This window comes from Mycobacterium appelbergii, from assembly GCF_032883035.1.
Taxonomy (GTDB): domain Bacteria; phylum Actinomycetota; class Actinomycetes; order Mycobacteriales; family Mycobacteriaceae; genus Mycobacterium; species Mycobacterium appelbergii.
This window is the reverse complement of record NZ_JAMQTH010000001.1, coordinates 172895-893888: the sequence shown is the minus strand read 5'-3', so window position 1 is coordinate 893888 and position 720994 is coordinate 172895. Positions and strand designations below refer to the sequence as shown.

Here is a 720994-nt window from a genome sequence, read left to right as displayed (position 1 = left end):
GCCTGCAGCATCAACTGAATCTGGATCAAACAAACCCGACTCCAAAACCGGGTGGACTCAGCAACGGGGTCTCGCCAAGACAACAAGCTGATCGAGCCGCGCGTGCAGAGAATTCTTCAAAGACAGTCACCTCTTATCTCCGAGCCAGATCACAGACAACGACTGGAGCATCTACGACAGCCAGCTGACCGTTTACCTGGCGACATCACCACGTATCAACGATGCAATCCGACAGTTCGGCCGCGCCTACGATGTCATTGCTTCGGGGCAGTGAATGATTGCTCCGCGCTGCGCCCGAAAGCTCATCGGATACGTGCCAAGCTGACTGGCATGACAGACGCGCGCGAACAGGGTCTTCAGGTCTTTCGTGAATTGCTCCCGGGCGTCGAGCCCGCACTGGGTGGTGATGGTGGGTTCGGCGGTGAACTGTTGGAAATCGGTATTGACAATGTCTTCGGCCGCCTGTGGGGCCGTGACGGCCTGAGCCGCCGTGACCGCAGTCTGGTCACGATGGGCATCCTGATTGCCATGCGCGCCACCGACGAGTTCGAGTCACACGTCAACATTGCCCGCAATAACGGCCTCACCGAGGACGAGATCGCCGAGGTGATCTACCACTCCAGCGGTTACGCCGGCTTCCCCAACGCCAACGCGGCGATGAAAGTGGCCAAACGGGTACTCGAAGAACCGTGACACCTGTAACCCACCACCGGATCACCGTCGACGGCGTCGATACCTTCTACCGCGCGGCGGGGCCCATCGACGGTCCCATCCTGCTACTCCCCCATGGCTATCCCGCCTCGTCGTACGTTTACCGCAACCTGATGACGCAGCTCGGACATTGTTGGCGGCTCGTCGCGCCCGACCTTCCCGGGTTCGGTTACAGCGCAACACCTTCCCCCGATGCCTTCGACTACACGTTCGCCGCGTACAGCCGGTTCCTCCAGTCATTCGTCGACACCCTCGCCCTCGAGCGCTACGTGATCTGGCTGCACGACTACGGCTCCCAAATCGGCTTCCAACTCGCCATCGCCGAACCCGAACGTGTCGCGGGCCTCGTCATCCAGAACGGCGACATTTACGAAGACGCCTTCGGACCGAAATACGACTTCCTCAAGGAATTGTGGAACAACCCCGGCCCGACGGCCCGCCGTCGGATCGCCGAGCACGTCACGCTGCGCGGCTTCGAGACCGAGTTCCGCGGCGAACTGCCCGACCACATCGCCGACCGCATCAGTCCCGACCTGTGGACCCTGCACTGGTCGCTGATGTCGACGCCCACACGCATCGCGAATCTCGTCCGGCTCTTGGAGGATCAACCCAACACTCTGAGATGGTTCTCCGCCGAGCAGGCTTATCTGCGCGAGCACCGGCCACCGACGCTGATCGTCTGGGGCCCGCACGACGGCTACATGCCGGAGAAATCTGCGCGAGCCTATGAGCGTGACCTACCCGGCGTTCCGATCCACCTGCTCGGTGGGGGCCACTGGCTGCTCGAAACGCACCTCGACGAGGTCGTTCCACTGGTCGACGATTTTCTGACAAACGCCTACGCAAAGTAATGGAGCCACCTAGGAGAATCGAACTCCTGACCTATTCATTACGAGTGAATCGCTCTACCGACTGAGCTAAGGTGGCGCGCCCGGCGAACCGGGCGGCACGAGTCTACGGCAGCGCCCACGCCGAACCAAAGTCGATCCCCGAGTCGCTGCGCTCCAGCCCGCCGGACGTCAGTCTCGCAGCGCCTGCCCGACCGTGGCCACCATGGCGTCGACGGCGAACTTCGGTTTGACGTTGACGGCCAGGGCTTCGCGGCACTCGAGCACCGCCTCGATGCAGCGCAGCAGTCGGTCCGGTGGCGCATGTGCTGCCATGGCAGCGACCTTCTCGGCCATGTCGGGATGGTTGGCCGTCACCGCACCCGCCCCAGACGACACCAGCAGGGCATCGCGGAAGTAGGTCGCCAGGTCGATCAGCGCCCGGTCCAGCGCATCGCGCGACGCCCGGGTGTGCCGGGATTTCTGCCGCTTCTCCAGCTCCTTGAGCGCACCGGTGGCGCCACGCATCGTGCCCGCGGTGCCTTTACCGGTGCCGCCCGCACCCAGCGCGGTACGCAGTTCCTCGGTCTCGGTCTCGTTGCGGCCGACGGTGAGGGCCAAGGCCTCGGCCTCGGCCACCGCCACCATCTCCTCGGCCGCCGCATAGGCCCGTGTCGGCGTCGCGGCGTCGCGGGCCAGTCCCAGCGCCCGTTTCCGGCGTTCGCGCGCCTCCGGGTCGACGGCGAGCCGGCGCGCACGCCCGACGTGGCCGCCGCTGACCGAGGCCGCCCACCGGGCGTCCGCCTCGGGCAGCCCGTCACCGGTGATCAGCACGTCGGCGATGGCCTCCACCGACGGCGTCGTCAACGCCACGTGCCGGCACCGCGACCGCAGGGTGATCGCGATGTCCTCGGGATCCACCGACGGCGCGCACAGCAGGAAGACGGTCGACGGTGGCGGCTCCTCCACCACCTTGAGCAAGGCATTGGCGGCGCCCTCGGTGAGCCGGTCGGCGTCCTCGATCACCACGACCTGCCAGCGTCCCGTCCCCGGCCGTCGCGACGCGATCTGGACGATCTCCCGCATTTCCTTGACCGCGATGGACAGTCCCTCGGGAATGATGCGACGCACATCGGCGTGCGTACCCGCCATCGTGGTGGTGCAGGCCCGGCATTGCCCGCACCCCGGCGCCCCCTCTGACGTGCACTGCAGCGCCGCGGCGAAACACAGCGCCGCCACCGACCGTCCCGATCCGGGCGGGCCGGTGATCAGCCACGCGTGTGTCATGGAACCGGTCGTGACACCGTTGTGCGCGGAATCACCCCGCGCCGCCGCAGCGGCGGCCACCAACTCCTGTTCCACCACGTGCTGGCCCACCAGCCGCGAAAACACACCGCTCATCACCACTAACAGTAGTGGTCAGGCCGACACAACCTGCCCACAGCAGCGGTGAACGTCCCCGCGGCCCGATACGGTTAACGCGTGAGCACGGACGCAATACCGATCGGGCGAATCAGCGCATTCGTCCGATGGGTGGCACGTACCCCGTGGCCGGTGTTCACCCTCGGGATGCTGCAGGCCGACATCATCGGCGCGCTGTTCGTCCTCGGCTTCCTGCGTTTCGGGCTGCCCCCCGAAGACCGGATCCAGCTGCAGGATCTGCCTGCGTTCAACCTGGCGATCTTCCTGGGCTACCTCTTCGTGTCCTTCATCATCGGCTCCTACCTGAGCTTGCGGCTGCTGATCCCGGTGATCCGCTGGCAGCGCCGCGACTCGCTGCTGTCCCGGAGCGATCCGGGTATCACCGAACTCGCCCGCGCCCGTGCGCTGAAGATGCCGTTCTACCGAACCCTGATCAGCGTCACGAACTGGTGCATGGGGTCGATCGTGTTCATCGTGGCCAGCTGGCCGGTCGCCAGCCAGTCCGCACCGGTGGTCGCGGTGGCCACAGCGCTGGGCGCCACCGCGACCGCGATCATCGGCTACCTGCAGTCCGAGCGGGTGCTGCGCCCGGTTGCCGTCGCCGCACTGCGCGGTGGGGTGCCCGAGAACTTCCGGGCTCCCGGCGTCATCCTGCGCCAGGTGCTGACGTGGGTGCTCTCCACCGGCGTGCCCATCCTGGCCATCGTGCTGGCCCTGGTGGCCAGCAAGTTCGCCATCCTCACCGCCCCGGCGGACCGGCTGACCACACCGATCCTGTTGCTTGCCGTGGCTGCCCTGGTGATCGGCCTGTCCGGCACGGTGCTGGTGGCCATGTCGATCGCCGACCCGCTACGCCAGTTGCGTTGGGCGCTGGGTGAAGTGCAGCGCGGCAACTACAACGCGCACATGCAGATCTACGACGCCAGTGAGTTGGGCCTGCTGCAGGCCGGATTCAACGACATGGTGCGTGACCTCGCCGAGCGACAACGACTGCGCGATCTGTTCGGCCGCTACGTCGGCGAAGACGTGGCACGCCGCGCCCTGGAACGCGGCACCGAACTGGGTGGCCAGGAACGCGATGTGGCCGTGCTCTTCGTGGACCTCGTGGGCTCCACGCACCTGGCTTCGACGATTCCCGCCGGCGAAGTGGTCAACCTGCTCAATGAGTTCTTCCGCGTCATCGTCGACACCGTCAACCGGCACGGCGGTTTCGTCAACAAGTTCCAGGGCGACGCGGCACTGGCCATCTTCGGCGCCCCCATCGAGCATCCCGACGCCTCCGGTGCCGCGCTCGCCGCATCCCGCGAGCTGCACGACGAACTGCTCAGCGTGCTGGGCACCGACACCGATTTCGGCATCGGTGTCTCGGCGGGCCGCGCGATCGCCGGCCACATCGGCGCTCAGGCCCGATTCGAGTACACCGTCATCGGGGACCCGGTCAACGAGGCCGCGCGGCTCACCGAGTTGGCCAAGCTGGAGGAAGGCCACGTGCTGGCCTCGGCAATGGCGGTCAGCGGAGCCCTCGACGCCGAAGCCCTGTGCTGGGACGTCGGCGAGGTGGTGGAGCTGCGCGGCCGCACCGCGCCCACCCAGCTGGCCCGTCCGGTCAATCTGATGTCGCCGCACGATATTGACGACGCCAACCGGGACGAAGCCCACAGCGACGTGACGAGTTAAGCCTTCTTGGCAGCTTTCGTGGCCGCGGTCTTCTTGGCGGGCGCCTTCTTGGCGGCTTTCTTGGCCGGGGCTTTCTTGGCGGCCTTCTTCACCGGCCCCCTCGCCCGACGGTCCGCCAAGAGTTCGGACGCCCGCTCGTCGGTGATCGACAGCACGTCGTCGCCCTTACGCAGGCTGGCGTTGGTCTCGCCGTCGGTGACGTAGGGGCCGAATCGGCCGTCCTTGATCACCATCGGCTTGCCCGACGCCTCATCGGTGCCCAGTTCACGCAACGGTGGGGCCGACGCGGCCTGGCGGCCACGGCGTTTCGGCTCGGCGTAGATCTTGAGCGCCTCGTCGAGGGTGATGGTGAACATCTGCTCTTCGGTGGCCAGTGAGCGGGAATCGGTGCCGCGCTTGAGATATGGCCCGTATCGGCCGTTCTGCGCGGTGATCTCCTCATTGTTGGACGGATCGACACCCACCACCCGAGGCAGCGACAACAGCTTCAACGCGTCGTCGAGGGTCACCGTCTCCAGATCCATCGTGCGCAACAGCGAACCCGTGCGCGGTTTGGGGCCGGTCGGCTTCTTGCCCTTCTTCGCCGGGGTACCCGCGTCGGGATCCTCCGGCGGCTCGGGAAGCACCTCGGTGACGTAGGGACCGAATCTGCCGTCCTTGGCGAGGATCTCATGCCCGGACACCGGATCGATGCCGAGCGAACGGCCCTCCTGCGGTGTGGCGAAGAGCTTTTCGGCGAGTTCGAGGGTCAGCTCGTCCGGAGTCAGCTCGTCCTTGAGGTTGGCGCGCTGCGGCTTGAGTTCACCGGGATTGTCCGGATCGGCAACCATCCGCTCCAGGTACGGCCCGTTGCGGCCCACCCGGACATTGACGGCGCGCCCTTCGGAGTCGTCAAAGAGCTTGATGGAGTTGACAACACGGGCATCGATTTCTTCGAGGTTGCCGCCGACGAGCTTCTTGAGCCCACCTGCACGTGCGATCGACCCCTCGACCCCGTGGTCACCACCGAAGTAGAAGTTGTTGAGCCAGTTGGTGCGCTGCTCCTGGCCGTTGGCGATCTCGTCGAGCTCATCCTCCATGGCGGCGGTGAAGTCGTAGTCCACCAGTCGGCCGAAGTGCTGCTCCAGCAGACCGACGACGGCGAATGCCACCCAGGACGGCACCAGCGCGCTGCCCTTCTTCTGCACGTAGCCGCGATCCTGGATGGTCTTGATGATCGAGGAGTACGTCGACGGCCGGCCGATGCCGAGCTCTTCGAGTGCCTTGATCAACGAGGCCTCGGTGTAGCGGGCCGGCGGGCTGGTGGTGTGACCGTCGGCGGTCAGATCGGCCGCATCGACACGCTGCCCCTGGGTGAGGTTGGGCAGACGGCTCTCGGCGTCGTCGGACTCACCGCCGGCCAGTTCGTCGATGCTCTCGACGTAGGCCTTCAGGAAGCCGGCGAACGTGATGGTCCGACCGGACGCGTTGAACACGACCTGCTCGCCCGAGCGAGCAGTGCCTGCGATCCGCAACGACAGCGTGGTGCCGCGCGCGTCGGCCATCTGCGAGGCCACGGTGCGCTGCCAGATCAGCTCGTACAGCCGGAACTCGTCGGTGTCGAGTTGGGCGTGCAGCTGCCCCGGAGTCTGGAACACCTCGCCGGCGGGCCGGATGGCCTCGTGGGCTTCCTGGGCGTTCTTGACCTTGCGGGTGTACTGCCGCGGTGTCGGGTGCACGTACTCCTCGCCGTAGAGCTGGCGGGCCTGGTTGCGTGCGGCGTCGATGGCCGACTGCGACAGCGTGGTCGAGTCGGTACGCATATACGTGATGTAGCCGTTCTCATACAGCCGCTGCGCGATGCTCATGGTGCGTTCCGAGGAGAACCGCAGCTTGCGGCCGGCCTCCTGCTGCAACGTGGAGGTCATGAACGGCGCGTAGGGCCGACGGGTGTACGGCTTCTGCTCCACGGAGCTGACAGACAGCTGTGCGCCGCGTAGACCGGCTGCCAGCGTGCCCGCACCGGACTCGTCGAGCACCAGCACCTCGTCGGGCTTCTTCAGCTGGCCCAGCGAGTCGAAGTCGCGTCCGGTCGCCACCCGGCGGCCGTCGACGGTGTTGAGCTTGGCGGTGAACCGCGGCGGCGTCGCCTGCGGATCGGAGACGCTGGCGTCCAGCTCGGCGGTGACGTCCCAGTACCCGGCGCTGCGGAACGCCATCCGCTCGCGTTCACGCGACACGATGATGCGGGTGGCCACCGACTGCACGCGGCCGGCCGACAACTTCGGCGCCACCTTTTTCCACAGGACCGGGCTGACCTCGTAGCCGTACAGCCGGTCCAGGATGCGGCGGGTTTCCTGCGCGTCGACCAGGTCGATGTCCAGGTCACGGGGATCTTCGGCGGCCGCCCGGATCGCGGATTCGGTGATCTCGTGGAAGACCATCCGTTTGACCGGGATGCGCGGCTTGAGCGTCTCCAGCAGGTGCCAGGCGATGGCCTCGCCCTCGCGGTCACCGTCCGTCGCCAGATAGAGCTCGTCGACGTCCTTGAGCAGGCCCTTGAGCTCGGTGACCGTGCTCTTTTTGTCCGGGCTGACGATGTAGAGCGGTTCAAAACCCGCGTCGACGTTGACCCCGAGGCGGGCCCACGGTTCGGATTTGTACTTCGCCGGGACGTCGGCGGCGGCCCGCGGCAGGTCACGGATGTGCCCACGGGAGGACTCGACGATGTAGTTGGAGCCCAGGTAGCCGGCTATTTTGCGCGCTTTTGTGGGCGACTCGACTATGACGAGTCGCCGAACATTTCCACTCCTACCGCTGCCGCGGTCGTCGCCAGCCAACTGTGCCTACACTCCACTTCCGTAGTTGCCCCGGCGTGCGGGGCAACTGTCAATTTCGCATTACGTGCGAGCCTACGCAAACCGGCTCTCCGGTTCGTGACCATCAAATACGTGGCCAGTGCGCTAACGCCGCAGCGTCGCCCGGCGGTTCCCCCACGTTTTCTACCAGGCGCGACAGCCGCCGCCGACCACTTATCCGCAACGCCGGATGGGCACTTCTGGTGCCGATCAACGTCGGGGCGATGCCCACCCTCATCATCGCTGCCGCCAGCGATGCGTAGGTATCGGGTGCGTGCGGGTCCAGTTCGAGCAGGTAACGATCCTGCGCCTCGGGGGTGCCCGCTGCCAGCGCCCATGCCCGCAACTCCCGGGATCCCGGCAGCCACTGCACCGGCACCGTCTTGACCGCACCCCGCGTCCATTCGCGCGCAATCGGCACCAACTGTGGGTCCACCGCGGTGCGCACCAGCGGAGTGTTCTCGTCGGTTTTGGCGATTTCCGGCGTCAGCCCGGCCTCACCGATCATTTCCGCGATCGCCTGCGCGCGCCACGGCGCGTCGACGACCGCCGAGATCCGCGCGCCTTGCTGACTCCCACTGCCCAGCAAGACAATCTGCCCGGGCCCGGCGAGCAGCCCGGTGAGGTCGGCGACCGCGGGCGGCACCGACTCAGCCGAGAAGAAGGACAGCTGACTCACGAATTGACAGTAGGCCAGACTGCCCCCAAATCGAGAACACCCCCGCGGTGTCCGTAGGACTTTGCGGGGGTGCTTTCTCGTGGCTTGGGCTAGCTCAGACGGCCCGTACGCCAGTGGCCTGCGGCCCCTTGGGGCTCTGGCCGACCTCGAACTCGACCTTCTGATTCTCTTCCAGGGTGCGGAAGCCGCTACCCTGAATTTCCGTGTAGTGGACAAACACGTCGGCGGAGCCGTCCTCCGGGGCGATGAAGCCGAAGCCCTTCTCCGCGTTGAACCACTTCACAGTTCCCTGTGGCATTTCTCGATCTTTCCTTCTCTTCTTACCGGGTACGGTTCACCGACTTCCGGTGTACCGGGCCCGTTCCGACCGCCATACCTTCGTGGAGTCGCCGGAACTAGACCCGACCTACAACCCTCGCAGGAACCGCGATCGCAACGATGATCCTGCGAGTGCGAGTAACAAACACAGAAGCTGCGACCGTGCTCAGTCAATCATGTTCGGGGCTGCTGCGACAGTCTCGGCGCGGTTCACGTGGTGAACAATTCGTTTACGAACCCGGGCGTGCCGCCCCGGGGTAAGTCCCAGGAGGTCAGAACGTGTCGGATCGGGGGTTGAATTTCGGCCGTGAGCTGCTGGTCTGCGCGGTCGACGGCACCCCGGGCGACGAACATCCGCTACGCCACGTCGCGGATTTGGAATCTCGTCAGGGCAAACCCGGCGCGTGGCCGGAATGGGCCCAACCGGAACTCGTGCAGTTACTGAAAGACCGCGGTATCGCCGCGCCCTGGTCCCACCAACTGAGCGCGGCCCAGTTGGCCCACGACGGCCGCCATGTCGTGGTCTCCACCGGAACCGCCTCGGGCAAGTCACTGGCCTACCAGCTTCCGGTCCTCTCGGCACTGGCCGCCGACCCTCGCGCCCGGGTGCTCTACCTTTCTCCGACAAAGGCGCTCGGTCACGACCAGCTGCGCACCGCGCAGACGCTGACCGAATCCGTCACCGCACTGCGAGATGTCGCCCCGAGTTCCTACGACGGCGACAGCGCGACCGAAGTCCGTCGTTTCGCCCGCGAACGGTCCCGATGGATCTTCTCCAATCCCGACATGATCCATCTGTCGCTACTGCGCAACCATGCGCGCTGGGCGGTGTTCCTGCGGAACCTGAAGTTCATCATTGTCGACGAATGCCACTACTACCGCGGCATATTCGGCTCCAACGTGGCGATGGTGCTGCGGCGGCTGCTCCGCTTGTGCGAACGCTATTCGGGCACCGGCGCCAACTCCTCGGGACCGACGGTCATCTTCGCGAGCGCAACCACCGCCGCCCCCGCAGAAACCGCCACCGAGCTGATCGGACAGACCGTGGTGGAGGTGACCGAAGACGGTTCGCCGCAGGGCGCCCGCACCATCGCGCTGTGGGAGCCGGCGCTGCTACCCGACCTCGCGGGCGAGAACGGTGCGCCGGTGCGGCGTTCGGCCGGCGCCGAGGCCTCACGGGTGATGGCCGATCTCATCTCCGAGGGGGCCCGCACCCTGACGTTCGTGCGGTCGCGCCGCGGCGCCGAGCTCACCGCGCTGGGCGCCAGGGCCCGGTTGGAGGACACGGCACCCGAACTTGCCGAGCGGGTGGCCTCCTACCGGGCCGGTTACCTCGCCGAGGACCGGCGCGAGCTGGAACACGCGCTGACCGATGGACGGCTGCGCGGGCTGGCCACCACCAACGCGCTCGAACTCGGAATCGACATCGCCGGGCTGGATGCGGTGGTGATGGCCGGCTTCCCCGGGACGGTCACCTCGTTCTGGCAGCAGGCAGGCCGGTCCGGGCGGCGCGGTCAGGGTGCGTTGATCGTGCTGATCGCGCGCGACGACCCACTGGACACCTACCTGGTGCATCATCCGGCCGCGCTGCTCGACAAATCGATCGAACGCGTCGTCATCGACCCCACCAATCCACATGTGCTCGGCCCCCAACTGCTCTGCGCCGCGGCCGAACTCCCGCTCACCCATGCCGAGGTGCGGATGTGGAACGCCGAGTCCGTCGCGGAGGCGCTGGTCGATGACGGCCTGCTTCGCCGGCGCCCCAGCGGCTACTTCCCCACCCCGAGCGTCGACCCGCATCCCGCGGTCGACATCCGCGGCTCGACGGGCGGCCAGATCGCCATCCTGGAAGCCGACACCGGCCGGATGCTGGGCAGCGCCGGCGCCGGCCAGGCTGCCGCGTCGGTTCATCCCGGAGCGGTCTACCTGCACCAGGGCGAGAGTTATCTCGTCGACTCGCTGGATTTCGAAGACGGCATCGCGTTCGTCCACGCCGCCGATCCGGGCTACACCACCTTCGCCAGGGAACTCACCGACATCGTCGTCACCGGACCGGGAGAACGCACCGCATTCGGCGACGTGACGGTGGGCCTGGTTCCGGTATCGGTGACCAACACCGTGGTCGGTTACCTGCGTCGGCGGATGGACGGCGAGGTGATCGACTTCGTCGAACTCGATATGCCCACCCGCACCCTGGACACCATGGCGGTGATGTGCGCCATCACCCCGGAGGCATTGCAGCGCAGCGGCATTGACCCACTCAATGTTCCAGGCTCGTTACATGCCGCCGAACATGCCGCGATCGGCCTGCTGCCACTGGTGGCCAGCTGTGACCGTGGCGACATCGGTGGGGTGTCGACGGCGGTGGGGCCCGGACCGGGTGAGCTGGCGGGACTACCGACGATCTTCGTCTACGACGGCTATCCCGGCGGGGCCGGCTTCGCTGACCGCGGTTTCCGCCGACTCAGCACCTGGTGGGGCGCGACGGCCGCGGCGATCGAAGCGTGCGAATGCCCACATGGCTGCCCGTCATGTGTGCAATCACCGAAGTGCGGCAACGGCAACGACCCTCTCGACAAATCGGGGGCGCTCCGGATACTGCGCCTGGTGCTCGGCGAGGTGGACAAACGTTTCGGCTGACATGACCGTAAAGACGACCGACCCCTCGACGGTCGACTCCACGGATCACGCAAAAAATAGCCACGGCCGGGCACGCCGAACACACAGACGTTGCGATGAACGGTCAGACAACGCGATCCGTTCCCAATCCCGAAAGCCGGGCGCAGTGGCAAATTACGTGAAAACACTCATGTTTGCAACTCGGCACCACCGCATCACAACCGCCCGAGTGGCACAGTCGAAGGAGTAACGTGCGAATTTCGTTGTCTCAGCCGTGGCTCGAACCCCGGTAAAATACCGATATGAGCCACGACTGGCTGCTCGTGGAGACATTGGGCAGCGAGCCCGCTGTGGTCGCCCGCGGTCCGCAAACAAAGAAACTCGTACCTATCAGCGCATTTTTGCGCCGCAACCCCCATCTCACGGCGATCCAGAGCGCCATCGGTGAGACCGTACGAGCAGGTCAGGGGCTGAGCAGCATCACCCCGAAGAACGACCGCGTAATCCGCACCGAAGTGGTGCAGATGTCGGACGGGCGCATCCATGGCGTGCACGTCTGGATCGGGCCACCCAACGTCGAGCCGCCCGCACGCTGCATTCCGGGTCCGTTGAAATGGGACCTGTCGACCGGTATCGCCACCGATACTGCGGAATCCATCACCAACAGTGGAATGGACCCGAAAACCGAGGCCACGCACGGCCGTGCGTTCGCCGACGATCTGCCGACCCGCGATCTGAACGCCAGCGAGGCGAAGGTGCTGTCAATGGCGATCAAACCCGTGCCGGGCAACACCTTGTGCACCACCTGGGATGTGACCGATTTCCGCGGCGATTCGATCACTGTGGGCTTCGTCGGACGGGTGACTCTCGAAGCCTCCGACGACGGCACCGAGCGGCTGATCTGCCGTGCCATGAACTGGCGCAGCGAACGGGATACCACCACGGTGCCTGCTGATTACCTCGCGCAGCGGATCCTCGAAGGGCTTGCCCAGCCGAACGTGCACCGCGCACTGATCGATCTCAACAACTGGAAGTTGTTGAAATGGCTCGATACGCCCGCACCGTTCTTCGACTGGCGCAGCAGTGAGGGCGGACCGGCGCGCATACACCCGGCCGACCTCCGGCACATGGACACGATGACAACGGAATTCAGCACCGGGATGACCAGTGCGGTGCTGCGGATGCGGACCACCGACGGCGGTTGGCAGCCGGTACACATGACGATCAACCGGATCGAACTCGACGCGGACACGTACGCCGGGCTCGTGGCACTGCGACTGCCTGCCGACCACGAGATCGCCGAGGCCGACCTGGACGACATCGACTAACCACGCTGCACCGGGCCGGCCCTGGCGACCGCACGTGCCGGGCCGACGCCGAAGCGGCCGAGGTTCGCGACCGCGTCCATGTCGACCACCACGTCCAGCCCCTCCACCCGGCAGGCAGCGACGGCGACACGCATCGCCGTCGCGATCATGGTGGCGCGCGCACACGCCGCCTCCGCGCCGGCCCCGACCATGCCCGCCGCCGCCAACGCCGCCAGATCCGCTGCGGCCTGGGCCCGATGGCGTGCGACCACCGCTGCACCGAGGTAGCCGCCAGCCACGGTCGAGACCACCAGAACCGCAACCATGGCTGCCGCGAGCACACTCGCCGAGCCCCGCTCACCGCGCACCGGGTTCGATGGCTGCCGCCGCGTCGGCCGAGACGGTGACCCCCGGCAGTGCGGCACGAGCACTGACCCGCACCAGCACCAGCATCCCGTCACGGCGGACCTGTACCGCCGCGCCGTCAGGCGCAATGCGGCGCGCCACATCGGTGGCGGACCCGTCGCCGCGGGCCGCGAGCCGGGCGGCTTCACGGGCCGCGTCGACACAACGGACCTGCATCGACATCGCGCCCAGCCCACCGACACAGAGCACCAGAACGACCACCAACGCCGCGATGGCGAAGGCCGCCTCCACAGTGACGGCACCGCGCTCACCTACACGTTGGTGTTCAGCGCGCGGCTGATGATGTTGGTCAGTGCCGTGACGATGGAGTCCCCGGTGACCACCGTGTACAAGATCGCCCCGAAGGCCGCAGCGGCGACGGTTCCGATGGCGTATTCCACCGTGGACATTCCGGACTCGTCGACCACCAGCAGCGTCATTCTCGCCTCGGCCCGTCGAATCATGTTCACTGTCATCTCTTTTCCTTCCCCATCGCGCTATCGATCTCACAACAAACCCGAACCCAGCACGTCGCCGGCGAGTCCGGCGACCACAGGAACGATCCCGAGGCACAGGAACGCAGGCAGATAACAGAGCCCGAGCGGTCCGGCGATGAGCACCGAGGCCCGTTCGGCGGCCGCGTCCGCCGCCGCTGCCGCCTCGTGGCGCGACTGAGTCGCCAGCTCCGCGACCCCGTGCGCGAGCGCTGTCCCCGACGACGCCGACCGTCGAGCCAGCCGCAGCAAGGCCTCAGCGTTGTTGTCCTGGGGCAGCGAATCATTCGACCATGCGGTGCTCGGGTCCGCGCCCAGCGCCAACAGATCCGCAGCGCGGACCAGCAGCCGCGCGAGCGGCACCGGCGCGGACGCCGCGGTGGCCCTGGCCGCACTCGACACAGCCATGCCTGCCGACAGACACGCGGCGAAGAGGTCGAAGGTGGAGGCCGCCGCGAGCGGGTCCCCGGCACGTATCCGGGTCGCCGCACCGGCCGTGACCGCCGCGGGCACGGCACGTATCCGAGCTCCGGCGGGACTGCTGCCCATCACCAGCGCAGCCGCCAGAAGCAGGGCCGCCCAGGTCATCTCAGCGCTCCAGCGGTGATCCGGTCCGACCACAGCAGGCCGGCGCAGGCCAACAACACCCCGACGACCAGCAACCAGCCGCCGACCCCGGGAGCCAGCAGAAACGCGACCGGTTCGGCCCCGATGAGCTGGCCGAGCGCGATGCCCACCACGGGCAGCCCGGCCAGCACCGCGGCGGTGGTGCGGGCTCCGGCCATCGCGGCGCCGACCCGGGCCGAGAAGCGTTCACGCTCAACGATGTCCTGCTGTGCGGTACGCACCAGCGTGGCAATCGCGAGCCCGTGCACCTGGGCCAGCCGCCAGCACACCGCGAGCCGTTCCCAGTGCATCGGAAGGCCGGACTGCGCCGCGGCGTCGTCGAGACCGGCGGCGACATCGGCACCCAGGCGGGCACGTGCCGCGACGGCACGCATACCGTCGGCCACCGGGCCGGAAACTTCGCCCGCGGCAGTGTTGAATGCGCTCACCGGATGTGCACCGATCCGCAACTCTGAAACCAGCACCTCCAGCGCGGCCTGCAGGGCCACCGCTTCCTCCCGGCGGCGCAGACGTGTCGCACGGCGACGGTGCCGTAACCCGAGAGTGCCCGCCACCGCTGCCGCCGCCAGTATCGCCGGCACGGGAACCGCCCCGGCCAGCACGGCGGCGGCCACTGCGGCCACGGGCAGCAGCAGGCGACGACGGCGTTGCGGTGATCGCCGTGCCGAGAACCGGCGGGGCGCCGATGGCCAGACCAGCAGCGCCGCGGCCAATGCCAGCGCCGCCGCACTCACGAGCCGCTCCGTTGCGCCATCAGGGCAGCGAGATGGTCAGCACCACAACCGAATCCGGAGTCGACGTGCCAGGCGGTGAGCACGCCGACGCCATCGGCGCCCTCCCGCCGCAGCACCGCGATCTCCGCGAGACGACGCCGACCCTCGACATCCCTGCTGACGTGCAGCAGCACCTGCACCGCAGCCGCCAACTGGCTGCACAGCGCACGGCGATCAAGCCCACCGAGGGCGCCAAGGGCTTCCAGCCGCGCGGGCACTTCGGCGGGGCTGTTGGCATGCACCGTGCCCGCACCGCCGTCGTGGCCGGTGTTGAGCGCGCCCAATAGATCGACGACCTCCGCGCCGCGGACCTCCCCGATGACGATCCGGTCCGGCCGCATCCGCAGCGCCTGCCTGACCAGATCCCGCACCGAAACCTCCCCTACCCCTTCGACGTTGGCCCCGCGGGCGACCAACTTCACCAGGTGCGGGTGTGGCGGGGCGAGTTCGGCCGCATCCTCCACACAGACGATTCGTTCCTGCGGCGCCACCGCACCGAGCGCCGCGGCCAGCAGCGTCGTCTTACCGCATCCGGTACCACCGGAAATCAGGAAGGCCAGCCTGGCGCGGATGATGCCGCGCAACAGGTCAGCGGCCGCCGGTGCGATCGCCCCGGATCCGATGAGCGTGTCGAGGTCCTGGGTCGCCGGTCGCAGCACCCGCAGCGACAGGCATGTGCCGTCGACCGCCACCGGCGGCAGCACCGCGTGCAGTCGCACGGTGAATGGCCCGATCCCGCTGAGCTGGCCGTCCACCCACGGCTGCGCCTCGTCGAGGCGGCGCCCGGCCAGTAGTGCCAACCGCTGTGCCAGGCGGCGCACCGCGGCCTCGTCACGGAACCGGATCTCACTGCGCCGCAATCCGTTGCCGTCATCCACCCACACCGCGTCAGGAGCGGTTACCAGCACGTCGGTGGCGCCGTCGGCGCACAGCAGCGGTTCGAGGATGCCTGCCCCGGCGAGTTCGGTCTGCAGTACCCGCAGATTTGTCAGCACCTCGGTGTCGCCGAGCAGTCCGCCCGATTCGGCGCGGATCGCCGCGGCCACCACACCCGGGCTCAGCGGTGACGCCTCGGCCACCAGCCGTTCCCGCACCCGGTCGATCAGCGAGGTGCTCATGCCGCCTCCGTCTCCGGATGCCCGGCCAGTACGGTCAGCACCCGACGCGCTGCGGCGGCGAGCGGTGATCGCCGTTTCAGCCGGAGCCCGCCCCGCTCAAGGACTTCGGTGACGCCTGGCTGCGGACGCATGGCGGCGAGCAGGGGCAGTTCGACGATGCGGGCGACCTCGGCCGCCCGCAGCCCGCCGGGCGCGGGTCCCCGCACCACCACGCCTGCGTTGGGGTTGCACGCCAGCACCCAGGGGCGGGCGGCCGCGGCGGCCGCACACGAGCGCACATCGGCAGGCGTGACGAGGACGACGAGGTCGGCCGAGTCCAACGCGGTCTCCACCGCGGCCGTGCACCGGCGCGGTACGTCGCAGACGACGGTGATCCCGCCACGGCACCCCGCGTCGATCACCGCACCGAGTGGTCCCGCCTCGATATCGATGCCGGTACGCCCACTGGACAACACGCTGACCCGGTTGCGGCGCGGCAAGGCGTCCCGCAGGGCGGGGTAGCCGAGCCGCCCTCCTTGCAACGCCAGGTCGGGCCAACGCAGGCCCGGCTCGTCTTCGCTTCCCATGACCAGGTCGATGCCGCCGCTCCACGGATCGGCATCGACGAGCAGGGCCTCGGTCGCCGATTGCGCGAGGGCGGCCGCAAACACCGACGCACCGGCACCGCCGCGCGCCCCCACCACGGCCACCAGCGGTCCCCGCCGGCCCTGGTCGCGTGACGCGGCATCGGACAGCGTGGCCACCAGTGCGGCGTCCTGAGCGGGCAGGGTGACCACCTGTTGCGCGCCGATGGATATGGCTGCCTGCCAATCGGCGGGCAGCGGATCGGCATGCCCGACGAGCACCACCCGGTCGCGTCGTGGCAGTTCGCGGCCGGCGCAGCGGCGTGCCGCGTCGATGTCGAGCACCACTGCGGCTGCCGCCGCCCACACCTTGCGACTGGACGGATCCTCGGCGTGCACCACAGCCACGCCCGCGGCGGCGGCTACTCGCGCAACGTCGTCGCGCAGCACCGGATCGCCCACTAACGCAAGCACGGCATTCGTCAGACCGTTGGATGTGGCCATGGACCAACCCTGCGGCCACGGACCGACAGGGCACCATCACCAAATCGAGAATTGGGGATGAAGTAGCGATTGGGGATAAGTCGCTGACGCGTGTTGAATCAACGCTCCGCAACTACCGGGGAAACCTCCCCCGAAAAGAAGACGACCCCCGCCAGGGGGGGAGGAGGCGGAGGTCGTCGTGTATCAGCCCCGGGGGGTCGGGCTGATGCACCCTCGGCATAAGCCGAGTAATGCTCACTATACACACGGAACTGCAAAAACACGCAAGAGACGCACCTGCGAGTTACCACCGCGGAGGTTGCCCGCCCGCCTCCGCCGGATAGCCTCGTGAACTGCCGATTTGACCTCTCGGTCCGATGTCGCGCGGCATCGGCCTCTATGCTGGCGCTGTGACCGCATCCGATCGGACTGCCGGGGAGGCGATCGCACCGCACGCCGGGATCCCGGCCGACAAACCGGTTCGCACCGCGGCATTCTTCGACCTCGACAAAACGGTGATCGCCAAGTCGAGCACGCTGGCCTTCAGCAAACCCTTCTTCGACCAGGGACTGCTCAACCGCCGGGCCGTCCTCAAGTCCACCTACGCGCAGTTCCTGTTCCTGATGTCCGGGGCCGACCACGAGCAGATGGACCGGATGCGCACCTACATCGCCAACATGTGCACCGGTTGGGACGTCGAACAGGTCAAGTCGATCGTCGGCGAGACGCTGCACGACATCGTCGACCCACTGGTATTCGCCGAAGCGGCCGAACTGATCGCCGATCACAGGTTGTGCGGCCGCGACATCGTCGTGGTGTCGGCGTCGGGTGAGGAGATCGTCGCGCCGATCGCCAGGGCGCTGGGCGCGACCCACGCGATGGCCACGCGGATGGTGGTCGAGGATGGGCGGTACACCGGCGAGATCGCGTTCTACTGCTACGGCGAGGGCAAGGTGGAAGCCATCCGGGCCCTGGCCGCCCGCGAGGGCTACGCCCTTGACCACTGCTACGCCTACTCCGATTCGATCACCGATATCCCGATGCTGGAGTCAGTGGGCCACCCGACGGTGGTCAATCCCGATCGCGCGCTACGCAAAGAGGCCGCCGCGCGCGGCTGGCCCCTGCTGAGTTTCACCAAACCGGTGTCGCTGCGGGACCGTATTCCGGCTCCGTCAGGGGCCGCCGTCGCCACCACCGCCGCGGTCGGGATGAGCGCACTGGCGGCCGGCGCGCTGACGTATTCACTGCTGCGACGCTTCGCATTGTGACCTACCGCGTGTAGTAGCTGAGGCTCCCACGTAACGATCCGGCCGCGGGCCGCATTTTGGGCCTTGAAGTGACCGTGGTCACAGGGTACAAATGAAGCACGGAAGCTTGGTGAGGCCAAGGTATAGCCGGAAGAGAAGGTTATATCTCCCGAACCGAGCTCCTAGCACGGGTTCCAGCACCCACGCGGAGCACATGCCGCGGAATAGGCAAAAGTGTTGCGGGCCTGCGTAGTTGCGAAGAGCGGACGGCACGACGGCTCCTTGGGTGGGGTTGCAGCCGAAGCGCGTCGCAAGGACGCCGAGGCCACCCACGCAACCCACATCGCACGCTTGGTAACCGGGATCCGTGCTAGCGGGCGGCGAGCCGAACTCAGTTTCGGAGCGCCGCCCGCTTTGCGTTGCTGGGGCCCGGATGGACAGGCTCAGGACTGCGGCGCGTCCCGGTACCCCATGGCCGACGAGATGCGGTTGGCGGCACGTCGGACAACCGGTACCAGGCCACGCATGCGCGCGGCAGGCATGTAGGGCCGGGTCGCCGAAACGCTGATAGCCCCCACGATGGCCTTGGATGCGTCACGCACCGGCGCGGCGACGCATCGGATGCCGGGTTCGTTGTCCTCCAAATCCATCGCGGCGCCCATCTTCGCGTAGGTGTGCATCCGCGTACAGAAGTCGACGTCGGTGCGTCTGCCGGTGACCGGTACCTCGACCCGGCCGGTGTCGGCGGTGTACAGCGACTCCCAGCGCTCCGGCGAATCCAACAGCATGGCCATCCCGACGCCGGTCCGCGTCAGCGGCATCCGATGCCCGACCCGGGAGCGCATCTCGGCGCCGCGCGATCCCGGCAGCTTTTCCAGATACAACACCGAGTCGCCGTCGATCACGCCGAGATGGACGGTGTCGTGCACCTGCTCCGACAGCTCCTCAAGAATGGGCCGCGCGACCACCGGCAGCGGATTACCGTGTAGCGCTTTGAATCCGAGTTCGATCAACGCCGGCCCCAGGGTATAGCCGCCGTCGACGTGCCGCAGGAACTCCTCCCGCACCAGCAACTGCACCAGGCGGTGCGTCGTGCTCCGGCCGAGCCCGCTGCGTTCGACCAGCGTGCGCAGGTCACGCGCCCCGTCCGCGACGATCCTGATCACCGCCAGCCCGCGGGCCAGGGTCTGCGTGCCGGGCGGAATGTCCGTGGATACAGCCATACCTTTCAGCGTCCCACATATAGGGACAGTGTTGGATATTTTGGGATTAAGTCCGCATATTGCTGGTTGTGATGCATACCACGTCCACCGCGGACGCGCCCCGGCTCATTGCCCTGGACTGGGGCACCTCCGCCTTGCGGGCGTGGCTGTTGGGCGACGATGCGCGCATCATTGCCGCTCGTCAACGTGACAGTGGGCTGCTCAGTGTCACCACCGGTGCCGATGCCGAGACCCGCGCCCGCGACTATGCGCGCGCCTTCGCCGACGTGTGCGCCGACTGGCTCGAGGCACATCCGGGTCTGCCTGTGATCGCGTGCGGCATGGTGGGAAGCGCGCAGGGTTGGCGGGAAACCGGATACCTGACCGTGCCGACCCCACTGGCCATCGGTGCCGAGACGTTGACGCCAGTCCCCCACGATCACGGGATCTTGCGTCTGATTCCCGGCCTGCGTGTCGAGCACGGCGGCGGCGCCGGTGCGGGAGATGTCATGCGCGGCGAGGAAACCCAGCTCATCGGCATCATGCGCCTACTTGAGGAACCGGCAGGCGAGCTACTCGTCGTGCTGCCCGGAACGCATACGAAGTGGGTCAACATCCGTGCACACCAAGTGCTCTCATTCACCACGGCGATGACCGGTGAGCTCTACGGGCTGCTGACCCGACACGGGATCCTGGCCCGCACAGCCGCCGCGACGGCGGGCGCTACAGCCGTCGACGAGGCCGCGTTCGCCCGCGGCCTGGACGCCGACACCTCACGCGGCGTGGCCGCCGCTCTGTTCGGCGCCCGCGCGCTCGTGCTCGACAACCTGCTCGAGCCGGGCTCACTGCCCGACTATGTCTCCGGTCTGCTGATCGCCGACGAAGTGCGGCACCTGCTGCCCGGACATCGAACTGATCAGCCAATCATATTGTGCGGCAACACCGATCTGTGCCGTCGGTACGCGGCCGCACTCGAGCGGCACGACGTGCGCCCCGCGGCCTCGTTCACCGAGGAAGCCGCGGCGCTCGGCCTGTGGACCGTGGCCGTCAACGCCGGGTTGATCGGCCCCACCCAACGCATTGAGGAGATTTCATGAATCAGCCGACCGGCCTGGTGGCGATTCTGCGCGGCGTGCGTCCGGACGAAATCCTGGCCATCGGCAGTGCCCTGATCGAAGCCGGCTTCCCCGCCATCGAAATACCACTCAACTCCCCACAGCCCTTTGACTCCATCGAACGACTGGCGGCGGCGAGCCCGAGCACATGCGTCGTCGGCGCGGGAACGGTTCTCACCGTCGACGACGTCGTCCGCGCGGAATCCGCGGGTGCACGAATCATCGTCGCGCCCAACGCCGATCAGGACGTGATCGCCGCGGCGGTCACCCGCGGCCTGCGGCCCTATCCCGGGGTGGCCACACCGACCGAGGCATTCCGCGCCGTCGCCGCGGGCGCCATCAGTCTCAAGTTGTTCCCCTCGAACGCGGTCGGGATCTCGGGGATGTCGGCCTGGCGTTCGGTTCTTCCCACGAATGTCGAGATGCTGCCGGTGGGTGGCGTCGACGAGCACAACCTGGCCGAATGGGCCGCCGCCGGTGCCGGCGGTGCGGGCATCGGATCGAGCCTGTACCGCCCCGGCGACGAAGCCGACGTCGTCGGCCGACGTGCGCGCGCCCTCACCCACATCTGGTCCGAGGCAGAGAGGAACGCCTGATGAAGATCAAGTCGATCACAACCTACACCGTGCCGCCGAGGTGGCTGTTCCTGCGCATCGAAACCGACGACGGCCTGGTCGGTTGGGGTGAACCGGTCCTGGAAGGCCGAGCCGCCACCGTTGCGGCTGCCGTCGAAGAGCTGTCCGACTACCTGATCGGCCAGGACCCCGCGCAGATCGAGGACCTGTGGACGGTGCTGTACCGCGGCGGCTTCTACCGCGGGGGCGGTGTCCACATGAGCGCGCTGGCCGGCATCGATCAGGCCCTGTGGGATCTCAAGGGCAAGGCGTTCGGCGTCCCGGCGTACGAACTGCTCGGCGGCCGCGTCCGCGACCAGATCAAGGTCTATTCCTGGATCGGTGGTGACCGGCCGTCTGAAACAGCCAGGGCTGCCCGGGAAGTGGTCGATCTGGGCTTCAGCGCGGTCAAGATGAACGGCACCGAAGAACTGCAGTACCTCGACTCCTGGGACAAGGTGGACCGTGCGGTCGCCAACGTCGCCGCGGTGCGCGACGCGGTGGGGCCGAACATCGGGATCGGCGTGGACTTCCACGGTCGCGTGCACAAGCCGATGGCCAAAGTCCTACTGCGCGAACTCGAGCCGTACCGGTTGATGTTCGTCGAAGAGCCCGTGCTGTCCGAACACATCGACGGGTTCGTCGATGTGTTGCGACAGTCGCCCATCCCCATCGCCCTGGGCGAACGGCTGTTCTCCCGGTGGGACTTCAAGGCTGTCCTGGCCTCGGGCGCGGTCGACATCATCCAGCCGGATCCTTCGCACTGCGGCGGTATCACCGAGGCCCGCAAGATCGCGCACATGGCGGAGGCATACGATGTGGCGCTCGCGCTGCACTGTCCGCTCGGACCGATCGCGTTGGCCGCCTGCCTGCAGATCGATGCCGGCTGTTACAACGCCACGATCCAGGAGCAGAGCCTGGGCATCCACTACAACACGACCAACGACCTGCTCGACTATCTCGTCGACCCGGCCGTGTTCACCTACGCCGACGGTCAGGTGCGGATCCCGTCCGGACCCGGTCTCGGTATCGAGATCAACGAAGAGTTGGTGGCCGAACGGGCCGCCGAAGGTCATCGGTGGCGCAACCCGGTGTGGCGTCACACCGACGGATCCTTCGCGGAGTGGTGAGGCAGATGATGCAGAACAAAACCGCAGTCGCCCCGAACCGCGCCGCCCAGGCGTCGCGGGCACGTGTGCTCATCGCCGTCCTGCTGTTCGTCACCGTGGTGATCAACTACATGGACCGGGCCAACCTGTCGATCGCGATGCCCGCGATCGCCGACGAGATGGATCTGTCCAAGGCTCAGCAGGGTCTGCTGCTGTCCGCGTTCGGATGGACCTATGCGGCACTGCAGATTCCGGGCGGCTGGCTCGTCGACCGCGTGCGGCCCCGCGTGCTCTACCCGGTGTGCCTTGCCCTGTGGTCGTTGGCCACCCTGTTCATGGGCGTCATCGGCGGATTCGTGGCGCTCATCGCGCTGCGCCTGCTCGTCGGGATCTTCGAGGCACCGGCGTATCCGATCAACAACCGCATCGCCACGGCGTGGTTCCCCGAGCGGGAACGGGCCTCGGTGATCGGCTTCTACACCTCCGGCCAGTTCATCGGCCTGGCATTGCTGACGCCGATCCTGGCCTGGCTGCAATCGGTGCTGAGCTGGCACTGGGTCTTCATCGTGACCGGTGCCATCGGGGTGCTCTGGGCCGCGATCTGGTACCTGAGCTACCGCGAGCCGCGTGAGTCCCGCGCCAACGAGGCGGAGATCGCTCTCATCGAAAGTGGCGGCGGGCTCGTCGATGTCGTCGATGAACAGCCCGAGCGGGCGGCGATCACCCGCGCCGACGTCGCGACAGTGCTCGGACGGCGCAAGTTGTGGGGCATCTACCTGGGCCAGTTCTGCCTGACCTCGACGCTGTGGTTCTTCCTGACGTGGTTCCCGACGTATCTGGTCGAGTACCGCGACATGGACTACATCAAGACGGGTTTCCTGGCGTCGCTGCCGTTCATCGCAGCCCTGATCGGCGTGCTGATCTCGGGGGTGTTCTCCGATTTCCTGCTGCGGCAGGGTGTTTCGCTCGGCGCGGCGCGAAAGGGCCCGATCATCACGGGGCTGCTGCTGACGACCGCGATGATCGGCGCGAACTTCACCGATTCCACGGCCATGGTGGTGCTGTTCCTGTCGATCGCGTTCTTCGGCAACGGCCTGGCGTCGATCACCTGGTCACTGGTCTCGGCGCTGGCGCCCAAGCGGCTGCTGGGCCTCACCGGCGGCATGTTCAACTTCATCGGCAATCTGTCGTCGATCGCCACGCCGATCATCATCGGCCTGTTGGTCACCGACCAGAGTTTCGCGCCCGGCTTCGTCTACATGACGGTGGTCACCGCGATCGGGATCGCGGCTTATGTGTTCCTGGTCGGCCGGGTCGAGCGGGTGTCCGGCTAACCCGCCGCCGCCTGGGCGATCTGCAACGCCTCCCGCGCACCGGCGTGCAGCGCTTGGGAACTCAGCAGCAGCCACGCGGTCAACCCGTCAGGTGTGCCCGACGCGAACCCACGCGCCGCGGCCCGGTAGTCCCCCGATCGGCGCATCCAGTGCACCTCGGGGACTCCCAGCCCGTGCGGGTCCAGCCCGCTGGCGATGGTCACCAACCGCGACACCGCACGGGCCACCACGCCGTCGGCGGTGCCGAACGGCTCCAGAGTGAGCAGTTCGCCGTGCGCAACGGCGGCCAGGACCGGCGCGGGCACCCGCGAGCCACCGGTCATGAGTTCGGCCAGGAGCTCAAGACGGCGCCCCACATCGAGGTCGGTGCGCGGGCGGCCGAGATGATCGTCGTCGGCGAGGTCGGCGGCGGCCAGCGAATGCAACCGCGCCAAAGCCTGCAGCGGGGCCCGCTGCCACACCGAGACCAGGGTGGTGGCGCCGCCTTCCAGGGCTTCGGCAACCCGGAGCGCGCCGGCCATCACCGGATCCGGCTCGCCGTCGACAGGCCGCAGGGAACCACCGTCGAGCACCGCAGAGGCCCGGGCCGCCCGCGACGCCGCCTCGGCGGCCGACTGCGGCCAGCCCCGAAGATTCACCCGATGACGATGCGCACGTCCCAGCGCGTCCCGCGCCTCGTCACTCGCCGCGGCCACGCCCGGTAGATCAGCCAGGGGTGCGAGTGGATCGGTCATAGCTGCTCACGCTAGTCGACCGCTCACCGCGCCAACTCCGACCGTTCACCGCATCGGGGCAGCCGCCCATCAGCCATCCGGTGAGGGTCCAACGCTGCTGCAACCTTCGGTGACTAGGCTCACATCCATGACAAACCCGTCAGTGACGCACACCGATGTTCCGTCAGCCTATCCGCCGCCCGCGGATTTCGCGGCCAATGCCAACGCGACGGACCAGCTGTATGTCGAGGCCGCGCAGGACCGGCTGGCGTTCTGGGCGTCCCAGGCCAACCGGCTGAGCTGGCAGACCCCGTTCACCGAAGTACTGGACTGGTCGCAGGCACCGTTTGCGAAGTGGTTCGGCGACGGAAAGCTCAACGTCGCCTACAACTGCGTGGACCGCCACGTCGAGGCCGGTAACGGCGACCGGGTGGCCATCCACTGGGAGGGCGAACCGGTCGGAGACGCGCGTGACATCACCTACGCCCAACTCAAAGACGAGGTCAGCAAGGCCGCCAACGCGCTGACCGAGCTGGGTCTGACCGCCGGGGATCGGGTCGCGATCTACATGCCGATGGTGCCCGAGGCCATCGTGGCGATGCTGGCGTGCGCACGCCTGGGCGTCATGCACAGCGTGGTGTTCGCAGGGTTTTCTGCGGCGGCCCTCAAGGCACGCATCGAGGACGCCGAGGCCAAGCTCGTCATCACCACCGACGGGCAGTACCGCCGCGGCCAGGCTGCCTCGTTGAAGACGGCCGTCGACGAGGCCGTGCAGGGCCAGCCGTCGGTCCAGCACGTGCTGGTGGTCCGGCGCACCGGTATCGACGTGAACTGGACCGAAGGCCGCGATCTGTGGTGGCACGAGACGGTCGACCCGGCGTCGGCCGAGCACATTCCACAAGCATTCGAGTCCGAGCAGCCGCTGTTCCTGCTGTACACCTCGGGCACCACGGGCAAGCCCAAGGGCATCGTCCACACCTCGGGCGGTTACCTGACCCAGGCGGCCTACACCCACTCATGCGTTTTCGACCTCAAGCCCGAGACCGATGTGTACTGGTGCACCGCCGACATCGGCTGGGTCACCGGGCACACCTACATCGTCTACGGACCGCTGGCCAACGGCGCGACGCAGGTCGTTTACGAGGGCACGCCGACCTCACCGACCGAGCACCGGCACTTCGAGATCATCGAAAAATACGGCGTCACAATCTATTACACCGCCCCCACGCTGATCCGCACGTTCATGAAGCTCGGTCGCCAGATTCCAGGGGCCCACGACCTGACCAGCCTGCGCCTGCTCGGGTCGGTCGGCGAGCCGATCAACCCCGAGGCCTGGCGTTGGTACCGGGATGTGGTCGGCGCCAACAAGACTCCCGTCGTGGACACCTGGTGGCAGACCGAGACCGGCGCCATCATGATCTCGCCGCTACCCGGGGTGACCGCGGCCAAGCCCGGCTCGGCGATGACCCCGCTGCCCGGCATCTCGGCGAAGATCGTCGATGACGACGGCAACGAACTGGTCCCCGGCGCCGACGAAGCCGAGCACGTCACCGGCTACCTGGTGCTCGACGAGCCGTGGCCGGCGATGCTGCGGGGCATCTGGGGCGATCCGCAACGGTTCAAAGACACCTACTGGTCCCGGTTCGCCCAGCAGGGCTGGTATTTCGCCGGTGACGGCGCCCGCTACGACGCCGACGGCAACATCTGGGTGCTGGGCCGCATCGACGACGTCATGAACATCTCCGGGCACCGCATCTCCACCGCCGAGGTGGAATCGGCACTCGTCGGGCACTCCGGGGTGGCCGAGGCCGCTGTCGTCGGGGCCAGCGACGACACCACCGGCCAGGCCATCTGCGCGTTCGTCATCCTCAAGGCCAGCGCGCAGGGCGGTGCGGAGAACATGGTCGACGAGCTGCGTAAGCAGGTCTCCCAGGAGATCTCACCGATCGCCCGGCCCCGCGAGATCCATGTGGTGCCCGAGCTGCCCAAGACCCGCAGCGGCAAGATCATGCGCCGGTTGTTGCGCGACGTCGCAGAAGGTCGCGAACTCGGAGACACCTCGACCCTGGTCGACCCCAGCGTCTTCGAAGCCATCCGGGCCAGCAAGTAGCCCGCCTCCCCCGCGGAACTGCATTCCGAGTCGGTAAACGCGTGGTTTAGCGACCCGGAATGCAGTTCCGCGGGATGCAAGCACGGGAGGGACGTCAACCGATCGGGACGTAACCCGTTCCCGGTCGGTTCTTGGCGGTGATGTCGGCCAGCTGGGTGTTGAACGACATCGTGACGGCCGGGGTGTGCAGCGGCACGAATTTGACCACACAGGTCGGCAGGTCCTCGGTGTAAGCGCCGTGGATCATGCCGACCAGCTTGTTGTTGACGGTCACCGGCGCGCCGGAATCGCCGGGCTGGCCGCACACCTGATTGACGATCGTGCCCGGCTCCTGCCCGGGGCCCCAGGTCACCCCGCACGAGTAGCCGGTGGTCCGGCCGAGCTTGCAGGCGATCTCGCCGAACACCGGGTCCGGGCCGAGACCGTCGATCAGGAAACCGTTGACGGTGTTGGTCGGGGTGACCTTCTGCGGATCGAACTCGATCACCGCATAGTCGAGCAGATCGTTGCCTGCCACCATCTTGCCCACCACTCCGGCGTCGTTCGCGCCCTCGGCCGAGACCACGGCGCCGGGACCACCGCAGTGCGCCGAGGTGAAGCCGATCAGGCGGCCCTGGTTGTCGTGGCCGATCGTGGTCAACGTGCAGAATGCTTCGCCGTTGACGACGATGCCCGATCCGCCGCCGAGCGCGACCGGACCGGCCGCATGAGCGGCGGCGGGCGCCAGCAACGCGACCAGTGCGACGATCGGTGCCCAGATGAAAAGCTGCCAGCGGTGCCTGGTCGCCAAGTTTCCCCCAATCGACGCGCCCGACCCGCGCAACCCAATGAATACGGGTGGAGTCTACTGACCAGATGTCGGCCGGGATCGTTTACCGCGCCAGCACATGGCAACATGAACGCCAAACACGCATCCGATGCGGGGAGGAAGCTGCTGTGAGCAATGGTGACCGCAGGAACGGAGTTCCGGCCACGGTGACCTCGATTCCACTGGTGGATCCACACGCGCCGAAGCCGGACCCGTCGATCGGGGAGCTGGTCAAAGACGCCACGGCGCAGGTGTCCACACTCGTGCGCGCCGAGGTGGAACTCGCCAAGGCCGAGATCACGCGCGACGTCAAAAAAGGCCTGACGGGCAGCGTGTTCTTCATCGCGGCGCTCGTGGTGCTGTTCTATTCGACGTTCTTTTTCTTCTTCTTCGTCGCCGAACTGTTGGACACCTGGCTATGGCGCTGGGTGGCGTTCCTCATCGTGTTCGGGGTCATGGTGCTGGTCACCGCGGGGCTGGCGCTGCTGGGCTACCTCAAGGTGCGCCGTATCCGTGGACCGCGACAGACCATCGAGTCGGTGAAGGAAACCCGTGAGGCGCTCACGCCAGGTCATGACAAGAGCGCCGCGCTGACGGCCGCACCGACCAAGCAGGCCACCGCAGACCCGTCAGGCTGGTAGTGCCCCCACCTGATCCGTCGGTCACCCGGATCGACGGACCATGGCGACATCTGCAGGTGCACGCCAACGGTATTCGCTTCCAGGTCGTCGAGGCCGAATCCATCGGGACGACTCCGGTCGCCGATCGGCCGCTGGTGATCCTGCTGCACGGATTCGGCAGCTTCTGGTGGTCATGGCGCCACCAGCTCGCAGGACTGCAGGGGGCCCGCGTCGTCGCCGTTGATCTGCGCGGGTACGGCGGTAGCGACAAACCACCCCGTGGCTATGACGGCTGGACGCTGGCCGGTGACACCGCAGGACTGGTTCGGGCACTGGGCCACAAGACCGCAACGCTGGTCGGCCATGCCGACGGCGGCCTGGTGTGCTGGGCCACCGCGGTGCTGCACCCCCGGGCGGTGCGGGCGATCGCGGTGGTCAGCTCACCGCATCCGGTCGCGTTGCGTACCTCCACGCTCACCCGCCGCGACCAGGGCCGGGCCTTGTTGCCGTGGATGCTGCGGTACCAGGTGCCGTTGTGGCCCGAGCGGACCCTGACCCGCCATCACGCCGACGAGCTCGAGCTCCTGGTCCGCAGCCGCGCGGGCGCCGCATGGCAAGGCACGGCGGACTTCTCCGAAACCATGCACCACCTGCGCCAAGCCATCCAGATTCCCGGCGCCGCCCATTCGGCACTGGAGTACCAGCGGTGGGCGGTCCGCAGTCAACTACGCAGTGAGGGCAGGCGATTCATGCGGTCGATGAAGCGCCCCATCAGCGTGCCGGTGCTGCACCTGCGCGGCGACGCCGATCCGTACGTGCTGGCCGATCCGGTGTACCGCACCCAGCGCTATGCCCCGCATGGCAGATACGTATCCATCGCCGACGCAGGGCATTTCGGCCACGAAGAAGCGCCCGACGAGGTCAACGAGCAGCTGCGGCGATACCTGGCGCAGCTCTACCCGTAGCGGTCCTAGGAAATGCAGGTGCCGGTGGCGACCCGCTGGGTGTTGCCGATCTTGGCGAGCTGACGCTCCACTTCCTTGGCGGTCAGCACGAATCCGGTGTCGACGTCGTCGACCGCGGCACCGAACACCACGCCCAGCACCTTGCCGCTGCGGTTGATCATCGGTCCGCCCGAATTGCCTTGCCGCACTGTGCCCCGAACCGTGTACACCTCACGGGTGACGGTCGTGGTCCGGTAGATGTCCGGGCCGTTGAGTTCGATGATCTCGCGCACCCGCGCGGGCGTGGCCAGGAAGTCGCCACCGCCCGGATAGCCCATCACCACCGCATCGGTGCCCTGGGGCGCCGGCGCGTCGGCAAATGACAGCGGGGCCGACGGCAGATCCGGCACATCGAGGATGGAGATGTCGGCATTGGGATCGTAGGACACCACGCTGGCGTCGTAGGTGGTCCCGTCCACCTCGATCGTGACACTGTCTGCCCCGGCGACCACGTGAGCGTTGGACATCACCCGATTGGGTGCGACCACGAACCCGCTCCCCTCCAACACTTTCTGGCAGCTCGGCGCGATGCCGCGGATCTTGACCACACTCGGTTTCGTGGCGGCCACCACCGCGTCGTTGGCCAGTGCGGCGTCGGGGGCGTCGACGTTGACGATGGGGGTGCGGCCGAACGGCTCCAGCACGTCGGGTAGCCCCGAGTTGTCAAGCAGGCTCGACAACCGCTTCGGCACCGACTTCAGCCAACTCGGCGCGAGGTTGTCCACCTCGGAGAGCACCCGTGAGCCCTTCACCGCCGCAGCGAGGTTGGGTTGGTCCGAGGAAGTCAGCGGCGTGGCCAACAACCACGCTGCAACCAGAATCGCGACCAACTGCAGTGCAACGCCGATCACCGAGTCGATCAGACGCAGGCCACGGTTGCGGATCGCGCCGCGTACCGCCCGGCCCAGCACGACGCCGGCGATCTCACCGATCACCACCAATGCCAGGATCAGGAACAGGGCGGCGAACAGCTTGGTGCGGGGGCCGCTGATGTAGCCGACGACGTGCGGCGACAGCAGCACGCCCGCCACCGCGCCGAGCACCACGCCGATGAACGACATCAGCGAGCCGAGCGCTCCCGACCGCCAACCCGAAATGGCGGCGACGAATGCGATGGCGATGACCGCCAGATCAAGCCAGAGCGAAAGTGTCATTTATTTCCAGTCCAACGGTGGGCTTCACCGTAGCCGTTCTCATGCCCGACTAGCGTCATTGCCTCGTCGAGTTCTCGGACGTCGTCGGTGTTCCATGGCTTGGTCCACCCCGCGACATCGAGCATCGCGGCGATGACCTGGCCGGTGAAGCCCCACACCAGCATTTGGTTAAGTAAGAACGCCGGACCGGCAAAACGGCTGGTATTCGCCTCGCGGTAGACCATGAGGCGGTTTTCCGGATTGGTGAAGGCACGCACCGGCACCCGCGCCACGATCGCCGTTTCGGACTCGTCGACCACCGCCACCGGGCCCGGATCGGGCGAGTAGGCGAGCACCGGCACCACGTGGAACCCCGACGGCGGGATGAACATCCGCTCGAGGGTGGCCAGCGGGTACAGGCGCGTGGTGTCGATCCCGGTCTCCTCGGTCGCTTCCCGGAACGCCGTGGACACCGGGCCGTCGTCGCCGGGATCGGTGGCGCCGCCGGGAAATGCGGCCTGACCGGCGTGGTGGCGCAGCGTCGACGCCCGAACGGTGACGAGCAGATCCGCGTCGTCGGGCAGTGCGCCTGCCGGAGCATCAGGCGGTCCGGAGAACAGGACCAGCACCGCGGCATCGCGTCGCGCGCCTGCCTGCACGGCTTGGTTGTTCGCCTCGACGATCGAGGCCAGCACCTCCGGTGGCACCCGGCGCCGATACGCATGCGGCACGCCGGCGAGGTTGTCCACCAGTGGTTTGAGCCAGGCCGGGGCAACGTCGGGAGTAAGCCCGTCGTGCTTCGAACTCACCCCCGGTACTCCTATCTGGTCGGGCGGATCAACGGGTCGACCGCCGCGGCGATCTCGTCCGCGTCGGCGAAGGATCGGGGCAGGATTTCGGCAACGGTACCGTCCGCACGCAGCACCACTGTCGCAGGCATCACATTCGGCACGCGCAGCGCGGCTGCGATGAGCCGTCGACCATCCTGCAGCGTCGGCAGCCGAACCCCGAGATCGGCGAGCCGCAGCAATCCGGCGGCCTCGTTCTCGTCCTGGTGCACGGTCACCACGAGCGCATCGGACCCGACCCGCCGTTGATACTCGGCCATCGCGGGCAGTTCATCGGCGCAGGGCCCGCACCAGTATGCCCACAGATTGAGCACCACCGGACGTCCGGCCAGTGCGGCGGCCACCTCCACCGGCTCGCCGTCACCGGCGCATTCGACCGTGATGCCGCGCAGTGCCTCCGGACCGGCGCCGGACCCGGGGCCCGGACACGGCGACAGGTGGGCGCGGGCACGGGGACCGGCGAGCGCCTCAGAGGTGTCGGCGTCGCGGTGGTCGCGTGCGGTGGCGGACGGGGTCTGCCCCGCCGGGGCGGCGTCGTCGCGCAGCTCCAGCCAGAACGCCGTGCCCAGTGCCACCAGCACGACGAGCACCACAATCGTCCACCGGGTACCCCAATTCATCGGCTCAGAGTCCGGCCAGCGCCAGCAGATGCTCCGTCTCGGGTCCTTTGACCAGCGCTGCAGCGGTCGGCGGATCAGTGGGTCCGAGGCCGAACGACGGGCAGTCCTTGGCCAGCACACACACCCCGCACGCAGGTTTGCGGGCATGGCAGACGCGTCTGCCGTGGAAGATCACCCGGTGGCTCAGCAGCGTCCACTCACTGCGCTCGATGAGCTCGCCGACGACATGCTCGACTTTCACCGGATCTTCCTCGGCCGTCCAGCGCCACCGGCGGACCAACCGTCCGAAGTGGGTGTCGACGGTGATACCCGGGATGTCGAAGGCATTGCCGAGGATGACGTTGGCGGTCTTGCGGCCGACGCCGGGCAACGTCACGAGATCCGCCATGGTGTCGGGCACCCGTCCGTCGAACCGCTCCACCAACTCCTGCCCCAACCGGATCAGCGAGGTGGTCTTGTTCCGGTAGAAGCCCGTCGGACGAATCAATTCTTCGAGCTCGGTGCGATCGGCCTGCGCGTAATCCAAGGCGGTCCGGTACTTCTTGAACAGGGCGGGCGTGGTCAGGTTGACGCGCTTGTCGGTGCTCTGCGCGGACAAGATGGTGGCCACCGCCAGCTCGAGGGGGTTGGTGAAGTCCAGCTCGCAGTACACGTGTGGAAATGCCTGGGCCAGCGTCCGATTCATCCGCCGGGCCCGACGGACCAGGCCGATGTGCGTTTCCGCGTCCCACTTCTTGGGCCGCGCTGTTTTCCCTGTTCGGGCGACACCCGCGCTCACGCCTGTCAGCGTACTGACACCGGCCGACACGACAGGGAGCGGACCGGTGACAATTCGTGATCCTGCTGAGACCTACGGCGTGTTTACTTCAGCCTTGTGTCTTGGTTGCTGGTGGCGCTCATCCCCGGGTTGCTGATGCTGGCGACCGTCGGGCTCGGGCGGCTCGAAAGGTGGCTCGCCGACGAGCCCGCCCCGTCCGCCGCCACGTCCACCACCGCAGACCGTCCGCAGCGACGCGCCAACACGCGGCCACTGATGATCGAGACACTGACCGGCGACCTCGAAAGTGAGCGTTTGCCAACGCGGCTGTGCACGCAGACCGGCACAAATCCTGAATTTCAGGCGACTCGCCAGGCCAATCGTGTGTAGCGTGGGCTAGTCGCGAACCGCGTACCTCTAGACTGGTCACGGTTATCAGTAAGAGGTCACACCACCAAATAGCTTAAGAGGGGCAACGTGGACGAGATCCTGGCCAGGGCCGGAATCTTCCAGGGAGTCGAACCCACCGCCGTATCGGCGCTGACCAAGCAGTTGCAGCCCGTCGACTTCCCGCGCGGACACACCGTGTTCGCCGAGGGTGAGCCGGGCGATCGGCTTTACATCATCATCTCCGGGAAGGTGAAGATCGGCCGTCGGTCGCCGGACGGCAGGGAGAACCTGCTGACCATCATGGGCCCGTCGGACATGTTCGGTGAGCTGTCGATCTTCGACCCGGGCCCGCGGACGTCGAGCGCCACCACCATCACCGAGGTGCGCGCGGTGTCGATGGATCGCGACGCGCTGCGGGCGTGGATCGCCGACCGCCCCGAGATCGCCGAGCAGCTGCTGCGGGTGCTGGCCCGACGGCTGCGCCGCACGAACAACAACCTGGCCGACCTCATCTTCACCGACGTGCCCGGCCGTGTCGCCAAGCAGCTGCTGCAGCTGGCCCAGCGGTTCGGCACGCAGGAGGGCGGGGCGCTCCGCGTCACCCACGACCTCACGCAGGAGGAGATCGCCCAGCTGGTCGGCGCCTCGCGCGAGACCGTGAACAAGGCACTGGCCGATTTCGCGCATCGCGGCTGGATCCGCCTGGAGGGCAAGAGTGTGCTGATCTCCGACAGCGAGCGTCTCGCAAGGCGCGCCCGCTAGCTCTCGCGAACCCCCCGAACCCCGCGAAACGGCATTCCAGCAGCGAAAGTGCGAGTAGTCACCTGCTGGAATGCGGTTTCGGCGAGGTGTCAAGCCCGTAGGTAGTCGAGCTGAGCTTGGACGCTCCATTCGGCGGCATCCCACAACGACTCGTCGACGTCGGTGTAGACGTGTTCGACGATCTGCCGTGCGGTGGCGTCCTCGCCGAGCGCCCGCAACGCATCCCGTACCTGGTTGAGCCGCTCCTCGCGGTGTGCGAGGTACATCGTGGTGACGTCTTCGAGGCTGCCGAGGTCCGGCCCGTGCCCGGGCAGCACCGTGCGGGGCCCGAGACCCTGCAGCCGGCGCAGTGAGTCCAGATAGTCGCGCAGGCTGCCGTCCTCGGTGTCGATGACGGTGGTGCCACGCCCCAGCACGGTGTCGGCGGTCAGCACGGCATCGTCGAGCACGAACGCCAGCGAGTCCACAGTGTGGCCCGGGGTGGCCATCACGGTGATCCGCAGGCCCGCCGCGTCGATCACCTCACCGTCGGTCAGCGGGCCGCCGAGGCCCCGCAGGAACCCGCTCCCGACCGCCCGCACGACCGCCCCGGTGGCATCGACCAATTTGTCGATGCCCCCGGTGTGGTCTTCGTGCTTGTGGCTGATCAACACCAGCGCCACGCGGCCGAGTTCGGCGATACGGCCGATGTGATCGTCGTCGTCCGGGCCGGGATCGACGATCACCACCTCGTCGCTGCCCTGGCCGCGCAGCACCCAGGTGTTGGTGCCCTCCAGGGTCATCAGCCCGGGGTTGTCGCAGAGGAGCACCGAAGCCGACGGGGTGACCGGCCTCAGCAGCCCGTAGGCCGGGTGCTCCAACGTCACGCGACCTCGACGATGATCTCCACCTCGACGGGCGTGTTGCGCGGCAGCTCGAAAACGCCTACCGCGGAGCGGGCATGGGCACCGGCGTCACCGAATACCTCACCCAGGAATTCGGAGGCACCGTTGATGACGCCGGGCTGGCCGCTGAAACCAGGTGCGGAGGCCACGAATCCGACCACCTTGACCACCTTGACCACGGCGTCGATGCCCACCAGTGCATGCACGGCGGCCAACGCATTGAGTGCGCAGATCCGGGCCAGTGCCTTGGCTTCCTCCGGGCTCACCTCGGCGCCGACCTTGCCCGTCTGGGCCAGCTCGCCGGCCTCGATGGGCAACTGGCCCGAGGTGTAGACCATGTTGCCGCTCTGCACGGCGGGCACGTAGGCGGCCAGCGGCGCGACCACCGCGGGCAGTTCGATACCGAGTTCGGCGAGCCTGGCCGAGGCGGGGGCGGTCACTTCGGCCGCTTCAGGTAGGCGACGTGCTGTTCACCGGTCGGGCCGGGGAGCACGGACACGAGCTCCCAGCCGTCGTGGCCCCACTGGTCAAGGATCTGTTTTGTGGCGTGCGTCAGCAACGGCACCGTCGCGTACTCCCACCGGGTCGGTTCGGTCATGTGCTGAGCCTATCGGTAGGGCGACCGCCCTTGGTTAGCATGCACTGGTGGCAACCACAGAAAGCGGCGTCAAACCGGTCGGTTGGCCGTCGCGCCTCACAAAAGCGCGACTGCACTTCGTCACCGGCAAGGGTGGCACCGGCAAATCGACCATCGCCGCGGCGCTGGCCCTGGCGTTGGCCGCGGGGGGCCGCAGGGTGCTGTTGGTCGAAGTCGAGGAACGTCAAGGCATCGCGCAGCTGTTCGACGTTCCACCGCTGCCGTACGAGGAGGTCAAGGTTGCCACCGCCGACGGCGGCGGGCAGGTCAACGCGCTGGCCATCGACATCGAGGCCGCGTTCCTGGAATACCTGGACATGTTCTACAACCTCGGCCTGGCCGGCCGGGCGATGCGACGCATCGGCGCCATCGAGTTCGCCACGACCATCGCTCCCGGCCTGCGCGATGTGCTGCTGACGGGCAAGATCAAAGAGATCGTGGTGCGCGGCACGAAGGAAGGCAAGCGGGACAAGCGCACCGCGTACGACGCGGTGGTGGTCGATTCCCCGCCCACCGGGCGCATCCCCCGGTTCCTCGACGTCACCAAGGCGGTATCGGATCTGGCCAAGGGCGGCCCGGTGCATTCGCAGGCCGATGGGGTGGTCAAGCTGCTGCATTCCGAGCAGACCGCCATCCACCTGGTGACGCTGCTGGAGGCGCTGCCGATCCAGGAAACCCTCGAGGCCATCGACGAGCTGACCGCGATGGGACTGCCGATCGGCAGCGTCATCGTCAACCGCAACATCCCGGCGTATCTGTCCCCGGACGAGCTGGCCAAGGCCACCGACGGCGCCATCGACGCCGACCAGGTTCGCGCCGACCTGGCCAAAACCGGAATCACGTTGCCCGACAGCGATTTCGCCGGACTTCTCACCGAGACCATCCAACACGCCACCCGGATCGCGGCCCGCGCCGAAAGCGCCGAGATGCTCGATGCTCTCGACGTGCCCCGCCTGGAACTGCCCGCACTGACCGACGGTGTGGATCTCGGCAGCCTCTATGAACTTGCCGAAGCACTCGCCCAACAGGGAGTCAGATGAGCACCACACCGCCCGCCCTTGACATGCACACGATCCTGTCCGACACCAGCAACCGCGTCGTAGTGTGCTGTGGTGCAGGCGGTGTCGGCAAGACCACCACCGCCGCCGCGATGGCGCTGCGCGCCGCCGAGTACGGGCGCACGGTCGTGGTCCTCACCATCGATCCAGCCAAGCGGCTGGCCCAGGCGCTCGGTATCAAAGATCTGGGCAACACCCCGCAGCGGGTCCCGCTGGCACCCGAGGTGAGCGGTGAACTGCACGCCATGATGTTGGACATGCGCCGCACGTTCGACGAGATGGTGCTCCAGTACTCCGGGCCGGACCGCGCGGATTCGATTCTGGAGAACCAGTTTTACCAAACTGTGGCCACCTCACTGGCCGGCACACAGGAGTACATGGCGATGGAGAAACTCGGTCAGCTGCTGGCCGAGGACAAATGGGATCTGGTGGTGGTGGACACGCCGCCGTCCCGCAACGCGCTGGACTTCCTCGATGCGCCCAAGCGGTTGGGCAGCTTCATGGACAGCAGGCTGTGGCGGATGCTGCTGGCACCGGGGCGCGGTATCGGGCGCCTGGTGACCGGCGCAGTGGGCCTGGCCATGAAGGCGCTGTCCACCGTGCTGGGTTCGCAGATGCTTTCTGATGCAGCAGGTTTCGTCCAATCACTGGACGCCACCTTCGGCGGATTCCGGGAGAAGGCCGACCGCACCTACGAGCTGCTGAAGCGGCGCGGCACCCAGTTCGTGGTGGTGTCTGCGGCCGAGCCGGACGCACTGCGCGAGGCATCGTTCTTCGTCGACCGGCTTTCACGCGAGCGGATGCCGTTGGCGGGGCTCATCCTGAACCGCACGCATCCGACGCTGTGCGAACTGCATGCCGAAAAAACCGAGGAAGCCGCCGACACGTTGGCCGCAGACGATCCGGAATCGTTGACCGCGGCGGTCCTGCGGATCCATGCCGAACGCGCACAGACCGCGAAACGTGAAGTGCGCCTGCTGTCCCGGTTCACCGGGGCCAATCCGCACGTCGCGATAGTCGGAGTGCCGTCGTTGCCGTTCGACGTATCAGATCTGGAAGCGCTGCGGGCGATCGCCGATCAGATCACCGGCGTCGCCGAACCCGTCTGAGCGCCGTCCTCGAGGTACCGACGGACCTGCAGGCCGATGCGCTGCATGGCCGCCAGCACGGGGTCACGATGGTCCTGTCCCCACGGCCAGTTGACCAGGACGGCGTAAGCGATCCTGCGGCCGCTGACAGTACTTCCCACGCAGCCGATGTCGATCCTGGCATCGGATATGGTTCCGGTCTTGTTCCACAGCTCGAAGCCGTGGTCGGCGCCGGTGTGAGCCAAGGGGTCGAGGCCGAAAGACTGTGCCACCATTGACAAGTCGGCGTTGACACCGAGCCAGCGCCGCACCCGCTGCGAGACGGCACCGCTGTGGATGTCGCCGGCGTCGAGACGGGCGATGAATGCGCACAGTTCCGCGGCATTACCCACCGACAGGGTCAGCGGATCATCTTCGGGACGGTTCAGCCGGACCATGTCGCGAAGTCCGCTCTCGGTGAACCCGAGGTCACTGGTCGCGCGTTGCACGACATCGAGCCCGAGCCGGCGAAGGAGCACGTTGGTCGCCATGTTGTCGCTGACCGCCCCGATCAGCAGGCAGAGGTCTTCGACGCGCTGGTCCTGCCGGCGCAGCAGGTAGAGGATCCCCGAGTCGGCCACCCGGTCTTCGGGGACGGCGGTGATGACCTCGTCCGGATCCAATGTCCCGTCCTCGAATCGCCGCGCCACCTCGGCCAGCAGGAAGACCTTGCCCACGCTCGCGGTCTTGAGCACCCGCGACGAATCATGTTCCCAGACAATCTCGCCGGTGGTCAGGTCCGTGACACGGGCCGACATCGTGGCCGCGTCGGGGAGCCACGACGGTGCCTGGGCGAAAGGATTCACGAGTCGAGTGCTCTGTCAGCCACGGTGTTGACCTCGGTGTCGACTTCTGTGTCGACCGGCACCTTCCCGTACCGCTTACGCAGCACGTAGGCGATGAGGACAACGATCAGGCTCATCACGCTCGCGATCAACTGCACCCGCTGATCGGCACTGAAGACCATGGCTATCAGCACAATCGCGAACGCCGCGATGACCGCCACGGTCAGATACGGGAAGAACCACATCCGCAGGGTCAACCGGGACGGGTCTTCGCGTTCGATCGCGCGGCGCACCCGCAACTCCGAGACGGCGATCATCACATACATGAAGATCGCCACCACGCCAGAGGAATTCACCAGGAACAGGAACAGGGAATCGGGGGCGATGTAGGCGAGCCCCACCGAGATCCAACCGACCGCCGTGCTGGCGAGGACCGCCCGTGCGGGTACCCCGCGGCTATCGGTCCGCACGAGCCAATCGGGTGCGTCACCGTGCGATGCGAGGACCCGCAGGATGCGTGAGGACGTGTAGATGGAGGAGTTCAGCACCGAAAGAACAGCGGTGAGGATGACGAAGTTCATGATCATGCCGGCCCCGGGGATTCCCAGGTTGTCCAGGGCCGCAACGTAAGGGCTGGACAGCACCGACCCGTCACTCCACGGCAGGATGCACACGACGAGGAAGATCGAGCCGACGTAGAAGAGGATGATCCGCCAGATGACCCCGGTGGTGGCCTTGGCCACCGACTTGGCGGGCTCGGCGCTCTCCGCCGCGGCGATCGTGACGATCTCGGCTCCACCGAACGCGAAGATCACCACCACGACGGCGCTCAGGATCGACCCGAATCCGTTGGGGGCGAAGCCACCATGGGCCACGAGATTGCCCAGGCCGCCGGTGTCGCCGGGCCACACCCCGGCGACCCAGAGCACGCCGAGGATGATGAATGCGACGATGGCCGCGACCTTGATGCTCGCGAACCAGAACTCGAACTCTCCGAACCACTTCACGGAGATGAGGTTGACGACGGTCATCACGGCCATCAGCAGCATGGCCATCACCCACAGCGGCAACCCGACCCACACGTGCAGGATCTGCGCACCGGCCACCGCTTCGACCGCGATGATGATCACGTAGTAGTACCAGTACAACCAGCCGATGGTGAACCCCGCCCAGGGGCCGATGCCGATCCGGGCGTAGTCGGCGAACGACCCCGCCTTGGGCTTGGCGACCACCATCTCGCCGAGCATCCGCAGCGTGCACAGCACCAGGGCGCCGGCCAGGCAGTACGAGATTATGGCTGCGGGGCCTGCCGTCTGGATGACCGCGCCGCTGCCGACGAAGAGCCCGGCACCGATGGCGCCACCGATGGCGATCATGGTCATGTGCCGCGTCTTGAGCGACCTGGCCAGACCGGAGCGCGGTTCAGTGGATGACGACATGTCAGACCTCGATCCGATGAATGATTGGCGGGGACAGTAGATTCAAGCGGGCAGGGGCACGAGAGACCGTTCGCCTGCCTCGGCGAGGATCTGGTCGAGTGATTGTGCCCGACGGGCCAGCGACCACCTCCGGTCACCGACGGAATCGGTTTCGATGGTGTACACGGCGGGCCGCCCGAGCGCGTTGTACGAGAAGTGGCTGGAGAAGTAGTAGCCGCCGGTCTCCGGTATCGCTACCAGATCGCCGGGGTGAATGCGTGGCAGTTCGCGACCGACGGCCAGCATGTCACCCGTGAAGCAGGCGGGGCCTGCCACGTCCTGAATGCGCCGCTCGTCCTGCCTGCGCGCTCCGGCGCGGTCGTACACGTCGACCCGCAACGGCCAGGCGTCCGGCGCGAAGACCGTGCGGGTGGCGACCTGCACCCCCGCGTGGGTGACGGCGATCGGCCGGCCACCGGTGACCTTCGTGTATTCGACCCGGGCCACTATGGTGCCGGCCTTTGCCGTCAACGCCCGGCCGAACTCCGTCACCAGAACATATGTCCCGTCAAATAATTCGGGCACCATGGCTTCCAGGACAGCACGGTGATCGGCGAAGGTCGGGGTGATGTCGTCCGAGTCGAAGTTGACCGGGAGCCCGCCGCCGATGTCGATTCGCCGCAGTTGCGTACGGCCGGTCCGGACGGTGATCTCCCGGGCCAGCTCCACGACCTGGCGAACTCCCTCGGCGGCATGGTTCAAGCTCAGCCCCTGGGAGCCACTGTGCACATGCAGCTGGGTCAGCCACGGCCGGGAGACGAACGCGTCGATGAGCTGTCCACGCTGATCAGCCAGCCCGACACCGAATTTGGACGTGGTGGTCGCGGTGCTCATGGCACCGATGGCACCCGCCCCGGTCTGCGGGTTGACCCGCACGCCGACGATCGACCGGTGGTCCCCCACCCGCGCGATCGCTTCGTCGACCCGCACGAGTTCCTCAAGGTTGTCGATGTTGAACGAGATGCCCAGCTCGAGCGCTCTGCGGATCTCCGTCGCGGTCTTGGCCGGGGAATCGAAAACGATGCGGTCCGCGGGAAAGCCCGCGGCCAGAGCCAGTTCCAGCTCGCCCGGGCTGGCCACCTCGCAGCCGAATCCCGCCTGCGCGAACCGTTTCAGGACCGGGGGCAGAGTGATCGCCTTCGCCGCAATGGTGTGCAGCGCAGGCAGGTCCGGCGGGTACGCGTCGATCAATGCACGCATCAACTCATCGAGCGTGTCCAGGTCGATGATGCCGCACAACGGATGGAGGTCGTCGATGAACCCTTGTCGGGCGACACCGGCGACGACCTCTCCACGGCGGCGCAGCAGCGTGTCGGCGCTGGGCAGGACCTGTCGAGTGCACGTTGTTCCACCAGTCACAGAGATGAACCCTAGGGAGCCGGACCACTCGGTGAGAATCACCGCTGCTGAGGAATTGACCGGCGATCTTCTGCTGATTCGGAGAGCCACCTCAGCAGATCCGCGAGGTATCTACGAATTGCACTAGAGATGGCCACGATTCTCGTCGGATTCGACGGTGGGTTCGGTCGTTCGGCCCCGCCGGCGCTCCCACATCAGCAGACCGAGCGCCAGCCGCAGCCGGGACGGCGTCGACTGCAGGTCGATTCCGGAGACCGCGCCGATCCGCTCCAGCCGGTACCTCAGTGAGTTGGCGTGGATCCCCAGCCGGCGTGCCGCGGCGACCAGACTGCCCGGGTGTGCGAGAACTGCCGCGACGGTGTCGACGAACGAGGTCCCGTGATCGGTGTCGTGCCGACGCAGGACCTCCAGTGGTTCGGTGATGGTGTGCGCCATCGGGGCCAGGAGGTCGGCAGCCAGGATCAGGGTCAACGCATCCGGCACATCGTCGGCCGTGAGGACCGTGAGCCCGCGCTGCGGTGCCGCATCGTCAGGTGCCGCATCGTCCAGCGAAGCGGCGTCGAGGATCTGCCCCGCGACCTGTGCGGAATGCCGCAGGCCCGAAAGGGAATGGACGACAGGACCGACCGCCACCAGGCCAGGGCGGTCACCGGATACCCGGGCCAGGTCGGCCCTCAGCGGGCCTGCCACATCCGCCTCGTCGGTCTCGTCGTCGCGCAGTGGTACGACAGCGAGCAGGTCGGTGCCCACCTGCGCGGTCCGCGCCCCGGTGCGCAGCGCCTGGACATGGAACATCAGGGCGCGCGACGACGGCGTATCCGTTCCCAGCGCGACCACGGTGTGTCTGGCATCGCGTTGCAGTCCGAGCAGCGACGCAGGCACCCCTGGATCAACTCCACGCGAGAGCAGGTCGACCAGCGCGGACTCCTGAAGTCGCCGTTCGTACTGGTCACGGTGGACCTCGCGGAGCATCATGGCGGCGGCGGTCTGGCGCACCTGGAGGAGCAGCGCCCGCAGTTCCTCGCGGTCGGTGTCGTCGTCGAACGCCGCCCAGATCGTGCCGAGGGTCTCGGTGCCGGATTTCAGCGCCACCACCATGCGTGCGGGGTCGTCACCTTCGGCGTTGCGCACCACGACGTCGTCAGACCGCCAGATCGCGGGCAGAAATCCCGTCGCCATCAGCCGCTCGACGCGCCACGCGGGCACCGCACCGCGCAGAATGGTCTGGTTCCGGATGGCGTCGACGTCCTGCCCGACGACCGCGTACGCCAGCACCCGCGAATCCAGGTCCTCGATCGTCACCGGCGCCCCGCTCCTGGCGCTGATCCAGCGGGCCAGCGCCTGCAGGTTGTCGACCTGCGGGGCCGGCATGACGATGCGACCGGCGCCGAGCAGCCGGGTCAGCACCCCGAAGAGCTCGGTCCATCCCACCCATGGCGAACGTCGAAACAGGTGGGTCTGGTGCTCACCCAACAGCGATACGTCGCGCGTCGCGTCCGGGGGAAGAACCAGGGCCGCGGCCGTCCCCGCCTCCTCCAGCAACGATCCGAGGGCGAACCGATCCGCGATGCGGGTGTTCACCAACACGATCGTGCCGCTGTAGTCGGCGGGCGTGCCGGGTTCGTGGAGGGCGACGTCGCGCACCGTCGGATCGCCCTCGGGTTCGGTGCCCGCCAGGAACGGCACCAGCATGCCCGCGGCCCCGGATACGAGCGCAGACAGCGGTAGCACAGAGTTGGGGGCGCTCACGGTTGCCGATAGTCAAGTGCCACAACCGAATACCCTACAACGCGCGACGGCGGTGCGCCCGCGCCGACAGCGGCTCTAGACAGCGCTGCGATGTTTGCGCTGGGCGGCGAAGAACTCCGCCCAGGAGATCACTTCTGGATGTTGCTTGAGCAGTGCCCGGCGCTGACGCTCGGTCATTCCGCCCCACACGCCGAACTCGACACGGTTGTCGAGAGCATCGGCCCCACACTCGAGGATCACCGGGCAGTGCCGGCAGATCACCGCGGCTTTGCGCTGCGCGGCGCCTCGCACGAACAGTTCGTCGGGATCAGCTTGCCTGCATCGGGCCTGCGATACCCATGCGATCCGCGCTTCTGCCTCAACACCGTGTGCCGGGGTGTGGGCTGAGGCGGTTGTTGCCGTGCTGTGTGCGGCCGATCGTGTATCCAACACCAGCGATCCCTTCGTTCCAGCCGACAACCATTAAGGTGTGCGGCGAGCCCTCCGGTGTAGAACGCCGATGCGATCTACGCCACATTGCGTGAGCCAGTGTTACCTGGATCGCACTGTGTGTCCAAGCTAGGTGGTCAGAGGGTATTTACGCAACAGTTTGCAAGCCACTTTTTTGGGACGGTCGTGCCGTCTGACCCCGGTAACGCCCGTCCGCGCTGTTTCCGCAGAGAGATTGCGATGTCGCGATCCCGGCGCTCGTGGGGAAACCCCAGCCCAGCCGTCGTTACTCTGTACGCATGCCGGAGCAGCCGCCACGACCGCCCGCGCAGCCACCACGGGCGGTCACTGTCATCAAGCTCGCCTGGTGCTGCCTGTTGGCCAGCGTGCTCGCGGCCGCGTTGATGTTCCCGGTCGTCGGTGGATTCGGTCTGATCTCCAACCGGGCCTCCGATGTGGTTGCCAACGGCTCCACCGCACTGGTGGAAGGCGAGGCGCCGCAGGTGTCGACCATGGTCGACGCCAAAGGCAACACGATCGCGTGGTTGTATTCGCAGCGCCGGTTCGAGGTGCCCAGCGAGCAGATCGCCAACACCATGAAACTCGCGATCGTGTCGATCGAGGACAAACGGTTTGCCGAGCACAACGGTGTGGACTGGCAGGGCACGCTGACCGGCCTGGCCGGATACATGCGCGGGGATCTCGACACCCGCGGCGGTTCGACCCTCGAACAGCAGTATGTGAAGAACTATCAGCTGCTGGTGATCGCGCAGACCGACGCCGAGCGGCGCGCCGCGATCGAGACCACCCCGGCCCGCAAACTCCGTGAGATCCGCATGGCGCTCACGTTGGACAAGACGTTCACCAAGCCAGAGATCCTGACCCGGTACCTGAACCTGGTGTCGTTCGGCAACGGCGCCTACGGCGTCCAGGACGCCGCGCAGACCTACTTCGGCATCAACGCCTCCGAACTGAACTGGCAGCAGGCCGCATTGTTGGCCGGCATGGTGCAGTCGACGAGCGCCCTGAACCCGTACACCAACCCTGACGGCGCCCTGGCCCGCCGGAATCTCGTGTTGGACACCATGATCGACAACATCCCGCAGGAGGCCGAGGCACTGCAGGCCGCCAAGCAGCAACCGCTGGGCATCCTGCCGCAGCCCAACGAACTTCCGCGGGGCTGCATCGCCGCAGGCGACCGGGCATTTTTCTGCGACTACGCACTCGAATATCTGGCGCGGGCGGGCCTCAGCAAGGATCAGGTCGCCAAGGGCGGCTACCTGATCAAGACGACGCTGGACCCCGACGTGCAGAGCACGGTCAAATCATCGATCGACGGCATCGCCCGCCCGGACACCCCTGGCATCGCGAGCGTGATGAGTGTGGTCAGACCGGGCAAGGATTCCCACCCGGTGCTCGCGATGGCCAGCAACCGCACCTACGGGTTGAACACCGATGCCGGCGAGACGATGCAGCCGCAACCGTTCTCGCTCGTCGGTGACGGCGCCGGGTCGATTTTCAAGATCTTCACGGTGGCGGCGGCCATGGACATGGGCATGGGCATCAACACCCAGCTGTCGGTGCCCAACCGGTTCGAAGCCAAGGGTCTGGGCAGCGGCGGCGCCAAGGGATGTCCCAAGGACACCTGGTGTGTGCAGAACGCCGGCGGCTACCGCGGCTCGCTGAGCGTCACCGACGCGCTGGCCACCTCGCCGAACACCGCGTTCGCCAAACTCATCTCGCAGATCGGTGTGCAGCGCACGGTGGACATGGCGGTGCGTCTGGGCCTGCGGTCCTACGCGCTGCCGGGCACCGCGCGCGACTACGACCCGGAGAGCAACGAGAGCCTGGCCGACTTCGTCAAGCGGCAGAACATCGGTTCGTTCACGCTGGGACCCATCGAGGTCAACCCGTTGGAACTGTCCAACGTGGCGGCCACCCTCGCCTCCGGCGGCACCTGGTGCCCGCCCAACCCGATCGCGCAGGTCCTCGACCGTGACGGCCAGGAGGTGTCGGTGACCACCGAGACCTGCGAACAGGCCGTGCCCGAAGGCCTGGCGAACACCCTGGCCAACGCGATGAGCAAGGACGATCAGGCCTCGGGCACCGCAGCCGGCTCGGCAGGATCGGTGGGCTGGGATCTGCCGATGTCGGGCAAGACCGGCACCACCGAGGCGCACCGCTCGTCGGGGTTCCTCGGCTTCACCAATCAGTACGCCGCCGCCAACTACATCTACGACGACTCGTCGAGCCCCGGTGAGCTGTGCTCGTTCCCGCTGCGCCAGTGCGGGGACGGCGACCTGTTCGGCGGCAATGAGCCCGCGCGCACCTGGTTCACCGCGATGAAGCCGATGGCCACCAACTTCGGTCCGGTGGCCCTGCCGCCCACCGATCCCCGCTATGTCGACGGCGGACCGGGTTCACACGTGCCCACCGTCTCCGGTCTGGACGAGACTGCCGCCCGGCAACGGCTGCGCGAGTCCGGCTTCCAGGTCGCCGATCAGTCCAACTCGGTCAACAGCACATCCAGGTACGGCACCGTCGTGGGCACCTCACCCAGCGGTCAGACCATTCCCGGCTCGATCATCACGATCCAGATCAGCAACGGCATCGCTCCCCCGCCGCCGCCCCCGCCCGTGGCGTTTCCGCTGCCGGGCGGTCCGCCGCCCGAAATCGGCCAGACGGTCGTCGAGATCCCCGGGTTGCCGCCGATCACGGTGCCCGTGCTGGGTCCGCCGCCACCGCCGCCACCGCCGCCGTGATCGGCGCGTGGCAGTAGGCTGCACACATGTCTGCCGTCTCGTTCGCCAAGACCGCCGGGGTAGCCAAGAAAGCAGCCGCGGTCACCGCAGGCTCCGTGGTGGCCGGGGTCGGTTACGCGTCCCTGATCGAACGAAACGCGTTCGTGCTGCGGGAAACGACCATGCCGGTGCTGGCACCGGGCTCCTCGCCGTTGCGGGTACTGCATCTGAGCGACCTGCACATGCGGCCCAACCAGCGCCGCAAGCAGGCCTGGCTGCGGGATCTGGCCCGGCTCGAACCCGACCTGGTGGTCAACACCGGTGACAACCTGGCCCATCCGAAAGCAGTGCCCGCCGTCGTGCAGTCCCTCACCGATCTGCTCGCGGTGCCGGGGTTGTTCGTCTTCGGCAGCAATGACTACTTCGCGCCGCAACTGAAGAACCCGGTGAACTACCTCACCAAGCCGCAGCACCGCAAGCACGGCGCACCGCTGCCCTGGCAGGACCTGCGGGCCGCGTTCACCGAGCGGGGCTGGCTGGATCTCACCCACACCCACCGCGACCTGGAGGTCGCCGGGCTGCACATCTCGGCCGCCGGGGTCGATGATCCGCACCTCAAGCGGGACCGCTACGACACCATCGCGGGCCCGGCCAACGCCGCGGCCAACCTGACGCTGGGGCTGACCCATTCACCCGAGCCGCGCGTGCTCGACCGGTTCGCCGCCGACCGCTACCAACTGGTGCTGGCCGGGCACACCCACGGCGGGCAGCTGTGCCTGCCGTTCTACGGCGCGATCGTGACCAACTGCGAGCTGGACCGGTCGCGGGCCAAGGGCGCGTCGCGCTGGGGAGCCGGCATGGCACTGCATGTGTCGGCAGGTATCGGCACCTCCCCGTTCGCCCCGGTGCGGTTCTGCTGCCGTCCGGAAGCCACGCTGCTCACTTTGGTGGCCGCGCCCACCGGCGGCGGCCATGCCGGCACCAGGGCCGGTCAGTCCTCCCCGGCCGTATCGGCGCATTGATCGCCGGTCACCGATGACCGATACGGCATCGACCGCGTCCCGTACCCAGCCGCGCCAGTGGGTCGACAACGCGGTCCGACTGATCGAGGCCGACGCCAAACGCAGCGCCGACACACATCTGCTGCGATACCCGCTGCCCACGGAGTGGAGCGACCGGTTCGACGTGGCGCTGTACCTCAAAGACGAATCCACCCACATCACCGGCAGCCTCAAGCACCGGTTGGCCCGGTCGTTGTTCCTGTACGGGCTGTGCAACGGGTGGATCGGTGAGAACACCACCGTGATCGAGGCGTCCTCGGGCTCGACGGCGGTGTCCGAGGCGTATTTCGCGGCGCTGCTCGGTCTGCCGTTCATCGCGGTGATGCCGTCGTCGACCAGCGCCTCGAAGATCGCGCTCATCGAATCACAGGGTGGCCGTTGCCATTTCGTCGCGGAATCATCCCAGGTGTATGCGGAGGCCCAGCGGCTGGCCGAGGCGACCGGTGGTCATTACCTGGACCAGTTCACCAATGCCGAACGCGCCACCGACTGGCGCGGCAACAACAACATCGCCGAGTCGATCTTCGAGCAGATGCGCATGGAGCCCCACCCGGTACCGGAATGGATCGTGGTGGGTGCGGGCACCGGCGGCACCAGTGCCACCATCGGCCGGTTCATCCGCTACCGGCGCCACGCCACCCAGCTGTGTGTCGTCGACCCGGAGAACTCGGCGTTCTTCCCGTCGTACGCCCAGGGTCGCGACGACATCGTCACGGGGGCATCGTCACGCATCGAGGGCATCGGGCGCCCGCGGGTGGAGCCGTCGTTTCTGCCCGGCGTGGTCGACCGCATGGTGGTGGTTCCCGACGCCGCCTCCGTCGCCGCCTCGCGCCACGTCAGCGGCGTGCTGGGCCGTCGGGTCGGCCCCTCGACGGGGACCAATCTGTGGGGTGCGTTCGGGCTACTTGCCGAGATGATCGAGCGGGGACGCAGCGGTGCGGTGGTGACGTTGCTGGCCGACAGCGGCGACCGCTACGAGGACACTTACTTCGACGACGGCTGGCTGACCAGCCAGGGGCTGGACCCCTCCGGCCCGGCCGAGGTGCTGTCCGGGTTCGAGCGCTCCGGCTGCTGGTCCTGATCGTCGGCGCCGTCGGCCGTCATGAAGAGCCACAACGCCGCCAGGGCGAAGAAGCCCAGATAGATCGTGGCGCCCAAGGCGGTCATGTCGTACTCCAGTCGTCGGATGCTTGTCAGTGTGTACAACGTCCCGACATACCGAATCCATCCCCGGTCGGATCGTGATGTACGCCGCTACGCGGATGCCGGGGTGATGCGGACGGGACTAGGTTGCGGGTATGGACCTGCGCCGCCCGGTGGTGTGGCTGGTGCCGCTGGTGGTCGCGGCCATCCAGGTGTTCGGCAGCACGGGCATGCGCCACCGCGTTCCCGACCCACACTGGGTGCCGCTGAACTGGTTCGGCTATGCGCTGTTGATCGCCGGGCCGGTGGCGCTGTTGGCACGCATCCGCTATCCGTACCCGGTGCTGCTGGTGGTTCTGGTCGTCACGGTCAGCTTTCAGTTGGCCGGGTTCGGGCCTGGCCCGGTGTTCCTGTCGCTGGTGGTGGCGTTCCTGCGCGCCGCCACTGTCGGTCCCCGCTGGTGGACCTACCCGTTACCGCTCATCGGCTGGTCGGCGGTGGCATGGCTGCTGCCGTGGCTGCGCGGGGTGCCTGGGCCGCCGCTGGCAGTGATCGCCGGCCTCGGTTCGTGGTTGTTGGTGTTGATCGCCATCGCCGAGGGGCTGCGGCAGCGCCACTCGGTGGTGGAGGCGCGCCGCCAGCGTCGCGACGCGATGGCCCTGCAGGCGCGCTCCGAGCAGCAGCGCCAGGCGACGGCGGCGCGGCTGGCCATCGCCCGTGAACTACATGATGTGCTCGCCCACAGCCTGTCGATGATCAATGTGCAGTCGGCGGTGGCGCTGGAACTGCTCGACGAGCAGCCGCAGCGGGCAGGTCCGGCGCTGGCAGCCATCAAAGATGCCAGCCGCCAGGCGATCACCGATGTGCACTCCCTGGTGGCCGCGTTGCGCACCGAAGGCGGCGAACCCACGGCGCCCACACCGGGCATCGCCGACCTGGATGCCCTGCTCGCCCCGGCGCGCGCGACCGGGCTGATCGTGACCACCGCGGTGCACGGGGATGCGCGACCGCTGCCCGCGGTGATCGACGTCGCGGCCGCGCGCATCGTGCAGGAATCGCTGACCAATGTGGTGCGCCATTCCACCGCGGGCACTGCGGCGGTGGAATTGAGCTACGGTCCCGGTGAACTGGCCGTCGGAGTCGACAACGACGGCCGGCCGCTTCCCCCGTCGCTCCGCTCGCCCCGTCCGTTGAACGACAGCCCGTCCGCGGGCGGCAGCGGCCTCACCGGCATGCGTGAACGCACCCGCGCCCTGGGCGGGTCGTTCACCGCCAGACGGGTGCCCGGCGGCGGTTTCAGTGTCCGGGCGACGTTCCCCGTGGACGAAAGTGACGACCGCCCATGACGATTCGAGTGGTGATCGCCGACGATCAAGCGCTGGTGCGGGCAGGCTTCGCCGCATTGCTCGACGCGCAGGACGGGATCGAGGTGGTCGCGCAGGCCGACACCGGCACCCGCGCGCTCGACGCCGCCCGGCAGTTGCGGCCCGATGTGGTGCTGATGGACATCCGGATGCCCGAGATGGACGGGCTGGCCGCGACCGGCGCGATCGCCGCCGACCCGTCATTGTCCGAGATGCGGGTGGTGGTGCTGACCACATTCGAACTCGACGAGTACGTGTTCGAGGCGATGCGCGCCGGGGCCAGCGGATTCCTGGTCAAGCACACCGAGCCTGCCGAGTTGGTGCGCGCGGTGCGGGTGGTGGCCGCAGGCGACGCGCTGCTGTCACCGTCGGTGACGCGCCGGCTGGTCGCCGAGTTCGCCGCCAGGGCCAAGGTGCCCACCACGCCCGCACTCGACGAGCTGACCGCGCGGGAACAGGAGGTGATGACGCTGGTGGCCGAGGGGCTGACCAATGCCGAGATCGGCGAACGGCTGTTCATGAGCCCGGCCACCGCCCGCACCCATGTCAGCCGAATCCTGACCAAGCTGAATGCCCGCGACCGCACACAGTTGGTGGTGCTGGCCTACGAGAGCGGGTTGGTACGTCCGGGATGGCAGGGCTGAGGCCACCGCTACGCCACGTGACGTAGCGCGATCACCGCCCGCGGGCCGATGCTTCCGGCGCCCCCGCGGCAGCAGGCTTGAGATCATGAACATCTACGAGATCACCCCCACCGCAACCACTTTCCTGGCCGAGCACGGCGGACGCTTCGCCGACCACGGCTGGAATCCCTGGTTCGTACTCATCCCGATCACGTTCTGGACGCTGGTGATCGTCGGCGTGGTGTACCTGGTCCGCCGGTTCCGCGGGCGCCAGGGCGAACGCACGCTGCGCGACGCCTACGCCAAGGGCGAGGTCAACGAGGCCGAGTACCGGGCCCGGCTGGCAGTGCTGCGCGAGACCCGTCGCTGAGCCGGCTTTTTCCTCGATGTTCGCCGAGATCAACACCAGGGTCGCGATTGCCCGCGATCAACGACCCTGGTGTCGATCTCGGCGCGGGTAACCGTTTGGCTTTCGACCACCGCGGTGCGATACGCTGTCGTGGCTTCACGCGGGGTGTGGCGCAGCTTGGTAGCGTGCTTCGTTCGGGACGAAGAGGTCGTGGGTTCGAATCCCGCCACCCCGACTCGCGTAGTCGCAGATAGAAGGCTCTGACTGGTGATCCAGGTCGGGGCCTTCTTGCGTTTCCCGATATGACTGTCAATGCAGTGCACTCGCAGTGCGCTATATTGCACCCATGGATCAGGCCGCCGCACACCTCGCCTCGGCGATCGGCGCCCGGGTCAAACAGGAGCGCCAGGCGCGAGGCTGGACGCTGGACCGACTGGCCGAGACCGCCGGGGTCAGCCGCCGGATGGTGGTCAGCGTCGAGCAGGGCGCGGTCAATCCCAGCGTGGGCACCCTGCTGCGGCTCAGCGATGCGCTCGGGGTCGGGCTGCCTGCGTTGGTCGAACCGCCGGAAGCCAAGTCGGTCAAGGTCACTCGCCGCGGCGACGGCGCCACGCTGTGGCGCGGCGAGGCCGGAGGACACGGGGTCCTGGTGGCAGGCACCACGCCCCCGGATGTGGTCGAGCTGTGGGACTGGACCCTGGGTCCGGGCGACCGGCACACCAGCGAGGCCCACGCCGCGGGCACCGCAGAGCTCATCCACGTCCAGGAGGGCTCGCTCACCGTCGAGGTGGCCGATCAATCGGTCAGCCTCGAGGCCGGTGATGCGGTGGCATTTCCCGGGGACACCGCCCATTCCTACGCCAATCCACACGACCGACCGGCGCGGTTCTCCCTGACCGTCTTCGAACCGGGCGTCGGAGTTCGTCAGAAAGGAGACTGAGATGCTCATCCACCCATGGGATGCCGCACTCGACACCGAAGAGTGGCAGGCCTGGCTGGCCTCGACCGACCGGTTCGGGATGCTCGCGGTGAACAACATCGAGCCGGCCCAAGCCCCGCTCGTGGTGCCCACGCATTTCACCGTCGCCGGCAGCGATCTGCTGATCCACCTGGCCCGGCCCAATCCCGTGTGGGCGCACCTGGAGGCGGCGACCGAGGTACGCCTCGCGGTGATCGGCGACTACGCCTACATACCGACCTACTGGCGCGCCAAGGCTGGCGGACCCGACGAAGACGGGGTGCCGACCAGCTACTACTCGGCGGTCCAGTTCGTATGTCGCCCAACTGTTGTCGACGATCCCGAAGGTAAGGTGCGGATTCTCACCGCACAGCTCGACGATTTCCAGCCCGAGGGTCGCCACGCCACGGTCGCCGTCGGCGCGGACCCCTACGGACGGATGCTCGCCGGTATCCGCGGCGTGCGACTGGAAGTGCTGCGCGTCGAGGCCAAGTTCAAGTACGACGACGCGAATCCCGTCGAACACCGCGAACGCGTCATCGACAATCTCGAGAAAAGAGACCATGGGCTCGACGCGCGCGCCGCCGCCCAGCAGCGGCGACGCCTCGCCGCGATCGGCGACTGGCGTACCCACCGCGACAAGGACTAGTCACCTCAGTCGTGCGGCTTGCCCTTTTTGTTGGGGTGTTCTTTCTGCTTGCCATGGCCCTTGCCGTGGCCCGGCCCGGTCTCGTCCTGCACCGGTGCCATCGAGGTCGGCGGCGCAACGGTCGTCACGGGCGTCGAAGTCGCGGTGACGGGGGCAACCTGTCTCGGCGCGACATCGGGCGAACTGCTGAGTACCAGCAGCAGCGCACCCACGACGAGAGTGGCCAGCACCGCGGCGATTCCGAGCACCAACCGGGTGTGCGAACGCCGCGCGGGACCGAACGCCGCGGGCGGTGGCGCCGGGAGTGGCGGCAGGGGCGCGGTCAGCACTTTCGTGGCCGGGCGGGCCGCGGCGAATCGCGTCGTGGGTGGCGCCTGACCGCTGAGGGCAGCCCACATCGCGGTGGCCTCGGGGAAGCGTTGGGCGGGTTCGCGAGCCATCGCCATCTCGAGCGCCGCGGCCACAGCCGGGTCGACGTCGGGGCGCGCCACCGCGATCGGCACGGGGGTCTGGCCGAGGATGGCGTGCACCATGGCGGCCGGGTTGTCGTGCTCGAACGGACGGCGCCCCGTCAGCGCCTCATAGCCCAGCACCCCGACCGCGTAGAGGTCGTCGCTGACGCCTGCCGGCCGGCCTGCCAGACGCTGCGGGCTCAGGTACGCCATGGTGCCCAGCACCTGCCCGGTGCGGGTGTGCACCGCCCCATCGGATTTCGCGATGCCGAAATCGGCGAGCTTGGCGTGGCCGGAGGCGCCGATCAGGATGTTGCCCGGCTTGATATCGCGGTGCAGGATGCCGACCGCGTGGGCGGCCGCCAGTGCGGACAGGATCTCCCCCAGCAGCGCCACCACCCTGGCCTGTGGCATCGGACCAACGGCGATGTCGTCGGCGAGCGTACGCCCGGGCAGCCGTTCCATCACGATGAACGGCGTGCCGTGGTGTTCGCCACTGTCATGGACGGCGACGACGTTCGGATGGTTCAACGCCGCGGCGGCACGCGCCTCCTCCTCGAATCGCTTCCGCAGGTCGGCGTCGGCACTCCAGCCGGGATAGAGCAGCTTGACCGCGACCGGACGTGACAACCGGACATCCCAGCCGTCTCGCACTTCGGCCATCCCGCCGCGCCCCAAGACACCGCGCAATTCGTAGCGGTTTCCGAGGAGTTGATCTGCGCTCCCCATGCATCGGACTATATCCACAACGATCGGGATTGAACGCTTGACCAATCTACTGGTCATTTGTTTAACTTCCTGATCATGCGTCCAATCGAGGATGTGACCACTAGGGCCCGGATCCGCGACACCGCGATGCGACTGTTCGCCGAGCATGGGGTCAGGGAGACGACGATCCGCACGATCGCCACCGAGGCGAACGTGGCACCCGGGCTGGTCTCGCACCATTTCGGCAGCAAGCAGGGATTGCGTGATGCGTGCGATGACCACGTCATGGACTACCTGCGCCGGGTGATCACCGAAGGCGTGGACGGCCAGGCCATCGCCGACCCGGGCTATGTCGGTGACGTGTACCGGAGCGCACCGGTGGTGCTGCGCTATGTGTCCCGTGCCATGGTCGACGAATCACCCGGAGCGGCAAAGCTGTTCGACGATCTTGTGCAGCTGACGGAACGCTATCTGGAGACCCATCCGCCGCAGGGCCGCGCCGCCCACACCGACCTGCGGACGCTGGCAGCGGTCCACGTCGCGATGCGGCTCGGCGTGTGGGTGCTGCACCCGCACCTGGTCCGTGTGCTCGGGGGCGACGCACTCACTCCCACGCTGCTGGCGCGAATCAGCGGGGCGGTACTCGATGCGATCTCACCGGATCTGGCGGGCGCCGACCTGATGTCGTTGGCGCGCACCGGCTTGACACGTTATCAACAGGAGCAGGAGCAGTGACCGAAGAACAGGCCGGGAAAGTCACCCTCTCCGGTGCGCAGGAAACCACCCTCGCCACGCTCTACGGCAAGGCGATGGAGAGCCGGCGCGCGGATTCGATCTTGCAGGACACCGACGCGGACAAGGCCCTGCACCGTATCGACTACGACTTCGGCAAGCTCCGGATACGCCGCAGTGATCACGTGTCGCTGGCCGTGCGGGCCAAGGCGTACGACATCTGGGCCCGACAGTTCATCGATGCCCACCCGCGCTGCACCGTGCTGCATCTGGGCTGTGGCCTCGACACCCGCGCCTACCGTGTCGCCCCGCCCACGTCGGTCACCTGGTATGACGTCGACCATCCTGACGTAATCGCTTTGCGACGCAAGCTGTTTGCGGACCGGGACGGCGTAGGGATGATCGCAGGCTCGATCACCGACCCGACGCTGCTCGACGAGGTGGCAGGCGGGGCACCGGTGCTCGTGATCGCCGAGGGCGTCACCCCCTACCTGCCTGCCGGGGACGGCATCGCGATGCTGCGTCGCATCGTCGGGCATTTCCCGTCCGGCGAATTGCTGTTCGACGGCTACAACCGAGGTGGCCTGTGGTTCCTGCAGCGCTACGGCTGTGTGAAGGCCTCCGGCGCACGCCTCGGCTGGAGCATCGGGGACCCCCACAGCATCGAACGCGCCGTGCCCGGCCTGCGTCTGGATGCCGAACTCTGGTACTCCGATGCACCCGGCATGGGGGCGCGGCTGTCCTGGCTGAACCGGAAACTGCTCCGTGGGGCCTATCGCATCCCTGCGATCCGTCGACTCGGCCGTCCATTGCGGTATACCTTCGGCTGACCGGGTGGCATGCTCACCGCATGGCTCGGTTCACCCTCGAAGCCGCCGATGCCGACTTCTTCAGCACGGCGCCGCACATCTTCACCTACCGCAAGCGTTTCGCCGCCACACCGGAGCGGGTCTGGGAGTCGCTGACCTCCGACGAGTCCCTGGCCGCCTGGGGCGCGTCGGTCAAGGATGTCCACTGGTTGTCCCAGCGTCCGTTCGGCGTCGGCACCAGCCGCGAAGTGGTGCTGGCGCCCGGGTTGGTCCGGGTCCACGAGACCTTCTTCCGGTGGGAGGACGGCCGCCGGTACTCGTTCACCGTCGACCACGCCAGCATTCCGTCGCTGAGGCGCTTCGCCGAGGACTATCTGATCGAACCCGCAGGTGACGGGCACACCGACTTCACCTGGATCGTCGCGATCGAGCCGAAATCCGCCTTCGCGCTACCGTTCAAAGTCCTGGCCCCCGTCCTCAAGGCCGCATTCGGCCGAACGGCTTCCGACGGCCAGGGCTACTTCGCCGGCCGGGTGTGACGACGGCCTCAACCAAGTGGTCGGTAGCGTCAGCGCGATGACCACCTCCACGAAGAGCTGGATCAACCGGCTGACGCAGTTCGACCGGGACGGTGACACGTTCCGGATTCGCGAACCGCGCCGCGGCGCTGTCGACCGGCTCTTCGGCGGGCTCATCGCCGCGCAGTCGCTGGCCGCCGCAGGCGCCACCGTTGACGCCGGAAAATTGCCGCAGTCACTGCACACCTACTTCGTCCGCGGCGGCAGGTACGACGCCGACGTCGACTTCCACGTCGAACGCACCCGTGACGGGCGCTCGTTCGCCACCCGCCGGGTCACCGCCATTCAGGACGATGCGGTGATCCTGGAGATGATCGTCTCGTTCCACCAGCCAGAACCCGGCGTCGACTGGTCGCCCGACGTCACCCCGGCTCTCGAATTCGACGCTGCGGCAGGGAAAGACTCGATTCTGGACTTCGGCGAATGGTTCGAACTGCGCACCCTGCCCGGAGATCGATCGGAGTTCGCGGTCCCGCCGTTCTGGATCCGGACCCGCGTCGCGATCGAGGACGACCCGCTGATCCGCGCCTGCACGCTCACCTTCATGTCCGACCTGGGGCCGGTGCCCGCGGCGCTACCTCCGCAGGTTGAACTACGGGCGGAGCTCGGATTCGCGGCCAGCCTTGACCATTCGATCTGGTTTCACCGCCCGTTCGCCCCTGACCAGTGGCACCGGTATGAGGTGCGGCCGGTCAATCACAACGATTCCAGGGGGCTCGCGGTCGGATCGCTGTACGCGGCCAACGGGGCCCTCGTTGCCAGTGTCACCCAGGAAGCACTCTGGCGGATCGCCTAATCGGGCGGTTCCTGCGCGCCGCCGTCAGCGTCCACGTCGGGTGTGGCCTCACGGATCTCTTTGTCGCTCTTGCGATCCGGATGGGATTTGTCGACGGCGCCCCCGCGCCGGTCGGCGCGGCGTTCGTCGGCGTGCTGTTCGTCGTAGATGCCTTCTCCGCGTGGCATGGCATTGGAACTACCCGTTCGGCAGGATTTCAAACGTGCGCCCTACAGGCGTGACTTCACCGCAGCCGACAGCCGTGCCCCGTCGGCCTTGCCCGCGGCGATCGCCGTGGCGGCCTTCATGACCTGGCCCATCTGGCGCATGCCCGGGCGTTCACCGATCTCCTCGGACACCTGCGCGATCGCGGTGTCGGCGACATCGGCCAACTCCGCGTCGGTCAACGGCGTCGGCAGGTACTCGTCGATGACGCGCGCCTCGGCGTGCTCGGTTGCGGCGAGCTCGCCGCGGCCGTTCTGGGTGTAGATCTCGGCCGATTCACCGCGCTTCTTGGATTCGCGGGCCAGCACCTTGATGACCTCGTCGTCCGACAGCTCACGGGGCTGCTTGCCCGAGACTTCCTCGGTCTGGATCGCCGCCAACAGCATGCGCAACGTGGCGGTGCGCAATTTGTCCTGCGACTTCATCGCTCCGGTCAGATCGGCGCGCAGCCTGTCCTTGAGTTCGGCCATATGGCAAACCTACGCCGCGCCCGCGTCGCCACCCGCGAGGAATCGCGCATCGACCGACACCGACACCTCGATGTCCGCCGGGACGAGTTCCACCTCGCGGGCCGAGCCCATCGGCACCGCTGCCATCGCCCGCAGTTGGGGCACATCCGCAGGCGACGAATGACCGAGCATGCCGGCATCGGCGATCGCCACCGGCCGGATCGGGCCGAGGCCCAGCGCATCGGCATAGCGCTGGGCGCGGACCACCGCGTCGCGCACCGCGCCGGTGTGTACCTCCACAACCAGCTCCTCGCGGTGCACGGCCGTCAACGCCCACTCGATGCGCGACAACGCAAACCCCGCGGTGCCGGTGATGTGCTCACCGACCCAGCGCGAGAGTGCGGTGAAGTCACTGAACTTCACCTCGAGGCCCACACTGGCGTGGTGCACCAACGGCAACTGCTTGCCCTCGTTGTTCCAGGGCCGGTTCGCCCAGGTATGTAGCTGCGCAGTGGACCACCAGGTAACGGGGCCGTCGTCGGGATTGTGTAACGGCCCGATCGACGCCTTCACCGCGTCGAGGTCACGGGCGACGCGCTCGTACACCGGCTCGATCGCGGGACCCTCGAACGAGACCGTGGCGTGCACCGTTGCACGTTCGGGAGGCTGGAACGCAGAGCAGGATCCGCGGACGATGATCTCGGTCGGCATACGCCTCACCGTAGTTGGCCCGTTACCTGTTATGACTGTTACTGATGAGGGATGGGGCACGTTGTCAATTTCGCGGGCCATGGACAGGATGGAGAACATGAGCAACGACGCCGACGGGTTCTTTCCACCCCACCCGCCGCCGCCGGGCCCACCGCCTCCGGGTTACCACCCGTCCGCCGGCTACCACCCTCCCCCCGGTTATGGACCACCGCCAGGATTCGCGCCTCCGCCGGGGTACGGGCCGCCACCCGGGTATGGCCCACCGCCTGGCTACGGACCACCGGGCTACGGGCCGCCGGGCTACGGGCCGCCGGGCTACGGGCCGCCGGGCTACGGGCCACCGCCCGGCTATCCGGCTGCGCTCAAACCAGGCGTCATTCCGCTGCGCCCACTGACCTTGTCCGACATCTTCAACGGCGCGGTGGCCTACATCCGGAAGAACCCGAAGGCCACGCTCGGTTTGACCACGATTGTCGTGATCGTGTCCCAGATCATCGTGCTCCTGGTGCAGATCGGTCCGCTGGCCACACTCGGCGCGTCCGAGTCCACCCTGCAGGGCGAAATGCCCTCGACGGGAACACTCGTGCTGTTCTCGAGCGGGGCGATCGCAGGCATCATCGTCACCGTGCTGGCCTCGGTGCTGCTCAGCGGTTTGCTCACGGTCGTCATCGGGCGTTCGGTGTTCGGCGGATCGATCACCATCGGAGAAGCCTGGCAGCGGTTGCGCAGCCGGTTTCCGGCACTGATCGGGCTGACCGCGCTGGAAGCCTTGGCGGTGATCGTGATCGGCGGGCTCATCGTGGTCATCATCGTCGCCGCGGGCAGCGTGGGCGGCGGGCTGGCAGGCTTCCTGATCGGGGCGCCGCTGGTGCTGGTGACATTCGTCGCCCTGCTGTACGCGGCCACCGTGCTGCTGTTCGCGCCGCCGTTGATCGTGCTGGAGCAACTCGGCATCTTCGCGGCCATCGGACGCTCGTTCGCACTGGTGAAGAAGGACTTCTGGCGGGTCTTCGGCATCTGGCTGCTGGCCACCATCGTGGCATCGGTGATCTCCGGTGCGGTCGCCGTGCCGTTCAGCGTCGCCGGTCAGGTCCTGTCGATCGGCGCCGAGAGCCTGTCGGTCGCCGGGTTGGTGTTGAACGCGATCGGCAGCGCCTTCGGGCAGATCATCACGGCGCCGTTCAGCGCCGGTGTGGTGGTGCTGCTGTACACCGATCGCCGGATCCGTGCCGAGGCGTTCGACCTGGTCCTGCAGACCGGTGCGGCCGGGCCCGCTGAGTCCACCGATCAACTCTGGCTGACCCGGCGCTTCTGGTGAGCATCGAAATCGACCGTGACGCTGCGCATGACACTGCGCAGAATGAGTTGAGCAAACCGATCTATCCCAGATCTTCACCGACCGAACAACTCGGCGACTGGCTCAACGAGCTCCTGTACCGGATCGCGTCGAAAGGCTCGACGGTTCCCGGCGGTTGGTTCACCATCGCGGTGCTGGCCATCCTGGCCGTGGTGGCCGTGGTGGTGGCGGTGCGCATCGCCCGGCGCACCATGCGCAGCAGCAGCGGCGTGGACTACAGCCTCTTCGGCGACAGAGAATTGAGCGCCGCTGAGCACCGTGCCACCGCCGAACAATATGCGGCGAGCGGCAATTGGGCATCAGCGATCCGTCATCGACTGCGCGCCGTCGCGCGGCACCTGGAGGAAGCCGGGGTACTCGACCCAGTGCCGGGGCGCACGGCAACCGAGCTCGGCCGCGACGCCGGCGCCGCACTTCCCGACTTATCTACCGAATTATCAACTGCCGCAACTACATTCAACGATGTAACCTACGGTGAACAACCGGGCACCGAGGGTGCATACCGAATGATCGCCGACCTCGACGGCAGGCTACGGGACCGCGGTCCCGTAGCAGTCAACCCCGCAGCAACACCCGCCGCCACCCTGGGCTGGACGCCGGTGCGATGACACAGAAGACCCTTCCTCGCGCCGGCGGTCGCTGGCGCACCGGCCGCTGGGTGGTACTGGCACTCGTGGTCATCATCGCCGTGGCCGCGGTGAGTACCTACCTGACGGCACCTCGCGCCGGCGGCCGGATGGATCCCCAGGCGACCTCGCCTGAAGGAGCCCGCGCCCTGGTCACCCTGCTGCGCGAGCACGGCGTGGACGTGATCACCGCAGGAACCATCGATGACGTCGAACGCGCCGCACGGCCCGGCACCCTGCTGGTGGCGGCACAGACGATGTACCTCTCGGGAGATGAGCAGTTGCAGCGCCTGGCCAAGGCCCCCGGCGATCTGCTGGTGATCGAACCGGTGGGCAAAACCAGGGAGGCACTGGCCCCGGCACTCAAATTGGGCGACGCCGATGCCTTCGGCGGTGGCGAACCCGATTGCGAACTGGCCGAAGCCGTCCGTGCCGGCGAAACCCAACTGGGGGCGACGAACACCTTCGAAGCCGCCGGGGATACGCCCGTGACACGCTGCTATCGCGGCGCGGTGGCCCGGTACCACGACGGCGGGCGAACCGTAACCGTCGTCGGCACTGCCACGTTCATGTCGAACTCGGGCCTGCTCAAGCAGGGCAATGCCGCGCTCGCGATGAATCTGGCCGGCGCCCAGCCCAGGATGATCTGGTATGCGCCACAACGCTTCGAGGGCGAATCTGGCGGCGACGCATCGTTGTTCAGCCTGCTGCCCAAACAGATCTCCTGGGTCGTCCTGCAACTGTTCCTGGTGGTGGCGCTGCTGGCGGTGTGGCGGGCCCGACGCCTGGGGCCGCTGGTGGCCGAGTCCATGCCCGTCGTGGTCCGCGCCTCCGAAACCGTCGAGGGACGCGGTCGGTTGTACCGGTCCCGGCGGGCCCGCGACCGGGCCGCCGACGCATTGCGCACGGCCACTCTGCAGCGGCTGCTCCCCCGGCTCGGCCTGACCGCAGAGGCGCGGCCGGCGGCGGTGGCCGCGGCGGTCACCGCCCGCTGCGGTGGCGACGCCGCAGGCCACGCTCACACACTGTTCGGGCCGCCCCCGGCCACCGATTCTGATCTGGTCCACCTCGCCAACCAACTCGACGACATCGAAAGGCAGGTCGCGCAGTCGTGACTCAGCCAGCCCCCACCATTGACTCTGATACGGCACGAACTGCGTTGCTGGCCTTACGTAATGAGATCGCCAAGTCGGTCGTCGGCCAGGATGCGGTGGTCAGCGGCCTGGTGATCGCGCTGCTCTGCCGAGGCCACGTGCTGCTCGAGGGGGTGCCCGGTGTCGCCAAGACGCTGTTGGTGCGCACGCTGGCGGCGACGCTGCAGCTGGACTTCAAACGGGTGCAGTTCACCCCGGACCTGATGCCGGGCGACGTCACCGGGTCACTGGTCTACGACGCGCGCACAGCCGAGTTCGAATTCCGTGCCGGCCCGGTGTTCACCAACCTGTTGCTGGCTGACGAGATCAACCGGACGCCGCCGAAGACGCAGGCTGCACTGCTGGAGGCGATGGAGGAACGTCAGGTCACCGTCGACGGTCAACCCCGTTCGCTCCCTGACCCGTTCATCGTTGCGGCCACCCAGAATCCGATCGAGTACGAGGGCACCTACCAGTTGCCCGAAGCCCAGCTGGACCGGTTCCTGCTGAAGTTGAATGTGCCGCTGCCGCCGCGGGATCAGGAGATTGCGATCCTTAGCCGCCACGCGCACGGCTTCGACCCGCGGGACCTGTCCGCGTTGCGGCCGGTGGCCGGTGCGGCCGAGCTCGCCGCTGGACGCGAGGCAGTCAAGCAGGTCCTAGTGGGTGACGAGGTGCTCGGCTACATCGTCGACATCGTCGGCGCCACCCGGCATTCCCCGGCTCTGCAACTGGGCGTGTCTCCCCGCGGCGGCACCGCACTGCTGGCCACCGCCCGCTCCTGGGCCTGGCTGTCCGGGCGCAACTACGTGACGCCCGACGACGTCAAGGCGATGGCGCGGTCCACGCTGCGCCACCGGATCGCCCTGCGGCCGGAGGCCGAGCTGGAAGGCGCCACCCCCGACGGTGTGCTCGACGGGATTCTGGCGTCAGTCCCGGTACCGCGCTGATGGTTCTCACCGGCCGCGCCGGCCTGGTCGCCCTGATCTGCGTCCTGCCGATCGGGTTGGCACCAAGGCCTGCAACGGCTTTCCTGGCGCTGGTGCTGTTACTGGCCGTCGCGGTCGTCGCCGATGTGACGCTCGCCGGGGGCGTGCGTGACCTGCAATTGCAGCGTGGCGGGGACTCCACGGCACGGCTCGGACAACCGGTCGAGGCGATATTGACCGTGCAGAACTCGGGTAGGCGGCGGTTACGGGGGCGGATCCGCGACGCCTGGGCACCGAGCGCGTCAGCCACCCCACGCGCACATGAGGTGAACATCGCTGCCGGGCAACAGGTTCGCATCGTCACCAGGCTGCGGCCGGTGCGCCGCGGGGATCAGCAGTCGGCGCAGGTCACGGTGCGGTCGATCGGCCCGCTCGGCCTGGCCGGGCGGCAGGGCTCACACCGGGCCACCGGTCAGGTGCGCATCCTGCCGCCGTTCCTGTCGCGCAAGCACCTGCCGTCCCGGCTGGCCAGGCTGCGCGAACTCGACGGCGCGATCCCGGTGCTGATCCGCGGGCAGGGCACCGAATTCGATTCTCTGCGTGAGTATGTCGTGGGTGACGACGTCCGCTCGATCGACTGGCGCGCGACCGCTCGGCGGGCCGACGTGGTGGTACGCACCTGGCGTCCGGAACGGGACCGTCGGGTGGTGATCGTGCTCGACACCAGCCGCACCTCGGCGGGCCGGGTCGGCGTCGATCCCACCGCGAGCGATCCCGGCGGCTGGCCGCGGCTGGACTGGTCGATGGATGCCGCCCTGCTGTTGGCGGCACTGGCCTCCCGAGCCGGGGACCATGTCGATTTTCTGGCCATCGACCGGGTGACCCGCGCCGGGGTGTTCAACGCGTCGCGCACCGAGCTGCTGGCTGCGCTGGTGGAGGCGATGGCGCCGCTGCAGCCCGCCCTCGTCGAATCCGACGCCACGGCTTTGGTTTCCGCGGTGCGGCGCCGCGTGCGTGGGCGCGCGCTGGTGGTGCTGTTGACCGACCTGAATGCCTCGGCGCTCGACGAGGGTTTGATGGCGGTGCTGCCGCAGTTGTCGGCACGTCACCGGGTGCTGTTGGCTGCGGTCGCCGACCCGCGGGTGGATCAGCTGGCCGCCGGTCGTGCCGATGCGGCGCAGGTGTACGACGCGGCAGCTGCCGAGCGCGCCCGCAATGATCGCCGTGCCATCGCTTCCCGGCTGCGGGGCCACGGAGTGGATGTGGTCGACGCCCCGCCGGAGGAGCTGGCGCCGGCATTGGCCGACCACTACCTGGCGATGAAAGCGGGTGGAAAGCTCTGATATCGCTCTAGTTCCCTCGCCTCCCTAGCGCGAGCAGGCACTTATGTCCCCAAAATGGGCGCGTTACGGGTACCTAAGTGTCTTCTCGCCAGAAAAGGTGACCGGAAAGGTGACCGGAAAAGCGACCGGGGACGCCTAACCCGTCGGGACAACGTCGGGGGCATCCTCGACATCGCCGGTCTCCCCCGCCCGGACCGCCTTGCGGCCGAAGTGGAAAACGTAGGCTAGGAATGCGATCTCGACGGCCACGCCGATGGCGATCCGCACAAAGGTGGGCAACGACGACGGTGTCACGAATGCCTCGACGGCACCGGATATCAACAGCACCACCGCCAGTCCGATCGCGGCGGCCACCACCGCCCTGCCCTGCTCGGCGAGCACCTGGCCCCTCGGCCGGTTGCCCGGCGAGATCACCGACCAGCCCAGCTGCATGCCCACCGCACCGGCCAGGAACACCGCCGTGAGTTCCAGCAGACCGTGCGGGGTCAGCAGACCGAGGAACAGGTCGCCTTTGCCTGCATGGAACATCAGCCCGGCGATCACCCCCAGGTTCGCCGCATTCTGGAACAGCACATACGGAATAGGAAGCCCGAGCAGGATCGCGAACCCGATGCATTGCGCGGCCACCCACGCGTTGTTCACCCACACCTGCAGTCCGAAGGATCCCGCCGGGTGTTCGCTATAGTACGACGCGAAATCGTGGTTGACCAATTCCTGGATCTCGCTTGGGGTTCCGATCGCCGTGTGCACCTCGGGGTTGCCGGACACCCAGACCGCCAGCGCGATCGTCACGATGAAGAAACCCACCGCCGTACCGAGCCACCACCGCCACGACCGGTAGGCCACCACCGGGAACGACACCGTCCAGAACCGCACGAATTCCCGCGACAACGGGGCGTGTGCCCCTGTCACGGCCGCGCGCGCCCGGGCCACCAGTCCCGACAACCGGCCGACGAGCACCGAGTCGCTCGACGCCGACCGCACCATCGACAGGTGGGTGGACACCCGCTGGTACAGGTCGACCAGCTCGTCCACTTCGGCGCCGGTCAACCGCCTGCGGCGTTTCACCAGCTGTTCCAACCGGTCCCAGGTGGCGCGATGGGCCATTACGAACGCATCGACATCCACTCGGCAAAGCTTAATCGGTAGCGTGTGGCGGTATGGTTTCCCAGCCTGAGCCCGTGGTCACCGGGGATGCCGTGGTTCTCGACGTTCAGATCGCGCAGCTGCCGGTACGCGCACTGGCGGTGATGATCGACGTCTTCGTGGTCTTCATCGGCTACATCCTCGGCGTGCTGTTGTGGGCGATCACCTTGAGCCAGCTCGACGACGCGCTGTCGGCGGCCATTCTGATCATCTTCACGGTGCTGGCGCTGGTCGGATACCCGGTGATCATGGAGACCGCCACCCGGGGTCGCTCGCTGGGCAAGATGGCGCTGGGACTGCGGGTGGTCTCCGAAGACGGCAGCCCGGAACGTTTCCGCCAGGCCTTGTTTCGTGCCCTGGCCGGTTTCGTCGAGATCTGGATGTTCACGGGTGGGCCCGCGGTGATCTGCAGCCTGCTCTCAGCGCGGGGCAAGCGGATCGGGGACATTTTCGCCGGCACCGTGGTGATCAGCGAGCGCGGCCCCAAGCTGACACCGCCACCGGCCATGCCGCCGGCCCTGGCCTGGTGGGCGGCTTCGCTGCAGTTGTCCGGGCTCGGCCCCGAACAGGCCGAGTTGGCCCGGCAGTTTCTCTCCAGGGCATCACAGTTGGATCCGCGGGTACGCGACGACATGGCCCACCGGATCCTCGGTGAGGTCGCCGCGCGGATTTCACCCCCGCCGCCACCCGGGGCGCCGCCCCAGTACGTGCTGGCCGCGGTCCTCGCCGAACGGCACCGCCGCGAGCTGGCCCGCCGGATGCCCGTGCCTGCGCCCACCGCCATGGCGCCACCACCGTTCGCACCGCCACCGCAGCCCCCGGCGCCTACCGGTGGCTTCACCCCGCCGAGCTGAGCGGAGAGGCAACCAGTGACACATGATTTCGACACCCTGGTGGCCGAGGCCGACGACGCACCGGTTGACGGCTGGGACTTCTCCTGGCTGGACGGCCGGGCCACCGAGGAGCGTCCCTCGTGGGGCTATCAACGGTTGATGGGCCAACGGTTGACGACGTCCTCGGCGGCCCTGGACATCCAGACCGGGGGCGGCGAGGTGCTGGCCGGTGCGACGCGATTCCCGCCGACCATGGCCGCCACCGAATCGTGGCCGCCCAATCTCGCCAAGGCGACCCGGCTGCTCGGGCCCCGTGGCGTGGTGGTGGTGGCTGCCGCCGACGAGCCGCCGCTGCCGTTCGCCGACGACGCATTCGACCTGGTGCTCAGCCGACACCCCGCCACCGTGTGGTGGGCGGAGATTGCCCGTGTGCTCACCCCCGGCGGGACCTACTTCGCCCAGCACGTCGGCCCAGCAACCGTGTTCGAGCTCGTGGAATTCTTTCTCGGACCACAGCCCCGGAACGCGCGTCGCCCGGAAGACGAGAGCGCGGCAGCCCGCGCCGTGGGACTTGAGGTGGTCGATCTGCGCTCCGAACGGCTGCGGATGGAGTTCTTCGATATCGGTGCGGTGGTGTATTTCCTGCGCAAGGTGATCTGGACCGTGCCGGGCTTCACGGTCGAGAAGTACCGCGACCGGCTACAGCGACTTCACCGGCAGATCGAGGCCGAAGGACCCTTTGTCGCGCACTCCTCACGGCACCTGTTCGAGGCACAAAAACGGGGCCGATGAGTTCTTGACCACACCAATGGGACATCACTGTCTCATTTTGGCCCTGGACTGTTATATTTTCATCCATGACCAGCCAGGTGTCGATGGAGAGTGGGGCGCGTGAGCGCACCCGCAAGGCGATCCTCGACGCCGCGATGACGGTGCTGGCCGATCACCCCACCGCAGCGCTGAGCGATATCGCTGCCGCCGCAGGTGTCGGACGCAGCACGGTGCACCGGTACTACCCGGAACGAAGCGATCTTCTTCGAGCGCTCGCCCTGCACGTCCATGAACTCAGCAATGCCGCGATCGAACTCGCCGACCCGGCCGACGGTCCCGCCGAGGCCGCGCTGCGCCGGGTGGTGGACAGCCAGCTCGATCTCGGCCCCATCGTGCTCTTCATCTACAACGAGCCGACGATCCTGGCTGACGCCGAACTGGCCGCCTACCTGGACACGGGCGATGAGGCAATCGTGGAGGTGCTCAACCGCGCTTCGGTGGAACGACCCGAATACCCCCCAGGATGGGCACGACGCGTGTTCTGGGCACTGCTGCTGGCCGGCTACGAAGCCGCCAAACAGGACGGCACTGCGCGCCACCAGATCGTCGACGCGATCATGACCAGTCTCACCGCAGGCACCATCCATCTGCCGCGCGCCTAGCCGTTGAATCGGCGTAAGCCGCACCCTATTTCGCTGCACCACAGGAGCTCGCCCCATGTCCGCCTTCATCGATGGCGCACCATCGACAACCACACCGACCCCGAAGCGGGCCTGGGTTGCGCTGGCCGTACTGACACTGCCGGTGTTGTTGATCGCCATCGACAACACCGTGCTGGCCTTCGCCCTGCCGCTGATCGCCGAAGACTTCCGTCCCGCGGCCTCCACCCAACTCTGGATCGTCGACGTCTACTCGCTGGTGCTGGCCGCGCTGCTCGTCGCCATGGGAAGCCTCGGTGACCGACTCGGCCGGCGAAGGCTCCTACTCATCGGCGCGTCCGGCTTCGCGGTGGTCTCGGCCGCCGCCGCGTTCGCCCCGAGCGCCCAGTACCTGGTCGCGGCTCGCGCCGTGCTCGGCGTGTTCGGCGCGATGCTCATGCCCTCGACGCTGTCGCTGATCCGCAACATCTTCACCGACGCCTCGTCGCGTCGGCTCGCGATCGCGATCTGGGCCTCGTGCTTCACGGCCGGCTCCACCCTCGGGCCCATCGTGGGCGGCGCACTGCTGCAACATTTCCACTGGGGCTCGGTGTTTCTGGTGGCGGTGCCGATTCTGCTGCCACTACTGGTGCTGGGGCCACGGCTGGTGCCGGAGTCGCGTGACCCGAATCCGGGTCCGCTGGATCTGACCAGCGTCGTGTTGTCGTTCACCGCCATGCTGCCGTTCGTGTGGGCGATCAAAACCACCGCCCACGACGGCCTGTCGGGGCTCGTCGGGCTCGCCTTCGTGGTCGGAATCGCCTCCGGCGCGCTGTTCGTGCGCAGGCAGAGACGCAGCGCCACGCCGATGCTCGACATCGACCTGTTCTCCTACGCCCCGTTCAGTTCGTCGATCCTGGCGAACTTCCTGTCCATCGTCGGACTCATCGGGTTCATCTTCTTCATCTCTCAGCATCTGCAACTGGTGCTGGGCCTGTCACCGCTGACCGCCGGTCTGGTCACGCTGCCCGGCGCAGTGGTGTCGATGATCGCGGGCCTGGCGGTGGTCAAGGCCGCCAAGCGCTTTTCGCCACAGTCGCTGATGGTTTTCGGTCTGGTGTTCGTCGCGATGGGCTTCCTGCTGATCCTGGTGTTCCGTCACGACCTGAGCGTTGTCGCAGTGATCGCGTCCTTCGTGGTTCTCGAGCTCGGCGTCGGCGTCTCCCAGACAGTCTCCAACGACACCATCGTCTCGTCGGTTCCTCCGGCGAAAGCAGGTGCGGCTTCGGCTGTCTCGGAGACGGCATACGAGCTCGGCGCCGTGGTCGGCACCGCGACACTAGGCACCATTTTCAGCGCGTTCTACCGGAACAACGTTCAGGTTCCTCCGGGGTTGACGCCCCAGCAGGCCGGTGACGCCGGCGAGAGTATCGGTGGCGCGGTCTCGGTCGCCGCCGACGTGCCTGCCGGCACCGCTGAGCGGTTGCTCGAATCGGCGCGCACCGCATTCGATTCGGGAATCGCACCGACGGCCATCATCGCGGCCATCCTGGCGTTGGCCGCTGCGGGGGTCGTTGCGGCCACGTTCCGCCGCGACGACACCCGGGTCTAGGGCGTGCAGCCGCCTGCGTTGACCCACCGGCCGTTGTAACCCACGCACGCGTTGACGTTCGGTGGCGGCGGTGGATCCTCGGGCAGCGGCGCGTAATAGGCGGGCGGCGGCACATACGGGGCGACGGCGTCAGCGATGTTGACGCAGCCCCCGACCGATATCCGTCGACCGGCGCTGGCGCATACGTCGGCCAGCGCGGTACCGGCCGGGGCGATGAGAACAATGGCACCGGGTATCGCCGCGAACGCAATGGCACTCGCGGCGACTGCGCGTACTGATCGCATGACGTCTCCTGACCGCATCACTCGTGGTCGGCGACACCGCAACGGGCGCGGAAGTCGACGAGAGGTTGACGGATGCCACGCAGGTCGGCGTGTTCCTGCGGATGGGAGTCGAAGAAGGTGCGGACCGCGTCGGGAACCTCGTCGTGCGGGCGTCCTTGCAGGCCGGTGAAGAAGTCGTTGACCTCGGGGTGCGTGAACAGATACCCGGAGGTGGACGTGGCGACACCCGAGGCGACACCGGCCAGGTCGGCGGCAGTGCAGTTGGGCGGAGGTGGGGGTGGCGGCGGAGGCGGCTCGGCGGAGCCGAGGGCGGCGCCGAGGAAGGGCGACGCAATGATGAGAAACGCACTGGCGCCGATCAATCGGCCTACGGTGCGACTCCGGTTCGATGTTGGGAATGCCATGGTTGAGCTCCCTTCGTGGCGCTGAAGAGTAGCAGGATCGGCCACCTGAAATGGCCCGATTGAGCTGCTCGTTACCAAAGACGGCCTACCCGTCCTAGCCGGTCACCCAGTTGCCGTGGAATCCGTACGGGACACGTTGCGGCAGCGCGATGGTCGCGACCGGCTTACCGGAGAAGTCCGACGCGTCCAGGATCACCAGATCGCTGCCGTCGCGGTCGGGGTTGTAGACGTATCCCAGATACCAGCCGTTGCTTTCGTCCCTATCCCCCGGCATCGGAACGAACACCGCCTCGCCGGGTCCGTGGGTGCCCAGCTCATGGCGCACCGCGTCACCGGTGGTCAGGTCGTAGCGGACCCAGCAGTTGTCCCCCACCACCACGGAGTAGCGCGCGTTCAGCCCGGCGAGCCGGTCGTCGATGCGCGGAAACTCCACGCCGAGATCGTCGAGTTGACGTTCGGTAACCGTGCCTGCCGCCAGGTCGATCGTCCAGTCCCACAACACGGCCGCGACGTCGAAGTCACCGCCGCGGCGCCAGAGCTCGGGGTACCGGACCGCCTGCAGCACAATCGAATTACCGACATCGTAGGCATTCGCGACATGGAAGACGTAGCACGGATCGATGTCGAACCAGCGGATCTCACCGAACGGATCTTCGCGGTGCAGCACGCCTAGGCGGGCGCCATAGGAATCGCTCCAGCGGTACGGCATGTCGCCCTCACCCTTGATGGCGACGTCCAGGTCGAACACGACGGGCAGATCCATGAAGATCACATGCTTCGCGGTCATCGCGAAGTCGTGCATCATGGTCTGCGCCTTGACGTCCACCGGACGGCTGAGGGTGAGCTCGCCGTTCACGTCGGCACGGTGATAGGTCACGTACGGCTCGAAAATGCTTCCGTAACCAAAGAAATGCAGCTCGCCCGTGGTCGGGCAGATCTTGGGATGTGCGGTCATCGAGTCGACGAGCTTGCCGCCGAAGTCGTAGGCGCCCAATGTTTCCAGATCATTGGTGATCTCGTAGGGCAGTGACGACTCCACCAGCGCGAGGGTCTTCCCGGCGTGGCTCACGACATGGGTGTTGGCCAAACTGGACCGCAGATTGCGGGTGCCGTCGGCGTTGTAGAGCGGGAAATCCTCGATGAAGCTGTCGGTACGCACCCACCGGTTGCGGTACCACTTGGCGGCGCCGCCCTCGAGGCGGACACCGTGGATCATGCCGTCGCCGGTGAACCAGTGGGCGGTGGCCTGTCGCGGGTTCGGGCCGTTGCGCAGATACCACCCGTCGAGCTCGGGCGGAATGGCTCCATCGACGGACAGGTCGTAGGAGGTGAGTTCGTCGGCGACAGGTGCGTAGTTGCCGCGGCGGAAGAACTCACCGGTGCTGGGCAGGCCGTTGTTGACTTCAGTCATGCCCATACCGTGACACTCCAGAACTGACATGTCAATAGTGGACGGTAAGCTGCAGTCATGAGTCTGCGCATGGCGGCACTGGGACTGCTGGCCCAACACCCGGGCAGCGGTTACGACCTGCTCAAACGCTTCGAGAAGTCGATGGCCAACGTCTGGCCGGCAACCCAGAGTCAGCTCTACGGCGAGCTGAACAAGCTTGCCGCGGCCGGCCTGATCGAGGTGTCCGACATCGGGCCCCGCGGCCGCAAGGAGTATCGGGCCACCGCCGCCGGCCGCGCCGAACTGATGCGCTGGATCACCCACGCGCAGGACGATCCGCCGGAACGAAGCGCCGAGTTGCTGCGGATGTTCCTGCTCAGCGAACTGCCACCAGCCGAGGCGCGCAGCCATCTGGTCGCTGCTGCAGACCACTCGGACTCCGAGGTGAAGCGCTACAGGGAGCTTGAGGCAACCCAATCCTGGTCTGAGAGCGCCGCCGATTTCTACGCGCACGCCGCCCTGGTCTACGGCATCCGGGCGCACCTCGCGCAGGCCGAATGGGCCCGCTGGCTCATCGGACGCCTCGACGATCGCGACTAAATTTATCGTTGCATCGCGATAGTCTTCGATATATCGTTAACGTATCGGAGACGCATTCGGCGTCCCGTGAAACAAAGGACATGCCACTATGAGCACCCCATTCACACCACCAGGCGGCTTCGGTTTCGGTTTCGGCCCCGGAGACCGTCGCGCCTTTCATCACCAGCAGCGCGCCGCGCGTCGCGAATTCCGCGAGCAGCTGCGGGCACAGATCCACGAGGCCCGCGAACGCACCGTCGATCCCGACTGCCAGGCCGGTTTCGGGCCAGGCTTCGGACCCGGCCGCGGCTTTGAATTCGGCTTCGACCCGCGCCGCGGTTTCGGCTTCGGTCCAGGCTCAAGGGGCGGTCGTCGCGGTCCCGGCCATAGCCGTCGCGGTCGACGCGGGGATGTCCGCGCCGCCATCCTGACGTTGCTGGCCGAACGCCCCATGCACGGCTACGAGATGATCCAGGAGATTGCCGAACGCAGTCAGGACCTGTGGCGTCCCAGCCCCGGATCGGTCTACCCGACGCTGCAACTGCTCGTCGATGAAGGACTGATCGTCGCCGCCGAGGCCGAAGGCAGCAGAAAGCTGTTCGAGCTGACCGAAGAGGGCCGCGGCGCCGCGGAAAAGGTCGAGACCCCGCCCTGGGAGCAGTTCACCCAGGACGTCGATCCCGCCGAGGTCAACCTCCGCGGGGCCATCGGTCAACTGATGGGCGCCGTCGCCCAGTCGTCTTACTCGGCCGATGAGGACCAGCAGCAGCGCATCCTCGACATCGTCAACAACGCCCGCCGCGAGATCTACCAGGTCCTCGGCGAGGAGTGAGCGGCCCGTAGGCTGCGCACGTGGACAGCCTCGTCACTATCGCCGTACCGGCCCTCGTCGCAGTCTTGACTGCCGCCGGCGCCGTCATCGGAGTCCAGTTCCGTGATGTCGATGCCTATGAGCGCAGGCGCGGTGTCTGGCAGTGGTTGCTGGTGTTGCTCGCCACGGTGGCCACGGCCGGCGCCACCAACTCCGCATCCGGAGTCGGGCAGCCGTTGGCCGCCGCGCTCATGGCAGTGTTCGCGGTGGCCGCCGCGATTGTCGCCCACGTGATGTGGCGCAGGTTGGTTCCCGATGCCGAACCCCGTACCCGAGCGCAGGCGACGGCGGCCGCAGCCGCTGCTGCGGTCGTCGTCGTCGCCGCGGTGGGTTTCACCTACATGTCGGGTACGGGCTGCAGGCAGGCCGATCCACTGGTGCAGTCCAGTCGCGCGAGTTCCGGCCTGATCCTGCCGGTGTTCGCGGCAGGCCAGGGCCCGACGGTCGGCGACTTCGACACCTGGGCCAAGGTGATCCACGAGCAGGCCGGGCAGGTGACCGAAGGCGATGTCGCGCAGCACGCCAAACGGCTGGGCGAGCTGTCCGGGCAGATCACCGACGCCGTGCGGGCAAACGACAGGGTCCAACACGCCCTTCTCGGCGCGCAGTTCTACGACGAGCTCAAGCCGATCATGATCAAGTGCTACCCGCAGCAGTGATCAGTTGACGTCGACCCAATCCAGCGTGCGCCCAACGGCTTTCTGCCAGCCCGCGTAACCCGATGCCCGCGCCTGCTCGTCCCACTGTGGCGTCCAGCGCTTGCCTTCCTGCCAGTTGGCCCGCAGATCGTCGGCGTTCTCCCAGAACCCGACCGCCAACCCGGCCGCATACGCCGCACCGAGCGCAGTGGTCTCGGCGACCACCGGCTTGACCACGTCCACGCCGAGCACATCGGCCTGGATCTGCATACACAGATCGTTGGCCGTGATACCGCCGTCGGCCTTCAGCACCTCAAGGTGCACCCCCGAATCGGCCTCCATGGCGTCGACGACATCGCGACTCTGATAGCAGATCGCCTCCAGCGTCGCCCGGGCCAGATGCGCGTTGGTGTTGAACCGGGACAACCCGACGATCGCACCGCGGGCATCCGAACGCCAATACGGCGCGAACAGCCCGGAGAACGCCGGGACGAAGTACACCCCGCCGTTGTCGGCAACCTGACGGGCCAACGACTCGCTCTGCGCGGCACCGCTGATGATGCCGAGCTGATCACGCAACCACTGCACCGCCGAACCGGTAACCGCGATCGACCCTTCCAGTGCGTAAACAGGTTTGGCGTCCCCGAACTGATAACACACCGTAGTGAGCAGGCCGTTTTCGGAACGGACCATTTTCTCTCCGGTGTTGAGCAGCAGGAAGTTGCCGGTGCCGTAGGTGTTCTTGGCCTCGCCGGCCTCCAGGCACACCTGACCCACCATTGCGGCCTGCTGGTCACCGAGAATCCCGGTCAGCGGTACCTGGCCGGCCAACGGTCCGTCGTCGCGGGTGATCCCGTAGGAGGCGGGATAGGAAGACGGTTTGATCTCGGGCAACATCTGACGCGGAATCGAGAAGAACGACAACAGTTCGTCGTCCCAGTCGAGAGTCTCCAGGTTCATCAGCATGGTGCGGCTGGCATTGGTGACGTCGGTGACGTGCACACCACCGCGCGCCCCACCGGTCAGATTCCACATCACCCAGCTGTCCGCGGTGCCGAAGATCGCGTCGCCGTTCTCCGCGTCGCGCCGGACACCGTCGACATTCTCCAGGATCCACTGCACCTTGCCCGCCGAGAAATACGTCGCCGGGGGCAGTCCTGCCTTGCGTCGGATCACGTCGCCGCGGCCGTCACGGTCCAGCGCCGCGGCGATGCGGTCGGTCCGCGTGTCCTGCCAGACGATCGCGTTGTGATACGGCCGGCCGGTGCGCCGGTTCCACACCAGTGAGGTTTCCCGCTGGTTGGTGATGCCGAGCGCGGCGAGGTCGGTCGCGGCCAGATTCGTCTTGTTCAGCGCGGTCATTACCACCGCGGCGGTACGTTCCCAGATCTCGACCGGATTGTGCTCCACCCAGCCGGCCTTCGGCATGATCTGCTCGTGTTCGAGCTGGTGGCGACCCACTTCGAGACCACCGTGGTCGAAGATCATGCATCGGGTGCTGGTGGTGCCCTGATCGATCGCTGCGACGTACTCGGCCACTGTGTTCCTTCCCCGGTCCCTGCGCTCCGCCCGCCGGAACGTCCATCATGGCCTACATGGGTGATGACATCGAAGATATCGATCGGATGCCGAGGGGTGGGTTCGACGCGTCATGTCTGGATCGACTGCTCGAGACCGACCGGCTGGAATACCTCGACCGCGACGATGTGGACGACTCGGTCAAGCGCCAGGTCATCGGAGCGCTGGACTGGACCGGCCGCGTCTTCAAGAACCATCAGCAGTTCGCCGGCATCGCGCTCGACCTCGTCGCCGAGGTCGCCGACCCACGGATCCTGGAACTCGGCGCCGGGCACGGTGCGGTGTCGAGTCAACTGCTGCGGGACCACCCCACCGCGCACGTGACCGTCACCGATCTGAACCCGGAGTCGGTCGCCGCGATCGCCGCGGGCGATCTGGGTTCGGATCCCCGTGCCCTGGTGCGGGAGATGGACGCGACGGCAATCGATGCCGCGGACGGGAGTTTCGACCTGGCGATGTTCGCGATGTCGTTTCACCATCTGCCGCCGGCTCAAGCCGCGCAGGTCTTCGCCGAGGCCACCCGGGTGGCGCGCACCCTGTTGATCATCGACCTGCCGCGGCCCCCGTCTCCGTTGCACCTGTTGCGGCTGGCGACGATGCTGCCTGCCGCACCGCTGATTCCGTTCGTCCACGACGGCTTCATCAGCTCGCTGCGCAGCTACAGCCCGTCGGCACTGCGGACGCTTGCCGCACACGCAGACCCGGCCATCGAGCTCGAGCTGCGCGGCGGACTCATGAGCCCACAGATTGTGCTGGCGAGCCGGGCGATGCGGTAGAGAAGACGTCGGTGACGGTCGAGGCCAGCTGCAGGAAGGACTGCCGGGTGTGCCGACTGAGCAGTCCGAGGTCGATCTCGGCGCCCTCCGCGAGATGGTCGTCGAACGGAATCACATGCAACGCACGCACTCTGGGCAGGAAGTGATTGGCGAGCTGCCCCATGTCCAGACCGAGCGCGCCCGGCCGCGAGGCGCTGACCACCACCACCGACAGCGGCACCAGTCGCGAATAGCCGTTGTGCTCAAGCCAATCGAGCGTGGCGAGGGCGCTGCGCGCCGAGTCGATGGCCGGGGACGCGACGATCACGATCACGTCGGCCTCATCCAGCACACCGGCCATCGCCGAGTGCACCAGCCCGGTGCCGCAATCGGTCAGGATGATGTTGTAGAAGCGCTGCAACACGCCCAGCACGCCACGGTAGTCGGACTCGGAAAATGCCTCCGAGGTTGCCGGGTCACGCTCAGAGGCCAATATCTCCAGCCGGCTTGAGCTTTGCGAGGTGTGGCGACGCATGTCGGAGTATCGAGCGATGCCTTCGTCGAGCAGGACGTCGCGGACCGTGGAATCGCATTCGTTCGGTCCACGTTGGGCCAGCGTGCCGAAGTCGGGGTTTGCGTCCACCGCGATGACCCGGTCACCACGGGTCGCCGCCAACGTGGCACCGAGACCGACGGTGGTGGTGGTCTTGCCGACCCCACCTTTCTGCGACAACAGCGCGATGTTGAACGGTCCCCCGGACACCGGCTGGTTGACCTGGTCGACGAGTGCGTCGTGGGCGGCATCCTGAGTCGAGATTCCCGGGTTCAGCCCGGTGGCCCGGTACACGGCCTTGCGCCAACCTGATCGAGGCTTGGGCGCACCGCGGACCAGGCCGAGATCACGGTTGGTCGGCACCACCGGCGGCCGCCGGCTCGGCGCGGCCGCGATGAACGGGGTCGATCCGTCATCGTCGCTGTAGGTCATGGCTGTTTCTCACCCCTGTCATGTCGACGTCTCAATTCGGCGCCAGCATGCCGAGCACCTGTTTGAGCGCGGCCTGCATATCCGGGAGTTCGATGCGCATCAGCTGAGCTTCGTCCAGATCTGACAAGTTCCCCCCGTGGTTTTCACTGAGCCGGTACTCCCGTTCCTCCTCGGCCGCCTCGATCACATTGCGCACGAACCGACCGTTGCCTGCCAGGTCGATGCCCGGGCGCAGTTGACCCGACGAGTCGATCGCCTCGGTCTGGCACATCGTGATACACGTCGCGACCAGTTCCTCGTAGGCCCCCTCCGAGAGCTCGGAATCCCTGGTTCGCGCGATCAGCCGACCGATGTCCCCCAGCTCCTGGGGGGCATACGAGCCGAACCGGACCCGCTTGGTGAACCGGGACGCCAGACCTTCGTTGGACGCCAGGAAGCGATCGATCTCGGCGTCGTATCCGGCGATGATCACGACCAGACGGTCCCGGTCGTTCTCCATCCGCGCCAGCAGGGTGTCGACGGCTTCCCGGCCGAACGCATCGCCGCCGGACAGCCCCGTCTGGATCAATGTGTAGGCCTCGTCGATGAACAGCACGCCGTCCATCGCCGAATCGATCAGTGCGGTCGTCTTGATCGCGGTACTGCCGAGGTGCTGCCCGACGAAGTCGTGGCGTTTGGCCTCAACGATATTCGGTGTCCGTAACAACCCCAGGCCGCAATAAGTTTGTGCCACCACACGTGCGATCGTGGTCTTACCCGTTCCGGGCGGACCGGTGAACGCCAGGTGCAGACTGCGCGCCGCCGAGTTGAGTCCCTTGTCTCCGCGCACCTTTGCCAGCATCGCCGTCGACTTGAGCTTGGCCACTTGGAGTTTGACGTCCGCCAAGCCGATCTGTCGATCCAGCTCCTGTTGCGCGGCCCGCAGGTACTCGTTGCCCCGCTCGGACAGATCGTCGGCGATCAGGTCTTCCCCGGTGGGCGCGCTGGCCGGATCCCACTTGTCGGTGCGGGATTCGATGATGTCCTTGGAGGTGATGACCAGACGGTATTTCGGATCCGCCAATGCCGCGGCGTTTGCCTCGAATCCCGGGTCCTCGCTGTAGATCCGCTCGAAGATCACCCGGGCCTCCTGCTCTTCGCCCATCTCCCGCAACGTCAGTCCCTTGCAGAACTCCGCGGCGCGCCGTGCCCCCGGCACCGGCCCTTCGATGGCCCGGTCGAGCCGGCGGATTCCCTCCCCGAACAGGCCCATCTGCGCGCAGGCCGACCCGACCATGAGATCGGCGCCGGCAGCGACGTAGGTGTCGGTGAACGACCCGGACCGGCTCAACGCGGACAGCACGTCGTGCCAGCGCTGTGTGGTGAAGTGCAGCACCCCGCGGATATAGGCGCAGATCTCGGCGGATCCCGCGTCACCATCCCCCGCCGCGGCGCGGACCCGGTCGAGCTCGTCGAGCACCTGCTCGGCTTCGTTGAAGTCCCGGCCGCCAATCATGCTGGCCGCGTAGGCCAGCCACATCTCGGTCCTGGTGCTCAATGGGTAGTCGAGGTACAGCCCGGTCTGGAAACGCCCGCTCAACGCCCGCTGCGGTAAGCCGAGCCGACGCTGTTCACGAAACAAGGTCAGCGTGCTGGTCCGGTACAGGTGATAGATGACTTCCGGACTGACGTCGCCGGTCGCCGCGCGACCCAACCAGGCATCGCACATATCCGGGTCGTATTCGGTGGCCCGCCGAAACGCGAGCGCCGCGTACTGCAGGTCGCGCTCGGTCTCCAGCCCGTCGATCGGAATGCCAAGCGATAGCACTCCGGCGTCGAATACCCGCTGCGCGTCGGTGAATCCACTCATCGGAGCTGACCCGTCTCCTCACTGCACGGTGATCGCAAGAGATCGCACATCATTGCGTCCCGGAGAGCACCGAACGGACGCCCGCGATTGTACTAAGTTTGACAATCGGAACATGCCGCTCCGCTGCGAGGGAGACCTGAATGCCACAGCCCGTGCAGTCACCGGGGGGAACGATTTCGGTACTCACCACCGAGCGCGGCCTTCCTGTCGCACTACGCCTCGACGCCGTCGAGTTGAAGAAGCCGCCTGCACAGCTGGCCAATGACATCATGACACTGTGCCGGTTGTCGGCGGCGCGCGCTCAAGTGGAGCGTAGGCGCAACCTGACCGAAAAGGGTTTCAGCGCATCGGTCATCCGGCCGTTGGGGCTGGCGACCGAGGAGGATCTGAGCCGCGCCGAAGAAGAAGCCCTTGGCGACGAGGACGACCTGCCACCCACCTGGAGGAGGTCGGTATGACCGGACTCGCCGACTCGCTCGTCGCCCGCATCCGCAAGCAGCGTGACCTGGTACAGGCCATGGATGAGCACTGCCAATCCATCTCGGCACGCGTCACCAGCCGCGACGAGAACGTCAGTGTGGAAGTCGACGGATTGGGCGAGATGACCGGTCTGTGGATGGGGCCCGCCGCACACAAGTTGGGTGCTGAAGCGCTCGCCAAACTGATCGTCGAGACCGCGCAGGCCGCCGCGCAGGTGGCCGCCGCCCGCCAGCAGTATCTGACCGAGGAGTTCGCATGTCGTCTGGAGGAACTGAAGCAGGCGCCGCTGACCCGCTGGGACGGAACCACATTCGAACCCGACGGCTGAAACTTCGCTGCACTGCCAGCGATTGATTCGCCAGAACCTTCCGCAGTCGACCTCTTCCCAGTTGGGGCATACCTTCCGGTTTTGCGACGGACAGGACTGACGGTTAGCCAGCGGGCCTGGAATCGATTGTGGCGATTGGGTTTACCCAATCGCCACGCGACACACCCGAGTTCAGACCGGAAGGCGCCGAGCCGGCAAACCACGACTGCGGCCCTTCGCCGACCAACCGGTTGGCCCTGAAGTGCGGCGCAGATCTCCATGCGGACACACCCGCGGACGGCCCGCGGGCTCCCAGCAATCTTTCAGGAACACAATTGACCCCGGTGCAAAATTCGGGCTCATTGTTCGCGAAAAATTCAGTTAGCTGGAGGCCGTTCCCGCGGTTATAGTTCATTAGACTTACGCCTGCAAAACGCCCATATCCAGCAGGAAAGGTAATCGCACGATGAGCGACGCATTCGCCGCGCAACCCGCAGGGATGGCTGCCTTTTCCGCCGCGAACGAGGCCGCCGGATCCGCGATAACCACCGCTGGATCGGCCGACTCGGCAGCGATGATGATGGCCGCCGCAACTGCCCTCGGCCCCATTGGCGCGGTCTATCTGAGCGCTTTCGGTCCAGCTCAGGCCAGCAATCTGGCCGGCACCCTGCTGGTGGGCGGAGTACACGCCGCCACCGGAGCCACGACTGGCATGGCTCAATCTGCCATCGTTTCGGCCGACGACGCCTAGACCGAGCTGATATGCCGTCGCTTTTGCCTTCCCCTCCGCCCACCCCGGTAGGTCAGCTAGCTCAGCAGATTCCCGGCTACGACGCAGCGCCGGTTATTGCAGCTCAAGAACAAACTCTGCAAGATTTTCTGAATTTGCCAGTCCGGGAAATTCTCGACCGTCTGGGTTTGCCACCAATTGCAGATTCCAAGCCCGGGCAAGAGCCGCCGCCGGAGGAGCAGCCGCCGCCCGACAGCCCGATGGATCCCAGCGCGCTGATCTCGCCGGTCACCGAGGCACTCAGCACGTTGGGCAGTGGCCTGTTCGAAGGTGTCGACCCGACCGAGATGCTCAAAGGCATCAGCCAGACGTTCGGATCCACCGGCGGCCCGTTGCAGCAGTCCGTCAATTCGGTGGGCGACGCATGGCAGGGCGAGTCGGGCACTGCCGCAGCCGCCAAGGCAACCACCGCGATTGCCAACGGGAACGAGGTCAGCGCCCAATCCGAAGCGCTGCGCGACAGTTTGGCGTCAGCGGCTGCGAATGTCGGTCAGGCCCGCGCGCGACTTATCGCGATCATCACCGAATACGCAGCGACAATGGCGGCCATCGGACCGAGCATCGTCTTCCCCTGGGGGTGGGCAGCGGCCATCGCGGCTGCCAACAAGGCGATCGCCAGCACGGCCGAAGTGATGACGGAACTACAGGCCACGTTGGGCACTCAGGCCGCCCAGGTGACCGCTGCCGGTGCGCCGGTGAGTGTGACCGCCGCGCCCGAGGCAGCCACCTCGTCGCTGGGAGGCTTGGCGTCACCGCTGATGTCCATGGCCACCAAGGGCGCCCAGGCCGGAATCCAGGCGGGCACCGGCGCAGCTTCCGCGGCGAGCAAGGCCGCCGCGGAACCCGCCATCGACCCCATCGATCCGGCCGGTTCCGGGACGGGCGGCGCAGCAGTGGGCGGTGGCGCCGCACCGGGTCGCGCAAGCGGTGGATCGGGCGGCGGGACCGGCGGGACGCTCGCCGCACGCTCACTGCCGTCTTCGCCGTTGCTACAGGCGGAAAGTGCAACCGCCCCAACACAATCAGCCGCACCTCGGGTGGGCGGCGCCGGCGCGCCGGGCATGATGGGGGGCGCACCAGTGGGGGCGATGGGCGCCGGACAGGGCGCGAACGCCTCATCGAGCAACAGTCACACCTCGGCAGCGTTCCTGCACACCACCGACCAAGGTGGCGAGATCGTCGGAGACCTCGGCACCGCGGCACCCCCGGTCCTGGGGGAGGCCGACCCCTATGAACCTCCGGATATCGAGCTCCGGATCTAGTTATCCCCAACCAAGGAGAACTGTTATGGCCGACAGCGCCGGCATGTCGATTCAGCCCGCCGAGGTCCAGGAGGTGACCCGGCAGCTCGACGAACTCGCCAACCGCGTACAGCGGGTCATGGCCGACGAGGCGACCAATCTCACGGTGACCGCGTCCGGGCGAGACGAGGTGTCCCAACGCGTTGCGGGCACGCTCAACGAGGTTCACACCTCGTTCGGCACCACCGCCGATCAGGGACTGAACGAGATTCGCGAAGTCGCAGCCACATTGCGCGGCCATTCCAACAACATCGCCGCCTCCGAGGACCTCCTCGGCTAGTCACAGCACAGTCATCCGGTTCGGTCGACGAGGGGAAGTCTCGGCGTGGGGTTCACCAATGTTGCGTGGGAATCGCGCAGTACCGAGCAGCTGGCTCGTGACCTCACCGAGGGCCCCGGCCCGGCATCAGTGGGGGGCGCAGGCGCGGCCTGGGTCCGGATCGCCAACGAATTGGCGAGTGTGTCAGGGGATTTCGACAAGCTGCTGGCGCGGCTTCGCACGGCATGGGACAGTCAGACTTCCAGCGCAGCGGCCCAACGCCTGGAAGAATTCGGCAGATGGCTGCAGGCGATCAGCCTCAGCGCAGCTGCCAACGGCCAGCGCGCCGAGGAGGCGGCGGTCGCCAACACCGTGGCAGTGCTGGCCATGCCCAGTGTGTCGGAAGCAATCGAGGCGAAGACGTCGCAGGACATGATGGCATCGCTGGCCGCATACAACGGGGCGATTCTGACCGGGACGTTCGCGGAATTCGACGAAGCGGCCACCGCCGATCAGGCCAATGCTGCGGCCGTCATGCAGCAGTATGAGGAGGCCGTCGCGGGCTTGGCCCAGCCGTGGGAACAGCCGGTGCCGCCACAGGTGTCGGCGGGAAATGCGCTCAAGGCAGAACAATCCGGTGCAGGCGAGGCTGGTGAAGGCGGCGGCGGCGCCGCGGGCGCGACACCCGCAGCCATGCCGCTCAGCCCGATGTTCGCGCAGAATGTGAAATCCACCGGTGACCCGAAGACGTTGCAGAAGACGGGCTTCGCTGCCCACGGAGGTGCGGGCGGTGGCGGGATGGGTGGCACCCCGTTTGCGCCCATGGGCGCGATGGGCGCCCGGGGCGACCAGAGCCGCGATTACGAATCTGTCCAACCCGCGGCAGCCCTGGACGGGGCAGGCGAACAGGGTGCGGGCGCCTCGGACCCTGGACAGTCCTGGTTGCCTGCCACAGCACAGAATGACGCCCCGTTCACCGTGTCCAGCGTCAGTTGGGGCCCCGACACCGCGGTCTTCGATGAACTCGCCGCACCCGAGGGCCCCACGGTTGAAGGCTTCGCCGACGAGCCTGAACGCACCTTGGAACAGGTTGACAGCAGCTGGGTATCTCCCCCGGTGATCGGGGTCGACCGGGGACTGAGCCTGTGACCGCCGCGCTCACATCGAATTTCGCGGTCACCGATGACGAGATGACCGTTCTCGCGGCACGGCTCGGGGTGCAGGCACTGCCGGTGGTGCTGGATCTGCGAGGACGCCATCACACCCAGACCGCGCTCGCCGAAGCGGTCGAGATGGCCACCCGCTCGCTTCACGGCCGCGGTCTGATCCGCGACGGGGAGGTCGTCGCCGAACTCGGAGGACTGGTGCAGTCCCTGCAGCGCCCCGACCGCGAGCTGGCGATGCGGTTCGTCACCCCTGACGGTTTGTGCCGGGTGAGCGTGGTACGCAAAGGCGCACAGTGCGTCTGCGCCCGTCGTATCGGTACCGACATCACGCTCACCCGCCTCGAAGGTTCGGCGGGCATTGCCGACATCGCCGCCGCGGCAAAGGTATTGCTGGGCCAACTACCTGATTCCACACCCGCCGACATCGGTGCCGTCGGCGCGCCACTCGATCAGGCGAGTCAGGCACTGTCCGGTGGCGCCGACGCGGTGCAGCTGGCCGACAGCATCCGCGCACTGGGCGCCGAGCCGCGCACGGCGATGCTGCTGGGATCGGCATTGTCAGCTCGTCAGGCGTTTGCCGAGATCGTCTACTACGCACTGGATCCGGACGAGGACCGGGTGTTGCGCAAGCCGGCCGCGGTCGGCGTGTTCTATACCAAACGGGGGCGTATCGTCGCCGCACCCAGTTCCTCGCCCTCAGGCCAGCTGTGGACCACGCTCAAGGCCGGGTCCGACCACGCGATCAAGCAGGCCATCGGCCAGCTTGCCGAGCTTTCCGGCTACAGATGGGGGGACTGCTAGATCGAATACGGTCCTTGTAACAGAGAGCAATTCGACTACTGAGGAGCAAATATGGCTACTGCCCTAACCCCGCAAGAAGCAGAGATCAAGATCGGACAGGTCGACGAGGCGATGATCAACGCCAGGACGCTGGCCAACAGCATCCTGGATCGCACGCAAACCATGACCGCAAGCTCCTGGCTGGGCGGTAAAGCGCAGAAGTTCGCGGGCCTGATGACCCAGCACCACGATGACTTCACCGCTGTCATCAACCAACTGACGCAAGTGGCCGAGACGGGCAAGAGCAACATGCGCACGCTGGCCAACAACGACTCTGAGTGACATCAGCACAAGGAAGGTTTGACCCATGGTGGATACGATTCGATACGACTACGGTGCCAATCACGATGCACTGGAGGCAATTCAGGGGGTCCTCAATGATGCGCAGGCATTACGCGAGGAAGTGAACAAAGTCTTCAACGTGCTGCTCACGGTGTACGAGGGCGACGCCGCCACGGCACTGCACCAGAAGCACCTGCAGATCTCGAACGTGATGGACGGCATCATCCAGGACATCGCGGCGACACGCTCGCAGGGCACCGAGCAACAGCATTCGACCGCAGCCCTCGATTCACATCTGGCCGGCAACTTCTAGGACTCCCGGGCGGGCCCGGTTGGTGTCATCGGAACCGGGCCCGTCGTTTGGAGAGAGAGGCGGTCCGGGTGATCACTGATGACGTGGCCCCGCTGCGCCATGGGGTCGAGCCGTGGTTCATGAGCGGCTTCGCGTTCAGATGCGCGTGGGAAGCGCTCGGCCTCGACCAGTTGCCGTCCCCGCTTGCATACCGCCACCGCGGGCCGAAGTACATGTCGGAGGTGGCGGCGGATCGCAAGGAGGCGCTGGCCCAGCTGCGTGCCAGCCTGACACCGAACCGGGTGCGCATTCTTGAGGCCCTGAGGTTTCCGGCGTTCATCCTGCAGGGTTTCGGGCGGATCGAATCGGGAGCGGGCCGGCAGGTGTACCGCCTGTTCGCCGTGATCGGCACCACGGGATACTGCGCCGTCATCACCCAGGACCCGAGTGATCAGCTCATCTTCGGCGAGGACATCCAGATCATCGGCTGCGTGAACGTCGACTTCCCGCAGGTCGTCCTGGAAGCCCTGCCGGGCTACCAGTCCGGCACCAGGCCCCGCAAGGACGAGTTGCTCGAGGACCAGACACCGGCGTCGGCTCTGCGCGACGCGAAGATCACGGCGTCGGTTCTGCTCAGCGGTTCGGCCGAATTCACCTTGGACTATGAATTGCTGAACGCAAACCATCTGACCGTGATCAACGTCGCCGACGACGGGGCGTACCTGGTGAACGAAAGTGCCCAGTCCTTTCAGATCATCCCCGCCACCGTTCCCAATCTGCTTGAGGTCTTCAAGAAGGTCGAGCGGCGCCAGGCCGAGGCGGCGAACGAGCGGGCCGCCGCGGCCCGAGCGGACCGGGAGTTCGATGCCCTTCCTTAGCGCGGTTTCGACCTACATACCGGGCGGGCAGGATTCCGCCGGACGCCCGATGCACCTTTCGAGTGCGGCCGCTGAGATGGCGTCGGTGCACGAGATGGTCGAATTGGCGGCGGACCACATCGATCCGGCTCTGCTGTCGGAGGCCTCGGCAGGCCTGGCCGCCTCGTTTCACTGCGGTTCGATGTACCAGGGTGAACATTTCTGGCCCGTCCAGAATTCGGTGCAGCAATCCGTGCTCGGCCGGAATTCGGCCGGTGCCGCCACCGAGATCCGCCAGTTCTGTTCCGGCGGGCTGTATGGCGTGATGCTCGCCGACGCCGTCCTGCAGGCGGGCTGGGCCGGTGACTACGCACTGGTGACGGGCGGCGACAGCAATTTCTTCTTCGACCGCCACGACTACGCGTCCAATCCGGTGACCGAAGGCTCGCTGATGGGCGACAGCGCCTTCTGCACGGTGCTGAACCGCCATGACGGCTTCGCGCGGATCCTGTCGGTGGCCGCGAACTCCTACAATCCCGCGGCGGACATGATGCGCAGCCGGGCAGACCGCGGGATCGACGATCCGTCGTTTCCCGGGCTGGCGGAATGGACGGCCAGGTTCGAAGCCTACGACCGCGCCCACCCCGGCGCTGCGGCCGATATCGGCATGGCCAGCTTCCAGACCGCAGTCCGGACCGTGACCGAATGCTACCGGCGCGTGGACCTCGAGCCGGACGAGATCGACTGGTTTGCACCGTCGTTCATCGAACCTGCACGTGTCACCGACACACTCGCCAAGCACGCACTGCTACGGCCCACTCCTGGCCTGCACGAGTTCGCCGCGACATTCGGTCATCTGACCGTGTCGGATTTCGGTGTGAACCTCGCCTATCTGATGAACAACGGAATCGCCGAGGTGGGCGACCTCGTCATGCTGTTCACCGCCGGGAACTTCGTCAATTCCGCCGCGGTCCTGATCCGTATCGAGAAGGCGGTGACACTGCCATTGACCATGTCAGCCTGACCGCCGAATCATCGAGTAGTCAACTCGGAGGAGAACAATGACAAACCCAAACGGAAACCCATGGGCCGGTCTGGACGCCGACACCGGGAACGGCAAGCTCTACCTTGACGAGAGCGCGATTTCGGGGGTGAACACCGCCTGGGCGGATTACGAGAAGAGCCTGGAGACCCTCATCAACGATTCGCTCGACGAGACCACCGGATACTTCGGGACATCGACCAATCCCCTCGCAGGCATGCTGGAGAAGGCGTTCAACGCCCGCGGCAAGGACCTGACCGACTATTTGAAGGAACAGCTTTCGCAGTCACAGGCTTTCGTCAAGACCGCCCAGGACGCGGCGACGGCATTGAAGAACGACGACGACTAGTCGACCCGGCGCGGCGCGGGCAGCGCGGATAGGACGCAGTAGATCATGGGCAGCTTCGGCAATTATGTCGGTGCGACGATGGGCACCAGCACGAACGAGAACGGCGACAGCGGCGCCGTATACGACAACTCGTGGGTGACCAATTCGAACTATCCGAAGCGCGCCGCCCTGGTCGGCGACAACGGCGAGTTTGTCCATGAGAAGTACGGCGACGAGGACTACGCCCCACAGATCGAGGGATACACACCCGACAGCAAGTTGCTGGGCGAGGTGCCGGGTCTGCTCTCCGACAACAGCACTTACCAGGACATGCAGGACGAGCTCAAAGGACCGTCGGGAGAGACGGGCGGCACGAACTGGGAGACCCACACCTTCGTCAACATGCGTGCAGAGCAGGAGGCCTTGAAGAAGAGCAAGATCGACGATCTGGCCACTGCCTGGACAAAGGACGGGGACGACCTCAAGACCAATTCTGAGACTTTCAAGAAGGCGGTCAAGAACCATCTGCTCGGGCATTGGTCGGGAGAGAGCGCCGCTGCCGCGGAATCGGCTTCTCAGCAGGTCACCAAGACATCGATCTACGACTTCACGCCGTCATCCGAGGCGATTTCGAACCGCCTCAAGGTGCTCAAAGGCGCATTCGACAGCATCGTGGAACAGTTCCCCAAAGACGCGAACGACCAACTGATCGACAACGGCGAGTTCGACAAGAAGAAACTCGAAGAGCACATCGAGAGTTTCAACAACAGATACCACCTCGACGACAGCGGCCGCCTGCGCAACAACAGCGACGGGTATGTGACCGCGGCCGATGCGCTCAAAGAGTTGGAAGAAATCAAGACGTCGATCAAGGATTACCGCAAAGCGGTGGAACTGTTCGAGAACATCTACAACCCGACCGCCGTCGCCGCGGTGGAGAACTTCCCCGCGCTCCCGCCACCACCGAACATGAAGTACGGCGATGCCACCGGCCCTGGCACCGGACCCGGCACCGGCCCTGGCACCGGTCCCGGCGGCGGGCCAGGCACAGGTCCCGGCGGCGGCCCTGGAGGCACCCCGCCCATCGGCACACCGAATTTCGGCAAGCCTGCCATCGACAAGCCCGGGGGCATCGAGCCGATCAAGCCTGGAAACACGAATATCCCGGATCCCACCAAGCCGACGGTCCCGACCGGTCAGAACGGGTTGACCGATCCCATCAAGTCCGCGATGGACGCTGCGACGAATGCCGCCAAAGATGCCATGGGGCAGGCAATGGACGCCGCGAAGAACGCGGCCCAAGGCGGACAGAACCCGTTGGGGGGCGGGCCTCAGGGGCCGCCCGAGGGCGTCCTCGGGCTCGGCCCGCAGGGGCTAGGCGGCGCCGGAAAGGGCGCGGGTGCCGGAGGTGGCGGTGGAGCGCCCTTGCGCGGCCTGGGGAACAGCCTTCCCACGGGCGCGCCCGCAACCGCAGCCGCAAAGGCGCCCGCCGCAGCGACCGGGGCCGGGTCCGGGGCGGGCCTGGGTAGTGGCGCGGGCTCGCCGGGCGCAGGCGCTCCCGCCGCTGGGCAGCGTGGCGATCAGAACGGCAAGGGCCATCAAGTCAACAAGGCGCTGCGGCGCAAGAAGAACGGCAAAGAGGTCATCGGTGACGCCGATGCCGTCGTCGCCGTGGTCGGCGCGAATGACGAGGAGGACCAGGCCGAGGCGGCGACAGTCGATCAGCCGGAACACCGTCGCCGGATTCCGCAGCGAGGCGCGGTCTGGCAGCCCGACTCGGCGCTACAGACCGGTCCCCGGCGTTCGTCGCCGGCGCCGCACCCTGGCTCGGTCACTTCCGATTGACTGCGACCTCAGGGCGAATCGTGTTGCTCCAGAGCATCAGCCGTGACCTTGAGGCCGTGCGCGTAGAAGTCGAGCAGATCGGTCTTGGCGGTGATCGAACCGTCGACCCAATCCAGTTGCGAGCTAAATCCCTGCGCCCCGTCGGCGAACTGCTTGCCGATCTTGTCGTGCCCCCACGCCTCGCCTTCACCGCCGAGCATGTCGAGCAGTGCTGATTGCACATCCTTCATCTTGCCGCTGACGTCGGCGAGGTGGCGCGAGGTTGTCCGCAACTCATGAGGGGTGATGCCGAGGGGTACGGTCATCGCCAACTCCTCACCGTGGGGTAGTCCGAGTCCGATGCGGCCTGCGCGTCCGAATAGGCACCGCCATGGGCACTCTCACCGGCCGGTGACACCAGATCCCTGATGTCGGGTGCGCCCTGGACGATCTCGGACAGCGCGGGTACCTGCGCGCGGCGCTCGGCCAACGGGGCAAGTAGCTCCGCGGCCTGCCTTTCGACGTCACATACGGCCGCCTGGGCCGCGGCGGTGAGGTGGCCTCCGAGATCGGCCAAGTCGTATTCGTCCAAATAGGACTCGCTGACAGCCGTCTCGGTGAGGAGGCCATCGACGTTCACGGTCACCACGACCGTCCCATCGGCGCTTGTGGCTGTCGCCGACAACGCGGCGCGTTTCTCCTCGAAATCGGCGAGCTCGGTCATTTGTTCCTGGACCAGGGCCAGCACCTCCAGGAGGTCATGGCGCGCCGCATCGTTGTCCACTGTTCTCATCCCCCTGATGGTTCGGCTAGTCATCCCCCGCCGCTGCGGCTCCGCCTCCGTCGGCCGTCGAAGGGGTTGTGCTGCGCGCCGCGGCCCTACCGCGCACTGCGCCGGTCGCCGCCGTGCTGGCGGAACCAAGGACCGAGACGATGTCGACAGGTTGACCGGTGGCCAGCGAACCCGCCACATCCTTGGACATGCCCGCGGCATATCCGACAACCGCACCCTTCAGCGTCGAATTACCCAGCAGGCGTTGCCCGGAGATACTGACGGTGCCCTGTGCCGCACCGCCGGCCGCGTTCGCCAGTGCCACGACTCCCACCTTGTCCCAGTCGTAGGTGTGCTGGTGTCCATTGGCCTGCTGGATGCGTTGAATGACAAGTTCCTGACCGACGGCCTCGGTTGCCTCCACGCCGGATTTCTTGATGATCCGGTGGACGGTGGTCTTCGTCATGGCCTTGCCCAGATCGGTCATGATGTCTTTGAGCAGCATCGACACGGTCTGGCGAATCGCCATCGACGTCGCCCCCTCAACCACCGGGATTGCTGCGGCGGAAGCACCAAAGGTCACCGACGTCTGAGCCAGTGCCCACGAGATCTCGAACGCCGCGATGGCCAGGGAAGTCAGGATCTGCAGCTTGGTGTACTCGATGTTCTTCCCGGTTGCCTCGGCAAGCCCGCCCAGCGCCGCCATCGCCTCGGCGAGTTTGTCGACAGAGGCATCGCCGTCGAAAAGCAGTTTGAACTGCTCGTCCGCGGCCCCGGCAGTGACGCCCTGCAGCACCGAACTGGTGCGCGAACGCATCTGGTTCAGTTCGGGTATCAGACCCTCCAACTGCCCGGCGCGAGTCGTCCATTCCTCGCCGATGCGGAACATGGCGTCCTCGTCGCCCTTGGGCCATTGCGACCCGACCAGATAGGACACCCACTGCAGGTAGCCGGGTATCTGGATGGTCACGCGATCCCCCGGCAGCGAAAAGTTCCATGCAGCATCGCAATTCACGCTATGGCGGCACGGGAAAATTCGCTATCCGGCGCCGGGCTTGTTCGTCAAGAGTTCAACTGCCGGTCAACCCCGGGTCTCAGGTGGCCAGCAGGCCCGCCAAACTGAGTTGGTCTGCCGCGACATCCGCATCGGCGGCGGGCTGATCGGCGAACAATGCCTCGACATCGTCGACGGTGGCGCTGTGCTCGGCCGCCTTCGCCAGCAGGACACGGCATTGATCCGTTGCGCCCGAACCGGTCCGGGTCGCCATCGCGGCGACAGTCGTATCGGCCGTCCAGATGGCCGGAAGTGCCACATCGAGCTCCCCGGCCGTGTCGGCCACGCCCCGATACCACTGCCCCTCCACCCACCAGAAACAGAACGTCAGCAGCCCATTGCGGTTTCGGGTGTTCAACACGGTGTCGTTCACCCACGCCGGCGCCCCCGTGTACAGGTCGGGCAGCGGTCCACCGCCGTTGTAGGCGGCATCCAGCAGCTCGGAGTTCCACTTGCCGCCGGAGAGCACCGCGCGATCACCGGGCAACAGGTACAACGTCGATCCGCTGCGCCGATCACTCTCGAACCAGCCGTAACCGGGATAGATACGCGGTCCCCAGCCCGATCCGCTGCCGGTATAGGTCGCCGACAACACTGCCCAGCGCGCCAACAGGTCGGGCAGCGGCGGGATCTGATCGGTGGCGACGGCGGTGCGGCCGGCAGCCTTGTCGGCGGCCGCCGCGGCAGCGGCACGGGCGACGTCGCGTCCCTGCGCGTCCGGCCCAGCGGTATAGCCCGCGAGCCACACCGGTACCTGTGCGCGCGGATAGGTGTCGAGATCGTTGCGATAGTGCTCGGCCGCCACGAGCTGGTCGTCCGGGAACGGCTCGTCACCGTAGTCGTAGTCGACGGTCGTCTCACCCTGGTTGGTGACGGTCAACAGCAGCCGCCACCACGGCCCGGCACTCATGCGCGCCGCCACCTCGCGTTGTTGGCGCACCAGGTCCGCAATCGCCTGCGGCACCGGGACCAGCCCGGTGCGGTCCTGCGCCCAGAACTGCACCTGGGCGATCTGGGAGGTGACGGTGAAGGCGAACACCGCGGAGAACTCGTCCCAGCCTTCCGGGCCGAGCCGTGCCAGCTCCTGCACGATCGAGTCGATGAGCCGCGACGCCTCCTCGGCTGTCGCGACGTCTTCGCCTGCAGGCTCATCCGATGCAGGTGGCTCATCGACGAGGGTGAAGTCGGCGATCGCGCCCGGCTCGTCCGATGCGGCCAGGCGGAACTGCTTTTCGAACTCGGCCATGAATGCCGACGCCTCGGAGGCCGCATTGCCGGACCGGGCGGAGCCATTGGGCTGGGTGGCACGATTGGGTCGCGCCGCGGCTTCCTGTGCGGCGAACTGGTCACGCGCCTGCTGCGGCGGGATCGACGACGACACCTCTTCGATGCGCCCGGAATCGCCCACCAGGAATATCGACCGTCCGACCGGGATGTCGAGGAACGCCATCGGGTCACTGTCGTCGACGTCCACCGGCGCGTACACACTCCACCCGGCATCGAATCGATCAGCCGCCAAACCCTCGGTCGGGTAGTCGAGCCCCCTGGACCTGATCCAGTCGGTGACCAACGAGATTGCCTGCGTCGCTTCCATTGCGTCTACCTGCCCGTCGTCATCTGTTCGGCTTCGATCTGGTCGGCGAGTGCGGAGCGTTCGGCTTGGTGGCGTGCCAGCAACTCCCCGCTGAATGCAGTCCAGGCGGCGTCCTGCTCAGGCTTCAGCTGTGCGCCGTTCACCTCGGACTCGACATCCGGATGCATCTCCAGGAACTGGTTGAACAGCGCACCCATCTCCCGGCTGTGCTTGCGGTTGAGCTCAATCCGTCGTGGGTCCATGACTACTCCTCGTCCTCCTCGTACAGCGCCAGCTGGTCGAAAACCACCAACGCCATCCGCTCGGGGTCATCGGTCGGGTGCACCCGCAGCGTGTGGTGCGGGTTCGGGGTGTCATCCACGATGACAACGGTTTTGATGCCCGCAGGCAGGTTCGCCGGCCAGTCGATCTCGTCAGTGGGCTCCTCGACGAGCACATGCGCACGCTGACCGCGCAGGCCGGTCTGGTCGTGCCGCAGCGGCGTGGGCTTCTGGCTGGTCATGTGGTGTCCTCCTGCTGATCCTGCAGACCGTCGTCGGGCCCTCTCATCGGCGGCAGATCGGGCGGATTGTCCGGATCGATTCCCAGATCTGCGTTCACACTGCCACGGCTGCGAGTGGAGCTGGCAACGATGGCCTCATAGATCTCGTCGCCGACGCGTCCCTTGGCGCGGTTTCGTTCCACCAGCTCGTCGAAGGTGGGATTCGGTTCATTGGCGTTCAGCCATTCAGCCATCTGCCGGTCTGCCATCAGTGACCGGGTCCAGGTGCGGATGGTCGCTCTCATCCCGTACATCGTCCTGGCCCGTTCCTCGGCACTGACACCGTCGCGCAGGAGTTGGTCCCGAAGCTCCCGCATCCGCAGCTCGTAGTTGGTGTAGACCGTGCGGGTCTCCTCGTCGGACAGGGTCCCCGCCGCGTAGTGGCTGTGGGTGGCACCGTCGATGATGGCCTGGTAGACGTCGTCACCGGTGAGTCCTTTGGCCTCGTACCGGGCAACCAGGTCCTCGAACGTCGGGGCACTCTCGTTCGCCGACAGCCAGTCCGCTGCCGGGCGGTTCTCCATCAGTTCCCGCGTCCAGGCCCGCAGCGAGCTACGCAGGCCTGCCAGGGTTCGGGCCCGGTCCTCGGCACTGAGGCCGTCGTGGATCATCTGCTCGTTGAGTGCCCGCAGTCCGAGTTCGAACTGCGAATACACCGCACCGGTTTCGATGTCGGTCAGGCTGCCCGGAGCCAGGCGGCTGTTGACGGAGGTGTCGACGATCGCCTCATAGATTGCGTCTCCGGTCAGTCCGCGCTCCATGTTGCGCGCGACAAGGTCCTCGAACGTCGGGTTGATTGTGGTGTGTGACAGGAACTCCGCGGCGTCCTGGTTGCTCATCAGCTGGTAGGTCCAGGTGCGCAACGAGTTCCGCAGGTCCGATAACTGCCTGGCACGTTCTTCGGCGCTGACGCCGGCCTGCACGAGCCGGTCATTGAGCTCACGCATCCGGAGTTCGCCGGCGCTGAACACCCCGATCGCCTGCCGTTCGGACAGGGTGCCCGGTGTGTGGTCGGGCAGGCCGAGTACGCGGGCCGGATCCGGTCCGGGATGGCCCCTGACGTCGCCAACCGAATCGGCGGCGTGCATGCCGAGCTGCAGCGGCACATCGTGCAGCGGTCGTAGCGCCTCACCGTTGTGGTCGAGGTAGCCGACAGCGGTGCGGTCCACTGCACTCTCGCCCCAGTACGGCGGCCATGGCGAGTACTGCCTGGTCCGCGGGTCGTAGAGCTGCACCCGCTCCCCGTCGGTGACGGCGAGGTAGGCGTGTCCACCCTGACGGCCTCCATCGGCTGCCCAGCGCGACACCACAATCGCCGACGAGCGGGCGGGCCTGCCCAACAGTTCTGCCTCGATCTCGGCATAGGTCGCGAACTGCGAGCGGGACTGCGCGGCCTCGAACAGGGCCCAGGCAGGCACGCCGGTGTTCGAGGGCGCGAAGGAAAGGTCGAAGGGCCTGCGGTACAGCGTCGACAATTCACCGGCCGCCCCGTAGGCGCAGTTGTCGGCGGTCGGGCGCGAAGCGGAGTCACGCCCGAACAGGTTCTGCAGCCACCCCTTCAGACCGGTCCTGGCCGGAGCAGCCGATGCCGCGTCCAGGTACTTGACGTAATGCACGCCGTTGCGACCGTGTACGGCCCCGGTGCCGTCGAGCAGGCGTTGGCCGAGATTCGGTTCTGCGGTGGTGGCCAGGTTCGCCAGGTCGATGGGTTCCGGCAGTCGCGGATTGCTCGGATCCAGCTGTTGCACAACCTGGTCCAGGAGAGCTCTGGCTTCGTCGCTGACCGTCTCGCGTAGCTGACGGGCCGACATCTTGACGCGGTCGAGCGATTCCTGCAGCTGGCGAGATCCGGGATCCCACGTGTAACCCCTTCGGGCCCAGGCGTAGCCGCCCTTGTCGTGGGTGGTGAGCTCGATGCGGTCGACACCCGAATGCACGTAGAAGCGTTCCAGCTCGGAGGTCAGGGCCTTCGAGAACCCTTTGCCCCGCAATTGCTCGTCATCGATGACCAAGCCGGTGTGAGCGGCGACCAGGTTGCCTTCACCATCCCTCTCGAACTGCCGCTGAATGGTGCCGATCTTGGTGTCGCCGTCGAAGATGCTCCCGGTGAGGAGAACGACGTCGGTCAAGTTCTCGTCGACACTCAGCTCAACGCGGTAGGGGCCGTAGCGGCCGGACAGGTCCTCGGCGAGCCTGCGGCCCCGGGCGTGGTCGGAGGCGTTGTCGACCACGTCACCCAGCGGCTCTGCGTACCGGGTGTCCACCAGGCGGGTGGCGGAGTCCTGCGCCCGGTACTCGGCCTGGCGCGCAAGGAAATCCGGATCTATCAGCGGGCCTTGGACATTGCCGACCATATCGGCGGCGTCGAGCTGTAACGGCACATCGGCGGTCATCGGCCCGACCGCAACGCCGTTGGTGCGCAGGTAACCGACAGCGGTCCGGGTCACCGCGTGCCGACCCCAGTGCGGTGGCCAGGGCGAATACCTCCGGGTGTGCGGATCGTAGAGCTGGACCTCGCCGTCGACCTTGACGGCCAGGTAGGCGTGACCGCCGTGGCGCCCACCGGCCCATTGCGATGTCAACACGGCCACCCGCAGCGACGGATCACCCAGCAACGTCGCCTCGACCTCGTCGTACGTCCCGAACCGCACGTCGGAGCCGACCGCCTGGAACAAGGCCCGGGCGGGCACACCGCGCCGCGACGGCCTGGCGTCCAGCCCGAACTTCCGGCCGAACAACGAGGTCAATTCTTCGGTGACCGTGACGGCACAGTTGGGCGGCCGACGCCATAGCGAGTTCCAGAATCGCCTGTCCCCCACCCTGTCCCCGGCAGGCTCGACCGTGCGCAGCAGCGGCGCCCGGCCGCTCCGGCCCAACTCGGTGCGGTGCTGCTCGAGCGCGACCAGCTCCTGATGCCCCGCAGCGATGCGACCGAAATTGGTCGACGCTTCCGGACTCAGGAAATATCCGCGCCGGGTCCCGCCGGTAGGCAGCCGGTTCGTCGCAGGAGGCGGTTCCGCGGTGACCCGCACCGCGCCGAAGGTATCCATCGCCGGGTCGGTGCCGAGACCGATGCCGAGGATCCGGCCATCGGAACCGGATGTGCGGCCGCCCAGTGCCGTGACCACGTCTCGAGCCGACGCCGCGACGAACACGTTGTCGGCACCGATGCCGAAGTCCCCGGCGTGGCGTACCGGGCCCGCCCCGGGTGACCCGACGAGCGATACGGTTCGGACCTGCCCGGCCAGTCGTCCGTCCTGCCCGGCGTAACCCGTGGTGGTCGATCCGTAGGAGTAGCCGAAGACATGGTTGCCGCTGAAATGGCTGCCGTCGCCGGCGAGGGTGTCGCGGGCCGCGTTGAAGGCCCGGATGTCGCTGTAGAGAACGTCTCCGCCGGCGCGGGCCATCCCGTGGCCGGCGGCCCGCACAATGTTCCAGCCGCTCGGCGCGTCGTATCCGATCCAGGCGATCGAGGCCGCCGACAAGCCCGGGTTCTCCTGCTGCACGGCCTGCAGATGCCGTAGCGCCGATGTGGTGTTGAAGCCCAGCAGTGAGTCCACCGAACTGGTCGCGCCCGGCACATGCCAGGACACCGAGTCCGCGGTGTACGGGTCGGCGCCGTAGCTCAGCACGGCGCGTCCGTCGCCGGACGGGTCGAAAGCCAGCAGCAGCGGCCCTTCTGTCCCGGCCTGCGCGGCGTCGACGCCTGCCTTACCCAGCGCGAGGTCGAGTCTGTCCATCCGGCGCAGGAGCTTCCGCTCGGCACGGCTCGGCCGTTCCCCGCGGTCAACCTTCGACCGGACTTGGTCGGCCTGCTCCCGCAACTGTTGCAGGACATTGCGGTTCGCGCGGTCACGGTCGGCCGCGGCGATGCCTTCGGCGTTGCCGATGTGCTGCGGGTACGTCTCGATGAGGGCGCTGCGCTGCTCGTCGGTCAGTCCGGACCACCATCGGGCGTTGTTGGCCGCCCGTGCTGAGGCTTCCTCGGCCGGCCCCAGCGGGTTGCGCAGTTCGTCGGGCCGCACCGGGGGTATCCGCCGCGCCAGCGCGTCGTCCGCCACCCGCTGCACCGCCTCGTTGCTCGCGGGTTCTGTTGGGGTGACAGCACTTCCGGGTTCGTCCCGACCGGCCTGCTCCCCCACCAGGGTCCCGGTCCGGCCCGGGTGGTCGGTGGCGACCCAGTCCACACCGAGATCCCTGGCGAACTGCACGTCGGCTTCGTCGTTGACCGTCCAGCAATAGGTGGCCAGTCCGCGCGCCGCTGCCGCGCCCACGAGTTCGGGAGTGTTGCGCAGGGTTTCGATCGATGGGCCGATCGCGGTAGCGCCGACCAGCCCGGCCAGATAGCGGGCCGACGGACCCAACAGCACCGTGGGGAGGTTCGGTGCGGCGCTGCGGACCCGCAACAGCGCATCGGGGTAGAACGAGATCACCGCCGCCGAAACCAGTTGGTCCGGGCCGGGATCGGCCAGCCCGTGACGTTCCAGCACCGCGACGACCTCGCGCTCGACCTTCCAGCCTCGTTGCGCAGGGTGTTTGGTCTCGATGAACAGTGTCACCGGACGTTCGGCATCCTGTGCCAGTTGCACGAACTCGTCCAGGGTCAGAATGCCGTGGCCGTTGTAGTCGAGCGCCTGCAACTCGGCCAGTGTCATGTCGCCGACCCGACCGGTGCCGTTCGATGTGCGGTCCACGGTCTTGTCGTGGATGAGCACCAACTCACCGTCTTTCGTGAGCCGGACATCGCATTCGAGGGCATCCGCGCCTTGCCGCAGCGCCTCCGCGTAGGCAGCCCGGGTCTGCTCCGGAAAGTCATGGGAAGCGCCCCGGTGGGCCACCACCTGCGTTCCGGAACGCTCGGCACGGTCGGATGGCGAGGCCTGTGTCACCACGTGGTTGCCGGTGAACGGCCCTGGCTCTCCCAGAGATTCGCGGGCGGCGTGGAAGGCGGACAACTCCTGGTGCAGCACACCCGTATCAGCGCCGATCCAGGCGATCGCCGCCGAGTCCTGCGCCCCGGTGGCCTGCAGCCCGTCGAGGGCACGGGCGGTCACAGTGCCCAGCTGGTCGATCGAGCCCCGGGCAGTCTGCCAGGTGACGTTGGCGGCGTGGTACGGGTCGGCGCCGAAGCTGATGACGGCGTGGCCGCCACCGTCGAACGCCGAGGTGTCCAATGCGAGCAGCAGTGGCGCGTCGAGGCCGGCCCGCGCCGCGTCGGCATCGGCTTTTCGCACCGCGAGGTCGAGCCGGTCGACGCGCTCCAGGAAGGTACGTTCTTCCCGGGTGGTCCGCCCGAACTGGTCGAGCTTCGTGCGGATGTGGTCGGCGCGGTCTCGATAGTGCTGCAGCGCATCGCGGTTCGCGGTGTCGCGATCGGCGGCCGGTCGGCGGTCGGTGTCGCCGTGCGCCAGAGGCTCGGGCAGTCCCTGCACCCTACCGATGGCGGATGCGGCGAACTGGTTGTGCCACCGTCCGCGGTGCACGGGATCGCCGTTGCGGTGGAGGTATCCGACTGCGGTCCGGGCCACCGCGTCCTGCCCCCAGTGCGGGGGCCACCCGGAATACTGCCGGGTGTGCGGGTCGTACAGATGCACCCTGCCGTCGATGTTGACCGCCAGGTACGCGTGGCCGACTGGCTGTCCCCCGCTCCAGCGAGAGGCCATCACCGCCATCGACCCCGAGGGCCGGCCCAGCAGCGTCTCCTCGATCTCCGCGTACGTCGCGAATTGGGCGCTGGACCCGAACGCTTTGAACATCGCCCGCGCGGGCGTCCCACGGCGTGACGGCGCCATGTCCAGCCGGATGTCCCGCCCGGTCCGTGCCGATACTTCCTGTGCCAGGTCCTGGGCACAGTCACTCCCCGGAGCCCACCGTGGGACGGCGTTCCGATTATGTGTGTCGGTCGGGTGCGCGGCGCCCGGATCGTCGTCGAGGCGCAGGAATGGTCGGCTCGCCGCGGGTTCGGTGGTGCGGGAATGGTTTCCGTCGACGGTACGGTGCGGCTCGCGGTGCACACCTTCGAAGTCCCCGGAGGCGATGCGGCCGATGTTGGTCAGCGATTCGGTGCGCACCGCATGCGACGGGGTGACCAGCCATTGCCGGGTGCCCGGCCCGTCGGTTTCCAGGTAGTCGAAGTACGCATTGTGGGTAGTCAGGGTGTCCTTGCGATCCATCGACGCGGGGAACTCCGCGCTGATGCGTTGCCCACCGAACGTATCCATCGCCGGGTCGGTTCCGAGTCCGATACCGAACCGGCCCCGCGAGTCCGACGTCCGCCCACCGAGTCCGGTGACGAAGTCCCGCGACGACGACGCGACGAACACCCGGTCGGTACTGATGCCGAAATCGCCTGCATGCTGCAGCGGACCCGCGCCCGGTGAGCCGATCAGTGTCACCGTGGTGATGTGGGGTGCCAGGCGGCCGCCTGCACCGGCGTAGCCCGTGGTGGTCGACCCGTACGAATGGCCGAACACATGGTGGCCGGTGAAGTGGCTACCGTCGCCGGCGACCGTGTCGCGCACCGCGTTGAAGGTACTGATGTCGGTGTAGAGCATCTCGCCACCGGCGCGGGCCAGACCGGGGCGTGCCACCCGGGCCGATGCGGAATCGTTCGGTGCGTCATATCCCAGCCAGGCGATCGAGGCCGCCGACAACGAGGGATTCTCGGTGCGCGTGGACTGCTGGATGTTCAACGCGCAGTGCATGATGTAGTCGAGCTTGTCCAGCTGTGAACCCAGGCCGGGCACGTACCACGACACCGAATCCGCCGTGTACGGGTCCGCCCCGAAGCTCACCAGCGCGCGACCGTCGCCACCGAATGCCCCCGGGTCCAACGCCAACAACAGCGGGTGGCCTTCCCCGGCTTGCGCAGACGCCACTTCGGCGCGCTGCATGGCGTTTCCGAGTCGATTGACCCTGCGCACGAAGTCCAGCTCGCGAGCGCTGAGTTTCTCACCGGCGTCGAACCTGGCCTGAACCGCCGCGGCCTGCTCGCCGTAGCGCCGCAGCATCTCCCGGTTGGCGGTGTCACGAACAGCGGCGGGAATGCCTTCGGCGTTGCCGATCTGATGGGGGTACGCCTGGACGAGGGCATGACGTTGTTGTTCGGTCAGCCCAGACCACCAGGCGGCGTTGGTGCGTGCCCGGGCCACTGCCCGCGGTTGCGAACCCGTCGGGTGGGTCAGATCGTCGATGGCCAGCGGTGGAATTCGTTGCGCCAGCGCCTCATCAGCCATCGCACGCGCTACGGGCGGCTCGATCTCACCCGCACGCCACCGCGGATTCCACGGCCTTCGCGGACCGTCGTGCTCTACCCGGGTATCGCCGTCCAGTCGCAGCGGCCGTCCGGCTGCCGGGTCGACCGTGCGCCCGTCGACAACACTGCGATGCTCCTCGAGGTCGAGCCTGTCGGTGCGGTCTGCGGCGATCCGGCCGGAGTTGGCCAGGGATTCGGCGCGCACCGGTGGACCGTCGCGCTGCGCCACATGGTGGTGATAACTCTTGTGCGTTCCGAATGTACTGGCGGTGTTCATCGACGCCGGGAACTCGGACGTGACCCGAACCGCCCCGAATTCATCCATCGCCGGGTCCATGCCCAGCCCACGCCCGGCGAAGCGGCCGTTCTGTTCGGCTCTGCGCCCGCCGAATCCGGTGACCGGGTCCCGCGAGGAGGATGCGACGAACACGTTGCCGTCGTCGAGCCCGAATTGACTGGCATGGTGCAGCGGGCCTGCGCCAGGAGATCCCAGCAAGGTCACGGTGCGGATCTGTGTCGCCAGGCGCGCACCCCGACCTGCGTAACTCACGGTGGTCGAACCGTAGGAGTGACCGAAGATGTGATTGCCGTTGAATCGACTGCCGTCACCGGCCACGGTGTCGCGCGCGACGTTGAAGGCCCGGATGTCGCTGCAGAGGATCTCGGCGCCGGCCCGCGCCAGTGCCGGGCTCAGTACCCGGCCGCTGGCCGCACCGTTCGGAGCGTCATAACCGATCCAGGCGATGGATGTCGCGGCCAGCGTGGGATTTTCGCGCATTGTCGACTGCACGTGGTTCAACGCATTGCGCATGTTCCCTTCGAGCTTGTCGACCGTGGTCGCAAACCCGGGCACCAGCCACGACACCGAATCCGCCTGGTACGGGTCCACACCGAAACTCACCACTGCCCGGCCGTCACCGCCGAACTCGAACGGGTCCAGCGCGAGCACCATCGGGCCGCCCACCCCGGCCTGCGCCGCATTGGCTGCCGCCGTCTGTAACGCGGCATCCAGCCGGTTCACCCGCAACAGATTGGCGAGTTCGTTCTTGCCCGGTCGCACCCCGCGGTCGATCATCGACTGCACGTGGTCCTGGAATCGCTTGATGGCAAGCCGGTTCGCGGCATCGCGGGCCGACGGCGCAATGCCCTCGGCATTGCCGATCCGCGCCGGATACGTTTCTATCAATGCTCGGCGTTGCGCGTCGGTCAGGCCCGACCACCACAGCGAATTGGCTTCGGCCCGCGCCGTCGCATCCCCGGCCACACCCAACGGGTTGACCAGATCGCCCGCCCCGACCGGCGGAACCCGCTGCGCCAGTGCCGCGTCCGCCACCGCACGGGCGGCAGGGGGCGGTGTCCGGCCACCGGACCAGTCGGGTTCGGTGACCACGTGCTGCGGGTCGACGTCGATGTCGGCATCACGCCACCGCGGATTCCACCAGTTGCGTCCCTGGCCGTCGTTGCGGGCCGCTGCGGGTTCGACGGTTTCCCTGCGGGTTCCGAAGAATTGCCCGGGCCGTTCCGCCATGGTGCGCGGTGATTCTGCGTCGAGGCGTTCGGTGTGCCCGGAGGCGATGCGACCCAGGTTCGCCAGTGATTCGGATGGAACCGCGTCAGCTGGAGTGACCAGCCATTGCCGGGTGCCCGGACCGTCGGTCTCCTGGAAGTCGAAATACGCGTTGTGGGTGGCGGTGGTGTCCTTGCGGTCCATCGATGCCGGGAACTCCGCGCGCATCCGCTGCGCACCGAAGGTGTCCATCGCCGGATCGGTGCCAAGGCCCCTCCCCAACCGGCCGGTTGAATCCGAGGTCCGCCCACCGAGGCCGGTGACGAAATCCCGCGAAGACGAGGCGACGAACACGTTGCCGTCCTCGAGCCCGAAATCACCGGCATGCTGCAGCGGCCCCGCACCGGGTGAGCCGAGCAGCGTGATCGTGCTGACATGCTGCGCCAGCCGGCCGCCGCGCCCCGCGTAACTGGTGGTCGTCGATCCGTAGGAATGCCCGAAGATGTGGTTGCCGCGGAACTGGCCACCATCCCCGCCGAATGCGTCCCGCGCGGCGTTGAACGCGCTGATGTCGGCGTGCAGGATGTCGCCGCCTGCCTCGGCCAAAGCCGGACTGCCGACCCGCACCGTCGCCGAGTTGTTCGGTGCGTCATAGCCCAGCCAGGCGATCGATGCCGCCGACAACGATGGATTTTCGGCCCGGGTCGACTGCAGGATGTTCAGCGCGCAGTGCATGAGGTAATCGAGCTTGTTGATCTGCGCCCCCATGCCCGGCACGTACCACGACACCGAGTCCGCGACGTACGGGTCGGCGCCGAAGCTCACCAGCACCCGGCCGTCGCCACCGAACGCGGGCGGATCGAATGCCAGGATCAACGGCTCCCCGACGCCGGCCTGCGCGGCCGCCACCGCCGCCCGCTGCAGCGCACTCTCGAGCCGTTTCACGCGCAGCAGGAAGTCGAGCTGGGTGTCCGTGGGCCGGGTGCCGGCGTCGATCTGCGCCTGAATATCGGCGGCACGGTCCAGATACTGTTGCACCACACGCCGGTTGGCGGTGTTCCGATCGGTGGCCGGAATGCCTTCGGCGTTGCCGATCTGATAGGGGTAAGCCTCGAGCAGAGCAGCGCGCTGCTCGTCGGTCAACCCCGACCACCAGGCCACATTGTCGCGGGCCCGTGCCGCCGCCTGCGGTTCATCTCCCAACGGGGTGACCAGATCGTTGATGCCGACCGCCGGGATCCGTTGTCCCAGCGCCTGGTCCGCCGCCACCTGCGCGGCCGACGGCTCGACCTCGCCCGGATGCCACCGCGGGTTCCAGCGCCGCCGCTGCGCCGGCTGATCGGTCTCGGTGTCACCGTCGAGCCGTAACGCGCGACCGTGGGCCGGGTCGACGGTCCGTCCGTCGACGACCGTCCGGCGCCTTTCGCCGTGCAGCCTCTCGGTGTGCCCGGCGGCTATCCGGCCGAAGTTGGCCAACGATTCCGTGCGCACCCGTGGATCGGCGTCGCCGTCCATGTACCGGTAGTAGCTTCGGTGCGTGCCGACGCTGTCGGCATTGTTCATCGAATCCGGGAACTGCGCAGTGATCCGAACCGCGTCAAAGTCTTTCATCGCCGGATCCATGCCCAGGCCGCGCCCCGCGAATCGACCGTCCTGGCCGGGCACGCGCCCGCCCAGGCCGGTGACCGGATCCAGCGAGGAGGATGCGACGAACACGTTGCCGGGGTCCAGCCCGAACTCGGCGGCATTGCGCATCGGGCCCGCCCCCGGCGAACCCAGCAGCGTCACCGTCCGGATGTCGTCGGCGAGCCGGCCATCCCGCCCGGCATAGCTCGCCGTGGTCGAGCCGTACGAGTGGGCGAAGATGTGGTTTCCGCGGAAACTGCTGCCGTCGCCTGCCACGGTGTCGCGCGCCGCGTTGAACGCCCGGATATCGCTGTACAGAATCTCGGCGCCCCGGCGGGCGAGTTCAGGACTGACAACCCGCCCGGTAGCCGCACCGTTCGGCGCGTCATAACCGATCCACGCGATCGACGTCGCCGCGAGCCCCGGGTTCTCCTGCAGCGTCGACTGAAGGTGGTTCAGCGCATTGCGCATGTTCCCTTCGAGTTTGTCGATCGTCGTGGCAAACCCAGGTACCAACCAGGACACCGAATCCGCCTGATACGGATCCGCACCGAAGCTCACGACCGCCCGGCCATCGCCACCGAACGCCGGCGGATCGAACGCGAGGACGAGCGGCGCGTCCATGCCGGCCTCTGCCGCTTCACGTCCCATCGTCTGCAACGCAGCGTCCAGGCGGTTCATGCGCAACAGGAACTTCTGTTCCGGCTTGGTCAGCTTCTCACCGCGGTCAAGCTTTTGTCGTACGTGGTCTCTGGCGCGCTGCAAGGCAGTACGGTTCGCCAGATCGCGGGCGGCAGGCGGGATGCCCTCGGAGTTGCCGATCCGCGCCGGATACGTCTCGGTCAGCGCGTGCCGCTGTTCCTCCGACAGGCCCGCCCACCACCGCGCGTTGTCCTTGGCGCGGGTCCGGGCATCCTCCGCCACACCCAGCGGGTTGACCACATCGGCAGCCCCGGCCGGCGGAATCCGGTGCGCCAACGCCTCATCCGCGATCGAACGGATGCTCTGGACGGGACTCGGGGGTGACGGCGGCGGATCGACATGAGCCTCGGCGGGAGTCTCAGTTCCCCGATTCGCGCCGAAAGCCTCCGCCCATGGGTTGGCACCGAGGCTCACATCGACGATCGGAGTCCGCCCGGCCGCGGGCAGGTCGCGCGAAGACGATGCGACGTGGACGTTGTCGGCCCCGATCCCGAAATCGGCGGCACGGCTCACCGGTCCGGTTCCCGGCGAGTCGCTCAGGGTGACGCTGCGGATATCGTTGGCCAGACGGCCATCTCGACCGGCATAGCCAAGGGCGGTGGTGCCGTATCCGTGTGCATGGATACGGTTTCCGGTGAAGTGGCTGCCGTCGCCGGCCCAGGTGTCGCGGGCCGCGTTGAACCCTCGGATGTCGCTGTAGAGGATCGCGCCGCCCTCCCGCGCGGACCGGTGTCCTGCTGCCCGCCAACCGCTCCATCCACTCGGGGCGTCATAGCCGAGCCACGCAATCGAGGCGGTCGACTGCCCCGGATTCGCCCGGAGCGTGGTCTGCAGGTGGTTGAGTGCGGCGTCCATGCAGGTGCCGATCCGGTCGATCGTGGTGCCCTGCCCGGGCACGTGCCACGTCACCGAATCCGCCTGATACGGATCGGCCCCGAAGCTGACGACCGCCCGGCCGTCACCGCCGAATTCCGATGCGTCGAAAGCCAACAGCATCGGCGCGTCGACGCCGGCCTGCTCCGCGCGGGTTTGGGCGTCGGTGAACGCGCCCTGGATCCGGTCCAGCCGGGCCAGCATCCGGCTCTGACTGCGGGTCAACCGCTGGCCGCTGTCCCGCCAGGACTGCAACTGCCGGCGTTGCTCGTCCAGTACCCGGGTATTCGCCTCATGCCGGGCGGCCGGTGGGATGCCCTCCGCGTTTCCGATGTGCTGCGGGTGCACGTCGATAAGGGCCCGCTGCTCGGCCCCGGTCAGCCCGGCCCACCAGGTCGCGTTGGCGCGCGCCCTGGCGTCGGCCGACTCCATCAGTCCCAGCGGGTTCCGCAGGTCCCCGGCGTCGACCGGAGGCACGCGTTTTGCGAGCGCGTCATCGGCGACCTGGCTCTGTGGTGTGACGTCGCGCCACTGTTCGCCCGGCGTCTGGTCACCAGCGCCCTGCACGTCGCCGACCGCAATTGCGGCGGCGAGATCGTCGGGGCGACGCCCCAACTCATGCACCGGATTACCTTGTTGGTCAAGGTAACCGACGGCGGTTACCGATACGGCGCTCTCACCCCACGACGGCGGCCAGCCCTGACGCTCGCCGCGGTGGAGCAGGTACACGTCTTTACCGTCGAATATCGCCACATACGCATGCCCGCCCTGGCGTGCTCCATCGCCTGCCCACGCCGACGTGATGACCGCGGCCGAACCGGGTTCCATGCCCCGCAGCGTGGCCTCGATCTCGCCGTAGGTGGCGAAGTCTGCTCTGGAGTTGGTGGCCTCATACAACGCCCGCGCGGGCATTCCCGTGGCCGACGGTTCCCCGGTGACCGGGTAATCCCGGCCGAAGTGCGCCGACAGATCATCGGTTGCATCGAGGACGCAATTCTGATCGCCAGGCGTGGAAGTACCGGTTTCGGTCAACTCCGGCGCCACGTCTGCGGGCGTGACGTCATTGCCTGTGTCCTGGGCAGAGTCCTGGACGCGAGCGGCAGGCACCCCCGCAACCTCCGCCGCAGCCGGCCGTGCGCCCGGAGGTGTGTCGCCGGTCGTCGGCGGCTTCGAATCAGGTTGTTTTTCAGTTGATTTGGCAGTTTGTTCGGGCGCGAGGGAAGGCGTGGTGTGGACCGGCCTGGGTGCCGCGGCGGGCGATACCGTATTCGTCAACGGTGGGGCACCACTGACTGCGGGGGTCTGCGGCGTGGGAGTTTCCGGTGTGGACACCTGCTGCACCGGATCAGCGGGCGCGTCCACGACATCTGCATGCTGTGCGGCTTCGACATCGCCGGCGACGTCGGCCTGCCCGGGATCGGCTGACGCCGGTTCTGCCGACGCGGGCTCGGCAGCTACCTCTGCCTGCGGTATATCCGTCGCCGAAACGTCTGGTGTCGGGCTGACGACATCTGGGTCCGGGCTGAGGGTTGCGGTGTGGTCAGGGCCGCCGTCGGGAGTTTCTGCCGAACCACTGTTGTGGTGATCACTGTTGTCGTGCTGCGGTTCTGACGTGTGCTGTTCGTCAGCCGAGTCGGCCGGCGCAGCCGGGGTTTCAGTATCGGACGGGGTGTCGGATGTGGTATCCGCCTTGTCCGGTGTCTCCGCGGATTCGTGATCCGTGGTCTCGTCCACACCACGGTGTTGTTCACCGTTTCGGGACGCAGACTTCGATTCAGCCTGCGGTGCAACGTTATTCGTCTGGCTGCCACCACCGCGTCCGAGCCCCGCCTTGGGCGGGACGGCCGACTGCCCGGCGGGATCATTCTGCGAGGTGCGGCTGGTGTCGGTCTCGCTGTCGTCGTCGCCGTCACGACGGCCGGTGTCGAGTTCTCCCTCCGGGTTCTCGCCCCGTAGACCGAGATTCGGCGCATCGGGCCGCACCGGGCCTGCCGGATTCGTCTGGTTGGTCTGCGTCGACGCATGGCCTCCGCCGATGCCGTTGAGGCCACCGATGCTCGTGCTGGTCGAACTGGCGATGATCGACAAGGTGTCGAACTCGCCTCCGACCGACAAAGTGCCCGCCACGTTGCCCGCCACCCCTGCGGTGAACATCGTGGTTGCGCCCTTGGCCGCAGCGGTGATCCGGTTGCGGGCGGGCCCGAGTCCGTGCGCAACCGGCACAGCGCTGGCCCCGCCCGCTCCACCACCGACCGTCGAGGCGATCGCGGTCTGCTTGAACCGGTCCCACCGGTAGCCGGCATGCCCTTTCTGGGCTTGGTAGCCCTGGACGATCCCTTCTTGAAGCAGTCCCTGGCCGAGTTCCTGGAAAGATTCCTTCACGGCTTCGTGCGCAAGCTGCTTGACCATCGTCCGGGTCAGCAGCTCGGCCATCTTCTGCCCGACACGCCGCACGGCCCACGCGACGATCGCGCGTATCCACGCGGTGATCGTTGTCTCGATGACGGGGATCGCCGCCGTCGACGCCCCGAACGTTGCGCTGGACATGGCCAGGCTGTAGGAGATTTCAGCGGCGGCGAGCGCCAGTCCGACAATGATCGACAGCTTGCTGTATTCGATCTCGGAGCTGAAATTGGTTGCGCCCTCGCCCATTGCCGATACACCCTGGGCAAGCTTGTCCACGGTGTAGTCGCCGTCGAACAGCATGTTGAACTGGCGCTGCGCAGCCTCGGCGGTGTCGCCGGACAGTACCGACATCGTCTCTCCGCGGACCCTGCTCAGGTCCGGGATGAGGTCCTGCAGTGCTTCGGCCGCAGCTTGATAGTGCTCACCGATCAGGCGCGTGCGGGTTTCGCTGCCTTGCGGCCACTCACCACCCGCGAGGTATGACACCCACTGGTACTCGGGCGGGATCTGGATGTCCATGAGCGAATAGGCATGGCGGGAGGCCTATCTGGCACTCCGACCGTCGGTACCGGCGCTACGCCTGGTCGTCTTGCTCGAAGGAGTCCGCAGAGCCCTTCAAACCGTCCGCATAATAATCGAGCAGATCGGTCTTGACCACCACGGAGCCGTCGACCCAATCACGTTGCGCCAGATGCCCTTGCTCACCTTTCGCAAACCCGTTACCCATCTTGTCGTCACCCCACGCGGCACCCTCGGCCGCCAGATTGGCCTGCAGGGACGACAGCACGCCCTTCATCCTGATGCTGACATCGTTCAGATGTTTCGACGTCGCTCGCAGGTCGGATGGTGCGACTCCAAACTCGTCAGGCATCAGTTCAACTCCTCACGGTGGGAAATGCGGATTCGTCGCGACCATCGTCCTCTGGCCCGGGCGGCACCCCGAGCGCGTCATCGTTGCCGAATACGGATCTGGTCAGGTCGCGCAGATCGGGCGCGCCGTCCACGATGTCCGACAGCGGGGGCATCATCCTGCGTCGTTCGTCGATCGGGACCATCAGGGCAGCCGCCCGCTGCGCTACGAGTTGCGCAGCGGACTGAGCAGCCGAGGTGACATGGCCGCCGAGTTCTTCGAGTTCATATTCCTCGAGATACGACTCGTCGACCACGGTTTCGATGACATGGCCTCGCGCGTCGACCGTCACCGCGACCAGACCGTCGGCCGCCTCCGCGCTGGCGGTGAGCTGGGCCTGCTCCCGCTGCACCGCTGCAATGTCGGCCATCTGTTCGGAGACCAGTGCAAGCACTTCGGTCATTTGATGCCTCAGGGCATCGTTGCTCATCTGCCTCACCTCGCTGGAATCGGATCAGTCTTCCAGATCCGAAATAGCGTCGCCAAGGAGTTACCCGAATTCGATTTGCATTTCCCAGCTTTGGGAGAATCCAGGCAAGGTGCCATGAAATAGCCATTGCTGCAGCACCGCTCGCCGAGCGATTTGCCGTCACCGGCCGAAGACTCGGATTTCCTGGAGCGGGTTCACCGCGCACCGATAGCTCGCGGCCTCACGAGCATCGGACGGATACTTTGCCCCGGGGAGGATCCGATCAGCGTTGGTGGCGCCCGCCGCCCAGTCGGGGGAACTTCTCCGCCACGGCTCCGGCCAGATCCAGATACGCCTCGAAGGTGGCCGGGTTCAGCAGGTCGAAGTCGACGTCGGCGCCCTCGGCCAGATGCGGGTCGAACGGGATCATGTGCACCGAGCGGCAACGCGCCTCGAAGTGCTCGTAGACCTTCTCCAGCTTCAGCTTCACCGACCCCGGGCGGGATGCGCTTAGCACCACATGCGCATCACGGACCAGCGCCGAGTGACCGTGCTGCATCAGCCAATCCAATGTCGCCGACGCACTGCGCGCCGCGTCGATGGCCGGTGAGGAGACCAGCACGATGGTGTGCGCCAGATCCAGCACTCCGGCCATCGCGGAATGCATGATCCCGGTGCCACAGTCGGTGAGAATGATGTTGTAGTAGTGCCGCAGGATGTCGACGGTATGTCGGTAGTCGGATTCGCCGAACACCTCCGATACCGCAGGCTCCTGCTCGCTGGCCAGCACTTCCAGCCGACTGCCCGCCAACCGGGTGTGTCGGCGCACGTGGGAGTACCGGTCGATGTCGGGATCCGAGAGCAGATCGCGCACCGTGGACTGACTTGACCCGTCCCGGACCCGTTCGGCCAGCGTGCCCCGATCCGGATTGGCGTCGACCGCGATGACGCGGTCGTTCCGCATCATCGCCAGGGCCGACCCCAGCCCCAGAGTGGTGGTGGTCTTGCCGACACCGCCCTTGATCGACAGGACGGCGATGCGGAAGTCCCCCGCGATGGGCGCACGGATCTGGTCGAGCAGTTCTTCTCGCCTGCGCTCCTTGCGCGACTCGCCCGGGTTGACGCGGCCCGCACTCGCACGATGGACGGCACGGCGCCATCCGTTCTGGGGCGCCGAGCGCGCCCGGTTCAAGATGCCCGCATCGTCCAGCGACGGCGGCGGCGCCGAGAACTGCGCAGGTCGCGGTGGTGCTTCCCAGCCCGCCGGTGGCGGCGGCGGTACGAAGCCGGGAGGAGGCGGCAGCCAGCCCGGCGGCGGCATGGGTGGTGGGGGCATCGGGGGCGGTGGTGGCGCCGGATGCAGCATCGGCGGTGGCGCGGGGGCCGGATCTTCCGGCTCGGGTACCGAAGCCGGAGCCGACTCCTCGACCTCGAACCGCTCGGCGAACTCCCGTGACCCGATCGAGCTGTGCAGTTGCCAGGGCGGCGGGGCGAGGCGGCGCACGGGTTGCTGTGGCCGTGGCTCAACGGGGTGTACCACCGGCAGGGTGTCCGTCACGTCATCGACGTGCGGCGGCACCGGGTCTTCCTCTGCCGGCGGCACCGGGTCTTCCTCTGCCGGCGGCACCGGGTCTTCCTCTGCCGGCGGCGCCGGGTCCTCGGCGGGCGGCGCAGCGTCTTCTGGCTGCGCGGCGCCGTTCTGCTGGGCCGACCGGTGCGCCGCGATCTGTTCGAGCAGAGCCGCCGCGCGGGCCTCCACCTCGTCGAGTTGACCCGGCGCCAGGTCGTCGAGTGACGCGGGCTCGTCAATCGGCCGCATCTCGTCCGGCATCATTCCCCTCGCGATCGGCGCTGGAGTTCGCCCCCGATCGTACGGATCACTCACCTGGTCCGCCGCCGGGCCGCAGCGACCGCCACTGCCGCCACCATCACCAGGAGCGCGCAGGCGGTGACGCCGAAGACGATCTGGCGTGCCCGCGCGTTACCTGGGTCCGGTGCCGGTGGACCGCTGATCGGCGTCCCGGCAACCGCCTGCCGGTCCCGGGCATCCGGCGGGAGCTGATGGGTCAACGCGGCGACCGGGTCCACCACCCCGTATCCGGTGGCCTGGTTGGGCCCCGTCCCGGGGGTGCGGGCCGTCCGCTCGACCAACTCCATGACCTGACCGGCGCTCAAGTTGGGGAACCTCGACCGGATGAGCGCGACCACGCCCGATACGAACGGCGCCGCGAAGCTGGTTCCGTTCAACGGCGCCAGCCCGTCTTGACCGAGCTGTCCGTTGCTCAGACCAGGTCCGTCGACATCCAGGGAGGTGATCCGTTCCCCCGGGGCCGCGACCGACAGCCACGGACCGTGCAGGCTGAAATCGGCCGGCGTGGCCGATGTGGTCACCGCGCCGACCGTCAGGACGTAGTCGTCGAACCAGGCCGGGCTGGCAATGGTCGTGACACTGCTCCAGCCGCTGTCCAGCGGCTGGTTCGGGTCGGCCATGGTGTTCTGCGCTTTGCACAAACCCTGCGCATTGAAGTTTCCGGCCGCGGCCACCACAACGACGTTCCGCTCGAATGCGTCGCGGACCGCACGGCCCAACGCCCGGTCATCCAAACCCCCGGCCACTGGAGCGCAGGCCACCTCAGACAAGTTGATCACGGTCGCACCGAGATCCACCGCCCGCGTGATGGCGAGTGCCAGGGTCTGGGTGTTGCCGTAGCCGATCGACGTCGCGTTGGGATCCTCGTTCTGGCCGCTGCTGGTGCCTGCCACGCTGTAGGCGCCGCTGTTCTGGCGGATCGACACGATCGTGGCGTCGGGGGCGACCCCGACGAAGCTGTCGCCGTCGGAAGGCGCCGCAGCGATGATCCCGGCCACCAGGGTGCCGTGCGCATCGCAGTCGACCAGTCCGTCGGTGTTCGACACGTAGTCGCCGCCTGCCTCCAACGCGGGCAGTCGCGGGTGCGGATTCACGCCGGTGTCGATCACCGCTACCTTCTGCCCCGCGCCGCGCGAAAACCGCCATGCCCGGCGGTATTCCAGCATCGCGTCGGCACTGGTCTGCTTCGCGAAATCGGTGCCGGGCAGCACTCCGGTGGGGATGCCGCAGATCGCCTTCAGCTCGGTCGGCTGCGCCGGACCCACCGGGCCGACCGGCGGCGGGCCCGGTTCCACGACGGGCGGTGCGACCGCACCGGCCGGCGGTGCGCCAAAACCGGCCACGGTCAGCGTCAGCACCACTGCTGCCAGCGCGCCGCAACGCCGAGCACTCACGACAAGCCCAGGCGTTCGTAGATTCCGAACGGCCACAGTGCCAGCGGTATGACCGCCGCCACGGCCACATACTCCAGATGCACCGCGGCGGACCGCGCCAGGGTGAACCGGCGACTGCCCGTGGCGGCGACGCCCACCACCGCCCCGGCGACCGCCAGTGCCCCGACCACCCCGAGCGCGGCGAACTGCAACGGCCGGGAACCCGATTGCGCCTGCACGCATGTGATCAGCACCAGTGCGAGGGCAGGCACTGCGAGCGCAACCCGTTCGGGCCAGGTTGCCGGCCGACGGCTGCGCAGTGCGAGCACCGCGGCGCAGACCAACGCGAAAGCGAAAGCCGCCCAATCTGGATCGACCCGCATCAACATCGTGGCGCCGACCAGGACCACACCGGCCAGACCGGCCAACAGACCGGACCGGGTCAACACGGCGGAGCGGACCCTGGCCCAGACCTCTTCGGCGCTGGGCATCGGGGTCGGCGGTTCGATTTCGGCCGCGGTGAACGGGTCCTGCCTGCGCGCAGCATCGGAAGGTTGTGTCGGCACCGGGATCTGGCCCCACCGTGCGGTGAGGACGGGTACGGCCAGACAACCCAACACCGCGACCGCGGCCGCCGCCGTGGCCAGTACGTCGACGCGGACGCCCACCGCCCGACCCGCAAATACCAGCAATGCGAACACCAATGGCACCGATATGCAGACGTAGGCCCAATGGCCCGCGCGGATCACCCGGTAGTAGGCCGCGATCAACGCCAGCACCACCGCGCAGGCCGCCGCGAGGCCGATATCGCCGTAGTGCGCCGCCAAAACCCAACCGACGGTGGCGCTCAGCGTGATGACCGGCGCGGCCGTCGCACTGGCGATATCGGTCCGGCCCAACAGTCGGCACACGAGTGCGGCACCGGCGCCCAACCCGACCGTGGTCAGCGCCGCACCGGCCACGACCATCGGGCGATGTCCGGACATCTCGGGGGCCAACAGGAGCAGGACCCAGACCGCGGTGCACAACCACAAGCCGGCGAAAGCCATCATCCGTGCCGACGCGGCATCCCATGCGGCATATGCCGCCCTGTTCAGACGTGCAGCCGCGTCGACGACGTCATCGTAGAGAGTCGGCGGCGACAACGCGCGGTGAGCGGAGAGCCGCAGCAGCTCACCGTTTTCCACGCCCGCCTCGCGCAGCGTCCGATCGGGATCCAGGACGGCGGGCCCGGTCCCAGCCCGGTCGGCACGGCTGAGTATCCAGAATGTCCGTCGATCGTCACGATCGAGGGTGTCACCGCCACGCCCGGTGTCGCGGGACCTGATCAACCGCGCCAATTCGGCAAGGAACGCCGCGACCGGCACGTCCGCCGGCAGCGCGACGTCGAGTTGGGTGCGACCACCGACCACCGAGACGCGGATCGCCTGCGGCGCCGCCGACACCACCCGTAGCTCACGAAGCTCGCCGATCCCTGTCACAGGTCAGCCATCCTGGACAACTGGACGATGCCACTGCGGGTGCTGCGCGAGATCAGCATGCCGCGACCGGGAGGCATCGCGGTGGCCTTGTACCCGCCGAACAGGCCGCCTTCTTCCTTGCTGCCGCTCATCACCAGACCATTGCAGGACAGGTCTTTCAGACGGCCGACGATCGGATCCATCATCGCCCGCCCGGCGCCGCCGCTGCGGCGCGTGACCACGACGCGCAAACCGATGTCGCGGGCCTGCGGCAGATACTCCACCAGCGGGCCGAGCGGGTGGCTCAGCGATCCACCCGGGATCAGGTCGTAGTCGTCGATCATCACGAACAGGTCCGGCCCGGACCACCAGGACCGCTCCTTGAGCTGCTGCTGCGTGATGTCGTTGGGCGGCATGCGTTCTTTCAACGCCCCTGCCAGCGCCGTCATCAAGTCCGTACACGACTGCGGGGCAGTCGCGTAGCCGCCGAGGTACTCCTCGGGCACCACGCCCAGCATGGAGCGGCGGAAGTCGACGAGGATGATCTTGGCCTCGACGGGAGTGGCGTTCTCCATCACCCCGGCCGCGATATTGCGCAGCAGGCCGGTCTTGCCGCATTCGGTGTCGGCGAACGCGACCAGATGTGGTTGTGCATCGAAATCCAGTACCACGGGCGCGAGTTCGTCCTCGTTGATCCCGATCGCGATGCGGGATTTGCTCAGCGCTCCGGCGTCGCGGGCGACGCGCACCACTTCGGTGCGGTCCACATCGTGGGGCAGCATCCGGACCCTGGGCGCTTCCCGTCCGTCGTAATGGGCGCACACGGCCTCGACGGCGCTCGCCACCCCTGCAGGCAGGTCTTCCACCGTCGATTGGGAGTCGAGTCGCGGTAGACCGATCAGGATGTGCAGCCGTTCGGAATTGATACCGCGGCCGGGACGGCCGATCGGCACCAGTTCGGCGGCGCGGCGCGCCACTTCGCTGTCGATCGGGTCGCCGAGGCGGAGCTCGATACGGGTACCAAGCATGTCCTTGACGGCCGGGCGGATCTCCATCCACCGCGAAGCGGAAATTGCCAGGTGAACGCCGTAGGACAGCCCTTGAATGGCCAGCGATTGCAGGACCGGGTCGAGTGACTCGAAGTCACTCTTGATCGAGGCCCAGCCGTCGACGACCAACACCACATCGCCGAACTTGTCCTGGCTCAATGGGTCTCGGGCAGCTTCGGCCGGCGCCAGGGTGGCCAACTGCGCCTTGCGCTGCCGGAAGTCGCGCATGGATTCGATACCGAGGTCACGGAACAGTTGCTCACGGGAGCGCAGTACCCCGGCCACCTCGGCGACTGTGCGCCGGATGGCATCGGCATCCATCCGGCCCGCCACTCCGCCGACGTGCGGGAGTTTCGCCAGGCTTGTCAGGGTGCCACCGCCGAAGTCGAGGCAGTAGAACTGCAGTTGCTCGGGAGTGTGCGTGGCCGCGGCACCCATCACCAGCGTGCGCAGCGTCGTCGACTTGCCCGACTGCGGCCCGCCGACCACCGCCACGTTGCCCTGGGCACCGGCCAGATCGACCATGAGCACGTCGCGGCGTTGATCGTAGGGTCGGTCCACCACACCCATGGGCATCCACAACTGCCCGTTGATGTTCTGCGGCGAACTCCAATCCGATTCCGGCAGGAGCTCGTTGACGGCGGGGCTGTCATCCAGCGGGGGCAGCCAGACTTCGTGCGCGGGTCTGCCGTGCCCGCGCAACCGACTCACCACCATCCCGAGCAGCGTGGTCTTGCTCGGCCCCGACGCGGCGGGCTCGGGTTCCACGTCGGGGGCTGCCGGCCGGGGGGCGGCAGCGGTGGGCACCGGATCTTTCTTGACCGGAGTCGCCGTGAACAGCTTGGGCGCCAATGCGCCCAGTTGGGTGATTCGCCCGGCCCGCGCCAACACCCGTGGCCTGACGTACTCCCCCGAGACATAGCTGGCGTTGAACCGGATCGGTTCCGAGGCATCGCATTTGAGGAACGCCGAACCTGGCACGCTGGGCAGGTGGTAGGCGTCCGGCACGCCCAGCACGCTGCGCGATTCACCGGCCGAGAACGTCTTGAGGCCGATCCGGTAGGACAGGTGCGAGTCCAGGCCCCGCAACTTGCCTTCCTCCAGCCGCTGCGAGGCCAACAGCAGATGCATGTGCAGCGAGCGGCCCAGCCGGCCGATCATCACGAACAACTCCGCGAAATCAGGCTTCTGGGAGAGCAACTCGGAGAACTCGTCGACCACGATGAACAAGGCAGGCAGCGGCTCGAGATCGGCGCCACCGGCACGCGCGCGTTCGTACTCGGTGACGTTCGGGAAGTTGCCTGCGGACCGCAGCAGCTCCTGCCGCCGGTTCATCTCACCGGCGAGCGCGTCGCGCATCCGGTCCACCATGGTCAATTCATCTTCGAGGTTGGTGATGATCGCGGCGATGTGCGCGATGCCGTCCAGGCCGAGGAAGGTGGCTCCGCCCTTGAAGTCCACCAACACCAGATTGAGCGCTTCGGGCGAGTGCGAGGTGATCATCGACAACACCAGCGTGCGAAGGAACTCCGACTTCCCCGAGCCGGTGGCGCCGATACACAGCCCATGCGGCCCCATCCCGAATTCGGCTGACTCCTTGATGTCGAGTTCGATGGGCTGACCGTTCGGGGTGATGCCGATCGGCACCCGGAGCCGTTCCCGCGCCGAACGCTGCCGCCACACCTGCTCGGGCACGATTCCCGCGGCGTCGGGGATTTTCAGCAGCGCCATCAAGCCGGGGTCGGCGGCTCTGGAATCCGCTTCCAGGCTGACGATGTGAGCGGCATTCGCCGGCCGGAAGCGTCCGATACGCCGTGCGGTGGTCTCGGCCTCGGCGATCGTGATCGTGTCCGGCGTGGCGAACCGTTCGACACCGGCTGCGGTCCTGGCGGCCACGTCGTCGTCTTCCACCACCAGCTGCAGGCTGCGTCGCGCTGTCGCGCCGTCGCGCGGGCCGTTCAGGTCGAGCAGCGTCACGCTGTCCATGCCTGCATCGGTGATCAGCTGCTCATCACCGGTGACGAAGCCGTCGTCGAGCACCACGACAAGTTGCTTGAGTCCCTGGGTGGGCTGTGCGTTGCGGGTGAACCGGCCCCGTTCGGCAAGTTCGCCCGCAAGTGCGGTTTCCAGCAGTTCCAGCGTCGGGAACAGCAGGCGCATCGAACCCATCCCGTCGCGGGTTACGGAGTGCTGGGCGTGTGGCAGCCACTTGACCCAGCTCCAGTTCTCACCGTCGGGATTGGCCGTGACGATCGCGACCTGCACATGATCTGGGCCGTGAAAAGTGCAGAGTTCCAACACCATCGAGCGCACCAGTTGCTGTGCGAGCTTGCGTTGCCCCTCGAAGGTGATGGTCGGGAACGCGCGCAGCGACACCGCGGTGGGCAGCGCGTGCACCACCGAATGGGTCTTGACGAACCTGCGCAGCGCCACCGTCGACACGGGTTCGAGATCCTCCGGCGGACCGGTCTCGGGCGCCAGCAACCGGGTCGCGAGGCGGTGTGTCCCGATTCCCACCCGGACGTGGCAGTAGTCGGCGTCGGTCGGGCGGCGCTCCCACATGCGGCGGGTGCCGACCACATCGGCCAGCGCGCGTGGGTCAGGATGGCTCCACTCCAGCGCCGTCCGTTGTTCCTCGCCGGTGACATCGGCTTCCTCGCGAAGGTTCGCTAAGTAACTGAAATAGTCCTTGCGTTCCTCGTTGAGTTCGGCGGCGGCTTTGCCCGTCCGAGCGCCGCCGCCCATGAACATGCCGACCATCGACATGACCATCATCATCGGAAAGATCAGAAACATCGGGCTTCTGGCCATGTCCCGGCCGCCGACCGTGATCATCAACGCGATCATCCCGATCACCGCGACCAGCATGACGAACGGCATCAGCCGCAGCAGCAGGTTGCCGGGGATCGCCCGGGGCACCTCAGGTGGCGGGGCCAGGTTGACCTCACCGCCGGGCATGCGCGGCGGCGCCACCCGTAAGCGGCGGACGAAACCCTGCGTACTCAACCTTCCCTCCCCGGAAGTTGCGCAGACGAACGGCTGGGTATTGTCGGTGCGGAGCAATCCCATTGCGCAGGAGGCCGACCGGATTGTGACTTTACCGTCCTCGTTGTCAAAACTTGAGTCGGAGCTGGATCCGGACGCCGAATCCGAACCCGAACTGAGCCGGCTGACCCTGGTGGTCGGTGGGCTGAACATCGACGTCGGCCTGCCCGCCCACGTCAGCATCGCCCAATACATCGTCGACGTCATCGATATCGCGAACGAGCAACTGGCGGCGCAACCGCCCGACGACGGCGCCGCGGACTTCACCTCGATCGAATTCGACACCACCGACGGGCAGTGGACGCTGGCCCCGTTGGGCGGTGATCCGATCGATCCGGGCCTTACGCTGGCCGAGTCCGGGGTCTACGACGGCGACTTGTTGATGATCCGTGCCGTGGATCAACCGGTCAGCCCGTTGCTGTTCGACGACGTCGACGACACAAGTGCCACCGAGATGCCACTGCGCAATGTGCGAGTGTGGTTCGCCGACAACGCGAACACCGTGGCCTGCTTCAGTGTGGCCCTGGCCGCCACCACCACGCTGGCCGGGATGTCGGCACGGTGGGCCGCCGAACCCGCGGTGCCCGCTGCGGTGCTCGCCCTCGGTGCCCTGGGTGTGCTCCTGGCCTGCGTGATCGCACACAAGCCTGCGGCCGCGGCATCGGCCTGGATCGCCGCGGTGTCGATGCCACTGGTGTTCACCGGCTCGCTCTACCTGGTGCCCGGCGGGCACGGCACGACATCGCTGCCCATGGCATTCGCACTGACCGCGCTCAGTTCGCTGTTGGTACTCCTGATTTCGGGTACCGGTTCGGCCGTGCACACCGCGATCATCACCGCGTGCGGGTTCGGTGGGATCAGCACGATGGCGATGTTGCTGTGGCAGCCACCGGTGCGAACCGTCGGCGCTTTGCTCGCGACGGTGGCCGTCATCGTGGTCTACCTCGCGCCGCGCGTGACGATCCTGCTGTCCAAGCTGCCGATCCCGCGCGTGCCGACCGCGGGCGAACCGCTCGACGACATCGAGACCCAGGGTGGCACCACAGTCGAAGGCGTCAATGCGATCGGCAAACAGATCATCCCCACCGAGGAGGATCTGATCAGCCGGGTTCGACGGGCCAACCAGCATCTCACCGGGATTCTGGTCGCCGCCGCGCTCGCCGCGGCTGCCGGAACCTATCTGGCCGTCGATGTCAGCAATGGCTTCTACTGGCAGGGAACGGTTTTCGCGATCATGGTGGCCACGGTGCTGTGTCTGCGCGGACGCGGCCACCACGATTTTGTGCAGTCGGCGACACTCATCGGCAGTGGGCTGATCATCGCGGTCGCCGTCCTCGTGAAGACTGCGCTGAATATCGAGCCCTGGCAGGTCCGGACCGTGGCCGCACTGCTCGCGCTGATGGCGCTCGTGCTGGCCTGCGGGTTGGTGGCGCCGGTCCGCGAGTTCTCACCGGTGGCCCGGCGCCGGGTCGAGATCCTCGAATACCTCGCCGTCGGGTCGTTGTTCCCGCTGTGCTTCTGGATCGCCCGGACCTACGCCTTCGTCCGCGAGTTGAGCATCTGAACCCGGCGAAAGCTAACCCGCGGACACCGGCGTGCTGTCGGGGTCGGCGGCCATGCCGTCGTGGGCGACCAGTGCCGCCTCCTGTGACAGGTCAGGCCCGGACGGCAGCAGCGACAGCACCGGCCACGGCGCCCATTGTGGAGCCTTGCCTGAGCCGTCGGCGGCTTCGGCACCGGTCAGGCCGAGCGCCTCGGCGGTCGGCAGATCCTTGATGTGGTAACGCACTCCGGTGTCGGATACGTAGAACAGCTGACCGGTCGACCGGCTGCCCGGATCACCGCCGGTGGCCTGCACGTACTCGCCGGCCCCCGGTGTGAGGTACACGAGGTCCAGGCCAGGCCCGCTTCCGTCGGCGCCGGCCAGCCGAACCATCTGAGCTCCGGCAGCGGTCGGCAACCGGTGGCCCACGAGTAACCGGGTGTCGGCCTGCGCGTCGGTGTTCGACCGCTGCCAACCCATACACACCACATTGTCGGGGTCCGGCGAGATGATGCGCGGCGACGCCGACGGGTAATGATCGACCGGCAACCGGTGCACGGTCGGCACCTGGGCCAGCACCGCCGGTGCGATGTCGCTCGCCTGCCCGCTTGATCCGACATCCGGTTCGCTGTACCGGATGATGTCGGCGGTCGCGGCCGAGATGGGTTGCAGCCCTTCGCGCAGCACCACGTAGAGCTGTTCGCCCCGGGAGTCGACCGAGGTGACGATGGAGCCGACCGGATGGCCGGGCCCCAGCACGCCGCTGGGCTCTCCCGCCCCTTCGATCAGCACCGGCGTGATCGGATCCACCATCGGAAACGCATTGAGCAACGCCAGGGACACCGGACGGACCTGCGCACCCTGCAGGTGAAGCCCGTTGACCAGGACGGGATCTGACACGTCGATCGGGGCGCGCACGCCGTGGTAGATCAGATAGGTGATCCCGCCGGCCTCGGTGAGGAACGCCTCGGCAGGATCGACGGGGCGGATTCCGCTCCCCAGTGTCGGGTCGTTGGCCAACACGGTGGTCTGCAGGCTCGCTGCACCGGTGGTTTCGGTGACCCCGGGGGTGCGCAGGGTGTCGCAGACCGTCCAGGACGACGTCGCCATATCGTCCCCGCCGTGGATGCTCGTGGGCGCGCCGACGATGCCGACCATCGGCCCGCGCGGCAACGCGTCGAGGAATTTGTCGTCGACCTGCTTGGGACTTTCGTTCTTACCGATGATCAACCGTGCCGAGGCCAGATTGAGCACCGGGTGCACCCGGTCACCGATCCGCACGAACGGCGCACCGCTGGACTTGCTCTGCACGATCTGCGCGTCACCCATGTTGGGGGTGGGCTTGAAAAACGCCATCACACCGGCGGCGCCGGTGATCAACACGGCGATCACCGCACCCACGATCAAGGCTCGGGTCTGCCCCCGCATCGGGTCGTGGATCATCCGCGAGTCGCCGCGAATGAGGGCGTGTTCCAGACGCCTGAGCAGAAAGCGGTAGCCGTTCACCTGCGCGCGGGTGGTAACTTGCGCTGGCATCACCGTAGGGTATAGCACGTCAACGCCACGACAACAGCGCGTCCGGAAAAGCGGCTACTGAAATGCGGTGTGCCCATTGCCTTTCGCACCAAATAACACAGCGAACAAGCCCCACCTGAGCACCGCGGGCGATGTCGGCGCTGCGCGGTTCATCCCGCTCGTCGACGTGATCGTGCTGGAGGTGCTGGTCGGGGCCGGAATCGTGGTCGCGTGGTGGCTGGAGCGGCCCGCCTGGCACGGCGCGGCGGTCGCACTGGCGGTGGCACTTGTGCTGGTGACGCCGGTGGCCGGCGGTCGGACGGTGCCGCGGGCGCTTGCGTTGCGCTGCGGGTTCGCGCGGGATCGGCGACGACGGGCGACCCGGGCACTGCCTGCCGATCCGTTCGACGTGCCGAGCCCCGACGGGTTGCAGATCGGATTCCGTTGGGATGGCTCAACGTTGCTGTCATTGCTCAAGATCGACGAAAATCCGCGGGCGCTGACGGTGCTCGAGCCGGGTATGACGGTCTCGGGCGAGACAGTGCCGGTGGGTGCTCTGCTGGAATGCCTCCGCCAGTTCGACATCACGCTGGAATCCATCGACGTCATCAGCCAGGGCGCCCGGTCTGCGGGTCACACCGACGTCGCCGCCGTCTACGACTCCGTGCTGGGGCCGTTGCCTGCGATCGCCCAACGCACAGTCTGGATCGCGGTCCGTTTCAACCCGTCGCGCTGCGCAGAGGCGGTCCGGCGTCGTGGCGGCGGCCGCGACGGCATTCTGCGGACCGCCACCACTGCCACCCGGCGGGTGGCCAATCGACTGGCCGAGGCGGGCCTGCAGCCGCAGGTACTCACCGCCAGCGGCATCGCGGCGGCCACCAACCAGCTCAGCGACGGGGTCAACCTCAGCACAGTCGAAGAAACCTGGGAGGACTGCCGGGAGGGCCGATTCCGGCTGTCCACATTCGCCGTGCAGCCGGACATGCTGACCACCGCGGGCCTCGGCCTGTTGTGGACGGTGCCCAGTTACTCCACCACGGTGTGCCTGTCGTTGCGCGAGGGCGCCGACGACGATCTGATCCAGGTGCGCGGTCTGGTCCGCTTCGACAGTGACGTGCGGGTCCCCGCACGGCTGCGCGGCCTCGCCCAACTACACGGGCAGCAGTTCTCCGCCCTGGCATGCACGCTGCCGATTCCCACCGTTGCGGGGCTCACCCGACAGGTCGAGCACTGGGCGTCCGGCCGACGCGACCGCGCGCTCGGCGAGCTGGCGGTGCCTGCGTCCGGATGCGGTCAGGTGATCGGCGCCGACCAGCAGGGCCGCGCCGTGGCGCTCCCGCTGTTCGGCCCCCAGATCGGCCGGGTGGAAATCGCGGGCACGCTGCACCTGGCCCAGCAGGTGGTGTTGCGATCGTTGGCGCTCGGCGCCCGGGTGCTGGTGCACAGCCGACGTCCGGCGTTGTGGCGCGCCATGGTCGAAGCGGTCGGCCGCCACGACCTGCTGTGGGTTGCCGACTTCAACCGGCGTGCCATCCAGGCAGGCGCGGAGCGCAATTACACCGTCGAGATGTTCGACGGTGTCGCGGAGCAAGCGGTTCGGGTCGGGGTGACCACCATGATCGTCGCTGCTCCGAACACACCCACATCAGCGCAGGCCGACGTCGTCCTCGATCTCGTTTCGCTGGAGCACGACACGGTCAGGGTCAGCACCCAGGCCGGCTCGGCGATCGTCACAATGGTGGCCACCGACGACGAGATGCGTTATCTGAGAGCCTCTGCGAACAGCACGGACTGATATGAGGAGTGATCGTGGTCTATTCGCCCGGCAATTCTGAGCAACGGGATACCGGAAATCGCCTACCGGGGAGCCTGTGCGCCGCGGTGGCGGTGCTGGGGCTGGCCGTGTACGTCGTCAGCTTCTCCTCGGCCACCGACGCGATCGGCTGGCAGGTCAGGTTCGCCGCGTTGGCCGCTCTGGCTGCTGCGCTCGGCCTGCTGTCGAGACAGAAGCCCGTCCCGCTGATGATCGCCGTCCTGGCCGCCATGGGCTTTCTCGACGGTCTGGCAAGTGTCGTGTCGGCACCGGCGAACTGGGCCTCGACGGTGATCGTGGTGCTCGGCGGCGTGCAGGCCGTGGTGGCGATCGTGGCGCTGAGGCTCGCACCGAAGGCGGTCGACGGCAGTGCCGCGGGCGGCTATGAGACCTACCTGGACTCCTACAATCAAGCTGTTCAGCAGTACTACCGTCAGCAGCACGCCGCAGTGCCGAATGCCTCGCAGCACAGCGGTTACGGGCAGGCCCGGGGCGAGGCGTATGGGCAGGCTTACGGCCAGGCCCGGTACGGGGCGCAGGCGCCGCCCCAGGCCGCGCAGGCCGCGCCGCGCCAGGCCCAACAGGCTCCCCAGTACGGCGATTACGCCGAACTGCTTTCCCCACAACAGGATTACGGCCGCAACGTGGTGAGCCCACCCCCCGATCCCGGTGCCGCCGTGCCCCCGCCGGGACGGGCCGGAGCCGGCCCGGCACAGCCGGGAGGCACCCATGTCCCGCGGTCCACAGACGAGTCAGCGCGGCCGGGTTAGTCGGTGTAGCAGCCAGGCCGGCGGCACCGTGACCGCCAGCGTGAGCGCGAACAGTGTTGCCGCCGAACCCGTGTAGACGGGCAACCGCAACACCAGTTCCATGACGAGATCCATCACCACCACGTGGAGCAGGAAAATCTCGTAGGAGATCTCCCCCAGCCACACCATCGGCCTGCTGCCCATGAGCCGCGCATACCAGCCGCGGCCGTCCCCCAGCGTCAGCGGCGCCACCACCAGCGTGGCGATCACCGCGTAGAAGAGGGTCTTGGCCAGATCCGCCGACAGGTCCAACGCCACCGCTGTGGTTTCCCCGGCGATCGGAGTGGACACCACCAGATAACAGGCCAACGCCAGCGGCAGGGCGGCCAGTGCATAGCACCGCACCCCCATGGCACCGAGCACCGCCAGCATCATCCCGCCGACGAACCACGCCAGGTAGTGGGGCAGCCACGAACCCGCACCCACCGGAAGCCAGTCCGTGGTGTGCAGCACGACAAGCCACAGCGGGCTCACCGCGGCCAGCAACCCGAGACCGGCCAACAGCAGGGTGGGCCGAAAACGTCTGCGGCACAACACCACCAGAAGTAGATAGGCCAGCACAGGCAGAACGGCATAGAACGCCACCTCCACCGCAAGGCTCCACATCTGGGACAGGCCCTGATGCAGATAGCTGATGAAGTAGTCGTTGCTGTAGATCTGCGTGAGAGTGAGGTTGCGCCACAGGCCTGTCCAGGTGTGGCCGGGATTGGGTTCGACAGGCCGCAGTTCGTACACGCCGAATACGAGCAGGACCGTCACCGCATAGGCCGGGACGATCCGGCGGAACCTGCTGCGCGCATAACGACGCACTCGAGGCGGGGCCGCCCCCCTGGCCGCCGCCGACACCCACGGCCGGAACAGCAACAAACCCGAAAGCACAAAGAAGATCGCCACCCCGATCTCGAGGCGGGCACCCAACAGCCCCAGGTAGCCGCGCGAGAGCAGACCGGTGCCGTACGCGGCATGCGTGCCCATCACCGTCAGGGTTGCGACGGCACGAATGCCGGTCAACCCGGCGATACGGTCGACCGTCGAGACCTGTTCCAGCCCGCCCTGATCTGCCTCCGTCGGTGAGGTCATCGCGGCCAAAGCCTACCGGCACCGGCGTTCCGGTACCCCGTAGCTGCGGTAGTCAAACGTGATGAACATTTATGTCCATTCCGTTGCGGACAGACCACTCGACGTTGTTGCATCGCGGTGTGGGCGAAGAGGTGAAGAAGACCGAATACACCGGTGCGCATCGTCAGGAGTACCGGCGCAAGGTACAACTGTGCCTCGATGTGTTCGAAACCATGCTCGCGAAGTCCAGTTTCGAGTTCGAACGGCCACTGACCGGCATGGAGATCGAGTGCAACCTCGTCGACAGCCGGTACCAGCCGGCGATGGCCAACCGGGAGGTACTCGATTCCATTGCCGACCCGGCGTTTCAAACCGAATTGGGCGCGTACAACATCGAATTCAACGTGCCGCCCCGGCCGCTGCCAGGGCGGTCCCCGTTCGAATTGGAGAGCGATGTACGCGCCAGCCTGAACGCCGCCGAGGCCAAGGCGAGCGAGCACGGTGCGCACATCGTGATGGTCGGCATCCTCCCGACGCTTATGCCCGAACACCTTTCGGGTAGCTGGATGAGCGAATCGACGCGATACCGGGCGCTCAACGACTCGATTTTCACCGCCCGCGGCGAAGACATGGAGATCGACATCGCCGGCCCGGAGCGGCTGAGTCTGCAGGCCGCGTCGATCGCACCGGAATCGGCGTGCACCAGCATGCAACTACACCTGCAGGTCTCCCCCGCCCAGTTCGCGCAGAATTGGAACGCCGCCCAGGTGCTGGCAGGCCCCCAGATAGCGGTTGGCGCCAACTCGCCGTACTTCTTCGGCCACGAGCTGTGGGCCGAGACCCGCATCGAACTGTTCACCCAGGCCACCGACACCCGCCCCGACGAGCTCAAGACCCAGGGCGTGCGGCCGCGGGTGTGGTTCGGCGAACGGTGGATCACCTCGATCTTCGACCTGTTCGAGGAGAACGTGCGGTACTTCCCGTCGCTGCTTCCCGAGTTGTCCGATGAGGACCCCGCCGCCGAGCTCGCCGCGGGCCGCGCGCCGCACCTGTCCGAACTGCGGCTGCACAACGGCACGATTTACCGGTGGAACCGTCCGGTGTATGACGTGGTCAATGGCATGCCGCACCTGCGCGTCGAGAATCGGGTACTTCCGGCCGGCCCGACGGTGGTGGACATGATGGCCAACTCTGCGTTCTACTACGGCCTGCTGCGCACGTTGTCCGAAGAGGACCGGCCACTCTGGACGAAGATGAGTTTTGCTGCCGCCCAACACAATTTCGTCGCATCGGCACAGTTCGGCCTGGACGCGCGACTGTACTGGCCCGGCCTGGGTGAGGTCACGCCCGACGAACTGGTGCTGCGTCAGCTGCTGCCGATGGCCCACGACGGGCTGCGCCGCTGGGGGGTCGCTGCCGAGGTGTGCGACCGCTACCTCGGTGTCATCGAAGGCCGCGCCAAAACCGGCCGCACCGGCGCCTCCTGGCAGGTGTCGACCGTGCAGGAATTCCAGCAACGTGGGCGGACCCGGCCGGAGGCGCTGGCCGAAATGCTGGGGCTCTACATCCAACGGATGCACAGCAACGAGCCCGTCCACACGTGGGACTGACACGCGTACTTTGGGTGGCATGGCATCTGAAGACGTCTTGGACTGGGATGGCGCGTACCGCGGGGACGCAGGATTTGAAGGACCGCCGCCGTGGAATATCGGTGAGCCCCAACCTGAGCTGGCCGCGATGCACAAGGCCGGAAAGTTCCGCAGCGATGTGCTCGACGCAGGTTGCGGGCACGCCGAACTGTCACTGGTGCTGGCCGCTGACGGCTACACCGTCGTCGGCATGGATCTGAGTCCCACCGCGGTGGCCGTGGCGAACCGGGCCGCCCAGGAACGCAACCTCAGCACCGCGAGCTTCGTGCAGGGCGATATCACCTCGTTCACCGGGTACGACGGGCGTTTCAGCACGGTGGTCGATTCGACGCTGTTCCATTCACTGCCTGTCGAGGGCCGCGACGGCTACCTGCGATCGATCCACCGGGCCTCGGCACCTGGCGCCAGCTATTACGTGTTGGTCTTCGCCAAAGGCGCGTTTCCCGCCGAAATGGAACCCAAGCCCAACGAGGTCGACGAGGACGAGTTGCGGGCAGCCGTATCGAAGCACTGGGAAGTCGACGACATCCGGCCGGCGTTCATCCACGCGAGCGCCGTTGCCATACCCGCCGATCTTCCCTTCGAACTGCCTGCGCACGACCACGATGAGAAGGGCCGTATCAAGTTCCCGGCGTTCCTGCTCACCGCACACAAGGCCGGCTGAGGCGCTAAATCGATCCCGGCATACCTGACATGCCGCCACCTATCGGCGCCGACTCGATCGGTGCCGCCGGCGGCAGCACCATGGGCGGCGGCGACGGGATCGCGTAGGGGCCGCCCGCGCACACCGGGTCGGTAGGCATGCTGATGCATGCGGTGTCCGACGGACCGGTGGGAGCGCCTGGCGTGGCATTTGCCGCAACGCAGGTACCCGTCGCGGCCGCGCCCACCAGCGCGACGACCACAACGGTTCTCGTCATCACCCCACGAACCGCAATCGTCCAATTCATCGACCGCTCCTTATGCGAGGGACCCGAACGAGCCGCACTGACGTTTGCTGCCGTGAAGGCGGCACCGCTCATGGTTGCATGCTCGTTTGCGGCCCGAAGGGCAAATCGAGTATCACGCCGTTCTTGACGGCAACGATATTTTTGTTGCCCCGACAGCCATTCAATGACCCGGCATCGGTCGCGGGCGGATCGGCCGATGGAAGCGAATGCCGCTGGTGCGCGTTGGTAGTCGAGGTGGACACAAGGACGCAGCCGACGCGGTCGAATAGTCGATGAAGCTGACAAATAACCGTTAGTAAGTGCCGCTTTTTCTGATGAGTTGTCGCCACTAGCGTGACCTCAGTCATTTACGGTTCGGAGGAAATATGCGCAGCCGCGAAACCTTTGGCGCGTACCGCGAGGTGTTACGAACTCCGGCTGTGCGATCGACAGACGAGAGCGACGTCGTCGCGATCACGTCCGATCTGATCCGAATCGACACCACCAATCGCGGGGGCGGAGATGCTGTCGGTGAGGGGATCGCGGCCGATTACCTTGCCTCCCTCCTCGCTGAGGTGGGCATCGAGTCGCAACGCTATGAGAAGGCTCCGGGGCGCACCAACCTCATCGCCCGATGGCGGGGGTCGGATCCAGATCTGCCTGCGCTTCTCCTGCACGGCCATCTGGACGTGGTGCCCGCCGATGCTGCCGATTGGACGGTTGATCCGTTCGGGGGCGTGGTCATGGACGGCAAGCTGTGGGGACGCGGAGCCGTCGACATGAAGAACATGGTGGCGATGATCGTCGCCTCCGTTCGGACTCTGATCGCCGAAGGCTTTGTGCCCCAACGCGACATCATCCTGGCATTCCTCGCCGATGAGGAGGACAACTCTCACTTCGGAGCTCGCTGGCTCGTCGCGGAACATCCCGAGGTGTTCCGGGGCGCCGATGTCGCGATCAGTGAGGTTGGTGGATTCTCTGCCGACATCGGCGGCCGACCTGTCTTTTTCGTACAGACGGGCGAAAAGGGCATCCTGTGGCTGCGACTCCGCAGCCGGGGACGCGCCTCCCACGCCTCCCAACTCAACAACGACAACGCGATCATCGAGCTTGCGCGCGCGCTGATTCGCATCGACGAAGAACCGTGGCCGGTGGCTTTGACCTCGACAACCGCACGCCTGCTTGAGGAGCTTCGGGCGATCACCGGTGCACCGGCGCACGCTGACGCACGGGATGTGCTCGCAGCGGTTGGCCCCTGCGCCCCATTCGTGGTCCCTGGACTGTCCAACGTGAGCAATGCGACGGTGTTCGATGCCGGTTACAAGACCAATATCGTGCCGGCCGAGGCGACTGCATCGATCGACGTGCGTGTCCTGCCCGGGCAACGCGACAAGGTCCTGCAGCGGGTGCGTGATCTCGCCGGACCCGCGGTCGAAGTCACCGTGGAGGACGACGTAGCGGCTGTCGAGACAACTTTCGACGGCCCGCTCGTCGACGCGATGCGATCCAGTATCGAACACTTCAGGCCGGACGCTCGTGTCGTGCCGTATCTGCTGCCCGCGGGGACCGACAACGCGATGCTCGCAGGCCTGGGCATCCGGGGATTCGGTTTCGCGCCCCTGCTGCTACCGGCCGGGTACGACTTTCCCGCGATGTTCCACGGCGCCGACGAGCACGTTCCAGTCGACGCGTTGCTCTTCGGTCGAGGTGTCCTCACCGAACTGATCCGTAGGTACTGACAGCCCCGCTGTCGAGCACCCCGCAAAAAAGCCCTACTGGCACGCTTGTCGTAAGAATAGAGTTGATCGCCTTGCCATTTGACAGCAGCGAATATCGTCAGCGGAGAGAAAAAGCCGCACGACTGGCCCGCGAAGCAGGCTTTGCAGCGCTCCTCATCACAGATCCGTCAAATCTTTATTATCTGACCGGCTACAACGCGTGGTCGTTCTATATGCCTCAGTTTCTCCTGCTCTCGGCACATGATGCAGGCGTACTGTTCGTGGCGCGGGAAATGGATGCACGCGGGGCGCATCGCACGGCCTACCTGTCGACCGAAGAGATTCTCGGTTACCCCGAATCGACGGTGCACCGCCGTGAATTACATCCTTTCGACTGGGTCGCGAAAGAATTGCACAATTGCGGATGGGTCCAGCGTTTGTCCGGCGGCCAGGTAGCCATCGAAGGCGACGGGCATTACTTCTCCGTCCGCTCATACCTTGCTTTACGGGACGGCATACCCGAGTGGGAGTTCGCCGACGGTCGCGGAATCGTCAACTGGTTACGCCTGGTCAAGTCGGATGCCGAGATCGAACTCATGCGTAATGCGGGCCGCGTCGTCACCAACGCGATGGCCGTCGCTGTAGATGCCATCGCCGCCGGCGTCCCGCAGCACCGGGTTGCCGCGGCGATCGCCCACGCGCAGGTCGCGGGAATCGACGAAATCGACGGGGACTATCCAGCGATCGTCCCGATGCTTCCGACCGGCGAAGCGGCCGATACCCCCCATCTGACCTGGACAGCACGAAAGTTCGGCGACAGCGAGACCGTCGCGATCGAGATTGCCGGTGCGCATTGCCGCTATCACACCCCGCTTGCCCGCACGGTCGCCATCGGCAGCGTGCCACGCGAACTGGACCGGCTTGCCGGGTTGACCGTCGAGGGGTTGACCCTCGCGATCGATGCCATCCGGCCAGGCCTTACCGCCGGGGAGATCGCCGACGTCTACTGGCGCTTTCTCGAAAAACACAGTTTGGTGAAGAACTCGCGCCTGGGCTATTCCATCGGAATCGGCTATCCGCCGGATTGGGGTGAAGGAACGGTCAGCATTCGTCGTGAGGACACGACCGTACTGGAGCCGAATATGACCTTCCATTTCATCGCCGGAATGTGGCTGCAAGGCCACAGCTGCGAATTCAGCGAGTCCCTCCGGGTGACGGAGCGTGGCACAGAGGTGTTCACCCAGGCGCCGAGGCGATTGATCCGCAGAAGCTGACACAGAAAGACTACCGATGGACACCACTCCGGCGCGGTTTCACGACAGCCTGCCCGCAGAAAGCCTTCCGCACCGCACGTCCGAGACCGACATGTCGCCACAAGAGCGTCGTCAGGTGCGAAGAGTCGTGGCTGGATCAGCGGCCGGCAACGCGCTGGAATGGTTTGACTATGGCGTCTATGGCTACCTGACGATATACATCGGATACCATTTTTTCTCCCCTTTCTCGGACGACCCCGGCACCCAGCGCCTTTTCGCACTCTTCGGTTTTGCCATCTCGTTTCTGCTCCGCCCCATCGGGGGCATCGTCCTCGGCCCGCTCGGCGACCGTATCGGCCGCAAAAAGGTTCTGGTCGCCACCATTGCCATCATTTCCATCTCTACGACCCTGATCGGTTTGCTGCCGACCGCGGATGAACTCGGACTCCTTGCGCCCATACTGCTGTTCACCCTTCGCAGCGTGCAGGGCTTTTCCGCCGGTGGCGAATACGCAGGCGCCGCTGTCTTCATGTCCGAGCACGCACCCGACAACCGTCGGGGTTTCTACGGATCCTTCCTCGAATTCGGGACCCTCGCCGGTTTCTCCGCGGCCGCAATCCTCTGCACCACGCTGACGGTGGTGGTCGGTGAGGACGCGATGCAGGAATTCTGGTGGCGGATCCCTTTCCTCGTCTGCCTGCCGCTCGGCCTCCTGGCCATCTGGATGCGCAGATCCCTCACCGAATCCGAGACCTTCAGCGAACTCGACCAGGCCGGTAGAACGGAGTCGCCGCTGCGGGCACTCGTCGACCTCACCCGCAACTATCCAGGGCAGTTGGTGAAGCTCACCGGTTTCGTCATGATGCTCAACGTCGCGTTCTACCTGGTGCTCACCTATATGCCGACTTACCTGTCCGGGTCTCTGGGCCAGAGCGAGACAGCATCGGGCATGATGCTCGTCGCCATTCAGATCGTGATGATGGCGGTCATCGTCCCGTTCGGCGCCCTGACAGACCGTGTCGGCAGGCGACCGGTACTGCTGTGCGCCGCAATCGGACTCTCGGTGCTCTCGGTCCCGGCGGTCATGCTCATGGATCGTGGAAGCATCTTCCTCGAGCTGGTCGGAATCGCGGTCCTCGGGCTGTTGCTCGTGGCGTTGCTGTCGAACATTTCGGCCACGCTTCCGGCGCTGTTCCCCACCAGCGTCCGCTACTCGGGCTTCGCCTTGGGCTACAACGTGGCGACGGCGGCATTCGGTGGAACCGCAGGGCTGGTCGTTCAATGGCTCATTCAGCGGACCGGCATCACCATCATGCCCGGGATCTACCTCGCGGGGGCGGGCGCCATCGGCTTTGCCGCAGTACTGTTCTTCGACGAAACCGCGGGTCGTTCCCTACGCGGGACACAGATTCCCGGCAGCGACGACGAGACCAGGATCGCAGCCGGCGAGACACTGATCGGTCGTGTCAATCGAAAACGATGATCTGGCCGCGCAATTGCGTCATTGCTCAGGTGGACAGCGAAGGTGTTCCACAAACGCGTCGCGGCACGCGATGATCGAAGGGCGACGCTCTGCGCCTGCCCGACAGATCAGCGAGATATCGCGAAGCTGATCCGTGTCGAGCAGCGCGGTCGGGGCCGCCTCCACGTCGGCGTCGCGCACGAATGAGTCAGGAAGAAACGCCGCAGCCAGGCCCGCCTGGACCAGGCGCAGGTGGAACAGCAGATCGGCGGACTCGTACGCGATGTCAGGTTCGAATCCGTGCCGCTGACATACCGCCCGCGTCCAGGCATGGGCCTCCGACCCACTCGGTTCGAATACCCAGCGGAGTCGACGCAGCCCGTCGAGGGCGGCGACATCAACTCCCGCAGGCAGATAGACGCGGATCGGATCTCTGGTCAGCAGATCGACATTCAGGTCCGCAGGCACGGAAACCGACATGCCCGGATAGCTGTCGGCGATCAGTACATCAATACGACGCGACGACAGCAGCAACAGCCCTGTCTCGGGCTCGACTTGCCGATACCGGATATCCAGCTCTGGATACTGTCGCTCCAGGGTGCAGATGACGCGAGGAACGACCGTGCGGCTGATCGTGGTGAACGCGCCCAGCCGTAGTACACCGCGCACCGTCGTATCCCTGGCGGCCAGATCACTTTCGGCGCGTTCCAGAATGGCCATGATGTCTTCGGCGTGACGCGCCAGATCCTCTCCAGCCTGGGTGAGGCGGACACCTCGTCCCACCTTCTCCAGAAGCGGCACACCCGCTTCCTTCTCCAGCAGGCCCAACTGTTGCGAAACCGCCGAGTGCGAGTACGAAAGCGCCTGTGCCGCAGCAGTTATGGTGCCGCGCAACTGAACCTCACGCAACAGCACCAGGCGATGCACATCCAACATGTCAGCGCCCTCCCGACTCGATCACGTAATTGATTGTTACATGTTTACGTCACAAAACGTCGCTTTTTTTCACATATCCGCGGACGTAGCGTCAAGGCAGTGACAGCCAGCAGGTACACGGAGGACACCCCATGAGCGACGGCCAGCTCCCACTCGCGCACCGGACATCAGACCTGATCGGATCCGTCATCGACTCGTCGACGTCAGTGCTCGCACGCCAGACCCACGACATCGTCCGCTTCGCCATGGGCGCCCCCAGCGACGACCTCATCCCAGTGGACCTCCTCGACGAGTACTCCGCGCGCACCGTACCGGGCAAGTACAGCTACGGGCGCAGCGAAGGTGAACCCGCGCTCGTCGAGCAGATCGTGAAATTGCAGGCAGAGCACGGCATTACGACGGCCGAGGAACGGATCACCGTCACCACGGGCGGCATGCAGGGCCTCGATCTGGCCTTCAAGCTGTTCGTCGACCCTGGTGACCTCGTCATCGTCGAGGGGCCGACTTACACCAACGGCAACGCGACCGCGCTGTCCTACGGCGCAGACGTGCTGGAGGCGCCACTCGACGCCGACGGGCTGGTGGTCGACGCCCTGCCCGCTCTCGTGGCGAAGGCAGGACGCGCCCCTAAAGCGATCTACACGATCCCCAACTTCCAGAATCCGTCCGGCGTGACCCAGTCATTGCGACGGCGCGAACAACTGCTCGAACTCGCGGCCAGATGGGGATCGATCATCGTCGATGACGACCCGTACGGCCTGTTGCGGTTCAACGACAACACCATCCCCGGATACAGCCAGATCGATCCCGGCAATCCGCAGGTCTTTTCAGTGCGCACGTTCTCCAAGATCCTCGCCCCCGGGCTGCGGATCGGTTGGGTCGACAGCGACCCGCGGCTGCAGCAGTTGCTCATCAACGCCAAGCAGGCGATGGACACCTGCACCAGCATCCCCGCACAACTCACCGTCACAGACTTCCTTGCCGACGGCCACCTGCAGCCTCATCTCGAGCGGGTCCTCGGCCTGTACCGCGAACGCAAGGACGCGATGCGCGCCGCCCTGCACCGTGCCTTCGGTGATGCGGTGCACGCGACCGATCCCGATGGAGGATTCTTCCTGTGGGTCACCTTCACTGACTCGCAGGTCGACACGCAGGCGTTGTTCGAAACCGCGCTCGCCGCGGGCGTCGCGTACATCCCCGGGACGGCGTTCTCGGTGAACGGCAACTTCGGTGAGTCACTGCGCCTGTGCTTTGCCACGTCGACACCCGAGCGCATCGACGAGGGCGTCGCTCGTCTCAAACGCGCCATCGACACCGCGGAGACGACGAAATGACCCGCCGCACCGCGATTGTCACCGGATCGACATCCGGGATCGGCCACGACATCGCCCGACGACTACACGCCGACGGGTTGAACGTGATCATCACCGGCCGCGACGAACGACGCGGGCTGCAGGTGCGGGAGGAGTTGGGCGACCGAGCCGCATTCCTCGCCCTCGATCTCACCGCCGAAGGCGCACCGGCCGCGCTGGCCTCGGCCGCCATCGACACGTACGGCCGACTTGACGTGGTGGTCAACAACGCCGCGCAGGACCACACCGGTGATCTTCTGGACGTGCCGCTCAAGGAGATCCGACACGTCTTCGAGGTCAACACCATCGCGCCGATCGCCGTGCTGCAGGAAACAGCCAAACGGATGGACCGCGGGGGCGCCATCATCAACGTCAGCTCCCGGCTCGCGTCGATCGGCGTGCCGACCATGAGCATCTACAGCGCCAGCAAGGGCGCGATCAACGCGCTCACCACGGCGGCCGCCGTCGAGCTCGCCGACCGCAACATCCGCGTCAACGCCGTCGCGCCGGGAATGACCCGCACCCCTCTCTACGACACCTGGGTCAGCGAACAGGCCGACCCCGGCCAGGCGGAGCGCGACGTCGTCGCCGACATCCCACTGAAGCGGTTAGCCGCGCCTGCGGACGTGGCCGCCACGGTCAGCTTCCTCGCCTCTCTGGAAGCCGGATACCTGACCGGCGTCTGCATCCCGATCGACGGCGGTTACACCGCCCGCTGACCTGTCCGACCACCACCCTGAAAGGCCCCCATGTCGTCCCATCCGAATGTCCTTGAAGGACCCGCATTGTGGTCCGCCCAAGCCCACATCCCTTCAGTCCTGGGACGGCAACTCGTCATCGACCGCGGCGAGGGCTGCTACATCTACACCACCGATGGGCGGCGTCTCTTCGACGGCACCGCCGGCCTGTGGCACGCCAACATCGGACACTCACATCCGGCGCTGGCCGAGGCAGCGCACGCCCAGATGCTCAAGCTGGAGACCTACCACATCTTCGGCAGATTCGTGAACGACCAGGCGCTCGCCCTGGCATCGCGGCTGGCCGGCCTGTCCCCCATCGACAATGCCAAGGTCATCCTGAACTCCGGCGGCTCCGACGCCATCGACGTCGCCTGCAAGCTCGCAAGAAGGCACTGGCAGCAGGCCGGGCGTACCGGCAAGACCACCATCCTCAGCCGCGAGCACGCCTATCACGGCCTGCACGCCTACGGCACCAGCATCGCGGGCCTCGACTTCAATCGCGAAGGCTACGGGACAGATTCACTGGTTCCGGAGACTCACCGCGTGCCCGTCCACGACATCGACGCGCTCAAGGGTGCCATCGCCGATCTGGGTGCAGAGAACATCGCCGCGATCGTCACCGAACCCATCCAGGGCACCGGCGGTGTCAACCCGCCGGTCCCCGGCTATCTCGAAACACTGCAGCAGCTGTGCCATGAGAACGACATCCTCGTCATCCTCGACGAAGTCATCACCGGGTTCGGTCGCACCGGCACGATGTTCGCCGCCCAGCGGTTCGGCCTGCAGCCCGATCTCATCACCTTCGCCAAGGGAGTGACCTCCGGGTATGCCCCGCTGGGCGGTGTCCTGGTGTCAGCCAAAATCTGGCAGCCGTTCTTCGCAGACGACACGACCACCCCGATCTTCCGGCACGGCGCCACGTACGCCGGCCACGCCACGGCGTGCGCAGTTGCGATGGCCAACCTCGATGTTCTCGAACGCGACAATCTGGTGCCGCGCGCAGCTGCGCTGGAGCAACTGCTGCGCGTCCAGCTTGAGGAGCTGGCCCGGCAACGACCCAGCGTCAGCGAAGTCCGCGTGGCCGGGTTCCTCGGCGGCATCTCCGTCCGCGAAGACATCGCGGCCGAAGCGGTTGCCGACAAACTGATCGACATCGGATTCATCTCACGCCCGCTGCGCGGCAACACGCTTCAGGTCAGTCCGCCTTTCACCACCACCGACGCCGAGCTCATCCAGTTCGTCGCCGCCATCTCCCACGTTCTCTCCGAAGAGGAAGCCAAATGAGCACCGACCTCGCGAACACAGCTGCCGCTGACCTGCTCGATGCCGATCCGCAGCGAGTAGCCGACACCAATGCCGTCGTCCGGGCGCTGGCACTGCCGGATGGTGCCCGCAGCCTCGAGGTGTTCAACCCCGCCACCGGTGACACCATTGCCGCGGTCCCGGACGCAGACCCCGGGCAGGCGCTGCGGGCGGTGGCAGCGGCCGAGGCCGCAGGGCGCGAGTGGGCGGCACGCACCCCCCGCCAGCGCGCCGACATTCTGCGCCGCTGGTATGACCTGATCAACGAGCACGCGGAAAAGATCAGCCTGCTCATCACCAGCGAGATGGGCAAACCGCTGGTCGAGTCGCGCGCCGAGGTCACCTATGGCGGTGACTTCGTCCGCTGGTACGCCGAAGAAGCGGTCCGGCCGGGCGGCAACGTCCGCGACGTGCCCACGGGCGGCGCCACGCTGTTGACGCGGCGGGCACCGGTTGGGCTTTCTGTCCTCATCACTCCATGGAACTTCCCGCTGGCAATGGCGACTCGCAAGATCGCGCCCGCCTTGGCAGCGGGATGCCCGGTGGTGATCAAACCGGCCACGCTGACTCCGCTGACCACTTTCTACGTCGTCGATCTCGCCTACCGGGCCGGCGTGCCCGTCGATCTCGTCCAGGTTGTCACCACCGGCGACGCGTCGGCGTTCAGCGAGGCGGTTCTCACCGACGCCCGGGTCCGCAAGGTTTCGTTCACCGGATCCACCGGTGTCGGCAAGATACTGCTGAAGTTGGCCGCTGACAACGTATTACGGTCCTCCATGGAACTCGGCGGCGATGCTCCACTGATCGTTTTCGACGACGCCGACCTCGAACGCGCGGTCAACGGCGCCTACGCCGCCAAGATGCGCAATGGTGGCCAGTCGTGCATCGCCGCCAATCGCATCTACGTCCAGGACGGGATTGCCGACGCCTTCGTCGAGGGACTGGTCGAGAAGATGGCCGCAGCACGTGTCGGGAACGGGCTCGCCGACGACGTCGCCCTGGGGCCGTTGATCGACGACCGCGCCGTGTCCAGCATGCAGAAGCTCGTCGACGACGCGGTCGCGGCCGGGGCCGACGTGCGTTCCGGTGGCCACGCCATCGCCGGGCCGGGTAGCTTCTTCGAGCCGACCGTACTCGATCACGTCGCGACCACCGCCGAGGCGGCCCGCACCGAGATCTTCGGCCCGATCGCCGCAATCCAACGCTTCCGTACCGAAGCAGAGGTGGTACACCGCGCCAACTCAACCGAATACGGTCTTGCCGGTTATGTGTTCACGGAAAACCTCGATCGCGCCCTCAATGTCGCCGATGCGCTTCAAACCGGCCTGGTGGGGATCAACCAAGGTGTCCCGTCCAACGCCGCGGCGCCCTTCGGAGGGATCAAACAGTCAGGCCTCGGCCGCGAAGGTAGCGCCGAGGGACTCGACGAATACCAGGAAATCCGCTTCTACAACATCGCCCGACGCACCACCGGCAGCGACGTAGTCGGCTCAGGCTGACGAGACCTCGCGTAACGCCGCGGCAAACTGCTGCAGGTCCTCGGCGGTGGTATCGACGTGCGGTGAGATCCGCAGGACAGGTTTGATCATCTCGAACGGCGCCCGTGCCACCTCGCAGGCGGTGGTGACGATGCCGCGTTCGGCGATCAGCCGGGCCCGCACGACGGCCGGATCGGCGCCGTCGGTCGGTTCCAGCGTGGTGATGGCAGTGGGCTCATCGATCGGTTCCACCACCTTCCAACCGGTCACCTCCGCCAGCACCTGTCGGGCCGTGTGTCCGAGTTCGGCCAATCGTGCGCGCACCAGTTCCGGCCCGGCAGCCAGGTGTTCCCCGATCGCGACGGAGAACCCGATCCGCGCCGCAGCGTTGTGCTCGCCGTGCCCGAGTTTCTCCAGCGCGCTCATCGCGATATCCCAGTCGGCGGGCGGCACCCGGGGTTGCAGCCGGGCGGCCAGTTCCGGCCGGACGCCGAGCACACCGACACCACGCGGCCCCGCCAGCCACTTGCGTGAGGACGAGTACACCGCGTCAATACCGGCGGTGCAGTCCAGGTGCCCCAGCGCCTGGGCGGCGTCCACCACCACCGGGATGCCCTCGGCGTGACAGGCCGCGACGACATCGGCGACCGGCTGAGCCAACCCGCGATGGCTCGCGAGCGCCGTGAGGTGCACGAGTGCGGGCGGATCGGCCGCAAGTTGACGTGCGGCGGCGCCGACGTCCAGCCGGCCGTCGCCGTCGACCGGTAGGGCGCGTACCTGAAACCCGTTGGCCGCCATGATCGCCAGGTTCGGCCCGTACTCGCCGGGCAGGCAGGCCACGGTGTGCTCTTCGGGCCAACTGCTGAGCAACAGGTCCAGGGCGTGACCGGATCCGCTGGCGTAGATCACGTCATTCGCGGTCAAACCGGTCATGGCCGCGACGGCGATACGCCCTGCCTCGAGCACCGGAGCGGCGGCCTCAACGGCGACGTAACCGCCCACCTCGGCTTCGTGCCGGGCATGGGTGGTGGTCGCGTCGATCACCGCCACGCTCTGCCGCGAGCAGGCGCCGCTGTCCAGATGCAGCCCGGCGGCCTTGGGTCTGGCGTCCCGCCACTGCTGCGCCAGGGTCATTTCGCCGCCAGTGACAGGCCGAAGTCCCCGGCCGCATCCGTCCACCAGTGCGTTTGTCTCAGACCGGCTTTCGCCAACTCGGCGGTGACGCCCGCAGGCCGGAACTTGCAGGACACCTCGGTCAGCATCTCCTCGCCTGCGGCGTAGGAGACGTCCAGACCCAGTGCCGCCACCCGTACCTGTTGCGGTGTGCGGGCGCGTAGCCACATCTCGATGCGTTCCTCGTCGTCGTTCCATTTCGCGACATGCTCGAAGGCATCGAGATCGAAATCGGCGGCGAGTTCGCGGTTCACCACCGCCAACACGTTGCGGTTGAACTCCGCAGTGACGCCGGCACTGTCATCGTAGGCGCGGACCAGGCGCCCGGCATCCTTCACCAGATCCGTGCCGAGCAGCAGGCTGTCACCAGGTTGCAAGGTCGCGGCGAGTGCGGTGAGGAAATCCGCGCGCGGTCCGGTCGTCAAGTTGCCGATCGTCGAGCCCAGGAACACCACCAGCCTCTTACCCACCCGTGGAATCTCACCGAGATGCTCCTCGAAATCACCGCACACCGCCTCGATCTCGACACCCGGGTACTCCCGTCCGATCGCGTCACCGGCCGCACGCAACACCCCCGCGTCCACATCGAAGGGGATGAACCGGCGCAGCAAGCCACCGTCACGCATCGCGTCGAGCAGCATCCTGGTCTTCTCCGAGGTACCGCTGCCCAACTCCACGAGGGTGTCTGCGCCCGCGGCCGCGACGATGTCCGCGGCCCGCTGGGAGAGAATCTGCGCTTCGGTGCGCGTCGGGTAATACTCGGGAAGCCGGGTGATCTGGTCGAACAGATCACTACCCACCCCGTCGTAGAACCACTTGGGGGGCAACATTTTCGGTACCTGCGTCAGACCGTCACGGACATCGCGGCGCAGTGCCGCCGCCGCGGAATCGGCGGCCAGGTAGTTCGACAGCGAAAGCGTCATGCTGTTCCTTTCAGGGGTGTCAGCTCGACGTGAGAATCGTCAACGACCACCAGGTGGCGGTCCGGTATGTCCTGCCAACCGGGGTCGTCGTCATAGGGCTCACTGGCGAGTACCACGCCGTCGGAGCGACGCAACATCGACAGCGTGTCCCCCCACGTGGTGGCAAGCATACGAGAACCGTTGGCGGCCAGGATGTTCAGCCGGGAGTTCGGATCACGCTCCCCGACCTCGGCAACGGTATCACCGAGCGCGTCCAGCCCACGCTCGAAGATCAGCGCCGCGAGCACCGCGCTGTCCACCGTGGACTCGGCGTTCGCGGCAAGCGGCAGCACCGCGCGGTCCACCAGGCCGTTGTGCGACAGCAGCCAGTGTCCGTCGGTGAACGGCGCCGACGCCGACGGTTCGATCGGCATACCGATGGTCGCCGAGCGAACCGCGGCCACCACGCATCCACTGTGCAGCGCCGGGGCCACCGAGGCGAACGAAGCGTCGCCCCACAGCGGTTTGTCGCTGCGCCAGCGCCGCGCCACGCCATCGTCGAAAAACCCTGCGCCCCAACCGTCGGCATTCATCAGGCCGTTCTTCTGCCGTCGCGGCGCATACGACTGCACCAGCAGAGCCTGCGGCGGGTCGAGCACGAGCGACGCGACGGACCGGGGCGCGCCGAGCCAACCCAGATGCCTACACATCCCAGGCCAACCGCACACCCGCGAAGATCTGGCGCCGCATCGGGTGATCCCAGTTGCGGAAGCTGGGCCGCAGAATGCCCGCGGCGACAGCCCATGAACCGCCGCGCAGCACGCGATAGTCGCCGTCGAAGAACGGCTCGGTGTAACGCTCGTAGACCATCGGCGTGAAACCGGGCCAGGGTCGCAACGGCGAGCTGGTCCACTCCCACACATCGCCCAACATCTGCTCCACGCCGTAGGCCGAGGCCCCCGCCCGGTAGGCACCCACCGGCGCGGGGCGTAGCGCGTCGCCACCGAGGTTCGCCAGCACATCGGTGGGTTCCGAAGCGCCCCAGGGGAACCGGCGGCGCACACCGGACACCGGGTCCCAGGCACAGGCCTTCTCCCATTCGATCTCGGTCGGCAACCGCGCACCCGCCCAGGCCGCGTACGCCTCCGCTTCGAAATACGTGATGTGCTGGACGGGTTCGTCGCCGGGGATCGCCTCGACGTGTCCGAAACGCGTCCGGGTGCCGTCGGGGTGCCAGAACTGCGGCGCGGTCAGACCCGCCTCCTGCCGGTAACCCCAGCCCCGGTGCGACCACCACTGCGGCCGGTCGTATCCGCCGTCCTCGATGAACGCGCGCCACTCGGCGTTGGTCACCGGAACCCTGCCGATCCGGAACGACGGCACCTCGACGACATGCGCGGGCCGCTCGTTGTCCAACGAGTGTGGTTCGGTCAGCTCATCGACCCCCACCAGGAACGGTCCGCCCGGAATGAGCACCGACGTCCCCGCCACCTCCGGCCGGCCGACGGGCAACGCCGCGCCCTCGCCCAACAGTGCCGGGCCGGCCCGCAGGTTCAGCGCCTGCAGCATGGTCTCGTCGTGCTGGTTCTCATGGCTGATCACCAGACCGAAGTTGAACGCCGGATCGTCCTCATCGAGGGTGTCGAGGGCGTCGAGAGCTTTGGACCGCACCGCCTGGCAGTAGGCGCGGGCCTCCGCGGGCGGCAGCAGGGGCAGGCTGACCCGGCTGGCGCGGGTATGCACGAACGCGTCGTACAGCCGGTCGACCGCCGGGTCCAGCATCCCGGGCCGGTCGGGATTGCCGTCGCGCAGCAACCACAACTCCTCCTGCTGCCCGATATGCGCCAGATCCCAGATCAACGGGCTCATCAGCGGGTCGTACTGGCGATGCAACTCGGCATCGTCGAAATCGACCAGGCGCAGGGTCCGCTCCCGCGCCCTGGTCAGCTCCTGCGCCAGCGTCTCGCGTGTGGTCAAAGCTCACCTTTCGCCAGTTGGCTCACCGCCGGAGCGATCCCGTGGCGCACCACCCGGTCGGCGAAGTCGTCGGCCGGGCTGCGGCCCTGTTCGACCGAACGCACCAGTTGCCGCATCGATTCCGCGAGCTCGGCCGGTGCCCGCTCGGCGGCGGCGTGAACGCACCGCACGGCGGCGGTGTGCAGGTGCCGGTCGGACAACCCGGCACGGGCGGCCAGGTCCCAGGCGGTGGCCACCGATTCGGTGGCCTCGGCGGCAACAGCGGCCGCTGCCGGATCGTCCAACAGCGTGACGAGGGTGAACACCGCGGCGGGCCAGACCGCATCCGGCAGGCTGTCCAGGTAGCGGATCTCCAGCCAGCGCCGCGGCCGCACCGGCGGGAACAGCGTGGTCAGGTGGTAGTCGAGGTCGACTTCGGTGGGCCGTCTGCCGCCCAGCACCGCCCGGCCGTCGGCCCAGTCGGCGAACGGCACCCAGTTCGTCACGGGTACGGCATCAGGCGGGTCGATCAGCATCACCGGGGCCTTGAGCGCATACCCGGCCCAGTCACTGGCCGGGTCGTCCCCGTCAGCTCCCAGCACCGGCCCGCATCGAGCGGAATCAAGCTGCCCCCACACCCGCTGACGGGTCGAGCACCAGCCGGTGAACTGCCCGCCGAACATCGGCGAATTGGCGGTGATCGCGATCATGGTCGGGCCCAGCGCGTGCGCCAGCCGGACCCGGTCCGCCCAACCGGCGCGAGGACCTGCGTCGAGATTCACCTGCACAGAGGCCGTCGCCGTCATCATCGCGGCGCCGGCCTGCGCCGTTCCGCTGGCGGCGAAGAACTCCTCCATCGCCTGATAACGCCCGCCCGGATTGACCCGGCGGGTGGGGCGCAGCGGATCGGTGCCCAGCAGCACCAGCCCCAGCCCCCGGCGGGCGAACGCCGCCCGCAGCACCGCGCGGTCGGCCAGCAGCGCCGTGACCGCGGCCAGCGGGCCGTCCTCCGGCGGTCCGGACAGCTCGACCGCACCGCCGGGTTCCACGGTGATGCGGCTGCCGCCGGGCAGCTCCGGCACCTCGGCGATCGCCGCCGACAGCTCGTCCCAGTCCGGACGCCGCGTCGGATCTTCCAGGTCGTAACAGTGCGCCTCGATCTCGAGGCCCACCCGACCCGCACCGCCGTCTTCCAGGCAGCGCTCACCGATATGCGCAGCGGCCTGTTCGGCGCTGGTGAACTCGACCGGTGGAATCGAGCCTGGTTCGGCCCACATCGGCACAGCCATGACAACCACCCTCCCGGTCGGTCGTCTTCTATTTTCCAGATGGCACCGACAATGTCGCGCGTTCAGCGGTTACGCATCGGTGACGCGCGCCCGAATTTGCGACGCTTTACTGTCCCAGGGAGTTCTGCATGGCCCCGGCCAGGACGTTGACCGCGGGGCCACCGTTACCCGACTGACACACCTTGGCCTGCAGTAATACGTTCTCCCGAAGTCGGGTGGTGGTGAAGCAGCGGCGATCGGTGCCCGCTTCCTGTTTCACCCAGTCCGCGTCGGTGGCCCCGGCAGGACCACCGGTGAAAGTCCACACCTGTGTGACGAAGTTGTCCAGATGCATCGCGGTGGTCTGCCCCGAACAGCCCACCGTCCGGTCGACGACACGATGGAATGCACGGTTGGCGGCGTCGGGATTGGCGAACACCCCGACCGACTGCTTGACGAAGTGGGCCTGATCATTGGCCGCCGTCTGCGTCGTCTCACCGTTGAACGAGGCGAGGTCCGGATCGTTGTACACCTCGGGTAATCCGACATCAGCCCAGTTGTTGCACACGGGGTTGTCCACCGAGAAGCCCTGGAACGGATCGGTGAACTCGGCCGCCCACGTCATCGGGGCGCCGACGATATTGCCCACCGAACCTTTCGGCAACACGGCGTAGGACACCACTCCGGGATCTGAGGGACGGGCACCGGCGGGTGCCGCCAAGGCCAGCGCCACACCGGCCACCCCGAGGCTGACAGTCAGGGCACGCATGGGCTCGATGATGCCATTCAGTGGACCGTCCGGGTGCAGTAGGTCCGTGCGGGTGCGGGATAGGGCCACGCGAAATGCCCGGTGGCCGAAGGGCAGGCGGCCTTGTCGCGCACGTCCAGACGCTGTGTCACCTGGACCAGCACCCCCTGGCCGCGGTCGGCACAGTCGGCCAGTTCCATCACACCGGCGGGCAGTCCCAGTTCGTAACAGTGCTCGGCGACCAGGTTGGGCACCAGGCACAGCCGGGCCGTCGACGGGTCGGCGAACTCCGCGGGCAGGTGCTGATACTCGGTGCTCGGGCAGTCACCACTGCCGTCGGCGACCGCGCCGACGGTGTAGCTCGGGTCGGCGTTGCAGTCCACCTTGCCCGCCCGGACCACCTGGGGGACCGAGGGTGTTCCCGCCGGGACACTGAGGCAGTCGCCGACGGCGAAGGACATCGCCGCGCCGCGTTCCGGATCCTCACCGTGCAGGCCGCACCCGGCCGCCAGCAGCGACACCGCGACCACCGCGGCGACCCGGGCCCGAATGCGCGTCACATCAGCGAGAATCTCACGATTGCGGCCGGCGCGCCCGGTGTTCGCCGGAGCCGATGGTGGACGCCCCGGCCACCTCACGGTGACCGGGGCGTTCTCTTGGGCTGCAGAGTGGTCTGATCAACCGCCGTTGCCGTTGAGTTCGGCGCGCACGCCTTCCTCGACCCGTTTACCGAGATCGGGGTCGACGTTGCGCCAGTACTCGAACACCCGGGACAGCACCGGCTCCTTCACACCGTCGGCGACATGTCCGATGATGTTGTGGGCCAAGCGTTCCCGCCCCGCATCGTCGAGAACGTCGCGGACCATGGTGCCGGCCTGACCCCAGTCGTCGTCGTCGGGCCGCAGCGTGTACGCGGCGCGGACCATCTCGCCGTCGGCGTACCACTTCACCTCGGCGGCACGTGCCTCGTCGGCGACCGGCCCGCCATAGGAGTTCGGCGCGTACACCGGATCGGATACGTTCTGCGTCCGCATCGCACCGTCCTTGGAGTAGCTGTTGATCTCCACCTTCGGCATGTTCACCGGGATCTGCCTGAAGTTGGTGCCCAGCCGGGCGCGGTGCGCATCGGAGTAGGAGAAGCCGCGCGCCAGCAGCATCTTGTCCGGGCTCAGGCCGGTGCCGGGCACGATGTTGTTCGGCTCGAACGCCGCCTGCTCCATCTCGGTGTGGTAGTCGGTGACGTTGCGATCCAGCGTCAGCTTGCCGACGTCGATCAGCGGATAGTCGGCGTGCGGCCATACCTTGGTCAGGTCGAAGGGGTTGAACCGGTAGGTCTTCGCGTCCTCGAACGGCATGATCTGCACCTTCAGCGACCAACTCGGGTAATCGCCCTTTTCGATCGAGTCGTACAGGTCCCGCTGGTGGTAATCGCCGTCCTCGCCTGCGAGCCGGTCGGCATCCTCCTGGAGGAGAAACTCGACACCCTGATCGGTCTTGAAGTGGTACTTGACCCAGAAGATCTCACCGTCGGCGTTGATCCAGCTGTAGGTGTGACTGGAGTAGCCGTTCATGTGACGCCAGGTCTTCGGGATGCCCCGATCGCCCATCAGCCAGGTGACCTGGTGGGCCGACTCCGGGGAGAGGCTCCAGAAATCCCACTGCATGTTGTGGTCACGCAGGTTGGTGGCGGCCATCCGCTTCTGGCTGCGGATGAAGTGCTGGAACTTCAACGGGTCCCGCATGAAGAAGACCGGGGTGTTGTTGCCGACCATGTCGAAGTTGCCGTCGGGCGTATAGAACTTCGTCGCGAATCCGCGCGGATCCCGCCAGGTGTCTGGGCTGCCGCGCTCGCCGGCCACAGTCGAAAAGCGGGTCAGCGTCTCGGTTTTGGCGCCGGGCGCGAATACCGCCGCCCGCGTGTACCTGGTGACGTCGCCCGTCACCTCGAAATGACCGAACGCGCCACCGCCCTTGGCATGTGGCTGGCGCTCCGGGATGCGCTCCCGATTGAACATGGCCATCTGCTCGATCAGGTAATGATCCTGCAGAAGGATCGGGCCGTCCGGCCCGAGCGTCAGTGAATGATCGTCGCTCGGCGCGGGATTGCCCGCGTCAGTGGTTGTGAATTTCTCGCTCATCGTTCTCTGAACTCCTCGTTTCGTGGGCTGAGTCCGAGGATTCGACACGACAGTCGGCACACGTACCCCAGAACACGACTTCGGCTTCTTCGACAGCGAAACCGTCGAGGTCAGAGGGTTCGAGGCAGGGTGCCTGGCCGACAGCGCAGTCAACATCGGCCACCCTGCCGCAGACCCGGCACACCAGGTGGTGATGGTTGTCACCGGTGCGGGTTTCGTAGCGCGCCGAGGAGCCGGCCGGCTCGATGCGGCGTACCAGACCGGCTTTGACGCACGCATGGAGCACGTCGTAGACGGCCTGAGTGGACACCGACCCCAACACTTGACGTACCAGGTTGGCGACGTCGTCTGCGGTGGAGTGCGGTGCTGCGACCAGGGCGTTCAACACCGCGACCCGTGGCGCAGTAACCCGTAACCCGGCGGCCCGCAGAAGGGCCCGGGGTTCGTGGTCATGCGCCAGGGTCACGGTTCCAGTATGCGCTCTTTCTGGAATGAGTCAAAAGATTCCGCGGAATCAGGGGCGCGCAGGTGCCATCGTCGGCGGAGTCTCCTGGCGCTCCGAACCGCCGGGGCCGCCCTGGCCGAACGGGCCGCCGGGGCCGAACTGGCCGGGTGGCGGGAACATCCGCTGGCCCGGTCCCATCGGAGGCGGACCACCCCGGTGGAACATCATCATGCCGTGGCGGTCGTGTCCGCCGCCGCCGTGATGGTGGCCGCCGGAATGGGCACCCAACATGAAGCCGGTTCCAAACACCACGGCGACGATGAAGACGATTCCGGCGACGATGCCCACCAACGCGGCGGCCTGGGTGAGACGGCTCTGCCGCCGTTCCGGGGCCGGCGCGGGTTCAACCGGCCGATCCACCGGGGCGCTGGTCGCGACAGGTGCGGTCGCGGGTTCGGATGATGCAGGTGTTTCTGTCATGCCACGAGCATGCGAGCCGTATTCAGGTGACGATCAAGAATCCGCTATGAATCCGCTGTGAAAGCCGGTCACCACGGCTTGATCGGGTTCACCGCGTATTGGATGACTCGGTAGGGCGTCCCGCCGCGGGGTGCGGTGTTCCACTGGCTGATGAAGACCCGGACCTCCTCGAGCGTGGACCCGGGTGAGATATAGCCGCCGTAGGGTTGCGCCAGCCTGTTGACCTCCGGCGGGGGCAACGACTCCGCCGGATCGGGCCAGTCACCGGCGAACACCACCGTCGTCACCGGTGCGGCCCCCAGCCCGGTCGGGTCGAGGGCGACCCGCATCTCCATGTTCCCGGTGCTCGCATTGAAGTAGGACAGCACGGCTTTGCCGTCGATCTGCCGGATCGACATCTCCCCTACCCGGTCGGGCCACAGCTGGGTCGGCGGCTTGCCCCAGCCACCGTCGGGCCCTGCCGCCCACCCCTGCCAGCCGGCCCGGTCGGTGAATTTCTGCGGGGTGGACCGGTACAGGAACACCGGGCCGCTGCGATCGAAGTTGTTGGCCACGATGTACACCCAGCCGCTGGGAGATTCCGCCGTCGGGATGGGGTCGTAATAGCCGCTGATCTGCGACTGCCCACCACCCTGATAGGACGCCTTACGCACCGAACCCGGAATCGTCGGCCAATTACCCTGCGCGGCATCCGCTTTCACCAGCCGCGAACTCTGCGGGACGAGGTCTTCGGTGGTGGTCACCAGCATGTAGTTCTGCCGGTTGATGGACACCACCCCGGCAGGCAGCTGAGAACCGCCCGGTGGCGTGGCATCGGCGAGCAGAGGTTTGTCGACCCCGCTCACGCCGGTGTAGCGGACCCCGGCGGGATCGTCGACGGAATCAGGTGCCACATGCAGGGCGATCGGCGAATACCAGCCGCCGAACCCCACCGCCTGACCGGCAAAGCTGTCGCCACACACCTGCAGCACCCGGCTGGGGAATTCCATGAACTCACACAGATCAGTGGCGCCGATACCGTAATCGCCGGTGGGAGTGCCGGTTCCGGCTGTCGGCCCGATCCGCAGCACCTGCCCGGGCGCCAGTTGAGGCAACACCGGCTCGGGCCACGGCGCCGGCGGGTCCGCCCGCGCCCCCGACATCGCCGAAATGGCATTCCAGCAGAGAAAGATCGAGAGAACGCCTGCTGGAATGCGGTTTCGGCGCAAGGGGGGTCAGAGCTCGGCGGCCAGCAGCTCGGCGATCTGGATGGTGTTCAGCGCCGCGCCTTTGCGCAGGTTGTCACCAGATACGAACAATGCGAGACCACGTCCTTCGGGCACACCCTCGTCCCAGCGGATGCGGCCGACCAGCGAGTCGTCGGCTCCGGCAGCGGCCAGCGGCGTCGGCACGTCGACCAGCTTGACGCCCGGCGCACCAGCCAGCAGCTCCCGCGCCCGCTCAACCGAAAGCGGTTGGGAGAACTCGGCGTTGATCGACAACGAGTGTCCGGTGAACACCGGAACGCGCACGCAGGTACCACTCACCGCAAGTTGGGGTATGCCCAGGATCTTGCGGCTCTCATTGCGCAGCTTCTGGTCCTCGTCGGTCTCACCGGAACCGTCGTCGACGAGCGAACCGGCCAACGGCACCACATTGAAGGCGATCGGCGCGACGTATTTGACGGGAGCCGGGAAGTCCACTGCCGAGCCGTCGTGCACCAGAGCCTCGACGCCGTCGATCACCGCCCGCGACTGGCCGGCCAGTTCCTCTACACCGGCCAGACCGCTACCCGACACGGCCTGGTAGCTCGACACGATCAGCCGGGTCAGGCCTGCCTCGTCGTGCAGTGGCTTGAGCACCGGCATCGCGGCCATGGTCGTGCAGTTCGGGTTGGCGATGATGCCTTTGGGAAGAGACCGAGCGCGGTTGGCGACATCCCTGGCGAAGTTCACCTCGGAGACGATCAGCGGCACATCGGGATCCTTGCGCCAGGCCGACGAGTTGTCGACGACGATGGCGCCCGCGGCCGCGAACCGCGGCGCCTGCACGCGTGACATCGTCGCGCCTGCGGAGAACAGGGCGATGTCCAGCCCCGACGGGTCGGCGGTCTCGCTGTTCTCGACCTCGATCTCCTGACCCCGGAAGGTCAGCTTCTTACCCTCGGAGCGGGCCGAGGCGAAGAACCGCACGGAGGTGGCGGGGAAGCCCCGTTCCTCCAGCAGTGCCCTCATCACCTGGCCGACCTGGCCGGTAGCTCCGACCACACCGATATTCACCATGTCACTTACCCCGTCGCTTCGCTCGCCCCACCACGCTATTTACCCCGTCGCTTCGCTCGCCCCACCACTAGATCCCGGTCCCCGCATAAACAACCGCCTCTTCTTCGCCACCGAGGTTGAATGCCTCGTGGAGCGCAGCGACCGCGGTATCCAGATCGGTGTCCTTCACCAGCACCGAGATGCGGATCTCGGAGGTGGAGATCAGATCGATGTTGACGCCCACCTCGGCGAGCGCCTCGCAGAACTTCGCGGTCACGCCGGGATGGCTGCGCATGCCCGCACCCACCAGCGACACCTTGCCGATGTGATCGTCGTACAGCACCTGGCTGAACCCGATCTCACCCTGCAGTGAGGTCAGCTTCTGCACCGCACCCGGCCCGTTGTCCATGGGGCAGGTGAAGGTGATGTCCGTCTTGCCGTCCTCCACCTTGGAGATGTTCTGCAGCACCATGTCAATGTTGACGTCGGCGTCGGCGACCGCGCGGAAAACCCTGGCGGCATAACCGGGTACGTCCGGCACTCCGACCACGGTGACCTTGGCCTCCCCTCGGTCGTGGGCTACTCCGGTCAGCAGGGCGTCTTCCATGGCGATGTCCTCGATCGATCCTTTGACGATGGTGCCCGGCTTGTCGGAGTACGACGAGCGGACGTGTATCGGCACGTTGTAACGGCGGGCATATTCGACGCAGCGCAGCATCAGCACCTTGGCGCCGCACGCCGCCATCTCCAGCATCTCTTCGAACGACACGGTGTCGAGATGCCGGGCGTTGGGCACGATGCGCGGATCGGCGGTGAAGATGCCGTCGACGTCGGTGTAGATCTCACAGACGTCGGCCTTCAGCGCCGCGGCCAGTGCGACCGCGGTGGTGTCGGAACCACCGCGACCCAGTGTGGTGACGTCCTTGCTGTCCTGGCTGACGCCCTGGAAACCGGCGACCAGCACGATCAGCCCCTCATCCAGGGCGCTGCGCAGCCGACCCGGGGTGACGTCGATGATCTTGGCGTTCCCGTGCGTGCCGGTGGTGATGACGCCGGCCTGCGACCCGGTGAACGAGCGCGCCTGCGCACCCAGGGACTCGATGGCCATCGCAACCAGCGCGTTGGAGATCCGCTCCCCGGCGGTGAGCAGCATGTCCATCTCGCGGGCGGGTGGCGCCGGAGACACCTGGCGGGCCAGGTCCAGCAGGTCATCGGTGGTGTCGCCCATCGCAGAGACCACTACGACGACGTCGTTACCGGCCTTCTTGGTCTCGACGATCCGCTCGGCGACACGACGGATCCGGTCGGCGTCCGACACCGAGGATCCGCCGTACTTCTGTACGACGACCGCCACTATCTGTCCTTCTAAAGGCTCGGGAATGATTCCCACCAAGGATAAGGGAGGCGTGCACGCGATTTTGTCCGCCGGTGGTTTGGCCTGGGTATCCCCCGCTCCGCAGGTGAATCAGAGGGTCCACCAGTTCGTGCCGTCGGAGATCACCTCGACGGCCGCAGACCGACCCAGACGCACATGTCGCCCACCGTCGATCTCCTGCCCGGTCGGCGCGTGCAACCGGGTCGCCCCCACCGCGATGTTCCGCACGGTGTAGCGGTTCGTGTTGCCCGCCGCATCGGGGAGCGTCGCCTCGGCGCCGCGGTCCAGCAGACACACGTAGTCGGTGCCCGGCGCGGCGCCGAGTACCACGTCCTCGGTAACGGTCGTGATCGCACGCGCGGGCAGGTTGCCGGAGGTGTTGCCGGCAATTCCGACGTTGCGCCCACTCGCACGCACAGGTGCGACGCTGAAGCCGTTGTTGTCCCACTGGTTTCCGGAGACAGCGAGATCGTCGACGTATTCGGCGTCGACCGCGTACGACCAGCCGGCGCCCTCGTCCTCGTTGGCGATGAAATTTCCGGTGACGTTGAAGCCCTTGGTGCGATGCGCCTCGTCGCGGGAGTAGATCCCGATGGCCGGATACTCGCCGGGGGCGCCCTTGCCGCCGTTGGTGATGTTGTTGGCGACGATCTGCACCTGTGGGCTGTCGGTATACAGGAACGACGGCATCGTGTAGACGATTGCCTCCCGCCGTGCGCCTTCACAGATGTTGCCGACGATTGTCAGCGACTTGTTGCCTCGCAACTCAATGTTGTTCTGCGGCGCCCCATTCAGATGATTGGCCAGGATGCGTACCGGGCCGCTCTCCACCGACAGATTCGGCCCCGTTGATCCGACGTTGTTGTTGACGATCCACGAGTCGTAGAACAAATAGGTGGTGTAGATGCCGTAACCGGTGCACTGCTCGACGAAGTTGTCGTCGATCCAGTTGAGCAGGCCCTCGGTGGTGGCGTTCAGCCGGATACCGTGGTCAGTCCATCCACGCACCCGACAGTGCCGGACATAGCTCTTGTCCAGATCGACATCGAGGCCCGCACCGCCGTGAGAACCCGCGTCGATCACCAGGTTCTCGATGCGGCTTTCGGTCCAGCGGCCGCTGATGGGCGCGAACTTTCCGGTGGCGAGCAGGCGCGCGGCGCGTTCACCGTCTCCGAGCAGCCATACCTTGGCGAATCCGGCGTCGTCCCCCAGCGTCCCGGACAGGGCGTAGTCCCCCGCGGGGAAGAACACCGTGCCACCGCCCGCGTCGGCGACGGTCCGGACCGCGGCCAGCACGGCCGCCCGGTCGTCGGTTGTGCCATCTCCTGTCGCCCCGTGCGAGCGGACGTCGACCACTGCCATCGGTTCAACGCTAGTGCCAGCGGCAGCGCGAAGCCCAGGTCCGAAGGGGTTACCGGTTCTGCAGGACCGCGATCCGCAGTGGGCCGTGGTGGTTGTGCCAGCCGGGCATGATCGTGGGGGCCGGGGTGGCGTAGGTGTCCGGGCTGTACACATTGCCCGAACCGACGGGCCCCTGTGCGGCCGCGGTACCGGCCAGGCCGAGGGCGGCACCGCCGATGACACCGGCGGACAGGATCGGCAGTGCTGCGAACCGGACGATGCGATTGGTGGCGTTCATGATATCAATCCCTTTGTGCGAGTGTGGCTTTCAAAGTGCCAGGCGGCCTGTCGAGCCGATGGGACAAGAATGCCGGGATACGCTCCCGCCGTCTGTCGGACGACCCGCGGATGAGCCGCCTGAATGTGACTTCCCCCGATCAGGGGAAGGACGTTTGGGCACAACGATGACGCGGAGTACAGTGGCACCCGATGTTCATTGCGCAGCGGGTGCTCCTTCTCGGACGCCGCGACGGGGTCTGATCCAGACTGGCCTCCCGTCGCGGGTTTTCGCGATGCGCCGGTCTGAATCCAACAGGGTTATTCCCAAGACTCCGGAGCAAATATCATGACCACCCCTGACATCTCTGTCGACGCTTTCAACTCGGTGAGCACCATCAACACTCCTGCGGGCGCACCGCACCCCAACCAACCGGCCTGGAACACCCAGCGCGCATCATCGATGCCGGTCACCCGGTACCGCAGCTTCGCCGAAGAGGTTCCCGGCGGGAGCCCCGCATTGGGCGCCGTGCCGGTTCCGTTCGACCGCACGTGGCCGGACAAGGTGGTGGAGACCGCTCCGATGTGGTGCGCGGTCGACCTGCGCGACGGCAACCAGGCGCTGATCGACCCGATGAGCCCGGTCCGCAAACGGCGGATGTTCGATCTGCTGGTGCGGATGGGTTACAAGGAGATCGAGGTCGGCTTCCCGTCGGCGAGCCAGACCGACTATGACTTCGTCCGCGAGATCATCGAGCAGGGCGCGATCCCCGACGACGTGACGATCCAGGTGCTGACACAGTGCCGTCCAGAGCTGATCGAAAAGACCTTCGAAGCGTGCGCGGGCGCCCCGCAGGCGATCGTGCACTTCTACAACTCGACTTCGATCCTGCAGCGCCGCGTGGTGTTCCGCGCCGACCGGGAAGCGGTCAAGAAGATCGCCACCGACGGCGCCCGCATGTGCGTCGAGGAAGCCGAGAAGTACCCGCAGACGCGCTGGCGCTTCGAGTACTCGCCGGAGTCCTACACCGGTACCGAGCTGGAGTACGCCGTCGAGGTGTGCAACGCGGTAGCCGAGGTGGTCAAGCCCACGCCGGAGTGGCCGCTGATCGTGAACCTGCCTGCCACCGTCGAGATGGCAACCCCGAACGTCTACGCCGATTCGATCGAGTGGATGAGCAGGCATCTGATCCCGCGCGACTCGATCATCCTGAGCCTGCACCCGCACAACGATCGCGGAACCGGCGTTGCCGCAGCAGAATTGGGCTACCAGGCCGGTGCGGACCGCATCGAGGGCTGCCTGTTCGGGAACGGTGAGCGCACCGGCAATGTGTGTCTGGTGACGCTGGGGCTGAACCTGTTCAGCCGTGGCGTCGACCCGCAGATCGACTTCTCGAACATCGACGAGATCCGCCGCACCGTCGAATACTGCAACCAGCTCCCCGTTCATGAGCGCCACCCGTACGGGGGCGATCTGGTCTACACCGCGTTCTCCGGCAGCCACCAGGATGCGATCAACAAGGGCCTGGACGCCATGAAAGTGGCCGCCGACGATGCCGACAAGGACGTGGACGACATCCTGTGGCAGGTGCCGTATCTGCCGATCGACCCCAAGGACGTCGGGCGCACGTACGAAGCCGTCATCCGGGTCAACTCGCAGTCCGGCAAGGGCGGCGTGGCCTACATCATGAAAGCCGACCACGGGCTGGTGCTGCCGCGCCGGCTGCAGATGGAATTCAGCCAGGCGATCCAGAAGATCACCGACGGTGAGGGCGGCGAGGTGTCACCCAAAGAGATGTGGGACGCCTTCTCCGAGGAGTATCTGGCGCCGATCACGCCGTTGGAGCGGATGCGCCAGAAGGTGGTTGCCGCCGAAGTCGACGGCGGCACGGACACCATCACCGCAATCGTCAAGATCAACGGCGAAGAGCGTGAGATCGTCGGCGCGGGTAACGGGCCGCTGGCGGCGTTCGTCGACGCACTGGGCGCCGTCGGGTTCCAGGTGAATGTGCTGGACTACTCCGAGCACGCCATGTCCTCCGGCGAGGAAGCGCAGGCAGCGGCCTACGTCGAGGCCTCCATCGACGGCAGGACGGTGTGGGGTGTCGGGATGGCGCCGTCGATCACAACTGCATCACTTCGTGCCGTTGTTTCGGCGGTGAACCGCGCCTCCCGTGATTAACTGACGGACGCGCAGATAGCTGCGCATCCGTCAACTCAAAGGAGCGAACCGTGGACTGGGGTTCGACATGGGATTTCCTCTGGCACTTCTTGATCATCTTCGCCTGGATCGCATACCTACTGGTCCTGTTCCAAATTCTCGGGGACCTGTTCTGGCGTGACCACACCACGTCCGGCTTTGCCAAAGCCCTGTGGGTGGTTTTCCTGATCCTGTTCCCGTGGCTGGCGGCGCTGGTCTATCTGATAGCCCGCGGGAAGGGCATGGCCGAGCGTGCACGGGCGGCGGCGGAAGCCGCCAAACAGGAGACAGACTCCTACATCCGTGAGGCGGCGGGCCGGTCACCGGCGCAGGAGATCGCCGATGCCAAGGCTCTACTCGACACCGGAGCTATCACGCAGGCCGAGTTCGACGCGTTGAAGGCGAAGGCACTCGCCTAGTCAGAAGAGCGTGTACTGGTCGCCGGTGTCGGTGGTGTCGGTGAACTCTTCGATGTCTGCACCGCCGATGACGTCGTCGAGACCGGCCAGGAAATCGGCATCGGTGACCAGCGGCACCCCCAGCTCGGCGGCTTGATACCCCTTGCCGTGCGCGGGGGCGGACTCGTTGCACACCACCAGCGACGTTTCCAGGTCGACTGCGTCGGTGTAGGACAGCCCGGCGTGCAGGATGCGCTCGATGAGCTCCTCGTGGGTGCGCGCCACCTCGGCGGACAACGCCACCCGCATGCCCTGCACCAGGGGCCGCCCCGGCACATGCGGGCCCGGATTGGCGTACGCGCACGGCAGCCGTGAGGCCAGCAGCTTCAGCGGGCGAAGCTCGTCGTGGGTGGTGTGGCCGTTGGGCCAGCGCCGCCGCCCGATCTGGCGCAGCGGTAGCCACACTTTGCGGTCCCTGGCCCGGGCCAGCGTCGGCTTGAGAATCTGGGCGAGCACCTGCGCATCGTCGAGCGCATCGTGCGGTTTCATCTGGGTGACGCCCCAATGGGAGGCCAACGTCTCCAGCCGCAGATTCTCGGTCCCGAGCGCCAGTCGGCGAGCCAACTCCACGGTGCACATGACGCTGTCGATCGGCAATTCCGCATCGACCAGCTCGGCCTCGGCGGCCAGAAAGCTGTAGTCGAAGCCCACGTTGTGGGCGACCAGGGTGCGCCCGCGCAGCACGTCCACCAACTCGTCGACGAAGTCTCCGAAGCAGGGCTGGCCTTCGAGCATCTCGGCAGTCAGGCCGTGCACATGGGTGGGGCCGGGATCCACGCCAGGGTTGAGCAGGGTCGCGATGCTGCGCTCGACATTGCCGTCGTCGGCCACCGCGAGCGCGGCGATGCTGACGATGCGCGCCTGCCCGGGCCGGAAGCCGGAGGTTTCCACGTCGACGACCGCCCACCCGGTGCCCGCTTCCCCGGCCGGTCGGCCCCAACAGTGGCTCATAACCGCCAGGATGGCACGGTCCTCCGACAACCTTGGATCGCGGCACCGCGTGTCGGGGACCTAAAATCCCGGAATGCTGACCATCCGTGGACGCGCCGCACTCGCGGCCGGAGCAACCGCACGCTGGGCGTCGCGGATCACCGGCCGTGGCGCGGGCGCCATGATCGGCGGCCTGGTGGCGATGACGCTGGACCGCTCGATACTGCGGCAGCTGGGCCAGGACCGTCGTGCCGTCGTGGTGACCGGCACCAATGGAAAGTCCACCACCACCAGGATGACCGCGGCGGCACTGGCCACGCTCGGACCCGTCGCCAGTAACTCCGAGGGCGCCAACATGGACGCCGGTCTGGTGGCGGCACTGGCCGCCGAGCGCGATGCGACGCTGGCCGCCCTGGAAGTCGACGAGATGCACGTGCCGCACGTCAGTGATCTCGTCGAGCCTGCGGTGGTCGTTCTACTGAATCTGTCCCGCGATCAGCTGGACCGGGTGGGTGAGATCAACCACATCGAACGGACCCTGCGGGCCGGGCTGGCGCGTCATCCGAATGCCGTGGTGGTGGCCAACTGCGATGACGTCCTGATGGCGTCGGCGGCCTATGACAGCCCCGATGTGGTCTGGGTTGCTGCCGGCGGAGGCTGGTCCGGCGACTCGGTCAGTTGCCCGCGCAGCGGCGAGATCATCGTCCGCGACGGCAACCACTGGTACTCGACCGGTACCGACTTCAAACGGCCCAGCCCGCAATGGTGGTTCGACGACACCCACATCCACGGCCCGGACGGGTTGGTGCTGCCCATGACGCTGGCCCTGCCCGGCACGGTGAACCGCGGCAACGCCACCCAGGCCGTCGCCGCAGCCGTCGCGCTCGGGGCCTCGCCACAAGCCGCGGTAGCCGCCGTATCGCGCGTCGACGAGGTCGCCGGCCGGTACCGCACCGTGCAGGTCGGCGCACATACCGCCCGGGTGCTGCTGGCCAAGAACCCGGCCGGCTGGCAGGAGGCCCTGTCGATGGTGGACAAGCACAGCGCCGGGGTGGTGATCGCGGTCAACGGGCAGGTGCCCGACGGCGAGGACCTGTCCTGGCTGTGGGATGTGCGCTTCGAGCACTTTGACGACACGCAGGTGGTGGCCGCCGGCGAGCGGGGCACCGACCTGGCGGTGCGGCTCGGATACGCCGGCGTCGAGCACACGCTGGTGCATGACACCCTCGCGGCCATCGGCTCGTGCCCACCCGGTCACGTCGAGGTGATCGCAAACTACACCGCCTTCCTCCAACTGAACAGGCGGATTTCATGACCCTGCAGATCGGTCTGGTGCTGCCGGATGTGATGGGCACTTACGGCGACAGCGGCAATGCGGTGGTGCTGCGGCAGCGGCTGCGGCTGCGCGGGATCGATGCCGAGATCGTGGAGATCACCCTGGGCGATCCGGTGCCGGACTCCCTCGATCTGTACACGTTGGGCGGTGCCGAGGATTACGCGCAACGCCTGGCCACGCGGCATCTCATCCGGCACCCCGGGCTGCAGCGGGCCGCTTCGCGCGGCGCTCCCGTGCTGGCGATCTGCGCAGCCATCCAGGTACTCGGGCACTGGTATGAGACCTCGGCCGGAGAGCGCGTCGAAGGGGTGGGCCTGCTCGATGTGACCACCTCGCCGCAGGAGTCGCGCACGATCGGCGAGGTGGCTTCCACGCCGCTGCTCGACGGGTTGACCCAACCGCTCACCGGGTTCGAAAACCACCGGGGTGGAACGGTTCTGGGTTCCGATGCACGTCCACTGGCGGCCGTGACCAAGGGCGCGGGCAACCGGGCCGGCGACGGTTATGACGGCGCGGTGCAGGGCAGCGTGATCGCGACCTATTTGCACGGACCGTGTCTGGCCCGCAATCCGGAGTTGGCCGATCACCTGCTGTCGAAGGTGGTCGGCGAGCTGCCGCCACTTGAGCTGGAAGAGGTCGAGCTGCTGCGCCGCGAGCGGCTCGCGGCCCCGCGCCGGGTCTAGGTCCCGCGTTTCCCGCGTTTCCCCGCGTTCCCCGCCGAAATGGCATTCCAGCAGGCCGCCACTCGCACTTTCGCTGCTGGAATGACGTTTCGGCGGGAAGTCAGCTCGAGAACGGGTCACTCGCATTCTCGATCCGCGCGGCGGCATCGGTCAGCACCGCCTCGCCGTGCCCGAACCCCGCGATCTGTGCACCCGTCGCGGCAAGCTTGCCGAGCGATTCACGGGCGGCGCGGCGGTCGGTGTTGAACACCCCGAGGATCACCTGCCCGTTGAATTCGGCGACCGCGTCACCGGTCAGCAGCGCGTCGGCCTCCGGCAGGTACACGGCGATACTGCCCGGGGTGTGGCCCGGCACGCTCAGGACCAGGGCCCCACCCGCGAAGTCCAGTACCTCGCCATCGGTGACCGCACGGTCGACGCGGCACGGCGGTCCGTGCGAAGACTTGTCGAAGTCGTCGTGCAGCGTCCGCTCACCCGCCGTCAGTACCGGTATCGGGCCTGGCAACGCACCGCGCACATACGACGCGTCGCGCGCCCCTGCGATCACCTCGACGTCCGCCCATTCGGCGATCTCGGCCGCGGACCCGCAGTGGTCCTCGTGGAAGTGGGTGAGCACAATCCGCTTCACGTGTAGGCGCCGCATGCCGAGTACCGCCAGCGCGTCCACGATCAACTCGGCACTGTCAGGCCAGCCGGTGTCGATCAGCGTCACGCCGTCCGGATCCAGCCACAGGTAGCTGTTCAGCAGGTAGGCCTCGTCGCCGGGGATACGCAGCCGGTACAACGACGGCGCCATCTGTAGGAGGTCGGGGTCGTGCATAACCCGACCGTAGTCACTCTCGCCGAAACCGCATTCCAGCAGGCCTTTACCCGGACTTTTGCTGCCGGAATGACGTTTCGCGCAGTGTGCCGCCCCAGCCACGTGCCTTCAAAGCGCGATGGGCACGCTGGATCACGTCGACCTCACGGTCCTCTTTGATCACCCGCATGACGTCCCAGCCGAGGCGACCGAGCTCGGGAAGCACCCGCAGATCCTTGACGTACTGGGCCCGGTCGGTTTGGTGCTGCCCACCGTCATACTCGGAGGCCACCTTGAACTCCTCCCAGCCCATGTCGACCGTGCGAACCAGCCGTCCCCATTCGTCGACGATCGTGATCTGGGTGGTCGGCCGCGGCAGCCCCGCATCGATGTACACGAGCCGCAGCCAGGTTTCCCGCGGAGATGCCGCACCGCCGTCGACCAGCGGCAGCACCGCCTTGAGTTTGGCCACTCCCCGCGCGCCCCGGTACCGCTTGGCCAGCATCAACACGTCCTCCGTGGAGAACGGCTGTGCCCGCATCAACGCGTCAAGCCGGGCAATCGCCTGCTTACGCGGCAGGAACCGGCCGAGGTCGAACGCCGTGCGCGCCGGTGTGGTGACGGGTAATCCAGCGACACAGGTGATTTCGTCGTCGGCTATGCGTTCGTGCCGGACGACGAGACCGCGCGGCGACCGGATGTAATCCCAGATCAGCTCGATCTTCACATCGGTGTCGACCCATTCCGCCCCGTGCAGCGCCGAGGCCGCCACGCCCGTCACGATGCCGCCGCGACGCGTCCACAGCCAAGCACCGACCGTCCGGTCCCGTAACGACAACTCGTGATTCTTCGGAGCGTGGACGTTCCGGAAGACCGGCCGGTACCAGCGCTGCAATTCGTGTCTCGTGACGACGCCGCCGGCGACCGCCTCGGTGCCGATGAGTAGCTCCCCCATGGGCAAATACTTGCCGCGCGGTCCGACAACCCCGCCGAAACGGCATTCCAGCAGGAGAAGTGCGAGTGAGGGCCTGCTGGAATGCCATTTCGGCGGAAAGCTGGCGAAAAACTAGACCATCGCGCGGCGGCCGGCCAGGGCCCGGCCGAGCGTCAGCTCGTCGGCGAACTCAAGATCGCCGCCCATCGGCAGCCCCGACGCGATACGGGTGACCGTCAGCCCGGGAATGTCGCGCAGCATCCGCACCAGATAGGTGGCGGTGGCCTCGCCCTCGGTGTTGGGATCGGTGGCGATGATCACCTCGGCGACGTCGACGCCGTCGACACGTTCGCCGATCCGGTTCAACAGTTCACGGATGCGCAGTTGATCGGGCCCGACACCGGACAACGGATCCAGGGCCCCGCCGAGCACGTGATAGCGGCCGCGGAATTCCCGGGTGCGCTCGACGGCCTGCACATCCTTGGGTTCCTCGACGACGCACACCAGCGACGCGTCGCGGCGCGGATCGCCGCAGATCCGGCAGCGCTCGTCGTCGGAGACATTGCCGCACACCGCACAGAACGTGACACCGTCGCGGATGCGGCCGAGCACCGCGGTCAACCGGTCGATGTCAGGCGGCTCGACGCTCAGTAGGTGGAACGCGATCCGCTGCGCGCTCTTCGGCCCGATCCCGGGCAACTTGCCGAGCTCGTCGATCAGATCCTGGACCGGGCCTTCGAACAAGTCAGACTCCCGGAATACCGAAGCCGCTCATCCCGCCTGCCAGCGGGCCGAGTCGACTCTGAGCGAGGATGGTCACCTGTTTGGAGGCGTCGGCCAGGGCACCGACGATGAGGTCCTGCAGAGTTTCCGGATCGGCCGGATCGATCACCGTCGGATCGATCGACACGCCGACCACCTCGCCGCTGCCCTTCACCGTCACCTGCACCAGGCCGCCGCCGGCCTGACCGTGCACCTCGGAATTGGCCAGCGACTCCTGCGCCTCCATGAGCTGCTGCTGCACCTGCTGTGCCTGCGCCAGCAGGGCCGACATATCTGGCGTGCCTCCAGGTTGCATCAGTATCCCCTTGCGGTGTCGGTTGCGTCTTCTTGATCGCGCGTAGGTCTCGACTTGGTTGCTCTCACGCGAACGCGGCGGTTTGGTCTTTCAGCCTAGTCGGCGCGCGGGCTAGCGTGACGCCCGTGCGAGTCCCAGCCTGCCTGCGTGTCGGCGTCACTGTTGCCTGCAGCGTGCTCATCGCCGCTTCGGTAACCGTCAGCCCCCACGCCAACGCCGCCCCTGCCAACATCGCCGGCATGATCGTGTTCCTCGATCCCGGCCACAACGGCGCCAACGACGCGTCGATCAGCAAGCAGGTGCCCACGGGCCGCGGCGGCACCAAGAATTGCCAGGAAAGCGGCACCTCGACCGAGGACGGGTACGCCGAGCACACCTTCACCTGGGACACCACGCTGCGCGTCCGCGCCGCGTTGAACGCACTCGGCGTGCGCACCGCGATGTCACGCGGCAACGACAACGCGTTGGGCCCGTGCGTGGATGAGCGCGCCGCGATGGCCAACGCGCTGCGCCCCAACGCGATCGTGTCCATCCACGGCGACGGCGGACCTGCCAACGGCCGCGGATTTCACGTGCTGTACTCGTCCCCGCCGCTGAACAACGCCCAGGCCGGCCCGTCGGTCCAGTTCGCGAAGGTCATGCGGGATCAGCTGTCCGGGTCGGGAATTCCGCCCGCCACCTATATCGGGTCCGGCGGTCTGGACGCACGATCCGATATCGCCGGGCTCAACCTCGCGCAGTACCCGTCGATTCTGGTGGAGTGCGGCAACATGAAGAACCCGGCCGATTCCGCGTTGATGAAATCCCCGGAGGGACGGCAGAAGTACGCCGAGGCCATCGTGCGTGGAATCGCCGGATTCCTTGGCTCCCAGGGCAGCCAACAGGCGCAGACGGCAGCCCGTTAGGCCCCTTCGACCTGCTTCTTGAGGTTCGCCAGCACCTCGTCCTGGATCTTGCGCAGACCCAGCGGGGCGAACGTCTTCTCGAAGAAGCCCTTGACACCGCCCGCGCCCGTCCATGACGTCTTGAGGTTGACCGTCGAGCCGGTGCCTGCCGGGGCGACCGTCCAGTTCGTCACCAATGTCGAGTTCGCGTCCTTCTCGATCACGGTGTGGCCGGCCACGTCAACGGTCGCCTTGACCTCGCGGACGCGGGATTTCGTCGCCTGCAGCTTCCACGTCACGACCGTGCCTGCGCCCTGACCGCCCTCGAGAACCTGATACCCGCTGTAGTGCGAAGAGAGAATCTTCGGGCGCACGTCCCGATAGTCTGCGATCGCGGCGAGCACGGCGGCTGGTTCGGCGTTGATCAGGACTGTGCTGACCGCGCTGACCTGTCCCATTGGTGAAACTCCTTGCTTTACTGGTCACTAAGGTCGCATCGGGTGCCACCGCCGACTAGCGTATATGTGTGTCTGTTGTTCCGAACGGCGCACAGGCTGTCCACGCTGCAGGCGTAGCACGGCTACTCGATAGTTACCGCGCCATACCGCCTGCCGCGACGGTTCGTCTTGCGAAGCCGACATCGAATCTGTTCCGAGCCCGGGCCCGAACCGGCGGCAAGGGTCTCGACACATCGGGTCTGACCAATGTCATCTCGGTCGACCCGCAGGCTGCGACCGCCGATGTGGCGGGTATGTGCACCTATGAGGATCTGGTGGCGGCGACGCTGCCCTACGGGTTGGCCCCACTGGTGGTGCCGCAGCTCAAGACGATCACCCTCGGCGGTGCGGTGACCGGCCTTGGCATCGAGTCGACGTCGTTCCGCAACGGTCTGCCCCACGAGTCGGTGTTGGAGATGGATATATTGACCGGGGCGGGCGAGATCATCACCGCTTCCCCCGATCACCATGCCGACCTGTTTCGGGCATTCCCCAATTCCTATGGCACCCTTGGCTACGCCACCCGGCTGAAGATCGAGCTGGAACCCGTCGCGCCCTTTGTGGAGCTGCGGCATCTGCGTTTTCACTCGCTGCCCGACCTGTTCGCCGCCATGGAGCGGATCATCGAGACCGGCGGATTGGCCGGAGCGCGGGTCGACTATCTCGACGGCGTGGTGTTCAGCGCCGACGAAAGCTACCTGTGTGTCGGTTTCAAGACCAAAACTCCTGGACCGGTGAGCGATTACACCGGCCAACAGATCTATTACCGGTCGATCCAGCACTCCGGCGGGGAGAAACACGACCGCCTCACCATTCATGACTATCTGTGGCGGTGGGATACCGATTGGTTCTGGTGCTCACGGGCATTCGGCGCACAACATCCGGTCATCCGCAGGCTCTGGCCCCGTCGTTACCGGCGCAGCAGCTTCTACTGGAAGCTGATCGGCTACGACCAGCGGTTTGACATCGCCGACCGCATAGAGAAGCGCAACGGTCGGCCACCCAGGGAGCGCGTGGTTCAGGACATCGAGGTGCCGCTGGAGCGCTGCACCGAGTTCATGGACTGGTTTCTGGAGAATGTGCCGATCGAGCCGATCTGGCTGTGCCCGCTGCGGTTACGGGAGCGCACGAGTGCGCCCACCAGTTGGCCGCTATATCCGATCCGCGCTCACCGCACCTATGTCAACGTCGGTTTCTGGTCCTCAGTGCCGGTCGGACCCGAGGAGGGGCACACCAACAAGCTCATCGAACGCAAGGTAAGCGAACTCGAAGGGCATAAATCGTTGTACTCCGATGCTTTCTATTCCCGTGATGACTTCGACGATCTGTACGGCGGCGAGGCCTACAAGACCGCGAAGAAGACCTACGACCCCGATTCACGTCTCCTCGACCTGTATTCGAAGGCGGTGCAAAGACAATGACAACCTTCAAGGACCATTCGACGCATGCCCCCGTGAACAAGCTCAGCCTCGCTCAGATCCTGGAAATCATCGCCGCAGGTCAACTGCCGCTGAAATTCACCGCGTACGACGGCAGTTCGGCCGGACCCGAGGATGCCCAGCTGGGCCTCGACCTGTTGACGCCGCGCGGCACCACGTACCTCGCCACCGCACCCGGTGACCTGGGGCTGGCCCGCGCCTACATCTCGGGTGACCTGGAGACCCACGGCGTTCACCCCGGCGATCCCTACCCGCTGTTGTGCGCGCTCTCGGACAAGATGGACTTCAAGCGGCCCCCGGCGCGGGTGCTGGCGCAGATCGTGCGTTCCATCGGCATCGAACACCTCAAGCCGATCGCCCCGCCGCCTCAGGAGGTGCTGCCGCGGTGGCGACGCATCGCCGAAGGGCTGCGGCACAGCAAAACACGTGACGCCGAGGCCATCCACCACCACTACGACGTGTCGAACACGTTCTACGAGTGGGTATTGGGACCGTCGATGACCTATACCTGTGCGTGCTACCCCGATGCGGATGCCGGTCTGGAGGAAGCACAGGACAACAAGTACCGGTTGATCTTCGAAAAGCTGCGGCTGCAGCCTGGGGACCGACTGCTCGACGTCGGCTGCGGCTGGGGCGGAATGGTGCGTTACGCGGCGCGCCATGGCGTCAAGGCCATCGGCGTGACGCTCTCGCGGGAGCAGGCGATCTGGGCTCAGAAAGCCATCGCCACCGAGGGGCTGGCCGAATTGGCCGAGGTGCGTCACGGTGACTACCGCGACGTCGTCGAATCCGGGTTCGACGCGGTGTCCTCGATCGGGTTGACCGAACATATCGGCGTGCACAACTATCCGTCGTATTTCAGTTTCCTGCAGTCGAAGATGCGCACCGGCGCACTACTGCTCAACCATTGCATCACCCGTCCGGACAACCGGACCGGGCCGTCCGCCGGCGGATTCATCGACCGCTATGTGTTCCCCGACGGGGAGCTGACCGGATCCGGGCGCATCATCTCCGAGGCGCAGGACGTGGGTCTGGAAGTGGTGCACGAAGAGAACCTGCGCAACCACTATGCGATGACGCTGCGTGACTGGTGCGCCAACCTGGTCGAGCACTGGGACGAGGCGGTGGAAGAGGTCGGCCTGCCCACCGCGAAGGTGTGGGGCCTCTACATGGCCGGTTCCCGGCTGGGCTTCGAGACGAATGTGGTGCAGCTGCATCAGGTTCTGGCGGTCAAGCTGGACGCGCGCGGCAAAAACGGCGGGCTGCCGCTGCGGCCGTGGTGGGCGGCATAGCGTCTGCTGCAGCGCGCTAGCTGTCGATCTTTCGCGCGCCGAGTTCATTCTGCAGCAGTTCCAGCGCCACTTCCTCGGGATCGCGGCGTGGCCCGGCCTCGCTCTGCCCGGCCTCGGCGAGCATCTCTTCTTCGTCGTCCTCGTGGGACTCCGGTTCCGGAGGCGGCGTCGGGTCCGGTTCGGGGATGGCACGTCCCGGGCGGGTGGGCACCCGCGGTGCGGGCTTGCTGGCTCGCTGGGGTGGCGGTGCAGCGGCCGCCTCCACCGCACCGACCTCGCACCGAATCTGCCAGTCCACGCCGAGTGCGTCCTTCAAGGCATCCCGGATCACGTCGGCGTTCCGCGACTCGGTCAGCCGTTTCGCCAGCGGTGGTGATTCATGGGACAGCACAAGGGTTTTGTCCTCGACTGCCCGCACGATCGCGCCCGACAGCATGACCTCGGTGGTACGGCTGCGCTGACGCACCTTCTCGCGCACCGTCGTCCACATGCTGCGCACCGCGGCGGCGTTCGGCTCACCGCCCGCGACGACCGGTTCGGGCTCAGGCTCGGGCGGGGCCTCCAGAGCTGGCTCGCGCGCCGGCTCAGGCTCCGGTGCCGGTTCGGGCTCGGGTGGCGGTGGCGGTGGCGGCTCAGGGGCCGCAGGCTGGGCCACCGGCTCCGGGGCGGGCTCGGGAGCTGGGGCAGACACAGGCACCGGATCGGGCACAGGCGCGGGCTCGGGTGCCGGTTCGGATTCCCGCACCGGCTCTGGTGCGGGGGCCGGGGCGGCCTGGCTGCGGCGGACGAAGGTCTTGGCCGGCTCGGCCGATCCGGAGGTCGACGACGCCTGGGCCTCGCCGGCCGGGATCGACATGTCCAGCCTGGTCTCGATGCGTTCGATGCGTTGCAGCAGCGCCGATTCGGTGTCGTGCGCCGACGGCAGCAGCAGCCGCGCACACACCACTTCGAGCAACAGCCGCGGCGCGGTGGCGCCCCGCATCTCTCCCAGGCCCGCGTGCACCACCTCGGCGTAGCGGGTCAGCGTCGCCGCGCCCAACCGCGTGGCCTGGTCACGCATGCGCTCAAGGACATCGGCCGGAGCGTCGACCACACCGCGGGTCGCCGCATCGGGAACTGCCTGCAGCACGATCAGATCGCGGAACCGTTCCAGCAGGTCTGTGCCGAACCGGCGGGGGTCGTGGCCCGCGTCGATCACCGCCTCGACCGCGCCGAACAGGGCGGCGGCATCGCCCGCGGCCAGCGCCTCGACCGCATCGTCGATGAGCGCCATATCGGTGGCCCCGAGCAGCGCCAGCGCGCGCTGGTAGGTGATGCGGCTGCCGCCCTCGGCCTGCTCGGACCCGGCCAGCAGCTGGTCCAGCACCGAGAGGGTGTCGCGGGGAGAACCTCCGCCGGCGCGAATGACCAGCGGATACACCGCGTCGTCGACGGTCACCTGCTCATCGGCGCAGATACGTTCGAGCAGCGGCCGCATGGTGCGCGGCGCCAGCAGCCGGAACGGGTAGTGGTGGGTGCGCGACCGGATCGTCGGCAGCACCTTCTCGGGCTCGGTCGTGGCGAATACGAAGATCAGATGGTCCGGTGGTTCCTCGACGATCTTGAGCAGCGCATTGAAACCGGCCGTGGTGACCATGTGCGCTTCGTCGACGATGAAGATGCGGTACCGCGACTGTGCCGGCGCGTAGAACGCCCGGTCCCGCAGCTCACGAGTGTCATCCACGCCACCGTGACTGGCCGCGTCGAGTTCGACGACATCGACGTTGCCAGGACCGTTGGGCGCCAGCGCCACACACGAGTCACACACCCCGCACGGCGTGGGCGTGGGGCCCTCCACGCAGTTCAGGGAGCGGGCCAGGATGCGCGCCGAGGAAGTCTTACCGCAGCCGCGCGGCCCGGAGAACAGATAGGCGTGATTGATCCGGCCTGCGGTCAGCGCGGTGGACAGCGGCTCGGTGACATGTTCCTGTCCGACCACCTCGGCGAACGTCGCCGGCCGGTACTTGCGGTAGAGAGCCACGTGAGAAGGCTACCGATCCGGTCCGACTAGTCGGCGAGCAGTGACTCGGTGGCCGCCAGCAACGCGCACGTCGCCAGGCCGTCGATCGCCTCCCGCACGTCGGAAAGCGACGGGAATGTCGGTGCGATACGAATGTTCTTGTCCTCCGGGTCTTTCCGGTACGGGAACGCCGAGCCTGCCTCGGTCACGGCGATGCCCGCGTCCTTGGCCAGGGCCACGGTGCGTCTGGCGGTGCCCGGCCAGACGTCGAGGCTGACGAAATAGCCGCCCGACGGGTCGGTCCACGACGCGATCTTCGACTCACTGAGACGGTCGTCGAGAATCTCGCCGACCAGCGCGAACTTCGGGGCCACCAACTGCTGGTGGCGCTGCATCTGCAGGCGCACCCCGTCGGCATCCCCGAAGAACCGCAGGTGACGCAGTTGATTGACCTTGTCGGGCCCGATCGATTTCTTGCCCGCATGCTGCAGATACCAGGCGATGTTGCCCAGGGATCCGCCGAGGAAACTCACGCCGGCACCGGCAAAGGTGATCTTGGAGGTCGAGGCGAACACCAACGGCCGGTTCGGATTGCCCGCCGCGGCGGCGAGCCCCAACACGTCGACCTGCCGGACGAACTCGTGGGTCAGCGTGTGCACCGCATAGGCGTTATCCCACATCAGCCGGAAATCCGGTGCAGCCGTGTGCATTTGCACCAGTCGCCGGACGACTTCCCAGGCGTAGGTGACCCCCGTCGGGTTGGAGTACACCGGCACGCACCACATGCCCTTGATCGTCGGGTCGGCGGCCACCAGCTCCTCGATCAGATCGACGTCGGGGCCGTCCTCGCGCATCGGCACACTGATCATCTCGATGCCGAACGATTCGGTGATCGCGAAGTGCCGGTCGTAGCCGGGTGACGGGCAGAGGAACTTGACCTTCTCTTCCCGGGCCCACGGCCGAACCGAGTCCACCCCGCCGTGCAGCAGCGAGAAGACCACCACGTCGTGCATCATTTCCAGGCTCGCGTTGTTGCCCGCGATGAGGTTGGGCACGCCGATACCGAGCAGCTCGCCGAAGATGGCCCGCAGCTCGGGTAGGCCGTGCAGGCCGCCGTAGTTGCGGGTGTCGGTCCCCTCGCCGTCGCGATAGGCGTCGGGGCCCGCTCCCGGCAGCTCGAGCAGCCGGTTGGACAGATCCAGCTGTGCCGGCGACGGCTTACCCCTGGTCAGATCCAGGCTCAGCTTCTTGGCCTGCAGCTCGGCGTAGTTGCGTTGCTGGAGTTCGTGTTGCGCGAGCAGTTCGTCGCGGCCGAGGGACTGGAACGACACCGCGCGCCTTTCACCGTTCTCGATGGCAGGACCCCGCAAGGTGCGGGGCAATGGAGCAATAAGGGGACCCCGCGCACCCGCCAGAGCCCATTGACCCTTGCTGCCTTCCGGCCCTGGGGGAGTTCACAGGATGGACGCCGCGCGGGGTCCATGGAGAGTGTAATACCCCCCGCGTTCCGGGCTGCTGCTGCACAGCGCGACGGACCGTGTGCCACGGTCCGCTACCATGGCCGACGGAGGATTCGCCTAGTGGCCTATGGCGCTCGCCTGGAACGCGGGTTGGGTTAATAGCCCTCAGGGGTTCAAATCCCCTATCCTCCGCACTCGGGTTCGGGGTGCGGCCTGCTGATTTGTCAGCGTGGCCGCCCCCGGCCCCATCAACATCGAGGAGGGGTATGGGCCGCACCGCCGCGGTGATCTGGCACGCGTTATCTGCGATCCTCGCTGCCGGGCTCTACTTCTTCTTCGTCCTCCCACGCTGGCCCGAGCTGATGGGACAGACGTCCACCACGCTCGGCCTCGTGTTGCGGATCGTCACGGGGGTGCTGGTCGGCCTGACCGCCCTGCCGGTGGTCTTCACCCTGTTGCGCACCAAGCGCCCCGAGTTCGGCACGCCGCAGCTGGCGTTGCGGTTGCGGACCAGTTCGATCGCCCTGCACGTGGTGGCCGGGGTCCTCATCGTCGGCGCCGCGATCGCCGAGATCTGGATTTCGCTGGACAGCGCGGGCCAATGGCTGTTCGGCATCTACGGTGCGGCCGCCGCGATCGCGCTGCTCGGCTTCTTCGGCTTCTACCTGGCGTTCATCGCCGAACTGCCGCCGCCACCGCCCAAACCGCTCAAGGTTCGCGAGGCGAAGCGGCGCGGCCGGGGCAAGAAGGCCGAAGCCGACGAACCTGCCGAAGCCGCCGACGCTGAGACCGGCGCGGACGACGCCGAGACCACCGAGACCACCGACGAAGAGTCCCCCGCTGAGGTCATCGCGGCAGAGCCCGAGGCTGCAGCCGAGGACTCCGCCGAGGTCTCAGCTGAAACCTCCGATGAGGACTCGAACGAGGATTCACCGGCTGACGAAGCTGACGAGAATGCCGACGAAAAAGACGACAACGCGGGCGGCAAACTGCGTAACCGGAGGCCGTCCAACAAGGGCGGCACGTCGCGACTGCGGCGGCGCTCCCGTGGTGGTGTGGCGGTCGAGGACTGACCCGCCACATCGACAGCAGCCGTTCTCCCCGCCAAGATGAACACATGGGCAAACTGCGCTCACGTCCCGTCACCTCGGTCCTCCTGACCGCACTTGCCACCGCTGCGGCTCTGGTGGTGCCGCTGGCCCCGGCTGGCGCTGCCCCCAGCGACCCGGCCGCGGCCGCGGCCACCGTGGAACCTTCGGTGGTCCGCCTCGACACCGTCGTGGACTATCAGAACGCCTACGGCATCGGCACCGGCATCGTGCTGTCCCCCGGCGGGGAAGTGCTGACCAACTACCACGTCATCCAGGGCGCGAACACGATCAATGCCAGCGTCGCAGGCCAATCCTTCATGGCAGAGCTGATCGGTTACGACCGCGGCCATGACATCGCGGTCCTGCAGCTGCGGGGCGCAGGCGGCCTGTCCCCCGCGCCGATCGGCGACTCGGGCGCGCTTGCCGAGGGTGATCCCGTGGTCGCGCTCGGAAATGCGCAGGGCAGTGACGCGCCGCTGACCCGTGAGGTCGGGACCGTCACAGCCTTCAACCGGACCGTCAACGCGGAGGACGAGCTGACCGGCAGTTCCGACGAGATCAACGGGCTGATCGAGTTCGCCGCACCCGTGCGCGCCGGTGACTCCGGCGGACCGGTGGTCAACGGCGCAGGCCAGGTGGTCGGGTTGACGACGGCGGCGTCGGTGAACTTCCGGATGGGTCCCGGCGGCAAGGGTTTCGCGATTCCGATCAACGACGCCATGGCCATTGCCGGGCAGATCCGGTCCAGGACACCGTCCCCGCTCGTCCACATCGGGCCGCCGACCATGCTGGGCGTCGGTGTCCGCAGTGCGCCCAGTCAGGGCCCCGGCGTGGTCGTCCAGGAAGTGGTGCGCGGCGGCCCCGCCGAAGCGGCCGGTCTCGTCGACGGCGACGTGCTGACCGTGCTCGACGGCACCACGCTGGATTCGGCGCGCACGCTGACGCTGGTGCTGGACCGGCACTATCCCGGTGATGTCATCGATCTCACCTGGCTGGATCGGTCCGGTCAGCAGCGCACCGGAAAGGCCACGCTGGCCGCCGGCCCGTAAGCGGTGCGCTTAGCCCGATTTCGGCCAGCGCAGCCGGCCCGGATCCATATGCTGAGCGAGTGCCAAACACTTCCCCTTATCGGGTCGTCCAGTGGACGACCGGCAATGTCGGCAAAAGCTCGGTCGCGGCGATCACCGCAAATCCCAACTACGAACTGATCGGCTGTTACGCCTGGTCACCGGACAAGGCCGGCCGTGATGTCGGTGAGTTGGCCGGCATCGCACCGCTCGGCGTCGCCGCCACCAACGACGTCGACGCGCTGCTGGCGCTCAAGCCCGACGTCGTCGTCTACAACCCCATGTGGATCGACGTGGACGAGCTGGTCCGCATCCTCGACGCCGGGGTCAACGTCGTCGCCACCGCGTCGTTCATCACCGGTCACAATCAGGGCGCGGGCCGCGACAAGATCGCGCAGGCGTGCCGCCGGGGCGGATCGACCATGTTCGGATCGGGGATCAGCCCCGGTTACGTCAATCAACTGGCCATCGTGGCGGCGGGAATCTGCGACCGCGTCGACAAGATCACCGTCAACGAAGCCGCCGACACCACCTTCTACGACTCTCCCGAAACCGAGAAGCCGGTCGGCTTCGGCCTGCCCATCGACCACCCTGACCTGCAGGCGATGACCGCGCACGGCACCGGTGTGTTCGGCGAGGCGGTCCGGATGATCGGCGATGCGCTCGGCATCGAACTCGACGAGGTGCGCTGCGACGCCGAGTACGCCCAGACCACTGAGGATCTCGACCTCGGCTCGTGGACCATCCCGGCGGGCGGTGTCGCAGGCGTGTTCGTCAGCTGGAAGGGAATCGTCGCAGGGGTGACGCGCGTCGCGCTCACCCTGCGGTGGCGTAAGGGACAGACGCTGGAGCCGGACTGGAAGATCGACCAGGACGGCTGGGTGATCGAGGTGGCCGGACGGCCGACGGTGACCATGAAGGTCGGCTTCCTGCCACCGCCAGATTTCGAGGCCACCACGCTGGAGGAGTTCATGGTGCTGGGCCACATCATGACCGCCACGCCGCCGCTGAACGCCATTCCCGCCGTGGTCGCCGCCCCACCGGGCATCGTGACCTACAACGACCTGCCGCTGATCCTGCCGCGGGGAGTGGTGCCGACCGGGTAACGCCCGACCGCACTGGCCTACGCTCGATCCGTGGTCACACTGGACCGGCTGATCAATGTGCTGGGTGGCTACGGCGTCCATGTGCGCTACTGCTCCACCGCACGGTCGGTCGAGTTGCGCAGTGTGGTGATGCACGAGCCCGGTCAGGTGATCGGCGATGTGCTGCTGGCCGTCGGGGCACGTTCGGTCGCCGAGGCGATCGAGTGGGCCGCGGCCGCGCACGCCGTGGTGGTGCTGATCCGCAGCATCGACGATCCTGACGAACCGGTCACCGGTGAGCCCGAGCGCATCGCGGTGATGACCGTGGACACCGATGTGGCCTGGAGCGATCTGGCCGCGGTGGTGTACGGCCTGGTGCTCGAGGGCCGTGAAACCGAATCTGGGCGTGGCCCAACGGATTTGTTCGCGCTGGCCGACAGCCTGGCCGACGCGGTCGGTGGCGCGGTGACCATCGAGGACCGGCGCTCCCGGGTGCTGGCGTACTCGCGGCTGCAGCAGCATGCCGACCCGGCGCGTGCCGAAACGATCCTGAGCCGGCAGGCGCCGGCCCGGCTGCGGGCGGTATTCGAGGCCCGCGGGGTGATCCGGCATCTGGCCGAATCCGACGAACCCATGTACGTCGAGGGCGATGCGGACCAGGGGCTGACCGGGCGCATGGTGGTCGCCGCCCGCGCCGGCCGGGAACTGTTGGGGTCGGTGTGGGTGGCCTGCGTCGAGCCGTTGCCGGACGCCCAGCACACCGCGCTGGCCGACGGGGCCCGGATGGTTGCGCTGCATCTGCTGCGGTCCCGCGCGAGCGCCGATCTGGAACGTCAGGTCGAATCCGAACTGGTGATCCGCCTGCTCGAGGGCGCGGCCGACGCCGCGACGGTGGCGAGCAGGCTGGCGTTGCCGCAGACCCCGCTGCGGGTCATCGCCTTGCGCGCGCACACCGCCGACGAGCGTCATGCTGCGCTGCTGCTGGCATTCGAGCGGGCCACGACCGGATTCGGCTGGTCCCGTCCGGGCCGCAGCGCGCTGGCAGGCAACACCGTCTACACCGTGCTGCCCGGCGCGCCTGCCGACCCCGCCCAGCGCTGGGTGTCCGGGCTGAGTGCCGCGCTGCCTGCGCCGGTGAATGTGCTGGGCGGTATCAGTGGTCCCGCGACGGTCACCGAGCTGGTGCTGGCCCGCCGGGAGGCCGACGAATGCCTGGCCCTGCACGAGGTCAGGCAGGGTGGGCCCGCGCCGGTGTACGACGAATCCTGGGACGACATCCTGCTGCAGCGGTTACGCATCGCCGCACAGTCCGGCCGGGCGCCCGAGCGTGGGCCCGTCGCCGAGTTGCGCAGGCACGACCGCACCCACGCCACCCAGTACGCGCCGACACTGCAGGCCTGGCTGGAGGCCCAGGGCGACCTCAGCCAAGCCGGCCAGCAGCTGGGCGTGCACGAGAACACCGTGCGCTACCGGCTCCGCAAGATGGCCGAGGTCACTACCCTCGACCTGGCCGATGCGCGCAAGCGACTGGCGATGATGATCGAACTCGCCGCGACCACCGAAGATCCTGCATTGTCGGATCCCGACAATTTGCGCTAGCCGTATTGTCGCGCCCGCCCAATCCGCCCGACCCTGATCCACCGCACCATGGAGTTGGACTGAACTTTAGGTGGAGGTGGCGTCATGGCCGACGTCGAGCGATTCGACGGCGGCCCGCGGTCGGCGATCGTCGTCGGCGCGGGCATCGTCGGCTTGTCGACCGCCTGGTTCCTGCAGGAGCGTGGTGTCGACGTCACGGTGGTGGACCGCACCGGGGTGGCCGCAGGCGCATCGTGGGGCAATGCCGGTTGGGTGTCGCCCGCGCTGACGATCCCGCTCAACGACCCGTCGGTGCTGCGCTACGGACTGCGCTCACTGGCCAGCCCGAGCGCCCCGCTGCACATCCCGCTGAAAGCCGACATCGGCCTGTGGTCGTTCCTGGCCCGGTTCGCCGCGAACTGCAGGCTCTCGTCCTGGAACCGGGCCGCGCAGGCGAACCTGCCGCTCAACGAAGAGTGCCTCGAGGCCTACAGCGTGCTGACCTCCAACGGCGTGGACGTGCCGACCACCGACGGTCCGATCACCGCGCTGTTCGAAACCGCCCGTCAGGCTGAACATCTGATGGCCGAACTGCGCCGGATGGCCGCGGCCGGGCAGACGGTGACGACGAGTCGCCTGGCTGGCGACGCCCTGCGTGAGCAGGTGCCACTGGCCTCATCGGCGATCACCATCGGCATCAACGTCGAGGGGCAGCGCTATCTCGATCCCGGCCGGTTCGTCCACGGCCTGGCCGAGTCCTTCACCGCCAGGGGCGGAACGATCCGCATCGGGGAGATCTCTGATGTCCGGCAGTCCGGTCCCGGTGTGGCGGCATACCTGGGCGGGGAGCGACTGACGGCAGACGCAGCGGTGATCGCCACCGGTGCCTGGCTGTCGCGACTGGCCGGTCGATGGGTCCGCACACCGGTGCGGGCCGGGCGCGGCTATTCGTTCACCGTGCCGGTGGACCGTCCGGTGCCGAGCCCCATCTACCTACCCGATGCGCGGATCGCGTGCACGCCGTACCGGGGCGGGCTACGGGTCGCCGGGACCATGGAATTCCGGTCCCCCGACGACCCGCCGCAGCGGGCCCGGGTCGACGCCATCGTGGCGTCGGCCGGTCCACTCCTCGACGGGGTGCGCTGGGATGAGCGCTCCGACGTGTGGGTGGGGCCCCGCCCGGTCACCCCCGACGGCCGTCCGCTGATCGGGGAGGTGGCCCGCGACATCTATGTCGCAGGCGGACACGGCATGTGGGGGCTGGCGCACGGCCCGGCGACCGGGCGGCTGCTGGCCGAGCACGTCACCACCGGCAAGCAACCCGACGCGCTGCGCGAGTTCAGCCCGCTCCGTTGAGATTTCATGCGTAATACCAGGAGGAACCGATATGACGGCAAGTCGAAGTGTTTGGATGTCGCCCAAGGCCCATGAGCGGCTGCAGGATGAGCTGACGACCCTGCGCACCCTGATAGCCAACGAGGCAGCCGAGGACTCCGACGAGAACCAGGTCGCCATCCAGCGGGCACGGCAGGCACGCATCCAGCACATCCACGATCTGCTGCTCAACGCCGTGGTCGGCGAGGATCCGCCGGACGACGGCGTGGCCGAGCCGGGCATGGTGCTCACCGTGCGTTTCGAGGAGTTCGGTGACGTCGAGACGTTCCTGCTCGGAGTGCGCGGTGCCGAGTACGGCGATATGGAGGTGTACTCCGTGCAGTCACCGCTCGGCGCGGCGATCGTCGGGGCCCGCCCCGGGGAGCGGCGCGAATATCAGGCGCCCAGCGGTGAATCGATTCCGGTCACGTTGATCTCGGCGGTCCCGTTCGGCCTGCACGAGCCCGCGCAGCTCACCGGCTGAGACCGGCGCGCACCTCACCGGCACACCTTGCGGACAAACCGGCGGACCGGGGACCGGCGCCCCTTAATGTGATCACCATGGCAGCCGAACGCAAGGCCTCACCGGGCACCCTGACGGCCCAGGATTGGCTGCAGGCCGGCTACGAGTTGTTGGCTACGGACGGCATGCGGGCGCTGAAGATCGAGCGGCTCTGCGCGCAGGTCGGCGCCACCAGAGGCAGCTTCTACTGGCACTTCACCGATATGAACGGGTACCGGTCAGCGCTGGTGGCGTCGTGGAACAACTTCCTGGACAGTGATCGTCGCTCGCTGGCCGAGATGGAGGACCTGCCGCCGCGCGAACGGTTGTCGAAGATGATGGAGGCGCTGGTCAGCCCCCGGCACTGGACGCTGGAACGGGCCATGCGGGAATGGGCCCGCTCCGACGACGTGGCCGCCGCCAACGTCAGGGCCGCCGATCACCGGGTGCTGGTCGCGGTGGGAAAGGCCTTCCTGGACTACGGATTCGATCCCGAGGAAGCGCGGCTACGGGCCGAATCCACGTTCGCCGCGGGCATCGGGATGCTGCACCTGATCGATTCGCCGGCCCAGTTGTCCTCGTCGGACCGGCACGAACGTTTCCTCGATCTGATGCTGGCGCGGTAGCGGTCCGCTTCCCTACCCGCCGGCCCCGTGGGCCAGAGCGATCGCGTACTGGTTCATGAAGCGGCCCGCCTGGGGATGCCCGTTGCAGGCCCCGTCGGATTCGCCGGGACGCTTGACCCACAGGTAGGCATCGACGTTCGGGCTCGCCGTGGCCGTGGTGGGCGCGGCGCCCAGTGCGCGACCGTCGGGGTTGCACCAGTACATCTCGCCCTCGGCAGGCCCGGCACCGTTGCGCGACGTGTCGATGACGTATGGCTTGCCACCCGTCATGCCCGAAATAGCGTCGCCGTAACCGATTTCCTCTTCGGTGGTGAAGAAGTTGGCGGTGTTGAGACTGAAACCGCGTGCCTTGGCCACGCCGACCCGGTTGAGCCTGTTGGCCATCTCGTCGGCAGCCACCCACCGGGAGTGCCCGCCGTCGACGTACACCGCGGTGCCCGGATTGCGGGTCAGCGTGTCGACGGCGTAGCTGATCAGGTTGTAGCGCTCCTCGCGCTGATCTGCCGACAGGCAGTCGGCCATCGCGAGCGCGTCGGGTTCGAGAATGATCGCGGCCGGTCCGCCGCCGATGGCGCCCGCGACGCCGTCGATCCACCCCTTGTAGGCGTCGGCCGACCCGAAACCGCCCGCGGCATAGCTGCCGCAGTCGCGATGCGGGATGCCGTAGAGCGCCAGGATCGGCATGGTGCCTGCGGCCTGTGCCGTGGCGATGTACTTCGCGTCCACCGCAGGCGTCGATCGCTGGTCCATCCAATACGCCTGCGGTGTATTGGCGATGGCGGTCAACTCGGGGCTCGGCGGATCGGCGCTCTGCGCGGCGCGCATGGCCGCCGAGTCCGGATTGACGTAGAAGGTCTGCCCGACCAACGGGTTGCCGTCACTGGCCAGGCGCACCGTCGGGGTCAGGACCGGAGGACCGACCAGACCCACGGCGGCAACGGCCGCGATTGTCAGAAAGGGGGCGATACAACGGGCGACTGCGCCAAGAGCGAAGGACGTCACCCCGAAAAACTAGTGCGACAAGGCCATGGGCGCCAATTCGGACGCCGCGCGATCTCCGCGTGGCGCAACCCTCGGCCGACGGCCACTTGTGTTCGCCGACACAGCCGCGTTAGTTTAATTAAATGTTTGATACAACTTCCCGGGGCGGCCCGCCTCCGCTCGAGGGCGTGCGTGTGGTCGACGCCGCGACCATCTACGCAGGTCCGATGATCGCGACACTCCTCGGCGATTTCGGCGCCGATGTGATCAAGGTCGAGCACCCGCGCGGCGACGGTCTGCGGCAATGGGAGTGGCGCAAGGACGACGAGTCGTTGTGGTGGGCGCTGACCGGCAGGAACAAGCGCGACATCAGCCTGGCGCTGTCCGACCCACGGGGGGCAGACGTCATGCGCCGGCTGCTGGCCGACGCGGACGTGTTCATCGAGAACTTCCGGCCCGGCACGTTGGAGAAGTGGGGGTTGGATCCGCAGGATCTGTTGGCGGCCAATCCGAAACTGGTGGTGGTCCGCGTCTCCGGTTTCGGGCAGACCGGTCCCTACAGCTCACGGCCCGGCTTCGGCACCATCGCCGAGGCGATGTCCGGGTTCGCCGACACCAACGGCGCCGCCGACGGTCCGCCGGTGCTTCCGCAGTGGCCGCTGGCTGATGGGGTCGCCGCCCTGGCCGGTGCTTTCGCGACGATGGTCGCGCTGCGCCACGCGGAGGCCTCCGGCCAGGGGCAGATTGTCGATTTGTCCATCTATGAACCGTTGTTCTGGATCCTCGGAGCCCAGACCTCGGCCTACGACCAGCTCGGCACGCTCCCGACCCGGCAAGGCAGCCGGACCGGCTTCAACGTCCCCCGTGAATGTTTCCGGACCCGCGACGGCCGGTGGATCGCACTCTCGGGTGCGACCACCGCCACTGCCCAGCGGATCATGCAGGCCGTCGAGCGCCCGGATCTGGCCGCGGCCGACTGGTTCACCGACATCTCCGGGCGACTCGCACACCGGGACGAGATCGACGAGGCGATCGCCACCTGGGTCGGGCAGCGCGACAACGCCGACGTGCTGGCGGTGTTCGATGCGGTCGGGGTGACTGCAGGCCCGGTGTACAGCGCGGCCGACATCGCCACCGACCCCCATTTCGCCGAACGCGGCAGCGTCATCACCGTCGAACATCCCACGCTCGGGGCATTGCGCATGCAGGGCCTGATCGCCCGGTTGTCGCGAACACCCGGTCACGTCAACAGCCCGGGACCGGCGGTCGGGGAACACAACGACGACATCTTGCGAGGCGAATTGGCTTACCCCGAGGACGTATTGGACGAACTGACCGAGGCCGGCGTCATCGGCCCCACCCGCAGGCCCATCTCATCGGAACGAGGAATTTCATGATCGCCAACCCAGCGCAGGCTGCGCCCGATGAACGATTGGTCAGGCGCGTGGCGCTCGCCAGCGGCATCGGCTCGATGCTCGAGTTCTACGACTTCTATCTCTACGGGGCCCTCTCGGCCACGATCTTCGGCACGCTGTTCTTCCACAGTGCGGACCCGGCTGTCGGCACCCTGCTCGCGTTGGCCACGTTCGGCGTGGGCTTTGTGGCCCGCCCGATCGGCGGCATCATCGCCGGACACTTCGGAGACAAGCTGGGCCGCAAGAGCGTACTGATCGCCACCCTGACGCTGATGGGCGTGTCCACCGTCGGCATCGGGGTGCTTCCGACCTACGACACGATCGGCGTCGCGGCGCCCATCCTGCTGGTCACGCTGCGCATCCTGCAGGGCCTGGCACACGGTGGTGAGTGGGGCGGTGCGTCGGTCATGACGATCGAGCATGCGCCCGAGGGGCGCCGCGGCTTCTACGGCAGCTGCCCGCAGATGGGCATCTATGCCGGGCTGGTGCTGGCCAGTCTGGTGCTGGGCGCGTTCATGCTGCTGCCCGATGAGCAGTTCCTGAGCTGGGGCTGGCGGATACCGTTCATTCTCGGCGCCGGACTGATGCTGCTCGGGTTGTGGTTGCGGCGGGCGATCACCGAGTCACCGGAGTTCGCCGCCGTGCTGGCCGCGCGTGCTCTCGAATCCGAGCAGGAGAAGAAGAGCATTCCGCTGGTGGAGGCGCTACGTACCGGGCGGCGCGGAATCATCGTCACCTTCTGCGCCAAAGCCGCGGAGACCTGCACCTTCTACCTGATCACCGTGTTCGCGCTGACGCTGGCCAAGAACGGCGCCGGGGAGTCGTCGGCACGTTCGGCCATCCTGGTGGGGGCCGCCGTCGCCATCTTCACGATCGGCTTGTTCGGTCTGTTGGCCGACAAGGTCGGCACGCGGACCGTGTACATGGCCGGTGCGGGTTTCATGGTGCTGTTTGCGTTCCCGTTCTTCTGGCTGGCGGGCGCCAACTCCTGGTGGACGCTGTGGACGGCGATGATCATCGGCCTGGCAGTGGCACATTCGCTCATGTACGCGGCGCAGGCCAGTTACTTCTCGGCGCTGTTCGACACCCGTATCCGGTTCACCGGCGCCTCGCTCGGCTACCAGCTCGGCGCGGCCCTGGTCGGCGGGTTCACCCCACTCATCGCCGCTTCGCTGCTGCTGCACAGCGACGGCGCGACGTGGCCGATCGCGACGTACATTGCAGGGGTCTGCCTGCTGAGCTGCCTCGTCATGGCGATCTGGGGCAAAGTCCGTCCCGAGGAGGCGGTACTCGTCGTCCCCAACATTCCAGCGGAGGTGCAGCGATGAAAGCGACAACAGTGCCCGAGTACACCCGGGCGGCCGTCGTGCGCGAATTCGGTCAGTCGATCAAGCTCGAAGATGTCGCCGTCCCGCAGACCGTGGAACCAGGTGGCCTGCTGGTCGAGATCGTGGCGTGCTCGCTGTGCGGCACCGATGTGCACTGCTGGGAGGGCACTCTGGCCATCCCGGTCGAACTGCCGCTGATCCTCGGCCACGAGATGGTCGGCCGGATCATCGCGATCGGCGACGGCGCCGAAGTCGACTCGGCAGGACAATCCCTGCAGATCGGTGACCGCATCCTGTGGACGCACGCCGTATGCGGCCACTGCGTCATGTGCGCCAGGAAGCGGCCGACGCTGTGCCGCAACAAGGTTCCGTACGGCCAGGCCACCATGAACCAGTGGCCCACTCTGCTGGGCGGGCTGGCCCAACACTCGTACGTACTGCCCGGGTCGGGCCGACTCCGGGTGCCCGACGGGGTTGCCGACGACCTCGCCAGCATGGCGAGCTGCGCGCTGCGTTCGGTCGTCAATGCGATCGAACAAGCGGGCCGGGTAGGTCCCGAACACACCGTCGTCGTCCAGGGTGCAGGGCCACTGGGGATTTTGGCCACCGGGCTGTTCGCCCAAGCGGGTGCCGGCCGGGTCATCACCGTGGGTGCGCCGGACGCACGCCTGGAAATCGCATCGGAATTCGGCGCACATGAGGTCATCTCCCTTGCCGCACATCCGGACCCCGACGATCGCCTCGCGATGATCAGGGACGCCACCGGCGGCCTCGGTGCCGACCTGGTCGCCGAATTCTCCGGCCACCCGGCCGCCTTCGCCGAGGGTGTGGAGATGGCCGGGCCCGACGGCCGCTACCTGGTGGTCGGTCAACTCGGCGCAGGCACCACGGCCGTCGCGCCGGGCACCATCACGAAGAAGAACCTCAACGTCATCGGATCCTTCTCCGGTGACCTCTCGCACTACCGCACAGCGCTCACCATCCTCGAACGCTTCGCCGACCGGCTGCCGTTCGACCGCCTGATCAGTGGTCACTACCCGCTCGGTGACATCGATTCCGTGGTGGCCCGGATGCAGAGCTTTCAGGAAATCAAGCCCGTTCTACTGCCGCAGGAGGCCTCATGACAGCCACCACCGACCGCCCGTCCGACATCACCGCACTCGCGGACCCCGATTCCGGCTCCGAGGTCGCCGACCTGTCGATGTTCGTCGACGGAACGCAAACATCGGCGAGCGACGGCGCCACCTTCGATTCCTACGAGCCGCGCTCTGGCCGGGTGTGGGCGAAGCTTCCCCGTTCCGGCGCAAAGGAAGTCGACGAAGCCGTGCGGGCGGCCCGCGCCGCGTTCGAGGGCCCCTGGGCGGCCGTCTCCGCCGCCGACCGCGGCCGCTTCCTGATGAAGATCGCCGCGGTCGTCGATCGGCACCGCGACGAGCTCACCGTCATCGAGTCCCGCGACAACGGCAAGCCGGTTCGAGAGGTCCGCGCCGAAATCGATGCCGTGGTGCGGTATTTCGAATACTTCGCCGGAGTGTGCCAGACCACCCTCGGCGAGACCCACCCGCAGGCGGCCACCGCGTTCAGCTACACGCGCCGTGAGCCGGTCGGCGTGGTCGGGGCGATCGTGCCGTGGAACTCGCCGCTGCTGATGCTGGCATGGAAGCTGTCCCCGGCCCTGGCCGGCGGCAATACCATCGTCCTCAAACCCGCTGAGGAGACCTCGGTGTCGGCCGTCGTCTTCGCCCGGCTCATCGCCGAGGTGGGACTGCCCGACGGCGTGTTCAACGTGGTCACCGGAGTCGGCGAGGAAGCAGGCGCCGCACTGGTGGCGCACCCCGACGTCGACAAGATCGCCTTCACGGGCTCAACCGAAGTGGGCAGGCAGATCGCCGCAACGGCGGCCACCGACCTCAAGCTCGTGACCTTCGAACTGGGCGGCAAATCCCCCACCGTGATCTTCGCCGACGCCGACCTCGACGCGGCCGTGCACCGGACCGCCTACGGCATCTTCTCCGCCGCCGGGCAGTCCTGCCAGGCCGCATCGCGGATCTTCGTCCAGGACCGCATCCACGACGAGTTCCTGGACCGGTTCGCGTCGTTGGCCCGCCGGATCCGCGTCGGCGACCCGCTGTCGGAGCGCACCCAGATGGGCGCACAGATCTCCGCCCAGCACCGCGAGCGGATCGCCGGGTACGTCGCCAGCGGCACACAGGAAGGCGCACAGCTCATCTGCGGCGGGACCCGCCCCACGGAGCCGCCCCTGGCCGACGGCTACTTCTACTCACCGACCATCCTCGACGGCGTGCACCGCGACATGAAAATGATCCGCGAGGAAATCTTCGGACCGGTGACCGGCGTCATGACCTTCACCGACGAAGCCGACGCCCTCGCCAAGGCCAACGACACCGAATACGGCCTGGCCGGATCGGTGTGGACCCGCGACGTCGCCCGTGCCCATCGCGTCGCCGCCGGCATCGCCGCCGGACTGATCTGGGTCAACACCACCCGCACGATCAACCACCTCATCCCCTTCGGCGGATACAAGCAATCCGGATACGGACGCGAAGGCGGGCAAGCGGTGATGGAGCACTACACCCGGACGAAATCGGTCTGGGTGGACCTTCAGGACGACCTGCCGAACTGGTACGCCGACTGATGCGCCAGGATCTGCCGCCGCTCCGCACCTTGCTGTTCGTGCCGGGCGATCGCCCCGACCGGATCGCGAAGGCCCTCGCCAGCGGGGCCGACGGCGTCGCAGTCGATCTCGAGGACGCGGTGGCCGCATCGCAGAAAGCCACGGCCCGTGCGGCCGCCGCGACCACGCTGTCGGCGCTGCCCGGCGGCCAGGGCCCGGTGATCTGCGTGCGGGTCAATGCCATGGACAGCGGGCTGGCCGAAGACGACCTGACCGCGTTGGCACCCGCGCTGCACCGCATCGATCTGATCGTGGTGCCGATGAGTTCCGAACCGGACGGCATTCGGCGCGCGGCCGAGCTGGTGACGCTGGCGGAGCGGGCCGCGGGAACCGAGATCGGCCGGATCGGCATCATCCCGCTGGTCGAAACGGCGGTGGGCGTTCTCGACGCGCGCGCGATCGCCGCCGCAGACGCCCGGGTGCACACGCTGGCGTTCGGTCCCGCGGATCTGTCCCGAGAACTGGGCATCACCCCGACCGCTGACGGTGATGAATTCCTTTTCGCACGTTCCCAATTGGTGCTCGCGGCGGCAGCCGCCGGCTGCCCGCCGCCGGTGGACGGACCGCACCTCGACCTCAATGACGACGACGGCCTCATCCGGTCGGCCAGGCAGGCCCGCAGGCTCGGCTTCAGCGGCAAGCAGGTCATCCACCCGGCCCAGATCCGCGGCGTTGCCGCTGCGTTCGCCGCCAGCCCAGCCGAAATCGAATGGGCGCGGACGGTCGACATCGCTTTCACCGCCGCCGAAGCTGATGGCACCTCATCCATCAGGCTGCCGGACGGGACGTTCGTCGATTACCCGATCGCCCGACGCGCCCGCGCAATTCTGGCGGGTGTGCGGTGAGGACACCGACACCCCCGCCCGAGCTCGGCGAACGGTGGGTATCCCCGGTCGCGGTACCGTCTGGATGACACAATCGGTGCCAGATCGAGAGGACGTGATGGCAACCCCACCCGAGCCGCTCCCGACGACGAAGGCGGAAGAGGCGTTCATCGAAATCCGCCGTCTCATCGAACGCGGCCGGTTACCGGGGGGCGCCAAGCTGACACTGTCCAGCCTGTCCGACGAGTTGCAGATGAGTCTGACCCCGATCCGGGAAGCGCTGCGCATGCTGCAGGCCAACGGGCTCGTCGAATACAAGCGCCACCACGGCCATGTCGTGACGCAGTACTCCATTCGGCGCGCCGAGGAGACCTACCTGCTGCGCCAGACCCTGGAACCGCTGGCCACCAGGCTGGCGGCGGTCAACGCGACCGCGGACGAACTGAAGAACATCCACGAGCTCCAGGAGGAGTTCCGGCTCGTCGTGGACGGAGACCCGCCGCGTTTCGCCGACGTGGTCGACCTCAACGCACGGTGGCACCGAATGGTGTACGCGTCGGCACATTCGACACTGCTGGACGAATTCATCGACCGGCTCTGGACAGGCGTGCCCTACCAGGCGATCTGGTTCGTCCAACGTCGGCACCGATCCGTTGCCGACCACGATGCCGTCACGGTCGCCCTCGAGAAGAGGCAGGCCGAGGTGGCCGAGCAGGCCATGCTGGACCACATCGGGCGGGGCCGCGCCGCCACGGTGGAGCACCTGCAGGCCATCGGAGCACCCGAGGAATGACCGCCGTGCCACCTAGCCCGCGATCAGGTGACGCAGCACATACGGCATGACCCCACCGTGACGGATGTAATCGGCTTCGCGTGGCGTGTCCAGCCGGGGCACCGCGGCGAAGCGGGCGTGCCCGTTGTCGACGACGACCCGCGCGGGCACCGCACCGGTGTTGAGCGCTTCGAGTCCGGTGATGCTGATGCGCTCTGTGCCCGTCGGCGCGACGTCGTCGGGCTCCGCGTCGACGAGTTCGATCGGAACGACGCCCATCGCGATGAGGTTGGAGCGGTGGATGCGCTCGAAGGATCGGGCCACCACGGCGCGGACCCCAAGTAGGGCCGGACCTTTGGCGGCCCAGTCCCGCGATGATCCGCCCCCGTAGTCCCGGCCGGCCACCACGACCATCGGAACGCCCGCGGCCCGGTACGCCGCGGCAGCGTCGAAAATCGTCGTCTCACTGCCCCCGGCGAGAAAGTTCAGGGTGCGGCCACCACGCGTGCCCGGTGCGACGCCGTTCTGCAACCGCACGTTGGCAAAGGCCCCGCGCATCATCACCTCGTGGTTACCCCGGCGGGATGCGTAGGTGTTGACATCGCGGCGGCTCACACCGCGCGCGGCGAGGTACTCCCATGCCGGGGTTCCCGACGTGATCGCCCCGGCGGGCGAGATGTGGTCGGTGGTGACCATATCCCCGAGTTTGACGAGCACCCGGGCGTCGCGAATATCGTTGACCGGCTGCGGTTCCCGGCTCACACCGTCGAGATAGGGGGGCCGACGGACGTAGGTCGACGAGGGGTCCCACGGGAACAACTCACTGTTGGCGACCTCGATCCGCCGCCACCGGTCGTCGCCGGCGAAGACATCGTGGTAGGCGGTGGTGAACAGGTCAGCAGTCACGTTGGCGGAGATGATGTCGTGCACTTCTGTTGACTGCGGCCACAATTCGGCGAGGTACACCGGACGGCCGTCGGCTCGGTGACCCAGGGGATCGGTGGCGAGATCGATGTCCATCGTGCCTGCCAGGGCGTACGCGACGACCAGCGGCGGGGAGGCGAGATAGTTCATTGCCACTTCGGGCTGGATGCGGCCCTCGAAGTTGCGGTTACCGGAGAGGACCGATACCACCACCACGCCTTCGCGGACCGCGCGCGACATCTCGTCGATCAACGGACCCGAAGCCCCGATGCAGGTCATGCAACCGTAGCCGGTGAGGAAGAAGCCCAAACTCTCAAGGTCCTCGACCAATCCGGCGCGGGCGTAATAGTCCATCACCACCCGGGATCCCGGACTCAGCGTGGTCTTGACCCACGGCTTGCTGCGCAGGCCGGCACGCACGGCGTTGCGGGCCAGCAGACCGGCGGTGACCATCACCTCCGGGTTGGAGGTGTTGGTGCACGAGGTGATCGCGGCGATGGCCACCGCGCCGTCGCGGATCTCGTGGTCGTGTCCGCCGAGTCGGACGGTCGCGGTGGCCGGGCCGTCGCCCTTGACATTCTGTATCGCGACGGAGAAACGCTGCCTGGCCTCGTGCAGTGGGACCCGGTCCTCGGGACGTGACGGACCGGCCAGCGCGGGCACCACGGCGCCGAGGTTGAGCTCGACGGTCGCATCGAAGCGCAGCTCGCGGTCGGGGTCGTGCCAAAGCCCCTGTGCCTTCGCGTATTTCTCCACCAACTCGATCTGAGTCTCGGCGCGCCCGCTCAGTCGCAGATAGTGCAGCGTTGCGGTGTCGATCGGGAAAAATGCACAGGTGGAACCGAATTCCGGGCTCATGTTGGCGATCGTGGCCCGGTCGGTCACGGGGAGGTTGGCCACCCCGGGTCCGAAGAACTCGACGAACTTGCCGATGACACCGTGGCTGCGGAGCAGTTCGGTGATGGTCAGGACCAGGTCGGTCGCTGTCGACCCGGTCGGCAGCACGCCGTGCAGGGCCACCCCGACAACCTCGGGCACATTGATCGAGACCGACTGCCCCAGCAGGGCCGCTTCTGCTTCGATCCCCCCGACGCCCCAGCCGAGCACACCGAGCCCGTTGACCATCGTGGTGTGGGAGTCGGTTCCCAGACACACGTCGGGTACCGCCCAACCGGATTCCGCGATCACCACGCGGGCAAGGCGTTCGAGATTGACCTGGTGCATGATGCCGGTTCCGGGGGGCACCACCGCGAAGTCCTTCAGCGACTCCTGACCCCACCGCAGGAAACGGTACCGCTCTTCGTTGCGCGTGTATTCGAGATCCACGTTGCGTTGCCGGGCGTCGGGCGTACCGAACGTGTCGGCGATGACGGAATGATCGACCACCAGCTCGCCCGGGATCATCGGGTTGACCCGTGCCGGGTCCCCGCCCCACGCGGCCATCGCATCCCGCAGGGCCGCCAGATCCACCAGTGCCGGAACGCCGTTGGTGTCGTGGAGGAATACCCGGGACGGGTACAGGTCCACCGGCGGGCCGCCACCGTCGATGACGGCCCTGACCTGATCGTCGCCGCGGGACGTGCCGTCGTGGAAGCGCAGGGTGTTCTCCAGCAGGATCCGACGCGTGACGGGCATGGTGTTAGGCGCGAGGGCGGTGACGCTGTGATAGCGCAGGTGCTCACCCTGCACGACGAGATCACGTTGAGTTCCCAAGGTGTCCCGCTGGGTTCCGGTCAGGGCGGCCGCGGAGCTCACGGTTGTTTGATGGTGGCCGCGACCGCTTCACTGAACTCGCGACATCCGGCATTGCCGCCCATGTCGCCGGTGCAGATCCCCTGGGCCACCGTGTCCTCGACGCTTCGCTCGATCAGCGCCGCAGCCCCGGCGAGCCCGCTGTCGTCGTGCCGTGCGCCCAGCCAGTCGAACAGCATTGCGGTGGAAAGGATCATTGCGATCGGGTTGGCGCGGTCCTGGCCGGCAATGTCGGGTGCCGAACCGTGCGCCGCCTGTGCCATGGCCCGGTCGTGAGAAGCGTTCAGCGAGGGGGCGATGCCCAGTGATCCGGCCAGCTCCCCGGTGAGATCGGACAGGATGTCGCCGAACATGTTCTCGGTGACCAGAACATCGAATTCGTTGGCGCGGCGCACGAGGTGCACGGTCATGGCGTCGATGTGGTAATCGTCCACCTCGATCTCGGGATAGCTTTGAGCGACCTCCCGGCAGACGTCGCGGAACAGTCCTGTGGTCAGCTTCAGCACATTGGCCTTGTGCACGATGGTGACGCGCTTGCGGCGCCGCGACGCCAACTCGAACGCCGCGTGGGCAATTCGTTCACAGCCACGGCGGGTGATGATGCCCATGGCGATCGCGACGTCGGCCGTGGGCATGAACTCTCCCGTACCGGCGTAGGTGTTGCGGTCGGCGTAGAAGCCCTCGGTGTTCTCCCGCACGATCACGAGGTCGGTGTCGGCGACCACGGCATTCCCGCCGTGAAACGATTTGGCAGGGCGAACGTTCGAATAGAGGTCGAAGTGCTTGCGGATCGTTCCGCTGGGGTTGAGCTGCGAACGGAACGGCTCCGGATAGCCCGCGCTGTCGTGTGGCCCGAGCAACCAGCCGTCGGTCTCTGCGAGCGCGTCCAGTGTGCTTGTCGGTGTTGCTTCGTTGAACTCCTCGATAGCCTTGAATCCCAGTGGCAGTTCGCGCCATCGGATGGCGGGAATGCCGATCGCCGCGGCGGCCGCATCGGCGACCAGGACCGCCGCAGGCACGATCTCCGGGCCGATTCCGTCGCCGTGCAGAACGCCGAGGGCGTAGGTGCGTGAAGCGGGTGTTGTCACAGAAGTTGTCCTTTTTCGTTGTCAGGGTGCGACGGTCAGCAGTTCTTGGACGTCGGTCGACAGGCCGTGGGCTTCGAGATACACCAGGCAGTCCTGCGGCTCGACACTGAGGCGGACGGGACCCTTGAGCCCGCCGCGGTCGCACACGACCTGAACCACGTGGTCACCCAGCTTCACGTCGTATTCGTAGCGGGAGCCCAGATAGGACACGGTGAGCACCTCGGTGTCCAGAACGTTCTCACCCGGCTTGGCGGGCGTGTCCGGCGGGATCAGCCGCAGGCGCTCCGGCCGGATGGCGACCGTCACCAGCTGTCCCACCGGAATGGACTGGTCTGTCACGACTTTGAGTGGCTGCCCGTTGGCGGCCAACCTGACCACCGCGTCACTGCTGCTCGACTCGGTGACTTCGGCCTGCAGGAAGTTGCATCGGCCCACGAAGGCCGCGACCTCGGCGGTGGCCGGCCTCTCGTAGATGTCTGTGGGGCCGGCGACCTGCAGCATGCGGCCGGCGGACATGACCGCGATCCGGTCGGACAAAGCCAGCGCCTCGTCCTGATCGTGGGTGACGTAGACGGTGGTGATGCCGAGATCTTCCTGCAGTCGCTTGAGCCAGGCGCGCGCTTGTTCACGCAGTTTGGCGTCGAGGTTGGACAGTGGTTCGTCGAGCAGCAGGACCGTGGGTGAATACACCAGTGCCCTGGCGAGCGCGACGCGCTGCTGCTGGCCGCCGGACAGCTGGTGGGGGTAGCGGTCGCGGAGGTGCAGCAGCCCCACCTTGTCCAGTGCGTCGTCGATGAGTCGGCGTTGCTCGTCCCTGCCAACCTTGCGGATCTGCAACGGCATCGCGAGATTGTCGTTGATCGTCTTGTGCGGCCATAACGCGTAGGACTGGAACACCATGCCGAGGTTTCGGCCCTCCGGCGGGATGAACACCTTCTGTGCGGTGTCGACGAAGGTGTGCTCGCCCACCGCGATTGTCCCGCTATCGGGCTGCTCGAGGCCGGCGATGCAGTTGAGCGTGGTGGACTTGCCGCAGCCGCTCGGTCCCAGGAGCGTGAAGAACTCACCGTCGCGGATGGTGAAGTCGATGTCGTCGAGAACGATGTTGTCCCCGAAGTGCTTCTGGAGGTGACTGACCGTGACGTCAGGCATCGGCTTTCCGTCCTTTCAGGAGGAGCCCGGCGAGCGCGACGAACGCTGCGGTGATGGCGATTTGGATGGTGGCCAACGCGGCGACCGAACCGGTGTTGCCCTGGACCCAGAGCTCGAGCATGGTCGTGCCGATGATGTTGGTGTTAGCGGACCCGAGGAACACCGCGGGCGAATACTCCTTGAGCAGGGTGACGAAGGTGAGGATGAGCGCTCCCGCGAAGGCCGGAGTGAGCAGCCGCACCAGGATGCGGAAGAATGTTTTCACCCAGTCGGCTCCGGCAACGCGGGCCGCGTTGTCGAGCTCCTGGCCGATCTGCATGAGCGACGGCGCCAGGGATCCGAAACCGCTTGGCAGCGCACGCAACCCGAAACCGATGATCAGGGCCCACAGCGTGCCCTGCACGAGCTGGCCGGACCCGAACGGTGCGTAGGCGAAGGCCCAGAAGAAGCCGATGCCGACGATGAGGCCCGGCATGGCCTGCGGCGCAAGGGCCAGGTACTCCACGGCACGGCGGAACCGGAACGTGGACCGCCTGGCGACCATGACGGCCAGCAGGGCGACGAACGTGACCAGCACCGCGCCGAGCGCCGCGACGATCAGGCTGTTCTTGATCGACTGGATGTAGGCGGCATAGGTGAAGATCCGGTCGTAGTTGTTCATCGTCAACGACTTCAACGGTGACTGCAACGGGCTGAACACCAGCGTGAACGATCGGAAGATCAGCCCACCGATGGGTATCAGCGCACCCATGACGACATAGAAGACGATGACACACAGGCTGATCCACTTCAGCCAACCCAGGTCCAGCAGCCGGGGGCGGGTGGCTTTGCCCCGCACCGAGACGAACCGCTGAGCGTCCTTGAGGAGCTTGGCCTGCAACGCCACCAGGCCCACTGTGACCACCAGGATGATGGCCGAGGCCGCGCCGAGCACGCCATAGTCCGGGTTGATCGACTGCAGCCCGTTCTTGAACAGGAACGTCGAGAACACTTCGATGTTGACCGGCTGGCCGTACAGCAGGGGCACGCTCAAGGTCTCCACCGACATGGAGATGACGAGGATGGAGCTGTAGACGATCGGCGGGCGCAGCATCGGAAGGATGACCTGGAAGATGATCCGCAGCGGCCCCGCACCGCAGACCTGTGCGGCAGCCTCCAGCGATGCATCGCTCTGCCGTAGGGCGTTGGCGCAGAACGTGTATGCGATGGGTGCCAACGCCACGGCTTCGGTCAGCGCCATACCAGGAATCGAGTAGAGGTTCCACGGCAGGTGACCGAGGACCTGTTGAACTTTGATGCTGACAAAGCCCGACGGGCCGTACATCATGATCCAGCCGAACCCCAGGATCAGGGAGGAGATGAAGAACGGCCACTGCATGGCGGCGGCGAGGACGCCGCCGCCCGGCAGCTTGGTCCGCACCACCACGATGGACATCGGCACCGCCAGTACAAGCGTCAGAACCGTGGTGAGGCCCGCGAAGTAGACCGTGTTGAGCGCGACCTTGCCGAATCCCGCCTCGGAGAAGAGCCGGACGTAGTTGTCGAGGCTGAGCACGCCGCCGGCCTCGTAGAGCGGCCGATCCAGAAACGACTGATACAACGTCGGCACGACGGGAGCCAGCACCAGCAGCGCGAGGAGGATGAGTACTGCGTATTGCAGCCACAGTTCGCGCCCCAGTCCGAGGAATTTCCGGTAACGGGGGGCCGGGCGGACCCCCTCGTCGGAGCCCCGGACCGTCGGCGGCGGAGCGGTCGTCGTCGTCATGACAGTTGCATTCCTTCGTTTCGGTAGGTCATCGACCGAGCAGGCCGTCCCAGCGCGTGGTGAATGCCTTGACCTGGTCCTGCGGAACCATCACGTAGGGCACGTCGATCACGTTGGCTTCGCCGACGGCCTGCACCAGTTCCTGGTAGGTATGCCTGCCGTCGGTGGCCTCGATTCCGTCGCGGTAGGACGTCAGACCGCCCTCGGCGACCGCGCGCTGGCCTTCCTCCGACAGGACGAAGTCGGTGAGGAGCTTGGCCGTGGCGGGGTGCGGGGCACCGGCCGGGATGGCAATGCCGCGCGGCAGCACGACGGTTCCGTCGTCGAAGAATGTCTGTCCCAGCAGGCCGCCGCTGTCGGCAACCTTGGGATATGCGGGGGCGGCACTGATGAAGATCCCTGCCAGGTACTCACCGGAGGTGATCTTCTCGAGCTGTGTGCCGGAAGACGTCTCGGCCTTGGCCATGGGCAGCAACGTCTCCAAGGTGGACCAGGCATCGGGCCGCGCCTCGGTGAAAGCGTGTGACACGGTGAAGCCGAAGGAGCCGTTGACGTCCCGGCTGGTGACCTTGCCCTGGTACTTGCCCGGGTCCTTGGCGACGATGTCGGTCAAGCTCTTCAGTCCGGTGGGCTTGTCTGTCATCAACGACGTGTTGTAGATGATCGAAAGTGGGTCAAGGGACATCGAGTAGACGTTCGGCATCAGCGTCGCCTGTTTGGGCAGTTTGGCGACCTCCGGCGACTTGTACTCCAACAGTGTTCCCGGCCGTGCGGCGAAATCTGCCCAGGCCTGTGCGGCGTTGGAGACCACGATGTCGGCTGCCGAGCCGCCCGTGGCCTGCTCGCTGAGGACCCGCTGAAAAACCTCGTCGCTGTCCAGATTGTTCGCCGCGATCTCGGTGACCCACGGGTATTTCTTCTTGAAGTCCCGGAAGATCGGGGCCCAGTTCTCCTGGTCGGTGTTGGAGTAGATCGTGATGGTTCCGCCTTCGTTCTTCGACGCGGCGATGACGTCCTGGTACCCGGCCGGGTAATAGTCGGGAGCCTCACCCGTCTTCACGGTGTTGTCGGCGCCGGGTTCGGTGGACCCACCGGATCCGCAGGCGGTGAGAGCCATCGCGATGGCTACGCCGAACACCCCGGCGAAGCGGAGGGCGCGGCCGCCCGCATGGAGCCTTGAAGGCACTGGTTTCATGCTCTTTCCTCCTTGAAGATGAGATCCCGGACTCAGACACGGGCTGCTGTGCGCCAGCTCACGGTAAACGGTTATAACCTATGACGTCAACCAATAGTCGCGGATACGCAGCCAACAGGCCCACAGGTATCGGCCAAGCAGCTAGCGGATCGCCACGATGTTGCGGTACGTTATAACCACCCGGAAGAGAGGTGGCCGATGTCGCAGCCCGCCGAGCTGTTCGAGACCAAGAGCGACTTCGCGTACCGACAGGTGCGCGATCGGATCTTGTCAGGGGAACTGCAGCCGGGCGCCGTCATCCAGCAGCGAGAGCTCGCGGGCCACATCGGCATCAGCACCACCCCGCTGCGTGAGGCATTGAGGCGGCTCAAAAGCGAGGGCCTGGTCGAACTCGACGCGCACCGGGACGCCCGCATCTCGCCGCTGCGGGCAGAGGAGGCCAGAGATCTGTTGGAGTTGCGGAAATCGCTGGATCCGTTGGCTGCGGGCCTGGCGGCACAACGTCGCACCAATGCCGACATCCAGGCCATGCGGGCGGCCCTTGCCCTCATCGAGCCGCTGCCGACCCGACCGGCGGTCAGTCAACTCGTTGCGCACCGCAATTTTCACGCCACGGTGTACCGGGCCAGCCACAACGATCTGCTGATCGATTCGCTGGAAGGCCTGTGGGACAAGGCCGACAGGTATCGTCGCATGGCGTTGCAGACGGAACGCACCCAGGCGGCCCGCGACCAGAAGGCACACGAGCATCAGTTGCTGATCGACTTGATCGCCGCAGGCGACACCGACCGAGCGGCCGCGCTGATGCGCGACCACATCGACACGAGCCTGGGAGCCACCGCGGTGTGGCGGCTCGGGCATGAGACCACGGGAGAATAGCGACGCAGTGAGAGACCGTCCGTTGATCGCCGCCGTACACAACACCACCGCCTCGATCGCGCCACTCCGCGGGGCACTGGCTCACGAGCTTCCTGGGGCGGTGTTGTGGAATTTGATGGACGACCGGCTGGGCGCGGACGCCGACGATGCGGGCGGGCTCGATCCCCGTCTGCGCAACCGCATGCTGGATCTGATCCGCCACGGCGTCAACGGTGGGGCCGACGCCGTGCTGATCGCCTGCTCGATGTACGGCGAGGTGCGTGCGATCGCCGAAAAGCTCCTCACCACTCCAGTTTTCGCCTCTGACTCCGACATGATCTCCGAGATTGCGGCCTCGGCACCGCGACGTGTGGCAGTGCTGGCCTCGCTGCAAGGGTCCGCCGCCGACTCCACGGCACGGATCACCGCGGCGCTGGCCGACACGAGCTCGACATCCGCGGAGGTGCTACCGGTGTTCTGCCGAGGCGCCGCCGACGCGGCTGAGCGCGCCGACATATCGGCACTCGTCGAAGCGTTCGCCACCGAACTGGACCACACCGGAGGCGAATTCGATCTGGTCTGCATCGCCCAGTACTCGCTGAGCCCGGCCGCCGCGGCACTGGCCGACAAGATCGGCGTGCCGGTCATCAGCCCACCCCGATCCGCAGCCCGCGCGATCGCGCACCGGTTGACGCAATCGTGAGCCGCGGACCGAAGATCGGCTGCATCGCCGACGATTACACCGGGGGCACCGACGTCGCGGCCGCACTGCGCCGCCAGGGTCTGCGCACCGTGCTGCTGTTCGGCGCACCGGGTGAGGGCGCACTCACCGACGAGTGCGACGCCGTCGTGGTGGCGCTGAAGTCCCGGGCACTCGACGCGGAAGCAGCCGTCGCGATGTCCCTTGCGGCACAACACTGGTTGACCGCGGTGGCCGGCGTGCCCACCGTCTACTTCAAGTACTGCTCGACCTTCGACTCCACCGCCGCGGGCAACATCGGCCCGGTGACAGATGCGCTGCTCGCCGCTGCCCGGGCGCCACTGTCCGTGGTCTGCCCCGCCACGCCCGAGCACGGCCGCACCGTCTACCAAGGCCACCTGTTCGTCGCTGATCAGCTGCTCTCGGAATCGTCGATGCGCCACCATCCGCTGACCCCGATGACGGACTCCTACCTGCCTCGGTTGATGGCCGCCCAGAGCCCGCACCCGGTGAAACTGATTGGCTGGCAGGATGTTCGCCGTGGCGGCGCGGCCATTGCCGATGCACTGCGCCGGGCCGCAGGCGAGGGCGTCCGCCATGTGGTGTTGGACGCGCTCGACGATGACGACCTGCTCACCATCGCCGGAGCCGTCGCCGGCATGCCGGTGATCACCGGCGCCGCGGGCCTGGCCGGTGCGGTCGGGCATGTCATCGCCGACCACGATCAGACCGAGCCCGCACCCCCACCCCTGCCCGCACCGGCCGGGGCCAGCGTCGTGTTCGCCGGCAGCTGCTCGAAAACCACGCTGGAACAGGTCGCCCACGCCCGCGGGCGCTTCGCGTCGCTGCGGTTGGACCCGCGCACCGCGGCCACCCCCGCCGATCTCCTCGGGCCGGCCCGGGCGTGGCTGCTCGAGCATCTCGGCGACGAACCGGTGATGATCTACTCTTCGGCGCCCGCCGACGAACGCGGCCCCGCCGACCCGGACGTCGCCAATCAGCTCGAAGCCACGATGGGCGCCCTGGCCAAGGCCGCTGTCGCCGCGGGGGCACGCCGCGTCGTGGTCGCAGGAGGAGAGACCTCGGGCGCCGTCGTCGATGCGCTGGAGGTCAAGTCCGTCGTCGTCGATGCGGAAGCCGACCGGGGAGTGCCCTGGTGCAGCACCTCGGATCCCCGCATTTCGCTGCTGTTGAAATCCGGTAACTTCGGCCGACCCGATCTACTCGTCCGCGCCGCCACCAGCCGGACGTTGTCATGACCGTCGCCAACGACATCGCCGAGCTCGGTGCGTCCTTCTTCCGCCGGGGGCTGACCTTCGGACGAACCGGCAACCTCAGCGCGGTCGATGAGGACGGGACCATCCTCATGACCCCCACCGGGGTCAGCCTGGATCGCCTCCGCGCCACCGCGCTGTCCCGGGTCACCCCCGACGGCGAGCACATCGGCGGGGAACCGCCGACCAAGGAGGCGTTCCTGCACCTGGCGTTCTACCGCGCCCGCCCGGACGCCCGGGCCGTCGTACACACCCACAGCACCCACTCGGTCGCGGTCTCCTGTCTACGAGACATCAACCGCGACAACGCATTGCCGGCCCTCACCGCCTACTACGCGATGCGGGTCGGCACGCTGCCCATCCTGGCCTACCACGCCCCAGGCGATCCCTCACTCGGTCCTCTCGCCCAAGAGACAGCTACCGAGCATCATGCCCTGCTGTTGGCCAACCACGGGCCCATCGTGGCCGGAGCCGACCTGGCCGCCGCGGCCGACGCCCTGGAAGAGATCGAGGAGACCGCCAAGCTTTTCCTCCTGTTGCAGGGACACGACGTCCGACTGGTGACCGATCAGGAAGTCCGGCGACTGAGCGGACCGCACCGATGAGCGCCTCGCCGTCCCGAGCGACGGACGTCGAATACAGTTTCGCCGCACAGCATCTCATCGAGATGGGTACCCACATCCTCGTCCATAAGGGCGTCCCCGAGCCGGATGCACGCCTGGTGGCCGAATCACTGGTGACCGCGGACATGTGGGGGCACCCGTCCCATGGCATGCTCCGGCTGCCGTGGTACACCGCGCGTATCGACAGCGGGGCCACGCGCGCGGTGACCCGCGTCGACACGATCAGTGCGGACGCCGCGGTCTCGGTGCTCGACGGAGGCGACGGAATCGGCCAGGTCGTCACCCAACACGCGATCACCGCAGCAGGCGATGCGGCCACCGGCTACGGGGTCGGTGTGGTCGCCGTCCGAAACAGCAACCACTTCGGCACCGCGGCCTACTGGACCCGGATCCTCGCCGACCGGAATTGCGTCGGCATCCTGACCACCAACGGCAGCCCCGCGATGGCGCCGTGGGGTGGGGTCGAGAAGTTGATCGGCGCGAACCCCTGGTCGATCGCGGTCCCGGGCGGCCGCCACGGCGCGGTCGTCCTCGACATCGCCAACATCGGGGTCGCCCGCGGCAAGGTGTACGCCGCACGACAGCGCGGCGAACCACTGCCGCAGGGCTGGGCGATCGACGCCGGTGGGCTGCCGACCACCGATCCGCAGGCTGCCCTCGACGGACTTCTCCTACCCATGGCCGGTCACAAGGGCTATGCGGTGTCGTTCATGATGGACGTGCTCTCCGGCGTGCTGACCGGAAGCGCGTTCGGCCGCGACGTCGTCGGCCCGTACGTGCCCGATCAGCGCAGCGGCTGTGGCCATCTCGTCATCGCCATCGACATCGCGGCCATCATGGAACCCGAGCAGTTCCAGCACCGCATGGACGAATTCATCACCTCGGTCAAGACATCTCGCACCGCGCCGGGCCAGGAGATCCTCGTACCGGGCGAGTTGGAGAACCGCGCCGTCGCCGAGGCCGACGGTGCGGTGACCCTGCCCGCCAAAACCGTCGACGAGCTCAACGCGCTGGCCGTTTCCTGCGGTGTCGACCTGCCGGCGCCGTTGCGATGACGTACACGGTCTTTGTCACTCTTGACGTTCACACCGACAAGATCGACGACTTCCTTGACGCAATCCACGCCAACGCCACTGCGTCACTGCGTGACGAACCGGGATGTCTGGTGTTCGACGTCCACGAAAACATCGACGTGCCCGGGCGCTTCCACCTGTACGAGATCTACGTTGACGAAGACGCTTTCCGGATCGCCCACCGCAGCGCGCCCCACTACGCCCGATGGCAGCGGGCGGCCCAAACCTGCGTCGTGACCGGCAGCCACAAGAACGTGTTTGCCCGTCTCATCGAACCGATGCGATAAAGCCGGTCGGGCCGCCCGCTAATCCTGGCGACGGTTGCCCTTCTCATCCCAGTGCTCGGCGACCTTCTTGCTGGGCTGCACGCGCGGGGGTTCGCCCGGCATCTTCGGATAGCTCGGTGGATACGGCAGGTCGCCGAGGCCGCGTTCCTCGTCGGCAGCAACCAGCTCCAGCAGTGGCTTGAGCGATTGTTTCTTCGAATCGATGTCCGCCCACGGATCTTCGCGTCCGGCAAGGAAATCCGGCACCGTGGCGATCGTGTAGTCGTCCGGGTCGGCGTCGCGCAGCTCGTCCCAACTCAGCGGCGTCGAGACTGTCGCGATCGCGGTCTTGCGGGCCGAATAGGCCGACGCGAAGGTGCGATCGCGCGCGTTCTGGTTGTAGTCGATGAACAGCCGCTCGCCGCGTTCTTCCTTCCACCACGACGTCGTCACCGCATCCGGCGCTCGCCGTTCCATCTCACGGGCCAACGCGATCCCGGCCCGGCGCACTTCGATGAAATCCCAGTCGGGCTTGATCCGCAGGAACACGTGCACCCCACGGCCTCCGGAGGTTTTCGGGTAACCCACCAGTCCGAGCTCGTCGAGCAGCGGCTTGAGCACATCACAGGCCACCGCACTGGCTTCACGAAACCCGGTGCCCGGCTGCGGGTCGAGGTCGATGCGCAGTTCGTCGGGATGTTCGGTGTCCGGGCACCGCACCTGCCACGGGTGCAGCGTGATCGTGCCCATTTGAGCGGCCCACGCGATGGCCGCCGGGTGGGTGACCTTCAGCGCGTCGGCCGTGCGGCCGGACGGGAAGGTGACGACGCAGGTCTCCAGGTAGTCAGGGTGCTTCTGCGGCACCCGCTTCTGGTAGATCTCCTCACCCTCGATGCCGTCGGGAAACCGCTGCAGGTGGGTGGGACGGTCTTTCAGCAGGCTGACCATGCGCGGGGCGACCGACAGGTAGTACTCCATCAACGTGCCCTTGGTGCCCTTTTTGCCCAGCTTCGGGTAATACACCTTGTCCGGGCTGGTGAACCGGACCTTGATTCCGTCGACATCGAGTTCGGTTGCCGGAGTTGCCATCAGCGGGTCTCCAAAACGTCGTAGAGGTCGTAGTTGAGCGGTGTGTCGAGCTGGTGGAACGTGCAGCTGGACGGCTCCCGGTCCGGCCGCCAGCGCAGGAACTTCACCGCGTGGCGGAATCGGCTGCCCTCCATCTGGTCATAGGCCACCTCGCACACCTTTTCCGGCCGCACCGGGATCCAGCGTTTGTCGGCTGCCGAGTTCCACCGGCTCGGGTCGCCTTCGCGCACCTCATCGCCTTCCCGCAGCGGCTCCAGATCGGCCAGCAGTTTCAACCGGTCCTTGATGCTGAATGACGCTGCCCCACCGACCATCTGCAGTTCACCGTCATCGCGGTAGAGGCCCAGCAGGATCGATCCGACGCCTTCGCCGCTCTTGTGGATGCGGTAACCCATGGCCACGCAGTCCGCGTCGCGATGGTGCTTGACCTTGACCATTTCCCGCTTGCCCGGCAGGTACGGCCCGTCGAGCCGTTTGGCGATCACCCCGTCAAGCCCCGCGCCCTCGAATGTCTTGAGCCAGGTCGCACCCAGTTCCGGATCCTCAGTGATGCGGGTGACATGACACCACCGCTTCTGCTGCACGGCCTCGGTCAGCGCCTGGCGCCGCACCCGGAACGGCTCCCGCAGTAGCGACTGGTCCCCGGTGGCCAGCGCATCGAATCCGATGAAATGCGCGGGCGTCTGCTCGGAGAGCATCTTGACGCGGCTGGCCGCCGGATGGACACGTTGGGACAGCGACTCCCAGTCCAGCCGGATACGGCCGTCCATTTCGCGTGGGACCACCACCTCACCGTCCAGCACGCACCTGTCGGCCAGCTCATCGCGCAACGCGACCAGCAGTTCCGGGAAGTACCGACCGAGTTCCTTGCCGCTGCGCGACTGCAGCACCACCTCGTCGCCGTCGCGGAACGCCAGCGCCCGGAACCCGTCCCACTTGGGTTCGTAGGACCACACCCCCGCCTCATCAGGCACCTTCACCTGCGCCTTGGCGAGCATCGGTTCAATCGGGGGCTGCACGGGCAAGTCCACGGGTTCCATCCTGCATCTCTCGGTCGACAGGTATCTAGACCGGCGCGCCGTCGGGAAATCATCGGCCGCCGGGCAGATTGCGCAATTCGTGCCCCTCCGGCATCCGCCGAGGTCTGATGGAGATATGACGTTTCAAGGCGACGGTGCGCCGGTCGCACCGGCAATCCTCACGCCCGAGACTCAGCAGGCGGTGTGGTTTCTGGGTGCCCTGGTCCGGATCCGCGCCAGCGGGGACAGCACGTCCGGACACCTCGACCTCCTGGAACACCACGGGGAACGCGGCTATGGCAGCCCGCTGCACCGGCACCTGGCCGAGGAGGAGACCTTCTTTGTGCTCGACGGCGAATTACGCGTCGAAGTGGGCGGTGAGGCGCATTCCGCGGGACCGGGAGCGGTCGCCTTCCTGCCTCGGCAGCTCCCCCACGCGTTCGTCGTGACGAGCCCGTACGCACGGTTCCTCACCCTGCACACCCCGGGCGGCTTCGACAGGTTCACCGTCACCGTCGGAACGCCGGCGGAAGACACCCCGACGATGCCACCCGACGACGTACCCACCGACCCGGCGGCCCTTGCGGCGATCGCGAGTTCATACGGCATCGAGATCCTGGGACCGCCTCCGATGCCATGACCGCGGCGAATGGAGACAATGGGTCCATGGACCTGCCCGTGATGTCACCGGTATCGCCGATGCTGTCGAAACCGGTGACCTCGATCCCGGCGGGGATGTCCTATGAGCCGAAGTGGGATGGCTTCCGCACGATCTGTTTCCGTGACGGCGATGACGTCGAGTTCGGCAGCCGCAACGAACGCCCCATGACACGGTATTTCCCCGAATTGGTCGAGGCGGCCAGGGCGGAGCTGCCTGACCGCTGTGTGGTCGACGGTGAGATCGTCATCGCGGGCAGTGCCGGGCTCGACTTCGAGGCGCTGCAACTGCGTCTGCATCCGGCCGCCAGCCGGGTGAACATGCTGGCCGAACAGACACCGGCTGCCTTCATCGCCTTCGACCTGCTGGCGCTTGGCGACGAGGACTACACGACACGGCCGTTCGCCGAGCGCCGCGCCGCGCTGGCCGAGGCGCTCGCCGATGCGGACCACCCGATCCACCTCACCCCGGCAACCACCGACCTGCCCACCGCGCAGCGCTGGTTCGACGAGTTCGAGGGCGCGGGTCTCGACGGCGTGGTCGCCAAGCCGCTGACGCTGACCTACCAGCCGGACAAGCGGGTGATGCTCAAGATCAAGCACCAGCGGACCGCCGACTGCGTGGTCGCCGGCTACCGCGTGCACAAGTCCGGGGCCGACGCGATCGGCTCGCTGCTGCTCGGGCTCTACACCGACGACGGCGAATTGGCGTCCGTCGGCGTCATCGGCGCGTTCCCGATGGCCACACGAAGGCAACTGTTCAGCGAGTTACAGCCGCTGGTCACCCACTTCGACGATCACCCGTGGAACTGGGCCGCCCAGGTGGCGGCCGACCCGGAACTGGCGCACAGGTACGGCGGCGGGTCACGCTGGAACGCAGGCAAGGACCTCTCGTTCGTGCCGCTGCGGCCCGAGCGGGTGGTCGAGGTGCGTTACGACCACATGGAGGGCCGTCCAGGGGCGAGCGCAGCGACGGGGGGAAGACCCCGGTTCCGCCACACCGCCCAGTTCAACCGCTGGCGCCCCGACCGGGATCCCCGATCCTGCACCTACGCTCAACTCGATCAGCCACTGACGTTCAGCCTCGACGACGTCGTCCCGGGTTTAACCGAACCGCATCGACGCCGCGGGTAGCGATTCGACCCCGCGGTGGGCGAATTGCGTCCAGCGCACGCGCATCTCACGGGCGAGTTGCGCATCGATCGCGCGGTCCGGCCCCAGCATCGGGGCATCCGACCAGGCCTCGGACGACTCGAACAGCAACGGCAACTCCATGCAGTGGCAGGCACCCAGCGGCGCCTGCTCGGGCTTCCAGTCGAATCGGTATGCCCCCACCGCGCCGCCGTGCTTCCGCCAGACTTTGGCCAGCCGCTCGGCGGGGCCGCCGAATATCCGTCTGGTCAGCGCCGGGGCGGCCGCTCTGGTCACCAGCCGGGCCACCGCGGGCACCCGATCGAGCACGGCCACCCGCCGATCCATCGCCGCAAACGGCGCGCCGTCATCTCGGGTGTAGCCGATGAGGAGTTCGATGCGACCGGCCGCCTCGGCGATCCGATCCGGGAGATCGCCCACCGCGGGCAACGGGCCACGACCCAACTGCGGTGCGAACGCCAACGCGCCGAGCAGGCCGAATCCCTGAGCGGCCTGGATCGCGGCGAGTTGTGCGTCGAGGAGTTGCGCGTGGGTCGCCTCGTCGGGTTCCACCGACGCCAGCGCGGTGCCCATGGCCGCCCGCATGGCTTGTGCCATCCGGTCCCGTCCCTCGTTCAGCTCCAACGGCGCACTTTGCAGGATCGCGCGGTGAAACAGTCCTGCCGCCTCCTCGCACAACATCAGCTTCATCACGGAGTCGCCGCCGGCGGACTGACCGAAGGCGGTCACGTTGGCGGGATCGCCGCCGAACGCGGCGATGTTGTCCCGCACCCAGCGCAGCGCCAGGATCTGGTCCCGCAGGCCCAGATTGTCCTCACCACCGGGTGTCACATAGCCGAAGACGCCGAGCCGGTAGCTGACGCTGACCACCACCACATCGCCCTCGCGGACAAGCGCAGCGGCGTCGTACTTGGGCGACTCGCCGCTGCCCGAGACATACGCGCCGCCGTGAAACCACACCATGACCGGCAACCGGCCGGCCTGCGCCGGGGCCGTGACGGTCAGCACCAGGCAGTCCTCACTCGTCGACAGGCCCGCGACCACTGTGCCGGTCACGAAACCCAGCCGTGACGGCCGCTGCGGGCACGCCGCGCCGGGTTGCGTCGCGTCCCGCACGCCCGGCCACGGTCGCGCCGGTTGCGGCGACTCGAACCGCGCCGCCATGCCATACGACACGCCCCGGGCGCGCATCAGCCCATCGCGCTCGTCGACCTGGATCGTGCCGCCGCTGAGGTGTCGCTGTATCACCTCTCGAACGCTAATCGGCGGTTTGGCACCGGCCCGGACAGGGCACGCCGACTACATGTCTGTAACAGCGTTCCCGGATGGTGACCGCGACGGTGCCCTGGGAACGCGATTAGTTAGATTGCGAGCGTGAGCCTCGCCCCTGCCGGACGGTTCGCGCCGAGCCCCTCAGCCGATCTGCACATCGGCAATCTGCGCACCGCGGTGCTCGCGTGGCTGTTCGCCCGGTCCACCGGGCGCCGGTTTCTGCTGCGCGTGGAGGACCTCGATGACCGCACTTTTGCCGACGTCGGCGCGCGTCAGGTCGAGGACTTGTCCGCGATCGGGCTGACCTGGGACGGCCAGGTCGAATGGCAGACCACCCACCGTGTGCGTTACGACGCGATCATCGACCAGTTGGCGGCCGACGGGCGGTTGTATGAATGCTACTGCAGCAGAAAAGACATCGCCGCGGCGCCGCGGGCACCGCACGCCCCGCAGGGGGCCTACCCGGGCACCTGCCGCGAGCTGACCGACGCCGAACGCGATGAACGTCGCGCCGAGACCGGCAGGCCACCGGCGTTGCGGCTGCGCACCGACACGTTCGTCGGCACCGTCACCGACCTGTTGCACGGCAGCTACACCGGAATCGTCGACGACTTCGTCGTCCGCCGCGGCGACGGGGTTGCGGCATACAACCTCGCCGTGGTGGTCGACGACGCCGACGCAGGCATCGATCAGGTGGTGCGTGGCGACGACCTGCTGAGTTCGTCTCCGCGCCAGGCATATCTGGCCCGCTTGCTGGGCTATCCGGTGCCGACCTATGCGCACGTGCCGCTCGTCCTCAACGCCGACGGCGCGCGGCTGGCCAAACGTGACGGCGCGGTCACGCTCGCCGAAATCGGTGTCGATCGTGCCCTGCACCAGATCAGTGCGTCGTTGGGTTGGCCGGCACTGGATCTGGACGGCATGCTGCGCCGCTTCGACCCGGTCGATCTGCCGCGGAATCCGTGGATATACCAGCCGGTCTGAGCAGAAAGCTTCAATTCGGTCGGTCGGACTGCTAGCTTCCCGCAGTGAGCTCCCTACGAACCCGCTTACTCGGGCTGCTACTCATCGCCACGTTTGTGTTGTCGGCCTGCGGCGCGCCGGCCCAGAACACCGAGGAGCCGCTGAAATCCGCGGGTGTGCTGCGGATCGGCACGGAGGGCGTCTACGCGCCGTTCAGCTACCACGATCCGGCGACCGGTGAGCTCGCCGGCTACGACGTGGATGTCGCCCGTGCGGTCGCCGAGAAGATCGGTGTGCGCATCGAATTCGTCGAGACACCGTGGGATTCGATCTTTGCCGCACTCGAGGCCAACCGGTTCGACGTGGTGGCCAATGAAGTCACCATCACTCCCGAGCGTCAGGCCAAATACGACCTTTCCGAGCCGTATTCAGTCGGCGAGGGCGTCATCGTCACACGCACGGACGACAATTCCATCACCTCGCTGGACGACCTGAAAGGCAAGGTCGCCGCGGAGAATGCGACCAGCAACTGGTCGGAGATTGCCCGCAAGGCCGGCGCACGGGTCGAGGCTGTCGAAGGATTCACCCAAGCCATCACCCTGCTCAATCAGGGCCGCGTCGATGTCGTGGTCAACGACAGCATCGCGGTGTATGCATATCTGGCCGAGACCAACGACAAGTCGGTGAAGATCGCGGGCACGGTCGGCGAGAAGAGTGAGCAGGGGTTCGCAGCACGCAAGGACAGCGGCCTACTGCCCGAACTCAACGAAGCACTCGACGAACTGCGCGCAAACGGCACGCTGGCCACGATTTCGCAGAAATACCTCAAGGCCAACGCCACGGGCACGTCCGACACCGACCAACCTGCGCCGCGCTCGACGTGGCAGTTGATCGGTGACAACCTGTTGCCGCTGGCGAAAGCCGCGATCACGATGACGATTCCGCTGACTGTTATCAGCTTCATCATCGGTTTGGTGATCGCGCTGGCCGTTGCGTTGGCACGGCTCTCCTCGACGGTGGTGCTCAGCAACATCGCCCGGTTCTACATCTCGATCATCCGCGGCACCCCGTTGCTGGTGCAGTTGTTCATCGTGTTCTTCGCACTGCCGGAATTCGGGGTGCGCATCGACCCGTTCCCGGCCGCGGTGATCGCCTTCAGCCTCAATGTCGGCGGCTACGCGGCCGAGATCATCCGTTCGGCGATTCTGAGTATTCCCAAGGGTCAGTGGGAGGCGGCCGAAACCATCGGCCTGAGCTACGTGGGCGCGCTGCGGCGGATCATCCTGCCGCAGGCCGCCCGGGTTGCCGTGCCGCCACTGTCGAATACGTTGATCTCACTGGTCAAGGACACGTCGCTCGCTTCAACGATTCTGGTCACCGAGCTGTTGCGGACCGCGCAGATCGCTGCCGCGCCGACGTTTGAATTCTTCGCCCTCTACGGCACGGCAGCCGTGTACTACTGGGTGATCTGCCTGGTGCTGTCGTTCGGCCAGAGTCGTATTGAACGCCGATTGGAAAGGTACGTGGCAAGATGACCGACGACCGTGTGGTGGCCACCGAGGTACACAAGGCATTCGGTGAAAACCAAGTCCTCAAGGGTGTTTCGTTCACAGTGCCCACTGGCTCGGTGACCGCGATCATCGGCCCATCGGGGTCGGGGAAGACGACGCTGCTGCGGGCGCTGAACGCACTGGACCTGCCGGACTCGGGAGTCATCAAGGTGGGCGATGTCGAATTGGACTTCGCGAAGCAGGTGCCCAAAGACCAGTTGCGCCGATACCGGGCGCAGAGCGGGTTCGTGTTCCAGAGCCACAACCTGTTCGCCCACAAGACCGTGCTGGAGAACGTCACCGAAGGGCCCCTGATCGCGCAGAAACGTCCGCGCGACGAGGTGGAGTCCGAAGCCACCGAGCTGCTCGAGCAGGTGGGTCTGGCCGACAAGCGCGATCAGTATCCTTATCAGCTGTCGGGCGGCCAGCAGCAGCGCGTCGGCATCGCCCGTGCCCTGGCGCTGCGGCCCAAGGTGGTACTCTTCGACGAGCCGACCTCGGCGCTGGACCCGGAACTCGTCGGTGAGGTGCTGTCGGTGATCAGAGATCTGGCCGTGGAAGGCTGGACTCTGGTGATCGTGACGCACGAAATCCAGTTCGCCAAGCAGGTTTCCGAACAAGTGCTGTTCACCGATCAGGGCGTGATCCTGGAGCAGGGTCCGCCCGCCGCGGTGATCGGTGACCCGAAGGAGGACCGCACCCGCCAGTTCCTGCAGCGGATCCTCAACCCGCTCTAGTTTCCCCGCACGTTTTCCCCGCGAGCAGACAGTTCGGTACCCAATTTCGCGCCGGTACGGGTACCGGACTGTCTGCTCGCCGGGGAATCCAGTCCACAATCCACTGCATCGTCGGATTTCCGCCAGCACCGGCGGGGTGCGGGCCCATAGCGTCGCGGTCATGTACAGACCCACCGTGTGGTTCATGGCGCTTGCTGCCGCGCTCGGCACCGCCAGCATCTATCCCTTGCAACCGGCCATCGCCGATGTCGCAGGCACGCTCGATATTTCGGTGGCCCACGCCGGTGTCGCGCTGGCGTGCGGGCCGGTGGGTTATCTGCTGGGCCTGGCGGTGCTGGTACCGCTCGTGGACCGGTTCCGGCCCAAGCATGTGCTGGCGGCGCAGTTCTGCGTCCTGGCCATCGCGCTGGTGGGCAACGCCGCGGCGAGCACACCATGGCTGCTGGGCCTGGCCGTCGGCGTGATCGGCGCCGGGTCCACCGTCGGCGCACAATTGAGTTCGGTGGCAGCCCGCTTCGCCGACACCCGCCGTCGGGCTACTGAACTGGGCATCGTGACCGCGGGCATTTCGGCAGGCATCATCGGCGGCCGGGTTCTCGGCGGCTGGCTGACTGATGTGTTCGGTTGGCGGGAAACCCTTCTCGTCTTTGCCCTCGCCTGCCTCGTCGTCGCGCTCATCGCTCTGCGCGTACTGCCTGCCGCGCCGGGCACAGTCACCACGAGCTATCTGGCGACGCTACGCGGATTGCCGGGGCTGATCGTCGAGTCCCCGATGCTGCGCCTGGCCGCAAGTCGAGGTGCGTTGTGGTTCTTTGCATTCTGTGCAGTTTGGTCGGGTCTGGCGGTGGCGTTGTCCCAGCCTCCGTTCTCCTATTCGCCCGAACAGATCGGGCTGTTCGCGATCGCGGGCCTGCTCGGTATCGTCGCCACCCGCGTCGCCGGTGCCTGGACGGACCGCGTCGGCGCCCGCAGCGTGATTCTCGTCGGACTCGCCGTCGCAGCCGTGGCGGCGGCGGCACTCGGGGTGTTCCTGTCCAGCACCGTGGCCACACTCGTCTGCCTCGCGCTGTTCGACGCCGGCCTGTTCGCCGCCCAAGTCGCCAATCAGAGCACGGTTTTGGCGATCGACCCGGCCGCGCCGGCGCGGTTCAACAGCGCCTACATGGTCGTGTACTTCATCGGCGGAACCGCGGGCACCGCGTTCGGCGCCGTGGCCGTCGGATGGTTCGGCTGGCCGGCCACCGCCGCCGTCATCGCCCTGGCGATCGTGTTCGCGATTGCCCTCACCGCGGCGAACCGCCCCTCAGAGCTCCTTGATTCCCCACGGTGAGCCGTAATCCTTCAGCAGGTCCAGAAACGGCACCGAGTCGAACGCCTCGGGCCCGAGCACGCCGCTGCCGCTCCACGCCCCACTACCCAGCAGCTCCAGTGCCACAACAGGATTGATCGCGGTCTGCCACACCACGCACTGGTGCCCGTACTCGGCCATCGACCATTGGTTGTCGACGACGTGGTAGAGGTAGGTCGACCGCGGTGCGCCGTCTTTGCCCTTGCCGGTCACCCACACCCCGGCACAGGTCTTGCCGTGCATCCGCGGGCCCAGCGTCGCCGGGTCGGGCAGGCACGCGGCCACCACATCGCGCGGGCTCACCTGTACTCCCCCGACTGCGACCTTGTCTGTACGGTCGAGCCCCAGTTTGTGCAGCGTCCTGAGCACATCGATGAACTCGCTGCCCAGACCGTACTTGAAAGTCGCACGCTCGCAGTCCACCCAGCGTGGCATCAACAGCACCTCTTCGTGCTCGACGTTGACACACTCGACCGGGCCGATACCCTCGGGAAAGTCGAAAACCTCAGGCTCACTGAAGGGTTCGGTAACATACCAGCCGCGGCCCGCCTCCCACACCACCGGCGGGTTCAGGCATTCCTCGATCGTGGTCCAGATGGAGAACGACGGCGCGAACTCGTAGCCGTCGACGACCAGGTTGGACCCGTCGCGGGTGCCGAGCTCGTCGATTTCAGAGAACAGGTGATCGGCGGCATAGCGCGCGAACACGTCGGACAACCCGGGTTCGACACCCATGCCGACCAGTGCCAGCCGACCCGCGGCAGCCCAGTCATCGGCGACCGCGAACTGCTCATCGCCGAGCTTGACGCCGGTGAGCTCGTAGGGCTGCTCGGCGTGCCGTTGCGACAGGCTCATCGCCATGTCGAGATAGTCGGCGCCACCGGCCAGTGCGCCGTTGAATATCGGCATCACGAACCGCGGGTCGACGGCATTCATCACATGCGTGATGCCGTGGTGGCGCACCAGCTCCGCGATGGCCTCGGAGGACGTCGCATCGACGCGCGCCGCGGTGAACCGGGAATCACCGGCGCGCTGGGCGGCCGCCTCGGCGCGGGCCACGTCGTAGTCGCACACCACGATGTGTTCGAAGAAGTCACGCCGCGTCGCGATGGCGCAGAAGGCCGAACCGACACCGCCGGCGCCCACCAGGAGGATTCGCATGCGCAAGACCGTACCCGGCCACAAGGCGGCGGGGCCGACTAGTCGATGTTCTTGTGCGCGGTCTCCTCCATCAGGAGGAAACACACGATGGCCACGACCGCCATTAGCGCGGGATAGATCCAAATCAGGTGAAGCAGCCCGTTCTCCTTCATCGAGGTCAGGATGTAGGGCGCGGTGCCACCGAAGACGCCAACCGAAATCGCGTACGGCAGACCGATCCCCGTGGTCCTGACCTCGGGCGGCAACTTCTCGGCCATGGTTGCGGCCAGGCTCGCCAGATAGGGAGCCAGAAACAAGACCGCGAGCAACTGGAAACCGACCAGTTGCATGAAGCCGTTCCCAACGAACAAAAACGCGGGATAAGAGATCACCAAGTTGCCAGCACATGCGGCTATCAACATCGGTTTGCGTCCGAACCGGTCCGACAGTACCCCGAACCACGGCAAGATAACCAACAGGAATATCAGCGAAATCGACTGCGCGATAAGGGTCTGGCTCAACGGGAGTTGCAGTGACGCGTTGGCGAACGCCGGCATGTACACCACCCAGATGTAGTGGAACAGCGACACCGGAGCGGCGATGATAAACACCCACAGCGCGGGCTTCTTGTAGTCCCGCAGCAAGGTGACAACCGGCGCCTTCGCGATGCGGGAATGGTCCTTCATCGACTCGAACGTGTCGGAGTCACCGACCTTGGTTCGGTACCACAGGACCAGCAGGCCCAGGACGGCCGCGGTCGCGAAGCCGATCCGCCAGCCCCACGTGGAGACGAACTCGTCGTCGAAGGCGTTGGTGACCACGTAACTCAATGCGCTGGCTGCCAGGACCCCGGCAGTTATCGAGACCTGCTGGAACGAGCCTGCAAATCCGCGCCGGCCGCTCGCTGCCGCTTCGACGAGATACGCCGAGGATGTGCCGTATTCGCCACCAGCAGCGAAACCCTGGAGCAGGCGAGCAATGAGAAGGATGATCGGCGCGAAGATCCCGATCTGCTCGTATGTCGGCGAGCAGGCTATGAGAAAGCCGCCCGTGGACATCAACAGGATGGACAGCGCCAATCCGGATTTCCGGCCTCTGCGGTCGGCGAACATGCCGATCACGGCACCGCCCACCGGTCGCATGACGAACCCGACGGCGAAGATGATGAGGGCGCCCAGTATCGCCGCCGCACCACTTTCCTCGGGAAAGAAGTGCCCGGAGAACACCGGGACCAGCGAGGCATAGATCGCCCAGTCGATGTATTCAACGGCGTTGCCGAGCGATCCGGCGAGTACCTTTCGCCGCTGCTCCCGCGTCATGCGGCGGGAAGCCTTGGTTTCGGGTGAGACGGAGTCAATAGCGGACACGATGACCTACTTGTGCTCGTTCATGCTTCGGATCATGGGGGTGGCGCCTGCCCGCTGGCACGACCGCGGACAGGGCCGACATTCGACTTCGAAAAGCTCAGGCGTCTTTGGTGATCAGAAGACTTCCCGACGGGTCGGTCGCCGCCGTCCATCCCCGCTGGATCACCGTGGTCGTATCTTCTTGCAGAATGATCGCGGGCCCCGCGAGTGTGCCCACGAACGCTCCACGATGCACGACGGTGGCCGGGACGAACGAGGTCGTGGTCGGGTCGTACATCGACCAGTCCAGCCGATCGGTCTCCTGCACCCGCGGCGGTTGCGGCTCCGGCGCGGTCCGCTGCGACACCGCAGTAACCTTGATCCCGGTGATCTCGAGTCGGCCGCTCGGATCGATCTGCCCGTACATCGTATGGTGTTGGCGTTCAAAGCCTGTCCGGATATCTGCCACAAGTTCTTCGTCTGACTTGGCCGTGTCGACCGTGACGGTGAGTTCATGCGACTGTCCGACATAGCGCACATCGACCCCGGTCCGGACCCCGACGGAATCCGGGTCCAGGCCCGCGCGGACCAGTCGTTCGGTGACCTGGCAGCCAGACGCGTCGAGTTCCCGGCGGACCTGCCGTAGGCCCTCCAGCGTCATCGGCGCCCGGACGGTTTTCCACTGCGGCGCTTCGGCATCGGCGGCCAGAAGCCCGTACGCTGCAAGGACACCCGGGTACGGCGGGATGAGGATCTCGACGATGCCGAGGTCGTCTGCAACACCGCAGGCGTGCACCGGGCCCGCTCCGCCACATGCCAACAACGCGAAGCCGCGGATGTCGTGGCCACGGCTGATCGACACCACTCTGGCCGCTGCAGCCATCCCGGCGACGGCGATGCGGTGAATGCCCCAGGCGGCTTCTTCCACCGACGTCCGCAACGGTTCAGCGACATGCTCGGTGACCGCCCGCAGCGCCAATTGCCGTTCCAGGCGCAGACTTCCACCCGCCAGGACGCCCGCCCCGAGATAACCGAGCACGACGTTGGCATCGGTAACGGTGGCGGCGGTGCCGCCATGGGCGTATGCAGCGGGGCCGGGTGCTGCACCGGCGCTCTGCGGTCCGACACGTAGGGTTCGCGACGAATCGACGACGGCGATACTGCCCCCGCCTGCGCCGATGGTGTGCACGTCGACCATGGGTACGCGGATCGCGTGGTGGCCGATCTTGCCTTCGTCACTGATGAGTGGTTTGCCGGCCTGGATCAGAGATACGTCAGTGCTGGTGCCCCCCATGTCGAAGGCGAGTACCGCCGGCCGGCTCGCCGCGCGGCCCACCGCCCCGGCTCCGATCGCACCTCCGGCCAGTCCGGACAGGAGTGTTCCGACCGAACGCTCCTGGATACTCTGCGCGTCGATGATGCCGCCGTGGGATTCCATGATCTGCAGTTGGGCGGTGAAGCCGAGCTCGAGCAGCTTCTTCTCGAGGGTGCCGATGTAACCGGCCATCTTCGGCCGCAGATAGGCATCCATGGCGGTCACCACCATGCGTTCGTACTCACGTGCGCGCGGGTCGACGCTCGACGACATGCTGACGAACAACGCCGGATACGCCTCCCTGGCGATCTGAGCGATCTGTTGCTCTTGGCGCGACGAAGTGAACGAGAACAGCAGGCTGATGGCCAGCGACTCGATCTTCTCGTCCTCGACCAGCTCACGCAACGCCTGGCGAACAGCGTCCGGATCGACGGCCGCCACCTCATCGCCGTCGCGCGACAGTCTGGCCGAGACACCGCGCACCCGACTGCGCGGACAAAGGAAACCCGGTGTCTCCGGCCCAATCATGAGGTTGTACATCTCGGTCCGCTTGGCGCGTCCGATGTACAGGGTGTCCTCGAAACCTTGCGTGGTGATGATGCCGATCCGGGCACCGGCCCGCTCGAGCACCGCGTTGGTTCCGACCGTACTGCCGTGTACGAGCGTAGTTACCTCAGAGACAGAAGAATTGGCGCGTTTGAGGCCCAGCAGCAGTCCCTCGACGAAGCCGACGCTCGGGTCTTCGGGAGTGCTCGGTACCTTGGCGGCAACCGCATTACGCCCATCATCGGTGTAGACGACGATGTCGGTGAAGGTTCCTCCAACATCGATGCCGACCCACGTTCCCATCAGTAGTCCCCTTCTATCTCGATGTCGGTGCGCAATCTGTTGCGAAGTTCGATAGTCCTGTCGAGTTCGACGACACCGTCGATGATCACTACGCCGTATTCACTGCTCGCCGCGTTGAGGCTCACCCGTTGGTCCTCCACGTCGCGCAACACGCTGTGCGGATCGCGCAGCAGCGGTGAGCCGTAGCCCCCGCCGCCGGAGAGCTCGACGGTCAGTTGATCACCCGCGCCGAGCGACACCATGGTCTTGGACGGCAGGTTCTCCCGGTCACCGTTGTGGCGGACAACCTGCGCCCAGGTGCGGCTGGCCTCGGCGCCGCCGTCGACACCCCATGGCGCAGAACGGTGCCGCTCACCCCGGTAGTTGGCGGTCGCGGTTCCGTCCATGAGCTGGAAGGTCTTCCGTGTTCCGCAACCGCCCCGCCAAGTGCCCGCGCCGCCGCTGTCGGGGGTGATTTCCCACGACAGCACCCGGACCGGAGACTCCAATTCAATCGTCTCGGCGGGCACATTCATGCAGTTGGTGGCATCGGTCTCGATCGCGTCGACACCGTCGAGTCCGGAACGGCCACCCATTCCGCCGACCCCCAACTCGCTGGTCACATAGAACTCTCCGGTCGCCGGGTCGGTTCCGCCGAAGTTCATCACGAGAAGCTGCCCGCAGGATGCGGCCGGAACGAGTTTCGGAACGATCTGTTGGAAGCAGCCCAGCAGGGTGTCGCAGATCCGGCGGACCGTGGCGGTGCGCGAGTTCACCGGCGCGGGCCGCCGGGGATTCACCAACGATCCTTCGGGCAGCACGATGTTCACACTGCGATAGCAGCCACTGTTGTTTGGGATGTCGTTGCCTGTAACCGCACGCAGCACGTAGTACACCGCCGAAATAGATGATGCCGGCACACAGTTGAACGGGCCCCGCACCTGATCCTGGGTGCCGGTGAAGTCGACCGTCAGCTCGGACCCGGCGACGGTCACCGTGGCTTTGATGCGCACGGCCTCGTCGACATTCACACCGTCGTCATCCATGTAGTCGGTGAACTCGTAGACACCGTCGGGCATCGCCGCGATGCGTTCCCGAGTCAGTGTGTCCGACTGTGCAAGAAGAGATTCCAAGATCTCGGCAACCAGATCAGAGCCCAGTTCCTCGCAGAGGTCGGAGACCCGGTCACCTGCCAGCTTGCACGCCGCGAGTTGGGCTCGCAGATCGCCCATCACCACGTGCGGAGTTCGGACATTGCGCTCCAGGATGTCGAAAACCTGCTGCACCGGGGCGCCCGCGTCGACGAGCTTCATCGGCGGGATTTGCAGTCCCTCCTGGAACAGGTCGGTGGCGTTGGGCGGCAAGCTGCCCGCCACCATGCCGCCGATTTCCTGGTGATGTGACATCGTTGCCGCAAGCGCAACCACCCGCCCCTGGTGAAACAGCGGCTTGATGATTGAGATATCCGGCAGGTGCGTGCCCCCGTTGTAGGGATCGTTGAGCACGTAGACATCGCCCTCCTGCATTGTGTCGCAGGGGAACAGGCGGATCACGGTTTCGACGGACGGGATCATGCAGCCGATGTGAATCGGGATCGCCGCCGCCTGGGCGATGTTGTTGCCGAATCTGTCGAAGATCGCCGCCGACGCGTCGAGACCTTCCTTGACGATCGACGAGTACGCGGCCCGTAAAAGCGTCATCTCCATTTCGTCGGCTATCGCACCGAGTCTGTGTCGAACGACTTCTTGGGTAATGGGATCGACCACGATCGCTCCGTTCGTTCCAGTCCGCAATCAGCTGCGTGTTTCGTGATTGCCATCACGATTGCAGACCGGTCGATACCGGCTCAATGCCGAAGGTGAGAGGTATGCGGGGCTGTCCCGACACAGAGTGTGTAGTTGGAGCTCGCCACCTTCCCGCCCCGATGACAGCGGTCTTACGCAGGTAACGGCCGTGTTGCCGAATCGACCAGATCGGCTATTGTCCGTCGAAGGTTCGTTGCTGCCGGTAGGTCAACCCACGCAACGCGATCCGCAAGGTCAATTGTTTGTCCGGATCGTCGATGTCAGTGCCGAGCAGCTCTTGCAGCCGCTCGAGGCGGTGATATAGCGTGCGCCGTTCGATGCACAGCGCGCGTGCGACATCGGCTTTGCTCTCGGTGCCCTGCGACAAATAGGCTTCGAGCGTTTCCAGCAGCGGCGACCGGGCAGCCGCGTCGTGGTCCAGCAGCGGCCCCAGTTCGCTGTCGATCAATTCGACGAGCATCGAGTCCTCGTCCAGTTTCAGCAGTATCCGTTCCAGCACCAGGCGCTCGGCGAAGTAGAGACCGGGGCGTCCGCCACTTTCCGTCGCGAAGCGTAGGGCTTGGCGGGCATCACGGGCGGCGCGCACGAGCGAGGTGACGGTGGTCACGGCGCTGAGCCCGACGACCACCGAAACTCCTTCATCGCAGGTGATCTCGCCGAGCTCGTCCAACGACGCCTCGGCCGCGACGATCCCACCGATTCCGGTGCCGAAGTAGCCGACGAGCACATGCTTGCCGAGCACCCGGCGGGCGGAGGTTAGCAGCGCACTGACGATGGTCCGGTGCCGTTGGTCATCGTCGCCGGGCGGCGGTCCCTGGCTGACCGAGTAATGCGGCTGCAGGACAAATGCTCGCAACCCACCTCCGAGGTCGGCGCCGAGAACGTGGGCCCGCTTTGCGGCGTCGTCCATATCCACCGACGACGAGCCGAGCAGATCCTGAACCAGCTTGCTCCGCATATCCGATCGGTGCGTACGCGGGGCATCAGCCACTGCGTAAGCCAGCCCGATCGATGTGGTGGCACTTTCCATCGCCTTGACCGCGGCCCCGTCGGATGAGTCCCGGTCCAACAGGACGTGCAGGCAGCCCCACATATCCCCCTGGTAGATGATCGGCTGGTACAGGCAGGGATCGGTATCGGTCGCCAGCATCGGTCCGTTCGAACCGGCCCGGTAGTCGTGGCCGGTCTTGGTGTGCAGACGCCAGTTTTTCATCAGACTCAACGTTTGCTCGGTGCGCGGCGAATACGCCTCGACGAGATGTGCGCGGTCGGTGAGCACTACCGGATAGCTCATGGCGCTGGCCATCTCGTCGAGCGTGGTTTGCAGGCTGGCACCCGACATCACCAGCCGGGTCAGCCGCTTGGCCAGTTGTTCGGCGTGCAACAACTCGCCGTACTCGGAGTTGACGATGTCGGAATGCACCGCCCGGGTGATGTCCATGAAGTAGGCGGGGTTCTGGATCGCGATCAGCGGCAGCTCCCGGCAGCGCGCCCGCTCCACCACCGCGTCGGGAATCGCCGGCCAGCGCACGCCGACCTCGACGGCCACGCCGGCGACCTGCGCATCTGCCAGCGAGTCGACCCACCGCACCTGGTCCTCACGCATCTGGCCGATGCCGAACCCCTGGGTGAGCAGCAATTCGCCGCCCTGGAACAGATGTCCCAGGCGCTTCATCTCACTGATGTGCACCCAACTGACCGCGACGCCCAGCTTGTCGGCGCCCGCGTGCACTACCGGATTCGCCACTGCGAGCGGTTCGAGCTCGAGGATTTCCCGGAGAGTCAGTCTTTCGCGAGTCATCAGCCATTTCGAGATGTCGTGTGCGCGGTATGCGCAGCTGGGTCGCCACATCGCCGTGGCCGGTCATGATCTGCCGAGTACCCCATGAGCGCGGCTAGAGTATCGCATCCGGCGCGGCGAAGTCTCCGCTGGTGAACCGACTGAAGCGCATCAGGCTGAGGTCGCAGATCGGAGGTTTCTCCTCGACGATCGAAGCGACCACGTGACCGACGGCGGGTGTGAGCCCGTAACCGTGCCCACTGAATCCGGTGGCCAGGATCAGGCCCCCGACCCCGACGTCGCCGTCGATGACGGGCAGGGCGTCAGGTGTGGAGTCGATGACGCCCGCCCACGATTCCTCGACCACCGCCGCCTCCAGTCCGGCGATCGTCTGCTGCAATCGCTGCAGCGCCCGGCCCGGCTGGGCGCGATCCACCCGGGCGTTCGGGGGGCCCACTTCTCTGGCCTTGCCGCCTCGGACCATCGCCTTGAGTTCGGCCGGTATCTGACGGCCGGGGCGCAGGGAGAACCGTTTTCGGTTCTTGCGGAATGCGCCGAAGAACTTCGGAACCTGCGCGACGGTGTCCACGCCGACGCTCACCCGCCCGCCGCCGCCGAGCGCGCAGACGAACCGGCCGTCGGCGCGCTGACGGAAGGAGAACCCGGGTCCCCACACCGTCGCCGCGGTGACGGGCGGCAGCGCCGAGGTCAACGACACCGTGCCGACGACGTAGTTCTGGGGAAACTCGATACCCGCCGTCGCCAGCAGTTTCCTCGACCAGGCACCGGCGGCGACCACGACGTGGTCGGCGGTGAAGAGCTGATCGGCGGTCCGGGCGCCGATCAGCCGATCCCCTCGGCGGACCAGGTTGGTCACCGATGCGCGGGCAACAAGCTGCACCCCGGCGTGCTCACACGCCGCGATGTAAGCGCGGACGACTTTCTGCGGGTCGGCATGTCCGTCGGATGCGGCATAGAGTCCGCCCCGGATCGGTCGACGCCACGCAGGAATCAACTGCCGGACGTCGTCGAGTGTGACGAAAGTGCTGTCGACTCCCTGCGCCCGGCCGTGTTCCAGCCACGCCCGGTAGCTCTCCTCCTCCTGCGCGGTGTCGTAGACAGCGAGGTTCCCGCCCTCTACCCAGCCAACATCGGCACCGAGATCGTCGGACAACCTACGCCACATCCGGTTGGCAATCTTCATCATGGGCAACTCGACCGGCCCACGGCCCTGTTGCCGGGCGAAGCCCCAATTCTGCATGGACTGATGAACACCGAACTGGTGTTGATCGAGGCAGGTCACCTTGGCTCCCGCACTCGCACACTGGAACGCCGCGGAGAGTCCGACTAGACCTCCTCCGACGATGACAACGTCCGATGAGGTCTGTTGCGTACTCATGGGCCGCCTTCCGGTTGGCTGAGTGGTCTCGACCAGCTTGGCGTGATCATGGGATGCGAACAATGCAAGGACTGCGAGATTTCGAGTGCCGAACAGTCTCAGACTGTGTCATCACGACCGGAGAACCTGGTAGGCAGGACATTCCACGTGCCCCACATCAACCTGGCTGCGGATGACTACTGGCGCGGAGTATCAGATATCGACGAAAAACGTCGACATCCCGCGCAAAGTCACGTTCCTCTTGTACTCGGGTTCACCGGCCAGCATGGCCTGTGGAAACCGGCTCGTGACCGCCGACAGCGCCACCGCCCCCTCCAACCGGGCCAGCGGCGCACCCAGACAGAAGTGCGGCCCCTTCCCGAACCCGAGGTGCCGGATCGCCGCTCGGTCCGGGTCGAACTCGTCGGGCCGTTCGACGACACCGGGATCGCGGTGTGCGGCGGCCAGCAGCAACATCATGGTGTCACCCGCAGGGATGGCGGTATCGCCAATCATCATGTCCGCACCGGCAATTCGAGAGGCCAGCTGCACCGGAGGGTCGTAGCGCATGGTCTCCTCGACCACCGCCGCCGCGCGGGTGTCGTCCGCGCCGAGCGCCGCCCACTGGGACGGGTGACGCAACATCGCCAGGATCGCGTTGGCGATCAGATTCACCGTGGTCTCATGCCCGGCGATGAGCAGCAGGTTGCAGGTGGCGATGATCTCGTCCTCGGTGAGCTGGTCCCCGGACTCCTCCACCTGGATCAGGCCGGACATCAGATCGTCACCGGGCGCCCGCCGGCGGTCTTCGATGAGCTCACGAAGATAGCCGCGCAGCCACAGCCCGGCTTTCATCTGCTCGTCGAACTGGTCCGACATCTCGCCGGTCAACGGCAGGAACGGATCCAGTGCCGCGGCCAGCAGGCCCGAGGCGTGGCTGAACTTCGGTTCGTCCTCGATCGGCACCCCGAGTAGCCGGCAGATCACTGCCACCGGAAGCGGATAGGCAAGATCGTTGATCACGTCAAAGCTGCCCCGCTGCTCGACCGTGTCGAGCAGCCCGCCCACCAGCTCGACGATGTCCGGTTCGAGTGCCTTGATGACCCTCGGCACGAACGCCTTGCTGACCAGACCGCGGAGGCGGGTGTGATCGGGCGCGTCCAGGAACAGGAAGCTGGAGGTGCCTTGCGGGCGCGGTTCGGACTCTTCCGCCAAATGGCGCTGGGCGATGGTCGATTTCGCCCGGTCGCTGCAGGACGACGGGTGCCGCAGCACCTCGTCGCAGTCGGAGTACGACGAGAACACCGTCAGGTTGGTCTCCGGCAGCTGCAGCGGTCCGCGGCTGCGGATCTCGCGGTACGCCGGGTACGGGTCGGCCCGGGTGGCCGGATCCAGCAGCTGCAGCAACAGGGACTGCGGATCCGTCGCGGTGGTCATGTAGTTATTGTGCATACGCCGACGAAGCCGCAGCTCAGCTCACAGGCGCCCCGTAGTAGCGGCCCAGCACGTGCGCCCGCAGTTCATCGAATTCGCCCGCGACGATCGCGGCCCGGATCTGGTCGACGAGCCGGATCACGAACCGCTCGTTGTGGATCGTGCACAACGTCGCCGACAGCATCTCCTTGGCCTTGAACAGATGGCGAATGTAGGCGCGGGAGTAATTCGCGCAGGTATAGCAGTCACATTCGGCGTCGATCGGCGTGAAATCGCGTTTGTACCTGGCCCCGGTGATATTGAACCGCCCGGTCGCCGAATAGACCGCGGCATTGCGGGCGACGCGCGACGGCGACACACAGTCGAAGGTGTCCGCGCCTGCGGCCACCGCGGCGAACAGGTCGTCGGGTTCGCTGATCCCCAACAGGTGCCGCGGCTTGTCGGCGGGTAACTCGCTACTGACCCAGCCGACGATGGTGGCCAGATTCTGCTTCTCCAGCGCACCGCCGATGCCGTAGCCGTCGAAGCCGTGCCCGTCCGGACCGACGATGGATTCCAGGCCACTGGCCGCCTGCCGGCGCAGATCCTCATACTGCGCGCCCTGCACCACCCCGAACAGCGCCTGGCGGGGCCGTTCGGGCGACTCCGCCTGCAGCCGCTGATGCTCGGCGACGCACCGCACCGCCCACTCGTGGGTGCGCTGCACCGAGCGCTCCTGATAGCCGCGGGTGTTGACGAGCGTGGTGAGCTCGTCGAACGCAAAGATGATGTCGGCGCCCAGCTGATGCTGGATACCGATCGACACTTCCGGGGTGAAGCGGTGGATGGACCCGTTGAGGTGCGATCGGAATGTCACGCCGTCGTCGTCGACGACCGCGAGTCGTTCCTTGCCCTTGGCGATGATGTCATCGGTCTGGAGCCGCTCGGTGTCCATCGCGAGCACCTTCTTGAACCCGACACCCAGCGACATCACCTGGAATCCGCCGCTGTCGGTGAACGTCGGGCCCGGCCAGTTCATGAACGCACCGAGCCCGCCCGCCTCTGCCACGATCTCCGGGCCCGGCTGCAGGTAGAGGTGGTAGGCGTTGGCCAGGACGGCCTGGGCACCAAGCTCTTTCATGGTCTCCGGCAATACCGATTTGACCGTGGCCGCGGTGCCGACCGCGATGAACGCCGGCGTCCGGATGTCACCGTGCGGAGTGTGGATCACCCCGACCCGACCGAGGCGCCCGGGCAGCTGCGCTTCCACAGTGAAGTACGGCTCGCCCACACCATGTATTCAACCGGATGGGCGGCGGATTTCCGTCAGGGGGTCGAACGCGGCCATACTGCTGCTCGTGAAGCTCCGAATCGTCGCCGTCGCCGGGTGCGCGGCAATGCTGGCCGGAATTGTCGGATGTTCGTCGCAGAACTCGGAGTCGCCGGAGGCCGCGCAGGCCGGCGGGGGCAAGGTGACGTTCGGCAGCAACGATGCCGGGCCCGTCAAATCGGTCGCCTGCGAGACAAAGGACGGGTTCACCACGATCAACATCGAGGGCAGCCTGCACACCACGCTGGTCGTCACCGACGGCGAATCGCCAACGGTGGATTCGGTGAACATCGGTGACGTCGGATCGGGCAATCCGGCCCTCGCCTACATCGAGGGGTTGTCCAGCCAACCCGTCGTCGCCACGCGCGACGCCAAGAACTACACCGTCACCGGCACCGGTATGGGCACCGACGAAGCGAACCCCGGCACGCCGGTGGACATGCCGTTCGACATCGCTGTCACCTGTCCCTGAGGAACGCGACGATCGCCTCGGCGAGCTCTTCGCCGGCATCCTCCTGCAGGAAATGACCGGCGTTGCCGATCACCGGATGCTCGACACCCTGCGCGCCGCGCATCTCGCGCCGGAAAATGCTCGCCATCCCACCGGTGATGGGGTCACCGTCACTGAATGCGACAAGCATCGGGGTTTCACTGGCCGACAACGTATTCCAGGCTGACCGGTTCGCGGCTGAGGCGGGATCGTCGGGCGCCGTCGGCACCAGCGCAGGCATCGCACGCGGCCCCGCACAGTAGGAATCGTCGGGGAACGGCGCATCGTAGGCCGCCCGGACGGCATCACTGACCGGGCGGCGACACCCGCCCGCGACGAACCGGCCCACGTCGACGGTGGGCACGCTCTGGATGGCCTTGCGGAACTGCCACCAGATCTCGGGCATCGGGATGTCACCAGTGGGCAGACCCGTGTTGGCGACGACGATATTGGCGAACCGGTCGGGATGTTCGGCCGCCAGTCGCAGCCCGATCAGCCCGCCCCAGTCCTGACCGACCAGCGTCACCCGACGTAGATCGAGCACGTCGAAGGCCAGCGCCCGCATCCACTCGACGTGCCTGGCGTAGCTGTGGTCGGCGATCCGGGTGGGTTTGTCCGACCGGCCGAACCCGACCAGGTCGGGACAGACGACGCGGTGTCCCGCGGCAACGAGGATCGGCACCATCCTGCGGTACAGGAAAGACCACGATGGTTCCCCATGCAACAACAGCACCGGGTCGCCGTCGTCGGGTCCTGCCTGTACCCAGGCCACCCGCAACTGCCCGCCTTCGCCGTCGTCAACCTCGCAATAGTCTGCGGCATAAGGGAATTCGGGTAGGTCGGCGAAGCGCTCATCAGGCGTGCGAAGTGTCTGCATACTGTCGAACCTACGACCATCCACACGCAGGTCCGGCCATTTTCACCCAATCGCGTAACGAAAACCCGAGCTCACAGCATACTTTTCCCGACGGTCCGCCAATGTTGACGGGCCGCATAACCGTAGGGAGAACACTGGTGAAGCGTGGGTTCGTGGTCGCCATCGGCGGCACAGCGATCGTCATCGCCGGCCTGTCCGGTTGTTCGTCGGACAACAAAGACACGTCGAGTGAAGCACCATCACCAACCGCAGCCGTCTCGCCGTCGGCCTCGGCCTCGGCCTCGGTGGAAGCGGGCGACACCACTGCGACCACCGGCGCCGGAACCGCCAAGGTCACCGTCGACGGCAAGGAGCACCAGGTTCAGGGCACCGTCGTCTGCGCCACGGTGGCGGGCAACGTCACGCTGACCGTCGGCCAGGGCACCTCCGGAGTGTCGGCGACACTGAGCCAGGGCGACCAGCCGTCGGTCACCGCCCTCGCCCTCGGCAATATCGACGGGGTCAGCCTCGGCTACACCCCGGGCGTTCCCGGCGGCAACGCCGAGGCCACCAAGGACGGCAACACCTACACGGTCAAGGGCAATGCGACCGGTGCGGACATGGCCAATCCGATGGCCGGCGCGGTGACCAAGCCTTTCGAGCTCCAGGTGACCTGCCCGTAGTAGGTTCAGTCAGCTATTCAGATTGTGGGCCCGGGATGACCCGGGCCCACACTCATCCGCGATACAGGAGAACAGTGGCAAAACATCGCACGCGTCGTCGTCAGGGAGCCGTCATGATGGCCGGTGCGGCGGCCACCGTCACCACCGCGCTGGCCTTCGGGCAGACCGCCCACGCCCTCATCCTCCCCGACCACGAGGTGTTGATCGGTATCGGTGGGGCGAGCAACCCGACCAGCGACCGGATCAAGGACAAGTTCCAGGGTCTGCTGGACGAACCCGGATTCGTGCCGGTGAACTACCCCGCCGAACTGCCGGTCGACCCGAGTGTGGAAGCCGGCCAGGCGCCGCTGCGTGCGGCCGTCGCGGACGCCGGCGGCAAGACCGTGCTGATCGTCGGCTACTCCGAGGGGTCGCTGGTCGCCGAGAAGTACAAGCGCAGTCTCGCCGCGGCAGGCAACCCCGGCACCGACACGCTCCAGTTCTTGTTCCTGGCTTCGCCGTTCGTCCCGAACGGCGGTATCTACGCCCGGTTCCCGAATATGCGCATCCCCGGATTCGTCAGTACCGGAGCGGCCGCGCCCTCGCCCTATGACGAGATATTCGTGACGCTCGAGTACGACCCGATCGGTGATTTCCCGGCGTACGCCAATCCGCTGTCGCTGGTCAACGCGGCGGCAGGCATGTACTACGTCCACGGCGATCAAGGGCCGGACAACGTCGACCTGGAGCACGACGGGCAATCGGTGCTGGTGGTGTCCACCACGGAAACCGGCACCGACACCTACGTCCTGATCCACGCCGAGCACCTGCCGATGCTGCAGCCGGTACGCGACATCTCGGCCGCCCTGCAGGCGACGGCCCTGACCGCACCGGTGCTCGGGGCGGTCGAGCCGACCCTGCGACTCCTGGTCGACATGGGCTATACCGACCGCGATTACCAGGACGCCGACAAGGCGACCCGCTTTTCCCTGTTCACCCCACACGATCGGATCGCCGAAACCGTCAAGGCCCTACCGGATGCGATCGATGAGGGTGTGCAGAACTTCCGGGACGAGTTGCCCTCTGCGCCTTCGCCATCCGTCGACAAGCCTGCGCCCGAACCGGTGCAGCAGCCTGAGACGAAGAAGAAGGAATCCGCGCCGGAGAAAGTCGAGGCCGAGCCGGACAGCGACAAGCAGCAGGCACCGCCGGAGATCAAGAAGCGCAAGCCCGTGGAGCGGCGGGGTCCGGTGGCCAGGGCGGTGTCGCGCGCGCTCGATCACCTCAAGCCCAAGAAGGACAAGGCTGAGGCGAAGCCCGCGGCCGACGAGCCGAAACCCGAGCCGAAACCCAAGCCCAAGAACGACAAGCCCACCCAAAAACAGGCGGACCGCGACGCGGCATGATGAGCTTGGCGCATGCCTGCCAAACGAATTCTGTGTTTCGGTGACTCACTGACCTGGGGCTGGGTGCCCGTCGCGGACGGCGCTCCGACGGACCGGTTTCCGGCCGACGTGCGCTGGACCGGGGTGCTGGCCGAACAACTCGGCGCCGATTTCGAGGTCATCGAGGAGGGGCTCAGCGCCCGCACCACCAACATCGACGACCCGACCGATCCACGCCTCAACGGCGCCGGTCACCTCCCGTCGTGCCTGGCCAGTCACCTGCCGCTCGACGTGGTGATCCTCATGCTCGGCACCAACGACACCAAGGCCTATTTCCGGCGCGAACCGCTCGACATCGCGCTGGGCATGTCGGTTCTGGTGACCCAGGTGCTGACCAGTGCCGGGGGCGTCGGCACCGGCTACCCCGCTCCGCAGGTGCTCGTGGTTTCACCGCCGCCGCTGGCGCCGATGCCGCATCCGTGGTTCCAGCTGATCTTCGAGGGTGGCCAACAGAAGACCGAGGAACTGGCAGCCGCTTACAGCGCGCTCGCCTCGTTCGTGAAAGTCCCGTTCTTCGACGCCGGATCGGTGGTGTCCACTGATGGCGTCGACGGAATCCATTTCACCGGGGCCAACAACCGCGATCTGGGCGTGGCCCTGGCGGGGCAGGTACGGGCATTGCTGTAATGCTGTGGGTATGCCTCGCCCCGCCCTGACCTGGCTCCTGCTGCTCGCCCTGTTCCTTCCGGTGGTCGGCTGCTCCTCATCACCAGACCCCGGCGACCGCTTCTCCGCATTTGCCGACGCGGTGCAGCGCAAGGACGCCCACGCCGCGGCGGAGCAGACCAGTGATCCCGCGGCCGCCGAGCCGGTGATCGCCTCGATGTTCGACGGCATGGGTGAGGCGGCCGCGGTCAAGGTCAGCGCGGCTCCCGTCGAGGGCGAGGACGCCGACTTCACCCTCAACTATCAGTGGTCCTGGGGTGAAGGACACGACTTCGGCTACGACACCACCGGCACCGCCGCGAAATCCGGTGACGACTGGCGCATCGACTGGTCGCCGACACTGCTGCACGCCGACCTCCAACCCGGCCTGAAATTTCAGTACAGCCAGGACAGCGAGTTGCAGACGCCGGTGCTCGACCGGACCGGCCAGCCGCTGATGACTTGGCAGACCGTCGGGGTGATCACCCTCGACCGTGCCCAGCAGGGCTCGGCGGCGCCGCTGGCCGCAGTGCTGTCGCGCTTCGATCCGAGCACCACGACGGATTCGATCGGGGCACAGTTCGGTTCAACCTCCGACGACCGGGTGACCGTGATGAAGCTGCGTGAGGACGACCTCGCCCAGGTGCGGGACCAGCTCACCCAGATCGCCGGGGTGAGCATCGCCGAACAGGGTGAGCTGCTCACCGCGGACCGGGAGCTCTCCTCACCGGCGATCAGCGGCCTGGCGCAACTGTGGCATGACCGGATCACCGCGTCGGCGGGCTGGTCGGTGTATCTGGTGGACGGCGACGGTGCAGCCTCCGAGCGGCTCATCTCGACACCGCCCGCACAGACCGAACCCCTGCGCACCACTCTCGATATGCGGCTGCAACTGCTCGCGCAGCGTGCCGTCGCTCAGGAAGCCAGACCGGCCGTCATCGTCGCCATCTCCGGATCCACCGGCGGTATCCTGGCGGCCGCGCAGAACCCGGCCGCCGATCCCCAAGGGGCCATCGCCTTTTCGGGTCTCTATCCGCCGGGTTCGACGTTCAAGACCATCACCACGGCGGCGGCCCTGGAAGCCAAGCTGGCGACTCCGGACACCCCGGTGGCCTGCCCCGGTCAGTTGACCATCGAAAACCGCACCATTCCCAACGACGACAATTTCGACCTGGGTACCGTGCCGCTCACCTCAGCGTTCTCGCATTCCTGCAATACCAGCATGGCGGCGCTGGCCGAGCGGCTTCCCGCCGACGCGTTGACGAACACCGCGCGCGACTTCGGCATCGGCGTGGACTTCACCGTTCCCGGCCTGACCACGGTGACCGGCCGGGTTCCCAACGCCGACACCGCCGCTCAGCGGGTGGAGAACGGGATCGGGCAGGGCACCGTCACGGTGAGCCCGTTCGGTCTGGCGGTCGCCGAGGCCAGCCTCGCGCACGGCTCGACGATCATGCCGAGTCTGGTCGACGGGGAGAAGACGACGGCCGACAAGCCTTCGGTACCGTTGCCGCCCAACGTCACCGATGCCTTGCGCGCGATGATGCGGCTGACGGTCACCGAAGGCACCGCCTCCGAACTGAGCGACATCGCCGGCCTGGGCGGCAAGACCGGAACCGCCGAGTTCGGCGACAACACCCATTCCCACGGGTGGTTCGCCGGGATCGCGGGTGACATGGCGTTCGCCACCCTCGTCGTCGGCGGTGACTCCTCAGCTCCGGCGGTGAAGATCTCCGGTGACTTCCTACGTCCCGCGACGGCCGGCTGAGGCGGCATAGAGATGCACCAGGCCTGAGGCGACCGCGAACCGGGGTCCGTGAATCCCGTCGATGTTGGCCCGGCCCACCACGACACCGACCGTGCGCAGGGATTCCCCGACGGTGCGCAACAACTCATCGTCGAGGGCTCCGCCGCCGGCCAACACCAGTGCGGTGGGCGGTTTCTCGAACACCTTCAGGCACCGGACGATGTTGGCGGCGACGGTCTCCTGTTTGATCGCCAACCGCAGGCTGCGCCACTCCTCGGCGGCCAGCTTGTTGGAGAACGGGACGAGCCCGGCACTGCCCCGGGCACACAGCCGCCCGATGGCCTCGGCGGGTGCGGGGGCGTCGAGGAACAGCCGCCGGCCGTCCTCCTCGTGGGCGACGTGGGGGCCTTCCACCCGCAACGCCGGCGTGCGCTTGACCCGCTCGGCCAGTGCCCGCGGGATGTTGAGCATCCGGGCCACTGCGACGGTGATCGTCTCCCCCGCCCCGGCTGCGGTCACGGTACGGTCGGGCCCGACGAGATCGATGGTGCCGCCGCCGATGTCGCACACCACGGCATCGGGCGGCAGGCCGGGCGTGGTGTGGGCGCCGCACGCCGCCGCCTCGGGTTCTCCTGCGATGGTGTGTGCCCGGCGCCCGGTCAGCTCCCGCAGGGTCGCCGCGGCGTCCGCCACATGGTCGGCGGCCAGTAACGCCACGACGGTGCCGCGCGCGTCGGCCACGCCGCGACGCAGCCAGATACCGTTGTCGAGTGCCGACAGGTCGGTGAAAAAGGCGTCGTCGACCGCGGTTTCATGGTCGGCGGTAGGAATGGACCGCAACCGGATCCGCACCAGGTTTCCCGGGGGTTCGCGGCGCAGGATGCTGTGGGCCTGGGCGGGTGAGTACCGGACCACCTCGCCCTGCACCAGGAACTCGACATAATCTTCGTCCACTGCCGGTGGATCCGGTGGGCCCGTGCGTGGTGTGACCGCGATCGCCGGGGAGTCGGCGAGTTCGCGCGTGAACTCGGCGACGTCACGGATCTGCTCATGGCCGAGTTCCAGTGCGGCGCAGAGTGCGATCGGGTCGGCCAGGGCCCGGTAGGCGCGTCCCTGGACCACCACCTCGAGCGCGACCAGCACGCCGGGGGCCAACCCGTCCAGGTCGGCCTCGTCGACCACCGGCACCTCGATAGGGATCCGGTTGCGGATCAGCACGGCGTCGTCCTGGGCGGCGAGGACCCCGACGATGTGCCAACCCCGGTCGACGGCGTCACCGATCGCTGCGGCGGCCACCTCGAAATCGGTGTCGGCATCCACCGAGACGATGACCGCCGCGTCCGGGGGTGCTCCGGCCAGCTCTGCCAGCGGCACGTGCCGGCCCACCGCGAATCCGACGCCTGCCGGGGTGCTGGCATCGGGCCTGCGCAGGCTCCGCACCGGCGCCTGCGGGGACGCTGCCGGTGCCAGCGGCGCGGTTTCGGTGTCCACGGGCCGGATGGCCGAGAGCGCCAACTCGTCGGCCCGCACGCCCGCGTCGACCTCGATCCGGTGCAACAGCGCTGCCGCGCCCTCCAGGGATTCCCGAGAACCCTTGCGGCCCCGCGTCGGTGCCTGCCCGTGGCTCACGGGCTGCACGGCTCCGTCACCGATGCGCGCCAGGACGATCTCGGTGGTGTGGTTGCCGACATCGATACCCGCGACAACCCTCACCGCAACAGACCTCGCCGGGCATAGACAGCGGCGGCCTGGCGCACCAACTCGGCACACCGGGCCGCGCCGCGGTTCTCCAGCGACACCTGTAGCGCCGCGAGTTCCTCAGCGGTGGACCGGTGTGGGCGCAGGGCCTCGTACAGCCCCATCACGTCTTCGTCATCGATGATCGCCAATTCGGCGGCACGCAGGAAGTTTTCGGCGAGTTGCGGGTTGCCGTGCTCTTCGGCGATGACGGCCTGGTGCGCCAGCGCGGCGGGATCCATCCGCAGATGGGACAGGTCCAGCTTGCCGTCGACCGCCGCTGCGACGGTGAATTTCTCCTCGCTCATGCCCGGACCACCTTCACTGTCACCGGGGCCTGCCCCGGTGCACTGGCCTCGCGCTCCAAGGCCACCAACGCCACCGCCCGCGCGTGGTAGCGCGCGGAGATCGATTCGTCGGTGCCGCCGGTGAGAATCGGCACCGGCGCCATGCCCTTGGCGTGTCTGGCGGCGTTGCGGCCCAGCTCGCGGTAGTTCCTCGCGGTCAGCAGGGGGGCGACGCTGAACAGTTCGAGGTTGGCCAGCGGTGCCAGGTCACGACGGTGGATCAGCGCGGTGCCCTTGCCCTGCAATCCGATTCCGATGCCGGATCCGGACAGCTTGGCCGCGGTCAGCCCGATCAGCCCGACGTCGATGGTGGACCGGATCTGCACGAACCTCGGCACGCAACCTTCCTCCTCGAGCCCGGCGGACAGCTGCCGGATCACCTCGCCCACCGTCAGCCCGCACAGCGTCAACCACACACTGTGGCCGAGCGCCGGGGAGAGCCCGATGCACACCTCACGCGGATCGCTGCCCTGGCGCGCGGGTTCGACCTCGGTGACGGTGATGTGCCCGGCGTACTCGGCCTGATCGGCGGTCAATTCGGCGGAACTTCGCTGCTGACGGATGTTGTCGATCTCGGCGCGCCGCTGTTCGGTCAGCGTGTAACCGGTGCCGGGGCCCGCGTAATCGTTCGGATCGGTGATCTTGGAGAGCACCCGGAACTGCTCGTCGAAGATGGCCGAGGTCTGCAGTTGGTCGCCTTTGAGCCGTTCGCGCGTCAGCCGCATGATCGCGTCGGCCTCCTCGTCGTACCCGGTGCGTTTGAGCGAGGCGACCACGTCGAACACCGTGAGTTGTTTGGCCTCAATGGCATTGGCCGCCTCGGCGACCGCCTTGGGGTCACCGGGCGGCAGGTCCCGTGAACCGTTGGCCGCGACCACCTCGTCGATGTGAGCGTCGGCGTAGTCGGCCAGCCCGAGATCGCGGTACACCGCCTGCACCGCGGTGGCGGCACGGCGCCGGACCGCGGCCAGGTGCTCGGCCGAGACGGTGCGCAGCCCGCCGTCGGCGCCCCAGTCGCGCTGCAGGACCAGGAAGTCGTCCATATCGTCGGAGTTGAAGTTGGACAGCGCAAAGGCGTTGTCGTAGCGCGGGATCGAGCCGAATCCGGAGAAGATGAAGTCGGCGCCGGCCAACAGCACCGGCAGGGTGTGCGCGCTGCGGCGGATGTCGGATTCGGAGATCAGGTTGTCGTTGCCCGCGCAGGATTCCAGGTCGCGCATCATCACCATGAGGTTCTCGGCGAGCAGTTCCTTCATGCCGTCGGGCACCGAAGCCACCACGCCCACCCCGTCGATGCCGCCGTTCTGCACGCCCTGGGACCCCAGCGCCCTGGCCAGCGAGACGCAGCGGGATTCCAGGTAGAGGATCGAGCACTTCTCTGCAGCCCCCATGAGCACCTCGGCCCCGCCACCACTGGTGACCCGCATCTTCAGGCCACGTGAGGCGTAGGCGCTCGTCAGGATCGCCTTGGAGAACGGGGTGTCGTCGCCGTCGACGAACACCTGCTCGGTGCCGTAGATGGAGATGGTCTCGGCGTAACTGGTCAGCCCGCGCATGCCGAGGCGCAGCTCGAGGGCCTCCTCGATCGCGCACTGCGCCATCGCGCCGGGGACCCCGACCTGCGAACCGATCAGCAGTGCAACGGCATTCGACGGCGCATCGCCCAGCACCGGCACGGTCGTCTCGACCTCACGGAATCCGTAGGCCACCGCGCTGGCCGCGTCGGCGGCGATCAGTAGCGGGTCGTCGAGCTGGTTGGTCACGTGTGCCTGGTTGCTCGGGGTGCGGCGGACCCGCATCTTGGCCATGGCCATCTGCATCTCCACCGGGGTGAGCACCGCGATGACCTTGGCCATTTTGGCCGGGGTGATGCCGCCGATGAGTCGCACGACCTCGGCGCGCGGCACATTGAGATCGACGGCCTTGCGGGCGAGTTCCGCGTCGGGCAGCGCCATCGCCTCGGCGGCTACGTCCAGGTCGAGGCCGTAGTGGGCGATGAACTCGTCGATCACGTCGAAGTCGGCGGCAGCCTTGCCGTCCATCTCGACGACCGACCCGGCATCGATGACCAGCGAGGGCTCCGGATCATTCGGGCTGCTCATCGCCGCCAGGCCGAGGTCCGGGTTCTCCACACTGAAACCGTCGAGGTTCACCGCTTTTGCGTCGAGAACCCGCATCCGCCCCAGGGTCGCGCCATCACTGTCCGTCACGCCAACCATTTTGCGGGAGTTCCCGTATTTGGTCCAGCCATTACAGTTTTTGGTGTCAGACCCCGGCGGCGACCTCCAGACTCTTCAGTGAGTCCTCCAGATGACTGAGCATCCGCTGCAGATGGGGAACGCTACGACGGCAGCCCACCAACCCGAAGTCCAGATTGTCGGCGTTGTTGGCCAGCGTGATGTTCATGGCCTGCCCGTCCAGAGCGATGGACAGCGGATAGTTGCCGTCCAGGCGGGCGCCCTTCCAGTACAACGGTTGTCGCGGTCCCGGCACGTTGGAGATGACGAGGTTGAAGGGCGGCGCCGTCGCCCCGACGAAGCCGGGCACCGCGGCCAGGCCCAGCGGCGCGATCATCATCGCCGACAGTGCCAGGGCCTGGATCCGGGGCAGTTCGGCGAAGACCTGTTTGTTGCCGCGCATCGATTCACTGATCACCGTGAGCCGGTCCATGGGATCCTCGCGGTCGGTGCCCAGGTTGCACAGGATCGAGCCGACCAGGTTGCCGCCCGCGTCGGCCTCCTGCTCGGATCGCAGGCTCACCGGAACCATCGCGATCAGCGGGCGGTCCGGCAGGGCGTCCTGCTCCATCAGGTAGGCGCGCAGGGCCCCGGCGCAGGTGCCGAGGACGACGTCGTTGATGGTGACGCCGGACGCGTCCTTGATGCGCTTGAACCGCTCCAGTGGCCAGGACTGTGCGGCCACCCGGCGGGCACCACCGATCTTGACGTTGAACATGGTCTTGGGTGCGCCGAAGGGCAGGGTGAGTTGCTGCTCCAGCAGGGCCGCGCGGGCCAGCTTGACCGTGGAGGGCGCGATGCCTGCGATCGACGCGGCGGTGTCGGCGGCCGTGCGCAGCAGCGACGGGCGCTGGTGCGCGCGCTTGTGCCGGGGCAGGGTCCAGGGCACCCTGACCTCGGTGTCGTCGGGGTCCTCCGACAGCGTGCGCATGACGAGTTTGAGCGCCGAGACGCCGTCGATCAGCGAGTGGTGGAGCTTGGTGTACACCGCGAACCGGCCGTCGGACAGGCCCTCGATCAGGTGGGCCTCCCACAGCGGGCGGTGCCGGTCGAGCAGGCTGCCGTGCAACCGCGAGGTCAGTTCCAGCAGTTCACGCACCCGCCCCGGGGTCGGCAGCGCCGAGCGCCGCAGGTGATAGTCCAGATCGACATCGTTGTCGAAGGCCCAGCCGAGGGTCGCGATGCCGCCGAGGATCGTTCCCGGGTGTTTACGGAACACCGGCTGAAAGTCCGTGTGTACGACCATCTCCTCGTACAGCTCCCGCACGAAGCCCCGACCTGCGCCCTGCGGGGGTTTGTACAGCGCCAACCCACCGACGTGCATCGGGTGCTCACGCGTCTCGGCGAGGAGGAACATCGAATCGGTCGGCGACATGAGTTCCATCTGCCCATTCAACGCGTCACACGGGGTCGCGATGGGGCGTTCCGATGGATCCGAGCCCTGGCCCGGGCTGCCGAAATTTATGGCGGTGGCGGAGGGATTTGAACCCTCGGACGGGGGTTACCCGTCACACGCTTTCGAGGCGTGCTCCTTAGGCCGCTCGGACACGCCACCGCGTGGCAGCTTACCGAACCGAGGGCCGCAGCCCTAATCGCCCAGCTCCCCCGCCGAACGTGAACCTGCTGCGAAAAATCCGCGGAAAAGTAGCAGAGGCTGCACGGTCGGGAAAGCAGCCCGCGCGCTCACCGCTGGCCGGCGAAGAAGGCCTCCAACGGTGCGGCACATTCTGCTGCCAGCACGCCGCCGGTGACTTCGGGCCGATGGTTGAGCCGACGATCCCGCACCACGTCCCACAGTGATCCGACGGCACCGGTCTTGGGCTCCCACGCCCCGAACACCACCCGCGCCACCCTGGCCAGCACCAGTGCCCCGGCGCACATCGTGCAGGGCTCGACGGTCACCGCCAGCGTGGTTCCTGCCAGCCGCCAGCCGTCGCCGAGTACCCGCGCGGCCGCACGCATCGCCACGATCTCGGCATGGCCCGTCGGGTCGCCGGTGGCTTCGCGGGTGTTGGCGGCACGGGCCAGCTCGGTGCCGTCGGCGGCGAACACCACCGCGCCGATCGGCACGTCGCGGGGTCCGGCCAGGCCTGCGGCCTCCAACGCTGCGCGGATCAGCGCCTCGTCGGGGGAACTCACCGATCGAGACGGTCGAGGACGGCCGACAGCTCCTCGGCGAAGCCCATCTCGCGGGCGATGCGCCCGATCTGCTCGTCTGCGTACAGGTCGGTTTCCGACAGGATCACACCCAGCACATCCTCGTGCAGGCCGATATCGGACAACACCGACAGATCGCCCTCCTCGAACGGATCCGAGTCCTCGAGGTCTTCCTGTTCGATGTCGGCGTCCAGGTTCTCCAGCGCCTCGGCGGCGATGTCGTAGTCCAACGCGGCGGTGGCATCCGACAGCAACAGGCGGGTACCGCCGGGCGCCGGCCGGAGGATGACGAAGAACTCGTCGTCGACGTCGAGCAATCCGAACACCGCGCCTGCGCTGCGCAGCTCACGCAATTCGGTCTCCGCTGCGATCAGACTGTTCAACGATGCTGAACGCATAGCGGTGCACCGCCACTTGCCGTCCTCCCGGACTACGGCCACGCCGAAGCCGTCAGGTAGGTCCACCGGCGCACGCTGTGCTCCCATGAGCGCTTACGGTAGTCGTCGACCAGCGATTTTCCCAGGGATCGCGTTCGGCCCCGGCAGGGGCATGTGTCACGCTTTAACGGTGACGAACACTCCCGTGTGCGTGCTGGGACTTGGTCTGATCGGCGGGTCGGTGCTGCGCGCCGCCTCAGCCGCCGGGCGGAAGGTGTTCGGCTACAACCGGTCGATGGAGGCCGTGCAGGGCGCCACATTCGACGGCTTCGACGCCAGCGAGAACCTGGACGCGACGCTGCAGCGGGCCGCTGCGGACAAGGCGCTGATCGTGCTCGCGGTGCCGATGCCCGCGTTGCCGACCATGCTCGGCCACATCCGCGGTGCCGCCGGTGAATGCCCGCTGACCGACGTGACCAGCGTCAAAGGCGCAGTGCTGCAGCAGGTCACGGAGTTCGGCCTGCTGGACCGGTTCGTCGGGGGGCATCCGATGGCAGGCACCGCGCACTCCGGCTGGGCGGCGGGCAACCCCGGCCTGTTCATCGGCGCACCATGGGTGGTCAGCGTCGACGACCACGTCGATGCGCAGGTGTGGACGCAGGTGACGCAGTTGGCGTTGGACTGTCACGCAGTGGTGGTCCCTGCCCGCTCCGATGAGCACGATGCGGCCGCCGCCGCCATATCGCATCTGCCCCACCTGTTCGCCGAGGCGCTGGCGGTGACCGCAAGCGAAGTACCGCTGGCGTTCGCCCTGGCTGCCGGGTCGTTCCGGGACGGCACCCGGGTCGCCGCCACCGCACCCGACCTGGTGCGGGCCATGTGCGAGGCGAACGACAGCCAGCTGCTGCCTGCTCTGGAACGCGGCATCGACCTGCTCACCCGGGCCAGGGACGCCCTGGCCGCCCATGGTTCGGTCGCCGACCTGGTCGAGGCGGGGCATGCCGCGCGCATGCGTTACGACAGCTTCAGCCGGCCGGAGATCATCACCACCGTCGTCGGCGCCGAGAATTGGCGGGCCGAACTTGCCGCGGCAGGCCGCGCCGGCGGTGTGATCAGATCCGCTCTGCCAGTCCTGGGTAGTCGAGGATGAACCCGTCGGCATCCACGGTGACCGTGGTGTCGGCGACCGGCGAGTGCAGTTTGATGCCGGCTCCGAGCTCCGGGGCCTGGCTGCTGTAGCTGATGCTGGACGCCTCGACGGAAAGATCCGGCAGCCGCACGTAGACCACCGGCAGGGTGACCGATTCGGCGTGCTGATGCAGGCCCGCACGCCGGATCGGCAGCGCGTTGAAGAACGGGCTGAAGATCACGTCGACGTCGAGTGCACCGTCATACTCGGAGCGCCTGGTCTGGGCGTGATCCTGCACCAGCCACATGTTCTCCTCGTCGCGGGCGATCGACAGCTGGCGTTCGCCACGTTCGGCGAGGGTGACCGACAGCGAGAGCCGCTTCGTCCCGCCGGCCTCATCGGTGACCAGATCGTAGGACGCCGAGAACGCCGGATGGGATGTGGTGGCGGCGGCCACGATCCGGCCGTACGCCCGGATGCGGTTACCCGACAATTGCACGCGTACCGATTCCATCCGCGGTACGTCATGCGCCCGCCAGGTCAGCACCGCCGGCCAGGCTGCCCCCTCCTCGACGGACTGCTCGTCTGTGTGCGCCTCTTCACTCACCCTCATACCGTATGCGACGGACTGCTGCCTTCGTAGCCGACTCCGGAAGTCCCCCGCGACGCCCGCGATGAGCCCACTTCCAGTGCCACCTCATCGCCGAGCAGCGGCTGAGGCAACCGTCGCCACCGCCCCAACCGCCCGCTTCCCGGCACCGACAACCACACAGCGAACGCCAACGCGGCGTCAAGGATCAATGCCAGCGCGGTCACCATGAGCGCGCCCACGAGTGCGATGTGGAACTGGCGGATCTTGATCCCGTCGATGAGATAGCGGCCCAGGCCACCCAGGCTGGCGTAGGCGGCCACCGTCGCGGTCGCCACGACCTGCAGCGTCGCGGTGCGCAGCCCACCGAGAATCAACGGCAGCGCATTGGGCACCTCGACCCGCAGCAGCACCCGACTCTCGGTCATGCCCATCGACCGCGCCGCGTCCACCACGGCCCGGTCCACATTGGCGATCCCGGCATAGGTACCGGCCAGCAGTGGCGGAATACCCAGCAACATGAGCGCCACCGTCGGCGGAACCAGACCAAGACCCCACAGCAGCACGCCGAGCAGCAGCACGCCCAGGGTTGGCAGCGCCCGCAGGGCGTTGACCCCGGTCACCACCAGGAAGGTGCCGCGACCGGTATGGCCGATGAGCATGCCGACCGGCACCGCGATCAGCACCGAGGCCGCCACCGCGACGACGGTGTACTCCATGTGCTCGCCGATGCGGACGGCGATCCCGGCCGGTCCGGTCCAGTTGGCCCCGGTGAAGATGAACGAGAGTGCCTGCTGCAGGAAGTTCATGCGGCCGCCTTGGCGTGGGTGGTGCGAGGAGTGCGATGCTCGCGGGTCCACGGGGTGATGGCCTTGCCGATCAGCATGATGAGCGTGTCGATCAGGATCGCCAGCACGAAGATCGCGATGATGCCTGCGATGATCTGATCGCTCTTGTTGGACTGGTAGCCCTCGGTGAACCAGGTCCCCAGGCCACCGATCCCGATCACCGAACCCACCGACACCATCGAGATGTTGGTGACCGCGACCACCCGCAAGCCCGCGATCAACACCGGAATGGCCAGTGGAAGTTCTACTTTCAGCATCCGTAACAGTGGCCGGTAGCCCACCGCCGTGGCCGCGTCACGGACCTGTTCCGGTACGGCGTCCAACGCTTCCGGCACTGCCCGCACGAGCAGTGCGGTGGTGTAAAGAGTCAGCGCCACAATGACGTTGGCCTCGTCGAGGATGCGGGTCGGGATGATCAGCGGCAGCACCACGAACAGCGCGAGCGACGGAATGGTGAAGATGATGCTGGCGGTGACGGTGGTCAACCGGCGCAGCGCCGTGGTGCGCTGCACCACGGCCCCCAGCGGCACCGCGATCAGCAACCCCAACACGATCGGCACCAACGACAGCCGCAGGTGCACGATCGTGAGGACCCACAGGTCGTCGAGGTGGGTGAGCAGATACCGCACCGTTCAGGCCTCCCCGAACTCGGGAATCTGGCGTTGTTCGTCCAGCACAGCGAGGACATCGGAGGCCTTCACCCCACCGATCAGCTGTGTGTCCTCATCGACCGCGACGCCCAGCCCCGACGGTGCGGACAATGCCGCGTCGAGGGCCTGGCGCAGTGTGCCCTCCGGCCGGAACAGCGACCCGCCGGCGATCGAGCTGTCATACAGCGATCCGCCTCTGCGGTGCACCTCGACGCCCTCGGCGTTGATCCAGGCGTACGGTGTGCCGTCCGGTTTGGTGACCAGAACCCATTCACCCGGTCCGAGGTCCAGCCCGTCGATCTCGGGTTCCCCGACGTGGCGGATCTCGTGCAACGGCAACCCCGTTGCGTGGACGAACTGCAGCCCGCGATAGCCGCGGTCGGCGCCGACGAAACCTGCAACCAGGTCGTTGGCGGGGTTGGACAGCAGACGTGCCGGCGCATCGTACTGCTGCAGCACACCGCCGCTGCCGAACACCGCGACCTTCTCGCCGAGCTTGATCGCCTCGTCGATGTCGTGGGTGACGAACACGATCGTCTTGCGTAATTCGCTTTGCAGCCGCAGGATCTCGGTTTGCAGCTCCTCCCGCACCACCGGATCGACGGCGCTGAAAGGTTCGTCCATCAGCAGGATCGGTGGATCGGCCGCCAGCGCGCGGGCCACCCCCACCCGCTGCTGCTGCCCACCGGACAGTTGCGCCGGATAACGGTCGGCCAGGCTCGGGTCCAGGCCCACCCGTTCCATCACCCCCATCGCCGCTTTACGCGCGCTGCGCCGGGATTCGCCGCGCAACACCGGCACCGTCGCAACGTTGTCGACCACCCGCAGGTGTGGCATGAGGCCGGCACTCTGAATGACGTACCCGATTCCCAGCCGCAGCTTCACCGGGTCGACCTTGGTGACGTCCTCGCCGTTGACCGTGAGCGTGCCCGAGGTGGGATCGATCATCCGGTTGATCATCCGCATCGACGTGGTCTTGCCGCAGCCCGACGGTCCGACGAACACTGCCAGCGTGCCCTGGGGCACTTCGATGTTGAGATTGTCGACCGCGACGGTGCCGTCCGGATAGCGCTTGGTGACGTCGGTGAAGGTGATCATCTAGCTCCCGCTCATCCGGTTATCGGCTTGTCGAATCCGTTGTCCTGCACCCATTTCCGGGCTGCTTCGTCGGGGTCGACGCCCCGGTTGCCCTCCACCGAGGTGTTGAGTTCGATCAGTGCCTCCGTGGTCAGCTTCGCACTCACCGCGTCGAGCACTGTTTTCAGCTCGTTGGACATCTTCTGGGATGCCACCAGCGGAACGACATTGGCAGCGAGGAAGGCGTTCTCCGGATCCTCAAGGACCACCAGATTGTGTTCCTCGATCGCGGGCGAGGTACTGAAGATGTTCGCGGCCGTGACGGCGCCGCTGTTCAGCGCCTGCACGGTGGCCGGACCTCCGCCGTCGCTGATCGCCACGAAATTGACGGGCGCGATGTCAAGACCATAGCGAGTCTTGAGGCCGACCAGACCCGTCTCACGGGTCTGAAACTCCGAAGGCGCGCCGACTTTCACCTCGGCCGAGTGCTTCGCAAGGTCGGCGATGGTCTTCAGATTCCAGCGCTGCGCGGTCGCCTCGGTGACGGCGATCGTGTCCTTGTCCTCGGCGGGCGACGGGTACAGGATCGACAAATCGCCGGGCAGCGCCTTGAACAACGCGATCAGGACCGCGTCAGGCGTTGTCGCGGTGGTCTCTTTGTCGAAGTACTGCAGCAGGTTGCCCGTGTATTCGGGGATGAGATCGATCGAGTGGTCCTGCACCGCGGGCACGTACGTTTCACGGCTGCCGATGCCGAACTGCCTGCTGATCTGAAAGCCGTTGGCCTCCAGCGCCTGGGCGTAGACCTCGGCGAGGATCTTGGACTCCGGGAAATCGGCCGACCCCACCACGATCGATTTCAGGTCACCGGAAATCGGCCCGCCACCCAGCGGATTGGCACTCCCGCACGCGGTGAAAAGAGGTACCAGCAGCGCAAGCAGAGCCGCGAGTAGTGCCAGGGTTCGGTGCTGCATACGAGCGTTCCTTCCGGCGTCACCAACGTGTACAGACCCTAACGGCAGGGCCGACATGCCGCCGCGCTTTACCTCTCGGTGGTTTGCTTTGCGGCCGTAACGGGCAAAGATGTCAGAATGACCAGCGATCAGCCAGTATCGCCCGATCTGCCGGAACCGACACCGGGCGGAACTCCCCTGGAACCGGGCGGGCCACCCATGGACCCCGCCAAACCGGACAAGCCCGCTGCCCCCGTCGAGCAGCCGAAATTCACCCGTGCGGCAGCGCTGTGGTCAGCGCTGATCATGGGTTTTCTGGTGCTGATCGTGCTGCTCATCTTCATCGCGCAGAACACCATGTCGGCCGAATTCGCGTTCCTCGGCTGGCACTGGTCGCTGCCGCTGGGGGTGGCGATCCTCGGCGCCGCGGTGGCGGGCGGACTGTTGACGGTGGCTGCGGGTACCGCGCGGATCTACCAGTTGCGACGCGCAGCGAAAAAAACTTTGAAGGCGGCGCGGCGCAGCTGACGGTCTAGGCCAGGTCTAGTCCAACGCCCGCAGGCCCGCCGCGATCAGCGGTGCCACCGCCTCGCCGACCTGGTCCGGACCGTCGGCTCCCTCACGGCGGCGGAAATCGATACCGGCCGCGATGATCGCCAGCTTGAAATAGGCCAGGGCCATATAGAAGTCCCAATGCGCCAGGTCCTGACCGGACCGCACCGCATAGAGCTGCGCCATATCCTCAGCCGAGGGCAGCAGCGGCGAGGTCCAGGCGGCGTCGGCGTGGACGAAATCGAACATGGGGCTGCGGTAGACACACATCAGCGCGGCGTCGCTGAGCGGATCGCCCAGGGTGGACATCTCCCAATCCAGCACGGCCCGCACCACGGTGGCGTCTTCGTCGTCCAGGATGGTGTTGTCGATGCGGTAGTCGCCGTGCACGATCGCCGAGCGGCTCTGATTCGGCACGGCCCCACTGAGCGCCGCGTGCAGCCGCCGCACATCGTCATCGCGCGAGTCGTCGGGCAGGCGCACCAGATCCCACTGCGAACCCCACCGCCGGACCTGCCGTTCGAGATAACCGTCGGGCTTGCCGAAATCGGCGAGGCCCACTGCGGCGGGGTCGACGGCATGCAGATCGACGAGCACCCGGATCAAGGTGTCGACGCAGGCGCCGACGGTGTCCTTGTCGCCCAGCGCGTTCAGCTCGCCCTGGGTGCGTACCACCCGTCCGGGCACGTGCTCGACCATCTGGAACGGCGCACCCAGCACCGAGTCGTCGTTTCGCATCGTGACCGCACGCGCCACCGGCACCGGGGTGTCGGCCAACGCGGCGACGACACGGTATTCGCGGGCCATATCGTGCGCCGACGGGGTCAGGCCGTGCAGCGGTGGCCGGCGCAGCACCCACTTCGACGCATCGTCGAAGACCAGGAAGGTCAGGTTGGAACGCCCGCCTGCGATCAGGTCCGCGTGCAGATCACCCGTGCGGGCGATGCCTTCGGCGCGCAGGTGGCGATCCAGGGCAGCGAGGTCGAGACCTTCCGGAGATGTCACGAGAACTGTCTACCACTGTGCTTGTTGCTCTTCGCGCGTGCGCTCATCGGACGATTCCGGGGCAGCAGATCCCATACATGTTCGGTGCCGTTGACCGACGCCACCGCCAACCTTCCCGAACGGGAGGACAGCACGCGGGTCACCGATGCGTAATCGACGTGGAAGGACAGCAACCGCTCGGTTTTCAGGACCTGATGTAGCAGCACATTGATCACCCCGCCGTGGCTGAACACCGCGACCGTGTCATCGTGCTCGGCCGCGGCCACCAGATCCGCGACCGCGGCGCTGATCCGGGCGGTGAACACCGCCGCGTCCACCCCACTGGGCAGATGCCCGGCCGCAAGACGGGCCAGCTCCTCGGGGTTCTCTTTCGCGATGTCCTCGATGGGCACGTAGTGCGACATGTCACGGTCGTACTCGGCCAGCCGGTCATCGATCTCCACCGGCAGGCCGAGCGCCGCAGCAACCGGGTCGGCCGTCTGCACGGCGCGTCGCTGCGGGCTGCTCACCACCCGTGAGATCGGAAATCGTGCGAGTGCCGCGGGCAGGCGGTCGGACTGCTCGATGCCGATTTCGGACAGCACCGGATCGGATCCTTGTCCCGGCTCGCTGCGTAATGGCAGCGCATGTCGGACGAAAAGCAATTGCACCGTGACACCATACTGACGTGGGATACGCCGACGAGCTGTTCGACCTGACCGGCAAGGTGGTGCTGGTGACAGGCGGCAGCCGCGGCCTGGGCCGGGAGATGGCGATCGCGGCCGCCCACTGCGGCGCCGACGTGATCATCGCCAGCCGCGACATGGAGTCCTGCATCGTCACGGCCGAGGAGATCGCGGCGGCAACCGGGCGCACCGCCTTCCCCTATCAGGTGCATGTCGGGCGCTGGGATCAACTCGACGGTCTGGTCGAGGCCGCCTACGGCCGGTTCGGCAAGGTCGATGTGCTGGTGAACAACGCGGGCATGTCACCATTGTATGAATCACTGTCAGCGGTCCCGGAAAAACTGTTCGACGCCGTGTTCAATCTGAACGTCAAGGGCCCATTTCGCCTGTCGGCGTTGATCGGTGAGCGAATGGTGGCCGCCGGTGCCGGAGTCATCATCAATGTCAGCTCGTCGGGGTCGTTACGGCCGGACGAACACATGCTGCCGTACGCGGCGGCCAAGTCCGGGCTGAACACCCTCACCGAGGGGCTGGCCAAGGCGTACGGTCCGACGGTTCGGGTCAACACGTTGATGGCGGGCCCGTTCCTCACCGATGTCAGCAAGGCGTGGGACATGGCCGGTGAGCCGTTCGGCCACCTCGCGCTACAGCGGGCGGGCGACCCGTCCGAGATCGTCGGTGCGGCACTGTTTCTCATGTCCGATGCGTCAAGCTTCACCACCGGATCGATCCTGCGGGTGGATGGCGGGCTGCCCTAGGGGGTAACGATGTCGAAGTTCGGATCAGGTCGGTCCAGTACCGCGATGAACGACGCCAGCGCATCGGAATCCCCGGTGATCTCCAGTCCCGGTGCATCATTGTCTCCGGCGGCGAGCGCCAACAGCCGCAGCTTGTTCGCCAGGACGACGGCGGCGTGCGCGGTCGCCGGTTCGGCGGCGATCTTTCGATAAACCAGGACTCCGTTGCGCAGGGCCAGTCGGTAGTTGTCGCCGGTGTCGCCGAAGGTGACATCGAAGGCGATATCGAGATCCCATGCTCGCGGTCCGTTCACGTTGATCGCGAAGGTATCGAAAATCTGCTCGGGTGTGAGCTGGCCGAGCAGCGACGGCGATGCGGGCGTGGTCGGGGTGCCGAAGGTCCCGTCTCGCAGTTCGGTGGCCCCGCTCAGGAAGAAATTGCGCCATACGGCGTTCTCCGCGCCGTATGCGAGCTGTTCGAGGGTGTCGGCGTACAGCGCGCGGGCCAGGCCGTGTTTCTGGTCGGTGAAGATCGCATGGTCCAACAGAGTTGCCGCCCAGCGGAGGTCGCCGTTGTCGAAGGCCTGTTGCGCAAGCTCCACGACACGGTCGATACCGCCCATGGCCTCGACATACCGCGGTCCGAGCGCTTCGGGCGGGTGCGGCCACAGCCGCGCGGGATTGCCGTCGAACCACCCCATGTAGCGCTGGTAGACGGCCTTGACGTTGTGGCTCACCGAGCCGTAGTAGCCGTGCGTGTGCCAGGCCGCCTCCAGCGCGGGCGGCAGCTGGAACTGCTCGGCGATCTCGATGCCGGTGTACCCCTGGTTGAGCAGCCGAAGCGTCTGGTCGTGCAGATAGGAATACAGATCCCGTTGCAGGGACAGGAATTCGACGATGTTCTCCCGCCCCCACGTGGGCCAGTGATGAGAGGCGAACACCACGTCCGCCCGGTCGGCGAACGTGTCGATCGCCTCGGTCAGATACCCCGCCCAGCCGTGCGGGTCGCGCACCAGGGCACCCCGCAGTGTCAGTAGATTGTGCAAATTGTGCGTGGCATTCTCGGCCATGCACAACGCCCTGAACTTGGGGAAGTAGAAGTGCATCTCGGCAGGCGCCTCGGTGCCCGGCGCCATCTGGAAGTCGATCTCGACACCGTCGATGGTGTGGGTTTCACCGGTCTCGCAGATGTCGACGGTAGGCACGATGAGGGCGACCTCACCGGTCGAGGGCACCTGACCGAGGCCGCAGCCGATCTGCCCCCGCGGTCCACGGGCCAGCGCCGCTCCGTACATGTAGGCCGCGCGCCGGGCCATCGCGGTACCGGCGTAAACATTCTCCTGCACTGCGTGGTCGGTGAAATGCTCGGGCGCCAGGATCACGACCTTGCCTGCGTCGACATCGGCCTGCGAGGTGACGCCGAGCACCCCACCGAAATGGTCGACATGACTGTGCGTGTAGATGACCGCTCGAACAGCGCGGTCCCCGCGGTGTGCCCGGTACAGCGCCAGCGCAGCGGCGGCGGTCTCGGTGGAGACCAGCGGGTCGATGACGATGACACCGGTGTCGCCCTCCACGAAGCTGATGTTCGACAGGTCCAACCCACGCACCTGATAGATGCCCTCGACGACTTCGTACAGCCCTTGATTGGCGCACAGTTGCGACTGACGCCACAGGCTCGGATGAACGCTTCTAGGCGCATCCCCCGCCAGAAAACCGTACGAGTCGTTGTCCCACACCACCCGTCCGTCCGCGGCCTTGACGACACACGGCTCCATGGCCCCGATGAAGCCCCGATCGGCGTCGGCGAAATCGTTCGTGTCACGGAACGGCAGCCTCTTCAGGTGATCGCGATGTGCTGATTCGATCGTTGCGGTAGGCGCCTTCTGATCCATACTTACGAGACTGCCACCGGCAGGTAGCCCCGGGCATGCGAACTATCCGATTGCTGCACGCCGCGTCGATGTAGCTCCGGAACGCGGTTGTGCTCATGCCACACGCGCCTTCCTGATGCCCTCGATCACGCGGGCGAATCCGTCATTGCCGTGCCCGGCGTCGATCTGCCGGTGGATGAGTCGTTGCACCACGTCGACGACTTCGGTGCTGATGCCCTGATCCCGGCTGGCATCGACGATGTCGCTGATGTCGGAGAAGTACAGGCTCTGCTGGCCCGGCACACGGTAGTCACCGCCGTCGATGACCTCCGCGTACGCCGCGAGCGAGGGCATGAGCGCAGGCAACCAGGCCGCGGCGCGGGCCGCGAAATCCTTGGCGGGCACACCGGCCGCGCCCACCATCGCCGCACCGTGGAAGAACCCGGCGAACATCACGTACATCGCCGACAGCAAGGCCAGGTCGTAGAGCGAGGCCATGCCCGCGTCGTCGCCGAAATACTCAGCGTCGCCCCATAGTTCGATGAGGTCTCGATACTCGGCGAACAGCTCCGATGACCCGCTGTAGAGCACGCTGGACTTCCGCGTGCCGATCATCGCCGGCGTGGCCATGATGCCGCCGTCGAGGTAGGCCGCGCCGGCCGCCGCGGCCCACCGGCCCAGTTCCCGCGCGCCGTCGGGTGATGTCGTGGTCACGTTGACCAACCGGCGTCCGGCCAGCTGGTCCACCACGGGGTCGAGTACCGCGTGCACCGAGTCCCGGTCGAACAGGCACACCACGATCACATCGGCATCCAAGGCCGCAGCCACCGTCGACACCGGTATCGCACCCTCGGCGCGCAAAGCGGAGGCTTTCCCGAAGCTGCGATTCCAGACCACGGTGCGGTGACCGGCCTCCAAGACGGCCCGGGCGAGTGCCGAACCCATCTCACCCACACCGAGAAAACTCACTGTCAGTTGTGCGGTCGTCATGCGACCATCGTTGGTGCGACGCGGAGTTTCGGGCAAGTACCCACTTTAAAGTGCCATACTTACTAATACGTAACTATTGGCGTTGAACTGCGAGGATCCTCTGATGAGTCAGCTTGGCAAGTACACCTGCGGGCTGGATGCCGCGTTTGCGGTGGTCGATGGCAAATGGAAGCCGCTGATCCTGTGGGAATTGCAGGGCGGTCCCAAACGATTCAATGCACTGCACCGCAGCCTGCCCGGGGTGTCGCAGAAGATGCTCACCCAGCACCTCAAAGAGCTACAGCGACACGGGGTGGTGCACCGGGAGAGCTACCACGAGGTGCCGCCGCGGGTCGAGTACTCGATGACCCCGGCCGGGGTGCAGTTGCTCGATGCCCTGGAGCCACTGGGCGATTGGGCCACCGAGCACATCGAGCTGATCTGCGCGGCCGAGGCCGGATGAGTCAGCTGCGGCGCTCCAGCGTGTGCAGGGTGACGCCGCTGAGCACGGAGCCCGACACATTCGCGGTCATGTAGGTGCAGAACGGCTGGCGGCGCCGGTCGGTGGGTGAACCCGGATTCAGCAGGCGCAGCCCCGTTTTCGCGGTGGTGTCCCAGGGGATGTGGCTGTGCCCGAACACCAGCACATCGGTATCCGGATAGGCCCCGGCCATCCGTGCCTCCCTGCCGGTCGCCGCGCCGGTCTCGTGGACGATGGTGAACCGCAGGCCTTCCAACGTGACGTCGGCCCGCTCCGGCAGCCGGCGTCTCAACTCGGCCCCGTCGTTGTTGCCCCAACATGCGACCAACCGTCTGGCGCGCCCGCTCAGCACATCGAACAGCGATGGTTCCACCCAGTCACCGGCGTGCAGAACGACGTCGGCGTGATCCACTGCATCCCACACTGCCTCGGGCAGATCCCGCGCACGCTTGGGCACATGGGTATCGGCGATGAGCAGAAGCCGCACGAACCCGACCGTACGTTATGGCACCGCGAACCGCAGAAAGCCACGCGACTGTAACTCTTCGCTTATTCTCAGCGAATCCCTGGAATAGGACCCGTGAATCGCCTGATCCCCGGGTGACCGTCGGACGACAGGATGAACATGAAGGCAATCAGTCGGGTGGCTGTGGCGGTGGTGTTGGCGGCAGCGGCTCTGTTTACGAGCACGGGCACTTCTCACGCGGGTCTGGACAATGAGATGAGCCTGGTCGATGGCCAGGATCGCACCTTGACCGTTCAGCAGTGGGACACCTTCCTCAACGGGGTGTTCCCCCTGGACCGCAACCGGCTGACCCGTGAGTGGTTCCACTCCGGTCGCGCCAAGTACATCGTCGCCGGACCGGGATCTGAGGAGTTCGAAGGCACTCTCGAACTCGGCTACCAGATCGGCTTCCCCTGGTCACTGGGCGTGGGAATCAACTTCTCCTACACCACCCCGAACATCCTGCTCGACGATGCGAACATCAACCCGCTCTCGGCCGGCTTCAACCCGCTGGGCTCGGTCATCACCCCGAACCTGTTCCCCGGCGTGTCGATCTCGGCTGACCTGGGCAACGGCCCCGGCATCCAGGAAGTCGCCACCTTCTCGGTCGACGTCAAGGGCCCAGGCGGCGGTGTCGCGGTCTCTAACGCCCACGGCACTGTGACCGGCGCGGCCGGCGGCGTGCTGCTGCGTCCCTTCGCCCGCCTGATCGCCTCCACCGGCGACAGCGTCACCACCTACGGCGAACCCTGGAACATGAACTGACATCAGGTTTACCCTGATCAGGGTCGGCGCGTCTCACTCCTCCCCTAGCTGGAGCGTGGCGCGTCGACCTTATCTATGCCCCTTTGGACCGGGCCGGCCACAGCCGCAGTCTGCGTTTCCCGGCGCGGAACTGCGGCGCGGTCAGTCGGCCGTGCTCATAGTCGGCCAGCAGGGTCGACACGGTCTCCTCGGCGCAGGTGCGGTTGGTCCCGATCCCGCCATTCGGCCCCCGTTTCACCCAACCCGTCGCGTAAACGCCCTCGGTCACCCGGCCCTTCACCGTCGGGATGGTCGCGGTCGCGGAATCGAACGGGACACCGTTGATCACCCGGCCACCGAATCCGATCGACCGCAGCACCAGTCCCGTCGGTAGGTACTCGCCCGTGCTCAGCCGGATGCCGGTCACCGTGTCCTGCCCGTCGATCTCCACCGGCACGGTGTTGAAGCGCAGAGCGATCCGTTTGTGCCCTGGCGTCGTCGGGCGGCCGGCAAGCTCGCGCAGGAGCTGATGCTTGTGGCCCGCACCGGCGGGCACGTCGGCCGGATCGACGACGATATCGAGTCCGGGAATCCTGCTGAGCGCGTAGAGCTCCGGTGTGGTGAACGCGGCATGCTCGGCGCCACGGCGACCGAGGATGACGACGTCCTCGATGGTGCTGCGCCGCAGCGATGCCAATGCCCCGGTGGCGATGTCGGTGTCCGCCAATGCGTCCGGGTCGGCGGTCAAGATTCGCGCCAGGTCCAGTGCGACGTTCCCGTTGCCGATGACCACCGCCCGGCGCCCGGTGAGGGCGGGGCTGAGCCCGGCGTGATCGGGATGCCCGTTGTACCAGCCCACGAATGACATGGCCCCGATGACGCCGGGCAGGTGCTCTCCGGGAATGTCGAGCAGGCGTTCGTCGCTCGCACCGTTCGCGTAGACGACGGCGTGGTGGTCGGCCAGCAGCTCGTCGTGGCTGACGTCAACCCCGACCTCGACGTTCAGATGCAGGGTGAAGCGCTTCTGCTCACCCGGCGTCAATCGGAACTGGTCCGCGAGCGCCTTGGTGCCCGGGTGATCGGGAGCCACGCCGTAACGGATGAGTCCGTGTGGCGCGGAAAGCCGCTCATACATGGTCACCCGTACGCCGGGATGACGCAGCAGTGCCTTCGCCGCGTAGAAACCAGCGGCGCCTGAGCCCACAATCGCCACCCACAGTCCGCCTGCGCCGATCCGCACCATGGGCAGCGGGGCACGGCGCTGCCAATCGGGTGTGATCGGATTATGTTGGTAGTAATCGGCATTGAACTTCGCATACCACTGATCGTCTGATGACAACTTGCGCTCCGGCAGGATCGCGTCGACCGGGCAGGCATCCGCACATGCGCCGCAGTCGATACAGGTGTCCGGGTCGATGTGGAGCAGTTCGGCGGTGCCGAACCCGGGCTCATCCGGTGTGGGATGGATACAGCCGACGGGACAGACCGCGATGCAGGACGCGTCATTACAGCAGTTCTGGGTGATCACATAGGTCATGAAGCGTCCTGACCGAACTGGGCGAGCGCGGCGAGCAACGGAAGCGGGTACGGCGAATCCCCGACACCCGCGATGTGCGAGCCGCCCCACGGGTCCTGGTCGACGAGCATCGCTTCCACCGGATGGTGATCGCCGATGCGAATCACCACCGGCTGGTTGAGACCGCGATGCAGACCGGACAATTCGGCAGACGGATAAACCCGACCCGACCACCGCACCGCGTTGTCGACGGGTTGGAACAGCGCGAGCAGGTGCACCTCTACCTCGATCTCGGTGCCGTCGTCGTCGATGAGCACGGCCGGCCCGCGGTAATCCTCGTCGTCCTCCTCGCGGTCGGCAGCCCTGGTGAACTCGTAGTCCGCCAGATCCGGCTTGCGACGGGCGTTGCGGCGCAACCGGACCATGCCCTCGTCAAGGTTGCGGCTGTACTGCGCCTGCACATGCGGTTTGACCTCGATCCGGGTGCAGCCCCGGTGGGCCAGTGCCCTCAGGCATGCGGAGACGTAGGCGGCAGCATCGGGATCGGCCACGGTGAAGCGGTTGGGGTGGCCGCGCCTGGCCATCCCGAGATATGCGTGTGGACTGGATGGGATGGGTACGGTGTCGATCAATACCCGCGCGCTGACCTCCCCGATCAGCCAGCGGTCCTGCTCAGGGTCGAATACCGCCGGGGCGCTCGCGTCGAGAATCAGCACGTCGCCACCACCGCGCAACGCCTCCACCAGAACCGGTGGGGCAGCACCTGATACGGCAACGTCGACGGATGTGCTCACTCCAGAAACCCGTAGTGGCGCCACATCCGGCGAGAGAACGCGCTCATCATGCCGTTCTCCTCGCAGAACTGGTAGAGCCCGCGGAACGATTCCTGCCGCAGGGCATTGACCTGGCGGTTGGCCTTGGCCTGGCGCATCGCCTCACGGACATCGAGGCCGCAGCGCCGGTAGACCTCTTTGTCGTACATGAGGCGACGGATGACGAATCCGGCAATCCCGTTGAGGTCCTTGGCAAGCCGACGTTCCAGCCACGTCGAGTGCTGCAGGCGCCGCTGCACACCTTCGCGCGCATACCGGATATGGCGAGCCTCCTCGGCGGTGTGAATGCGGAAGACCTGCGCCATGATCGGCTGCAACTGCGGGTGATGGGCGTACCGGCGCTGCAGATCGTCGAGCAGCTCCTCGCCGCACAATGCCGCGCCCCACAGCAGCAGACCCTTGTAGAGCGCCGGGAGCCGCTGCACCGTCCACGCTTCGAGCTTCGAGAGCCGGTAAGGCCTAGCCCCGATGGCGCTGACAGTGCGACCGAACATGATCATGTGCCGCGTCTCGTCACCGATCTCGGTCAGCGCGTAATGCACGTTCCGCGACGTCGGGTCCTGGTAGAGCATGGCGCGCAGCAGGCCCTGATTGAGCGTGTTCTCGAACCACACGCCGCGGCTGAGCATGTTGGCGGCCTCTTGCCGCGACAGTTCCACCCGCTGGGCGTGCGTCATCTGGTCCCACAGCGGGGTTCCGTACAGCGACAACCCTTCCGGGGGCAGATAGAACAGGTTCGGATCCTGCGGAGCGTCCCAGTCGATATCGATCACGGAGTTGTAGGACCGGCGCATCGAACCACCGATCAACCGGTCAGCCATCTCCTGTCGGTGGGCCTCATGTGCGGACATCACTGTCATGAATGGAAGGTTAGACAGTTTTCGTCTTAGTGTCTATGCATAGAATTGGTGCGTGAAACGACGGCCCGCAACCAGCGCCGATGCGGGCGACACCCGAGCCAGAATCCTCGATGGCGCGCTCCAACTGGCCGCCATCACGGGGCTGCGCAAGTTCTCGATGGAGGAGATCGCCCGGCAGGCCAAGATCGGCCGGGCCACCCTGTACCTCTACTTCAAGGGACGTGACGCGCTGATCAGCGCGGTGGTGCAGAGCGAGCTCGCCCGCTACTTCGACGGCATCCAGGTGGTCGTCGACCAGTACGACGACACCGAGGATCGGCTGGTCCACGGTTTCGGTGAGGCTTACCGGTTACTGCGGCATCACCCCGCCCTCTCGACGATCCTGCGCGTCAACCCGGAACTACTCCGGCCCTATCTGATCGCCGAGAACAGCGAGGCGCTCAACCTGGCCCGCGGCTTTGTGGACTCGACGATCGTCGAGGACGAGATCCCCGAATCGGCCCGAGCACCGTTCGCCGAACATCTCTCCCGTGCGATCCACTCGCTCATCCTGATCCCCGGCGGGGTGCTGAACATCGATTCGCCCAACGGCCCCGAGGACTACGCGCGCCGTTTCCTCCTGCCGGTGCTGCGTGCGATGCGAACGGAACTCGCCACTGCCCGACCGGATGCGTCGCCATAGCCTTAGACTCCGGCCATGGATCTACTACGCAATGTAGTTGTTTATCTTCACCTGATCGGATTCGCCGTGACTTTCGGTGCCTGGGTCGCCGAGGCGGTGGCCCGGCGCTTCCTGGTGACCAAGGTCATGGACTACGGCATCACGTTGTCCCTGGTGACCGGGTTGGCCCTGGCCGCACCATGGCCGTCGGGAATCGAACTGAATTACCCGAAGCTCGGCGTCAAGCTCGTCATTCTGCTGGCGCTCGGGGCGGTACTGGGTATCGCGAGCGTCCGTCAGCGCCGGACCGGACAACCGGTGCCGGCGTTGTTCGCTGCCGCCGGTGTGCTGCCACTGCTCGCCGCCGGAGTGGCGGTGTTGTGGAGCTGACCTCACGTTTGCGATTGCAATGACGTAATGTCGCCCGTACAACGGTATTTGTCGAGGCAGGTACGGGTTGATGGGTCACAGACACGCCATGGCGACCGCAAAGGTCATGCGGACTGCTGCATTCACGGGATGCGGCACACCGCACGCAGCGGTTTGCGCTGCCCGGGCGAGACCACGCGCCGGGCGCCTCTCGCGGCAGTTTCACCACGACGCCGACGACATCCCAGGACGCCGATACGCGGGTCATATGCGGACCGCGGCGACGATGGTGAAGGGTCGCTCGCCGTGGATGAACGACCGCGTCGCCACGCTGTGCCGGCTCCTTGACGACCACCATGGTTTTCGCGTGCCCAAAGAATTGGCCCGCGCCGCGGTCGCCGATCATCTCGACCTGCTGGCGTCCATCTTTCGGATCCCCCGCCAAGGCGCCTACCGCTACGTGACCGACGAGGTACTCCGCGACATGGCCAGAGAGATGGCCGCCGAACTCCACGGCCGCTCAGGCCGCGACTGAAAGCTGCCGGGGCGGCAGCAGGTGTGGTGCGCCCGAAGGGATTCGAACCCCTAACCTTCTGATCCGTAGTCAGATGCTCTATCCGTTGAGCTACGGGCGCGTGGTTATTCAGTTGTGTGGTTGACAAGTCAACCGTGGCGGAGGCGAGAGGATTTGAACCTCCGGTCCCCGGTAAGGGGGACAACTCATTAGCAGTGAGTCCCATTCGGCCGCTCTGGCACGCCTCCTTGAGCTTCTGTGAGGGTACCGGACGCCGTCCTGGTGCCCGAAACCGCCGAGGGCACAGATTACACAGGCTCCCTTATGCTGACCAAATGGCTATCCGGTTGCGCCCAGAAATTGCCGATCTCCCGGCCTATGCGCCGGGCAAGACGGTGCCCGGCGCGATCAAGATTGCGAGCAACGAAACAGTCCACGGACCGCTGCCGAGCGTGCGGGCCGCGATCGAGAAAGCCACCGACAATCTCAACCGTTACCCCGACAACGGGTACCGCGACCTGCGGGAACAGCTGGCCAAGCACGTCAACTTCGCGCCGGAGAACATTGCGGTGGGCTGTGGTTCGGTGAGTTTGTGCCAGCAGCTGATCCAGATCACCAGCAGCGTCGGTGACGAGGTGCTGTACGCCTGGCGCAGTTTCGAGATCTATCCGCTGCAGGTCCGCACCGCGGGCGCCACCAGCGTCCAGGTGGCGTTGCGTGATCACACTCACGATCTCGACGCGATGCTGGCGGCCATCACCGACCGCACCCGGCTGATCTTCGTCTGCAATCCGAACAACCCGACGAGCACGGTCGTCGACCCTGAGGCACTGGCCCGGTTCGTGGCGGCGGTGCCGCCCCACATCCTGATCGTCCTGGACGAGGCCTACGTGGAGTACATCCGCGACGGGTTGCTGCCCGACAGCTTCGGGCTGGTCCGCGCCCACCGCAATGTGGTTGTGCTGAGGACGTTCTCGAAGGCCTACGGCTTGGCCGGGCTACGGGTCGGCTACGCGGTGGCCGATCCTGACATCGTCACCGCCCTGGGCAAGGTCTACGTGCCGTTCAGCGCCACCAGCCTGTCTCAGGCGGCGGCCATCGCCTGCCTGGACGCCGCGGACGAGCTGCTGGCCCGCACCGATGCCGTCGTCGCCGAACGCACCCGGGTGATGACCGCGCTACGCGGGTCCGGATACACGGTGGCGCCCTCGCAGGCCAACTTCGTCTGGCTGCCGCTGGCCCCCGACCGCACCCCGGATTTCGTGGCGAAGGCCGCCGACAACCGGATCATCGTGCGCCCGTACGGTACGGACGGTGTCCGGGTCACCGTCGCGGCACCGCACGAGAACGACGCCTTCCTGGAATTCGCCGAGCGCTGGATCGCGGCCTGCGGCGCCGGGCAGACCACAGGAGATCAGTGATGACTGACGTACGCGGTACTTTCGACGAGTTCAAGAACCGCGAAGGGCAGATCCCCGACGCCGAACTCGACGCGTTCTGGGCCCTCCTCGATCCCGCAGGCATCGACTTCATGATCGGTGAGTGGCAGGGCGGCGAATTTCAGACCGGGCACAAGGCCAACGGATTCATGAAGCGTCTCAACTGGTTCGGCAAGACCTTCAACTCGGCCACCGACGCCAAGCCGCTGGTGTGTCTCGACGCCGAGGGCAACAAGTTCTCCAACACCGAGGCCATGAACGGCGAAGCCAGCCTGTGGCTCGAGGAGTTCCGCGGCCAGGTGACAGCCTCGATGGTCTACGACGGTCGCCCTGTCCACGATCACTTCAAGGTGGTCGACAAGGACACCGTCATGGGCATCATGAACGGCAAGGGCGCGGTGGTCGACGGCCGCCACCTGTATTTCTTCCTGCAGCGCGTCTAGCCCGTCGGCCGCCGGCCGGTGAAGGCCAGCAGGCGGTCCAGCGCAGGCGCGTCGTCAGGCAGTTCGATGGGGTCGTCGAATCCCGCACGCTCCCGTCCGGCAGGCGTGATGATCGATCGGACCCAACCGAGGACGATTTCCGGTTGCTGATCGGGCACGTCGACCGTCTGTCCCGTCGCCGCTGCGTAATCCCAGGCGTGCACCAGGAATTCCAGCGACAGGATGCGCGCCATCATCGCCGCCGGCGCCTCTCCCGGTCCGAACGGGACCGTGCCGTCCAGCCCCCGGCGCTGCCACGCGGCCACGGCAGGTGCGGCCGCGGCGGCCACCTGTTCCGCCACCGGCGCGTCGCGGTCGCGCTCGGGGATCTCACCACCTGCGGCCGTGCCGATCAGCGTGATCGAGTTCATCAGGTGATCGGTGAGCCCGGCGACGTCGAATTCCCGGCACGGTGTCTGTTTGGCCAGGTCGTCCACATCGATGTCCTGTAGTACCTGCTGCAGCACACCCAGCGTCGCCTCGGCGCATTCGAGTTCATTCATGCAAGTAGTGTCGCCTGCATGGCTGACACATACGAGTCTGTTTCGGTCGAGACCAAAGATCGCGTCGCGCAGGTGACGCTGATCGGCCCCGGCAAGGGCAACGCGATGGGACCGGCGTTCTGGGTGGAGCTGCCCGAGGTATTTGGCACGCTCGACGCCGATCCCGAGGTGCGGGCCATCGTGCTGACCGGTTCGGGTAAGAATTTCAGTTACGGACTGGACCTGCCCGCGATGGGCGCCACGATGCCCGGGCTGGATGCGGGGGCCAAGGCCCGCGCCGAATTCCATACGCGCCTGCTGAAGATGCAGGGCGCGATCACCGCGGTCGCCGACTGCCGCACACCCACGGTCGCTTCGATCCACGGCTGGTGCATCGGTGGCGGAGTGGACCTGATCAGCGCGGTGGACATCCGCTACGCCGGCGCCGACGCCAAATTCTCGGTGCGGGAAACGAAACTAGCCATCGTCGCCGACGTCGGCAGCCTGGCCCGGTTGCCCCTCATCCTGAACGACGGGCACCTGCGCGAACTTGTGCTGACCGGCAAGGACATCGACGCTGCGCGCGCCGAGAAGATCGGACTGGTCAACGACGTCTACCCCGACGCCGACGCGTCACTGGCAGCCGCACACGCCACCGCCACCGAGATCGCCGCCAACCCGCCGCTGACCGTGGCGGGCGTCAAGGACGTGCTCGATCAGCAGCGCGTCGCCCGGGTGTCGGAAAGCCTGCGGTACGTGGCCGCGTGGAACGCTGCGTTCATGCCCTCGAAGGACCTGGCGGAGGCGGTCACCGCAATGTTCCAGAAGCGGCCGCCGCAGTTCACCGGGGAATAGGCGTCCAGCCGAGGTCGGCCTTGGCTTTCGCGTTGGACAGCGGTAACCAGGTCCGCCCGAACGCTGTGGCCGGATAGGGCGCGACGAGGTTGACCAGGCGGTGGGAGATGGGCCATGGCCGCGGCCTGCCCAGCTTCGCGTTGAGCTCACGCACATAGTCGCCGAAGGACTGTGGCCGGTCGTCGACGATGTTGTAGATCTCGCCGCCGCGCCCCCGCTCCAGCGCGTCGGCAGTCGCCCGCGCGACATCGTCGATGTGTATCCAGGACAGCATCCCGTTGCCCGTGATCGCCGGCACCGCCCACCACTTCGCCAGGCGGTGGAACAGGTCATCGTGGGTGACGCCGGGTCCGTAGAAGACGCCGTAGCGCAACACGATTCCCTCGGTAGGACTGTGGTCGCCCGAAGTCAGGACATTGCGCTCCATGCCACGCAGAGCGGCGAGCATCTCCGCGCCGCCGCGCGGCGGTGGGCCCGGGTACGGGTCGGTCTCATCCATGACGGCCCGGCCCGTCGGGGCGTAGCCGTAGGCGAAGATCACCGATTCGGCGACCACCCGACGCACGCCGGCCCGTTGCGCGGCGGCGACGAGATTGGCGGCCCCTCGGCTCCACAGTTCTTTGGCTGGGTCGAAATCCTTGATCCGGATAGGGCCCAACTTGGGCAGCGTGGTCAGCAGGCTGACCACCACCTCGGGGGCGAATTCAGCCATCGCAGAGTCGATCTGAGCAGCGTCCAGGACGTCGGCCACCACGGGCTCGGCGCCCGCCGCGGAGATCTGTGCGATTTTGCCCGGCGACCGGGTCACGCCGATCACCTCGTGGCCGCGGGCAGTGAGCTCCCGCAACACGGGAATGCCGGGGACACTCGTCGCACCGGCTACCAGAACACGCATTTATCTCACCTCCTTCTCGTCGGAGATACTGGCGCGCAATGCAATCGCCAACAGAACCGTGGTGAACACCAGCCCGCCGGCTTCCAGCCATCCCACCCAGCTGCCCGCGGCATGGCCGGTGTCGATTAGGTGACTCAGCGCGTGCAGCGCCCAGTGTGCGGTGGCGAACGCCAGCGCGGGCACGCGCCACCGCGACCACCGCAGTGCGCCGAGCATCAACAAGCCCAACGGTAGCTCGAAGGATCCGTTGTCGAAGATGTAATGGTCGTTGCGCACCCCGAACGCGCCGAGGGTCTCGAAGAACGGCCCTGGCGCCAGGAGCATGAACAACCCCAGGGCCACCGAGTAGATCCCGAACACTCCCAGCACCACATCGGCATAGCGCGAAGATGAGCGCGTCACTGCGCTTGCCGCCTCATCGAACTGGCTCGGACCTGCAGTGTGCTGGGCACGTACACGGGGCCTCCGGATTCGCGGCCGTCCAGCCGGTCGATCAGCATTTCCACGGCCGCCTCGGCCTGCCGGTCGGGGTGTAGATCGACCGCGGTGACGGCGGGATCGCTTTCGCGCGCCTCGCGCCCGTCGATCCCGCCGACCACCAGAACGTCCTGCGGGATGCGCAGCCCGCGGTCCCGGCAGGCCGTGACCACACCGTTGGTGTAGCCCTCGGCGGGCGCATAGATTGCGTCGGGAGGCGTTGCGCTGTCGAGCAATTGGCATGCTGCCTGGTACGGCGCGCGATGGTCGAACTGCACCGGTACCCGAACCCGCAGATCCGGGTATCCCGTCTCCCTGCTCCAGGCCAGGTAGGCGTCGTCGATGTCGATCGACCAGGCCCGGGTCCAGGCGGTGGTGAGTAGCGCGATGCGCCGGGCGCCTTGCGCGCGAAGGTGATCCAGCACCTGCCGGGTGTTGGCGGCATTGTCACCGGAGACGTAGTGGAATCGATCAGGTCGGCCCGCGTCGCGCTCAATCGATACGACGGGAATTCCGATGCCCTCCAGAAGGTCGATCTGCGGATCGGAGGCGATCGGATCGCACAGCAGGACGCCGTCGGGATTGATGGACTCCCAGTCTGCGGCCGTGCTGAGCTCGGGCGGTAGCACCAACGCCCGGTTGTGTTCGAACGCGGCAGAGGCCGCGGTGACCGCGATCGTCATGTAGTAATCGAGCGCCACGATCTGGCGGGCGACCTCGCGCCCGTGCTCACGAGGCAGGATCAGCACCAGGGAGCCCGTCCGTCCGCGCCGCAGCGCCTGGGCCGTCACGTTGGGCCGGTAACCGAGCCGGTGTGCGGCAGCGCGCACGCGTTCGACCGTGGCCGGGCTGACCTCACCTTTGCCATTGAGTGCGTGCGACACCGTGGTAGCCGAGACGCCTACGGCCTCGGCTACGTCGCGGATCGTCACTCGGGCCACTCGCTGACGATACCTCGCCGAAATCGATATAGGACTTGACCTAAATCGATTTGGGTATAGCCTTTGTCGCCATGGACTCTGTGCTGCCGATCACATCGGGGCTCATCGTGAACGCCGACATCTGCACCCTCGATGACACGCTGCCCCGAGCCGAAGCGATCAGTTGGGCCGACGGCAGGATCACCGCCGTCGGCAGCACCGCCGAAGTCCTGGCTGTCGCACCCCGGGGAGCCGACCCCATCGATCTGCGCGGCGCTACCGTGACTCCCGGGCTCATCGACTCCCACTTCCACCCGGCCTGGGGCGCGGAACTCTCGCGGGGCGCCGACCTCGCCGGGCACACCTCGATTGAGGAGCTGTGCGCCGCGCTGCGGGCCGAGGCTGCGCGCACGCCGGAAGGCCGGTGGGTGCGAGCCTGGAATCTCGATTACGCGGCATTCGCGCCGACGGGCATCCGCGCCGGACTCGTCGACGAAGCCGTAGGTGGCCGTCCCTTCATCGGGGTCTTCTACGACCTGCACACCGCGCTTGTCTCGTCCGCGGCGATCCGCGAGAGCAACCTGACCGGGCGTGAGACGTTTCCCGACGCCGCCGCCGTCGTGGTCGACGAGTCGGGCCGTCCGACCGGCGAATTGAAGGAGCCGTCCGCGTACCTTCCGCTGACCACGGCCCAGGCCGAGACCGCTGCCGATGCGGTCCTGGACCGGCTGGCCGGTGTGCTGAGCGGGCTGAACCGGTGCGGCGTGACCGGTGGTGTGGTCATGGACGCCGACGGTGACGCGCTCGACACCTACGCTGCGCTGGACGACGCAGGGCGGCTGTCCGTGCGCCTCGTCGCCGCGCTGTGGCATCACCCCGACCGTGACGATGCGGGGATCGCCGAGTTCGTCAAGCTCGCCGCACGCAGCGGTCGGCGCTGGCGCAGCGGACTGGTCAAGATCTTCAGCGACGGCGTGATCGACACGGGGACCGCGTGGCTACGCGAGCCGGACACCTGTGGCTGTGGGTCGCACCCGTTCTGGCCGGATCCGCAGCGATTGCGGGACGTCATCGCGCAATACACCGCTGCGGGAACACAACTCGCAATTCACGCAGTCGGCGATCAGGCCGTCTCGTTCGTCTTGGACGGCTATCGCGACGCGGGCGGGGCCGTGCGGCACCGACTGGAACATCTGGAGCTGCTCGAAGACGTCGACGTCGAGCGGCTGGCCGAGCTGCAGATCACCGCGTCGATGCAACCGCTGCACATGCAGTGGCGTCAAGCCGATCACAGCGACTCCTTTGCGCGCAGGCTCGGACGGCGCCGCGCGGCGAAAGCCTTCCGGGTCGCCGACGTCATCGCCGCGGGCGCCCCGGTGTGTCTCGGCTCGGACTGGCCGGTGGCCGACCCGGACCCGCGATACGGGATGGCCTGGGCGCGCCTTCGTCGCCGTCCCGGCGATCGAGGCGGACACGTCTTCGAACCGGACCAACGCCTCACCGGCGAGCAGGCGCTGCTCGGCTACACCGCCTGGGCGGCAGAGGCTCTCGGCGATACCGACCGCGGCCGGATCCGGGTCGGCGCTCGTGCCGACCTGACTGCATTCGCCGACGATCCGGTGCGGGTGGATGCCGATGACCTGATCGATCTACCGATACCGCTCACCGTCGTCGACGGCGAGATCGTTCACCGAGAGGACGCCTGATGACCGACCGCACCACCGGCCGCCGATCAATCGGAGTATGGGACCTGGTGTTCTTCGTCGTCGCCGCTGCCGCGCCGCTCGCGGTGATGTCGGGGGTGGCACCACTGGCCGTGATGTTCGGCGGCGTCGGCGCCCCTGGCGGCTATCTGCTGGGCGGCATCGTCATGGCGGTGTTCGCAGTCGGGTTCACTGCGATGAGCCGCCATGTCGACAACCCGGGGGCGTTCTACGCGTACATCTCCCGCGGGCTGGGCCGCACAACGGGATTGGGCGCAGCGTTCGTCGCGGTCTTGTCGTATGTGCTCATCGCCATCAGCTTCGTCCCGGCGATCGGCGTCTTCGCCCATGACACCGCCCTGTCACTGACCGGATTGGACATTCCGTGGCAGCTCTGGGCGGCCGCAGGCTGGCTGATCGTCGGCGCCCTCGGCTACATGAACATCACCCTGAGCGCGAAAGTCCTCGGCGTGCTGCTGGGCCTGGAGGTACTGGTGCTTGTGCTGTTCGCCGTGCCGATTCTCGTCCAGGGCGGGGCAGAAGGTTTGAGCTTCGACAGCTTCAACCCGGCCAACGTCTTCGGTCCCGGGGTGGGCGCACTGTTCGTGCTGGCCTTCGGCGCTTTCCTCGGGTTCGAATCCACCGCGATCTACAGCGAGGAAGCCAGAAACCCCAAACGGACTGTGCCGCAGGCGACGTACATCGCCGTCGGATTTCTGGCGCTGTTCTATACCGTCGTGCTGTGGGCGGCGATCATGGCGTACGGACCGACCACGGCCGTCGAGGTGGCGACCGAGGATCCCACCGGGATGTTCTTCACCGCCACCGAAAAATGGGCGGGCACACCGGTTGCCAACGCCATGCACGTGCTGATCGTGACCAGCGCGCTGGCCGCCGCGTTGGCATTCCACAACGCCAGTGCGCGTTACCTGTCCGCCCTGGCGGGCGAGCAGGCCCTGCCGTCCTGGCTCGGCCGCCGCACGCCCACCGGCTCCCCCGGCGCCGCCAGCATCGCGGTCTCGGTGGCCGCCGCCGTCATCGTCATCGTCTTCACCCTCGCCGGTGCCGATCCCTACACCCATACCTTCATCTGGCTCAACGCAATCGGCATTCCCGGCATCATCGGGCTGCAGGCGCTGTGCTCAGCGGCGGTGGTGGCGTTCTTCCGCCGCGACCCCCACGGTCACGGCATCTTCACCCGGCTCGTGGCACCGGCGGTCGCCGCCGTGGCGTTGACCGGCACGGTGATCCTCATCGCCGTCAACTACGACCTGCTCACCGGGGCCGGCGCAGCCGTCAATACCGTTCTGCTGCTGGTGCTTCCCGTAACGTTCGTTGCGGGGCTCGTCGTCGCGCGCATCATGCGGTCCCGTCGTCCCGAGGTCTACCGGCAACTCGCCACCGTGCGCCCTGACGAGCCGACGAGCGTGGGCGGATGAGCGCGCTCGTCACCGCAGGCGTACTCGAGCTCACGGCCGGCGTGCTGAGCGGCTGGCTGATGGTGGCGGCCGGGTCCGACCAGTGGCGAACCCGGCTGCGCATGGCCGACACCCGCCGCATCCGACAAGGTCACCTCGACCTGCTGATCATGGGCGCCATCCTCGTCGCGCTCGGTGCTGCCGACCTGCACCTGCCGGATGTGGCGACGGTCCTGATCATCGTCGGGTCCTGGATCGCGCCGCTGTTGTTCTTCCCGCTGGCCTGGAAACCCGCACTGGGCGAATGCAAGCCGCTGGCCTGGCTGGACCGTGCCGGATTCGTCATGCTGACCGTGGGCTACCTGACCGCCGCCGTCACCGTGCTCATCCACCGCAGTTGAATTCCGGCTCCCCACAGGCCGCAGCACCGCACGCGCCACAGGAATCGGCCTTGGCCTCCGAGCCACCCACCCCGAACCGCTGGGCGAACCGCGGGTCCAGCAGCCACAGCGCAGCCCCGCCGAACAGCGCCACCGACAGCGCTGCGGCATCGGGGCCGTAGGTGGTGAAGGCGGGCCGCCGGGACGGTTTGAGACAGTCCCATCGCCGCCTCGCAACCGCCAGCACCGCGTCACCGGCAGGAGTCGCGCGCGGTACCTGCAGCGCGCAGATACACACCACGATCAATACCACGAACTCCGCGATGAACCATCCGAATCCGGCCCCGGAGCGGGTGACCACCTGGACCGGGAGCCCGCCCACCACCGCCAGCACCGGCGGGGTCGCCACGAGAAAGAGCAGGAACCGGTGCAGCCGGGGGGTGTGCACGCCCCGCGCGATCAGCTCGTCTTCCACGGCACGCAGCAGTCCCTTCATCTGGCCCGCGATGCCGACCACCCCCTGCTCGCCGTCGGCCTCGGCCAGGCGGAGAACCTCGCGGTGAAATGGGTCCAGCTCGGCCGTCGCGGCGGAATCGGTTGCGGCCGAAGGCAGGTGGTCCGGGTCCGGTTCATCCCGCCCGGTCTCGGCGCACACCAGACCCTGCATCCGCAGGCTCGCGAGCGCCGCCGCCACCGCCGGCCCCGATCCGGTGCGCAAGTACCCCAGCTGCACCGGTGTCAGTTCCGCTGCCACCTGTTTCACCGCGATCGCAGCGGGGCTCGTCTCGCAGGACCGCAGCGGCCGCTGCACGACGACTGCCATGGCGACCAGCGCCAGACTCACCGCAGCCCACCACAGCATGCCCACCACGATCGGTCCCGAGCCGAAGGCCGTCACGTTCACCTCCCCTGTGTTCGGTCGGACCATCGTGCCGCGGGTCCGCCGGCTACCGATCACAAGTTCGGGCGACGTCGGCGTGCCCATCGCTGGATAGGGTGGGTGACAAAGAGACACGAGCGTGGGGAGGGGCATCGTGGACATGGGTGAGCGATCCGACCTCGCGACGCCGTCGGGCCGTGCCTATCGCTGGTGGGGCGTCGGCGCGATCGCCTGCCTCGTCCTGGCGGGGATCGGGGTGCTCGGCGCGGTCCCCCTGATGGTTCTTGGCTCCGGCGATCTCGGTGGGCTGCCAGGGCTGGGCGCGGCGGCGGTCTTCGTGCTGCTCCCCGCGGGCATCATCGGTGCCATCTACTGCGGTCACAAGCGGTACCGCGCGTCGTTCGCGAACGCGCATGTCTCCGAGGGGGCGATCGCGGAGGTCTCCGAAGTGCGCAACTCCGAGGACAACTCGTATTACTTCATGCTCACCGTGTCCGCCGCAACGGAAGACGGCCCGATCATCCGCAGGCACTGCACGATGGGCGGGAAACACCCTCGCCCGGAGATCGGACAGACACTGCGGTTCCGGCACACCACGCTCGACCCGGACAACCTGGAGGACGCGCTCTTCGACAGCATCCTCGAACACCGGTGAGGAGCCGATGAGTCCGACCGAACTACGACACTGGCCCGCCGATCCCGCGTCCGCGTGGGCGCAGGCAGTCACTTCGCCAATGCCGATCGCACGGCCCGGTGAGCCGCCGCAGATCAAACCGCTGGAGGAGATCGCGGCGAAGGCGAGACAGCAGCGCGTGTTCGTGCCGACCGTGGCCCTGGTCTTCACCGTGGTCGGGGCCGTAGTGGTCGTCGGGCTGCTCGCCGGGGTGTTCCCGCTCAGCGGGCGAAACACCTCCGCTGATGTGCAGTGGGTCGCCGGCCCTCTACTCCTGATCGCTGGACCGGTGCTGTGGATCGCGCACCGCAGCTGGAGAACTCGCGAGGAACGCCGAGGTTTCCCACCGGCCCGGGGTGTGCTGTGCGAGGTCTATCCGACGAAGTTCCACGTCCACGACGGCGATGGGTACTGCCTCACGTCCGTCGCGATCGATGCGCGGACCTCCGACGGGCAAGCGACGAAAATCTCGGCGGCCTTCTCGATCTGGCTGGCTCGGCTCGACTCCGACGAGCAGGCAGGCAGCGAGGCGAGAGACGCATGGCAGGCAGGGGGCGGTAAGGGGATCGCGAACGTCTACGGCTCGGAGGAGTTCTTCGGACCGGAAGCCGCGGGTGGGTACCTCGTCCGGGGAACTGTGCGCCGCTCCCCGTGGGCGCTGCTGCTCGACTGGCGGGTACCCGGGGATCCCGCGCACCCACTGCGGTGCGCGCTCGTACTCGCCGTCGACGGCAAGGGCTGCACGCCATGATCTTCGTGAACCTGCCCGCCACCGACGACGCCACCGAGGAGCTGGATGCGGCGGTGAGGTGACCGAGGCCCGCATCGCGGCGGACGCACATCCGGGTCACTGTCCTGTGGAAACATTCGTCCATGAGCACGCGGGACACAGAACAGGGCGCACCCCGGCCGAACCACCGTCTGAAGTATGCCGTCGTCGTGGCGGTCGTCGTGGCCGTCACCGCGGTGCTCGTGGTCGTCGGCGATGTGCCCGGCCGGATCATTCACGCTCTGGGCATTGCGCGTGAGGACCTGTTCTCGTCGCAGCGGCTGGACTCGGAACTGGACGTGGTACGCGCGCGGCTCGGCGACCTGCCGCTACGGCGGGTGAAGGTGATGTCCAATTTGATCTCGGTGGAGGCCGTCGCCCACGACAGTCGTCTGCACCTCTACTGGGTGCGCGACGGCGAGGTGGAGGGCATGGACTCGATGTCCGACGTGCACGCGGGCGAGGCAACGTTCACCGCCGCGGATCTGTCGGGGCAGCGGGTACGGGCAGCGGTGTCAGATGTTCGCAACCTCGGGAAACCCGGCGAGATCCAGCTGGTCTCCTACGAGATCGAGCAGGGACGTCCGCTGTCCGTGGCCGTATGGATCAGACACGACCCTATGAGCTCGGTGCTGCATCTCGATCCGCAGGGCGGTACCACCGTGGTGCGCGAAGAGTCGATCGAGACCGACCAGCACACCTCGGCGTTCGGCGGCTGCTGGTGTTGATGAGGCCGCACACCAGCGAACAGCGGTGGCGGAGGGATTTGAACCCCCGGTCGGGTTTAGCCGACTCTCGCTTTCAAGGCGAGTGCATTAGGCCGCTCTGCCACGCCACCGCCGATAAGAGTACGGGTTCATACCCGGCCGATCTTCGCGGGCGGTGCTCCGGTCTTCAACGCGACGCTGATCCGGCGACAGTTCTCGCCCATGGCCGCGATCTGGGGCCGGGACAATCTGCCGAGGAAATGCGTACGCACCCCCTGGCTGTAAGTGCACATCGCTTTGTCCACCGACGCCCTGCCTTCGTCGGTGATGGTGGCCATCACCCCACGGCCGTCGTCCGGGCTGGCGCAGCGGGTTACCAACCCCTGCACCTCCAGGCGGCGGATCTGCCGGGTCACCCGACTCGGCAATGACATCAACCGGTCCGCAAGATCCCCCATGCGCGCCGACCCCGTCGAAGATTTGTCCAACATATCGAGCAGCCGCACATCATTGAGGGTCAAATGGTGTGCATCTACGAGCGACCGATTCAAAGTCGCATACATCCGTAATGCCGAGTCGAGGTAGTTCTGCCACGACCTTTCCTCGGCTATATCCAGGCCCGGCATCTCGCCCGCCGTGCGCCCAGCAATCATGCCTGTCATTGCGCAAGCGTAAGGGAAGTCGTTATCGCTGCAAAGGAAAATTGACGGGCTGTACCGTTGATCAAATGCATGCAATTGTCGCCTCCGGCAACGACCCGCTGAGCTGGGAAAACGTTGCTGAAATTCATCCTGGAAGTGGACAGATTCTGGTGCGGATCAGTGCTGCGGGCGTCAACCGCGCAGATTTGCTCCAAGCGGCCGGTAAATATCCCCCACCGCCCGGTGCCAGCGACGTGATCGGACTCGAGATTTCCGGCACCATCGCCGCCCTCGGTGAGGGCGTCACGGGGTGGTCGGTCGGAGCACCGGTGTGCGCGCTACTGGCCGGCGGCGGTTACGCCGAATACGTTGCCGTTCCCGCCGCCCAGGTGATGCCGATCCCCGATGGGGTCAGCCTCCATCACGCTGCCGGGCTTCCCGAGGTGGCCTGCACGGTGTGGTCGAACCTCGTGTCCACCGCCGGACTGACGGCCGGCCATCTGGTACTGCTGCACGGCGGCTCCAGCGGCATCGGCACCCATGCCATCCAGGTGGCCCGCGCACTCGGCGCCCGGGTCGCGGTCACCGCCGGCTCGGCCGACAAACTCGCGCTGTGCCGCGAACTCGGCGCCGACATCACCATCAATTACCGCGACGAGGATTTCGTCGAGCGGGTGCGGGCCGAGACCGGCGGTTCAGGCGCCGACGTGATCCTCGACCTCATGGGCGCGGCGTACCTCGATCGCAACATCGACGCCCTGGCCACGGGTGGACGCCTCGTCATCATCGGCATGCAGGGTGGCGTGAAAGCCGAACTCAACATCGGCAAGCTCATGGCCAAACGGGCCGGGGTGCTCGGAACGACGCTGCGCTCCAGGCCGGTCGACGGTCCGGGCGGCAAGGCCGAGATCGTCGCGGACGTGATGGCCAACGTGTGGCCGATGATCGCCGACGGCCGGGTCAAGCCGATCATCGGCGCCGAATTCCCCATTCAGCAGGCGCAGGCCGCGCACGAACTGCTGACCTCGGGGGAGGTCACCGGAAAGATCCTGCTGACGGTCTAGCCCACCGCGCACGTGAAGATCAGATCAGCCCAGCGAGGCGAGCGCACGCACCAACTGGTCGACCTCGGCGGTCGTCGAGTAGTGCGCAAGCCCGACGGTCACCGCGCCGCCGATGTCGTTGACGCCGATCACGTCGAGCACGCGGGAGCTGGCATTCGAGACAGCGAGGATGCCGTTGTCCGCCAACCGCTGCACCACCCGCTCGGCCGGCACGTCGCGCACCGCGAAGCTGAGCACCGGGATGTGGGTCTCGGGCCTGCCGATCACCATCACCAGCGGGAGCGACCGCAGCGAGGTCAACAGGTAGTCAAACAGGCGGCTCATGTATGACGCCGCGGATTCCATTGAGACAGAGAGTCTTTCGCGCCTCGTACCGCTGGCAGATTCGTCGAGGGTGGACAGATATTCGATGCTGGCCACCACCCCGGCCAACAATCCGAACTGATGCACACCCACCTCGAGGCGCGCCGGGCCGGTGGCATACGGATTGAGCGAGACCGAGCCGAACGAATTGATCATCGACGGATCCCGGAACACCAGCGCCCCGATCGGCGGGCCACCCCAGGCCACGGCGTTGAGTGCCACCACGTCGGCTTCGATCTCGTTGAGGTCGAACAGCCGGTACGGCGCCGCCGCCGAATGGTCGACCACCACCAGCCCGCCGACCTCATGGGTCAGTTTGGTGACCGGCCGCAGGTCGGTGACCGTGCCCAGTGTCGATGAGGCCGATGCGATCGCCACCAGCCGGGTCGGCTTGTCGATCAGCCCTTCCCACTGCCAGGACGGCAGCTCCCCGTTCTCGATATCGACCTCGGCCCACTTCACCTTGGCGCCGTACCGGTTCGCAGCGCGCAGCCACGGGGCGATGTTGGCCTCATCGTCGAGTCGGGTGACCACGACCTCGTATCCGAGCCCCACCCGCGTCGAGGAGGCTTCGGCGAGCGAGGTCAGCAGATGGGCCCGGTCCGGCCCGAGGACCACGCCGCCAGGGTCGGCGTTGACCAGATCTGCGACCGCCTGGCGGGCCGCAGTCAGCACTGCGGCGCTGCGGCGCGCCGATGGATGGGGCCCGACCGCGGTGGACACCGAGCCGCGGAAGGCCGTAGACACCGTCGTCGCGACAGAATCGGGCACCAACATCCCGTTCTGTGCATCGAAATGCACCCACCCATCGCCCAACGACGGGTGCAAGCCACGCACCCGGGCGACGTCGTATGCCATGCCAGCCACCTTAGAGCGTCCGCGAGTATCACAAACCGACACGAATTGGTGAGCGCCCGACCTTGCGTTTCCGCTACCGAGGCCGTGCTCGGACCGGGTCGCCCTGGGCAGCCATACTAGTCCAGTGGGCTTCGGGTTCGGAGTGCTAATTGCACTGTTGTTGCTGGTGATCCCCGGGGCCCTGATCGCAAGGGCCGGCGGGCTGACGCTGCCGACAGCCGTGGCGGTCGCCCCTGCCTTGACCTACGGCATCGTCGCGTTCGCCATCGTTCCGTTCGGTGCGTTGGGCGTGCCGTGGAACTTGTGGTCCGCATTGTTTGCTGTGGCCCTGATCGCCGCCGTTGCGGCGGGAATACGCAAGTTCTTTGCCCGCTACCGTGACCACGACGACGAGACATCGGCGGCCACGCGAGGACCGATCCTGGTGGTATGCGCAGGTGTGCTGCTCGGCGCGCTGCTGATCGGCCTGGCCGCCGCCGCGCACCCAGCACACTGGCAGCTGATTCCCAGCAACTGGGATTCGGTATGGCACGCCAACGCCGTCCGGTTCATCGTCGAAACCGGCCAGGCCTCCCCCACCCACATGGGTGAGCTGCGCAACGTCGAAACTCACGAAGCCCTCTACTATCCGTCGGCGTTCCATGCCCTGGCAGCGGTGTTCGGCCAGCTCACCGGCTCGGCACCGGCCATGGCGTACACCGTCAACTCCGCGGCCGCGGCCATCTGGTTGTTTCCGACCAGTGCCGCGGTGCTCGCCTGGAAGATCCTGCGTCCGCACACCACGGAACGCCGGACCGCAGCGGCCGCGGCCACCGCGGCCGCGCTGTCCGCGTCGTTCACCGCGGTCCCCTACGTCGAGTTCGACGTGGCCGCGATGCCCAACCTGGTGGCTTACGGCATCGCGGTGCCTGCCTTCGCGCTGATCACCTCGACGCTGCGGTACCGCGACCGGATCCCGTTGGCGGCGCTGGCCCTGCTCGGCGTCTTCTCGGTGCACATCACCGGCGGCGTGGTGACGGTGCTGTTGGTGATGGCCTGGTGGCTGTTCGAAGCCTTGTGGCGCCCGGTACGCGGCCGCCTGCCCGATTTTGTGACGTTGGCCATGGTCGCGGTGCCGACGGTGCTGATCCTGCTGCCCCAGTTCCTCGGCGTGCTACAACAGGCCGACATCATCGTCGGGCATGCCTTCATCAACCACCTGGGCAAGAAGTACTCGCTTTTCGCGGCCGTCGTACAACACACCCGCCACCTCAACGACTTCCCGATCCAATACGCGCTGATCGTCCTGGCCGGGATCGGCGGGCTGATCCTGTTGATCAGGAAGATCTGGTGGCCACTGGCGGTGTGGCTGCTGCTCATCATGTCGATCGTGCATTCGGGGGCACCGTTCGGCGGGCCGCTTGGTGTGATCACCGGGAAGTTCAGCGATCTGTTCTACAGCGACCCGCGCCGGCTGTCGGCCGTCGTCACCATGCTGTACGCCCCGATGGCCGCCGTCGGGTTACTCGGCCTGGTCCTGCTGGCCGCCGCCGCAGCCAGACGCGTCGGCGCCCCACCGGTATGGATCCGCGCCACGGCAGCCGTCGCCCTTGCCGTCACCACGGTGGGTCTGGCCTGGCACTACTTTCCCCGCCACAAGTTTCTGCTCGGCGAGAAATACGACGCGGTCATGGTCGACGCCGAGGACCTCGAGGCGTTTGCGTTCCTGGCCGGTCTCCCGGATGCGCGCACCACCACGATCGGCAACGCGAACACCGACGGCACCGCCTGGATGTACGCGGTCGCCGGGCTGCATCCGCTGTGGACGCATTACGACTACCCGGTTCAACAGGGTCCGGGGTATCACCGGTTCATTTTCTGGGCATACGCAGATGATGCGGACACCGATCCACGGGTGGCCGAGGCCGTCGAAGCGCTCAACATCCGCTACGTGATGACCAGCACTCCGGTGGTCCGCGGGTTCGCCATGCCCGACGGGCTAGTGTCGCTAGACAAGTCACGGTCGTGGGAGAAGATCTACGACAACGGTGAAGACAGAATTTACCGCTGGCGCGGTGACAAAGAGCAGATGAAACAACACACGACGGGAAGGCCATGACGATCAACCCCGACGACGACAACATCGAGATCATCGGTGGTGACGCAATCGCCGCAGACGACATGGAGGGTGACAGCAAGCCGCTGACCGACCTTGTCGAGCAGCCGGCAAAGGTGATGCGCATCGGCACGATGATCAAGCAGCTGCTGGAGGAGGTGCGGGCCGCCCCGCTCGACGACGCCAGCCGCAACCGGCTGCGCGACATTCACCGGACCAGCATCCGCGAGCTCGAAGACGGGTTGGCGCCGGAGCTGCGTGAAGAGCTGGAGCGACTGACGCTGCCGTTCACCGAGGACAGTTCGCCCTCGGATGCCGAACTGCGCATCGCCCAGGCCCAGCTGGTCGGCTGGCTGGAAGGACTGTTCCACGGCATCCAGACGGCCCTGTTCGCACAGCAGATATCTGCCCGCGCGCAGCTCGAGCAGATGCGTCAGGGTGCACTGCCACCGGGGATCGCGGGTGCGGGGCCGGGTGGCCAGCGTGGCGGCCCGTCTCACCCCGGCACCGGGCAGTACCTGTAGGACGCCGGTGACATCCCTTTCTGAGCCACATATCGAGACGCGCGACGCCTGGGTCGAATTTCCCATCTTCGATGCCAAGTCGCGTTCGCTGAAGAAAGCGTTTCTCGGCAAGGCCGGCGGTGCCATCGGCCGCAACGACTCCAACGTCGTCGTCATCGAAGCGTTGCGCGACATCACGATGTCCTTGGAGATGGGCGATCGGGTGGGTCTGGTCGGCCACAACGGCGCGGGTAAGTCCACGCTGCTGCGGCTGCTGTCGGGTATCTACGAACCGACGCGCGGCTCGGCCACCGTGCGCGGCCGCGTGGCGCCGGTGTTCGACCTCGGTGTCGGTATGGACCCGGAGATCTCCGGGTTCGAGAACATCATCATCCGCGGCTTGTTCCTCGGCCAGACGCGTAAACAGATGCTGGCCAAGGTCGACGAGATCGCCGACTTCACCGAGCTGGGCGAATACCTGTCGATGCCGCTGCGCACGTATTCCACCGGTATGCGGGTGCGGCTCGCGATGGGTGTGGTCACCAGCATCGACCCGGAGATCCTGCTGCTGGACGAGGGTATCGGCGCGGTCGACGCGGACTTCCTCAAGAAGGCGCAGACGCGGCTGCAGAGTCTGGTCGAGCGCTCCGGAATCCTGGTGTTCGCGAGCCACTCCAACGAGTTTCTGGCCCGGCTGTGCACAACCGCGATGTGGATCGACCACGGCACCATCAAGCTGACCGGCGGCATCGAAGAGGTCGTGCGCGCCTACGAAGGCGACGACGCCGCCCGCACGGTGCGTGAGGTGCTTGAGGAAACCGCGCGTGGAGCCTGATTTCGTTTGCGCGGTGGTCGTCACCCATCGCCGTCGCGAATTGCTGGCCACGTCGCTGGACGCGGTGGTGACCCAGGAGCGCAGGCCCGACCATCTGGTCGTCGTCGACAACGACAACGACCCCGCGGTCGGCGAGCTGGTGACCAGCCAGCCGATCCCGTCGACCTACCTGGGATCGCGTCGAAACCTCGGTGGCGCAGGCGGTTTCGCGCTCGGCATGCTGCACGCACTGGCGCTTGGAGCGGACTGGATCTGGCTGGCCGACGACGATGGCAGGCCTGCCGACGCCACCGTGCTGTCGACGCTGCTGGCGTGCGCAGAGCAGTACAGCCTGGCCGAGGTGTCGCCGATGGTGTGCAACATGGACGAGCCGCAGCGGCTGGCGTTCCCGCTGCGTCGCGGCCTGGTGTGGCGCCGGCTCGTCTCGGAATTGCGGACCGATGGTGACGGGGACCTGTTGCCCGGCATCGCATCGCTGTTCAACGGGGCGCTGTTCCGGGCCGCCACTGTGGATGCCGTCGGCGTGCCGGACCTGCGGCTGTTTGTACGCGGCGACGAGGTGGAGCTACACCGGCGGCTGGTCCGGTCCGGGCTGCCGTTCGGAACCTGTTTGAGCGCAAGCTATCTGCATCCGTGCGGCACCGACGAATTCAAACCCATCCTCGGTGGCCGGATGCACACGCAGTATCCCGATGACGAGACCAAGCGCTATTTCACCTACCGCAACCGCGGCTATCTGCAGTCCCAGCCCGGACTGCGCAAGCTTGTGCCCCAGGAGTGGCTGCGGTTCGGCTGGTACTTTCTGGTGTCACGCCGCGATCCCGCGGGGCTGCGCGAATGGATTCGCCTGCGGCGGTTGGGCAGACGCGAAAGGTTCCAGCAATGAGTTTCACCGACGCTGCCAGCCAGTCGAAGACTTTTGCGCGGGCGTGGCGGGATCTGGTCGAAGGATTCGGCAAGCGCGAACTGTGGCTGCACCTGGGCTGGCAGGACATCAAGCAGCGGTACCGGCGCAGCGTGCTCGGCCCGTTCTGGATCACCATCGCCACCGGCGCCACCGCGGTGGCGATGGGCGTGCTGTATTCGAAGCTGTTCAAACTGGAGCTGTCCGAACACCTCCCGTACGTGACGCTCGGACTGATCGTCTGGAATCTGATCAACGCGTCCATTCTCGAGGGCGCCGATGTGTTCATCGCGAACGAGGGCCTGATCAAACAGCTGCCGACGCCGCTGTCGGTACACGTCTACCGGCTGGTGTGGCGGCAGATAATCCTGTTCGGCCACAACATCATCATTTTCGTGATCATCGCGATCATCTATCCCAAGCATTGGACCTGGCCTGATCTGGCGGTGATCCCGGCGCTGGCCCTGATCGCGCTGAACTGTGTGTGGGTGGCGCTGTGTTTCGGCATCCTGGCGACGCGCTACCGCGATATCGGCCCACTGTTGGCCTCGCTGGTACAGCTGCTGTTCTTCATGACGCCGATCATCTGGAACGAGTCGACGCTGCAGCAGCAGGGTGCCGGGTCCTGGGCCAAGATCGTCGAGCTCAACCCGTTGCTGCACTATCTCGATATCGTGCGGGCCCCGCTGCTGGGCGCCGATCAGGAGCCTCACCACTGGGTGGTGGTGCTGGTGCTCACCGTGATCGGTTGGACACTGGCCGCATTCGCGATGCGGCAGTACCGTGCCCGGGTGCCGTACTGGGTCTGACCCGTCAGTCCGGCGGCGAACCCGCCCTAAGCCGCGTGGGGTAGGGCGAATTCGGTGGCCAGTCGTAGTTCGGTCTGGCTGTGGTACATGTCCACGGTGCCCGGTGGTGGTGGTGCGGTGGATCGGTACACCACCCCGGTGGGGGTGACGAACAGGGCGGTGTGGGTGCCGTTGTCGTCGAAGGTGTGTACCCGCCAGCCCGGTGCTTCTTTGGTGTAGTTGCACTGTGCACACAATCCCAACCCGTTGAGCGCACTGGTCGCCCCGCCCCGGGCAGCGGGTCGGGCGTGATCGGTGTGCCGGATCGGGGCATCACAGTAGGGGGTGCGACAGGTCTGATCGCGCAACCGGATGAACATGGCCAGCGCCGTGGGAAACCTCCGGGCCCGCGACTGCATCGCCACCAACGCCCCCGACCCCGGATGACGATAAAGCCGGCGCAGGGTGGCCCGCGAGCGCGCATCGGTGACCGCGTCGCTGACCAACTCGCGGGCCACCTGCGCCGGGACCGGACCGTAGCCGTCGACCACGGCCGGGCTGTCGTCGCCGCCGAGCAGGGTCTGATCCGAGATCACCAGGTTCACCGCGACCGGCACCGGCACCGGCGCGGGCGCGGGCCGGCCGGTGACCCGTTCGAAGATGGTGTCGGTCATCACCTGCCCCCGCGACCGGCCGTCGCCGCAGCGGTTGGCTTCCTGGTGTGCGGCGGCATAGACCGCCACCCCCTGGGCCATGGGCAACAACACCGTCACCCGGGCCATGCAATCGGGCACCGGGCGGATCGTCACCCGGCTGTCCTGCACGGCGTTGGCGGCCCGCGCCACCACCGCGTGTGGATCCAGCCGATAGGCGATGGTCTTGGCCTTGGCCACCAGCCGCTGATCGCCCATGCCGGCCAGGGCGGTGAGCTCGGCGCACATCTCGGCATCGAGGATGCGGCGGTCCTCGACGTCCAGACACGCCGACTCCCGCACCAGCAGGGTGGCCCGCCATTCCGAGAGCACCCCGGCTTCCAGCGCGGCCAGGGTGTGGGGCATTTCCAGGATCAACGCCTTGGCCAACCCCAGGTGCTGACCGCCGCGGTTGGGCGAATCCTGCCGGGCCAGGGCCACCTCACCGGCCAGCCCGCGGCCGCGTTTGGCTGCCGGTACCCCGGCGGCGGCCTCCCGGGCCCGGCGGGTGGCATCCAGCCGGGCCGCCGCGCGGGCCTGCCCCGCGGCGGCCGCGGACTTCACCTGCTCCAACTGGGCGATCCGCAGCAGCAACGCCGACTCGTCGGCATCGGGGTCGACCTGCACCAACCCACTCGGATCGAACATGTGTTCGAGTATGCCACACCCCACCGACGTTTGTGTGATGTCTCAGGACATCGGTGACAACCACAGGCACTTCACAGCAGGTTCGGTCGTTATGGCGATATGAGCATCCCGCCATATGAGCCCCCGAAGCCTCCGCCGTCATCCAACGTCGGCAATACGCTGCTGTGCCCGAAGTGCGCCGGCGTCATGAAGACCTACGAGCGCAACGGCGTCCATCTGGAGCAGTGCGATACCTGTCGCGGCATCTTCCTCGACTTCGGCGAGTTGGAATCGCTCACCCAGATGGAGAACCGATTCGTCCAGGCGCCACCACAGCCGCCGCCGGTGCAGCACGGGTATCCGCCGCAGCACGGGTATTCGGACTACGGCCCCGGCTGGGGACACCGCGGCAACAAGCACTACCGCAAGCAGGGCTTCGGACGGCTGTTCTTCTCCAGCTGAGGCATCCGCGCACATGCGGCCACCAGCAGGTCGTCGTCGGGGGTGTTGGCCGCGGCCTGAATGACGGCCGCGCGGGCGAACGGTTCGAGCACCGGCCACGGATCCGGGAGCGGTAGCGCCGGGCCGCCTGCGGCGCGGTAGGCGTCGAGGAAGAGTTCCCAGTCCTCGTCGGGTATCAGACCGGCGGCCCAGAACCCGGCGGGGCGCGCCAGGTCCCAGGCCGGGTCACCGACCCCCAGATCGTCGATGTCGATGAGCGCCCACGGCCCGGCCGGATCACGCCTGCCGAGCTGGCCCAAATGGAAATCGCCATGCACGAGAGTGCGCGGGCGGTCCGCGGAGCCTGCCCGCCATGCCTGCGCGGGCAAGGCGGCGGCCGCGCGGCGGATCACTTCGCCGCCCGGACGCCGGGTCCGGGGAATGGCACGCCGCAACCGGGCCGGCCATCCGTGCGCGGGCAGACGCTCGGGAAGTGCGCTGGTGTGCAGCCGGGCCAGCACCTGCGCGATGTCCGCCCACGGCACGGATTCAGGTTGCGCAGCAAGGGTTTCCACTTCCGGCCAACGGCTACGCCAACGGTCGCCCACCGGCTCCGGCCTCTCGGACAGCGGGGTGAGCACAACCTCGAGGCGCCTCGCCGCGCGCAGCCGGGCACTCAGCGCGTGCGGATCGGTGCCCGGCCGGTGCAGCTTGTGCACGACGTCGCCGTACACCGTGATCTCTGCACCTGACCGCGTCTGCACACCTCTCAGTGTCCCGTGCCCTCAGCGCCGCGGGGGCGGCATCTTCACCGTGACGTTGATGCGGTTCCACGCATTGATCATCACCGCCATCGAGATGACCTGTCCGAGCTCGCGTTCGGTGAACGCCGCCGCCGCGCGGGCATACACCGCGTCGGGTACCCCGCCGTGGCTCAGCTCCGTGATTGCCTCCGTCAGCGCGAGCGCGGCCTGCTCACGCTCGGTGAACACCTCACCCGCCTCCTCCCAGGCCGCGATCAGGGCCAGCCGCTGCTCGGACTCGCCCATCTTGCGGGCATCGGCGGTATGCATATCGAGGCAGAACGCGCAGTGGTTGATCTGGGAAGCGCGGATTTTGACCAGTTCGCCGATCGTCGGATCGACGTCCTTGGCGGCCGCAGTCGACAGGGTCATCATCGCGTCGTACAGCTCCGGGGAGGCCTTGTAGATCTTCAGCCGCGCGGCGGTCGGGGTGGGTTCGAGTGTCTGTGTCATGACTCCAACGCTAGCGACAAAAGAACCGCCCAGATGGTTCAATTTACGAGTGACTTCACGGGCCAATTCGGGCGGTCGAGACCTGCACCTGGACCTGCGGGCGGTCATCGAACCCGGTAGCCGCACCGCCCGCGAGCAGCTCATCACCGCGTTGCGCGACGGGATCCGGTCGGGGCGTCTGACCACGGACACCGTGCTGCCGCCTTCTCGCGCACTGGCCGTGGATCTGGGGCTGGCACGCAACACCGTGGCCGAGGCGTATGCCGAACTGGTCGCCGAAGGCTGGTTGGCTGCACGACAGGGCGCAGGTACCTGGGTCGCCCGAACCGCCACCGCCCGCCCCACACCGCGACCGCGACGGACACCCGGCGTCCCGAAACACAATCTGATGCCGGGCTCCCCCGACGTGTCGGAGTTCCCGCGCGCCGCCTGGCTGTCCTCGGCCCGGCGGGCACTGTCCGACGCACCGGTTTCGGCACTGCGAGTGGGCGATCCGAGGGGACCCCTCGAATTGCGTGCGGCACTTGCCGAATACCTCGGGCGGGTCAGGGGCGTACGCACCACACCGGAGTCGATCGTCATCTGCGCCGGAGTGCGCGACGGCGTCGAAGTGCTGGGCCGGGTCTTCGGGGGCAGTCGACCCGTGGCGGTGGAAGCCTACGGACTCTTCATCTTTCGCGACACCCTCGCCTCTGTCGGCGTTCCGACCGTGCCCATCAGGCTCGACGACGCCGGGGCGGTGGTCGGCGACCTCGACGGTCTGGACACGTCCGCGGCGCTGCTCACCCCAGCGCACAACAGTCCGTACGGGATGGCGCTGCATCCCGAGCGGCGCACCGCCGTCGTCGAATGGGCACAGCGCACGGATGCGTACGTGATCGACGACGATTACGACGGCGAATTCCGTTACGACCGGCAACCTGTCGGTGCGCTGCAATCGCTGGACCCGGAGCGGGTGGCCTACCTCGGCTCGGTGAGCAAGAGCCTGGCCCAGACCCTTCGGGTGGGCTGGATGGTGCTGCCCGAATCGTTGATCGACCCGGCCATCGACGCAGCAGGCGGGCAGCAGTACCACGTCGACGCCATCACGGCACTCACACTCGCCGACTTCATCAGCACGGGCGGCTACGACCGCCACATCCGGCGCATGCGCAACAGGTACCGGCGCAGGCGCGACACGCTGGTGGCGGCCCTGGAGGGATTCGACGTCGGGATCCGTGGTCTCGCTGCGGGCGTCAACATGCTCCTCACGCTTCCGGACGGAGCCGAACCAGAGGTGTTGCGGCGAGCCGGTGAGGCCGGGATCGCGCTGAACGGCCTCTCACTGATGCGCCATCCCTTGGCCGGACCCGAGATTCCGGACCCTGACGGGGTGATCATCGGCTTCGGCGGACCTGCCGAGCACGCGTTCGCCCCTGCCGTCGAAGCCCTGTGCGGCGTGCTGGAGGCCGTGGTCGCTCGCTAAGCTGCGTGGGTGGCCGAGCCCGTGATGTCGCCGACCCTGGACCTCAAGACCCAGGCGTTCCGGTTCGTCGTCACCGGCGGATTGTCGGCGATCGTGGACTTCGGCCTGTATGTGTTGCTCTACAAGTCCGTCGGACTTCAGGTCGACCTCGCGAAGACGATCGGCTTCATCGCCGGGACGACGACGGCGTACCTGATCAACCGGCGCTGGACGTTCCAGGCCCCGCCGAGCACAGCCCGTTTCATCGCGGTGTGGGTGCTCTACCTGCTCACTTTCGCTGTCCAGGTGGGCCTGAACCACCTGGTGCTCCACCTGGCCCACTACCAGGCGTGGGCTGTGCCGGTGGCATTCGTGATCGCCCAGGGCACCGCGACGGTGATCAACTTCGTGGTGCAGCGCGCGGTCATCTTCCGGTTGCACTGAGCGGTTACCGGCGTACCCCGCGGTAATCTCTCCAACGATGTCAACGACCGAGCTTCCGACCACCGCCAAGCGCCTGACGGGCTGGGCCCGCACCGCGCCCACCGTCGCGCAGGTGCTCTCGACGCCAGACCCCGAGGTCATCGCCAAGGCAGTCGCGCGGGCTGCGCAGACGGGCGGCCGCGGCGTGATCGCCCGCGGTCTCGGCCGCTCCTACGGCGACAACGCGCAGAACGGCGGCGGTCTGGTCATCGACATGCCCGCGCTGAACAAAATCCACACGATGGACAGCGACACCCATCTTGTCGACGTCGACGCCGGCGTGAACCTCGACCAGTTGATGCGGGCGTCGCTGCCCCTCGGACTGTGGGTGCCGGTGCTCCCTGGCACCCGCCAGGTGACCGTCGGCGGGGCGATCGCGTGCGACATCCACGGCAAAAACCACCACAGCGCAGGCAGCTTCGGCAATCACGTCCGCTCGATCGACCTGCTCACCGCCAACGGTGAGATACGCCAGCTGACACCGGACGGCCCCGAATCCGAGTTGTTCTGGGCAACGGTGGGCGGCAACGGATTGACCGGCATCATCCTGCGGGCCACCATCGAGATGACTCCGACCGAGACGGCGTATTTCATCGCCGACGGCGACGTCACCCACAGCCTCGACGAAACCATCGACTTCCACAGCGACGGCAGCGAATCCAACTACACCTACTCCAGCGCGTGGTTCGACGCGATCAGTGCGCCACCGAAGCTGGGACGCGCGGTGATCTCGCGCGGCTCGCTGGCCACCGTCGACCAGCTGCCGAAGAAACTTCAGGCCGACCCGCTGAAATTCGATGCCCCGCAGTACTTCACCACACCCGATGTCTTTCCGAACGGTCTGGGCAACAAGTACACCTTCGGGCCGATGACCGAGCTGTGGTACCGCATGGGCAAGACCTATCGCGGCAAGGCTCAGAATCTCACGCAGTTCTATCACCCGCTCGACATGGTCGGGGAGTGGAATCGCGCTTACGGCACAGTGGGTTTCGCGCAGTACCAGTTTGTGGTGCCCGTCGAGGCTGTCGACGAGTTCAAACGCATCATGTACGACATCCAGCGCTCGGGACACTACTCGTTCCTCAACGTGTTCAAACTCTTCGGCGAAGGCAATCAGGCGCCGCTGAGCTTCCCCATCCCGGGCTGGAACGTCTGTGTCGACTTCCAGATCAAGGCCGGCCTCAGCGAATTCCTCACCGACCTGGACCGCAGGGTCCTCGAGTTCGGCGGGCGGCTCTACACCGCCAAGGATTCCCGCACCACGGCCGCCACGTTCCACGCCATGTACCCGCGCATCGACGAGTGGATCGCGGTGCGCCGCAAGGTCGACCCCGACGCGGTGTTCGCCTCGGACATGGCTCGCCGGCTGGAGTTGCTGTAGTCCTTCCCGCTGAATCAGCCGGAATTTGATTCTTGACTAATTCCAGATAACAGGCCAGACTCTGGTCCTGTGACGACTATCACGGACTTCCGACAGATGCTGCGGCAGTCCGATCTGCGCGTCACGCGTCCACGGCTCGCAGTGCTCGGCGCCGTGTACGCACATCCGCACGCCGACACGGATTCGATCATCCGTGCGGTGCGCAACGAACTTCCCGACGTATCCCACCAGGCCGTGTACGACTCGCTGCACGCCTTGACCGCAGCACGGCTGGTACGACGCATCCAGCCATCCGGCTCGGTGGCCCGCTACGAATCACGCGTCGGCGACAACCACCACCACGTCGTGTGCCGGGCGTGTGGGGCCATCGCCGACGTCGACTGCGCGGCCGGCGCAGCGCCTTGCCTGACCGCGTCAGAGGACCACGGTTTCCAGATTGACGAAGCCGAGGTCATCTACTGGGGCCGGTGCCCCGAATGTTCCACTGCTCCAACCAGATAAACCCCTTAACCCGCCAGCCCCGGAAAGGATTTTTTTATGGCCGAAACACACCCCCCCATCGGTGAAGCTCAGACCGAACCCGCCGAAAGTGGTTGTCCGATGCGGATCAAGCCGCCCGTCGAGGGCGGCAGCAACCGCGACTGGTGGCCCAATGCGGTGAATCTCAAGGTCCTGCAGAAGAATCCCGAAGCCATCAACCCGATGGACGAGGGCTTCAACTACCGCGAGGCCGTCCAGACCATCGACGTCGATGAGCTCGCGCGCGACTTCGACGCGCTGCTGACCAATTCGCAGGACTGGTGGCCCGCCGACTTCGGACACTACGGTCCGCTGTTCGTCCGGATGTCGTGGCACGCCGCAGGCACCTACCGGGTTGAGGACGGCCGCGGTGGCGGCGGGCGCGGTATGCAGCGCTTCGCCCCGCTGAACAGCTGGCCCGACAACGTCAGCCTCGACAAGGCCCGCCGCCTGCTGTGGCCGATCAAGAAGAAGTACGGCAAGAAGCTGTCGTGGTCGGACCTGATCGTCTACGCGGGCAACCGGGCCATGGAGCACATGGGCTTCAAGACCGCAGGCTTCGCCTTCGGTCGCGAGGACTACTGGGAGCCCGAGGAGGACATCTACTGGGGCGCCGAAGCCGAATGGCTGGGTTCGCAGGATCGGTACGCCGCTTCGGGCGGGGACCGGACCAAGCTGGAGAACCCGCTGGGCGCCAGCCACATGGGCTTGATCTACGTCAACCCTGAAGGCCCCGAAGGCAATCCGGATTACCTCGCTGCAGCCATCGACATCCGGGAGACCTTCGGTCGGATGGCGATGAACGACATCGAGACCGCTGCGCTGATCGTCGGTGGCCACACCTTCGGCAAGACCCACGGCGCCACAGACATCGAGAACGGCGTGGAGCCCGAGGCCGCACCGCTCGAGCAGATGGGCTTGGGCTGGGCCAATCCGGGCCTCGGCAACGACACCGTCAGCAGCGGCATCGAGGTGACCTGGACGCACACCCCCACCAAGTGGGACAACAGCTTCCTGGAGATCCTCTACAGCAACGAGTGGGAGCTGTTCAAGAGCCCCGCGGGCGCCAACCAGTGGCGACCCAAGGACAACGGCTGGGCCAACTCGGTGCCGATGGCACAGGGCAACGGCAAGACCCACCCGGCGATGCTGACCACCGACCTGTCGATGCGGTTCGACCCCATCTACGGCGAGATCACGCGGCGCTGGCTGGATCACCCCGAGGAGCTGGCGGAGGAGTACGCCAAGGCCTGGTTCAAGCTGATCCACCGTGACATGGGTCCGGTGACGCGTTACCTCGGACCGCTGGTGCCCAAGCAGACGTGGGTGTGGCAGGACATCGTGCCTGCCGGCAAGGACCTGTCCGATGCGGATGTCGCCACGCTCAAGGCGGCCATCGCCGAGTCGGGTCTGACCACCCAGCAGCTGGTGGACACCGCGTGGAAGGCTGCGGCGTCGTTCCGTTCCAGCGACATGCGCGGCGGCGCCAACGGCGGCAGGATCCGGCTGCAGCCGCAGCTCGGCTGGGAGGTCAACGAGCCCGACGAGCTGGCTCAGGTCATCAGCAAGCTGGAGGAGATCCAGCAGGCCTCCAAGAATGGAGGCACGGAGGTGTCCTTCGCCGACCTGGTGGTGCTCGGCGGTGTGGTCGGCCTCGAGAAGGCGATCAAGGACGCCGGCTTCGATGTCGCGGTGCCGTTCACCCCGGGTCGCGGTGACGCCACCCAGGAGCAGACCGACGTCGAATCGTTCGCCTACCTGGAGCCTAAGGGCGACGGTTTCCGCAACTACGCGAACAAGGGCGACAGCCTGCCTGCCGAGTACCGACTGATCGACCGGGCGAACCTGCTGGGCCTGTCGGCTCCTGAGATGACGGTGCTCGTCGGCGGCCTGCGGGTCCTCGGCGCCAACCACGGTGGTTCCGATCTCGGTGTGCTGACCGCCAACAAGGGGCAGCTGACGAACGACTACTTCGTCAATCTGACCGACATGGGCATCAAGTGGGCCCCGGCTCCGGCCGATGACGGCACCTACGTCGGCACCGACCGGGCCACCGGTACGCCGAAGTTCACCGCCAGCCGGGTCGACCTGCTGTTCGGCTCGAACTCGCAGTTGCGGGCGCTGGCCGAGGTGTACGCCGAGGACGATTCCAAGGAGAAGTTCGTCAGGGACTTCGTCGCGGCATGGACCAAGGTGATGGACGCCGACCGCTTCGACGTCTCCTAACCACTGCTACCTGGGCGCCCGGGTCGGCCATTGGCCGTCCCGGGCGTTCGGCCTCGAGGGCAGGCCCGCACGGTACCCTCGTCACGATGTCCCCGAGGCTTGGAGCTGCACTAGATGGTGTTCGACGCCGTAGGTAATCCCCAGACGATTCTGCTGCTCGGCGGCACCTCCGAAATCGGACTGGCGATCTGTGAGCGCTATCTGCGCGACGCCCCCGCCCGGATCGTGCTCGCCGCGCTACCCGACGATCCGGGTCGTGACGACGCCGTGGCCGCGCTGCAGAAGGCGGGTGCCGGCTCGGTCGAGGTGATCGACTTCGACGCCGTCGACACCGCAAGCCACCCCGCGGTGATCGAAAAAGCTTTCGCCGGCGGCGATGTAGATGTGGCGATCGTCGCGTTCGGCCTGCTCGGCGATGCCGAGGAATTGTGGCAGAACCAGCGCAAGGCCGTACAGATCGCCGAGATCAACTACACCGCAGCCGTTTCGGTCGGTGTACTGCTCGGCGAGAAAATGCGCGCACAAGGCTATGGCCGCATCATCGCCATGAGTTCGGCCGCAGGCGAACGGGTCCGCAGGTCCAACTTCGTCTACGGCTCCACCAAGGCGGGTCTGGACGGGTTCTATCTCGGTCTCGGTGAGGCGCTGGCCGAATTCGGCGTCCGCGTGCTGGTGATCCGGCCCGGGCAGGTCCGCACCCGCATGAGCGCCCACGTCAAGGAGGCGCCGCTGACTGTGGACAAGGAGTATGTCGCCAACCTGGCGGTCACCTCATCGGCCAAGGGCAAGGATCTGGTTTGGGCGCCCGGAGCGTTCCGCTACGTGATGATGGTGTTGCGGCATATCCCGCGGCCCATCTTCCGCAAGCTTCCCATCTGATGCGCGCCGCGGCCAGGGTCATCGGCCAGATGCTGATCGCCGTTCTGATCTCCTCGGCCGTGGCCGGGGTGGCGATTGCCGCCATCGCCCGCGTCGAATGGCCCGCTTACAACACGTCCAACCAGCTGCACGCGCTCACCACTGTGGGCCAGTTCGGTTGTCTGGCAGGGCTGTTGGCCGCCGGCTGGATCTGGAGACGAGGCAGACGCACGCTGGCCCGGCTGGCCGCGCTGACATTCCTTTCCGCGTTCTCGGTGGTCACCCTCGCAATGCCGCTGGGCGCCACCAAGCTGTACCTGTTCGGCGTCTCGGTCGACCAGCAGTTCCGCACCGAGTACCTCACCCGGCTGACCGACACCCCGGGCCTGCACGACATGACCTACATCGGGCTGCCGCCGTACTACCCGGCCGGCTGGTTCTGGATGGGCGGGCGCATCGCCGCCGCCACCGGCACCCCGGCCTGGGAAATGTACAAGCCGTGGTCCATCGTCTCAATAACCATCGCTGCCGCCCTCGCATTCGTGTTGTGGACAACCATGATTCGCTTCGAGTACGCCCTGATCGCGACGACGGCAGGCACCGCGGCCATGCTCGCCTACTCACCGGCGGAGCCGTATGCGGCGATCATCACCATCCTGCTGCCGCCCGTGTTCGTGTTGGCCTGGTCCGGGTTTGCCGCGCACGCGAGGAGCACAACGGACGGGGGCAGGACAAGAAACGGCGGCTGGGCGGCTGTCATCGGCGTCGGGATCTTCCTCGGGGTGACCGCACTGCTCTACACCCTGCTGTTCCTCTATTGCGCATTCACGCTCGCCATCATGGGGCTGGCGCTGGCCGTGGCCCGCAGGCAATTCGATCCGCTGCTGAGAGGCATCGTGATCGCCGGAATCGCCGGCGGGATCGCCCTGCTCACGTGGGCCCCCTATCTGCTGGCCGCACTGCGCGGTCAGCCTGCCGCCTCCGGTACCGCCCAGCACTACCTGCCCGAGGCCGGCGCCCAGCTGACCTTCCCGATGCTGAGCTTCACCCTGCTCGGTGCCCTGTGCATGGTCGGCACGCTGTGGTTGGTGGTGCGCGCGCGTAGTTCGACGAGAGATGGCGATCAGCGCTCGCGCGAAGAGCAGATAGCCGCAGCCCTGGCCATCGCGGTACTCGCGGTCTACGCCTGGTCACTGCTGTCGATGCTGACCACGCTGGCGGGCACCACATTGTTGTCGTTCCGGCTGCAACCGACACTGACCGTGCTGTTGACCACCGCGGGTGCGTTCGGGTTCGTCGAGGCGGCGCAGGCGATCGCCCGCCGCTACCGGCCTGAAACCGGCCGCCGGGTGATCGCCGCGGCCGCCACCGTGGGCGCCATCGGCGCGGTCACGTTCAGCCAGGACATTCCCGACGTGCTGCGTCCCGACATCGCCGTCGCCTACACCGACACCGACGGGAGCGGCCAACGTGCGGACCGCCGTCCCCCTGGCGCCGAGCGCTACTACGCCGAGATCGATGCCCGGGTCCTGGCGGCCACCGGGGCGCCACGCAACCAGACCGTGGTGCTCACCGCGGACTACAGCTTCCTGTCGTACTACCCGTACTACGGCTTCCAAGGGCTGACCTCGCATTACGCAAACCCCCTTGCACAGTTCGACAAACGTGCCGAGGCCATCGAGGGCTGGGCGACGATGACCAGCGCCGACGAGTTCGTCGCTGCCTTGGACGAGATGCCGTGGCCACCACCGACGGTGTTCCTGATGCGGCACGGCGCCAACGACACCTACACCCTGCGTCTGGCCTCCGACGTCTACCCGAACCAGCCCAACGTGCGCCGCTACCACGTGGAGTTGGATTCGGCGCTGTTCGACGATCCGCGGTTCGAGGTGTCTGATGTCGGGCCGTTCGTGCTGGCGATCCGCAAGCCCGATGGGAAGTCCACAGCTGATGGCGACTGACACCCCGATAACATCGAAACCCGTGATCGCAGCGGGCAGCAACCACCGGACCGTGCGGCTCATCGCGATCATCGCGGGCCTTCTCGGTGCGCTGATGGCGATAGCGACGCCGCTGCTCCCGGTGAAACAGACCACCGCTGAACTCAACTGGCCGCAGAACGGGGTCTGGCAGAGCGTCAATGCCCCGCTGATCGGCTACGTCGCGACCGACCTGAACATCTCGGTGCCGTGCAGCGCGGCGGCCGGTCTCACCGGCGCCGACAACGTGTTGCTGTCGACGGTCCCCAAGCAGGCGTCCAAGGCGATCGACCGTGGCCTGCTCATCGAACGGGTCAACGATGACCTGCTGGTCATCGTGCGGAACACCCCGGTGGTCAGCGCGCCGCTCGATCAGGTGCTGAGCCCGGCGTGCCAGAACCTGACGTTCACCGCGCACGCCGACAAGGTCACCGGGGAGTTCGTCGGGCTCACCCAGGGCCCCGACGACGCAGACCCCGGTGCTCCGCTGCGAGGCGAACGCAGCGGCTACGACTTCCGCCCGCAGATCGTCGGGGTGTTCACCGACCTTTCCGGACCCGCACCGGACTCGCTGAAGCTCTCGGCCACCATCGACACCCGCTTCAGCAGTGCCCCAACGCTGCTCAAGACACTGGCCATGGTCATCGGGGTGGCGATGACCATCATCGCCCTCGGCGCGTTGCACGTGCTGGACACCGCCGACGGCCGCGGCATCAAACGCTTCCTACCGGCGCGGTGGTGGTCGATCACCCCGTTGGACGGACTGGTCACCGCGGTGCTGGTGTGGTGGCATTTCGTCGGCGCCAACACCGCCGACGACGGCTACATCCTGACCATGGCCAGAGTGTCCGAACACGCCGGGTACATGGCCAATTACTACCGCTGGTTCGGCACCCCGGAAGCCCCCTTCGGCTGGTATTACGACCTGCTGGCGCTGTGGGCGCACGTCTCCACCACCAGCGTGTGGATGCGGCTGCCGACGCTGGTGATGGCGCTGGCCTGCTGGTGGGTCATCAGCCGTGAGGTCATCCCCCGGTTGGGCCACGCGGTGAAAACCAGCAGGGCCGCGGCCTGGACCGCGGCCGGCATGTTCCTGGCGTTCTGGCTGCCGCTGAACAACGGGCTGCGCCCCGAGCCGATCATCGCGCTCGGCATCCTGCTGACCTGGTGTTCGGTGGAGCGCGGGGTGGCCACCAGCCGACTGCTGCCGGTGGCGATCGCGATCATCATCGGCGCCCTGACACTGTTCTCCGGACCCACCGGTATCGCCGCGGTCGGTGCGCTGCTCGTCGCGGTCGGTCCGCTGAAAACCATTGTGGCCGCCCATACCTCGCGGTTCGGCTACTGGGCGCTGCTGGCGCCGATCCTGGCCGCGGGCACCGTCACCATCTTCCTGATCTTCCGTGACCAGACGCTCGCAGCCGAGTTGCAGGCCAGCACGTTCAAGTCCTCGGTGGGCCCCAGTCTGGGCTGGTTCGACGAACACATCCGCTATTCGCGGCTGTTCACCACCAGCCCCGACGGCTCGGTCGCGCGACGCTTCGCGGTCCTTACCCTGCTGCTCGCGCTGGCGGTGTCGGTGGCGATGTCGTTGCGCAAGGGCCGTATCCCCGGCACCGCCGCGGGCCCGAGCCGCCGGATCGTCGGCATCACGATCATCTCGTTCCTCGCGCTCATGTTCACCCCCACGAAGTGGACACACCACTTCGGCGTGTTCGCCGGCCTGGCGGGGTCCCTTGGCGCGCTTGCCGCGGTCGCGGTGACGGCGGCCGCGATGCGGTCCCGGCGCAACCGGGCCATGTTCGCCGCCGCGGTGCTGTTCGTGATGGCGCTGTCGTTCGCCACAGTCAACGGCTGGTGGTACGTGTCCAACTTCGGCGTGCCGTGGTCGAACTCCTTCCCGGAGTGGAAGTTCGGGTTCACCACGATTCTGCTGGGGTTCTCGGTGCTGGCGCTGCTGCTGGCGGCGTGGTTCCACTTCAGCGGACGCGACAAGTCTCCCGACGGGCCACCGCGTAGCTGGCAACGCTTCGTGGGCTCGCCGTTGGCGGTGGCCGCGTGGGTGGTGGTGATGTTCGAGGTGGTGTCGCTGACACTGGGAATGACCGATCAGTACCCGGCCTGGTCCGTCGGCCGCTCGAACCTGGAGGCGCTGACCGGCAAGACGTGCGGGCTCGCCGACGATGTGATGGTCGAGCAGAACCCGAACGCAGGCATGCTGGTACCCGTCGGTGAGCCGGCCGGCCAAGCCCTCGGTGCGGCGACCTCGCAGGGTTTCGGCCCCAACGGCATTCCTTCCGACGTCTCTGCCGACGCGGTGATGGAACAACCCGGATCCGGCAACTTCGCCGATTCCGATTCCGGCACGGTCACCGGCAGCGAGGTCGGCACCGAAGGCGGCACCACCGCGGCGGCCGGTGTCAACGGCTCCCGCGCCCGGTTGCCGTACAACCTCAACCCGGCGACCACCCCGGTACTGGGCAGCTGGCGCTCCGGCATCCAGTCGCCCGCATCGCTGCGCTCCGCCTGGTACCGGCTGCCCGACCGTGATCAGGCCGGTCCACTGCTGGTGGTCTCGGCCGCCGGTCGCTTCGATCCGGGCGAGGTCATGGTCCAGTGGGCCACCGACGAAGGTGCCGCGAAGAACGAGAGCGGCGGTGCCATCACGTTCGCCGATGTCGGCGCCGCCCCGGCGTGGCGCAACCTGCGGGCTCCGCTGTCGGCGATCCCACGCGAGGCCACCCAGATCAGGCTGGTGGCCAGCGACGACGACCTGGCTCCGCAGCACTGGATCGCCCTGACCCCGCCGCGCATCCCCGAACTGCGCACGTTGCAGGATGTCGTCGGCTCCTCCGACCCGGTACTGCTGGATTGGCTGGTCGGCCTGGCCTTCCCGTGTCAGCGGCCGTTCGGGCATCAATACGGCGTGACCGAGGTGCCCAAGTGGCGGATCCTGCCCGACCGGTTCGGCGCGGAGGCCAACTCACCGGTGATGGACTACCTCGGCGGCGGGCCGTTGGGGATCTCGGAACTGCTGTTGCGTCCGTCGAGCGTGCCGACGTACCTCGAGAAGGACTGGTTCCGCGACTGGGGATCGCTGCAACGGTTGACTCCGTGGTATCCGGACGCCGAAACGGCCCGGCTGGATCTCGGGACGGCCACCCGCAGCGGATGGTGGAGCCCGGCGCCGCTGCGATTGAGTTGAGGTAGGTCGGCACGGGGAAAGGGCGCTCACATCCGGGTCGCATACCATCGAGCCTCGTGCCGGAGGGACAACTGAGTGAGCGAACAGTAGACAGCGCAGTGGGCGGTTCCCCAGGGATCGCACGTCTGATCGCCCTTGTCGCCGGCATCGCCGGTGTGGTGCTGTGTGCCCTCGTCCCCCTGTTGCCGGTCAACCAGTCCACCGCGACCATCCTGTGGCCCCAGGGCACCGACGCCGACGGCAACATCACCGATGTGACGGCCCCGCTGGTGGCAGGCGCGCCCAGGTCGCTCGACGTCACGATCCCCTGCCGCACCGTCGCCACGCTGCCGCCCGATGGTGGCGTGGTGTTCTCCACGAACCCGGCGGGCGGTATCGAAGCGGGCCGCAACGGCATGTTCGTCCGCGCCAACGCCGACGTCGTCTACGTCGCGTTCCGCGACACCGTCGCCGCCGTCGCGCCGAGGGCCGCAGTGGACTCCGGGGCCTGCACCACGATCCACGTCTGGTCCAACGTCGGTGCCGTCGGCGCCGACTTCGTGGGGATACCCGGCGCCACCGGGACCCTGTCCGTCGACAAACGCCCCCAGGTCTCGGGGGCGTTCAGCGATCTGAAGGTGGCCGCCCAACCCGACCTGGGCGCCCGCATCGACGTCGACACCCGCTTCATCACCTCACCGACCGCGCTCAAGCTGCTCGTGATGGTGCTCGGCGTCGGATGTGTGATCGCGTCGATCGTGGCGCTGATGCTGCTCGACCGTGTCTCGGGCAGGCGCGCACCGCGCAGCCGGCGCCGCGTCGGGCTGTGGACCTGGCTGACCGATGCCGGCGTGATCGGCGGCCTGCTCGTCTGGCACGTCGTCGGCGCACTGTCTTCCGACGACGGCTACAACCTCACCATCGCCCGCGTCTCCGCGGAGGCCGGGTACTCGGCCAACTACTACCGCTACTTCGGCGCCAGCGAAGCGCCGTTCGACTGGTATCAGAGCGTGCTGGCACATCTGGCCGCGATCAGCACCGACAGCGTCTGGATGCGGCTGCCCGCCACGGCCGCCGCAATCGCGACGTGGCTCATCATCAGCCGCGCCATCCTGCCAAGGATCGGCAGGCGCGTGGCGGCCAACCGGGTGGCGGTGTTGACCGCGGGCGCGACGTTCCTGGCCGCGTGGCTGCCGTTCAACAACGGGTTGAGGCCCGAACCGCTCATCGCGTTCGCCGTGGTCGCGGTGTGGATCCTCGTGGAGAAGGCCATCGGAACCCGCCGATTGGCGCCCGCCGCCATCGCCATCGTCATCGCGATGTTCTCGGTCACGCTCGCCCCGCAGGGGCTGATCGCGTTGGCACCGCTGTTGGTCGGCGCACGCGCCATCGGACGCATCGTGGTCGCGCGCCGCCGCAGCGAGGGCATCCTGGCGCCGCTCGCGGCGCTGGCCTCGTCGGTGGCGCTGGTCTCCGTCATCGTGTTCCGCGACCAGACGCTGGCCACCGTCGCCGAATCGGTGCGCATCAAATACGTTGTCGGACCGACCATCCCCTGGTATCAGGAGTTCCTGCGGTACTACTTCCTCACGGTCGAGGACAGTGTGGACGGTTCACTGACCCGCCGGTTCGCGGTGCTGGTCATGCTGCTGTGCGTGTTCGGGCTGATCATGGTGCTGCTGCGCCGCGGCGGGGTGCCTGGCGCCGTCAGCGGACCGGTATGGCGGCTGACCGGCTCGACGGCCATCGGGCTGCTGCTGCTGATGCTCACGCCCACCAAGTGGGCCATCCAGTTCGGGGCGTTCGCCGGCCTGGCGGGAGCCCTCGGCGGTGTCACGGCGTTCGCCTTCGCCCGCGTCGGGCTGCACAGCCGCCGCAACCTGGCGCTGTACGTGACGGCGCTCCTGTTCATCCTGGCCTGGGCGACGTCGGGCCTCAACGGCTGGTTCTACGTCGGCAACTACGGCGTGCCCTGGTTCGACAAGCAACCGGTCATCGTGGGGTTCCCGGTCACCACGATCTTCCTGGTCCTGGCCATCGCGGGCGGTCTGCTCGCCGGCTGGCTGCACTTCCGGATCGACTACTCCGGGCATACCCAGGTCGCCGATACCGGCCGCAACCGTGCGCTGGCGTCGACCCCACTGCTCATCGTCGCCACCATCATGGTGGTGCTGGAGTTGGGCTCGATGCTCAAGGCGACCGCCGTCCGCTACCCCGCCTACACCACGGGCGCGGCCAACCTGGCCACGCTGCGGTCCGGATTCGCCGCGGACAGTTGCGCCATGGCCGATTCCGTTCTCGTCGAAGCCGACCCCAACGCGGGCATGCTGCAACCGGTGCCCGGTCAGCGCTTCGGCCAGTACGGTCCGCTCGGCGGTGAGGATCCCATCGGATTCACGCCGAACGGCGTCAGCGACACCCTTGAGCCCGCCGAACCCGTCGCGGCCAACCCCGGCACCGTCAACTCCGACGGTCCCGTCGACAAGCCCAACATCGGAGTCGGGTACACCGCAGGCACCGGCGGCGGCTACGGCCCCGAGGGCATCAACGGATCCCGGGTGTTCCTGCCCTTCGGCCTCGATCCGAAGCGCACCCCGGTGATGGGCAGTTACGACGAGAACACCCTGGCCGCCAAGGCCACGTCGTCCTGGTATCAACTGCCGCCACGCACGCCGGACCGGCCGCTGGTGAGCGTCGCCGCCGCAGGCGCCATCTGGTACTACGAGGAAGACGGGTCGTTCAACTACGGCCAGTCCCTCAAACTGCAGTGGGGTGTGGCCCGGCCCGACGGCTCGTATCAGGCATTCAACGAAGTGCAGCCGATCGACATCTTCCAGCAGAAGGCGTGGCGAAACCTGCGGTTCCCGCTGACCACCGCGCCACCGGAGGCCAATGTCGCCCGCATCGTGGCCGACGACCCGAACCTGTCCGAGGATCAGTGGTTCGCCTTCACGCCGCCGCGCGTGCCGGTGCTGCAGACCGCACAGCAATTCCTCGGCAGCCAGACCCCGGTGATGATGGACATCGCCACCGCGGCGAACTTCCCGTGCCAGCGGCCGTTCGCGGAACGTCTCGGCGTCGCCGAACTGCCCGAGTACCGGATCATCCCGAACTTCAAGCAGATGGTGGCCTCGTCGAACCAGTGGCAGTCCGCCGCCGACGGTGGGCCGTTCCTGTTCATCCAGGCGCTGCTCCGGACCGAGGCGATCCCGACCTACCTGCGGGACGACTGGTACCGGGACTGGGGCTCGCTCGAACGCTACATCCGGGTGGTACCGCAAGATCAGGCGCCGAGCGCCGTCATCGAGGAAGGATCGACGCGAGTGTTCGGTTGGAGTCGCGGCGGACCGATCAGGGCGCTGCCATGAGCGAAGCTCGCGAGCGAATCATGAATCAGCGCGACGTGAAAATTGCGCGCTGGATCGCCACGATCGCCGGCCTGCTCGGGTTCGTGCTCGCCGTGGCCACCCCGCTGCTGCCCGTCACGCAGACCACGGCGACGCTGAACTGGCCGCAGCAGGGCCAGCTGACCAACGTCACCGCACCGCTGATCACGCAGGCCCCGGTCAACCTCACCGCGACGGTGCCGTGTGCCGTCGTGCGCGATATGCCTGCCGACGGCGGCCTGTTGTTCGGCACGGCTCCCGCCGAAGGTCGCGACGCCGCCCTCAACGCGATGCTCGTCAGTGTCACCGAGTCGCGCGTCGACGTGATCGTGCGCAACGTCGTCGTCGCCAGCGTGAACCGGGACCGGGTCGCCGCACCAGAGTGTCAGCGCATCGAGATCACGTCGTCGACCGACGGCACCTTCGCCGATTTCGTCGGACTCACTCAGGTTTCGGGATCCGACGCCGGTAAACCGCAACGCACCGGCTACGCCGACCCGAACCTGCGGCCCGCCATCGTCGGCGTGTTCACCGACCTCACCGGTCCTGCGCCGCAGGGACTGTCGATGTCGGCAACCATCGACACGCGCTTCACCACCCATCCGACCGCGCTGAAGCTCGCGGCGATGCTGCTGGCGATCGTCTCGACCGTGATCGCGCTGCTCGCCCTGTGGCGCCTGGACCGGCTCGACGGGCGGCGCATGCACCGCCTGATCCCGACCCGCTGGCGCACGTTCACCGCGGTCGACGGCGTCGTTGTCGGAGGGTTCGCACTCTGGTACGTCATCGGCGCCAACTCGTCGGATGACGGCTACATCCTTCAGATGGCACGCGTGGCCGACCACGGCGGCTACATGGCCAACTACTTCCGCTGGTTCGGCAGTCCGGAGGATCCGTTCGGCTGGTACTACAACCTGCTGGCACTGATGACCAAGGTCAGCGATGCCAGCATCTGGATCCGGCTGCCGGACCTGATCTGTGCACTCCTGTGCTGGCTGTTGCTGTCACGCGAGGTGCTGCCCCGGCTCGGGCCCGCCGTCTCAGCCAGTCGACCGGCACTGTGGGCCGCAGGGCTGGTGCTGCTGGGCGCGTGGATGCCGTTCAACAACGGGCTGCGGCCTGAGGGCCAGATCGCCACCGGCGCGCTGATCACCTACGTGCTGATCGAGCGAGCGGTCACGTCGGGCCGGCTGACCCCGGCCGCACTGGCCATCACCACGGCCGCGTTCACCCTCGGGATCCAGCCGACGGGCCTGATCGCCGTCGCCGCCCTGCTCGCCGGTGGCCGACCGATCCTGCGCATCGTGATGCGTCGCCGCCAGGTCGTCGGGACGTGGCCACTGGTGGCGCCGCTGCTGGCCGCGGGCACCGTGATCCTGGCCGTGGTGTTCGCCGACCAGACACTGGCAACAGTGCTGGAAGCCACCAGGATTCGCACGGCGATCGGCCCCAGTCAGGAGTGGTGGACCGAGAATCTGCGCTACTACTACCTGATCCTGCCCACCACCGACGGGGCGATCTCGCGGCGGGTGGCATTCGTGTTCACCGCGATGTGCCTCTTCCCCTCGCTGTTCATGATGTTGCGACGGAAGCGGGTCGCGGGCGTGGCACGGGGCCCGGCCTGGCGGCTGATGGGCATCATCTTCGCCACCATCTTCTTCCTGATGTTCACCCCCACCAAGTGGATTCACCACTTCGGGCTGTTCGCCGCCGTGGGCGGTGCGATGGCTGCGCTCGCGACGGTGCTGGTATCGCCGGCCGTGCTGCGGTCGGCCCGCAATCGGATGGCATTCCTGTCTCTGGTGTTGTTCGTGCTGGCGTTCTGTTTCGCCTCCACGAACGGCTGGTGGTATGTCTCGAACTTCGGTGCGCCGTTCAACAATTCGGTTCCCGAGTTCGGTGGCGTCACAGTCAGCGCCGTGTTCTTCGCACTGTCGGCGATCGCGGCGCTGTGGGCGTTCTGGCTACACCTGTCGGGTCGGGGCGAGTCCAAGGCCGTCGACCGGCTGACCGCGGCGCCCGTCCCGATCGCAGCCGGTTTCATGGTCGTCGTCTTCGTCGCGTCCATGGTGATCGGCGTAGTACGCCAGTACCCGACCTATTCCAACGGGTGGGCCAATATCCGCGCGTTCGCCGGAGGCTGCGGCCTGGCCGACGACGTCCTGGTCGAACCCGATTCCAACGCCGGTTTCCTGCAGGCGTTGCCTGCGAGCCCCGGCCAGTCCTGGGGTCCGCTCGGGCCGCTCGGAGGCGAGCACCCGACAGGCTTCTCCCCCAACGGCGTTCCCGACCGCATCATCGCCGAGGCCATCAGGCTCAACAATCCGCAGCCCGGCACCGATTACGACTGGACCCAGCCCGTCAAGCGGTCCACGCCGGGGATAAACGGCTCCACGGTGCCGCTGCCCTACGGCCTGGACCCGGCACGCGTCCCCGTCGCGGGCACGTATTCCCTTGACGCACAGCAGGAGAGCAAGCTGGCGTCGGCGTGGTACGAGCTACCCGCCGCAGACAACGCACATCCTCTGGTGACCATCACGGCCGCAGGCACGATCACGGGAACCAGCATCGCCGAGGGCCTCACGACCGGCCAGACCGTCGAACTCGAGTACGCCCGCCGCGGACCCGACGGGGCGCCCGTGCCCGCAGGCCGGGTCGAGCCGTACGACGTCGGACCCACGCCGTCGTGGCGCAACCTCCGCTACCCACGCTCGGAGATCCCCGCGGACGCGGTGGCGGTACGGGTGATCGCCGAGGATCTCTCGCTGAGCCAGGGCGACTGGATCGCCGTGACCCCGCCGCGCGTGCCCGAGGTCCGGTCGGTGCAGGAGTACGTCGGCTCGCAGCAGCCCGTGCTGATCGACTGGGCCGTCGGGCTGGCCTTCCCCTGCCAGCAGCCGATGCTGCACGCCAACGGCGTCACCGAAATACCCAAGTTCAGGATCTCGCCGGACTACTACGCCAAGCTGCAGAGCACCGACACCTGGCAGGACGGCATCAACGGCGGTCTGCTCGGGATCACCGACCTGTTGCTGCGGGCCTCGGTGATGTCGACGTACCTGTCGAAGGACTGGGGCCAGGACTGGGGCTCGCTGCGCAAGTTCGACACCATTGTCGATGCCACACCGGCGCAGATCGACCTCGGCACTGAAACCCACAGCGGTCTGTACAAGCCGGGCCCGATCCGGATCGGGCCCTAGCTCGCGCAGTCTCAGTGCGGCGTGCCGAGGTACGGAAATTCGTCGAGGGTGTCGGTGTGTGGGCTCAACCCGGTCGGCGGGCAGTCGCCGTTGGTCAGCGAGGCCAGCCGGTAGTTGATGACGTCGTCGGCGAACACCCGGCCGTTCGGATACTTCGCAGGTTTTGACGGGTTGAACGTCAGCATGTCGGGCAGGATGCCTTCGTTGTCGATGACCGCGATCGCCTCGTCATGCGAGTAGCCACCGGTGTGTCCCAACAGGTGGATGAACTGGCCGATCCACCGCTCCCGATCGTGGATCGGCACGCTCGCGTTGTACTCCTCCTTGGTGTCGTCGGTGTTGAAGAAACTGCTCACCGACGGATGCCCGGCGCGGTCCACATGCAGCAGCTCACCATCGCGACGCACACTGCAACGGCCCCAGATGCGAATGTCGGGATCGGCGCCCAACTGGACCGTCGGAAGCTCGATGGCCATGCAGAACACGTTTGCCGCCGCGTTCGAATCCTTACCGGTCCATGGGGATTCGCCGCCCAGATGCGGCGCGGTGAAGTTACGGCCGCCGCTGGTGTCGAACAGGTTGTTGATGCCGTCGTAGTCGAAGAAGAACGCGTCGCTGCGGGCGCCGGCAAAGAACCGGTATCCGTTCGACTCCGCGATCACCGGCGTCTTGCCGAAGGACACCTCGACACCGGTGAAGATCCGCTCCCCCACCGCTTCCGGTGATTCCGCGTCATCGTCGGCAGCCAGGAACACGTCGACGGTCTGGCGACCACCCTCCGGTTCGGAGAACACATAGCTGAAGGCGATGTCGTCGCGCAGATCGCCGTCGTTGTCGATCGCCAATCGGTAGATGGCGTCGGGGTGCAACGCATCTGCGTTCGGGTTGGCGTTGAGGATGAGCACGGTACGCGTCGGATCGGCGGGCGACTGGAACGCATACAGGTCACACAGGTCGAGGCGTTGGTCTCCCAGCGGCGGCCCCAGGCTGAGCCCGGTGAAATGGTTCGACATGGGTTTATACAACCCCAACCCGAGGTGCTCAGAGGTAGGTTTGGGTGAGGTGGCGGAAGACGCCTAGGCCCTCGGCAGTCGAAGCGACAGCGAAACCGTCACCTCATCGGCGACTTTCATGGCACCGAGCATCATCGAGTACGGCTTGATCCCGTAATCGGATTGCCGGACCTCGGTTTCACCGGTGATCAGCCACTGCCCGCTCTCCTCGGCCACGGTCACCTCGAGCGGGTGGCTGCGGGTCTTGCCGTGGATCTGCAGGGCGCCGTCCAACCGGTACCCGCGCTCGGTGGGCTCTACGCGCTCAGCGGTGTAGCTGATCTGCGTAAACCGTTTGGCATCAAAGGTTTTCAGCGCATTGGACCGGACCAGCACCTTCTCCGGGTCGGTCAGCGGAGTCACCCCGCCTTCACCACCGAGCACCTGCAGCGAGCCCACATCCACGGTCATCGTGACCGCCTCGGGACAGCCGCCGGCCACGCGCACTTCGGCACGCCAGGAGGCCATCGCAATGGTCAACCGGTGACCCATCTTCGCGGCCGGCCCGGTCACCCCGGTGCGGACCTGCAGATCGCCGTCGGACTGGTCGGCGGTGATGGTCTGGGCGGGCACCGGACTAGATCGGCGTCAGGCCGTGCTTGCGCTGCACCCGCGCGTGATTCTGTTTGTCCCGCAGCAGCTTCAGTGACTTACGCAGCAGCAACCGGGTCTCGTGGGGCTGGATGACCGCGTCGATGAACCCGCGCTCGGCGGCGATCCACGGCGTGGCCATGTTGAGGTTGTAGCCCTCGATGAAGTCGGCGCGGATCTTCTGCACCTCCGGCGCGGTGGGATCCGGGAACCGTTTCACCAGCAACTGGGCCGCACCCTCGGCACCGATCACCGCGATGCGGGCCGTCGGCCACGCGAAGTTCAGGTCGGCGGAGAGCTGCTTGGAACCCATCACCGCATACGCGCCGCCGTAGGACTTGCGGATGGTGATGGTCACCTTCGGGATGTCGGCCTCGACGACGGCGTTGAGGAACCGGCCGCCGCGTTTGATGATGCCGCCCTTCTCCTGCTCGACACCGGGCAGGAAGCCGGGGGTGTCGACCACGAAAACCAAAGGCAGATTGTAGGAATCGCAGAACCGGACGAATCCGGCGGCTTTGTCCGACGCCTCGTTGTCGATCGCGCCGGACATGTACATCGGCTGGTTGGCGATCACGCCGACCGGATGCCCGTCGACCCGGGCGAACGCGGTGATCATCGCCTGACCGCGCTGGGCAGCCACATCGAACACGTCGCCGTCGTCGAAGATCCGCAGCAGAATCTCGTGCATGTCGTAAGCCGTGTTGTCCGCGTCGGGCACGATCGTATCGAGCTCGAGGTCGTGCGGCGTGACCTCAGGCTCCAGGCCCGGGTTCACGATCGGCGGATCGTCGAAGGTGTTGGCGGGCAGGAAGCTGAGGTAATCGCGCGCGTACTGGAACGCCGCGGCCTCGTCCTCGACGACCTGGTGGATGTTGCCGTAACGGGCCTGGGCGTCGGCGCCGCCGAGTTCGTCGAGGCTGACGTCCTCACCGGTGACGTCCTTGATGACGTCGGGACCGGTGACGAACATGTAGCCCTGGTCGCGAACCGCGATCACCAGGTCGGTCTGGATCGGCGAATACACCGCTCCGCCTGCGCATTTGCCGAGGATGATGGAGATCTCCGGAACCGTGCCACGCAGCAGCTCATGACGCCGGCCCAGCTCGGCGTACCAGGCCAGCGAGGTCACCGCGTCCTGGATGCGGGCGCCGCCGGAATCGTTGATGCCGATGATCGGGCAGCCGACCATGGCCACCCACTCCATCAGCTTGGCGACCTTGCGGCCGAACATCTCGCCGACCGTGCCCTGGAACACCGTCTGGTCGTGGCTGAACACGCCGACCGGACGGCCGTTGATGGTGCCGTGGCCGGTGACGACGCCGTCACCGAACAGCGCGTTGGGATCACCCGGCGTCTTGCACAGCGCGCCGATCTCCAGAAAGCTGCCCGGATCGAGCAGTGCGTGGATCCGCGCGCGGGCACTGGGAATGCCCTTCTTCTCGCGCTTGGCGATGGCCTTCTCGCCACCGGGTTCCTTGGCGAGCTCCAGCTTTTCTCGAAGCTCGGCAAGCAGTTCGGCGCTCGTCTTGGGGGCGTGGGTGGGCGTTGCCTCAGTCGTCACTTCGTCTCACTCTCAGCTTCGATACGGTTGAGCGCCTCACTCATATGCGCACCAACCTTCGCAATGTACGGCTCATCGATCGCCTGGATGTGCTCACCCCCGATGTGCACCACCTCGAGGTCAGAGGCGAATTCGCCCCATCCGCCATCAGGTTGCCGCGTGGCGTAGGCAGGCTCGAAAACAATCGCGTCGTCGTGGTAGCGGTCCGCCATGTAAAGGGTGACGTGTCCGTCGTACGGCTGGATGTCGATCGTGTCGAGCGCCCGATTGTCCAGGTAGGACGTGCGCTGATGCTCGATGATGCCACCGGGAATCTGCACCCCGCTCTCCTTGACCACATCCAGCACGAAACGCACCTGGCCGTCGTCGTCGAGCTTCTCCAGTTCCTCGTAAGGAATCTCGGGGACCTCCACATTGAAGGTGCGCTCGGCGAACCGCGCATAGCGGTCCCAGCGTTTGCGCATCTCCTCCTTGGTCTGCGGAATCGGCTGACCGGGACGCACGGCGTCGATCAGGCCGACGAACCGCACATCGGCGCCGGCCTGATCGAGCCCGATCGCACACGCGTAAGCCAGTGCGCCGCCCAATGACCAGCCCGCCAACACGAACGGACCGCTGTGCATCGCCAGGAGCTTGGGCACGTATTCGGCCGCCCGCTCCTCGATCGAACCCTCGACCCGCTCGATGCCGTACACCGGAGTGTCCGCCGGGAGGCGCTTCAACAGCGGTTCGTAGACCACTGTCGAACCACCGGCCGGGTGGAACACGAACAGCGGGACGCTCGACGAACCCTCTTTCGCCGGCCGCAGCGTGCGGACGAATCCGTCGACCACGCCTTCTTCCAACTGATCGCGGACCACGGTGGCCAATTCCTCGATGGTCTTGGCCGCCTTGATGTTCTCGACCGTCACGGTGCCCTCGGCACGCTCGGACAGCCGGTCGGCCAGCTTGGTCGCCGTCTCGTCATCCACCGAAGGCAACTCGCTGAAGATGCCACCAGGGGACTTGCCCGTGACGATCGCCCAGGTCGCGAACGTGACGCGTTCGGCGGCATCACGTGGAGGCACGTCGGCGCCGAGCGCCTCGGTGACGGCCTCCTGGGTGAGCACCTTCGCTGCTGCCGCGGCCGCGGTGGCCTTGCCCGGACCGGTCGGCCCGGACGGGTCCGTCGGCGGCGGGACGGTCGGGCCGCTGGGGTCCGTCGGCGGCGGGGGGATCTCGCTCGCGCCGGCTTCCGTCCCCGTCGCTGCGCTCGCCTCGGCCAACTTGGCTTCGAGCTCGGCGACCGTGGTGGCCCCACCCATGAGTTCGGCCTGGGCGGCGGCGATCTCCTCGGCGGTCTGCCCCTTCTGGGCGTCGGCGAGCTCACCCACCTCGTCGCGATGCTCGATCGCGTACTGGATCAGCTTCTCGACCGCGTACAGGTTCGCGTCGCGCACCGCGGTCAGCTGGATCGGAGGCAGGTCGAAGTCGTATTCCACCCGGTTCTTGATGCGGACCGCCATCAGCGAGTCGAGACCGAGCTCGATCAGCGGCACCTCCCACGGCAGGTCCTCAGGCTCATAGCCCATGGCGCCACCGACGATCGTGCCCAACCGCTGCGCCACGGTCTCCCCGGAATCCGGTGACCACTTCGCAAAGCCCGCACCGAGATTCGCGCCCTGGGTGAGGTTGTCGGAAAGGATCTGCGCGTCGTCGGGCTCGGCGGGGGCTGTCGTCGGGGCGGCCTCCACGGCGGGGGCCGCGGCCACTCCGGCACCCACTGCGGTCGGCAGTGCGGCCGCAGCGCCACCGCGGCTCACGATCGCGTCGTAGACCAGCGTGAACGATTCGTCGATCCTGGCGTGCACCTGCACCGACGCACCACCGGGGTGACGGGTCAGTGTAGTGACCAGCCGGGCACCATCAGCGGGCACCGCGCGCTGCTCGGAAGCGGTCAGCTTGGCATCCGGAAGCACCTGGGCGGCAGCAGCTTTGACAAGTGCAGCCAGATCTGCGGCACCCTTGCCTGCGTACTCCCAGACGTGGCGACCGTCCGGCGTCGCGACATGGTTGCCCGGCATCACCGCGGAACTGTCGCCGGTGAAGTGCGCGTCCAGCCAGTGCTGCTTGCGCTTGAACCGGGTCGGCGGCACGTTCGCGTAATCGGTGGCCGGGTCGGACGCCTTGGTGAAAAGCGTGCGGAAGTCCAGGTCATGCCCGTGCACGAACAACTGCGCCATGGCCGAGGTCATCGAGTCGACCTCATCCTGCTTGCGGGCCAGCGTGGCCACCAGCTGCGCATCGTGGAGGCCGGCCGCAGCGGTGGTCAACCCGACCTGCATGAGCGCCACCGGGTTCGGTGCCAGCTCAAGGAACGTGGTGTGGCCGTTGTCGACGGCGTTGCGGATGCCGTGGGTGAAGTAGACGCTGTGCCGCAGCCCCTTCTTCCAGTAGTCGACATCGTGGATCGGATCCGAGCCCGCCCGGATCAGGCTGCCCTCGTGCACTGTCGAGTAGTACGCCGTGGTCAGCGGATGAGGTTGGATGCCCTGCAGTTCCGCAGCGAGCTCACCGAGCAGCGGATCCATCTGCTGGGTGTGGCTGGCGCCCTTGGTCTGGAACTTGCGGGCGAATTTGCCCTCGGCTTCGGCGCGGGCGATGATCGCGTCGACCTGTTCGGGCGGCCCGCCGATCACGGTCTGGGTCGGCGCGGCGTACACGCACACCTCCAGATCCGGGTAGTCCGAGAACACGGTCTTGATCTCGTCGGCGGAGTACTCCACCAGTGCCATCAACCGGATGTACTCGCCGAACAGCATCGCCTCGCCCTCACCCATCAGGTGCGAACGCGAGCAGATGGTGCGGGTGGCATCGGCCAGCGACAACCCGCCGGCGAAGTAGGCCGCGGCCGCCTCGCCGAGCGACTGGCCCACCAGCGCACCGGGTTTGGCGCCGTGTGCCTTGAGCAGTTCACCGAGGGCGACCTGGATCGCGAAGATGGTGACCTGAGTGGTCTCGATGCCGTAGTCCTGTGAATCGTCGAGAATCAATTCGACGACGGAGTAACCCAACTCGTCCTGGACGTAGGAATCCACGGTGTTGATCCACTGGGCGAAGATCTCGTTACGCAGATACAGGCTCTTGCCCATCTTGCGGTGCTGGGCACCGAATCCGGCGAGCACCCACACGGGACCGTTGGTCACCGGGCCATCGGAGGCGATCACACTCGGATGCTGCTTGCCTTCGGCCAGGGCGCGCAGACCCTTGATCGCCTCGTCGTGATCGTGGGCCAGCACCACCGCGCGGGAACGGCCGTGGTTACGCCGTGACAGCGAGCGGCCGATCGCCTCCAGCGTGGACGCCCGGCCCTCCGCACTGTCGATCCAGTCGGCGAGTTCGGCAGCTGCGGCCTTCTTGCGCGAGCTCAGGAATGCCGAAACTGCCAGCGGTACAACGGGTGCGGTCTGTTCAGCCGAATCCAGTTCTTCACGGGCGATCTCCAGCAGGCGTTTGGCCTCATCGGTCAGGCCCGGCAGTTCGTGCGTGCCCTCGTCGTAAGCGGGGTATTCAGCCAGCTCCCCCGGCTTTTCGTCTTCTTCGTCGTGAACGAACTCGCCGTACTCGTCCATCCGCACGCCGCCGACGTAGACCGCATCGGCTTCTGAAGCCTGCGGCTTGTCCTCGACCGGCTCGGGTTCGGGCTCCGGCTCGACAAGATCGGTCGGCAGGACCTCGCGCAACACCAGGTGCGCGTTGGCACCGCCGAAGCCGAAACCGGACACCCCGGCGATGGCATGGCCGCTGTAGCGCGGCCATTCCGCGACGGTGTCGTTGACCTTGAGGTGTTCCCGGTCGAAGTCGATGTAGGGGTTGGGGCCGGCATAGTTGATCGACGGCGGCAATTTATCGTGATGCAGCGCCAGCGTCACCTTGGCCAGGCTCGCCGCGCCCGCTGCCGATTCCAGGTGCCCCACATTGGATTTCACCGCACCCAGCAGAGCAGGCCGGTCGGCTGAGCGGCCCTGGCCGACCACCCGACCCAACGCATCGGCTTCGATCGGGTCACCCAGGATGGTCCCGGTGCCGTGGGCTTCGATGTAGTCGACCTCGCGCGGGTTGATCCCGGCGTTCTTGTAGGCCTTGCGCAGCACCTCGGCCTGGGCGTCGGGGTTGGGCGCCAGCAGACCGTTGGACCGACCGTCGTGGTTGATCGCACTGCCTGCAATCACCGCGAGAATCTCGTCACCGTCCCGGCGCGCATCGGACACCCGCTTGAGCACCAGCATGCCGCCGCCCTCGGAGCGGGCATAGCCGTCGGCGTCGGCCGAGAACGACTTGATCCGGCCGTCCGGGGCGAGCACACCACCGACCTCGTCGAAACCGACTGTCACCATCGGGGTGATCAACGCGTTGACGCCACCGACGATCGCCACGTCGGCCTCACCGGTGCGCAGCGCCTGCACACCCTGGTGAGCGGCCACCAATGAGCTCGAGCACGCGGTGTCCACCGCGACCGACGGGCCACGGAAGTCGAAGAAATAGGAAACCCGGTTGGCGATGATCGAACTCGCAGTTCCGGTGATCGCGTAGGGGTGCGCGACCGACGGATCGCTCATCGCCAGGAAGCTGTAGTCGTTGACCGAGTTGCCCACGTACACACCAACACTGGTGCCGCGCAGACTCGACGCCGGGATGCGGGCGTGCTCGAGTGCCTCCCAGGTGAGTTCGAGTGCCATCCGCTGCTGCGGGTCGATGTTGTCGGCTTCCATCTTCGACAACGCGAAGAATTCGGAGTCGAAGCCCTTGATATCGGACAGATAGCCGCCCCGGGTACGGGCCTTACCCACACGTTCGGCGATCCGGGGCTCGGAGAGAAACTCCTCCCACCGGCCCTCGGGCAGATCGGTGATGGCGTCGCGGCCCTCGAGCAGGGCGGTCCACATCTCGCCAGGGGTGTCCATGTCCCCCGGGAAGCGGGTTGCCACACCGACAATGGCGATGTCCTCGATGTCGCCGGTGCGCGTCCAGTCCTCGTCGTCGGTGATCTCGGGTTCCGGCTCACCCTCGATGATGACGGTCGCCAACGACTCGATCGTCGGGTTGCGGAACACCACGGTGGCCGTCAGCGTCACCCCGGTCAGGTCCTCGATGTCGCTGGCCATCGCGACCGCATCACGCGACGACAGGCCCAGCTCGACCATCGGGGCGGACTCGTCGATGCCGTCGGCGGACTGCCCGGTCGCATTCGCGATCCACTTACGCAGCCACTCGCGCATCTCCGTGACGCTCATGTCGGGGCGGGATGCCGCCGCGCCGGTGGTCTCGGTGTCCTGGTCGCTCCCGTGCGGAGCGATTTGCTCTGGAAGATTCGAATCGTTCTGTGCTTCATCCATTTTCAGGTCACCTTCGCCATGACCGGGTGCCTTCGGCGCCTCGGGTCGGTGGATTGGAGTCGCGTCAGTGCGCTCGGTTCTTCGCGCGGCCGTTCATCAGTCCGTCTCATCGGGGAACGCGTTGGCCACCTTGCCGGTGCGCAGACTGCCGTCGAGATAGGCTGCGCGGCAGGCACGCCGGCCGATCTTGCCGCTGGAGGTACGCGGAATCGCGCCGGCCGGGGTCAGCAGCACGTCGCGCACGGTGACACCATGGCGGACCGCGATCGCGGCGCGGATGTCGTCGGCGATCGGGGCCACGTCGAGCTTGTGGGTGCCGGGCGCGCGTTCTCCGACGATCACGAGCTGTTCGGAGATGTCGTCGGAGTCGTACTTGAGACCGGAATGGGTGTTCTCGAACACCTCGGCGGGCAGCTGGTTGGCCGGAACCGAGAACGCGGCGACATAGCCGACGCGCAGCGCCTTGCTCGCCTCCTGCGCCGAGTACTCCAGATCCTGCGGATAGTGGTTGCGCCCGTCGATGATCACCAGGTCCTTGACCCGGCCGGTGATGTAGAGGTCACCGTCATAGAACGCGCCGTAGTCGCCGGTGCGCACCCAGGTGGCGTCGTCTGCGGCGCCTTCGGCGTGCGACGGGTTGGTGCGCGACTTGAGGATGTTCTGGAAAATTTCGACAGTCTCTTCGGGCTTGCCCCAGTACCCGGTGCCCATGTTCTGGCCACTGATCCAGATCTCACCGATCTGGCCGTCGGACAGTTCGGTGGCCGACTCGTGGTCGACGATGGCGGCCCATTCCGCGAGACCGACCTTGCCTGCTGAGGCCTGCGCCACCGCCTTCGGTGAGTCGATGTCCACCTCGACGAACTTGTGCGCGTTCAGCTCATCACGGTCCACGTAGACGATCTTGGGCGCCTCGGCGGCCGGGATGGTCGACACGAACAGCGTTGCCTCCGCCAGACCGTAGGACGGCTTGATGGCCTTGGGCTGGAAGCCGTACGGGGCGAAGGCCTCGTTGAACCGGCGCACGGTCGCTGCCGAGATCGGCTCGCTGCCGTTGAGGACGGCCTTGACGTTGGACAGGTCCAACGGCGGCTCGCCGTCCTTGGGTATCCCGCGGGCCGCCGCGTGGTCGAACGCGAAGTTCGGGGCCACCGAGATGACTCCGCCGGTGTCGCTTTCTTTGCGGGCCATCTCGCGGATCCAGCGGCCGGGGCGACGTACGAATGCGGCCGGCGTCATGAACACGCAGTAATGGCCGATCATCGGCGCCACCAGCGCGGTGACCAGGCCCATGTCATGGAAGAACGGCAGCCAGGACACCCCGCGGTCGCCTTCGTCGCCTTCGAGCGCCTCGACGACCTGGACGATGTTGGTGGCCAGGTTCAGATGCGTGATCTGCACACCGGTGGGGATGCGGGTCGAACCGGAGGTGTACTGCAGGTAGGCGATCGTGTCGGGGGTGACATCGATCGGTTCCCAGGTGGCGCCGACCTCGTCGGGGACCGCATCGACTGCGATGACGCGGGGGCGGTCCTTGGCCGGACGGCTGCGGAAGAACTTCCGAACGCCCTCGGCCGCTTCGGTGGTGGTCAGGATGGCTGTCGGATGGCAATTGTCGAGCACGGCGTGCAGGCGGCCGACGTGGCCGGGCTCGGACGGATCGAACAGCGGCACGGCGATGCGGCCGGCGTAGATGGCGCCGAAGAAAGCGATGAGGTACTGCAGGTTCTGCGGGCACAGGATCGCCACGCGGTCCCCAGGCTGGGTGACCTGCTGCAACCGGGCGGCGACGGCGCGGTTACGGACGCTGAACTCGCCCCAGTTCAGGTCGAGTTCCACTCCTTCGCGCTCCGTGGAGAAGTCCAGGAAGCGGTAGGCCAGCTTGTTGCCGCGGACTTTCGCCCAACGTTCCACGTGCTGGACCAAACTCCCGTTGTCGGGGAACTTGATCTGACCGCCCTTGATGAACGGATTATGGAACGGCATATCTATCTCCTGTCAGAGCCGCACTGTCGCGAAGCCTGTTGTCGCACGTCATGCACGGTGCGCCCGCAGCCATCCGACCGACCGTGCGAACCCAAACCCCGTGCATCCTACCGGGGCCGGCGGCCAAATCTCGGGGCCGGCGGAACGCACCACCGTAGCGCCCCTACGTGCGCATGCTCTTAGTTTTCTCTTAATGTTAAGGGAACTTTGCAGTTCCAGCCAAATCCGGCGCGCGGTTATCCGTGTTTGGGATGCGGGGCGTTCTCCACGAGGTCTTTGGCCCAGTTCAGCGCCCATTGCGTGGCGGTCTGCCCGTTCTCGACCCAGAACTGCGGCGTGTTGTACAACGCATGCACCGGCCCCGCCGCGCTACCCGACAACGTCTCCAGAGTCTTGGGCAGATTGAAGATCGAGAACGCTTCCTCCGGCGCCGAACAGATCAGATCGCCGGTCCCACAGATTTCGAACGTGCGGTTGTTGAGCGCGCCGAACCCGCCCGGGCGCGGGCCCGTCATCGACAATCCCATCGCCGACAGCGTCGGCACCTCGTGCAGCGTGATCTCGGCGCCCTGGCCGACCGGATTCGGGCCCACTTCCTGACCCACACCCATCTGCCTGCGGCCGTCGGCGATCAGCGTCACCCCGAGCACCAGATCCTGATCCACCGGGCCACGGCCGTTGCCGATGTCACTGGCGACATCGCCGCCGATCACCGCACCCTGGGAGAACCCGGCGATCACATAGCTGGTCAGCGGGCACCGGTCGTTCATCTCCGCCATGGCTTTGACGGTCGCCCTGGTGCCCTCGGCGCGGCTGTCGTTGTAGGACATCTGCTTGTCGGCCGACAGCGGGTTATGGAACTGAGCGGTGTAGGGCACCGTGTACACCTGCAGGCGCTCCGACCCGAACTGCTCGACCATCGGCCTGCTGACGTTCGACATCAACGACAACGGAAACTGCGTCGGATTGAACGGATCGTCGGTCGGCGAGGACTCCCAGGTGCCGGGGATCGAGACCATCATCACGTCCGGACAACTGGCGTCCTGAAACTCCGGGCGCGGCTTACTCGGGCTCGGTCCTCCGGGCACCCCGACCGGCGGCTGGGCGCTCGGCGGGGCCGACGGGGTCTCCGGGCGGCGCATCACCACCACGACGATGGCCACCACGAGCACCACGACGAGCGCCATCGCCCCCGCGGCGATCAGGGCCAGGATGCGATGGCGCTTACGCCGCGTCTTTTTTGGCATAGATGTCTGGTGCTCCTCGGATGCGCGTGCTAGCAGAGTCGTTCGGTGGCGATGCGGATGTAGTCGGCGGTGGCGGTGTTGACCTTGTCAGTCAACGGGGCGGTGTCTCCCGACTGGGAGTCCCGCACATCGCTGCGCACCAGCGGCAGTACAAAATCCCACACCGCCTGATCATTCTGCTTGGCCGCCCGGGATTGGCAAACATAGGAGCCGATCGACAGCGCCAGCAGATCACTGGACGGCGTGATGCCTGCGGCTTTGAGCGCGTCGAGGTATGTGCGCTGTCGGCCGGTAATGACCAACTGCCCGTTGCGTCCCGACTTCGGCACCGCGACCGCCGACGCCAGATCGCCGGCCTGCGCATCCGCGTCGTTGATCTGCGAGGCCGGTAACCCGAGGGGGGCCATCATGTCGTCGCCCGCGCCGCAACCGGTGAGCAGCGACGCAGCGGACACCGCGATGACCATGGTGGCCGAGGAGACCGTGTGCTGCACGCCTCCACGGTACCGGCAACCGAAATGTGTCCAGATGCAGCAGCTTCGGGAAACTTTCCGGATGCCTACTTGATGGTGGCGACAAGCTCGCCCGACATCAGCGCGAGCTGCGGCGCCCAGCTGCCCCAGTCGTGCTGACCGGTGGTCGGGAAGTCGAAGTGTCCGTTGCGTCCGCCGACGGAACGGTAATGCGCGTAGAACGAGCGGTTACTGCCCTGGGCCTGATCGCAATAACCGATCATCGCGGCCGGGTCACTGCACGTCAGGGTGCCGGGGCTGAACACCCACAGCCGAGTGTTGTTGTCGGCCAGCAGCTGCACATGCACATCCGGGTCATGCCACTTCCAGCGACCGAACTGTGGCGGACCCCACATCTTGTTGGCGTCGGCGTTACCGTACTGCGCCAGCCCAGCGGTGATCGCGCCGTTCATCGTGGTGGCCGACGGTGTCAGGAATCCCGAGAGCGACCCGGCGAAGCGGAACCGGTCCGGGTGGAACGCGGCGAGCGTCAACGCCCCCGTGCCGCCCTGAGCCGCGCCGACGATGCCGTGCCCGCCGGGTGCCAACCCCTTGTTCGCGGCCAGCCAGTCCGGCAGCTCCGAGGACAAGAAGGTCTCCCACTGCTTGCTGCCGTCCTCTTCCCAGTTCGTGTAGAGGCTCCACGCACCGCTGGCCGGGGCGGCCACAGAGATGCCGCGGCCCGCCAGCGTGCTCATCGCGCTGCCCGCGTTGACCCAGTTACTGACGTCGGGCGCGGCGTTGAACGCGTCGAGCAGGAACACCGCGTGCGGTCCACCGGCCTGGAAGGCGACCGGGATGTCGCGGCCCATGGCCGCCGACGGCACCATCAGCTGTTCGACGCCCTCGGCGCGCGCGGGCGCGTCCGTCGTGGCCGAAACGGCCCACAGACCCGCAGCCAACACCGCCGACAGCAGCATGGCTCGCATCAGATTCAACGCACGCATCCTCGTCACCCTCTCCAGCACGCCGGAATGTGCCCCCGCACACGGAACCCGCGTTGTAGTGAACCACATCGCCACTCGGACCGGCCTCGAAAATGACTGACGGCGACGATCCGCAAGGGATCGCCGCCGTCAGCTCTACTCGATTCTGTTCGCTACCGCGCCGCTCAGGCCGTCGGGGTAGCACCCAGCACGCGCTGCAGGTCAGGCTTCATCGCCTGCAGCTGCTGGCCCCAGTAGGCCCAGTTGTGCGTGCCGCTCTGCGGGAAGTTGAACACCGCGTTCCTGCCGCCGGCCTCGATGTACTTCTCCTGGAAGGTCGAGTTCGTCCGGCACACGAAGCCCTCGAGGAACTTCGCAGGCATGTCGGCGCCACCCAGCTCGCCAGGCTTGCCGTTACCGCAGTACACCCAGAGGCGGATGCCGCTGTTCGCCAACGCGGCGACGTTCACCGTCGGGTCATTGGCCTTCCACGCCGGGTCATCCGACTTGCCCCACATGTCTTCGGCCTTGTAGCCGCCGGCGTCACCCATCGAGACACCGATCAGCGTCGGCCACCAACCCTCGGACGGGTTCAGCGTGCCCGACAGGGAACCGGCGTAGATGAACTGGTTCGGGTGGCGTAGCGCCAGCATCATCGCCGACGAACCGGCCATCGACAGACCGACGACGGCACTGCCGGTCGGCTTGACGTCGCGGTTGGCCGCCAGCCACGCGGGCAGCTCCTGGGTCAGGAAGGTCTCCCACTTGTAGGTCTTGCAGCCGCCGTCCTTGCTGCCACACGCCGGCTTGTACCAGTCGGCGTAGAAGCTGGACTGACCACCGACGGGCATTACGACCGAGAGGCCGGAATCCAGGAACCACTCGAACGTGGGGAGCTCGATGTCCCACCCGCTCTGATCCTCGCGTGCGCGCATACCGTCAAGCAGGTACAGCGCGGGAGAACCCGGCCCACCGCTCTGGAACTGCACCCGAATATCCCGTCCCATTCCCGCTGACGGAACTTCGAGGTACTCGACCGGCAAGCCGGGCCGAGAGTAGGCCCCAGCGGTCGCCGAGCCGCCTACGACGCCTACCAGGCCGGGTAGCAGGGCCGCGACCGCGACCGCAACCGTCAGCCGGCGCGACAGGGCTGTCGCAGCGCCGCGCATCTTCCCAACGAACTTCATACCGCTCCCTATCTCACTCTCATGTGTCGTATGCCACACGTCGACTCGGCCGACGTAAGCGGCTCACGTGCCCGTGTAGTCAACCACACGTCCGCGTGATTCTTATTTCCAGCAGTTGTCCTCCCTGGTCGCCTCTCAGCAGTCGAGTGTGGCGATCAGATCAGGTTTGGGGGCCGGCGACAGCCGGCCTGAACAGGGGCACGCATATTGGCTGCCGGTGGATACCGAAACCTCGCGTCACTGCCATCAGTTCCGGCGTAGACGTCCTGAAAGTCCTTGTCGCTCTTGGCGACCAGAGTCGCCGGCTGACGGACGCCCGACGCCGGGACCCGGGTCGGCAATGTCGGCTTCACGAAATTAGACGTCAGGTGCACGTTGAGGAGAACGTCCGAGCGCGGGGTCGCCACCGTCAGCATGGGCAACGTCACAGTCACCGTGGTCAACATCGGCTGCTCGTACCGTCCATTCGTTTGTCCATCACACCTGCTTCGTCTGGGTATCGACCGAACCCGTCCGGGCGTTACGCAACTACGGTCCGGTCGCAGGAAGCCCCGTGTAAGGGGGCTCCTTCGGAGGCGGAACCTCCAGCCCACACCGGTCCAATTCGTAGCGCGGCACCCGGTTGATCCGGTATTTGGTGAACTCGTAGGAGTGCACCAGGTTCGACAGGAACCGCCGCGGCCCCATCGGACCTCGCACCGAGTTGAGCAGCGCATCGGTCGCGGGGCACTTCAGCGCCGCCTCGGCTTGAGCAATCCAGTCCTCATCCAGATACGGAGGAATGAACTCCCGGGTCTTGAGGAATGGTCCCTCCGCCACCGCCCAGTCCGGGAACAGGTTCTTGTCGTGACCGATGCGGCCGTCGGTCAACCGTTCGGTGTGGGCGGCCAGCGGATTCGCCAATCCGATCTGATCGATGACCCGCACATCCAGCCCGACATTCATCCCCAGCATGCCCATGTTGGTGAAAAACACGGTGTGCGGGGGATTCCAGTTCCTCTTCTCTTCCGGTGAGAGATCCGGAGGAGGCGGGATGGCGGGCACCACTTCCCAGCGATCGTAATTGCCCGCCGGCAGCAGCAACGCGCCGTCGGGGGTGTTGTTGAGTGCGGTCAGCACCGCGCGCATACGCGGATAGTCCAGGTAGTCCGCCGCGGTGAGCGGATGTGCGTGACCGGTGGCCTGTGAGTAGAAGCGACGTTCGTCGACGATCCCGGAGTAGGTGACCCGGGTGGCGTCATAACCCAGTCCCGGCGAATTCGCCGCCCAGATCGACCAACCCACCACCGCGGCCCACAGCACGCTGGTGGCCGCGGCCAGCAGATACCCCGTCTCCCTGGTGAACTTGGTCCCGTCCGGCAACACCACCGGAATCACCGCGACCGGCGCCAACATGCAGAATATCGGTGTCAACAGCACGCGGCCGTGCATGAAGTCCCCGCCCTGGCGGATCCAGTACACCGCCTGCACCAGACCGCTGAGGACCATGAAAACCGCTACGGCAGTGGGGCTCTGAACGGTCCGCGCCAACCAGCCGTATCCGCGCGGCACCTGTCGCCTGATCCACCATGGCCGGGTCCTGGTGGCCATCAACACCACACCGAGGGCCACCAGCAGCAGCGCAGGCACCCACAACAGGTAGGGCCCGTTGAAGTTCGTCAGGTAGACGAAACCCTGCGCCCACTTCGACCCCGAAGCGTCCTTGGCCACCGCCGTGCCCGGCACGATCAAGCCGTAGTAACCCATCCGGAAGATCTCGTAGCCGACGGGCAGCAGGCCACCGGCGACCACGATCAGCGTCCGGCGCCGCCAACCCCGCGCCGCCACCAGCATCATGATCAGCGCGCCCCCGCCGATCAGTGCCAGTTCCGGCCGGACGAGCACGCTCAGGCCGGCCACAGCCGCCAGCACCGCCTCGAAGAACCGGCCGGGAATGTTGTGCGCCGGTTGAGCGGGCGCGGCACCCCGCGGGTGCGCGGGATATGCCCGCAGCGCCTGCGACCAGCACACCAGCATCCACCACAGCAGGCCGAGATAGGCCAGCACCAAACCGTTTTCAAGACCGGAGGTGGCGAAGTCCCGCGCCGGGGGCAACGCGATGTACACCAGCGCCCCGGCGGGTAGCAGCAGCGCGCGACGGCCCTGCAGGCTCGGCGCGTACAACCGTCCGGCACCCAGCATCACCAGCACCACACCGAGCAGGCTCAGCGCAAGCGCCAACACCAGCACCACGTACTCCAACCGGACCGAGCCACCGATCCAGGCTCCGAACGTCACCAGATACGTCCACACCGTCGAGGTGTTGGCCTCCACCCGTTCGCCGGCGTTGAAGACCGGCCCGTTGCCCGCCAACAGATTCCGCACCGTGCGCAGCACGATCAGGCCGTCGTCGGCGATCCAGCGGCGCTGCCAGGCACCCCAGCTGAACAACCCGGTGACCACCAGCACGCTGACCCACAGGCTGATTCGTACCGAGATGTCGTAAGGGAACGCCGGCCACCGGGCCAGGCGTTCGGTCATGCCACGAATACCTACCCGGTCAACTGAAAGCGATGGCCACACCGATGGTTCCGATCCACGCCACGAACAGAACCTGCAGAACCCGGTCTTTCAGCGCAATCTCCTCAGGCTCGCCGGCGATGCCGCCGTCGATGTCGACTGCGTACCGCAGGATGGCGATGGTGAACGGAACCATCGTGATGGCGTACCACGACGCATCCTGGCCGTCGAGGCCCATGGGATCGCCTGCACGGTCGCGCCCGAAGGCCCACAATCCGTAGCAGACCACCATGGTGGTGGCCGAGAGTGTCCAGACGAACCGCAGGTAGCTGCTGGTGTAGCGCTCCAACGACTTGCGGATCTTGGCCCCGGTGCGTTCGGCCAACTGCAGTTCCGCGTAGCGCTTGCCCGCCGCCATGAACAGCGATCCGAATGCCATCACCAGCAGGAACCACTGCGACAGCGGGATCTCGGCGGCCACACCGCCTGCGATCGCGCGAAGCAGAAAGCCCGATGACACGATGCAGATGTCGAGCACCGCTTGATGTTTGAGGCCGAAGCAGTAGGCCAGCTGGATGACCAGGTAGACCGCCATCACGAACGCCAGGTTGGGCGTCAGCAGCCACGAGATGATCAGCGAGGCCGCACCGAGGACCACGGCCAGCACGTAGGCCAGCCATTCGGGCACCACACCGGCGGCGATCGGGCGGAACCGTTTGGTCGGATGGGCGCGGTCGGCCTCGACATCGCGGGCGTCGTTGATGAGATAGATCGACGATGCGGCCAGGCAGAACACCACGAACGCGATCGAGACCTTGTAAACGAGATCGGCATAGTCGTACTGGATGCCGCCGCCGAGGGCGGCCAGCGGCGCGGCCAGCACCAGCAGGTTCTTCACCCATTGCCGCGGGCGTATCGCCTTGATGAGTCCGGTCGCCAGATTCTTCGGCGGACCGGCCGTCGGCTGCGCCGCCTCACTCATGTGGGTTGTGCTCATCGTTCTTCCGCTCCGTCGCAACCCGCTCACCGATGCTCATCAGTCTCCTTCGGCCCGGCACCCACAGAATCCGAGATCCTACCGACCACGTTTCCCACCAGGGCCCCGACAACCACTCCGGTGAGCACGTCACTGGGATAGTGCACACCGAGCACCAGGCGGGACAACACCATCGGCGGTACCAGCAGCGCGGGCAGCGGCTGCCCGGTGGCCTTGGCCAGCAGCACGGCGGCGGCGGTCGTCGAGGTGGCGTGCGCGGAGGGGAAGCTGAGCCGGCTGGGCGTCCCGACATTGACGGCGATGTCGGGGTGATGCGGCCGCTTCCGGCGCACCACCCGCTTGATCACCACCGCGGCAGCATGTGCCACGAAGGCACCGACGCCGACCGCGATCCAGGACCTGCGGCGGGCCGGGGAAACCAGCGCGCCTGCCGCGGCCACGCCGACCCAGCCCAAACTGTGCTCGCCGAAGTGCGACAGGGCACGTGCGCCGTCCAGGACACCAGGCCGTCCGGCCAGCGCCGCCTGCACGGCAACCAACACGGCGTCCTCGCCGCGTGGGGCATCGGTCATGGCCGGACTTTCTCCCCAGCCTCGACGGGCAGCACCGTCTCCCACTTCTGGGTGCTGGTCAGGGTGGGTAACGCCTGGCGGTAGACCTTGCGCATGCGCTTGAAACGACGGGTTACCTGTATCTGCCTACGAGTCGAAGCCCAAAGCAAGCCAAACATTTTGGCGCGGTCACGCTGGCGGTAGACCACACCCCGGCCATCGGCGGTGGTGACGGTGACACCGTCGACCATGCACAGTGAGAACCACCGGGCATCCTGGGTGGCCACGTTGATCTGTGGCCGTACGTGGGTCGACGGGTCCTCCTTCTTCAGCTGGTGAACAACTCCCCGGCTGAGCCGGAACGCGATGGCAGGCAACGACGTCGGGATCTTCACCTTTTTGCGTCGCTTGTCCGACGCTGCAGGTAGCGCGGTGGCCCCGGCAAGGACCACGGCATCGGGGAACTCCCCGCGCAGTTTGCGCACCTCCGGCAGGGCGGACTCGAGGATCGAGAAGATGTGTTCGGGCCCGGCCAGGAAGTCATCGATCGCCTTGTTCTGGATGGCGACTGTCGAATACTCCAGGCAGAGCAGGTGTTTCAGGGTCGCCTTCATATGGCTGGCGACCAGGCCGCTGATCGCGCCGTCCCAGTGCAAGGCCGCGACCACCAACCGGTTGCGCAGGTGGAAGTACGCCTGCCAGTCGATCGCGTCGTCCTTGTCGCTCCAGGCCATATGCCAGATCGCGGTCCCCGGCAGGGTCACCGTGCCGTAACCGTGCTCCCCGGCGCGCAGCCCGTACTCAGAGTCGTCCCACTTGATGAACAGCGGCAGCGGCTGACCGAGTTCCTCGGCGACCTGGCGCGGGATCATGCATGTCCACCAGCCGTTGAAGTCGACGTCGATGCGGCGGTGCAGCATCTTGCTGCGCTCGTTGTCGTCGTTCAGCGGGAACTTGGCGAAGTCGTGGTCGTATTCGGTGTTCGGCGCGCCCGTCCACATGAAGTTCTGCCGGTCCACGACCTCACCCATGACGTGCAGGTGCGACGGCTCCTGCAGGTTGAGCATCTGGCCGCCGACCAGGATCGGCTCCTTGGCGAACCGGTTCATCGCCAGCGCCCGCAGGATCGAATCCTGTTCGATGCGGATGTCGTCGTCCATGAACAGGATCTGCTCACAGTCGGTGTTCTTCAGAGCCTCGTACATGACCCGGCTGTATCCACCCGAGCCACCCAGGTTCGGCTGGTCGTGCACCGAGAGACGGTCGCCGAGTGCGGCGGCTGCCGCCGCGAATCCGGGATGGTCCTTGACCTTCTTGGTGCCCTGATCCGGCACGATGACAGCGCTGATCACCTCGTCCACCAGGGGATCGGCGGTGAGCGCAGCCAGCGCGTTGACGCAGTCCGCGGGCCGGTTGAAGGTCGGGATTCCGATGGCGACGTTGGCCCGGCCCGGCGCGGGCGTCGGGGCGTACCAGCCGGCGCTGTGCACCCGCACCGCGGTATCGGTGGTGATGTCGAACCAGATCCAGCCGCCGTCCTCGAACGGGGTCAGGTCGATCTCGAATTCCACCGCGGCGCGAGGGCTGCCATCAGGCCCTGTGGCAGTTTCGCCGGTCTCGCTGGAGACCGGGGCGCCGCCGACGGTGATGCGGGCGCCGGTGGCCTTGGTGCGATAGACATCCACGCGTGCGGTGCCGGTCAGCTCCACCCGGAGCACGACCGTCTCCAGGGTCGACCAGCGTCGCCAGTAGCTGGCCGGGAAGGCGTTGAAGTAGGTGGCGAATGACACCCCCGACTCGGCCCCGATCTCGAGTGTGGTCCGACTCGGTGCGTGCGCCCGCCGGGAATTCGTGCTCGATTCCTCGAGATAGAGCTTGCGCACGTCGTACGGCTCACCCGGTCGCGGCAGGATGACCCTGGCCAGCAGGCTGACCGCCCTGGATTCTCCGGTGTCCAGCGCGCCGGACGGGATGTCGCTCATGCTTTGCTGCTTTCGTCATCGGTCACCAACGGCGCACCCGCGCTCAGGTGCGGTACCAGCGTGTTGTCATACATGTTCAATGCGCTGGCGATGGCCATGTGCATGTCGAGGTATTGATAGGTGCCCAGCCGGCCACCGAAAAGCACCTTTGCCGAGGCGGTTTCGGCCTTGGCTCGCGCACGGTAGGCCGCGAGCAGGCCGCGATCGGCCTCGGTGTTGATCGGGTAGTACGGCTCGTCGGAGTCCTCTGCGAAGCGCGAATACTCGCGCATGATCACGGTCTTGTCGTTCGGGTATTCCCGCTCTGGGTGGAAGTGCCGGAACTCGTGGATGCGGGTGTACGGCACGTCCGCGTCGTTGTAGTTCATCACCGGTGTGCCCTGAAAATCTCCGGTGTCGAGCACCTCCAGCTCGAAATCCAGTGTGCGCCAGCCGAGCCGGCCCTCCGAATAGTCGAAGTAGCGGTCCAGCGGACCGGTGTACACGACTGGGGCGTCGGGACTCCCGGCGCGCAACTCGTCGCGGACGTCGAACCAGTCGGTGTCCAGCCGCACCTCGATGCGGTCGTCGGCGGCCATGTTCTGCAGCCACGCCGTGTACCCGTCGACGGGCAGACCCTCGTAGGTGTCGTTGAAGTAGCGGTTGTCGAACGTGTAGCGCACCGGCAGGCGGGTGATGTTGGATGCAGGCAGCTCTTTGGGATCGGTCTGCCACTGCTTGGCGGTGTAGTGCTTCATGAACGCTTCGTAGAGCGGCCTGCCGATCAGCGAGATCGCCTTCTCTTCGAAGTTCTGCGCGTCGGCGCTTTTGATCTCGGCTGCCTGCTCCTTGATCAGCGCGCGCGCCTCATCGGGACTGAAGTACCTGCCGAAGAACTGCGACACCAGGCCCAGGCCCATCGGGAACTGATAGGCCTGCCCGTCGTGCAGCGCAAAGACCCGGTGCTGATAGCCGGTGAACTCGGTGAACTGACGCACGTAGTCCCACACCCGCTTGTTCGAGGTGTGGAACAGGTGTGCGCCGTACTTGTGCACTTCGATACCTGTGTGCGGTTCGGCTTCGGAGTACGCGTTGCCGCCGATGTGCGGGCGGCGGTCGACAACGAGTACGCGCTTGTCGAGCTGCGTCGCCACACGCTCGGCGATCGTCAGACCGAAGAATCCGGAGCCAACAACAAGGAGGTCATAACGAGCGGTCATCGGCAGCCAGGGTATCCGACCATCCCGCAGTCCCCCGAATGCGATAGCGCCCGCAGGTCGCAATTCGCTCACGATTCAATATCGTCACTCTAGACCCACTAGTCACAGCAGTACCATCGATCACGTTGGCATTCATGGGCTACACACGATCCCGCCAGGGTCGGCGACCGCCGCATAGCCACCCAGACGCACAACCCAAAGCAGTTCATACGCAGTCCATATATTGAGGAGACTTCCGTGCCGAACCGACGTCGACGCAAGTGCTCGACAGCCATGCGCACAGTCGCCGCAGTGGCAGTCGCAAGTCCAGTCGCATTAGTGGCAGTAACCCAGCTTTCACCCGCGCCCCAGGAACGTGAATTCACCCAGGCAGCACTGGTCACCGATCTGCCGGGGGAACTGATGTCCGCGCTCTCCCAGGGGCTGTCCCAGTTCGGCATCAACCTGCCGCCGATGCCCACCGGCCTGCTCACGGGTTCGGGCACAACGCCATCGCTGGCCTCGCCGAGCCTGACCTCGCCGGGTCTCGGCTCACCGGGATTGACTTCGCCAGGCCTGACGTCCCCTGGATTGACCTCGCCCGGCCTCACCGCGCCCGGCTTGACCGACCCCGGGCTCACCAACCCGGCGCTGACCAGCCCCGAGGGCCTCACCTCCCCGGGTCTGACCTCGCCGGGCCTGACTGCGCCGGGCGGTGCCCCCGGTGCCGCGACGCCGTCGCTCACGGATCCGGGCCTGACCAACCCGTCGCTCACCAACCCGTCGCTGACCAACCCGGCAGGCGCCGCTCCCGGCGGCCTTACCGCTCCGGGCACGACCCCTGACCTCGGGGCCACCGGGTTGACCACGCCGGGTCTGACGACGCCGTCCATCGGGGGAGATCCGTCACTGACACAGATCTCCAACACGACCGGCCTTCCCGCTCCGGGCGAGGTGCCGATCTCGGCTCCACTCGGCGCCGATCCCAGCCTGGGCACCTACCCCATCCTGGGCGACCCGTCGCTCGGCGCGATGCCTGCTGCGACCGGCGGCGGCGGTGGCGGCGGCGGGCTGTTCGGCGATCTGTCCAGCGCCGCCCAGCAGCTCGGTGCCGGACAGGCCATCGATCTGCTCAAGGGCATGGTCATGCCGGCGATCACCGGAGCCATGCAACAGGGCGTACCGGCAGCGGCTCCGCCCGTGCCGGCACCGGCCCCGTAGTCCAACCGCGAAACGGCACCGCAGAAGCAATCCGTGCTCTGCGGTGCCGTTGCGGTTTTTCGGCTTGTCACAACAGCGCGTGTCGAATCATTGGTAACAACAGACTCATACGTAACATCAGTCCGTGCTGTCCCGCCGCCCCGCGCCGTCAATTCTGTTCACCGCGCTCGCGGCGACGGTGGTCATCCTGCCGTGGGCCATCGGCGGCGTCCCCGGCAGCGAAGACACAGACCACCCCGGAGCTGCGCCGGCGCTGACCCAGCAACCGTTGAACAATCTCGCCGGCGGCGAGAACATTCGCGAGGTCCACCAGGACACCCCGTTTTCGATGGTCGCACTGACGTCGCAAGACCTCGATGGCACGACAGCCCGGGTGCGTGCCCGCAAGTCCGACGGTTCGTGGGGCCCCTGGTACGAGGCGGAAAAACTCGACGGCGTCGGCGCCGATACAGCCGGCCCGAGCGGCACCGAGCCGATATTCGTCGGGCGTACCAATACCGTGCAGATCGCCGTGTCCCGCCCGGCCGACGCGACCCCCACCGGCGCAGGCGCACCGGCGCCTGCCGCCAAACCAGCGCTCGGCTATCAGCCGGCCAGCGTCGAGGCACCCTTCGCCCAGAACATCAACGCGGTGCTGATCAGCCCGCCACAGGCGCCGGCCGACATCGGACCGCTGCCCACCGCGGTCACCGCCCCCGGCGTCCCGCCCCACATCATCTCCCGCGCCCAGTGGGGCGCCGACGAGTCGATGCGGTGTGGAAACACGGTGTACGACAAGGGCATACGTGCCGGCATCGTGCACCATACGGCCGGCAGCAACGACTACGCGCCCGAGGATTCCGCCGGGATCATCCGGTCGATCTACGAGTACCACACCAGAACCCTCGGCTGGTGCGACATCGCCTACAACGCCATGGTCGACAAGTACGGCCAGGTATTCGAGGGCCGGGCGGGCGGCGTCGACAAGCCGGTGGAGGGATCCCACACCGGCGGGTTCAATCACGACACCTGGGGTGTGGCGATGCTGGGCGACTTCGACGTCGTGCCGCCGACCCCGATCCAGCTGCGCACCACCGCCCGCCTGCTGGGCTGGAGACTCGGACTCGACCACATCGACCCGCACGGGACCACGGTGCTCACCTCTGCCGGGGGCTCTTTCACGCACTTCCCGCGCGGCGCCACCCCGACCCTGCCGACCATCTTCACCCACCGCGATGTCGGCATCACCGACTGCCCGGGCAACGCGGCCTACGCCGAGATGGGCCGCATCCGCGACATCGCCGCGCGCTTCAACATGCCGCCCGGCCCGGAGGAGCTCGCCGAGCAGATGCGCGGTGGCGCGATCTACAACCGCTGGCAGGCGATGGGCGCCGAAAAGGGTCCCCTGGGCAACCCGACGTCCCCCGAGGCCGCCGCCCAGGGCGGAGCCCGGTACGCGACGTTCGAAAGGGGCGCGCTCTACTGGTCACCGGCCAGCGGTGCCGAGCCCGTCACGGGCGCGATCTATGAGGCCTGGGGCAGCCTGGGCTTCGAACGCGGCGTGCTCGGCCTGCCGACCAGCGGCGAGATTCAAGAGCCACTGTGGATTGTGCAGAACTTCCAGCACGGCACGTTGAACTTCGACCGGGAGAAGGGCACGGTGACCCGGGTCATCGACGGTGTCCCGTTGGAGTTGCCGCCGCCCTCACCGGACGACCAGCCGGTTCAGCTGGAGCGCTTCACGCCGATCGGCGCCTGAGACGCTCAGGACCACCAGCGCTCCAGTACCCGTGCCACGCCGTCGTCGGCGTTGGTGACCGTGACCTCGTCGGCAGCATCCATCGCGTACTGATGCGCATTGCCCATCGCCACACCGCGCCCGGCCCAACTCAGCATCGGCACGTCGTTGGGCATGTCACCGAACGTGACGACGTCGGCGGCCGACAGCCCCAGCGGTCGGGCCAGTTCCTCCACCCCGGTGGCCTTGCTGATGCCCAACGGCACCACCTCGATCAGGCCGTTGTTCGTCGAGAACGTGATATCGCCCTGCAGCCCGATGTGTTTGATCAGCTCGGCAGCCATATCCGAGCTGCGGGCGCCTGCCTTGCGGATCAGCAGTTTCACCGCGGGCGCACTGAGCAGGTCCTCGACCGACACCTCGGTGTTGTCCGGATTGAGCCACGCGTGCTCGTAACCCGGTGAGCTGACGAACTGCGGGGTGGCCGCGTCATGCGCGGAGTTGCCGACCCGCTCCACCGCCAGGCCCGCACCCGGGATCACCCGGGTGGCGATCTCGGCCAGCTCACCGAGGTCGTCTACCGAGAGCGTGTGGGCCGAGACGACCCGGTCGGTTTCCGGGTCATAGATGACTGCGCCGTTGGCGCACACCGCCATCGGCGCGAAGCCGAGACCGTCGACCACGGGTTGTATCCATCGCGGGGGTCGGCCGGTGGCCAGGACGAACGTCGTGCCCGCCGCCACCGCCGCCGCCACCGCGGCACGGGTGCGCGGCGTCACCAGCTCGTTCTCGTCGAGCAGGGTGCCGTCGACATCGGTGGCGATCAGCCCCGGCCGGGTCTGCGCGCTCACCGGCGGTGATTCGCTTGGCGCTCGGCACGCTTGCGGGCCCGCTCGGCCAATTCCGCTTCGTCCAGTTTCCTGGCCTCGGCCGGCGTGGGCGCGCTGCCCCCGAGCCGCCGGGGCACCCAGTACTGCCCGGGCGGAGCCGGGTAATCGGACTGCGCCTCATCCAGCAGGGCCGACATCGAATCACGCAGGACCCCGTCGAGTTCGGTGAACGAACCGGACGGCCTGATCGGTGTACCCACCACGACATTTATCGGAATCTTATTACGCCCCAATGCTTTCGGATGATCCTTGGTCCAAATACGATGTGCGCCCCAGACAATCAGCGGGATGATCGGGACATCTGCGGCAAGCGCCATCCGGGCCGCACCGGTCTTGAACTCCTTCAGTTCGAAACTGCGACTGATGGTGGCTTCGGGATAGACACCGACCAGCTCACCTGCCCGCAGCGCCGCGACGGCCTCCGAATACGCGCCGGCACCGGCTCCCCGGTCCACCGGAATCGTCCCGGTGTGTTTGATGAGAAAGCCGACGACGGACACCTGCTCCATCTCGGCCTTGATCATGAACCGCATCCGCCGATGACGTGCGGTGGCGGCCAGCCCGGCAGGCAGGAAGTCGACGTAGCTGGTGTGGTTGATCGCGACGACCGCGCCACCCGTTGCCGGGATGTTGTCCAAGCCGCTGAACGTGATCCGGGTTCCGGTCGCCCGGACCCCGAGGCGGGAGGCAATCTCCAGACTGCGGAAAACCGGTTCCATCTGTCGGCTACCCCGGGGCCTCAGTCGTCCCGGCCGCACGTTTGGCCGCCTTTGCGGCGGCCTCCTCGGCGTCCATCCGGTTGGCCTCGGCCAGCGACGGCGCCCCGCCGCCGAGCCGGTGCGGCACCCAGAACTCACCCGCCGGGTACGGCCCGTAGGCATCCTGCACCTGCTCGAGCAGGTGCTGCATACGCGAGTGCAGCAGCGCCGTCAGTTCGACCGCGGGCAGCGTCGGTGCGATCGGCTCACCGACGGCCACCGTGATCGGGACCTTGGGCCGGTACAGATTCTTCGGGTGTCCCTTGGTCCAGATCCGCTGTGCTCCCCACACGATGTGCGGGACGATCGGCACGCCCGCAGCGATCGCCATCCGTGCGGCACCGGACTTGAACTCCTTGATCTCGAAGCTGCGGCTGATGGTGGCCTCCGGGTAGACACCGACCAGCTCACCGGCCCTGAGGTAGTCGCAGGCCTGGTCGTAGGAGGCCGCGCCACTGTCGCGGTCCACCTCGATGTGCCGAAGACTGCGCATGACGGGTCCGGTGATCTTGTGGTCGAAGACCTCTCGCTTCGCCATGAACCGCACTTTGCGACCGTGCTTCTGCCGGTAGGCGGGCAGCCCGGCGAAGGTGAAGTCGAAGTAGCTGGTGTGGTTGATGGCAACCACCGCGCCACCCGTGACGGGAAGGTTCTCCACACCGGTCACGGTGAACTTCAAACCCTGCAGCCGCCAGGCGAGTCGGGCCAGCTGAATGACAGTCCCATACACCGGTTCCACAGCCGCCAGCGTAGTGCGCGCGGGGACCGTTCCGTACCCACCTCACTGCAGCCGGGGCCCTGACGTGGCGCGCTTCGGCGTTGCGGGCAACTCCCGCTAGGCTGATCGGGCGTCAATTGTTCCAAGCGAAAGGCTGTTTGTGCAGGTCACCAGTGTCGGACACGCGGGCTTCCGGATCGATACCAGGGCCGGAAGCATCCTGTGCGACCCCTGGGTCAACCCGGCGTACTTTGCTTCCTGGTTCCCGTTCCCGGACAACAGCGCCCTCGACTGGGACACGCTCGGAAACGTCGATTACCTCTATGTCTCCCATCTGCACAAGGACCACTTCGACCCGGAGAACCTGCGCCGCCACGTCAACAAGGACGCGACGGTGCTGCTTCCGGACTTCCCCGTCCCGGACCTGCGGCGTGAACTCGAGCGGCTGGGTTTTCACCGATTCTTCGAGACCACCGACTCGGTGAAGCACACCGTCAGCGGGCCCAAGGGCGACCTGGACGTGATGATCATCGCGCTGCGGGCGCCTGCCGACGGCCCGATCGGTGACTCCGGCCTGGTGGTTTCGGACAGCGTCACCACCGTTTTCAATATGAACGACGCGCGTCCGGTCGATCTTGATGTGCTGCACGCCGACTTCGGTCAGGTGGACGTGCACATGCTCCAGTACTCCGGAGCGATCTGGTACCCGATGGTCTACGACATGCCTGTGCGGGCCAAGGAAGCATTCGGCACCCAGAAGCGGCAGCGGCAGATGGACCGGTGCCGGCAGTACATCTCGCAGGTCGCGGCGACCTGGGTGGTGCCGTCGGCGGGCCCGCCGTGCTTCCTGGACCCGGAGTTGCGCGATCTCAACGACGATCACGGCGACCCGGCCAACATCTTTCCCGACCAGGCGGTGTTCCTGGAGCAGATGCGCACGCACGGCCACCACGGCGGCCTGCTGATGGTGCCCGGCACCACCGCGGATTTCACCGGCTCACAACTGAACTCGCTGACCCATCCGATCGACGACCCCGAGGCGGTGTTCACCACCGGCAAGGCCGCCTACATCGAGGACTACGCCCAGCGGATGGCCCCGGTACTGGCCGCGGAGAAGGCGCGCTGGGCCCCGGCGGCCGGTGAACCGCTGTTGGAGCCACTGCGCGCGCTGTTCGAGCCGATCATGCTGGCCAGCGACCAGATCTGCGACGGCATCGGCTACCCCGTGGAATTGCGCCTCGGGCCGGAAACAGTGGTGCTGGACTTCCCGAAACGGACTGTGCGGGAAGCCATCGCCGACGAGAAGTTCCGGTACGGCTTCGAAATCGCACCCGAGCTGGTGCGCACCGTGGTGCGCGACAACGAGCCGGACTGGGTCAACACCATCTTCCTGTCCACCCGGTTCCGGGCGTGGCGCGTCGGCGGCTACAACGAGTATCTGTACACCTTCTTCAAGTGCCTGACCGACGAGCGAATCGCCTACGCCGACGGCTGGTTCGCCGAAGCGCACGACGACACCGCGTCGATCACGCTGGACGGCTGGGAGATTCAGCGACGTTGCCCGCACCTCAAAGCCGATCTGTCGAAGTTCGGCGTGGTGGACGGGAACACGCTGACCTGCAACCTGCACGGCTGGCAGTGGAACCTGGAGAACGGGCGGTGCCTGACCAGCAAGGGGCACGAGCTACGGAGCGCGCGGTCTGCGGACGCGAGGAGCACAGAGAGCAGATGAGTGCACCACACCAGCACTACGACGACGGACTGATCCAGCTGGATCAGCACGCGATCACCTTGCGCCGCTATCACTTTCCGTCCGGCACCTCGAAGGTCATCCCGCTGCGCGACGTCCGCGGGTATACCGCGACATCGCTGAACCTCCTGCACCGGTTCCGGATCTGGGGCAGCTCGGACCTGCGCCGCTGGCTGCCACTCGACGTCAGCCGACCGTTCCGGTCGACACTGGTGACCCTCGATGTGGCGGGCACCCGCTGGCGGCCGGCTTTCACCCCGGTCCGCCCGGACGAGTTCGTCACCCAGCTCGACGCGCTGCTGGAGCGCTAACGGGTCGAAACCACCTGTCGCAGTTCAGAAGCCGAGCTCTCCGCACTGTCATAGACGCGGACGATGGCTTCGTCGCCCGGTTTGAGATAGGTCGATTCCCCCAGTGGGGTGTACCGCGTGGCGCCGATACCGATCAACACGTTCTCCGGGTGCCCGCTGGCCACCATCAAGGCGCCGACGTCCTCCAGCGGGGTGTCCTGCGCACCCTTCTGATTGGCCAGCCGCTCGACGATCCAGTCCAGCAGCACCTCGCCGTAGTAGGAGTAACCCACCAGCGGGGAGTCCACCCCGTACGCGTGCTGCTCCCCGTCACCGTCGCGCAGGTAGCACACCAACCGCATGGTCGCGGTGGGGCCGTCCGGGGTCAGATCACTGATTTCGAAGAACTGCGGTGCCACCCCCTTCGAGGCCGGCCCCCAGTTCTTCTTGTGACTGATCTTGGGTGCGCCCGGCCGACGGATCGAGCAGTCGTTGAAGGCGCCGAGCGCGAAGGGCTCAAGGCTGGCCACGGTGTCTCCGCGCCACGTCACGCGACAGGCGATCCCCACCTCGGGCTCGATCTGCAGGTTCAGCGGGCCGTCGTCTTCGGCAGGTAGCACGACGCTGTCGTGGGACAGCGGGAATTCGCCGAGGAAGTCGTCGCGCCCGGGCGCGTACCACGGGAAGATTCCCTTGGGCGCATAGCCTTCCGTCACCACCTTGACGAAATCGCCTGCCTCGCCTGCCTGTTCAAGATGGCCAGCGAAGTTTCCCGCCACTCCGAACCCGAACCAGTTCTGCAGCTCCGCAAGGTCGATATCGATCATGGCTCAAGCACTTCCGTTCTGACGAAGGGAACCAGCGCTGCGGGGACCCGCACGCTGCCGTCGGGTTGCTGATGGTTTTCCAGAATCGCCACCAACCAACGCGTGGTGGCCAGCGTCCCGTTCAACGTCGCCGCAATCTGCGGCTTACCGTTCTCGTCGCGGTAGCGCGTCGCCAACCGCCGGGCCTGGAACGTCGTGCAATTCGAGGTCGAGGTGAGTTCACGGTAGGTCTGCTGCGTCGGAACCCAGGCCTCGCAGTCGAATTTGCGTGCCGCCGAGGAGCCCAGATCGCCTGCGGCGACGTCGATCACCCGGTAGGGAACCTCGATGGCGGCGAGCATCTCCTGCTGCCAGTCCAGCAACCGCCGGTGCTCCGCCTCGGCTTCTTCGGGCTTGCAGTAGACGAACCCTTCGACTTTGTCGAACTGGTGCACCCGGATGATGCCGCGGGTGTCCTTGCCGTAGCTGCCCGCCTCCCGGCGAAAGCACGACGACCAGCCGGCATAACGTCGTGGACCGGCGGACAGATCGATGATTTCGTCAGCGTGATACCCGGCCATCGGCACTTCCGAGGTGCCGACCAGATAGAGATCGTCGGCTTCCAGCCGGTACACCTCATCGGCGTGGGCACCGAGAAATCCGGTGCCCGCCATGACTTCCGGACGCACCAGCACCGGCGGGATCATCATGGTGAAGCCGTTCTGCACGGCAAGCTGGGTGGCCAACTGCAGCAACCCCAGTTGCAGCAACGCACCGTTGCCGGTCAGGAAGTAGAAGCGTGAGCCGGAGACCTTGGCTCCGCGCTCCATGTCGATCAGCCCGAGCGCCTCGCCCAGCTCGAGGTGATCCTTGGGATTCTCGATGGCCCTCGGCTCGCCCACGGTGTCGAGCAGGACGAAGTCGTCCTCACCACCTGAAGGCACCCCGTCGATGATCACATTGCCGATGGCCAGGTGCGCGGCGGTGAAGGCCTTGCCCGCCTCGACCTGTGCGACTTCGGCGGCCTTGACCTGTTCGGCCAGATCCTTGGCCTGTTGCAGCAGCGCGGGTCGCTCGTCCGGGGAGGCCTGACCCACCCGCTTGCTCGCCGACTTCTGCTCAGCCCGCAGATTGTCGGCCGCGGACACCGCCGCGCGCCGGGCCACATCGGCTTGCAGCAGCGCGTCGACCAGAGCCGGGTCCTCACCGCGGGCTCGTTGCGACGCACGCACGGTATCGGGATTCTCGCGCAACAGCCTGAGGTCGATCACGGCCGCAACCCTACTTTTGGGAGTGTCGCGCCGTACATTCGAGGTCGCCAACACACATTCGTCGGCCGCCGACAAGCACAACCACATAACGTTACAACTGCATCACTTGTCACAGCACCTGACACGCCTGTCACAATGGAGCGGATGTTCGAGGCACCTGAGCACGACGACCTGCTCCCCTACCGCGCTGACGGCGACGCTCCCGGTGAAGGGAAGTGGTGGCACAGTCTGCATGCCGCGTCGACGCGACGTGCGCTACTGCTGACGGCTCTCGGCGGACTGCTCATCGCCGGTCTGATCACGGCACTGCCTCGCAGCGAGGGCGCCAACACCGCCCTCAACTCCGGCGCCATCGCGTTGGGGCCCCGCGGTAACGACACCTTCGATCACGTGAAGAGCGGCGACTGCCTGACCTGGCCGGGACGCAATCCCGACGCCGCGCACATCGTCGACTGCAAGGACAACCACCGCTTCGAGGTAGCCGAGGCCGTCGACATGCGGACCTTCCCTGGCAGCGAGTACGGACCGCAGGCCCCGCCGCCCTCGGTCGAGCGCATCAAGCAGATCAGCCAGGAACAATGCGGGCCTGCGCTGCGCGGCTACCTCGGCCCCAAATTCGACCCGAACGGGAAATTCACCATCGGACTGCTGTGGTCCGGCGAGAAGGCCTGGAAGCAGGCCGGCGAGCGCCGCATGCTGTGCGGGCTGCAACTGCTCGGGCCCGGCGACAGCCAGATCGAGTTCCAGGGCAAGGTCGCCGACATCGACCAATCGAAGGTCTGGGCTGCAGGCACCTGCCTCGGCATCGACGCTGCCACCAACCAGCCCACCGACGTTCCCGTCGATTGTGCGGCACCGCATGCCATGGAGGTCACCGGAGCGGTGAACCTCGCCGAGAAGTTCCCGGGTGGGCTGCCGCCCGAACCCGAACAGGACAGCTACATCAAGGACACCTGCACCAAGCTGACCGACGACTACCTGGCTCCGGTGGAGCTGCGCAGTACGACGCTGGCACTGAGCTACAGCACGATCTCGCTGCCCAGCTGGTCGGCGGGTAGCCACCAGGTGTCGTGCAGCATCGGCGCGACCCTCGGCAACGGCGGCTGGTCCACGCTGGTGCAGAGCGCCAAGGGCCCGTTGGTGATCAACGGGCAGCCGCCGGTCGCACCGCCCGACATTCCCGAGGAACGCCTCAATCTGCCCCCCGTGCCGATGCCCGACACGGTGGACACGTCATCGGGGTCGTCCTCATCATCGGGCTCGTCCTCGGGCTCGTCGTCATCCTCGGGCTCCTCCGATTCGGGTTCGTCGTCCGATTCCTCCTCGTCGAGCAGCCAGAACCAGCAGAGCCAGCACATGCCGCAGCAGCCGGCTGCCACCACGACCGCCGCCCCGGCCCCACCCGAGCAGTCCAATACGGTCAACCCGCCGCCGCCCGGCGCCCCACCGCCTCCACCGGCCCCCGAACAGGTCCCACCGCCGCCGCCGGCCCCGGAACAGGCCCCGCCTCCCCCTGCGCCCGCGCCGGAACAGGCCCCACCCCCGGCAGTGCCGCCGCCCGGCGAGCCGCTCCCGCCGCCACCGGTGCCCTAGCTCATGGCCGTGCGGATGAGTTCGCAACGGTTTGAGGAGCTGGTGTCCGACGCGCTCGATCGGGTACCACCCGAGCTGGCGGCAGCGATCGACAACGTCGTGGTGCTGGTGGAAGGGCGCAACTCCGACGAACCCGACATCCTGGGCCTGTACCAGGGCGTCGCACTGACCGAACGGGATTCCTGGTATGCCGGCTCACTGCCGGACACCATCACGATCTACCGCGATGCGCTGTTGGACATGTGTGAGGACGAGGACCACGTCGTCGAAGAGGTGGCGATCACCGTGATCCACGAGATCGCACATCATTTCGGGATTGACGACGAACGGCTCCACGAGCTGGGCTGGGCGTAATTCGCCGAACCGCATCCGCGCGGCATCCACGGTTTGTCCGTCGGCAGTGCTATGAACGGGCCATGAGTATCCAGTGCCGGGATTGTCTGGCCGGTCTGGAGCACTGCCACGGCACCGTGATCCATCACGTGCGGTACCGCGCGGAGTGCACCGACGACGGCTGCACCACCCCCGAGGCAGCACACACCTTCAGCATGGACTGTGCGGCGGTCGGGTGCCCCTGCGGTCGGGACGTCGCGCTCGCGGTTTAACCCATCGGGTCGCTGGACCGCAGCGCGTCCTCGACCGGATGCACATCCGGCTCGGGGTAGAACGGCGGGGTCAGCGATGCCCATTGCACGCAGCTCCACCGCCCGTCGGTGATGGGCGCCAGGATCACCGCCTCGGTATTGGCCAGGTGATGGTCCAGCGCGAAGCTGCCGTCGACGCCTGCCAGGACCGCCGCCACCAACCTGATCGCCGCGCCATGGCTGACCAGCACGATGTCGCCGTCGAACGCGTGGTCGTCGAGGTAGCGCATCCGCAGCTGGGTGAGCGTCGGCACGTAGCGCGTGAGCACCTGCTCGGCGGACTCACCCCCTGGCATCGGCACATCCAGCTCGCCCTGATGCCACCGTTGGTAGATCGCCTCGAACTGGGCGATCGCGGCGTCGTCGTTGCGGTTCTCCAGTTCGCCGACCTGGACCTCGTGGACGCCCTCGAACTCATGGGTCTTCAAGCCGGACTCGCTCGCGATGCCCGCTGCGGTCTGAGCGGCCCGGCGGGCCACGGAGTGCGCGACCATCGAAGGGCGGTGCGGCAGCACGCCGGCGAACCGCCTGGCCTGGTCGTGGCCGAGGTCCGTCAGCTCCGCGCCCGGCGGGAGCGTGTCGAGACGCCGGTCGACGTTTCCGAAGGACTGCCCGTGCCGGACGAGCACCAGCCGGCCGCTCATGAGTCGACCGATCCGTTGCGGATGCGCGTCAGCCATTGCGACGCCTGGTCAAGTTGCGGCGGCGATGCGCCTGCGGCCGACCTGGTTGGCCAGGAACCCAGATATCTCACATCTGCACAACGTCGGTGGAGCGCTTTAAGTGCCTCGGCCACCGGGCCGTCGTCAATGTGGCCCACCCAGTCGAGGAAGAACATGTAGGTGCCCAACTCGGTTCTGGTGGGCCGGGATTCGATGCGCGTCAGGTCGATGTCGCGAATCGAGAGCTCGGTCATCGCCGAGACCAGCGCACCCGGCACGTTGTCCAGGCGCAACACCACCGACGTGCGGTCGGTGCCGGTGGCCGCAGGCGGCGGCCCTGGTGGTCCGACCAGGACGAAGCGGGTACGGGCGTTGGCCTCGTCGACGACGTCTACGGCCAGCGTGTCGAGGCCCCAGCGCTCGGCGGCACGACGGGTGCTCACCCCGGCGTCGGCCCGGCCCTCGGCCACGTCCTGGGCGGCGGCCGCGTTCGAGATGGCAGGCACCAACGTCGCATCGGGCAGGTTGGCGTCCAGCCACCGGCGCACCTGCGCGGCCGCGACCGGGAATGCGGCGACCGTGCCGACGGTGTCGCGGTGGCCTGGGCGGACCACGATGGCGAACGACACGTCGAGCGTCAGTTCCGCGTAGATCTGCAGCGGCGGGCCCGTGGCGAGGCTGTCGAGCGTCGGCAGCACCGAACCTTCGATGGAGTTCTCGATGGGCACGCAGGCGTAGTCGGCCCGCCCATCGCGCACCGCGGCCAGCGCGGCGGGGGTGCTGTCAGTGGACACCGGGGTGACATCGGCGCCGGTCACAGCGCTGGGAGGCACCATGCGCTGGGCCACCATCTGCAGCAATGCCGCTTCCGTGAAGGTTCCCTCGGGTCCCAGGTAGGCGATGCGCGGCACCCCGTCCACATTAGCCGCCGGCCCCGGCATTCGACGTAGCCGGACCCTGTCGGCGCCGGTAAGTCTTGCGCGCCGCTTCACCGTCCAGTTAAGTTAGGCTTACCTCACCAAAGAAAGGCGGCGAGATGCCAGTAGCGGCACCGACGACAGCTGAGCGAATCCGCAGCGCGTGCGCACGAGGTGGTGGCGCCATGCTCGCCGTCGAGGGCATCGAGCCCTTCGCGTCTCCCGTGCACCACCTTCTCGACGACGGCTCGTTCGCGATCACCATCCCCGAATCCGGCCCACTGGCCGCCATGGTGGCCGGCTCCGGCTCCGCCGGAGTCCAGGCGGTCCTGGAGATGACCGACTACGCTCCGCTGCCGCTGCGCGAGCCGGTGCGGTCCCTGGTGTGGATTCGCGGCCGGCTCCAGCATGTGCCCTCCGAGGGAATCGCCACGCTGCTGGACCTGGTGGCCGCCGAGGACCCGAACCCCGCACTGCTCCAGGTGAATTCCACCGGAGACCAGCAGGACGACAGCTACGCGCTGGTGCGCCTCGAGATCGAGTCGGTCGTGGTGGCCGATTCCACCGGAGCCGAGTCGGTGGGCCTGGGGGCGCTGCTGCAGGCCCGCCCCGATCCGTTCTGTGCGATGGAGTCGTGCTGGCTGCAGCACCTGGATTCGGCGCACCGCGACGTGGTGGACCGGCTGGCCACGCGGCTGCCGATGACACTGCGCCAGGGTCGCGTGCGTCCACTGGGCCTCGATCGCTACGGCGTGCAGTTGCGGGTGGAGAACGAGAACGGCGACCACGACGTGCGACTGCCGTTCGCCAAGCCCGTCGACGACGTGACGGGGCTGAGCCAGGCGATCCGGGTGCTGATGGGCTGTCCGTTCCTCAACGGGCTGCGCGCGCGCCGGATCTGACGGGTGCGCGGTCGCTGCCGCTACCGTAGCTCCGGTGACCGGGCCCTCTGCTGACGAGCCGCTGCTCGAATCGCAGCGCCGGGTACTGAAGATCGAGATCGCCGTCGTACTGGCGGTGACGTTCGGGCTCAGTGCCTACACAGCGCTCCTGAAGCTGACCGAATCGGTGCTGCTCGGACTGTCCGGGCAGACGGTCGCGCTCAATCCCCGCCGCAGTCCGTTCGACCCCATCGACTTCGGCCTGCACCTGGCCGGTGTTCTGCAACTGCTGGCCTGGGGAGCGCTGGCCGTATACCTGTTGTGGCGCAGTGGTTTCGGACCGGCTGCCATCGGACTGTCCCGCCCGCAATGGCGCGCCGACGGGCTGGGTGGCCTGGCCTTGGCGGCCCTGATCGGGCTGCCCGGTCTGGGGTTCTACGTCATCGCACGATTACTGGGTCTCAGTGCGACGGTGGAGCCGGCGGAGCTCTACGACACCTGGTGGCGGATACCGATGCTGCTCGGCGCCGCATTCGCCAACGGCTGGGCCGAAGAGATCATCGTGGTCGCTTTCGTGCTGACCCGGCTCCGTCAACTGAGCGTCAGCCCGGTCACCGCCCTGGTGATCTCCAGCCTGCTGCGCGGCGCTTACCACCTCTATCAGGGCTACAGCGCGGGCGTCGGCAACATCGTGATGGGGCTGGTGTTCGGCTACGTCTGGCAGCGCACCGGGAGGCTCTGGCCGCTGATCATCGCGCACACCCTGATCGATGCGGTCGCATTCGTCGGTTATGCGCTGGTGGCCAACCATCTCGGCTGGTTGCAGTAGCACGGCCGTTCCGACACGTACATTTTTGCTGTGGACCACAACCGGCACCCCGACCCGCGCCAGCGGCGTCCAGTGGTTCGCCGGCCGTCCCACGAGCCCCCACAGGTCATCCGGCGCGATCCCAACTACCGGCCGCCGCATCCCCCGGCCCCGCCACCACCACCCAGGCAGGCACCATATCGACAGCCCCCGCCGCCCAGGCAACCCCCGCCACCGCCCCGGCAACCGTCGAGACCGCCACCGCCGCGGCAACAGGCACCCCGGCAGCCAGCCCGACAGCCAGTCCGACAGCCACTGCCGCCGCCGCGCCCGCCGGCCCCGGCACGTAAAACCCGGCGGCGCCGCCATTGGGGCCGGCTCGTGCTGGCACTGCTCCTGGTGGGCGTGCTGTCGGTGATCGCAGGCGGTGCCTGGATCGATTCGTCGTTGCAGCGCATCCCGGCACTGGCCGATTACCCGGAACGGCCCGCCGCAGGCCGCGGGACCACCTGGCTGCTCGTCGGCTCGGACAGTCGCCAGCACCTCACCGCGGATCAGCAGGCCGAACTCGCCACCGGCGGCGATATCGGCGATGGCCGCACCGACACCATCCTGCTGGTGCACATCCCCGGGATCGGTTCGAGCGCCCCGCCCACCATGGTGTCCATCCCACGCGACTCCTACGTGCCGATCCCGGGCTACGGCGAGGACAAGATCAACGCCGCGTTCTCACTCGGCGGCGCACCGTTGCTCGCGCAGACCGTCGAGTTGGCGACCGGATTGCACCTCGACCACTACGGGGAGATCGGGTTCGACGGCTTCGCCGCACTCGTCGACGCGGTCGGCGGAGTGACCATGTGCCCCACCGAGCCGATCAGCGACCCGCTGGCGGGCATCGATCTGCCCGCCGGTTGCCAACTGCTCGACGGCCGCAATGCGCTGGGGTTCGTCCGCACCAGGGCCACACCGCGTGCCGACCTCGACCGGATGCTCAATCAACAGCAGTTCATGTCCGCGCTGCTGCATCGCGCCGTCAGTCCGGCCGTGCTGCTCAATCCCCTGCGCTGGTATCCCATGGCTCGCGCCGCCGCAGGCACCGTCACGGTCGACCAGGACGCCCACGTATGGGATCTGGCTCGGCTGGCGTGGGCCTTGCACGGCGACGACCTGGTCACCACCACGGTGCCCATCGGAGAATTCACCGGAAGCGATTCCGGTTCGGTGGTGGTGTGGGACAGCGATGCGGCCGGCCGCCTGTTCACCGCACTGACCTCCGACGCCCCGCTGCCCTCCGACGTCATCAACGCCCCATAACCCTGATCCGAGCAAAGTCAAATCGGGCTCAACATTTGCGCGATGCAATTGGTAATGGCCGTCACACGCCTTAGGTAAAGCTAAACTCAATGAGGTTGACCTTTGCTGACAATGCCCTCTGACCTGCTCTATCCTCGACCACATGACGACGTTCGGCGCACTCGATACGAAATTCCACGCCCTACTGCACGACCAAATTCGTAATGAATTCACCGCATCGCAGCAATACATCGCGATAGCGGTTTATTTCGACGGCGCCGATCTTCCGCAGCTCGCCAAACACTTCTACGGTCAGGCCGTCGAGGAACGCAACCACGCCATGATGCTGGTGCAGTACCTGCTCGACCGGGACATCGAAGTCGAGATCCCCGGCGTGGACGCGGTGTGCAACCGGTTCGACGTTCCGCGCGACGCACTCGCACTGGCGCTCGACCAGGAACGCACGGTGACCGAGCAGATCAGCCGGTTGGCCAGCGTGGCCCGCGAAGAGGGGGATTACCTCGGCGAGCAGTTCATGCAGTGGTTCCTCAAGGAGCAGGTCGAGGAGGTGGCGGCGATGCAGACGCTGGTCCGGATCGCCGATCGTGCAGGCGCCAATCTGTTCCACGTCGAAGACTTCGTCGCCCGCGAGCTCGCCCGCGCGACCGCCGATGCCACCGCACCCAAGGCCGCCGGCGGCACGCTCTAAGACCCGCTAATCCAGGCCCGCACCGGTCAGTCCGTTCTGCAGCCAGTCCTTGGTGCGGCCTGGATGGTTGGTGGCCACCCAGGCCACACCCAGGTCGCGGCAGAACCGGACATCCTCGTAGTGGTCGACGGTCCAGCAGTACAGGGCCCGGCCTTGCGCCGCCGCCCTGTCCACCAACTCCGGATGTTCGCGCAGCGTCGCGATGGACGGCCCGACCGCGGTGGCGCCGACGGTGGTCGCGGCGCTGCCACCGAGATACCGCGAAGTCTCCCCCAGCAGCACTGTCGGCAGCATCGGTGCGGCGCGGCGGATGCGCCACACCGCGGCCGCCGAGAACGACATCACCACCGCGCGGGACAGATCGGCCGACGCGGGCGCCGCAATCCCGTACCGGTGCAACAGCGCCAACACCTTGCTCTCCACCAGGGCGCCGTAGCGCACCGGATGCTTGGTCTCGATGAACAGCTTGACCGGGCGGTTCCAGTCCAGCACCAGAGCCACGAGCGCTTCGAGGGTGAGCAGCCCGGTATCGCCCTGATCGCCGTCGGCGCTCCGGCTCGCGTGCCACGCGCCGTAATCCAGTGTCCGTAGTTCGGCCAGGGTCATCTCGCTGACCAGGCCGGTGCCCGTCGACGTCCGGTCCACCTTGCGGTCGTGCACACATACCAGGTGCCCGTCCTTGGTCAGCCGGACATCGCATTCCACCCCGTCCGCGCCTTCGCGCAACGCGAGATCGTAGGCGGCAAGCGTGTGTTCGGGCAGATCCGCGGACGCACCGCGATGCGCGACGACGAACGGATGGCCCGGGCCGGATATCGCCGGCCCCGCGGCACCGGCATCGCCCGCATTCATATCGCTATGCTGCCGGGTTCCGGCCTTCAGTCTCAACTGGAACCGCCGATTCCGGTTGATCATCCGATTCGGTGTGCTGATCCTGGCCCGTCGGTGCGGCTCCCACCACCACCCAGCGCCTGGCGCTGTGCGCCACCGGGGCCTGCTCGAACCCGGAGAACACCCGGGCTGCCAGTAGCAGTGCCGACAAGGCGAGCAGATAGCCGATTGCGGTGGTCACGGTGTTGTCGGCGATATTCTGCGGGGTGCTGGAGAAGAACGTCACCATCACGGTGGTCACCACCGACCACACCGCCACCACGGCGCTCAGTACCCAGACGATCCACCACACCACAATCGGACGGCGCAACTGGGTCAGCCGGCCTTCCAACGTCGCCAATTCGAGCACGAACACCGGCGCCACGAACAGATTGACTCCCGGGAACAGACAACAGATCCACAGCTCGGCAGGGGAACGGGGGTCGACCTGCCCGCGGTAGGCGAAGGCCGCGGCGCGGCGGGCGATCAACCAGTTCACCAGCAGCACCGCCGTGATGACGACGATGCCGAGGGCCACCACACTGGCCAGCAGGCCGAACAGCACCCCGGCGCCCGCGATCAGCGGATGCAGCAGCATCGAGCGGTTCACCAGCAACAGCGCATAACGGACCACGTGCGCGAAGGCCGCAATCCCCAACGCCGCCACGGCGATGACCAGCATCACCCGCACAAGCTCGGGTGCCGGCCCGCGACGTTCGCGGTCCTGGTCCGGCTCGTCGACGTCGAAGTGCTGGTACAGCCCCCAACTCGGCATGGTCCGGTACCGGGGCGTGGGTCCGGGCTCCCGATTCTTGCGCCGGTTGAACGGCGGGGGGCCGGGACGAACGGCGATCCATCGGTAGCCCGGGGCCAGCCGTGGTGGGGTGCGCGCTGCGGCCGGTGCGGTGGGGGTGGCGGGTGCGGCCGGTGCCGATGCCCATTGCATCTGGGGCTGCTGGGGCGCTGATGGCGCAAGCAGTGTGCCACCGCAGCGCGGGCACCACGACCGCTGCCGCTCACGCACGTTCCAGCGCGTCCCGCACTGAGAACACACCTGGATCATCCGACCAGCCTAGCGACGATCAACCGGGCGACGATCAGATGCTGCCGGGGCTGCCGTCGTCGGTGATGACCGGACGCCCGGCACCCACCCAGGCCAGCATTCCCCCGTCGACGTTTACCGGCGTGTAGCCGTTGCGGGCGAGGTACTGCGAAACGCGCAGCGACCGCCCACCCACGTGGCACATCACAAACAGTTTTGCGTTTGTGTCGATCTCACTCATGCGGGCCGGGATGTCGCCCATCGGGATGTGCTGAGCGCCCGCGACGTGACCGCGTTGCCATTCATCGTCCTCACGGACATCGAGCAACACCGTCGCCTCGTCGAACGCCGTGGGAACCGTGGCGATATCCGCCTGCTCGACGTCCACATCGTCCATGCCGTCCATGCTCGCACGCGGAGCGTGACGGGGCACCCACGAGGGGTCACTTGGGCAGCGTCAGCAATGTGCGCCTATCCACAGTTTCCACAGGTTAATCCACAGGCTGACACCTGCGACAATACCGTCCTGAGCGGTTTATCTGTGCACTTTCTGAGCAAGTCTGTGGATAACTCTGTACGCCGACCGGCGCCCATCAACAGCCGTTTGCGGCGTGAGCGAAATTGCTTGGCCGGCTAAATAATCCGGACGGGGCCCAATTTCGTGTGACCACCCGGAGGGGTTATGATCGGCGTCACACCAGCTGTTGTGACAGAACTCACTGGGGGGCAAACATTGATCGTGCAGGTCAGGAGTTTCTGATGGCGTCGCATCCGATGGGGCCGGGTTCGGCCTTACCGCATTCTGAGTGGACGTCCTCTGGACATCTGCACACTCGTAATCAGCTGATGGCCTTCCTGCGCGCCAGTGTGATCGCCGTGTTGCTGCTCGGCATCCTCGCGCTGATCGTCTTGTTCTGACCACAACGGCTTCGGGTATAGGTGGGTGGTGACGCGCATCCTTGCGGAGCGCGAGGGGATGGAGCAATGTTGACGGCGATTTTGAGCGTCTAGCTCCATCGATAAATGAAGAGGAAGGAATCTCGTGGCTGAATACACCTTGCCAGACCTGGATTACGACTACGGAGCACTGGAACCCCACATCTCCGGACAGATCAACGAGCTTCACCACAGCAAACATCACGCGGCTTACGTCAAGGGAGTCAACGACGCAGTCGCGAAACTCGATGAGTCGCGCGCAAACGGCGATCACGCGGCCATCTTCCTCAATGAGAAGAACCTGGCCTTCCACCTCGGCGGCCACATCAACCACTCGATCTGGTGGAAAAACCTGTCTCCCAACGGTGGCGACAAGCCGACGGGCGACCTGGCTGCCGCGATCGACGACCAGTTCGGTTCGTTCGACAAGTTCCAGGCCCAGTTCACCGCGGCCGCCAACGGTCTGCAGGGCTCGGGTTGGGCGGTGCTGGGCTACGACAGCCTGGGCGATCGCCTGCTGACCTTCCAGCTCTATGACCAGCAGGCCAACGTGCCGCTCGGGATCATCCCGCTGCTGCAGGTCGACATGTGGGAGCACGCGTTCTACCTGCAGTACAAGAACGTCAAGGCCGATTACGTCAAGGCGTTCTGGAATGTCGTCAACTGGGAAGACGTGCAGAACCGCTACGCGGCTGCCACCTCCAAGACCAGTGGCCTGATCTTCGGCTAAGAGCCCGACCCGGGGGTCGGTTCTGATCTCTACAGAAGGGGCGTCGCGCGAATTGCGCGACGCCCCGCCCTCGTTTTGGCAGCAATGCCCGTGTCGCCTTGCACGGTCCGCCCGCCTGCCGCATGCTGATCTGATCGACTCACAATCGTGTCGGGCAGGCCCAACACCGATGTCCCGGAGGCGAAATGGATGGCGGGTCCGGTCGGGCGATCGAAATCGCCCCGTTCCATTCCGGTGGCACGCTCAAAGGGTTCGTGGTCTCCGGCCGTTGGCCGGATTCGACCAAGGAATGGGCACAGCTGCTGATTGTCACCGTGCGGATCGCGTCGCTGCCTGGGTTACTGTCGACCACAACGATTTTCGGTGTTCGCGAGGAACTTCCTGACCAGCCCCAACCCGGCACGGTCGGGCTGGTCATCGCCGAAGGCCCGGTGGTGGGTGAGTCTGCGATCCCGCCGGGACATTTTGCCGACCACCAGCCCCCGGCACTGTTGTTGCTGCACCCGCCTTCGGAGACCACACCGTCGTTACCGGAATGCAGCGGCGCGGCGTCGGGCTGTGTGCTGCTGCCGGGATTGCCCCACCTCGGTCTGGAGCACCGCGCCGCCTGGGTGGAGGCCGAATCCGATGGCACGGTCACCTCAATGGTGAGCCGGGTCGGCATCGACCCGATCAGTCATCCCGATACCGCCATTCTGGCGATGCTGCTGGCGGCATGACGGCTATCGACGCGCCGCCCTTCATTCTCCGAATTGCAGAACCCCACTCCTGAAATTGGATAGGACTGCTATCGTCCATGGGGTTTTCCGTCGTCCGGCCACAACTCGGCCCACCGGCAGTCAGCCACCACCATTGGAATCCGCACCAGAATCGACCTGAAACCGCCGTGGCAATCATCCGCGCGCCCGTCCTGGCGCTTTCGTTCACTGCGCTCGTCGAGCGCGTGGCACACGTGCCAACTAGAGTGTCCAGGGCGTTACAACGCGGGCGGCATCTGCTCTAGCAAATATAACAATCCGGTGATGCCGCGTCGCGTCCGGTTGCCCGCCGCGGAGGTTAAACCGCCTGCTTAAAGCCTTGAGGGCAGCTCATCGCGGGCAATACAACGCAACCGTTACTATTTGCCTTGTCACACGGTGCAATCCCGCCGTCACCCCACGGCGAAGGCTGCGGTTTTCGCCGCGACGGTGACCAAATCGGGTAGCGAGGTTAACTTTTACGCGGTTTGCACTTGGTTGTTGCGGCATCTCTCGCTACGATGGTCAGCAAATACGCCGCCTATTCGTACCGCTTGTGATCCATGTGGAGGTCAAATCGATGAGCAAGACGTTCGCCGCCCGTCTAAACCGCCTGTTCGACACGGTTTACCCTCCTGGGCGCGGACCCCATACCTCGGCTGAGGTGATCGCCGCGCTCAAGTCCGAAGGCATCACCATGTCGGCCCCTTACCTGTCGCAACTTCGTTCGGGCAATCGAACGAACCCCTCGGTGACCACGATGGCCGCCCTGGCCAACTTCTTCCGGATCAAGCCGGCCTACTTCACCGATGACGAGTACTACGAGAAGCTCGACAAAGAACTGACCTGGCTCGCGAGCATGCGGGACGACGGTGTCCGACGCATCGCCGCGCGCACGGTCGGGCTGTCGCCGGAGGCTCAGCACGACATCGTCCAGAAGGTCGATGAACTGCGCCGTCGCGAACAACTCGACGACTAGTCCGTAGGCATTCGCCTGTAGGTAGGCAGGGTCGGCATTTTGCCCCCTGCCTACTTTGCTTTTCTGGAACCTTTGCGGGCGAGGTCGCGGTACTGCTGCGCGATCGCGAGGATCCATTCGCGGTCGGCGAACACCGTCGGCTGCCGCAGCCAGTTCAACCCGGGGAATGACTGAGGTTCCTCCTGCGGTTCGTCGCCGCGCGTGTCATAGATCCACTGCGCGACCGCACGCGCCTGCTCCTGCGGTGACACTTGGGGCGCCTGCGGCTCCGAATCCTGTCCGCTCGTAGATCCCTTGGCACCCACCGATTTTCGCTTCCGCGACTGGGCCGCCGTCCCCTCCAGGTACAGCGAGTCGGAGATCAGCGACATCTGCTCGGCCACCCGGAATGCCAGCGGGCCGCGGGGACGCACCCCGATTCCGACATCGGGTTGCCTGCGGCCCAGTTCGGACAACAGCGGGGCAAGGCTCTTCAGCTCCTGCCGCGAACCGAACCAGTCCTCGACACTGGGCAGCAGCGACCCGGATGCGACGACCACCATCGCGCAGCCCAGCATGGTGGCGGCGGCGCCCACACCGACCAACTGCATGTCCGCAACTGCTCGCAGCAGGAAGAACGCGCTCGCCGCGACGATGAGCACGATGCCGATCGAGAAGACGAACAACGCACGGCCGCGACGGCTCCGGTTCGAGTAACGCAGACCCGCCCACGCCACCAACGTGAGCGCAAGCAACACATACAGCAACGGCAGTAACCACGAAGTCCCGTCGGAGCCGAGGCCACGATTCAGGTATTCCTCGGGCGACATCTCGGGTTGTTTCCCGGACAGGAAGAACGTCGCCAAACTGACTGCGGCGACAATAGTTGCTACCGCATACTGGCCCACGGCTATGCGCCTGGTGATTGCCGGCGCACGCTCCGAGGAGGCGGTGGTAATCATCACGCAGCTGCCCGCCGCACACGCGATCAAGGCCACCTGACTGAGCCCCATCGCAATGTTGGGCCAGTGCAGCACGGTGTCGATCAGCAATGCCAGCGGCTGCCAGTTAAGCGCCGCAACAATTCCCAGACTGCCCAGCGCGACGATCATGGCCGAGCTCACCAGGGATTGCTTGTTGACCAGAGCCCAGCCGATACGAAGGCCGGTGGCCAGGCCGAGCAGCCCGGCGATCACCCAAATGATCAACCAAATGCCTCTCCAAGGCGGACCTGGACGATCGACGACCGGTCTGACGGGAGCCGGCCCAGCCGGAAGAGCAGCAACGCCGCGAAGTCTTCAGCGTCCTGCTCGATGTCCTCCCCATTGGGACCCATGCATCCGGTTCTCTGATTGAGCATGTAACTGATCAGGTCGGAGTCGGCGAGCTCGACGGCTTCCTCGGCTGCCTGCACGATGGAGATGCCCTCATGCCCGAGCACCAGATGACCCAGCTCGTGCGCGAGCGTGCGGTCCCAGGCCGGCAGGCCCTGCTGGATGAGGAACACGTCGCGGTCGGAGTATTGGCGCCACTGACCGCAGACACCCTGCGGAAGCTCGGCCATGGTGAGTTCGATCGGCCGGCCCCGATCCTCGCTGACCGCGTCGACCAAGCGGATCAACGTCACTTCCCCCCGTCGCGGAGCAAGGTCAAGCACTGCGTTCACGGCACGCCTTACGGCACGGCTGGCTGACATGTCTCCCCCTTTCTCCCCGTTCGTTTCCTCAGATCAGACTTACTCGTCAACCGATGAACCGGGCAGTGCCGGTCCTGACCGCAAGTCCCGCTTTGGCCTGCCGGTACCCGAAGAAACCGCCGGCCCCGGTCAGCGCCATGATGCCGACCACGCCGGGCGCGGCCGCGGCCGCGATCTCCAACGTTCCGGCCGTGCGCAGATAGTCGACGTAGCCGATGCGGAACGATTCCGGCGGAGCCGCGACATCGAACCGCCCTGACAGGGGCTGCCCCGTCGCAGTCCGCTGATTTTTGAACGTGGGCTCCGGTCGCTGCGGCTGGGGGCCACGGTCGCTTCCGTCCGAATCGTTCGGGGCGGCCGCGACCAACGGTGGCACGACGACCGGCGGCACGATCACCGGAAGCAGGACCGGCGGCGGTACCGCCGCGACTGCGGCGGCCAACCCGGGTGAGGCGCCCGCGGGGTTGACGGGCTCGGGCGGCAGTTGTATCGCCGGGGGCTCGGGACGGTTGATCGGTGCGGCGATCTCGCCTCCACCGCCACCGCCACCGCCGCCGCCTGGGGCCCCGCCGATGATGGTCGTGGACGGCGTCGTCTTGGTGGTGGTCGTGGTTCTGGTGGTCGTGGTGGTCTCGCTTGTGGTTGTCGTCGCCGATGTGGTCGTCGCGGTGGTCGAAGTTGGGGTCGCGGTCGTTTCCGTCGACGTCGGCGGCGTCGTCGGGGTCGGGCTCGCACTCGAGCTCGAGCTTTCCGAAGGACTTGTTTGCGACGGACTCGAAGACGGCTCCGGAGTCTCGGATGGCTCGCTCGGCTCGCCGGTTTCAGTTGGCTTGTCAGTGGGCTTGGTGGGCTTGGTGGGCCGTGTCGGCTTGGTAGGTTTCGTCGGCCTCGTCGGATGGTGGTGCCACGGCCCCCTGGTGGGGCCGGCGTCGTCACCGTCGTCGCCGTCGTCACCCGGACCGTCGTGATTCCCGCCGCTGCCCTGGTGACCACCGTGACCACCACCCTGGTGACCACCGCCGTGGTGACCACCACCCTGATGACCACCGTGACCGCCGCGACCGCCACCGGGGCGATTACCTGCACCCCCGCCGTCCGACGACGACTGATTGGAGTCACCTGAGCCGCGACCTGGTTGAGCAAAGGCCAGCGCGCCGCCGATACCGGCGATGAACAGGCCGGAAAGCACTACGCACGTGGAGGCGGCGACGCGTATACGCGAACGCACTTCGTCACCCCCCTTCAGCGCACCGCCCGTCGGCATACTGACGTCCGGATAATTGTCGCACAATGTCGTTGCGGGATTTGCTAGCTCTTATGAATGGCCGCACCGCATATGGGGCGTGGCAGCGGAGCAAATCCACCGGACGATACTGTGGGTCTTCAGCAGTGCAGCGGTGACCGCCAATATTCGACGAGATGACCGAGAGGCAGCCGAAATGGGCCTGTTCAAGCGACGGAAAAGCCGTGCTACCCGTCGAGCCGAAGCCCGCGCTATCAAGGCCAAGGCCAAGCTGGAGGCCAGGCTTACCGCAAAGAACGAGGCCCGCCGCATGAAGGCCGATCACAAGGGTGAGCGCAATGCACTCAAAGCACAGCTCAAAGCGCAGCGGGACAGCGACCGCTCGGCGCTCAAGGTGGCGGAGACCCAACTGAAGGCAGCGCGCGAAGGCAAGCTACTTTCGCCCACTCGCATTCGCCGGATGCTGACGGTCACACGTTTGCTGGCGCCAGTGTTGGTGCCATTGGTTTACCGCGCTGCGATCGCTGCGCGCGGCGCCATTGACGAACGCCGGGCCGACAAACTCGGCGTCCCGCTCAGCCAACTCGGCCAGTTCTCCGGTCATGGGGCACAGCTGTCCGCCCGGATCGCAGGCGCCGAGCAGACTCTGGGGTCGGTCGTCGAGAAGAAGCCGAAGGACGCCGAGACCAAGCAGTTCGCCGAGGCGATGACCGAACGGCTGCGGGATCTGGCGGCTGCGGTGACCGCGGCGGAGAACATGCCGACACCGCGCCGCCGCGGCGCGCACGCGGCGATCGCCGCGCAACTCGATGGCATCGACGCCGATCTCATGGCCCGCTTGGGCCTGGTCTGATTCAGCACCCACCATGACCGCGGCCCGTCTCGACCCCGCAGCCCCGCTGCGGGGCACGGCCGTCGGGCTGCTCACCACGGCGCTGGCCATAGCGGCCCACGGTGCGGCCGGGGGCGCCCTGCCTGCCGGCGCCGTGACGGCACAGCTTGCGGTACTGGCGGTGACGCTCGGCGCGGTGGCAGCCACCACTGCCGGCGCGAACCGCGCCGTCGTCCTCTGCGGTCTTCTCGGTACCGGTCAGGTGCTGGCACACGGCCTGTTGGCGGCGGGCGGGCACACGCACGGTGCGGATCCGCTGCGGCCGTCGGCAGCGATGCTCGCCGCACACCTTGCGGCGGTGACGATCGGCGCGCTCCTCATCGCCGGTGGTGCCCGGCTGTGCACCGCGGTGTCACGAACTGTCCGTGCGGTGGCCACCACCCGGTCGCCGCTGCCGGTGGCGACGTCTCAGGTCCGGGTCCGCAGTGCCGATCAGCCGCTGCATTCGTTCCTGCTGCTGGCCGCTTCGGTGTCGCATCGAGGTCCGCCGGTCGGCGTCATCGCCTGACCTGTACGGACTTCCATTCCCTGACGAAAGACACCGAACCATCATGAAACCCCTCCCCGGGGCGCGTCGGCGTGCCCTGATCAGCAGCGCCGCGGCGGCCACCGCCGTCGGCCTTCTCACCGCGGCGCCTGCCTCGGCGCACGTCCATGTCGACGCCGAGAATCCGGCCCCGGCAAGCACTTCGGTACTCACCTTCCAGGTCCCCGGCGAATCCGAGACCGGCGCACTCACCACACAATTGAGCGTCACGCTGCCTGACGTCGCGTCGGCGCGGACCGAGGTGCAGCCCGGCTGGACCGCGCGGCTCGACCGTGACACCGCCGCGGGCACCGTCCGGTCGGTCACCTGGACGGCCGCACCCGGTGTGGGCATCTCCACCGATCAGTTCGCGTTGTTCCGCATCTCGGTGAAACTGCCCGACACCGAGACGGTCAGTTTCCCCACCACCCAGACCTATTCCGACGGGACCGTGGTGCGCTGGGATCAGGCCCCGTCAGCCGACGGCAGCGAGCCCGAGTACCCCGCCCCACAGCTCACTCTGTCCGGCACTGCGGCCGAAAGTCCTGCCACACCGGAAACAAGCGCAGCCGACAACTCGGCGCGCTGGCTGGCCGGCGGTGCCCTGGTGCTGGCCGCCGTGGCCGTGGTGACCGCCCTGGCGGGTCGGCGGCGGTCATGAGGAGGTTCATCGGGACCGTGCTGATCGGTATCGCCTTGGCGGCGTCCGCCCTTGCCGGAGCGGGTACTGCGTCAGCACATGCCACCCGGATTTCGACCGATCCTGCCGACAAGGCCGCACTCACCGAGTCCCCACAGCGCGTGAGCGCGACGTTCAACGAGGCTTTGCAGCAGGCGTTCGCCGCGATGACCGTGGTCGGGCCCGACGGCAACCTGTGGTCCACGGGCGATCCGGAAGTTCAGGGTGCGGTGGTCAGCGTCCCGGTCGGGCAGCTCGGGCCTGCAGGCACCTACACCGTCAACTACCGGGTGACCTCGGCTGACGGACACGTGGTGTCAGGGTCGTGGTCGTTCGAGCTCACGGTGGCCGGGACCGGTACCGCGGGACCGTCGGCCAGTGACGCAGGCACCTCCGACGACAGCTTTCCGGTGTGGCCCTTCATCCTGGGTGCCGCGGTGATCGTCGGCGCAGGCGGCTGGTGGGCGATACGTCGGCAGTCATGAACCGGCGGGCGGTGGCGGGCGGCGCCCTGATCATCGCCGCGTCGTCGGTCGCGGCCTGGGCGGTGGCGTATCCGCAGAGCCCGATCTCCGGTGCGCTGGTGCGGGCGCTGGCCGATTGTGCCGCCGTCGTCACCGTGGGGCTGGCCGCGGTTCCGATGCTCGACACCGCGCGCCACCGGGCGGAGCTGACCCGCACCGCCGCCCGGCCGCTTGCGGTCAGCGGTGCGGTCTGGCTGTTCGCCGAGGTGGTGCGGATGGTCGTGGTGGCCGCCCAGGCAGCCGCGGTGCAGGTATTCGGGGTCGGAGTGCGGACAGTTGCCGAGTTCGCCCTGCACACGACGGTCGGCCGGTCCGGGCTGGTGAGCATCCTGGCGGCGCTGGTCGTATGTGCGGTCGCCGTGGCCGCGCCACGTACCGCCTCGACGGCGGTCGCGACCGTCGGTGTCGCCGCGGCGGGTCTGGCCGGCCGGACCCTGGCCGGTCACCTCGCGGAGAGCCCTGTCGGTGGGTTGGCCGTCGCCGTGCACGCCATGGCCGCAGCGCTGTGGTGCGGGGTGCTGGCCGCGCTTGTCCTCACCGTGACGCATCGGGGACAGTGGGCGCGGGTGCTGCCGCGGTTCTCACAGTTGGCACTGGCCTGCGTCGGGGTACTGCTGCTCGCCGGGGTCCTCGGCGCCGTGATCCGGCTCGACTCCCCCGCCGAATTGTGGGTCACCGGTTATGGCCGGCTGCTGTCGGTGAAGATCATCGTGACCGTGGTTCTGCTGGTCCTGGCCTGGCGAAATCGCGCCGGTTGGCTGCCCGCGGCGCGCGCGCATCGGGCCACCGCGGCCCTGTCGCGGTCCCGGTCACTCACGGAGTTGGCCATCATGGTGGTGACGATCACGTTCGCCGCCGCACTGGCCGTGGCGGGCTGAGTGCCGTCGCCGCCTGGCATGATGGGAAACACTGGCGGCCGCGAAGACACCCGCACTGGCGCGGAGCACCGGACATTGCAAAGGAGCAGCCAGATGGCAGAACAGCAGGATCAACCCGACGAGAAGCCGGACACCGCACCCGGCTCCGCGGCGGCATCTCCACCGGATGCCGGTTCCGATCCCGCTCCGCCCGCTCCTGCGCCGCAGCCCGCGAAGAAGACGCCCGCCAAGAAGGCTCCCGCGAAAAAGGCCCCGGCCAAGAAAGCCGCGGCCAAGGCTGTCAAGAAGGCCCCGGCCAAGAAAGCGCCGGCGAAAAAAGCGCCCGCCAAGAAGGCTCCTGCACCGCAGCCACCTCCTGCCGAGGCAGCGGCGCCCACCGCTGACGGGCTGTCAACGGCAGCCGAAGAAGCTGCCGCGCAAGCCAAGTCGACCATTGCCACGGCCGCCAACCCGGTCTCCGGCCCCGCGCCCGCGCCTCTGGCAGGCCCGGAGCAGTCCCGGGTGCCGTTGGCCGCGGCAGTCGCGGTCGGGCTGCTTGCCGTGTTGTTGGTACTCATCGCACGCCGTCGCTCCGACGAGGACTGAGGCGTCCGAACTTGACCCTCACGCGACGTCAGGGTCGATAGTTGGGCTCATGCCCGCCAGCACGGAATTCCGCACAGTCGGGGCCGCATCGGCCCTGACCGGCGTCTCCGTGCGCACCCTGCACCATTACGACCACATCGGTCTGGTGGTGCCGAGTGTGCGCACCGCTGCGGGTTATCGCGGGTACACCGACGCCGATGTCGAACGTCTGCATCTGGTGCTGGTCTACCGGTCTGTCGGGTTGTCACTCGACGAAATCAAAAAGCTGCTCGATGACGACCGGGCCGACGTGCTGACGCAATTGCAGCGTCAGCATCAACTGCTGTGCGAGCAGTCCGAGCAGCTGCAACAGCGGATCAAGGCAGTGGAGGAACTCATGAGCGCACACGACAACGGAATCCAGCTCACCGCCGAGGAGCAGGTCGAGATCTTCGGCAGCGCGGTGTTCGACGAGCACGCCGAGGAGGCCGCACAGCGGTGGAGCGGTACCGAGGAATGGCGGCAGTCGCAGGTACGTACCGCGGCGATGACCAAGCAGGACTGGATCGAGTTCAAGGCTGAGAACGACGCTCTGCTGCAGGCTCTGGCCGACGGCAAGCGCGCCGGTGTCGAGCCCGGTTCGGCGCAGGCCAACGCCCTGGCCGTCCGGCATCGCGCGAACATCTCGCGGTTCTACGACTGCAGCGACGAGATGCACGGCTGCCTGGCCCAGCTGTACGTGGACGATGAACGGTTCACCGCCTACTACGACGATGCGGAGCCCGGTCTGGCCCAATTCGTGCACGACATCATCGTGGCTAACATCGACGCGTGAGTATCGAGCCCCGCGCCACCGCCGATCTTGTCGACGAGATCTATCCCGATGTCCGCAGCTGCGATCTGCAGTTGCAGAACTACGGCGGCAAGACCATGTTCGCCGGTCGGATCACCACCGTGCGTTGTTTCCAGGACAACGCGTTGTTGAAATCGATCCTGTCCACGCCCGGCGACGGCGGGGTGCTGGTGGTCGACGGAAGCGGATCGCTGCACACCGCGCTGGTCGGCGACCTCATCGCCGGCCTGGCCGCCGACAACGGCTGGTCAGGGGTGGTGGTGCACGGCGCTGTGCGCGACGCGTCGGCCCTGCGCACCGTCGACGTCGGCATCAAGGCGCTCGGCACCAACCCGCGCAAGAGCTCCAAGTCCGGCGAGGGTGAGCGTGATGTCGAGGTGTCGTTCGGCGGTGTCACGTTCGTGCCAGGCGAGACCGCCTACTGCGATGAGGACGGCATCGTGGTAGTCACCCACAGCGGGTGACCACCACCAGGCCCGCGAAACTAAACCGTCACCGGGGCACGGTGTTTGGTGAAGTGCAGTGACTCCTCGTCGACCTTGCCGTACCGGATCAGCCGCAGGTCGAACAGGTAGTTCTGCTTGAGCCGCCACGGTGCTTCCGAGCCCGACTTCGGCAGGGTGTCCATGGCCCGCCGGAAGTAGCCCGGGGTGAAGTCCATGAATGGCAGCTCGTCGACAGTGTCACCGGGATGCTGCGGCTCGACGCGGTCAAAACCGTTGGCGTCCATATAGTTCAGCATCCGGCAGATGAACTCGGAGACCAGGTCCGCCTTCAGCGTCCAGGACGCGTTGGTGTAGCCGAACGTGATGGCCATATTCGGCACCCCGGACAGCATCAGGCCCTTGTAGGTCATCGATTCGGTGAGATCGATCGCCTCCCCGTTGCGGGTGACCGCCGCGCCGCCGAAGAGCTGCATGTTCAAACCCGTTGCGGTGATGATGATGTCGGCCTGCAACTCGGCTCCGGAGGCCAGCTTGATCCCGGTTTCGGTGAAGCGGTCGATGGTGTCGGTGACCACGTCGGCCTTACCGGCCCTGATGGTCTTGAAGAAATCCCCGTTGGGCGCCAGGCACACGCGCTCATCCCATGGCTTGTAATGGGGGCTGAAATGCTTGTCGTAGTCAAAGCCCTCGGGCAGCCGGCGGGTCGCCATTTTCCGCAGCACCCTCTTGAAGACGCTCGGGAAATGCCGCGCGACCTGGTACTGGCCGGTGGCGTAGCCGATGGCCTTCCACCGGTTGGCGACGTGCGCCAACCGCTCCGGCAGGTACTTGTTGGCCTTCACCGCGAAGGGATCGACCAGGGGCAGCGAACCGATGTAGGTCGGCGAGCGCTGCAGCATCGTGACGTGTCCGGAGCCGTCTTTCGCCAGCGACGGGATCAGTGTGATGGCCGTGGCCCCAGAGCCGATCACGACGATTTTCTTGCCTGCGTAGTCGAGATCCTCGGGCCAGTGCTGCGGGTGGATGATCTGACCGGCGAAGTCGGCCGCCCCGGGGAATTCCGGCGAGTAGCCCTCGTCATAGTTGTAGTAGCCGCTGCATACCGACAGAAATGAGCAGGTGAGCTGCTTCTGTTCGCCCGCGTGGTCGACGGTCAGCGTCCAACGGTTGTCAGCGTCGGACCAGTCCGCCGAGACCACCCGGTGGCTGGTGCGGATGTGCCGGTCGATGCCGTTCTCGGCGGCGGCCTCGTTGATGTAGTTCCAGATGGACGGGCCATCGGCAATCGAACGGGCCGAAGTCCACGGCTTGAACCGGAATCCGAGGGTGAACATGTCGGAGTCCGAGCGGATGCCGGGGTATTTGAACAGGTCCCAGGTGCCGCCGATGTTCTCGCGGCGCTCCAGGATGGCGTAACTCTTGGTCGGGCAGCGGTCCTGCAGGTGCCAGGCCGTGCTGATGCCGGAGATGCCGGCGCCGACGATCACAACGTCGAGGTGTTCGATCATGGGACCGACGGTATCAACATGGTGTTGAGCTGGTCAACAGTATGTTGAGAAAATCAACATACTGTTAGGCTTCATGCTGTGAGTACCGCCGGCCAGACCCGCGCACCCCGCGGTCGACGCTCGACGCGGCCCTCCGGCGATGACCGGGAGGCGGCAATCCTGGCGACCGCGACACAGCTGCTCCACGAGCGGCCGTTTTCCGATATTTCGGTCGATGACCTCGCCAAAGGCGCCGGGATCTCCCGGCCCACGTTCTACTTCTACTTCCCGTCGAAGGAAGCCGTACTGCTCTCGTTGCTCGACCCGCTGATCAAGCGGGCGGACACCGGATTCGACAGCGCTCTGGAGGCCATGCCCGCCGATCCGCGCCGGGCCATCCGTCGCGGCATCGAGATCTTCTTCAACTCGTTCGGGTCGCATCCGGCCACTGCACGCGCGGGCACCGAGGCCGTGAACACCAGTCCCGAGTTCCGCGCCTTCTGGGCCGGTTTGATGCAGAAGTGGATCAACCTGACGGCGGCGCTGATCACTGCCGAGCGGCAGCGCGGCGCGGCCCCGGACACCATTCCGGCCCTTGACCTGGCGACGTCACTGAACCTGATGAACGAGCGGATGATGATGGCATCGCTTGCGGCCGAGCAGCCCTCGGTCGAGCACGACAAAGTCGTCGACACCCTGGCCCACGTCTGGCAGACCAGCATCTACGGGGACGCCGCCTGAGCCGGCGCCGCTGAGCCCGCTACGGATCGATGACTGCCATGAGCGCCGCGACAAACGGCGCCGGGTCGAGGTCGCCACGTACGGCGAGTTGTTGGCTGTAACCGACACAGACGGCCACGAACGCCTCGGCGATGCGATCGGCTTCCGCTTGCTGCCGTCCGGGCAGGAGCGCGGCCACGCTGTCACGCAGCGCAGTGAGCTGCGACTGGACGAGGGTCGCGAGCCGGGGCGAGATGGCGGCCTCGGCGTAGATCTGGGCCACCAGCCGGGCGTGGCCCTCCTCCCGCGCCAAAACACGGGTGCGCTCGAGAAACTCGTGGATGGCCGTGGCGGTCAGCTCATCGGGAAATGCTTGGCCGGCCTGATCGCAAATCGCGGTGACGATCTCGTCCTTACTGGTGAAGTACCGGTATATCGCACCGTTGGAGAGCCCCGACTCGGTCACGATGTCGGCCAGGGAGGTCCCGGCGAACCCTTGGCCGGCGAATCGGGTCCGAGCGGCGTCCACGATCTGCTGCCGGCGCGCGTCGAGATAGGACTGATCGACCTTGGGCATAAAAAGAGTGACCCCTCGCTTTCTGTTACCGTCGACAGCCTACCGCGCACCCGACTGCCTAGGAGCCTTCATGCGCTATCAGACCTTGGGACGACACACCGGACTGCGAGTCTCGGAGTGCGCGCTGGGCACGGGAAGCTTCGGCACCTCCGATCCCAGTGCCGGACTGGATGCCTCCCGCGCGATGTTCGAAACGTTCGTCGCAGCAGGCGGCACCACGTTCGACACATCCAACATCTACCAGGACGGCCAGTCCGAAACCGTGCTCGGTGAACTGCTCGGTCGCGACCGGGACGACTTCGTGGTGATCACCAAGTACAGCGGGACGAGGCGGGAGGAACCCCGCCCTGGGACGACGGGCAACAGCCGCAAGACCATGATTCGTTCCCTTGAGGCAAGTCTGGGCCGTCTCAAGACCGATTACGTGGACGTTTTCATGCCACATTTCCCCGACGGGGTCACTCCCACCGAGGAAATCATCGCAGGGCTCGACGATTTGGTCCGGTCCGGCAAGATCCGGCATGGCGGGTTGTCCAACTTCCCGGCCTGGCGAGTCGCGGGCGCCGCGGTACGCGCGGACCTGTGTCGGCAGGCGCCGCCGATCACCATCGAGACCGAGTACAGCCTGGCCGAACGCTCCGCCGACCGCGAACTGCTACCGATGGCGCAAGCCCACGGCCTCGGCGCACTGCTGTACTCCCCACTGGCCGGCGGCCTGCTCACCGGCAAGTACCGGCGTGGCGAGACAGGACGATTGAGTGCTGACGGCCGGACCGTCGAGGACACCGCCCAACAGTCTGCGGTCGTGGACGAGGTGCTCGCGATCGCCCACGAAACAGGCAGTAGCGCGGTCCAGGTGTCCGTGGCCTGGCTGCGTCACCGTGCCGCCCTGGCCACGACCGCGTTGGTCCCCATCTTCGGACCGCGAACCGTGACGCACCTGGAGGAATACCTGCGGTCTTTCGAGCTGGAACTCGACCCACAGCACTACCGTCGCCTGGACGAGATCAGCGCGGTTCATCTGGGCGCTCCACACGACGACGTCGTGGCCGCCCTGCGCAACGGCTATGACGGTGACCGCACACTCCTGCGCTCCACGTACGCAGCAGTGACCTGAGCCGGCTCACCAGACTCACTCTTCGGTTACTCAGGCTCCGACAGCCGTCAACCATTCGCTGTAGAAGAGCGCGATCCCGAGGCCGCAGGCGATGGCGGTGATCAGCCAGAACCTCACGGCCAGTGTGTTTTCCGGCCACCCCACCAGCTCGAAGTGGTGGTGGATCGGAGTCAGGCGAAAGACTCGTCGGCCGGTGGTGCGGAACGCCGCGACCTGAATGACGACCGAGGTCACCTCGGCGACGAACAGTGCGCCAAGGATGATGGCCAGGATTTCGGTGCGGCTGGTGACCGACAGCCCCGCGATGATGCCCCCCAGCGCCAGGGAACCCGTGTCACCCATGATGATTCTGGCGGGTGCCGCGTTCCACCACAGGAATCCGATGCAGGCGCCGGCCGTCGCGGCGGCGACGAGCGCCAGGTCGAGAGGATCCCGCACGTCGTAGCACCCGGGTCCCTGGGTCACGGCACAGGCGTTTCGGAACTGCCAGAAGGTGATGAGCACGTATGCGGCGGCCACCATAGCCATCGCCCCGGCGGCGAGCCCGTCCAGGCCGTCGGTGAGGTTGACGGCATTCGACCAGGCGGAGACGACGACGATGCAGAACAGCACGAACACCACGGGCGGCAGTGTGATGGTGGCGATTTCGCGGACATAGGACAGTTCGACACTGCCTGGGGTCAGACCGTCGGAATTGCGGAACTGGAGCACGAGGATGCCGAAGAGGACAGCTGCGACGAGTTGGCCCGCACTCTTGGCCCTCTTGTTCAGGCCGAGATTGCGTACGCGCCGCAACTTGACGTAGTCGTCGACGAAACCGACAGCACCCAGCGCGGTGGCCAGTCCGAGGACGAGCAGCCCCGATGCCGAGGGGCCCTCGCCACCGAGCGCGAGCCCGACGAGGTTCGTGCCCAGGTAGCCCGCCCAGATCGCGGTGAGGATCGCGAGCCCGCCCATCGTCGGTGTGCCACGCTTGCGCTGGTGGCTCTTCGGGGCGTCGTCGCGGATCTCCTGGCCGAATCCCAGCCGCCTGAACACCCGGATCAATACGGGGGTCAGCAGCAATGCGATCACCAGGGCCAGGCCCGTGGCGATGAGTACCTGCTTCATCGACCGATCTCCGACGCACAGTTCAGTCGACGGCAGCCACGCCGCAGCAGACCCCAACCCCCCATCGACCCAGTATGTCGGAGCCGCTGCGACGCCTCCGGCAGCGACGCCGGCCGTGTTGTCGGTCGGCAGTGGGACAGTTTGTGGAGGGACGAAACCAAAGATCGAGGAAACAGATGTCCGTGTCCGCCGAGGCAAGCATTCTGCACGCCGATCTCGATTCGTTCTATGCGTCGGTCGAGCAGCGCGACGATCCGACGCTGCGCGGGCGGCCGGTGATCGTCGGCGGCGGGGTCGTGTTGGCCGCCAGCTACGAAGCCAAGGCGTTCGGCGTGCGCACCGCGATGGGTGGGCGCCAGGCCCGCGCGCTGTGCCCACAGGCCATCGTGGTGTCGCCGCGGATGTCCGCGTACTCACAGGCCAGCAGGGACGTCTTCGCGGTGTTCGCCGACACCACCCCGCTCGTGGAGCCGTTGTCGGTCGATGAGGCGTTTCTCGACGTATCGGGTCTGGGCCGGCTGTCGGGTACTCCGGTGGAGATCGCAGGCCGACTCCGGGAACAGGTCAAGGACAGGGTCGGCCTGCCCATCACGGTCGGCATCGCGCGGACCAAGTTCCTGGCCAAGGTCGCCAGCCAGGTCGCCAAGCCCGACGGTCTGCTGCTGGTCCCGCCGGATCGTGAGCTGGCGTTCCTGCACCCTCTCCCGGTGCGGAGGTTGTGGGGTGTCGGCGCCAAGACTGCCGAGAAACTGCACGCCTACGGCATCGAGACGGTGGCCGACGTGGCCGAACTGTCCGAGTCGGCACTGGGCACCATGGTCGGCGGCGCGATGGGCCGGCAGCTGTTCGCGTTGTCGCGCAACATCGATCGCCGCCGCGTCACTACGGGGGTACGGCGCAGCTCGGTGGGCGCCCAGCGGGCGCTGGGTCGGCGCGGCAACTCCATGTCCGCGGCCGAGGTGGACGCGGTGGTGATCAACCTCGTCGACCGGATCACGAGGCGGATGCGGACGGCCGGACGGACCGGGCGCACCGTGGTGCTGCGGCTGCGCTTCGACGATTTCGGGCGTGCCACACGTTCACACACCCTGCCGCGGGCAACGGCGTCGACCGACGCCATCCTGGACGCCGCCCGCGGGCTGGTGGCCGCGGCCGCACCGGTGATTGCCGAGCGGGGGCTGACCCTGATCGGATTCGCGGTCTCCAACATCGACCGCGAGGGCAGCCAGCAGCTCGAGTTGCCGTTCGCCGATCAACCGGATCCGGTGGCGATCGATGGCGCGATCGATGACGTGCGCCGACGGTTCGGCACGGCACTGTTGACCCGCGGCGTGTTGGTCGGCCGCGATCCCGGTTTGGAGATGCCGATGCTGCCTGATTAAAACAATTGCGCGGCAACGAAACCGGCGAGTAGGACCGCGAATCCGCCGATTTCGCCGACGATGAGCGCGACCATGCCCGCATGCAGTCCCGGACCGGGCTTCTCGAACTGATTGGTGGTGTCCTGCTTGGCACCGTGCTCGATGTAGGCGGCGATGGCGACGACGAAGAAGAACACCAGCACCATCGCGGCCGTCAGGTTGACCCAGGTGGGCCAGGCGCTGAGTTCGACGAAGACCGCCACCAGCAGCGTCGCGAACGAGTAGAGCAACGCGGCCCGGTGCGCGATGTCCACATACGGATGGGCGAGGTGATTCTCGTTGGTGGCCATCTGCCGGTACTTCCACACGCCGAGTATCAGCGCCAGCAGGAAGATCAGCCCCGCCGCCAGCAGGGTCACGATGGTGTCGACACCAAGTTCCGCACGCATCGCGTGAGTTTACGAGCAGGCCTTATCCCGGCAGTGACCCGCAGCGCGGTGTTGCGCGCAACCACACCGGCCGCGGTGGCCGGGACGATCACCCGGGAGCCCGGGTCCATCCAGCGTTGTCGCGGCATCACCAGGCGCCGGTGCCGGCGTTCATACTCGCCCAGCGCTGACGCCGGATCATCTCGACCGACCGCGATGCACTCGGAAAGGGTTGCCGCACCGGCGATTGCGAGGCTGGACCCGTCGCCGAGCAGTGATACGCACGATGCGGCATCACCGAGCAGAACGATCCGCCCGCGCGCCCAGGTGTCCAACCGGACCCGGCTGACCGAATCGAAGTAGATGTCGCCTGCCGTCCGCATGCGGTCCAGCAGCTCGGGCACCCGCCAGCCCATGCCCGCGTAGGCCGCGGCGACGACCTCGATGTGGCGCGCGGTGTCGCGGTGGTCGTAGCGGGCCCCGTCGCGGAAGATGAACGCGGCGATGCCACGGCCGGTGGCCGGATGCACCGCGGCCATCCGCCCGGGTGCGTTGTGCATCAGCACCGTGTCGCCGTCGGCGTCCCCGGTGAGGTCGACGGTGGCGACGTACATCCCGAGGTGTTCGATGAATCCGGTCCCGAACGCGAGCTCCCGCACCTGCGAGTGCAGACCGTCGGCGCCCACCACCAGATCGAACCGTTGCGGCTCGGCGCGTTCGAAGGTGACCTCCACGCCCGCGGCATCCTGGCGCAGTGTGCGGACCGTGTCGCCGTAGCGGTACTCGGCCGCGTCACGTTCGGCGTCGGCCAGGATCGCGGCCAGGTCACTGCGGGGAATCTCGATTCCCCTGCCCACTTGGATTGGCGCCCAACCGATTCGCCGGCCGTTTCGGTCGACGGCGCTGATGCCGGTGGCCCTGGTGGCCGCGCTCCGCAGCCGGGGCAGCACCCCCATCCGCGCGGCGACGTCGTATGCGGGGCCGCGCACATCGACCGGGCTGCCGCTGGATCGGTCGCCTGCCGCCCGTTCGACGACAGTGACGGACATCCCCTGGCGGGCCAGCCAGTAGGCCGCGGTGGAACCGGCCACGCCCGCCCCCACGATGAGCACCGTCCGCATGGCCACACCTTTCTGCAGTCACTGCAATTTTGCACTAACTGCAGTTATACACTCGGTGGGTGCCGACCGAAACCAGCGCGGGAACGCTGCGGGAGCGCAAGCGTGCGCGGACCCGGGCTGCCATCGTCGACGCCGCGCTGCGGCTCTTTGCGGCCAACGGCTATGACGGGACCACGGTTGCCGACATCGCCGCGGCCGCCGATATCGCGCCACGGACTTTCTTCAGCTATTTCCCCAGCAAGGACGACGTTTTGTTGCCGGGGGCGGACGCCCGCATCGCCGCCGCCATCGAGGCTATCGCGGAGCGCGGACCGCAGGACCGCCCGGCCGATGTGCTGTTACGCGCGCTCGACTCGGTCATCGACGGCGGCCATGACTTCGCCGACGAAGAAGGCGCACTACGGTTCCGGCTCATGCAGACCGTCCCGGCAATTCGGGGGCGGGCGCTCCAGGTCCAGCTCGATGCCCAGCGGCAGATCGCCCGCCGGCTGCAGGCCGCGTACGCCGACGAACTCGACGACATCGCCGCCGGAGCCATCGTCGGCGCCTTCGTCGGGGCCGTCACCGGCGCGGTGCAGGCGATGGTCGACACCGGCATACCCGAGAGTCACGCCGCGCGGGCGCGGGCGCTGCGCCGAGCCACCGAGATCGCCCTGCGACCGTGGCAGCAGGACCAACGCTGAATCTGAGTAGTCTCACCCATCCGCAGGCCCCGCCGTTGCGACAGGCTTCATGTCATGAACGCACTCAACGACACGGGCAAGAGCACCGCGGCATTCTTCGTCCAGGCCGCCATCGGATTCGGCGCGAGCTTTCTCGGCCTCCTTGGCGGGATCCTGTTCCTGCCGCTCGACCCGTGGCAGCGGTTGTTCCTCGGCATGACCGCCCTGTTCCTGGTCACCAGTTCATTCACCCTGGCCAAGGTGATCCGCGACCAGCAGGAGGCCAGCACCGTGCGGGTCCGGCTCGATGAGGCCCGCATGGAAAAGCTGATCGCCGAACACAATCCGTTCACCTCAGCTGCGTGAAGTCCACTCCAGCAGCCGCTCGGCGGGCCAGGTGTTGACGATGCGATCCACCGGCACCCCGGCGTCGAGCGCGCGCTGGGCGCCGTAGCCGAGGAATTCGAGTTGGCCGGGGGCGTGTGAGTCGGTGTCGATGCTGAACAGGCAGCCGATCTCCAGCGCGAGGTTCAGCAGCCGGGTCGGCGGATCACGCCGCTCCGGCCGGGAGTTGATCTCGACGGCGGTGCCGCTGTCGCGGCAGGCGGTGAACACCTTCTCTGCGTCGAACTTCGATTCCGGCCGCGTCCCACGGCCCCCGGTGACCAGGCGCCCGGTGCAATGCCCGAGCACGTCGGTGTGCGGGTTGGTCACGGCCTTGATCATCCGCCGGGTCATGGACGACGCATCCATCGCGAGCTTCGAATGGACGCTGGCCACCACCACATCGAGGCGCTCGAGCAATTCCGGTTCCTGATCCAATGCGCCGTCCTCGAGGATGTCGACCTCGATGCCGGTCAGAATTCGCATCGGCGCCACGAGTTCCCGCACGTCGTCGATCACGTCGAGTTGCTCACGCAGGCGTTCCGGGGACAAGCCGTTGGCGATTCTGAGCCGCGGTGAGTGATCGGTCAGCGCGCAGTACTCATGGCCCAAATCCTTTGCCGCCAGCATCATTTCTTCGATCGGCGCAGACCCGTCGGACCAGTTGGAGTGCACGTGCAGGTCACCCCGTAACGCCGACCTGATCTCCCCACCACCGAGATCCTCGGCAGCCGAGCGCAATTCGGCCAGTGCATCCGGCTCGCGTCCGGCCCAGGCCTGCGCGATGACCTTGGCGGTCTTGGGGCCGACCCCGGGCAGCGACTGCCAGCCGTTCGCCGCACCCAGCCGTTCCCGTTGCGCATCGGAGAGCGCCTCGACGACATCGGCGGCATTGCGGTAGGCCATCACCCGTCGCGGGTCCTCCCGGGCCCGATCCTTGTAATAGGCGATCTGGCGCAGTGCGCTCACCGGATCCATGGATTCCAGTGTGCCTGCCTGCCGCCGACAAAGTCGACGTCACACCGCCGCTGTTTGCGTCACGGCGAGCGCTCCCCGTACGATGGATTGAGATTTCCTTCAATCCATCAATTCTTCAGGTCGCCTCATGCCCCACAGCTTCCTCGGCAGTCCGGAACAGCCGCTCTACGAGATCAAGGCCAATCTGTTCAAGGCCCTCGCGCATCCGGCGCGCATCAGGATCCTCGAAATTCTCTCCGCCAATGACCAGAGCACCCCGGTCAGCGCGATCCTTGCCGAAACGGAGATCGAGCCGACCCTGCTGTCCCAGCACCTGGCGGTGCTGAAACGCCACCACGTGGTCCGCGGTCAGCGCGTCGGCAATGCGGTGTTCTACGAACTCGCTCACCCGAAGATCTCAGAACTGCTGATGATCGCCCGCACCTTCCTGGCCGATACCCTCGGCGCGCAGCGCGATCAATTGGCCGCACTGCAATCGCTGCCCCCGATCGGGCACCCGTGATCGGCACCGCGGTCGGCAATCTCGGACGCCTGCTGCCCCACCGCCGCGACTACGCCGAACTGCCACGAACCTGGCGCCGCGACATTCTCGCCGGGATGACCGTCGGCGTCGTCGCCCTGCCGTTGGCGTTGGCATTCGGGATCAGCTCCGGTGTCGGAGCGGCCGCCGGCCTCATCACCGCGGTGATCGCGGGGCTGGTCGCCGCGGTGTTCGGCGGCTCGCATGTGCAGGTGTCGGGGCCGACGGGCGCGATGGCGGTGGTGCTGGCGCCCATCGTCGCGGACCACGGCCTGGGCAGCATCGCATTGGTGACCGTCGGGGCCGGACTGCTGGTGCTGGCGGGCGGCGTGACCGGGCTGGGCCGGGCGGTGACATTCATTCCCTGGCCGGTGATCGAGGGGTTCACCTTGGGAATCGCGGCCATCATCTTCCTGCAGCAGGTGCCTGCCGCCTTCGCCCAGCCCGCCCCGGCCGGTGAACGCACACTGCTGGCAGCGATCACAGCGGTCGCGCACGCAGACTGGGCCGCAGCCGCGAAAACCCTTGGCGTGGTGGCCTTTGTCGCGCTGCTGATGGCCGCGCTCCCCCGGCTTCACCGCGCTGTCCCCGAATCGCTGACGGCGGTGATCGCCGCCACCGTCCTCGTCGCGGCGCTGGATATCCCGGTGGCCGCGATCGGCGAGCTGCCATCGCATCTGCCCGCGCCGGTGCTGCCACACGCTGATGCCGGAGCGCTCAGCACGCTACTCGGCGCCGCGTTGGCGATCGCCGCGCTGGCAGCCATCGAATCGCTGCTGTCGGCCCGGGTCGCGGCGACCATGTCGCCGACCGGTCCGTATGACCCCGATCGCGAACTCGTGGGACAGGGCCTCGCGTCGGTGGCCTCGGGGGTGTTCGGCGGAATGCCCGCGACCGGCGCGATCGCGCGGACCGCGGTGAACATCCGCGCCGGCGCCGGGACCCGGGTGGCCGCGATCGTGCACTCGCTGGTCCTGCTCGGTGTGGTCTACCTGGCCACCGGTCCGGTTTCGTCAATTCCGTTGGCAGCGCTGTCCGGTGTGTTGATGGTGACGTCATTCCGGATGATCTCGCGGTCGACGGTCCGCAAGATCATGCGCTCGACCCGATCCGATGCCCTGACATTCGTTCTCACCGCCATCGTCACCATCTGCTTCGACCTGATCGAAGCCGTTGAGATCGGGATCGTGGTGGCCGCGTTCTTCGCGCTGCGCTCGGTGGCGCGACGCAGCAGCGTGACACGGGAAGACCTGCCAGGGCCCCAGCAGCCCGGCGACGAGCAGATTGCACTACTGAGGCTCGACGGTGCGATGTTCTTCGGAGCGGCAGAACGCATTTCGAATGCGATCGTGGGCGCCGGACATCCACAGCCCTCCGTCGTCATCATCCGGATGTCTCAACTGGGCATGCTCGACGCCACCGGGGCCCATACGCTCGCCGAGATCTCCACCGAATTGGAGTCCCGCGGTATCACGGTGATCATCAAGGGCGTGCAGCCCGAGCACATGGAGTTACTCGCCAACGTCGGGGTTTTCGAATCGCTCCGGCACGAAAACCACCTGCTCGACTCACTCGACGACGCCGTCGAGCATGCCCGCACCCACGTCACACACCAACCGCACTGACTCCTCAACAGTCTCCCGGCTTCGCCGTGCAGTGGGGCGTCGTACCGGGGAAGCGGTACCGGTGCGTGGCGACCCAGCGGTAGATCGCATCCTGGAGTTGCCGGACACCCGGCATCCGGTACAGGCGCAACGGAATGCGGGTTCCGAAGCTCACCCCGAGGGCCGCGTTGATCGCCTCGGCACCGCCATACACCGCGCCCGACGGGTCATGCCACCATGCCGCCTCGTACATCCGGTCGGTCCTCAGCCCGAGCCGCTCAGCGACACCGGCCCCCTGAAACGGCGCGGTGCGCAGCTCACCGGTTCGCTGGATCCGCACCAACGAGTTGACGCTGCGCGTGCACATGCCGCAGTTACCGTCGAAGTACAGGACGCCGTTCATAGTTCCATTATTATTTCCCCGCCCCCAGGAATTAATCAGCCGTGGGGCCTAGTTTGGAAAACTGTGCGATTCGCCTTCAAAACATCCCCGCAGAACACCACATGGGCCGACATGCTCGCCATCTGGCGGACGGCCGACACCATCGACGTCTTCGAGTCCGGCTGGACCTTCGACCACTTCTATCCGATCTTCTCCGACCCGACCGGACCCTGCCTGGAGGGCTGGACCACGCTGACCGCGCTGGCACAGGCCACCGAGCGACTCCGGGTGGGAGTGCTGGTGACCGGTATCCACTACCGGCATCCGGCCGTGCTGGCCAACATGGCCTCCGCGCTGGACATCATTTCCGATGGCCGCCTTGAGCTGGGTATCGGCGCCGGCTGGAACGAGGAGGAGTCGGGTGCCTACGGCATCGAGCTGGGCTCCATCAAGGAGCGCTTCGACCGGTTCGAGGAGGCCTGCGAGATTCTCAAGGGCCTGCTGAGCCAGGAGTCGACGACGTTCGACGGCACGTACTACCAGCTCAAGGACGCGCGCAACGAGCCGAAGGGCCCGCAGCAGCCGCACCCGCCGTTCTGCATCGGTGGCAGTGGGGAGAAGCGCACCCTGCGCATCACCGCCAAGTACGCCGACCACTGGAACTTCGTCGGCGGCACCCCTGAGGAGTTTGCCCGCAAGCGCGACGTCCTTGCCTCGCATTGCGCCGACATCGGCCGCGACCCCAAGGAGATCACGCTATCCGCACATGTGCGGCTCGGTGAGGACCGCGACTACACCAAGGTGCTCGCCGAGGCGGCCGCGCTCGGTGCCGAAGGGCTCGATCTGGCCATCATCTACCTGCCACCGCCTTACGACGTGGGCGTGCTGGAGCCGCTGGCCGAGACGATCAGGGACTCGGGGCTGCTCACCGGCTAGTCAGGAAACGCCCACCTCGACCACATGGACGCGGACGCCTGCCGCCGAGATGTGCTCGAGCTGGTCGGCATCGGCGGTCGAATCGGTCACCAGATGATGAATCTGGTTCAGCGCCACCATCTTCGCGAAGGTGACCTTGCCGATCTTGGAGCCGTCGACGGCCACCACGACCTGCTGGGCGTTGGCGGCCATGGCGATCGCGGTGCGCGCCTCGGCTTCGTCGTAGGTCGTCGTGCCGATCTCGGCGGACATCCCGTCGGCACCAAGGATGGCGGTGCCGACGGTGATCACCTGGAACGCGTGTTCGGACATCGGGCCCACGGCCTCAAGGGAATTGGCGCGGACGAGCCCGCCCGTCATGATCACCTTCATATGCGCGTCGACCGCGCAGTCGGCGGCGATCGTGAGCGAATTCGTCACGATCGTCATGCCGGGTCGGCCTTTTAGCGATCTGGCCACCTCGCCGGTGGTCACGCCCCCCGTGAGTGCGACCGCCTGCGGGCCTGCGGGCACCAGGGCCGCGGCGTGCCGGGCGATCCGACGCTTGATTGCGGTCATCCGGTGGTCACGCAACCGCACCGGGATCTCGCTGCCGCTCGGGTCAAGCGCCCGGGCGCCCCCGTGGGTCCGCACCAGCAGACCTTGCTCTTCCAGTTCGCCGAGATCGCGCCGCAGCGTTGCTGCCGAGACCCGCAATTCGGTACGGAGTACGCGGGAATCGACTTCTCCGCGGTCCCGCAAGAGCGAGAGCACCTCGCGCATACGATCCGTGCGCTTGATCGACATTGCTCACAACTCCTGGGACGACGGCCAAAACAATCAGTTTTACTGATCGCTTCCGGGTTTAGCATTGCGCGCTTTGAGCGATCTTCCCATCATCGACGAATGCTTCACATGCCCCCACCGGAACAGCGGGTTTCACCGTGACCTTGGCCGCCACCGCCGATCTCGTCACGTCCGCCGTTTCGGCGGGTACCGCGGTACTCGCGTTCAACGTGGTCACCATCGAGCACGCCGAAGCCATCGCCGACGGTGCCGAACGCGCCGGGATCTCCGCACTTTTGCAGATCAGCGAGAACACCGTCGGATTCCACGGCAGCCGCATCGCTCCGCTGGCGAAAGCCTGCGCGCAGATAGCCACTCATTCGACGGCCCCGTTGGCGGTGCACCTCGACCACTTCCAGGACATCGCCCTGATCGCCGAGGCCATCGAGATGGCCGCCGACCTCGGCGTCAGCTCGATCATGATCGACGCGGCCGCGCTGGCATATCAGGACAACCTCGACCGGACCCGCGCCTTCACCGACGACGCCCACGCGGCCGGACTGTGGGTGGAGGCGGAGTTGGGCGAGGTCGGCGGCAAGGCCGGCGACACCCGCGGCGCGCATGCGCCCGGCGTCCGCACCGATCCGCAGGAAGCGGCGGCCTTCGCCGAATCGACCGGAGTGGACGCCCTGGCCGTCGCGGTCGGGAGTACACATGCGATGACCACGCGTGACGCGGACCTCGATCACGCGCTCATCGCCAAGCTCGCCGCAGCCGTGTCGATCCCCCTGGTGCTGCACGGCTCTTCGGGTGTCCCGGCCGATGCGCTGCGCCGCGCGGTCGACACGGGGATCCGAAAGGTCAACATCGGAACGGCACTCAACCTCGCCTATACCTCGGCGGTCCGGGAAAGCCTCACCGCCGACCCGGCGGCGACCGACCCACGCACATACCTGGCCGCCGCGCGAAAGGCGGTCGCAGACACCGTCGTCGACGTCGGCCGCGCCATCGCCGCACCCGAACCGATCAGAGCCGACGCAGGAATGAGTGAATCACGATGACCCCGGCCCGCCAACATCTGCAGGGCACCGATCTTTCTGCCCCATCGACCAATCCGCTGTCGGAGACCATCAGCAGGCACAAGGCCGGTGAGCCCGTGGGCATCTACTCGGTGTGCTCGGCCCAGCTCACCGTGGTCGAGGCCGCGATGGCCCAGGCCGCCGAGGACAACAGCTACGTGTTGATCGAAGCCACGTCCAACCAGGTCGACCAGTTCGGCGGCTACACCGGTCTGCGTCCGGCACAGTTCCGCGACCTGGTCTGGCGTATCGCCGAGGAAACCGGGTTCGAGCGTGATCGCGTCGTCCTCGGCGGTGACCATCTCGGCCCCAACCGCTGGCAGCGCCAACCCGCCGACGAGGCGATGGCGCATGCCGAGGTGCTGATCTCGAGCTATGTGGAAGCCGGGTACTCCAAGATCCACCTCGATTGCAGCATGTCGTGCGCTGACGATCCGGCCGTCCTTCCCGATGAGGTCGTCGCAGGCCGCACCGCCCGGCTGCTGCGCATCGCCGAAGAGACCGCGGGCCGCCACCACATCGACGGTCCGGTGTACGTCATCGGCACCGAGGTCCCGGTGCCCGGCGGTGCCCACGAGACGCTGAGTCAGCTCACACCGACGCCGGCCGACCGGGCCCGACGCACCATCGACGCCCACCGCAGCGCATTCGCAGGGCTCAGCCTGGACGATGTGTGGCCGCGGGTGGTCGCACTGGTGGTGCAGCCCGGCGTCGAATTCGATCATCTCAACGTCATCGACTACCGGCGCAACGCCACCGCCGAGTTGCGCCACGTCCTCGACACCGAAGACAACCTGGTCTTCGAGGCGCACTCGACCGACTATCAGCGACCGGCGCAATTGCGCGAACTCGTCGAGGATCACTGGGCCATCCTGAAAGTCGGTCCCGGACTGACATTTGCGATGCGTGAGGCGCTGTTCGCGCTCGCCCGGATCGAGGCCGAACTCGTCGCGGCGCCGTCGCGGTCGAACCTGATCGAGGTCATCGAACGCCGGATGCTCGCCGATCCGACACACTGGACGGGCTACTACGAGGGCGATCCGGTCACCCAGCGCACCGCACGGCGCTACAGCTACAGCGACCGGCTGCGCTACTACTGGGCCGACGATCAGATCGACGCGGCACGGCGGGCGCTACTGACCAATCTCGACCGCGTGGGCATCCCGCTGCCGTTGATCAGCCAATTTCTTCCCGGCCAGTACGACCGGATCCGCACCGGTCGCCTCGAGAACCGGGCGCAGGCCCTGGTCATCGACCGGGTACGCGACGCCTTGCGCCCCTACGCCCGTGCCTGTATGGCCACTGCCGACGAATACGCGACCCTGACTACTGGAGCAACCGATGCCTAATTCTTCCCCGTCCGCCCTGACCGCCGTGCCCGCCCAAACCGACGGTGGCGCAACCATTGTCGAGATCGGTCAGCAACCCGATGCGTGGCGGGAGGTCGCCGGTGCGATCGGTGGCGACAGCGCCGGGTTCCTGGGCGAGATCACCGCGCGCAGCGACCTTCGAGTGATCCTGACGGGCGCGGGCAGCTCGGCGTTCGTCGGTGAGATCGCCGCCCCGGCGCTGCGGCGTCATCTCAACCGCCGCGTCGAGGCCGTACCGACCACCAGCATCGTCGCCAATCCGCAGGATCATCTGGAACGCGACACCCCGACATTGCTGGTATCGTTCGGCCGGTCGGGCAACAGCCCCGAGAGTCTGGCGACCACTGCACTGGCCGACGAATTCGTCGACAATATCTGGCATCTCGTCTTCACCTGCCACCGCGACGGACAGCTGGGCCGCGCACATGCCGACCGGCCCAACTCGCTGGTGGTCTTCATGCCCGAGCGCACCAATGACACCGGTTTCGCGATGACGTCCAGCCTCACCTCGATGTTGTTGGCCTGCATGCTGATGCTCGGTACAGCCGAACAAGCCGATGCCGAAGCGCTGGCCGGGGCTGCCCAGCACATCGCAGGCCTGCAGCCCGACATCCGCGCGTTGGCCCAGGCGAAAAAGCAACGATTCGTCTATCTCGGCAGCGGTCCGTTGGAAGGACTCGCCCGGGAGTCTGCGCTCAAGCTGCTCGAGCTGACCGCGGGCGAGGCGGTCACCTACTGCGACTCACCGCTGGGATTCCGCCATGGCCCCAAGGCAGTGCTCGACGGCGACACCCTGGTCGTGGTGTACGTGTCCACCGATCCCTACACCCGCCGCTACGATCTCGACATCGTCGCCGAGATCAGCGCCCAACTCGGCCCGGACAACGTCGTGGTGATCAGCACCGAACCGCTTGCGACAGTGACCGGACCGGCTTTCGTGGTGCCCGGCCTCGATGGTCTCGACGACTCGTCGGTGGCCCCGGCATATCTGGTGTTCGCCCAGTACCTCGCATTGTTCACCGCGCTGGAGTACGGCAAGACCCCGGATAACCCCTTCCCCGCCGGGGAAGTCAGCCGCGTTGTTCAGGGTGTGACCATCTACCCGATGGGGTCGCGATGAGCACGCGCTACCTCGGAGTCGACGGCGGCGGGTCGAAGACGGCGTTCGCGCTCATCGACGATACGGGCCGGATTCTGGCCAGGGCCACCGCCGCGACCTCCTACTACTTCAATGAAGGTTTCGACGTTGTCGAACGCGTTCTGGCCCAGGGTGTTGCCGATATCTGCGGGCAGGCCGGTATCGATCCGGCCGGCATCGAGCGGGCTTTCTTCGGAATTCCCGGCTACGGCGAGGCCAGCGCTGACATCGAGCAGCTCGATGCCGTCGGCCGCCATGTCCTCGGCCACGACCGCTACAGCTGCAACAACGACATGGTCTGTGGGTGGGCGGGATCGCTGGCCGGCGAGGACGGGATCAACGTCATCAGCGGCACCGGATCGATGACTTATGGAGAACGCGACGGCACGGGGCACCGTGTCGGCGGATGGGGTGAACTGTTCGGCGATGAGGGCTCCGCGTATTGGGTTGCGACCCAGGGCCTGAACGCCTTCACCCGGATGAGCGACGGCAGGCTTGCCCGCGGACCGCTCTACACTCATTTCAAGGAGCGCCTGCAGATCTCCAGCGATCTCGACGTCGTCAGTCTGGTCATCGAGAAGTGGGGCGGCAGCCGGGGTTCGATCGCCGCACTGGCCACCACGGTCTGCGAGGCGGCCCGCGAGGGTGACGAATTCGCTCGGCGAATTCTGGCCGACGCCGCAACCGAACTGGCGACGTTGGTCGAAACCACCCGGGTGCTGACCGGATTCACCGAGACCGAACCCGTAACGGTGTCGTATTCGGGCGGAATGTTCTCCGACGAGGGATTTCTGCCGCTGTTCCACGGTGCCCTGGAACGGTTGCCTGCCAAATACGACCTCCGGCGCCCACTGCTCGACCCGGCTCTGGGCGCGGCCCTCTACGCCGCCAAACAGAGCGGCCATCCGCTGAGCCCCCATGCTGTGCACCAGCTTGCAACGCCCCGAACATAATCCGAAGAGGTGAAGGCACTATGACCGATACACCGACCACCCGCAGCTGGATCTTCTACGCCACACTGCTCATCCTGTTCTGGGGCGTCTGGGGCGCCTTCTCCGCGCTACCCGCAACGTGGTACGGCTACCCCGACGAGATGATCTACAGCATCTGGGCCCTGACGATGATCATTCCGGCGGTCTTCGCACTACGGGGACAACGCTTCGACCGGCGTCCCCGCGCCGCGGTCTACGGCCTGCTCATCGGATTGACCGGTGCCGGTGGCCAACTCCTGTTGTTTCAGGCACTGACCATCGGTCCGGCCTACCTGATCTTCCCGATCGTCTCGATCTCGCCGGCGATCACCGTGGTGATGGCCATGGTGCTGCTGCGGGAACGCATCTCCGGGCTGGCCATAGTGGGGCTGCTGGCGGCACTGGCGGCGATCGTGCTGTTCAGCATCACCGGGAGCGATTCCGATGGTTCATCGGGGCCGTGGTTGCCGCTGGCGATCGTGGTCTGTGTGGCCTGGGGCGTGCAGGCCTACTTCATGCGCAAGACCGCGACGATCGGCGTCAACGAGGCCACCACCTTCGGTTGGATGGCGATCAGCGCGCTGGCCCTGATTCCCGTCGCCCTGTTCTCGATGGGCGGCATCCCCACCGGATTCGGCTGGAAGGCACCGGTTCTGACGGCAGGGACGCAACTGCTCAACGCTGTCGGAGCCTTGTTCCTGGTGATGGCGCTCAGCCGCGGCAAGGCCACCATCGTCGCACCGACCACCAATGCGCTGGCACCGGCCCTGACGATCGTCGTCTCCCTCGTGGCGTACCAGACGTTGCCCACCCCGTACGGCGCGATCGGCATCGTGCTGGCACTGGTGGGGTCGACATTGATGGTCTACAGCGACGAGAGGCGCGGTGAAGCCCTCACCGACGCCGTGCTCGACCAGTTGCCCGAGGGCGGGACCAAGACCGCAGCACCCAGGAGTAGGACATGAAACCCACGATTGTCATCATCGGCGCGGGCAGCGTCGAATTCACCCGGGAACTGCTCGGAGACATCTTCTCCTTCTCCGACCTCGGCCCGGTCCGGATTGTGCTGCACGACATCGACACCGAACGTCTGGAGACCGCGGAGGCCATCGCGCGGGCTACCGCCCGCACCGCGGGCGCACAGCCCGAGTTGGTTTCCAGTACCGACCGGCGCCGCGCGCTCGAGGGTGCGGATTACGTCATCAACGTCATCCAGGTCGGGATGCACGAGGCCACGGTGCGTGACTTCGACATCCCCGCGTCCTACGGGCTGAATCAGACCATCGGCGACACGATCGGGATCGGCGGCATCTTCCGCGGGCTGCGCACCTTCCCCGTGCTGGCCGCGATCGCCCGCGACATGGAACAGATCTGCCCGGACGCCTGGTTGCTGAACTACACCAACCCGATGGCCATGAACGTCACGTTCCTGCGGCACGTGGCCCCACGCCTGAAAGTCCTCGGGCTGTGCCATTCCGTGTACTGGACGATGGTCGGCTTGTGCGAGCTCATCGACGTGCCGTTCGACGAAGTGTCGTACTGGTCGGCCGGCGTCAATCATCAGGCCTGGGTGCTGCGCTGGGAGCGCGACGGCCAGAACCTGTATCCGCTGCTGGATCAGCGCATTTCGGCCGATCCGGAACTGCGCCGTCGGGTGCGGGTCGACATGTACCGTCGGCTGGGCTACTACCCGACCGAGACGAGCGAGCACTCCAGTGAGTACGTTCCGTGGTATCTTCGCCACCCCGACGAAGTCTCCCGGCTGCGGCTCGACGTCGGCGAGTATGTCTCGATCAGCGCGGCCAACCTGGCCGAATATGCGCGCGTCCGTGCCGAACTGGCCGGCACCGAGTCACTCGGAATCGACACCGGCTCCACAGAATACGCGCCACAGGTGATCCACTCGCTGGAGACCGGGACCGTGCGGGTCATCGCAGCCAACGTCGTCAATGACGGCCTGATCACCAACCTGCCCGACGGTGTCGCCGTCGAGGTGCCGACGGTGCTCGACACGCTGGGCGCGCACCCGATGAAGGTCGGTGATCTGCCGCCGCAATGCGCCGCACTCAACCGTTCGTTCCTCGGGCCGGTGGACCTGGCGGTGCGGGCCGCGGTCGACGGGGACCCCCGCCTGGTGCGGGCGGCGGCCATGGTCGATCCCAACACCGCCGCATCCTTGACCGTCGATCAGATCTGGGACCTGTGCGACGAACTGACCGCCGCACACGGGGATCTGTTACCCGAAGCCCTCCGCACGCCGATGAAGGAGTACCTATCGTGATTCGCCGAAAAGTCTGCATGGCATTGGCTTCCGTCCTCGTCCTCGCCCTGTCCGCCTGCGGAGGTGGCGACTCGTCGTCGTCCGGGCCCACCAAGATCGCGGTGTGGCACGGCTACCAGGACGTCGAAGGTGAGGCGTTCACGGCGCTGATCGACCAGTACAACAAGGAACATCCGGACGTCGAGGTCACCGACCTGTACTCCAGCAATGATCTGGTGCTGCAGAAGGTTTTGACGGCCGTGCGTGGGGACAGCGCCCCCGATGTCGCGTACATGTTCGGGTCCTGGTCCCCGAAGATCGCCCAGATCCCCCGGGTCGTCAACATGGCCGACGAAGTGTCGGCGCCGGAATGGAATTGGGATGACTTCTATCCGGCCGAACGGGACGCAGCGACGGTCGGGGACAAGATCGTAGGCGTACCTGCCCTGGTGGACAACCTCGCGATCGTCTACAACAAGAAGCTGTTCGCCGATGCCGGGGTCGCACCGCCGAGCCCGGACTGGACGTGGGACGACTTCCGCGCGGCGGCAGCCAAGCTGACCGACCCCACCAAGGGCCAGTACGGCTGGTTGATTCCCGCCGATGGAAGCGAAGACACTGTCTGGCACTACGTTCCGATGCTGTGGGAAGCCGGCGGCGACATCTTGACGCCGGACAACAAGCATGCGGCGTTCAATTCTGAAGCGGGCGTCAAGGCGCTGACCGTGTTGCAGCAGATGGCCGTCACCGACAAGTCGCTGTACCTGGACACCACCAACGAGAACGGTCCCAAGCTGATGAACAGCGGTAAGGTCGCGATGCTGGTCACCGGCCCCTGGGATCTGAGCTCGCTGTCCGACATCGACTACGGTGTGCAGACCATGCCCACCTTCGCGGGTTCCAGCGGCTCCCATCAGACAATCTCGGGACCCGACAACTGGGTGGTGTTCAACAACGGCGACCGCAAGAAGCAGGCGGCGGTCGACTTCGTCAAATGGCTGACCGCCGCCCCGCAGGTCAAGACTTTCTCGTTGGCGACCGGTGACCTGCCGACCCGGGTCTCGGTGGGCCAGGATCAGGCGGTGCTCACCCAACTCGACGAGAACCTGCCCGGCAGCGCGACATTCGTGGAGAATCTGAACAACGTGAAGAAGACCAGGCCCACGGTGGATCAGTATCCGGCGATATCGGAGGCGATGGGTCAGGCGATCGTGTCCGTCATGCTCGGCAAGGACCAGCCCGCAGACGCGCTGAACTCCGCAGCGCAGGCCACCGACGCCGCATTGGCCGGAGAATAGCCGTGCCCGCGGCGGTCCTGCGGCGCATCGGCCGCTCGGAGAGTGTGAACGGGTGGGCGTTGGTGAGCCCCGGCGTGGTGCTCATCGGCATCTTCGGGCTGCTCCCGGTACTGATGTCGCTGCAACTGTCGTTCCAGCAATCGGATCTGCTGTCACCGGAGACACCCTGGGTCGGCCTGGAGAACTACCGGAAGTTGGCCGAAGATCCGGTATTCGTCGAGGCCACGAAACACACCATCGTCTACACGGGCCTGTTCGTTCCCGGCACGATGCTGGTCGGGCTGTTCGTCGCTGCGGCGATGAACCGGTCGCTGCGCTTCATCTCGGTGTACCGGACGGCCGCCTACGTGACGATGGCGGTGTCCACGATCTCGCAGGGCATCATCTTCCTGTGGTTGACCGACCGCGACTACGGTCTGGTCAACGCGGCCCTCAACGCGGTGGGCGTGCCGTCCCAGCCGTTCCTGGCCTCGCCGTCCCAGGCCCTCTTCGTGATCGTGGCCATGACGATCTGGGGCTGGACGGGATTCTCGGTCATCGTCTATCTCGCTGCACTGCAAGGGGTGCCCGCCGAATTGCACGAGGCCGCTGCGATCGACGGTGCCAGCCCGTTCACCCGTTTCCGCACCATCACCGTGCCATTGCTCGGGCCGGCGAACCTGTTCCTACTCGTCTGGCTGACGATCAACGCGCTCCAGCTGTTCGACGAGGTCTACGCCACCACCCGCGGCGGTCCGCTACGGGCCACCACCGTGATCGTCTACTACCTCTGGGACCGCGCGTTCGTGCAGTTCGACGCCGGCTACGCCGCGGCGATGGCCTACGCACTGTTCGTCGTCATCCTGGTGATCACCGCCGTGCAATTCCGTCTCGCCCGGAGGTACGTGCACTACTCATGACCGCCACCCAGCTGCCTCCTGCCGAAACCACTGCGCCGCTGCCGCAGTCACCGACCCGACGCGTGCGGCTGCGGCTGCCGTTCAGCCCGTGGCATCTCGTCCTGATCCCGCTGACGTTCCTGTTGATCGTTCCCCTGCTGTGGATGCTCATCACCTCACTGGAGACCGAAGGCGAAGCCAATCATTTCCCGCCGGTCCTTTTTCCGGCAGACCCACAGTTCGGAAACTATTCCGAAGCCTGGCAGGCCGCGCCGTTCGGGCACTTCTTTCTCAACAGCGCGCTGGTCACCCTCGTGGTGCTGGCCAGCAACCTGTTCATCTGCAGCCTGGCCGGTTACGCGTTCGCCCGCATCAAATTCCTCGGTCGCGGTGTGCTGTTCGTGACGCTCATGGCCACCCTCATGGTGCCGTTCCAGGTGACGATGATTCCGGTGTTCCTGATCGTGAAGTGGTTCGGAGACAACGTCGCCGAGGTGCTGGGCATCGACCATATCGGTGCCCTGATGTTGCCCAACCTCGCCACCGCATTCGGCATCTTCTTCCTGCGCCAGTTCTTCCTGACCGTCCCGGTGGAGCTCGAAGAAGCCGCACGCGTCGACGGAACCTCACGGCTCGGTGTGCTGTTCAGGATCATCCTCCCGCTGTCACTGCCCGCACTGTCCACGCTCGCCGCCCTCACCGTGCTGACCTCGTGGAACGACTTCCTGTGGCCGTTGATCGTGATCACCTCCCAGGATCAGATGACGATCCCGTTGGGGCTCAGCTACTTCCAGGGTGCGCATCGGGTCAAATGGCCACTGCTGATGGCGGCGAACGTGATGAGCCTGCTGCCCATGCTGCTGGTGTTCATCGGCGCGCAGCGGTATTTCGTCCAATCAGTGGCCAGTACCGGCTTGAAGGGCTGACCGTGAAACTGCTTCGAAGGGAACAACATTGGCCGAGGTAGAGTTCTGCGACGTCACGCGTCGGTATGCGGGCGGGGTGGTTGCCCTCAACGGCCTCAACCTCTCGATGAGCGACGGGGAATTCCTCATCCTGGTCGGCCCGTCAGGCTGCGGGAAGAGCACCGCGCTGCGCCTGCTCGCCGGGCTGGACAAGCCGACCTCGGGTGAGATCAAAATCGGTGGCACCACGGTGAACGCGCTCGGGCCCGGGGAACGCGACATCGCGATGGTGTTCCAGAACTACGCGCTGTACCCGCACATGAGCGTGTACGCGAACCTCGCGTACGGGCTCCGCCAGCGCAGAACGCCGCGCCGCGAGATCGAACAGCGGGTGCGGGAGACCGCGACTCTGCTGGAAATCGACGGGCTGCTCAACCGTAAGCCGGGTCAGCTCTCCGGCGGCCAGCGCCAGCGGGTTGCGATGGGCCGGGCGCTCGTCCGCAAGCCGCAGGCATTCCTGCTCGACGAGCCGTTGTCCAACCTCGACGCGAAGCTGCGCACCCAGGTCCGCGGTGACCTCAAACGCTTGCACCGCGAAGTCCCGGTGACCTCGATCTACGTGACGCATGACCAGGTCGAGGCGATGACGCTGGGCGACCGGTTGTGTGTGATGTCCAAGGGCGAAGTGCAGCAGATCGGCACCACCGACGACATCTACAACCGTCCCGCGAACACCTTCGTCGCATCGTTCATGGGCAGCCCGCCGATGAACCTGATGCCCGCAGTGGTGCGCGGGGGCATCGTGCACATCTCTGGCGCGGCCGTCATGACCGCCCACGTGCCGGATGGTCCCGTCACCGTCGGGGTCCGGCCCGAACATGCCCAGGTCCGCACGTCGCGCACCGATGATCTGGTGCCGGCCCGCGTCGATTTCGTCGAGCCACTCGGCAGCCACGTGCTGATCACGGTGATCATCGACGGGGACGGGGCTGACAGCGGCCGGATCGGTGCGGCGCCCGGCGAGACCCGGGTGATCGTCCAGGGGCCTGCGGGCCTGGAACTGGACCCCGGCAGCCCGGTCGGTCTCGCAGTGACCCCGGAGCGCACCTATTTCTTCGATGCCGAGACGGGTGTCGCCGACGTCCGCCGAGAGCGGATATCCCTGTAACCGACCACAGTCTGGCGCGGGATAACGGTTTGATAACGTCGAGCAAATGGCCGCCGCGTGATGCGGCGAGCCGGAACTCGGGGTGGACTGCGGTCGCTAGACTCCGAAGCGAAGTAGCTCGTCGGTGGTGACCAGCCGCTCGTTCTTGGCCGGGAATTCCCGGCTCTTCATGGGATGGCGTAACAAGGACCAGGCAATTCGGCTCATCCGTGACCGACTCAGCGGTTTGATGTACACGGTGATCACTCCTGCGACTCGCTGATTGCTGTACTTGAGGCCCCACGTTACCGCAGCGCTCTCACCAAGTCATTAGATACCGGACAGTCGGCAAACAGTGTGAGCCACGCCGCACAAAGATCTGATGTTTTTGGTGAGGCTGGTGTGACTAGTGGGGCAGCACCTCGAGGCGTTTTCCACCCTTTGTCATGCCAGAGTGGCGCTCACTGGTCGGGAGCCACTCTGGCATGACAAAGCTGTGGCAAAGATCTAGCGGTGGCAAAGACCCTATCGCTGCGGGGCGGCGGTGGGCTTGATGGGCGCAGGCAACGCCGTGCGGCCCATCAGGTAGCGGTCCGCACCGGCGGCCGCAGCACGGCCCTCGGCGATGGCCCAGACGATCAACGACTGACCGCGACCCATATCGCCCGCCACGAACACCCCGGGCACCGAGCTCTGGAAATTGTCGTCACGGGCGACGTTGCCACGGTCGGTCAGCTCGACACCCAGATCAGTCAGCAGGCCGGGCTTCTCGGGACCCACGAAGCCCATGGCCAGCAGCACCAGATCGGCCTTGAGCTCGAAGTCGCTGCCCTCGACCTTCTCGAACTTGCCCGCGTTCATCTTGACCTCGTGCGCCCGCAGGGCGGTGACGTGGCCGTCGGCCCCGGTGAATTCCTCGGTGTTGACCGAGAACACGCGTTCGCCACCTTCTTCGTGTGCGGAGGACACCCGGAACATCAGCGGGTACGTCGGCCACGGCGTCGAATCAGCACGCTCCTCCGGAGGCCGCGGCATGATCTCGAACTGGTGCACGCTGGCCGCGCCCTGGCGGTGTGAGGTGCCCAGGCAGTCCGCGCCGGTGTCGCCGCCGCCGATGATGATGACGTGCTTGTCCTTGGCGGTGATGGGCGGCTGGCCGTTCTCGTCGAGAACCGGATCGCCGTTCTGCACGCGGTTGGCCCACGGCAGGAATTCCATCGCCTGATGGATGCCGTCGAGTTCGCGGCCGGGGATCGGCAGATCGCGCCATGCGGTCGCGCCGCCGGCCAGGACGACGGCGTCGTAGTTCAGCCGCAGTTGCGCGACGGTGATGTCGACGCCGACGTTGACGCCGGGCCGGAACTGGGTGCCTTCGGCCGCCATCTGTTCCAGGCGCCGTTCGATGTGGCGCTTCTCCATCTTGAATTCCGGAATGCCGTAGCGCAGCAGCCCGCCGATGCGATCCGCGCGCTCGAACACCGTCACGGTGTGGCCTGCCCGGGTGAGCTGCTGGGCGGCGGCCAACCCGGCCGGGCCGGAGCCGACGACTGCGACCTTCTTGCCGGTCTGCACGTCGGGCAGCATGGGGACGACCCACCCTGAATCAAACGCGTTGTCGATGATCTCGACCTCGACCTGTTTGATGGTCACCGCGTCCTGGTTGATGCCTAGGACACAGGACGACTCACATGGCGCCGGGCACAGCCGCCCGGTGAACTCCGGGAAGTTGTTGGTGGCGTGCAGCCGCTCGATGGCTTCCCGCCACCGGTCCTTGTACACCAGGTCGTTCCACTCGGGGATCAGGTTCCCCAGTGGGCAACCGTTGTGGCAGAACGGGATACCGCAGTCCATGCACCGTGATGCCTGGCCCCGCAGGACGTCGTGGGAGAAGTCCTCATAGACCTCTTTCCAGTCCTTCAGGCGCAGCGGCACTGGCCGACGCTTGGGCAGCTCGCGAGAAGTGTTCTTGAGGAAACCGCGCGGATCAGCCACTGGCGGCCGCCATGATCGCCTCGTCGACATTCTTGCCTGCCCGCTTGGCCTCACCGATCGCGGTCAGCACCCGCCGGTAATCGCGTGGCATGACCTTCACGAAATGCTTCAACTCGTTGTCCCAATCAGACAGAATACGTTGTCCCACCGCTGAATCCGTGGCATCGACGTGGGATGCCAGGATCCCGCGCAACCACTCGGTGTCGTCGGCGTCGAGCGCTTCCAGCTCAACCATCTCGGTGTTCAGGTTCTCCGAGAGCCGGCCGTGCCGGTCGTACACGTAGGCCATGCCGCCCGACATGCCTGCCGCGAAGTTGCGGCCGGTGGGACCGAGGATCACCACCTTGCCGCCGGTCATGTATTCGCAGCCATGATCGCCGACACCCTCGACCACGGCGTGGGCGCCGGAGTTGCGGACCGCGAATCGCTCGCCCACCTGGCCGCGCAGGAAGGCCTCGCCGCTGGTGGCACCGAACAGGATCACGTTGCCTGCGATGATGTTGTCCTCGGCGGCAAAGCCGGCCGGTGCCTCGTCGGCCGGGCGCACCACGATCCGTCCACCCGAGAGCCCCTTGCCCACATAGTCGTTGGCGTCGCCGTACACCCGCAGCGTGATGCCCTTGGGCACGAACGCGCCGAAGCTGTTGCCTGCCGACCCGTCGAAGGTGATGTCGATGGTGCCGTCGGCGAGCCCCTGGCCGCCGTAGACCTTGGTGACCTCATGGCCGAGCATGGTGCCCACCGTGCGGTTGACATTGGTGATTTTTGTCGCAAAACGGACGGGTGAAGCGGCATCTAATGCCTCGCGGCTCTGCACGATCAGGTGCTGATCCAGCGCCTTGTCGAGGCCGTGGTCCTGGCGCGAGCTGCAGTACAGGTCCTGGTTCATGAACGCCGATTCCGGCTCGTGCAACACCGGCGACAGGTCGAGCTTGTGGGCCTTCCAATGTTCGGCCGCCTGTGTGGTGTCCAGCATGCCGACCTGGCCGACCATCTCGTTGACGGTACGGAAGCCCAACTGCGCCATGTGCTCACGGACTTCTTCTGCGATGAACATGAAGAAGTTCTCGACGAACTCGGGCTTGCCGTTGAACCGCTCGCGCAGCAGCGGGTTCTGGGTGGCCACGCCTACCGGGCAGGTGTCGAGGTGGCAGACCCGCATCATGATGCAGCCCGACACCACCAGCGGCGCGGTGGCGAACCCGAACTCCTCGCCACCGAGCAGCGCGGCGACGACCACATCACGGCCGGTCTTGAGCTGACCGTCGACCTGGACCACGATGCGGTCACGCAAACCGTTGAGCAGCAACGTCTGCTGGGTCTCGGCCAGGCCGAGCTCCCACGGTGCACCCGCGTGCTTCATCGACGTCAGCGGGGTGGCGCCGGTGCCACCGTCATGCCCGGAGATGAGGACGACGTCGGCGTGGGCCTTGGAGACTCCCGCCGCGACGGTCCCGACGCCGTTCTCCGAAACGAGCTTGACGTGAACCCGCGCAGACGGATTGGCGTTCTTTAGGTCGTGGATGAGCTGCGCGAGATCCTCGATCGAGTAGATGTCGTGGTGCGGCGGCGGCGAGATCAGGCCGACACCCGGCGTCGAGTGCCGCACCTCGGCCACCCACGGGTACACCTTGTGCCCTGGAAGCTGACCGCCCTCACCGGGTTTCGCACCCTGGGCCATCTTGATCTGGATATCGGTGCAGTTCGTCAGGTAGTGCGACGTGACACCGAAGCGTCCCGAGGCCACCTGTTTGATCGCACTGCGGCGCCAGTCACCGTTCTCGTCGGGCTCGAAGCGGCTGACGCTCTCGCCGCCCTCACCCGAGTTCGACCGCCCGCCAAGGCGGTTCATGGCGATGGCCAGGGTCTCGTGAGCTTCTGCCGAGATCGAGCCGTAACTCATGGCACCGGTGGAGAACCGCTTGACGATCTCCGATGCCGGCTCGACCTCGTCGAGCGGAACCGGGGGACGCACACCGTCGCGGAACTTCAGCAGCCCGCGCAGCGAGGCCATCCGCTCACTCTGGTCGTCGACCAGCGCGGTGTACTCCTTGAAGATCGAGTACTGGCCGGTGCGCGTGGAGTGTTGCAGCTTGAACACCGTGTCCGGATTGAACAGGTGGTATTCGCCCTCACGGCGCCACTGATATTCACCGCCCACTTCGAGTTCGCGGTGGGCCCGCTCGTCGGGCCGGTCCAGGAACGCCAGCGCGTGACGGGCGGCGACATCGGCGGCGATGTCGTCGAGATCGATCCCGCCGACGGGGCAGTGCAGTCCGGTGAAGTATTCGTCGAGCACCTGCTGGGAGATGCCGATCGCCTGGAACAACTGCGCGCCGGTGTAGGAGGCCAGGGTGGAGATGCCCATCTTGGACATCACCTTCAGCACGCCTTTGCCCGCGGCCTTCACGTAGTTGGCCTTGGCGGCATCACTGGTCATCCCGGTGATCGCACCGCGGTCGACCATGTCTTCGATGGACTCGAACGCCATGTACGGATTGATGGCGGCACAGCCGAATCCGACCAGCATGGCCATGTGGTGCACCTCGCGGGCGTCACCGGCCTCGACCACCAGGCCGACCTTGGTGCGGGTGCGTTCCCGGACCAGGTGGTGGTGCACTGCCGAGACACTCAGCAGCGACGGGATGGGCGCCATCGTCTCGTTGGATTCCCGGTCGGACAGCACGATGATGCGTGCGCCTTCCCGGATCGCCTCGGACACCTTGGCCCGCACGGTGTCGAGCGCCTCCCGCAGGCCCTGGCCGCCCCGGTTGACCGGGTACAGGCAGCGGATCACCGCGGCACGCATGCCGTGCTTGTGTCCGCGGACCTCGTGGTCGGGGTCGACGCAGATGAGCTTGGACAGTTCGGCATTACGCAGGATCGGCTGTGACAGCACGATCTGACGGCACGAATCGGGTCCCGGATTGAGCAGATCCCCTTCGGGGCCGATCACGCCCTGCAGGCTGGTCACCACCTCTTCGCGGATCGCGTCCAGCGGGGGGTTGGTGACCTGGGCGAACAGCTGCTGGAAGTAGTCGAACAGCATCCGCGGGCGCTGCGAGAGCACGGCGACCGGCGTATCAGTGCCCATCGACCCGAGTGCCTCGGCCCCGCTGCGCGCCATCGGCGCCACGAGCAGGTTCAGTTCCTCGTAGGTATAGCCGAAGATCTGCTGACGCAGCACCACCCGGTGGTGCGGCATCCGGACGTAATCGCCCGGCGGCAGTTCGTCGAGGGGGAACAGGCCGGCGTCGAGCCACTCCTGGTACGGGTATTCGGCGGCGAGTTCGGCCTTGATCTCCTCGTCGGAGACGATGCGGCCCTGGGCGGTGTCGACCAGGAACATGCGGCCGGGACGCAGCCGCATCTTCTGCACGACGGTGGCCGGGTCCAGGTTGAGCACCCCGGCCTCCGACGCCATCACGACGAGGCCGTCATCGGTCACCCAGATCCGCGACGGGCGCAGGCCGTTGCGGTCGAGCACGGCGCCGATCACGGTGCCGTCGGTGAAGCACACCGAGGCCGGACCGTCCCAGGGCTCCATCAGCGAGTCGTGGAACTCGTAGAACGCCCTGCGACGCGGATCCATCTGTTCGTGGCGTTCCCACGCCTCGGGGATCATCATCAGCACCGCGTGGGGCAGGCTGCGGCCGCCGAGGTGCAGCAGCTCGAGTACCTCGTCGAAGCGTGCGGTGTCCGATGCGCCGGGGGTACAGACCGGAACGATCTTGTCGAGGCCCTGGGCCCCGAACACGTCGGTGCGGATCAGTGCCTCGCGTGCCCGCATCCAGTTCTCATTGCCGGTGACCGTGTTGATCTCACCGTTGTGGGCGATGCGGCGGAACGGATGCGCCAGCGGCCATGACGGGAAGGTGTTGGTGGAGAACCGTGAGTGCACGATCCCCAGGGCACTGGTCAGCCGGTCGTCCTGCAGGTCCAGGTAGAAGGCCTTGAGCTGCGGCGTGGTCAGCATGCCCTTGTAGACGAAGGTCTGCCCGGAAAGGCTTGGAAAGTAGACCGTTTCACGCCCGGGGCCGTCCTGCCCGGGGCCCTTGGTGCCGAGTTCGTGTTCGGCGCGCTTGCGCAGGACGAAGGCGCGGCGCTCCAGGTCCATGCCGCGGACGCGAGGAGCATCAGGGCCTTCGGAGGCGCCGGCGATGAACAGCTGACGGAACGTCGGCATGGCATCGCGGGCCAGCGCGCCCAGCGAGGAATCGTCGGTGGGCACCTCGCGCCAGCCGAGGACCTCAAGTCCCTCGGCTTCGGCGATCTTCTCGACCGATTCGCAGGCCGCCGCGGCATCGCGGGACGACTGCGGCAGGAATGCGATTCCCGTGGCGTAGCTGCCCGGTTCCGGCAGCTCGAACTCCACCACCTCACGCAGGAACGCGTCGGGCACCTGCAGCAGGATGCCCGCACCGTCCCCGGTGTTCGGCTCGGCGCCCTGGGCACCGCGATGCTCCAGGTTGACCAGTGCCGTGATGGCCTTGTCGACGATGTCCCGGCTACGACGACCGTGGATATCGGCGACCATTGCGACGCCACACGCATCGTGTTCGTACGCGGGGTTGTAGAGCCCGACCTTGCTGGGCGTCATTCGCACCTAGCCCTTCGCGCGATATGCAGCTTCGCCGTCAGGGGCCACACCGTTGACAGCCCCCGACTGGCGTTAGCCAGTTCGGCGAGGGAATGCATTCGTGCAGCATTGAACGACAGCTACATCCCACTCGCCATACAAGTGTGGAAAACGATAAGGCAAAAACCCTGCAACATGCCAACTTAGCCAAGCCTAACCAGGTGGGCGACGTGACTGCCGCCTCACACCGGGCTCCCGCGGCGGTCCGCCGATTACGTTGCGTCCCTTATATTTTCAAATGCGCCCGATTCCCACTCCACCGTGGCCCATGCGCGCTGACGCCCCCGTAATCACACATGCGGTTTGCTAGCAGGGCCGACATCCTCCCGTTATCGAGCCGTTATAGGAACATTCTGTGTTTGCGAGAAACGTTAGCCAGATTCTTAGAGTTAGCCAGGATCACCCTCTGGCGTCCTGTAGGTCACTCTTGAGGCCGGCCCGCGGCCGTAGATCGAGCCGTCGCAGCAACTGCGCGTTGAGCGCCACCACCACCGTGGAGGCCGACATCAGCAGGGCACCCACCGACATCGGCATCACAAAGCCCACCGGCGCCAGCACGCCGGCGGCCAGCGGCACCGAGATCAGGTTGTAACCCGCTGCCCACCAAAGGTTTTGCTTCATCTTGCGATAGGACTGCCGGGACAGCTCGATCACGGACAGCACCGAACGCGGGTCGGAACTCGCGAGGATGACACCGGCCGACGCGATGGCGACGTCGGTGCCTGCACCGATCGCGATCCCGATGTCGGCCTTGGCCAGCGCCGGCGCGTCGTTCACGCCGTCACCGACCATTGCCACCGACAGGCCCTCACGCTGGAGTTCGGCCACCTTGGCCGCCTTGTCCTCGGGACGCACCCCCGCATACACCCGGTCGATGTCGAGCTCAGCGGCGACCGCGGCGGCGACCGGTTCGGCGTCCCCGGTGATCATCACCACTTTCACCCCGAGGTCGTGCAATGCGTCGACAGCCTGCCTGGACTCGGGTCGCACCTCGTCCGCCAGGGCCAGCGCACCGGCGATCGTCCCGTCGACCAGGACATGCAGCACGGTGGCTCCGTGCCAGTGTGCTGTCTGTGGAAGGTCGGCCACACCGCTGCGCTCCAACAGCCCTGGACCGCCGACCTGAACCCGGTGGCCCTCGATGAGGGCACTGACACCGACCGCCGGTGAAGAACTGAAATCGGAGGCGGCAGGCAGCGACAGATCGCGGCTCTGCGCGGCCGCCACGATGGCCCTGGCCAGGGGGTGCTCGGATGCGGCTTCAGCGGCAGCGGCGATCCTCAGCATCTCGTCGTCAGTCCGCCCGGTGGCATACACGGCGGTCACCGCGGGCTCCCCCTTGGTCAGCGTGCCGGTCTTGTCGAACAACACCGCCCCGACCGTGCGCATGGTCTCCAGCGCCAGCCGGTCCTTGATCAGCACGCCGCCGCGGGCCGCACGCTCGGTGGCGATCGAGACCACCAACGGAATGGCCAGTCCCAGTGCATGCGGGCAGGCGATGACCAGCACCGTGATGGTCCGGACCACAGCCTGGTCCGGCTCACCCAGGTACGTCCACACCAGCGCCGTCACGATCGCCGCCCCGAGGGCGAACCAGAACAGCCAGCCCGCCGCCCGGTCGGCGAGGCGCTGCGCGCGCGACGAGGAATTCATGGCATCGCTGACCAACCGCTGGATGCCGGCCAGGGCGGTGTCGTCGCCGACCGCGGTGACGGTGAGCCGCAGCCCTGAATCGGTGGCCACGGTGCCCGCGATGACGTCGTCGCCCACGCCGCGGCGCACCGGACGCGACTCACCGGTGACCATCGACTCGTCGATGTCTGCCGACCCGTCGACAATCCGGCCGTCGACGGGGATGCCTGCACCGGGCCGGACCACAACCACATCTCCGACTTGCAGCTGCGACGGCGCCACCGTCACGATCCGCTCGGTTCCGCCGTCGTCGTCGACGCGTTCGGCCTCATCGGGCAGCAGCGCGGCCAGCGAGTCCAGCGCCGAGGTCGTCTGCGCCAGCGACCGCATCTCTATCCAGTGCCCCAGCAGCATGATCACGACGAGCAGGGCCAGCTCCCACCAGAAGTCCAGCTGATGGTGCAACAGACCGAGGCTGGCCCCCAGGGACGAGATGAACGCAACGGTGATGGCCAGGCCGATCAGCAACATCATCCCCGGTGCCCGCGAGCGTATTTCGCCGACGGCGCCGGACAGGAAGGGCCGTCCACCCCATGCGTACATCACGGTTCCCAGCACCGGCGACACCCAGCGCGCGCCGGCGAACTCCGGAATCGAGTAGCCCAGCAGCGTCGCGAACATCGGCGAGAAGGCGACCGTCGGGACTGCCAGCACCACCATGACGAGGAAGAGCCTGCGGAACTGGGCGGCGTGATCCCCGTGATGCGCGGAGTGGCCGGTGTGCTCGTGCTGTGCGTGTTCAGTCATGGCCATGCGCTCATCATATACCCCTAGGGGGTATACAACCACCGCGTCGGCCTCACTGTTGACAGTGATGCGATACCCGTTGAACACTCCGTTGGGCCGCCTCGGCGTGGAAACCCTGGAAGGGGGTCCCGCCTATCGCTGAACCCGCGACCGCGCATCGCGCGCGTTGCGATCAGCAAACAATTTGGCAACAACGACCTTGCCATCCAGCTATGGCGTGCAGGCTACCGAACACACCACTTCCACGACGGAGGAGTTCGGATGAATGCACCAACGATGACGCATCGACTGGCTGCCGAGTTCATCGGCACGTTCTGGCTGGTGCTCGGCGGCTGCGGTAGCGCAGTGTTCGCCGCCAAATTCCTGGCCGATGACGGACTTTCGCTCGGGATCGGGTTCCTCGGCGTTGCGCTGGCCTTCGGGTTGACGGTCCTGACCGGGGTCTACGCCTTCGGCACCATCTCCGGGGGCCACTTCAATCCCGCTGTCACCCTGGGCGCCGCCCTGGCAAAACGCGTGGAATGGGCTGCGCTGGTGCCCTATTGGATCGCCCAGCTCGTCGGCGGGCTGGTGGCCGGCGTGGTGATCTACGTGGTGGCCAAGGGCAAAGAGAGCTGGACGGCAACCGGCAACATGGCCGCCAACGGCTTCGGGGACCACTCCCCCGGCGGCTATTCGCTGGTGGCGGTGTTGATCGCCGAGGTCGTGCTGACCTTCATCTTTCTGCTCGTAATCCTCGGCTCGACGGACGATCGGGCCCGGAAGGGATTCGCGGGGCTGTCGATCGGCCTGACGCTGACGCTGATCCACCTGATCTCGATCCCGATATCCAACACCTCGGTCAACCCGGCCAGGTCCACCGCGGTGGCGTTCTTCAACGGCGATGGCGCTCCGGCACAGCTGTGGGCGTTCTGGGTGGCGCCGCTGATCGGCGCCGCGATCGCCGGTGTCGCGTATCCGTTCCTGTTCGGTGTGCATGAGGAACTCGCCGAGCGGCCGATGCGCGACGACGCCCTGGAGAACCGCGACTAGGTGAGGTGGTCGAATTCACCGCTGACCCAACGGATATGGCTCTCCGCTGACCGGTGCACCACACCCTTGGCGTCGCGATCGATCTCGTCGCCGCCAAGGGTGTAGAGCCGGTCGTAGTCGTACGCGTCGAGCCGGTCCACGATGCGCCGCACCACCGCCGCGGACAGCGGCACATGCCTGGGATAGTTGCGCTGGAACGACACCCAGTTCCTGGCCAGTCCACCGGTGATGGTGTCGCCGACCAGCAGAGTGCCGTCAGCGGTCAAGGCGACCGAACTGCCCCGCATGTGCCCGCCGACGTGAAGCAACCGCACGCCGCGCACCGGCTCGATCTCGCCGGCCCAGAGCTCGATCAACGGATCGCGGTGCGGGATCCATTCCTGATCAAGGGCATTGACGTAGACCGGCACCCCGCCGAACTCTCTGCTCCAGCTCAGCTGCGCACCGAACATGTGTGGGTGGCTGGCAGCCACCGCCGCCACCCCGCCCAGATTGCGGACCAGATCGAGGATCTCGTCGTCGAGGTAGCTCGGCGAATCCCACAGGAGGTTCCCCCGTGCGGTCTGCACCAGAAATGACCGGTGCCCGATCGCAAAGCGCGGCGCCCGCCGCAGACCGTGAACACCGCGGCCGTGATCGGTGTGTTCCGTGTGGTGCTGTTGGGCGGCAAGCTCATCCAGCGTGGTCCAGGTGCCGTGCGGGGGCAGATCACCACGCTCCTCGATGGCAACCTCCTCCGACGTCAGCACGCAGCTGTCCTCCGGTGGTCTGCTGTCGGATTCCGCGTGCTCAATCCCGCATCCGGTGCAAATCCAGGTAGGCATACGCCCAGGCTGACACCTCAATCGAGGTTGAGGTCAAGCCTCAGGCGGATTTGCGGCGCGCCTTGCCTGCGGCGCCCCGTTCTGTCGGCGCACCCTCATGCGCCAACTGGCCGCCCGCGCTCTCCAGGTGGGCCCGCACGAACCACTGGAACTTCTCCAGCTCGGCGGCATGGTCGATCAGGACATCCTGAGATACCAGATCGAGCTTCTCAAGCCGGTCGATGGCCTTACGGGTGTCTTCGATGACGCCGTTGTACACGAGATCCAGTGCGGCCAGATGCGCCTGCACGTTGTCCCGGCCGACGGAATAGTCGTCCCAGGCGCGATCCGCGACGATCGCGCCCGGCGTGCCTTTGGGTGACTTGCCCAGTGCCGCAATGCGCTCGGCGACCTCATCCGCATAGCCGCGCACCAGCGCGACCTGTGGGTCGATCATCTCGTGAACGCCGATGAAGTTCGGTCCGACGACGTTCCAGTGGATGTGCTTGAGCGTCAGGTGCAGGTCGTTGTAGGTGCTGAGCTGCTTCTGCAGCAAACCGGCCACCTCGGCGCCTTGCTTGTCAGAAAGGCCCGGAATGGTGAATGTGGTCATGGTTACTCCTTTCGCACGACCGAGGGTCTCGTGCCGCGCGCCTCGGGTACCCCGGTATCGCCGTCGGTAATCACCGGCGCGCCTACAGGGCGCGCAGATTGGGAATCGCCTGGCGCGCACTGCGACGCGGAACGGCCGCCAGCCCACTGGCTTCCAACAACCGCACCGCACGGTGCCGGTGCGGGCGCAGGGGCTCGAGCAGTTCGACCATCGCGGTGTCATCGATCGGCCTGCCGAGCAGACTCAGACCTACCACCTTGGCCAGGTGGTAATCGCCGACCGACAGTGCATCGGCATCGCCGAATGCACGTTGCACGGTCTCGGCCGCGGTCCATATCCCGACCCCCGGCAGTGATTGCAGGCCCGTGACGGCGCGCTCGGCGGTGAGCCGCTCCAACGCGTCGGCCCGCTGCGCACACCCGACGATGGTGCGCGCCCGGCCCGGATCCACATTCGCGCGGTGAAACTCCCAGGACGGTATGCGCCGCCAGACCTCGGCCGTCGGTGGCACCCGCATCCCCCCAGGCGCGGGCCCGGGCGCAGGCGCGCCGAACCTGTTGACCAGTGCACGCCACGCCCGCCATGCGTCCATGCCGTACACCCGCTGCTCGATGACCGCCGGGATCAACGCTTCGAGCACCCGGCCGGTGCGTCCCAGCCGCAGATGGGGAACCCGTCGGTGCGCTTCGGCGATGGTCGGCTCGACCGGATCGAATCCGGTCGCGTCGTCGGCGGCGCCGAGGAACCCGGGTAGGCCGTCCAGGAATTCGGCGGCACCGTCACCCCACGCCTCGCAGTCGACGGTGTCCGGCGCCGATTTGGCGATACAGGCGGTCACCGGGCCGCTGCGCAACAGGCTGGTCCGCCAGATCGTGCCGTCGGCGGTCACTCGCGTACAGGGATCACCGGCGCTGCGACGTAACGGAGCCAGCGTCAGGCCGGGGCTGGCCGGTCCGCTGAACACCACACTGGCGGTGGACACCGCACCAGGTTATGCCAGCACGACCTCGGCCTTGTCGGCGTAGAAGGCCACCCGGCCCGCGATGTCAGCCACGGCGGGGTACGGCTGCTCGTAGGTCCAGATCGCATCCTCGACGGCGCCGACGTTGTAGTAGTTGGCCTCGCCCTTGTACGGGCAGTACGTGGTGGTGTCGCTGCGCGTGAGCACGGCGGGCACCACGTCGGCGAGCGGGATGTACTGCACCGCGGGATACGTCGACTCCTGCAGAGTGAGGGCATCGTCGGTCTCGGCGACCACCTCGCCGTTCACGGTGACGGTGACGTGCCTACCGGTGGGTGTGACAGTGATGGGATGTTGGGCAGTGGGCTCCAGAACGGGACGCTCGGTCATGACAGTCACAACGTGACCGGGCACACCATTCTTCCGGCCGGGACCATACGATCTCTGCCATGACCGCTCCCGCCAAGCCCGCTCCCGTCAAAGACTCCGTCTTCATCGCCGCCGACCCCGCCACGGTGTACGCCCTCATCACCGATCTGCCCACGCTGGCGACGCTGGCCGAGGAAGCCCAGGCGATGCAGTGGCAGAAGGGCAACGCGGCCGCTGCGGGCGCGGTGTTCAAGGGGCACAACCGCAGCGGCTCAAAGAGTTGGACCACCACCTGCACGGTGACCGACGCCGAGCCGGGCCGGGCATTTGCGTTCGACGTCAAGTCGCTGGTGTTCCCGGTGGCGCATTGGCGCTACGACATCGCCGAGACCGACGGCGGCTGCACCGTGACCGAGTCGACCTGGGACCGCCGCGCCGGTTGGTTCAAGGCGATCGCGGGCCGGGCCACCGGGGTGTGCGACCGCGACGGCGCCAATGCCGAGCACATCAAGCTCACGCTGCAGCGGCTGAAGGAGCGCGCCGAGCGTTAGTGGGAGATTGCCCAGCACTCGCTGGGACGCCCGTCACATAGTGTTTTCTGCCATCCGTCGATCAATTTCTGCCACCGGAATTAACCCTCTGACCAGTCTGTTTAGACAGACATAGCGCCACAAAGCGAGAGTCAGAGGAGAGAGAAATGAAGAAGTTCGGAATTGCTGCAATAGCCGCCAGCGGACTGAGCGCCGCGATCCTGGGACTGGCCGGATCGGCTCAGGCCGCCACCCCCGTCCAGGCTGCGGTTCCCAGCGCCACCACCATCACCGCCGGTGTCGACCACCTGGGCTGGTTGGATCAGATCCAGCCGAAGGCCAACGCCCCCAAGGTGGACAACACGGTGCGGCACAGTGGCCGGTGAGGCCGGCTGCCGAGGGCAGCGGAGCAGAGAAGGGCACCTGGAGCAGGTGCCCTTCTTCTTTGCGTTCAGAACGCGTAACGGTGGTACTGCGCCATGTAGCGCAGCGCCGGTACGGTGCCCATGACGTATGTCATGAGGCGGTAGTACCACGCCAATGTGTTGAACGAACCGTTGTCGAACGGCGAGGCCCAGGCCAGCAGCCGGGTGCCGGGCACCGCATCGAGGATGTCCTCGGGTTTGTTGATCGCCCAGTACAACGTCGATCCGGACCGTCGCACCACCGCGTTCATCCATTGCGACCGGATGCCCAGCTTGTTGAACGCGTCGAATTGCAGTTCGCCGGATGTGAACCGGTCGACTATCCGGCGCAGCAGCGCGACCCCGTCTTGCTCGGTGAGGTACATGGTGAGACCTTCGCCGATCATCAGCGTCGGGCGGTCGGTGGGAATGTCGGGCAGCCACCCGGGGTCGGTCACCGACGCTGCCAGCACGTGATAGTGCTCGGCGCCGGGATAAAGCTGCTCGCGCAGATGGGCCACGTCGGGATAGTCGATGTCGTACCACTCGACTCCGGGTCCGGGTGCGAGCCGATAGAACCGGCTGTCCAGCCCGCACCCGAGGTGCAGCACGACCGCGTTCGGATGGACGGCCAGGAACTGACGCGCCCAGTTGTCGAAGTGCGCGCTGCGGGTGGTCACCGACGGTGAGTTCGCCGCCGTGATGCTGGTCCTGCTCCAGTCGTAGTCGATGCGCTCGACGATCTCCTTGGCATAGGAGTCATGCAGAATGGAGTTCGGCAGGTCGGCGTCGAGCGCCTTCGCGTAAAACGTCGCCAGCATGGTCTGCGGCGCCCCACTGAGGTCGACCTTGAGTTTGTCGGTCATCATCCGAGGCTATCCCCGAATCGCTTTGCGCGACAGAGCCTTAACACTTACCGGCGTGGTGTTCAGCCGGCCTTTTTCGAGCGTCTCGCCGCACGCAGCCCGACCCAGAACTTCGCCGCCTCGGCGATGGACTCCTCCACCGGCCTTGGCTGCCAACCAAGTTCACGCACGGCCTTGCTGTGATCGACCTCGGCTTCGGCCCGCATCAACCGCAGGGATTCCAGCGACATCCGCTCATCGGTGCCGCGCAGCTTGCCCTTGACGCTGCCGACCGCGGCCATCAGATACGACACCGGCAGCGGTATCGAGCGGGCCGGCGCAGGCACTCCGGCGGCCTCGGCGGCGAGCCTCGCCACCGTCGCATTGCTGATCATCTTCTCCGAGATCAGGTAGCGCTCGGCGGCGCGGCCCCGTTCGGCCGCAAGGATCAGCGCCGCGGCGGCATCGTCGACACCGACGGCTTCCAGGTCGATGCCACTCATCACGAACGGCAGTTTGCCGAATGCGGCGCCTGCGATGATCGCGCCGTGCGGGGTCCGGCCCCAGTCGCCGCTGCCGTAGGTCGTCGACACGCACATCGCGACGGCGGGCAGGCCGCGCTCCTGCGCGTACCGCAGCACGAGTTCCTCGGCCTCGACCCGGGAGCGCACGTACGGGGTGACGCCCCGCAGGTCGATCACATCCTCCTCGGTGGCGCGGTGACCGCGTCTGCGCCCGACGGTGACATAGCTGCTGGTGTAGACGAATCTGCCCAAGGTGGCGGCGATCTCGGGCTCGACGGCCACGTCGAGCACACTGCGGGTGCCCTCGACGTTGGTCCGGAACAGCGGGGCCGGGTCACGCAGCCAGCCCCTGGCGTCGACGACGCAGTAGTAGACGACGTCGCAGCCGGTCATCGCCTCCCGTAACACCTCGGCGTCGAAGATGTCGCCGACGAATCGCTTGACGGGCAGATCGTCGATGCCCACCGTCGCGGCGTTCGGCCGCACCATGGCTCGGATTTCGCGCCCCTCCCCGGCCTCGACCAACTGGCGCATGACGTGCGAACCGAGGAATCCGTTGGCCCCGATGACCAGCTGGGTGCTCATCTGGCACCGCCGAACTGCTTCATCCAGGCGGCGGCCTCGTCCGGTAGCGTGCCGAGCTCGCCGGCTTTGCGGCACCACTTCATCCCCGCGGCGACGAATCGCAACGGGTTGTAGACGTCCTCCTGTCGCGACCACAGCCCGTCACCGGCGTAGGTGATGATCGAGATGTTGGTGGCGCTGATGATCGTGCCGTCACCCGGATCGACCATCGGATTGTCCAGTTCGCAGATGATGCGTCCGGTGGGTTCGTCGATCACCGTCCACAGCGACGGGAACGCGGTCATGTAGCTGCCGGGGAAGTTCGTCATCGTCTTCCAGATCCAGCTGCGTACCTCTTCGCGGCCCTTCATGGTGCCCGCGGCGTGCTCGACATAGTCGACGTCGGGCGTGTAGTGCTCCACCCAGACGTCCCAGTCCTTGGTGCGGGCAGCCCGGTCCACGGTCTCTTCGAACGTCTCGAATGCGGCAGCCAGTTCCTTGCGGCTGAACGTGCTCATCCCAGAACTAGAACACGTTCTAGCGGCCTTGTCGAGGGCCGTCACGCCTGGACGAGAACGGTCCGGTCCCCCGGCGGCGCCTGCAACGGCACGTCGACCGTCCCGGCCACCGCCAGCGCGATGCACATCCGCCCGACCGCCTCCGGCGGCGTCCCGCCACGCAGTTCCACCGTGACGGACTGCGGGGTCTCGGTCGCGGTGACGTGCACGCCGAAGCAGTCCGGGGTGCCTGCGGTGAAGTTCACCCACAATTTGTCCGGGCCCCGGACGACGGATTCGATCCGCGTCGCGTGCGGATCGACGATCGCCGGGTTGTCGATGAATACCGTTCGCGCCGGGTCCCAGGCCACCTCCGGCGGCTCGACCGGGTCAGCCGAGGCGATCGGCGCGCTCGCCAGGAGTAAACCTGCAAGTGCCATGGTTACAGCTACACGCATGCACTCCACGCTAGCGCCGCGCACAATGGGTGATGACGGAAGGAAATACAGCGCTATGAGCACGTACTCCACGGCCATCCTCGCGGGCGGCTGCTTCTGGGGAATGCAGGATCTGGTGCGTAAGCAGCCCGGCGTGGTGTCCACCCGGGTGGGCTACACCGGTGGCCGCAACGATCACCCCACCTACCGCAACCATCCCGGGCATGCCGAGGCACTCGAGATCACCTATGACCCGGCCCGGACCGACTACCGCGCACTGCTGGAGTTCTTCTTCCAGATCCACGATCCCACCACCAAAGACCGGCAGGGCAACGATGTCGGCACCAGCTACCGCTCGGCGATCTTCTACCTCGACGACGACCAGAAGCGCGTGGCACTGGACACCATTGCCGACGTCGACGCCTCAGGGCTGTGGCCGGGCAAGGTGGTCACCGAGGTGACGCCCGCGGCCGACTTCTGGGAGGCCGAGCCCGAACATCAGGATTACCTGCAGCACTACCCGAACGGCTACACCTGCCACTTCCCGCGGCCGGGCTGGAAACTTCCCAAGCGCCAGACAGCGAACCAGTAGGCGCTAGCCGCCCAAAGGAGTCGCGCGGCGGTGCACCACGATGCGCCCGCCCGCCTTCGGGGTGTAGGCCACCCCGCGCGAATGCACCTTTTCGCCGGGGGCGGTGGTGGTGTCGATGGTGAAGTGCCGCAACACCGTTCGCAGCACCACATCCATTTCGACGTTGGCGAAGGCGGCGCCCACGCAGCGCCGGGTGCCGCCGCCGAAGGGGATCCAGCCGAGGCCGGGCCTGCTGCCCATGAAGCGGTGCGGGTCGAAGCGTCCGGGTTCGGGAAAATCCTCGGCCCGTTCCTGGATGTGCGCGATGGCGACGATGACCGAATACCCCTGCGGTATCACCCAGTCGCCGAGTTGGAAGGTGGGTGCATAGACGTGGCGGCCGGCGAAGTCGATCACGGTGCGGGCGCGCTGCACCTCCAGGATGGTCGCCTGCCGATACTCGTTGCCGTCGGTATCGGCTTCGGTGACCAGTTCGGCCAGGACCGCCGGATGCCTGCTGATCCGTTCGAAGGCCCAGCCGAGCGTCGAGGCCGTCGTCTCGTGCCCGGCCGCCAGCAGGGTGAGCAGTTCGTCGCCGATATCCTTGCGCGACATGCTCGTACCGTCCTCGTAGGTACTGCGCAGCAGTAGCGCCAGGACGTCGTCCCGGCCGTCGAGGTCGGGGTCGGCCTGGATCTGGTCGATCAGCCGGTCGATGACGGCGTCGTACTGCCTACGGTATTCGGCCAGTCGACCCCACGGGCTGAACCGTCCGTAGCTCCGCGTCGGGGTGGGCAGCACGGCCAGGCGCGACCCCAGTGTCACCCACGGTGGGATGATGCGCCGGAGCTCGTCGAGTTGGGCACCGTCGGCGCCGAAGACCGCACGCAAGATCGCGTTGAGCGTGATCCGCATCATCGGTTCGAGCGTCTCGAACGGTTGCCCTTCGGGCCAGCCGGCCGATTCCCGCAGGGTTTCCTCCTCGAAGATCCTCTCGTAGTTCTTGATGCTCTTGCCGTGGAACGGCGGGGTGAGCAGCTTGCGGCGGCGCCGGTGCTCGGTGCCGTCGAGGGCGAACACCGATCCGGAGCCGAGGATGCGGCTCAGGTTGGGCTGGATGTTGCCGACGTCGTCGGTGTTGGCCAGGAACAGCTGCTTGGCCAGCTGCGGGTCCGCGACGATCACGGCACGTCCGAAGAGCGGGATGTTGAGCGAGAAGACTTCTCCGTAACGACGCGCGGCCTGCTCGACCACCCAGCGCCTCGCGGTCGCGTATCCGATGCCTTGGAGCAGCCTGGGAAGTCGCGATCCCGGCGGAATCCGCACAGTGTCAGGTTGTACGGCGGTCACTGTTTCAGTCATGCCATCTCCAGACGATGCCTTGGTACTCCGATGTACCACGCGCGATGTGTTGTACGGTACTCGCAAGTACCAAACGACGCAAGGGGGTTGCATGCAGGCGGTATCCCCCGGTGCGCAGCCCGTCGTCGACGGCTTCCGGCCCCGTCTGCTCGACGGCCTGGCCGCCGCGATCGAGGCCAAGGGGTACCGGGACACCACCGTCGCCGACATCGTGCGGTACGCCCGGACGTCCAAGCGCACGTTCTACGATCAGTTCGGCAGCAAAGAGGACTGTTTCATCGAACTGCTGCGGGCCAACAACGCCGCGTTGGTCACCCGGATCCGCGACGCCGTCGACCCCGAGGCGTCCTGGCGGGACCAGATCGACCATGCCGTCGGCGCCTACGTCGATCACATCCGGGCCGCGCCGGCAATCACGCTGAGTTGGATCCGCGAACTGCCCGCACTGGGCAGCGCCGCACGGCCCCTTCAACGGGCAGCGCTGCGTGAACTCACCGATCTGCTCATCGATCTCAGCGACAGCGCGGGTTTCCACCGGGCCGGCCTACCGCAGCTCACCCGGCCGATGGCCATCATCCTGCTTGGCGGTTTACGGGAACTGACGGCGCTCATCGTCGAGGACGGCCGCGATATCCGGGAGATCTACGAACCCGCACTGGCCGCGTCCGAGGCGATCCTCGGCGGCGGATTCAGCTGAGAACCAGCCGCGCCGATTTCTCCAGTCGACGCGCGATATCGGGATAGGTCTCGTACCCCATTCCTGCCCATACGAGGGTGCCTGCATAGAGCAGCTCGAGGGCCTCGATCACGTCGGGATCGACGTCCGGTCCGAGTGCGGCCACGAGTCGTAGCCGGATGTCGGCGCCGATGCGCTGACGCAACGCGTCTACATCGGGATCCTTGCCCAGTAGCGCATTGGTCACCGCGCCTGCGAATGCCGGCTCGTCGGCCACCAGCGACGTGATGTGCTGGAGTACCTCGACCACCCGCGTCGCGGGGTCGGCGGATTCGTGCACTGCAGGCGGTGAGGCGGAAAGCCGACGCCAGAAGACCTCTGCCACAAGGTGTTCCTTGGACGAGAAATAGGTATAGGCGGTGGCTGATCCCACCCCGGCCTCGGTAGCCACCCGTCGCACGGTCAGCCCCGCGAACCCCTCGCGGCTGATCAGCGCCACCGCCGCCCGACCGAGCCGCTCGACCGTATCGGCCTGTTTCGCGGTCAGCCGCCGGCGAGTCGACTCCAACGCCGGATCGGACACGTGTCCGGACGCTACTACAACAACGCATCACCAGCAACGGTAGGTTGAGGAATATGAGCCCTGCCGACGCCGGACTGTCGCACCGCGACGAGACCGCCCTGCCGCCCCGCGCCGAAAGTCTGTTCGCTCTCGCCGAGCGGATCACCGGCTTCATGCCTGCCGATGAGGGCCGCGCGCTGTACGACACCGCCGTGGCCTACCTGTCCGGCGGCGTGGGCGTCGAGATCGGTACGTACTGCGGCAAATCCACGGTGCTGCTTGGCGCCGCGGCGCAGGAGGCCGACGCGGTGGTGTACACGGTCGATCACCACCACGGCTCCGAGGAACATCAGGTCGGCTGGGAGTACCACGACAGCACCATGGTCGATCCGGTGACCGGACTGTTCGACACCCTGCCCACCATGCGTCACACCCTGGACGCGGCGGGGCTGGATGACCATGTGGTCGCCGTCGTCGGCAGGTCGCCCGTGGTGGCCCGGGGCTGGCGAACACCATTGCGGCTGTTGTTCATCGACGGTGGGCACACCGAGGAGGCCGCCCAGCGCGATTTCGACGGCTGGGCCCGGTGGGTCGAGGTCGGCGGCGCACTGGTCATCCACGATGTGTTCCCGAATCCCGACGACGGCGGCCAGGCACCGTTCCACATCTATCAGCGGGCGTTGAAGACAGGCGCGTTCCGAGAGGTTCGCGCGTTGGGTTCGATGCGGGTGCTGGAGCGGATCAGCGGTCAGTGACGACGCACTCGCAGTCGAACTCGCCTTCCAGGCCGCGCGGGAGACCGACGCCGCGGAAGATGCCGCTGGCCGGGGTGGACGAGGACAGCGCGTCGGCCGCCAGGATCATCGCTGCGCCGGTCCAGGTGGTGCGCTCCTCCGGCCAGCGCTTGCCGTCGGCGAAAACCAGCCCGGTCCAATAGGATCCGTCGGTTTCCCGCAGATGGTGCATGGCCGCGAACTGCTCATGTGCCCGGCGGGTATCGCCGATCGCGTCCAGGGCCATCACCAGTTCGCAGGTCTCGGCGCCGGTCACCCACGGCCGGTGGTCGACGCACCGGATACCCAGGCCTGGCACCACGAAGTCGTGCCACCGGTCCTCGATCCGCGCCACGGCAGCATCCCCACGCAATGCCCCGCCCAGCACCGGGTAGTACCACTCCATCGCGTGAGTGTCCTTGGCCGAGAACGCCTCCGGGTGGGCGGCGATGACGTGGCCGAGACGCCCGACCGCCACTTCCCACTCGGGTTGCGCATCGTCGAGGTAATCGGCCAGGGCCAGCCCGCACCGGATACTGTGGTAGACGCTGGCGCAGCCGGTCAGCAACGCCTCGGCAACAGGTCCGGAGTCGGTACGGGCCCAGTAGATTTCGCCACGAGTTGCCTGTAGCCCCAGCACGAAGTCGATCGCCCGGGCCACCACGGGCCACATTGTCTCGGCGAACCGCCGGTCGCCCGTGATCAGTACGTGATGCCACACCCCGGTGGCCACATACGCGCAGAAGTTACTGTCGCTGTTGGCGTCTTCGACCACGCCGTTGCGCAACTGGATCGGCCAGGAACCGTCGGGGCGTTGCATCGTGCGGCACCAGTCATAGCCCGCCCGGGCCGGCTCGAGCAGCCCGGCGACGGTCAGCGCCATGGCGTTCTCGACGTGATCCCACGGGTCGGTGTGGCCGCCCTCGAACCACGGTAGGGCGCCTGATGATTCCTGGGTCGCCGCGATCGACCGGGCGGTCTGGCGGCATTGGCCCGGGCTCAGCACCCCCGGCACCCCGGGAACATCAGGAAGTCGCAACGCTCACCGCCCGCTCGGGGAGAGTGGCTTGTGAAAGTAGAGCGCCACACTCTTGCCGATCACCGGATTGAGCAGTGATTCGGCGGTGCGGGTGAGCCAGGGCCGGCCCATCATGTCCCACACCAACAGCTGGTGGTAGGCCTTGACCGCGGGATGGTTCGTCTTTTCCGTACCTACCAGGCATTTCAGCCACCAGTACGGCGCATGCAGTGCGTGCTCATGATGGGTGTGGGTCAGCTGCAGACCGTGCGCCAGAACCTTGTCGCGCAACTCGTCGGCCTTGTAAATCCTGATGTGGCCGCCCTCGTTGGCGTGATATTCGTCGGACAGCAGCCAGCAGACCTTCTCCGGCAACCAGCGCGGAACCGTGATCGCCAGGGAGCCACCGGGTTTGAGCACCCGCACCAGCTCTGCGATGGCGCGTTCATCCTCCGGCACGTGCTCGAGGATCTCCGAGGCGACGACACAGTCGAAGCTGTTGTCCCCGTACGGCAGTGCCAGCGCATCACCCTTGACGGCTTCGGCTTTGGCCGACAGCGGCACTTCACCCTGCTCACGCATGGCCTGCAGGATCGCGTCGACGTCGTTGAGATCCGAGACACTCTGGTCGAAACCGACGACCTCGGCACCACGACGGTAGGCCTCGAAGGTATGCCGGCCCGCGCCGCAGCCGACATCGATCACCGAGGTGCCCGGCCCCACACCGAGCCGGTCGAAGTCGACGGTCAGCATGCCTTCACCACCCGATTCTGCGCCATCTCGTATACCGATACCGTCTGCGCGGCAACTGATTCCCAGCTGAACACGTCGAGCGCCCGCTGACGGCCCGCGGTTCCGAGCCTGCGGCGCTCCAACGGCGAATCGAGCAGTTCACCGAGTACCGAGGTGAGCTCGTCGACATCGGCAGGCCGGACCAGCCGTGCGCAGTGTCCGTCGTTGCCGACCACCTCGGGCAACGCCCCGGCGCGGCTGGCCACAATCGGGGTACCGCTGGCCATCGCCTCGACCGCGGGCAGCGAAAAGCCTTCGTACAGCGACGGAATGCAGGCGACCTCGGCCGAGGCCAACAGCGCCGCGAGATCCTCATCAGTAAGGCCACTGGAGCTGTGCACGATATCGGAGATGCCCAGTTCCGCGATCAGCTTCTCGGTGGGCCCGTTGGGTTCGAGCTTGGATACCAACTGCACGTCCAGGTTGCGTTCCACCCGCAGCCTGGCGACCGCGTGCAGCAGATGACTGACACCCTTGAGCGGCACGTCGGCGCTGGCGATCGCGATGATCCGTCCGCTCACCCGGTGTTCGGCGGGCTTGAACAGCTCGGTGTTCACCCCGAGCGGCACGATGTGCAGCTGGCTCGGGGAAACCCCGAAGTCCTCTGCGATGTCGGCCGCCGAGGAGGACGATACGGTCAGCAGCTCAGGGATCTGCCTGGCCACCTTCTTCTGCATTTCGGCGAAGCCATACCACCTGCGCACCAACGGTTTACGCCACCATTTCGCGGCCGCGACGTCGACCACGCGGTCGCGGGTGATCGGATGGTGCACCGTGGCCACCACGGGCAGGCCCAGGTCCGCGACCTTCAGCAGCGCCGCGCCCAGGCTCTGGTTGTCGTGGACGACGTCGAAGTCGTCCCGGCGTTGGGCCAGCAGTCGCGCCACCCGCATGGTGAATGTGCGCGGCTCCGGGAAGCCGGCCGTCCACATCGTCGCCAGTTCCAGGGCGTCGATTCGGTCCCTGATCTCGCTGGGCCGCGGAACCCGGAACGGGTCCGGCTCGCGGTAGAGGTCGAGGCTGGGCACCTTGGTGAGCCGGACGCGCGGGTCCAGACCTTCCGGGTACGGCTGGCCGGAGAACACTTCGACGTCATGCCCGAGTTCAGCCAGTCCGCGGCTCAGGTGGCGCACGTAGACACCCTGGCCGCCGCAATGGGTCTTACTCCGATAGGACAGCAGCGCGATACGCATCGGCGAACTCACTCGACGGTCGGAATCACGCTGAAATGGGAAAACACACTCACGCGTAGACTCCGAACCCTCTGGACATGTGTCCAGACTATAGTTTGACGTACTAGCGGACGCAACGCGTCCCCACCGTGGCCCCCGTTGGTGGGGCAGCTACGCAGGCGGGAAGCCGCCGGTGGCGATCGGCCCCCAGCGCCGCGGGGTGACCCGAATGAGGCACTTGCCCTGCGCCACCATCGCCTGCCGATACTCGGCCCAATCCGAATGCTCGCCTGCGACCGCGCGGAAATAGTCGACGAGTGGCTCCACCGCGTCCGGCAACTCGATCACCTCGCCGTCCCCGTCGACCTGGACGTAGGGTCCGTTGAACTCGTCGGAGAGCACCACGACGCTTGCCCTGGGCGTCCGCCGAACGTTCACCGACTTGGCCCGCTGCGGATAACTTGCGATGACGATGCCGCCCTGCTCATCCACCCCACCCGTCACCGGTGAACTCTGCAGCGACCCGTCGGAACGGAACGTGGTGAGCACCATTCGATGCCGCGGACGAATGAATTCGATGAGCTCGTCACTACCGACGACGTCTGCGGTTGCATACTTTCCGGCCATGCCATTCTCCTTGCCGAGCTTGGGGACAGTTCAGGTTTCGCGTGTTTGATTCGTGACAATCACCGGCGTCACCGCACCCCGGATGATCCGCAGGTCGTTCGTCGCGATTGAGAAACCCCGACGGGCAGCCTGCGCAACGATCATTCGATCGAAGGGATCCTTGTGCTCCCAATTGAGCTGACCCGCCATCGCCGCGTCAGCCGAGTCGACCACCAGATCAACGGCATCCATGCCCGCCAAGACTTCGCTCCAGGCCGATAGGAGCGGCGCACCATCCAATCGACCAATCCGTGTTTTGACGGCCACCTCCCACGCTGATGCAGCGGACACAAACAGCTCATTAGCCTGGTCTTCGAGCACTTCACGGGCAGACTCAGCGATCCGACCTGGCTCCGAGGTCAGCCAAAGAAGCGCGTTGGTGTCCAGCAGGATCGACGTCACAACGCAGACTCCCAGGCGGCGAGTTCGTCGACGGGAAGCGGTTCGTCGAAGTTTTCCGGCACAACGAGGTTGGGGAGTTGACCGAACGTGCGCGGTCGCGCGACCGCCGGCGACAACACGGCGACGGGGCGACCGTGATTGGTGATCGTGACAGACACTCCGGTCTGCTCCACCTCGGCCAAGATGGCATTCAACCGCGTCTTGGCCTCGGTGCTCGTGATCGTCTTTCCCATTCAGCCAAAATACACCATTTAGACTAGTCGCACTAGTCCGAATGGTTGGTAATGACTCTGTTGGCCGAAACTGCCTGTCTCTCAGGCAATTAGTCGGCTGGCAGGACGAACGCGAATGGGCGGGGAAACCCGAGGCCCGCGAGGCGGGCGTTGCGCAGTGCGGTGACGCCGACGGGAATGACCCGTCCGGAAGACGGCTCGTAGCACTGCAGTACGTCGTCAACCGCATCGACGACCAACACCCAGTGCCGCGGCAGGCCCCGGCCGCCGATCAGCATCGCGACCGGCCACCCCGCGGTCACCGCGCGCAGCACATCGGTCATCGCATCGCGCCGTCCCCGGAAAATCCGCCAGCGGTAGGAAACGCCACGGTTTGCGCTGTGGCCGCTCAGTGCCCGGGCCAGGCCCGCCGGGGTGGTGCCAAGGCGCCGCGGCCAGATCCTGTTGACATCGGCGTGAATCCGGCCCTGCTCGCAGGCGAACCACGCTTCACCACCTGGGCCGAGCAATCGGGCCCGGTACGCCGGATCCATCAGGATGCCCGCGACCACGACGACGGTCGGGCCACACGTGACACCGTCGCGTTGCCGCAGTCCCAACGCCGCCAGCTTCACTGCCCGATTTCTGCCACTGGTCAACAAATTTCTGCCATCGGAATTAAAACCTCTGACCTGCTGGTTCAACCCAACATATCGCAGCGTAGCGATAAGAGGGAAAAGAGGAGAACGAGAGAGAAGTGCGGAACACAATGCAGCAGTATGGAATCGCTACCGTCGTCGCGAGCGGACTGGCCGCCGCCGTCATCGGCCTGGCCGCTCCGGCTCAGGCAGCACCAAGTGGGCCGAGCAACGCCCAGCAGACGATCAGTGACCTGCAGGCGCAGGGGTACAAGGTCGTCGTCAACCGAGTGGGTTCGACACCGCTCGACAAGGCCACCGTCGTCGCCGTCCGCCCCGGTCAGACCTTCGTCCGGACCGACTCGGGTGTGCCCGGCGACAGCCTGACCACCACGGTCACGCAGCGCACGGTCTACGTCGACGTCAAGTAGAACCCGACCGCCGACAGGAGCCCCCGCTACGGCGGGGGCTCCTCCTCGTTACGCCGGCGACGTACGATCCCCCACGTGACCAGCCCCGCAGCGGACCAGCGGCTGCGCGACCTCACGCTGCTGCGTCGAGTCCGCGACAGGATGGACCGGGAGTATGCGCAACCGCTGAATGTCGAAGCTCTCGCCCGCGGGGTCAACATGTCCGCCGGTCACCTGTCGCGGCAGTTCAAGCTCGCCTACGGAGAATCGCCGTACTCCTACCTGATGACGCGACGCATCGAACGCGCGATGGCGCTGCTGCGCCGCGGCGACCTCAGCGTGACCGAGGTGTGTATCGCGGTGGGTTGCGCATCGCTTGGCACCTTCAGCACCCGGTTCACCGAACTGGTCGGCATGCCGCCCAGCACTTACCGCGAACAGATGTCCCGCGTCACCGAGGGTCTGCCGTCGTGCATGGAAAAGCAGGTGAGCAGACCGGTCAGGAATCGAGAAGCGCCGGGCACCGTCCCCCACTTAGCGTGAATGCCATGGATCTCACCATTCACAACACCTTCCTCCCGCACAACGACCCGGAGGAATCCCTGGCCTTCTATCGCGACGTCCTTGGCTTCGAAGTCCGCCTCGACGTCGGCGGTGGCACGATGCGGTGGATCACCGTCGGGCCCGTCGATCAACCCGGTACCTCTATCGTCCTGCATCCGCCCACCGCGGACCCCGGCATCACCGACGAGGAGCGCCGGCTCATCGCGGAGATGATGGCCAAAGGCACCTACGCCATCATCGTGCTGGCCACCAAGGATCTCGACGCGACCTTCGAACGGCTGCAGGCCACCGACGCCGACATCGTCCAAGAGCCGACCGAGCAGCCCTACGGGGTGCGCGACTGTGCGGTCCGCGATCCTGCAGGCACCATGATCCGGATTCAGGAACGGCACTGACCCGAGGGGACCGCACGCAAGCATGGCCACACCAGCACTGCCCGACAGCCACGATCTGATCCGGGTCCACGGTGCCCGTGAGAACAACCTCAAAGACGTCAACATCGAGCTTCCGAAGCGTCGGCTGACGGTGTTCACCGGCGTCTCGGGTTCAGGGAAGAGTTCGTTGGTGTTCAACACGATCGCCGCGGAATCCCAGCGACTGATCAACGAGACCTACAGCGCCTTCGTGCAGGGTTTCATGCCGACGCAGGCACGTCCCGAGGTCGATGTACTGGAAGGGTTGACCACCGCGATCATCGTCGATCAGCAGCGGATGGGCGCGGACCCGCGCTCGACGGTCGGCACCGCCACCGATGCCTACGCCATGCTGCGAATCCTGTTCAGCCGCCTCGGGAAACCACACATCGGATCACCCCAGGCGTTCTCGTTCAATGTCGCCTCGATCAGTGGGGCAGGCGCGGTCACGATCGAGCGTGGCGGCAGGTCGGTGAAGGAGCGCCGCAGCTTCAGCATCACGGGTGGCATGTGTCCGCGATGTGAGGGCCGCGGCTCGGTCAGCGACATCGACCTCACCGCGCTCTACGACGACAGCTTGTCGCTCAATGAGAACGCACTGACCATTCCCGGCTACAGCATGGACGGCTGGTACGGCCGAATCTACCGTGGCTGCGGGTTTTTCAACCCGGACAAGCCGATCCGCAAGTTCACCAAGAAGGAACGCGACGCGCTGCTGTACATGGAGCCGACGAGGATCAAGGTCGACGGCGTCAACCTGACGTACGCCGGGTTGATCCCGCAGATCCAAAAGTCGTTCCTGTCCAAAGACGTTGACGCGATGCAGCCGCACATCCGCGCGTTCGTGGAGCGCGCGGTCACGTTCGCCACCTGCCCCGAGTGTGACGGCACCCGGCTCTCGGAGACCGCACGATCCTCGAAGATCCAGGGCGTCAACATCGCCGACGTATGCGCGATGCAGATCAGCGACCTCGCGGACTGGGCGCGTGGGGTCGAGGACAAGTCCGTGTCGCCGCTGCTGACGGCGTTGCGGCACACCCTCGACTCGTTCGTGGAGATCGGGCTGGGCTACCTGTCGCTCGACCGGCCATCAGGCACGCTGTCCGGCGGGGAAGCCCAGCGCACCAGGATGATTCGTCACCTCGGCTCATCACTGACCGACGTCACCTACGTCTTCGACGAGCCCAGCATCGGGCTGCACCCCCACGATATCGCGCGGATGAATGAGCTGCTGTTGCAGTTGCGGGACAAGGGCAACACCGTGCTGGTCGTCGAACACAAGCCCGAGATGATCGCGATCGCCGACCATGTCGTCGACCTCGGTCCCGGCGCGGGCGCCGCGGGCGGTGAGGTGGTGTTCGAAGGCACCCTCGACGGGCTGCGCGGCAGTGACACGCTGACCGGCCGCCATCTCGATGACCGCGCCGCGCTGAAGGAGACGGTGCGCACCCGCACCGGCGTGCTCGAGGTGCGTGGTGCCGACACCCACAACCTGGCCGACGTCGACGTGGACATCCCCCTCGGTGTGCTGGTGGCGGTCACGGGTGTGGCGGGCTCGGGCAAGAGCTCACTGATCGGCGGATCGGTGTCGGACCGTGACGGCGTGGTCACCGTCGACCAGTCGGCGATCAAGGGCTCCCGGCGCAGCAACCCGGCCACCTACACCGGCCTGCTGGACCCGATCCGGAAAGCCTTCGCCAAGGCCAACGGGGTGAAACCGGCACTGTTCAGCGCCAATTCCGAAGGCGCCTGCCCCAACTGCAACGGCGCTGGCGTCATCTACACCGACCTGGCGATGATGGCGGGGATCGCCACCACCTGTGAAGTGTGCGAAGGCAAGCGGTTCGACGCGTCGGTCCTCGAATACACGTTCGGCGGCCGTGACATCAGCGAGGTGCTGGCGATGTCGGCGGCCGACGCCGAGGAGTTCTTCGGAACCGGTGAGGCCCGCACGCCTGCCGCGCACAAGATCCTGCAACGGCTTATCGACGTCGGACTCGGCTACCTCACCCTCGGCCAGCCGCTCACCACGCTGTCAGGTGGCGAGCGGCAGCGGCTCAAGCTGGCCGCGCGCCTCGGCGACACGTCCGGAGACCATCCGACCGTGTACGTGCTCGACGAACCGACCACCGGCCTGCACCTCGCCGATGTCGAACAGTTGCTCGGACTGCTCGACCGGCTGGTGGATTCGGGCAAGTCGGTGATCGTGATCGAGCACCACCAGGCCGTCATGGCGCACGCCGACTGGATCATCGATCTCGGGCCCGGCGCGGGACATGACGGTGGCCGGATCGTGTTCGAGGGCACACCAGCCGATCTGGTTGCCGACCGATCCACCCTCACCGGCAAGCACCTCGCGGATTACGTGGGCAGATGAGCCCCGGGCGGTCGATAATGCTGAGATGGCCGCCAAGTTGTCCGATCTACTGGCCGACTCTCTCGACACGCTTCGATACCAGCCGACCGCGAAACGCATACGCGTATGCCTCGGCGGTGAGCCGGTCGTCGACACCTGCGATGCAGTCCTGGTGTGGGAGCCACGTCGGGTGGTGCCCACGTATGCCGTGCCCAGGGCGGCACTGGAGGCGCAGTTGGTGCCGGCGGGCGCCGACTCGGGAGATGACGCGATCCCCGGATTCCTCGACCCGTCGGTCCCCTTCACGACCCACACGTGCCCGGGCACGGACTACGACGTCATCGCCGGCGAGGAGACCGGATGCTCCGCGGCCTACGAACCTGACGACGCGGACCTGGCCGGTTACCTGATACTGGATTTCGCCACCTTCGAGTGGCGCGAAGAGGACGAGCACATCGTCGGCCATCCGCACGACCCGTTCCATCGCATCGACGTCCTTGCCAGCAGCCGTCACGTCCGGATCGAGCTCGACGGCACCGTACTCGCCGAATCCTCGCGCGCCATGCTGTTATTCGAGACGATGCTGCCGACACGCTTCTACCTGCCGAGAGAAGATGTCCGCGCGGGACTGGTGCTCAGTGACACCATCAGTTACTGCGCCTACAAGGGCCGCGCGAGTTACTACTCGCTGCCCGGCGGGCCCGCGGACCTGGCCTGGACGTACCACGAACCACGCCACGAGGCCGCCCCCGTGCGCGACCGGATCTGCTTTTTCGACGAACGCGTCGACGTCGTGGTCGACGGACGGCGAGCGGCCCGGCCGGTGACGCCGTGGAGCGCACGGTAACTCTGGTTTGGATTCCGCGGTTCTGGCAACATCATCCATCAAGTCGCTCGGACATGGTCAACGGGTGGGGAGCATCATGGATCCTTCGGACGTTTCGCTCACCGCCGCAACCGGTACCGAAGGGGGCGGCGCCGCCCTCGACCAGGTGATCGGCATGTCGGTCGTTGCGCTGGTGGTCACCGTGGCGTTGTTGTGGATCGGCTATCTGCATCGGTTGCGCCGCATCACCTGGCTGAACAACTTCGCCGAGCGGCTGGGCCGCAAATTTCATCGCCCGCCCTGGGTCGCCTTACAGGTCTTCCTGTTCACCTCGACGATCATCTGCGCGCTGTTCGGGTTCATCTGGGATGTCAGCCTGCACATCGGCAAAGGCCGGGATGCCGGGCCGCTGGCCAACCCGGCGCACTACTTCATCCTGATCGGGTTGTTCCTGCTGTTCATCTCGGGCGCAATGGCCATGGTGCTGCCCTACGACAAACCCGGCCCGGCGGCGATCCGGATCACCCGCACCTGGTACGCGCCGGTGGGCGGCGTGCTGATCGCCCTGTGCGGCCTGTACGCACTGATCGGGTTTCCGCTCGACGATATCTGGCATCGTATCTTCGGCCAGGATGTCACGCTCTGGGGCCCAACACATTTGATGTTGATCGGAGGTGCCGGGCTGTCGCTGATCGCGGTGCTTCTGCTCGAACACGAGGGACGGCTGGCGATGGGACCTGACGTGCCTACCAACAGCAGGTTCGACAAGTTCCTCTATTACCTGTCCTTCGGCGGGCTGTTCATCGGGCTGTCGGTTTTCCAGATCGAGTACGACTTCGGCGTCGAGCAGTTCCGCCTCGTACTGCAACCGATGATGATGGCCGGCGCCGCGGCACTGGCAGCCGTCGCGGCCCGGCTGGTGCTCGGCCCCGGCGCGGCGCTCATCGCAGCTGCGTTCGCCGTCGCGCTGCGCGGCGCTGTGGCCGTGGTCGTCGGTCCGGTGCTCGGCGCACCGACCAGCTGGTTCGCGCTGTACCTGGGCCCGGCCCTGGTGGTCGAGCTGCTGGCACTGACACCGCTTGTGAAGCGGCCCATCATCTTCGGCGCAGTAGCCGGGCTCGGGGTGGCGACCGCCGGACTGTGGCTCGAATCGCTGTGGATCGGCGCGGTCTACCGGTTCGGATGGCCCAGCAGCATGTGGCCCGAAGCCCTGACGATGGCCATTCCCGTCGCGGTCGCGATGGGTGTGTGCGGCGCGCTGCTTGCCCTGGTGCTGACCGGCCAACAGTTGCCCAGGCCTGCGATCGGCATCTCGGTGATCGTGGTGACGGTGCTGGTGATCGGCGGCGCGCTGGCCAACGGACTGCGTACCGACGTGCCTGAAAATGCCAGCGCCACAGTCACCTTGACCGATATACCGAACGACACTGGTCAGCGTCTGGTCTCAGCCGATGTGCTGGTCAACCCGCCCGGATTGATCAGCGACAATCCCGAATGGGTGTCGATCCTGGCCTGGCAGGGCGGCCTGGACAAGGAGCGCGGCCTGGTGGTGGACCGGTTGGAGCGGGTCGGCCCCGGCCATTACCGCTCCACTGCGCCCATTCCGGTGTCCGGTTCCTGGAAGACCGTGCTGCGGGTACAGGACGGCAACATCATGGCGGGCGTGCCGGTGTACCTCCCGGCCGATCCCGGCATCGGTGCGCAGGAGACCGCTGCGCAGGCCTCGAGCACTCGGGATTTCGTGCAGGAGATCACGCTGCTGCAGCGCGAGCGCAACCTCGACCACCCGTCGTGGTTGTTCAACGCGGCGTCCCTGGTGGTCCTGTTGTGCACCCTGATTCTGATTGCCGCGCTGACCTGGGGCGCCGGACGGATCAATGCCAGAGAGCTTGGTGCGGGCGCCAAAGCCGCCGAACCGCGCCCGGTGCAACCCCAGACGTGATGATCTATCAGGCCGATCACACGTTGCTGCTGGCGTTGCCTGCATTCGCTCCGGCGGTGGTGGTGGTCGGCGTGGTGGTGTACATCGCGATGCGGGACCGACGCACGCCGGATGCGGCTCAAGATGAAGGTGGCGACAAAGCAGGCCAAGATGGTCCCCGTGATCAACCGTAGAAGCAGATTCACCGTCTTTTTCGCCGGCCTCGCTGCCGCGTCGGTTCTGGTGACGGCCGGTTGCGGCGGCTCCGATGGCGACGCCGACAGCACCGCAAGCGCCTCCACCACACCGTCGGCCTCGACGGTCAGCCCGTCGGACATGACCGATCAGCAGCAGCCGACGGCCCGGCTCCTCATCGACGTGACCATCAAGGAAGGGCAGGTGACGCCCACCAATGAGGCCTTGCAGGGCAAGGTCGGCCAACCGATCGTGGTCCGGGTGAACAGCGACGCCGCCGACGAACTGCATGTGCATTCGGTGCCCGAGCACACCTTCGGCATCGAGCCGAAGAGCGGTCAGCAGTTCCAGTTCACCGTCGACGTGCCGGGAACGGTCGACATCGAACTGCACACGCTGAACCGCACCATCGCGAGCATCCAAGTGCAGCAGTGACTTCGGATCGGACCGCGCTGCTGGCCCATGGCCTGGGCGGTTCGACCGATCTTCCCATCCCGTACACGTACGCGCTGATCGGTGCGGCGTGGACTTTGACATTCACCTTCGCAGTGGTGGCGCTGGCGTGGCGGAAGCCGCGCTTCGATCCAGCAAATCCGGGGCGGGCCCTGCCGGCCTGGGTGAGTTCGGTCGTCGACTCGCCTCTCACCCGGTGGACCGTCGGCATGCTGGCGCTGGCGTTCACCGGGTGGGTCGCGATCGTGGCGTTCACCGGTCCGCAGGATGCGAGAAACCCGTTGCCCGGAGTGTTCTACGTTGTGCTGTGGGTCGGCCTGGTCGCGGTGTCATCGGCGTTCGGTCCGGTGTGGCGGGTGATCTCCCCCGTCCGTTCGGTGTACCGCCTTCTCCCACGTCGTGATCGCCACTACCCCGAGCGCCTCGGTTACTGGCCCGCTGCGTCAGGCCTGTTCGCGTTCGTCTGGCTGGAGCTGGCCAGCCCGGACCCGGGTTCTGTTGCCGCAATACGAAACTGGTTACTGATCTATCTGGCGGTGACCTTTGCCGGGGCGGTTCTCTGCGGTGAGCGCTGGTTGTCCCGCGCCGACCCGTTCGACGTGTACAGCATGGTGGCGTCGCGACTGTCTCCGCTGCGCCGGTCAGCCGGCCGCATCGTGGTGGGCAATCCTTTCGACCATCTACCCTCACTGCCGGTGCGGCCCGGGATGGTTGCCGTGTTGGCGGTGCTGCTGGGCTCCACGGCGTTCGACAGCTTCTCGGCGATGCCGCAGTGGCGCAACTTCGTCGACGCACATTCGGGGTCACCGGTGAGCGCCACCCTGATCCGTACCGCTGCCCTGGTGATCTTCGCCGCCACGGTGGCCGCGACCTTCTCGGCGGCGGCAGCCACCACCGGCGGTGTCGACCGGCAGCGCCGTCGCGAGTTGCCCGGCCTGATGGCGCACTCGCTGATCCCGATCGTGCTCGGCTATGTATTCGCCCACTACCTGTCGTATCTGGTCGAGCGCGGGCAGCAGACGATCATCCTGCTGTTCGGGCTGGACCACGCCGAGGTCAACTACATTCTGTCGCTTCACCCTTCGGTGCTGGCCACCCTCAAGGTCGGATTCGTGCTGGCCGGTCACGTGGCCGGGGTGATCGCCGCGCATGACCGGGCCCTGCGACTCCTGCCCAGACCCCATCAGTTGACCGGGCAGCTCGCGATGATGCTGGTCATGGTGGGTTACACCTTCACCGGGTTATATCTGCTGTTTGGCGGGTAGTTTTATTGATCATGCGGGCACTCATCGTCGTCGACGTTCAAAACGATTTTTGTGAGGGTGGCTCGCTGGCGGTGGCCGGCGGCTCTGCGGTGGCACGCGGCATCACCGAGCTGCTCGCCGGCGAGCACAGCTACGACCATGTGGTGGCGACCCAGGATTTTCACATCGATCCTGGCGATCATTTCTCGGACAATCCCGACTTTCAGGTGTCCTGGCCACGACACTGCGTGGCGGATACACCCGGTGCCGCCTTCCACGCCGATTTCGACGCAAGCGCCGTGGAAGCGGTGTTCAAGAAGGGGCATTACTCGGCCGCCTACAGCGGGTTCGAAGGCACCGATGCTGCCGGTACGACGTTGGCAGACTGGTTGCGTGACCGCGATGTGGACGCCGTGGATGTGGTGGGCATCGCCACCGACTACTGCGTGGCGGCGACGGCGGCCGACGCGGCGCGCGCCGGCTTCGCCACCCGGGTGCGCACCGGCCTCACGGCGGGTGTGGCGCCGGAGTCCAGCACCAGGGCCCTGACCGAATTGCGCGACGCGGGAGTAGGAATCGACCGATGACCGAAGACCGAAACCCGGAGGCCGAACTGGAGATCTGGCGGGGCAAGGCCTACCCGCTCGGCGCCACCTACGACGGGTCGGGCACCAACTTTGCGCTGTTCAGTGAGGCCGCCGAACGTGTCGAGTTGTGCCTCTTCGACGACGACGGCGACGGGAACCTGCGGGAGACCCGCGTCTCGCTGCCGGAGGTGGACGGATTCGTCTGGCACGGCTTCATGCCCGGCGTCGAGCCGGGCCGGCGCTACGGCTACCGCGTGCACGGGACCTACGATCCGGCCGCCGGGCAGCGGTGCAACCCGAACAAGCTCGTGCTCGACCCGTATGCCAAGGCCATCGACGGCGCCTTCACCTGGGGCCAACCGCTGTTCGCCTACAACTTCGGCGACCCGGACAGCCGCAACGACGACGACTCGGCGGCGAACATGCCGAAGGCGGTGGTGACCAACCCGTTCTTCGACTGGGGCGTGGACCACCCTCCCGGACACGAGTACGCCGATACCCTGATCTACGAGGCACATGTCAAGGGTTTGACACAGACTCACCCGGACATCCCCGAACAGCTGCGCGGAACCTACGCCGGCGTGGCGCATCCCGTCATCATCGACCATCTGAAGTCGTTGGGCGTCAATGCGATCGAGTTGATGCCCGTGCACCATTTCGTGGACGATTCCACGCTCGTGGAGAAGGGCCTGTCGAACTACTGGGGTTACAACACGATCGGTTTCCTTGCACCCGATCCCCGGTACAGTTCGAGCACCACACCGGGTGGCCACGTGCAGGAATTCAAGGCCATGGTGCGTGAGCTGCACGCCGCCGATATCGAGGTCATTCTCGACGTCGTCTACAACCACACCGCCGAAGGCAACCACCTGGGGCCCACCCTGTCGATGCGCGGCATCGACAATGCCGCGTACTACCGGCTGGTCGACGACGACAAGCGTTACTACATGGATTACACCGGTACCGGCAACAGCCTCAATGTCGGCCACCCGCATTCGTTGCAACTGATCATGGACTCCCTGCGGTACTGGGTGCTCGAGATGCACGTCGACGGCTTCCGCTTCGATCTGGCGGCGACGCTGGCGCGCGAGTTCTACGATGTGGACCGCCTGAGCGCGTTCTTCGAACTGGTGCAACAGGATCCGATCGTGAGCCAGGTCAAGCTGATCGCCGAGCCGTGGGACGTCGGGCCCGGCGGTTATCAGGTGGGCAACTTCCCGCCGCTGTGGACCGAGTGGAACGGCAAGTACCGCGACACCGTACGCGACTACTGGCGCGGCGAACCGGCCACGCTCGATGAGTTCGCGTCACGGCTGACCGGTTCGGCCGATCTGTACGAGCAGACCGGACGCCGACCGTTCGCCTCGATCAACTTCGTCATCGCCCACGACGGCTTCACCTTACGGGACCTGGTGTCCTACAACGAGAAGCACAACGACGCCAACGGCGAGGACAACCAGGACGGCGAAAGCAACAACAAGTCGTGGAACTGCGGCGCCGAGGGGCCGACCGACGATCCGGCCGTCAACGCGCTGCGGGCCCGTCAACAACGGAATTTCCTCACCACTTTACTGCTGTCCCAGGGTGTTCCGATGATCGCGCACGGCGACGAGCTGGGCCGCACCCAGGGCGGGAACAACAACGTGTACTGCCAGGACAGCGAGATCTCGTGGATCGACTGGGAGAACGCCGATACCGAGCTCATCGAGTTCACGCAGTCGGTGGCCGCACTTCGCGCCGCACATCCCGTGTTTCGGCGGCGACGTTTCTTCGACGGGCGTCGAGTCCGTGAGCCCGGCGCCCCGGAGCGCCCCGACATCGCCTGGTTCGCGCCCGACGGCTCCGACATGACCGACGAGGACTGGGAGACCGGCTATGCCAAGTCCGTCGCGGTGTACCTGAACGGGCACGGGATCCCCGATCTGGACATGCGCGGGCAACGGGTCATCGACGATTCCTTCCTACTGTGCTTCAACGCGCATTACGAGCCCATCGAATTCTCGTTACCCCCGGCAGATTTCGGGGCGCAATGGACGCCGGTGATCAGCACCGCCGCAAACCCCGATTCCGACCCGGTTCCGGCAGGCGCTGCGGTCAGTGTCGAGGCGCGCGCGGTACTGGTGCTGCGGTCCGAACAGAAATGACGCACAGGTAAGGGTTGCTCAGTGGCTCAAAATCCCGGCCCGTACCAGGAAGCATGGTACGTTTTGGAAGTAGCAGCCGTGGCCGCCTCGTAGGCATCGAGCTACTGGTTCTGTGCCACCGGCCGGGCGGGCCGGGGGTAGAAGCCGAAGAGCGGCGGCAACTACCCAGCGGCCACGGCTGCGGCATATCAGGGTGTTTGCCCACTGTTCATTCGGAATCCTCCAGCCGGCATCACCGTGCAGCAATACCTCTGTGACAGAGGTATTGTGTCGGCATGGAGACCCAGCGGGATCTGGCGAGCGAGCTGTTCGGTGTCGTCGGCCGCTTCCGGCGGCAGTTGCGTCGTTCCACCGGAGGCGGTTTCGATGCCGGAGCCGCCACGGCGGCGACATCGGGGTCCGCCGGGCTGACGCAGTCTCAAGGTGAACTGTTGCGCCTGGTGGGCCGCCGTCCCGATATCTCAGTGCGGGAATCGGCCGCCGAGTTGGGCCTGGTTCCCAATACCGCCTCCACGCTGGTATCACGGCTGGTCGCAGCGGGTCTCGTGGTGCGCACCGCCGATGACACAGACCGACGGGTGGGCCGGCTGCGGCTCACAGCCCAGGCGCAGCGCATCGCAGACGAGTCGCGGGCCGCCCGGCGGAAAGCGCTCTCCGACGTGCTGGCCCGACTCGACCAATCTCAGATCGACGACCTGGCACGCGGATTGGACGTGGTGGCCGAGCTGACCCGACTGTTGCACGAGAGGGACACATGACGCGCACACACGGAACACCACCCAGCCCTCCGGCCGTGGACTGCCGCGGGCTGACGCATCGCTACGGGCAGTTCACCGCGGTCGAAGATTTCACCCTGCAGGTACATGCAGGGGAAACCCTCGGCCTTCTCGGTCCGAACGGCGCAGGCAAAACCACCGTCGTGCGCGTGCTCACCACCCTGACGCCCGTTCAGCACGGCGAGGTCCGGATCTTCGGATATGACACGCGTCGGCACACCATGGACATCCGCCACAACCTGGGCTATGTACCGCAGCAGCTTTCGATCGAATCCGCACTGACCGGCAGGCAGAACGTCGAACTGTTCGCCCGGCTCTACGACGTGCCCCGTGCTCAGCGCGCCGAACGCGTCACCACGGCGCTGGAGGCCATGCAACTACTCGATGTCGCCGATGACCCGGCCGGTACCTACTCCGGCGGCATGGTCCGGCGCCTGGAGTTGGCCCAGGCCCTCGTCAACCGCCCACTGCTGCTGATTCTCGACGAACCGACCGTGGGCCTGGATCCCATCGCCCGTGACAGTGTCTGGACGCAGGTGCAGCACATGCAGGCCGAGTTCGGCATGACCGTGCTGTTGACCACGCACTACATGGCCGAAGCCGACGCGCTGTGTGACCGGGTGGCGCTGATGCACCACGGCCGTCTGCAGGCCGTCGGCACGCCGACAGAACTGAAGGCGACCGTATCGGACCAGACCAGCACCGAGGCCACCCTGGAAGACGTCTTCCGCCGCTACGCGGGTTCGGATCTGGGCACCGACACCCGAAGGTCGGGTATCCGTGAGGTCCGCTCCACCAGAAGGACGGCTCGCCGTGTCAGTTGATTCGACCCCCGCCACCACGCTCGTCCTCGCCCCGCGCGGGCTGCGCCGCATCCGCGGCATCGCCGTGCGTGTCGGCGCCTTCGCCCTCGTCGAACTGCAGAAGTTGCGGCACGACCGGACGGAGCTGTTCACCCGGTTGGTCCAACCGGCGCTGTGGCTGTTGATCTTCGGGCAGACGTTCAGCCGGCTGCATGTCGTCGACACCGGTGGCGTGCCCTACCTGGCTTTCCTGGCGCCGGGCATCATCGCGCAATCGGCACTGTTCATCTCGATCTTCTACGGCATCCAGATCATCTGGGACCGCGACGCCGGCATCCTGGCCAAATTGATGGTCACCCCGGCACCCGCGTCGGCGCTGGTGACGGGCAAGGCATTCGCCGCGGGTGTCCGTTCGGTGGTGCAGGTCCTGGCCGTGGTGGCGCTGGCCTATCTGATGGGTATCGCCATGACCACCAACCCCCTGCGGGTCCTGGCGGCCATGGGGGTGGTGGTGCTGGGTGCGGCGTTCTTCGCGTGTCTGTCGATGACGCTGGCCGGCCTGGTCCGCAAGCGGGACCGCCTGATGGGTATCGGGCAGGCCATCACCATGCCGCTGTTCTTCGCGTCCAATGCCCTCTACCCCGTCGACATCATGCCGGGCTGGCTGCGCTGGCTCAGCACCGTCAACCCGCTCAGTTACGAGGTCAATGCGCTGCGCGGCCTGCTGATCGGCACCCCGACGAACTGGCTGCTCGACATCACGGTCCTGGTGCTGGCCGCCGTGGTGGGCATCGCCGCGGCATCGACACTGCTGCGTCGGCTGGTGGCCTGACCCCCGGCCGACGGCGGTCACTAGACTCGGACGCTGAGCAGTGAAGCGAACGGAGGCCCAAGCCGTGAACGAGCCGCGTTACGAGTTCGTTGCGCGTGCGCTGCGGCTGCAGATCCTGCACCACGAGTACGCCGTCGGCGACTCACTGCCCAGTGAGAGCGCGCTGTGCGCACAGTTCGGAGTGTCGCGGGGACCGGTCCGGCAGGCGCTGGCCATGCTGAAGAACGAGGGCCTGGTGTCGGTGTCGCGGGGAAAGCCCGCCGTGGTGCGCAGCTTCGACGTCACGCAGACCCTCGACGCCTTCACCCCGTTCACCCAGTGGGCCCGGCTGACCGGGCGCACCGCAGGTAGTCGCACTGTGGAGGTCGCCCGCCGGAGGGTCACCGAACCTGCCCGCGCCGCACTGGGACTCGCCGAGGACGCCTTCGTCGTCGAACTTCTGCGGCTGCGTCTGCTCGACGGTGAACCGACGATGCTGGAGCGGGCCACCTACACCGACGAAGTCGGCTCGTTGTTGTTCGATTTCGACACCGACTCGGGCTCCATCACTGACTACCTCACCTCGCAAGGCGTGCGATTTGAATCGATGCGGCACGTGCTCGACGCGGTCGCGGCCGACGCCGTCGATGCCGAGACCCTCGATATCGATTCGGGCGCACCGCTTTTACGGGAACGGCGCTGTTCGTGGAACGCCGCGGGCGAAGCATTCGAGTACGCCGATGACCGCTACCGTCCCGATCGGGTGGCGTTCAGCATCGTCAACTCACGCACCATCGACCCGCGCGACGCGATGGACGCGCGGGTCGATGGTTCACGCTCACTCGGCAGCAGGCATCCGGCGCCAGTGCGGAAGAAGCAGGCACATCGAGATGAAGGCCGCGACGGCGAAGCTGTAGAAGAGCTGCTCGGTCCCGAGATAACCGGGGAGTAGCCCGCCGAGTATCGCGCCCACCGAACCGCAACCGTTGATCACGCCCGATGCCGCGCCGGCATGCTTGGACGTGCCGAAATCCACTGCTGCCAGACCGTACATCGCGTCCGCGCCGTACACGGTCAGGCCGATGATGCTCAGCAGTAACACCATCAGCCACGCATTGGCCGTCGCGGTCAGTGGACCGAACAGTGCGAGCGCCACCGTCAGCGCGCCGAGGCTGACCGCACAGGCCGGTACCCGCCTCGCCTTGAACACCGTGTCCGATATCCAGCCGATCAACACCGGCGCGACAACCCCGGCGACGCCGAAGGCGACCGGGATGGTGATCGCTTCGAAGTACCCCGCATCGGGCAGTCGCTCGACCACAATCACCGGCCCCCACAACAGGATCGCGTAGCGAGCGGGCTTGAGCAGGAAATACGACACACCGAAGGTCATCACCATGCGGTCCTTGATGACGGTCAGGAAGATCTCCCGCATCGACTTCGACGGTTCGGCGACAGCTGCTGCGGCATCGTCGACGGGCGGCAACTGCTCATCCGAGTGGTAGTCCTCGATGGGCTCGAGTCCCACGTCGCTCGGCGAGTTACGTTGGAACAGCAGGACAACGACGAACACGCCGACGACGACGAGCGCTCCGGCGAAGAACGCGACGCGCCAGCTGTCGAACAGGCCGTATGCGGCCCAACCCAGGAACGGCGCCGCTACCAGACCGCCGAATGCATAGTTCGTGCTCCACCAACCCAGCACGCGCCCACGCTCACGGATCGAGAAGAACTGCGCGATGTTCTTCAGAGTGCCTGACCAGCCGGTCGATTGGGCCATCCCCTGGACAATCATCAGTGGCACCAGGAACACCAGTGCGGGTAGCAGACCCATGAACATCGTCGCGATCGCCGACATCGCCAGACCGCCGAGCAGGACGATCCGCGGCCCGTACCGGTCCGACACCGACCCCCATACGAACTGCCCGACGGCATAGGCGGTGAGGTACACCGCATCGAGATTGGCCAGCGTGCTCTTGGTCAACGTGTCGTGTAGGAGCGGGTCTTCGAGGATGCCGAGTTTGGCTACCGAGAAGGTCTGACGGGTGAAGTAGAAACCGGCGTAGGCAAGCCAGGTGACGGCGAAGATCTGGCGCCGCCACCGTTCGTACCGGGGCTTGGTCTGGCGTGCGGCAAGAGCGTTGGACATGGTGGACTCCTCGCTGCAGATCAGGTCAGGGTGTCGAGCAAGGCGGGCAGATCGGCAACACTGTCGATGACATGGGTGGCGCCCGCGGCGCGCAACTGAGCGTCGTCGTGCGCTCCCGTGCGCACCCCGACCACGGCCAGCGCCCCGGCGCGTACCCCACTGCGGACGTCTGACGCCGTATCGCCGACCACGACCATCCGATCCACCGACTCGGTTCCGGTACGCATCAGTGCGGCCAGCGGCATGTCGGGGAACGGCCGGCCCCGGATCCCCTCACCTGGGCACAGCACGATGTCGGCGAGATCACTCCAGCCCAACGCGTCGATGATTGCCTGCTGGGTGTCATGGGCGAAACCTGTTGTGAGAGCCGTCTTTATGCCGGCCCCCCGTAGTGCGCCGATGACCTCGGCCGCGCGCGGGATCTGAGCGCACTGACCTTCGGTGACCAGCTGCGCATAGCAGCGTTCGAACGCCTTGTTGGCATCCTGGGCCTGCTCTTCATCGCTACCGCTGAGGTGTCGGAAGACCTCGATCTTGGATTGGCCCATGGTGTCGATGACGTAGCTCAGCATGTCCTGCCGCTCGGCAGGCGTACGGGACAGGCCGGCGTGCTCATCGGCGGCGAGGAAAGCCTGCTGCACGAGGCCGCTGTCCTCGACTGTGGTGCCGGCCATGTCGAACACGACCAGTTGGACAGACATCAGTTGTCTCCTTGAGTGGTTGATGTACAGGTGATTTCACGCAGTGGCGGGGACGGCATCGTTGCTCAGCGCCTGCTGGACGCGTTCTGCTGCCAGCCCCATCGACGTGGTCATGCCGATACCGGTGGTCACCGTGACGACATGCACCCCCGGCATCGGTTCCTCGACGAGGAACTCTTTTTCCGGAGCCGCCGAGTACACGCCCTGCCAGCGCTCACTGACGGTCACCGGGACACCGAACAGTGCCTCGGCTTCGGCGATGAGCGCGCTGAAGCCGCGTTCGGACTGGAATGGTGACACCGAGATGTCCTTGGCATGGGTATCACCGACAAGGACGGTTCCGTCGGGCTGCGGGGTGTACATCTGATGTAGGTCGAGCGCGGCATATTCGGGGTACTGATCGTGCAGTCGTTGCCGCACAGCCGGTTTGGCCGCCAGCCCGTCGAACGCCGAGTACCGCACGAGCGACCAGCCGGTGAACAGGGGCGCGGGCAGTCCGAACCGCATGGGCAGGCTGGCGCGCAACATGTGCAGTCGGCACCGTTGCAGCCGGTCCCGATCGGCATACGCCGGGAACAACCGGTCCACATCGTGGTTCACCGTCACGAAAATGTGCTCGCCGGCCACGTCACCACGGGAGGTGTGCACGACCCCGCGGTCGAAACCTGCCGCGGCCGTGCGCCAATGGAAGTCGACACCGACGCCGGCGAGCCATGTCGCGATCGACGGCGCGGCGGTTCGTGGGTCGACCTGGATGTCGTTGCGCAGGTGCATGCCGCCGGTGACGCCCTCGGCCCGGATCGGCAACTGCTCCAGGATCCGGTGCCGATCAAGTAGTTCGACCTCGTCCGGGCCGCGCAACGTCGCGAACTCCTCGACCAGGGCCTGTTCGTCGTCGTGCCGCGCGACGCACAGCGTGCCTGATTCCGCGGCCCAGAATCCGGCGGCGCGGGCAAGGTCAAGCCAGTGCGCCCGACCGGCGCGGGCATATCGCAGCGCGGGACCCGACTGAGCGGTGATGCACGCGTGTCCGAAGTTCTGCACCGATGCGCCCGCGATGCGGTCCGCCTGTTCGATGACCGCTACGGAGAGCCCCTGATTCACCGCGTGGTAGGCGTGGGCCAGCCCGATGATCCCCGCTCCGACAATGACGACGTCATAGGTCCTGTGATTTTGCATGCCGCCCAGCGTGAACTCCATCACACCTACTTGTCAATACATGTCACGAATTATGCAGACAAATATTTACAAGTTGTCATCTCCTGGTTGTCTCCGTACCCCTCAGGCACCAACCAACCGGGTGGTTTAGTCTGCAGTCATGCAACTGGCGCTCACACCGGAGGAAGCAGCGTTCCGAGACGAGCTGCGCACCTTCTACACCACAGCGATCCCCGCCGAGATCCGCGAACGCACCCGGCTGGGATTGCCCATCGGCAAGGACCAGATCGTCACGGCGCACAAGATCCTGCACGAGCACGGTCTTGCGGTGCCGAACTGGCCGGTGGAATGGGGCGGCAAGGACTGGACCCCCAACCAGCACCAGCTCTGGCTGGACGAGATGCAGCTGGCCAGCGTCCCGGAACCGCTCACCTTCAACGCCAGGATGGTCGGCCCGGTGATCGCCGAGTTCGGCTCGCAGGAGACCAAGGAGCGGTTCCTGCCGCCGACCGCGAGTCTCGACATCTGGTGGTGCCAGGGCTTTTCCGAACCCGAGGCCGGGTCCGATCTCGCTTCGCTGCGCACCACCGCGATCCGCGACGGGGACACCTATGTGGTCAACGGCCAGAAGACCTGGACCACGCTGGGCCAGCACGCAGACTGGATCTTCTGCCTGGTGCGCACCGACCCACAGGCACCGAAGAAGCAGGCCGGGATTTCGTTCCTGTTGATGGATCTGAACACTCCCGGCATCACGATGCGCCCGATCAAGCTGATCGACGGCAGCTACGAGGTCAATGAGGTCTTCTTCGAGGACGTGCGGGTTCCTGCCGATCAACTCGTCGGCGAAGAGAACCAGGGCTGGACGTACGCGAAGTTCCTGCTGGGCAACGAGCGCACCGGTATCGCGCAGGTGGCGCGGACGAAGGTCCGGCTCGCCGATGTGAAGGTCAGGGCAAGGGAATCCGGCCTCCTGTCGGACCCGTTGTTTGCCGCCAGGCTCGCCGAAGCAGAGAATGACGTCCTCGCACTCGAACTCACCCAGATGCGGGTGACGTCGGACTCTGCCGACGGCAAGCCCAGCCCGGCGTCGTCGGTGCTGAAGCTGCGTGGCAGCCAGCTGCAGCAGACCGCCACCGAACTGCTGGTCGAGGTGGCGGGTCCGGATGCCTTGCCGTTCGAGGCGGGCGATCAGATCGCCTCACCTGACTGGGCGCAGCACGCCGCACCGCACTACCTCAATTACCGCAAGACCTCGATCTACGGCGGCAGCAACGAGGTACAGCGCACCATCATCGCCTCCACCATTCTCGGATTGTGAGTTGAGCCATGGATTTTCAGCTGAGCGACGAACAGAACCTGCTCGCCGACACCACCCGTGATCTGCTGGCAGGCAGCTACGACACCGAGCGTCGCAACAAGATCATCGAATCCGATCCCGGCTACAGCCCCGAGGTCTGGAGCCAGCTCGCCGAGATCGGGGTGCTGGGGCTCGGTTTCGAAGAAGACTCCGGCGGCCAGCTCGAGATCATGGTGGTGCTCAACGAGATCGGGCGGCGGATCGCACCCGAGCCGGTACTTCACGGCGCGCTCGTACCCGGTTCGATCATTGCCGAACAGGGCACCGACGCACAGCGGGCGCTCCTGGACGAGGTGGCCTCCGGGCAGCGGATACTGGCCTTCGCCCATGCCGAGCCCGGCGCCCGCGGCGGCACTTCCGTCGCCACCACGGCTGCCCAACAGGGTGATTCGTGGACACTGAGCGGCACCAAGAATCCGGTGCTGGCCGGTGATGCCGCCGACACCCTGATCGTCAGCGCCAAGCTGCCCGACGACGGTTCAGCGGCAGGCACCGGGCTGTTTCTGGTCGACGCCGCCAACTGTGTCCGCACCGGGTACCGCACCTTCGATGGTCAGCGGGGAGCACAGATCGCCTTCGACGCGACCCCGGCCGAGCCGCTCGGCACGGCGGCCGACGCCGGCGAGGCGATCGTGCGGGCCCTGGTCCGCACCTCGGCGGGCCTGTGCGCGGAAGCGGTCGGCGCAATGGAGGAATCGCTGCGGCTGACCACGGACTACCTCAAGAGCCGCAAGCAGTTCGGGGTCACGCTGAGCAAATTCCAGACCCTCACCCAGCGCGCGGCCGATATGTACATGTCGCTGGAGCTGGCCCGGAGCATGGGTCTGTATGCGTCCATGTCCATCACCGACGGTCAGCTCGATCCGGCGATCGCGGCGCGGGCGAAACTGCAGATCGGCCGCTCCGGCAGGCACATCGCGCAGGAATCCATCCAGCTGCACGGTGGTATCGGGGTCACCGCGGAGTATCCGGTCGGCCACTATGCCGCCCGGCTGACCGCGATCGAGCACACCCTCGGATCATCGCAGGACCAACTGCGCATGCTGGCAGGCCGGTTGGGCAGCTACGAGATCGTCACCCTCTGACACCTCCGCCGACCCAACGGGCGCGGTTGGTATCCGGCCTCGTTCGGGCCGGTGGCGGTCCCGAATGCGGCCTCGACACGTCGGGGCGGTGCGGGTGGCCCCGGTGTCCGACCGGTCGGAGCCGGTGCAGCGCCACGGTGTCGAGTTCGGACATCGCGGGCGTTGGATCATGCCGGCGCGCAACGCTGTCGGTGAACCGGCCCAGATAGCCGATCAGCGCGGTGATGTCGGCCTCGTCCCAGTCGGCCACCGCTCGCTGTAGCCCCTCCACCTTGGTGGTGCGCTGACGGTTCAGCTGGTCGTGTCCCCGCGGGGTGAGCGAGAAGCGGGAGGGCGCCGCCGGATTGCCCGGGCCTTCGGCGCGCACCAGTCCTTCGCGGACCAGGCCGGCCAGTCGGGTACTCAACCGCGTGGGTTCGACGTTGAGCGCGTGGGCCAGTTCCGTGAGCGGTACCGCCGCACCTGCCGTCTGGATCCGACTCAGCACCAGGTAGGCCGACCGATCCAACCAGCGTGCCCCGGCGATCACCCCACCGTCCACATGCGGTCCGAGCGCCGAATGCAGGCCCAGCGCGGCCAGCACAGCCTCCAGATCACGCACCTGCGTGCGCGTCGCCGGGACCGGGCCGGACCGTGGCGCCACCGGATCTGCCACACCGACCGGGATGGAGATATCGCGGGGCCGCGCTGCGGCGGGAATCGCCAGCGCAATCAGCGCCGCACCGGCCGCCGCGAGCGCGGCGATCAGCAGTGCGGTGCGGAAACCGTTCAGCGACGGCAGAATATGGCCGGCCACGTTGACGGTCATCCCGGCCAGGACCGCACTCATCACCGCGCTCGATGTCGAGGTCCCCAGGGACCGGGCGAGGGTGTTGATTCCGTTGGCGGATCCGGTTTCCGACACCGGCACGGCGGAGTTGATCAGTGCGGGCAGGGACGCGAACGCGAAACCCACACCGGTGCTGACGATCACGCTGAAGACCAGTACGCCTGCCGCGCTGCCCAGCAGCTGCGTGCCCAGCAGATAGCCCGCGGCGATGATCGTGCTGCCGGTCACCAGGGTGAACTTCGGCCCCCGTGCACTGATGACGCGCGCAGCCATCGGCGCGGCGAGCATCATCGCCAAACCGCCGGGCGCCATCCACAGTCCGGCCGCAACCATGCTCTGCCCCAGGCCATATCCGGTTCCAGACGGCATCTGCAGCAACTGAGGAGCCACCAGGCTCATCGCGAACATGCCGAAGCCGACCGCGATGGAGGACAGGTTGGTCAGCAGCACCGGTCGCTTCAGGGTGGTGCGGACGTCCACAATGGGGGACGGTGCGCGCAGCTGCCACCAGCCGAACACGGTGAACGTGACGGCCGCGGCGGCGAGCATGCCGAGCGTGGTCGGATTCGCCCAACCCCAGGTCGATCCCTTGGAGATCGGCAGCAGGAGCAGCACCAGACCGGCAGCCAGGCCGAGGGTGCCGAGCGGGTCGAAGCGATCCGACGAGACGGGCGCGATCGCAGGCACCAGGGCGGCGAACAGGATGCCGGAGACCGTTCCGAGGGCCGCAGCACACCAGAACAGCGCGTGCCAGCTGAAGTGCTCGGCGATCACCGCGGACAGCGGCAAGCCCAGGGCCCCGCCGACGCCGAGCGATGCACTCATCAGGCCCATTGCGCTGCCCACCCGTTCGGCGGGAAGTGCCGCACGCAGAACGCTGATTCCCAGCGGGATCACCGGTGCACCGAACCCCTGCAGACCGCGTCCGATGATCAGCGGTATCAGCGAACTGGTCAGCGCCGCGATCACCGAGCCGGCGACGAGCAGACCGGCACACAGGCACAAAATGTGCTTCGGGCCGTACATGTCGCCGAGCCGGCCGAGCACGGGCGTGGCGATGGCACCCGTCAGCAAGGTGGCGGTGATGGCCCACGAGGCATTGGCCGGGCTGGTGTCGAGCAGCGTGGGCAGTTGGGGGATCAGCGGAATCACCAATGTCTGCATCAGCGAGACGCTGATGCCTCCCGCGGCGAGCACGGCCACCAGTAGATGGCCGCCGGCCGTAGGCGCGTTGTTATTAGACACGCTAATGAACACTAACTGTTTAGGATCACTATGTAAAGCCGGGCCCGCGCAGCACCCATTCAGCCGAGGAGTCGGGCGATCGAACCCAACGGAATGGGCAGCCAACTCGGCCGGTGCCGGGCCTCGTATGCGGCCTCGTAGACCGCCTTGTCCAGCTCGTAGGCGGTCAACAACTCGGCCCGCTCCCGCGGGTCAAGCCCCGACGACGCGGCGTACCCGTCGCAGAAAGACGCGCTGTTGCGGTCCACCCACTCCCTGGCGCGCGCCGCCAGTTGCCGGGCGCGGTCCTCATCGTCGGCCTGTTCCACCAACCGATGATGGGCGGCGTATTCGAAAGACCGCAGCATCCCTGCGACATCACGAGCCGGCGAATCAGGCCGGCGCCGCTGCTGCAACGGTTGCCCGGGCTCGCCCTCGAAATCGATCAGCAGCCACCGCTCCGGGGTCCGCAACACCTGGCCGAGGTGCAGATCGCCGTGCACGCGCTGCACAGCGATCCGCTCGTCGGCGAGCTTGTGGTAGCGCTCTTCGATCACCGCAACGTAGCTGCCCAGGTCGGGCACCGCCTCCACTGCCGCCGCCAGCCGGGCGCGCATCACCTCGACCGGAAACGCGGTGTCTTCCACGCCCAGTTCGGCGGCCAGGCACAGGTGCACCGAGGCAACCGCCTCGCCCAGCCGGTAGGACTCCGCCGCGAAATCTCCGCCGACCTCGTCGGCGTACAAATCACCTTCGGCGAACAGATCCCGGGTGCTCGCCGTGGCCATGTCCCAACCCTCGGCCGAGTTGTCCGCGAACTCTGTCACCATGCCCAACGCGAACGGTTCACCGTTCCACGATGTTTCGATCGCCCCGAGCAACCGCGCAACATGCGGGTTGCCCGCCCTGGCCAGCACCCTGTTGATCTCGATGTCCGGATGGATGCCCGCGGTGACACGCCGGAACATCTTCAGTACGGCTTCTTCGCCGAACACCACACTGGTGTTGCTCTGCTCGGCGCTCGAAATCCGTGGCGCGGCGCTCAGCGGCAGCACGGCCTCGGGTTCCTTGGTGAAACTCACCCCACCGACCGTCGCGGAATCATCGATCAGCGCAAGCAGATGGTGCGCAGCCTCCGGGTCATACAGTGCGTCGTAGGCGATTCGGTCGTCGTCGGAGCCGATGGTGGCCACCGAGCTGTACTCGTCGATGGGACAACTGCCCCATTTGACGATCACCTGATAGCGCTCGGCAGTTCCGTCCGTATACGACACGTCGAGCAGCACCAGGTCCAGACCGGTACCGACCGACACCACCATCCCCGGTGCAGCCGAGGCTATTTCACGGCCACGGCCGGCATACCACCGCTGCTGGGGTAACCACTCGTCAAAAGGGAGGTTCATTGCTGCACTCCTGGTTCTGGCTGCGGCTCGCGGAGCTCGAACCAATAGAACCCGTGGCCCGGCAGCGTGAGTAGGTACGGGAGCTGACCGATACTGGGAAACTCGACGTACCCGGACATCTCGACGGGGGTGTACCCGTTCCACTGCTGCAAGTTCAGTTCGATGGGCTGCGGGAATCGCGACAAGTTGTTGACGCACACCACCGCGTCATTCACGTCGTCACCGACGACCTCCCGCACATAGGCCAGGACCGACGGGTTCGACCCGCCGAGCTCCCGGAAAGTGCCCATGGCGAACGCATCATGGCGGCGGCGCACCGCCAGCATGGTGCGGGTCCAATTCAGCAGGGAGTTCGAGCTGTCCCGCTGCGCTTCGACGTTCACCGACTGATAGCCGTAGATCGCGTCCTGGTTCGGCGGCAGGTACAGCCGTCCGGGGTTCGCCTTGGAGAATCCGGCGTTGCGGTCCGGCGTCCACTGCATCGGGGTGCGCACGCTGTCGCGGTCACCGAGCCAGATGATGTCGCCCATGCCGATCTCGTCGCCGTAGTACAGGACCGGCGAACCGGGCAGCGACAACAGCAGCGCAATGAACAGTTCGATCTGGTTGCGATCGTTCTCCAGGAGTGGGGCCAGCCTCCGGCGGATGCCGACGTTGGCCTTCATCCGCGGATCTTTGGCGTATTCGGCGTACATGTAGTCACGCTCTTCGTCGGTGACCATTTCCAGCGTCAGCTCGTCGTGGTTGCGCAGGAAGATGCCCCACTGCGCCATATCGGGGATCGGTGGCGTATTCGCCAGGATCTCCGAGATCGGGAACCGCGACTCGCGCCGCACCGCCATGAAGATCCGTGGCATCAGCGGGAAATGGAATGCCATGTGGCACTCGTCGCCGCCGGTGGCGGGATCCCCGAAATACTCGACGACGTCGGCAGGCCACTGGTTGGCCTCTGCCAGCAGCACCCGGCCCGGATACTCGTCGTCGATCACCTTGCGGCAGTGCTTGAGAAAGGCGTGGGTCTCGGGCAGGTTCTCGCAGTTGGTGCCTTCCCGTTCGAACAGGTACGGCACCGCGTCGAGCCGGAAACCGTCGATGCCCAGGTCCAGCCAGAACCGCAGCGCGTCGATCATCGCTTCCTGCACGGCGGGATTGTCGTAGTTGAGGTCCGGCTGATGGGAGAAGAAGCGGTGCCAGTAGAACTGGCGGCGCACCGGGTCGAACGTCCAGTTGGACTCCTCGGTGTCGACGAAGATGATCCGCGCGTCGGCGTACCTGTCGCTGGTATCACTCCACACGTAGAAATCGCCGTACGGCCCGTCAGGGTTCCGGCGCGATTCCTGGAACCACTCGTGGGAGTCGGAGGTGTGGTTCATCACCAGATCGGTGATGACACGTATCCCCCTGCGGTGCGCCGCGTCGAGCAACTCGACGAAGTCCTCCACCGTCCCGAATTCCGGTAGCACCTTGTAGAAGTCACGGATGTCGTAGCCACCGTCACGAAGCGGGGAGTCATAGAACGGCGGCAACCACAGGCAGTCGACACCCAGCCATTTCACGTAGTCGAGCTGTTCGGTCAGCCCACGCAGATCGCCCACGCCGTCGGCGTTGGTGTCATAGAACGCCCGCACCAGCACCTCGTAGAAGACCGCCCGTTTGAACCAGTCACGGTCGGTCGGCAAAATCCTCGCGTGGCTGAAGTCGTCGGCGGTGGGGTGTTCCACCACGCCGTCCTCGACATGGCTGCCCTGGGATCCTCCGTCGTCATCCATACGGTCTTCAACGTACCCACTTCCCCGGCATCGGACACCCGCTGGCCGAAACCATCCGGCAGCAACGCGATTCACCGTGCCCGCCGGGTTTGCGGAAAAACTAACGGTTGAATAAGAGCCGACAACGGGTTAGGTTTTCCCCGATTTGATCTTGCCGCCGGGGCTGAACCGGCGATAAACGCACATTCGACTGAGGGATGACCTGTGGGCGAGTCGGCACCTAATGACGGTGAAGCACCAGTAATCGTTGGTCTGTCCGATGCGGCGATGCATATGTACACGGCCGCCATCGACGCGCTGCCCGGTGTCGGCGACCCGGAGTTCGCCGATCGGGCCGCGGTGGTGCTCAGCGGCCTGCGCAAGCTGCAGGCCTCGCTGGGCGAGGCGGCCGGTCGCAGCCGCGTCACGCCGTCGGTGATCGTCGCGCTCAGCGGCGTGCGAACCCGCTACGACGAGCTCATGACGACCGCGGCCGAAGGTCCCGGCGCAACGCTGGGCCAGCGGCTCTACGTTGCGCGCGGACGAGCCAAGCTCTCGGCCGCCGAGGCCGCCAACGGCATCGGTGTCCGCCAGGACCTGATCGAAGCCGTCGAAGCCGAGGAGCAGGCGACCGAGGCCGAGACCGGGCAGATCAAGGACCTCATCGCCGCACTGGGTGGTTGAGGCGCTCCGGTGGCATAGGGTTCGGGCGTGGCCCGAGACTCAAGTGGAACTCGTCGCTCCCGAGACCATGGAGACCCCGGGGACGCCCCGTCGACACCTCCCCCACTGACCCCGGTGGCGGGCGCCGTCCGACCGTCAGCGGCCGAAGAGGCCCGCACCATCGCCGCCTCCACCAACACCGGCACGCTGGCGACACTGACCGGCGACGGCGATCCCTGGGCGTCGTTCGTCACCTACGGGCTGCTGGGCGGCCAGCCCGTGTTGTGCGTGTCCGACATGGCCGAGCACGGCCGCAACCTTGCGGGTGATCCGCGGGCCAGCATCGCGATCGTGGCGCCGGGAACCGAAGGGGACCCACTCGCCAGCGGCCGCGTCACTCTCGCCGGTGTCGCAGCGCGGCCGACGGGCGACGAATTGGCCGCTGCCGCCGACGCACACTTGGCGGCCGTCGCGGCCGCCAAGTACTACATCGACTTCAGCGATTTCTCGGTGTGGGTCCTGCACGTACAGCGTGTCCGTTGGGTCGGCGGCTACGGGCGGATGGATTCCGCCACCGGCACCGATTACGCCGCCGCCGAACCCGATCCGGTCACCGGCCACGCCGCGGGCGCGATCGAGCACCTCAACTCCGACCATGCCGAGTCACTCGCCGCGATGGCCCGCACCCTCGGCGGCTATCCCGACGCCACCGCCGCACTGTGCACCGGTGTGGACCGTTACGGCCTCGATCTGCGGGTGACCACCGAGCGCGGGGTGGCCTACACCAGGGTGGGCTACGCCAAGCCGATCGGTGCGGTCTCCGAGTTGCGGGCGGCCGCAGTCGAGTTGGCGCAGCGATCCCGCCGGGACTGAGCGTCCGGACCGATCACCTGGTGCAATACGATCGCGGGTATGCCCGCTGAGACCGCGCACCCGGAAACCTGGCAAGCCGCCTTCGAGCTCATCCGCACCCGCGGCTACGAGCATCGCGAGGAGCCGTTCCGTCTGGTCAGTGGCCAACTCAGCCATGACTACATCGACGGCAAGTATGCGATCGACACCGGGGAGCGCATGACGATCGTCAGCCGGGCGGTCGCCGACCTGGCTGCCGCGCGCGGCATCGAGTTCGACGCGGTGGGCGGTCTGACCATGGGCGCCGATCCGCTGGCCCACGGTGTCGCGATGGTGACCGGGAAGGCGTGGTTCTCGGTCCGCAAGGAACAGAAGTCGCGGGGCCGGGAACAGTGGATCGAAGGCACGCGGCTCGAATCCGGCACGCGCGTGCTCCTGGTGGACGACGTGATCAGCACCGGCGGGTCCACCGAGATCGCCTTCGAACGCGTCACCGCCGTGGGCGCGGTCGTCACCGGGGTCATTCCGATGGTCGACCGCGGTGATGCGGCGGCAGGGCGATTCGCCCGGCGCGGAGTGCCGTTCGCGGCCCTGGTCACCTATCGCGATCTGGGCATCGAGCCGGTCAAGGACGTTTAGCCGCGACCACCAGCACCGGCGCGGGCTCCAGCCCGACTCTGACCGCGTCGCCCGCCGTGAATTTCCTGGCCGCGGCACTGGAGAGCTGCGCGTGAATCACCGACCCGTCCGGCAGCGTCACGTACACCCGTGAGATGGGTCCGAGGAACGCCGAGGACGCCACCGTCGCGGTACCGGCTGGGTCCGGGCGCAGCGTGACCGATTCGGGTCGCACCATCGCCGTGCCTGCGCCGGAACCGACCGAGCCGGGCAAAGTCGGGACCTCGGTGCCCAGCAGTTGTGCGTGACCGTGGGACACCTGCGCCGGGATGTTGTTGTGCAGCCCGACGAACTCGGCGACGAACGGAGTCGACGGATTCGCGTACAACTCCGCGGGCGCCGCGAGCTGCTCGAGTTTGCCCTGACTCATGACGCCGACGCGATCGGCAACCGCGAGCGCCTCCTCCTGATCGTGTGTCACGAACAACGTCGTGGTGCCGACCTCCAGTTGCACGCGCCGAATTTCGTCACGCAACTGGCTGCGCACCTTGGCGTCCAACGCCGACAGCGGCTCATCCAACAGCAGTACCCGCGGCTGGATCGCCAGCGCCCTGGCCAGTGCCACGCGCTGCTGCTGACCGCCCGAAAGCTCGCCGGCGTACTTGTTGCTGTGTGCGGCCAGCCCGACCAGGTCCAGCATCTCTGCAGCCCGGGACAGCCTCTGTCGCTTCGCTTTTCCTCGCATCTTCAACCCGAAGGCGATGTTGTCCAGCACGGTCAGGTGCGGGAACAGGCTGTAGGCCTGAAACACCATGCCCATATCGCGCTTGTTCGCCGGCATCGAGCTCACGTCACGGCCGTCGACCAGCACCGTGCCCGACGTCGCCTCGTCCAGCCCGGCCAGGATCCGCATCGCGGTGGTCTTGCCACAACCCGACGGTCCGAGCAGCGCCACCAGCTCCCCCGGTTCGATCTGCAGGCGCAGCCCGTCCAGTGCCTTGACGTTGCCGTACGTGCGGGTGAGGTCACAAAGTTCGACCCTCACGCTCATGGCTGGGCTCCTACTCTCCATGGCATCATCAGCCTCATTGCTCCTCACGTGCGCGGCCGCGGGTCACGACCGCCAGGATCAGCAACAGTACGAATCCGAACACCAGCGTCGCGAGCGAGGCGGCCACCGAGGTCGGGCCGTCACTCTTACCGATCAACACGATCTGCACCTGCAGCGTCTCGTACCCGCTGAGTGAGGCGATGGTGTACTCGCCGAGCACCACCGCGATGGAGATGAAGGCCGCGGAGAGGATTCCGGACCAGATGTTGGGCACCACCACCCTGGTGATCGTGGTGGCCCAACCCGCTCCCAGCGAGCGGGCCGCCTCCGACAGCGTCTGTAGGTCGATGGCCGACAGCGCCGCATCGATGGACCGGTAGGCGAACGGCAGCACCAACACGACGTAGACGAACGTCAACGTCAGCGCGGACTCGCCGAAAAAGTAGGTGACCCACAGGTATACGTTGCGCAGGCCCACCACGATGACCAGTGCGGGAATGGTCAGTGGCAGTAGGCACAGAAACGCCACGATGCCCTTGGCCCACGGCGCCCGCAACCGCACCCAGATCATCGTGGGAACCAAGAGCACGAGCATTGCGACCACGGTGAACACCGCGAGCAGCAGTGAGATCACGATCGCCTGATACAGCGCGTCGTCGGTCACCAGGTTGCGCCACGCCGCCAGGGTGCGGCCGTCTGCGAGCAGATTCCGGGTGGAGAAGTCCGCCATCGCGTAGAGCGGAAACAGGAAGAACAGGCCGAAGATCACCCAGAGTGCGGCCCGGGCCGACGTTGCCATCCGAGGGCGCCTCATGTGAGCCACCTCGCGGTCCGCCGCACCAGGATGTTGTAGGCGACCATCACCACGGCGACCACGACGATCATCTGCAGTGCCAGCGCGTAGGCGAACCCGGACTGCCCAAGCACCACCTCGCTCGTCAGCGCGGCGCGGATGAGCAGCGGCACGATCGGGCTGCCCTGGCTGACCAGTGCCGCGGCGGTGGCGTAGGCGGCAAAGGCGTTGGCGAACAACAACAGTGCCGATCCCAGGAAGGCCGGTGTCAGCAGCGGCACCACGACCTCACGCCAGTACTGCCAGCTCGAGGCGCCCAGGCTGAAGGCGGCCTCACGCCACTGCGCGCGCAGCCCCTCCAGTGCCGGGATGAACACGATGACCATCAGCGGGATCTGAAAGTAGCTGTATACCAGGATCAGTCCGGTCAGGCTGTACAGCCAGCCGGATCCGGCCAGGTTCCATCCGAGGAGCTGCTGTACCCACAGGGTCAGCACGCCGTTGAGGCCGACGGTGGCCAGGAACGCGAATGCCAGTGCCACACCGCCGAACTGGGCCAGCACACTACACAGTGCGAGCACCGAGCGGCGCAGCATCGAGGTAGGCGGGCTGTTGACGATGAGCCACGCCAGCGCGGCACCGCACACCGCGCCGATCGCCGCGGTACTGGCAGAGAGCAGCACGCTCTTACCCAGCGCCGACATCGCGGTCGGTGAGAACAGCGCCGCGATCCGGTCCAATGAGAACGACCCGTCGGCGACGAAGGCCATCACGATCACCGTCACCGTCGGCACGATCAGGAACACCGTGACCACGGTCAGAAACGGCAGCAGCGGCAGCCCTTCACGAATTCTTCGAACGAGCACACCCGGCATCGGTGATTCAGCCGATCGCCTTGGCCCAGTTGTCCGCCAGATACTTGGTGGCCGCGTCGGTCTGGGCCGGGGTCGGGACGGTGACCGGACCGTCGATGGTGGGCAGCTGCGCGGCGATGATCTTGTCGAGAGTGCCCGACGCAATCATGTTGTCCGCCCGCACAGGTCGCACACCGCCTGCGGCGTACAGGTTCTGCCCTTCGTCACTGAACAGGAATTCCTGCCACAGCCGGGCGGCGGCCGGATGCGGAGCATCCTTGTTGACGGCCTGGTAGTAGTACCCGGCCACGGCACCGTCATGCGGCACGATCACCTGCCAGGCGGGCAGCTTCTTGGTCTCGGTCGCATTCAGGTAATTCCAGTCGATGACCACCGGGGTCTGTCCGGACTGGATCGTCGCCGGTGTGGGATCGACCGGAAGGAAGTTCCCCGCCTCGGTGAGCTTGCGGAAGAACTCGACCGCCGGGGCGATGTCGTCGGCGGAGCCGCCCTGCGACAGGGCCACCATCAGCACCCCGGAGAACCCGGCACCGGCCTGGGTGGGATCGCCGTTGAGCGCGACCTTGCCGTGGTACTCGGGTTTGAGCAGATCATCGACGCTGGTGACGGGAGGCACCTTGGACGAATCGAAGCCGATCGACATGTAGCCGCCATAGTCGTTGACCCAGGCGCCGTTCGGGTCGCTGAACGCTGCCGGGATGTCCTCGAACGTGGCCACCTTGTACGGGGCGAACATCGCGGTGTTCGCCAGCGCCACAGATTGTCCGAGGTCGAAGACGTCGGGCGCGCTGCTCTTCCCCTTCTGCTGGTTGGCGGCGTTGATCTCGTCCTGGCTGGAGGCGTCGGGCTGTGCCGAATTGACCTTGATCCCGTACTTGTCCGAGAACGCCTTGATGAGCGCGCCGTAGTTTGCCCAATCCGGCGGCAGCGCAATCACGTTGAGCTCGCCTTCGGATTTCGCCGCCTCGATCAGCTTGTCCATGCCGCCGAAATCGGCAGCCGACTGCGCTTCGGCGACCTTGACGCCGGAATCGGTCTCCCCGCCACCGGCGTCCTTCTGCGGCGGTGCGCAGGCTGCCAGTCCACCGACGATCAACGTGGACGCGAGGACCGCTGCCGCAGTCGGGAAGAACCGTGATTTGTTCATTGCCAAACCTTCCGGTGGTCACAAAGCGTCGCAGTGGCGCAGCGGTTACAGAAGCTGGTCGTCAGCTGGTCGCCTGGGTGAACGGATTCACAAAGGGCACATCGAGGGAGCACAAGGGCCGAGACGCACCCTATCCCGGCCCGGCCCTGGATGTGGCCGGTTGACCGCCCACACCGGCCGATTCCGGGTTGGCCGCACATATCCCCAGGTCGTAGCGATAGCATCAAGAGGTGGCGGAACGTGAAACCGCGGGCGCCTTCGACTACCTGTGGGAGGACCCCGCTGCAGGTGCTGATGCGGAACCCGACGGTTTCGATGCGTTCGACCTCAACACCTGGAATTTCAAGCCCGCACCGGTGCCGTGGTACCGCACCAGGGGCGCGATCGCGGCGCTGATCGCGGCTGCCGTGGCCGCGTCGGCAATAGTGGTTTCGGCGGTGCTGCTGCTGCTGTGGGACAACGGGCCGGCCACCGAAAGCCACCCCACCTCGGTGGCCCCGTCCACCTCCATGACCACTCCGACGCCATCGCCGTCACTGCGGGTCGGCCTGGCGCCCGCACCACCGCCCCCGCCGCCACCACCGACCGAGGACGCGCCGCGCGCGCCCGTGTATCGGCCCACCCAGCAGCGCCCGACCAAGAAGCCCGAGATCGGGGTGACCCGCACGCCGGTCACCCGCTCGCCGATCAGCGTCGCACCCCAGCCGCGGCATCCGCGCAACTGAGCATCGGCATCGTTAGTCTCATGTGATGGCCGAGTTCGACGCTGTGACGATGTTCGCGAATGCGCCCACGGCAGTGCTGGCGACCCTTGGCCCTGACGGTGGCCCGCACCTGGTGCCGGTCGTCTTCGCCGTGCACCGCGGCGCCGAGCACCACACCATCTACACCGCGGTGGATGCCAAACGGAAGTCCACCCACAGGTTGCGCCGGCTGGCCAATATCGAGGGCGACCCCAGGGTGAGCCTGCTCGTCGACCACTACACCGATGACTGGGCGCAGTTGTGGTGGGTCCGGGCGGACGGGCAGGCCGCCACGCACTACAGCGGTGAGGAAATGGCCACGGGCTATGCCCTGCTGCGCGCGAAATACGCTCAGTACGAACGGGTTGCGCTCGACGGGCCGGTGGTCACCATCGAGGTGGCGCGCTGGTCATCCTGGCAGGCCTGAGCGGAGCTGACCACTTCTGACATACCCGCGCGGCGCGATACCGCCTTTCCATCTCTTGAAGGCCGCGGTGAAGCTCGGGGTGTCCGCATAACCAAGCCGCCTGCCGATTTCGGCGACGCTGAGTGCGCCGAGAGCCAGGAGTTCTTCGGCGAGTTGCTCACGCACTTCGTCGACGAGCGCGCGGTAGGAGGTCCCCTCCCGGGTGAGGTGGCGTCGCAACGTGCGCGAACTGATGTGCAGTTCGGACGCGAGCGTCTCGATGTCGGGCATCCGGCCGGGGCGGACGGTGAGCCGGTCGCGGACCTTTCCCGCGTAGCCGGATCGAGCGCGGTGTCGGGCCAGCAGCTGCCGGCACTGCTCCTGGGTGACCGCGGCCGCGTACGGGTCTGCCTGCGGGATGGGCAGTTCGAGCCGGTCGCGGTGCAACTCGATGAAGTTGGCGTCCGCATCGAACACCGGCAATGGCTCGAATGTTCGGTATACCTCGAGTGACCGTGGTGCCGGGTGGGCGAAGTGGACACGGCCGAGTGGCACCTGGTTGGACGTGACCTGGCGCCCCAGATTGATGATCGAGGCCGCCTCACGTTCGACGAAGAACTGACGTACGTCGGCAGGTAGCTGCGAGGGATCGATCATCAGTCGAACGTGTTCGCCCGCGGCGACCAGCGACATCGTGGTGAACGCGAATGTCAGGTCCACGTAGCGCAGCCCGACCTCGATCGCCGCGCCGACGGTCGGACAACTCGACAGCGCGAACCCCCAGATGCCGTGCGTGGTCAGGTGATACCTAAGGCCGGCTTCGATTCCAAGACCGGCCGGGTCATCCACCGCGGCGATCAGATTCCGGACGATGCGCATCTCCTCGCGCCCGGACACGGCTGTCTGTGGTTCGCTCAACGCCTCGGGTAGCAGCCCGGTGCCCTGCAGGACGACGTCCGCGGGGATCCCGTGCTCCAACCCCAGGTTGGTCAGCAGCAGCGCGCTCGCGGGCGGGCGGGGCAGTTCAAGGTCGGGCATCAGGACTCCATCGTGTCCGGAAATCCTATATTCAGGGCCATTCATCAACTCCCGGTCCAGCATTTCCGCACGTAGATTCCGTGTGAACGACACCTAGGAGCGACGATGCCCAACACGAACCCGCCGGCCAGGTGAGCCGGGCCATCACAGGCCGCGTCATCGCGGTGACCGGCGGGGCGGCCGGGATCGGCCGCGCGATCGCCGAACAGTTGGCCGCGGCAGGCGCGCGGGTCGCGATAGGGGACCGCGACGGTGCCGGTGCCCGCCGGGCCGCGGTGGCCATCACCGGCGAGGCGGCCGGATTCGACCTCGACGTGGCCGACACCGAATCGTTCCGCACCTTTCTCGCTGCCGTGCAAGCGCACTGGGGGCCGATCGACGTCCTGGTCAACAACGCGGGCGTGATGTGGGTCGGCAGCTTCGACGAGGAACCCGAGGACGCCACCCGGCGCCAGCTCGAGGTCAACCTGCACGGCGTCATCCGCGGGGTGAAAGCCGCCGTCCCCGCGATGCGGGCCCGCGGCACCGGGCACATCGTCACAATCGCCTCGGCAGCCTCGAAGGTGGCGCCGCCCGGTGAAGCCACCTACGCCGCCACCAAGCACGGGGTACTCGGCTACCTGCGTGCCGTACGCGCCGAACTTCGCGGCAGCGGAGTGCAGTTGTCGGTCATCATGCCGGGGGTGGTCGACACCGAACTCGCTCGCGGCACCGCAACCGGAGCGGCCCGGCTGCTGCGGCCCGACGAGGTGGCGCGGGCAGTGGTCGGGGTGATCGAGCACCCGCGATTCGAGGTCACCGTCCCGCGTTTCATTCGCTTCGCCGCCCCCCTCATCGAACTCCTTCCCCAGGCGGCACGCGATGTTGTGCTCGCCCGGTTGGTGCCCAACCAGATCACGAGCACCGACAAGGAATCCCGACGGAAATACGAAGACGGTTCCCTGCGATGACGCCCCGGCCCGTGCTGCCCGGCGAGGATCCGTTCTACGAGCCGCCACCGGGATTCGAATCGCAGCCTGCCGGCGCCATTCTGCGCGCCCGGCAGGTCGAGCTGGCGCTGTTCGGCATTGTCCGCCAAGCAGTTTCGGCATGGCAGCTGCTCTACCGCAGCTGTGATCTGAATCGGCAACCCCAGGTCGCGGTCACCACGGTGCTGTTGCCCTCGGGAGCGGACCCGGGGCAGCACCGCCCACTACTGGCCTACCAGTGCGCAATCGACGCGGTTGCCGACGCCGGCTTCCCGTCCTATGCCCTGCGCCACGGCGCACGCTCACGGGGCTGTGTGCCCCAGTTCGAGTTCCTCGTCATCGCCAACGCGTTGGACCGCGGCTGGGCGGTGTCGATCGCCGATCACGAAGGCCGCGGCGGGTTCTTCGGCGCCCCACGCGAACCGGGATATCGGGTGCTCGACGGCATCCGCGCGGCAATGTCGTTCGAGCCGCTCGGCCTGGCCCCGGAAGTACCCGTCGCGGTGTGGGGCTACTCCGGTGGCGGCATGGCCAGTTCCTGGGTGATCGAGATGGCGCCCGAGTACGCGCCCGAGATCGCAATCGTCGGCGCAGTGCTCGGGGCGCCGGTCGGCGATCCGGGCCAGACGCTGCTCAAACTCAACGGCACCTGGCTGGCCGGTTTACCCACCATGGTCATCGCCGCGCTCCGGCACCTCTACCCCGATCTGAACCGGCTGCTGCGCACGCACGTCAACCCTGAGGGGCTGCACCGGCTGGACGCGATCGAGAAGCTCGGCACCGTCGCGGCGATCCGGCATTTCCGGAACGACGATCTCGACAACTACACCGATCAGCCGCTGGCCGACCTGCTGGCCACACCCGAGATCGTCCTTCTCATCGATGACCTGCGGCTGGGCCTGCACCGGCCGGCGTGCCCGGTGATGGTGCTGCAACCCGTGCACGACCAGTTCATCGATGTGCGCGCCGTCGACGGGCAGGTGCAGCGCTATCTCGACGCCGGCGCTCATGTCGAATACCTGCGCGACCGGCTCAGTGAGCACCTCACCTTGATGCCACTGTCGGCTCCCGCGGCGCTGGATTGGCTCACCGACCGGATCGCCGGGCGGCCGCTCGGGCAGCCGGGCATCACGACGGTGCTCTCGCTCGCGTGTTCGCGACAGGGAATCGGCGGGCTGCTCAGGATGGCGCAGGTGGCGGGGCGAGTCTTCCTGGGCCTGCCGTTGCGGGCGCGCGATCCGCAGCAGGCGCCCGCCGCCGAGCGTGATGGTCTGCCCGCAGCCTGACGACCAGGCCGCCCCAGATGCCCACAATTGACCTACGACCTTGTGCTGTAGGTCACATCCAGGAATGGTGGATGGGCAGGAGGTAATGCCATGGCGGACAAGACGAATTCATCGGCAGGCAACAGCACCGCCCCGACCGCGGACAATCCGGCGGCGATTCGTAACGTGGCTCTGGTGGGCCCGTCGGGCGCCGGAAAGACCACCCTCGTCGAGGCACTGCTGCTGGCCGCCGGTGTGCTGCCCCGGACGGGCTCGGTGGTCGACGGGTCAACGGTATGCGATTTCGACGAAGCCGAAATCTCCCAGCAACGCTCGGTCGGGTTGGCGCTGGCCCCGTTGCAGCACAACGGAATCAAGGTAAATCTGATCGACACACCGGGGTACGCCGATTTCGTGGGTGAGCTGCGCGCCGGGCTCCGGGCCGCCGACTGCGCCCTGTTCGTCATCGCCGCGAACGAGAGCATCGACGAACCGACCAAGGCGCTGTGGCTGGAATGCAGCCAGGTGGGCATGCCGCGCGCCGTGGTGATCACCAAGCTCGACCATGCCAGGGCCAACTACGCCAACACGCTGGCCGCGGCGCAGCAGGCGTTCGGTGAGAAGGTGCTGCCGCTGTACTTTCCTGCCGGGGAGGGCGTCATCGGGCTGCTGACCCAGACGCACTACGAATACGCCGACGGTAAGCACACCACGCACACCCCCGCGGACTCCTACGCCGACGAGATCGCCGAACTCCGCGGCACCCTGATCGAGGGGATCATCGAGGAGTCCGAGGACGAGAGCCTGATGGAGCGCTACCTCGGCGGCGAGGAGATCGACCAGGATGTCCTCGTCGAGGATCTGGAGAAGGCCGTGGCCCGGGGCTCCTTCTTCCCGGTGCTTCCGGTGTGCAGCGGAACCGGCGTCGGCACCCTCGAACTGCTCGACGGCGCCACGCGCGGGTTCCCGTCACCGCCCGAGCACCGGCTGCCCGAGGTGTTCACCCCACAGGGCGCGCCCCGCAAACCGTTGACGTGCGATCCCGACGGACCCCTGCTGGCCGAGGTGGTGAAGACGACGTCGGATCCCTATGTCGGCAGGGTGAGCCTGGTCCGGGTTTTCTCCGGCACCATCAGGCCCGACGCCACCGTGCACGTGTCGGGCCATTTTTCTGCCTTCGCCGAGACCGGCGGCCACGCCGACTCCAGCCTGACCGGCGGCCACGCCGACTCCAGCCTCACCGGCGGCCACGCCGACCACGACGAGGACGAACGCATCGGCACCCTCTCGTTCCCGCTGGGCAAGCAGCAGCGCCCGGCGCCGTCCGTCGTCGCAGGCGACATCTGCGCAATCGGCCGGCTCAGCCGCGCCGAGACCGGTGACACCCTCAGCGACAAGGCCGACCCGCTGGTGCTGCGGCCATGGACGATGCCCGATCCATTGCTGCCCGTGGCCGTGCAACCGCACGCCAAGACCGACGAGGACAAGCTCTCGGTCGGTCTGGGTCGGCTGGCCGCCGAAGATCCGACGTTGCGCATCGAGCAGAACCCCGAGACCCACCAGATCGTGTTGTGGTGCATGGGTGAGGCGCACGCGGCCGTCGTACTCGACGCGCTGTCCCGGCGCTACGGGGTGTCGGTGGACACCGTCGAGTTGCGGGTTCCGCTGCGGGAGACATTCGTCGGCAGGGCAAAAGGCCACGGCCGTCATGTCAAGCAGTCCGGCGGTCACGGCCAGTACGCGGTCTGCGACATCGAGGTGGAGCCGTTACCGGAAGGATCGGGTTTCGAGTTCGTCGACAAGGTGGTGGGCGGCTCGGTGCCACGGCAGTTCATCGGCAGCGTCGAAAAGGGCGTGCGCGCCCAGATGGAGAAGGGCCTGGGAGCCGAAGCGGCCTATCCCGTCGTCGACATCCGGGTCACATTGGTCGACGGCAAGGCACACAGCGTGGACTCCTCGGATTTTGCGTTCCAGATGGCCGGTGGGCTGGCGCTGCGAGAAGCGGCCGCCGCGGCCAGGGTCAGCCTGCTCGAGCCGGTCGACGACGTGACCGTGGTGATTCCCGACGATCTGGTCGGCACGGTGATGGGTGACCTGTCGAGCCGTCGCGGCCGGGTGGTGGGCACCGACAAGGCCGGTGAGGATCGCACCATGGTGAAAGCCGAGATCCCCGAGGCGGAGTTGGTGCGCTACGCCATCGACCTGCGCTCGCTGTCGCACGGGGCAGGTTCGTTCACCCGGTCGTTCGCGCGTTATGAACCCATGCCGGAATCGGCGGCAGCGCGGATGCGCCGCGCGGTCTAGCCTTCGCCTAACTCGCGAGATCAACGCAATGGTCGATCCGCCCAGCGCGGTTTCACCATTTCGCTGATCTCAGGCGGGGTTCGTCGCGTAGAACTCGTCGGTGCCCGCACCCTCTTCGAGCTCGACATCGAAGGTGTTCAACGCCAGGGCGAGCGTGCCGTAACCACCGACGGTGAACATCAGGTCCATCCGCTGCTTGTCGTCGAGGCACGCGCCGAGGCGGGCCCAGGTCGATGGTGAGATCCGCGAGCCCGAATGCAGTTCGTCCACCGCGTTGAGCACGGTCTGGTCGAATTCGTCTGAGGCAACACCGGTTCGGGCCGCATCGACATCGTCCTCGGTCAACCCCGACCGGCGCCCCATGGCGCTGTGGTGTCCCCACTCGTAACCGCAGCCGTGGTGATGCGCGGTACGCAGGATCACCAGTTCCCTGATCCGCTCCGGCAGCGTGGACGACGCCTGGAGGTAGGTGTTGAACGGCAGGAATGCGCCCGCCAGCACGGGGTGACGGACCAGGGTCGCCAGCGCATTGCCCGCGTCGTCGGGGTTGCGCCGTTCCGGTGGCACGGTGGCGGCCAATGCATCGCGCGCGTGATCGTCCCAGTCTTCGGCCGGTAGCGGCGTGAGCATCTCCCATATCCTCTCTGCGCGTCGACCACCTTTACGATCGACTAGTAATCTACTTTACGATCGTAAAGTAGATTGGTCGGCAACGCACACGAGGGAGACCCGGATGGACAGTGTTGCCGGCGTCGTCGACACGCGTCTGCGTCTGGTCGAGGTCGCCGTCGAACTGTTCACCCGGCACGGCTACGCCGGGACGTCCCTGCAGATGATCGCGGATGAGCTTGGCTTCACCAAGGCCGCCATCTACTACCACTTCCGCACCCGCGAACAGCTGCTGACCGCCGTCGTCGAACCGCTCCTGGCACAGCTGCAACGCACCGTCGAGGAGGCGGAGACCCGCCGCGGCGCGTCCGGCCGGGCCGATCACATGGTGCGTGGATACGCCGAACTCGCGGTGCGCAACCGCGCGCTCGTCTCGGTCCTGGCCAGTGATCCGAGCGTGAACGAAGCACTGCGCAGCCGCCCCGACTGGGACAGCGTGATCAACCGGCAACTGGCCCTGCTGGCCGATATCGACCCCGGCCCGGCCGGGATGGTCAAGGCGGCGATGGTGTTCTCCGGGATCGCCGGCGGCGCCGGGGCCGCCGGCGACGGCATATCCGATGAGGAGCTGTACACCCACCTGGTCGACGCGGCCCGCCGCACGCTCGGGTTACGGGCGTCCCGGCGCTGACCAGAACTTCGACGAATACCGAAAGGGACACGATGACAACCGCCCCCAGGACCGCGCTGGTCACCGGAGGAGCCTCCGGAATCGGCAAGGCCGTCGCCACACGGCTCGCGGCCGACGGCCATCAGGTGGCCATCCTCGACCTCACGGCCACCGGCGATTTCGGCTACGCGGCCGACGTCACCGACCGGGCGCAGGTCGACGCCGCATTCAAGGCGGTCCGCGAACAGCTCGGCCCCGTCACGGTGCTGGTCAACGCAGCCGGCCTCAGCGATTTCACGCCGTTCACCGACATCACGTTCGAGCGTTGGCAGCGCGTCGTCGACGTCAACCTCAACGGCGTCTTTCACGTGGTGCAGGCCGGACTGCCCGACATGATCGCCGCCGGATGGGGCCGGATCGTCAACATCTCCTCGTCGAGCACCCATTCCGGTGTGCCCTACATGAGCGACTATGTGGCCGCCAAGTCTGCGGTCAACGGGCTGACCAAGTCGTTGGCACTGGAATTCGGGCCTGCAGGCATCACCGTCAACGCCGTGCCGCCGGGCTTCATCGACACCCCGATGCTGCGGGCCGCCGAAAGCCGTGGTGAGCTCGGCGACATCCAGCACACCATCGACGCCACCCCGGTCCGGCGGATGGGCAAGCCCGAGGACATCGCCGCCACCTGTTCCTTTCTGGTCTCCGAAGAGGCCGGCTACATCACGGGGCAGATCATCGGCGTCAATGGCGGCCGCAATACCTGATTGCGTCGCGCTGTGACCCGGATCTCGCAGTGGCAATAGTTTGACGTCCGCCGCAATCGACGTTTGATAGTTGCTTTTGTCTCGTATTGTTTGGGACAGTTTGCTGAGCTTCTTTTTGGCTGCGTCAATAATGCTGCGTCGAGTACTCGGGGGGTGCGCGTGGCCACGTCCTCACCAGCGTTGCGGGACCGCCTGGAACAGCGGTTCAAACATTGGCGGTACGACCCGCCATACAAGTCCGCTTGTGCGGCAATGGTGCTCGTAACGGTGGTGGTACTGGTCCTGACGTGGATGCAGTTCCGCGGCGCCTTCGAAGAGAAGACCCAGTTGACCGTGATGTCGGGCCGGTCCGGATTGTCGATGGACCCGGGCTCGAAGGTGACGTTCAACGGCGTGCCGATCGGCAGGCTGACAGCGGTCGACGTGGTGAATGTGGGAAATAATCCCGAAGCCAGGCTGACGTTGGATGTCAAACCGAAATATTTGGAGCTAATTCCGGCGAACGCGGACGTCCAGTTGCGCGCCACCACGGTATTCGGCAACAAGTACGTGTCATTTCTCGCCCCCGAACATCCGTCGGCGGAACGGGTGTCGGCCTCGACGAAGATTCAGACCAGCGGGGTGACGACGGAGTTCAACACCCTGTTCGAGACCATCACCGCAATCTCCGAACAGATCGACCCGATCAAACTCAACGAGACGCTGACTGCCACCGCTCAGGCCCTCGACGGGTTGGGCGACAAGTTCGGTCAGTCGCTGGTCAACGGCAACGACATCCTGGCCGACCTCAATCCGCGGATGCCACAGATTCGGCGGGACATCACGGGCCTGGCCGATCTGAGCGAGATCTACGCCGATGCCTCCCCCGACCTGTGGGACGGCCTGACCAATGCGGTGACCACCGCCCGTACGCTCAACGATCAACGCGGCAACCTGGATCAGGCATTGGTGGCCGCGGTGGGCTTCGGCAACACCGGCGGCGACATCCTGGAACGCGGCGGCCCGTACCTGGTGCGCGGGGCGCAAGATCTGCTGCCGGTGGCCGAGATGTTCGATCGCAACAGCCCGGCGCTGTACTGCATGATCCACAACTACTACAACGCCGCACCGGCCTTCGCCGCTCAGACCAACAATGGCTACTCGTTCCAGTTGCACGACTTCCTGATCGGTGCGGGCAATCCGTGGGTTTATCCCGACAACCTGCCGCGGGTCAACGCCACGGGCGGACCAGAGGGCCGGCCGGGCTGCTGGCAGCCGATCACGCGCGACCTGTGGCCTGCGCCGTATCAGGTGTTCGACACCGGTGCCTCCATCGCGCCCTACAACCACCTCGAACTCGGCCAGCCGCTCATGACCGAATACGTGTGGGGCCGACAGATCGGCGCGCTCACCATCAATCCGTGATGCCTGGGGTCAACTAGACCCGGTCGGCGGCCTTCGCTTCGAGTTCCGCCTCGAGCTGTTCCTCGTAGGCGCCCTCGTCACGGCCCAGTGCGATGGTCGCGGCAGCCATCGCGCCGATCGCGAAGGACAGGGCGACCGGTTCGATACCCGTGATGGCCGGGTGCTCACCGAGCACTATCGAGCCGAGCGCCACCGCGACCACCGGCTCCAGCACCAGCATCGTCGGCACCGACGTCTGCAGCGAACCCGCATGGAATGCCGACTGCTGTAACAGGGTGGCCACCACCCCGAGGAGCACCACCAGGTACAGGGCGGGAGTGGTCAGGGCCGTCAGCACGCTGCCCTCGGCGACCAGGTGCATCACGATCTTGGTGAGCACCGCAACGACGCCGAACATCACGCCGACCGCGACGGCCAACAGCACCGCCCGACGCCAGTTGGTGCTCCGGGTGGCGGCCAGCACGCAGACCGTGACCGCCGCGGCGCACACCACCGCGACCACCACGGTGGTGGAGGACGAGACCGAATAGCTTCCGGTGCTCGCCCGCGCGAGCACGACGAACACGGTGAGCGCCGCGGTCAGCACCAACGCCCACAGCCATTCGGTACGGCTGACCCGACGATGTGCCAGGCGCGCACTGAGCGGCAGTGCGAACAGCAGCGCGGACACCAGGACGGGTTGCACCAGCAGCAACGATCCGAAGCCCAGCGCTACCGCCTGAAATCCGTAGCCCGCGACTGCCGACGCGGTACCCAGCCACCAGATCTTGCGGCGCAGCAAGGTGCGCAGCATGACGGTGCTGACGCCTTTTTCGGCAGGGACGTCGATGGTGGCGCGTTGCCGGACCACGATGCCGATCGCCGCAAATACCGCCGCCAACAGAGCGAACAGCACCGCAAGTCCGTTGCCGAGCAAGCCTCGTCAACCCCTTCCGGGCCGATTCGGCCCATGAACGCCAGTCACCCCCAACCGTAGAGCGCCGGAGGCTCCCGCGCTGACCGGGGTTAGACGACCTCGAGGCGCTGCTCGGGTTCCTCGGGCGCAGTGTCCGGTGCGATCCGGTCGTTCACCGTGGCCACGGCCGAATCGACCCGATTCACCGCGGTGTCGCATAGATTCCGCACCCGGCCGCTGGCGGTTTCGACGTCGTCGGCGGCGCTACGCAGGTAGGCCCTGACGTTGATCCGGAGCCGCTCGCCGGCGTTGCGCGCACGGCGGCGCAACCGCTCGTCGACCTCGACGGTCACGTACGGCAACAGCCGAAATCTCATCTGCCCCGCTCCCATCCGTTGCGATGCCATGGCTCACAGTAGCCCGGCGTACGCGAGGTGAGGAGGCAGACGTGATCGGCGCCGCACCGATGGGCGCGGTGGTGTTCGCATCACACTGCGGCTGCGGCATCCCAGTCGACGAGGGTCCATCCGTCGGTGGGGTTGCCGGTGACGACAACCCGGCCGGTGTTGTCGAGCGGTTCGGTGAGCAGCCGCGCCGGGTCCGGATTCTTCACGTTCATCGTCACCCACATCATGATCGCGCCACCGTGCGAGTAGGCGATCGGATTGTCGTCACCGGTGTCGTAGATGCGTTGGACCGCATCGTCGAAGCGGGCGTCGAACTCGTTGCCGTCGACCGACCCCGGTATCCGGGCGGAACGGTCGCCGCGCAGCCACTGCTCGGGTGCGGCGAAATAGGTGTTCACCGCGTCCGCCTCGGGCCGGCCCTCATAGATTCCGGCCTCGATCTCGCGCAGCCCGGGCAACACCGTGACGGGCTCGTGCAGCGCGTCGGCCATGGGTCGGGCCGTCTGCTGGGTCCGGACCATCGTCGAGGCGAAGATCCCGTCGTAGTGATGTCCGGCGAGTTCCCGCGCGCTGGCGACGGCCTGGCGGCGACCCAGTTCGGTGATCGACGGACCCGGGGTCGAGCTGTCGATCAGACCCGATGCGTTGCCCGCGGATTGCGCGTGCCGGACGAAGGTCAGGGTTATGGTCCGATAGCCGCCTGCCGAGGCCGCCGGCGCCAGCAGTGTCGCAACGGCCAATATGACCGTCGCGCACAGCGACAACATCCGCACAGGCTGTCGTACCTGACTCATCGCTGTCCCATCGGCGTACTTTCGTTAGCGTGACTACGCTCAACAATGACAGAGTCGCGGGCACCTTGGCTCGCATGTACGCCGCGTCGGCCGAACAATTCGAGAAGTTGCGCCAAGATGCGCCACAACGGTTCGCCGACTTGTCGGGCGCCAGTGCGCAAGAACGCGCCGATGCGCTCAGCGACATCTACATGCCGGTCACCCCGGAGGCGGGCCGGCTGCTGTACTCCCTGGTGCGTGCCACCAAACCGCAGATCGTCGTCGAGTTCGGCATGTCCTTCGGGTTGTCCGCACTGCACCTGGCCGCCGCGGTGCGCGACAACGGCTCCGGCCGGGTGTTCACCACCGAACTCAGCGCCGCCAAGATCGCCGCCGCCAAGCAGACATTCGTCGACACCGGTTTGGACGATGTGATCACCGTGTTGGAGGGCGATGCGTGCGAGACGCTCAAGAGCGTCGAAGGCGCGATCGGCCTCGTCCTGCTCGACGGCTGGAAAGAACTGTACCTTCCGGTGGTGAAACTCCTTGAACCACAATTGGTCCCGGGAGCTCTGCTGATCGCCGACAACACTTCCATGGCCGATACCCAGCCGTACCTGGACTACGTGCGCGACAGCGGCAACGGCTATGTGAGTGTGAACTTCCTGGCCCGCGACAGCGACAGCATGGAAATCAGCTGCCGGTCCTAGCCCGCGCGCGATATGCCGACGGGGTCTCGCCACAGAACTGGGCGAAGCACCGGGTGAACGAGCTCAGGCTCTCGAATCCGACGGCGGTCGCGGTGGCCTGCACCGACTGCTCCGGGCCGGCCAGCAGGGCCATCGCCCGCAGCATCCGCGCGTGCAGAAGATAGGTGCGCCAAGACATTCCGATCGTCTCGGAGAACAGCCGGCGCAACGTCCGTTCCGACACGGCCACCGTGCGGCTGACGTCTTCGACGGTGACCGAGTCGAGGTGTTCCTTTGTGTAGGTCAACGCGGCCGCCACGACGGGGTGCTCTGAGGTGGGCAGGCTCAACGGCGCTTCGTGATCGAGCGCCTCGACCACCAGATCCGCCAAGGTCCGGAAGAATCCGTCAGAGGCTCTGTCATCCTCTGGGGTGCCCGCACGGCGTTCGATCGACCAGCGCAGGGCGTAGACCATCATCTCCCGGATCAACGGTGACACCGCGATGATGCGGGCGCGGTCACCGGCGTCTCCGATGAGACCGGGGTCGAACATCACCGCAATCGTCTTGACGTCGGGGTTCATCACCGCCTGGTGTTCGAGGCCGGCGGGAATCCAGGCCGCCTGTTGCGGTGGCAGCAGATAGTGCGCGGCGGCGGTTTCCACCTCGACCACACCGTGCAGCGCGTACTCAATCTGGTGTACGTCATGCGAATGCCAGCCGGTGATCAGCCCCTCACCCTGGTACAGATAGCTCCCGGCCGGCGCCGTCCCGCCGCGGCGAAGGTCGATATGTCGAGCCTTGGCCGCTTTGGACAAATCTCTGTCCGAAGCCGCAGAGACGGTCATGTCGTTCGAGGGTACTACTGGGGTTATGGAGACCCAAGACCTGATTCTCGTGAGCATCGACGACCACGTCGTCGAACCACCTGACATGTTCCTCAATCACGTGCCCGAGAAGTACAAGGCCGAGGCGCCGATCGTGGTGACCGACGAAAAAGGCGTCGATCAGTGGATGTATCAGGGTCGGCCCCAGGGCGTGAGTGGGCTGAATGCCGTGGTCTCCTGGCCCCCCGAGGAATGGGGCCGTGACCCTGCAGGCTTCGCCGAAATGCGTCCCGGCGTCTACGACGTCCACGAACGCGTCCGCGACATGAACCGCAACGGCATCCTGGCCTCGATGTGCTTCCCGACCTTCACGGGCTTCTCGGCGCGGCACCTCAACATGCACCGCGAAGAAGTGACGCTGGTGATGGTGTCGGCCTACAACGACTGGCACATCGACGAGTGGGCAGGCTCCTACCCGGACCGGTTCATTCCCATCGCGGTGCTGCCCACCTGGAATCCGGAAGCGATGTGCAAGGAGATCCGGCGCGTCGCCGCCAAGGGTTGCCGCGCGGTCACCATGCCGGAACTGCCGCATCTGGAAGGACTTCCGAGCTATCACGACGACGAGTACTGGGGTCCCGTCTTCCGCACGCTCTCCGAGGAGAACGTGGTGATGTGCCTGCACATCGGCACCGGCTTCGGCGCGATCAGCATGGCGCCCAACGCCCCGATCGACAATCTGATCATCCTCGCCACGCAGGTGTCGGCGATGTGTGCCCAGGATCTGTTGTGGGGCCCGGCCATGCGCAACTACCCGGATCTGAAGTTCGCGTTCTCCGAGGGCGGCATCGGCTGGATCCCGTTCTACCTGGACCGCAGCGACCGGCACTACACCAACCAGAAGTGGCTGCGCCGCGACTTCGGCGACAAGCTGCCGTCCGACGTGTTCCGCGACCACTCCCTGGCCTGCTACGTCACCGACAAGACCTCACTGAAGCTGCGCCACGAGATCGGCATCGACATCATCGCCTGGGAGTGCGACTACCCGCACTCGGACTGCTTCTGGCCCGACGCTCCCGAACAGGTGCTGGCCGAACTGAACGCCGCGGGCGCCGACGACTCCGACATCAACAAGATCACCTGGGAGAACTCCTGCCGGTTCTTCGGCTGGGATCCGTTCGCCCGCACACCACGCGAGCAGGCGACAGTGAAAGCATTGCGCGCCAAGGGTGCCGACGTCGACGTGTCCATCCGGCCCCGCGCCGAGTGGGCCCGTATCTACGAGCAGAAGCAGCTCGCGAAGGCGTGACCCTTTTCCGGCGAGCAGACGCGCCGGTACCCATTTTCGACGGCTTCCGGGTACCGGAGTGTCTTCTCGCCGGGGAAATCGGGGGCTCCTTCAGCGCAGTACCCGCACCGGCACGTGGGACCAGCCTGCGACGTTCTGCATGCTGACGCGTTCGCATCGGTCCCAGCGCACTTCGTAGCGGGGCATGAAATCGAGCAATTTGTCCAGTGCGATCGTGCATTCCAGACGCGCCAACGCCGCCCCGAGACAGCTGTGGATGCCGTATCCGAAACCGAGATTCTGGGCTTCGGTGCGGTTGCGGTCGATGTCGAAGACGTCAGGATCGGTCCACGCCTCGGGGTCGCGATTCGCCGAACCGCCCACCAGGAACACCGGCTTCCCTTCCGGGATCGTCATGCCGTGCAGCTGGATCTCCCGCTGTGAGCGGCGCACGTTGTACTGCGCCGGGGCCTCATAGCGGAGCAGTTCCTCGATCGCGGCCGGAATCCTGCTGCGGTCCTCGCGCAACAGCTGCCACTGTTCAGGGTGGCGGGCGAATACCACGGCCGCGTTGCCGACAAGCTTGGTCACGGTCTCCGCGCCTGCGCCCCCGAGAAGCGTGGCGAATCCGGCGATTTCGGAGTTCCGCAAACCTGTCGCCTGGCCGCCCTCACGCTCGATCTCGGCGGTTACCAGTCGGCTGATCATGTCGTCCCCGGGCTCGCGGCGGCGCACCTTGATCAGGTCGTAGTACATCAGCCAGGTCTGCGCCATCGCCTCGATGCCGGCCTCGGACATCTCGATCTGTCCCGGCTCGCGGTGCAGCGACGCGTCGATCCACAGCCGCACCTGCTGACGGAATTCCGCAGGGACACCGAGCATCCGGGTGATGACCTCGACGGGGAAGAACGCCGAGACGTCGGACACCACGTCGAAGCCGTCCGGGTCGACGGCATGCAGGTAGCGCTCGATCTGTTCATCGACCATGTCCTGCATCGCGGTGATGGCCCGCGGAGTGAACACCTTGTTGACCAGGCTGCGCATGTGCCGATGGTCAGGCGGATCCATGGAGATGATCATCTTCGCCGGGACCTTCTGGCCGGTCCGGACCATCGCGAGGTCCACCCCGTACGCCGAGGAGTATGTCTCGAAGTCCCGGAACGCCGCGGCCACGTCGGCGTGTCTGGTCAGCGCATAAAAATCGTATTCGGCGCTGTAGTAGACCGGCGCCTCCTCCCGCATGCGCCGATATGTCTCGTACGGGCCGTTGAAGAAGTCCGCCGAGAACGGATCGAACACCAGCTGCGACGTCGTCACGATGACCTCAACCTCCCATCGACGCCATTCCAGGACGCCTAACTGTAATAGATACAGTAGCGGAGGTTCGAGGTCCGTATCAGTGCGTGATCTGCCAGTCCGCGGCTTCGTGCTGCTGGCGCCAGAATTCGTCGAAGCGGCCACCGGCGGCAAGCAGCGCGTCGATGCTGCCATCCTCGACGATCCGGCCATCGTCCAGGAACAACACGCGGTCGGCGTGGCGGATACTGGCCAGCCGGTGCGCCACGATCACCCGTGTCCGCGATTGCAGATCCGCGGTGAGCGCATCGACCACCGCGACCTCGTTCTCGGTGTCCAGCGCGCTGGTGGCCTCGTCGACCAGCAGCACCGGTGCGGGTTTGACCAGTGCCCGGGCGATGCTGACGCGTTGGCGCTCACCGCCGGACAGCGCCGCGCCCGCCTCGCCGACCTTGCCTGCGTCGCCGTCGGGCAACCGCCCGGTCAGCTCGTCCACCCGGGCCAGCCGCATCGCACCGGAGAGCCGGTCAGCGTCGGCACCGGGGTCACCGACCAGAATGTTGTCGCGGATCGTCCCGTCGAACAGGTAGGGATGCTGGAACACCACACTGGTTGCGGCGCGGCGGTTTTCGGGGTCGAGGGTGGCGACGTCCACCCCGTCGATCAGGACGCAGCCCGCCGTCGGCTGATGCAGCCCTGCGATCAGCGCCAAGATGGTGCTCTTGCCCGAGCCGGACGGTCCGACGATCGCGGTGGTACCGCCCGGCTCCAGCACGAAGCTGACGTTCTCCAACACCGGGACATCCCCGTAACCGAAACTCACGTCGTCGAACTCGATGCGCGGCGCGCGGTGCGCGTCGCCGAGCTCGGCGGTGCCCGCCGACAGTGCCGGCGCATCGAGCACGGCGCGGATGCGGCCGAGCGTGGCCCTGGTGGATTCGATCGCCGGGGCCAGCTCGCTGAGCGCCGTGAACGGTTCCAGGTAGCGGGCGACGACGACGATCAGCGCGATCGCTTCCGGCACTGACAGCGCGCCGCGCACAGTCAGCACCGTTGCCATTCCGGCCAACAGGATCAGGGCCAGCTGGCTGGCCAGGCTGAACAGCAGCTGCCCCGGAATCTGCATGGCCAGCAGTCGCACGCTGGCGCCGTGCTGAGCGGCCAGGGCGCCGCCGACCATGCTGCGCGCCGGTTCCACCCGGCGGGCCGCCCGCAACGCCTGTTGGGTGCGGGCGAATTCGATGATGCGCTCGGTGAAGGCGCTGTTGGTTTCGTCGGCGACGGTGTCGGCCTTGCGGCTCAACCTGCCCGACGCCCACAACGCTCCCAGCAGCACGGCGACGCCGGCCAGCGCTGCCAGCCCGAGCGGCAGCGATACCACCAGCAGTGCCAGTGCGATCGCGGCAGGCAATAGGATCGCCCCGATCAGCGGGCTGAGCAGATTGACCACGAGGCCGACCAGTTCGGGTCCCGTCGACGCGATCGCCTGCCGTGCCGTGGCGGTGTTCTCACCGGTCAGCCAGTCGAGGCGGATGTTCGGGAGCCGGTCGGCGACATCGTGCTGGGTGTTGTCGAGGACCGCAAAACCCAGGTCGAAGCCGAGCCGCGAGGTCGTGGTGTCGACGATCCAGCCGAGGACGGTCGCCGCGGTCAGCCAGCCGAGCCACACCCAGGCGTCCGAGGGCGTGTCGCTGAACAATGCGGCCACCAGCGGTACCAGCAGCACCGTGCCCGCGGCCCGGATCAACACGGAGGCCAGCGTCAGGATCGAGTAGACACCCAGTTTGGGCCGCATCGCGGTTGGCACGAGGGCGATCAGGGTCCGGATCATCGGGCGGCCTCCCCTGCGGTGACGGTGTCTCGGCGGCCGGTCTCCCACAGTTGGTGGTAGCGACCGGCGACTGCCAGAAGTTCCTCGTGGGTGCCTGTTTCGACGATGCGGCCACCGTCGAGCACCACGATCTGGTCGGCGTGGGTGATGGTGTGCAACCGGTGTGCGATCACCAGCACGGTGCGGTCTCTGGTCAGCCGGTTGAGAGCCTGTTGCACAAGGTATTCGGACTCGGGGTCGGCGAAGGCAGTGGCCTCGTCGAGGATCAGCACCGGCGTGTCGGCCAGGATCGCCCTGGCGATCGTGAGCCGTTGCCGCTCACCGCCGGACAGGCTCGCCGCCGCGCCGAGTTCGGTGTCATACCCGTCGGGCAACCGCAGCACCCGCTCATGGATCTGGGCGTCGCGGGCGGCCTCCTGCACCCGGTCGAGGCCGGCGTCCGGTTCGGCCAGTGCGACGTTCTCCGCGACGCTTCCGGCCACCAGCTGGGTCTCCTGCAGGACGAAGCCGACCCGGCGGTACAGTTCGTCGGCACTGAGTGAACGGATATCGTTGCCGCCCAGCTTGATCGCGCCGTCGCCGACGTCATAGAAGCGGGCCAGCAGCGCTGCCAGGGTGGACTTGCCCGATCCCGACGGGCCGACCAGCGCGGTGACGGTACCCGGCCGCAAGGTCAGCGAAACCTCCTGGATCACCGGCACACCGGGCCGGTACGCGAACGTCACGCGGTCGAACACCACCGCGCCCTCGTCCCCGGCGGTCGCTTCGTCCTCGGACACGGCGAGCTCGGACTCGTCGAGCGCGGTCTGGATTCTCCGGGCCGCCAGCATGCCACCGCGGATCCCGCCCAGCCCGTAGCCGATGCCCAGCAGACGGACCCCGAACGTGGTGCCCAGCAACAGGAACGGCAGCAGGTCCACCGGGTCCATCGCACCGGTGACGATCATCGGGGTGCCGACGACGGCGATCAGCCACACGAAGGTACCGGGCCGCGTGACCAGGTCCATCAAGGATTTCTTGCCGGTGAACGGCCGCTGCCAGGCCACCAGGAAGCCGATGTACTCGTCGAGCCGGCGACGGAAGCTCGACGACGCCGCGCCACCGAACACCCGCACCACCGGCTGGCCTTCGAGATAGGCGCCTGCCTCGCCACTCATGCGGTCGGCCCACCGCTGCGCCTGTGCAATGCGAGGCCCGGATTGAAGGGTCATCACCGACATCAGCACGAGGTAGGTGAGCACCGGGATGAACAACACCAGCGCCAGCCGCCAGTCCACCGTGAACAGATAGACCAGGACGGCCACCGGGGCGATCACCGCCGCTACGGCATCTCCGATGGCATGGGTGACCAGGTAGTGCAGGGACAGCGTGTCGTCCTGCACGAGCTGCTTGATCGAACCCGATCCGCGTGCGGTGAACCAGCCCAACGGCAGCCGGGACATCTTGGTCAGCAACCGGGTACGCAGATCACGTGCGAAGCGCGCGTCGATCCAGTGCAGCCACAAGGTCAGTGCGGCGGCCAGGAAGGTGCCGGTGCCGAGCAGCCCGACGGCTGCGAGGCCGAGCGTCCACAGCCGGTCGGACGGAGCCCCCGCCAGCAGCAGCCGCGCCAGTTCGACGAGCAGTACGAACGGCGCCAGCTGCACCAACGTGATCACGGCCTGCAGCACACCGGAGATGATCAGTTGGTTCTTCAACGGGGCCAGCAGCCGGCCCGCGGCCTGCGAACGCCAGTTGCCGCGTGCGGGCGCGGCGGCCGCGGGTTGCGGTTCCGGCTTTGCCACAGCAGGTTTGGCTGTCTCGGGTGCGGCCTCGGGCGTTTCGTCATCGCGTTTGGTACCCATCGCGCGACCCTGGGTCCAATAGGCCTGGGGGTGCAGTTCGGATTTGGGGAATCCGAACTCGCCTTTCAGCCGGGCGCGCAGGTGCTTGAGGGAGCCGGCCTCCGGTGTGACCCAGCAGTACCAGTCCGACCAGTCTCTGGCCTCGATCGCGGCGGCCAGTGATGTGGTGTCCTCGCGCACCACCCAGTGCAGACGCATTCTGGGGTGCTCGGCGATGGGGATGAGCAGATCGCTGTCATCGTGTTGTTCGAGGTACACCTCGATCGGAATATCATGGGGAACAACGCTGATGATGCCGTTGATGGCCGGGGTGGCAGCCGCGTCGCCGATCAGCAGGTAACCTGCCGGCGGGTCCTCGGGAACACTGAATCCCGGTGACCCCAGCGACATCACCGGTACGGTGTCGCCCGGACGGGCGGACCTGGCCCATTTCGACGCCGGGCCGGAGGGCTCGTGCAGCACCACGTCGATCGTGAAATGCCCCGTGTCGGGTTCCATTTCGATCATGGTGTAGGCGCGCTGGAACTCGGTCTTGGTTCCGTCGGGATCCGGTACCCAGAATCGGAGGTATGAGGTCGGCTCGGCCACCGCGTCTTCGAACAGCGTGGGTGAGACCATCCGGATCCGGAGCAGCTTCGGTGTCACATGCTCGGTGCTGACCACCGTTGCCTGGTGATCACGCGCGCCGAAGCCACGCATCATCACTCCCTGGATGCCGCGTGCCATCAGCGGTCCTCTCCTGCGGCGGTCAGATCCGCCACGATGTCGTCTATCGGTCGGCTTGGTCGCACCGCGGTCAGAAGGCCCCGGATCAAGCCGTTGAGCAGTAATCCCACGTATTGCTTTGAGGTCAGGTGCATTCCGGCGGTGTGCACCGGCGCCAGGGCAGCGTCGGCGGCAAGGCGCTGCGCAGCCGCGTCGCGCTCGAGGGCGAATCCGTCGTCCCCCGCGCCGGCTTCTGCCTTGATCTCATGTTGGGCAGCAAGGCCGATCGCCAGCACCGCCACCGAGCTGCTGAGCAGCGCCGCGGCCTCTGCGGTGTAGCCACGACTGCCGAGAATGGTCACCTCTTCGGCGAGCAGCCGCGCACCGGCCTCGCCCCGGGGGAAGAGCAGTTGAAGGTAGGCCGCGAGACCCGGATGGTCGAGGGCATAGCGGTGCAGTTGCAGCCCGAAGGACCGCAGGTGTTCTTCGACGGTCAGCCCGGGGTCGTCGTCGAGGATCAGTTCGGCCAGCAGGCTTTCGCCCACCAGGCGCTCCAGTTCCCACCGGCCGCTGATGTGCCGGTACAGCGCCGTCGCCGAAACCCCGAGCCTGGCTGCGACGGCGTTGACACTCAGTTCGCGCATGCCCAGCGCGCGCCCGGCGGCGACGATGTCGGGCACCGCGATGAGCGGTCGGCGGCCACCGACGCGCGTGGCGACGTCCGGTACGGCCACGATCACCCCCTGAGGAAAGTTACCCCCACAAACTAAGGGTGGCCTAACCGTTCGTCAACAGCTACGTCGACATAACAGAGCAAACGCTCTGTTATGGTTGCGTCATGCCCCGCCCGCGCGTGTACGACTCGGACGACGTTCTCGACGCCGTCGAGTCGATCGTGGCCGCCTCCGGCCCACCCGCCGTGACGGTACGGGCGGTCAGTGCCACGGTGGGGTTGTCCAACGGCGCGATCTACCACACATTCGGCTCGAGGGCCGGCCTGCTGGGCCGCGCCTGGCTCCGGGCCGGCCGCCGATTCCTGGCGCTGCAGCGGGATCTGGTGGCGGCCACCGAGGGAGGCACCGACGCGATCGTGGCCGCAGCGCAGGCGCCGGTGGCCTTCACTGAGCGTCACCCGGACTCCGCCCGTCTCGTCCTCCAGGTCCGGCGCGAAGAGCTGCTGGACGCCGACCTGCCAGGTGACCTCGCAGCCGAGGTGCAGGCGCTGGAAAAGCAGTTGGTGGACACGATGATCGCACTGGCGATGAGCGCGTGGGACCGCCGCGACCGTGCGGCCGTGGACACCGTCACCACCTGCATCGTCGATCTGCCGACGGCTATTCTGCTGCACCGCAACCGGGTAGCCGATCCAACTGCGCGCCGATATCTGCAGGCGGCGGTGCAGGCCGTACTGGCCGTCGGGCCACCATCACAGAAGGGAAACCATGACAACGTCACTGGACTATGACGGCGACATCGCGATACTCAACCTCGGGGGCGACGAGAACCGCTTCTCCCCCGAGTTTCTCGACGCCGTCGATTCTCACCTGGACGCGATCCACGCGCGAGGCGCCCACGGACTGGTCACCACCGCCGACAACAAGTTCTATTCGAATGGTCTGGATCTGGATTGGCTTGGCGCCCACAGTGATCAGGGACCGTGGTACGTCAACCGGGTACAGGGATTGTTGGCCCGCTTTCTCACCCTTCCCATCCCGACCGCCGCCGCGGTGGTCGGACACGCCTTCGGCGCAGGGGCGATGCTGGCAATCGCGCACGACTTCCGCGTGATGCGCGCCGACCGCGGCTACTTCTGCTTTCCCGAGGTCGACATCCACATTCCCTTCACCGACGGCATGGCCGCGCTGATCCAGGCGAAACTGACGCCGCAGGCCGCGGTCGCCTCGATGACCACCGGCCGCCGGTTCGGTGGGGCTGACGCCGTGGCCGTCGGACTCGTCGAGGCCACCGCGGACGAGGGCGCTGTCACCGCCGCTGCCACCGACCTGCTGCGTCCGTTGGGCGGCAAGGACTCCGGCACTCTCGGAGCGATCAAGCAGACCATGTTCGGCACCGCCGCGGCCGCGCTGCGCAGCACCTAGACCGCGAGCGCAGTGCCGGTCTCGTGCTCGGCGAATTCCACCACCCGGGCGGCGGCCGCGTAGTCGCACGCGAGCGCCGAGCGGCCGATCAAGACCGGGCCGCCACGCAGTCCGAACTTCCCGTCGACGCCGACATAGCTGCCGGGCGGGATCGGCTCGCTGATGCAGTACAGCGTCGGAGCCGCGCCCGCATCGACGTCGTTGGCGAAGACGTCGGCCACGGCCTTGATCCCGTGTTGCACGGCCGACATCAACGGCTTCTCCGACACGTTCTGCAGATTCGAGGCGACCCACCCGGGATGGGTGAGCTGGGCGGTGATCGGCGACTTCGCGTCCCGCAACCGCCGATCCAACTCAAGGCCCCAGAGCATCACCGTCAGCTTCGACCGGGCGTAGGAACCCAGTGCCGTCCACTTGTGGGTGCGCAGGTGCATATCGTCGAGCCGCAGCGTTGCCGACCGGTGCGCGTCGGAGCCGACATTGATGATCTGCGACCGCACCCGGCCCAGCAACAGGTTGGTGAGCGCGAACGGGCCCAACAGGTTGGTGGCGAGCGTCATCTCGAAGCCGTCGACGGTATCGGTGCGGTGCTGAGTGAGGGCGCCCGCATTGTTGATCAGGATGTCCACATCGCCGTCGAGCAGGTCCGGAAATGCGCGCACCGACGACAGTTCGGCCAGATCCAGCCTCAGCACCACGATGTCGCCGCCGATCTCGGCGGCGCGCTGCGCGCCCAGATCGGTGTTGCGGACCGCCATGATGACCTGCGCGCCCGCTCGTGCCAGCGCACGTGCGGTTCCCAGGCCGACGCCGTTCGTCGCGCCGGTCACCATGATCCGCTTGCCGGTGAGATTGCCGAGACGGCTCGGCGACCATGCACTAGTCACCGGCTGAGGGTAGCGCCGGGTCAGTTACCCCAACCGCGTTGGCCGTCCCAGCCACCGCAGATGCCGTTGATGCAGCCGTGGCCGAAGCCGCCCTGTACCGGGTTCCAGCCGCCGCAGCCTTGCCAGCCGGGTCCGCTGTCGCAGCCGCTGCCGCCGCCCGCGTCGCCACCGCCGGTCGGTGACGCCAGCACGACCTGGTTCGTGCCGCTCAGATCGGTGATCGACGCCGGAGAATCGGCAAGCAGCATGGCTGTCGGCGCGGCTGCGATCGCCGCTGCGGCTCCCGCTACGAACACTGACCCCATGAGTTTCCGTATGGTTAGCATGACTCCATAATCCCCTCCTGTGAGGCTGCTGCCAAGCAATTTGTGAGCGCCGACACCAGTTTTCAATGAATGCAGTGGTCAGGCGGCCTTGACCATCCCGGTGGAGAACCGCGGCCCTCAACTCATTTCATCCGTGTCCTAACGGGACTGCGGGTCGGTGACGATCTCGACGAGCGCAGGCCCGGGATGGTCGAGGGCTTCGGTGATCGCCGCCGCGAGGTCGGCGGGGTCAGTCACACGGACGCCGTGGGCGCCGCAGTTACGGGCGAAGGCCGCGAAATCAGGGTTGTGCAGCGAGGTCTGCCACACGGCGTATTCGGCGGCGCGCTGTTCGTCACTGATTTTCGCGAGCTCACCGTTGTTGAGCAGGACGTGGGTGATGTTCATACCGTATTTGACCGCCGTGGTGATTTCGGCCAGATACTGGCCGAATCCCCCGTCACCGGTGACCGCGACGACGGGTCGGTCCGGGGCGGCGGCCCAGGCACCCATGGCGGCGGGGAACCCGAATCCGATCGATCCGAGGTAGCCCGACATCAGGACCTCTTGCTCCTTCGTCTCGAAATAGCGCCCGAACGAGTAGGCATGATCCCCGACGTCGACGGTGAGCACCGCGTTGGCCGGAACGAGGCGGTTGAGTGCCTCGATGATTGTCGCTGCGGGTACACCACGGTTGCTGCGCGCCGCCGCGCGGCGTGCTTTCTCGGTCCGCCAGACGCGCCATCGCGCCGCCACCTCCTGGCGTTGGTCGACCAACTCCGGATGGGGACGCAGCTGTTCGCGCAGCGCGGCGCAGCTCACCCCGACGTCACCGAGGAGCGGCACTGTCACCGGTTTGAATCGGCCGAGGGCCAACGGGTCGGTGTCGACCTGGATGGTCGGCTTGTACGGCGAAATGCCGGTGTGGTTGGAGAACGACGCGCCGAACACCAGCAGCAGGTCGGCCTTGTTCATCATCCAGGAGGCCACCGGTGTGCCCGAGCGGCCCAGCACACCGCAGGCCAGGGGATGCTCGTCGGAGATCTGGCCCTTGGCTTTGAACGTGGTCAGCACGGGAGCGTGCAGGGTCTCGGCGAGTGCGATCACGGCGACCATATCGTGTTTTGCGCCGGCGCCGACAACCACCACCGGGCGGGTCGCGGCGGCGATCTGTGCCACGGCCTGCTGCAACGGTTCGGCCGCGGGCCCGATCCGCAGATCCGGCATCCGGCCCTGCGGCCCGGACGCCGGCTGTTCGGGTGCGCCCAGCACCTGAACCTCATCGGGTACGACGAGGTGGCCGACGCCGCGTTCGAGGATCGCGTGCTTGAGCGCCAGCGTCATCAGTTCGGCGTGTTCCGATCCGGCCCGCACCATTTGGGAGTAGACAGCCACGTCGGCGAAGGCCGCGAGCAGGTCGATGTCCTGGAATGCACCTTTACCCGCCACCGAAGAGTCGACGTTTCCCGATATCGCCAGCACCGGGGCGCGATCAGATTTGGCGTCGTACAGCCCGGTCAGCAGGTTCGTCGAACCTGGCCCGGCGATCCCGAAGCACGCGGCGGGCCTGCCGGTGAGTTTTCCGTAGGCTGCGGCAGCGAAGGCCGCGGCTCCCTCGTGGCGGATGCCGAAATACTTTAATTTCCCCGCGGTTTCGGCGCGATGAAGCGCTTCTGCGACGCCCAGGTTGGAGTGGCCGACCATGCCGAACACGGTGTCCACCCCCCAGTTGACCATGGTCTCGACGAGGACATCACTGACCGTCCGGGTGTGGGGGGCCGGCGGTGGTCCGGCGACGTAGATGCCGTCCTCACGGGCCTCGACGGGATAGGTAGGGACGTCGAAATCGGGTCCGCCGGCGGCCTGTCCGGTGAACGGGTCGAAATCGAACCCGTGCCAGGGGCAGCGGATCTTGTCGTTCTCCACGGTGCCTTGGCCCAGCGGTCCGCCCTGGTGCGGGCAGCGGTTGTCGATGGCGCCGTAGCGGCCATGCAGTTTGGTCACCGCGACGGTTTTCAGTCCGACCGGACAGGTCATCACCTGGCCCTCGTCGACTTCGTCGGCATCGGCCACTTTGTGCCAAACCAGGTCATGGTTGTCGAGTCGGTCACTGGTCACAGTGGTGTCGCTCCTGCATAGGGGATTCCACTCAAGTACGCGAAGTCCCGGTCGAATGTTGCGAGATCATCAAGTTCGAAGTCGCCCAGACGGCGGTGTCCGCACGCGCGGGCCAGCACCACCATCAGCTCCACGACCGAGCGCAGGTAGCGATTCAGTCGTTGGGCGGCCGCCGGTACCGGTAACCGCGCGCGCAGCTGCGGGTCTTGAGTGGCGATGCCCGCAGGGCACGCATTGGTATGACAGGCGCGCATACCCACACACCCGATCGCCTGCAGTGCAGCGTTGGACAGTGCGATGGCGTCGGCGCCCAGCGCCAGGGCCTTGACCATGTCCGCCGGGGTGCGGATTCCGCCGGTGATCACCAACGTGACCCGACCTGCGCCGGACCGGTCGAGGTGTCGCCGTGCCCGTGCCAGCGCCGGAATGGTGGGGACAGAGATGTTGTCGCGGAAGATCGTTGGCGCGGCACCGGTCCCGCCACCACGGCCGTCAAGGATCAGGTAGTCCACGCCGATCTCCAGCGCCGCGTCGATGTCCTGTTCAATGTGCTGCGCGCTCATTTTGTATCCGACCGGAATTCCACTGGACGCCTCGCGCACCTGTGCGGCAAAGTCTTTGAACTGCGTCAGCGAGTCCCACTCGGGGAACCGTGCCGGCGAAATCGCAGGCGTCCCAGGGGGCAGCTCCCGGACCTCGGCGATTCGTTCCACCACCTTGGATCCGGGCAGGTGTCCGCCGGTGCCGGTCTTGGCGCCCTGGCCGCCTTTGAAGTGAAATGCCTGCACCTTGCGCAGGTGCTCGAAGCTCCATCCGAACCGGCCGGAGGCCAGTTCGTAGAAGTACCTCGAGTTCTGCTGTTGTTCTTCGGGAAGCATTCCTCCCTCACCCGAGCAGATTCCGGTGCCGGCGAGTTCTGCTCCCGCGGCAAGGGCGATCTTCGCTTCTTGGGACAGCGCACCGAAGCTCATATCGCTGACGAACAAAGGGATATCGAGAACCAGCGGACGGGCGGCGCCTGGGCCGATCACGGTTTCGGTGCTGACCGGTTCGTCCTCCAGCAGCGGCAGCCGACGCAGTTGCGCGGGCAACAACTGGATCGATTCCCAGGACGGGAGCTGATTGCGCGAAACCCCCATAGCCGCCACCGGGCCGTCGGGCCCCACCCGGGTCAATCCATGCGCGGCGAACTCGTGAATCTGGGTGACGAAGGGCTCGTCGGACGTGTCGGTCGGCTTGATCCAGGCACCCTGGTAGCCGTCATCGCCGGACGACTGCGGGTTGGCCTCCGCGAATGCGGTGACTGCGGATTCGTCGACGTAAACTTCGCCGTCGGTTACCCAGGCGGGAAACTTCGCCAGCGCGACAGCCGGATTGACCGGCGCGACACCGGTTTTGGTGTCATAGCGCCACCCGTGCAGATTGCATACCAGAGCATTGCCCTCGATATGGCCGTCTGCCAACCGAACGCCGCGATGCGCGCAGCGACCGTGCAGCGCCGAGATATCGCTGCCGACGCGGACCAGGACCAGGTCCACTCCCGCGATCTCCACACCGTATGGCGCGCCTTCGGGTATGCCCGCCAGCCCGGCCACATGTAGAGCATTGCCCGCCGCAGTGGTCACCTGTCCGTCCTCCTTTTTGTCACGTCGATGTCGTCGCCCGTGCCTCGGCGCTACGCGATCTGCTTCATCAATGCGTTCGTGTCGACCAGATCCCAGACCTCCGCGAATTTGCCATCGTGGAGGCGATAAAGAGTGAACTGCGAGACCGTCACCGCTCGACCGGTTGCCTCGATCCCTTCGAAGCGGCCCCGATGGGTGCCGGTAACCGTGAAGTGCACCGCGATATCGTCGCCGTCGATGACGATGTGCTCCATATCCCAATGCCAGTCAGGGAAACCGGCGATCGTCGGTTCGAACTGTGCTGTCACGGCTTTTGGTTCCATCGGGACGCCGTTGACTTTCATGGTCGGCTCATAGAACGACGCCATACCTTCCAGGTCGTGGTCGTTACAGCACTTGAGATAGGACAGGTACAGGGATCGGTATTCATCGTGCCGAGTCACTGATTGTTCCCCTTAATACACTGGTGAATCATCCTGCAGGGCGATTCAGCTTGATTGCTTGTCACTTCGATGCCGTAGATCTGTGGTCACGACGCTGCTTGTTGCCGACGGCGCAGGTATCCGCGGTCAGCGGCGAGGTCGGCCAGCAGGACTCGCAGCTGGGATCGGCCGCGATGAATTCGTGACACGACGGTGCCTGCCGGCGTGCCCATGATGTCGCGGATCTCGTTGTAGGTGAGTCCTTCGACGTCGGCGTAGTACACCGCCATCCGAAACGCCTCAGGCAGTGCGTCCAAAGCCTTTCTGATGTCGTTGTCGGGCAATGACTCCAAGACCTCTAATTCCGCTGAGCGCAACGTTCTCGGTGAACGTTCGGCGTTGGCGGCCAACTGCCAGTCGTGGATCGTGTCGGTGATCGTCTCCAAGGGCCGGCGCATCCGCTTGCGGCAACTGCTGATGTGCGCATTGGTCTGGATGCGAAAGAGCCACCCGGTGAGATTTGTTCCCTGCTGGAAGCTCCGAAATCCGGCATACGCTCTGACCAGGGTCTCTTGCACCAGGTCTTCGGCGTCGGTGCGCTGCAGGGTCATTCGCATGGCCCCGGCAAAGAGGGTGTCCAGAAGCGGGATCACGTCACGCTCGAACCGAGCGGCCAGTTCGTCGTCGGTCTCGCCGCATTCATCAGCCACGCTCATGTCAAAGGTCTCCTAGACATCGGGTTCGTCTGGGATGGCAACGAATTCGGCCGGCGGTCCGGATCTGTCTCGAGCGCTGCGCGGTCCCATCCGGCCAGATCGGCTGCCGCGCCGTAGGTGAACTCGAGGAAGTCCAGTACGCACTGATCCGGATCCCGAGCTGCGCGCGCAACCTCATACGGCAACAGGTATTGCCGTAGTCCGTCGTCATAGAAGACGCCGTCAGGTCGGTCGGCGAAGTCTGCATAGCCGTCCGGTTCGGGGTAGGAGTAGGAGTAGAACGCCCCTTCGTCTCCGCCACCGGGCCAGAATCCGCAACTGCTCAGTTCGTGTGAATAGCCCTCCACCATCACCCAGTCAGCACAGTTCGGCGCACCCCCGGGATGAGGGGGTGCGAGACGACCGGAGAATCGGCTACACGCCAAGTCGAACGATCCCCAGAAGAAATGAACCGGGCTGACCTTGCCTGCGAACCGGGAACGGAACTGATTGATCACCCGATCGGCCTGCACCAGCTGCCGCCAGAATGCGCCTGCCGCGGAGGGGTCGTAACCTGCCCGCTGATCCTCGGCGAACGGAATGGCGGGATCCACTTCGTTCGGTCGCGTCGAGATCCGCGTCGCGACGCCGAGTTGCCCCAGCATTGCCAGCGTTTCGTCGTAGAACTGGGCCACGGATTTGTCCCGCAAATCCATGGAGTCAGCGCCACCGTCGCTCACCCGCACCGAAAGGGTGTGGTCGACGAAGTCAAACTCGATGTCGAAAACGCGGGTGTCCACCGGCATCGACGATGTCGAGAGACCTCGCGGTGATACGTAGAGCGGCACCTGCCACCAATGGTTGAGCAGAGGAGCGTGAGCCAACCGCACCTTCCCGACGATCTGGGTCCACATGTGCAACACGTGGCGGGTCGGCTCCCAATCGTCGACACGCAAGGACGGCCATTCGTTGCCCGTCAGGAAACTAGTCATCTCAGCCTTTCGAGTGCGCCGGTCTTGGTCATGCGAGCTCTCCATCGAGTCAGAAACACCAGGTAACGAGGGGAAAACAATCGCGAATGAGGCCGATATGGAGTCGTTCCGAGGCCGCAAAAATGACGGTACGGAACGGCTCGTCTCGTGTCAAGACGATCCGTCTCGTATTGTTTGGAGCGGTACATCTCGCTATGGTTCCCGGCATGCCACCGAGCCCTCCCGACCCCAGCCGGCGCAACGAGCAGTCGCGGCGGGCCATCCTCGACGCGGCCATCTCCCTGGTCGGTGAGCTCGGCTACGACCACGTTTCGATCGAGGCAATCGCCAGGCGGGCAGGCTGCGGCAAGCAGACGATCTACCGCTGGTGGCCGTCGAAGGGTGCGGTGGTGCTCGAAGCCGCGACCCAGTCCCTCGATCCCGTGGTCGTCTTCCCCGACACCGGTGACATCGTCGCCGACCTACGGGGCCAGCTGATCGGGATCCTGGAGCTGATCACGACCACGGGTTTCGGAGCGGCATATCGGGGTGTGATCGCGGCCGGCCAATCCGACCCTGACCTCTTGGACGCCGTACACGAGCAGATCATCAAACCCAACATCAAAGGATTCAGCGCGCGGGCTGCCCTTGCTCAGGAGCGCGGCGAGATCCGCGCCGACGCCGACGTGCAGACGCTGCGCGATGTGCTCTACGGGGTCATCGAATACCGGATGTTTCATGCGATGCCGCTCGAACCCCAACACATCGACGCCATACTGAAAATCACGTTTCAGGGAGTGCGCTGAAGATCAGGCCGGCGGTTCCACGCCCGGCGCGCGCACCACCATGGGGACCGCCGGGAAGTACGACGCCATCTCCGAGCGGCATTTGCGCAGCGCCGCAGTCCCGTAGCCACGCTTACGGAAGTCCGGGTGGATCCAGATCCGGACGTTCACCTCGCCGCCGGTCAGTTCGCCGAACACCATCCCGACCTTCTCGTCGCCCTCGAGCGCGACGAACCACGCCGCCTCCTCGGCACGCACCCGGTTCAGCGCCGCACGAATCTCGTCGTCCACATCGGCGGCGGGTTTACCCGAACCGTCACCGGAGGCGCCCACGTCAACGGTGCGGGCCACAAAGAGATCCCGGTCTGTTCCCTCGGAGAACGGCCGCAAGTCGAGCGTCTCGCCCGAACTGGCCGGACGTTCCGACGCGGTGAAGCTGAGCTGGCTGTTCAGGTCATCGAGCTCGGCGGCGATGTTGCGCCGCGATTCCTTGGTGATCTGTTCGAACGAGAGCCCGACCACGGCGTCGGCCGCGGTGTGCGAGGTGTTCAGCATCCCCGCCACCGCGTCGACGGCCGCAGCGCGGTCCTCGGCCTCCACGATCAGGTCGAGCAACTCGTGCCGCCGGTTGAGGGCATTGAGCAGAGCGTCGGCAATCTCGCGCCGCGCTGCGGCCTTGTCGTGATCGGTCATGCCACCGAGAGTAGGCGGCCGGGCCACCCGTCCGCCATCGTTCGTCAGCCGTTCAGCAACTCCTCTCCCAGGTATCCGTCGGGCGAATCGACGCCGGGCAGCACGACGAACACCGCCGAACCGATGGCGGTGGTCCACTGGTTGAGCGCGTCGAACTTCGCCAGCCGCTGCTGCACCGGGAGGAACTGCCTGTCGATGTCACGCTGGTAGGTCACGAAGATCAGCCCGGTGTTCGAGCTCTGCCCGGCTTCGGGCGGATCGTCGAAGTTGTACGGCCTGCGCAGAAACCGCTCCCGGCCACCGCGATGATGGGCCAGCGCAACGTGGGAGTTCTCCGGTATCACCGGGATCCCGTTGCGACGCAAGGCGAAATCAGGCTCGTCGGTTTCCCGTTGACCCGTCAACGGTGCGCCGGTGTCGAGTGTGCGCCCGAGAGTGAACTCCTTGCTCTGCCGGTCCAGCTCATCCCAGGTGTCCAACTGCATCTCGATGCGGCGGATCACCATCAATGTTCCACCGGCCAGCCCTGGATGGACCTCGTCACCGCTGAAGACCAGATCGTCGAACTCGCCGGCCTCGAGAGTGGAGGTGCCGTCAATCTGGCCCATGAGGTTGCGCATCGTCGTGCCGTGGCGGTCCGCCCCCCGGGCATTGCGGAAGCCACCCTGGCGCCAGCGTTGCACGGTCATCGAGCGCACGTTCTTCACCAACACCCGGGTGGCATGTGCCAGCACGATCGGATCGTCGGCACAGATCTGCAGCAGCAGATCGCCACCGGACCACCGGTCTTCGAGCTTGTCGGTGCCGAACACCGGTAGCTCGCGGGCCGATGGCGGCCGGGCGTACCTCAGGCCGATCCGATCCAGCAGCGCGCCGCCGAGGCCGACCGTGACGGTCAGTCGCGCCGGACGCATGGCAAGTTCGGGCTCGGTATCCGCGAGCGCGGGAACACCGCTGGTCAGTCGGGCGGCATCGGCGGTCCACAGCCGCAGGATCGCAGCGACGGTTTCGCGGTCGCTGCGTCCGGTGCCGGACAGTACGTCGAACGCGAGAAACAACGCGTGGGACTGTGGGGCGGTGACTATCCCGGCCTGATGAGGACCGTGGAACGGTTCGATGTCGCTGCCGAACCCGTGCTGGTTGGTGGCTGACTGCGCGGTGCCGCATTGGGTCAGTGCGGCACCGGTGGCCAGCGCGGCGGCGCCTCCGGTGAGGAGGCGCCGCCGGCTGACACTCAGCCGGGACGGCTCAGCCATGATCCTGTGGTGCGTCGGGCTGATAGTTCTCGTTGCCGCCGGCGAAGTCCCGCACCTGCGCGGTCACCGGCAGGGTCGAGCCGTCTTCGAACACCACGGTCACCTCGACGTCAGCTCCGGGACGCAACGGCGCGTTGAGGTCCATCAACATCAGGTGATCTCCGCCCGGCACCAGGTCGTGGGAGGCTCCGGCGGGAATGACGAACCCACCCTCCTTGGGACGCATGGTCTTTGATCCGGTGGCATCACCGACCACCTCATGCATCTCGACACTGCCCGCGACCGGCGATGTCGCCGAGACGATCCGCGCATCGTGATGGCCGGAGTTCGCGAAGGTGCCGAAAACCGACGTCATACCGCCGGACGCGGCACTGGCCCACTGGTCACTGAGCGAGACCGTTGCGCCCATCTGTTCTTCGTGATGCCCCTGGGCGCATCCAGCCAATGCAATCGCCACCGCGCTGAGAACTGCTGCCGCCCTACGCATGTGCGGACCTCTTCTTGAGAGCGATGGCTGCGTCCACGACCACAAACGCCAGCAGGCTCAGCCCGAACAACGGCAGGCACCAACCGATGGCAGCCGCCAGGAGAACCACGGCGGCGATCCCCAGCGGTGGGAGGCGGCGCAACGCTCCGCGCAGTGGTGGACGTCCCACTGCCCATGCCGATCCTCGGGTCGGGCGTCGTTGCCACCACATGCGATAACCGCGCACGATGATCGCGATGAGTCCGATCACGGTGAGGGCCAACACAATTTGATTGGGAATGCCGAACAGCAGGCCCATATGGGCCTCGATGGTCCATTCGGTGAGCTTGGCCAACACCGGCCATTGCGCGAAGTCGACCCGGTCGGTGATGGCCCCGGACTGCGGATCGACCGCCACCGTGTCGTAGCGGGTCGGCCAGGTGCGTTGCCGTTCGGCGACCTGCCAGGCTTGCTCAGGTTCCGAGGGCGGCGTCATCCACATCGGCCCTTGCAAACCGGCCTGTTCTGCGGCCCGCAACACGGTGTCGGCACCGTGCAGGGTGGTCTCGCCGCCGCCGTGTCCGTGGTGGGCCGCGGCGGGACCGGCTCCGCCTCCGAGCGCGGTTTGCAGGGTCGGTGCCGTCGTGTTGAGCTGTGCCTGAATGCCGTTGACCGTCTCACCGGCGAAGCGCGACCACGTGATACCGGAGACCGACAGGCCGAGCAGCACGACGATGATCCACACTCCGACCGCGCCGTGCCAGCTCAGGGTGCGGCGCCTACCCTTGGCCGCCCGGTCGGGCAGGGCGATGCTGCGCACGGTGCGTGCGTCGCGACGTTGAGAGATCCACAGCGCGAGCCCGGCAAGCACGATCACCCACATCCAACTGGCGGCGAGCTCGCTGTAGTTGCGGCCCACTGCGCCGAGGTGCAGGTTGCGGTGTAGTTCGTCGAACCAGGCCCGCACCGGCATCCACATCCCGTATGTCGTCAGGGCGCCACGGATCTCGCCGGTGTAGGGATCGACGAACACCGTGCGGGAGTAGTCCGGAGGGACATCATCGACGGCCAGCTGGATCTGGGTGGTGTCGTTCGGTTCGACCGGCGGCTTGATGCTCGCGACGGTGCCTTCGGGGTGTGCGGCGCGCGCCGCGCTGAGTTGCTCGGCCAGCGGCAGTCGCTGCCCGCCAACCTGGTCGACCGTCAGTTCGTGGCGGTACACCATGGTGTCGATCTGCGGGATCAGCGAATACAGCAGGCCGGTGACGGCGGCGATCAGGATGAACGGGCCGACGAATACGCCCGCGTAGAAGTGCAGCCGGACCAGCAGCGGGCGTAGGGCACTGCCGGTCGCGGGTTTGGTGGGAGGTGGTTCCGTGCGTAATTGATTGTCAGGGGTGGTGGTCATGAAGAAATGCCTTCGCTCAAGGGAATGTGCGGCACTCGGCGCGCAACGGGTAACAGCCCGCCGGCGATCCGACGGGCTCACATGAAGCGATTGCGGGTGCTAGAAGCCCGCAGGGCACACCGCTGGCGGCGCCCGCATTCCCAACCCTGTGCGCAGCAGAACCGGCCGCGCCACAACGACGTTCGAAGGCCACCACACCGCGCGGGCCTGGGGCCGGATGCGGCACGCGGCGAAGATCCTGAGCCAGGACAGCACCGATGCGGAGACGACGTAGAGGTACTCGACCGCGCCGATCAACAACCCCAGCCCGATCGCCGCGGCCACGTGCAAGCCCAGCATGGGCACGGTCAGCAGTGCCGTGGAATGGTGATGACCGCCCGCCATGCTGAGCGCCACGTGTCCGAGCATCTGGCCGGCAGCCAGCGCCGCAATCAACAGGACTGTCCGAGCGGATCGCGTTTCCGGGGTGAAACCGCCCGCCGCGGCGCCGAGAGCCGCGCACACCATCACCAGCAGCACCAACGGGCTGCTGGCGGGCGGGGCGCCGCCGGCGACGGTATGCGCCACCGTCGCGGTGAGCGCCGAGCACGCACCGACCAAGCCGCCGCGCAGGTACGCGGCATGGTTGGCGGGCGTGCTCACCTGCCGAACCTTACCGCCCGGCCTGCGTGACGCCGCTTACGGTTGTCCTGTGTACGACCAATACGAACTGATTGCCACGCAGTATGCGGAAACATTCGCCGGTGAGTTCGACGTAAGGCCGTTCGACCGGGCGATTATCAGGTCCTTCGCCGAACTCGTCACCCGTTCCGGGGGCGATCACGCGCTCGACGTGGGCTGTGGGCCCGGCCAGGCGGCCTGCGAACTCGCCGACTGTGGATTGCGGGTCGAAGGTATCGACGGCTCCCCCGCCATGGTTGCCATCGCACAACAGCGGTGCCCGCAGGTGCCGTTCCAGGTGGCCGACATGATCGAGCTGCCCTACGACGATGGCAGCTTTGCCGCCGTGTGCGCCTGGTACTCGATCATCCACACGCCCGCCGATTCATTGCCCGAGCTGTTCCGCGAATTCCGCCGGGTGCTCAGCGACACCGGATGGCTACTGCTGGGATTCCAGACCGACGCCGCCCCTTTGACGTTCGATCACGCGTTCGGCCACGACGTTGCCATGACGTTCCTGCGCCACGACGTATCCACTGTGCGCGGCGCACTCGAATCGGCGGGATTCATGCACTACGCGACCGCCCGCCGGGACCGGCAGGAGAGCTTGAGCGAGACAGCGGACCAAGCATTCGTCATCGCCCAATGTCGGTCAGATCATGCTGGCTGACAGTCTGTTTCGTCGTTGTTGGTGTCGGTGAGGTAGGTCGGTGGCCCGCTGATTTCGGTCGGGTGTCGGCGGCGTGGTACCCGGGTATGGGTGGATCAGGCTCGGCGGGGTGGCACAAGCCCCGAGGCGTGTATCGTCAGGATCGGTCCGAGGACCGCGTGGGGGTCGGGGGCAAGCCCGGGGCTTGCATAGATCTCAGGGTCCGCGTGCTTGGTTGCTGGTGTGGGCGTAGGTGGTGCTGGTGGTTTGCCGGGGGTCGGGGTAGGCGCCGGTGTCGGGGTTGGTTTCGATCGCCGTGGGGTCGTCGTCGAGCCAGTCGAGGGGAATCGGCTGGTTGAGCGGGGCCGGGTCGTGGAGGTCATCGGTACTCGGTGGGGTCGGGGTGGGCTGGTCATGCATGTTGGCCCATTCGCGGTCCCATTCCAGGATTGCTTCGAGGTCGCACACGGGGATTGACTGGGGGTGCCAGTCGAGGTCTGCGATTGTGTCCCAGTGTGGTTCGCGTTGCGCGTTCCACTGTGGTTCGCCCTGCGGTTCGTGCTCTGCGTCCCTCCCCGGTTCGGGTTCTGCTTGCCGTTCCGGTTCGGGTTCTGGCTCGGGTTCTGCTTCCCAGTCTGGTTCGCGCTCCGCTTCGCGGTCTGCTTCCGGCGCCGGTTCACGTGTCGCGTCCATGCCTGGTTCGCACTTCGGTTCGGGTTCTGCCTCCGGGCCTGGCTCGGATGTCGGTTCGCGTTTCGGTTCGTTCGGGTGGGGTGGGTTTTGGGGTGGGGTGAGCAGGAGTTCGGGGCGGTGGTGGTAGTTGATGCGGGCTTGGCCGTGATCCAGGGCTGGTGGGGGGTGCCAGGCGACTTCGCCGGTGTCGGTGATGGTGGTGGTGTAGCCGCCGTCGGAGTGGACCAGACGGTTGTCGGGCCCACACGCGAGGGCCATGTCATCGACATTGGTGTAGCCGCCATCGGCCCAATCGGTGACGGCGTGGTGGACTTGGCTGCCGTAGGCACCCACGGTGCAACACGGTTTGGTGCAGCCACCGTCGCGGGCGATCAGCATGATCCGTTGGGCCGGGGAGGCGATGCGTCGGGCCCGGAAATAGTTCAACGCGGATCCGGTGGCCCGGTCGAACACCGCCAGGTGATGGTTGGCGTGGGCTGCCATCCGAATGACATCGTTGATGGGCAGCGTGGTCCCACCACCGGTGTGGCCGATCCCGGCGCGGGATTCCAAATCGTGCAGGGTGGTGCGGATGATGATCGACACGGGTAGCCCGTTGAGTTGGCCGAGGTCGCCGCTCATCAGCGCGATGCGTCCGATGACGATCAGTGCGTCGTGTTGGCGTTGGGCCAGGCTGCGGTGATCGTTGTCGATCTGGGCTTGGGTGGGGGTCCCGGTGGTACAGGGTTCCTCGTCGTCGGGGTTGCACATGCCGGGGGCGGCGAGCTTGGCGAACAGCACTTCCATGACTGCAGCCAGTTCGGGGCTCAGTCGGGCGGTCAGATCGGTCAGCGTGTCGCGGCCCTGTGTGGCCATCGTGACCCCGCGTTTGCGTTCGCGTTCGGCGTCCTCGGGTTCGGGGCCGTCCTGGTCGAGCAGAAACAATCGCAGTTCGGCGGTGTCTTTGAGTTCTTTGGGTCCGACCCCGACGGCGACGCGGACCAGGTCGGCTTCAAACTGCTCACAGGTGGTGGGGTCGATGAACCCGGGCAGCCGACCGATCACCTCGCGCAGGACTTTGACGTGATCGGCGTTGATCAGCCCGGCCTGCACCGCGGCGGCGACCGCCGCCAACAGTGGGGGTAACGGTTCACCGGTCAGGGTGCGCCGCGGCCCCAACTCGGCCGCCTCGGCCAGGCGGCGGCCGGCCTCAGCGGTGGACAGTCGCCACCGGATGCGAAGGACTTCGTTCCAGGATTTGGCGCCCAATTCCCGCGGTGAACATTCGGTTTGCAGTTGGGCCAGCAGTCGATGCGACGGCGAGAGTAGCTGGCAGCGCAGCGTCTCGTATTCATCGAGCACGGCGAACACTTCAGCGCGGGTCAGCGATTCGACCTCACAGGCCGCGAACGCGTCGAACGCCGCCCGCAACCCGGCAATCGCCGCGACCACACCACCCTCCATACATCGAACATACATTCGACCACCGACAAAACCCGTCCGCCTCAGCTCCAAATGTGACCACAGGGGCCAACGAGGCCACATTGACCAAAGATGTTTGCGGTTGAAGCCAAGCAGACGGCCGGCCGTACCCTGACGTTGTGGTTGACCTCCATCCCGCCCTCGCCGTCCTGGCTCCCCTGTTGGGCACCTGGGCCGGTCCCGGCGCAGGCGAGTACCCCACGATCGAGTCGTTCGGATACGCCGAGGAGGTCACGTTCGGCCACGTCGGCAAGCCGTTCCTGAGTTACGCCCAACGGACCAGGGCGCAGGAGGACGGCAGGCCACTGCACGCCGAGACGGGCTACGTACGGGTACCGTCCGCCGGCCGCGTGGAATGGGTGCTGGCGCATCCGACCGGTATTACCGAAATCCAGGAGGGCACGCTGACAATCGACGGGGACATCATCGAGATGCAGCTGAGCGCCACCACGATCGGCCTCACTGCGTCAGCCAAAAAGGTCGCGGCACTCACCCGTTCGATTCGGGTTGCCGGTGATGAGCTGACCTACACGGTTCAGATGGGCGCGATGGGACAACCGTTGCAGCACCACCTGGCCGCGACGTTGCAGAGGCAGCACCCATGAACGTCGACGGCAGGATCATGCTCCCCGACGATCTCGACGCCATCACGGCCATCGGCGACGAAGACCACTCTGGCATCGACCCGAAAGCGGTCGACGGCATCTGGCAATCGGTGCGGGACTGGTACGAGGCCGGGATGCACCCCGCGATTCAAGTCTGCCTGCGGCACAACGGCAATGTCGTCCTCAATCGCGCCATCGGACACGCGTGGGGTAATGGCCCGGACGATCCGCCGGACGCCGAGAAGATTCCCGTCACCACTTCAACCCCGTTCTGCGTGTACTCGGCAGCCAAGGCCATCAGCACCACGGTCGTACACATGCTGGTGGAGCGCGGGCATTTCTCCCTCGACGACCGGGTCTGTGATTACCTGCCCGAGTACACCAGTCACGGCAAGGACCGCACCACGATCCGGCATGTGGTGACACACAGCGCCGGCGTACCCATCCACACGGGACCGAGGCCCGACGTCACGCGCGTCGATGACAGCGCGTACACCCGCGAGCAGCTGGCCCAGTTGAAACCCGTGTACCGGCCCGGGCTGGTCCACATCTATCACGGGCTGACCTGGGGCCCACTGATCCGCGAGATCGTCTCCGCGGCGACCGGTCGCAGTATCCGGGACATCCTGGCCGAGGAGATCCTGGAGCCACTGGGATTCCGTTGGACGAATTATGGTGTTGCGCCCGAGGATGTTCCGCTGGTCGCGCCCAGTCACGTGACCGGAAAACCACTTCCGGCACCGATCGCGGCGGCGTTCCGAGCCGCTGTCGGCGGCACCCCCGACCGGATCATTCCGTTCAGCAACACCCCCTTGTTCCTCACCAGCGTGGTGCCGTCTTCGAGCACCGTCTCGACCGCCGACGAGCTGTCACGGTTCGCCGAAATGCTGCGCCGGGGAGGGGAGCTCGACGGCGTCCGGATCATGAAGCCGGAGACGCTGAACGCGGCGACGGCGCCGTGCCGCCGGATGCGGCCCGATGTCGCCACCGGGCTCAAACCGATGCGCTGGGGCACCGGTTACATGCTGGGCGGCAAGCGGTTCGGGCCGTTTGGTCGCAACACGGCCTCGGCGTTCGGACATACCGGGCTGGTCGACATCGCGGTCTGGGCGGACCCGGCACGTGAGCTGTCGGCCGCCATCGTCAGCAGCGGCAAGCCCGGCGCCCACCGGGAAGCCAACCGCTACCCCGCCGTTTTGGACCGTATCGCCGCCGAGATCCCGGTCAGCGGCCTTCGGTAGCCGCTTTGAGATGAGCCGCCGAGGCGATCCTGAGATGGGTGAGATCTGAAGCGACAGAGGCGAAAGTGAATCCTTCTGACAGGCGTCGGGCGGCCGCCGCACCATCAGCGGTGTGGATTCCGGCGGCAATACCGGCATTCGCGGCGGCTTCCCGGACCCGCAGCAGCGCCGCCTCGAACTCATCCTCCACGGCGGGGTCCTGCGAGTGGGCTCCACCGACTGCAAGGCGTAGATCCGAGGGACCCACATAGACCCCGTCCAGTCCGGGCACGGCGCAGATCTCGGCAACGTTGGCCAGCCCCTGCGGCGTTTCGATCATCGCCAGGACCACGGTGTCACGGTCGGCTTCGGCAGGCACCGGTCCGATCCGCAACTGTGCGCGCATCGGGCCATACGACCGGATGCCGTTGGGCGGATAGGTCGCTGAAGTCACCGCCGCGGCGGCCTCCGCGGCGCTGTTGACCAGGGGCACGATTACCCCTGCTGCCCCGGCGTCGAGGGCACGGCCGATCGGGGTCGGGTCGTTTGACTCGACCCGGACCAGCCCGACCGGACCGCCTGCGGCGTCGATCGCGGTCAGACCGGCGACCATCCCGGAGTAACCGATCAAGCCATGCTGGAGATCCAATGCGAGGTAATCCCAACCGACGTGGGCGACCCACTCGTGGGCCACCGGGCAATCCAGCACCGACCAGTAGCCCAGGATCTTTTCCCGGCGCCGCAGTCGGGCAGCGAACTCATGTGCACTCATCAGTCGGCCTTCCGGTCAGCGATTGTAATTCGGCATCGGTCCACGCAGCGCCGCACCGACGGCGTCGCAGGCTTCGATGATGTCGGGCTCCAGCGGTCCCTGTTCGAGGGCATCGATGTTCGCTTGCAAGTGAGCGACTTTGGACCCGCCCAACAGGATCGGTCCGGTCGCGGGTTTGGAGATCAGCCAGCGCAGCGCCAGTTCGGTCAGTCCCAGGCCGGCCTTGTCCGCGACGACGGCGAGTTGCTCGACCGCCTCGAAGATGGCGGTGTTCCAGTACCGCTGCTTGTACATCTGCGCCACCCGCGATGTGGCGAACCGCCCTTCCGCCGGAGCCTCGTCGTAGGAATGCCGCCCGGTCAGCAGGCCGCCACCCAACGGGTTGTACACCATCGTGATCAGACCCGTGACGGCGGCGAATTCGACGTACTCATCTTCGATCCGCCGCGCCAGCAGGTTGTAGAGCTGTTGGGCGACAATCGGCCGTGGGGCGCCGACCTGTTCGGCGAGGTCGTTGATCTCGCCGATCTGCCAGGCCGCGTAGTTGGACACACCGAGTGCGCCGATCTTGCCCTCGCCAACCAGTTCGGCTACCCCGGCGAGGGTTTCGGTCAAGGGCGCCGATCGATCGGGCTGGTGCAGATAGAACAGCTCGACGTGGTCGGTGCCCAATCGGCGGAGGCTGCCTTCCACGCTGGCGCGCACTCCTGCTGCTGACAGCGGTGAATGCTCGCCGGCATCGGGGTGCGGGATGCCCGCCTTGGTCGCGATCGTGACGGTGTCGCGGCGGCCTTTGAGCAACGTGGCGAGCATCCGTTCGGAATCGCCGCCCGCATATCCGTTGGCGGTGTCGATGTGGGTGATTCCGGCTGCCAACGCCGTGTCCAGCATCGCCGACGCGCCTGCGAGATCGACGGTGTCACCAAAGGTCATGGTGCCCAGAACAAGTGGCGTCCGGTTCAGATCAAGCACTATGCAACTCCTTGCGATGGGGTCGGCTTTCGGGCGGCGGCGCGGATCTGCGATACCACGCTGCGCGGTTTGACTCCGACCATGGTGGTGGGGTCGAGTGCGGCCGCGCGAAGTGCGCGGGTGTAGGGATCTTTGGGCGCGGTGAGCACATCGGCGCTGGCTCCGTGTTCCAGGATCTGTCCGCCGCGCATCACGATGATGGTGTCGCTGATCTCGCGCACCACGCCCAGGTTGTGGGAGATGAACACGTAGGTCAGCCCGGTGTCGCGTTTGATCTCGCGCAACAGGTCGAGCACCTGCGCCTGAACCGATACGTCCAGCGCGCTGGTCGCCTCGTCGCACACCAGCAGATCCGGCCCGCTCGCCAGTGCGCGGGCGATGCCGATGCGCTGCCGCTGGCCACCGGAGAATTCGGCGGGGCGACGTTGTAGTGCACTCGCGGAGAGCCCCACCCGATCGATCAATTCGGCTGCCTTGGCGTCTCGGGCACTGCGTTTACGCACACCCTGCAACCGTAGTGGCTCGCCCACGATGTCCACGGCGCTCAGGTGTGGATCCAGCGATCCGTACGGATCCTGGAACACCATCTGGATGCGCGACCGGAATGGACGCAACGACCGTTCCGACATGCGGGCCAGGTCTGACCCGTCGAACATGATGCGGCCAGAGGTCGGGGTGAGCAACCGGACGATCGCTTTCGCCAACGTGGATTTGCCACAGCCCGACTCCCCGACCACGGCCAGCGTCGATCCTTTTCCGACGGTGAAACTGATCGAATCCAGTGCACGGAACATCCCATTGGCGGTGGGGTATTCGACGACGAGGTCGTCCACTACAAGCAGCGGGTCGGTCATGCGGGCACTCCGATCCTGGTGGGGCCGTCGATCCGCGGCACCGCGTCGAGCAGGCGTTTGGTGTAGTCGCTCTGCGGCGTGCGCAGTAGATCCTCGGCGCCACCGCTTTCGACGAACCGTCCGCTGCGCATCACGTAGATGTGGTCGGACATCAGCCGCGCCACCCCGAGATCGTGGGTGATCAGCAGTATTCCGACCCCGGTGCGCTCCTGCAGCTCCAGGAGCAGATCCAGAATGCTGGCCTGCACGGTGACGTCCAGCGCGCTGGTCGGTTCGTCGGCGACGATCAGCTCGGGGCCCGCGGCGAGCGCGGCCGCGATCAGAATCCTCTGCAGCTGCCCACCGGAGAGCTGGTGCGGATACTTCGCCAGTTGCTCCGACGGCCGCGAAATCTTCACCTGCTCAAGCAGTTCCATGGCCCGTGTGTGCCGGTTGGCCCGCCCCGTCACACCACTGTGCCGAATTGCGTCGCGCAGCTGTGATCCGACCGTGTGGACAGGACTCAGCGCGGTCATCGGATCCTGTGGGATGAGCGCGATGTGCCGTCCGCGCACTTCCCGCAGGGCCTTGGTGTTCCCGAGGATGTCGCGGTCACCGAAGTGTGCGGATCCGGAAAGCACCGCGAGATCAGCCGGCAGCAGACCGAGAAGCCCCATCGCGGTAGTCGATTTCCCGGAGCCGGATTCGCCGATGATCGTGACGGTTTCGCCGGCGTTGATGCGGAAGGAGACCCCGTCGACCGCACGGATGACGCCACCCGCGGTGATCAGCTCGATCTGCAGATCCTCGACACGCAGGAGATTGCCCACCTCAGTTCACCTTCTTCCGTAGCAAGATTCTGCTCAGCCAGCCGGTTCCGGTTCGACCGGTGCGATCCCGCAATCCATCACCGAGCAGGTTCACCCCGACCACCAGCAGCGCGATCACCAGTCCCGGCAGGGTGACCAGCCACCACGAGGTGGTGACGTAGTCCTGGCCGTCGGAGATGATCCGGCCCCACGTGGCGAACGGCCTCTGCGGGCCTGCACCCAGATAGCTCAATGCGCTCTCCAGCAGCACCGCCTGGGCGAGCAGCAACAGGACGACCAGCGAGACCTGTTTGATGATGTTGGGCACGATGTGGCGCAACAGGATTGCGGTGCGGCCCAGCCCGAGCACCTGGGCGGCGGCGACGTACGGTTTCTCGCGTTCCACCAGGGTCAACGAACGGGTGAGCCGGGCGATCTCGGGCCACTGCGCGATCGCGATGACAAAGGTGATGACGGGAATCGACGGACCGAACAGCGCCACCACCAACAACAGCATCATCAGCAACGGCAGGGAGAGCTGTGCCTCCAGCAGCCTGCTGACGATGGCGTCGGCCCAACCGCCCCGGTATCCGGCGATTGCTCCGAGGGTGAGCCCGATCAGGCCGGACACCACGACCGCGAGCACCCCGATAGCCAGCGAAACCTGTCCCCCGAACAGCACCCGCGCCAACAAATCCCGGCCCAGTTGATCGGTGCCGAACAGGTGACCGTCGGACAGCGGCGGCAGCCGGCGGGCCGCGAGGTTGGTGGCATCCGGCGACGGCAGGGGCAGCACCCGGGCCAGCGCCACCGGCACGAACACGATCAGCGCGGCGATGCTGCCGACCCAGATCTTGACCCGGCTGTCGCGGGCCCGCCGGGTGGCGCCGGCCTGTGCGATGTCGCGTGGCGTGACCGCCGAGGGACGCGGTTGCTCAGGTGCATCGATAAGGGTCGTCATTTTCGTGCTCCTCGCGTGCGCGAATTCATCGGGAGCTTCCCTTCCCAAGCCGCACCCGCGGGTCCAGCACCGGATAACAGAGGTCGACAAGCAGCTGGACCAGCACCGCCAGCACAGAAGTCACCAGCACAGTCGCCTGGATCAGCGGGTAGTCGCGGGTTTCGAGCGCGCGGACCACCAGGGACCCGACACCCGGCCATGCGAACACGACCTCCACGACGACGACACCGTTGAGCAGTGAGGCGAAGCGCGTCCCCAGTGCAGTCAGTACCGGAATGGCCGAATTGCGCATCGAATACCGCCAGATGAGCTCACGCTCGGAGACACCCCGGGACCGGCCCACCGTGATGTACGGCGACGTGAACGCGCCCACCATCTCGCGGCGCACCATCCGTGAGATGAGCGCGATCTGCAGCACCGCGATGGTGACGGTCGGTAGCACGAGGCTCGACCAGGTGGTGAAACCGGCGGGCGGAAATACCGGGATCAGCACGGCGAACAACGTGATCAGCATCAGGCCGGTCCAGAAGTCCGGCATCGACTGCCCGGTGATGGTGACCGCGTTGGCGGCGAGTTCCCTTCGCGTGTCGGCCCGACGGGCCATCCACACACCGAGTGGGACAGCGACGACCGTAGTCAGCAGGATCGCCGCCACCGACAACGTGATCGTGTAGGGCAGCCGGTCCAGCACCACACCGAATGCGGGTGCCTGGAACGAATACGACGTGCCGAGGTCCAGGTGCAACAGCCCCTGCAGATAGCGCAGATACTGGACGAAGACCGACTGATCCAGCCCCATGTCGGTGCGTATGCGGGCCAGATCCTCGGTGGTCGCCAGCGGACCCGCCATCGCGAATGCGGGATCACCCGGTGCCAACCGGATGAGCACGAACACCGTGGTCAAGGTCAGGAACACGGTGAGCAGGCTCTGGCCCAACCGCCGGGCGATGTAACGCGGCATCGCGCCGGACAGAAGTTGCGAGAACCCGGACCGCGCAGGACTACTGGTCTTCGACGGTTGCTGCGGCGCTGGGGCGACGAGCTGTTCAGTCATCGATGACCTTTCGGTAACCCGTGGCGCGCGGACGCTCGGGTAACGGCCCTGGTCGAATGGGACCAGACTTGTAACTCAGCTCACAATGGCACGGTTGCGTGTTTCACGCAAGTATCGATTGGATTGTTGCGCGTTATGCGCAATAGCGCGTAGAGTTCGTACGTGTCAGCGGTCACAGCAGTAATCTGCCCGGAAGGTCGACGATGACCAAACCTTCTCTGCACCAGCAGTTCTCACGACGCACACTGCTGCGATCGAGTCTGTTGGTCGGCGCCGGGCTGGCTGTGGGTTCGGCTGCCGCGGGCTGCGCGACCCCCACCGGGCGGCCGGGCCCCACCACGGTGAGCCTGGCGATGAACCGCTCGATGACCACGCTCGACAACAAACTGCTGCAATACGACGCGGCGCTGACGGTGCAGCGGGCGGTACGCCAGGCGCTGACCGAGATCGACGATCAGCTGCGGCCCCAGTTGGTGCTTGCCGACCAGTTCCGGCTGACCTCTCCGACCCAGTGGTACGTGCGGTTCCGTCCGGGCATCCGGTACTCGGACGGTTCGCCGGTGCAGGTCAATGATGTGGCGACCGCGCTGAAGATGTACAGCCAGGTCCACGGTGGCTTTGTCGGTGGCTTCTTTCCGGAATGGCCGACGGTCCAGAAGATCGACGACACCAGCTTCACCCTGAACACCGAACGTCCCGTCCCGGTGCTCGACTACCTGATGTCGAACATCCTCATCACGCCTGCGGCGGCGAACCGGCCCGAGGACCTGCATTCCGGCGTCGGTTCCGGGCCCTACATCGTGACCCAGTCCGACCGCGGATCGGGCACCTACACATTGCAGCGCAACACCGGCTACTGGGGGCCTGCGCCGTCCGTCGAATCTGTGCGGGTGCGGTTCATACCCGACGAGTCGAGCCGTGTGGTCGCGCTGCGCAGCGGTGAGGTCGACGTCATCGACTCGATCACCCCAGACTCGATCGACCAGATCGACGGATTGTCCGGAGTCAGCGTCGATCACGCCGACGGTGTACGTCTCAACCAGCTGTTCTTCAACTTCCGCAAGCCAGCCAACAGTCCGTTCGCCGACGCGCGGGTCCGCCGCGCCCTCACCTACGCGATCAACGGCAAGGCATTGATCGACAACGTCTTGCAGGGTTCCGCGACAGCTTCGCGCGGCGTCATACCGCTCAGCCTCGACGGCGCGATCGAGACCGGCGAGTACGTCTACGATCCGCCGCGCGCGAAAGCCGAACTCGATGCGCTCGGACTTCGCGATCTCAAACTCAAGATCATCTGGGAGAGTGGTGAGTTCGCCGCGGACACCGACATCATGGAGTCGGTGGTGCAGATGCTGTCCGCGGTCGGTGTGCAGGCCACTCTGCGTCAGTTCGAACCCGGCGGGGACATCGCGCAGTGGCGCCAGGGTCGAGCCGGCGATTGGGATGTGCTGGGCAACGGCTTCCCCAGTCCGACCGGGCTGGCGCTGACCATCATGCAGGGGATGTACGCCGGGACCGCCGAGAAGGAAGCCACCCGGGACACCTACCACGGCTACCTGTTCCCGGACATCACCGCGCAGATCACCCACGCATCCGAGGAAGCCGACCCCAAGCAGCGCGCCCAGCTGCTGGCCGAGGCGCAACGTCAGATCTGGCAGACCTGCCCGTGCCTGTGGTCGTTCGTGCCCAAGGCCGTGTTGGGCAGGCGCAGCCGGATCGATGGAATCACGCTGCGGCCCACCAATTCCTATGACCTGGCCACCGTATCCCTGAAGGGCAGTTGACCCCGTGACCCGTGCCCCTGAGATCGACACCGCCGATGGCGTGGTCCGGCCCGTCACCGAGCCGGGCCGACGCGATGCGCTGTTGCCGCCACCGCACGTGCAGAACCACGCCGCCAACCTGGCAGTGCTGCCCGACGGGGAGTTGGCCTGTGTCTGGTTCGCCGGCACCCAGGAGGGCGTGCCCGATATCAGCGTGTGGTTCTCCCGGCTGCGCGCCGGGGTGTGGTCGCGGCCCGTGCAACTATCCGATGACCCGACCCGTTCCGAGCAGAATCCGATTCTGCACGTGGCCGATTCAGGCGAACTGTGGCTGCTGTGGACGTCTCAGCATGCCGGGAACCAGGACACCGCCCGGGTGCTGCGACGGATCTCCACCGACGGCGGACACACCTGGGGGCCGCCGCACGTCCTCCTTCCGGAGACCGCAGAGGGCGGGCTGTTCGTCCGTCAACCTCCGGTCGTGCTGCCGGGCGGCAGGCTGCTGCTGCCCATCTTCCATTGCGTACGGGTGCCGGGACGGCGCTGGGTGGGCGACCGCGACTACAGCGGCGTGATGCTCTCCGACGACGCAGGCAAGACGTGGCGGGAAGTGGTGGTGCCCGAAAGCACCGGATGCGTGCACATGAACATCGGTCGGCGCTCAGACGGCACCCTGGTGGCGCTGTACCGCAGTCGCTGGGCTGACTGGATCTATCGCAGCACATCGGTCGACGACGGCGAGACCTGGTCGCCGCCGGTACCGACCGAATTGCCGAACAACAACTCGTCCATTCAGTTTGTGATGCTGCCCGACGATCGAATGGCGTTGGTGTTCAATGATTCCAGTTCCGCCGATGCCATCGCCCGCCGCACCTCGCTGTACGACGAGATCGATGATGATGGTCTCGTTGACGGGCCGGTCGCCCAATCCGCACCGCCGTCCGGTGACACCCGAACCGCGTTCTGGGGTGCACCGCGCGCCCCGATGACCCTGGCGCTGTCCAGCGACGCGGGGCTGACCTGGCCGGTGCGCCGCAACATCGAGACCGGCGACGGATACTGCCTGTCGAACAACTCACGCGACGGCATCAACCGCGAGTTCTCCTACCCGACGATCGTCGCGACCGGGCACGCGTTGCACATCGCGTTCACCCGGTTCCGGCAGGCCATCGAGTACGTCGAAGTGACCGCGGAATGGACCGGGACATGAAAACCGCGGTGGTGACCGGCGCCAGTTCGGGCATCGGTGCGGCCGTGGTGCGCCGACTGCTCGCCGACGGCTGGCGCGTCATCGGGCTCAGTCGGCGTACGCCGGACCTCGGTTCAGCCGCCAACGCTGACCACTTCTCCTCGGTCGCCATCGATCTGGGCGACTTCGACGCGCTGCGCAACTGGGCCACCGGAGTCGAAGCGGTCGACGCAGTCGTGCACGCGGCCGGTGTGCAGTATTCGGCGCCGCTCGGTCAGTTGGACACGGACCACGGGGCCCAGATGTGGCGCATTCACGTCGGCGCCGCCGAGGTACTTGTCGATGCCCTCGTGGGAAACCTCACCGACGCTGGCCGGGTGGTGCTGGTCGGTAGTCGCACCATGGCCGGCAACGCGGGAAAAAGCCAGTACGCCGCAACGAAATCGGCGCTCGTCGGGCTGGCACGGTCGTGGGCGGCCGAACTCGCCGACCGCGCGATCACGGTCAACGTGGTGGCACCGGGACCGACCGATACGCCGATGCTGGCTGATCCTGCCCGTGCGCACACCCCGCCCAAATTGCCGCCACTGGGGCGCTTCATCGCACCCGAGGAGGTCGCCGGGCTGATTGCATTCCTGCTCGGTCCCGAGGGTGGCAGCATCACCGGCCAGGCCATCGTGCAGTGCGCAGGAGCATCGCTGTGACCGACCCCGCAGTCACCGTGCTGGCCGACGATCTGTCCGGGGCAGCGGAAACGGCAGGCAAGTTCCTCGGCGAGCGGGTTCCGGTGACACTTTGCCTCGACCCGACGACAACGCAGGCCGACACCGGCATCACGGTCTTCGATCTCGATACCCGTGCGATGACCGTGCCGGAAGCGCAACGGACCCTACGCGCCGCCGTCGCGGCACTCGGCCCAGAGGTGGTGGTGCTCAAGAAGATCGACTCGCTGCTGCGCGGCCACATCGGCCCCGAGGTCGACTGCCTACGCGAACGCGGACCCGTGATCGTGGCTGCTGCACTACCCGCACTCAACCGAACGGTCGAGGGCGGGGTGCTCCATCTCGACGGTGTTGCGCTGCACCGCACTGCGGCATGGGCAGTCGAGGACGCCGCGCCGCCCCGCAGCGTCGACGAGTTGTTCGGCACAGCGCATTCCGAATCGGTTCCGGCGGGCGGTGATCCGCGGCCGGCACTCTCCGCAGGCCGGATCGCGATCTGCGACGCCGCCTCGGATTCCGATCTCGACGAGATCGTCCGTGCGAGCCGAGGCATTCCCGGCATCCAGCTGGTCGGCACCGCCGCGTTGGCGGCCGCCGTCGCCCGCATCCTGCGACCCGCCACGCCCTGCGCTGTGCACCGCCGCCGGAACCTGAGCCTGCTGACCGTCGTCGGCACCGCCGCTGCACAAGCGGCCGAACAGGTCAGCCGCCTCGTCGCGCACGGCAGCCGCCTACTGACAGTGGACGCAGAAACACTGCGCCGTGGCACCGCCGACCCCACCGACATCGCCCGGGCGCTCGACCACGGGTCGGTCGTGCTCACGCTCGCCGGCGATATCCCACCCGGGAACAGCCGCCCGGTCTGCGCCGCGCTCGGTCAGCTGGTCGCCGCGGGCCAGGCCCACCATCGACCAGACCTGATCCTGACCGGCGGAGAGACCGCCCGCGCCGTGGTCGATGCCATCGGTCTCACCACCCTGCGGCCCATTCACGAAGTGCACCACGGTGCCGTCGTGTCGGTCGCGTCCGACGGGCGCAGCGTCGCGACCCGCCCAGGCAGCTTCGGTGATCGCACGAGCCTCACCGCGATCGCCGAGTACCTGGCCAGCCGCACACACGTCCACCCCCAACCGAAGGACAAGTCATGACACCCACCACTGCGATGCCTGTCGTCGCTGTCACGATGGGCGACGGCGCGGGCATCGGTCCGGAGGTCATCGTCGGAGCATTGCTCGACGAAGCCACCCGGGGCTTCTGCAACCCTGTCGTCATCGGCGACGCGAAACGACTGACCCAAGCTGCCGAGATCCTTGGGGTCCACGCCGAAATCGTCAGCATCGCATCGGTATCCGACGCCGAACAGGTATCCGGCCGGGTCAACGTCATCGACCTCGACCTGCTTCCTTCCGACCTTCGGTGGGGCGAACTGTCCGCGACTGCAGGCCATGCCGCCTACGAATACATCAGAGTGGCAAGCGAGTTAGCGTCACAGGGCGAGGTGCAGGCAATCTGCACGGCGCCGTTGAACAAGGAGGCGCTGCACGCCGCGGGCCACATCTACCCCGGACACACCGAGCTGTTGGCCGATCTCACCGGAACCGAGGAGGTGTCGATGATGCTGTCCACCCCCAAGCTCAAGGTCATCCACGTCACCACCCACATCGGTCTGCTCGATGCGGTCAACCGGATCGAACCCGGCCTCGTCGAACGCACCATCCGCCGAGGTCACGAGGCGCTGGTCCGTGCCGGCAACAGCGCGCCGAAGATCGGTGTGTGCGGTATCAATCCGCACGCCGGTGAGAACGGCCTCTTCGGCTACGGCGAGGAGGAGAAGAAGATCATTCCCGCGATCGAGAAGCTGACCGCTGACGGTATCGACGTACACGGTCCACTGCCCGCCGACACGGCATTTTTCCTGGCCGGCCGGGGTGACTACGACCTGATCGTGGCGATGTACCACGATCAGGGCCATGGGCCGGTGAAGGTGCTCGGCATCGAGGCCGGGGTCAACATCACCGTCGGGTTGCCGGTGATCAGGACCTCGGTCGACCATGGCACGGCTTTCGACATTGCCGGCAAAGGTATCGCCGAGGCCGGTAGTATGGTCGAAGCGCTTCGCCAAGCCGCGGAATTAGCAAGCAGCACAACAATTATCAAAGGATGACGCAATGCCGGTGCGTGGGTCGCAGGCCCGTCGGGCCGAGATCGTCCGGCTCGCCCGCTCGAGCGGTCTGGCCAGCGTCGACGAATTGTCGACAGAGTTCGGCGTCACCGCCTCGACCATCCGCCGCGACCTGGGGCAGCTGACCGAGCAGGGACTGATCGCCCGCACCTACGGCGGTGCGATCGCCCTCGGCCGACAACCGGAATCGTCATTCCGGCAGCGCGCGCTGGAAGGTTACGAAGCCAAACGCGCCATCGCGCGGTGGGCTGCCGAGCAGGTCCAGCCCGGTGAGACGATCCTGCTCGACGCAGGCACCACCGTCGGCGCGATGGGCGAGTTCCTCTGTGACATAACTGGATTGACTGTGGTAACCGCTGGACTCAAGGCACTTGAGGAGTTGGCCGATGCCGACGACGTGCGGGTCGAGTGCATCGGCGGCACACTGCGCCATCTCAGCCAGGGGTTCGTCGGCCCGCTGGCCGAGGCCACGCTGGGACGGCTGACATTCGACCGGGCCTTCCTCGGCGCTGACGCCGTCAATGCCGAACTGGGCATCTGCGAAGCAGAATTGGAGCAGACCAGGCTCAAAGAGCTCATGATCGAACGGGCGGACACCGTGTATGTCCTCGCCCATGCCGCCAAACTCGGCCAGCGCCCGTTCCACGCGTGGGCCCCGATTCCGCCGGGCACGACACTGGTCACCGACGAATCAGCGAGCGACGAGGCGGTCAAACTCTTCCGCTCGGCCGGTCTGAACACGGTGCGGGTGCCGTGACCGACTGGCCATCAGAGCTCCAGATACATCACGTGTAAGCCCACCAATCCGTGCCTGCGGGACCGGTAGGCCCGAGGGACGGTGCCGATGATGGTGAACCCCAGCGACTTCCACAACGCCACGGCTCGCGCATTGGTCTCCACCACTGCATTGAATTGTATTGCTGCATAGCTGTTTTTCCGGTGCCAGTCGATTACCCAGTGCGCCATCGTCCGGCCTACACCGCGGACCGGCGATGTCGCGTCGACCATGAAACTCGCGGTGCCGACGTGATCACCCCTGCCGGTCTTGTTGGGCCCCATCCTGGCGGTTCCGACGATGACGCCGTCGGCCACCGCGACGATGGTGTGGCCCGGAGCCGGAGCAGGCCACAGCTGCCGGATCTCTTCGTCGGTCAGGCCGTCGGGATAGGTGTAGCTCTCCCCGTCGGCCACGATGGCGCGGAAGAACGGTGCGATCGCTGCGATGTCGGAAGGCTGGGCGGCGCGAATTTCCACAGCCCGACGATACGACCCGTTGACTACTACGTCACGTAGTAATAGTGTCCGGGAATGAGGCACTGGAGCTGTGCACAATGGGGGCTGCTGGTCATATCGCTGTTCCATGTAGCCCAGGCCGTCATCGGGTTCATCGCCGAGCCCAGCTTCGCGACCGGCCCGGATGCGCCGACCGCTCAGATTCTCGGCATGGACTACAACGGTTGGCACGCGGTAGCCGGTCTCGCACTCTTCGGTCCCGGCCTGGTGCTGTGCCGGCGAAAATCCTGGTCGGTGCTGTACCTGTTGCTGGCCGCGGTAGCGGGGGCGTTGCCCGGGATCTGGGCGTTCTTCTCGAACCAGGTCGCCTACATCTTCGCCTTCCCCAACAACATGACCGACGCGGTGGTCCACCTGGTTACCGCCGCAGTGATGCTGACGGTGGCAGCCGTGCAGGTCCGCCTCGATGGCGGCCTGCGGAATTCATTAGCTGAGCTACGCCCCAAACGCTGACCACAGACAGTTAGCTGGCCGGTTCGGAAGATAACAATTCGGTCACCGCGCAGATCACGATCAGTTAAGAACCGCACCCGGAGTCTGAGAGTATTCAAGATCAAACCCCTCAGGCGCGCGAGATTGAGGCGCAATTCACTCCGTCGGGGTGTAACGCTTCCACGCTGGTCGAGGGCCCGCCCGCGCCATGCGTTTTGCTCCGCCGCGAGGCGGTTACGTTCGAATTCGGGCGGGGAATCAGCGTCTATTCGCAACCCGAAAAGGAAATGATCATGAAATTCACTGGCATCACTGCGCGCCGCGGTTTCGCCGGCATCTGCGCGACCGGGCTGCTCGGGGGCGTGGCAGCAGCAACGATCGCTGCACCGACCGCCGCGGCCGCTCCTGACTGCAGCGCCAGCGGGCTGGCGAACACCGTCAGCACCACGACAGGCGCCGCGCGCGCATATCTCGACAGTCATCAAGGTGCCAACCAGGCCGTCACCACGGCGATGTCCCAGTCGCGTCCGGAAGCGGCCGCGACGCTGCGGGGCTACTTCACCGCCAATCCGCAGGAGTACAACGATCTGCGCGGGATCCTCACGCCGATCGGTGACTCGCAGCGTGCGTGCAATGTGACGGCACTGTCTCCGGAGCTCGCCTCGGCATACAGCGAGTTCATGGCCGGCTGATCCGAGGGTTCCCCTCCGGGCTCCGATGAGGGCGGCCCGCCGGTGCGGTCAATACCGCAGCGGCGGGCCGTTGCCGTTGACATCAGGGCGATGCCGGCGCTCCGCAGCGTTGACGGAAGTCCGCCGACGGCTGGCGAATCCGCTGAAGATCGTCTCGGACCGTCGGATTGGCGTTGAGGTACTTCTCAACCTGATCCTTGATCTGATCCTTGGGTTGGCCCTTCAGGCTCGTGAAGAAGTCGTTGACTTCAGGGTGGCCGATGAGGTAGTTCGACGTGTCGAACGTGACACCTGACACCACCCGGGCCAGTTCCGCTGCCGTGCAGGGCGGTGGGCTCGGTGGCGGCTCGGCAGATGCGACGGCAGTCGCGCCGAAAAGCATTGCGCCGGTGAGGGCGCCGGTCCGGATCACTCGCGCGAACGCGCGCTGTGCAGGGCGTGCTGCTGACGACATGCTGGCTCCTTCATCGGGTGATTGACAAGTCATGGGCACATTGGTCAACGGGGTCTGATGCCACCGCCTCCGTCTGGACGACCTCCGCCACCGGGTCGGCCCGGGTCCCACCCGATGTCCAGATCCCACTCTGTCCCGCAGTACCAGTCGTATTCGCACGGATACGGCATGACGGGCGTCGCGGCTCGTGGCACCCCGTCTGCGCCCCGGACCTCGCCCTGCGCACATACCGTGGAGCCACCGCTGTATGTGCAATCGGCGCCCGCCGGGGGCGCACTGAGAACAATCGCAATCGGGGTGACCGCAACGGCCAATCCCAGTGTCAGGTAGCGCTGCCTTGATCGCACGACTGCCTCCCGCGGTTCATTCAGGTACGACTAATCGTCCGCACTGCCGGGAGCATAAATCTCCAGACTGGCTTCGGCGCCGAAATCGCACTTTTGATTGGCGTGAATGATAATTTCTTACCGACGGCCGAAGCGGAAGTATTTGACTATTTGAATAACCGGCAAACAACTTAGCTACGCAAGACAGTACGCACCCCCAGGAGTGCCCTTGCCTGGGCATTACGCGTCGAGAGTCGACAGCGCCGAATAGCCATGTACGGCGGTGACGCCGGTGTAGCGTCCGCTCCATCAGGACCACAAAGTGGAGGCGAAATGTCCACAAATACGCCCGACTGGACGAAACCGGCGGCGGTAGCCATCCCTCCAGAAGGCTATTTCGAATTGGAGCGTGGGCGGTACGGGCCGGTATACCCCCGAACTCCCGCGTGCTACGGATTTTCGATCATCGCCAAAGTGAAGGATGGTCGCGAAGAGGCCGTCCGCGCGCACGGGAAGAAGATCGAAGAAGCGATTGCCGCCAGCCCGGAGGTGCTGGCACCGCTACGCCTGCACTATCTGCGTTGGCTGCTGTTCGACGTAGGTTACGGGCTGCACTTCCAGTATCAGGGCATCTTCGACACCGACTTCGACAAGTACACCGAGGACGCGGTGCAGTTGTTCAGCGCGACCGGTATCACCACCGTGTTCACCAATCTCGAAGGCTTTCCAGAAGATTGGAAAGAGAACCCGGATGCGTTCGTGAAGTTCGTCCGCGAACACCAGTGCCCCAGCTTCCTCGAGTACGGCGAGTACCCGTATGTCACCGCCGACGAGATCAAGAAGGCACTGCGGTTGAAAGCGGCGTTCTCCGACATGCTCGATCAGATGCAGTGAACAACGCACGGTCGATGATCGATGCTTGAATCACACGATATTCAGCACCTCCTGCTGACCCGCACTCCCGCGATCACAGGCCGCTACGAGTTCCTCACGTTCGACACACCTGCGGGCGGGCGGTCCTGGCTCGCCGAGCTGCTCGACAAAGTCCAATCGGCTGCCGATGTGCAGGCCACCATGGACAGCTCGGATCGCTGGGTGAGCTTGGCGTTCACCTGGAATGGCCTTCGCGCGCTCGGTATCTCCGAGCGATCCCTCGCGACGTTTCCCGCCGAGTTTCGCGAGGGGATGGCAGCGCGCGCGGACATCCTCGGCGACATTGGCACGAACTCTCCTGAACACTGGGTCGGCGGCCTGGCCGGCGCGGACCTGCACGCCATTGCGATCCTGTTCGCGCGTACAGACGAGCAGTGCAGACGTTCCATCGCGGAACACGACAAGCTCCTGGCGCGGACCGACGGCGTCCGGAGCCTGTCCTACTTGGACCTCAACGCGTCGCCACCATTCAACTACGCCCACGACCACTTCGGCTTCCGCGACCGGCTCTCGCAACCTGCGATAAAGGGCTCCGGTGAGGATCCGACTCCGGGATCCGGGGCGGCCCTGGAACCAGGAGAGTTCATCCTCGGCTATCCCGACGAGGACGGTCCGGTCGCCAATCTTCCACAGCCAGAGCTGCTGTCGCGCAACGGCAGCTACCTCGCGTATCGGCGGCTGCAGGAACATGTCGGAGCTTTCCGCGACTATCTGCGGGCACAGGCCGACACTCCCGCCGGCGAGGAACTGCTGGCCGCCAAGTTCATGGGGCGCTGGCGCAGCGGTGCCCCACTGGTGCTGGCCCCTGACACAGACGATCCCGAATTGGGCGCCGATCCCCTCCGCAACAACGACTTCAACTACAAGGAGATGGATCCGTTCGGCTACGCGTGTCCGCTGGGATCGCACGCCCGTCGCCTCAATCCGCGCGACACCGCTCACTACATGAACCGCCGTCGCATGATTCGGCGCGGGGCCACCTACGGACCCGCGCTGCCCGACAACGCTCCGGATGACGGCGTGGACCGCGGCATCGCGGCGTTCATCATCTGCGCCGATCTGGTCCGTCAATTCGAGTTCGCGCAGAACGTCTGGATCAACGACACGAATTTCCATGAACTCGGCAACGAGCACGACCCGATCTGCGGGACCCAGGACGGCACACTGGATTTCACCGTCCCGAAGCGACCTATCCGCAAGGTGCACAAGGGGATACCAGCCTTTACGACGCTGCGGGGCGGAGCTTACTTCTTCCTGCCCGGGATCAACGCATTGCGCCATCTCGCGGCACCCGCCGACTGAAGGATCACCATGCGCGCCCGCACCTACAACCAAAGCCACACTCAGAGACCGCATACCGGTGCCCGGCGAATCAGCATCTACTGGACCTGGAGTTATCCCTGGGAGGCGCAGCGCGACCCCGCCGCGATGGAGAACCGCTTCTCCACGTTGACCGAGGTGCGCAATGTCTTGTGGCCCGCCTACGAAACACCGGAGTACAGCGCCGCGAACTTCCTGCAGGGCATCGCAGGCACGCTGGAACTCTTCCACCGGTCGGCCCTGGCCTTCCAGGAACTGGCCGAAGAGGCCACCGGCCATCCGGTAGCCGTCTTTCAGCGGACTGACCAGGCCGGCTACCAGCTGCCGATCGACGAACGGATCCTCGCCGACACCGACACCCTCATGGTGTTCGGCCTTGACCATCTGATCTCCGAACAGGAAGCCGCCCCCGAGGAGATAGCCGCACTCACCGAGTGGCTGCGCAGAGAAGGCACCTGTCTGCTCCTTGCTCCGCACCACGACGTCGGCTTCAGCGACGACTACGCCCAGCGGCAAGTCGAGTACGAACACCACGGCGACCGCCTTGTACCCCGCCAGCAACGCTTCGGGCAGTACACCCGTTCGTTGATGCGGGCGCTCGACGTGCCCGTTCACAACATCTGGGGATTGCGGCCTGCCGTCGTCGACGGGACCACAGAAATCGCGCCCCTCAACGCGATCCGGGATCTCGACACTCCCGGGTTGCTCGACAATGTCACCACCTTCAACTTCCACCCGCACCTGCCCCATTACGCACTCACGACGCCGGAGAGCGACAAACTACGGGTCCTCGGGCGTCAGCGGGTTGACCCGAACAGGCCGCATCCGTTCTCCGCCGCAGGCAACACGGAGTTCAACGCCCTGATCTGGATGCCACCGGACCGCGAGCGCGCCGGCGACATCGTGCTCATCGATTCCACCCACTTCACCACGCTGTTCGGCGGCACCGAGAGCCTGCGGAACCTCTGGCACAACCTGGCCATCATGAAGTGACACTCGCCTGACGCCTACGGTCTACTTTGGCGGCAAACTCCCAAGGAGACGCGATGGCGAAGAGGTTGCAGGCGGTGCGCGAGCGAGCGATGGCCGGCTGGGCGGCGGCGCGGACCCGCAAGACCAGCCCGTCGCCGCTGTTACCGGAGTGGACGCCGGGACCGGCGCGCTACGGGGTCGGCGTGCACCACAACGTTGCGGTGCGCACGAGCGACGGCACCGTGCTGCGCGCCGATATCCATTATCCGACCGTTCCGGAGACCGGTGCGCCTGCGGCCGGCCCGTTCCCCGTGCTGCTGTCCATCACGCCGTACGGGAAGAAGGCGCCGCCACCGGCCGCGCAGATCGGCGGCGGCGCCACCCGGTTTCTGATCCGCCGCGGCTATATCGAGGTGATGGCCGATGTGCGTGGCACGGGCGCTTCCGGCGGATCCTTCGAGATGCTCGGGGTCGAGCAGGTCCAGGACGGTGTGGACCTGGTCAACTGGGCCGCGAAGCTGCCGAATTCAAATGGCCGCGTGGGCATGTTCGGCATCTCCTACCTGGCGATCAACCAGTTGCTCACCGCAGCGGCGGTCGGTCCCGATTCCCCGCTGAAGGCGGTGTTCCCGGTGATGGCGGCCAACGACTTCTACCGCGACGTGGTCACCATGGGCGGGGTGCCGCACATGCGCACGGTCCGGGCGTACGGCGCGGTCTACTCCCTGCTCAACGTGGTCAACCCGGCGCTGGAGTTTGTCAGGCGCGGCAGCCATGAGCGCCCGCGCGCCGGGGGTGTCGCCGCGGTACGCCAGCGCGGGCGCGACCAGCGCACCTACTTCCGCACCATGACCAACGATGCCGCGGCAGGCGGGGACACCGCGTTCGACGGCCCGTTCTGGGACACCATGCGGGCCAACGATGTACTGCCGAAGATCGCGCAGAACCAGGTTGCGGTCTTTCTGGTCGGCGGCTGGCACGACGCATTCCAGCGCGGTGCGCCGCTCAACTACACAGTGCTGCAGAATGCGGCGGCGGGCAGGCCCGTCAACTCCCCCATGGAGCCGGGCCAGCCGGTTTCCGAACGATTCCAGCTCATGATGGGCCCCTGGTATCACGTGTCGGACCTCGACGGGATGCATCTCAACGCGCTGCAACTGCGGTGGTTCGACCGCTGGCTCAAGGATTCGGCCGACGCCGCGGTGACCGGTCCGCCTGCGCGGTTCCAGGCCATCGGCAGCCGCAGCTGGTTCCACACCAGGGAGTATCCGTTCCCCGAGGCCAAGCCCACCCGGCTGTATCTGGGTCACGGCGGCGACCTGACCGACGAACCGGCGGCCGATATGACGGAGGCGCCGCTGCGGTATACCGCGCGTGGACCGATCTCGGGTCGCAGCCTTGAACAGTGGAGCCTGGGGATGGGCAGCTTCATGGTGTCCCGGACCGGGCGGCAGATCCGATACGACCTTGACAACAGCCGGCTGCAGCGCGAGGCGCTGACCTACACCACCGGGGCGTTCACCTCGGCGCAGCTGGTCGCCGGACCGGTCACCCTGACCCTGCACGCGAGCGCCAACACGTCGGAGACGCTGTGGGTTGCCTACCTCGACGACGTGTCGCCCGACGGCGTGAGCCGTCCGCTGACGCAGGGCGCGTTGCTCGGATCCCACCGCAGGTTGGACGCCGACGCCACGTGGTACCTGCCCGACGGGACGGTGTGGCGACCGCAGCACCTCAGCACCCGGGCCGCGGTACAACCGGTGGTGCCCGGCGAGCTGACCCGATACGACGTCGAAGTCTTCCCCACCGCGGCCCTGATCGAACCCGGGCATCGCCTGCGATTGACCCTGACCACCTACGACTTCCCGCATCTGGTGCCCACCAAGCCGGCCCGCGCAGTGCTGGCCGGTGGCGTGTATCAGGTTCGGGAAGGCGGTGATTCGCCGTCGAGCCTGCTGGTCCCGTTGGCTGACCCGGCCGCGTTCAACTGAACTCAGAATCGAATCACCTTGATAACGGACGGGTTACGTCAGGCGTGGCCGGGACGGTCGGCGCGGGAGCATTGTTAGCTTTCCGGTGTGAAGCGGACGTTCTTGGGCAGCCTTTCCCGTCGCGTGTCAGCTGCAGCGGCCGCGCTACTACTGCCGGCGTCGCTGGTCGTCGGGCCGGCACCGACGGCCGCGGCCTACTCCCGTGACGGCCTGCCCGTCGAGAATCTTCAGGTGCCCTCGGCCGCGATGGGCCGCGACATCAAGGTGCAATTCCAGCCCGCGAGCGGCCCGACACCCAGCACCGGCGGTGCCCACGCGCTGTATCTGCTCGACGGACTACGCGCCCAGGAAGACGCAAGCGGTTGGGACGTCAACACCGCAGCATTCGAGTGGTACAACGACTCCGGTATCGCAGTGGTGATGCCGGTCGGCGGCCAGTCCAGCTTCTACTCCGATTGGTACCGCCCGGCCGTCGGCAGCGCGGGCACCACCACCTACAAGTGGGAAACCTTTCTCACCCAGGAACTTCCGGCCTGGCTCGCCACCAACCGCAACATCGCACCGACCGGCAACGCCGTCGTCGGGCTGTCGATGTCCGGCGGTGCGGCGCTGACCCTGGCGACCTGGCATCCGACCCAGTTCATTTTCGCCGGGGCCCTGTCAGGTTTCCTCAACCCGTCAAACGGACTGTGGCCCACCATGATCGGCTTCGCAATGAAGGATGCGGGCGGCTACAACGCCTCCGACATGTGGGGCACCGCCAACGATCCGGCGTGGCGTCGCAACGATCCGATGGTCAACATCGGCCGACTTGTGGCCAACAACACCGCCATCTGGGTGTACTGCGGCAACGGTGCGCCTTCGGACCTCGACGCGCCGGGCGGCAACTTCGGCACGATGTACAGCGCGCAGTTCCTGGAGAACATCACCGTCGACACCAACAAGGAGTTCCAGAAGAAGTATGTGGCCGCGGGTGGTCGCAACGCGAAGTTCAACTTCCCGTCCAACGGGACACACAGCTGGGGCTACTGGGGATCCCAGCTGCAGGAGATGAAGCCCGACCTACTGCGGGTGCTCGGCGTCGGCCAACCCGCCCCGGTACCCGCGCCGGCAGCCCCACCCGTGGCGCCGCTACCGGGTGCGCCGGCTGCAGGGGTCCCGGTACCGGGTGCGCCGGTCGCTACGGTGCCAGGCGCCCAGGTCGCGGGTGCGCCAGTCGCAGGTCTGCCCGTGGCGGCAGCCCCGGTGGCGGCAGCGCCGCCTCCGGCCACGCCCGGCTTGGCCCTGGTGCCCGTGGTCCCTGGCATGCCTCGCTGACACGCGCGGACGTTCAACCGTCGTTGCCGCCGCGCCAGTAACGTGGTGGCGGAAATTTGCCTGATTTTCCGCCACCGCGTTACTGGCGCGACCTTACGCCCGTCGGGTCATCGTCAGTAGAGATGGTCCTCATCGAAATTCATCGTTGGACTTGATGATCTCGTGGCGGTGTGATGAATCCATGTCCACAGCATCCGTCAAACTTTCCACCGCAGCGCTGCTCATCGCCACTGCCGCGCTGACGACGCCCGTCGCACACGCCGACGACCCGACCGCCGGAGTGTCACGCACCGAGTTGCAGCGACTGCCCGCTCCGACGCCGGGGTTTGAAATCGTGCAGACCCGGTTCGAGATCCCGGTTGGCAAGGAATCGGGCAGGCACAACCATCCAGGACCCGAGATCGGTTACATCGTCCAGGGCGATGTCGACATCATCTTCGATGACCAGCCCACCGAGCATCTGCACTCCGGTGACCCGTTCCTGATCCCCACCGGCGCTGTTCACAACGCCAGAAACGTCGGAACGGTCCGAACCCTCATGTTGTCCACCTACGTGGTGCCCGTCGACCAACCCTTGGTGACCAAGCACTAACTGCGGACACCCCGGTACAGTCCGCGCCGGACGACCAACGGCTGCAACACCCGGTCGACGGACCAGGCCGGGAACCGGAACGGAAAGCCGTTGGGTGCGAACACTTCCAATCCGTCCGATTGAGCACCCAGCACCGACCCCCACCGGTTCGCCGGCGGGCGATAGGTGCGCATCCGGGCACCGCTGAAGTGGGCGGCGACGTTGCGGGCGAGCAAGCCGTCAGCCCGGTTGCGCGCCGAGGAGCGCAGCGCGTCGGTGGCGGCGACGTCGCCAACCGCGAACACGCCGGGCCGGCCCGGCACCTGCAAAGCCGGTGTGACCCGCACGAATCCGTGTTTGTCGACCATGTCGGCGGGAAGCCAGTCCGTATTCGGCCGCACCCGCCCGGTCGCCCACAGCACCGCATCGGCACGCACCGCGGCCTGCCCCGTACTCCAGTGGACCGGGTCACCGGTGATCGAATCGCAGGCGAAATCGTCGGGCACCACCGCACGGTGTCGGCGATGCAGCGTCACGCCAACCTCCTTCAGCCGGCCTTCGACTCGCCTGCGTGTCCGCCAATGATGGTGGGGCAGTACGTTCTCACCGGGAAAGTAGAGTCCGACGCGGCTACCGGGCCATCGCCTGGCGAGATTGGCGGCACTACTCACGGCCGCGGCACCACCACCGATCACCGCCACCGAACTGGACGCGGCCAGCCGGTCGTGCGCGGCGCGGAGGCCGGCGCGCACCTCGAGTGCCGACTGCAGAATCGGCCTGCGCCAAAACCCGTTGCTGACTCCGGTGGCGATGACGAGCGCGTCATAGGGCTCGTGCACGGTGCTGCCATCGACCTGACGCACGCTGACCGTGCGGGCATCCGGGTCGGCGGCGGTCACCGTGCCGTGCACGGTGCGCACACGGTCCAGGCCACGGAACCGGTCGAAACCAATCCAGTAGTCACGTGCCCAGTCCTCAGGCCGGGCCAGGCGCACACCGAGTTCCTGACCGCTGACCAGGCCCGGTTTGACCGAGATGCCGACGACGTCGAAACGAGACGCAAGCCGGATCGCGGTCAGCACGCCGGTATCACCCAGCCCGGCGATCACGACACGCTTGCGGCCCACGCTCGCTGACGCTACCTCCGCGCTGACCCCGGAGAGCCGTTACCTATCGTGACTGGATGAGCAGCGTCGCTGATGCGGACCGGGTCGCCGACCTCGCCCGCGAGGTCGTGGCAGAGCACGACCCGAAGAAAGTTCCCATTCCCCGGTATCTGACGGCCTGCTACGACGCCGGCCTGTCCTGGGTGCATTTCCCCGAGGGGCTCGGCGGTCTCGGGGTGTCCCGCGGTCTGCAGGGCGTGGCCGACCGGATCCTGCAGGGGGCAGGCGGGCCCATCCCGCTCGGACTGAACCCGATGGGTTATGGCATGGCCGCCCCGACGATCCGCGAACATGCGCAGTCCGACGAGCTCAAGAAGTCCTGGCTGCGGCCGTTGGCGAGCACCGAGGACATCTGGTGCCAGCTGTTCTCCGAGCCGGGCGCAGGTTCAGACCTCGCCGGTCTGGCCACCTCCGCCGTGCGCGACGGTGACGACTGGATTCTCAACGGGCAGAAGGTGTGGACCAGTCTCGCGCACCGGGCCCGCTGGGGGTTGTTGCTCGCTCGCAGCAACCCGGATGTGCCCAAGCACAAGGGGTTGACGTACTTCGTCCTCGACATGCACGCGCCAGGGGTCGAGACCCGGCCGCTGCGTCAGATGACGGGTCAAGCCGAGTTCAACGAGGTGTACATCGCCGATGCCCGCATCCCGGACGCGCATCGGCTCGGCGAGGTCGGCAACGGCTGGAATGTCGCCATGACCACGCTGATGAACGAGCGCAGCGCGCTCGGCGGCAGCGGTAGCCGGCGCGGCGCCGGTGCCATTTCCGACGCGGTGACGCTGTGGGCGTCGCGACCCGACCTGCAGACCCCGGTGCTGCGGGACCGGCTCACCCAACTGTGGCTGCGTTCCGAGGCGCAGCGCCTGACCGCCGAACGGTCACGCGCGGCGGCGACCGTGGGCGGCCCCGGACCGGAAGGCTCGATCGGCAAGCTGGTCGGCGCGGAACTCAACCAGCACATCTACCAGTGGTGCATGGACCTACTCGGACCGGAAGGCCTGCTGTATCACGGCTACGGCATGGACGAGGCCGATGACCAGGACGGCGCGGATTGGCGCGGCCCCATCCAGCAGCGGTTCCTGCGCAGCAAGGCCAACACCATCGAGGGCGGTACGTCCGAGGTGATGCGCAACATCCTCGGCGAACGAATCCTCGGGCTGCCAGGCGATCTGCGTGCCGATGCGGGCATGCCGTGGAAGGAGATTCCCCGTGGTTGAGAAGCTTGCGGATCAACCCGACGGCTCAGTTGAGAAGCTTGCGGATCAACCCGACGGCTCAGTTGAGAAGCTTGCGGAATTCGCGTTTTCGCCCGAGCAGGTACAGCTGCGGGAAGCGGTGCGCAAGTTCAGTGCCGAGAACTTCGGCGAGCAACGGGCGCGCGTTCTCATGGAGACAGACCCGCGCTTCGACCCGAAAGTATGGCGGCGCCTGGGTTCTGAGCTCGGCGTGCTCGGGCTTTCGGTACCCGAGTCCGACGGCGGCGCCGGCGGCACTCTGGTCGATCAGGCGATCGCCGTCGAGGAACTCGGCGCCGCGCTGGCGTGCGGTCCGGTGTTCGGCACTGTCCTGCTGGCGATTCCGGCCCTGGTGGCCTCCCCGCCCGGGACGGTTCGTGACGAGTTGCTGGCCGCGCTGGTGGAGGGAACCCGCACCGCGGCCTTCGCGGTATCCGATGTGGCAGGGTCCTTCGACCCGGCCCGGGTTACGGTGACCGGTACCGGCACGCTGACCGGCACTGTCGAGCGTGTCGTCGACGGCGCGGCGGATGTCCTGTTGGTTGCGGCGACCGACGCCGATGGCGTCGCCCTGTACGCGGTCGACGCGTCCGGCCCCGGCGTGCAGCGCACCGACTTGGTCACTCTCGACCTGACCCGGCCACAGGCCACCATCGAGCTGTCGGAGGCGCAGGGACAACTGGTGGCAGGCCCGGAAGAGGCCGAACGGGTCATCAACCACGCGCTGCAGGTGGGCTCGGCGCTGCTGGCCGCCGAACAGGTCGGCGCCGCACAGCATCTGCTCGACCTGTCGGTCGAATATGCGAAATCGCGCCTGCAGTTCGGCCGCCCGATCGGTTCCTTTCAGGCGGTCAAGCACCGGCTGGCCGAAGGTCTCGTCGACCTGGAGCATGCCCGGTCCGCGGCGTATCACGCGGCGTGGGCACTCGCCGACGGCTCCGACGATCCGGCGTTGGCGGCCAGCATCGCCCAAGCCACCGCCTCGGCCGCATTCACCCGGATCGCCACCGACACCATTCAGGTGCACGGTGGCATCGGATTCACCTGGGAACATCAGGCCCACCTGTACTTCAAGCGGGCAACGACCGATGCGGCACTGCTGGGCAGCGCCGAGGCACACCGGTCCCGGGTGGCCGAACTGGTGCTCGACGAGGCGGTCGCCGACCGGGCTCCGCGGGTCGCGGCCGGGACACGCTGACTCGGGCACCGTCTCCGGTAGGTGGCCGTAGTATCCGCTGATGGACAGTCCTACCGAATACCGCACGCTGGCCGTGGATGGCGTCCGCTCGCCGGTGCTGCTGGCCGGCCCCGTCACGGATACGGGCGAAACCGTGGTGTTCGTACACGGCAACAATGCGGGCGGAAGCTGGGACCCGCTGCCGGAGTCGGTGTCCTCCTTCGCCCGCGTCATCGCTCCGGAGATGCCCGGGTTCGGCACGGCCGACAAGCCGGCCGAATGGCCATACACGGTGGCCGCCTATGCCGCTCACCTCGACGGCCTGTTGCGTCAACTCGACGCGCGGCGGGTGCACCTGGTCGCCCACGACTTCGGTGGACCGTGGGCGCTGGCGTGGGCTGCCGGTCATCTCGACGCGGTTGCCAGTATCACGCTCATCGATACGCCGGTGGTCATCAACCACTTCGCTGCCAAGGTCTGGCGCACACCGGTGCTCGCCGAGGCGCTGTTCCGCATCGCGCATCCGGCACTCCTGAGGCGGATGCTTGCAGCACGCGATCCGGGCCTGCCCACAGAAGCCGTGGAAGCCATCACCCGGCACATGCTGGTTCCGGAGACCGCTCGAGCCGTCCTCAAGCTGTACCGCTCGACCGGCCCCAATGCCATTGCCCCGTATGCAGACCAACTCTCGGCGTTCCGCGGTGACGTGCTGATCGTGTGGGGCACCGACGACCGTTACGTTCCGCTGGCCCAGGCCGATGACTTCAGCCGGATCTTCACCCACACCGTGGTGCACCCGGTCCGCGGGGCCGGACACTGGCCGTGGTTGGAGCAACCGGACCAGGTGGCCGGTCATCTCACCGATTTCCTCCGACGTCAGTGGGGACAGCGGCCATGAAACCGCCTGAAGCAGACCTCCGCCCGCTCGGCGGCCGGGTGTTCGACGACGCCTGGGCGAGCCGGTGGCTAGCGGGTGACGGCGTCGATCGCCTTGTAGATGCGTTGCTCACTGACCGGCCGGGGCGTACCCAGTTGTTGCGCCCACAGGCTGACCCGCAACTCCTCGATCTGCCAGGCGATATCGCGGACGGCGGGCGCCGCGCCGCGCGCCGGTGACAGCGCCGCGATCAGATCGTCGTAGGCATCCTCGACAGCGTGCACCCGCGACATCCGTTCGCGATCGGCGGCGAGCCCTTGCGGTAACCGCTCGAGACGACGACCGATCGCGGTGACATACCGGGCGAGGTCGGCGAGCCGTCCGGCCCCGGCGGCGGTGACAAAGCCTTTGGGCAGCAACCGGTCCAGCTGGTTACGGATGTCCGCGATCGCCTCGGCCTGGGCGGCCTGCGGTTGATCCGGGAGCGCCAGGCTCACCTCGTGGGCGGCTGCCAGTACTTTCTCGACGCGGTTCACGACCGCGTGGGTCGTCGGGCCCAGTTCTTTCGCCGCACGTTCGGCCAGTGCGGTGAACTCGGCCCGGTTCCAGACCGGGGATTTCAGCACCGCATCGGCCGCGGCATCGGCGCAGTCGTCGAGCAGCGCCGCGAGCGTGCCGTCCGGATTGGCGTTGAGCGACAACCTTGCCCGGGGGCTCAAACCGCGTTCGATCGCCTTGACCGGCGACGGCACAGTCAGCCGCAGCAGCCTCCGTAGGCCGGGTCCCATGGCCGCATCCTGCTCGGCCTGGGTGGAAAACACCCGAAGGTCCACGGCTTGCCCGGTGTCGACGAGAGCCGGGTAGCCACGGACGGTGTGACCGCCTGCCACGTTTTCCACCGTGCGGGGCACCTCGTCGAGATCGTCGGGCCAGGCCCGCAGTCCGGTGCGTTCCAGATCACCGGCAACCGCGGCTGCGACCGCCTGCGCTACCGGAACCGCCAACTCCTCACGCAGCGCCTCGATGTCCTTGCCTCGGGCCACCTCGGTGCCGTCGGTGGATTCGACCGCGAAGGTGACCCGCAGATGCTTGGGCAACTTGTCCAGATCGAAGGCATCGATCGGCACCAGAATGCCGCTGCGCCGGCGTAATTCGCGTTGCACGGCATCCAGTAGGGAGCCCGCACCGGGATCCAGGTCGGCGAGGATGGCGCGCGCGGTGTCCGGTGCAGGCACGAAGTTGCGCCGCAGGTCCTTCGGCAGCGACTTGATCAGCGCGGTGACCAACTCTTCCCGCAACGCGGGCACCTGCCAGGCGAATCCTTCACCACCGAGCCGGGTCAGCACGCCGACCGGGACGTGCACCGTGACGCCGTCGTCCGCGGCACCCGGCTCGAAGCGGTATGTCAGCGGCAGTTCCAGGTCGCCGGTGCGCCAGGTGTCGGGGTGGTCCGCTGCGTCGTCGGTGTGCAGCAGGTCCTCGCGGGTGAACGTGAGCAGGTCGGGTGTCTTGTGCCGCTGCTTCTTCCACCACGCGTCGAAGTGTCGCGCCGAGACGATGTGGGCGGGAATGCGGGCGTCGTAGAGCGCGTACACATCGTCGTCGCCGACCACCAGGTCGCGGCGCCGGGCCCGCTCCTCGATCTCTTCGAGTTCGGCACGCAGCCTGGCGTTGTCCCGGAAGAAGTGGTGCCGGGTCTGCCAGTCACCCTCGACCAGGGCGTGGCGGATGAACAACTCCCGGCACAGCTCTGGATCGATCTCGGCGTAGCCGACGCGCCGGCGCGGCACCAGCGGCAGCCCGTAGAGCGTGACCCGCTCGAAAGCCATCACCGCGCCGCGTTTGGCCTCCCAGTGCGGCTCGCTGTAGTTGCGCTGAACCAGATGGCCGGCCACCCGCTCGACGCTTTCGGGTTCGATGCGAGCGGCGATGCGACCGAACAGCCTGCTGGTCTCCACCAGGTCGGCGACAACGATCCAGCGGGGCGGCTTGCGGGTCAGCACAGACCCCGGCGCGAGCACGAACTTGGTGTTGCGCGCGCCCATGTAATCCCTGGACTCTCCTTCGCGCAGGCCGATATGCGAGAGCAGACCCGCGGTGAGTGCGGCGTGGATACCTGCCGGGTCCGCAGGCTCATCGCTCTCATGGATTCCGATGTCGCGGGCGATACTACGGAGCTGTCCGACCAGATCCTGCCATTCCCGGATCCGCAGGTAATGCAGAAATTCTTCGCGACACATTCGCCGGAAGGCACTGCCGGACCGGTCTTTACGCTGCTCGGCCAAATATCGCCACAAATTGAGATAGGACACGAAGTCGGAGTGCTCATCGGCGAACCTGGCGTGCTTCTGCCGCGCCGCCTCTTCCCGATCGGCAGGCCGCTCCCGTGGATCGGGGATCGACAGCGCGGCGGCGAGCACCAGCATCTCGCGCACGCAGCCCTGCGCGTCCGCGGCCAGGATCATCCGGCCGATGCGCGGGTCGAGCGGCAGCCGGGCCAGGCGACGCCCGACGTCGGTCAGTGCACCCGCGGCGTCGAACGCGCCGAGTTCCTGCAGCAACTGCACACCGTCACGGATGCTGCGGGCTTCCGGCGGGTCCAGGAAAGGGAATTCCGCGACGTCTCCCAGCTGCAGCGCCGCCATCTGCAGGATGACCGCGGCCAGGTTGGTCCGCAGGATCTCCGGATCGGTGTAACGCGGCCGGGATTCGAAGTCGGCTTCCGAGTACAACCGGATGCAGACGCCGGGGGCGGTGCGTCCGGAGCGGCCGGCCCGCTGAGCCGCCGAGGCCTGGGAGATCGGTTCGATCGGCAACCGCTGCACTTTGGTGCGGCGGCTGTAACGGGAGATCCGCGCAGTGCCGGGGTCGACGACGTAGCGGATGCCCGGAACTGTCAGCGACGTCTCGGCGACGTTGGTGGACAGGATGATCCGGCGTCCGGTTCGACTGGGCTGGAACACCTTCTGCTGGTCGGCCGTCGGAAGCCGGGCATACAGCGGCAGCACCTCGGTGTTGCGCAGATCTTTTAAAGCTTCTGCAGTGTCACGGATTTCCCGCTCACCCGACAGGAACACCAACACGTCGCCCGGAGGTTCGGCTTCCAGTTCGCGGACGGCGTCGACGATCGCCTCCGTCGGGTCACGCATTTCGGATGAGCCGCTTGCGCGGCGACCGGCGACCGCGGTGCGGACGATCTCGTGGTCCGGGTCGTCCGGATCGTCAGTGCTGTCGGACACGACAGGCACTTCCAGTGGGCGGTAGCGGATCTCGACCGGGTAGGTCCGGCCTGACACTTCGACGATCGGTGCGCCGTTGAAGTGGTCGGCGAACCGCTGGGGCTCGATGGTCGCCGAGGTGACGATCACCTTGAGGTCGGGACGGCGCGGGAGCAGCTCACGCAGATAGCCGAGCAGGAAGTCGATGTTGAGGCTGCGCTCGTGCGCCTCGTCGAGGATCAGGGTGTCGTAGCGCAGCAGGCGGCGGTCACGTTGCATATCAGCGAGCAGGATGCCGTCGGTCATCAGTTTCACCAGGGTGGCGTCGCTGGCCTGATCAGTGAACCGCACGGTGTACCCGACGGCCCCGCCAAGTGGGGTGCCCAACTCGTCGGCGATACGTTGCGCGACGGTGCGGGCCGCCAACCGCCGGGGCTGGGTGTGGCCGATGGTGCCGCGGATCCCCCGCCCCAACTCCAGGCAGATCTTCGGCAGCTGGGTGGTCTTGCCGGATCCGGTCTCGCCGGCGACGACCACCACCTGGTTCTCGTTGATGGCGCGGGCGATCTCGTCGCGTCGCTCACTGACCGGCAGATCCGGATAGGTGATCGTCGGGACGGCCAGCTGCCGGGTGAGCACGAGGGCCTCGGCCGCAGTGACCTGTTGAGCGAGCTTTGCCGGGTCGGCGCCGCGGAGGTTCTTGAGGCGGCGACCGAGCCTGGCAGCGTCGCGAATCGTCAATCCGTCGAGTCGTGCGCGCAGCTCGCGCAGTTCTTGACGGTCGGACACTGGAACGAGGATATGCGAACACGTCGAGCAAGATGTTCCCCATGACCCAGTACGTCATCCCCCCACCACCGCAGGCTTCACTACCGGTCAGCACCGGAGCCGGGCGCTTCCCGATCCGCCGGGTGTTCTGCGTCGGCCGTAACTACGCCGCGCACGCCCGGGAAATGGGTAAGGATCCCGACCGCGAGCCGCCGTTCTTCTTCATGAAGCCCGCCGATGCCGTGGTCGACGCCGCGGGCACGATCCCCTATCCGTCGCTGACCTCGGCGTTTCACCACGAGATCGAGCTGGTGGTGGCGTTGAGTGCCGGCGGCGGCAACGTCACGCCCGCGGACGCATTGAACCTGGTCTGGGGCTACGGCGTCGGTGTGGACCTGACGCGGCGCGACATCCAGGATGAGGCCAAGGCACTCAGCAGGCCGTGGGACTGGGCCAAGGGCTTCGACGCGTCCGCCCCCTGCAGTCCGCTCTATCCCGTCGACGCCGTCGGCCATCCCGACCAGGGTGAGATCTGGCTGAGCGTGAACGGTGTCCGTAAACAGCAGGGCGATCTACGGGATCTGATCTGGTCGGTGCCGGAGGTCATCAGCGCGATCTCGCGTGCGGTCGACCTTGCACCCGGCGATCTGATCTTCAGCGGGACGCCCGCGGGAGTGGGACCGATGGAGCCCGGCGATGTGGTGACCGGCGGGGTCGAGGGCGTCGCGGAGTTCAGCTTCACGGTCGGCCGAGTGCACCCGACCGGTCAGGCTCGATCAGGCGACCAGTAGGCCAGCATCTCGGCGAACGTCTCGAACGCCGGCTTCGACACCCCGTAGGCCGCCTCGAAGTGGATACTGAGCGGGAAGCCGAGGTCGGCCACGCCGTCGATCACCCGTTTGTAGAGGTCGACCATCTGCCGTCGCTTCTCAGCGGGTTCCTGACCGGCCAGTCCGCTGACGAACTCCTGCTCGGCCGCCACCGCGGCGTTGCCCGGGTCCTGGATCAGCCAGTTGATCAGCCCGACCTTCGACTCCATCTTGGGTACGAAACCGAACGACAGCAGGATTTCGGGTCGGTGTTCGGTGGCCTTGGCGAAGTCGGTCAGGAAGCCGACGATGGCGTCGGAGTACAGCAGCTGGGTCATTCCGTAGGTCGCGCCCTGCTTGCATTTGAACTCGAATCGGCCCTGCTCACCGTCACGGGTCGGGATGAGGATGGCACCTCGTTGGGGGATCAGCTGCTCATAGATCGCCAGGGCGTCGGTCGGCGCGACACCCCCGCCCTCGCCGTCGTTCATGGTCCGGGGCACGCCGACGAAGGCAATGCCGTCGAATCCGGCCCCGCTCAGCTCGGTCAGCCGATCCTGCAGGGCGGACTCGTCCAAGAACGAGGTGACCTGGGTACACAACCCGCGCAGCCCGGGCAGCTCAGGCTTGATGATCGACCAGTACTCCAGGACATCCATCTTCGGCTTCATCTCGATGGGACGGTCGTCGTCCTCATCGATCATGCCGGGGATCATGATGTGGCGGATCCGGCCGTCGATGCCCGCTTCCGCGGACAACGCCAGCACCTTGCGGGCCTCGTCGATCGCGTACTCAGCGCCTCGCTCGATGTTCGGCGGCACGAGTTCCAGTGCGATGGTGTTCAGGGGCACCTGAACACCTTACGGACCCGAGCTGTGGCCGGTGTCAGCCACCTTCAGGTCTTTATCGCGTGGTAGACCTCCACTCATGGCCGAACGCGTCACCTTTCGCAGTTCAACCGGGCCCATGCTGGCCGGAACCATCGAGTTGCCCGAGGATCCGGTCCGCGGCTGGGGCGTCTTCTCCCACGGATTCACCCTGGGCAAGGACTCGCCGGCCTGCGCGCGGATCTGCAAGCAGTTGGCCCGCGACGGGATCGGGATGCTGCGGTTCGACGCACTCGGGCTGGGTGGATCCGAGGGTGACTGGGGTGACGGTTCGTTCACCGTGAAAACCCACGACGTCATTGAAGCGTGCCGGTTCATGGCCGACCGCGGCACACCGCCCGACATTCTCATCGGGCACTCCTTCGGCGGCGCGGCGGTTCTTGCCGCGGCCCGCGAGTGTCCCGGCGTGCGGGCCGTGGTCACCGTCGGGGCGCCCATCGATCCGGTGCACGTCGAGCATCAGTACGACGCCTGCCTGGAGCAGGTGTTCGCCGAGGGCAGCGGCGAGTGGATGGTCGGCGGGCGCACACTCACCCTCAAGCGGGCATTCGTCGAGGATGTCCGGGCCGCGCACCTGCACGACAAGATCAAGGGGCTGCGGTTGCCGCTGCTGATCCTGCACTCCCCCACCGACAACACCGTCGGCATCAAAAATGCCAGCGAGATCTTCCTCACCGCACGGCACCCGCGCAGCTTCGTGTCGCTGGAAGGTTCCGAGCACCTGCTGACCGGGCCTGGGCAGGCTCACCGCGCCGGTCGCATCATCGGCGCCTGGGCCGATGCGTACCTGGGCGAACGGTGAGTGGGGTTTTGCTCGTCGAGATCTACACCAGGGCCGTAAAGACGCCCACGTCACAGCCCTGACGTCAATCTCGGCGTCGGAGATATCCGCCCGGTGCGATAACTTCGCTACATGACTGACGCAGCCACTCAGATCGCGTTCGTGCAGGCCACCTGGCACCGCAACATCGTCGACCGTGCGCGCGAAGGTTTCACCGAGCAGATCCGCACCCACGGTTTCGCCGATGAGCACCTCGAATTCTTCGAGGTGCCAGGGGCTTTCGAAATCCCACTGACCGCGAAGCGCCTCGCAGCGACCGGGCGTTACCGCGCGGTCGTCGCCTCAGCCCTGGTGGTCGACGGCGGGATCTACCGGCACGAGTTCGTGGCCACCGCGGTGATCGACGGTCTCATGCGGGTTCAGCTCGACAGCGACGTACCGGTGTTCTCGGTGGTGCTCACGCCGCACAACTTCCACGAGCACGACGAACACACCCGGTACTTCACCGAGCACTTCGTGAAGAAGGGCGCCGAGGCGGCCAACGCGGTGGCGGCCACTCTCACGCTGCACGCGTCGTTGGGTTAGCCGCTGACCGCTCGGTAGACGTGCTTGGCCATCAGCTCGTACATGTGCCGCGTGACGTCTGCGTCGTCGCTCATGATGTTGTAGCCGTGATCGACACCGCGCACTTCGCGGTACTCGACCAGCGATCCGACAGCCTCGAGCTTCTGGGCGTACCGCCACGCCTCGTCACGTAACCGGTCGTATTCCGCGGTGACGACGAGCGCAGGCGCGATGCCTGCGATGTCGTCGGCGTTGGATCCCCAGACCGGTGACGCGAGCCGATCACGGCGCTGCGCGGGATCGGGAATGTAGGCGGTATCGAAAATGTCACCCATCCACGGTTTGAGTACGGCTTTCGCCCCGCGGGGCGACGGCTTCTTCCTCGTCGCGGTCACCAGATCCAGCGGCGGGTAATGCAGAAGTTGGAGTTTGATGTCGGGCCCACCATTTTCCAGTGCCAACCGCGCCGCTCCGGCGGACAGGCTGCCGCCCGCGCTCTGGCCGCCGACGCACAGCCGACCGCCGTCCCAGTCGCGGTCCGGCGACGACGCCCACTGCAGCACGTCGTAGATCTGCTCGACGGGGGTGGGGAACCGACGGTAGGGGGCGAGCAGGTAATCGGTGTTGATCACGACGACATCCGCGTGGGCCGCGAGGTAGCGGCACCACGGGTCGTCCTGCTCACGGTGGCCGACGACGAAGCCTCCGCCGTGAACATTGACATAGACCGCCGGTGGCTGATCCGTGCGCTTCCGTTCGGGCGGTGCGTAGAGAGTGGCGACAACGTCACCATGACGCGTCGGGATGACGGCCGGTGTTGTGCTGCCGGGGATTTCAGGGAATCGCACGCCCTTCTGCGGCTCGGAGTGCACCGCGGCGGCGAACATCCGCGCCAATGCGTCGGCCACGAACTGCGTCGACAGTACGGACACGGCACCTACCCGAAATAGCGTTGTGATCAGTCAAGCAATCGCAACGCTACGCGCCTTGGGTTTCCCTCTGGCGAACTACCGCCTTCATCGCATCGCCGAGCGTCCAGAATGACAGCCCGAGCAGAGGGATGTCCTTGAGCAGGAACTCACCCGTCAACGACAGAGCGGGAAACCCGCCGCCGGCCGGCTCGCCCACCCCGGGAGTGCTGAACAGAAAACTGATGGTGGCGCAGAACAGCAGAATTGCCAGCAGGCTACCGATGATCGACAACCGCGGGGCCAGAGGCTTGATCGCCAAGAGGATTGCGGCACCGACCTCGAACACACCGAGAAGTGCCGAAAAGGTGTACTCCGGCAGGAAGTTGTAGAGCCAGCCCATGAAGGGGCTGTGCGCGACGAGCGGCGCGATCTGGTGGGCCTCGTAGTCAGCGAACTTCAGCGCACCGATCCATCCGATGACGATGACCAGCCCGTAGCGGCCGAGCACCGCGGCGATGTTGTCGATTGTCGTGACGCTCACGATGCGGTCGATCTGGGCAGTGCTGGGCTTGGTCATCATTTCTCCATCCGGCATGACGGGACGTCTGTCACCGGACAGTCCGAAATGCCTGTCCGGCTTGCCGTTCCGATATCCGTGTCAGTTTGGGTTAGTCGACCCAATATGTCATTGGCGAATGACTCCCGTCAAGCCCGCCGTCGAATGTCCGCATCGGAGAGGCCGACATCGGCGCTGGCACAGTCGACCGCTTCACCCCTCCGTCATTCGCGGAGAGCTAGGCTGGACGTGTGTCGTCGTGCTGGATTTGCAACAGTGCACCTTCGCTCAGCACGCGGGAGTGCGGTAGCCGAGGTCACTGATGGCTGCCACGGAATCTCCCCAAAGTTTGAATTTCACCGCGAAGGGGTTGGCGACCCGCGAGCGCATCTTGCAGGCTGCGGCCCAGGTCGTCCTCTCGGAGGGATTGACCGGCTTCAGTCATGATCTGGTCCGGCGGCAGGCAGGGATCAGCGGCTCCCAGATCAGCCACTATTTCGTCGACAAGCCGGCACTGATCCGCGCTGTGCTGGAGCGTCAGATCGAAGTGGTGCTGAACTTCCACCGCCAGGCCCAACTGGGCGGCCTGGACACGTTCGACGACTGGGAGCGCTGGGCCCAGCTCAATCTGCGATACCTGCGCACAATCGGCTACGACGGCACGCCGACCTATCACACCCTGGCCGGGCAGCTCGCCAAATCCGATGCGGCGACCCGTGACACCCTGGCTGACGGCTATTGGCGTTGGGTCGATCTGCTTGAAGAGTCCTTTCAGCGGATGAAGGACCGCGGGGTCCTGGTCGCCGCCGCCGAGCCGCGGGAGCTGGCGATGGTCGTGGTGGCAGGCCATCAAGGCCTGGGAACATTGACCTTTGCCTTCCGTCAGGAGTGGCCACTGTCTGACGGAACCCGGTTTGTGGTCAACCATCTGCGCCTGTACGCCGCCGACCCCGCCGAAAAGAGTCCGCGCCCGCCGCGCCGGCCCCGCACCGGTTGGACGCGTCACGCACAGGACGCGCGGGACGGCGGTCCGAATGGGTTTTCGCGAAAAGGGTTGGCAACACGGGCACGCATCGTCGAAGGCGCCGCAGAGCTGATCTTCGAGCAGGGGCTGCACAGTACGAGCCTCAAAGATGTGCGTGGCAAGGTCGGGGTCAGCGGATCCCAGCTGTCCCACTATTTCGCCGACAAAAGGGATTTGACCCGCGAAGTCATCGCCGCGCGCACCGCCGACGTGCTGGATTTCCACACGCAACCAGCGTTGGGTGAGCTCTCCAGCCTCAAGGACCTCCAGGCCTGGGCCGACGCATGCGTCAAGCAGGTGGACGCGGTATACGTGCGCGGCGGCTGCATCTACGGTTCGTTGGCCGGCGAACTACTCGAGGCCGACGAGGCTGTGCTCGATGACCTGGCCGCTGGTTACGCGCGCTGGATCGGATTGTTCCGCAAGGGATTGACCACCATGCGTGAGCGCGGCGAACTCGTCGCCGACGCCGATCCACGTCACCTTGCCGTCGCGCTCCTCATCGCACACCAGGGCGGCACCATGCTTTCCCACGCCACCGGCAATGCGGACTGGTTCCGGATCACCGTGGGTGCGGCACTCGACTACGTGTTCTCTTTCCGCGCACCCACCAAAAGAGCTGCCAGACGGGCGGGTTCGCGTACGGATCGGTGATGCCGGTCGCCGCGGCAGTACGAGCAAACATAAATGTGATTCATGTTCATATCCGCATCTGTGGGACGATACGTGGGTGGCCAGCCACAGTGCACTACGCCGTCGTGAACCCGTCCAGCAGCGCAGCAAGCGACGGGTGGAACGGATCCTGGCTGCGGCATTGCAGCTGTTGGAGTCCGAAGGCGTCGAAGCGGTGACCACGCGGGCGATCGCCCAGCGCGCCGAAGTCCCGGTGGCGACGGTGTACCAGTTCTTCCCCAACCGGGACGCGATCCTGCAGGAGATTGTGCTGGACCATCTGGATCGGCGTGATGCCGACGGCGCAGCTGCCCTTGCCGCGATGTCACCGGACAGCTTGGCCGACGTGGCTCACGCGATCTTCGAGTTCCATTACGCCCATCTGCGCACCCATCCGCATTTGGTGCGGCTGCATTACTCCAGCGTCGCGCGGGGCCTGCTGTCCGATCCCCGGCTGCGCCGCGCGCAATTCGCCGACGCCCTGCATGCTGCGCTGGTCGACTGGCGACTGCTGGATCCCGATACCGACCCCATGGTCACCACCGTCGCGGTCGAGATGGGCGACCGGATCCTCGAACTCGCCCATTACGCAGGTCCGAGCAAGGATCGTGCCGTGCTCGCCGAAGGTGAGCGGGCGTTGATCGCGTACCTGCAGACCTACGCCGAACCCAACCACTGAAATATCGCGACGGAAGGTCACGAGTTCGTGCTGCGTAGGTTACATCCGGTTGGGCTGGCGCTCGCCCTGCTGTTCTTCGCCTGGTCGATGAGCCCGTCGCTGCTGCCGCGGGCCTGGTATCTGCAGGCCGTGGCGACCGGTATCAGCGTCGCGATCGGATATGGATTGGGTTGTGCCATCGCCTGGGTGGTGCGGCGCTGCGGTGTGCACCCGCAGTGGTCGCACCGCGTCCGCTCAATCGGCTGGGGTGCATTGATTCTGACGGCCCTGGTGGTCGTGCCGACGTTTCTGGTGCTGGGGTCGTGGTGGCAGCAGATCATTCGCGACCTGGTCGGTCTGCCCCGGGCACAGCGGTCCTTCTACCTCCTGGTGTTGCTGATCACCGTGCTGATCGCGCTTGCCCTGCTGGCATCGGCGCGCGGCGTCCGATGGGCCGTCGACCGGCTGGCCCATCAGGCCGGCCGGTTCGTGCCCGGCCCGGTCGCACGGTTGGCCGCTGTGGTGGCCGTCGTGGTGCTCGCGGTGGTGGCGGTCGACGGCGCACTGCACCGCGGCCTGTTGGGGGTGGCCGAACGTTCGGCGAAGGCCGCAGATCACAGCACCGCCGACGGCGTCAGTGAACCGACGGCCCCGGAGCGCTCCGGATCCGCCGCATCGGCTGAGTCGTGGGAGTCCTTGGGCCGCGAGGGCCGCACGTTCGTGGCCGATGGCCCGACGGCCGGCGAAATCACCGAAGCGACTGGCGCGCCCGCACTTACCCCCATCCGCGTGTATGCCGGCCGGGAATCCGCGGACACCGTCGGCGGGATCGCCGAACGGGTGGTCGGCGAGTTGCAACGTACGCATGCCTTCGACCGCAAGGTGCTGGCAGTGGTGACCACGACGGGGCGGGGCTGGGTGAACCCGAACGTCGCAGCGGCCCTCGAGTACGTCAACGGCGGCGACACCGCCATCGCGTCCATGCAGTACTCGTTCCTGCCCAGCGCGCTGTCATTCATTGCGGACCGCGAGACGCCTCAGCTGGCGGGGCAGGCACTCTTCGAGGCAGTGCACCGAGCCTGGGCGGCCCACCCTGTCGGCCACCGTCCCAAACTGGTGGTGTTCGGCGAGAGCCTCGGCTCATTCGGCGGGCAGTCCGCATTCGCCTCGGGCGCCGACATCGTGAGCCGTACCGACGGCGCACTACTGGTCGGCACACCGAACTTCGCGCAACCGTGGGAGCAGATCACCACCGACCGGGATCCGGGATCGCTGGAGCGGTTGCCGATCGTGGACGGCGGCCGTCATATCCGGTTTGCCTCCCGGCCCGAGGACGCCGACCTGCCCGGCCGCTGGGAGGCCCCGCGAGTTGTGTTCTGGCAGCACGCAAGTGACCCGATCACCTGGTGGTCGTTCGACCTCCTGCTGCACCGTCCCGATTGGCTCCACGAACCGCTCGGCCCCGATGTGGACCCCGGGATGCGGTGGCTACCGTTCGTGACGTTCTGGCAGGTGACGCTGGACATGATCTTCTCCGCGGACGTGCCCTACGGCTATGGACACGCATTCGGCCCCGACGCCGCCGAACTGTGGGTGGACATCCTGGATTCGCCGGACCGGGATCCCGCTACCACCAGACGGATCCACGATGCTCTCGCCAAGTGAGCCTGTCAGGCTCCGCCACCACCCACTTCGGCGGCCAACGGCGGCGGTAACGGCTTCGACGGAGTGGGCGACGGCGATGCTTTCGGGGCGTCGGGCCCGTGGAAGTCAAGCATCGGTTCCTCGCGAAGCACCCGTTCACCCACACTGAGAACCAGCGACTTCGCGGTCAGGAGATATTCGACCCCGTCGTTCTTGGCGACAAAGGCACCGTCGTCGGATCGGGTGGCGGGAACGACGAGTTTCGCACCATCACGTAACCGGACCCCGCGGTACTCGTACTTGCCGCCGGACAATCCGCAGATCGCCACCCGGGAGGTTGCCGTACTGCCGAACACCACGGTGTCATCGGCCGACGCACACCGGGCGGTGGAATCGAGGTAACCCCGGGCATCGTTGGACGGCGCGGCATTCGCCCCCGGCGTGCCCAGGGTCAACAGCGCGAACCCCGCCGCCGAGGCGGCGGTCAGACGGTGGGTGAGAGGCCACTTCGACAACATCCTCTATACGACACCACGTCTTTGCCGGCAGAGTGGGCGTCGTCGCCGAGTCTGCGCTGAATCGTTAGGACTCCGATACCGGTGATTCCATGCTGCGCAGCGTCCGGTGGACGTAGTCATCGAGCAGGCCGTCGCGGTCCGGCCAGTCGTGCGTGGTGATCAACAACGCGTACAGACCGAGCAGGAAGAACACCGCGCTGTTGATCGGGTTGACGTCGGCGGTTACCACGCCTTCTGCCTGCGCGAACTCGATCTCGCGGGCCATCCCGACGATCACCGGGTGATCCTGGCCGACCTCGGCCGGTGGGCGCGTTTGAGAAAAGTGCAGTGCGAGAAAGTCTTTGAACAGCCGGTCGCCAAGCCGACGTTCAAGGCCCCTGACCAGACGTACAGACTCCTGCAGCGCGGCGGCCAGATCGTGCGGCTTCTTGAGGAACTGGGCGAACTGTTTGGCGATCCGCTCTTCTTCGCGCTGTTCCAGTTCCAGCAGCACGTGTTCCTTGGTGGGGAAGTGGAAGAAGAAGGTGCCGTGTGCGACTCCTGCCGCGGCGACGATGGCACCGACATCAGCTTCAGCCATGCCGGATCGCTTGAATTCCGCGATGGCCGCGCCCATCAACCGTTCACGCGTCTGCAGGCGTTTGGCCTCGCGTGTCGAGCGTCCGTCCGCCACCGCCATATGCCATCCTCATCGTCAACCACACGTCATTGACCCGCAGCGCCGGCCCAATGTCCTGCCGACACGACACTATCGGCTGCGCAGCGGATACTCACGGGCTGCAGCCAGGTCGCAATGTTGCGGACATAGTCCCGGTAAACCGCGAGCCGCGCCGGATCTGCCTTGATCTCGATTCCCGGCACGTCGGTGACGAATGACGGCGCGCCGCAGTCAAGATCCCAGTTGTAATCCGCGAAGTGGTGGAAGGTCGACTCCGCGACAGCGCGGCCCATCAGGCGGCCGTCGGACGCGAGTTCCCCGTCGAGTAGCACAGCGAGGTTGAAGTGACGCCCTGACGCAGTGCTGCGGCCCTGGGCCAGGACGGTCGCGAAGGGCACCTCCGCCGACACCGCCCCTTCGTGCGGATGTGCGGGGAACCACTCGATCCGACCACTTGCCGTCGCTGTGGTGCGCAACAACTCGTGGGCGGGCTCTTGGACAAGCACCGGCTGATAGTCGCCGTTGGCGCCTGAGTGGTAGTTGGGCCACGAGATGTCCGGGTTGTCCTGGTCGTCGCACAGCGCGGTGGAATCCACGCTCGGATCGTGGAACTGGTTGACCACCCCGAGCGAGCCCAGCCCCAGCAGGCAGCTGCCGAGCTGCTGGTGGTCACGCGCGGTGAGCACCCCGCCACCGCTTTCCCGGAACCTACCGATGGCCGCGCATTCGCGGGTGCTCAGCCCGTCACCGACATCGACGGCCATCAACCACAGCTGGTCATAGTCGCTCGTGTCCAGCCCAGTCAGGACCGGGTCGTCTGCGGCGCAGGCCCGGTTACGGGCAGTGACCTCGTGACCGGCAGCCCGTAGTTCGTCAGCCAGCATCGAGAATCGCGTGACATCCCAGTCGTCGGGGTGCTCCATGATCGTCGTCTGCAGCAGGATCTTGGACATCGAAACTCCTTCGCTGGTACCTCGCCATCGGTCTCAGCCTGGCGCGGGCCGGCCCATCGCGGACCCTTGGAAATGCGTGGTCGTACCCGTAGTGAGGGGTCGTCCCGCACCACGGGGCCGAATGCCTTGCTCCGGTCAGGGTGCCGCGTTCCGCAGAATCTCCTGCAGCCGGTCGAACGGATCTCCCGCGCCGGGATTGAGCCGCAAGGGCGCATCCGGGTCGGCGGGCACCGTGGCCGCTCCCTGTGGAGGCGGTGGTGGAGCCGCGACCGCCGGTGGTGGGGGAGGTGGTGGCGGTACCGCCCGCGCAGCGGTGATCTTGCTGTCGAGCCGCGCTGCGGTCTCGCTACGGATAGCGCGGCGGTCCGGATCGGGATCGGTGTTTCCGGCGAAGCAGTCTGCGGGTGCCTGCGCCACCAATTCACGCGCGCTGAGGTATCGGGTCAGCGCCCCGAGGCCATCGAAGGTCGCGGCGGCCCGGTCGCCCTGGGTCTCCCGGACGAGCTCGAGGTTGACGCGCGCCGGGCAGGGGTCAGCAGACTTGCCGCGCGCCATACTGACCGAGAACTCGCGGTCAGCGTCATCCAGCCGATTCTCGCTCACCGCGACTGTCCCTGCCGTGAAGGCGGTTTCAGCGGCGTTGCCGGCCACCACCAGAGCGACACACCTGGCGATCGCGATGATCACGGCCAGCGCGACTGGCGCGGAGTACACGAGCAGCCTGCGACGAAGCGGGGTCATGACAGCACTCCCGTCGGCCTGATCCGGCGGAAGTCGCGAAGCACCAGGTACAGCTCGATCAGGATGAGCACCCCCGCGCCGAGCGCGAAAACCCAGTACAGCTCGGTGCGTTCGGTGTCCACGGCCACCACGGGTGCCTGCAATCCGGTCGCGTCGGTGGGCAGCGCATCATCCAGGCGTGCATCGCTGCCGGTGCGGGGCACATACGGCACACCGATCTGATCGGCAACACCGCGCAACGCCGCACTGTCGCCGTCACCGTAGCCGAGTACCGCACCGCCGTCGACGGCACGCTCCGGTAACTCGAACTGTCGTTGCGGCACCTCGGATTCAGGGGCACCGGCACCGAGGTAGAACACCAGGTTCTGCGCCCGTGGGTACTGCTGGACCGCACTGATGAGTTGATAGCGCAAGATGGTGCTCGCCGCGCCGACGTCGGTGGTTTCCGGTGCCGACGTGGATGGGGTCACGGTCGCGAGCAACGGCTTCAGGCTCCAGGTGTCCTGCGACAGCGGCCAGTCGAGCGTTGCGCGGGCAGCGAAGGTGACGACGGCGAACCGCGCGTTCGGGTAGCGGTCCAGCAGAGCTGCTATATCACTGCGCACCTGGTCAATTCCGGGCTGCATGCCGGCGGACCGGTCGACCACCAGGAAGATGCTGGGTTCCGAGTCGCCTGCGACCCGCGTGGGCGCATCGGCGTCCGCGCCGAGCACCGGCCGCGCGGCGGCGACCAACAGCAACACCGCCCCGGCGGTGACGCCGATCCAGCGCCACACGGCCGCGCGCCCGGTCTTCGTCTGGAAGGCCATGGCACAGGCCACGACGATCACCACGGCCAGAAGTCCCAGGATCAGCGGTGGGAGGACGGGATTGAAGGTCATCGCCGTACCACCAACGGCCACAACACCATCGCGGCGATCGCGACCAGCGCCAGCACCAAGGGAACATCAGGAGTTTCCGGAGACCTCGTCTCGGCCGCGGCGTCGTCGGACGTGGTGAGGGCGGGCGGATGGCTGCGGATTCCATCGAGGCCGGCGGTCACGTCGGCATCCGCCGAGTACGACCGACCGCCGGTCTCGCGCGCCAGTTCGCTCAATCCGTCTCCGCCCGTGGTGAGAACGTTGACCTGAACCCCGGCGCCGAGTGCCAGACCCCTGACACCGTCGGCGGTGAACAGCGACGGCGTTGGGTCGTCAGGGGCACGTAACGCATCCGGCCCGACATAGATCAGTGAACGCCGCTGTGCGGCCTTCTGATCGAACGGCGGGAAGCCGGTCAGGCACATGGCCAGCACGTCCTCCACGCTCTCGGTGTAGTCGACATAGGTCACGGGCGACACGAGCGGCACCGCATCGGCGAATCGACCTGCCGCATAGCGGTAGTCACGGGTCAGCGGCACCACGCGACGGTTGGCCGAGGTCAATCCGATGCGCTGGGTGCTGAAGGCCTCGATCCGGTCGGCGAAGTACCGCAGCGAGGCGGTCGCAGCGGGATCGGTTGGAGCACCGCCGATGCACACCATGATGTCTTCGGGCTGCGCGGCCGCGGCATTCCGCGGGGACGACGGCAGCCCGGTCGGGCGCGCGGCGACCAGAACCGCTGCGGCGAAGATCAGCACGAGCAGCGCGATCGTCACGCACGCGGAGATCGCGCGCAACCGCACGGCGCGGATGTATTCCGGCAGCCCGGTCAGTCGCCCGGTGTTGGCCAGCGGCCGGGGCGCCTGCAATCGCGGGCGCGGCCACAACAGCGCCACAGCCACGCAGCCGGCCAACGCGACACAGCCGACGATCGCGACAATCCACCAGATCAGGTCCATCCGCGGATCAACTCCTCGGCGCAGTCACCGGCCGCCGCGACATCAATGGTCGACTGGTCGTTGAACTGTGCGTCGGTCAGATCGGCCAATACGGGGGCGGCGGGCGCGAGCGCACCGGTGGCGATGTCGTCCACCTGCATGTATTGCGCCCGGACACCGGTTGCGGCCTGCAGAAAGGCCCGCACTTCGCGGCTCATCGCCGCGCCTGCGGCCGGTGCCGTCAAATCCCCTGCACGGTAACGGTTTGCGATAGCCCGTACGGCGCGGGCAAAACGGTGCTTGATCATCTCATCGCGGGCGGCTCCGATGAGCGGGAGGTCACGTAGCCGCCGCCCTGGTGCCGTCAGCACGAAAACCGCCGCGTACCAGGCGATGAGAGCCAGTGCCAGCGCCACCGCGATCCACAACCAGCCCGATGAATAGGACGGCGGTCCCATCAGATGCCGTAGCAGGTCATCCGGCACGGGCGTACACCCCGGTCATCGCGGTCAGCCCGGCCCTGATGCGCGCGCTACCGGTCACGGCCGCGTGTGGCACCCGATAGGCGGTGAGGAACTCGGAAACGCGTTCGCGCCGTCGTTGCTCAGATCGCCAGTACGCCTCCACGACATGGGGATCCAGCTCATCGGCGGGCAGGATGAATCGGCCGTCGGCGACGTCATAGGCCTCACCGCGATCCTCATGCGAACGGACCGCGGGCATGTCCGCCGTCATCGCCCACAGCACGTCATGGCGCGCGGTCAGCGATCCGAGCACGCTGCCCAACCGATCGGACACCTCGGGTTCGTCGGCGACCACGAAGATCAGCAGCCGATGCCGGTAGTGTCGGGCCACCCATTCCAGTTGGGCCTGGATGTCGCTGGCGGCGGGGCGCGTGGTGGCCTGATGGTGATACCGGTGCAACATGCTCTCGATGTGAGTTTCCCCGCGCCGCAAGCGGATGTCGACACAGCCGCGCGAGTCGCCCGACACCATGCCGATTTCGTCGGACCGCGGCAGGGTCATCAAACCGATTGCACCGATGACGTTCGCGGCGACCTCGCGTTTGAGCTCTCCCGAGGGCGCCAATGCCGAGGTGTTACGGCCCGCGTCCGCCACCACCAGGATCTTGTGGTGCTTCTCGGAGACGAACCGCTTAATCAGGGTGTGGCCGGAGCGCGCCGTCGCCTTCCAGTCGATATCGCGAACGTCATCTCCCGGCACATACGGGCGCAACTCGTCGAATTCGAGACTCCTGGTGTGCACCAGGGCGTAGCGGCCGCCTTCGAGGAGCCCGCCGGCATCGCGGCCGAAGTGCGCCTTGGCAGAGTCGAGATGCTTTCCCATGAGGCCTCACGGCACCTGCACCGCTTGCAACACGGCTTCGACCACAACGTCGGCCGTGACCCGGGCACTGGCCGCCTCGAACCCGAGGATCAGGCGGTGGCGCAGCACCCGATGCGCGAGTCGCGCCACATCGTCGGGAACTACGTGGCCGCGGCCACGCAGAATCGCCAGCGCGCGTGCGGTTCTGCAGAACGCGATCGTGGCCCGCGGGCTGGCCCCGTACTCGATGAGCCTGGCCAGATTCGTCGGCAGGTACTTCTCGGGTTCCCGGGTGACCCCGACCAGACGACTCGCGTATTCGATCAGCGCGCGGTCCATGTGCACGGCCCGGGCGATGCCCTGGAGGCGACGGATGTCGTCCACGCTGACCACGGGGGCGCTGTAGTGGTTCCGGTCATACAACCCGGCGTCCATCCGTTCGATGATCTCGATTTCGTCTTCGGTGGACGGGTATCGCACGAGTTCTTTCAGCATGAACCGGTCGGTCTGTGCCTCCGACAGCGGATAGGTGCCCTCTTGATCCACCGGATTCTGCGTCGCGACGACCAGAAACGGTTCAGGGATCGGATAATTGACGCCGGCGATCGTCGTTTGGCGTTCCTCCATCGCCTCGAGCATGGCGCTCTGTGTCTTGGCGCTGGAGCGGTTGATCTCATCGAGCAACACGATGTTGGCGTGCACCGGGCCGAGTTGGGTGGTGAACGTGTTGGTGGCCGACTCGTACACCTGGGTGCCGATGATGTCGCTGGGCAACAGGTCGGGTGTGCACTGGATGCGTCGAAAGCTGCCGTCGATGGATTCGGCGACGACGCGCGCGGCGGTGGTTTTCGCCAGTCCCGGAACACTCTCGATGAGCAGGTGTCCACCGGCGAGCAGTGCGATGAGCATCGACTCCCGCAGGTGGTTCTGGCCCACCACCTTCGCCGAGAACGCCGACGCCACCGCACCCACGATTCGCTGGGCTTCGGCCATGTCGCGTTGATCAAGCTGCGTTCGCGCTGTGGTCATGAATCCTTCCGATAAGGCCCGTCCCTCGCCATTTGTACCCGGAATCCGGCTATCTCAAGCCCTGGCTGTTGAGCAGTCGTCGCGGCGAGGCGATCAGCAGCGCCGGCACACACAGTAGGTACGCCGCGGCGGCGCATACCCACAGCCAACCATCCCACTGCCGCCCGGTCGCCACGTAGATGCCGGCGAACAGGAGCGGCCCGATGATCCCGGTGAGGCTGGTCAGACTTGCCATGACGCCTTGCAGCCGCCCCTGATGACGATCATCGACATGGCATGTCAACAACGTCTGCAACCCCGGCATCGCAACCCCGCCCAGCGCCAGGAACAGCGAGATCGGCAGCACCATCCAACCTTGCCCCGCTGCCGACAGGGCCAGCAGACCGATCGCGTCGGCGCAGATTCCCATGACGACCGCCCGGTTGTTACCGAACCTGGCCGCGAGCGGGCCGGTGAGCAGCGCCTGCGCAAGTGCGTGGATCGCACCGAACGCTGTCAACGACAGCCCGACCTGGGTGGGATCCCAATCGAATCGGTGCTCGGTGAACACCGCCCACATCGACGCGGGAGCCTGCCCGACGAGCTGGATCACGAAATACGTGAACAACAATGCACTCAGGATCGATCCACCGGACATCCACAGGCCCCGCCAACCCGGCGCCCCACCCGGTGTGCCCGAATCCACAGCCACGGTTCGGGTTTCGCGGAGAACCAAGGCGGCCACGGCAAAGCCGACGGTATTGAGCACGGCCGCCATCAGGAAAGGAAGATGCGGGGACAGCGAACCGAGGACGCCACCGATCATCGGCCCGGCGATCATCCCGCCCCCGTAGCAGGCGCCCACCTGGCCATAGCGGCGTGCCCGCTGGTCACCGCGCGAGACATCCGCCACCACCGATCCGACGACGGCCGTGGTCGCCCCGGTCAGGCCGGCGACCGCACGTCCGACGTAGAGCACCCACAGCGCGGGGTTCGTGCCCATCACGAGGTAGTCCACAGCCGCTCCTGCCAGCGAGGTCAACAGCACCGGTCGTCGGCCGAGCCGATCCGACAACCCGCCGAGTACCGGTGCGAATATGAGCTGCATTGCGGCGTAGAGCGCGACGAGGACGCCGATCTGAAGTGCAACGGCCGACGGTTCGACGTGTGTGCGCAACAGTGCGGGCAGCACCGGCATCACGAGCCCCAAGCCCATCGCGTCCAGCACAGCGACTGCCATGACACAGACCAACGTGGGGTTTTGGTTCACCGGAGCCTTCACTTTATCGACGATAAATTTATCGCTGATAAAGTGTCAATCGACTTTTGTGGAGGAGGTCGCTGTGCGCCTGGATCGACAACGGATCATCGGAGCCGCGCTGACGCTGATCGACGAGGCCGGACTCGACGGCCTGAGTACGCATCGGCTCGCCGCCGCGCTCGCGGTCAAGCAGCCCGCGCTGTATTGGCACTTCCCCACCAAGACAGCCCTACTGGAAGCACTCGCCCAGGAAATGCTGGATCGCTATCACACGCGTCCGCTACCGGAACCCGGCGAGGGCTGGCGCGAGTTCCTGTTCAGCAATGCGCGCAGCTTTCGCCGCGCCTTGCTCAGCGTCCGTGACGGTGCGCGACTGCATTCCGGCACTCATCCCGACATCCGCTCAACCGACATCCCGGAGCGTCAGATCCGCTTCCTCATCGAGGCGGGCTTCTCCCCCGAAGCCGCGGCCTACTCGCTCATCGCGATAAGCCGCTACACCGTCGGCGCGGTCCTCGAGCAGCAAGCCGACGCCGGCGAATCGGAGCAGTCCGACCCGGAATCCGAGGGGCTGCCGGGATTGTTGGGCCGGTTGGCAGCCGCCGGCCCGGAACCCGAGTTCGAGTTCGGGCTGGCCGCACTGGTCGGCGGCATCGAAAGCCGGCTCGCCACAACACCGTCGGGGAGCAAATGATGCCGCGCGACCTGAGGCTGCTGCCCAAGGCGCATCTGCACATCCATCTTGACGGCGCCCTTCGCGCCTCGACGCTCGCCGAGTTGTCGAGCCGGTCGGGGTTTCGAGCACCCACGCCGTCGAGCTTCGGGTCCTTCAGCGCCTTCACCGATACCATCACCGCCGCGGCGAAGTGCCTGCAGACCGCCGACGATGTTCACCGAGTACTCGGCGAAATCTGCGAGGATGCCGCCTCTTCCGGAGCGGTGTGGATGGAAATATCGTTCTGGCCAGGTCTGTTCGACGGCAGGCTCGGCACCGATTTCGACGCCGTCGACATGGTGGCGGAATCAGCTCGCCGCGCGAGCCACGACCACGATGTCGGTATCGGCTTGATCGTCGCAGCCAACCGCGACCACGGTCCCGAAGAAGCGTTGCGGATCGCCAAGCTCGCGGCGACCCATTCCGCCGGTGAGATCACCGGTTTCGGGTTGGACGGCGACGAGAGCAGGCATCCACCGGGTCCTTTCGCCGATTCATTCGCGGTCGCCCGGGCCGCCGGATTGAAGGCCGTGCCGCACGCCGGCGAACTGCTCGGCCCACAGAGCGTGGCGGTCGCCGTGGACGTTCTGGGCGCCGACAGAATCATGCACGGAGTCCGGTGCGTCGAAGATCCCGCGCTGGTCGCCCGCTTGGCCGCATCGAACGTTGTGCTCGACATCTGCCCGACGAGCAATGTCCTGCTGTCGGTAGCCCCGTCCTTGGAGCAGCATCCGCTGCCCGCACTGCTCGAAGCGGGGGTGGCATGCAGCTCAGCGATGTTCAGATCGCCGGCATCGCTTCGGCGTCGATCACCGCCTCGGCGGCGCCGGATTTACTCAGGTCGGCAGCACTCAAAGACATCCAAGGGTGGCTGAAATCAACCGAGGAACCAGGACGATGAAGATTCTTGTGACCGGCAGCGCAGGCCACCTGGGCGAGGCCCTGATGCTTCACCTGCGGGGGTCAGGCCACGAAGCCGTGGGTTTCGACACCACGGAATCGGACTTCACCCACCACCGCGGATCCGTCACCGATCCGGCGGCCGTCGCCGACGCGATGCAAAATGTGGATGTCGTCATCCACACCGCGGCCTTGCACAAACCTCACGTCGGAACGCACCCTCGGCAGGAGTTCGTCGACACCAACATCACCGGCACACTCACCCTGCTTGAGGAGTCGGTTTCCGCGGGGGTGACCCGATTCGTCTACACGAGCACGACCAGCGCTTTCGGCGACGCCCTGCGGCCCGCCCCGCACGAACCCGCGGCCTGGATCACCGAGGATGTCACGGACAGGCCCAAGAACATCTACGGCGTCACCAAGGCCACCGCCGAAGATCTGTGCGAGCTGTTCGCACGCGGCCGGGGCCTACCCTGCATCGTGTTGCGGACATCGCGGTTCTTCCCCGAGGAGGACGACAGCAAGGATATTCGCGACGGTTACGCCGACGCGAACGCCAAGGTCAACGAATTCCTCTACCGCCGAGTCGATCTCGAAGATGTCGTCGATGCGCACCTGCGTGCGGCCGAACGGGCGTCCGACGTCGGGTTCGGCCGCTACATCATCAGTGCGACCTCGCCCTTCACCCGGTCGGATCTGTCCGCGCTCCGGCGTGACGCAGCGGCGGTCGTCGAACGCCACGTGCCTCGGTATGTGAGGGAATACCAACGGCGTGGCTGGACCATGTTTCCCACGATCGACCGGGTCTATGTGAACGACCGTGCCAGGGAAGCACTGGGCTGGCAGCCGCGTCACACGTTCGCGGCGCTGATCGACCGACTCGAACAAGGCGACGAATACCGCAGTCCACTAACGCAATCCGTGGGCTCGAAAGGATACCACCCGGTGAGCTTCGCCGACGGCCCGTATCCTGTCGAATAGCGCTCGCACGCGGCGGAACACCACGGCCCGGCGCCACGTTGGAGTCCCTGTCGGCAGTGCCGGCACGGGCGGCCGGGACCGGGCGGCTCAACATGATCAGCAACAGTGAGGGCATGTGACCAAGCAGGACTACGACGGCGAATTGCGCTCCGAGCAGAGCTACGTCGCTCGGCTCTACACGCGGCTCGATGCCGAGCGGGCGAGGGTGAAGGATCGGTACCACGCCGCGTTGCGGGCGCCCATCGACGCCCAGGACGGTGGGACACTCGTAGACCGCGACGCCGAGGTGAATGCCACGGCGGAAGAGATGAAGCGGCTCGACGTGGCCGACAGCGGGCTGTGTTTCGGTCGGTTGGACACCATCGACGACGACCGGTTGTACATCGGCCGGATCGGCATTCTCGACCGCGAGAACGACTATGAGTCGTTGTTGCTCGATTGGCGGGCGCCGTTGGCTCGGGCGTTCTACACCGCGACGGGCGCAAACCCGGAGAACATGCGTCGGCGCCGCCAGTTCCACACCCGTGGACGGCGGGTGACCGATTTCACGGACGAGGTCCTCGGCAGGCCCAGCGATGGTGATCGAGGCGACGCAGCCCTGCTCGCGGCGGTCAACGCACCCCGTGGCGAGGGGATGCGGGACATCGTCGCGACGATCCAGGCCGAACAGGACCAGATCATCCGGCTCGAACACCCCGGGGTGTTGGTGATCGAGGGTGGGCCCGGCACCGGCAAGACCGTGGTCGCGCTGCACCGGGTCGCCTACCTGCTCTACACCCAACGCAAACGCATCGAACGCCATGGCGTGCTTGTCGTCGGGCCAAGCCCCGCGTTCCTCAGCCATGTCGCTCGAGTGCTGCCGTCGTTGGGGGAATCCGACGTGGTGTTCATGACCGTGGGCGACCTGGTGCCCGGTCTACACGTCACCGCCGAGGACACACCGGAGGCCGTGCGGATCAAGGGTTCTCTGAAGATGTTGGACGTGCTCGCCGCAGCGATCGCGGATCGGCAACGGGTGCCCGAGGATCCGCTGCTGATCAAGCTCGCTGACGTCACGTTGAAGATCGACGCCGAGATCGCGCAGTGGGCGCGCGAAGAGGCCCGGGCCAGCGGACTGCCGCACAACAAGGCCCGCGCGGTATTCACCGATGTCCTCACCTGGGCGCTCACCGAACGGGCGATCGCCCGCATCGGCCGGGGATGGCTGACCCGCGAAGACCGGAATGCCTGGGAGCACCTGCGGGCCGAGTTGCTCGACGAACTCGACGACCATGAAGGGTTCGCCGCCGCGGTCGACGGGCTGTGGCCGATCCTGACACCGGAAACCCTGCTCGCCCAGCTGTACACCTCTACCGAACGGCTCACCGCAGCGGGCGTCGACAACGATCTGTGGCGGGCCGACGGGGATGCCTGGACAGTGTCGGACGTGCCGTTGCTCGATGAGCTGGTCGACTTGCTCGGCGCTGACGATTCCGGGGAAAAGGCAGCCGAACAGGCACGGAAAGAAGAAGCGGCGTACGCCGCGGGTGTACTGGACCTCATGGTGGCCCGCGAAGATCTGATGGACGACGAGGACCGCCTGCTCGCCCAGGACATGATCGACGCCGAGGACCTGGCCGAGCGGTTTCACGAACGTGATCACCGGGATCTCGCCGAACGCGCTGCCGCGGAACGGGATTGGACCTACCGGCATGTCGTCGTCGACGAGGCGCAGGAACTCTCGGAGATGGACTGGCGGGTGTTGATGCGGCGCTGCCCGATCCGGTCGTTCACGGTGGTCGGTGACCTCGCCCAACGCCGCTCCCCTGCCGGGGCGACATCGTGGGATGCGATGCTCAAGCCGTATGTGCCCAACCGGTGGGTGTACCGGCCGCTGTCGGTGAACTACCGCACCCCGGCGGAGATCATGACCGTGGCCGCCGCGCTGCTCGCCGAGTTCACACCCGGGGTCCAGCCACCGGAATCAGTGCGCGTGTGCGGTGTCCAGCCATGGTCGCGGCGGGTCACCGAGGACGAGTTGCCAGCTGCCATCGAGGAATTCGTGCAGGATGAGGCGGATCGCGAAGGCACCAGCGTGGTGATAGGGCCGGCAGGCATGCCTGGCACCGTGCCCGCATCCGGGACCAAGGGGCTCGAGTTCGACGCCGTCCTGGTGGTGGAACCACAGCGGATCATGGCCGAGGGCCCGCGCGGGGCCGCCGAACTCTACGTCGCCCTCACCCGCGCCACCCAACGCCTCGGCGTCCTGCATCTGGGCCCACTGCCGCCTGCCCTGTCCGGCCTCTCACCGCGGGTGTGACGGGTACTGGCCGACGCACCGGTCAGAGCGTGGCGACGTGGCTACCGAGAACCGCCCGTATCGTCGCCGCGTCGCGTCGTCCATGTGGTGTCACGGCATCCAGCGACAACCCGGAGATCAACGCCGCCAGCCGAACCGCCTCCTGCGACGGGCAGGGCACGCCGACCGCACTGACTGCCGCCACCAGAACGGTGTGCAGATCTTCTGCCATCTGTTCGACCACCGCACTGAACGCCGGATTCGTGCGCGAGGCCGCAATCACCTCCATCAGCACGATCGCCTCATCCCGGCTGTCGGCGTCGAGGGGAACCACGGCCTCGAGTACCGCGAGCAGGTGCGCTCTGGCTGCGTCGGGATCGGAACCGCCCGGCGCCGGATCACGAGTCAGCCTGCGGCCCATCCGATCCCCTGCCTCAGTCACCGCGGCGACCACCAGCGACTCGTGGTCGGCAAAATAGTGGCGGACCGATCCGATGTTCAAGGCTGCCTCGGCCGCGACCTTGCGGAACGTCACCGCCGCCAGGCCTTCGGCAACGACCAGACGCAGCGCTGCCTCGACGATGTGGCCACGACGCTCCTCCGCATCAACCTGTTTGGGCACGTCATCTTTTTATCACCTGTGTGATACAAAGGTGCGGTAGGGACACGAAAGGAACAGATCATGCACGAGGCAGAGGCGCTGGCCGCCAATCGGTCGAACTGGGACGACCGCGCCGACGTGCACGCGCGATCCGAAATGTATGACGTGCCGGGCTTTCTGGCCGATCCGTCCGACATCTCCCAAGTTGTCGAGAATGATCTCTCGGTACTCGCACCGCATCTACCCGAAGCCGGGGTGAAAGACCGTTCACTGCTGCACCTTCAATGCCACATCGGCACCGACACGATCTCATGGGCACGACTCGGTGCGGCCGATGTTCACGGCCTGGACCTCTCGCCGAACTCCCTGCGCCACGCGGCACGCATTGCCGAGGCCGACGGCCGCGCCATCACCTGGGTAGAGGGCGACGCCCGGTTCGCCTCGACCCTCATCCGTCGGCGCTTCGAGATCATCGTCACCAGCGCAGGCACCATCGTGTGGCTGCCCGAACTGGTCAACTGGGCACAGTCGATTCACGACCTGCTCGAGCCGGGCGGGGTTTTCCTTCTTCGTGACGACCATCCGATCCTCGGGGCGATGGGGTTCGAACCCTGGGACGTCAGCGACGACTACCTCAGTGGCGGCGGCACCCGAAGCTACGCGGATTCAGGCAGCTACACCCCGGGCTCAGATGGGCAGATATCCCACGTCCACCACCATGAGTGGCGACACGACCTGGCCGAGATCGTCACCGCACTCCTGCGCGCGGGACTGCGCATCGAAGCGCTCGCCGAACTCCCCTACATGGACTGGCCGGCGTTCTCCGACCTCGTCGCCTGCGCGCAGGGGTGGACTCTGCCGCCCGGAGCTCCTCGGATACCGCTGAACGTCGCTATCGTCGCGAGGCGCCGATAGTCACTCGGGTTGACACCTCGAACCCGTTTGAACGCCGCGCTGAAACCGAAGGGGTCTGAATAGCCCACAGCGCGAGCAGCTTCCGCGACAGTCGCAGCATCCTGCTCGACAAGCAGATCCGCCGCAAGAGTCATCCGCCAGCGGGTGAGATACGTCAGCGGCGGTTCACCGACCAGGCCGGCGAACCGCTTGGCCAGCGTTGACCGCGACACCCCCACCCGGTCCGCCAGTGACGAGACCGTCCACGGCGCGGCCGGATCGGCATGCATCAGGCGCAGCGCGTCACCGACCACCGGATCGCGCTGGGCGGCCCACCATGCCGGCGGCTCACCGTCGGGCCGGTCGAACCACTCACGCAGCGTGCACACCAGCATCCAGTCCAACAGCCGGTCGAGCACGATCTGCTGACCCGGAACGTCGACGGCGACCTCGGCGGCCAGATGGTCCACGACGGCGTCGCCGGTGCCCCCGGCGCCCACCCGCAACACGACAGGTAGCGCGTCGAGCAACCGGCGGCTGATCTCGCCGCGCACCGGATAGGCGCCGACGATCAGGGTGGTTGCCCCGTCGCTGTTGTCGCCGCAATCGTTCCACCCGAGCCGATACCGGGTTCCGCCCTGCTCGGGGGTCGCGCAGAATTCACCGCAGGCAATCGGCTCCGCCGCGGTGTCGACGTCGTCGACGAACGTGAAAGTGGCGGGCCCCCGCACCACGACCGTCTCGTAAGCCCGGAGCGGCTCAGGCTCACAGCCGTCGGCCACGATCCAGCCCGCGCCGGTCAGCACGGTGCACAGGGTCAGCGGGGCGCCGTCCACGAAGTGCAGCGACCAGGGCGCGGTAAGGGTGGTACTGCCGAACAACGAGCCGTGGGCCCGGACCCCACGGAACAGGTCGCCAAACACATCCATCCCACCGAGGTTAGACGAATAGACAGGCATTCTGGGCTCTCACCTATGGAACTGTCCGATCCGGCCCGGTTCAATCGGTGTCATGAGCAACGAACCCACCCTTGTCCTCGGCGCAACCGGAAAGACCGGCCGGCGGGTCGCCGCGCGACTGCGCCTGCACGGGACGCCCGTACGTACGGCCTCCAGATCGAGCCCGACTCCATTCGACTGGTCCGATCCCGCGAATTGGGACGGCGCCCTGAAGGGAATCGCCACCGCCTACATCGTGGCACCGCCCACCCCGGGCCCCGCGCACGAGTTCGTGGCCCGCGCAGAGGCCGCCGGCGTGCGGCGTCTGGTCCTGCTCTCCGGACGCGGCGCCGACACCTGGGGCGATTCCACGTTCGGACTCGACATGCGGGATGCCGAGGAGGCTGTGCGCGGCTCGGCACTGGAGTGGACCATTCTGCGGCCGAACAACTTTGACCAGAACTTCGACGAGGACCTGTTCCGCGCTCCGCTCGCGGACGGCCTGCTGGCGCTGCCTGCAGGCGAGGTCCCCGAGCCGTTCATCGACATCGAGGACGTGGCCGACGTGGCTGCCGCGGTGTTGACCGAGCCCGGCCGGCATATCGAACAGATTTACGAGCTGACCGGGCCGCGCGCGATCACATTCGGCGAGGCCGTTGAGCTTATCTCCCGGGCATCGGGACTGCCGATTTCCTACAAGCAGATCTCTCCCGCCGAGTACACCGCGGCGCTGGTCGAGGACGGCGTGGGCGAGGACGCCGCCGACCACCTCGCCGCGATGTTCGTGCTGATGGAACGCGGCCTGCTCACGGCGACCACCGACGGAGTCACCACCGTGCTGGAGAGAGCGCCCCGAACCTTCGAGGACTACGTCGTGCGCGCCGCGGCGGCCGGAGCCTGGCAGCGATGAGCACCGACGCCGCTTTGCAGGCTGCCCAGGATTCTCCGCTGGGTTCGCTCGCCCACGAAGACCTCGAATTCCTCCGACGACCCCTGCACGGATTTCTCACTGTGGCCGGAGGGCCGCTGCCGCCCCAACCCCGGCCGGTGTGGTTCGAGCTCACTGCCGAAGGCACGATCCAATTGTTCACGGGCCCGGACACTGTGCGGGTACGGCGGTTACGTCACGACCCACGGGCCTCGATCGTGGTCGCCGCTCCGGTGGGTGAACGTGAGCGCTGGGTCGCGGTCGCCGGCCGCGCCGCTGTGGAGCCCGACGGAGGGCACGAGTTGGCGGCCCGCCTCGCTGCTCGCTATTGGGACCTCGACAATTCAGCCCGAGCCGACGCCCTCGCCGAGATCCTGACCGAGGATTGGGTCCGCGTCGTCATTCACCCGGAAACGGTGCACCGCTACGTGAGTTGACCGGCTCCCGCCGGTCCGGATCGGTCTGACGTCCCGGGCGGGATGGTCGTGCCGCGCAGTTGTCGCCGTGAGGCGATACCCAACTTGGCGAAGACTTTTCGAAGATGCCAGTCGACCGTGTGGGTGCTGATGAACAGCTGCGCGGCGATCTCCGCATTCGTCAGTCCCTCGCCGGCGAGCCGGGCGATCTGCGCCTCTTGGACCGTCAGCCGGACGTCGGAGGCTGCGGTGCGTTTGCGCACCTTCTCACCGGCCGAGGCGAGCTCGCGGCGGGCGCGCTCAGCGAAGGCCCGCGCTCCCAGCTGCACAAAGGACTCATACGCGGTGTGCAGTTGGGCGCGGGCATCGGTGCGACGGCCGCAGTGGCGCAACCACTCCCCGTACAGCAGGCATGCGCGGGCGTGATGCACGGCTATCCGGGTACCTCCCAGTCTGTCGATCGCTTCCCGGTACAGTTCCTCGGCCACCTCGTCCTCGGCGAGCAGGGCTCGTGAGCGCGCCACCATCCCGCGCGCCCAATCTGTTTCACTCGGTGTGGTCCGCTCTTCGAGTAGGGCAAGCGCCTTCAGCGCGGTGGCCGTCTCACCGCAGCGCACCGCCGCCTCGATGTACTCGACCAGGCACCAACCGAACAGGCCCAGATCCTCGTGGCTGCACGCCTGTTCCGCTGCCGTCAACGCCAGGTCGTGGCGGCCCAGCCCGTTGTTGAGTAGCGCACTCGCGTAGCTGGTCAAGCTGAGTAACCGACCGTCGCCGCGAGCGGTTGCGTCGGCAGCCGCGGCGTCGATCAATCTCGTCGCCTCGGACTTGTCGCCGCGCCATGCGGCCAGCGCCAGCGCGTGATAGTTGCCCGGGGCCTGACCGGTCGCAGCGGCGATGGCATCGGCCTCCTCGATCAACTCGCCTGCCGCGGCCAGCTCGCCGGCCTGTACGTGCACACCCGCGCGGTAGACCAGCGCGACAGGAAGGATCGCCAACGCTCCTGCGTCGCGGGCCAGTCGCACCGCATGGGTGGCGAGTTGATGCCACATTTCGTCGTCCCACAACTCGTGGACGGCCGATTCCTGCGCCACCGGGAACGCCAGCCACAGCCACCGCATGACATCGGCCCCGCCCTGCTCGAGCTCGCTGCGGGTCAGCGCCAGCGCCCGGCGCAGCGTCGCCTGGCTTGCCGCTGCACCGGTGGTGACCCGCATCGACAGGCCATCGAGTAGAAGGTCGATCGGTCGCGCCGGTTGCGGTCCCGGCGGTGCCATGCGGGCGGGCCTGGCCACCTCGACCGCGCCGCCCAACGGACACAGCCGACCACCGTGCATGGCCGCGCCCATTGCTTCGAGATAGGTTTCGCGCGCCAACTCATCGTCGAGCGTCTCCAATCCCTTGGCGGCGCGGAGAAGCCCGGCGGCAGTTTCGGACACGGTCATCGACACGTCACCGCCGCCGTGACTCCTGGCGAACACGATCTGGGCACGCAACCGCGCCAGTCGTGCCCGTTGCAGGTCGTCCAGGGGCGCAGTCTCGGCGATCTCGAGCAGGTCGTACGCGCCGTCGAGAGCCGCCGCCTCGCGCTTGGCTTGTGCGGCGGCCAGCGCGCGGGCACCGCGGCGGACCGGATCCGACGTCAGCTCCGTTGCGCGTTGCAGAAAGGCTGCAGCAGCGGCGATTCCGCCTCTGGCCTGAGCTCTGCCGGCCGAGCGCTCAAGTTCGGCGGCAACGACTTCATCTGGTCCGGCGGCGGCATTGGCGCGATGCCACGCCCGGCGGTCCGGATCGGTGTCGGGATCGGTGACCGCGGCCAATGCGTCATGAACCTCCCTGCGCTGCACCAGATCAGCGGCGCGGTAGGCCGCTGATCGCACGAGCGGGTGACGGAACCGCACCCGGGCGCCGACGTCGATCAGCCCCTCCGCTTCAGCCGGCGTGATCGCGTCGTCCGGGATTCCAAGCCGTTCTGTGGCACGCATCAACAGCGACGTATCACCGACCGTCTCGGCCGCCGCCGCGAACAGCAAGCGCTGAGTCTGCATCGGAAGGGCCTTGACGCGCCGCAGAAAAGACTCCTCGATCTGTCCGTCCAACGGGCGCGCGTCAGGGAGTCCATATCCACCTGCCAGCTCCGCCGCCGTCAGATCCTTGGGAAGTTCGAGCAACGCCAACGGATTGCCACGGGTCTCGGCCACGATGCGATCACGAACCCGCTCGTCGAGCAGGCCCGGGATCACCGAATCGAGCAGTGCGCGCGCAGCCCCCCGCCGCAATCCCGCCACCGGCAGCTCGCTCAGCCCGTCCAATTCCTGGTTGCCGCCGTCACGGACGGCGAAGATCACGGCCACCGACTCGGCCAGCAGCCGGCGGGCGACGAACGCGAGGGTCTGCGCCGAGACACGGTCCAGCCATTGCACGTCGTCGATCAGGCACAACAGTGGTTGCTCCCGGGCAGCGGCAGCCATCAGGTTCAACACCGCCAACCCGACCACGAAGCGATCCGGAGCACTCCCGGCACACAGGCCGAACGCAACATTCAGCGCATCGCGTTGCGGATGGGGCAGCGCGTCACGGCCGTCCAGCAGCGGCGCGCAGAGCTGGTGCAGCCCGGCGAACGCAAGCTCCATCTCGGATTCGACGCCTACCGCCCGCACGACACGGAAACCGGGCGCACTCTGTGCGACGTACAGCAGCAGGGCAGTCTTGCCGACACCGGCTTCACCGCGCAGGACCAGCACCTGGCTTCGGCCCGACCGAACCGTGGCGACCAGGCGGTCCAGGGCCGCGCATTCTTCGCTCCGGCCCCGCAAACGCCGTAGCGCGTCGTCATTCGCCACGCGGACCCACCACACCTCACCTGTTCGGCGTGAGTTTATGGCCTGCACGGGCAGCACTGCCACCAATCGTCGAACTTTTCGCGTTCATCATGGCGGCAGCTCAGTACGAGGAAGGAGTAACTCATGACGATCACACCTGGCGCCGTGGTGACGGTGGTGCATCCGGGAGAGGGCGACAGCGTCGCCATGGCCGGGTTCGGAGCGGTCTTCAAACTCACCAGCCGCACCACCGGCGGCCTGGTCGCCATCGTCGAGCATCCCTTCGAAGTCGGGCTGATCACGGCGGCGCACCGACATACCCGCGAGGACGAACATTCGATCGTGCTCGCCGGTGAGATCGGTTTCCGATCCGACGACAGCGAGGTCGTCCTGGGCCCCGGCGGCTACATCACCAAACCGCGCGGCCAGATGCATGCCATGTGGAATGCGGGCAGCGAACCGGGACGCATCGTCGAAGTGATCACTCCGGGAGGCGGATTCGAGAACTATTTCCACGAGTTGAGCGAGTTGCTCACGTCGATGGCCGACGGTCAGCCAACCGGCCCACCGCTGCACGAATCCCCCGAGTTCACCGAGCTCGCGGACAAGTACGGCCTCACTTACGGCAACCCGGATTGGCTCGACGACATTGTGTCGCGGTATGGGTTGACCCCACCGTCACATTGACAGCGACGCCTTCGCTGCGCTGCGCGCTCCCCGTCGGTATAACGTCGTCGTGTGTCGGCACCGCTGGGAAGGCGCACTGCGCCCAAACTCACCGGCCGGCACGCGGAGCGGGACCTACTCGACCGGTTGGTGAGCGCACTGCGCGCAGGTCAGAGTCGCGCCCTGGTAATCCATGGCGAGGCCGGGGTCGGCAAGACGGCATTGCTCGATTACCTGGCCGCGCAAGCGGCTGACCTCAGAATCGCCTACGCCGCCGGGGTGCAGTCGGAGATGGAGTTGCCGTTCGCCGGGCTACACCAGTTGTGCGGGTCGATGTTGGGCCGGCTCGGGCGGCTTCCCCAGCCACAGCGCGAGGCGCTGGAGACCGTGTTCGGCGTGAGTTCGGGGCCCGTGCCCGATCAATTTCTGCTCGGTCTGTCGATCCTGGGTCTGTTGTCGGACGCCGCTGAACAACGTCCGCTGCTCTGTGTGATCGATGACCACCAATGGCTGGATCATCCGTCGGCACAGATTCTCGCCTTCGTCGGCCGCCGGCTCGGTGAGGAATCGGTCGGCATGGTGTTCGGAAGCCGAACTCCCGGTATCGAACTGGCCGGCCTTCCGGAAGTGGAGATCAAGGAACTGCCGGAGGCGGACGCCCGGGCACTTCTGGAATCGGTACTGCCGGGTCCACTGGACACCCGGGTACGCGATCAGATCGTCGCCGAGACGCGCGGAAACCCGTTGGCGTTGTTGGAACTGTCGCACGGTCTGGCAACCTCCGCGCAGGCCGGCGGCTTCGGTCCGCCGGGCGCCGCCCCGCTGACCGGTGCCCTCGAGGAGAGCTTCCGGCGTCGCGACGCCGCGCTGCCGGAACAGACCCGACGGCTACTGCTCATCGCAGCGGCCGACCCGACCGGAGATGCGGCACTGGTCTGGCGCGCCGCCGATCGGCTCGGAATCCAGCGGGCGGCTGCGGTCGATGCCACCGATGCGGGGCTCGCGGAGATCGGCACCCAGGTGCGGTTCCGTCATCCACTGGTTCGTTCAGCGACCTACTGGTCGGCGTCGGCGGCACAGCGCCAGGCCGCTCACCTGGCACTGGCGGAGGCCACCGACCCGATACTCGATCCTGACCGTCGTGTCTGGCATCGGGCCGAGGCTGCTCCCGGCCCGGACGACGACATCGCCGGGCAGTTGGAGAACGCTGCAGAACACGCGATGACCAGGGGCGGGCTGGCGGCCGCAGCGGCATTCCTAGACCGCGCCGCGATGCTGACGCTGGATCCGGCCGGGCGCGCCCGACGTGCGTTGTCTGCCGCACACGCCAAGTTCGAGGCGGGTGCTTTCGACGCGGCGGAAAGCCTGCTGGCCGTGGCCGGGACGGGACCGAAGGACGAACTCCAGTACGCCCGCATCGACCTGCTGCGCGCCCAGCTGGCTTTCGCCACGAACAGGGGCGGCGACGCTCCGCTGCTGCTGGTGACGGCCGCGCGGCGATTCGAGCCGATCGACGTCACCCTCGCCAGGGAGACCTACCTGAACGCCATCTCTGCCGCGGCGTTCGCCGGCAGGCTGGCCAGCCCCGGAGGCGGCGTACTCGAGGTGGCCCGGGCAGCATCCAGCGCTCCGCCGCCGCAGCAGGCACCACGGGCGCCGGATCTGCTCCTCGACGGCCTGGTCGAGAACTTCGTCTCTGGATATGGCGCGGCGGTTCCCCACCTGCGGGCCGCACTGACCGACTTCGGCCGTGACATGTCGGCGCCGGAACAGCTGCGCTGGATGTGGCTCATCAACGAAGCCGCCCTGCACCTTTGGGACGACGAGCACTGGGACGCGCTGTCGAGCCGCTACCTCACGCTCACACGCAAGGTAGGGGCACTGAGCGAGCTGCCTCTCGCGTTGAGCACGCGCGCCATGATGCTGCTCTTCGCCGGCGACCTCACCACCGCGGCCACCCTGATCGATGAACAATCGGCTGTCACGGAAGCGACCGGAAGCAACCTCGCGCCTTACGCCGCCATGCACCTCGCCGCGATACGCGGCCGGCTCGCCGAAACGACCGCGCTCATCGAGGCCACCACCCGGGAGGTACCACAACGCGGGGAAGGCATCGGGCTCGCGGTCGCCGAGTGGACCAGGGCCGTCCTGCACAACGGGCTCGGCAATTACCCCGAAGCGATGGCCGCAGCCAGGGAGGCGCTCGACCTCCAGCAGTATCCCGACGTCCGCTATCCGGGGGTCGCGAACTGGGCCGCCGCAGAACTCATCGAGGCGGCCGCCCGCAGCGAGATGACCGATACGGCAGCCGCGGCCACCGAGTGGATCACGGAGATGACGTCGGCCAGCGCGACCGACTGGGCGCTCGGGATCGAAGCGCGCTCCCAAGCGCTGTCGGCCCGGGGCGCAGCGGCGGAGAGCCGATACCAAGAGGCGATCAGCCGAGTGACGGACAGCCGCATGAAGACCGAACTCGCCCGCGCGCACCTCGTTTACGGCGAGTGGCTACGCCGCGAACGCCGTCGCGCCGACGCGCGCGAGCAGTTGCGCACGGCCCACCAGATGCTGGAGTCCATGGGAATGACCGCGTTTGCGGACCGGGCGCGACGCGAGCTGCTCGCCACGGGCGAGACGGCGCGCAAGCGGTCAGTGCCGACGAGTATCAAAGAGTTGACCGCGCAGGAAACCCAGATCGCCCGGCTGGCCCGCGATGGACTGTCGAACCCCGAGATCGGGACCCGCCTGTTCATCAGCACCAAGACCGTCCAGTACCACCTGCGCAAGATCTTCAACAAACTCGACATCACCTCCCGCAACCAGCTCGAGTACGTCCTGCCCTGACCGGGGCTGGGCAGGATGACTAGGCACTGGCTGATGCGAATGCCGTTCGGTCCGACGGATCCTGAGAGCCATGACTGCTCCCTCACCCGACATCGTCGCAGATATACCCCTCCCTGACAGCCCACTCGTGCGTGACATCACCGAATTCGCGCGGGACGCGTTGGACGAGTTGTTGTTCGACCATTCCCGGCGCGTCTTCTACTTCGGCGCCTTGCAGGGCAGACGGCGCGGGCTCACCCCGGATCCCGAGTTGCTGTACGCCGCAGCCATGTTTCACGATCTCGGCCTGACGTCGCGCTACAGCAGGTCGTCGACACTGCGCTTCGAGGTCGACGGCGCCAATGCCGCACGCGATTTCCTGCGGCAACACGGCATCGACGAAGCCCGGGTCCGCCAGGTGTGGCTCGGTATCGCCCTGCACACGACACCGGGCGTGCCGGAGTTCCTCGAGCCCGAAATCGCACTCGTCACCGCAGGCGTGGAAACAGACGTCCTGGGAATCGACCGCGATGCCCTTGCGCCAGAAGCGATCGCAGCCGTGACGGCAGCGCACCCACGCCCCGACTTCAAGCGCCGCATTCTGCAGGCATTCGCCGACGGTATGAGGAACCGACCCGACACGACCTTCGGCACCATGAACGCCGACGTGCTCGCACACTACGACGAGTCCTTCGTCCGCGGCGACTTCGTCGAGATCATCCTGAACAACGGCTGGCCCGAATAGCGAAAGCCGCCATCCCGACATGTTGCGCTACCGCGCCCGTACCCAGATGGGCCCGCGAGGCCCAGCCTCCAAGACCGAACTCGCCGAGCGGTTCGCTCGGGAGGCGGCTCCCCTGATCGACCGACTGTCCGGGGTGGCGATGCGACTCACGGGCAACAAGCAGGATGCCGAGGACCTGGTGCAGGAAACCCTGCTGCGCGCGTACGCCGGCTTCGAGTCCTTCCGCGAGGGGACAAACCTCAATGCCTGGATGTACCGAATCATGCACAACACCTGGATCACTTTGCACCGCAGGAAACAACGCCGTCCCGCCGAGGTCCTGGTGGGCGACTTCGGCGAAGAGAAAGTGGCTGCACACGCACGGCACAGCCTCCGGTCAGCGGAAGTGACTGCGCTGGAGACCTTTCCCGAGGAGGCCATCAAATGCGCTCTGTTGACATTGCGTGAAGAGTGCCGCACGGCCGTCTACTATGCCGACGTGGAGGGCCTCTCCTACAAGGAGATCGCGGACCTCACGGACAGCTCTCTGAGTGCGGTGATGTCACGACTGCACCGGGGACGACGGCGGCTGCGGACCGCCCTTGCCGCGGTCGCCTGCGAAAGAGGTCTGACACCGCCACCGACGGAGCTCGCGAAGGAGCCCGCGTGAGGGAGTTTTCCCTCGAACCTGCCGCCCAGGAATTCGCCGATGCGGCGGCCCGCCCGCCGTTCGTCTACGAGATGAGCCCGAGCCGGGCCCGCACGATGCTCGAAGCCATTCAGGGCGGCCCGGTCACGAAACCCGCAGTGGACAGCACGTGGGTCGCCGTGGTGATGGACGGGGTCACGGTCCGCACCCGCATCGTCAAGCCCGTTGGCTGGACACGCCTTCTGCCGGTGGTGTTGTATCTGCACGGCGGAGGGTGGGTGCTCGGCAATGCCGGGACGCACGACCGGCTGGTGCGTGAACTCGCCGTCGGGGTGCCCGCGGCGATTGCGTTCGTCGATTATGACCGTGCGCCCGAGGCCCGCTACCCCGTGGCGCTCGAACAGGCATACGCGACCGCGCGGTGGCTTCTGCGCAACGGTGGCGCATGGTCACTGGACCCGACTCGACTTGCGGTAGCGGGTGATTCGGCCGGCGGCAACATGGCGGCAGTTCTCGCATTGCTCGCGAAGCGGCGTGGCGACGTCAGCTTCATCCATCAGTCGTTGTATTATCCGGTCACCGATGCCGCGCAGAACACCGGCAGCTATTTCGAGTTCGCCGACGGCCCGCACCTGACCGCGAGGGCCATGGCCTGGTTCTGGGACTGCTATCTGCCCGACATCGATATGCGTCGCGACATCACCGCATCACCGCTGCGCGCCACCTACGACCAACTCACGGGCCTGCCCGAAGCTCTTGTCATCGTCGACGAATACGACGTCCTGCGCGACGAGGGTGAGGAATACGCCCGCAGGCTCGTCACCGCCGGTGTGCGTTGTACCTGTGTCCGCTACGCCAGCACGTTCCACGACTTCATGCTGCTCAACCCACTGCGTCGGACTGCGGCGGCGACAGCCGCGATCAGCCAGGCAATCCAGGAGCTCCGTCGCGCGTTCTATGAATGAGAACCGAAGAAAGGCAACGAAATGGCACCACCACACGACATCAGCAGCGTGATCACGGCGCTGGCGGTGAACACCGGCCTGGAAGCACTCGAGGTGCTCGGGCCCCACGTCGAGTTCCTGACGTTCGCCGAAGACGAGCTCAATCAGATCTGCGTGATGCGCGCGGTCATCCCACCCGGCGTGACCGTGCCGTTGCACAGCCACGATGACTTCGAGGATTTCTATATCGTCTCGGGCGGTCATCAGGTTCTTCTCAGCGGTCCGGACGGCTTGCAATGGCAGGACGCCAGCCCGGGCGACTACGTCCGGGTGCCCGGCGATGTCCCCCACGCCCATCGCAACATCTCTGATGAGCCGGCCGTGGACCTGGTCATCACCACGGCGCGAATGGGTCGGTTCTTCCGTGAAGTGGGTCGGCCCGTCACAGCGCCGCCCCGCACCCCGGAAGAGGTCGCCCACTTCGTCGAGACCGCGCACCGGTACGGCTACCGGCTGGGCACGCCCGAAGAGAACGCCGCTGCGGGGATCATGCTCCCGACCTTCACGGAATGACCGCAGGGCTTTCTCCCAGCTGGGAGGATTTGCCTTCCAAGTCGTCGGGACTCATCTCGGGTGTGGGCGGTGTTGTGGTGTTCATCCAATCGACAGGAGCGCTCCGATGACGCAGAACATGACCGCACTGGTAACCGGCGCCAACCGTGGACTCGGCCGCACGATCGCCGCCGAACTCCTCGCCCGTGGTGCGAAGGTCTACGCAGCCGCGAGACGTCCAGAAACAGTCGATCTGCCAGGGGCGGTGCCCATCCAACTCGACATCACCGATCCTGAATCGGTGCGCCGCGCCGCGGCTGTCGCCAGTGATGTCACGGTGTTGGTGAACAACGCCGGCATCTCGACCCGGGCGGGGTTGTTGACCGGACCGATCGAGGACATCCGCCTGGAAATGGAAACGCACTACTTCGGCACCTTGAACGTCACCCGCGAGTTCGTCCCGATCATCGAAAACAACGGCGGCGGAGCCATACTCAACGTCCTCTCGGTGCTGTCCTGGCAACACGTCCCCACCTCCGGCGCCTACTCCGCGGCCAAGGCGGCGGCATGGGCGCTCACCGACGCCCTCCGGACGGAACTTGCCCCGCGCGGAATTCACGTCGCTGCCCTGCATGTCGGGTACATGGACACCGATATGGTCAGCTACATCCCTGCCGACCAGAAGACCGATCCCGCCGCGGTGGCGGCACAGGCCGTCACCGGCCTGCTCGGCGGCCAGGCGGAAATTCTCGCCGATGAGCTCTCACGAAAGGTAAAGGCACAGCTTTCCACTGCGAACACCACCAACACTGCGAAAGACGCTGTGCCACAGACGTAACGTGGTGGCGGGGATTCTCGATATCCCCGCCACCACGTTACGCACGCGGGCCGCTATCGACGGACGCGGCCGGCCGGCGATGACGAAGAAGCCCGGCGCGCGATCAGGTAGATCACGGCTGCGACGATGGCAGACACGAAGTAGCTGAGGTCGGCACCCGCGAGGTCCGCGCCAATCGGACCGGTGTAGAAGTCGTTGGCCATGAACGGTACCGAGACGATGACGCCCACGATCAGCGCCGCGAGCCCGGCCGTATTGAACCGCCCGAAGGCACCTGTCCGGGTGTAGAAGTTCTCCACCGCAAGCGTATTGCGCCCGGCGCGTTGCACCACGTAGTAGTCGACCAGCAGGACCGCAACCCACGGAGTGATGTAGTAGGACAACACGTGCAGGAAGAGCAGAAAGTTCGACTGGAACTGGTCCCCGCCGAACACGAGCGCAACAACCATCCCGATGACACCGGCAATCGTGACGGTCACCCACTGCGGCAACTTGACGTCACAGGTCAGTGTGTTCATCGCGCCGCTGTAGAGGTTCACCGAGTTGTGCGGGATGGCCGACAGACCCAGCGTCAGGAGTACGACGTAGCGCAGCCAGTCCGGCAACGCTATGCCGAACGTGTCCAGCACGTCGCCGTCGGGCATGAGGGTGATCAGCCCGGCACCGAGGCACATCATCCAGGTGGTCGACGCGAACAAGCCGGCCGTGGCTGCCGTGAAGATCGATGAGGGCTTGCTGTCCTGGGGCAGGTACCGCGAATAGTCCGACGCGTACGGCGCCCAACTGGCCGTGTAGCCGAACACGGCGGTGAACAGCACCGACCATGCCAGCCAGTAGTTGGCGCCGGAGACCGTGGCTTCAGTGCCCGGCCCGCCACCGTGGACGATGAGGACGACCGAGACGACGGTGAGCACGACGATGCTCAGATTGGTGATGATCTTGCCCATGGTGTGCAGGATCTTGTAACCGAATATCCCGATGAGGATGCTCACTGCCGCGACCACTACGACGGTCGGCGCGTATGGGGCGTTGAGGAGATCGGCGAGCGACTTGGCCCCGAGCACCGTGCCGACGCTGTAGTAGCCGATGCACATCAGCAGCGTGAGGAACGCGGGCAGGAAGTTCCCGACGTAGCCGAACGCCGCCCGCCCCATCGGCAGCTGTGGCATGCCCAGTCGCGGGCCCATCACCGCGCACAAACCGGTGACGATCGAGCCGAGGATGTTGGCCAGAACGATCGCGGTGACGCTGCCGGTGAAGCCGAGGCCGAGCGGTCCGCCGCTGGCCCCCAGGTAGATGCCGGCGAGATAGATCACCGGGGCGAACCGCACGGTGAACTGGTTTCGCGGGTTGCCGTAGCGCTGATTCGTCGGAACGTGGGCGATACCACGCCGTTCCAGCGCCAACGTGCTGCCTGCACCTCCCGCGGAGGGTGGCTCCCCGAACGCCGTGGTCTTCTGCGCGGTGCTGTCGCTCATCGGGGTTCCTCTTTTTCTGGGCGGGAGGAGACTGTGACGCCAATCACGCTAGGTTTGGCGCCCTCGCTTGCACACATGATGAGGAGCCAATCTTGGCGGGAGTTCTTTAGCAGGAGATGCCAACCGCCAACAGCCACTCGATCTGCCAGCGTCGCCGGGATGTCGATCTTCGGCAACAACCTTGACTGTGATCGCCGTCTCATCCTACGATCGATAATCGATAATCGACTGCAATCCTGAGAGGCGGCTTTCAATGGTCAACGTGCGGAATGTCAGGGGCGGCGCAGGCCTCGATCCCATCAGCGGTGAAGTCGATGAGATTCTCGATTCGATCTTCGCCACCGCGAAGCGCACCAGCGAAGAGTTCTTCGACTCGTTCGCCGCGAATCCACAGCCCATCATCCTCGCTGAATGGCTGGCCACGCGCGCTTGGCGCGAGATCGACTACGTGTTCCTGCTGAATGAGGAGATCCACCGATACGGGTTGGGCTTCGAGCGCAAGCACATCACCCTGTTGGCGAAGCAGGCCTTCCAAGAAGCCGAGCACTATGAGGCGGTCAGCAATGCCGTCGAGTCGCTGGGGGGTACCGCGCCGACGACCGTCCCTGCGGATTCGCAGGTATGGAGCGAGTTTCTCTGGGAATGTCTCGACCGCCACCCCCTCGCAGCGGTCGCCGCGTGGAACGCGTCGGAAACCTCCGCAACCGGAAGCCTCGAGCCGACCTTCCTCGCCGGCGAGCGTTACGGCTTCGATGAGGTTGTCCGGGTACACCGGAAAATCGAGATCGACGAGAAGTTCCATGTCGGGCTCGGGCGACAGATTCTCGCCCGCTACGCGGAGACCGACGACGACCGGAACGAGATCCTGCGGGCAATGCGCGGCATGCATGACATCGCCGCGAACATGTTCTCGCCCGAATCGGCGACCCGCCTACTGACGACGTAACGGCAACCGATGACATCGCCGCTACAGATCTCCGCCCTGCACCGTCAAGCCGAGGGTGTTCTGAGCCTGGAACTACGCACGGTAGACGGCTCACCGTTGCCGCAATGGACACCGGGAGCGCACATCGAGGTTGAACTGGCGGGGGGAATTGTTCGGCACTACTCCTTGTGCGGCAGCCCGGGTGACAACGACGTCTGGCGGATCGCCGTGCTGCGTGAGCCTGCAGGCAGGGGTGGTTCGAAGCTGATCCATGACACCGTCCGACCCGGTCACGTCATCGCTGTCAGAGGGCCCCGCAACAATTTCGCGTTGGTCGACGCGGGGAGCTATCTCTTTGTCGCAGGCGGAATCGGTATCACTCCCATCCTGCCGATGATCCGCGAAGTCACCGGCCGCGGTAAGCGGTGGACGCTCGTATACGGAGGACGAACACTGCAGTCGATGGCATTCGTCGACGAGTTGAGCGAGCTGCCCGGCGGCGAGTTGCACATCATGCCGCAGGATGAGTACGGCCTCCTGGATCTCGACCATTTCCTTGGCTCGCCCAGTGCGGACACAGTCGTCTATTGCTGTGGGCCGGGGCCACTCATCGACGCCGTCCAACAACGGTGCAACAACTGGCCGAGAGGTGCGCTGCATGTGGAGCGCTTCACGCCGAGCGCGCCGTCGACGGGTACTTCCGACGGCGCGTTCGAGGTGCAGCTTGCCCAGTCGGGTAAATGCCTACGTGTGCCGGCCGACAGGACGCTGCTGGAAGTGCTCGAAGAAGCCGGTTACCAGATCGACAACTCGTGCCGTGCCGGGATTTGCGGCACGTGCGAGCTGGCTGTCGCCGACGGCATCCCAGAACACAACGATGACGTCCTCAGCGACGACGAGCGGGAATCGAACGAGGTCATATTGCCGTGCGTCTCCCGGTCCAAGACTGCGGTCCTGGTCGTCGACCTGTAGTCGTCGCGCTTACCCCGCCGTGCCCCGATAAGTCCGTATCTTCAGATGATGCCCGCGCACCACCAAACCGAACTGCACCAGACGCTCAGCCACCGGATCCGGGACACTCTCGTGCGCCAGATCGTCACCGGTGAGCTGGAGCCTGGCGAGCGACTGGTGGAGACCCGCGTGGCTGCCACGTTCGGTACCAGCCAAGCCCCGGTCCGGGAAGCACTGCGGGAACTGGAGACCTTCGGACTTGTCGAGATCAAGCCGCGGCGCGGCACATTCGTGCGGTCATTCATACGAGAGACGTTGCGCGAAAGCTATGTCTTTCGGGCGGCGTTGGAAGAGACCGCGACCCGGCTGGTGCTGTTGGCCGAAAACGTTCCGTTCGACCAACTGAGGGAAGACGTCAAACGGATGCAGGCGGCCGCGCAGGAAAATGACACTGAGGCGGTCGGCATGGAAAGCGTGATGTTCCACCGACACATCATCGAAGCGGCCGGGAACGACCTCATCAAACGCTCTTGGGAGAATCTCCATATCGAGGCTAGGACCTCGGTGACCATCATGGCGCGCACACCGGATCTGCGGGCAATAGCGAACGATCACCAAGCCTTGCTGGATTCCCTCGCCGAGGGAAACGTCGACGCGGCCTGCGCCCTGGCACGGCAGCATCAGTGGAACTACGCCCAACTCCCGGATGACGCGTCTTCGGATTGAGGTGCTCGGCTCGGCTACGACTGCGCAGAGGTCAGCCGGCTCGGCTCACCCCGCCGCAACCCGAGACCGAATTGCCCGGCCGCCTCGGCGGTGTCACCGACGTAGGCGAACACGTGGCTCATGCACATCAGGGCCGCTTCTTGCCGCTGCGGACTCGTGGCGTCGACAGCATCGCGCAGCACATAACACCGGTAGTCCATATTTCGGGCGGTCAGCACCGACGACAGCACGCAGATGTCGGTGCAGACACCCGAGAAGATGAGGTTGTCGATGCGGAGGCCACGTAGGAGCACCTCCAGTTCCGTTCCGAAGAACGCGTCATAGCGGCGCTTGGCCGAGATGACGAAGTCGCCGGCTTGCGGTTCCAAGCCGGCGACAATGTCAGGACCGTCAGTCCCTTCGAGGCAGTGGGGCGGCTCGAAACACCCTTCGATGCCGAAGTCTTCGAGCCCGGGCCGGTGCATCTCGCGGGTATAGATGACGGGGAAACCGCGCTCTCGGCATGCATGGGCGAAGCCGGCGATCGTCGGGATGAGATCCATGGCTCTCGGCGTGGACAACTCGGCGTCTGGCAGGACGAAGTCGTTCTGCATGTCGATGATGAGCAATGCCGTCCGGCCAGGGTCGACGATGACCTGTCTCGCACTGACTGTGTTCACGCCGTCCATAAGCTGCTCGACTCCGTTCGTGCCGCGTCCGGCCACCGATTCGAATTGTCCAGACACCCGTGAGCGTCAGCTTAGGAGCGGCTCGCGCTCGGCGTCATTGTCAGCTGCCGCCAGTGCGACCCGTGAAGTTTTGGCACCGCTGAGGTGCGTCACCTGGATGCCGGCATGACTCTTGTTACGCATGTTGATACCGATCAGAACCGGGGTGAGCCCTTCGAGCAGACGGCTCATCTCGAGTGGTCCAGCATCCACCACCCGCAGGCCCTCGATACGTTCGAGGGCCTCGGTGACCAGGTGCTTGGCGGTCCGATCCCCGCAGACCAGCGTGTCCTGATCGAGTGGCCGGTGGAGGTCGCGCAGCGCGGCCGCGCTGATGGTGTGCAGGCCCGAGGCCAGGGCGACCTCGCCGCTGATCGCCGCGCGCGCCTGTTGAGCTGCCGACCCGTGCCAGGGTTCGACCAGTTGGGTCGCGCGGCCGCCCACCGCAGTAGCGAGCGGCACCGTCGCGTCCAGCAGCACCTGACCCGGGCGCCACTGGTCCGCAACACTTTTCAGTGTTGAGCTGTGGCTGACGAACGGCACCGTGATCACCACGAGTCGATCTGCTTGGGCGACCGCTTCGTCGTTGCGGCAACCGAGGAACGTCCCGCCGCCGATCAGGTCCCGCGCCTGCGCGGCGGCGCTGCGTGCCCGCTCCCGGTCACGAGATCCGAGGCACACGGAGTATCCGGCGAGGCCCAGTCGAACCGCCAGACCAAAGCCCAGGTTGCCCGTTCCGCCCAGAATCGACATTGTCTCGGTCATGCGTTGACCATATGGACACGCCGGCTTGCCACCCATGGCTACATCTACGAAAAGATCCCCAAATCCTTGTCATCCAGCGCTAAGCTGCCGATCCATGGACGAGACCGACGGCGGGGCCACAACCTCGGGACAGACCCTCACCCTCGCCGAGTTGCTTGCCGATGAGGTGATGGCAGGCGCCGAGTTGATCGCTGGTCGCGCCGGTGTCGGGCGGCCCATCAGCGCGCTGAACGTGATGACCGTTCCCGACATCGGTAGGTGGGTCAGGCAAGACGAGTTTCTGCTTGCGACGGGCTATCCCCTGCCACGTGATGACGAGGATCAGGGCCGACTGCTGACCGATCTACACCAGCTCGGCGTGGCCGGAATCGGCATCAAACTCGACCGCTACCTTCCCGAACTCGGCGACAAAGTCATCGATGTCGCCGAACAGCTCGGCCTGCCGCTGGTGGTCATCCCGGAACGCATCCGGTTCGACGACATCCTGAGCAGAGCATTCGCCACGATCGTCAATCGGCAGGCCTCGGCATTGGCGACAGCTCAAGAGATCCATCACTCCTTCCTGGAGATAACCCTGTCCGGCGGCGGGCTTTCCCAGTTGGCGCACAAGCTGTCTGAACTGCTCGGTGAGGCAAGTGTCGCGATCACCGACCCCCAGGGTTCTGTGATCACCCTCGCCGGAGACGACGCGGTGTTGGCCCAGCTCAATTTGCTGTCCTCGGATGCCGTCGAGGTACTGCGACTGGGTCTGGCCGGCCTCCAAACCGACAAGGAGACGGGAAAACGCTGGGCCTCAAGGCAGATTCGAGCCGGCCGGCTCCACCACGGATTCGTCGTCGCGGTCGAAGCGGACAGGCCCTTCGGTCAGTTCAGCATGGTGGCAGTCGAGCAGGCCGCCATCGTGGCCGCCCTCGAAGTGACGCGTGATCTCGCGGTGGGCGCGGTCGAGCGCCGGTTCTCCTCCAACGCGCTCTTCGAACTCATCACCGGCAGCGAGTTCGAGCCAAGGGAGTACAGCACTTTGGGTTCAGGCTTCGGATGGGATCTGGAGCGCAACATCGTCGTACTCGTGGCCCGGCGGGAAGGGACTGCCGAGTCCCGATTGAGTAAACGTCAATCCCGGCTGGCCGACGATCGGGCCATCGAATTCTGGGCGTCGGCGGTGCGCAGCAGGGACCGGGCGGCTGCGGCCGCCGGTCTGGGCTCCGAGCTGGTCGCGGTCCTGGGCGGAGACCAGGACACCCTCGCGATCGCGCGCGCCGTGCAAGGCGAAGTCGCCCAGTTCGCGCACGGCGAGTACGCAATCGGCGTCAGCCGCAGCTATCCGGGGCCGAGCGGAATCTCGGTCGCGTATCAAGAGGCGCGCACCGCCCTGCGGCTCGGGCACCGGGTATCGGGAACCAGCGCAGTGACCGCCTACGGTGAACTCGGACTGTTCCGGCTCCTGGCTCAGGTCGGCGACGAAGAACTCCACACGTTCGTCGAGGAGACTCTCGGGCCACTCCTGCGCTTGAACGAACCCGAGCGCTCAGAAATGTTCAACACGCTGGAGACGCTCATCGAGCACAACATGAACATGGCCGAGTCGGCCCGTCACCTGCACTACCACTACAACACGCTCCGCTACCGGCTGGCCAAACTGGAGCGCCTGCTCGGTCCGTTCAGCACGAGCACGCCGGTGGCCATGCAGGTGTGTATCGCGTTGCAGATCACCGAGATGCAGCGCAATCTAGCACATCGCGCAAAATGACTGTCTCTGGCGGACTTTCGTGGATGCGTCCGGCGGTATCGCTGAGGTGGCGTCCGGTGCCACCCCAGCGCCCGGCGATGATCTCAGCGGCGATGGAGATGGCCGTCTCCTCCGGGGTACGCGCACCGAGGTCGAGGCCGATCGGGCTCCAAAGGCGGCCCAGTTCGTCCTTGGTCAGCCCGCTCTCCCGCAGCCTCGCCATCCGGTCCTCGTGCGTACGCCGCGATCCCATCGCCCCCACATAGGCGATCTCCGGTATCCGGAGCGCCACTTCGAGCAGCGGCACGTCGAACTTCGGGTCGTGCGTCAACACCGTGACCACGGTGCGTGAATCAATTCTGCCGCAGTCGTTCTCGGCCGTCAGATAGCGGTGCGGCCAGTCCACGATCACCTCGTCGGCATCAGGGAAGCGGCTGTGGGTGGCGAACACCGGCCTGGCGTCGCACACGGTCACGCGGTAGCCCAGGAACGTCCCCACCCTGGCCACCGCGGCGGCGAAGTCGATCGCGCCGAAGACCAGCAGTCGCGGCTTGGGCGCGAATGCTGCGACGAAGACCCGCATGCCCTCGCCGCGGCGTTCGCCGTCGGTGCCGTAGGTCAACGTCGCACTCGTTCCTGCGGCCAGCAGGCCCAACGCATCGTCACGCACGGCGTCGTCGGCCCGCGACGAGCCCAATGTGCCTGCTGGCCTGGCTCGGTCGGGTCGGACCACAAGCCGCCGGCCCTGCCACGACGGGTCCTGATGCTCGACCACGGTGGCGATCGCGACGGGTCGGCCCGCCTCGATGTCCTCGGCGATCGCGCCCAACTCCGGGAAGGTCTGCCGGTTCACCTTCTCGACGTACACGTCGATGATTCCGCCACAGGTCAACCCGACAGCGAACGCGTCATCGTCGGATACCCCGAAGCGTTGCAGCGTCGATTCGCCCGACTCGACCACGGCGTGCGCGAGGTCGTAGACGGCGCCCTCGACGCAGCCACCGGACACCGAGCCGACCGCAGAGTCATCGGGACAGACCAGCATCGAGGCGCCGGGCGGGCGGGGCGCGGACCGGAACGTTGCCACCACTGTGCCGATACCGATGGTTTCGCCGCTCTCCCACCACTTCATGAGCTCGGGCAGCACTTCACGCATAGGCAGTCCCTTCAGCGAGTTTCCACACCCGACTTCCGCCACGATGCCCACGGGTAGTAGATGACGAACGCGACCAGGGCGCCGACGAAAAGGCTGAGGTCTGCTCCCCCAACGTACTTCGTCATCAGCGGCGAAGCGAAGATCGGTGTGTTGGTGAATGCTATGGAGGTCGCGAGACCCACCACCCAGGCGACGATCCCTGGCATGAAGTAGGCCTGTGCGACGCCGTTTCGGGTGAACAGATCGATATCGCTGTAGCGGCCGCGGTGAATGATGAAGTAGTCGGTCATGGTGATCACCAACCACGGGGTCAGCCATAGCACCAAGGTCAACATCCAAGCCTTGAAAGTGGACCCGAACTCGGGTTGAAAGATGCCCATGACGGCGATGGGTATCCCGACCAGCGCGGTGGCCAGCACACCCTGGAGGCGACTCAGCCGCAGGCCCACCGTCTGGAGGACTGCCGGACCCACGAAAAGGTTGACCAGGTTCGCCGGCAGCAGCCCCAGCGTCATCACCAGCAGGACCGGCCAGGCAAGCGCACCGGGCAGAGCCGCCTCGACTGTCTTGCCCACGTCCAGACTCGATGTCGCGCCGGTCGCGATGATGGCCGACAGCGAGAACGTGCAGAAGGTACCGAGGTACATCCCGGCAGTGGCCAGAAGAAAGACCTTGCGCTGCGACGCATCTCGGCGCACATACCGACCGAAGTCGTGCGCAAACGGAGTCCAGGAGACTCCCCATCCGACGCCCAGGGCGGTCACCAGTACTGCGATGGCGCCAAGGCGCTCGCCACCGTGGACCGATGCCGGATGGCCCCAATCGACGCCACCCGCCAGGGCGCCGACAGCGACAATAACCAGCGATATCCCCATACCGATGACGGCGACGCGCTCGTACTTCGTGATCAGCCGATAACCGTAGACCGCCACGAGCACCAACAGCAGCGTCAACACCGCCAACAGCAGCACGTCGGTCACGTGACCGCCGGGCACCCCGAACTGCCCGGCGATGCTTCTTGCGGCCGTCACACCGAAGTAGCTGTTGACGCCGAACCACCCTGCGGTGGTGAAGAACAGCAGGACTGCCAGTATCCGGGCGCCCTGGAATCCGAAGGCCGGTCGCGCGTTCACCATCACCGACGCGCCCGTCCGCTGGCCTTGCAGCACACACAAACCCACACAGGCCGACCCCACGATGGCCCCGAGGAAGTAGACCAGCAGAACGTCCGTGAGCGCCAGGCCCAAGACGATGCCCAGCGCCCCGACGGCGAGGTTGGTCACGGCGACGTTCACGCCGGCGAACACGAAGAAGATCTCTCGCGGGATGCCTTGCCGGTCGGCCTCCGGAGTGCAGTCCAGCTCCCCGGTTTTCGGCTCCGCGCGCATGTCGTCCGGTTGACTCATGGTGTTCCTCGCGCATTCAGATGTTGCGATCTTGAAAACCGTGCACAGCCCCGCCAAGTGAGCTGAGCTGCAAGAGTTGTGGCCGGCGCCAGGCGTCGACGGACTTCCTACGCGACTGTGAGCGTCACCATCAGTGCGGTCGTACGCGCGCGCTCAGCCGCTCCAGGAAATCAGCGAAACGTTCTCTGGTGATGGTCATTACGAGCTGGAAAACCTTGATCTCACTCGAGGCCCCAGCCGCGGGGCGCTCAGTCGGCACCGCGCGCACTACGGTGGGCGCGGCACTGGGCGTTGCGCTGGACGTTGCGGCAGGCCCGGTGGCTGCCGGTATGGATCCGGCGGCATCGGGCGCCTCGATGCGCGCACTGAGCTCGTCGGCGAACGCGACGAACATCGTGTTGGAAACATCGCGGATGCCCCGTCCCAGCGAGGCGATCCGGCCGGTGAGGTCGATGTCGGACACCACGTCGATCCGGCTGCCCGCGTCATCGGGTGCCACCTGGAGCTGTACGTGGGCCTGTACCGTGCCCGAACCGCGTTTGTCACGACCGGATGCGTTGAGCACCATGCGATGTGTCTCGGCGTTGCGCTCCACGATGGCGGCATTTCCCGCGTAGTTCATCTTGAGCGGTCCGATGGCGACCCGCAGCACGCCCTCGTATTTGTCGTCGCCCAGTTCGTCGACCAGCTCGGCGCCCGGCATGCACTGAACCACAGCCCTGGTGTCCTGCAGGAACTTCCATACCTCTTCGGGTGAGGCGCCGACCGCCGTCTGATGTTGAAGCTTCACGAACGCTCTCCTATCTCGGTCCCCTGCGGGGAATGCTGTTCGAGCAGTGCCAGTACCCGCTCAGCGGTGATGGGCAGTTCGGTGGGCCGGACACCGATCGCGGCCTCCACGGCGCTGGCGAGCGTGGCGGCCGGTGGTCCGATCGGCGGTTCGCCGACGCCACGGGCGTTGAGCGGGCCACGGCCCTCACCACTTTCGACGATCGCCACACCGATGTCCGGCAGATCCATCGCCGTCGGCATCAGGTAGTCGGCGAACAACGAGGACAGCGGGTGCCCCTGATCGGTGACGCAGTCCTCCATCAGCGCATAGCCGATGCCTTGCGCTGCCCCGCCGATGATCTGGCCCCGCACCCGCATCGGGTTGATGGCCCGGCCGACGTCGTGACACGCGGCGTACTTGAGCAGCCGCACCTCGCCGGTCTCCAGATCCACCTCGACCTCGGCGGCGTGCGTGCCGAAGGTGTAGTCCGGGTACGTGTGGCCCTGTCCCTTCTCCGGATCGAATCCGCCCGAACGGGCACGCCAAGTGTTGAGCACCGATGTATCGACCCGTGCTTCATCGGCGGCGCGGACCAACTCGGGCAGGCTCAGGCCGGTGTCTCCGAGTTCGGTACGCACCATCCCGTCGCGCCAGACCAGGCTGTCTTCGGGCACGCCGAGTTCCTTAGCCGCGACCGGGGTCAGCTGGTCACGCAGCTTGCGCGCGGCCCGCAGGATCGAGTTCCCCGACATGTAGAGCTGGCGGGTCGCGAAAGTCCCACCCGCAGGCGGGTTCAACGCTGTGTCCCCGATGTACACACTGATGTCGGCCAGCGGAACTCCGAGGATCTCTGAGGCGATCTGACACAGGCTCGCGGCCTGGCCGGCGCCGAGATCGGTGACGCCGCTGCGGATCAGCAGGGTGCCGTCGGCCTGGAGCGTGACCCATGCCGAGGCGTGGTCGCGGAACCAGATGCTGCGACCGTAGGGCTGCATGCTGCTACCGAAGCCCCGGCCGACGACTTTGTGCCGCCCACTGGGTTGGCTTGGCTCACCGAGCATTTCGAGCACCTTTTGTCGGGTCTCTGTCACCGCGACCGCGGTGGTGACCGGTTCACCGGCAGAAGTGAGGTCGCCTTTCTTGATGTGGTTGAGGTCGCGCACCGCCTCACGGCTCAGACCGACCTCGGTGGCCAGCGCGTCCATCTGGGACTCGTAGCCGAAGACCACCTGCATCGCGCCGAAGCCCCGGAATGCACTGGTGGGCACGTTGTTGGTGAACACCGCACGTGACCGGACGCGCACCACCGGCACCTCGTACGGGCCGGTCGACAGTGCGGCTCCGGCGAACAGCACGCGGGCACTCAGGCATGGATAGGCGCCGGCATCGCCGAGGATGTCGGCATCGACCGCAAGGATCTTGCCTTCCTTGGTGGCCGCCGTGCGGTAGTGCATGGTGAACGGGTGCCGCTTGGTGCTGGCCAGGATCGACTCCTGTCGCGACCAGACCATCCGCACCGGGCGGCGGGTCCGCCACACCAACAGCGCGATGTAGGGCTCGACGGTCATGTCCTCTTTGCCGCCGAAGCCGCCGCCCATGTAGGAGGCGATCACGCGTACCTGGCTCTGAGGCAATCCGAGGATCGTCGCGATTTCGACCGCATGCTCGATCACCTGGGTCGAAATGCGTAGCGTGACAACGTCATTCTCCAGCCAACCGACGCCGGCCTCGGTTTCGAGGTAGGCGTGTTCGACATGCTGGCTGCGGTAGGTGTTGTCGACGACGACGTCTGCCTGCTCGAACGCCGCATCGAGATCCCCGCGTTCCAGGTGCCAGTTGACCAGCACGTTGCCCTCGTCGTGCACAAGTGGCGCACCGTCGGCCAACGCGTCCTCCGGGCTGTAGACCCCGGGTAGCGGCTCGTAGACGACCTCGATCAGGTCGGCCGCCTCCGCGGCGGTCTCGGGGTCGGTGGCGGCGATGACCGCGACCGGTTCCCCGACGTACCGGACCACGTCACCGGCGAGCACGGGTTGCTCGACGGTGAGTTCACCGAGCCCTCCGCTGGCATGCTCGACGACCGCGTTGTGCGGGACGTCGGCGGCGGTGAGCACGGCCACCACACCCTCGAGCCGCTCGGCGGCCGAGGTGTCGATGCGCACGATCTTGGCGGGCGCCACGTCGGAGCGGACCAGTTTTCCGTGGACCATGCCGGGCAGGCTCCAGTCGGCGGCGTACAACAGTGTCCCGCGGACTTTGTTGATGAAGTCATGGTGTGCCGGCGACTGACCGACGATGCGGAAATTCCGCTCGCGTTCCAGCGGCCCGGAATCGGCGTCCGGGTCGAATTCCGCTGGGGCGCTGGGTGGTTCGGTGGTGTCCGGGGTGGTTCCTGGCTGGACGGTCGTCACTGCGCACCTCCCGTCCCGACGGCGGGCTCGTGCAGATAGTCCTCGACCGCGTCGACGATGGCCTGGTAGCCGGTGCAGCGGCACAGGTTGCCGACCAGTTCGTGCCGGATCTCCTCCCGGGTCGCATCCGGTTTGCGTTCGGCCATCGTGGCTGCCGTCAGCAACATGCCTGCCGTGCAGAAGCCGCATTGCGAGGCGCCGTGCTCCAGGAATCGCTTCTGCAGCGGGTGCGGCTCATCCTGGGGATCGGACCAGCCGCGCAGCGTGACCACCTCGTGGCCCTCGGCCTGCACGGCGTAGACGGTGCAGGCACTGACGGGGTCACCGTCCATGAGTACCGTGCACGTGCCGCAGACGCCCTCGGCGCAGCCGTAACGAACGTCTGGCATCCCCAGATCGTCGTGCAGGACGTCGAGCAGGGTGCGGTCGTTGCGCACCCAGACCTCGTGGTCCTGACTGTTGACGCGGAGCGTGAGCTGGGTCCGGATCATGCTGCTCCTCCCTCGTCGCCGAGCACCTGCTCCAGCAGGCGCCGGGTGTGAATCGCGACCAGCCGCCGGCGGTAGTCGGCGGTCGCGTGCAGATCGGTGTCAGGGTCCAGGGATTCGGCGATCGCCGTGGCGCTCTCGCGGGCACGGTCGGGGTCGCCCGGATCGGACAGCGCCGGCGCCAGCAGCTCCTGGTCGACGACGACAGGGCGGTCGGCGACGCCGCCGAGCACCACCCGTAGCCGCGGCGATCCTCCGGCGGCGCCCGGTCGGGCGAGCACGCTGACGCTCACGGTGGCGAAGTCCGAATAGCGGCGGACCACCTCGTGAAATCCCCAGCGGGCATCCTCGGCGACTGGTAGCCGCACGCCCGTCACCACCTCGTCTGGCCCGACGGCGGTGGTGAGGTAGGTGACGAAGAAGTCGTCGGCAGCCACGGTCCGCTCGCCGGCCGGGCCGAGGACCACGATCTCGCCGCCCATCGCGAGCGTGATCGCCGCGAGTTCGGCGGTCGGGTCCGCATGCGCGAGTGAGCCGCCGAACGTGCCGCGGTTGCGGACCCGCACGTTGCCCACGAACTGCACCGCGTGCGCCAGCAGTGGTGCGTGGGTACGGACCGCGTCGGAGGTGGTGAGCACGCGGTGGCGGGTGTTGGCGTCGATGACGAGCCGGCCGTTCTCGACCCGCGGGTCGGCCGCCGCGATCGGGTTGACGTCGATGAGGGCGCCGGGGAAGGCCAGCCGCAGGTTCAGCATCGGGATGAGGCTCTGGCCGCCGGCGAGAATCTTCGCCTCGCCGTCCCACAGTCCGAGCAGTTCGACGGCGTCTGCCCACGTTTCTGCGCGCTGGTATTCGAAACAGCTCGCCGGGGTGCGGTCTGTGGGCGTCGTCATCGTCTCCTGAACAGTCATCGGGGCGTGTCCTCTCCGCCGACGAGGTCGCGTAGGACCGTGAGCTCGGCGTCTTCGACGGGCGGCAGCTGGTCGAGTTGGTCGTGTACGAGCAACTCGAAACCGGTGGCCGCCTGGACCTGTTCGAGTGTCACGCCCGTCTGCAGCGCACACACTCTCATGCGATGCGAGTCGGGGGCGAAGTCGAGCAGGGCAAGATCGGTCACCACCCAGCGTGGCCCACCGTGCACGAGCCCGCTGTCGGACCGGCTGGTGCCGCCGGTCAGGAACCCGGGGCTGGTGACGAAGTCGACCTGCTCGACGAAACGGCGAGGCTCATGCGCGGTGACGACCACGACCTGGTTGCACATCGATGCTATGTCGTTCGCTCCACCGGGGCCCGGTAGCCGCACCTTCGGCTTCGCCGGGTCCCCGACGATGCTGGTGTTGACGTTGCCGTACTGGTCGATCTGGGCCCCACCGATGAAGCCGTAATCGAAGAAACCACGCTGGGCCATCAGAAAGATGTCGGTTGCGCCGGTGAGCATCTGGGCGCCGATCGCGGCACGAACCTCGTTGGTCGACGCAGGCAACTCGCCCGGAGTCAGCTCGATGCCGATCATTCCGCCTTCGAGCAGCACGGTGAGGTTCGGCGCCTGGCGCCGCTTGGCGATCGCCGCAGCCACGAGCGGCTGACCGATTCCGGCGAAGAGCACCTTGCCGTCCTCGAGCAGCCTGCTGGCGGCGATGGTCATGATCTCGTCCGGACGGGCGTCCGCATGCTGTGGCGCGAGGGTCAGCACTGGTTCGGTCATCGTGGCAACATCTCCTCGGCGGTTCGGCGTGCGGTCTCCAGGCGCGCTGGATCGATCGAGGCGAGGTAGGCGTCGTGGTCGGCGTGGGCGGCCAGCGCCGCGGCGAACGTGCGTGCCCCGTCGATACCGCCGGCTTTGACGGCCTGCATGTAGGCGGTGAACTCGTCGAGGTCGGCCTCGTAGTGGCCGTAGCACTCGTGCGGGTAGGCGCCCATGGGTTGGTGGACGACCGCGTCGACCGCGAATCCGGGGATGACGGTGCGCGCGGGGTCGCGGCGAAACTCATCGGAGGTGACGATCTCCTCGGCGGTGATGATGACGCGCCGGGCGGCGAGCACCAGATCGGCGTCCATCAACTGATAGCCGTCGATCTGGGCGTTGCCGAGGGGGTCTGCGCGCTGCACATGCACCAGCGCGACGTCGGGATTGAGGCTGGGCACCGCGTTGAGCAGTTGGCCGGTGTAGGGGCAGGTGACCTTCGCCAGGTCCAGCTGCCGGTCGATGTCGGAACCGAGCATGCTGACCGTCGGCAGAAACGGAATACCCATGGCCCCGGCCTTGTAGCGCAGGCCGATGCCGAGGTGGCTCCACTCCTCGAAGGTCGCCAGGCCGTTCTCCACCAGGTGCCGCAGCACCGGTGCCAGTCCCCAGCCGTGGCCGATACCGACCCAGCTGGTCATCACACGGTCGGCCATCCCGGTGGCCAGCATCAACTCGGCTTCGAAGCAGGACAGCGGGCGGGCCATCGTCAGTCCGGTGCGACCCTGGCGCAGCACTTCGATCAGCAGCGCCATGGGGGTGCGGGCGTGGTTGGTGCCGCCCACCCCAATGACTGCGTCATTGGGCACCAGCCTGCGCACCGCCTCGGCCGCGGTGGTCACCTTGTCCCCCGAGGCCCGGTCGAGTCCCTCAAGTTCGGTGCGTGCGGAGTCGACGCCGGCGGTGGCCAGTCGCGTGCTCATCTGGTCCCCACCAGGCTGCCCAGCAGCGGCAGCACCTCTGCCGCAATCTGTTCGGTCTGCTCGGAGTCGTACTCGTGCGGGATCAGACAGATCTCCTTGACGCCTGCATCCAGGTGCGCCGAGATCTGCTCGGCGCAGTCCTCCGGGGTGCCGCAGATGGCGCTGTCGGGCGTGGCGCTGCTCCATTCCGGAGTGTCGAAGTACGACGCGAGCCACGGTCCCGAGCGGGCCTGGGCCTCTTCCTTCGAGGAGGCGATGCAGATCGGCAGCTGGTTGAGGGAGTGCAGTTCGTCGGGGTCGCGACCGGCTTCTTCGGCGAACCGCGCGATCTTGTTCCAGGACTCGGTGAAGGCCTCGGCTGTGTAGAAGTAGGTCAACCAGCCATCGCCGAGTGTGGCGGCCCGCTTGAGCACCCGGTCGACGTAGCCCCCGATGAGGATCTGGGGCCGCGGCTGGGGCAACGGCAGCATCTTGACCCGGCGGAACGACAGGTCGTCCCAGGTGCCGGTGACTTCCTCCTTGGTCCACAGGTCCATGCAGATCTCCAGGTTGCGTTCGAAGATCCGTCCGCGCCCCTTGAACGGTGTGCCGGTGGCGTCGAACTCCCGCTCGTACCAGCCGGCGGCGACCCCGAGCCGCAGCCGTCCTTGCGAAATCGCCTGGATCGTGGCTGCGGTCTTGGCCAGTAGCGCCGGATCGCGGATCGGCAGAACCAGGATTCCGGTGCCGAGCTCGATGGTCGAGGTGTGGGCCGCCAGCACCGCGAGCGTCGTCAGTGCCTCCAGCTGGGGGAAGGGCTGTCGGCTACCGAGAAACAGGTGGTCCCACGCCCAGAGCGAGGTGAAACCGAGTTGCTCGGCCCGGCGGGCCGTGGTGACCAACTCGTCGATCTGGGGTGTTTTCTGGGCCGAGGTGAAGTTCTCCACGGCAAGCCCGAACGTCGCTGGCATGTCGTCCTCTCTGGCGATGACGGCTGTGATGCGCCCCACGTTATGCGGAACGCTTGCGGGTTCCTATGGCACCGGTAGACAGCTCAGGTCCGTCCATTTGTTAATGAGTGACAGGCTCAGCCGACACGAAAAGGCTTGAACCGGACCCGCATACCCGGCACCGCCTGGGCAGCCCGGTCCACACCGGACTTCGGCACCACACCGATGACGGGATACCCGCCGGTCACCGGTCGGTCCGCCAGGAACAACGTCGGCCGCCCCCGGGTGGGGACCTGCAGGGCGCCGAGCACCACGCCCTCGCTGGCGAGTTCCCCGCAGCGCAGTCGCGGCAGCTGTGGACCGTCCAGCCGCATGCCGACCCGATCGGTATCGGGGGTGACGGTGAAGTCGTGGCCGGCCAGCAGGTCGAGCGCCGCGTCGGTGAACCAGTCGTCGCGCGGCCCGAGCAACAGCGGAAGCTGGAGTGACCCGGCATCCATCGCCGCCACGGGCGCAAGATCGGTGGCCGGCCAGTCGGCCGCGGCATCGGCGACCGGCAGCATGGCACCGGCGCGTAGGGGTGGGGTCCCGAGGTGGGCCATGGTGTCCCACGACGCCGAGCCGAGCACCTCTTCCCCGCGGATGCCGCCGCGCACCGCGACATAGGTGCGCAGGCCGACGGTGGGCGGGCTGAGCGTGACGGTATCCCCGGCCCGTGCCGTGAACGAGGTGTTGACGGCCTGGGCGCGCGTGCCGCAGCGGATCGTGACCGGGGCGCCGGTGACCGCGATCAACACCGTCGCGTCGACCCGGAAGGTGAGCCGACCCAGGGTGGCCTCGATGCACGCGGCGCCGGGCCGGTTGCCCACCAACCGGTTCGCCAGATCGTAGGAAGCCCGGTCGGCGGCGCCGGACCGTCCGACACCGAGGTGGGCGAATCCGTTGCGGCCGCGGTCCTGCAGGAGGGCGAGCACGCCCACGGACTCCACGGTCAGTGTGCTCACCGGCCCGCCTCCCGGAACTGGACGACCGCGCCGGGCGCGAGCACCGCAGGCGGATCCGCCGCCGCATCCCAGAGCACCGCGTCGGTGTGACCGAGCAGCTGCCAGCCGCCCGGCGAGCCACGCGGATAGATCGACGAGAATTCGCCTGCGATCGCGACGGCTCCGGCCGGTACCCGCACGCGGGACTCGTCGCGCCGCGGTACCCGCAGCCGCGGATCACCGCCCACCAGATAAGAGAACCCGGGGGCGAAGCCACAGAACGCGACCCGCCACGGCGTGCCGGTGTGCGCGGCAATCACTTCCGCGACGGTGAGCCCGGTGATGCGGGCGACATCATCGAGATCCTCACCGTCATAACGTACTTCGATGACGTGATGCTCGTTGTTGGCGGCTGCCTCCGGCGTCGGCGCCAGTTCGCTCAGCGCGGCGCGCACCGCGTCGGCGGTCGTGGTGTCCGGATCGAGGGTGACTAGAAGAGTCGCCAGGCCAGGAACCACTTCGACGATCCCCGGCAGCCCGGCGGTCCGGACGGCGGCCGCCCAGCGGTGAACCAGCCGGTTGTCGTCGAAGTCGAGTAGCCACGCCTCCTCACCGCAGGGACGCAGGACCGGCGTGCTCACCGCATCGGGATGAGCTCGACCCCCGCGGCCTCGAGTGCAGCGCGGGTCTTGCGGGCGATGTCGACCGCGCCCGGGGTGTCGCAATGCACCAGCAATGCGTGTGCGGTGATGGCGATTTCGCTTCCGTCGTTCGCGGTGATGCGGCCTTCGGTGACCATCCGGACGGCTCGTGCGGCGGCCTCGTCCGCATCGGTCAGCAGTGCGTTCGGCTGGGTGCGAGGCTGCAACAGGCCTTCCGGTGTGTAGGCACGGTCGACGAAAGCCTCGGGGATCAGCCGCAGACCGGCCTCTTGACCGAGCCGCCAGGCCTCGGTGCCGACCTGGCACAGCAGCGGCAGGTCCTTGTTGAATTCGACCGTCGCGTCGACGAGGGCCTGGGCATGCTCGGTGTCCTTGGCCGTGACGTTGTAGAGCGCCCCGTGCGCCCGGATGTAGTCCACCTTGCCCCCGGCCAGTCGGGCGAACACTTCCAGTGCCCCCATCTGATAGAGCAGGTCGTCGCGCAACTCGGCGCCCGGGATCGCGATGTACCGGCGGCCGAAGCCGTGCAGGTCGCGGTAACTCACCTGGGCCCCGATCGCGACGTTGTTCTTCACGGAGATCGCGCAGGTGCGGCGCATGATGCCCGGGTCACCACCGTGGAATCCGCAGGCGATGTTGGCGCTGGTGACGATTTCGAGCAGGGCATCGTCGTCCCCCAGACTCCAGCGACCCAGTCCCTCACCGATGTCGGTTGTCAGCGCTACTCGTGTCGCCATGCGTCCTCCTGCGTCGTACGTCCTTATGGTCCGAGTATCACCGTCTCGGCGGTGCGGGAACAGCCCCGGTCACTGACTCCCATCCGTCACTGCGACTGCCGATTCAAGAATTGTCCGCGCAGCGCTTCCCGCACCGCCCGCACCGAGGGGTCGTTGTGCCTGGCCCGACGGACCAGCGAGACCAGCGTGCGGGACCACCCGGTCTCCAGCCGCGTGAGCAGCGCGGTCTCCCGTTGCGGGGGCAGCACGAGCCTGGGCAGGATGCTGGCCGCGGCGCCCTGGTGGACCACCAGCAGCAGCAGGTCGAGATCGCAGGACTCGAACTGGACCGTTGGGGTGAAGCCCAATCCGAGGCAGTGCTGGACCGCCCACGCACGGGAAGCGGCACCCGCAGGCTCCAGCGCCCACGGCAGGTTGCCGCCGGTATTGGCCAGGTCGCGACCCCTCAGCAGGGACGGGGCGACCACGATTTCGAGCGGGTCGGTGCCCAGCACCTCGCGGTGCACGTGACGCGGGGTCGGCGCGCTGTTGCCCGGGTACTCCTCGCTGACGACCAGGTCGAACTCGCCGCTGAGCATGGCAGGCACCGCGACCTCCGGCTCGGATTCCACCAGCTCGACCCGTAGCCCGGGGTGTCGCTGCTGGCATTCCAGCAGTGAGGGCACCAGGGCGCGGGCGGCGCTCCCGAAGGCGGCGACCCGGCAGGTGCCGGTCGGCTGCTGCACGCCGGAGCGCAGTTCGGTGTGGGCCAGTTCCAGTGCGGCCAGGATGTCGGCGCCGTGCTCGGCAAGCCGCCGGCCCGCCTCGGTGAGCCGGACGCCGCGGCCCACGCGTTCCAACAACGCCGCCCCGGCCTCGCGCTCGAGCAGGGCCAGTTGCTGCGAGATACCCGATGGGCTCATGTGCAGCGCTTCGGCCACCGCCGCGATGGTCCCCCGGCGGCTGAGCTCGACCAGAAATCGGAGCCGACGTACGTCCAGCACCTCGCGAGGATATAGGAAACATCACCATCGCTGCCGGGTCGACGGCAGCAATCGGTGATGTTGCGGGGGCTCGGAGGTGCTTAGGGTGCGGTCAGGAGGTATGCCGTGCAAACAACCGAGCTGTTCCTGCCCAACCCCCGCTGGTCTGCCGGGGGCACCGCCGAATCCCGCGAGACCGAGGAGGTCCGTCGATTCCACCAGAGCCTGCCCGATTACGCCGTCACCCCGTTGATTCCGCTGCCCGCCGTCGCGTCCGCCCTCGACCTCGGCACGGTGCTGGTCAAGGACGAGTCGCTGCGTCTCGGACTGCCGGCGTTCAAGATGCTGGGTGCCTCGTGGGCCGTGCACCGCGCGGTCGGATCCGGTGGCCGCGACGGCACCCGGCTGATTACCGCCACCGACGGCAACCACGGCCGCGCCGTCGCCCGGATGGCTGCGCTGCTCGGCCTGCCCGCCACGATCGTGGTGCCCCAAGGTGTCTCCGAAAGGGCGATCGCGCTGATTCGTGAGGAGGGCGCCGAGGTACGGGTGCTCGACGCGCCATATGACGAAGCGGTACGCCAGGCGGCCAAACTGGCTGATGTCGACCCGAATGCGGTTCTCGTGCAGGACACTTCGTGGCCCGGCTACGAGGATGTGCCGCAGTGGATCGTCGACGGCTACGCGACCCTGTTCGACGAGGCCGTCGAACAGGCGACGGCGCTCGGCGCAGGCATCGATCTCGTCGTGGTCCCGGCCGGGGTCGGTTCGCTCGCCCACGCCGCGGTGCTTTTCGGCCGATCGCATCCGGACTGCCGCATCGTCGCGGTCGAACCCGAGGTCGCCGACTGCCTGCGGGCCAGCCTGGCGGCCGGCGCCGCGACCTCGGTGCCGACCGGCGAGACGAGTATGGCCGGGCTGAACTGCGGTACGCCGTCCTACCTCGCCTGGCCGGACCTCCAGCGGGGACTGGCCGGTGCGGTCGTGGTCGATGACGCAGCCGCCGCGGACGCCGCCTCCTACCTCAAGAGCGCCGGTGTCGACAGTGGCCCGTGCGGGGCGGCGAGCCTGGCCGCGTTACGCGTCCTTGCCGCCGAGCCGGCGCGGTCACAGCTTGGGCTGCAACAGGATTCATCGGTCATCCTGCTCAACACCGAGGGTTCCGGGGCGTCCGGCTAGCAGTCGAACGTCACGCTGGAGTATCGAGGCGAATCAGAGTCCGGCGAGCACGTCGAGGGTGCGGGTGATGGTGGCCGGATCACCCATCGGGATCGCGGAGAACTCGGTGGCCCCCGCGTCGGCGAATCGACCGAGTTGCTCGGCGACCTCGGTCTCGTTGCCGAACACGCAGATGTCCCCGACGCTGTCCACACCCTCCACGTCGAAAATTGCCCGGTACGCGGGGAAGTCCGTCGGGTTGAAACTGGCGGCGATCTGCTCGCGCGCGGCATCGGCATCGTCAGTCACGCTGACAGGAAGGCCGACGACGACCTGCGGTGCCGGCCGCCCAGCGTCGGCCGCCGCTCGCGTGATGCGCGGGACGATGTGTCCTTCAACGGCTTTCAGACCAGCCCAGGTGGTGACCGTTCCTTCGGTGAGCTCGCCTGCCAGCTGCAGCATCCGTGGACCCAGCGCCGAGATGACGACCGGCGGAGCCTCCGCTCCGGGAAGGACGAGCTGACCGACCGCAGTGATCCGCTTGCCGTGGTGGTCGACGGGCTCCCCGGCCAGGGCGGGGATTAGCACTTCGAGATACTCGCGCAGATAGGCCGCAGGTGCCTCGTAGGACAACCCGAACATGTCGCTGATCACGGCTTCGTGGCTGACTCCGATTCCGAGGATCAGACGTCCCACGCTCGCCGCGGACGCGGTGAGCGCTTGGCGGGCCAGCACGAACGGATGCTGCGTCTGGGCGACCGTTACGGCGGTGCCGAGTTCGATTCCGGGAGTGCGGGCACCGGCAAGAGCGAGTGTGGTCAGCACGTCCAACGCCGGGAACTGCGCCGTCGGCGGCAACTGCGGGAGCCAGATCCGCGAGAATCCAGCGTCGGCCGCGTGCTGGACTGCAGACAGGGTCCCGGGCAGGCCGCCGGGGTCGGGCAGTGCGCCGAGGGTGATCTTCATTGGCTGTTCCCTTGCTAGAATCCGGAGGTGGTCTCCGCTAACTATATGGAGACAGTCTCCGTTTGTCGATTGGGGGTCCTATGTCAGCTGTCCGGCCGATGCGAGCCGATGCGGCGCGCAACCGGCGACTCCTGCTCGACGCTGCGCATGAGGCGTTCGCCCGCAGCGGGGTGACGGCGTCGCTGGACGATGTGGCCAAGGCCGCCGGAGTCGGACCCGGCACCTTGTACCGGCACTTCCCCAACCGTGATGCGCTGGTGCTCGCGGTCATCGACGAAGGCCTGATCGAGTTGCACCGGCTGGGAACGGCACTGCTGGACACGTCGAATCCACTTGACGCCCTACGGGAATGGCTGGAGGCCTACATCGCCCAGGCGGGCATGTTCGACGGACTCGCGAAGACGCTGGCCGCCACACCCACCGACTCCAGCGAGGCCTGCCGACTGTCCCGCGACGCCGGCGCGGCGCTGGTGTCCCGCGCAGCGGAGCAGGGCGCCATCCGCCCCGGTGTCGACATCGTTGACGTCCTGGATCTGGCCGCGGCCATCACGTGGATCGGTGAGCAACCCGAGCGCAGCGAAGCCCAACGCGACCGGCTCCTACAGATCGTGCTCGACGGGATCCGAACGCCCTGACTGTATTACCTCGATGCCCTGGCTATTCGGGGCGGCCGCCGTTGTAGCTCCACTCCGGTTTCCCGCCGGCGGCGTTGGAGGTGACACTTGTTCCGACAATGAGGAATCTCGCCTCCTCGTCCGCGACCGGGCAGTGCTCGACGCCGCGCGGGATGACGAAAAGATCGCCCGGTCCGAGGATCACGTCCCGGTCGCGAAGCTGGACGGTGAGCGTGCCGCTGACGAGCAGGAATGTCTCGTCTTGGTCATCGTGCGCGTGCCATGTGGTGGAGCCGATCCCCTTGGCGACCTTGAACGAGCTGCCGTTGGCTTCTGCGATCGTTCGCTGGGCCCAGAACTCGGTCAGTTCGTCGAGCGCATCGGCCAGCGTCACCTTGTCGTCCATACGTTCAAAACTATGTTCGGCCAACACGCCGCAACAGCGGTAGGAATGTCACATGGCGCAAGAATCCTCCCGAATCTCACCGGAACCCAAGCGGGTGGCGCTGGTCGTCGACCAAGGTTCGAACCCGTTCGAGATGGGTTGTGCATGTGAGGTCTTCGGCGCCAGACGGCGGCCCGAGATCGGTTTCGAGTTATACGACCTCACTGTCGTTTCTCCTACACGAGTCACAACAATGCGCGATGGGTTGTTCCGGCTTTCGGCCGATGCGGGGCTGGAGGCCCTGGCTGAAGCCGACATCGTGATCGTGCCTAACCGGCCGGATGTGCTGGAGCCGTCACGACCCGCGCTGCTGGCACAAATTCGCGACGCCCACGTCCGCGGAGCGCGCTTGGTCGGCTTGTGTACCGGCGCATTCACTCTGGCTGAAGCGGGCATCCTCGACGGGCGCCGCGTCACAGTGCATTGGCAGTTGATCGACGAGTTCGTGCAGCGCTTCCCGAATATCCAAGTTCAGCCCGATGTCTTGTTTGTCGACGACGGCGATGTGCTGACCTCCGCCGGCAGCGCGGCCGCGCTGGATCTGGCCTTGCACATCGTCCGCGCAGACTACGGAGCCGAGGTCGCCAACTACGTAAGCCGGCGATTGGTGTTCAGTGCCTTCAGGGAAGGCGGGCAGCGACAATTCGTCGACCGGGCCGTGCCCGCCGCCACGGATTCCTCGCTCGCATCGACCCTCGCGTGGGCCGGGGAGCGCCTGGAGAAGTCATTGACCGTCCGGGACCTGGCTCGCCATGCGCATACCAGCGTTACTTCCTTTCATCGACGCTTCCAAGCCGAGACCGGCACGACTCCGCTCGCGTGGCTGACGACCCAGCGGCTGCAGTTCGCGCAACGGCTTCTGGAACGCACCGAATTTCCACTGGATGCGGTCGCCCGACAGGCAGGGCTCGGCACAGCGGCCAACCTGCGTGCGCTGATGCGTCGCCATGTCGGGGTGACGCCTTCCTCTTATCGGCGGCAGTTCAGCAGCGGGCAATGACAGGGCGCCAGTCTTCGGTCCCGCTAATCTACGTCTAGTAGATTAAAATCTGCACTGTGTCGATTTTGATGTTATGTTCGTCGATGTCGCAGCTCGAGGTTCCCAGTCGCACGAGGAGATTCCGGTGAAAACGTTTTTGATTACAGGGGTGAGCAGCGGCCTGGGGCGCGCGTTCGCCGAAGGTGCGCTGGAAGCCGGGCACACCGTGGTGGGCACCGTCCGACGGCAGGCAGACCTCGAGGCGTTCGACGCGCTGGGTGCAGGAGCCCACGGACGGCTGCTGGACGTGACCGATGACGATGCGGTGTTCGCCACGGTCGCCGACGTCGAGTCGACCGTCGGACCGATCGATGTGGTGATCGCCAACGCCGGCTACGGGCTCGAGGGCATCTTCGAGGAGACCTCGCTGAGCGAGTTGCGGGCTCAGTTCGAGACCAACGTATTCGGGGTGGCGGCCACCCTTCAGGCTGTCCTGCCTCACATGCGTGCACGCCGCGCCGGTCACCTCATGGCAGTGACATCGATGGGCGGTTTGATGGCACCGGCGGGCCTGACCGCCTACTGCGGCAGCAAGTTCGCGTTGGAGGGGCTGCTGGAGAGCTTGGGCAAAGAGGTCGCGGGATTCGGCATCCACGTCACCGCGATCGAGCCGGGTTCTTTCCGCACCGACTGGGCCGGACGGTCCATGAGACGCGCCGATCGATCCATCGCCGACTACGACGAGGTGTTCACACCCATCCGGGAAGCGCGACTGCAGGCAAGCGGCAACCAACTCGGTGATCCCGCGAAGGCAGCGGCCGCAGTGCTGCAGATCCTTGACTTGACCGATCCGCCACGGCATCTGGTGCTGGGATCGGACGCTTTGCGGCTCGTCGGAGCGGCCCGTCAAGCTGTCGACCAGGAGATCGAGACGTGGGAATCGCTCTCTCGGACCACGGATTTCCCTGACGGCCATCAGATCTCGGCCAGTTAGCGATGCCGGCGCAGCCCAAACCCACCCGACGGCACGCGGCAACGCCCCGAAAAGGGGATATGCGGGAACAGGCCATCCTCGACACCGCCGAACGACTGCTGGGCGAGCAAGGCTACGAAGCAATGACGATCGCCGACATCGCCCGGGGTGCGGGGATCACCCGCGGTGCCCTGTACTTCTATTTCGGGTCCAAACAGGACGTCATCACTGCGTTGGTCGCACGCACCGTGGAAGCGCTGCACGAGAAATCACGCGCAGCCGCGCACGACGCCGCTCAAGGCGAACACGCCATCGAGGCGGCGATGGTCAGAACCGAGGCGCTGTGGCGCCAACACGGCGTCGTGATGCGCGCGGCGATCGACCTGGCATCGTCGGTACCCGAAATCGACACACTCTGGAGCGACACCGCCGATATCTTCATCGACGCCATCGCCGAGATACTGCGGCACATGAACTCGACAGCGCCCGAGCCGATCCGCGATACCGCCGACATGGCGCGGGCACTGTGCTGGATGATCGAACGCAGCTTCTACCAGGGCTCCCGGATTTCGAATGCCGAGCTGACCAAGGCCAGGACGGCCTGCACCGAGATCTGGCGGCGAACCGCCCGCTGAGGCTGACGCTGTCGCCCGGATACCTCGCCGTACGGAATGCACGGACGCCACAACGAGTTTGCATCAGAGGTGAAGGCAATTGGCGTATCGACGTTCGGCGGTCCCGAAGCGTTACAGGTCCTGGACCTGCCCGAGCCTCAGGCGGGCCCCGGCGAAGTCCGCATCCGCGTACATGCGGCCGCGGTGAGCCCGACCGATGTCCTGCTCCGGACCGGTGGCCACGCCGTCCGCATGCCTGACAGCAAGCCCCCGTTCGTGCCCGGCATGGACGCCGCCGGTGTCATCGACCAACTCGGCCCAGGCACCGGAGACCGGTTGGTCATAGGCCAACGGGTGATCGCCATGCCACTGTTCACCAGCCCGAATGGCGGGGCCTATGCCGAGCAGGTCGTCGTGGCTGCGGCATCGGTCGTGCCGGCCCCGGCCGGTGTCGATTTCTTCGCGGCATCCTCCCTGCTCATGAACGCCATGACCGCGCGCCTCGCGTTGGACACGCTGGCCGTACCGCAGGGCGGCACGGTCGCAGTCACTGGTGCCGCTGGCGCCGTTGGCGGGTACGCCGTCGAATTGGCCAAGGCCGACAGGCTGACCGTCATCGCAGACGCGTCCCCCGGTGACATCGAGCTGATCCGCGGTTTCGGGGCCGACCACATCGTCGAACGCGGCGCCGATGTCGCCGCCCGAATCCAAGCGCTGGTTCCCGACGGCGTCCCCGGGCTGGTGGACGGCTCGATGCAGACGGCGGAGGTGATCCCCGCGATCGCCGACGGCGGGACGCTCGCCGAACTTCGAGGTTGGTCCGGCCCCGCCGAGCGCCGTATCCGGGTGTGCCCGGTGATGGTGTCGGATCGGATCACCGACACCGACGGGCTGAACACTCTCAGTAGGCAGGCCGAGGACGGCACCTTGAGCCTGCGTGTCGCCGAGGTGCTGCCCGCCGACCAGGCAGCCAAAGCCCATCGCATGCTGGAGGCCGGCGGCTTGCGCGGTCGCATCGTGCTGGACTTCTCCTAAGGCGTCGTCCGTTCAGTGGTATCCGCGTTCCTGCAGCACCCATGAGTTCCCGTCGGGATCGCCGAAATCGGCGAAACTCGCATAGTCGCCATGCTCGGGATCCACGCCCTCGCCGAACCTGCCGTGCCAACCCCCGCCTGCGTTGTCCTTGTGCCGGATCTGGGTGACGTCGACACCCCGGTCGACCAGTTCGGAGCGGTAAGACTCGATGTCGGTCACCACCAGGTACAGCCCGCGCACCGAACCTGCCGGAGCGTCGGTCAATCCGTGGCCGAACTGGATTGAGCACGCCGAACCGGCGGGGGTCAGCTGCACAACACGAAATTCGGGGCCGGGCGAGTAGTCGACATCGAGGACGAATCCGACCTGATCGCGATAGAACCGCAATGCCTTGTCGGGATCCGACACCGGCAGGATGACGACTTCGAGCAGTGCTTGCACTGTGCGCCTCTTAAACCGGTGCCTTGCGCAAGATCTCGTCCACATCGAGGCCGCGGTCCACGCCGTGGGGAACGACGCTCTGGCCCGGCTCGAGGTGCATCTGCCGGTCATCGAGGTAGACGTCGATCTTGTCGGGTTCGAATGAAACCCAGTTGCTGACCTGCCCGACTTCCGGCCAGGCGTCGAGATAGGACCAGGCGGTCTTCTTGCGATCGCCGACGTTGTAGTAACTCGCGATCCCCTTGTAGGGGCAGAATGTCTGTGTTTCAACATGTTCCAATGCCGACGCCTCGACGTCGCCGCGCGGCACGTACCACCTGGGCGCGAACCCCGACTCGTAGAGCACTACCGGCCGGTGGGTGTCAGCGACGGTACGGTCGCCGTCGCGCACGACAAGGTGGCGCGATGTCGTGCGGATGTCGATGCGGTGGTACATGTCCGCGGCATGGCCCACGATGCGGTCGTCCTCTTCGTAGAACGCGTCCATCGCCCGCCACGCGAACGCCACCCTGTCGGCAAGCACCGCCGCATGTTTCGGCAACGCGGTGTGCTGCCACGCAGCGTGATTCGTCGACCGGTCACCCGCCGTCACGGTGTACCACCGCACGGCACCGAGATCGGGATGCTCGGTGACACGGTCCTCTTCGGTCAGCACCGCCTGTTCGATGTCGGCGAGCGGAAAGTATGCCACCGGGTAGCGGCCGGGCTCGTGCAGCAGCACGACATCTTCGCTGTCGACGACCCAGTGGTCCGCGAACCGGACGCGCATGCGGCGACGCAACGGCTCGGCGAACATCAGCCTCGGCGGCAGCGGCTCAGCGGTGAGAAAGTGACCCGTTGACCCGACGGCGAGCGGGCCCTGCTGCCATGCCAATCCCATGTGCTCGTCCTCTCCTGGTGGTTACGCCGCGTTGCTCGCGCGGTCGCGGTAGGCCTCCAGCAGGCGCAGCCACACCTCGCTGATGGTGGGGAAGCATGGAACGGCATGCCAGAGCCGGTCGACGGGAACTCGAGCGGCGACGGCGATCGTCGCCGAGTGCAATAGTTCGGAAATGCCGGGCCCGACAAAGGTGGCGCCAACAAGATAGTCATGGTCCAGGTCGACGACGATGCGGGCCTGGCCGGCGTATCCGTCGGCGTACAGATAGGCCCCCGGCACGCTTTCGCCCATGTCCACATCGACCGCTACCACGCGGTGACCAGCCTGTTCGGCCTGCCGGACGGTGAGTCCGACTGACGCCGCCTCCGGTTCGGTGAAGAAGACCTGCGGTACGGCGGCCGAATCCGCCGTCGCGACGTGGGCGGACCACGGCGTGGTGTCCAGCGGCTTCCCGGCAGCGGAAGCGGTGATCGCCGCGCCGACGACGCGTGCCTGGTACTTGCCCTGATGTGTCAGCAACGCGCGCCGGTTGACGTCGCCGAGTGCGTACAGCCAGTTGTCCTCGACGCCGGTCACCCGGCAGCTGTCGTCGACATCCAGCCAAGCTCCGGGGTCCAGTCCGACGGTTTCCATCCCGATGTCGCCGGTGTTGGGTGTGCGGCCGGTCGCGAAGAGCACCTCGTCCACTTCGAGTTCACTGCCGTCATCGAGTACCACGGTGACGGGTGCCTGCGGGCCGGGACGGCGCAGCTCTTTGACGCTGACACCGGTGCGGACAGTCAGCCCAGCCTCGGTGAGACCGCGGCTGACCCGTTCCCCCACAAACGATTCCATGCGCGGCAACAGCTGGGCACCGCGGGCCAGCAGGGTAACCGACGAGCCGAGCCCCTGCCAGGCGGTGGCCATTTCGACACCCACGCCGCCGGCGCCGACGACAGCCAACCGGGCAGGCACCTGGCTGGAGTCAGTTGCTCTGCGGTTCGTCCACGGGCGGGCCTCGGCAATGCCGGGGATGTCGGGCAGCGCGGCCGTGCTCCCGGTGCAGACCGCCACGGCGTGACGCGCCGACAGTTCGATCGAATCACCGTCAGAGGTGGTGACCACCACGCGGCGGGGGCCGTCCAGGCGGGCATGTCCGCGGATCAGTTCGGCCCCGAATTCCTTGACCGCGCGGGCCTGTCCATCGTCGTCCCAATGCGTGACGTAGTTGTCACGACGTCCGAATACCCCTGCGGCAGAGATGGTTCCGCTGACCGCTTCGCGTGCGCCGTCGACGCTTCTGGCATCGGCCACCGCGATCACCGGTCGCAGCAATGCCTTGCTCGGCACGCAGCCCCAATAGGAGCATTCACCGCCCACGAGTTCCCGTTCCACCACCGCGACCGTGAGCCCACCCGCGCGGACACGCGCGGCGACATTCTGACCGACGGGCCCGGCGCCCAGCACGACGACGTCGTACACCTCTCCAACTGCTGATGTCGACATGTTTATGACCGGCCCTTTCCGGTGGATTCAAACCTGGGTGGGTTGTATAACCCAATATTCTGGGCCACGGGACCTAATTTTGTCCAGACCGCACGCAGTTTCCGGACATGGTGTGAAGATCAAGGAATGGCGGCCAGGCTCACCTCAGTCAACGTCGGCATGCCGAAGGACGTGGCATGGCGCGGCAAGACAGTCCACACCGGAATCTGGAAAACGCCGGTCGACGGCCCCGTCATGGTGCGCAGGCTCAACATCGACGGGGACGGCCAGGGCGATCTCGCCGGCCACGGCGGTGAGCAACGCGCCGTCATGGTCTATCAGACCGAGTCATACGACTATTGGGCAAAACAGCTCGGGCGCGCTGACCTGGTTCCCGGCCAATTCGGAGAGAACTTCACCATCAGCGGGCTCAGCGACCGGGAGGTGTGCATCGGCGACCGCTACCGCATCGGTGATGCGGAGTTCGAAGTCACCCAGCCACGTGTCACCTGCTTCCGCGTGGGCATGCGGCTCGGCGAACCCGATATGCCCAACCTGCTTGTCGCCCATCACCGTCCCGGCTTCTACTTTCGCGTGATCACCGAAGGCCGGGTACAGCGCGGTGACCCGATAATTCGGACACGCCGGGGCCGCCACGCAGTGAGCGTCGCCGATGCCGACGCGCTGCTCTACCTGCCCGACCGCGACATCGGTCGACTCCGCGAGATCGTCGATGTCCCGGCCCTGAGCCCGGGCTGGCAACAATCCTTTCGCGACATGCTCACAGCCGATCATGAGGCCGGCACTCCACCGGCATCCCGCCGCACACCCGGGTGGGCAGGCTTCCGGCAGCTGCGCATCGCGGCGATCCACCGGGAAAGTCCAACGGTACGGTCGATTGAATTCGAGGCGCCCGATCAGAGCCCGCTGCCCACACCGCTTGCCGGGCAGTTCCTCACCATCCGGATCCCCGGCGACCCGGCGCCACTGCGCAGCTATTCACTCTCCGGTGCCCCTGCTGCCGGGCGCTACCGGATCAGCGTCAAACGCGAGGACGCCGGCCAGGTCAGCCCCTGGCTGCACGCGCACGCCGAAGCCGGTTCGGTGCTTGACGCCGCTGCCCCGCGGGGCGACTTCTACCTCGCCGACGACGACGGCCCGGTCGTCCTGCTGTCGGCGGGCATCGGGGCCACCCCGGTGCTGGCAATGTTGCACGCGCTGGCGGCGGCCAGGAGCGAACGCGACATCTGGTGGGTCCACACGACGCGCGATCCGGAGAGCCTGGCATTCGGTGACGAGGTCGCGGCGTTGATCGGCTCGCTGCCACACGCGCGGCAACTCATCGTCTACACCAAGACCAGTGGACGGCTTGACCAGCAAGCCATCACCGCGCTGGGACTGCCGACCGACTCGGCTGTATACCTTTGCGGACCAACCCTGTTCATGGACGACATGCGTCAAGCGCTGACCGCGGCGGGTATCGAGTCCAAGCAAATTCACAGCGAACTGTTCGGCACACTGCCCCCGATCACGCCCGGTATCGCGACCACGGTGCACAAACACCCGCACCCGCCAGAGGGAGAGGCGGGCACCGGCCCGCGCGTGACCTTCGCCCGTAGCGGGCTCACCGCGAACTGGTCAGCCGGGTACGGCACGATTCTCGACTTCGCGGAGGCGTGTGACGTGCCCACGCGATTCTCCTGCCGCAGCGGCGTCTGCCATACGTGCCTCACCCCGGTCCTCGACGGCACCACGACCTACAGCCAGCAGCCACTGGAGGAGCCGACGGGTGAAGCCGTCCTGATCTGCTGTGCCATACCCCGAAGTGATCTGGTCCTCGATCTTTGAGGCGGCTCAGATCAAGGCACTCCCGCTCGGTGTGCCTGCCACAATGACGGTGTGAGTGATCGCAGGAGCATTCTCGTTCTCGGCGCGGGATTCGCGGGCCTGTGGACTGCGCTCGGGGCCGCCCGGCGACTCGACGAGCTCGGCGCCGAAGAGGGCGCAGTGACTGTCACGGTGATCAGTTCACATCCGTTCCACGACATCCGGGTCCGCAACTACGAGCCTGACTTGAGTGCGTGCCGAATTCCGCTGAGCGGGCTGCTCGATCCGGTTGGCGTCGACCATGTCTGTGCCGACGTTTCGGGAATCGACACCGCGGCGCGCCGCGTCACCGTGTCGGGCGGCGACACGTACTGCTACGACCGCCTCGTCGTGGCGTTGGGCAGTCAAGTGGCGAAGCCCGACATTCCCGGGTTGGGAGAGTTCGGGTTCGACGTCGACACCTACGACGCCGCGATGAAGCTCCACCGCCACCTGGCGCAGGTGTGTGACGGTCGAGCTGACCCGGAGGCTGCGACGGCGGTCGTGGTCGGCGCAGGGCTTACAGGCATCGAAACGGCATCCGAGTTGCCCGGAATGCTCGCCAAGGCGTTCGCCGGTTCCGGTATCGAGCCCAGGGTGGTGTTGATTGATCACAACCCCCGCGTCGGGTCGGACATGGGGGCATCGGCGCGACCGGTGATAGAAGCGGCTCTCGCCGAGAACGGCGTTGAGACCATGACCGGTGTCGGGGTCACCAATGTCGACCGGCACGGTGTCACACTGTCATCCGGAGAGAAGCTGGCCGCAGGCACCGTGGTCTGGTGTGCGGGCATGCGGGCGAATCCGCTGACCGCACAACTCGGTACCGACCGCGACCGGTTGGGGCGCCTGCCGGTCGACGACTACCTGCGGGTGATCGGCTCGCCCGGAGTGTTCGCCGCAGGCGATGTGGCCGCAGCGCGAATGGACGACGAGCACCTGTCGGTGATGTCGTGTCAGCACGGGCGCCCGATGGGCCGCTATGCCGGCTACAACGTCGTTGGTGATCTGCTCGGGGAACCGCTTCTGTCGCTGCGGATACCCTGGTATGCAACGGTTCTCGACCTCGGGCCGGCCGGCGCGGTGTACACCGAGGGGTGGGACCGCCAAGTGATATCCCGCGGAACGACAGCCAAGGCCACCAAGGCCACGATCAATACCGAACGTATCTATCCCCCGCTGAACCGGGACCGTGAGGCGCTGCTCGCCGCTGCCGCCCCAGCGCTACAGGCACGACCCGATCCCGGTCGATAGCTACCGGTTGCGCTGTTCGTTGTCCGCCAGCTCATCCAGCTTCGCGGCCCGATCGCGCTTCTGGGCCGCTGCGCGGCTGGTGGTTTGCGCTTCACCGAGCTTGGCCTCGGCCGCCACGGTCGCGTTCTGTTCGGCGGCCCGGATCTCGGCCTGCTCCTCGCGCCGTGCCTCTTCGGCCGAGTTCTTCCGGTGGGCAGCGAGTTCGTCGGCTTTCCTGGTCTCGGCCGCTGTGCGCTTCTGGACTCGTTGGGCAGCAGCGTCCTTACGCTTCTGGGCAGCGTCCCGCGCCTCACTGATGTTGCGATGTGCAGCGTCTCGCGCGTCTTCCACGTCGGCGACCGCCTCCTCGCGCACCGACTGAAGGTTGGCGTCGGCCCGCTTGACTTCCTGATCAGCCATCGCGTCGAGCTGGGCTGCCCGCGCACGGGCGTCACTGCGCTCGCGCAGCGCGATGCCACGTTCCTGGACTTCCGAATCCCCCAGCGCTCCACCGATGGTCGCGTCGAGGGCGCCGAAGGTGCGCTCGTAGAGCAGGCGTCCCGGTGCCTCCTCGTCCAGTCGGGATATCACCCGGTCGTCCACCAGTTGGAGGGGGAACCGGGCAATCCGGTACTGCGCCCGCATCACTGCTAGGGGAATCTCGTTGACTCTCATGGCGACTCCTGTGTCTGGTCTGCGCGTTGCCTGAGCCGGTCGGCCTCGGCTTTGGCCTCGGTGGCGTCCTGCACCGCGTGCCGGCGCTCGTTGACCGCATCGGCGACATCGGCGGCAGCGGCACCGACTTCAGCGCGCTCCTCGGCCCTGGCCGCTTCCACTTCCTGCTGCGCATCGATTTCAGCCCGGGTCTGTGCGGCCGCTGCGATCCGTCGGCCGGTGTGTTCGGCCGACTGCTTCTGTGCGGCCTGCTGGGCACTGACCGCGTTCTCGACGGCATCGGTGCGCGCTTGCACCGCCCCTCGGGCGTGCGCACCTTCCAGCCTGGCTGCCGTGGCGTCGGCACGGGCCTCTGCGGCCTCGGCATCAGCGACAGCTTCCGCGCTGTTGGCTGCTCGGCGTTCTTTGGCCGCGGCCTGTTGGAGTTGCCCCTCGGCCGTCAGTGAATCGTTGTTGGTGACGGCGCCGGCGATCTCTTTCGCCTTCCCTTTGACAGAGTCGGCCACGCCTTGGCGCGCTTCTTCGGCCTTGCTGTGTTTGGCCATGTCAGCCCCCTTCGGTGAAGTAGCCCTCGACCTTTTGCCTACCTGTTGACGGCTTGCGTGAAACCCGATGTGGTCAGCGCCACAAACTGGCCGCAAGTATTAGTCGCAAACCTGCCCTGCAGACGGCGGCAACCGTCGTATAACGGTGCTGGTGAAGCAACGCTGCCCGTACTGCAACTCCGACGTCGAGGACGCCGGCCGTTGCGACTGCCTCGGCAGCGTGCAGGCGTCCATGGCGGCTACGGGATGGCGGCCCGACCCCACCGCGCGATACGAGGGCCGTTATTACGCCGCTGGTCATCCGACGAATCGGGTGCGCAACGGCAGGAAGGAATCGACGGATCCCAGGGGCGGTCACATGCTCACCAATTACGTCGAGTTGCCCACGGCCCGGGCAAGCATCCGCTCGACGTGGCTGGGAACCGGCGCTGCCACCGCGATCATCGTGATGGTGGCCGCAGTGGTGTGGATTCTGCTGGTGGACAGCCGGCGGACACCTCCCCCACCGGAAGCCGGCTACCTCGAAGCGTTGAAAAGTGCCGGGTTGACCGATCAGTTCAACTCCGACGCCAATGCCGTGGCCCATGGCAAAAAGGTGTGTCGGGACCTGGAGGACGGCGGGCCGCAACAGGGTCTGGCCGCCGACAAGTTCGCCGTCGACGCGTTCTGCCCCCATTTCAACCAGGGCTTTCGGGTCCTCGAAACCGCGACGGTGCCAGGGGTATTCATTCTCCATGACAGCATCGGCTCGGACGCGATCACGTCCGACGGCACATCGTGCACGGGTGCGTCCGGATACTCCGACATCGGCCCCGACACCCTCGTCACCGTCAAGAACGACAAGGGCGAGGTCCTTGCCACCGCCCCACTCGGCGAGGGCAAAGGCGACGCCGCCACCTGCACATTCTCCTTCAGTTTCTCGATCACCGAAGGTCAGGACCGCTATGTCGTTTCCATCGGCCACCGGGGCGAGTTCATGTACCACTTCGAACAACTCCAGGCCCAAGGCGTTCAGGCTCACCTCGGTCAGTGAGGAGTTCGTGCGACCCCGTAATGCTTACCGTGAGCACCTCCGGTATACCGTCCTCCTATGACTTCGGTGTCGTTGATCACGGGTGGCGCAGGCGGCATGGGAGTGGCCACGGCCAGAATCGTCGGGAAGGATCACGCGCTGGTTCTCTGTGATGTCCGGCAGGACCGACTGCACGACGCGGTGTCCACGCTCGATGAACTCGGAATCTCGGCCACCGCTGTCCACTGCGACGTGACCGACCGGCGGGCGGTGGCCCGGCTGTTCAAGAAGGCAGGCGGCCTCGGGACAGTGACGTCGGTGATCCACGCCGCGGGCGTGAGCCCCAGCATGGGCGACGCCGGGTACGTGATGCGGACCAATGCGCTCGGCACGGTCAACGTCAACGAAGCCTTCTACGGGACCGGCGGTGAGGGGTCCGCGATCGTCAACGTGGCATCGATGGCCGCGCACCTGTTGCCGGAGGAAGTCGTTCCGACACAGCTCTTCCCACTGGCACTGGAAGACGCCGACGCCTTCTCGAATGAGATGTTGGCGGCGTGCGCCTTCGCGCCCGAAGAGGCGCGCCCAGGCTACGCCTACGCGCTGAGCAAGAACTTCGTCAAGTGGTACAGCAGCTCACAAGCCGAGCGGTTCAACGCTCGCGGGCTCCGCATCGTGTCGGTGTCCCCCGGATCCGTGGACACCGAAATGGGTCGGCTGGAGGAGCAGGCCGGGGCCGGGGCGATGGTCTCCGATGCCGCGGTGCCGCGCTGGGGCAGGCCCGAAGAAATGGCCGAGCTGTTCGCCTACTGCGTCAGCGACAAAGCCGGCTATCTGACCGGCACCGACATCCTCAACGACGGCGGCGTGGTCGCCTCGATGAGGGAACGCGCCAGGGTCGCCGCGGCGAGAGATGTCGATTAACGGCTGGCGATCGCATTCCCGCCGCCTTGGCCGGCCGCCGCGCGTCCGTAGCCCGTGGCGATCTCGCCGAAGTCTTGCACCACGACCGTCCAGCCGAGTCCTTCCAGCATGCCCTGGCCATCAGAACCAAAACCGTGTTCGCCGTCATGCGGAGCGGGTCCCCGATAGAGCTCCTTCGCGCCGGGTACGGTGCCTGCAGTCCGCGTGATCGCGTCGGCGGTCATGACAGGGAAGCTGTACCGGCTTCCAGGGCAAGACAGTTCGGTTACGGTCTGAGCGATCCGGTGAGCCTGCCGTCGTGGCAGGCTCACCGCGACGTGGTCGATCCAGCAGGTCGGCACCGCCGGGTCGAATCCGGCTGCGAGCAATTCCTGGGACCAGTTCTCGGCAAGATCGATCGACACGACGTGGCGCGTGCAGTTCCGGTGCGGGCGGACGCCCGCGAGGACCTCTTCTTTGAAGCCGACAGTCTCCGGCAGGTCCACCTCGAACAGTTCGACGGGTTGCGGCCAGTCCAGCCGGAAGGCGTGCGTGTCCAATCCGGCGCCCAGTTGAACAATCTGAGAGCATCCGTCGTTCACCGCGTCGAGAAGCGTGTCATCGACGACGCGGACTCCGACGGTGCGACTGTCGTACATCACGTCGGCGAGTTGACGTACGCGCTCCCAGATTTGGCGGTCATCGGCCGAGGCGCTCTGATAGCTGAGGGAAGCAGCGTCGACGAAGGCTTGGGCCCAGGGATCGGCGTAGAGCCGATCGGTTCGTTCCGTTTCGCGGGCTCTGATCATCGCCACCCCGACGGCGGTGAGCGCGGGCCCCGGCAGCAGGTCTGCGGGCATGTCGGCCCTCCTCGTTCCATCGCATTACTTGACGGCCGGTAAGTATTCGGACTGTGCTGATGAGGCTAGGCTGATACCTGACCGGTCGTCAAGTAATGAAAGCGGGCAGGGCGTGGCTGGACGGCGCACTGACACACGCGACAAAATCCGCTCTGTCGCAATGGAGTTGTTCTCCGAGCAAGGCTACGAGCAGACTTCGATACGGCAGATAGCCGAACGGCTGGGGATCACCAAAGCGGCCGTCTACTACCACTTCAGGTCCAAAGAAGACATCGTCACAAGCCTGTCCGATGACCTTCGCAAGGGGGTCGACGACATCCTTGCCTGGGCGGCCACCCAGCCCGAAGGAAAACGTCGCGGCCGTGAGATCCTGCGCCGCTACAGCGCGGTACTGCATGACACCGGCCGTGAGATGACCCGATTCATGCACGACGACGCCGCGACCTTTCGCCGGCTGGGAGTCGGAGTTGACCTGCGGTACCAGTTTCAGGCCGTCTCGCGCGCCATGACCGCCCCTGCGCACCAACCCATGTCGGTGTTTCACGCTCGTCAGGCGCTGCTCGCCGTTGGTTGGAGCGTCGCGATGATGGGCGATATCGACCTCACCGATCAGGAATGCAGCGAAGCCGCGATCGCGCTCGCACTCAACATCTACAAAAACGGCTAGACAGCTCTTAAGACCGGCACGACACGAACTGCGCGGCCATGATCCGACCGGTGAGTCGAAATTGTTCGCATTGGGTCGGTAATCAGTCCCATGAGTCGGCTACCATGCTCGAGTTGGCTGCCAGGCCCCGGTCGGGCCTGCGCTCGACGAGTGGAAGCGACGAACCGTGACCGAGCCCCAGGCCATTGCCGGGCCATCCCCCGAACCTGCCACCTCTACCCGCGTGTCGCGCCGCCGAGACCGTCGAAAAGCGGAGATCGTCAGGACGGCGACCAAGCTGCTCTCCGAGCACGGCTACCAGGGTATGAACCTCGAAGACGTGGCCGAACAGACCGATATCGCGAAAGCCACGCTCTATCACTATTTTTCGAGTAAAGACGAACTGGTCGCGGTGATCATCGAGACGCTGACCGTCGGGATCAACGAGCGTCTGGAAATACAACTCGACACCGTCCGCGACCACGGATTCTCTGATCAGCTTCGCGCGTTGATCCGCGAGCAGGTCCTCATCCTCACAGTCGAGCGACCGGAAGTCGCGATGGTGTTCTCCTGGCCCAGAACCTGGCCTGCCGCGTTCGAAGAGGTGATCAAACAGAGCAGGCGTCGCCATGACGCGATATTTCGCGGAGTCGTCGAGGCCGGTGTCACCGCGGGCGAATTTGATTGCCCCAACATCGATGTCGCCCTGCAATGCCTGCACGGTGTGCTCAATCAGTCGTCGCTGTGGATCCGCCCGAGCCTGCCGGCAGACAGAAGCGCCGAGCTACGCGAGCTGGTGGTCGAGACCGCACTGCGAATGTTCACCTCGTAGCGGATGTGGGCGACGCCTCCTGGTCAGCCGGCCATCGTCAGGCCACCGCTGACGCTGAGTACCTGCCCGGTCACAAAATCGGAGTAGCTGGAGGCGAAGAACAGCACGGCATCGGCGACTTCCCCTGGAGTTCCCAACCGGCGGAACGGGATAGCCCGGATGAGACCGGTTTGCACCTTCTCGGGTAATGATGCGAACAACGGGGTGTCGGTCGGGCCGGGGCATACACAGTTCACGTTGATCTGATACCGGGCCATCTCACGCGCCAACGACTTCGTGAAGGCGATCAACCCACCCTTGGTCCCCGAATAGACGGTTTCGCCCAGGCTTCCCACGCGTCCGGCGTCGCTAGCGATGTTGACGATCTTTACCGTTTTCCCGGCGCCGACGACGGCTTCGAGAAACGCCCGGGTCAACCTGATCGGCCCGAGGAAATTCACTGACACCAGCGATTCCCACAGTGCGTCGTCATTGTCCAGAAACGGCTCGACGCGGTCGAAACCCGCGGCGTTGACGATGACCTGCGGCAACCCGTGAGCCGCGATAACGTCATCTCGCAGCTGGAGGATGGCATCCCGATCCGAGAGGTCGGTTTCGTAGGCGGTGCCGCCGACCGTGGTCACCAGTTCGGCAAGTCCCTCGCCGTTGAGATCGACCGCCGCAACCACCGCGCCCGCGTTCACGAACTTTTCCGCGATCGCCCGGCCGATACCCGAAGCGGCGCCGGTCACCACCGCGACCTTGTCATCCAGTTTCACTGTGCGTCCTCACGCCGTGACGTCCCGAACCGGACTTTACCGACCGTATACTCGTTTTTTCAACCCTTCAGTTGAGAAACCGTTGATCTGGTCGGATATCGACCGCTATGTTGAGCAGGCAGTCACATGGCGCGGGCCGCACACAGTCCCGCAACGGCGCGGAGGGACTCTGCATGAACTTCGACGACTACCGGCAACTGACGTTTGACCGCTGCGACCACGGTGTCCTGTTGATCACGATCAACAGGCCCGAGAAGTACAACGCCGCAGACGAAGAGCTGCACGGCGAACTTGCGCGGGTGTGGGTGGAGGTCTCCGCCGATCCGGACGTGCGGGTCGCGGTGATCACCGGCGCAGGCAAGGCCTTCTCCGCCGGTGGCGACCTGGCCATGGTGGAGCGGATGGCCGGCGACTACGAGCGGGTGTCGCACATGCTCAACGAAATGAGCGCGCTCGTCTACAACATCATCAATTGCGAGAAGCCGATCGTGTCAGCCATCAACGGCGTCGCGGTCGGTGCGGGAACGGTTGCGGCACTGCTGGCTGACGTCGCCATCGCGGCCGAAGATGCCAGGATCGGCGACGGTCACGTCAAACTCGGGGTAGCCGCGGGCGACCACGCCGCGATCATCTGGCCGCTGCTCGCCGGGATGGCGAAGGCCCGCTACTACCTTTTGACGGGCGAGATGCTCACCGGCGCAGAAGCCGAACGCGTCGGCATGGTCGCCAAGGCACTACCCCGCGATCAGGTCCTCGATGAGGCGCTTCGCGTCGCCGACGTCCTCGCGACCGGTTCGCAGCAGGCGATCCGATTGACCAAGCGGGCATTGAACAACTGGTTGCGCTCTGCGGGACCGACTTTCGAACAATCCGCGGCCTACGAAATGCTGACCTTTCTCGGGCCGGACGTCGTCGAGGGTTACACCGCGATCCGTGAGAAGCGGGAACCGAAGTTTCCTTCGGCACTGTGAAGTACTAGATGGGCGCGAGGCGATCGGCCCACGGCAACGCCTGCTCGAGTTGGGCAGCCAGGCTGATCAGTTGCGACTCGCCCGCCAAGGGCGCGACGAACTGGACACCCAGCGGCAAGCCTTCGGCCGTCCAGTGCAATGGCAGCGAGATGGCAGGCCGCCCAGTGAGATTCGCCAATTGCGTATAGGGCACCCAGCCGAGGTTCTGGTCCACCATGTCGTCGACGATCTTGGTGTAGCGCAGCAGCCGGGCGGTGCGCGTCCTGATCAGCGCGTCAGCGGCATGCTGCAGCGCGGCCGGCAGCTCGAACTCGCCGATCTTGGGTGGCGGCGTTGCGAGAGTGGGTGTCAGCAGGAGGTCATAGGACTCGAAGAACGTCGTCAACCGACGCGTATGTTCGTGGCGGCGTGATACGGCGGCCACGTAGTCGACGCTGCTCGTCGCACGACCGAGTGCTGCCATGATCAGCGTGTCCCGCTCGAATGAGTTGTCGCCCGCACCCGTTCGCCGCTTGGCCTCGGTGAGCTCCCAGGCGGTGTAGACGAACCACGTGAGCAGGAAGTCGCGGGCCAGCGCGGCATCATCGAAGGGCGCGCGCGGGAGTTCCTCGACATGGTGACCGAGCTCGGTCAGCACGCCCACGGCTGCCTCGACCGCTCTGGCGGCTTCCGGGTGGGGCGCGGGGTTGATCGCCGAGGGCACCCGCACCCCGATGCGCAGCTTTCCCGGATCCGACCCGATACACGACACGAACGACGAGCCCGGCAGCCCCGGCACGTACGGACCCCAGGGTTCACCACCGCTGATGACATCGAGCATCGCCGCCGTGTCGCGTACCGTCCGCGACACCACACCTTGGACGGCGGCACCGTGCATCGATTCTCCGGTCGCCGGTCCCGATGGCGTCAGTCCCCGGCCGACCTTCAGGCCGACAAGCCCACAACACGCCGCCGGGATACGTATCGATCCGCCCCCGTCGTTGGCGCCCGCGCAAGGCACGATCCCCGCTGCCACCGCGGCTGCAGCCCCGCCCGAGGAACCACCCGGCGTCCGCGTCAGGTCCCACGGATTGCGGGCCGGTCCCCAGGCCTCCGGCTCGGTGATGCCCTTCGCACCGAACTCCGGCGTGTTCGTCTTGCCGAAGATGACCAGCCCCGCGTCGATCCAGCGCTGGACGACCGTGGCATGCTCGGCGACCGGCAGAGTCATCTGCGAACGCGAACCGGCCGACGTGGGCAGCCCGGCGTAGTCCTGGGCAAGGTCCTTGATCAAGAACGGGACGCCCGTGAACGGTCCACTGACGGCGTCCGAAGACGCGGCGGGAACATCCCGCACGATCGCGTTGATCCGCGGATTCACCGCCGCTGCGCGTTCCCGCGCCGCGGTAAGCAGCTCGTCGGCCGAAACCTGCCCTTCGGCAATCAGTTTGGCCAGACCGGTGGCGTCGTAGGTGCGGTATTCGTCGTAGTTCACCGCACGAACGTATACCGCGCGCACATCCGATGGTGGCTCATCTTGGCGCCGTGAGGTGGTTGAGTCCGTGCCCATCTGGGTACCCGGCGGGGGTGACTGCACCCATCCTGATGGAGCCCAAGCTGCCGGACCCTCGCGGTCCGCTTTCGATGGCTGTCGTCGGCCTGCTCGCCGAGCGGGCACCCAACAACCACCTGTTACGCGTCGAGGCCTCGTTGTGCGACTCGGATCCGTACGGCATCGACCTGCAGTTGGCGCTCTACGTCTGCTATGAACTCCACTACCGCGGCTTCTCCGGCGTCGACCCCGGTTGGGAATGGAACGCCGGACTGCTGCACCTGCGGGGAAAGCTGGAGAACGCGTTCCTGACCGCGGTGCGCCGCGACGTCGGGAAGATCGGTTCCGACGACACCGCGACCACGGAGATGGAGCGGCTGTCGGTCGAACCGGTCGACGGAGAAGGCCTGTCCCATCACCTCCGCGACAAGGGCACCTGGCAACAGATGCGCGAGTATTTCGTGCATCGCTCGCTGTATCACCTCAAAGAGGGCGATCCGCACGCGTGGGCCATCCCGCGTCTGACCGGTCAGGCGAAGGCCTCCTTCGTCGCGGTCGAATTCGACGAGTTCGGCGCCGGCCGCGGGGCGCGCCTGCACCAGCAGCTGTTCGCCGATCTGATGGACGCCGCAGGCCTGGACTCCAGGTACCTCGGTTACCTCGACAACGTGCCCGCCGCATCGCTGGCCGCGGTGAATCTCATGTCGCTGTTCGGCCTGCATCGTAGGCTGCGCGGTGCGGCGATCGGCCACTTCGCGTCGACCGAGATCACTTCCCCGCCCGGCTCTCGACGACTGGTCCAGGCGCTGGAGCGCCTTGGTGCGCCGCAGCCGTGCATCGGTTTCTACGCCGAGCATGTCGAGGCCGACGCCGTGCATGAGCAGGTGGTGCGCGCCGACGTGGTCGGCGATCTGGTGGCGCGCGAACCGCACCTCGAGCGGGATGTGGTGTTCGGGATCCGGGCGCACGCCGTGGTCGAGGATCGGTTGGCCGACCACATGATGCGGTGCTGGGAGGCGAACCGGACGTCGCTACGCCGGCCGCTGCGCTGAGCCGCGCACGGTCCGACTCAGGGCTTGTCCGCCCGGATCACCAACAGCTCCTCTTCACGCCGTCCGGGCTCCAGCCGCCCGGTCTCTTCCAGCCATTCCGCTCGCGAGGACAGCACCGGGCCGAACGGAATCCATTGCCAGGCGACGATACTGGCGTCCAGCCCAGCTGAAGACAATGCCGCCAGCGTCATGCGCGGATCGGCGAATTCCGACTGCACCAGCAACAGGCTGCCGCCATCGGCGAGCAACCCGGGAACGGCCGCACACAGCGGGTCGAGGACCAGGCGCCCGTCATAGCCTGCGTCCCAGGCGCGGGCCGGGCCGACGGCCGCAGGCAACGGTTCGCCTTCGGGGTCGCGCGGAACGTACGGCGGATTGCACACCACCAGGTCGAACGGGCCGAACTCGCCCGCGCGGGCCCATGAACCCAGATGGACATCCACGGCAGCGCTGCCGGCCAGCGCGTTGGTCCTGGCGCAGCGTACGGCACGGGGGCAGATGTCGAACGCCGTCACACTGGCGGCGCCCAGTTCGGCGGCCTTGACGGCCACCACGCCGCTGCCGGTGCAGAGGTCCACCACCCGGCGGCCCACCGCCAGGCCGGTCTTCTCCATGACGTCGGCCAACAGCTGCGAATCTTCCTGTGGGGCATAGACGCCGTCGACCACGACCACGTTTTCTCGTGGATCACGGTCCTGGCTGCATGCGATTGTCACGTCGGCCTCTCGGTCAAGGGGTCAGCACTGAGGTGACTAATGCCCGGTATCGCAGCCGTTGAAACCGGCGTTCGAGCGCACGTTTTCTGGCCGGTGCGTTTGCTGAGCCCGGCCGGGTCCAGCTGTCAGATGGGGTGCACCGGCCGTTGAGCCAGACCGGGTCCGGCGGCGCTGTCTCGTACTACGTGATTCGACACGGACTCGGTTCGATCAAGATCTCATCGCGCCACCACAGCGGTGAAGTTGTCGAGTTCGAGCGGTGTTGAGCTGCTGAAATACGGTGTGGCACTGCACCGGACGTGGAAGTTGGCAACGGCACGGTCACGGCCGCGGCTCTTTACAGTGTCAACCCGGCAACCAATTGAGAACTTATGTCGACATCGCTTCCTGGGTGCTTTACCGTTCAGCTGCATTAATTATCGCAGTTGTAATTTCACTGCGGTAATTCGGAGCACAGTCGAGGGAGCCGCCGTGATGATCACCTTTGATCGAATCGCCTTCACAGTCGTTGCGGGTGCAGGGTTGTGTGCAGCCGCACTGCTGTTGAGTCCGCACGCGGCGGCTGTCCCGTGGAAGACCGGCGGATACAAGTGCATGGATCAGGCCGCGGCCGCAGCTCCCGCCGCCGCTGCGCCTTGTGCCGCTGCGGCCGTCGAAGCCGCGGGCGTGGTTGCTCCACTGGCGCCGCCGGTGCCGGTCGTACCGCCCGCGGGTGTCCCCCCGGTGCCGCCCCTCGCACCCCCGGTTCCACCGGTACCTCTCGCACCGCCCGTGCCGGTTGCAGGCCCAGTCGCAGCACCAGCGGCGGGCGCGCCGATCACGACGATGGACGGCGTCGCATCCGGAAAAGGCGTGCCGACCACAGGTCCCGGCGGCGGACCGGCCGCAGGTGTGCCGACTCCCGCCGGGCCCCACGACTGAACCATCGGCAGGTTTCCACGTTCAGAGCCAGACGAACGTCAATAAGGGGTCGGATTGATGCGGGCGGTTGTCCAGGGTGCTCTCGCGTTGGCCATGGTGGCCATGGCCGTTGCCGGCGGCACGGCCGCTATCGACAATGCGGCGGTCAGCCTGCCGATGGCCTCGGCCATCGAGTCGATTGCGCCCACCCGGGGCGGCGTCGTGGGTGTGGCGCACCCTGTGGTCGTCACATTCAAGGCGCCGATCAGCGATCGGCCTGCTGTCGAACGCGCCATGACGATCAAATCGACACCTGCGCGGGCCGGCAGGTTCGAGTGGCTCGAAAGCAATGTGGTGCAATGGGTTCCCGACCAGTACTGGCCGGCGCACAGTACGGTGAGTCTGTCGGTCGGCGGCAAGCTGGCGCAGTTCCAGACCGGTCCCAAGGTTGTCGGCGTGGCCGATATCTCGGACCACACCTTCACCGTCTCCATCGACGGGGTCGGGGAAGATCCGCCGATACCACTACCCGCGCCGCACCATCTCCCCCGGTTGGGTGAGGACGGGGTCCTGTTGGCCTCCATGGGCAGGCCGGAGTACGCGACCCCGGTCGGTAGCTACACGGTGTTGGAGAAAAACCGCACTGTGACAATGGATTCCAGTAGCGTGGGCATACCCGTCGCCGCCGATGACGGCTACCGCCTTGAGGTGGACTATGCCGTTCGCATCACCCGCCGCGGCATCTATGTGCATTCGGCTCCGTGGGCTGTCCCGTCAATGGGACTGGAGAACGTCAGCCACGGTTGCATCAGTCTGATTCCCGCAGCCGCAGAGTGGTACTTCAACACGGTCAATATCGGCGACCCGGTGATCGTGCAGGAGTAGGGCTCACTCGAACCGGAGACGAACCTGCGCGACGGCATCCACCAACCGCAGCACGCGATCACTGCCGTCCGGCGTTCCGTCGGCGTCGACACCGCAGATGGTCACCCGCGTGACACCGACGCTCACGTACGGACGCACCGCCTTCTCGATGTCGTCTGCCCGTGCGTCGACCGGCACCATCACGTTCGTGGAGACCTCGAACGGCGTGTCGATCCCCCGCGCCCGACGCGCCTCGATCGCAACGCGCATGCTCTCACGCACTTCGTCGGGCGTCGCCTCTCCGCCCGCCAGGAGGACACCGTCGCCCAGTTCGCCCGCGATGGCGAGAGTCTTGGGCTTGGTCGCACCGATCAGGAGCGGCGGCACCGACGCGGGCGGATACGCGAGACGGACATCATCGAGTCGCACATAATCGCCGCTTGTCGTGACCGTCTGCCCCTCAAGCAGCGAGCGGAGCGCCGTGCTGTATTCGCGCAGCAGTGTTGTCGGCGATTGGGCGCGCACGCCGGCCTGCCCCATCCAGTCCAGCACGCCGTGCCCTAGCCCCGGTCGGAGCCGACCCGGGAAGAGCCGGGCGAGAGTAGCGATCTCCATGGCGCACAGGGCGACATTGCGCAGCGGGACCGGCAGGAGCCCGATACCGACGCCGATGCGGTCCGTCCAGGCGAGCACAGCGGCCGCCGGGGCCAGGCCCGACTCGGCAAAGCAATCCTCCCAGAGCCAAAGTTCTTCGAGCTCTGCGGCTTCCGTGGCCAGCGCGATGGCGCGCAGGCGCTCAGGCGGCTGGGTGGGGGCGAAGACGATGCCGATGGTGGTCATCGCACCAGCCTATGCGGAGGCACCGACGGACGGTGCCGGCTGGGTCACGTCGATTCGACGATGCGCTGTGCGACTGTCCTGACGAGGGTGTTGCTGTCCTGCGACAGTTTCACCAGGAGGCCGAATGCCTCCACGGCGTCGACTTTGAAGCGCTCCATCAGTATTCCTTTGGCCTGCCCCAGAACATCTCGGCTGGCCAAGGCTGATTCGAACTGCGTCTGCCGGTCTGCGGCGATCAGCGCGCTGGCCGCGTGGGTGGCCAGCATCGCACCGACCGCTTGATCCTCAAGGCTGAAATCAGATCTGGTGCGGCTCAACATGTTCAGCGCTGCCGTGCCACCGACACCGTTGCGCTGTTTGGCATAGGAGTAGAGCCGGAACGACATCATGCTGCTGACACCCTCCTCGACGGCGGCCGCAGCGAAGTTCGGCCATCGCAGATCTGAGGTGAGGTCGGGACTGAGAATCACAGGATTCTCGGCCGCAGCGTCAAGGCAGGGCCCCTCGTGCAACTCGATCTGGAGTTTGTCGAGTCTTGTGGCGATCTCATCGGTGGCCGCCATCGACCGGTACCGTTGCCCATCGATGAGCAGGACATCGGCGACGTCAACGCCTCCGATCAATTCGACCGCATGCGAGGTCACCGATTCAAGGATGGAGTCGATGTCGGTACTGCCGACAAAGTTTTCCGCCAGCTCAGCCATGGCCGACCGGATCGCATCCTGGTCCGCATGCTGATTCGCCATCATTCCGTCCTTCACCGGCCAAACGGTGTTCGCACCAACGACATTACTGACCCTCAGGTCAACTCGGGGAATAACCGCAGCGGCGATCGCGATGGGCGACTCCAGATCAGGTGTCGATGTGAGGCGGTGGGCGCAAGACCGCGGGTGGGCTCAACAGACGGCTGTGACGGATCCGACGGGGATCCTCGTCGTAGGCGGCGAGGACAGCCGCGGCATGGACAGTGACAGTGACACCATGGGCGCGGGCCAGCCGGTGCAGCCGGTGCCGGGCGTCGGCCACCGAGCTTTCGGTGAGTTCGGCGATGAGGCCGGTGGCAGTCGCGATCTGGACCGTGCCCTGCAGCAGCGCGGCGATGGTGTCGCTGGTATCGGTGCGGCGCTGCCCGGCACGGGGCCTGATCGACAGGGCGATCGCCGTCAGATTGGCCAGTATCTGACCGAGATCGTTGGAACGCGCGGTGCCCCAAGGATTGTCGGTGTGAATGACCAACGCACCGAGCGGTGCGCCGAGCACAGTCACCGGAAAGGCGCGCATGCCACGCATGCCGGCTTCCAGCGCCGCGCGCCGGTAGTCCGGCCAGCGGGTGTCGTGCGCGTCGGTCAGATCGGCAATCATGGTGACCGCGCCGTCGCGAGCGCTGTCCAAACCCGGACCGGTGGTCAGAAAGCCCAGATCGGCATGGGTCGGTTCGCGCAATGCCTCGGCGACAACCTGGATGCCGGTGTCATCGGTTTGGTGCCGGGTATCGAGAACGACGACGACTGCCGAGATCGCCGCGTACCGATCGCGGGCACCCAACGCCACCGAATCGAGCATGCTGGACACGTCAAAATCCGTGGTCAGCGCGTGCGTCAACTCGGCGATCACCAACCGGTCACGCGCAACAATCATCGCCGGCCTCTCCAGTTCATCAATGTCGGTTTCACCGGTCGCCGCCTTCGGGTTCATCGAGGCCGCGAAACGACAACCGACGCGCCACCACATCCGCGGCGACCGCCATGATCGAGCGCTTGTGCGCGAAAGAATAGGCGCGCAGTCGATCCAGGCCGTCCTGGGTCGATATCGTCAGCTGCACCGCCACCATCCCGGCCGCGACATAGACCTGCGACCGGGTGAACGAATCCGGCGGCGGCACCACCGCACCGCTGAGCACCACCGATTCGATCGCCGCTTCCTCACTGACGTTCTGCGACACATGGGTCCGCCAGTTCGACTCCAACGTATCGCGCAACGCCACCGCGCACACTTGCGCGGAATGCTGCTCGAGCCGGTCGAGTTCTCCGGCCGTCCGCCGATACAACTCCAGTACGCCGAACGGGTGGTTGCGGCCGGGCACCGGGTAGGCGAACACCGCTGCTACGCCCAGATCTGTCAGCTCGGCAGTGAACGCCGGCCACCGCGCTTCGAACATCTCGTCGTCGAGTTGTGCGCACAGTTGGGCCCGATCGTGGTCGTACGCGTCCAGGCACGGCCCTTCGCCCAGCACGAATTGCAACTCATCGATCTGCTGGGCGAGCGCGTCGGTCGCGTATACGAGCTCCCGTACTGCCCGGGTCCTCGTCAGGACCGCGACCGCAGCGCCATCGGCACCGGTCAGCCGGGTCGCGGTGTCACAGATTGCCTCGACCCCGACAAACAGTCCATCGGTACCCGCGTGCCACAGGTCGGCCTGCCCAGACTCTGGACGGGGACCATCTGATGCATCACGTGGCGAATCGCCCATCACGAGCCTTGCTGTCTTTTGCCGAAGCGTTTGAATCTTCGTTCTGCTCCCACGGTAGTCCGCCCTGCACCCAGCGGCGCGAACCACGTGATTTCAGGGGCTCGCCGTGCGTACCGGCCGTGTCATCCTCGACGTGATCGAGCGCCGACCTGCGGCAGGCCGGGTCCATGCGGAACGGGGAAGGGACGGCACATGAAAGACATCTTTGCGTTCGGCGGTGGATTCGCAGGCGGGTGGGCGTCAGGCAGCGCTGTCGGGTTCAGCGCTGTCCCGAGTGTCGGCAATGTCGCGCATCTGGTCGAGCAAACGGGCCGAGACCTGAGCCGCGAGCCACAGCGCCATCTGCTCGTCCGGCGGCAACTGCGCCAACAGGTCGGCGATGCGCTCCTTGCGGACATCGGCGCGAGCATCCCACAACCGTCGCCCCGCGTCGCCCACCATAACCAGGCAAGCTCGCCGATCGTCGGGGTCGCTCCTACGCTCCAGCAGACCCTGACGTTCCATTCGCTGCACAAGCTGCGTCATTCCCGACTGGCTCGCGCCTTCTGCCTCGGCGAGCGCGGTGATCCGCATCGGCCCCTCCCGGTCGAGCCGGTTGAGCACGAGCGTTGCGCTCGCACTCAGATCGTCGCGGGTGACGAGGTGGCGCCACAACAGATCTGCGCTCGAAACGATCATCGCCGAGATGGCGTCAACGTTGCTGCCGGGCGTGCTCACACCTCACTTATATCATTCATGGGATATACCGTCCTCCCGCGCGCCCCTCTGGGCGTCGAACATGTGGGCGGCGGGACCTGTCGGGCGACCGTCGGCGGACGGTCTCGTGTTACCGCTAAACCATTTGTGGTTCTTGAGCATTATTCGCCTCGAGATTGGCAGATAATTCACAGCAAGGTAAGGGAATATCCCTGCACCATGACGCAACCACGGAAAGCTGCCGTGGAGAACTTGATAGATAGTTCCTATATGCGATATATATTTCCCTCATGATCCCGGAGCAGGCTGCGAGCGAGCGCAGCGATCGGGCACCCCGACAGCCACGAAGCCGGGCCCTCCTGGCGAAGGGGTGGCTCCCGCTGGTCACCGTCATCGCACTCGGCGTCGGGTCAGTGTGTCTTTGGAAGGTCCACCAGATGTCCGAGCCGGGGCCAGTCCCCACCGTCCTGGCAGCACAAGCACCCGAGCAGTTCACCCCCAAACGCCTCACCTATGAGTTGTTCGGCTCGATCGGTAACGGCGGGATACTGAGCTACGTCGACACCAATGGTCATCCGCACCGGGTCGACATCACCGAGTTGCCGTGGACGTATACCGAGACGACCACGCTCACGGTCGTGTCCGGCAGTATCTCCGCACAGGTCGACGGCGGCGAGGTGGGCTGCCGGATGTTGGTGAACGATGTTGTGCGCGATGAACAGTCGTCCACCCACGACGATGCAGACGTGACCTGTCGGGTGAAGTCGGCGTGAGCGCACACCGGGCAACCCGGCCTTTCGCCGCACGCACTGTGCGCGCCCTTGCGGTACCGATCATCGTGTTCTGGGCGCTGCTGGCGGTCAGCACCAACACCTTCATTCCTCAGGTCGAACGGGTCGCCGAGCAACTCGCGGGCTCGATGATCCCCAGTTACGCGCCGTCGCAGGTCGCGATGCTGCAGATCGGCGAGAAATTTCAGGAATCCACGTCGACCAGCCTAACCATGCTGGTGCTGGAGGCCGACCGTCCGCTCGACGATGGCGACCACCGGTACTACGACGACCTGATGAACCGCCTCAAGCAGGACCCCGAGCACGTGCAGTACGTGATGGACCTGTGGGGCAAGCCGATCACCGCGGCCGGTGCCCAAAGTGTCGACGGCAAAGCGTCATTCGTGCTGCTGCGGCTGGCAGGCAATATCGGCCAACTGCAGGCGAACGACTCGGTGAACGCCGTGCGCGACATGGTCGCGGACTCCACACCCCCGCCGGGGCTCAAGGTTTATGTCAGCGGGGCCGCACCACTGGCGGCGGACACGCTGTCGATTGCCAATTCGAGCCTCAACAACATCACGATCCTGACGATCATCCTCATCGTGGTGATGCTGTTGGTGGTCTACCGCTCGGTGTCCACGCTGCTGGTCCCGCTCGTCAGCGTCTTGATCGAGATGCTGGTCGCCAAAGGCGTCATCGCCACCCTCGGGCATTTCGGCATCATCCCGCTGTCGTCGTTCGCGGTGAACATCGTCGTGGCCCTGACGTTGGGCGCCGGAACCGACTACGGAATCTTCCTGCTGGGCCGCTATCAGGAGGCCAGACAGGACGGCGAGAGCCGGGAAGCGGCCTTCTACACCGCCTATCGCAGCGTCGCACCCATCATCATCGGTTCCGGGCTGACCATCGCCGGCGCCTGCTACTGCCTGAGCCTGGCCCGTCTCGACTACTTCCACACCATGGGACCGGCCGTCGCCATCAGCATGCTGTTCACCATCGCCGCCGCCCTGACGTTGGCCCCGGCGCTGCTCACGCTGGGCAGCCTCTTCGGCCTGTTCGACCCGAAACGCATGGCCAAGGCGCACCTGTATCGGCGGATCGGGACCAGCGTCGTGCGCTGGCCCAAACCCGTATTCGTCGCCAGTTGCGCCGTCGTACTGATCGGAGCGGTGTTCGTCCCCACCTATCGGGTCAGCTACGACGACCGCGCCTACCAACCTGCCGGCGGCTCAGCCAATCTGGGCTTCGAGGCCGCGGACAGGCACTTCTCGCAGAGCAAGTTGTTCAGCGAGATGCTGATGATCGAGAGCGATCACGACATGCGCAACTCGGCCGACTTCATCTCGCTGGACCGCGCCGCCAGGAGCCTCATCCGACTTCCCGGTGTCGCGATGGTGCAGAGCATCACCAGGCCGTTGGGCCGGCCGCTGGAGCACGCCACCATTCCGTATCTGTTCACCACCCAGGGCAGCGGAAGCGGCCAGCAGTTGCCGTTCAACGAGCAGCAGAACGAGAACACCGACAAACAAGCCGAGATTCAGGCGCGTTCGGTCCAGGTGCTGCAGCAGGTGATCGGGCTGACCCAGCAGATGGCCGACGAACTCCATTCGACAGTGCTCACGTTGGAGAACCTCAAACAGGTCACCGACGAGATGAACGAGGGCATCTCCAACCTCGACGACTTTCTGCGACCGTTGAAGAGCTACTTCTACTGGGAGCCACACTGCTTCGACATCCCGGCGTGTTGGGCGATGCGATCGCTGTTCGACTCACTCGACGGCATCGACAGCCTCGACGCGGAGATCACGAACGCTGTGACCTCATTCGAGGCCATCGATAGGCTGCTGCCGCAGATGATCTCGCAGTTGGAGCGGATGATGGAGGACACCCGCGCACTGCTTGGCGTCATCACCAACAATTATGGTCCGGCACATCTGCAGTCCACCCAGACCGACCAGACCTTCGACGACCTGATCAACGTGGGCAACGACTTCGACCAGGCCCGCAGTGACGACTTCTTCTACATCCCCAGGGAGGCGTTCGACAACGAGGACGTCAAGACCGGTATGCAGTTGCTGATGTCGCCCGACGGCCAGGCCGCCCGGCTCATCGTCACCCACGAGGGCAACGCGATGGGGCCGGAAGGCATCGACCACGTCGAGCAGTTCCCGGCGGCGATCAAGGCAGCACTCAAGGAAACGTCCCTGGCCGGCGCCAAGATCTACATCGGCGGCGCCGGATCGAACAACAAGGACATCAAGGCCTACGCGGCCTCGGATCTGCTCATCGTGGCGATCGCCGCGTTCGTGTTGATCTTTTTGATCATGCTCTACCTGACGCGAAGTCTGGTTGCGGCCTTGGTGATTCCCGGCACGGTGGCCTTTTCCTACGCCGGCGCGTTCGGCCTGTCCATACTGGTGTGGCAACACCTGATCGGCCTGCACCTGCACTGGCTTGTGTTACCGCTGACCTTCATCATCCTCGTCGCGGTCGGCTCGGACTACAACCTGCTACTGATCTCCCGCGTCAAGGAGGAGACGGGCGCCGGGTTGAACACCGGGCTGATCCGCGCACTCGGGAGCACCGGCGGCGTGGTGACATCGGCGGGCCTGGTGTTCGCCTTCACCATGCTTTCCATGCTCATCAGCGACCTGCGCACCATCGGTCAACTGGGCTCGACGGTGTGCATCGGTCTGCTGCTCGACACGCTGATCGTCCGATCGTTCATCGTGCCGTGCATCTTGCGCTTCCTCGGCCCGTGGTTCTGGTGGCCGACACTCATCCGGCAGCGACCACTACGGCAGCGATGAGAGGTGTGACATGACGACTTCCAGTCTCTTCGGCATCCTGTCGATCATCTCGTTCGCATTGATATGGGTGTTCGCCGCCATCGCCTTCGTGTTCACCAGGCGGTTGATGGGCCACTCTCACGTCACCTCGAAGCTCGAGATCGGCACCCTGCCCGCCATTTTGCGCAAGGTCCGCAGACGCGAGTCGCTCACCGACGACGAACTGCACCTGGCGCGCCAGGTGCTCTCCGACCGCGGGAGCGTGATGGCAATCGCCATCCCCGCCGCCCTGTTCTCCATCGGCTGCTTCTATGTGTTCGGTAGCCTCGAACAGCTCCATGGCCACACCCCTTCGGAGCGAACGTTTCTCGGCGTCTTCCCGATGCTCACCTCCACCAATCTGACGATCCAGATACTGCGGAGCGCACGGCTGAAGCGGAGGCTTCCGAACCCCGCTCCCAATCGCACCGAGTGATATCTATGCGAGAGATTTCTGGCGCCCTACAAGGTCAAGCGCAGCATCAACGATCATGTCCTCCTGACCGCCGATGAGTTCGCGCCTCCCGACTTCGAGGATGATCTCGCGAACATCGATACCGAATTCATTCGCCACACGCTCGGCGTGCCGCAGAAAACTCGAATACACGCCTGCGTACCCGAGTGTCAGCGTCTGCCGGTCGACCCGGACCGGACGGTCCTGCAGGGGCCGGACGAGATCCTCGGCGGCATCCTGGAGCTTGAACAGCTCACAGCCGTGCTCCCAGCCGTACTTGTTTGCGACCGCGATGAACGCCTCGATTGGGCAGTTGCCGGCACCCGCTCCCATGCCCGCCAGTGCCGCATCCACGCGGCGCGCCCCGTGCTCGACGGCAACTACGGTATTCGCCACCGAAAGCGACAGGTTTTCGTGCGCGTGGATGGCGCGTTGTGTGGCGCCGTCGAGCGCGGCATCGAGGGCCTGGAATCGCGCCGTGGTGCCGGCGGGTGTGAGGTTCCCGGCGGAATCGGCAAGGTACACGCATTGGGCGCCGTAGCTTTCCATCTTGGCCGCCTGCACACCGATGTTCTCCGGGGTGGTAGCCGAGGACATCATGAGGAAGCCCGAGACATGGAAACCCAGTTCCACGGCGGCGGCGATGTGCTGGGCGGACACATCGGCCTCCGTGCAATGCGTGGCGATGCGGACCAGTTCGATTCCCGAGTCACGGGCGCGTTTCAGGTCCTCGATCGTGCCGATGCCCGGCAACAGAACGCATGCGAGCTTCGCTCTTTTCGTCACGCTTGCGGCTTCGCGAATATACGAAAGATCGGAATGCCGACTGAACCCGTATGCAAGGCTGGAACCGTTGAGCCCGTCGCCGTGCCCGACTTCGATCGCGTCCACGCCGGCCTCGTCCAGCGCCGCGGCGATGTCCCTGACCTGGCCGCGATCGTATCGGTGGCCGATAGCGTGCATGCCATCGCGCAACGTGACATCGGTGATGAAGAGCCTCGTCATGGTCACTTCCCCCGAATCGCGTCAAGTTCGGTCATACGTTCCGCGGTCCGTAATGCTGCGGAAGTCATGATGTCGAGATTTCCCGCATAGGCGGGAAGGTAATGGGCAGCCCCTTCGACCTCCAGGAAAACCGAAACTTGGAGCCCGGTGAAATCAGCCTCGGGTTCCGGTAGCCGGAGTGGGGAATTCCGGGTATACCGCTGGAACCGTACTTTCTGCTTGAGCCGGTAGCCAGGGACGAACTCTGCCACCGAAGCGACCATCCGCTCGATCGCGGCCTCGATTTCCGTCTCGTCTGCGTCGTCACAAAGGCAGAGCACCGTGTCGCGCATGATAAGCGGTGGTTCCGCCGGGTTCAGTATGATGATCGCCTTTCCTTGAGCCGCCCCGCCGACACTCTCCAGCGCCAGCGCGGTCGTCTCGGTGAACTCGTCGATGTTCGCCCTGGTGCCGGGGCCCGCCGACCGCGAAGCGATCGACGCGACGATCTCGGCGTAGTGCACGGGCGTCACACCGGAAATCGCGGCGACGATCGGCACGGTCGCCTGCCCGCCACAGGTCACCATGTTCACGTTGGGCTCTCCTGCGACGCGGTCCAGATTGACCGTCGGCACCACATATGGCCCCACAGCGGCGGGCGTGAGATCGACCACCTGCTTGTTCAGCTGCGCCAGGATGGTCGCGTGCCGCTCGTGTGCGGCGGCAGAGGTTGCGTCGAAGACCACCGCCACATCCTCGAATTCGGGCATCGTGACGAAGTGATCCAAGCCGCCGGAGGTGGTGGCGATTCCGAGTCGCTCCGCTCTGGCCAGGCCATCTGACCGCGGATCGACCCCCACGAGCACCGCCATGTCGAGCGAAGGAGAACACAGGGTCTTCATCATCAGGTCGGTACCGATGTTGCCGGATCCGATGATCGCGACCTTCACCTTGTCCATGGTCTCTCCCGCCTGTTCTCCGGATTCGGCGCATTTCAGTATGTTGGCCGGCGCAGCGCCCGTCCATCTGCGAATCACTTACAGCCACTTTGGATTTTACGAATGGACACCCGAAATTGATCGCCATAGCCTCGCCATGAAACCAGTGCTGCAACAACAAGAACCGGAGTTCCATCGTGACGTTGGATGAACCGACCAGGACGTTTCTCGAACGCGCCACCGCGACGCCTCCACTGCCCCCGGGAAGTCTTCCGCTGCAAGAGTTCCGGGCCGCGGTGGAGTCGTTGCGGCCCTCGACCTTCGACCGGATTGAACTGGCCGAGGTCCGTGATCTGACGTGCCCCGGACCCGACGGAACCACGGTCTCCGCGCGGTTCTACCGTCCGGAGACCGGCGCTTCGGCACCGCTCGTCATCTGGGCACACGGCGGCCAGTGGGTACGGACGACCGTCGATCTGCTCGACACCTTCTTCCGGTACGCCGCTCACCGGAGCGGCTGCGCGGTGCTCGCCATCGACTACGAGCACGCCCCGGAATCGCGGTTCCCGGCCCAGATCGAGCAGATCTACGCTGCGGCGCTCTGGGCGCAGGAGCAGAGTGGGCAGTTAGACTGCGACACGGGCAGGCTCGCCATCGCCGGAGACAGCAGTGGCGGGAATCTCGCCGCGGCGGTAGCGCTGCTGGCCCGCGACCGTGGCCAGGTCCGGTTCCAACACCAACTACTGCTGGTACCACTGCTGGACACGCTGTTCGATTCCGCATCGTGGCGAGAGCTGGGCCAGGACTATCTGCTCAGCGTCGAGCAGTTGACCTGGGCGCTGAGCAAATACGCACCAGGCGTCGACCGCAGGCATCCGCTGCTGTCGCCGCTGCACGCGGAGGACCTGTCCGCCCTCCCGCCGACCACGATCGTCGTCGGTGAGTTCGACCCCCTGCGCGACGACGGGCTTGCTTACGCGCGACGGCTCGAGGCCGACGGGGTTCCGGTCAAGACGATCGATGTCGAGAGCCTGCTCCACCACGCGATGGTCATACCCAAGGCGCTGCCCCGAGGACGCGTCGCGGTGGAGGCGGCCGCGGACGCCCTGGCCACCTGCTGGTGACCTGGATCAGCCCAGGCCGGTGAGCAAGCGAGCCCGGCGTGCCTGTGCACGCCGGGCTTGAATTCATTGCGACGCCTATGCTGCTCGTCGTGCAGGCACCCGGCAATCCAACGAATTCGACCAGCTCAGGGAGCGGACGAAAGCTCCGTGGCGTCGTGCGTGACGTCCGCAGGCTCCGCCTTGCCGGGAAAGCGTGGCGCGGTGAAAAGCAGGGCCGCCGCCACCAGCATCAGTGCCACCGACACCAGAATGGGTAGCGTGTAACTGCTCGTCAGGCTGTGCAACCAGGCCACCAGCAACGGGCTCGAGCCGAAGCCCAGGAAGAACGTCGCATAGAAGATGCCGAAGATCCGGCCGTAACTTTCGATGGCGTAGTACCTCGACGTGAGGTTGCCGATGACGTCGACCTCCGCGCCGGACGCGAGGCCCACGCCGATCCCCGCAAACGCGGCGAATGCGGGACCACCGGCGAGCAGCGCTATATAACCGGCTGCGCTGACCACGAGCACCAGGGCGGCCACGCGAGGCGCGAAGAACCGGTCGACGAGAAAACCCACCACGATTCGCGCGACGATGACGGCGACACCGACCAGGCTGACCGTGCGCGCCGCGGCCGCCGCAGAAACTCCTGCGTCCCGCAACATCGGGAACAGATGCTGCAGCATTCCGCCGACAGCGAGGGACAACGTCAGGAATGCGACGGCCAATCGCCAGAACTGCGGTTGCCGAATGAGCTCGAGAACGAGCCTGCGGCCGCCGGGGTCGCGGGGGCGTGCCGCTACGGTCCTCGCCTGCCGGCGGGGCATCAAGGCGGCGACCACGACGGCGCACACCAGGATGACGACAGCGAGGATCCGATAACCCGTACGCCAGTTGTCGGCGATGACCGGTCCGACGACGCCTGGTACAAGGAAGCCAACCACGCCGGCTCCACTCAGTGCGATCCCGAGGGCGAGCCCCCGGGCCCCGTCGTAGCGTTCGTTGATCGTTCTGGTGAAGGCCACCGCGGTCGAGGCTGCCGCCAGCAAGTACATCAGGACGAACACCAGCAGGTACCGGCCGAAGCTCGAGTTGCTGTACGCCAGTAGGAAATACCCCGCGGCGAGCGCGACGAGCGAGCTCACCGCCGGGATCCGGACTCCGAATCGGTCGACGACGACACCGACCACCGGCGCGGTCGCGATGATGATCAGGGATCCCATCAACGGGAGCGTCGACAGAGCAGTCCGACTCCAGCCGAACTCCGCCTCCAGTTCGGGGATGACCAGACCGTTGACATAGGTCGGAAGAACACCGACCCCGATCGCGATGCCAACGGTGACTGCGGTCAACGCTGCCCAGCTCCGGCGGAACTCACCGATCGCACCAGGCGGGGTCATGACATCGTGCGACGCTGCACTCATGGGGCCTTTCTAATGTTCGGTAACGCTGACTGAACAACTCACGGCAGGGCACGGTTCACGGTACGAGAACCGTGGATCCCGTCAGCTTGCGTGCTTCCAGATCGGCATGGGCACAGGCCGCTTCGGTCAGGGGGTAGCTGTTCGCGATGTCCACTTTGATGTATCCATCGAGGACGAGCTCGAACAGCGCCTGCGCACTCGACCGCAATTCGCCGGTCGTGGCGACGTACGGTCCGATCATCGGGCGGGTCACGTACAGCGAACCCTTCGGCCCGAGGGTCTGGACGTCGAGTGGCGGAATGGGGCCGGACGCCGCCCCGAACGCGACCAACGTGCCGAGCGGTGCGAGACAGTCCAGCGACTTGGCGAAACTATCGCCACCGACGCCGTCATACACCACCGGGACACCATGTCCCGCGGTGATGTCGCGAACCGCGGCGACGAGATCGTCCTCGTCGTTGACGATCACGTGCTCGCATCCCGCGTTTACCGCGATGCGCCGCTTCGCGGCGCTCCCGACCGTTCCGATGACCCTCGCCCCGAGATACCTGGCCCACTGGCAGAGGATCTGGCCGACACCGCCCGCGGCCGCGTGGACCAGGATCGTCTGTCCCCTTCGGACCGGGTAGGTCCGGCGCACCAGATATTCCGACGTCATGCCTTTCATCAACATCCCCGCGGCCAGACGCGTACTGATACCAGGCGGAAGCGGGATGAGACGGTCTACCGGGCGGACGACCAGGTCCGCATAGGCGCCCATGGGATCGATGTAGCCCACGCGATCACCGACGCCGATATCCGTCACTCCGGCGCCGACTCGTTCCACGACGCCGGCGCCCTCGTGTCCCGGGACGAACGGCGTCGCGGCAGCGTAGCGCCCGGAGCGCAGATACGTGTCCAGGAAGTTCAGGCCAACCGCGTCGTTACGAACAAGCACCTGACCGGGACCCGGCTCGGTGACGTCGATTTCCTCGTATTCGAGCACATCTGGTCCGCCGCATTCGTGGACCTTTATCGCGTGGGCCGTCACCATCGTTGCGCTCCTATCCGGGCCTTCAATTGCACTAGGACGACGCTATGATCTGCCTGGTGCCGTGTCCATCTGCGTTCCGGCAACGCCTGTTTCACGGTTCACGAACGCCGATGGCCCCTTCCTGGCCAAGGCCGCTACGCCGGCCGGACGCACTCCAGGCCTAGCCGCCACCGATTTCGCGAATCTCGTCGAGCAACGTCTGTACCGACGGTTACCCGTTCACGAAAAGCGAACCCACCCTTTGCCAAAACGCAGATGGACATATCTGTCGTTACGCCCATAACTTGGGCCCGTAGGCAAATAGAGAGACCACATCCGGTCTCGTCCGTCGTGAAAGGAACGTGTAATGACTGGTGTGCAGATAAGCGAAAGTGAAATGGCGAAGTACGTCGCGCGATACGGTGAGATGACGTCGAGCGACAAGGCCTACGTGGACACTTTGCTCCCCGACCACGAGCGCGAGATCTTCAACGTCATCGGCCCCGGCCCCACCGAGAACCCGGGCGACGTCAACCTCGAGCCTGCCCTGCCGGCCGTGGAGGGCTTCCATCTCGGCTACATCCGTAGCCAGCCCGGAAAGCGGGGTGCGCTGCACGCGCACGACACGGTCGAGATCTTCATCCCGATGAAAGGGAAATGGATAATCATCTGGGGCGACGAAGGCGAGCACCAACTGCCGTTGAACACGTTCGACGTCATAACGATTCCGGCCGGCGTCTTCCGCTGCTTCAAGAACGTGGGTGACGAAGAAGGGCTGATGATCGGTATGGTCAGCAGCACTTCGGAGAAGCCGGCCGGCCGAGTCATCTGGCCGGAGCAGGTTTTTCGGCAGGTGCGAGAACTCGGTGACGAATACGGCATCACCGTGAACGAGAAAGGCGACCTGGTTCGCCTCGTGACCAATTGATCCTGATGCCTCCCGGGGCGAGTGCTCACCCCGGGAGGCTTCCGCTAGGAGCACGGCACGAGGTGCGCGCGTCGATCACCCGGTGCCCGTGTACTCAGTCGCGTGACCGAGAGGTATTCGAGCAATGTGGACAGAGTGGCGTTGCGGCGTCGTTCCGGTCGCACCGCGACGAGAATCCCGAGTTCGGCCCAGCTTTCCGGCAGCGGTCGCATGACCAGGCCGGGGCGGTTCTTCACCCGTTCCGCGACCTGGAGGGGCAGGACTCCGACGCCGAGGCCCTCCTGTACCAGCCGGCAGAGCCCCTCGAAACCGCGGACTTGCACCGTCGGCCGCACTGCGCGGCCGACCATCGAGGCCTGCTCCGAAAGCAAGCGCATGATGGACGAACCGTTCTCCAGGCTGATCAGCCGGTGGTCCAGTAATCCCTCGAACGAGAGTTCCGCCATCGCCGCGACCGCATGCCGGGACGGCGCCAGCACGGCGAGCCGGTCCCGTTCGTAGGCGAACGTTTCCAGTCCTTCCGCCGGTGTCCCATCGACGATGAGGCCGAGATCGGCCTCGCACTCCACGAGCGCGCGGACGATGTCTGCACCTCCGCGCTCTTGCACGGTCAACTCGACATCGGTGTTCGCGTGAGAAAATGCGGCGAGGTCGGTCGGGAACGACCCGAGGATGGCCGATGAACTGACCAGAATGCGCAGCGCGCGGTGGCTGTCCGCACCGAAACCCTTCATCAACAGCTGCATCTCGTTCACTTGTGCGAGTATGGTTTTGGCCCGCACATGCAACTCCTTGCCGGCCGGGGTGAGCTTCATGCCGCGCGGCGTCCGATCGAAAAGGGTCGTCTTGAGGCGCGTCTCCAGCAGCATGATCCGGCGGCTCGCGCCCGCTACTCCGATGTTGCAGGCCGCGGCTGCCTTGGTCAGGCTGCGCTGCTCGGCCGCCTGCACGAACAGCGCCAGCGAATCGATATCTGGAAGCACTTCATCGTCCTTTCCGGGAATATCAGTCCAGTGACTACGCCGGTCAACCTGGCACGCCGGCCACGAGCACCAGGCCTGTCTTCGCAGCGCCCTGCCGTACCTCCCGAGCGGGTGCGTATTCGACCGATTCGAGCCACGCCCTTGCTGCGTTCACGTCCGGGAACTCGAGAATGGCAAGGCGTTGCGGCACCCAGTCGCCTTCGAGGATCTCCAGATCACCGCCGCGCGCCAGGAAACGACCGCCGTACTTGGCTACCGAAGGCGGCGAGAGCGTCTTGTACTCCTCGAACGCGGCCGGATCGACGATCTCGATATCACTGATCACGTATGCGGACATGGTCGCTGCCTCTCTGCCTGACGCCAAAAGTGTACTCAAGTTCAGGTTCGTCCCGGATCGATGGTAGGCGTGATGGGACTCACGAAGCAAGACTCGGGTTCAACTTTGTGGCCGGACGTGGTCTACTGGGCGCGATGAAGATCGACGCCACCGACATCGATCCCGCCCTCACCCTGCGTGCCCGCAAGCGCAACGCGCGGCGCGACCGCGTGTTCGAGGCCGCGATCGCGTTGTTCGTCGAGAAGGGGTTCGAGGAGACCTCGATGGACGACATCGCCGAGCGTTCCGGGCTTTCCCGGACCACGGTGTTCAATCACTTCCCGCGCAAGGTGCACTTCCTCGAGGAATGGACGCTGCGTCGCAGGCTTCGCGCCAGTCAGTCCTTCGAACCGGCCAGCCTCGCCGGGCAACCTGTCGACGAGGTGCTTCGGAGGTACATGATCGCACTCTCCGAGATCAGCCTCGAGACACCCGCCGAGACGCGTGCACTCCAGCCGGCGACACTGAAGTACTCGGCACTTCTGTTCGACCATCCCCTGGCCCGCGATCTGGCCGACGTGGTGGCCGTGACCAGGGCGACGCTGCGCCCCACCGCTAGCCCGGACCAGGTCGGCCGGCTCCTGGCACTGGGTTACTTCGCCGCGGTCCTGCGCTGGGTCGAGCACGATCCTCAGCGGTTCGACCTCAAGGATGAGCTCATCGCGCTGGCACACACCGTCCTCAACGGAGCGCTCGTAGGTGCAGATACCCCATGAGTACACCTGCCGCGGTGCAGTCGCGACCAGTTCCGGGCACACCTTGGCGGGGTGTCGCGCCAGCCGGCGACGTTCCTTGACCTGCTCGGCGGTGAGCGTGCGGATCTTTTCGCTGGGCTGTTTGCCCGCTAGAGCTAGTGCTCGTCGAGAAGCTCGTCGGCCTTGACGCGGAACCTGCGGGTGTAGAGCATCATCGCGGCGGCGACGAGCGGCAGCACGCCCAGTGCGTAGATACCGGCCGAACCCGCAGCGTCGTTGACGATCTCGTTGACCTTGGTACGCAGAATGGGTGCCACGAACCCGCCGAGGTTACCCAGGGAGTTGATCAAGCCGATGCCCGCCGCGGCTGCGGCTCCGGTCAGAAATGCCGCGGGATAAGACCAGACGATGGGGCCGACGGCAAGGAAGCTGCAGACCGCCAGGGTGATGAAGATCAGTCCCAGCACCGGTTGGTGGTAGGTGCCCGCCCAGGCAGACCCGAAGATGCACACACCGGTCGACACGAACAGCAGGGCGGCCCAGATGCGCCGTCGCGCAATGGTGGTCGCGGCGCGTCCGATGAAATAGCACGCAAAGATACCGAAGAACCACGGCACCCCGACCAGCAACCCGACTGTCAGTCCCACCTTGGTGCCGGTGAGTTCGGACACCTGTGCGGGCAGGTAGAAGGTCACGCCGTAAACAGCTATCTGCAGGCAGAAGTAGATGGTGGTGAAGTACCAGACCTTGCCGTTCTTCATCGCATTCAACACCCCGCTGGGGCCCGTCTCCTCCTTGACGGTGTCCTCCTGTGCCATAACCTCCTTCAAGGCACTCCGCTCCTGCGGAGTGAGGAACTTTGCCTGTTCCGGCCCGTTGATGAGGAAGATGAGGGCGGCGACTCCGGCAACGACTGCCAGCAGTCCTTCGACGGCGAACATGACCTGCCAGCCGTGCACTCCGGGCATCCGGTCACCGATGTTGATCAGCCAGCCGGACAACGGTGCACCGAACATCTGTGAGACGGGCTGCGCCAGGTAGAAGATGGCAAACATTTTGACCCGCACCGTGTTCGGGAACCAGGCCGCCAGGAACATGATCACGCCGGGGAACAGGCCGGCCTCGGTCACACCGAGCAGGAACCGCAGCGCGATGAACGAGTTCGGGCCTTGCACAAACGCGAAGCACGCCGAGACGATTCCCCACGTGATGGCGATCCGGGCCAGCCAGTACTTCGCTCCGACCCGGTTCAACATCAGGTTGCTGGGGATCTCGAACAGTGCATAGCCGATGAAGAAGATGCCTGCACCAAGGGCATAGGCACCTGCAGATACCCCGCGGTCGACTTCCAGCGCCTCCGCCGCGAAGCCGACGTTCGTACGGTCGAGAAACGCGATGATGTACAGGATGACCAGCATCGGCATCAATCGGCGCGAAGCCTTGGAGACCGCCGATGCGAGGACCGGGTCGCGCAGCAATTCCTTACTCGCGGTCAAATCTATCGTTGACATCACTTCCCCTGTCGAATGGAGTTGAAGCACAGTTGGTTTAGCGGAGGACACACTCAGGTGAAGATCAGAACCACTCCGACGGCACAGATGATCACGCCGACGGCCAGGTACAGCAGTCGCTCGCGGGTCCATCCGGCTGGGCCTTCAGTACGCATGCACGGTGCTCCTCATTCTGTTCGGCCGGCCGCTATTTGAGCGGAGCCGGTCCAAGCTCGTCGAGCAGTTTCTGCATCAGCACGTAGGCCTTGTTGCGGTACGCGATGAGCTCGGGGATGCGCTCGGCGGGGACATCCAGGAACCCTGCGCCGGTTTTGGTTCCGAGCTTGCCCGCCTCGACAAGCTCGGTGAGCACCGATGGTGTCGCGAAACGTTCGGGGAACCCGGTTTGCAATGACTTGTAGCAGAAGTCGTAGACGTCCAACCCGGCCATGTCGGCGATCGCGAAGGGGCCGAAGAAGGGCAGCCGGAAACCGAAGGTGGTCCGCACCAGGGTGTCGATGTCCTCTGCAGTGGCTGTGCCGTCTTCCACGAGTTGGGTAGCTTCGTGAAAGAGGGCGTACTGCAACCGGTTCAACACGAATCCGGTGACGTCCTTCACCTGGGCGGTCGATTTTCCGGCGTCATGGACGATTTGACGTGCCCGGGTGACGACGTCCGGGTCCGTACCGGCGTGCGGGATGATCTCCACCCCGGGGATGAACGGTGACGGGTTGCTGAAATGAATGCCGAGGAATCGCCCGGGATTGGAGACGGCATCGGCCATGTCGCCAATGGAAATAGTCGAGGTGTTGGAGCCGATGATGGCGTCCGGCTTGGCTGCGGCGCTGATCTGGCGCAGCGTGTCGTTCTTGATAGCCAGGACTTCGGGAACCGCTTCTTCGATGAAATCGGCGTCTGCGACCGCCTCTGCCAATGACGCAGCGGGCCACAGGTTTGCCTCGATCGTGGCGGTGGCACCTTCGGGAAACAGGCCGTCGGCGACGAACTCTTTCGATTCGGCGATCAACCGGGCGTAGTTCTTTTCAGCGACCTCCGCGCTGACGTCGGCGAGAGCGACACGGGCGCCGGCAAGACCGAAAATCTGCGCGATGCCTCCGCCCATGTATCCCGAGCCGATTACTGCAATTTGTAACGTCATCGTTGTACTGCTCACTCTCGCTGGCGTGCGTCGACGGATTTAGGAGGAGGTGGAATGTGACATTTCGGCGATGCCCTGGACGATGGCGGCGAACGACACCGCACCGGGGTCAGGATGTCCCAGGCTCTTCTCGGCCAGTGGGCGGGCCCGGCCCAACCTCGGCCGAAGCTCTGCGGTGGTGTCGGCGGCGCGTTTCGCCGCGGCGGCAGCCTTCGTCAGCGTCTGGCCGAGAGGTGCACCGCAATTGAGTTCTTCGGTGAACACATCGGCAAACGGGACGATGGCGTCCACCATGGTCTTGTCACCCACCTGGGCTCCGCCCAGCTCCACCACGGCCGATGCGAAGGCCCGAACCGCCGCGGCAGCGTCGGCCGCCGAGTAACTGGCTTTGTTTCCCAAGGCGTTTCCGGCCTGGATCATCCCGGTGCCCCAGAGCGCACCAGATGTGCCACCGGCCTTCTCGCTCCAGGCTTCACCGGCACAGCTGAGGACGTTGCGCACGCCGGTACCCGCGGCGGCGTGCGCGGCCGCCAGGGCGGCGTCCGCCCCGCGGCGCATGCCCATTCCGTGATCGCCGTCGCCGGCGACGGAATCGAGCTTGCCCCAAGCCTCTTCGTTCGCAACGACGACCGTGCTGATCGTGGTGAGCGCATCGATGACCCGGTGGCCGAGCCGGATTGCCTCGTCGGTTCCCGGTTCGACGACGGCGGCGGCGTGATGGCGGTGGGAGATGTCGTCGCGGGCCTGTTGGTCGGCCCTGCTCTTGCGGTAGGCGGGTGTGTCAGCCGGGGCAGACCAGTACTCGGCGAGTTCGTCGTCGAGCCAGAACAAGGTGAGAGACAGCCCCGGCATGTCCAGACTGGTTACCAATTCACCGCACTCCGGTTCGACGATGCGCAGTCCCTCTGCGGCCAAGAGCTTCTCGACCTTGCCGTACAGCAGGAACAACTCGTCGTACTTCACCGTGCCCAGTCCATTGAGGATGGGCACCACGCTGGTGCCCGCGCCCTCTGGGCGCTCGGACAGTAGCCGGCTGACCAGGAGTGCAGCCAGATCAGACGCGGTGGGCATATCCAGGTCGAAAATGCCGGGTTCGCCGTGGATTCCCAACCCCACGGACATCGTTGCCGCCGGGACTTCGAAGAGCGGCGAAGATTGGCCCGGCAGCGTGCAACCCCCGAACGCCACGCCCAGAGAACGCGTGCGGTCGTTGGCCTTCCGGGCCAGCCGCTCGACCTCGTCGATGTCCTTGCCCGCCTCCGCCGCCGCGCCCGCGACCTTGAACACGGTCAGGTCGCCCGCCACGCCTCTGCGCTTGTGTCGTTGATCGGCCGGCGCACTGGCGATGTCGTCGGTGACCAGCACCGTGCGGACGTCGAGTCCTTCACCCCTGAGCCGAACTTCGGCCTGACCGAAGTTCAGGACGTCGCCCGCATAGTTGCCATAGCTGAAGAGCACGCCACCGCCCATGTCCGCCGCCTTCGCCACCCGGTAGATCTGACCGGCCGATGGTGAGGCGAACGTGTTCCCACAAGCGGATGCGGCGGCCAGGCCCGCTCCGACCAGTCCGGCGAAGGCGGGATAGTGGCCCGATCCTCCGCCGATGACGAGAGCGACCTGACCGGGAGACATGTGGGTAGAGCGGATGACGCCGCCATCGAGTCGGTCCACGTATTTACGGTTGGCGGCAACGAAGCCATCGAGCGACTCGTCCGCGAACGCGGCGGGGTCGTCGTAGATTGAAGTCACGGGTCCTCTTCAGGAGATCGTTCTGGTGCGCACGCAGCGAGACCGTTGAGGCAGGCGTCTCACCCGGGCGGTGATGAGACGTGGGTCACGTCATTTCCTATAGGATCGAGGATCTAGGATCAGACTTCGCCTGTCAAGAGATTCCTATAGGATCTTTTTTGTGGTCCCCGAAACCGTTGCTTCCCGACCTGTTCGACAGGTTCTGACCGACCATGTTCACGACAAGCTGCTCGAACTGTTGATGGACGGCCGGTACGAACCGAACGAGGCCCTGAGCATCGACGGCATCGCCCGCGAGCTCGACGTTTCGGCGACCCCGGTACGCGAGGCTCTGGCCCGTCTCGAAGTGACCGGCCTGGTGATACGGGTCGCACTCCGCGGTTACCGGGTTGCGCCGCTGCTCAGCACCGCAGAACTCGCCGAGCTGATGGACGCCCGGCTGACCATCGAGCCAGTCAACGCACTGCGTGCCTGCGAGCGTGCCACCCCCGAGCTGATCGAGGCGCTTGACCATTCGATCGCCGAATTGCGCGCCGCGCCAAGGGGTCCCGAGTTCGCAACGTACCGGGATTACTGGCAGGCAGACATGCGATTCCATGAACTCATCGCCGAAGGCGCCGGCAACCGCTTCCTGCTGATGGCACACAACTGCCTCGGCGGCTCGGTACAACGGTTCCGGCTCTTCACCGGGTTGGGGGTCACCGACGCCGAGTACGCCATCGCTGAGCACACCACGATCCTGGCTGCGTTCCGCGCTCAGTCGCCGGAGCAGGCGCGCCAAGCCATGATCAACCACCTGCACGGCGTCAAGAACCGCGGTGCCAAGGATGTCGTCGACCACGGTTGAGGTCCAACGACTTACACCTCTTTGACGCCCCCGTTGTCGACCAGCCACGACCGGTCCAGGCGGACGTTCTGCAACATCCGGCGGTCATGAGTCACCAGCAGCAGCGCCCCGTCATAGGTCTGCAGCGCCTGCTCGAGCTGTTCGATGGCGGCGAGGTCGAGATGGTTTGTCGGCTCATCGAGGACCAGCACATTCGTACCCCGTGCCTGTAGCAATGCCAGGCCTGCGCGGGTCCGTTCACCGGGTGAGAGTTCGTCAACCGTGCGTTCCACGTGATCGGCACGCAGGCCGAACTTCGCGAGCAGGGTTCGCACATCGGCGGTGGACCAGGACGGAACCCGCCCTTCGAAGCGGTCGACGAGTCGCTCCCCGCCGGTGAAATCCGCCCGCGCCTGGTCGATCTCACCAATGGACACGTTGGCACCCAGACTTGCGCGGCCCTCGTCAGGCCGCTGTCTCCCCAGCAGTAGCCGCAGCAGTGTCGACTTGCCCGCGCCGTTGGGACCGGTGATACCGATCCGCTCGCCGGCGTCGACTTGGACCGACACTGGCCCCAGGACGAAATCACCTTGTCGCACAACGGCGTTGTCGAGTGTCGCGACCACCGAACTCGATCGCGGTGCCGCCCCGATGCTGAACTCGAGCACCCATTCCTTGCGCGGTTCGACAACTTCTTCCAGTCGCGCGATGCGACTTTCCATCTGACGAACTTTCTGCGCCTGCTTCTCGCTGGACTCCGTGGCCGCCCGGCGACGGTTCTTGTCGTTGTCGGGCGCCTTGCGCATCGCGTTGCGGACACCCTGGCTCGACCACTCCCGCTGGGTGCGTGCGCGTGCGACGAGATCGGCCTTCTTCTCGGCGAACTCGTCGTACTGCTCACGCCGGTGCCGGCGATTGACCGCACGCTCTTCGAGGTAGCTCTCGTACCCGCCGCCGAAGACGGTGGTGGTGTTCTGCGCCAGATCCAGCTCGAGGATGCGGGTCACGCAGCGGGCCAGGAACTCGCGGTCGTGACTGACCAGGACCACGCCGCCACGAAGCTCGCGGACCAGTTGTTCGAGCCGGGCGAGTCCGTCGAGGTCCAGATCGTTCGTCGGCTCATCGAGCAACACCACGTCGAACCGCGACAACATCAGTGCCGCAAGACCCACCCGCGCCGCCTGCCCACCCGAGAGCGCGGTCATCAGCGTCGACTCGGGCCGCACCGCATCGGCGTCGAGCCCGAGATCGGCCAGGACTGCGGGCAGCCGCTCCTCGAGGTCGGCCGCTCCCGTGGCGAGCCAGTGATCCAAGGCAGCGGAGTAGGCGGCGGCCGGATCGACACCGGCGGGACTCGCGTCGGGGTCCGCCAGGGCCGCAGCCGTCGCATCCATTACCTGCGTTGCCGCGGTACAGCCCGTCCGGCGCGCGATGTAGGCCGCGACCGTCTCCCCCGGCACCCGTTCGTGCTCCTGGGGCAGCCACCCGACAAACGCGTCGGCCGGCGCGATGCTGACCACGCCGTCCAGCGGTTCCAGATCGCCGGCCAGGATGCGCAGCAGTGTGCTCTTCCCGGCGCCGTTGGCGCCGACGACACCGATCACGTCGCCCGGTGCCACGGTGACGTCCAACCCCTCGAAAAGGGTGCGGTGGGCGAACCCGCCTGCCACATCCTTGGCGACGAGCGTTGCGGTCATGGGTTCATGGTCGCACCAGCGCACCTTGAGGTAGTACGCGGCGGTGGTCGGCAAGTGTCTTGCCAGGGTGCCGGCGCGTTAGTGTGCTCAGGTCGGCCTCCGCGAACAAGCCGATAGAAAAGTTGAGCAAATTAATGACCGCAGCAGCAGAACCGTCGACACTCGAATCGCGGGTCGGCCACTACTACCAGGTGGAGGACCCCTACCTGGTCGGACGCGAGAAAGTGCGTGAGTACGCCCGGGCAGTGCAGGACTATCATCCCGCACACTGGGACGTGGCCGCCGCTGCTGAGTTGGGCTACCCGGGACTGGTGGCACCGGTGACGTTCACCTCTACCCCGGCCATGGCCTGCAATCGGCGCATGTTCGAACAGGTGGTCGTTGGTTACGACACCTATATGCAGACCGAAGAGGTCTTCGAGCAGCATCGGCCGATCGTGGCCGGCGACGAACTGCACATCGACGTCGAACTCACCTCGGTGCGCAAGATCGCAGGCAGGGACCTGATCACCGTCACCAACACCTTCACCGATGCGGCAGGCGAGCGGGTACACACCCTGCACACCACCGTCGTCGGCGTGACCGCCGAGGATGTCGATCCGGCCATCAAGTCGGCCGTACAGAACACGATGATGCACGACGTGGACCTCTTCGGCGTCGGCGAAACCGAGTACCACAAGACCCTCCGGCCCGAAGGCGACGTCCGGATCGCCACCGGTCTCACCCGCACGCCGGGGACACCGTCCTTCGACGACGTGAAGGTCGGGGACGAGGTACCGACCCGTCACACCCGACTGTCCCGTGGTGACCTGGTGAACTATGCCGGCGTGGCCGGCGATGCCAACCCGATTCACTGGGACGAGGACATCGCCAAACTCGCCGGGCTCCCCGACGTGATCGCGCACGGCATGCTCACGATGGGCCTGGGTGCCGGATTCGCCTCCGCGTGGTCGGGCGATCCCGGAGCCGTCACCCGCTACGCAGTGCGACTGTCTGCGCCCGCGATCGTGTCGGCCACCGAAGGCTGCGACATCGAGTACAGCGGCCGGATCAAATCACTGGATCCGGAAACCCGCACCGGTGTCATCATTGTCGGCGCGAAGTCCGCCGGCCGGAAGATCTTCGGTCTGGCGACGATGAACGTCCGCTTCAGCTGACGCGACCGGGCGCCGGACGCGCTCAACTCTGTCAGCCGGCGGTGTGCACGATCAGGATGTCGATCTTGGCCTTGCGCGCAATGTCGGCAGGCACCGAGCCCAACAGTCGGCCTGCCACCGAGTCCAGTCCCACGTCGCCGACGACGAGCAGATCCGCCTTGACGTCCTTCGCCAGCGTTATCAACGCATCGACGGGTGGACCTACAACTGCCCGTTCTTCGATGTCGCGGGCGCCCGCGGCCCAGGCGCAGTCACGGGCCTCTCGCAGGATTTCGTAAACTCCGGCGTCGCCGTGCATCCGGTAACCCTCGCGCCCGAGGGCATCCTCGGCGCGGCGGTCACTCACTTGGTCGGGCGAAGGCGGCCTTGACCAGCCGCCCTTTTCGGCATGATGGAAGTGAGCACTCGCGACGATCAGCTTCGCGTTCTCCTGTGCGGCGACCGCGCCGGCGCGCCCGACCGCCTGCATCGACGAGGCTGAGCCGTCGGTTCCCACAATTACCGTTCGATAACGACTCATCGCGGCCTCCTTGCCGTCATGCCGACGCCAAGACATTAGCGCCAGCCGGGCGGTTGACGCTGGGCTTCGACGTCCTCGCCTGCGTGAAGATTCGCAATGGTGTCGCCGTCATCGGGTACTTGTGAGATCAACCCTGACATCCTGGCCTTGAATAGACGGACGACTGTGAGTGGGGAAGTCGATGGCTGAAGACCACCAGACCGATCACCATCTTGATCATCGCGTCGATGAAGCGTTGCGGGTAGCGCAGCGTTACTACCTACACGGCGTGACGATGGACGTCATCGCCCGTCAGATGGGTACGTCCCGCTCTACCGTCTCGCGGCTGCTGCAGTACGCCCGCGATTCCGGGCTGGTGGAGATTCGGGTCCTGCCGCCGGACTCGCGGGCCCATCCACTCGAGCAGTCGCTCGCCGAGTCTTTCGGTGTACGCGCGCATGTCGCGCATGTGCCATCGACGGCGACCACGGTCGAGCGGCTCGAACGTACCGCCGTCGAGGCCGCACGGCTGCTCCATTCGATTTTCGAGTCCGACATGATCATCGCGATCTCCTGGGGAACGATGGTGAACGCAATAAGCGAATGCCTGATCTCCAAGATGACGACCAACTGCCAGTTCGTCCAACTGAACGGAATGGGCTTCTCCCGCACCACCGGTGGACACTATGCGAATTCGATCATGGCGCGGTTCGGTGAGGCGTTCTCCGGTTATGTGCGGCAGTTCCCGGTGCCGGTGTTCTTCGATCGGGCGGAGACCAAGGTGGCTCTGCTCGAAGAGCGAAGCATCAAGAGCATCATCTCCTTACAACACAGCGCAGACGTCGTCCTGTTCAATGTCGGCACCGTGACCGATGGGATACCCAGCAGCCCTTACCTGAACGGCTACTTCCTCGACGATGCGGACTTCGCTGAGCTCGCCGCCGACGGCGCCATCGGCGACATCTCCACCAGCTATATCCGGCACGACGGCAGCCACTCGGGAATCGGCCTCAACGTCCGTACGTCCGGCCCGGACCTGGACAAGCTCCGGACCGTGAAGCACAGGATCTGCGCGGTGTCGGGAGACCATAAAATCGACGCCTTGGATGCTGCGCTCGCCGGCGGATACATCACCGAGCTGGTGATCGACGAGTTGACTGCAGGACTTCTTCTGGAGCGGCATCGAGGTGCGGCGGCGCATCATCGATGAACGAGATGCCACGCCGGTCCTTCGTCTGCGACGCGCCGACGATGGCGATGACACACATGACCACCATCAGTGAGGAGATAGCCCAGGTGCCGTCGGTGCGCGATGTCAGCAGGGCTGCTATGAACGGCAAGGTGCCGCCGGCCAGGGCCGCGGAAAGCTCACGGCAGAAAGCGATTCCGGTGTAACGGACCTTGGTGTCGAACTGCTCGGCCAGCATGGCCGCCTGGGATCCCAGCATCAGATCGTTAGCGATGGTGAGCACCACGACCATCGCGAACCAGACCGCCAGGGCATTGCCCGTGTCCATCAGCCAGAACATCGGAAAGGCGGCGAGCGCACACAAAACCGCACCACTGATAAAGATCTGTTTGCGACCGAAGCGATCGGACAGCCAGCCGGACAACGGCAGGGTGCCCAGCTTGATCGTATTGGCGATCATCAGCCCGATCGTTCCGACGGCAGCTGCCATCCCGACGTTGTCGGTGATGTAGGTCAGTGCGTAGACGCTCGGGATATACGTGGCGACATTAGGTCCGACGCTGAGCAAGAAGCCGAAGAGCAGGGATTTGGGCGCAGTCTTGACCACGGTGATCAACGGGGCGATCTGCTGCTTGCCGAGCTCGGCCACGTTCTTCTCGAACGCCGGTGTCTCATCGACTCGGAATCGGATGTAGAGGCCGACCGGCAGAATCAAAATGCTGACCAGGAAGGGAATCCGCCACCCCCAGGAGAGGAAAGCATCCTCAGGAAGCCAGGTGAACGGGGTAAAGACCAACGCGGCCAAGATAACGCCGAGCGCATTGCCGGTCGGCGGAATGGCGGCAAAGAAGCCGCGTCGTCCCGGCGGCGCATGTTCGGCGGCCATCAGCGAACCACCGGCGTATTCAGCGCCGGCGCCGAGCCCTTGGAAGATCCGCAGCAGAACCAATAGCGCGGGCGCTGCGATACCGATCGAGGCGTGGGTGGGGATCAATCCGATCAACGTTGACGAGACTGCCATCACGATCAGCGTGACCATCAGAACCAGCCGGCGACCGTACCGATCACCGAAGTGGCCGAACAGCAGACCGCCGACCGGCCGGGCGAAGAAACCGACCGCGAAGGTGCCGAGCGACGCAAGCGTTCCGACCGTCGGGTCGCTGTCCGGGAAGAAGACCCGGCCGAACACCAACGCTGACGCGGTGCCGTACAGCATGAAGTCGTACCACTCCAGCGCCGTGCCGACGGTGCTGGCCGAGACAACCCGGCGGATCAATGTACGGCCTCGGTTTCGAAGGCGGGGCCGAGATAGGCACCTTGGGCAACAAGTTGGTCCTGCAGCTTGGTCACGTCGACGGCACGTGGCTGGACGCTACTCGCCACCGCCTGGGCGGCGGCGGTACCGGCGGCCTCTCCCATGGCGAAGGACGGTGGCATGACTCGTACGGCAGCCAGTGCCTCGTGGGTGGCAGAGACGCAGCGACCCGACATCAGCACGCCGTCAAGGGATTCCGGTACCAGACTGCGATAGGGGATCTCGTAGATGTTCGCGGTGGCGGGAATCTCATCGTCGAAGGGACCTGCCGTGCTGACCGGATTGTGGATGTCGACCGGGTAACCCGCAACCGCAATGACGTCGGGGAAATGGTGGCCCTCGACCAACTCGTCGAGAGTCAGGACGTGCTCGCCCACGATGCGCCGGCTCTCCCGAACGCCGATCGTTGCGGCGGTGTCCAGGAGCGTACAGTTCTGCAGCCCGGGTAGCTCGGCATGGAAGAAGCGCATCAGCTCCAGAACTTGGTCACGAGCAGCCAACTCCGCCCGTGTCAGGTCGTTGACGTTGGTGCCGTCGACACCGAGCACTCGAGTGGTGTTGATCCGCCAGACCCCTGGGTCCAAGGTCTTGAAGAGCTGAACACCTCGGCGCGGCAGGTCATAGTTTCCGTCCCGCTGCGCCTGTTCGACGATGCCTTGGTAAGGAAAGTAGTCCTCGGGATGCTCGCGTCGGTAGCGCTCGACGGCCGCGTCGTCTACGCCCGTGACCCGGAAGAATAGGGTCATCGGCTGAACCTCGCCGTCCTGGGGCCGACCGTACTCGAATTTGGCGTCGCCTCGGGCTGCCACATCGCCGTCGCCAGAGCAGTCGATGATCACCGATGCGGGAATCAGGCTGAGCCCGCTCTTGCTGGCGGTGATCACCCCGGTCGCGGCGCCGTTCTCGACCCGGGTGTCGACAACGAAGCTGTGCAGTACGAGGTCGACGCCTGCCTCGCGGCACATTTGCATCGCCACCACCTTGGCAACTTCCGGGTCGAAGGGAGTGACTGCCTCATGGCCGAACACCATGAAGCCCGAATACTGGCTGCCGGATTTGGTTTTCGAGGGATGCAGCGCACCCCCCTGAATTTCCATCCGGCAGACGAATTCGTCGAAGATGCCACGCACCAGTTGAGTCTTGCCGTCGAGCGAGAACGACGTCATACACGGGCCGACCAGGCCCGCGGTCAGATTGCCGCCCAGGAACCCGAACCGCTCGATCATCCGAACCGACACACCGTTACGCGCTGCCGCTATGGCCGCTCCCAAACCGGACGGGCCGCTGCCGACGACCAGCACGTCCGTCGGTGGTGCGATCGGGACATCGCATGAGTAGTGAGTTGATGGCAACGCCAACTCCTTCGTTGTCGGTCTCAAATCTGAGGTGGACCAACTAAAACGAAGGCCTGCACACCCGGTCAATGGATTTGCACATATGTGCACAATGCGCATAGAACCACGCTCATCCTCCGACGTTGAGCGTCCGACTCCGCTGACACGGCGCGGCCAGGTCAGCGCTATCCGGGATCGATGGCAACCGGAGCACCGCCCGACGTGAGCGCGGCGCGGCGGTGTGTATTCGGGCTGACACCGTAGGCCCGCTTGAACGCGCTGCTCAACGCGAAGGGCGTGCTGTAGCCAACCTGCCGGGCGACCGACGCGATCGTCGCCCGGCTGGACCGCAGCAGGTCGGCGGCCAGCGCCAGCCGCCAGCCGGTGAGGAACGCGATCGGCGGCTCGCCGACCTGTTCGGTGAACCGGCGCGCGAATGTCGCACGCGAACAGGAAACTGCCGCAGCGAGATTCGCCACCGTCCACGGATAGGCCGGATTGTTGTAGATCAGCCGGAGCGCCGGGCCGACAACACGGTCCTGCTCGGCATGCCACCAGGTCGGCGCGTTCGCGTCGCGACCGAACCAGGTACGCAGCACGGCGATCAACAGCACGTCGAGCAGCCGGTCCAGGTAAGCCTCCTGACCGGCGCCGTCGCGGCCGGCCTCGTCGGCGAGCAGTCCGACCAGCGGGGTATTCCACTCGTCGACGCGCAACACAGCCACGGCCGGCAGCGCATCGAGCAGCCGCCCACTGACCTGGCTGTGCCCTTCGTAGGCGCAAACGACAGACCGGCTGGACCCGCTGTCGCTGTTACCCCAGGTCCGCACGCCCAGCGACATCTCGAAATGCAGATCCTCGCCCGACAACGTCGTGCAGCGTTGGCCCGGGTGGATGACGACCATCGGCGCGGTGGCCGGGTCATCGGCGAAGAGATAGTGCTGGGTGCCACGGGTCAGCGCGACATCACCGGGTCCGATCGAGACCGTGCCGCTCGTTTCACCGACGATCACCGAGGAGCCGTGGGTCTGGCAGATCAAGGTGAGAGGCGCATCGTCGCGGATGCTCATCGACCACGGCGGATCCATCATCATCCGCAACACGAACGCGCCCCGCGCCCGCACACCATCGAGCAGCCCGACTACGGCGTCCACGGCCGCCTATCGTAACCCCGCTCAGACGCACGCGTATGGGGCACGGACGGAGAACGATGGATCGTCTCGTGGACGGCCGGTTGACTGTCGGACATGCAGATGAGTCCCTATGTCATCCTGACCGGCATCGCCGCGATCGCCAGCGCCGCCGCGGCCGGAATGATGTACGTGTTCTCCACCTTCGTGATGCGCGGCCTGAACCGCACCGCGCCGGTCGAGGCGATCACCGCGATGCGCGGTATCAACGCCGAGGCGAACTCGAATCCCGCCTTCCTGCTGGCATATCTGGGCGCGGCGGTGCTGGCCCTCGTGGTGGGCGTCATTGCGGTGGTTCAACTGAGGCAACCCGGCAGTTGGTGGGTGATGATCGGCGCCGTGTTCGGGATTCTTGCGGCGATCATCACGATGGTCTTCAACGTGCCGCTGAACAATCATCTGGACGGCGTTGATCCGCTGGGCATTTCGGCCGCGGACGCCGCCCGCGAATGGCAGGCATACTTCACCACGTGGACGGCGTGGAACCACGTCCGCACCTTCACCTCATTTGTAGCCACCACGCTGATGGTGATCGGCCTGCGCTATCTCTGACCGCCGGGGAAGCGCGGCGGCCTCGGGCCTCCGGGTGGGTTGCGACGCACCGGGTTGACCGGCCGCAGTCGTGTGGTGGGAGGTTCGCCCCGTTGCGGTTCGGGTGCCCGCATTCCTTGCCGGGGTGCGGGTGGTGGCGGTGCCGACCGCGGCGGTACCGGGACAGCCTGACGAGGAGTCGGGGGCACGGGAGCCCGCCGGGGCTGATGAGGTGCCCTGCCCGGTGGGTGCATCCGCATCGCGTGAGTGGCGTCGTCAGTCCAATCCCGTTGAACAAGAACGTTTTGTGCGATGCGCTCCAACGCGTCCTGCACTTCGTGACGTTCCGGGCGCGTCTGCAGACCGGAGGACTGCTCGAGCTGATGGGTCAGCCACTCGGTCATTCCCGCGCGGAAGATGTCCACCTGACGCGCTCCGGCCGGGGTCAGCCAGAAGGCATCGCCGCTGCGCTCGGCGTAGCCGGTGGCGACGAGTCGGTCGAATGCCGGCCCGAGGATCTCACTCGGCACCCGCACGTGGTCGGCGATGTCGCCGAGCCGGGCCTGCCCCGCGGCCTGCCCGAAGCGGTATACCTGAAGCAGCGCCCATAACCGCGCCACATCGAGGCGACTGCCCGGACGATTCGCCAGGACCCGCAGATGCATGCCGGAGCCCTGACGTATCAACCGGCCGACCGCGTTCTCCAGCAGCTGGTTCGGCGAGTCCGTCGTCGGCATCGCGAACCCTTCACCCATGTCGGCCGCGGTACTGACGACGTTGTCGCGCAACGGAACCTGCTTGAGCATCAGGGCCAGCACGAAACCGACCGCTGCCACCGGCGCGGCCCAGAAGAACACCTGATCGAGTGCGTCGGCATAAGCCGCCGCGATCGGTGCGGCCATCTCCGGGGACAGTTGGTGCAGGGCATCTGGCGACTGTGCTGCCGCGGGCGGTGCGCCGCTCTGCGCCAAAGCCTCCCCGAGCCGGCCTTCCAAGAAGTTGTTGAACAGCGATCCGAACACCGCCGCGCCGAACGAACTACCGATGGTTCGGAAGAATGTGACACCGGACGTCGCCACGCCCAGATCGCTGAAATCGACCGTGTTCTGCACGATCAGCACCAGAACCTGCATGCACATGCCGATCCCGGCGCCCAGGACCACGAGATACAACGACTGGACGAGCACCGAAGTGTCCGGGCCCATCCGCGACAGCAGGATGAATCCAACCGTCATCACCGCCGTTCCGGCCACGGGGAAGAGCTTGTAGCGCCCGGTGCGGCCGACGATCACGCCGCTGCTGATCGACATGGTCAGCAGACCGACCACCATCGGCAGGGTGTGCAGCCCCGACGTGGTCGCAGAGACCCCGTCGACGAACTGCATGAAGGTCGGCAGGAAGGTCAACGCGCCGAGCATCGCGAACCCCACGACGAACGACAGCACGCAGCACACCGCGAAGACCGGTTCGCGGAACAGCCGCATCGGCAGGATCGGTTCCGCGGCGCGCGATTCGACGGCCACGAACGCCCCCAGCGCCACGAGAGATCCGAGGAACAACCCGATGATCATCGCCGAACCCCACGCATAGGTACTGCCACCCCAGCTGGTGGCCAGCGTCAGGCCGGTCGCGCCCAACCCGACCAGAACGATTCCGGCGTAGTCGATGATCGGCCGTGCGGTCCGCCCCAGATTGGGGATCGCCGCGATGGCGACCACGATCACCACGACAGCCACCGGGACGTTTATCCAGAACGCCCAGCGCCAGCTCAAGTGGTCGGTGAAGAAGCCGCCGAGCAGCGGCCCCACCACCGTGGTGACACCGAATACGGCGCCGAGGGCGCCCTGGTAACGACCGCGTTCACGCAGCGGGATGACCTCGCCGATCACCGCCGTCGCGGTCACCATGATCGCCCCGCCGCCGATGCCCTGCAGGGCGCGCGACGCCACCAGCATCGACATCGAGCCGGCGATCCCGCACAACACCGAACCGGTCATGAAGAAGATCACGGCAGTCAGGAACACCGTTTTCCGGCCGATGAGATCACCGAGCTTGCCGACGATCGCGGTCACCACCGTCGAGGCCAGTAAATAGCTGGTCACCACCCACGACTGGTGGCCGGCGCCACCCAGATCGGCCACCACGGTGGGCAACGCCGTCGCGACGATCGTCTGGTCCAGGGCAGCCAGCAACATCCCCAGCAGGACCGCGATGAAGATCAGGTTGCGCTTCGGCGCGGCCACCGCGACCTCGCCCGTAGATGCCGGTCGCTGCGGACCGGTAGTCGTTGCCGTCATACCCTCGCCCTCGCTCGGCTGCTCCATCCGTATAGCCATTGTGTGCACGAGATACGCCTGGAATAGGACCGCGGGCAGCCGTGTTGGCTCCGACAATGAGAGCCTTCACGGACCAGGAGCGGCAGAACTTCCTCGCAGACATCCACGTCGGTGTGTTGTCGGTGGCAGCAGAGCAGGGCCGCCCGCCTGCCAGCGTCCCGATCTGGTACGACTACACGCCTGGTGGAAACATCCTGATCAACACCGGCGCGGCCTCGCGCAAGGCGCGGCTGATCAAGGAGGCGGGCGCCGTGACGCTGGTGGTGCAGCGTGACGAGCCGCCCTACCAATATGTGGTCGTGGAGGGCACCGTCGTGGACACGACGAATGACGGGGTACCCACCGAGGTGCGCGAAGCGATCGCCATCCGGTATCTCGGCGAAGACGCGGGACGTGCGTTCGCCGAAGGTATGCGCGACGTACCGAGCGTGCTGTTCACCGTCCGCCCGGACCGCTGGATCACCGCGAACTACGACGAGTAGGTCGGCAGCGCCTCATACCTGTCAGGTTCCTGTGAGAACCGTCAAAAGTACTTAGGTCAGGTAGCGTTTTAAGGGTGAATCTCGGTCCATGGGGCGATCTCACGATCCTGGCTGCAGTGTTGGAAATAGTCTTCGCCACATGCGTATTCGCCTACATCAGTCGGCTGGAGAAGCGGACCTCCCATCCGTTGGGCGAAAAGGTCGGCGCTCACAAGGCGGTGCTGGCCAAACTCCGCAAGCGTGAACCGATGTCGCAGGACGAAGTGGACTATGCGGGTGAGCTGATCGCCGATGCCCGATCACCGCTCGCTTACGCGATTCCTGCCGCGTTGTTCACCATGGGGTTCTTCTACGTGGTCGGCTGCCTTTTCGTGCTCCATCTGGAAGGTGGCCATCCCTCGTTCCGGACGTTCATCGGCGGCATCCCCATGTTGACCTCCATGAACATGGCGGCACAGTTGGGCAAGGTCGCACGCCTGAAAGGACGACTACCGGTTCCCGAGCCTCACGATTCTGAGCGTCGTGATGTACCGGCAACGGGATCTCCGTCTTCCCACAGCAGCAGTTGACGAACCGACTGGCGTGATCCGTAGGGCTGGAGCATCTGGCTGGCGGGCCGCGGACGCACCTTAAGCGGCCACCAGAACCAGCGGCCGATCAGCGCTGCGACCGCAGGCGTCATGAACGAACGCACGATCAGCGTGTCGAACAGCAGACCGAGCGCAATCGTGGTCCCGATCTGACCGAGAATCCGCAAGTCCGCGAATACAAACGAGGCCATCGTGGCCGCGAACACCAGACCGGCCGCCGTCACCACCGAGCCCGATCCGGCCATCGCCCGGATGATCCCGGTGTTCAAGCCGGCGCCGATCTCCTCTTTGAACCGGGAGATCAGCAGCAGGTTGTAGTCCGATCCCACCGCCAGCAGCAGGATCACGGCCAGCGCCAACACAATCCAGTACAGCTGGATCCCCAGGATCTCCTGCCAGATGAGCACGGACAACCCGAACGAGGCGCCCAGCGACAATGCCACGGTACCGACGATGACGACTGCCGCGATGATGCTGCGGGTGATGAACATCATCACGAGCAGGATCAGGCAGAGCGCAGCGATCCCCGCGATCATCAGGTCGTATTTGGCGCCGTCCTGAATATCCTTGTACGTGGCCGCCGTTCCGGCGATGAAGATCTTGGACCCGGCCAGTGGCGTGCCCTTGACCGCCCCCTGCGCGGCATGCCTGATTGCCTCGATGTGTGAAATGCCCTCAGGGGTGGCGGGATCGCCTTCGTGGGTGATGATCATGCGGGCGGCCTTGCCGTCCGGCGACAGGAACAGCTTGAGCCCGCGCTGGAACTCGGGGTTGGTGAACGCCTCCGGAGGTAGATAGAACGAGTCGTCGGTTTTCGATGCGTCGTAGGCCTGGCCCAGGGCGGTCGCGTTCTGCAGAGCCGCCTCGGCCTGATCGTTGATACCCGAGGTGGTGGCGTAGTTGGTCATCGTCAGGTCACGGTTGGCCTGCTGACTGGCGATCTGCGGCGGAATCAGCGCGAGCAGCTTGGGCTGCAACGCATCCAGCTTGTCAATGCTGCCCGACACACTGGCCAACTGATCGGTCAGTGCATCGATACCGTCGAGCGCGTCGAAGACCGATCGCAGCGCCGCACACATCGGAATGTCGAAACAGTGTGGCTCCCAGTAGAAGTAGTTGCGCAGCGGACGGAACTGGTCGTCGAAGTCGGCGATCTTGTCGCGCAGGTCCTGAGCCGTGGCCACAGTCTGCTGGAACGCCTTGGCCTGCTCGTCGGTGACCGCGGCAGACTGCTGTTGCAGCGCATACTGTTGCCGCAGCACATCGATCGAGTTGTTTATCACGTCAACCTGTTTGAGCAGATCGGCACCCCGGGCCTGTTGAAACGGCAGGTTGTTGATCTGGGAGGCGCTACTCGCGCTGATCTGGAACGGTATCGAGGTGTGGTCCAGGGGCGTGCCGAGCGGCCGGGTGATCGACTGGACCTGCGCGATGCCGTCGGTGTGGAAGACCGCCTTGGCGACGCGCTCCAGCAGGATCATGTCGGTCGAATTACGGAGATCATGGTCGGCTTCGACCATCAACAGTTCGGGATTCAACCGAGCCTGCGAAAAGTGGCGTTCCGCGGCGGTGTAGCCGACGTTGGCCGGGGCGCTGGCGGGCATGTACGGCCGGGCGTCGTAGCTCGTCGTATATCGGGGCAGGGCAAGCAGTCCGACAAGGGCGACGGCGACCGTCGCCATCAGGATCGGCCCGGGCCAGCGCACGATGGCGGTGCCGATGCGCCGCCAACCCTGGGTGCGCATGGGCCGGCTGGGTTCGAACAGGCCGAAGTGGCGACCGATGATCAGCATCGCAGGCGCCAGGGTCAACGCCGCCACCACTGCGACGAGGACCCCGATCCCGGCGGGGACGCCGAGGCTCTGGAAATACGGGAGCCGGGTGAACGTCAGGCAGAGCACCGCGCCGGCGATCGTCAGGCCCGAGCCGAGGATGATGTGCGCGGTTCCGTGATACATCGTGTTGAACGCCGAGACCCGGTCCTGCCCGTCGTAACGCGCTTCGTGAAAGCGCCCGAGAATGAAGATCGCATAGTCGGTCCCTGCGGCGATGACCAATAGCGTCAGCAGGTTGGTCGAATATGTCGACAGCTCGATGATTCCGGCCTTCGCGAGCACGGCAACCACGCCGCGGGAGGCGGTCAACTCGATCATCACGGTGAAAAGCACGAAGAACACCGTGGTGAGACGACGGTAGAGCCAGAACAACATCACCGCGATCACGCCCAGGGTGATGAGAGTGGTTTTCAGCGTGCCGTGGCGACCCACCTCGAACTGATCGGTGACCAGGGGCGCGGCGCCCGTGACATAGGCCCTGATGCCCGGGGGCGGCGGTGTGCTGTCGACGATGCTGCGCACCGAATCGACGGACTCGTTGGCCAACGACTCGCCCTGATTGCCTGCCAGATAGAGCTGGACCAAGGCGGCTTTGCCATCGGAACTCTGCGAGCCCGCCGCGGTGAGCGGATCACCCCAGAAATTCTGGATGTGCTCAACGTGTTTGGTGTCCTGCGAAAGCTTGTCGATCAGGCCGTCGTAGTAGTGGTGGGCCTCGGCCCCGAGCGGCTGATCACCCTCCAGGACGATCATCGCCGAGCTGTCGGAATCGAACTCACCGAACACCTTGCCGATACGTTTACTGGCCTGCAACGACGGCGCGTCCTGCGGGCTCAGCGACACGTTGTGCGATTCGGCAACCGTCTCCAGCTGTGGCACGAAGACATTCGTCAAGACCGCCAGGCTCAGCCAGAACAGCGCGATGAGCACCGAATACCGCCGGATGAGGTCCGGAACCCGCTGGGCGCTCATCCTGACTTGTCCAGACAGAAGATGAAGGCGTTCAAGGTGTTCACCGATCTCTCGTCCTTGACCACGTCATCGATCTTGATCCGGCAACCGATCGAGTCGCTGTTCCCCTGGGCCGCGACGTTGACGAAGACCGCCGGCTGAGTGGTGGTCGTGTCGTAGGCCCAGGGCAGCGCGACGGCGTCGGCACGTTGAGGTTGGGCATTCACGTCCAGATAGGTGATCGTGGCGACCGTGCCCGGAGGGCCGAAGACCTCCAGGACCACGTGCTTGGGATTGAACGGAACAATGTCATTGTCGGAGCCGCTGGGCGTCGACGTGACGTCCGCAGAGGCAAAGACGCCGTGCAACCGATACACCGCGAATCCCGCCACTGCGACCACAACCACCGCCACCAGCAGCATCCAGCGCTGGCCGAGTCGCCGGCTGATCGAAATCCGCTGCATCCGTGACCTTTCATGAGCAGCGACACGTGCGGACGGTTGACGATTTCCTATAGCAGGGCTAATCAACGAGGTTGACGGTACGACACGGGCCCGGACTCCACAACACCGCGCTCCCCAGGCCAGCACTGACCACTCAGCCGGATGTCAGGCGAACCTTCTTAATTCACAGCAACTTCGGAGCTCAACCCTCTGGCGTGCCATAGCGGCCCTTGATATCGGGCCATTGGTCCAGAGTCAATCAGGTTGTGCAACGGTTTGTCGGCGAGCGCTGTCCTGACCAATCGGCGGTTCGAACAGTTTGGCGCCCGCGGCCTCCTGCAGCGCCTTGCCCTTGGTTTCTGGCGCCCAGGCGATACACACGATCAGCCCGGCGACGGTGATGCCTGCGCCCATGAGCATCGTCGGCCCCACTCCCAAGTGGTGTAGGCACATCGGAAGCAGGTAGGTGCCGACGGCCGCGCCGATTCGGCTGACGGACGTCGCCAGACCTACTGCAGTGCCACGAATCTCGGTGGGGAACAGCTCGGTCGGGTAGGCCCACTCCAGGATGCTGGGGCCTCCTGAAAACAGCGCATAGGCACAGAAACACACGATGACGATTGCCGCCGGAGCGTGCGGGAACACTCCAAGGACACCCAGCGGAATGACCATCAGCGCGAACGATCCAATGATCAACGGCCGACGCCCGATTCGGTCTATCAACTTGATTGCGGGCAACACACCGATCAGGAAGACCAAGCTGATGAGCACCGACCCCAGGACAGAGTCTTCGGACATGCCGAAGGCGGACAGGATCGTGGGACCGAACGTGTACAAACCGAACAGCGGAATGATCTGGAAGGTCCAGAACAGTGAGACGAACAGGGTCCGCTTACCGTAGGGCTGCTTGAACGCGTGCCAGAACCCCATGCCGGTCAGGGTCTCCTGATGGGCGAGCACGTCGAGTTCCACCTCGGAGACCGGACGGCCCAATGCCGCGGTGATGTTTTCCCGCGCCTTGTCACGCTGGCCATGGCTGATCAGCCACCGTGGCGACTCGGGTGTACCGTGCCGGGCGATCATGATCAGCGCTGCCGGGATTGCCGCGCTGGCAAGCACCCATCGCCAGGAATCGTCTCCGAGCCACTCGACGAAGAGGAAGCCGACAGCGTAGGCCAACGTCGCGCCGACGAACCACCACGCCATCAGGATGCCCATGCAGCGCCCGCGCTGACGTCGCGGCAGCCACTCCGAGAGCATCGCGGTGGCGATCGGATAGTCGGCGCCGATCGCCACGCCCAGGAGTAATCGGAGGGCGATGAGCTGCCAGCCTTCCTGAACGAACAGGCACAGCACTGAACCGAGCAGCAACAGGCTCAGATCCACGGTATACATCAGCTTGCGGCCGATGACGTCGGTGAGGCGTCCGAACGCGAGATCGCCGATGAAGAGCCCGACAAGGGCGGCGGCCCCCACCAAACCCAATTCTATTGCGGTGAGCCGGAGTTCAGTTTCGATGCCGACGATGACCACACCGACGTTGGCGAGGATGTACCCGTCCAGGAACGGGCCGCCGGCAGACAGCAACACGAGTTTGCGGTGGAACCGACCATAAGGCGCTTCGTCGATGACCGAATCGCCTGCGGCATTCTGCGACATAGTCCTTCTCTCGTAGTTTGGGTCAACCTGCGTCAGCGGCGGCGAACGCCGCGTCGACGGCGTCGGCGAAGGCGCCCACCGTCGGAAACTCGAGGTTGTAGCTCCACTCACCGGAGGGGGCCGGGGTGGCTCCGCGGCCCTGACGGTCGTGACGGCGGTTTATCCAAACCGACGGCAGACCCTCTCGTTTTGCCGGAACGTGGTCGTGGAACAGGCTTTGCGCCACGTGCAACAGTTCGCTGCGCTCGAGGCCCAGTGTCGGCAACGCCGCGTCGAGGGCTCGGAAATGGTTGGCGGCCGGCTTGTAGGCGCCGACATCCTCGGCGGTGATCACGGCGGCGTAGTCACCGCCGAGCCGCTGGTTGCTGCCCGCAAATCCCTCCCTGTGCACGTTGGAGAGGATGATCAGTTGATAGTGCTCGGCCAGGCGCGCCAGGCCGTCAGCCGAGTCGGCGAAGGCAGGCCAGTCTGGGACCGAGTCGCCGAGTCGCCGTGCCCACTCGTCGCTGACCGCGCGGCCCACTGTCGCACCGGTGCGACGAAAGGCGTCGGCCAGAATATCCGGGTAAAGCGCTGCGGGGGTGTCGCGTTGAGCGGCGGCCTCGTTGTCGGAGTAAGCCAGCAGCAGCTCGTCTTCGCTGAGATCGAGTTGCTGTTCAACTGCCCACGGCGCAAGGACATCGACGATGCCGGCTTCCCAGTCGATGAGCGTGCCGTAGCAGTCGAAGCTCAGCACCTTGAACGTGGTCAGGTCGAGATCTGTGGTGGTCATACATGTCTCCAATCGCTGGTTGTGGGACGTTCGGCCGTCATGGAGTCGCGGCCTCGGCGGCGACGACGGCTGACTTTCGAGCGGCGTCAGCAAGGGCCTGGTCCTCCATCGCCCGTAGCTGTTCGTTTTTCACCGAAGCGGCCAGTAGCACTACGGCGGCAAGCATCAGGGCGGCGATGACGTAGAAGCCTGCGTACTGATCTCCAGTCCAGTCGCTCATCACGCCGATGAGGAAGGGACTGACAAAACCTGCGAGGTTACCGAACGAGTTGATCATCGCGATCCCGACGACCGCGGTGGCGCCGGTGAGGAAATAGCTCTGCAGGGACCAGAACGGGCCAAGCAGCGCGTACACGCTGGCGATGATGACCGCCAGGAAGACAACGGCGACGAAGGAGTCTGCGAAGTATCCGATTGTGACCAACGCTGCCGCGCACAGAACGGCGGGACCGATGGTGTGCCAGCGTCTCTCACGGTGACGGTCCGAGCTCCGACTCCACAAGACCATGGCCACCGCGCCCAGTACGTACGTTCCTGCGGTGAGCAGGCCGACGTCGGTGGCGCTCCGGCCGTCACCGATCCGTTGAATGATGAGCGGAGTCCAGAACCCGAGACCGTATTCGCCCATTTCGATGGCGAAGTAGATGACGATGAGGGTCCAGATCTTGGGGTTCAGGATGGTGTTTCGGGATAGGTACTTCTCACTCTTGGCCGGTTTCAACGCCGCTTCGGCTGCAAGCGCTGTTTCCAGCCATTCCTTCTGGGGGTCGTTCAACCACTTGACGTCTCGGATTCGGTCGGGCAGAACGAAGAAGCACACCAGCCCCCCGATCACGCTGGGGATGCCCTCGAGGATGAAGATCCACCGCCAGCTCGGCATGCCGAGCCAGGAGGCATTGTCAATGATCCAGCCCGAGATCGGTGCACCGATCATGTACGAGATCGGGATGGCGAGCATGAACATCGCGGCGGCCTTGGCGGCGTCGCGACCCAGATACCACCGCGACAGATACAGGATCACGCCGGGAAAGAATCCGGCTTCGGCGATCCCGAGCAGGAACCGGGCGACGTAGAGCTGCTCGATGTTCTGCACGAAGCCCGTGCAGACGATCACGATGCCCCAGGTCACCAGGATGCGCGCAATCCACTTCCGCGCACCGAACCGGTCGAGCAGAATATTGGACGGTACTTCGAAGAAGAAGTAAGCGACGAAAAAGATTCCGGCAACCAGCCCGAACGCGGCATCGGAGACGCCGAGGTCGGCGTTCATCGTCAGGGCCGCGTAACCGAGGTTGGACCGGCCGAGGTAGGCCAGGACGTAGAAGACGATGAGGAGCGGCATGAGGTGACGGGTCACACTCCTGTGAGTGCTGTCGCCCAATGCCCCCCGCCAACTAGTATCATTGACGGTCGAACTTGTTGCAGCCATTGCGGTTTGCCTTCCTTGGCGAAGCGCATCGGAGCTCGTGTCAGGCGAAGCTCCGGATGTCGGTGATGCGACGAGAAGCGTTGACACACGGTTCGACGGATGCACGCACGGCATGCTTCCGCCCACGATGCGGATGTGAAGACCTGGATTTGGCCTTTGTAGTTACCGGGTCGCGCTAAGCCGGCTTGCGGTCGTCATCTCCGGCTGTCATGAATCGGTTCCCATCCCGATCGAGGACCGATTCTCATCGATGTGACCGATGATCGCCGCGCCGAGCAGTTCTGCATCGCGCTGTTCGAGCGCCGCGACGATGGGCTCGTGCGACACTGCGACCGAACCGGACTGCGCCCACGTGGTGTCGCCGATCGCCAGGTACATGCGGATCTGGCCGGCGATCCCCCGCCAGGTTCGCCCGACGACGGCAGAGGGCGCGATCTCCAGGTACCGTTCGTGGAACTGGTAATCGAGTTCCACGACTTCGACGATGTTTTCAGCGCGCTCGGCCTCGCCCATCTGGGTCATCAGCATCCGCAGTTCGGCGAGATCATCGCGCGATACAGCCTGAACGATGTCCTTGAGATTGAGCGTCTCCAGTGTCTCGCGAATCGCCAACGCGTTATGCGCTTCGCGGGCAGACAGACGGTGTACGCGGACGCCCTTCTGCGGCTCGCTGGAGACCAGGCCTTCCTGCTCAAGCTGCCGCAGCGCCTCGCGCACCGGCCCACGGGACAGGTTGAGATCGCGCGCCAGCTTTACCTCGTTGAGCCGGATGCCCGGCTCATAGACGCGGCCGAGAATGGCGCGCCTGATCTCCTGTGCAGCAGACTCATACAACAACCGTGGTTTGACCTGGCGAACGTTGGATGCCGAAGTATCCATGACATCACCCGACCTCTTGTTGTGGAGCGAGGACCGCGCCGTAGCAGGCCTCGCTGGCCTGCCGCGCGTACCGGGCGAGAATACCGCGACCGGATTCGGCCTGCGTCGCGCGTACGGGGACCTGGCGTTGCGCCAGTTCTTCCTCGGAGAGTTCGACATCGAGCCGTCCTGCGGTGAGGTCCATGGAGATGACGTCACCGTCCCGTAGCCGGGAGATGGGACCACCAGAGGCTGCCTCCGGGCACACATAGCCGATCGCTGCGCCGTGGGATGCCCCCGAGAATCGGCCGTCGGTGACCAGAGCCACCGTGTCAGCCAGGCCCATGCCCACCACCGCGGCTGTGGCACCCAACATCTCACGGAATCCAGGGCCGCCGCGCGGCCCTTCGTTGCGGATCACGACGACATCTCCGGGGCTGATTTGGCCGCCGTGAATGGCGACGATGGCCTTTTCCTCGTCCTCGAAAACCCGTGCCGGCCCGCGATGCTGGTGCAACGCTTTCGGTACGCCGCCGACCTTGACGATCGACCCGAGCGGAGCCAGGCTGCCGAACAGCACGCGCAGCCCCCCGGTCGCAGACACCGGATCAGCGACGGGCGCGATGACGCCGTCGAGAGGTTGGGGAATGGGCACCTCGATCGGGGCGATTCGCGGATTGTCTTCGAGATGGTCGTGAAGTTCCTCCAGAACGGCCTGGACTCCCCCGCCCCGATGGAACTCCGGCAGCGAGATCTCTCCTGACGGCCGCAGCGGGACGAGTGTCGGAGTGGCCAGGGCCAGTTCGTCGAATTCCTTCCAGCTGAAGGCGACACCTGCCTCATGGGCGATCGCGGGAAGATGCAGTGAGATGTTGGTCGAGCCACACACGGCCAAGGCGACCCGAGCGGCATTGCGGATGGCACAGTCGGTGACGATGCGCTTGATCGTCAGATTCTGTTCGATGAGCCCGGTGATCGCGACACCGCTGTCGTAGGCGAGTCGGAGTTGTTCGGCCGAACCTGCCACCACGGTCGACACCCCCGGCAACGAAAGGCCCATCGCCTCCGCGCACATGGCCATCGTGTTGCCCGTGTACGCGCTCGCGCCGCCGCCCGCGCCGGGCATCTGCGCGAACTCGAGCTGGCTCAGCTCCTCCTCGGTGATCTTTCCGCTGTGATACTCACCGATGGCCTCGAACACGGTCTCCCACGACAGCTCGCGTTCCCCGATCCTGCCCGTTTCGGTCGTGCCCGTGTAGACGTACACCGTCGGAAGGTCCACACGCAGACTGCCCATGATCATGGCCGGGGTGATCTTGTCGCCGCCGGCGATCAGCACGGCTGCGTCGAACGCGTGGGCCTGAAGCATGATCTCCACGGAGTCAGCGACGGTTTCCCGCGACGGCAGCACATACCGCATGCCGTCGGACGCTTCAGTCAAGACGTCGGTTGCGTGAATGACGTTGAACTCCATCGGTGTAGCGCCGCCCGCGATGACGCCGTCCTTGACGCGCTTGGACACCTTGTCCAGATACACGTTCTCGTCGGCGATCTCGTTCCAGGCGTTTACCACCGCGACCAACGGCCGACGGAGCTCTGCAGACGTACGGCCGGTTCCGTACCACCAAGATCGGGCGAATGCGCGGTCAGGACCTTGGTAGCGAAGTTCACTTCGGCGAGGCGATGTCATGTGACGCACGCTACAATCCGCGGATGTTAAATGTCAACATTTTTCATTTCGGCCTCTGCGCTGTCCCGCCGCTCGACCAGCCGCAGGCATATTCCGTTTCGGTATGACGGTGTGCCGAACTGGTCTTGGACAGCCGATGCGGACCGCCAAAGACTCGTAGGCAGCAGTTGTGACGAGAGACGGGACGACGATGGGCAGATACGACGGCAAGAACGTGGTGGTGACCGGTCTGAAGGCAGAGTTCACCGCCGTCAACCCTATGCAGCGCTTCGGCCATCCCGACGAATTCGCCCCGGCCGTGGCATTTTTGGCCTTCGACGCGACGTTCGTTGCCGGCATGGAACTGGTGGTCGACGGCGGCCACTCGCAACTCTGATGGGACTCCGCTGCGAAAACGCCGCCGAGACAGCACGAAAGGAATTTTTGTGAATAGCTATGCAGGCAAGCGGGTGGTCATCACCGGCGGCACGAGCGGCATCGGGCTGGCTACCGCCAAGGCGCTCGTCGACGGTGGGGCCCGCGTTCTGGTCACCGGCCGGACGCCCGCATCACTGGACGCCGCGCGAGTCGAACTCGGTGCCGGCGCGATCGTCGAGCCCAGTGACGCGATCTCCGGCATCGACACGCTCGCCGAACGCGTAGCCGATGAGCTGGGCGGCGTCGACCTGCTGGTGCTCAACGCAGGCGCTTCACTCCTGGCAACAGTGGAGGAAACCAGCGAGGCCGCATACGACCAGATCTTCGACCTCAACACCAAGGCGCCCTTCTTTGCGGTACAGAAATTCGTTCCGCTGATGCCTGCCGGCAGCGCCGTCGTGCTCACCACCTCGGTCAGCAACACCAAGGGCATCGCCGCGACCAGCGTCTACTCCGCGACCAAGGCGGCGCTGCGATCCTTGACCCGCACATTCGCCCGTGAACTGATCGGCCGGGGCATCCGCGTCAACGCCGTATCCCCCGGGCCCATCGATACCGGCATCCTCGAAAGAAATCTGCCTCCGGAGGTGGCCCAGCAGTTCCTCACGGAGATGAAGGCCACCAACCCGATGCAGCGGCTGGGCAACCCCGAAGAAGTGGCAAAGGCAGTCATCTTCCTCGCCTTCGACGCTACCTACACCACCGGCACGGAACTGCTCGTCGACGGCGGCGCCTCCGACCTGTGACCGATCATCGGGGGAAGTCCCATTGGCCGAAACCTGCTGCGAGAACGCCGTTCACGTCGACGTGCACACCGTCGATCACGAAGCCCGGGTCGGACGCGGTGACGACTTCCCGTTGGAACAGCACGGCCGCCGGCTCGAACAGCGTGGCGTACCTGAGGACTTCGCGCCGTGATGCGGATTGCGTCACGAACCGAAGGGTACCGTCGAGCGGGTGACGGTGTCAGGATCGCGCGTCGCTCAGGTTTACGCGGTGGCAATGGTCTTGCTCATCCTGGCCGCCACGTCTGCCTGCGGACATGCTGCGCGGCCACCGGTGGCACCCACCATGCCGGCACCTACCGCCACGCCGCGTCCGGCAGTGCCCGACGTGGTCCCCGCACCTGGTTTGGCCCCGGTCGGAGAGCTCATCGACGAGGCGATCGCGGCACATCGGCTGCCGGGGGCGGTGGTTCAGATCGGGCATGCCGGCAAGATCGTCTTCCGCCAGGCCTTCGGCGCGCGCAAGCTCCCCGGCGAACCTGGCCTGGACGGTGCTCCCGCACCTGCGGAGCCGATGACCGAGGACACGATCTTCGACCTGGCGTCGTTGACGAAGAGCGTCGCGACGACCACGGCTTTCATGCAACTGTACGAACAGGGCCGGGTTCAGATCGACGAACCCGTGCAGACCTATCTGCCCGACTTCAACCCGGCCGACGACCCGCGCCGCGCGCAGGTGACACTGCGCATGTTGCTCACACATACCTCGGGCATCGCGGGAGATCTGAGCCTGGACGGGCCGTGGGGGTTGGACAAGGCCGACAAGGCCGAAGGAATTCATCGAGCGCTCGGCGCATGGGTGGTGTTCAGTCCGGGAGAACGGTTCCACTACTCCGACATCAACTTCATTCTTGTTGGCGCGATCATCGAGAAGATCACGGACGAGCCGTTGGACATTTACGTTCAGCACAACGTCTTTGAGCCACTCGGTATGGACGACACCCACTACCTGCCCCCGGCCAAGGCGTGCGGCCCGCACCAGATCAGGGGAACTGCGATCGCGTTCGATCACAACGCCCCCGCAGCGGAACAGTGCCCGCCGGGGACCTGGAACACCGGACTCCTGGACCGCATCGCACCCACAGCACACGACGGGGACACCCCGGGCCTGAACCCCGACTACGGCCACCTGCTGCGCGGCACCGTCCATGACCCGACGGCGCGCCGCATGGGAGGCGTGGCCGGCAGTGCCGGGGTGTTCACGACGGTCAACGACATCGGCCGGTTCGCCCAGGCTCTTCTCGATCGCCGGGCCGGGCGCCCGAGCACCTTTCCCCTGACGCAGGCGACCGTCGAGCTGATGACGACGCCCCAGCAGCCCGGGCACACGCCGGAACAGCTCGACGCCGCGAACAACGCTGAGCGCGAAGGCAACTATCCGGCGGTAGCGGGACAAGACCTGCGCGGCCTCGGCTGGGACATCGACACGGCCCATTCCAGGCCGCGCGGGATGATTTTCCCAGTCGGCAGCTTCGGTCACACCGGCTTCACCGGAACCACGCTGTGGATGGACCCCGGGTCAGACACCTACATCGTGGTCCTCGCCAACGTGATCCACCAACCGGGCGGTCCCCCGATCGCGAAGCTCAGCGGTGAAATCGCCACCGCAACAGCCCGGGCCCTACATCTGTACGGAAGCTAGGTCAGCGGCCGGGCCAGTTGATGCCGGAGTCCCACGGGCGCCGAATCTCACACTGTGACCCGCATTTCGACGCCTGGGTGCGAACTGACCGTGACGACGACCGTGCCGCCACCCGTTTCGAACATGGTGTTGGCGTAACCGACGAAACCGTAGTGCCCGTCGATCGTCGATACCGCGGTGATGTCACCGCTTCCCGAGGCTCCGGTGTCGAGATTTCTCCAGGCGGCGGCCACGGTCAGCGCACAGGAACCGTCGTAGGTACCGGCGTCGTAGTGGATCACCACACGCACACCGTTCTCGAGACGACCGTCGATCTGCACCGGCGCCACCTGGGCTTCGGCGCTGACGCTGCCGGCACACGTCGGCGACGCCACCACCGGGACCCGATCGAGTTGCGCGAAGCCCTCAGCGTGGGCCGGTGCCAGCCACAACCACGGCGCGGTCAGCGCAACAGCGAACGCACCGGCAACACGGAATCTGGTCATGCCTCTGTTATCGACGGCCATCAGCGTGACGTTAGCGTCACGCCTGCGATCAGGCCTGCTCGGCGCCCGGATGAAACCGCTTGACGCGGTGCAGGGTGTTCTCGTCGGTGTGGTGCATCTCCGAACCGGTGGCGGCCAGACGCAGCAGCAGATCGGACGTGTAGCTCAGAGTGCCATCGTCATTCAGCGTGAAGCTGCTGCTGAAGCGCTTGATCTCGGCGCGGTCGAGCAGATACCGGTTTTGCAGGATGCCGTAGCAGGGATCGCCGGGCGTCGCATTGAAGTGCAGGGTGCGGTCGCCGATGGCGGCGTCGCCGCCGGCGAGGATCGCGATGCCCCGACCGAAGACCACGTTGCGAATCACCTGACCGTTGGCCTTGTCCCAGAGCAGGAAGCCGATCTCGTCGTGGAAGGGGTCCATTGCCTCCTCCCCGTGCCGCCAGGCGGTCATCGAGTAGTTGAGGCCCCAGAGCACCTGTTGACCGTTCTCCTGGATCGGGATCGGCTTGAAGGCAGCCGTCTCGAAATAGGTTGTCTGACCGGTCACGTCATCGTTGTTGTGGTAGCTCAAGTCGACGCCGAGGTCACCCTCCCACTCACCCACCAACGGGGTCAGTGGCCCGAGCTTCTGCGGGCCCAGGACGGCGGTGCGGTCGAGAGTTTGCATGTCGGTCATCTGTCGATCCTCGCGCTCTTTGTGGCGGTCCTCGATTTTGGAGTTACTCCAGATTATCTCAATCACTTGTCTTGCGCAATGCAAGTCTTGCGTTAAACAACATTTTGGGAATGACGGGGTTGCCAAACGTCAGTACGGAATCCGCGGATCCTCCGGCGCTTCCAGCACCTCGTGCAGCCGCTCCAACGCGGCGATGCACTGCGATCTCTCGTCGGGACCGAGTCGGTCCAGGGCATTACCCAACTCGCGCCGGCGACGGGCTTCCACCTTCTTCACCAACCGTCGGCCTTCATCGGTGAGGGCGAGCACGACGGCGCTCCGGTTGGCGGCGTCCGGACGACGAACCAGGTGGCCTGACGCATCGAGCCGGTCCACCAAGCGCGTCACTGACGAACCCGCGACGCCGAGCACCTGGGCACACCTCGTCGCGCCGGTCTCACCCAATTCGTCGAGCACACGCAGCAGCCGAAACTGCGGCAGCGAGACTTCGAGGTCCTCCACGCTGCGCAGCGCCACCCCGACCAGGTCACTGGTGGCGAGCTGAATGGCCACCAACTCCTGGGCCGTTGACTCCGTCGGCTTCTTCCTCACCACGCCGCGAGTATTCCACGCACCGATCTGGCCAGTGCGCGTTGAGGCGCGCGGCCACTCCGGTGATGACAATTGACATGGTTGTGCCTTTTCGGTGAGGGGTCAGTTGGTTCGGGTGCGCAGGCGGATGACGGGCAGTTCACGGTCGGTCTTCTGCTCATATTTCGCGAAACGTCCTGCCGTGCTGGTGATATGGCGCCAGGCCTGCTGACGGGCGTTGCCGTGCAGCTGTTCTGCACCGACCGCGATCGTGCGACCGGCGATCTGGATCTGCACCGCGTCGGGATGTGCGGCGAGGTTGTAGTACCACGCGGGGTTCTTGGGTGCACCGTTCGCGGACGCGACGATCAGCCAGCTGTCGGTGCCGTCGGGGAAGTAGGCGACCGGGGTGTGGCGGGTGGTGCCGCTCTTGGCGCCGACAGTGGTCAGGACCAGCGCCCGCATACCCATCACCTTCTCGGCGTTGCCGCGGATCCGGTTCATGTTCCAGCGGTTCATCCAGCCCATCAGCTTTCCGCCGGGTTGGCGGGCACCGCGGGTGCCGTGGGGTGTGTCAAAGCTCATCGGATGTCTCCTTCGAATTGGCCGATCCTCTCCAGCCGGTGCCCCCAGAGTCGAAGCAACGTCAGGATCGCTGACAACAATAGTCAGTATTATTGACTACACCAAAGCCGCGCCTACGGCTTATTCTCGTGAAAGACGGCCATCTCACGGTTGTCAGCCGTACCGTCCACAGCTATATTGGTCAATAATACTGACTATCTGAGGAGCGCCATGACATCGACACCAACACTGACGGGCAAGCGAGCGCTGGTCACCGGAGGTAGCCGGGGCATCGGCGCCGCAATAGTCCGGCGCCTGGCAGCCCAGGGCGCCGCCGTCGCGGTCAACTATCGATCTGATCGAGCCGGCGCCGACGCACTCGTCGGCGAACTGACCGAACAGGGGTGGACGGCGTCGACCTTCCCCGGCGACGTCAGCGACGCGGCGCGGAGCCACGACTTGGTCGACGCGGTGGTCTCCGAGTTCGGCGGCCTTGACCTGTTGGTCAGCAACGCCGGCGTCGAGCACTTCGGAGCGCTGGAAACCATCACACAGGCCGACTTCGATCTGCTCTTTCAGACCAACGTGGCCGGACAACTGTTCGTCACCCAGGCCGCGGTGGCCGCGATGACCGGCGGCGGCCGGATCGTGCTCAGCTCCTCTGTCAGTGTGCGCTTGGCGGTCCATCAGCACGCTCTCTACGCGGCCAGCAAGGCCGCCATCTCGGCCATGGTGCGCAACCTGGCTCCCGAACTCGCCGAGCGAAACATCGCCATCAACGCGATCGCCCCCGGTGCCACCGCCACCCGGATGGCCACCCGCTACGCCGCGAACTACACCCACCCGGCACTGACCGACGTCCCGTTCGACTCGCTCATCCGCTCCATGAGCGCCCTCGGCCGGTTGGGCCAACCAGACGAAATCGCCGCCGTGGTCGCCTTTCTGCTCTCACCGGATGCGTCGTATGTCACCGGCACCACTTTCGAAGCCGACGGCGGCTGGAAGTAGCGTTTTGAGGTGCTTGTGGCGCTACCGGCCGATCTCGTCCAGCTCCGCCAGATCCTCGTCGGACAGCGCCAGACCAGCGCCGGCGACGTTCTCCCGCAAGTGCTCCACAGACGAGGTGCCGGGAATCAGCAGGATGTTCGGCGACCGCTGGAGCAGCCAGGAAAGGGCGACCGCCATCGGCGTCGCGCCCAATCGAGCGGCCACGGCCGCTAGCGCCGAGGACTGCAGCGGGCTGAAGCCGCCGAGCGGGAAGAACGGCACGTACGCGACGCCCTCGTCGGCGAGCGTGTCGATCAGCTCGTCGTCATGACGGTAGGCGAGGTTGTACATGTTCTGTACGCACACGATCGGTGCAATCGACCGTGCCTCGGCCACCTGTTCCTCCGTCGCATTGCTCACGCCGAGATGCCTGATCAGGCCCTGCTGCTGGAGTTCGACAAGCGTCTCGAACGGTCCGGCGAGCGAGCCGGGTTGGGGTCCCTCGGCGTTACCGAGCCGCAGGTTGACCAGGTCGAGCACCTCGAGGCCGAGGGCGCCGAGGTTCTCGTGGACGGCTCGGCGCACGTCTTCGGGCTGTCGGGCTGGGGGCCAGCCGCCGTGCTGGTCCCGGTTCGCGCCGACTTTGGTCACGATGTGCAGCGATTCGGGGTATGGGTGCAACGCTTCACGGATCAGCTCGTTGGTGACGCGGGGTCCGTAGGCGTCGGCGGTGTCGATGTGGGTGATGCCGAGGGCGACGGCCTCGCGGAGGACGGCGAGTGCGCCGTCGCGGTCGGCGGGCGGCCCCATGACCCCGGGGCCGGCGAGTTGCATTGCGCCGTAGCCGAAACGGGAGACCGTCAGGTCACCCAACGTCCATGTCCCGCCGGGAAGCGAAGTGGAGAGCAAACCCATACCTGTGCCTTTCACGTTGAACTGGATAGTGGTGCCTATTGGTTTCCTGCATCAGTATGGATAGGTAACTTCCTGACCGGAAGTAGGCACCTCGGAGTGCGTAACGCACCCATGGGTTCAGAGGAGTGGTTTGGATGCCAACGAAGACGGCGGCCCAGAAGAGAGCGCAAACCAAGGCGGAGTATGACGCTTTCGTGGCGGCATGTCCGAGCCGCAAGCTGCTCGACCGGCTCTCTGACAAATGGGTCACGCTGATCCTGGCCGCGCTGGGCGGCGGTGGTTCGCATCGGTTCGGCGCCGACTGCACCGGTGAGCCCCGGTCGATGCGCTACTCGGAGCTGTCCCGCCTGCTGGCCGGTGTCAGCCAGAAGATGCTCACTCAGACACTGCGCTCCTTGGAACGTGACGGTCTGGTCACCCGCACCGTGGTGCCGACCGTGCCTGTCACGGTGTCCTACGAGCTGACCGACCTCGGTCTCTCACTGCACCAGATGATGCGCGGCCTCAAGACCTGGGCCGAAATGCACATGGACGATGTGCTCGCCAACCGCGCGACGTACGACACCCGCGTCACCTGAACACGCGAGGCGCAACTGCCAGTGCCACAGTGATTTCAAGAACAGATCCCGGATCGGTGAGCCGGTCGCCATAGAGCTCGCGTAGCTGTGTCATGCGGTACCGGACCGTCTGCGGGTGTACGAAGAGATCAGCGGCCACCGCGTCGCGCTGCCCCTGGTGCAGAAGCCACGACCGGAGGGTTTCGGCCAATCGCTCTGCAGTGTTGGGCCGCAGCTGCGCCAGCGGCGCCAGAGCCTGGCGACGCAGATCGTCGGCGGCCTCGCGGTCAGCGGTCAGGACCAGTTCGACGAGGTGCTCGTCGGTGTCGATGACATCGGCGGTATCGGCGACGCTCAGGTCCCGACCGCGCAGCGCACGTCGATACGAGGACTGAACCAGCATCCACGGACGTGCCGGACCCACCAACGCCCGTCGACCCTGCAGCGTCGACCGCAGCTGGCCGCGGTCACGACCGTCCAGATCAGGAACGAGCAGTACGGCCAACGACTCCGAGGGTTCGACTCCCGGCAACTCCTCACTCAGCTGCAGGGTCGCCTGGCCGAATCGTGCCGCCAGTCCGCGGGTCTGTGTTTCGGCCAGCACGACTGCGGTCAGCGTGGTCGGTGGCTGCCAGCCGGCTTGTTCGGCGCTGGCCCGCAAGGTCTCGACCGGTTCGCCGTCGAGCAGCTGCTTGGCCAGCCGTTCGAGGTAGCGCTGCCGGACCCGGCCTGTGGTGGCCAGTTCGTCGGCATGCCCGGCGACGCTGGACGCCGACAGCTCGTCGATGAATGCGAAGACCATCTCGGCGAATCGAGCCACGGTCTGGGCGGACAGGCCGGCGGAGACGGCGGTGGTCGACAATTCGCGCCAGGCGACCCGGGCACCGACGCGATATGCCGACAGCAGCGCGTCCATGGGACGGCCGTTGCGTGCCTCGCCGCGACCCAGTTCATAGGCCCCGTCGAGGGCAGGCGACAACGACGTGGCCGGGTCGGAATCGCCCGCACGCAAGGCGAGCTGCAGGAAGGCGCCGAGCGCCATTTGAACGGCGTTCTCGATGTTCTGACCCATCCGGCCGCTGAACGCATCGGCGTAGCTGGGGACCTCCGCCGTCACGGCGGTCACAGTGCGTTCGGCCATCCCCGGCAGCACAGCCTGCAACTCGGCGACGACGTCTTCCGACAGTTCGAGACCGGTGAAGCGGAGCGCGGGTTCAGACAATTTATCCTTTACGAACAAATAGTGGCTGAGGATTCACTTCTGTCAGCCAAGATTTTATACCTCTCCGTCAGCCAGAGTGGTCACATGACAACCACAGCACCCCGCCCGACGGCTGTCGGCGCGTTACGGGAGCGCGTCATCAAACTCGCCGAACGGGTGACCACCCCGCTGGTCCCCGCCGATTACCTCGACATCATCGACCCGGTTCGCTTCGGCACCGGTCTCCGTGGCCGCATCGTCGCGATCCACCCGGAGACCCGCGACGCCGCCACCGTGCTGATCAAGCCAGGACGCCGCTGGCCCGGACACACCCCCGGCCAGTATGTGCGTATCGGCGTCGACGTCGACGGTGTCCGTCAGTGGCGCGCCTACTCGCTCACCTCGGAGACCTCGCGGAAAGACGGCTGCATCGCGATCACCGTGAAGGCGATCCCGGACGGCAAGGTCAGCAATCACCTGGTCCGGCGCGCCACCGTGGGCACCGTCGTCCAACTCGACCAGGCCGCAGGAGAATTCACCCTCGGCGACCAGGGGGCCTCGAAGATCCTGTTCCTCACCGCGGGCAGCGGCGTCACCCCGGTCATGGGGATGCTGCGAAACATGGTCGACCATGACGCAGACGTGGTCGTTCTGCACTCCGCGCCAACGCCGGACGACGTCATCTTCGGCGGCGAGTTGCGCGAGCTGGCCCGCGATGGCCGAATCCGGCTGGTGGAAAAGCACACCGCCACCGACGGCATGCTCGACATCGCCCGGCTCGACGACATCGTCGACGACATCGCCGAGCGGCAAACCTGGGCGTGTGGCCCCGCGGGCATGCTCGACGCGATCGAAAGCCGCTGGGCGGCAGATGGCATCGCCGACCGACTGCACACTGAACGCTTTCGCCCGGCCATCATCGCTGCGGGCGATGGCGGCATCGTGACGTTCGCCAAGTCCAGCACCGTCGTCGAGACCGACGGAACCCGGACACTGCTCGACGCCGGCGAAGCCGCCGGGGTCCTGATGCCCTCGGGCTGCCGGATGGGCATCTGCTTCGGCTGTGTCGCCCCGCTGCGCCAAGGCGCCGTCCGCGACCTTCGCACCGGCGACGTCACCACCGCCGCCCCCGGCGACAACATCCAGATCCAAACCTGCATCTCCGCCGCCGCGGGCCCTTGCGACATCGACCTGTGAGTTGAGGAAATACGACATGACCACCGCACAAGCGACGAAGAACGACCCAACCACCCACCTCACCGCCGACGACATCGAAAACCTCGGCCGTGAACTCGACGCGATCCGCGACGGGGTCATCGCCAGCCGCGGCGAGCGTGATGCGGCCTACATCCGCAAGGTCATCGCCGGCCAACGCAAGCTCGAACTCACCAGCCGGACAGTGCTGCTGTTCTCCCTGTTCCCGCCGGCCTGGATCGCAGGCACCATGGGGTTGTCGATCTCGAAAATCATCGAGAACATGGAGATCGGGCACAACGTCATGCACGGCCAGTGGGACTGGATGCGTGACAACAAGATCCACTCCACCACGTGGGAATGGGACAACGCCTCCCCCGCCGAGATGTGGAAGCACTCGCACAACGAGGTACACCACACCTACACCAACGTCCGCGGCAAGGACCACGACCTCGGCTACGGCATCATGCGCGTCGACGAGAACCAGAAGTGGATGCCCTTCTATCTCGCGCAGCCGCTGTGGAACTTCATCAACGCCTGCATGTTCCAGTACGGCATCGCGGCCTACGACCTGGAGATCGGCAAATATCTCAAGGGCCGCACGGACAAGGACGAATTCCGCCGTAACGGCAAGAAGGTGCTGGCGAAGGTCCGGCGACACATCACGCGGGACTACCTTCTGCACCCATTGCTGTCGGGGCCGTCCTTCGTCAGCACACTGACCGCGAATCTGGCCGCCAACCTGGTGCGCAACCTGTGGACGCACTCGGTCATCATGTGCGGGCATTTCCCTGAGGGCGTGCAGACGTTCGAGAAGTCCTCGATCGACGGCGAGACCCGCGGCGAGTGGTACCTGCGGCAGATGCTCGGCTCGGCAAACATCTCAGGAAGTCCGGTCATGCACTTCATGACTGGCAACCTGTCATTCCAGATCGAGCACCACTTGTTCCCCGATCTGCCGAGCAACCGGTACCAGGAGATCGCACCGAAGGTGCGGGAGTTGTTCGAGCGCTACGGCCTGACCTACACCACCGGATCGCTGCCCAGACAGCTGGCGTCGGCGTGGAAGAAGGTCTTCAAACTCTCACTGCCCAATGACTTCGGGAAGTCGGCACCGGCCGAGGTCGATGTGGCGGCTGAGTCGAATCCATTGCTGCCCAGAACCAGTTGTCGCGGCGGCGTCTGAGCCATGGCCGCGATCACCGCACGGGGATCACTTCCTGAATCGGCTCGCCCTCGAAGCCGGCGTAGGCCCCGTGCGAAACGCCCCCGGTTCGACCGCCATGACGTGAATGCCCTGCGCCGCAACCTCGCCGCGCAGCGCTTCGGTAACGGCCTCGACGGCGAACTTGGTCGCGCTGTAGTAACCGAATCCCGTCGTCGCCGCAGTCAACCCCGCCACCGACGACATGTTGATCACCCAACCGCTGCCGCGGCTGCGCATACCCGGGAGCACCGCCCGTGTCACCGACAGCACGGCGAAGAAGTTCAGTTCGAACATCGCGCGCATCGACTCCTCGTTCATGCCCTCGATGGACCCGTAGTGGCCTCGACCTGCGTTGTTGACCAGTACATCGATGCCGCCATAACACTGTTCGGCTGAGCGCACCGCGTCCCGTACCTCGCCCGGATCGGTGACATCCAGTTTCACGACGTGGACCCGCTCGCCGTATTCGCCTGCCCACGTGGTCAATTCCTCGGGCCGACGGGCGGTGAGCACTACCCGATCGCCCGCATCGAGCGCAGCCTCCGCGAAGGCCATCCCGAATCCGCCCGGGGTGCCACCGGTGATGAACCATCGTCTCGTCATGGTTCGATCACCAGTCTGCTGATCAGCGCGCCGTCAGGACATCGACATGGTCCGCGTCCAGCGTCGTCGCACCCACGAATTCGGTGGTGTAGGTGAACTCGCCGGCCGGCCCGTTCAGCCAGGCCTCGATCTGCTCGCGGCCCACATGGTCGTGGCCTTCGTCGGTCACGACCGCGTCGGCGGTGAAGGTGGAGAGCACTGTGGCGTTCTCACGGTTGTCGTGCGCCGTGAGGTACGTCGTGACCGTGTCAGGGAGCGCATCCCAGGTGGTCGGTGCGTCCTTGCTGTGGTGAAGTGTCATGCCCTCACCGTGGGGTCTCCCGCGGCGGGAGAGTCAAGCGACCTGGCGTCAGGACGGAATAGGTGCGGGGTGTCACACGTTGGCGCAACGTATGAAGATCGGAATCATCGGTGCGGGCCTGATCGGCGGGACGCTGACGCGTCGCCTGCGTGAACTCGGGCACGAAGTGAACGTGTCCAATTCGAGGGCACCCGAAACGCTGGCAGACCTCGCGAACGAGACCGGAGCGACGGCGGTGTGGGCGAAGGACGCCGCAGCCGACGCCGATGTGGTGATCGTGAGTATCCCGCAGAAGAACGTGCCCGATCTCGCCGACGGAATCGTCGATGCGCGCAAGCCGGGCGCCCCGGTGATCGAGACCAACAACTATTACCCGCAGCAACGTGACGGTGAGATCGCGGGCATCGAGGATGGTCAGGTGGAGAGTGCCTGGGTCGCCGAGCAGATCGGCGCACCGGTGTACAAGATCTTCAACGGGATCTTCTGGAAGCATCTCCTCAGCAAGGGAACACCCAGTGGCGCTCCCAACCGCATCGCGCTGCCGATCGCGGGCGAGGACGGAAGTGGTCGTGAGCTCGTACACGGCATTGTCGATCAACTCGGATTCGAGCCCGTCGATGCCGGTCCGATTTCTGAGTCGTGGCGACAGCAGCCCGGAACACCCGTGTACGGCAAGGATTTCGACGCAATCGACACCGTCACGGCGCTCGCCGAGGCGTCGCCCGACCGAACGCCGGAATGGAGCGCACGCACGGCATAAGGACGTCCGGCAGTGCGGCTTTAGTCGGGCACGGGAGCTCTGGTAGCCGTCGGCGCGTCCACACTGTTCACAGCTGCCACTCTGTTAACATCGCGCCATGCAGGACTCGCCGTGGACTGCCGGCCTGCGGCGATCTCACCCGGTGTCACGACGTGACGCGCTGCGCTATGCCGCCGCGGTGTCGGCAATGGCCGGACTGGGCGCGGCAGCATCAGGGGTCAGTGCGCCCACGGCATCGGCCGCCGCTCCCACGCTGATCGATTTCGCCATGCGGCAGATTCCGGCCCAGGATATCCGGGCCGCCGGCCATGCCGGCGTGATCAACTACGTCTCGACGTCGCGCCCCGGCTCGTCCTTCGGTGCCAAGCCGATCACCCTGCCCTACGCCCGAGAACTCACCGCTGCCGGACTGATAATCGTCAGCAACTATCAGTACGGCAAACCGGGCGGGACAGCGCCGTCGGATTTCACGCGCGGGTACGCCGGCGGCGTCGCCGATGCGCGCACCGCCTGGAGTCTGCACACCGCAGCGGGCGGCGGAAAGAGCGCGCCCATCTTCTTCAGCGTCGACGATGACATCGACCACAACACCTGGAACAACGTCGCACTGCCGTGGTTTCGCGGAATCAACTCGGTGATCGGGGTGCTGCGCACCGGCATCTACGCGGGTATCAGGCCCTGCCAATGGGCCATCGCCGATGGTGTCATCGGGAGATCGAGCACACCCGGCCGCGCGTGGGCATGGCAGACCCGGTCATGGTCCGGCGGTCAGATCCATCCAGCCGCAGTTCTCTACCAGCGCATAGTGAGCACCGCGTCGAATCCGGGCCCGGTCGTTGGCGGCCTCGAAGTCGACGTCAACGACGTATTGGCCCAGGATTGCGGGCAGTGGAACAAGCATCCGTGATTACGTGCAGCCGCATGAATTGCGATGGTGAAAGCTCGTCGGGACGCGAATCTGTTGCGGCGCACCATCCTCTCCCCGAATACGACGCAGAAGCAGTCGGACCGCGGTGGCGCCGATCGTCTCGACGTCCTGGGCCGCCGCGGTGAGTCGGGGTTCGAAGAGGTCCGACCATTCGAAGTCGTCGTAGCAGACGAATGCGACGTCACCGGGAATCGACAAGCCCAGACCGCGCACGGCTTTGAGCGTTCCGATGGTCATGGAGTTGTTCATGGACACCAGCGCAGTGGGGCGGTCCGCACCCGACATCAGCGCGTGGACTTCGCGTTCCGCCACCTCCGTGTTCGAGTCGCCGTCGAGCACAAGGGCGGCGTCGACCGCGACACCGCGAGCCTCTAGCGCCGCGCAGTAACCATCGAAACGCTCCGTGGTGGAGGAAATCCCGGCCAGGCCGCGCACGACGGCGATACGACGATGCCCGAGATCGAGCAGGTGCTCGGTCAACGATCGTGCCGAACTGAAGTTCTCCGGGCCGACCTGATCGCTCCCGATGTCGACACCGCGGTCGATCAGCACCAGAGGAGTTCCCGTGCGGGTGATATCGGGCAGGGTCACCCGCTCCGACCCCGCCGCCGGGGCCACGATCATCCCGTCGACCTGCCGACCCAACAGCGAGTCGGTGACGCGCTTCTCCGACTCCACGTCGTCATGGGAATCTCCGACGATCAGCACATACCCGGCGTCCGACAGCGCTCGTTCCACCGCGTGCACCAGGCTCCCGAAGTACGGATTCGTCAACGCCGAGATCGAGAGCCCGACCGTGTGCGTGCGCCCGGCCGCGAGCGACCGGGCGACGACGTTACGCCGGTAGCCGGTCTCCTCGATCGCCGCTTCGACGCGCAGACGCGTGGCCGTGTCGACCTTGCGCGTGCCGTTGAGCACGTGCGAGACCGTGGACGCGGAGACACCGGCGATGCGGGCGACGTCGCCCATCGTGGTCATCGGAGACGCACGATGCGGTCCGCGCGACCTGCCGTCGACTCGATCAGCTCGGCATTGCGCTCATCGGATCCGAGGGCCCAGAACACCGCATCCTCCGGGGACTTTCCGTGCGCCTCATGCCGGCGTATCAGTCGGGCGTGGCGAACGTCGGTGTCGGGGGCCAAGAACCAGACCTCGTCGATGCAGGATCGCGCCGCAGGCCAGGCATCAGATTCCAACAGCAGGTAATTGCCCTCGGTGACGACCAGGGGCACCGTGGCCGGGACGGGAATGGACGATCCGATCGACTCTTCGATCTCCCGCCGGAACCGGGGCGCGTACACGACCGGGTCACCTGGGCGCTGTGTCCGAAGGGTCGCGATCAACCGTGCATATCCGCCGTCGTCGAACGTGTCGTGTGCACCCTTGCGGTCCAGCCGCCCCAAGTCGATCAAGACCTCATTGGCCAGATGAAATCCGTCCATGGGAACAAGCACCGCTGTATCCGGCCCCAGCTTGGTAACGAGTTGCTCTGCGACGGTGGACTTCCCGGCCCCCGGAGCGCCGGTGAGACCGAGGATGCGGCGCTCGCCGGGAACGACGAGCGCCGTGGCCCACTCGGCCAACGCGGCCAGTGTGGCGTCCTGCACGTCCTGCTCGATGCTCACCGTTCCTGCTTTCGCGTCTGTTCGACAGGGAGTTCGGCCAGCCATGCCCGCGGCCCGACCACCGAACACCGAAGTGCCGCCACCCGAGCGGAGCGATCGATGCGCCAGGCAACCCTGCTCTCCGTCTGGGTCGCGAAATACGAATACGCTCCGTGGAAGGCATCGCCTGCACCCAGCGTGTCGACCACCACCACCGGTTGCACCGGCACGGACCCGGACTCGCCGTCCGACCACCACTCGACCGGATCGCCGCCGTGCGTGACGACGACCGTGGGAACGCCGCCGTCAATCAGCGCGGCGGCGGTGGACGCTGAGCTGTCCGTTCCGGGGACTCGGAAGTCATTGGAGCACACCATATCCGTCGCGTAGGCAACAATGTCGCTCATCACCGGTTTCCATCGACCGGCGTCGACGACGATTGTGGTTGACCGTGTGGCCGCATATCGCACGGCCGCACGGCCGATCAGGGGGTGATGCCCGTCGACGAGCACGACGTCGGCTTCCGCCACGAGGTCACCGAGGTCCGCAGGCGGCGATGCGTCGGAGTTCACAGCGTCGAGCGAGACGACCGAACGGTCACCGGTGGACTCGACGACCGACACCGCGGAGACCGGCACGGCTCGGGTGGTGCCTGCCGCCGCGTCGACGACTTCGACGCCGTACGCGGCGAGGTCGGCCCGGATCAGTTCGGCGATCGGATCGTCGCCGAGCGCGGTCACGAGGATCGCGCCGCCACCCAGCCCTGCGAAGGCGACGGCCGCATTGGCGGCGGGTCCGCCCGCGGCGACGAACTGGGCGGTCGAGGTGATCTTCTCGTTCGCCGCAGGGGCTTTCGTGACGCGGTGAATCACGTCGAGGGTCGCCAATCCGACGAAGACCCCGACCGGAGCTTTCTCAGCGACCGGCGCGTTCGTCATCGGTGGGCTCCTCTGCGCCGGTCATGAGCGCAACGACCTCGGACATCGAGCGCTTCTTCGGATCGACGACGCCGGCACGTTGCCCGAGCCGGTGGATGTGAATCCGGTCGGACACCTCGAATACGTGTGGCATGTCGTGGCTGATGAGTACCACGGGTATGCCGCGGTCGCGGATCGACTTGATCAGATCGATGACCTGTCCCGACTCCCGCACACCGAGAGCAGCAGTCGGCTCGTCCATGATGATCACGCCGCGGCCGAACGCGGCGGCCCGCGCCACCGCGACACCCTGACGCTGCCCACCGGACAATGTCTCCACGGGCTGATTCACAGATTCGATGCCGATCTTAAGGTCCGCGAGGTGCTGCGACGACTCCCCGCGCATTCGCGGCATGTCGAGTCTGCGGAAGAGGCTGCCCGCGATGCCTTTTCGTCGTACCTCGCGCCCGAGGTACAGATTCGACGCGATGTCGAGCGCAGGCACCACTGCGAGATCCTGGTACACCGTTTCGATTCCCGCTGCTCTGGCGTCGCGGGTGTTCCTGAACGACACGGGCGTTCCGTTCATCAGGATCTCCCCTGAATCCGGGATCACCGCCCCCGCCAAAGCCTTGATCAGGCTGGATTTTCCGGCACCGTTGTCCCCGATGACCGCGAGAACCTCGCCCGCGCGGAGTTCGAAGTCGGCCCCGTTGATCGCTGTCACGTTGCCGTACTTCTTGACAAGCCCGCGCGCTTCGAGGACGGGTGCGCCGCTGTTGCCGGTCGTCACTGGGATCTCCTGCGGGCGAACTGGTCCACTGCCACCGCGACGATGACGAGAATTCCGGTCGCGACGTTCTGGTAGAGGCTGTCGACGCCGGCCTGCGTGAGACCGTTGCGGAGTACGCCGACGATCAACGTGCCCACCAGTGTTCCGCCGACGCCGCCACGCCCGCCGAACAGACTCGTACCGCCGATGACGACCGCGGTGATCGTCTCGAGATTGGCATTCTGATAGGCGTTCGGGTCGGCATTGGGGATCCGGCCCAGGGCGGCCCACGCGGCGATGGCCGCGATCACACCCGTGGTGATGTAGACCGAAAGGAGCACCCGTCCGGACTTGATGCCCGACAGGTTCGACGCCTGCGGGTTACCTCCTACAGCGTAAACATGCTTACCCCAAGAGGTTTGGGACAGTGCGTACCACATTACGAGGTAGACCAGCAGCATGGCGACCACACCGAAGGTGGTCGAGAACGAGCCGATGCGAAAGGACGTGCCCAGGAAGGTGAGCGGTCCCGGCTCCACACGGTAGGTCTCGGAGCCCGCGAGCAGGCGGGTGCCCGCCAGTATCGCGGTGAACGTGCCGAGCGTGACGATGAACGGCGGCAACCGCAGGACCGTGACGAGCCCGCCGTTGATCGCACCGAACGCCACACACACCAGGAGCGTCAATACGAGCGCCACGACCGGCCCGTTGGCGCCCGCACTCTGCGCCATCACGATGGTGCCGAAGACGGCGACCGCGCCGATCGACAGATCAATGCCTGCGGTGAGGATGATCAGTGTCTGGCCGACCGCGAGAATGCCGACGACCACGGACTGTTGCAGGATCAGCGACACGTTCTGCGGGTTGAGGAACGAATTCGAGATCGCGCTGAAGATGATGATGGCGATGACGAGTGCCACCAGCGGACCGAGCAACGGTTCACGCAGGAGGTTCCCCACGTTGAAGCGGCTCGCTACCGATGGCCTCGCTGCCGCGGGAGCGCCAGTGGACATGTCTGAGCTCAGCCCCAGCAGTTCTGCTCGCCCCAGGCGGTGTCCTTCGACTCGAGGCCGGCAACGGGCTTATCCGTGACGAGCTGCGAACCGGTGTCGTTGAATCCGCTGGGTTTGGTCCCGTCCTTGGCGAACTTGACCACAGCCTGCACACCTTGCTCGGCCATCTTCGCCGGGAACTGCAACACCGTGGCGCCGATCTTTCCTGATTTGACGTCCGCGATGCCCGTGCAGCTTCCGTCGATCGACCCGATGGTGATCTGGTTTTCGCGGTGGGCGGACTGAATTGCCTGGTAGGCACCCGCGGCCGCAGGCTCGTTGATGGTGTAGAGCGCGTTGATACCCGGCGCGCGCTGGAGAATGTTCTCCATGGCGGTCTGTGCCTTGGTCTGGTCGCCGTTGGTGTTCTCCTGGCCGACGATCTCCGGAGAGCCGTTCGTGATACCGAAGCCCTCCAGGAACCCGTCATGCCGGAACGTGTCGACGGTTCCACCCGGCGTGCCGTCCAGCATCACGACCTGGGGGGCGGCCGTGCCGAGCGCTGCTCTGACCCATTTACCCTGACTGACGCCGGCGGCCTTGTTGTCGGTGGCGTAGGTGGCGTCGACGGCGTCTTCAGGGTCGGTCGCGGTGTCCAACGCGATGACGACGACGCCGGCGTCGCGCGCCTTCTTGATCGAGTCGAGCACTCCGGTGGAGGAGTTCGGGGTGATCAGGATTCCCTTCACGCCCTGGCCGACCATGTTTTCGATGGCCGCGACCTGGCCCTCGTTGTCACCGTCGAACGCACCGGCCAGCGCGATCAGCTCGGCGCCGTCCTTGTCGGCTTGTGCCTGGGCGGCCTCACGCAGCTTCACGAAGTACGGGTTCGAATCGGTCTTGGTGATCAGACCGACCTTGACACTGTCCGAATCCGATCCGCCGCAGGCCGTCATCCCGAGAACCAGCGATCCTGCCAGGAGAACCGACCCGACGGCTCGGGTGCCGGTGATGCGCTTTCCGAACATATGCACTCCCTTGTGCGCGATGCGACGCCAATCGCGCCGCGGGGCTTTCCAGGAGCCTAGGGGGCAGGCAAGCGCTTGCGCATGCGCTTTCGCGAAATAGTTTCCGACAAATTCGGTGCCGGTGGTTTACAACCGACGCGGGCGCCGTCAGCTGACATCCACCCAGTCCAGGGTTCGCTCGACGGCCTTGCGCCATTGCGCGTGGCCCGACTCGCGCTGTTCCTCGGACCAACTCGGCCGCCACCGCTTGTCTTCGAGCCAGTTCTTGCGCAATTCGTCGGTGTCTTTCCAGAAGCCGACCGCCAAACCGGCCGCATACGCCGCACCGAGCGCAGTCGTCTCGGCGACCACCGGCTTGACCACGTCCACGCCGAGCACGTCGGCCTGGATCTGCATACACAGATCGTTGGCCGTGATACCGCCGTCGACCTTCAGCACCTCAAGGTGCACCCCGGAATCGGCCTCCATGGCGTCGACGACATCGCGACTCTGATAGCAGATCGCCTCCAGCGTCGCCCGGGCCAGATGCGCATTGGTATTGAACCGGGACAACCCGACGATCGCACCGCGGGCATCCGAACGCCAGTACGGCGCGAACAGCCCGGAGAACGCCGGGACGAAGTACACCCCGCCGTTGTCGGCGACCTGACGGGCCAACGACTCGCTCTGCGCGGCACCGCTGATGATGCCAAGCTGATCACGCAACCACTGCACCGCCGAACCGGTAACCGCGATCGAACCTTCCAGCGCGTAAACCGCGTCGGCATTGCCGAATTTGTAGGCGACGGTGGTGAGCAAACCCGCCTTGGAGCGCACGATGTCGGTGCCGGTGTTGAGCAACATGAAATTGCCTGTGCCGTAAGTGTTCTTGGCTTCGCCGGGCGCGAAACACACTTGGCCGACGGTGGCCGCCTGCTGGTCGCCGAGCGCACCGGTGAGTGGCACTTCACCGCCGAGTGGCCCGCCGGCGAGGGTGAGGCCGTACGCTTCGGGCGACGACGAGGGCACGATCTCGGGCAGCATCTGCCGGGGAATCCCGAACAGCGCCAACAGTTCGTCGTCCCAGTCCAGGGTCTCCAGGTTCATCAGCATGGTGCGGCTGGCGTTGGTCACGTCGGTGACGTGCACTCCCCCGTTGATCCCGCCGGTCAGGTGCCACAGCAGCCAGCTGTCGGTGTTGCCGAATATCGCCTCACCACGTTCGGCGGCCGCACGCACGCCGTCGACATTGTCGAGAATCCACTGGATCTTGCCACCGGAGAAGTAGGTCGCCGGTGGCAGACCAGCCTTGTGCCTGATGGTCTGGCCGTGCCCATCGGCTTCGAGCGTGCTCGCGATCCGGTCCGTTCGGGTGTCCTGCCAGACGATGGCGTTGTAGTAGGGCCTGCCGGTGCGTCGGTTCCACACCACCGTCGTCTCGCGCTGGTTGGTGATGCCGAGCGCGGCCAGATCACTACTCACCAGCCCCTGCTTGCCCAGCGCGGTCTGGATCACCGATGAGGTGCGTTCCCAGATCTCGACGGGGTTGTGCTCGACCCATCCCGCCCTTGGCAGGATCTGTTCGTGTTCGAGTTGGTGCTGGGCGATGACGTTGCCTCCGTGGTCGAAGACCATGAAGCGGGTGCTGGTGGTTCCTTGGTCGACAGAACCGACGAAATCGGGCATGGGTGAAGGTCTCCTGTGGTGTGGCGGTGGGTCTGCGGTCAGCTGTCGGCGAGCTCGGTGGCTTCGGAAACACCGATTTCGTGCGGGCGTTCCACAGCGGCGGGCAGGTAGCGTTCGATTCCGAAGACGAACAGCGCACCACCGACGAGGCCCCCGACAAGCGGAGCGATGATCGGCAGCCAGAAGTACAGTTCAGGGCCGTTGGCGGAGTACATCGCGTCGCCGTATCCGGTGAGCCACGATGCCAGTCGCGGCCCGAAGTCGCGCGCCGGGTTGATCGCGTACCCGGCGTTGGTGCCCCATGCCATGCCGATCCCGACCACGAGAAACCCGATGATCAGCGGGGCCATGTTGGCGAGCGGTGGGTTGTTCACGGCGTTGGTCACCGCGAAGATGACGATGACGAGGATCGCGGTGCCGACGACCTGGTCGGCGAACGCGGTCATGATGGACACGCCTGCTCCGGGCGATGTCGAGAAGATGCCCTGGGTGGCGCGGGTGAAGTCGGGGTCGACGGCGGCGATCTGGTCGGCGTAGACAAACCTGACGATCAACGCCGCGACAAATGCGCCGGCGAATTGAGCGCCGAAGTACGGGAACACCTTGCGCCGATCGAACCCTTTGAACACCGCCAGCGCCACGGTCACCGCAGGATTTAGGTGGGCGCCGCTGAGCCGTCCCGCGACGAAGACGCCCATCGTGACGCCCAGCCCCCACCCCCAGGCGATCGAGTTGTGGTCACCGCCGCTCACCGAATCCGGGAATCCACCGGCCACGACCTGAGCGACGACGCCACAACCGAACAGGATCAATATCGCCGTTCCGAGGAATTCGGCGGACAGTTCGCCGACCAGTGGGTACTTCGTCCGCGGCGGTGAGGTCATCGTTCACTTCCTTGTCTGGATACAGGTTTTCGTGCCCCGGGGTACGGGTGGCGCGGGACGGCTCGGAGACCGGGTTGCGCTGTGGAATGTTGCGAAGCTATGCGGGAATGTGACGCACATCAATCGGCGTTGTTTGACAATGCCGAACGCCACGCGGAATGCGCCGGTGGCATACATCCCGTAGCGTGGCCGACTGTTGAGGAGCACGCCGATGCCAGGATCCATCCAATCGATCGAACGCGCCGCTGCTGTATTGGATTTGGTTGAGCAAAGCGATCGGCCACTGCCACTGCGCGTCATCGCGCAAGATCTGCAACTGTCCAAGGGCACGGTTCACGGCATTGTGCGCACACTGGTCGACTTGGAGTATCTGGAGCAGGATCCCGACACCGGAAGCTATGCCGCCGGGCCACGGGCATCTTCGCACGAGACGGTGGAGTTGGACGGAAATGATCTGCGCTCGGCCTCGATGGCCTGGGCTGACACCCTCGCCGCCGCTACCGGTTTCGCGGTGTTGATGACGTTGCTGCACGATCAGGAGGCCGAGGTCGTACACCACGTGTTCCGGCCCGACGACAGCCCGCAAGTATTACGCGTCGGGGAACGGCTGCCCTTGCATGCCACCGGTTGCGGCAAACTTGTGTTGGCGTATTCACCACGCCGGGAACGGATTCTGCGCAATGTTCGGCTGGAACGCTTCACCCGCCGGACGTCGTTGAGTCGCGCCCGGCTGGCCGACGAGATCGAACGGGTCAGGCGCGCCGGTGTGGCGGTCGCCGACGGCGAGTTCGACCCGGATCTGGCCGATGTGGCCGTGCCGATCCATGGCCGCAGCCGTTCCAGCGTTGCCGCCATGGCGGTGCTCGGACCACCGGAATCCCTGCTCGCCCGCGACGGCTCGCCCAACCCCGACCTCCTTACCGAGCTCCGGCACGCGGCCGCGGCGGTGATCCGCGTGCTGGAGCCCGGCCGGTGACCGAACAGCGGGTGGTCGCAGCGATCGATCTGGGCACCACATCGGCGCGCTGCATGCTGTTCGACCATCGCGGCCGCATGGTCGCCATCGCTCAGCGGGAACAGCGGCAGTCCTTCCCGCGGCCAGGCTGGGCTGAGCAGGACGCACTGGAGCTGTGGCGCAACGTGCGCCGGATCGTGCCCGAAGCGCTGCGGCTGGCCGGGCTGGACGAGTCCAACGTGGCCGCAGTCGGGATCGCCAACCAGCGGGAGACAACGGTGGTTTGGGACCGCCGCACCGGCCAACCGCTGGCGCCGGCGATCACCTGGCAGGACACCAGGACAGGTCCGGTGGTGGACCAGATCGCTCCGGAGGCCGAGGCGGTCCGGCGCATCGCCGGATTCAAACCGGCCTCCTATTTCGCCGCACCGCGGTTACGCTGGCTGCTCGACAACGTCCGAGGACTCGAGTCTCGGGCCCGCAGCGGCGAGGCCTTGTTCGGGACCCTCGAGTCGTGGTTGATCTGGAACCTCACCGGTGGTCCCAAACACGGAATTCACGTCACCGACGTGACCAACGCCAGCAGAACCATGCTCATGGACCTGCGCTCGTTGCAGTGGAGCTCGAAACTGCTCGGCCTGCTGGACATTCCCGACGCGATGCTGCCGCGAATCGTCTCGAACAGCGAGGTTTACGCGCAGTGCACGACTGTGCTGCCTGGAGTTCCCATTGCGGCGGCCATCGGGGATCAGCAGGCTGCGCTCTTCGGTCAGCTGTGTTTTGAACCCGGTGATGCCAAATGCACCTATGGCACCGGCGCATTCCTGCTGATGAATGTCGGCACGTCGATCGTCGATTCCACCCACGGGTTGTTGCCGACCGTTGGTTTCGCGGCACCTGGCAGCGACCCGATGTACGCCCTGGAGGGGCCGATCGCGGTCGCCGGTTCACTGGTCCGGTGGTTTCGGGACTCTTTGGGCGTCATCGCCACCGCCCCACAGATCGAAACCCTGGCCCGCACCGTCGAGGACAACGGCGGTTGCTACATCGTCCCGGCATTCTCTGGGCTGCTTGCGCCACATTGGGATTCGGAGGCCCGCGGCATTTTCGTCGGGCTGACGTCCTATATCACCAAGGGCCACCTGGCGCGGGCTGTGCTGGAAGCCACCGCTTGGCAGACCTGGGAGGTGGTCAACGCGATGACCAACGACTCTGGAGTAGCACCTACCCGGCTGGCCGTCGACGGCGGCATGACCTCCAATCATCTACTGATGCAGTTCAATGCGGACGTCCTCAACGTCCCGGTGGTGCGGCCCTTCGTCTCGGAGACGGTGTCGCTGGGCGCCGCGTACGCGGCCGGCCTCGCGGTCGGATACTGGCCTGATACCGCGGCGCTGCGGGCCAACCGCCACGTGGCCGCGGCGTGGTACCCGAGCATGGACGACCGCATCCGCAGACGCGAGGCCGCGGGTTGGACCGCAGCGGTCGCCCGCGCGCTCACTCCTACCGAGGCCGCTACCCATTACAGCTGGGAACCGCAGCGGTAACCCGGCAGGCCCCTCTCAGGCCAGGCCCGCCGCCGATCGGCGTCGTCGGGAGATCGCGTCCACACTCGCCGCGAGCAGCAAAACCCCGCCGGTGACAAGGAAGTTGATGTAGGACGACTGGTTCAACAGGCCGAGCCCGTTGGCAATCGTGGCCACCACCACCCCGCCGATGACCGCGTCGACGGCCCGGCCCTTGCCCCCGAACAAGCTGGTACCGCCGATCACCGCCGCGCCGACGGCGTACAACAACACGTTTCCGCCACCCGAGGACGCGGAAACCTTGCCGCCGTACGACGCGGCGATCATGCCACTGAGCGCCGCCAGCGACGAGCACACCACGAACACCGAGATTCTGATGCGGTTGACATCGATACCCGCCCGACGCGCGGCCTCGGCATTACCGCCCACCGCATAGATGTGGCGGCCGTAAGACGTGCGGTTGAGGACCACACTCAATGCGATCAACAGCACCCCCACAAGCGGCAGAACATATGGGATACCGCGAATTTCGATGTTCGCATTGACGCTGCGGTTGAGATTCAGCACGTAGGTCACTCCGAGCGCCACCGCCGCCACACCGACGATTCGCGCGATCACCACACCGAACGGCGGATGCACCAGACCCAGGCCGATCTTGGTGCGGTGCCGATACAACTCCAGGCCCGTGAACCCGGCCACGATCAGCAGCGCGAACAGCCAGCCTGCGGTGACCGACATGTTGTCGATCGTGATGCCGCGGATCACCGGATCGTCCACCCGGATGGATCCGCCTTCCCCGATGAGCTTCAGCGTCACGCCCTGCAGGCCGAGGAAGAAGGCCAACGTCACGACGAACGACGGAATCCCAAGCCTGGCACGCAGCAGGCCGATCGCCAGGCCTATCACCGCGCCGGACAGGATGCCCGCGATCACCCCGAGCCACCAGGGCCAGCCGCGATTGGCGACGGTCAGGCCCATGGCGCATGCCGACACCCCTCCGGCCACGCCCGCGGACAGGTCGATGTCGCCCAGCAGCAGCACGAATACCAGTCCCATGGCCAGGACGCAGATCGATCCGGCCTGGGTGACCAGGTTGGCCAGATTGAGCGCCGAGGTGAAGCGCTCGTTGGCAATTCCGAACACGATGAACAGCACGATGAGCCCGAGGACGGCCGGCATCGAACCCATGTCGCCGCCGCGGACCCGCCGCAGATAGCTGCGCACCGCGTCCGAGAATGTTTCGTCGGCCCTGGTGTCGGCCGCGAAGTCCGCATCCGCGAGTTTTCGGTTGAGCGTTGTCATTTGGCGGTCCTCACATCGGCTGCGCCGTGTCGGCCGGCGCCAGACCGAGACTTCCGGAGCGTCCCGCCGTGATGAGTTCCACCACCTGGCTGTGGCTGACTTCGGCGGCCTGCACTTCCGCGGCCACCCTGCCGAGGTACAGCGCACATATCCGGTCGGCCACCTCGAACACGTCGTTCATGTTGTGCGAGATGAACACCACGCCGACGCCCTGATCGGCCAGTCTTCGCACCAGGTCGAGAACCTGCCGGGTCTGCGCCACGCCGAGCGCCGCGGTGGGCTCGTCGAGCAATACCACCTTCGCGTTCCACAGCACCGATTTCGCGATGGCCACCGTCTGGCGCTGGCCCCCGGACAAGCTGGACACCGGTTGGCGGACAGACTTCACGGTCCGCACGGACAGCGACGAAAGAGCCTCGCGAGCCAGCGATTCCATCTTGGCCTCGTCGAGGGCACCGCGTCGCTTGAGCTCGCGTCCCAGGAACATGTTGGACACGATGTCGAGGTTGTCGCACAACGCCAGGTCCTGGTAGACGACCTCGACGCCGAGCATCGACACGTCGTTGGGTCCGTGCACCGTCACCGGGTTGCCCTCGAACAGGTACGTCCCGGAGTCGAACGGGTAGATCCCGGCGATCGCCTTGATCAGAGTCGACTTGCCTGCGCCGTTATCTCCGACCAGTGCGGTGACCTCGCCGGGATACACCTGGAAATCGACCTCGTGCAACACCTGCACCACGCCGAAACTCTTGTTCAGGCCGCGCAGTTCGAGAATGGGGACGGTTGCTGCCGACACCATTGCGCTATAGCCCCGCGGCGCTGCACGCCGCCGCGAACTGTCCGGTGCAGACATCCGCTCTGGCTTGGCCACCGTCGTCGAACACCACATCGATGGTGTCTTTGGTGATGGACTTCGGCGTCAACAGCACCGACGGCACATCGCGGTTGCCCTGGTCGTCGCGAGATGTGCTGGTGGTCTTCGGCTCTTCACCTTTCGCCAGGGCGATCGCGGTCTGTGCGAGCGCACCGGCCTCTTCCTTCGCCGACTTGTAGACCGTCATACACTGGGTGCCCGCGAGGATGTTCTGCAGCCCCTCGACCGTGGCATCTTGACCGGTGACAGGCACCTGCCCGGCCCGTCCGTTCTTCTCCAGGATCGAGATCACCGATCCCGCGAGCCCATCGTTGGCCGCGTACACACCGTCGACCTTGCCGTCTGCTGCGGTGTACATCTGCTCAAATATGGTGACCGCCTTGTCGTTGTCCCAATCCGGCACGGCTTGTTCGGCCACCACCTTGACCGTCGGCGTTTTGTCCACAACAGAGTGCGCGCCGTCGGTGAACAACGTTGCATTGTTGTCGGTGGGAGATCCGTTGAGGAACAGCACGTTCGACTGTTTGCCTGCAAGGCAGTCGACCAGGCCCTGGCCCTGGAGTTCGCCCACCGTGGTGTTGTCGAATGAGACGTATACGTCGGCAGAGCCGCCCAGGGTCAACCGGTCGTAGTCGATCGTCTTGACACCCTGGCTCGCGGCCTTCTGCTGGATGGACGCTCCGCTGTCCGAGTCGAGGTTGACCAGTGCGAGCACTGTTACGCCGTCGGCGATCATGCCGTCGGCGATGGTGGCCATGTTGTCGGCGGATCCCTCGGCGTTCTGGATCGTGTACTGCATACCTGCTGCCTTGAAGGCAGCCTCCAGTTCCGGGCGATCCTTGGACTCCCACCGGACCGACGACTTGGTGTCGGGCAGGATCACGCCGATCTTCTGCCCCGTGGCATCGGCTGCCCCGCCACCACCGCCGTTGTCACCGCACGCGGTCAGTGCCAGGCCCGCGCCGACGACGACAGCGAGCATCAGACCACTGATTCGCTTCATGGGACCGCCCTTCATCGCATGGCCTTTTGTTGCCCTCGACAACATATAGCGTGATGTGGATCACGTCCAGGTCTTGGCACCGTGACCGTCACCGCGCGCCCATCAGATGCTCCATCGCCAACTGGTTCAACCGCACGAAGCCGAAACCCATGCCGCCGAAGTAGGAATCAGCGTCAAACTCTTCGTACGCCGAGCCGTCGGCCAGCAACTCGCGATACGTCTCGCCGGGGTCCAGCGTGGCCAGGCGCAACTCGTCGACCCTGGCGGCCCGGCGGGCCTCGATGACTTCGGGATCCGCGCGGAAGGCCGCGGCGCGCTGCTTCAGCAGCAGATACATCCGCATGTTCGCGGCGGCCGAGGCCCATACCCCGCTGCTGTCCTCGGTGCGGCTGGGCTTGTAGTCGAAGTGTCGCGGGCCCCGGTAGCTCGGCCCGCCGTTCACGCCGCCGTTTTCCAACAGGTCGACGAGGGCGAACGCGTTGGCCAGATCCCCGTGGCCGAACACCAGATCCTGGTCGAACTTGATCCCGCGCTGGCCATTGAGATCGATATGAAACAGCTTGCCGGAGTACAGCGCCTGACTGATGCCGTGCATGAAGTTCAGTCCGGACATCTGCTCATGTCCGGTCTCCGGGTTGACACCGACCAGTTCCGGGTGGGCCAGCGTCTCGATGAATGCCAGCGCATGCCCGACGGTCGGCAGCAGGATGTCGCCACGGGGTTCATTGGGCTTCGGCTCGATTGCGAAGCGCAGGGGGTACTTCTGGTCGATGACGTAGTCGCACAACAGATCGAGCGCTTCGCGGTAGCGTTCGAACGCGGCACGTACGTCCTTCGCGCTGTCGTACTCACTACCTTCTCGGCCGCCCCACATCACGAACGTTTCCGCACCGAGCTCCGCCGCGAGGTCGATGTTGCGCAGAACCTTGCGCAACGCGAAGCGCCGAACACCTCGATCGTTACTGGTGAGCCCACCGTCCTTGAACACCGGATGGCTGAACAGATTGGTGGTGACCATGGGCACGACCAGGCCGTTGGCCTGCAACGCGGACGTCAGCCGCGCAATGGCACGTCGGCGTTCGTCGTCACTGCTGCCGAACGGGAAGAGATCATCGTCGTGCAGGGTGAGGCCATAAGCGCCCAGTTCGGCGAGCCGCTCCACGGCCTCGACCGCGTCGAGCGCAGGCCGGGTAGGCCCGCCGAACGGATCGTTGGCGATCCAGCCGACGGTCCAGAGGCCGAACGAAAACTTGTCGGATGGCTTCGGCGCCGGTTCGTCGGTTGCAGCAATAGTGGATTCAAGCGTGGACATCGCGTGCTCCTGCAGCTGGATTTGTTGTCGCGCCGAACATAAGATGTGTCGCAGGCCACTGTCAAGGGAGGATTTCGGATGAGGATCGGGACCAACACCGACGATGTCCGGCGCCGCAACCTGTCTGCGGTCCTGACCTTGGTTCATCGCGGCCGCTCGCTGACCAGGTCCGAGTTGACGCGCAGGACAGGATTGTCCCGCTCAACGGTGAAGGACCTCGTGGAGGAACTCGTCGAAAGCGGCCTGGTAGAAGAGACGCAGCCGGCGCCGGCCAGTCAGGTCGGCAGGCCCAGCCCCATCGTGCGACCGCAGACCCGCATGCTTGCGATCGCCGTGAACCCTGAAATCGACGCCATCACAATCGGTTTGGTGGCATTGGGTGGCACGGTGCTGGATGTCTCCAGGTACCCGACGAACGGTGTCCCCAGCGTTGAGGAAACCGTGTCCATCACCACCAAGGCTATCGCGGGGATCCGGCGCAAACTGAACCGGGGCCAACGCGTCACCGCAATCGGTGTGGCCGTTCCCGGCCTCGTCCACGCCGCGGGATCCGTCGTGCGGCTGGCGCCGCACCTTGATTGGCATGACGAGGCACTGGGCCAGACACTCAGCGCGGCTATGGGATTGCCGGTGTTCGCCGCAAACGACGCCAATCTCGGTGCACGCGCCGAACACATCTTCGGCGGGCATGCCGGTGCCGATCACATGATCTATGTCAACGGAGGCGCAGGCGGAATCGGCGCAGGCTTTATCGTGGCGGGCGAGCTTCTCGAAGGCGCGGCCGGCTACGCCGGCGAGCTGGGCCACACCTACGTCGGCGGCGCCGGCCCGTGCCATTGCGGACGCATCGGGTGCCTCGAGACCGAAGTCAGTGAGACGGCGACGAAAAGTTTGGCGCACCAGGCGCAGTACCTCGGCATCGCGCTCGGTAATGCCATCAACCTACTGAACCCCAACCTCGTTGTCCTCGGCGGATTCCTGCGCACCTTCCCGGAACAGGCCGGCGCGGCCCTCGACACCGCGGTGGCCGGCCACTCCATGCGCGTACCCCACGAGCAGGTGCGCATCGTGTCGGCCACGCTGGGCTCGGCAATACTGATGATCGGGGCCGCGGAAATGGCGTTCGCGTCGTTACTCGCCGATCCCGCCGCGCACTATCGTCAGGCGATCGACGACGCCATCGGCTGAGGCTGCCGCCCGCGCGAACATCACTCAAGCGGTCAAGACGATGTTCCCGGGCGGCAAGATTCAATCGCAGAGCGCGACCTAGTCTTTGGACAGTCGCAGCACGACTTTGCCCGAAATGGCCGGCTCTGCTGACACGTCCATCGCCGCTACGGCATCGATGAGATCGAAGCTGTGGGTGATGACCGGATCCAGAACAGCCGAACCGGCGAGCAGCGCGATCGCTTCGTCGAATTCGGTATCGAAGCGGAAGGCACCGCGGTAGTCGATTTCCTTGGCCACCAGGGCGGACAGCTCAGCAGGTCGAGGTCCGGGTGCAAACATGCCCAGCTGCACCATGATTCCGCGGCGCCGGACCGCAGCGAGGGTGGCACCGACGGCCACGGAGGCCCCCGATGCCTCGATAGCCACGTCGAAGTATTGATCAGGGAGGGTGTCGGAGCCGATCCGGACTGTGCGGTCAACGCCGACGTCGCGGGCGATCTGCAAAGGGTGATCGAGGATGTCGGTGGTCCAGACTTCCGCGGCGCCGGCCGCTTTGGCTGCGCCGGCGGCGAGGATACCGATCGGTCCGGACCCACCGACGAGTACCTTGGCGCCGGCGACCCCGCCGGCCCGGTTCAGCGCGTGCAGGCCAACGGCCAGCGGTTCGGCCAGCACAGCCCTGGACAGCGGGAGTGTGTCCGGCAGCACCCGGATCTGGTCCTGCCGCACGATCATGTATTCGCAGAAGCCGCCCTGGGTGTGAGGCAAGCTGGCCGCGGACCCGAAGTAGCGGGCGTTGCGGCACACGTTGCGGACGCCGGCAAGACATTCCGGACAGTTTCCGCAGGAAGTTGCCGGGTGAATGGCCACCGGAGTTCCGGTGGTCAGAGCGCCGGACGGGTCGTTCTCGATCCGTCCGACAACCTCGTGACCGAGCACCAACGGTTCCCGCAGGCTGAACGCACCTACGGCGCCGTGCTTGTAGTAATGGAGATCCGATCCGCAGATGCCGCCGTGGGTGTTGCGCACGAGGACCTGCCCGAGTTCGGGTGCCGGGTCGGGTAGATCGTCGAACCGCAGATCGCCGGCCCCGTGAACGACGAGCGCCTTCATATGTGCGTGCCCTCCCCGAAATAGCTGACGAGACCGAGACCGACGTGGCTGTGACAGCGATGGCTGCGCATCCTCAGACCACCGCCGTCATGCCGCCGTCAACGAACAGGACCTGTCCGTTCACGAAGTTCGACGCCGGTGAGGCCAGGAACACCAGAGCCCCTACGAGGTCTTCGACCTTGCCCCAGCGGCCTGCGGGGGTACGGGTGGTTACCCACTGGGTGAAATGTTCGTCCTCGACGAGCGCACGTGTGAGTTCGGTTTCGAAGTAGCCGGGGGCCAGAGCGTTGGCCTGGATCCCGTGCGGACCGAGGTCGGCGCACAGCCCTTTGGTCAGCATGACGATCCCGCCTTTGGTCGCGCTGTAGGGGGCGATGCCAGGTCGGGCCAGCTGGCTCTGCACCGATCCGATGTTGATGATCTTGCCGCTGCCCTGTTGGACCATGCCGCGGGCCACACGCTGGCTGACCAGGAACGCGCCGGTCAGGTTCGTGGCGATGAGGTCATTCCAGTCCTGCAGCGTGAACTCGGGGAACGGTGCGCGGCGCTGAATGCCTGCGTTGTTGACCAGGATGTCAAGCGCTCCCCACTCCTGCTCGATGTCGGCGATTCCGCGGTCGACGGCGTCCTGATCGGTGACATCGAACGTGCTGACCCTGGTCTCACCGCCGGTCTCCTCGGCCAGATCAAGCGCAGCTGTCTTGACCTGACTGATATTGCGGCCGTGGATGGTGACCCGGCTGCCCGCTTGGAGCAGGCCCTTGGCGAGGGCCAGCCCGATACCCCGGCTCGACCCACTGACCAGTGCCGTGGTGCCGGTCAGGTCGAAGGGGTTCATCGTGCGGCCACCCCTCCTGCGTTCAGCTCATCGAGGGCATCCACGACGGGGATCAGGTCGCGACCACGGGTCTCCGGCGTGATGAACGTTGTCGCAAGGGTGATGGCCGCCAGGACGAAGGTATAGATACCGAGCGGCACCCACGAGCCGTCGAACATTTTGATCAGTCCAGCGCCCAGCACGCCGGCCAGACCACCAGCGATCACTGCGCTGAACTCGCGCGAGACTGCGACGCCGAGGTAGCGGTGCTTGTTACCGAACATCTCGGGCAGCATCGCGCACTGCGGTCCGAGCATCGTGTTCACGCCGAAACCAATGGCCACGGCGATCACCACGATGACAAGCCAGGCCTGGCCCAACGAGATCAGGTACCAACCGGGAAAAGCGAGTAGCAGTAGCACGACGGCGCCGAAGCGGTAGACCGGGAGCCGGCCGACACGATCCGAGATGTGCCCGGCCAACGGCACCGAAACCATCCCGATCAGCGAGCCGGTCGCAACGGCGATCGGACCGATCGACCGGTCGACCATAACGGTGCCCGTCGCATATGCGACGGCGAGGGAGTTGAAGAGGTACGAGCCACCGTTCTCGGCCATCCGCAACCCGATACCGCGAAGCACACTGGGCAGTGAGTGCCCGAAGATCTCACGCAGCGGGTGATCGGCAATCTGCTCGTGCTTCTCCAAGACGATGAATGTCGGACTCTCCCGCAGCCTCATCCGGATGAACAACGCGACCAGGATCAACAGGATCGACGCCAGGAACGGGATCCGCCAGACCCAGCCGAGCAGAATGTCCTCGGGGATCGTGCCGAGATACGCAAACACCAAGGCGGCCAACAACGTACCGGCCTGGATACCGATGAACGGCAACGCCGCGAAGAACCCGCGCCGTTCGACCGGCGCATACTCGGCCATCAGCACCGTTGATCCGGCCTGCTCAGCGCCCGCTCCGAAGCCCTGGCACAACCGGAGGAAGACCAGCAGGATGGGCGCCCAGATGCCGATGCTGTCGAAGGTGGGCAGCGCGCCGACCAGGGTAGAGGAGCCGCCCATCAACAAGATCGTGGCAATGAGTACCCACTTGCGACCGAGTCTGTCGCCGATCGTGCCGAAGAACAGGCCGCCGAGTGGGCGAGCCACGAACCCGACCCCGAACGTGGCAAAGCTGGCGACCAGAGCGATGCCCGGGTCCAGGTTATTGAAGAACAACTTCGAGAAGATCAGCGCCGAGGCCAGCCCGTAGAGCGCGAAGTCGTAATATTCGAGGGCGCTGCCGACCGTGCTGGCCAAAGTCGCCCGACGAAGATTGGCCGCGTATTCAGGATCGTCTGCCTCGCGGACCGGCGGTGTGTACGGAGCTTCACGCATGCCTAGACGCTATCGGCGAATCGCACGGCGAGTCACGGGTTGGCTGAAAGACTCGGATCCGCGGGTGGCTCAGTAGAAGTCAACGGTGTCTACCGCGTTCATCAGTTCGGCTCCATCAAGCAGGCGGGTCGCATTGGCAGCGAACAGTTCTGCGATGAGCCGGTCTTCGGCCGAGTTGAGGGCGGCGGTGTGGGGACTGACGAGAACATTCGGCTCGGTCCACAGTGGACTGCTCTCGGGCAGAGGTTCGGTCGCGAATACGTCTAAGGCCGCGAACCCGATGCGGCCGTCGCGTAGCGCAGGCAATAGAGCGTCCTCGTCGATGACCGTGCCTCTTCCGACGTTGACCAGGATCGTCCCCGGCTTGACCGCCGCGAAGACGTCGGCCCCGATCAGCTTCTCCGTAGCCGCCGTCCCGGGCAGCGTCAGCACGATGGCATCCACCTCGGGGACCGTCGACACGATGTCCTCCACCTGGATCAGCCGGTCCACGCGATCGACCGGTGCGCCGTGACGGCTCGTGCCGATGACGGTCGCGCCGAGCCCGGCCAGTTTCTTGACCACCTCTCGACCAATTCCGCCGAGGCCAACGACCAGGACGGTCATCTCCGAAACCTGGCCCATCTCCCAGCGGCCCGTCCAGCGTCGATCGTGTTGCTGGGCGATCAAGCGTCCCAGGTCCTTTGCGCCGGACAACAGGCCGAAGACGGCGAACTCGGCCAGCGGTCCGCCGTGGACGCCGGCCGAGGTAGTGAAGACTATTCGGCTCAGCTGGTCCTGACTGAGTCCGGCGGCCTTCACCTGGCTGCCGCCGCCGGCCGCCATCGTGTGAACCCAGCGGAGTGCCGGATTCACATTCGCCGTGCGCTGCAGGGCGTTGGGATCGACATCGGGAATGCCGTAGAGCGCCTCGGCCGAGTCGATCATGTCCTCGAACTCCTGTTGCTGCCTTGGAGTTCGGCGAAAGGACGGATCCCCGGCGAAATCAGCCGGATGGCGCATCGGGGGATAGAGCGACTGGTCACGGATCACGTCGAGGCGAGGCTCCAGACGCTCGATCATCTCGCAGTGCTCCTCGGCCAGCGGTGTCGCGACGACCACGCGTAGACGCTTGGAACTGTGTGCCATATCGACATTGCCTTTCCTCGGCGGCTCCTCAGTTTAGGGTCATATATATGTCGAACAACTCAGCCGACGGGGACGTCCACGTGGGCGTGATCGGTCTCGGCATGATGGGTCGCCCGATGGCGGTCAATATCCTCAACAGCGGCGCCGGACCTCTTCACATCACCGGGCGAAACCGGGACCGCTACTCCGATCTCGTCGCAGCGGGCGCGCGGTGGCATGCCACTCCTCGATCACTCGCCGGCGCGGCGCGGGTCATCCTTCTGATGCTTCCTGACCTACCACAAGTCGAAGAGGTTTTGGCCGGCCCGGACGGGATCCTGGCCGGCGAGCCCGACGACCTGCTGCTGATCATCGCTTCATCGTCGTCTCCCGTCGGTGTCCGGGAACTTGGTACTCGGTTGGCCCAGACCACGGCCGACGCCGTGCGGGTCGTCGACGCGCCGGTGTCAGGCGGTGTCGAAGGCGCCGAGGCCGGCACGCTGTCGATCATGGTCGGTGGTGAAGAACGCGATGTCGCGGACGCGTGGGCGGTGCTCTCCGCGTGCGGCAATCCGGTTCGTCTAGGTCCCTTGGGTTCGGGCCAGGTGGCGAAGGCGTGCAACCAGATGATCGTCGCATCGACCGTCCTGGCGCTCGGGGAGGCCGCCGTACTCGCCGAACGGAGCGGTCTCGATCTCGCCCAACTGTTCCGCCTGCTTGCGGGTGGATACGCCGGGAGCCGCATCCTGGAAAGCCGCGGCGACCGGATCATCGAGCAGGACTACAGTCCGTCGGGAGTAGCGAAGTACATGGTCAAGGACCTCGACTTCGCGTCGGCCGTGGCGGCAGCGACCGGCACGCATCCCGTCTTGCTGCCAGCGGTGAAGGCTGCGTTCGAGGAACTCACGGCGCGAGGGCACGGTGACGACGACATCGCCGTCACGAGACGCTATGTCGAAGAGCGCTGAGCACTGCCCTGGCGGCTGCCGAAGCAATGCTCACAACTACCACTGCCAGGTCAGCACGCCTTCGTCCAGTACGCACCATCCGGGAGCGTGATGGCGTCGGAGGCACTATTGATGATCACCAGGAATTGCCGGGCAGGCGGGGAAGGTGAGCAATAGCCGGTGCCCTTGCGGTAGAACGCAATAGAAGTGGTCGCCCGCGATCGCTTCGAATGCCTGCAGCCTCGATCCCACCGGACCTCTTGATTACGGACGCGGGGTCGAACCGGCGAACGTCGGTACCGGTACCTGCGAATTATCCTGTCCCGCAGGTGGGACACCGCCGCCCTCATCAGTCACCTGCTCGCTGAGGTCGTCGAGCGGCGGAAGGTCGTTACTCGCAAAAACTTTCCGTACCCGGTCGACGTCGAGTTCGCCATTCCACCTGGCGACGAACAGCGTGGCCACTGCATTGCCGATGAAGTTGACCAGCGCCCGGCATTCGGACATGAACTTGTCGATGCCGAACACCAGCATGATGCCGATGGCCGGAATGTGACCCATCGTGCTCAACGTTGCAGTGAGCGCGATGAAGCCGCCACCGGCGACCCCCGCTGCGCCTTTGGACGTCAGCAGCATCACCGCGAGCAGCCCGATCTGCTGACCGACCGACAAGGGCGTGTTGGTGGCCTGGGCGATGTACAACGAGGCGAGGGAGAGATAGATCGCAGCGCCGTCGAGGTTGAAGCTGTACCCGGTGGGAACCACCAGCCCGACCGTCGGCTTGTAGACCCCGGCGTATTCAAGCTTGCGCATCAGTCCGGGCAGCGCCGGCTCGGCGGTGGAGGTGCCGAGGATCAACAGCAGTTCCTCCCGCAGGTAGCGGAGCATGTGGAGAATGTTGAGCCGCAGGTAGGCCATCACCGAGCCGAGCACCACGAACACGAACAGAGCGGATGTGACGTAGAACAGCAAGATGAGGCTGCCAAGACTCGCCAGGGTCGACACGCCGTACTTGCCGATCGCGTATGCCATCGCCCCGAACGCGCCCAGCGGGGCGAGCTTCATGATGTAGGACAGCACCTTGAAGACGATCTTGGTGAGCCGGTTGACGGCGTCCAGTACCGGGCCACCGATCTGACCGACGGCGTTGAGCGCCACACCGAAAATGACGGCCACGAAGATGATTTGGAGGATGTCGCCCTCGACGAACGGGCCGAACACGCTGTCGGGCACGATGTGGGTGATGAACTCCCACCAGTGCTGATTCTCGCCTGCGCTGATCAGCTTCTGCGCTGACTCGCTGGCTTCGATATCGCCCGGTATGGCGTTCACTCCGTCGCCGAGCCGGAACAGATTGATGGCCACCAGACCAAGAACCATCGCGAGGATGGTTCCGACCTGGAAGTAGGTCAGCGCCTTGATTCCGGTCAGCCCAACTTTTTTCAGATCAGCGACGCTGGCGATCCCACCGACGATCGTCAGGAACACGATCGGGCCGATCAGCATCTTCATCGCGGTGACGAAGGTGGTGCCGATCGGCTCCATCGCTTCACCGGCTGCCGGCGCGAGCCAGCCCAGCAGGATGCCGACCACGATGGCCAACAGCACCCAGAAGTAGAGCTGCCGGTACCACCGCCCCCTTGGGGTCTGTGTAGTCATTACGTAACCTCTTGTGTCCGTCGCGGTGTGGGTCAGGCCGGCGTCAGGGCCGGGGTCAATGCGGCGATCACCGCTTCAGTCATTTCCGTTGTGCCCGCCGAGCCGCCGATATCGTGGGTCAGCACACCGCTGCCGGTGGCAGCCTCGATCGCGGCCTCGACGCGACGAGCCTCGTCGTGCAGGCCGAAGTGCTCCAGCATCAATGCCGCACTGGCGATAGCACCGATGGGATTGCTCACACCCTGTCCCGCGATATCCGGCGCGGAGCCGTGCACCGGTTCGAACATGCTGGGAAAGCGTTTCTCCGGGTTGAGGTTTGCACTCGCCGCCACCCCCAGGCTGCCGGCCAGCGCTGAACCGAGATCGGACAGGATGTCAGCGTTGAGGTTGGACGCCACGACCACCGACAAGTCCTCGGGACGCAGGATGAACTTCGCGCTCATGGCATCGACCAGAACGCTCTCGTTCTCCACGTCCGGGTAATCGACAGCGACACGTTTGAAGACCTCGTCCCACAGCACCATGCCGTACTGCTGGGCATTGGACTTAGTCACGCTGGAGACCTTCTTGACCCGACGGGTCCGGGCCAGATCGAACGCATAGCGAATGATTCGCTCGCAACCCTTTTCGGTGAATAATGCCGTCTGCAGTGCGACCTCGTTGCCGGGCCCGCGGCCCGACAGATTGCGCCCACCAAACCCGGCGTACTCGCCCTCGCTGTTTTCCCGCACCACAAGCCAGTCGAGATCGTGGTCGTCGGCCTTGCGCAGCGGCGAGACGACACCGGGCAGGAACTTCACCGGGCGGATGTTGGCCCACTGGTCGAAGTTCTGGGTGATGTTCAGGCGCAGACCCCACAGGCTGACATGGTCCGGCACGTTCTCCCAGCCCACCGCGCCGAAGTAGATCGCGTCGAAGGCCTGCAACGTCTCCAGCCCGTCGGCGGCCATCATCTGGCCGGTCTGCTCGTAGTACTCGCAGCCCCACGGGAAGTCTGTCCACTCGAAGGAGAACCTGTCCTGAGACAGGGCGGCCAGGGTGTCGAGGACCTGACGCCCGGCGACAACAACCTCCTTGCCGACCCCGTCGGCCGGAATCACTGCGATCTTGAAAACTTGCTGAGCCACGGAAATCCCCTCGGTCTGACTGTTGTACAAATCACAGAAGCGCGGATTCCATTAGGAAGCCATAGATCCGCCACGTCTAAGACCTACATCCGATGCGGGGTATAGGTTCGACCTATCAATTCAGATCAAAGGGGTGCCAGTGGAGGTTCGGCAGCTGAAATTCTTCCTCGCGGTGGTCGATCACGGCGGGTTCAGCAAGGCCGCGGAGCAGTTGATGGTGGCGCAGCCGTCGCTGTCACAGGCAATCGCCGGTTTCGAACGCGAGCTCGGGATGCCGCTGTTTCACCGGGTCGGGCGCGGCGTAGTGCTCAGCGGCGCGGGCAAGACGCTGGTCGGGCTGGCCCGCGTGGTGCTGCGCGACGTCGACGAAGCTGCGGCCGCAATGCGCGAGCTGAAGGGCCTGCGCGGCGGCCGGGTCGATGTGATCACCATGCCCTCACCTGGCATGGAGCCGCTGACCACGATCCTGGCCGCGTTCGCGCGCCAGCACCCCGACGTGATTGTCAACGCGGAGGCCGGTTTCACCCCGCAGGAGGTGCTGGACAGTGTTCGCAGCGGCGCCTGTGAGATCGGGGTGCTCGGATCGGCTGAAGCCACCCGCGCACCGGACTTGGACGTCGTAGAGCTAGAAAGTCAAGCACTCGTGCTGATTTCGGGGCCGGACGACGAATGCCGGGAGGAGCCGACCGTGCGGCGAGAGGATCTGAGTGGTTGCCGGTTGATCGTGTCTCAGCGCGGGTCACTGATGCGGGCACTCGTCGACGATGTTCTCGCACACGGCATACACATCACCATCGTCGCCGAAGTAGCACACCGCACCTCGATTTTGCCGATGGTCCTCAAAGGATTGGGCCGGGCGGTAATGCCGTCATCGTGGACGCAGACCGCCCGACAGGCAGGAGCAACGGTGCAGCGGATCGTGCCCGAATCATACCTGCACGTGGCCGCCGTCAGTCGGCGAAACCATTTGACGGTGCCTGCCAAAGCGCTGATGGCCGAGGCCCGCCGCTACTGTACGCACCTCGACGGATAGCCATCCTGGTTTGTTGACTCACGCACAGTGTGCTGATATATCCGAGTTCTCCGAAACCGCCAGTCAGTCGATTGGTTCGGCAGCAATCACATATCACGATGCTTCTCGCCTTGATCCGGATTACGCCTGAATTCGTTGTCTGACAGCAGGTTTACACTGCTACTGCACCAATCACGGCCGACGCCTTCGGCCACACGAGACTCGGAGCGACGATGCTGCTCTTCTGGGGGTCGGTGTGCATTTGGGTGTCCTCCGTCGTCGGCGGTGCGACGGGCTTCGGCGCGGCATTGGTCGCCGCGCCGTTCATGCTGCTGGCCGGGTTCAGCGTCGAGGATGTGGTGATCATCAACCTCGTTGCTGGCATCGTCACCAGAATCGGCGTCTCGCTGAGGTTATGGAGTCACATCTCTTGGCGTCGTGTCGCTTTGCTGGTTGCTGGCAGCCTCCCAGGCGCGTGGCTCGGTGCGCTGCTCGCGCTCGCGTTTCCCGAACACGAATTGAAACGGGCGGTGGGAATCGTCGTTGTCGTCTGCGGGGTCGGCATGGCTGTTATGCGGTTGCAAAAGCCCTACGTGCCGTCGACCAGGGCGCAGGTCGCGGCGGGCTTCGTCAGCGGCTATCTGAGCACCACAACATCGCTGAATGGTCCCCCGATCGTCTTGCTGCTGGCCCGCGCCGGTCTGCCCCCGTTGTTGTTCATCGCCGACCTGGCCGCCTATTTCACGGTCACCAATGCATTGTCCCTGCTGATCCTTCTGGGCCGTGGTCCGGTGCCTGCGGATATCTTCTGGCCGGATCTGCCTGTGCTGGTGGCCGTCGCCATGGTCGGGAATTTTCTCGGTTTGCGCATCGTCCGCAAACTCCCGGCGCACGGTTTCCGGACGGCCGTCATCGGGCTGGTCATCTTCGTCGGGATGCTGACCGTGATCGTAGCCTGAATATGGGTTGCAGTAGACGTTCGTCCCGTGCCATCGATAACGTTGACGTTCAACGCATCTCCCTATAGAGAGCAACAAGCGCCACAGAGGTGTGCGCGCCTTGATATCTGCACCTATCGGCTTACGCACGATGCACGTGTCCCGAAAATGTTCTAGCGCTGATGCGCGCCGAGTTCGGTGAAGCAGAACTTGCCGCCGACGAACCGCTCGTGAGCTCCCGGGGCTGACTCGTCGACCCCGGCGAGGATCTCCTGCGCGAACACCTCAGAATCGTCCTGTGGGTGGTAGCCGATCTGCTCACCGGCCTTCAGTGACCACCACCGTCGGGTGTTGCGGGAGATACCCCACACGGTCCGGAATCCCGGCTCGGGCGTGGCGAGGCATGCCTCCAACAGCCGAGCCCCGTCATCCGGCGACATCCAGGTCCACAGCGACCTCGAATCCCACGGCTTCTCGAAGCAGGAGCCGATCCGCAGGCAGGTCACGTCCATCCCGTAGCGGGAGTGGAAGAGTGCGCCCAGGGCTTCCTGCGCCGCCTTGCTGAACCCGTAGTAGGTGTCGGGGCGGGGCGGTATGTCGGCGGGCAGGCCGTCCGGGCCCGCGTCGTCCCGGCCGTAGAAGCCCACGGCGTGGTTGCTCGAGGCAAGCACGACCCGCGCCACGCCGGCCGCCCGCGCCTCCTCGAGCATCACCCGGGTGCCATCGATGTTGTTGGTGAGGATGTCCTGCCAGGGCGCCTCGACGCTGATCCCCCCGAGGTGGATCACGGCGTCGACGCCGGTGCAGGCATCACGCATCGCCTTGGCGTCGGTCACCGACCCCACGAGAACCTCCACGGCCTCGCCATCGCCAGGCGCCTCGGGCGCCACCAGGTCCAGCAGTCGCAGCGTTCGTCCGGGGCGCGCCAACCGGGGGCGCATCAGCCGTCCCAGGCCACCGTTCGCACCGGTGATCAGTACCGTCTGGGTCATCGCGATCCTTCCTCTGAATGTCAATGCTGACTCGACGGCCGCAACGCGTCGATCCGGTCGAGGTATTCGGCGTACTGCTCGCCGTATTTGTCGATGACCGACTGTGTGGCCGCGCGCCAGGGGGTGATGTCGCCGACCCGGGTGATCGTGACCCCGGCGTCGCGAAGCTTCTGCATGTCGGCGTCGACCTGTGCGTTCCACTTCTCCTTCTGGAACGGCACCGCGTCGGCGGCCGCCTGCTGGAGGAGGTCCTGGTCCTCTGCGGGCAGATCCTCCCACACGCTTCTGTTGACGATCAGGATCTCGGCCACCCGCATGTGCTCGTCGAGCGTGTAGTTGGGCGCGATCTCATAGTGCGAAGCCGAGTAGTAGCTCGGCGGGTTGTTCTCCGCGCCGTCGAGGAGACCGCTCTGCAGCGAGCTGTAGACCTCGCCATAGCCCATCGGTGTCGGCGAGCCGCCGAGTGCCTCGATGAAGTCCATGATCACCGCCGTCTCCTGCACCCGGAACTTCAGCCCCCTGACGTCCTCGGGCGATGTGATCACTTTGTCCGTCGTGTAGAAGCTCCGCGCGCCCGGGTCGAAGTAGCAGAGTCCCTTGAACCCGGCAGTCTCCATCTCGCCCAGCAGCTTCTGGCCTCCATCGTCGGCGTCGAGGAACCGCCACATGTGGTCGGCGTCGTCGAAGATATAGGGAAGGCCGAAAAGCCCCATAGGCGTGGCGAACTCGGCCATCGGCGCGGAGCTCACCCGGGTCATTTCGATGACACCCAACTGGACCTGCTCGATGATGTCGGCCTCCTCACCCAGGCGCCCTCCGGCGAAGACCTGGATCTGGATCCGGCCACTGCTGCGCTCCCGCACCAACTCCGCGAACCGCTTGTCACCAAGCGTGGTCGGGTAGTCCTCGGGATGGGTCTCGGCCAACCGGAAGTAGTGCTCCGCGTTGCCCCCAGGTCCACAAGCGGCCAGTGGGAGGGTCGCCAGCGCTGCGGCGCCCATGGCACCGGCCCTGAGTATGGTGCGTCGACTCAGCGACGTGGGGCGCCCGATCCGGTTGGCCATGATTCCCACTTTCTATAGACCGAGTAGGCCCGGTAGTGCCAAAGACAACTTCGGCAGGAACGTGATGAGCAGGAGCACCAGGAGCAGCGGCACGAGGAAGATCGGCAGTGCCCGCGACACTTTCTCGATCGAGATCCGGCCGATCGCCGCCCCGACGAACAGGACGTTGCCGACCGGAGGAGTGATGAGGCCGATCGCGAGGTTGAGCAACAGCATGATGCCGAACTGGACCGGATCCATCCCGAGGCTGGTGGCCACCGGCAGCAGGATCGGCGTCATGATCAGGATCAGAGGCGCCATGTCCATCACCGCGCCGAGCACGAGCAGCAGGATATTGATCAGCAACAGGATGACGATCTTGTTGTCCGAGAGGCCGATCAGCCCTTCGGTGACCGCCTCGGGGATCCGGAGGAAGGCCAGGAAGTAACCGAACGCCCCGGCCGCCGCGATGATGAAAAGCACCACCCCGAGCGTCCGTGCGGTGCGCTGCAGGATACCGACGATGCCCGAGATCGGAATGTCGCGGTACACGACGAACGTCAGGATGAAGGCGTAGACGCAGCCGATAGCCGCCGACTCCGTCGCGGTGAATATGCCGCTGAGGATTCCGCCGAGAATGATCACCGGCATAAGGAGACTCAGCAGCCCTTCCCACACGATGCGTGGGATCTCCGCGATCGGAACGAGTGTCTCTCTGGGGTAGCCGCGCCGGACCGCGAGGATGTAGACGAGTACCAGCAGCGACAAACCGATCAGCAGGCCCGGGACGATACCGGCGACGAACAGGGCACCGACCGACACTCCACCCGCGGCCATCGAGTAGAGGACCAAGTTGTGGCTGGGCGGGATCATCACGGCCTGGGCGGCGCCGGAGATGGTCACGCAGACCGCGTAATCGGCGTCGTACCCCTTCTTTTTCATCATCGGGATCGTCACCGAACCGATCGCCGAGACGTCGGCCACCGACGAACCCGACAGCGCGCCGAAGAAGGTGCTGGCACCGATGTTGATCATCGCCAGGCCACCGCGGAGCCAGCCGACCAGCAGACTGGCCAAGGAGATCAGTCGCTGGGAGATCCCGCCTGCGCCCATGATCTCGCCGCCGAGGATGAAGAACGGGATGGCCAGCAGCGCGAAGATGTCGAGCCCGGCGACCATCCGCTGTCCGACGATCGGCAGCGGGAGGCCGAGATAGAAGGCCTCGAAAACCGCCGCGAGGCCCAGCGCCAGCGCGATCGGCACGCGGAGCAGGATGAGTACGGCGAAGCCTCCCAGGAGGATCGCCACGGCAATGGGGTCGATGGGCACGCGAGCTCCAGCTCAGTCGATGTGAACGTCGTCGGTCGGTGTGTCGAGGTATCGCTGGGTGCTCACTCCGAAGACCTGCAGGATGGTGTAGAGGCAGATCATCAACCCGGCGACCGGCAGCACCACGTACAGGACGCTGCGCGGCAGCCCGGTGCCGGGCAGTGTGGCGAATCGCGTTGCGGCGGCGAACTGGACGCCCTGGTAGACGAGGTAGATCCCGAACAGCAGGGCCAGCAGAGGGCCCAGCCACAGCACAATCCGCCGCAACGCCGGCGGGAACCGGTCGACGACGAACGTCAGCGCGATGTGTGCACCCTCACGGAAACCGATGGCGGTCATCAGGAATCCGATCCAAACCATGAGGAGCCGCGCGGTCTCCTCGCTCCAGCCGGGCGTGCTTCCGAGGACCTCCCTGGCGAATACCTGCCAGAGGACCACGAGGAGAACCGCGGTGAGGCACAGCAGGACCAGGGCCTCGAACGCGGTGTCCAACCCGCGCCAGACGCGTTTCAGGATTGTCATGGTTCCCTCAACTCGTGGATCTCGTCAGCGCAGATCGGGCCGCCTCGGCGAGTAGGTGCCGCCGATCCGGGCCGGCGAGTCCGAGGTGGTAGAGATGCAACTCGCGCGCCCCTGCGTCCAGAAGTGCCGCCACGTGCGGGCCGAAAGACTCTTCGGTCGTCGGCGGGAGCACGGTGATGTACGACGCAGGCGCCGCACGCCCGTCGAGGGTCTTCACCAGGTCGTGAACCGTCTCAACCGACTGCTCGCCGGTCGCCCAGCACTGCGATACGACCACATCGACGTCATCGGCAGCCGTCGGCGTCAGGCCGGGTAGCGCTCCGGTCGCCCAGGGGTTCGGCTGACCGTGCAAGGCGATCTCGAGCCGCCCGGGTGCTGCGGCTCGCACGGCCTCGATCACCGTGCGTCGCAGCACATCCGTAGCGTCATGGCGGATCTCGAGCAGCGTGTCCAGAACCGTCGGGTCCGGCGCTCCGGCGCGCAGGCCCGCCACCACTTGGCCCGGATCCAGACCTTCTGCGCGCCAGGCGTCTTGGCACGCGGTACAGCAGCAGATCGACAGCAGCCGCTGGGTCTCCGTGTCGTAGGCGCCCTCGGTCTTCTCGTGGTGCCCACCGTGCACGATCCCGAGCTGGCCACAGGCCTCGAGGACAACCCCTGAGCAGGGCACGTCACGCACGGCCTCGGCGGCCAGGGTGGCGGAGTACTCGCGCACCAGAGGCGACTGCGGGCACAGGGCGTACGGATACGCCTCACCGAAGCAGTTCACCACGGCCAGATCGCGATTCGCCTCACCGACCCGGGTGGAGTGCGTCAGCACAATCCACGCCGCGACCTCGATCCCGGCGTCGACCAGGTCGGCAGCTGCGTGGCCGAACGGGTCGACGTCGCCGACCCACTCCGCCGGCGCGGGCACCAACCGACGGCCCGCCCAGGCATCAGAGCGCACGGGCCGGTACAACGCGGCGCTGCGCGCGGTGACCAGCCGGGTCCGCGGGTGGAGCGGAGTCGCAGCCCGGGTGGTGTGGTACGCAGCGGCGAGCGCGATCCGCGAGATTCCGAGCGCCAGGGCCCGGTCGACGAATCCCGGGTCTCCGATCACGTCCCACGGGTAGGCGTAGCCGACGACGGGCGCCGGTTTCCCGGGCGCGCGATCGGTGGAAGTCATCGTGCTCCTGAATGTCGGGAGACTCTCCAGGAGCCTTCTATGACGTCGGCCACATCGCACTGGAATTTGTGCCCAAGTCACATTGGCAGTTGTCGCAAATCCGTGTCCAAGCCAGAATTCGCATCGATCGATACTTTGACTGCATAAAAGCGCGGTGGTCGGCGGGGCGCTCCGCATTGAAATCCGGCGGTTGGCTGCGTGAATCTATTTGCTGAGCCGTGACGGTAAAACGTTGGTGGGCTGGCAGGTGCTCAGGTTCACCTGGCTGGATCTGTCTGAGTATCCCGACCCGGCTCATCGCCATTGTGCGACGCGCGATTTCGGCGTGATTGGTTCCGCTGAGCGCAACCGATCACGCCGAAATCACCCCAATTAACGGCGTGGCGTCGTGGTGATGTGCACGTGGTCGTAGTGGCCGTAACCCGATGCCTGCGGACCGGCCGGCGTGTAGTAGGTACCTCGCCAGATCACGTCCTGTAGCCCGAAGCGGGCCGCATTACTCATCGCGAACGCGAGAATCTGGTCTCCGAGCGCGATGCCCTCGGGACTGTCCGGGTTGGGAATCATGATGTCGATCGCCAGACCGCTCGGATGCCATGGCTTAGAGTCCGGCCGGACCCCGTCGATGTCGGCGATCTGAGGAAATCTCGCGCTGACGGCCCGGGCGGCCACGATGGTGTTGGGCTGCAACCCCGCCTCGGACGCGACGCCGACGGGCAACGCCTCGGGGATATCCACGACGGCAGCCGCCAGGGATGGTCCAGCATCGGCGGGAGGCTGGCCGGGCACCGCGTTGTCGATCACCGCTTGCTGTTGCGGGGTCAACGCCCCGTACTGAGCCTCCGCGGCGGCGATCTGGCGCAGCAGTTCACCCCACTTGGCCTGCAGGTCCGCGCGCTTCGCGGAGGCCTGCTCAGCCGTGGCACGGGCGTCGGCGGCCGATTTCTCTGAGGCCTGAGCGGCGGTGGCCGCGCGTTCACGGGTTGATCGAAAGGCCTTCAACTCGTCGGCGAGCTGAGCCGCTACTGTCCGCTGCAGCGACAGCTGGTCGATCAGCTGTTGTGGGGAGGCTGCGGTCAGCACCGCCGCCATCTCACCGGTGTGTCCACTCATGTAGGTCATCGCCGCCGCCCGGTCGACCGCGGACTGATAGGGCTGGAGCTGGAGGTTTGCGACCGCGAGGGCCTCCAGATCGGCGCGGTGGCGGTCCTCGGCCGCGCTCTGGTCGGCCAGTCTGGCGTCGACATCGCGTTGGGCGGTTGTGACGGCCTCGCGACTCTGCACCGCCTGGCGGGACAACTCGTCGAGCTTCGACAGCGCGTCCGCCGCAGGGTCCGCATGCACGCCGCCCATGGACGTGGCCAGCATGATGACCGCCACCGCCGAACCGCACATCGTTCGCCGAAGTGACTGGCGCACCCCGGTCATTCGGATTGTCACGGTCCTTCGCTGCAAGGACCGACAACGGCCCGGCTGTGTATGTCTCGGACAGGCTACGAACTGGCCCAGACGATGTCCACTCCTCCTCGGCCGACTCCGGCTGCGTCTGCCGTTTAGGCTGGACAACCGATGGGCGCCTCGCTCCCTGGTTTCAGGATCTATTCGAAGGAGACTCATGCGTCGGCGGCTGCTGAATCGGGCGGTGACGGGGATGGCCATCATCTGTGTGGGGCTGCTCGCAAGCGGGTGTACGGCTCAGGCCTGGAGTGCGCCGCCGGCGGCGCCATTCGACGGACTCGACGCCCGCGCCCGTCAAGCCATCGCTGATGCGGCCGAGTCTGGTGCTGACATCCAGACCGTCGTGCTGGACCGCACCACCGGCCAGATCGTCTCCAACGGCGCCGACACGGCCTTCCCCGTCGCGTCGGTGGTGAAGCTGTTCATCGCTGATGACCTGCTGCTGCAGGAATCGGAGGGCAAGACGAAACTTTCTGCCGCCGACCGCAGTTCGATCGACCTCATGCTGCGGTCCTCCGATGACAGCGCGGCGCAGAACTTCTGGGACCGCAGCGGCGGGAATGCCATCATCGCCCGTGTGAAGGCGCGATACGGCCTGGCCGGCACAACGGCGCCCTCCAACGGGCACTGGGACGTGACGACAAGCACTGCAAGCGATCTCGTCCGCTACTACCGCATGCTGCTGGACGGCAGCGGTGGGCTCCCACCCGCACAGGCCAACATCATCGTCGGCAACCTCGCGAGATCCACCCCGACAGGAACCGATGGGTATCCGCAACGATTCGGAATCCCCGAGGGGCTCTATGGCGAGCCGGTTGCGGTCAAACAAGGCTGGTTCTGCTGCTGGAACGGCGGCAACCAGTTGCACGTATCCACCGGCATCATCGGACCCGAACGCCGCTACGTGATGGCGATCAGCTCCCTGGACCCCACCGATGCCGCCACCGCCCGCGCGAACATCACTCAGGCCGTCAAGACGATGTTCCCGGGCGGCAAGATCTGACCGCGGTCGCGGATGATCTGTGCGGCGCCGATGACCGCGAAGACGCCGGCGCGCAGCGTCGCCCCAAGAGCGGTGCTGCGCGGGATCTGGCCCCGCGCCAGGTCACCGATTCCCGCTGCGGTGTCGGAGATGTCGCAGAGAAGGGCGAGCTGCTGCCAGCGACGGCGGGCGTCGCCGGTGGTCGAGAGATAGCCGAGGCCTAAGGCAACGGCTCGGATTCCGCACACGCGGACGACGTAGTCGAACTCCGGGGACCGCTCCGCGGTCGCGCCGAAGAACCGTGCTGTGCCGCTCGGGGTGATGCGGCTCGCCGCGCCACCGGCGAAGCGTGCGACGGCCATGGCGAGCAGGCCGGCTTGGATCGCGTCGGTCATGTCTACTCCTTGAACAGCCTGGCTGTGAACGTGTCTTCTCTCTGTGGGGCTCGAGCACAAGACACCGCATCGAAGAACATCCTGACGACATGTGTCGCACATCACTACGCCAGCCGGTCTGCAACCCGACAGGAATAGCGTGACATGTCACCTAGTTGTAGGGGGCGGAACGCGGCGGGCGTTCCCCCGACAACAGGAGGGCACGATGCCTCAACTCGAAGGAAAGACAGCACTGGTCACCGGTGGAACGTCCGGCATCGGCTACGCGACGGCCCGGGCGTTCGCCGACGCAGGCGCGAAAGTGTTCATCACCGGCCGCACCCAACGGCGCGTCGAGGAGGCCGCATCGTCTCTCGGCGCCGGCGTGGTGGGCGTCGCCGGCGACGTCTCCAGCGCTGAGGACCTGGATCGATTGGTTGACGTCATACGCGCCGCAGGTGCCGGACTCGACGTCGTCTTCGCCAACGCGGGCAGCGGTGAGTTCGTGACCCTGGAGCAGGAAACCCCCGAACACCTCGCCGACACCTTCAACCGGAACGTCGGCGGGACGGTGTTCACCGTGCAGAAGACCCTGCCTCTGCTCAACTCCGGCGCCTCGATTGTGCTGGCCGGCTCGACGGCGGCCACCCGGGGGACCCCGGCGTTCGGGGCTTACGCCGCAGCTAAGGCTGCCATCCGGTCCTTCGGGCGCACCTGGGCCACCGAGTTGGCCGACCGCGGATTCCGGGTCAACACCATCGTGCCCGGCCCGATCAACACACCAGGCGCGCAGGAACTGCTGCCTGAGGGCGACGAGCGGCAGAACTTCCTCGACAGCCTGGCATCGAATCCGATGGGGCGGATCGGCAATCCCGAAGAGTTGGCTGCCGCCGTGGTGTTCCTCGCCTCAGATGCGAGCAGCTTCATGACGGGCTCGGAGGTCGTCGTCGACGGCGGCATCAATCAGGTCTAGATGTCCGGATGCGGCAGGGTGCCCTCCCGCAACAGGCTCTCGTGAACCGTGGCGAGGATGTCGGCGAGGGCATCCTCGCGATCGGGATCGAGGTCGGCGAAGAAGACCCTACGAACCCACTCTGCGTGCACCGGAACGGCTCTCGCGAGCAGGTTCTCACCCTCGGCCGAAAGGATGACGACCGTCCCGCGGCCGTCGGTCGCCGACGCCGCGCGTTCGATGAGGCCGCGGCGCGTCATCCGCAAGAGGTGATGCGACAGCCTGCTGCGCTCCCACCCGATCACTGTTGCCAGCGAGGTCACCTGCAGGCGGCGATCCGGCGCGCGCGACAATGTGCTGAGCACTGTGTAGTCGTAGAGCGAGAGACCGCATTCGGTCCGCAGGTGATGATTCATCTCGTACTCGAGACGGTGATACACGCGCATGTAGTTCAGCCACGCGCGCTGCTGAGTCGGTGTCAGCGGATACTCGCCGGAATCGGTCATCGGCGCGCCACCGTCATGGAGCCATCGTAAATCGGCTGTCAGCGGGCGCGCCCCATCTCCCGATCGGTGGCATCGCCGTCGAGCATCAGTGTCACTTCGTCGACAAAGCTGAAGCGGCCGTCGGCCGCGCGGGTGCCGAACAGGTAAACCTCTTGGGTCACCGTTGCGCCGTCACGCTTGAGCACGCGCACGAGATGGCGATCGGCGTATCGAGAGCCGTCCTCGAACTCGTCGTTGACCGTGATATCGACGTGCTCGACGATGGATCGCAGATGGGCGATGTGCTCGACGAAGCCAGTCCGGTCGGACAATTCGCCGTCCGTGCGCTGTTGGTAGTCGTCCGTGAAATGTCGGGCAACCGCCGTTTCGAGCGGAATATCGCGCTCGTTGAGCAGGTCATGCAGGGCGGCGGCGATCGTTGTCACGGTGTTCTCCTCATATGTGTGCTTTACGCACATACATTAGCGAGAAGTGTGCCTTTTGCACAAGTATCATGAAGGCATGACCCCCGAGCGGACGATCGCTGATGCTCTCGGTGTGCTCGTTGGGCGAGCATTTCGAGTCAATCTCTACGACGAGCTCACCGCCGATGTGGCGCCGGCTTTGACTCCGGCGACGTATCCGGTGATCAGCGCGATCTCGCGCTTTGGACCCAGCACCGCCAGCTCACTGGCCGACGAGCTCGGATTGGACCGTTCCGTGGTGAGCAGAAGGGCGATGACGCTGGTTCAGGCGGGCCTGCTGCACACCACGAGCCGACCTGACGACAAGCGGCAGGTCCTCTTCGAGCTCACCGATACCGGCACTGAATGCGTACACACGATGCGGCTGCGGTTGGATGCCGCAGTCGCGCGGCACATCTCGCAGTGGACATCACCAGAGCGCGCCGACTTCGCCTCTCTGCTCGCACGTTTCGTGGAGGCAGGGGCTCTGGGCGCGGATCCGGGAGAGGGTCAGACCTCGTCGAAGCGTTCCCACCCGGCGATTTCGTAGCCCCGGCCGCTCGGCGCGATGGTGGCTGCACCGTGGCCGGCGAAGTGAGCAGGGAACACCCCGGCACCAACGCGGGCGGCCCTGGCGAGCACAGCACCCCGGCTGGTGCGGGCCTGGGCCGCATCCAGATCGAAGGCGCAGCAGTCGTCGGGCCGGCTGATCTGCAACGGTGTATGCATCACATCTCCGACAAAGACTGCGCCAGAACCTGTTTCAAGCCACACGACCGATGACCCCGGCGTGTGACCGGGCGCGGGTTCGAGTAGAAGATTCTCGTCGACGCGGTGCTGCCCGTGCCAGGTCTGTAATTGTCCGGCGTTGGCGATCGGGGCGATGCTGTCAGCGAAGACCAACCGGATCCCCTCAAAGCGCGCCTTTTCGTCGTCGGTGCGGGCAGCACGCATCCGATCGGCGTTCTCGGGGCGGAAGTAGTCGTAATCCGCTTGCGGCACCAGGTAGGTCGCGTTGGGGAACGCCGGCACCCACGCCCCGTTGTCGAGCGTGGTGTTCCATCCGACGTGGTCGTAGTGGATGTGGGTGTTGATCACGATGTCCACATCGGCGGCCTGGACGCCGATTTCAGCGAGCCTCAGCAGGAAATCCGTGCGTAGGTGATCGAGTGGGGGCGCCTGCGGTCGGTCTCGATCGTTACCGACGCCGGTGTCGATCAGGATGATGCGCCCGGCCGATCGCACCACCCACGTCTGGATCGCCGCGCGGTAGGCCCGCGTCGATGGCGTCCAGTAGTGCGGAGCCAGGTCGTCGGTCCACAGGTCGGCAGGGGTGTCCGGGAACATGTCGTCGACGGTCTTGATCGGCCCGACCCATTCCAGCACCCGGTCCACCTCGGCAGATCCGATCCGAATGGTCATTGTTGTCCTCCCTTGGATGTGAGATCGAGCAGCGCGAGGGGCCGTACGGGAGCGCCGGTGGCGCCGAGGATGTTCAACGGTGCACAGACGAATGCGAATTCGGTCTGGCCGCGGACCGGTTCGAGGTTCATCACTTCGATCAGGTTGATGCCGTGTTCAGCCAACAGGATGCGATGCACGGGTAGCCTGCTGTGCCCGACAGCGACTGAAATCTTCTCCACCGCAAGAGTGTCGGCGCCAACGATCGCTACCTGACGGTCGGCCAGCCAGGCCGCACCGGAGGGATCGAGGCCCGGCACTCCGGTTTCCCGGCCGAGGTAGGCATTGCTGTCGGGCCACAGCTGGGCCCATCCGGTCCGCACCAGGACCGCGTCACCCGGTCCGATCGGGACGCCGACCATGTCGAGATCGTCGGCAGTGACAGGTTCGGCCGGTGCCAGTCGGCCGACGCCGCGTAGTGCAGGCACATCGACGAGGACGGCGCGGCGCACGGCAAGCGGGAACTCATCTATCCCCCCGGCGGCGTAGTGGCCGTCGACGACTTCGGCTGGACGCCCACCGAAGATCCTGCCGTCGACAGCGACGTGACACAGGGCGTCGACATGCGTCCCGACATGACCGCCGGAGGTGAACAGCTCGTGTGCACCGGTCATGCCGTCCTCCCGCACGGCATCGCCGTGACGCAGCGTCAGCGCCGACCGGAAGCCGGGGTGCGATGGGGACGACGGCGCACCGTTGAACAGGGGTTGGCTCAGGTCGACGATCCGGATCGGGTGCTCGGCAAGGTGGTCGAGAAGTCGCATGTCAGCCAGCCTCGTCCAAGCGGCTACCACGCGTCTCGGGAAGGGTGAGCACAGTGGCCGCAGTGATCAGCAGGACGATCACCACATACCCGTCGAAGGCGGTCCGGCCGAGGTGTGCGCTGGCCCAGCTCTGCAGGTAGGGCGCTGTTCCACCGAACAGCGCAACGGTGAGCGAGTACGGGATGGCCATTCCGCTGGAACGGATTCCGGTGGGGAACAGTTCGGCATAGACCGCGGGCAGGATCGAGATACCCGCGGCCAGCGGGACCATCGCGATCAGCAACGCGAAGAACAGCTGCCACGCCGTGTCGTGCAGTAACCACTGCAGCGGTAACTGGACGGTGGCGCTGCCCAGCACGCTGATCAGGAGTATCGGTTTGCGGCCGATCCGATCCGACAGCGCCCCCCAGAGCGGCATCGCCGCCATGAACACCAGGGCTGCACCGATCGCCGCGGTGAGGGCTTGCGTCGAGCCGATGTGCAGTGTCGTGATGGCGTAAGAGGGCGCCGCGATGACCCACGCGTAGTAGACAACGGTGAACCCGATGCTCAGTCCGACGACCTGGATCACCTGTCGACGGTGACCGTAGATCGTCGAGAAAATGCCATGGCCACCAACACTTTCGCTGTCAGCGCGAAAAACGTCGGGTTCATCCATGACCCGCCGCATATACGCGGTGATCAGGCCGAAAAGTCCACCGAGCAGGAACGGTACCCGCCATCCCCACTCGTGCATCGCGGCGGTGGACAGTTGTGAAGTCAGCACGAGGCCCAACGTGATGCCGGTGGTGTTCCCGAGCACGCTGGAGATGTAGATCAAACTTGACCAGCGGCCGCGCTTGGCCGGTGGCGCGATCTCCGCGAGGTAGGTCTGCGCCGCGGGAAGCTCACCGCCGCATGCCATTCCCTGGACGAGACGGGTCACGAGCAGCATGATCGGCGCCCACAAACCGATCACGTGGTAGGACGGCGTCAGACCGAGGATGAAGCTCGCCGCTGCCATGCAGCCGACGGCCAGCATCATCGCGAAGCGCCGGCCGCGACGGTCGGCGAGGAGACCGAACAGAATGCCACCCAGCGGTCGGGCACCGAAACCGACGGCAAATATCGCCAGGCTGGCCAACACCGCCGTCGCTGGGTCGGCGACGTCGAAGAACTGATCGGAGAAGAACGGCGCAAACACCGCATAGACGCCCCAGTCGTACCACTCGATGGCATGGCCGAGCCCGATCGCCACGAGGTGACGTGTCGGGGTCACGCGGGCGGTGACCTGCTGCCCGTCCCGGGTGTTGGTGGCGGTCATGAGGCTTCTCCCTTCGATACCGGCAGGCAGTTTTGTAACCGGCGAATGGCGATCGCCGCGAGCAGCTTCGCACCGTCGATGAGCACGCCGTCGTCGAACAGTGCGTGGGGGCTGTGGTTGTAGGCAGCGGTACCGGCGTCCATGCCGGCGGGCATGGCACCGAGGCTGATGAAGCAGCCCGGTACGTGGGCCAGCACACGGGAGAAGTCTTCGGAACCGTTCTCGGGTCCGACGGACCGGGTCACGCGATGAATGCCGAACACGTCGGTGGCGACGTCTACCGCGAGGTCGGTTTCGGTCTCATCGTTGATCGTCGCGGGACGAAGCGGGGAGAACGTGGCCTCGACGCGTACACCGTGCGCGGCGGCGATGCCGTTCAGCACGCGCTCTGCGAGGTGCTCGACGCGCTGTTGCGCTGCGGCGGAAAAGGTCCGGATGTTGGCGACGAACCGCGCCGATTCGGGGATGACGTTGGGCCGCTCGCCCGCCTCGACCACCCCGACCGTCACGACGGCCGGATCCTGGGCGTCGATGTCGCGTCCCGCCGCGCGTTGCAGCGCGAGGATCATCTCCGCAGCTGCGGGCACGGGATCGTGGGCCAGGTGTGGCGCCGAGGCATGACCGCCGGTTCCGACCACCCGAACGTCGAGCTCGGCCGACGCCGCCAACACGGCGCCGGAACGGGTGCGGACAGCTCCCGCAGGCTGATTGGAGAAGACGTGCAACGCATACGCCGCGGCGATCGGTTTACCCGCCGCATCGAGGACGCCTTCATCCAGCATCGCCTGCGCGCCTTCCCATCCCTCTTCTCCCGGCTGAAACATCAACACGACGTCGCCATAAAGTGCGTCGCGGCGCGCGCAGAGGAGTTCGGCTGCCCCGACCAGCATCGCCGTGTGCAGATCGTGGCCGCAACCGTGCATTGCGTTGCGCACCTGCGATGCGTACGGCAGATCGGTCGCCTCGTCGACCGGCAGCGCGTCCATGTCGGCGCGCAACAACACGGCGTGCGGGGCCGGCCTGCCGCGAATGACCGCGGTGATCGACGTCAGAGAGGTGCCGGTGGTGATCTCCAGCGGCAGGTGGCCGATCGCGGCGAGCACCTGGGCTTGCGTCTCTGGCAGCGCCAGACCGAGCTCCGGTCGGCAGTGCAGCCGTCGGCGTAGCGCGATCAGACGCCCGGCGAGTCCATTCGCATCTGATGTGGCACCCATGAAACTCAGGCTGGCAACGCGAACTGTCAGCGGCTTCAAAGTCATGGTTTTGTGATTTTAAGGATGCCGATATCGTGGAAACGTGCATACGGATCCGTTGGACGAGCTGGACCTCCGGTTGGTCAACGCGCTGCAGATAGCGCCGCGGGTCAGCTGGTCGGAAGCGGGGCGAATCCTCGAGGTAGGGGCACAGGTCCTCGCGGCGCGGTGGGAGCGATTGCGCGCCGGCGGTGCTGCCTGGGTGGCCGTCCATCCCGGCGGCACCTATCGCCATCAGGTCACCGCATTGGTCGAAGTCGATTGCCAAGCCGGCGCACAAAGCGCTGTCGTGGCCGAGTTGTGCGCAGATCCGCGCGTGGTGACCGTAGAAGAGTCCACGCAGGGTTATGACCTCTTGCTGACGGTGATGACGGCGGACATGACCCAGATGAGCAAGTTCGTCATCAACGAGCTGGGCACGATGGCCGGGGTTGCGGGCAGGCGTACTTACCTGGCGACCGCAGTCCACCGCGACGGCAGCAGCTGGCGGCTCGATGCCCTCAACAGATCCCAGGTGCGCGCATTGGAGAACGTCGCACGACGATCTCGCATCGCATCCGCCGCCGCGCCTCCGCCCAACGCGTGGCCCATCATTCAGGCACTCAGCAGCGACGGACGGCAGACCGCCGCCGGCATCGCCGCCCACATCGGGCGCAACCCGGCGACCGTGCGCCGGCAGTTACCCCGCCTACTGGCCTCGGGGATACTCTCCATCCGCTGTGAGGTCGCACAGAACGCCGCGCGTCGCCCGATCAGCTGCACGTGGCGAGCCCGGCTGCGACCCGTCGATCAGACGCGGACCATAGCGACCCTGCACACACTGCCCAACCTCCGACTCTGCATGTCCACAACGGGCGAGGCCAACCTACTCATCACGGCATGGACCGTCGACCTGGCGCGCATCCTGGAAATCGAACAGGACTTGGGAGCCAAGATGCCATGGCTGGAACTCCGCGACAGCGGAATCAATCTTCGAACCGCCAAACGCGTGGGTTGGATACTCGATCAACATGGCTGTGCCACAGGAGAAGTAATCACCCCCGTCGCACTACAGCCTACCGGGGGAATCGCACCGTGACGCACAGCCCGCCTGCGGGGCGGGCGGTCAGGGCGAGGGTTCCGTCGTGAGCCCGGGCGATGCTGTTGACGATTGCCAGGCCGAGTCCGACTCCGGAGTCGTGCGTCCGTACGCGCGTGGCACCGCGATGAAACGGCTCGACAAGCGTGGAAACCATTTGCGGCGTGAGCTTTTCGCCGGTGTTTTCGACGGCGAGCATCACGCCGTCGGGATGAACGCTGGTGCTGATCCACACGGCGCCTTCGTTGGGAAGGTTGTGGACGATCGCGTTGTGGACGAGGTTGGTCGTCATCTGCTGCAGGAGGGCGGAGGAACCCGTGGTGGGCGCCACCTCGCCGGAAACCTCCAGGGTGATGCCACGTTCTTCTGCCAGCGGGAGAAGCGTTTCGGTGGCTTCCTCGGCGACAAGGGACAGATCGACATGTTCTCGGGGAAAGGACCGTTGATCGGCGCGGCTGAGCAGCAACAGTGCTTCGGTGACGTCGATCGCGCGGGTGTTCACGACGCGGAGGCGCTCGATCAGTTCGCCGGTGTCGCGCTCGGGATTGCCTGCCGCGACGTCGAGAAGTGTTCGCGTGGTTGCCAGTGGGGTGCGCAACTCATGGGAAGCGTTGGCGGCAAACCGCTGCTGTTGGGCGACGTGCGCCTCAAGCCGGGCGAGCATGGTGTCGAAGGCGTCAGCGAGTTCACGGAACTCATCTCTGCGGCCCCGCAACCGAATTCGATGCGACAGTGAGCCGACGCTGGCCCTGCGGGTCGCGTCGGTGATACGCGTCAGGGGCGCGAGCATCCGGCCGGCGAGAACCCACCCACCCACCAGGCCGAACACCAGCAGCAGCGCCAGTACCGCGGCAGCTCCCGGAGCGAATGCGCGCAGGAGCCTGGACCGAATCGGAAAGACATCATTCGGGAACGGGATGTCGGTGCTGCCCGGGATGATCATCATCCGGTCGGGGACGTAACGCAGCAGGAACAGCCACACGGCGGCGAGCAGCAGGGCGCCGGCGAGCATCAGGAAGCCTGCGTAGCTGAGGGTGAGCTTGAGTCGGACACTCAACCCGGGTGCCCTTTCCATGGCGAGCTCCTTCACGTCCCTGGTGCGGTGTCGATGCGGTATCCGACGCCGGCCACCGTAGCGATGATCCATGGTTCACCGAGGCGCTTGCGCAACGTCGACACCGTGATGCGTACGGCATTGGTAAAGGGGTCGGCGTTCTCGTCCCAGGCCCTTTCCAGTAACTCTTCGGCACTGACCACGCCCCCTTCGGCAGCGACGAGGACCTCCAGAACCGCGAACTGCTTCCGGGTGAGCGCGACGTAACGGCCGTCGCGGTAGACCTCGCGCCGGAACGGATCCAGCCGCAAACCCGCGATCTCTCGCACGGGTGGTCTGGGATTGGCGCGCCTGCGGTCGAGAGCCCTGAGCCGCAGGACGAGTTCCCGTAGTGCAAAAGGCTTGGTGAGGTAATCGTCGGCCCCGAGTTCGAACCCGGAGGCCTTGTCGTCGAGCCGGTCAGCGGCGGTGAGCATGAGGATCGGCATGCCGCTCCCGGAGGCGACGACGCGTTCGGCGATCTCGTCACCGGAGGGTCCGGGGATATCGCGATCCAGGACGGCGGCGTCATAGGCGTTGAGGCTCAACAACTCCAGTGCGGTGTCACCATCACCTGCAATGTCGGCGGCGATCGCCTCCAGCCGCAGTCCATCACGGATGGCCGTTGCCAGCAGGGGTTCGTCCTCGACGATCAACACACGCACAGTTACTCGATGCTACGAGCCGGCACATATCGCCGGCATATCGAAATTCGCTTACGCGCTGACAACACCGCACGGCCTTCACTAAGGGCATGACCTACAACGAACGAGCACACACCCGCCGAAACACACGACCGCTGACCATCCTTGCCATGGCCGCCCTGATCGGCTCGGGCTGTTTCACCCTAGCTGCCGAAGCCGGTGCCACCCCCAACGGAGGTGAGCAGGCGGCGAAGTATTCCCAGTGTATGCGGGCGAACGGCGTCGCAGACTTCCCCGACCCGGGTGCCGACGGCCAGATTGCCTACGGGGGAATCTCGGTCCCGAAGCCCGTATGGGAGAGGGCCATCGGTACGTGTGAGAGCTTGGCGCCGGAGGAATGGTCCACCGACGCGGGGCGGACGCCCGAGCAACAGCACGCCGCGCTCGACTTCGCCCGGTGCATGCGTGACAACGGGGTGCCGGACTTCCCCGACCCCGCCACCGCACGCGATCCCCTCATCGACACGTCGAAGATGCGCGGCGGCGTCAGCGCTCGAGAGATCCCGGAGCTCAAAGGCGCACAGGATGCGTGCGACGATTCCTTCCAGGCCGCGCTCCCGGGTCTCGGTACGGGTCACCCCGGCTGATTCACACGCACTCACGCCCGCCGCCGCGCCCCGCCCAGGACCGGTAATGCAGAAGGAAGAAGGACGGAGACCGGGTCGGGTTGCGACTCGGTGACCATACATTCGTCACCGAGGGCGAGGCGTGCAGGTCGAAGGACCGAGAATTTCGCACCGAACGCAATCCCGTCAGGGGTCCGACGGTAGGTGGCCAGGCTGCGCAATGGTTCGGTTCCGGCCCTGGCTCCGGCGAATTGGTCGACCATGGTGGTGACGCATCGGATGGATGGTTTGGCGAATCCGAGTTCGGCGCCGGCTATCACGATCCCGCGGGCCAGGTCCTCGCGATGCGGCCCTGGCCAACCGTCGACGACAATGTTGGGCCGGAACCGGTTCATCGGCAGTGCGACTCCACCCTTGTCGGCGATCACGGCATTGAGCTGCGCCAGCGATTCCGATGAGATCAGATGTACGGGCGAACTGTCCGCGAAGCCGGAGATGCCAGGGGTGAGTCCGCCGGTGACCCGGTGGTGCTCCGGAGGAACACGCACCAGTCGGCTGTCGGCGCCGAGGATGTGCGAAATCCATTGGGCCACCTCGTCTCCTTGGTCAATTCCGTAGTAAGTGGTGCCAAAGAGGACGACTGGCCTGCGTGGGCCCTCGACGTCGACTTCGATATCGATCGGATCCGTTCCATCGGCCCGCAGTCCGAGCCGGCGGCCCGCCGTGTCGATGACGGGTCTGATCAACGCCAACCGGGGGTCTCGGCGTTGAGACCGAAACGTCCCATCTGGCCCAACGACCATGAACGTGCGGTCATGGTCGAGACCGGCCTCGGTGAGCTGTGTAGCCGAGACGTTCATGCCTGCACAACTTTTGACGGGATAGCTGATCAATGCGGTGACGGCCGCCAGACATCTCATCGTTAGCCGGCTTCCGGTGCAGGAAGAGGGAACAGCCTCCGAAACCGCTCCACCACCTCGGAATCCCCACTGACGCGAAACTTCCCGCCATCTTGCATACCCGTGAGGGGCGTATCGGTGCGCAGCAGCGTCAGAAGGCCGCGTTGGTCGGTCTCCAACGTAGCGTCAGCATTGTCGGTGTCCCCTCGGCTGACCGATATTTCACCGTGCGCAACGCGTACTTGGAACGGTTCCCCGTCGACGTGGACCGCGATCGCGAAGTCGAGGTCCGCTGCGGCGGCGGGATCGAAAAGTGCTCCGAAAGAGAGCATCACCGAATCGGTGCCCATCGGGGCGTCATAGGGCATCGAAGGCGAGCGGCTGGCCCATTGCGCCAATCCCGTCACGATTGGTCCCAGCTGTTGACCCCACGGGGTGAGCTCATACACCCACGAGGCCGCGGGCGCCCTCAGGCGGCGGCGCAACAGCACACCTGCCTCCGTGAGTTCTTTGAGGCGCTGCGTCAGTACACCCGGACTGGCCCCAGGCAAGCCTGCCGCGAGATCGGAAAAGCGTTTAGGGCCAAGCAGCAAATCTCGGACGATCAGCAACGCCCATCGCTCGCCAACGAGGTCCAGGCTGTGCGCGACCGCACAACCCTGACCGTACTTCCGTTCACCCGCCACCTCGCCAAGTTTACCAGCGGAAAGTGGAAAAACGATGTTGATACTTGTTTTATCGTAGTATTTACTTCTATATTCGTAGTGTCCAACCGAACCGACCCAGGAGATGAAACTGATGCCCGTGTTCACCATCGACGCACCCACCGGTGTCGCCCGAGATGCCAAGCAGAAAATGATGAAGGAGGTCACCGACGCGCTCCACGAGGCGTGGCCGATACCCGACACGCGGGGTTGGCTGCGCGAGTACCCGGCCGAGAACATCTCCCAGGACGGGAGAATCGGCGTAGAGCGCGTGCGGCCCGTGTGCCTCCTGGAGGCTCCGGAACTGACGAAACTCGACGTGAAACGCAAGCTGGTGCAGAAGGTCGAAGCAGCGATCGCCACCGCCTACGACGGCGTCGCCAACACCGACGAGACCTTGGTTCTGATCAACCACTACCCGCTCAGCGACGTCGGCTGGCAAGGGAGCCTGCAATCAGACAGGCCGGAGATCGTCGCCGCCATCGCTCAGATAAATCAATAGGCCCGCCGGAGAGGGGAGCGGGCGGCTCGATCAACGACGCCTACCCCGCCGGGCTGAGCGCCGCGCTGCGGATCTATCACGAGGCACTCGGCCTGGCCAATAAGCAACCTCTGCACGGCCGTGCCGGTGTACTTGCGTGCCAACGATTCTGCGGAGTCGCACCCGGCGTTCTCACTGTCGGCTTGGCGCTCCGGTCAGCTTCTGCCAGCGCACGGCCAAGGCCAGCTCCACGGCGTCCGACAGCCGGGTCAGGTCCATACCGGTGATCTCGCGGATTCGCTTGACCCGGTGGTTGACCGTGTTGACGTGGACGAACAACTCCCTGGCCACGCGCGACTGAGACAGGTCGTGGGCGAGCAGCGTTTCTATCGTCTCCACCAGGTGGGGGTAGCCCGCCAAGGGCCGCAACCGGGTCTCGACAAGAGTGTCCGCTACCGCCGGGCGGCTGCTGAGCAGAATCTCAATCAGCGCCTCGTGGTAGCTGAGCATGGTGGCACCGGTGTTCGACGTGCCGGCCGCCGCGGCCCGTGCAGCCTCCGTGGATTGCCGGCACGATTCACCGGCGCTTAGCAGGCCGTCACTGAATTGCCCTATGCCACAGTAGATCGCGGTCTCGGCGGCAATCGCGGACAACGCCTGCCCAAGCACGCGACGCGGATCGGCGTCGGGCGAGCGCAGCGCGGTGATCGCCACGGTAGCCTGGCCGACGTCGCCGAACAGAATCTGGCCGGCGTGCGGCTGCAGTTGGACGGCCAGGCGGCGGCGCAACCGATGGAGGTCTAGCGGGTCGGCATGGGAGTCCCCGAGCAGTGCGAAGGCGAACCACCGGCCGTCGGAATCGATCTGAAGGGTGTCGGTCCACTGCTGGAACTCCGCCGTCGTCACGGGATGGCCGCTGGTGAGCGCGTTGACCAGTTCGTTCTCGGTGCGGCGCCGCGTCGCCTCGATCGCCGAGGAGGTCTCGCGATAGGCGTTGATCATCTCGTCGGTCATCAGGTCGAAGGTGGTGATGACCAGATCTGCTCGGCGGTTGGCCTGTTGCTCGGGCCACTTCCGCGAGTCGGCGAACAGGTCCAGCAGGATGACGCGTTCCGTCGACCGGTAGGCCTGGATGACTGATTCCAGCGGTACCGACTGGCTGGCTCGTCGCGACCCCAAAGTTCGCGCTGCCGCCATCTCCTGGACGGTCGGTCCGCGGTCGCGGTGCAACACCTCTACGGCCAGCTCCAGGTTCGCCCGCACCGACGGAAGCAGCTCACTGAGGTCGAAGCGATCCTGTGAATAGCCGGGGTAGATGTTCCACATAAGCGTGGCTGCCCGCTTTGCCAGCGCATCCAGATCTGGCGCGTAGTGCGCCACGGGTTGTGAAACCATCACAACACCCTACGGGCAACGTTGGGGATCCGCGGATCGACTTAGATGATCACACATACCAATGTGATGGGGAGCACGACGAGACAAAGCGCAGGAGGCGTGATGAGCATGACCGTGATCGACGAGATCGAACGCGATCTCACCACCCCCACCCCCGAGCTGATCGACGAGATCGCCCACCTTGACGGTGACATCGTGGTTCTGGGAGTGGGCGGCAAAGTTGGGCCCAGCGTGGCCATCATGGCCCAGCGCGCCGTCGAGCAGGCCGGTGTGGATAAGACCGTGTTCGGCGTCGCCCGGTTCTCCGACCCCGCCGCCCGGGCGTCTCTGGAGCGGGCCGGCGTCACGTCGGTCCAGGCCGACCTCACCGACGACCTGGAGCTGGCGGCGGTGCCGGATGCGGCCAATGTGATCTTCATGGCCGGCAACAAGTTTGGCACCGTCGGCAACGAGCACTTCACCTGGATGATGAACTCCTACCTGCCGGGCCGCGTCGCGCAGCGATTCCGCGACTCGCGAATCGTGGTGTTCTCGACGCTGGTCACCTATCCCTTGGCCGACGTCGCCACCGGCGGTTCGCGTGAGTCCGACCCGCCGGGGCCGATCGGCGAGTACGCGGCCTCGTGCGTGGGGCGCGAGCGCATCTTCGAGCACTTCTCTCACAAGTTCGGCACGCCCGTGCTGCTGTTCCGCCTCGGCTATTCGATCGAGACCCGGTACGGCGTCCTTCAGGAGATCGCGCAGGCAGTGCACGACGGCACGCCCATCCCACTCGACATGGGACACGCGAGTGTCATCTGGCAGCGCGACGTGGCCGAGTACGCCATCCGGTCGCTTCGCCTGGCCAGCAATCCGCCGCGTGCACTCAACATCACCGGCCCCGAGATCGTGTCGGTCCGCTGGCTGGCCGAGCGCTTCGCCGAGAAGTTCGACCGTCGCCCCGTCTTCGAGGGTGTCGAGAGCGGAACCGCCTACGTTATGGACGGCACGCAATTGCAGTCTGAGTTCGGCTACCCTCGCACCAATTTGCCGCAGATGATCGACACCATTGCCGAATGGGTGGGCGCGGCCAAACCCTTGATCGGCAAGCCGACGAAGTTCCAGCAGCGCAACGGCGCCTTCTGATGACGATGATCCGCAACGTGTTCGAATCGGTGACAGGCGCCGGCGCGATGATCAACTGGATCAGCGTGGCCCGCGAGGACCTGCCGATCTACGAAGACTGGTACAACTTCCAGCACCTGCCGGAACGAGTGTCCACTCCCGGGTTCCTGCGTGCTCGTCGGTTCGTCGCCGCCGACCAGGCCCAGCTTGGCGAGGCCGCCATGGTCGACTACCTGACCCTGTACGAAACCGTCGACGTGCACGTACTCGCCTCACCGGAGTACCTGCGGCGCCTCGACAACCCGACCGACCTCACCCTGGAGGTCGTCCCGTTGTTCACCGAGTTTCGACGTGCAGCCTGCCACATCACCGTGGCACGCGGCGACGGCTCGTCCGGTCGCGTCGTAGTAGTCGAGGCGCAGTCCGGCAATGATCTCGAAACGTTGCGAGACGCGCTGGCGGGCAGCGTGTTCCAGGAATTGATCAACGAGCACCGGGTGGTCGCCGCGTCGCTGTACGAACCGGATATCACGGTGAGCGATGCCAAGAATTCGACCGCCGAGGGGCGTTCGTCGGACCAGCAGCAGGCTTTGTCAGCGGTGGTTCTGATCGAACTGCACAGCGGGGTGGACGCCGATGCCCTGATTGCGGACCTTGCGCACAGAGCTACCCGTGCAGGAGCACGTTTCGATCAGTCGCGCCCCGCCCGGATTTTCGAGCTGATCTACGAATTGCGTTCAGCTACCACTTCATACCCTTCTGCGGAGGCACCGTGCGAATAGCCAATCTGAACGACCGACTCGTGCTGCTGCGCGATGGCGGCGCAGTCGACGTGCACACTGCCAGCGCAGGTCGATTCGGCCCAGACGCGCAATCGGCCTTCGAGGACTGGTCGGGCTTCTGCGAGTGGGCACCGACGGCGAACGGTCCCGCACAGGCTTACGCCACCACCGAACTGGGTGCCCCGGTCCCACGGCCGACGCAGATCTTCGCCATCGGTCTCAACTACGTCAGGCACGCCAAGGAGTCCGGGCTGCCGCTGCCCGAACAACCCATGGTGTTCACCAAATACCAGAGCGCACTCACCGGGCCCATCGGCCGTATCGCGCTTTCGGGTGACACCGTTGACTGGGAGGTCGAGCTGGTCGCGGTGATCGGTACCCCGGCCCACCGTGTCGACGTCGCTTCTGCATGGGATTACGTGGCGGGACTCACTGTAGGACAGGACCTCTCAGACAGGACGGTGCAGCAGGCCGGCAACCCCGCGCAGTTCAGCCTGGGCAAGTCGTTCCCCGGCTTCGCGCCGATCGGACCGGAACTCGTCACCATCGACGAATTCGACAACCCCGACGATCTGCGGGTCATGACCGAGCTCAACGGCACCGTGGTGCAGGACTCCCGGACGTCGGACCTGGTGTTCAGCGTGCCCGAGCTGATCGCCTACCTGTCCGGCATCGTCACGCTGCTGCCCGGCGACCTCATCTTCACCGGCACACCCGAAGGTGTCGGGCTGGGACGTACGCCTCCGAGCTACCTCACTGACGGCGACACCGTCGTCACCACCATCGAACGGATCGGCTCGATGCGGCACGACATGTACACGCCGGAAGCGCTTCTCAACTCATCCTCATTGATCGGCAGGGGGGCGTCATGACCAGATCCGTTGATTCCGCTGACGCAGCGCCCAGCCCCGACATACTCACCGCCGCCACTGCCTATACACCCCGTGAACGCCGGTTCGTGTTGATCTTCGCCATCGTGGGCGCGCTCATCGAGAGCATGGAACTCAACCTGCTCAGCTTCCCGATGTCCGATCTGGCCGCCTCGTTCGGCGTCACCAATCACGACGTAGTCGCTGCGATCACCGCGCAGAGCCTGGCATCGATCGTCGGTGGCTTCCTGTTCGGTTGGATCGCCGACAAGTACGGACGCAAACCGTCTTACATCCTCTTCACCGGCGCCTACTCGATCGCCGCGATCGTCGGCAGCACTCTGAGCGACTTCGACATGTTCTTGGTGACCCGTGTGATCGCCGGTGTCGCCATGGGCGGTGCCTTCGGCGTGCTGTTCGCAATGTTCGCCGAGAGCTGGAAGTCCCGCAAGCGCGGGTTCATGGGCTCGGTGCTACAGGCCATGTTCATCGCGGGCCAATTACTCACGCAGCTCGTCCTTTTCCTGACACTGTCGGTGTGGGGTTCGGACGCAGGGTGGCGGATCGGCTTCGCCGTGATCGGTGTCGGCTGTCTGGGCATCGCCGTGGCTGCGTACTTCTGGCTTCCGGAATCCATTCTCTGGCAGGCCAGTCGGCAGATCCGCCGCGATAGGACGCCGCAACCCGTCACCGATGGTGACGACCTACGAGGCAAGCGGCTAGCGCGTGGTGCGGTGTTCCTGACCATCTGCACCACAGGTGTTTTCGCCGCCAGCTACTCCTACATCACCTTCGCGCCTACCTTCCTGCGCACCACGCTGGGGATATCCCTCGGGATGTCGACCCTGATCCTCACGGTCGGCACTTTGGTCGCGATCGCCAGCTACATCGTCTTCGGGGCCCTGTCGGACCGAGTCGGCCGGCGCCGATCCACCATGTACGCATGCCTCGTCGGCGTGGCCGGCTTCGCGGGATTCGCCCTGTGGAGTACCGGCTCTCCCGCCGTGGGGGTGGCCGCGCTGGTGGGCACTGCGATCGGGTACGCCGGCTTCGGTGTCCTCGGGACGTGGATCTCGGAGTTCTATCCGACGCGATTCCGAGCACTCGGGTCGAATGCCACCTACTACGTCGCCAGGGGTCTGGGTTCCGGCCTTTACCCCCTGTTCGCCCTCACCCTGGCGGGCGGCGACCTTCGGCTCGCATTGGCGCTCGGAGGCATCGGCGCGGCGCTGGGCCTGCTCGGATGCCTCTTCGTGCCCGACACCGCAGGCCGCACCATCACCGCCGAATGACTCCATCTGAAAGGTGGCTGCCGCCATCTGCTTAACAGACGGCACCATCAGGCATCACGGCGGCTGAGATGCGGAAAACGACGACGTCTCGGTGAGGCCGCACCCTAGGGGTGACTCAGGCGGTGCCCGCCCGGTGGCCGAAGCACGGCGAGGTGAGTACCGCCGAGGCGTCGGCCGCTGCCGACCGCACCAGCGCGCGCACCCGGTCGAGCGCCTGATCGGCCAGCGTGAAGTCCGTGCCGGCCACCCCTAGTGCGCCGAGCACCTCGCCGCGCCGGTGGAACACCGGGGCGGCCACCCAGCGCAGATGCGTCGCCGGCTCCTGGGACACCACGGCGTCCGAGGACGCGGCGAGAATCGCCTGCCCGAGCGCCGTCTGCTCGATCGCACTCGTCAGCCCGGGCCGGACCGGGATGGCGAACGGATCCAGCGACTCGACCGCGTCGACGATCACGAGATTGCCGCTGTACTGCTGGGCGAAGTGCGCACTGAGCCCCGTCGCCGTCCGCAGCGACTCGAGCGCGGCCGCGACGGTCCTGCGCCACGGCGCATCAGAGAGTGCCGCGGCCGCGATCCCGAGGAAACGCGGGCCGATCCGGTAGGTGCTGTCCGGTTCGGCCACCACAAATCCCTGTGAGACGAGGTGCTGCAGCAGCCGATAGACAGTGGCCTTGGGCAGTTCGGTGCGGGCCGCGAGGTCCACGATGCGGTGGCACCCCCCACGTTCGGACAGCGCAGCCAGCACGTCCAGCACCTTCACCGCCGCCGCCCGCGGTGAATTCTCTGCTCCACTATCGCTCGTCGTCATCACCAGTTATGGTAGACCATCGTTTCGTCAGATGAAACTGACGTTTCATATTTGAAGGACTGCGCCAGTGAACCTCCACGCACCGCTGACCCGCCGACGGCTGCTGACCGCGGGCGCCGCTGCCGTCCCACTGCTCGGCATGCCCGCGCTGCTCGCTGGCTGCGCCACCGGCAGCCCGGCCGCCTCGGGGAGCCGGATCCGGGTGTCGCAGGCCGTCGACCCGACCACGCTCGACCCGCAGAAGCAGGGGTCGATGACGACGATGAACGTGCTGATCAACATGTTCGACACGCTCACCGCCCGCGACGTGCACAACCAGCTGGTGCCCCGACTGGCCACGCGCTGGACCGCGATCGACGACCACCATTGGCGGTTCGTGCTGCGCCGCGGGGTGACCTTCCACAACGGCGAGCGGTTCGACGCCCAGACGGTCAAATACAGCATCGAACGGCTGCTCGACCCGAAAACGCAGTCGCCGATCGTGGAGCTGCGCTACGTGACCGGCGTCCGGGTGATCGACCAATACACCGTCGACGTCGAGCTCAGCAGCCCAGACCCCGTGATCCCGGCCAAGCTCTCGCTGTTCGGCGGCGTGATGGTGCCGCCGAAGTACCTGGCCGACGTCGGCGACGAGAAGTTCGCCCTCGCGCCCGTCGGCACCGGCCCGTTCCGGTTCGACAGCTGGAAGCGCGGCGTCGGCATCAAAATGCGGGCCTACGACAACCACTGGGCGAGCAGGCCGAGCTACGACGAGTTGGAGATCCGGACCATCCAGAACCCAGCCTCGGCCCTGGCCGCGCTGCAGAGCGACGAAGTGGACCTGGTCACCGGTCTGGTGCCCGACGCCGCGCTGCAACTCGAGGGCTACAAGGGCGTGCAGGTCAGTTCCTACCCCGGGCTGCGGATGAGCTACCTGTCGCTGGACACCACCGATCCGGTCTTCGCCGACGTCCGGGTTCGCCGGGCCCTCAATCACGCAATGGACGTGCCGCTACTGGTCAAGGCCACGCTCAACGGGCATGGCCGCGAGGTGCCGACGATGATCCCGCGAGAATCCTTCGGGTTCGATCCCGCGATCGCGCCGTATCGGCGGGACCGCGACCTGGCCCGGCGGCTCCTCGCCGAGGCCGGGCATCCGCAGGGGCTGTCCACCACGCTCACCGCGTCCAGTACCGACGCGATGACCGCGCAGGCCATCGCCGGCCTGCTGACCAAGGCCGGCGTCGACACCAAGGTGTCGCTGCTCGACGCGTCGACGTACTCACAGCGGCTGACCAGCGACAACCGCAAGGCGCTCGGCCCGATGTACCTGGCCGCCAGCACCGGCTGGACGCTCGACGGCTCCAGCCCGATCCAGTCCAACGTGCGCACCGGCCGCCGGCAGAGCCGCTGGTCGAACCCGCAGGCCGATCAGCTGATCGACGCCGAGGAGAACTCGATCCTCCCGGCCGACCGGCAGAAGGCGTTCAGCGCCCTGCAGCACTTGTTCAACAAGGAGGCCCCCTTCGTGTTCCTCTATCAAGCCGACACCATCGTCATCTCCAACGACAAGGTCCGCTGGACGCCCAATGTGATCGGCGACCTGGATCTGCAGAACGCGTCGCGCGATGACTGACCTGATGGCAGGCCCGGCCCCGATCCGCGCCGCCGCGCAGCGGCAGTCCGGCGGCACCCGCGCCCTGAACGTCGGCCGCGTCGTCCTCGGCAAGATCACCTCCGCCGTGATCGTGCTGTTCGTCGTCGCGACCGTCGCGTTCCTGCTGGTCCGGATCTCCGGTGATCCGCTGGCGCTACTGCTGCCCCCGGACGCGACCCAGCAACAGGCCGATCAGCTGGCCGCCGAACTAGGCCTGAACCAGCCGCTGCTGGTCCAGTACCTCCACTACCTCGGCGGCCTGCTGCACGGCGACCTCGGCCGGTCGATCTTCTTCGACCAGCCCGTCGTGTCGCTGATCGGTGAACGGCTGCCGGCCACCGCGCTGCTCGCCGTCGCGGCGCTCGCCCTCTCCCTGATGATCTCCCTACCCGCCGGCATCCTGGCCAGCGTCCACCGGGGTCGGATTACCGACACGGTGATCAGCGGCATCGTGTTGATCGGACAGTCCACGCCGGCGTTCTGGATCGGCATCGTGTTCATCCTGCTGTTCGCCGTCCGGCTGCACGTGCTGCCCGCGGCAGGCTACGGCGGGGCCGCGCATCTGGTGCTGCCCGCCGTCACGCTGGCCATCTACTCGATCGCCGTGGTGGCCCGCGTGCTGCGCACCTCGCTGGCCGAGGAGCTTTCGGCCGACTACATCCGCACCGCGACGGCCAAGGGTCTCAGCCGCAGCCAGGTTGTCCTTGGCCACGGGCTGCGCAACGCGTCCCTGCCGGTGGTCACCGTCGTCGGTCTGGAGCTCGGCTCGCTGCTCGGCGGCGCGATCCTCACCGAGCAGGTGTTCTCCTGGCCGGGGATCGGCCGGCTCACCGTCGAAGCGATCTCCAATCGCGACTTCGCGCTGGTCCAGGGCGCGGTGCTGTTCTTCGCGCTGGTGTTCGTCGTGGTCAACCTGCTGGTCGACCTGTCCTACACGCTGCTCGACCCGAGAGTGAGGCTCGGCCGATGATGCATCGCGTCCTGAAGGCCCGGATGGCGCTGCCCGCGCTGATCGTGCTCGCCCTGGTGGTGCTGTGCGCGGTGCTCGCGTCGGTGCTGTCGCCGTTCGACCCCAACGCGCAAGATCTGCTGACCCGGCTCAGTCCGCCGCAGTGGACCGGCGGTCACCTGCTCGGCACCGACAACCTCGGCCGCGACGTGCTCAGCCGGCTGATCTACGGGGCCCGCATCTCGCTGTTCGTCGGCCTGGCGGTCGCGCTGATCTCCGGCACCATCGGTGCCCTGGTCGGCATCGTCGCGGGATACCGCGGCGGCTGGGCCGACCGGGTGCTGATGCGGTTGGCCGATGTGCAGCTCGCGTTCCCGGCGATCCTGCTGGCGCTGGCCGTGGTGGCGTTCCTCGGCAACGGCCTGTGGGTGGTGATCATCGTGCTCGGCGTCACCAACTGGGTGTCCTACGCCCGGGTGGCGCGCTCCAGCGTGCTGTCGCTGCGCGAGCGTGACTATGTACTGGAGGCCCGGGCGATCGGGGTCGGCCCGGCCACGATCATGCGCAGGCACCTCCTGCCCAACGTGCTCGCGTCGCTGATCACCATCGCCGCGCTGAACGTCGCCTCGGCGATCGTCGTCGAGTCCGCGCTCAGCTTCCTCGGCCTCGGCGTCCCGGCCGACATCCCGACCTGGGGCTCGATGCTGGCCGACGGGCAGCTCTACCTCGGGACGTCGTGGTGGATCGCGGTGTTCCCCGGGTTGGCGCTGACGCTGACCGCGCTGTCCATCAACATCACGGGCGACGCGATCCGCGACGCCGTCGACCCGAGGACGTACCGCTGATGAGCGCACCGATCCTGACCGTGGACGACCTTCGCGTCGACTTCGAGTTGCCCGGCCGGACCGTGCACGCCGTCCGCGGCGTGTCGTTCGAGGTGCGGGCCGGCCGCACGCTGGCGATCGTCGGCGAATCCGGCAGCGGCAAGTCCGCCACCGCGAGCAGCGTGCTGCGATTGAACCCCGAACCGCCCGCCCGCTATCCGTCCGGCCTCATCACCTATGAAGGCCGCGACGTGCTGCGGCTCTCCGAAAAGGAGCTGCGCGGCATCCGCGGTGCTGAGATCGCGATGGTCTTCCAGGACCCGATGTCCAGCCTGAACCCGGTGCGCCGGATCGGCGCCCAGATCGCCGAGGTGTTGTGCCGGCACCGCGGCGGCCGCGCGGCCCGCTACCACGACGACGTGCTGGCCGCGCTGGAGGCGGCCGGGATCGACGACCCGCAGCGCCGCGCGGCGCAGTACCCGCACGAACTTTCCGGGGGCCTGCGGCAGCGGGCCATGATCGCGATGGCCCTGGTCGCCGGTCCGCGGCTGCTTATCGCCGACGAGCCTACGACGGCGCTGGACGTCACCGTGCAGGCCCAGATCCTCGACGTGCTGGCCGGCCTGCAGCAGGAGCGGCAGATGGCGCTGCTGCTGATCACCCACGACCTCGGCGTGGTCGCCAACATGGCCGACGACGTCCTGGTGATGCGGGCCGGTGAGGTGGTCGAGCACGGCGACGTGCTGTCGATCCTGACCGACCCCAAGCACCCGTACACCCGGCAGCTGCTGGCCGCCACCCCCCGACTGCGTGAGGAGAGCCCGGCATGAGCGAATCACGAGTGCTGCTGCGCACCGTCGAACTGCGCAAGGAGTTCCCGATCCGCGGCCGCGCGCCGATGGTCGCCGTCGACGACGTCTCGGTGCAGCTGCGGGCCGGTGAGACGTTGGCGGTGGTCGGCGAATCGGGCTCCGGCAAGACCACCTTGGCCCGGATGATGCTCGGGTTGCTGGAGCCGACGTCCGGACGGGTCGAGGTGAACGGCCGCGACCTGACCACGCTGCCCGCCTCCGAGCTGCGGGCCCTGCGCCGCGACCTGCAGGTGGTACTGCAGGACCCGTTCTCGAGCATGAATCCCCGGATGCGCGTCGTCGACATCGTCGCCGAGCCGCTGGTCACCCACGAGCCAACGCTTCGGGGACGACGCGGACGAGCCGATCGGGAGCAGCAGGTCGCCGAGCTGCTCACCGCCGTCGGCCTGGACGCCGACATCGCCTCCCGCTACCCGCACGAATTCTCCGGGGGTCAGCGGCAACGCATCTCGATCGCGCGGGCGCTGGCGCTGCGGCCGGAGGTGATCGTGCTCGACGAGCCGACCAGCGCGCTGGACGTCTCCGTGCAGGCGCAGGTGCTCGACCTGCTGTCCGCCCTGCAAGCCGAGTTCCACCTCAGCTACGTGTTCGTCTCCCACAACCTGGCCGTGGTGCGCAAGCTCGCCGACCGGGTGGCGGTCATGCGGTACGGCGCGGTGGTCGAGTCCGGCCCGGTCGCAACGGTTTTCGAGCATCCGTCCGACCCGTATACGCGGGCGCTGCTGGACGCCGTACTGGAACCCGATCCGCGTCGCGCGCACCGCCGCCGCACCGTGGACGTGGCGTGACGGCCGCCCTACTGGCCGGACAGCCGGGACAGCACCAGGCCGGCGCCGCCCAGCAGCGCGACGTCGTCGGCCGCGGTGTCGGCGGCAACCACGCGGGGTCGTTCGGCGAAGTCGGCCCAGTCGCTGACCGCCCGCAGGCGTTCCTCGATGCGGCCCAGGAACGCGCCGCCGCCGACGGCCGCGTCACCGTGCACGATGTAGAGCCCCGGCGCGAGCAGGTGCTGCACCGAGGACAGACCGACCGCGAGGTTGTCGGCGTAGTCGGCCATCAGCCGTCGCGCGCCGGTGTCTCCGCGGGCCGCGGCGATCAGGTCACCGACCCCGTCGATCGGCTCCAAGCCGCGCGCGGCCGACTCCTGCCGCAGCCACGTCGACGTCGCGATTGTCTTCCAGCAGCCGAGGTTCCCGCACGAACAGCGGCGACCACCGAGCGCGACGGTGATGTGCGCGCCGCTGCGCCCGCCGAGCGGCGCGATCACCTTGCCCTCGTACAGCAGACCCAGGCCGAGCGTGTCCCCGGTGGCGACCGAGGCGAACGACGCCCGGCCGGCGCCATGCCCGAACCAGCGGTCGCCCAACACCTGCAGCCGGGCCCGATGGTCGACGAACACCGGGCAGCCCAGCAGCCGGGTCAGCGACGCCGCGATCGGGTAGCCGCTGAACCCGGGCTGGTCGTCGATGCGGCGCAGCACCCCGGTGGTGTGGTCGACCAGACCGGCACTCGCGACGCCGACCCCGCACAGCGGGCTGCCCTCGAGACAACCGGTCACGGTGTCCTGCACGGTCTGCTGCAGCACCGCCGCGTCGTCGGTGGCAGGGAAGTCCGCCTCGGCGCGCCGCACGATCTGACCGGCGGGGCTCACCAGCGCCACCCGCACCGACCCGGCGAGCAGTTCGATACCGCCGATCAGTGCCTCGGGCCGGACCGCCTGCAGGTGCCGCCCGGCGTGGGCGCCCACGATGTCCGTCACCGTTCCATCCTGCCTGATGGGAGACCCCCCGAATGACCGTGCGCCACCTTGCAACTCTGACCCGCGGGGCCGTCCGCACGCTTGCCGCCGACGGCGCCGTGGCCGTTCTGCCGATCGGCGCGGTGGAGCAGCACGGCGACCACCTGCCACTGGGCACCGACTTCCTACTGGTGGAGGCCGTCTGCGATCGCGCGTTGCAGCACCTGGAGGACGACGGCACGACCTGGGTGCCGATGCCCACGATGACGTTCGGGCACAGCCCGCACCACCTGTTCGCGGCCGCCGTGAGTCTGCGGCCCGGCACCCTGTCCGACGTGCTGGCCGACGTGCTCGACTCACTGGCCCAGACCGGGTTCCGCCGGATCGTCATCGTCAACGGGCACGGCGGCAACGACGAGCTCATCCGGCTGGCGGTGAAGGCACACTCCCTGCGCGCCGAGGGCACCGCGGCGGCCTGCTCCTACTGGACGCTGAGCGCCGAGACCACCGCCGAGGCGGCCGCTGCCGAGCGGCCCGACCGCACCCCCGGGCACGCGGGCTGGTTCGAGACCTCGCTGATGCTGGCCGTGCACCCGGAACTCGTCGCCGACGACCGGCCGTTCACACCGTCCGACCCACCGCCGCTGTTCAACCGCAGCCTGGCCCCCGGACTCACCGTCGAGCGGCACGGCGAGTGGCCGCGCGTCGGCGGCACCACCGATGACGCGCGCGAGGCGAGTGCGGAGACCGGCCGGCTGCTGCTCGGTCGCCGCGTCGCCGGCCTCGTCGCCGCACTGCGGGACCTCAACCAGGCCACCGCGACACCCCCTGCTGATTCCGTCCCGTCCACCGACCGCGAAAGAGGTCCCCAGGCATGATCATCACCGGCATCGACGTACAGGTCGTCAACCTGCCGCTGACCAGCCCGTTCCGCAGCTCCTTCGAGACCAAGACCGGCGAGACCCGCACCGTCGTCCGCGTCACCACCGACGACGGTCACGTCGGCTGGGGCGAGACCATGTGGGGCGCCCCGGTGGCCCGGCTCACCGAACAGCTCTCCGCCTCCCTGATCGGCAAGAGCCCGTTCGCGCTCGAGGAGTTCCACGCCACCCACACGATGGTGCCGTTCTTCTACGGCTACATCGGGTACGCCGCGCTCGCCGGTCTCGACGTCGCCTGCTGGGACCTGATGGGCAAGATCACCGGCCGCCCGCTGACCGACTTGATCGGTGGCCGCGTCCGCGACACCGTGCCTATCACCGCGCTGATCACCCGCGCCGACGCACCGGCCGCCACGGCCGCCGACCTGCCTGCCGCGCTGGCCGAGCACGCCGAGAAGGTGGTCGCCGTCGGCGGCTTCACCGCGGTCAAGCTCAAGGGCACCAAGGACGTCGACGGCGACGTGGAGATCATGCGGGCACTGCGGGCAGCGCTGCCGGACGTGGAGCTGCGGGTCGACCCCAACGCCGCGTGGAGTGTGCCCGAGTCGATCCGGGCCGGGCTGCGCATGGAGGAGCTCGACCTGGAGTACCTCGAGGACCCGTGCTGGGGGATCGATGGGATGGCCCGGGTCCGGGAGAAGGTCCGGATCCCGTTGTGCACCAACATGTGTGTGGTCGCGTTCGAGGACTTCGCGCCGGCGATGCGGCTCGGTGCGGTCGACATCATCCACGGCGACGTCTACAAGTGGGGCGGCATCAAGGCCACCAAGGACCTGGCCGCGCACTGCTCGACGTTCGGGCTCGGCATGAACCTGCACAGCGGCGGCGAGCTCGGCATCGCCACCGCCGCGCACCTGGCCGTGGTCGCCTCCACACCGGTGCTGAACCGGGCCATCGACAGCATGTACTACCTGCACGACGACGACATCATCGATCCGATTCCGCTGCACGACGGGCGGCTCTCGGTGCCCGACGGCCCCGGGCTCGGCGTCATTGTGGACGAGGACAAGCTGGCCCACTACGCCGCGCTGAACGCACGGGAAGGCGACCTGGTCAAGTGATTTCGGCGATCGAGGAGCTGCTCACCGCAGCCCGTCGACGCCGCGTCTTCTCGGCCGCCGGCTGGTCGGTCGGCACTGCCACCACGACCCTGTGCCGTGGCCTGCTCGGCACGACATCGTGGGATTCGCCGGCCTGGGATCCACCGGCCACCGACGTGACCGAGGACAGCCGGTGGGACCTCGCCTCGGTGACCAAGCCGATCGTCGCGATCGCGGTGATGTCGCTGGTCGAGGGCGGCGTGCTGACGCTCGACGACACCATCGCCGAGCACCTGCCGGACTACGCGGACACCGACAAGGCCCGCATCCGGGTCAGGGATCTGCTCGCCCACACCTCCGGCATCCCCGGTCAGCAGCCGCTCTACCGGTGGAACCGGACCCGCGACGAGCTGCTCACCGCGATCCGCGGGCTACCGCTGCTGGGCCCGCCGGGAGCGCAGGTCGCCTACAGCTCACCGGGCTTCATCCTGCTCGGGTTGATTGCGGAATCCGCCGCCGGGATGCCACTCGACCTGCTGGTGACCGAACGGATCACCCGGCCGGCGGGAATGGCAGACGCCGGATTCGCCGCGCCACCAACCGAACTCGCCGTCGCGACCGAAGACGATCCGTGGCGCGGCCACCTGGTCCGCGGCCAGGTGCACGACGAGAACGCCGTGGTGCTCGGTGCGCCGGCCGGCCACGCCGGCATGTTCGCGACGTTGGCGGACGTGGAGGCACTCGGCCGGACGCTGTGCGCGCACGGACACGGCGCCAACGGCCGGGTGCTGACGCCGGCCGGGTACGCCGCGATGATCGCGCCGCGCACCGACCACCTGCCGCTGCGGCGGACGCTGGGCTGGCAGGGTGTCGATCTCGTCGACTCCGTCGCCGGTGACCTCATCGGTCCGCGCGGCTACGGCCACACCGGGTTCACCGGGACGTCACTCTGGGTCGACCCGGACCGCGGCAGCTACGTCGTGCTGCTCACCAACCGGGTCCACCCCAGCCGGCAGAGTGAGGCGATCGGTCGAGTCCGGCGGGCGGTGAACAACGCCGGCTTCGCGCTCGCGAGCCGCTGACGTCAGCCGGTGGCTACGTAGAGCCGGTGGCTGCCACTACGAAGTACGTCTTGCTAATCTTCGGGACTCGACCGCTACCTACAACCGCAACGCCTCGGCGATCAGGGCAGCTTGGGCGATCACCGCATCCTGCCAGGGCTGCAAGATGTGCGCGGGCGAGGCATCGAAGCTCTGCGCAAAAGGATCGGGCACGCCGGTCTCGTGTCCGGTGAGCGCTTCCAGCACGGCCAGGCCGCAGAACGGCACGTGCACCGGTGAGTAGCCACCTTCGTGAGAGAAGACGATCTTTCCGCCACAGACGTTGTCCGCCAACCCAACCAGAAGAGCAGCCATGTCTTTGAAGCCACCCGAAGTGACCGTCATGCAGCCCAGCGGATCGACCGGGCTGGGGTCGAATCCGCTGGAGACGAAGATGATGTCGGGCCGGAACGCGGTGACGGCGGGGACGGCGACGCGCTCGATCGCCGCCAGGTAGGCACCGTTACCGGAGCCTGCCGGCAACGGGACATTGATGTTGGCGCCGTCGGCGCCACCGGTGTCTGCGACGCCGCCGGTGTCCTGCGGGAAGAGCCGGTCCTGGTGCAGTGAGATCGTCAGCACGTTCGGATCGTCCCAGTAGATGGACTCGGCGCCGTTGCCGTGGTGGACGTCGTAGTCGACGATCGCGACCCGCTGCACGCCAAGCGTCGCGCGTACGTATTCGATTGCGACGCAGACGTTGGAGAACAGGCAGTAGCCCATGCCCATGTCGCGGCGGGCGTGATGGCCGGGGGGACGCACCAACGCATAGGCGTTGTCCACGTCCCCGGTGAGCACGGCTTCGGCGGCGGCCATGGTGCCGCCTGCGGCCAGCCGGGCGATGTCATAAGACCCGCGCCCGAACGGGGTGTAGCCATCTCCCCCGTCACCACCGCGGTCGGCGCTCTCGCGTTCGATGCGATGCACATGCTCGGCGTCGTGCACTCGGAGCAGATCTTCCCTGGACGCCAGCCGCGGTGTGACCCGGACCAGCTCGTCGATCATCCCTGAGACTTCCACCAGGCCGGCCATCCGCGATTTGGACTCGCCGCTCTCAAAGGTGATGTGCGGCTGGTTGAAGCCACCGGCCGGGAAGATGCCCACGTGAGTGCCGGTGTCGTGCCAGGCGTAACGCTCGTGCCAGATGTAGCCGGTGCGCCGGTGTGCGGTCATCGTGTTTGCCCTACCTTGTCGGGTGCGTGTAGAGAGTCGAAAAGCTCGTCCACCCTTCGCTGTTCGTCGGCGCTGGCCGGCTTGGCGCAGGCCACAACGATGTAGACGACGACGTTGACCACCAGGGCGGCCACCCCGGAGGTCAGTCCACCGAGCACCGGGATTGCGATCGGGTACATCATCTGCAGCACGCAGGCGGTGGCGAAGCCGAACACCATGGCCGCACACGCGGCGGCGGCATTGCCGCGGCGCCAGAAGATCCCGAGGAACACCGTCGGAGCCAGCTGCACGATGCCCTGATAGGAAACCTGCGCCAACGCCACCATGCCCGAAGAGAGCACATTCGTCGTCGCTACCGCGACCGCGCCGGCCAGCAGAGTCAACACCCCGACCGACATCTTGCCCCACCGTGGGTCCTCGACCCGGGTGCCGCGAGCGACTCCCACAACGTCATTGGCGATTTGGGCGCCCAGGGCTTGCAGATTCGCCCCGACGTTGCCCATGGTGGCTGCCAGCACGCACAGTCCGGCCAGCGTCAGCACGATCGGCCCGCCCACTGACGCGGTGAGGAACCACACCTCGTCGGGTGCGTCAGCCACGCCGGGCAGGGTCGAGGCCGCCATCGCCAGCAGGCACAGCGAGGAGCCGAAGATCAGCAGCAACGGTGAGGCCATCACCGCGGCGCGCTTGATGGTGTGGGTGCTGTTGGAGGCGAACAGCCGCACGAAGATGTCCGGCCAGCACCACCCACCGAGCGCACCCGTGGCCACCAACGAGAACAGGTAGAACGGCCCTTCCACGCTGCCCGGCCCGGGCAGGGTGAAGAACGCTGGTTCGATCTCGCCGAAGCCGTGTCCGTTGGTCAGCAGCCAGGTCAGCAGTCCGAGGATCAGGACGGTGCCGAAGAGGTAGGCGACGATGCCTTGCACGAAGTCGCTGATCACCAGGCCGCGGGCGCCGAGTCGTACCGTCCACCACTGCCGCACGACCAGGACACCGATGCCGATCAGGGCGGCCCCGGCTGCCGGGACCGTACCGAACGACAGGTACTCGAACACCAGCGTCAGGGACTGCATCCCGAGCACGATCCATGGGAACGAGGCGATCACCCCGATGATTGCGGCAATCACCCGCACCTGGGTAGATCCGTACCGCAGTCCCAGCAGATCAGCCTGGGTGCGCAGATCGAACCGCCTCCCCGACTCGTGCACGGGTTTGGCCAGCAGGAACATCAGCACGACGGCGAGGATCGAGTAGGCAACGAAGTAGAACCCGATGGCGCCTGCGCTGGCGGCGTAGCCGGCGAACGCGATGAAGATGGTGCCAGGAAGCCAGGTGTTGACGAATGCCATGGCCGAGAACATCGGCCCGAATGATCGCCCGGCAGTGGCATATTCGCTGAAGTCAGCGCTGCCTCTGGTGCGCTGCAGCACGACGAACAGCACGATCAGGAAGACGGCGACGCCGCCGTAACCGATGAGGATCTCCATGTCAGTCCTCCCCGGCCGAACTGTCGACGCGGTACATGACCATCAGCGAGAGCACCCCGATGACGCCGGTGATCAGGAAGAACCAGACCCCGCCCTGCCCCAGATACCACGTCAGCGGCGGGAACAGCAGGATTACGAAGTTCAGGATCGCGAGCGCGACGACCATCGTCGTATTTCGGCGTTTAGGTGGGCGTGGGGCCTCAGCAGCCATCATCGCGTCTCCTTCATGCCGGAACGTTCCGGCATATTTGAGACTCGCGCCACAGAGAGCTGTTGTCAAGGGGTGAGTCTCGATTCGCAGCGTGGCTACGATGGCCGGATGGCACCGCGACGTGTGACGATCGTGGAGATCGCCGAGCATGTGGGGCTGTCGAAGACCACGGTGTCCGACGCGCTGCACGGCGGCGGCCGCGTCTCCCCTTCCACTGCCGCGAAAGTGGCGGCAGCCGCCCGCGAACTCGGCTACGTGACCAATCGTGCCGCCCGCCAGCTGCGCGGCCGCAGCGTCGGCGCCTTCGGGATCTACATCCCGCCTATTGCCAGGAACTTCAACTTCTACATGGAGTTCGCGTTCGGCGCAGCCCACGGCTCGGCCGAGCACGATGCTGATCTCACGTTGTTCGCCCGCGATGCCGAGGTGGGGCCGCGCCACTTCCAGGTCGACGGCGTAATTGCGGTGGATCCCCTGCCGGGCGATCCGATGCTGGAGCGCCTGGTCGACGCCGACATCCCCATCGTGACCGCAGGCCGGCCACCTGCCGCGCTCGCCGATGCCGTCGCGGCCGTCATCGAGGCACCACATAGCGAACTGGCGCGGACCGTGCTCGACTACCTGCACGAAAGCGGTTTCCGGCGACCGGCTTTCGTCGGATCGGACCGGCAATTCTTCTCCTCATGGGCCGACGATGTGCGGCAGAGCTATTTGGACTGGTGCGCTGCGCATGACGTCGAGCCTTCTGCTTTCGACTGCCCGCTGGGTGCGACGCTTGACGAACTGGGCGCGGCAGTGCGCTCGGCGGTCAAACCGTCGGATGTCGACGCTCTGGTGTGCGCGCCGCAGGGCTTCGCCGGGAGGTCGATGGGCATCCTCGAATCCATGGGGAGGCACGTGGGACCGGAGTTCGGCCTGGCAGCGTTGAGTAGCGATCCCACAACGGAATTGGGAAACACACGAATGACGGCGGTCGACCTCGCGCCGTGGACATTCGGCCGGGAGGCGGTTGGCCTGCTGGCCGCCGTGATGGCCGGCGAACCCCGACCGTACCTCAACCGGTTCGAGAAGGTCAGTGTCCGCAAGGCCGGCGAAGAGATCGGAGCCCGAAGTCAAGCCTCTCGGCCAGCGGATCGGCGGACATGACAACCACTAGTGGACTCGCATGAGCCCGCCTATGCGAAGCGGCCAGCTTCATCGAAGGTCAACCTCGGGTTGCGGGGGAACAGTGCGGCCAGTTCCCCGTACCCGATGCCGCAGATGAAGTTCGACGCGATCCGAACCCCGACATCGGTCCGCAATCCAAACTGAGAGCGCGGGCGACGATGACAAGGTAGTCCACTTCAGTGTCGCCAGCGATGGTCAGATTCGGTCGGTTGCGGACCGCGTCGGTCAGGTTCATGATTCCGGTGTTCATGCGGCGGCCGTCGATGACGTTCAATGGGTATGGCGAAACACCCTCGTTTGCTTCGCTTCATCTACACGCGATGCTGGCCTGGCCTTCTGGCAACTGTCTCAGACGGTTGCACCGCCGTTCATCTCGCGGAAGGCATCCTTTCCTACAATCTTGGCCGACGAAACCCTATGGGACGATGACAACCTTGCCGATGTTGCGTCGATCGGTCAGCATCTGATGCGCCGTGGCCACATCATCGAAAGCGACCACCGCCGAGACCACTGGTGCGACAGCCTTGCTCGCCATCAACGGCTCCAAGGGCGAGAGCCAAGGCTGAAGCGTTCCACGGTCGTCCCACAGCACCCGAAGATCCAGCCCTATCAACGTTCTGGAGTCGACGATCAGATTCGCCGCACTCAGACCCGTGATCACCCGAAAGTCGTCGGGCTGACCCTCGGTGACCTCGCGGACTCCACCGCTGAAAGCGGACACCGCTCCGTAGGCGATGAGCCTGCCACCCGGTCGGAGAAGGTTGTAACTGCGGTGGAATGAGTCGCCTCCGATGGCGTCCATGATCACGTCGAAAGACGGAAGGTCGTTGTCCCAGCCCGGCTGCGTGTAGTCGAGCGTAGTGTCCACACCGATCGCCCGGATCGCCTCATGCTTACCGGGCGACGCCGCGCCCCAGACTTCGGCGCCTACGTTCTTCGCCAGTTGCACTGCTGCGACCCCGACGGCGCCGGCGGCCGCTTTGATCAGGACACGTTCTCCCTGCCTCAAACTGCCGTATCCGATCATGCCGGCCCACGAGGTGGCATACGCGACAGGCACCGCTGCTCCCTCGATGAAGCTCATCGAGTCTGGTATCACGATGACATCGCGGTGATCGATACAGACCTGCTCGGCGAACCCACCGCTGTGCATCATGCCGGCAACCCTGTCCCCCACGGCGATTCGACCAACTCCGGGTGCGACCTCCGTAACAACACCGCATACCTCGGTTCCGCCGATGTAGGGCAGTGTCGCAGCATGGGCGTAGTGACCGAGCCGAGTCATGATGTCCGCGAAGTTCAGACCGCTCGCTTTCACGTCGACACGCACATGATTGGGCGCGAGCGTGGGCGCTGGAACCTCCTTGACCTTCAGTACGTCAGTTGAGCCGAATTCTTCTACGACAATGGCGCGCACAACAGTCTCCTTCTGGGGTATTGGTTCGGGGCTTCAGGTTTTCCGAAAGACGGCTACAGTGCGTCGTAGATTGCGGTGACATAGGCGGCCGAGCGGTCCGAGCCGAGGATGTCTGAACCCATTCGGTTCATCACGTAGGTGATGGTCATTCCGCGCTCGACGTCCATGATGGCCATGGAGCCCCCCATGCCGCCCCAGAATGCGATGCGCCCCTCAGGGATCCATGGCACCGCGGGGCTCGGCAACGCGAAGCCTGTGCCCCAACGGAGATCGAGGCCATTGACGATATCGACGCCGTTGGTCTGCTCGTCGAAAACGAGATCGACCGTGCTTTTGCCGAGAACCCGGCCGTTGGGGCCAGCGCCTGAACGCGAGATGGTCGAGAGCACCTGTCCCACCCCACGGGCGTTACTGTGCCCGTTCGCCGATCCGATCTCGCCAGCACGCCATTCCTTTGAGTTCACCTGCGAGACATCTAATGCCGGACCCGTCAGTGTGCGATAGGCAACAGACCCCGGATCGAGTGCGGACAGATCCAAGGTCCCGGACGGAGGTTCGATGTCGGCGACGCGATGCGCCTCGGTGGCGGGCACGCCGATGTGAAAGTCGGCCCCAAGCGGGCCGGCGATGCGCTCGTCGACGAACTGGCACAACGTCAGGCCGGTAATACGCCGCACCAGCTCGCCGAGAAGATAGCCGTAGGTGAGTAGGTGGTATCCGGAGGTGGTGCCGGGTTCCCACCATGGGGCCTGAGCCGCCAGGCGACCGCTTATGACCTTGGAGTCGTAGAGGTCGTGAAGCCCCACCGGTGCATCTAGACCAGACAGGCCCGAGGAGTGCGAAAGAATGTGTCGCGCAGTCATATTCTCTTTGCCGCCAGCGGCAAACTCTGGCCAGTACTGCGCCACCGGAGCGTCGATGTCGAGCTCGCCAGCGTCGACAAGCATCAACGTCGCGAGGCTCGTCACGGTCTTGGTGATGGAGAAGACATTGGTGATGGTGTCGCGCTCCCACGCCAGGTCCGTTTGAGTGTCTTTGGCTCCGCCCCACACGTCGACGACAGGTTCTCCGTCGATGTCGACGAACAGGGAGAGTCCGAGCTCCTCACCGGCATCGAGTCGCTGCTGGATCTCGGTGAGCAGAAGTCCGAACGCGGGGCTGCTACTGCCGGATATGTCTGTCATGTCACCAGCGTGCAACCTTGACACTGATGTCAAGGTCAAGCGGCTACGCTCGGTAGATGAAAATTGGTGAGCTCGCCGCTCGAACGGGAACCACTCCGCGCCAATTGCGGTTCTACGAAGAACGTGGCCTGTTCCACTCCACACGCGGCGACAACAACTATCGGGACTATGACGAGCTGGTGGTGGAGCGCGTCCGACAGATCCGCGAGATGCTGAGCTGCGGGTTGTCCACTCGACTGATCCAGGCGATCCTTCCGTGCCTGGCCGAACCCGACAGTCCCATCCGCTTCGCGGGAGCCACCGACGAGACCGTTGCGATGCTCGAGCTCGAATGTGCGCGGTTGACCGAACGCATCGAGGTCATTACGCACAGCCGCGATGCCGTCGCTACCTATCTCGCAGATCTGCGGGACATCCGATACCCCGCGACTCGCGCAAGCTAGCCAACACCGGTGCCAGCGATTTACCGCGGCAATAGCGGTGAGCTCAGGGTCTGGGGTGTCGAGTCCTGAAGTCTGACAGATTGAGGTGTTGCGACGGTATCTCGGAGTCGACGGTAGGCGTCCGAATCGTAACCAGGATCGCGCGCTTCGGTCACCACTTGGTCGAGTCCGTCGAGCGCTTCGTCCAGCGCGGCGGCCAGGATCGCTTCCTTGCCATCGAAGTGGTGGAAGATCGCCGACTTGCTGACGCCCAGGTCCTTGGCCAGGTCGCTGATCGAGGTGGTGTCGTAGCCCTGGCGGATGAACAGGTCGGTCGCCCGACGCAGGACGTCGTCGTGGCTTCGCGTGTCTCGGCGGGCCGGGGCTCAGGCGTTGATCTCCTCGTAGAACTCGATCCTGAGCGGTGCGGCGAGAAGCTCACCGAATCGCACCATGACATCGGCACCGGTCTCGGTTCGCCACGCAGCATATGCCTCCTGATCTGCCCTATCGTCCCATTGCTCGATCAGTGCGAATTCGGTGTCATCCTCCGCGCTGCGGACAACCCGTACTCCGATGCAGCCGGGCCGTGAGCGGGTGGCGGCGAGGGTCTCGCGGTAGAAGTCGACGACATCGTGACTGCGCCCAGCCTTGGCTTTGGCATGCAGGAGGACGGTAAAGGCCATGGGAAACTCCGAATCTCGATGAGCTGGAAGGGATGATCGGGAGGCTCAATGTCGGGCCCCCCGCCTCAGCTCGGGCCGGCGGGTACTGGGTGCTGTCCAGCCTGACGGCAGAGCTTGGGATTGTGAATCATCACAACCCCGCAATCCATTCGCCAGAGTCCTAACTTGGTGTGCATGGACCTCATCTCCGATCTTCTCCAGATTTCGCGCGCGCGATGCGTGCTGTCCGGCGGTATCTCCGGAACAGGTGCATGGGCAGCCCGGTCCCCGGCCCCGGGCCGGATCAAAATCATGGGAGTCGTCAAGGGGGCCTTTTGGTTTCGACTCGCGACCGAGCCCGCGGACGTGCAGGTCGCCGCAGGCGAGGTCCTGGTGGTCGACGGACGCACGTCTTTCGACCTGGGAAGCAATCTCGACGAACCACCGATGCAGCTCCGAGCGACCGATCCAGTCCCTCCGATCAATCGAGACGCTGACCACGTATGCGTCACCGCGCACATCGAGTTGTTCGAAGCCGGCGATGACTTCCTTCGAGACGCCATCCCACCCGTCCTGCACCTGCGTGGTGAAGCGCGGGAGGCCTCGGCCGCGCGCTGGCTCCTCGAGGAGCTTTTCGAGGAGTTCACCCACGAACGTGCTGGACGCACCGCTGCCTCAGCTCACCTGACGCAGCTGCTGTTCATGCAGGTCCTCCGGGCTTGGGCGATGGCAGGGGATGACCTGCCCTCGGGATGGGTCCGTGCCGCCGCCGACGACCGGTTGAGCCCGGCGTTGCAGCTCATGCATGCCGACCTCGGCAAAGACTGGCATATCTCAGAACTCGCCGCGGCGTGCGCAATGTCGCGGAGCAGCTTTTCCGACCGGTTCACCAAGGTCGCCGGCGTTCCCCCTGTCACCTATCTGTTCAGATGGAGAATGCGCCAAGCCGAACGAGCATTGACCGCCGGATCGGCATCGATCACCGAACTTGCAACGTCGCTCGGTTACCGGTCCGAGAGCGCATTCAGCGTTGCTTTCAAGCGCTGGTCCGGGATCGCGCCGAGTCGATTCCGTCAGCGAGACCCGTAACGGGAGCGGTGCGGACGCCCTTATCGAGCACACCCGGCACATCAGACGCAAGGCAAAGGCGGCTGGCTTTGGGCGGAATCTCACGAGTGATGGCGGATCCGCCAAGTTCATGAGACCGCGGGTTCGCCACGGTTCGTGAGAATCTACAAAACCGTAGGCCGACAAGTTGTCCACGACGACGTGCACGCCCAAACCACGGGAACGCTGGCGTCACCTGCATTACACGCCGACCTCGAGTTCCTGGCTGAACTTGATCGAACGCTGGTTCAAGGAACTCGCCGACAAGCGCCTGCGCGCGGCGCGTCCACCAGCGTCGGCGACCTCACCGCCGCGATCACCACCTGGGCCCAACACTGGAACGCCGACCCCGAACCATTCATCTGGACAGCCACCGCCGACGACATCATCGCCAAAGTCCAACGCGGCCGCACCACCCTCCACCAGATCAATACGCAGACGGACCACTAGGGGCAGGCTGCATTCCGTGCTGGCATCGTCATACGGGAGTTCCGATGGACGTAGTCCTACCCGTGTGCCAAGGGCCAACACCGGAGACACGCGTGACCTCGACCGTGATGAGGAGTTGGCCGCCGTCATCTGCCTCGGTGTTGGGCCCGCCGGAGTACTTGTAGAAGAGTTGGTCCAAGAAGTCTCGGCCATGCTGGGGATCATCATCGATCGACGCGACGCCTTCGATGAGAAGGTGCCGCAGTAAGCCGTTGCTGTTCTTCTGGCTATCTTGAATCGACAATAGGCACTCCGGATTGTTCGCAAGATTCTTGCCTTTGATCCGCCACGGTGGTGTTGCAAAGTGGATCTGGCCCTCGTCGGTCACATCGATCCAGATGAAGGACACGTGCGGACGACCATTCGGCCGCATAGTGACCAGATGAGCCGTGGGCCGCGACTCGATGAGCGCGCGAGCCTCTGGGTGAAGGTTGTAAGTCATGGATTCGCCTTTCGTATGTGGTTTGAGCTGTCCGCACGCATCTTCGCCGAGCCGGAGGCGCGCTGGCCGCGACGGCTCGGTCGGCATCCCTCTCCTGCAAGGCAGTTGAGCCAACGGCATCCCTGGACCGTCGGCCGGTGTTGCACAACCGACGGCGCTGGCGCCCAAGGCTGGAGGATGCGGACCGGGGCGCCGGGCGTGCCTGGCGCTCAGCTCAATTCGGTGAGAGTTAGAGCCGGCACGCCCACCGCCGGTGCGAGGCGGTTCTGGACGGCGACGATGGCCGGCAGCGGTCGCCACTGGACCGTCATGGCGTCGATCTTGCCTTCAGCATTGACGTGCACGATGTCGACCCCTTCGACCTCGGTGTCCCCGACCCGAAGTTTGAGTGTTACGGCAAACGTCTCGGACCCGCCGAGGACGCCGGTCGACTCGAACTCGTCGACGGCGTTCACCAAGTGGCCTATGAGCGCAGTGGCGTTGCCGCGTCCGGTAAAGGGTTCGGCGAAGATTGGGCTCTTGAGCACGATGTCGTCGGTGAGATATTCACCGGCGCGGTCAGCGTCGTGGTCGCGCATTGCGGCCAGCAGAGCCGTCAAACTGGTAGGTACTGCGCTGTTGGCCAATTCGTTCTCCTTCATAGTCCGGCTGTACGCCGGTAGGTGTTGGTTCCTAGTGCGGGACCGGCTCTGCCAGGATGGCAGTGGAGGTCCCCCATTTCTCTCGGGACTCCCGACTAGTCCATATTCGTCAGACTGACGGTATGATCAATGTATCGCCAGGCTGTTTCATTCCCCCGCGGCGTGCCTCCCGCTGCTTGCCACGCGACGTCGCATTTCAAAACCCCGGCCCGGACGACAACGCATCGCAGCCTTGCGAGTCACGGACTACGACACGACCCGCCCGCCACCCTTGCCGAACAGTGGCACCTCGTTAGCGATAATTGAGTCCTCTAGCTGAGAGGTCCCATGAAATCTGCACCGGCGAGAAGGCAGCCCTATCGGTCCGAACTGCGCGCCCAGCAAGCGGCCGCGACTCGTCAACTGGTGCTCGATGCCGCGACGACTCTGTTCCTCGAGCGCGGATATGCGGCCACGTCGATCGACCTCATCGCCGACACCGCCGGCGTCGGCCGCTCGACGGTCTTCTCCGCCGCTGGCGGCAAACCGTGGCTGCTCAAGACTGCTTACGACAGGGCGATCGTCGGTGACGATGAACAGGTCCCACTGGCGCGGCGCCCTCAGATTCAAAGACTGTTCGCACTGACCGATGCCGCACAGATCGTCGAGGGATACGTCGCGGTCCTCAGCCACGCCGTGCAGCGCGTGTCGCGCATGTACGAAGTGGTGCGCTCGGCCGCCGGACTGGACAGCGAAGTGCAGCAGCTGTGGACCGACATCTCCGATCAACGCCTCGAAGGGGCGAACATCATCGCCACCCTGTTGAAGAAGAAGCACGGCCTACGTGAGGGCCTCACCCCGGCCGCCGCCCGCGACCTCCTCTGGATCTACAACGACCCCGGCATGCATTACGCGCTCGTCGAGGTACGCGGCTGGAGTCAGCGACGTTTCCACGCGTGGCTCCTGGACACGTTCAATCATCAGCTGCTGGGCCTGAGCTGACGATGCTGCAGCTCGGTACGCCACACGGAATTAGGCCTGCACGCTAGAAGCCGGGACCACCGGATCGACTGCCCCGCAGTCGAACAGCGACCGTTTGGATGGCCCGCCTGCCCCGTGGGAGCGATTTGGGCCTCCCCGATTCGATGGACGTCGTCGACAGGCGACGCGCGTGTCCGCTCTGAGCGTTGAAGAGAATCGCGTCTAGTTCGACGATCGGAAAGTTTCCCGTACCGGGAATTTATGGGACTTTGTCTACATTGACCATACTGGCAGTCTGACGAACGTGCTCATCGCCTTCGTCGCCAAACTCGTCTCCGCCCAAGTGAAAGGACACCTGCCTATGCGCATCGGCGTAGTGAATGCAGGCAACATCGGCCGAACGCTGTCACAAGCCTGGCTCGAAGCCGGCCATGAACTGTTCCTCGCCAAGGACGGACGGCAGGACAAACTCGACACCTTCGTCGAGGCTCACCCTCAGGTCCAGCGCGGAACACCGGCCGAGGCCGCGCAATTCGGCGAAGTCGTCCTGTTCTCGGTGTACTGGCCTCGCCTCGACGCGGTCCTGGAAGCGGTCGGGCCGCTCTCGGGCAAGGTGGTCATCGAGACCATGAATCCCCTGCAGGTCAGTGCCGAGTTCGAGCACAGTCACGACAAGGCCTTCATGGCGCGATCGTCGACGACGGAGGAATTGCAGCTGCGGCTCCCGGACGCTCGTGTGGTCAAGGCGTTCAACACGATGCCCGCCGACCTCCTCGACAAGAAGCGGTGGGCCGATTCCCCGACAACGCCGCCGATCCTCCTGGCCGGCACTGACGACGCGGCGAAGAAGACGGTGGCCCAGCTGGCCGAGGACGCCGGATTCCCGGCCGTCGACGCCGGACCCTTGATCGCCGCGCGCAGCATCGAGCAGCTCGGTGTCCTGATGCATTACGTCGGGGACAACCACTTCGGCGGGGACATCGGCCGGCTAGCGCCCGCCATCCTGACGGTGCCAGATAGCAGCGCGCAGGCCTAGCTTTCATCCAGCAATGGCCGTCACTCCAACGGCCCGCCGGCCGGGCCGAACGAACACACATGGAAGAGAAACGCATGAAGATTGGAATCATCGGGGCGGCCAGATTGGCGGCACCCTGGCGCGTCGGCTACGCGAACGCACCGCTGGTTGGCACTCGAAACCCTAAACGAACCATCGAGTTGTCACGGTACGCAGCGGACCGCCGCACCCGCTGCGCCCCGTCTTTGATCTCGGCCAACAACGACGACCGGCTGCTAACCAGTCGTGATCCCCACCCGCAGAAAGATTACTGAAATGTCACCCTCACTTGCCGGAAAGGCCGCACTGGTTACCGGAGGTTCGCGAGGCATCGGTCGCGCAATCGCAGAACGACTTGCACAGGACGGCGCGACTGTCGCACTCACCTACAACCAGAGCAAGGGCGGCGCCGACGAAGCAGTCGCGTCGATCGAGAAGTCCGGTGGCAGTGCCTTCGCGCTCCACGCCGACCTCGAGGACGCACAGTCCATTCCCAATCTGTTCGAGCAGCTCGACGGTGAACTCACTCACCGCAACGGAAGCAACGTCCTCGATCTGCTGATCAATAATGCCGGAAACTCGGGGTGGGGCGGACTCATCGACAGCACGCCGGACAGCTGGGACACGATGTTCGCGGTCCACGTCCGCGCGCCCTTCTTCGTCGTGCAATCGGCGCTGACCCGCGTCGCCGACGGCGGACGAATCATCAACGTTTCCTCCGCCGCAGCCACGCGACCGATGCAGGCGGTCCCCGTCTACTCCATGGCCAAGGCAGCCATCAACAACCTGACCCACTCGCTCGCAATGGAACTCGGGCCACGCCGCATCACCGTGAACGCGGTAGCCCCCGGCTGGACCCGGACCGACATGAACGTCGCCGTTCGCGAGAACGCCCACATGGTGACCGCGATCGAGTTGGACACGGCACTGGGGCGCTTCGGCGAGGCCTACGAAATCGCGTCACTGGTCGCGTTCCTGGCCTCCGAGGAAGCCCAGTTCGTGACAGCGCAGGTGATCGAGGCCAGCGGCGGCTACAAGCTCTAACCGTCCCCCTGCCATCAGGAAACCCGACTGCGTGCGATGCGTGTGAACCCAGCGTGAACCCAACGGCGGATCTGCCGCCGCTTCCCCCCGAGCGCCAGCCGGGCGGTCGCCCACTTGAAAGAGAGATCTGAACAATGCCACAGACAATCGGAATCATTGGCTCCGGCCTGGTCGGCGGTGCGGTCGCCCGCCTGGCCGTCGACGCTGGCTACAGCGTCGTGCTCAGTAACTCGCGTGGCCCGGAAACGATCGCGGACCTGATCCGAGAACTCGGCTCCCTGGCTCGTGCCGGAACCGTGGAAGAGGCGATCGTGGCTGCCGACATCGTCGCAATTCCGGTACCTCTCGCAAGCTTCGAGACGCTCCCGGCCGAGAAGCTCGCCGGAAAGGTGGTCATCGACCAGACGAATTACTACCCCGAGTTCTGGCGCAATACCGAACTGGACAACGGAGAACGTACCTCAAGCGAACTCGTCCAGCGGCACCTCAAGGACGCCCTGGTCGTCAAGGCGCTACACAACCTCGACTGGAACCACATGTACTCCAACGCCCGCCCACAGGGCGATCCCAATAGGACGACCATGCCGATCGCCGGCGACGACCCTGACGCCAAAGCGATCGTGACAGAGTTCTTGCAGACCGTCGGCTACGACGTGATCGACGCTGGCTCCCTCGCAGAGAGCTGGCGCATCGAGCCCAACTCCCCGATCTACTTCTGGCCGTACGCCCCGTCCATCCCTGACGGGCTCACCGAGGACGAGCAGAAGCGCTACTACCTGGAACACCCCGTCCCGCCGATCTCAGCTCATACCGCCCGAAAGATGATCGACAACGCCGAGCGCCTATCTCCAGTCGGAGGGACGCTCGCGGCCATGCCCCCAGCCCACGTTGCCATCTTCATGGACCTTGCCAGCGACAACACCGTTCAGAAGTAGCGCCGCATGCCCTGGGTGCGTAACGCTTCAAACTTGAAGGCCGCTTGAAGTCGGCCGTGAGATTTTGAAGCGCGGCGCGGGAACCTACAGCCGTAAGCCGCTACCGCGCCATATTCGCAAACCGCGACAGGTGGAGCTGGTGCGCCACGGTGATCGTCGCGGTCGGGCCGTTGCGGTGCTTACCGAGGATGATGTCGGCTTCGCCGCCGCGGGGGTCGTCGCGATCGAAAGCGTCAGGCCGATGCAGCAACATAACCATGTCGGCATCTTGCTCTAACGAATTGTGGACTGAAATCCCTTGTGCCACAAAGTTGCTCGGGCCAGGTACCGTACCATCGTAAACGTCATGCTCACCGGTGCTGGTGATCTCCACGACCTTGTCCCAGAACACATCATTCGTCGCGAGGTCGTGCAACTCGCGATCCTCGAGCACCGAGGCTACTCGATGCAGCCGATCACGCCCTGGCGGATCGTTGCGCAATGCCGACGAGCACAACGCCATACCAGATGCCATTGCGAACTCGCGCTGAGTCATTCCCGCTTTGGACACAAGGTTTTTGACGCGCTCCCAAACTTCGACCGGTACAGTATCTCGACCCGGGCGGCGTGATGACCCGGTCAAGTTCTGCCGGACCTCTTCGGCTTTGCGACCTCGCTCACCATGCACACCGATCTTCGTAAGAAACGCCATCTGGTTACTTGGCCACTCGATGTACAGGAACCAGCAGTCTCGGTATCCCGCCTTGCGGGTTCTGGCGATCCTGCTCTGCACATCAAGCCGCAAAAGCAACTGCTGGACACCGTCGACCAGCTGACGGCTTGTCGACGCGTAATAGATGCGTCCATTGCGCTGCTTCGCATCCCACCGCACCGATCCATCTGTGGCCCACAGGTGCCGCAGGAACAGTGCCACCTGATCGTTGGGCAGCGCGAAAACCTCTTTGGGAACGAACTTCTCGTAGCTGCGCTTGCCGAACAGGCCCAGTCCGTCCAACCAGGCAGCGATCGGATTCCGCTTGCCATGGGTTAGCCGGTAGGGCGCAGGCAGGCGCATCGTCGTGACGCGCGCGGCCGGGTAGTCGTCGCGTATCGGCGTGACCCCGAAGTAGGCGGCAGAGATCTCCACGGCGGTCAGGTTGTGCTCGTCGACCGAGGCATACCGGATCGGTTGGCGCTTCACGCAGGACCCGTCACCGATCAAATGGGCCAGCATGACGACCTCGGAGTCATGCATACGCTCGGTCTGCACGGGCTCAGGCACACGCCTCGGCGTTGCCAGTCGGTCACCAGGCTTCAACTCCCCCAACGGCACCCAGCCATCAACGGTCAGGAACGGGTGGTTGGCCGTGGCCTCGACCTCGCGTCCGGAGGCCAGCCTGAGCTTGAACACCTCTTTGTGCCCGCTGTAGAAGACGTTGGTCATGGGCCGGGCGACCATCCGCTTACGCTCATCGAGCGACCACACCAGCGGCCGTTCTCCGGTCGCCATCAATTCACCGAAGGTGACCTCGGCGCCGTTGTCGGCCCGCAGGATTCGCGTATTGGCGGTCAGGCAACCCGATTCACGAAGGTCCGACACCTGGGGCCGCTTGTCGGTGCGTTGTTCGGGACCACGGTTGAGCTGGCTGATCGCGACCACGGGGACGTCGAGTTCCTTCGCCATCAGCTTGAGGCTTCGCGAGAAGTCCGACACTTCCTGCTGGCGTGACTCGTACTTCTTGCCCGAGCTCATCAGCTGCATGTAGTCGACCACGACAAGCCGCAGATCGGCTTTCTGGGCCAGCCGTCGCCCTTTGGCCCGGATCTCCATCATGGTCAGGTTCGGCGAATCGTCGATGTAGAGCGGCGCCTCACTGATCTCGCTCATGCGGCGGGCAAGGCGCGTCCAGTCGTCGTCATTCATCTTGCCCGAACGCATATCGCCCAGTTTGATTTTCGCCTCGGCCGACAGCAACCGCATGACGATCTCGGACTTGCTCATTTCCAGCGAGAAGATGACGCTGGCCATCTGGTGCTTGATCGAGCACGACCGCATGAAGTCCAGCCCCAGGGTCGAATTGTGCGTCGGCACCATGCCAGGGCCGGCCAGATACAGGTGCGCCGGGTTGTCCACCTCGACGCACCGCACCGGCACGCTGGGCAACCTACGCACCGCGGCGATCTGCACGACGGGCGCCAGCAGCGCCGTGCGGCCGTGCCCGGACTGTGCAGCGCCACCCACGGTGTGCAAACCCGCCCGCAACGCCACCGTCGTGCGGATGCCTTCGTTGGTCGGCCACTGATGCTGTGCGTCAGCGACAATCACCGTGCCGTCGGAGAATTCGACCTCATAACACGGCCGGCCGACCATGACCTCGGTGGCGGCCACCACGGTCGTCGGCTCGCCATCGGCCCCGATCAGTTTGTCGCCCACCGCGACCTCACCCATCGTGGTCCAGCCGTTGGGCGTGGGCAGTGGGGTGTCGAGTGCGAGTGCCTTCCCCACACCCGGCCGCGCCGCGATGATCACCATCTGACCGGCGTGCAGGCCGTTGGTGACCTCGTCGAGTTCAGTGAACCCGGTCGGCACACCGCGGGAGATACCGCCCGCCGAGGCGATCGCGTCGATCTCGTCCATCGTCGGCTGCAGCAGGTCTTCCAACGGGACGAAGTCCTCTGAGGCGCGCCGTTCGGTCACGTCGTAGATCTCGGCCTGCGCACGGTCCACCACGTCGGCCACATCGGCGCCGTCGGCCCCGGCGTAGCCGTATTGCACCACCCGGGTGCCGGCCTCCACGAGCCGGCGCAGCAGTGCCTTCTCGGCGACGATGCCCGCATAGAAACCGGCGTTGGCCGCAGTCGGCACCGTGGAGATCAGGGTGTGCAGATAGGGCGCACCGCCGATACGGCGCAACAGGCTGCGGCGGTCGAGCTCGGCAGCCACGGTCACCGCGTCGGCGGGCTCACCGCGCCCGTAGAGGTCCAGGATCGCGTCGTAGACGTTCTGGTGCGCCGGGCGGTAGAAGTCGCCGGGCCGCAACCGCTCAAGGACGTCGGCGATGGCGTCCTTGCTCAGCAGCATGCCGCCCAGCACCGCCTGCTCGGCGGCCATGTCCTGCGGGGGTTGACGTCCGAAATCACCGCCCTGCGGCGGGCCGTCCATGTCTGAGTGCCCATCCGAATGCCCCAGGTCGTCCACCACGGCCACGGACTCCCCACCCCCTCCGAGACATCGCTCGAACACTTATTCGAATCGGTACTGCAACTGTAAAACAGGCCTCCGACAAACCGTCCGGACAGACCTGCGACGCACCACGCTAGACGTTGCTGGGGCTAGTGCAAGTCCACCCTGTTGATCAACCTGTGGATGGCATGTGGATATCTCCGCGTAGTGATGTTGACGCGTTGGGGAGAACCTGTGGATGGGCAGCCAATTTCGCAGCATATCTGCAGGTCAGAGTGACACAACCCCAGTGCATAACTGTGGATGGGAAGTTCCTCGGCGTGTCGTTGCGGGTTGCCGTCTCGGGCGTGTTGTGTTTCACCTGAGCGCCGGGCAGGTTAACGCCCGGTTAGGTTCGCTGTCCAGACTTAACCGCATCGTGTTCGCCAGAAACACAGCAACGCCCGGGTGGAACCCTTGACGGGTCCCCACCCGGGCGTATCGACGCTGTTGAACTACTCAGCCACGACGTTCAGCGACACCTTGGCTTCCACCCCGGTGTGCAGCCGCACCGTGACCGGATGCGTCCCCACGGACTTGATGTGCGCCTTGGGCAGCTGGACGGTGCGCTTGTCCAGATTGGGCCCACCGGCCTTCTTGATCACGCTCACGACGTCGGCCGCGGTGACCGAACCGAACAGCTTGCCGGTGTCGGCGGAAGCATGCACGGGCAGTGACACCTCGCCCAGACCTTCCAGCGCGATCTTGAGCTCGTTGGCGTGCTCGAGACCCCGCACGGCCTTGGTATCGCGGGCCCGACGGATCTCCTCGGCCTGGCGCTCGGCACCACGGGAGGCCACGATGGCCAGCCCGCGCGGGAGCAGGTAATTGCGGCCGTAGCCGTCCTTGACCTCGACGGCATCGCCGGCGACGCCCAGGTGTTCCACCTCAGCGGTGAGAATCAGCTTCATGGTTATCCCCTACCGCGTCGACGAGCCGAACGGCAGCAGAGCTACCTCGCGGGCATTCTTGACGGCGACGGCGACATCGCGCTGATGCTGGACACAGTTACCCGTCACGCGGCGGGCACGGATCTTGCCGCGCTCGCTGATGTAGGTGCGCAGCAGCGCGGTGTCCTTGTAATCGATGATCTGGTTCTTGCCCTTCTTGGAGCAGAACACGCATTTGCGAGTCTTGACCGGCTTTTCCGGTGCCGGCCGTCGCTTGTTGGACTTGGCCATTGGTTATCTCTTCCTTGCGAAAATTTTGATGTTGATCAGAAGGGCGGTTCGTCGTCGGCACCACTGAACGAGCCCGACGCCGGCGCACTACCCCACGGATCGTCCTTGGGCTCGGACTGCCGCGGCGCGCTCGAGGCGCCACCGCCACCACCGCCGAAGCCGCCGCCACCACCGCCGCCGCCACTGCGGCTGGCCTTGTTGACCTTGGCCGTCGCGTAGCGCAGGGACGGACCGATCTCGTCGACCTCGACCTCGAACACCGTGCGCTTCTCACCCTCGCGGGTTTCGAACGACCGCTGCTTGAGCCGGCCGGTGACGATCACCCGTGAACCGCGGGTGAGGCTTTCGGCCACGTTCTCGGCCGCCTCCCGCCAGATGTTGCACCGAAGGAACAACGCCTCGCCGTCTTTCCACTCACCGCTCTGGCGGTCGTAGATGCGCGGTGTCGACGCAACGGTGAAGTTCGCGACGGCCGCACCGGACGGGGTGAAACGCAGTTCCGGGTCAGCGGTCAGGTTTCCGACAACAGTGATGGTGGTGTCACCAGCCACAAGATCCTCCTGGGATAGGCATGTCCGTTTGCGCGAAGCCTACGTAGCCGCGCCGACGACTTACAGCCTTTAGTGCTTGTCGGTCCGCATCACCTTGGTCCGCAGCACCGACTCGTTCAGGTTGAGCTGACGGTCGAGCTCGGACACGGTGGCCGGTTCCGCCTTGACGTCGACGACGGCGTAGATGCCCTCGGCGTGCTTGGCGATCTCGTAGGCCAGCCGGCGGCGGCCCCAGATGTCAACCTTGTCGACAGTGCCGCCGTCCTTGCGGATGACGTTGAGGAACGTCTCCAGCGAGGGAGATACGGTGCGCTCGTCAAGAGTGGGGTCGAGAATGACCATGATTTCGTATGGACGCATGAGTAACCCATCACCTCCTATGGTCGTTGCGGCCACGGCGTGTTCCGTGGCAGGAGGGTCGCCTGCGTCGGCAACCGGGCCAGGTTACAGGAAAGCGACCTGAGCTGCGAAATCCATATATAAGGTGAGCCGGTCAATCTTCGATGATCGGGGGATCTGTGAGCTATCCCAATGGGCCCTACGGTCAGGGGTTTCCCGGTCAGCAGCCTGGTTATCCGCAACAACCCGGTTATCCGCAGGGCTACCCCCAGCAACCCGGGTATCCGGGCGGCTATCAATTTCAACCGATGCCCGCACCGGTCAGCGGGACCACCGGCATCTTCGCCGGCGTCCTGGCCGGTCTCGGCGCAGTGGCCAACCTGGGCGGCGGGCTGCTCGGTTTTATCGGGCTCGCCGCTGCGGGCTTTGATACCGACACTCCGGGCATCTCCGGCGGAGTGTATGCATTGGCCATCCTCGGGCTGCTGCTGAGCGTCGTCTGCGGACTAGTGCTCCTGGCTGGGACAGTAACGTTGTTGCAACGCAAGATGATCGGCCGCTGGCTTGTTGTCGGAGGATGCGCCCTGAGCATCGTGGGCGGCCTGATCAGCCTCGGCTTGGCTGCCGCGCTCTCCAGCTATGCCGGCTTCGGCGGAAACTTCAGCGGCGCCGCGCCCACCGTGGTCGGCCTCATTTTCCCGGTCGTGACGATCGTGCTGACCTTGCTGCCGTCGACGACCGCGTGGATCCAGGCGAAACAGCGCCCGCTCACCGCTCCGTACTATCCGCCGTATCACGGCTGAGCTCAAGCGACGGTTCAGGTTCCGGCTCGGGACCGATCCGCACCCGGTCGGCTGACGGACGTAACCAGTCCGGCAGCCAGCGCGGTGGCGCGTCCGGCGCATTGTCGAACACTCCGCCGGTCGGGTCGTCGATGCGTCCCCGCCACCGCACCAGGTCCAGCTCCGGTCGGTAGATCTGACGAATCACCAACGCGCACAGGCCGATCACGGCGATATCGCGCAGCAGCACGGTGGTGGTGAACCACTCCTCGGGCAGCCCCTTGTTCTGCTCCCCGTACAGGTAGAGCATCCGCGGCACCCACACCAATGCGTCAATCGTCATCCACGCCAACAGAATCCGTCGGTGAGGCAATGCCAGCACCGCCAGGGGCACCAGCCACAGCGAGAACTGCGGGCTCCAGACCTTGTTGGTCAGCAGGAACGCCGCCACCACCAGGAACGCCAACTGCGCCACCCGCGGCCGTTTGGCCGCTGTCAGTGCGATGTAGCCGATGACGATGCAACACGCGACGAACAACGCTGCCGTCACCGAGTTCAACACCGTCGGCGGCTGCCAGAAACCCAGGTCCGGATCGAATCCACGCCACCCGGTGAACGACTTCACCACGTTGTACAGCGAATCCATGTCATCGCCGCGACGGGTGTTGAGCCGGAAGAACTCTGACCAGCCGCGGGGAAACAGCACCATGATCGGCAGGTTCACCACCACCCACGTCAGCACAGCGGCCACCACGGTTCTACCGACCTCACGCAGCCGGCCGGTACGCACCGCGAGTAACACCAGCGGCACGAGCAACAGCAGCGGATACAGCTTGATCGCCACCCCGACGCCGATCAGCGCCCCGGCGAGCGCCGGTTTTCGTTTCGCCCAGGCCAGCATGGCGCCAGCGGCCGCCGCGGTGGCCAGCGCGTCGAAGTTCGTGAACACCTGGAAGATCACCAGCGGCGAGGCCGCCACCAGTGCGGCGTCCCAGATCCGCCGCCCGGCCAGCCGGGCCGTCGCCCACAGCGTGGTCAGCCACGCGAGGGCCAGACCGAACGCCGAGATGTTGAAGAACATCACCACCTCGGCGATGACGGGTACCGACACCAGCTTGGTGATCGCGGTGTAGGTCTTGGCCAGCGACATCGACACGTACTGGTAGAGGCCGGTGAGCACCGGATACTCCATGTAGCGGATCGCCGGGCTGCCGTCGTACTGCATCCGGGGCTTGCCTGTGGCGTCGTTCTCGACCCAGCTGGACTTGTACGGAAACTTCCCGAGGTTCAACAACTCTGCGGTGTAGAGCGGGACGGTGTCGGAGTAGCACAGCTCGTAGTAGGCGCGGTTGTTCTGCCAGTTGGCGACCTGTTGACCGGCGTGGCCGGTGCCGGTGCTCTGCAGGCACGCGGCCTTCGTCGTGTAACCCAGCGCGAGGAACACCACCGCGATGATGAGCATGGCCCGCAGCGGGGTCATGAACCGTGCCCGCCCGATCAACGCGTGGCGTCCGACCGGGCCGCCGATCACCTGTGACAGCGCTGACCCCATCGGGTCGGTGCGGCTCGGTAGGTCGCGGTCGTCGGCGCTCCGTCGATCCGCAACGAGCGCCTCCGGCGATACGCGTTCTGTCACGGGGGCGGCGGTGGCCCCGGCACCTCCGGAACCAGGGGAGCTCCCGGTTCAGCCGGTGGCGGCGGTCCGATCGGCACCGTCGTCGGTGGGCCAAGCGGGATCGTGATGCCCGGCGCCACCTCCAGTGTCGGTTGGATGACTGTCTGCGAAGGCATACCCGGAGTGGTCGGTGCCCCGGGAACCGACGAGCCCTGAGACGGCGGCGGCGGAGCCTGCGGAACACCCGCGTAGCCGCCGATCTCGGTCGGTTTCGGGAAGGATTCGTTGTCGGTGCCCTTGAGCGCACCGTCCATCGTGGCTTTCCAGATGTCCGACGGCAGGCCGGAACCGTAGACCGGCGAACCCCATTGATTCACCAGGGGTTTGGTGCCGTCGGTGGTGCCCACCCACACCGCCGTCGACAACGACGGGGTGTAGCCGACCATCCAGGCATCCCGGTTGGCACCGGTGTCCCCGAGCTGGTTGGTGCCGGTCTTGGCTGCCGAGGGTCGGCCACCGGCCAGGTTGTGCCCGCGCGAGTATCCCGCGATGGGCTGCATGGCGGAGGTCACGTTGTCCGCGACCGCCTTGTCGATGCGCTGCTCGCCGTTGTCCTGCTGCGAGGCGTCGAACAGGACCTGGCCCGAGGAGTTGACGACCTTCTGCACGAAGTGCGGCTTGTGGTAGACCCCGGATGCCGCCAGGGTGGCGTATGCCGAGGCCATGTCGATCACCCTGCTCTGGTACTGACCGAGCACGACCCCGTTGTTGGGTGGGCCGCCCTTACCGTCCTCGGACAGCGTGTGCTCGACGCCGGGGAAACTCTCGGCGATACCGGCGTCGTGCGCGGCCTTCGCCACATCCTCCGGCCCGTTCTTCAGCTTGAGCATGAGCCGGTAGTAGCTGGTGTTCAGAGAGCGTTTGAGCGCCTCGGCGACCGAGCAGGTGCCGCAGCCTTCACCCTCGACGTTGCTGATGTCGATGCCGTTGACGGTCAGCGGCGAGCTGTCCACCTGATAGCCCAGCCCGATGCCCTGCTGCAGGGCCGCCACCAACGCGAACACCTTGAACGACGAGCCCGTGGGCAGGCCGGCCTGGGCGAAATCGAAACCGTTGGCGTCCGATCCGCCGTAATAGGCCTTGACCGCACCGTCGCGCGGATCGATGGACACCGCGGCCGCACGCATGTCCGGGTTCTGGCCGTCCATGTACTCCTCGACGGCATCTTCGGCGGCCTGCTGCGCGGTGGGGTCGATCGTGGTGGTGATCTGCAGGCCCTCGGTGTTCAGTGTCTGCTCACTGATGTCGAACAGGTCAAGGAGTTCCTTGGTGACCTGGCGCTCGATGAGGCCGTCGGGTCCGGTGGTCTGGTTCTCCTGGCTGGCCTGGTCGGGTGGCACCGTGGCGGGGAACACCTGCGCGGCCCGGTCACTGGGACTCAGCGCGCCGATGTCGACCATGCCGTCGAGCACCCAGTTCCATCGCTCGGCAGCGCCTTCGGGATCCACCGCGGGATCCAGCGTGGACGGCCGCTGGATGAGCGCCGCCATCAGCGCCCCCTCCGCCACGGTGAGCTGCTCGACGGGTTTGTCGAAGTAGGCCTGGGATGCCGCCGCGATGCCGTACGAGCCGCGACCGAAGTAGATGATGTTCAGATACGCCTGCATCACAGCGTCTTTGGACCACTCACCGGCCATCTTCGTCGAGATGACCAGCTCCTTGGCTTTTCGGATCAATCCGCCGACACCGGACCGCTCGTCACCCACCAACGCGTTCTTGACGTACTGCTGGGTGATGGTCGACCCGCCCTGCAGGTCACCGCCGACCAGGTTGTTCTTGATGGCCCGCAGGAATCCGGTGAACGAGAAGCCGGGATTGGTGTAGAAGTCGCGGTCCTCGGCTGCCATCACCGCGTCCCGGACATGCACCGGGATCTGGTCGATCTTGACGTCGATCCGGTTGCCTTCCGGCGGCACGATCCGCGCGATCTCGCTGCCGTCGCCGGCCAGAATGGTCGAGACCTGCGCGGTGCGGATGTCACCGGGCTCGGGGACATCGACGATCATGTACGCCATACCGAAGGTGATCAGTGGCAACAGGAGCATCGCCACGACCGCGGCGATCGACCCGCGCCGCACCCACTTCCAGTTGATCCGGAACTGACGCGACGACCCCGACGACCCGGACGGACCGGATGGTCCCGAGGGTCCTCCGCCACCCGGTGGCGGCGGGGGCGGCGGCTTGGGCGGAGGGGTGCCGTCCAGCGCGGCCTTGACGACGTCGATCGGCGCGCGCCCGCCATCACGAACGGGTGGCAGCACCGCAGTCAGACGGTCGTCCGGCGGCGTTCCCGGACGCGGCCGGGCGGGCGGCCGATTGGTGGACTGATTGGGGGGCTGTGGGCTGCGCGCGCCAAGACGACCAGCCGCGTCACGGACGTCGTCGGCCGACCGGCTATGGCGCCCTTCGTTATTCACTGGCCGTACGCGCGGACTTGCGCGTGGTCGGGGCCCGTCTCGGCTTGCGCGCTTGCGGCGGCCGAGGTGCGCCGAGCACATATGACTTGACCAGATGGTTCCAACTGCAAGTCCGGCATACCTCCACCACATGTACTGCGAATTCGTCGAAGCGGGTCGCCAACATGACCAGCTCTTCTGCGGTGCGCGCCGAACCCGACACCGGACCGAGGTGTTCTCCGAACACCCAGGACACCAGCGTCAGCTGCTCTTTGCGGCAGATCGGGCACATCACGGTGCTGGCCTTGCCATGGAACTTCGCGGCCCGCAGCAGGTACGGATTGGCATCGCAGACCTCCGAGACGCCGGTGCGCCCCGAATAGACCTCAGCCAGCAGGGACCGGCGCCGAAGCGCGTAGTCCACTACTTGTCTCTGCAATCGCACGTTGACCAGAGTACGTCGGCCCAGAAGTCACCGAGGCGCGACCGCACCGCAGCTCTTACGATCAGCGCGTGGCAGACCGGCAGATATCGCCCCAGAGAGCTACGACGCGGGCCAGGGACAGTGACCGCAATGACACCTGCAAAGTTCTCGACAGTGCGTTGAGCGAGGGTCAGCTGACCATGGAGGAGCACCGGCAGCGCGTCAGTTCCGCCACCAACGCCGCCACCCTGGGCGAGTTGGCGGGCTTGGTCGAGGACCTGCAGAACTCGAATGCCCCGGTTCAGCTGCCCTCTCTCAAGCAGGCGAAGCCGCTTCGCTCGCCGGGCACGGGCTGGGGTCTGCGGCTGGCGGCCGCGGCGGTGCTGGTCCTGCTCGGCATCGGCATCGGCTGGGGGCTCTACGGCACCACGAGCTCACCGTTGAGCCGTGCGACCGATCCGGGTGCACAGCCCGACGGCATTGCGCCCAAGGTGCTGACGCCGCCGCGGCAGCTGCAGTCGCTCGCCGGGTTCACCGGGCTGTTCGAGCAGATGCGCCAGAAGTTCGGCAGCACCATGGGCTACGAACTCGACATCCACGCCGATACCGCCTACCTGGATCGCCCCGACCCGCAGGACAACCGGCGCATGTTGGACTACGACTACCGCGGCGGCTGGGGCGATCCCGGGCATTCGACGACCACGGTCGACGCCGATGACCGGCTGGTCGACCTGTCGAAGTTCGACTACGAGAAGACGCTGGGGACCATGCGGGGCGCACCGGAAACCCTCGGGATGAAGCGGGCGGACGTCACCGACACCTGGCTGCGCCTCGGGGCCGGCGAGGATCCGGCCAACCCTGAGGCCCTCAACGTCGAGATCGTGCTCAACAGCGACTTCGGCGTCGGCCGCATCGAGCTGTATCCGGACGGCAGCACCAAGGCGATCTGGCCCGTCAATCCCTGACCCGAACCCGGGGTGACAAATGACGCACTTTGGCAACCCGCTTGTCGCTCAATATATCGGCGCGATACAGTTGCTCGACGTGTTGATCCGTCGTAGCGATCAATCAATAACCGGTCGAGGGGGTGCTATCGATGTTGGAGCTCGCCATCCTGGGTCTTCTGCTCGAAGCTCCCATGCACGGCTACGAGCTGCGTAAACGACTGACCGGTCTGTTGGGCGCGTTCCGGGCTTTCTCGTACGGGTCCCTGTATCCGGCACTGCGCCGCATGCAGATGGACGGACTCATCGTCGAGGACGCGGCTCCGGAGGGGTCGTCCAAGGTGCGCCGCGCCCGCCGGGTGTACCAACTCACCGATGCCGGCAAGCAGCGGTTCAGCGAATTGGTCGCCGACACCGGGCCGCAGAACTACTCCGACGACGGCTTCGGTGTTCACCTCGCCTTCTTCAACCGCACCCCGGCCGAGGCCAGGATGCGGATTTTGGAAGGCCGCCGCCGCCAGGTGGAAGAACGGCGGGAAGGTCTGCGCGAGGCAGTGGCGCGGGCCAGCAGTTCGTTCGACCGCTACACCCGTCAGCTTCATCAGCTGGGTTTGGAGTCCAGCGAACGCGAAGTGAAGTGGCTCAACGAATTGATCGCGGCAGAACGCACGGCGCAGGGCCGTGCCGAGCAGCCCTGACAACAACCGGGCCGTAGGCCTAGCAGTAACCGAACTGAGTAAGGAGACCTTCCATGTCTGAGCACGCAGGAGAAATCCGGGTCGCCATTGTCGGCGTCGGTAACTGCGCGTCCTCCCTGGTGCAGGGCGTGCAGTACTACCAGAACGCCGATGAGAACACCACCGTGCCGGGTCTGATGCATGTGAAGTTCGGCCCGTACCACGTGCGCGATGTGAAATTCGTCGCCGCGTTCGACGTGGACGCCAAGAAGGTCGGCTTCGACCTGTCCGAGGCCATCTTCGCCTCGGAGAACAACACCATCAAGATCGCCGACGTGCCGCCCACCAACGTGACAGTGCAGCGCGGCCCGACCCTCGACGGCATCGGCAAGTACTACGCAGACACCATCGAGGTGTGCGACAGCGAGCCGGTCGACGTGGTCAAGGCGCTCAAGGATGCGAACGTCGACGTGCTGGTGTCCTACCTGCCGGTGGGCTCCGAAGAGGCCGACAAGTTCTACGCCCAGTGCGCCATCGACGCCAAGGTCGCGTTCGTCAATGCGCTGCCGGTCTTCATCGCCTCGGACCCGGTGTGGGCCAAGAAGTTCGAAGACGCCGGTGTGCCGATCGTCGGCGACGACATCAAGAGCCAGGTCGGCGCGACGATCACCCACCGCGTGATGGCCAAGCTGTTCGAGGACCGCGGCGTGCAGCTCGACCGCACCATGCAGCTCAACGTCGGCGGCAACATGGACTTCCTGAACATGCTGGAGCGCTCGCGGCTCGAGTCGAAGAAGATCTCCAAGACCCAGGCCGTCACCTCCAACCTGCAGCGTGAGTTCAACACCAAGGACGTGCACATCGGCCCGTCCGATCACGTCGGCTGGCTCGATGACCGCAAGTGGGCCTATGTGCGCCTGGAGGGCCGCGCCTTCGGTGACGTGCCACTGAACCTGGAGTACAAGCTCGAGGTGTGGGATTCGCCGAACTCCGCAGGCGTCATCATCGACGCCGTCCGCGCCGCCAAGATCGCCAAGGATCGCGGCGTCGGTGGCCCGGTCGAGGCCGCCTCGGCCTACCTGATGAAGAGCCCGCCCAAGCAGCTGCCGGACGATGTCGCCCGCACGCAGCTGGAGACCTTCATCGACAGCTAGTTCTTTCCGGCGACTTGTGGAGTCTTGGCCGTCACGATGACGGCTAAGACTCCACAAGTCGCTTTGGGTAAGGTCCGGTTCGTGGTCCACGACGATGAATTGCCGGGTCTTGACGAATTCGCCCTGCTGCCGGAGAACGCCGAGCAGATCGGCCTCCCCGCCGGGCGTCCGCTACCCCCGGTCAGCCGCATCACCGCAGGTGCCGTGAGCGCGATCAAGTGGGGCGACACCGATCCCGAGATCGTGTTCCTGCACGGCGGCGGCCAGAACGCCCACACCTGGGACACGGTGATCCTCGGGCTCGGCGCGCCGGCGCTGGCGATCGATCTGCCCGGGCACGGTCGCTCACAGTGGCGCGAGGACGGCGATTACGGCCCCAAACTCAACGCCGAGACCCTGCGACCGCTGCTGCACAAGTGGGCGCCTGCTCCGCGGCTGATGGTCGGGATGTCTCTGGGTGGGCTGACCGCGCTACGGATCGCGGCCACCGACCCGGCGCTGGTACCCGAGTTGGTCCTGGTCGACGTGACGCCCTCGGCGCCGGAACGCCACGAGGAGATGACCAAGGCACAACTGGGCGCCGTCGCGCTGGTGCAGGGTGACCGCACCTTCCCGTCGTTCGAGGCGATGCTGGACGCGACCGTCGCCGCCTCACCGCACCGGGACCGGAACTCGTTACGACGCGGCGTGTTCCACAACTCCAAGCAACTCGACGACGGCACCTGGACCTGGCGTTACGACTCGTTCCGCAAGGGCGACGGCTTTGCGGGCCTGTGGGACGACGTGCCGGCGATCACCATGCCGACCACGCTTGTGCGCGGGGCCAACTCGTTCTTCGTCAACGACGAGGATGCCGACGCGTTTGCCAAGGGCGCGCCGGGGTTCCGGCAGACCCACGTGGTGCCCGACGCGGGCCACTCGGTCCAGGGCGACCAGCCCCTGGCGCTGGTCGAGATCCTGCGCGGCGTACTCGGTTACTGACGCCGCAGCGCCTGAACCAACGCTGACCGCAATCGCCGCGGCCGGCCCTCGAGGTCGGTCATCTCGCGCGGTACGTCGTCGTCGACGGTCACCAGATCCCACTGGTCGTCGAGCACCGCCAGCAGATCGGCGGTCGTGAAGAACACCGCGCCGGGCATGGTGACGCCGAGGACATCCGCATTCGACGGGTGATGGCCGACGATCAGCAACGTGCCACCCGGACGGACCGCCGCCGCGAGGCGGCGAAACAGGTTGGCGCGGTCGGTGATTCCGTGCAGATAGTGTGCGGAGACCAGATCGAAGGCGGCTGCCGGTGGCGTCCACACGCTGAGATCAGCCTGCCGCCAGTCGATTCGACCTACGAGATCGCCGCCGCGCTCATCGGCGCGGGCACGCCCGCGGGTCAACGCGCTCTCGACGAAATCGACCGCGGTGACGTCCCATCCGCGATCGGCCAGCCACAGCGCGTCGGTGCCCTCGCCGCAGCCCGCGTCCAGGGCCCGTCCTGCCTGCAGTTGCGTCGCGACGCCGGTCAAGGTGCGGTTCGGCGTCATAGCCATGCCGACGGAATGCACAGTGTCCCAACGCTGTTCCCAAAATTCCTGGTCGAAGGCCGGTGTCGGCAGGCCGTGTCTGCGGTGCTCATCGGTGACGTGGGCACTGACGCGTGCCTCCATCTCCGCCGAGAATGCTCGGCGGTGTTGCTCGGTCATGGTGATACCTCCTTGCCACAAGAGTGCGGACGGGTGCCAGCACTTGGCAAGCATTCTTGCCATTCCGGCAAATGGCGACGGCACCCAGCGTTGGCTTTCCATTCACCTGCTGGTGGCCGACTGCTCGTCCAGCTGCCGTAGGTTTCGGCCGGACCGACCGTCCAGCCCACGGCCGGTAACTACCGGAAGGATCCGCGCAGCTATGGCGCTTGTGCCGTTGAATCTGTTTGTCAGCCATCGTGGAACATCGTCTCGTCAGCACGTGACCTGTCGGTACCGCTGTGGTGACGCATGTTCCAAACCCGCTCCCAACACCAGTGACAACGAGTACTTCGGTGACATCGTGGCGCGGATGTCGCGTCGCTCGATGCTGCAGGCCGCCGGAGTCACCGTGCTTGCCGTCGGGGCCGGATCGGCCCTGGCAGCATGTGGAACGGGTGAGGAGCCTGCGGCGGCGCCGACCAGCTCAGACCTGCCCGCGCAGACGCCGCCGGGAATGAAGTTCGCGGCGGTGGCTCCGAATACCGAAGACGCCGTGGTGATCCCGGACGGCTACCGCCAGCAGGTGGTGATCGCCTGGGGTGATCCGGTCCTGCCCGATGCACCGGCTTTCGATGTGACCAAGCAGACCGCCGACGCCCAGCGCAAGCAGTTCGGATTCAACAACGACTTTGCTGCGCTGATGCCGATCACCGGTCAGGACAACCGGTTCCTGCTGGTGACCAACTTCGAGTACGTCACCCCGCAGTTCATGTTCCCCGGCTACGACGAGCAGGCACCCACCCGTGAACAGTTCGACATCGAGATCGCGGCCATGGGCATGGGCGTGGTCGAGGTCGAACGCGGCCGCGACGGCGCGCTGAAGCCGGTGATGGGTCGTCACAACCGCCGGATCACCGCCGACACGCCGTTCACGCTGACCG

At 66.4% G+C, this 720994-nt stretch carries 690 protein-coding genes, 7 tRNA genes, 1 other RNA gene and 10 pseudogenes (1 of these 708 only partly in view); 343 read left to right on the top strand and 365 right to left on the bottom strand.

What is annotated here, in order from left to right; all coding sequences use genetic code 11:
- Window positions 1-330: 330 nt before the first annotated feature.
- Window positions 331-693, top strand: coding sequence for a carboxymuconolactone decarboxylase family protein (locus M1247_RS04240; protein ID WP_317154983.1), 363 nt, complete (start codon window positions 331-333; stop codon window positions 691-693).
- Entirely contained in the window at window positions 690-1562 is an 873-nt protein-coding gene (locus tag M1247_RS04235) for an alpha/beta fold hydrolase (protein ID WP_317154982.1), read from the top strand. The genes M1247_RS04240 and M1247_RS04235 overlap by 4 nt, the downstream gene beginning before the upstream one ends.
- Here M1247_RS04235 and M1247_RS04230 read toward each other — a convergent pair.
- Together M1247_RS04230 and M1247_RS04225 are read right to left on the bottom strand one after the other, a co-directional pair.
- Window positions 1563-1638, bottom strand: a tRNA-Thr gene (locus M1247_RS04230). It abuts the gene before it with no gap.
- A 92-nt stretch (window positions 1639-1730) separates the two neighbouring features.
- The gene (locus M1247_RS04225) at window positions 1731-2939 is read right to left on the bottom strand and encodes a DNA polymerase III subunit delta' (protein WP_317154981.1); all 1209 of its coding nucleotides are present in this window, start codon (window positions 2937-2939) and stop codon (window positions 1731-1733) included.
- Window positions 2940-3020: 81 nt separating this feature from the next.
- Here M1247_RS04225 and M1247_RS04220 point away from each other — a divergent pair, with 81 nt between their 5' ends.
- Window positions 3021-4637, top strand: coding sequence for an adenylate/guanylate cyclase domain-containing protein (locus M1247_RS04220; RefSeq protein ID WP_317154980.1), 1617 nt, complete (start codon window positions 3021-3023; stop codon window positions 4635-4637).
- Here the strand turns inward: M1247_RS04220 and topA are convergent.
- The 3 genes from topA to M1247_RS04205 all read right to left on the bottom strand — a co-directional run bounded on the left by topA (window position 4634) and on the right by M1247_RS04205 (window position 8451).
- The gene (gene topA / locus M1247_RS04215; protein WP_317154979.1) at window positions 4634-7456 is read right to left on the bottom strand and encodes a type I DNA topoisomerase; all 2823 of its coding nucleotides are present in this window, start codon (window positions 7454-7456) and stop codon (window positions 4634-4636) included. The genes M1247_RS04220 and topA overlap by 4 nt on opposite strands.
- 103 nt (window positions 7457-7559) lie before the next feature.
- Complete coding sequence (locus M1247_RS04210; protein WP_317154978.1) at window positions 7560-8153, bottom strand: hypothetical protein; 594 nt, start codon at window positions 8151-8153, stop codon at window positions 7560-7562.
- Between the two features lie 94 nt (window positions 8154-8247).
- Window positions 8248-8451, bottom strand: a complete 204-nt coding sequence (locus M1247_RS04205; protein ID WP_006243848.1) for a cold-shock protein — start codon at window positions 8449-8451, stop codon at window positions 8248-8250.
- Between the two features lie 299 nt (window positions 8452-8750).
- Here M1247_RS04205 and M1247_RS04200 point away from each other — a divergent pair, with 299 nt between their 5' ends.
- On the top strand, window positions 8751-11111 hold the full coding sequence (locus tag M1247_RS04200) for a DNA 3'-5' helicase SftH (protein ID WP_317154977.1): 2361 nt from the start codon (window positions 8751-8753) through the stop codon (window positions 11109-11111).
- Window positions 11112-11392: 281 nt separating this feature from the next.
- Entirely contained in the window at window positions 11393-12418 is a 1026-nt protein-coding gene (locus tag M1247_RS04195; RefSeq protein WP_317154976.1) for a PAS domain-containing protein, read from the top strand.
- Here the strand turns inward: M1247_RS04195 and M1247_RS04190 are convergent.
- The 7 genes from M1247_RS04190 to ssd are packed head-to-tail and all read right to left on the bottom strand — an operon-like array spanning window position 12415 to window position 16881.
- Complete coding sequence (locus M1247_RS04190) at window positions 12415-12765, bottom strand: Rv3654c family TadE-like protein (RefSeq protein ID WP_317154975.1); 351 nt, start codon at window positions 12763-12765, stop codon at window positions 12415-12417. The two genes, M1247_RS04195 and M1247_RS04190, sit on opposite strands and share 4 nt — an antisense overlap.
- On the bottom strand, window positions 12755-13054 hold the full coding sequence (locus M1247_RS04185) for a TadE family type IV pilus minor pilin (protein WP_317154974.1): 300 nt from the start codon (window positions 13052-13054) through the stop codon (window positions 12755-12757). Before M1247_RS04185 ends, M1247_RS04190 begins: the two co-directional genes overlap by 11 nt.
- A 20-nt stretch (window positions 13055-13074) precedes the next feature.
- Complete coding sequence (locus tag M1247_RS04180) at window positions 13075-13278, bottom strand: DUF4244 domain-containing protein (protein ID WP_317154973.1); 204 nt, start codon at window positions 13276-13278, stop codon at window positions 13075-13077.
- A gap of 30 nt (window positions 13279-13308) precedes the next feature.
- A complete protein-coding gene (locus tag M1247_RS04175) occupies window positions 13309-13884 on the bottom strand; it encodes a type II secretion system F family protein (protein WP_317154972.1) in 576 nt (191 codons plus the stop codon).
- On the bottom strand, window positions 13881-14657 hold the full coding sequence (locus tag M1247_RS04170; protein WP_317154971.1) for a type II secretion system F family protein: 777 nt from the start codon (window positions 14655-14657) through the stop codon (window positions 13881-13883). The genes M1247_RS04175 and M1247_RS04170 overlap by 4 nt, the downstream gene beginning before the upstream one ends.
- Window positions 14654-15814: a TadA family conjugal transfer-associated ATPase gene (locus tag M1247_RS04165; protein WP_317154970.1), complete on the bottom strand. Its 1161-nt coding sequence runs from the start codon at window positions 15812-15814 to the stop codon at window positions 14654-14656. The genes M1247_RS04170 and M1247_RS04165 overlap by 4 nt, the downstream gene beginning before the upstream one ends.
- Entirely contained in the window at window positions 15811-16881 is a 1071-nt protein-coding gene (gene ssd / locus M1247_RS04160) for a septum site-determining protein Ssd (RefSeq protein ID WP_317154969.1), read from the bottom strand. The genes M1247_RS04165 and ssd overlap by 4 nt, the downstream gene beginning before the upstream one ends.
- A 356-nt stretch (window positions 16882-17237) precedes the next feature.
- Here ssd and M1247_RS04155 point away from each other — a divergent pair, with 356 nt between their 5' ends.
- Window positions 17238-18128 carry an HAD-IB family hydrolase gene (locus M1247_RS04155; RefSeq protein ID WP_317154968.1) on the top strand — a complete coding sequence of 297 codons (891 nt, stop codon included), beginning with the start codon at window positions 17238-17240 and terminating at the stop codon, window positions 18126-18128.
- Between the two features lie 422 nt (window positions 18129-18550).
- Here the strand turns inward: M1247_RS04155 and M1247_RS04150 are convergent, their stop codons facing one another.
- Entirely contained in the window at window positions 18551-19330 is a 780-nt protein-coding gene (locus tag M1247_RS04150) for an IclR family transcriptional regulator (RefSeq protein WP_317154967.1), read from the bottom strand.
- A gap of 71 nt (window positions 19331-19401) precedes the next feature.
- Here M1247_RS04150 and M1247_RS04145 point away from each other — a divergent pair, with 71 nt between their 5' ends.
- From M1247_RS04145 to M1247_RS04130, 4 genes are read left to right on the top strand one after another with little or no spacing between them, the layout of a single operon-like run.
- Entirely contained in the window at window positions 19402-20406 is a 1005-nt protein-coding gene (locus M1247_RS04145) for a 2-dehydro-3-deoxygalactonokinase (RefSeq protein ID WP_317155030.1), read from the top strand.
- Window positions 20403-21020 carry a 2-dehydro-3-deoxy-6-phosphogalactonate aldolase gene (locus tag M1247_RS04140; RefSeq protein ID WP_317154966.1) on the top strand — a complete coding sequence of 206 codons (618 nt, stop codon included), beginning with the start codon at window positions 20403-20405 and terminating at the stop codon, window positions 21018-21020. The genes M1247_RS04145 and M1247_RS04140 overlap by 4 nt, the downstream gene beginning before the upstream one ends.
- Window positions 21020-22168, top strand: coding sequence for a galactonate dehydratase (gene dgoD, locus M1247_RS04135; RefSeq protein ID WP_317154965.1), 1149 nt, complete (start codon window positions 21020-21022; stop codon window positions 22166-22168). Before M1247_RS04140 ends, dgoD begins: the two co-directional genes overlap by 1 nt.
- 5 nt (window positions 22169-22173) lie before the next feature.
- Window positions 22174-23481 carry an MFS transporter gene (locus M1247_RS04130; RefSeq protein WP_317154964.1) on the top strand — a complete coding sequence of 436 codons (1308 nt, stop codon included), beginning with the start codon at window positions 22174-22176 and terminating at the stop codon, window positions 23479-23481.
- Here the strand turns inward: M1247_RS04130 and M1247_RS04125 are convergent.
- Window positions 23478-24215: a Fic family protein gene (locus M1247_RS04125; RefSeq protein ID WP_317154963.1), complete on the bottom strand. Its 738-nt coding sequence runs from the start codon at window positions 24213-24215 to the stop codon at window positions 23478-23480. The genes M1247_RS04130 and M1247_RS04125 overlap by 4 nt on opposite strands.
- Window positions 24216-24342: 127 nt before the next feature.
- Here M1247_RS04125 and acs point away from each other — a divergent pair, with 127 nt between their 5' ends.
- Window positions 24343-26304: an acetate--CoA ligase gene (acs, locus tag M1247_RS04120; protein WP_317154962.1), complete on the top strand. Its 1962-nt coding sequence runs from the start codon at window positions 24343-24345 to the stop codon at window positions 26302-26304.
- 94 nt (window positions 26305-26398) lie between these two features.
- Here the strand turns inward: acs and M1247_RS04115 are convergent, their stop codons facing one another.
- Complete coding sequence (locus tag M1247_RS04115; RefSeq protein ID WP_317154961.1) at window positions 26399-27094, bottom strand: S1 family peptidase; 696 nt, start codon at window positions 27092-27094, stop codon at window positions 26399-26401.
- Window positions 27095-27240: 146 nt separating this feature from the next.
- On the opposite strand from M1247_RS04115, the gene M1247_RS04110 reads away from it, so the two are divergent.
- Window positions 27241-27753, top strand: a complete 513-nt coding sequence (locus M1247_RS04110) for a phage holin family protein (RefSeq protein WP_317154960.1) — start codon at window positions 27241-27243, stop codon at window positions 27751-27753.
- A complete protein-coding gene (locus M1247_RS04105) occupies window positions 27753-28697 on the top strand; it encodes an alpha/beta fold hydrolase (RefSeq protein WP_317154959.1) in 945 nt (314 codons plus the stop codon). Before M1247_RS04110 ends, M1247_RS04105 begins: the two co-directional genes overlap by 1 nt.
- Before the next feature lie 5 nt (window positions 28698-28702).
- On the opposite strand, the gene marP is transcribed toward M1247_RS04105, so the two are convergent.
- From marP to nth, 4 genes are read right to left on the bottom strand one after another with little or no spacing between them, the layout of a single operon-like run.
- Window positions 28703-29890, bottom strand: a complete 1188-nt coding sequence (marP, locus tag M1247_RS04100) for an acid resistance serine protease MarP (protein ID WP_317154958.1) — start codon at window positions 29888-29890, stop codon at window positions 28703-28705.
- On the bottom strand, window positions 29887-30678 hold the full coding sequence (locus tag M1247_RS04095) for an NUDIX hydrolase (RefSeq protein ID WP_317154957.1): 792 nt from the start codon (window positions 30676-30678) through the stop codon (window positions 29887-29889). The genes marP and M1247_RS04095 overlap by 4 nt, the downstream gene beginning before the upstream one ends.
- A gap of 11 nt (window positions 30679-30689) precedes the next feature.
- Window positions 30690-31337, bottom strand: a complete 648-nt coding sequence (locus M1247_RS04090) for a TlpA family protein disulfide reductase (RefSeq protein WP_317154956.1) — start codon at window positions 31335-31337, stop codon at window positions 30690-30692.
- A 4-nt stretch (window positions 31338-31341) separates the two neighbouring features.
- Window positions 31342-32115, bottom strand: coding sequence for an endonuclease III (nth, locus tag M1247_RS04085; protein ID WP_458695187.1), 774 nt, complete (start codon window positions 32113-32115; stop codon window positions 31342-31344).
- A gap of 111 nt (window positions 32116-32226) precedes the next feature.
- Here nth and M1247_RS36520 point away from each other — a divergent pair, with 111 nt between their 5' ends.
- Both M1247_RS36520 and crp read left to right on the top strand, forming a co-directional pair.
- Window positions 32227-32484, top strand: coding sequence for a hypothetical protein (locus tag M1247_RS36520; RefSeq protein ID WP_317155028.1), 258 nt, complete (start codon window positions 32227-32229; stop codon window positions 32482-32484).
- 87 nt (window positions 32485-32571) lie between these two features.
- Complete coding sequence (gene crp, locus M1247_RS04075; RefSeq protein WP_003883807.1) at window positions 32572-33246, top strand: cAMP-activated global transcriptional regulator CRP; 675 nt, start codon at window positions 32572-32574, stop codon at window positions 33244-33246.
- Between the two features lie 89 nt (window positions 33247-33335).
- On the opposite strand, the gene M1247_RS04070 is transcribed toward crp, so the two are convergent.
- The 3 genes from M1247_RS04070 to M1247_RS04060 are packed head-to-tail and all read right to left on the bottom strand — an operon-like array spanning window position 33336 to window position 34728.
- Window positions 33336-34112, bottom strand: a complete 777-nt coding sequence (locus M1247_RS04070) for an MBL fold metallo-hydrolase (protein WP_317154955.1) — start codon at window positions 34110-34112, stop codon at window positions 33336-33338.
- On the bottom strand, window positions 34109-34570 hold the full coding sequence (locus tag M1247_RS04065) for a RidA family protein (RefSeq protein WP_317154954.1): 462 nt from the start codon (window positions 34568-34570) through the stop codon (window positions 34109-34111). Before M1247_RS04065 ends, M1247_RS04070 begins: the two co-directional genes overlap by 4 nt.
- Window positions 34567-34728, bottom strand: coding sequence for a Sp36 family protein (locus M1247_RS04060; protein WP_317154953.1), 162 nt, complete (start codon window positions 34726-34728; stop codon window positions 34567-34569). The genes M1247_RS04065 and M1247_RS04060 overlap by 4 nt, the downstream gene beginning before the upstream one ends.
- A 44-nt stretch (window positions 34729-34772) precedes the next feature.
- Between M1247_RS04060 and M1247_RS04055 the strand changes: the two genes are divergently transcribed.
- Both M1247_RS04055 and M1247_RS04050 read left to right on the top strand, forming a co-directional pair.
- Window positions 34773-35807 (top strand): ATPase BagA, encoded by a 1035-nt coding sequence (locus M1247_RS04055; RefSeq protein ID WP_317155027.1) that lies wholly within the window; start codon window positions 34773-34775, stop codon window positions 35805-35807.
- Window positions 35804-36934, top strand: a complete 1131-nt coding sequence (locus M1247_RS04050) for an ATPase BagB (protein ID WP_317154952.1) — start codon at window positions 35804-35806, stop codon at window positions 36932-36934. Before M1247_RS04055 ends, M1247_RS04050 begins: the two co-directional genes overlap by 4 nt.
- Here M1247_RS04050 and M1247_RS04045 read toward each other — a convergent pair.
- The 5 genes from M1247_RS04045 to M1247_RS04025 all read right to left on the bottom strand — a co-directional run bounded on the left by M1247_RS04045 (window position 36904) and on the right by M1247_RS04025 (window position 42752).
- Window positions 36904-37758, bottom strand: coding sequence for a serine hydrolase (locus M1247_RS04045; protein ID WP_317154951.1), 855 nt, complete (start codon window positions 37756-37758; stop codon window positions 36904-36906). The genes M1247_RS04050 and M1247_RS04045 overlap by 31 nt on opposite strands.
- On the bottom strand, window positions 37755-39176 hold the full coding sequence (locus M1247_RS04040; RefSeq protein ID WP_317154950.1) for an amino acid permease: 1422 nt from the start codon (window positions 39174-39176) through the stop codon (window positions 37755-37757). The genes M1247_RS04045 and M1247_RS04040 overlap by 4 nt, the downstream gene beginning before the upstream one ends.
- 42 nt (window positions 39177-39218) lie before the next feature.
- Window positions 39219-40574, bottom strand: coding sequence for a type III PLP-dependent enzyme domain-containing protein (locus M1247_RS04035; RefSeq protein WP_317154949.1), 1356 nt, complete (start codon window positions 40572-40574; stop codon window positions 39219-39221).
- A gap of 123 nt (window positions 40575-40697) precedes the next feature.
- Complete coding sequence (locus M1247_RS04030; protein WP_317154948.1) at window positions 40698-42323, bottom strand: PucR family transcriptional regulator; 1626 nt, start codon at window positions 42321-42323, stop codon at window positions 40698-40700.
- A gap of 75 nt (window positions 42324-42398) precedes the next feature.
- Window positions 42399-42752 (bottom strand): WhiB family transcriptional regulator, encoded by a 354-nt coding sequence (locus M1247_RS04025; protein WP_410506806.1) that lies wholly within the window; start codon window positions 42750-42752, stop codon window positions 42399-42401.
- A gap of 299 nt (window positions 42753-43051) precedes the next feature.
- Here M1247_RS04025 and ponA2 point away from each other — a divergent pair, with 299 nt between their 5' ends.
- The 9 genes from ponA2 (at window position 43052) to M1247_RS03980 (ending at window position 51640) form a co-directional block, all read left to right on the top strand.
- A complete protein-coding gene (gene ponA2 / locus M1247_RS04020) occupies window positions 43052-45514 on the top strand; it encodes a transglycosylase/D,D-transpeptidase PonA2 (RefSeq protein WP_317154947.1) in 2463 nt (820 codons plus the stop codon).
- 26 nt (window positions 45515-45540) lie between these two features.
- Window positions 45541-46515, top strand: a complete 975-nt coding sequence (locus M1247_RS04015) for a metallophosphoesterase (RefSeq protein ID WP_317154946.1) — start codon at window positions 45541-45543, stop codon at window positions 46513-46515.
- Between the two features lie 13 nt (window positions 46516-46528).
- Window positions 46529-47635 (top strand): L-cysteine desulfhydrase Cds1, encoded by a 1107-nt coding sequence (gene cds1, locus M1247_RS04010; RefSeq protein WP_317154945.1) that lies wholly within the window; start codon window positions 46529-46531, stop codon window positions 47633-47635.
- Window positions 47636-47852: 217 nt separating this feature from the next.
- Window positions 47853-49043 carry a sensor histidine kinase gene (locus tag M1247_RS04005; RefSeq protein ID WP_317154944.1) on the top strand — a complete coding sequence of 397 codons (1191 nt, stop codon included), beginning with the start codon at window positions 47853-47855 and terminating at the stop codon, window positions 49041-49043.
- On the top strand, window positions 49040-49705 hold the full coding sequence (locus M1247_RS04000) for a response regulator transcription factor (RefSeq protein WP_317154943.1): 666 nt from the start codon (window positions 49040-49042) through the stop codon (window positions 49703-49705). Before M1247_RS04005 ends, M1247_RS04000 begins: the two co-directional genes overlap by 4 nt.
- Before the next feature lie 85 nt (window positions 49706-49790).
- Window positions 49791-50054 carry an SHOCT domain-containing protein gene (locus tag M1247_RS03995; RefSeq protein WP_317154942.1) on the top strand — a complete coding sequence of 88 codons (264 nt, stop codon included), beginning with the start codon at window positions 49791-49793 and terminating at the stop codon, window positions 50052-50054.
- A 140-nt stretch (window positions 50055-50194) separates the two neighbouring features.
- Window positions 50195-50268 (top strand) — tRNA-Pro (locus tag M1247_RS03990).
- 111 nt (window positions 50269-50379) lie between these two features.
- A complete protein-coding gene (locus M1247_RS03985) occupies window positions 50380-50973 on the top strand; it encodes a helix-turn-helix domain-containing protein (protein ID WP_317154941.1) in 594 nt (197 codons plus the stop codon).
- 1 nt (window position 50974) lies between these two features.
- Window positions 50975-51640, top strand: a complete 666-nt coding sequence (locus M1247_RS03980) for an FMN-binding negative transcriptional regulator (protein WP_317154940.1) — start codon at window positions 50975-50977, stop codon at window positions 51638-51640.
- A gap of 5 nt (window positions 51641-51645) precedes the next feature.
- Here M1247_RS03980 and M1247_RS03975 read toward each other — a convergent pair whose 3' ends face one another.
- A complete protein-coding gene (locus tag M1247_RS03975) occupies window positions 51646-52821 on the bottom strand; it encodes a serine/threonine-protein kinase (RefSeq protein ID WP_317154939.1) in 1176 nt (391 codons plus the stop codon).
- 75 nt (window positions 52822-52896) lie between these two features.
- Here M1247_RS03975 and M1247_RS03970 point away from each other — a divergent pair, with 75 nt between their 5' ends.
- The 4 genes from M1247_RS03970 to M1247_RS03955 are packed head-to-tail and all read left to right on the top strand — an operon-like array spanning window position 52897 to window position 55715.
- Window positions 52897-53535 (top strand): TetR/AcrR family transcriptional regulator, encoded by a 639-nt coding sequence (locus M1247_RS03970; protein ID WP_317154938.1) that lies wholly within the window; start codon window positions 52897-52899, stop codon window positions 53533-53535.
- Complete coding sequence (locus tag M1247_RS03965) at window positions 53532-54362, top strand: class I SAM-dependent methyltransferase (protein WP_317154937.1); 831 nt, start codon at window positions 53532-53534, stop codon at window positions 54360-54362. The genes M1247_RS03970 and M1247_RS03965 overlap by 4 nt, the downstream gene beginning before the upstream one ends.
- Window positions 54363-54382: 20 nt before the next feature.
- Complete coding sequence (locus M1247_RS03960) at window positions 54383-54880, top strand: SRPBCC family protein (protein WP_317154936.1); 498 nt, start codon at window positions 54383-54385, stop codon at window positions 54878-54880.
- Window positions 54881-54917: 37 nt separating this feature from the next.
- Window positions 54918-55715: an acyl-CoA thioesterase gene (locus M1247_RS03955; RefSeq protein WP_317154935.1), complete on the top strand. Its 798-nt coding sequence runs from the start codon at window positions 54918-54920 to the stop codon at window positions 55713-55715.
- Here M1247_RS03955 and M1247_RS03950 read toward each other — a convergent pair.
- The 3 genes from M1247_RS03950 to M1247_RS03940 are packed head-to-tail and all read right to left on the bottom strand — an operon-like array spanning window position 55712 to window position 57079.
- The gene (locus M1247_RS03950; RefSeq protein WP_317154934.1) at window positions 55712-55882 is read right to left on the bottom strand and encodes a hypothetical protein; all 171 of its coding nucleotides are present in this window, start codon (window positions 55880-55882) and stop codon (window positions 55712-55714) included. The genes M1247_RS03955 and M1247_RS03950 overlap by 4 nt on opposite strands.
- Window positions 55883-55924: 42 nt before the next feature.
- Window positions 55925-56389 (bottom strand): GatB/YqeY domain-containing protein, encoded by a 465-nt coding sequence (locus M1247_RS03945; protein WP_317154933.1) that lies wholly within the window; start codon window positions 56387-56389, stop codon window positions 55925-55927.
- 9 nt (window positions 56390-56398) lie between these two features.
- Window positions 56399-57079 (bottom strand): SIMPL domain-containing protein, encoded by a 681-nt coding sequence (locus M1247_RS03940; RefSeq protein ID WP_317154932.1) that lies wholly within the window; start codon window positions 57077-57079, stop codon window positions 56399-56401.
- Window positions 57080-57167: 88 nt separating this feature from the next.
- Between M1247_RS03940 and M1247_RS03935 the strand changes: the two genes are divergently transcribed.
- From M1247_RS03935 to M1247_RS03915, 5 genes are read left to right on the top strand one after another with little or no spacing between them, the layout of a single operon-like run.
- The gene (locus M1247_RS03935; RefSeq protein ID WP_317155025.1) at window positions 57168-58397 is read left to right on the top strand and encodes a glycerophosphoryl diester phosphodiesterase membrane domain-containing protein; all 1230 of its coding nucleotides are present in this window, start codon (window positions 57168-57170) and stop codon (window positions 58395-58397) included.
- The gene (locus M1247_RS03930) at window positions 58391-59044 is read left to right on the top strand and encodes a DUF4129 domain-containing protein (RefSeq protein WP_317155024.1); all 654 of its coding nucleotides are present in this window, start codon (window positions 58391-58393) and stop codon (window positions 59042-59044) included. Before M1247_RS03935 ends, M1247_RS03930 begins: the two co-directional genes overlap by 7 nt.
- A complete protein-coding gene (locus M1247_RS03925; RefSeq protein WP_317154931.1) occupies window positions 59041-60177 on the top strand; it encodes a DUF4350 domain-containing protein in 1137 nt (378 codons plus the stop codon). The genes M1247_RS03930 and M1247_RS03925 overlap by 4 nt, the downstream gene beginning before the upstream one ends.
- Window positions 60174-61145, top strand: a complete 972-nt coding sequence (locus tag M1247_RS03920; protein WP_317154930.1) for an AAA family ATPase — start codon at window positions 60174-60176, stop codon at window positions 61143-61145. Before M1247_RS03925 ends, M1247_RS03920 begins: the two co-directional genes overlap by 4 nt.
- Complete coding sequence (locus tag M1247_RS03915; protein ID WP_317154929.1) at window positions 61145-62467, top strand: DUF58 domain-containing protein; 1323 nt, start codon at window positions 61145-61147, stop codon at window positions 62465-62467. Before M1247_RS03920 ends, M1247_RS03915 begins: the two co-directional genes overlap by 1 nt.
- A gap of 135 nt (window positions 62468-62602) precedes the next feature.
- Here the strand turns inward: M1247_RS03915 and M1247_RS03910 are convergent, their stop codons facing one another.
- Window positions 62603-63595: a stage II sporulation protein M gene (locus M1247_RS03910; protein WP_317154928.1), complete on the bottom strand. Its 993-nt coding sequence runs from the start codon at window positions 63593-63595 to the stop codon at window positions 62603-62605.
- A gap of 32 nt (window positions 63596-63627) precedes the next feature.
- Here M1247_RS03910 and M1247_RS03905 point away from each other — a divergent pair, with 32 nt between their 5' ends.
- The 4 genes from M1247_RS03905 (at window position 63628) to lfrA (ending at window position 67467) form a co-directional block, all read left to right on the top strand.
- Window positions 63628-64467, top strand: coding sequence for an RDD family protein (locus M1247_RS03905; protein ID WP_317154927.1), 840 nt, complete (start codon window positions 63628-63630; stop codon window positions 64465-64467).
- A gap of 15 nt (window positions 64468-64482) precedes the next feature.
- Window positions 64483-65238 carry a class I SAM-dependent methyltransferase gene (locus M1247_RS03900; protein ID WP_317154926.1) on the top strand — a complete coding sequence of 252 codons (756 nt, stop codon included), beginning with the start codon at window positions 64483-64485 and terminating at the stop codon, window positions 65236-65238.
- Window positions 65239-65303: 65 nt separating this feature from the next.
- Window positions 65304-65879 (top strand): TetR/AcrR family transcriptional regulator, encoded by a 576-nt coding sequence (locus M1247_RS03895; RefSeq protein ID WP_317154925.1) that lies wholly within the window; start codon window positions 65304-65306, stop codon window positions 65877-65879.
- 55 nt (window positions 65880-65934) lie between these two features.
- Window positions 65935-67467, top strand: coding sequence for an efflux MFS transporter LfrA (gene lfrA, locus M1247_RS03890; protein WP_317154924.1), 1533 nt, complete (start codon window positions 65935-65937; stop codon window positions 67465-67467).
- Here lfrA and M1247_RS03885 read toward each other — a convergent pair.
- From M1247_RS03885 to M1247_RS03875, 3 genes are all read right to left on the bottom strand, one after another.
- Window positions 67464-67751, bottom strand: coding sequence for a hypothetical protein (locus M1247_RS03885; RefSeq protein WP_317154923.1), 288 nt, complete (start codon window positions 67749-67751; stop codon window positions 67464-67466). The genes lfrA and M1247_RS03885 overlap by 4 nt on opposite strands.
- 17 nt (window positions 67752-67768) lie before the next feature.
- Complete coding sequence (locus M1247_RS03880) at window positions 67769-68155, bottom strand: heme-binding protein (RefSeq protein WP_317154922.1); 387 nt, start codon at window positions 68153-68155, stop codon at window positions 67769-67771.
- A 94-nt stretch (window positions 68156-68249) separates the two neighbouring features.
- Entirely contained in the window at window positions 68250-69566 is a 1317-nt protein-coding gene (locus M1247_RS03875; RefSeq protein ID WP_410506798.1) for a carotenoid oxygenase family protein, read from the bottom strand.
- A gap of 57 nt (window positions 69567-69623) precedes the next feature.
- On the opposite strand from M1247_RS03875, the gene M1247_RS03870 reads away from it, so the two are divergent.
- From M1247_RS03870 to M1247_RS03860, 3 genes are all read left to right on the top strand, one after another.
- On the top strand, window positions 69624-70145 hold the full coding sequence (locus tag M1247_RS03870; RefSeq protein ID WP_317154920.1) for a PadR family transcriptional regulator: 522 nt from the start codon (window positions 69624-69626) through the stop codon (window positions 70143-70145).
- An 88-nt stretch (window positions 70146-70233) separates the two neighbouring features.
- Window positions 70234-70956, top strand: a complete 723-nt coding sequence (locus M1247_RS03865; RefSeq protein WP_317154919.1) for a PadR family transcriptional regulator — start codon at window positions 70234-70236, stop codon at window positions 70954-70956.
- Between the two features lie 20 nt (window positions 70957-70976).
- The gene (locus M1247_RS03860) at window positions 70977-71654 is read left to right on the top strand and encodes a hypothetical protein (RefSeq protein WP_317154918.1); all 678 of its coding nucleotides are present in this window, start codon (window positions 70977-70979) and stop codon (window positions 71652-71654) included.
- On the opposite strand, the gene glpK (M1247_RS03855) is transcribed toward M1247_RS03860, so the two are convergent.
- Window positions 71655-73172, bottom strand: a complete 1518-nt coding sequence (gene glpK / locus M1247_RS03855) for a glycerol kinase GlpK (protein WP_458695186.1) — start codon at window positions 73170-73172, stop codon at window positions 71655-71657.
- 47 nt (window positions 73173-73219) lie between these two features.
- Here glpK (M1247_RS03855) and M1247_RS03850 point away from each other — a divergent pair, with 47 nt between their 5' ends.
- Window positions 73220-73987 carry a class I SAM-dependent methyltransferase gene (locus tag M1247_RS03850; RefSeq protein WP_317154917.1) on the top strand — a complete coding sequence of 256 codons (768 nt, stop codon included), beginning with the start codon at window positions 73220-73222 and terminating at the stop codon, window positions 73985-73987.
- Here the strand turns inward: M1247_RS03850 and M1247_RS03845 are convergent.
- Both M1247_RS03845 and eccA read right to left on the bottom strand, forming a co-directional pair.
- Window positions 73944-74930 (bottom strand): annotated as a pseudogene (locus M1247_RS03845) (MinD/ParA family ATP-binding protein); the annotation flags it as partial. The gene M1247_RS03850 and the pseudogene M1247_RS03845 overlap by 44 nt on opposite strands.
- Window positions 74931-74982: 52 nt before the next feature.
- On the bottom strand, window positions 74983-76800 hold the full coding sequence (eccA, locus tag M1247_RS03840; protein ID WP_317154916.1) for a type VII secretion AAA-ATPase EccA: 1818 nt from the start codon (window positions 76798-76800) through the stop codon (window positions 74983-74985).
- Between the two features lie 140 nt (window positions 76801-76940).
- Between eccA and M1247_RS03835 the strand changes: the two genes are divergently transcribed.
- The 13 genes from M1247_RS03835 to M1247_RS03775 all read left to right on the top strand — a co-directional run bounded on the left by M1247_RS03835 (window position 76941) and on the right by M1247_RS03775 (window position 86589).
- Complete coding sequence (locus M1247_RS03835) at window positions 76941-77258, top strand: hypothetical protein (RefSeq protein ID WP_317154915.1); 318 nt, start codon at window positions 76941-76943, stop codon at window positions 77256-77258.
- Window positions 77255-77608: a YbaB/EbfC family nucleoid-associated protein gene (locus tag M1247_RS03830; protein WP_317154914.1), complete on the top strand. Its 354-nt coding sequence runs from the start codon at window positions 77255-77257 to the stop codon at window positions 77606-77608. Before M1247_RS03835 ends, M1247_RS03830 begins: the two co-directional genes overlap by 4 nt.
- Before the next feature lie 445 nt (window positions 77609-78053).
- Window positions 78054-78338, top strand: a complete 285-nt coding sequence (locus M1247_RS03825) for a hypothetical protein (RefSeq protein WP_317154913.1) — start codon at window positions 78054-78056, stop codon at window positions 78336-78338.
- 167 nt (window positions 78339-78505) lie between these two features.
- Window positions 78506-79639, top strand: a complete 1134-nt coding sequence (locus M1247_RS03820) for a hypothetical protein (RefSeq protein WP_317154912.1) — start codon at window positions 78506-78508, stop codon at window positions 79637-79639.
- 25 nt (window positions 79640-79664) lie between these two features.
- The gene (locus M1247_RS03815) at window positions 79665-79958 is read left to right on the top strand and encodes a PE domain-containing protein (RefSeq protein WP_317154911.1); all 294 of its coding nucleotides are present in this window, start codon (window positions 79665-79667) and stop codon (window positions 79956-79958) included.
- 45 nt (window positions 79959-80003) lie between these two features.
- A complete protein-coding gene (locus M1247_RS03810; RefSeq protein WP_317154910.1) occupies window positions 80004-81086 on the top strand; it encodes a PPE domain-containing protein in 1083 nt (360 codons plus the stop codon).
- Window positions 81083-81904 (top strand): ESX secretion-associated protein EspG, encoded by an 822-nt coding sequence (locus M1247_RS03805; protein WP_317154909.1) that lies wholly within the window; start codon window positions 81083-81085, stop codon window positions 81902-81904. Before M1247_RS03810 ends, M1247_RS03805 begins: the two co-directional genes overlap by 4 nt.
- 51 nt (window positions 81905-81955) lie before the next feature.
- On the top strand, window positions 81956-82225 hold the full coding sequence (locus M1247_RS03800; protein ID WP_317154908.1) for a hypothetical protein: 270 nt from the start codon (window positions 81956-81958) through the stop codon (window positions 82223-82225).
- Between the two features lie 25 nt (window positions 82226-82250).
- Entirely contained in the window at window positions 82251-82538 is a 288-nt protein-coding gene (locus M1247_RS03795) for a hypothetical protein (RefSeq protein WP_317154907.1), read from the top strand.
- A 68-nt stretch (window positions 82539-82606) separates the two neighbouring features.
- Window positions 82607-83395 (top strand): ESX secretion-associated protein EspG, encoded by a 789-nt coding sequence (locus M1247_RS03790; protein ID WP_317154906.1) that lies wholly within the window; start codon window positions 82607-82609, stop codon window positions 83393-83395.
- A complete protein-coding gene (locus tag M1247_RS03785; RefSeq protein ID WP_317154905.1) occupies window positions 83382-84398 on the top strand; it encodes a beta-ketoacyl-[acyl-carrier-protein] synthase family protein in 1017 nt (338 codons plus the stop codon). Before M1247_RS03790 ends, M1247_RS03785 begins: the two co-directional genes overlap by 14 nt.
- 37 nt (window positions 84399-84435) lie before the next feature.
- On the top strand, window positions 84436-84765 hold the full coding sequence (locus tag M1247_RS03780; RefSeq protein ID WP_317154904.1) for a hypothetical protein: 330 nt from the start codon (window positions 84436-84438) through the stop codon (window positions 84763-84765).
- 45 nt (window positions 84766-84810) lie between these two features.
- Entirely contained in the window at window positions 84811-86589 is a 1779-nt protein-coding gene (locus tag M1247_RS03775; RefSeq protein WP_317154903.1) for a hypothetical protein, read from the top strand.
- Between the two features lie 8 nt (window positions 86590-86597).
- On the opposite strand, the gene M1247_RS03770 is transcribed toward M1247_RS03775, so the two are convergent.
- From M1247_RS03770 to eccCa, 15 genes and pseudogenes are all read right to left on the bottom strand, one after another.
- Window positions 86598-86894 carry a hypothetical protein gene (locus M1247_RS03770; protein ID WP_317154902.1) on the bottom strand — a complete coding sequence of 99 codons (297 nt, stop codon included), beginning with the start codon at window positions 86892-86894 and terminating at the stop codon, window positions 86598-86600.
- The gene (locus M1247_RS03765) at window positions 86891-87361 is read right to left on the bottom strand and encodes a YbaB/EbfC family nucleoid-associated protein (protein ID WP_317154901.1); all 471 of its coding nucleotides are present in this window, start codon (window positions 87359-87361) and stop codon (window positions 86891-86893) included. The genes M1247_RS03770 and M1247_RS03765 overlap by 4 nt, the downstream gene beginning before the upstream one ends.
- A gap of 16 nt (window positions 87362-87377) precedes the next feature.
- Window positions 87378-88310: a WXG100-like domain-containing protein gene (locus M1247_RS03760; protein WP_317154900.1), complete on the bottom strand. Its 933-nt coding sequence runs from the start codon at window positions 88308-88310 to the stop codon at window positions 87378-87380.
- A 124-nt stretch (window positions 88311-88434) separates the two neighbouring features.
- Window positions 88435-89988: a hypothetical protein gene (locus tag M1247_RS03755; RefSeq protein ID WP_317154899.1), complete on the bottom strand. Its 1554-nt coding sequence runs from the start codon at window positions 89986-89988 to the stop codon at window positions 88435-88437.
- A gap of 5 nt (window positions 89989-89993) precedes the next feature.
- The gene (locus M1247_RS03750) at window positions 89994-90230 is read right to left on the bottom strand and encodes a hypothetical protein (protein WP_317154898.1); all 237 of its coding nucleotides are present in this window, start codon (window positions 90228-90230) and stop codon (window positions 89994-89996) included.
- 2 nt (window positions 90231-90232) lie between these two features.
- Window positions 90233-90490 carry a DUF7161 family protein gene (locus M1247_RS03745; protein ID WP_317154897.1) on the bottom strand — a complete coding sequence of 86 codons (258 nt, stop codon included), beginning with the start codon at window positions 90488-90490 and terminating at the stop codon, window positions 90233-90235.
- Window positions 90487-94173, bottom strand: a pseudogene (locus M1247_RS03740) (alpha/beta hydrolase); the annotation flags it as partial. The gene M1247_RS03745 and the pseudogene M1247_RS03740, both read right to left, overlap by 4 nt.
- A gap of 507 nt (window positions 94174-94680) precedes the next feature.
- Window positions 94681-95421: pseudogene (locus tag M1247_RS03735) on the bottom strand (glycerophosphodiester phosphodiesterase); the annotation flags it as partial.
- 690 nt (window positions 95422-96111) lie between these two features.
- Window positions 96112-105417: pseudogene (locus M1247_RS03730) on the bottom strand (alpha/beta hydrolase); the annotation flags it as partial.
- 55 nt (window positions 105418-105472) lie between these two features.
- Window positions 105473-105769 carry a hypothetical protein gene (locus M1247_RS03725; RefSeq protein ID WP_317154896.1) on the bottom strand — a complete coding sequence of 99 codons (297 nt, stop codon included), beginning with the start codon at window positions 105767-105769 and terminating at the stop codon, window positions 105473-105475.
- A 4-nt stretch (window positions 105770-105773) separates the two neighbouring features.
- A complete protein-coding gene (locus M1247_RS03720; RefSeq protein ID WP_317154895.1) occupies window positions 105774-106238 on the bottom strand; it encodes a YbaB/EbfC family nucleoid-associated protein in 465 nt (154 codons plus the stop codon).
- A 262-nt stretch (window positions 106239-106500) separates the two neighbouring features.
- A pseudogene (locus M1247_RS03715) lies at window positions 106501-107883 on the bottom strand (MinD/ParA family ATP-binding protein); the annotation flags it as partial.
- 215 nt (window positions 107884-108098) lie between these two features.
- Entirely contained in the window at window positions 108099-109481 is a 1383-nt protein-coding gene (gene mycP, locus M1247_RS03710; protein WP_317154894.1) for a type VII secretion-associated serine protease mycosin, read from the bottom strand.
- A complete protein-coding gene (gene eccD, locus M1247_RS03705) occupies window positions 109478-110941 on the bottom strand; it encodes a type VII secretion integral membrane protein EccD (protein ID WP_317154893.1) in 1464 nt (487 codons plus the stop codon). The genes mycP and eccD (M1247_RS03705) overlap by 4 nt, the downstream gene beginning before the upstream one ends.
- On the bottom strand, window positions 110938-114975 hold the full coding sequence (gene eccCa, locus M1247_RS03700) for a type VII secretion protein EccCa (protein ID WP_317154892.1): 4038 nt from the start codon (window positions 114973-114975) through the stop codon (window positions 110938-110940). The genes eccD (M1247_RS03705) and eccCa overlap by 4 nt, the downstream gene beginning before the upstream one ends.
- Window positions 114976-115078: 103 nt before the next feature.
- Here eccCa and eccD (M1247_RS03695) point away from each other — a divergent pair, with 103 nt between their 5' ends.
- Window positions 115079-116578: a type VII secretion integral membrane protein EccD gene (gene eccD / locus M1247_RS03695; RefSeq protein WP_317154891.1), complete on the top strand. Its 1500-nt coding sequence runs from the start codon at window positions 115079-115081 to the stop codon at window positions 116576-116578.
- Between the two features lie 12 nt (window positions 116579-116590).
- On the opposite strand, the gene eccB is transcribed toward eccD (M1247_RS03695), so the two are convergent.
- Window positions 116591-118093 (bottom strand): type VII secretion protein EccB, encoded by a 1503-nt coding sequence (gene eccB, locus M1247_RS03690; protein ID WP_317154890.1) that lies wholly within the window; start codon window positions 118091-118093, stop codon window positions 116591-116593.
- Between the two features lie 67 nt (window positions 118094-118160).
- On the opposite strand from eccB, the gene eccE reads away from it, so the two are divergent.
- Together eccE and M1247_RS03680 are read left to right on the top strand one after the other, a co-directional pair.
- Window positions 118161-119867 (top strand): type VII secretion protein EccE, encoded by a 1707-nt coding sequence (eccE, locus tag M1247_RS03685; RefSeq protein WP_410506797.1) that lies wholly within the window; start codon window positions 118161-118163, stop codon window positions 119865-119867.
- 14 nt (window positions 119868-119881) lie between these two features.
- Window positions 119882-120655, top strand: coding sequence for a DUF5336 domain-containing protein (locus tag M1247_RS03680; protein ID WP_317154888.1), 774 nt, complete (start codon window positions 119882-119884; stop codon window positions 120653-120655).
- On the opposite strand, the gene M1247_RS03675 is transcribed toward M1247_RS03680, so the two are convergent.
- Complete coding sequence (locus M1247_RS03675; RefSeq protein WP_317154887.1) at window positions 120638-121774, bottom strand: acyltransferase family protein; 1137 nt, start codon at window positions 121772-121774, stop codon at window positions 120638-120640. The two genes, M1247_RS03680 and M1247_RS03675, sit on opposite strands and share 18 nt — an antisense overlap.
- A gap of 119 nt (window positions 121775-121893) precedes the next feature.
- Between M1247_RS03675 and M1247_RS03670 the strand changes: the two genes are divergently transcribed.
- Window positions 121894-123363 (top strand): glutamate-cysteine ligase family protein, encoded by a 1470-nt coding sequence (locus M1247_RS03670; RefSeq protein WP_317155021.1) that lies wholly within the window; start codon window positions 121894-121896, stop codon window positions 123361-123363.
- A gap of 19 nt (window positions 123364-123382) precedes the next feature.
- Complete coding sequence (locus M1247_RS03665) at window positions 123383-124066, top strand: class I SAM-dependent methyltransferase (protein ID WP_317154886.1); 684 nt, start codon at window positions 123383-123385, stop codon at window positions 124064-124066.
- A gap of 4 nt (window positions 124067-124070) precedes the next feature.
- Here M1247_RS03665 and M1247_RS03660 read toward each other — a convergent pair whose 3' ends face one another.
- Window positions 124071-124352 (bottom strand): hypothetical protein, encoded by a 282-nt coding sequence (locus tag M1247_RS03660; RefSeq protein WP_317154885.1) that lies wholly within the window; start codon window positions 124350-124352, stop codon window positions 124071-124073.
- A gap of 419 nt (window positions 124353-124771) precedes the next feature.
- Between M1247_RS03660 and M1247_RS03655 the strand changes: the two genes are divergently transcribed.
- The 3 genes from M1247_RS03655 to M1247_RS03645 all read left to right on the top strand — a co-directional run bounded on the left by M1247_RS03655 (window position 124772) and on the right by M1247_RS03645 (window position 128785).
- Window positions 124772-126070, top strand: a complete 1299-nt coding sequence (locus M1247_RS03655) for a M20/M25/M40 family metallo-hydrolase (RefSeq protein WP_317154884.1) — start codon at window positions 124772-124774, stop codon at window positions 126068-126070.
- A gap of 71 nt (window positions 126071-126141) precedes the next feature.
- The gene (locus tag M1247_RS03650; RefSeq protein WP_317154883.1) at window positions 126142-127323 is read left to right on the top strand and encodes a M24 family metallopeptidase; all 1182 of its coding nucleotides are present in this window, start codon (window positions 126142-126144) and stop codon (window positions 127321-127323) included.
- A 127-nt stretch (window positions 127324-127450) separates the two neighbouring features.
- Window positions 127451-128785, top strand: coding sequence for an MFS transporter (locus M1247_RS03645; RefSeq protein WP_317154882.1), 1335 nt, complete (start codon window positions 127451-127453; stop codon window positions 128783-128785).
- Between the two features lie 18 nt (window positions 128786-128803).
- On the opposite strand, the gene M1247_RS03640 is transcribed toward M1247_RS03645, so the two are convergent.
- Complete coding sequence (locus tag M1247_RS03640; RefSeq protein ID WP_317154881.1) at window positions 128804-129700, bottom strand: LysR family transcriptional regulator; 897 nt, start codon at window positions 129698-129700, stop codon at window positions 128804-128806.
- 131 nt (window positions 129701-129831) lie between these two features.
- On the opposite strand from M1247_RS03640, the gene M1247_RS03635 reads away from it, so the two are divergent.
- The 4 genes from M1247_RS03635 to M1247_RS03620 are packed head-to-tail and all read left to right on the top strand — an operon-like array spanning window position 129832 to window position 134593.
- The gene (locus tag M1247_RS03635) at window positions 129832-131034 is read left to right on the top strand and encodes an aminotransferase-like domain-containing protein (protein WP_317154880.1); all 1203 of its coding nucleotides are present in this window, start codon (window positions 129832-129834) and stop codon (window positions 131032-131034) included.
- Complete coding sequence (locus M1247_RS03630; protein WP_317154879.1) at window positions 131031-131771, top strand: SDR family NAD(P)-dependent oxidoreductase; 741 nt, start codon at window positions 131031-131033, stop codon at window positions 131769-131771. Before M1247_RS03635 ends, M1247_RS03630 begins: the two co-directional genes overlap by 4 nt.
- Window positions 131772-131801: 30 nt before the next feature.
- The gene (locus M1247_RS03625; protein ID WP_317154878.1) at window positions 131802-133076 is read left to right on the top strand and encodes an aminotransferase family protein; all 1275 of its coding nucleotides are present in this window, start codon (window positions 131802-131804) and stop codon (window positions 133074-133076) included.
- Window positions 133073-134593: an NAD-dependent succinate-semialdehyde dehydrogenase gene (locus tag M1247_RS03620; protein ID WP_317154877.1), complete on the top strand. Its 1521-nt coding sequence runs from the start codon at window positions 133073-133075 to the stop codon at window positions 134591-134593. The genes M1247_RS03625 and M1247_RS03620 overlap by 4 nt, the downstream gene beginning before the upstream one ends.
- On the opposite strand, the gene egtE is transcribed toward M1247_RS03620, so the two are convergent.
- The 15 genes from egtE to M1247_RS03545 form a co-directional block, all read right to left on the bottom strand.
- Complete coding sequence (gene egtE, locus M1247_RS03615) at window positions 134585-135706, bottom strand: ergothioneine biosynthesis PLP-dependent enzyme EgtE (RefSeq protein ID WP_317154876.1); 1122 nt, start codon at window positions 135704-135706, stop codon at window positions 134585-134587. The genes M1247_RS03620 and egtE overlap by 9 nt on opposite strands.
- Window positions 135703-136668 carry an L-histidine N(alpha)-methyltransferase gene (gene egtD, locus M1247_RS03610; protein ID WP_317154875.1) on the bottom strand — a complete coding sequence of 322 codons (966 nt, stop codon included), beginning with the start codon at window positions 136666-136668 and terminating at the stop codon, window positions 135703-135705. The genes egtE and egtD overlap by 4 nt, the downstream gene beginning before the upstream one ends.
- On the bottom strand, window positions 136665-137357 hold the full coding sequence (gene egtC / locus M1247_RS03605) for an ergothioneine biosynthesis protein EgtC (RefSeq protein WP_317154874.1): 693 nt from the start codon (window positions 137355-137357) through the stop codon (window positions 136665-136667). Before egtC ends, egtD begins: the two co-directional genes overlap by 4 nt.
- Window positions 137350-138624 (bottom strand): ergothioneine biosynthesis protein EgtB, encoded by a 1275-nt coding sequence (gene egtB / locus M1247_RS03600; protein ID WP_317154873.1) that lies wholly within the window; start codon window positions 138622-138624, stop codon window positions 137350-137352. The genes egtC and egtB overlap by 8 nt, the downstream gene beginning before the upstream one ends.
- Window positions 138621-139892, bottom strand: coding sequence for an ergothioneine biosynthesis glutamate--cysteine ligase EgtA (gene egtA, locus M1247_RS03595; protein WP_317154872.1), 1272 nt, complete (start codon window positions 139890-139892; stop codon window positions 138621-138623). The genes egtB and egtA overlap by 4 nt, the downstream gene beginning before the upstream one ends.
- Window positions 139893-139998: 106 nt before the next feature.
- Window positions 139999-140640, bottom strand: coding sequence for a sensor domain-containing protein (locus tag M1247_RS03590; protein WP_317154871.1), 642 nt, complete (start codon window positions 140638-140640; stop codon window positions 139999-140001).
- Between the two features lie 17 nt (window positions 140641-140657).
- Complete coding sequence (locus M1247_RS03585) at window positions 140658-141179, bottom strand: hypothetical protein (RefSeq protein WP_317154870.1); 522 nt, start codon at window positions 141177-141179, stop codon at window positions 140658-140660.
- A 117-nt stretch (window positions 141180-141296) separates the two neighbouring features.
- Window positions 141297-142757, bottom strand: a complete 1461-nt coding sequence (locus tag M1247_RS03580; RefSeq protein ID WP_317154869.1) for a catalase — start codon at window positions 142755-142757, stop codon at window positions 141297-141299.
- Complete coding sequence (locus M1247_RS03575; protein ID WP_317155020.1) at window positions 142732-143217, bottom strand: Fur family transcriptional regulator; 486 nt, start codon at window positions 143215-143217, stop codon at window positions 142732-142734. The genes M1247_RS03580 and M1247_RS03575 overlap by 26 nt, the downstream gene beginning before the upstream one ends.
- Before the next feature lie 54 nt (window positions 143218-143271).
- Window positions 143272-143682: a hypothetical protein gene (locus M1247_RS03570; RefSeq protein ID WP_317154868.1), complete on the bottom strand. Its 411-nt coding sequence runs from the start codon at window positions 143680-143682 to the stop codon at window positions 143272-143274.
- A 68-nt stretch (window positions 143683-143750) separates the two neighbouring features.
- Window positions 143751-144824, bottom strand: coding sequence for a DUF4185 domain-containing protein (locus tag M1247_RS03565; protein ID WP_317154867.1), 1074 nt, complete (start codon window positions 144822-144824; stop codon window positions 143751-143753).
- A gap of 72 nt (window positions 144825-144896) precedes the next feature.
- The gene (locus M1247_RS03560; protein WP_317154866.1) at window positions 144897-145943 is read right to left on the bottom strand and encodes an aspartate-semialdehyde dehydrogenase; all 1047 of its coding nucleotides are present in this window, start codon (window positions 145941-145943) and stop codon (window positions 144897-144899) included.
- 67 nt (window positions 145944-146010) lie between these two features.
- Window positions 146011-147276 carry an aspartate kinase gene (locus tag M1247_RS03555; protein ID WP_317154865.1) on the bottom strand — a complete coding sequence of 422 codons (1266 nt, stop codon included), beginning with the start codon at window positions 147274-147276 and terminating at the stop codon, window positions 146011-146013.
- Window positions 147277-147387: 111 nt separating this feature from the next.
- Entirely contained in the window at window positions 147388-148659 is a 1272-nt protein-coding gene (locus M1247_RS03550; protein ID WP_317154864.1) for a right-handed parallel beta-helix repeat-containing protein, read from the bottom strand.
- A gap of 49 nt (window positions 148660-148708) precedes the next feature.
- Window positions 148709-148936, bottom strand: coding sequence for a hypothetical protein (locus M1247_RS03545; protein ID WP_317154863.1), 228 nt, complete (start codon window positions 148934-148936; stop codon window positions 148709-148711).
- A 327-nt stretch (window positions 148937-149263) separates the two neighbouring features.
- Between M1247_RS03545 and leuA the strand changes: the two genes are divergently transcribed.
- Entirely contained in the window at window positions 149264-151096 is a 1833-nt protein-coding gene (gene leuA / locus M1247_RS03540) for a 2-isopropylmalate synthase (RefSeq protein ID WP_317154862.1), read from the top strand.
- A 50-nt stretch (window positions 151097-151146) separates the two neighbouring features.
- Entirely contained in the window at window positions 151147-151533 is a 387-nt protein-coding gene (locus tag M1247_RS03535) for an SHOCT domain-containing protein (protein WP_317154861.1), read from the top strand.
- On the opposite strand, the gene M1247_RS03530 is transcribed toward M1247_RS03535, so the two are convergent.
- On the bottom strand, window positions 151534-152523 hold the full coding sequence (locus M1247_RS03530) for a DEDDh family exonuclease (protein ID WP_317154860.1): 990 nt from the start codon (window positions 152521-152523) through the stop codon (window positions 151534-151536).
- A gap of 73 nt (window positions 152524-152596) precedes the next feature.
- Between M1247_RS03530 and M1247_RS03525 the strand changes: the two genes are divergently transcribed.
- Complete coding sequence (locus tag M1247_RS03525) at window positions 152597-153817, top strand: MurT ligase domain-containing protein (RefSeq protein WP_317154859.1); 1221 nt, start codon at window positions 152597-152599, stop codon at window positions 153815-153817.
- Window positions 153814-154521 carry a type 1 glutamine amidotransferase gene (locus M1247_RS03520; protein ID WP_317154858.1) on the top strand — a complete coding sequence of 236 codons (708 nt, stop codon included), beginning with the start codon at window positions 153814-153816 and terminating at the stop codon, window positions 154519-154521. The genes M1247_RS03525 and M1247_RS03520 overlap by 4 nt, the downstream gene beginning before the upstream one ends.
- Window positions 154522-154621: 100 nt before the next feature.
- On the opposite strand, the gene M1247_RS03515 is transcribed toward M1247_RS03520, so the two are convergent.
- The 4 genes from M1247_RS03515 to M1247_RS03500 form a co-directional block, all read right to left on the bottom strand.
- Entirely contained in the window at window positions 154622-155341 is a 720-nt protein-coding gene (locus M1247_RS03515) for an MBL fold metallo-hydrolase (RefSeq protein ID WP_317154857.1), read from the bottom strand.
- 46 nt (window positions 155342-155387) lie between these two features.
- Entirely contained in the window at window positions 155388-156275 is an 888-nt protein-coding gene (locus M1247_RS03510; protein WP_317154856.1) for a type IV toxin-antitoxin system AbiEi family antitoxin, read from the bottom strand.
- 111 nt (window positions 156276-156386) lie between these two features.
- Window positions 156387-156998: a recombination mediator RecR gene (gene recR / locus M1247_RS03505; RefSeq protein WP_317154855.1), complete on the bottom strand. Its 612-nt coding sequence runs from the start codon at window positions 156996-156998 to the stop codon at window positions 156387-156389.
- Between the two features lies 1 nt (window position 156999).
- Window positions 157000-157332: a YbaB/EbfC family nucleoid-associated protein gene (locus M1247_RS03500; protein WP_458695185.1), complete on the bottom strand. Its 333-nt coding sequence runs from the start codon at window positions 157330-157332 to the stop codon at window positions 157000-157002.
- A 116-nt stretch (window positions 157333-157448) separates the two neighbouring features.
- Here M1247_RS03500 and M1247_RS03495 point away from each other — a divergent pair, with 116 nt between their 5' ends.
- On the top strand, window positions 157449-158237 hold the full coding sequence (locus M1247_RS03495) for an Rv3717 family N-acetylmuramoyl-L-alanine amidase (protein ID WP_410506796.1): 789 nt from the start codon (window positions 157449-157451) through the stop codon (window positions 158235-158237).
- On the opposite strand, the gene M1247_RS03490 is transcribed toward M1247_RS03495, so the two are convergent.
- The gene (locus M1247_RS03490) at window positions 158234-158674 is read right to left on the bottom strand and encodes an SRPBCC family protein (RefSeq protein ID WP_317154853.1); all 441 of its coding nucleotides are present in this window, start codon (window positions 158672-158674) and stop codon (window positions 158234-158236) included. The two genes, M1247_RS03495 and M1247_RS03490, sit on opposite strands and share 4 nt — an antisense overlap.
- Before the next feature lie 68 nt (window positions 158675-158742).
- Between M1247_RS03490 and M1247_RS03485 the strand changes: the two genes are divergently transcribed.
- Window positions 158743-160134 carry an FAD-binding oxidoreductase gene (locus tag M1247_RS03485; protein WP_317154852.1) on the top strand — a complete coding sequence of 464 codons (1392 nt, stop codon included), beginning with the start codon at window positions 158743-158745 and terminating at the stop codon, window positions 160132-160134.
- On the top strand, window positions 160131-161444 hold the full coding sequence (locus M1247_RS03480; RefSeq protein ID WP_317154851.1) for a class I SAM-dependent methyltransferase: 1314 nt from the start codon (window positions 160131-160133) through the stop codon (window positions 161442-161444). The genes M1247_RS03485 and M1247_RS03480 overlap by 4 nt, the downstream gene beginning before the upstream one ends.
- A 16-nt stretch (window positions 161445-161460) precedes the next feature.
- Here the strand turns inward: M1247_RS03480 and M1247_RS03475 are convergent, their stop codons facing one another.
- The 3 genes from M1247_RS03475 to ffs form a co-directional block, all read right to left on the bottom strand.
- Window positions 161461-163464 (bottom strand): DNA polymerase III subunits gamma/tau, encoded by a 2004-nt coding sequence (locus tag M1247_RS03475; protein ID WP_317154850.1) that lies wholly within the window; start codon window positions 163462-163464, stop codon window positions 161461-161463.
- Window positions 163465-163490: 26 nt separating this feature from the next.
- Window positions 163491-164774: an aspartate aminotransferase type Ic gene (locus tag M1247_RS03470; RefSeq protein WP_317154849.1), complete on the bottom strand. Its 1284-nt coding sequence runs from the start codon at window positions 164772-164774 to the stop codon at window positions 163491-163493.
- 58 nt (window positions 164775-164832) lie between these two features.
- Window positions 164833-164927, bottom strand: an RNA gene (ffs, locus tag M1247_RS03465) — signal recognition particle sRNA small type.
- Between the two features lie 82 nt (window positions 164928-165009).
- Here ffs and M1247_RS03460 point away from each other — a divergent pair.
- The 8 genes from M1247_RS03460 to M1247_RS03425 all read left to right on the top strand — a co-directional run bounded on the left by M1247_RS03460 (window position 165010) and on the right by M1247_RS03425 (window position 172226).
- Window positions 165010-165095: transfer RNA gene (locus M1247_RS03460), tRNA-Ser, on the top strand.
- 74 nt (window positions 165096-165169) lie between these two features.
- A complete protein-coding gene (locus tag M1247_RS03455) occupies window positions 165170-165976 on the top strand; it encodes a lipid uptake coordinator LucA (protein ID WP_317154848.1) in 807 nt (268 codons plus the stop codon).
- Between the two features lie 44 nt (window positions 165977-166020).
- Entirely contained in the window at window positions 166021-167043 is a 1023-nt protein-coding gene (locus M1247_RS03450; RefSeq protein ID WP_317154847.1) for a S1C family serine protease, read from the top strand.
- A gap of 59 nt (window positions 167044-167102) precedes the next feature.
- Complete coding sequence (locus tag M1247_RS03445) at window positions 167103-168167, top strand: NAD(P)H-dependent amine dehydrogenase family protein (protein ID WP_317154846.1); 1065 nt, start codon at window positions 167103-167105, stop codon at window positions 168165-168167.
- A 30-nt stretch (window positions 168168-168197) separates the two neighbouring features.
- The gene (locus M1247_RS03440; protein ID WP_317154845.1) at window positions 168198-169745 is read left to right on the top strand and encodes a PucR family transcriptional regulator; all 1548 of its coding nucleotides are present in this window, start codon (window positions 168198-168200) and stop codon (window positions 169743-169745) included.
- 84 nt (window positions 169746-169829) lie between these two features.
- On the top strand, window positions 169830-171080 hold the full coding sequence (locus tag M1247_RS03435; protein ID WP_317154844.1) for an NAD(P)/FAD-dependent oxidoreductase: 1251 nt from the start codon (window positions 169830-169832) through the stop codon (window positions 171078-171080).
- Window positions 171081-171111: 31 nt separating this feature from the next.
- On the top strand, window positions 171112-171582 hold the full coding sequence (locus tag M1247_RS03430; RefSeq protein WP_317154843.1) for a GreA/GreB family elongation factor: 471 nt from the start codon (window positions 171112-171114) through the stop codon (window positions 171580-171582).
- A 77-nt stretch (window positions 171583-171659) separates the two neighbouring features.
- Window positions 171660-172226: a TetR/AcrR family transcriptional regulator gene (locus M1247_RS03425; protein WP_317154842.1), complete on the top strand. Its 567-nt coding sequence runs from the start codon at window positions 171660-171662 to the stop codon at window positions 172224-172226.
- Window positions 172227-172238: 12 nt separating this feature from the next.
- Here the strand turns inward: M1247_RS03425 and M1247_RS03420 are convergent, their stop codons facing one another.
- Window positions 172239-173228, bottom strand: coding sequence for a glycoside hydrolase family 6 protein (locus M1247_RS03420; protein ID WP_317154841.1), 990 nt, complete (start codon window positions 173226-173228; stop codon window positions 172239-172241).
- 122 nt (window positions 173229-173350) lie between these two features.
- Between M1247_RS03420 and M1247_RS03415 the strand changes: the two genes are divergently transcribed.
- The 6 genes from M1247_RS03415 to M1247_RS03390 all read left to right on the top strand — a co-directional run bounded on the left by M1247_RS03415 (window position 173351) and on the right by M1247_RS03390 (window position 180262).
- Complete coding sequence (locus M1247_RS03415) at window positions 173351-174604, top strand: CaiB/BaiF CoA transferase family protein (protein WP_317154840.1); 1254 nt, start codon at window positions 173351-173353, stop codon at window positions 174602-174604.
- The gene (locus M1247_RS03410) at window positions 174601-175950 is read left to right on the top strand and encodes an MFS transporter (protein WP_317154839.1); all 1350 of its coding nucleotides are present in this window, start codon (window positions 174601-174603) and stop codon (window positions 175948-175950) included. The genes M1247_RS03415 and M1247_RS03410 overlap by 4 nt, the downstream gene beginning before the upstream one ends.
- Window positions 175947-177074: a zinc-binding dehydrogenase gene (locus M1247_RS03405; protein WP_317154838.1), complete on the top strand. Its 1128-nt coding sequence runs from the start codon at window positions 175947-175949 to the stop codon at window positions 177072-177074. Before M1247_RS03410 ends, M1247_RS03405 begins: the two co-directional genes overlap by 4 nt.
- Window positions 177071-178606 carry an aldehyde dehydrogenase gene (locus tag M1247_RS03400; protein ID WP_317154837.1) on the top strand — a complete coding sequence of 512 codons (1536 nt, stop codon included), beginning with the start codon at window positions 177071-177073 and terminating at the stop codon, window positions 178604-178606. Before M1247_RS03405 ends, M1247_RS03400 begins: the two co-directional genes overlap by 4 nt.
- A complete protein-coding gene (locus M1247_RS03395; RefSeq protein WP_317154836.1) occupies window positions 178606-179490 on the top strand; it encodes an HpcH/HpaI aldolase/citrate lyase family protein in 885 nt (294 codons plus the stop codon). Before M1247_RS03400 ends, M1247_RS03395 begins: the two co-directional genes overlap by 1 nt.
- A gap of 97 nt (window positions 179491-179587) precedes the next feature.
- Window positions 179588-180262, top strand: a complete 675-nt coding sequence (locus M1247_RS03390; protein WP_317154835.1) for a GntR family transcriptional regulator — start codon at window positions 179588-179590, stop codon at window positions 180260-180262.
- 12 nt (window positions 180263-180274) lie between these two features.
- On the opposite strand, the gene acnA is transcribed toward M1247_RS03390, so the two are convergent.
- The 5 genes from acnA to M1247_RS03365 are packed head-to-tail and all read right to left on the bottom strand — an operon-like array spanning window position 180275 to window position 188117.
- Window positions 180275-182920 (bottom strand): aconitate hydratase AcnA, encoded by a 2646-nt coding sequence (gene acnA / locus M1247_RS03385; protein WP_317154834.1) that lies wholly within the window; start codon window positions 182918-182920, stop codon window positions 180275-180277.
- Window positions 182917-184005: an isocitrate/isopropylmalate dehydrogenase family protein gene (locus tag M1247_RS03380; RefSeq protein ID WP_317154833.1), complete on the bottom strand. Its 1089-nt coding sequence runs from the start codon at window positions 184003-184005 to the stop codon at window positions 182917-182919. Before M1247_RS03380 ends, acnA begins: the two co-directional genes overlap by 4 nt.
- 21 nt (window positions 184006-184026) lie before the next feature.
- Window positions 184027-185157 carry an ABC transporter ATP-binding protein gene (locus M1247_RS03375; RefSeq protein WP_317154832.1) on the bottom strand — a complete coding sequence of 377 codons (1131 nt, stop codon included), beginning with the start codon at window positions 185155-185157 and terminating at the stop codon, window positions 184027-184029.
- A complete protein-coding gene (locus tag M1247_RS03370; RefSeq protein ID WP_317154831.1) occupies window positions 185150-186922 on the bottom strand; it encodes an ABC transporter permease in 1773 nt (590 codons plus the stop codon). The genes M1247_RS03375 and M1247_RS03370 overlap by 8 nt, the downstream gene beginning before the upstream one ends.
- A gap of 28 nt (window positions 186923-186950) precedes the next feature.
- Entirely contained in the window at window positions 186951-188117 is a 1167-nt protein-coding gene (locus M1247_RS03365) for an ABC transporter substrate-binding protein (protein WP_317154830.1), read from the bottom strand.
- A 198-nt stretch (window positions 188118-188315) separates the two neighbouring features.
- Here M1247_RS03365 and M1247_RS03360 point away from each other — a divergent pair, with 198 nt between their 5' ends.
- From M1247_RS03360 to M1247_RS03335, 6 genes are read left to right on the top strand one after another with little or no spacing between them, the layout of a single operon-like run.
- Window positions 188316-188996: a GntR family transcriptional regulator gene (locus tag M1247_RS03360; RefSeq protein WP_317154829.1), complete on the top strand. Its 681-nt coding sequence runs from the start codon at window positions 188316-188318 to the stop codon at window positions 188994-188996.
- Between the two features lie 7 nt (window positions 188997-189003).
- A complete protein-coding gene (locus tag M1247_RS03355; RefSeq protein ID WP_317154828.1) occupies window positions 189004-189678 on the top strand; it encodes an aspartate/glutamate racemase family protein in 675 nt (224 codons plus the stop codon).
- The gene (otnK, locus tag M1247_RS03350) at window positions 189675-190934 is read left to right on the top strand and encodes a 3-oxo-tetronate kinase (RefSeq protein WP_317154827.1); all 1260 of its coding nucleotides are present in this window, start codon (window positions 189675-189677) and stop codon (window positions 190932-190934) included. Before M1247_RS03355 ends, otnK begins: the two co-directional genes overlap by 4 nt.
- Window positions 190931-191554, top strand: coding sequence for a 3-oxo-tetronate 4-phosphate decarboxylase (otnC, locus tag M1247_RS03345; protein WP_317154826.1), 624 nt, complete (start codon window positions 190931-190933; stop codon window positions 191552-191554). The genes otnK and otnC overlap by 4 nt, the downstream gene beginning before the upstream one ends.
- Entirely contained in the window at window positions 191551-192627 is a 1077-nt protein-coding gene (locus M1247_RS03340) for an Ldh family oxidoreductase (RefSeq protein WP_317154825.1), read from the top strand. Before otnC ends, M1247_RS03340 begins: the two co-directional genes overlap by 4 nt.
- On the top strand, window positions 192624-192932 hold the full coding sequence (locus tag M1247_RS03335; protein WP_317154824.1) for a putative quinol monooxygenase: 309 nt from the start codon (window positions 192624-192626) through the stop codon (window positions 192930-192932). The genes M1247_RS03340 and M1247_RS03335 overlap by 4 nt, the downstream gene beginning before the upstream one ends.
- An 18-nt stretch (window positions 192933-192950) precedes the next feature.
- Here the strand turns inward: M1247_RS03335 and ligD are convergent, their stop codons facing one another.
- Together ligD and M1247_RS03325 are read right to left on the bottom strand one after the other, a co-directional pair.
- Entirely contained in the window at window positions 192951-194000 is a 1050-nt protein-coding gene (gene ligD, locus M1247_RS03330) for a non-homologous end-joining DNA ligase (RefSeq protein ID WP_317154823.1), read from the bottom strand.
- Entirely contained in the window at window positions 194000-195040 is a 1041-nt protein-coding gene (locus tag M1247_RS03325; RefSeq protein ID WP_317154822.1) for an ATP-dependent DNA ligase, read from the bottom strand. Before M1247_RS03325 ends, ligD begins: the two co-directional genes overlap by 1 nt.
- A 115-nt stretch (window positions 195041-195155) precedes the next feature.
- Here M1247_RS03325 and M1247_RS03320 point away from each other — a divergent pair, with 115 nt between their 5' ends.
- Both M1247_RS03320 and M1247_RS03315 read left to right on the top strand, forming a co-directional pair.
- Window positions 195156-195659, top strand: coding sequence for a cupin domain-containing protein (locus tag M1247_RS03320; RefSeq protein WP_317154821.1), 504 nt, complete (start codon window positions 195156-195158; stop codon window positions 195657-195659).
- A 26-nt stretch (window positions 195660-195685) separates the two neighbouring features.
- On the top strand, window positions 195686-196810 hold the full coding sequence (locus tag M1247_RS03315) for an ATP-dependent DNA ligase (RefSeq protein ID WP_317154820.1): 1125 nt from the start codon (window positions 195686-195688) through the stop codon (window positions 196808-196810).
- Here the strand turns inward: M1247_RS03315 and M1247_RS03310 are convergent.
- A complete protein-coding gene (locus M1247_RS03310; protein WP_317154819.1) occupies window positions 196781-198076 on the bottom strand; it encodes a carboxylesterase family protein in 1296 nt (431 codons plus the stop codon). The genes M1247_RS03315 and M1247_RS03310 overlap by 30 nt on opposite strands.
- 126 nt (window positions 198077-198202) lie before the next feature.
- Here M1247_RS03310 and gluQRS point away from each other — a divergent pair, with 126 nt between their 5' ends.
- From gluQRS to M1247_RS03290, 4 genes are all read left to right on the top strand, one after another.
- The gene (gluQRS, locus tag M1247_RS03305; protein ID WP_317154818.1) at window positions 198203-199084 is read left to right on the top strand and encodes a tRNA glutamyl-Q(34) synthetase GluQRS; all 882 of its coding nucleotides are present in this window, start codon (window positions 198203-198205) and stop codon (window positions 199082-199084) included.
- Window positions 199085-199128: 44 nt separating this feature from the next.
- Window positions 199129-200598 (top strand): ABC transporter permease subunit, encoded by a 1470-nt coding sequence (locus tag M1247_RS03300; protein ID WP_317154817.1) that lies wholly within the window; start codon window positions 199129-199131, stop codon window positions 200596-200598.
- Window positions 200595-201350, top strand: a complete 756-nt coding sequence (locus M1247_RS03295) for an amino acid ABC transporter ATP-binding protein (RefSeq protein ID WP_317154816.1) — start codon at window positions 200595-200597, stop codon at window positions 201348-201350. Before M1247_RS03300 ends, M1247_RS03295 begins: the two co-directional genes overlap by 4 nt.
- A gap of 160 nt (window positions 201351-201510) precedes the next feature.
- Window positions 201511-202680 (top strand): MFS transporter, encoded by a 1170-nt coding sequence (locus tag M1247_RS03290; RefSeq protein ID WP_317154815.1) that lies wholly within the window; start codon window positions 201511-201513, stop codon window positions 202678-202680.
- Here the strand turns inward: M1247_RS03290 and M1247_RS03285 are convergent.
- From M1247_RS03285 to tgt, 8 genes are all read right to left on the bottom strand, one after another.
- Window positions 202654-203859, bottom strand: a complete 1206-nt coding sequence (locus tag M1247_RS03285) for a saccharopine dehydrogenase family protein (RefSeq protein ID WP_317154814.1) — start codon at window positions 203857-203859, stop codon at window positions 202654-202656. The two genes, M1247_RS03290 and M1247_RS03285, sit on opposite strands and share 27 nt — an antisense overlap.
- A 38-nt stretch (window positions 203860-203897) precedes the next feature.
- Window positions 203898-205205 carry an MFS transporter gene (locus tag M1247_RS03280; RefSeq protein WP_317154813.1) on the bottom strand — a complete coding sequence of 436 codons (1308 nt, stop codon included), beginning with the start codon at window positions 205203-205205 and terminating at the stop codon, window positions 203898-203900.
- A gap of 97 nt (window positions 205206-205302) precedes the next feature.
- On the bottom strand, window positions 205303-207348 hold the full coding sequence (locus M1247_RS03275; RefSeq protein WP_317154812.1) for a hydantoinase/oxoprolinase family protein: 2046 nt from the start codon (window positions 207346-207348) through the stop codon (window positions 205303-205305).
- Window positions 207348-209093 (bottom strand): hydantoinase B/oxoprolinase family protein, encoded by a 1746-nt coding sequence (locus tag M1247_RS03270; protein WP_317154811.1) that lies wholly within the window; start codon window positions 209091-209093, stop codon window positions 207348-207350. Before M1247_RS03270 ends, M1247_RS03275 begins: the two co-directional genes overlap by 1 nt.
- A 211-nt stretch (window positions 209094-209304) precedes the next feature.
- Window positions 209305-210933: a PucR family transcriptional regulator gene (locus tag M1247_RS03265; RefSeq protein WP_317154810.1), complete on the bottom strand. Its 1629-nt coding sequence runs from the start codon at window positions 210931-210933 to the stop codon at window positions 209305-209307.
- 94 nt (window positions 210934-211027) lie between these two features.
- A complete protein-coding gene (locus tag M1247_RS03260) occupies window positions 211028-212311 on the bottom strand; it encodes an NAD(P)/FAD-dependent oxidoreductase (RefSeq protein ID WP_317154809.1) in 1284 nt (427 codons plus the stop codon).
- A 192-nt stretch (window positions 212312-212503) separates the two neighbouring features.
- Complete coding sequence (locus tag M1247_RS03255; protein WP_317154808.1) at window positions 212504-213727, bottom strand: cytochrome P450; 1224 nt, start codon at window positions 213725-213727, stop codon at window positions 212504-212506.
- 34 nt (window positions 213728-213761) lie between these two features.
- Window positions 213762-214994 (bottom strand): tRNA guanosine(34) transglycosylase Tgt, encoded by a 1233-nt coding sequence (gene tgt / locus M1247_RS03250; protein ID WP_317154807.1) that lies wholly within the window; start codon window positions 214992-214994, stop codon window positions 213762-213764.
- A 67-nt stretch (window positions 214995-215061) separates the two neighbouring features.
- Between tgt and M1247_RS03245 the strand changes: the two genes are divergently transcribed.
- The gene (locus M1247_RS03245) at window positions 215062-215505 is read left to right on the top strand and encodes a lipoprotein LpqH (protein WP_317154806.1); all 444 of its coding nucleotides are present in this window, start codon (window positions 215062-215064) and stop codon (window positions 215503-215505) included.
- On the opposite strand, the gene M1247_RS03240 is transcribed toward M1247_RS03245, so the two are convergent.
- The gene (locus M1247_RS03240; protein ID WP_317154805.1) at window positions 215492-216400 is read right to left on the bottom strand and encodes a haloalkane dehalogenase; all 909 of its coding nucleotides are present in this window, start codon (window positions 216398-216400) and stop codon (window positions 215492-215494) included. The two genes, M1247_RS03245 and M1247_RS03240, sit on opposite strands and share 14 nt — an antisense overlap.
- Before the next feature lie 137 nt (window positions 216401-216537).
- Between M1247_RS03240 and M1247_RS03235 the strand changes: the two genes are divergently transcribed.
- The 4 genes from M1247_RS03235 to M1247_RS03220 all read left to right on the top strand — a co-directional run bounded on the left by M1247_RS03235 (window position 216538) and on the right by M1247_RS03220 (window position 220899).
- Window positions 216538-217062 (top strand): lipoprotein LpqH, encoded by a 525-nt coding sequence (locus M1247_RS03235; protein WP_317154804.1) that lies wholly within the window; start codon window positions 216538-216540, stop codon window positions 217060-217062.
- A 113-nt stretch (window positions 217063-217175) separates the two neighbouring features.
- Window positions 217176-218447 carry a PE-PPE domain-containing protein gene (locus M1247_RS03230; protein WP_317154803.1) on the top strand — a complete coding sequence of 424 codons (1272 nt, stop codon included), beginning with the start codon at window positions 217176-217178 and terminating at the stop codon, window positions 218445-218447.
- Window positions 218448-218459: 12 nt separating this feature from the next.
- Complete coding sequence (locus tag M1247_RS03225) at window positions 218460-219113, top strand: SGNH/GDSL hydrolase family protein (protein ID WP_317154802.1); 654 nt, start codon at window positions 218460-218462, stop codon at window positions 219111-219113.
- A gap of 10 nt (window positions 219114-219123) precedes the next feature.
- The gene (locus M1247_RS03220; protein ID WP_317154801.1) at window positions 219124-220899 is read left to right on the top strand and encodes a penicillin-binding transpeptidase domain-containing protein; all 1776 of its coding nucleotides are present in this window, start codon (window positions 219124-219126) and stop codon (window positions 220897-220899) included.
- Here M1247_RS03220 and M1247_RS03215 read toward each other — a convergent pair.
- The 7 genes from M1247_RS03215 to M1247_RS03185 form a co-directional block, all read right to left on the bottom strand.
- Window positions 220876-222591 carry a diol dehydratase reactivase ATPase-like domain-containing protein gene (locus tag M1247_RS03215; protein ID WP_317154800.1) on the bottom strand — a complete coding sequence of 572 codons (1716 nt, stop codon included), beginning with the start codon at window positions 222589-222591 and terminating at the stop codon, window positions 220876-220878. The genes M1247_RS03220 and M1247_RS03215 overlap by 24 nt on opposite strands.
- Window positions 222588-222923 carry a diol dehydratase small subunit gene (locus tag M1247_RS03210; protein WP_317154799.1) on the bottom strand — a complete coding sequence of 112 codons (336 nt, stop codon included), beginning with the start codon at window positions 222921-222923 and terminating at the stop codon, window positions 222588-222590. The genes M1247_RS03215 and M1247_RS03210 overlap by 4 nt, the downstream gene beginning before the upstream one ends.
- Window positions 222920-225139: a propanediol/glycerol family dehydratase large subunit gene (locus M1247_RS03205; protein ID WP_317155019.1), complete on the bottom strand. Its 2220-nt coding sequence runs from the start codon at window positions 225137-225139 to the stop codon at window positions 222920-222922. The genes M1247_RS03210 and M1247_RS03205 overlap by 4 nt, the downstream gene beginning before the upstream one ends.
- A gap of 88 nt (window positions 225140-225227) precedes the next feature.
- Window positions 225228-226583: a WS/DGAT/MGAT family O-acyltransferase gene (locus M1247_RS03200; RefSeq protein WP_317154798.1), complete on the bottom strand. Its 1356-nt coding sequence runs from the start codon at window positions 226581-226583 to the stop codon at window positions 225228-225230.
- 80 nt (window positions 226584-226663) lie between these two features.
- A tRNA-Ser gene (locus tag M1247_RS03195) sits at window positions 226664-226754 on the bottom strand.
- Window positions 226755-226882: 128 nt separating this feature from the next.
- On the bottom strand, window positions 226883-227338 hold the full coding sequence (locus M1247_RS03190; RefSeq protein WP_317154797.1) for a nucleoside deaminase: 456 nt from the start codon (window positions 227336-227338) through the stop codon (window positions 226883-226885).
- Window positions 227335-227841, bottom strand: coding sequence for a tRNA adenosine deaminase-associated protein (locus tag M1247_RS03185; RefSeq protein ID WP_317154796.1), 507 nt, complete (start codon window positions 227839-227841; stop codon window positions 227335-227337). The genes M1247_RS03190 and M1247_RS03185 overlap by 4 nt, the downstream gene beginning before the upstream one ends.
- A gap of 97 nt (window positions 227842-227938) precedes the next feature.
- Here M1247_RS03185 and M1247_RS03180 point away from each other — a divergent pair, with 97 nt between their 5' ends.
- A complete protein-coding gene (locus tag M1247_RS03180; RefSeq protein WP_317155018.1) occupies window positions 227939-228883 on the top strand; it encodes a prephenate dehydrogenase in 945 nt (314 codons plus the stop codon).
- On the opposite strand, the gene M1247_RS03175 is transcribed toward M1247_RS03180, so the two are convergent.
- Genes M1247_RS03175 through M1247_RS03155 form a run of 5 tightly spaced genes read right to left on the bottom strand, consistent with a single transcriptional unit; the run spans window position 228846 to window position 233000 of the window.
- Window positions 228846-229475, bottom strand: a complete 630-nt coding sequence (locus tag M1247_RS03175; RefSeq protein WP_317154795.1) for a putative glycolipid-binding domain-containing protein — start codon at window positions 229473-229475, stop codon at window positions 228846-228848. The two genes, M1247_RS03180 and M1247_RS03175, sit on opposite strands and share 38 nt — an antisense overlap.
- Window positions 229472-230260, bottom strand: coding sequence for an ABC transporter permease (locus M1247_RS03170; protein WP_317154794.1), 789 nt, complete (start codon window positions 230258-230260; stop codon window positions 229472-229474). Before M1247_RS03170 ends, M1247_RS03175 begins: the two co-directional genes overlap by 4 nt.
- Window positions 230257-230928 (bottom strand): ABC transporter permease, encoded by a 672-nt coding sequence (locus M1247_RS03165; protein WP_317154793.1) that lies wholly within the window; start codon window positions 230926-230928, stop codon window positions 230257-230259. The genes M1247_RS03170 and M1247_RS03165 overlap by 4 nt, the downstream gene beginning before the upstream one ends.
- 3 nt (window positions 230929-230931) lie before the next feature.
- Window positions 230932-232047 (bottom strand): ABC transporter ATP-binding protein, encoded by a 1116-nt coding sequence (locus tag M1247_RS03160; protein WP_317154792.1) that lies wholly within the window; start codon window positions 232045-232047, stop codon window positions 230932-230934.
- Window positions 232048-232058: 11 nt separating this feature from the next.
- Entirely contained in the window at window positions 232059-233000 is a 942-nt protein-coding gene (locus tag M1247_RS03155) for an ABC transporter substrate-binding protein (RefSeq protein WP_317154791.1), read from the bottom strand.
- 117 nt (window positions 233001-233117) lie between these two features.
- On the opposite strand from M1247_RS03155, the gene M1247_RS03150 reads away from it, so the two are divergent.
- On the top strand, window positions 233118-233507 hold the full coding sequence (locus M1247_RS03150; RefSeq protein WP_317154790.1) for a LapA family protein: 390 nt from the start codon (window positions 233118-233120) through the stop codon (window positions 233505-233507).
- A 15-nt stretch (window positions 233508-233522) separates the two neighbouring features.
- Here M1247_RS03150 and M1247_RS03145 read toward each other — a convergent pair whose 3' ends face one another.
- Together M1247_RS03145 and M1247_RS03140 are read right to left on the bottom strand one after the other, a co-directional pair.
- A complete protein-coding gene (locus tag M1247_RS03145; RefSeq protein ID WP_317154789.1) occupies window positions 233523-234536 on the bottom strand; it encodes a phosphotransferase family protein in 1014 nt (337 codons plus the stop codon).
- Window positions 234533-235186: a histidine phosphatase family protein gene (locus M1247_RS03140; RefSeq protein ID WP_317154788.1), complete on the bottom strand. Its 654-nt coding sequence runs from the start codon at window positions 235184-235186 to the stop codon at window positions 234533-234535. Before M1247_RS03140 ends, M1247_RS03145 begins: the two co-directional genes overlap by 4 nt.
- A 17-nt stretch (window positions 235187-235203) precedes the next feature.
- On the opposite strand from M1247_RS03140, the gene M1247_RS03135 reads away from it, so the two are divergent.
- The gene (locus M1247_RS03135; RefSeq protein ID WP_317154787.1) at window positions 235204-235959 is read left to right on the top strand and encodes an SDR family NAD(P)-dependent oxidoreductase; all 756 of its coding nucleotides are present in this window, start codon (window positions 235204-235206) and stop codon (window positions 235957-235959) included.
- Here the strand turns inward: M1247_RS03135 and M1247_RS03130 are convergent.
- Both M1247_RS03130 and M1247_RS03125 read right to left on the bottom strand, forming a co-directional pair.
- Complete coding sequence (locus tag M1247_RS03130) at window positions 235956-237833, bottom strand: alkyl/aryl-sulfatase (RefSeq protein ID WP_317154786.1); 1878 nt, start codon at window positions 237831-237833, stop codon at window positions 235956-235958. The two genes, M1247_RS03135 and M1247_RS03130, sit on opposite strands and share 4 nt — an antisense overlap.
- A gap of 93 nt (window positions 237834-237926) precedes the next feature.
- Window positions 237927-238802 (bottom strand): NAD(P)-dependent oxidoreductase, encoded by an 876-nt coding sequence (locus M1247_RS03125; protein ID WP_317154785.1) that lies wholly within the window; start codon window positions 238800-238802, stop codon window positions 237927-237929.
- Window positions 238803-238905: 103 nt separating this feature from the next.
- Between M1247_RS03125 and M1247_RS03120 the strand changes: the two genes are divergently transcribed.
- Complete coding sequence (locus tag M1247_RS03120) at window positions 238906-239244, top strand: winged helix-turn-helix transcriptional regulator (RefSeq protein ID WP_317154784.1); 339 nt, start codon at window positions 238906-238908, stop codon at window positions 239242-239244.
- A 1-nt stretch (window position 239245) separates the two neighbouring features.
- Here the strand turns inward: M1247_RS03120 and M1247_RS03115 are convergent, their stop codons facing one another.
- Complete coding sequence (locus M1247_RS03115; RefSeq protein ID WP_317154783.1) at window positions 239246-239749, bottom strand: metallophosphoesterase family protein; 504 nt, start codon at window positions 239747-239749, stop codon at window positions 239246-239248.
- A 138-nt stretch (window positions 239750-239887) separates the two neighbouring features.
- On the opposite strand from M1247_RS03115, the gene M1247_RS03110 reads away from it, so the two are divergent.
- The gene (locus tag M1247_RS03110; protein WP_317154782.1) at window positions 239888-240532 is read left to right on the top strand and encodes a porin MspA; all 645 of its coding nucleotides are present in this window, start codon (window positions 239888-239890) and stop codon (window positions 240530-240532) included.
- A gap of 73 nt (window positions 240533-240605) precedes the next feature.
- On the opposite strand, the gene M1247_RS03105 is transcribed toward M1247_RS03110, so the two are convergent.
- The 3 genes from M1247_RS03105 to M1247_RS03095 are packed head-to-tail and all read right to left on the bottom strand — an operon-like array spanning window position 240606 to window position 243720.
- Entirely contained in the window at window positions 240606-242048 is a 1443-nt protein-coding gene (locus M1247_RS03105) for an FAD-dependent oxidoreductase (protein WP_317154781.1), read from the bottom strand.
- Window positions 242045-242821: a DUF4873 domain-containing protein gene (locus M1247_RS03100; protein WP_317154780.1), complete on the bottom strand. Its 777-nt coding sequence runs from the start codon at window positions 242819-242821 to the stop codon at window positions 242045-242047. The genes M1247_RS03105 and M1247_RS03100 overlap by 4 nt, the downstream gene beginning before the upstream one ends.
- Complete coding sequence (locus tag M1247_RS03095; RefSeq protein ID WP_317154779.1) at window positions 242818-243720, bottom strand: AurF N-oxygenase family protein; 903 nt, start codon at window positions 243718-243720, stop codon at window positions 242818-242820. Before M1247_RS03095 ends, M1247_RS03100 begins: the two co-directional genes overlap by 4 nt.
- 52 nt (window positions 243721-243772) lie before the next feature.
- On the opposite strand from M1247_RS03095, the gene M1247_RS03090 reads away from it, so the two are divergent.
- The 3 genes from M1247_RS03090 to M1247_RS03080 all read left to right on the top strand — a co-directional run bounded on the left by M1247_RS03090 (window position 243773) and on the right by M1247_RS03080 (window position 245285).
- Window positions 243773-244402 (top strand): TetR/AcrR family transcriptional regulator, encoded by a 630-nt coding sequence (locus tag M1247_RS03090; protein WP_317154778.1) that lies wholly within the window; start codon window positions 243773-243775, stop codon window positions 244400-244402.
- 15 nt (window positions 244403-244417) lie between these two features.
- Window positions 244418-244771: a Fe-S protein gene (locus tag M1247_RS03085; RefSeq protein WP_317154777.1), complete on the top strand. Its 354-nt coding sequence runs from the start codon at window positions 244418-244420 to the stop codon at window positions 244769-244771.
- Between the two features lie 247 nt (window positions 244772-245018).
- Window positions 245019-245285 carry a hypothetical protein gene (locus M1247_RS03080; protein WP_317154776.1) on the top strand — a complete coding sequence of 89 codons (267 nt, stop codon included), beginning with the start codon at window positions 245019-245021 and terminating at the stop codon, window positions 245283-245285.
- A 24-nt stretch (window positions 245286-245309) separates the two neighbouring features.
- On the opposite strand, the gene M1247_RS03075 is transcribed toward M1247_RS03080, so the two are convergent.
- Both M1247_RS03075 and M1247_RS03070 read right to left on the bottom strand, forming a co-directional pair.
- A tRNA-Arg gene (locus M1247_RS03075) sits at window positions 245310-245385 on the bottom strand.
- A 35-nt stretch (window positions 245386-245420) separates the two neighbouring features.
- Window positions 245421-245512: transfer RNA gene (locus M1247_RS03070), tRNA-Ser, on the bottom strand.
- A gap of 87 nt (window positions 245513-245599) precedes the next feature.
- Here M1247_RS03070 and hisC point away from each other — a divergent pair.
- Window positions 245600-246685, top strand: a complete 1086-nt coding sequence (hisC, locus tag M1247_RS03065) for a histidinol-phosphate transaminase (RefSeq protein WP_317154775.1) — start codon at window positions 245600-245602, stop codon at window positions 246683-246685.
- Entirely contained in the window at window positions 246685-247146 is a 462-nt protein-coding gene (locus M1247_RS03060) for a DUF4334 domain-containing protein (RefSeq protein ID WP_317154774.1), read from the top strand. The genes hisC and M1247_RS03060 overlap by 1 nt, the downstream gene beginning before the upstream one ends.
- Here the strand turns inward: M1247_RS03060 and M1247_RS03055 are convergent.
- Complete coding sequence (locus tag M1247_RS03055; RefSeq protein WP_317154773.1) at window positions 247143-247688, bottom strand: TIGR03086 family metal-binding protein; 546 nt, start codon at window positions 247686-247688, stop codon at window positions 247143-247145. The two genes, M1247_RS03060 and M1247_RS03055, sit on opposite strands and share 4 nt — an antisense overlap.
- 18 nt (window positions 247689-247706) lie before the next feature.
- On the opposite strand from M1247_RS03055, the gene M1247_RS03050 reads away from it, so the two are divergent.
- Window positions 247707-248522, top strand: a complete 816-nt coding sequence (locus M1247_RS03050) for a crotonase/enoyl-CoA hydratase family protein (protein WP_317154772.1) — start codon at window positions 247707-247709, stop codon at window positions 248520-248522.
- On the opposite strand, the gene M1247_RS03045 is transcribed toward M1247_RS03050, so the two are convergent.
- From M1247_RS03045 to M1247_RS03035, 3 genes are read right to left on the bottom strand one after another with little or no spacing between them, the layout of a single operon-like run.
- Window positions 248509-249417: an NAD-dependent epimerase/dehydratase family protein gene (locus M1247_RS03045; RefSeq protein WP_317154771.1), complete on the bottom strand. Its 909-nt coding sequence runs from the start codon at window positions 249415-249417 to the stop codon at window positions 248509-248511. The two genes, M1247_RS03050 and M1247_RS03045, sit on opposite strands and share 14 nt — an antisense overlap.
- Entirely contained in the window at window positions 249418-249819 is a 402-nt protein-coding gene (locus M1247_RS03040) for a hypothetical protein (RefSeq protein WP_317154770.1), read from the bottom strand.
- Window positions 249816-250835, bottom strand: a complete 1020-nt coding sequence (locus M1247_RS03035; protein ID WP_317154769.1) for a LacI family DNA-binding transcriptional regulator — start codon at window positions 250833-250835, stop codon at window positions 249816-249818. Before M1247_RS03035 ends, M1247_RS03040 begins: the two co-directional genes overlap by 4 nt.
- A 71-nt stretch (window positions 250836-250906) precedes the next feature.
- Between M1247_RS03035 and M1247_RS03030 the strand changes: the two genes are divergently transcribed.
- Genes M1247_RS03030 through M1247_RS03020 form a run of 3 tightly spaced genes read left to right on the top strand, consistent with a single transcriptional unit; the run spans window position 250907 to window position 254336 of the window.
- Complete coding sequence (locus M1247_RS03030; RefSeq protein WP_317154768.1) at window positions 250907-252520, top strand: amidohydrolase; 1614 nt, start codon at window positions 250907-250909, stop codon at window positions 252518-252520.
- Window positions 252520-253956, top strand: coding sequence for an APC family permease (locus M1247_RS03025; RefSeq protein ID WP_317154767.1), 1437 nt, complete (start codon window positions 252520-252522; stop codon window positions 253954-253956). The genes M1247_RS03030 and M1247_RS03025 overlap by 1 nt, the downstream gene beginning before the upstream one ends.
- On the top strand, window positions 253953-254336 hold the full coding sequence (locus M1247_RS03020; protein ID WP_317154766.1) for a hypothetical protein: 384 nt from the start codon (window positions 253953-253955) through the stop codon (window positions 254334-254336). The genes M1247_RS03025 and M1247_RS03020 overlap by 4 nt, the downstream gene beginning before the upstream one ends.
- On the opposite strand, the gene M1247_RS03015 is transcribed toward M1247_RS03020, so the two are convergent.
- Window positions 254320-255213: a TIGR04222 domain-containing membrane protein gene (locus tag M1247_RS03015; protein ID WP_317154765.1), complete on the bottom strand. Its 894-nt coding sequence runs from the start codon at window positions 255211-255213 to the stop codon at window positions 254320-254322. The two genes, M1247_RS03020 and M1247_RS03015, sit on opposite strands and share 17 nt — an antisense overlap.
- A gap of 142 nt (window positions 255214-255355) precedes the next feature.
- Between M1247_RS03015 and M1247_RS03010 the strand changes: the two genes are divergently transcribed.
- The 3 genes from M1247_RS03010 to M1247_RS03000 all read left to right on the top strand — a co-directional run bounded on the left by M1247_RS03010 (window position 255356) and on the right by M1247_RS03000 (window position 257365).
- The gene (locus M1247_RS03010) at window positions 255356-255850 is read left to right on the top strand and encodes an ABC transporter permease (protein ID WP_317155017.1); all 495 of its coding nucleotides are present in this window, start codon (window positions 255356-255358) and stop codon (window positions 255848-255850) included.
- A 7-nt stretch (window positions 255851-255857) separates the two neighbouring features.
- Window positions 255858-256619 (top strand): hypothetical protein, encoded by a 762-nt coding sequence (locus M1247_RS03005; RefSeq protein WP_317154764.1) that lies wholly within the window; start codon window positions 255858-255860, stop codon window positions 256617-256619.
- Between the two features lie 122 nt (window positions 256620-256741).
- Complete coding sequence (locus M1247_RS03000; RefSeq protein WP_317154763.1) at window positions 256742-257365, top strand: hypothetical protein; 624 nt, start codon at window positions 256742-256744, stop codon at window positions 257363-257365.
- Between the two features lie 23 nt (window positions 257366-257388).
- Here the strand turns inward: M1247_RS03000 and M1247_RS02995 are convergent.
- Both M1247_RS02995 and M1247_RS02990 read right to left on the bottom strand, forming a co-directional pair.
- Window positions 257389-257475, bottom strand: a tRNA-Ser gene (locus M1247_RS02995).
- Between the two features lie 18 nt (window positions 257476-257493).
- Window positions 257494-258006: a MarR family winged helix-turn-helix transcriptional regulator gene (locus M1247_RS02990; protein ID WP_317154762.1), complete on the bottom strand. Its 513-nt coding sequence runs from the start codon at window positions 258004-258006 to the stop codon at window positions 257494-257496.
- A 65-nt stretch (window positions 258007-258071) separates the two neighbouring features.
- On the opposite strand from M1247_RS02990, the gene M1247_RS02985 reads away from it, so the two are divergent.
- A complete protein-coding gene (locus M1247_RS02985) occupies window positions 258072-259049 on the top strand; it encodes an NAD(P)H-quinone oxidoreductase (RefSeq protein ID WP_317154761.1) in 978 nt (325 codons plus the stop codon).
- 24 nt (window positions 259050-259073) lie between these two features.
- On the opposite strand, the gene M1247_RS02980 is transcribed toward M1247_RS02985, so the two are convergent.
- Window positions 259074-260270, bottom strand: coding sequence for a cysteine desulfurase-like protein (locus M1247_RS02980; protein WP_317154760.1), 1197 nt, complete (start codon window positions 260268-260270; stop codon window positions 259074-259076).
- 124 nt (window positions 260271-260394) lie between these two features.
- On the opposite strand from M1247_RS02980, the gene M1247_RS02975 reads away from it, so the two are divergent.
- The 5 genes from M1247_RS02975 to wzm are packed head-to-tail and all read left to right on the top strand — an operon-like array spanning window position 260395 to window position 265416.
- The gene (locus M1247_RS02975) at window positions 260395-262368 is read left to right on the top strand and encodes a DUF6541 family protein (RefSeq protein ID WP_317154759.1); all 1974 of its coding nucleotides are present in this window, start codon (window positions 260395-260397) and stop codon (window positions 262366-262368) included.
- Window positions 262365-262889, top strand: a complete 525-nt coding sequence (locus tag M1247_RS02970; RefSeq protein WP_317154758.1) for a bacterial proteasome activator family protein — start codon at window positions 262365-262367, stop codon at window positions 262887-262889. The genes M1247_RS02975 and M1247_RS02970 overlap by 4 nt, the downstream gene beginning before the upstream one ends.
- A gap of 7 nt (window positions 262890-262896) precedes the next feature.
- Window positions 262897-263703: a galactan export ABC transporter ATP-binding subunit Wzt/RfbE gene (gene wzt / locus M1247_RS02965; protein WP_317154757.1), complete on the top strand. Its 807-nt coding sequence runs from the start codon at window positions 262897-262899 to the stop codon at window positions 263701-263703.
- Window positions 263693-264589 (top strand): galactofuranosyltransferase GlfT1, encoded by an 897-nt coding sequence (gene glfT1, locus M1247_RS02960; protein ID WP_317154756.1) that lies wholly within the window; start codon window positions 263693-263695, stop codon window positions 264587-264589. The genes wzt and glfT1 overlap by 11 nt, the downstream gene beginning before the upstream one ends.
- Window positions 264586-265416, top strand: coding sequence for a galactan export ABC transporter permease subunit Wzm/RfbD (wzm, locus tag M1247_RS02955; RefSeq protein WP_317154755.1), 831 nt, complete (start codon window positions 264586-264588; stop codon window positions 265414-265416). Before glfT1 ends, wzm begins: the two co-directional genes overlap by 4 nt.
- A gap of 26 nt (window positions 265417-265442) precedes the next feature.
- On the opposite strand, the gene M1247_RS02950 is transcribed toward wzm, so the two are convergent.
- Window positions 265443-266735, bottom strand: a complete 1293-nt coding sequence (locus M1247_RS02950) for an HNH endonuclease (protein ID WP_317154754.1) — start codon at window positions 266733-266735, stop codon at window positions 265443-265445.
- Between the two features lie 99 nt (window positions 266736-266834).
- On the opposite strand from M1247_RS02950, the gene M1247_RS02945 reads away from it, so the two are divergent.
- Complete coding sequence (locus M1247_RS02945; protein ID WP_317154753.1) at window positions 266835-267176, top strand: TFIIB-type zinc ribbon-containing protein; 342 nt, start codon at window positions 266835-266837, stop codon at window positions 267174-267176.
- Here the strand turns inward: M1247_RS02945 and M1247_RS02940 are convergent.
- Both M1247_RS02940 and M1247_RS02935 read right to left on the bottom strand, forming a co-directional pair.
- The gene (locus M1247_RS02940) at window positions 267134-267919 is read right to left on the bottom strand and encodes a phosphotransferase family protein (RefSeq protein ID WP_317154752.1); all 786 of its coding nucleotides are present in this window, start codon (window positions 267917-267919) and stop codon (window positions 267134-267136) included. The two genes, M1247_RS02945 and M1247_RS02940, sit on opposite strands and share 43 nt — an antisense overlap.
- A gap of 21 nt (window positions 267920-267940) precedes the next feature.
- A complete protein-coding gene (locus tag M1247_RS02935; protein ID WP_317154751.1) occupies window positions 267941-268411 on the bottom strand; it encodes a carboxymuconolactone decarboxylase family protein in 471 nt (156 codons plus the stop codon).
- Window positions 268412-268460: 49 nt separating this feature from the next.
- Between M1247_RS02935 and pdxR the strand changes: the two genes are divergently transcribed.
- From pdxR to M1247_RS02885, 10 genes are all read left to right on the top strand, one after another.
- Window positions 268461-269876 (top strand): MocR-like pyridoxine biosynthesis transcription factor PdxR, encoded by a 1416-nt coding sequence (gene pdxR, locus M1247_RS02930; protein WP_317154750.1) that lies wholly within the window; start codon window positions 268461-268463, stop codon window positions 269874-269876.
- A 24-nt stretch (window positions 269877-269900) separates the two neighbouring features.
- Window positions 269901-270299, top strand: a complete 399-nt coding sequence (locus M1247_RS02925) for a GtrA family protein (RefSeq protein WP_317155016.1) — start codon at window positions 269901-269903, stop codon at window positions 270297-270299.
- A gap of 37 nt (window positions 270300-270336) precedes the next feature.
- Complete coding sequence (locus M1247_RS02920; protein WP_317154749.1) at window positions 270337-271719, top strand: decaprenylphosphoryl-beta-D-ribose oxidase; 1383 nt, start codon at window positions 270337-270339, stop codon at window positions 271717-271719.
- A 96-nt stretch (window positions 271720-271815) separates the two neighbouring features.
- Window positions 271816-272220 carry a Fur family transcriptional regulator gene (locus M1247_RS02915; protein WP_410506805.1) on the top strand — a complete coding sequence of 135 codons (405 nt, stop codon included), beginning with the start codon at window positions 271816-271818 and terminating at the stop codon, window positions 272218-272220.
- 36 nt (window positions 272221-272256) lie between these two features.
- Window positions 272257-274464 (top strand): catalase/peroxidase HPI, encoded by a 2208-nt coding sequence (gene katG / locus M1247_RS02910; RefSeq protein ID WP_317154747.1) that lies wholly within the window; start codon window positions 272257-272259, stop codon window positions 274462-274464.
- Window positions 274465-274578: 114 nt separating this feature from the next.
- On the top strand, window positions 274579-275343 hold the full coding sequence (locus tag M1247_RS02905) for a decaprenylphospho-beta-D-erythro-pentofuranosid-2-ulose 2-reductase (RefSeq protein ID WP_317154746.1): 765 nt from the start codon (window positions 274579-274581) through the stop codon (window positions 275341-275343).
- Window positions 275343-277283 carry a galactan 5-O-arabinofuranosyltransferase gene (locus M1247_RS02900; RefSeq protein WP_317154745.1) on the top strand — a complete coding sequence of 647 codons (1941 nt, stop codon included), beginning with the start codon at window positions 275343-275345 and terminating at the stop codon, window positions 277281-277283. The genes M1247_RS02905 and M1247_RS02900 overlap by 1 nt, the downstream gene beginning before the upstream one ends.
- Complete coding sequence (locus M1247_RS02895) at window positions 277273-280506, top strand: arabinosyltransferase domain-containing protein (protein ID WP_458695184.1); 3234 nt, start codon at window positions 277273-277275, stop codon at window positions 280504-280506. The genes M1247_RS02900 and M1247_RS02895 overlap by 11 nt, the downstream gene beginning before the upstream one ends.
- Before the next feature lie 98 nt (window positions 280507-280604).
- On the top strand, window positions 280605-283853 hold the full coding sequence (locus M1247_RS02890) for an arabinosyltransferase domain-containing protein (protein ID WP_317154743.1): 3249 nt from the start codon (window positions 280605-280607) through the stop codon (window positions 283851-283853).
- Window positions 283850-287071, top strand: a complete 3222-nt coding sequence (locus M1247_RS02885; protein ID WP_317154742.1) for an arabinosyltransferase domain-containing protein — start codon at window positions 283850-283852, stop codon at window positions 287069-287071. Before M1247_RS02890 ends, M1247_RS02885 begins: the two co-directional genes overlap by 4 nt.
- Window positions 287072-287082: 11 nt before the next feature.
- Here the strand turns inward: M1247_RS02885 and M1247_RS02880 are convergent, their stop codons facing one another.
- The 14 genes from M1247_RS02880 to glf all read right to left on the bottom strand — a co-directional run bounded on the left by M1247_RS02880 (window position 287083) and on the right by glf (window position 308739).
- Complete coding sequence (locus M1247_RS02880) at window positions 287083-288084, bottom strand: DUF4331 family protein (protein WP_317154741.1); 1002 nt, start codon at window positions 288082-288084, stop codon at window positions 287083-287085.
- A 63-nt stretch (window positions 288085-288147) separates the two neighbouring features.
- Window positions 288148-288696, bottom strand: a complete 549-nt coding sequence (locus M1247_RS02875) for a YceI family protein (protein WP_317154740.1) — start codon at window positions 288694-288696, stop codon at window positions 288148-288150.
- Window positions 288697-288700: 4 nt separating this feature from the next.
- Entirely contained in the window at window positions 288701-290278 is a 1578-nt protein-coding gene (locus M1247_RS02870) for an acyl-CoA carboxylase subunit beta (RefSeq protein ID WP_317154739.1), read from the bottom strand.
- Entirely contained in the window at window positions 290275-295653 is a 5379-nt protein-coding gene (pks13, locus tag M1247_RS02865; RefSeq protein ID WP_410506795.1) for a polyketide synthase Pks13, read from the bottom strand. The genes M1247_RS02870 and pks13 overlap by 4 nt, the downstream gene beginning before the upstream one ends.
- A 96-nt stretch (window positions 295654-295749) precedes the next feature.
- Window positions 295750-297639 (bottom strand): long-chain-fatty-acid--AMP ligase FadD32, encoded by a 1890-nt coding sequence (fadD32, locus tag M1247_RS02860; protein ID WP_317154738.1) that lies wholly within the window; start codon window positions 297637-297639, stop codon window positions 295750-295752.
- A 236-nt stretch (window positions 297640-297875) separates the two neighbouring features.
- On the bottom strand, window positions 297876-298886 hold the full coding sequence (gene culp6 / locus M1247_RS02855) for a carboxylesterase Culp6 (protein WP_317154737.1): 1011 nt from the start codon (window positions 298884-298886) through the stop codon (window positions 297876-297878).
- A 29-nt stretch (window positions 298887-298915) separates the two neighbouring features.
- Window positions 298916-299380, bottom strand: coding sequence for a DUF732 domain-containing protein (locus M1247_RS02850; protein ID WP_317154736.1), 465 nt, complete (start codon window positions 299378-299380; stop codon window positions 298916-298918).
- Window positions 299381-299445: 65 nt separating this feature from the next.
- Window positions 299446-300345 carry an alpha/beta hydrolase-fold protein gene (locus tag M1247_RS02845; RefSeq protein WP_317154735.1) on the bottom strand — a complete coding sequence of 300 codons (900 nt, stop codon included), beginning with the start codon at window positions 300343-300345 and terminating at the stop codon, window positions 299446-299448.
- A gap of 164 nt (window positions 300346-300509) precedes the next feature.
- On the bottom strand, window positions 300510-301511 hold the full coding sequence (locus M1247_RS02840) for an esterase family protein (RefSeq protein ID WP_317154734.1): 1002 nt from the start codon (window positions 301509-301511) through the stop codon (window positions 300510-300512).
- 528 nt (window positions 301512-302039) lie between these two features.
- Window positions 302040-304031, bottom strand: coding sequence for a terminal beta-(1->2)-arabinofuranosyltransferase (gene zomB, locus M1247_RS02835; protein WP_317154733.1), 1992 nt, complete (start codon window positions 304029-304031; stop codon window positions 302040-302042).
- A 19-nt stretch (window positions 304032-304050) separates the two neighbouring features.
- Window positions 304051-304992 (bottom strand): decaprenyl-phosphate phosphoribosyltransferase, encoded by a 942-nt coding sequence (locus M1247_RS02830; protein ID WP_317155014.1) that lies wholly within the window; start codon window positions 304990-304992, stop codon window positions 304051-304053.
- Between the two features lie 41 nt (window positions 304993-305033).
- Window positions 305034-305579: a phosphatase PAP2 family protein gene (locus tag M1247_RS02825; RefSeq protein ID WP_317154732.1), complete on the bottom strand. Its 546-nt coding sequence runs from the start codon at window positions 305577-305579 to the stop codon at window positions 305034-305036.
- The gene (locus M1247_RS02820) at window positions 305576-307540 is read right to left on the bottom strand and encodes a glycosyltransferase (protein ID WP_317154731.1); all 1965 of its coding nucleotides are present in this window, start codon (window positions 307538-307540) and stop codon (window positions 305576-305578) included. Before M1247_RS02820 ends, M1247_RS02825 begins: the two co-directional genes overlap by 4 nt.
- Window positions 307537-308739, bottom strand: a complete 1203-nt coding sequence (glf, locus tag M1247_RS02815) for a UDP-galactopyranose mutase (protein ID WP_317154730.1) — start codon at window positions 308737-308739, stop codon at window positions 307537-307539. The genes M1247_RS02820 and glf overlap by 4 nt, the downstream gene beginning before the upstream one ends.
- Before the next feature lie 237 nt (window positions 308740-308976).
- Here glf and M1247_RS02810 point away from each other — a divergent pair, with 237 nt between their 5' ends.
- Both M1247_RS02810 and M1247_RS02805 read left to right on the top strand, forming a co-directional pair.
- Window positions 308977-309939 carry a hypothetical protein gene (locus M1247_RS02810; RefSeq protein ID WP_317154729.1) on the top strand — a complete coding sequence of 321 codons (963 nt, stop codon included), beginning with the start codon at window positions 308977-308979 and terminating at the stop codon, window positions 309937-309939.
- Window positions 309940-310063: 124 nt separating this feature from the next.
- Window positions 310064-311677: an N-acetylmuramoyl-L-alanine amidase gene (locus M1247_RS02805; RefSeq protein ID WP_317154728.1), complete on the top strand. Its 1614-nt coding sequence runs from the start codon at window positions 310064-310066 to the stop codon at window positions 311675-311677.
- Window positions 311678-311682: 5 nt separating this feature from the next.
- Here M1247_RS02805 and M1247_RS02800 read toward each other — a convergent pair whose 3' ends face one another.
- The 3 genes from M1247_RS02800 to M1247_RS02790 are packed head-to-tail and all read right to left on the bottom strand — an operon-like array spanning window position 311683 to window position 314043.
- Window positions 311683-312507: an HAD family hydrolase gene (locus tag M1247_RS02800; protein ID WP_317154727.1), complete on the bottom strand. Its 825-nt coding sequence runs from the start codon at window positions 312505-312507 to the stop codon at window positions 311683-311685.
- Window positions 312504-313265 carry a lysophospholipid acyltransferase family protein gene (locus M1247_RS02795; protein WP_317154726.1) on the bottom strand — a complete coding sequence of 254 codons (762 nt, stop codon included), beginning with the start codon at window positions 313263-313265 and terminating at the stop codon, window positions 312504-312506. Before M1247_RS02795 ends, M1247_RS02800 begins: the two co-directional genes overlap by 4 nt.
- Window positions 313266-313272: 7 nt before the next feature.
- Entirely contained in the window at window positions 313273-314043 is a 771-nt protein-coding gene (locus M1247_RS02790) for a lysophospholipid acyltransferase family protein (RefSeq protein ID WP_317154725.1), read from the bottom strand.
- A gap of 139 nt (window positions 314044-314182) precedes the next feature.
- Between M1247_RS02790 and M1247_RS02785 the strand changes: the two genes are divergently transcribed.
- Together M1247_RS02785 and M1247_RS02780 are read left to right on the top strand one after the other, a co-directional pair.
- On the top strand, window positions 314183-315754 hold the full coding sequence (locus M1247_RS02785; protein ID WP_317154724.1) for a Rieske 2Fe-2S domain-containing protein: 1572 nt from the start codon (window positions 314183-314185) through the stop codon (window positions 315752-315754).
- Window positions 315751-316083, top strand: a complete 333-nt coding sequence (locus M1247_RS02780) for a hypothetical protein (RefSeq protein ID WP_317154723.1) — start codon at window positions 315751-315753, stop codon at window positions 316081-316083. The genes M1247_RS02785 and M1247_RS02780 overlap by 4 nt, the downstream gene beginning before the upstream one ends.
- Here M1247_RS02780 and M1247_RS02775 read toward each other — a convergent pair.
- Both M1247_RS02775 and serS read right to left on the bottom strand, forming a co-directional pair.
- Window positions 316080-316889 (bottom strand): DUF5718 family protein, encoded by an 810-nt coding sequence (locus M1247_RS02775; RefSeq protein ID WP_317154722.1) that lies wholly within the window; start codon window positions 316887-316889, stop codon window positions 316080-316082. The genes M1247_RS02780 and M1247_RS02775 overlap by 4 nt on opposite strands.
- On the bottom strand, window positions 316886-318139 hold the full coding sequence (gene serS / locus M1247_RS02770) for a serine--tRNA ligase (RefSeq protein WP_317154721.1): 1254 nt from the start codon (window positions 318137-318139) through the stop codon (window positions 316886-316888). The genes M1247_RS02775 and serS overlap by 4 nt, the downstream gene beginning before the upstream one ends.
- A 135-nt stretch (window positions 318140-318274) precedes the next feature.
- On the opposite strand from serS, the gene M1247_RS02765 reads away from it, so the two are divergent.
- The 3 genes from M1247_RS02765 to M1247_RS02755 all read left to right on the top strand — a co-directional run bounded on the left by M1247_RS02765 (window position 318275) and on the right by M1247_RS02755 (window position 320337).
- The gene (locus tag M1247_RS02765; protein ID WP_317154720.1) at window positions 318275-319732 is read left to right on the top strand and encodes a septum formation family protein; all 1458 of its coding nucleotides are present in this window, start codon (window positions 318275-318277) and stop codon (window positions 319730-319732) included.
- Between the two features lie 3 nt (window positions 319733-319735).
- Window positions 319736-320086, top strand: a complete 351-nt coding sequence (locus tag M1247_RS02760) for a metallopeptidase family protein (RefSeq protein ID WP_317154719.1) — start codon at window positions 319736-319738, stop codon at window positions 320084-320086.
- Window positions 320087-320148: 62 nt separating this feature from the next.
- Window positions 320149-320337, top strand: a complete 189-nt coding sequence (locus tag M1247_RS02755) for a hypothetical protein (RefSeq protein ID WP_317154718.1) — start codon at window positions 320149-320151, stop codon at window positions 320335-320337.
- Here the strand turns inward: M1247_RS02755 and M1247_RS02750 are convergent.
- Window positions 320334-321020: a histidine phosphatase family protein gene (locus M1247_RS02750; protein WP_317155013.1), complete on the bottom strand. Its 687-nt coding sequence runs from the start codon at window positions 321018-321020 to the stop codon at window positions 320334-320336. The two genes, M1247_RS02755 and M1247_RS02750, sit on opposite strands and share 4 nt — an antisense overlap.
- Window positions 321017-321949 carry a prephenate dehydratase gene (gene pheA / locus M1247_RS02745; protein ID WP_317154717.1) on the bottom strand — a complete coding sequence of 311 codons (933 nt, stop codon included), beginning with the start codon at window positions 321947-321949 and terminating at the stop codon, window positions 321017-321019. Before pheA ends, M1247_RS02750 begins: the two co-directional genes overlap by 4 nt.
- 125 nt (window positions 321950-322074) lie before the next feature.
- Between pheA and M1247_RS02740 the strand changes: the two genes are divergently transcribed.
- The 4 genes from M1247_RS02740 to M1247_RS02725 all read left to right on the top strand — a co-directional run bounded on the left by M1247_RS02740 (window position 322075) and on the right by M1247_RS02725 (window position 325646).
- On the top strand, window positions 322075-322857 hold the full coding sequence (locus M1247_RS02740) for a DUF2470 domain-containing protein (protein ID WP_317154716.1): 783 nt from the start codon (window positions 322075-322077) through the stop codon (window positions 322855-322857).
- A gap of 34 nt (window positions 322858-322891) precedes the next feature.
- Window positions 322892-323665 carry a CPBP family intramembrane glutamic endopeptidase gene (locus M1247_RS02735; protein ID WP_317154715.1) on the top strand — a complete coding sequence of 258 codons (774 nt, stop codon included), beginning with the start codon at window positions 322892-322894 and terminating at the stop codon, window positions 323663-323665.
- 108 nt (window positions 323666-323773) lie between these two features.
- Window positions 323774-324958 carry an LCP family protein gene (locus M1247_RS02730; protein ID WP_410506804.1) on the top strand — a complete coding sequence of 395 codons (1185 nt, stop codon included), beginning with the start codon at window positions 323774-323776 and terminating at the stop codon, window positions 324956-324958.
- Between the two features lie 142 nt (window positions 324959-325100).
- The gene (locus tag M1247_RS02725; protein ID WP_317154714.1) at window positions 325101-325646 is read left to right on the top strand and encodes a ferritin; all 546 of its coding nucleotides are present in this window, start codon (window positions 325101-325103) and stop codon (window positions 325644-325646) included.
- Between the two features lie 6 nt (window positions 325647-325652).
- On the opposite strand, the gene M1247_RS02720 is transcribed toward M1247_RS02725, so the two are convergent.
- Genes M1247_RS02720 through M1247_RS02710 form a run of 3 tightly spaced genes read right to left on the bottom strand, consistent with a single transcriptional unit; the run spans window position 325653 to window position 327955 of the window.
- Window positions 325653-326498: a glycerophosphodiester phosphodiesterase gene (locus tag M1247_RS02720; protein WP_317154713.1), complete on the bottom strand. Its 846-nt coding sequence runs from the start codon at window positions 326496-326498 to the stop codon at window positions 325653-325655.
- A 4-nt stretch (window positions 326499-326502) separates the two neighbouring features.
- The gene (locus M1247_RS02715) at window positions 326503-327579 is read right to left on the bottom strand and encodes a DUF4328 domain-containing protein (protein WP_317154712.1); all 1077 of its coding nucleotides are present in this window, start codon (window positions 327577-327579) and stop codon (window positions 326503-326505) included.
- A gap of 34 nt (window positions 327580-327613) precedes the next feature.
- Entirely contained in the window at window positions 327614-327955 is a 342-nt protein-coding gene (locus M1247_RS02710; RefSeq protein ID WP_317154711.1) for a rhodanese-like domain-containing protein, read from the bottom strand.
- 362 nt (window positions 327956-328317) lie between these two features.
- Between M1247_RS02710 and M1247_RS02705 the strand changes: the two genes are divergently transcribed.
- From M1247_RS02705 to M1247_RS02690, 4 genes are all read left to right on the top strand, one after another.
- Complete coding sequence (locus M1247_RS02705; RefSeq protein WP_317154710.1) at window positions 328318-328476, top strand: hypothetical protein; 159 nt, start codon at window positions 328318-328320, stop codon at window positions 328474-328476.
- Window positions 328477-328600: 124 nt separating this feature from the next.
- Window positions 328601-329224, top strand: coding sequence for a superoxide dismutase (locus M1247_RS02700; protein ID WP_317154709.1), 624 nt, complete (start codon window positions 328601-328603; stop codon window positions 329222-329224).
- Between the two features lie 185 nt (window positions 329225-329409).
- Window positions 329410-329943 carry a peptidase gene (locus M1247_RS02695; RefSeq protein ID WP_317154708.1) on the top strand — a complete coding sequence of 178 codons (534 nt, stop codon included), beginning with the start codon at window positions 329410-329412 and terminating at the stop codon, window positions 329941-329943.
- Window positions 329944-330541: 598 nt separating this feature from the next.
- Window positions 330542-330940, top strand: coding sequence for a transcriptional regulator (locus M1247_RS02690; RefSeq protein WP_317154707.1), 399 nt, complete (start codon window positions 330542-330544; stop codon window positions 330938-330940).
- 50 nt (window positions 330941-330990) lie between these two features.
- On the opposite strand, the gene M1247_RS02685 is transcribed toward M1247_RS02690, so the two are convergent.
- The 3 genes from M1247_RS02685 to M1247_RS02675 are packed head-to-tail and all read right to left on the bottom strand — an operon-like array spanning window position 330991 to window position 333057.
- Window positions 330991-332127: a hypothetical protein gene (locus M1247_RS02685; RefSeq protein WP_317154706.1), complete on the bottom strand. Its 1137-nt coding sequence runs from the start codon at window positions 332125-332127 to the stop codon at window positions 330991-330993.
- Window positions 332124-332615: an ImmA/IrrE family metallo-endopeptidase gene (locus M1247_RS02680; protein ID WP_317154705.1), complete on the bottom strand. Its 492-nt coding sequence runs from the start codon at window positions 332613-332615 to the stop codon at window positions 332124-332126. Before M1247_RS02680 ends, M1247_RS02685 begins: the two co-directional genes overlap by 4 nt.
- 46 nt (window positions 332616-332661) lie before the next feature.
- On the bottom strand, window positions 332662-333057 hold the full coding sequence (locus tag M1247_RS02675) for a hypothetical protein (protein ID WP_317154704.1): 396 nt from the start codon (window positions 333055-333057) through the stop codon (window positions 332662-332664).
- Window positions 333058-333079: 22 nt separating this feature from the next.
- Here M1247_RS02675 and M1247_RS02670 point away from each other — a divergent pair, with 22 nt between their 5' ends.
- The 10 genes from M1247_RS02670 (at window position 333080) to rraA (ending at window position 339238) form a co-directional block, all read left to right on the top strand.
- A complete protein-coding gene (locus M1247_RS02670) occupies window positions 333080-333583 on the top strand; it encodes a hypothetical protein (RefSeq protein WP_317154703.1) in 504 nt (167 codons plus the stop codon).
- A gap of 26 nt (window positions 333584-333609) precedes the next feature.
- Window positions 333610-333738 carry a hypothetical protein gene (locus M1247_RS02665; protein ID WP_317154702.1) on the top strand — a complete coding sequence of 43 codons (129 nt, stop codon included), beginning with the start codon at window positions 333610-333612 and terminating at the stop codon, window positions 333736-333738.
- Window positions 333739-334054: 316 nt separating this feature from the next.
- Window positions 334055-334711, top strand: coding sequence for a DUF6474 family protein (locus M1247_RS02660; protein ID WP_317154701.1), 657 nt, complete (start codon window positions 334055-334057; stop codon window positions 334709-334711).
- A gap of 13 nt (window positions 334712-334724) precedes the next feature.
- On the top strand, window positions 334725-335258 hold the full coding sequence (locus tag M1247_RS02655) for a hypothetical protein (RefSeq protein WP_317154700.1): 534 nt from the start codon (window positions 334725-334727) through the stop codon (window positions 335256-335258).
- Between the two features lie 43 nt (window positions 335259-335301).
- Complete coding sequence (locus M1247_RS02650; protein WP_317154699.1) at window positions 335302-335937, top strand: YcnI family copper-binding membrane protein; 636 nt, start codon at window positions 335302-335304, stop codon at window positions 335935-335937.
- The gene (locus M1247_RS02645) at window positions 335934-336440 is read left to right on the top strand and encodes a copper resistance CopC family protein (protein ID WP_317154698.1); all 507 of its coding nucleotides are present in this window, start codon (window positions 335934-335936) and stop codon (window positions 336438-336440) included. The genes M1247_RS02650 and M1247_RS02645 overlap by 4 nt, the downstream gene beginning before the upstream one ends.
- Entirely contained in the window at window positions 336437-337357 is a 921-nt protein-coding gene (locus M1247_RS02640; RefSeq protein WP_317155011.1) for a CopD family protein, read from the top strand. Before M1247_RS02645 ends, M1247_RS02640 begins: the two co-directional genes overlap by 4 nt.
- 93 nt (window positions 337358-337450) lie before the next feature.
- Window positions 337451-337942: a hypothetical protein gene (locus tag M1247_RS36515; protein WP_317154697.1), complete on the top strand. Its 492-nt coding sequence runs from the start codon at window positions 337451-337453 to the stop codon at window positions 337940-337942.
- Between the two features lie 49 nt (window positions 337943-337991).
- Window positions 337992-338756 carry a MerR family transcriptional regulator gene (locus M1247_RS02630; RefSeq protein WP_317154696.1) on the top strand — a complete coding sequence of 255 codons (765 nt, stop codon included), beginning with the start codon at window positions 337992-337994 and terminating at the stop codon, window positions 338754-338756.
- Entirely contained in the window at window positions 338753-339238 is a 486-nt protein-coding gene (rraA, locus tag M1247_RS02625; protein WP_317154695.1) for a ribonuclease E activity regulator RraA, read from the top strand. Before M1247_RS02630 ends, rraA begins: the two co-directional genes overlap by 4 nt.
- A 20-nt stretch (window positions 339239-339258) precedes the next feature.
- On the opposite strand, the gene M1247_RS02620 is transcribed toward rraA, so the two are convergent.
- Window positions 339259-340728 carry a flavin-containing monooxygenase gene (locus M1247_RS02620; RefSeq protein WP_317154694.1) on the bottom strand — a complete coding sequence of 490 codons (1470 nt, stop codon included), beginning with the start codon at window positions 340726-340728 and terminating at the stop codon, window positions 339259-339261.
- Between the two features lie 78 nt (window positions 340729-340806).
- Here M1247_RS02620 and M1247_RS02615 point away from each other — a divergent pair, with 78 nt between their 5' ends.
- On the top strand, window positions 340807-341448 hold the full coding sequence (locus M1247_RS02615) for a TetR/AcrR family transcriptional regulator (RefSeq protein ID WP_317154693.1): 642 nt from the start codon (window positions 340807-340809) through the stop codon (window positions 341446-341448).
- Between the two features lie 19 nt (window positions 341449-341467).
- On the opposite strand, the gene M1247_RS02610 is transcribed toward M1247_RS02615, so the two are convergent.
- Window positions 341468-342004 carry a TetR/AcrR family transcriptional regulator gene (locus M1247_RS02610; RefSeq protein WP_317154692.1) on the bottom strand — a complete coding sequence of 179 codons (537 nt, stop codon included), beginning with the start codon at window positions 342002-342004 and terminating at the stop codon, window positions 341468-341470.
- 70 nt (window positions 342005-342074) lie between these two features.
- On the opposite strand from M1247_RS02610, the gene M1247_RS02605 reads away from it, so the two are divergent.
- Entirely contained in the window at window positions 342075-343121 is a 1047-nt protein-coding gene (locus tag M1247_RS02605; RefSeq protein ID WP_317154691.1) for an aldo/keto reductase, read from the top strand.
- A gap of 30 nt (window positions 343122-343151) precedes the next feature.
- On the opposite strand, the gene mraY is transcribed toward M1247_RS02605, so the two are convergent.
- The gene (mraY, locus tag M1247_RS02600) at window positions 343152-344231 is read right to left on the bottom strand and encodes a phospho-N-acetylmuramoyl-pentapeptide-transferase (RefSeq protein WP_317154690.1); all 1080 of its coding nucleotides are present in this window, start codon (window positions 344229-344231) and stop codon (window positions 343152-343154) included.
- A 176-nt stretch (window positions 344232-344407) separates the two neighbouring features.
- Here mraY and dinB point away from each other — a divergent pair, with 176 nt between their 5' ends.
- Window positions 344408-345613, top strand: a complete 1206-nt coding sequence (gene dinB / locus M1247_RS02595) for a DNA polymerase IV (protein ID WP_317154689.1) — start codon at window positions 344408-344410, stop codon at window positions 345611-345613.
- Here the strand turns inward: dinB and M1247_RS02590 are convergent.
- Both M1247_RS02590 and M1247_RS02585 read right to left on the bottom strand, forming a co-directional pair.
- Entirely contained in the window at window positions 345610-346041 is a 432-nt protein-coding gene (locus tag M1247_RS02590; RefSeq protein ID WP_317154688.1) for a hypothetical protein, read from the bottom strand. The two genes, dinB and M1247_RS02590, sit on opposite strands and share 4 nt — an antisense overlap.
- Complete coding sequence (locus M1247_RS02585) at window positions 346008-347141, bottom strand: FAD-dependent oxidoreductase (protein WP_317154687.1); 1134 nt, start codon at window positions 347139-347141, stop codon at window positions 346008-346010. The genes M1247_RS02590 and M1247_RS02585 overlap by 34 nt, the downstream gene beginning before the upstream one ends.
- 59 nt (window positions 347142-347200) lie before the next feature.
- On the opposite strand from M1247_RS02585, the gene M1247_RS02580 reads away from it, so the two are divergent.
- Window positions 347201-347824, top strand: coding sequence for a TetR/AcrR family transcriptional regulator (locus M1247_RS02580; RefSeq protein WP_317154686.1), 624 nt, complete (start codon window positions 347201-347203; stop codon window positions 347822-347824).
- Window positions 347825-347878: 54 nt separating this feature from the next.
- Window positions 347879-348169 (top strand): YiaA/YiaB family inner membrane protein, encoded by a 291-nt coding sequence (locus M1247_RS02575; RefSeq protein WP_317154685.1) that lies wholly within the window; start codon window positions 347879-347881, stop codon window positions 348167-348169.
- Here M1247_RS02575 and M1247_RS02570 read toward each other — a convergent pair.
- The gene (locus M1247_RS02570) at window positions 348158-349165 is read right to left on the bottom strand and encodes a PHP domain-containing protein (RefSeq protein ID WP_317154684.1); all 1008 of its coding nucleotides are present in this window, start codon (window positions 349163-349165) and stop codon (window positions 348158-348160) included. The two genes, M1247_RS02575 and M1247_RS02570, sit on opposite strands and share 12 nt — an antisense overlap.
- A gap of 127 nt (window positions 349166-349292) precedes the next feature.
- Between M1247_RS02570 and M1247_RS02565 the strand changes: the two genes are divergently transcribed.
- Window positions 349293-349667, top strand: a complete 375-nt coding sequence (locus M1247_RS02565) for an ArsR/SmtB family transcription factor (protein WP_317154683.1) — start codon at window positions 349293-349295, stop codon at window positions 349665-349667.
- Complete coding sequence (locus M1247_RS02560) at window positions 349664-351310, top strand: SulP family inorganic anion transporter (RefSeq protein WP_317154682.1); 1647 nt, start codon at window positions 349664-349666, stop codon at window positions 351308-351310. Before M1247_RS02565 ends, M1247_RS02560 begins: the two co-directional genes overlap by 4 nt.
- Window positions 351311-351314: 4 nt before the next feature.
- Here M1247_RS02560 and M1247_RS02555 read toward each other — a convergent pair whose 3' ends face one another.
- On the bottom strand, window positions 351315-351692 hold the full coding sequence (locus M1247_RS02555) for a thiol-disulfide oxidoreductase DCC family protein (protein WP_317154681.1): 378 nt from the start codon (window positions 351690-351692) through the stop codon (window positions 351315-351317).
- Window positions 351693-351755: 63 nt separating this feature from the next.
- Here M1247_RS02555 and M1247_RS02550 point away from each other — a divergent pair, with 63 nt between their 5' ends.
- Complete coding sequence (locus tag M1247_RS02550; protein ID WP_317154680.1) at window positions 351756-352607, top strand: LLM class F420-dependent oxidoreductase; 852 nt, start codon at window positions 351756-351758, stop codon at window positions 352605-352607.
- Here M1247_RS02550 and M1247_RS02545 read toward each other — a convergent pair whose 3' ends face one another.
- The gene (locus tag M1247_RS02545; RefSeq protein WP_317154679.1) at window positions 352608-353393 is read right to left on the bottom strand and encodes a DeoR/GlpR family DNA-binding transcription regulator; all 786 of its coding nucleotides are present in this window, start codon (window positions 353391-353393) and stop codon (window positions 352608-352610) included. It lies immediately after the preceding gene.
- Window positions 353394-353530: 137 nt separating this feature from the next.
- Here M1247_RS02545 and M1247_RS02540 point away from each other — a divergent pair, with 137 nt between their 5' ends.
- The 10 genes from M1247_RS02540 to M1247_RS02495 are packed head-to-tail and all read left to right on the top strand — an operon-like array spanning window position 353531 to window position 364439.
- Window positions 353531-354433 (top strand): class II fructose-bisphosphate aldolase, encoded by a 903-nt coding sequence (locus M1247_RS02540; RefSeq protein ID WP_317154678.1) that lies wholly within the window; start codon window positions 353531-353533, stop codon window positions 354431-354433.
- On the top strand, window positions 354430-355800 hold the full coding sequence (locus tag M1247_RS02535; protein WP_317154677.1) for a D-tagatose-bisphosphate aldolase, class II, non-catalytic subunit: 1371 nt from the start codon (window positions 354430-354432) through the stop codon (window positions 355798-355800). The genes M1247_RS02540 and M1247_RS02535 overlap by 4 nt, the downstream gene beginning before the upstream one ends.
- Window positions 355793-356941, top strand: coding sequence for an SIS domain-containing protein (locus M1247_RS02530; RefSeq protein ID WP_317154676.1), 1149 nt, complete (start codon window positions 355793-355795; stop codon window positions 356939-356941). The genes M1247_RS02535 and M1247_RS02530 overlap by 8 nt, the downstream gene beginning before the upstream one ends.
- A complete protein-coding gene (locus M1247_RS02525) occupies window positions 356938-357912 on the top strand; it encodes an N-acetylglucosamine kinase (protein ID WP_317154675.1) in 975 nt (324 codons plus the stop codon). Before M1247_RS02530 ends, M1247_RS02525 begins: the two co-directional genes overlap by 4 nt.
- Before the next feature lie 20 nt (window positions 357913-357932).
- Window positions 357933-358895 carry a DMT family transporter gene (locus M1247_RS02520; RefSeq protein ID WP_317154674.1) on the top strand — a complete coding sequence of 321 codons (963 nt, stop codon included), beginning with the start codon at window positions 357933-357935 and terminating at the stop codon, window positions 358893-358895.
- Window positions 358892-360211, top strand: a complete 1320-nt coding sequence (gene melA / locus M1247_RS02515; RefSeq protein ID WP_317154673.1) for an alpha-galactosidase — start codon at window positions 358892-358894, stop codon at window positions 360209-360211. Before M1247_RS02520 ends, melA begins: the two co-directional genes overlap by 4 nt.
- Complete coding sequence (locus M1247_RS02510) at window positions 360208-361488, top strand: ABC transporter substrate-binding protein (protein WP_317154672.1); 1281 nt, start codon at window positions 360208-360210, stop codon at window positions 361486-361488. Before melA ends, M1247_RS02510 begins: the two co-directional genes overlap by 4 nt.
- 2 nt (window positions 361489-361490) lie before the next feature.
- A complete protein-coding gene (locus M1247_RS02505; RefSeq protein WP_317154671.1) occupies window positions 361491-362387 on the top strand; it encodes a carbohydrate ABC transporter permease in 897 nt (298 codons plus the stop codon).
- Entirely contained in the window at window positions 362384-363292 is a 909-nt protein-coding gene (locus M1247_RS02500; protein WP_317154670.1) for a carbohydrate ABC transporter permease, read from the top strand. Before M1247_RS02505 ends, M1247_RS02500 begins: the two co-directional genes overlap by 4 nt.
- Window positions 363293-363320: 28 nt before the next feature.
- Window positions 363321-364439: an ABC transporter ATP-binding protein gene (locus tag M1247_RS02495; protein ID WP_317154669.1), complete on the top strand. Its 1119-nt coding sequence runs from the start codon at window positions 363321-363323 to the stop codon at window positions 364437-364439.
- A 504-nt stretch (window positions 364440-364943) separates the two neighbouring features.
- Here the strand turns inward: M1247_RS02495 and M1247_RS02490 are convergent.
- The 3 genes from M1247_RS02490 to M1247_RS02480 form a co-directional block, all read right to left on the bottom strand.
- The gene (locus M1247_RS02490) at window positions 364944-366410 is read right to left on the bottom strand and encodes a glutamate synthase subunit beta (protein ID WP_317154668.1); all 1467 of its coding nucleotides are present in this window, start codon (window positions 366408-366410) and stop codon (window positions 364944-364946) included.
- Window positions 366403-371010, bottom strand: a complete 4608-nt coding sequence (gene gltB / locus M1247_RS02485) for a glutamate synthase large subunit (RefSeq protein ID WP_317154667.1) — start codon at window positions 371008-371010, stop codon at window positions 366403-366405. Before gltB ends, M1247_RS02490 begins: the two co-directional genes overlap by 8 nt.
- A gap of 438 nt (window positions 371011-371448) precedes the next feature.
- A complete protein-coding gene (locus M1247_RS02480; protein WP_317154666.1) occupies window positions 371449-373494 on the bottom strand; it encodes a heavy metal translocating P-type ATPase in 2046 nt (681 codons plus the stop codon).
- A 255-nt stretch (window positions 373495-373749) separates the two neighbouring features.
- On the opposite strand from M1247_RS02480, the gene aqpZ reads away from it, so the two are divergent.
- A complete protein-coding gene (gene aqpZ / locus M1247_RS02475) occupies window positions 373750-374520 on the top strand; it encodes an aquaporin Z (protein ID WP_317154665.1) in 771 nt (256 codons plus the stop codon).
- Here the strand turns inward: aqpZ and M1247_RS02470 are convergent.
- The 4 genes from M1247_RS02470 to M1247_RS02455 form a co-directional block, all read right to left on the bottom strand.
- Complete coding sequence (locus M1247_RS02470; protein WP_317154664.1) at window positions 374517-375344, bottom strand: MBL fold metallo-hydrolase; 828 nt, start codon at window positions 375342-375344, stop codon at window positions 374517-374519. The two genes, aqpZ and M1247_RS02470, sit on opposite strands and share 4 nt — an antisense overlap.
- A 40-nt stretch (window positions 375345-375384) precedes the next feature.
- Window positions 375385-375936 (bottom strand): Dps family protein, encoded by a 552-nt coding sequence (locus M1247_RS02465; RefSeq protein ID WP_317154663.1) that lies wholly within the window; start codon window positions 375934-375936, stop codon window positions 375385-375387.
- An 82-nt stretch (window positions 375937-376018) separates the two neighbouring features.
- Entirely contained in the window at window positions 376019-376918 is a 900-nt protein-coding gene (locus M1247_RS02460) for a DNA-3-methyladenine glycosylase family protein (RefSeq protein WP_317154662.1), read from the bottom strand.
- Between the two features lie 9 nt (window positions 376919-376927).
- Window positions 376928-377287 (bottom strand): DUF427 domain-containing protein, encoded by a 360-nt coding sequence (locus M1247_RS02455; RefSeq protein WP_317154661.1) that lies wholly within the window; start codon window positions 377285-377287, stop codon window positions 376928-376930.
- A 59-nt stretch (window positions 377288-377346) separates the two neighbouring features.
- Here M1247_RS02455 and M1247_RS02450 point away from each other — a divergent pair, with 59 nt between their 5' ends.
- The gene (locus tag M1247_RS02450; RefSeq protein ID WP_317154660.1) at window positions 377347-377817 is read left to right on the top strand and encodes an SRPBCC family protein; all 471 of its coding nucleotides are present in this window, start codon (window positions 377347-377349) and stop codon (window positions 377815-377817) included.
- Window positions 377818-377963: 146 nt separating this feature from the next.
- Window positions 377964-378182, top strand: a complete 219-nt coding sequence (locus tag M1247_RS02445) for a hypothetical protein (protein ID WP_317154659.1) — start codon at window positions 377964-377966, stop codon at window positions 378180-378182.
- Between the two features lie 65 nt (window positions 378183-378247).
- Here M1247_RS02445 and M1247_RS02440 read toward each other — a convergent pair whose 3' ends face one another.
- From M1247_RS02440 to M1247_RS02425, 4 genes are all read right to left on the bottom strand, one after another.
- Window positions 378248-379066 (bottom strand): class I SAM-dependent methyltransferase, encoded by an 819-nt coding sequence (locus tag M1247_RS02440; protein ID WP_317154658.1) that lies wholly within the window; start codon window positions 379064-379066, stop codon window positions 378248-378250.
- Window positions 379067-379128: 62 nt separating this feature from the next.
- Window positions 379129-380154 carry an NAD-dependent epimerase/dehydratase family protein gene (locus M1247_RS02435; RefSeq protein WP_317154657.1) on the bottom strand — a complete coding sequence of 342 codons (1026 nt, stop codon included), beginning with the start codon at window positions 380152-380154 and terminating at the stop codon, window positions 379129-379131.
- A complete protein-coding gene (locus tag M1247_RS02430) occupies window positions 380151-380651 on the bottom strand; it encodes a nuclear transport factor 2 family protein (RefSeq protein WP_317154656.1) in 501 nt (166 codons plus the stop codon). Before M1247_RS02430 ends, M1247_RS02435 begins: the two co-directional genes overlap by 4 nt.
- A gap of 41 nt (window positions 380652-380692) precedes the next feature.
- On the bottom strand, window positions 380693-381088 hold the full coding sequence (locus tag M1247_RS02425; RefSeq protein ID WP_317154655.1) for a hypothetical protein: 396 nt from the start codon (window positions 381086-381088) through the stop codon (window positions 380693-380695).
- A gap of 55 nt (window positions 381089-381143) precedes the next feature.
- Between M1247_RS02425 and msrA the strand changes: the two genes are divergently transcribed.
- Window positions 381144-381659, top strand: a complete 516-nt coding sequence (msrA, locus tag M1247_RS02420; RefSeq protein ID WP_317154654.1) for a peptide-methionine (S)-S-oxide reductase MsrA — start codon at window positions 381144-381146, stop codon at window positions 381657-381659.
- A gap of 3 nt (window positions 381660-381662) precedes the next feature.
- On the opposite strand, the gene M1247_RS02415 is transcribed toward msrA, so the two are convergent.
- Window positions 381663-383000, bottom strand: a complete 1338-nt coding sequence (locus M1247_RS02415) for a cytochrome P450 (protein ID WP_317154653.1) — start codon at window positions 382998-383000, stop codon at window positions 381663-381665.
- 91 nt (window positions 383001-383091) lie between these two features.
- Between M1247_RS02415 and M1247_RS02410 the strand changes: the two genes are divergently transcribed.
- Window positions 383092-383697 carry a TetR/AcrR family transcriptional regulator gene (locus M1247_RS02410; RefSeq protein ID WP_317154652.1) on the top strand — a complete coding sequence of 202 codons (606 nt, stop codon included), beginning with the start codon at window positions 383092-383094 and terminating at the stop codon, window positions 383695-383697.
- On the opposite strand, the gene M1247_RS02405 is transcribed toward M1247_RS02410, so the two are convergent.
- Complete coding sequence (locus M1247_RS02405; protein ID WP_317154651.1) at window positions 383690-384259, bottom strand: TetR/AcrR family transcriptional regulator; 570 nt, start codon at window positions 384257-384259, stop codon at window positions 383690-383692. The genes M1247_RS02410 and M1247_RS02405 overlap by 8 nt on opposite strands.
- Window positions 384260-384312: 53 nt before the next feature.
- Here M1247_RS02405 and M1247_RS02400 point away from each other — a divergent pair, with 53 nt between their 5' ends.
- Window positions 384313-384993, top strand: coding sequence for a class I SAM-dependent methyltransferase (locus M1247_RS02400; RefSeq protein ID WP_317154650.1), 681 nt, complete (start codon window positions 384313-384315; stop codon window positions 384991-384993).
- Here the strand turns inward: M1247_RS02400 and M1247_RS02395 are convergent.
- The 7 genes from M1247_RS02395 to M1247_RS02365 form a co-directional block, all read right to left on the bottom strand.
- Window positions 384980-386050, bottom strand: a complete 1071-nt coding sequence (locus M1247_RS02395; RefSeq protein ID WP_317154649.1) for an MMP endo-(1,4)-3-O-methyl-alpha-D-mannosidase — start codon at window positions 386048-386050, stop codon at window positions 384980-384982. The two genes, M1247_RS02400 and M1247_RS02395, sit on opposite strands and share 14 nt — an antisense overlap.
- A gap of 3 nt (window positions 386051-386053) precedes the next feature.
- Complete coding sequence (locus tag M1247_RS02390; protein ID WP_317154648.1) at window positions 386054-386782, bottom strand: class I SAM-dependent methyltransferase; 729 nt, start codon at window positions 386780-386782, stop codon at window positions 386054-386056.
- Window positions 386776-388014 carry an MMP alpha-(1->4)-mannosyltransferase gene (locus tag M1247_RS02385; protein WP_317154647.1) on the bottom strand — a complete coding sequence of 413 codons (1239 nt, stop codon included), beginning with the start codon at window positions 388012-388014 and terminating at the stop codon, window positions 386776-386778. Before M1247_RS02385 ends, M1247_RS02390 begins: the two co-directional genes overlap by 7 nt.
- Window positions 388015-388164: 150 nt before the next feature.
- A complete protein-coding gene (locus tag M1247_RS02380) occupies window positions 388165-388620 on the bottom strand; it encodes a PPOX class F420-dependent oxidoreductase (protein ID WP_317154646.1) in 456 nt (151 codons plus the stop codon).
- Window positions 388621-388650: 30 nt separating this feature from the next.
- Window positions 388651-389061 (bottom strand): type II toxin-antitoxin system VapC family toxin, encoded by a 411-nt coding sequence (locus M1247_RS02375; RefSeq protein WP_317154645.1) that lies wholly within the window; start codon window positions 389059-389061, stop codon window positions 388651-388653.
- On the bottom strand, window positions 389058-389294 hold the full coding sequence (locus M1247_RS02370; RefSeq protein WP_317154644.1) for a type II toxin-antitoxin system Phd/YefM family antitoxin: 237 nt from the start codon (window positions 389292-389294) through the stop codon (window positions 389058-389060). Before M1247_RS02370 ends, M1247_RS02375 begins: the two co-directional genes overlap by 4 nt.
- A gap of 89 nt (window positions 389295-389383) precedes the next feature.
- Entirely contained in the window at window positions 389384-389908 is a 525-nt protein-coding gene (locus tag M1247_RS02365) for a hypothetical protein (RefSeq protein WP_317154643.1), read from the bottom strand.
- 134 nt (window positions 389909-390042) lie between these two features.
- Between M1247_RS02365 and M1247_RS02360 the strand changes: the two genes are divergently transcribed.
- The 15 genes and pseudogenes from M1247_RS02360 to M1247_RS02290 form a co-directional block, all read left to right on the top strand.
- The gene (locus M1247_RS02360; protein ID WP_317155010.1) at window positions 390043-390342 is read left to right on the top strand and encodes a hypothetical protein; all 300 of its coding nucleotides are present in this window, start codon (window positions 390043-390045) and stop codon (window positions 390340-390342) included.
- Window positions 390343-390483: 141 nt separating this feature from the next.
- Window positions 390484-390864, top strand: coding sequence for a helix-turn-helix transcriptional regulator (locus M1247_RS02355; RefSeq protein WP_317155009.1), 381 nt, complete (start codon window positions 390484-390486; stop codon window positions 390862-390864).
- A 5-nt stretch (window positions 390865-390869) separates the two neighbouring features.
- Window positions 390870-391280, top strand: a complete 411-nt coding sequence (locus tag M1247_RS02350) for a VOC family protein (protein ID WP_317154642.1) — start codon at window positions 390870-390872, stop codon at window positions 391278-391280.
- 22 nt (window positions 391281-391302) lie between these two features.
- Complete coding sequence (locus tag M1247_RS02345) at window positions 391303-393675, top strand: ATP-binding cassette domain-containing protein (RefSeq protein WP_317154641.1); 2373 nt, start codon at window positions 391303-391305, stop codon at window positions 393673-393675.
- A 25-nt stretch (window positions 393676-393700) separates the two neighbouring features.
- Window positions 393701-394501, top strand: a complete 801-nt coding sequence (locus M1247_RS02340; protein WP_317154640.1) for a DUF427 domain-containing protein — start codon at window positions 393701-393703, stop codon at window positions 394499-394501.
- A 76-nt stretch (window positions 394502-394577) separates the two neighbouring features.
- Window positions 394578-396422: a hypothetical protein gene (locus M1247_RS02335; protein ID WP_317154639.1), complete on the top strand. Its 1845-nt coding sequence runs from the start codon at window positions 394578-394580 to the stop codon at window positions 396420-396422.
- Entirely contained in the window at window positions 396419-396595 is a 177-nt protein-coding gene (locus M1247_RS02330) for a hypothetical protein (RefSeq protein ID WP_317155032.1), read from the top strand. The genes M1247_RS02335 and M1247_RS02330 overlap by 4 nt, the downstream gene beginning before the upstream one ends.
- Window positions 396582-397031: a hypothetical protein gene (locus M1247_RS02325; protein WP_410506794.1), complete on the top strand. Its 450-nt coding sequence runs from the start codon at window positions 396582-396584 to the stop codon at window positions 397029-397031. Before M1247_RS02330 ends, M1247_RS02325 begins: the two co-directional genes overlap by 14 nt.
- The gene (locus tag M1247_RS02320) at window positions 397028-398314 is read left to right on the top strand and encodes a hypothetical protein (RefSeq protein ID WP_317154638.1); all 1287 of its coding nucleotides are present in this window, start codon (window positions 397028-397030) and stop codon (window positions 398312-398314) included. Before M1247_RS02325 ends, M1247_RS02320 begins: the two co-directional genes overlap by 4 nt.
- A gap of 11 nt (window positions 398315-398325) precedes the next feature.
- Window positions 398326-398880: an isochorismatase family protein gene (locus M1247_RS02315; protein WP_317154637.1), complete on the top strand. Its 555-nt coding sequence runs from the start codon at window positions 398326-398328 to the stop codon at window positions 398878-398880.
- Complete coding sequence (gene glgX / locus M1247_RS02310; RefSeq protein ID WP_317154636.1) at window positions 398877-401024, top strand: glycogen debranching protein GlgX; 2148 nt, start codon at window positions 398877-398879, stop codon at window positions 401022-401024. Before M1247_RS02315 ends, glgX begins: the two co-directional genes overlap by 4 nt.
- Window positions 401025-401299: 275 nt before the next feature.
- Window positions 401300-401782: a MarR family winged helix-turn-helix transcriptional regulator gene (locus M1247_RS02305; RefSeq protein WP_317154635.1), complete on the top strand. Its 483-nt coding sequence runs from the start codon at window positions 401300-401302 to the stop codon at window positions 401780-401782.
- A complete protein-coding gene (locus M1247_RS02300; protein WP_317154634.1) occupies window positions 401779-402624 on the top strand; it encodes an ATP-binding cassette domain-containing protein in 846 nt (281 codons plus the stop codon). The genes M1247_RS02305 and M1247_RS02300 overlap by 4 nt, the downstream gene beginning before the upstream one ends.
- On the top strand, window positions 402614-403435 hold the full coding sequence (locus tag M1247_RS02295; protein ID WP_317154633.1) for an ABC transporter permease: 822 nt from the start codon (window positions 402614-402616) through the stop codon (window positions 403433-403435). Before M1247_RS02300 ends, M1247_RS02295 begins: the two co-directional genes overlap by 11 nt.
- A gap of 64 nt (window positions 403436-403499) precedes the next feature.
- Window positions 403500-404219 (top strand): annotated as a pseudogene (locus M1247_RS02290) (GntR family transcriptional regulator); the annotation flags it as partial.
- A 33-nt stretch (window positions 404220-404252) separates the two neighbouring features.
- Here the strand turns inward: M1247_RS02290 and M1247_RS02285 are convergent.
- The 3 genes from M1247_RS02285 to M1247_RS02275 are packed head-to-tail and all read right to left on the bottom strand — an operon-like array spanning window position 404253 to window position 407443.
- Window positions 404253-405563: an MFS transporter gene (locus M1247_RS02285; RefSeq protein WP_317154632.1), complete on the bottom strand. Its 1311-nt coding sequence runs from the start codon at window positions 405561-405563 to the stop codon at window positions 404253-404255.
- 20 nt (window positions 405564-405583) lie between these two features.
- Entirely contained in the window at window positions 405584-406264 is a 681-nt protein-coding gene (locus M1247_RS02280; RefSeq protein ID WP_317154631.1) for a phosphonatase-like hydrolase, read from the bottom strand.
- Between the two features lie 36 nt (window positions 406265-406300).
- Window positions 406301-407443 carry a TIGR03364 family FAD-dependent oxidoreductase gene (locus M1247_RS02275; RefSeq protein WP_317154630.1) on the bottom strand — a complete coding sequence of 381 codons (1143 nt, stop codon included), beginning with the start codon at window positions 407441-407443 and terminating at the stop codon, window positions 406301-406303.
- 139 nt (window positions 407444-407582) lie between these two features.
- Between M1247_RS02275 and M1247_RS02270 the strand changes: the two genes are divergently transcribed.
- Both M1247_RS02270 and M1247_RS02265 read left to right on the top strand, forming a co-directional pair.
- On the top strand, window positions 407583-408743 hold the full coding sequence (locus tag M1247_RS02270) for an acyl-CoA dehydrogenase family protein (protein WP_317154629.1): 1161 nt from the start codon (window positions 407583-407585) through the stop codon (window positions 408741-408743).
- An 8-nt stretch (window positions 408744-408751) separates the two neighbouring features.
- On the top strand, window positions 408752-409867 hold the full coding sequence (locus M1247_RS02265; RefSeq protein WP_317154628.1) for an acyl-CoA dehydrogenase family protein: 1116 nt from the start codon (window positions 408752-408754) through the stop codon (window positions 409865-409867).
- Here the strand turns inward: M1247_RS02265 and M1247_RS02260 are convergent.
- The 3 genes from M1247_RS02260 to treS are packed head-to-tail and all read right to left on the bottom strand — an operon-like array spanning window position 409857 to window position 415092.
- Window positions 409857-411941 carry an MFS transporter gene (locus M1247_RS02260; RefSeq protein ID WP_317154627.1) on the bottom strand — a complete coding sequence of 695 codons (2085 nt, stop codon included), beginning with the start codon at window positions 411939-411941 and terminating at the stop codon, window positions 409857-409859. The genes M1247_RS02265 and M1247_RS02260 overlap by 11 nt on opposite strands.
- A 59-nt stretch (window positions 411942-412000) precedes the next feature.
- The gene (locus tag M1247_RS02255) at window positions 412001-413323 is read right to left on the bottom strand and encodes a maltokinase N-terminal cap-like domain-containing protein (protein ID WP_317154626.1); all 1323 of its coding nucleotides are present in this window, start codon (window positions 413321-413323) and stop codon (window positions 412001-412003) included.
- A complete protein-coding gene (gene treS / locus M1247_RS02250; RefSeq protein WP_317154625.1) occupies window positions 413320-415092 on the bottom strand; it encodes a maltose alpha-D-glucosyltransferase in 1773 nt (590 codons plus the stop codon). The genes M1247_RS02255 and treS overlap by 4 nt, the downstream gene beginning before the upstream one ends.
- 273 nt (window positions 415093-415365) lie before the next feature.
- Here treS and M1247_RS02245 point away from each other — a divergent pair, with 273 nt between their 5' ends.
- Genes M1247_RS02245 through M1247_RS02235 form a run of 3 tightly spaced genes read left to right on the top strand, consistent with a single transcriptional unit; the run spans window position 415366 to window position 417225 of the window.
- The gene (locus tag M1247_RS02245) at window positions 415366-415755 is read left to right on the top strand and encodes a hypothetical protein (protein WP_317155007.1); all 390 of its coding nucleotides are present in this window, start codon (window positions 415366-415368) and stop codon (window positions 415753-415755) included.
- Window positions 415756-415782: 27 nt separating this feature from the next.
- Window positions 415783-416607, top strand: a complete 825-nt coding sequence (locus M1247_RS02240; protein WP_317154624.1) for a HugZ family pyridoxamine 5'-phosphate oxidase — start codon at window positions 415783-415785, stop codon at window positions 416605-416607.
- A 39-nt stretch (window positions 416608-416646) separates the two neighbouring features.
- Window positions 416647-417225 (top strand): orotate phosphoribosyltransferase, encoded by a 579-nt coding sequence (locus M1247_RS02235; protein WP_317154623.1) that lies wholly within the window; start codon window positions 416647-416649, stop codon window positions 417223-417225.
- Here the strand turns inward: M1247_RS02235 and M1247_RS02230 are convergent.
- The 4 genes from M1247_RS02230 to M1247_RS02215 are packed head-to-tail and all read right to left on the bottom strand — an operon-like array spanning window position 417212 to window position 421070.
- Window positions 417212-418255, bottom strand: coding sequence for an ABC transporter ATP-binding protein (locus M1247_RS02230; RefSeq protein ID WP_317154622.1), 1044 nt, complete (start codon window positions 418253-418255; stop codon window positions 417212-417214). The genes M1247_RS02235 and M1247_RS02230 overlap by 14 nt on opposite strands.
- Window positions 418256-418289: 34 nt before the next feature.
- The gene (locus tag M1247_RS02225; protein ID WP_317154621.1) at window positions 418290-419069 is read right to left on the bottom strand and encodes an ABC transporter permease; all 780 of its coding nucleotides are present in this window, start codon (window positions 419067-419069) and stop codon (window positions 418290-418292) included.
- Window positions 419066-419914, bottom strand: coding sequence for an ABC transporter permease (locus M1247_RS02220; protein ID WP_410506793.1), 849 nt, complete (start codon window positions 419912-419914; stop codon window positions 419066-419068). The genes M1247_RS02225 and M1247_RS02220 overlap by 4 nt, the downstream gene beginning before the upstream one ends.
- 16 nt (window positions 419915-419930) lie before the next feature.
- Window positions 419931-421070 (bottom strand): ABC transporter substrate-binding protein, encoded by a 1140-nt coding sequence (locus M1247_RS02215; protein WP_317154619.1) that lies wholly within the window; start codon window positions 421068-421070, stop codon window positions 419931-419933.
- 230 nt (window positions 421071-421300) lie between these two features.
- Here M1247_RS02215 and M1247_RS02210 point away from each other — a divergent pair, with 230 nt between their 5' ends.
- Window positions 421301-421795: a hypothetical protein gene (locus tag M1247_RS02210; RefSeq protein ID WP_317154618.1), complete on the top strand. Its 495-nt coding sequence runs from the start codon at window positions 421301-421303 to the stop codon at window positions 421793-421795.
- Between the two features lie 25 nt (window positions 421796-421820).
- Window positions 421821-422240 (top strand): TIGR03668 family PPOX class F420-dependent oxidoreductase, encoded by a 420-nt coding sequence (locus M1247_RS02205; RefSeq protein ID WP_317154617.1) that lies wholly within the window; start codon window positions 421821-421823, stop codon window positions 422238-422240.
- Here the strand turns inward: M1247_RS02205 and M1247_RS02200 are convergent.
- The gene (locus M1247_RS02200) at window positions 422223-423257 is read right to left on the bottom strand and encodes an AraC family transcriptional regulator (protein WP_317154616.1); all 1035 of its coding nucleotides are present in this window, start codon (window positions 423255-423257) and stop codon (window positions 422223-422225) included. The two genes, M1247_RS02205 and M1247_RS02200, sit on opposite strands and share 18 nt — an antisense overlap.
- A gap of 131 nt (window positions 423258-423388) precedes the next feature.
- On the opposite strand from M1247_RS02200, the gene M1247_RS02195 reads away from it, so the two are divergent.
- From M1247_RS02195 to M1247_RS02185, 3 genes are all read left to right on the top strand, one after another.
- A complete protein-coding gene (locus M1247_RS02195; RefSeq protein WP_317154615.1) occupies window positions 423389-424207 on the top strand; it encodes an SDR family oxidoreductase in 819 nt (272 codons plus the stop codon).
- A complete protein-coding gene (locus M1247_RS02190) occupies window positions 424204-425511 on the top strand; it encodes a lipase family protein (RefSeq protein WP_317154614.1) in 1308 nt (435 codons plus the stop codon). The genes M1247_RS02195 and M1247_RS02190 overlap by 4 nt, the downstream gene beginning before the upstream one ends.
- Before the next feature lie 90 nt (window positions 425512-425601).
- Window positions 425602-427794: an elongation factor G-like protein EF-G2 gene (locus M1247_RS02185; protein ID WP_317154613.1), complete on the top strand. Its 2193-nt coding sequence runs from the start codon at window positions 425602-425604 to the stop codon at window positions 427792-427794.
- 69 nt (window positions 427795-427863) lie between these two features.
- On the opposite strand, the gene M1247_RS02180 is transcribed toward M1247_RS02185, so the two are convergent.
- Window positions 427864-428424, bottom strand: coding sequence for a carboxymuconolactone decarboxylase family protein (locus M1247_RS02180; RefSeq protein ID WP_317154612.1), 561 nt, complete (start codon window positions 428422-428424; stop codon window positions 427864-427866).
- Between the two features lie 103 nt (window positions 428425-428527).
- Between M1247_RS02180 and M1247_RS02175 the strand changes: the two genes are divergently transcribed.
- The 3 genes from M1247_RS02175 to M1247_RS02165 all read left to right on the top strand — a co-directional run bounded on the left by M1247_RS02175 (window position 428528) and on the right by M1247_RS02165 (window position 431241).
- Window positions 428528-429094 (top strand): TetR/AcrR family transcriptional regulator, encoded by a 567-nt coding sequence (locus M1247_RS02175; RefSeq protein ID WP_317154611.1) that lies wholly within the window; start codon window positions 428528-428530, stop codon window positions 429092-429094.
- Between the two features lie 32 nt (window positions 429095-429126).
- Window positions 429127-429837, top strand: a complete 711-nt coding sequence (locus M1247_RS02170) for an SDR family NAD(P)-dependent oxidoreductase (protein WP_317154610.1) — start codon at window positions 429127-429129, stop codon at window positions 429835-429837.
- A 252-nt stretch (window positions 429838-430089) separates the two neighbouring features.
- A complete protein-coding gene (locus tag M1247_RS02165) occupies window positions 430090-431241 on the top strand; it encodes an MCE family protein (protein ID WP_317154609.1) in 1152 nt (383 codons plus the stop codon).
- Between the two features lie 13 nt (window positions 431242-431254).
- On the opposite strand, the gene M1247_RS02160 is transcribed toward M1247_RS02165, so the two are convergent.
- The 3 genes from M1247_RS02160 to M1247_RS02150 form a co-directional block, all read right to left on the bottom strand.
- Window positions 431255-432157 (bottom strand): DMT family transporter, encoded by a 903-nt coding sequence (locus M1247_RS02160; RefSeq protein WP_317154608.1) that lies wholly within the window; start codon window positions 432155-432157, stop codon window positions 431255-431257.
- 89 nt (window positions 432158-432246) lie between these two features.
- Window positions 432247-432513, bottom strand: a complete 267-nt coding sequence (locus M1247_RS02155) for a hypothetical protein (RefSeq protein WP_317154607.1) — start codon at window positions 432511-432513, stop codon at window positions 432247-432249.
- 110 nt (window positions 432514-432623) lie between these two features.
- Window positions 432624-433337, bottom strand: a complete 714-nt coding sequence (locus M1247_RS02150) for a histidine phosphatase family protein (RefSeq protein ID WP_317154606.1) — start codon at window positions 433335-433337, stop codon at window positions 432624-432626.
- A gap of 74 nt (window positions 433338-433411) precedes the next feature.
- On the opposite strand from M1247_RS02150, the gene M1247_RS02145 reads away from it, so the two are divergent.
- Window positions 433412-434026: an O-methyltransferase gene (locus M1247_RS02145; protein ID WP_317155006.1), complete on the top strand. Its 615-nt coding sequence runs from the start codon at window positions 433412-433414 to the stop codon at window positions 434024-434026.
- Here M1247_RS02145 and M1247_RS02140 read toward each other — a convergent pair.
- Entirely contained in the window at window positions 434010-434852 is an 843-nt protein-coding gene (locus M1247_RS02140) for an AraC family transcriptional regulator (protein WP_317154605.1), read from the bottom strand. The genes M1247_RS02145 and M1247_RS02140 overlap by 17 nt on opposite strands.
- Before the next feature lie 25 nt (window positions 434853-434877).
- Here M1247_RS02140 and M1247_RS02135 point away from each other — a divergent pair, with 25 nt between their 5' ends.
- Entirely contained in the window at window positions 434878-436140 is a 1263-nt protein-coding gene (locus M1247_RS02135) for an amidohydrolase family protein (RefSeq protein WP_317154604.1), read from the top strand.
- Between the two features lie 90 nt (window positions 436141-436230).
- Here M1247_RS02135 and M1247_RS02130 read toward each other — a convergent pair whose 3' ends face one another.
- The 4 genes from M1247_RS02130 to M1247_RS02115 all read right to left on the bottom strand — a co-directional run bounded on the left by M1247_RS02130 (window position 436231) and on the right by M1247_RS02115 (window position 442529).
- Window positions 436231-437436: a cytochrome P450 gene (locus tag M1247_RS02130; protein ID WP_317154603.1), complete on the bottom strand. Its 1206-nt coding sequence runs from the start codon at window positions 437434-437436 to the stop codon at window positions 436231-436233.
- Window positions 437437-437515: 79 nt separating this feature from the next.
- A complete protein-coding gene (locus M1247_RS02125; protein WP_317154602.1) occupies window positions 437516-439246 on the bottom strand; it encodes an ABC transporter ATP-binding protein in 1731 nt (576 codons plus the stop codon).
- On the bottom strand, window positions 439243-441816 hold the full coding sequence (locus M1247_RS02120; protein ID WP_317154601.1) for an ABC transporter ATP-binding protein/permease: 2574 nt from the start codon (window positions 441814-441816) through the stop codon (window positions 439243-439245). The genes M1247_RS02125 and M1247_RS02120 overlap by 4 nt, the downstream gene beginning before the upstream one ends.
- Window positions 441816-442529: a TetR/AcrR family transcriptional regulator gene (locus M1247_RS02115; RefSeq protein WP_317154600.1), complete on the bottom strand. Its 714-nt coding sequence runs from the start codon at window positions 442527-442529 to the stop codon at window positions 441816-441818. Before M1247_RS02115 ends, M1247_RS02120 begins: the two co-directional genes overlap by 1 nt.
- A 104-nt stretch (window positions 442530-442633) precedes the next feature.
- On the opposite strand from M1247_RS02115, the gene M1247_RS02110 reads away from it, so the two are divergent.
- Window positions 442634-443260 carry a TetR family transcriptional regulator gene (locus tag M1247_RS02110; protein WP_317154599.1) on the top strand — a complete coding sequence of 209 codons (627 nt, stop codon included), beginning with the start codon at window positions 442634-442636 and terminating at the stop codon, window positions 443258-443260.
- On the top strand, window positions 443238-443894 hold the full coding sequence (locus tag M1247_RS02105; RefSeq protein ID WP_317154598.1) for an enoyl-CoA hydratase-related protein: 657 nt from the start codon (window positions 443238-443240) through the stop codon (window positions 443892-443894). Before M1247_RS02110 ends, M1247_RS02105 begins: the two co-directional genes overlap by 23 nt.
- On the opposite strand, the gene M1247_RS02100 is transcribed toward M1247_RS02105, so the two are convergent.
- From M1247_RS02100 to M1247_RS02070, 7 genes are all read right to left on the bottom strand, one after another.
- Window positions 443891-444781, bottom strand: a complete 891-nt coding sequence (locus tag M1247_RS02100; protein ID WP_317154597.1) for an SDR family NAD(P)-dependent oxidoreductase — start codon at window positions 444779-444781, stop codon at window positions 443891-443893. The two genes, M1247_RS02105 and M1247_RS02100, sit on opposite strands and share 4 nt — an antisense overlap.
- Window positions 444782-444801: 20 nt before the next feature.
- Window positions 444802-445107 carry a hypothetical protein gene (locus M1247_RS02095; RefSeq protein WP_317154596.1) on the bottom strand — a complete coding sequence of 102 codons (306 nt, stop codon included), beginning with the start codon at window positions 445105-445107 and terminating at the stop codon, window positions 444802-444804.
- 138 nt (window positions 445108-445245) lie between these two features.
- Window positions 445246-447204, bottom strand: a complete 1959-nt coding sequence (locus M1247_RS02090; RefSeq protein ID WP_317154595.1) for a thiamine pyrophosphate-dependent enzyme — start codon at window positions 447202-447204, stop codon at window positions 445246-445248.
- Window positions 447201-448829, bottom strand: a complete 1629-nt coding sequence (locus tag M1247_RS02085; protein ID WP_317154594.1) for a glutamate synthase-related protein — start codon at window positions 448827-448829, stop codon at window positions 447201-447203. Before M1247_RS02085 ends, M1247_RS02090 begins: the two co-directional genes overlap by 4 nt.
- Before the next feature lie 50 nt (window positions 448830-448879).
- A complete protein-coding gene (locus M1247_RS02080; RefSeq protein WP_317154593.1) occupies window positions 448880-449272 on the bottom strand; it encodes an ester cyclase in 393 nt (130 codons plus the stop codon).
- Between the two features lie 86 nt (window positions 449273-449358).
- Complete coding sequence (locus tag M1247_RS02075) at window positions 449359-449967, bottom strand: sigma-70 family RNA polymerase sigma factor (RefSeq protein ID WP_317154592.1); 609 nt, start codon at window positions 449965-449967, stop codon at window positions 449359-449361.
- Window positions 449964-450938, bottom strand: coding sequence for a DUF5996 family protein (locus M1247_RS02070; protein ID WP_317154591.1), 975 nt, complete (start codon window positions 450936-450938; stop codon window positions 449964-449966). The genes M1247_RS02075 and M1247_RS02070 overlap by 4 nt, the downstream gene beginning before the upstream one ends.
- Before the next feature lie 206 nt (window positions 450939-451144).
- On the opposite strand from M1247_RS02070, the gene M1247_RS02065 reads away from it, so the two are divergent.
- Entirely contained in the window at window positions 451145-451723 is a 579-nt protein-coding gene (locus tag M1247_RS02065) for a TetR/AcrR family transcriptional regulator (protein ID WP_317154590.1), read from the top strand.
- A gap of 3 nt (window positions 451724-451726) precedes the next feature.
- Here M1247_RS02065 and M1247_RS02060 read toward each other — a convergent pair whose 3' ends face one another.
- The 5 genes from M1247_RS02060 to M1247_RS02040 all read right to left on the bottom strand — a co-directional run bounded on the left by M1247_RS02060 (window position 451727) and on the right by M1247_RS02040 (window position 456167).
- Window positions 451727-452395: a GNAT family N-acetyltransferase gene (locus M1247_RS02060; RefSeq protein ID WP_317154589.1), complete on the bottom strand. Its 669-nt coding sequence runs from the start codon at window positions 452393-452395 to the stop codon at window positions 451727-451729.
- Window positions 452396-452439: 44 nt separating this feature from the next.
- On the bottom strand, window positions 452440-453651 hold the full coding sequence (locus tag M1247_RS02055) for a Dyp-type peroxidase (RefSeq protein ID WP_317154588.1): 1212 nt from the start codon (window positions 453649-453651) through the stop codon (window positions 452440-452442).
- Entirely contained in the window at window positions 453644-454138 is a 495-nt protein-coding gene (locus M1247_RS02050) for a copper chaperone PCu(A)C (RefSeq protein ID WP_317154587.1), read from the bottom strand. The genes M1247_RS02055 and M1247_RS02050 overlap by 8 nt, the downstream gene beginning before the upstream one ends.
- Entirely contained in the window at window positions 454131-455525 is a 1395-nt protein-coding gene (locus M1247_RS02045; protein WP_317154586.1) for a PepSY-associated TM helix domain-containing protein, read from the bottom strand. Before M1247_RS02045 ends, M1247_RS02050 begins: the two co-directional genes overlap by 8 nt.
- A 99-nt stretch (window positions 455526-455624) precedes the next feature.
- Complete coding sequence (locus M1247_RS02040; protein ID WP_317154585.1) at window positions 455625-456167, bottom strand: hypothetical protein; 543 nt, start codon at window positions 456165-456167, stop codon at window positions 455625-455627.
- A gap of 49 nt (window positions 456168-456216) precedes the next feature.
- Between M1247_RS02040 and M1247_RS02035 the strand changes: the two genes are divergently transcribed.
- Window positions 456217-456855 carry a class I SAM-dependent DNA methyltransferase gene (locus M1247_RS02035; protein WP_317154584.1) on the top strand — a complete coding sequence of 213 codons (639 nt, stop codon included), beginning with the start codon at window positions 456217-456219 and terminating at the stop codon, window positions 456853-456855.
- Between the two features lie 195 nt (window positions 456856-457050).
- On the opposite strand, the gene M1247_RS02030 is transcribed toward M1247_RS02035, so the two are convergent.
- Entirely contained in the window at window positions 457051-458985 is a 1935-nt protein-coding gene (locus tag M1247_RS02030) for an HNH endonuclease signature motif containing protein (RefSeq protein ID WP_317154583.1), read from the bottom strand.
- A gap of 122 nt (window positions 458986-459107) precedes the next feature.
- On the opposite strand from M1247_RS02030, the gene M1247_RS02025 reads away from it, so the two are divergent.
- Window positions 459108-459593 (top strand): peroxynitrite isomerase, encoded by a 486-nt coding sequence (locus M1247_RS02025; RefSeq protein ID WP_317154582.1) that lies wholly within the window; start codon window positions 459108-459110, stop codon window positions 459591-459593.
- The gene (gene lipE / locus M1247_RS02020) at window positions 459590-460834 is read left to right on the top strand and encodes a lipase LipE (RefSeq protein WP_317154581.1); all 1245 of its coding nucleotides are present in this window, start codon (window positions 459590-459592) and stop codon (window positions 460832-460834) included. Before M1247_RS02025 ends, lipE begins: the two co-directional genes overlap by 4 nt.
- On the opposite strand, the gene M1247_RS02015 is transcribed toward lipE, so the two are convergent.
- Genes M1247_RS02015 through M1247_RS01990 form a run of 6 tightly spaced genes read right to left on the bottom strand, consistent with a single transcriptional unit; the run spans window position 460818 to window position 466121 of the window.
- The gene (locus tag M1247_RS02015; protein WP_317154580.1) at window positions 460818-461585 is read right to left on the bottom strand and encodes an HpcH/HpaI aldolase family protein; all 768 of its coding nucleotides are present in this window, start codon (window positions 461583-461585) and stop codon (window positions 460818-460820) included. The genes lipE and M1247_RS02015 overlap by 17 nt on opposite strands.
- A gap of 15 nt (window positions 461586-461600) precedes the next feature.
- A complete protein-coding gene (locus M1247_RS02010; RefSeq protein ID WP_317154579.1) occupies window positions 461601-462557 on the bottom strand; it encodes an aldo/keto reductase in 957 nt (318 codons plus the stop codon).
- Window positions 462557-463411, bottom strand: a complete 855-nt coding sequence (locus M1247_RS02005) for an ATP-binding cassette domain-containing protein (protein ID WP_317154578.1) — start codon at window positions 463409-463411, stop codon at window positions 462557-462559. The genes M1247_RS02010 and M1247_RS02005 overlap by 1 nt, the downstream gene beginning before the upstream one ends.
- Window positions 463408-464220, bottom strand: a complete 813-nt coding sequence (locus M1247_RS02000) for an ABC transporter ATP-binding protein (RefSeq protein WP_317154577.1) — start codon at window positions 464218-464220, stop codon at window positions 463408-463410. Before M1247_RS02000 ends, M1247_RS02005 begins: the two co-directional genes overlap by 4 nt.
- 1 nt (window position 464221) lies before the next feature.
- On the bottom strand, window positions 464222-465160 hold the full coding sequence (locus M1247_RS01995) for an ABC transporter permease (protein ID WP_317154576.1): 939 nt from the start codon (window positions 465158-465160) through the stop codon (window positions 464222-464224).
- 25 nt (window positions 465161-465185) lie between these two features.
- Complete coding sequence (locus tag M1247_RS01990) at window positions 465186-466121, bottom strand: ABC transporter permease (protein WP_317155005.1); 936 nt, start codon at window positions 466119-466121, stop codon at window positions 465186-465188.
- Between the two features lie 296 nt (window positions 466122-466417).
- Here M1247_RS01990 and M1247_RS01985 point away from each other — a divergent pair, with 296 nt between their 5' ends.
- Genes M1247_RS01985 through M1247_RS01960 form a run of 6 tightly spaced genes read left to right on the top strand, consistent with a single transcriptional unit; the run spans window position 466418 to window position 472827 of the window.
- Window positions 466418-467998, top strand: a complete 1581-nt coding sequence (locus M1247_RS01985; protein WP_317154575.1) for an ABC transporter substrate-binding protein — start codon at window positions 466418-466420, stop codon at window positions 467996-467998.
- Between the two features lie 4 nt (window positions 467999-468002).
- The gene (locus tag M1247_RS01980) at window positions 468003-469187 is read left to right on the top strand and encodes a sialidase family protein (RefSeq protein ID WP_317154574.1); all 1185 of its coding nucleotides are present in this window, start codon (window positions 468003-468005) and stop codon (window positions 469185-469187) included.
- Window positions 469184-469870, top strand: a complete 687-nt coding sequence (locus M1247_RS01975; protein ID WP_317154573.1) for an SDR family NAD(P)-dependent oxidoreductase — start codon at window positions 469184-469186, stop codon at window positions 469868-469870. Before M1247_RS01980 ends, M1247_RS01975 begins: the two co-directional genes overlap by 4 nt.
- On the top strand, window positions 469867-471036 hold the full coding sequence (locus M1247_RS01970) for a four-carbon acid sugar kinase family protein (protein WP_317154572.1): 1170 nt from the start codon (window positions 469867-469869) through the stop codon (window positions 471034-471036). Before M1247_RS01975 ends, M1247_RS01970 begins: the two co-directional genes overlap by 4 nt.
- Window positions 471033-472052 carry a 4-hydroxythreonine-4-phosphate dehydrogenase PdxA gene (gene pdxA, locus M1247_RS01965; protein ID WP_317154571.1) on the top strand — a complete coding sequence of 340 codons (1020 nt, stop codon included), beginning with the start codon at window positions 471033-471035 and terminating at the stop codon, window positions 472050-472052. The genes M1247_RS01970 and pdxA overlap by 4 nt, the downstream gene beginning before the upstream one ends.
- Before the next feature lie 4 nt (window positions 472053-472056).
- The gene (locus tag M1247_RS01960; RefSeq protein ID WP_317154570.1) at window positions 472057-472827 is read left to right on the top strand and encodes a DeoR/GlpR family DNA-binding transcription regulator; all 771 of its coding nucleotides are present in this window, start codon (window positions 472057-472059) and stop codon (window positions 472825-472827) included.
- An 11-nt stretch (window positions 472828-472838) separates the two neighbouring features.
- Here M1247_RS01960 and M1247_RS01955 read toward each other — a convergent pair whose 3' ends face one another.
- Window positions 472839-473324: a GNAT family N-acetyltransferase gene (locus M1247_RS01955; RefSeq protein WP_317154569.1), complete on the bottom strand. Its 486-nt coding sequence runs from the start codon at window positions 473322-473324 to the stop codon at window positions 472839-472841.
- Between the two features lie 54 nt (window positions 473325-473378).
- Here M1247_RS01955 and M1247_RS01950 point away from each other — a divergent pair, with 54 nt between their 5' ends.
- Window positions 473379-473816, top strand: coding sequence for a DUF4383 domain-containing protein (locus tag M1247_RS01950; RefSeq protein WP_317154568.1), 438 nt, complete (start codon window positions 473379-473381; stop codon window positions 473814-473816).
- 272 nt (window positions 473817-474088) lie between these two features.
- Window positions 474089-474487, top strand: coding sequence for a heme-binding protein (locus M1247_RS01945; RefSeq protein ID WP_317154567.1), 399 nt, complete (start codon window positions 474089-474091; stop codon window positions 474485-474487).
- 82 nt (window positions 474488-474569) lie between these two features.
- Here the strand turns inward: M1247_RS01945 and M1247_RS01940 are convergent, their stop codons facing one another.
- Window positions 474570-474941, bottom strand: a complete 372-nt coding sequence (locus M1247_RS01940) for a heme-binding protein (protein WP_317154566.1) — start codon at window positions 474939-474941, stop codon at window positions 474570-474572.
- A 659-nt stretch (window positions 474942-475600) separates the two neighbouring features.
- On the opposite strand from M1247_RS01940, the gene M1247_RS01930 reads away from it, so the two are divergent.
- The 6 genes from M1247_RS01930 (at window position 475601) to M1247_RS01905 (ending at window position 482392) form a co-directional block, all read left to right on the top strand.
- Window positions 475601-476161, top strand: a complete 561-nt coding sequence (locus M1247_RS01930; protein WP_317154564.1) for a hypothetical protein — start codon at window positions 475601-475603, stop codon at window positions 476159-476161.
- A gap of 21 nt (window positions 476162-476182) precedes the next feature.
- On the top strand, window positions 476183-477502 hold the full coding sequence (locus M1247_RS01925) for a Dyp-type peroxidase (protein WP_317154563.1): 1320 nt from the start codon (window positions 476183-476185) through the stop codon (window positions 477500-477502).
- Between the two features lie 9 nt (window positions 477503-477511).
- Complete coding sequence (locus M1247_RS01920; protein WP_317154562.1) at window positions 477512-478513, top strand: hypothetical protein; 1002 nt, start codon at window positions 477512-477514, stop codon at window positions 478511-478513.
- Between the two features lie 53 nt (window positions 478514-478566).
- Window positions 478567-480483, top strand: a complete 1917-nt coding sequence (locus M1247_RS01915; protein WP_317154561.1) for a CocE/NonD family hydrolase — start codon at window positions 478567-478569, stop codon at window positions 480481-480483.
- A gap of 87 nt (window positions 480484-480570) precedes the next feature.
- On the top strand, window positions 480571-481800 hold the full coding sequence (locus M1247_RS01910; protein ID WP_410506792.1) for an esterase family protein: 1230 nt from the start codon (window positions 480571-480573) through the stop codon (window positions 481798-481800).
- 181 nt (window positions 481801-481981) lie between these two features.
- Entirely contained in the window at window positions 481982-482392 is a 411-nt protein-coding gene (locus M1247_RS01905; protein ID WP_317154560.1) for a cupin domain-containing protein, read from the top strand.
- Here the strand turns inward: M1247_RS01905 and M1247_RS01900 are convergent.
- Complete coding sequence (locus M1247_RS01900) at window positions 482389-483498, bottom strand: FAD-dependent oxidoreductase (RefSeq protein WP_317154559.1); 1110 nt, start codon at window positions 483496-483498, stop codon at window positions 482389-482391. The two genes, M1247_RS01905 and M1247_RS01900, sit on opposite strands and share 4 nt — an antisense overlap.
- A 56-nt stretch (window positions 483499-483554) precedes the next feature.
- Between M1247_RS01900 and M1247_RS01895 the strand changes: the two genes are divergently transcribed.
- Genes M1247_RS01895 through M1247_RS01885 form a run of 3 tightly spaced genes read left to right on the top strand, consistent with a single transcriptional unit; the run spans window position 483555 to window position 486847 of the window.
- A complete protein-coding gene (locus tag M1247_RS01895; RefSeq protein WP_317154558.1) occupies window positions 483555-484754 on the top strand; it encodes an acyl-CoA dehydrogenase family protein in 1200 nt (399 codons plus the stop codon).
- Complete coding sequence (locus tag M1247_RS01890) at window positions 484747-485970, top strand: acyl-CoA dehydrogenase family protein (protein WP_317154557.1); 1224 nt, start codon at window positions 484747-484749, stop codon at window positions 485968-485970. The genes M1247_RS01895 and M1247_RS01890 overlap by 8 nt, the downstream gene beginning before the upstream one ends.
- A gap of 40 nt (window positions 485971-486010) precedes the next feature.
- A complete protein-coding gene (locus M1247_RS01885; RefSeq protein ID WP_317154556.1) occupies window positions 486011-486847 on the top strand; it encodes an alpha/beta fold hydrolase in 837 nt (278 codons plus the stop codon).
- 68 nt (window positions 486848-486915) lie between these two features.
- Here M1247_RS01885 and hrpA read toward each other — a convergent pair whose 3' ends face one another.
- On the bottom strand, window positions 486916-490833 hold the full coding sequence (hrpA, locus tag M1247_RS01880; RefSeq protein ID WP_317154555.1) for an ATP-dependent RNA helicase HrpA: 3918 nt from the start codon (window positions 490831-490833) through the stop codon (window positions 486916-486918).
- A gap of 41 nt (window positions 490834-490874) precedes the next feature.
- Between hrpA and M1247_RS01875 the strand changes: the two genes are divergently transcribed.
- Complete coding sequence (locus tag M1247_RS01875) at window positions 490875-491603, top strand: fumarylacetoacetate hydrolase family protein (RefSeq protein ID WP_317154554.1); 729 nt, start codon at window positions 490875-490877, stop codon at window positions 491601-491603.
- On the opposite strand, the gene M1247_RS01870 is transcribed toward M1247_RS01875, so the two are convergent.
- On the bottom strand, window positions 491579-492472 hold the full coding sequence (locus M1247_RS01870) for a mycobacterial-type methylenetetrahydrofolate reductase (RefSeq protein ID WP_317154553.1): 894 nt from the start codon (window positions 492470-492472) through the stop codon (window positions 491579-491581). The genes M1247_RS01875 and M1247_RS01870 overlap by 25 nt on opposite strands.
- A 76-nt stretch (window positions 492473-492548) precedes the next feature.
- Between M1247_RS01870 and M1247_RS01865 the strand changes: the two genes are divergently transcribed.
- Window positions 492549-493310: an alpha/beta hydrolase family protein gene (locus M1247_RS01865; protein WP_317154552.1), complete on the top strand. Its 762-nt coding sequence runs from the start codon at window positions 492549-492551 to the stop codon at window positions 493308-493310.
- Between the two features lie 111 nt (window positions 493311-493421).
- Window positions 493422-493874, top strand: a complete 453-nt coding sequence (locus tag M1247_RS01860; protein ID WP_317154551.1) for a 6,7-dimethyl-8-ribityllumazine synthase — start codon at window positions 493422-493424, stop codon at window positions 493872-493874.
- Here M1247_RS01860 and M1247_RS01855 read toward each other — a convergent pair.
- Entirely contained in the window at window positions 493871-494785 is a 915-nt protein-coding gene (locus tag M1247_RS01855; protein ID WP_317154550.1) for an alpha/beta hydrolase, read from the bottom strand. The two genes, M1247_RS01860 and M1247_RS01855, sit on opposite strands and share 4 nt — an antisense overlap.
- Before the next feature lie 46 nt (window positions 494786-494831).
- On the bottom strand, window positions 494832-495341 hold the full coding sequence (locus tag M1247_RS01850) for a YkgB family protein (protein WP_317154549.1): 510 nt from the start codon (window positions 495339-495341) through the stop codon (window positions 494832-494834).
- A 301-nt stretch (window positions 495342-495642) separates the two neighbouring features.
- Here M1247_RS01850 and M1247_RS01845 point away from each other — a divergent pair, with 301 nt between their 5' ends.
- The 3 genes from M1247_RS01845 to M1247_RS01835 all read left to right on the top strand — a co-directional run bounded on the left by M1247_RS01845 (window position 495643) and on the right by M1247_RS01835 (window position 499339).
- Window positions 495643-496998, top strand: a complete 1356-nt coding sequence (locus M1247_RS01845) for a TetR/AcrR family transcriptional regulator (RefSeq protein WP_317154548.1) — start codon at window positions 495643-495645, stop codon at window positions 496996-496998.
- A gap of 76 nt (window positions 496999-497074) precedes the next feature.
- Entirely contained in the window at window positions 497075-497695 is a 621-nt protein-coding gene (locus tag M1247_RS01840; protein ID WP_317154547.1) for a TetR/AcrR family transcriptional regulator, read from the top strand.
- Between the two features lie 87 nt (window positions 497696-497782).
- A complete protein-coding gene (locus M1247_RS01835) occupies window positions 497783-499339 on the top strand; it encodes an alpha/beta hydrolase (protein WP_317155003.1) in 1557 nt (518 codons plus the stop codon).
- Window positions 499340-499344: 5 nt separating this feature from the next.
- Here M1247_RS01835 and M1247_RS01830 read toward each other — a convergent pair whose 3' ends face one another.
- From M1247_RS01830 to tet, 10 genes are all read right to left on the bottom strand, one after another.
- A complete protein-coding gene (locus tag M1247_RS01830) occupies window positions 499345-499836 on the bottom strand; it encodes a hypothetical protein (protein ID WP_317154546.1) in 492 nt (163 codons plus the stop codon).
- A 64-nt stretch (window positions 499837-499900) separates the two neighbouring features.
- On the bottom strand, window positions 499901-500515 hold the full coding sequence (locus tag M1247_RS01825; protein WP_317154545.1) for a TetR family transcriptional regulator: 615 nt from the start codon (window positions 500513-500515) through the stop codon (window positions 499901-499903).
- Between the two features lie 26 nt (window positions 500516-500541).
- Window positions 500542-501447, bottom strand: coding sequence for a hypothetical protein (locus M1247_RS01820; RefSeq protein ID WP_317154544.1), 906 nt, complete (start codon window positions 501445-501447; stop codon window positions 500542-500544).
- A gap of 135 nt (window positions 501448-501582) precedes the next feature.
- A complete protein-coding gene (locus M1247_RS01815; protein ID WP_317154543.1) occupies window positions 501583-502188 on the bottom strand; it encodes a hypothetical protein in 606 nt (201 codons plus the stop codon).
- Window positions 502185-503069 (bottom strand): VWA domain-containing protein, encoded by an 885-nt coding sequence (locus M1247_RS01810; protein ID WP_317154542.1) that lies wholly within the window; start codon window positions 503067-503069, stop codon window positions 502185-502187. Before M1247_RS01810 ends, M1247_RS01815 begins: the two co-directional genes overlap by 4 nt.
- Window positions 503066-504007, bottom strand: a complete 942-nt coding sequence (locus tag M1247_RS01805; protein WP_317154541.1) for a hypothetical protein — start codon at window positions 504005-504007, stop codon at window positions 503066-503068. The genes M1247_RS01810 and M1247_RS01805 overlap by 4 nt, the downstream gene beginning before the upstream one ends.
- Window positions 503998-504471 (bottom strand): hypothetical protein, encoded by a 474-nt coding sequence (locus M1247_RS01800; protein ID WP_317154540.1) that lies wholly within the window; start codon window positions 504469-504471, stop codon window positions 503998-504000. Before M1247_RS01800 ends, M1247_RS01805 begins: the two co-directional genes overlap by 10 nt.
- Entirely contained in the window at window positions 504461-505333 is an 873-nt protein-coding gene (locus M1247_RS01795) for a DUF58 domain-containing protein (RefSeq protein ID WP_317154539.1), read from the bottom strand. Before M1247_RS01795 ends, M1247_RS01800 begins: the two co-directional genes overlap by 11 nt.
- Window positions 505334-505339: 6 nt before the next feature.
- Window positions 505340-506341, bottom strand: a complete 1002-nt coding sequence (locus M1247_RS01790; RefSeq protein WP_317154538.1) for an AAA family ATPase — start codon at window positions 506339-506341, stop codon at window positions 505340-505342.
- 49 nt (window positions 506342-506390) lie between these two features.
- On the bottom strand, window positions 506391-507590 hold the full coding sequence (tet, locus tag M1247_RS01785) for a Tet(A)/Tet(B)/Tet(C) family tetracycline efflux MFS transporter (protein WP_317155002.1): 1200 nt from the start codon (window positions 507588-507590) through the stop codon (window positions 506391-506393).
- A gap of 73 nt (window positions 507591-507663) precedes the next feature.
- Here tet and M1247_RS01780 point away from each other — a divergent pair, with 73 nt between their 5' ends.
- The 4 genes from M1247_RS01780 to helR all read left to right on the top strand — a co-directional run bounded on the left by M1247_RS01780 (window position 507664) and on the right by helR (window position 512476).
- Window positions 507664-508275 (top strand): TetR/AcrR family transcriptional regulator C-terminal domain-containing protein, encoded by a 612-nt coding sequence (locus M1247_RS01780; RefSeq protein WP_317154537.1) that lies wholly within the window; start codon window positions 507664-507666, stop codon window positions 508273-508275.
- Complete coding sequence (add, locus tag M1247_RS01775; RefSeq protein ID WP_317154536.1) at window positions 508275-509171, top strand: adenosine deaminase; 897 nt, start codon at window positions 508275-508277, stop codon at window positions 509169-509171. Before M1247_RS01780 ends, add begins: the two co-directional genes overlap by 1 nt.
- A 22-nt stretch (window positions 509172-509193) precedes the next feature.
- The gene (locus tag M1247_RS01770; RefSeq protein ID WP_317154535.1) at window positions 509194-510177 is read left to right on the top strand and encodes an NAD-dependent epimerase/dehydratase family protein; all 984 of its coding nucleotides are present in this window, start codon (window positions 509194-509196) and stop codon (window positions 510175-510177) included.
- 115 nt (window positions 510178-510292) lie between these two features.
- Window positions 510293-512476 carry an RNA polymerase recycling motor ATPase HelR gene (gene helR, locus M1247_RS01765; protein ID WP_317154534.1) on the top strand — a complete coding sequence of 728 codons (2184 nt, stop codon included), beginning with the start codon at window positions 510293-510295 and terminating at the stop codon, window positions 512474-512476.
- Window positions 512477-512498: 22 nt separating this feature from the next.
- Here the strand turns inward: helR and M1247_RS01760 are convergent, their stop codons facing one another.
- Window positions 512499-513077, bottom strand: a complete 579-nt coding sequence (locus tag M1247_RS01760) for a TetR/AcrR family transcriptional regulator (RefSeq protein WP_317154533.1) — start codon at window positions 513075-513077, stop codon at window positions 512499-512501.
- Between the two features lie 60 nt (window positions 513078-513137).
- Between M1247_RS01760 and M1247_RS01755 the strand changes: the two genes are divergently transcribed.
- Window positions 513138-513971 carry a class I SAM-dependent methyltransferase gene (locus tag M1247_RS01755; protein ID WP_317154532.1) on the top strand — a complete coding sequence of 278 codons (834 nt, stop codon included), beginning with the start codon at window positions 513138-513140 and terminating at the stop codon, window positions 513969-513971.
- On the opposite strand, the pseudogene M1247_RS01750 reads toward M1247_RS01755, so the two are convergent.
- Window positions 513962-514879: pseudogene (locus M1247_RS01750) on the bottom strand (cupin domain-containing protein); the annotation flags it as partial. The gene M1247_RS01755 and the pseudogene M1247_RS01750 sit on opposite strands and share 10 nt — an antisense overlap.
- Before the next feature lie 82 nt (window positions 514880-514961).
- On the opposite strand from M1247_RS01750, the gene M1247_RS01745 reads away from it, so the two are divergent.
- Together M1247_RS01745 and M1247_RS01740 are read left to right on the top strand one after the other, a co-directional pair.
- On the top strand, window positions 514962-515798 hold the full coding sequence (locus M1247_RS01745; protein WP_317154530.1) for an NAD(P)H-binding protein: 837 nt from the start codon (window positions 514962-514964) through the stop codon (window positions 515796-515798).
- The gene (locus tag M1247_RS01740) at window positions 515795-516253 is read left to right on the top strand and encodes a pyridoxamine 5'-phosphate oxidase family protein (RefSeq protein WP_317154529.1); all 459 of its coding nucleotides are present in this window, start codon (window positions 515795-515797) and stop codon (window positions 516251-516253) included. Before M1247_RS01745 ends, M1247_RS01740 begins: the two co-directional genes overlap by 4 nt.
- Here the strand turns inward: M1247_RS01740 and M1247_RS01735 are convergent.
- On the bottom strand, window positions 516241-519048 hold the full coding sequence (locus tag M1247_RS01735) for an ATP-binding protein (protein ID WP_317155001.1): 2808 nt from the start codon (window positions 519046-519048) through the stop codon (window positions 516241-516243). The genes M1247_RS01740 and M1247_RS01735 overlap by 13 nt on opposite strands.
- 150 nt (window positions 519049-519198) lie before the next feature.
- Here M1247_RS01735 and M1247_RS01730 point away from each other — a divergent pair, with 150 nt between their 5' ends.
- The 7 genes from M1247_RS01730 (at window position 519199) to M1247_RS01700 (ending at window position 526247) form a co-directional block, all read left to right on the top strand.
- Window positions 519199-519741, top strand: a complete 543-nt coding sequence (locus tag M1247_RS01730; protein WP_317154528.1) for a cupin domain-containing protein — start codon at window positions 519199-519201, stop codon at window positions 519739-519741.
- Window positions 519742-519792: 51 nt separating this feature from the next.
- On the top strand, window positions 519793-522561 hold the full coding sequence (locus M1247_RS01725) for a helix-turn-helix transcriptional regulator (RefSeq protein WP_317154527.1): 2769 nt from the start codon (window positions 519793-519795) through the stop codon (window positions 522559-522561).
- Between the two features lie 70 nt (window positions 522562-522631).
- Complete coding sequence (locus M1247_RS01720; protein ID WP_317154526.1) at window positions 522632-523285, top strand: HD domain-containing protein; 654 nt, start codon at window positions 522632-522634, stop codon at window positions 523283-523285.
- Between the two features lie 19 nt (window positions 523286-523304).
- The gene (locus M1247_RS01715) at window positions 523305-523934 is read left to right on the top strand and encodes a sigma-70 family RNA polymerase sigma factor (protein ID WP_317154525.1); all 630 of its coding nucleotides are present in this window, start codon (window positions 523305-523307) and stop codon (window positions 523932-523934) included.
- Window positions 523931-524878, top strand: a complete 948-nt coding sequence (locus tag M1247_RS01710; RefSeq protein ID WP_317154524.1) for an alpha/beta hydrolase — start codon at window positions 523931-523933, stop codon at window positions 524876-524878. The genes M1247_RS01715 and M1247_RS01710 overlap by 4 nt, the downstream gene beginning before the upstream one ends.
- A gap of 21 nt (window positions 524879-524899) precedes the next feature.
- The gene (locus tag M1247_RS01705; protein WP_317154523.1) at window positions 524900-525430 is read left to right on the top strand and encodes a cupin domain-containing protein; all 531 of its coding nucleotides are present in this window, start codon (window positions 524900-524902) and stop codon (window positions 525428-525430) included.
- Between the two features lie 106 nt (window positions 525431-525536).
- Window positions 525537-526247, top strand: a complete 711-nt coding sequence (locus M1247_RS01700) for an SDR family oxidoreductase (RefSeq protein ID WP_317154522.1) — start codon at window positions 525537-525539, stop codon at window positions 526245-526247.
- 53 nt (window positions 526248-526300) lie between these two features.
- On the opposite strand, the gene M1247_RS01695 is transcribed toward M1247_RS01700, so the two are convergent.
- Window positions 526301-527725, bottom strand: a complete 1425-nt coding sequence (locus M1247_RS01695) for a purine-cytosine permease family protein (RefSeq protein ID WP_317154521.1) — start codon at window positions 527723-527725, stop codon at window positions 526301-526303.
- Between the two features lie 262 nt (window positions 527726-527987).
- Between M1247_RS01695 and M1247_RS01690 the strand changes: the two genes are divergently transcribed.
- Genes M1247_RS01690 through M1247_RS01680 form a run of 3 tightly spaced genes read left to right on the top strand, consistent with a single transcriptional unit; the run spans window position 527988 to window position 530327 of the window.
- On the top strand, window positions 527988-528671 hold the full coding sequence (locus M1247_RS01690) for a hypothetical protein (RefSeq protein ID WP_317154520.1): 684 nt from the start codon (window positions 527988-527990) through the stop codon (window positions 528669-528671).
- Between the two features lie 9 nt (window positions 528672-528680).
- Window positions 528681-529622 carry a PDR/VanB family oxidoreductase gene (locus M1247_RS01685; RefSeq protein ID WP_317154519.1) on the top strand — a complete coding sequence of 314 codons (942 nt, stop codon included), beginning with the start codon at window positions 528681-528683 and terminating at the stop codon, window positions 529620-529622.
- 48 nt (window positions 529623-529670) lie between these two features.
- Window positions 529671-530327 (top strand): GntR family transcriptional regulator, encoded by a 657-nt coding sequence (locus tag M1247_RS01680; protein ID WP_317154518.1) that lies wholly within the window; start codon window positions 529671-529673, stop codon window positions 530325-530327.
- 14 nt (window positions 530328-530341) lie between these two features.
- Here M1247_RS01680 and M1247_RS01675 read toward each other — a convergent pair whose 3' ends face one another.
- Together M1247_RS01675 and npdG are read right to left on the bottom strand one after the other, a co-directional pair.
- Window positions 530342-530986 (bottom strand): cysteine hydrolase family protein, encoded by a 645-nt coding sequence (locus M1247_RS01675; RefSeq protein WP_317154517.1) that lies wholly within the window; start codon window positions 530984-530986, stop codon window positions 530342-530344.
- 75 nt (window positions 530987-531061) lie between these two features.
- On the bottom strand, window positions 531062-531799 hold the full coding sequence (npdG, locus tag M1247_RS01670; protein WP_317154516.1) for an NADPH-dependent F420 reductase: 738 nt from the start codon (window positions 531797-531799) through the stop codon (window positions 531062-531064).
- A gap of 94 nt (window positions 531800-531893) precedes the next feature.
- Between npdG and M1247_RS01665 the strand changes: the two genes are divergently transcribed.
- Window positions 531894-533549 (top strand): PucR family transcriptional regulator, encoded by a 1656-nt coding sequence (locus M1247_RS01665; protein ID WP_317154515.1) that lies wholly within the window; start codon window positions 531894-531896, stop codon window positions 533547-533549.
- Here M1247_RS01665 and M1247_RS01660 read toward each other — a convergent pair.
- From M1247_RS01660 to M1247_RS01600, 13 genes are all read right to left on the bottom strand, one after another.
- Window positions 533509-534684 carry an XdhC family protein gene (locus M1247_RS01660; RefSeq protein ID WP_317154514.1) on the bottom strand — a complete coding sequence of 392 codons (1176 nt, stop codon included), beginning with the start codon at window positions 534682-534684 and terminating at the stop codon, window positions 533509-533511. The two genes, M1247_RS01665 and M1247_RS01660, sit on opposite strands and share 41 nt — an antisense overlap.
- A gap of 11 nt (window positions 534685-534695) precedes the next feature.
- Entirely contained in the window at window positions 534696-536090 is a 1395-nt protein-coding gene (locus tag M1247_RS01655; RefSeq protein WP_317154513.1) for a purine-cytosine permease family protein, read from the bottom strand.
- Between the two features lie 130 nt (window positions 536091-536220).
- Entirely contained in the window at window positions 536221-536880 is a 660-nt protein-coding gene (locus M1247_RS01650; protein ID WP_317154512.1) for an SRPBCC family protein, read from the bottom strand.
- The gene (locus M1247_RS01645; protein WP_317154511.1) at window positions 536877-539273 is read right to left on the bottom strand and encodes a xanthine dehydrogenase family protein molybdopterin-binding subunit; all 2397 of its coding nucleotides are present in this window, start codon (window positions 539271-539273) and stop codon (window positions 536877-536879) included. The genes M1247_RS01650 and M1247_RS01645 overlap by 4 nt, the downstream gene beginning before the upstream one ends.
- Window positions 539270-539764 carry a (2Fe-2S)-binding protein gene (locus M1247_RS01640; RefSeq protein WP_317154510.1) on the bottom strand — a complete coding sequence of 165 codons (495 nt, stop codon included), beginning with the start codon at window positions 539762-539764 and terminating at the stop codon, window positions 539270-539272. Before M1247_RS01640 ends, M1247_RS01645 begins: the two co-directional genes overlap by 4 nt.
- Window positions 539761-540654, bottom strand: coding sequence for an FAD binding domain-containing protein (locus tag M1247_RS01635; protein ID WP_317154509.1), 894 nt, complete (start codon window positions 540652-540654; stop codon window positions 539761-539763). Before M1247_RS01635 ends, M1247_RS01640 begins: the two co-directional genes overlap by 4 nt.
- A 14-nt stretch (window positions 540655-540668) precedes the next feature.
- Entirely contained in the window at window positions 540669-541466 is a 798-nt protein-coding gene (locus tag M1247_RS01630; protein WP_317154508.1) for a CoA-transferase subunit beta, read from the bottom strand.
- Window positions 541463-542428 carry a CoA transferase subunit A gene (locus tag M1247_RS01625; protein ID WP_317154507.1) on the bottom strand — a complete coding sequence of 322 codons (966 nt, stop codon included), beginning with the start codon at window positions 542426-542428 and terminating at the stop codon, window positions 541463-541465. The genes M1247_RS01630 and M1247_RS01625 overlap by 4 nt, the downstream gene beginning before the upstream one ends.
- A complete protein-coding gene (locus M1247_RS01620; RefSeq protein ID WP_317154506.1) occupies window positions 542425-543378 on the bottom strand; it encodes an LLM class flavin-dependent oxidoreductase in 954 nt (317 codons plus the stop codon). The genes M1247_RS01625 and M1247_RS01620 overlap by 4 nt, the downstream gene beginning before the upstream one ends.
- Window positions 543379-543494: 116 nt before the next feature.
- The gene (locus M1247_RS01615; protein WP_317154505.1) at window positions 543495-544361 is read right to left on the bottom strand and encodes a 5-oxoprolinase subunit C family protein; all 867 of its coding nucleotides are present in this window, start codon (window positions 544359-544361) and stop codon (window positions 543495-543497) included.
- Window positions 544358-544981, bottom strand: coding sequence for a 5-oxoprolinase subunit B family protein (locus M1247_RS01610; RefSeq protein ID WP_317154504.1), 624 nt, complete (start codon window positions 544979-544981; stop codon window positions 544358-544360). The genes M1247_RS01615 and M1247_RS01610 overlap by 4 nt, the downstream gene beginning before the upstream one ends.
- Entirely contained in the window at window positions 544978-545739 is a 762-nt protein-coding gene (locus M1247_RS01605) for a LamB/YcsF family protein (protein WP_317154503.1), read from the bottom strand. Before M1247_RS01605 ends, M1247_RS01610 begins: the two co-directional genes overlap by 4 nt.
- Before the next feature lie 86 nt (window positions 545740-545825).
- Window positions 545826-546722: a LysR family transcriptional regulator gene (locus M1247_RS01600; RefSeq protein ID WP_317154502.1), complete on the bottom strand. Its 897-nt coding sequence runs from the start codon at window positions 546720-546722 to the stop codon at window positions 545826-545828.
- A gap of 105 nt (window positions 546723-546827) precedes the next feature.
- Here M1247_RS01600 and M1247_RS01595 point away from each other — a divergent pair, with 105 nt between their 5' ends.
- On the top strand, window positions 546828-547880 hold the full coding sequence (locus M1247_RS01595) for a pyridoxal-phosphate dependent enzyme (protein ID WP_317154501.1): 1053 nt from the start codon (window positions 546828-546830) through the stop codon (window positions 547878-547880).
- Between the two features lie 33 nt (window positions 547881-547913).
- Here the strand turns inward: M1247_RS01595 and M1247_RS01590 are convergent, their stop codons facing one another.
- Window positions 547914-548825, bottom strand: coding sequence for a TIGR03564 family F420-dependent LLM class oxidoreductase (locus M1247_RS01590; RefSeq protein ID WP_317154500.1), 912 nt, complete (start codon window positions 548823-548825; stop codon window positions 547914-547916).
- A gap of 80 nt (window positions 548826-548905) precedes the next feature.
- On the opposite strand from M1247_RS01590, the pseudogene M1247_RS36380 reads away from it, so the two are divergent.
- Together M1247_RS36380 and M1247_RS01585 are read left to right on the top strand one after the other, a co-directional pair.
- Window positions 548906-549082: pseudogene (locus M1247_RS36380) on the top strand (TetR family transcriptional regulator); the annotation flags it as partial.
- Window positions 549083-549460 carry an SbtR family transcriptional regulator gene (locus tag M1247_RS01585; RefSeq protein ID WP_410506803.1) on the top strand — a complete coding sequence of 126 codons (378 nt, stop codon included), beginning with the start codon at window positions 549083-549085 and terminating at the stop codon, window positions 549458-549460.
- 22 nt (window positions 549461-549482) lie between these two features.
- On the opposite strand, the gene M1247_RS01580 is transcribed toward M1247_RS01585, so the two are convergent.
- Window positions 549483-549845 (bottom strand): cupin domain-containing protein, encoded by a 363-nt coding sequence (locus M1247_RS01580; RefSeq protein WP_317154498.1) that lies wholly within the window; start codon window positions 549843-549845, stop codon window positions 549483-549485.
- A 94-nt stretch (window positions 549846-549939) separates the two neighbouring features.
- Between M1247_RS01580 and M1247_RS01575 the strand changes: the two genes are divergently transcribed.
- The 4 genes from M1247_RS01575 to M1247_RS01560 all read left to right on the top strand — a co-directional run bounded on the left by M1247_RS01575 (window position 549940) and on the right by M1247_RS01560 (window position 553485).
- Entirely contained in the window at window positions 549940-550884 is a 945-nt protein-coding gene (locus M1247_RS01575) for a GlxA family transcriptional regulator (protein ID WP_317154497.1), read from the top strand.
- Between the two features lie 124 nt (window positions 550885-551008).
- Complete coding sequence (locus M1247_RS01570) at window positions 551009-551857, top strand: oxidoreductase (RefSeq protein WP_317154496.1); 849 nt, start codon at window positions 551009-551011, stop codon at window positions 551855-551857.
- A 59-nt stretch (window positions 551858-551916) separates the two neighbouring features.
- Window positions 551917-552471: a TetR/AcrR family transcriptional regulator gene (locus tag M1247_RS01565; RefSeq protein ID WP_317154495.1), complete on the top strand. Its 555-nt coding sequence runs from the start codon at window positions 551917-551919 to the stop codon at window positions 552469-552471.
- Between the two features lie 69 nt (window positions 552472-552540).
- Window positions 552541-553485 (top strand): NADP-dependent oxidoreductase, encoded by a 945-nt coding sequence (locus M1247_RS01560; RefSeq protein WP_317154494.1) that lies wholly within the window; start codon window positions 552541-552543, stop codon window positions 553483-553485.
- A gap of 12 nt (window positions 553486-553497) precedes the next feature.
- Here the strand turns inward: M1247_RS01560 and M1247_RS01555 are convergent, their stop codons facing one another.
- Genes M1247_RS01555 through M1247_RS01545 form a run of 3 tightly spaced genes read right to left on the bottom strand, consistent with a single transcriptional unit; the run spans window position 553498 to window position 556291 of the window.
- Complete coding sequence (locus M1247_RS01555; protein ID WP_317154493.1) at window positions 553498-553926, bottom strand: VOC family protein; 429 nt, start codon at window positions 553924-553926, stop codon at window positions 553498-553500.
- A gap of 10 nt (window positions 553927-553936) precedes the next feature.
- On the bottom strand, window positions 553937-554806 hold the full coding sequence (locus M1247_RS01550) for a DUF427 domain-containing protein (protein WP_317154492.1): 870 nt from the start codon (window positions 554804-554806) through the stop codon (window positions 553937-553939).
- Between the two features lie 21 nt (window positions 554807-554827).
- Window positions 554828-556291 (bottom strand): dihydrolipoyl dehydrogenase family protein, encoded by a 1464-nt coding sequence (locus M1247_RS01545; RefSeq protein WP_317154491.1) that lies wholly within the window; start codon window positions 556289-556291, stop codon window positions 554828-554830.
- Between the two features lie 126 nt (window positions 556292-556417).
- On the opposite strand from M1247_RS01545, the gene M1247_RS01540 reads away from it, so the two are divergent.
- Together M1247_RS01540 and M1247_RS01535 are read left to right on the top strand one after the other, a co-directional pair.
- The gene (locus tag M1247_RS01540) at window positions 556418-558118 is read left to right on the top strand and encodes an MOSC domain-containing protein (protein ID WP_317154490.1); all 1701 of its coding nucleotides are present in this window, start codon (window positions 556418-556420) and stop codon (window positions 558116-558118) included.
- A gap of 51 nt (window positions 558119-558169) precedes the next feature.
- Window positions 558170-559390 carry an NAD(P)/FAD-dependent oxidoreductase gene (locus M1247_RS01535; protein ID WP_317154489.1) on the top strand — a complete coding sequence of 407 codons (1221 nt, stop codon included), beginning with the start codon at window positions 558170-558172 and terminating at the stop codon, window positions 559388-559390.
- On the opposite strand, the gene M1247_RS01530 is transcribed toward M1247_RS01535, so the two are convergent.
- On the bottom strand, window positions 559391-560044 hold the full coding sequence (locus tag M1247_RS01530) for an IF2 family translation initiation factor (RefSeq protein ID WP_317154488.1): 654 nt from the start codon (window positions 560042-560044) through the stop codon (window positions 559391-559393).
- Window positions 560041-560589, bottom strand: coding sequence for a CsbD family protein (locus tag M1247_RS01525; protein WP_317154487.1), 549 nt, complete (start codon window positions 560587-560589; stop codon window positions 560041-560043). The genes M1247_RS01530 and M1247_RS01525 overlap by 4 nt, the downstream gene beginning before the upstream one ends.
- 151 nt (window positions 560590-560740) lie before the next feature.
- Between M1247_RS01525 and M1247_RS01520 the strand changes: the two genes are divergently transcribed.
- Window positions 560741-561622, top strand: coding sequence for a DUF732 domain-containing protein (locus M1247_RS01520; protein WP_317154486.1), 882 nt, complete (start codon window positions 560741-560743; stop codon window positions 561620-561622).
- A 57-nt stretch (window positions 561623-561679) separates the two neighbouring features.
- Window positions 561680-562525 (top strand): SDR family oxidoreductase, encoded by an 846-nt coding sequence (locus M1247_RS01515; RefSeq protein WP_317154485.1) that lies wholly within the window; start codon window positions 561680-561682, stop codon window positions 562523-562525.
- Here M1247_RS01515 and M1247_RS01510 read toward each other — a convergent pair.
- Window positions 562522-563364: an SAM-dependent methyltransferase gene (locus M1247_RS01510; protein ID WP_317154484.1), complete on the bottom strand. Its 843-nt coding sequence runs from the start codon at window positions 563362-563364 to the stop codon at window positions 562522-562524. The genes M1247_RS01515 and M1247_RS01510 overlap by 4 nt on opposite strands.
- Between M1247_RS01510 and M1247_RS01505 the strand changes: the two genes are divergently transcribed.
- Both M1247_RS01505 and M1247_RS01500 read left to right on the top strand, forming a co-directional pair.
- The gene (locus tag M1247_RS01505) at window positions 563363-564031 is read left to right on the top strand and encodes a TetR/AcrR family transcriptional regulator (protein WP_410506791.1); all 669 of its coding nucleotides are present in this window, start codon (window positions 563363-563365) and stop codon (window positions 564029-564031) included. The genes M1247_RS01510 and M1247_RS01505 overlap by 2 nt on opposite strands.
- A gap of 166 nt (window positions 564032-564197) precedes the next feature.
- Window positions 564198-564842, top strand: coding sequence for a TetR/AcrR family transcriptional regulator (locus tag M1247_RS01500; protein WP_317154482.1), 645 nt, complete (start codon window positions 564198-564200; stop codon window positions 564840-564842).
- 23 nt (window positions 564843-564865) lie between these two features.
- Here the strand turns inward: M1247_RS01500 and M1247_RS01495 are convergent, their stop codons facing one another.
- Window positions 564866-565594, bottom strand: a complete 729-nt coding sequence (locus M1247_RS01495) for an SDR family NAD(P)-dependent oxidoreductase (protein WP_317155000.1) — start codon at window positions 565592-565594, stop codon at window positions 564866-564868.
- Between the two features lie 179 nt (window positions 565595-565773).
- On the opposite strand from M1247_RS01495, the gene M1247_RS01490 reads away from it, so the two are divergent.
- On the top strand, window positions 565774-566571 hold the full coding sequence (locus tag M1247_RS01490) for an enoyl-CoA hydratase/isomerase family protein (protein WP_317154481.1): 798 nt from the start codon (window positions 565774-565776) through the stop codon (window positions 566569-566571).
- 4 nt (window positions 566572-566575) lie between these two features.
- On the opposite strand, the gene M1247_RS01485 is transcribed toward M1247_RS01490, so the two are convergent.
- Window positions 566576-568045 carry an amidase gene (locus tag M1247_RS01485; protein ID WP_317154480.1) on the bottom strand — a complete coding sequence of 490 codons (1470 nt, stop codon included), beginning with the start codon at window positions 568043-568045 and terminating at the stop codon, window positions 566576-566578.
- A gap of 110 nt (window positions 568046-568155) precedes the next feature.
- Here M1247_RS01485 and M1247_RS01480 point away from each other — a divergent pair, with 110 nt between their 5' ends.
- Window positions 568156-569154: an iron-containing redox enzyme family protein gene (locus M1247_RS01480; RefSeq protein ID WP_317154999.1), complete on the top strand. Its 999-nt coding sequence runs from the start codon at window positions 568156-568158 to the stop codon at window positions 569152-569154.
- Window positions 569155-569171: 17 nt separating this feature from the next.
- On the opposite strand, the gene M1247_RS01475 is transcribed toward M1247_RS01480, so the two are convergent.
- Window positions 569172-569870: a HemK2/MTQ2 family protein methyltransferase gene (locus M1247_RS01475; RefSeq protein ID WP_317154479.1), complete on the bottom strand. Its 699-nt coding sequence runs from the start codon at window positions 569868-569870 to the stop codon at window positions 569172-569174.
- A gap of 474 nt (window positions 569871-570344) precedes the next feature.
- Here M1247_RS01475 and M1247_RS01470 point away from each other — a divergent pair, with 474 nt between their 5' ends.
- Together M1247_RS01470 and M1247_RS01465 are read left to right on the top strand one after the other, a co-directional pair.
- Window positions 570345-570791, top strand: coding sequence for a hypothetical protein (locus M1247_RS01470; protein ID WP_317154478.1), 447 nt, complete (start codon window positions 570345-570347; stop codon window positions 570789-570791).
- A gap of 57 nt (window positions 570792-570848) precedes the next feature.
- On the top strand, window positions 570849-571655 hold the full coding sequence (locus M1247_RS01465; RefSeq protein ID WP_317154477.1) for a L,D-transpeptidase: 807 nt from the start codon (window positions 570849-570851) through the stop codon (window positions 571653-571655).
- Window positions 571656-571658: 3 nt separating this feature from the next.
- Here the strand turns inward: M1247_RS01465 and M1247_RS01460 are convergent, their stop codons facing one another.
- The 5 genes from M1247_RS01460 to M1247_RS01440 form a co-directional block, all read right to left on the bottom strand.
- Window positions 571659-572474, bottom strand: coding sequence for an LLM class flavin-dependent oxidoreductase (locus M1247_RS01460; protein WP_317154476.1), 816 nt, complete (start codon window positions 572472-572474; stop codon window positions 571659-571661).
- Window positions 572475-572518: 44 nt separating this feature from the next.
- Window positions 572519-573235: a GAF and ANTAR domain-containing protein gene (locus M1247_RS01455; RefSeq protein WP_317154475.1), complete on the bottom strand. Its 717-nt coding sequence runs from the start codon at window positions 573233-573235 to the stop codon at window positions 572519-572521.
- Between the two features lie 91 nt (window positions 573236-573326).
- Window positions 573327-574112 carry a GAF domain-containing protein gene (locus tag M1247_RS01450; protein WP_317154474.1) on the bottom strand — a complete coding sequence of 262 codons (786 nt, stop codon included), beginning with the start codon at window positions 574110-574112 and terminating at the stop codon, window positions 573327-573329.
- A gap of 31 nt (window positions 574113-574143) precedes the next feature.
- Entirely contained in the window at window positions 574144-574944 is an 801-nt protein-coding gene (locus M1247_RS01445) for a GAF and ANTAR domain-containing protein (RefSeq protein ID WP_317154473.1), read from the bottom strand.
- A gap of 240 nt (window positions 574945-575184) precedes the next feature.
- Window positions 575185-575661 (bottom strand): MarR family winged helix-turn-helix transcriptional regulator, encoded by a 477-nt coding sequence (locus M1247_RS01440; RefSeq protein WP_317154472.1) that lies wholly within the window; start codon window positions 575659-575661, stop codon window positions 575185-575187.
- A 269-nt stretch (window positions 575662-575930) separates the two neighbouring features.
- On the opposite strand from M1247_RS01440, the gene M1247_RS01435 reads away from it, so the two are divergent.
- The 3 genes from M1247_RS01435 to M1247_RS01425 are packed head-to-tail and all read left to right on the top strand — an operon-like array spanning window position 575931 to window position 579677.
- Window positions 575931-576413, top strand: coding sequence for an MmpS family transport accessory protein (locus tag M1247_RS01435; RefSeq protein WP_317154471.1), 483 nt, complete (start codon window positions 575931-575933; stop codon window positions 576411-576413).
- Window positions 576392-579223 (top strand): MMPL/RND family transporter, encoded by a 2832-nt coding sequence (locus M1247_RS01430; protein ID WP_317154998.1) that lies wholly within the window; start codon window positions 576392-576394, stop codon window positions 579221-579223. Before M1247_RS01435 ends, M1247_RS01430 begins: the two co-directional genes overlap by 22 nt.
- Before the next feature lie 10 nt (window positions 579224-579233).
- Window positions 579234-579677 carry a hypothetical protein gene (locus tag M1247_RS01425; protein WP_317154470.1) on the top strand — a complete coding sequence of 148 codons (444 nt, stop codon included), beginning with the start codon at window positions 579234-579236 and terminating at the stop codon, window positions 579675-579677.
- A gap of 3 nt (window positions 579678-579680) precedes the next feature.
- Here M1247_RS01425 and dmpG read toward each other — a convergent pair whose 3' ends face one another.
- Together dmpG and M1247_RS01415 are read right to left on the bottom strand one after the other, a co-directional pair.
- Entirely contained in the window at window positions 579681-580706 is a 1026-nt protein-coding gene (gene dmpG / locus M1247_RS01420; protein WP_317154469.1) for a 4-hydroxy-2-oxovalerate aldolase, read from the bottom strand.
- A complete protein-coding gene (locus M1247_RS01415) occupies window positions 580703-581638 on the bottom strand; it encodes an acetaldehyde dehydrogenase (acetylating) (protein ID WP_317154468.1) in 936 nt (311 codons plus the stop codon). The genes dmpG and M1247_RS01415 overlap by 4 nt, the downstream gene beginning before the upstream one ends.
- A 176-nt stretch (window positions 581639-581814) precedes the next feature.
- Between M1247_RS01415 and M1247_RS01410 the strand changes: the two genes are divergently transcribed.
- Window positions 581815-582741 (top strand): alpha/beta hydrolase, encoded by a 927-nt coding sequence (locus tag M1247_RS01410; RefSeq protein WP_317154467.1) that lies wholly within the window; start codon window positions 581815-581817, stop codon window positions 582739-582741.
- A 125-nt stretch (window positions 582742-582866) separates the two neighbouring features.
- On the opposite strand, the gene M1247_RS01405 is transcribed toward M1247_RS01410, so the two are convergent.
- Together M1247_RS01405 and M1247_RS01400 are read right to left on the bottom strand one after the other, a co-directional pair.
- Window positions 582867-584144 (bottom strand): MFS transporter, encoded by a 1278-nt coding sequence (locus tag M1247_RS01405; protein WP_317154466.1) that lies wholly within the window; start codon window positions 584142-584144, stop codon window positions 582867-582869.
- Window positions 584145-584199: 55 nt separating this feature from the next.
- Window positions 584200-585177: a quinone oxidoreductase family protein gene (locus tag M1247_RS01400; RefSeq protein WP_317154465.1), complete on the bottom strand. Its 978-nt coding sequence runs from the start codon at window positions 585175-585177 to the stop codon at window positions 584200-584202.
- Between the two features lie 346 nt (window positions 585178-585523).
- On the opposite strand from M1247_RS01400, the gene M1247_RS01395 reads away from it, so the two are divergent.
- Window positions 585524-586084: a cupin domain-containing protein gene (locus M1247_RS01395; RefSeq protein WP_317154464.1), complete on the top strand. Its 561-nt coding sequence runs from the start codon at window positions 585524-585526 to the stop codon at window positions 586082-586084.
- A gap of 44 nt (window positions 586085-586128) precedes the next feature.
- Here the strand turns inward: M1247_RS01395 and M1247_RS01390 are convergent, their stop codons facing one another.
- Together M1247_RS01390 and M1247_RS01385 are read right to left on the bottom strand one after the other, a co-directional pair.
- A complete protein-coding gene (locus tag M1247_RS01390; protein WP_317154463.1) occupies window positions 586129-587067 on the bottom strand; it encodes a LysR family transcriptional regulator in 939 nt (312 codons plus the stop codon).
- A 43-nt stretch (window positions 587068-587110) separates the two neighbouring features.
- The gene (locus M1247_RS01385; protein WP_317154462.1) at window positions 587111-587404 is read right to left on the bottom strand and encodes a DUF1330 domain-containing protein; all 294 of its coding nucleotides are present in this window, start codon (window positions 587402-587404) and stop codon (window positions 587111-587113) included.
- Window positions 587405-587538: 134 nt separating this feature from the next.
- Between M1247_RS01385 and M1247_RS01380 the strand changes: the two genes are divergently transcribed.
- Window positions 587539-588159 (top strand): TetR/AcrR family transcriptional regulator, encoded by a 621-nt coding sequence (locus tag M1247_RS01380; protein ID WP_317154461.1) that lies wholly within the window; start codon window positions 587539-587541, stop codon window positions 588157-588159.
- Window positions 588160-588293: 134 nt separating this feature from the next.
- On the opposite strand, the gene M1247_RS01375 is transcribed toward M1247_RS01380, so the two are convergent.
- The 3 genes from M1247_RS01375 to M1247_RS01365 form a co-directional block, all read right to left on the bottom strand.
- Window positions 588294-589649 carry an MFS transporter gene (locus tag M1247_RS01375; protein ID WP_317154460.1) on the bottom strand — a complete coding sequence of 452 codons (1356 nt, stop codon included), beginning with the start codon at window positions 589647-589649 and terminating at the stop codon, window positions 588294-588296.
- A 187-nt stretch (window positions 589650-589836) separates the two neighbouring features.
- Window positions 589837-590787, bottom strand: a complete 951-nt coding sequence (locus M1247_RS01370; protein ID WP_317154459.1) for a 3-hydroxyacyl-CoA dehydrogenase family protein — start codon at window positions 590785-590787, stop codon at window positions 589837-589839.
- 39 nt (window positions 590788-590826) lie between these two features.
- Entirely contained in the window at window positions 590827-592536 is a 1710-nt protein-coding gene (locus M1247_RS01365) for a dihydroxyacetone kinase family protein (RefSeq protein WP_317154458.1), read from the bottom strand.
- Between the two features lie 160 nt (window positions 592537-592696).
- On the opposite strand from M1247_RS01365, the gene M1247_RS01360 reads away from it, so the two are divergent.
- Window positions 592697-593383 (top strand): GntR family transcriptional regulator, encoded by a 687-nt coding sequence (locus M1247_RS01360; protein ID WP_317154457.1) that lies wholly within the window; start codon window positions 592697-592699, stop codon window positions 593381-593383.
- A gap of 11 nt (window positions 593384-593394) precedes the next feature.
- On the opposite strand, the gene abc-f is transcribed toward M1247_RS01360, so the two are convergent.
- The gene (gene abc-f, locus M1247_RS01355; protein ID WP_317154456.1) at window positions 593395-595059 is read right to left on the bottom strand and encodes a ribosomal protection-like ABC-F family protein; all 1665 of its coding nucleotides are present in this window, start codon (window positions 595057-595059) and stop codon (window positions 593395-593397) included.
- Window positions 595060-595193: 134 nt separating this feature from the next.
- On the opposite strand from abc-f, the gene M1247_RS01350 reads away from it, so the two are divergent.
- Window positions 595194-596216 carry a fused (3R)-hydroxyacyl-ACP dehydratase subunits HadA/HadB gene (locus tag M1247_RS01350; RefSeq protein ID WP_317154455.1) on the top strand — a complete coding sequence of 341 codons (1023 nt, stop codon included), beginning with the start codon at window positions 595194-595196 and terminating at the stop codon, window positions 596214-596216.
- Between the two features lie 31 nt (window positions 596217-596247).
- Here M1247_RS01350 and M1247_RS01345 read toward each other — a convergent pair whose 3' ends face one another.
- Window positions 596248-596736 carry a universal stress protein gene (locus M1247_RS01345; protein WP_317154454.1) on the bottom strand — a complete coding sequence of 163 codons (489 nt, stop codon included), beginning with the start codon at window positions 596734-596736 and terminating at the stop codon, window positions 596248-596250.
- A gap of 181 nt (window positions 596737-596917) precedes the next feature.
- Here M1247_RS01345 and M1247_RS01340 point away from each other — a divergent pair, with 181 nt between their 5' ends.
- Window positions 596918-597925, top strand: coding sequence for a sugar-binding transcriptional regulator (locus M1247_RS01340; RefSeq protein ID WP_317154453.1), 1008 nt, complete (start codon window positions 596918-596920; stop codon window positions 597923-597925).
- Here M1247_RS01340 and M1247_RS01335 read toward each other — a convergent pair.
- The 3 genes from M1247_RS01335 to M1247_RS01325 form a co-directional block, all read right to left on the bottom strand.
- Complete coding sequence (locus tag M1247_RS01335; RefSeq protein WP_317154452.1) at window positions 597846-599180, bottom strand: MFS transporter; 1335 nt, start codon at window positions 599178-599180, stop codon at window positions 597846-597848. The genes M1247_RS01340 and M1247_RS01335 overlap by 80 nt on opposite strands.
- On the bottom strand, window positions 599177-600571 hold the full coding sequence (locus M1247_RS01330) for an FAD-dependent oxidoreductase (RefSeq protein WP_317154451.1): 1395 nt from the start codon (window positions 600569-600571) through the stop codon (window positions 599177-599179). Before M1247_RS01330 ends, M1247_RS01335 begins: the two co-directional genes overlap by 4 nt.
- 167 nt (window positions 600572-600738) lie before the next feature.
- Window positions 600739-601707, bottom strand: a complete 969-nt coding sequence (locus M1247_RS01325; RefSeq protein WP_317154450.1) for an AraC family transcriptional regulator — start codon at window positions 601705-601707, stop codon at window positions 600739-600741.
- A gap of 93 nt (window positions 601708-601800) precedes the next feature.
- Between M1247_RS01325 and M1247_RS01320 the strand changes: the two genes are divergently transcribed.
- Window positions 601801-602295, top strand: coding sequence for an anthrone oxygenase family protein (locus tag M1247_RS01320; protein WP_317154449.1), 495 nt, complete (start codon window positions 601801-601803; stop codon window positions 602293-602295).
- On the opposite strand, the gene M1247_RS01315 is transcribed toward M1247_RS01320, so the two are convergent.
- Window positions 602286-604571 (bottom strand): MDR family MFS transporter, encoded by a 2286-nt coding sequence (locus M1247_RS01315; protein ID WP_317154448.1) that lies wholly within the window; start codon window positions 604569-604571, stop codon window positions 602286-602288. The genes M1247_RS01320 and M1247_RS01315 overlap by 10 nt on opposite strands.
- Window positions 604572-604666: 95 nt before the next feature.
- Here M1247_RS01315 and M1247_RS01310 point away from each other — a divergent pair, with 95 nt between their 5' ends.
- Window positions 604667-605092: a pyridoxamine 5'-phosphate oxidase family protein gene (locus M1247_RS01310; RefSeq protein WP_317154447.1), complete on the top strand. Its 426-nt coding sequence runs from the start codon at window positions 604667-604669 to the stop codon at window positions 605090-605092.
- Between the two features lie 74 nt (window positions 605093-605166).
- Entirely contained in the window at window positions 605167-605661 is a 495-nt protein-coding gene (locus M1247_RS01305; RefSeq protein ID WP_317154446.1) for a hypothetical protein, read from the top strand.
- On the opposite strand, the gene M1247_RS01300 is transcribed toward M1247_RS01305, so the two are convergent.
- The 7 genes from M1247_RS01300 to ilvD form a co-directional block, all read right to left on the bottom strand.
- Window positions 605598-608489 (bottom strand): MMPL/RND family transporter, encoded by a 2892-nt coding sequence (locus M1247_RS01300; protein WP_317154445.1) that lies wholly within the window; start codon window positions 608487-608489, stop codon window positions 605598-605600. The two genes, M1247_RS01305 and M1247_RS01300, sit on opposite strands and share 64 nt — an antisense overlap.
- Window positions 608486-608932, bottom strand: a complete 447-nt coding sequence (locus M1247_RS01295) for an MmpS family transport accessory protein (protein ID WP_317154444.1) — start codon at window positions 608930-608932, stop codon at window positions 608486-608488. Before M1247_RS01295 ends, M1247_RS01300 begins: the two co-directional genes overlap by 4 nt.
- A gap of 234 nt (window positions 608933-609166) precedes the next feature.
- Window positions 609167-610570 (bottom strand): MFS transporter, encoded by a 1404-nt coding sequence (locus M1247_RS01290; protein ID WP_317154443.1) that lies wholly within the window; start codon window positions 610568-610570, stop codon window positions 609167-609169.
- A 22-nt stretch (window positions 610571-610592) separates the two neighbouring features.
- Entirely contained in the window at window positions 610593-611342 is a 750-nt protein-coding gene (locus M1247_RS01285; protein ID WP_317154442.1) for a haloacid dehalogenase type II, read from the bottom strand.
- A 37-nt stretch (window positions 611343-611379) separates the two neighbouring features.
- Entirely contained in the window at window positions 611380-612699 is a 1320-nt protein-coding gene (locus M1247_RS01280; protein WP_317154441.1) for an MFS transporter, read from the bottom strand.
- A 279-nt stretch (window positions 612700-612978) separates the two neighbouring features.
- On the bottom strand, window positions 612979-613650 hold the full coding sequence (locus M1247_RS01275; protein ID WP_317154440.1) for a GntR family transcriptional regulator: 672 nt from the start codon (window positions 613648-613650) through the stop codon (window positions 612979-612981).
- Between the two features lie 4 nt (window positions 613651-613654).
- On the bottom strand, window positions 613655-615319 hold the full coding sequence (gene ilvD, locus M1247_RS01270; RefSeq protein WP_317154439.1) for a dihydroxy-acid dehydratase: 1665 nt from the start codon (window positions 615317-615319) through the stop codon (window positions 613655-613657).
- Window positions 615320-615488: 169 nt separating this feature from the next.
- Between ilvD and M1247_RS01265 the strand changes: the two genes are divergently transcribed.
- Together M1247_RS01265 and M1247_RS01260 are read left to right on the top strand one after the other, a co-directional pair.
- The gene (locus tag M1247_RS01265) at window positions 615489-615695 is read left to right on the top strand and encodes an SDR family oxidoreductase (RefSeq protein WP_317154438.1); all 207 of its coding nucleotides are present in this window, start codon (window positions 615489-615491) and stop codon (window positions 615693-615695) included.
- Between the two features lie 49 nt (window positions 615696-615744).
- Window positions 615745-616482: an SDR family oxidoreductase gene (locus M1247_RS01260; protein ID WP_317154437.1), complete on the top strand. Its 738-nt coding sequence runs from the start codon at window positions 615745-615747 to the stop codon at window positions 616480-616482.
- Window positions 616483-616486: 4 nt separating this feature from the next.
- Here the strand turns inward: M1247_RS01260 and M1247_RS01255 are convergent.
- Window positions 616487-616618: pseudogene (locus M1247_RS01255) on the bottom strand (twin-arginine translocation pathway signal); the annotation flags it as partial.
- Between the two features lie 75 nt (window positions 616619-616693).
- Between M1247_RS01255 and M1247_RS01250 the strand changes: the two are divergent.
- Window positions 616694-618163: a serine hydrolase domain-containing protein gene (locus tag M1247_RS01250; protein WP_410506790.1), complete on the top strand. Its 1470-nt coding sequence runs from the start codon at window positions 616694-616696 to the stop codon at window positions 618161-618163.
- Between the two features lie 47 nt (window positions 618164-618210).
- Here the strand turns inward: M1247_RS01250 and M1247_RS01245 are convergent, their stop codons facing one another.
- The 4 genes from M1247_RS01245 to M1247_RS01230 all read right to left on the bottom strand — a co-directional run bounded on the left by M1247_RS01245 (window position 618211) and on the right by M1247_RS01230 (window position 620479).
- On the bottom strand, window positions 618211-618648 hold the full coding sequence (locus M1247_RS01245; protein WP_317154996.1) for a hypothetical protein: 438 nt from the start codon (window positions 618646-618648) through the stop codon (window positions 618211-618213).
- Between the two features lie 49 nt (window positions 618649-618697).
- The gene (locus M1247_RS01240) at window positions 618698-619324 is read right to left on the bottom strand and encodes a heme-binding beta-barrel domain-containing protein (protein ID WP_317154436.1); all 627 of its coding nucleotides are present in this window, start codon (window positions 619322-619324) and stop codon (window positions 618698-618700) included.
- Window positions 619325-619453: 129 nt separating this feature from the next.
- Window positions 619454-619879, bottom strand: a complete 426-nt coding sequence (locus M1247_RS01235; RefSeq protein ID WP_317154995.1) for a MarR family winged helix-turn-helix transcriptional regulator — start codon at window positions 619877-619879, stop codon at window positions 619454-619456.
- Between the two features lie 138 nt (window positions 619880-620017).
- Window positions 620018-620479 carry a nitroreductase/quinone reductase family protein gene (locus tag M1247_RS01230; protein ID WP_317154435.1) on the bottom strand — a complete coding sequence of 154 codons (462 nt, stop codon included), beginning with the start codon at window positions 620477-620479 and terminating at the stop codon, window positions 620018-620020.
- Between the two features lie 210 nt (window positions 620480-620689).
- Here M1247_RS01230 and M1247_RS01225 point away from each other — a divergent pair, with 210 nt between their 5' ends.
- Window positions 620690-621466 carry an SDR family NAD(P)-dependent oxidoreductase gene (locus M1247_RS01225; protein ID WP_317154434.1) on the top strand — a complete coding sequence of 259 codons (777 nt, stop codon included), beginning with the start codon at window positions 620690-620692 and terminating at the stop codon, window positions 621464-621466.
- Between the two features lie 21 nt (window positions 621467-621487).
- Here M1247_RS01225 and M1247_RS01220 read toward each other — a convergent pair whose 3' ends face one another.
- The gene (locus M1247_RS01220; RefSeq protein WP_317154994.1) at window positions 621488-622360 is read right to left on the bottom strand and encodes an aldo/keto reductase family oxidoreductase; all 873 of its coding nucleotides are present in this window, start codon (window positions 622358-622360) and stop codon (window positions 621488-621490) included.
- A gap of 134 nt (window positions 622361-622494) precedes the next feature.
- Between M1247_RS01220 and M1247_RS01215 the strand changes: the two genes are divergently transcribed.
- Window positions 622495-622938: a winged helix-turn-helix transcriptional regulator gene (locus M1247_RS01215; protein ID WP_317154433.1), complete on the top strand. Its 444-nt coding sequence runs from the start codon at window positions 622495-622497 to the stop codon at window positions 622936-622938.
- Here M1247_RS01215 and M1247_RS01210 read toward each other — a convergent pair.
- Window positions 622931-624139 carry a PucR family transcriptional regulator gene (locus M1247_RS01210; RefSeq protein ID WP_317154432.1) on the bottom strand — a complete coding sequence of 403 codons (1209 nt, stop codon included), beginning with the start codon at window positions 624137-624139 and terminating at the stop codon, window positions 622931-622933. The two genes, M1247_RS01215 and M1247_RS01210, sit on opposite strands and share 8 nt — an antisense overlap.
- Before the next feature lie 84 nt (window positions 624140-624223).
- On the opposite strand from M1247_RS01210, the gene M1247_RS01205 reads away from it, so the two are divergent.
- Entirely contained in the window at window positions 624224-625315 is a 1092-nt protein-coding gene (locus M1247_RS01205) for a ferredoxin reductase (protein ID WP_317154431.1), read from the top strand.
- A gap of 16 nt (window positions 625316-625331) precedes the next feature.
- Complete coding sequence (locus tag M1247_RS01200) at window positions 625332-626498, top strand: fatty acid desaturase family protein (RefSeq protein ID WP_317154430.1); 1167 nt, start codon at window positions 625332-625334, stop codon at window positions 626496-626498.
- Here M1247_RS01200 and M1247_RS01195 read toward each other — a convergent pair.
- Together M1247_RS01195 and M1247_RS01190 are read right to left on the bottom strand one after the other, a co-directional pair.
- Window positions 626414-627122: pseudogene (locus tag M1247_RS01195) on the bottom strand (SDR family NAD(P)-dependent oxidoreductase); the annotation flags it as partial. The gene M1247_RS01200 and the pseudogene M1247_RS01195 sit on opposite strands and share 85 nt — an antisense overlap.
- 22 nt (window positions 627123-627144) lie before the next feature.
- The gene (locus M1247_RS01190) at window positions 627145-627423 is read right to left on the bottom strand and encodes a nuclear transport factor 2 family protein (protein ID WP_317154429.1); all 279 of its coding nucleotides are present in this window, start codon (window positions 627421-627423) and stop codon (window positions 627145-627147) included.
- Between M1247_RS01190 and M1247_RS01185 the strand changes: the two genes are divergently transcribed.
- The gene (locus M1247_RS01185) at window positions 627422-628183 is read left to right on the top strand and encodes an NADPH-dependent F420 reductase (protein ID WP_317154428.1); all 762 of its coding nucleotides are present in this window, start codon (window positions 627422-627424) and stop codon (window positions 628181-628183) included. The two genes, M1247_RS01190 and M1247_RS01185, sit on opposite strands and share 2 nt — an antisense overlap.
- A 97-nt stretch (window positions 628184-628280) precedes the next feature.
- Window positions 628281-629090, top strand: coding sequence for a DUF1906 domain-containing protein (locus tag M1247_RS01180; RefSeq protein WP_317154427.1), 810 nt, complete (start codon window positions 628281-628283; stop codon window positions 629088-629090).
- Here M1247_RS01180 and M1247_RS01175 read toward each other — a convergent pair whose 3' ends face one another.
- The 8 genes from M1247_RS01175 to M1247_RS01140 form a co-directional block, all read right to left on the bottom strand.
- The gene (locus M1247_RS01175) at window positions 629091-630089 is read right to left on the bottom strand and encodes a LacI family DNA-binding transcriptional regulator (protein ID WP_317154426.1); all 999 of its coding nucleotides are present in this window, start codon (window positions 630087-630089) and stop codon (window positions 629091-629093) included. It lies immediately after the preceding gene.
- A complete protein-coding gene (locus M1247_RS01170) occupies window positions 630086-630736 on the bottom strand; it encodes a nucleoside/nucleotide kinase family protein (protein ID WP_317154425.1) in 651 nt (216 codons plus the stop codon). The genes M1247_RS01175 and M1247_RS01170 overlap by 4 nt, the downstream gene beginning before the upstream one ends.
- The gene (locus tag M1247_RS01165) at window positions 630733-631653 is read right to left on the bottom strand and encodes a PfkB family carbohydrate kinase (RefSeq protein WP_317154424.1); all 921 of its coding nucleotides are present in this window, start codon (window positions 631651-631653) and stop codon (window positions 630733-630735) included. Before M1247_RS01165 ends, M1247_RS01170 begins: the two co-directional genes overlap by 4 nt.
- Window positions 631631-632425: an ATP-binding cassette domain-containing protein gene (locus M1247_RS01160; protein WP_317154423.1), complete on the bottom strand. Its 795-nt coding sequence runs from the start codon at window positions 632423-632425 to the stop codon at window positions 631631-631633. The genes M1247_RS01165 and M1247_RS01160 overlap by 23 nt, the downstream gene beginning before the upstream one ends.
- Window positions 632422-633417 carry an ABC transporter permease gene (locus M1247_RS01155; protein WP_317154422.1) on the bottom strand — a complete coding sequence of 332 codons (996 nt, stop codon included), beginning with the start codon at window positions 633415-633417 and terminating at the stop codon, window positions 632422-632424. The genes M1247_RS01160 and M1247_RS01155 overlap by 4 nt, the downstream gene beginning before the upstream one ends.
- A gap of 8 nt (window positions 633418-633425) precedes the next feature.
- The gene (locus M1247_RS01150; protein ID WP_317154421.1) at window positions 633426-634424 is read right to left on the bottom strand and encodes a substrate-binding domain-containing protein; all 999 of its coding nucleotides are present in this window, start codon (window positions 634422-634424) and stop codon (window positions 633426-633428) included.
- Window positions 634425-634571: 147 nt separating this feature from the next.
- Complete coding sequence (gene glpK / locus M1247_RS01145) at window positions 634572-636089, bottom strand: glycerol kinase GlpK (protein ID WP_317154420.1); 1518 nt, start codon at window positions 636087-636089, stop codon at window positions 634572-634574.
- A 38-nt stretch (window positions 636090-636127) separates the two neighbouring features.
- The gene (locus tag M1247_RS01140) at window positions 636128-636973 is read right to left on the bottom strand and encodes an MIP/aquaporin family protein (protein ID WP_317154419.1); all 846 of its coding nucleotides are present in this window, start codon (window positions 636971-636973) and stop codon (window positions 636128-636130) included.
- A 211-nt stretch (window positions 636974-637184) separates the two neighbouring features.
- Here M1247_RS01140 and M1247_RS01135 point away from each other — a divergent pair, with 211 nt between their 5' ends.
- Together M1247_RS01135 and glpK (M1247_RS01130) are read left to right on the top strand one after the other, a co-directional pair.
- Window positions 637185-637949: an IclR family transcriptional regulator gene (locus tag M1247_RS01135; protein WP_317154418.1), complete on the top strand. Its 765-nt coding sequence runs from the start codon at window positions 637185-637187 to the stop codon at window positions 637947-637949.
- On the top strand, window positions 637946-639475 hold the full coding sequence (glpK, locus tag M1247_RS01130; RefSeq protein WP_317154417.1) for a glycerol kinase GlpK: 1530 nt from the start codon (window positions 637946-637948) through the stop codon (window positions 639473-639475). The genes M1247_RS01135 and glpK (M1247_RS01130) overlap by 4 nt, the downstream gene beginning before the upstream one ends.
- Window positions 639476-639490: 15 nt before the next feature.
- Here the strand turns inward: glpK (M1247_RS01130) and M1247_RS01125 are convergent, their stop codons facing one another.
- The 4 genes from M1247_RS01125 to xylA form a co-directional block, all read right to left on the bottom strand.
- A complete protein-coding gene (locus M1247_RS01125) occupies window positions 639491-640756 on the bottom strand; it encodes a sugar ABC transporter permease (protein WP_317154416.1) in 1266 nt (421 codons plus the stop codon).
- Window positions 640757-640766: 10 nt separating this feature from the next.
- Window positions 640767-641555 (bottom strand): ATP-binding cassette domain-containing protein, encoded by a 789-nt coding sequence (locus M1247_RS01120; RefSeq protein WP_317154415.1) that lies wholly within the window; start codon window positions 641553-641555, stop codon window positions 640767-640769.
- Between the two features lie 4 nt (window positions 641556-641559).
- Entirely contained in the window at window positions 641560-642633 is a 1074-nt protein-coding gene (locus M1247_RS01115) for a sugar ABC transporter substrate-binding protein (RefSeq protein ID WP_317154414.1), read from the bottom strand.
- A gap of 88 nt (window positions 642634-642721) precedes the next feature.
- Complete coding sequence (gene xylA / locus M1247_RS01110; RefSeq protein WP_317154413.1) at window positions 642722-643945, bottom strand: xylose isomerase; 1224 nt, start codon at window positions 643943-643945, stop codon at window positions 642722-642724.
- 78 nt (window positions 643946-644023) lie between these two features.
- Here xylA and M1247_RS01105 point away from each other — a divergent pair, with 78 nt between their 5' ends.
- Window positions 644024-645133 carry an ROK family transcriptional regulator gene (locus tag M1247_RS01105; protein WP_317154412.1) on the top strand — a complete coding sequence of 370 codons (1110 nt, stop codon included), beginning with the start codon at window positions 644024-644026 and terminating at the stop codon, window positions 645131-645133.
- Between the two features lie 78 nt (window positions 645134-645211).
- On the opposite strand, the gene M1247_RS01100 is transcribed toward M1247_RS01105, so the two are convergent.
- The 4 genes from M1247_RS01100 to M1247_RS01085 all read right to left on the bottom strand — a co-directional run bounded on the left by M1247_RS01100 (window position 645212) and on the right by M1247_RS01085 (window position 649564).
- Entirely contained in the window at window positions 645212-646228 is a 1017-nt protein-coding gene (locus M1247_RS01100; protein WP_317154411.1) for an L-idonate 5-dehydrogenase, read from the bottom strand.
- A 73-nt stretch (window positions 646229-646301) separates the two neighbouring features.
- Window positions 646302-647066 (bottom strand): SDR family oxidoreductase, encoded by a 765-nt coding sequence (locus tag M1247_RS01095; RefSeq protein ID WP_317154410.1) that lies wholly within the window; start codon window positions 647064-647066, stop codon window positions 646302-646304.
- On the bottom strand, window positions 647063-648436 hold the full coding sequence (locus M1247_RS01090) for an MFS transporter (protein WP_317154409.1): 1374 nt from the start codon (window positions 648434-648436) through the stop codon (window positions 647063-647065). The genes M1247_RS01095 and M1247_RS01090 overlap by 4 nt, the downstream gene beginning before the upstream one ends.
- 69 nt (window positions 648437-648505) lie before the next feature.
- Window positions 648506-649564: a D-2-hydroxyacid dehydrogenase gene (locus M1247_RS01085; protein ID WP_317154408.1), complete on the bottom strand. Its 1059-nt coding sequence runs from the start codon at window positions 649562-649564 to the stop codon at window positions 648506-648508.
- 47 nt (window positions 649565-649611) lie between these two features.
- Between M1247_RS01085 and M1247_RS01080 the strand changes: the two genes are divergently transcribed.
- Complete coding sequence (locus tag M1247_RS01080; RefSeq protein ID WP_317154407.1) at window positions 649612-650511, top strand: NAD(P)-dependent oxidoreductase; 900 nt, start codon at window positions 649612-649614, stop codon at window positions 650509-650511.
- A 243-nt stretch (window positions 650512-650754) separates the two neighbouring features.
- On the opposite strand, the gene dctA is transcribed toward M1247_RS01080, so the two are convergent.
- Both dctA and M1247_RS01070 read right to left on the bottom strand, forming a co-directional pair.
- Window positions 650755-652149 (bottom strand): C4-dicarboxylate transporter DctA, encoded by a 1395-nt coding sequence (gene dctA / locus M1247_RS01075; protein ID WP_317154406.1) that lies wholly within the window; start codon window positions 652147-652149, stop codon window positions 650755-650757.
- Between the two features lie 32 nt (window positions 652150-652181).
- Window positions 652182-653276 carry a tartrate dehydrogenase gene (locus M1247_RS01070; protein ID WP_317154405.1) on the bottom strand — a complete coding sequence of 365 codons (1095 nt, stop codon included), beginning with the start codon at window positions 653274-653276 and terminating at the stop codon, window positions 652182-652184.
- Between the two features lie 139 nt (window positions 653277-653415).
- Here M1247_RS01070 and M1247_RS01065 point away from each other — a divergent pair, with 139 nt between their 5' ends.
- The gene (locus tag M1247_RS01065; RefSeq protein WP_317154404.1) at window positions 653416-654309 is read left to right on the top strand and encodes a LysR family transcriptional regulator; all 894 of its coding nucleotides are present in this window, start codon (window positions 653416-653418) and stop codon (window positions 654307-654309) included.
- A 212-nt stretch (window positions 654310-654521) separates the two neighbouring features.
- Window positions 654522-655247: a sulfite exporter TauE/SafE family protein gene (locus M1247_RS01060; RefSeq protein ID WP_317154403.1), complete on the top strand. Its 726-nt coding sequence runs from the start codon at window positions 654522-654524 to the stop codon at window positions 655245-655247.
- 152 nt (window positions 655248-655399) lie between these two features.
- Here M1247_RS01060 and M1247_RS01055 read toward each other — a convergent pair whose 3' ends face one another.
- The 6 genes from M1247_RS01055 to M1247_RS01030 form a co-directional block, all read right to left on the bottom strand.
- Window positions 655400-656218, bottom strand: a complete 819-nt coding sequence (locus tag M1247_RS01055; protein ID WP_317154402.1) for an NAD-dependent epimerase/dehydratase family protein — start codon at window positions 656216-656218, stop codon at window positions 655400-655402.
- Between the two features lie 20 nt (window positions 656219-656238).
- On the bottom strand, window positions 656239-657282 hold the full coding sequence (locus M1247_RS01050) for a TRAP transporter substrate-binding protein (protein ID WP_317154401.1): 1044 nt from the start codon (window positions 657280-657282) through the stop codon (window positions 656239-656241).
- Window positions 657283-657294: 12 nt separating this feature from the next.
- Window positions 657295-658590, bottom strand: coding sequence for a TRAP transporter large permease (locus tag M1247_RS01045; RefSeq protein ID WP_317154400.1), 1296 nt, complete (start codon window positions 658588-658590; stop codon window positions 657295-657297).
- 12 nt (window positions 658591-658602) lie between these two features.
- The gene (locus M1247_RS01040) at window positions 658603-659112 is read right to left on the bottom strand and encodes a TRAP transporter small permease (RefSeq protein ID WP_317154399.1); all 510 of its coding nucleotides are present in this window, start codon (window positions 659110-659112) and stop codon (window positions 658603-658605) included.
- Between the two features lie 7 nt (window positions 659113-659119).
- Complete coding sequence (locus M1247_RS01035) at window positions 659120-660280, bottom strand: hypothetical protein (protein ID WP_317154398.1); 1161 nt, start codon at window positions 660278-660280, stop codon at window positions 659120-659122.
- Window positions 660281-660652: 372 nt separating this feature from the next.
- The gene (locus M1247_RS01030) at window positions 660653-661708 is read right to left on the bottom strand and encodes a coiled-coil domain-containing protein (protein WP_317154993.1); all 1056 of its coding nucleotides are present in this window, start codon (window positions 661706-661708) and stop codon (window positions 660653-660655) included.
- A gap of 187 nt (window positions 661709-661895) precedes the next feature.
- Between M1247_RS01030 and M1247_RS01025 the strand changes: the two genes are divergently transcribed.
- Window positions 661896-662741 carry a serine hydrolase gene (locus tag M1247_RS01025; protein WP_317154397.1) on the top strand — a complete coding sequence of 282 codons (846 nt, stop codon included), beginning with the start codon at window positions 661896-661898 and terminating at the stop codon, window positions 662739-662741.
- Here M1247_RS01025 and M1247_RS01020 read toward each other — a convergent pair.
- Window positions 662702-663115 (bottom strand): hypothetical protein, encoded by a 414-nt coding sequence (locus tag M1247_RS01020; protein ID WP_317154396.1) that lies wholly within the window; start codon window positions 663113-663115, stop codon window positions 662702-662704. The genes M1247_RS01025 and M1247_RS01020 overlap by 40 nt on opposite strands.
- Before the next feature lie 205 nt (window positions 663116-663320).
- Between M1247_RS01020 and M1247_RS01015 the strand changes: the two genes are divergently transcribed.
- On the top strand, window positions 663321-664067 hold the full coding sequence (locus M1247_RS01015) for an SDR family oxidoreductase (RefSeq protein WP_317154395.1): 747 nt from the start codon (window positions 663321-663323) through the stop codon (window positions 664065-664067).
- Here M1247_RS01015 and M1247_RS01010 read toward each other — a convergent pair.
- Window positions 664064-664552 carry a MarR family winged helix-turn-helix transcriptional regulator gene (locus M1247_RS01010; protein ID WP_317154394.1) on the bottom strand — a complete coding sequence of 163 codons (489 nt, stop codon included), beginning with the start codon at window positions 664550-664552 and terminating at the stop codon, window positions 664064-664066. The two genes, M1247_RS01015 and M1247_RS01010, sit on opposite strands and share 4 nt — an antisense overlap.
- 38 nt (window positions 664553-664590) lie before the next feature.
- Window positions 664591-664977: a nuclear transport factor 2 family protein gene (locus tag M1247_RS01005; protein ID WP_317154393.1), complete on the bottom strand. Its 387-nt coding sequence runs from the start codon at window positions 664975-664977 to the stop codon at window positions 664591-664593.
- A gap of 76 nt (window positions 664978-665053) precedes the next feature.
- On the opposite strand from M1247_RS01005, the gene M1247_RS01000 reads away from it, so the two are divergent.
- Window positions 665054-665545: a MarR family winged helix-turn-helix transcriptional regulator gene (locus M1247_RS01000; protein WP_317154392.1), complete on the top strand. Its 492-nt coding sequence runs from the start codon at window positions 665054-665056 to the stop codon at window positions 665543-665545.
- On the opposite strand, the gene M1247_RS00995 is transcribed toward M1247_RS01000, so the two are convergent.
- Genes M1247_RS00995 through M1247_RS00980 form a run of 4 tightly spaced genes read right to left on the bottom strand, consistent with a single transcriptional unit; the run spans window position 665506 to window position 669737 of the window.
- The gene (locus M1247_RS00995; RefSeq protein WP_317154391.1) at window positions 665506-666417 is read right to left on the bottom strand and encodes an MBL fold metallo-hydrolase; all 912 of its coding nucleotides are present in this window, start codon (window positions 666415-666417) and stop codon (window positions 665506-665508) included. The two genes, M1247_RS01000 and M1247_RS00995, sit on opposite strands and share 40 nt — an antisense overlap.
- Window positions 666414-667220 carry a cyclase family protein gene (locus M1247_RS00990; RefSeq protein ID WP_317154390.1) on the bottom strand — a complete coding sequence of 269 codons (807 nt, stop codon included), beginning with the start codon at window positions 667218-667220 and terminating at the stop codon, window positions 666414-666416. The genes M1247_RS00995 and M1247_RS00990 overlap by 4 nt, the downstream gene beginning before the upstream one ends.
- Before the next feature lies 1 nt (window position 667221).
- Window positions 667222-668523 (bottom strand): MFS transporter, encoded by a 1302-nt coding sequence (locus M1247_RS00985; RefSeq protein ID WP_317154389.1) that lies wholly within the window; start codon window positions 668521-668523, stop codon window positions 667222-667224.
- Window positions 668520-669737, bottom strand: a complete 1218-nt coding sequence (locus M1247_RS00980) for a M20 metallopeptidase family protein (RefSeq protein WP_317154388.1) — start codon at window positions 669735-669737, stop codon at window positions 668520-668522. The genes M1247_RS00985 and M1247_RS00980 overlap by 4 nt, the downstream gene beginning before the upstream one ends.
- An 82-nt stretch (window positions 669738-669819) precedes the next feature.
- Between M1247_RS00980 and M1247_RS00975 the strand changes: the two genes are divergently transcribed.
- Complete coding sequence (locus tag M1247_RS00975; protein WP_317154387.1) at window positions 669820-670854, top strand: Lrp/AsnC family transcriptional regulator; 1035 nt, start codon at window positions 669820-669822, stop codon at window positions 670852-670854.
- Here the strand turns inward: M1247_RS00975 and M1247_RS00970 are convergent.
- Together M1247_RS00970 and M1247_RS00965 are read right to left on the bottom strand one after the other, a co-directional pair.
- On the bottom strand, window positions 670832-671929 hold the full coding sequence (locus M1247_RS00970; RefSeq protein ID WP_317154386.1) for a sensor histidine kinase: 1098 nt from the start codon (window positions 671927-671929) through the stop codon (window positions 670832-670834). The two genes, M1247_RS00975 and M1247_RS00970, sit on opposite strands and share 23 nt — an antisense overlap.
- 11 nt (window positions 671930-671940) lie before the next feature.
- Window positions 671941-672612, bottom strand: coding sequence for a response regulator transcription factor (locus M1247_RS00965; protein ID WP_317154385.1), 672 nt, complete (start codon window positions 672610-672612; stop codon window positions 671941-671943).
- Window positions 672613-672701: 89 nt separating this feature from the next.
- On the opposite strand from M1247_RS00965, the gene M1247_RS00960 reads away from it, so the two are divergent.
- The gene (locus M1247_RS00960; RefSeq protein ID WP_317154384.1) at window positions 672702-673238 is read left to right on the top strand and encodes a hypothetical protein; all 537 of its coding nucleotides are present in this window, start codon (window positions 672702-672704) and stop codon (window positions 673236-673238) included.
- A gap of 11 nt (window positions 673239-673249) precedes the next feature.
- Here M1247_RS00960 and M1247_RS00955 read toward each other — a convergent pair whose 3' ends face one another.
- Both M1247_RS00955 and M1247_RS00950 read right to left on the bottom strand, forming a co-directional pair.
- On the bottom strand, window positions 673250-674137 hold the full coding sequence (locus M1247_RS00955; RefSeq protein ID WP_317154383.1) for an MOSC domain-containing protein: 888 nt from the start codon (window positions 674135-674137) through the stop codon (window positions 673250-673252).
- Window positions 674138-674139: 2 nt separating this feature from the next.
- Window positions 674140-674931 (bottom strand): HxlR-like winged helix-turn-helix transcriptional regulator, encoded by a 792-nt coding sequence (locus M1247_RS00950; protein WP_317154382.1) that lies wholly within the window; start codon window positions 674929-674931, stop codon window positions 674140-674142.
- Between M1247_RS00950 and M1247_RS00945 the strand changes: the two genes are divergently transcribed.
- The gene (locus tag M1247_RS00945; protein WP_317154381.1) at window positions 674915-675322 is read left to right on the top strand and encodes a tautomerase family protein; all 408 of its coding nucleotides are present in this window, start codon (window positions 674915-674917) and stop codon (window positions 675320-675322) included. The genes M1247_RS00950 and M1247_RS00945 overlap by 17 nt on opposite strands.
- Window positions 675323-675493: 171 nt before the next feature.
- Here M1247_RS00945 and M1247_RS00940 read toward each other — a convergent pair whose 3' ends face one another.
- On the bottom strand, window positions 675494-676696 hold the full coding sequence (locus M1247_RS00940) for a PucR family transcriptional regulator (RefSeq protein WP_317154380.1): 1203 nt from the start codon (window positions 676694-676696) through the stop codon (window positions 675494-675496).
- A gap of 102 nt (window positions 676697-676798) precedes the next feature.
- On the opposite strand from M1247_RS00940, the gene M1247_RS00935 reads away from it, so the two are divergent.
- The 4 genes from M1247_RS00935 to M1247_RS00920 are packed head-to-tail and all read left to right on the top strand — an operon-like array spanning window position 676799 to window position 680743.
- On the top strand, window positions 676799-677821 hold the full coding sequence (locus M1247_RS00935) for an NAD-dependent epimerase/dehydratase family protein (protein WP_317154379.1): 1023 nt from the start codon (window positions 676799-676801) through the stop codon (window positions 677819-677821).
- Window positions 677821-678582 carry a hypothetical protein gene (locus M1247_RS00930; protein ID WP_317154378.1) on the top strand — a complete coding sequence of 254 codons (762 nt, stop codon included), beginning with the start codon at window positions 677821-677823 and terminating at the stop codon, window positions 678580-678582. The genes M1247_RS00935 and M1247_RS00930 overlap by 1 nt, the downstream gene beginning before the upstream one ends.
- Window positions 678573-679454 carry a fumarylacetoacetate hydrolase family protein gene (locus M1247_RS00925; RefSeq protein WP_317154377.1) on the top strand — a complete coding sequence of 294 codons (882 nt, stop codon included), beginning with the start codon at window positions 678573-678575 and terminating at the stop codon, window positions 679452-679454. The genes M1247_RS00930 and M1247_RS00925 overlap by 10 nt, the downstream gene beginning before the upstream one ends.
- Window positions 679451-680743 (top strand): MFS transporter, encoded by a 1293-nt coding sequence (locus M1247_RS00920; RefSeq protein ID WP_317154376.1) that lies wholly within the window; start codon window positions 679451-679453, stop codon window positions 680741-680743. The genes M1247_RS00925 and M1247_RS00920 overlap by 4 nt, the downstream gene beginning before the upstream one ends.
- Before the next feature lie 115 nt (window positions 680744-680858).
- On the opposite strand, the gene M1247_RS00915 is transcribed toward M1247_RS00920, so the two are convergent.
- Window positions 680859-681551 carry an IclR family transcriptional regulator gene (locus M1247_RS00915; RefSeq protein ID WP_317154375.1) on the bottom strand — a complete coding sequence of 231 codons (693 nt, stop codon included), beginning with the start codon at window positions 681549-681551 and terminating at the stop codon, window positions 680859-680861.
- Between the two features lie 67 nt (window positions 681552-681618).
- Here M1247_RS00915 and M1247_RS00910 point away from each other — a divergent pair, with 67 nt between their 5' ends.
- From M1247_RS00910 to M1247_RS00890, 5 genes are read left to right on the top strand one after another with little or no spacing between them, the layout of a single operon-like run.
- Window positions 681619-683166, top strand: coding sequence for an ABC transporter substrate-binding protein (locus M1247_RS00910; protein WP_317154374.1), 1548 nt, complete (start codon window positions 681619-681621; stop codon window positions 683164-683166).
- On the top strand, window positions 683159-684157 hold the full coding sequence (locus M1247_RS00905) for an ABC transporter permease (protein WP_317154373.1): 999 nt from the start codon (window positions 683159-683161) through the stop codon (window positions 684155-684157). Before M1247_RS00910 ends, M1247_RS00905 begins: the two co-directional genes overlap by 8 nt.
- Complete coding sequence (locus tag M1247_RS00900; protein WP_317154372.1) at window positions 684154-684981, top strand: ABC transporter permease; 828 nt, start codon at window positions 684154-684156, stop codon at window positions 684979-684981. Before M1247_RS00905 ends, M1247_RS00900 begins: the two co-directional genes overlap by 4 nt.
- Window positions 684981-685790, top strand: coding sequence for an ATP-binding cassette domain-containing protein (locus M1247_RS00895; protein ID WP_317154371.1), 810 nt, complete (start codon window positions 684981-684983; stop codon window positions 685788-685790). The genes M1247_RS00900 and M1247_RS00895 overlap by 1 nt, the downstream gene beginning before the upstream one ends.
- Entirely contained in the window at window positions 685787-686620 is an 834-nt protein-coding gene (locus M1247_RS00890; protein WP_317154370.1) for an ATP-binding cassette domain-containing protein, read from the top strand. The genes M1247_RS00895 and M1247_RS00890 overlap by 4 nt, the downstream gene beginning before the upstream one ends.
- Before the next feature lie 8 nt (window positions 686621-686628).
- Here M1247_RS00890 and M1247_RS00885 read toward each other — a convergent pair whose 3' ends face one another.
- Window positions 686629-687591 carry an ROK family protein gene (locus M1247_RS00885; protein ID WP_317154369.1) on the bottom strand — a complete coding sequence of 321 codons (963 nt, stop codon included), beginning with the start codon at window positions 687589-687591 and terminating at the stop codon, window positions 686629-686631.
- Window positions 687592-687623: 32 nt separating this feature from the next.
- On the opposite strand from M1247_RS00885, the gene M1247_RS00880 reads away from it, so the two are divergent.
- Genes M1247_RS00880 through M1247_RS00870 form a run of 3 tightly spaced genes read left to right on the top strand, consistent with a single transcriptional unit; the run spans window position 687624 to window position 690633 of the window.
- Window positions 687624-688448 carry a creatininase family protein gene (locus tag M1247_RS00880; protein WP_317154368.1) on the top strand — a complete coding sequence of 275 codons (825 nt, stop codon included), beginning with the start codon at window positions 687624-687626 and terminating at the stop codon, window positions 688446-688448.
- A complete protein-coding gene (locus M1247_RS00875) occupies window positions 688445-689572 on the top strand; it encodes a mandelate racemase/muconate lactonizing enzyme family protein (protein WP_317154367.1) in 1128 nt (375 codons plus the stop codon). Before M1247_RS00880 ends, M1247_RS00875 begins: the two co-directional genes overlap by 4 nt.
- A complete protein-coding gene (locus M1247_RS00870; RefSeq protein WP_317154366.1) occupies window positions 689569-690633 on the top strand; it encodes a serine hydrolase domain-containing protein in 1065 nt (354 codons plus the stop codon). The genes M1247_RS00875 and M1247_RS00870 overlap by 4 nt, the downstream gene beginning before the upstream one ends.
- Before the next feature lie 78 nt (window positions 690634-690711).
- Here M1247_RS00870 and M1247_RS00865 read toward each other — a convergent pair whose 3' ends face one another.
- The 3 genes from M1247_RS00865 to M1247_RS00855 are packed head-to-tail and all read right to left on the bottom strand — an operon-like array spanning window position 690712 to window position 693528.
- Window positions 690712-691824, bottom strand: a complete 1113-nt coding sequence (locus tag M1247_RS00865; RefSeq protein WP_317154365.1) for a histone deacetylase-like amidohydrolase — start codon at window positions 691822-691824, stop codon at window positions 690712-690714.
- Window positions 691821-693314 (bottom strand): sodium:solute symporter family protein, encoded by a 1494-nt coding sequence (locus M1247_RS00860; protein WP_317154364.1) that lies wholly within the window; start codon window positions 693312-693314, stop codon window positions 691821-691823. The genes M1247_RS00865 and M1247_RS00860 overlap by 4 nt, the downstream gene beginning before the upstream one ends.
- Window position 693315: 1 nt before the next feature.
- Entirely contained in the window at window positions 693316-693528 is a 213-nt protein-coding gene (locus tag M1247_RS00855; RefSeq protein ID WP_317154363.1) for a hypothetical protein, read from the bottom strand.
- A 105-nt stretch (window positions 693529-693633) separates the two neighbouring features.
- Here M1247_RS00855 and M1247_RS00850 point away from each other — a divergent pair, with 105 nt between their 5' ends.
- On the top strand, window positions 693634-694671 hold the full coding sequence (locus M1247_RS00850; protein ID WP_317154362.1) for a LacI family DNA-binding transcriptional regulator: 1038 nt from the start codon (window positions 693634-693636) through the stop codon (window positions 694669-694671).
- Between the two features lie 436 nt (window positions 694672-695107).
- On the opposite strand, the gene M1247_RS00845 is transcribed toward M1247_RS00850, so the two are convergent.
- Window positions 695108-696109, bottom strand: a complete 1002-nt coding sequence (locus tag M1247_RS00845) for a zinc-binding dehydrogenase (protein ID WP_317154361.1) — start codon at window positions 696107-696109, stop codon at window positions 695108-695110.
- Window positions 696110-696162: 53 nt separating this feature from the next.
- Window positions 696163-697293, bottom strand: coding sequence for a serine hydrolase domain-containing protein (locus M1247_RS00840; RefSeq protein ID WP_317154360.1), 1131 nt, complete (start codon window positions 697291-697293; stop codon window positions 696163-696165).
- Window positions 697294-697349: 56 nt separating this feature from the next.
- On the opposite strand from M1247_RS00840, the gene M1247_RS00835 reads away from it, so the two are divergent.
- Entirely contained in the window at window positions 697350-697736 is a 387-nt protein-coding gene (locus M1247_RS00835) for a MerR family transcriptional regulator (RefSeq protein ID WP_317154359.1), read from the top strand.
- A gap of 20 nt (window positions 697737-697756) precedes the next feature.
- On the opposite strand, the gene M1247_RS36375 is transcribed toward M1247_RS00835, so the two are convergent.
- Both M1247_RS36375 and M1247_RS00830 read right to left on the bottom strand, forming a co-directional pair.
- Window positions 697757-698062, bottom strand: a complete 306-nt coding sequence (locus M1247_RS36375) for a TetR/AcrR family transcriptional regulator (RefSeq protein WP_410506802.1) — start codon at window positions 698060-698062, stop codon at window positions 697757-697759.
- Between the two features lie 39 nt (window positions 698063-698101).
- Window positions 698102-698401 (bottom strand): putative quinol monooxygenase, encoded by a 300-nt coding sequence (locus tag M1247_RS00830; RefSeq protein WP_317154358.1) that lies wholly within the window; start codon window positions 698399-698401, stop codon window positions 698102-698104.
- Window positions 698402-698575: 174 nt separating this feature from the next.
- On the opposite strand from M1247_RS00830, the gene M1247_RS00825 reads away from it, so the two are divergent.
- Both M1247_RS00825 and M1247_RS00820 read left to right on the top strand, forming a co-directional pair.
- Window positions 698576-699469, top strand: coding sequence for an AraC family transcriptional regulator (locus tag M1247_RS00825; protein WP_317154357.1), 894 nt, complete (start codon window positions 698576-698578; stop codon window positions 699467-699469).
- Window positions 699470-699604: 135 nt separating this feature from the next.
- Window positions 699605-699937: a hypothetical protein gene (locus tag M1247_RS00820; protein ID WP_317154356.1), complete on the top strand. Its 333-nt coding sequence runs from the start codon at window positions 699605-699607 to the stop codon at window positions 699935-699937.
- A gap of 28 nt (window positions 699938-699965) precedes the next feature.
- Here the strand turns inward: M1247_RS00820 and M1247_RS00815 are convergent, their stop codons facing one another.
- Window positions 699966-700505, bottom strand: a complete 540-nt coding sequence (locus tag M1247_RS00815) for a PPOX class F420-dependent oxidoreductase (protein WP_317154355.1) — start codon at window positions 700503-700505, stop codon at window positions 699966-699968.
- 122 nt (window positions 700506-700627) lie between these two features.
- Complete coding sequence (locus tag M1247_RS00810; protein WP_317154354.1) at window positions 700628-701059, bottom strand: nuclear transport factor 2 family protein; 432 nt, start codon at window positions 701057-701059, stop codon at window positions 700628-700630.
- A gap of 327 nt (window positions 701060-701386) precedes the next feature.
- Here M1247_RS00810 and M1247_RS00805 point away from each other — a divergent pair, with 327 nt between their 5' ends.
- The 5 genes from M1247_RS00805 to M1247_RS00785 all read left to right on the top strand — a co-directional run bounded on the left by M1247_RS00805 (window position 701387) and on the right by M1247_RS00785 (window position 705052).
- Window positions 701387-702040, top strand: coding sequence for a TetR/AcrR family transcriptional regulator (locus tag M1247_RS00805; protein WP_317154353.1), 654 nt, complete (start codon window positions 701387-701389; stop codon window positions 702038-702040).
- A gap of 283 nt (window positions 702041-702323) precedes the next feature.
- Window positions 702324-703055, top strand: a complete 732-nt coding sequence (locus M1247_RS00800) for an NADPH-dependent F420 reductase (RefSeq protein ID WP_317154352.1) — start codon at window positions 702324-702326, stop codon at window positions 703053-703055.
- Window positions 703056-703114: 59 nt separating this feature from the next.
- Window positions 703115-703348: a hypothetical protein gene (locus M1247_RS00795; protein WP_317154351.1), complete on the top strand. Its 234-nt coding sequence runs from the start codon at window positions 703115-703117 to the stop codon at window positions 703346-703348.
- Between the two features lies 1 nt (window position 703349).
- A complete protein-coding gene (locus M1247_RS00790) occupies window positions 703350-704117 on the top strand; it encodes an SDR family NAD(P)-dependent oxidoreductase (RefSeq protein ID WP_317154350.1) in 768 nt (255 codons plus the stop codon).
- A gap of 134 nt (window positions 704118-704251) precedes the next feature.
- On the top strand, window positions 704252-705052 hold the full coding sequence (locus M1247_RS00785) for an NADPH-dependent F420 reductase (protein WP_317154349.1): 801 nt from the start codon (window positions 704252-704254) through the stop codon (window positions 705050-705052).
- A 100-nt stretch (window positions 705053-705152) separates the two neighbouring features.
- Here M1247_RS00785 and M1247_RS00780 read toward each other — a convergent pair whose 3' ends face one another.
- From M1247_RS00780 to rpsF, 5 genes are all read right to left on the bottom strand, one after another.
- Window positions 705153-708239, bottom strand: coding sequence for a replicative DNA helicase (locus tag M1247_RS00780; RefSeq protein WP_410506789.1), 3087 nt, complete (start codon window positions 708237-708239; stop codon window positions 705153-705155).
- 470 nt (window positions 708240-708709) lie between these two features.
- Window positions 708710-709165, bottom strand: coding sequence for a 50S ribosomal protein L9 (gene rplI, locus M1247_RS00775; RefSeq protein WP_317154348.1), 456 nt, complete (start codon window positions 709163-709165; stop codon window positions 708710-708712).
- 9 nt (window positions 709166-709174) lie between these two features.
- On the bottom strand, window positions 709175-709435 hold the full coding sequence (gene rpsR, locus M1247_RS00770) for a 30S ribosomal protein S18 (RefSeq protein WP_317154347.1): 261 nt from the start codon (window positions 709433-709435) through the stop codon (window positions 709175-709177).
- Window positions 709436-709470: 35 nt separating this feature from the next.
- On the bottom strand, window positions 709471-709986 hold the full coding sequence (locus tag M1247_RS00765) for a single-stranded DNA-binding protein (RefSeq protein WP_317154346.1): 516 nt from the start codon (window positions 709984-709986) through the stop codon (window positions 709471-709473).
- A gap of 69 nt (window positions 709987-710055) precedes the next feature.
- Window positions 710056-710346, bottom strand: coding sequence for a 30S ribosomal protein S6 (gene rpsF, locus M1247_RS00760; RefSeq protein WP_317154345.1), 291 nt, complete (start codon window positions 710344-710346; stop codon window positions 710056-710058).
- Between the two features lie 287 nt (window positions 710347-710633).
- On the opposite strand from rpsF, the gene M1247_RS00755 reads away from it, so the two are divergent.
- Window positions 710634-711128, top strand: a complete 495-nt coding sequence (locus M1247_RS00755; protein ID WP_317154344.1) for a hypothetical protein — start codon at window positions 710634-710636, stop codon at window positions 711126-711128.
- On the opposite strand, the gene M1247_RS00750 is transcribed toward M1247_RS00755, so the two are convergent.
- The 3 genes from M1247_RS00750 to M1247_RS00740 are packed head-to-tail and all read right to left on the bottom strand — an operon-like array spanning window position 711094 to window position 715623.
- Window positions 711094-712743: a glycosyltransferase family 87 protein gene (locus tag M1247_RS00750; protein WP_317154343.1), complete on the bottom strand. Its 1650-nt coding sequence runs from the start codon at window positions 712741-712743 to the stop codon at window positions 711094-711096. The two genes, M1247_RS00755 and M1247_RS00750, sit on opposite strands and share 35 nt — an antisense overlap.
- Window positions 712740-715199: a transglycosylase domain-containing protein gene (locus M1247_RS00745; protein WP_410506788.1), complete on the bottom strand. Its 2460-nt coding sequence runs from the start codon at window positions 715197-715199 to the stop codon at window positions 712740-712742. The genes M1247_RS00750 and M1247_RS00745 overlap by 4 nt, the downstream gene beginning before the upstream one ends.
- On the bottom strand, window positions 715192-715623 hold the full coding sequence (locus M1247_RS00740) for a DUF5318 domain-containing protein (RefSeq protein ID WP_317154341.1): 432 nt from the start codon (window positions 715621-715623) through the stop codon (window positions 715192-715194). The genes M1247_RS00745 and M1247_RS00740 overlap by 8 nt, the downstream gene beginning before the upstream one ends.
- Window positions 715624-715691: 68 nt before the next feature.
- On the opposite strand from M1247_RS00740, the gene M1247_RS00735 reads away from it, so the two are divergent.
- The 4 genes from M1247_RS00735 (at window position 715692) to M1247_RS00720 (ending at window position 719358) form a co-directional block, all read left to right on the top strand.
- On the top strand, window positions 715692-716567 hold the full coding sequence (locus M1247_RS00735; protein ID WP_317154340.1) for a DUF1707 SHOCT-like domain-containing protein: 876 nt from the start codon (window positions 715692-715694) through the stop codon (window positions 716565-716567).
- 131 nt (window positions 716568-716698) lie between these two features.
- Window positions 716699-717244 carry a PadR family transcriptional regulator gene (locus tag M1247_RS00730; RefSeq protein ID WP_317154339.1) on the top strand — a complete coding sequence of 182 codons (546 nt, stop codon included), beginning with the start codon at window positions 716699-716701 and terminating at the stop codon, window positions 717242-717244.
- 53 nt (window positions 717245-717297) lie between these two features.
- Window positions 717298-718377, top strand: a complete 1080-nt coding sequence (locus M1247_RS00725; protein ID WP_317154338.1) for an inositol-3-phosphate synthase — start codon at window positions 717298-717300, stop codon at window positions 718375-718377.
- 36 nt (window positions 718378-718413) lie between these two features.
- Window positions 718414-719358: an Rv0045c family esterase gene (locus M1247_RS00720; RefSeq protein ID WP_317154337.1), complete on the top strand. Its 945-nt coding sequence runs from the start codon at window positions 718414-718416 to the stop codon at window positions 719356-719358.
- Here the strand turns inward: M1247_RS00720 and M1247_RS00715 are convergent.
- Complete coding sequence (locus M1247_RS00715; RefSeq protein WP_317154336.1) at window positions 719352-720071, bottom strand: class I SAM-dependent methyltransferase; 720 nt, start codon at window positions 720069-720071, stop codon at window positions 719352-719354. The two genes, M1247_RS00720 and M1247_RS00715, sit on opposite strands and share 7 nt — an antisense overlap.
- A 202-nt stretch (window positions 720072-720273) precedes the next feature.
- On the opposite strand from M1247_RS00715, the gene M1247_RS00710 reads away from it, so the two are divergent.
- Window positions 720274-720994, top strand: partial view of a PhoX family protein gene (locus M1247_RS00710; RefSeq protein ID WP_317154335.1) — the 5' end (the start) only. It continues 1352 nt past the right edge of the window; only the first 721 of its 2073 coding nucleotides appear in the window; it begins with the start codon at window positions 720274-720276; the stop codon falls past the right edge of the window.

Coding starts and splice junctions, on each gene's coding strand:
- egtA (WP_317154872.1), bottom strand. CDS start 139,892: ATGGCTGTGCCGATGTGGGCCGAACCAGGCTCGATTCCACCGGTCGAG.
- M1247_RS01825 (WP_317154545.1), bottom strand. CDS start 500,515: ATGGCGGTGGCGGACGGACGCTCGACACGCGAGGCCAAACGCCTGCAG.
- M1247_RS03545 (WP_317154863.1), bottom strand. CDS start 148,936: ATGAACGCCACCAATCGCATCGTCCGGTTCGCAGCACTGCCGATCCTG.
- M1247_RS03775 (WP_317154903.1), top strand. CDS start 84,811: ATGGGCAGCTTCGGCAATTATGTCGGTGCGACGATGGGCACCAGCACG.
- M1247_RS00860 (WP_317154364.1), bottom strand. CDS start 693,314: ATGGAGATCCTCATCGGTTACGGCGGCGTCGCCGTCTTCCTGATCGTG.
- M1247_RS02750 (WP_317155013.1), bottom strand. CDS start 321,020: ATGAGCGGCCGGCTGGTGCTCGTCCGGCACGGGCAGTCCTTCGGAAAC.
- M1247_RS01465 (WP_317154477.1), top strand. CDS start 570,849: ATGCGGGCGGTTGTCCAGGGTGCTCTCGCGTTGGCCATGGTGGCCATG.
- M1247_RS01810 (WP_317154542.1), bottom strand. CDS start 503,069: ATGACCTTCAATCCCGTCCTCCCACCGCTGATCCTGGGACTTCTGGCC.
- M1247_RS03375 (WP_317154832.1), bottom strand. CDS start 185,157: ATGCCTGACGTCACGGTCAGTCACCTCCAGAAGCACTTCGGGGACAAC.
- M1247_RS00980 (WP_317154388.1), bottom strand. CDS start 669,737: ATGGGTGCCACATCAGATGCGAATGGACTCGCCGGGCGTCTGATCGCG.
- eccA (WP_317154916.1), bottom strand. CDS start 76,800: ATGAGTGGATTCACCGACGCGCAGCGGGTATTCGACGCCGGAGTGCTA.
- M1247_RS02060 (WP_317154589.1), bottom strand. CDS start 452,395: ATGACCGATCACGACAAGGCCGCAGCGCGGCGCGAGATTGCCGACGCT.
- M1247_RS01590 (WP_317154500.1), bottom strand. CDS start 548,825: ATGAAGATCACCCTCGGCGCACTGCCCGACCCCGGCGGCCTGCCCGGG.
- M1247_RS02470 (WP_317154664.1), bottom strand. CDS start 375,344: ATGCCTACCTGGATTTGCACCGGATGCGGGATTGAGCACGCGGAATCC.
- M1247_RS03050 (WP_317154772.1), top strand. CDS start 247,707: ATGGCTGACACATACGAGTCTGTTTCGGTCGAGACCAAAGATCGCGTC.
- M1247_RS04145 (WP_317155030.1), top strand. CDS start 19,402: ATGCATACCACGTCCACCGCGGACGCGCCCCGGCTCATTGCCCTGGAC.
- M1247_RS01200 (WP_317154430.1), top strand. CDS start 625,332: ATGACCACCGCACAAGCGACGAAGAACGACCCAACCACCCACCTCACC.
- M1247_RS03410 (WP_317154839.1), top strand. CDS start 174,601: ATGATCGCCAACCCAGCGCAGGCTGCGCCCGATGAACGATTGGTCAGG.
- M1247_RS04225 (WP_317154981.1), bottom strand. CDS start 2,939: ATGAGCGGTGTGTTTTCGCGGCTGGTGGGCCAGCACGTGGTGGAACAG.
- M1247_RS02440 (WP_317154658.1), bottom strand. CDS start 379,066: ATGACCGACAAACTCAAGGTCGACCTCAGTGGGGCGCCGCAGACCATG.
- M1247_RS03970 (WP_317154938.1), top strand. CDS start 52,897: ATGCGTCCAATCGAGGATGTGACCACTAGGGCCCGGATCCGCGACACC.
- M1247_RS02070 (WP_317154591.1), bottom strand. CDS start 450,938: ATGACTAGTTTCCTGACGGGCAACGAATGGCCGTCCTTGCGTGTCGAC.
- M1247_RS01155 (WP_317154422.1), bottom strand. CDS start 633,417: ATGTCCACTGGCGCTCCCGCGGCAGCGAGGCCATCGGTAGCGAGCCGC.
- M1247_RS01960 (WP_317154570.1), top strand. CDS start 472,057: ATGCCGGTGCGTGGGTCGCAGGCCCGTCGGGCCGAGATCGTCCGGCTC.
- M1247_RS01415 (WP_317154468.1), bottom strand. CDS start 581,638: ATGGACAAGGTGAAGGTCGCGATCATCGGATCCGGCAACATCGGTACC.
- M1247_RS02410 (WP_317154652.1), top strand. CDS start 383,092: ATGCAGGCGGTATCCCCCGGTGCGCAGCCCGTCGTCGACGGCTTCCGG.
- M1247_RS01925 (WP_317154563.1), top strand. CDS start 476,183: ATGCTTGAATCACACGATATTCAGCACCTCCTGCTGACCCGCACTCCC.
- M1247_RS00985 (WP_317154389.1), bottom strand. CDS start 668,523: ATGACCGCCACCAACACCCGGGACGGGCAGCAGGTCACCGCCCGCGTG.
- M1247_RS03325 (WP_317154822.1), bottom strand. CDS start 195,040: ATGGAACCCGTGGACTTGCCCGTGCAGCCCCCGATTGAACCGATGCTC.
- M1247_RS04165 (WP_317154970.1), bottom strand. CDS start 15,814: ATGAGCACCTCGCTGATCGACCGGGTGCGGGAACGGCTGGTGGCCGAG.
- M1247_RS01930 (WP_317154564.1), top strand. CDS start 475,601: ATGTCCACAAATACGCCCGACTGGACGAAACCGGCGGCGGTAGCCATC.
- ponA2 (WP_317154947.1), top strand. CDS start 43,052: ATGCCGGAGCAGCCGCCACGACCGCCCGCGCAGCCACCACGGGCGGTC.
- M1247_RS03875 (WP_410506798.1), bottom strand. CDS start 69,566: ATGACTGAAGTCAACAACGGCCTGCCCAGCACCGGTGAGTTCTTCCGC.
- M1247_RS01385 (WP_317154462.1), bottom strand. CDS start 587,404: ATGTCCGCATACGTGATCAGTGATATCGAGATCGTCGATCCGGCCGCG.
- M1247_RS03430 (WP_317154843.1), top strand. CDS start 171,112: ATGACGGCAAGTCGAAGTGTTTGGATGTCGCCCAAGGCCCATGAGCGG.
- M1247_RS01605 (WP_317154503.1), bottom strand. CDS start 545,739: ATGGCGACACGAGTAGCGCTGACAACCGACATCGGTGAGGGACTGGGT.
- M1247_RS00825 (WP_317154357.1), top strand. CDS start 698,576: ATGGACCTCATCTCCGATCTTCTCCAGATTTCGCGCGCGCGATGCGTG.
- pks13 (WP_410506795.1), bottom strand. CDS start 295,653: ATGGATGAAGCACAGAACGATTCGAATCTTCCAGAGCAAATCGCTCCG.
- M1247_RS02985 (WP_317154761.1), top strand. CDS start 258,072: ATGCATGCAATTGTCGCCTCCGGCAACGACCCGCTGAGCTGGGAAAAC.
- M1247_RS01620 (WP_317154506.1), bottom strand. CDS start 543,378: ATGCCAGCGACGTTCGGGCTTGCCGTGGAGAACTTCACCTCGGCCCAG.
- M1247_RS01540 (WP_317154490.1), top strand. CDS start 556,418: ATGGCGGCCAGGCTCACCTCAGTCAACGTCGGCATGCCGAAGGACGTG.
- M1247_RS03060 (WP_317154774.1), top strand. CDS start 246,685: ATGACTGACGTACGCGGTACTTTCGACGAGTTCAAGAACCGCGAAGGG.
- M1247_RS04205 (WP_006243848.1), bottom strand. CDS start 8,451: ATGCCACAGGGAACTGTGAAGTGGTTCAACGCGGAGAAGGGCTTCGGC.
- M1247_RS03170 (WP_317154794.1), bottom strand. CDS start 230,260: ATGAACTTCCTGCAGCAGGCACTCTCGTTCATCTTCACCGGGGCCAAC.
- M1247_RS01990 (WP_317155005.1), bottom strand. CDS start 466,121: ATGCCGCGTTACATCGCCCGGCGGTTGGGCCAGAGCCTGCTCACCGTG.
- M1247_RS00900 (WP_317154372.1), top strand. CDS start 684,154: ATGATGCATCGCGTCCTGAAGGCCCGGATGGCGCTGCCCGCGCTGATC.
- M1247_RS00995 (WP_317154391.1), bottom strand. CDS start 666,417: ATGACCATTCGGATCGGATCTGCCGAGGTGGACCGGGTGCTGGAATGG.
- M1247_RS03285 (WP_317154814.1), bottom strand. CDS start 203,859: ATGCGAATCCTCCTGGTGGGCGCCGGCGGTGTCGGTTCGGCCTTCTGC.
- M1247_RS00960 (WP_317154384.1), top strand. CDS start 672,702: ATGACCTACAACGAACGAGCACACACCCGCCGAAACACACGACCGCTG.
- M1247_RS03230 (WP_317154803.1), top strand. CDS start 217,176: ATGATGGCCGGTGCGGCGGCCACCGTCACCACCGCGCTGGCCTTCGGG.
- M1247_RS03725 (WP_317154896.1), bottom strand. CDS start 105,769: ATGCCTGACGAGTTTGGAGTCGCACCATCCGACCTGCGAGCGACGTCG.
- M1247_RS02705 (WP_317154710.1), top strand. CDS start 328,318: ATGGCGTCGCATCCGATGGGGCCGGGTTCGGCCTTACCGCATTCTGAG.
- M1247_RS01320 (WP_317154449.1), top strand. CDS start 601,801: ATGCAGATGAGTCCCTATGTCATCCTGACCGGCATCGCCGCGATCGCC.
- katG (WP_317154747.1), top strand. CDS start 272,257: ATGGCCGAAACACACCCCCCCATCGGTGAAGCTCAGACCGAACCCGCC.
- M1247_RS01035 (WP_317154398.1), bottom strand. CDS start 660,280: ATGACTTCCACCGATCGCGCGCCCGGGAAACCGGCGCCCGTCGTCGGC.
- M1247_RS03450 (WP_317154847.1), top strand. CDS start 166,021: ATGGGCAAACTGCGCTCACGTCCCGTCACCTCGGTCCTCCTGACCGCA.
- M1247_RS04050 (WP_317154952.1), top strand. CDS start 35,804: ATGAGCACCACACCGCCCGCCCTTGACATGCACACGATCCTGTCCGAC.
- M1247_RS02005 (WP_317154578.1), bottom strand. CDS start 463,411: ATGACCGACCCGCTGCTTGTAGTGGACGACCTCGTCGTCGAATACCCC.
- npdG (WP_317154516.1), bottom strand. CDS start 531,799: ATGACCGAGACAATGTCGATTCTGGGCGGAACGGGCAACCTGGGCTTT.
- M1247_RS02415 (WP_317154653.1), bottom strand. CDS start 383,000: ATGACTGAAACAGTGACCGCCGTACAACCTGACACTGTGCGGATTCCG.
- M1247_RS03770 (WP_317154902.1), bottom strand. CDS start 86,894: ATGACCGTACCCCTCGGCATCACCCCTCATGAGTTGCGGACAACCTCG.
- M1247_RS01445 (WP_317154473.1), bottom strand. CDS start 574,944: ATGGGCGATTCGCCACGTGATGCATCAGATGGTCCCCGTCCAGAGTCT.
- M1247_RS03960 (WP_317154936.1), top strand. CDS start 54,383: ATGGCTCGGTTCACCCTCGAAGCCGCCGATGCCGACTTCTTCAGCACG.
- M1247_RS00990 (WP_317154390.1), bottom strand. CDS start 667,220: ATGCGACTTCTCGACCACCTTGCCGAGCACCCGATCCGGATCGTCGAC.
- M1247_RS03175 (WP_317154795.1), bottom strand. CDS start 229,475: ATGAGGGTGAGTGAAGAGGCGCACACAGACGAGCAGTCCGTCGAGGAG.
- M1247_RS03675 (WP_317154887.1), bottom strand. CDS start 121,774: ATGACCTCACCGACGGAGGCAGATCAGGGCGGGCTGGAACAGGTCTCG.
- M1247_RS01185 (WP_317154428.1), top strand. CDS start 627,422: ATGCCCTCACCGTGGGGTCTCCCGCGGCGGGAGAGTCAAGCGACCTGG.
- lfrA (WP_317154924.1), top strand. CDS start 65,935: ATGTCCGCCTTCATCGATGGCGCACCATCGACAACCACACCGACCCCG.
- M1247_RS02215 (WP_317154619.1), bottom strand. CDS start 421,070: ATGAACAAATCACGGTTCTTCCCGACTGCGGCAGCGGTCCTCGCGTCC.
- M1247_RS01940 (WP_317154566.1), bottom strand. CDS start 474,941: ATGTCGTCAGCAGCACGCCCTGCACAGCGCGCGTTCGCGCGAGTGATC.
- M1247_RS03620 (WP_317154877.1), top strand. CDS start 133,073: ATGAGCACCGACCTCGCGAACACAGCTGCCGCTGACCTGCTCGATGCC.
- M1247_RS03975 (WP_317154939.1), bottom strand. CDS start 52,821: ATGGGGAGCGCAGATCAACTCCTCGGAAACCGCTACGAATTGCGCGGT.
- M1247_RS01700 (WP_317154522.1), top strand. CDS start 525,537: ATGACGCAGAACATGACCGCACTGGTAACCGGCGCCAACCGTGGACTC.
- M1247_RS01135 (WP_317154418.1), top strand. CDS start 637,185: ATGCCAGGATCCATCCAATCGATCGAACGCGCCGCTGCTGTATTGGAT.
- M1247_RS02225 (WP_317154621.1), bottom strand. CDS start 419,069: ATGAGGCGCCCTCGGATGGCAACGTCGGCCCGGGCCGCACTCTGGGTG.
- M1247_RS03500 (WP_458695185.1), bottom strand. CDS start 157,332: ATGCAACCTGGAGGCACGCCAGATATGTCGGCCCTGCTGGCGCAGGCA.
- M1247_RS02840 (WP_317154734.1), bottom strand. CDS start 301,511: ATGAAGTTCGTTGGGAAGATGCGCGGCGCTGCGACAGCCCTGTCGCGC.
- M1247_RS01830 (WP_317154546.1), bottom strand. CDS start 499,836: ATGTTGTCGAAGTGGCCTCTCACCCACCGTCTGACCGCCGCCTCGGCG.
- M1247_RS00785 (WP_317154349.1), top strand. CDS start 704,252: ATGCCACAGACAATCGGAATCATTGGCTCCGGCCTGGTCGGCGGTGCG.
- acs (WP_317154962.1), top strand. CDS start 24,343: ATGACAAACCCGTCAGTGACGCACACCGATGTTCCGTCAGCCTATCCG.
- M1247_RS01915 (WP_317154561.1), top strand. CDS start 478,567: ATGGCGAAGAGGTTGCAGGCGGTGCGCGAGCGAGCGATGGCCGGCTGG.
- M1247_RS02885 (WP_317154742.1), top strand. CDS start 283,850: ATGAGCGAAGCTCGCGAGCGAATCATGAATCAGCGCGACGTGAAAATT.
- M1247_RS03490 (WP_317154853.1), bottom strand. CDS start 158,674: ATGGGACAGGTCAGCGCGGTCAGCACAGTCCTGATCAACGCCGAACCA.
- M1247_RS01315 (WP_317154448.1), bottom strand. CDS start 604,571: ATGACGGCAACGACTACCGGTCCGCAGCGACCGGCATCTACGGGCGAG.
- treS (WP_317154625.1), bottom strand. CDS start 415,092: ATGGATGACGACGGAGGATCCCAGGGCAGCCATGTCGAGGACGGCGTG.
- M1247_RS01820 (WP_317154544.1), bottom strand. CDS start 501,447: ATGTCCAAGATCCTGCTGCAGACGACGATCATGGAGCACCCCGACGAC.
- M1247_RS03895 (WP_317154925.1), top strand. CDS start 65,304: ATGACCAGCCAGGTGTCGATGGAGAGTGGGGCGCGTGAGCGCACCCGC.
- M1247_RS02385 (WP_317154647.1), bottom strand. CDS start 388,014: ATGCGTATCGCGCTGCTGTCCTATCGGAGTAAGACCCATTGCGGCGGC.
- pdxA (WP_317154571.1), top strand. CDS start 471,033: ATGACACCCACCACTGCGATGCCTGTCGTCGCTGTCACGATGGGCGAC.
- M1247_RS00835 (WP_317154359.1), top strand. CDS start 697,350: ATGAAAATTGGTGAGCTCGCCGCTCGAACGGGAACCACTCCGCGCCAA.
- M1247_RS03885 (WP_317154923.1), bottom strand. CDS start 67,751: ATGCGATCAGTACGCGCAGTCGCCGCGAGTGCCATTGCGTTCGCGGCG.
- M1247_RS02740 (WP_317154716.1), top strand. CDS start 322,075: ATGCCAGTAGCGGCACCGACGACAGCTGAGCGAATCCGCAGCGCGTGC.
- M1247_RS02315 (WP_317154637.1), top strand. CDS start 398,326: ATGCGGGCACTCATCGTCGTCGACGTTCAAAACGATTTTTGTGAGGGT.
- msrA (WP_317154654.1), top strand. CDS start 381,144: ATGAGCACGTACTCCACGGCCATCCTCGCGGGCGGCTGCTTCTGGGGA.
- M1247_RS02235 (WP_317154623.1), top strand. CDS start 416,647: ATGCCCGCTGAGACCGCGCACCCGGAAACCTGGCAAGCCGCCTTCGAG.
- add (WP_317154536.1), top strand. CDS start 508,275: ATGCCGCGCGACCTGAGGCTGCTGCCCAAGGCGCATCTGCACATCCAT.
- M1247_RS01290 (WP_317154443.1), bottom strand. CDS start 610,570: ATGTCGCAGAATGCCGCAGGCGATTCGGTCATCGACGAAGCGCCTTAT.
- M1247_RS03780 (WP_317154904.1), top strand. CDS start 84,436: ATGACAAACCCAAACGGAAACCCATGGGCCGGTCTGGACGCCGACACC.
- M1247_RS03830 (WP_317154914.1), top strand. CDS start 77,255: ATGACCGGACTCGCCGACTCGCTCGTCGCCCGCATCCGCAAGCAGCGT.
- M1247_RS01945 (WP_317154567.1), top strand. CDS start 474,089: ATGAAATTCACTGGCATCACTGCGCGCCGCGGTTTCGCCGGCATCTGC.
- M1247_RS02360 (WP_317155010.1), top strand. CDS start 390,043: ATGCAGCAGTATGGAATCGCTACCGTCGTCGCGAGCGGACTGGCCGCC.
- M1247_RS01425 (WP_317154470.1), top strand. CDS start 579,234: ATGACGACTTCCAGTCTCTTCGGCATCCTGTCGATCATCTCGTTCGCA.
- M1247_RS01660 (WP_317154514.1), bottom strand. CDS start 534,684: ATGCGTGAAGTGCTGCCCGAGCTCATGAAGTGGTGGGAGAGCGGCGAA.
- gltB (WP_317154667.1), bottom strand. CDS start 371,010: ATGACGCCCAGCAAGGTCGGGCTCTACAACCCCGCGTACGAACACGAT.
- M1247_RS02245 (WP_317155007.1), top strand. CDS start 415,366: ATGTACACGGCCGCCATCGACGCGCTGCCCGGTGTCGGCGACCCGGAG.
- M1247_RS03020 (WP_317154766.1), top strand. CDS start 253,953: ATGAGCGCGCTCGTCACCGCAGGCGTACTCGAGCTCACGGCCGGCGTG.
- M1247_RS01875 (WP_317154554.1), top strand. CDS start 490,875: ATGACCCAGTACGTCATCCCCCCACCACCGCAGGCTTCACTACCGGTC.
- M1247_RS02230 (WP_317154622.1), bottom strand. CDS start 418,255: ATGAGCGTGAGGGTCGAACTTTGTGACCTCACCCGCACGTACGGCAAC.
- M1247_RS00955 (WP_317154383.1), bottom strand. CDS start 674,137: ATGAGATGTCTGGCGGCCGTCACCGCATTGATCAGCTATCCCGTCAAA.
- M1247_RS03365 (WP_317154830.1), bottom strand. CDS start 188,117: ATGAAACCAGTGCCTTCAAGGCTCCATGCGGGCGGCCGCGCCCTCCGC.
- M1247_RS02255 (WP_317154626.1), bottom strand. CDS start 413,323: ATGAACCTCCCTTTTGACGAGTGGTTACCCCAGCAGCGGTGGTATGCC.
- rpsF (WP_317154345.1), bottom strand. CDS start 710,346: ATGCGTCCATACGAAATCATGGTCATTCTCGACCCCACTCTTGACGAG.
- M1247_RS02775 (WP_317154722.1), bottom strand. CDS start 316,889: ATGATCGATATCGACCTTGCGGAGCTGCAGAACTGGTTCGGGTTCGGA.
- M1247_RS03415 (WP_317154840.1), top strand. CDS start 173,351: ATGTTTGATACAACTTCCCGGGGCGGCCCGCCTCCGCTCGAGGGCGTG.
- M1247_RS01310 (WP_317154447.1), top strand. CDS start 604,667: ATGAGAGCCTTCACGGACCAGGAGCGGCAGAACTTCCTCGCAGACATC.
- mraY (WP_317154690.1), bottom strand. CDS start 344,231: ATGAAGCAGGTACTCATCGCCACGGGCCTGGCCCTGGTGATCGCATTG.
- M1247_RS01635 (WP_317154509.1), bottom strand. CDS start 540,654: ATGACGACGCCCACAGACCGCACCCCGGCGAGCTGTTTCGAATACCAG.
- M1247_RS01105 (WP_317154412.1), top strand. CDS start 644,024: ATGAGGATCGGGACCAACACCGACGATGTCCGGCGCCGCAACCTGTCT.
- M1247_RS02725 (WP_317154714.1), top strand. CDS start 325,101: ATGACGACGTTCGGCGCACTCGATACGAAATTCCACGCCCTACTGCAC.
- M1247_RS01180 (WP_317154427.1), top strand. CDS start 628,281: ATGCAGGACTCGCCGTGGACTGCCGGCCTGCGGCGATCTCACCCGGTG.
- M1247_RS01680 (WP_317154518.1), top strand. CDS start 529,671: ATGCCCGCGCACCACCAAACCGAACTGCACCAGACGCTCAGCCACCGG.
- M1247_RS01630 (WP_317154508.1), bottom strand. CDS start 541,466: ATGACCGAACCAGTGCTGACCCTCGCGCCACAGCATGCGGACGCCCGT.
- M1247_RS01025 (WP_317154397.1), top strand. CDS start 661,896: ATGCGTCGGCGGCTGCTGAATCGGGCGGTGACGGGGATGGCCATCATC.
- M1247_RS02655 (WP_317154700.1), top strand. CDS start 334,725: ATGACCGCGGCCCGTCTCGACCCCGCAGCCCCGCTGCGGGGCACGGCC.
- M1247_RS03200 (WP_317154798.1), bottom strand. CDS start 226,583: ATGGAACTCATGTCGCCGACCGATTCGATGTTCCTCCTCGCCGAGACG.
- M1247_RS01055 (WP_317154402.1), bottom strand. CDS start 656,218: ATGACCCAGACGGTACTGATCACCGGTGCGAACGGTGGCCTGGGACGG.
- M1247_RS02760 (WP_317154719.1), top strand. CDS start 319,736: ATGGCCGTGCGGATGAGTTCGCAACGGTTTGAGGAGCTGGTGTCCGAC.
- M1247_RS02535 (WP_317154677.1), top strand. CDS start 354,430: ATGACCCCGGCCCGCCAACATCTGCAGGGCACCGATCTTTCTGCCCCA.
- M1247_RS01995 (WP_317154576.1), bottom strand. CDS start 465,160: ATGACGACCCTTATCGATGCACCTGAGCAACCGCGTCCCTCGGCGGTC.
- M1247_RS03525 (WP_317154859.1), top strand. CDS start 152,597: ATGCTGACCATCCGTGGACGCGCCGCACTCGCGGCCGGAGCAACCGCA.
- M1247_RS01985 (WP_317154575.1), top strand. CDS start 466,418: ATGACCAAACCTTCTCTGCACCAGCAGTTCTCACGACGCACACTGCTG.
- M1247_RS03390 (WP_317154835.1), top strand. CDS start 179,588: ATGGCAACCCCACCCGAGCCGCTCCCGACGACGAAGGCGGAAGAGGCG.
- M1247_RS02755 (WP_317154718.1), top strand. CDS start 320,149: ATGAGTATCCAGTGCCGGGATTGTCTGGCCGGTCTGGAGCACTGCCAC.
- M1247_RS04130 (WP_317154964.1), top strand. CDS start 22,174: ATGATGCAGAACAAAACCGCAGTCGCCCCGAACCGCGCCGCCCAGGCG.
- M1247_RS02345 (WP_317154641.1), top strand. CDS start 391,303: ATGGCCACACCAGCACTGCCCGACAGCCACGATCTGATCCGGGTCCAC.
- M1247_RS01815 (WP_317154543.1), bottom strand. CDS start 502,188: ATGACCCCGCTTCGTCGCAGGCTGCTCGTGTACTCCGCGCCAGTCGCG.
- M1247_RS01275 (WP_317154440.1), bottom strand. CDS start 613,650: ATGGATACTTCGGCATCCAACGTTCGCCAGGTCAAACCACGGTTGTTG.
- abc-f (WP_317154456.1), bottom strand. CDS start 595,059: ATGACCGCAACGCTCGTCGCCAAGGATGTGGCAGGCGGGTTCGCCCAC.
- M1247_RS02280 (WP_317154631.1), bottom strand. CDS start 406,264: ATGTCTGTCCAACTGGTCGTGTTCGACATGGCCGGCACCACAGTCGAG.
- M1247_RS03125 (WP_317154785.1), bottom strand. CDS start 238,802: ATGACGACCGCACAACTGACAGTGAGTTTTCTCGGTGTGGGTGAGATG.
- M1247_RS03205 (WP_317155019.1), bottom strand. CDS start 225,139: ATGCGGGTTCTCGACGCAAAAGCGGTGAACCTCGACGGTTTCAGTGTG.
- M1247_RS03255 (WP_317154808.1), bottom strand. CDS start 213,727: ATGACCACCGCGACGGATCCGCAGTCCCTGTTGCTGCAGCTGCTGGAT.
- M1247_RS00795 (WP_317154351.1), top strand. CDS start 703,115: ATGGAAGAGAAACGCATGAAGATTGGAATCATCGGGGCGGCCAGATTG.
- zomB (WP_317154733.1), bottom strand. CDS start 304,031: ATGACCGAACGCCTGGCCCGGTGGCCGGCGTTCCCTTACGACATCTCG.
- M1247_RS01205 (WP_317154431.1), top strand. CDS start 624,224: ATGACAACCACAGCACCCCGCCCGACGGCTGTCGGCGCGTTACGGGAG.
- M1247_RS00940 (WP_317154380.1), bottom strand. CDS start 676,696: ATGGTTTCACAACCCGTGGCGCACTACGCGCCAGATCTGGATGCGCTG.
- M1247_RS01580 (WP_317154498.1), bottom strand. CDS start 549,845: ATGGACGACAAGGTGACGCTGGCCGATGCGCTCGACGAACTGACCGAG.
- M1247_RS02660 (WP_317154701.1), top strand. CDS start 334,055: ATGGGCCTGTTCAAGCGACGGAAAAGCCGTGCTACCCGTCGAGCCGAA.
- M1247_RS03530 (WP_317154860.1), bottom strand. CDS start 152,523: ATGAGCCACTGTTGGGGCCGACCGGCCGGGGAAGCGGGCACCGGGTGG.
- M1247_RS01625 (WP_317154507.1), bottom strand. CDS start 542,428: ATGAGCACGCGACTGGCCACCGCCGGCGTCGACTCCGCACGCACCGAA.
- M1247_RS01100 (WP_317154411.1), bottom strand. CDS start 646,228: ATGAAGGCGCTCGTCGTTCACGGGGCCGGCGATCTGCGGTTCGACGAT.
- M1247_RS02590 (WP_317154688.1), bottom strand. CDS start 346,041: ATGCGTGCGGAACTTGGTGTCGACACCATCGTGACCCTGCTGGCGGCG.
- M1247_RS01015 (WP_317154395.1), top strand. CDS start 663,321: ATGCCTCAACTCGAAGGAAAGACAGCACTGGTCACCGGTGGAACGTCC.
- M1247_RS03635 (WP_317154880.1), top strand. CDS start 129,832: ATGAGCGACGGCCAGCTCCCACTCGCGCACCGGACATCAGACCTGATC.
- M1247_RS02820 (WP_317154731.1), bottom strand. CDS start 307,540: ATGAGCGACATCCCGTCCGGCGCGCTGGACACCGGAGAATCCAGGGCG.
- M1247_RS02435 (WP_317154657.1), bottom strand. CDS start 380,154: ATGAGCACCCAGCTGGTCATCGGGGCCAACGGATTCCTCGGTTCGCAC.
- M1247_RS00915 (WP_317154375.1), bottom strand. CDS start 681,551: ATGACGACGAGCGATAGTGGAGCAGAGAATTCACCGCGGGCGGCGGCG.
- M1247_RS01525 (WP_317154487.1), bottom strand. CDS start 560,589: ATGGCCAAACACAGCAAGGCCGAAGAAGCGCGCCAAGGCGTGGCCGAC.
- dinB (WP_317154689.1), top strand. CDS start 344,408: ATGTCCGTGTCCGCCGAGGCAAGCATTCTGCACGCCGATCTCGATTCG.
- M1247_RS03880 (WP_317154922.1), bottom strand. CDS start 68,155: ATGGCATTCCCAACATCGAACCGGAGTCGCACCGTAGGCCGATTGATC.
- M1247_RS02095 (WP_317154596.1), bottom strand. CDS start 445,107: ATGCTAACCATACGGAAACTCATGGGGTCAGTGTTCGTAGCGGGAGCC.
- M1247_RS00945 (WP_317154381.1), top strand. CDS start 674,915: ATGCCCGTGTTCACCATCGACGCACCCACCGGTGTCGCCCGAGATGCC.
- M1247_RS04240 (WP_317154983.1), top strand. CDS start 331: ATGACAGACGCGCGCGAACAGGGTCTTCAGGTCTTTCGTGAATTGCTC.
- M1247_RS01950 (WP_317154568.1), top strand. CDS start 473,379: ATGAGGCACTGGAGCTGTGCACAATGGGGGCTGCTGGTCATATCGCTG.
- M1247_RS03755 (WP_317154899.1), bottom strand. CDS start 89,988: ATGGAAGCGACGCAGGCAATCTCGTTGGTCACCGACTGGATCAGGTCC.
- M1247_RS02190 (WP_317154614.1), top strand. CDS start 424,204: ATGACGCCCCGGCCCGTGCTGCCCGGCGAGGATCCGTTCTACGAGCCG.
- M1247_RS02450 (WP_317154660.1), top strand. CDS start 377,347: ATGACCGCTCCCGCCAAGCCCGCTCCCGTCAAAGACTCCGTCTTCATC.
- M1247_RS02570 (WP_317154684.1), bottom strand. CDS start 349,165: ATGGATCCGGTGAGCGCACTGCGCCAGATCGCCTATTACAAGGATCGG.
- M1247_RS01350 (WP_317154455.1), top strand. CDS start 595,194: ATGACCGCAGCAGCAGAACCGTCGACACTCGAATCGCGGGTCGGCCAC.
- M1247_RS03225 (WP_317154802.1), top strand. CDS start 218,460: ATGCCTGCCAAACGAATTCTGTGTTTCGGTGACTCACTGACCTGGGGC.
- M1247_RS03815 (WP_317154911.1), top strand. CDS start 79,665: ATGGCCGACAGCGCCGGCATGTCGATTCAGCCCGCCGAGGTCCAGGAG.
- M1247_RS01695 (WP_317154521.1), bottom strand. CDS start 527,725: ATGAGCGACAGCACCGCGCAGAAGACCACGGCGTTCGGGGAGCCACCC.
- M1247_RS01770 (WP_317154535.1), top strand. CDS start 509,194: ATGAAGATTCTTGTGACCGGCAGCGCAGGCCACCTGGGCGAGGCCCTG.
- M1247_RS01745 (WP_317154530.1), top strand. CDS start 514,962: ATGAGCAACGAACCCACCCTTGTCCTCGGCGCAACCGGAAAGACCGGC.
- M1247_RS01230 (WP_317154435.1), bottom strand. CDS start 620,479: ATGAGCTTTGACACACCCCACGGCACCCGCGGTGCCCGCCAACCCGGC.
- M1247_RS02530 (WP_317154676.1), top strand. CDS start 355,793: ATGCCTAATTCTTCCCCGTCCGCCCTGACCGCCGTGCCCGCCCAAACC.
- M1247_RS03315 (WP_317154820.1), top strand. CDS start 195,686: ATGGACCTGCCCGTGATGTCACCGGTATCGCCGATGCTGTCGAAACCG.
- M1247_RS02380 (WP_317154646.1), bottom strand. CDS start 388,620: ATGGCCGGAAAGTATGCAACCGCAGACGTCGTCGGTAGTGACGAGCTC.
- M1247_RS03825 (WP_317154913.1), top strand. CDS start 78,054: ATGAGCGACGCATTCGCCGCGCAACCCGCAGGGATGGCTGCCTTTTCC.
- M1247_RS02185 (WP_317154613.1), top strand. CDS start 425,602: ATGGCGGACAAGACGAATTCATCGGCAGGCAACAGCACCGCCCCGACC.
- M1247_RS03085 (WP_317154777.1), top strand. CDS start 244,418: ATGGATCTACTACGCAATGTAGTTGTTTATCTTCACCTGATCGGATTC.
- M1247_RS03120 (WP_317154784.1), top strand. CDS start 238,906: ATGAGTCAGCTTGGCAAGTACACCTGCGGGCTGGATGCCGCGTTTGCG.
- M1247_RS03850 (WP_317154917.1), top strand. CDS start 73,220: ATGGCCTACATGGGTGATGACATCGAAGATATCGATCGGATGCCGAGG.
- M1247_RS02880 (WP_317154741.1), bottom strand. CDS start 288,084: ATGTCGAACCATTTCACCGGGCTCAGCCTGGGGCCGCCGCTGGGAGAC.
- M1247_RS03745 (WP_317154897.1), bottom strand. CDS start 90,490: ATGACCAGCCAGAAGCCCACGCCGCTGCGGCACGACCAGACCGGCCTG.
- M1247_RS02265 (WP_317154628.1), top strand. CDS start 408,752: ATGGATTTTCAGCTGAGCGACGAACAGAACCTGCTCGCCGACACCACC.
- M1247_RS02390 (WP_317154648.1), bottom strand. CDS start 386,782: ATGCTGACCGTCGACTTCGACCGGCTCGGTGTGGGGCCGGGCACCTCG.
- M1247_RS01705 (WP_317154523.1), top strand. CDS start 524,900: ATGGCACCACCACACGACATCAGCAGCGTGATCACGGCGCTGGCGGTG.
- M1247_RS03335 (WP_317154824.1), top strand. CDS start 192,624: ATGACGTACACGGTCTTTGTCACTCTTGACGTTCACACCGACAAGATC.
- M1247_RS02065 (WP_317154590.1), top strand. CDS start 451,145: ATGCCACCGAGCCCTCCCGACCCCAGCCGGCGCAACGAGCAGTCGCGG.
- M1247_RS01125 (WP_317154416.1), bottom strand. CDS start 640,756: ATGACAACGCTCAACCGAAAACTCGCGGATGCGGACTTCGCGGCCGAC.
- M1247_RS00905 (WP_317154373.1), top strand. CDS start 683,159: ATGACTGACCTGATGGCAGGCCCGGCCCCGATCCGCGCCGCCGCGCAG.
- M1247_RS03520 (WP_317154858.1), top strand. CDS start 153,814: ATGACCCTGCAGATCGGTCTGGTGCTGCCGGATGTGATGGGCACTTAC.
- M1247_RS02720 (WP_317154713.1), bottom strand. CDS start 326,498: ATGAATGCGGGCGATGCCGGTGCCGCGGGGCCGGCGATATCCGGCCCG.
- M1247_RS02990 (WP_317154762.1), bottom strand. CDS start 258,006: ATGACAGGCATGATTGCTGGGCGCACGGCGGGCGAGATGCCGGGCCTG.
- M1247_RS03995 (WP_317154942.1), top strand. CDS start 49,791: ATGAACATCTACGAGATCACCCCCACCGCAACCACTTTCCTGGCCGAG.
- M1247_RS00720 (WP_317154337.1), top strand. CDS start 718,414: ATGACGGCTAAGACTCCACAAGTCGCTTTGGGTAAGGTCCGGTTCGTG.
- M1247_RS02165 (WP_317154609.1), top strand. CDS start 430,090: ATGGTGCTCGTAACGGTGGTGGTACTGGTCCTGACGTGGATGCAGTTC.
- M1247_RS01375 (WP_317154460.1), bottom strand. CDS start 589,649: ATGTCAACGATAGATTTGACCGCGAGTAAGGAATTGCTGCGCGACCCG.
- M1247_RS02425 (WP_317154655.1), bottom strand. CDS start 381,088: ATGCGTGTAGCTGTAACCATGGCACTTGCAGGTTTACTCCTGGCGAGC.
- M1247_RS01380 (WP_317154461.1), top strand. CDS start 587,539: ATGAAGATCGACGCCACCGACATCGATCCCGCCCTCACCCTGCGTGCC.
- M1247_RS02780 (WP_317154723.1), top strand. CDS start 315,751: ATGAGTGCACCACACCAGCACTACGACGACGGACTGATCCAGCTGGAT.
- M1247_RS02400 (WP_317154650.1), top strand. CDS start 384,313: ATGAGCCCTGCCGACGCCGGACTGTCGCACCGCGACGAGACCGCCCTG.
- M1247_RS03405 (WP_317154838.1), top strand. CDS start 175,947: ATGAAAGCGACAACAGTGCCCGAGTACACCCGGGCGGCCGTCGTGCGC.
- M1247_RS01860 (WP_317154551.1), top strand. CDS start 493,422: ATGACTGACGCAGCCACTCAGATCGCGTTCGTGCAGGCCACCTGGCAC.
- M1247_RS01755 (WP_317154532.1), top strand. CDS start 513,138: ATGCACGAGGCAGAGGCGCTGGCCGCCAATCGGTCGAACTGGGACGAC.
- M1247_RS03110 (WP_317154782.1), top strand. CDS start 239,888: ATGAAGGCAATCAGTCGGGTGGCTGTGGCGGTGGTGTTGGCGGCAGCG.
- M1247_RS04175 (WP_317154972.1), bottom strand. CDS start 13,884: ATGACCTGGGCGGCCCTGCTTCTGGCGGCTGCGCTGGTGATGGGCAGC.
- M1247_RS01805 (WP_317154541.1), bottom strand. CDS start 504,007: ATGGACCTGATCTGGTGGATTGTCGCGATCGTCGGCTGTGTCGCGTTG.
- M1247_RS03945 (WP_317154933.1), bottom strand. CDS start 56,389: ATGGCCGAACTCAAGGACAGGCTGCGCGCCGATCTGACCGGAGCGATG.
- M1247_RS02715 (WP_317154712.1), bottom strand. CDS start 327,579: ATGATCCAGGTGTGTTCTCAGTGCGGGACGCGCTGGAACGTGCGTGAG.
- M1247_RS02845 (WP_317154735.1), bottom strand. CDS start 300,345: ATGCGTGCGTTGAATCTGATGCGAGCCATGCTGCTGTCGGCGGTGTTG.
- M1247_RS03800 (WP_317154908.1), top strand. CDS start 81,956: ATGGCTACTGCCCTAACCCCGCAAGAAGCAGAGATCAAGATCGGACAG.
- M1247_RS04125 (WP_317154963.1), bottom strand. CDS start 24,215: ATGACCGATCCACTCGCACCCCTGGCTGATCTACCGGGCGTGGCCGCG.
- M1247_RS01715 (WP_317154525.1), top strand. CDS start 523,305: ATGTTGCGCTACCGCGCCCGTACCCAGATGGGCCCGCGAGGCCCAGCC.
- ligD (WP_317154823.1), bottom strand. CDS start 194,000: ATGGCAACTCCGGCAACCGAACTCGATGTCGACGGAATCAAGGTCCGG.
- melA (WP_317154673.1), top strand. CDS start 358,892: ATGAAACCCACGATTGTCATCATCGGCGCGGGCAGCGTCGAATTCACC.
- M1247_RS01740 (WP_317154529.1), top strand. CDS start 515,795: ATGAGCACCGACGCCGCTTTGCAGGCTGCCCAGGATTCTCCGCTGGGT.
- M1247_RS02895 (WP_458695184.1), top strand. CDS start 277,273: ATGGCGACTGACACCCCGATAACATCGAAACCCGTGATCGCAGCGGGC.
- M1247_RS02645 (WP_317154698.1), top strand. CDS start 335,934: ATGAGGAGGTTCATCGGGACCGTGCTGATCGGTATCGCCTTGGCGGCG.
- M1247_RS03515 (WP_317154857.1), bottom strand. CDS start 155,341: ATGCACGACCCCGACCTCCTACAGATGGCGCCGTCGTTGTACCGGCTG.
- M1247_RS02915 (WP_410506805.1), top strand. CDS start 271,816: ATGCTGCGGCAGTCCGATCTGCGCGTCACGCGTCCACGGCTCGCAGTG.
- M1247_RS02620 (WP_317154694.1), bottom strand. CDS start 340,728: ATGATCGAACACCTCGACGTTGTGATCGTCGGCGCCGGCATCTCCGGC.
- M1247_RS03000 (WP_317154763.1), top strand. CDS start 256,742: ATGAGCACGCGGGACACAGAACAGGGCGCACCCCGGCCGAACCACCGT.
- M1247_RS01510 (WP_317154484.1), bottom strand. CDS start 563,364: ATGCCCGCAGACCTGCTGCCGGGGCCCGCGCTCACCGCCGTCGGGGTG.
- M1247_RS02650 (WP_317154699.1), top strand. CDS start 335,302: ATGAAACCCCTCCCCGGGGCGCGTCGGCGTGCCCTGATCAGCAGCGCC.
- M1247_RS01550 (WP_317154492.1), bottom strand. CDS start 554,806: ATGGGATTGGCATGGCAGCAGGGCCCGCTCGCCGTCGGGTCAACGGGT.
- M1247_RS04040 (WP_317154950.1), bottom strand. CDS start 39,176: ATGTCGTCATCCACTGAACCGCGCTCCGGTCTGGCCAGGTCGCTCAAG.
- M1247_RS02690 (WP_317154707.1), top strand. CDS start 330,542: ATGAGCAAGACGTTCGCCGCCCGTCTAAACCGCCTGTTCGACACGGTT.
- M1247_RS04180 (WP_317154973.1), bottom strand. CDS start 13,278: ATGACAGTGAACATGATTCGACGGGCCGAGGCGAGAATGACGCTGCTG.
- M1247_RS02445 (WP_317154659.1), top strand. CDS start 377,964: ATGAAGAAGTTCGGAATTGCTGCAATAGCCGCCAGCGGACTGAGCGCC.
- M1247_RS03220 (WP_317154801.1), top strand. CDS start 219,124: ATGCCTCGCCCCGCCCTGACCTGGCTCCTGCTGCTCGCCCTGTTCCTT.
- M1247_RS00815 (WP_317154355.1), bottom strand. CDS start 700,505: ATGCCGACCGAGCCGTCGCGGCCAGCGCGCCTCCGGCTCGGCGAAGAT.
- M1247_RS01085 (WP_317154408.1), bottom strand. CDS start 649,564: ATGGCACACAGTTCCAAGCGTCTACGCGTGGTCGTCGCGACACCGCTG.
- M1247_RS02305 (WP_317154635.1), top strand. CDS start 401,300: ATGGAGACCCAGCGGGATCTGGCGAGCGAGCTGTTCGGTGTCGTCGGC.
- M1247_RS02825 (WP_317154732.1), bottom strand. CDS start 305,579: ATGACCGATGCCCCACGCGGCGAGGACGCCGTGTTGGTTGCCGTGCAG.
- M1247_RS02695 (WP_317154708.1), top strand. CDS start 329,410: ATGGATGGCGGGTCCGGTCGGGCGATCGAAATCGCCCCGTTCCATTCC.
- M1247_RS03560 (WP_317154866.1), bottom strand. CDS start 145,943: ATGGTGAATATCGGTGTGGTCGGAGCTACCGGCCAGGTCGGCCAGGTG.
- M1247_RS01215 (WP_317154433.1), top strand. CDS start 622,495: ATGCCAACGAAGACGGCGGCCCAGAAGAGAGCGCAAACCAAGGCGGAG.
- M1247_RS02920 (WP_317154749.1), top strand. CDS start 270,337: ATGTCAACGACCGAGCTTCCGACCACCGCCAAGCGCCTGACGGGCTGG.
- M1247_RS04155 (WP_317154968.1), top strand. CDS start 17,238: ATGTCGCGCGGCATCGGCCTCTATGCTGGCGCTGTGACCGCATCCGAT.
- M1247_RS02610 (WP_317154692.1), bottom strand. CDS start 342,004: ATGCCCAAGGTCGATCAGTCCTATCTCGACGCGCGCCGGCAGCAGATC.
- M1247_RS01565 (WP_317154495.1), top strand. CDS start 551,917: ATGCGGGAACAGGCCATCCTCGACACCGCCGAACGACTGCTGGGCGAG.
- M1247_RS01010 (WP_317154394.1), bottom strand. CDS start 664,552: ATGACCGATTCCGGCGAGTATCCGCTGACACCGACTCAGCAGCGCGCG.
- M1247_RS03055 (WP_317154773.1), bottom strand. CDS start 247,688: ATGAATGAACTCGAATGCGCCGAGGCGACGCTGGGTGTGCTGCAGCAG.
- M1247_RS02925 (WP_317155016.1), top strand. CDS start 269,901: ATGTCGCCGACCCTGGACCTCAAGACCCAGGCGTTCCGGTTCGTCGTC.
- M1247_RS03865 (WP_317154919.1), top strand. CDS start 70,234: ATGAGCACCCCATTCACACCACCAGGCGGCTTCGGTTTCGGTTTCGGC.
- M1247_RS04005 (WP_317154944.1), top strand. CDS start 47,853: ATGGACCTGCGCCGCCCGGTGGTGTGGCTGGTGCCGCTGGTGGTCGCG.
- M1247_RS01240 (WP_317154436.1), bottom strand. CDS start 619,324: ATGACCGACATGCAAACTCTCGACCGCACCGCCGTCCTGGGCCCGCAG.
- M1247_RS02575 (WP_317154685.1), top strand. CDS start 347,879: ATGAACGCACTCAACGACACGGGCAAGAGCACCGCGGCATTCTTCGTC.
- M1247_RS02545 (WP_317154679.1), bottom strand. CDS start 353,393: ATGTCGATCAAGCGCACGGATCGTATGCGCGAGGTGCTCTCGCTCTTG.
- M1247_RS03565 (WP_317154867.1), bottom strand. CDS start 144,824: ATGTCGGGGGCGCGGGCGGACCCGCCGGCGCCGTGGCCCGAGCCGGTG.
- M1247_RS00865 (WP_317154365.1), bottom strand. CDS start 691,824: ATGACCGCACACCGGCGCACCGGCTACATCTGGCACGAGCGTTACGCC.
- M1247_RS02980 (WP_317154760.1), bottom strand. CDS start 260,270: ATGGCATACGACGTCGCCCGGGTGCGTGGCTTGCACCCGTCGTTGGGC.
- M1247_RS01115 (WP_317154414.1), bottom strand. CDS start 642,633: ATGAAGCGAATCAGTGGTCTGATGCTCGCTGTCGTCGTCGGCGCGGGC.
- M1247_RS01040 (WP_317154399.1), bottom strand. CDS start 659,112: ATGACAATCCTGAAACGCGTCTGGCGCGGGTTGGACACCGCGTTCGAG.
- M1247_RS02350 (WP_317154642.1), top strand. CDS start 390,870: ATGGATCTCACCATTCACAACACCTTCCTCCCGCACAACGACCCGGAG.
- M1247_RS03155 (WP_317154791.1), bottom strand. CDS start 233,000: ATGCAGCACCGAACCCTGGCACTACTCGCGGCTCTGCTTGCGCTGCTG.
- M1247_RS02900 (WP_317154745.1), top strand. CDS start 275,343: ATGCGCGCCGCGGCCAGGGTCATCGGCCAGATGCTGATCGCCGTTCTG.
- M1247_RS02520 (WP_317154674.1), top strand. CDS start 357,933: ATGACCGATACACCGACCACCCGCAGCTGGATCTTCTACGCCACACTG.
- M1247_RS03340 (WP_317154825.1), top strand. CDS start 191,551: ATGAGCGCCTCGCCGTCCCGAGCGACGGACGTCGAATACAGTTTCGCC.
- M1247_RS03955 (WP_317154935.1), top strand. CDS start 54,918: ATGACCACCTCCACGAAGAGCTGGATCAACCGGCTGACGCAGTTCGAC.
- ilvD (WP_317154439.1), bottom strand. CDS start 615,319: ATGACATCGCCTCGCCGAAGTGAACTTCGCTACCAAGGTCCTGACCGC.
- M1247_RS02015 (WP_317154580.1), bottom strand. CDS start 461,585: ATGAGTGCACATGAGTTCGCTGCCCGACTGCGGCGCCGGGAAAAGATC.
- M1247_RS00855 (WP_317154363.1), bottom strand. CDS start 693,528: ATGATGGCTGCTGAGGCCCCACGCCCACCTAAACGCCGAAATACGACG.
- M1247_RS03940 (WP_317154932.1), bottom strand. CDS start 57,079: ATGCCGACCGAGATCATCGTCCGCGGATCCTGCTCTGCGTTCCAGCCT.
- M1247_RS01140 (WP_317154419.1), bottom strand. CDS start 636,973: ATGACCTCACCGCCGCGGACGAAGTACCCACTGGTCGGCGAACTGTCC.
- M1247_RS01790 (WP_317154538.1), bottom strand. CDS start 506,341: ATGACCACAGCGCGAACGCAGCTTGATCAACGCGACATGGCCGAAGCC.
- hisC (WP_317154775.1), top strand. CDS start 245,600: ATGGCTATCCGGTTGCGCCCAGAAATTGCCGATCTCCCGGCCTATGCG.
- M1247_RS03400 (WP_317154837.1), top strand. CDS start 177,071: ATGACAGCCACCACCGACCGCCCGTCCGACATCACCGCACTCGCGGAC.
- M1247_RS01545 (WP_317154491.1), bottom strand. CDS start 556,291: ATGTCGACATCAGCAGTTGGAGAGGTGTACGACGTCGTCGTGCTGGGC.
- wzm (WP_317154755.1), top strand. CDS start 264,586: ATGAGTTTCACCGACGCTGCCAGCCAGTCGAAGACTTTTGCGCGGGCG.
- M1247_RS03005 (WP_317154764.1), top strand. CDS start 255,858: ATGAGTCCGACCGAACTACGACACTGGCCCGCCGATCCCGCGTCCGCG.
- M1247_RS03045 (WP_317154771.1), bottom strand. CDS start 249,417: ATGCGTGTTCTGGTAGCCGGTGCGACGAGTGTCCCCGGCATTCCCGTG.
- M1247_RS03925 (WP_317154931.1), top strand. CDS start 59,041: ATGACACAGAAGACCCTTCCTCGCGCCGGCGGTCGCTGGCGCACCGGC.
- M1247_RS03150 (WP_317154790.1), top strand. CDS start 233,118: ATGACCAGCGATCAGCCAGTATCGCCCGATCTGCCGGAACCGACACCG.
- M1247_RS04060 (WP_317154953.1), bottom strand. CDS start 34,728: ATGACCGAACCGACCCGGTGGGAGTACGCGACGGTGCCGTTGCTGACG.
- M1247_RS00970 (WP_317154386.1), bottom strand. CDS start 671,929: ATGGAAAGGGCACCCGGGTTGAGTGTCCGACTCAAGCTCACCCTCAGC.
- M1247_RS03105 (WP_317154781.1), bottom strand. CDS start 242,048: ATGACCTATGTGATCACCCAGAACTGCTGTAATGACGCGTCCTGCATC.
- M1247_RS04090 (WP_317154956.1), bottom strand. CDS start 31,337: ATGAATTGGGGTACCCGGTGGACGATTGTGGTGCTCGTCGTGCTGGTG.
- M1247_RS01460 (WP_317154476.1), bottom strand. CDS start 572,474: ATGACCACCATCGGCATCGTCTTCGCCCCCACCCAGCCGCCTGAGCGC.
- M1247_RS01905 (WP_317154560.1), top strand. CDS start 481,982: ATGTCCACAGCATCCGTCAAACTTTCCACCGCAGCGCTGCTCATCGCC.
- M1247_RS01295 (WP_317154444.1), bottom strand. CDS start 608,932: ATGCAGCGGATTTCGATCAGCCGGCGACTCGGCCAGCGCTGGATGCTG.
- M1247_RS00890 (WP_317154370.1), top strand. CDS start 685,787: ATGAGCGAATCACGAGTGCTGCTGCGCACCGTCGAACTGCGCAAGGAG.
- M1247_RS01220 (WP_317154994.1), bottom strand. CDS start 622,360: ATGGGTTTGCTCTCCACTTCGCTTCCCGGCGGGACATGGACGTTGGGT.
- M1247_RS02075 (WP_317154592.1), bottom strand. CDS start 449,967: ATGAGCGTGGCTGATGAATGCGGCGAGACCGACGACGAACTGGCCGCT.
- M1247_RS01400 (WP_317154465.1), bottom strand. CDS start 585,177: ATGGTGACGGCCCACGCGATAAAGGTCCACGAATGCGGCGGACCAGAT.
- rpsR (WP_317154347.1), bottom strand. CDS start 709,435: ATGGCCAAGTCCAACAAGCGACGGCCGGCACCGGAAAAGCCGGTCAAG.
- glgX (WP_317154636.1), top strand. CDS start 398,877: ATGACCGAAGACCGAAACCCGGAGGCCGAACTGGAGATCTGGCGGGGC.
- M1247_RS03435 (WP_317154844.1), top strand. CDS start 169,830: ATGGCCGACGTCGAGCGATTCGACGGCGGCCCGCGGTCGGCGATCGTC.
- M1247_RS03395 (WP_317154836.1), top strand. CDS start 178,606: ATGCGCCAGGATCTGCCGCCGCTCCGCACCTTGCTGTTCGTGCCGGGC.
- M1247_RS01450 (WP_317154474.1), bottom strand. CDS start 574,112: ATGATTGTTGCGCGTGACCGGTTGGTGATCGCCGAGTTGACGCACGCG.
- M1247_RS01000 (WP_317154392.1), top strand. CDS start 665,054: ATGACCCCCGAGCGGACGATCGCTGATGCTCTCGGTGTGCTCGTTGGG.
- M1247_RS03935 (WP_317155025.1), top strand. CDS start 57,168: ATGGAGAACATGAGCAACGACGCCGACGGGTTCTTTCCACCCCACCCG.
- M1247_RS01285 (WP_317154442.1), bottom strand. CDS start 611,342: ATGACCACCACAGATCTCGACCTGACCACGTTCAAGGTGCTGAGCTTC.
- M1247_RS00895 (WP_317154371.1), top strand. CDS start 684,981: ATGAGCGCACCGATCCTGACCGTGGACGACCTTCGCGTCGACTTCGAG.
- M1247_RS01835 (WP_317155003.1), top strand. CDS start 497,783: ATGAGCCCGTCGCTGCTGCCGCGGGCCTGGTATCTGCAGGCCGTGGCG.
- M1247_RS01190 (WP_317154429.1), bottom strand. CDS start 627,423: ATGACACTTCACCACAGCAAGGACGCACCGACCACCTGGGATGCGCTC.
- M1247_RS01975 (WP_317154573.1), top strand. CDS start 469,184: ATGAAAACCGCGGTGGTGACCGGCGCCAGTTCGGGCATCGGTGCGGCC.
- aqpZ (WP_317154665.1), top strand. CDS start 373,750: ATGAATGCACCAACGATGACGCATCGACTGGCTGCCGAGTTCATCGGC.
- M1247_RS03720 (WP_317154895.1), bottom strand. CDS start 106,238: ATGAGCAACGATGCCCTGAGGCATCAAATGACCGAAGTGCTTGCACTG.
- M1247_RS03260 (WP_317154809.1), bottom strand. CDS start 212,311: ATGAGTACGCAACAGACCTCATCGGACGTTGTCATCGTCGGAGGAGGT.
- M1247_RS03870 (WP_317154920.1), top strand. CDS start 69,624: ATGAGTCTGCGCATGGCGGCACTGGGACTGCTGGCCCAACACCCGGGC.
- M1247_RS01665 (WP_317154515.1), top strand. CDS start 531,894: ATGGACGAGACCGACGGCGGGGCCACAACCTCGGGACAGACCCTCACC.
- M1247_RS01640 (WP_317154510.1), bottom strand. CDS start 539,764: ATGATCCGGACCCAGCTCACGCTCCGCGTCAACAGTCAGGACCACGAG.
- M1247_RS03765 (WP_317154901.1), bottom strand. CDS start 87,361: ATGAGAACAGTGGACAACGATGCGGCGCGCCATGACCTCCTGGAGGTG.
- M1247_RS01470 (WP_317154478.1), top strand. CDS start 570,345: ATGATCACCTTTGATCGAATCGCCTTCACAGTCGTTGCGGGTGCAGGG.
- M1247_RS01480 (WP_317154999.1), top strand. CDS start 568,156: ATGGAGCCCAAGCTGCCGGACCCTCGCGGTCCGCTTTCGATGGCTGTC.
- egtD (WP_317154875.1), bottom strand. CDS start 136,668: ATGACGCTTTCGCTGTCGAACTACCTGGCCGCCGATTCCGCGGCGGCG.
- M1247_RS02710 (WP_317154711.1), bottom strand. CDS start 327,955: ATGGACGATGTGGACGTCGAGCAGGCGGATATCGCCACGGTTCCCACG.
- M1247_RS02030 (WP_317154583.1), bottom strand. CDS start 458,985: ATGTATGTTCGATGTATGGAGGGTGGTGTGGTCGCGGCGATTGCCGGG.
- M1247_RS01020 (WP_317154396.1), bottom strand. CDS start 663,115: ATGACCGACGCGATCCAAGCCGGCCTGCTCGCCATGGCCGTCGCACGC.
- M1247_RS01730 (WP_317154528.1), top strand. CDS start 519,199: ATGACGATCACACCTGGCGCCGTGGTGACGGTGGTGCATCCGGGAGAG.
- culp6 (WP_317154737.1), bottom strand. CDS start 298,886: ATGCCAAAAAAGACGCGGCGTAAGCGCCATCGCATCCTGGCCCTGATC.
- M1247_RS02830 (WP_317155014.1), bottom strand. CDS start 304,992: ATGAGTGAGGCGGCGCAGCCGACGGCCGGTCCGCCGAAGAATCTGGCG.
- egtC (WP_317154874.1), bottom strand. CDS start 137,357: ATGTGTAGGCATCTGGGTTGGCTCGGCGCGCCCCGGTCCGTCGCGTCG.
- M1247_RS03480 (WP_317154851.1), top strand. CDS start 160,131: ATGACAACCTTCAAGGACCATTCGACGCATGCCCCCGTGAACAAGCTC.
- M1247_RS01505 (WP_410506791.1), top strand. CDS start 563,363: ATGTCGGCCCTCCTCGTTCCATCGCATTACTTGACGGCCGGTAAGTAT.
- M1247_RS02125 (WP_317154602.1), bottom strand. CDS start 439,246: ATGATCCGGACCCTGATCGCCCTCGTGCCAACCGCGATGCGGCCCAAA.
- M1247_RS01795 (WP_317154539.1), bottom strand. CDS start 505,333: ATGGGAAAGCATCTCGACTCTGCCAAGGCGCACTTCGGCCGCGATGCC.
- M1247_RS01030 (WP_317154993.1), bottom strand. CDS start 661,708: ATGACCGGGGTGCGCCAGTCACTTCGGCGAACGATGTGCGGTTCGGCG.
- M1247_RS03510 (WP_317154856.1), bottom strand. CDS start 156,275: ATGGGGGAGCTACTCATCGGCACCGAGGCGGTCGCCGGCGGCGTCGTC.
- xylA (WP_317154413.1), bottom strand. CDS start 643,945: ATGTCCACGCTTGAATCCACTATTGCTGCAACCGACGAACCGGCGCCG.
- M1247_RS03640 (WP_317154881.1), bottom strand. CDS start 129,700: ATGTTGGATGTGCATCGCCTGGTGCTGTTGCGTGAGGTTCAGTTGCGC.
- otnC (WP_317154826.1), top strand. CDS start 190,931: ATGACCGTCGCCAACGACATCGCCGAGCTCGGTGCGTCCTTCTTCCGC.
- M1247_RS02105 (WP_317154598.1), top strand. CDS start 443,238: ATGACAACGTCACTGGACTATGACGGCGACATCGCGATACTCAACCTC.
- M1247_RS03240 (WP_317154805.1), bottom strand. CDS start 216,400: ATGCAGACACTTCGCACGCCTGATGAGCGCTTCGCCGACCTACCCGAA.
- M1247_RS03915 (WP_317154929.1), top strand. CDS start 61,145: ATGGTTCTCACCGGCCGCGCCGGCCTGGTCGCCCTGATCTGCGTCCTG.
- M1247_RS01340 (WP_317154453.1), top strand. CDS start 596,918: ATGGCTGAAGACCACCAGACCGATCACCATCTTGATCATCGCGTCGAT.
- M1247_RS00935 (WP_317154379.1), top strand. CDS start 676,799: ATGAGCATGACCGTGATCGACGAGATCGAACGCGATCTCACCACCCCC.
- M1247_RS02465 (WP_317154663.1), bottom strand. CDS start 375,936: ATGACCACATTCACCATTCCGGGCCTTTCTGACAAGCAAGGCGCCGAG.
- lipE (WP_317154581.1), top strand. CDS start 459,590: ATGAACGTCGACGGCAGGATCATGCTCCCCGACGATCTCGACGCCATC.
- M1247_RS03030 (WP_317154768.1), top strand. CDS start 250,907: ATGGACTCTGTGCTGCCGATCACATCGGGGCTCATCGTGAACGCCGAC.
- M1247_RS01245 (WP_317154996.1), bottom strand. CDS start 618,648: ATGACCAGATTCCGTGTTGCCGGTGCGTTCGCTGTTGCGCTGACCGCG.
- M1247_RS00790 (WP_317154350.1), top strand. CDS start 703,350: ATGTCACCCTCACTTGCCGGAAAGGCCGCACTGGTTACCGGAGGTTCG.
- egtE (WP_317154876.1), bottom strand. CDS start 135,706: ATGACCCTGGCGCAGCAGTGGCGGGACGCCAGACCCAAGGCCGCCGGG.
- M1247_RS04195 (WP_317154976.1), top strand. CDS start 11,393: ATGAGCCACGACTGGCTGCTCGTGGAGACATTGGGCAGCGAGCCCGCT.
- M1247_RS03275 (WP_317154812.1), bottom strand. CDS start 207,348: ATGGGAACGTGGGTCGGCATCGATGTTGGAGGAACCTTCACCGACATC.
- M1247_RS02605 (WP_317154691.1), top strand. CDS start 342,075: ATGCGCTATCAGACCTTGGGACGACACACCGGACTGCGAGTCTCGGAG.
- M1247_RS01095 (WP_317154410.1), bottom strand. CDS start 647,066: ATGAACCCCTTCGACCTGACCGGCACCACGGCACTGGTCAGTGGGTCG.
- M1247_RS02300 (WP_317154634.1), top strand. CDS start 401,779: ATGACGCGCACACACGGAACACCACCCAGCCCTCCGGCCGTGGACTGC.
- M1247_RS02155 (WP_317154607.1), bottom strand. CDS start 432,513: ATGAGATTTCGGCTGTTGCCGTACGTGACCGTCGAGGTCGACGAGCGG.
- M1247_RS03425 (WP_317154842.1), top strand. CDS start 171,660: ATGGCAGCCGAACGCAAGGCCTCACCGGGCACCCTGACGGCCCAGGAT.
- M1247_RS01080 (WP_317154407.1), top strand. CDS start 649,612: ATGTCGAACAACTCAGCCGACGGGGACGTCCACGTGGGCGTGATCGGT.
- M1247_RS03290 (WP_317154815.1), top strand. CDS start 201,511: ATGTACAGACCCACCGTGTGGTTCATGGCGCTTGCTGCCGCGCTCGGC.
- M1247_RS03785 (WP_317154905.1), top strand. CDS start 83,382: ATGCCCTTCCTTAGCGCGGTTTCGACCTACATACCGGGCGGGCAGGAT.
- M1247_RS02055 (WP_317154588.1), bottom strand. CDS start 453,651: ATGGCTGAGCCGTCCCGGCTGAGTGTCAGCCGGCGGCGCCTCCTCACC.
- M1247_RS01225 (WP_317154434.1), top strand. CDS start 620,690: ATGACATCGACACCAACACTGACGGGCAAGCGAGCGCTGGTCACCGGA.
- M1247_RS03625 (WP_317154878.1), top strand. CDS start 131,802: ATGTCGTCCCATCCGAATGTCCTTGAAGGACCCGCATTGTGGTCCGCC.
- M1247_RS36515 (WP_317154697.1), top strand. CDS start 337,451: ATGGCAGAACAGCAGGATCAACCCGACGAGAAGCCGGACACCGCACCC.
- M1247_RS02205 (WP_317154617.1), top strand. CDS start 421,821: ATGGCCGAGTTCGACGCTGTGACGATGTTCGCGAATGCGCCCACGGCA.
- M1247_RS03985 (WP_317154941.1), top strand. CDS start 50,380: ATGGATCAGGCCGCCGCACACCTCGCCTCGGCGATCGGCGCCCGGGTC.
- M1247_RS01405 (WP_317154466.1), bottom strand. CDS start 584,144: ATGAGTGCAGCGTCGCACGATGTCATGACCCCGCCTGGTGCGATCGGT.
- dgoD (WP_317154965.1), top strand. CDS start 21,020: ATGAAGATCAAGTCGATCACAACCTACACCGTGCCGCCGAGGTGGCTG.
- M1247_RS01515 (WP_317154485.1), top strand. CDS start 561,680: ATGACTTCGGTGTCGTTGATCACGGGTGGCGCAGGCGGCATGGGAGTG.
- M1247_RS01345 (WP_317154454.1), bottom strand. CDS start 596,736: ATGAGTCGTTATCGAACGGTAATTGTGGGAACCGACGGCTCAGCCTCG.
- leuA (WP_317154862.1), top strand. CDS start 149,264: ATGACCACCCCTGACATCTCTGTCGACGCTTTCAACTCGGTGAGCACC.
- M1247_RS02135 (WP_317154604.1), top strand. CDS start 434,878: ATGGAGACCCAAGACCTGATTCTCGTGAGCATCGACGACCACGTCGTC.
- M1247_RS00880 (WP_317154368.1), top strand. CDS start 687,624: ATGACCGTGCGCCACCTTGCAACTCTGACCCGCGGGGCCGTCCGCACG.
- marP (WP_317154958.1), bottom strand. CDS start 29,890: ATGACACTTTCGCTCTGGCTTGATCTGGCGGTCATCGCCATCGCATTC.
- M1247_RS03210 (WP_317154799.1), bottom strand. CDS start 222,923: ATGAGCGAGGAGAAATTCACCGTCGCAGCGGCGGTCGACGGCAAGCTG.
- M1247_RS03295 (WP_317154816.1), top strand. CDS start 200,595: ATGACCGACGACCGTGTGGTGGCCACCGAGGTACACAAGGCATTCGGT.
- M1247_RS00875 (WP_317154367.1), top strand. CDS start 688,445: ATGATCATCACCGGCATCGACGTACAGGTCGTCAACCTGCCGCTGACC.
- ssd (WP_317154969.1), bottom strand. CDS start 16,881: ATGGCCACATCCAACGGTCTGACGAATGCCGTGCTTGCGTTAGTGGGC.
- M1247_RS01050 (WP_317154401.1), bottom strand. CDS start 657,282: ATGGCCAACCGGATCGGGCGCCCCACGTCGCTGAGTCGACGCACCATA.
- cds1 (WP_317154945.1), top strand. CDS start 46,529: ATGACCGATACGGCATCGACCGCGTCCCGTACCCAGCCGCGCCAGTGG.
- M1247_RS00950 (WP_317154382.1), bottom strand. CDS start 674,931: ATGGTGAACACGGGCATCAGTTTCATCTCCTGGGTCGGTTCGGTTGGA.
- M1247_RS02945 (WP_317154753.1), top strand. CDS start 266,835: ATGAGCATCCCGCCATATGAGCCCCCGAAGCCTCCGCCGTCATCCAAC.
- M1247_RS02500 (WP_317154670.1), top strand. CDS start 362,384: ATGACCGCCACCCAGCTGCCTCCTGCCGAAACCACTGCGCCGCTGCCG.
- M1247_RS03905 (WP_317154927.1), top strand. CDS start 63,628: ATGGTTTCCCAGCCTGAGCCCGTGGTCACCGGGGATGCCGTGGTTCTC.
- M1247_RS02110 (WP_317154599.1), top strand. CDS start 442,634: ATGCCCCGCCCGCGCGTGTACGACTCGGACGACGTTCTCGACGCCGTC.
- M1247_RS01845 (WP_317154548.1), top strand. CDS start 495,643: ATGGCTGCCACGGAATCTCCCCAAAGTTTGAATTTCACCGCGAAGGGG.
- M1247_RS00830 (WP_317154358.1), bottom strand. CDS start 698,401: ATGGCCTTTACCGTCCTCCTGCATGCCAAAGCCAAGGCTGGGCGCAGT.
- M1247_RS02765 (WP_317154720.1), top strand. CDS start 318,275: ATGGAGCGGATGTTCGAGGCACCTGAGCACGACGACCTGCTCCCCTAC.
- M1247_RS00755 (WP_317154344.1), top strand. CDS start 710,634: ATGCCCGCACCGGTCAGCGGGACCACCGGCATCTTCGCCGGCGTCCTG.
- M1247_RS02970 (WP_317154758.1), top strand. CDS start 262,365: ATGACGATCAACCCCGACGACGACAACATCGAGATCATCGGTGGTGAC.
- M1247_RS02175 (WP_317154611.1), top strand. CDS start 428,528: ATGGACAGTGTTGCCGGCGTCGTCGACACGCGTCTGCGTCTGGTCGAG.
- M1247_RS03130 (WP_317154786.1), bottom strand. CDS start 237,833: ATGGATCAGAAGGCGCCTACCGCAACGATCGAATCAGCACATCGCGAT.
- M1247_RS02050 (WP_317154587.1), bottom strand. CDS start 454,138: ATGCGTAGGGCGGCAGCAGTTCTCAGCGCGGTGGCGATTGCATTGGCT.
- M1247_RS02935 (WP_317154751.1), bottom strand. CDS start 268,411: ATGACACAGACACTCGAACCCACCCCGACCGCCGCGCGGCTGAAGATC.
- M1247_RS00805 (WP_317154353.1), top strand. CDS start 701,387: ATGAAATCTGCACCGGCGAGAAGGCAGCCCTATCGGTCCGAACTGCGC.
- M1247_RS03835 (WP_317154915.1), top strand. CDS start 76,941: ATGCCACAGCCCGTGCAGTCACCGGGGGGAACGATTTCGGTACTCACC.
- M1247_RS03665 (WP_317154886.1), top strand. CDS start 123,383: ATGGCATCTGAAGACGTCTTGGACTGGGATGGCGCGTACCGCGGGGAC.
- M1247_RS03980 (WP_317154940.1), top strand. CDS start 50,975: ATGCTCATCCACCCATGGGATGCCGCACTCGACACCGAAGAGTGGCAG.
- M1247_RS04000 (WP_317154943.1), top strand. CDS start 49,040: ATGACGATTCGAGTGGTGATCGCCGACGATCAAGCGCTGGTGCGGGCA.
- glpK (WP_317154420.1), bottom strand. CDS start 636,089: ATGCCCGATTTCGTCGGTTCTGTCGACCAAGGAACCACCAGCACCCGC.
- M1247_RS02270 (WP_317154629.1), top strand. CDS start 407,583: ATGCAACTGGCGCTCACACCGGAGGAAGCAGCGTTCCGAGACGAGCTG.
- M1247_RS00840 (WP_317154360.1), bottom strand. CDS start 697,293: ATGACAGACATATCCGGCAGTAGCAGCCCCGCGTTCGGACTTCTGCTC.
- M1247_RS02680 (WP_317154705.1), bottom strand. CDS start 332,615: ATGTCAGCCAGCCGTGCCGTAAGGCGTGCCGTGAACGCAGTGCTTGAC.
- M1247_RS03265 (WP_317154810.1), bottom strand. CDS start 210,933: ATGACTCGCGAAAGACTGACTCTCCGGGAAATCCTCGAGCTCGAACCG.
- M1247_RS03080 (WP_317154776.1), top strand. CDS start 245,019: ATGCGGACCGCGGCGACGATGGTGAAGGGTCGCTCGCCGTGGATGAAC.
- M1247_RS01865 (WP_317154552.1), top strand. CDS start 492,549: ATGGCCGAACGCGTCACCTTTCGCAGTTCAACCGGGCCCATGCTGGCC.
- M1247_RS02480 (WP_317154666.1), bottom strand. CDS start 373,494: ATGGCCATGACTGAACACGCACAGCACGAGCACACCGGCCACTCCGCG.
- M1247_RS04140 (WP_317154966.1), top strand. CDS start 20,403: ATGAATCAGCCGACCGGCCTGGTGGCGATTCTGCGCGGCGTGCGTCCG.
- M1247_RS03630 (WP_317154879.1), top strand. CDS start 131,031: ATGACCCGCCGCACCGCGATTGTCACCGGATCGACATCCGGGATCGGC.
- M1247_RS02455 (WP_317154661.1), bottom strand. CDS start 377,287: ATGACCGAGCGTCCCGTTCTGGAGCCCACTGCCCAACATCCCATCACT.
- M1247_RS04150 (WP_317154967.1), bottom strand. CDS start 19,330: ATGGCTGTATCCACGGACATTCCGCCCGGCACGCAGACCCTGGCCCGC.
- M1247_RS02340 (WP_317154640.1), top strand. CDS start 393,701: ATGGCCGCCAAGTTGTCCGATCTACTGGCCGACTCTCTCGACACGCTT.
- M1247_RS02285 (WP_317154632.1), bottom strand. CDS start 405,563: ATGTCCAACGCTCTTGCCGCACGCCAGACCAAGCCCCGGTACGAACGG.
- M1247_RS01300 (WP_317154445.1), bottom strand. CDS start 608,489: ATGAGCGCCCAGCGGGTTCCGGACCTCATCCGGCGGTATTCGGTGCTC.
- M1247_RS01120 (WP_317154415.1), bottom strand. CDS start 641,555: ATGGTGTCGGCAGCAACCGTCCCCATTCTCGAACTGCGCGGCCTGAAC.
- M1247_RS00810 (WP_317154354.1), bottom strand. CDS start 701,059: ATGAAGGAGAACGAATTGGCCAACAGCGCAGTACCTACCAGTTTGACG.
- M1247_RS01090 (WP_317154409.1), bottom strand. CDS start 648,436: ATGCGTGAAGCTCCGTACACACCGCCGGTCCGCGAGGCAGACGATCCT.
- M1247_RS00715 (WP_317154336.1), bottom strand. CDS start 720,071: ATGACCGAGCAACACCGCCGAGCATTCTCGGCGGAGATGGAGGCACGC.
- M1247_RS02640 (WP_317155011.1), top strand. CDS start 336,437: ATGAACCGGCGGGCGGTGGCGGGCGGCGCCCTGATCATCGCCGCGTCG.
- M1247_RS03750 (WP_317154898.1), bottom strand. CDS start 90,230: ATGGACCCACGACGGATTGAGCTCAACCGCAAGCACAGCCGGGAGATG.
- M1247_RS01370 (WP_317154459.1), bottom strand. CDS start 590,787: ATGACGTTACAAATTGCAGTAATCGGCTCGGGATACATGGGCGGAGGC.
- M1247_RS02200 (WP_317154616.1), bottom strand. CDS start 423,257: ATGCCCGACCTTGAACTGCCCCGCCCGCCCGCGAGCGCGCTGCTGCTG.
- M1247_RS02045 (WP_317154586.1), bottom strand. CDS start 455,525: ATGACCACCACCCCTGACAATCAATTACGCACGGAACCACCTCCCACC.
- dctA (WP_317154406.1), bottom strand. CDS start 652,149: ATGACTACACAGACCCCAAGGGGGCGGTGGTACCGGCAGCTCTACTTC.
- M1247_RS01175 (WP_317154426.1), bottom strand. CDS start 630,089: ATGACCACGATGGGCGACGTCGCCCGCATCGCCGGTGTCTCCGCGTCC.
- M1247_RS04015 (WP_317154946.1), top strand. CDS start 45,541: ATGTCTGCCGTCTCGTTCGCCAAGACCGCCGGGGTAGCCAAGAAAGCA.
- M1247_RS02170 (WP_317154610.1), top strand. CDS start 429,127: ATGACAACCGCCCCCAGGACCGCGCTGGTCACCGGAGGAGCCTCCGGA.
- M1247_RS03360 (WP_317154829.1), top strand. CDS start 188,316: ATGTCGCAGCCCGCCGAGCTGTTCGAGACCAAGAGCGACTTCGCGTAC.
- M1247_RS03550 (WP_317154864.1), bottom strand. CDS start 148,659: ATGGCAGTGGTCGACGTCCGCTCGCACGGGGCGACAGGAGATGGCACA.
- M1247_RS02630 (WP_317154696.1), top strand. CDS start 337,992: ATGCCCGCCAGCACGGAATTCCGCACAGTCGGGGCCGCATCGGCCCTG.
- M1247_RS03455 (WP_317154848.1), top strand. CDS start 165,170: ATGGGCCGCACCGCCGCGGTGATCTGGCACGCGTTATCTGCGATCCTC.
- M1247_RS01150 (WP_317154421.1), bottom strand. CDS start 634,424: ATGTTCGGAAAGCGCATCACCGGCACCCGAGCCGTCGGGTCGGTTCTC.
- M1247_RS00730 (WP_317154339.1), top strand. CDS start 716,699: ATGTTGGAGCTCGCCATCCTGGGTCTTCTGCTCGAAGCTCCCATGCAC.
- M1247_RS02275 (WP_317154630.1), bottom strand. CDS start 407,443: ATGCAAAATCACAGGACCTATGACGTCGTCATTGTCGGAGCGGGGATC.
- M1247_RS01395 (WP_317154464.1), top strand. CDS start 585,524: ATGACTGGTGTGCAGATAAGCGAAAGTGAAATGGCGAAGTACGTCGCG.
- M1247_RS03370 (WP_317154831.1), bottom strand. CDS start 186,922: ATGACGACGACGACCGCTCCGCCGCCGACGGTCCGGGGCTCCGACGAG.
- M1247_RS02180 (WP_317154612.1), bottom strand. CDS start 428,424: ATGCTCACGCCGCTACCGGCCGAAGACTGGGACGATCACGCGCGCGAT.
- M1247_RS02140 (WP_317154605.1), bottom strand. CDS start 434,852: ATGACCGTCTCTGCGGCTTCGGACAGAGATTTGTCCAAAGCGGCCAAG.
- M1247_RS01165 (WP_317154424.1), bottom strand. CDS start 631,653: ATGACGAACGCGCCGGTCGCTGAGAAAGCTCCGGTCGGGGTCTTCGTC.
- M1247_RS01060 (WP_317154403.1), top strand. CDS start 654,522: ATGCTGCTCTTCTGGGGGTCGGTGTGCATTTGGGTGTCCTCCGTCGTC.
- M1247_RS01885 (WP_317154556.1), top strand. CDS start 486,011: ATGGACAGTCCTACCGAATACCGCACGCTGGCCGTGGATGGCGTCCGC.
- M1247_RS02905 (WP_317154746.1), top strand. CDS start 274,579: ATGGTGTTCGACGCCGTAGGTAATCCCCAGACGATTCTGCTGCTCGGC.
- M1247_RS02335 (WP_317154639.1), top strand. CDS start 394,578: ATGGATCCTTCGGACGTTTCGCTCACCGCCGCAACCGGTACCGAAGGG.
- M1247_RS01490 (WP_317154481.1), top strand. CDS start 565,774: ATGAACTTCGACGACTACCGGCAACTGACGTTTGACCGCTGCGACCAC.
- M1247_RS03660 (WP_317154885.1), bottom strand. CDS start 124,352: ATGAATTGGACGATTGCGGTTCGTGGGGTGATGACGAGAACCGTTGTG.
- M1247_RS03095 (WP_317154779.1), bottom strand. CDS start 243,720: ATGACAGTGATGTCCGCACATGAGGCCCACCGACAGGAGATGGCTGAC.
- rplI (WP_317154348.1), bottom strand. CDS start 709,165: ATGAAGCTGATTCTCACCGCTGAGGTGGAACACCTGGGCGTCGCCGGC.
- M1247_RS01685 (WP_317154519.1), top strand. CDS start 528,681: ATGACATCGCCGCTACAGATCTCCGCCCTGCACCGTCAAGCCGAGGGT.
- M1247_RS02150 (WP_317154606.1), bottom strand. CDS start 433,337: ATGAGTCAGGTACGACAGCCTGTGCGGATGTTGTCGCTGTGCGCGACG.
- M1247_RS03950 (WP_317154934.1), bottom strand. CDS start 55,882: ATGCCACGCGGAGAAGGCATCTACGACGAACAGCACGCCGACGAACGC.
- M1247_RS02565 (WP_317154683.1), top strand. CDS start 349,293: ATGCCCCACAGCTTCCTCGGCAGTCCGGAACAGCCGCTCTACGAGATC.
- glf (WP_317154730.1), bottom strand. CDS start 308,739: ATGACCGCTCGTTATGACCTCCTTGTTGTTGGCTCCGGATTCTTCGGT.
- eccB (WP_317154890.1), bottom strand. CDS start 118,093: ATGCCAGCGCAAGTTACCACCCGCGCGCAGGTGAACGGCTACCGCTTT.
- M1247_RS02950 (WP_317154754.1), bottom strand. CDS start 266,735: ATGTTCGATCCGAGTGGGTTGGTGCAGGTCGACCCCGATGCCGACGAG.
- M1247_RS02355 (WP_317155009.1), top strand. CDS start 390,484: ATGGACCGGGAGTATGCGCAACCGCTGAATGTCGAAGCTCTCGCCCGC.
- M1247_RS03590 (WP_317154871.1), bottom strand. CDS start 140,640: ATGCGTGCCCTGACTGTCAGCCTCGGGGTGGCCGGTGTGGCGCTGGCC.
- M1247_RS03795 (WP_317154907.1), top strand. CDS start 82,251: ATGGTGGATACGATTCGATACGACTACGGTGCCAATCACGATGCACTG.
- M1247_RS02430 (WP_317154656.1), bottom strand. CDS start 380,651: ATGAGCACGTTCAGCCGCAAGGAACTGGCTGCCGCATTCGAGACGTTC.
- M1247_RS02555 (WP_317154681.1), bottom strand. CDS start 351,692: ATGAACGGCGTCCTGTACTTCGACGGTAACTGCGGCATGTGCACGCGC.
- M1247_RS02585 (WP_317154687.1), bottom strand. CDS start 347,141: ATGCGGACGGTGCTCATCGTGGGGGCGGGCGTGGCCGGTTCCACCGCG.
- M1247_RS03160 (WP_317154792.1), bottom strand. CDS start 232,047: ATGATCACCTTCACCGACGTCACCAAGCGCTATCCGGACGGCACCGTC.
- M1247_RS03580 (WP_317154869.1), bottom strand. CDS start 142,757: ATGAGCGAGAAATTCACAACCACTGACGCGGGCAATCCCGCGCCGAGC.
- M1247_RS00930 (WP_317154378.1), top strand. CDS start 677,821: ATGACGATGATCCGCAACGTGTTCGAATCGGTGACAGGCGCCGGCGCG.
- M1247_RS01530 (WP_317154488.1), bottom strand. CDS start 560,044: ATGAGAGTCAACGAGATTCCCCTAGCAGTGATGCGGGCGCAGTACCGG.
- M1247_RS01895 (WP_317154558.1), top strand. CDS start 483,555: ATGAGCAGCGTCGCTGATGCGGACCGGGTCGCCGACCTCGCCCGCGAG.
- fadD32 (WP_317154738.1), bottom strand. CDS start 297,639: ATGCCGTTCCATAATCCGTTCATCAAGGGCGGTCAGATCAAGTTCCCC.
- M1247_RS03320 (WP_317154821.1), top strand. CDS start 195,156: ATGACGTTTCAAGGCGACGGTGCGCCGGTCGCACCGGCAATCCTCACG.
- M1247_RS00725 (WP_317154338.1), top strand. CDS start 717,298: ATGTCTGAGCACGCAGGAGAAATCCGGGTCGCCATTGTCGGCGTCGGT.
- M1247_RS03025 (WP_317154767.1), top strand. CDS start 252,520: ATGACCGACCGCACCACCGGCCGCCGATCAATCGGAGTATGGGACCTG.
- M1247_RS03570 (WP_317154868.1), bottom strand. CDS start 143,682: ATGACAGAAACACCTGCATCATCCGAACCCGCGACCGCACCTGTCGCG.
- M1247_RS02525 (WP_317154675.1), top strand. CDS start 356,938: ATGAGCACGCGCTACCTCGGAGTCGACGGCGGCGGGTCGAAGACGGCG.
- M1247_RS02795 (WP_317154726.1), bottom strand. CDS start 313,265: ATGGAACCGGTTTTCCGCAGTCTGGAGATTGCCTCCCGCCTCGGGGTC.
- M1247_RS03010 (WP_317155017.1), top strand. CDS start 255,356: ATGGGTGAGCGATCCGACCTCGCGACGCCGTCGGGCCGTGCCTATCGC.
- M1247_RS02145 (WP_317155006.1), top strand. CDS start 433,412: ATGTACGCCGCGTCGGCCGAACAATTCGAGAAGTTGCGCCAAGATGCG.
- M1247_RS00920 (WP_317154376.1), top strand. CDS start 679,451: ATGACCAGATCCGTTGATTCCGCTGACGCAGCGCCCAGCCCCGACATA.
- M1247_RS03185 (WP_317154796.1), bottom strand. CDS start 227,841: ATGGGAGCACAGCGTGCGCCGGTGGACCTACCTGACGGCTTCGGCGTG.
- M1247_RS00850 (WP_317154362.1), top strand. CDS start 693,634: ATGGCACCGCGACGTGTGACGATCGTGGAGATCGCCGAGCATGTGGGG.
- M1247_RS01850 (WP_317154549.1), bottom strand. CDS start 495,341: ATGACCAAGCCCAGCACTGCCCAGATCGACCGCATCGTGAGCGTCACG.
- M1247_RS02370 (WP_317154644.1), bottom strand. CDS start 389,294: ATGGGAAAGACGATCACGAGCACCGAGGCCAAGACGCGGTTGAATGCC.
- M1247_RS01920 (WP_317154562.1), top strand. CDS start 477,512: ATGCGCGCCCGCACCTACAACCAAAGCCACACTCAGAGACCGCATACC.
- M1247_RS01720 (WP_317154526.1), top strand. CDS start 522,632: ATGACTGCTCCCTCACCCGACATCGTCGCAGATATACCCCTCCCTGAC.
- M1247_RS02120 (WP_317154601.1), bottom strand. CDS start 441,816: ATGGCACGCGGCATCCAGGGAGTGATGATGCGTGGCTTCGGCGCGCGT.
- M1247_RS01435 (WP_317154471.1), top strand. CDS start 575,931: ATGATCCCGGAGCAGGCTGCGAGCGAGCGCAGCGATCGGGCACCCCGA.
- M1247_RS01655 (WP_317154513.1), bottom strand. CDS start 536,090: ATGAGTCAACCGGACGACATGCGCGCGGAGCCGAAAACCGGGGAGCTG.